This window comes from Microbacterium sp. TPU 3598 (assembly GCF_002356155.1).
Classification (GTDB): Bacteria; Actinomycetota; Actinomycetes; order Actinomycetales; family Microbacteriaceae; genus Microbacterium; species Microbacterium maritypicum_A.
In genome coordinates, this window is sequence record NZ_AP017975.1 from 1,875,306 (window position 1) to 2,781,746 (window position 906,441).

Genomic DNA, 906,441 nt, shown 5'->3' on the forward strand with positions numbered 1-906,441 from the left:
GAGGTTCGTCGCCCCGGCGGGCGTGAAGCTCCACATCAGTTCGATGATGTGGGGCATGATCATCACGCCGAGGTAGCAGCCGGCGAAGAACAGCGGAACGGCGGCCACGACGAAACCGATCGTGTACCTGACCTCCTTGCGGGTGAGACCGGGCATGATGAACGCCCAGATCTGCCACAGCCATACCGGAGCCGACAGGAAGATGCCGATGGAGAAGGCGATGCGCATGCGCATGTCGAACGCGGCCGTGACCGTGCCGAAATTGAGTGCGCTGAAGTCGTCTCCGCGCTTCTCGGCGATGATCCGTACTGGCTCGGTGATGAAGTTGATGATCGGGTCGGCGATGAGGAACGCGACGACCATGCCGACGAGCAGCGCAAGCGCAGCGAACATCAGGCGCTTGCGCAGTTCGACGAGATGCGCGCCCAGCGACATCCGTCGATCCCGATCCGCCTTCGGCATCACGGTCGGTTCGATGGCTGCCACGGCCGGTCAGGCGCGGGGCGGGGTCTCAGGGTCGATGCCCGAGTCCTTCACCGTGGTCGGCTCGGCGGCTGCGGAATCGGTGCGAGCGGCGTCGTCGTCCTTCATCGCCTTCATCTCGCCCTTGAACACGCGCGCGGACTGTCCCATGCTCTTCGCGAGAGCCGGCAACTTGGCAGCACCGAACAGGAGGAGGATCACGGCGAGCACGATAAGCAGGTGCCAGCCTTGCATTCCAGCGAACATGTCAGGATTCCCGTCGTCGGTGAGCGTTCGCTCCAGTCTACAGATCAAACCTTTGCTTCGGGTTGGCGATACAGGGCGAGTCCCGAGGCGGCCCAGTCCCTCGCGGCTGCGCGGGCGACACCGGGTTCCAGGACTTCCATCGCTCCGCCGAAGCGCGCAGCCAGCCGCTTGATGCCCCGTGGGTCGGCGAGATGGAGGCGCGCTGTCACGGCCCCGCCGATCACCTCGGTCTCACCGGGGGGAAGGAATCCGTTCAGGAGCGGAGCCAACCGCTCGGCGACGCGAACCGTGACCTCGCGCTCATCGTCGAGTCCTGCGAATGCCTCGGGAACCTGATCGCCCGCATGGGTGATCGGGATGTCGGTCAGCGTCGGGGCGCTCACCCGATCGAGATGGAAGGTGCGCATCGCCTGTCGGAGGTGACACCACCCCTGCAGGTACCACTGTCCGTTGGTGATGAGGATCTGCATCGGATCGACCGTGCGCGTCGTCGGGGCTGCGTCGGGAGCCTGATAGGTGAAGGAGATCGCGACCCCCTCATGAAGCCCGCGGGCGACCGCCTCGCGAACCTCGTCGACGGCGCTCGGAGCGACGACCACATCGGCGGGCGCATCCGCGGCGCCTCGAGAGAGTTTGGAGATCAGGCCGGCGACGAGGCCCGAATCGGAGACGGCGGGTACTGCAGCCACCATCTGCAGACCCGCCAGGAGCGCGGCGGCCTCACGCGCGGTGAACCGTGGGACGCGACGCAGAGCGACGTCGTTGGTGATCTCGATGACGTCGTCCAGATCGAGCAGGTCCCAGTTGATGTCGAACATCTCCTGAGGTTGCTGCCAGTAGCCCGATTCCCCGGGCAGACCGATGACGGTGAGCTTCTCGACCATGCTCCGCATCTCCTGCGGAGTCACGCCGAACTCTGACGCCGCCTCCTGGAGAGAGACCTGGCCGTGCTCGAGGAGGTAGGGGACGAGGGTCAGATAGACCCGCACGCGATCAGCCGCGAGCAGGGGCTTCGCCTTCGCGCTCATTTCGCCTCCTCGACGTCGGTGTGGGCTCGCACGACGGCACGAAGGCGCGAGATCACCGCTTCCCGGAGCAGGGCGGGTTCGACGACTCTGACTTCCGGACCGTACGAGGCGAGTTCATCCGCGAGGATGTGCAGGTCGACGAAGGGGACGTTGATCCCCTGTGCGGCGGATGTGGCCCGTCGTCCCAGGCGCAGTGCGGCTTCCGTCCCTGGCGTGACCTCCAGGAGCGCGGAGTTCTCGGATGCGACGCGTTCCAACCCGGCGAGGGCGCGATCCCCCGCCCCGTCACGCAGCGCGGGGTCGAAGCTCTGCGTGCTCACGCGCACGTCGCCGACGACCCGGCTGAGGAGGAAAGTACGATCTTCGTCGACGTCGACGTCGATGCCGAAGACATGCCAGCGTGCCTCGTAGTCGACCAGCGCCAAGGGGCGGATACGCCGACGACGAGGCGTGTCCTCGCCGGGCTTCAGATACTCGAACGTCACCACCTTGCACCGCTCGATCGCATCCTGCAGCGGTGCGAAGGCGGCGTCTCGTGCCGTGATGCGCGGCGCGAACCCGATGATCGGTTCGTCGCCGTCGATGCCGAGGGCTCGGATCTTGCGGACGCCGGACTGCGCATCGCCCGAGACCGACTCCGCGCTCCACACGCTGCCGGCGAGTTGCAGCACCGCCAGCTCGGCGGGCGAGAACTCGATGTCGCTGGGGAGATCGTATTCCGCCTGCGGAATGCGGTACCGCGCTTCGCGGAGATCGTTCGGGTCCGCGGCGTCCCCGATGGTCTCGATGGGCACGCCGAGCGAGCGCAGCTCGTCCTTGTCGCGCTCGAACATCTTCTCCAGGGCGTCCGAGCGGGTGCCCGCTTCGGCGCGTTGCCGATAGCCGGAGACGTTGTCGAGGATCTGCTGCTTGGTCAACCCGATCTCCGTGGCCATCAACGCCACGACGAGATTCGTCAGGCGCTCCTCCGCGGGGATCCGGGCGGCCATCACGGCGCAGGCGCCGTCACTGCGCCCAGGATGTCGACGACGATCGCGGTCGCGGGAGTGTTCTCGGCCGCGGGGAACACGACGAGGAGCTGAGAGCCGACAGTGGCGCCGACGAGTTGCTCTGCAGCAACGCTGACGCTGGCATCCTTGCCCCAGGAACTCGTCGTGACCTTCTTGTCGTCCCAGCCGACACCCATGACGTTCGAGACGACGATGTCGCCCTTCTTCACCTTCGGGCCGTCGCCCTTGATGAGCGTCTGGGTGGTGATCTCGGTGGGCGCCGGAACGTCGGGGATGATGATGCCGGGAGTTCCGTCAGGAGCGCGCACCACCGTCGGCATGCCGCGTGCGTCGTTGAACTGGAGCGCTCCCGTGGCCTTCGACGGCATGACGTCGAGCACATCGATCACGGCCACGATGTTCTCGCCCTTGTCGAGGCCGAACGCCTGGACGTTCTGCTCGCCGAAGTCCTCGGGGGTCAGGACGGCGAGGACGCGGCTGCCCTCGGTCGCGCATTCGAGCACGTCCGAGAGCCCCGCGGAACGCTGCGCCCAGTAGTCGATGCTGTGGACGCGGCTCTGGTCGCCGTTGAACTCGGACTGATAGAGCTTCTTGCCGCTGTCGCCGCCGTAGAAGGCGATGTCCAGCACCACCGGCTGGAAGTCCGAGCCCAGCGCGAGCCCGTCGCCGACGGTGACGTCGGCGAACGAGGTCTTGTCGCTCTTCACCGGCCCGAAGACGGTGACGTCCGGGACCGAGCCGAGGTCACCACTCACGTCGGCGACGTTCAGGATCTTGTCGTTGCTCCCGCGATCGCAAGCGGCGACACCGTCGGATGCGGTCGCGGTGCACCCTGTGAGGGCGAGGACGGCAAGGCTGAGAGAGGCCAGAACGGCGGACGTTTTACGCACGCGCTCCAGTCTATTCCGTCGCGTGCCCGGAATCGCGCGATGCGGCGGCCAGGCGCGCCCCCTCGGCGGCCTTCTCCGCCTCCCGCGCGCGCTTGCGCAGGTTCTTGTCGCTGATCTCGCGGTCGCCGACGGCGCCGGGGGTCCACGCCTCCACGTCTTCGTCGCCGTAGCTGCTCTTGGACGCCCGCCGCTTCACCGAGGGCGCGATGGCGCCCGGTGCGAGTCGACGTGCGGTGAGGAGGAATCCCGTGTGCGCGACCATCCGGTGATCCGGCCGCACGGCGAGACCCTCGACGTGCCAGCCGCGGACCATCGTTTCGGAGGCATCGGGATCGGTGAAGAGCCCCGTGCCACGGATGTACTCGGCCACCCGGGAGAGCTGCGTCGCGGTCGCCACGTAGCAGAGCACGACCCCGCCAGGGGTGAGGGCCTCAGCGACGGCATCCATGCACTCCCACGGCGCCAGCATGTCGAGCACGACGCGGTCGACGGAGGCCGGAGCGGTCTCCGTCGGCAACGCCTCGACGAGATCGCCGACGACGACCCGCCAGGTGTCCGGGTGCTCGCCGAAGAACGTCTCGACGTTGCCGCGCGCCACATCGGCGAAATCTTCACGGCGCTCGAACGAGATGAGCCTCCCCGCCGGACCCACCGCACGCAGGAGCGAGAGCGAGAGCGCGCCGGAACCGACCCCGGCCTCCACGACCACCGAGCCAGGGAAGATGTCCGCCTGCATCACGATCTGCGCCGCGTCCTTGGGGTACACGATCGCGGCGCCGCGCGGCATCGACATCGCGAAGTCGCGCAGCAGCGGACGCAACGCCAGGTAGTCGTGTCCCGAGCTGTTGGCGACGACGGAGCCGTCGGGCAGCCCGATCAGGTCGCGATGACGGAGCACGCCCTGGTGCGTGTGGAGCTCGCCGTCCTCGCGGAGCGTCACGGTGTGCAGACGGCCTTTCGGACCGGTCAGCTGCACGCGATCGCCGGCGCGGAACGGCCCGCTGGGCCGCGGAGCTCGGGAGTCGGTCATCGGGTCGCTCCTGTCGAGGCGGTGCTGCTGTCATAGAGATCGGTGAGGTCGGCGGCTCCCCGGCCGGCGAGCGTCGGCCACAGCTCGTGCGCCCCGAGGTGATCCAGCGGGACGATGTGCGGAACGGCGAGCGTCAGCGCTCCGGAGGCGAGGCCGGCACGGACACCGGTGGGCGAGTCCTCGATGACGATCACCTCGGCGATGTCGACATCGAGGAGGGCTGCGGCCTGTAGATACGGCTCGGGGTGCGGCTTGGGGTTGTCGACGTCATCCCCCGCGACGACGATGTCGAAGGCCTCGAAATCGATCAGATCCACGACGTTCAGAGCCATCCGACGCAGCGACATCGTCACGAGCCCGGTCGGGATGCCCGCCGCCCGGAGATCCCGGAGCAGTTCGCGCGCGCCGGGACGGAACGGGACGCCCTGCGTGCGGAGCGATTCCTGCACGACGTCGGTCAGGTGGGAGACGATCGCCTCGGCTTCCATGGCGACTCCGGCATTCTGAAGGATCACCGCGCTGTCGATCAATCCGCTGCCGACGAGCTGCAGAGCGTCTTCGTGGGTCCAGGATCCGCCGAAGGACTCGACCAGTGCTGTCTCGGCCGCCATCCAATACGGTTCGGTGTCGACGAGTGTTCCGTCCATGTCCCATAGGACCGCGCTGGGCTTTCTGCTCACTGAACCCATGCTAGCCGTGGTGCCGCCCGCTCCCCGCCTTCGCGGACTAGCCTGGAAGGATCACGACCGCGATCTCGAAGGGAGCCCTCGATGGATGTTCTCGGTCCGCGCATCGTCATCGCCGCCTTCGACGGCTGGAATGACGCGGGTGAAGCGGCGAGCAGCGCCATCGAGGCGCTGCGCTCCCCGTCGGAATACGATCTCGTGCATTCCGTCGACCCCGAGCTGTACTTCGACTACCAGTACACGCGTCCGTCGACGCGGATGGATGCGGAAGGCCGTCGTCAGCTCACCTGGCCGGAAGCAGGTCTGTGGCGTCCTCGGAACCCCGGCCCGGGCCCGGAGTTCTGGCTTCTCACCGGAGCCGAGCCGGCGCGCACCTGGCAGGCGTTCGCCTCCGAGTTCATCGACATCGCTCTGCGCGACGACATCACCGGTCTCGTCACCCTCGGCGCCATGCTGTCCGACGTTCCGCACACACGGCCGATCTCGATCTTCGCCTCCAGCCAGAACGAGCAGGTGCGCGAGGCACATGGTCTGGAACGCTCGCTGTACGAGGGCCCCGTGGGGATCCTCACCGTCTTCGAGCACTTCGCGGAGAACGCCGGCATCCCCACCGCGAGCCTGTGGGCGAGCGTGCCGCACTACGTCGCTTCGGCGACACCGTCGCCGAAGGTCACGCTCGCCCTCCTCGACCGTCTCGAGGAGCTCACCGGAGTGGATGTGGATCGCACGGCGTTGCGCACGGAGGCCGCCGCCTGGGAGGCGTCGATCGATGCCGCCGCATCGGAGGACGAGGACATGGCGGAGTACATCCGCCAGCTCGAGCGCACCCGTGACACGTGGGACTCCCCCGAGGCGTCGGGCGATGCGATCGCCCAGGCATTCGAGCGCTACCTGCGCCGCCGCGACGACGGTCCGGGCGACCGCAAGCGCTGAGCGCGGGTCAGGCGGCGATCACGCCGGTGCCGAGAAGGACCAGCAGGACGGTGCCGAGCAGGATGCGGTAGATGACGAACGGCAGGAAGCTGCGCTTCGAGATCCAGTTCATGAAGAACGCGATCACGCCCAGTGCCACCACGAAGGCGATTCCCGTCGCGGCGAGGGTGTCGCCGAACGAGAAGAACGACGGCTCGTCCCAGCTCTTGAACACCTGGTAGAAGCCGCTGCCGAAGACGGCGGGGATCGCCAGCAGGAAGGCGTAGCGCGCTGCAGCCGCACGCTCGTATCCGAGGAACAGGCCCATCGTGATCGTGCCGCCCGAGCGGGAGACCCCGGGGATCAACGCCAGCGCCTGCGCGAAACCGAAGGCGATGCCGTGCGGGTAGGTGAGGTCATCGAGCTTTCGGCGCTTCGCTCCCACGTAGTCGGCGACGCCGAGCAGGATGCCGAACACGATCAGCATGACGGCGACGATCCACATCGATCGGAGCACGGTCTCGATCTGATCCTGGAAAAGGAGCCCGAGGACCACGATCGGGATGCTGCCGATGATGATCAACCAGCCCATCCTGGCGTCCGGATCGTTGCGCGGCGCCTTGCCGACGAGAGACCGGAACCACTGCGTGACGATGCGCACGATGTCGCGCCAGAAGAACACCACGACGGCGGCCTCGGTGCCGATCTGTGTGATCGCGGTGAACGCGGCCCCCGGGTCCTCACCCGAGGGGAGGAACGTTCCGAGGATGCGCAGGTGAGCGCTGGAGGAGATCGGAAGGAACTCGGTGAGTCCCTGGACGATGCCGAGGATCAGTGCTTCGAGCAGGTGCATGGAGAGCTTTCAGTTCAGGGAGGCACGGAGCGCGCGGCGCTCAGTACGTGCGCAGCAGATCGGTCAGAACCTGCTGGCCGAAGACAAGCGATTCTACGGGTACTCGCTCATCGACTCCGTGGAACATGCCTGTGAAGTCGAGGTCGGCAGGCAGCCTGAGCGGCGCGAAGCCGTAGCCGGTGATGCCCAGGTATGCCAGTGCCTTGTTGTCCGTGCCGGCACCGAGCAGATACGGGATGACCGGAACCCCCGGGTCGTGGCGGCCGATGCTGGCGACCATCGCCTCCACGAGCTCGCCCTCGAACGGCGTCTCCATCCCGATGTCGCGGACGACCGTCTCGATGACGATCTCGTCTCCGACGATCTGCTGCAGCTCGGCGAGGACGTCGTCCTCGGTCCCGGGGATCACCCGTACGTCGATCAGCGCCTCGGCGCGCTCCGGGATCACATTGTGCTTGTAGCCCGCTGCCAGCGCTGTCGGGTTCGTCGTCGTGCGGAACGAGGACCGCAGGAAGGCCTCGGCCGGTCCCGCGGCTGCGGCGAGGGCATCGGGGTCGTCGACGCTGCGCCCGGTCAGGTCGCTCAGGCCCTCCAGCAGGGCCCTGGTCGTCGACGTCAGACGGATCGGCCACCGGGTGCGCCCGATCGCCGCGACCGCTTCAGCGAGCTTCGTGACGGCGTTGTCGTCGTGCAGGCGGCTTCCGTGGCCCGCGCGGCCCTTCGCGACGAGCCGTATCCAGATCAGGGCCTTCTCCCCCACCTGCAGCAGATAGGCCCGTCGGTCATCGACGGTGATCGAGTAGCCGCCGACCTCGCTGATGGCGGCCGTCGCGCCCTCGAACCACTCCGGGCGGTTCTGCACGACGAGCGCTGACCCCTCGACACCGCCGTTCTCCTCGTCGGCGAAGAAGGCCAGCACGAGATCGCGTTCCGGTTGCTCGCCTGCGCGCAGGATCTCGGCCACCGACGTGAGGATCATGGCATTCATGTTCTTCATGTCGACGGCTCCACGGCCCCACAGCATTCCGTCCCGCACGAGGCCGGCGAACGGGTCGACGCTCCAGTCCTCCGCCATGGCGGGAACGACGTCGAGATGGCCGTGCACGACGAGCGCGGGCTTGTCCCTGTCACGCCCCGGCACCCTCGCCATCACGTTCGTGCGGCGCGGGATCGGCTCGTAGTACTCGACCGCGAGCCCGAGCCCCTCCAGGTAGGCACCGACATACTGCGCGGCCTCGCGCTCGCCCTTCGCGTTGCCCCCGCCGAAGTTGGAGGTGTCGAAGCGGATCAGGTCGCTCGCGATGCGGACGACCTCCGGAAGAGACGGATCGGTCATGGGTCCAGGCTATCGAAAGCGCGCGCCACGCCCGGGCGTGCGCCTCGGTTCGAGAGGCCGCTGGGGACGTGGTAATGTCATTCTTCGGTCGGCAACGATCATCCAACACCTGCGCGGGTGGCGGAATGGTAGACGCGCTACGTTGAGGTCGTAGTGCCCGTAAGGGCGTGGGGGTTCAAGTCCCCCTCCGCGCACAGGAAGAAGAAGGCCCCGGATCCCTGGATCCGGGGCCTTCTTTGTTGTCGTGTGGACGACCGACGTCGTGTGCGTCGACGACGCGGGGAACAGCTCACCGGAGAGCGGAGATACACGCCGCGCCTTGATCCGGAGCTACCGGGCTCCGCTCCATCGGGAGAACTCCGTCCGGTGATGCGGATGTACAAAGCCCGCCTCCGTCGTCGTCGATGGCCGCTATCCTGTTCCGGCGATCACGCGATCGCAGGAACAGGAGTCGCTGCCGGTCACGCCGCGCTGACTCCGAAGAGAAGGCCCAGCAGGTAGGTGATGGCGGCTGCGCCGAAGCCGATGGCGAGTTGGCGCAGGGCGCGGCGCAGGGGCGGGCCGCCCGAGAGCACGCCCACCATCGCGCCGGTGCTCAGGAGCGCGATGCCGACGAGCACGAGTGCGACGACGACGGCCGTCGTTCCCTCCAGGCCGAATATCCAGGGCAGCACCGGGATGATCGCCCCGGAGGCGAAGAGGAGGAAGCTCGAGATCGCGGCCGTCCAATCGCTGCCGACGATCTCGTGTGCGTCGCCGCCCTGGATGTCGACCGGACCGGTCGCGGCCCGGCGCGCCCCGGCCTGGGCTGCGCTCACGATGCGCCGGGCGCGCGCCAGCGATTCCTCCTGCTCCATGCCCCGTGCGCGGTAGACGAGCGCGAGCTCGTTCTCGTCGATGTCGAGATCGCCGGCCGACGCGTGGGCGTCTTCGTTCGCCTCGGTGGCTGCGAGCAGCTCGCGCTGGGATCGTACGGAGACGAACTCCCCCGCCCCCATGGACAGCGCTCCGGCCAGGAGACCAGCGATGCCGCTGAAGAGCACGAAACCGGAGCTCACCCCTGTCGCGCCGATGCCGAGGACGAGCGCCAGGTTGCTCACGAGGCCGTCGTTCGCTCCGAAGACGGCTGCACGGAAGGATCCGGAGAGGCGCCTGCGGCCGCGTGCCGCGAGCCCGCGCACGACCTCGTAGTGAACCTTCTCGTCGGCCCGCATCGCGGGGGTGGCGTACTGCTCCGCATCGTAGGGGGAACGCGCCTCCGCGCTCTGGGCGAGAGCCAGGACGAAGATGGACCCGAAACGACCGGCCATCCAGCCGAGGAGTCGCGAACGCACTCCGGCGCGGGGAAGTCGCTTCGGCTCGCTGCCGAGAAGATCGAGCCAATGCTGCTCATGGCGGCGTTCGGCGTCAGCGAGACTCAGCAGGATGTCGCGCTCCTCCCCCTCTCGTCGTGCAGCGAGCTTCTGATAAACGGCGCCTTCGGCACGCTCCTCGACGAGATAGCGCGCCCAGCGTCGGCGGTCGGCTGGCGTCGGTTCGACTGCGGCGGGGGCTGTCATGGATCCTCCAGAAAAGACGGTGCCCGGTGCGCGGGCAACCGTTCAACGCTAGCTCTGAAGGCGCGCAGGAACCCTGCTCAGGCGCGGATTGACAGCATTTCGGGGATCCGAAGCACCGGCCGGACGTCATGCGGTCCTGTGGTCCTCAGGAACGCACGCGTTTGCGGAGAACCTCGATGCGCGACTGCAGCTGGGTCACCGTCGCCTGGGCGACGGCCGGACCTCCGCAGATCCGTCGGAGCTCGGCATGCACCGCGCCGTGGGGCTCGCCCTTCTGCCGGGCGTAGAGTCCGACGAGACTGTTCAGAAGCTGTCGCTGCTCTTTGAGCGTGCGATGCAGGGGCGGGGGCAGCGTCGTCGTCTCGGTCGGCGCGGTCGAGGCTTCTCGCGCTTCACGCAGACGCGATTGACGGGACTGACGCTGCATGAGCAGTTCGTGGACGTGTTCCGGTTCGAGGAGACCGGGGAATCCGATGAACTCCTCCTCTTCCGGTGTGCCGGGTTCTGCGAGCTGTCCGAACTCCTGACCTTCGAACACCACGCGATCGAAGTGCGCGACGGACGAGAGCGCCTGATAGCTGAACTCCTGCGTCAGCGCGTCCGAGGTCTCCTCTTCGCGATTCGCGCTCTCGAGCAGGGAGTCTTCCAGCCCGTCGTCCTCCTTCGACTGCCGGTCGAGTGCGTGGTCACGCTGCTTGTCCATCTCGTTCGCGAGCCCCATGAGCACGGGGACCTGCGGAAGGAACACGCTGGCGGCCTCACCGCGGCGTCGGGCCCGCACGAAACGACCGATGGCTTGGGCGAAGAACAGCGGAGTCGACGAGGAGGTCGCGTACACGCCCACCGCGAGGCGCGGCACGTCGACACCCTCCGACACCATGCGCACGGCCACCATCCACCGGGAGTCGTTCGCGCTGAACTTCTCGATGCGTTCCGAGGCGGTCGCGTCGTCGGAGAGCACGACTGTGGCCTGCTGGCCCGTGATGCTGTGCAGGATCTTGGCGTACGCCCGGGCGACGGTCTGATCGGTCGCCAGCACCAGACCGCCGGCGTCGGGGACGTGGTGGCGGATCTCGGTGAGGCGGCGGTCTGCGGCCGACAGCACGGCCGGCATCCAGTCGCCCTCGGGGTCGAGCGCGGTGCGCCAGGCCTGCGAAGTCACGTCCTTCGTGTTGTCCTGGCCCAGGTGCGTCTCGAGTTCGTCGCCCGTCGTCGTGCGCCACCGCATCTTGCCCGCATACATGTGGAACAGGACAGGTCGGACGACGCCGTCGGCCAGCGCACGACCGTAGCCGTAGTTGTAGTCGGTGCGAGAGATGCGCGCGCCGGATTCGTCGGGGTGGTATTCGACGAACGGGATCGGTGCCGTGTCGCTGCGGAACGGGGTTCCGGAGAGCAGGAGACGCCGCTTGGCGGGACCGTACGCATCGCGGATGGCGTCGCCCCAGCTCAGTGCATCACCGCCGTGGTGGACCTCGTCGAGGATCACCAGCGTCTTCGCGTCTTCCGTGAGATGCCGGTGCACGGAGGACTTCGCCGCGACCTGCGCATACGTCACGACCGCGCCGTGATAGTGGCGCGCGGGTGCCCAGTCGCTGTTGCGGAAACGGGGGTCGAGGCGGATGTGCACGCGCGCGGCGGCATCGGCCCACTGCGTCTTGAGATGCTCGGTCGGAGCCACCACGATGATGCGGTTGACCTCGCCCATGCGCATGAGTTCGACCGCCAGGGTGAGAGCGAACGTGGTCTTCCCTGCACCGGGGGTGGCGGCCACGAGGAAGTTGCGCTGATCCGCGGCGAAGTACTGTTCGAGGGCCTCCTGCTGCCACGCGCGCAGCTTGTTCGCGGTGCCCCAAGGGGCACGCTGTGGAAAGGACGGAGAGAGCATCGACTCCACGATAATCGCTGCCGGGGACACGGGATCACTCGCCGCCGTTCCCGCGCGTGCCCCTGCCCCGGACGTGCGCCTGCAGTAGGCTCTGTCACTGCGCAGCGGTCACCTCCGCCGGGCAGAATGTTCGTGAAGGAGAGCGGGATGACCGACCAGGATTCGACTCGAACCCCCTACGTTCCGAACGAGACCGCACATCCGTGGCGGCGTTTCGTCGCGATCGGCGATTCGTTCACGGAGGGCATCGGCGACCCGGATCCCGCACATCCCGGCAGCCACCGCGGCTGGGCCGACCGCGTCGCGGAGGTGCTCGCCTCGCAGGTGGACGACTTCGCCTACGCCAACCTCGCCGTCCGCGGCAAACTCATCGCACAGATCGTCGCCGACCAGATCGAGCCGGCCGTGGCGCTCCACCCCGATCTGGTGTCGATCTGTGCGGGCGGCAACGACGTGATCCGCCCCGGGACCGATCCGGACGCCATCGCGAGTCAGCTCGAAGACGCCGTGGCCCGACTGGCCTCGACGGGAGCGGCCGTGCTCCTCTTCACCGGGATCGACACCGCCTTCACGCCGGTGTTCCGGGCGTTCCGCGGCAAGGTCGCGATCTACAACGAGAACGTCCGTGCGATCGCCGAGCGTCATGACTGCATCGTCGCCGATCAGTGGGCGCTCAAGGTCGTGCAGGACATGCGGTTCTTCGACGACGACCGCCTGCACTACAACGCCCTCGGTCACCACGAGGTGGCACGGATGGCGCTGCGCGCGCTGAACGTGCCGAACGACCTCGAGGCCATGCAGCCCGAGCCGTTCCCGCTGCGGACGTGGCGAGAGGCGCGCGCCGAGGACCTCGGCTGGGCACGCGAGCACCTGGTGCCGTGGGTGCTCCGGAGGTTGCGGCACCAGTCATCCGGAGACAACCTCGCGGCGAAGCGTCCGGAGCCCTCGCCGGTGTTCCGATTCGAGCAGACCCCTCCGGAGAGGGACTGAGAGGTCAGGCTTTCATCGACCAGAGCGCGACCGCGGCGGCGGATGCGACGTTGAGCGAGTCGACCCCGCCGGACATCGGGATGGTGACGATGGTGTCTGCACCCTCCATCGCCTCGCGCGAGAGGCCGTCGCCCTCCGAGCCCATGACGAGTGCGACGCGTTCCGGACGATCGGCGGCGTAGGTGTCGAGCGTCACCGCGTCGTCACGCAGCGCGAGGGCCGCGATGTCGAAGCCCGCGGCGTGAAGGTCTGCGATGGCGGAATCCCAGTCGGGGATACGCGTCCACGGCACCTGGAACACGGTCCCCATGCTCACGCGGACACTGCGACGGTACAGCGGGTCGGCGCCCCCTGGCGACACCAGCACCGCGTCGGCCCCCAGCCCGGCAGCCGCACGGAAGGCCGCTCCGACGTTGGTGTGGTCGCCGATGTTCTCGAGGATGAGCACGAGGGTCGCGCCCTGGATCACGTCGTGAACCGACGGCAGCTCGGGGCGGTGCATCGACGCGATCGTCCCCCTGTGCACCGCGAAGCCGGTCACCGTCTCGGCGATCTCATCCGGTACCACGTACACGGGCACATCGAGATCGCCGACGATCCTCCGGATGTCCTCCACCCGGCGCTCCTGGACCAGCACGGAACGCGGACGATGTCCAGCCGCCACCGCGCGGGCGATCACCTTCGTCGATTCCGCGATGTAGAGACCACCCGACGGCTCAGACAGGGCACGAAGCGCGGTGTCGGTGAGTCCGCGGTAGTCGTCGAGACGCGGGTCGTCGGCATCGGTCACAGGCAGTAGTTCCACGATGTCCACTCTGCCATCGTCCGTGGGCAGGCCTCGCACGGCGTCTCTCGCGCTGACGCCCCGTCGGCGGGCGCCGTGTCCGTCCCCGCACCGTAGACTCGCTCGAGGAGGTCCCGTGAGCGTGTCGAATCCCGCCGAGCTGTCGGCCACCATCGCCCACGCCGCCGAGTTGCTGCGCGAGAAGCGCATCGCACTTCTCACCGGCGCCGGTATCTCGACCGATTCCGGTATCCCCGCCTATCGCGGTGAAGGCGCCAGAACCCGCAGCGATCCGATGACGATCCAGACATTCTTGGGCGATGAGGCCGCGCGGCGTCGGTACTGGGTCGGGAGCCATCTCGGTTGGCGCGCGTTCGCCCGAGCTGAGCCGAACCCGGGACATATCGCGCTGGCGCAACTCGAAACCGGGGGCACGGTATCCGGAGTCATCACGCAGAACGTCGACGGTCTGCATCTGCGAGCCGGGAGCTCGCACGTGATCGAGGTGCACGGGACGATGCGCCGCGTGCTGTGCCTCAAGTGCGGTCAGGTGTTCGACCGCCGCGATGTCGCCGTGCAGATCGAGGAGCTCAACCCCTGGATCACGGTGCCGGAGAACATCGCGCTCGCTCCCGACGGCGACGTCCTGCCTGAGAGCACGGAGGGGTTCATCGTCCCGGTGTGCACGGTGTGCGCAGGGACGCTCAAGCCGGATGTGGTCTTCTTCGGCGAATACGTTCCCCAGGACCGCTTCCGTGCCGCCGAGTCGCTGCTGCGCTCGAGCACCGCACTGATCGTCGCGGGTTCCTCGCTGGTCGTCAACTCCGGCGTGCGTCTCGTCGAGCGCGCCCGTCGCCGCAACATCCCCTTGATCATCGTTAACCGTGAGCCGACGCGCGCGGATGCCTGGGCGCACCTCACCATCGCCGCCGGCACCAGCGACGTGCTCCCCGCACTCCAGGAACTCCTCTCGTGACCCACCTCACCCTCGTCCGCCACGGTCAGACCGACTGGAACCTCGCCAAGCGCATCCAAGGCTCCACCGACATCCCGCTGAACGAGACGGGGCGCGACGACGCGCGGTGGGCGGCGGAGAGGCTCGCTGCCGGTACGCATCATGCCGTCTACACCAGCCCCCTGCTGCGAGCGAGGGAGACGGCGGAGATCATCGCGGATCGGCTGGGGCTGGAGATCACCGGAGTCGTCCCCGACATCCGTGAGCGCGAGTTCGGCGAGGGCGAAGGCATGCTCGTGCCGGACTACATCAGGACCTACGGGGATTGGCATGCGGAGGTTCCCGGGGCCGAGTCCCTGCACGAGGTCGGCGAACGGGCCATCGCGGCGCTGCACGAGATCGCCCGAGACGCACGCCGGCGGTCCGCTCCTCGCGCGGAGTCGGTCATCGTGGTCGCCCATGGCGGAGTGATCCGGGCCGTGATCGACCACGTCTCCGGCGGAACCCTCCCCCGGGACGGCCAGGTCCTTCAGAACGGCTCGGCGCATCGGTTCGTGGCAGCTCCCGGATACCTTCGGCTGCTCGAGGAATCTCCGGTCCTCTGATCAGCTGCTGCTCTGATCAGCTGCTGCCCTGATCAGCTGCTGCCCTGATCAGCTGCTGCCCTGATCAGCCGAGGCGGCGATCAGCCGGCACGAGAGACGACGGAGCGCGCGTGCCGGAGCACTGGTTCGTCGATCATCCGTCCCTCGAACCGGAATACACCGCGCTCTGCCGCTGCGGCGAGGAGGACCGCACGCGCCCATGCCACGGTCGTCTCGTCGGGTCGGTAGGCGGCCCGGATCGCCGCCACCTGGTTGGGATGGATGCACGCCGTCGCGCGAAAGCCCGACGCGGCGGCATCGCGCGCCTCGCGATCGAGGCCCTCGGCGTCGTCGAGAGCGATGTGCACGGCATCGATGGCGGCTTTGCCCCGGGCCCCAGCCTCGAGGAGGATGCGCGCGCGGGCATAGCGGGCGATGTCGCGATAGCCCCCATCGGCATTCCGGGACGACGTGCCACCGAGGGAGGCCACGAGATCCTCGGCCCCCCACATCATCGCTGTGACCCGTGGGTGCGCGGCGATGCGGTCTGCGGCGTGCACGCCACGGGCGGTCTCGCACAGAGCGATCAGCGAGTAACGGTCGTCGAACGCTGAGAGGCTCTCCGCGCTCTCCGTCTTCGCCACCATCACGGTGCGGAAGTCCGTCTTCGCCAGCATCGCGAGGTCGGCGGTGAAGGCGTCGCTGTCCGCGGCATTCACGCGCACGATGACGCGGCCGGGGTCGAGGTCGGCTTCGATGACATTCCTGCGCGCGGCGTCCTTCGCATCCGGGAGCACCGCATCCTCGAGGTCGAGGATGATCGCATCGGCGCGCTCGGCGGCCTTCTGGAAACGCTCGGGTCGATCGGCGGGGCAGAACAGCAGAGCAGGGCCGAGGTCGAAGCTCATGCGGCGGGACCTTCCGGAAGGCAGTGCACCAACACCGAGCGCACGGCAGTGGCGACCACCGTTCCGTCCTGATTGCGTCCGGTGTGCGCGATCTTCACGATTCCCTGCCCCGGTCGGGACGAGGAGAGCCGTTTCTCCACGACGACGCTCTCGGTGTAGAGCGTGTCGCCGGCGAACAGCGGATGCGGGAAAGCCACGTCGCCGAAACCGAGCTGCGCGACGAGAGTTCCCTGGGTCAGCTGCGCGACCGATGATCCCACCATCGTCGACAGCGTCCACATCGAGTTCATCAGCCGCGCATGGAACGGATCCTGGGCCTCGGCGAAGGCCGCGTCGAGATGCAGCGCCTGCGTATTCATCGTGAGGGTCGTGAAGAGAACGTTGTCGGCCTCGGTCGCCGTGCGCCCAGGGCGATGCAGGTAGCGGCCGTCGACCGCGAACTCCTCGTAGTACAGCCCCCGCTGCAGGATGTCGTGCGTGGTCATACCGCCACGCTACCCGGCGAGTCCGAGTCCGCGCGCGATGACGAGGAGCTGCACCTCGGTGGTGCCCTCGCCGATCTCGAGGATCTTGGAGTCACGGTAATGACGGCCGACGGGGAACTCGTTCATGAACCCGTTTCCCCCGAAGATCTGCGTCGCATCCCTGGCGTTGTCCATCGCGGCCTCTCCGCCGACGAGCTTCGCGATGGCCGCTGCTTCGGCGAACGGCTTGCCGGCATCCCGCAACCGCGCGGCATGATGCCAGGCGAGTCGAGCGGTGTGAACCCGGGCCCGCATCCGCGCCAGCGTGAACTGGGCATTCTGGCGCGTGCTCAATGCGGCACCGAAGATCGTGCGGCTCTTCGCGTAGTCCACCGCCGCCTCCAGGCAGCCCTCCGCCGCCCCCGTCGAGAGAGCTGCGATGGCGATGCGGCCTTCGTCGAGGATGCTCAGGAAGCTGCGGAAGCCGCTCCCCCGTGGGCCGAGCAGGTTCGAGGCGGGCACCCGCGCCCCGTCGAAAGTCAGCGGATGCGTGTCGGAGGCGTTCCAGCCCACCTTGTCGTAGGGGGCCTCGACCGTGAATCCCGGGGTGCCGTTGGGCACGATGATCGTCGAGATCTCCTTGCGACCGTCCTCGTTCCCGGTCACCGCGGTGACCGTGACGAAGCGCGTGATCGGGGTACCGGAGTTGGTGATGAACTGCTTGGAGCCGTCGATGACCCACTCGTCGCCGTCGAGTCGGGCCGTGGTCCTGGTCGCGCCGGCGTCGCTGCCTGCCTCCGGCTCGGTGAGGCCGAAGCCCGCCAGCGCCCGTCCGGCGAGCAGATCGGGCAGCAGTTCCTGGCGCTGCTCCTCGGTGCCGAAGCGGAAGATCGGCATGGCGCCGAGGCTGACCCCTGCTTCGAGCGTGATCGCGATGGACTGATCCACGCGGCCGAGCGCCTCGATCGCGATGCCGAGCGCCATGTAGTCGCCGCCCTGTCCCCCGTACTCCTCGGGAAACGGCAGGCCGAACAGGCCGAGATCGCCCATCTGCGCCACGACGTCCATCGAGAGCGTATGGGTGCGGTCGGCCTCATAGGCCTGCGGCGCGACGACCGTGTCTGCGAACTCCCGCACCATGGCGGCGAGCTCGCGCTCCTCCGCGGTCAGATCTTCCATGCTCAGCTCTCCTCCGTCATCACACGGGCGACCGGTTGGTCGCGCCGCACCTGATCGCCCACCGCGACCAGCAGGTGCACCACACCGTCGTGCGGTGCGAGCACCGGGTGCTCCATCTTCATCGCCTCGATCGAGACGAGCGGGTCGCCGGCGGAGACCCTCTCCCCGTCCGCGGCGTGAACCGCCACGACGCTGCCCGGCATCGGGGCCCGTCCCTCCGGTTCCGTCGCCCCGGATCCCGCCTCGCGCGCCGACAGCCGACGCCGCATCCGCTGCCTTCTGTCGAGGGGACGCAGGCGGACCGTGTGTCCGTCCTCGGCCACCCAGACCGCGCCGTCGCCGTCGACAGCGGCACGCACGGAGACTCGAGATCGTGGGGACGGGGCCTCGTGGAGCTCGACCTCTTCATCGTCATCCGTGAGCGCCACGAACGGGGCGACCACCGTGTTCTCCGCTCCCAGGCGCCATCCCTGCAGCTCTCGCCACAGAGGGCTGGTCCGCACCGGCGCGCGGAGCTCCGAGATGGCATCCTTCGCGGCAGCGAGCTGCGCGGTCGACGGTGTCTGCGCGTCGAGGGGAAGCAGGGTCTCGATGAGTCCCGTGTCGAGATCCCCCGCGATCACGCGCGCGTCCTGGCAGAGAGTTCGCAGGAACGCGATGTTGGTCTCGACGCCCAGCACGACCGTGCGTGCGAGCGCCTCGTCGAGCCTCGCGAGTGCCGTGGCACGGTCGTCCGCGAAGGCGATCACCTTCGCGATCATCGGATCGTAGAACCCGGTCACCTCGCTTCCGGTCTCGATCGCCGCGTCGACGCGCACACCGACGGGCGGTTCGAACAACAGCACGTTCCCGGTGGAGGGGAGGAAGCCGCGCTCGGGCGATTCCGCATACACGCGCGCCTCCACAGCGTGACCGCGCAGACGCGGCGAGACATCCAGCGGAAGCCCATCGGCCGCGCGGAGTTGAAGGGCGACGAGATCGAGTCCGGTGACCTCCTCGGTGACCGGATGTTCCACCTGGAGGCGGGTGTTCATCTCGATGAAGAACACCTCGTCCGGCGCATCGGCGTCGATGAGGAACTCGACCGTGCCGGCCCCGATGTATTCGACGCTCTCAGCCGCCAGCACGGCGGCTGAGAGCAGTCGCTCCCGGGTGTGCGGGGGGATGCCTGCCGACGGCGCCTCCTCGACGACCTTCTGGTGCCGTCGCTGCAGGGTGCACTCCCGTTCCCCGAGCGCGATGACCGTGCCGTGCGCGTCTCCGAAGACCTGCACCTCGATGTGCCGCGGACGTCTGATCAGGCGTTCGAGGATGAGCGCATCATCGCCGAACGCCGCGGCCGCCACGCGCCGGGCCGAGGCGAGCGCAGAGCGCAGCCCCGTCGAGTCGGCGACGACCTCCATGCCCTTCCCGCCTCCGCCGGCGCTGGGCTTGACCAGCAGTGGGTATCCGACGTTCTCCGCCTCTTCGGCGATCTCGACGTCGGACAGGCCTTTGGCGTCGAAACCGGGGACGACCGGAACGCCGAAACGCAGGACATGCTCGCGAGCGCGTGCCTTGTCGCCCATGATCTGCAGGGCCTCCACCGACGGGCCGATGAAGACGATGCCGCTCTCGGCGCAGGCCTCGGCGAGTCCGACGCTCTCGGAGAGGAATCCGTAGCCGGGGTGGATGGCTTGCGCGCCGCTGCGCCGAGCCGCCGCGATGACGGCATCGATGTCGAGGTACGACTCCGCAGCCGGTGCCGGGCCGATTCTCACGGCGACATCGGCCTCTCGCACGTGGGGTGCCGCGACGTCGGCGTCGCTGTAGACGGCGACGCTGCGGATGCCGAGCGTGCGCAGGGTGCGGATCACCCGTCGGGCGATCTCCCCGCGGTTGGCGACGAGAACGGTGTGGAAGGAGACGGTGTTCGACGACGACGTCGTGGTCATGGACAAGACACTCACATCCGGAAGACGCCGAAGCGCGGTTCGGGCAGCGGGCTGCGGGAGATGACGTCGAGGGAGAGCCCCAGGAGGTCGCGGGTCTGTGCAGGGTCGACGATCCCGTCGTCCCAGAGTCGGGCTGTGGCGTAATAGGGCTCGCCCTGGTGCTCGTACTGCTCACGGATCGGAGCCTCGAACGCCGCACGGTCCTCGCCGCTCCAGGCATCGCCGCGCGCGGTCAGCTGATCCTCCTTGACGGTGGCGAGCACCGACGCCGCCTGCGCGCCGCCCATCACGGAGATGCGGCTCGCAGGCCACGTCCACAGGAAGCGGGGCGAGTAGGCACGGCCGCACATGGAGTAGTTGCCGGCCCCGAAAGAACCTCCGATGATGACCGTGAGCTTCGGCACCCGTGTGCTTGCGACCGCAGTGACCATCTTCGCGCCGTCCTTCGCGATGCCTCCGGCCTCGGCGTCGGAGCCGACCATGAACCCGGTGATGTTCTGCAGGAACAACAGCGGGATCCCGCGCTGGTCGCACAGCTCGATGAAGTGGGCGCCCTTGAGCGCGGACTCGCTGAACAGCACGCCGTTGTTCGCGACGATGCCGATGGGATGACCGTGGAGTCGGGCGAAACCGGTGACCAGGGTCGTGCCGTACTCGGGCTTGAACTCGAGGAACGTGTCGCCGTCGACGAGGCGTGAGATGACCTCGTGCACGTCGTACGCGGCATTCACGTCGACGGGAACCGCGTCGTAGAGGCTGGAGGACTCGGACGGCGGTCGGCTGGGCGCCACGTCCCAGGCCGGAGCTGCGGGTGCGGGGAGCGTGGCGACGATATCGCGCAGGATCTCGAGGGCGTGCTCGTCGTCTTCCGCGAGATGGTCGACCACACCGCTGCGTCGTGCGTGCAGTTCTCCCCCGCCCAGTTCCTCTGCGGTCACGATCTCGCCGATCGCGGCCTTCACCAGGGGCGGCCCCCCGAGGAAGATCGTTCCCTGGCCGCGGACGATCACGGTCTCGTCGCTCATGGCGGGGACATAGGCGCCACCCGCCGTGCAGGAACCGAGAACTGCGGCGAGCTGAGGGATCCCTTCGGCGGACATACGCGCCTGGTTGAAGAAGATCCGGCCGAAATGCTCCCGATCCGGGAAGACCTCGTCCTGCTTCGGGAGGAAGGCGCCTCCCGAGTCGACCAGGTACAGACACGGCAGGCGATTCTCGAGGGCGATCTCCTGCGCACGCAGATGCTTCTTGACCGTGAGGGGGAAGTACGTGCCGCCCTTCACCGTCGCGTCGTTGCAGACCACCATGACGTGGCGACCGTGGACGAGTCCGATCCCGGCGATCACCCCGGCACCGGGCGCCTCTCCCCCGTACAGGCCGTCGGCCGCGAGGGGGGCGACTTCCAGGAACGGGCTGCCTTCATCGAGCACCCGAGCGACGCGGTCCCGCGGGAGCAGTTTGCCGCGCGCGACGTGGCGTTCGCGGGACGCCTCCGGTCCGCCGCGAGCCGCGGTCGCGAGGCGGTCTCGCAGGTCTTGCGCGAGAGACTCCTGGGTTGCCGGCATCGTGATGTCCTCCTCGACCCACGTCCGCGAGGGCGGGCCCTGGCGCGGTGCATGCACTTTCGGTTAGTGTTCACTAACCCGTTGATTCAGGTTAGCGAGGATTAACTGAGATGACAAGCCCGGTCACCGCCCGAGACCGCGCCAAGGCTGAACGGTCGGATGCGATCCTGCACGCTGCCGCGCGTCTCTTCGCCGCGCGTGGATACAGCGGCGTGAGCCTGGAGGACATCGGGGCTGCCGTCGGCGTATCCGGACCGGCCGTCTACCGTCACTTCGCCGGCAAGCAGGCACTGCTCGGAGCCGTGCTCGTCAAGGTGAGTCAGGATCTGATCCGCGGTGGACGGCAGGTCTCCGAGGAAACTCCGACCCCCGACGAGCGGATGCGTGCGCTGATCGGCTTCCATGTCGAGTTCGCGCTGGGCAATGCCGAGGTCATCCAGGTGCAGGATCGTGATGTCGCGTTCCTCTCCGAGACGGACCGGGCCGAGGTCCGCCGCCTCCAGCGCGCGTACATCGAGTTGTGGATGGCAGCGTTGTCGCCGTTGCATGCGACGCCGGGCGGCAGCGCGGATCAGGATGAGCTGCGGTTGCGCGTGCAGGCGTGCTTCGGGCTCATCAACTCGACTCCGCACAGCACCCGCGCCGCCGCCAGGCGGCATTCCGCCACCGCGACCGTACTGATCGCGATGGCGGACGCGGCTCTGCGCGCGACTACCTGAGCAGCATCGCCCGTCCGGGCTCTTCGAGGATGTCGGCGACATCCTTGAGGAAGCTCGCCCCCTCGGCTCCGTCGACCAGACGGTGATCGAACGAGAGGCTGAGGGTCATCATCTGCCGCAGGGCGATCTCGCCGTGGTGCTCCCACGGCTGACGCCGCACTGCTCCGACGGCCAGGATCCCGGATTGCCCCGGGGGCAGGATGGGTGTGCCGGCATCGACGCCGAAGACTCCGATGTTCGAGATCGAGAACGTGCCGCCTGCGAGTTCCGCCGGCGAGGTCTTCCCCGCACGGGCCACCTCGGCCAGCGACTTCACGGCATCCGCGAGACCGACGAGGGTCAACTGCTCCGCATCACGGATCATCGGGACGATGAGGCCCCGATCCGTCGCGGCGGCGATCCCCAGGTCGACGTAGTTGTGCTGGACGATCTCCCCGGCGGCCTCGTCCCAACGCGAGTTGAGCCCGGGCGTGCGGCTCAGAGCGAGACAGACGGCCTTCGCGACCACCGCGAGCGGGCCGATCCGGTGTGCGCTGAGGGCGCGATCGTCGCGAAGACTCGACAACAGGTCCATCGTCGCGGTCACGTCGACCGTGTGGAAGACCGTGACATGGGGGGCCGTGAACGCGCTCTGCACCATCGCCGCCGCCGTGTGCTTGCGCACGCCGCGGATGGGGATGCGGGTCTCTCGCTCCGCGTCTGTGAGCACTGACGCGTTCGACGGGGTGGGCGTCGACGACAGGTCGTCGGCACGCGGCGTGCGGCGGGCGATCCGCTCTGCGTATTCGTCGACGTCGCGGCGGGTGATGACTCGATCCCCCACGTCGGCGGCGACCAGCACGAGATCGATGCCGAGACGCTTGGCGTGAGCGCGCACGGGCGGGGTGGAGCGCGGCCGTTCGATGACCGCATCCACGGCTGCCGAGGGGGTGGCGTCATGCGGTGCGGCCTCGAGAACGGCTGTGTCGACCGGTGCCGGGGTGGCTCCGATGCGCCGTGCCCGTCGCGCAGGGCGGCCGGCGGTCGTGGGGGCGGCACCGTAGCCGACGAGGTTCGGCTGCGCCTTCTCCTCGGAATCCGACGCGGGCGCGGGCCCATCCTCGTCCTCCCCCACCACATCGAAGGCGATCAGCGGAGCACCGACGGCGACCGTCTGGCCGGCCTCGGCGTGCAGGGCCGATACCGTGCCCTCATAGGGCGAGGGCAGCTCGACGACCGCTTTCGCCGTCTCCACCTCCGCGAGAGTCTGGTTGAGCGAGACCGCGTCGCCGGGGGCGACGAGCCAGGTCACCACCTCGGCTTCGGTCAGCCCCTCTCCGAGGTCCGGAAGGCGGAACTCCGCGATCATGCCCCTGCTCCCGTCAGACTGTTCGGCCGGTCCAGCACCCGGTCGACGGCATCGAGCAGCCGATCGAGATCGGGAAGGTGATACTTCTCGAGCTTCGCGGGCGGGTAGGGGACGTCGTGTCCGGTGACGCGCAACGGCGCGGACTCGAGGTACTCGAAGCAGCGCTCCGTGATGCTCGCGATCACCTCGGCTGCGACGCCGGCCTCGCGAGAGGCCTCGTGGGCGACGACCACGCGTCCCGTCTTGCGCACCGAGGCGGCGACCGAGTCGTAGTCCACCGGTGAGAGCGAGCGGAGGTCGATGACCTCGAGAGAGACGCCTTCGTCCGCTGCCGCGTCGGCCGCCTGAAGCGCCGTGGAGACCATCGCCCCGTAGGTGATCAGGGTCGCGTCATTCCCGGTTCGCACGACGCGCGCGAGTCCCATGGGCGCTGCGTCCGCGAGCGGCGCCTCCAGATCGACATCGCCCTTGTGGTGGTACAGGCGTTTCGGCTCGAAGAAGATCACCGGATCGTCGGAGGCGATCGCCTGTCGCAGGCTGCGGTATGCGTCCTCCGGGTTCGAGACCGCGATCACGCGCAGACCGGCCGTGTGCACGAAGTAGGCCTCCGGGGACTCCGAGTGATGCTCGGCGGCGCCGATGCCTCCTGCCCACGGGATGCGGATGGTGATCGGCATCTTCACCCGGCCCTGGGTGCGGTAGTGCAGCTTCGCGACCTGAGCGACGATCTGGTCGAACGCGGGGTACACGAAGCCGTCGAACTGGATCTCGACCACCGGCCGATAACCGCGGAACGCCAGGCCCACGGCTGTTCCGACGATGCCCGACTCCGCGAGCGGAGTGTCGATCACCCGCGCTGCGCCGAACTCGTCGAGCAGCCCGTCGGTGATGCGGAAGACGCCACCGAGTTTCCCGATGTCCTCTCCGAGCAGCACCACCTTGTCGTCGTCGCGCATCGCCTGACGCAGTCCCGCGCCGAGCGCTTTTCCGAGGGTCAGTTCGGTCATGCGCCGGCCTCGCCCTCGAAGGAGGCGAGGTACGCGGCGTACTCACCACGCTGACGCTCGAGCCCGGTGTGCGGTTCGGCGTAGACGCCGTCGAAGACCGCGAGGGGCGGGCGCGTGACCATGCCGAGGCATGCGGCGCGCATCTCCTTCGCCACCGCGTCTGCTGCCGCCTGGGTCTCGGCGAGGTGCTCGTCGGTCAGATCTCCCGTGGCGCGCAGATGGGCTTCGAGCCGTGCGATCGGATCGCGTCGGCGCCAGGATTCGAGTTCGTCCTGGTCACGGTAGCGCGTCGGGTCATCGGCCGTGGTGTGCGGCCCCATTCGATACGTGACCGCCTCGATATAGGCGGGCCCCTTGCCGGCACGTGCATGATCGAGGGCCCAGCGCATGGCAGCCATGCAGGCGAGCACATCGTTGCCGTCGACGCGGACGCTGGGGATACCGAACCCCGGAGCCCGCCCGGCGATCGGATACTGCGACTGCACGGAGACGGGCTCCGAGATCGCCCAGTGGTTGTTCTGGCAGACGAAGACCACGGGGGCCTGATACGAGGCGGCGAAGATCATCGCCTCGTTGACATCGCCCTGACTGGTGGCACCGTCGCCGAAGTACGTGACCGCGACTTCCTTGGCGCCATCGTGCTGGATGCCCAAGGCATAGCCGACGGCGTGCAGTGTCTGGGCACCGATGATGATCTGCAAGGGCGCGACTCCGAGTGCGGCCGGATCGTACGCGGCGCCCTCCTCGCCGCGCCACATGCGCACATAGTCGCCCGGCTGGGCGCCGCGCGCGTAGATGACCCCGGTTTCCCGGTAGCTCGGGAACACGTAGTCCTCCGGCGCGATGGCGCGTGCCGTGCCGATCTGGGTCGCCTCCTGCCCCTGGCAGGGTGCCCAGAGGCCGAGCTGTCCCTGGCGCTGCAGGGCGACGCCTTCGGCGTCGATCCGCCGGAGGATGACCATGTCCCGCAGCAGTGAACGCAGTTGCGCACTGTCGATGTCGGCGACGAAAGGATCCAGCCGAGGGTTCGCGATGCGACTGCCGTCCGGATTCAGGATGTGCTCCGAGAGCTCCAGATCCTGGGCGGTGTCTGCGATGGGGGTGATCTGCGGTGACATCGTCGTCCTCCTCGTCCTCGGCGGCCCTCGTGAGGCTCCGCGCACTGATGCCAGCGTCATCACCGGCATGGTCTGAGAGTACGTCTGCTCAACACCTCGCTCAAGCATTCTGAAAGGGCTTGAGCATGTTGCTCAATTTGGCACGGAAGGCTCCTGCTAAGGTTTGGCATTATGCCAGGACTGGACCGCATCGATCTCGAGCTTCTCGCCGCACTCGCTGACGACCCGAGGACCACGATCGTCGCGCTCGCGGAGAGCCTGGGCCTGTCCCGCAACACGATCCAGGCGCGGATGGCACGTCTCGAGCAGAGCGGGATCTTCCTGTCCTACGAGAGGTCGTTCTCGCCGGACGTGCTCGGATTCCCGTTGCAGGCGTTCGTGAGCATCGGGGTCCGCCAGACGGAGCTTCCTCGCATCATCAACGAACTCGCCCGGATTCCCGAAGTCGTGCAGGCGCATGGGCTCAGCGGATCGATCGATCTGCTCGCACGCGTGGCCTGTCGCGACGCGCGTCACCTCTTCGACACCGACGCGCGCATCCTGTCGATCGAGGGAGTGGAACGCACCGAGACCTCACTCGCCATGGGCGAGGTGATCCCGTTCCGTGTGGCCGGCCTCATCGGCCTCGCACGACGGGAATCCTGAGGAAGCGCCGGATCGCTCCTGCGGCCTCCGCCGGCGTCTCGTAGTGGATCAGATGCCCGACGTGGGCGATCTCGACCAACCCGGCGTCCGGGAAGAGCGTCGCCAGCTTCCGCTCCGCTTCGATCGGCGTGATGTCGTCGCGTTCGGCCGCCACCATGAGCGTCGGAACGTCGATGTCGGGCGCGAACTCGCGGACGTCGTGCGAGACGCTCGCGACGAAGGCATCGTGGAGCACATCACGATCGGAGAACCGGGAGAAGTAGGTGTCATGCTGGTCGTGGATGAACCGCCGGAGCTCGGGGTCCTTCGTCTTGGCCATCGTGATGCTCATGACCCGCACGATGATCCGATTGCGCAGCAGCGCGGTTCCGAGATTCTCCGGGAGCCGGGCGCCGAGGGCGTAGTAGAACACGGCCAGGCGCGTCATGAGTCCCTTGGGTCCCTCGAGCGCGGGGGCACCGATGGGGTTGATGAGGATCAGGCGCGGAGTCTGCAATCCGCGGGCGACCGCCGCGGCCGTCACGATCGACCCGAAGGAGTGGCCGAGGATGACCGCGCCGGGTGCGACCTCGGTGGCGAAGTCGGTGAGCCATCCGGCGTACTCGTCGAGATCGTGACGGCGTCCCGGCAGCGGGGCCGTCTCGCCGAAGCCCGGAAGGTCGGGCGCGATCACCCGCACCTCGGGGAGGTATGCGAGCACCGGTTCGAGGCCATGGTGCTCGCCCCGGAAGCCGTGCACCGCGACGACGGTCGTCCCGGCGTCTTCGGGTCCGTACGCCCAGTACGCCGTGGTCGCCCCGCGCACCTCGACCTCGTGGCGTTGCACGGGCAGACGACGAAGACGGTCCGCATACGGGGAAGGCACGGTCATCCTCAGAGTCTACGAGTCGCCGTGCGCCTTCTCCTGAATGTCCGCGGCCGACCATAGCGTGAAGCCATGCCAGCCGGTCCCCCGCTTCCTGCCTGGCTCACCCGTGTCGGGGTGTTCGATCTGGAGACGACCGGAGTCGACGTCGAGTCGGACCGCGTGGTGACCGCCTACGTCGGTATCCTCGACGCCGACGGCAGACAGGTCGCGGCCCGTTCGTGGCTTGCGGACCCCGGTGTGCCGATCCCCGACGGCGCAACCGCGGTGCACGGGATCACGACGGCGCACGCGCGAGCCCACGGGCGGCCCGTCCCTGAGGTGGTCGCCGAAGTGACTGCTGCCCTGCGGTCCCTGTTCCGGCAGGGTGTGCCGGTCGTCGCCTACAACGCGTCGTTCGACTTCTCGCTGCTCGCCTGCGAAGCCGCTCGGCACGGGGTCGACCCGCTCACCGACCCCGCACCGGTGATCGACCCGCTCGTGATCGACACAAGGCATATGACCGCTACCGGCGCGGTCGACGCACGCTCGAGGTGGTCGCGGCGCACTACGCCGTCCCGTTGGAGGGCGCCCACGAAGCGTCTGCGGATGCGATCGCCGCCGGGCGCGTGGCGCAGGCGCTCGCCCGTCAGTTCCGTCTCCCCGAGAATCCGGTACAGCTCCACACGCACCAGATCGGCTGGGCCCGCTCGCAGGCAGCCAACCTCACCGAGTACTTCGTGAGCATCGGACGTCTGGAACCCGATGACATGCTCGATGGACGCTGGCCGGTGCGGCACGCCGGCCCCATCGTGGAGTGACGTGCGTCGCTGCTCCTCGGCTCGGAATCAGGTGTCGTGGGATACGCTCCAGATGGTGCGCCCTCGAGTGGGATCAGGGCGCGAAGCACGAGGAGCAGCCCATGCAGTTCACGTCCGTCGATCTCGAACGGGTCGAGTCCACGTGGCAGCAGTTCGTTCCCTCGGCCTCTCTGCAGAATGCTGATCCGCGGAGCTTTCGATTCGACTGGCGATCCGAGGAACTCGAGACCGCGTCGTTCGTCGACTATCGCCTTTCCGCTCAGGTGCATTCGCGGGCCGAGCCGCAGGATCAGTTGCTCGTGTGCCGTGTGGACGCCCCGGACGCGCGCGTCTGGTCGGGGCGCGCTTCCTTGGACGCCGATGCCGTCTGGATGTCGGACGGCACTGAGGTCGAGGCCAGATGGGACCGGTCGGCTCGCGTTCGCGCCATCGTCTTCGACCAACAGGCCGCGCAGAGCAGAGCGCGGCAGATCACGGGGGATGATCGGCGAGAGCTTCGCACGACCGGACTCGCGCCGCACTCCGTCATGGATTCCCAACGGTGGGAGCGGATGTTCGCCTACCTCGACCAGTCCCTGCGGGACGGGATCGCAGACGATCTGCTCGTCGCCGAGCTCGAACGCCATGCCCTGATGATCACGCTTTCGGCGTTCCCGACCACATTCTCCGAATCGCTGCGGCGCCCGGCGCAGCGCGCCGGTGCACCGGCGGCCGTTCGCCGAGCGCTCGCCTACATCGATGCGAACGCGCATCTGGCGATCACCATCGACGACGTCGCGGCCGCGTCCTACATCTCCACTCGTGGTCTGCAATACGCGTTCCGGCGGGCGCTCGACATCACGCCTGCGGATGCTCTGCGTCGGGCGCGCCTCGACGGCGCCCATCGTGATCTCCGCAACGGTCGGGGTCGCTCGGTCGGCGAGGTCGCTCGACGCTGGGGCTTCAGCAACTCCTCGCGGTTCGCTTCGGCCTACCGCGAGGCGTACGGGATGGCACCCGCACTGCCATCGACCTGACAGGGAACGAATATTCTCTTCGCGTCGCTCGGCGGGTCGGGGGCGAGCGCGGGGCGTCGGAGCGATCTGCGGTTAGAGTTCGAGTGTCCCGGACCTCGGTCCTGCGAGCACGCCCCCGAGGAGAACCATGGTCCACGCGCGCCACCCCCACGAATCGTCCCCACGCTGATGGGAAGCCTCTACTACGGCGACGCGAAGACTCCCATCCACATCGATGACCGCGCGCTCGCGCATCTCAAAGTGGTCATCGCCACCAAGCTCCGTCGTAACGAGAGCTTCACCCTCTCGTGGCGGCACCCGGACGGCGATGCGCCCGGACGTTCCACCCTGTGGCTGCATCCCTCGATCCCGCTCCGCTTCGTCTTCCAGGACGCACAGACGCCGGAGCTGAGCAGAAGGTGGATCGAAGAGCTGGCTCATTCCGCGAGTTCGAGCGGTGGCATCACGCTCGTCGAGGAACATCTCGAGAGCGTCACCGCCGACTGACGGCGCCCGACACCCTCCGAGCTGGACGCCGTCAGCGGCTGGGCTCACACCGCTTCGTCGCCGCTGGTGCTCACGGAGCGACGCGTCGTCGGCTCTCCGGTGGCGGGATCGACGAAGGTGCGCGACACCGTCTCGGTGCGACGCCGACGTGCGAGCAGCACGATGCCGATGAGGAAGACGACGACGCCGGCCCCCATCAGGATGTAGCCGACCATGTCGAGGTCGACCCAGGGAACGTCGACGTTGATCGCGAAGACGAGGATCGCCCCGATCACGAAGAGCGCGATTCCGCTGCCGATGCTCATGGTGCCTCCCGTTCTGCGGCGCGGTGCCGCACATCGAAAGCATGGCGTGGTGCGGCACCGCCGAGGAGGGGCTTGACATCCGCGCGCCCGTTCCCCTCCTCCCCTGTGTGCGGAGACCTCAGGCGGCGTCGGTCGCGGGCTGCTGCAGCCAGAGATCGGGGCCGAAGACCTCGTAGGCGATCCGCTCAGCGGGCACTCCTCGGCGCAGAAGGGTCGCTCTCGCGTTCCGCATGAACTCGAGGGGTCCGCACATGAACACGACCGCGTCTTCCGGCAGCTCCACATCGGTGAGGTCCATCCTGCCCGGAAGAGCGGGATGCAGGGTCGGGGCCCCGTCTGCGTCCTTCGCGTACCAGTTCTGTGCCCTGGCGTCGTCCATCGCGAGCACCTGACGACGAAGTGAGGGATACAGCGCGTGCGTGTCGTGGGCGCGGTCCGCATGGAAGAGCCGCACAGTGCGGCCGGGAGAACGTCGTGACAGGTCCTCGACGATCGCAGCGATCGGAGTGATGCCGATACCCGCCGACACCAGGATCAGCGGGTGCTCGTCGTCGTCGAGCACGACATCGCCTGCCGGCTGCGATACGTCGAGCACTGTTCCGGGATGCGCGTGCTCATGCAGCCAGGTCGACACCAGGCCGTCGGGCAGGCCGCCCTCACCGCGTACGCGCTTCACCGTCACCCGCAGCGAATCGCCTCGCGGCCCGGAGGAGATCGTGTATTGGCGCGGCTGTCGGGAGCCATCCGGCAGGTCGACGGCGATGGCGACGTACTGGCCGGTACGGTGCGAGGCCACTGCCCCCTCCACGGGAGCGAGGAGCAGGGAGATGACGTCGTCGGACTCCACCACGCGCTCCACGACGCGGTGCGTGCGCCACGGCTGCTCGGGATCGGTTCCGCCCTGCGCGTAGAGCTTCGCCTCCTCCGCGATGAGCGAGCATCCGAAGAGCCAATAGACCTCGTCCCAGGCGGCTCTGACCTCGGGGGTGACGGCATCGCCCAGGACCGTCTGGACAGCGTCGAGGAGGTGGTGCCCGACGATCGTGTACTGGCGTGCCTGTATGCCCAGGGAGACGTGCTTGTGAGCGATCCGGCGCATGACGGGCGTGAAATCGGGGGCCTCGGGGTCGATGAGGTGGACGGCGAACGCAACCACCGATGCGGCCAGCGCCTTGGGCTGCTCGCCTATCGCCTGGTTTGCACGATTGAACACACGGAGCAGTTCCGGATGTGCGGCGAACATCTCGCGGTAGAACAGCGTCGTGATCTCGTCCGCATGCTGCGCGACGACTCCCTCGGTCGCACGCACGACCGCCTCGGACTCCGTTGAGAGTTTCATGACTTCCCTTCTCTTCATCGTCATGGTTCTCCCACCCTTTCCCGCGGCGAGGGTACGCGCCGGGTCTTTCACCGGGTTATTTCCGGTGGAAAGGAGTCCTGGACTGTTCGCGCCCGCCTATCCTCGCCACATGCCCCGTCGCGCCCATGACTTCCGAGGACTCACTCAGCCGCGTCGACTCCAGCTGCTGCACGCCATACAACAGGCGCCCGGCCGGCGCGCCGGCGCGCTCGCCGAGGAGAGCGGCATCCCGCTGAACACCGTCCGGGATCATCTGCGGGTGTTGGAGGACGAGGGGCTGATCCGCAGTGAGACACGAAGGTCCGGCGGTCGAGGGCGTCCGTCCGTCGTCTTCCATCCTGTGCGCGACGTGACATCGAACACCGTCACACGCGCGCGCGTCGACGGGGCGAGCGAGCGGGGGCGGATGCTCCGAGCCGTGACGGACGATGCCCCGACTGCGCTCGAGGAGGACGCCCTGCGTCAGGTCGACGTCCTCTACGAACACCTCGACGACGCCGGTCTGGACCCCGTCGTCGATGAAGCGGCGCTGCGCTTCGACTTGGCTCCGTGCCGCTATCAGGGGCTGTTGGCGGAGGATCAGGCGCTCGTCTGCGACGTTCACGCCCAGCTCGTCCGCGATGTGCTCCAGCTCAGCGACGGGCCGCTCGAGATGCAGCGGTTGGATCCGTTCGTCTCGCCGCGGCAATGCCGGCTGTTGCTCGGGCGGAGGGAACCCGGGAGCGGTCGTGGCTGAGGAGTAGGGCGGGCGGGACTTGAACCCGCGATCGTTGGGTTATGAGCCCACTGCCTTAACCAGCTTGGCCACCGCCCCGTACTCCTCCCAGCCTAGCGGCCGGGGCCGTCAGGCCGAGGTAGCCGACGAGTGCGTCTGCGAGTGCCCCAGATAGATGTCGGCGTTGGCGATGAGTCCCGCACGCTCCTCTTCACTGAGTGCCCGACGCACCTTCGCGGGAACACCGGCGACGAGGGAACCGGCGGGGATCTCCGTCCCGCCGAGCACGACGGCGCCTCCGGCGACGAGGCAGCCTTCACCGATCACCGCACCGCTGAGGATCACCGATCCCATGCCGACCAGCGTGCCGTCGCCGATCGTGCAGCCATGGACGACCGCATTGTGTCCGACCGATACCTTGGCACCGATCACGACCGGGTGTCCGGCATCCACGTGCACCGAGACGTTGTCCTGCACGTTCGAGCCGGGACCGATGACGATCCCGGCCGAGTCGCCACGAAGCACGGCGTTGTACCAGACGCTGGAACCGGCGGCGAGGGAGACTTCACCGATGATGCGCGCCCCGTCTGCGACGAAAGCCGTCGCGTCGATCGACGGGGTGCTGTTCGGCAGGGCGAGGACAGAGGCTCCGGACGCGATGCTCATGAGGCGAGACTACCCTCACTTCCCCGGAATCACGCGGAAGTGAGCCGAGCCTCAGCTTGCTTGCGGAATGTATGAGGCTGAGTAGCGTTGTCTTCATCAGATACGAGAACCCGTTCCAGAGGAGCACAAGATGAGCAAGGCACAGACCGTTTCCACCACCGCCATCGACCCGACCGTGGCTGCAGGGGCGGCCCAGTTCCTCTCCCCTGTCGTGCTCGGCCTCCAGGCGCTGACGCTCAACGGCAAGCAGGCGCACTGGCATGTCCGCGGCGCCAACTTCATCGGCGTCCACGAGTTGCTCGACACGATCGTCGCCCACGCCGGTGACTTCGCAGACACCGCCGCAGAGCGGATCGTCGCGCTCGGTCTGCCGATCGACGCTCGCGTCAACGCAGTCGCCGACAAGGCGGGAACCACCTCCGTCGCCGCCGGCTTCGCCCAGTCGGACGAACTGATCCGCGCCGTCATCTCTGACATCGACGCGATCCTCGTCGACGTCAAGGCCGCCGTCGACGGCCTCGACGAGGTCGACCTCACCAGCCAGGACGTCGCGATCGAGATCCAGCGCGGCCTCGAGAAGGACCGCTGGTTCCTGGTCTCGCACATCGCCGCCTGATCTGATCGGCACAGCAAGGGGCGATCCTCGGTTCTCCGAGGATCGCCCCTTCTTCGTGCGCGCTTCGTGCGTGCGGAAGATCAGCCGATGTGGGTGACGTATCCGGCCAGAATCGTGGAGCGAACGGGCATGGATCGCAGGTCCGCCCCTGTCGCCGTGCGAGGATCTGCGGCGCAGAGGGCGATGTCGGCGGGCTCGCCCGGACGCACCGACGAACGCACGCTCGCCTCGAGCGCCTGGTCGATCGTGATCCGTTCTTCCGGATGCCAGGGTTCCCGCGCGTCGTCGGTGCGCGATACCGCAGCCGCGATGGCGTGCCAGGGGTCGAGCTCGGCGACGGGTGCATCGGATCCGAAACGCAGGTGCACGCCGGCGTCGCGCAGCGATGCCAGTGGATAGCCGATCGCGGTCTGCTCCGCCCAGTGGCGATCCACCAGATCACGGTCATCCACGGCGTGCTGCGGCTGGACGCTGGCGACCACCCCGAGGCGCGCGAACCGCGCGAGATCGCTGTGTCGGACGAGTTGCACATGCTCGATCGACCCGACGGCGCCCGTGGTGGTGAAGGCGTCGAGCGCCGAGGTGATCGCCCGGTCGCCGATCGCATGCACGGCCACGCCCAGACCAGCGCCTGTCGCCCGGGTCAGGAGCGCGACGAGTTCATCGGAAGGCACGGTGAGCATCCCGAAGTTGTCGGGGTCACCGGGATAGGAGTGCGAGCAGGCGGCGGTTCGCGTGCCCAGCGAACCGTCGGTGATGATCTTCAGCGGCCCGACGTGGACCAGGCCTCTACCAGGTGTCGGAACGTCGTGCTCCTCGCGGAGTTCTCCCGTGCGCAACCCGGCGCCGATCGCACGGTCGAGGTCGAAGGGGTAGACCGCGAACTCGACACGGTGCCAGGCGAAGCCGGCCAGGACCCGTCGGGGCCAGGCTTCCGCACTCCACGCCATGTCGAAATCGACCAGGCCGGTGATGCCGCGCGTGGCGGCCTGCTCTCCAGCGCGCATCATCGCGCGGTCGCCATGGGCGGCGTCAACCGCGTTGAGGCGCCGCGAGATCTCGAAGGCGTCGGTCTCGCGGAGCATGCCGTCATCGCTCCGGAACCCCTCACGAGCGAGTGCCGCGCTGTTGAGCCAGACGCTGTGGACGTCGGCATTGATGAGGTAGGTCGGGATATCCCCGGTCGCCGCGTCCAGGAGGTCGAGTGAGGGCCGATCCGACCACAGGGCGTCACGGAAACCGGTGCCGACACGACGTCCATCCGGCAACGGGGCCACACCGCTCATCGCCGCGGCGGCAGCGGCGGCGGATTCCAGGTGACCGAGCGGCGCTCGTTCCGATGCCAAAGCCCATTGCACCGTGTGCACGTGGTTGTCCCAGAGCCCCGGAACGGCCCAGGCGCCATCACCGCGGATGACCTCGCCCCGCGCCGGCAATGCACCGGTCGGCGCGATGTCGACGATGCGCCCGTCGGCGATGAAGATGTCCACGGGCTCGTCATCCATCAGGAATTCACGCCCGGGGCCCGCAATCCGCACGGCCGTGATGGTGTCGATCGCCGCTCCGCGTTCTGTCACTGCTGTCGTCCTCCTCGGCGCGCGTCCTGTGCGCGCCGCATCTCCGCGGCGAGAGCCGGGTTGGAATACGGTCCGTCGGTCGACAGCGCGGCGATCACCGTCTCGATCGTCTCCGGCGGCTTGTTCTGACTGAGTTTCCTCTTGGCGACGACGCGGGTCGGCGTCAACCGGAAGCCGACAGTCCCCGAAGCGAGCCGCTCGATGTATCCCGGGTCATTCGGACGCTCCCACATACGCCTCGGTTCGGGCATCCGCGATTCGAATCGCTCCACCAGCCGGTCGAGGACGACGAGGTTCTCTTCGTCCGTGAGGATCTCGGGCACGCCGGCCAGATGCACGGCGGTGTAGTTCCACGTCGGCACGGCGGCGACATCGCCGTACCAGCCCGGAGACACGTAACCGTGTGGACCCTGGAACACCGCGAGCATCTCTCGCCGGCCCATGCCGTGGATGAGATCGTCCGGACGGCCGACGTGCCCGACGACGGTCAGGTCGTCGCGCGATTCGTCGAGGAGAACGGCGTAGTGGGAGGCGACGAGTCCGTCATCGCCCGCGCTCATGATCGTCGCCCACGGATTCGCCTCGATCACTCGGCGGATCTCGGTCACGTCGGCCAGCGTGAAGCTGGGATTCTGTCGCATTCGATCAGCCTAGAACGGATGGCGGTGGCAGGTGCGTGGTCAGGCCTGACAACGGGGGCACCAGTAGAGCTTGCGCGCGCCGATCTCCTCGAGGGCGATCTCCGTCCCGCAGATGCGGCACGGAAGCCCCGCGCGGTGATACACCCAGTGGCGGTCGTCGCGGTTTGCCATCGCCGCTCGATAGTCCGCACCGGTGAGGCCGTCCATCGTCATCATCTGCCCGGTCTCCACACCGACGGCGAGCAGCCGCACCCAATCGTTCCAGAGCGCACGCACGACGTCTTCGGGCACATCCCGACCAGGTGTGTGCGGATTCAGCCGCTGCCGGAACAGCATCTCGGCCCGGTACACGTTCCCGATGCCGCTCACGACCGACTGGTCCATGAGCAGGAGTGCGATGACCGTCGGCTTCTTCCGGACCGCCCGGACGAACCGTTCTTCGTTCTCGACCGGATCGCCGACGAGCGGATCGGGCCCCAGCTTGGCGACGGTGGCGAGCATCTCTTCGGGCGTCTGCAGCACACAGGCGGTCGGTCCTCGGAGGTCGGCTGCGGTGATGTCGGTCATCAGGCGAAGGCGCACCTGCCCGACGACAGGAGGAGGCCACTCCATCCCCTCGTCGGCGAGGCCCTTCGTCTGCTCCGACATGCGCACATGCACCCGGGTGCGTCGAGGGGCTCCGATCGACGCCAGCGAGTTCTCCCCCGCATCATCGAGGATCGGCTCGTCGAGGACGGTGCCCCGCTGGTTGGTCTGGCCCATCCGCCCGTTCGCCGAGGCGATGGTCGGGTCGACGAGGATCTCGCCCGCGAAATCCCACGCCCCGTACAGACCGAGGTGCACGCGGAGCCACAGATCGCCTTCCGTCTCGAGGAACATCTGCTTGCCGACGGCCTGCACGCTCACCGCCGCGCGCCCGTCGAGGACAGCGGCACCTTCGGCGAACCGGCCCTGCGGGCTGGAGGCGCTCAGCGTCTTGCCGACGAAGTTGCGGTCGAACTGACGAGCGATCCGGTGGACGGAATGACCCTCGGGCATCTCAGGCCCGCGGGTCCGGGAGCAGGGAGCCGTCGCGTTCGAAGTCCGCGATCTGGCCGATGCGCCGCACGTGGCGCTCGTCTCCGGAGAACGGCGTCTCGATGAAACGGTCGATGAACGAGGTGACCTCGTCGTAGGTGTGCTGTCGTGCGCCGATGGAGATCACGTTGGCGTCGTTGTGCTCGCGGGCCAGTTCTGCCGTCGAGAGGTTCCACACGAGTGCGGCACGGACGCCTTCCACCTTGTTCGCAGCGATCTGCTCGCCGTTTCCGGAACCTCCGAAGACCACACCCAGAGCTTCGACGCCCGCCCGCTGATCGGCGATGACCGCCTGAGCCGCGCGGATGCAGAACGCGGGGTAGTCGTCGACCGCGTCGTACTCGATCGGACCGTGATCGACGACCTCGTGTCCGGCTGCGCGCAGATGTCCCTGCAGCTGGGTGGAGAAGTCGAGGCCCGCGTGGTCGGTGGCGATGTGGATGCGCATGACTCCCATCCTAGAAGTGCGCGTGCATCACCGAGAGGTCACGGGGCGACACCGGCCGCGGCCGGCTTGAAGCCCGCGCGGATGTTCTCACAGCACCCGGGACGGCACACGTCGAAACCTCCCGGGAGGGACGTGACATGCGCGCGCTCTTCGTTGGGGCGTCCCTGGAGACGCTCTTCGATCAGGTCGACGATGCCCGTCACGAACGCCGGTGACACGCCCGGGGTGGGTGTGCGCGTGAACGCGAGGCCCGCCTCCTCCGCGGCTTCGGCCGCTTCGGTGTCGAGATCCCACAGGACCTCCATGTGATCGCTCATGAAGCCCACTGGTACGACGGCGACGGCCTTGCGACCGCGCTCGGGCAGCTCGCCGATCACGTCGCACACATCGGGCTCGAGCCACGGCTGCGAGGCGGGGCCGGAGCGGGACTGGTAGACGAGTTCCCAGGACACATCGGCGGATGCCGGAACGGTCTGCCGCACGCGGTCCATCACCCAGGCGGCGACGGCGAGATGCTGTGCGGCGTACGCACCGCCTTCGCCCCAGTCGATGTCCCGTGCGCCGGAGCGCTCGGCGTCGGCCGTCGGGATGCTGTGCGTCGAGAAGAGGATCTGGATGTCGGCTGCGGCGACACCCTCGGCGAGGAAGCCTTCGACAGCCTCCCGCACGCCGGTCTCGAACGCTTCGACGAACCCCGGGTGATCGTAGAAGGGACGGATCTTGTCGATCGTCACGGTCTCGCCCAGGCCCGTCTCCTCGAGGATGCGGGCGAAGTCCTCGCGATACTGACGGCAACTGGAGAACGAGCTGTATGCACTGGTGGCGAAAGCCAGGAGGGTGTTGTGACCGTTGCCCGACGCCTCGGTGACGACCTCTTCCAGGTACGGGGCCCAGTTGCGGTTCCCCCAGTAGACGGGGAGCGTGATGCCTCGCTCGACCAGGGCGTTCTCGAGCGCCTGCTTGAGCACACGGTTCTGCCCGTTGATCGGGCTCACTCCGCCGAAGTGACGATAGTGGTGTGCAACCTCTTCGAGTCGTTCGTCGGGGATGCCGCGCCCGCGCGTCACATTCCGGAGGAACGGGATCACGTCTTCCTGACCCTCCGGCCCGCCGAATCCGGCGAGAAGGATCGCGTCGTAGGCGACCGGCGTGGTCACGAAGGGCGCACCGCCGGAGGCAGCAGGCGAAGCAAAGGGAACGACATTCGGCTCGATCGCAGTCACCCCTCCATCCTCCCACCTCGGCGGAGTGCGGGAGTGCGCGCATTCACCGTTTCTATCCGTTTCCGTTCCTTCGTCGCTGCGAGAGGGCATCCGTCGCACTGGCGTAGGCTGTCAGGGTTGCCGTCGGCGCCAACTGCGCCCAGCCCCGGTGACATCCCCTCACCCCTGGGAGTACAGCTGTGCCTGGAGAGAACCTCACCCGCATCGAAGCGCAGGAGCGCCGCGACGTCATCGACACTCAGTCCTATGAAGTCGCCCTCGATCTGACCAAGGGCGCCGAAGTGTTCGGCTCCCGCAGCGTGGTGCGCTTCACCGCGACGCCGGAGGGCTTCACCTTCATCGACCTCATCGCTCGCGAGGTGCGTGAGATCTCGCTCAACGGCGAGCAGTTGGACCCGAACGAGGTCTTCGCCGACTCGCGCATCGCGCTCACCGGGCTGCAGGCCGAGAACGTCCTCGTCGTGGACGCCGACTGCGAATACACCAACACCGGAGAAGGACTGCACCGCTTCGTCGACCCCGTCGACGGCGAGGTCTACCTCTACTCCCAGTTCGAGGTGCCCGACTCGCGCCGCGTGTTCGCGGTCTTCGAGCAGCCCGACCTCAAGGCGACGTTCCAGTTCACCGTGACGGCACCTGCGGCGTGGAAGGTCGTCTCCAACTCCCCCACGCCCGAGCCCATCGTGCACGACGACGACGTCACCGCCACCTGGGGCTTCGAGCCGACCCCGCGCATCTCGTCGTACATCACCGCCCTCGTCGCCGGACCGTATGAATCGACGTTCTCGGAGCTCACGAGCGCCTCCGGCCGTGTCATCCCGCTGGGCGTGTACGGCCGCAAGAGCCTGTGGCAGCACCTCGACGCCGACTACATCTTCGACAAGACGCGCGAGGGCTTCGCCTACTTCGAGTCGAAGTTCGGTGTTCCGTACCCGTTCGCCAAGTACGACCAGCTCTTCGTGCCGGAGTTCAACGCCGGCGCCATGGAGAACGCGGGAGCGGTCACCTTCACCGAGACCTACGTCTTCCGCAGCAAGGTGACGGATGCTGTCAAGGAGCGCCGCGTCGTCACGATCCTGCACGAGCTCGCCCACATGTGGTTCGGTGACCTCGTCACCATGAAGTGGTGGAACGACCTCTGGCTGAACGAGTCGTTCGCTGAGTGGGCGTCGACCATCGCCACCGCCGAGGCCACCGAGTGGACCGAGGCGTGGACCACGTTCAACGCCATGGAGAAGACCTGGGCCTACCGCCAGGACCAGCTCCCATCCACTCACCCGATCGTCGCCGAGATCAACGACCTCGAAGACGTGCAGGTGAACTTCGACGGCATCACATACGCCAAGGGCGGTTCCGTCCTGAAGCAGCTCGCCGCCTGGGTCGGCATCGAGGCGTTCTTCGCGGGCGTGTCGCAGTACTTCCAGAAGCACTCCTGGGGCAACACCGAGCTGAGCGACCTGCTCTCCGAGCTGGAAGCCACCAGCGGACGTGACCTCAGTTCCTGGTCGAAGAAGTGGCTGGAGACCGCCGGCGTGAACACGCTCGAGCCGGTCATCGCAGAGGACCACGATGGAAAGATCTCGCGCTTCGCGATCACGCAGACCGCGCCGGCGGACTACCCGACGATTCGTCCGCACCGGCTCGGAATCGGCTTCTACACGCTGACCGACGGTTCGCTCACGCGCACGCACTACCTCGAGGTCGACGTCGACGGCGACCGCACCGAGGTGCCCGAGCTGCAGGGTCTCGCCCGGCCCGACCTCGTGCTGCTCAACGACAACGATCTCGCCTACGCGAAGATCCGCCTCGACGAGAAGTCGCTCGCCACCGCGATCGCGCACCTCGCCGACATCCACGACCCGCTCGCCCGCTCGCTCGTCTGGGGTGCCGCGTGGGATCAGACCCGCGACGCCGAGACCGGCGCCTCGGAGTACCTCGACCTCGTGCTCGGCAACATCGGCCGTGAGACCGAGTCGACGACGGTGCGCACCACACTCGCCCAGCTGCGCACTGCGGCGACGCTGTACGTCACGCCGGCCGACCGCGAGGCGGCGCGGCTGAAGATCGCCGACGGCCTGTGGAGTCTCGCGGAGTCCGCCGAGCCGGGCAGCGACAGCCAGCTGCAGTTCGTCACCGCCTTCGCCAACGCGCTGGTCACCCCGGAGCATGCCGGCATCATCGGGCGTCTGCGCTCCGGCGAGGACACCCTGCCCGGGCTCGAGATCGATGCCGACCTGAACTGGCAGCTCCTCGTGGGCCTCGCCACGATCGGCGCGACGGATGCCGCGACCATCGATGCCGCTCTCGCCGCGGACAACACCGCCAAGGGCGGGGAGTTCGCGGCACAGGCCCGCGCCTCTCTCCCGGACTCGGCGTCGAAGAAGGCCGCATGGGCGTCGCTCATCGAGCGCGATGACGCCCCGAACACGATCGTCCGCTCGGCGGCACTCGGCTTCACGCACCCGGCCGGAGCAGCGGTGCTGAGCGAGTTCGTCCCCGCGTACTTCGACATGCTGCTCCCCGTCTGGGAGTCGCGCACCTATCAGATCGCGCAGTACCTGATCGTCGGGCTCTTCCCGACGGCCCTGGCCGACATCGCCCTCCGCGACGCGACCCGCGGCTGGCTGGCCGCCCACCAGGACGCTGCACCGGCACTGCGCCGACTCGTGCTCGAGAATCTGGCCGATGTCGAACGGGCGCTCGCTGCGCAGGCGCGCGACGCCGAGGACTGATACCGGAGTACATCCGAAACGGAGACCATCTGTCTCGCCCTGGGAGTGTCCACACCACGACACGCCCCGGCTGAGGCAGATGGTCTCCGTTTTCGCGTGCGGCATCCACCACCCAGCCAGTGCAGAGGCCCGATCGCTAGGATCGGTGGTGATGATGATCCCCTCCACGACAGACACTCCCCCCGACCCCGTGCCGCTTCCCGACTGGGTGACGGCGCTGCTCGGCTGGCTCGGAAGCATCGGCATGAGTGCCCTGACTGTGGCGCTCATCATCGCCAGCTGCATAGTGATCGGGCTCATCCTCCGCCTGGTCATCCGGCGCGTCGTGCACCGCATCGTCGACAGCGCCAAGAACAAGGCGTCTGTCGACGACACGCAGGCGCTCGAGCGCTCCCCGCTCGCTGACATGCGCCTGGTACAGCGCACCCGCACCCTCGGGACGATCCTGCAGAACATCGTCAATGTGATGCTCGTCGTGATCGCGATCGTCCTCATCGTGAACGCCCTCAACCCGACGCTCCTCGGCTCGCTGACCCTCCTCACCGCAGCGGTCGGTGCCGGCCTCGGTTTCGGCGCCCAGAACATCGTCAAGGATGTGCTCAACGGGATCTTCATCGTCGCGGAGGACCAGATCGGTATCGGCGACGTGGTCGACCTCGGTCTCGCGAGCGGTGTGGTCGAGTACGTCAGCGTGCGCATCACGCAGGTGCGCGACGTCAACGGAACCCTCTGGTACGTGCGCAACGGCGAGGTCACCCGCATCGGCAACATGTCACAGGGATGGGCACGCTCCATCATCGACATCGGGGTGCCGGCGGACTCGGACCTCGAACAGGTCGAGCACATCATGCTCGAGACCGCGCAGGGCCTGTCGAAAGACCCGAAGTGGCGCACCCGCATCATCGAGAAGCCGGAGCTGTGGGGACTCGAATCCATCGACGGCGATGCGCTCGTCGTCCGCATCGTCATCAAGGCCCGTGCGAATGCGAAGGACGACGTGGCCCAGGAGCTGCGTCGTCGCCTGCGCGCCGCACTGCTCGAGAAGGAGATCGGCGTGCCCCGCATGGTCGACGTCGTGCCGACGGGGCTCGACGGTGCACGTCGTGTCCGCGGCGCGAATCCACCCAGGACTCGGCCGAACGCCGTCACCGGGGTGCCGATCATCCCGGACCGTGGTATCTGGCGCCGCAAGAAGCCGAACGATGACGGGAGCACCCAGAAGTGACGTTCTACGACGAGATCGGCGGGCACGAGACTTTTCGGAGGATCGTTTCGGTGTTCTACCGCGAGGTCGCGCTCGACCCGGTGATGAAGCCGATGTACCCCGAGGAGGATCTCGGACCGGCGGAGGATCGGCTCCGGATGTTCCTCGAGCAGTACTGGGGAGGGCCGACGACCTATGGCGAGACGCGAGGGCACCCGCGACTCCGCATGCGACACATGCCCTTCCACATCGACGCCGATGCCCGCGATCGTTGGCTTCGTCACATGAGGACCGCGGTGGACGAGGCGCAGTTGTCTCCTCTGCACGAAACGACGCTGTGGGACTACCTGGAGCGCGCCGCCTATGCCATGGTGAACACACTCGAGCCTTCCGGCATCGGCCCCGGCCCCGGCGGCCGTCCCACGCTCGAGACCCGCTCACGTCAGGAATCAACGGAGAACTCATGACGACAACGCCCCTGTCCACAGACGTCCTGGTGATCGGATGGGGGTTGGCCGGCCTGGTGGCCGCGGCAGAAGCGCTCGCGGGTGGGAGACGCGTGATCGTCGTCGACCAGGAGCCACGCACGAACCTCGGTGGACAGGCGTGGTGGTCCTTCGGCGGTCTCTTCTTCATCGACTCCCCCGAGCAGCGGCGCTTCGGCATCAAGGACTCCCTGGAACTCGCCACTCAGGACTGGTTCGGAAACGCCGACTTCGATCGGCCGGAGGACGAATGGCCTCGTCGCTGGGCCGAGGCCTACCTGCAGTTCGCCGCCGGCGAGAAGCGCGCATGGCTGAGAGAACGCGGTGTCGGCTTCTTCCCCGTCGTGGGTTGGGCGGAGCGCGGCGGGTACGGCGCCACCGGTCCCGGCAACTCCGTCCCGCGCTTCCACATCACCTGGGGTACCGGTCCGGGGATCGTGGCCCCTTTCGCGGCGGCTGTCGAACAGGGCGAGCGGGAGGGACGGCTCACGGTCCTCCCCCGCCACCGCGTGACGGAACTGCTCGCGGTGGACGGGACCGTCACCGGAGCGCGAGGCGACGTCCTCGCGACGAGCGGATCCAGCCGCGGTGTGCCGTCCTCCCGCGACGTCATCGGCGAGTTCGAGATCACGGCGACGGCGACCATCGTCTCGTCGGGCGGCATCGGAGGAAACCACGACCTCGTCCGCGCAGCCTGGCCGGCGCGCCTCGGTACCGCGCCGGAGCACATGCTCACCGGGGTACCGGCATACGTCGACGGATCGATGCACGGTGTGAGCGAAGCTGCCGGCGCCCGGCTGATCAACGGCGACCGGATGTGGCACTACGTCGAAGGCATCACGAACTGGGACCCGGTGTGGCCGTCACACGGCATCCGCATCCTCCCCGGCCCCTCGTCGCTCTGGCTCGACGCGACCGGTAAACGACTTCCCGTCCCCCTGTTTCCCGGATTCGACACCCTCGGAACGCTGGAGCACCTGCGCACGACCGGTCACGACCACTCGTGGTTCGTCACGTCACGCCAGATCGTCGAGAAGGAATTCGCGCTCTCCGGCAGCGAGCAGAATCCCGATCTCACCGGCAAGGACGTCGGTCTCCTGGTGAGATCGCGCCTGGCCAAGGGACCGACCGGGCCTGTGCAGTCGTTTCTCGACGAGGGCGAGGACTTCATCGTGGAGAACGACCTAGAAACGCTGCTCGAACAGATGCAGCGGCATCCGGGCGGAGAGCTCCTCGACATCGACAACGTCCGGCGCGAGGTGGTCGCCCGCGACCGCGAGATGCAGAACGATTTCACGAAGGACGCGCAGATCGGGATGCTCCGATCGATGCGCAGCTACCGGGGCGACAGACTGATCCGTACCGCCGCACCGCATCGTCTCCAGGATCCTGCGGCCGGACCGCTCGTCGCCGTGAAGCTGCACGTGCTCACGCGGAAGTCTCTGGGCGGAATCAACACCGACCTCGAGGGCCGCGCTCTGAACCCGGCCGGAGAGCCGATCCCGGGGCTCTATGCGGCAGGCGAGGCGAGCGGCTTCGGTGGCGGGGGCGTGCACGGCTACCGGGCCCTCGAAGGCACGTTCCTCGGCGGCTGCCTGTTCTCGGGACGGACGGCGGGGCGGGCAGCGGCACTCGCGGGCTGAGGCACGTTCCGAGAGCACCGGTTCCAGCTTTCCGGATGATGCCGTTCCGGGGATCCCTCCTGTCCGTTCGGGCTACCCCGAAGAAGTGTGTGCGTCACTCGAATCGCTCGGTGTTCGTTCCTACTGTGGGCTCGTGCGCCTCCTCCCCGTTCTCGGTCTCCTGTCCGTTCTGATCCCGGGCATCGCGGTTCCCGCCGCCGCGGCCTCCGGCCCGCTCTCCTCCGACGCCACCGTGCAGGCCTACGTGGATGCGTTCGCGACACCGGGCATAGCTGCGGCGGTGGTCTCTGACGGAGGCGTCGAGCTGATCGTGCGAGGTCGGGATGGGGACGGACGCGCGATCACCCCGCACACGCTGTTTCGGATCGCTTCGATGAGCAAGTCGATGACGGCCACGGCGGTCATGCTGCTCGTTCAGGAAAGGAAGATCGCGCTCGACGACCGGGTAGTCGACAGACTGCCGGAGTTCACCATGGCCGACGAGCGCTATGAGGAGGTCACGATACGGCAGCTGCTGTCGCACACCTCCGGACTCTCCCTGCGAACCAACCCCGAGTTCGCGCTCCCCTCACCACGGACGACCGAGGCGGTCGTGGCGGAGCTTCGCGATCGGCGGCTGGTGGCCGAGCCCGGCGCCCGATTCGAGTATCACAACACCAATTACTCGATCGCGGCGCGCGTCGTCGAGGTCGTCTCCAGCCAGTCGCTGGACGACTTCCTCCGGCAGCGCCTCTTCGTCCCGCTCGGCATGCTCGACACACGGAGCGTCGATGCCTGCGATCAGGCGGTCGACCGACTCGCCCCCGGCTTCTCCGTCGTACTCGGACTCGCCTACGTCATGCCGGAGATGCCCGGACGCTGCGGGGGGAACGGAGGTGTGGTGTCGACGCTCGCCGACATGGTGCGGTGGCTTCGGTTCCAGCAGGGCGATGTCGGAGCGGGCGTCCTGGATCGCACACTGCTCGAGGAGCTCCATGCCTCTCAGCGGGGCGCGGAGTCCTACGCCCTCGGCTGGCAACGCGCCGCTCCGGGCGGAGGCGACGCCCCCGGCTTCGTCTCCCACGGCGGCACATTGGCGACGTTCACCGGTTCGATGGTATTCGCTCCCGAGACGGGCCGAGCGGCAGTGGTGCTGACGAACGGCGTCGGCTCCCCCGGCGAGCTGGTGCAGAACCTGATCGACGGTGCCGGCGGGGTGGCGACGAAGCCGTATGAGAATCCGCTGAACATCGTCAACGGGATCCTGTCGGCTCTCGCCGTGCTCGCTCTGATCCTTCTCCTGGTGACCGCACTTCGTGCTCCGCGGTGGGCGGCGCGGCGACGCGCAGCGCGAAGACCACGCGTCTGGCTTCGTCTGATCCCGCTGACGCTCGTCATCGTGGCAGGCCTGTTCGTCCCGCTCGCACCGGCATTGGTCGGAGGAACGGTCGAATGGCAATACTGGGTATTCGACCTCTGGCTGTTCCCGCTCCTCGACGTTCTCGGGATCGTGCTCGTGCTGGGGGGAATCAGTGCTCTGGTGAGCAGGATCGTCGCGCTCCGAGTCGTGCCGGTCGCGTTACGGGGGCGCCTGCGCGCTTCGCGTCAGTCGAGCACGCCGGTCTGACGCACGCTCGTGAGGCCCGAGGCGACCGGTCCCCGAGAGAGCACATGCCCGCGCCGGAAGGCGAGTCGCGTCCATCGCCCGGATCGAGTCACCGATACCTGCTCCTCGCCGGAGATGAAACCCATCGCGTCCGCGGCGAAGGCGACCCCTCTCGGCAGACCCTCGAGCTCCTCGTCCGGCTCACCCCAGATCGCGGCACGCAGCGCCCGCACGGCTTCTTCTCCGGCGCCCGGCGTCGCGCCTCGGGCGACGGCGGAAATGCCCCACTGTGCTCGTCGGGCCAGCGTCGAGGCGTCGAGGACGGCTGACCGTTCCCATGGACCGCGAGGCGGAGCGATGCCGGCCCAGGCCGGAGAGAGGCCCGTATCCGGGAGGGTCAGGCGATCGGGGCCGTCGGTCTGCGTGAGTTGGTCGACGACGACATCGCACTCGAGTTCGGGGTCGGCATGGACGATGCGCATCGCGAGGATCGTCGGCGTCTGATCGAACAGACCGTGTGGTGCCAGGGCCGCCGTCGTGAGCGCGAGGACTCCCCCCGTCGCCTGCAGTCGTACGCCCTCGTCGCTGATTCTGGCGGCTCGCCCCACGAATGTCAGAACGTCTTTCGCCGTGTCGGCGTCGGCGAGGAGAAGGTGATGCGGCACGCGTTCTAAACTACCAACGGAGCGGCGTCCCGGGGCGCGGAGAGGAATCCATGAGCGCGGAAGAACACGCCATCCAGACCGTCGAGCGACTGCTCGAGGTCCTCGATCTCGATTCGACCCAGGCACGGACCACCGAGGACATCTTCACCGGTTCGTCGCACCCGATGCCCAGCGGGCGGATCTACGGTGGACAGGTTCTCGCCCAGGCGCTCCTCGCTGCGGAACGCACTCTTCCCGAAGATCGGGCGGTGCACTCGATGCATGGATACTTCCTGCGCCCCGGCGATGCGAGTCAGGGCATCACGATCTCGGTCGATCGTATTCATGACGGGCGCTCATTCTCGACACGCCGTGCCCAGGCATACCAGAACGGCGTACCCATCTTCTCGATGATCGCCTCGTTCCAGGATGCGGATCCCGGCGTCGAGCATGCGTCGTCGATGCCCGAGGGCATCCCCGAGCCTGAGGCCCTCCAGCCGGACGAGGACCGTGTACAGGGACTCCCCGGCGGCACGGCGCGGATGCTGAGCGACCGAGCGGCTGATGTCCGCCATGTCGACTCGCCGATGTATCTGCCGAGCGACGATGCCCGCACACCGCAGCAGGCCGTGTGGATGCGCCTTCGCGCGCCGCTTCCGGATGACCAGCGTCTGCACCGCGCAGCGCTCGCCTACCTCAGCGACATGACGATCCAGGAGTCGATTCTTCGCGCGCACGGGGTCTATTGGGCGCTCCCCGGTCTCAAGGTCGCGAGTCTCGATCACGCGATGTGGTGGCACCGCCCTGCTCGCGTGGATGAGTGGCTGCTCTACGTACAGGAGTCCCCCAACGCCCGCGGAGGCCGCGGACTCGCCACCGGACGGATCTTCACACGCGACGGCACCCTGGTGGCGAGTGTCGCCCAGGAGATCATGATCAGGGTTCCCGACGGCCAGGACTGACTTATCCGCTCAGACGCTCGTCGTGCTGCGGGTCTGCCCGGGTGGCCGTGCTCTGGTGCACGCCGGCGGTACGTGTGGCGGTCAGCGGTGGCTGTACTCGATCGATTCGCCGACGTACGGATCCCATGCGTCGCGCATCTCCTGGGTGAGACGGGTGGGACGTCCGGTCTTCGCATCGACGAGCACGATGATCGCCGTTGAGCGGGCGTAGATCTGACGCGGCGCCGCCGTGGGATCGTTGTGCACCTCGTAGCAGACCTCGACGCTGGATCCGCCGAGCTTGCCGAACCACATCTGCACTTCGAGCGGTCGCCGCTGGTAGGGCACCGGCGCGAGGTACTCGATCTCCTGTCGCGCGATGAGGGTGAGGATCCCCTCATCGATACCCGAGTCGAGTACCGCGGTGGATGGTGCCTCTTCGCCGGGGCCTGCACGCCAGAACGCTCGCACACGAGCTTCCTCGAGCAGCTTCAGCATCGAGGTGTTGTTGACGTGGTTGAACGCATCCAGATCGCCCCAGCGGAGCTGGATCGGGATGTGCAGGCGGGGCCCCGGCGTCGCAGTCACGAGGTGCTCAGTCGCGCGTCAGCTTGCGGTGCGTCGAACGGTGCGGCTTTGCCGCATCGGCTCCGAGGCGTTCGATCTTGTTCTCCTCGTACGCCTCGAAGTTGCCCTCGAACCAGTACCACTGGTCCGGCTTCTCGTCGGTGCCCTCGTAGGCGAGGATGTGCGTGGCGATGCGGTCGAGGAACCACCGGTCGTGGGTGATGACCACGGCGCATCCGGGGAATTCGAGCAGAGCGTTCTCGAGCGAGCTGAGGGTTTCGACATCCAGGTCGTTCGTCGGCTCGTCGAGGAGCAGCAGGTTACCGCCCTCCTTGAGCGTCAGTGCGAGGTTCAGGCGGTTGCGTTCTCCACCGGAGAGCACCCCGGCCTTCTTCTGCTGGTCCGGCCCCTTGAAGCCGAACTTCGAGACGTACGCCCTGGACGGGATCTCGGTCTTGCCGACGGTGATGTAGTCGAGGCCGTCGGAGACGACTTCCCACAGCGTCTTGTTCGGGTCGATGTTGGAGCGTGACTGGTCGACGTAGCTGATCTTGACCGTCTCACCGATCTTCAGATCTCCGCCGTCCAGAGGCTCGAGGCCCACGATGGTCTTGAACAACGTCGTCTTTCCCACGCCGTTCGGACCGATGACGCCGACGATGCCGTTCGGCGGCAGGCTGAAGCTCAGGCCGTCGATGAGCGAGCGCCCGTCGAAGCCCTTCTTCAGGTTCTTGGCCTCGATGACGACGCTTCCGAGTCGAGGACCGGCAGGAATCTGGATCTCCTCGAAATCCAGCTTCCTGGTGCGCTCGGCCTCGGATGCCATCTCCTCGTAGCGGGCGAGACGTGCCTTCGACTTCGTCTGGCGACCCTTCGCGCTGGAGCGCACCCACTCCAGCTCCTCCTTGAGGCGCTTGGCGAGCTTGGCGTCCTTCTTGCCCTGGATCTCGAGGCGCTCGCCCTTCTTCTCCAGGTACGTCGAGTAGTTGCCCTCGTAGCCGATCAGGCGACCGCGGTCGACCTCGGCGATCCACTCGGCCACGTGGTCGAGGAAGTACCGGTCGTGGGTGATCGCGATGACGGCACCCTTGTACGCCTGCAGGTGCTGCTCGAGCCACAGCACGCTCTCGGCGTCGAGGTGGTTGGTCGGCTCGTCGAGAAGCAGGAGATCGGGCTTCTGCAGGAGCAGCTTCGCCAGCGCCACTCGACGCTTCTCGCCACCGGAGAGAGGCGCGATCGCGGCGTCTCCCGGCGGGGTGCGGAGCGCATCCATGGCCTGGTCGAGCTGTGAGTCGAGGTCCCAGCCGTCGGCCGCGTCGATCTCTTCCTGGAGCGAACCCATCTCGGCGAGGAGCGCGTCGAAGTCGGCATCGGGATCGGCCATCAGCGCCGAGATCTCGTTGAAACGGTCGAGCTTCGCCTTGATCGCGATACCGTCCTGGATGTTCTCGAGCACGGTCTTCGTCTCGTCGAGCTCCGGCTCCTGCATCAGGATGCCGACAGTGAACCCCGGGGAGAGCTTCGCCTCACCGTTCGACGGAGTGTCGAGACCCGCCATGATCTTGAGGATCGTCGACTTGCCCGCGCCGTTGGGACCGACCATGCCGATCTTGGCCCCGGGGAGGAACGCCATGGTCACGTCGTCGAGGATGAGCTTCTCGCCCACTGCCTTGCGCGCACGAACCATCGAGTAGATGTACTCAGCCACCGAAAACCGCTCCTTCTGTTGGCGTCGAAGATCGACACTCCAGCCTACCGGCCCCCTGGCGTGTCACCAGTCGATCGGACGTGTGGTGCCGACCAGGCATCGCCCTTCGGCGAGTTGCGGGAGGACCGCGGTGACGACCTGCCCGGTGGACGGGCCGACCTGGCCGACCAAGCACTCGTCTTGACCCCACCGCACCGAGAACTGCAGACTCTCCGCCGGGTTGCCGACGGTGGTCTGATCCTGGGTCACCTGCATCGACTCGCGATCGAACCCCGCGCCGATCAGCGCGTCGATGTAGGCACGGCCGGAACCGCGCTGATCTGTCGCCCAGATGCCCTCCGCAGTCGCGGTGAACACCGGCAGGTTGTCCTCTGCGCTGCCGTCGGGAACGAGCACGGGAGCAGACGGCGCCGCCGAATCCGCATCGGGAGTTGCGGAACTCGACGGAGACGCCGTCGGTGCGGGTTCCGGTGCGCAGCCCGAGAGCAGAAGGGCAGAGACGGCCGTGACCGCCAGGACGCCGGCTGCACGCGCCGGTGAGGAGACCGATCGACGAAGCACGTGCCGAGTCTACGTCGCCTTCCTCCCCGCCTCAGCGTGAATCGGCCGACAGCCGGCACCCGACACTCTCGGGAACCGGTGCGCGTCAATCGCTCGCCGTTATCCTCGACGCCGGATCCGCCCACGAGAGGTCGAATGCCGCAGACTCCGACTCTGCGGCGTGTACAGGGGCTCTTTCCTCTGCAGAGTGAGCGCCCGGTGCGTCGGAGCTTGCCTCTGCGATCCCGGTCTGCGGCCGCGGCTGCGGTCGATACGCCGTGGTCCCCCACCGCAGATCGTGACCGATCGCCTCCGCTTCGACATCGACACTTGTGCCATGTTTGCCGTTGCTCTCCCAGTTCCGGATCTTCAGCCGTCCTGTCACGATCACCGCGTCACCCGTCCGCAGGGACGCCTTGGCGTTCTCGCCGAGCTGCCGGAACGCCGCCACCGAGTACCAGTTGGTCCCCGAGTCCGTCCAAGCCTGGGCTGCGGGGTCGAAACGTCGGTGGGTGCTGGCGAGACGGAAGTTGGTGACCGCCACACCTCCTGCGGTCTGCACCTGTGTCGGATCGGTGGCGACTCTTCCCACGATGGTCAGCGTGTCGATCATGTTGCTCGTCCTCTCGTCTCCGGATCCCTTCCGGTCTTTCCAGCGTGCGCCGCCACGACGGAGGTGGAGAGCCCGAAACACGAAGTCGGTGGAGAGACCGAGACAGATGTCCTCTGTGGAGAGAAACCCCCGATGAGGACGAGAGGACTGCGCGCGAGGGAATGTCGGTGGTCGGTCGTATCTTCGAATCACGAAAGGAGCACCGATGTCCGACAGCATGATCACCTCTCTTCCCGAAGTCCCCTTCGCCACGCCTCGACTCTCGTCTCCGCGAGAGCATCTCGTCCGCGCAGCCGATCATCTCTGGAGGGTCCAGGACCAGAGAGAGCATGTCCTCGGACATCTGCGCATCGTCCCGGACCCGCTCGGTGTCCGGTACCGGGCGGAGAGGCTGCATCTCGCAACCGGCGTGTTCCGTGTGGTCGGCGAGTTCTGGCGGGTCGATGACGCTGTCGCGGTGCTGCGCTATTCCTGACGGTGGTCGCCGCCCTCGACGCATGGCGTCGATCCGGGAGAGGTCGCGCTCCGCACATGAGATCGTCTCTCGTCGGATCGATCATCCGTCGGAGCGATCACCCATTGGATCGAACATCCATCGGAGCGAACATTCTCGAACGCCGACACCGTGAAGTGCCCCCGGCAGGATTCGAACCTGCGACCAAGAGATTAGAAGGCTCCTGCTCTATCCCCTGAGCTACGGAGGCGCACGACTCTAGAGTATCGCGGTCGCGCAGACGATTCACGAGTCACACTCCGGCCGGCGATGTCGGGGGCGTCGATAGTATGGCGAGATGGTATCTGCGTCCGAGAATGATCGTCTCGTATGGATCGACTGCGAGATGACGGGACTCGATCTCGCGATCGACGAACTCGTCGAGATCGCCGTCGTCATCACCGACTTCGAGCTCAACCCCATCGATCCCGGATTCCAGGTGGTGATACGCCCCACCGAAGCCGCGCTCGCGCACATGAACGATTTCGTCACGAAGATGCATGAGACATCGGGCCTCATCGAGGAGATCCGCGGTGGCATGTCGCTGGAGGAGGCGGAGTCCCAGACGCTGGCGTACATCAAGCGCTTCGTGCCCCTCGAGCGCAAGGCTCCATTGGCCGGCAACACGATCGGGACGGACCGCATGTTCCTGGCCAAATACATGCCGCAGGTGGATCAGTGGCTGCATTACCGCAATGTCGACGTCTCCAGCATCAAGGAACTGTCGCGACGCTGGTACCCGCGGGTCTTCTTCCAGGCTCCGCCCAAGGACGGAGGGCACCGCGCCCTCGCCGACATCCTGGAGTCGATCCGAGAGCTCCGGTACTACCGCGAGGCGGTGTTCGTCGATGAGCCGGGACCGTCCAGCGACGAAGCTCGCGAGATCGCTGCACGCACGGTGTCCGAGTTCACTCCGAACATGTAATAGACTCGTATGGTTGCCTGCTCCGGCAGGCACATGGTGGGTATAGCTCAGCTGGTAGAGCGCTGGCTTGTGGTGCCGGATGTCGCGGGTTCGAGTCCCGTTACTCACCCCACTGAAGAAGGCCCGAATCGCGAGATTCGGGCCTTCTTCGCGTCTACGCGCGGCTGGTACCCCTCCCCCGACGCCCTAGACTGACGACGTGTCACTCGCGGTCTGGTTCTCGTTGCTGACCGCGTCCGTCGTGATCAGCTTCACGCCTGGGGCCGGGGCGATCAACACGATGTCGAATGCGATGAACCAGGGCTGGCGGCGCTCGATCTGGGGCATCATCGGCCAGCAGATCGCGTTGATCGTCCACGTCGCGATCGTGGCTGCCGGTGTCGGACTCCTGGTGTCACGTTCGGAAGTGCTGTTCAACGGCATCCGCTATGCCGGGGCCGCCTACCTGGTGTTCCTCGGGATCCGTCTCATCCTCGCGAAGCCCGCGGTCGTGGTCGACGACGATCCCCTGCCGGTAGACAGCCGCGAGAGCCACTGGTCGATGATCCGCCGCGGTTTCTGGGTCAATCTCCTGAACCCGAAGGCGATCGTGTTCTTCCTCGCGTTCATTCCGCAGTTCGTCAGGTTGGACGAGCCTCCGCTGCCCCAATACCTCACGCTCATCGTCACCGTGATCGTCGTCGACGTGATCGTGATGTGGGGATTCTTCGCTGCAGCCGCACGTCCGTTCCGTCGACTCACGCGAACCGCACGTGGACAGCGCATCCTCAACACCGTGTTCGGCGCCCTGTTCATCGCGGTGGCCGCGATCCTCGTTCTCCTGCACTGACCTCCCTCGGGCCCTAGGCTGAGGGGGATGGACATGGATGCCGCCGCCTTCGAAGAGCTCGTGATCAATGAGCTCGACCAGTTGCCCGACGACATGGTCGAAGGGTTGGAGAACGTCGTGTTCGTGGTGGAGGATCGGCCGGAGGACGGCAGCCTCGATCTGCTCGGCCTCTACGACGGGCTGGCGCTGACCGATCGGACCCAGTACGGGATGGGCGAGTTGCCCGATCGCATCGTGGTCTATCGCGAGCCGCACCTGGCCCAATGCGAGAACGAGCAAGAGCTCCGCGACGAGATCCACACCACCTTGGTGCATGAGATCGCGCATTTCTATGGCATCGACGACGAGCAGCTGCATGAGATGGGTTGGGCATGACGATCCCCGCCGCAGTTCCCGATCTCGATGAGGCGACCGATCTGAGCGCCGCTCCCCTGGAGCCGTGGCAGGTGGTCGTCTGGAACGACCCCGTCAATCTGATGAGCTACGTGGTCCGCGTCTTCCGCACGTATTTCGGATACTCGCTCGACCACGCGACGACGCTGATGCTCGCCGTGCACCACGACGGACACGCCATCGTGGCGACGGGGCCGCGCGAGACCATGGAGGTCCACGCGCAGGCCATGCATGACTACGGCCTGTGGGCCACGGTCAGGAAGGCCTCACAGTGACCAGGGACGCCGTCATCGTCACGATCACCGGGATCGAGGAGCTCCACCTCGCGAAGCTCGTGGACGACTTCATCGAGCTCCTCGCGACTTCGCGGGAGGTCGGGGACCCCGCCATCGACCGATTGACGCCGACTCCCTACCCCGACGATGCGGACTCCGCCGCCGAGTTCGCCGAAAGCACGAGGGATGATCTCCTCGATCGACGGCTCGTCGATGCGCGCCGGACACGTGGGTCTCTCGGAGACGTCACCGGTGACGACCTCGCCGAGGCAGAAGCGCTGCGGACGCGGGAGATGACCGTGCCCGTGGAGGACGTCGACGCCTGGCTCCGAACGCTCACGGCTATTCGCCTCGTCATAGCCACGCGGCTCGGGATCACGACCGACGAACAGACCGCCACGGATGGGCGTCACGATGTGTACGACTGGCTCGGATACCGTTTGGAACTTCTCATCCAGGCTGCAGACGAAGCGGATGAGGGCAGGAAGCTCTAAGGAACCTCGACGATTCTCGTAGCGAGGGATCGAGGGTCGTCCCGCTCGATGTGTCGGCGTTCCTGTGCGGCCCAACGGTCCCAGTGCGGCCGATAGGCGTCCCCATCGCGTGCCAGGGCACGCGCCTTCCTCGATGTCTCCGCCGACTCCACCCATACCCTGACATCGGCGAGGGCGGCGGACGAGGGGCGGAGGATCCCGCTGCCCTCGACGATGACTCCGAGGGCCGGGTCGACGGCGTGGCTCTCCGCCTCGGTGCGGTCCTCCCAGTCCCATCGCCGCCAGGTGCCGAGATACCCGCGGCCGTGCGGACGGAGGATCCAGTCGAGGGCGCGCTCAGCGCCTTCATCGAGGCCGTCCCAGCCCGGGTAGATGGAATCCAACGCGATGAGCTGTACGTGACCGACCACGGGCCAGCGACGCACCAACAGGGAGGCGAGGGACGACTTTCCCGCACCGCTGCCGCCATCGATGAGCACGACGGGGTTCGCGGCGGCGACGGCACGGACATCCCGCTCGATCAGCGTCGCGGCCTGCTCCAGCGCGGCAGCGACCGGATCGTCACTTCTTGAGGGCACGGATGATGCGAGTGAGCGCCCGTCCGGCGACCCAGACGAACGGCACGGCGACGACGAGCAACGTGACGATGTTCGGCTCGAAGCGCAGACCTTCCTCGCGACGCACGTAGACCCCGACCGGGACGGAGACACCGCCACCGCCACCACCCTCGCCACCGTCTCCGCTGCCTCCGCCGAAGCCCGAGTAGGTGAACGCCACCGGAGTGATGCTCACACCGTCGACATCCTGCGGCTCCCCGTACGCGCTCTTCACGCCGAAGGACGCAGCTTGCTTTCCGAGTTCCAGTGCAATGTTCGGCATACCCCCACGCTAGTCGAGGAACCGCGCGCGCGTGCGATCAATCCAGGCCGTGGGCCTTCGGATGTTGGGCGGCACCGCGACCGTCCCCGCGGCCGATGTGTCGCGCGCGGCTGATCGTCGCTGTGCCGAACCTGGCCATGGCCTCGTCGACTGCCCCCTCGACTCTGCGCCAGTCCTCGTCGTCGTCCCACAGCCCGAGACCGCCGCCGCCGGCCGGACGCAGGTTCTCGGCTCTGACGCCGACCAGACGCACGGGATCGCGTCGGTCGATCTGCTCGAACAGAGCCTGCGCAGCCTCGCCGATGCGCTGCCCGACCGCGGTGGGCTCGCTCAGCGTCTGAGAGCGACTCAGGGTGCGGAAGTCGTCGAAACGGATCTTGATGGCGACGGTCGACGTCTCCCACTCGGCGCGGCGGAGACGTGCGGCGACACGGTCAGCGAGCCGCAGGAGCTCCGCGCGGAGGAACGGACGATCGAGGATATCCGTATCGAAGGTCTCCTCATGACCGATGCTCTTCTCCACGCGCACCGTATCGACGGCGCGCGCATCCTCACCCATCGCGAGCTGAGCGAGGCGCGCGCCCAGGGCGGGGCCGACCGCACGCTCGATCATCTCGCGCGGAGCCTCGCGCACATCTCTCACGGTACGGATACCGCGTGCCTCCAGCGCCTCGGCAGCCTTCGGCCCGACGCCCCACATCGCGCGGACCGGACGTGGCGCGAGGAACTCGAGCGTGTCCTTTGCGGCGACGACGAGCATGCCGTTGGGCTTGGAGATCGTCGATGCCATCTTGGCGACGTGTTTGGTGGCCGCGACTCCGACACTGCAGGTGATGCCGACCTCATCGTGCACACGTCCGCGGATGAGCTCTGCGATGTGTGCAGGGCTGCCCCAGAGCCGTCGCACGCCCTGCACATCGAGGAACGCCTCGTCGACCGACAACGGCTCGACGAGCGGGGTGAACGATTCGAAGATCGCCATCACCTGCCGGGAGACCTCCTGATAGCGATGGAAGTGCGGCGGCACGATGCGCGCGGAGGGACACAGGCGCAGCGCCTGCGATACCGGCATCGCTGCGCGTACGCCGTATCGGCGGGCCTCGTAAGAGGCACTCGAGACGACCGAGCGGCCGTCCGGTGCGCCGATGATCAGCGGAAGCCCCCGGAGCGCGGGATCGTCGAGGACCTCGACAGCCGCGTAGAACGCGTCCATGTCGACGTGGAGGATGCGCGTCCCGGTGTCGTCGGCGTCGGAGGCGGAGACCATCCGTCCCGTGCCGTCACCGTGTCCCATACGACCATTCTCCCCCGGGCCTCCGACAGGAGGCCCGGGGCCACGCGCTACTGGGCAGCGCGCTCGAGGATGAGTTCACGCACGCGTGCCGCGTCCGCCTGGCCCTTCATGGCCTTCATGACGGCGCCGATGACAGCACCGGCGGCCTGGACCTTGCCGTCCTTGATCTTCGCCATCACATCCGGCTGGGCCGCGAGAGCCTCGTCGATCGCAGCGATCAGCGCGCCGTCGTCCGACACCACGGCGAGGCCACGGGCGTTGACGACCTCCTGCGGAGTGCCTTCCCCCGCGATGACGCCTTCGAGCACCTGGCGGGCGAGCTTGTCGGTGAGCGTGCCCGCGTCGACCAGCTGCTGCAGTGCGGCGACGTTCTCCGGGCTGATCAGCTCGGTGGCTTCCTTCTCCTGCGCGTTCGCGAGACGGGAGATCTCCCCCGTCCACCATTTCCGGGCGGTCGCAGGTGCCGCACCGGCGGCGATGGTCGCCTCGACCACTTCGAGCAGGCCTCCGTTGCGCACGTCCTGGAACTCCAGGTCGGTGAAGCCCCACTCCGTCATCAGGCGACGACGGCGGGCGACAGGCTGCTCGGGAAGAGCCGCGCGCAGCTCCTCGATCAGCTCGGCGGCCGGCTCCACGGGCAGCAGGTCGGGCTCCGGGAAGTAGCGGTAGTCGTCGGCGTCCGACTTCGGACGACCCGGCGATGTCGTACCGGTGTCCTCGTGCCAGTGCCGCGTCTCCTGCGTGATCGTGCCGCCATCGGCGAGGATCTGCGCCTGGCGCTGGATCTCGTACTTCACGGCCCGCTCGACCGAACGCATGGAGTTGACGTTCTTCGTCTCGGTGCGGGTGCCGAGCTTGTCGGTGCCCCGCCGACGCAGAGAGACGTTGGCGTCGCAGCGCAGGTTTCCGCGTTCCAACCGGGCCTCGGAGATTCCGAGACCACGGACGATGTCGCGGATCGCCTGCACGTAGGCCTTGGCGACCTCGGGTGCGCGGTGCTCGGTGCCGTAGATGATGTTCGTCACGATCTCGACCAGCGGAACACCCGCGCGGTTGTAGTCGACGAGCGAGTACTCAGCGCCCTGGATGCGGCCGGTGGCGCCACCCATGTGGGTGAGCTTTCCCGCGTCTTCCTCCATATGCGCGCGCTCGATCGGAATCGTGATGAGTGTCCCGTCCTCGAGCTCGACCTCGACCGAACCGTCATAGGCGATCGGCTCGTCGTACTGCGAGATCTGGTAGTTCTTGCCGAGATCCGGGTAGAAATAGTTCTTCCGCGCGAACCGGCTCGATTCCGCGATCGAGCAACCGAGAGCGAGACCCAGGCTGATCGACGAACGGATCGCCGTCTCGTTCACGACCGGAAGCGACCCCGGCAGACCGAGGTCGACGGGCGCGATCAGCGTGTTCGGCTCAGCGGCGTGGAAGGCCTCGTTGGCCGGGTTCGGCGCATCGGAGAACATCTTCGTGTTGGTGTTGAGCTCGACGTGCACCTCGAATCCGAGGACCGGCTCGAACAGCTCGAGCGCCTTGTCGAAGTCCATGAGCTTGGCGGCGGCCATCAGCGCTTCCCTCCTGCGAGCTGCGGTGCGCGGGTGAGCAGCGGCGCACCCCAGGAGTCGACGAGCAGCGTCTCGAGCGCGGCGCCGACCTTGTAGAGACGTGCATCCTCCCGTGCCGGGGCGATGAACTGGATGCCGACGGGGAGTCCGTCGTCATCGGCCAGACCGCTGGGGACGGAGATGCCGGGAACGCCGGCGAGGTTCACCGGAATCGTGGTGATGTCGTTGAGATACATCTGCAGCGGGTCGTCGATCTTCTCGCCGAGCTTGAAGGCGGTGGTGGGCGCCGACGGCGTCGCGATGACGTCGACCTCGGCGAAGGCGTTGGCGAAGTCCTGCTGGATGAGTGTGCGGACCTTCTGCGCGCTGCCATAGTAGGCGTCGTAGTAACCGGCCGACAGTGCGTACGTGCCGAGGATGATGCGTCGCTTGACCTCGTCACCGAAGCCGGCGTCACGGGTTGCGGACATGACGTCCTCGACCGTCGGGTTTCCGTCGGGCGTCACCCGCAGACCGAAGCGCACCGAGTCGAACTTCGCGAGGTTGCTCGATGCCTCCGCGGGGAGGATCAGGTAGTACGCAGCCACGCCGTACTCGAAATGGGGAGCACCGATCTCGACGATCTCCGCGCCCTGAGCCTCCATGAGCGCGAGAGCATTGCGGAAGGATGCGGCGACGCCGGGCTGGAAGCCGCTGTCCGGCAGTTCGCGGATCACGCCGACCTTGAGACCCTTGAGCACGTCTCCGCGCGCACCCTCGCGAGCCGCCTCGGCGAACGAGGGCCACGCGTCGCGCAACGACGTCGAGTCCTTCGGGTCGTGGCCGCCGATCGCGTCATGCAGCAGCCCCGAGTCGAGGACCGTCCGCGAGACGGGGCCGACCTGGTCGAGGCTGGAGGCCAGGGCGATCGCGCCGTAGCGGCTCACACCGCCATACGTCGGCTTGACGCCGACCGTGCCGGTCACGTGCGCGGGCTGACGGATCGAGCCGCCCGTGTCGGAGCCGAGAGCGAGCGGTGCCTCGAATGCGGCGACAGCGGCAGCCGAACCGCCACCGGAACCGCCGGGGATGCGGTCGAGGTCCCAGGGGTTGTGCGTGGGGCCGTATGCGGAGTGCTCGGTGGAGGACCCCATGGCGAACTCGTCCATGTTGGTCTTGCCGAGCGGGACGAGTCCCGCGGCGCGTGAACGCGCGACGACCGTGGCGTCGTAGGGAGAGCGATAGCCCTCGAGGATGCGCGAGCCGCTGGTGGTCGGCTGGTCGGTCGTGACGAGGACGTCCTTGATCGCGAGAGGAACGCCGGCGAGCGGTCCGAGGGCCTCGCCGGCAGCGCGACGGGCGTCGATGGCCGCTGCGGCCTCGAGCGCTCCATCGTTGATGTGGAGGAAGGCGTGGACGTCGCCGTCCACGGCGGCGATGCGATCGAGGTGCGCCTGGGTCGCCTCGACGCTGGAGACCTCGCGAGAGGCCAGCTTCGCTGCCAGATCCGCCGCATCGAGTCGGATGATGTCGCTCACTGCTCTTCTCCCAGGATCGCGGTCACGCGGAAGCGGCCGTCGGCGGCATCCGGGGCGTTCTGAAGCACCTGCTCGTGCGTGAGCGTCTGGCCGACCACATCGGGACGGAACACATTGCTCAGTGGGATCGGGTGGCTCGTCGCCACGACGTCGGCGGTCGCGACCTCCGACACCTTCGCGATGTTGTCGACGATGGCGTCGAGCTGGCCCGTGAGCCGCGACACCTCGTCGTCGTTCAGCTGGATGCGTGCGAGCACACCGAGATGGCGCACGAGTTCAGGGGTGATTTCAGACACTCCCCCAGTCTAGTTGGCGCGCTCCGAACTCCCATGCCCCACGAGCAGCTCGACATATGCTGGGCGGGTGAGCACGTTCCAGCCCCCTCGCCCGTGGGTCGCCAGCTACGCCGCAGGCGTCCCGGAAGACCTCGCCCCGGTCGACGGATCACTCGTCGACATCGTCGCCGCGTCGGCACGGGACTACCCCGATGCCCCCGCGCTGCAGTTCTTCGGGCGTGAGACGACATACGCACAGCTGCAATCAGCGATCGACCGCGCGGCGACGGGGCTGCGGGATCTCGGCGTCCGCGCCGGCGACCCTGTGGCCATCGTGCTGCCGAACTGCCCGCAGCACATCGTGGCCTTCTACGCGGTGCTGCGACTCGGCGCCGTCGTCGTCGAGCACAACCCGCTCTACACGCCTCGTGAGCTGCGCAAGCAGTTCGAGGACCATGGAGCGAAACACGCGATCGTGTGGAACAAGGTCGTCTCCACGGTGCAGGAGTTCCCGGCGGACCTCGCCGTGACGAACCTCATCTCCGTCGACGTGACGCGCGCCATGCCGTTCCTCACGCGCTTCGCCCTACGTCTCCCCGTCGCGAAGGCTCGCGACTCCCGCGCGGCCCTCACGGCCAAGGTGCGCGGCACGGTCGTCTGGGACTCGCTGGTCGCTTCCGACCCTCTGCCGGAGACGCACCCGAAGCCGGGAACCGACGATCTGGCGATCATCCAATACACCTCCGGAACGACCGGAACGCCGAAGGGGGCGGCGCTCACACACCGCAACCTGCTGGCGAACGCCGCCCAGTCGCAGGCCTGGGTGCCGTCGATCCGACGCGGCAACGGTTGCGTCGTGTACGCGGTCCTTCCCATGTTCCACGCTTACGGACTCACGCTCTGTCTGACGTTCGCGATGTCGATGGGGGCTCGACTCGTGCTCTTCCCCAAGTTCGATCCGGACCTCGTGCTCGACGTCGTCAAGAAGCACCCCGCCACGTTCCTGCCGCTGGTACCGCCCATAGCCGACCGCCTTCTCGCCGCGGCCAAGGCGAAGGGAGTGTCGCTCGAGGGCATCGAGGTCGCGATCTCCGGCGCGATGGCGCTGCCACATGAACTGGTCGTCCCCTTCGAGGAGGCCACCCACGGATATCTCGTCGAAGGCTACGGGCTGAGCGAGTGCTCCCCTGTCCTGATGGCGAACCCGGTGGCGGACAACCGCGTTCCCGGAACCGTCGGGCTTCCCCTGCCCGGAACCGAATGCCGCGTGGTGGATCCGGAGAACCCTGGTGAGGACGTGCCGTCGGGCTCTGCCGGGGAACTCGTCGTGCGCGGGCCGCAGGTGTTCTCGGGGTACTACGGCAAGCCGGAGGAGACGGAGGCGGTCTTCGTCGACGGCTGGTACCGCACCGGCGACATCGTCACGATCGACGAGGCCGGCTTCGTTCGCATCGTCGATCGCATCAAGGAGCTCATCATCACGGGCGGCTTCAACGTCGCACCCACCGAGGTGGAGAACGCCCTGCGCCAGCACCCGCAGGTCGCGGATGCCGCGGTCATCGGTCTGCCGAGCGAGCACTCCGGTGAAGAGGTCGTCGCCGCGATCGTCATCGATCAGGGAACCGACGTGGACGTCGAGGCCGTTCGTGAGTTCGCGCGCAGCATCCTCACCCCCTACAAGGTCCCCCGCCGCATCTTCGTGGTGGACGAACTCCCGAAGTCGCTGATCGGTAAGGTGCTCCGGCGCCAGGTCAAGGAGAAGCTCGTGGCGCTGAACACCGGCGCCTGAGGACGCCCTCACAGGCGGCGGACGCCGCAGCGCGCTACCCTTGGGAAGTGACCCCTGAAGATGCAGTGCTGACCGACGCCCCCGACGAATCTCCCGCGACCCCTGGATTCGAGGAGCTCGGCATCACCGGGCCCGTCCTCAAAGCCATCAAAGACCTCGGCTATGAGACGCCGTCGCCCATCCAGGCGGCCACCATCCCGACGCTCCTGGCTGGGCGCGATGTCGTCGGCATGGCGCAGACCGGTACCGGGAAGACCGCGGCCTTCGCCCTCCCCGTGCTCGAACGCCTCGATGTCTCCCAGAAGACCCCGCAGGCCCTCGTGCTCGCACCCACCCGTGAGCTCGCGCTCCAGGTCTGCGAGGCGTTCGAGTCGTACGCCTCCAAGATGAAGGGCGTGCACGTGCTCCCCGTCTACGGCGGGCAGGGCTACGGCGTGCAGCTGTCGGCTCTGCGCCGCGGCGTCCACGTGATCGTCGGCACGCCGGGCCGCATCATGGACCACCTCGCCAAGGGCACGCTCGACCTGTCTCAGCTGCAGTACCTCGTGCTCGACGAGGCCGACGAGATGCTGAAGATGGGCTTCGCCGAAGACGTGGAGCAGATCCTCGCGCAGACGCCCGAGGAGAAGCAGGTCGCGCTGTTCTCCGCGACGATGCCGCCGCAGATCCGCCGTCTCGCCCAGAAGTACCTGCGAGACCCTGAAGAGATCAGCATCAAGTCGAAGACCGCGACCGGCACCAACATCACGCAGCGCTATCTCGTCGTGTCGTACGCGCAGAAGGTCGATGCGCTCACCCGGATCCTCGAGGTCGAGAACTTCGACGGAATGATCGTCTTCGTCCGTACGAAGAACGAGACCGAGACCCTGGCGGAGAAGCTGCGCGCCCGTGGCTACTCGGCCGCAGCCATCAACGGCGACGTGCCTCAGGTGCAGCGTGAGCGCAGTGTGAACCAGCTCAAGGACGGCAAGCTCGACATCCTGGTCGCGACCGACGTGGCCGCGCGAGGACTCGACGTCGAGCGCATCAGCCACGTCGTCAACTTCGACATCCCCACCGACACCGAGTCCTATGTGCACCGAATCGGTCGCACGGGCCGCGCCGGACGATCGGGCGACGCGATCAGCTTCATCACCCCGCGCGAGCGCTACCTCCTGAAGCACATCGAGAAGGCGACGCGTCAGCAGCCGGCCCAGATGCAGCTCCCGAGCACGGAAGACGTGAACACCACACGTCTGAACCGCTTCGACGACGCGATCACCACGGCGCTGTCGGAGACCGGGCGCATCGAGGCGTTCCGCGACATCGTGGCGCACTACGTGCGTCACCATGATGTCCCTGAGGGTGATGTGGCCGCCGCTCTGGCTGTCGTGGCGCAGGGTGACAAGCCGCTGCTGCTCGACCCCGCCAACGATCCGCTCACCAAGGCGGTCGAAGCAGACAACCGTCCCCCGCGCGAGCGCACGGGACGCGATGCTCGTGAGCCGCGTACGGAACGACGCGGGCGTGGCGACTACACCGCCTACCGCATCGAGGTCGGACGACGTCACCGTGTCGAACCCCGCCAGATCGTCGGGGCCCTCGCCAACGAGGGCGGTCTGGGACGCGACGACTTCGGTGCGATCAACATCCGTCCGGACTTCTCGACGGTCGAGCTGCCATCGAACCTGGATCCGTCTGTCCTCGAGAAGCTGCGCGACACGCGCATCTCGGGACGCCTGATCGAGATCAAGCCCGACCGCGGTCCCGGGGGCGCACGCCGCACCGGTGGCCCTCGGGAGGCCGGCGGTCGGGGTGACCGTTTCGAGCGTCGGGACCGCGATGATCGGCCGGCGCGCGACACGCGTGACGAGAAGCCGTACCGCAAGCCGCGTCACAAAAGCTGACCACCACTCGCGCGCGGAACGGATTATCCCGTCCCGCGCGCGAGTCGCGCGGCGACATCGATCAGCGGCTCCGGATGTGTGAGCAGCGCACGCTGCTCAGGGTGCGCGATGAGATGGGCGATCAGCCGATGCGCGCCCATGACCGCGGGCTCCCAGTATCCGCCGACGTGATGTCTGCTCAGGGGCAGGGTTCGAGATTCTCCGTCGACCGTCAGAGTCACGGAACCGTCGTCGGGATCGACTCCGGGATCGGTCAGCATGGCGGCGGTCAAAGCGCCGAGCAGAATCGTGCTGACGAGCCCGGGAAGACGGAACCTCGTCGTGGGGACGTCCATGACGATCGTGTCGAGGTCGCTCCAGCTCACGATCCCGCGATTATCGACGCCCTCGCGAATGATCACGGCATCAGGGGTCAACCGCAGATGATGGCGACCGGGATCTCCGACGGCGAGAGCCTCCGGGACGACGATCAGGGGCCCGAAGCGCTTCACGCCCCTTCGCCCGTGGGAGGGAGGGCATCCGGCCCCTGGGTCACCAGGATATGGAACTGCGCCGCGTCGAGGATTCGTAGGCCGAGGTCCTCCGCCTTCGCCAGCTTGGAACCCGCGCCGGGGCCGGCGGCGACGAAGTCGGTCTTCTTCGACACGCTCGACGCGGCCTTGCCGCCCGCGTTGATGATGGCCTCCTGCGCGCCGTCTCGTGTGTAACCGTCGAGGGATCCGGTGGCGACGACGGTCAGCCCCTCCAGGACTCCGCCCGCGGCCACAGTCGCGCCGGGGCCGGGGTGCCCAGGCGTCGCCCACTGCACGCCCGCGTCCTCCCACTGCTGAACGATCTCCTGGTGCCAGTCCACCTCGAACCAGGCGAGAAGCGAATCGGCGATGATGCCACCGACGCCCTCGACCGCGGCGAGCTCGTCGCGTGACGCCGCGCGGATCGCGTCGAGCGACCCGAACCACTGAGCGAGCGCCCTCGCGGCAACAGGGCCGACATGGCGGATGTTCAGTGAGACGAGCAGCCGCCACAGGTCCTTCGTCTTGGCCTTCTCCAGTTCTGCGAGCAGGGTGAGCGCCTGTGCGGAGGGCTGGGGTCCGTCGAGACCGGACTTCTTCTCGGCTGCGGTGGGATTGCGTCGGAAAGGAGCGCGAGTTTTGACGACCCCGTCCTCGTCTTCCTTGGGGAGACCCGTCTCGGCGTCGCGAACGAACAGCTCGATGGGGACCAGCTGTTCGAGGCTGAGCGCGAACAGGCCCGCCTCGGTCTCGAGCGGTGGCACTGCAGGAGACGTCGGCTGCGTCAGGGCCGCAGCGGTGACCTCGCCCAGTGCCTCGACGTCGAGGGCGCCTCGCGAACCGATGTGCTCCACGCGTCCGCGCACCTGCGCCGGGCACGAGCGTGCGTTCGGACAGCGCAGATCGATATCGCCTTCCTTCATGGCTCGCAGGGGCGTGCCGCACTCCGGGCACTCGACGGGCATCACGAACTCGCGCTCGGTGCCGTCGCGCTTCTCGACGACCGGCCCGAGGACCTCGGGGATCACGTCGCCGGCTTTGCGCAGCACGACCGTGTCACCGATCAGCACGCCTTTCGCCTTCACGACGTCCTTGTTGTGCAGCGTCGCCTGGCGGACCACCGATCCGGCGACATGTGCGGGGGCCATGACGGCGAACGGAGTCGCGCGACCGGTGCGACCGACCGACACGACGATGTCGAGCAGCTTCGTCTGCACCTCTTCCGGCGGGTACTTGTAGGCGATCGCCCAGCGCGGGGCCCGGCTCGTCGCGCCGAGCTCGTCGTGCAGCTCGAGCTCGTCGACCTTGACCACGATGCCGTCGAGCTCATGCTCGACATCATGCCGATGCTCGCCGAAGTACTCGACGAACGTGACGACCTCGTCGATCGTGCGGCAGACCTTCGTGTGCGGGCTCGTGGGCAGCCCCCATTCCGCGAGCAGGTCGTACACCTCGCTCTGTGCGGCGACCGGAGGGTTCGACCATGCGCCGACCCCGTGCACGTACAGCGCGAGCGACTCGATCCGCAACAGTCCTGCTTCGAGCTCGAGGCCGTTCTTCTTGTCGATCTGCTGGCGGAGTCCACCGCTCGCCGCATTGCGGGGGTTCGCGAAGGCCGGGAATCGCCGGGCGGCCGCGGTGCGCGCCTTCTCCTCGTCGAAGGGCTTCTTCACCCCGCCGCGCGATTCCCACCGCTCGAGCGCGTCGGCGTAGGCCCGGTCGCGGAAGGCCGCCTGCGCCGCATTGAGTCGTTCGAACGCCGCCACGGGGATGAAGACCTCGCCGCGCACCTCAACGATCGGGGGATGCCCGTCGCCGCTGAGCCGATACGGGATCTCGGGGAGACGCAGAGCGTTCTCGGTGACGATCTCTCCGACGCGTCCGTCGCCTCTGGTGGCTGCGGAGGTCAGCACACCGTTCTCGTAGCGGAGGTTGATCGCCAGTCCGTCGATCTTGAGCTCGGTGAGCCAGGCGACCTCGCGGCCCGCTGCGGCCTTCGTCTTCGCTGCCCACTCCTTCAGCTCGTCGACCGAGAAGACGTTGTCGAGGCTGAGCATCCGCTCGGCGTGCTCGATGGTCGCAAGACCCGTCGCCTCGGCCGCGCCGACCATCTGGGTGGGCGAGTCCTGTCCCTGGAGCTCGGGGTGCAGACGCTCGAGCTCTTCGAGCCGGTGCATCCATCCGTCATAGGTGAAGTCGTCGACGACCGAGGTGTCGCGGCCGTAGTAGGCCTCTTTGGCGTCGAGGATGCGAGTGGTCAGCTCTTCAGCTTCGGTTCGGGCGTCTTCCAGCGAGATGTTCTCCGGCACTCCGCCAGTCTACGAGCGGGTACCGACACCGGAAACGTCTACGCGCCGACGGGAACCGCCGAGACCGTCGTATCGATCGTGAACTGTCCGAGCACGCGCGTTCCGACGTAGAGCACAGCGGTCTGCCCCGGTGCGACGCCGTCGAGGGGAACCTCCGGTGTGACGCGTACACCCCCGTCGGAGACCTCGGCGTGTGCGGCCACGGGCTCGGAATGCGCACGGATCTGCACATGGCAGGAGAAGGACGATTCGGTCGGTGCAGCGCCGGCCCAGCTGAACCGCTCCCCCGCGATCTCGGCGATGGCGAGGGCCTCCTTCGGTCCGACGACGACGGTGTTGGAGACCGGGCGCACTTCGAGAACGAACCTCGGCTTGCCGTCGGCGGCGGGCACACCGAGCTTGAGACCGCGGCGCTGCCCGACGGTGAAGGCGTGAGCACCCTCGTGGGATCCGACGACCTCTCCGCTGCGGTCGACGATCTCGCCGGTCGCCGTGCCGACCTTCTCGGCGAGCCAACCGCGGGTGTCACCATCGGGGATGAAGCAGATGTCGTGGCTGTCCGGTTTCTGCGCGACGCTCAGACCGCGTGCCTCGGCTTCGGCGCGCACGATCGCCTTCGAGGGCGTGGTGCCGAGCGGGAAGTAGGTGTGCGCGAGCTGCTCGGCGTTGAGGACGCCCAGGACGTACGACTGGTCTTTGGCGTTGTCGGAGGCGCGGTGCAGCTCGAGACCCCCGTCGCCGTCGATCAACGTCGCGTAGTGCCCCGTGCACACGGCGTCGAACCCGAGCTCGATCGCTCGCTCCAGCAGTGCGGCGAACTTGATCTTCTCGTTGCATCGCATGCAGGGATTCGGGGTGCGACCTGCCTGGTACTCGGAGATGAAATCTGCGATCACGTCGTCGCGGAAACGCTCCGAGAAGTCCCAGACGTAGAACGGGATGCCGAGCACGTCGGCGGCGCGACGGGCGTCGAGGGCATCCTCGATCGTGCAGCAGCCGCGGCTGCCGGTGCGCAGGGTGCCGCCGGCACGGGACAGTGCCAGATGCACGCCGACCACGTCGTGCCCCGCCTCCACGGCCCTGGCGGCCGCGACGGCGGAGTCGACTCCACCGCTCATAGCCGCAAGGATCCGCATGAGACCAGTCTACGAGCGCGCGGCTGTGCCGGCGCCGGATGCGCGGGCATACGCATCAGCGATCGTGGCGAGCACCGCATCGACGTCGGTATCGGTCGAGGTCCGACCGAGCGAGAACCGCAGCACGCTGCGCGCATCCCGTTCGCTGCGCCCCATCGCCATCACGACGTGCGACGGCTCGGCGACGCCCGCCTGGCAGGCGGATCCCGTCGAGGCGGCGACGCCGGCGACATCGAGGAGGAAAAGCAGGCTCTCCCCCACCGCGCCGGGGAACAGCACGTGCGCGTTCCCCGGGAGGCGCACGGTCGGATCCCCCAGCAGTTCTGCTCTCGGCACGGCCGCCCTGATGCCGGACACGAGGCGGTCACGCAGCGCGCTGAGTCGTGCGGTCTCGTCCGATCGTTCGCGCTCTGCGAGCTCCAGCGCCGTCGCGAAAGCGGCAGCTCCGGCGACATCTTGCGTGCCCGCGCGCAACCCGCGCTGCTGCGCTCCGCCACGCAGCAGCGCAGTGAGGCGGGCCGTACGCGCCGTGACGAGGACTCCCACGCCGACCGGCGCGCCGATCTTGTGGCCGGCGAAGCTCATGGCGACCAGGCCGACCCCACCGTCGGCATCACCTCGCAGGGTGCGGAACGACAGGGGCACGTGCCCGAGAGCCGCGACGGCGTCGATGTGCAGGGGAACTCCCGCTCCCGCCGCCGCGGCTGCGAGGGAGCGGGTGTCGTTGATGGTTCCGACCTCGTTGTTCGCCGCGAGGGCCGTCGCCAGAGCGGCACCGGGAAGCTCGGCGGCGAACTGCTCGGGATCGATCCGCGCGTCGGGCGCGACGGGCACTCGTCGCAGTGCTGCCCCTTCATCCACGAGCGCGGCGACCGTGTCCATGGTCGCGTGATGCTCGGCGTCGGGCATCACGATCGCCGACGTCCCGCCCGCGCGGCCGTGCCACAACCCCTGAAGAGCGAGGTTGATGGACTCCGTGCCCCCGGAGGTGAACACGATCTCGATCGGGTCGGCCTCCAGCACCGCGGCGACCCGTTCGCGCGACTCCTCGAGCAGCCGACGCGCATCCTGACCCGCCCCGTGCGTCGACGACGCATTGCCGACCATCTGGGAAGCGGCGAGCCAGGCCTCCCGTGCTTCGGGGCGCAGTGGCGTGGTCGCCGCGTGGTCCAGATAGTGCCGCATCCTTCGATTCTCTCCCGAAACGAGGGCGGAAGGGTGCTGCCTCCAGGTACCGGGTGCGCGCTGACATGAGACGGCAACACATCGCGCCTAGTGTGTACTCATGCCCGAGTCCCGAGACCTCACCGTGCCCGGCGGACCTGCCCTCGACAACCTCGGCGTTCGTCTGCACGACGGCGTCGGTACCCTGCGTGTCTGGTCGCAGAACGCCTCCTCCATCGAGTTGGTCGTCTTCGACGCCACCGACCTCGACTGGGCGACGGACGAAGTGCCGCTCGAGCGACTCGCCGGGGGCGTCTGGGAGGTCACCACCGAACTGCTCCAACCCGGTGTGCGGTACGCCGTCCGTGTCGGGGGTCCGCACGGCCCCGGGAACACGTTCAACCCGGAGACGCTGCTCCTCGACCCCTACGCCCGCGGCCTCGCGCAGGGAGACGGATACGAGGAATGGCGCTCCGTGGTGATCGTCGACGGCTTCGATTGGGGCGAGTCGCAGAAGCCTCGGGTGCCGTTGGACCGCACTGTCATCTACGAGGGGCATCTCAAAGGCCTCACCAAACGTCATCCCGATGTTCCTCCCGCACTGCACGGCACCTACGCCGGGCTCGCCCACCCCGCGATGATCGCGTACTTCCACTCCCTGGGGATCACGTCGATCGAGCTGCTCCCGGTTCATGCCTTCGTGCCGGAACCTCGCCTCCTCGAGCGCGGTCTCACCAACTACTGGGGCTACAACACGCTGAACTTCTTCACCCCGCACACCGCCTACGCCACCGAGGAGGCCCGCAAGGAGGGGCCGGAGGCGGTGCTGGCCGAGTTCAAGGGCATGGTGCGGCTGCTGCACGAGGCAGGACTCGAGGTCATCCTCGACGTCGTGTACAACCACACGTCCGAAGAGGGCATCGGTGGTCCGCGCTCGAGCCTGCGCGGCATCGACAACGCGAACTACTACCGGCAGGATGAGTCCGGCGTCTACGTCGACACCACCGGGTGCGGCAACACCCTGAACACGGCGACCGATGCCGGTGCCCGACTCGTTCTGGACTCCCTGCGCTACTGGGCGCAGGAGATGCAGATCGACGGCTTCCGCTTCGACCTCGCCACGGCCATCGCCCGCGACGCCGCCCACACATACACCCCGGAGCATCCGCTTCTCACCGCCATCGCGGACGATCCGATCCTCGCCGACACCAAGCTCATCGCCGAGCCATGGGACGTCGGTCTCGGCGGCTGGCAGACGGGCAACTTCCCGGCCGGCTGGCATGAGTGGAACGACCGCTATCGCGATCGGGTGCGCAACTTCTGGCTGAGCGACATCGACTACGCCCGGCGAGCATCTGCCCCGGTGGGCATCGGTGGATTCGCGACCCGTCTCGCCGGATCGTCGAACACCTTCAGCGAGGACCGCGGTCCGCTCGCCAGCGTGAACTTCGTCACGGCGCACGACGGCTTCACCCTGCACGACCTCGTCTCCCACGACGTCAAGCACAATGAGGCCAACGGCGAACAGAATCGCGACGGTGCGGACATGAACCGCGCGTTCAACCACGGAGTCGAGGGTCCGACAGACGACCCGACCATCCTCGCCTCGCGGCGCAAAGCCATGCGCAACCTGCTCGGAACGCTCCTGCTGTCCGCGGGCATTCCCATGCTCACCGCCGGCGACGAGGTCGGTCGCACCCAGCGAGGCAACAACAACGCCTATGCCCAGGACTCCGTCCTGACCTGGCTCGGTTGGGAGTTCGAGCCCTGGCAGGACGATCTGCGCGCCCACGTCTCCCGGCTCATCCGGCTGCGCCAGGAGAACCCCGCCTTGCGACCGAGCCGCTACGCGCGACTCGGCGAGCACATCCCCAACGCCTCGGTGATGGACTGGTACGACCAGAACGGGGAGACGATGGAGCAGGACCAATGGGCCGACCCAGGGAACCGGACGCTGCAGTATGTCGCCGCCTCCACTCCCGACACCGAGGCCTACAACCGCATCCTGCTGATCGTGCACGGTACCGAGTCGCCCATCGATGTACGCCTGCCCGTCGAGATCGAAGACGCGACCCGCTTCGTCTCGCTGTGGTCGAGTGCTCAGGAGCGCCCTTCCGATGACGAAGAGGTCTTCGCGCCTGGCGATGTGCTGCCGGTCTCGGGCACGTCGATGAGGCTGTTCCGCATCGAATGAAGCCGGCCGACGACGCACCCTCCGGCGCGCTACCCGTGGCCACGTCCGCGCGGTACATTCGGGAGGTGGCTGCACGTGCTGGTACTCGGTCCTCGGCTCTTCGGAGCCCCGCTCAGATCCCGGCGCGCGCCCTGGGCGTTGCGGATTCTCCCGGTGCACTGCGGACGACCCGCATCCCGCTGCTCGACCCGTCGCCATCGGTACCCGGTGGCTTCAGGCCGAAGGCCTTCGTCGGCGAAGTGGTGCCCTTCAGCGTGGTCGCGTTCCGCGAGGGCCACGACGTCATCGGCGTGCACGTCCGGCTCACGTCCCCTTCCGGAGAAGAGACCCTGCATCGCCTCTCTCCCCGCGACGACGGCACCGACACCTGGTCGACGCCGATCGCGCTCGACGAACAGGGCGAATGGCTCTTCCGGTTCGAGGCCTTCTCCGATGACTTCGCGACCTGGGCGCACGCCGCGGAGCTGAAGGTCGCCGCCGGGGTCGACGTCCCGGTGATGGCAGCGCTGGGGGCAGATCTGCTGGCGCGGGCCGCCGCGGAGAAGGACCGCCCGGCACCGCAGCGGAAACGGCTCGGCGCAGACGCGGTATCCCTGCAGGACGGCGATGCCGCGACAACCATGGCGCTGGCGACGGATGCGGGATTGGTTCAGATCTTCCGCGACCGTCCCGTGACGACTCTGCGCTCCGCGACGCCGACACACACGCTGCATGCCGACCGGCGCGCGGCAGGTGTCGGCGCCTGGTACGAGTTCTTCCCCCGCTCCGAAGGCGCGCGGCGTCTGAAGGACGGAACTGTCAAGAGCGGCACGTTCCGCACCGCGACGCGTCGTCTGCCCGACGTCGCGACGATGGGTTTCGACGTGGTGTATCTGGTGCCGATCCATCCGATCGGTTCCACCAATCGCAAGGGACGCAACAACACCCTCACCGCCGAGGCCGGAGACCCGGGTTCGCCGTACGCGATCGGCGCCACGGAAGGCGGGCACGATGCGATCCATCCCGAACTGGGCACCTCGCAGGATTTCCGGGCGTTCGTGCGCGCGGCACGGAGGGAAGGGCTCGAGGTCGCGCTCGACCTCGCACTCCAGGCCTCGCCCGACCATCCATGGGTGCGCGAGCATCCGGAGTGGTTCACGACCCTCCCGGACGGCACGATCGCCTACGCCGAGAACCCGCCGAAGAAGTACCAGGACATCTACCCTCTGAACTTCGACAACGATCCGGACGGCATCTACGCCGAGATGCTGCGGGTCGTGCAGCACTGGGTGGCGCAGGGCGTGAAGATCTTCCGCGTCGACAACCCGCACACGAAACCGCTCCAGTTCTGGGAATGGCTCATCGCAGAGGTGAACGCCGTCGACCCCGACGTGATCTTCCTCGCAGAGGCGTTCACCCGACCGGCCGTCATGCGCGCGCTCGCCGCGGTCGGTTTCCAGCAGAGCTACAGCTACTTCACCTGGCGCAACACGAAGGCCGAGCTCGAGGAGTTCCTCGGCTCGGTATCCCACGAGACCTCCGACTACATGAGGCCCAACCTCTTCGTGAACACCCACGACATCCTCACCGAGTACCTGCAGTTCGGTGGCAGGGCGGCCTACAGGATCCGCGCCTGCATCGCCGCGACGGCAGGTCCCGTATGGGGCGTTTACGCGGGCTACGAACTCTTCGAGAACGTCGCCCGTCCCGGGTCCGAAGAGAACATCGACAACGAGAAGTACGAGTACAAGTTCCGAGACTGGGTCGGCGCCGAGGCCCGCGGCGAATCGCTCGCTCCCCTGCTGCGCCGACTCAACGAGATCCGGGGCGCTCATCCCGCGTTGCAGCAGCTCCGCAACTTCCGCGCGCACTGGAGCGACGACGACGCGGTGCTCGTCTACAGCAAGCATCTGGCGGCGCCGTTCACCGGCACCGGTCGCGGAGACACCGTCATCGTCGTCGCCAACGTCGACCCGCACTCGGTGCGGGAGACCACCGTGCACCTCGACACGACCCAGTGGGGCATCCTCCCGGGCGAGGCCTTCGAGGTGGAGGACCTCCTCACGGGAGCCGTCTGGACCTGGACCGATCACAACTACGTGCGGCTCGACGCCTTCGCCGAGCCGGTGCACATCCTGAAGGTGAGGGAGCGATCATGAGCTACACGGAAGACGTCGCCGCATCCACCGAATGGGAGGCGGTCTCATCAGCCACGTACCACGATCCTCACTCCGTTCTCGGCGCGCATGCCCACAAGGATGCGGCCGACCGCACCGTCACCGTGATCCGTGCCAGACGCCCGCTCGCAGAAGCAGTCGCAGCCGTCTTCGACGACGGCAGCAGACGGGAGCTCGCCCACGTCGCCCACGGCATCTGGGAGGGCCAGCACAGCGGTCCCCCGGTCCCTTACCGCATCGCCACGAGGTACGCAGATCACGATGAGACAGTGTCGGGCGACCCGTATCGGCATCCGCCGACGCTCGGCGACCTCGACCTGCACCTGATCGCCGAGGGGCGTCACGAACGCCTCTGGGAGGCGTTGGGCGCTCATGTGCGCACGTTCGACGGAGAGATCGGCGTCTCGTTCGCGGTCTGGGCGCCCAACGCCACTGCCGTGCGGGTGGTCGGCGATCACAACGACTGGAACGGCGAAGCCCACGCCATGCGCTCGATGGGCGTCAGCGGCGTCTGGGAGCTTTTCGTTCCAGGGCTTCCGATCGGCACCAGATACAAGTACCAGATCCGCACCCGCGAGGGGGCGTGGATCCTCAAGGCCGACCCGATGGCGCTCGCTGCCGAGGTTCCGCCCGACACCGCATCGATCGTGACGGCATCGACGCACAGCTGGTCGGATGGCGCGTGGATGACGCGCCGGGCGGCCACCCACGCCGTGGCGCAGCCGTTGTCGATCTACGAGGTCCACGTCGGCTCATGGCGGGCGGGCCTCGGATACCGCGAGATCGCCGACCCGCTGATCCAGCATGTGACGGAATCGGGCTTCTCCCACGTCGAGTTCATGCCGCTGGCGGAGCATCCGTTCGGTGGATCGTGGGGCTATCAGGTCAGCGGATACTACGCCCCCACGAGCAGGTTCGGCACGCCCGACGACCTGCGCTACCTCATCGACCGTCTCCACCAGGCCGGCATCGGCGTGATCATGGACTGGGTTCCGGGCCACTTCCCCAAGGATGCCTTCGCGCTCGCGCGCTTCGACGGTCAGCCGCTCTACGAGCACCCGGACCCACGACGCGGAGAGCATCAGGACTGGGGAACACTCATCTTCGATTACGGCCGCCCGGAGGTCCGCGGATTCCTGGTCGCCAACGCCCTGTACTGGCTCCAGGAGTTCCATGTCGATGGGCTCCGTGTCGACGCCGTCGCCTCGATGCTCTACCTCGACTACTCCCGTCAACCGGGCGAATGGGAGCCGAACATCCATGGCGGGCGCGAGAACCTCGAGGCGATCCGCTTCCTGCAGGAGGTGAATGCCACCGCCTACCGGCTGCACCCGGGGATCCTGATGATCGCGGAGGAGTCCACCAGCTTCCCCGGCGTCACCGCTCCCACCGACCACGCAGGCCTGGGTTTCGGGTTCAAGTGGAACATGGGCTGGATGAACGACTCCCTGCAGTACATCTCCCGCGACCCGATGTACCGCGGGCATCACGAGGGCGAGATGACCTTCTCCTTCGTCTACGCCTTCGGTGAGAACTATCTGCTTCCCATCAGCCACGACGAAGTCGTCCACGGCAAGGGCAGCCTGGTCGCAAAGATGCCGGGAGACCATTGGCACAAGCTGGCGAACGTGCGTGCGTACCTCGCCTACATGTGGGGGCACCCCGGCAAGAAGCTGCTGTTCATGGGGCAGGAGTTCGGCCAGCTGGCGGAGTGGTCGGAAGGGCGCGAGCTGGATTGGTGGCTCCTCGAGCAGCCCTCACATGCCCAGCTGCAGGACTTCATCGGCGAGATGAACCGTACCTACCGGGCGCAGGCCCCTCTCTGGGAACGCGACAACGACGGTTCGTCGTTCAGCCGCCTCGGTGCGCCGAGCTGGGAATCTACGGTGATCGCGTTCGAGAGGCGTGACGCGCACGGCGGGCGCCTGGTCGTCGTGAGCAACTTCGCCGGGGTGGAACGCACCGGGTATCAGCTCACCCTTCCTCGAGAAGGAGTGTGGCAGGAAGTGCTCAACACGGACGCGGCGGACTACGGGGGTCGAGGATCGGGCAACCTCGGGTTGGTCTATGCGAAACCCTCAGAAGGAGGAGCACCGCTCGCGACCCTGACGTTGCCCGCGCTCTCGACGCTGTGGCTGCGCTACCAGTCCGACCCTCACGTGCCAACGGTCAACCACGGCTGAGCGCGCCGGCGACTCGGCGCGTACCTCCCTAGAACAGCAGCGACGAAAGCCGGTTGCGCGCCGACACGACCCGCGGATCCTCCGCACCGATGAGCCCGAAGAGCTCGACCAGGCGCTCACGAACGGGCGTGCGCTGGTCGGACGGGAGCTGCGCGAACAGATCGAGCAGGCGACCGAAGGCGTCATCGACATGCCCGCCGGCGAGGTCGAGGTCGGCCACATCGAACTGCGCCTGGACGTCGAGGGGGCCCTCGGCCGCTGCGGCCCGTGCCGCCTGCAGATCGAGGCCCTGAACGCGGTCGAGCAGCCGCACCTGGCCGAGACCAGCGAGCGCGTCCGCGTCCCGCGGGTTCTCCGCGAGCGCCTTCTCGTACGCCGTGATCGCGGCCGCGTAGTCGCCGACCTCGATCGCCGCGAACGCCTCAGCGTGCAGCGGGGGGAGCTCCGGCTCCACGGGAGGTTCCGGGTCCGCGCCCTCCTCGCCGACCGAGAGCGATCCGGTGACACCGTTCTGCGCCGCCACCTGCAGCAGCTGCGCGAAGACGTCGCGAACCTGCTGCTCCGGCACGGCCCCGGTGAACATCGGCACCGGCTGACCGGCGATCAGGGCCACCACCATCGGGATGGACTGGGCACGGAAGCTCTGCGCCAGCTGCGGATTCGCATCCACATCGACCTTGGCGAGCAGCACGCGTCCGCCGAGCTCGCGCGTCACCTTCTCGATGATCGGGCTCAGCTGCTTGCAGGGCCCGCACCACTCCGCCCAGAGGTCGACGACGACGGGAACGGTGCGCGAGAGCTCGAGGATCTGCCCGAACGTCTCGTCGGTCGCATCCACGACGACATCGGGCAGTCCCTGGGCGGGGGCGCCCTCTGCGGGAGATGCGGGCCGGTTGCGGAGACTCGACAGGTCGACGGCACCGCGCAGGGCGGCAGGAGAGATCTCACTCATTTGATCACCTTCACGGACAGGAGGTCCTGGTGGGCTGCCAGGAGCCGGATCTGCTCCGTCGAGCCCTTTGCCGGGACCGAGAAGAACAGCTGGAACTCGTAGGTCGTCTCGACGCCCTTCGCGGACTCGGTCGCGTCGGTGAGGGCCTTGGCTTGTGCATTGTCGCCGAAACGGATGGAGACGTCGTCTCCCGTCGGCGTCACCGTCTCGGTATCGGTGAGGGTGACGGCGACGATCGCGCCGCTGTCCAAAGTCGTCATCGAGATGGGGGCATCCGTCGTCGGAGCCATGTCGAAGGCGGCCTTCGACGTGTCGGCGGCGCCCTTGTCGGCGAGAGCCTGGATCACGGCCTGACGGCTGTCGGTGATCGACTTGGCGTAGGTCAACGCCAGATCGTCGAACATGTCGTAGAACTCGCTCTGCTCCCCCTGGTCCACCACATCGGCGAAGGTCGAGGCGAGGTTCGCAGGCGGGATCGTCAGGAACGCGGAATCGGAGGGAACGAGCGATGTCCCGAGCCAGGATGCGGCGACCTCGGGAAAGACGGCGTCAGCAGACATCTCGGCGATGTTCGAGACCTTGTAGTTCGACCAGGGGTCGGCCTGCGTCATCGTGAGGACCACCGGCGGCACCGTGTCATCCCCGGTCTTCGACAGCATCAGTACTGTGCGCGGCCACTGATCGGTCGCTTCCGGCAGCACGACCTCGACCTGATCGGTCGGGATCGCCGCGGGCGGAACGGTGTCCGGGAGCTTCGAGCGCAGAGCATACTCAGTGGTCCGCGCTGCGAGAGCGGGCCCCTCGAAGCGGGTAGCGAGCAGGTCGAGGTCGAGTGCTGCGTCGGCTTCGCTCACCGTGCCGGCGAGCGTCTTCAATATGCGCTTGGCCTGCGCTTCGGTCACCGCAGGGGGCTTCTGGTTCTCCGGCGCGATCACCGTCGGACTCGGAGACGGGCTCGGCGAGGCGTCGCCCAGCTGCGGCCACGAGTCCGACGAGCACCCGGCGGCAAGAAGCGCCGTGAGCCCGAGAGCCGGAAGCGCGAGCATGCGACGCCGGCGAGGCCGCGTGGCTGCGCGCATGGAGGTCTTCGCGTCGGGGTCCTTGCTCTCGTCCACGATCTCCGCCTCCTCGACGTCTCCGTCGGCCGGCGCCGCCGTTCCTGCGGAGGGTTCGCTGCGCGGAGCGCCGGACTCCTCGATCGCCGCGCGCTCAGACGGCGGAAGAACCGCGACGTCGATCGGTTCGGTCGCCGGGAGCGGACCCGGGCCCTTGCGCCGGGGGCCGCGGCCGCGGCGCTGATGGCGGATCGCGAGCACGTAGAGGATGAGGCCGAGCAGCAGCACGATTCCCCCGGCGACCATGAGAGGTCCCGCCCACGGCGTCGAGTTGTCCAGCGGCCAGGAGACCACGATGTCATCCGGCGCATCGGCTGTGCCGTCGTAGGCGACGAGCATGCTCGTGCCCTCGGGCAACTGCATGTTTTCGGCCGTGAGACGGTTGTCCTTGACGAACGAGTCGAGCCAGAGATCGGATCCCCGCGGATCACGCCCCGCGGACTCCGCGTCGGCGGAGTCGCCCTCAGCGCCGTCGCTCGGAGCATCGGTCTCGCCGTCAGCGGAGGGCGCCGTGACGTGCTCGACCGCCAGATCGCCGTTCTTCTTCAGCGTGACCTGGTTGTAGTCGGAGTCGGCGAGCCAGGCCTCCATGTCGGCGGTGCGACCATAGCTGCCGAAGATCTCGCCCTCTCCCCGGACGATCAGCGTCTGCGCGCCTGGATTCGCCCGAAGCACGTCGCCGTCGATGAGGACGAAGGGTGCCGGTTCATCGATCTCGACCTGGGTCTGCTGAGTGTCCGGCCCCATGAAGATGGTGCGCTGAGCAATCCCCGCGCCGATCAGCACGGCAGCCAGCACGAAGGCCACCACGGCCCATACGAAACGCACGAATAGTCTCCTCACGCATCGCCGGCACTTGCCAGCGACGCAACACTCGACATTTCAGACTAGCGAAATCAGCTGTGTGTTGCCCACGAGCAGGTTCAGTGCGGGCCGGACCGGCACGTCGTCGGTGCCGAGCCGGACGCTCTGGATAGCCTTGCTGCATCCGTCCTCGAGGAGCCTCCGAATGAAGATCCACAATCCCTTCCGCACCGCCCTGGTGGCGACGCTCGGCGTGGGATTGGGCATCCTGCTGATCAACAGCGTGCAGAACCTCTCCACGGTTCTGCTCTATCTCGGCACGGCTCTCTTCCTCAGTCTCGGACTCGATCCGCTCGTCTCCTTCCTGGAGCGCCGGCGTCTCCCCCGATGGCTCGCTGTCATCGTCACGATCCTCGCGGTGCTCGGCATCTTCGTCGGCATCGTGCTCATCGTCCTTCCCGTGCTGGTCGACCAGATCTCCCAGCTGATCGCCCAGATCACGGCGATCGTGCAACGCGGTACCGCGATCGACGACCTCAAGCAGTGGATGACGGACGCGTTCCCCAACCTGAGGGTCGATGATGTCTTCACCTACGTCGAGGACTGGCTCACCACGAACCTGACCGAGATCGGCGGCTCCATCGGCCAAGGGTTCCTCGTGGCGAGTGGCGCCGTGCTCAGCGGCCTGTTCGGTGCGTTCATCGTCCTCATCCTGACGATCTATCTCACGGCTTCCACTCCGTCCCTCAAGCGGGCGGTCTACCAGCTGGCTCCGGCGTCGAAACGTGACAGGTTCATCGACCTGTCCGAACAGATCACGGATTCGGTCGGCTATTACGTCATGGGGCAGGTGACGCAGGGTGTCATCAACGGCGTGCTGAGCGCGATCTTCCTGTCGATCATCCAAGCACCGTTCCCCGCCGTCCTCGCGGTGATCGCGTTCTTCTTCTCCCTGATCCCGCTCGTCGGCACCCTGACCGGCTCCACGATCATCGTGCTGGTGTGTCTCATCCCCGGACTGGGCTCTCCGGCGACCGCGATCGCCGCTGCGATCTACTACCTGATCTACATGCAGATCGAGGCCTACATCATCTCGCCGCGCATCATGAGTCGTGCGGTCTCGGTACCGGGGGCGGTCGTCGTGGTCGCGGCACTCGCCGGAGGAAGCCTTCTCGGTCTGCTGGGCGCGCTGATCGCCATCCCGGTCGCCGCGAGCATCCTGATCATCTACCGGCAGGTGCTCATCCCGCGGATGAACGAGCTCTGAACCCGCTGCGCGTCAGTCGTCGGTCGGCCAGTGCGTCGCGAGAGGCAGTGCCGCAGGATTTACCGCGGCCACGATCTCCGTCAGCACGCGTCGCGTCTGGGTCTCGCCCACCCAGAGGTGCTTCCCCCCGTCCACCGCGATCAGTTGTGCGTGCGGGATCGCAGCGAACCTCTCGCGGGCCTCGGCGGGGCGCAGGTAGTCATCCAGCTCCGGTACCAGGACGACCACGGGGCGGTCGACCGTCGCCCACGCGGCGACCTCTTCCGGTGTCGCGCGGTGCAAAGGCGGCGAAAGGAGGATGATCCCCTCGATGTCGTGCTCCCGACCGTACTTCAACGCGAGTTCCGTGCCGAAGGACCATCCCAGCAGCCAGGGGCGAGGCAGAGCGCGTTCACGCACGAAGTCCATCGCCGCGGCGACGTCGAACTGTTCGGACGCCCCGCCATCGAAGGATCCGTCACTGGTCCCACGAGGTGATGCGGTCCCCCTCGTGTTGAATCGCAGCACGGCCAGATCCGCCAGAGCGGGCAGACGTGCAGCCGCTTTGCGGATGATGTGCGAATCCATGAACCCGCCGGCCGTAGGCAGGGGATGAAGCGTCACGAGAGTCGCGACAGGAGTCGTGGTCTCCGGCACGGCGAGCTCTCCGACCAACGTGAGACCGTCGGCGGTCTTCAGCTCGATGTCTTCGCGTCGCGCCGGAAGCTCCAGTGGTCCTCGGATCTCGATGCTCATGCAAGCCTCCAACAGTGTGTGTGCCAGTGTCGCCGTGCGGCGAGGTCAGCCGCGTCGCCGAGCAAGCCGTCCGCGCGCCAGGCGACGAGATGGGCGGTTCCGGCGACGATCGATCGACCGCAGCCCGGGCAGAGATAGTCCTTCTGCGCCTGCGCCCCGGAAACCGGTTGCACGGTCCACTCACCGCCGCGGCGGGTCTCGGTACGCTTCCAGCCCGCGAGGAGGCGATCGAAGGAGTCCTCGGGGTCAGGGCGCTCCGAAGGACGTCTGCGAGAGCGGGGCATACTGCCTGCTCACCACCAGTGGTTGTTGACCCAGAAGTTGTACGCACCGGCCCAGCTGCCGTAGCGGCCGGTGGCGTATCCGGTCGCCCAGCGAAGGTTGTCGACCGGGTTGTAGCCGTTGCCGGGCACCTTGCTGCATGGCAGCGCCTGCACCAGACCGCAGGCACCGGAGGACTTGTTCGTGGCGTTCGGGTTCCAACCGCTCTCGCGGGACACGACGTAGTCGACGTACTGCCAGTCGCTCTGCGCGATGCCGGCTGCCGCCATCCACTCTGCAGGAGCACCGCCTCCCGTGTACGGAGGAAGGCTACCTCCGGAAGGCTTTCCGGAGGATCCCCCACGGGGTGCCGCAGCCACGGTCGGGACCGGAGCCGGCTTCGGCTTCACATAGACCTCGAACCCTCCGCGCACGACGGGTGCGATCTCGGCACCTTCGACGGTGACGGTGAGGTTCTGAGTGTCCGCGAGCGCAAGCGAATAGGCGGAGTCCGGCGACTCCTCAGGGGCGGGTGCGGCCAATGCCACCCCGGTCGGTGCGACCAATGCACCGGCGAAACCCACGACGGCGAGGGAACTGAAGACCCCGACGACACCACGGCTGCGAGACCAGCGTCGTGTGCCCGTGCGCGCCGAACGAGCCTTCACCGCGGGCACCGGCGAGAGGTCGTTTCTTTCGAGATTCATGTCGTTTCGGGAGTTCACGATGAGGGACAGTCTACGCAAGAGTGCCTGGATCGACCATCAGGAACCTCAGCGAACGGCGAGAATCACGTCGATCGTGGCGTCCAGAAGGGCATCCACCTGCTCCTCGCGGTATCCCCCACGCTGCATCCGGAACGCCGCCGAGCGCAACTGCTCGGCAGTCAGCGCTTCGCCGTCGCGGAGATACCGCACGATACGCGTCGACACATGATCGACCTCATCGAGACGGTACCCGAAGGTGAGCACTCCGGTACGGGCGAATCGGTGGCGCCGTGGTCGCGCCAGGTGATCCAGGATCACCTGCGCGTCTGCTCTGGCCTGCTCCACCCAGGCACCTGCTCCCGCGGATCGCACCGCGCGTTCGCGTTCTCGAGCGGCGAAGGCGTCTTCGACACGGCCGAGCGCCGCGTCGACATCCGCGACGACGTATCCGTTCTTCACCAGCGGGAAGGAGGCCGTCCGCACATCGTCCGCGCTGAGTTCATCGCCGCCCGCCTCGAACGCGCGGCGGGCAGATGCGAGGAACGTGTCGACGGCTGCCCGGTGATAGCCACGCACCCGACCGGAGGTGAGTGCGAATGCCGGCGGCGTCGATTCCGCCTGTTCGTCGAGCTGATCTTTGTTCATCACAGAACCACCCAAGGAGAGAAGAGGAAGTAGAGACAGAGCGCAGGGATCGTCGAGGGCAGAATGCTGTCGAGTCGATCGAGCAGCCCTCCGTGACCGGGGAGCCAGGAACTCATGTCCTTGATGCCGAGGTCGCGCTTGAGCATCGATTCACCGAGGTCCCCCAGCGTCGCGGAGAGCAGGATCGACGCGCCGAAGATCACGCCGCACCACCACGGCAGCTCCAGGAGGAAGATCGCGAGCAGCACCCCCGCAGCGAGCGAGGCGATGACGGCGCCGCCGAAACCCTCCCAGGTCTTCTTCGGGCTGATCTTCGGAGCCATCGGGTGACGGCCGAAGGCGAGACCGGCGGCGTACGCGCCCGTGTCGGCCGCTACGGCGATCGCGATGAAGCTGAGGACCCACCATTGACCGCCCTCCTGCTTGAGGAGGATGAGCGCGATCCCCGCGAGGAAGGGGACGTAGACCTGCACGAACCCGCTCGTGACGGCGTCGGCGAGGACGTCCCCGTAGGTGCGGCCGTCCTTCTCCACCATCTGCGCGATGAGCCGCCACACGATGACGAACGCGACGGACACGAAGAGCATCACCCAGCACAACCAGGGCTCGGCGAAGTACGCCGAGAGCACGAGGAACGCGGCGGCGATCAGCTGAGGGACCACGTCGACGCGGCGACCCGAGCTCCGCAGCGCTCGGGAGAGCTCGTAGACACCGAGCAAGGCGGCCGCGAGAGCGAACGGGACGAAGAGCACCTTGAGGAAGAGCAACGATCCCAGGAGCGCAGCGCCGAAGGCGAGACCGATCAGAATGGCCAGGACGAGATCGCGGCCCGTGCGCTCCTTGATACGTTCGTTCGCCTGGTCGAGCTGGTCGCGTGCATGGGAGACATGGCTGCCGAGTTCATCCCGTGCTGCGCGCCACTGTTCCCGGATAGCGTTGTGATCCGCCGTGTCCAGGGGACCGACGCCGCCCGAGGGCATGCGCTCCGAAGCTGCGGGAAGCGGTGGGCGCGGAGGGACGGCAGCCGCGTCGAAAGACGGGAACGCGGCGTCAACGAGCGGGACGCCGTCGGATGGGGTCTTCCCGTTCCCGCCGTGACGCGTGAACGGCCCATCGTCGTCGGCATCTCGCGTTTCGTCAGACATCCCGACTACACCTCGAGGAGTTCTGCCTCTTTGCGCTTCAGCGCGTCATCGATGAGCTCGACGTGCTGACGTGTCAGGACGTCGAGCTCCTTCTCTCCGCGCGCGATCTCGTCCTCACCGAGCTCGCTCTTGAGGGCATCGAGCTCGTCCTTGGCCTTGCGACGGATACCACGGACGTGGACCTTCGCGTCCTCGGCCTTGGTCTTGACGAGCTTGACGTACTCCTTGCGGCGCTCGGCCGTGAGCTCCGGCATCGTCACGCGAACGAGGTTGCCGTCGTTCGTCGGGTTGGCTCCGAGGTTGGGCATGTCACGGATCGCCTGTTCGATCGCCTTCAGCGCCGACTTGTCGTACGGCGTGATGATGAGCGTGCGAGCTTCCTGGTTCGCCAGGGAGGCGAGCTGGGCGATCGGCGTGGGAGTGCCGTAGTAGTCCACGAGGACCTTCTGGAACATCTGCGGGTTCGCACGACCGGTGCGCACCGTGGAGAAGTCCTCCTTGGCAGCTTCGACCGCCCGGTTCATGCGAGTGGTGGTTTCAGCGAGGACGTCCGCGATCACGGTGACTCCTATCGTCGGGGTGTTCTGCAAATTCTATCGGGCGAAGTCGTCTCCGCCGTGTCACACACTCAGGCGGTGACGAGGGTTCCGATCGGCTCGCCGAGGAGCGCACGGGTCACGTTCCCGGCGGGCTCCATGCCGAACACGCGCATGTCCATACTGTTGTCCATGCACAGGCTGAAGGCGGTCGAGTCGACGACCTTGAGACCACGCTGGAGCGCATCTCGATAGGTGACGCGCTCGATGCGCTCCGCGTCGGCATGCTTGTTGGGGTCGGCGGTGTAGATGGCGTCGACGCCGTTCTTGGCGACGAGGACCTCGTCCGCGCCGATCTCGAGCGCACGCTGTGCCGCGACGGTGTCAGTGGAGAAGTACGGGAGGCCGGCCCCGGCACCGAAGATGACGACCCGCCCCTTCTCGAGATGACGCTCAGCCCGGCGCGGAATGTACGGCTCGGCGACCTGGGTCATCGAGATGGCGGACTGCACACGGGTGGCGGCCCCGGCCTGCTCGAGGAAATCCTGCAGGGCGAGCGCGTTCATGACCGTACCGAGCATGCCCATGTAGTCGGCGCGACCGCGGTCCATGCCTCGCTGGCTCAGTTCTGCGCCGCGGAAGAAGTTGCCCCCGCCGACGACGATCGCGACCTCGACACGGTCCACCGCAGCGGCGATGTCACGGGCGATCTGCGAGACCACGTCGGGGCTGACACCCAGCTGTCCCGCTCCGAATGCCTCTCCGGAGAGCTTGAGAAGGACGCGTCGGCGTCCGGTGCGTTCAGTCATGGGTGGGTGTCCTCTCGTCCCGATTCAAGATAGTGCCTCGTGGGCATGAAGAAGGGGTTCGGATCTTGGCGATCCGAACCCCTTCGACGGTGCTACGCGCCGACCTTGAAGCGCGCGAAGTCCGTCACGGTGATACCGGCGTCCTTCGCCACCTGGGCGACCGACAGCTTGTTGTCCTTGGCATAGTCCTGCTCGAGCAGGGCGACCTGCTTGATGAACGCAGAGACGCGGCCTTCGACGATCTTCGGGAGAGCCGCTTCCGGCTTGCCCTCGTTGCGGGAGATCTCAGTGACGATCTCGCGCTCCTTCTCGACCGCGTCAGCCGGCACGTCTTCACGCGACAGGTAGGACGGGTTGGCGAACGAGATGTGCTGCGCAATGCTGCGCGCGGTCTCGGCATCGTCACCCGAGTAGGCGACGACGACGCCGATCTGCGGCGGAAGGTCCTTGCTCGTGCGGTGCAGGTAGACCTCGACCTTGTCGCCGGTGATCGTGCGCACGCGGCGCAGCTCGACCTTCTCGCCGATGATCGCGGCTTCTTCGGAGATGACCTGCTCGACGCTCTTGTCGCCGGCAGAGGCGGCGAGGGCGGCGTCGACCGAGTCGGCCTTGACCGCTGCTGCGGCGTCGGCGACCTTGTCGGCCAGCGCGATGAAGCGCTCGTTCTTCGCGACGAAGTCGGTCTCGCAGGCGAGCTCGATGAGCGTCACGGCGCCGTCCTGCTCGCGAGCGACGATCAGTCCCTCGCTCGTGGAACGGTCAGCGCGCTTCGCGTTGCCCTTCGCACCCTTGAGACGCAGGATCTCGGTGGCCTTCGCGACGTCTCCGTCAGCCTCCTCGAGCGCCTTCTTGGTGTCGACCATTCCGGTGCCGAGCTGCTCACGCAGCGCCTTGAGGTCAGCGATGGTGAAGTTGGCCATGTGTGGTGGCTCCTTGCTTCGTTAGGTGTGTGTACGAGGGATTACTTGGCGTCAGCAGCCTCGGCGGCGGCGACCTCAGCGGTCTCCTCACCGGAAGCGGCGGCGATCGCCTCGTCGTGCGCCTCAGCACCGGCCTCGTCGGCAGCGGTCTCGTCGGCGGCGGGCGTCTCGACGACGGCAGCGGCGTCGTCTGCCGTGACGACCTCGGCGGCGTTAGCGGACTCCTGAACCTCCTGTGCGGGAGTCTCGAGGAGCTCCTTCTCCCAGTCGGCCAGCGGCTCGGCGTCGCCGGTCTCCGGGTTGTGCTTCTGCTGCAGGCCCTCGGCCGCGGCGTCGGCGATGATGCGCGTCAGCAGCGAGACGGAGCGGATCGCGTCGTCGTTGCCGGGGATCGGGTACTGGAAGTCATCCGGGTCGGCGTTCGTGTCGAGGATGCCGATCACGGGGATGCCGAGCTTCTTGGCCTCATCGATCGCGAGGTGCTCACGCTTGGCGTCGACGACCCAGATGGCCGAGGGCGTCTTGGTGAGGTTGCGGATACCGCCCAGCGACTTGTGCAGCTTGTCGAGCTCGCGCTTCTTGAGCAGGAGCTCCTTCTTGGTGAAGCCGCTGTTCGCGGGGACCTCGTAGTCGAGCTCCTCGAGCTCCTTCATACGAGCGAGACGCTTGGAGATCGTCTGGAAGTTGGTGAGGAGTCCACCGAGCCAGCGCTGGTTGACGAAGGGCTGACCCACACGGGTCGCCTGCTCGGCGAGGATCTCCTGCGCCTGCTTCTTGGTGCCGACGAAGAGGATCGTGCCACCGTGGGCGACGGTCTCCTTGACGAAGTCGTAGGCCTTGTCGATGTAACCCAGCGACTGCTGCAGGTCGATGATGTGGATACCGCTGCGCTCGGTGAGGATGAAGCGCTTCACCTTCGGGTTCCACCGACGGGTCTGGTGTCCGAAGTGCACGCCGCTGTCGAGCAGCTGGCGGATGGTGACCACAGCCATGGTCGTCTCCTGGTTCTGGCGCGGTTCTGCGCCGTTGAGGTTGCAAGCCGATCGGATGATCGGACTTCCTGGTGCCCGGCCCACGCCCGCCTTATCGAGGAGAAGGACCTGTGGGAGTGGATGCCGCGAAGTGAATCGCTTTGGGCACGCGTAGTCACCTCGATTTCGAGGTGCTCCCCCAGCATACAGGATCGCGCGGGCACTCACCCTGCACGTCACGCCGCACGCCGGTCTTGTTCCGGTGTCCCGCGGCGGCCGACCGTTCCGGTGCCCGCGACGGAGTGCATCCGACCAGACTCGCACCATGCGCACAGTCCCCCGAGCCCTTTCCCTTCTCGTTGTCGCTCTGCTGCTCGCTCTCACCGCGCCGGCTCCCGTGGCGGCGGCGGAAGCTCCCTCGACAACCGAATGGCCTCGCTGGAGCTGGCCGGTGGCCGGGCCTCGCGCTGTCGCGGCTCCGTTTCGCGCGCCCGCGCACGAGTACGGTGCCGGCCATCGCGGCGTCGATCTGGCCGCCGTGGTCGGCGCAGAGGTGTCCGCCCCCGCGGACGGTGTGGTCGCCTTCCGCGGCACCGTGGTGGATCGGCCGCTCCTCACCATCGAGCACACCGGCGGCCTCGTGACGACTCTCGAACCCGTTCGGTCGACGCTCGTCGCGGGTGATGTCGTCACGGCCGGGCAGGCGCTCGGAGTCTTGGATATCGGAGGGCACACCGCCGCGGGTTCCCTCCACCTCGGCGTGCGGCTGGACGGCGACTACATCAATCCCCTGCTGCTCTTCGACGACGTTCCGAGAGCCGTCCTGCTCCCCTGCTGCGAAGCACGCTGAGCGACGGGGGCTTAGCGAGAGATCATGCGCGCGGATGGGCCAGTCGATAGGTCGCCGTCAGACGCTCGGTGGAGACGTGGGTGTATATCTGCGTCGTACCGAGGCTGGCGTGTCCGAGGATCTCCTGGACCGCCCTCAGATCGGCTCCCCCGTCGAGCAGATGAGTTGCCGCGGTGTGCCGCAGAGCGTGAGGACCGATCGTCTCGGCACCCACGATCGGCGCGAGAACCCGCGCGACGAGTTCGTACACGGTCCGCGGCCCTACCCTGCCACCGCGGCTGCCCAGGATCACGGCAGGGGTGAAGGTTCGGGCGCGCGCGACGAGTACCGGCCTGCCGCGCCTCAGGTACGCCGACAATGCGTCGCGCGCCGGAGTGCCGTAGGGCACGATGCGTTCCTTCGCGCCCTTGCCGAGCACTCGCGCCGTACCGCGGTCGAGATCGAGATCGTCGATGTCCAGTCCGCAGAGCTCGGAGACACGGATACCGGAGCCGTACAGCAGCTCGAGGATGGCGTGGTCTCTCAGCGCGATCGGGTCGCCCTCTTCGGCGGCGTCGCGGTGAGAATCCAGAAGTGCCGACATCGCGTCCCGCGAGGCGACCGTCGGCAACGTCCTCCCCCTCTTCGGGGCGACCAGGCGCAGGCTCGGATCATGCGTGATGAGCGCCTGCTCCTGAGCCCAATTGAAGAATGAGCGGGCCGTGGCGGCGCGGCGCGCGAGGGTCGATCTGGCGTCGCCACGCTGAGTGGCGTGCCACAGCCAGTCCCGAAGCACCTCGAGGTCGACCGACTCGAGGGGAACACCACCCGCCGCGGCGTCGAGGTCTCGCAGGTCTGAGCGATAGGCCTTGACGGTCGCGGCGGACAGCCGGCGCACCTTCTCCAGGTGTTCGGCGAAGGCCTCCGTCGCGGCAGCGAGATCCATGAGTCCAGCTTGCCCCGCGCATGCCCTGTCCGCGGCAGCCTCGCCGTTCATCGTGCACGGGAAGTCGATGCTCTCGCGGGGCGCTGACGATGCCACCCTCCGTCGTCGTGCGCGACGTCGCCCTCGAGATGAAGGAGCCCGAGTACGGCCCGAACCCGATCAGGAGACAGGCCGGAGCGACGCGCCACCTCTTCTATGGACAGACGCGTCCGGGTACCCAACGCATCGAGCACGCGGCTGTGGCTCGAGTCCCGCTCTGACGCGTCTTCCTCGACTCTTTCGTCGATCGCGCCGTACAACTCCCTCACCTCCTGCGCGGAGGTCACACAGTGTGCGTCGTACTCGCGGAGCAGACGATGACACCCCGCCGACGACGCAGACGTCACTGCACCGGGCACGGCGCCGAGTGGGCGACCGAGCGAGGCCGCGTGGCCCGCGGTGTTCAGCGATCCACTTCTCCACCCCGCCTCGACGACGACCGTCGCATGGCCGAGCGCCGCGATCAAACGGTTTCGAGCGAGGAATCGCCACTTGGTGGGCGCCGTCCCACACGGCGGCTCACTCACGAGAGCCCCTCGTTCCGCGATCTGACGCAGGAGACTCTGATGGCCGGCAGGATATGCGCGGTCCACGCCGCCGGCGAGGATCGCGATCGTGGCGCCCTGAACGCCGAGTGCGGCACGATGCGCGGCCCCATCGATCCCGTACGCACCACCGGAGACGATCACGGCGCCGGTGGCCGCGAGGTCACCCGCCAGTTCGGTCGCCACGTGCTCGCCGTACCCGCTGCAGGCTCGAGCCCCGACGATCGAGACTCGGGGCTCGCGGCCGAGCAACTCCACGCGGCCGCGCACCCACAGCACGCTCGGGGCGTGGGGGCCGAGATCCGTGAGACCGCGGGGCCATGCGGCATCTCCCGGGATCACGAGCTGCGTTCGCACGGCGACACCTCCGCGCAGCGCGGCCATGACCGCCCGAGGATCGGCGCGTGGGCGCCAGCGGGCTCGACCGTCGACCAGTGCGCGCGTCGCCGTAGCGCTGGCACCGCCCGGAGGGAGAAGCGACGACGAATCTCCCACAGCGAGAGAAAGCGCATCCGCTGCACCGAGCGATTCGATCAACGATCCGGCCACCGCATCGCCGGGCTCGGCGATCACAGACCAGGCGACACGCGCGACGCAATCGGCCAGCTCATCACCGGGATGGAGGGTGCGGGCGAGGGCGAGGATCTCGGAATCAGCGAGGAGGACATCCATCATCGCGGGAGCCCCCTTCGGAGATGCAGCGCCCGTCCGACCTCATCGATCCCGGGACGATCGAGCTCCGCCAGATCTGCCATCGTCCAAGCCACACGCAGAACGCGATCGTACCCACGGAGCGTGAGGGCGCCGCGCTCGAGGGCTCGATCGAGTGGAGCGCGCACCGCAGGAGCCAGTCGGAGTGCCCCCTGACGCAGACTGGTCCCCGGCGCTTCTGCATTGCGTCGCCACCGCATACTCATCCACCGATGGGCAGCTCGCTCTCGGGCCGCAGCGACGCGTTCTCGAGCCTGCGCCGTCGTCATCGATGGAGAATGATCGCCCATCGCTCGCGATGCCGCGACACGACTCACCTGCAGATCGATGTCGAGACGGTCGCGAAGCGGTCCGGACAAGCGCGTGGAGTATCGCCTGATCGACATGGGTGGGCAGACGCACTCCGCGCCGCGGACACCGTGGTTCCCGCACGGACAGGGATTCATCGCGAGCAGCAGCTGGAATCTCGCGGGAAACGTGGCGGTGAATCCCGCCCGATGCACCTCGATCGCCCCGGATTCGAGCGGCTGTCGGAGCGCATCGAGTGCGACCCGGGAGAACTCGGCAGCCTCGTCCAGGAACAGCACACCGCGGTGGGCACGTGCGATCGCTCCCGGTCGCGCCGTGCGCGAGCCCCCTCCGACCAGCGATGCGACAGACGCGCTGTGATGCGGCGCCTCGATCGGCGGGAGCACATCGAGCGCTGCGACGGGCTCTCCGCTGAGTGATCGCACCGACGCGACCTCTAGTGCCTCCTGCTCCGTGAGGGACGGCATGATGCCCGGAAGCCTGCGCGCGAGCATCGTCTTACCCGCGCCTGGAGGTCCGCTCAACAGCAGATGATGACCGCCGGCAGCGGCGACGATCAACGCTTCCACGGCATCCTCCTGACCGACGACATCGGCGAGGTCGAGCGTGTCACGTGGTCCGCTCTGAGTCGATGCCAGCACGACCGCCTCCACATCGGGCACTTCGACATCGGCACCGTGCCAGACCGCGACCTCTGCGAGTGAAGCGGCTGCGCGCACATCGACACCCGGTACCAGACGTGCCTCGGCTTCGTTTCCCCGTGGCACGATCACCGATTCGAATCCGGCGCGTGCCGCTGCGAACACCGCCGGCAGAACCCCGAGCACCGGCCGGATCCTGCCGTCGAGACCCAGCTCGCCGATGTGGACCGTCGCCGAGATCGACCGCGGTGAGATGACACCGCCTGCAGCGAGGCAGGCCATGGCAATCCCCAGGTCGAACCCGGCGCCGTGCTTGGGGAGGCTCGCCGGCGACAGATTCACCGTGAGCCGTCGCCGTGGAAGATCCAGCCCGGCGTTCTTGCAGGCGTTGTGCACGCGCTGGACGGCTTCGCCGAGGGACTTGTCGGGGAGCCCGATGATCCGGAACTCCGGTGTCTGGTTCGACATGTCGGCTTCGACCTCGACGAGATGCCCATCGACGCCGGTGAGCGCGACCGCCCAGGTGCGCGAGGTCGTCACGCGATGTCCACGAGGTGCTCGAGCGAGCCGGAGGCCGGATCGGACCCGATGATGCCGATCGCTTCGAGCCGGAGGACGCGCCCTCGCGCCTCCTCCGGATTCTCCGTCGCCCATGCCTGAGCGAGCTGCCAGAGCCGACGTCGCTTGCGAGCGTCGATGGCCTCGAACGGGTGCCCGTAAACGGCGGTCCGTCTCGTCTTGACCTCAACCACCGCGAGGTGGTGGTCGCGCACGGCGACGATATCGATCTCTCCCTGCGCGCACCGCCAGTTCCTGGCGAGCACGGTGTACCCGCGACGCCTCAGATGCTGTGCGGCCCGCTCTTCCCCTGCTCTTCCGAGCTCGTCCTTCGCTGCCATACGGCCAGCTTCACGCGCATGCGGATCGCACGTGGCCGGCGCCGGCGCACAACCCCGGTGGTCGGGGAGAACTCGAACTCGCAGCGCGGGGTGCAGGAACACCGAGATCCGCAACGCGCCGAAAGAGCTCCCCGAGATGCTTCGTCGAGAGGCGCCGTCACTCGCCGTCGAGCGAGAGCTCCTGGGGGAGCTCGAACTCCCGGCGCTGCAGTTCCTCGACGTTGACGTCCTTGAACGTCAGCACGCGCACGGCCTTCACGAAGCGGTCGGCTCGGTAGATGTCCCACACCCAGACGTCGGTCATCGAGATCTCGAAATAGAAATCATGCTCGGTGTCACGACGGACGACGTTGACCTCGTTCGCCAGGTAGAACCGCCGCTCGGTCTCGACGACGTACTGGAACTGCGACACCACATCCCGGTACTCCCGGAACAGTGCCAGCTCGAGCTCGCGGTCGTAGTCGTCGAAGGCTTCCTCATCCATGATGTGTCCATCCTAGAGTCGCGGACACCGGGGCGCGTCATCCAGCGGTCGGCCGTGCGCGCCGCGGTCGGCTCAGAAAAGGGTGGGAACGTCGGCGATCGCCCACGACGCGCGGTGGTAGCGGGAGAGCCCGATGGCGCGGATCGCGTCGCGATGCTCGAGGCTGGCATAGCCCTTGTTGCGGTTCCACTGATACGCGGGATACATCTCGTGGAGCTCCGCCATGTGCTGGTCCCGCGCGACCTTCGCGATCACGGACGCCGCGGAGACGGATGCGCAGTCCCGGTCGGCTTTGATCACCGGGCGCACGTGGAGCGGCACCGGATGCGCCCTCGAAACATAGTCATGGTTGCCGTCGAGCAGGACGAGCGCGTCGTCGAGCGCGACCCCCTGATCCGCGACGGCCTGCACCGCACGCGACGCGGCGAGACCGAGCGCCCGCATGATGCCGACCTCGTCGACCTCCTCCGCACTCGCCCACCCGACGGCCGACGCCTGCACCCATGCGGCGGCGCGTGCTGCGACTTCAGGTCTGCGCTTCTCCGTCACGAGCTTGGAGTCGCGGAGGCCTTCCGGCACGCGCCGACGCGCGCCTGCGGCATTCATCGCGGCCGCGCCCACGGCGACAGGACCCGCGAGTGCCCCTCGGCCGACCTCGTCGAGCGAGATGATCACCTCGCACTCACCGAGGAGGCGCCTCTCGAGAGTGAGTTTCGGTGCGACGACGGTCATTCCGGATCCGGGACGCCGTTGAAGATCTCGTGGTGCCCGTCGATCGGTCCCAGCCTGTTCAACGGCCACGTCGTGAGGAACGCCTTTCCCACGATGTTCTCCATCGGCACGAATCCGCCACTGGGGAGATCCTGGTGCGCACGGGCGTCACGCGAGCGATCGCGGTTGTCTCCGAGCAGCCAGACGGAATCCTCCGGGACCACGACATCGAAGGGCTCGTTGGACGCGGCCGTGTCCCCGGGAGGCAGATTGAGGTAGCTGAGCTCGTCGATGGGCGCGCCGTTGATCGTGATCTGGCCGAGCGCGTTGCAGCACACCACATGATCGCCCGGCAGACCGATCACACGCTTGACGAGGTGGTCCTGCGAGTCCGTCGCGGAGATGCCCACGAAGTTCAGCACCCAGTCGACGGCCTCGACCAGCGGCGGCTGTGCGGGGGTCTGCGGCTGACCGTCGAGCCACCCGCCCGGATCCTTGAAGACGACCACGTCACCTCGCTCGTAGTCGGTCCATCGCGGCGTGAGCTCATCGACCAGGATGCGGTCGTTGATCAACAGGGTACGTTCCATCGATGCGGAGGGGATGTAGAACGAACGCACGACGAAGGTCTTCACCACGAACGAGACCAGCGCGGCGATCACGACGATCACGAGGACGTCGCGAAGGAATACGAGGAACCCGCGACGACGTCTGGACGTGGGCGCGGACGGGGATTCGGTCATCAGGTTCCTTCACGATCATGCACCGTCGTGCGGCGACGGTATCTAGGTTCGCACACCGGTGGGAGAACAAAGCACCCCGGGACATCGTGTCCCGGGGTGCTGTGGAGATGCTGCGACTCAGCGGTCGCGCTTCTCCTTGATCTTCGCCTTCTTGCCGCGCAGCTGGCGGAGGTAGTAGAGCTTCGCGCGACGCACGTCACCGCGGGTGACGACCTCGATGTGGTCGATCACCGGGGAGTGCACCGGGAAGGTACGCTCGACGCCGACCTGGAAGCTGATCTTGCGGACCGTGAAGGTCTCGCGCACGCTGTCGCCCTGGCGACCGATGACGACGCCCTGGAAGACCTGGATACGAGAGCGGCTGCCCTCGGTGATGTTGACGTGCACCTTGACGGTGTCACCGGGGAAGAAGTCCGGGATGTCCGAACGGAGGGAAGCCGCGTCGACGGCGTCGAGGATCTGCATGATCGTCTCTCTCTGCACCCGCCACAGGTCGCATGCATGTATTCAAAGGAACAAGAAAAGGAGTGAGCTGTACGGAGCAGACGCGTCCGCGGGCTCCCCTGTGGCAGAGCCGGTCACAGCACAAACATTCATTCTGCCACGGATACGGCGCCCGGCCAAAACGACGACGTCAGTCGCGGGAATCGGTCTCCCGCACCACGATGACCTCGTGCGCGCGCGTCGGCGGTGCCGGCTCATCGACCGTCGGGATCGTGGACCACGTGATGGTCTCGCGCAGTCGGGTACCGCTTCCCTTCGCCTCGTTCCACAGCTGCCACAGCTGCAACCAGATCAGGGCGATCCCCGCCACGATCGCACCGGTGAGCAACCAGGGGAACGCCCCGTCGATGAAGAATCCGACGGCGATCGTGAGCCCGTTCCACACGGTGAACCCCGCCACGTCCCACCAGGAGACGGCACGCTCGATGCGGACGGACGGCCGTGAACGCGTGAGCAGCATCAGCAGGAGCTGGCCCAGGAAGACGGACGGCATCGCAATGAGCAGCACCCAGAGGATCGACCAGCCGCCTTGGAAGACTCCCCACCCGATCAGCAGCCAGAGCGGCAGCAGGAACGCCGCCGGAAGGAGCCAGCGGAAGAAGGCCTGTCGCAACCACATGCTCAGATCGTACGTCGCTGCGTCCCCGCGTGTCCCGGTGTTCGCTGAGAGCGGTCGGGGATCCGCCGGTGCGGGATCAGGGAGAATGGAGATGACGAGAGGACACCCGATGATCGAACTGCGCACCCCCGCCGAGATCGATGAGATGCGCGCCGCAGGGCGCTTCGTGGCTGAGACCCTGGCGACGCTGCGCGACGAGACGAAGGTCGGGACCAATCTCCTCTCGATCGATCGACGCGCACACGACCTGATCCGCAAAGCCGGAGCCGAGTCCTGCTACATCGACTACCACCCCTCGTTCGGTGCGAGCCCGTTCGGCAAGGTCATCTGCACCTCGGTCAACGACGCCGTCCTGCACGGGCTCCCCCACGACTACACGTTGCGCGACGGCGACCTCGTCACCCTCGACTTCGCCGTCTCCGTCGACGGATGGGTCGCGGACTCCGCAGTCTCGTTCGTCGTCGGGACCGCGCGCGAAGAAGACCTCCGACTCATCGACACCACCGAGCGCGCCTTGGTGGCAGCGATCGACGCCGCGACGGTCGGTAACCGCATCGGCGACATCTCCTCAGCTGTCGCTGCCGTTGCCCACGGAGACGGCTACTCGATCAACACCGACTTCGGCGGACACGGCGTGGGGCGCACGATGCACGGGGATCCGCATGTCCCGAACGACGGCCGCGCCGGACGGGGCTTCCCCCTGCGTGCGGGCCTGGTACTCGCACTGGAGCCCTGGTTCCTTGCGACGACCGACGAACTGGTCACGGACCCGGATGGATGGACTCTGCGCAGCGTCGACGGCTCCCGCGGCGCACACTCGGAGCACACGATCGCCATCACCGAGGACGGACCCCTCATCCTCACGGACCGGTCGTTCCTCGGCGTCGACTGATCGAGTGCGGCCGGTCTCTCAGGCGCGGCGGTAGACGTAGACGTCCGTGACCTGCGGAAGGTCGAGCATCTCTCTTCCACGCGTGTCCGCTGAACTGTCGAGCACCGCCCCGATCTCCCCCAGCATCCGCGCACGCGTCGACTCCTCGGCGACGAGCAGGCTGCTCACCGTCGCCCATCGACGAAGATAGTGGTCGCGCGAGATGCGCTCGGCCCAATGGATCTCCTCCCGGCGGACGAGTTCGAAATGGGGAAGCTCCTCAGCCGCACCGTCGGTCGTCGCGTCGGCCTCGGACACCGCCGGATGAGCGATGCGGTGACAAGCCCGGTCCCAGGTGCACGTCGGATCGGAGCGATTCCAGAGCAGCCCGAGCGCCCCTCGGGGGACCAGCACGCGAGCGATCTCGTCGCAGGCCGCGTCACGATCGAACCAGTGGAAGGCCTGGGCAACCGTGACGACGTCCACTGACGCATCCCCGAGCGGAATCCGCTCCGCTGCTCCGATCTGAGCTTCCACGTCGGGGAGTTTGACTCGCAGCACCTGCAGCATGCGCTCCGACGGCTCCACGGCCACCGTGCGCCGCGCACGATCGACGAGCAGTTCGGTGAACTTGCCGGTCCCGGCACCCAGGTCCAGCCCGACGTCGACGGTTGTCGGAACGATCATGGCCGCCGCTGCCTCCGGGAATCCGGAGCGGTATCTGTCGTAGTCGTCACCGATGATCTCGAACGACCTTGCGAGCGCATGTTCAGGCATGACTCGACGCTACCAAGGCTCATCTCACAACCCGCGGGTCCGGGAACTGCGGCGTATGCCATTCTGAATCCATGATTCCGCAGGACCGTCATGTGCCGGAGCGTGTGCTCCTCGCTCGGCACGGGCAGACCGTGTGGAACGTCGAGCACCGACTCCAAGGCCAGCTCGACTCTCCACTGACAGAGGCCGGTGTCGCCCACGCCCACGCGATCGCGGACAGACTCGTGGGCGCTCACGTGCTCACCGTGTGCACCAGCCCTCTCGGCAGAGCGATGCGGACGGCGATCATCATCGCCGATCGGATCGGAGCGGAACTGATCGAGGTGCCGGAGCTCGCAGAGCTCGACCACGGTGAGCTCGCCGGGATGACATGGGAAGAGATCGACGAGGTCTACCCGACCGCCAGAGAGGAACGTGCCGCCAACCGCTATGGCTGGGCATTCCCGGGCGGGGAGAGCTACGCGCAGGCCAGGTCTCGGGCGCGGAAGGCGCTCAGCAACTGCGGGTGGGCGGCCGAGGGCGTCCCCCTGCTCGTGAGCCACGAGATGATCGGACGCATGCTGCGCGCGGAGTTGCGAGGACTGGACGCATCGAGTGCGCTCGGTCTGCGGCATCCGCACGGTGTGGTCTTCGATATCGAACGCCGGTCCGAGCGGATTCTCTGAGGCGGATGTTGACGCCGGGCCCGACGGGATTCAGATCTGCCCGTCGATCACGAGGACGCGGTCTCGCCCTCCGCAAGCAGGTCGGGTCGACGGGTTCGGGTCCGCACGAACTGCTGCTCGCGACGCCAGGCGGCGATCGCGGCATGATTGCCGCTGAGCAGAACGTCCGGCACGGCACGCTCACGCCATGACGCGGGCTTCGTGTAGGACGGATACTCCAGCAGTCCGTCCTCGTGCGACTCCTCGACGAGGCTCTCGGGGTTGCCGACGACACCGGGGATGAGTCGGCCGATCGCCTCGATCATCGCCATGGTCGCGACCTCGCCCCCATTGAGGACGTAGTCGCCGAGGCTGATCAACCGGACCTCGCCGAGATCGGCGGCGAACTCGAACACGCGCTCGTCGATGCCCTCGTAACGACCGCAGCCGAAGACGAGATGCTCACGGGTCGCCAACTCACGTGCGGTCTTCTGGGTGAAGACCTCCCCCGCCGGCGACGGGAAGATGATGGTCGGTCGCTGCCCGTCCTCGGTGTCGGAGGAACCGGCGATCTCGTCGAGCGCGAGCCCCCAGGGCTCCGGCTTCATGACCATGCCGGCGCCGCCGCCGTACGGCGTGTCGTCCACCGTCCGGTGACGATCCGAGGTCCAGTCGCGCAGGTCTCGCACATGCAGGTCGATGAGACCCGTGCTCTGCGCCTTGCCGAGCAGGGACAGCGTCAGGCCGTCGAAGTAGGACGGGAAGATGGAGAGGACGTCGATGCGCACGGAGGAACCGTATCAGCGGTCACTCGGACGCGTCGGCGTCCGGGGCGACCTGCGGCTCGGCGTCCGCGATCTCTGCGATCTCTTCGAAGAGTCCCGGCGGCGGCGTCACGATGACGCGGCCCTCCTGCACATCGACGGTCGGGACGATGGCGGCGACGAACGGAACCATGACCTCGTCTTCGCCGGCCTTGACGATGAGGAGATCCTGTGCCGGGAAGTGCTCAACCCGTATGACCCGCCCGATGACCGTGTCGTCTCGGACGACATCGAGTCCGACGAGCTGATGGTCGAACCATGCGTCGTCCTCGACCTCGTCGGCGTCCTGGTCGATCCACAGGATCGCCCTGACGAGGCTGTCGGCGGCGTCACGGTCGTCGACGTCTTCGAAGAAGACGACGGGATTGCCGTTCATCACGCGGTACTCGCGCACCGTGACCTGCTTGCCGTGCCACGGAGATGCCTCGGGCACCTGCAAGGTGAATCCGGCACCGGGGGTGAAACGACCCTCGGGGTTGTCCGTGTACAGCTCGAGCTTGAGCCCACCCTTGAGTCCGTGCGCCTTGACGAGGCGTCCGACACGCAGCTGGTTCTTGCCCTGATTGCGGTCCTTCGGCACCACGTCAGTCGTCCGCGACATCGACGCGGACCCGACGCCCGTCAGCGAGTGCGCTGACGAGGGTGCGAAGGGCCTTCGCAGTGCGGCCGCCGCGCCCGATCACGCGTCCACGGTCATCGGGGTGCACGCGCACCTCGAGGAGGTCGCCTCGCGGCGACGTGGATTCGTTGATGCGAACATCCTCCGGGTGATCGACGATCCCCTTGACGATGTGTTCGAGCGCGGCGGCGAGCACGACGGATTACTCTGCGTCTGCTACGGGAGCCTCAGCGGCCTCCGCGTCGGCCGCGGCGGGAGCCTCCTCAGCGGGAGCCTCGGCCTTCTTCTCGACCTTGGGCTTGACGACGGACTTCTTGGACGCGTCGATCTCGAAGGGGACCTTCGGCTCGGCGACCTTGAGCGTGGACTTCGCGTCCTTGTCGCCCTTGAACTTGCCCCAGTCGCCCGTGATCTTGAGGATGGCGGCGACCTGCTCGGTCGGCTGCGCGCCGACGGAGAGCCAGTACTGCGCCCGCTCGGAGTCGACCTCGATGAACGAGGGCTCCTCGGTGGGGTGGTACTTGCCGATCTCCTCGATCACGCGACCATCGCGCTTGGTCTTCGAGTCGGCGACGACGATGCGGTAGTACGGCGCACGGATCTTGCCCAGGCGCTTGAGACGAATCTTGACAGCCACGATTCTCCTGAATTGTGTGGAAGGAAACGAACCGGTCGCCTGGAGAGTGGGGTGCACACCCGGCGGAAGCTCAAATGAGTGTGGACACCTGCCGGATAGAGGGTCGAGCAGGTGGTCCAGCCCTCTATTCTGCCAGATGCGCGCGCCAGGCGCGAAACGTGGCGAAACCGCCGTTGCCGTGTCGCATGCCTCGCGTGCCAGACTGTGCGGGTGAAGCTCGAGTTCGCCTCATCCGCCCGGTCCACCGTCGGCCTCGAATGGGAGATCATGCTCGCGGACCCCGCGAGCGGTGACCTCGTCGGTCGCGCCCCCGAACTTCTCGCCGCGCTCGAGGCCGAGAGCGCCGATGAGCGTCATACGGTCACCGGCGAACTGCTCACCAACACGATCGAGGTCACGAGCGGTATCGGCGATTCCGTGGCTCATGCGGTCGACGACATCGCGAACGCCATCAGCGCGGTGCGGGCCGCGACCGATCCGGCGGGTGTCGAGCTGCTCTCGGCCGGAAGCCACCCCTTCGCGCAGTGGTACGACCAACAGGTGACGGACAAGTCGCGCTACCACACCCTGATCGAGCGCACCCAGTGGTGGGGACGCAACATGATGATCTGGGGAATCCACGTGCACATCGGCGTCGAGGACCAGCGCAAGGTCTTCCCCATCATCAACGCTCTCGCCGGGTTCCTCCCGCACCTGCAGTCGCTGGCGGCGTCGAGCCCGTTCTGGGCGGGAGAACGCACCGGATATGCCTCCAACCGCGCACTCGTGTTCCAGCAGCTTCCCACCGCCGGCCTGCCGTGGCCGCTGCACGACTGGTCGCAGTACGAGTCCTACCTCGATGACATGGTGCGCACGGGTGTCATGGCCGACGCGACCGAGGTGCGCTGGGATATCCGTCCCGCTCCGCGCTGGGGCACCATCGAGGTCCGCGCGTGCGACGGGCTCTCCACCCTGCCGGAACTTGCATCGGTCGCGGCGCTCGTCCAGGTGCTCGTCGAGGACTTCTCACGACAGCTCGACGAGGGGAAAGCACTTCCGGAGCTTCCCGCCTGGTTCCACCGCGAGAACAAGTGGCGCGCCGCGCGCTACGGGCTGGAGGCCCGCGTGATCGTCGACGCCGACGGCACGCAGCGCCCGGTGCGCGAGCATCTGACGGAGACGCTCGAAGCCCTCACCCCGACAGCCGTCGAGCTCGGCTGCGGTCGCGAGTTCGGCGGCATCGCCACGATCCTGGAGGGAGGCGCAAGCTACGCGCGACAACTCGCGGTGGCGGATGCCGCGGGGGGCGACCTCTCAGCGGTGGTGCACCACCTGATCCGCGAGTTCCGCTCCGGGCCGGAGTCCTCCACCGACGAGCCCTAGCGGTCGAGGGCAGCGAGCTCAGTCCTCGACGAGGCGCCTCGCGAGCCCTTCGTCCAGGACGACATCCGTGATCAGGCCAGCGGCCAGGGCCGCGCGGAGACTCACCAGCTTCGGGATTCCCGAGACGACACACACGCGACGCGGGACGCGACGCAGACGGTCGAGGCCGGGACCTGTGGCTCTGGCATTCACACGGATGTCGCGCCAGGACCCGTCGGACCGGAAGAAAACCGTCGCGACGTCGCCGATGGCATGGTCCTCCCGAAGGCTGCGATAGTCATCGCGTCCGAGATAGCCCCCGACGTAGACCCGACTCGGAACCTCGGCGGCCGGCGAGCCGAGGCTGAACACGGCGACGTCCATCTTCGCCTGCAGATCGAGCACACGACGAGTGCTGCGCTCACGCCACATGGCCTCGCGGGTGGCAGGGTCATCGAAGAACGCGGGAACGGGGAACTGCTGGACCTGTGCACCGAAGGCGCTGCCGAACCGTTGCAGGATGTCACTGGAGTACTCCACGCCGGTCGTCTGCGTGTTCCCGGCCCCGTTGAGCTGCACGAAGGTCGTGTTGTGCGTCTCCTTCTGCGTGAGCCCGCGACTCACCGCACTGATGGTCGAGCCCCATGCGACGCCGATCACCATGTTCGAGTCGACGAACTGCGACAGCAGCCGTCCGGCGGTGAGCGCAACGCGCTCGAGACGTTCGACCTCGCTGAGGATCTCCGGCATCGGCACGACGTGCGCCGCCACCCGATGCCTGTCGCGAATCCGATGCTCGAGCATGCCGAGGCGTTCGAGCGGGGAGTTGATCCGGATGTCGACCAGGCCGCTCTCCCGCGCGAAGCTCAGCAGCCGCGAGACGGAGGACCGGGAGGTGCCGAGCTCTTTCGCGATGACTTCCATCGTCTTGTCCTGCATGTAGTAGAGCTGCGCGGCGGTGAGCGCCGCGATCAGCTTGCTGTCGCGGGATTCCGCGCTTGCACCGGCCATGATGACCTCCTCGCCCTCGATCCTTGCACATATGTGCAGTGGGCTTGCGCGGGATGTCACACAGGTCGATGCTGGTTGGCAAGTAAGGAAGAGAGGGTCGACGATGATCGATTCGACACACTCGTCAGCGGAGCGCGCGGAGATTCGCGCCGTCCGTGAATCCGGACGCACCAGCGTCCTCGTCATCGGCGGGGGGATCAACGGCATCTCCACGTTCCGCGACCTGGCTCTGCAGGGCGTCGATGTCGTGCTCGTCGAGCGAGGGGACTTCGCCTCCGGCGCATCCTCCGCATCGAGCCACATGATCCACGGCGGGATCCGCTACCTCGAGAACGGTGAGTTCCGGCTCGTGCGCGAGTCCGTCGAGGAGCGCAACGGCCTGCTCAAGATCGCCCCGCACTACGTCAAGCCGCTGCAGACGACCATCCCGATCTACTCGACATTCTCGGGCATCCTCTCCGCTCCCCTGCGCTTCCTCACGCACAAGAGCGGAAAGCCCCAGGAACGGGGCGCGTTCCTGATCAAGGTCGGCCTCACGATCTACGACACCTTCTCCCGTGACGGAGGGATGGTGCCTCGCCATCGGTTCCTCGGCCGCAACAAGTCTCTCGCCGAGCTTCCCTCGCTCGACCCGAAGATCAAGTACACCGCCACGTACTACGACGCCTCGATGCACGACCCGGAGCGCCTCGCGCTCGACGTGCTGCAGGACGGACGCACGGCGCACCCGGGAGCGCACGCTCTCAACTACGTCGAGGCCATCGCCCGCGACGGCGACAAGGTCGTCCTCCGCGACCGCGAGAGCGGCACGGAGTTCACTGTGCAGGCTGACGTGGTCGTCAATGCCTCCGGCCCCTGGACCGACCTCACCAATGACGCGCTGGGCACGGACACCCGCTTCATGGGCGGCACCAAGGGCTCGCACATCGTGCTGGATCACCCAGAGCTGCTCGAGGCGACGCGGGGGCGGGAGATCTTCTTCGAGCACTCCGACGGCCGCATCGTGCTCATCTACCCGCTCAAGGGACGCGTCCTGGTCGGCACCACCGACATCGACGCCGACCCGCGCGAGGTGCCGGTGTGCACCGAGGAGGAGGTCGACTACTTCTTCGACCTGATCCACCACGTCTTCCCGACGATCCCCGTGGCACGCGACCAGATCGTGTACAAGTTCTCTGGTATCCGTCCGCTGCCGCGCCATGAGGATACCGCTCCCGGATTCGTCTCCCGCGACTATCGCATCGAAGTCGACGATAAGGGCGCAGTCCCCCTCGTGAGCCTCGTCGGCGGAAAGTGGACGACGTTCCGCGCGCTCGGCGAATCGCTCTCCGACGTCGTGCTCGGCCTCATCGACCGCACCAGGACCGTCTCCACCGCGGGACGCGCGATCGGCGGCGGCCGGGAGTTCCCGCGCACCGAGAAGGCCAAGCGCATCTGGATCCAGGAGAACCTTCCCGGCGCCGGTGCCCGCGCCGATCAGCTGCTCGCCCGCTACGGCACCCGGGCCGCCCAGGTCTGGGAGTACGTCGAGCAGGGAACGGACGCTCCGCTTGCCGGCGGCGCCCTCTCCACGCGCGAACTCGAGTGGATGGTGCAGAACGAGATGGTGGCGCGCCTCGAGGATGTCGTCCTGCGTCGCACCAGCATCGCGTTCACCGGTGGCGCCGATGCCGAGGTCCTCGACGAGATCGCCGACGCGCTCGCGCCGATGCTCGGCTGGGATCGCTCGCGTCACGACGCCGAGCTCGAGCAGACGCGCCAGCTGCTGAACGAACGACACGGACTCGATATCCCGTCCCGCACCCGCGGCTGACGGGGTCTCGGACTGCCGCCCTCCTCGCGGCGCAACTCCCATAACGTGTCGGGGCAGAGGGGCCCCGACACACAAGAAAGGTCAAAGAAGACATGGCTGATGTGAATCTCGGTCTCTACTTCCTCTCCGAGCTGGTCGGCACAGCGATGCTCGTGCTGCTCGGATGTGGTGTCGTCGCCAACGTGGCCCTCGCGAAGAACAAGGGCTTCGGCGGCGGCTTCCTGATGGTCAACTGGGGATGGGGCCTCGCGGTCTTCGCCGGTGTGCTCGTCTCCGCCTACTCCGGTGCGATCCTCAACCCGGCCGTCGGCATCGGCCTGCTGCTCGCGGGCAAGATCAGCTTCGTGATGTTCCTGACGGCCACGGCCGCTGAACTCGTCGGAGCGATCCTCGGTGCCATCGTCACGTGGCTCGCATACAAGCAGCACTTCGATGAGGAGCCCGACCCGGCCAACAAGCTCGGCGTGTTCTCGACCGGGCCCGCGATCCGCTCGTACGGCTGGAACCTCGTCACCGAGATCATCGGTACCTTTGTGCTCGTGTTCGTGATCTTCGCGTTCGCCGACTACGGCGACATCGAGGTCGGCACCCCCGGCGGCCTCGGACCGCTCACCGCGCTCCCCGTGGCACTCCTCGTGGTCGCGATCGGCGCCTCCCTCGGTGGCCCGACCGGCTACGCGATCAACCCGGCGCGTGACCTCGGCCCGCGTATCGCTCACGCGATCCTCCCGATCAAGGGCAAGGGCTCCAGCGACTGGTCCTACTCGTGGGTCCCGGTGGTCGGTCCGCTCATCGGTGGTGCGATCGCCGCCGCTGCAGCGCCCGTCCTGCTGCACCTCGCCTGAACGACCTGAATTCAAAGGAGAACACAATGGCTGACTACATCCTCGCCATCGACCAGGGAACCACTTCGAGCCGCGCGATCATCTTCGACAAGAAGGGCAGCATCATCGCGACGGGCCAGAAAGAGCACGAGCAGATCCTGCCGAAGGCCGGCTGGGTCGAGCACGACGCCTCCGAGATCTGGCGCAACGTCCAGGAGGTCATCGGCCTGGCTCTGAGCCGCGCCGACCTCACCCGCCACGACATCGCCGCAGTGGGCATCACCAACCAGCGCGAAACCGCGGTGGTCTGGGACAAGACCACGGGAAAGCCCGCCTACAACGCGATCGTGTGGCAGGACACGCGTACCCAGGCGATCGTGGACCGACTGGCTGCTGACGGCGGCGTCGAGCGGTTCAAGCCGATCGTCGGTCTGCCCCTGGCCACGTACTTCTCGGGTACCAAGATCGCCTGGATCCTGGAGAACGTCGATGGTGCCCGTGAGAAGGCGGAAGCCGGCGACCTGATCTTCGGCACGACCGACAGCTGGGTTCTCTGGAACCTCACCGGTGGCGTCGACGGTGGAGTGCACGTCACCGACGTGACCAACGCCTCGCGCACGATGTTCATGGACCTCGAGACGCTCGAATGGCGCGACGACATCCTCGAGGCCTTCGGTGTGCCGCGGTCGATGATGCCGGAGATCCGCTCGTCCTCGGAGGTCTACGGCGCGGCGGAGGACTCCTCGCTGCTTCGCGAGACCCCGATCGCCGGCATCCTGGGCGACCAGCAGGCGGCGACGTTCGGTCAGGCGGCGTTCCAGAAGGGCGAGAGCAAGAACACATACGGAACGGGCTGCTTCCTGATCTTCAACACGGGCGAGGAGATCGTCCACTCGAAGAACGGGCTGCTCACCACCGTCGGCTACAAGCTGGGCGACCAGCCCACGCATTACGCCCTCGAAGGCTCGATCGCCGTCACCGGATCGCTGATCCAGTGGCTGCGCGACCAGCTCGGCATCATCTCCTCGGCACCCGAGGTCGAGGAGTTGGCCGACAAGGTCGAGGACAACGGCGGGGTCTACATCGTGCCGGCGTTCTCCGGTCTGTTCGCTCCGTACTGGCGTCCCGACGCCCGAGGCGCGATCGTCGGACTCACCCGGTACGCGAACAAGAACCACATCGCTCGCGCAGCTCTAGAAGCGGTCGCCTTCCAGACGCGTGACGTGCTGGATGCCGTGAACGCGGACGCCGGCGTGGATCTCACCGAGCTCAAGGTCGACGGCGGCATGGTGGCGAATGATGCGCTCATGCAGTTCCAGGCAGACGTCCTCGGCGTGCCGGTCGTTCGCCCGGTGGTCGCGGAGACCACGGCGCTCGGTGCGGCCTACGCGGCCGGACTCGCGGTCGGATTCTGGAACGGTCTCGACGACCTCTCTGCCAACTGGCAGGAGGACAAGCGCTGGGAGCCGTCCATGGAGGAGGCCGAGCGCGACCGCCAGCTCCGCCTGTGGCGCAAGGCGATCACCAAGTCGATGGACTGGGTCGACGACGACGTGAAGTGATCTGACGTGACAGCGAAGCGGGTCCGGAGTCCAACTCCGGACCCGCTTCGTCGTCTCCGCGGCAGCGGCCCGCTGAACCGTCAGAACCCGTTGATCGACGCGAAGAAGGCGCCGGTACCGTCGACCGAGACGCGTCCGCTCTCGTCGCTCGACGTCACCTGCTCGTAGCCGGAGTCGCTCCAGTAGAAGACATCCGTCGCGATCTCGCCGGCGCCCTGTCCGAACATCTGCTGAGCGAATCCGTGCATGTCCTGCACGACATAGATCGCCTCCGGTCCGGTGATCACATGGAACGCGACATGATGACGTGAGGGCACGGCGAACAGGACGCCGTGCGGAGCCGATGAGATACCGGCTGCGGCCAGGAGGGCCGGGAAGTCGAGCACCCGGCTCGCGGTGAACATGGAGTCCGACACGATCGCCCGGAACGCGCCGTTGCCGACGTCGACGGTGTGCACCTCTTCGATCGGCTCCGCCGAAACTGCCGCGAGGGCCGTGGCCCACAGCTGTCCGGCATCGAACCGGCCGACGATCGCGTCAGGGACGGCGGTCGTGGTCTCGGGGTGATCGAGCATGAGGATCGCTTCGAGGCCGCTCACGATCGTGCGCCGGTACGTGTACGCCGCACGGTGGCTCTCCGGGAGATACGACGACGGGATGAGACGTGCTTTCACGAGGGACAGGACCTGATCATCGGAGAGATCTTCGTCGCGAGGGGCGGCCTGACGGCTCAGCAGACCGGAGATGTGACGCTCGACAGCCTCCGGCCAGTTCGACTCCGGTTCGAGCTTCACGGCGCGCGCGAGGTTGTACAGCCCGTACTGCGCGCCGGAGTCCCCCTCGGCGTAGTCGCCGTGCACGGTGATCGCCCCTGCTGTCGTAGGCCACTTCTCCGCGAACAGAGTGCGCAGCAGGGTGGCCTGCGGGACCGTGAGGTCTTCGAGATCCGCATCAGGCTGTGCTGCGTTCGACTTCTTACCGAAATTCAGGAACCCCATGCGGTACTCTCCCCCGGCGATCACCGGCCGAAGGACTTCTTCGGCGCGGACTCAAACGGACTCAGACTAACGCAGGCTGGCCGACGGTCGATTCCGCCGGGAGGTGGTCACGCCGAGTGCGCGACTTCGGTCACGGCGATGAACGCGCGTGCGACGTTCCGTGGCGCGGCAGCGTCCCAGGCGAGGTATTCGAGACGCACAGGGCCACCGCGCACCTCCACCGTGACGACATCGAAACCGGAGCGATCGACGGTCCCCGGCGCCAGCAGGGTCACTGCCAGCCCTGCCTCCACGAGTCCCAGGATGAGGGTCGCGGAGTCGGCTTCGAAGGCGACGTCACGCGTCAGGCCCGCAGCGGCGAACGCCCCGTCGCTCTGCGCACGACCGGAGGTCGCCGTCGGGAAGTCCGCGAACGTCATCCCCGCGACATCGTCGAGCGCGATGCTCTCCGCATCCGCGAGTTCGTGCCCGCGAGGGAAGACGGCGACGAGGGGATCGCGAGAGAGGACACGCGACTCCACCCCCTCTGGATCGACACCCTCTCGCAGTCCGAGCAGCGCGATGTCGAGCTCGTCGTTTCGGAGCCTGCGGGCGAGGACATCGCTGTTCCCGACCTGCAGTTCCACCCTGACGAGCGGGTAGGCCCCACGGTAGGCGACGAGCACCGCGGGGAGGTCGATGGCGGTCACCGTCGGGATGACGCCGATTCGCAGCGTGCCTTCCACGACGCCGTCGACGGCGGCGGCGTCCTCCTTCGCCTGGTCTGCTGACCGAAGCGCGCGCCGCGCGTGTGCGACGAACGCCTGACCTGACTCTGTCAGGCGCACATGGCGACTCGACCGTGCGAACAGTCGGCGGCCGAGTTCACGCTCGAGTGACGCGATCTGGTGGCTCAACGCCGATTGGGTGACGAAACACCGTTCGGCGGCACGGGTGAAGCTCAGCGTCTCGGCGACTTCGACGACATAGCGGAGCTGTTGAAGTTCCATGCTTCCATGATCTCGGTTCATGTATGCGGTGACAACCATGCGTTGGACTCATCACTGTGTTCCTCGCAGGCTGGAAGCATGAACCGCCTGCCCCTGGTGCTACTGACCGCCCTCGCCCCCATCGCATGGGGCACGACCTACCTCGTCACGACAGAACTGCTCCCGCCCGGGCACCCGCTGTTCGCCGGGCTCCTCCGCTCCCTCCCCGCGGGGCTCCTGGCAGTCCTCATCAGCAGGTGTCTCCCCCGCGGCGGGTGGTGGGGAAAGTCGTTCATCCTGGGAGCGCTCAACATCGGCGCCTTCTTCCCGCTGCTGTTCCTGGCCGCGGAGCGGCTCCCTGGCGGCGTCGCAGCCGCGGTCGCGGGTGCGCAGCCGCTTATCGTCCTCGTCCTCGGAGCACTCGTGCTGCAGGAACGGATCCGGCCGCTCGCCGCCGCCGCTGCCGTCGTCGGCGCTGGCGGAGTGGCCCTGGTGGTCCTGGGTCCCGCCGCCGAGCTGGATCTCTGGGGGATCCTCGCCGCTGTCGGAGGCGTCACCGCCACGGGAGCGGGGATGATCCTGACGAAGCGATGGGGCCGGCCGGTTGGCGTCGGGCCCGTCGCCTACGCCGGGTGGCAGCTCAGCGCGGGAGGGGTTCTGCTGCTGCCGTTGACACTGATCGTCGAAGGCGTGCCCCAGACCATCGACGGGAGCGCCGTGCTCGGATATCTCTGGCTCGGGACGGCGGGCGGGATCGTCGCCTACACGCTCTGGTTCCGCGGCGTCCAGCAGCTCCCGGTCATCGCGCCGGGGCTCCTCGCGCTGCTCTCCCCCATCGTCGCGACGACGCTCGGCGTCGTGGTCGCCGGGGAGCGATTCAGCCCCCTCCAGGCCATCGGCCTCGTCCTGACTCTGGGCGCACTCGTGCTGGGGCAGCTGGCCTCGCGGCCCAATCGGCTCACTGCCGCGCCCGCCCCGCATGCAACGGCCGCGGATGCTCTCACGGCGCCGCGCTGAGGGGAGTCAGCCCTTGCCGAAGAGCTTCTGGATCTCGGCGAGGTCGGCTTCGCTCGGAGCTTGAGCCGCTCCGCCGCCCAAACCGAATCCGGAGCCGGTCGGCGTCGCGGACGATGCGATCCCCGCGTTCTCGGCCGCGCGCTTGGCCGGGTTGCCTGAACGCGATCCACCGGAGGACTTGCCCTTTTTGCCGCGCTTGGAAGAAGCGCCGGGACGCCCCATCCCGGGCACCGGCCCCATACCGGGGATGTTCGGGGTGCCGCCGCGCGCCACCGTCTTCATCATCTTCGCGGCCTGCTCGAAGCGCTGCACGAGCTGGTTCACGTCGGTGACGGTCATGCCGGAACCCTTGGCGATGCGCAGACGGCGCGATCCGTTCAGTACCTTGGGGTTGCGGCGCTCCCCCGGCGTCATCGAGCGGATGATGGCCTCCGTGCGGTCGATCTCCCGCTCATCGAAGTCGTCGAGCTGCTGCTTCATCTGGCCCATGCCCGGGAGCATCCCGAGCATCTTCTTCATCGAGCCCATCTTCTTCATCTGCTGAAGCTGGTCGAGGAAGTCCTCGAGGGTGAAGGCCTCGGTCGCGAGCTTCTCGGCCATCTTCATGGCCTCTTCCTCATCGAAGGCCTGCTGGGCCTGCTCGATGAGGGTGAGGATGTCGCCGAGGTCGAGGATGCGGCTCGCCATGCGGTCGGGGTGGAAGGGCTCGAGGTCCTCGAGTCGCTCACCGGTCGAGGCGAAGATGATCGGCCGGCCGGTCACGGAGGCCACCGAGAGCGCGGCGCCACCGCGGGCGTCGCCGTCGAGCTTGGAGAGCACGACTCCGGTGAAGTCGACGCCGTCCTGGAACGCCTTGGCGGTGTTCACGGCGTCCTGACCGATCATCGCATCGATGACGAACAGGACCTCGTCGGGGTTGACAGCCTTGCGGATGTCCGCCGCCTGCTTCATGAGCTCGGCGTCCACGCCGAGGCGGCCGGCGGTGTCGATGATCACGACATCGTGCTGCTGACGACGTGCGTAGTCGACACCGTCTCGAGAGACCTTCACGGGATCTCCGACGCCGTTGCCGGGCTCGGGGGCGTAGATCGACGCACCGGCCTGCTCCGCGACGACCTGAAGCTGGTTGACCGCGTTCGGACGCTGAAGGTCGGCGGCGACGAGCAGAGGCGTGTGCCCTTCGCCCTCGAGCTGCTTCGCGAGCTTGCCGGCGAAGGTGGTCTTACCGGAGCCCTGCAGGCCGGCGAGCATGATCACCGTCGGTGCCGTCTTCGCGAACTGCAGACGGCGCTGCTCTCCGCCGAGGATCTGCACGAGCTCTTCATTGACGATCTGGACGACCTGCTGCGCGGGGTTCAGCGCCTTGTTGACCTCATCGCCGAGTGCGCGTTCGCGGACCTTCGCGGTGAACTCCTTGACGACGACGAGCGCGACGTCGGCATCGAGCAGGGCGCGTCGGATCTCGCGGACGGTGCCGTCGACGTCGGCCGCGGTCAGCTTTCCCTTCGTGCGCAGATTGCGGAAGGTCTCGGTGAGCCGATCGGAGAGCGTGCCAAATGTAGCCATGGTGCTCCGATTCTACGCGAGCCGAGGCCGGTCGCTCAGCCCCGCGCGGGAGTCAGGACCAGGGAAGGTCGTGGATCGTTCCCAGGGCTTCCCTCAGGACCGTCTCCGGCGTCCCCCGTCCGGCTCCCTGTTCCGCCCACACGCGCAGCGAGGAGAGCACGGCGGCCGCGTGTGCCGCCCCGAGGATGTCGGCACGGATGACGTCGACTCCCGAGGCGGACGCCGCGCGTGACACCGCCGCGGACAGACGGGCGAGGCGGAGCCCGGTGTCACGGATGAGCTCGCCTTCCACCCCCATCGCTGCGGCATTGCGCAGCGCCAAGGCCAGGGGGTCCGGTGCGAAATCGTGCACGATCGACAGCAGTATGTCGTGAACCGCGTCGCCCGTCGCCGCCCTGCCGAGCTGTTCCAGCGAGGCGATGGCCTGTCCGATCCGTTCGTCGACGCCCGACCACAGCACGTCGCTCTTGGACGCGAAGTAGTTGAAGAAGCTGGACCGGCTGACGCCCGCGCGCTGCGTGATGTCCGCCACAGATGTCGCGTCGTACCCGCGCTCCAGGAAGAGCTCGCATGCTGCTTCTGCGAGGGTCTCCCGCGACGACGCCTTGGGTCGCCCGGCTCTGCCAGTGGAACTCATGTCCTCACGTTATCGCGGGGGCGGGTCGAGAGCGCCGCCCCGCTCGCCGAGGGGTATTGTTGTCCTCAGTCCATTTACGCAATGAAGGCGGTTCTGTGATGCTCGAGATCCTCACGCCCGGGTTCGCTCCGACGTTCGTGCCGTACATCGACGGGTGGGAACTTCAGCGTCGCGTCCACGCCGATGTCGTCGACGGCACCCGTCCCGACACGCTGATCCTCCTCGAGCACGAGGCCGTCTACACCGCGGGCAAGCGCACGGAGCCCCAGGAGCGGCCACAGGACGGCACCCCCGTGATCGACGTCGATCGGGGCGGGAAGATCACCTGGCACGGGCCGGGGCAGCTCGTGGGCTATCCGATCGTGCGACTCCGCGAGCCGATCGATGTCGTCGCGCACGTGCGCCGTCTCGAGCGCCTCCTGATCGACGTGCTGCGCCCCTTCGGCGTCGACGGCTATCAGGTCGAGGGCCGCAGCGGGGTCTGGGTACGCCGGCCACTCTCGGAGGACAAGGTGGCGGCGATCGGAGTGCGCGTGCAGCAGGGGGTCACGATGCACGGCTTCGCCGTCAACTGCGACAACTCGCTGGCCGGCTTCCGCGGCATCATCCCGTGCGGCATCACCGATGCCGGCGTCACTACGGTGAGCGAGGTCGTGGGGTCCGCCGTCCCGCCCCTCGACCTCGTCGACGCCGTCACCCGCGCCTTCCTCGCCGAGTACACGACCACCGAACTGACAGGAGCCTTCGCATGACCGCCGCACCCGAGGGTCGCAAGCTCCTCCGCCTCGAGATCCGCAATGCCGAGACACCGATCGAGCGCAAGCCGGAGTGGATCAAGACGAAGGCGAAGATGGGCCCGGAGTACACGGCGCTGCATTCGCTCGTGAAGAGCGAGGACCTGCACACGGTCTGCCAGGAGGCGGGCTGCCCGAACATCTACGAGTGCTGGGAAGACCGAGAGGCGACCTTCCTCATCGGTGGCTCCCAGTGCACCCGCCGCTGCGACTTCTGCCAGATCGACACGGGCAAGCCCGCCGACTACGACACCGACGAGCCTCGCCGGGTGGCGGAGAGCGTCGTCCGGATGAACCTTCGGTACGCCACCGTCACGAGCGTGGCCCGCGACGACCTCCCGGACACCGGCGCCTGGCTCAACGCCGAGACGGTGCGCAAGATCCATGAGCTGAACCCGAACACCGGTGTGGAGCTGCTCGCCAACGAGCACAACGCCGACCCGGACTTCCTGGGGCAGATCTTCGACGCGCGCCCCGAGGTGTTCGCGCACAATGTCGAGACGGTGCCCCGCATCTTCAAGCGTATCCGGCCGGCGTTCCGCTACGAGCGATCGCTCGACGTCCTGACCCAGGCCCGGGACGCCGGACTGATCACGAAGTCCAACCTCATCCTCGGGATGGGTGAGGAACCCGAAGAGGTCGTGCAGGCGCTCAACGATCTGCACGACGCCGGCTGCGACATCATCACGATCACGCAGTACCTGCGACCGACACCCCGCCACCACCCGGTCTCACGCTGGGTGAAGCCGGCCGAGTTCGTCGAGTTCAAGGAGGAGGCCGAGCGCATCGGGTTCCTCGGTGTTCTGGCGGGTCCCCTCGTGCGGTCGTCGTATCGCGCCGGTCGACTCTGGGCGCAGTCCATGACGTCGAAGGGACGCGAGATCCCCCCACACCTCGCGCATATCGCCGAGAGCGCAGACCTCGGATTCGCGCAGGCCGTCTGACCTGAACGCTGCCCGGACCCCGTCCGGGCAGCGGATCAGTCCGCGCTCATGACGGACTGAACGCTGCCGTCCGAGCCGAGATTCACGAGCAGCACGTCGTCCGTCGAGCTGTCGTCGAGCGCATACTCGAGCACCGCGAACGGTTCAGAGCCTCCGTGCTCATCGGCGAGGATCGTCATGCTCATCAACCGGAGCGATCGGATGATGTCGACGGCGGCATCGCCCGAGACATCGACGAGGACATCCGGCAGATCGTCGCCGTACGTCTCCTGCTGCTGGAGGATGTACTCGGTCACCTCGCTCGTGCGGTCATCGACTTCGGCGAGCATGCCACGCCGGGCCGTGTCGTCGACGCTCTCGAGGCCTGCGATGAGCGATGCGGCGATGTCGAGCGCATCCGCGGAAACGTCGTCCTGATCCGGCGCGGTCAGATCGACGGTGACACTCTGGTCGCCGAGCTCCACTGTCTCCGACCAGAAGATCGAGCCGTCCGGGCCTGAGGACAGGAGTCCGAAGTAGTCGTGTTCGATCGCCATAACGCTATGAAACCAGCCTCGTGCTCACTGCGGTAGTCCCGTCATCAACCGACCAACGACTGGACGAACACATGGGGGGTGAAACCGGTCAGATCGTCGATCCCCTCGCCCTGTCCGAGCAGCTTCACCGGGATACCGGTGCGCTCCTGCACCGCCAGCACGAACCCGCCCTTGGCCGACCCGTCGAGCTTGGTGAGGACGAGTCCGGTGACGCCGGCGTGCTCGAGGAAGGCCTCGGCCTGCATGACACCGTTCTGGCCCGTGGTGGCGTCCAGCACGAGCAGCACCTCGCTGATCGGCGCCTGCTTCTCGATCACGCGCCGGACCTTCGAGAGCTCGTCCATGAGGCCGCCCTTGGTGTGCAGACGCCCGGCCGTGTCGATGATGGCGATCTCGATGCCCTCGCGCTTGGCATACTCGACCGTCTGGAACGCGACGGATGCCGGATCCTGACCTTCCTGCTGAGGCCGCACGATCGCGGCTCCACCGCGCTGCGCCCAGGTGGCGAGCTGGTCGACCGCGGCCGCGCGGAAGGTGTCGGCCGCGCCGACCACGACACTGCGCTGATAGCCACGGAGGAACTTCGTGAACTTGCCGATGGTCGTCGTCTTCCCGACGCCGTTGACGCCCACGACGAGGACGACAGCTGGACGCTCGGTGAGCTTCAGCGTCGTGTCGAACTTCGCGAAGTGCTCCTCCAACGTCTCCCGCAGCATCCGCTGGAGATCCTTGGGGTCGGTGGTGCGGTACCGGTCGACCTTCGCACGCAGCTCATCCACGACGCGCTCGCTGATGTCCGGGCCGAAGTCGGCCGTCAGGAGAGCGGTCTCCAGGTCCTCCCAGGTCGTCTCATCGATGGTGGGCTTGACGAACATGCCGCGCAGTGCGCGACCAAGAGACCAGGACTTCTCCGCCATCACTCCAGCCTACGGGTTGCGCGGGTGGATGCTCCGCGCGCAAGCCCGTGCGCGCCCCTATACCGCCGCTGCCCGGTCGCCGACACGCTGACCCACGACAGCGGATACGCCGTCCTGCCGCATCGAGACGCCGTAGAGGGCATCGGCGATCTCCATCGTGCGCTTCTGGTGCGTGATCACCAGCAGCTGGGAACTCTCCCTCAGTTGTTCGAACACCGTCAGCAATCGCCCCAGGTTCGCATCGTCGAGCGCCGCCTCGACCTCGTCCAGGATGTAGAACGGACTCGGGCGCGCCTTGAAGATCGCGACGAGCAGCGCCACGGCCGCCAGGGATCGTTCGCCGCCCGAGAGCAGTGACAGACGCTCGATCTTCTTCCCCACAGGGCGGACGGACACTTCGATGCCTGTCGTCAGCATGTTGTCGGGATCCGTCAGGGAGATACTGCCGGTTCCACCGGGGAACAGCAGAGGGAACACCTGACCGAATGCCTCCTTGGTGTCCTCGAAAGCACTCGCGAAGATCGTCTGCATCCGGTCATCGAGATCGGTGATGATCGTCAGGAGGTCCTGGCGCGTCTGGGTCAGGTCTGCCAGCTGCTCGGTGAGGAAGGCGTGCCGCTGCTCCAGCGCGGCGAACTCCTCGAGCGCCAGCGGGTTGACGCGGCCGAGCTGTGCGAGCTTGCGCTCCGCCTCCGCGAGTCGTCGCTGTTGAATCCGGCGGTCGAAGGGTATCGCCGTGTCGTCGTGCCCCCCTTCGGCGGGTTCAGCACCGGGATCCCGTGGAACAAGCTGATCAGGGCCATATTCCGCAATGAGAATATCTTCATCGAGAGCGAGCTCGGAGGAGACGCGCTCGAGCAGGCTGTTCAGATGCAGCTTCTTCTCGTGGATCTGCAGCTCGAGTCCGTGCACGCTCTCGGTGAGCCCGGCGAGGCGCTCTCGCAGGGAACTCTCCTGCGCGCGCAGGCCGACCAGTTCCTGATTTTGCGCCGAGCGCGCGGTCTCGGCCTCGCCCAGGGCGAGACGTGCCTCCGTCACCGATCGATCCAGCGAGTCGAGGATGCGCGGCAGTTCCTCGACCACCCCCGAGGCCGCCTCGCGCTGCGCGCGACGGATGACTGCTCGCCGTGCCGCCTCGGCCGCGGCATCGCGTTCATGCTCACGCTGGCGCTCCAGAGACACCACCCTGGACTGCGCTGCACGCACACGCTCACGCAGCGTCTCGATCTCGAGCCGCGCCCGCACCTCGCCCTCGCGAGCGACCTCGAGCGCCTCGAGCAGGCTGTCGCGCGCGGAAGCGTCGAGCACCGGCCTCGGCGTCGCGATGGCATCGTCCAGCGCCGTCCTCGCTGCTTCGGACTTCGCCTCGGCCTCGGCGACGGCGGATTGCGCCTGTGCCAACCCGGTCTCGAGGCGTTCGCACTCGGCGACGGCGGACTCATGGCGCACCGTGACCCGGTTGAGCTGCTCGGCGTGCGTGGCGAGAGCAGCATCGTGTTCACGGAGTGCGCGCAGGGCGTCCTTCGCGTGACGCCTGGTCGTCTCGACGGCGTCCTCGGCGTCGCGGCGGGCCTCACGAAGCGAGTCGACCACGATCTGAATCTCCGCGAGACGTTCGGCAGCGGCATCCCGCTCGGCGGCGAGTTCCAGACGGGATCGCTCTCCGCCGGAACCGGTGCGCAGGGTATGCGCGGTGAGGACGTCACCGGCCACCGTGACGATCGTCGTCGCCGTGTCACCCGCGACATCGAGCGCTGTCCGCGCCGATCGCGCCGAATCCAGGTCGTCCGCGATCAGGACATGCGAGAGCACGCCGAGGATGCCGTCGGGCGCTGTCACGGTATCGACGGCGGGCGTGACTCCGGCGATCGTCGGAGTCACGACGTCGCCACGGACCGCATTCGCGATGACGAAGTCCACCACTCCCCTGCGTTGCTCCGCCGCTTCCTTCGCCGACGCGAAGGCGTCGTCCACGGAGTCGATCAACACGCCCTCCGCGAGCGGACCGAGGACCGCGGCGATGGCCGCCTCGAAACCCGTTCGGACCTGCACAGCGTCTCCGACGAGTCCCCGCACACCCTTTCCACCCGCTTCGACGATCTCCGCCGCCCCACCGGACAACGCCAGAGCACTGCTCAGCGCCGAAGCCTTGGCCGTGAGCGCATCGACCTCGCGCTCTGCGGCGTGCAGACGTTCGCGCAGGGTCTCACGCTCCGCTTCCGCGGCGGTCGCTGCCCGTTGCGCACTGTCGTACGCGGCGGCATGTTCGACGGCCGTGCCCTCAGGAGCTTCCGCGTCGTCGATCGCGTCGAGTGCGTCGGCGGCTTCGCGCCTGCGTGCGTTCGCGGCCTCGAGCGCGTTCTCCTGGCGGAGCACGGCGCCACGCACTGCGGCGAGGGCTGAGGATGCGGCATCTGCGGTCCCGCGCAAGGTGGAGAGGCGCATGTCGTACTCGGAGACCAGGGCGCTCTGCTCGGCGATGTCGACGTCGAGCGCGTCGAGTTCCGCTCGGGCGTGCACCACCTCACGGCTGGCAGCCGCCGCGGCGTCCTGAGCATCTCCGAGCCCGGCGGAGATCGCGTCGATCTCGTCCTTCGCCTCGTCGATCGTGGCCTGCGTCACGGTGACGGCAGTGACCGCGGCGTCGTCATCGTCGGTGCCGAGGAGAGCGAGACGCTGATTCGCCAGGGTGTAGAGCCCGCGCATCCGCTCCTGAACCTGCTCAAGCCCGAACGCCACGCTGCGCGCCTGATCGACCGCGACCGAGTTCTGATCCTGTTCGAGCCGCGCGATGTTCGCGCGCACCGTCTCGGCTTGATCCGAGAGCACCAGACGCTCGGTGTGACGCTCCTGTTCGGTGCGTGTGTGGTCCGCGAGCGCGACGCGCAGTGCGACCACGTCGTCGGCGAAGATACGGGCTTTCGCGTCGCGCACGACGGCGGCGATCGTCTGCGCCTCGCGGGCGATCTCTGCCTGACGCCCCAACGGCTTGAGCTGCCGGCGGATCTCTCCGGCGAGATCGCTCAACCGAGTGAGGTTGGTCTCCATCGCGTCGAGTTTGCGGAGAGTCTTCTCCTTGCGGCGGCGGTGCTTGAGGATTCCCGCGGCTTCCTCGATGAACCCTCGACGATCCTCGGGCGACGCCTGCAGAACCGTGTCGAGGCGACCCTGACCGACGATGACGTGCATCTCCCGGCCCAGTCCGGAATCGCTCAGCAGCTCCTGCACGTCGAGGAGTCGGCATCCCTCGCCGTTGATCGCGTACTCGCTGGAGCCGTTGCGGAACAGCGTGCGGCTGATCGTCACTTCCGCGTACTCGATCGGCAGGGCACCGTCGGCATTGTCGATCGTGAGCTGTACCTCAGCACGACCGAGCGGGCCGCGCGTCGAGGTACCCGCGAAGATGACGTCTTCCATCTTGCCGCCGCGCAGTGTCTTCGCACCCTGCTCACCCATCACCCAGGCCAGCGCGTCCACGACGTTCGACTTGCCCGAGCCGTTCGGTCCGACGATGCAGGTGACGCCGGGTTCGAACACGAAGCTGGTCGGCTGCGCGAACGACTTGAACCCTTTGAGCGTCAGGCTCTTCAGATGCATGGGGGCGCCGCTCGTCCGGGGAGAATCACGCGGCTACGCTACCGGAATTCCGGGCCTGGAGCCTCATCCCGCGCGGACGGTGGGAGAACTCGGGAACCGCGCGACACGCCGAGGAGAACCGCAGGCGCTTGACGTCCGCCGCGCGGATTCGCTACCGTGTCCTCCGGATCGCCACACGAAAGGAGGTTACCGATGATTACGACTCAGCTCAACGCACAGGCCACTGGCCTCGCCGCGCCCGCGCATTTTGCGCCGCGCTTTGCGTTCTCGGTAACCGCCGGCGTCCGCATCAGCGCTCTCTCGTAGAACCGCACCCCGAGATCTCGGGCCCGTAGTGGGCCCTCTCCGGCCGGCTCTTCCGCGCCCCGTCTGCTGATCTGCACCGCAGATCACGACTTCCTCTCCGCGTATGGCGTCCACGCTCCGTGGCATCCGCCGACCCACGCTTCCTCCGCATCGTTCCCGACCGCTCCGCTGTCGGCGTGCGGTGCTTCCGCATCCATCACCACCATCCCTTTCGAAGGAACCATCGTGAACACCACGTTGCATCGCAGCGACATCCACCCGCCCGATACCGAGGACCGCGAGGTCCTCCAGATCCCCCGCCCCGACGAACTGCGCCGCTTGTCGCTCGCCGATCGTCTCTCCCTCCGGATCGGCCTCTGGCTCTTCCAGAGGGCGCAGCGCCCCCGACGTCCGCGTCGCGGCCTGCGCATCGATCCGGCAGACATGTTCCTGCTCGGTGAGCAGCGTCATCGTTCGGCAGCGGAATCGTACGCACTGCTGACGTATGACATGCAGCGCGGAATGCGTTGACGCCGCGATTCAGCGGTCGCCCTCCGCAGCACCGTCCCCCTCTGAGTGCGCCCGCCCGTGTAGTCCGCGGGCGGGCGCACACAGAGGTTCCGTCTCCTCGTGGCGCGAACGCCGCATCCCGTAGACACCCGGCCTCGATCACCACCCTGAGCACCTGCACGAAAGAAACTGACATGAAGACCACCGAACCGACCATCACACCGCTGATCGTGCCGGTATCCCTGGATGCCGACGACGCCGCGGAGTTCCGCGCGTACGGAGACCTCAACCGACTCGTGTGCGACGAGCAGGTGGGACTCCCCGATCTCGCCCCGGACGCCGCGCAGATGCTGCCGAACTGGCAGGACGACAGCGACGCGCTCGACCGTGGGTTCGTGGCACGGATCGATGACGAGATCATCGGCATGGTGACGGTCACACTCGCCCAGGAGGCCGAAGCCCATGCGGCCGAGATCGACCTGCTGGTTCCGCAAGCGCACTGGGGGCTCGGCGTCGAGGCCGCTCTGCTCGACCGCGCCGAAGAAGAAGCACGCGTTCACGGGCGAACCGTCCTGCAGATCTGGAGTCTCCACCGTCCCGTGGAAGCCGACCGGATGCTCGTGCCTCGAACGGGATGGGGACGCATCCCCGCCACCCCGCTCTCCGAGCTCGCCGAGGACCATGGTTACTCGCTGGAACAGGTCGAGCGCAACAGTGAGTATGACCTGCACAGCGACGTCGGCCCGCTCCGTGATGCTCTGGCGGACGCGAGCGCGTTCGCCGGGCCGGACTACCGCATCGTCGAGTGGAACATGCCGACGCCTCCGGAGTGGCGGGACGGCTTCGCCGCCGTGCTCGCACGTCTTTCCACGGATGCCCCGAGCGGCGACATGGACTTCGCCGAGGAACACTGGGACGCCGACCGCGTCATCCGCCGCGAAGCGCGACTTCTCGGTGCGGGTCAGACGGTGTCCGTGGCCGCCGTGCAACATGTACCGAGCGGCCAGCTCGTCGCCTACAACGAGTTGCTCATCGCCGCGGATCGCACCGGTGTCACCCATCAGTTCGGAACGTTGGTCAGCAAGGAGCACCGAGGGCACCGCCTCGGCACGATCGTGAAGTGCGCGAACCTGCTCCGATGGCGCGAGCTCATGCCTCTCTCGACCGTCGTCTCCACCTTCAACGCCGAGGAGAACCGACCGATGCTGAGCATCAACGAGGCGATCGGCTTCGTGCCCGTGTCGTACGCGGGCGCGTGGCAGAAGAAGATCTGAGGTACGCGCGGACCCGATCTCATTCTTCGGGATGACGTCGGGCCCGCGCGGTCATCCGCCGGGGCGACGACGGCGCAGGATCGCTCGGCGAGGCTGGAACCATGAACATCCCCGTGATCGAAGCCCACGCCCTCATCAAGAACTTCGGGACGACCCGCGCTCTCGCCGGTGTCGACCTCGCGATCCATCGTGGCGAGGCCGTCGCGATCATGGGCGCCTCCGGATCGGGGAAGACCACGCTCCTCCACGTGCTGGCCGGGATCACCGCCCCCGATTCCGGCAGCGTACTGTTCCGCCCCGCCGAGGGCGCCCCGATCGAGGTCACCGCACTCGGCGAGTCCACGCGGTCGCGTCTGCGTCGCGAGAGGTTCGGCTTCGTCTTCCAGCAGGGGCTTCTCATTCCCGAGCTGACCGCCGTCGAGAACGTGGCTCTCGCATCCATGATCAACGGCGTCCGTCGTCAGGATGCCGTACAGCACGCAGCATCCTGGCTCGCGGCCCTCGGACTCGCCGGTATGGAGGAACGCCGCATCGGCGAGCTCTCCGGCGGTCAGGCACAACGCGTCGCGATCGCCCGCGCACAGGCCACCGGCGCAGAGCTCGTCTTCGCCGACGAACCGACCGGTGCGCTCGATTCGACCACCTCCTCCGAGGTGATGGACGCCCTGCTGTGGTCGACGACCGGGCAGGGGCGGACACTCGTCGTGGTCACACACGACCCGGAGGTGGCCGCCCGCTGCTCCCGTACGATCGCCGTGCGCGACGGACGTATCATCTCCTCGGCGGTGGCCGCATGAATCGTAACGTGCTGGCGCTCCTCCTGCGTCCGGCGCCCGGACAGGGCAGCGTCCTCGCGTTACCCGTCGTCGCGTTCGGGGTCGTGACCACATTGGTGCTCACGGTCATCGGGGGCGCACAGTCCTTCTGGGGATGGACCGATGAGTTCGCACCCTTGTACCAGGGGCTTGCAGCGATCGCTCTCGTTCTCCTGGTCGTGCCGCTGATGTCCCTCGGCGGGGCAGCGGCTCGTCTCTCCGCGCGTCGACGCGATGAACGGCTCTCCACCCTCCGCCTGCTCGGTGTGTCACCTGGCGGGGTGACGATCGCGACGGTCACGGAGTCCGTCCTCGTCGCGGCGGTCGGCGCCCTCGCCGGCGTCATCGCGCATGTCGCTATCAGTCCGCTCATCGGACTCATCCCGTTCCGCGGGGAGCCGCTCGGTTTCGCGGCCGTGGTCCTCCCTCCGCTGCAGACCGTCATCGTCGTGGTCGCCGTGCTCGCGCTCGCAGCCACCAGCGCCGTCATCGGACTTCGTCGCGTCGTCATCTCGCCGCTGGGCGTCCGTACGCGCACTGATGTGCCGAAGGTGCACTGGATTCGAGCAGTACTGGCAGCCGGCGCGATCGCCATCGCGTTCGCACTCATCAAGGTGTTCCCCTCGGTGGGTGGAGTCGTGATGACGATCGTCGTCCTCGCGGGACTGTTCGGTGCCGCACTCGGTGTGTTGAATCTCGTGGGACCGTGGGTGCTCAAGGTCGCGGCATCGCGTCAGTTGCGTCGCGCCGAGCGACCCGAGCGGCTGCTGGCCGCACGCATCGTGCTGGACTCGCCCAAGGCAGCCTGGCGCCAGGTGGGTGGAATCGCCATGGCGAGCTTCATGGCCGTCTTCGCCGGCACCGGAGTGGCGCTGATGAGCATGATGAGCGACTCCGACGCCGCCGCTGCCGACATCGCGCTCGCCGACGACATCCGCACGGGACTCATCATCACGCTCATCGGCTCCTTCCTGATGGTCGCGGCGTCCGTCGGCGTCAATCAGGCCTCGGACGTTCTCGACCAGAGCGAGCTGCACCGCAGCCTGCACCACCTCGGAATGCCGCTCGACACCGTGGACCGGGCACGCCGACGCGCGATCATGTCGCCTCTGCTGGTGACGGCGATCGGGTCGGCGCTGGTGGCTGCGCTCCTGGTGTTCCCGCTCGTCGGCATCGCGCTGATCACGGCTCCGGTCTCTCTGATGACCATCGCGCTCGTGGTCACCGTCGGGATCGGTGTGGTGTGGGCGACCACATGGGCCACCCGCCCGCTGCTCCAGCGCTCCTTCCAGACGGCGTGACCGCCACTCCGCACCTGCGGTGACTGACGGGCCGGGAGCCTGACGCACACAGCGTTCAGGCTCCCGGCCCGAGCACGCGACCTACTTCGGGAGCCGCTGACACCGCGGGCAGAAGTGCGAACCGCGATTCATGAAGCTCTCCCGGATGATCGGTGTGCCACATCGCGGGCAGGGCTTTCCCTGCTGCCCGTAGGCATTGAGCGAGTGCGCGAAGTACCCGGCCTGGCCGTTCACATTCACGTACTGCGCATCGAAGCTGGTGCCGCCCTCCGCGAGCGCCTTCGCCAGCACGAGCCGCACCTCGTTCAGCAGTCGGCGCACCGCCTGTGTGGAGAGTCGGTCGGATGGGGTCTCCGGGTGGATGCGCGCCGCCCACAGCGACTCATCGGCATAGATGTTGCCGATCCCGCTCACGACGCCCTGGTCGAGGAGCACGCGCTTGATCGCGCTCCCGCGTCGCGCCAGAGCGGCACGGAACGCCCGGTCGTCGAAAGCCGGATCCAGCGGATCGCGGGCGATGTGCGCGACCTGCGTCGGAATCGACGAACCGTCGTCATCCACCAGGGCATCGACCGCGAGCGACCCGAAGGTGCGCTGGTCGGCGAAAACGATCGCGAGTTCGCCGTGGACGGGATGCTCGATGCCGATGCGCACCCGCTCATGCCGCTCGGCACCGGCGTCCGGTGCGCGCAACAGCATCTGTCCGCTCATCCCGAGGTGCGCGATGAGCGCGGAATCCTCATCGTCGAGCGGAAGCCAGAGAAACTTCCCCCGGCGAGAGGCTGCGGTGAAGGTCCGCCCCTCGAGACGAGCGACGAAATCGGCGGCGCCGGCGACGTGCCGCGTGAGCGCTCGCTCGTCGAACACGCTCACCGCGGTGATCAGAGATCCGACCGCGGCCGGGGCGAGGCCCGCCCGGACCACCTCGACCTCGGGAAGCTCAGGCACGCTCGCTGAGGGTGCGCCAGGCACTGAGAGCCGCGGCCATCTCGGCTGTCTTCTTGCTGCTGCCGGCACCGGTCATGATCACGTCGCCGACGATGACGGTCGCCACGAAACGACGGTCGTGATCCGGACCGCTCGCCTCCACCGAGTACTGCGGAGGCGTCGCACCGACGCGGGCCGCGAGTTCCTGCAGGCTGGTCTTCGGGTCCATCGCCGCGCCGTAGCGTTCCGGGTCGGCCAGCAGCGGTTTCGTCAGACGCAACACGAGTTCCGTGGCGGCCTCGGGACCTGCGGAAAGGTAGGTGGCTCCGATGACGGCTTCCATCGTGTCGGCGAGGATCGAGTCCTTGTCTCGGCCACCCGTCTGCTCTTCGCCGCGACCGAGCAGCAGATGACTGCCGAGGTCGATCCCTCGAGCGACCTCGGCGAGAGCGACCGTCGACACGACGCTCGCACGCCGCTTCGCCAGTTCGCCCTCATCGAGGTCGGGGTGCGTGGTGAAGAGCATGACGGTCACCGCCTGCCCGAGGACAGAGTCTCCGAGGAACTCCAGTCGCTCGTTGTGCGGGATGCCGCCGTGTTCGTACGCGTAGGAGCGGTGGGTCAGGGCCAACTCCAGAAGCTCCGCGTCGATATCGACGCGGAGCTTATCTGGGAGAGGCCTCGTCCCCCCGGGGACCTCCGTCACGGTACGCGACTCAGACGTCAGCGACCTTGCGGCCCTTGTACTCCAGGAAGAGTTCCGTGCCCTGCGAGTCGGTGACGACCTTCGCCTGGTGGGGACGGCTGTAGACGACCTGGCCGTTCTCGATCGTCTTGACGAGCGCGACGGGCGCCGCCTTCCACTGCGCGCGGCGCGAGCGGGTGTTCGAACGGGATACCTTGCGCTTCGGGGGGTTACCAGCCATGACTAGCTCTCTTCTTTCTCGGCGGCACGAGATTCTTCCGTGCCGTCTTGGTCTGTGATGTTCTGGAGCGCACTCCACCGAGGATCGATGGGAGCGGCCTGCTCCGTTCCGGTGCTCACGGTCAGTCGTTCACCCGTTTTCGGGTCAAGACCCGGGCAATCCGGCTGACACACCGGCTGAAAAGGAAGTGCCAGTACGGCCGCATCCCTGACGAGAGTTTCAAGATCCACGTGGTCGTCTTGAACCTCGAAGTCAGTTTCTTCCTCACCAGGATACGCGAAAAGCTCCTGGAACTCGACTTCGACGGGCCGAGTGATGTCGATGAGGCATCTTCCGCACACACCGACGTACTCGGCGTCAGCGGTTCCCGACACGAGGATGCCCTCGTGGACGGACTCCAGCCGGACGTCGAGATCGAGTTCGGATCCCGCCTCGTAGGACACGATCCCCTCACCCCAGGCTTCGGAGAGAGCGACGGTGAACTCGTGCTCGCGCATCTCTCCCGGGCGCCGGACGATGTCGCGGACGGGGAGGACAAAAGGGCCGTTCATTCGAGAGCGCACCGTTCCATGCTACCGGCCGACGCGAGCGGTCGCCCTGACCGCGCGCTCAGGGAAGGGACTCAGATACCGCGGGAACCGGTGTCGAGGAAATCTGCCACCGCTGCGGGAACGAACGGGGTCACGTCGCCGCCGAGGGAAGCCACCTGGCGCACGAGCGAACTCGACACCATCGCGTGCGACGGGTCGGGCAGAAGGAACACCGTCTCGATACCGGCGAGGTGCCTGTTGACGATCGCCATCGGAGACTCGTACGCGACATCGATCTGCGAGCGGATACCCTTCACCAGCACCCCGGCATTGACATCGCGGGCGTAGTCGACCAGGAGGCCCATGCTCCACGAACCGATCACGATGTTGCCCTGCATGCCGTCATCCGCGATCGACTTCTCCAGCAGGGAGAGCCGCTGTGCGATCGGCAGCATCGCCTCTTTGCCCGGGTTGTGCACGACGAGCACATGCAGTTCGTCGTAAAGGGCGGCCGCGCGCCGGATCACATCGAGGTGACCCAGGGTCGGCGGATCGAAGGAACCCGGGACGACGGCGATCCGGCTGCTCATGTTTCCAGCCTAGGGCACGCCGGTTCCGGTTCAGTTCTTCGCCAGCGCCGCTCGATCCTCGTCGCTCACACGTCGTCCGATCGCCTCGCGCAGGCCCGGGTGGTCGGCCAGATCCGGATCGACGGAGAGGATGCTCTCCGCCACCTCGCGCGCACGCGTGATGAGGCCGGCATCCTTGACGACGCGGAGGAGTTTCAGAGAAGAGCGCACACCCGCCTGTGCGGCGCCGAGCACATCGCCCTCGCCGCGCAGCTCCAGATCGACCTCCGCCAGGGCGAACCCGTCGAGCGTGGCGGCGACCGCGTCGACGCGGTCACGGGCGAGCGACCCGGCCTCAGCCTCGGTCACGAGCAGGCAGAGCCCCGGCACACCCCCTCGACCGACGCGCCCTCGAAGCTGGTGCAGCTGCGAGACGCCGAAACGATCGGCATCGAGAACGATCATCGTGGAGGCGTTGGGCACGTCGACGCCGACCTCGATCACCGTGGTGGCGAGCAGCAGATCGATGTCTCCCCGGGCGAACGACTGCATCACCGCGTCCTTCTCGTCCGACGGCATACGACCGTGCAGAACGGCGCGGCGCAATCCGCCCAGAGTGGGATGGGTGGCGAGGGCTTCGTCGAGCTGTACGACGCCCCATCGCGGCCCGGAGGCCCCTTCTGGAGCGAGCGACGGCTGCTCCCCCGCCTCCGTCGTCTTCTTGGTGGTGTCGATCGCTGCACAGACGGCGAAGACCTGTCGTCCCTGAGCGATCTCCTCCGCAGCGCGCTCCCAGACACGGTTGAACCACCCCGGGTGCTCAGCGAGCGGCGCCACGAACGACTCGATACCCGCGCGCCCGGCCGGCATGGTGCGGATGACCGAGGTGTCGAGGTCGCCGAAGACCGTCATCGCGACCGTCCGCGGAATCGGCGTCGCGGTCAGCACGAGGGCATGCGGGCTCGACCCCTTCGCCCGTAGAGCCTCGCGCTGCTCGACACCGAACCGGTGCTGCTCGTCGACCACGACCAGGCCGAGGTCGGCGAACGTGGTCTTCTCCCCCAGCAGCGCGTGTGTTCCGACGACGATCAGCGCCTGACCGGAAGCAACCCGCAGAGCAGCCTTGCGACGCTCGGCCGCCGGCATCTGACCGGTCAACAGCGTCGGCATCAGCTGGGGCGCGAGATCGGGACCCAGCATCTTCGCGATGGAACGCAGGTGCTGACCCGCCAGCACCTCTGTCGGAGCGATCAGCGCCGCCTGCCCGCCGCTCTCGGCGACCTGCAGCATCGCGCGGAGAGCCACGAGGGTCTTACCCGAACCGACCTCTCCCTGGACGAGCCGGTTCATCGGCCAGGAACCCACGAGATCCTCGGCGATCTGGTGTCCCACCGTCTCCTGATCGGGCGTGAGCGTGTACGGGAGGCTCGCGTCGAAGCGTTCGAGCAGTCCGCCGGCACGCGCAGGCCGTGAGGTGGCGGAGAGGGCACGGATCGCATCGCGCTGCTGGAGCAGCGCGGTCTGCAAGGTGAGCGCCTCGTGCATGCGCAGGGTTCGCACGGCGGGATCGATATCGTTGCGAGTACGGGGACGGTGCACAAGCTCCAGGGCCTCGCGGGCGGTGAGCAGCTCTTCTCGTTCCCGAATCTCCGCCGTCAACGGGTCCGGCGCGTCGGAGAGATCATCCAGCACGCGTCCGATGAGTCGAGCGATCTGCCAGGTCTGGATCGCCGAGGTAGCCGGATAGATCGGGATCGGGACGGCGGCCCGCGCATCCGCACTGCGTCGGGCCGAGTCCTCGTCGTCGAACAGCTCGTATTCGGGGTGCGCGAACTGCGTCACACCGTTGAACTCGCCGACCTTTCCCGAGAACACGCCCCTTCGTCCCACCGCCAGATCCTTCGATCGCCACTCGGCAGCACCGACGTTCTTCGCGAAGAACGTCAACGACATGCGTCCGATGCCGTCACCGATCACGACATCGACCATGGCTCCCGGACGATTGCGCATGCGACGGAAGCTGGACGACAGCACCTCCGCGACGATGGTCACCGTCTCGCCGAGGGGGAGGTCGCGGATCGGAGTCAGCTCGCCCGGATCGGCGTAGCGCCGAGGATAGTGCGCGAGAAGGTCACCGACGCTCTTCATGCCGAAGGCGCGACCGAGCGTCTTGGCAGACGCCGCACCGAGCGCATCCTCCAACGAGGAATCGAGCGTGAGCGACATGATCCGAGTCTAGGGAACGCGACGGACACGGCAGACATCCCGCCTGTCGTATCGTGAACGGGTGACGAGGATCATCGCAGGCAGCGCCAGAGGAGCCCGACTCGAGGTGCCGGGCTCGGGCACACGGCCCACGAGCGATCGGGTGCGCGAGTCGTTGTTCGGCGCGCTGGAATCACTGAGCGCGATCGCCGGGGCGCGGGTCCTCGATCTCTACGCCGGATCGGGAGCCCTGGGCTTGGAGTCGCTCAGCCGCGGAGCCGCGAGTGCCGACTTCGTGGAGCGCGGGCGCCCGGCCGCCGCCATCGTCCGACGAAACGCCGGCGTGGTCGCGAAGGCCGGCAGCCTCCCGCTCGGTCGTGTGCACGAGAGCACGGTGCATGCGTTCCTGCAGCGCGCGACGGGACCCTTCGACCTCGTCTTCACCGATCCGCCGTACGACCTCGACGACGTCGCCATGACCGCCGACCTCGTCGCCCTCGCACCGCTCCTGTCGTCGGACGCCGTCGTCGTCGTGGAACGGGCTCGCCGCTCCACGCCCCCGGACTTCGGCGCGGCGAACCTGGCGCAGTTCCGCGAGAAGACCTACGGCGACACCACCATCTGGTGCGCCGAGCCCGCTGCCGGCGAGGACGACGAGCCGGTCGATCAGCCTGCGACCGAGTCCCAGTCCCGATAGGGGTCCCACCCGCTGAGGTCGACCGGAAGGTCATCGCAGAGCAGATCTTCCGGTCCGGCAGCACGAACGGCGCCGATGACGCGGAACCCGGGCGGGAGCACGCCCTCGGGGAACGCGGCGAGCAGGGCGTGATCCTCCCCTCCGGCGATCGCACGCTCAGGATCGTCCCCGAGAAGGTCTCGTTCCAGCGCGATCGTGACGCCGGAAGCCGCGGCCATCCGTCGCGCATCGAGGGCGAGTCCGTCGGACACGTCCATCATCGCCGTCGCCCCCGCCGTCGCGGCGACTGCGCCGAGGCCGATCGGGGGCGCGGGCCGCAGCTGCGCCGTCACCGCCGCGCGCTCTCCGGCGGCGAGCTTCGCGGCATCGACAGCCACCGGCACGTCGCCGTCTCGGAATCGACCGAACAGCACCGCGAGTCCACGTGCGGCATGACCGAGTTCACCGGCGACCGCGACGACATCTCCGGGGCGCGCACCGCTCCTGGTCACGGCAGTGCGTCCCTCGAGGTCGCCCAGCGCCGTCACCGCCACGGTCAGCACATCCGACACCGTCAGGTCGCCGCCGACCACGGCGCAGCCGGGGGCGAGCGCGGCACACGCATCGCGGAAGCCGTCGGCGAGCCGCTCCACGAAAGAGAGCCGCAGGTCGCGCGGCACCGCGAGAGCGACCAGCAGCGCGGTCGGGCGCGCCCCCATCGCCGCGACATCCGCGAGGTTCACCGCTGCGGCCTTCCAGCCGAGGTCGTACCCGCTCGACCATGCGAGCCGGAAGTCCGGGCCGTGCACGAGCGTGTCCGTCGTCGCGACCACGGAACCCGACGGCGTGGCGATCACCGCCGCATCGTCTCCCGGCCCGATGAGCGTGTGGGCCCCCGTCGGCGTCCGTGTCAGGATCGCCTGCAGGATGCGCCCTTCGGAGAGATCTCCCAGGCGCGGATCGTCGGCTTCGTGTCGGGAGGGCATGCTGTCAAAGGTAGCCTGGAAGCATGCCCCGTTCCCGTCGCCTCGCTGTCCTCGCCGGGGCAGTGACCCTCACCGCGGTGCTCGCCGGCTGCTCGACCACCGTGCACCTCGAGCCTGCAGCCGATGCGAACAATCCGGCGTGTGCGAACGTCTCGGTGCTGCTGCCGGAGTCCGTCGGCGGACTCGATCGTGTCTTCACCGACGCGCAGGCGACCGGTGCCTGGGGCGACCCCACAGTCGTGCTGCGGTGCGGTGTCGAACCCCCTGCGCCGTCGGCCCTGGTGTGCACGACCCTCGGCGGCGTCGACTGGCTCGTGCTCGACCAGGAAGAGGACCGTCAGCGCCTCGTCACCTTCGGTCGCGACCCCGCGGTGGAAGTGACGATCCGCCGTGGCGAACAGATCGACTTCCAGGCGATCGTCGACAAGATCTCGGCGAGCATCCAGTCCGGGCTCCAGCCGGCGACCGGACAGTGCACGGACCGCGTCGAGTTCCCCGCGGGCTGACCGCCCCCGGGGAACTCCGATCTCAGCGGCGCAGGCCCGCTTCGATGAGCTCGGTGATGAGATCGCCGTAGCTCAGGCCCGATGCGACCCAGCACTTGGGGAACATCGAGATCGGGGTGAATCCCGGCATCGTGTTGAGCTCGTTGACCACGAGTTCACCCGACGGCGTCAGGAACATGTCGACACGAGCGAGGCCTCGTCCGTCGACAGCCTCGAACGCGCGGACGCCGATCTCCTGGATCGCTGCGCACTCCGCATCCGTCACCTCGGCCGGACACACGACGTCCACGCCGTCACCGCCCAGGTACTTGCCCTCGAAATCGTAGAAGCCCCGCGACGTCAAGACGATCTCGCCGGGCAGCGAAGCCTTGACTCCGTCAGCGGTCTCGAGCACCGCCACCTCGATCTCGCGCCCGCTCACCCCGGTTTCGATCAGGACCTTGTCGTCTTCGGCGAAAGCCACCGCCAGAGCCGCGTCGAGCTCGTCGGCGGTCTCGACCTTGGACACTCCGACGCTCGAGCCCGCACGGGCGGGCTTCACGAACACCGGGAGGCCGAGTTCCGCAGCACGCGCACGCACGTCTGCGGCACTGCGGTCCCAGTCCTTTCGGCGCACCGTCACCCACGGCGCGACCGCGATGCCGGATGCCTCGAGCGCGATCTTCATGAAGTGCTTGTCCATGCACAGAGCGGAATCGAGGACACCGCCTCCGGCGTAGGGGACCTCGAGGGTGTCGAAGTAGCCCTGGATCGTGCCATCCTCCCCGTGGGGTCCGTGCAGGATGGGCAGGACGACGTCGATCTCCCCCAGCCCCTCGACGGTGCCATCGGCGTGCACGACCCGCAACGTGCGGTCGCCACCGGGCTCCGGCCACAGCACCCGAGTGCCGTTGTCGACGACTTCGGGGAGGTGCGCGGCATCGAGCGGGAACTTCGCCGGATCGTCGTCCTCGAGGACGAACGCTCCTTCACGGGTGATCCCGACGGGGATCACGGCGTAGCGGTCGCGGTCAATCGCGCCCAGCACGCCCCCCGCCGTTGCGGAGCTGATCGAATGCTCGCTGGAGCGCCCGCCGAAGAGCACCACCACCGTCTGCTTGTCCATGGTTGGTCCTCTCACCCTGCGGGGTGTCGTCGTCCGTCGTCAGATGGGGTGCGATGTCTCGCGGATCCATCTTGCCGTCGAGCACCATCTTCACCTGCTCGACGATGGGCATGTCGACCTCGGCTTCGCGAGCGAGCTGCAGGATGGGCGCGACGGAGGCGAGTCCCTCGGCTGTCTGCTGCATCTGCTTCACGACGTCCTGGAAGCTGTATCCCTGACCGAGCAGGCGCCCGGCGGTATTGTTGCGGCTCAGTGGCGACTGGCACGTGGCGATGAGGTCGCCCAGACCGGCGAGGCCCTGAAGCGTCTCCGGGTGCGCGCCGTTCGCGACCGCGAAGTCGGTCATCTCGACCAGTCCACGGGTGATGATCGACGCCTTGGTGTTCTCGCCGTAGCCGACACCGTCCACGATGCCGATGGCCACGGCGATCAGGTTCTTGAGGACGCCACCGAACTCGGTACCGATCACATCGGTGTTCACGAAGGTACGGAAGTAGCTGTTGCGGGCCGCGCGTGCGACGATCTCCGCCGTCTCCTGGCTGCGTGAGGAGATGACGGCGGCGGTCGGCTGCTCCCGGGCGATCTCGAGGGCGAGGTTCGGCCCCGAAGCCACCGCGATGCGATCGGGGTCACACCGCAGCTCCTGCTGGATCACCTGGCTCATGCGCAATCCGGTGCCGCGTTCGACACCCTTCATGAGGCTGATGATCTTCGCGTCGCTGTCCGCGATCAGCGGCCGCAGAGCTTTCAGGTTCTCGCGCAGCGACTGACTCGGTACGGAGAGATAGACCTGGTCCACCCCCTCCAGCGCGGTCGCGAGCTCGTGGGTCGCCGCCATCGTGCGGGGAAGGTTGATCCCTGGCAGGTAGCGCGAATTGCGCTTGGCCTCGTTGATCTCCTGGGCGAGTTCGGCACGACGCGCCCACATCGTCACCTGGGCGCCCCCGTCGGCGAGGATCTTGCCGAAGGTGGTCCCCCAGCTGCCCGAGCCGATGACGGTGGCCCGTGGGCCTGCTGCAACGGTTCTCTTAGGAGTCAAGGCGCCCGGTCTCCTTCTGCCCATGGCTCGCGGGGTTCCACCGCTCCGCCGGTGCCTTCTCGTCCCGCAGCTCCTCGAGGAGCGCGGTGATCGCGTTCATGAGTCGATTGGTGGCCTCGGTGAGGGCCGCCGGCTCTCCGGCACGCTCGCGCAGATCGGAGACGTCGACCGGATCGCCGATGAGCACCTGGACCGGCTTGCGCAGCGGCCAGAGGCTCAGACCCTTCTGGTAGCGCCCCATGATCGCCTGGGTGCCCCACTGGGCCATCGGGATCAGCGGGATGCCATCGGCGAGGGCCAGGCGTACCGCACCCGACTTGCCGCGCATCGGCCACAGGTCGGGATCACGCGTGAGCGTGCCCTCCGGGTAGACGATCACGCCGCGGCCGTGCTCGACGAGCTCCTCCGACTGCTTCATCGTCTGCCGTGCGGAGGCAGCGGACGAGGTGCGCGCGACCGGGATCATCCCGGTGCGGTGCAGGAACCAGCCCAGCACCGGGACCGAGAAAAGGCTCTCCTTCGCCATGAACCGCGGCGCGCGACCGGAGCGCCACACGGCGACGGCGACGATGAGCGGATCGAACTCGGAGTAGTGGTTCGGCGCCAGGACGTACGACCCCTCCTGGGGCAGCTTCTCGGCCCCGCGGACACGGATCTTCGCGATCAGAGAGACCGGCGGGATGATCAGCGCCGCGAGCGGCCAGAAGATGCTCGGACGCTTCGTCTCCGATGATCGGGACGTCACCGCGGTCACCGGATGACGTCGAAGTCGGCGCCGAGCGCGTCGAGCTTGGCGAGGAACTTCTCGTAGCCGCGGCTGAGGATGTCGACACCGGACACCTTCGATTCGCCGGTGGCCGTCAGCGCCGCGATCACATGGCTGTAGCCGCCGCGGAGATCGGGAACCACGATGTCCGCGCCATGCAGAGGCGTCGGGCCGGTGATGACTGCCGCCTGCTCCAGGTCCCGCCGCGGAACGCGGCGCGGGCCGTCCTGGAGACCACGGGGGTGCACGACGATGTCGGCCCCCATCTTGACCAGCGCATCGGTGAACCCCATCCGATTCTCATACACGGTCTCGTGCACGACGGAGCGGCCATGTGCCTGCGTGAGAGCGACGACGAGCGGCTGCTGCCAGTCGGTCATGAAGCCGGGGTGCACGTCGGTCTCGATCACGACGGGCTTGATGTCGCCGTCGCGACGGAAGAGGATGCCGTCTTCCTGGATGTCGAACCAGCCCCCCGCCTTACGGAAGACGTTGAGGAACGTGAGCATCTCCTGCTGCTTGGCGCCGCCGACGAAGATCTCGCCGTCGGTGGCCAGCGCCGCGGATGCCCACGATGCCGCCTCGTTGCGGTCGAAGATCGACCTGTGGTCGTATCCGCGGAGCTTCTCGACGCCCTCGATCACGATGACGCGGTTCGGCTCGTACGAGATGATGGCGCCCATCTTCTGCAGCACGGCGATCAGGTCCATGATCTCGGGCTCGATGGCCGCGTTGCGCAGCTCCGTCACGCCTTCGGCGCGGACGGCGGTGAGCAGCACCTGCTCCGTGGCACCGACGCTCGGGTACGGAAGGTGGATGTTGGCGCCGTGCAGACGGCTTCCCCCCGTCGAGAGGCGGATGCCGCTGGGCAGCTTCTCGACGATCGCGCCGAACTTGCGCAGAGCGTCCAGATGGAAGTCGATGGGACGATCCCCGATGCGACATCCACCGAGGTCGGGGATGAACGCCTGACCGAGACGGTGCAGCAGCGGTCCGCAGAACAGGATCGGGATACGCGAGGCTCCCGCGTGGGCGTCGATCTCCTCGAAGTGCGCCGACTCCACATCGCTCGGGTCGAACACGAGCGAACCGGGCTCATCGCCCTCGGATACGCGAACGCCGTGCACCTCGAGCAGCGACCGCACGACGGCGACGTCACTGATCGCCGGCACGTCGCGCAGAGTGCTCACGGTCTCGCCCAGGAGCGAGGCGACCATGGCCTTCGTCGCCAGGTTCTTCGCGCCCTTGACATCGACACGGCCGCGAAGCGGACGTCCGCCTCGGATGGCGAGGACGTCTCCGGTGAGGGCAGGGACTCCGTCCGGAAGAGCGTCGCGCACAGGTGTCGTCATTCGGAGCCTCACTTCATTCACGGATTTCGGGGGCGGGTTGCCCCTGGCTCCCCCGCCCCCACCGTCTTACTGAACGGGAAGGGTTCGGGGCCGCCACGACTCGCGACGGGCCTCGAACTGCGCGATCTTGTCTTCGTTGCGCAGCGTGAGCCCGATGTCATCGAGCCCTTCGAGGAGCCGCCATCTAGTGTAATCGTCGATACCGATGTCGGCCTGGACGTCGCCGATGGACGCGGTGCGCGCCTCGAGGTCGACGGTCATCTGGACCCCGGGATTCCGGTCGATCTCAGCCCAGAACCGCTCGAGATCCTCTTCCGAGATCGTCGCGGCGAGCAGACCCTGCTTGCCCGAATTGCCCCGGAAGATGTCGGCGAAGCGCGGGCTGAGCACGACTTTGAAGCCGAAGTCCCGGAGCGCCCAGACCGCGTGCTCGCGGCTGGATCCGGTGCCGAAGTCGGGTCCGGCGAGAAGCACCGATGCCCCCTGGAAAGGCGCCTGGTTGAGAACGAAATCGGGATCCTGACGCCATCCGTGGAACAGAGCGTCCTCGAAACCGGTCTTCGTGACCCGCTTGAGGAAGACGGCGGGGATGATCTGATCGGTGTCGACGTTCGAGCGCTTCAGGGGCGCCGCGATACCCGTGTGAGTGGTGAACTTCTCCATGATTCAGAACCCTTCCGTGAGGTCGCTCGGGCTGGACAGGGTGCCACGGATCGCGGTGGCTGCGGCGACGAGCGGCGAGACGAGGTGCGTGCGCCCTCCCTTGCCCTGCCGGCCCTCGAAGTTCCGGTTGGAGGTGGACGCACAGCGCTCCCCCGGAGCCAGCTGATCGGGGTTCATCCCGAGGCACATCGAGCATCCGGCGAAGCGCCACTCCGCCCCGAAGTCCTTGATGACCTTGTCGAGGCCCTCCGCCTCGGCCTCCAGCCGCACCCTGGCGGATCCGGGGACGACCATGACCCGCACCCCGTCGGCCTTCTTCTTGCCCTCGATGATCGAGGCGAACGCACGCAGGTCCTCGATACGGCTGTTGGTGCACGACCCCATGAAGACCGCGTCGACCGGAACCTCCTTGAGCGGTGTCCCCGGAGTCAGATCCATGTACTCCAGCGCACGCTCGGCGGCGGCGCGCTCGTTCGGATCGTCGATCTCGGCCGGGTCGGGCACCGAGGCCGAGAGCGAGCTGCCCTGACCGGGGTTCGTGCCCCACGTCACGAAGGGCTCGAGCTGGTCGGCATCGATGAACACCTCGGCGTCGAACGTCGCGCCGTCGTCGGTCGGCAGCGTGCGCCAGTACGCGACGGCCTCTTCCCAGTCCTGTCCCTTCGGCGCATGCGGGCGGCCTTCGAGGTATGCGAACGTCGTCTCGTCGGGAGCGACCATGCCGGCGCGGGCCCCCGCCTCGATGGACATGTTGCAGATGGTCATCCGGCCCTCCATCGACAGGGCGCGGATGGCGCTGCCGCGGTACTCGAGCACGTACCCCTGACCGCCGCCGGTGCCGATCTTCGCGATGACCGCGAGGATGATGTCCTTGGCCGTGACACCGGGGCGGAGCGTCCCCTCGACGTTGATCGCCATCGTCTTGAACGGCTTGAGCGGGAGCGTCTGGGTCGCCATGACATGCTCGACCTCGCTCGTGCCGATGCCGAACGCCATCGCGCCGAACGCGCCGTGGGTCGAGGTATGCGAATCGCCGCACACCACCGTGATGCCGGGCATGGTCAGCCCGAGCTGAGGACCCACCACGTGCACGATGCCCTGTTCGGCGTCGCCCAGCGAGTGCAGACGCACCCCGAACTCGGCGGCGTTGCGGCGCAGCGTCTCGATCTGCGTACGGCTGGTGAGATCGGCGATCGGCTTGTCGATCTCCCACGTCGGGGTGTTGTGATCCTCGGTGGCGATCGTGAGATCGAGACGGCGCAGCGGGCGGTCTTCGCTGCGCAGTCCGTCGAAGGCCTGCGGGCTGGTGACCTCGTGCACCAGATGCAGGTCGATGTAGATGAGATCCGGCTCGCCGTTCTCACCCTTCACGACGAGATGGTCGTCCCAGACCTTCTCTGCGAGAGTTCTGCGGCGTGCGGAATCGGCACCGTTTGCGGGGGTGGTCATTGCGTGTCTCCTGTGGCTGGCGGTTCGGCCCACGATGGACTCCGCGACGAGGAGGGGCTCAGAACGAGGTCTCGTCGCGGCGCCTAAGAAGAAGGAGGACGGCCCGCATGACGTCAGATTACCACCGCTCGGACATGCTCCTCCCCGTCATGACACTCTGTTGAGCACCCCGACCGACCGAGAGGCACCGCATGACCGTCGACTCCGCCCGCTTCGCCACACGCGCGGTCCATGCGGCGAGAACCCGCGAGACTGCGGCGTCGCGCGCGACGCCGATCTATCTGACGGCGGGCTTCGAGTTCGACGACTTCGATCACGCAGCCGATCATTTCCGCACAGGGACAGGCTTCGGATACACGCGCACCGGGAACCCCACGGTGCGCGCGGTGGAACGGCAACTGGCCGCCCTCGAATCGGGAGCGGACGCCGTGCTCGTCGCCAGCGGCCAGGCGGCGGTCGCCACAGCCCTGCTGACCGTCGCGGGCGCCGGCGATCACATCGTGTCGTCCACGCACATCTACGAAGGCACCAGAGGCCTGTTCCTCGACAACCTGGCGCGGCTCGACATCGAGACGACGTTCGTCGACGACATCGCCGATCCGGAGGCCTGGCGCTCGGCGATACGCCCGAACACCCGTGCGCTGTTCGCCGAATCGCTCGCCAACGCGCGCAACGACGTGCTCGACATCCGCACCGTCAGCGGCATCGGCGACGAGCACGCCATCCCGCTCATCGTGGACAACACGCTGGCCACGCCTGCGTTGCTGCGCCCTCTCGAGCACGGAGCTGCGATCGTGGTCCACTCCGCGTCGAAGTTCCTCGCCGGTCACGGCTCCGTGCTCGGTGGCGTGCTCGTCGACGACGGACGCTTCGACGCCGAGCTGGCGGGCCACAACGCCCCCCACCTCGTACTTCCCGGTCGGGGCGAGACGCCCAGTGTCTTCGCGCGACACGGCGGTCGTGCCCGCATCGCGTACGCCAGGGAGTCGGTGGCTCCGCGCTTCGGCGCCTCTCCCTCGCCGCTCAACGCCTTCCTGATCGGACAGGGCGTGGAGACGCTCGGACTCCGGGTCGAGCGTCAGTCCCGCAATGCTCTGCAGATCGCCCGGTGGCTGGAGCAGCACGAGGCCGTCGAGAGCGTGGACTACGTCGGACTCCCCTCCCACCCCGACCACGCGCTCGGGAAGCGCTACCTCGACGGCGGTTCCGGCTCGATCTTCACCTTCACCCTTCGGGGCGGACTCCCGGCGGCGCGCCGCTTCGTCGAGGATGTCCAGGTCTTCACCCACATGACCCACATCGGAGACGTCCGTTCCCTAGTGCTGCATCCGGGGACGACAAGTCATGCGCAGCGCACCGACGAAGAACGCGAGATCCTCGGCGTCGGACCGGGCACCCTCCGCCTGTCGATCGGCATCGAGGACGTCGACGATCTTCTCTCCGACCTGTCTCGCGTGCTCCAGGGTGTGCGGGAGACGGTGGCATGACCCGCCCTCAGCACTTTGGCTGGTTCCTCGCCCGTGGCTTCGGCCCGCAGGGTTGGGGATATCCGTCGCTCGACTGGGACTACGACTGGACGCGTCCCGAGATCTATCAGGAAGCCGCGCGGACGCTCGAACAGGCCGGGTTCGATCTGGTCATCATCGAGGACGCACCATCTCTGGGATCGCCTTCGACGATCGACCTGCGGGTGCGGCACGCTTTCGGCGGGCCGAAGCATGATCCGCTCCTCCTCGCGCCGTACCTCTTCCAGGCGACCAGGCATCTCGGCGTGGTCCCGACGGTGAATCCCGCCGCCTCCCTCCCCTACACGGCGGCGCGGCAGTTCGCGACCTTGCAGCACCTCAGCGGTCACCGGCTCGGACTCAACGTCGTCACCGACACCGGCAGCGCCCGCCACTTCTCCGACGCGACGCAGCTGGGACACGACGAAGCGTACGACCGCGCCGAGGAATGGCTCACCGGCATCCGCTCGCTCTGGCGCAGCTGGGATGACGGGGCCCTCGTCGCCGACCGCGAGACCGATGTCTTCGCCGATGGCACGCGGTTGCGGGCCGTCACGCACCGGGGCGAATACTTCGCGTTCGACGGACCGCTGAACGCCGTGCCGTTCGCCGAGGGGGAACCCGCGATCGTCTCACCCGGGGGCTCGGGTCGAGGACTCGGCTTCGCCGGCGCGAACTCCGACGTACAGCTGGCGCTCGCCCCGCTGCACGAGAAGTCCGTGCGCGACTACCGCGCCAAGGTGCACGAGGCGGCGGTCGCGAGAGGCCGACGTCCGGACGACATCAAGATCCTCTTCGCCATCCAGCCCGTGATCACGTCGTCGAGCGACGAAGCCGATCGCATCGTCGCGGCCTCTACGCACCCCGACGACGCCGCGCTCGTGCAGATCGCCCGCAAGCAGTCGAGTGATCTCGAGACCGACCTGACGTCACTCGACCTCGACCGGCCGCTCGACCTCTCGATCTTCGGCGCCCATGTCTCGCGGGGCAGCATCCAGCGCCTGATCGGCGACCGCGGGGAGGACGCCCCGCTGCGTGCGCATCTGAGCGCGCTCGCCCGCGCCGGTCGCCTCAAGGATCGCACCGGATTCGTCGGCACCGCCGAGGAGTTCGCAGACCTGATCGAGGAGCTCGGCGACTGGGGCAACGACGGCGTGCTGCTGTGGGGCGACTTCCACCCCGTGACGCTGCACCGGACGCTCGATGAGCTCGTACCCGTTCTGCGTCGCCGCGGGATCCTCCGACGCGAGTACGCAGAGGGTGGCCTGCAGGCGAACCTGCGCGCGTTCTGATCGGCGGTAGGACCGACGGTCACCAGCCCAGGGAACCGGGATCGCCCTTGAAAGGGCCGACGACGGACGAGGTGACCCAGCCGCCGTAGAACCCACCCGGCTGTGGCGTCGCGATCTCGTCGCCCACCGTGCACTCGTCCATCGGGGCCGCGTACACGGCGATCCGATCGGTCAGCGCCTCGAATCCCGGTGTCGGATTCGGATAGTTCCAGGCGGCGCCCCGGCGCACGGTGCCGCCGTTGCGCACGTCGAAGTAGCGGGCCGCGCCCTTGAACTCGCAGAACGATGCGCCATCGGCCTCGACCAGTGCACCGGGGACGAAATCGGCGATCGGAAGGTAATACACGGGAGGGTGGCTCGTCTCCAGCACGCGCACCGCACGACGGGTATCGGCGATCAGGTCTCCGCCGAGGCGGATCGTGACGCGCTCCGTGACCGGCTCGACGCGCGGGGGCCTCGGGTAGTCCCAGACGGATTCCTGTCCGGCGGCCGGGGCGATGGGACGAGGTCGACGCATCTGTTCACTTTACGTCTCTCGGTGTTGACTGGTGCCGTGACCGTCATCCCGATGTTCCCCCTCGGCTCCGTGCATTTCCCGCATACGCCGCTTCCCCTCCGCGTGTTCGAGCCGCGCTACCTCACGATGATCGGCCGGCTCCTGGATGAGGAGGACCCTCGATTCGGGGTCGTTCTCATCGAACGCGGTCACGAGGTCGGCGGGGGTGATCGGCGCAGTCGTATCGGGACGATGGCCCGGCTGGTGAACGTATCCGCCGGTGCGGATGCGCTGCTCGCCGTAGCCGTCGGCACCGACCGCTTCACGGTGGAGGAGTGGCTCGATGACGACCCCTTCCCCCGCGCCGAGGTGACGTCGCTGTCCGCGCTCGACTGGAACGACGAGCTCACTCCGCTCCGCACCGAAGCCGAGGCGATCGTGCGCCGCACTCTCGCACGCGCCCCCGGCGCGCAGTGGGACGCCGACACCGAGATCTCGGACGAGCCGGTCGCCGCGGCCTGGCAGCTCGCGGCGATCGCTCCCCTGGGCGAGTACGACAGATATGCACTGCTGAACTCCACCACGATGGGTGGGCTGCTTCGTCAGATCATCGACCTCACCCTGGACGCCGAGCTTCTGTGGTCACGCGGATGAGAGGAGAGGCGTCCGCTGGCGAGCGTGCCGCCGCCGGCGTCACTCCACGGTGGTGGATCGCCTCGCCACGCGCTTCTCACGGGACGACGCGATCAGGCTTGCGACCGTCGCGATGGTCATCGAGGCCAGGATCACGCCGAGCGAGACCATGTTGCTGATGTCGGGCACCCACTCGACGTGCTCGCCGCCGTTGATGAACGGCAGTTCGTTGACGTGCAGGGCGTGCAGGATCAGCTTGATGCCGATGAAACCGAGGATGACGGCGATGCCGTAGTGCAGGTAGCGCAACCGGTCGAGCAGGTCGCCGAGCAGGAAGTAGAGCTGGCGGAGCCCCATCAGCGCGAAGATGTTGGCGGCGAAGACGAGGAAGCCGTTCGTGGTGATCTCGAAGATCGCGGGGATGGAGTCGATCGCGAAGATCAGGTCGGTCACACCGATGGTGATGAAGACGATGACCATCGGCGTCCACATGCGCTTGCCGTCCACCGTGGTGCGGATCTTCGAGCCGTCGTAGGTCTCGCTGATATCCACCCGGCGACGCAGCAGCCGCACGATGAAGTTCTCACGCTGCACCTCGCCCTCGTGGTCGCCGTCCGGCATGGCCTGGCGGATCGCGGTCCAGATGAGGAAGGCGCCGAAGATGTAGAAGATCGGCGAGAAGTTCTCGACGATCGCGACGCCGGCGAGGATGAAGAGCCCTCGCAGGACGAGCGCGATGATGATGCCGATCATCAAGACCTGCTGCTGCAGCCGTCGCGGAACGGCGAACTGGGCCATGATCAACACGAAGACGAACAGATTGTCGATGGAGAGGCTGTACTCCAACGCCCATCCGGTGATGAAGTCGCCGGCGTTCTGCCAGCCCCCGACGTTTCCGAGGAGCACGGCGAACAACAGCGCGAGGCCCACGTAGAAGACCACCCAGAGTGTGGATTCCTTCGTCGACGGGATGTGCGGCCGGAGCCGGATGAGGAGCAGGTCGCCGATCAGGATGATCGTGAGGACGATCATCGAGGTGATCTCGAACCAGACGGGAATGTCCAAGGGCGCACTGCACCTTTCGCGGAGGGGTCGGGAATGAGTCGAAAGTCTCTCCCCCGCACTGACGTGCGGCGCGCGCCCGGAGCAGCGATGACGGTGCTCGTGATGACGTTACGCGCGGATTCGGGATACTCCCTCTCGCCCGGGCAATGCTACCGGAGCCTCGGCATCAGCGGGAGCGGATGACGCCCGAATCTTCGCGCCCCACCCGACCTCCGGCTCCCGCATCGAATCTGAGACGATGGGGCGTCGATCGACACTCTCCCTGTGAGAGACACCGAACGGAACCGGGATGCCCCTGCAGACAGATGACCAGAGATGGGCGGCGCAGGCCGCGGCGGGCGACGAGAGCGCCTTCCGCGAGCTGTACCGCACACACGTGCGACCTGTGTACTGGATCGCGCACGGCATCCTCGCCTCGCCGGCCGACGCGGAGGATGTGACGCAGGAGACGTTCGTCGTCGCCTGGCGCAAACTCCCCCGTCTGGAGCTCCAAGGTGAGTCGATCCTGCCCTGGTTGGCCACGATCTGTCGCTTCCAGGCAGCGAATCGAGTTCGCCAACGTCGGAGGGATCAGGCGCACACCGCGGAGGCGGTCGATGAGACCCTGTTGCAGGACACGGTGAGCGTCGAGGAACAGGTCATCACGGCGGAGCTGGCTGCGCGGATCGCGCAGGAGGTGGGCACGTTGAGCGAGCTGGACCGCGAGATCTTCCGCCTGTGCGCGTCGGAGGGCTACGCCTATCAGACGGCTGCCGAAGAGCTCGGGGTGACCCACGCGGTCGTTCGGAATCGTCTCTCCCGAGTGCGCACGCAGTTGCGGGGCGCCGTCACGGAAGCGAGAGACGCATGAACGAAAAGACCACCAGCGGCGACCTGCCCGACCTCTCGGACGACACGATCGCCCGCATCGAAGACGCGGTCTTCGCCGAGATCGCCACCGAGCGGGCCCCCGCGCACGTCGGGAAAGCGCGATCGCGGACGCGCCAGCGGCGTTGGCTCACCGGCGCAGGCATCGCTGCGGCTTTCGTCGTGGGTGTGCTCGTGACTCCGCCGATCCTCGGTGCCGTCGGCGGGGGCACCTCCGTCACGGCCGACGGTATGAGCACTTCCGGCGGCTCCGTCGCCGATTCCGCTCCCTCCTCCCCCGAGCGGATCACAGGGATCACACCCGAATCGCTGCCCGACGGCGCACTCAGCTCCGGCACGGACGGAACTCTCCCCGGCACGGTGGAGTCCGGCACCGCGGAGGCCGACACCGGACGCCAGATCATCGCCACGGCGCAGGCGACGGTCCAGGTGAAGAGCATTCCCGATGCCGCGACGGCGATCGCCGCCCTGGCGGAGGAGCACGGCGGTTATGTCGAGAGCACGGAGATCGGGAAGTCGATCGCCGCCGACGGCTCCTCCGAGCCGGCCCCCGTTCCCGACGATTCGGCGTACGGCTGGATCAGCATCCGGGTGCCGTCGGCTGATCTGCCCGACGTGATCGCCGCTCTCGATGACACCGGCGACGTGCTCTCGTCGTCGACGTCGAAGCAGGACGTGACATCGGTCGCGATCGACCTCCAGGCGCGCGTCGACTCCACCCGAGCGTCGGTCGAGCGGCTCACGCAGCTGATGGCGCAGTCGGGAACCGTCGCCGAGCTGATCGAAGCCGAGGTGGCGCTGACAGACCGCCAGGCACAGCTCGAATCGTATGAGCAGCAGCTCGCCGCCCTCGACGATCAGGTCGCCACGTCATCGCTGCAGGTGCAGCTGACCAAGGCGAGCACGCCGACCACCGCCGACCCTGCCGGCTTCGTCGACGGGCTGACGGCGGGATGGAACGGGCTCGTCGTGTCGCTGAACGCGCTGGTCATCGCCCTGGGCTTCCTCCTCCCCTGGCTCGTGATCGCGGGCGCCGTCGTGCTCGTCGTCTGGTTCCTCCGCCGCGCACGACGGAACCGACGCCTCGCCGGCGCGACGACATCAGACGAGACGATCGTCGAAGCCTGACGCGGCCGGTGTCAGGAAGAGGCCGTCTCCCTGTGGCGGGAGCCGGCCTTTTCCTGATTTTCCGGCTTATACAAGAACACTTGTGCATCTTGTGCACCGCGATTAGCGTCGTCTCCCGTGGAAGACATCTCCGTGATCACCGCCGTACATCACCCGCTGCGCCGTCGCATCTACGACTACCTGCTCCTGTACGGCACGGCGCAGGTAACCGCGATCGCCCGCGCACTCGACAGCCAGGTCGGCAGCATCAGCCATCACCTGCGCATGCTCGAGCGCGCCGGCGTCGTGGAACGCGCCCCGGATCCTGCGGGCGACAGACGCACCAGCTGGTGGAAGGTCGCGCGTCGGGGCCTCACCTGGTCGACCGACGACTACGCCGATTCGCCCGCCGATGCCCTGCTCGCCAGAGAGGCCCAGCGACAGGGCATCCGGATGCAGATCGATCGGCTCCAGCGCTGGCATCGCAGTCGCCACGATCCGGCCTTCGCCGGGTACGACGGCTCGAACACCGAGACCACAGCCTGGGCGTCACCCGAGGAACTGCGGGACCTCTCCGCGCGGATCCTCACGACGATCCGGGAGTGGCAGGACGACATCGACCTCGACGATGGCCAGGACCGCGCTCCCGTCTTCGTGTTCGCGCACGCCTTCCCGACGGCGCCGTGATGTCGACCGTCAGCGACCCTGTCGAGATCGTCGCACCCCCCGCCTTCCGCCGCGATCGCCTGGTGCACGCGTGGATCGGCGTGAAGGCGCTCTCGGATGCCGGCGACGCACTCTGGACCATCGCCCTCGCCTGGACGGCCGTGCAGGTCGCCTCTCCCGCCGTCGCAGGACTGATCGTCGCCGTGGGAACCGTGCCCCGGGCGGTGATCCTGCTGTTCGGAGGCGTGATCGCCGACCGCGCAGACGCCCGTCGCATCATGCTCGTGTTCAACGTGCTCCGGGTCGGCGTCCTGGTCGCCGTCGCGGTCTGGGTGCTCACGACTCCTCCCTCTGTCGCCGTGCTGCTCTTCGCCGCGATCGCGTTCGGCGTCTGCGATGCGTTCTACGAGCCGTCGGCGGGCACGATCGCCCGCCAGCTGGTCAGAGCCGCCGACCTCCCCAGCTACGGCGCTGCAGCGCAGACGGCGTCTCGGCTCGGCACCATGGGCGGCGCGGCGATCGGTGGATTCGTCGTCGCGCACGCCGGTCTCGCCGGAAGCGCATCCGTGAACGCCCTGACCTTCACGCTGGTGGTCGCTTTCATCGCCATCTGGCTGCGCCCCCGCTTCCGTCTCGCCCGTGCGGAGAAGGAGACCGCTCTGCGCGGCATCGCGCGCGGGTTCGCCCATCTCTCCGCGAACCCCACGACCCGCACGCTCGTGATCGCCCTCTCGGGACTGAACCTGGCCGTCGGACCCGCCGTCGGGATCGGGCTCGCCCTGAGGGCGCATGACGAGGGCTGGGGCGCCCAGGCTGTCGGCCTGTTCGAGGCGCTGCTCGGCCTCGGCGCCGCACTCGGGGCTGTGTCGGTGGCGAAGTGGCGCCCGCGGCACGAGGCACGGGCAGGTTTCTGGGCGCTGGTCGTGCAGGGCGCCGGAATCGTGGCGCTCGGCTTCGGGCCGGCATGGACCGTCGGTACCGCTGCCTTCGTCATCGGCGCCACCGCGGGGTACGCATCGGTGCTGCTGAGTGCGACGTTCTCGGCGACCGTCGACACCGCATATCTCGGTCGCATGGGGTCCCTCACCCGTCTCGGCGACGATTGCCTCATGCCGCTCGCGATGGCCGGATTCGGCGCACTCGCCTCCGCGACCGCGCTCTGGGTGCCGTTCACCATCTTCGGCGGCGCGATGATGGCGCTGATGATCCTGCCCTTGAGCAATCGGACTTTCCGGGCGATGTCGCTGAAACCCGCAGTCTGAGCGCACGGGCACGTGGACGGCGGAAACAAGAAAGCCCCCGGCGAACCGGAGGCTTTCTCTGTTGTGTGACCCCAGCGGGATTCGAACCCGCGTTACCGCCGTGAGAGGGCAGCGTACTAGGCCGCTATACGATGGGGCCGTCTGGCGAAACGTTTCCGTCGCGCGACAACCGTTCAAGTATGCCACGGCGATTCTCACTGCGCCAAATCGGCGCCGCCCTGAGACGAATCCCGGGCGTGGCGCACCGATTCCGTTTGCCGTGGGCGACCTGAAGGAGTTGACTCATGCCATGCGCGTCACCAAGTTCGAACATGCCGCCCTCCGTCTCGATGCGAACGAGAAGACCCTTCTGATCGATCCCGGATCGTTCACGGCACCCCTGAACGACCTCACCGATCTGGTGGGAATCGTGATCACCCATGAACACCCGGACCACTGGACGACCGATCACTTCGACCGCCTCCTCCGCGCAGCGCCCGGAACGCCGATCTTCGCCCCCGCGGGTGTCGCCCGCGCGGCCGAGGGATACGACATCACGGTGGTCTCCCCCGGAGAGACCGTGGAGATCGGCGGATTCACTCTGCGATTCTTCGGCGGAACGCACGAGGTCATCCACGCCTCTCTCCCGACGGTCGAGAACGTCGGGGTCCTCGTGAACGACGAGCTCTACTACCCCGGCGACTCCTACGCGGTTCCCGAGGGCGTCGCCGTCGGCACTTTGGCCGCGCCGCTCGGCGCCCCCTGGCTGAAGATCGGTGACGCGATGGACTACGTGCTCGCTGTCGCCCCGCGCCGCGCGTTCGGCACCCACGACATGACGCTGTCCGTGATCGGCAGGAACATGCACCGACAGCGACTGCAGTGGGCCACGGAGCAGGGCGGCGGCGAGTTCTTCGTCCTCGAGCCCGGCGAATCCCTCGATCTCTGAACATGGCGGACTCCCCCGCCGCCGAGCTCACCCTCGCCGAGCGTGATGTGCGAGAGCTCCTCCACGGTGTCGCGCCACAATGGGCAGCGCTTCCCCTGACACGCGTCGCTGAGGGATGGGACAACGTCACGTGGCGCCTCGGGCCCGACCTCGCGGTGCGCATCCCCCGCCGCGAACGCGCGGCGCCTCTGATCAGGCACGAACAGCGCGCCCTCCCTGCGATCGCCCTCCGCCTCGCCCCCACGAACGTCCGCACCCCTCTTCCGGTGTTCGCCGGCGCACCCACGCCGATGTTCCCCTGGCCGTGGTCGATCGTGCCGTGGCTTCCGGGAAGCCAGGCGCTCGGTCGCGCCCGTCGCGACAACACCTCCTGGGCGGCAGAGCTCGCCGCGGTGCTCGTCGCCCTGCACCATGACGCGCCCGTCGATGCGCCCCGGAATCCCGTGCGCGGCGTCCCGTTGAGTGCTCGTGATGAGAGCATCCGCTCGCGCCTCGACGACCTCGCCCCAGCGCTCGCGGAGCCTCTCGACGCCCTCTGGCAGACGGGCCTGGACGCCGCACCCGCGGCCGAGAGCACCTGGATCCACGGTGATCTGCACCCCGGCAACATCCTCGTCGACGGCGACCGCCTCTCCGCACTGATCGATTTCGGTGATGTGACCTCCGGCGATCCCGCCTACGATCTCGCCGCGGGGTGGCTCGCCTTCGACGCCGAAGGCCGACACGTGTTCCGGCGCGCGACGGCATCGAGATACGACGACGCCACCTGGATGCGCGCTCGCGCCTGGGCAGCAGCCGTCGCGGCCATCCTCTGCCATTCGAGCGACGATCGCGAGGACCTGCGCGCGCTCGGCCACGACACCGCTCTGGAGCTGTCCGGCGGTTCCTCCTCCTGCTGAGGCCGCGCGCGTGGGCGGGCGACCGACGTGCGGGGCTCATCCTTGCCACAGGTTTTCGGACGTGGTGTACTGACTGCGCAGTAGCGTGTTACCCATCACTCATCTGAACGGAGATCACCATGACGACCGTACGATCCAGAACGAAGATGATTCTCGGCGCCGGGATTACCGGCGCCGCCGTCATCTGCGCCAGCCTGCTGATCGGGCCCGCAGCAGGCGCCACGACGAATGACGGCACGACGCCGCCGGACCAGGACGAACGCGCACTGTCGCGCATCATCGGGGGCCAGGCGGTCCCGAACGACGCCTACCCGTTCATGGCTTCGCTCCAGGCCGGCGGCGACTCCTTCTGCGGGGGCTCGCTCCTGGGCCCGACGCTGGTGATGACCGCAGCGCACTGCGTCACCGGCACGGACTCCCTCACCGGTCTGCCGACGATCGACGTCGACGGCGTCTCGGTGGTCGTGGGGCGTACGGTGCTGTCCGACGGTACGCAGGGACAGGAACGCGGGCTGTCCGAGTCCCCCGGCGCCGAGCCCATCGTCCATCCTCGCTACCTCGCCGGCGACAGTGCCTATGACGTCGCCTTCCTCGTGCTGGACGCGCCCGTCCAGGGCATCGTCCCGGTGAAGCTGCCGACCAAGGGGACGGACGCCCTGCTGCGCCCCGGTCAGAGTGCGACCGTCATCGGCTGGGGGAACACGGACACCGCTCTCGCCGACTTCCCCGACCGGCTTCGTCAGGTACAGGTGCCGATGCTCGCGACTGCCGAGTGCGAGCTCAGCTACGGTGCTTTCCGGCCCGACGTCAACCTGTGCGCCGGGGTCGTCGGCAAGGACTCCTGTCAGGGCGACAGCGGCGGCCCCCTCTTCCGCCAGCCGCCGGCTCGCGAGACCGCCTATCAGATCGGTGTCGTCTCCTACGGGGACGGATGCGGCGGACAAGGAGCGCCTGGGGTGTACGTCTCGTTGAGCTCTGCCGACCTGTGGGACACGATGGCGGAGAGCAGCGAAGGCAAGGCCCTCAAGGAGGCCCTCGGACGCTGAGCAGTCGGGGCCGCGCAGGCTCAGTCCTGTGCGGCCCTGACCCGGAGGTCCCGCGCGAGGTGGTCGCGCTGCTCGACCACGAGACGCCGCAATGCCGCAGGCGCCGCTGTGTTGGCAGCCAACCACGCGTCGACGGCATCCAGGGAGTCCCCGGCAGGGAACAGACCGATGACCAGCCGTCGTGCGATCTCGATGCTGCGCTCGTCCCAGGCTTGGACGATCCTGGCGAAGTACTCCGCGTCGAACCCGGCGATCAGGTCGCGCCGCCCGCCGGCCCGGAAGCCGCTGATCTCGGCATCGAGGTGATCGTTGCTGAGCGCGAGATCCTCCCAGGCGGACTGCCACGCGTCGCGACGTACCGCCGCATCCGGGCGCGATGCCCGAGCCCGGCGTGCGGCTGTTCGACCGTCGCCCGTGTCATCCCGCTGCTCTTCGACCGCCACATCGGCCAGGTCGGCATGTCCGGTGGTGACGAGTGCGCTGAGCAGCTGCCAGCGCAGGTCGGGATCGATGACGAGTCCCTCCGGCGCATCACCCTCGAGCAGTGCTCGCACCTGTGCATGATGCTCGTCGTCGAAAGCGGATGCGGTCGCGAACGCCCGTGCCCAGGAGAGCTGCGCGTCGCTGCCGGCCTCCGCGGATACCAGCGCGTTCCACACGCCGTCGGTCCACGTCCGCTGCTCCTCTTCGCGACGGGTCGCGGAGACATAGTGACGGATCGTGTAGATCGCGTTCGCGAGGACTCCCGTCAGCAGCCCGATATTGGACTCGTGAGGCGCATGGGAGCGGACGATCGCGAGATAGCGCTGCGCGGCGAGTTCGCCGTCGCGCGTCGCATTCCACAACGACGACCAGACGAGTGCACGGGCCAGCGGATCGTCGATCGCCGAGAGGGATTCCTCGACGGTGACGAGAGAGCCCTCGTCGAGACGCGCCTTGACGTATGTGAGGTCATCGTCATTGAGCAGGACGAGATCGGCCTCGGGCAGGTCGAGCTCCGTGCGTTCTCCGACCACGTCGAGCTCGCGCTGCTCACGGCGGACGATACGACCGTCCGCGCGCTCGTACAGCCCGATCCGGAGTCGATGCGGCCGTGGGTCGGTCTGCACGAGGATCTGTCGTCCCTCTGGGTCGGTCTCCGTCCAGAGCGTAGACACGCCGGACGTCTGCAGCCATGCCGTGGACCAGTCGCTCATATCGCGCCCCGACACGGCGCTCAGCTGCACCAGGAAGTCGTCGAGGGTGGTGTTGCCGAACGCGTTGGCCGCGAAGTAGCGCCGCGCTCCCTCGAAGAAGGCCTCGTCTCCGACGAATGCGACGAGCTGCTTGAGCACGGCGGCACCCTTGGCGTAGGTGATCCCGTCGAAGTTCAGCTTGGCGGCCTCGAGATCGGTGATGTCCGCCACGATGGGGTGCGTCGTCGGCAGTTGGTCCTGCTGGTACGCCCATGCCTTGCGACTCGCGGCGAACTTGACCCACGCATCGTGATAGCGCGTCGCGACCGCTGAGGCGTGCGCTCCCATGTAGTCGGCGAAAGACTCCTTGAGCCACAGATCGTCCCACCACGTCATCGTGACGAGATCGCCGAACCACATGTGGGCCATCTCGTGCAGGATCGTGTTGGCGCGAGCCGCGCGCTGCGCATCGGTCGCCGCGCCGCGGGAGAGGTACGACTCCGTGAACGTGACCAGACCGGGGTTCTCCATGGCACCGAGGTTGTACTCCGGAACGAAGATCTGGTCGTACTTGCCCCACGGATACGGGGAGGCGAAGGCGTCGGTGAAGAAGTCGAGACCCTGGCGTGTGACCTCGAGGATCTCCTCGGCCTCGAGGTGCGGAGCGAGCGACCTCCGGACGAACACCCCGAGCGTGACGGTCTGCTCGCCGCGCTGCCACTCCCCATCCACGCGGGAGTACGGTCCCGCTGCGACGGCGGTGATGTAGCTCGAGATCGGCAGCGTGGGGGCGAACTCCACACGTTGCACGCCGACGCCGAGGTCGGTATGCGTCGGAGACTGGTTGGAGAGCACCTCCCATCCGGTCGGCGCGTCCACCACGAATGTGTACTCGGCCTTCATGTCGGGCTGCTCGAAGCATGCCATGACGCGTCGCGAATCCGCCGGCTCGTACTGCGTGTACAGATAGGTCTCATCGTCGACGGGGTCGTGGAAGCGATGCAGTCCCTCACCGGAACGGCTGTACGTTCCGACCGCTTCGACCCGCACGAGGTTGGACGCGGCGAGCCCGGAGAGCGAGATGCGTGCCCCGTCGTAGACGATCTCCTGGTCGACCCCGTTCACGGAGACCCGCTGAACGCCCTCGCCGATGAAGTCGAGCCACGTCGTGTCGGTGGTCGCGTCGAACTCGAGCGTCGTCACGCTGGGGAACCCGGTCCGAGCACGCTCCGGCGCTCCGGTCAGATCGAGCTCGACGCGGATGCGGTGCACGGTGACGGCAGCGGATCGCGCTGCGGTCTCCTCGCGGGTGAGGTTGGCTGTGTCCATGCTTCCATCCTGGCATCCGGAGGCGAGGCGGACAGACCCTCGTGCGACGGATCAGGCGTTCTGGAGACGATGCCCGATCTCGGCGTAGACCTGTGCCGACGCGCGTGCGCGTGCCTCGGCGGACTCCTCGTCTTCTCGAACCCGCGCGATGGACGAGAGGATCGCATCGCTTCGTGCCACTTCGGCACGATCACCGGTCGCCTCTGCGATGCTCCGGGCCTCCTGCGCGTGTCCTTCAGCCTCGTGCAGGACCGCGCCCGCATCCGCCGGGTCTTCCGTGTTCGCAGACAGCAGGATCTCGGCGAGGGAGTTCGCAGCCTCTGTCGCGATCAACGGCGAGCCCGCGCGCTCCGCCTCACGGAGGATGTGTTCCGCGGCAGCCTTCGCCTTCCGGACATCTCCCGCTCGTCCGTCGATACGCGCGTGCAGGAGCACGAGGTCGGCAGAGGTCGCATACTCGCCCGCGGTCGCCAGCGTCTGCATCGCAGTCGCACAGAGCTCGCGGGCGCGCACATCATCGCCTCGTGCCTCCGCGACGAGGGCCAGAGTGCGCCGGACGAAGGGCAGCGGCTCGCCGTTCGACTCGTCCAACAGCCCGTGCAGCTCCACCTCCGCGTCATCGAGTCGACCGATGGCGAGGAGCAGCAGCGGGCGGTTGCCACGGACGACGGCGATGTTGAGCTCATCGCCTTCGGCCTGCGCCATGGACAGGGCACTCGCGTAGCGCTCCAGCGCCTCCGGATAGCGGGCGAGGATACGAAGGGTGTCGGCGTGATTCCCGGTGGCACGGCCCTCGACGATCCGGTCCCCCGCGTCCCGTGCGTGCGCGATCGCTCGTTCGTACGATTCCACAGCCTCATCGAGGTGACTCATCCAGCGCTGTACGTTGCCGATCTGATTCCACGTGCGCGCCAGCGCCGCACCCGAGGCGATGCGGCGCACGCGATTGAGGGTCACCAACGCTTCGTCGAGGCGCCCGAGCTTTTCGGCGCAGTGCGCGATGCCGAGGGCGATGTCCGGGACCAGGTCGAGCCCCTCTCCTCGCGACGCGAGGTCGTGCAGCCGCAGCGACTCGTTCCAGAACGACCAGCGTGAGAGCGCGGGATGCGCCTCGATCGCCAGCCGCTCCACCGAGGAGTCGAGGCCGTGCTCGCGAGCCGCCGCCGCGACCGCGAGCACCGTCGTGACCGCACGTGCGGCGAAGTCGGGATCTTCGCGGATCCGCGCGAGCACCGCAGACGCGGACCTCTCCACGAACCCTCTGCGGGTGGACGACGGGCGCAGTGATCGTGATCGAGACGCAGCGAAGGCGAAGACCGTGTCGTGCATGCGCACTCGGCCGTCGCGCAGTTCGACCAGATGGCGGGCGTGCAGCCGGTGCAGATCGAGGGCGGACGACGCCCCGCCCGCGGCCAGGAGCACTCCTTCGTCGATATCCCTGTCCAACAGCGCGGCGTCCGCGAGCAGGGCTTCCTCGGAGGGGGACAGCGACCGGGTCGCCGCCTCCAGGACGGAGCGGATGCGCAGATCACGAGGCTCGTGCTCGAACCGCGATGCGAGATCCTGGAACGACCAGCCCTCGTGCTCCCGCACGATCCCCGCCAGCATCGCGAGATCGAGAGGGAGACCCCCGCTGACGGCGACGATGCGGCGCAGCGCGTCCGCGTGGACGTTCACGTCGGCGTCGGCATCGGCGTCGGCCCCGGACGACGCATCATTCCCCCGGAGGAGATGGGTGAGGAGTCGGAGGGCTTCGGCGCTCGTCATCGGTGGGACGACGACCCGCGCCACGCGTGCACCCATCGCCGAGATCCGCTCCTCCAGGTCGGCAAGGTCGACTCGCGTCGTCACGATGAATCGCACACCGGGGACGAGCAGCGCGGCCAGACGCCTGGCATCGCCCGCGTCCTCGATGATCACGGTCATGCCTCGCGCCGCGGACTGCAGCCCTTCGCGCAGCCGCGACAGCTCGTAAGGAAGAGAGCGGACGCCGAGGGTTCCCAGCATCCGCCGGAGGACGTCGATCGGGTCGGCTCGGGGACGATCGACGTCCGATTCGCGCAGATGCACGGTGAGCACGGGTGACGGACCGGCCAGCGCCGTCGCGAGAGTGGTCTTCCCCGCTCCCGGCAGACCGGTGAGGAGGAGGATATCGGCCTCGGGGAGCGAGGCCAGCAGCTCTTCCCGTCCGACGTCCGCTCCCGCCGCGTCCCGAACATCGAGCGTCACCTCGACGTGCACACCCACTCTCTCGCCGTTGAGGAGACGCGCGTTCTCCCGCCAGATGCCGGCTTCGGCATCGTCACCGCCGAGGGCGAGCACGATGTCGCCGACCAGGCGTTCATCGAGTCGCCTCCGCCCCGGGCGGAAGCAGTCGTACACGGTCACCTTGGGCGGCTCTGCACCGTCGCGCAGGCCGCCGATGCGACGGGCGATCTCGGCATACGACGGTGATCCCGCGTTCGCGCGCATCCGTCCGAGCCCCAGACAGAGCTCGTCGAGGGTGCGCGGCGCGGGCATGGGTCGAGCCTATGGCACGCCGTCGCAGCGACGGACGGCGGCCGTTCGGGCTCGTTCGGAGTCGGACGGCCCTGTGCTCATCACCCCTATGCTCGCTCGACGGAGAGGCCGACCGCGACCTCCCGGACGAGGAGACGAACCCCATGACGACACGTGCAGCGATCGCAGCGAAACTCGACGACTTCTCCTTTCAGAAGATGAACTTCGGCGGGTTCCTGATGAACAAGCGGGCCAAGAGCTCGCACGCACTGTGGACCCGCACCGCCGACAAGGGCGTCACGGAGCTGACGCTGCTCACCACACGGGACTACGGCGAGGGGAACGTGTACGACGTCGCGGCCTTCACCCTCGACGGAACCGTGCCCGCGGAGGTCGTCTCCGAACTCCGGCAGCAAGCGGATGCCCTCGCCGACCAGGTCAACCTGCGCGCGCACGGCTATGTGTACACCTGCCTCGAGCCCTGGGACGGGGGCGGCACCATCTGGATCTCGAAGAAGCCCGAGTTCCGCGCTCTGAGCCGGCTGGACCAGGGGATCTACGTGATCCCGATCCAGCGACTCACCGGCACGGTCGAGCCGCGTTGGCTCGCGTGGGCACGTGAGGGCGATCAGCTGAACATCGCCATCGTGTACAAGCCCTGACGGTGCCGACGCTCCTGGAAGGCGAGTCCGCCCCGCACGCCGACGAGCGCGTGCCGGGGGGCCTCGCCCTCATCGGGTCGTCGCTGGCAACGGTCGGCATCGCCGCCGTGATCGCGTTCTACCTGCTGCCCGTGGGCTTCGGCCTGACCGGCGCGACGCTCGTGCTCGCGCAGGTCGCCGCGATGCTTCTCTGCGCGGCGATCGTCGCCTCGTCGACGATCGCCGTTCGCCGGCATCATCGACATCGGGCCGCTCTCGCCGCCGTCGCAGAGACACTCGGCTGGGAGTTCCGCACGGATATCGGCGACCGCGTGTGGGGTGGCTCCATCGATGAGCAGATCGATCGCGGCGCCCGAACCGCACGGAATCTTCTGGACGCCCGACACGCGGCCCTTCCCTTCGACAGCATCGAGCGCACGTTCGTCGTCGGCGACCGCGAGGGGGCGACGATGCACACGGTGCGGGCGGTGCGGATCCCCCTTCCTTCCGAAGCGCCGCGTATCACGCTCCGATCACGGCGCGGCGGCGGCGCACTCAGCGTGCTCCCCCGACGTCCGACGGGCGCGTCCCGGATTCGACTCGAGGGCGACTTCAGCGACGTCTTCGAGGTTTCGGTGCCGGCGGGCTACGAGACGGATGCGCTCTACGTGCTCACACCCGACCTGATGGTCGTGCTCCTCGACCAGAGCGCCGACCTCGATCTGGAGATCATTGACAGCACGCTCCACGTGTACTTCCCCGCCGTCGACCTGACCGACGATGAAGAGCTGCGCGACTTCCTCGCCGTGATCGCTGCCTTGTACGACCGCTTCGGACGCCGCACCATGCTCTATCGCGACGAGGCCGCCGAACCGCTGGACCCGGCGTCCTACCGCCGCGACGGCGACACTCTCGCCGATCGGGCACACGGGGTCGACACGCGCGTGCGATGGTGGCCCGTTCTCCTGGCAGTGGCCACGCCCCTGGTGCCGATGCTCATCGCCGTCGTCTGGCTGCACTTCGTCGGGTGACCTTACGCGAGATCTGCGGTCCGCCGAGAAGACGCCGGATGGCCGTCTCAGGGGTCACCGAGAGATCGAGTGTCCGTCCGCGCGCGTACTGACTGAACACCCGTGGATCGATGTAGCTTCCGCGTGCGACGGCGGTCGTGTTGCCGAGCGCCGTCGCCGCCGCCTGCACGGCGAGGCGCTCCGCCTGGCTCCGGTGGTTGCGGCTGTCGAGCTCACCGATCCGAGCGAGGGCGTCGGCCGCGATGATCGTGCCGTGAAGAGTGCGGAAGTCCTTCGCCGTGAAAGCGGCACCCGTGACATCTCGGAGGTACGCATTGACCTCGGCGGGTGTGATGCGCACCCGCCGACGCCCTCGGCGGTACGCAAGCAGGAAGGCCGCAGACTTCCCCGCGGCGAAGTCGGTCAACGCCTCGGCGAGCGTCTCGTCGGTGATCTCGATCGACGCCGTACGGCCGCTCTTGGCAGGGAACGAGAGCGCCAGTTCGCTCCCCTCCACCCGCACATCCCGCCTCCGCAGTGTGGTGAGACCGCGGCTCCCGTGGCGGACGAGATACCGTTCCGACCCGATGCGGAGGGCCGCATCGTCGAGAAGCCGGAAGGCTACGGCGAGGGCGCGCTCCTTCGTCTGCCCCTCCTGCGCGAGCGCACGGGTGACCTGGGCCCTCGCTCGAGGAAGCGCGGCCGCGAGATCCAGCGCCCGCACGAACTTCCGGCGATCCCGGGTGACTCGCCACAGGGGGTGGTAGAGGTACTGCTTGCGTCCCGCGCCATCGACGCCGACCGCCTGGATGTGCGCGAGCGGGTCGGCCGCGATCCACACGTCATGCCACGCGGGTGGGATCACGAGGTCGTGGATCCGCTCCCGATCGGCCTCGGGCGCCGTCTCACCGGCCGGGTCGACGTAGCGGAATCCGGATCCGGATCGCACACGTCGGAAGCCCGGGTCCTCCCCCGGAACCACGCGGATCAGTCTCGCCATGCTGCTGCCTCCCTCGAATGCCTTCGATCGAGGATGGCGGCGCCGTGGGATACGCGGAAGGGAGTGGCGTCGCGGCGACTACCGTGCTATTCCGCGGTTGGCTCGACGTCCGGTGCCGCGAACGTGCTGCGCATGTGATCGCTCGTCAGGAAGTCGGCGATACCGATCATGATCAGGCTGAAGACGATCTGTTCCGACACCATCCAGAGCGGATAAAGGCCGGGGATCGCCGCCATGACCAGCGTGATCACGGGGAAGATCTGGGCGAACAGGCGCAGGCGCTGGTACGCCCACCGCCACCCGCGCTGCGCTCGCCACGCGAAGTAGAACAACGTCGCGGTCATCGCGAGCACGACGAGGGTGCGCATCCAGACCGCGAACGACACCGACTCGCCATCGACCGCCAGCATCAATGCGACGATGACCGCACCGACGCCGATGACGAGTTCGACCACCAGGAGCCAGAGAATCCAGGTGAAGGCCCGGACGGTCTTGGGATGCGTGCGGTCCGCCTCGCTGATCGCGACGCCGGCCTTTCGTCCACCGGCGATCCGGTCCAAACGGAGGAAGAGGGACTCCAGAGCCATGAGGGGAGCCTATTGCGTCCGTGCGTCGTCGACGTCGACCGTTCGATGGATGTCGGGTGCGCCGTTCGCAGCCGGTGGTACCACCCGCTCCAGCACGAGCGCCAGCACACCGACCGACAGGCTGCCCGCGATCATGACGCCGATGAACCCCATGTCCAGTCCCGCACCGAGCATCACACCCGCCACGAGCGGGCCCGTGATCGCACCGCCCTGGAACGCCGCGGAATTGATCGCGTTGTACCGGCCGCGCGTGCGGTCGGACGCGAGATCGTTGTAGATCGCGGGAACGGTGGGCTGCAGCATCGTCTCTCCGAACGCGAAGACTCCCATGTAGGCGATGACGCCGATGGCGGCGGCGACTGTGTCCGGCAGGAAGCCCGTCGCCCCGAGCACCACCCACGACACGGCCCAGATGAGGGCCATCACCTGCATCACCCGCGTGCGCCTCTTGCCGGAGATGACCCGGAGCACGGCGAACTGCAGAAGCACGATCACCGCGGTGTTGACGGCGAACGCGATGCCGACGACCTGCGTCGACACCTGTGACACCTGGCGGGCGAACGCCGGGAAGCCCGCCTCCATCTGGCCGTATCCGATGAAGACCGAAAGGAAGGTCAGAAGAGTCAGCCAGAGCACGGCCGGCCGCCGCAGGATCTCTCGATACCCGCCCACCGGAGGGGCGTCGGCCTCGGCGTCGTGCTGCGTGCGCACACGGCGGAGCGGTCCGAGGAGGAGCGCGAGCGGGATGAGGCTGCTCGCGGCGTCGACGAGGAAGATCGTCGTGAAGGTGGCGGGATCGCTCACGTCCACGAAGAAGCCGCCGATCACGCCTCCGACGCCGATCCCCAGGTTGACGAGCGCGAAGTTCACACCGAAGTACTGCTGACGTACCTCTCCCTCGACCACCGTGGCGATGAGGGCGTTGAAGCCGGGCCAGGAGACGCCGAAGTTCACCCCGATCAGCATGACCGCGACGGCGGCGACAACCGGATGGGTGGCGTAGGCCAGCAGCGCGCATCCCGCGATCATCGACAGCAGCCCGACGATCAGCACCCGCCGTGCGCCGAAGCGATCGATGAGAGTCCCTCCGGGGCCTGTGACGATCAGCCCGGTGATCGCGATGAGACTCATCAGCGCTCCGGAGATGCCGAGGTCGAAGCCGCGCACCTCATGGAAATAGATGATCGTGAACGGCAGGGTCATACCGCGACCGAGCGTCTGGATCGCGACCGTCGACAGCAACCACCGCCCCTCCGTGGGTAGGGCGTTCCAGAAGCTCCTCATACCGATCACCTCGATATTCTTGCGGATGCCGGAGACATCGCGTTCGCGAGCGGATTGTCGGACGAGGCGGCTTTCTGCCATCATCACGAACATGGCGCTGTCACTCGAGGAGTTCCGTTCCGCACTGGTGGACGCCGGTTCCCGGCAGGGGCTGGGCATCCGGCTCTCGGACACCGAAGCCCAGCAGGTCGCGGCCGACCCGCACGCCGCCCAGAGCTGGTACGCGTACTGGCAGTCCATGAACCCGCAGACGGAGCCTGCCGCTCCCGCGTTCCCCGCACCCGAGACGACCCCGGCCGCCGAGACGGTGCCGCTCGGCGGACACGACTTCGCCCAGACAGCGGCGTTCGCATCCGCTCCGCCGGCGTACGCCGGTACGCCGACCACAGCGATCCCTTCTCGCGGTGCCCCGGTCCCCGGCGGACCGGAGAAGAAGAGCCGGGTCGGTCTCTGGGTCGCGCTGTCCATCGTCGGTGCCCTGCTGCTGCTCGCGATCATCGTCGTGGTGGTGGCGTTCACCACCGCCCGGCACTGGACGAAGGTCGATGCGCCCGAGAAGCCCGAGACCTTCCACAGCGAGGAGTACGAGACCGGTCTGTACCTGGTGGCGGACGACGGCGTGAGCCCGTGCGCCGTCGATCAGGACTGGACCGACTGCATCGACGCGATGGAGGCCCAGTATGCGGGAGCCTGCGCCGGCGTCGAGCTCGTTCCCGCCGCGGCGATGCTCTGCGAACAGCATCGCGCCGAGATCGATCGCATGCGCGCGGAGGACTCCGAAGGATCGGTCGTCGCCTCGCTCGGAGACTTCGGCCACCTCACCCGCACACCGGAGGTCGCGACGCGACAGGTCTCGAACAACGACTACGAAGCAGCAGTCACTCACGAGGCCGTCTGCTACCTCGGGTTCCTCGGGGAGTGCGACTGACGATACGGGTGCTCGCGCGTCGACGACCGACGGTCAGACCCCCGCTTCCGGCAGACCCACCTTCGCCTTGGCCCAGGACCGACCGCGCGTGTCCTTGAGGATGTCGTACTCGACGTCCACATGCGGCTCGATCGCGCTGTACTTGTCGTTCGGCGCACCGATGACGAGCTGGAAGCCGAGCCCGCGCCACGCACCGATCGCACGCTTGGTGAAGTGGGCGTCGGCCTTGATCAGCGCCTCGTCCATGAACACCGGCGCATAGCGAGGTCGAGCGGCGCCCGCGTCTCCGAGCTGGTACCGGAGGGCGGCCCCGACGATGAACGCGACGAGTTCCTGCGACTCGCCTCCGGACTTCTCACCGATGTGATCGTAGAGCGCGACGTGCTCTCGCGTGGCGGCTGTGACGCGCTCCGCGCTCACCCGCACATGGTTTCGCACATCGATGAGCTCCGCGAAGTCGGGGGCGGTGCGGCGCATGCGCGCGATGAGGCGACTCATCTTGCGGTACACGGTCTCCCGCTCCGCATCCGTCGCCGCCGCATCGATGAGTCCCCGCACCTCACGGAGCTCACGGCGGAAGCGCTTGCGAGCCTCCGTCTGGTTCTCCCGGGGGGTGATCTGCAGACGATGATCGTCGTCGTAGAACGGCAGCTCCTCCATGATCCGGTTGATCGGATCGATCCGGTCCTTGATCTCACGGAGCGACCGGCTGAGCGTCGAGTCGAGACTCGTCAGGTCGTTTCCCGACAGTTTGAGCAGGCTGTCGCGCCACTCGGTCTCCAGCTCGTGGAGCCCGTTGGTCTGGAGAGCCTCCAGGATGCTCTCGAACTCCCCGACCGAAGCGTCGGGATCCGGAAGGATCGTGAGGGTGTCCCAGCGCTCGAGGAACCCCGTCATGAGTCGGCGCATGCTCTCGCGCTGCTGCTCGTGCGCCTCGGCCGCCTCGCGGCGGTCATCGAGAAGGCGCTGAGCTGCCGTCCTGAGGGCGGTGTCCAGATGGGTCAGGCGCTGCGCCGCCGTCGCGGATCCTGCGGTCTCGGCGTGCAGGAATCGGCTGTCGAGGAACGAGGCGTGCCCGTCCGCGAGCACGAGTCCGGATGCCGCGGCAGAGTCGATGACCGACTGCCAGCTGTCGACGTCGTCGGTGACCCGACCCCACTGCTCCTGGGTCTGAGCGAGCTCGTTGCCGAGACGCGCCTCTTCATCGCGGAGCCGCGCCGCCCGCGCCCGCAGTTCTTCGGCCTGGCGCTGGAGTTGCGCGATCTCGGGGCTGGCCGTGGTGACCTCCGCCTCGACCGCGAGCCAGCGCTCCCGCTCGGCCTCCACCGTGACCACATCGATCTGCTCCCACGTGAGGTCCTCGATCTTCGCGAAGGATGTCGACCGCGCCTCGATGCGGTCGAGGGCGGCCTCGGCCTCGTGCGCAGCGGACGCGCACTCCTCGTGCTGCGCCGTCAGCCGCCGCAGCTGTTCGTCGATCTCGCGCAGGCGACGGTCGTTGGTGAAGCCCAGGACGTTGCTGCGCCCCTGCCCTCCGTGGGCACCCCGACTCCCCTGCGACACCTGGCCGCTGATCGTGAGGGCCTTCTGGTGTGCGCCTAACTGCGACGACGAGTCGACACAGACGTATCCGAAGCGATCCTGAAGTCGCTGCTGAAGCCAACCGGTGAAGGGCGTCGGGAGGTACTCGAGCCGCCCGGGAAGCGTCTTCGGGTCGGCGTTCCGCACCTCGGGGATGCCGGTATGGACGCCTTCGTAGTTCAGACGTTCCGGGGTGCGCACGGAGTTGATGGCCGTGCGGAACGAAGCGAGGTGCTCGACGTCGATCAGAAGCGTCCTGGCGAAGCCTCCGAGCGCGAGGTTGAAAGCCTCCCGCCACGGCTCGAACTCGGTCCGCAGCTCGATGAGCTCGCCGACGAACGGAAGATCGGCCGGGTCGAGCCCGACCGCCTCTGCGAGCAGGCTGCGCGACTCGTCGAGATGTGCGGGGATGCTCCCGCGTACGCGACTCGTCTTCTCACGCTCTTCGCGCAGGCGGCGGATCTCGGCCTCCGTCGTCCGGCGTGCGCTCTCGGCATCGGCGAAAGCGGCACGGGCAGCACGGATCTCGGACTTCGGAGCCGACCCCCGAACGTCGGCGGCGAAGGCGTCGAACTGCGCGGCGGTCTCCACCTCCGCTCCCAGCTCCCGGACGATGATGTCGAACTTCGCCCGCTCCCGCCGGACGTCGTCCACTCGGCGCTCGGCGACGCGGAGTTCGCGCTGAGCTGTCTCGAGACGGTCGCCGCCGGACTGCCGCAGCACGTCGAGAAGCCCTTCGCGCTCGACATCCGCGGCATCGACGAGAGCACGTTTCTCGCGCACGGCAAGACTCAGCGCACGGGAACGATCCCCCAGCTCGACCTCCACGTCGCGCAGGAGATCGAGGCGTCGCTGCGCGTTCCAGAGGGCGGCCAGAGAGGTCGGATCCGTGAACACGCCGACCTCGTCGATCACGCGCACACGCTCGGACGCCGAGACGATGCGGTCTTTGATGCTCCGGATCGGCTCGAGTGCGTTCACCTGCTGCTTCGCCGTGAGCATCCTCATGCGCGTGCTCTCGAGCTCGTCGAAATGCGCCACGACGGCATCTGCGGTGGCCATGGTCTCGGGCTCTTCGAGGACGAGCTTCTTGTACAGATCGTCGACCGTCGTGATCTGCTGCCCGGCCTGGATCCTCGCCAGAAGACTGATGGCCTTGGCGCCGGAGCCGGCCGCACCGATCCCGAGCACCGCCTGCAGGCGCGCCGAGAACTCACGGTCCGTCGCGAGGGTCTCCAGCCCCGTCGCCCGCACCGACGCATCCGAGAGCCGCTGCGTCGCCGCGCGCTCCAGCAGTCCCAGATCGAACGCCCCGTTCACGGTGGCCCTGACCCGCGTCGTGTCCTCGAGGACGCGTGCATCCGCGGGGATGTACCACGCACGCACGGCCGTGAACCGCGACCCGTCGTGGTCGATCCACGTCGTCGCGATCGCACTCCACGTGTCCTCCCCGTCTCCGCGGAGCACACGCAGCTTCGTGCCCTCCTCGGTGCGGGATTCGTCGATCTTCCCTCGCCCGTAGGAGAGGATGTTCCGCTGCTCCTCGCCGCGCGGGCGACCCGTCACACCACCGTTCGACGCTCCGTTGAACGGCGTCGTGTGCGGCATCATCAAGGCGATGTACGCATCCATCAACGTCGACTTGCCGGAGCCCGAGCCTCCGCAGAGCAGGGTCGCGTGCGGCGAGAAGCGCACACGATGGGGTCCGCCGTCGTACCCGCCCCAGTTGATCAGCTGCAGCTCCTCCGCCACCCACTGCTGCCCGCGCGAACCCGCCGGGATGAGGCCGAAGAGCGTGTCGACCATGGTCATCGTTCCACCGCTTCCTGCGACCGCAGCCAGTCGCGGAGTTCTTTCAGGGTCTCGGCGCTCAGGACGACCTCGACGAGCGCGCTGATGCGATAGCGCCCGCTGGTCTCCTCCTGCACGATGCCCTCTCGATCCAGGCGATCCATCGCGTTCCGGATCGCCTTCTGCTGCCGGGCTGTGCCGCCGTCGACGTCACTGAAGTAGCTCAGCACGGTCTGCTCGAGATCCTCGATGTCGATGCGCACGGATGCCTCGCCTGCGGCGGACTCGCGCTGATAGACCGTGCGCAGATGCACGAGAACCAGGGTCTCGGCGCGTGTGTACGGCGCGTCCTTCAGCAACACCGGCATGTCGATCTCGTCGGAGCGCAGCTGCTGCTTGTATGCGAACCCGCGGCCGTGGTCGACGACCAGGCGGAGGTAGAGGTCGTTCAGGCGCGACTCGATCACGTGCTGATGGTCGAGCAGCAGGGCCCATTCCCGGCGGTTGCGCTCCGCGGCGATGAAACGGCGCTGGAGGATGTGCGCGAGCAGGCGCCGGATCTCGGGGTCCAGCGTGCCGCGGTCACCCGCGAAGTGCTCCTCGATGTCGTCTTCCATCGGGACCGGGGCGATGAACGGATCCTCGACCGGCGTCTCCGTCACGAGGCTCTCTTCAGGCATGTGATTCTTCCTTCGGGTTGCGCGCCGTGACGGCGCCGAAAGCGAAACGTCGCGTCGATCCGTCCGGACGCCGCGCTTCGACCACCGAGACCTCCTCGCCCTCGGTCATGCCGTTGCGGTGCGCGATCTCGAGCAGTCCGACGAGGTCGACAGGACGACGGGTATCGTCGGCTCCCTGGGTGAACGCCGCGGCGAGGTCGAACTCCGGGCCGAGACCCGACACGTACTCCTCGAGCTCCGCATACCGCGGACCGCCCCACGCGCGGGAGTCGACGTCGGCGAACTCGACGTCGTCGGCGTCCGCGAGAGGTGCGGGGACGGCCGGCGGGCGGATGCTGCTCACCGTCTGCCTGAGGTGCCCCAGATCTGCGAGCGGGAGACTGCGCACCGGCGAGTCGCTCGCCCCCGCACCGTCCCAGATGTGGAGAGCGGCGATGACGTCGCGCAGCAGATCGTCGATCTGACGGTCCCGCAGCGGATCGTGGGTCTTCACCTGGCCGGTGATGACGTGCGACGCTCGACGCTGTGCGGCGAGGACCTCTTCGACGCCGAGCTCGACCCGACGTCCGATGGCGTCGAGTTCGGCACGCTGCGTGCTGTCGAGCATGCGGGCGAACGGCTGCCGGAGCAGGCCGTGCAGCTGTTCGGTGAGCGCGTCGATGCGATCCGGATCGCCGATCAGCCGCAGGGCGCCGGAGAACGCGCGCCCCTCCGGGGTCGAGTTCATCACGTCCTGCGCGCGTCGCAGATACTCGCGGAGCACCTCGCCGGTCGGGCGCTCGTCACGCCGCAGATGGGCGACGACGTCGCGCTGCATGAGCTTGAGCGACTCGGCGACGCGGGTGAAGTCGGCGGGGAGCTCCCGTGCCAGGTGCAGCACGTTCTCCGCTTCTTCGAACAGCTCTTCATCGTCGAGCGGATCCGCCCTGCCCGATTCCTCGATCCGATCTATCTCGGCGTCGAGTGCCGCCCGCTCCTTCCGAAGACGAGCCAGGCGACGCTCGGGATCGGCCTCGGCGCTGTCGGAGAGGTGCTCCACGGCGTCGAGGAGCGTTCGCACACGGGAGTTGGATACACGTGTGCGCCCCCCGCCCGTGCGTCCGGCGATCTCCAGCGCCTCGACGGCGTGCGCGGAGAGTCGGTACACCTCGATGTCCTCGTCGATCTGCTGCACCAGCCAGCCCAGTCGCACCCAGTTCCGCGCGACGTCGCGGCCGGTCCCTGCGGGAACCCGGCGGTCGTCATCGTCGTAGCCCGCTCCCCTCAGCTCATCGAGGATCTCGGCGAGCTCGGCCTGGGCGTCGGCGATCGGGATGGACGCCCGGTCTGCCGTGAACAGCAGCGAGAGGGACGCGACGACGAAGGGCGCGAAACGTCCGTGAAGGAGGTCGAGAGTCGGCGTGCTGAATGCGGTGACAGCGCGCGAGAATGCCGCTTCTGCTCGTGTTCCTGTCACGTATTCACATTACTCGGCGCCCTCGACATCGCCGGACGCGACGCGGGGTGACGACGCGAGCTGATCCGCTACCGCGAGAACTCGGTGCGCGTGAGGGGTGTGCTCTCCCGCGATGCCGTGACGAGGAACGTGACGGTGTCGGGCAGGTAGCGGTCCTCGCCGTACTCGATCGGCTCGCCTGCCGCGGTGTAGCTCACGCGGCGCACCCGCAGCAGCGCGCTCGCCCGACGCACGCCGAGCAGCTCGGCGTCGGCGCTGGACACGGGGACGGCATCGATGGCGTGCTCGGCGAACGCGGTCACGATCCCGAAGTCACGCGAGAGCGCCTCGACGACGGAGGCCTCGTCATCGGCGATCGAGGCCAGCCGATCGGCGATCCAGTCCGGGTAGCTGGTGCGCTCCAGCATCACGTCGCGGCCGTCGATGCTACGCGTCCTGGTCACACGCAGCACACGCGTCCGCGGGCTCACCCACAGGCGACGCGCCTCCGCCGCGGTCGCCTCCCCGAACTCCTTGCTACGCACCTGCCCGCCCGGCGCCAGGCCCTTGGACCGCGCCCACTGCGCGAACGAACGCAGTTCTTCGAACGACTGACTCTGTCGGCCCGCACGAACGGTCCAGCCCGCGCCTCGAACCGGGGATACCAGCCCTCGGTCCTCGAGACCCGCGAGAGCCCGTCGGATCGTGCCTCGGGTCGAGCCGTAATGCAGACTCAACTTCGTCTCCGACGGAAGACGGGAGCCCGGAGAGAACTCCCCATCGATGATCCTGGTCATCAGATCGCTCATGATCTCGCGATGGGAGCGCGGGGTCGCCGGTAACACCGTCTCAGACTAGGTGAGCCGCGATACCGTCGATCGCGCGATCAGGACAGCAGTTCACAGTTGTCCCCCGCTGCACGCCCGCCGGCGGCTATCGTTCAGACGTCGTTCATCTGCACGCCGCCCCGTGCACACCACGGAGCGGGGTAATCGTCCCGTGACCTCGTCGACGCCCGCTTCCGATCGCTCCGCTTCTGATCGCTCCGCTTCTGATCGCTCCGCCTCTAATCGCTCCGCCTCCCCTCGTTCCACCCCCGCGCGGCCCGCCGCGGCTCGACCCGCCGCCGTGCTCTTCGACCTCGACGGCACACTCGTCGACAGTGAACGGGCCTGGCTCGACGTGATCAGCGCCCACCTCACCCACCTCGGCACAACGGTGTCGTCGGCGCAGCTCGCCGGGTTCGAAGGGCTGTCCGGCATCGATGCCGCCCGCGCTCTGATCGGGCTCGGGAGTACGCGTGCGAGTGCGAGCGCGCTCGCGGCGGAGCTGGAGCTCGTCACGATCGATTCCTTCGCGGGGCGTCTGGAATGGGTCGCCGGTGCCGAGGAAGCACTCGCGCACCTGCGGCGCGAGGGAACCCGGATCGGTCTCGTGACCAGCTCGACCAGGGCATGGGTCGATGCGGTCGCCGAGAACGTGAGCCTCGGTGTATTCGACGTCGTCGTGACCGCGGACGATGTGCGACGCACGAAGCCGAGCCCAGAACCCTATCTGCGGGCGACCGGCCTGCTCGACGTCGATCCGGCCGCGTGCCTGGTGTTCGAGGACTCCGAGGTCGGCGTGCGTGCTGCCGTCGCTGCCGGATGCCGCGTCGTGCAGGTCCGGGCCGACCGGAGGGACGCGAGCGGCACGACGGCCTGCATCCCCGACTTCCGCGCCGTGACGGCACCCTGGGTCGCTTCACTGATGCCCTCCCTGCCCGCGCTTCCCTGACGTCCCCACACTTCTCGACCGCCTTCCGAACCCCGACGACACCTGCGAGGAACCCCATGCTGACCCCTGATCGCCCGAAGACGACACGCCCCCGTCCGCAGGCGGCCCTACGCCGCGCACTCGGTGGAGGGATGATCGCGGCCACGACGGCGCTCACGCTCCTGGTCCCCGTTCTCCCGGCGGCGGCGGTCGCGCCGACGGCCATCCCGACCTCTTCGTCTGCCGTGGAACCGATGACGCAACAGCGCATCGACGCCGCGAACGACGCCTACAACGGCGCCGACGCCACACTCGAGTTCATCACGATGTCCGATACCGAGCTCGGGGGCGCCGCCACGGCGGACAAGACATCCGAGCAGGTGGCCTACGAGGGCGCGAAGCCGCACTTCCAGGCCCTCCGCTCCTGGGCGGACGCCAAGGGCTTCGACCCGCGCGTCGTGGTCGACAACGGCGATGTCGTCGGCGCGAACGACCCGGAGTACTCCGCCCACCTCGCCGGCGACAGCGAGAAGGTCGCCGGCTGGTATCGCGCGGTCGAACGGGTCATGCGCGAGAGTTTCCCCGAGTCGCAGGTCCTGCTCACCCAGGGCAACCACGACATCGCCGATCTGATGGGCACGACCTTCGAATCCGCGCGGAAGAACGCACCGGCCGACGCGCCCGCGTGGCACTATCCGAACGCCGTCACCGGTTACGTGAGCAACTTCCACACGACGATCGAGGGCATCGACTTCATCGGCCTCGACTACAACGGCACCAGCACATTCGGGTACGGCGGCCAGCGGACCGGCTACCAGGCCTTCCTCACCTCCACGCTGCAGGACATCGCCGCGAAGCCCGACTACGACCCCGCGAAGCCGATCTTCGTCTCGATCCACAGCGGCTACGCGGGCACGTCGCTCGGAGGGCCCTTCCACGCCGACTACGACATGGCGGGTCCCGACCTGCAGCGGATCCTCGCGTCCTATCCGCAGGTGATGCTGGGCTCGGCGCACACCCACTTCTCCTCGAATCCGGAGACGAGCATCTTCCAGAAGGACTTCACGGTCTACGAGAACGCCTCGATGAACTACATCTACCAGGACGTGCCGAGCGACTTCCTCGGCGGCGGCTACTTCGGGGGCAACCAGGGAGACCCTGCCGCCGGGGTGTCGCAGAAGTACGCGAACTTCATCTCCGTGCTCGCCGACGGCTCCACCGTCATCCGTCGATTCGACGTCACCCATCAGCGCTGGGTCGGCATGCCCTGGGTGGTCGACACGACCAAGGGCAAGAGCGGCTTCACGTACACCGCCGCACAGCGCAGCACGACCGCGCCGTGGTGGGGTGCCGCCGCCGTCACCGCGACCGATGTCACCGAGGAGACGCTCACGCTGCACTTCGACCAGGCGAAGGACGACGAACTCGTGAACTACTACGAGGTCGAGATCCGTGACCAGGCCGGCAACCCGGTCGCGTACACGGCGAGCCAGGTGCCGGACTTCGGCAAGAACGCGGCGAAGTCCGTCACCGGATCGTTCAAGGCGTACTCGCGGTTCTACATGACCCCGAACACGATGGGATTCGACGTCCGCGGTCTGAAACCGGCGAAGAACTACACCGTCACGGTCACCGCGTACGACGACTTCCAGAACGCGTCGGAGCCGCTCACCGGCCTCGTGCGCACGGCCGGCGAGCTCGTCTTCCCCGATTTCCCCGAGACCCCGGCACCCGCACCGGACGGCGAGTTCCTGCATCTCGCCTTCGAGGGCGACCTCGGTGACACCGGAACGCATGCGGCATCCGGGCCCACGGCGAAGCCGGTCGGCTCGGTCTCCTACATCGCGACCGATCGCCCTGGGGCCTCCGGAACAGCGGTGCGGATCGGCGGAGGCGAGGGCAGCTACGTCGACCTCGGCTCCCGCCCCGAATTCGACCTCGGCACGGATAAGGACCTCACGATCAGCTTCTGGACCAAGGTCACCGACGTCGAGGGGTACGGTGCGATCATCAGCAACAAGAACTGGGCGAACTGGTACCGCTCCGGCATCAACCTCGCCCCGGAGGGCACGAACACCGGCAAGCTCGAGTTCACGCTCGGCGACGGCACCGACGGCGTCTACGCGACCGGCGACGTCGGCGAGTACCGCGGCTCCTGGCACCACATGACCGTGACCGTCGACCGCACGCGCAACATCGCGAGCACCTACATGGACGGCGTGCTGGCGAGGGAGACGAGCATCGCGGGGATCGGGAGCATGACCAGTGGCCTGAACATGCTCGTGGGCGTCGACGGGAGCAAGAGCTACGGCATCGGTCTCGACATGGACGACCTGCGGATGTGGGACACGGCTCTGTCCACGACCGAGGTCGCCGCCCTCTTCGCCGCCGATGATTCGACCACAGAGACCGCCGCACTCGCCCAGGCCGTCGAATACGCGACCGAGCTGATGAACGTCAACGAGGTCGAGGCGGCGAATGGACGTGTCTTCGATGAGACGCTCGGCGATGCTCTCGCCGCGGCGACAGCCCACAGTGCGGCCCTGCTCGCGGGATCTCCGGGAGCGCGGGATGGCTCGACCGATGGTACGGTCGCGACAGTCTCCGCCGTGGTGCCGACGAAGGCACAGCTGCGGACGAGCTTCGAGGCGCTGAAGGCCGCCGTCGACGCGGTGGAGGCCCAGGCCGTGCGCTTCAGCTATCGCACCGAGGTGCGCGGCGGCACCGTTTCGCCCGCAGAGGGCGTTGCGGATCGCGGCGGCCAGGTGCGCCTGACGCTCACGCCGGCTGCCGGTTTCCGGATCCCGGGTTCGACGGTCACGGTCAGCGGCGTCGACAGCTTCGCCATCGAAGGTGCGGAACTGGTGTTGACAGGCGTCGAGAGTCGCGTGCTCGCCTCGATCGACTTCGCCACGGCCGACACCGGCGCCCCCGGCGAGGGCGGCGCCCCCAGCGAGGGCGGCACCCCCGGCGAGGGCGGCAACGGGAACGGGAACGGGGGCAACGGGAACGGGGGCAACGGGAACGGCGGCACGGGACGCGGAGACGGCACCGTGGCGAAACCTGGAACCGACGGCTCCACTGCTCCGCTCGCGACGACCGGAGCAGACGTGGCGATCCTCTGGGTGTGGGCGGGATTGGCTGCCACCCTGCTGGGGGCTGGCGCGTGGCTGGCCCGCCTGCGCCGCCGCGCGGCCTGACGACCGATGGCGAAGGCCCCCTGCTTTCCGTGCTGACACGGATGGCCGGGGGCCTTCGCCGAACGCGTCACTCTCGCGGCGGACGACTCCGACGCATCACCTAACGAAGAAACCCCCGCCTGAGCGGGGGTTTTCATCTTGCTGGGGTACCTGGACTCGAACCAAGAATAACGGAACCAGAAACCGTCGTGTTGCCAATTACACCATACCCCAAGGGCGAAACCGGAGCCTCGCACCGAGAATCAAGCCTACCCGAGCGGCGGCGGAACACCAAAACCGGTGCCGTGCGCCGCCGCCCGGGCGCGTCGCGACTCAGTTCGCGAGGAACGCCGACAGGGAACGCAGACGACGCAGCGACTCGTCCTTACCCAGCAGCTCCATCGACTCGAACAGCGGCGGCGAGATCCGGCGGCCGGTGATCGCCACACGCGGAGGGCCGTAGGCGATGCGCGGCTTGAGCTCGAGCTTCTCCACCAGCTCCGCGGCCAGAGCCTCCTGGATCTTCTCGGGCGTGAACTCCTCCAGCGGCTCGAGAGCGACGACGCAGGCATCGAGCACCTCGGCAGCATTCGCCGGCAGTCCCTTGAGCGCGTCCTCGGCGTATGAGACCTCGTCGGTGAAGAGGAAGCCCACCATCCCGGGGACCTCGCCCAACAGCTGCACGCGCTCCTGCACGAGAGGCGCCACGCGGAACGCCGTCACCAACTGCTCATGTGTGGGCTCATCGAAGAGCCCGGCCGCGGCGAGGTACGGGATCGTCCGCTCGGCGAAGTCCTTCTCCCCCAGCATCCGGATGTGGTCGCCGTTGATCGATTCGGCCTTCTTCTGGTCGAAGCGGGCCGGGTTCGGGTTGACGTTGACGATGTCGAATGCCGCGGTGAACTCGTCGAGCGAGAACACGTCGCGGTCGGGGCCGATCGACCAGCCGAGGAGCGCGAGATAGTTCAGCAGTCCCTCGGGGATGAAGCCGCGGTCGCGGTGCAGGAACAGATCGGCCTGCGGGTCGCGCTTGGAGAGCTTCTTGTTGCCCGTCTCCCCCAGCACCAGCGGCATGTGGGCGAATCGCGGCACGAACGTCGTGACGCCCGCATCGATGAGAGCCGCGTACAGCGAGAGCTGGCGCGCGGTCGACGGCATCAGATCCTCACCGCGCAGGACGTGCGTGATGCCCATCAGTGCGTCGTCGACCGGGTTCACGAACGTGTACAGGGGCACGCCGTTCGGACGCACGACCACGAAGTCGGGGAATGAACCGGCGGGGAAGGTGACCTCGCCACGGATCAGGTCGACGTACGTGACGTCCTCGTCCGGCACGCGCAGGCGCAGAGCGGGCTGTCGACCCTCGGCGCGGAAGGCCGCCTTCTGCTCGTCGGTGAGGTCGCGGTCGAAGTTGTCGTAGCCGAGCTGCTTGGCGCGGCCTGCGGCCTCGTTGCGCGCGTCGATCTCCTCGGCCGTCGAGTAGCTCTCGTAGAGGGCGCCCGTCGCGATGAGCTTGTCGATCACCTCGCGATAGATGTCGTGACGCTCCGACTGCCGGTAGGGCGCATGCGGTCCGCCGACCTCGACGCCCTCGTCCCAGTCGATCTTGAGCCAGGTGAGCGCGTCGACCAGTTGGCGGAAGCTCTCCTCGCTGTCACGGGCGGCGTCGGTGTCCTCGATGCGGAACACCATCTTCCCGCCGTTGTGTCGGGCGTAGGCCCAGTTGTAGAGAGCCGTGCGGACCATGCCGACGTGCGGCAGACCGGTCGGTGAGGGGCAGAAGCGGACGCGGACGTCGGCACCACTGACAGTCGTGGTGAGGGGGTGAGGGGTAGCCATAGCCCTTCGATTCTACGGGGACGGGTGACCGCACCGCTGGAGGATCGAAGCGCTCAGCGAGCGGCGCTCACGGCGACCGCGGCACGATGCGCCAGCGGTAGGAAACCGTTCGCACTCCGCTCTTCGACCACATGGTCGAAAGCGGTCCGAAACCGCTGCCGGTCGACCTCGTCGAGACCGGCGTAGAGCGCACCGGCACCGGCCACTCCCCCTTCGACAGACCGCCAGAGGGCTCGCGGATCCGCGCTCCAGGTCCAGTCGAGCTCGGTGACCTCTACGCGCTGCAGCCCGGCCTCTTGCAGCATCCGCCCGAACCCGTCGGCCGTGCGCTCGAAGTCCTCGTCATCCGGGAGCCTCGGCCCCCCGAAGGGTGCGATACCGGCACGCTCGGTGATCTCGGCCCAGAACCACGAGGGAGAGAGCGTCCAGGTCGTCGCCACGACCGCACCCCGGCTGACCCGTCCCAGCTCTGCGGCGGCCGAACGCGGTGACGGGACGTGATTCAACACGAAGTTCGCGATGGCGACGTCGAACGCGCCGTCTGCGAACGGAAGCGCCGGCAAGGTGCCGTCGATGGGGTCGATCCGAGGATGCCGGCGACGCGAGACCGCGCGCATGGTCGACTCCGGCTCGCACGCGGTCACCGTCCATCCCTCGGCGGTCCACATCGCAGGCAGGGTGCCGTCTCCGGCGCCCACGTCGACCAGGCTGCGGCCGTGCGGCTCGCCCAGAGCCTCCCGCATCGCGACGAAGGTCCCGGCGCACAGCGCCGAGTAGGAGGCGGAGTACGCTTCGCCGACCCCGGACCAGTCCTTCACCGTGCTCCCGCGCGAGCCAGCGGAGACAGCGCCACGATCGCGACGACCAGGATGAAGGCTGCGATCCCGAGTCCGGAGTACTGGAAGTTCGACAGCACTACTCCGGCCAGCACCGAGCCGGCCGCAGCCGAGAGGCTCATGAGCGAATCGCTGCGACCCTGTCTGCGCGTGCGGAGCTCGGGCGCGGAGGCCTCGGTGAGCAGCGCCGCCCCGGCGACCGTCGCCGCGCTCCACCCCAGCCCCAGCAGGATGAGCGCGACCATGACACCCCAGGCCTCGGTACCCGTGAACACGGCGAACGCCAGAGCACCGGCGAGCAGCACCTGGCCGAGCAGCACGACCTTGAGTCGGCCCCACCTGTCGGCGAGCACACCGAAGACCGGCGACAGGGCGTACATCCCACCCACGTGCAGGGCGATCGTGATCCCCACCAGAGCCGAGACATCCGCCGGGGTCGCCGCCATGCCTCCGGCGCCGTGCGCCATGTGCGACAGGTGCACCGGGGTCATGGCCATGACCGACGCCATCACCACGCGAGACCCCGCGATCGCGAAGATCGCATAGCGCGCCACCCGTGGCCGGTCCTCTGCCACCGCTCCGGCGGCAGCCGCCGACGCCGTGGCGAGCCGCTGCGCCGCGAGAAGCGGATCAGGGCGCAGCGCGACGATGTAGAGCAGGAGTGCCGCGCACTGCGCAACGAACGAGAACAGATAGGAACCCGTCTGCGGAGGCATCCCGACCGCCAGCCCGACGATCTCTCCCGGCCCCAGCAGAAGGGGCCCGGCAACCCCGCCGATCGTCGTCGACCAGACGACGATCGACAGATCCCGGCCGCGGTGCTGCGGGGCGGCGAGATCCGTCGCGGCAAAGCGAGACTGCAGGTTTCCCGCGTTGCCCGCGCCGATCATGAGGATGCCGGCGAGCAGCAGCGGGAAGATGCGCAGGGAGGCGGCGAGGATGACGACCGCGATGCCGACCAGTGCGAACAGGTTGCCGAGCGTGAGCGCACGACGCCGGCCGACACGAGCGGCGAGGCGGGCCAGCGGGATCGCGCACGCCGCCGCTCCGAGCGTGACCGAGGCGGTCGCCAGACCGGAGAGCGCGTCGTTCCCCGAGATGTCCGCGGCCAGGAGCGCTCCGAGCGACACCGTGGCACCGAAGGCGATGCCGCCGAGCACCTGCCCGAGCGACAGCACCAGCACGGTGCGTCGCTGGACCGCCGTCTGCTGCGCCGCCGTCAGGGCCACATCGGTCATGACGCGGGTGCGGCGTCCCGCGCGGTATTGCGCAGGATGCCCAGCCCCGTGATCTCGACCTCGACGACGTCTCCTGCGCCGAAGGTTCCGACGCCCGCCGGCGTGCCCGTCATGATGACATCACCCGGGAGCAGCGTGAACACGGCCGAGGCGTACTCGATGATCGCCGGCACCGAGTGGATCATGTCGGTGAGCGGAGCGTGCTGGCGCACCTCGCCGTTCACCCGCGTCTCGATCGTGGCGGTCGCGGGATCGAAGTCGGTCTCGATCACGGGTCCGAGCGGGCAGAACGTGTCGAAGCCCTTCGCGCGCGCCCACTGTCCGTCCTTGCGCTGCAGATCGCGCGCAGTCACGTCGTTGCCGATCGTGTAGCCCAGCACGTAGTCGAGCGCGTTCTCGGCCTTCACGTTCTTGGCGATCTTGCCGATGACCACGACGAGCTCACCCTCGTACTCGGTGCGATCGGAGAGGGGCGGACGCACGATCGCGTCACCAGGTCCGATCACCGCGGTGTTCGGTTTGAGGAACAGCAGCGGTTCCTCGGGAGCCTCTCCCCCCATCTCGGCCGCGTGGTCGTGATAGTTCTTGCCCACACAGACGACCTTCGACCGCGGGATCACCGGAGCGAGCAGCGCGGCATCCGCGAGCGGCACACGGGCGCCGGTGGTCTCGTACCCGGTGAACATCGGGTCTCCGGCGAGCACGACGAGCTCACGCTCGTCGATGATCCCGTACATGATGGCTTCGTCGTGGCTGAACCGGGCGATCTTCATGGGATCCAGCCTAGCGAGGGCGTCCCACCCCGCCGAGACGCACCGCAGACACCGAGACCCACACGTGCGCAGGCGGCAGGCGTGGGTCTCGGTGGTGGGCGCGGGTATCGTCCGCGCGGTCAGGCGTCGAGGCGCAGAAGCCAGCCGTGCTTGTCCTCGCGGCGGCCGTACTGGATGTCCGTGAGCTCCTCACGCAGCGAGAGTGCGAGCTCGCCCAGCGGCTGCGGTTCGTCGAACCCGTCTCCGACGAGTGCGCCGATCGGGGTGACGACCGCGGCGGTGCCGCACGCGAACACCTCGACGATGTCGCCGGAGGCCACGCCTTCGCGCCACTCGTCGATCGAGATCGGGCGCTTCTCGACCGTGTAGCCGCGGTCATCCGCCAGCTGCAGGAGCGAGTCGCGCGTGATGCCCTCGAGGATGCTGTCCGACTCGGGGGTGACCACACGTCCGTCCTTGAAGACGAAGACGACGTTCATGCCGCCGAGCTCCTCGACATCGCGCTTCTCGTTGAGGAACACGACCTGGTCGCACCCCTTCGCGCTCGCCTCGCTCTGTGCGAGCAGGCTCGAGGCATAGTTGCCTCCGGTCTTGGCCTTGCCGGTTCCGCCCTTGCCGGCGCGGGCGTACTCCTCGGAGAGCCAGATGCGCACCGGCTTCACCCCGCCGGAGAAGTAGGCGCCTGCGGGGCTCGCGATCACGTAGTAGGCGACCTTCTGCGCGGCGCGCACGCCGAGGACCGCCTCCTTCGCGAACATGAACGGGCGCAGGTACAGGCTCTGGTCAGCGCCGTCCGGAACCCAGCGGCCATCCACGGCGATGAGCTCGCGCAGCGACTGGATGAAGTACTCGGTCGGCAGCTCCGGCAGAGCGAGACGACGAGCGCTGGCCTGCAGACGCGCAGCATTGCGGTCGGGTCGGAACGTGTGGATCGAGCCGTCCGCGTGACGGTAGGCCTTGATACCCTCGAAGATCTCCTGCGCGTAGTGCAGCACCGATGCCGCGGGGTCGAGCGGGATCGGACCGTACGGCTGCACGCGAGGACGGTGCCAGCCGCCCTTGGCGGACCAGCAGATGTCGACCATGTGATCGGTGAAGACCACGCCGAAGCCCGGATTCTCCAGCACCTCGGCGAGCCGTGCGGGAGACGCAGCGGTCAGGTTCTTCGTGACGGCGAACTCCAGGGGAGCCACGGTCGCCTCGGCATCGATGGTCGTCATCTCATCATCCATTCCTCGTGGGTGGGCGCATCCTCGCGCCCGTTCAGCCTACGCCTGCAGTCAGAGGCGTGCAGTGATCGCGGAGCCGATCTCCGCCGTGGTGCGAGCCGCCGTCCGTGCCGCGATGTCCGCCTCGACCGCGGCACCGACCCGTGCGGATTCCTCGGTGAGTCCGAGGTGGTCGAGCAGCAGCGCGATCGAGAGGATCGCCGCCGTCGGGTCGGCTTTCTGCTGTCCGGCGATGTCGGGCGCTGAGCCGTGGACCGGCTCGAACATCGACGGGAACGCGCCGTCGGGGTTGATGTTCCCCGAGGCGGCGAGGCCGATGCCACCCGTGACCGCGCCCGCGAGGTCGGTGAGGATGTCGCCGAACAGGTTGTCGGTGACGATCACGTCGAAGCGCGAGGGGTCGGTGACCAGGAAGATCGTGGCGGCATCGACGTGCAGGTAGTCGACCTCGACGTCGGGGTGCTCGGCCGCCACCTCGTTCACGACGCGCTGCCAGATGGCACCGGCGTGCACGAGCACGTTGGTCTTGTGCACCAGCGTGACCTTCTTATGACGACGCTCGGCGAGGTCGAACGCGTAGCGCACGACGCGCTCGACGCCGAAGGCGGTGTTCACCGAGGTCTCGTTCGCGACCTCCTGCGGGGTGCCCTTGCGGATGGCCCCGCCGTTGCCGACGTACGGCCCCTCGGTGCCTTCACGCACCACGACGAAGTCGATGTCGCCGGGCTCGGCCAACGGGCCCGAGGCACCGACGAACAGCTTCGACGGCCGCAGGTTCACGTAGTGGTCGAGGGTGAAACGCAGCTTCAGCAGCAGGCCCCGCTCGATGTTGGCGTCCTTGAGGCGCGGGTCGCCCGGGGTGCCGCCGACCGCGCCGAGCAGGATCGCATCGTTCGCGGAGATCGCGGCGAGGTCATCGTCCGTGAGGGTGTCGCCGGTCTCGAGGAAGCGTCCGGCGCCGAGCGAGAAACGGGTCTTGTCGAAGACCACACCACTGTCGGCGGTGACGGCGTCGAGCACCTTCTCCGCTTCGGCGATGACCTCGGGACCGATGCCGTCACCGGGGATGACGGCCAGCTTCACGACACGCGACATGAGACTCCTTGCGCACTGCACGGGGATGGACCGGCTCGGGCTCACCGCAGGGAGAGCGAGCCGGTCCTCCCAGCGTACTGGTCAGTGCGTGGGGGCTTTGCGCAGTGTGACGGCGGCGATCACGCCCGCGACGACGACGAGACCAGCGCCGATCAGCGAGGTCACCATCACCCCGGAGCCGAATGCGGCCGCCGCCGCCTCCCACAGCGCGGTGCCGAGCTGGCCCGGCAGCGCCTGCGCCGCCGTGTAGGCCCCGGCGAGAGTCTCCCCCGCCGCGTGCGCCACGTCTGCCGGCAGGCCCTCCGGAAGCACGAGAGCCCCGCGGTAGAAGGCCGTGATGATGCCACCGAGCACCGCGGTGCCGAGCACCGCACCGAGTTCATAGGCGGTTTCGGAGACCGCACTCGCCGCTCCCGCCTTCGCGGCGGGGGCGCTGGAGAGGATCAGTTCGTTGGAGATCGTCTCGGCGGCACCGATGCCGATGCCGAGCACCACGAATGCGACGACCAGCGGCAGGACGCCGTGCTCGTGCGTCGTGAACGCCACGATCAGGTAGCCGGCCACGGAGAACGCGAGCCCGACGGGGATCACGATGTGCGGCGGGATGCGACGGGAGATCGGGACGACCGAGAGTCCGGCCACGATCATCGCGAGCATTCCGGGCACGAGCGCGAGCCCGGCCATCATCGGGGACAGCCCGAGGACGAGCTGCAGGTGCTGCGAGACGAAGTAGAGGAAACCGACCAGAGCCACGACGCTGAGCAGGTTGACCAGGATCGCACCGGAGAAGGAGCCCCGACGGAAGAGCGCCATGTCGAGCATCGGCGTCTTGGCACGCAGCTGGCGACGGACGAACAGGTAGCCCATCACGAAGCCGAGCAGCGCCCAGGCTCCGGCCTTGAGACTCGGCCCGTCGACGGCCAGCGACTTGATCGCGTAGACGACCGGGATCATCGTCGCCATCGACAGCGCGATGCTGATCAGATCGATGCGCCCGGGGTTAGGGTCGCGGCTCTCGGGCACCAGCAGCGGCGCGGCGACGAGCAGCGGGATCAACACGGGCACGGCGATGAGGAAGACGGAACCCCATGCGAAGTGCTCGAGGAGAAAGCCGCCGACGATCGGTCCGAGCGCGGAGCCCGCGGAGAACGCCGACGCCCACACGGCGATCGCCATGCGGCGCTGGTCGCGATTCTGGAAGATCGAGCGCAGGAGGGAAAGGGTCGACGGCATCAGCATGGCGCCGAAGAAGCCGAGGAGCGCCCGGGCGGCGATCAGCAGCCCGGCAGTGGGCGCGAAGGCGGCCAGTGCGGAGACGGCGGCGAAGCCGGTCGCACCGATCAGCAGCATCTTCCGGCGCCCGAAGCGGTCGCCCAGCGTCCCCATCGTGACCAGGAGGCCGGCGAGCACCAGGGGGTACACGTCGATGATCCACAGCTGCTCCGCCCCCGTGGGAGCGAGCGCGATCGAGATCTCGGGGAGCGCGAAGCTCAGCACCGTGTTGTCCACCGACACCAGCAGCACCGGCAGCATGAGGACGACGAGTGCCGCCCAGCCGCGGGCTCCGACGCGGGGAGCGTCCGTCTCTGTCGTCGGGATCGACGCAGTACGGTTCATGGAACACCTCTCAGAATCATGACGGCACGGTTAGTGAACCGTCCAGATGGTATAGTAACAGAATTCCCGCCCCTCCCCTGTGCAGAGGATCCACGATGCCCCGACCTCCCCTCGCCCGCGAGAAGGTGCTCGACGCCTTCGAAGCGATCCTCATCGAAGACGGCGAACGTGCAGCGACGCTCGATGCGACCGCGAAGGCGGCCGGCGTCTCCAAGGGTGGCCTCCTTTACCACTTCGGGTCGAAGGATGAACTGGAGGCAGGGCTCGTCGAGCGGCTCGACCGACTCACGACGCTCGACCTCGAACGCATGACCGCAGCCGACGAGGGGCCGGTCGCCTACTACGTGCGCACCTCGGTCATGGAGGACGACGCCCTCGATCGCGTGCTGATCGCCACGACGCGGCTGGCCCAGGGCGGATCGATCCCTGCCGCCGACATGCTCCGCGACACGCGACGACGCTGGGCGGAGACGATCCGCCCGCATGTGCGCGACAATGCGAGCCTCGACCTCGTGATGCTCGTGAGCGACGGGCTCTACTTCAACAACTCGCTAGACGTGCACGGCCCCGAGCGGCTCGTCCCCCGCAGCGACGAACTCGCCGAGCTGATCGCCCTGGTCCTCAGAGCCACGGCCTGACCCGCCGAGACATAAGAAGAGGGCGGGAGCATCACACTCCCGCCCTCTTCTGCACTTGCGCACTGAGACCGGTGCAGCCAGACCTGTGCGATCAGACCTCGGTGATCTCGATCTGACGGAAGAGGTCGGCGTCGATCGCGTCGCGCACGTCGTCGAGCAGTTCGTCCGAGACCGGCGAGTCCAGGGTCAGCACGCTGAGGGCCTGGGCCCCGGCGGCCTGACGGGCGATCTGCATGCCGGCGATGTTGATGCCGGCCTCCCCGAACTTCTGGCCGTACACCGCGACGATGCCGGGGCGGTCCGTGTAGAGCATGACGACGTGGTGCTTCTCGATCGGCAGCTCGAGCCGGTGGTCGTTGATGCCGACGAGCTTCTCGGTCTGCTTCGGACCGGTGAGCGTGCCGGACACCGAGAGCTGCGAGCCGTCGGACAACGCGCCCGCGAGGGTGATGACGTTGCGGTACTCGTCGCTGACGTCATCCTTGAGCAGACGCACCGCGATCCCCCGCTGTTCGGCGAGGAGCGGCGCGTTGACGTAAGAGACCGTCTCGCTGACGATGTTGGTGAACACGCCCTTGAGCGCAGCGAGCTTGAGCACGCTGACGTCGTAGTCGTTCAGCTCTCCGTGCACCTCGACATCGAGGCTGGTGAGCGGCGACGTCGCGAGTGCCGCGAAGATCTGGCCGAGCTTCTCGACGAGCGAGATGCCGGGACGCACGTAGGGATCGATGACGCCACCCGCGACGTTCACCGCGTCGGGGACGAGGTCGCCGCCGAGAGCGAGGCGCACCGAGCGAGCGACCGAGACGCCGGCCTTCTCCTGCGCCTCTTCGGTGCTGGCACCGAGGTGAGGGGTGACCACGACGTTCGGCAGGTCGAGGAGCGGCCGAGCGGTGCCTCCCTCTGCCGGGGGCTCGGAGGTGAACACGTCGAGTCCGGCACCCGCGATCTCACCCGCGACGAGGGCCGCGTGCAGCGCCTCCTCGTCGATCAGCCCACCGCGTGCGACGTTGACCACGAAGGCGGTCGGCTTCATGGCCGCGAACTGCTCGGCACCGATCATGCCGGTCGTCTCCGGCGTCTTCGGCATGTGGATCGTCAGGAAGTCCGACTCCGCCACGAGCTCGTCGAGCGAGAGCAGCTGCACGCCGAGCTGCTGTGCGCGGGCAGACGTGACATAGGGGTCGTAGGCGACGACCCGCATGTCGAAAGCCGCGAGGCGCGCGGCGACGAGGGCGCCGATGCGGCCGAGACCGACGATGCCGACCGTCTTCTCGAACAGCTCGGCGCCGGTGAAGGAGCTGCGCTTCCACGCACCGGCAGACAGTGAGGCATGCGCCGCCGGGATGCGGCGGGCGAGGCTCAGGATGTGGCCCACCGTAAGCTCGGCGGCGGAGACGATGTTCGAGGTCGGCGCGTTGACGACCATGACACCGGCAGCCGTGGCCGCCTTGATGTCGACGTTGTCGAGGCCCACTCCGGCGCGGGCGACCACCTTCAGCTTCGGGGCGTGCCCCAGCGCTTCCTCGTCGATGCGCGTCGCCGAGCGGACCAGCACGGCATCGGCATCCGCGAGCGCCGCGAACAGCGCCTCGCGGTCGGTGCCGTCGACGTCACGGACGTCGAAGTCGGGACCGAGAGCGTCGATCGTGGCGGGAGAGAGTACTTCGGCGATAAGCACGACAGGCTTCGGCACAGTGGATCCTTCGGGGCAGCGCGGCAGGGGCCGATGCGCCGCACACCATGGGGGCGCGATCGCGTCAACTCTACCGGAGCAGGCGCAGCCCTCCGCGCCGTGTGACGTGGCGCGACAGGCTGCTCACGCGCTGGGCATCGTCAGGCTCAACGCGATCAGACTCATCCAGAACACCGCGACGACGCCGAGCCCGGCGAGGAACACCAGAGCGAGCTCGCCCACCCGCCGCCGCCTGCCGATCGCGTAGGCGAAGGCGAACACGATCGCGGGGAAGGCGACCCCGAACAGCAGGGTTGCCCATCCACCGCCGCTCAGTCCGGTCTGGGCCATCGTGATCAGATGCGCGATGGCGTTCCAGACCGCGTAGGCATAGAAGAGCCCGGCGAGTCCGATGACGAGACCGACGAGCCAACGCGGCGTGCCCGCAGACACCTGCGGTTCGGTCGATGACGCGGTCATGATCCGATCACCCCCACGGTGACGAAGGGCCAGGGGACGAGGAGCACGACTCCGGCGAGCAGCACCGCGACACGGATCCACGCAGCCCTCCCCCGAGTGAGCACCCAAGCAGCCAGGAACCACAGCGCGGGCGCAGCGATCGCGAGGAAGAACCACGGCAGGAACATCACGTCGGAGACGAGGAAGGATGCCAGCGGCTGCAACCGGAGCCCTCCGACGATCCAGCCGATCGTGTAGAGGAGGTAGACGCCGCCGACGACACCGACGAGCAGCAGCATCGGGGTGCTCAGCCCCGAGGGCTCGTCGTCGGTCGCCGGTGTGACGGTGCCGTCGTCCTCGATCGTCCCGACGTCGTCGCTGCCCTTGCCGACGGCGTTCCAGCCGTGCGGAAGCGCGCGATCCTTCGGTGTCGAGGCCTCGTCGCCGTCCCAGCTGAGCGCGTCGTCGGAATCGGAAGTCATGTCCCCAGCGTAGGACACCCGGTCCACTAGGATCGGGGTTGCCTTGAGCCGGAACGGCGGGCACCGGAGGGGAAGGGAACACCGTGGCTGCGAGCGAGAACGCCGAGACCGGGAACAGCGACGCCCGCGTCGCCCAGTCCGCGAAGAGCACGGCGACCGAACCACCTGCCGGTTGGGTCCCCACCCCCGAAGCCAAGGCCAAGGCGACGCGCTTCCGCTGGATCGCCGCCATCCTCTGGGCTGTCGCGATCATCGGCGAAGGCGTCGGCATCTTCTGGCTCCTGCGCCAGCGCGTGTTCGTCGGCGAAGACGGCACCCTCGTCCGCAACCCCGACACCGGCCTGCTCGAGGAGCAGGGTGTCACCGCGACGTTCCCGCAGTGGGCGTTCATCACGCTCCTCGTGCTGCTCGTCGTGATCGCGGCCCTGTCCATCACCGGCTCGGTGCTGTGGAAGAAGGCCAACCGCCTCGACCCCGCGCGCAGGGCGGACAAGACGCGGTTCTTCGTGCAGAACCAGCTCGGTGCGATCGTCGCAGTCGTGGCGTTCCTCCCGCTGGTCATCCTGATCTTCCTCAACAAGGACATGGACAAGGGCCAGAAGACCACGGCCGGAATCGTCGGCGTCGTCCTCGCGGCCCTGGCCGTCTTCATCGGCGTCGACTTCGCTCCGGCGTCCGTCGAGCAGTACACGGCCGACCAGTCGGCCGTGATCCAGCTTCTGGGCAAGGACGAGGTGGTCTGGGTCGACGGCGGCAAGGTCTACCACGTCTGCGATGACGTCCCGGCGATCCAGACCGGGAGCGAGATCCGCACCGGCACGACCGCACAGGCCGTCGAGGCGGGCAAGATCCGGCTGACCCTGCAGTTCGCTTCGGAACTGCGCGCCTGCGACCTTCCCGTCCCCGAGAACGACGAGCAGATCACCGAGGCGCTGCGATCGATCCAGGCAGGCCAGACCGACACCGTGCTCCCAGCACCGGCGTGGGCTGATCCGGCCGAAGCCCCGATCGTGGTCGAGGAAGCTCCGGCGGAGTGACGGCCCGCTCGACGCTACTCCGCGTCGAGCGCCTCCACCAGCCGCTGCTCGGCCGACGACAGGTGCGCGTCGAGAAGAGCCGCTGCCCGTTCTCCGTCGCCTGAAGCGACCGCGTCGAGGATCTCGGCATGCTGCGACGCGATCACCGAGGCGTCGAGAAGCCGGCGCCCCTGCACCTGCGCCATGCACAGCCGCACTTCGTCGAGCACGCTGCGGTACATGCGCCCGGTGCGTTCGCTGTCGAGTGCATCGATGATGGCGGTGTGGAACCGCAGATCGGGGTTCACGGTCGCCGGGTCGGGACCCGGGGGCATCGCGAGGATCTCCGCATTCGCATCGCGCGTCGCGCTCGGCACGGTGCTGGTCTTCGCGAGCTCGCGAAGCGCCGCGCTCTCGAGTCGGGCCCTGGTGCGGTAGACGTCACGCACTGTCGCGGGGTCGATCCCGACCACACGCGCGCTTCGATGCGCGGTGCGCACGAGCAGGCCACTGGCGACGAGCTGTTCGATCGCCGCTTTCGCGCTGGGACGCGCAACTCCGAAGGTCTGCGACACGGCCGCTTCCGTGATCGGATCCCCCGAGCGGATCTCGCCGCCGAGGATACGACCGCGCAGCTGTGCGGTGACGGCATCCACGACGCCGACGATCCCCAGCGGTGCGTCCGAAGTGGTGGTCATGCGGGTCAGCCTATCGAAGAGCCGCACGCTCGGTACACTTGTCTGACAATCGTGTTGATCACCTTCCGACGGAGCAGAGGAGCACCGTGCCGACCACCCTCGCCGAACCGCTGGACCCCGCCCTGCTGGGCCCCGCGACTCAGGTCCATTCGCGCTCCATCGACCGCTTCGCCCGCGCCCACGACGCCTCCCACTACCTGCTGATCCCGGATGCGGTGCTCTCCCCCGCGGATGCCGAAGGGGTGGCACGCGCCTTCGGAGCCGTTCGCGCCGCCGGCCGCACGATGACGTTCCGCTCCGGGGGCACCAGCCTCTCCGGGCAGAGCGTGAGCGGGGACATCCTCGTCGACACCCGCAGCAGCTTCCGCGAGATCCGCGTGGAAGACGACGGCGCGACCGTGCGCGTCGGCCCCGGCGCCACCGTGCGCCAGGTCAACACCAGACTCACGCGCTATCGCCGCAAGCTCGGCCCCGACCCCGCCAGCGAGATCGCCTGCACGATCGGCGGAGTCGTCGCGAACAACTCCAGCGGAATGGCCTGCGGCATCACCGAGAACTCGTACCGGACGATCGAGTCGATGACGATCGTGCTCCCGAGCGGAACGATCCTCGACACCGGCCGTCCGGATGCGAATGAGCTGCTGCACGCCGCGGAACCCGCGATCGCCGCGGGCCTGCTCGATCTGCGGGCACGTCTGCTCGCCTCGCCCGAGCACGTCGCCTTCCTGCGCCAGCAGTTCTCCATGAAGAACACCATGGGTTACGGGCTGAACGCGCTCCTCGACTTCGATGACCCCGTGCGCATCCTGGAGCACCTCATCATCGGCTCCGAGGGCACACTCGCCTTCGTTGCCGAGGCCCGCTTCCGCACGATCGAGGTACGCCCGTCGATCGCGACGGGGCTGCTCGTGTTCGAGACGCTGTCCGCCGCGATGACGGCACTTCCCGACCTCACCCGACTCGGACTCGCCACCATCGAGCTCATGGACGCCGCCTCCCTCCGGGTCGCGCAGGGGTTGAGCGACGTCCCGGCATCGATCGCGGAGATCGAGGTGCAGGGGCACGCCGCTCTCCTGGTGGAGGTGCACGCCTCCGACGACGATGCGCTCAGGGAGGCGAGTGCGACGGCACAGGCGCATTTCGAGGCACTGCCGCTCGCCGTGACACCGCGCCTCACCACGGACTCCGGAGAACGCGCCGCACTGTGGCACGTGCGCAAGGGGCTCTACACCGCGGTCGCCGGCGCCCGCCCCTCGGGAACGACGGCTCTCCTCGAGGACATCGTGGTGCCGGTGCCGCGTCTTCTCCACACGTGCGAGCGACTCATCGAGCTGTTCGCCGCGCACGGGTACGAGGGCTCGGTGATCTTCGGGCACGCCAAGGACGGCAACGTCCACTTCCTCCTCAACGAGCGTTTCGACGATGCCGACAGCGTCGCGCGCTATCGGCGCTTCACCGATGATCTGGTGGACCTCGTGCTGTCCCAGCAGGGATCGCTGAAGGCCGAGCACGGGACCGGGCGCATCATGGCGCCGTTCGTACGCCGCCAGTACGGTGACGAGCTCACCGACATGATGTGGGAGATCAAGGGCCTCCTCGACCCCGACGGCATCCTGAATCCGGGGGTGGTCCTCTCCGACGACCCGGACTCCTACCTGCACGACCTCAAGCGGGTGCCGACGGTCGAGGGCGAGGTCGACCGCTGCGTCGAATGCGGCTACTGCGAACCGACCTGTCCGAGCAAGAGCATCACCCTCACGCCTCGACAGCGCATCGTGATCCGCCGCGACATGGCGTGGGCCGAGGAGCAGGGCGACACCGAGCTGCTGCGCGACCTGCAGAAGGACTACGACTACGACGGCGTCCAGACGTGTGCGGTCGACGGCATGTGCGGCGTGGCCTGTCCGGTCGACATCAACACCGGCGACCTCGTGCGTCGGCTTCGTGCGGAGCAGTCGAACGCGATCGAAGGCGCGGTGTGGGGCGTGGCCGCGAAGCACTGGGGCACGGTCACCCGGGCCGGAGGGGTCGCGCTCACCGTCGCCGATGCCCTCCCCGCTCCGCTCGTGCGCGGCGTCACGCAGCTCGGCCGCGCGGTCCTCGGCACCGACACCGTGCCCCTCTACGACGGCGGGCTCCCCCACGGCGGCTCGAAGCCCCCGCGCCCGGAGTCGCCGACCGATGCGCAGGCCGTCTTCTTCGGCGCCTGCATCGGGACGATGTTCGGTGCGGAGGGCGAGGGCGAGGGATCTCGGGATGCCCTGCGTGCACTGCTCGACCGGGCGGGGATCCCCGTCGTGATCCCCGAGGAGAACGGCGGACTCTGCTGCGGCACACCGTGGAAGTCGAAGGGCCATCTCGACGGATACGCACGCATGTCGGACCGGGTCCTGGAGTCGTTGTGGGTCGCGAGCCGGCACGGCGAGCTTCCCGTGGTGTGCGATGCGGCGTCCTGCACCGAGGGCCTGGACGTGATGCTCGCACAGTCGGTCGCGAAGAACCCCCGGTACGCCGGGCTGCGTATCGAGGACGCCACGACCTTCGTGGCCCGCGAGGTGCTGCCGAAGCTGACCGTCACGGCGAAGCTGCCCACCATCGCGGTGCATCCGACCTGTTCCACGACGGCGCTCGGGGCGACCGGGGCGCTGACCGCGATCGCCGGAGCCGTCGCCGACGACGTGTTCGTCCCCGAGGGGTGGGGCTGCTGCGCCTTCGCCGGGGACCGCGGCATGCTGCACCCCGAGCTCACGGCCAGCGCGACCGCTCAGGAGTCGGCGGAGATCGCGGAGGCCGAGAGCACGCGCGGCGACTTCGATGCGTTCGTGTCGGCCAACCGCACCTGCGAGATCGGGATGACACGCGCCACAGGGCGACCGTATCGGCATGTGGTCGAGGTGCTCGAGGAGCTCACCCGCCCCTGAGCGCGGGCGCACACAGCGAGGGCCCTCCCGACTCGTGGTCGGGAGGGCCCTCGCCTCGTCGCGATCCGATCCGTCTCAGCCTGCGGACAGGACCGCGACAGCCTCTTCGCGCAGACCGGCCGGGATCACGACGACCGCGCTGTCCTGCGCCGACCGCTCGGCGACGGACCCGTCCGACCAGCGCAGATCGCGCGTGCGCAGTTCATCGGGCAACCCGATCGTGCCGACGCTCGGGTCGAGCGCGTGCACGTGCACCGTCGCCCCTGTGGTCGTGTAGCGACGCGGAGCGCCGCTCCGCTCCCCCATCCGGATCCACGGTCGTGTGCCGTAGATCGCGTGCCCGTTCGCCTGCAGCCACGCACCCAGCTCGCGCATCGCGCTCCGCTGCAGTTCCGGGATCGAGCCGTCGGCCGCAGGGCCCACGTTGATCAGCAGATTGCCGTTCTTGGCCACGACGTCGACGAGCAGGCGGATGAGCGCCGCACCGGACAGCGAGTGCCGCTCGTCCTCCGCCTGGTTGAAGCCGAACGAGTAGCCGAGGCCGCGGGTCGACTCCCATGGCTCCGGGATGATCTCAGGGATGTCCGTGTATTCGCGGGTGAGGAAGCCGTGGTACGGCACACCCCAGCGGTCGTTGACGACACCATCCGGTACGGCATCGAAGTACCGCTCCAGGAGCGCGGCGACCGCGTACTCGTCACGCCCCTTGCCACCGTCCGGCCACTCGATGTCGTTCCAGAGCACGTCGGGCGAGAAGCGCGCCACGAGCTCGTCGAGCTGTGCGGCGGAGTAGCGGGCGAAGTGCGCGTCGTTGCGACGGAACCGGAACAGATCGGTGTCCGATTCGATCGCCGGGAAGTCGCTCACATGCCAGTCGAGCGCGCCCGAGTAGTAGACGCCGAACTTCGCACCCACCCGGCGGGTGGCATCGTGGAACTCGGAGATCAGGTCACGGCGCGGACCACGAGCCACCGCGTTGAAGCCGGTCGTCGCGGTGTCCCACAGACAGAACCCCTCGTGGTGCTTCGTCGTGGGGATGATGTACCGGGCTCCCGCGCCGACGAGCTCGCCCACGAAGGCATCCGCGTCGAACGCCGAGGCATCCCACCGATCGGCGAGGTCCTCGTACGAGGTGCCCGGCCCGAACAGCTGCTGGTGCCGCTCCCACGTGGGGCTGCCGGCGATGCGCACGGTGTTGCCGTACCACTCGGCGTACTGGTGCCAGGCGTACGCGTCCTCGGTCGGGATGTTCACGCCCTCGCCGTGCTGCACGGCCCACGCCGGCACCGAGTAGAGACCCCAGTGCACGAAGAAGCCGAGCTTCGCGTCGCGGTACCAGTCGGGCACACCCTGCGTCGGGTACGTCGGAGCGTCCGCGCCGAGGTCCGGTCCGGTGCGCTTCTCGAAGTTCATCATGCGCTCTGCTCCTCAGAGGTTCCGCGACGGACGACGACCGCGGTGAGATCGGGATTCCCGTTCGGGTCGAAGGGGTAGACGCCGGGCCGCAGGCGGTGGTGGCCCAGACGCAGCAGGTCCTGATCGACACCTCCGGGCGTCAACGCGAGGGTCCAGCCCACGGCGAGCTCGTACAGCTCCGGCTCGAGGTAGCCGATCTTCACCACGACGATGTCGGCGCTCGTGGGCTCGAGCCCCAGCATCCGGAAATCCGAGAGGTGGTGGAACGGCTTGCGGCGCTCGGTGATGATGGCGTGCAGCCCGCCCACTGCGATCACGACCTGCGTGCCCGCATCGGGATCCCCGTCGGTGATGGAGAACACGGTCCCGGTGATCGGCACGGGGCCGTGCGGGCCTGCGTCGACCCCTGCGCCGGCGTCGAGGGTGACGGTGGCGCCGACACCGGCGGCCGCTGCCTGGGTGACGGCCACGGGATCGAAGATCGAGGCGACCAGAGTGGTGCGGCTGCCGTCGGTCAGCTCCGCACGCTGCAGCAGGTGCGCGAGCGTCCAGGTCACGTCGCCCGCACCACCGGCGGTCGGGTTGTCGCCCGAGTCCGAGATCAGGTACGGATGCGGCGCTCCCGGGGCGAGCGCCTTCTCGAGCGCCTCATCGAGGGATCCGGTCTCGGCCACGAAGACGAAGTCCTCGCGGGCGTCCCAGAACATCCGTGCCACGCGCTCGGCCTCGCGCGCGATCAGCTCCTCGTCGTCGCCGGTGACCACGACGTACGCCTGGCACCGCGGCTCATCCGCCCAGGCATAGCCGATCCACACCGAGGCGTCGACGACGCCGGGAAGCGCTTCGATCTCGGGCAGCTGCGCGTAGATGCTGCGCGCCGGCTCCAGGCGGGTGCTGGTCTTCTCCCCGGGCAGCAGCACCGGGACCGGCACCCACGCCGTGAACGGGCGCCGACGCAGCGGGTCGGTGCCGTGCGGCCCCCGCAGTCGCGAGAGCAGGTTCCACACCGCCCGCTCCTTGGTGTTCATCCAGTCCTCGTGCGGCGCCATCCGGTAGCAGGTCAGCAGATCGACCGCGTCGCGCAGCACCTCCGAGACGTTGCCGTGCAGATCCATCGAGGTCGACACCAGCGTGTCGGGGCCGAGGGCCGCGCGCACCGCGAGAGCGAGATCGCCCTCGGCGTCCTCCATGCCGACGACGCTCATGGCGCCGTGGATGTCGAAGAAGAAGCCGTCGAAGGGCCCCTGCGTGCGGATGCCCTCCACGATCGCATCCTTCATCCGGTGGTAGGTCTCCGGAGCCACGGCTCCGCCCGGCAGGGAGCGTCCGTGTGTGAGCGGTACCCACTCCGCGGCGGCTTCGAGCTCGCGCCCGTCCTGGAGGAAGGGATAGTACGAGCGCAGGGCCTCTCCGGTGCGGACCGTGAAGGCCTCGTCACCGGAGATATGAGGGGAGAACGTGCTCGACTCGATCGAGATCCCGGCGATGCCGATGCGGGGTCTCGGGAGCCCGCCGTCTGCGACGGAAGGAAGGGAACCCATCCAGATCTCGTGGGCTTCGGGACGTGCAGTCACGTGGTGTGCTCCTTGTCGGGGCTCGTCGGGTGGACTCATCGGGTGGTCGGGGCTCATCGAGTGGTCGGTGCTCATCGAGTGGTCGGTGCGAACCGGGATCAGTGTGCTCGTGCCGGCACGAGGGCACGGCGGGCGGTCTCGATGGCGCCGAGGGCGACGGCATCGGAACCGAGGACGGCGGGGATGATGCGCAGAGGGATGCCCGATACCGGGGAGTCCGTGCGCAGCGTGCGCGCGATCGCCGGCTCGAGGAGGTCCCAGGCGGTGGCGACGCCGCCGCCCACGATCGCACAGGGCAGATCCATGATCGTCGCCGCACTGGCACACGCGAGCGCGAGCGCGTGCCCGGCGGCGTCGAACACCGCGATCGCGTCCACGTCGCCCTGTCGGGCACGGTCGGCGACGTCTCTGGCGTCGAGGATCGGTCCCGCCGTGCGCTCCTGAAAGCGCAGTGCGATCGAGGTGCCCGACGCCAATGTCTCCAGATGGCCGGTCTGGCCACAGGTGCACACGAGCTCGCTGTAGCCGGGGGTGTGTCCGATCTCCCCCGCCGCACCGTGCGGACCGTGATGGAGCTCACCGTCGATCATGAGCGCACCGCCGACGCCCGTGCCGAGCATCACGCCGAGCACATCGCGGTCCGTGCGCCCGTCGGCGGCGGCCTCGCCGAGCAGGAAGGCGTTGACGTCGTTCTCGACACGTACGGGGACGCCGAGACGTGCTTCGAGTTCGTCCGCCAGGGGGAACCCCGCCCACCCGACGAAGGTGGCCGATGCCGCGCGGATCGTCCCGGTCTCATGGTCGATGACCCCCGCTGCGCCGACCCCTGCCGCAACGAGTGTCACGTCGGCCTCGGCGACCAGCGCGCGGGTGAGCTCTGCCGCCGCATCGGCCATCGCGCCTCCGCCGAGGGCAGCGGGTGCCGGGACGCTTCCCCTGGCGAGGACGGCTCCTTCGGCACTGACGAGGAGGGCCGCGATCTTGGTGCCGCCGATGTCGATCCCGACCAGACCGGTGCCGTCGGGGAGGACGACGCCGTCGACGGGCATGGTGGTGCGCTGTTCCTGACCGATCATGCTCAGCGCCCGCCCAGTCCTGCCATCGCGATGCCCTTGACGAGGTGCTTCTGCAACACGATCACGAGAATCGTCGTCGGCACCATCGAGATGATGGCCGCGGCCATCTGCAGGTCCCACCGCGTGCCGGTGAGTCCTGCGAAGCTCGCGAGTCCGACGGGGAGCGTTCCGTGCGCGTTGTAGTCGACCGTCACGATCAGCGGCCACAGGTAGCTGTTCCAGAACGAGAGGAACGTGAACACCGCGAGCACCGCCACGGCCGACTTCGACAGGGGAAGGATGATCTGCAGGAACGAGCGCACGGGGCCGGCGCCGTCGACGCGTGCCGCCTCCTCCAGCTCGTACGGGATGCCGCGGAAGAACTGCCGCATCAGGAACGTGCCGAAGGCCCCGAAGGCGAAGGGCAGGATCAGCGCCTGGTAGGTGTCGACCCAGTTGAACCACTGCATCACCTGGAACATCGGGATGACGAGGACTTCGGCCGGCACCATGAGCGTCGCGAGGAACAGCACGAACACCGCGTCGCGGCCCTTCCAGCGCAGACGCCCGAAGGCGTACCCTGCCGTGGTCGAGACGACCAGAACGACGAGGGTGCCGCCGATCGCGACGATGAAGGAGTTCATGATGTAGGTCAGGAACGGCCCGTAGGCGAACACGTCGACGAAGTTGCTCCACCGCAGCTCGGAACCCACCAGGGTCGGCGGCATCGAGAACATCTCGGCGTTCGGCTTGAGCGCCGAGAAGAACGCGTAGATCAGCGGGGAGATGAAGATCAGCGCCGCGATGTAGATCGCGACATGGGCGAGGATCAGTCGCGCGCGGGCACCCGGTGTGGTCGCCGCGCCGCGCGCACGCTCCCGATCGGAGCGGCCGGCACGGCCCGTGGGGCGGACGAGGGTCTCAGTGCTCATAGTGCACCCACTTCTTCTGCGCGGCGAACTGGAGCCCGGTGATCGCGATGATGATCGCGAAGAGGATCCACGCGGCTGCGGCGGCGAGGCCGAGGTCGCCGAAGGTGAACCCCTGCTCCCAGATGTACATGACGAGCGGCTTGGTGGCGTTGCCGGGACCGCCGCCGGTGAGCATCTGCGGCTGGACGAACACCTGCAGGGAGGTGATCATCGTCATGATCGTCGCGAAGAAGATCGACGGCGAGATCATCGGGATGATGATGCTCCATACCCGGCGGAACCCTCGGGCGCCGTCGATGCTCGCCGCCTCCAGCACGCTCTCGGGGAGCTGCTCGAGAGCGGCCGAGAAGATCAGCATGTTGTAGCCGAGCCCCTGCCAGACGCTCATCACGACGACCATGATCATGGCCCATGACGGGTCGGCGAGGAAGTTCGGCAGCTCGATGCCGAACCAGGTCTGCGAGAGACCGTTGAACAGCCCCTGCGGCTGCAGCATCATCTTCCACACCAGCACGTTGGCGACCATCGGAGTCACCACGGGGATGAAGAAGAGCACGCGCAGGGCTCCTCGTCCGCGGATTCGCGATCCGAGGCCGAGAGCGAGCACGAGCGAGAGAGCGACGCTCAGCGGCACGTAGAGCAGGGTGTACACCGCCGAGTTGCGCAGCGCCGGCCAGAAGTCGGGGCTGCTGGTGAACAGCTTGACGTAGTTGTCCACGCCGTTGAAGGTCCGCTCGCCGAAGGTCGGCCAGTCGAAGACGCTCATCACGATCGAGAGCCCGACGGGCACGATCGTGAACAGGGCGAGCCCGATCAGGGCGGGGCTTGCGAACCCCAGCGCCTGACCGGCCTCCACCTTGGCGAGCGATCGTCGACGTCTCGTCGTGATCGTCATCTCAGTTCTTTCTCTGTTGCTGCGTTACTGCGGTGGCCGGAGCCGGGTCACTCGCCGAACTGCGCCTGCGCGTTGGAGAGCAGCTCTTCCATCGTCATCTGACCGTTGTAGACGCTGACCAGGTTGGGCTGGATGTAGCTGTCGAGCTTCTGCCAGTTCTTCGTCATGTACAGCGGAACGGTGTCGCCGAACGCGGCCTCGAACACCGACTGCACCTGGTCGCGGTACTTCTCGTCGATGGACTCGAAGTACAGCGGCTGCGACGACGTGCGCGCGGGATACGAGCGTCCCGAGGATGCGATGTAGTCCTGCGCGTCCTCGCCCAGCAGCGAGCCCATCACCTTGAGGGCGGCCTCCGGGTTCTTGCAGTTGGCCGAGATGCCGTAACCGGAGCCGAGGATCGGGCCGGGGTTGCCGTCCGCGCCTGCGGGCAGCGGCACCATGCCGGCGGCGAAGCCGGACTCGTTGTCGAGGTAGCTCACGGCGTTCCACGTGCCGTCGACGGCCATCGCGGCATTGGCGCCGGTGTACTGGTTCTCGCCCCATCCGGTGTCGGAAGCGGACGCCACGGGGGCCGCGACCTTCTTCTCGGTCACCAGCTCGGCGTACCAGGTCGAGGCGTCGACGAACGCCTTCTCGTCGATGTGCAGGGTGCCGTCCTCGGAGGCCGGCTGCGTCGCGGAGTACGCGATCGGCATCGACATCCACTGGTAGCCGCCCATGCCCATGCCGAAGCCGTACTTGCCGTCCTTGGTGGCAGCGGCGGCGATGGTGTCGAAGTCGTCGAACGTCCACCCGATCTCCGGGGTGGGGGCGCCCGCTGCGGTCAGCATGTCCTGGTTGTAGTACACGAGCATGGTGGCGACGTCGAAGGGCACGCCATAGGTCTTGCCCTCGAAGCTGAGGATGCCGTCGGCGCTCGGGTTGAACTCGGACCAGTCGATGCCGGCCGTCTTGAGGTCGGCATCGCTCAGCTCACGGAATCCGCCGGTGTAGCCGCCCAGCTGCGCTCCGCTCATACCGGTCACGCACGCCATGTTGCCGCTGGCCATGTTGGTGGTCAGCTTCGTGAAGAAGTCGCTCCACGGCGACGTCTGCAGCTTGATCTTGATGTCGGGGTTCTGCTCCTGCGCGAATGCGACCTGGGCCTCGAGGGCATCGACGTCGGACTCGCTCCCCGCCCACATGTCGACGACGATCGTGTCGCCGTCGGCGGAACCGCCGGTGCCGCTGCCGCTCGCGCAGCCGGTCATCGCGACTGCGACGCCGGCGACGGCGACAACAGCCCCTACACGCAACTTCTTCATTGAATGCCTCCTGGAAGGGAACTGGTTATTTCGAGGCTCGAATTAACCTAGTAGGATTTCGTATGAAGTTACCGTTTCATACTTCGCAAGGGGCCGCAAGCTGAACATCCGATGTTTATCGGACCTTGATAATTCGTAACTCCCGGGAAACACGACCATCCCCCGCTACGCTGACGATGCTCCGACAGGAAAGTGCTCCCATGACGAACACCGCTGACACCACCGTCGACGACCCGCACACGCGGCGGATCCTCGACCTCGTCGCGCGCGGCGAGGCCCGCTCGCGATCGGAGCTCGCCACATCGCTCGGCGTCGCCGCATCGACGGTCGGACTCCGCGTGCAGTCCCTGCTCGACGCCGGAGTCCTCCGCGAAGCGGGCGACGGCACCTCTCGCGGCGGACGACGTCCCCGGGTCCTCCAGATCGCCGCGGACGGCTTCGTACTCTCGGCAGACCTCGGCGGGGGCCACGCGCGCATCGGCAGGCACTCCCTCAGTGGCGCCCTCTTGGACAGCGAGTCGATCGCCGTCGATGTGACCGAGGGCCCCGAGGCGACGCTCGACCGCCTCGGGGTCGTATTCGACCGCCTGGCGTCCGCCGGTCGCGTCCACGCGATCGGCATCAGCCTTCCGGGACCCGTCGACATCGCGACAGGCTCGGTCGATCAGCCATCGCGGATGCCCGGATGGCCGGGGTTCCGCGTCGGCGAGCACCTCTCCACGCGCTACGACGTTCCGGTGGCGGTCGACAACGACGCCAATCTCGCCGCCCTGGGAGAGCACCGTGAGCGCTTCGGCCACACCGGCCACAGCATCACGGTGAAGGCGGGAACCGCGATCGGCAGCGGCATCATCGTCGACGGCCGCGTGCACCGCGGTGCGACCTCCGCCGCCGGCGACATCACGCACACCCGCATCGACGGCAGCGGCGACATCCCCTGCTCCTGCGGCAACACCGGCTGCCTCGAGACCGTGGCGAGCGGGGCGAGCCTCGTGCGGCAGATGCGAGACCGCGGCAACGACTCCGTGCACACGACGACCGATGTGCTCAGCCTGGCACGCGATGCGGATCCCCTGGCCACGACGCTGGTGCGGACCGCAGGCACCCATCTCGGACAGGCGCTCTCCGGCGTCGTGAACTTCTTCAACCCGCACGCCGTGTTCCTCACCGGCAGCATGAGCGCATCCGAACCGTTCATCGCCGCCGTCCGCAGCCGGGTCTACGAGGCGTGCCACCCGCTCGCCACGCAGCGCCTGCGCATCGAGTCCGCGACCACGGGCGCTGATGCCATCCTGCATGGAGCCGCGCGCCTCGCGCTCGAGGGCATGGACATCCCCGTGGCGACGGCCTGAGCCGCCGCCACGAGGGACTCAGTCGTCGATCAGATTCAGTTCGATCACGGGCACGAGCACGTCGGGGCGTCGCACCGGGAGGTGCACCGTCAGCGTCCCCTCGGCCTCCCCCGCAGGCGTCATCAGATCCGCCTCGCGATCCGGATCGGACACGCTGGTCCGGAGCCACGATCCGTCGTTCAGCAGCCGCGCGTACGACACCTTCCCGGCGAGCTCCGGCAGGTGCACGAAGCCCATCGGCCAACTGAACAGGTTCAGGTACAGGCGGTTCCCCCTACGCGTGTACACCCCCTCGCGCGGCGGGGTGAACGACGCGTGCCCGGCGCCGATCACGGCGCCCCGATGCAGGCGCATCCACTCGCCGATCACCCCCAGCGTCTGCGCATCGCGGGGCGCGATCGCCCCACGTCCGTCCGGGCCGATGTTCAACAGCATGTTGCCGCCCATCGACACAGAGTCCACCAGCATCTGCACGAGCATGGTGGGCGACTTCTGATCGGTGTTGTCACGGTGGTAGCCCCAGGAGCCGTTCAGCGTCTGGCACGCCTCCCAGGTCAGCGGCACACCGTCACGCACGATCGGCGAAGTCGGCTGGTACTGCTCGGGGGTGACGAAGTCGGCCGGAATGCCCAGACGATCATTCACGAGCATGTTCGGCTGCAGTTCCCGGCACAGGGCGAGCAGGGCTGTCGCGTCCCAGTCGCCCGGCCCCTTGCCCACCCATCCGTCCTTCTCCTCGGGGTAGGTGAAGTCGAAGAAGAGGTAGTCGATGTCGCCGTACTCCGTGAGGAGCTCGCGCACCTGCCCGTGGAGGTAGTCGCGGTACGCGGCCATGTCGCGCCCGACATTCAGCGCGTGCGCGCCCTCGTCGTCACGGCGCGGGTGGTTCCAGTCCACCGTGAAGTCGGGGTGATGCCAATCGATCACCGAGTGGTAGAGGCCGACCTTGAGGCCCTCGGCCCGCAGCGCCTCCACATACTCGCGCACGAGGTCGCGCCCGGTGTTCGTCACCGACGTGAAGTCCGTCAGCTTCGAGTCCCAGAGGCAGAATCCGTCGTGGTGCTTCGTGGTGAGCACCACGTATCCCATGCCGGTCTCCTTCGCCGTGCGCGCCAGGGCGGTCGCATCGAAGAGATCCGGGTCGAAGTGCTCGAAATACTGCCGGTAGTCCTCATCGGTGAGGCGTTCGTAGTTCTGGACCCACTCGTGCCGGGCGGCCCCGCTGTAGAGGCCGAAGTGGACGAACATGCCGAACCGGGCCCGGTCAAACCATTCCTGTCGCATGTCCTCCATCCTGGCATAGACATCGGATGTTTAGAGGCAGAATGACCTCGGTCACGAAGAACGGGCGCCCCCGAAGGGACGCCCGTTCTTTCGAGAATCGAATCAGCGCGCGGCGCTGCCGTCGACGTAGTCCTCATCCTGCTGCTTCCACGCGAAGAGCGAGCGCAGCTCCTTGCCGGTGACCTCGATCGGGTGCTGCTCCTCCTTCGCACGCAGTGCCAGGAACTCCTCGGCCCCGTTGTCCTGGTCGTCGATGAAGCGCTTCGCGAAGGCGCCGGACTGGATGTCGGCCAGCACGCCCTTCATGCTCTCCTTGACGCGCTCGTCGATGACGCGCGGACCCGAGACGTAGTCGCCGAACTCGGCGGTGTCGGAGATCGACCAGCGCTGCTTGGCGATGCCGCCCTCCCACATCAGGTCGACGATCAGCTTGAGCTCGTGCAGAACCTCGAAGTACGCGATCTGCGGCTGGTAGCCCGCCTCGGTCAGCGTCTCGAAGCCGGCCTGCACCAGGTGGCTCACGCCACCGCAGAGCACGGCCTGCTCACCGAACAGGTCGGTCTCGGTCTCCTCGGTGAAGGTCGTCTTGATGACGCCGGCGCGGGTGCCGCCGATGGCCTTGGCGTACGAGAGCGCGAGGTCCCATGCCGTGCCCGATGCGTCGCGCTCGACGGCGATGATGTCGGGGATGCCACGGCCGGCGACGAACTCGCGACGGACCGTGTGACCGGGAGCCTTCGGGGCGACCAGGATCACGTCGACACCCTCGGGAGCGTCGATGTAACCGAAGCGGATGTTGAAGCCGTGCGCGAAGGCGAGCGTCTTGCCGGCCGTCAGGTTCGGCGCGATCGACTCGCTGTAGATCGTGCGCTGGTGCTGGTCCGGCGCGAGGATCATGATGACGTCGGCCCACTCGGTGGCGTCGGCGACGGTCTTCACCGGGAAGCCGGCCTCCTCGGCCTTGGCTGCCGACTTGGAGCCCTCCTTGAGGGCGATCGCGACCTCGACACCCGAGTCGCGCAGGTTCTGCGCATGGGCGTGACCCTGCGATCCGTAGCCGACGATCGCGACCTTCTTGCCCTGGATCAGGGACAGGTCTGCATCGGCGTCGTAGAAGATCTCGGTGCTCACTATGTGTTTCTCCTTGTTCTTTGCGTTTCGTCTTGCTTCGCGCACTCGATGAGCGGCGAAAACTCGGTACTCGGGTTGGTCAGCCGCGCAGGACGCGTTCGGTGATGCTCTTGCCGCCGCGGCCGATCGCGAGAAGGCCGGACTGCGCGATCTCCTTGATGCCGAAGGGCTCGAGCGCGCGCAGCATCGCATCGACCTTGCCCTTGTCACCGGTCACCTCGATCACGAGTGCGTCGGAGGCGTAGTCGACCACGGAGGCGCGGAAGAGGTTCACCACCTCGATCACGTTCGAGCGCGTGGCGTTGTCGGTGCGCACCTTCACGAGCATGTGCTCGCGCTGCACGGAGGTGGCGAAGTCGAGCTCGACGATCTTGATCACATTGATCAGCTTGTTGAGCTGCTTGGTGACCTGCTCGAGCGGAAGCTCGTCGACGTCGACGACGACGGTGATGCGGGAGATACCCGGCACCTCCGTCACGCCGACGGCGAGGGAGTCGATGTTGAAGCCGCGGCGGGCGAAGAGCCCCGCGACACGGGTCAGCAGGCCGGGGGTGTTCTCCACCAGCAGGCTCAGCACGTGGGTCGACATGGATCAGTCCTCCTCGTCGAATGCGGGCGCGTGCTCGCGGGCGTACTGGACATAGCTGTTGCTGACTCCCTGCGGGACCATCGGCCACACCATGGAGTCGGCACTCACGACGAAGTCGATCACCACGGGGCGGTCGTTCGTCTCGAGCGCGAGCTGGATGGCGGCGTCCACCTCCTCTTCCTTCTCCACGCGGATCGCGAGGCAGCCGTAGGCCTCGGCGAGCTTCACGAAGTCGGGGATGCGGATCGTGCCGTGACCCGTGTTCAGATCGGTGTTGGAGTGACGGCCGTCATAGAACAGCGTCTGCCACTGCCGGACCATGCCGAGCGACGAGTTGTTGATGATCGCGACCTTGATCGGGATGTTGTTGATCGTGCAGGTCGCGAGCTCCTGATTCGTCATCTGGAAGCAGCCGTCGCCGTCGATCGCCCAGACCGGACGCTCGGGCTGCGCCACCTTGGCCCCCATCGCGGCCGGCACCGAGTAACCCATCGTGCCGGCACCGCCGGAGTTCAACCAGGCGTTCGGACGCTCGTACTTGATGAACTGTGCCGCCCACATCTGGTGCTGACCGACGCCGGAGGCGAAGATGCCCTCCGGACCGGTGAGCTCGCCGATCCGCTGGATCACATACTGCGGAGCCAGGAGGCCGTCCGTCGTCGGCGCGTATCCGAGGGGGAACTCGGTGCGCAGTCCGTCGAGGTACGACCACCATTCCTCGATGTCGGGCTTCGCGCCGGAGGTCGCCCCGCGGAAGGCCGCATCGAGATCGGTGAGCACATCGCGCACGTCGCCGACGATCGGCACATCGGCCGTGCGGATCTTGGAGATCTCGGCCGGGTCGATGTCGACATGGACGACCTTCGCGTTCGGCGCGAACAGAGCCGCCTTACCCGTGACGCGGTCGTCGAACCGGGCACCGAGCGACACCAGGAGGTCGGCCTCCTGGAGCGCCAGCACGGCGGGAACCGTGCCGTGCATGCCGGGCATGCCGAGGTGCTGAGGGTGCGAGTCGGGGAACGCGCCGCGCGCCATCAGCGTGGTGACGACCGGCGCGCCGGTGGACTCCGCGAGCTCGAGGAGCTCCGCCGACGCCTTGCCGCGGATCACACCACCGCCGACGTACAGCACCGGCTTCTTGGCCTCGGCGAGCAGCGTCGCCGCGGCCTGGATCTGCTTGCCGTGCGCCTTCGTGACGGGACGATAGCCGGGGAGGTCGATCTTGGGCGGCCACACGAACGGGGCGGTCGCCTGCTGCGCATCCTTCGTGATGTCGACCAACACGGGGCCGGGGCGTCCGGTGCCCGCGATCTCGTAGGCCGCGACGATCGCGCCGGGGATGTCCGCGGCATCCTTCACCAGGAACGAGTGCTTGGTGATCGGCATCGTGATGCCCACGATGTCGGCTTCCTGGAACGCGTCCGTTCCCATCAGCGTCGAGAACACCTGGCCGGTGATGGCGAGCATCGGAACCGAGTCCATGTAGGCATCGGCGATCGCGGTCACGAGGTTGGTCGCACCGGGCCCGGAGGTCGCGATGCACACGCCGACCTTGCCGGAGGCCGATGCGTAGCCCTCGGCGGCGTGACCGGCGCCCTGCTCGTGCCGCACCAGGATGTGGCGCAGCTCGGAGGCATCCATGAGCGGGTCGTAGACCGGGAGGATCGCACCTCCGGGAAGACCGAACACGTCGGTGACACCGAGCAGCTCGAGCGAGCGGACCACGGCCTCCGCGCCGGTGATCTCCGGCGCAGAGGATTGACGGGCGGGCGGCCTCGGCACGGCCGGGGCGGTATCAGCAGTCATGAGTTTCCTTCTGATGATCTGTGGAGGACGCCGGACGTCGGAGCGTCCGGGTCAGCCGGTGGTCGCTCCCTCGGCGGCGGACCGCACGAGGCGCGAGTACTTGGCAAGAACGCCTCGGGTGTAGCGCGGGGGAAGCGGCTCCCAGCCAGAACGGCGGGAGGCGAGCTCTGCCTCGTCGACGAGTAGATCGAGAGAGCGAGCTGCGATATCGACCCGTATCAGATCACCATCGCGCACGAAGGCGATAGGACCTGCGTCCACCGCTTCGGGTGCTATGTGGCCGATGCACAGGCCGGTTGTGCCGCCTGAGAATCGTCCGTCAGTCAAGAGTAGTACATCTTTTCCGAGCCCCGCGCCCTTGATGGCCGCAGTGATGGCGAGCATCTCGCGCATGCCCGGTCCGCCCTTGGGGCCCTCGTAGCGGATCACGATGACGGTGCCGGGCTCGATCTCCCCCTCGGCGACCGCGTCCATGGCGGCGCGCTCGCGCTCGAACACGCGTGCGGGGCCCTCGAACACGGCGGCGTCGAAGCCGGCGGTCTTGACGACAGCGCCCTCGGGGGCGAGGGAGCCGTGCAGGATCGTGAGGCCGCCGGTCGCGTGGATCGGGTTGTCGAAGGTGTGGATGACCTCGCCGTCGATCGGCTGCGGGTCGAGGTCGGCGAGGTTCTCGGCGAGCGTCTTGCCCGTGACGGTGAGCGCGTCGCCGTGCAACAGGCCCTCGTCGAGCATCGCCTTCATGATCACGGGGATGCCGCCGTGACGATCGACGTCGTTCATCACGTACTTGCCGAAGGGCTTCATGTCGGCGACGTGCGGGACCTTGTCGCCGATGCGGTTGAAGTCGTGCAGGCTCAGCTCGACGTCGGCCTCACGGGCGATCGCGAGCAGGTGCAGGACGACGTTCGTGGAACCACCGAGGGCCATCGCGAGGGCGATCGCGTTCTCGAACGCCTCCTTGGTGAGGATGTCGCGCGTCGTGATGCCCTGACGGAGCAGGTTCACCACGGCCTCGCCCGAGCGGTGGGCGTAGTAGTCGCGACGACGATCCGCTGCGGGCGGAGCCGCCGAGCCCGGAAGGCTGAGGCCGAGGGCCTCCGCGACCGACGCCATGGTGTTGGCGGTGTACATGCCACCGCAGGCACCCTCGCCGGGAGCGATGGCGCACTCGATGCGCTTGAGGTCCTCCTCGCTCATGAGACCGGCACGGCAGGCACCGACCGCCTCGAACGAGTCGATGATCGTGACGTCCTTCTCGGTGCCGTCAGAGAGCTTGACCCAGCCGGGAGCGATGGACCCGGCGTACAGGAACACGCTCGACAGGTCGAGGCGCGCGCTGGCCATGAGCATTCCGGGGATCGACTTGTCGCAGCCGGCGAGGAGCACGGAACCGTCGAGGCGCTCGGCCATCATGACGGTCTCGACGGAGTCGGCGATGACCTCGCGCGACACGAGCGAGAAGTGCATCCCCTCGTGGCCCATCGAGATGCCGTCCGAGACGGAGATCGTGCCGAACTGCAGCGGGTAGCCGCCGCCGGAGTGCACGCCTTCCTTGGCCCCCTGAGCGAGACGGTCGAGACTCAGGTTGCAGGGAGTGATCTCGTTCCAGCTCGACGCGATGCCGATCTGCGGCTTGTCCCAGTCGGCGTCTCCCATGCCGACGGCACGGAGCATGCCTCGGGAGGTCGTGGCCTCGATGCCGTCGGTGACGACGCGGCTGCGGGGCTTGATGTCGATGGGCGCGCTGTGAGAGGGATCATGCGAGGACATGACGGAAGTCTATTGCCGACGAGAGGCGCGTTCGTCCGCCAACGCCTCCAGAAGCTCGGCGATCTGTTGTGGAGTGTCCACACGCAAGGTCGCGACGCTCTCCCCCGGGCCCACGCGCACGCCGAGGTCGCCTTCTCCGAGCACACGCATCGCGTCCTCGTCGGTCACATCGTCGCCGGCGAACAGGATCCCCGTGGCATCGAAGCGATCGCGGAGCGCGGCCATCGCGGCGTCCTTGCCCTCGGTGCGCGAGGAGAATTCGAGAACCCGGTGCCCGGAGCGCCGCCGCCAGTGCGGGAATCGCTCGGCGACGAGCGCGTCGATCTCGGCGAAGACGCGTTGCTCGGTCTCCCGGTCCGCACGGCGGGTGTGCACGCCCATGCCGAAGGTCTTGGGCTCGAACTCCGCACCCTCGTACCGTTCGATGATCGGCTTCGCCGCAGCCCAGAGCTCTTCCCGAGCCCCTTCTTCCGTCTCCTCGCCTGGTGCGTCCACGTCGCCCTCGCCGGGGAACCAGTACTGGGCGCCGTGTGAGCCGGCCAGCGCGATCGCGGAGTCGTCCGTGTGCTCGGTGATCACGCGAAGGTCGTGCATGCTGCGACCGGAGACGTAGGCGACGAGCGTGTCCGGCAGAGCGGCGAGGCGTTCGACCTGAACCGCCACCTCGGGAAGCGCCCGTGCCGCCATCGGGTCTGCGACCAGAGGAGAAGCCGTGCCGTCGAAGTCGAGGGCGACCACCAACCGCGGTGTGGCAGCCAGAGCCTGCAGGTCGTCGTCAGCGGTTCCGGGGGTCCAGGGACGCGTCACGGATTCTCCAATCACAGGGGTGGTTCTCGGCGGCTCCGGCGTGAGCCGCACGCTCAGTATCTCGGTCGTGGAGGAACGTCAGCGACCACGGACCTCGGAGAGCGCCGCCAGGAACGACGACGACCACGCGTCGACGTCGTTGTCCAGCACCCGACGTCGAAGCGACCGCATACGCCGCCCCTGCTCCGCCGGAGGCATCTCCACGGCCGTCATGATCGCATCCTTGAGACCCTCGATGTCGTGCGGGTTCACCCGGACCGCCTGCCGCAGCTCATCCGCGGCGCCGGTGAACTCGCTGAGCACCAGCACTCCGCGGTCGTCGACGCGGGTCGCGACATACTCCTTGGCGACGAGGTTCATGCCGTCCCGCAGGGCCGTCACCAGCATCACATCTGCGGCGAGGTACAGCGCGACCATCTCTTCGCGCGGATAGCCCTGGTGAAGATATCGGATCGCGGAATGGCCCATCGTGTCGGTATCGCCGTTGATGCGGCTGACCGCGAGCTCGATCTCGTCGCGCAGGTGCACGTACGCATCCACACGCTCCCGGCTGGGACTGGCGACCTGCACGAGCGTCACGTCTTCGACTTTGAGGCGTCCCTCGGCCAGCAACTCGCCGTATGCCTTGATGCGGTGACGGATGCCCTTGGTGTAGTCGAGCCGGTCGACACCGAGCAGGATGCGCTTGGGGTTTCCGAGGCTCGCGCGGATCTCCGCCGCCCTCGCGCGCACATCCTCGCGGGCAGCGAGCTCGAGATACGGGGTGGTGTCGATCGAGATCGGGAATGCCCGCGCCATCGCCGTTCGGGTGCCGTCTCCCTCGGGGACGGAGACATGGGGGCCCTTGACCTCGTAGCGCAGCCGCCGGCGTACGGCGGTCAGGAAGTAGGTGGCGTCCTGCGCGCGCTGGAAACCGATGACGTCGGCGCCGAGCAGCCCGCGCAGCACCTGGTCACGCCAGGGCAGCTGCGCGTAGAGCCCGTGTGCGGGGAACGGGATGTGATGGAAATACCCGATCGTGACATCCGGGCGCAGTTCGCGCACCATCTGCGGCACGAGCTGCAGCTGGTAGTCGTGAACCCAGACCGTGCCCTCCGGCGCCGCGGCATCAGCGGCCGCCTCGGCGAACCGTCGATTCACGGTGACGTAGGCATCCCACCACTCGCGGTGGTACTGCGGAGGAGCGATCACGTCGTGATAGAGCGGCCAGATCGTGTCGTTCGCGAAGCCCTCGTAGTACTCCGCCACCTCCTGGGCACTCAGCGCGACCGGAATCAGATCGATGCCGTCGGCCTCGAAAGGCTCCAGCTCGACGTCGGCCTGACCGGGCCAGCCCACCCAGGCTCCGTGGACACTGCGCATCATGGGTTCGAGGGCGGCGACGAGTCCGCCCGGAGAGGTGCGCCAGGTCTCCTCACCATCAGGCCCCACCACGCGATCCACGGGCAGGCGGTTGGCGACGACGACGAAATCTGCTGCGGCCACGAGGGCTCCTCCCGGGGGTTTCCTCCAGGCTATCGAGGAACGCGGATTTCCGCGGATCGTCGCTCAGGCCTTGACGAGAGCCTCCCGGCGCCCAACACCAGTCAGGAACCAGTTGGCCAGGCCCGCCGCGAAGGCGATGAACGCCGCGATCATCGGCAAGAGAAGCGCCGCAGGAGTGCCGACGTTCTCTGCGATCTCACCGGCGAACGCGGCTCCGATCGACTGACCGACGACCACACCGGATCCCAACATGGTCATGACGGTGGCCGAGCGTCCGCGCGGACTGCGGGCGGCGCCGAAGCTGTACTGCGTGACGAGGGTGGGTCCGATGCCGATTCCCATGATCGCGAGCGCCAGCATCATCGTGCCCGGTGTGTCGACGAATCCGAGCAGAAGGGTGCCCGCCAGCAGGATGCCGGAGAAGACGAGCCATCGCGCCCGCATCGAGAAGGCGGCGGGAAGCCAGGCGACGCCGAGCGCGAGGATGGCGGAACCGACGCCCATGACCCCGTAGAGGAGCCCGGCCTGCTCCGGCGCGCCGCGATCGGCCATGAACGACGTCAGCGAGGTGAGCATCGTGCCGAAGAAGATCCCGACTCCGAGGATGCCGAGGACGACGATCAGCAATTGCGGGCGGAACAGCTCGGAGACGGCGGACGGCGCCCTGCCGTCGGCGTCGCGGTCCTGCGACACGTGTCGACCGCTGGGGTGCAAAGCGAAGGCACCGACGAAGACCACCGTGAGCACGGCCGCGCCGACCAGAGGCGCCCACGGCGCGATGGCCGACGCGAGGATACCGACCAGGAAGGGACCGAAGACGAACACGGTCTCGTCGGCCGCGGACTCGTAGGCCATCGTGCCCGACACCGTCTTGGCGCGGCGAGCCACGGCCATCCGTTCGTTGATGATCGTCACCAGCCGCGAGCGCGAGAGCGGTGCGACCTGCGGGGCGGTGGCTCCGATGCCCACTGCGGCCAGCAGCACGAAGCCGTCTGCCGCGGTGCCATAGACCACGAACGTGAAGAGCAGGAGCATGGCGCCGTTGGCGAGGGCGAGCACCATCAGGACGACGCGCTGACCGAAGCGGTCTGCGGCGGCGCCGAGAAGAGGCCCGAAGCAGGCCGTGCCGAGGCCGACGGCTGCGGAGGTGAGCCCGCCCAGGGACAGGGAACCGCGGGCGGACACGACCACGGTCAGGACGCCGACCACCATCATGGCGAACGGCAACCGCGCGATGAAGGCGATCAGGAAGTAGGGCAGACCGGCGAGACGCAGAAGGCTCGGCTCGGTGAGTGGTGGGATTGCTGTGGCGCGTGTCATGGCTCTCGCGCGTCGAGGACGCGATGTCGGGTGCCGCCGCTGTCCGTCGGAATGCCGACGGCCGGTAGATACACGGGGTGCGGCCGCGGGCGAGCCGCGACCAGGCCATGATAGCGGGTCGGCCCGGGGAACAGCAGGGAAGCCGGCGCCTCGGGACGGGTCTAGTCTGGGCGACACCCGCCGAACGACAAGCGCAAGAGGAGTCCCCGTTGCCCACTGCCCCGCAGCCCGCCGCGCCGATCCTCTCCCTCCCGTCGCGTTCACAGCGTGCCGGCAGTGCCAAGACCTCGCCGGTCCGCGACCTGCTGGCCCTCACCGCGCGCCCCGAGGTCATCTCGTTCGCCGGCGGGCTCCCCGCGCCCGAGCTCTTCGACGTCGAGGGCATCCGCGCCGCGTTCGATGCCGTGCTCGACTCCCCGGGGGTGCTCCAGTACTCCACGTCCGAGGGCGACCCGGGACTGCGGGACGCGGTCGCCAGACGCTATTCGTCCGACGGGCTGCCCACCGCGGCATCCGACCTCATCGTCACGACGGGGTCGCAGCAGGGGCTGGGGCTCATCTCGACGACGCTCGTCGATCCCGGCGACACGATCCTGGTTGAGGAGCCCTGCTACCTCGCAGCGCTCCAGACGTTCGCGCTGGCCGGTGCCCGCGTCGTCGGTGTCCCCTACGTCGGCGATGACCTCGACCTCGACGCACTGGACCGCCTCGCCGCGCACCATGGACCGAAGTTCTTCTACACCGTGCCCACGTTTCAGAATCCGACCGGACGCACGCACGATGTCGAAGCACGACGCACGATCGCCGCGATCGCGCAGCGCCGAGGCTTCCGGATCGTCGAGGACGAGCCGTACCGCCAGTTGCGGTACTCGGGGGATGCCCTCCCCTCGCTCGCCGCGTTCGCCCCCGAACATGTCATCAGCCTCGGCAGCTTCTCCAAGGTGATCGCACCCGGCCTGCGCATCGGCTGGATCCGCACCACGGCCGACATCCGCTCGTCGATCACGATCGCCAAACAGGCGGCCGACCTGCACACCTCCACGATCGACCAGGCAGCGGCCGCCCACTACCTCGCTTCGGGTCGCGGCGAGCTCGCGCTCTCACGCATCCGCGAAGCGTATGCCGCTCGTCGCGACGCGATGCTGGAGCTGCTTCCCTCCGCGCTCCCGGACGGAAGCAGCTGGAACCGACCCGACGGTGGCATGTTCGTCTGGGTTCGACTCCCCGAGGGACGGGACGCCGCATCGGCGCTTCCCGCAGCGCTCGCTCACGACGTCGCTTTCGTGCCGGGCACGTCGTTCTTCTCCGGTATCCCCGACGAACGCACCCTCCGCCTGTCCTTCACCACCTACTCCCCTGCCAGGATCAGGGAGGGCTTGTCAAGGCTCGGTGCGACCTGGGGTACGGGAAGGTAGCGTGGGGGCATGCGCTACCTCTTCAGCACTGGACTTGTCGCTGCGATCTCTGCCGGGGTCTCCCTGCTGCGCGGCACGCGCGAGCAGCCGATCACCTGGCGCGCCGTCCTGTCGTGGGTGAGCTGGGGAATCACGATGGCACTCGCGGTCGGCGCCGTCGTCGACATGAACCGTGAACGCCGCGGCGTCCTGGTCGACGCCGACTCGCCCCAGTCGGTCAAGAAGGCGAAGAAGGCCCAGCGACTGCAGTTCCGGTCGCAGAAGGCTCTCGCCGACACGCAGGACCACGCGAAGGACGCTCGCCCCTGACGTCCTCCCCGCCCGAGACTCTTGTCACCGGGTGAGGATGAGGGCTTCTCCCTGACCGCCACCGCCACAGAGGCCGACGGCGGCCGTACCGCCACCTCGACGAGCGAGCTCATGTGCGACATGCACCACGAGCCGGTTCCCCGATGCGCCGATCGGGTGGCCGATGGCGATGCCGCCGCCATGGATGTTCACGATGCCCTCGTCCAGGCCGAGCTCCTCCTGCGAACGGGAGACGACAGCGCCGAAGGCCTCGTTGATCTCCACCAGGTCGAGATCGGCGGGCGCGATGCCCTGCTTCTCGCACGCACGTTCGATGGCACGCGCCGGCTGCGCCTGCAGCGAGTTGTCGGGACCGGCGGTCTGCCCGCTCGCTCCGACGGTCACGAGCACGGGCCATCCCTTGGCGTCCGCGGTCCGTCGTGTCGTCACCACCACAGCCGAGGCACCGTCGGAGATCGGTGACGAGTTCCCCGCCGTGATCGAACCTCCCTCTGCGAACGCGGCACGCAGTCCCGCGAGGGTCTCGACGGTGGTGTCCGGACGCACGCCCTCGTCCCTCGTCACGCGCACGGGCTCTCCCCGACGCTGCGGCACGTCGACGGCGACGATCTCCTCGTCGAAGAGACCTGCCTCCTGCGCTGCCGTCGCCCGCTGATGCGACAGCGCGGCCACCCGGTCCTGCGCTTCACGGGTCAGCCCGAAGCGCGCGTTGTGCCGCTCGGTGGACGCGCCCATGCTCTCCCGGTCATACGCATCCGTGAGGCCGTCGTATGCCATGTGGTCGAGAACCTCGACGCTGCCGTACGCCCAGCCGTCGCGCGATCCCATGAGCAGATGGGGCGCGCGCGTCATCGATTCCATCCCGGCGGCGACGACCACATCGGCGTCGCCGGTGCGGATCATCCGCGCCGCGTCGATGATGGCGGTCAAACCGGACAGGCACACCTTGTTCACGGAGTGCGCGGGAACGTCCCACCCGATCCCTGCGCCGATGGCCGCCTGACGCGCCGCGTTCTGCCCCGACCCGGCGGCGAGCACCTGGCCGACGATCACCGCGTCGACGTCGGCCGGATCGATCGAGCTCTGCTCCAGCGCACCTCGGATGGCGAAAGAGCCGAGCTGAGGTGCGGTGAACGCGGCGAGCTGCCCCTTGAGGCGACCCTGAGGCGTGCGGGCGGCGGCGACGATGACGACATCGTTCTCAGTCATGGTCTGTGGTCCTTCCGGTGAGCAGAGTGCGGGAGATGGTGAGCGGTGGTTCCGTGGCGGCGATGACCTCGTCGACCGTGACGCCCGGCGCCGTCTCGACGAGCACCAGGCCTTCGGCCGTCACATCGACCACGGCGAGGTCGGTGATGATCCGATCGACGACACCGCGACCGGTCAACGGCAGCGAGCACTCGTCGACGATCTTCGCGGAGCCGTCCTTGGCCACGTGCTCCATGAGCACGATGACGCGGCCGGCTCCGTGAACCAGATCCATGGCGCCGCCGGGACCCTTGACCATCTTGCCCGGGATCATCCAGTTCGCGAGGTCGCCTCTCACGGAGACCTGCATCGCTCCCAGGATGGCCGCGTCGATCTTGCCGCCGCGGATCATGCCGAAGCTGGTCGCGGAGTCGAAGAACGCCGCTCCGGGGAGGGTGGTGACCGTCTCCTTGCCGGCGTTGATGAGGTCTGGGTCGACAGCGTCCTCCCGCGGATAGGGACCGACGCCCAGGATGCCGTTCTCCGACTGCAGGACGACCGTGACCCCGGGCGGGACATGGTTGGGTACGAGGGTGGGCAGGCCGATGCCGAGGTTGACGTAGGCGCCGTCCTCCAGCTCGATCGCCGCGCGGGCCGCCATCTGCTCACGGGTGAGTGCCATCTCAGGCTCCTTCCACGGCGACGGTCCGCCGCTCGATGCGCTTGGGGATGTCGATGCCCACCTCGACGATCCGGTGCACGAACACGCCGGGGAGGTGGATGTCGTCGGGGTCGAGCTCGCCCGGCTCCACCAGCTGCTCGACCTGCGCGATGCAGATGCGACCGGCCATCGCGGCGAGCGGATTGAAGTTGCGCGCGGCCTTGTTGAACACGAGGTTGCCGTGTCGGTCGCCGCGTGCCGCGTGCACGAGCGAGAAGTCGGTGGTGATCGCCTCTTCCAGGACGAACTCCTTCGGCTGCCCGTTCACCGCGAAGACGCGCACGTCCTTCACCGACGAGGCGGTGGCGATGGTTCCGTCGGGGTTGTACCGACGCGGCAGCCCGCCCTCGGCGACCTGCGTGCCGACGCCCGTCTGGGTGTAGAACGCGGCGATCCCCGAGCCGCCGGCCCTGAGCTTCTCTGCCAGGGTGCCCTGCGGGGTGAGTTCGAGTTCGAGTTCGCCACTCAGGAACTGACGCTCGAACTCCTTGTTCTCCCCCACGTACGACGAGGTCATCTTGCGGATGCGTTGGGCGGCGAGCAGCACGCCGAGTCCCCAGTCATCCACTCCGCAGTTGTTGCTCACCACGCTGAGGCCCTTGGTGCCCTGCGCGAGGAGAGCCTCGATCAGGGCGATCGGGTTCCCGGACAGGCCGAAACCGCCGACGGCCAGCGACGCTCCGTCCTCGATGTCGGAGACGGCAGCCTCCGCAGACTCCCATTGCTTGTCGATCACGTCGGCTCCTTCGATTCCGTGCTCACCCCAGCATCCGCCGACGAGCCGTCTGCGGGGAAGCCGGATCTTGCGATGTGGCCGAACACCGAGGTAGCGTCCACATTATGGAACCCGCCTCTTCAGTTCCCGGCACGCAGGCGATCGCGAGGGCCGCGCGCCTGCTCCGTCTGGTGACCGCCGCGGGCTCCGACGGAGCCTCTTTGCAGGAGCTCGCCGTCGCCGCTGAGCTCTCGCGCTCCACTGCCCACCGTCTTCTGAGCGCCCTCAAGTCGGAAGGTCTCGTCGATCGCGACGGCGCGAGCACGCGATGGATGCCCGGGCCGGAGCTGTTCCTCATGGGGTCCGTGGCGGCGGCGCGCTACGACGTGACCACGCTCGCCCGCGACATCGTCCGCTCCCTCGCGGTCAAGACCGAGGAGAGCGCGTTCCTCTCCGTGCGACGGGCGGACGAGACGGTGTGCCTGCTCCGCGAGGAAGGGTCGTTCCCGATCCGCTCCTTCGTGCTCAGCGAAGGGGTCCGCTTCCCTCTCGGCGTCGCCAGCGCCGGACTCGCCATCCTGGCGTTCCTCCCCGACCACGATGTGGATGCCTATCTCGACCGCCACCCCGAGCTGGAGGGAGCGTGGGGGCGCGCGCACGGTCAGCTCCCCCTCCGAGCACGCCTCGCCGAGACCAAGGAACGCGGCTATGCCGTCAACCCCGGACTCATCGTCGAGGGCAGCTGGGGGCTGGGCGCTGCGGTCTTCGATCGTGCAGGGCGCCCGGAATGGGCGCTGAGTCTGACCGGCGTCGAGTTCCGCTTCGGCCCGGACCGGATGGCCGAACTCGGTCGCACGCTCCTCGCGCACGCGCACCAACTCTCCGCGAGGATCGCCAGCACCAGGCGGTGACGACCATTCATACCAACCGGTATATACTCGTTGGTATGAATCGCGTCGATGTCATCCCCTCTCTGGTGCTGTCGGGGTACGCGCTCGGCCGCATCGCCGCTCAGGACGCCGGGAACGACGCACCTGCGGCGCAGTGGCGAGTGTTGAGCCTCCTCGAACAGGCAGGCGCGAGAAGGGTGGGTGAACTCGCCGCGGCCGCCCGCACCACCCAACCCGGCATGACCCGCCTCCTCGGCGGCTTGGAACGGGAAGGACTCGTGCTCCGCTCCCCCGATCCCGACGATTCTCGAGCGACGGTGGTCGACATCACATCACGGGGAACCGCCGCCCTCGCCGCCTGGCGCGCCGAGTTCCGTGACACGCTCGCCCCGCGCTTCGCCGCGCTGAGCGACGAGGAATGGGCTGCCCTCACCCGTGCGGCGGAGATCCTCGCCGCGCACACCGCCACTGATCGAACAGGAGAATCTCGGTGAACACCCCCGCCACCCCCTCGGTGTGGAAGCAACCGGCCCAGGTGTGGGCCGTCGCATTCGCGTGCGTCGTCGCCTTCATGGGCATCGGCCTCGTGGACCCGATCCTGCCCGCGATCGCGGAATCGCTCCAGGCCTCGCCGGTCGAGACCGAGTTGCTGTTCACCAGCTACCTCCTCGTGACCGGGCTCGCGATGCTCGTGACCAGCTGGATCTCGAGCCGCATCGGCGCGAAGGCCACCCTGCTCATCGGATTGGCGCTGATCGTCGTCTTCGCCCTGCTGTGCGCCCTGAGCGGCAGTGTCGATGCCGTCATCGGTTTCCGGGCAGGCTGGGGCCTCGGCAACGCCCTGTTCATCTCGACCGCGCTCGCTACGATCGTCGGCGCCGCGTCAGGTGGCAGCAGCGCCGCCATCGTGCTCTACGAAGCGGCGCTCGGCCTCGGGATCGCCGTGGGCCCTCTCCTCGGCGGACTCCTCGGGGAGCAGAGCTGGCGCGGCCCGTTCTTCGGCGTCGTCGTGCTGATGGCCGTCGCATTCGTCGCCGTGCTCGTGCTGCTGCGAGGGCCCGGGGAGAAGCGGGTTCCCGTGAAGTTCTCCGCGCCGTTCGCCGCGCTGCGGCGTCCCGCACTGGCGGTCCTCGCGATCACAGCGCTGTTCTACAACATCGGCTTCTTCGTGCTGCTGGCGTTCTCGCCGTTCCCCCTCGGCTTCGGCGCGATGGGAATCGGCTTCACGTTCTTCGGATGGGGCGTCGCACTCGCCGTCACCAGCGTGTGGGTCGCGCCGATCCTGATGCGCCGGATGCCCCGCACGCGCATCATCCTCGTCGTGCTCCCCCTCCTGGCGATCGACCTCGTCGCCGCCGGCCTCCTGGTCGCGAACGCCGCTGCTCTCGTCGCCTGCATCGTCATCGGCGGGCTCCTGCTCGGCGTCATGAACACCGTGCTCACGGAGGCCGTGATGGAGGCCACGGATCTTCCGCGCTCCGTCGCCTCCTCGGCGTACTCCGCCGTGCGCTTCCTCGGCGGTGCGATGGCTCCTCCGATCGCGGCGCTGCTGTGGCACGCGTTCAACGCGACGGTTCCCTACCTGTTCGCCGCTGCCTCGGTGCTGCTGGCCGCACTCACGGTGTTCCTGGGACGCCGAGTGCTCGCGCACATCGACGACGAGCCTGCGGACGCGACGACGGAGGACGCCGCGGCCATCCTCGTGGGCGACGCCGCCTGAACCGGACCTGCGACGTCGGAACGGCCAGCGGAGCCCGCTCCGGCGTCGCAGCCTGCACCCTCTGGATCCGGCAGCCTGCGCCTTGGATATCGTGGGGCGATGAGCGAAACGCCTTCCCTCCCCGAACGCAGCCGTCTCGTGCATGAGCATCTCGTGGACGCCGGCGTCGAGACAGCGATCCGTGTGCTTCCGGACTCCGCACGCACAGCCGTGGAGGCCGCGGCGGCGATCGGGTGCGACGTCGCGGCGATCGCCAACAGTCTGGTGTTCCTCGCCGATGGCGTCCCCGTCCTGGTTCTGACCAGCGGCGGTCACCGCGTGGAGCTCTCCACCCTGCGGGCGAGCATCGGCGCGGACGACGTGTCCATGGCGCCCGCATCCGTGGTCCGCTCGGCGACCGGCCAGGCGATCGGCGGCGTCGCGCCTGTCGGGCACCCCGCGCCGCTCCGCACGTTCATCGACGAAGCACTGCGGGACCATCGAGAGCTGTGGGCGGCCGCGGGCCATCCACACACCGTCATGCCACTGACGTTCGACGAACTCCGCCGTATCACGGACGCGACGGTGATCGCCGTCGCCTGACCCCCGGGAAACGACCTCACGGAGAAGGATCTCGCGGAAGACCGGAGAGCGTCTGCTCTCCCGCGCGCGACGAAGCCGGTACGACGAAACCGGTACCGGGGAGCAGGCGACTCCTCGGCACCGGCCTCGTCCGGTGGATCAGTCGTCCGACGGACCAGTCGTCCGATGGATCAGTCCTGGGCCACGCGCGAGCGCGCCCGGACCGCTCCGAGAACGGTCAGAGCGATGCCGAGCAGCAGAGCCGCGCCGCCGCCCCAGAGCATCGCAGCGGGGACATCGCCACCGGTGGTGGCCAGCGACGACCCACCCGTGAGTGGCAGCTCGGTGGGCGGAGTGACCGCGGTGGGCGGTGTCGGCGGTGTCGTCGGCGGAATCACGGGCGGCGTCGTCGTCGCGGTGTTGGTGAGCGTGACCGCGAGTGTCGTACCGGAGCCGACGGTGAACTGCGCTCCGCCGTCGGCCACGGAGTGCACATCGGGTCCCGAGAACACGGGAACACCCCAGTCGACCCCCTCGACCGCCGGTGGCGTGAGTTCCACGAGTGTGACGACGGTCCCCGTGGGCAGCTGGATGAGCGGTGCGGTCGCCCCCGCCGTGACCGTGACGGTGCGCTCGACGACCGGGTCGCCATAGCTGTAGCGCACGGTGTAGACGGCATCGGCCGGTACCTCAGACGAACCGGAGCCGCCGACGACCTTAGTGAGGGTGAATGCGCCGGTGGCGTCGCCGTCTCCGCTTCCCCCACCGGTGACAGACCACACCTCCCTGTCCTGGAGCTTGATCCCGTTGACGTCGGCGGTGTTGGCGTAGGTGGCACCGTCGACCTGCGAGCTCGGCACCGTGAAGTACTTGACGAAGTACATCCGCGTCGGGTCGATCGGGCCGGGGATCACGAGGTGGAAGGCCGTGCCGCCGTCGTTCCATGATCCGGTCCAGTTCGTGATCGACTGCGGATCCCGATCCTGCATTGTCGTGCTCCATACCTCGAGCTGCTCATCCTCGTTGTGATGTTCGGCGAATCCGTCGCCCGCCCCGGTCAGGGTGTCGTCGACGACGATCGACTCCGCGCCCGCGAAGCTCGCACCCGGCAGCGCCAGCTGCCACGCGATCCTGCCGTCATCCGTCTGCCACGACCACTTCTGCGGTTCTGTGGGCAGCGGCGACGACGGTCCGATGCCGCCGCCGGGAATCTCGACGGGCGTGATGGTGCCATCGACGGTGAACTCCACCGTGCTCTCGGTCGTCTGCTCATCGGCGGAGGCGACGAACCACAGGGAGCCGCTGACCCCGGTGCGCCCGTTCACGTAGTCGGTGAGCGTGCAGGTGACGACCGGTGCGGCGTCGGTGCTCACGGTGCACTCGGCGATCGTCTTGCTCGGATCCTCCGCAGAGGGTACCGAGAAGGATGTCCCCGCCCGGGCGAACTCCTTCGGCAGGGTGAACCCGAAGGTCTGTCCACCGACCGCGCCGTCCGGCACCGACCACTCGGCGTCGACCCGCACCTGGTCCCACTGCGAGACCGCTCCGCCGCCCCCGACCGTGGTCACGGTGATCGACGAAGGATCGATGGCCGCGGGATAGTCGTACTCCGCAGCTGAGGCGGCTCCCGCACCGGCCAGTGTGATCACGGCGCCCAGCGCTGCGGCCGCAGCGGCGATGATCGCGGTTGTCTTCCGGCGCACGACGGCGCCACCGTTTCTCTCGTACAAGATCTTCCCCAGTTCTTGATGTAGCCCATCCCGTCGGCGCTGCTGCGAAGCAGTGAGGCGTCCGAGGGCGCGAGGCATGTGTCCCCATATGAGAGACGGCGGCGGGCTCGATCCATTACGCGATACCGCAGAATCCGTCGCGCTCGTCGCTCGGACACACGATGACATCGCCGTCGTCACGCGGGGCGAGCACGGCCGACACGTCGAGGAGAAGCGGGCGGAAAGGTTCGCCCCATCGGGGAGCAACCGGGAAAACAGAAAAGCCTCGGTAGATGGCGAGATCTACTGAGGCTGTTCCGTGCACCCCCTGGGACTTGAACCCAGAACCCACTGATTAAGAGTCAGTTGCTCTGCCGATTGAGCTAGAGGTGCGTGGCCCGGGATAACCCCGACCGAGGAATTACATTACCAGCCGACCGGTCCCATGTGAAATCGAGACCGGCACCCGGGCGCGCCGCCGCCGGGCGGGCAGCGAAACATGGTCTTTCGGCCCTCCGGCCCCGCCGATCCGGCCAGTATTCTTAGACCGTGACCACCTCCCCCGACAGCCTGCGGCACGACCTCGACCTCGCACTCCGCCTGGCCGATGCCGCCGATGCCCAGTCGCTCCCCCGGTTCGACGCGTCCGACCTCGAGATCTCGACGAAGGCCGACAACTCCCATGTGACGGACGCCGATCTCGCGACGGAACGTGCGATCCGCAGCATCCTCGAAACCGAGCGGCCGGAAGACGGCATCTTCGGCGAGGAGTTCGGCGCGCAGGGCAGTACCCAGCGTCAGTGGATCATCGACCCGATCGACGGAACGGCCAATTTTCTTCGTGGCGTCCCGCTGTGGGGCACGATGATCGCGCTGGCTATCGACGGCGTCCCCCAGGTGGGAGTGGTGAGCATGCCGGCGCTCGGACGGCGCTGGTGGGCATCGGCCGGCGGAGGCGCCTGGACCACGCTCGAGGGCGAACCGCGTCGGCTCCGGACGTCGTCGGTCTCCTCTCTCGACGACGCGAGCGTGAGCTTCCAGAGCATCGCGCAGTGGTCGGAGGCGGGGCGCCTCGACACCCTGCTGGCCGTGGCCGGGCGTGTCTGGCGAGACCGGGCCTATGGGGACGTCTACTCGTACATGCTCCTCGCCGAAGGACGCATCGACATGGTCGCCGAGTTCGACGTCAAGGAGTACGACATCGCAGCGGCCGTCCCGATCGTCCGCGAGGCCGGCGGGCGCATGACCGACGTCGACGGTGTCGAGACGATCTCCGCCCGCTCGACACTCGCAACCAACGGCACCCTTCACGACGACTTCCTCACCCTGATGCAGAACTGATCGAACCACGAGGCCCCCGCGATGAATTTCCGCATCATGTCCGCAGCCGCGGGCGTCCTGCTGCTCGTCGGAGCCCTCACCGCGTGCGCCGCTCCGGAGCCGCGTACGTCGCCCACGCCTGATGCCGGCAGTCCGCAGCCGACGCCGTCCTCCGTGCCGGTGACCTCGCCGACGCCGGAGCCGGCCGAAACGGAACTCACCTGCGAGTCGATGATCTCGGCCGGCACGGTCACCGCTCTCGCCGATGCCGGCTGGACCGCCGAGACGAAGGAGTTCGTCGTCGGGGGTGTCGAATTGACCGAGGGGCTGCTGTGCTTCTGGGCCGATTACACCGTCGGATCCGACCATGGGCAGCTGTACGGCTGGTCTCCGATCGACGACTCCGATGCCGCAGCGGCACAGGCCGCACTCCTCGCCGAGGGCTGGAAACGGGAAGACGGCCCTGACGGCGTCTACTTCACCGAAGACGCCCGATACGCCATGGGCACGGACGAAGACGGCTACGGCATGACGTATCTCTTCGGCGACGGATGGGTGCGCCTCGCGGACACGCGCCAGGGGCTCATCTTGATCGAGTGGCCGCGTTAGATCCCTCGTCGACTCCCGTCGGGGTCGATCTCCGTCAGGGGCGACCCGACCCCATCGAACTCTCGAGTATCCGCCCGAAGGTGCGGGAGACCGGTGGCGTCCACAGCAGCACGATGATCGCGGCCGCGAACGCGACCGTCAAGGCCGCTCCCCAGTCCCAGCGGTCTCCGAACACGAGGACGACCGCACTCAACGCGATCGCTATGCCGAGGAAGATCGTGAGCATGAGGCGGGAGAGCCCGCTTCCGCGGCGGACCCCGGCGGCGACGGCGAAGACCAGAAGACCGAACAGGGCGATGGCGGCACCGGTGAGCGAGAAGGCCGAGGCGCTCACGTCCGGGTCGTAGCGTCCCAGGAACACCAGTATCCCGAAGCCCGTCGCCAGCGCGCCGAAGACGTATGCGAGCACGGCGACCACCGTGGTGATCACCGTGGCGACGGGGGCCGACGAGGAGACGGGCACCGTGGAGGAGGACGTCGTCACGCGTGGAGCGTTCCTCGTCGGCACCGTCAGCACCAGACGGCGATGCACGAAGCGCACAACTTCGATGGCCGCGACCATCACGATCGTGATCCCGGTGAGCGCGACGGCGAGGTCCTCCCCCGGGTCGACGAGCACGAAGAACTCGCGAGCGAGCGGGATCGTGAACACTGCGATGAGGAAGATGAACATCGCCCCGACGACCGCCACCTTGAACCGGTTGAGCGGGCGGGCGAGGACCGCCAGAATCCAGATGCCGACGACGGCCAGGATCACGGTGGCGCCCGTGCGCAGCTGCTCCTCGTGCACACCGAGTCCACGCGCGACGAACGTGTACCAGGTCAGCCCGAGCGCGACGACGATGCCCGACGGGATCGCGAAACTCAAAGACCGTCGGAGGAAACCCGGCACGTAGCGCGCCGCGTTCGGCATGAGCGCGAGGAAGAAGGCGGGGATGCCGATCGTGAGGCCGTCCGTGATGGAGAGCTGTCGCGGCAGGAACGGGAACTCGAGGAGGAACGCCCCGAAGATGATCGCGAGCAGTGTCGCGTAGACCGTCTTGTTCAGGAACAGCATCGACACGCGCTCGATGTTCGCGATGACCTGGCGCCCCTCGGCGACGACGTCCGGCAGGTGCGAGAACTGTCCGTCGAGCAGCACGAGCCTTGCAACGGCCTTCGTGGCCGGCGAGCCCGAGTTCATCGCGATGCCGATATCCGCGGACTTGATCGCGAGGGCGTCATTGACACCGTCTCCGGTCATCGCGACGGTGTGTCCGTGGCTCTGCAACGCCGTCACCATGCGCTTCTTCTGCTCGGGGGTGACGCGCCCGAACACCGTGTGCTGGTCGAGCACGTCGGCGAGCTGGGCGTCATCATCGGGAAGCTCTCTGGCATCGAAGCCGTCGGCCACGTCGAGACCGACTTCTCGGGCGATGGCCGCCACCGTACGCGGGTTGTCGCCGGAGATGATGCGGATGCCCACCTGCTGGCGCCCGAAATAGGCGAGTGTCTGAGCGGCGTCGGGGCGCACCTGCTCGCGGAAGGTGAGCACGATGATGGCCGCGAGTCCGTCAGGGAGCCGCTCGGAGTCGACGTCGGCGTCCGAGAGCGCCGCGTGCGCGTGGCCGAGCACGAGAGTGCGGCGGCCCGTCTCGGCGAGTGCCGTCACGGTGCGCCCCAGCTCCGTCTCCGCCGATGTGGCCGCATCGCCGAACACCATCTCCGGTGCTCCCATCACCCAGGTCCCCGGGATGCCGGTGAACGACGCCGCACTCCATTTTCGTGCAGATGAGAACGGGATGTACCCCGACACGACGAGTGGCGAGGCGACCGGGTAGGCCGTCCGCATCGACCGTGCTGTCGCGTTCGCATCGGGCGCCGCGGCATACCAGGCAAGCGCCGCCGCCGCGTCCTCTGCCTGTTCCGGGGCGAGGCCGTGGAGGCGATGTGCCTCGTCGAAGCCGATCTCCCCGACGGTGAGCGTGCCGGTCTTGTCGAGGCAGATGACGTCGACGCGCGCGAGGCCTTCCACAGCTGGTAGTTCGTTCACCAGAACCTGCCGGCGTGCGAGTCGTGAGGCTCCGACGGCGAAGGCGATGCTCGTCATGAGTACCAGGCCCAGCGGGATCATCGCCGTCAACGACGCGATCGTGTTCACCACCGCCTGTACCCACGCGCCGTTCGAGAACACGGTCGTGTAGCCGCCGAGCACGATGATCTGCGCGTTCAGGACGAGCAGGCCGACGGGGCCGATGATCCAACTCACCCATTTCAGCACCCGGTTGACCGAGGTGCGCAGTTCACTCGAGACGAGGGAGAAACGCTTCGCCTCCCCGGCGAAGTGGTTCGCGTAGGAATCGGCGCCCACGCGGGTCGCGATCGCGGTCCCCTCCCCTGCGACGACCACGGCTCCGGACAGCGCATCGTCGCCGGGCTGCTTCTCGACCGGGTCCGACTCCCCGGTGAGCATCGACTCGTCGATCTGGAGCCCGCGCGACGCGAGAACCCGCGCGTCGGCCGGCACCTGCTCGCCGGCGCGGAGCACGAGGACGTCGTCGAGGACGACCTCTCCGGGCGTGATCTCCGCCTCCTCGCCGTCCCGCAGCACGAGCGCACGCGGCGCGTTCATCAGCGCCAGACGATCGAGCGCCGACTTCGCCCGGAACTCCTGCACGCATCCGATGATCGCGTTCGCGAACGCGGCGAGTCCGAAGAGTGCGTCCTGCCAGCGTCCGACCAGGAACAGCACGAAGAAGCAGGCGAAGACGATGCCGTTGAAGAGCGTGAAGACGTTCGCTCGCACGATGCTCCAGGCGCTGCGACTCGTGTCGGCAACGAAGGCGTTCGTCTTTCCGGCGGCGACGCGTTCGGAGACCTGAGCGTGCGTGAGACCGGTTGAGACGTCTGCGGGGGTCGTGTCCACAGACTTCAATATAGGTCCACGACATCGGCATCCAGGCGTCTGAGCGGACATGAAAAGACCCGCCTCCCTAGTGATCACTGGGGAGGCGGGCCTCATTCCTGTGTGACAGCGACATGGTGGAGCTGGGGGGAATCGAACCCCCGTCCAACGCTGAGTCTCCACGCCTTCTCCGGGCGCAGTCTGTGAAGACGTTCTGCTCGGCTCCGACCTTTGTCACAGACACCTAAGTCGACGAGCCCAGCCTGGGAAGAGTCCCACGTGACGTCCAGACGCCATCACGCAGCAAGATTCCTAGATGACGCCAGAATCCGTATCGGAATCACATACGGCCTGACGGACTATCGGGCTCGCTTATGCAGCGAGGGCGAAGTCGTTGCGCTTGGTTTCGGCAACTATTGTTTTGCAGAGAGCGTTTACGAGATAACTCTGCATCCTCGGCCCGCTTCTCGTGGATTCACAGGCGCTGTCGAAACCGATCAGCCCCGTGGTCCTTCTCTCGAAGGAGCCGCTGTCACACTGTGGAATTACCATCCCGGGTGAGGAACACCCGAGCATCACAGACTACAACGTTCTCCGCCGCCACGCCATTCCACGGCGGGTCCAGCCGCTGGCGTAGAGTCGCCCCATGAGCGAAGTCACCGTCACCGTCCGCGGCGAGCATGAAGCGCGAGTCGCGCCGGAGCGCGCCACCATCCGTGTCGGGGTACGCGCCGAGGGCCCCGAGCGCACCACGGTCGTCGAGAACGTGATGCGGCTCGCCGAGCCGGTGCGCGCGAGCATCACCGAGCGCGCAGACGCCGGCAGCGTCGTCGACTGGACCAGCAAGCGGCTCTCGGTGCGCGCCGAACGCCCCTGGAGCAGCGAGGGCAAGCGCCTCGCCCCCGTCTACTACGCCAGCATCGACTACACCGCCACCTTCGCGGAAGCATCCGAGCTCTCGCTGTGGGTCTCCGACATCTCCCCCTGGGACGGCGTCGAGGTCGGCGGGGTGGACTGGCACCTCACGCCCGAGACACGCACGCGGATCGAGCGCGATGTGGCGGCGGACGCTGTCGGTGTCGCCGTGACCCGAGCCGAGGCTTACGCGGGCGCGCTCGGCCTCGGTGAGGTCACGCCGCTGGAGATCGCCGATACCGGCCTCATCTCCAGCGGACAGCCGTCACCTGGGGCTCCGATGCTCAAAGCGCGTGGAGGTGTGGCGTTCGCCGCCGACTCGGCACCGGCCATGGAGTACGAGCCCGAGGAGATCGTCATCTCCGCAACGGTGGAGGCGCGGTTCCTCGCGCGATAGTCGCGTTCAGCCGTGGGCGGTGAAAGGAGCCAGTTCCGCGGCGAGACGCTCTGACACGCGTGCATGCACCGCGGTGCCATCCTCTCGATGGTCCACGGAGAGGAGCATGCCCGACTCGTGGATCGCTGCCACGAGATCGCCGCGGTCATACGGAATCACGGCATGCACCTCGACGGCGGGCTTCGGGAGCGCTTCTTCGACGGCTGCGCGCAGTTCCGCGATTCCCTCGCCCGACCGCGACGACACGAAGTGGGCGTGCGGCTGAAGGCCTCGGAGCACGAGCCTCTCGTCCTCCGCGATCAGATCGGCCTTGTTGAAGACGACGATCTCCGGAAGGTCACGGACGCCGACATCCCCGAGCACGTCGCGCACGGTCTGCAGCTGACCCGCCGGGTCGGGATGCGAACCGTCGACGACGTGGAGCACGACGTCGGCCTCGCCGACCTCTTCCAGGGTCGACCGGAACGCTTCGACGAGCTGATGCGGGAGATTGCGCACGAACCCGACGGTGTCCGTGAGCGTGTAGACGCGACCGTCCTCCGTCTCCGTACGACGCACGGTCGCATCCAGCGTCGCGAACAGGGCATTCTCGACCAGGACGCCAGCGCTGGTCAGCGCATTGAGCAGACTCGACTTGCCGGCGTTCGTGTATCCGGCGATCGCGACGGAAGGAATCGTGTTCCGCTTGCGCTCGGCGCGCTTGGCGTCGCGGGCAGGGCCGAAGTCTCGGATCTGGCGTCGAAGCAGAGCCATCTTCGTGCGGATCCGTCGGCGATCGAGTTCGATCTTGGTTTCACCGGGACCGCGCGAGCCCATGCCTGCGCCGCCGGCGCCGACCTGACCACCGGCTTGGCGACTCATCGAGTCACCCCAACCGCGAAGACGAGGCAGCAGATACTCGAGCTGGGCGAGCTCGACCTGGGCCTTGCCTTCTCGGCTCTTCGCGTGCTGGCTGAAGATGTCGAGGATCACGGTGGTGCGGTCGATGACCTTGACCTTGACGACGTCCTCGAGAGCGCGTCGTTGGCTCGGCGCGAGCTCGGTGTCGGCGATGACGGTGTCGGCCCCGACAGCGGCGACGATGTCTTTGAGCTCCTGGGCCTTCCCGCGGCCGAGGTATGTCGCGGCGTCGGGGTGCGGGCGGCGCTGCAGGACACCGTCGAGCACGACGGCGCCGGCGGTCTCCGCCAGAGCGGCGAGTTCCCGCAGCGAGTTCTCGGCATCTTCCTGCGCCCCCTGGGGGTAGACGCCCACCAGTACGACGTTCTCGAGTCGCAACTGCCGGTACTCGACCTCGGTGACATCCTCGAGCTCTGTCGAGAGTCCACCGACGCGTCGAAGAGCATGTCGGTCTTCGAGATCCCACTGCGCGCCGTCCGTACTCGCGTGCGATGCCGTCGATTCGTCCTGCAGCGCCTGTGCGGCGCCGAAGAGGTGGACGTCCGAGCGCTTCTCCGCGTTCGCGAGTACACGATCGACCGTGTGGTCGTCGGTGGAGGGTGTGGTGGTCTCCGTCATCCGTTCCTTGTCTCTGGGATTTGTTGCGAGCCTTAACCTTAGCCCGCGCTGTCCGGTACGCTCACCGTATGGGGTCAGATCACTACTTCACTGCGGCCCCGGCAAGCCCCGAGAATCTGCGTAAGATCCGCGTATCACTCGCGGGTCGAGAGCTCGAAGTCACCACCGCCGGTGGGGTCTTCAGCCCGGATCGTCTCGACGCCGGCACTGCAGTGCTCCTCGCCAACATGCCCCCGGTACCCCCGGGCGGCGATCTTCTCGACCTCGGCAGCGGTTGGGGTCCGGTGACATTGTCGATGGCCCTGGCCGCTCCCCATGCGACGGTGTGGGCCGTCGACGTGAATGAGCGTGCCCTCGATCTGGTGCGTCGCAACGCCGCAGCTCTCGGGCTCACCAATGTCAACGCATCCCTGCCCGACGATGTTCCCGAGCACGTCTCATTCCGTACGATCCGATCGAATCCGCCGATCCGCGTCGGGAAGAACGAACTCCACGGCCTTCTGGAGCGATGGATCCCGCGCCTCGACGAGCGCAGCGATGCCTGGCTGGTCGTGCAGCGCAATCTCGGTGCGGATTCGCTCCAGCGGTGGATCGGATCGACCTTCCAGCCCGGCTACAGCGTCTTCCGCACCGCTACGGGCAAGGGCTATCGCATCCTGAAAGTGCGCAAGCACGGAAACCCGCCGACGGAGCCGATCATTCTCGGATGAGGCCGATGCGGGCCTGACGAAGCCGACGGTCAGGACCTCAGGCGAGGTCGACCTCGCCTTGGAACACGAGCTGAGCCGGCCCGGAGAGAGCGACGTGCTCACCGTCTTCCGCCGGGAACATTCGAACGCCGACCGTCCCCCCGGGCACCTCGACCTGCCAGTTGCTCGGAGCGTTCTCGCCCGCCCAGTAGCGCACTGCCAGGGCCGTCGCCGCGACGCCCGTGCCGCAGCTCAGAGTCTCTCCGACCCCGCGCTCATAGACACGCATGCTCACATGTCCGATACCGTCGCGCACGAGCGGTTCGCCGGGTACGACGAACTCGATGTTGGCTCCCGCGGGCAGCAGCGGGTCGAGGCCGGGCGCACGGTGGAGCTCGAGGGACGCGAGCTCAGCCTCCGACGCGAGCGCCACCACGACGTGCGGATTCCCGACGTCGATTCCGAGACCTGGACGGGTGACAGACAGGCCGTCCACTCGAACGAGCGGGTCGTCCCCGGAGAGCTTCCACCGGCCGAGGTCGACCTGATATCCCGTCGCGCTTCGGGTGACATCGCGCACTCCCGCCCGCGTGCCGATCGGCAAGGTCGAGCCGGGTTCGATCGCCGCAAGGCCGGAGCGCACGAGATAGTGGGCGAACACGCGGACGCCGTTCCCGCACATCTCGGCGACCGATCCATCGGCATTGCGGTAGTCCATGAACCATTCCGCCTGCGGCTCTTCGTCGAGTGCAGCCGCACCGTCGGGAATCGCCGACGACTTCACCACGCGGAGGATTCCGTCTGCACCGATGCCGAAGTGACGATCGCAGAGCACGGCGACCTGCTCGACGGTGAGGTCGAGCTCACCGTCCGGGTCAGCGATGATGATGAAATCGTTGCCCGTGCCGTGCCCCTTGGTGAATGCGACCATGGGTCCAGTCTAGAGATCGTCGCGGACTTCTCCGTCCCGCGCGAGCCGGTACCGACCGCAGAGAAAGTTCCGGTTTCGCGCCACCTCGATCAACTCGAGGTCGAGTCTGCGCGGAAGCAACGGGGCTCCCGAGCCGAGTGTGACGGGTGCGTACTGCACCCACACCTCATCGAGCAGGCCGGCGTCGGCGAACTGCCCCGCCAGGTCTCCGCCGCCCACGACCCAGAGGTCTTTCCCACCCGCCGCCTGCGCCATCTCCGCGTGCACCGTGCGGATGTCGGCCTGCGTCAGTCGGACATCGCCCTCCTTCGGGAGGTCGAGTCGACGGTGGGTCAACACCCACGTGGGCTGGGTGTACCCCCAGCGGCCCTCTTCATGGCGCATCACCCACTCGTAGGTGGAGGACCCCATCGCCAGAGCGCCGATGCTCCGCTCGAAACCCGTGTACGCCATCGGTCCGTCTTGGTCGATGTCCTGTGTGAGCAACCAGTCCAATGAGTGCTCCTCGGTGGCGATGAACCCGTCGAGGCTGGAGGCCGTGTAGAAGTGCGTCGTCATCCGGCCAGCTTCGCAGCACCCTCCGACATCGAGATCAGGCGTGGAGAAGCGTCACGGCCCGCACCGGAGCCTCCCACCACTCCAGGTCGGGATACCGCTTGAACCAGGACACCTGGCGTCGCGCATAGCGTCTCGTGAGCGCCTGGGTCTGTGCGATCGCCTCACGCTCCGTGAGGCCGCCGTCGAGCTGGGCCAGGGCCTGCGCGTACCCGATCGCGCGAGGAGCCGTTCCTCCACGCTCGAGCCCGTGCGCACGAAGATCCTCGACTTCGGCGAGGAGGCCGCCCTTCCACATGCGCTCGACCCTGGAGTCCAGCCGCTCCACGAGAGAGGGGCGGTCCACATGCAGACCGATGAGACGAGTATGCGGATGCCACAGGACAGGCTTCTCCGGAAGCGAGGCACCGTGCGTCTCGCTCCCCTGCTCGAGGACCTCGAGCGCACGGATGATGCGGCGCGGATTCTGTGGATCGACGCGAGTAGCCGCTTGCGGGTCGAGAGTTCGCAGACGTTCGAGCAGATGCGCGGCCCCTCGGGTCTCGAGCTCTTGTTCGAGACGATCCCGCAGTTCCGGGTCGCGCGGAGGGAATCGGAAGTCGTAGACGACACTCGATACATAGAGACCGGATCCGCCGACGAGGATCGCGTCTCCTCCCCCGCGGTGGATCTCTTCGATCGCCTCACGAGCTCTCGGCTGGTACCACGCGACAGCCGCATCTTCGTCGACGTCGAGTACGTCGAAGAGGTGGTGCGGGACGCCCCGGCGTTCCGTCATCGAGACCTTCGCGGTGCCGACGTCCATCCCGCGATAGAGCTGCATGGCATCGGCGTTCACGACCTCGGCGGGGTTTCCCTCCGCACGCAGCGTCTCGGCCAGCTCGATCGCGAGATCGCTCTTACCGGTGCCGGTCGCCCCGACGATCGCCCAGAGACGTGGCGCTGGCACGTTCCGTCCGGTCACACGCCCACGCGCAGCGTGGGCAGACCGAGCGACACGGCCTTCGGCGCACCGTCGCCGACAGAGGCGGGGACTGCGCACGATTCCGACTGCGATCGATCCCACGCGTCGCCGCCGCGGGTCCGACGGATCTTCAGGGGCGCGCCCGTCGGATCGTCGGCGAGCAGATGGAACGGGGCGCCGTGTGTCACGGTCACGGTGACCACGTCTCCGGGGCGAGGCAGCTCGGACCCCGGGGTCACCTCGAAGTGCACCAACCTGTTGTCTTCGGCGCGTCCCGTGAGGCGGTGTGTCTCGGTATCCTTCTTGCCTTCGCCGGTCGAGACCAGCACGTCGATCTCACGGCCGACCTGCTTCTGGTTCTCCTCCAGCGAGATACGTTCCTGCAGAGCGATCAGGCGGTTGTAGCGGGCCTGCACGATCTCCTTAGGGACCTGATCCTCCATCGTCGCCGCGGGTGTGCCCTCGCGGATCGAGTACTGGAAGGTGAACGCGCTGGAGAAACGCGCCTGCTCGACCACCCGCATCGTGTCCTCGAAGTCGTCTTCGGTCTCACCGGGGAACCCGACGATGATGTCCGTGGTGATGGCGGCATTCGGGATGCGGGCACGAACCCGCTCGAGGATCCCGAGGAAACGCTCACTCCGGTAGGAGCGGCGCATCGCCTTGAGGATGCGGTCGCTCCCTGACTGGAGCGGCATGTGCAACTGCGGCATCACGTTCGGCGTCTCGGCCATGGCGTCGATCACGTCATCGGTGAACGCCGCGGGGTGGGGACTCGTGAACCGGATCCGTTCCAGCCCCTCGATGTCGCCGGCCGCGCGCAGGAGCTTGCCGAAGGCCTGACGGTCACCGAACTCGACCCCGTAGGAGTTGACGTTCTGGCCGAGAAGCGTGACCTCGATCGCGCCGTCTTCGACCAGGAGACGGATCTCGTTCAGGATGTCGCCGGGGCGACGATCCTTCTCTTTGCCGCGCAGGCTCGGAACGATGCAGAAGGTGCAGGTGTTGTTGCAGCCGACCGAGATCGAGACCCAGCCGCTGTGCGCCGAGTCGCGCTTGGTCGGCAGCGTCGAGGGGAAGACCTCGAGCGACTCGAGGATCTCGAGCTCGGCATCGCCGTTGTGTCGCGCGCGCTCGAGCAGACCCGGCAATGAGCCCATGTTATGCGTGCCGAACACCACGTCGACCCAGGGCGCCTTGTCGAGCACGGCCTGCTTGTCCATCTGCGCCAGGCAGCCGCCGACGGCGATCTGCATGCCTTCCTTGCGACGCTTGACGGAAGCGAGGTGCCCGAGGGTGCCGTACAGCTTGCCTGCCGCGTTGTCGCGGACGGCGCAGGTGTTGATGATCACCACGTCGGCCTCGTCACCGTCGACGGCTCTCACATAGCCGGCGCTCTCCAACGAGCCCGAGAGCCGCTCGGAGTCGTGCACGTTCATCTGGCACCCGAAGGTGCGCACTTCATACGATCGCTGTCGTCCGTCGTCGTCGACGGCTGCCGACGACGCGCCGATGATCGTCGGTTCGCTGCGCGGGATAGTCATGATCTCCCCATTGTACGAGCCGTTGCTGAGCTGTCGCGGCGTCCCGGCATCAGTCCGAGTCGACGAATCGGACCCCGGACGTGGAACCTCCGAAGGAGTTCTCCCGCAGCGCAGCCTTCGCGGCTTTCATCGCCACGGCTCCGTTGTAGCCGCGTCGTGAGAGCTGGCCCACCAGCCGCCGCAGAGCCGTGTCGTGATCGAGCCGGCTCATCGACCGCGCCTTGCCGCGAGCGAACTCCAGCGCGCGATCGTCATCGTCGTCCGGCAACTCATCGAGAGCACCGTCGACCACATCGCGCGGAATGCCGCGCTGCGCGAGTGCGCGAGACAACGCGACCCGTCCCTGTCCCTTCCGCTCGACGCCCGATGTCACCAGCACGGCGGCGAGGGCGGCGTCGTCGAGATAGCCGCGACGGGAGAAGTCATCGATCACCTCGTCGACGACCGCACCGTCGAGGCCGACGCCTCGCAGGACCTGTCGGGCCTCCGAGATGGACAACGATCGCGCCCGCAGCTTACGGACGAGAGACTCCTCCGCGGCCACACGCACCTCGTCCGGCGATGCCTTCTCGTCGGCGCCGGCATCGTCGCTCTCTCCGCCGCCGAGTGCGCGAAGGTGAGGAGCGGACTTCGTCGGGCGCGTCGACGCTGTGGCGGAACTGCCCCTGATCCCCCGCGCGGGATGACGATCGCTGGGAGTACCCGCGTCGGACGCGTCGATGTGCGAGGCACTGTCCGGAGGGGCATCCCAGGTCGTGCGCCAGACCGCCGCGTCGCTGGCGCGGGGATCGTCCGTCGACTGGTCGTCGCCTTCCGCAAGGCGAGGCGGCGGCGTGTGCGTTTGCTTCTTCGACCCACCGCCGAAGAGGGGGATGATGGGGGCGATCCGGTCGGGATCGCCCCCACGCGTGTCGTTCATCAGGCCGGACGACGCTCAGCGAGCTCGTCTGCAGCTGCCGGTACCGAAGCGGGGCCGCCGATACCGAGCTTCTGCTTGATCTGCGTCTCGATCGCCAGCGCGATATCGGGGTTGTTCAACAGGAAGGTGCGCGCGTTCTCTTTGCCCTGGCCCAGCTGGTCACCGTCGTAGGTGTACCACGAGCCCGACTTCTTCACGATGGCGTGCTCGACACCGAAGTCGATCAGGCTGCCCTCACGGGAGATGCCGACGCCGTAGAGGATGTCGAACTCGGCCTGCTTGAACGGCGGCGCCATCTTGTTCTTGACCACCTTGACCCTGGTGCGGTTTCCGACGGCGTCGGTTCCGTCCTTGAGGGTCTCGATACGACGGATGTCCATGCGGACCGAGGCGTAGAACTTCAGCGCCTTACCACCGGCGGTCGTCTCGGGCGAGCCGAAGAAGACGCCGATCTTCTCGCGAAGCTGGTTGATGAAGATCATCGTCGTGTTGGTCTGGTTCAGGCCACCGGTGAGCTTACGCAGCGCCTGCGACATGAGTCGCGCCTGCAGACCGACGTGCGAGTCGCCCATCTCGCCCTCGATCTCGGCGCGGGGCACGAGCGCCGCCACGGAGTCGATGACGATGAGGTCGATGGCTCCCGAGCGCACGAGCATGTCGGCGATCTCGAGGGCCTGCTCACCGGTGTCGGGCTGCGACACCAGGAGCGCGTCGATGTCGACGCCGAGCTTCGCGGCGTAGTCGGGGTCGAGCGCGTGTTCGGCGTCGATGAACGCGGCGATTCCGCCTGCGCGCTGAGCGTTCGCGATCGCATGCAGGGTGAGGGTCGTCTTACCCGAGGACTCCGGTCCGTAGATCTCGACGATTCGACCACGCGGGAGGCCTCCGACGCCGAGAGCGACGTCGAGGGCGATGGAGCCGGTGGGGATGACCGCCACGGGGGCGCGCTCATCGCTGCCCAGCCGCATGACCGAGCCCTTTCCGAACTGGCGATCGATCTGGGCGAGGGCGGTCTCGAGGGACTTCTCGCGGTCGGCGGGTGATGGCATGATGTGCTCCTTCTGCGCGCGTGATGCCGCCTGTAGGCTGTCGCGGCTCTCCCGGTTGGGAGAAACTCTCCGACAAGGCGTAATGGCTCTTCGGCTTGTTTTCCACCGTAGGAGAGGCCACCGACATCGATGCGGAGAGCTCACATACCGTGCAGAACAGATTCCCTGAACCACTTGTGCAGAAGACTACGCCCGCTTCGAACAGATCTTCGACGACACGCCGTGGATCTCAGGTCGTTTCCCGTAGGCATCGGAGATCGACGAACGACTCAGCGTCCGCGCGGCTCCTGCCGACCGACGCCGTGTCGCCTGTTCTCCGGAACATCCATCTCGACGCACAGGGCCAACCAGATGTCGCGTGGCGGTGTTCCCTCGGCCAGCGCCTCGCGCGCTGTTCGACCGCCGACAGCGCTGAGCGCCAGGTCGTTCACCAGAGAGGACGCGCGTGCCTGAAACTCGGTCTCGACGGCGCGAAGGAATTCGCTACGACGCATGGCTTCCCCGACCGGGGATCAGTGCAGCGAAAGCTGAGGTTCGATCGACGCGACGAGGTCGTCGGGAACGACGTCCGGGAAGACCTGGATGCCCTCGAGCACCGAGATGCGGTCTCCGACCTCGCGCATGATCGTCGAAATGGGAACGTCGAGCGCGTCGGCGACGGAAGCGAGGATCTCGCTCGACGCCTCCTTCTGCCCACGCTCGACCTCGCTGAGGTAGCCGAGCGCAACCGACGCCTTGCTTGCGACCTGCCGGAGCGTGCGCCCCTTCTGCAGGCGGAAGTCCCTCAGCACATCGCCGATTTCCTGTCGTACAAGAATCATCGGAACCTCCTCCCCATGTGATCGTTCGAGGTCTCCCCCGATGAGACAGCCAGTCTAGTACCCCTGGCATGCACAGAATCTACCCCTGCACTCTGTGGTTTAAGTGTGAGCACATCAGAGATAACCACCCCGGCGGTCCTGCTATTCCGCCAGCATCGCGCACAGTTCTTCGAGCGCTGCCGCGACCGTCTGCGCGCGGATCGAGTCGCGATCTCCGAGGAAACGGAAGGCCGTCGTCCTCATCGCCGCCGGCGTCGCCACGCCGATGTGCACCGTGCCGACCGGTTGCCCGTCGGGGGAATCCGGACCGGCGATTCCCGTCGTCGACACCCCGACATCGGCCGGCGAGCCACCGACGCTCACGACACTCCTCACTCCGTCTGCCATCTGCAGCGCGACCTGCGGATGCACCGGCCCGTGCACGGCGAGAAGATCCGCGTCGACGCCCAACACCGACGCCTTCACCGGCGTCGCGTACGCCACCACCCCGCCGAGCAACACCGTGGACGCGCCGGGAACCGAGACCAGGTCGGCGCACAGGGCGCCGCCGGTCAGCGACTCCGCGACTCCGAGCGTCCATCCCCGTCGACCCAGCGCCGCGAGGACGGCAGCAGCCGCGTCGCTCACGACTTCCGGCGCGAGCCGCGGACCTGGGCCACGATGTAGTCGATACCGCTCGCGACCGTGAGCACCAGGACGATGAGCATGAGGATGAAGGTGATCAACGTCCATGCATCGAGACCGACGAGATAGTGCAGCGGAAGCAACGCCCAGCCGAGCGCCACACCCTGGAACGCCGTCTTGATCTTGCCCATCCAGGCCGCAGCGACGACATGCTCGCTGGCGACCATGAGCCGGTGGATTGTGATCCCCCACTCGCGCACGAGGATGAGGGCGACGATCCACCAGCCGACCTCGCCGAGGATGGCGAGTCCGATGAACCCGGCCCCCGTGAGCATCTTGTCGGCGATGGGATCCCAGAGCTTGCCGAAATCGCTGACGATGTCGTACTTGCGCGCGAGGTAGCCGTCGACCCAGTCCGTGGAGATCCCCACGATGAAGATGACCGCGGCCGCCCAGCGGAGGCCGGGCTCGGCGAGGCCGTAGGTTCCGCCCAGCAGCAACAGGACGAAGAAGACGACCGCCAGCGGGATGCGCGCGACGGTGATGGCGTTGGGCAGCTGCCGCGGGATGGCCATCAGTCGCGTCCCGTCAGGCCCCAGGCGTCTTCGTCGCCCTCGGCCTCCACCTCGGGAAGCCCCTCATACTGGGCAGCGATCGGATCGTGCGTCTGGGGCAGGGGTGGCACCGGCGGAGCGACAGGGGCGGCGGAAGCGGGCGGCGACGTCGGAACGTCGTCACCGCGCAGCTTCGCCATCACCTGTGGGAGCTGCTCGGCCGTGGCCAGCACGTCGCGCGCCTTGGAGCCCTCGGACGGGCCGACGATCTCACGTGACTCCAGCAGGTCCATGAGGCGACCGGCCTTCGCGAAGCCGACCCGCAGCTTGCGCTGGAGCATCGAGGTCGATCCGAACTGCGACGAGACGATGAGCTCGGCAGCCGCGAGCAGCAGTTCCAGGTCGTCGCCGATGTCTTCGTCGACTTCCTTCTTCTTGGTCGGCTCCATCGCCTCCTGCACGTCGGGACGATAGTCCGGACGAGCCTGGCGGGTGACGTGCTTGACGACCGCGTCGATCTCCTTCTCGTCGACCCACGCGCCCTGCAGACGGAACGGCTTCGACGAGCCCATCGGCGAGAACAGCGCGTCACCCTGACCGATGAGCTTGTCCGCCCCGGGGCTGTCGAGGATGACGCGGCTGTCGGTGACACTGGTGACGGCGAAGGCCAGTCGAGACGGGACGTTCGCCTTGATGAGTCCGGTGACGACGTCGACGCTCGGCCGCTGGGTCGCGAGGACGAGGTGGATGCCGGAGGCTCGCGCGAGCTGCGTGATGCGCACGATCGAGTCCTCCACGTCGCGAGGGGCGACCATCATGAGGTCGGCGAGCTCGTCGACCACGACCAGGAGGTACGGGTACGGCTTCAGAACGCGCTCGCTGCCCACCGGCAGCTCGACCTCCCCGGCGCGCACGGCACGGTTGAAGTCGTCGATATGACGGAAGCCGAAAGACGCGAGGTCGTCGTACCTCATGTCCATCTCCTTCACGACCCACTGCAGCGCTTCGGCCGCCTTCTTGGGGTTCGTGATGATGGGCGTGATCAGGTGCGGGACACCGGCGTAGCTGGTGAGCTCCACGCGCTTCGGGTCGATGAGGACCATGCGCACATCGGCGGGCCGCGCCCGCATCAGCAGGCTGGTGATCATGGAGTTCACGAAGCTCGACTTACCGGAGCCGGTGGAACCGGCCACCAGGAGGTGCGGCATCTTCGCGAGGTTCGCGATGACGATGTTGCCGCCGACGTCCTTGCCCACGCCGATCGTCATCGGATGCGTGCTCTTCTGCGCGGCGGGCGAACGCAGCACGTCGCCGAGCGCGACCATCTCCTTGTCGGCGTTGGGAATCTCGATGCCGATCGCGCTCTTGCCCGGGATCGGCGAGAGGATGCGGACGTCGTTCGAGGCGACCGCGTAGGCGAAGTTGTTGCTCAGCTGCAGGATCTTCTCGACCTTGACGCCGTGACCGACCTCGACCTCGTACTGGGTGACCGTCGGGCCGCGCGAGAAGCCGGTGACCTTCGCATCCACCTTGAACTGCGACAGCACACTGGTGATCTGCTCGATCACCTTGTCGGTGGCCTCGGAGCGCATCACCGGAGGCGGCCCTTCGACCAGAAGACCGGGAGAGGGCAGGATGTACGGCGTCACGGGCGCCTGCGGCCCGCGGTCGCCTGGCCCCTCGGTGCCGAAGCCGTCGAGGCCGGGAAGCTCCGGCACCTCTCCGGTGTCGGAGGAGTCGTCGAGCAGTGCCGTGGTCTGCTGCTCCGCGAGCGAATCGGCGACGGACCTCACGTCGGACAGCACCTCGGTGGCGGCGTCGTACGGGTTCTCGACGACGACGGCCTGATCGTAGGCGGGAGTCGGGTCGGAGGTCGTGAGCAGTGCGGTGATGTCGTCGGAGCCGAGCGTGCCTTCGTCGGGGTCCTCTTCACGGCCGGTCTTGTTGCGCCGCCACCACGGCAGCACGTCGGGATCGTCGACCTTGTCGGCGTCGTCGATCGCCGCGGAGTCTTTGGCCGACTTCTCCGGACGCTCGGCATCGAACATCCAGGCGTAGAGATCGCCGAGACGGGCGCCGATGCGGTTCGGCGGAGTCTTGGTGAGGATGAGGATGCTGAGCGCCGCCAGCAGCGACAGCACGATGTACGCGGGGATGTCGGTGAGGTAGCTGAGCGGCTGGCCGACCAGCCAACCCAGCAGACCACCTGATTCACTCAGCGCGGGCATCCCCTGATTGGGATGCGGGCGCGGGCCAGCGACATGGAAGATCCCCGCGAGCGCCAGGACGAACAATCCGAAACCGATTCCGATGCGGCCGTTGTCATGAACCGACGAAGGGTGGCGGAACAGCCAACCTGCGAGCAGCAGAAGCAGAACGGGCATGATGAAGGCGACCCGGCCTACGAAGAGACCGACTGAGAACGCGCTGATGTTCGCAGCGACCTCGTTGCCGATGAAGAACCACTCGTTGACCGCACCGAGCACGGCGAGGAGCACGAGGAAGAACGGGAATCCGTCCCGCCGATCGTCCTTCTCGAGCGTTTCCGGCCCGAACGCACGGAAGAGTCCGCCGACGCCGTGCGCCAGCCCGGCCCAGGCCCGGACGGCGACCGGCGGCTTGTCTGGCTCGTCGATGTACTTCTTGGGAGCGGGCTGCGCCTTGCGAGCGGGCTGGGCCTTGGGAGCCGTCTGCCGCTTGGGGCGCGACGGTGCGCTGGTCGACGCGCTCTCTGTCTTCGTGGTACTCCTGGCCATGCTCTCACGTTACGTCCAACAGCCGACATCTCCGCGTAATGACGCGGCTTTCCATGGATCCGAGGGGCGCGATCACGCTGTGCCGCGAGCCATCGTGTCGCGGGTCGCGCCCTGACTCACCACGGCAAAACCCTCGGCTCGATACAGGTTGCGCGCGAAGTTGTCCCGTTCCACGCTCAGGCTGATGCGGGCATGCCCCTGCGAGCCCGCCAGGTGCACGACGCCGCGCAGCAGCGCCCGCCCGACGCCTCGGGCACGCCAGAGCGGGTGCACACCGATGATCAGCTCCGGGACCGCGATGCCGATGAAACCGAACCCCGGATCGTTCTGCGGGAGCACCCGGTACCAGGCCGCACCCACCGGTGTACCGTCGTCGCCGGCCGCCACCAGTCCGTCGTCCGCCATGCGCTTCCAGCCCGCGAGGTAGCGCCGATGGTCGGCCGACGTCAGCACCTCATGACGGGGACGCACTCCCCCGGCGCGCCAATTGGCGGCCTCGACGAGCATGTCGCCGAGGAACATCGCATCCGTCTGCGCCGCCCTGCGAAGGGAGAAGCCCCTGTACATGACGCGAGCATAGGACGGCGGTGTTACATCGGGATGACGCTCACCCGTGAGTGCGAGACGACTCGCCTGTCGTCATGCCTCGATGACGAGCGGCACGATCATCGGACGGCGACGCAGCCGCTGGTTCACCCAGCGACCGATCGTGCGTCGCACGACCTGCGACAGTGCGTGGGTGTCGCGGACGCCGTTGCCCGACGCCTCCTTGAGCGCAGCGACGATCTTCGGCGTGACGTCGTCGAACACCGAGTCGTCCTCGGCGACACCGCGCGCGTGGATCTCGGGACCGGAGATGATGCGTCCGGTGCCGGCGTCCACGACCACGATCACGGAGATGAAGCCTTCCTCGCCGAGGATGCGGCGATCCTTGAGGTCGGCATCGGTGATCTCTCCGACGGTGGAGCCGTCGACGTAAACGAATCCGAGGTCGAGCTGCCCGGTGACCTTCGCCACGCCGTCCTTGAGATCGATAACGGTGCCGTTCGAGGCGATGATCGTGTTCTCCTCGGAGATACCGGTGTCCTGCGCGAGCTTGGCATTCGCGATCAGGTGCCGATACTCGCCGTGCACGGGGAGGACGTTCTTCGGCCTCAGGATGTTGTAGCAGTAGATCAGCTCACCGGCGGCCGCGTGCCCGGAGACGTGCACCTTCGCATTCGCCTTGTGCACGACGTTCGCGCCGAGCTTCGTCAGTCCGTCGATGACGCGGTACACGGCGTTCTCGTTGCCAGGGATGAGGCTGGAGGCGAGGATGACGGTGTCACCCTCGCTGATCTCGATCGCGTGGTCCATGTTCGCCATGCGGCTGAGCACGGCCATCGGCTCGCCCTGGGAGCCCGTCGACATGTAGACGATCTGCTCGTCCGGCAGGTCCCGCGCCTTCTTGAAGTCGATGAGGACACCGTCCGGCACCTTGAGGTAGCCGAGCTGCTCGGCGATGGTCATGTTGCGGACCATGCTGCGGCCGAGGAACGCGACACGGCGGCCGTTGGCGTGCGCGGCGTCGATCACCTGCTGCACGCGGTGGACGTGGCTGGAGAAGCTCGCGACGATGACGCGACGGGGCGCCTTCGCGATCACCTGGTCGAGCACGGGGCCGATGGAGCGCTCGGTCGGGGTGAAGCCGGGGACGTCGGCGTTCGTCGAGTCGACGAGGAACAGGTCCACGCCCTCTTCACCGAGGCGGGCGAACGCACGCAGGTCGGTGATCCGACCGTCCAGCGGCAGCTGGTCCATCTTGAAGTCACCGGTGGCGAGCACCATTCCTGCGGGTGTGCGGATGGCGACGGCAAGCGCATCGGGGATCGAGTGGTTGACGGCGACGAACTCGAGGTCGAACGGACCGACCCGCTCCTGCTGCCCCTCCTTCACCGTGAGCGTGAAGGCCTTGATCCGATGCTCTTTGAGCTTCGCCTCGACCAGCGCGAGAGTGAGGCCCGAGCCGATCAGGGGGATGTCGCTCTTGAGCCGGAGCAGATACGGAACCGCGCCGATGTGGTCTTCATGACCGTGCGTGAGCACCACGCCGACGATGTCGTCGAGCCGGTCGCGGATGGGCTCGAAGTCGGGAAGGATCAGATCGACACCGGGCTGGTGCTCCTCGGGGAAGAGCACACCGCAGTCGACGATCAGGATCTTGCCGTCGTACTCGAACATGGTCATGTTGCGACCGATCTCGCCGAGTCCGCCGATCGGGATGACCCGTAGCGTCCCTTCGTCGAGAGCGGTCGGTTCTACCAGGGGAATGGACATGCTGTCTCCTCAGTCGGACACTCCGCGCGTCCGTTCGTTCATGGCGACGCGACTCAGCGCGTCGTGCCGTGCACCTTCGGCAGGGCACCACCCGCAGCCGCGTTGCGGTCGGGTCGGAAGTTCGAGAAATCGGCCCCGGGAACGTTCTGCACGAGGTCGAGCTCATCCTCGATGAGCGCGGCCTCCCACTCCTCGGGACCGACCAGGGGAAGGCGGACGCGCGGGCTCGAGATGCGACCGAGTCCGTGCAGGATGTACTTGGCCGCAACGGTTCCGGGCACATGGGTCATCACAGCGCGAACGAGCGGCTCGAGGCGCTTGTGCTCGGCGGTCGCCGTGGCGAGGTCGCCGGCGTTCACCGCGTCGATGATCGTGCGGTACGGCGCCGCTGCGACGTTCGCCGTCACGCCGATGAGACCGGTCGCGCCGATCGCGAGGTGCGGCAGCACGTTCGCGTCGTCTCCGGAGAAGTACATCAGATCCGTCTGGTTGAGCACGCGGCTCACCTCGGAGAAGTCGCCCTTGGCGTCTTTCACGGCGAGGATGTTCGGGTGCTTCGCGAGACGCAGGATGGTCTCGTACTTGATGGGCACACCCGTGCGTCCCGGGATGTCGTAGAGGATCACGGGGAGGTCGGTCGCATCGGCGACCAGACGGAAGTGCGTGAGGATGCCGGCCTGCGTGGGCTTGTTGTAGTAGGGCGTGACGATCATGATGCCGTCGGCGCCGGCCTTCTCGCTGGCCTTGTAGAGCTCGATCGCGTGCGCTGTCTCGTTGGAGCCTCCGCCGGTGATGATCTTGGCCCGCCCCGCGGAGACGGACTTGCCCACCTCGACGAGCTTGAGCTTCTCGGGGTCCGTCAGGGTCGAGGTCTCGCCTGTCGTCCCGGTCACGACGATGCCGTCCGCTCCCGCGGTGATCACGTCATCGATGTGCTTCTCGACGGCGGGCCAGTCGACTTCGCCGTCGGCCGTCATCGGAGTGACGAGCGCGACGAGAACCTGCCCGAATGGGTTGCCCGAGTGCGTCATAGACCCAGCGTATCGGTTCGGCTGCCGCTCATGCGGACGCGGTGACGCGCGAGACGTCGCCGATCTACGCTCGAAGCATGGCATGGGTCACACGAGGCACCGAGACGAAGTACGAGAACGCGTGGATCCGGGTGCGGGAGGACCGGGTCACAGGACCAGCGGGCGCGGACGGCATCTACGGTGTCGTCACCATGCGGCACCCCGCGGTCTTCATCGTCGCCGTGGACGAGGAAGACCGTGTGTGTCTCGTCACGATCGACCGCTACACCGTGGGGAGGACCGTCGAGGTTCCCGCTGGCGGCAGCGACGGGGAAGACCCCCTGCTCGCGGCGAGACGCGAGCTCAGGGAGGAGACCGGATTCGAAGCCGGTGAGTGGACGCCCCTGGGCACCATGCACGCTCTGAACGGGATCGCCGAGGCGCCCGAACACGTCTTCCTCGCACGCGATCTGCGCCCGGTCGCAGAGGACGACGCCGAGAACGGGAGCGACGCCGCCGAGAGCCAGGCCGAAGAAGGCATCCAGGCCGTCTCGTGGGTACCTTTCGCGCACGTGCTGCGCATGATCGCCGACGGCGACATCACCGACGGAGAGACCATCGCGGCGATCGCCAAGGCGGGGATCCTGCTCGGCAGGTTCCACTGACCGCTGCCGATCAGATGACCGCTGCCGATCAGATGACCGCTGCCGGTCAGATGACCGCTGCCGGTCAGACGCGGCCTCGGCGCGCCACGCGGGAGGTGAGCGTGCTCGGGAGGAGGCGTGTCAGCGCCACGATCACCCTGTACCGCAGCGACGGCACCGAGACCGACCTGCCACGGGCGGCATCGCGCAGGCCGACGCGCACGACGTCCCGCGCGTTCAACCACATGATGCCGGGAACGCCCTCCTGGCCCACCGCGAGCCCCATGCGCTCGTGGAAGGAGGTGTGCGTGAACCCGGGGCACAACGCCGTGACGGAGACGCCATCGCGCGTGTACTCGGCATTCGCCCAGCGGCTGAATCCGATGAGCCAGGCCTTGCAGGCGGAGTACGTCGACCGGGAGATGAAGCCGGCCACGGAAGCCACATTGATGATGCGACCGCCACGACCACGCATGGACTGCAGTGCCGCGTGCATGAGCCGCATCGACGCCTCCACATGTACACGGAGATGACGCACCTCATCGTCGATGTCGTTGTCGGCGAACTGCAGCGGAAGACCGAACCCGGCGTTGTTCACCAAGAGGTCGATGGGGTCCGCCGTGTCGCGCAGGCGCGCGGCGACCTTCTCGACGCCGGCCTCATCCGCCAGGTCGGCGGGGATGATCTCGACCGCGACCCCGTATTCGCTCCGCAGTTCGGCGCCCAGCGTCTCCAGCGCGTCCTCTGATCTCGCCACCAGGACGAGGTCGGCACGTCGCCGCGCGAGCTGACGCGCGAACTCGGCGCCCAGTCCGGCGCTGGCTCCGGTGATCAGTGCGGTGGGCATCAGCGCTCGTATCCCAGGAAGCGGTACCGCACTCCCGTGCGCGACGTGAGCCACTCCCCCTCGTCGATGAGGCGCCACCCGGTCTTCGCCGGTGCGTAGGCGTCGCCGGCGACGTCGAGATCGAGCTCGGTGACCTCCAGCCGATCGGCGTCGCCGATCACCTGTCGGAAGATCTCCGCCCCACCGATGATCCAGACCCTGTCGAGTCCGCGAACGGCCTCGGCGACGGTGGATGCACGCCGCGCGCCCTCTTCGGACCAGTCCTGCTGCCGGGTCACCACGATGTTGTCCCGTCCGGCGAGCGGGCGGAATCGCTCGGGCAGCGAGTCCCAGGTCTTGCGCCCCATCACCACGGGAGCGCCGAGGGTGACCTCCTTGAAGTGCGCCAGGTCTTCGGGCACGTGCCAGGGCATGCCACCCTCGGCACCGATGACCCCTCCGTGCGCCTCGGCCCAGATCAACCCGACCCAGGTCATACCGCCACCGCCGCCCTGATCGGCGCGTGGTGCTGATAGTCCTCCACGAGGAAGTCCTCATAGCGGTAGTCGAGAATCGATTCGGGCTTCCGCGCGAAACGCAGCGTCGGGTAGGGGTAGGGCTCACGGCTGAGCTGCTCCCGCACCTGATCGACGTGATTGTCGTAGACGTGGCAGTCTCCGCCCGTCCAGACGAAGTCTCCGGGCTCGAGGCCCACCTGCTGGGCGATCATCATGGTCAGCAAGGCGTAGGAGGCGATGTTGAACGGCACACCGAGGAACATGTCGGCGCTGCGCTGATACAGCTGACACGAGAGCTTGCCGTCGGCGACGTAGAACTGGAACAGCGCGTGACAGGGCGCGAGCGCCATGTCCGGGATGTCGGCCGGGTTCCAGGCAGACACGATGAGCCGACGGGAGTCGGGCGAGCGTCGGATCTGCTCGATCACGTCGGAGAGCTGGTCGATGCTCCCACCGTCCGGCGTCGGCCACGAACGCCACTGCACCCCGTAGACCGGGCCGAGGTCGCCGGATTCATCGGCCCACTCGTCCCAGATCGTGACCCCGTTCTCGCGGAGCCACCCGACGTTGGAATCACCCTGCAGGAACCAGAGGAGCTCGTACGCGATGGATTTGAAGTGCACGCGCTTGGTGGTGATGAGGGGGAAGCCCTTCGACAGATCGAAGCGGATCTGACGCCCGAAGACGCTCGTCGTCCCCGTCCCGGTGCGATCGGACTTATGCGTGCCGGTCTCCAGGACGTCGCGGAGCAGGTCTTCATAAGGAGTCGGGACGGCTGCGCTCATGACAGCCACGATACCGTCACGCTCGCCTCCTCGGGCGGAACCGCTTCCGCGCGTGGGCCCTCCGTCATCGTCGGAAACATCGACCCGATCCCGCTTCGACACGACATATCCTCGACCCATGTCGCCCGCGCTCGCCCTCGGTATCGCCGCAGCACTCCTCGTGCTCGCGACGGGCATCGGCGTCGTGCTGCGCCGGCGAGACGGACGACGGCGGGACGGCGGTGCTCTCCGCTTCGATCCGGCGGACGCGGTCACCTCGGAACTCGGGTCCCGCGCGACTCTCGTGCAGTTCAGCACCGAGATGTGCGCGCGGTGCCCACAGGTGAGACGTCTGCTCGGTTCGTATGCCGACGACCACGACGGTCTCGCCCATGTGGAGGTCGATCTGACGCACCGGCCCGATCTCTCCGCGCGCTACAAGGTGCTCCAGACGCCCACGACCTTCGTGGTCGACCGTGCCGGTGCCGTCCGCGCCAGATTCCACGGAGTGCCGACCAGGCACGCCCTCACCGAAGCCCTCACCGCCGTCTGAGCCGGAAGACCGGAGCGCCCCATGAGCACCCCCGCAGGCATCGACCCCCGAGGCCCCCGCTTCGCCGCCGCCATCACCGCGGTCCTGCTGCTGGTGGCGACGTTCCTGGCCCTGATCGGGATCTCGACTCTCCGGACCGGAATCGCCTCGTTCGGTTGGTTCGCCTACCAGCCCCTCGCCGATGCCACATTCGTTCCGTCCGGGTGGGCGATCTCCTCGGCCCCGCTCCTGCAGCGCGCTCTCGACCCGGGGTTCCTCCTCACGGTCGTCATCGCTCTCCTGTTCCTCTGGGGATTGGTCTCTCCGCAGACGGCCCCCTGGGCCACGCTGTTCCGCTCAGCGATCCGTCCACGCCTCGCCGCTCCGACGGAGCTCGAAGACCCGCGGCCGCCGCGGTTCTCGCAGGGCGTCGGGCTCTTCGTCGTGGGTGTCGGCCTCGTCCTGCACCTCCTGGGTGTTCCGTGGGCGCTGCCGATCGCGACGTCCGCGGCATTCATCGCCGCATTCCTCAACGCCGCCTTCGCCTTCTGCCTGGGCTGCCAGCTCTACCTCCTGCTGCAGCGCGCGGGCGTCGTCGGTCGCGAAGCCACCCCCGCCTGACCGCGGTTCCGCGTCGGCAGGACGCTCGCTAGGCTGACCACGAGTCGACGCTGCGCCCGTAGCTCGAGAACCGGAGGAATCATGCCCGTCACCAGCGAAGCCGCCAGCACGTGGACCGGATCGCTCATGGAGGGATCCGGCACCGTCGCGTTCTCGTCGTCGAACCTCGGCACCTTTCCGATCAACTGGAAGGCCCGCAGCGAAGGCAGCGACACGACGACCACCCCGGAAGAGCTCATCGCCGCCGCGCACGCCTCCTGCTTCAGCATGGCGCTCTCGCACGCGCTCGCCGAGAACGGCACCCCGCCGGAGCGCGTGAACACGACGGCCTCGGTCACCTTCAAGCCCGGCGTCGGCATCACCGGCAGCCACCTCAACGTCAACGCGACGGTTCCGAACCTGACGCCCGAGGCATTCCAGGAGATCGCGAACGGCGCCAAGACCGGTTGCCCGGTGTCGCAGGCGCTCGCCGGAATCGAGATCACCCTCGAGGCCACGCTCGCCTGAGTGCGTCGTCAGGGTCGGCGTGGCGCGAGACGGATGGCCTCGCGAATGCTGGCCCTGGCGTCCTTGCGGCGGCCCGCCGCATCCTGCACCACGCCCAACCGGTAGCGCGCCCGCCAGTCCTCGCCTGCCGCATCCGCTTCGGCCGCGTACCGCGCGATGAGCGGATCCGCGTCGGCGCGGGCGATCCTGCCGCTGGGGGTCAGTTCGGTCTCAACCGGCGGCATCCCGCCTTCCGCATCGAGAAGTCGCCCAAGGCGGTCGGCACCGAATCCGAACATCATCTCGCGGATGAGCGCCCATGCTCCGATCGGCGCCAGAACGAGGAGCGTGATCCCCATACCGGTCGACACGGGTGTGCCGACCGAGATGAACATCACGGCGAGCCAGATCGCCACCGCGAGGTAGACCAGAAGCGCCGCGGCCATCAGCGCGACGCCGATGCGCGACATCACGACCGGATGCCGATGTCGATCATGTGCTCGAGACCCACGAACACACCGGTGGCCTGCACCGCGAACGGCACCGAGAGCCGGATGCCGGGGGCATAGGCGAGCGCCGAATCGATCGTGTCGTGCGTGAACGTGAGCGATTCGCCGGGACCGGAGAGGATGACCTCCTGTTTGGCCACGACACCGGGACGACGCAGCGAGTGGATCGGCACGCTGCCGACCTGCTGCCCGCGGGCGCGCTGGTCTGCGTGCGGTGCGCTGACCGGCCCCTGCTCGGCACGAGCGGCAGCGATCAGTTCCGCGGTGCGCACAGCGGTTCCACTCGGCGAGTCGATCTTGGTCTCACGATGGGCTTCGATGATCTCGGCCGAGCCGAAGAAGGGCGCAGCTGCGGCGGCCAGTGCCGAACCCAGAACGGATCCCAGCGAGAAGTTGGGGATGAACACCGCGCCGGTGCCCGCCGCCTCGACGAGAGGGCGCACCAGAGCGATGCGCTCAGCCGACCAGCCGGAGGTCGCGACCAGCACGTTGATGCCGCGCTCGACGGCGGCGCGCACGACGTCGATGCTGACCTGCGGCGTCGACGCGTCGACCACGAGGTCGGCGCCGTCGAGTTCGGACAGATCACTGGATGAGGTCAGCACCCGGCTCACCTCGAAGCCCTCGAGCTCGTCGATCACCGCACCGATGATCGTGCCGAGCTTCCCGGTTCCGCCGACGAGTGCTACCTGCGTGGTCATGCGTCCAGTCTATTTCGCGGGTGACGCCGTCCGGCCCGGGGCGCGCGGGCCGGACGCACCATCTTGCGCCTGCGCAGGTGGCTCAGACCAGGAGCGCGTCGGGGATCCCGGTCCGCAGCTCCACCGGAAGGTGGCCGGTGTCGTTGTGCGTGAGCAGCGTCCATGGTCGCCCCTGCTTCTGCGCGATCACCGTCAGACCGCAGTGCGACTGGTTGAGGGTCATCCACCGCCACTCGGGGGCGGAGAGCACCTCGCGGACGAACCAAGAGATCACGAAGTTGTGGGTGATGAGCACCTCGTGCACATCGCCGGTCTTGCGCACCAGGAACTCGTTCACGGCATCCGACATCTGCGCCCGCCCCGCCTCGATCTCCGCCTCGGTGACGGATCCGAAGAACGGCTCGAACACCGAGGGAGTCTCCTCGGTCATCCCCGTGGGAACGCAATCGAAGAGCAGAGCGGTCGGCTCGGGGTCGACCGACGGAAGGCGCGCCGCGATCGCCCGCGCCGTCTCGTTCGCGCGCAGCAACGGTGAATGCCAGACGGCATCGAGAGGAAGCCCCGACAGACGGTCGGCGATCAGTTCCGCCTGACGCTGGCCTCTCGGAGAGAGGGGTCCGTCGGCGAGACCATGCTCGGCATCCTGATGTTCACCGTGTCTGACCAGATATATGTAGTGCGTCACAACTCGCTCGCTTCATCGCCAGCATCCGCCGGGCCTCCCTTCCACCCTATGTCACGGGTGAAGGGATACTCAGTTTCCCGCCCGGGTGAGCTCGGCGACCTGGCTGCGCGAAAGCGAGACGCCCGCTCCCTGCATGAGTTCATCGACGTGATCGCTGGCGAAGGCGTTGACGATCGGCGCGGCGACCGTGCGCTGGGCGAGCAGCCAAGCCACGGATACCGCCGCGACCGGAGCGCTCACCTCTTCGGCGACCTGATCGAGAGCGCGCAGGATCTTGATGCCCCGGCGGTTGAGGTGCCCTCGCAGCTGCTCGCCCCGCACGCCGCGGGAGGTGAGCGCCTTGCTGCGGTGGCGCCCGGAGAGGAAGCCGTGCTCGAGCGCGTGCGATGGCGTGACCGCGAGGTTCTGCGCACCCGCGACGAGCCGGAGATCACCCTCGAATGGCTGGCGACGGACGAGGTTGTACGGCGCATCGATCACCTTGATGCGCGGGTAGCCGGCCGACGCGAGGATGCGCGCCTCGACGAGTCGCTCCGGCGCGAACCCGAACGCACCGAGCGCACCGATCTTTCCGGCCTCCGTCAACCATTCGACGGTCGCCAACGTGTCTTCGAGATTCGTGGTCGCATCGAGGGTGGCGTCGAGGTAGACGACATCGATGCGATCCACGTCGAGACGCGTCAGGGACCCCTCCACCGCGCGGACGAGATTGACCGAGCCCAGACCGGGGTTGTCGGCGTGGGCACCGATGCGCACACTCACGATGCTGCGGTCGCGCTGGCCGCGTGAACGCAGCCACTGCCCGATGATGTGCTCGCTGCGACCCCCGGAGAAGCCGTCAGCCGTGTGGATCGCGTTTCCGCCGAACTCCACGTAGCGGTCGAGGATGCCGTGGCTGGTCTCGAGGTCGACGTTCCAGCCGAACTCCGCAGCTCCCAGCATCAACGGGAAGGTCTCGTAGCCGGTCTCGCCGAGAGCGGTTCGGATCGTCTCCCCTATCCCTGGCCCGACGATCGGGATGGGCGCAGAGGGATGCTCGGCGACGCCGTGCTGGGCACGTTCCTCAGACGCTCCTGCGCCTACGCTGAACAACCGCATACTCTCTCACCCCCGCGTCGATCGGTGCGTGCCGACCTGCGTACCTGCTCGATCTGCACCCCCCGGTGCGTACTTCGAGGGTAAGCGAATTCAGCGAACGTCCTGACCAATCCGGGGAACGGCGCGGAAACGCCCGATAACGATTTGGTCACACCGTGACAGCGCGGAACCCGGGCCCCTCCCTGACGGAGAGACCCGGGTTCCGTCGGAACGCTGCGCTTACTCGGCTGCAGCGTCCTCGGCAGGTGCTGCGTCAGCGGCAGGAGCGTCGTCCAGGACGGGCTCGAGCGAGAGCTTGCCGCGGTCGTCGATCTTCGTGATCTTCACGAGGATCTTCTGGCCGACCGAGAGCACGTCGTCGACGTTCTCGACCCGCTTGCCACCGGCGAGCTTGCGCACCTCGGTGACGTGCAGGAGGCCATCCTTGCCCGGGAGCAGCGAGACGAACGCACCGAAGGTGGCGATCTTCACGACGGTGCCGAGGAACTGCTCCCCGACCTCCGGGTTCGTGGGGTTGGCGATCGCGTTGACCTGGGCGCGGGCGGCCTCGGCCGAGGGGCCGTCGGTCGCGCCGATGTAGACGGTGCCGTCCTCCTCGATGGAGATCTGCGCACCGGTCTCGTCCTGGATCGCGTTGATCGTCTTGCCCTTCGGGCCGATCAGCTCGCCGATCTTGTCGACCGGGATCTGCACGCTGATGACGCGAGGCGCGGTGGGCGCCATCTCGTCCGGAGCGTCGATCGCGGCGTTCAGGACGTTGAGGATCGTCAGACGAGCCTCACGGGCCTGGGTCAGCGCGCCGGCGAGCACAGACGACGGGATGCCGTCGAGCTTCGTGTCGAGCTGGATCGCCGTGACGAACTCGCTGGTACCGGCGACCTTGAAGTCCATGTCACCGAGAGCGTCTTCCGCACCCAGGATGTCGGTCAGAGCCGCGTAGCGGGTCTCGCCGTCGACCTTGTCGGAGACGAGGCCCATCGCGATGCCGGCGACGGGGGCGCGCAGCGGCACACCCGCGTTCAGCAGCGACAGGGTCGACGCGCAGACCGAGCCCATCGAGGTGGAGCCGTTGGAGCTCAGCGCCTCGGAGACCTGACGGATCGCGTACGGGAACTCCTCGCGGCTCGGCAGCACCGGCACGAGGGCGCGCTCGGCCAGGAAGCCATGCCCGATCTCGCGACGCTTCGGCGAACCGACACGGCCGGTCTCGCCGGTCGAGTAGGGCGGGAAGTTGTAGTGGTGCATGTAGCGCTTGCTCGTCACAGGCGACAGCGAGTCGATCTGCTGCTCCATCTTGAGCATGTTCAGCGTGGTGACACCGAGGATCTGGGTCTCGCCGCGCTGGAAGATCGCAGAGCCGTGCACGCGCGGGATGACCTGCACCTCGGCGTCGAGCGGACGGATGTCCGCCAGACCACGACCGTCGATGCGGGCGCCCTCGGTGAGGATCCGTCCGCGCACGATCTTCTTCGTGACGGACTTGTATGCGGCGGAGAACTCGAGCGGCGCCGCGGCCGGGAGCGAACCCGCCTCGGTGGCCTCGATGAGCTCTGCCTTGACGCGGTCCTTGATCGCATCGTCAGCGGTCTGACGCTCGACCTTGTCCGCGATCTGGTACACGTCGCTGAGTTCGGCGAATGCGCGCTCCGAGACGAAGCTGTAGACCTCGTCGCTGTACGCGGGGAAGACCGGGTACACGCCCGGCTCCTTCGAGGCGGTCGCTGCGAGTTCAGCCTGAGCCTTGACGAGCTGCGCGATGAAGGGCTTCGAGGCCTCGAGGCCCTGGGCCACGACATCCTCGTTCGGCTTGGTGGCGCCGGCCTTGATCAGGTTCCAGCTGTGCTCGGTGGCCTCGGCCTCGACCATCATGATGGCGACGTCTTCCGTGCCATCGGCCTTGGTCACGACGCGACCGGCGACGATCAGGTCGAACACGGCCTCCGAGACCTGCTCGGCGGTCGGGAACGCGACCCACTGGTCGGCGTGCTCGCCCTGGCCGGGGATGAACGCGAGGCGCACACCGGCGACGGGACCCGAGAACGGCAGACCCGAGATCTGCGTCGACGCGGAAGCGGCGTTGATAGCGAGAGCGTCGTAGAACTCGCCCGGTGCGATCGACAGGACGGTGATGACGATCTGGACCTCGTTGCGCAGGCCGTCGACGAACGACGGACGCAGCGGGCGGTCGATCAGACGGCAGACCAGGATCGCCTCGGTGGAGGGGCGGCCCTCGCGACGGAAGAACGAACCGGGGATCTTGCCGGCAGCGTAGGAACGCTCCTCGACATCGACCGTCAGCGGGAAGAAGTCGAAGCCCTCGCGCGGGTGCTTGCCTGCGCTGGTGGCCGAGAGGAGCATGGTCTCGCCGTCGAGGTACGCGGCGACGGCGCCCTGAGCCTGCTGCGCGAGGCGGCCGGTCTCGAAGCGGATGGTGCGGGTGCCGAAGCGGCCGTTGTCGAGAACGGCCTCGGTGGCGGTGATTTCAGGACCTTCCAAGAGGTCTCTCCTTCTTTGTTTAGACTCGCGAATCCATGTGACGCGCGAGCGTGTTCAAAGGAGCGGAACAGAGGGGTTCGGGCGCGCGGGCACTCCCGCGAATCTCGCCTGCGCTGGCCACCAGTAGAAAGCCACCCGACATCCGCCGAGGAACCCACCACAGGGGACCAGCTTCTCCGCCGATCGCTCCATGAGTCGATATGAAATTGTGCGGTTGACACACGTCAACCTCATCCACCCTACCAGCGCTGACCTCGAATCCTGCGTCTCGTCGCGCATCGCGGATCCGACATCTCGCGTCCACAGCCCGTTCACCGTGCGGACTCCGCGAAGCGACGGACGTCCGCTGTGGTGGAGTCCATGCGCTTGTCAGTGATCGGCTGCGGCTACCTCGGTGCCGTGCACGCCGCCGCCATGGCCTCCATCGGACACGACGTGATCGGCATCGACGTCGACGCGCAGAAGATCGCGGCCCTCGCGTCCGGCACCGCACCGTTCTTCGAGCCACGGCTGCCGGAGCTGCTGGCGGATGGCCTGCGCTCGGGGCGGCTCCGCTTCAGCGACCGGATGGCGGACGCCGCGGGTGCGGACGTGCACTTCCTCGCCGTCGGCACTCCGCAGATGCCGGGTGGGCATGCCGCGGATCTGCGTCACGTCGATGCGGCAGTCGACGGGCTGCTCCCCCATCTGCGCGTCGGCGACGTCGTCGCGGGCAAATCCACCGTGCCGGTCGGTACAGCCGTCGCGGTGGCCGGGCGCATCGCCGTCACGGGAGCGACGCTCGTGTGGAACCCCGAGTTCCTGCGCGAAGGCTGGGCCGTGCACGACACTCTGACCCCGGACCGCCTCGTGGTCGGCGCCGAGGCCGATGCGGCGGGTCAGCGCGCGGTCGGAGTCCTGCGGGAGGTGTACGCCCCGGCCCTCGACGCGGGGACACCCTTCCTCGTCACGGATCTCGCGACGGCCGAGCTGGTCAAGGGCGCGGCGAACGCGTTCCTGGCCACCAAGATCTCGTTCATCAACGCGATGGCCGAGATCGCCGAGGCGTCCGGTGCCGATGTGGCCCTGCTCGCCGACGCGCTCGGGCATGACACCCGCATCGGCCGACGCTACCTCGGCGCGGGCATCGGCTTCGGCGGAGGGTGCCTTCCCAAGGACATCCGCGCGTTCGCCGCACGGGCCGAAGAGCTGGGACGCGGCGAAGCGGTCGGGTTCCTGCGCGAGGTCGACAGCATCAACCTCCGTCGCCGTGATCGGGCGGTGCAGCTCGTGGTCGACGCGCTGGGCGGGCTCGTGTTCGGCCGGCGGATCGCCGTGCTGGGCGCCGCCTTCAAACCGTTCAGCGACGACATCCGCGATTCACCGGCCCTGGACGTTGCCGTGCGACTGCGCGGGCTGGGCGCGGATGTCGTCGTGACCGACCCGGCTGCCGTCGACAACGCCGCCGCTGCGCATCCTCAGCTCGGCTACGCGCGTGACCGCGACGAGGCACTGCGGGAGGCCGACGCCGTCGTCGTCGTCACCGAATGGGACGAGTACCGGCGCGACCTCTCGCCCGAGCACGCCGGCGCACTCGTGCGGGGACGGATCATCATCGACGGACGGAACTGTCTCGACTCCCTCTCCTGGCGTGCTGCCGGTTGGCAGTACCACGGCATGGGGCGGCGTTGAGGCACCCACGGCAGGGGCGGCACCGAACACTCCACCGGAGCACGAGGTCAGCGGACGAACGCCGTCCTCGCTGCGGACGAGCGACCGAGGTAGACGTAGTCGTCGTGCTTCGCGAGCCGCCCGTCGCCCGCCGCCCGCCCGTGCAGCCGACGCCAGACCCAGGGCAGCGCGTGACGGCGCCACCATACCCCCGCGCCGATGGGCTCATGCTCGTGCATCGCGGCATCGAGCACTCCCAGTGTGTCCGCATCGGGCACTCCGAGTATCTCGCCGGCGCGATAGGCGAGGAAACGGTGCCCTCGACTGCTGAGGTGCACCAGGTCTTCGCCCCAGTTCGGGCGCTCGCCCAATGAGGGATGCAGGTCCGTGTCGATCAGGATCGCTCCGGTGCGAGCCGCGATACCGGTCAATGCGGTCGCGAAGGCGGAGAACCTCCTCGTGAAGAGCGATGCCGCGCGGCGCCCGGGAAGGAACGGCGTCACCAGAAGCACGTCGGCACCGATCCCCCGCAACTGTCGCACCGCCCCCTCGAGCTCCGCGGCGAGCGCTGTGACGTCGACACGGCGCTTCACGAGATCGTTCGCCCCGATCAGGATCGACGCGAGGTCGGGGCGCAGTTCGAGTGCTCGCGTCAGTTGCTGGCCGGTGAGGTCGCGCACGCGCTTGGACCGGACCGCCAGGTTCGCGTAGTGCAGGCTTCCTCTGGCGGCGAGCAGCAGGGCGAGGCGGTCGGCCCACCCGCGGAGGGCACCGTCGGGTGCCGGGTCGCACAGTCCTTCCGTCAGGGAGTCGCCGAGAGCGACGTAGCGGTGCCATCGACGGGCGGTGACCGGCGCGGACGGTTCCGGTCGCACGACGCGGCGGGAGCGCGCCCCGGAATCGGCCCTCTGCAGCATCCGAGCCTCGTCGAAGTGGCCGAGGAGCTGATCGCACACGCTCTCCCAGCTGCGCTCCTGCACGGCTACGCGCCCCGCATCGCCGAACGCGCGTCGCTTGCGCGCATCTCCGGCGAGATCGGCCACGCGCATCCGCAGATCGTCAAGGTCGCCCGGCCGGTAGAGCCAACCATCGATTCCCATGCGTACGAGGTCGAGCGGGCCGCCACGCCCCGTGGCTACGACGGGTACGCCACTCGCGTGCGCTTCCTGCAGGGTCTGCCCGAAGGTCTCACTCTCGCCCGGGTGCACGAAGAGGTCGAACGACGCCATCGCCGCGGCCAACTCACCGCCGTCGAGGTGGCCGAGGAACAGGGCGTCGGGGAGCAGGCCCTGCAGCCGTGCCCTGCTGGGTCCGTCTCCGACGATCACCAGTCGCGTGCCCGGGATGTCGCGGAGCGCGGCGAGGTCTTCGACCTGCTTCTCAGGAGCGAGGCGTCCCACATAGCCGATCACGACGTCGGCGCCCCACTCGGAGCGGAGCGCATACTGGCGCCGCGCGGGCTGGAAGCGTTCGGCATCGACACCTCTCCCCCACCGCCGGACGCGATCGATGCCGAGCGCGGCGAGCTGCCCGGCCGAGTCAGCCGAAGGCGCCAGGGTCAGGGTCGCGCGCCTGTGTAAGCGGGCGATGTGAGTCTGGGCGATGCCGGTGGTCGCCGCGATCCGGTAGCGCTCGGTGTATGCGGCGACATCGGTCTGGTAAGCGGCGACGGCAGGCAGGTCGAGGCGTTCGGCTGCGAGCACCCCCCGCCATCCCAGAGCGAACGGGGAGGCGAGGTGCACGACATCGGGCTGGAAGCGCGCGAGTGAGGACGCGACCCGGCGAGCGCTCGACGTGCCCACCCGCACATGACGGTACCCCGGCAGCGCGAGGCTCGGAATCGCCTCGATGCGTGCCCCGCTCACCTCGGCGGGGACGCCGACCGCAGCGGGGGCGACGACATGTGCCTCATGCCCTCGCCGCTCGAGGTGCCGCAGGATCTGCAGCACCGAGCCGGTGACGCCGTTCATGTGCGGAAGGAAGGATTCTGTGACGATCGCTACTCTCACAGCACCAGGATGACGGGACTCGGGAGCTCCATGCGCCGGAGACGCTCCCCTGCACCAGATGTTCACCGGATGCTGGAGAACGGGTCACCGGCTATCCGGTCTTTGGTTCCCGTTCACCCGTCGCGGGCACAGTGGGCGACGTGCCGACGGATCTGCTGACCGCATCGCTCGCCAGCCCGTGGAGCCTGGCGGTGATGAGTCTGCTCGTCGTCGGCGATGCCTTCTTCGTCGTCGTGCCGGGTGAGGTCGCGGTGACGGCGCTCGGCGCCGTCGCCGTAACCACGGGTTCCCCGCCGCTCTGGGCCGTGGTCATCTGCGCCGCCGTCGCCGCGGCCGTCGGAGACGCCTGCTGCTACCTCATCGGGCGTTCGGTGGGAACCGAGCGCTGGCGGTGGATGAGGATGCCCCGTGTGCAGCAGGCTCTGGTGTGGGCCCGACGCCGCTTGGACGGCGGGATGGCGACGGTGCTGTTCACCGCCCGGTTCGTGCCGTTCGCGCGCCTGGCGATCAACCTGGTCGCCGGAGCATCGCGCATCCATCCTCCCCGCTATCTCGCTCTCGTCGCCCTGGCCGCGACCGGGTGGGCGCTCTACCAGGCAGCGGTCGGTGCGGCCGTTGCGGCGATCCTTCCCGGCGGCCCCCTTGTCGCGGTGCCGGTGTCGATCGTGCTCGCGATCGGACTCGGAGCGGTGATCGACCTGTGCGTGCGCCGCACCAGAGGATGACCGGCCGGACCGGTTGCTCTAGGCTCGGGGCATGAGCACCGAAGAAGGCGCCTCCTCGTCCGAGGAGATGAAGCGCAAGTTCAAGGAAGCGCTCGAGAAGAAGAACGCGCACCACCGGCAGGGCGAGGCACACCTCGACGGCGACTCCGCCGTGCACAGTGCGAACGCCCCGCAGACCCGGCGCGAGTTCCGACGCAAGAGCGGTTGACCGCGCGGATGCGGGAGCCGGCTCGGCCGGCCTCCCGCATCCCTCACCCTCTCGTCGTGCGCGATCTCGCGTCAGGCGCGATCGGCGCGAAGCCTGGCCCGCTCCTCCTTCGCCGCCATCTCGGTGACCGCCGCCTCACGCAGCTCCTGCATGTCCGCAGCCTGCGGAGCGTCCGCGTTTCCGTGGGCGTCGACGCCGTCGAGCAGGGACTCGTCGAACGGCAGCTCGCCGCTGAGCACGCGCCGCACACGGTCGCGGTCGATCTGCTTCGTCCAGGTGCCGATCAGGAGCGTCGCCACCGCGTTGCCGGTGAAGTTCGTGAGCGCGCGGCCCTCGGACATGAACCGGTCGATGCCGACGATCACGCCGACACCGTCCACCAGATCGGGGCGGTAGGCCTGGAGACCACCGGCGAGGGTGGCGAGACCGGCACCGGTGACACCCGCTGCCCCCTTGCTGGCGATGATCATGAACACCAGCAGGCCGATCTGCTCGCCGATCGTCATCGGCTGCCCCATACCGGTGGCGATGAACAGCGAGGCCATGGTCAGGTAGATGGCCGTGCCGTCGAGGTTGAACGAGTATCCGGTCGGTACGGTGATGCCGACGACAGGCTTGGAGACGCCGACGAACTCCATCTTCGCGATCAGCCGAGGCAGCGCTGACTCCGACGACGAGGTGCCGACGATGAGCAGGTACTCCCTGGCGAGGTACTTCATGAGGGAGAAGATGTTCACCCGCGTGACCGTCCACAGCAGCACTCCGAGGATCACGACGATGAACAGGATGCAGGTGATGTAGAACGCGACCATCAGCGTTCCGAGGCTCCAGATGGCGGCGACACCAGTCTTGCCCACCACCGCGGCGATGGCGCCGAAGGCTCCGAGAGGCGCAAGCCACAGGATCATGCCGAGGATGCGGAAGACCAGTTTCTGCAGCTGCTTGACAGCCTCCATGATCGGGGCACCGCGATCGCCGAGCCCCTGCAGGGCGAAGCCGACGAGCAGCGCGATGAACAGCACCTGCAGCACGCTCTCCCCCGTGAAGGCCGAGAAGAACGTCGTGGGGATGATGCCGAGGATGAACTCCTGCGTGGTCTTGGCCTCGGTCTCGACCGCATCGTAGGTCGAGGAGGCCATGTCGAGACCGGCACCGGGGTGGATGATGTTGCCGACGACGAGGCCGATCGCGAGTGCGAAGGTCGACATGATCATGAAATACAACAGCGCCAGTCCGCCGATCTTGCCGACGGTGGCCGCCTTGGCGATCGATCCCACCCCGACGACGATCGTGCAGAAGATGATCGGCGCGATCATCATCTTGATCAGAGCGACGAACCCCTTGCCCAGCGGCTCGAACGCCTGGCCGACCTCCGGCCACACGAGACCGACGACGGCGCCGAGGACGACCGCCAGCAGCACGGACACATACAGCCAGGTGTGCCGGTCCCACGATTGCTTCCCTCGCCGCCAATTGAATTTCGGCAGTGAGAATCCTGTTGTGAGCGCCATCGCGTCCTCCTCGATCATCGACGTCTTCGTCTGGTGGGCGGCTGCGTCGCCGCCGATCAGATCTCACGGTCTCCGACTTCGCGCACGGAGGCGAGTTGTGGTCGTATTGGTCACGGCACCGGAGCATCGACGATCGGAGGAAGCGATGGCGCACACCTCCCGCGCACGCAGCGCCGCATCCCGAGTCTTCGCGGTGCTGCTCGTCGCGGCCGTCGTGATCGGCGCGCTGGTGGCCGTCTACCTGGTGGTCGAGGCGCAGCGGTCTATCCGCGCCGAGGCCGAACGGGTGACGGCGGCAACCGCCGCCGCGTTCGCCTCCTCGCCCCTGGTGATCGACGGCCTGCGCGGGGATGATCCAGGCTCCGCGACCCCGGTGCTCGAGCCCTATTCGCTCGCCGTGATCGCCAGTGCAGGACTCGACTTCATCACGGTCATGACGCCGGACGGCACGCGGATCACGCACCCCGACACCGACCAGATCGGCGGACACTACCTGGGAACGATCCCGTCGTCGCCCATTCCACTCACCGAGGAGTTCACCGGCACTCTCGGCCCTTCGGTGCGCACCATCGCGCCGGTGACGACGACGGACGGCGCGCTGATCGGCTGGGTCTCGGCCGGCGTGACGACAGAGTCGATCACCGACACCCTGATCCGCCGCCTGCCTCTCACCCTCGGCATCACGATCGGCCTCGTCGCCCTCGGTGCCGGCGGTGCCGTGATCGCCCGACGCGTGACCCGCCGCATCGCGGGCGATCTGCCGCCCGGTCAGGTGCGCGACGCGGTCTCTTCCTACGAATCGATCCGCACTCTGGGCGAAGCCCTGCGCGCGCAGACCCACGAGCACGGGAATCGGATGCACGCCGCCGTCGCTCTGCTCGAACTCGGGCGCCGGGACGAGGCGATCGAGATCCTCACCGAGACTTCTCGACAGAGCCAGTCGCTCGTCGACCAGGTGACCGCACGACGACACGGGGATCCCGCCGTGGGTGCTCTCCTTCTCGGCAAAGCCTCCCAGGCCAAGGAACGCGGCATCGATTGGCGGGTGCGCATCGAACCCGACACACCTCGCACACCGCTGTCCCCGGTGGACGCCGTCTCGGTGCTCGGCAATCTCGTGGACAACGCCATGGATGCGGCCGCTGAGTCCGACGACCGCTGGGTTCAGGTCTCGCTCCGCCCGCACGGTGCCGGGATCATGCTCGAGGTCTCGGACAGCGGCCCCGGCATCCCGCCTTCCCTGCGGGAGCGTATCTTCGACCAGGGCTACTCCACGAAGCCCGCCGACGCGCAGGGTCGCGGCGTCGGGCTCGCGCTCGTCCATTCCGTGGTCACCGGCGCCGGCGGTTCCGTGACCGTGAGCGACGATCCGACGACGTTCCGGGTCGTCCTCCCCGCAGCAGGGCCACGGAGGTCTCCGGCATGATCCGCACACTCATCGTCGATGACGATGCTCTGACCCTCGAACTGCATCGCGACTACATGGCCCGCCTCGACGGGTTCGTCGTCGCCGGCGAGTGCACGGGGGCTCGAGCCGCCATGAGGGCCGTGCTCGAGCGCCCCGATGCTTTCGACCTGGTTCTGCTCGACATCACGATGCCGGACGGCTCCGGCATCGACGTGCTCCGCACGCTTCGCGGGCGATCCGCGGCCGTGGATGTGATCGCCATCACCGGCGTCCGCGACGCCGACGCCGTTCGACAGATGGCCGCACTCGGTGTCTTCCAGTATCTGATCAAGCCGTTCCCCTTCGCGGTGTTCCGCGAGCGGATGGAGCAGTACCGTGCGCACCGTGAACAGGCGCGGAGCACCGAGGGCGAAGCGACGCAGGCGGAAATCGACGCCCTGCTCGGGCGCTCCACCGCGACGATCCCCCTCCCCAAGGGGCTCTCGGCGGCCTCGCTCGACAGGGTCACCGCCGAGTTGCGCACCGACGGGCCGCTCTCGGCGAGCGGGGCCGCCGAGCGTCTCGGCATGTCGCGGGTCGCCGTGCGTCGCTACCTGGAGCACCTGGTCGCCGAAGGCGTGCTCACGCGGTCTGCGCGATACGGGACCCGCGGACGGCCGGAGACCGAGTACGACTGGAAGAGGCGACCCGGCCCGGGGACCTGACCGTCAGCGCGGCAGCCGTCCGTCGTGCAGCACCGCGTGCGGATCGAAGCGCGCACGCAGATCACGAAGCCGGGCGATCTCGTCGTCGGACCCGCAGCGCTCGAGGGTCTGTTCCGGTTCGAGGAAGGTCGCCACGGTCTGCGATGCCTCGTTCGGTCCCAGCAGCTCTCGGAAGGCCTCGAGACTCATCTCTCCCGGTTCTGCGGGCACTCCCGGGATCACCGGCACGAGAGCGTGCAACAGCCAGCCCACGGATTCGAGCGAGGCGAAGCCCTCACGCCGCGGTGCATCGAGAGCACCGCCGAGCATACGGATGTCGATGCCCATGATCGGCCACTGCTCCGGCAGCTCCCGGAATTCGAGGAGGGCGTCGATGGTCGCATCGTCGAGCACGCTGAGCGCCATCGATGCCCCACGCCCCGGCGTGGGATCCGTCGGCTCGTTCGAGGCGGCCGCGAGTGCCGCCGGCGACGTCGGCCCGGTGATCTCCCTGCGCACCGTCCCTGCCCGCCGTATGGTGTCGATCAGCTCCTCCTGCGGCCCGTCGGCCGACAGCGCCTGGACCGTGAGGAAGCTCCTTCCCCTGATCTCCTCCGGAAGCTGCGGGGCGTCCGGCATGCGCATCGAGTTGAGGAAGACGTTGAGCGTCGACGGAGCCGAGGCTGCGAGGTCGCGGACGGCACGGACCACCGCTGGGGCATCAGCGACGTCGAAGGTGAGGTTCGCCCCCCAGACGGCGGGTGCCCGCACCAGATCGATCTCGGTCGCGGTCACGATCCCGACGAGGCCGCCGGCGCCCCGCAGCGCCCACATGAGGTCGGCATCGGTGTCGTCGTCGACGCGCTCGTGCGTGCCGTCGGTGCGCAGCACCCACGCCGCGCGCAGGTTGTCGGACCCGAGACCCGCTGTACGGCTGAACCACGAGTGTCCGCCGCCCAGTGTGTACCCCGCGACGCTCACCACGGGACTGGTTCCGGCAGGAGCGACCCACCCCGTGCCTTCGAGTGCCTCGACGACAGCTCCCCAGCGCACGCCGGTACCGACTCTGACGATGCCGCTTTCGAGGTCGACCTCCAGATCGTCGAAAGCACCCATGCGCACGAGCACGGTGCCGGCCAGGGATCCGGAGGCGCCATGACCACTCGGCTGGATCGCGAGCGGCGTGCCGGACTCGCGTGCCGCACTCAGCAGTACACGGAGGTCGTCGACGTCGGCAGGTATCGCCACCGCATCCGGCCGCTGCTCGATCGCGAGATTCCACGGCTGTCGCGCTGCATCGTAAGCGTCGTCTTCGGGGAGGAGGAAGGTGCCGGTGAGTCGTTCCTGGAGCGCCACGAGCGCGGGGTGTGTGGACATGACGCCACCGTACGATATCCCTCGGACATCGTCGATGGCATCATGCGCCGCTCACTCGCCCGCGAGACCGCCGAGCATGTGGCCGAAGGAACGCCCCTCTCCCAGGTACGTCGCCGGATCGTACGGGTCGGCGACCGCGGTCGCCTCGCGTCGGGCGATCGCCTCCGCCAACTCCCTGGCACCCTTCTCGACGCGCTTGGCGAGCGGCGCGACGTCGTCTCCCGCCCCACCCCAGTCGCTCGACGCCGCGAACACCCCGGTCGAGACGGGCTCCGCATGCAGGTAGGCGAAGAGCGGGCGGATCGCGTAGTCGATCGCCAGCGAATGCCGCGCGGTGCCGGCGTTCGCACCGATCAGCACAGGCGTGCCGGTGAGCGCATCCGGGTCGAGCACGTCGATGAAGGACTTGAACAACCCCGAGTAGCTCGTCGAGAAGATCGGCGTCACCGCGATCAGCGCGTCGGCGGAGACCACCGTGTTGATCGCCGTCTCCAGGGCCGGCGGCGCGAACCCGGTGAGCAGGTTGTTCGTGATGTCGTGCGCATAGTCCCGCAGCTCGATCACGTCGACGCTCGCTTCGATGTCGTGCTCGGCGAGGGCTTTCACGGTCTCGGCCGCGAGTCGGTCCGCGAGCATCCTCGTGGACGACGGGTTCGACAGGCCGGCGGAGACCACGGCGATACGACGCACGGTCATGTCACGCCTCCGTGCGGCCGAGCCCGAAGGCTGCGCCTGCGGGGGCCGGGCTGTCCTGGTAGGGCGAATCGCCTGTCAGGTTGTCACCGCGGTTGGCGCCGGGGCGCGCCTGACGGGTCGGACCGTCGCCGAATTCGGCCCTGACGCGTGCCGCGTGGGTCGGCGCGTCGGGCACGGCGGCGGGGCGGTCTTTCGCGAGCTCCTTGCGGAGCACCGGCACGACCTCGGAACCGAGGATGTCGAGCTGCTCCAGCACCGTCTTGAGCGGCAGACCCGCGTGGTCGATCAGGAAGAGTTGCCGCTGGTAGTCGCCGTAGTGCTCGCGCATCGCGGCGTACCGGTCGATCACCTGCTGCGGGGAACCCACCGTCAGCGGAGTCATCTCGGTGAAGTCCTCCATGCTCGGACCGTGACCGTAGACGGGCGCGTTGTCGAAGTACGGACGGAACTGGTCCACCGCGTCCTGCGACTTCGCGGCCATGAACACCTGTCCGCCGAGACCCACGATCGCCTGTTCCCGTGTGCCGTGGCCGTAGTGCTCGAAGCGCTGGCGGTACAGCTCGATGAGGCGCTGGTAGTGCTCCTTGGGCCAGAAGATGTTGTTCGCGAAGAAGCCGTCACCGTAGTACGCGGCCTGTTCGGCGATCTCCGGGGTGCGGATGGATCCGTGCCATACGAACGGCGCGATCCCGTCGAGGGGGCGCGGAGTCGACGTGAAGCCCTGCAGCGGCGTGCGGAACTTGCCCTCCCAGTCGACGACGTCCTCACGCCACAGCTTGTGCAGCAGGGCGTAGTTCTCGATCGCGAGCGGGAGTCCCTGGCGGATGTCCTGACCGAACCAGGGATACACAGGACCGGTGTTGCCACGACCGAGCATGAGGTCCATGCGGCCGTCAGAGACATGCTGCAGCATCGCGTACTCCTCGGCGATGCGCACGGGATCGTTCGTGGTGATGAGCGTCGTCGACGTGGAGACGATCAGGCGCTCGGTCTGCGCAGCAAGCGCCGCGAGGAAGATCGTGGGGCTGGAGGACCAGAACGGCGGGTTGTGGTGCTCACCGATCGCGAAGACGTCGAGTCCGACCTCTTCGGCGTGCACGGCGATCGCCGTGGTCGCCTTGATGCGCTCCTGCTCACTGGGGGTGATCCCGGTGGTGGGATCGCGGGTGATGTCGCTGACCGACATGATGCCGAACTGCATCGCCTGCGCGCCTGACTGCTCGCTCATGATTGCTCCGTGTCTCCGAACCGGACGACTCGCATCCCGTTCTATTCATTTGAATGTATCTGTGTCAACGCGCTCACTTCAACTTTATTCCCGGCCTGTAGCCTCGAACGATGAGCAGTGCCGGCGCCGACATCTCAGGGCCCACCACAGGATCGGTTCCCCGCAGGCGGAGACGTGTGCCGTTCTGGGACAACGCGCGCTACGTCTGCATCGTGCTCGTCGTGCTCGGTCACGCGATCCAGCGCCTGACGTACGACTCCGACATCGCCTTCGCGTTCTACCTCGCGTTGTACGCATTCCATATGCCGGCGTTCGCCATCATCTCCGGCTACTTCTCGAAGTCCGGCTCGCCCTCCAAGACGCAGATGGCCAGGGTGGTCACGGACATCCTGCTCCCCTACGTCATCTTCGAGACGCTGTGGACACTCACCAAATGGCTGGTCGAGGGCCAGGTCGATCCGAACATCACGAAACCGAGCTGGACGCTGTGGTTCCTCCTCGCGCTCGGGATCTTCCGGCTCGTACTCCCGTACCTCGCACTGCTTCGGTGGCCACTGCTGTGGACCGTGGTCATCTCGGTCGGCGTGGGATACCTGCCGAACGTCGACAGCACGTTCTCGCTGTCCCGCACCCTGGGGCTCCTTCCCTTCTTCACGCTGGGCTGGTGGCTGCGCGAGCACGACATCGTCGACAGGTTCCGCCTCCTCGACTTCCGCCCCTGGTGGATCCGGGGCGGCGCCGTCGCGATCTTCGCTCTGGCCGGCTTTGCGGCCTGGAACTGGCTTCCGCTGTGGCAGGCGTCCGACCTGCGGCACTGGCTCTTCTACGAGGACTCCTATGCCGACCTGGGCGGCGAGCAGTGGTGGGCCGGCGGGGTGCGGATACTCCTGATGTTGCTCGCCGTCGTGCTCAGCGCCGCCTTCTTCGCCCTCATCCCACGGGGCGCCCACTGGTGGACGGCATTCGGCCAGTACACGATGTACGTGTTCCTCCTGCATTCGTTCGTGCTGTACCCCTTCCGCGAGAGCGGGATCCTGCAGAGCCTCGAGCCGACCTGGATCTGGCTCCCCCTCGTCACCGTGGCGTCAGTGCTGATCGCCCTCGCGCTGGCGACGAAGCCGGTCAGGTGGGTCTTCCGCCCGCTGGTGGAACCCCGCCCAGGGTGGCTCTTCGCCGACCCGGCGCTGGCCTCCAAGGAGGGGCGCCGGAACGACCCGACGGGCTCGCGGCGCCCGCGCCAGACCGGACGATAACCTCGAAGGTGTGAGCCGCGCACAGACCGTTCGAGACCGCATCGTCGAACGCATCGAGGAGACGGGGTTCGGCGCTCACGGGCTGCACGTCCGCGTCGCCACCGAGACCGCCGACCACCGCTGGACCGACGACGTGCGGGAGGACGTGCACTCCGTCGCGAAAGGCGTCTGCGTTCTGGCTGCGGGACTGGCCGCCGACGAGGGTGCGGTGTCGCTCGACATGCCCGTCGGCACGTACCTCCCCGGCTTCGAGCTGGGAGCTGGCGTCGAGGACGTCACGCTGCGGCACCTGCTCTCGATGACCAGCGGGATCGATCTGCCCTGGTCGGAGACTCTGATGACGGACTGGCCGGACCTCGCCCGCGAGTTCCTGCGACGCCCGTCGGGCGGACGGTCGTTCCAGTACTCGAACGCGAGCACGTACACCGCGATGACGGCGCTGGCCGCGCTAGTCGGAGACATCGGCGACTATCTCGTCCCCCGTCTCTTCGACCCGCTCGGCATCATCGACGTGGAGTGGGAGCGCAGCCCTCAGGGTCGCATCGTCGCCGGAGGCGGGCTCTCTCTGCGCACCGAAGAGCTCTCCCGTCTCGGACTCCTGATCAGAGATCGCGGGGTGTGGGAGGGCCGACAGCTGATCGCCCCAGGATGGATCGACGCGATGCACACGGAATGGCGGGTCGCCGGCGAGAGCACGGACTACGATCGCTACGCCCTTGCAGGATGGGGCGGGCCGGGGCCGGCGTGGAGACTTCACGGCGCCTACGGCCAGCTGCTCATCTTCCTCGACGACGCGGTGGTCACGATCACGGCAGACGATCACTTCGGCGCCGATGCCATCGCCGCGTTCGCGGTGGAGGCGCTCACGAGCACACACGAGCCGTGACCGCTCAGGCGAACAGCCCGGCCCCCACGAAGGACCCCGGCTTCACCCCCGCCGGCACCGCCCAGATGCCCGAACCGACGTGGCGGATGTACTCGTTCATGAGATCTGTCGACAACCGACGCTGCAGCGAGATGAACTGTGCAGGATCGCGCTGGTACGACAGGAAGAAGAGCCCGGCATCGAGGCGTCCGAGCGTGTTGTTCCCGTCGACGTAGTTGTAGCCGCGGCGGAGGATGCGGATGCCGTCGTTCTTCTCCGGATGCGCGAGACTCACGTGGCTGTTCGCGTCGATCGCCTTGCTGTGGAAGTCCGGTGCCGTGAACTCGTCTCCGCCGGAGAGCGGTGCACCCTCGCCCTTGTCCCGACCGATGATGGTGTCCTGCTCCGACAGGCGCACGCGGTCCCAGGTCTCGATGAGCATCGCGATCTTCCTGGCCACGAGGTAGGACCCGCCGGCCAGCCACGCCGGTTCGTCCTTCTCCGATACCCAGACGTGATCGCCGAGCGCCTCGGTGTCATCGGCCAGGATGTTCGCGGTGCCGTCCTTGAACCCGAAAAGATTGCGCGGCGTCGCCTGCGTCGCCGTCGTGCGCGACGTCTTGCCGAATCCCAGCTGCGACCAGCGCAGCCGAGCCCGGCCGAAGGCGATGCGGCTGAGGTTGCGGATCGCATGCACCGCCACCTGCGGGTCGTCGGCGCAGGCCTGGATGCACAGGTCGCCGTGAGAGGTCTGCGGATCGAGATCGTCACCGAGGAACGCCGGGAGCCGTTCCAGCCCCGGGGGACGCTGCGCGGCGATCCCGTAGCGGTCGCCGTCCTCGTTCTCGAAGAGTCCCGGCCCGAAGCCGAACGTGATCGTGAGCCCGGCGGCGGGAAGCCCCAGCGCCTCCCCCGTGTCGTCCGGCGGCGCTTCGGCCGGCCCACCGACCGCACCCGTCGCACTGACTTCGAGGCCCTGCGCCATGCGGGAGGCCGCGTACGACCAGTCCTGCAGCAACGAGATGAGGTCGTCGCGATCCGTGCGCGGCATCATGTCGAAGCTGGCGAAATGCAGATGGTCCTGCACCGGAGTGGTGATGCCTGCCTGGTGATCGCCGAAGAACGCGTATGCGGAATGCGCGTCCTCCGCCGCACGCGCCCGCCCAAGCGCGACGCCGCCGGCGAGACCCGCACCGGCGCCGACCGCGAGGCCCGCGACGCCGCCCCCGATGGCCAGGCCGAGCAGGCCCCGCCTGCTCAAACCGGCAGGAGCGGACGCCGCGCCCATCGATGACTCTTCGGGTGCGGCATCCGCTTCTGGTTCGTTCACGTCCGTGATGGTATCCCGTAGCGTGCGGCTGATCAGTCGAGGACCGTGCTGGTGAGCAGCGAGAGCGGCTCGGCCAGAGCGTTGATCAGGTCGGTGAACTCGCGCTTGTCGGCCTCGGTCAGTTGCGAGTAGCCCACGAAGCCGTCGGCCAGCGAGCCGTGAGCCGCGAGAGATTCCTCGAGCGCGGTGTAACCCGACTCGATCTCCGCGACCAGAGCCTTCCCCTCGTCGCCCTGCGCGACGGCGAAGTCCTGCACGAGCGAGAACGCCATCTTCGACCCTTCGACGTTCGCGGCGAAGTCGTAGAGGTCGGTCCCGGACCACCAGTCCTCCTCCCCGGAGATCTTCCCGGTCGCGACCTCGTCGAGCAGCGCGATGGCGCCGTTCGAGATGCCGCCGATGCCCTGGTCGTCGAGGGCGGTGGTGAAGTCGTCGGAGTGCACGTAGTCGTAGAGCTCCTGCACGTCGGCGAGCAGCAGATCGCCGTAGTCGGCGCGCTCCTCCGGCGTGGACGGCACCCAGTCCTGCCACGCGGGGGTTTCCCCGTCGGCGTTCAGCGCATCCTGCGCCGGAACCCACAGGTCCTTCTCGATGCGGTGGAAGCCCGTCCAGTCCAGTCCTTCGGCGACGGCATCGACCTCGCGATAGTCGATCCGCGGGTCGAGGTCGCCCAGCGCCTCGGCGACCGGCTCGATGCGCTCGTAGAACGCGCGGGTCTGCGGGAAGAGCGTGCGTGCGGTCTCGTCGTCACCGGACTCGTAGGCGGCGACGAAGTCCTCGACTGCGGGGACGAGCTGACCGACCTGGTCCTTCACGAACGCACCGTAGAGGTCGACGGCCTTCTGCTTCTGCTCGGCGTCTGGACCTTCCACCGTGACGCGATCCCCGGTCACGGTGAACGCGGTCTTCCCCACGCCATCGCCGATCATCCCCGGCTTGCAGAGAGTGAAGTAGTCACCGGGCTGTGCGACGACCGTGAGCGTGCGCGAGGCGGCCGGCGCGATGTTCTCGACCTCGCCGACGATCCGGAGGCCGTCATCTGCGAGGAGGTAGAACTCCGTGACCTGAGCGGTGTCGTTCTTGACGTTGAAGGTCAGGGTCCCGCTCTTCGCGGTCGCCGCGGAGACCGCGCAGTCGCTATCGGTCGAGGAGACGTCGAAGGCCGCGGTGGCTCCGGCGTCGCTCTTCGCGACGCAACCGCTCAGGACGAGAACCGCGGCGCCGGTGGCTGCCAGCGCTCCCAGGATCCGGTGCGAGGTGGTCATGCTGCTCCTTGTGGTGAGAGGGAGGGAGATTCAGACGAGGGCTCCGTCGGGACCTGCGGCTTCGACGGGCGCTTCGAGCGGAGTCCGCGGACGTAGAGCCATCCGACGACGGAGATGTACGCGACCCAGGCGACGACCTGCATCCAGGTCATCGCGGGCATGAAGCCGACCGTCGCCTGCAGAATCGATGCGAGGGGGCCACCGGGAGCGATCGTCGCCGAGACGTCGAACGCCCACCCGAACGGGAAGGCGGCCCATCCGACGGCCACTCCACCGGTGACGGCATCGATCGGTGCCAGCGCGGTGAACGGCCCGGGAAGCACACCGGCCTCCTGCAGATCCATCAGCGCGTAGGCGAGCACGCCGGCCGCGACGATCACGAGGAAGCCACCGGTCCAGGCGAAGAAGCGACGCAGATCGAGTCGCAGCGCACCGCGGGAGATCAGCCATCCGACGACCACGGCCGTGAGGAGCCCGAGCAGGGCGCCCATCAGCGCCGAGGGTGCGTCGCCGAACGACTGGACCATCGACCACAGCAGCAGCGTCGTCTCGATGCCCTCTCGGGCGACGGACACGAAGCCGATCGCGATGAGCGCCCACAGGCCGCCGGCGGTGAGGGCGCGGTCGATGCCACCCTCCAGCGTCGCCTTCATGCTGCGCCCGGCCCGCTGCATCCAGAAGATCATCCAGGTCACCATCGCGACGGCGAGCAGCGACAGGCCGCCACCGATCAGCTCCTGCGCCTGGAACGTGAGTTCGTAGGCCCCGAAGGTGAGCACCGCGCCGATGCCGAGAGCCAGTGCGATCGCGAGTCCGACGCCCGCCCACATCTTCGGGAGGGCGTCCTGCCGTCCGAGACGACGGAGGTAGGCGACGAGGATGCCGACGACGAGTGCGGCTTCGAGGCCCTCGCGGAGCCCGATGAGAAAAGTGGCGAGCACGGAAGAACACTCTCTGGCGGTGACTGAGGTAAGGCAGCCCTTACCGAGGAGACTCTAGCACCGAGATCGACCTCCACCGCACACGAGGGACGGAAGTAACGGAACGCAACACAGGATCCCACCCCGGTCGACGCGACGTAGCCTCGGTCCATGGCTGAACTCTCGCTCCCCATTCTCGACCTCTCCCAGCTCGACGAAAGCCCCGAGGCCGCGGCACGATTCCGCGACGACCTGCGGGCGGCGACCCACGATGTCGGCTTCTTCTACCTCACCGGCACCGGGATCTCCCCCGCGCTCGAGGCACGGCTCCACCGGGCCGCCCTGGACTTCTTCGCCCTCCCCGAAGAGGACAAGCTGGCCATCGAGAACGTGAACAGCCCGCACTTCCGCGGCTACACGCGCATCGGCGGAGAACGCACCCAGGGGAAGGTCGACTGGCGCGAGCAGATCGACATCGGCCCCGAGCGCGAACCCGTCGACGACGGCCCCGCCTTCAACCGCCTCATCGGGCCGAACCTCTGGCCGTCGGCGCAGCCCGAGCTGCAGGATGTCGTGGCCGAGTGGCACGAGACCCTGTCCGAGGTCGCTCGCAAACTGCTGCGCGCCTGGGCCCAGACCCTCGGCGCCGACGAGTCCTACTTCGACGAGCACTTCGGCGAGCCGTCGACCCTCATCAAGATCGTCCGCTATCCCGGAACGCACGAACCAGAGCCTCAGCAGGGCGTCGGTGCGCACAAGGACTCCGGCGTGCTCACCCTCCTCTGGGTGGAGCCGGGCAAGGGCGGTCTGCAGGTCGAACGCGACGGCACCTGGGTCGACGCTCCCCCGGTGCCCGGAGCTTTCGTCGTGAACATCGGCGAGCTGCTGGAGTACGCGACGGGCGGGTACCTCAAAGCGACGAACCACCGCGTGGTCTCGCCGCAGGCACCGGACGAGCGGATCTCGATCCCGTTCTTCTTCAACCCCGCGCTCGACAAGCGGCTGCCCCTGATCGAGCTGCCCGAGGAGCTGGCCGCCGAAGCGAACGGGGTGACCGATGACCCGAGCAATCCCATCCACGCGCTCTACGGCGAGAACGCCCTCAAGTCACGCTTGCGCGCCCACCCGGATGTCGCCGCGATCCACCACGCCGACCTCGTGAACGCGCCCGCCTGACGCACGGGTCACAACTCCTGCCCGCCGCCGAGAGCGACGATCTGCCGGAGCGCCTGGAGGTGGGCCGCGAAAGCATCGCGGCCCGCCTTCGTCGAACGCACCCACGTGCGCGTGCGACCCCCGACGACGCCCTTGCGCGCGAGCACGTATTCCGCGGTCTGCAGGTGTGCGATCGCTTTGCTCAACGGCGAATCACCACATTGGAGGATGTCGCGGAGCGCCGGGAAGTCGAACTCCATGCCGTCGCCGAGCGCGGCCATCAACGAGAACCGGATCGGCGAGGCGAAGTTGTCGTCCAGCTGCGTGCGCGGGTGCGGCCGGAACCCCGCCTCAGCCACGACCCTCCCGCCCCGGAACGAACGACACCAGGACGAAGAGCACGATCACGACGACACCTCCGACGACACCGGCGAGCCCCGATGCGCTGCCCCCTCCTCCCCCCAGCACGAGAGCCACAGGTATGACTGCCGCGAGCAAGAATGCCGCCACATGCGGCCACCGCCAGGAAGCACCGATGGCGGGAAGCCCGACGGGTGTGTTGAAGGCGACGATCCAGGCGAGGAGAACCAGCATCACCAGCAGGCTGATCACGCTGCGCAGCACATCGTCCGGCGCCCCCGCGAGCATGGTCAGCACGCCGAGAGCGACGCCGACGAGCAGGGTCCCCCATCGGATCGGAGCGGGCAGGGTGACCCGCGGAGGCCGCGGGGACCGCGCATCTCCGGCCGCGCGGAACAGCTGGAGCACGCCGTAACCGCCGATACCCACCAGGACTATGCCCGCGGGGATCAGCACGACGCCGACCGGGAGACCGGGATCCAACGCGACGAGACCGAAAACGACGACAGCGCCGACGAGAACCACGACTTCGCCGAGGATGAGCGGCCACCGGGAAGCGCTCCAGCGCCACTGCATCCCATTGCGTTGCGCCATCCCGCTCGCCAGCTGCCCCCACACCAGAAAGGTGAACAGGATCACCTGGGAGGCGAGGACATCGCTCTGCCGGAGGACGAGCGCGAACGCGACGAGATACCCGGCCGTGATCACCGCATTGGCGATCTGGAGCCCGGCGAGCGCACGTCGGTCGACGGCGCGGCCTCGGCGCTCCACCACCGCGTCCGCTGCGGCCAGATACCGGCGCGCGATGTCGGCATCCGGCGGCACGAGAGCGTCGTGACCGGGAATCGGCTTCTGCTGCATGTCGGGCCTCCCCCACTTTCCTTGTGGAAAGCTCTCTACTTTCCTATCGGAAAGCGAGTGGGGAATCAACCCTCGGACATGACGAAGGCCGCCCCACACCATGGGGCGGCCTTCTCAAGAATGTTCTGCGCGATTGAACGCAGGATCGCAGTGCCTTAGCGGCGGAGTCCGAGACGCTCGATCAGCGAGCGGTAGCGCGCGATGTCGATGTCCTGGAGGTAGCCGAGCAGACGACGGCGCTGACCGACGAGCAGGAACAGCCCACGACGCGAGTGGTGGTCGTGCTTGTGCTCCTTGAGGTGCTCGGTGAGGTCCTTGATGCGCTGCGTCAGCATTGCGACCTGCACCTCGGGGGATCCGGTGTCACCGGGGTGCGTCGCGTACTCTTCGATGATCGCCTTCTTGACGTCTGCTTCCAGTGCCATAGATTCGATCCCCTCTCTGCTTGTTGCGCGGCGCCCGACGCCTGATACGTGGGCTCTCTTTATCCGCGGCCGATCAAACGGCAACCTGACGAGTCTACCAGCCGACGACCGCCCTCGGTGACACCGGCGGCGGAGCGAGTCCGTCAGGGTCAACTAGTCTCGAAACGTGCAGAAGAAGTTCGAGGAGTGAGCGCCCGCCGCGGTCATCTGATCGACCTCTCCCCCTTGAAGTCCAGTCCGGCGTTCGCCCGGATGTGGATCGGGTCGACACTCGCCGGCATCGGCGGCCAGCTCACCATCGTCACGGTGATGCTGCACGTGTTCGCCCTGACGCAGAACACCTTCGCGGTCTCGATGATCGCCGTGGCCGGACTCGTGCCGATGATCCTCGCCGGCCTGTACGGCGGCATGCTCGCCGATGCGTTCGACCGACGCCGGGTGGCACTGATCGCGGCGACCATCACTTTCGTCTCCACCGCCCTGCTCGCGGCTCTCACCTGGACGGGTATGGAGACCATCTGGTGGCTGTATGCGCTGAGCATGATCAACTCCGCCGCCAATTCGGTGGGCATGGCCACGCGCACGGCGATAGTGCCGCGGCTCATCCCCCGCGAGAAGCTCGCCGCAGCATCCGCGCTGAACGGTGTGGCCTTCGGGCTGACGGTCATGGCCGGACCCGCGCTGGCGGGCCTCCTCGTCGCCCTCACCGGCTACGGCTGGACGTACACGATCGACGTCGTGCTCATGCTGTCGATGTTCCTGGGACTGTGGACGCTCCCGGCGTTGCGGCCGGAGGGAAAGATCGTCCGCCCCGGCCTCGAGTCGCTGGTGGACGGCTGGCGCTTCCTCCGCAGAGCAGGCAACATCCGGATGCAGTACATCATCGACATCATCGCGATGACGTTCGGGCAGCCGCTCGTCCTCTTCCCCGCGCTCGGCACGGTGCTGCTGGGCGGCGGAGCGCTCACGACCGGCATCCTCACCGCCGCGGTGGCGGTGGGCACCTTCGCGTCGAGCCTGTTCTCCGGTCGCGTCGTGCAGTACCGCTGGCATGGCCGCGGCATCGCCCGGGCCGTGGAGGCCTATGGCGCGTCGATCCTGCTGTTCGGGATCGTGCTGCTCGTCGGCGCGTTCTCGTCACCAGCGACCGAGACGGCTCCCCACATCGGGTTGATCGTCGCCGCCTGCGTCGCCCTCGCCCTGTCCGGTGCGTCCGACAACGTCAGCTCGATCTATCGGAACACCATGATGCAGGCCGCCGTACCCGACTCGATGCGCGGACGCCTCCAGGGCCTGTTCATCGTCGTGGTCGCCGGCGGGCCCCGCGTCGGGGCGCTGTACGCGGGCACGCTGGCGACGCTCACGACCCTCTGGTTCCCTCCCCTGCTCGGTGGAGTGCTGGTCATCGCCCTCGTCGCCGCGCTCGCGCAGCGCAACCGCCGATTCCACGACTACGACGCAGAGAACCCCGAGCCCTGACGGGCCCGGGGTCCGGACGATGCTCCGTGGAGGTCAGTCCTGCTGCAGGGCACCCTGCAGGTCGAGGCTGATCGTGACGTCCTTGCCGACGAGAACGCCACCGGTCTCGAGTGCCGCGTTCCAGGTGAGACCGAAGTCCTCGCGGTTGATGACCGTCTTGGCAGAAGCGCCGGCCTTGTAGTTGCCGTACGGGTCGGTGCCGAAGCCACCGAAGTCGAGTTCGAAGCTGACGGGCTTGGTGACGCCGCGGATGGTGAGGTCACCGTCGACGAAGAGCTCATCGCCCTTGAGGTGCGCACCGGTGGAGACGAACTCCATAGTCGGGAAGTTCTCGGTGTCGAAGAAGTCCGCCGAGCGCAGGTGCGCATCGCGACCCTCGTCGTTGGTGTCGATGGAGGTCACGTCGACCGTGGCCTCGACCTTGGCCTCCAGCGGGTTCTCCGGAGCGATCAGGGTCGCGCTCTTCACACCGAAGGTGCCGCGCACCTTCGAGATCATCATGTGGCGCACGCTGAAGGTGACCTCGCTGTGCGAAGGGTCCAGGACCCAGGTGCCGGGACGGTAGCCGGGGATGTCGATGCTGGTCATTGCTTCTCCTCTGGAGACTTCAGCCGCTGCTGCGGCAAGGGACAGGGGCCGCGTCGCCGCGACCACTGTGACAACTTACATTCATTCGCATGTATTCCCCTGAATGAAGAATCTTTTCCCGCACATGCCGCGAGGCGCCTCCCTCCCGGAGGAGAGAGACGCCTCGTGGAAGAGACCGATGTCAGCCGACGGCGACCAGATCGATGATGAAGATCAGCGTCTTGCCGGAGAGGAAGTGCCCGCCGCCGACCGGGCCGTAGGCGAGATGCGGCGGGATGATCAGCTCGCGGCGACCGCCGACCTTCATGCCGGGGATGCCGTCCTGCCACCCCTGGATCAGGCCGCGCAGCGGGAACTGGATCGTCTCGCCACGGCCCCACGAGGAGTCGAACTCCTCGCCGGAGTCGAACTCGACGCCGGCGTAGTGGACCGTGACGGTGTCGCCGGGCTTCGCCTCGGCGCCGTCGCCCTCGATGATGTCGCGGACGACGAGCTCCGCCGGAGCGGGAGTGCTGGGGGCTTCGAACTCAGGCTTTGTGCGTTCAGTCATGTCTCCATCAAACCCGAGGCCGACGGACCCGGTCAACGCACGCACACCTGCTCACAGCGAACACCTCATGCCCTCGCCGGCGAACCTCGGCAAGAAGCTCTTGACACTCATGCAGGGCCGGGTGCACCCTGTTTACAGATCAACTCAGCGCCCGGGAGACTCGCAGGCATCGCCGCAGCACCGGGCGCTGAGTCTTGTCCTGGAGCGATTCCCGGCCCCTCACTCGACGTATCCTGCGAGGAGCTCGGCGATCTCCACCGGTCGGCTCAGCATCGCGCAGTGTCCGCCGGGCAGCTCATCCGCGACCACTCCCAGGCGCGTCTCGGCGAGGTCGCGCAGGAATGCGGCAGGGAAGAAGCGATCGTCGGCGAACAGCACGAATCTCGTCGGCACGTCGGGCCACGCCGCCAGAGGCCACGGCCTCTCCATCGCCGCCTGCGACGGATGCGCCCGCTCCCGTCGGAGCGCCTCCTCTGCCAGCTCGTGCGGAACCCCGTTGTAGAAACTGACGAGGGGGTCGTCGTTCCCGGTCAACCCGCCGTCCCGCGCCGACTGGGCGGCAGACGCCGTGACGTATCCCGAGTTCGCCCACCACTGATCCGGGGACTCGCCCGGGGACGGGATCATCCCCGCCATCAGGACGAGGAGATCGGCGGAGAGGCGCTCGGCGACCAGCGGCGCGGTGAAGGCCCCGAAGGAATGACCGACGACCACCACCCTCGCCTGCGCACCCACCAGTTCCGCAACCGCCTCGGCGTAGTCCTCGAGAGTGAGCGTGTCGTCGTCGGCGGGAAGGTCGGGCGCGAACACCTCCTGCCCGCGCGCTCGCAGCTCAGCGGCGACCAGATGCCAGGACCATCCGACATCTCCGCCACCGTGGATCACGACGAAGGTGCTCATCCGCCACCGCCTTCCCTCCGAGAAGGGTACGCCGTCGCGTGTCGCGTCAGTAGGCCAGCAGGGCCGCCCTGGTCGCCCTGGTGCGGATCAGGAGCGCGCGCTCGTCATCCACGGCCATGGGGTCGCGGCCGGTGATCGCCCGCTGACGGACAGCGGCGAGCTCGGTCGCCTCTTTGATGAAGGCGCGCATCAGCGGACGACGGTCCCCCCGCAGCTGCGACGCCCAGGCGAGTCCGACCTTGCGCCCGGCAGGGGTGGCGAGCATGGTGACCTCCTCGGGCGTGAACCATCCGGCCGCGGCGTAGTCCTCGAGGCGGGCACGGGTGAGTCGGGCCTCCTCACGACGCAACGCGACGATGCACAGGATGAATCCGATGAAGAGCGGCACCTGAAGGGTGAAGTAGAGACCGAAGAAGTCGGCGAACGTCGCCGAGCCGTTCCAGAGGGCGTGGAGCAGGATCGCCCCGACCACCCCCACCGCGCCAGCACCGAGCGCGGCCTTCGCCGAGCCGTGACGCCGAGCGACGAGGCCGATCGCGAAGCCGGTGATCGCGGTGAACATGGCATGAGCGAAGGGCGAGAAGAGCCCGCGCACCACGAACGTGACGGTCAGCTGCTCGCCGCCACCCTCGATGAGGCTCACCCCGAAGTACTGGATGTTCTCGGTGAAGGCGAAACCCGCCCCGACCAGCGCGCCGTACACGATGCCGTCGACAGGGCCGTCGAACGCTCGTCGGGCGAGCAGGAAGATGAGGAAGACGCCGAGCCCCTTCCAGAGCTCCTCGACGATAGGCGCCTGCACGACGGCGGTGAACTCCTCGGACCGGATGTCGAGCAGGAGGGTCAGCGCGGTGTCGACGAGAAGGGTGAGCCCGACGGCCGCGACGGCGCCCCATGCGATGGCGAACGCCACCAGCCGCTTGGGCTCGGGCTCCCACCGATCGATCAGGCGCACGCCCAGGAACACGATGGTCAGAGGGACGAGCGCGAGCACCAGCCCCACGACGGAAGCGAACGATCCGAGCGCCCAGACGAAGTAGCCGACGAGGGCGATCAGGAGGAAGCCGAGCACCCCGAAGAGCCAGAGCGACACCGTGCGCCCTTTCCTCGTCGGAACGGGCAGCGCCGGGAGCGACTCCGCCGGTGACGGGGCGACGGGAGCCGGCGGCGTGTAGGGCGTCGGCTGCGCGAGGGACGATGCATACCCCGTGACGGAGGTGCGGGCCGCGGGCGCCGAGACCTGGCTCGCGTACGGCGCGGGCGCGAAGGCTTGCGGCGGTACCGGCTGCGGGGCCTGCTGCGGTACCGGCTGCGGCGGTACCTGCTGCGGCGGTGTCGACGGCAACGGCGGTGCCGGCGGAGGCGCATACGGCGAGGGCTGCTGCGGCTGGGACGGTCCTCCGGAACTCATAGGCAAAGCTTATGGGCACAACGCCGGGCACCCGGATATGGCGACCCCCTCCACCCGGCGACCTGCACCCACCCGGTAGCGTAGAAGCATGCGGTTCGCTCATCTGCGCCGTCCCGACTCCCCTCTCGCGGTTCTCGCCGTCGTGGAGGGCTCGGACGCCGTCCTCGTCTCTGATCTCCTGACCGACCCTCCTGCCACGCTGCAGCAGCTGATCGAGAGAGGGGACGATGGTCTCGACGCACTGCGCCGCGCTCTGGCGGACACCACCGCGCCGCGGCATCCGCTCGCGGGATGGGCGTTCGCCTCGGCCGTGCTCGCTCCGCCCGCGGTCCTGGCCGTCGGTCTCAACTACGCCGCGCACTCGAGTGAGCTCGGTCTCAAGACCGATGCCGCCCCGACCGTCTTCACGCTCTGGCCGAACTCGCTCACCGGACACGACCAGACCACATCCTGGCCGCGCACGCTGAGTGAGGCCGTCGACTACGAGGCCGAGCTCGGCGTGCTCATCGGCTCGCCTGCGAAGGACGTCGCCGAGGCTGATGCGCTGTCGCACGTCTGGGGATACACGGTGGTCAACGACATCACCGCCAGGAACATCCAGTTCTCCGAGGCTCAGTGGTCACGCTGCAAGTCATTCGACGGATTCACCCCGACCGGGCCGTTCGCGGTGACCGCGGATGAGATCGCCGACCCGCAGGACCTGCACATCTGGACCGTCGTCGACGGTCACACCGTGCAGGATGCGAGCACCGATCAGATGGTGCGCTCGGTGGCGAAGCTGATCGCGCACCTCTCGCAGTCGCTCACGCTGCTCCCCGGCACCCTCATCTCGACCGGCAGCCCCGGCGGTGCCGGCTACTCGCGCGACCCGCAGATCTTCCTTCGCGACCGGTCCACCGTCACGGTGGGCATCGACGGCATCGGCGAGCTCACCACCCACTGCCGCATCACCGACTGACTTCACGGATAGACGAAGGGGACGGATGCCGGTGCATCCGTCCCCTTCGTCTATCCGTCTGTGAGATCAGATCTCGATCAGGTCTTCCGGTGAGATCACCGGGATCGCGGCCGTGATGGTCTCGAGTCCCGAAAGTCGCGCAGGCGAGAGCTGTTTGACGACCTCGTCGCGCGACATGAGACCGGCCTCCACCACGAGGTCGGCCACGCTGCGGTTGGTCAGCAGTGCGGTCTTCGCGAGAGCGGCCGCCGCGGCGTAGCCGATGAACGGGGTCAGCGCCGTGATGACTCCGACCGAGGCACCGACCATCGCGCCGAGGCGGTCGCGGTTCGCGGTGATGCCGTCGACGCAGTTCACTCGCAGAGTCCACATCGCCTGACGCATCCAGGTGATCGACTGGAAGATCGAATGCGCGATGACCGGCTCGAAGGCGTTCAGCTGCAGCTGTCCGGCCTCTGCCGCCATCGTCACCGTCATGTCCGCACCGGCGACGGCGAACGCCACCTGGTTCACGACCTCGGGGATGACCGGATTGACCTTGCCGGGCATGATGCTGGAGCCCGCCTGCATGGCAGGAAGGTTGATCTCGCCGAGACCCGCCTGCGGGCCGGACGAGAGAAGACGGAGGTCGTTGCAGATCTTCGACAGCTTCATCGCGTTGCGCTTGAGAGTCGACGAGAACGACATGAACGAGCCGGTGTCGCTGGTGGCCTCGACGAGGTCACCGGCAGTGCGGAGGTCGAGCGACGTGATCTCGCGCAGGTGCTTGAGCACGGCGGGTGCGTAACCGGGGTGGGTGGTGATCCCGGTGCCGATCGCGGTGGCGCCCATGTTGATCTCGAACATCAGCGAGGCGTTCTCGGTGAGACGGGTGTGGTCGTAGCCGAGCGTCGTGGCGAAGCCGTTGAACTCCTGCCCCAGCGTCATCGGCACGGCGTCCTGCAGCTGCGTGCGCCCCACCTTCAGCACATCGTGGAACTCGCGCGATTTGCCCAGGAACGACAGCCGCAGCAGGTCGAGCTCCTCGAGCAGCGAGCGCAGGGTCAGCGAGAGGCCGATCTTCACCGCGGTCGGGTACACGTCGTTCGTGGACTGGCTGCGGTTGGTGTGGTCGATCGGCGAAAGGAAGGCGTAGTCGCCCTTCTCGCGGCCCGCCATCTCGAGCGCGATGTTGGTGATGACCTCGTTCGCGTTCATGTTGGTCGACGTGCCGGCTCCACCCTGGATGACGCCGACCGTGAACTGCTCGTGGAACTCGCCGTCGATCACGCGCTGAGCCGCCCGGTCGATCAGATCCGCCCGCTCCGGGTCGAGCACGCCGATCTCGCGGTTCGCACGGGCGCTGGCCTGCTTGACCATCGCGAGGCCGACCACCAGGTCGGGATACACCGAGATGGGCCGCTTCGTGATCGGGAAGTTCGCGTCGGCGCGGGCGGTGTGGATCCCCCAGTATGCGTCGACGGGAATCTCCATGCTCCCGAGCGAATCGGTCTCGGTGCGGGTCAGGGTAGGCGCGGCAGAAGCCATGTCACATCCTCGTGGGTCGTGGCGGGTGAGAAGGGTGGGGGATGTCTTCAGTCTACGCCGCTCAGCGTGCGGGTTTGCGGGAGAAGGCTTCGAGTCGCCCTTCCGGGTCGAGCTTCGCCATGCGCTCCAGCCAGGCCTCGGAGAAGTAGTCGCCGGTGTCGGCACCGGTCACCGGGACCACGGTGTGGGTGATCGTGTCGGGGTACACGTGCACGAGCTGGAACGCCTGAGCGGCGTCCATTCCGTTGACCTCGGCAGACGGGCGCGCGACGTTCATGGTGTAGCACGTCGCCGATGCCACGCTCACCGGCACGCCGGCGAAGGTGCCGTGCGAGGAGTAGTGCAGATGGCCGGCGAGGATGCCTCGGACGTCGCTGCCGCGGACGACGGCGGCGAGCTCGTCCTGATGTCGCAGCTCCAGGATGTCGAACAGCGGGAGGTGGCTCGGAAGAGGCGGATGATGCATTGCGAGCAGGGTGCCGTGCGGGGCCGGCTCGGCGAGGACCTCCGCGAGCCAGGAGAGCTGACCGTCATCGAGATCCCCGTGATGCCAGCCCGGGACACTCGTGTCCAGCGCCACGAGTCGGAGACCCCCGAGGTCCCAGACACCGGTCACAGGCTCCTCGGTCGGAGCCAGATCGAGCAGCCCCTCACGCAGCGCCGGACGTTCGTCGTGGTTTCCCGCCACCCAGATCACCGGGGCGCCGAGTTCCGCCGCGACCGGCTCGACCGCCGCGCGCAGACGGCGATACGCGTCGGGCTCGCCGAGGTCGGCCAGGTCACCCGTGACGACGATCGCCGTCGGATGCGGATGCACCGCGCGGATCGCGTCGAGCGTGCGGTCGAAGTTCGCCTCGACGTCGTAGCGTCCGCCCAGGCGCGCTCCCCCCGCGAGGAAATGCGGGTCGCTGACGTGGATGAGCACGTGCGACGCGGGCTCGTGCCTGCCGAAGACGTACGGACTGCCGGTTCCTGCGGACATGGCCTCAGCCTATTGCCGCACCGGCAGCGGCGGACGCGACCCGCGCTCGCCCTCCGAGGTCAGTGACCGACGACGAGGAGCAGGATGCCGCTCACCACGGCAGCGGCGCAGAGCGCGAAACAGCCGTAAGCGCCGACCAGGGCCACCGTCTTCTGGCCCTCGGTCAGCGGGCTCTTGCGTGCCGCCTTCGCCGCCTGCTTCTCGGCGCGCTTGAGTTCCTTCTCCGTGATCACGGTGATGGCGTCCGTGAACTCTGCAGGACTCACCACGGGGGCCCGCCCGCTGCGCACGAGCAGTCGGAGTCCCAGCGCGTAGAACGTGACGATGGCGGCGGCGCCGATGAGGGCTGCCGCGAACACCTGGAGGAAGGCGACCCAGTCGATCACGACGTTCATTCGGACTCCCCGTTCCGGTCGGCGTCGGGCTTCGTCGTCGAGGCCGCAGCCTTCGAGGAGCCGGCACCGGCCTTGGCCTCCGCCTTCTTGGCCTTCTTCTTCTCGGCTTTCTTCTCGGCGTCCTTCTTCGCCTGAGCCTTCGCCTGCTCGCGCGCCTCGGCACGGGCCCTGGCCTCGGCCTTGGCCTGCTCGATGCGCTGCTGACGGCGCGTCGGCGGAGGCGTATCGGGGAGTTCGACGGCCCTGCCGGACTCGGCGACGTCACTCATCGCGTTCGCCGGGGTGACAGCATTGCGACGCGAGCGCATGAAGAGGCCGAGGATGATCACCAGGGCGATCACGGCATCGATCGCCACTCCCCAGTTGCCCAGCCAGACCACCAGCAGCGCCGCGAGAGCGCCTACGCCTCCGGCAGCGGGAAGCGTCAGCAGCCAGCCGACTCCGATGCGGCCGGCGGTCCGCCAGCGCACGGTGGACCCGCGGCGGCCGAGGCCGGAGCCGATCACCGAACCGGACGCGACCTGCGTGGTGGAGAGGGCGAAGCCGAGGGCGCTGGAGGCGAGGATGGTGGCCGCGGTCGAGCTCTCCGCAGCGAAGCCCTGGGCGGGCTTGACATCGGTCAGCCCCTTGCCGAGGGTGCGGATGATGCGCCATCCGCCGAGGTAGGTGCCGAGGGCGATGGTGAAGGCACACGCGACGATGACCCACAGCTCGGGCTCGTGATGGGCGCCGGACTGCCAGCCGATCGTGATCATCGCGAGGGTGATCACTCCCATCGTCTTCTGCGCATCGTTGGTCCCATGGGCGAGCGCGACGAGGGACGACGTGAAGATCTGGCCCCATCGGAAGCCGTCGCGGCCGTCGGGCTTCCCGTCGTAGCGACGGGTGACCGAGTAGGCGATCTTCGTCGCAGCGAACGCGATCAGCCCTGCCGTGACAGGGGCGATCAGGGCGGGGAGCACGATCTTCGAGAGCACCATGCCGAAGTCGATGCCCCCGATCCCCGCACCGACCAGAGTGGCGCCGATGAGTCCGCCGAAGAGCGCGTGCGACGAGCTCGAAGGCAGACCCAGGAGCCATGTGAGCATGTTCCAGGTGATCGCGCCGATGAGACCGGCGAAGATCAACGAGAGGAACAGATCGGCTCCCGCGGAGATGATCGCATCCTCGCGGATGATGCCGCCCGAGATGGTCTTGGAGACCTCGGTGGACAGGAAGGCGCCGACGAGGTTCAGCACTGCGGCGAGGAGGACGGCGGTCTTGGGCTTCAGCGCGCCGGTGGCGATCGGCGTCGCCATGGCATTCGCCGTGTCGTGAAAGCCGTTGGTGAAGTCGAAGAAGAGTGCCAGCGCGATGACAAGCACGACGATGAGGGCTGCGGTTTCCACCGTTCGCTTTCGGTCGTTTGAGGAAGAAGGAGATGTCGACGAGATCGACGTGACGAACGAAGAGTTCACCGTGGGTTTGACTTCCGTTAACCGGCCCCGGTGAATTCTCCCACCCTCCCCCGTGCCGGTCAACTCGACCTGGGATAGCGTGAGACGGTGACTGACGCCCCTGCCGCCGACCGCCGCTCGACCCTCCGCACCCATCACGGTGACACCTTCGAGGATCCCTACGAATGGCTTCGTGCCAAGGAATCCGCCGAGGTCATCTCCCACCTCGAAGCGGAGAACGCCCACACAGACGCCGAGACGGCGCACCTCGCCGATCTGCGCGAGAGACTCTTCCAGGAGATCAAGGGCCGTGTCCAGGAGACGGACCTGTCCGTCCCCACTCGCCGAGGGGACTGGTGGTACTACAGCCGCAGCGAGGAGGGGGCCCAGTACGGCATCCACTGCCGCGCCGCTGCCGCCCCGGACGACTGGACTCCCCCGCGTCTCGAGCCAGGAGTCGCGGTTCCGGGAGAGATCGTGCTCCTCGACGGCAATGTCGAATCGGAAGGACACGACTTCTTCTCGCTCGGCGCTTTCGACACGTCTGACGACGCCACGAAGCTGCTCTGGTCCACCGATTTCGAGGGTGATGAGCTCTACACCGTGCACGTGCGCGACCTCGCCACGGGCACCACGCTCGACGACGAGATCCCGAACACGGGCGGCGCCTTCTTCACGCCCGACGGCACCGGGGTGCTCTACACGACCCGTGACGAGGCCTGGCGCCCCGACACCCTGTGGCTGCACCGCCTCGGCACGCCGGTGTCGGACGACGTGCGGCTCTTCCACGAGCCGGACGAGAAGTTCTGGCTCGGGGCAGGGATCACCCGCAGCCGCCGGTACCTGGTCATCGCGGTCGGCTCGAGCATCACGAGCGAGGAGTACCTCGTCGATCTGACCGGCGAGCTCACCGCCGAGCCGCAGCTGGTCTGGCCGCGTCGCGAAGGCGTCGAGTATTCCGTCGAGCACGCGGTCGTGGGCGGCGAGGACCGGTTGCTCGTGCTGCACAACGACGGAGCCCTCGACTTCGAGCTCGTGTCGGTCGCCGCCGCGGACCCCCGGGGATCACGGCACGTGGTGGTGGCGCACGAACAGGGCAGACGCCTGTTGGGTGTGGACGCGTTCCGCGACTTCGCCACCGTGGAGTACCGCAGCGAAGGACTCGAACGCGTCGGCCTGCTCGACTACGAGACGGATGTCGTCGACGAGCTGGCCTTCGACGAGCCGCTCTACTCCGCCGGAGTGAGCGGGAACCCCGAATGGCACTCCCCGTTCCTGCGCCTGGGATACACGTCGTTCGTGACGCCGGGGACCGTGTACGACCTCGATCTCGCGACCCGCGAGCTCGTGCTGCGCAAGCAGGTGCCGGTGCTGGGTGGATACGACCCCGCCGACTACGGGCAGAGGCGTGAGTGGGCGACCGCTGCGGACGGCGTCCGCGTGCCGATCTCGCTCGTCTGGAAGCGCTCGTTCGGCGAACCCGGGGGCGAGGCACGGCCGGTGCACCTGTACGGGTACGGCTCGTACGAGCACTCGATCGATCCCGGCTTCTCGGTCGCGCGCCTCTCCGAGCTGGACAGGGGTGTGATCTTCGCGGTGGCGCACGTCCGCGGTGGAGGAGAGATGGGGCGACAGTGGTACGAGGACGGCAAGCTCCTCCACAAGCGCAACACCTTCACGGACTTCGTCTCCTGCGGCGAGCACCTGGTCGAGACCGGGGTCACGGCACCGACTCTCATGGTGGCCGAGGGCGGCAGCGCCGGGGGCCTGCTGATGGGGGCTGTGACGAACCTCGCGCCCGGGCTCTTCGCCGGCATCCTCGCCGGGGTGCCTTTCGTGGACGCCCTGACCACGATCCTCGACCCGTCGCTGCCGCTGACCGTGATCGAGTGGGACGAATGGGGCGACCCCCTCCACGACCCGGATGTCTACGCCTACATGAAGTCGTACAGCCCGTACGAGAATGTCCGAGACGGCGTCGAATACCCGCGGATCCTCGCCGTCACATCCCTGAACGACACCCGTGTGCTCTACGTGGAGCCCGCGAAGTGGGTCGCCCGTCTACGCGAAGCCGGGGCGAAGGACGTGCTCCTCAAGTGCGAGATGGTCGCCGGGCACGGCGGCGTGAGCGGGCGCTACAACTCTTGGAAGGAGCGGGCCTTCGAACTCGCCTGGCTCCTCGAGACGCTCGGCCTCGCCGACGCCTGAGCGCCGGACCTCCTGGTGTGAGCGCCCGTTCGTGGGCGCCACATCAGGCGATCACGTCAGAACAGTCCAGGGTCTGCACCGGCACAAGACGCACACCTGAGAACCCGCGGCTGTTTCACCGCACGACCCGGGCGCGATTCGACGCGCGACATAGAGCACGCGAGATCAGGCGAACACGCCGCATCAGGCACGCGGGAGGAGAAGTCGCCTGATTCCGCGAGGTCGCCTGATCCGGCGTGATGGATCCGATCGCTCTCGGACTCAGCCGAAGAGCGCCGCAGCCTCGTCGTAGCGGTAGCGCGGGACGGTGTTCAGTTCGCCGAGCGCATCGGCGAACGGCACCCGCACGATGTCGGTGCCCTGCATGGCGACCATCTGACCCCACGCGCCGTCCACGATCGCGTCCGCCGCATGCAGCCCCAGGCGCGTGGCGAGAACGCGGTCGAAGGCCGACGGCGATCCACCGCGCTGGATGTGGCCGAGGATCGTCGCACGCGTCTCGATGCCGGTGATGCGCTCGATCTCGGGGGCGAGCTGGTCGCCGATACCGCCGAGGCGCGGTCGATTGAAGGCGTCGAGCCCCTTGTCGCTGTATGCCTCGTCCATCCCGAGGAGCTTGAACCCCTCGGAGACGACGACCAGGGGCGCGCGACCGCGGTCGTGGGCGCTGGTGACGAGCTCCGTGATGTCGTCGATCGACATCGGTACCTCGGGGATGCAGATGACGTGCGCACCGGCAGCCATTCCGGCGTGCAGGGCGATCCAGCCGACGTGCCGACCCATGACCTCGGCGACCATGCAGCGCTGGTGGGAGTCACCGGTCGTGCGGAGGCGATCCATCGCGTCCGTGGCGATGTTCACGGCTGTGTCGAAGCCGAACGAATAGTCCGTCGCCTGCAGGTCGTTGTCGATCGTCTTGGGGACGCCGATCACCTTGATGCCGTCCTTGGAGAGGCGGTCGGCGGCTGCGAGCGTGCCTTCACCGCCGATCGCGATGATGCCGTCGATCTTGTGCCCGTAGAGGGTCTTGGCGATGTTCTCGGCTCCCCCGCGCTCGCCCTCATACGGGTTCGTGCGGCTGGTGCCGAGGATCGTGCCGCCCACCTTCGACAGCCCCTTCACCTCGTGCCGGGTCAGCGGCATGAAGTCCCCGTCGACGAGTCCGCGCCAGCCGTCGCGGATGCCGACGAACTCCAGGTCGTATGAGGTCGTGCCCTTGAGCACGATGCCGCGGATGACCGCGTTGAGGCCGGGGCAGTCGCCGCCGCTCGTCAGGATGCCGATCTTCATGCTGGTGCCTTCAGACGTTCGGGAGATGGGGGGAACAGGCGACGCTGCCTTCGATCGACACTAGCGCCCCTGCGTGCCCGGGCGCCATTCGGGCTCGACGAAAAACGCCGATCTTGACAATGCGATTCGCCGATATCGATGAACTTCCCGCCGACGCCGGCTTTCGCACCAGATCCCGCGTTAAGAACAGCCGATCTTGAGGCTTACGCTCCGCCCAGCGCCTGTCGCAGCAGGTGCATGAGCGCCGCCAGCTGCACCGGCTCCCCGGCCGACTCCTCGACCGCTTCCCCGTCGAGGGCGCGTGCCGCGAGTCCCTGCTTCTGGTCGATCAGCTCGGCGATCTTGGTGTCGATGGTGTGCGCGGCGATGATCCGCCACGCCGTCACCGGCTCGTCCTGCCCGATGCGGTGCACGCGGTCGATCGCCTGCGTCTGCTCGGCTGCCGTCCACGACAGCTCGGCGAGGACGACGTTCGACGCCGCCTGCAGGTTGAGTCCCACGCCGGCAGCGGTGAGAGAGCAGACGGCGATGCCGACCTCGGGGTCGCCGTTGAAGTCGTCGATCGCCTGCTGGCGGGTCGTGGACGTCTGGTCCCCTCGGATCGAGACCGAACGGATGCCGGCGGCGGCGAAGTGCGCCTCGGCCTGGTCCATGACGTCGATGTGCTTCGCGAAGAACACGACCTTGCCGACCGAACGCTGCAGCTGAGCGGCGTAGTCGGCAGCCAGTGGCGCCTTGGCCTGACCGATGCGCCGGACCATGGTGAAGACATTGTCTCCCCCGGTGCCGGCGGCTTTCGACTCCTCGAGCTCGTTCTGGGCGACCAGCCGCACGATGTCGTCGTCGATCTCTCCGGGTGCGAGTCCACGGTCGCCGCGGGCCTCGATGATGCGCCGGTAGCGAGCGGCGAGCCGCTCCCCCAGCTCGCGCTCGGCCTGTCGGATGCTGCGTCCGAACTCATCGTCGAGCTGCACCGGCAGGTCGGCGATCAGCTTGTCGGGCAGGTCGGCGGCGACGTCCTTCTTCTTGCGACGCACGATGCCCATCGAGATGACCGCATCGCGCGCCTCAGGGTAGAAGGCCTTGTCCGCCGGGGTGAATCCGGTCGCATCGAGCTTTTCCATGAGCTCGGGCCCCGGCTTCTCACCGGTGGTCCAGCCGAGGAAGCGCCAGATCGCGTCGAAGTCCTCCACGTCGTTGATCAGCGGCGTACCCGTGAGGGCGAGCATCAGGGGGTCGTGCCCGGGAGTGCGCTCGCGCACCTGGGCGGCCAACGACAGCACGTTCTGGGAACGCTGCGAGGAGAGATTCTTGATGAAGTGCGCCTCGTCGACGACCATGCCGCGCAGCCCGATCGAGGCGAGCCAGGACATGTGCCGATCGAGGATCTCGTAGTTCACGATGAACACGTCGGCGAACGCATCGATGTCGTCGCCGTCACCCTGGATCACCGTGGCACGACGCTGTGGAGTCCAGCGCTCGACCTCGCGCGCCCAGTTCATCTTCACGACGTTGGGGACGACGACGAGCAGCGGGTACGCGCCCGCCACGGAAGCGGCAAGCACTGATTGCGCGGTCTTGCCGAGTCCTGGCTCATCGGCGAGGAGGAAGCTGCGGTGCCCCGCCTTCACGGCTTCGAGGAACCGGGACTGGTGCACCATGACCTCGAGGCCCTTGGGCGAGATGTGGTCGAACTCCGGCGCCGGAGGCAGATCCATGGACGCGGCGGATCCGCCGGCTCCGGTCTCGAAGGCCTTGTACAGCGGCCCCATGAGTTCCCAGCCGTCGAGGCGGCGTCGCGGCGTGGCGCTCGAACGGGGCGTCAGGTCGGGAGCGAGGAAGGGATTGGCCAGTTGTCGAGCTTCGACGGACGGCGGGGTGACCTGGCGCTCGGCGATCGCCGCCGGGATCGTGGAGATCTGCACCGGTGCCGCGTCGGCGATGATGAGCTCTTCCGGGGCGAGGTCGGCGCCGGATTCGAGCAGCCAGTCGCGGCGCATGCGCTTCGCCACCGGCGATGTCGCCTGGTCGGCCTCCAGCAGCTGGATGAGCGAGGTGTCGCGCGCAGCCGTCTTCGCGAGGATCGTGGCGACGCCGTCGAGCCGCTTCAACAGCTCGGCGCGAGCAGGATCACCGATCTCGGCATCCGCCTTCACACGCGCGCGCTCTTCGCGCACCAGGAAGGCGATCACCTGGAACTTCACCCGATTCGTGGGGCCGAGCTTCCCTCGCTGCGACTTGGCCTCGATCTCGCGCACCTTGCGCGCGAGGATCGGGATGAGGGGTGCCTCGTCGTCACGACGGGACGTCTTCTTGCGCCGCGTGGCGGCGGTTGCCGTAGTCGGCATGCTCCTCCTGAGCGTGAAGGCTCCGGCTTCCCCAGGAAGCCATGGGCCGTTCTCGTTGTCCGCGTGTGGCGTGAGCCAGGACCGTACGAACAGTGGATCTTCTTCCCGTCGGGGATCGCGAGATTCGCGAAGTTCGGCGGGAGCCGATGTCCATTCTATGTCATCGTGCCCGCGTGGACGCGATCGCCCACGCCGAGCCGCCCATTCGAACCGCCGAACGGGTCGCGCGCTACGACGTCAGTCCGAGGGCCCGTGCGGCATCGTTCACGTCGGCACCCATCTGCTCCATCAGCTTGTCGATGCCCTCGAAGGCCACCATGCCCCGCAGTCTGTCGACGAACTCGACCGTGACGTCGTGCCCGTAGAGGTCGAGGCCGGTCTCGCCCAGCACGTGGGCCTCGACCTGGCGCACGAGGACATCGTCGAACGTGGGGTTGGTCCCGACCGAGATGGCCGAAGGGTGCCGGATGCCGGTGTCGTGGTCGACGAGCCACCCGGCATAGACGCCGTCCGCCGGAACGAAGGCATCGACGATGGTCGAGAGATTCGCGGTGGGGAAGCCCAGCTCCCGCCCGCGCTTGAGCCCGTGCACGACCTCGCCGCGCACATCCGGGTACCGCCCGAGAACGGTCGCGGCTGTCGCGACATCGCCCTCCATCAACAGTTCGCGGATCCAGCTCGACGACACGCGCCGCGAAGAACCCGGAAGGTAGACGTCATCGACGACCTCGACCGAGAAGCCGTAGCGGGGTCCGAGTTCGCGCAGCAGCTCCGGCGTCCCCGCTCCCCTGTTCCCGAACCGGAAGTCCTGCCCGACCAGCACCGTCGACACCTGGAGGGCTCCCACGAGGATGTCGACGACGAAATCCTCCGCGCTGCGGGCCGCGAGTTCCTCGTCGAACGTGAGCACCAGCGTCGCGTCGAGCCCGAGCTCACCGAGGAGCTCGAGCTTGCGGTCGACCGTGACGACGTTCTCGGGGCAGCGATCCGGGCGGATGACGGCCAAAGGGTTGCGATCGAACGTGACCGCGACCGATCGGCTCTCGGTGGCAGCAGCCGCCTCCTCGAGGCGCGCGATCACAGCGCGGTGGCCGGCGTGGACCCCATCGAACTTGCCGATGGCGACCGCGCTCGGGCCGAAGTCGTCCGGCACCTCATCCGGGCTTCGGAAGATGATCACGCGTCGACCTCGACAGGGCGCGAGACTTCGGCGGGGCGATGCGTGCGCAGCCACCAGATGCCGAAGATCGGGAGGACCAGCGGGATGAACAGGTAGCCCCGCCCGAACAGCGACCACACGGTCTCATGCTGGAACAGCTCGGGCAGCAGAATGCTCAGCAACCCGACGACGAGCACGCCGGTGAGCTCGAAGACGATCGCGATCCAGGCGACGGTGTACCAGCCGCGACGACGAGCCAGGACGAGGGCGAGCGTGGCCAGGATGTACACGAGCGCGGCGAGTGCGGAGAGCGAGTACGCGAGCGGCGCCTCGTCGAACCGACGGACGATCTGCACGAAGCTGCGTCCCGTGGCGGCCAGCGCCATGACGGCGTAGACGATCACGAGGACACGACCGATTCCGGTCATCCGAGAGGAGGGGGCGGTGGAGCTCATAGCGCATTCCATCCTAGAGCCGCGGAAGACGGCCGGTCTCCGCGCAGGCCTCTCGCCTCACGCGAGCTGGACGGCCCAGATGACCTGCATCCGCCAGAGCATGATCGCGATCGCGAGTGCGGCGACGCCCAGGATCACGGTGCTCCAGCGGCTGCGTTCCATGAGCGCCCACAGCACCGCGCCGACGGGCAGGAGCACGGCGGAGACCAGGTAGACCCAGAATTCGAGCAGGTCTCCGGTCGGCGGGTTTCCTGAGAAGGGCGCGATGATGGCGACGATCACCTGAACGATGAGCAGCGCCTCGACGAGGGCCAGAGCACCGACGCTGAAGTCACTCGGTCGCCTGCCGATCAGCCCCGCGACGAGACAGAACACGCCCGCGGCGACCGCGACGACGATCTGCACGATCGTGAACCACAGGATCATCGGTCGCCCTCCGGCATGTTCATGGCGCTCTTGAGGTCTGCGCCGCGCCTCTCGACGATCCCGATCAGAACCCCGTCCTCGTCGATCGCTGCGCCGAGTCGGCTCTCGAGACGGACGGCCTGCCCTGCGAGACGCTTGCCGTGGCGGAGGTCCCGCGCGTCATCGACCGACATCGCAAGGACCGGGAGAAGGCGTCCTGCAGCCTCACCGGGGGTCAGGGTCGGTGCACCCTCGAGCGCTTCGATGCCGACGGCATCCGTCACATCGAACGGCCCGACACGAGTACGTCGCAGCGCGGTGAGGTGACCGCCGACGCCGAGAGCGGAGCCGAGGTCGCGGGCGAGCGAACGGATGTACGTTCCGGATGAACAGTCGACCACGACGTCGAGATCGATGTACCCGTCACCCTCGCGACGGCCGAGCAGATCGAACCGCGAGACGACCACGTCGCGCGCTGCGAGCACGACCTCTTCACCGGCACGCACACGCTCGTACGCGCGGCGACCGTCCACCTTGATGGCGGAGACAGCGCTGGGGACCTGGGAGATCTCGCCCGTGAGCCTCGCGATTCCGGCGGACACCGCTTCATCGCTGACGGACTCCCATGCCTCGGGAGCCGCCGTCGTGAGGATCCCCCCCTCCGCATCGTCCGTGCTGGTCGTCTGCCCGAGACGGATGGTCGCCGCATAGGTCTTGTCCGCGCCGACGATGTAGGTGAGGAGCCTGGTCGCTCCCTCGATGCCGATGACCAGCAGACCGGTCGCCATCGGGTCGAGCGTTCCGGCGTGCCCCACCTTGCGGGTGCCGAACGCTCGTCGCGTGCGGGCGACGACGTCGTGGCTGGTCAGCCCTGCGGGCTTGTCGACGAGAAGGATGCCGGGCGAGACCATCCCCCCAGCCTACCGAGAGCGCGACCGGCGACCTGCCGCCCGGTCGCCCTGCTCGCTCTCCGTCCGCGCTGTGCATGGGCTCGCTTAGAGTGGAGGGGTGCCTCTCCCGCCGGCCCCGCTCGAGCTGATGTCGCCATTGCCGACGTGGTATCGGGCGACCGCACGCGACCTTCCGTGGCGCCGATCCGAGTTCCATGATGAATTCGGCGCCTGGGGCGTTCTCGTGAGCGAATTCATGCTGCAGCAGACCCCGGTGACGAGGGTCATTCCGCATCTCGAGGCATGGCTGGATCGGTGGCCGACCCCTGCCACGATGGCGATGGCGTCGACGGCGGAGGTCGTGCAGCAATGGGCGAACCTGGGATATCCCCGACGCGCGCTCTGGCTGCACCGCGCTGCCGTCGAGATCACGGATCGTCATGGCGGAGTCGTTCCGCGTGACGTGGACGCGCTGCTGGCGCTCTCCGGCATCGGCGACTACACCGCCCGCGCCGTCGCGGTCTTCGCCTACGGCGACCGACACCCCGTGGTGGACACGAACACCCGGCGGGTTCTGGCCCGAGCTGTCGAGGGCCGCGCGCAGCCGGCACCCGCATCGCGCCGTGACCTCGATCTGATGGCCTCACTGCTTCCGGATGACGTCGACGAGGCCGCTGTCTTCAACGCGGCGGCGATGGAGCTCGGGGCCACGGTGTGCACGTCACGGGCACCACGATGTGAGCTGTGCCCCCTGGCCGGCAACTGCGCCTGGCTGGCGGCCGGCCGGCCCGACACGGGCGACGAACGCCGACGCCAGGCCACGTACGAAGGATCCGATCGACAGGCCCGTGGCGCGGTGCTGCGTCTGCTGCGGAACCAGGATCCCGATGCCGTCCCGCTCGATGCCGTACTCCCGGAGTGGCCCGACACCGGCCAGCGCGACAGGGCGATCGACTCGCTGATCGCCGACGGACTCGCCGAAGCCGACGGGGCCACCCTGTTCCTGCCCCGCTGACGGCGCCCCGCGCGACGGCGGTTCACGGACGACGACGAATCAGACGTGTTGATCCGTGCGATGTGCAAGTACCGTCAGTTCGACCCGGCTCCGCACGTCGAGCTTGGCGAAGATCCGGCCGAGGTGGACTTCGACCGTGCGGACCGAGACGTTCAGCTCCTCGCCGATCTCGCGGTTCGCTGCACCTCGGACCGCGCGCATCGCCACTTCCAGCTCCCGGGCGGTGAGCCGGAGCGACCAGGCGGCGCGGCATGCCGAGAGCGGCCCGACCGCCGGGACGATGCTCCCCTCCCTCGCCTCGAGTCGGTCCAGCCTCCGGCGCACCGACTTCGCCCATGCCGTCGCGCCGGAGAGCTCGAACAGTCGTTCGGCATACTGCAGATGGATCCTCGCGGCAGAGTGATCGTCGCGGATCGCATGCCGGCTTCCGAGCATCATCTCCACGCGCGCCCGCTCGAACGGCGAACGCAACGTTCGCGCGATCTCCGCGACCTCGTCGCCGTCCGCACGCCATCGCCCGTCCGCCGCCGTCGCGATGCGTGTCCGCAGCTGCTGCGCCAGCGCGATCTCCGGAGGCTCGAGAGACGCGGCCGCCAACGGGACTCCGGGAGAAGGCGAGGCCAGCTCGTCCAGACCCGGCACGGTCATCGTCGTCTGCGGGGCGCCGAGATCGGACCAGAGCCGGACCGTGGCCGCGGCATCGTCGAAGGAGCCGGTGAGGAATGACCGGATGCCGCGGTCCACGAGCAGATCCATCTTCGCGCCAGGCGGAAGGGCGAGCGTGAGCGACCGGGCGAACGGGCCGAGTTCGCCGTGCACCGCCAGATCGAGGCGTCGGGCGAGGACGACTCCGAGCCCAGCGAGAGGCAGCGCGATGGGAAGGGTGAGCGCCGCCTGGATCAGCCTGTCCCGCGCGACACCGATGTCACCTCGCCACGCGAGCAGGAGGACCTCGACGACCGACCGATACGCATGGACGACCGGGCTGTGCTCGTAGCCCGGCACGAAAGGATCAGGACCGCCGGACGGCGTCGATTCATCGACGACGAGCAGACGCAGCCCCAGATCGATGTCTCCCTCGACCGCGGCGCGCAGAGTTCGGAGCATCCCCCCGCTCACCGAGCTCGACTCCGTCACCATGCCGGCATCGCGATCTCCGGCCACGAGCCACCCCAGCGCGACGACCGGATCCCTCAGTTCCTGCTCGGCACCGATCCGCACGGCACCGTCCCGGAGGGCATCGAGCCACAGGCGCATCCCCCGCCGGTCTCCTCGCTCGGCGCAGAGGATGGCGGCGAGAGCGGCTGCTCTGGTCCAATGACGCCAATCGCTCTCGTCGGCGGATCCCGGCCGCACGGTGGTCGGATCGATCCCGGGAACAGCCCCCTGCACGAAGGTCTGCGCCACGATCAGAGCCCCGAGCCCCGCCCACCTGTGTCGTTCACCGCTGTGCGGATACAGCATCCCCAACCAGGCGGCGGCCTCCACCGCGAACCCGGCACCGACCGCCGACGCCCCGGCCACGAGCCGCGCCTCGTCCTGATCCTCGCCCACTGCATGTTCTGCCGCCTCACGCGCCAGCATCAGTGCACGCTCCGGATGTCCGGCTTCGCTCAGCTGCCGCGCGATGAGGGTGAGCTCCCGTGCGGTCGACGGGTCGCCCTCGAGAGATGCCCGAGCCCGGTGCCAGTCCGCGCTCATCGGGTCACCACGATCGAGGAAGACCGCGCTCAGACGCTCATGGACCAGCGCGGTCCCGGCAGTGCAGGTCGTCGCCCGCACCCAGATCGAGAGTCGGGCGTCGACGAAACGCACGCGGCCGGCGTGCAGGGTCAAGTGATCGCCGACGGCGGCAGCGGCGATCTCGGTCGCCGTGCGTCCGTCGAACTCCAGGAGCGGACCCAACGAATCGTCCAAGCAGACCGCGAGCGCGAGGAGGAGCTGACGATCCCGCTCGTCGAGCAGCAGTCCCTCGAACCTGCGTGAGATCGCCGCGACCAGGGGCAACGGCGACGGCAACGGTCGGAGCCCATGGCGTTGGTGCGGAGTCAACCGCTCGACGACAGCGCGGATCGTGGCAGCGTCGGCATCCAGATCGCCGGCCAACCGGGCGAGCACATGTGGAGCACAGCCGAGATCCTGCGCGAGCAGTTCTTCCAGGAGGAGACCGACGGCGGCGGGCGCGATGAACGGCCCCCCAGACGTGCCCGTACCCTCGATGCCGATCCCCCTCAGCTTCGCGGGAGCCGGTCCCGCGAAGCCGAGCGTATCAAACGGCGCTCACTCCGCGTCGTCGTCCGTACGGTAGGGGTCCGCGTCACCGGCATGGGATGCCGACGAGGCGAGCTTGGCGACGTCGGCATCACGCTGCTGCGCCTCACGGAGCAGCGCACCGATGTGGTCGGCGTTCTCCGGGAGCGCGTCGGGGATGAACTCGAGCGTCGGAACGAGCCGGGTGCTCAGCTGGCGTCCGACCTCGCTACGCAGCATTCCTGTCGCCGACGTGAGCGCCGCACCACTGGAGACGCGCTCCTCCTCGGTCCCCAGCACCGTGTAGAACACGGATGCATGCTGAAGGTCTCCGCTCACACGGACATCCGTGATGGTGACGAAGCCGAGGCGCGGGTCGCGCAGCCCCTTCTCCAGCCGTTCGGCGAGGATCACGCGGATCCGATCCGCGAGACGGGCCTGTCTTTCGCCTGCCATTGTTCTCTCCCTGTCCAGGAACCCTCAGGGCGTCCCCCGTCTCCGTGCTCGGAAGGAGCAGGAGAGGGAGACGCCCGAAGGTGTTTCGAAGTGATCAGCCGCGAGGCTTCTCGACGAGCTCGGTCGTCTCGATCTCATCGCCGATCTGGATGTCGTTGTACTTGCCGAGGCCGATACCGGCCTCGTAGTCCGTGCGGACCTCGGTGACATCGTCCTTGAAGCGACGCAGCGACTCGATGGCGAGACCATCGGCCAGCACGACGCCGTCGCGGATGACGCGAGCCTTGGCGTTTCGCGTGATCGTTCCCGACCGCACGATGACACCGGCGATGTTGCCGAACTTCGAGGAGCGGAACACCTCGCGGATCTCGGCGACACCCGACTGGATCTCTTCATACTCCGGCTTGAGCATGCCCTTGAGCGAGCTCTCGATCTCGTCGATCGCGTTGTAGATGACGGAGTAGAAACGGATGTCCACACCTTCACGGGCGGCACGCTCACGCGCCTTCGTGTCGGGACGGACGTTGAAGCCCACGATGATCGCGTTGTCGATCGTCGCCAGGTTCACGTCGGACTCGGTGATGGCACCCACACCGCGGTGGATGATGCGCAGCTGCACCGAGTCGTCGACCTCGATCTTGAGGAGCGACTCCTCGAGTGCCTCGACGGCACCGGAGACGTCACCCTTGATGATGAGGTTGAGCGACTCGACCTTGCCCTCTTCGAGCGCACGGGTGAAGTCCTCGAGCGAGATGCGCTTGCGGGCCTTGGCCAGCTGGGCGTTGCGCTCGACCGCTTCACGCTTCTCAGCGATCTGGCGGGCCATGCGGTCTTCCTCGGTGACGATGAAGACGTCGCCGGCACGCGGCACGGAGTTCAGACCCTGCACCTGCACCGGACGCGACGGGAAGGCCTCGAGGACCTGCTCGCCGTTCTCGTCCGCCATCGCACGCACACGGCCGTACGCCGTGCCCGCGACGATCGCATCACCGATCCGGAGCGTTCCGGACTGGATGAGCACCGTTGCGACCGAACCGCGGCCCTTGTCGAGCTTCGCCTCGATGGCGACACCACGAGCGGCCTTGTTCGGGTTGGCGGTCAGGTCGAGACCGGCGTCGGCGGTGAGCAGCACGGCGTCCAGGAGTTCCTGGATGCCGGTGCCCGCACGAGCCGAGACGTCGACGAACATGACGTCTCCACCGAACTCCTCGGCGACCAGCCCGTACTCGGTCAGCTGCTGACGCACCTTCGAAGGGTTGGCGTCGGGCTTGTCGACCTTGTTCACCGCGACCACGATCGGCACGTTCGCCGCCTGGGCGTGGTTCAGCGCCTCGACCGTCTGCGGCATGATGCCGTCGTCGGCCGCGACCACGAGGATCGCGAGGTCGGTGACCTGCGCACCACGAGCACGCATGGCGGTGAACGCCTCGTGACCCGGGGTGTCGATGAACGTGATGGCGCGCTCGATGCCCTCGTGCTCGGTCCACACCTGGTAGGCACCGATGTGCTGGGTGATGCCACCGGCTTCACCCTCGATCACATTGGTCTGACGGATCGCGTCGAGCAGTCGCGTCTTACCGTGGTCGACGTGACCCATGACGGTGACCACCGGCGGACGGATCTCGAGGTCGTCTTCGCTCTCGGCCTCCAGCTCGGCCTCCAGGTCGAGACCGAAGCCCTCGAGGAGCTCCTTGTCCTCGTCCTCGGGCGAGACCATCTGGATCTTGTAGCCGAGCTCAGCACCCAGGACCTCGAACGTCGCCTCATCGAGGGACTCGGTGGCCGTGGCCATCTCACCCAGGTTGAAGAGGATGGTGACGAGGGTTCCGGGCTGGACCGTGTAGCCGGTCAGCGTCTCGATCTTGTCGGCGAAGTCCGCGATCGATGCACCGCGGCGCATGCGGATGATCTCTCCGTTGCCGCGGGTGACGTTGACGCCACCGACGACCGGAGCACTCCGCATCTCGAACTCTTGCCGCTTCGCCCGCCGCGACTTGCGCTGCTTGCTCTTGCCGCCGCCCTTGCCGAAGGCACCTGCGGTACCACCGCCGGGACCACGGCCGCGACCGCCACCGCCACCGGGACGACCGGCGAAACCGCCGCCGCCGGGGCGTGCTCCAGGACCGCCGGCACCGCCGGGTCCGCCGGCACCGCCGGGACGACCGGGGCCGCCGGGACGCTGCTGGAACGGAGCACCGGGACGACCGCCCTGGCCACCGCGCGGTGCACCGGGACGAGGCGAGCCGGGACGAGGGGCACCCGGACGGGGTGCGCCGGGACGCGGAGCCTGCGGACGCGGGATGTTGCCCGGCGTCGGACGCTGGCCCATGCCCTGAGCCGACGCGAACGGGTTGTTACCCGGACGCGGACCGGCCGGACGCTGGCCCATGCCCTGCGCCGACGAGAAGGGGTTGTTACCCGGACGCGGAGCACCGGGAGTCGGCGCGCCGCTCTCGGCCGGCTTCGCCGCATCGGATGCGGCGGGAGCCTCTGCCGCGGGGGCAGGGGCGGGAGCCGGCGCAGCGGGTGCGGGGGCCGGAGCTTCCGGGGCAGGCTTCGGACCGGGCTTGGGGCCCGGGGTCGGTGCCGGCTTGGCACCGGGCTTCGCAGCTGCAGGCTTCGCAGCCGCGGGCTTCGCCGCGGGAGCGGCGTCAGCGGAGCCCTTGAGCGAGCCATCGGCCTCGATCGCCGCGCGCAGCTTGCGCGCAACGGGCGGTTCGATGGTCGAGGACGGGCTCTTCACGAACTCGCCGAGTTCCTTGAGCTTCGCAAGTGCGATCTTGCTGTCGACGCCGAGTTCGGCGGCGATCTCGTGTACGCGTGGTTTACCAGCCACAATTCTCCTGTCTGAGTCGGTCCACCCAGACAGGGCAGACCACTAGTCGCGGACGGGTCTCATTTCGAGCCGTTCACTTTGTTTCCATAGCTGTTCAGCCTTTGTTTCTTGGTGGGTGCTGTTCGAAGGTCCGTGTGTCCAGCTGAGTGGTCACACGCAGTGCTCGTCCGAAAGCTCGCCGCCGCAGAGCGGCCGCCATGCATTCAGCTGTCGGATGCACCCACGCGCCACGCCCCGGCAGGACAGCACGCTCATCGGGGATGAGGGTGTCGTTCTGGGCCACCACCCGGAGAAGGGTGGAGCGGGGAGCACGCATGCGACAACCGACGCACGTTCGTACGGGTTCCATCTTACACCTGCGTTTCACCCCACCTCGCCCGCTCCCGGGCGCGGCGGAAGGCCGAAGCCGTGTCAGTCGAGGACGCTGTCCGGCTGGATGTCGATCTTCGCGCCGGTGAGCTTGGCGGCCAGACGAGCGTTCTGACCTTCCTTACCGATCGCCAGCGACAGCTGGTAATCGGGCACCAGGGCACGGACGGCCTTGGTGCTGGCGTCGAGCACGAAAGAGCTCGTCACCTTGGCCGGTGAGAGCGCGTGCGCCACGAAGGTCGGCAGATCGGCGTCGTAGTCGACGATGTCGATCTTCTCGCCCGCGAGTTCCTCGGTCACGGCGCGCACGCGACGCCCGAGCTCGCCGATGCAGGCACCCTTGGCGTTGATCGACGGGTCGTTCGCCTTCACCGCGATCTTCGTGCGGTGACCGGCCTCGCGGGCCAGGGCGACGATCTCGACCAGACCGGCAGCGATCTCGGGCACTTCGAGGGCGAAGAGCTTGCGGACCAGGCCGGGGTGCGTGCGCGAGACCGTGATCTGCGGCCCCTTGAGACCCTTGGCGACACTGGTGACATACACGCGCAGACGCGAGCCGTGCGTGTACTCCTCGCCGGGAACCTGCTCCTCCGGCGGCAGGATCGCCTCGACGGCTCCGAGATCGACGTGGATCATGCGGGGGTTCGGGCCCTGCTGGATCACACCGGCGACGATGTCGCCCTCTTTGTCCTTGAAGTCACCGAGCACGACGTCGTCCGCGATGTCGCGCAGACGCTGGCTGATCACCTGCTTGGCCGCGAACGCCGCGATACGCCCGAAGTCGTCCGGCGTGGCGTCTTCCTCGCCGATGATCGCGCCCTCTTCGTCCTTGACGACCTGCAGCACGGCGACGTGGCCGGTCTTGCGGTCGAGATCCACGCGGACGCCCTCGGGAGTGACGCCGTCGGCGGAGACGTGCTTGGAGTACGCGGTCAGGATCGCCTGTTCGATGATCGCGACGAGCTCATCGAAGGGGATCGCCTTCTCCTTCTCGATCCCTCGCAGCAGACTCAGTTCGATGTCCATGACGGCCTCTCTATTCAGCTCTCGTCGCGCCTGTTCGCACGCGCGACATCCGTACCACGATACCCTGTGCCCACCGGCCCTCGCACGGCGGCGGCGATGTCGGGATCCGGAGCCGCTCGAGGAGGAGCACGTGAGCACATTCGACACGATCGTGATCGGCGCGGGGATGTCGGGGCTCACGAGCGCCCGCATGCTCGCCGACGCGGGCCGGAGTGTCGTCGTCCTCGAAGGACGTGACCGCATCGGGGGCCGGATGCACACCGACCGAAGTGCCGGATTCTCCGTCGATCTCGGTGCATCGTGGATCCACGGCATCGAGGACTCGCCGCTGTGGAACCTCGTCCACGCGCTCAGGATCCCGGCGATCGAGTACACGGTGGGCAGCTTCCAGGTGGGTGGTCGACCGATCGAGAACTTCGACGGCACGGGTCGTGCCATGGACGAGGCAGCCACCTCGCGATGGGTCGCCGACGTCGAACTCGCCGACCGTCTTCTCGTCGAGGAGATCGCCGCGTCCTCGTCCGGCGACACCTATCTCGATGTCACCGAACGCGCTCTCGACCGGTCGGGGCTGTCGCCCGAGCGCATCGACGACGTCCGCGAGTTCTTCCGCCATCGGGTCGAGGAGCAGTGCGGCGCGTGGATCGGCGACCTCGACGCGCACGGTCTCGACGAGGATGCGATCGACGGAGACGAGGTGATCTTCCCTCGCGGGTACGACGAGCTGCCGCGGCGCATCGGGGCCGGCCTCGACGTGCGGCTGAAGACCGTCGTGACCCGGGTGAGCCGCTCGGCGGACGGAGTCGTCGTGCACGCGGGCGGCACCGAGTACCGCGCAGACCGGGCGATCGTCACCGTGCCGCTCGGCGTGCTCAAAGCCGGGACGATCACCTTCGAACCGGCTTTGCCGGATGCGGTCGCCGGTCCCGTCTCACGGCTGGGGATGGGCGTCTTCAACAAGGTGTTCGTCCAATTCCCCGAGCGGTTCTGGAACGAGGAGAGCTATGTGATCCGCGCGCTCGGCGAGGCGGGCGAGCACTGGCATTCCTGGTACGACGTCTCCGCCGTCAGCGGCATCCCCACCCTGCTGACCTTTGCCGCCGGGCCGTTCGGCCGCCGGATGCAGAACCGTCCGGACGACGAGATCGTCGCCGACGCGGTCAGCGCGCTGCGTCTCCTCTACGGGGACGCCGTCGGCGAGCCACTCGCTCACTGGGTCACCCGCTGGGGTGAGGACGAGTTCTCGAACGGCTCCTACTCGCACCTCGCGCTGGGCTCGACGCATCACGATCATGACGCGCTGGCGGGACCCGTCGACGGCGTTCTGCATTTCGCCGGCGAGGCCACCTGGGGTGACGAGCCGGCGACGGTCGGCGCGGCGTTCTACTCCGGGCACAGGGCCGCGGAGCGCATCCTCGATCGTCCGGTCGACCTCGCGGACTTCGCCGCCCACATCACCGCGCGGGAGCAGACGGAAGTGCGTTGATCGCACCGATCAGCCGGAACAGGTTGCCCACCTGGCGCTGATCCAGGTGCAGGATCAGACGCGGCAGGTCGAGGTTGTCGTCGTCGGCCACCTCCGGCGGCCGCGGCGTCGTCCGCTCGATCCGTCCCGACGAGAGCATCGAGGCGAACTGCTCGTTGAGCGTCTCGATCTCGGCATCCGTCGGCTCGGCCCGCAGACGCAGCACCAGCGCGTCGCCGACCCATCGCAGCGAGTCGTAGTTGTGCCAGAACCCGGTGATCTCCGCCCGGGCCGCGTCGACCGAATCGGTGATGACGACGCGGTCGAAGTCGCCCTCCGAGATGACGCCGGTCGGGGCGAGGTGGTCGTCGATGAAGCTCCGCAGCCCCTGCCAGAAGGTGCCGCCCGGCTCGTCGAGGAGCACGATGGGCGTCGGCTCCGCCTTCCCCGTCTGCTGCAGCGTGAGCAGCTCGAACATCTCGTCGAGCGTGCCGAAGCCGCCAGGGAGGCAGATGAATCCGAGCGATTCCTTGATGAGCATGAGCTTGCGGGTGAAGAAGTACTTCATCGCGACCACGTGGTCCTGGCCCGCGACGAAGCCGTTGGGCTTCTCCTCGAAGGGCAGGCGGATGGAGACCCCCAGGGAGAGCGCGGGGCCCGCGCCCTCGGAAGCCGCCTGCATGATGCCGGGGCCGGCTCCCGTGACGACCATCCAGCCGTCGCCGGCCAGTGCGGCGGCGACGTCGCGGGCGGTGAGGTAGAGCGGATCGTCCTGCCGGGTTCGGGCCGACCCGAACACCGTCACCTTGGGGACTCCCCGGAACGGCGCGAACAGGCGGAACGCGTCACGCATCTCGGCCAACGCCGCCGAGGCGATCTTCAGGTCGAGCCGATCGGCGCCGTCTTCGCCGAGCAGGATCGCGGTGCGCAGCATCCGCATCACGAGCCTGCGGTCGGTATGCACTCCCGCATCGTCGAGGACGGCGTTGATCTCGGAGCTGAGGGCTTCGGGGAGGGGTGCGTCGATCATGTCACCAGGGTGTCATGCGGCAGTGCGACGACGGGCCGCAACGCCGGGGTGTCGCCGCGAGACGCCGTCGCCTCCCTGTCACGACACCGCCACGGTGTCAATGCCCGTGACCACGACGCCCGCAGGCGGCACGCTGACGTCATGACCGAGATCACAGGACCCGAAGCCCTCGCCCGCGTCGTCGAGCTCGTGGAGGACATCGACATCACGATGCTCACCACCACCGACGACGACGGCAACCTCGTGAGTCGGCCGATGTCGACCCGGCAGATGGACGACGCCGGCGACATCTGGTTCTTCACGGCCGAAGACACCGAGAAGGTCGATGAGGCGCGCAAGCACCGCGATGTCGGCCTCGCCTACTGCGATGCGAAGGGGATGCGCTACGTGTCCGTCGCGGGAACGGCAGAGGTCGTGCACGACCGCGCGAAGATGGAAGAGCTCTACTCGGCGTCGCTGGAGATCTGGTTCGCCGACGGCCTCGACACCCCGGGCATCGCTCTCCTCAAGGTGACTCCGAAGGTCACGGAGTTCTGGGAGCCGTCGAAGGGAAAACTCGCCCTCGCTGCCGGAGCGCTCAAGTCCCTCGTCACCCGCGATACGCCGGACGACGACATCATGAACCACGGCCGCATCGTCTGCTGACGACGCGGCCGTGGATCTCAGCGTGCGACGGTGAGGCGCTCGACGACCTCGTCGACGGAGATCGCGTCACGGTCCCCCGTGGCGCGATCCCACAGCTCGACCTGGCCGTCGGTGGCCCCGCGGCCGACGATGACGATCTTCGGCACTCCGACGAGCTCGGCATCGCCGAACTTCACACCGGGCGACACTTTGGGGCGGTCGTCGTACAGCACATCGAGGCCGGCGGCCTCGAGCTGCGCGGAGATACCTTCCGCCACCTCGAATGCGACCTGATCACGACCTGCCGCGACGACCTGCACGTCGAACGGTGCGACCGACGCCGGCCAGATGAGGCCCTTGTCGTCATTGTTGAGCTCGGCGATGATCGCGAGGATACGGGTCACGCCGATGCCGTACGAGCCCATCGTGACGGTGACGAGCTTGCCGTTCTCGTTCAGCACCTTCAGCCCCAGAGCCTCGGCGTACTTCCGGCCCAGCTGGAAGACGTGTCCGATCTCCATGCCGCGCGCGAGCTCCACCGGGCCCGAGCCGTCGGGAGCCGGGTCCCCGGCGCGCACGTTCGCGATCTCGACGATGCCGTCCGCGGCGAAGTCGCGCCCGGCCACGACGGAGTGCGCGTGCTTCTCGTCGATGTTCGCGCCGGTGATCCAGCTGGTGCCCTCGCTGACGCGCGGGTCGACAAGATACCGGATGCCCGTGGCCGACTCCTCGCCGAGCACCGCACCGGTGGGTGACCAGGGGCCGATGTAGCCCTTCACGAGCAGCGGGTTGTTCTCGAAGTCGTCCGCTGTGGCGGTCTCGACCTCGGCAGGCGCGAAGGCGACCTCGGCGCGCTTCTCGTCGACCTCACGGTCGCCGGGGATGCCGACGATCACGAGTTCGCGGGTGCCGTCGAGGTGGGTCAGCGCGAGCACGACGTTCTTGAGCGTGTCGCCTGCGGTGTACTCGCCCTCGAGCTCTCGGTTGACATGCGCGACCAGCGTCTCGATGGTCGGTGTGTCGGGAGAGTCGAAGATCACCGGGGACTCGTCGGCGTCGTACGCGATCGCCTCGGGCACCGCGGTGGTGAACGCCTCGACGTTCGCTGCATAGCCGCCGGCGCTGCGGACGAAGGTGTCTTCGCCGACCGGAGTCGGGTGCAGGAACTCCTCGCTGCGGGATCCGCCCATCGCCCCCGCATCGGCCTGGACGATGACGTACTCGAGACCGAGACGCTGGAAGATGCGCTCGTACGCGTCGCGCTGCGCCTGGTAGCTGGCGTCCAGCCCCTCATCGGAAGAGTCGAACGAGTACGCGTCCTTCATCGTGAACTCGCGTCCACGGAGCAGGCCCGCCCGCGGGCGCGCCTCGTCGCGGTACTTGTCCTGGATCTGGTAGATCGTGAGCGGCAAATCCTTGTACGAGGAGTACAGGTCCTTCACGAGCAGAGTGAAGGCCTCTTCGTGGGTGGGCGCGAGCAGATAGTCGCCGCCCTTGCGATCCTGCAGACGGAAGAGCAGGTCGCCGTACTCGTCCCAGCGGCCGGTGGCCTCATAGGACTCACGGGGCATGAGCGCCGGGAAGTGCACCTCCTGTGCGCCTGCGGCGGCCATCTCCTCGCGGACGACGGTCTCGATCTTCGACTTGACGCGGAGACCCAGTGGCAGCCACGCGAAGATGCCGGCGGCCTGCGGGCGGATGTACCCGGCCCGGATCAGCAGCCGGTGGCTGGCGACCTCTGCGCCTGCAGGGTCTTCACGGAGCGTGCGGAGGAAGAAGTTCGAAAGACGAGTGACCACGGAGCAAGTCTAGTGAGCCGTGGTCACTCGTCTTCGACGACGTCAGTTGAGCGCCGGAAGGTTCGCGGGTACGACGCCGCCGGCGTACAGGTCGGCCGCCAGCTCCTGCAGCGCCGTCAGCGCGACCCGCTGCGGGAGCGGACCGTAGGAGATGCGCGCGACACCGAGCTTCTCGTACTCCGAGGCCGCGAGGGCACCCGGAATCCCGATGACGCTGATCTTGCGCTCGCCGATGCCCTCGACGAGCTGACGCGTGACGTTCATGTCGAGGATGCCGGGCACGAACACCGCGGTCGCTCCGGCGTCGAGGTAAGCCCGCCCACGCTGGATGGCATCGGCGATGCTCTCCTGCACGGGCCGACCGCCGGCGCGGACGAAGGCGTCCGTGCGCGCATTGAGGGCGAACGGGACGCCCTCGGCCTCCGCCGCCTTCACGATCGCCTCGACGGAGGCGACGGACTCGTCGAGCGGCTTGAGTCGGTCCTCGACGTTCGCGCCGACGACGCCTGCCCCGATGGCGAGGCGGGTGGTCTCCCCCGCGTCGCCGTATCCGTCGTCGAGATCGGCGGTCACGGGCACATGGACGGCGGCCGCGATGCGACCCACCATGTCGATCATGATCTCGCGCGGCGTGGCGCCGTCGTCATAGCCGAACGACGCCGCGATGCCGTGTCCGGCGGTGGCGATCGCCTGGGTCTCGGGGAGGGCGGCGACCGCCCGCGCGGAGACGACGTCCCACACATTCACGACGCGAAGGATCTCCGGTGCGTCATAGAGTCCGACAAGGGTCTGGGCCTTGGCTGCAGTGGTCATGACTCCACGCTAACGCGGGATGACGTCCACGGGGCCGGTTCATTCCGCTCCGCCTGATCGCCACGCCTAGGGTGGAGCCATGCCCCAGCGCCGATCACACGTCGCCCCGTCCGCTGCGCAGACCGAGCTGGCCTCGGCACTCGCCGGGCTGCGGGAATCTGTCGATGCTCCCCTCGACTTCCCCGACGAGGTCATCGCCGAGGCCGAGGCATCCACCGCCCCCGTGCCACAGATCGACCTTCGCGACGTCCCCTTCGCAACGCTGGACCCTGAAGGGTCTCGCGACCTCGATCAGGCCTTCCACCTCGAGCGCGCGGGGACCGGATACACCGTTCGCTACGCGATCGCCGACGTCCCGGGGTTCGTCGCACCGGGCGGAACGGTGGATGCCGAGGCACGGCGTCGCGGACAGACACTGTATGCCGCGGATGGTTCGATCCCGCTGCATCCACGCGTGCTGAGCGAGGATCGAGCCTCGCTGCTCGCCGACGTCGACCGACCGGCGCTGGTGTGGACCTTCGCCCTCGACTCCAGCGGTGTCGTCTCCGACTTCCGCCTGGAACGCGCGCTGATCCGTTCGCGCGCACAGCTCGACTACGCGACGACGCAGCTGGTGATCGACCGCGGCGAGGACGGCCCGGCGGCACTGCTCCCGGAGATCGGAGCCTTGCGCATGGAGCAGGAGCGCCTGAGAGGAGGAGCGAGCCTGAATCTGCCCGACGAAGAGGTCGTGCGTGCAGAAGACGGCACCTATGCGATCGAACGTCGCCGCCCACTTCCCGTGGAGGAGTGGAACGCCCAGCTCTCGCTCATGACAGGGATGGCCGCAGCTTCCCTCATGCTCGACGCCGGAGTCGGCATCCTCCGGACGATGCCGGAGCCGGATACGGCCGCTTTCGAGACCTTCCGGCATCAGACCGAGGCCCTCGGGCGCCCGTGGACGGCCGGAGCATACGGCGACTACCTTCGCGGGCTCGACCGCGCCGACCCGATGACCCTCCCCGTGCTGGAGGCCGCGTCGTCGCTGTTCCGCGGAGCCGGATACCTGGTGTTCGACGGCGAAGCGCCGGGCTCCGCCGTGCAGGCCGCCATCGCTGCGCCCTATGCCCACGCGACCGCTCCCCTGCGCCGACTCGTAGACCGGTGGGCACTGGCGATCTGCCTCGCCGAAGCGAACGGCGAGCCCGCCCCCGAATGGGCTCGCGCATCGCTCGGCGAACTCCCCGCCCTCATGCAGGAATCCGGCCAGCGTGCATCGCGCCTCAACGCGGCGACGATCAACAGTGTCGAGGCCGCGCTGCTCACGCCCGTGGTCGGCACGACGATCGAGGCGACCGTGATCGAGCTGCGCGGTGAACGCGCGGCCGTGCAGATCGCCGACCCCGCCGTGACAGCGACCGCACCGCTGCCGCCGGGTGCGGAGCCGGGTGATGTCGTGCGACTCCGCATCGTGCGTGCGGACATCGCGAAGGGCGAGGTCGAGTTCGCGATCTGACCTTCTGCTCATCGGCGACGCGTGGTCGCCGACGTGCTGTTCGAGCGGATCGCGGAGCTGATGCTGCTAGGCGACCGCCGCTGGATCGCCACCGGGAAGTGGCTCCCCCGTCGATTGCGCGCTCTGAGCGAGGAGCGCACCGAGCGGCTGAGTGCGCCGCTGCTCACCGGAGACTTCGCGGCCTTCGCGGACCGCGTCGAGGAGGAGCTCGATCGAGCGGGCGGACGGCTGCAGGCCGGGTTCGTGCGCTGAGGTCAGGGGGCGGGGACAGCCGTGGTCGTCATGACGAGGAGCTGGGGATCGCTGAGATCGAGCGACACGGTGATCGATCCGAACGCGGCGAGGGAGTCGGCGTGGGTTCCCCCGCAGAGGATCACGGCTTCGCCCTCTGGGAGGGAGCAGTGCCAGCGACGCCGGTCGACGATCGTCGGCCCCTCGGTCTCGATGCTGCTGGAAGCGCCCGAGGCGATCCAAGCGGCCAGTCGGTTGTTCACCTGCGCCTCGCGGTCGGCGAGGGTCGCAGCGAACGTCTCGGTGTCGAAGCCTGCCCTGCGCAGACTCTTGCCGAGCCGGTATTCGTCGACGGCCCCGTCCTCATGGATACGACTGGACTGGTTGGCGCGACCCTCGAAGTCGGGGTTCCCGAGAGCGTCCTCCCCCGGGTCCTTCCGCCAGAGATCGACGAGGGCCAGATCAAGCGCCAGTGAAGCGACATGACATGCCGTGTGGCCGCGGCTGAGTCCCGCGCGACGGGCACCGTCGACCGCGAGCGCCACCGGTGCTCCCTCAACGAGTGATGCCGGCACGGCACCCTCGATGCGATGCCCGACCAGCCACGTCCAGCCCTCCGCACCGCGCTTGACCGGGATCGCGCGGCCCACGGCGAACTCGCCCTCGTCAGAGATCGCGGCCATGAGAGCCTCGGTCACCGTGACCGTGACGCCGGCGGCCGTGATGGTTCCGCTGTCGCCCGGCTGATCCGGCCAGGTGTGGTCGACCGGATGGAAGGGCGTCGCGTCGACGACGACGACCGCTCCATCGGCGAAGCTCTCCACACGTGTGACGATGCCGTCTCCGGCGATGGTCCCGTCCGAGAAGGTCACAGTGGTGGGCGTCGACATGGTTCTCCTCGGATTCGTCGGTGATCTCGACGGTGTTCGCGGCCGTCGGGCCGTCGTGAGAGCGGGGCGGACCCCGGTACGAAAGGTCAGTGGGACGGCGGGATGGTGAAGCTGGCGAGCTTGTCGCCCTCGACGACGAAGATGCCGTCGGATTCTCCGTTGAAGACCCGGCTCGCCCATCCGAAGCGGATGCGGGTCGTGTCGCCGTCGGTCTCGGCGGAGAGCACGGTCATCCGCGCTCCGGCGCCGATCGCGTCGCTGCCTGCCCATTCGCGCACCCCATCAGGGCCGGCCTTGACCGTGCCCCAATCGCTGACATACCCGTCCGGGGTGAAGGCATCGACGAACGCATCGGTATCGGCCGCGTTGATCGCATCGACCATCACCTGGACAGGCGTGGGCAGGGTGACATCCGACATCTCGCGCTCCTCCGAGCTCAGACCGTGACGACCTGGGCCGTGCCGAGCGGGGCCTCAGGTCCCATCTCAGCGGCGATCCGGTTGGCCTCTTCGATCAGGGTGGCGACGATGTCGGCCTCCGGCACGGTCTTGATGACCTCGCCCTTCACGAAGATCTGCCCCTTGCCGTTGCCCGAAGCCACGCCGAGGTCGGCCTCGCGCGCTTCGCCCGGGCCATTGACGACGCAGCCCATCACGGCGACGCGCAGCGGAACGGTCATGTCCTTGAGCCCCTCCGTCACGTTCTCGGCCAGAGTGTAGACGTCGACCTGAGCGCGTCCGCATGAGGGGCAGGAGACGATCTCGAGCTTGCGCTCGCGCAGGTTGAGGGACTGAAGGATCTGGTGCCCGACCTTGACCTCTTCGGCGGGCGGCGCCGAGAGCGACACGCGGATCGTGTCGCCGATGCCCTCGCCGAGGAGGATTCCGAACGCGGTGGCGCTCTTGATCGTTCCCTGGAACGCTGGCCCCGCCTCGGTCACACCGAGGTGAAGGGGCCAGTCGCCCCGCTCGGCCAGCTGCCGATACGCCTTGACCATGACGATGGGGTCGTTGTGCTTGACGGAGATCTTGAAGTCGTGGAAGTCGTGCTCCTCGAACAGCGACGCCTCCCACACGGCGCTCTCGACCAGCGCCTCAGCCGTCGCCTTCCCGTACTTGCTGAGGATGCGGCGATCCAGAGATCCGGCGTTCACGCCGATGCGCAGAGAGACACCGGCAGCCTTCGCGGCCTCGGCGATCTTGCCCACGTTGCCGTCGAACTCGCGGATGTTGCCGGGGTTCACCCGCACCGCCCCGCATCCGGCATCGATAGCCGTGTAGATGTAGCGCGGCTGGAAGTGGATGTCGGCGATCACGGGGATCTGGCTCTTCATCGCGATGATCTTCAACGCATCGGCGTCGTCCTGATGCGGCACCGCGACGCGGACGATCTCGCAGCCCGAAGCCGTGAGCTCGGCGATCTGCTGCAGCGTCCCGTTGATGTCGGTCGTCTTGGTGGTCGTCATCGACTGCACGCTGACCGGAGCGTCGCCGCCCACGAGCACCTTGCCCACCTTGATCTGCCGGGACTTGCGGCGCGGGGCGAGGACTTCGGGGATCTTCGGCATTCCGAGGTTCACTGCTGGCACGCCCCAAGCCTACGCCGCCTGGATGCAAGTGGGCTGAACAGACGCACCTACGCTGGAGGCATGGCCGTCGTCCTCCTGACCGGATTCGATCCCTTCGACGGGGCGGATCGCAATCCGTCTGCCGATGCCGTGAACGCGGTCGCGGCCGCATACGACGGTCCGCACGAGCTCGTGGTGGCCACACTTCCGGTCGCGTTCGAGGCATCCGCTCACCGGCTCCGGACCCTGATCGCCGCACACTCCCCCGATGTCGTCATCGCTACCGGGCTCGCCGCCGGGAGCAGCAGGGTCGCGATCGAGCGCATCGGTGTCAACCTGATCGACGCCCGCATCCCCGACAACGACGGTGAACAGCCCGTCGATGCTCCCAGCGAGGCCGGCGGTCCCGCCGCGCGGTTCTCGACGCTCCCCGTGAAGCGCCTGCTCCAGGTTCTGACCGCGGAAGGGCTGCCGGCGCAGCTGTCGCTCTCTGCGGGAACCTACGTGTGCAACCACGTGCTGTACACGGCAGTGGGTGCCGTCCGGCCGGATGCGCGTGCCGGATTCGTGCACCTTCCGTGGTCGACGACCACGGTCCCTGCAGGCGGGCTGCACCTCGCCGACGCGCAACTGGCGCGCGCCCTGCGCCTCATCGTGGATCACGCCCTCGACGCCGAGTCGACGGAGGCCGGCGGCAGCATCTGGTGATGTCATCGCGCCGTGACCCTCGCTCGCGATGTGGTAGTTTCGGCCCCATGCTCGCGAACTTCACCTGGTGGCCCGCCTTCTAGGCGGTGTGTTCGCGTTCCCACGAATTCAGACCGCCTCCGGGGCGGTCTTTTCGTTGCGCCGAGCCGGAGCACTGCACAGGAGACATCGATGACCCTCTCACGACTCGCCGAGCTCAGCGCCGATCCCACGGCATCCTTCGTGCTCATCGCACGCGACGGCGCGGACACCGTCGAGCTGCTCAGCGGGGACGTCGTCGACGTCGAGCTGCTTGCCGACATCCCCCTCTCGGTCGACGGCACCCCGCGCGAGGTGTTCGCCATGGTGCCCTATCGCCAGGTGCGCGAACGCGGCTTCGTCGCCCAGGACGACGGGGCGCCGCTGCGCTGCGTGATCGTCGACGAGCACCTGCACCTCCCGACAGCCGAGCTTCTGCCCGCGCTCCCGAGCACGCCCGTCCCCCTCCACGACGACGGCTTCGACATCGCCGACGCGGACTACGCGGCCATCGTCGAGACGGTCATCGCCGACGAGATCGGACGCGGCGAGGGCGCGAACTTCGTCATCCGTCGAGACTTCACCGCGACCATCGACGTCGAGGACCGCACTGCGGCACTCACGTGGTTCCGTGCTCTCCTCACGCACGAGCGCGGCGCCTACTGGACGTTCGCTGTCGTCACTCCTGGGCACATCGCCGTGGGGGCCAGCCCTGAGGCGCATGTGGTCGCCCGCGAAGGCGTCGTCACGATGAACCCGATCTCCGGGACCTTCCGTCATCCGGCGGGAGGGGCGACGAAGGAGACGCTGGTCGACTTCCTCGCCTCGACCAAGGAGACCGAGGAACTCTTCATGGTCGTCGACGAGGAACTCAAGATGATGAGCGCCGTCTGCTCCGACGGCGGCCGCATCACCGGCCCGCACCTCAAGGAGATGTCGCGACTCACGCACACCGAGTACATGCTCCGTGGTCGCAGCGCCCTCGATCCCCGCGACATCCTGCGCGAGACGATGTTCGCTCCGACGGTGACGGGTTCGCCCATGCAGAACGCCTGCGCGGTGATCCGCCGTCACGAGCAGAAGCCCCGCGGCTACTACTCCGGTGTCGCCGCGCTGTTCACCCCGAATGCGGACGGCGGGCACGACCTGGATGCGCCTATCCTCATCCGGACCGTCTACCTCCAGGACGGCACCCTCAGCGTTCCGGTCGGCGCGACGCTGGTTCGACACTCCGATCCGATGGGCGAGGTGTCCGAGACCCACGGGAAGGCCGCCGGCGTCCTGGGCGCCATCGGCGCGATCGACCGCGACCGGGTGGCAGAGGCACGTAGCGACGCCGACGCGCCCGGCGACGCGCGCGCCCTCGCCGACGACCCGACCGTCGCCGAGCTGCTGTCATCGCGCAACGCCCGCCTGGCCGAGTTCTGGCTCAACCCGCAGGGCGAGGACTTCACCGGTCCGTTCGCCGGCCGCTCCGCTCTCGTCGTGGACGCGGAGGACCGCTTCACGACGATGCTGGCCCACCAGCTGCGTCATCTCGGGCTCGCCGTCACGATCGCTCCCTGGGCCGACGTGCGGGACGCGGACTTGGACGCCGCCGATCTGGTCGTCGCCGGCCCGGGTCCCGGCGACCCTCGGGATACACGGAACGCCCGCATCGCGAGGATGCGCGATGTCGTCGCCCGCCGACTGGACTCCGACGCGCCGCTGCTCGCGGTGTGCCTCAGCCACCAGATCCTCGCCGACAAGCTCGGCATCGCCCTGACTCCGCTCGATGCCCCTCACCAGGGCCTGCAGAAGCCCGTCCCGGTCTTCGGGGAGACCGCATCGATCGGCTTCTACAACACCTTCACCGCGCGGGTCGCACCGGGCACGACGGTCGTCGGCGCCGCCGACGTCTCGGCGGACCCCGACTCGGGAGACGTGTACGCGCTCCGCGGAGACCACTTCGCTTCGGTGCAGGGACACCTGGAGTCGATCCTGTCGCGCGACGGGATCCGCACGCTCGAGCGTCTCGTCTCCCACGCGCTGGCCTGAACAGGAATCGCTGCTCAGCGCTCGCCTCCCGCGCGGTCCGACCAGGCCTGCGACTCAGCCGAGAAGATTGACCGGATTGAAGAGGTCGGCGACCAGGAGCAGCGCTCCCATCCCGATCAGGAGCACAGCGACGACCACCGTCAGCGGCACGAGCTTGGTCGCGTCGACCGGCGCCGGAGGGGGCCGGCGGAAGAGCTTGGCCCACGCGCGCTTGATGCCGTCCCACAGTGCGACGACGATGTGACCGCCGTCGAGCGGGAGCAGCGGGATGAGGTTGAACACGAACAGCGCGATGTTCAGCGACCCCAGCAGACCGAGCAGGAACGCGAATCTGTTGAGGATCGGCGCATCGGTAGCGGCCGCCTCTCCCGCGAGGCGTCCGACGCCGACGACGCTCAGCGGTCCGTTCGGATCGCGTTCTCCGCCGGTGACGAGTGAGACGCCGACGTCCCATAGACGCACGGGGAGCGTGACGATCAAGGATGCGACACGCGCCGTGCTGTCCGCCGCCATCTCGGGGCCGGCGGTGAGGGGCTGCTGCACGTAGCCCATCTGGGCGCCCATGCCGACGTAGCCGACCTCCTTCACGACAGGCTTTCCGGCCTCATCGAGGACGGGCTGGCCGCTGGCATCCGTGATCGAGCGTTCCGCGGCGATCGGCGTGATGCTCAGCGACTGCTCCGCCCCGTCGCGGCTCACGACCATGTCCAGCGTCTCGCCTGGCGCGGCCTGCACGATCGCCGTCGCCTCGGCGAACGTCGACACGGGCTGTCCGTCGATGGACAGGATCACATCGCCCGGCTTGATCCCGGCTTCCGCGGCGGGTGAGGCCGGGTCATCGGGTGTGCACTCGGTCGCCGTCGAACCGGCCGGAACGACGCACTCGGTGACGGACGCGATCGTCGTCGTTCCCTGCTGCAGGCCGATGCCCGACAGCAGCACGGTGAAGATCACGGTCGCGAGGAGAAGGTTCATCACCGGCCCGCCGAGCATGACGACGACGCGCTTCCACACGGGAAGACGATAGAAGACGCGATCCTCGGCACCCTCGGCGATGGTCTCGTCGTTGGCGCTGCGCGCGTCCTGGATCAACGAGCGGAACACGCCGGACGCCGGGCCCGAGTTCTTCGACGCCGGGTACATGCCCGACATCGAGATGAAGCCCCCTAGAGGGAGCAGCTTGAACCCGTACTCGGTCTCGCCGATGCGCCGGGACCACAGCCGCGGCCCGAAGCCGATCATGTACTGGCCGACACGCACGCCGAAGAGCTTCGCGGGGACGAGATGGCCCACCTCATGCAGGCCGATCGAGAGCCCGAGGCCGATCAGCATGAAGAGGATGCCGGCCAGATAGAGCAGGAATTCCACGTGCCAACGTTAGTGCCCACAGCTAGGAATCCGCCCGGCACGCCGCGCGGCTAGGCTGAGACGGTGAATGCCCGGCAGCTGCGACTCGTGCGCGCTGCGGCCGTCTCCTCGGTGGCGACGTTGCTCGCAGCCCTCTCGCACACCCTCGGCGGCGGAGCGGTCCCGCACATGCTGCTGATCCTGGCGGTCGCGACCCTGCTCACCCCTCTGTCGGCGCTCCTGGTGGGCATCCGTGAGTCGCGGGGTCGTGTCGCCATCGCCGTGTTCCTCGGACAGGCCGCTTTCCACGTCGTGTTCCAACTGCTGGGCTCGCCCACCGGTACCGCTCCGATCGCCGGCGGCGGCGGTCACGCCCATCATCTCGATCTGAGCGCGCTCTCTTCCACGGCGCCCACAGCAGCCCCTGGCACGTTGATGCTGTTCGCGCACGTCGTCGCAGCCGTGCTCACGACGCTTCTCGTGTGGCACGGAGAAGCGGTCGTTCGGGTCGTCGCCCGCTGGGTGGATGCCCTCTTCCGGCGCGCGTCCGCCGGGGCACCGGCCATGCATCGCCGGCCGCCGCGGCTGCGGTCGACCACCATCCCCAGCTTCGCCGTCACCATCTCGGCCGCTGTGCCGAGGCGCGGGCCTCCCGCTCTCCTGCGCGACTGATCCGTCGCACTCGAATCCGCTGCTCCGACACGGGCAGCGTCCCTTTCTCGCGGAGATACGCCACCGTGGCGCGCCCGCACTTCGAGCACCAGGAGAACTCTCATGTCCCGCAACATCCGTACCCGCACTCCGCGCCCCACCACCCTGCGCTCCACCGCTCGGCGCTCGCTCACTCTGCGACGCGCCGCGCTCGGTGTCCTCGGCGGAGCCGCACTCGCCCTGGCCGTTCCCACGATGGCAGGTGCCCATGTGGGCGTCAGCCCCGACGAGATCGCTGCGGGAGACCACGGCGTGCTCACGTTCTCGTTCTCCCACGGCTGCGAGAACTCCCCCACCACCGCGCTGCGCATCACGATGCCCGAGGGGCTCGCTTCCGTCTCGCCGACGATGGACTCCGACTGGGACATCCAGGTCGAGCGCGGCGACGACGGTCTCGTCAGCGCCGTGACCTATACGGCGGTCACCCCGGTGCCCACCGACCTTCGCGGCGCGGTGAGCATGGGGGTCGGTCTGGACGAGACCACCCCCGACACTCTGGCGTTCCCCGTGGTCCAACAGTGCGTCGAGGGCTCGACCGAATGGACGCAGATCGCCGAGGACGGCCAGGATCCGCACAGCCTCGACGCGCCGGCTCCGGTCGTCTCCGTCACGGCCGCTGCCGGCGACGGGCACGGCGAGCACACCGAATCCGACACTGCGGCCGCGAGCACGGCTCCGACCACGGTCGCCGATCCCCTGGGTGTAGCGCTCGGGGCGGGTGGGCTTCTCGCCGGTTTCGCCGCCCTGGTCGTCGCGATCCTCGCCTACCGACGCCGAGCCTGACGACACGAGCTCCCCCTCGTGCTCCGCAACGCGGCGCGCGAGGGGGCGCTCGGCGAAGGGTTCCCACCACGGTCGTGAGATCATGGATGCGCCATGTCGATTGAACAACAACCGAGCCTGCCTCCCGTGCTCCGCCCCGCGAACCCGCCCCGGCGTGAGCTGTCCGAACTCGCTTCCCGTTTCGCCCGCACCGTCCGCGGCGATGTCGACGGAATCGCCCTCTCCGGCATCACCCTCGCGACGGCAGACCTGCGTCCCGGCGAGGCATTCGTCGCGATCCGCGGCGTCAACCGGCATGGCGCGGACTTCGCCGTCACCGCCGCTGAGAAGGGTGCCGTCGCCGTCATCACCGACGACGCTGGCGCGGAGATCGCCGAAGCCGCGGGGCTTCCGATCCTCGTGGTCGACGACCCTCGCGCCGTGCTCGGTGATCTCAGCGCGTGGGTCTACGGCACCGGCGCCGGTGACCCGCTCCCCCTGCTGTTCGCGACGACGGGCACCAACGGCAAGACCAGCGTCTCCCACCTGCTCGAGGGGATCCTCGATCAGATCGGCGTGGTCACCGGCCTCTCCTCCACCGCAGAACGTCACATCGCGGGCGAGGTCATCGTCTCGCGCCTGACCACCCCCGAAGCATCCGAGATGCACGCCCTCCTGGCGCTGATGCGTGAGCGCCAGGTCGAAGCCGTCGCGGTCGAGGTCAGCGCACAGGCGCTGTCACGTCACCGCGTCGACGGCATCCTGTTCGACGTCGCCGGATTCACGAACCTGAGCCACGATCATCTCGACGACTACGCCGACATGGAGGAGTACTTCGAGGCGAAGCTGCCCCTCTTCCGGCCCGACCGCGCCCAGCGCGGGGTCATCTGCCTGGATTCCCCGTCCGGTGCGGTCGTCGTCGACCGGGCCGAGATCCCGGTCGTCACTGTCGGCACTCCGTCGATCGCCGCCGATCCCGACGCCGCGACCGCCGCGGACTGGGTGGTCGTCATCGACGAGGAGCGCGCCGCCGGTACGACCTTCACGATGACCGGCCCCGCCGGGTCCCTCACCACGACGGTCCCGGTGATCGGACCGCACATGGCGGCCAACGCGGCTCTGGCGATCGTGATGCTCCTCGAGGGCGGCTACGCCTGGGATCGCATCGTCGATGCGCTCACCCGTGACGGGGGGATCCGCGCCTACCTGCCCGGTCGCACCCAGCTGGTCTCCGGCGATCGTGGGCCTGCCGTCTTCGTCGACTTCGGACACTCACCCGACGCATTCGAGAAGACCCTCGCCGCCGTCCGGCGTGTGACACCGGGCAAGGTACTGATGCTCTTCGGCGCCGACGGCGACCGCGATGCGAGCAAGCGCTTCGACATGGCGCGCACGGCGGTCGAAGGCAGTGACCTCCTCGTCGTCACCGATCACCACCCCCGCTTCGAGGACCCCGCGTCCATTCGGGCGACCCTCATCGAGGGCGCCCGCACGGCACGACCGGATGCCGAGATCCACGAGGCCTCACCGCCCGAGAACGCCATCATCACCGCGGTCGGCCTGGTCGGCGACGGCGACGCCATCCTGTGGGCCGGCCCCGGGCACCAGGACTATCGCGACATCCGCGGCGTCCGCACACCGTATTCGGCACGTGAGCTCGCTCGCCGCGCGCTGCGCGACGCCGGCTGGCCCGTACCCGATTCGCGTTGGCCGGTCCCGTACCCCGACGAGGATTGACCTGCTCGACCAGGGCGACTCCGCCCTGGTCCCCGATCAGAGCGCCGCGATCATCCGATCGGCCGTCGAGCGCGCCCACGCCTCGGCCTCGGCGAGCGTCTCGACGGTGAGGGCGTCCGGCGCATCGTGCGCGTCGACGACCCGAGCGATCGTGTCCACGATGCCGAGGAACGAGAGCCGTCCCTCGTGGAACGCGTCGACCGCTTGTTCGTTCGCGGCGTTGTAGACAGCAGGGAACGTGCCGCCGGCGCGGCCCACCGCCTTCGCAAGTGCGACGGAGGGGAACGCCTCGGCGTCGAGGGGCTCGAACGTCCAGGAGGTGGCGGATGACCAGTCGAGGGGCCGTCCGACGCCACCGACGCGGTGCGGCCAGTCCAGACCCAGGGAGATCGGCAGACGCATGTCGGGCGGGGAGGCCTGTGCGATCGTGGAACCGTCGATGAACTCGACCATCGAGTGCACGATGGACTGCGGGTGCACCACGACCTCGATGTCGTCGTAGGCGATGTCGAACAGCAGATGCGCTTCGATCACCTCGAGTCCCTTGTTGACAAGGGTCGCGGAGTTGGTCGTGACCATTCGTCCCATGTCCCATGTCGGGTGCGCGAGAGCCTCGGACGGAGTGACCTCGGTCAGCTCCGCGCGGCTGCGACCGCGGAACGGCCCGCCCGACGCCGTCACCACGAGGCGGCGCACCTCGGCATGAGTACCGGCCAGGAGCGCTTGCGCGAGAGCCGAGTGCTCGGAATCGACCGGGACGATCTGACCGGGAGCGGCGGCGGCGAGGACCAGGTCGCCGCCGACGATGAGGGACTCCTTGTTCGCGAGAGCGAGCGTGCGTCCCGCCTTCAGCGCCGCGAGCGTCGAGCCCAGTCCGATCGAGCCGGTGATGGCATTGAGCACCACGTCCGCCTCGACGTCACGGACCAGCTGCTCGGCCTCGAGCGCGCCGAGAGCGGTCGACTCGACCTGGAACTGTGCGGCCTGCGCTTCCAACATCTCGGCGTTGGACCCGGCAGCGAGACCTACCAGCTCGAATCGGCGAGGATTGGCACGGATCACATCCAGTGCCTGGGTGCCGATGGAACCGGTGGAGCCGAGGACGATGACGCGACGCATACCGCCAGCCTAGGTCACGCCCTCGGCACCCAGCGGCTACTGCTGCGCCTGGACCGGTGTCGTCGCCAGGATGTCCACGACGAACACGAGGCTCTCCTTCTGGAGCTCATGTCCCTCGCTCGCACCGTATCCGTCGGACGGTGGCATCACGACGATGACCTGTGAGCCGACCTTCTGACCTTCGAGGGCCTTCTGGAAGCCCGCGACCACGCCGGTGGTCTGGAACTGCGCGGGCGCGGCGTCGCGGCTCCAGCTGGAGTCGAACTCCTTGCCGTCGGACCACTTGACGCCCAGGTACTGCACGACGACGAGGTCACCGGAGGCGACCGTCGCACCGTCACCCTGCTTGAGGACGGCGACCTGGGTCTCTGTCGGCGCGTCGCCGTCCGGGATCGTCACGGTCGGAGCGCCCTTGTCGTCGAGCTTGACAGTCGGCATGCCGGGAGTCGGGTCGACCGGCGTTCCCGTCGCCACCTCGGGCAGCTGCTCGACGGCCTCGGCGTAGACGACCACGTTGTTGGCGCCCTCGCCGAGGACCTTTCCGGGAAGAGTCAGCACGATGCGCGAGCCGACCGGCTTGCACTCGAGCGCCGCGACGAAGAGCGAGGACTGGTTGGTGTCGAGGAGAACGGGCAGCACACCGCCTTCACCACGAGCCGACGAGTCGAGCACCTGATTGTTGGTCGCGTCGACGATCTGGTACTCGACGGACACCAGGTCATTGACCACGACGTCGTCTCCGTCTCCCTCGGAGATGACGGTCCTCTCGACGCCGGCGAACGGCGCATCGGCCGGAACCGTCACGGTGGTGTCTGCCCCTTCCCCCTCCACGACGACCGCGTCCGAGGTGTCCCCGGACTTCGCATCCAGCTGGCACGTGCTCGATGCGGAGGGCGACGGGGTGCCGGAGCTCTCCGGGGCTCCACCACCGGCACAACCGGCCAGCAGCAGGGTCGCCGCGGCGATGGTGGACAGAACGATGAGCGGACGCTTGCGCACAGTGAGACCTCGGGATCGCGGGCAGGAAACTCCATCCTGCCCCATACCCCTTTGCTCGCGCTGGGAGGCGCGGCGCAACTCTTCATTCCCACCCCGGCATGGATCCGGGAGTAATCTGCTCTGATGACCTCTGAGCAGTCCGTCGAGCCCGAATCCTCGTCAGAAGAGGAATCCTCGTCAGAGGAGACTGCGAAGCCTCGCCACGCCGGGTTCGCCTACACGCTCGGCCGGAGCCTCATCACGCCACTCGCCCGTCTGGTGTACCGCCCTCGGATCGAGGGGCGCGACAACGTGCCGCTGACCGGTCCCGTCATCTTCGCGAGCAACCATCTGTCATTCATCGACTCGATCGCGATCCCGGTCGCGGCCCCTCGTCCCGTCCACTTCCTCGCGAAGTCGACGTACTTCGAAGGCACCGGATTCAAAGGCTGGATGAGCAAGACCTTCTTCGAATCGATCGGCGCGATCCCCGTGCGCCGCGGTGCCGGACAAGCCGCGCTGGACGCGCTCGACCTGCAACGCCAGCTCCTCGATGAAGGTCTCGCCGTCGCCCTGTATCCGGAGGGGACCCGCTCGACCGACGGCCGCCTCTACAAAGGCCGCACGGGCGTCGCGTTCCTCGCTCTGCAGACGGGCGCCCCTGTGGTGCCGGTCGGCCTCATCGGCACGGACAAGGTGATGCCGGTGGGAGCGAAGGTCCCCACCCTCAAGGAGCGCATCACCGTGCGTTTCGGCGAGCCGCTCGACCTCTCGCCGCACGGGCCCGCGACCAGTGGACGGGCACGTCGTCTCGCCACCGATCAGATCATGGCGGCGATCCACGGTCTCTCCGGCCAGGAGCTCGCCGGCGCGTACAACGAGGCACCGGCGCAAGGTGCCATCGAGAAGATCAAGCAGGCCCTCCCGCACGAGCGTCGCTGAGGCCTGTGAGCCCCACTCAGGCGAGGGCTGTGACCGTCGCCTGGTGGCGTACGGGGAAGTTCATCGAGTTCGCGATGAAGCACCACTCGTTCGCCTGGGCGTGGGCGCGCTCTGCTGCGTCGATCATCGAGGCGTCGGCGACGACGACCTCGGGCCGCAGCATCACCTCGACGAACGATCCGCCCCCCGCACCGTCTTCGCGCATCGTCCCGCTGGCCTGGTCGCGATAGGACACCACGACGACGCCCGCGGTCACACACGCGTGCAGGTATGACAGTAGGTGGCACTCGGAGAGGGAGGCGAGCAGCAGGTCCTCCGGATTCCATCGTGAGGGATCGCCGCGGAACGGCTTGTCTGCCGAGGCGAGGAGATCGGGCTTCCCCTCGACCTCGATCGTCACGTCTCGCCGGTAGTCCCGGTATCCGGTCGTCCCGGTGCCGGTGTTGCCGGTCCACGTCGAGGTGAGCGCGTAGCGGTGTTCGCCGAGCGTGCGCGTGGTCGTCTCTGCCATCTGCTCAGTCTGTCAGGCTCCTCCGACACGACGCGAGACGCCGCACGCCCCGGGCTAGAGTTGACGGGTGCTGGAGACTCTCACCGTTCAGGATTCCGTGGAACTCGCCGTCGTCGAGCGGAGCGGATTCGTCGAATCCCGCCACGCCGGCGCGGCCGTCGTGCTCTCCCCCGACGGGGACATCGTCGGTCGCCATGGAAATGCCGATGCGCTGATCCTGCCGCGATCCAGCCTCAAGCCTCTCCAGGCGATCGCCTGCATCACCGCAGGTGCCGTCCTCGAAGGCGAGCAGCTCGCGCTCTCCACGGCCAGTCACGTCGGCACCGACCGTCACGCTTCGGTGGTACGCGACATCCTGACCGAGGGCGGGCTGACGGAAGACGATCTCCGCTGCCCGGCCACGTGGCCGAGCGACTCGGCGTCGCGAGACGAGCTCGTCCGCGAGCACGGCGAGCCGACCCGGGTGCGCATGAACTGCTCCGGCAAGCACGCCGCGATGCTCCGCGCATGCGTGGCGACGGGCTGGCCGACCGACGGATACCTCGACCCGACCCATCCACTGCAACAGCACATCCGCGACGTCATCGAGCGCCTCACTGGCGAGAAGATCGCCCATACCGCTATCGACGGGTGCGGTGCGCCGGTCCATGCGATGACACTGACCGGCCTGGCACGCGCGATCCACCGCATCGGCACCGCTTCCGACCGCTCGCCCTTCGCCCTCCACCGCGTGGCCGGTTCCCTGGTCCGCGCCGTGCGGGAGAACCCCTGGACGATCGAGGGTCCGGGCCGCCCCGACACGATCGCGACCGAGAGGCTCGGCGTGTTCACCAAGTACGGCGCCGAGGGCGTGATGGTGATGGTCGCCCCCAACGGCACGACCGTGGCGCTGAAGATGCTCGACGGCGCCACTCGCGCCTCGACGATCGTTGCCGCGACCCTTCTCGCTCGGGCGGGCGGGCTGAGCGATGCCGACGTGGCCTCGCTCGCGGACGCACTTCCGCTCGCCGTGCTCGGCGGTGGGGAGAACGTCGGCTCCATCCGACCCGGCGCAGGAGTCTGACGCCCGCGGCGGCGTTCCTCGTCGCCGAGCGTCGATTGGCGGCGCCTTCTCCTCACGACAACGTCTCCGCACGGCAACGCTTCTCAGGGCATCGCTTCTCAGGGCAACGCCTCACCGAGGCGACAGCTCGGCGAGGTGGACACGTTTCGGCGCACCGGTGCCGGTGACCGACCAGGCCCGGCCTGCGTGCGGGTGTGCATACGGAGGAAGCTCCCGCGCGCCGACCAGTTGCCGGAGCTCACCGGGGTGTTCACATCGGATGAGCACCTCGCCTGCCGATCTGATGCGCTGCCACAGCGACCAGTTCCGCTGCCAGGTCTCCGCATCGGCGACCACGATGCAGCGTGTTCCCGGCGAAGTCGACTCAGATCCTGCCGCCACCACCTCGCATGCGGGGTGCGCGTCGTGAAGAGCGGCGATGACCGTATCGGTGCCGGCACTGACGACAGCGGTGATCGCAGACGACGGCGTCCACCGTGGTGTCTGCGCTGCCTGCGGCAGCCATCGGCCCTCGTCGACCCACGCCAACTGCACCTCGCGATCTCCGATCACGGCGCGCCCGGGTACGCGGTCGCGCACGAACCCCGATGTCTCTCCGCCGGCCGCCAGATGCTCGAGTCTCGTCGGCATCCGCAACAGCGCCCGACGGGGCACCAGATCGAGTACACGTCCCAACGCCCCGCTCGCCCTGGTGGCCGTCAGAACGAAGGTGGTGTCCGGACTCGCCCGAAGCACGCGCTCCCAGCGGTGGACGAGCTGCTGCGCGTACTCGGCCGGCAGGGAAGCCAGCATCGCATCCACGTCGTCGATCAGGACGACCGAGGGCGGACGCTCCCCGCCCTCGACCCATGCGGCGAGCACGTCCCAGGCACCCTCGGGATCGTCGGGCATCCAGAATGCGTCATCGCATTGCGCCGCGACCGCTCTCAGCACCGAGGTCTTACCGAATCCGGGGGCGCCCAGCACCACCAGCCCCCGTTCCTCTCCGCGCCGGAGCATCTCCAGCGGCTGCGCCTGGCGATCAGGGTCATCGGCGCGACCGAGGATGATCGCATCGGGGAGGATTCCGGCCTCCGTGACGAGTTCGGCGATCGGCAGGATGGCCGGAAGCGGGGGAAGCCACGGGCTGGATGACTCGCCCGCTGCCGCCCACCGCAGACCGACACCACGAATATCGGAAGCCTCAGTCAGGGCGATGCGCATCGCGACGGGTTCCTGGTCGGATGGTCGACGCAGCAAGCCGAGACCGCGGGAACCGGCGTCTCCCGTGAGCGCGGAGGCAGCATCGGTACCGATCACGAGCCGACTGTCGGCGGCGTCGCCGACGCGCAGGCTGATGCGAAGGGGGCAGTTCGCAGCCAGGGCGTCTCTGATCACCCCGGCAGCACGCTGTGTCCCGAGAATCAGGTGCATCCCGAGGGCGCGGCCGCGGGCGGCGATATCGATGAAGACCGCACCGAGCTCGGGGTGCTCGGTCAGAAGCGCCGCGAACTCGTCGACGACGATGATCAGCCGGGGCATCGACACACCGCTGACGTCGCGCGCCCCGGCGGCGGCCAGCACCCTCTCTCGACGTCGCAGCTCGGCGGTCAGGCTGGAGACGCCTCGTCTTGCACCCTGATCGTCGAGATCAGTGATGACGGCGGCCACCTGAGGCAGTGCGCTCAGGGGTTCGAAAGCCGTTCCGCCTTTGAAATCGGCGAGCACGAACGTCACCTCGTCCGGGCCGTGCGCCGTGGCGATCGCAGTGACCCAGCTGACCAGCAGCTCGCTCTTGCCGGTCCCCGTCATCCCCGTCACGATCGCGTGCGGTCCGTCTCCCACGATGTCGACCGTGATGTTCGCGCGTTCGCCTCGGCCGATGGTCGCGACGAGCCCGCCTCCGGCCGAGGTCTGCTCGAGCTCGGAGAGCAGCACCGCGTCGGGGATCGCATCCGTCTCGTCGTCCCGACGCGCCAGCTCCGCGGAGACGGTCTCCGCTTGGGCACGCGACAGGCACTCGACAGCGACTGGCTGGCTACCTGTCGGAGTGCGCAGCGTCGCCCGCCGAGGTTCGACGATGTCGATGACCGTCGTGATTCCCGCCGGGACGTCCTCCCCCACCGCGGTCAACACGATCAGGGCGTCCGCGTCCCCCCGGACGCCCGCCGCAGGACCGAACCCGATCCGGAAAGCACCACGCCGCGCACTCCGGGCGTGGGGCAGGCTCGCCAGGCCGTGGTCAGCGAGGTCAGTGTCTTCCGGATCGATGCCGATCAGCGACAGCTGGCCGGTGCCGAACCGCAGACACAGCTGCACGACAAGAGCGCGCGCTGCCGCCTCGGCCACAGGCCGCGCACCTCGAAGACAGATCCCCCCACCGATCGGCGCGGAGACCGGCGCGTCCGCGATGACACGGCATCTTTCACGGAAGTCCCGCCCGCGCGCGTCATCCGCGCCGGTGCAGCGGACCGCACTCGTCGTGTTGCCGGCACCGATGACGATCGGAGTCGTCGCGTCGACTCCCTGAGCGCCGCGCAGAGGCGCCTGTGCGATGCAGGTCGCGGCGTCGGGCCACCGCTGCCACAGGGCTTCGAGCTCGTCCTGCTGACGCTGGACCAGATCCGCTTCCGCCGCAACCCACTCGGCTTCGAGCTGCTGCTCGGTTCGTCGGCGTTCACGGCGCCGCGTACGTGTCGCGTCGAGCAGTGAGGCGCCGATCATCAACGGCCCCAATGCCGCGAAGCAGAGCGCGAAGAGGGAGCCGGTGACCAACCACATCACCACTCCCGTGGCCACCGGCACGAGGGCGGCCATGAAAGGCAGTGGAGCGCGAGGCGACGCTGCCGGAGCCGCGGGAAGCACGATCGGAGGGGATTCCATGGAATCCAGTGGACCGCATCACGGCCCGTGAAACAGGGCTGTGCACAGCGCTGGAGCGTTACTCCGCGGTGTTCTCGATTGGGGAGGACGAGTCGTCCTCTGCCGCCACCTGGACGATGATGAGGGTCACGTTGTCGCGACCGCCGTTCTCCAACGCCGCCGCAAGCATCGCGTCCACCGCGGCACCCGGATCGTCGTGCTCCCGGAGGAAATGCTGGATCCCGTAGTCGGTCAGTTCCTTGGTGAGGCCGTCCGAGCAGATGACGAATCGGTCACCGGGACGCACGTCGATGGAGACGTAATCGGGAGCTGTGAGCTCACTCGCCCCCACGGCACGCGTGATCACGTTGCTGTAGGGGTGCCCTTCAGCTTCCTCCGGGCTGAGCTTGCCCGCTGTGATCAGTTCCTGCACGACCGAGTGATCGGTGGTGATCTGGACCAGCCGATCGTCGCGAAGGAGATACACGCGGGAGTCGCCGATGTTCAGTGCGGTCCAGTGCGGCTCATCCCCATCGGTCTCGAAGTACACTCCCGTGAGCGTGGTCCCCGTGCCCTCGTCGGTGGTCTCGGGATGCTCCGCGATGTCTCCGACAGCCAGTTCGAGCGCATTCTCGATCGATGGTCCGTCGACCTTCCCCGAGGAGACGACGGCCTGCAACCGGGCCACCGTGCTCTGACTCGCGATCTCGCCGCCGGCATGACCGCCCATTCCGTCAGCGACGATGAACAGCGGATAGTCGGCGAGGAACGCGTCCTGATTCGTCTCCCGGCGTCGGCCTTGATCGGTGATCCCGGACCACGACAGCAGCAGCGGGCGCTGCGCAACCGTGACGCGGTGCGTCTTCGTCTCAGCCACGTGCTGCCTCCGATGGGCCTGCGGCGGGTCGGACGGTCGCAGGATACTCACAACACATCGTAGTAGAAGTCACGCGCACCTCGATCACACCCTGGCACCCGGATCGGCCGGCAGCGGGAACAGATCATCGATGATGGCGAGTTCGGCCGCGTCGGGGCGCCAGGCCTCCCCCGCGTCTGCGTTCGCCTCGACCTGCGGGACCGAGGTCGCGCCCGCGATCACGCTCGAGACCGCCGCATGCGAGAGCAACCAGCCGAACGACGCCTGGACCATCGTGATGCCGCGCTCATCGCAGAAATCGCGGAATGCATCCAGGGCATCCCACGGTGCGCTCTCCCACACGTGGCGCCGTGTCGACATGATCCGGCTCTGCTGCGGCCCGCCGTCGCGAGTGAACTTCCCCGTGAGCAGGCCGTTGTGCAGGGGGAAGTACGGGAAGAAGCCGAGTTCGTAGCGTTCCACCGCCGGCAGCACTTCCCGCTCCGCCGCCCGAGCCAGCAGGGAGTAGTGGTTCTGAGCCGAGATGAACCTGCCACTCGAGCGCGCCCTCGTCGTGAACTCCGCTTCGGCGATCTGCCACCCGGCGAAGTTCGAGTGCCCGTAGTAGCGGATCTTGCCCTCGCGCACGAGTTCATCGAGGGCATCCGTGGTCTCCGCGATCGGCGTCTCGGGATCGGGGAGATGCAGCTGATAGAGATCGATCCAGTCCGTGCGCAACCGGCGCAGCGATTCCTCGACGGCCCGACGCACGTAGCGACGAGAACCCCGGGCAGCGGGGAACGCGTAACCCATGTCGCGCTCGTGTCCGAACTTCGTCGCCAGCACCACACGGTCGCGGCGTCCCTCGAGAGCTTCGCCCATCAGCAGCTCGCTCGCCCCCGCTGCTGCTCCATACATGTCAGCGGTGTCGAAGAAGGTGATGCCGTTGGCGAGAGCCGCATCCATCACCTCGCGCGTGCCGGCAAGACTCTCCGTCATCGTCCCCGCGCGCCCGAAGTTGTTGCAGCCGAGGCCGGTGGCGGACACGAGAAGACCGGAGGCACCCACACGGCGCTGGGACGAGACCATGCCCCCACGTTAGCGGTCGCTGCGGATAGACGACCACTCGGAACAGCACAGAGCCCCCGACCGAGGTCGGGGGCTCTGTGTCAGAAGGTCACACCGTCAGACCATCACGCCGGAGGCTGTGTGGGATCGGTCGGCGGGGACGCCGGGGTTGCGGGAGGAGCCGGCGGAGCAGCGGGCGGAGCCGTCGGCGGTGCGGGCGGAGCCGTGGGCGGTGCCGTCGGCGGTGCGGGCGGAGCCGTGGGCGGTGCCGCAGGGGGCGCCGGCGGCGTGGTCGGCGGCACCGGCGGAACCGGGGCACCGGTCGCCGGAGCTGCAGGGCCTGCGGGAGGTGCGTAGCCGGGCTGCGCGGGCGGTGCGTACCCCGGCTGCGCGGGAGGCGCGTATCCCTGCGGTCCGGGCTGCGCGTAGCCCTGCGGAGCACCGTAACCGGGCTGCGGCGCCGCGGCCGACGTCTGAGCGGGGATGCCCTCCCACGCGGTGCGGTCGCCGAGCAGACCGTTGGCAGCCCAGGAAGCGGGCTGGATGCTCGGGTTCCAGCGCGACTTGTCGAACGCGTTGATGCCGAGCCACACCGGAGGCAGGAAGAAGTAGAGGACGACCCAGACGGCGTCCTTCTGCAGCTTCAGCCCGACGCGCCAGGCGGCGATCAGGTCGACCACGCGACCCGCGATGCCGACGAGCGGGAGGATCAGGAACCACCCGAGGAACGGGATGATCGCGCCGAGGATACCGGCACCCATCAGGTAGAGGACGAGCCAAGGGCTCAGATCGCCGAGCTTGTAGAAGATCATCGTGCTGTAGACGGGCACCCACGCACGCCACTTCCCCTGCACTCCCGCCTTCTCGAAGATCTTCATGTAGAACCACGAGTAGAGTGCGTAGATGGCGAGTGGCAGGATCGTGTAGACCAGGGTCAGCGCGAGGATCGCTCCGCCTGACAGGCCGTCATAGCCGTAGTAGTCGTTCATGGTTCCCTCCAGAAAGTCATGATGCGGCATCATGCGCTGAACACACTAGCGCTTCCCGGGGTACGCGCGCATGTCTCTTACGCCGTCGGGCGCGTTCGACTCGTGGTCGCGCGTGGACGCACGGCGCACCCGGCCGATCCCCTGCTCACTCGTCGACGACGAGCTCCAGCACGCCCGGCTGTGCGCCATCGCGGAGAATGATCCCTCGCTTCTCCGCCCAGAGCCGAAGACCGCGAAGGGAACCGACCCGTGGTCGATCCTCGGCAATCGCCCGGACGAGTGCACCCTTCGATTTCTTGTTGAAGTGATTGAGGGCCCTCCCGTGCTCCGTCACGACCCGCACGTAAGCGGAGGAGACGGAGTCCGGCACGGGCCCCAGCGCGACGTACGCCTCACTCCGCAGGTCGAGCACGAACGACGGATCCGCCTCCGCGATCGCTGCAGAGGTGGCCTCCGCCCAATGCCGCCGAAGCGCGGGAAGCCCGGGGACGGAGGTGCCGGCGGCCAGCCGATACGTCGGGACCGCGTCGAGCGCGCCCACCGGTCCCAGCGGAGCGCTGTGGATCCAGACATGGGCACCCAGCCATCGACGGGACGCGACGGAGAGCGATCGGGCATCGAGCGCATCGAACAGCACTCCCGTGTACCGGTCGATCGCGGGCATCGTGGGAGCGGAGCGAAGCGCCCTGTTGTGCGCGATATCGCCGCTCTGCCGAGCACTCAGCTTGAGCACCCGACGGGCAGCCTCTTCGTCGGCAGCGAGGTCGATCAGCGCCTCGACGACAGCGGCGCGCCGCTCGTTCAGAGACGGGAGTGCCAGCGACGCGAGATCGAGCGGGGACCCCTCACCGCCCTCATGCTTGGTCTCCGACGGAGGGAGCAGGATCTTCATGGAACCTCGGTGGATACAGACGCGTCCGCCTCGGAACCCGTGCGGGTGCCGAGGCGGACGCGTGAAACAGGAACTGCTAGGCGATGAGAGCCGCGTTGCCGGCAACGATCGTCAGGGTGTCGCCCTCCATCGAGAGGAACCCGTCCTGCGCGTTGGCCAGCACCTTGGTGCCATCCGACTGGGTGATGCGAACCTGGCCCTCGGCGAGGATGGCCAGCACCGGCTCGTGGCCGGTCATGAAGCCGATCTCACCCTCGACGGTCTTGGCGACCACGAGGCTCGCCTCTCCCGTCCAGACCTCCGCATCAGCGGAGACGAGGCTGACATGCAGCGCCATGGTCAGCCGTTCTCCTTCTGGATCTTCGCCCACTGCTCTTCGACGTCGGAGATGCCACCGACGTTGAAGAAGGCCTGCTCGGCCACGTGGTCGAAGTCACCGCGGGTGATCGCGTCGAACGACTCGATGGTCTCCTTCAGCGGGACGGTCGAACCTTCGACGCCCGTGAACTTCTTGGCCATGTAGGTGTTCTGCGAGAGGAACTGCTGGATGCGACGTGCACGCGACACGACGATCTTGTCTTCCTCGGAGAGCTCATCGACACCCAGGATGGCGATGATCTCCTGCAGCTCCTTGTTCTTCTGGAGGATCTGCTTGACGGTCGTCGCGACGCGGTAGTGGTCCTCGCCCAAGTAGCGGGGGTCCATGATGCGCGACGTCGAGGTCAGCGGGTCGATGGCCGGGTACAGACCCTTCGAGGCGATCTCACGAGAGAGCTCGGTCGTCGCGTCGAGGTGGGCGAACGTCGTCGCCGGAGCCGGGTCGGTGTAGTCATCGGCGGGCACGTAGATCGCCTGCAGCGAGGTGATCGAGTGACCACGCGTCGAGGTGATGCGCTCCTGGAGCACACCCATCTCGTCGGCGAGGTTCGGCTGGTAACCCACGGCGGAGGGCATGCGGCCCAGCAGCGTGGAGACCTCGGAACCGGCCTGCGTGAAGCGGAAGATGTTGTCGATGAAGAGCAGAACGTCCTGCTTCTGCACGTCACGGAAGTACTCCGCCATCGTCAGAGCCGACAGGGCGACGCGAAGACGCGTTCCCGGCGGCTCGTCCATCTGGCCGAACACCAGGGCGGTCTTGTCGAAGACGCCCGCCTCTTCCATCTCGTGGATGAGGTCGTTGCCCTCACGGGTGCGCTCACCGACACCGGCGAACACCGACACACCACCGTGGTCCTGCGCGACGCGCTGGATCATCTCCTGGATGAGGACGGTCTTACCGACACCGGCTCCACCGAACAGACCGATCTTTCCACCCAGCACGTACGGGGTGAGGAGGTCGATCGACTTGATGCCGGTCTCGAACATCTGAGTCTTGGACTCGAGCTGGTCGAAGTTCGGGGCCTTGCGGTGGATCGGCCAGCGCTCGGTGACCTCGATGGTCTCGCCGGGCTCGAGGTTCAGCACCTCGCCGATGACGTTGAACACCTTGCCCTTGGTCACGTCGCCGACGGGGACCGAGATGGCCTCACCGGTGTCGCGGACTTCCTGGCCGCGGACGATGCCGTCGGTCGGGTTCAGCGCGATGGCGCGGACGAGGTCGTCGCCGAGGTGCTGAGCGACCTCGAGCGTGATCTCGGTGGACTCTTCGCCCATCGCGATCGTGGTCTTCAGCGCGTTGTAGATGTCGGGGATCGAGTCATGAGGGAACTCGATGTCGACAACCGGACCGTTGACGCGTGCGACGCGCCCGACGACCGCGGTCGCCGGCTGGTCAGCCGGAGCGGTGAGGGTCATTTTCGTCTCTTTCCTGATGGTCTATTTGCTCGAGAGGGCGTCGGCGCCGCCGACGATCTCGGCGATCTGCTGCGTGATCTCCGCCTGGCGCGCGTTGTTGCGCAGACGGGTGTAGTCGGTGATGAGCTTGTCGGCGTTGTCGCTGGCCGACTTCATCGCCTTCTGCGTCGCCGCCTGCTTTGCGGCAGACGACTGCAGGAGAGCGTTGAAGACTCGGCTCTGGATGTACACCGGCAGGATCGCGTCGAGAACAGTCTCGGCGTCCGGCTCGAACTCGTACAGCGGGTAAACGGTGTTACCGGCCTCCGACTCATCGGCTTCCGTGATCTCCAGCGGGAGCAGACGCACGGATTCGGGCGACTGCGTCATCATGCTGACGAAACGGTTGTACACGAGGTGGATCTCGTCGACGCCGCCGTCCTGTCCCCCGCGGGAGAAGGACTCGAGCAGCGTCGCGGAGATCTCCTCCGCGGTGTGGAACGACGGGGTGTCGGTGTCGCCCGTCCACTCCGCAGCGGCAGCCAGGCGTCGGAACTGGAAGTATCCGACGGCCTTGCGACCGATGAGGTAGAAGACCGGCTCCTTGCCCTGCTCCCGCAGGAGCTCCGCAACCTCGAGACCCTCACGGAGGATCTGCGAGTTGAAGGCTCCCGCCAGACCGCGGTCCGAGGAGAAGATCACGACCGCGGAGCGGGTGATGTTCTCGGACTCGCGGGTCAACGGGTGATCCACGTTCGAGTGCGTCGCGACGGCCGACACGGCCCTCGTCACGGCACGCGCGAAGGGAGTGGACGCCTTGACGCGTGCCATCGCCTTCTGGATGCGCGAAGCCGCGATGAGTTCCATCGCCTTCGTGATCTTCTTGGTCGTCTGAGCAGAAGAGATCTTCTGCTTGTAGACCCTGAGTTGAGCGCCCATATGTCAGTACCTCACGCGGTTACGCGCGACGACCCTTGACGATCTTCTCCTGGTTGACGTCTTCCGCCTCGGCCGCAGCGTGCTCTTCGTGACCCGGGGCGCCGATGGCGTGTCCCTTGCCACCCTGGAACTCCAGGATGAAGGCATCCGTCTGCTTGTCGAGCTCGGCGACCGTGGCGTCGTCGAGGACGTTGGTGTCGCGGAGGGTCTCGAGGACCTGGGTGTTGCGACGCAGGTAGTCCAGGAGCTCGCGCTCGAAGCGCAGCACGTCGGAGACCTCGATCGTGTCGAGCTTGCCGTTGGTACCGGCCCAGATCGAGACGACCTGCTCCTCGACGGGGTACGGCGAGTACTGCGGCTGCTTGAGCAGCTCGGTCAGACGCGCACCACGGGAGAGCTGACGACGCGAAGCCGCGTCGAGGTCGGATGCGAACATCGCGAACGCCTCGAGGGAGCGGTACTGCGCGAGCTCCAGCTTCAACGTTCCGGAGACCTTCTTGATCGACTTGACCTGAGCGTCACCACCGACTCGCGAGACCGAGATACCCACGTCGACCGCAGGACGCTGGTTCGCGTTGAAGAGGTCGGACTGGAGGAAGATCTGGCCGTCGGTGATCGAGATCACGTTGGTCGGGATGTAGGCCGAGACGTCGTTCGCCTTGGTCTCGATGATCGGGAGACCCGTCATGGAACCGGCGCCGAGCTCGTCTGACAGCTTCGCGCAACGCTCGAGCAGACGCGAGTGCAGGTAGAAGACGTCACCCGGGTAGGCCTCACGGCCCGGCGGGCGGCGCAGGAGGAGGGAGACGGCACGGTAGGCCTCAGCCTGCTTCGACAGGTCATCGAAGATGATGAGGACGTGCTTGCCGCCGTACATCCAGTGCTGACCGATGGCGGAACCCGTGTAGGGAGCCAGGTACTTGAAGCCGGCGGGGTCGGACGCCGGAGCCGCCACGATCGTGGTGTACTCCAGAGCGCCGGCCTCTTCGAGCGCGCCCTTCACCGAAGCGATGGTCGAGCCCTTCTGGCCGATGGCGACGTAGATGCAGCGGACCTGCTTGTTGACGTCGCCAGACTCCCAGTTGGCCTTCTGGTTGATGATCGTGTCGATCGCGATGGCCGTCTTGCCGGTCTGGCGGTCGCCGATGATCAGCTGACGCTGGCCACGGCCCACGGGGATCATCGCGTCGATGGCCTTGATGCCGGTCTGCATCGGCTCGTGCACCGACTTGCGCTGCATGACGCCGGGAGCCTGGAGCTCGAGGGCGCGGACGCTCTCGGTCTCGATGGCACCGAGTCCGTCGATCGGGTTGCCGAGCGGGTCGACCACGCGGCCGAGGTAGCCGTCGCCGACCGGGACCGAGAGGACCTCGCCGGTGCGGGTGACTTCCTGACCGGCCTCGACGCCGGTGAACTCGCCGAGGACGACGACACCGATCTCGTGCTCGTTCAGGCTCTGTGCGAGACCCTTGGTGCCGTCGGCGAAGATGACGAGCTCGTTCGCCATGACGCCGGGCAGTCCCTCGACGTGCGCGATGCCGTCTGCGGCGTCGATGACGGTGCCGACCTCGGTCGCCCCGGCCCCGGAGGGCTCGTATGCTGCGGCGAAGTCCTTCAGCGCGTCACGGATGACGTCGGGGCTGATCGATAGTTCTGCCATTGTCTTCCCTTTGTATCTGGGTGCGCGGTTCCCCGCGCGAAGTCGTGTTAGCCCGCGAGCTTCTGGCGAAGGTCGGCGAGTCGTGCGGAGATGCTGCCGTCGATGACGTCATCGGCGATCTGCACGCGCAGGCCTCCGACGACGGCAGGGTCGATGACGACGTTGAGCGATACCTGGCCGTCGTAGCGACGCGAGAGCGAGTCGCTGAGACGGGCGCGCTGCGCGTCGCTGAGAGGGGCCGCGGTGTGCACCGTGGCGACCACTCGACCACGCTGGCTCGAGACGACGCTCATCGCCCGGTTCAGCAGCCGTCGGACCCGTCGCCCGCGCGGCTCGCGCACGAGCGACGTGATGATCAGCGTCGTCGCGGCGCTGGTGGAGCCTTCGGCCAGGAGGCGCTCGACGAGTGCGCTCTTGGCGTCTTCTCCACCGACGCGGCTGCCCAGAGCGAGTTCGAGCTCGGGGTTCGCCGCGATCACCCGGGAGAATCCGAAGAGCTCCCCCTCGATGTCCGTGCCGGGCTCGGCGATCGCTGCGGCGCGGATCGCGAGCTCCTCGATACCGTCGACGAGCTCACCCGCGTGGGACCAGCGCTCGGCGACGGCGGTCTTCAAGACGCCCTGGGCGCCTGCGGAGAACCCGCCGAACACCGCGGCGACGACGTTCTGTCGTGCCGCGGCGGGAGCGGAAGGATCAGCAAGCGCGCCGCTCAGCTGGGACGACTCGCTCACGGCATGCGCGGCAGCGAACAGCTCCCGCGCGGTGTCGAGAGTGACGTCCTTCGCTGCGGCAAGCGTCTTGATGGATGCCGCGAGTGCCTGAGTGGTCGCGCTGCCCATTACTGAGCCGCCTTCTCGGATGCCTCGAGCTCGGCGAGGAAGCGATCGACGACAGCCGTCGCACGTGCGTCGTCGGAGAGCGTCTCGCCGACCACGCCACCGGCGAGGTCGAGAGCGAGCGATCCGACCTCGCTGCGCAGCGAGACGAGAGCGGTCTGACGCTCTGCTTCGATCTGCGTGTGCGCGGTGGCGGTGATGCGTGCGGCCTCGGCGGTCGCGGCGTCCTTCGCCTCGGCGACGATCTTCTTGCCGTCCTCGCGGGCGGCCTCGCGGATCTCGCCGGCCTCGGTACGCGCCTCGGCGAGCTGACGCGTGTACTCCTCGAGTGCCGCCTCCGCCTGCTTCTGCGCCTCGTCGGCCTTGGCGATGTTGCCCTCGATGGCGGCGGACCGCTCGTCGAGCATCTTCGTCAGCTTGGGAAGGGCGACCTTCCACACGACGATGAGGATGATGAGGAACCAGAGGCCCGACCAGATGATGTCGTACCACGCCGGGATGAGCGGGTTGTTAACCGCGCCCTCCTCTGCTGCGAGGTTCGTGACAAGAGCGTTCAGCATCCTGTCTCCTTCAGAAGTCGGTTCGGATTACGGGAAGGGGATGAATCCGACGGCGATGCCGACGAATGCAAGCGCCTCGGTGAAGGCGATACCGATCCACATGAGGACCTGGAGACGGCCGGCCAGCTCGGGCTGACGAGCGACGCCCTCGATGGTCTTGCCCACGACGATGCCCACACCGATGGCCGGGCCGATGGCTGCGAGGCCGTAGCCGATCACCGCGAGGTTGCCGTTGATGTCAGCGAGAACCGTAGTTGCGTCCACGGGGTTTTTCCTTTCGTTGGGTGGGAGGGCTGTTGCCCGCCCGCTCAGTGCTCTTCTGCGACCGCGAGCTGGATGTAGACCGCGGTGAGGACGGTGAAGACGTATGCCTGGAGGACGGCGACCAGAATCTCGAAGAGAGTGAAGGCGCCGCCGAAGGCGAGGGTTCCGATACCGAGAGCGGCCCAGCCGCCACCCGCGGTGAAGAAGAAGAACTGGGTCGCTGCGAAGCAGAGGACCAGGATCATGTGACCGACGACCAGGTTCATCAGCAGTCGCAGGGTGAGGGTCACCGGGCGGATGATGAAGGTCGAGATCAGCTCGATGGGCGTGACGATGAAGTACACGGGCCACGGCACACCGGAGGGGAAGAGCGAGTTCTTGAAGAAGTTCTTGGGGCTCTTCTTGATGCCGGCGTAGATGAAGGTGACGTAGCTGACCACCGCGAGCGTGAGCGGCACCGCGATGATCGCCGTACCCGGCATGTTCAGGAACGGGATGATGCCGGTGATGTTCATGAACAGCGTCATGAAGAAGATGGTCATCAGGATCGGGAGGAACCGGTCACCGTCCTTGCGACCGAGCAGGTCGTGGGCGATGCCGCCACGGACGAAGCCGAGGCCCATCTCGACGACGCTCTGGAAACGTCCGGGGACGACCTTCATGCGTCGGGTGCCGAGCCAGAGGATGAGGACCACGGCGATCACCGAGAGCAACTGGATCAGGTGGATCCGGTTCACCGGGATGGGTCCTACGTGGAAGAGGATCTCCGGAAAGAACTCATCGATCGAAGGGCCGTGGAACTCGCCGTCGGTGGCAAGTCGGGGGGTCAGGGTCGCAGCGATATTAAACAGCGCGGGCTCCAGCTTCGGGGCACCGGTCAGAACCGGGGCGACGATGGTCGGTGTGCTTCACAGCGCAAGCGCTCGCGGGCGAGCGGCGGGCACGTCTCAACACTATCAGAATCTGAGGGTCCCCTAAGACCGCTGGCCACCCTCGACCGGCCCGCCGTCGATGTGATTGGCCGCACCGGGGGCACGATCCTCGGGTACCTCGGTCGGCAGCGTGGTGTCGCTGACGTTCGGGAGCCGCATCTGGGTGAGCACGACGACGTCGATGACGAGCGACATGAGCACACCGGCGACGATCGAGAGGAAGAAGACCATCGGCTGCAGCCACGGCTGACCGGCGAGGAGGATCATCACGACAACGAACAGGCCGAGCTTAAGCAGCCAGCCGCCCAGGACGATCGCGAAGAACAGCTGCACGTACAGCGGATCCCCGAACCAGCGGTTGGCGATCAGGATGCTGAGTCCGGTGATCCCGAGGAAGACGGCAGCCAGGACGACACCGAGCAGGCCGCTGACGAGCCCCTCCCCCTGGGCGACGAGATAACCGACTCCGCCCGCCACGATCGCGAGCACCGCGGTGGCGATCGCCGACCAGATCAGGGTCCGGCGCAGGATCGGCGTGCTGGAAACGGGGCTCGGGCTCATCAGGACTCCACGGGTGTCGGTTCGGGTTCGGCGCCCGCTGCGCTCTTCCTGCGGCGGGTGGGACTCAGCGTGACGACGAGGCAGGCGGCGATGCCCACGATGCCGAAGCCGACGCCCGGCAGATACTGGCCGGGCCAGTCCTCCCGGGCACCGACGTACATCAGGAGGACGGCGAGCGAGACGACGGCCGTCCAGGCATAGAAGATGAGCACGGCGTCGCGGTCGCGGTGACCGAGATCGAGCATGCGGTGATGCAGGTGCTTCCGGTCGGGCGAGAACGGCGAGCGACCGGCGCTCATCCGGCGGAGCACGGCGAGCCCGAAGTCGAGCAGCGGGAGCAGCACGACCAGCAGTGGCAGCAGGATGGGCAGGAACGCGCCGACCAGCTGGGAACGCCCGAGACGCTCGGGGTCGAGGGCGGACGGGTCCATCTGCCCGGTGATCGCGATCGCCGATGTGGCCATCAGCAGGCCGATCACCAGCGCCCCGGAATCGCCCATGAAGATCTTCGCCGGACTCCAGTTCAACGGCAGGAAGCCGAGGCAGGCGCCGATGAGCAGCGCCGCGATGAAGGTCGAGAGGTTGAAGTAACTGGACGCGCCCGAGTCGCGCGTAAAGATGTAGGAATAGGCGAAGAACACACCGTTCGAGATCAGGCACACGCCCGCGACGAGCCCGTCGAGCCCGTCGATGAAGTTCACCGCGTTCATCACGATGACGATCGCGAACATCGTGATGGTGATGCTCAGCCAGCTCGATACCACGATGAGGTCACCGAACGGCAACGAGAGGATCTGCAGGCCGCCACCGACGGTGATGACGCCCGCCGCCAGGAACTGCGCGCCCAGCTTGATCATCCAGTCGATGTCCCACAGGTCGTCGACGACCCCGATGATCGCGATCAGCAGCGAGGCGCCGAGGATCGACCACATGGTCTGCGGGGGGATCCAGATGCTCTGGAAGAAGGGATTGATCGCGGAGAACCCGAACGCCGCGGCGATGGCGAGGAAGATCGCGACGCCGCCCAGACGGGGCTTGGGCGTGGTGTGCACGTCACGGTCGCGGATGGCGGGGTACAGCTTGAACCGGAGGCTCAGCTTCCACACCGCCCAGGTCAGTACGAACGTGATCGCGGCGGTGAGGATGATCGTGAAGAGATACTGCTTCACGAATCCCCGTCCTGGTCCGGTGCATGCTGGTGGTGATGCTCGTGCTCGGCATCGTCCTCGGGCTCGAGGAGATCTCCGAGCACCTCCTGCAGCTGCTCCCGTGTCACGGCGCCGTCGCGGAGGATGCGCACGCCTCCCGTCTCGGAGTCCGCACCGCGGCGGACCAACGAGGTCGCATCGACGATGGTCGACGCGATGCCGTTCTTGCTCAGTCCGTCCGCCAGGTAGACCGCGACGCTGTCACCCAGCATCTTCTCGGCGTCGTACGCGGAGATGGCGGCGGCCTCTCCCGTCAGGTTCGCGCTGGAGACGGCCAGTGGACCGGTCTCCGCGAGCAGTTCGAGTGCGACCCGCCCCTCCGGCATGCGGACGGCGACGGTGCCGAGCGTCTCACCGAGGTCCCAGACCAGCGACGGCTGCGCGGGCAGCACGATCGTGAGGCCACCGGGCCAGAACGCCTCGACCAGCCGCTCCACCGGTTCGGGGACCGATTCGGCGAGGGCGGCGAGTGTCTCCTTCGTGCCGATCAGCACGGGCGGCGGCTGGTCGCGGCCCCGCCCCTTCGCGTCGAGGAGTCGCTGGACGGCGGCCGGCGAGAAGGCATCGGCGCCGACGCCGTACACCGTGTCTGTGGGGATGACGATGAGGTCGCCACGGCCGATCGCCTGGCGCGCATGGCGCATGCCGGCGAGGAGCTGCGACTCGTCGCTGCAGTCGAAGATGGTTGACATGACGACTCGATTCTATGCGGCGCGGCCGGTGAGCACGCTCCGAGGTTGCTGATCAGGGTCGGAGTGCGGTGGTGGTGCGATCGCGCAGTGTCAGATCGCGATGTGTCGCCGCCGCGCGCCAGCCGTCGAGGGTGAGGATCTCCCTGATCGATTCGCCCTGCAGTTCGCCGTGCTCGATGACCAGCAGGCCCCCGGGACGAAGCAATCGCAGCGCCCGCGAGCTGAGTACGCGCACGATGTCGAGCCCGTCCTCTCCCCCGTACAACGCCATCGCCGGATCGAAGAGTCGCACCTCCGGATCGCGCGGGATCGCGGCGTCGGGCACGTACGGCGGATTCGAGATGACCACGGACGCCGTGCCCTCGAGTTCCGGGAACGCCTCGCCCAGGTCGGACAGGACGAGTGTCAGGTTGTCGATCCCTGCGACGTTTCGACGCGCCCAGGCGTGGGCATCCGCGGAGAGCTCGGCCGCGAAGATGCGGGCGTGCGGCACCTCGGTGGCCATCGCGAGGGCGATCGCGCCACTCCCGGTTCCGAGATCGATCCCGATCGGGGCGGGCTCGGCCGAGTTCAGCAGGGCGTCGATGGCGTACTGGACGACGGTCTCGGTCTCCGGACGCGGCACGAAGACGCCGGGACCGACCGCGAGCTCGAGGTGACGGAACGGCGCGGTACCGGTGATGTGCTGCAGCGGCTCACGGGCAGCCCGACGCGTGATGAGGACGTCGAGAGCCGCTGCCGTCTCGTCGTCGACGTCGTCTCCGCGAACGATCGCCGCCTGCACCTCGCCGCGCCGACGGCCGAGCACGTGACCGGCGAGGAGCTCGGCGTCGACCAGCGGATCGGGGACCCCGACGTCGGCGAGACGCTGGGCAGCCGCGCGGACGACGGCGGCGAGGGAGGTGTCGGACATGTCTTCCAGCGTAGAGCGCGCGCTGACGTCACAAAGCCTCGCCCATAGGGACGCTCCCCTAGGCTGGTGCGGCAGCGACCCCCGCACAGGAAGGCTCACCATGCCCGGTATCCACTCCGACATCACGACCGCTTTCGGCAACACCCCGCTCGTCCGGCTGAACAGGGTGACCGAGGGACTGGGCGCCACCGTCCTCGCCAAGCTCGAGTACTACAACCCCGCGTCGAGCGTGAAGGATCGGATCGGCATCGCCATGATCAACGCCGCCGAGGCATCGGGCGAGCTGAAGCCGGGCGGCACGATCGTCGAGTCGACCAGCGGCAACACCGGCATCGCCCTCGCGATGGTGGGTGCCGCGCGCGGCTACCGGGTGATCCTCACGATGCCTGCCTCCATGTCGAAGGAGCGCCGGGTCCTGCTCAAGGCGTTCGGCGCGGAGATCGTGCTCACCGATCCCACCAAGGGCATGAGCGGTGCGATCGAGGAGACCAAGCGCATCGTCGCCGAGACCCCCGGCGCGATCTGGATCCGGCAGTTCGAGAACGCCGCGAACCCCCAGATCCACCGCGAGACCACGGCGCAGGAGATTATGCGCGACACCGACGGCGCCGTCGACATCCTCGTCGCGGGCGTCGGTACCGGTGGGACCGTCACCGGAACCGGCCAGGCGCTCAAGGCTGCCAAGCCCGGCGTCCAGGTGATCGCCGTCGAGCCCAAGGACTCCCCCGTACTGACCGAGGGACGCCCCGGCCCCCACAAGATCCAGGGGATCGGCCCGAACTTCGTCCCCGACGTGCTCGACCGCGACGTGCTCGACGAGATCCTCACGGCGGAGTTCGACGAGTCCATCCGCGTCGCGCGTGAGCTCGCGGCCAAGGAGGGTCTCCTCGTCGGCATGTCGTCGGGTGCTGCCGTCGCCGCGGCGCTCAAGGTCGCCGCCCGTCCGGAGAACGCCGGCAAGACGATCGTCGTCGTGATCCCGGACACCGGTGAGCGCTATCTCTCCACCGCGCTGTTCGAGGACCTCCGCGAAGACTGAGGCTGTCGATGGGCATTTTCGGTCGGATGCGCGAGGACATCGCGGCAGCGCGCCTCCGCGATCCAGCCGCGCGCAGCGCCGTCGAAGTCGCTCTGCTGTACCCCGGCCTGCATGCCATCTGGGCGCACCGCGTCTCGCACGCGCTCTGGCGGCGACGGCTGCGCCTGCTCGCGCGCGCCGGTTCGCAGGTCTCGCGCTGGCTCACGGGGATCGAGATCCACCCCGGTGCGAGGATCGGCCGGCGGTTCTTCATCGATCACGGAATGGGCGTCGTGATCGGGGAGACCGCCGTGGTGGGCGATGACGTGATGCTCTACCACGGCGTCACGCTCGGCGGACGCACGCGGACGTCGGGCAAGCGTCACCCCACGCTCGGAGACGGCGTCGCCGTGGGCGCCGGTGCCAAGATCCTGGGGCCCGTCACGATCGGCGCGGGATCCGTGGTCGGTGCCAACGCCGTCGTCACCCGCGATGCCCCGGCCGACAGCGTGCTCGTCGGGGTGCCGGCGAAGCCGCGCCACCGCACGCTCGGAGAAGACACCAGGGCCCTCCTCACCGCTCCCGACCACTACGCGATCTGAACCCGCTGCCGCGTGGGCCCGTCAGCGGCGTGCGGACTTCACGGACGCGACCTTCTTGCGCAGGAAGATGAGAGGGAGCACCACGCTGCCCACCGCGGTGATCAGCCACACGATGACCGAACCGAGCAGCCAGCCGGTGAGGTCCGTGATGCGCAGCCCGCCGATGGGGAGCAGGACGACGACGATGAGGGAGATCAGCGTCGAGAAGATCCCGATGCCTCCCATCAGCACCGGCGCGTAGCGATTGGCGACCTTGGCGACCCACGGCGCGAGCACGCTCTGCAGGATCGCGAAGATCAGGATGCAGATGACGAAGCCCCACCACTTGTCCCATTCGATCTCGAAGCCGTCGAGCAGGAGGTCGGCGGCGATCAGGCCGAGACCGGCCGACACCACGTAGAGCAGGCCGCGGAAGAGGAATGTGATCACGCGCCGAGCATAGCGCTCCGCACGCCGGCCGACGGGGAACACGGCATCCGCGCTCCCCGTCGGCGGGTCGTCACTGCGCCACGAAGAACGGGACGGCGCCGGTCAGGATGCCGACACCGAGCATGACCAGCGAGACGATCGTCGCACGCCACAGCACCTTGCGGTGGTGATCACCGAGGTTCACGCTCGCGAGCGACACGAGCAGCAGGATCGCCGGCACGAGCGGGCTCTGCAGGTGCACGGGCTGCCCCGTGATGGACGCCCTCGCCATCTCGACAGGATCGATGCCGAAGTTCGCCGCGCTCTGTGCGAGCACCGGGAGGATGCCGAAGTAGAACGCATCGTTCGACATGAAGAACGTGAACGGGATCGAGAGGACGCCGGTGATCGGCGCCAGGAAAGGTCCGAGGGCCGGCGGCAGCACGTTCGTGATCCATGTGGCCATCGCATCGACCATCCCGGTGCCGGTGAGCACGCCGACCAGGACCCCGGCCGCGATGACCATGGAGACGACCCCCACGATGCTCGGAGCGTGCGCCACGATCTCCGACGCCTGCTCCTTGATGCCGCGGAAGTTGATGACGAGGGCCAGCCCGGCACCCACCATGAACACGTACGGCAGCGGCAGGATGTCGAGCACCAGCAGCACCATCACCGCGACGGTGAGCACCAGGTTGAACCAGATGAGCTTCGGCCGGAGGGTGGGGCGTGCAGGATCCAGCATCGTGTCGGCCATGGCCGTATCGGCAGGATCGACGTTCGCGGCCGAGACAGGGGCGTGTCCACCGGCGACGACCACCAGGTTCCCGGTGCGCAGCGACGCACGTGCACCCGGCTTCGGCTCGGCTCCGCGGAAGATCTTCGGCACCGTCGAGAGCGATCCCCCGTCGGCCCCGACCAGCAGCCCCTCGGAGTCCAGCCGTCCGAGTCGACGGCGTTCCTGCAGACCCAGGATCCACGCGAAGCCGAGCGTCACGACGATCCCGGCGCCCAGCGCGGGAAGCATCGGGACGAAGATGTCGGTCGGCTGCAGTCCCAGAGCGGTCGCCGCCCGGACCGTAGGCCCTCCCCACGGCACGATGTTCAGGGTGCCGTTCATGAGTCCGGCGACGCACGTCAGCACGACCGGGCTCATCCCCAGTCGGAGGTATATCGGCAGCATCGCCGAGGTCGTGATGATGAAGGTCGTCGAGCCGTCGCCGTCGAGGGACACCGCACCGGCGAGGATCGCGGTGCCGAGCACCACCTTGGCGGGATCGTCTCCGAGCAGGCGGGTGATCAGCCGGATGAGCGGATCGAAGAGCCCCACGTCGATCATGATGCCGAAGAACATGATCGCGAACATGAGCAGCGCCGCGGTCGGGGCCATCGCGCCGATCGCGTCGAGGATCATGTCGCCGAGGCCGAGGCCCGCTCCCGCGAAGAGTCCGAACGCGGTCGGTACGAGGATCAGGGCCACCATGGGTGTGAGGCGCTTGGTCATGATGAGCGTCATGAACGCGAGCACCATGGTGAATCCGAGGAGCACCAGCACCCACTCGGGCGGTACGAACGCCACGTCGTAGGTCGGCGCCTCTTCGGCGGCCGCGAACAGGCCGGTGAGTGCGTCTGGCATGCGTTGACTCCTTCGTCGTGGCTCCGTCATCGGCGACGGATCCCGTCGAGACTAAGTAATCGACGACGTCCGGGTGCGGTATCCCGCATTCCCTGACGTTGTGCGCGTAGCGTGGGTTCTGCGCATATTGCGCGGCAGGAGCGGAGGAGAAGCACGGTGCCGAGGACGATGTCGACCAGACCGCGGTTCGCCACGCGCGCCCTGCTGCTCCAGCTCGCCACGGTGACCCTCGTCGTCGCCCTCTGCACGGGCGTGTATCTGCTGCTCACCGTGCAGCAGTTGCGCGCAGAGGCCGAGTCGACCGCGATGGGCATCGCCCGCACCCTCGCCGAGGACCCGCAGGTGCGTGCAGAGGTCACGCGCATCTCCCTCTCGGAGGGCACTCCCGACGCGGCGGAGCTGCGCGACGGCGACCTGCAGCGCATCGCCTCCGACGTGACGAGCCGCACCGGCGCGCTGTTCGTCGTGCTCACCGATGACAACGGCATCCGACTCGCGCACCCCACTCCCTCCCGCATAGGAGAAGTGGTCAGCACTCCCTACGAGGAGGTGCTCGCCGGCGCGGAGGTGGTCGACTGGCAGACGGGCACACTCGGCGAATCCGCACGGGCGAAAGTCCCCGTCCGCAACGACGCCGGTACGCCGGTGGGCGAGGTCAGCGTGGGTTTCGAGCGTGCCGGGGTATTCGATGATCTCCCTCCCCTGCTGACGGTGATCGGAGTCACGGCGGCGGGTGCGCTCGCCCTGGCCGGCCTCGCATTCCTGCTGCTCCGCCGGCGCTGGGAGCGTCTGACCTTCGGAGTCCAGCCGGAAGAACTCGTGGCACTCGTCCAGAACCAGACGGCGGTGCTGGACGGCGTGGACGACGGCGTCATCGCCGTCGACCCCCGAGGAGTGGTGCGCGTGAGCAATGCCGCCGCCGATCGCCTGCTGGGGCTCCACGATCCCATCGGAAGGCCCATCGAGGAACTCGGCCTGGCCACAGCCGTCCTCGAGGCGGCGACAGGCGCACGCACCCGTTCCCGTGCCATCGTCGGCGACCGGATGCTCTACCTCGACTCTCGCCCCGTGGTGCGCGACGGCCACGCGCTCGGCGACGTGCTGATCGTGCGTGATCGCACGGATCTGGTCGCCCTGACCGAGCGGCTGGAGACCGTCAGGACGATGACGGCGGCGTTGCGCGTACAGCGGCACGAGTTCGCCAACCGCATGCATGTGGCGGCCGGGCTCATCGACGCCGATCGGGTGCGAGAGGCGCGCACGTTCCTCGGCGAACTCGTGGAGCGGGGGCCGGTGGTGTTCCCCGTCGTCGGATTGGACCTCCTCGGCGATCCCTTCCTGCACTCGTTCCTCGGCGCCAAGGGCGTCGAGGCCGGGGAGCGCGGGGTGGCCCTTCGGATCGCGGACGACACCCAGCTGCTCGGGACCGTCCGCGAGGCGGAAGACGTCGCCGCCGTGCTCGGCAACCTCATCGACAACGCCGTCGCCGCCGCCGTCGCAGGCGAGCGGAGACCACGCTGGGTCGAGGTCGCCGTGCTGGACGACGGCGACGCCCTCGTGTTCACCGTCTCCGATTCGGGGTCCGGCCTCGGGGGCAGCGACCCGTCGACGCCGCGGTCGCGGGAGCAGGATGCCGCCGGAGACGTGCACGGGCACGGGATCGGGCTGCCCCTCTCGACGGAGATCGCCCGTCGGAGCGGTGGAGACCTCTGGGTGATCGATCCGGGCGGGCCCGACAGCGGCGCGGTGTTCGCCGCACGCATCGGCGGTGCCGTCGACAGAGCCCGCCACGATGAGAAGGAGAACACATGACCGAGCCTCTGCGCGTGCTCATCCTCGACGACGACTTCCGAGTGGCCCAGCTGCATCAGGGCATCGTCGAGGAGCACCCCGGCTGCACCGTCACCGAGACCGTCCGCTCCCTCGCAGAGGCACGCGACAGCATCCGCTCGTCGCGCCCTGACCTCCTCGTCGCCGACGTCTTCCTCCCTGACGGCGACGGCATCGCGCTCGTACGGGAGTCCGGGGTCGACGCCATCCTCATCTCCGCGGCCGACGACGCGTCCACCGTGCGCAGGGCGCTCCGGTCGGGGGCCGTGGGCTACCTCGTCAAGCCGTTCGAGCGACGAGCGCTGTCGAGCCTCCTCGACCGCTACATCCGCTATCGGAACCTCCTCAGCGGTGATCGTGCGCTGCGCCAGGAAGACATCGATCGCGCCGCGGCGATCCTGCACGGTGCAGGTGAGCCGGTGTCGATCTCGCGCTCGGCGACGGAGCAGCTCGTGCTCGCGGCACTCGGCGACGGCGAAGCCTCAGCCGCCGAGATCGGCGAACGCGTCGGGATCTCCCGCGCGACCGCACAACGGCATCTGGCGGCGCTGGCCGCCAGGACCGTCGTCGAGGTGCGACTCAACTACGGCACAACAGGACGTCCCGAGCATCGGTACATCGCACGGACCTGACTCGGGGCGCGTGCCCCTCGCTCAGGACTCGGAGCCGACCGCGGCGAGCCGGGCTTCCTCATCGGCGGTGATGGCGCTCTCGATCAGCGGATCGAGCGCGCCATCCATCACCTGATCGAGGTTGTACGCCTTGAACCCGGTGCGATGATCCGCGATGCGGTTCTCGGGGAAGTTGTAGGTGCGGATGCGCTCCGAGCGGTCCATGCCCCGGATCTGCGATCGGCGGGCGTCGGAAGCCGCGGCGTCGAGTTCCTCCTGCTGTCGCGCGAGCAGACGGGCGCGCAGCACACGCATGCCGGCCTCGCGGTTCTGCAGCTGCGACTTCTCGTTCTGCATCGAGACGACGATGCCGGTCGGCACGTGCGTGATGCGCACGGCGGAGTCCGTCGTGTTCACGGACTGACCGCCAGGACCGGACGACCGGAAGACGTCGATCTTCAGGTCGTTCTGGTCGATGTGGATCTCCTCCGGCTCATCGACCTCGGGGAACACGAGCACACCGGTGGTGGAGGTGTGGATGCGCCCCTGCGATTCGGTCGCCGGCACACGCTGCACCCGATGAACTCCGCCCTCGTACTTCAGGTGCGCCCAGACGCCCTGTGCGGGATCGGAGGACGAGCCCTTGATCGCGACCTGGACGTCCTTATAGCCGCCGAGGTCGGATTCGTTGCGCTCGAGCAGCTCCGTCTTCCAGCCCTTGGAGGCCGCGTACTGGATGTACATGCGCAGCAGGTCGGCGGCGAACAGCGCGGATTCCGCGCCGCCCTCCCCCGCCTTGATCTCCATGATCACGTCACGGGCGTCGTCCGGGTCGCGCGGGATCAGCAGACGTCGGAGGCGCTCCTGCGAGAGCTGAAGCTCCTCCTCCATCGCCGGGATCTCCGCGGCGATGGACTCGTCCTCGCGGGCGAACTCGCGAGCGGTCTCCAGATCGTCGGTGGCAGCGACCCAGGCCTCGTAGGCGGCGACGATGCGCGACAGCTCGGCGTAGCGGCGATTGACGCGCTTGGCCCGGGCGGCGTCGGCGTGCACCGCCGGGTCGGAGAGCTCCTCCTGCACCCGGCGATGCTCATCGATCAGAGTCTGGACGGACTCGAACACGGCTCAGCCGCTCAGCGGATGTTGTTGTCGTGCCCGTGCGCACCCGAGGGGAGCGTCGGGATCGACTTCTGCATCTGCACGAGGAACTCGACGTTCGAGTTGGTCTCCTTGAGCTTGCCGAGCACGACCTCGAGGGCCTGCTGCTGGTCGAGGCCGGCGAGGGCGCGACGCAGCTTCCAGGTGATCTTGACCTCGTCGGCCGAGAGCAGCATCTCCTCGCGACGAGTGCTCGACGCGTTCACGTCGACCGCCGGGAAGATGCGCTTGTCGGCCAGCTGCCGGGACAGACGCAGCTCGCTGTTGCCGGTGCCCTTGAACTCCTCGAAGATGACTTCGTCCATCTTGGAGCCGGTCTCGACCAGCGCCGTGGCGAGGATCGTGAGGGATCCGCCGTTCTCGATGTTGCGTGCAGCGCCGAAGAAGCGCTTGGGCGGGTACAGCGCCGACGCGTCGACACCACCGCTGAGCACACGACCCGATGCGGGGGCCGCCAGGTTGTAGGCCCGGCCGAGGCGGGTGATCGAGTCGAGCAGCACCACGACGTCGCGGCCGAGCTCGACCAGGCGCTTCGCGCGTTCGATCGCGAGTTCGGCGACGGTCGTGTGGTCTTCGGCCGGACGGTCGAACGTCGAGGCGATGACCTCGCCCTTGACCGAGCGCTCCATGTCGGTGACCTCTTCGGGGCGCTCGTCGACGAGCACGACCATGAGGTGGACCTCAGGGTTGTTCTGCGCGATCGCGTTCGCGATCTGCTGCAGGACGATGGTCTTTCCGGCCTTGGGCGGCGCGACGATCAGGCCACGCTGGCCCTTGCCGACCGGGGCGACCAGGTCGATGATGCGCTGGGTCAGCTTCTCCGGAGCCGTCTCCATCCGCAGGCGCTCCTGCGGGTACAGCGGGGTGAGCTTGCCGAACTCCACGCGGGTGGCCGCGTCGTCGATCGAGAGGCCGTTGATCGAGTCGACCTTGACGAGGGCGTCGTACTTCTGGCGCCCCTGCTGCTCGCCCTCACGCGGCTGCTTGATCGAACCGACGACCGCGTCGCCCTTGCGCAGGTTGTACTTCTTCACCTGACCGAGCGACACGTACACGTCGCTCGGGCCGGCGAGGTATCCGGTCGTACGGACGAACGCGTAGTTGTCGAGCACGTCGAGGATGCCGGCGATCGGGATCAGGACATCGTCCTCGCCGATCTCGGTGTCGAACTCGTCGGTCGGCACACCGCTGCGGCGCTTGTTGCGCTGACGGTTGCGGTTGTTGCCACCGGCCTGGTCGTCATCGGCAGCGGGCTGTGCCTGCTGCTCCTGCGCCCCGCCGTTCTGCCCACGTCCGCGGTTGCGGCTGCGGTTGCGGTTGCGACCGCGGCCACCCTGCTCCTCGCCACCGTCGGACGAGTCCGAGTCGCCGTTCTGCGAGTTCTCCGCAGGCGCGGCGTCGGAACCGGTTTCCGCCGTCGGCTCGGCAGCGGGCGCCTCGGCGTCGGCAGGGGGCTTCTGTGCTCCGCGGCGTCCGCGCCCGGTCGTCTTGGGTGCGGGCTCGGCCGGAGCCTCGGCCGTGGCAGTAGCTGCGGCATCGGCAGCAGGCGCTTCGGCGGCAGCGGTATCCGCGGCAGGAGCCTCGGCATCCGCCTTCTTCGCACGGCTGCGGCTCGGGCGCTTCGCCTTCGGCGCGGCTTCGGCGGCATCTGCGCCGGCGGATGCGGAATCGGCTGCAGCCGCTTCCGGCGCGGCATCCGTCTTCGCCGCCTTCTCGGCCTTCGCCGCCTCGGCCTTCTCGGCCTTGGCTGCAGCCGTCGCGGTGCTCGCACGACGCGGCGCGCGCTTGCGGGCAGGCGCGGACTCGGTCGTCGACTCCGCGGATGCCGCGGGTGCCTCGGCGGTGGGCGCCGACTGATCGTTCTGGGTCTCGGAGAGGTTCTCCACGAGTACTCCCTTATATGTCATGGGGAATGAGCGTTGAACGCACACAACGGGTGCTGCGCGCGATCGCACGGGCTGACGCTCGGCGCCAGCCAGCCTCGGCAGGCGGCTCTGGAATGAGCTCTGCCACAGGGGTTTGCGTGCGGGTCTTGCAAGAGATGCAATGGGGCCAGATTCACGCAGTTACGTGGAGCCCTCCGCTCGAGTCCCCACTGTACCACCACGGACGTCGACTGCGAGCAGGAGCGCCTCCCACGGGGTGTCGGTGACTCGATCGGCCAGCTCGACCGCATCCTGGCGGCTGCCGGGACCGTCGGCAAGCACGAGGACGCTCGGGCCGGCTCCGGAGACGACGGCCGCGAAGCCTGCGGCCCGCAGTGCCTGCACGAGACGCTGCGTCTCGGGCATGGCTCCGGCCCGGTAGTCCTGGTGCAGGCGGTCGGCGGTCGCGTCCAGGAGGAGTTCGGGGCTCTGCATCAGAGCGGCGATCAGCAACGCCGAGCGCGAGACGTTGAACACGGCATCGGCGGTGGACACCTGCGGGGGCTGCAGCGATCGCGCCTGCGACGTCGACATCGTGTACGCGGGGACGAGCACGAGAGGCGACACGCCGCGATGCACGAGCAGCTTCTTGTGTTGTGGTCCGCGCTCGGACATCCACGCGATCGTCAGCCCGCCGAACAGCGCCGGAGCCACGTTGTCGGGGTGGCCCTCCAGCTCGGTCGCGAGGCGCAGGAGGTCGGTGTCGCCGATCTCGACGTCGCCCGCGAGCAGCCCCTTCGCGGCGAGGACTCCCGCGGCGACGGCGGCTCCGGAGGACCCGAGGCCGCGACCGTGCGGCACGCCGTTCTCGGCGACGATCCGCAGCCCGGGTACCGGGCGGCCAGCGTCGGCGAAGACGTACGCGATGGTGCGGACGATCAGGTTCGACTCGTCGCGGGGGATCTCGGTCGCGCCGGATCCCGTCACCTCGATCTCCAACTGCCCCGGAGGCAGGGCCGTCACCTCGAGGGTGTCGTAGATGCTGAGCGCCAGGCCCAGCGTGTCGAAGCCGGGGCCGAGGTTGGCGCTCGTCGCGGGAACCCGCACCTCGACGGTGCGCCCCGGCACCGCGTCGCCTGCGGCCGGCGCGAGGGCTGCCGCCATCGTCACTCGCCTTCCACCCGGAGCACCGAGACCACGCGGGCCACGACCTCGCTGTCGGCGAGAGCGTCGACAGTGGCGCTGAGTGCCTGCTCGGTCGCGCGATGCGTGCCGATGATCAGACGGGCGGTCGGTTCGTCCTCCCCCTCGACGGTCTGCACGACCGTCGCCACCGAGACGTCGCCGTCGCTGAGGATGCTCGCGACGGTGGCCAGCACGCCGGGCGCATCCGCGACCTCGAGCGTGATCTGGTAACGGGTGGTGACGTGGCCGATCGGCACGACGGGAAGGTTGGCGCGAGTGGACTCCCCCACCCCGACCCCGCCGGCGATGTGGCGACGGGCGGCCGAGACGACGTCGCCGAGCACCGCGGACGCGGTCTGCACACCGCCGGCACCTGCACCGTAGAACATCAGCGAGCCGGCGGCCTCGGCCTCGACGAACACCGCGTTGTTCGCGCCGTGCACGGAGGCGAGCGGATGCGAGGTGGGCACCAGGGCCGGGTAGACCCGCACCGAGATGGACTCGGCGCCGTTCGCCTCGATGCGCTCGCAGACGGCGAGCAGCTTGATCACGAAGCCGGCGGCGCGAGCCTCTTCGATCATGGAGGCCGTGATCGAGGTGATGCCCTCGCGGTAGACGGCGTCGAGCGGGACCGCGGTGTGGAACGCGAGACTCGCGAGGATGGCGGCCTTCTGCGCGGCATCGTACCCCTCGACGTCGGCCGTGGGATCGGCCTCTGCGTAGCCCAGGCGCTGCGCATCGGCGAGCACGTCGGCGAAGTCGGCGCCCTCGGTGTCCATCCGGTCGAGGATGTAGTTCGTGGTGCCGTTCACGATGCCCATGATGCGCACCACACGGTCGCCGGCGAGCGAGTCGCGCAGCGGACGGATGATCGGGATCGCTCCCGCGGCCGCGGCCTCGTAGTACACGGAGGCGCCCACGCGGTCGGCCGCCTCGAAGAGTTCGGGCCCGTGCGTCGCCAGCAGCGCCTTGTTGGCTGTCACGACGTCGGCTCCGGATCCGATCGCCTGCAGGATGCTCGTGCGGGCCGGCTCGATTCCGCCGATGAGCTCGATCACGATGTCGGCACCCAGGATCAGCGACTCGGCGTCGGTGGTGAAGAGCTCCTTGGGCAGGTCGACGTCACGGGGAGCGTCGACGTCGCGCACGGCGATGCCGGCGAGCTCCAGTTCGGCGCCGGCACGGTCGGCGAGCTCGTCGCCGTGTCGCAGCAGGAGTGCCGCCACCTGAGAGCCGACCGCGCCGGCACCCAGCAGCGCCACGCGAAGTCGTCGGTAGTCAGTCATGGTTACTCCTTCGGAGGTGGGTCATTGGTCTCCCTCGGGGGCGCTCGCCCCGTCGATGCCCGCGTCGCGGGCCAGCACGTCGTCGATGGTCTCGCCGCGGACGATGACCGTAGAACGTCCATCGCGCACGGCGACGACCGGCGGACGCGGCACATGGTTGTAGTTGCTCGCGAGCGAGACGCAGTACGCGCCGGTCGCCGGAACCGCGAGCAGATCGCCCGGCACGAGGTCTTCGGGCAGGTACTCGTGGTCGACGACGATGTCGCCGGACTCGCAGTGCTTGCCGACCACACGGCTGAGACGGGGCTCGCCCCCGCCCACGCGGGAGGCGAGCCGTGCGGAGTACTGGGCCCCGTACAGAGCGGGACGCGCGTTGTCGCTCATGCCGCCGTCGACGCTGATGTAGCGGCGCACGGCTCCGGAATCGATCGTGACGTCCTTGGTCGTGCCGACCTCGTATATCGTGACGCCCGCCGTGCCGACGATGGCTCGGCCCGGCTCGAACGAGAGCGCGGGGACGGGGATGCCCCGAGCGGCGCAGTCCTCGGCGACGGCGGTGATGATCGCGCCTGCGAGTTCCTCGATGGGCGTCGGGTCGTCGACGCGCGTGTAGGCGATGCCGAAGCCGCCGCCGAGGTTGAGCTGCGGCACGGGGCCGCCCTCGAGCAGCGCCGCATGCAGGTCGAGCACGCGGGACGCCGATTCGCGGAACCCGGCGACGCCGAAGATCTGCGATCCGATGTGGCAGTGCAGACCGGCGAAGACCAGGCCGGGGATCTCACGGATGCGCGCGACGGCCTTCTCCGCATCCGGGAGCGGGAAGCCGAACTTCTGGTCCTCGTGAGCGGTCGCGAGGAAATCATGGGTCTCGGCATGGACCCCGCTGATCACGCGCACCAGCACGCGCTGCGTGGCTCCGGTGCGAGCGGTGATCGCCGCGAGGCGCTCGATCTCGACGGCGCTGTCGACGATGATCGTGCCGACGCCGACCTCGACGGCTCTCTCCAGCTCGGCGACCGACTTGTTGTTGCCGTGGAAGCCGATGGATGCCGGCACGACACCGGCCGCGAGAGCCACCGCCAGCTCTCCCCCGGTGCACACGTCGACGCGAAGTCCCTCGTCGACCACCCACCGCGCGACCGTGGTGCAGAGGAATGCCTTGCCCGCGTAATAGACCTGAGCCGTGGTGCCGTTCTCGGCCGCCGCCTGGTCGAAGGCGAGCCGGAACCGCCGTGCACGCCCCCGCACCTCGTCTTCGTCGAGCACCAGCAGCGGGGTGCCGTAGGTGCGGGCGAGCGTGGTGGCGCTGACGCCCGCGATGTCGAGAACGCCGTCGGGATCGCGTACCGCGGAGGCGGGCCAGACGCCGTCGGCGAGGTCGTTCGCGTCTTCGGGGACGGCGAGCCATTCCGGAGCGAGCGAATCGGCAGGGAGAAGCACTGATCACCAATCGTGGGAAGGATCTCGGGCGGGGCACGCACATCGAGGCTGACCCGATTCTAGGGCACCGCCCGGTCGCCCTTGGTCAGGGTGACGCGCGGCGTCAAGCCCCTGCGGGCGACCGGCGTCGCCTCATAGTGTGGGGGGGTGACGAACAGCGAAACGAGATCAGACTCCCCCGCAGAGCCGGGACTCATCGCGCGCATCACCGGGCCGGTGATCGCCTGGGCTCTCGCGCGCCGACCGGTGCGCGCCGCGTTGCTCTACACCGAGCGTCGCGGACCGATGCTCGCCGACAGCGTCACGTACCGGGCGCTCTTCAGCGTGTTCGCCGGCGTGCTGCTGGGCTTCTCCATCGCGGCGCTGTGGCTCGCCGGGAATCCCGTGGCCTGGCAGGCGATCATCGACTCCGTGCAGGCGGCGGTACCGGGGCTCATCGGCGAGGATGGCGTGATCAAGACCGAGGATCTGCGTGCGCCCGCCTCGCTGTCGATCGCCGGGATCATCTCCCTCGTCGCCCTCGTGGGGTCCGCGCTCGGCGCCATCGGCTCACTGCGCACGGCCGTGCGCGTGCTCGCCGGGACCGTGCAGGACGACATCCTCTGGATCTGGGTGATCCTGCGCAACCTCGCGCTCGCGCTCGGCATCGGTGTCGCGTTCGTCGCCTCGGCCTTCCTCACCTTCGCCGGCCAGCTCGGCGTCACATGGATCGCCGGAATGCTCGGCCTTCCCGAGGACTCACCCGTCGCGGCCTGGACGGTGCGCCTGGTGTCGCTCGTGGTCGTCTTCGCCCTGGACGCGGTGATCATCATCGGTGTGTTCCGCCTGCTGTCCGGAGTCCGCCCGTCGCCTCGATCGCTCTGGTCCGGTGCGCTGCTGGGCGCGCTGGGACTCCTGGCACTGCAGGAGCTGTCTGGCCTCTTCGTGGGTGGCGCCACGAGCAATCCGCTGCTGGCCTCGTTCGCCTCGCTGCTCGCGCTGCTGATCTGGCTGAACTTCTCCGCACAGGTGATGCTATTCGCCTGCGCCTACATCGTGACGGCCGAAGAGGAGAAGTCCGATCGCGTGCACGCGAAGTTCGCGGCGACCACGTTTCCGCAGCGAAGACTGCAGCGCGCGGAGGTCGACGTGCAGATCGCCACGGCCGAACTGCGAGCGGCGCAGAAGGCCGCGAGTCCTGAAACCACTTCGTGACCGGGTGCCCTCGTTGTGACCAGATCAAGTAGATTGGTCACAACGAGAGGATGCCATGGATCCCCGACGCACGAGCATCGTCCTCCCCCATGCCACGGTCTCCGCTCTGGAGTGGCGACCGGCATGCGAGTCCGGTATGCCCGTCCTGCTCCTGCACGGCGGCGGTGCCGATAACGCCGAACTCTCGTGGAGTGCGGTCGGACATGCTCTCGCCGAGGCGGGGCATCGCGTGATCGCGCCCGACCATCCGGGCTTCGGGCAGAGTCCACGTCCGGACCGGCCGCTCACTCAGGAACGGCTCGTGCGATACGTGGGCGAGCTCGTCGACGGGATCGGTCTCGCCGACTACGCCGTCGCCGGCCTCTCACTCGGCGGCGGCATGGCGGTCGGGCATCTCCTGGATCGACCCGGCCGCGCACGATCAGCGATACTGCTCGGATGCTACGGTCTGATGCCCCGTCTGGCCGACGGCTTCTCCGGTCGGTTCACGCACTTCGGCACATTCCTCCTGCTGCGTTCGGGTCTGCTCGCCCGGATGACCCGCGCGTACGCGCACAACCGTTCGGCGATGGAACGAGGGCTGCGAGAGCTGGTGCGGAACCCGACAGCGCGCACGCCTGAACTCGTGGATGCGGTGCTCGCCGAGGCCGCCACCGGCACCGGCCTGGAGACGTTCGGGGAATGGCAGCGCGATCAGGTGCTCTGGAATCGACTGCGCACCGTGTACGTCGAGCAGCTGCCTTCGATCACGACGCCCACGCTCCTCGTGCACGGCGATCGTGACTCCGGCGTTCCCCTCGCGCGCATCCGGATCGCCGCCGAGCAGCTGCCGGTGGGGTCGCTGGTGACCGTACCCGGTGCCGGACACTGGGTGCAGCGCGACCGCCCCGACCTCGTCATCCCGGCCATGCGGGAACACCTGGAAAGGAGCGGCGGTGCCCAGACCCCGCGTCCCTGACCGTCGCGAGCGCATCCTCGACGCGGCCGAACGACTGGTGCTCGCGCAAGGCTTCGACAGCGTGAGCGTGTCGTCGATCGCCGACGGCGCCGGGATCGGCAAGGGTGCGGTCTATCTGGAATTCAGCGGCAAGCGGGAGATCCTCGATGCACTCCTGCAGCGCGGGACGGCGCGCATGAATGACCGCGTGAGCCGCGAACTGGGCGACCGACCCCGCCTGAGTTCTGCGTATCGCGCCTCCGCACGCGCGCTGAGTGCCGATGCGCTCATGACGGCGGCGTTCCTCGACGACCGTGGCATCCTCGGTGCGCACGTGGCGGAGATCACGGACAGCCGGTATCGCGATCGGCAGCGACGCGTCGTCGAGTGGCTGCACGGCCTGCAACGGCGCGGCGAGATCGTGGCGGACGTGGACGTCGAGGCGCTCGCCCTCGCGCTCTCGAGCGCGTCGATCGGCCTCCTCTCGGCGGCACGACTGCTCGGGCCGTTCGACTCCGCGCAACTCGAACGCGCGATCGACACGATCGGCCGCATGGCCGAGACCTTCGAGAGGACCTGACCATGCACGTGGAGAGCTTCGGAGCACGCGACGGACATCCCCTACTGCTCCTGCACGGTGGAGGTGTCGCCGGGTGGATGTGGGAGCCGCTGCGCGCGCACCTCGGCGAGGGTCTACGCATCGTCGTCCCCGATCTTCCCGGACATGGTCACAGCACCGACGAGGCATATGTGTCTCACGCGGTCACGACCACGGCCCTCGCCCGCCTGCTGGACGACCTCGGGAGACCCGCCACGGTCGTCGGCTTCTCACTCGGCGCCCAGCTGACCTTGCAGCTCGCAGCTCAACACGCAGAGAGGGTGCGGAACGTCGTCGTGGTCAGCGCACAGGCCGCTCCGATGTGGGCGACCCGTCCCACACTCGCCCTTCTCGGCGCGACCGCCGGCCTCGCGAAGAAGCAGTGGTTCGCCCGGATGCAGGCCCGGGAGCTGTTCATCCCGGACAAGCTCCTGGACGACTACGTGCGTACGTCGGCCGGCATCTCACGGGAGAGTCTGCTGCGCTCCGTCGAGGAGAACCTTCGATTCTCACCACCGCCAGCCTGGCAGTCGTATCCCGGAGCGGCGTCGATCCTCGTCGGGGGGAAGGAGAGGTCGCTCATGAAGCGCTCAGCGGCTCTGCTCCACGCCTCACTCCCCCACAGCGATCTGCGCGTCGTCGACGACTGCGGACACGGCATCCCCCTGCAGCGTCCCTCGTGGCTCGCCCGACACATCGAGGCGACGCTCGACGAGCCCCCTCACCCCGCGTAGCCCGGGACGCCGGGTCAGAGCGCCGCCGGAAGACGACTCGGGGTCAGCTCGGGCAGACGCCCTTGTCCTGGAGCGTGGTGTCGGTGACGATCGCCCCGTCGACATCGATATCGATCACGGCCGCACCGTCGACGACCTCGAGACCGGTGAGGGCGAGGCCTGCGGGTAGCTGATCGGCGATGCACACCCGTTGCGGCTGGGTCAGGCCTTCGCCGAGGGATCCGAGAGTGGAAGCGACCCGGTCGAGATCGATGTCGAGTCCGCCGATGCTCGCGGCCACCGGTGTCAGCTCGAGGTCGCCGTCGACCGTGCCGGGCGTGAGCGTGAGCGACAGCGGAACGGCGGCCCCGAGCACGCTGATCGACCCGCTCACCGTGGCGTTCGGGGCGGCGAACTCCACGGAGTCGACGGGCAGATCGGTCCCGGCGAGCAGAGACGTGAACTGCTCCTGATCGATGCGGATGGTCCCGGAGGCGCCGCCCAGATCGCCGCCGTGCAGCGGGACGTCCGTCGCTGTCACATCGACGGCGCCCGTGATGCCCTCCAACGTCACCGAATCCGTCGACAGACGCAGCGTGTCGAGGGTGCCGCCGATCAGCTGCGGCAGCAGGAGCCCCTGCGTCTCGACGTCGAGCTGCTGGTCGGCGGGCAGGTCGAGCTGTTCCACGACGATCGACCGCACGACGCCGGGGAGCACGGCGCGAGCGATGAGTTCCGCAGCGACCACGAGCACTGCGAGCACGACGACCACGATCAGCAGCACCCATGGCCAGCGGGGCCGTGTGCGCGGCGCGGCCGCCTCCTGAGCGGAGGCGGAACCGGGGATCACGAGCGTCGGATGCTCCGCGGCGGCGTCGGGGTACGGCAGGGTGTGGTTGTCGTCGCTCATGCCTGCCATCCTGCCGCACCGAGAAGAACGCCGAGCCGCACTACATCCGCTCTGGTGCGGAGACGCCGAGGAGCTCGAGTCCGTTGCGCAGCACCTGACCTGTGGCGTCGTTGAGCCACAGCCGGGTGCGGTGGACGCTCTCGATCGGGTCTTCGCTCAGCGGGATCACGCGGCAGTTGTCGTACCAGCGGTGGTACAGGCCGGCGAGCTCCTCGAGGTACCGGGCGACACGGTGCGGTTCGCGCACCTCGGCGGCGAACGCCACGATGCGCGGGAACTCCTGCAGCGCACCGAGCAGCGCCGCCTCGGTCTCGTGCGTGAGCGTCTCGGGAGCGAACTCCGAGCGGTCCACACCGGACTGGCCGGCGTTGCGTGCGACGTTGTGGGTACGCGCGTGGGCGTACTGCACGTAGAACACCGGATTGTCGTTCGTGCGCTTCTGCAGAAGCTCGGGGTCGAGGTCGAGCGGCGAGTCGGCGGGCGAGCGCTCCAGCGAGTATCGCAGCGCATCGCTACCGAGCCAGTCGAGCAGATCATCCATCTCGATGATGTTTCCCGCACGCTTGCTGAGGCGCGCACCGTTGATCGACACCATCTGGCCGATGAGCACCTGGACGTTCTTCTCCGGGTCCTCTCCTGCCGCTCCGGCGACGGCCTTGAGGCGGTGCACGTAACCGTGGTGGTCGGCGCCGAGAAGGTAGATCTTGTTCTGGAAGCCGCGGTCGCCCTTGTTCAGGTAGTAGGCGGCGTCGGCGGCGAAGTACGTGTACTCGCCGTTCGACCGGCGGATGACACGATCCTTGTCGTCACCGAAGTCGGTCGTGCGCACCCACACGGCGCCCTCGTCGTCGAACACGTGTCCCTGTTCGCGCAGACGGTCGACGGCCTGGTCGATCAGGCTCGTGCCGGACGCATCCTTGGCGTGCAGCGTGCGCTCCGAGAACCAGACGTCGAACGGCACGTTGAAGCGGTCCAGCGAGCTCTTGATCTCGGCGAGCTGGAATTCGTACGCGAGTTCCATCGCGACGGCGGACTGCTCGGCATCCGGCAGCTGCAGCAGGTCGGGTCGCGCCTCGAGAACACGGCCGGCGAGGGTCGTGATGTACGCGCCCGGGTAGCCGCCCTCGGGGGTGGGCTCGCCCTTCGCCGCCGCGAGCACCGAGCTCGCGAAGCGCTCCATCTGCGCACCGGCGTCGTTGATGTAGTACTCACGCACGGCGTTCGCACCGCTCGCGAGGAGCAGACGCACGATCGAGTCGCCGAGAGCAGCCCAGCGCGTATGGGCGATGTGCAGCGGACCGGTCGGGTTCGCGGAGACGAACTCGACGTTCACGCTCACTCCCGCCTGCGACGCGTTCGTGCCATAAGCGCTACCGGCATCGACGATGACCTTCGCCAGCGCACCCGCCGCTGCGGCATCGAGACGGATGTTGATGAACCCGGGGCCCGCGACCTCAGCGCTGGCGATGCCGTCGACGTCGGCGAGGCCGTCGACGATCTGCTGCGCGAGCTCGCGCGGGTTCGTGCCGAACGGCTTGGCCATGCGCATGGCGATGTTCGAGGACCAGTCGCCGTGGTCGCGGTTGCGGGGGCGCTCGAGCACGATGTCGGATGCGGAGAGCTCCAGCGGCTCGCCGGGACGTCGTTCCTCGGCGATCGGTGCGAGGACGGCGAGGACGGCTGCGGCGAGAGTTTCGGGGTTCATAGCCTCCCCAGTTTACGGGGCCGGAAGGTCACGACCGACGGCGCGGGGCTCCCCGAATTTGCGTTCGGCCTCCAGTGATCTACTCTCATGCCATGAAGCCGCCCGCCACCCGTCGCCGAGTGGGCGCCGCCGGTATCGCCGCCGGCCTGCTCATCGCCGTCGCGGCAGTGGTCCTCGGCGTGTGGCGGCCATGGATCCCGGCGCCCTCCACGACTCCGATCAGCGCACCCGCCGATGCGGCATCCGGCCCCTCGGCGGTCATCGCTCCGGCGCCGCTCGTCCTGCCGGAGCATCCGACCGTGCTGGTGTTCGGCGACTCCTGGACCTACGGTTCGGCGGCGACCGTCCCGACCCTCGGCTACGCCTACCTGTTGGCGGACCTGCTCGACGGCGAAACCGTCGTGAACGGAGTCCGCGGGAGCGGATACCTGAAGCCCGGGATCGACGGCCCCTCCTTCGGCGAGCGGATCGCCGCCCTCGACCCGTCCCTCTCGCCGGATCTCGTCATCCTCCAGGGGTCCATCAACGACCGCGCACAGGGTGTCGCCGGGTACCGCGAGGCCGTCAACGCCGCGTGGGACGCGATGGCCGCCACCTACCCGGAGGCGACGATCGTGGTGCTCGGTCCGGCGCCGCACGAGCTCCCCGTGGGCACGGCCACCGCGCGTATCGACGCGGATCTCTCCGAGCTCGCCGCCGCACGCGGCTGGTGGTACATCTCCCCCATCGCCCAGGACTGGATCACCCCGCAGAACTACCTCGACGTGATCGACGTGGACGCGGGACGCCAGCATCCCTCCACGGACGGCCACCGTTATCTGGCCGAGAAGCTCGCTGCGGCGCTGGACGAACTGCGCGCCGCGCCCGTCACCGTGGCCGGTGGGTCGGAGACCACCCCCGACGAGTGATATTGTCGATCGGTACGCCTCCGTAGCTCAGTGGATAGAGCGCCGGTTTCCGGTACCGTAGGTCGCAGGTTCGACTCCTGTCGGGGGCACACACGTTGTACGCGAATGGAACGTCAATCCATACGAAGTCCATCCGAGTATGAGAAAGCCGCCTGGTTTCAGGCGGCTTTTCTCGTACACAGGACCGGCGAGCACTAGTGGGGCTTCGGACCCCCGTCATGGCGAGCACCGGGCCCGCTCGACGTCGGTGGATCACTCCGACTGAGCGCTCTCCATGGCGGACAGACTCCCCAGCAATCGGAGACGCTCTTCGGTGGCGCCGCCCGGCGAGGGGGTCATGGTGAACATGACGAGCCCGGGATCCGCAGGCAGCTCGAAACCCTCGTAGTCGAAGAGGAGCGCCCCGACGTCCGGATGGTGGATCCGTTTGCTTCCGGTGCGGTGGAAGCGAACATCGTGGGCTGCCCAGCGCGTACGGAAGACGTCACTACGCGTGACGAGTTCGCCGATCAGATCGGTGAGGTCCTTGTCGTGCGGGTTGCGTCCCGCTTCGATTCTGAGTGAGGCGACGATGCTGTTGGCCCCGGACTCCCAATCGACGTAGAAGTTCTGCGCAGCGGGGTTGAAGAACGTGTAGCGGGCGTTGTTGCGCTGATTGGCGGCGTCGTCCAGAATCGGCGCGAAGACGGCCCGACCGATGACGTTCACGGCGAGGAAGTCCTTGCGTGCGTTCGAGATGTAGGCGGGAACGCTGATGCTGTCCAGGAGTCGCTGAAGCGCGGGCCGGATGACGGGCGTCGCAGCCCGCGGACGTGCGCGTGCAGAACGGTTCGGGGCGGCGTTTCGGGCGAGGTCATGGAGGTGGGCGAGCTCGGCGTCGTCGAGGTGGAGTGCGCGCCCGAGCGACTCGAGCACTTCCGGGGAGACGCCGGACAGGTTGCCGCGCTCCATCCTGGCGTAATAGTCGACGCTCATCCCGGCCAACATGGCCACCTCTTCGCGGCGGAGACCGGTGACACGTCGTCGGCCTCCGCCGATGATGCCGGCCTGCTCCGGGGTGAGTCGTGCTCGCCGCGTGGAGAGGAACTCACTCACCTCGGCTCGTTGTGTCATGCCTGCCACGTCGTGCCTTCCCGTCGTGTGTGGATGGGTGTCGTGTGCGGATACGTACCGACCGGCGGCGCTCACGAGCCGCCGGTCGACGAGCTACCGGCCGAGCCGGCTCAGGTCGTCCCGCACGGTGGCCGGTTCGTCGGTGAGAGGCATGTTCGGCATGTCGAGTGCGCCGTCGATTCCAGTATCTCGGACGAGCGCCTCGAACTCGGGGGCCAGGTCCTCCTGCGCTGCCCCTCGCTCCGCGACCAATTCGAGGGTTCGGTGGTCCGCCGCGTCGATCTCCAGACAGTCGAGCAGCACGCGCGCGATCTGGTCGCGGGCGATGACCCCGTCTGCCGGCGAGGCCGTGCTGTACTGGTCCCCTTGGCGGAAGACGATGTGGCGCTCGTCCGGTGCGTTGTAGTCGAACCAGCCGGGGCGGACGACCGTGTACCGGTTGCCGGACGCGCGGACGAGGCGCTCGGCCCTCCGTTTCCAGTCGTGACCTTCGTTCGCCCGATCCGTCGTGCCGACAGCGGTCATCAGGGCGATGCGCACAGGGCGTCCGTCGAGCACAGTGAGCACGTTGGCCACTGCTCCGTAGTCGACCTTCTCTGCGACACCACGGCCACCATGGGAGCCGTGGACGAAGACCACGGAGCCGACCCCGGCGACAGCGTCCGCCAGCGTCTCGGCCGAGGTGAGATCGCCGATGACGATCTCCGCGCCCTCCGGGACCCGCGCGGCGCGAGATGCGTCACGCACCAACGCGCGCACGTGTCGTCCTCTCGTGAGAGCCTCGCGGACGACGTGCACGCCGATGCTTCCGGTCGCCCCCACGACGAGAACCGTGGACTGCTCGGTCATGTCAGTTCTCCGGGATATCGCGACCGAACGCCTCGAGCGTGATGACCTCGGGCTCCGGGCCCCCGCGAACGCCGGTATCGAGAGCGTCGATGCGAGCGATCTCGTCGTCGGTGAGTTCGAAGTCGAACACGTCGAAGTTCTCCGCAATACGAGCAGGCTTCACCGACTTGGGGATGGCCTGGACGCCGTTCTGGATGTGCCAGCGGAGCATCACCTGCGCTGCCGACTTTCCATGCGCGTCGGCGATGGCGACGATGACGGGGTCGTTGAACGTGCTCTGGGAATCGTCCCCTCGGTAGGACGTGATGCCGCCGATGGGCGACCAGGCCTGTGTGAGGATGCCGCGGTCCTTGCCGAACGCCTGCAGCTCGCGCTGCTGGAAGTACGGGTGCACCTCGATCTGGTTCACCGCCGGCACGATCTCGGTCTGCGCGAGCAGCGTCGTGAGGTGGTCGACCATGAAGTTGCTCACGCCGATGGCGCGGACCTTGCCCTCGGCGAGGAGAGTCTCCAGCGCCGTGTAGGCGGCGATGGTCTTGTCGAACTCACCGGGGAGGGCCTGGTGGAGGATGAAGAGGTCGATGACGTCGACCTGGAGCTTGCGGGCGCTCTTCTCGAATGCGTGCAGCGTCTGGTCGTAGCCGTAGTCGCTGATCCAGACCTTCGACTCGATGAACACGTCGTCGCGGGAAAGACCGGACGCCTTGATGGCGTCGCCCACTCCTCGCTCGTTGGCGTATGCGGCGGCGGTATCGATGAGACGGTACCCCGTGGAGAGGGCGGAAGAGACAGCCTCGACCGTTTCGTCCGGTGGCGTCTGGAAGACGCCGAAACCCAATGCGGGCATCTCGACGCCGTTGTTCAGGGTGAGGTGAGTGTTCGTCATGGGATCGACACTATGACCATCCATCAGCACCTGGGAGTGACTGTCGTTACACGGATAAGCGGTCAGTCCCGCCCGCCGCAACGCAGCACCAGGGGCCACCTATCCAGGTAACAGCAGAGCACCCCAGGCGATGAGGTACGGGCGTACCGTCGAAACATGGCCCGCACCGCTTCCCCGCAACGCCCCACGAAAGTCGGGCGCCGGGTCGCCGCTGCTGTCGGCATCGTGGCATCGGCCGTCTCGATCGCCGGATGCGCCGGATCAGACGATGCACGGCCCGACGTCTCGGCACCATCAGCACCACCGAGGGTCGAGGGAGACGCCGTGACCACGGACACCTATCGTGACGGAGAGTACTCCGCACGCGGCTGGTATGGCTCGCTCCCGTCCCATCACGACGTGACTCTCACCATCGAGAACGGCATCGTCACAGACGTCGACATCACCACGCCGGCAGATGACGAGGTCTCGCTGGGGTATCAACAACGGTTCGCTGATGCCCTCCCGAGAGAGGTGGTGGGCACGCCGCTCGACGACATCGTGGTCGACCGACTCGCGGGATCCAGCGGATGTTCTGAAGGGTTCATGAACGCGCTCGCCGACATCCGCGAGAATGCCCTCCGCTGACCCGACTCCCCGCCTCCTCTGCCCCCCTTCTCCTTCACTGCGATGGGAACGCCACTGTGAACCTCGAACCGACCACACCGACCGCCAAGAACACTGCAGACCAGTTCGTGGGAGACGTCTGGGTGGACCGAATCGCCGCACCGCACGATGGGGACCAACGGATGACCGTGGCCATCGTCAAGTTCGCACCAGGTGCGCGCTCCGCGTGGCACTCGCACGCCAGAGGTCAGTACCTTCGTGTCACCCAGGGCGTCGCCCGCTTCGGGACGCGCGACGGGCAGATCATCGACGTGCACCCCGGAGAGACGCTGTACACGCCGCCTGGACAGGATCACTGGCACGCCGCTGCGGGAGACTCTTTCATGGAGCACATCGCCATGCTCGAGAACGCGGACGACCCGGCGGAGACCACGGAGTGGAAAGAGCACATCACCGACGACGACTACGCGGGGCGCTTCGACCGGCGGACCGGAGATCCTGCTTCGCGACAGTAGGGCGGGAGTGGCGACGCCCTCCGTCAGATTGCTCTTTCGTCGTCTTGCTGGCGGCCTTCTTCCTCCGTCCGCCCGTCCTCGTCCTCCGGTCGGGTGCGCACCGTGGTCGATCCGAGGGACACGGTGGCGAGCAGGCCGAGGGCGAGGAACCCTGCCGCTGTCCAGGCGGCGTAGCGGGTCCCTTCGGAGAAGGCGGCCTTGGCATCATCGGCCACATCAGCGGTCGCGGCATTCGACTCCAGCCCGCTGATCGCCGCCCCTGCGCTGTCGACCACGGCCGACACGATCTGGTCGCGCTGGGCGGCGGGGACACCGCGCTCGTCGAGCGAAGACGCGAGGATCCCGGCGGTGCTGGTGAAGAGAACAGTGCCAAGAACAGCGACGCCGAGGGCGGCGCCGATCTGCCGAGACGTGGACTGCGTGCCCGAGGCCGCCCCGCTGTCCGCGACCGGCACCTCGGCGAGCACGACCCCGGTCAGCTGCGCCGTGGCGAGGCCGACACCGAGTCCGTAGACGAAGAGGAACGGGATGAGCGGTCCCCAGGATGCGTCAGGGCCGATGACGAAGCCGACTCCCGCGACACCGATGATCTCGGCGATGAGGCCGGCACGCACCACCCAGACCGGGGCGACCTTTCCGCTCGAGGCTCCGGCGACACCGCTGGCGAGGAACGATCCGCCCGCCAGCGCGAGCAGGAGCAGCCCTGTCTGCACGGCTTCGAAACCGAGCACGAACTGCAGCCAGAGCGGAAGCGCGAGGATGATGCCGAACTCCCCCAACGACACCACCGCTGCGGCGATGTTCCCGTTGCGGAACGAGGAGATCGAGAACAGCCGCAGCGCCAGCAGCGTCGACTTCCCCACCCGTTCGCGGTGCCGTCCCCACAGGATGAACGCGATGACGGCGAGGACGGCGACGGCGAAGAACAGCGGGATCGGCGACAGCTCCCACGGCCAGGCCCAGTCACCGATCTGCGGCCGCGTGTCGACGAGCCACCAGCCGTAGGTCCGTCCCTCGATCAGGCCGAACACGAGGCTTCCCATCGCCGATATCGACAGCAATGCTCCGATGATGTCGACGCGGGAGACGCGGTCGCTGCGCGATTCCGCGACGGTCAGGAGCACGCCGATCACGATGATGATGCCGAGGGGGATGTTGATGCCGAAAGCCCAGCGCCACGAGTAGGCGGTCGTGAGCCACCCGCCGAGGAGCGGACCGACGGCCGCCATGCCGCCGATCGTGGAACCCCATACGGCGAACGCGATTCCGCGCTCCCTGCCTCGGAAGGTCGCGTTGATGATCGAGAGGGTGGTGGGGAGGATCATCGCACCGCCGACGCCCTGCGCCAGTCGGGCCAGGATGAGCATGCCGCCGTCCGGCGACAGGGCGGCGACCACCGACGAGGCTCCGAAGACGACGACGCCGATGATCATCACCCGGCGCCGACCGAAACGGTCGGCGAGGCTGCCGAAGACGAGCAGCAGCGACGCGAAGACGAGCGTGTACGACTCCTGCACCCACTGGACCTCGGTCGAGGTGATGCCGAGGTCCTCCACGATCGCGGGGATCGCCACGTTGACGATCGTCGAATCGACGATGATCAGCGAGACCGCGATGCTGATGAAGACGAGCCCGAGCCAACGCAAGCGCACGTATCTTTCCATGATCGCTAGCCTAGTTAGCGAAATTCGATCGCGGTAGGCGGTATCCCAGCGGGACGACGATAGGCTCGATACGTGCCCCTCCTCTCGATCGCCGGTTCGACGCGTGCCCCGCACCGTCTCCGTTCGGCGACCCCGATGAGGGAATGGATGCGGGTCATCCTGCACCCGGGCACGAACGGGTGGACCAGTGTCTGGGGCACCCTCTCGCACGGCGAGATCGCCGGCTGCCCGCCGCCACGGAACTAGACCACGCCTCGAACGGGGCGGTGGTCTTCTGCGCCATTCACCCCTTCTCTCGCGTGAGGTCTTTTCCGTGTCCCCGAATTCTTCCCCTGCCCGTTTCTCCCTCGCCCCGCATGCGCTGTGGAACGGCATCCGCTCCAACGCCCGCAGCGACGTCCTCGGCGGGTCGCTCCTGCTCGCGGCGACGTTCGCCGCGCTCGTCCTCGCCAACAGTCCCGCCGCCCCCTGGTACGAGTCCGTGCGCGACTTCACGTTCGGCATCCCGGAACTGCATCTCGAACTCAGCGTCGGCGCCTGGGCGTCCGACGGGCTGCTGGCGATCTTCTTCTTCGTCGTCGGTCTCGAGCTGAAGGAGGAGTTCGTCGCCGGACGCCTGCGCGATCCACGTCGAGCCGCCCTGCCGATCGCGGCCGCGATCGGCGGCGTGGTGGTTCCCGCTCTCATCTTCGTCGTGATCAACGCCGCCGGCGGTTCGGATGCCCTGCGCGGCTGGGCGATCCCCACGGCCACCGACATCGCGTTCGCCGTGGCCGTGATCGCCGTGGTCGGCAAGTTCCTGCCTCCCGCCCTTCGGGTTTTCCTGCTCACGCTGGCGATCATCGACGACCTCATCGCGATCACTATCATCGCGACGTTCTACACCGACACCATCAGCTTTCCGTGGCTGATCCTGGCGCTGCTGCCGCTGGCGGGATTCGCCGCCCTGGTGGCGAAGGGGGTGCGGGCGTGGTGGATCCTGCTCCCCCTCGCCATCGCCGTCTGGGTGTGCATCCACGCATCCGGTGTGCACGCGACCGTCGCCGGCGTGCTTCTCGGCTTCGTCGTGCCCGTCACGGCGACGGAGCGCGCCCGCGTGCGGGTCGGCACGGACGATGCCGGCCGACCGGTCTACGACGGTATGGCCGCGCACTTCGCCGACCGTTGGAGCATCGTGGCCACGCTGTTCGCGGTCCCGGTCTTCGCCTTCTTCGCCGCCGGGGTCACCGTCGGCGGGTGGGCAGGCCTCACGTCGGCGTTCACGGACCCGATCACCATCGGAATCGTCGTCGGCCTCGTGATCGGGAAGCCGATCGGCATCCTCGCCACGACCTTCCTGCTGAGTCGCCTCCCTGCGCTGCGCCTGGACGAGTCGCTGCGCTGGCCCGATCTGACCGGAATGGCGTTCCTCGCCGGTATCGGGTTCACGGTGTCCCTCCTGGTGGGCGAACTCGCCTACGGATCGAGCTCGGTTGCGGACGAACACGTGAAGATCGGGGTACTGGTCGGATCGTTCATCGCCGCCCTGCTCGGCGGGATCATCCTGGCACGCAGCAATGCACGGGGGCGTCGTGAGGTTCACGACGCCGGTGCGGGCGTACTCTGATCACGAAGATCACGGACGACTCCCCGAGGACGGCCGCCATGAACCAGACCGATGCGCCGCGCGGAAAGCTCCTCTACGTGGAGGACGACGCGGAGATCGCCGCCTTGACGGTGGAGGTGCTGGGCGACGTGTACGACGTGGATCACGCTCCGGACGGCGAGAGCGCCCTGCGACTCGCACTGAGTCGGCGTTACGACGTGATGGTGGTCGACCGGAGGCTCCCGGGCATGGACGGCGTGGCCTTCGTGCATGCGGTGCGCACAGCACACATCACGACGCCCGTCCTGATGCTGACGGCCCTCGGTACCGTCGATGATCGCGTGACAGGTCTCGACGGCGGAGCGAACGACTACCTGGTGAAGCCGTTCGACTACGACGAACTGCTGGCGCGCCTTCGCGCGCTGCGGAGAGCGTTCCGCGCGCAGGGCGCGCGCAGGCCTCTGGGCGAGTGGGTCTTCGCCCCTGATGCCCAGGCGGTCTACGACCCGACGGGGTATCGCGTGGCATTGACGGCGACCGAGAGCGCCCTGCTGGAGCTGCTCACGGCCAGCCCTGAGCATGTGTTCACCCGGGAGGAGATCCTGCACGCGGTGTTCCACGAGGGGGACACGACGAGTTCTGTCGACACCTATGTGCACTATGTGCGACGCAAGACGAGCGCAGACATGATCGAGACCGTGCGCGCACGGGGGTACCGGGCGGGGGCGCCCTCATGAGCGACGACGCGGCGCGGGTGCGCCGAGCGGCATTGTCGATCGGGCTGTGGGTGGGCGTCGCGTCGGGTGTGATCGTTGCGATGGGCATCGGGATCCTGATCACCGTGATCCTCTCCACCTCCCGCCGGGAAGGGGAGGAACACCGCGGTGGATGGTTCGGCGGCCTCGTCGGTGCACGCGACGACTTCATCGTCGACATCGACGTGGTCGTGCCCGTGGTGATCGTGTTGGGCGTCATCGGCGTCGTGCTGCTGGGGATCGTGGCCGCCGTCGCCGCCCGACGGTCGGTTCGCCCGCTGGGTGAGGCACTGCGCCGACAGCGCAACTTCGTGGCCGATGCCAGCCATGAGCTGCGCACGCCCCTGACGACGGTGACGAGTCGCATCCAAGTGCTTCAGCGACGCCTCGACCGGGGTGAGGACATCGGCCCCGGCCTGGTCGAGCTCCGTCGAGATGCAGACTCCATGGGAGATGTGCTGAACGACCTGTTGATAGCGGCCGAGGGGGCGTCCCATGACGACGGAGAGGCCGAAGTGGCGAGTGCAGCGTCCACGGCGGTCGCCGCGATCTCGACGATCGCGGACGAGCACGAGGTGGCTCTCACGGTGACCGTCGTCGACGACGGGGCCGTAGCCCGGATCCCCACGGTGACACTGGTCCGCGTCCTCGTCGCTCTGCTCGACAACGCGGTACAGCACTCTCCTGCCGGCGGCGCTGTCACCATCCGCATCGGCACGGACGCGCGTGACGTCACCGTTCGTGTGACCGATGAGGGACCGGGTATCGCCGGGATCCCCTCGGATCAGATCTTCGAGCGCTTCGCCCGCCCGCCCGAGAGCGGGCGCCTGCGCGGCTTCGGCCTCGGACTCTCGCTCGTGCGCGATGTCGCGCGCCGGGCCGGCGGTTCCATCGAGGTCGAGAGTTCGACCGCCCGCGGCACGACCTTCCTCCTCACACTTCCCGCGTCCCGCTGACAGCGCACACGTCGATCATCGTCGAACCGAGCCAGCGCGTGACAGCCCCCTCGTGGTCCACCACGATGCCGGTGCGCGAGGCGGAAGCCTCGATCCAGGAATGATCAAGAGCTCCTGCCACGACGGCTGCGGTCGCCCAGACGTCCGCCTGCGCGAGGCCGTCAGAGACGACGGTCGCGGACGCCACGCCGGTCGCCGGCGCGCCCGTTCGCGGATCGAGGATGTGGTGACCGCGCTCGGCAGTGCCCGATGTGGCGACAGCACCGTTGGCGATGTCGAGCGTGGCGAGCACCCGGCCGCGGTCGTGCGGATCAGCGATCCCCACGTTCCACCGCCGATCCGAACCGTCCGCCGTGAACAGCTGCAGGTCTCCGCCCGCGTTGATCCCGACCGCGACCGCCGAGGTCAGCAGCGGTGCGAGGTGGCGACGGCTCGCCTCCTCGACCGCCCACCCCTTGACCCAGCCGGTGGGATCGAACCACCCTTCGCGATACCCAGAGAACAGACCACCGGTCGCGTGCTCCGCGCGTTCGCACGCAGCAGATGCGAACGCCACCCGCGGGTCGGCGTCAGCCAGAGACAGCTCTCCTCGGCGGATGCGGTTGATGTCGGAGTCCGGTCGATAGGTCGAGAAGATGCCGTCCACGTCGTGCAGCTCATCGAAGCACGCTCTGATCGCCCCCTCGGTCGCCACAGCATCCTGATCTCCCGCGGAGATCAGGTGGATGCTCATCGGGATGCCCATGATCTTCTCGACCCAGACCCGCGTGCTCTCCGGTGCGCCACGCATCAGCTGTGCGCCTGATCGATCGCGCTCTGCAGCGACGAGAGGTAGCCGTCGCTGGTATACGTGGCTCCCGACACCATCTGGATCTGCGCGCTCTGCGACTGCAGAGTCTCCGAAACCAGCCGAGGGATCGCGGTGCCGTTGATCTGACGGTCCCGGCCGTTGCCGTCGGGATAATCGATGGCCTGCGCGTCGCTGATCTGTCCGCCGGAAACCGTGATCCTGACTTGCACCGGTCCGTACCGGGTCTGCGACGACGCGCCGGTGTAGGTCCCGTCGGCGAGACCGGTACCCGCCGACGCTCCGGAGTCCGACGCTCCGGAGTTCGACGTCCCGGAGCTGCCGACGGCGCCTGTGGTCGGAGGAGTCGCGTCGTGCGGCATGACCGCATCGAGCGACGTGCGATAGCTGAACAGCAGCACGAGCCCGCTGATCGTCGCGAGCACGGCATACAGGATCTTCTTCATGGCTACCTCCCTGGTCAGACGGTGAACGATTCGGAGTGGATGCGGTGCGGAGGGAACCCGGCGCTCTCGAGGTCGCGCGTGAGCCCTTTCATCCAGGTCTCGGTTCCGCAGACGAAGACGTCGTAGGCCTCGGTGTCGGGAACGAGGTGGCGGAGCAGGTCGGGACCGTTCCAAGCACTGTGGCTGGCCGCGATCCAGCTCGACGGGCCGGAAGACCGGGGACCGATGAAGGGCAGGTACCGCACTCCTCGACGCGAGACGAGGTCGGCGATCGCGTCCTGCCGGAGTGCATCTTCGGCGACGGAGTCGCGGGTGAGGAGAGTCGCCTCCCCCGGCGCGTAATCCTCGGCTTCCAACAGGGAGAGAAGAGGGGCCACCCCGGCACCTGCACCGATCATGAGCAGCTTCGCCCCGGTACGACGCTCCCCCGTCATCTCCCCGTACGGTCCTTCGACGATGACGCGCGTGCCCGGTGTGAGCGATGCCAGACGGCGCGTACCGTCCCCCACCACTCGGGCCGTCAGCGTGAGCTCGCTCCCTGGCGCAGCGGAGAGCGAGAACGGGTGACCACGCGTCCACCCCGGCCCGTCGAGAAAGCGCCATACGAAGAACTGTCCGGCACGGGCACCCAGGGTCGAGAGATCACGCCCGACGACGCGGATGGTCACTCCCCGCGCACCGTCGGGTTCGACGCTCGCCACGCGCAGGGCACGCCGCGAGGAGCGCAGCACGGGCATACCGAATCGGAACACGAGGATCGACGCCGCCGCGAGCGCCCAGATCGTCCACCAGTACGCGGTCGCGAGCGGCGACGAGAGGAAGTCCGCGCCCGTCCACAGCTGGTGCGGGAGGGCCAGGCCCACGCCGAGGTACGCGTAGAGATGCAGGAGATGCCAGGACTCGTAGCGCAGGCGCCGGCGCGCGCGTCGGATCGAGGTGACCACCACGAGCAGGATCAGCAGGGTCCCCGCGGTGGCGAGGAGCATGCCCGGGTAGTCCCAGACGAATCCCCACAGTTGCACGAAGGGGTTGATGCCGGCGGTGATCGCGTAGCCCAGCACGAGCAGAACGATATGCGCGCCCATCAGCCAGAACGACCAGAACCCGACGAAGCGATGCATACGGGTGATGCCGTCACGGCCGAATCCGCGCTCGAAGAGTGGAACCCGCGCCATGAGGAGCACCTGGTAGAGCAGGAGGTTGGCGGCGACGAGACCCGTCAGTCGTCCCAGCGTGGTGACGGTCTCCCCGCCGGCTCCGAGGACGGCACCGATCCCTCCCCCGGCCACCCAGAGCGCGACGACGAGAAGACTCGTCGCCCAGATGACGATGATCGCTCTCGCCCGCCATGCCTGAGCGCGGCGGTGGGCCGAGCTCTGGTGCTCTCCGATCACCGGTGAGAGGGCACCTCGGGGTCTGTTCGTGAGAGTGGTCATGGGGTCATCCTGGGGACCGGGCTCTGAGACGGTTCTAAGAATGACCTCGCCACAGTCCACTCACAGGGATTTCATGGGATTAACCCGAACCCGCCGCCCGTCGGTGGCACTCCGCACCGATTCGCGGGAAGCTGGAGCATGAGGTTTCTCCGCTTGCTATGGCGCTATCCGGCGATCACGACCACCGTCCTCGTGTTCGTCGGCGTGCTCATCCTGCACGCAGTCGACGCGGCCGTCATCGGACGGTGGATCGCCACCGGTTACGTGGCCGCGTTCGTCGTCTGGACCCTCGTCGGCATGGTGCGGGATGTGCTTCGCGGCCACGTGGGTCTCGACATCCTCGCTGTGGTCGCGATGGTGGCGACGCTCGCCGTCGGCGAGTACATCGCATCCCTCATCATCGTGCTCATGCTGTCGGGCGGAGAGGCGCTCGAAGACTTCGCCGGCCGTCGCGCGAAGCGCGACCTGTCCGCGTTGCTGGATCGTTCTCCGCGCATCGCCCACGTGCTCGTGCACGCACAGGCCGCGGATTCGGACGAGGTGAGGGATCTCCCCGTCGACGAGGTCGCGATCGGCGATGTGCTCCTCGTGCGCCCGTCGGAGGTGGTGCCCGTCGACGGCGTGCTGCTCACCGAGACCGGAACCTTCGATGAGTCGTCGCTGACCGGCGAGAGCATGCCCGTGGCCCGCGCGTCCGGAGGGGAGGTGCTCTCCGGAGCGATCAACGGCAGTCGCGCTGTGCGGATCCAGGCCGTTCGCTCGAGCGCAGACAGCCAGTACCAGCAGATCGTCGCACTCGTGCACGCCGCAGAGGACTCCCACGCGCCGGTCGTGCGGCTCGCCGACCGCTTCGCGATCCCCTTCACCGCGGTGTCGCTCGTCCTGGCCGGCACAGCCTGGGCCATCTCGGGCGACGCGACGCGCTTCGCCGAGGTCCTCGTGCTCGCGACGCCCTGTCCTCTCCTGATCGCCGCCCCGGTCGCATTCCTGGGAGGCCTCTCACGCGCGGCGAAGACAGGCGTGATCATGAAGGGCGGCGCCGTCATCGAACAGATCGCGCGCGTGCGATCGGCCGCCTTCGACAAGACGGGAACGCTCACGCAGGGCCGACCGGAACTCGTCGATGTCCGGCCAGCGAACGGCTTCGGCGCGGACGAGGTCCTGCAACTCGCCGCCTCGGCGGAACAGTACTCGACGCACGTGCTCGCCGAGGGCATCCGTCGCGCCGCAGACGCGCGCGGACTCGCGCTGCGTGTCGCGACAGAGGCCAGGGAGGAGGCCACGAACGGTGTCGTCGCCGAGATCGATGGTCGAGCTGTCGTCGTCGGCAAGCCCGCCTACGTGGCCGCTCTCGCGCCCGACACCGTGCGGGCGACGCTGGAGCTGAGTCAGGCCGCAGCCTACGTGGCCGTCGACGGCCGTTTCGCCGGGGTGCTCGTACTCGCCGACCACCCGAGGCCCGAAGCAGCGGCCGTCGTCTCGTGGTTGCGGACGCACGAGGTGGATCGCGTGGTCATGCTCACGGGCGACGTAGGGCCGACGGCGGAATCAGTGGCTCATCAGGTGGGCATCTCGGAGATCCACGCCGAGCTGCTTCCGCCCGAGAAGGTCGCTCTCGCCGGCGAACTCCAACCGCGGCCGATCATGATGGTCGGCGACGGCGTGAACGACGCCCCTGTGCTCGCCGCCGCCGATATCGGCGTCGCCATGGGCGCGAAGGGAGCGACCGCTGCCGGCGATGCCGCTGATGTCGTGATCCTCGTCGACTCGCTGGCGAAGCTCGTCGATGCGGTGTCGATCGGTCGCCACACTCTGCGGGTCGCCCTGACCGCGATCTGGATCGGGATCGGCTTGAGCGTCGGGCTCATGATCGTCGCGATGACCGGCCTCATCCCCGCGGTGGTCGGAGCACTCGTCCAGGAGCTCGTCGATCTCGCGACGATCCTGTACGCGCTGCGGGCGCTGAGCGGCCCCTCGACGGTGCTCGCCTCCGCGCCCGCCCGTCCGCAGCTGAAGACCGAGACACCGGCACCGCAGCGCAAGGAGTGAGGAGTCACGACCTGCGCGTACGACGACCGACCCGACGGAGGCGGATCATCCATGTGGACGGTTTCGCTGCGGCAGCGTGAGGGTGAACCGGCAGCCGGCCCCACTCTGCGAACGACCTTCCAGCGTTCCGCCGTTCGCCACCGCGAGTCCGCGCGCGATCGCCAGCCCCAGCCCGGCTCCGCTCGTCGCCAAGGGGGCCATGCTCCGGGTGCGGGCGAGGTCGCCACGCCATCCGGCATCGAACGCCTGCTCGAGAGCCTCAGGGGTCATGCCGGAGCCGTGGTCCTCCACGCTGATCCTGACCGCGTCGGCATCGGCCTCCAGGAAGACCGTCGCCGCGGTCCCCTCAGGGGTGTGCTGCACCGCATTGGCGAGCAGGTTCATCAAGATGCGCTCGATGCTGAGAGGATCGGCGAAGGCCGTGACGTCGCCTGACTCGTCGACTTCCAGGTGCACCGTCGCGCCGAGATTACGGGCTGTTCCCACGGCATCGCCGACCAGATCGGCGACATCGAGGTGCTCCGGGCTCAGCGGCACCCGATCGATCTCGATGAGCGAGAACGCGAAGAAGTCCTCGACCAGCGCCCCGAGACGACTGCTCTGCGCGCGAAGCCTCGTCGTGAACTCGACACGGTCCTCGATGATCCCATCCTCGTGAGCGCGGATGATCGCGTCGATGGCGGCCAACGGTGTCCTCAGATCATGGGAGATCCCGGTGATGAGGTGCCGTCTCGCCTCCTCCTGCCGGAGATTCGTCTCCCGTGCCTCGTGGAGCGCGCGCGCAGCGTTGTGGAGCTCTCGATCGATCTGCCGATACTCCCAGTTCGACACCACCGTGTGGTCGTCGAGGGGACGACCCGATGCCAGTTGCCGGGTGTGCAGGCTTATCCGTCTGCTCTCCTCGACCAGCCGGTTGCCCAGGCGCCACGCCAGCAGCATCGTGCCCGAGCCGGCGAGGATCGTCGCTCCGAGGATGAGCGGCAGATCGTCCTCCTCGATCTGCATCCGAGAGGCCGCGAAGGCGAAGGATGCCGACATCCCCACGACCACCGTCATCACGACGATCATCATCTGACAGCGCATCGAGTACCTGCGGGTCAGCCGAAGCGCGACCGCCCCGAAGACTCCGGTCAGGATCACCGCCGCCACGACGACTCCGAGCGTTTCGAGGAGCATCGCGTTCATCTCGTCCCTTCGCTGTCGAGCAGATAGCCGTGCCCCCACACCGAGCGGATGACGACCGGCCGGGAGGCATCGGGCTCGACCTTCAGGCGGAGGCGACGGATGTTGACGGCCACAGCCGAGGTGTCCCCGGCCTCCCATCCCCACGCTCCACCGGCGATCTCCTCGCGCGAGTGCACCCGATCGGGGTGGCGGAGGAGGAAAGCGAACAGCTCGAACTCCCGGACTGTCAGCTCCAGGTCGACGCCATCGCTCTGGATCACCCGCATCGCCGGCGTCAAGCGGAACCGTCCGAGGGTGATCGGCGACTCGCCGGCGCCCTGGTGCGCGGTCCGCTGCAACAGCCGGATCACGCGGAGCACGATCTCGCGCGGTGCGACGGGCTTGACGACGTAGTCATCCGCGCCGGCTTCCAGGCCGTCGATGCGTTCATGCGGCTGCCCCATCGCCGTGAGCAGGAGAATCGGAGCGTTCGACGTGGTGCGCAGACGACGGCAGATCTCCACGCCGTCGACGCCGGGGATCATACGGTCGAGGAGCACCACATCCGGAGGACTGAGCGTCGCGGCTTCCAACGCCGCGAAGCCGTCGGCGACCGCTTCGACGGAGAACCCGGCACGACGCAGATAGGCCACGAGGATGCTGCGCAGCTCCTCATCGTCCTCGACGACCAGCACCCGGCCGTTCGCGAGGTCGGCCAACTGCACTTCCACGGTTCTGCGCACCTTCCGAAGATACGTCGTCGTTGCCGACAGAGTCCTGCACTCTCAGCGGAACGACGGGGCGCGCTTCGACAGGAACGCCGCCATGCCCTCCTGGCCGTCCGCGTGTGCCAGAGCGTCCCGGAACAGTGTGCGCTCCGCCACCGCACGCAGCGGCGCGGGCATCGCGAAAGCGGCCTTCACGGCGGCGAGCGCGCTCCTCGACGCACGGCTGAACGCGAGCGCCTGACCGCCCACCGCAGCGGCGAGCCCATCGGCGTCGGGAAGCACGGCGTCGACGAGACCCCACTCCTCCGCCGTCGCGGCCGTCACCCGCTCGCCCGTCAGGGCCATGCGTCGCGCCCGGCCGTCGCCGATCCGGGCGGCAACACGATACGTGCCGCCGAAGCACGGGATCAGGCCCAACCCGACCTCGGGCAGCGCGAAGAGCGAGTTCGCCGTGGCGTACACGAGGTCGCAGGCGGCCGCGAGTTCGCACCCACCTCCGAGCGCGTGACCGTCGACGGCGGCGATGACCGGCACGGGGCAGGCGGCGATGCTGTCCATGGCCGCCTGTCCGGCGCGGCTGATGCGCTCACCGGAGTCGGACGATGCGGCCGCCATCTCGGCGATGTCGGCCCCGGCCGCGAACGCGCGTGTTCCGGTCGAACGCACGACCACGGCGCGGGGGCGATCCGCGGGCACCGTCTCGGCGAGCTCTGTGAACACCTGCCGGATGGCATCGAGCTCGTCGATGCCCATGGCGTTGAGCTGAGCGGGGCGGTCGAGGGTGACGGTGAGGGTGGTCCCCTCGGAGCTGATGAGCAGTGCGGACACGGTAAGGCCTTTCAGGAGTCCCAGATCGCCCCGTACGCGGGGACCCCGAGGGCTTCCAGCGCGGAGACGACCCGGCGGGTGGTCGATTGGTTGGAGATGCAGATCACCGCTTCGGCGTCGAACGAGGTGAACTCTTCGAGCGCCAGTGCCACGAGGTCGGGGCGCCCCTGTTCGCTGGTGTTCCAGATCACGGCATCGGGGTGCGAGGCACGGATGGACTCGACGAGATCGTCGCCGTAGGTGGCTTCCGGTTCTCTGGTCGCCCACACGAGCTTCGAGGGCGTGGTGTCGGCGAAGAGGTGCGGCAGGCACGGGCCGATCCCGCTTCCGGTCGCGACCCACACGACGCGCTCGAAGAGCTTGTCCACGTTTCCCACGCCCGCCGTCGGAATCCCTCGTGTCCACACATGCGAGGGCGCGTCGTCGATGAGTCTTCCGGTCCAGTCCCCCGCCCGCGAGATGGTGAGCCGGAAGCCGGTCTCGTCGCGGGTGACGACATTCGCGAACGAGTGCCACTGGCCGAGCGGATGCCGCGCCAGGGTGGTGGACGAACCGGCGAAGGGACGCACGCCGTGATCGAAGTCCGCGAGTGCGACGTGAGACGACGGCGTCGCGATGCGGACGGGCACTTTCCTGAGCCGCAGCCACGGTGCGACGACGCTGAGCACGATGACCAGCAGCAGCCAGAACGACGGCGACGCGGCGAGGACTCGTCCGATCCCCGCAGCGCCGGCGGAGTCGGCGGCATCGGCGGCGAGCGCCACGGTGAGTACGGCGAAGAGGGTGAGAGCGGACCATCCTCCGAAGCGATGGGTCATCTCGAACAAGTCATGGCGGCGTTGGCGGATCGGAGGCAGCGCCGGTACGAGGATTCCGACCAGGCACGCGACGAGGGCGACGGCCACGCTCTTCGAGAACACGGAGAAGGAATCACTGAAGACGACGGTGGCGGCTCCCCCCAGGAACCAGGCCACGGCCGCGACCGCGGATCCGACGTGGATCCCACCGAAGTGGTAGACCTTCGCGAGACGTCGACGGACCGCCAGCGGCGCCGATTTCGGCACGCTCGTCGCGAGCCGGAACAGGAGGTTGATCACGTACTGCTGGCGGATCAACACTGCGGCTGTGAGGTTCACGCCGCTCATGGTGATGAGGAGGGTGGCGACGTCGGCCGGCGGCATCGAGGCCAGGGTCGTGGCGATGATCCCGGCGACGACGGCGTTGATCGCGAGAACCAGCACCACCAGCCTGTTGTAGGGCATCAGTGCAGGACGCGTGAGAAGAAGCCGCCACCCGGTGAGCGCCGCGGGGCGCACGTGGGTCTCGGGAGTCACGCTGCTCGCCATGCGTGGCTCCTCAGCACCGTCTGGTCGACCTTGCCGCGCGTCGTCATCGGAAGAGTCGGTTCGAGATGGACGATCTTGGGGACGCAGTAGTACGGCAGCGCTTTGCGCACATGGGCGAGCGCAGCCTCCACGTCGGCGTCCTCCGGAGTCACGAAAGCGACCAGCGCGGTGCGGTCATCGGTGGGGAGGACGGCCGCGTGCTGCACGGAGTCTTCCCGCTCGAGCAGTGCGCTCACGGCGTCGGGTTCGACTCTGAAGCCCCGGATCTTGACCTGGTCGTCCGTGCGTCCGAGGTGCTCGAGATCTCCGTGCGCATTCCATCGGGCGAGGTCGCGGGTGCGGAACATGAGACTGCCGTCGTCGGAGAACGGGTCGAGTCGGTAACGGTCGCGGGTCAGACGCGGGTTTCCCAGGTACCCGGCGGTGACCCCCGCTCCCCCGACCCACATCTCCCCGACCTCGCCGTCGGCGACCGGAGCGCCACCCTCATCCAGGATGTAGGCGGTCGTTCCCGGGATCGGTCGTCCGATCGGCGGATCCGCCTCATCGGGGGTGCACAGATGCATCGTGTTCACGATCGTGATCTCGGTCGGACCGCACGAGTTGTAGAAATCCGTCACGGCAGCCCAGCGGTTGGCGAGGGCACGAGGGCACCGTTCCCCGGCGACGGCGACAGCGGTGAACCGGCCCAGCCGTCGCGGGTCGTGCGGGGTGAGGATCGACGGGGTCGCGATCACGACGTCTGCGGCACGCAGAGCCTCGGCGAAGTCCCGTCCGCGGATGTGCAGCGTGGCACCGTGGGTGAGCGCGCCGAGGATCTCCCAGACCGCCATGTCGAAAGCGATGTTGAGGATCTGGGCGACCACGGTCCCGGGCTTCATGCCGAGCGCTCCGGGCCCTCCGAACAGGAAGTTCTCGAGGTTGCGGTGGGTCACCCGCACGCCGTTGGGCGTACCCGTCGTTCCGGACGTGAAGATGATCACGCATTCATCTCCGGCGCGTGGCGCGACGGTCTCCTGCGAAGAGGCATCCGCGTCCGCGGTGCGGGCGCGCTCGATCGGCACGACCAGGATGCCCGTCGCCGACGTCACGCGGTCCGCGAACCGCGCCTGGGTGAGCACGACACGCATGCCCGTCACGGCGACCACATGCGCCATATGGACCTCGGTGGCGATTCGCGGATCCACGGGCACGTACGCCGCCCCGAGCCGCAGTGCGGCCACGATGGCGACCACCATCTCGAATCCGCGCTCCACGAAGATCCCGATCCGATCACCTCTCCCGACGCCTCTCCGTCGGAGATCCGCCGCCAGCATGCCGGACAGCTGATCGAGCTCTCCGTATGTCAGCTCCCGCCCTGCGTGCCGGGCCGCGACGGCCAGCGGTTGTTCGCACATCCACCGGCTGAGCATGTCGAGGATCGTGCGGCGGGCGGACGGAGCGGACGGGGATACGACAGGAGGAGCAGGAGCGGACACGGGGAACACCTTTCGTTTCGGTGTGCCCAGTATTTTTCGACCGACCTCCCACGACGGCGGGCAATCATTACAGAGCGTGATCAGTTCCCTGCGTATCCCCTGTCATCGCCGAAGGTCCCCCGGGTGAATTCGCGATGACGCCCGCGTTTCGCGGGTCCAGCACGGTTAGCCTGACCTCGAGCGGGAGCCACCGCGGAGTGGCCTCCTGTCGTCAACGGCTGAGGGTGGTCGACTCAGCCCTGAACAAGGGAACTCACCCATGGCCGAACTGATCGTCATCTCCTTCGACTCCGAGCCCCAGGCGGAAGGGGCCTACGACGAGATCCTGTCGTTGCAGAACGACCTGGTCGTCGAGCTCGCGGGCCTCGCGCTCGTGAAGGTCGACGAGAAGGGCAAGACCAAGGTCGAGTATCCGGGCGCTGCCGGCAACGTCGGTGTCGGAGCCGCAGGCGGTGCACTCTTCGGCATGCTCATCGGCCTCCTGTTCTTCGTACCGATCGCCGGACTGCTCTTCGGCGGCCTCTTCGGCGCGCTGTTCGCCGGCCTCGACAAGACCGGCATCGATGCGGAGTTCCGCGACCGGGTGAAGAGCACGGTCTCCGCCGGCAAGTCCGCCGTCGTCGTGTACGCGACGAAGATCACCGAGGACAAGTTCGCCGCCGCACTCGCGCCGTTCCAGGGCACGGTCGTCCAGACCTCCCTCTCCGCCGAGGACGAGAAGGAGCTCATCCACGACCTCGGAGGCGCGCAGTAGTCGATCCACGCGGACGTCGAGCACGGTGGCTGGCTCCGTCCGACCCGCGGTGCTCGGCGTCCAGCTCGCGATACACCCCCATGCACTCGCGATACACCCCATGTATACGAAGAAGGAACTTCCATGACCGCGGAACTGCCCGGATCGATCCTGCCGCTTCCTGACCGTGAGTATCAGGGGCCCGTCGTCTTCGACGCGAAGAAGTCGGAGGCCGACTTCCCTCCCCTCGTCGCCAAGCGCCCGCCCAAGAGCGCGCCGAACGTCCTCGTGATCCTCCTCGACGATGTGGGCTTCGGCGCATCGAGCGCATTCGGCGGCCCGATCCACACCCCCACGGCCGAACGCCTCGCGAACGCCGGGCTGAAGTACACCCGATTCCACACGACCGCGCTGTGCTCCCCCACCCGTGCCGCGCTGCTCTCCGGACGCAACCACCACGCCGTCGGCATGGGCCACATCACCGAGACCGCGACCCCTTCCCCCGGCTACCGTTCCACGCGTCCGAACTCGGCCGTCCCGCTGCCCGAGATCCTTCGCCAGAACGGCTACAACACCGCGCAGTTCGGAAAGTGCCACGAGGTGCCGGTGTGGGAGACCGGCCCGACGGGACCGTTCGACCACTGGCCCGCATTCTCGGGCTTCGAGAGGTTCTACGGTTTCATCGGCGGTGAGACGAACCAATGGACGCCGGCCCTCGTCGACGGAGTCACCGCGGTCGAGCCGCCGACAGACGAGGGTTACCACCTGATGCCCGATCTGGCCGACAAGACCATCGACTACATCCGGCAGCAGAAGAGCCTGACGCCGGACAAGCCGTTCTTCATCTACTTCGCCCCGGGCGCGACGCACGCCCCGCATCACGTTCCGAAGGACTGGATCGCGAAGTACAAGGGGGGCTTCGACCAGGGCTGGGACGCGCAGCGCGAGCAGACCTTCGCGAAGCAGATCGAACTCGGCGTGATCGCACCGGACTCGAAGCTCACCGAACGCCCGGAGGGACTGCCGGCCTGGGACGATGTCCCGGACGAGCAGAAGCCGATCCTCGCGCACCAGATGGAGGTCTATGCGGCGTTCCTGGAGTACGCCGACTTCCACACCGGTCGCGTCATCGACGCGCTCGAGGAGCAGGACATCCTCGACGAGACCCTCGTCTACTACATCATCGGCGACAACGGGGCGAGCGCGGAGGGCGGCATCAACGGTGCCTACATGCTGACGACCGCCTCCAACGGCGGCGGTCAGTTCGAGACCGTCGAGTTCTGGAACGAGCATCTCGACAAGGTCGGCGGTCCGGAGGCGTACAACCACTACTCCGTGGCGTGGGCGCACGCGATGTGCACGCCCTACCAGTGGACCAAGCAGGTGGCATCGCACTACGGCGGAACGCGCAACGGCACCATCGTCCACTGGCCGAGCGCGATCGAGGGATCCGGCGAGGTCCGGCACCAGTGGCACCACGTGATCGACCTCGCCCCGACCGTCCTGGACGTCGCGGGCCTCGCCGAGCCGCACACGGTGAACGGGGTCACCCAGATTCCGATGCACGGCGTCTCGATGGCCTACAGCTTCAACGCCCCGGACGCCGATGAACGACACGTCACGCAGTATTTCGAGCTGATGGGCAACCGCGGCATCTACCACAAGGGCTGGACGGCGCAGACGAAGCACCGCACTCCGTGGGATGTCGTCTCGAAGGCTCCGGACTTCTCGGCCGACGTGTGGGAGCTGTACGACACCTCGGTCGACTGGACGCAGTCGGACAACCTGGCGTCCACACACCCGGAGAAGCTGGCAGAGATGCAGCAGATGTTCCTGATCGAGGCGGCTCGGCACAACGTGTTCCCGCTCGACGACCGCGCGGCCGAGCGCATGAATCCCGCGATCGCCGGCAGGCCCACGCTCGTCACCGGCGACCGACTGCGGTTGTACCCGGGGATGATCCGCCTGGGAGAGAACGTCGCCCTGAATGTGAAGAACCGTTCGTACTCGGTGACGGCCCAGCTCACGGTGCCCGAGGACGGCGCAGTCGAAGGTGCCATCGTCGCCCAGGGCGGGCGCACCGGCGGGTGGTCGTTCTTCGCAGAAGACGGCAAGCTCGGGTACCACTACAACTACTGCGGGCTGGTCCGCACGACCGTGCTGTCCGACACGACCATCGGCGGTGGCGATCACCTCGTGCGTGCGGAGTTCGCCTACGACGGCGGGGGGATCGGCAAGGGCGGCGAGGTCACGCTGTTCATCGACGGCGCCGCGGCCGGCTCCGGACGCGTGGAACATACGCACCCGCTGTACTTCTCCTTCGACGAGGGCCTGGACACCGGCGAGGACACCGGAATGCCCGCCTACGAGGGATACAAGGAGTGGGGCGGCAAGTTCAGCGGCACGATCGATTGGGCGGAGGTCGCACTCGGCACCGACGATCACAACCACCTGGTCGACCCCGAGGAGCACTTGAACGCCGCGCTGCGGCATCAGTGAGTCGCGAGAACCTTGCGCAGAAAGACCCCGTCCGGCTGGACGGGGTCTTTCCGCGCACGGGAATCAGCGATCGAGGATGGCGCGGGTCGCGACGTCAGGCCGCAGATCGAGGCGACGCAGCAGCTGCGCGTTGAGCGCGACGACGATGGTCGACAGCGACATCAGGATCGCCCCCACCGACATCGGCAGCACGAATCCGATCGGCGCGAGCACGCCGGCCGCGAGCGGCACCGAGAGCAGGTTGTACCCGGCCGCCCACCACAGATTCTGCTTCATCTTCCGATACGCGGCCCGCGAGAGTTCGATGACCGAGAGCACGGAGCGCGGGTCATCGCTTGCGAGGATCACGCCGGCAGAGGCGATGGCGACGTCGGTGCCCGCCCCGATGGCGAGCCCCACGTCTGCCTGCGCCAGCGCGGGTGCGTCGTTGACGCCGTCGCCGACCATCGCCACCTTTCGGCCCTCACGCTGCAGCTCCTGCACCTTCGCGGCTTTGTCCTCGGGGCGCACCCCCGCGAAGAACCGGTCGATCCCCAGGTCGGCGGCGACTGTCTGCGCGACGGCCTCGGCATCACCCGTGATCATGACGACCTGCACACCGAGCGCATGCAGCGCGTCCACGGCTTCGCGGGATTCCGGACGTACCTCGTCGGCGAGCTTCAGCGCTCCGATCACTCGGCCGTCCTGGACGACGTGGAGGATGATCGCGCCGTCCTCCCGCCACTGCTCGGCGACGGCGAGCTCGTCCGCCTGCTCCTCCGTGAGCAGGTGCGGGCCGCCGACGCGCACGGTCGATCCCTCGACGGTAGCCGTGACCCCGACAGCAGGCGACGACGTGAAGTCGCGGCTCTGCGGCACCGACAGGCTCCTGTCGGTGCCGGCGCGGACGATCGCCTTCGCGAGCGGGTGCTCGCTGTCGGCTTCCGCAGCGGCGGCGAGCGCCAGCACGCGATCGGCGTCATGCTCGCCGGAGACCGACACCTCCGACACGACGGGCTCGCCCTTGGTGAGGGTTCCGGTCTTGTCGAACAGCACGGTGTCGACGGTTCGCATACTCTCCAGGGCGAGGCGGTCCTTCACGAGGACTCCACCCCGGGCGGCGCGCTCGGTCGCGATCGACACGACGAGCGGGATCGCCAGACCCAGCGCGTGCGGGCAGGCGATCACGAGCACGGTGATCGTGCGGATGACGGCCGCGTCGGGGAATCCGACGAGAGTCCAGACGATCGCGGTGATCGCCGCGGATCCCAGAGCGAACCAGAACAGCCACCCCGCTGCGGTATCCGCGAGGCGCTGAGCTCGCGAAGACGAGCTCTGCGCCTCGGTCACCAGGCGCTGGATGCCGGCGAGGGTGGTGTCGTCTCCGGTCGCGGTGATCTCCACCCGGAGCCCGGAGTCCGTGGCGACGGTGCCGGCGGTGACCTGGTCTCCCGCACCGCGTGCGACCGTGCGGGACTCCCCCGTCACCATCGACTCGTCCATCGACGCGCGTCCGTCGAGGATGCGCCCGTCGGCCGGAACGCTTCCGCCAGGGCGAACGACGACGATGTCACCGACGGCCAGGTCTGCGGGTGAGACGATCACGACCTGACCGTCCTCCACACGCTCGGCCTCATCCGGCAGGAGAGCGGCGAGCGAGTCGAGTGCAGAGGTGGTCTGCGCGAGCGAGCGCATCTCGATCCAATGCCCGAGCAACATGATCACGATGAGGAGGGCCAGCTCCCACCAGAAGTCGAGCTCGTGGTGGAGGATGCCGAGACTCGCCCCCCACGATGCGAAGAAGGCCACGGTGATCGCCAGGCCGATGAGCAGCATCATGCCGGGCTTGCGCCCGCGGATCTCGCTGACGGCGCCCACGAGGAAGGGCTTGCCTCCCCACACGTACATCACGGTTCCCAGCACGGGCGAGACCCACATCAGTCCGGGGAGGTCGGGAAGGGGGTAGCCGAGGATCATCGCGAACATCCCCGACAACGCGACGGTGGGGACGGCAAGCGCGAGCATGATCCAGAACAGCCGCCGGAACTGGCCGACGTGGTCGGCGTGCCCGCCGTGCTCTCCGTGTCCCCCGTGGGCGTCGTGTCCCCCGTGGGCGTCGTGCCCCCCATGAATATGGTCGGAGTCGTTCGACTCCTGGGGCGGGGCGCCGGGTGCGGTGCTGTCGTGGTGCGGAATGCTCATTACCTCTCCTCCTCGGAAAGACGATTCCCGTGCGGGGCCGCGTGTGGCGGCCCCGCACGGGTGAAACGGTCAGGCTGCGGCGACGTACTTCGCCGGGTCGGCGTCGAACGCCGGCCCGCATCCTGCGCAGCAGAAGTAGTAGCGAGTGCCCTCGTAGTCACGGAACAGGCCGGCGGCCTCCGCATCCGCGACGACGACCGCGCTGCCGACCATCACCGGGCACTCTGCCATGGCGCCGGAGGGCGACGCCAGCAGATCCTTTCGACCTTCGGCGGAGACCGCACCGTTGCTGGTGACGCTGCAGCAGGATCCTGCGGGGGAATCGGACATGAGATGCTCCTCTTTCGGTTTCAGTGGGTTCCTGCGGGGACTGCCGGTGTCGCGCGTTCCCGCGCCGCACGGCTCCCTGCCGGAGAGGGGTCCGCCGCCTGGCTCCGGAAGGAACGCAGCCGGAGGCTGTTGCCGACCACGAAGACGCTGGAGAACGCCATCGCCGCGCCGGCGAGCATGGGGTTGAGCAAGCCGAGCGCTGCGAGCGGGATCGCCGCGACGTTGTAGGCGAAGGCCCAGAACAGGTTGCCCTTGATCGTGCCCAGAGTCCTGCGGGACAGGCGGATGGCGTCCGCGGCACTGCGCAGATCTCCGCGGACCAGTGTGATGTCACTGGCCTCGATCGCGGCGTCGGTCCCTGTGCCCATCGCGAGCCCCAGATCGGCCTGGGCGAGTGCGGCCGCGTCATTCACGCCGTCCCCGACCATCGCGACGACCTTGCCATCGCGCTGCAGCCGTGTGATCACATCGACCTTCTCCTTCGGGAGCACCTCGGCGATGACATCGGTGATGCCGACCTCTGCCGCGATCTGCTCCGCCACCGCCCGGTTGTCGCCGGTGAGGAGAACGGGCGTGAGGCCCAGACTCTTGAGCTGCGAGATGGCCTGCGCACTGGTCGGCTTCACCGTGTCGGCGACGACGAGCACGCCACGCGCCTCGCCGTCCCACCCGACCGCGATGGCGGTCTTGCCCTGACTCTCGGCCTCCGCTTTCGCGGCAGCGAGCTCGGCGGGCAGGTGCAGCGACCACTCGGCCAACAGCGATTCCCGACCCACGAGCACCGCGTGCCCCTCGATCACGCCCTGAACACCCTTGCCTTCGACGTTGACGAAGTCCTCGGGCACCGGGAGTGCGCCGATCTCCTGAGTCGCGGCTTTCGCCACTGCCTGCGCGATGGGGTGCTCCGACGCGTCTTCCACGGCGCCTGCCAGCCGCAGGAGCTCGCGTCGATCGACGCCCTCCGCGGTGTGCACGGCGGTGAGCGTCATCTTGCCGCTCGTCACAGTGCCCGTCTTGTCGAGCACGACCGTGTCGACCTTGCGGGTGGATTCGAGCACCTCGGGTCCTTTGATGAGGATGCCCATCTGCGCTCCGCGTCCCGTCCCCACCAGCAGAGCGGTCGGTGTGGCGAGGCCCAGCGCGCAGGGGCAGGCGATGATGAGCACGGCGACGGCCGCCGTGAAGGCTGCGGAGGCAGGGAACCCGGCTCCCAGCCATGCCCCGAGGGTGGCGAGGGCGATCGCGATGACGATCGGCACGAAGATCCCGGAGACGCGGTCGGCGAGGCGCTGCACCTCGGCCTTCCCCGTCTGCGCGTCCTCGACCAGCTTCGCCATCTGCGCCAGCTGCGTGTCGGAGCCGACACGGGTCGCCCGGATGACCAGGCGGCCACCGGCGTTCACGGTCGCGCCGGTCACGGCGTCCCCTTCACCGACCTCGACCGGCACCGACTCGCCGGTCAGCATCGAGGCATCGACGGCCGAGGTCCCGGACACGATGACCCCGTCCGTGGCGATCTTCTCACCGGGGCGTACGACGAACTCATCGCCCGGCTGGAGGTCGGCCGTGGGAATCCGCTTCTCGATACCGTCGCGGATCACGGCGACGTCCTTGGCTCCGAGTTCGAGCAGCGCACGCAGCGCGGCCCCGGCCTGGCGCTTGGAGCGCTTCTCGAAGTAGCGCCCGGCGAGGATGAACATCGTCACCCCCGCCCCCACCTCGAGGTAGATGTTCGCGGCGCCGTCACTCGGAGCCACGGTCAGCTCGAACGGGTGCGTCATCCCGGGGACTCCTGCAGTCCCGAAGAACAGGGCGTAGAGCGACCACAGCAATGCGGCGATGGTCCCCATCGAGATCAGGGTGTCCATGGTCGCTGCGCCGTGGCGCAGGTTCGTCCACGCCGCCTTGTGGAACGGCCACGCCGCCCACACGATGACGGGACCGGCGAGCGCGAGCGAGAGCCACTGCCAGTACATGAACTGGAGCGCCGGGATCATCGCCATCGCGATGACCGGAACCGTCAGGACGATCGAGGCGATGAGCCGGTGCTTGAGACTCGTGAGTTCGGCATCGGGGGCATCGCCCGCATCGTCCTGACGCGTCTCGGCTTCGGGCGCAGGAAGGGCCGCGGTATATCCGGTCTTCTCCACCTCCGCGATGAGCAGAGCAGGATCGAAGCCGGCCGGGGCGATCACCTTGGCCTTCTCCGTGGCATAGTTCACGGTCGCCGTGACGCCGTCGATCCGATTCAGCTTCTTCTCGATCCGCATCGCGCACGATGCGCAGGTCATGCCGCCGATCTCCAGCTCCACGCTGGCCGGTGCGGCCGCGGACTGCGTGTCCGTCATGATGATCTCCTCGATACTTGCGCTCCGCGTCCGAGGACGCGGAAAGAGTGGGGTGGTGCGGTTCAGTGCCCGCCGTGGTCGTCGCCCGTGTCGTTCGACGACAGGTCGGCGGGAACCGCATCGAGGACGAACGGCGCGGTGTGGACCTTCCCGTCGACCTGGAAGTCGAGGTAGAGCAGGTACCTGCCGGCGGTCGGAGCCTGCGCGGTGAAGACCACCTCGGGACCGGCGACCTCACCCGGTTCGGGCTCATCTCCGTGCGCGTGCACGTGCAGGTAGGCCAGGTCTCCGTCACGGAGTGCGACCAGATGCCCGAACGCACCCAGATAGGGCTCGAGCGCGGTGACGGGTACCCCGTCCCGAGCGATCTCGACCGTCAACTCGCTCCCGGCACCGGCGACGAGGTCACCACTGATCGACACGTCGAATCCATCGACGGTGGCGGTGGACCGCGTCTCGGCCGGAGGCTGCGGCGTGAAGGGCCCGCCCACATCGACGGTCCGTGAGAGCGTCACCCCGGGCCCGTCCGATGCGGTGAAGTCGGCGTACACACGGTACGTACCCGCAGCCTCCCAGGTCCATGGCAGCGACCAGGCCCCCGTCCCGACATCGAGCACGGGATGCACATGCCGATATCGGCTGCCGTCACTGCGCACCACGATCAGGTGAAGCTGCTTGCCGTGGGCCGTCTCGTACGAGGTGACCGGCTCGCCCTCGGGCCCTCGCACCACGAAGGAGAGCTCCCCCGCGGTCCCGGTCTCCCCCGGGGCCGAGATCGCGCCGATGGTGTATCCGGATGCGGCGATCATCACTCCACTCACGTCTGTCCCCTGCTCTTTCCCGTTATCCGTGTTCTGCGTGGCGGGTTCCGCCGACTGCTCATCGTGGCCGGCTCCCCCGCGCTCCATCCAGGAGGCCGCAGCGCTGTCGGGAACGACGGCGCCGGCCACCGCGAACGCGACCCCGAAGACCACCACGAGACCCGCGCCGTAGAGGCCGAGACGGCCTGCGGTGTTCATCAGGCGGGTACTGCCTGGTAACCCGCCTCGTCGACCGCCGCGAGGATCGCCGCGTCGTCGAGGGGCTCTGCGCTCGTCACGACGAGCCTGCCGGTCTGAGCGCTGATGTCGATCGCATCGACACCGGGAATCTGGCCGACTTCGCCGCGGATCGCGACCTCGCAGTGGCCGCAGCTCATTCCGCTCACCTGGTACTCGCTCGTGTTCATGAGGGTTCCTTTCTCGATTCAGCATACCCGGGTGGGGTACTCCTTCGCGTCAACCTTATACCCTCCCAGGGTATTCCGATCACGCGGTGATCTCCGTGTCGACCGCGCGGACCATCGCCCCGGCGGGGTGATGTCGGCCTGTCGAGAACCGCGGGACGATGCCACGCTGATGCTTCCGCCGGCATTCGAAGAGACGCGAGGATCGCACATGACCGCTCACCCTTCCCTCCCCTCCTGGCGCGACACCCGCACACGCCGAGACATCGAGGCTTTCGTCGCCTCCGTGACATCGGGGCCAGACGCCGTTCCCGTCGAGGAGCGCATCGCGGTGTTCGACAACGACGGGACCCTGTGGTCGGAGAAGCCGATGATCACACAGCTGCACTTCGTCGTGGAGCAGTGGCGTGCGGCTGCGGAGCGGGCACCTGAGCTCGCCGAGAGGCAGCCGTATCTCGCAGCCGTGAGCGGCGACTTCGCGTGGCTGGGAGCGGCGATCGACAAGCACTACGGTGGTGACGACTCCGACCTCGGGATCATCATCCAGGCGCTGGTCGGGCTCACGGATGGGATGAGCGTGGAGGAATACGCGGCGTCGGTGGCGGAGTTCTACCGCACCGCGCAGCATCCGACGTTGCAGCGCCCCTACGCCGAGACCGTGTTTCAGCCGATGGTCGAGTTGCTCAGGTTTCTGGAGCACCACGGCTTCACCTGCTACATCGTCTCGGGAGGTGAGCGTGACTTCATGCGTCCGATGACGCAGGCCAACTACGGGATCCCCCCGGAGCGCGTGGTCGGGTCGGCCTTCGGTCTCGCGTGGGACGATGCCGAGGCGACCGTGCGGTACTCGTCCTCCTTGGCCTTCTTCGACGACGGCCCCGAGAAGCCGATCCGCATCTGGACCCGCATCGGCCGGCGCCCCCTGTTCGTGGGGGGCAACTCCAACGGTGACACGGCGATGATGGACTTCGCACGCCGAGGACCCCGGCCGGGTTTCGCACTCCTCGTCCACCACGACGACCCGTCACGCGGCGACATCCCCTACGACGCGGGCGCCGAGAAGGCCCTCGCGGATGCTGCGGACAAGGGCTACACCGTCGTGAGCGTCAGAGACGACTGGGAGAAGGTGTTTCCGGACTCCGCGCGCGCGTGAGATGCCGTGGAGAACGCCCGTCGGAGACTCACCGTCGGGCGTTCTCCGCGTCGGCCGGTTCCGTTTCCTCCGTCTCTTCGACCAGTGGCTCTTCCCTCGGGGAAACGATCGCTGCGCCCGGGGGTCGCCTGAGCAGCTCGACCACGATGGCGAAGACGAGCAGTCCGACGGTCACCCCGAACACCGCACCGAACGAGACCGGTCTCGACGCCATGAGGATGAGGAGCGCGAGCACCAACCCGACCAGAAGGATCGGACCGTGGAAGCGATCGACCGCGAGGCCGAATCGTCCGGTCGACAGGCCTCGTCGTTCCCAGGTGCTCCGGACCGCCGTGAAGCCGCTCTCAAGGATTCCGCGTGTCACCACGGCGCTGCGGCTCGATCCGGCCAGCCACGCCCACACGGCGACGAGCACTCCGACCAGGGCCAGTGCCACGATCGTCGAGCTCAGCAGCGACGTGACTTCGTCGAACAGCGACTGCGCGGCCGCCGCCGTCATGATCGACGGGCTCACGGCGCCGATGAAGAACGTTCTTCCGATGCCCATCCCCGCCGACAGGAGCAGGAACGCGACGGCGAATCCCGCGCTGGTCCAGAAGAGAGCACGCGCGCGGTTCCTCGCGAGGAGGATGCCGACGACGACGAGACCGAGAACGACCCATGGCAGCCAGAATCCGGCGGCCACCGCGACCTGATAGATCGTGCGCACCAGGACGAGGGCATCCGCCTGGGCGATGGGAACCGATCGGTCGATCTCCGGGATGAGGTCGGCGAACCCGACACCGCGCTCCGTCAGCACCGCCTTGACGCGGTCGACGACCTGACCCAGGTCGATCGAGAGAACCCCGTCGTCTGCGAGCTGCAGGGCGGTGTCAGGGCTGTTCTGCAGGATCGCGACGGCACGTTCATGAGTGATGCGCAGCGTCTGCGCCCAGATGTCGGCGAACTGGTCCGATGCCACGACGTCATGGATGACACCGTCGACGAGGGAGGTCAGCCCACTGGCCGCTGGAGCCTCCAGCAACGACAGGGCGGAGGAGGCACGGGGCGGAAGGTCGAGTTCACGGATCCCGTCGAACACCTCGCCGACGATCGCATCGAAGTCCACCTGCTCGTGGATCGCCGAGCTGACCTGATCCGCGACGAAGTCCTGCACGTCCGGGTCTTCGGCCAGAGGTGCGAACGTCGCGACGAACTGATCGGCATCGACGAGCTGCAGGCGCGCCCAGGTCCCCATCGCGGCGATCGGTGCCATCAGCACCGCAAGAGCCAGCACGATTCCCGCGACGATGCTTCTGGCCACCGGACGCCGACGGGGCTTCTTGAGTGTCTCGTTCTCCTGTTCGAGAAGAAGGACACGCGCTCGCAGATCGTCCAGTTCGCTCATTCGTCCTTCTCGTTTCGGCCATCCCGCAGACGACGAATCATCGGTGTGTTCAGCTCAGGAGCTTCTGCTTCGCTGCGGCGAACTCAGCCTCGGAGAGGACGCCGGAGTCCTTGAGGGACGCGAGCTGCTGCAGTTTCGCGATCAGGTCGTCCCCCTGTGCGGGCGCGGCCGGAGGCGGAGACGAGTACTGCGATGCGGCGTTCTGAGCCGCGGCGTCGATCTGCGCCTGCTGCTGCGCGGCTTCATACTGCTGCTGCTCGTACTCTCCCTGGGCACGCTCCTGCTGATGCCGCGACATGGCGCCGCCGACAGCCGATGCGGTCCCGGCCACCACTGCCGTCCGGGCGGCGAGGCCGATCAGTCCGGGGCGACCGAATCTTCTCAAGGGCATGTCATTCACCTTCCTGATCGAGGATGTCCATCATGGCGTTCACCACGGGCGCCGGAACACGCTCGGTGCGCAGCACCTGTCCGCCCGCCGCGGCGAGATTCTGTGCGAGCGTGCGAGCGAACGCGAGTTCCAGGACGACCAGGGCAGCCGACTGTCCCGGGGCGAGCGCGCCCGCCAACGACTCGACGTCCTCTTCGCCCGCAAGACCCGCCGCGATCGGCTCGAAGTCGCCGAGGTCCAGGACTCCGTCGTCGTCGTCGAGCTCGACGATCTCGACCTTCCCGGTCTCCGACTTCGCGAGCACGACGAAGTCCAACAGGCGCACGATCCCGCTGTCGACGAGGTCGGTCAACGCGCGGAATGTCGCGGGGTCCGGGTGGGTTCCTTCGAACCCGACGAGATAGAACTCGGCGGGACCGAAACGGAAGTCATTCATGGATGGTCCTCTCTCACGGGGCACACGGCCACGACTGTGCACCATGGTCGCATCGCCGCGCCCGGCGCGGGCCGCTCTCTCACCCCGAGCGGATGAGACCCTCACCCCCGCCGGTCGTGCGGGGTCGCCCGATCAGGGTGAGCGACTCCCCCGCGCGACGATGCGTCCTGTCACGATCGCCGTACGCAGTCACTCGACGAAAGAGGTGCGACATGTCCATCTGGGACAGTTTCTGGGACATCATCTGGTGGTTCTTCTGGGTATTCGTGTTCGTCTCCTACCTGATGGTGCTCTTCAACATCGTCGCCGACCTGTTCCGCGACCACACGCTCAACGGCTGGTGGAAGGCCGTGTGGATCATCTTCCTCATCTTCGTCCCCTTCCTCACGGCGCTCGTCTACCTGATCGCGCGCGGCAGAGGCATGGGCGAGCGGAGTGTCTCCGCCTACAGGGACCAGCAGCAGGCAGCCGACTCCTACATCCGCAGCGTCGCCGGCTCCAGCCCGAGCGACGAGATCGACAAGGCATCGAAGCTGCTCGCCGCGGGGACCATCACCCCCGACGAGTTCGCGGCCATCAAGACCCGCGCTCTGAGCTGAGGCCGTGGTCGAGGTGGTCGATGTGACGACTCTGCAGGCGCTCGGCGACGTCGAGTTCGTCGCCGTGCACCTCGAGGGCGACCGCCTCGGCCCGAACGTCCTCGAGGCCCTGCTGCGACAGGTGGAGGCCGGCGCCATCCGCCTCCTCGACTTCCTGATGATCGAGCGGCTCGGCCTCGAGGAGCACCGGATCGTCGAGGTCGACCGTGACGAGTTCGCACTCGCCGGCCTCGCCCTCGAGACTCCCGGTCTCATCGGCGAGGACGACGCTCGTCACTTCGCGGCGACGGTTCCCCTCGGCGCACTCGCGGCGCTCATCCTGGTGGAGCCGATCTGGCTCGAGCGGTTCGCCCGTGACGTCGACCACCGAGAGGACCGCATCCTCGCGACCCAGCCGATACCGGCGTCGATCGCGAACACGATCCTCTCGTCGGCACTGCACCAGGTGTGAGGCTTCCTGCGGGGCCGCCGTCGACGTCAGACGGTGGTCCGCACGGCCTCACGTCGCGACGACACCCCGAGTTTGCGGTAGATCGCTCGCTGGTGGGTCTTCACGGTGTTGATCGACACCGCCAGCTCCCGCGCAATCTCCTGCAGCGTACGCGCCGTCTGGAGCTGCTGGAACACATCACGCTCGCGTTCCGAGAGCGCGTCCACGAGCGACCCGGCCGTATCCGTGGCGAGACACCTGCCGATGAAGTCCTCGAACTGCGTGCCGAAATGCACATGCTCTCCCAACAGCTTGCGCACCGCTGTCTCGCGCGGGCCGAAGGGAAGGCGGATGTTCTCCCCCGCCGCGACGGCGACGGCAGCCTCGCACAGTTCGTGCGCCTCCTCATGGTGCCCGCCATGACGGCGCAGGAGAGCTGCCGTGATGAGCGTCGCCGACTTCACGTACGACACCTCGCTGAATGCCCGCAGGGATCGCAGCATCTCCAATGCCGCCGAGTACTCGCCGGACCGGCGGAACACCCCTGCCAGTGCGACGTTGACGACGGGGAGGTCGGGGCAATGGACATATCTGCGCGCGATCCGCATCGCCCGGTCCTGCCGGCCGACCGCCTCTTCGAGCAGGGCGACCGATGATTCGCGGAACGCCGGCCAGGAGATGCCGTGCACGACCTCCAGCGGGATGTCCTGGATGCCGATCGCCGCGCGACGGCAGGCGGCGACGTCTCCGGTCTCCGCCGCTGCGTAGGCGATCATCATGCGTGCCACGCTCGTGAACGAGCGATCGGAGCTGCCGTTGGCGATCACCGTCCCGAACTCGCGGATGGCGTCGACGAGCTCCCCCGACCAGTAGGAGACGAATCCCGCGGCCGCCGCGGCGCTGCCGCCGGCGTAGGTGCTCCAGGGCAGACCGACGTCCTCCTCCTCGTGCACACGGATGAGCGACTGCCGGGCCTCGGTGAGGCGACCCGCCCACGTCTGCCCGAAGGCGAGGTGCCCCGATGCCCGTTTCGCGAGTTCCCGATCCCCGGAGCCCCGTGCCTCCCTGGCCGCCGCGGAGAAGTACTCGAGCGGGATCAGGGGATTGCCGCGATGCCGGATCTCAGTCCATCCCAGCAGGTAGTTGAGCGCGGCGCGGTCGCTCAGCTCCGTCGAATCGTCATCGAGCAGCATCTGCCGCACCTTGGCGCTCGCGCTCGCGACCTCCGCGCGCTCGTCGGCGATGAAGAGTCGGGCGATCTGGAGGACAGCAGGCTCATCGGGGTCGGCCGATCGCGCGATCGATGCCTCCGCACGCCGGAACAACTCGCGCGCCACGCGATGGTCACCGAGCACATCGCTCGCGCAGGCGCGCACGAGCAGCACCTGGGCGTCGTCGGGCGTGCGTCGCAGCATCTCGGTCGCGGTGCGCTCGACCTCGTCCGCCCTCGCCCCGACCACGAGCCCGAGCCAGTGCCGAAGAAGGGTCGAGCGCGCAGCGAGGAAGTCGAACGCCTGGAGCGAATGCGCGATCGACGCCGTCGGATCCGTCGGTTCCAGGGCGGCGGCGGCGCGCCTGTGGCATTCTTTCGCGCGCGCTGCATCCTGGCCCAGGATCTCGGCGCATCGTCGTGCAAAGGCGGCATGCCATCGATAGACGATGCCGTGAGGCCCCTCGAACCGGTCGAGGAACAGACCGAGTCGCACGCAGGTCTCGAGCAGCGTGACGGTGTCGGGGCGCCCGGTGACAGCGGCGGCGAGTTCGGGGGTGAGTTCTCCGCAGACGCTCGCCTCGAGCACGAAGTCCGCGACGTCGGGAGGAAGGCTCCCGAGCACATGCTCCCTCACGTAGCTGCCCAGGAAACTCGAGGCGCTCTGCGCCTGCGCGTCGGGTCTCGCTCCGCCGATCATCATCAGTCTGACGGCGATCGGCCACCCCTGAGTCTCGTCGAGGATCGTCTCGGGTTCGAGGTGGGCCGCGTCCCCCTCGAGCAGCAGTCGAACCTCCTCTCCCGTGAAGCTGAGGGTGTCGACGCCGACGAAGGCCTCCGGGTGCATCAGCCGATGACGGGAGAGCGTCAGCTCGAGCAGGGTCGTCCCCACCAGGACGACGTGCAGACTCTCCGGCGCCTGCTCGGCGAGCATGCCGAGAAGTCCCCTGCGCCATTCCTCGCCCGCGCGCTGCGCATCGTCGACGATCAGGTGCATACGCTCGTCCGAATTTCCCAACGCCCGGCAGATCTCCTGGTACGCCCGGTCCGGATCGTCCAGATCACGGTCGAGATCGAGAGGACGGCCGGAACGCTCGGCGCCGGTGAGCAGCGCGTTCACGACCCCCTGAGTCAACCGGGACGGGTCGGAGTCGAACGTGTGGAGTCCGAGCCACGCGACCCGATCGACACCCGAGGCCCAATCGGCGACCGCGGTCGTCTTCCCGAATCCGCTCGGGGCGCTGATCACCGTCAACTGCGCGTTCACGACGGCCGCCCCTATCGCTGCGCTCACCCGATCACGACGGATCGCGCCGGGCTGGGGAGCCGGTGGCCGGAATCGCACCGTGGGTCCCGGCCTCGTCGAGCGTACGGGGTGCGACATGGCACCAAAGCTAGTGGCGTGCCGGATACCCCTCAAGGGCATCCTCCGGGTGATCTTTAGTCGCCGGTCTTCGCTCCCTCGTCTCGTTTGAGGGCATCAGCGGTGCGGATGAAGAGGATGATCCAGGTGAACACGACGGTCCCGGCCACCAGTTCCACGGCAGTGAGCGTGTAGTAGCCGACGGCGAAGAACACCGCCAGAACCACGATCAGGAGGGTGAAGACGTACCCCAGCAGCAGGAAGGTGCGCGAGACTCCGGGCACCCACCAGCGCATCGCGACGACGAGCACGGCGAACGCGACGACCATTCCCGACGCCACCGCGGTGTGAAGCGCGAAGTGCTCATCGACGGGGAACACGCCGACCATGCCGAGGAAGAGCCCGACGATGATGAGGCAGGTCCGCACCGAGGTCACTCCGCGCGGGTGCGGGGTGGGGATGCCCCTCGTCGCGTAGCGGGCGAGCGTGGTCACGAGGATCCCGGCGACGATCAGAGTGAGGTTGAACGCCCGCGCCGAGAGGTCGTCGGTCATGCCGAGCGCGCTGAGGTTCTCCTGCCACCATTGCGGGTCGCTCGCCGTCAGCATGCTCGCCAGGATCCCGAGGACCAGGAACACCGCGAGGACCGTCGCCAGCAGCTGCAGGTCCAGATGGGTCGCGGAGTAGTAGGTCACGTACGCGGTGAGCCCGCTCGCGGCGCCGGCGAGCATCAGGACGGGCACGGGGTAAACGACGGCTCCGATCAGACCCGCTTCGATGATCGTCGCGGCGAGCGTCCACCCGAGCAGGGCGATGATGGCGTGCGCGAAGGCGAAGGCCGCGATGTCGATGATGTCGAGCACCCCGAGCCGCCTGTGCCTCTCGGGATCGGCGGCGATGACGCGACCCAGCACGAAGACGACGACCGCCGTGACCGCGGATGCCAGTGCCGCGAACTGCCCGAGCGAATCGGGGCCGGAGATGGGCGCCGACCGCAGGCGGAACACCACGAGGGCCACGAGCGCTGCGACGACGAAGGCGAAGATCGAGATCTGGAGACCGATGGCCTCCCGCGCTCGTTCACGGGTCGCGCCGTGCGAGCGGGCTGCTGTGAGGAGATCCGGCGATGGGGGCGTCGTCGACATGCCCTCAGTCTCCGGTGCTGCGGAAGCGCGGACGAACATCGTTCATCCTCAACGGGCGATACCGACCAGCCGTGCTCCGCGCTCACCCCCTCCGGATGAGAGGGATCCTCCGCGGCGAGCGCGCGCGCCGCATCCTGGTCGGATGATGCGCTGGAGCCCCCGATCGAGTGGTCGGCGAACGTGACGCTGGACGCTCTGTTCCCCGATGGGCTCTCGCCGTGGCAGATCGTGCTGGCGGTGCTGTCCATCCTCATCGGTTGGCTGCTCTCCCGCTTCGCCCGGAAAGGCGTGCTCAAGCTGACGACACGGACGCCGGGCATCTCCGACTCGGTCGCGCAGTTGGCGGCACGCTTCACCCAATACGCCCTGCTCCTGGTGGGCATCGGCGTCGGGCTGGCCTTCCTCGGGGCGAACGTGCAGCCGCTCCTGGCCATGACGGCCATCGCCGTGGTCGTCCTGATCCTCGTGCTCCGCGGCGTCGCCGACAATTTCGCGGCCGGGGTGCTCATCCAATCCCGCCAGTCCGTGAAGATCGGGGAGGAGATCGAGATCGACGGCCCCGACGGGCCGATCCGCGGCGTCGTCCAGGAGCTCAACGGACGCGCGGTGCTCCTGGCGACGGTCGACGGCAGGACGGTGCATGTGCCGAACGCCACGCTCCTCACCGGGGTTCTGGTGAACGACTCCCGTCACGGCGCGCGTCGCAGCGCGGTGGACATCCGGGTCGCGAGAGAAGAGGGGATCGCCGTGGATGATGTCATCGCGATCATCTCCCGTGCCGCCGGCGAGGTCGAGGGCGTTCATGCCCGCGAGCATCCCGGCGTGTCGTTCGCCTCGGTCTCTCCGACACGATGGATGCTCATCCTTCGGATCTGGCACCACCCGCTGCACGGATCGGCCGTGGTGTCGGCGACGGTCCGCGGTGTGGCCGAGGCGCTGGAATCCGCCGGGGTGAGAGCGGTCGTCACCCCCCGGCAAGGCCCGGCACCGCTGGTCGCACCGGAGCCGTTCTGAGCTCGTCGACTACGCTGTCCGCGTGACCACCTCGCCTGCGCCGGAGCGCGCCCCCGACCGGATGCTCTCCCCCAGTCTGCGGGTGCTGCTCATGCTCGCGGCCAGCGCGGTGGCTCTGGCCGGCGTCTACTTCGCCCGTGACCTCTTCGGGCCCATCGCGCTGGCGATCGTGATCGTGGTCATCTGCGAGCCCCTCCGTCGCCCTCTCGATCGACGCGGTTGGCCGCAGTGGGCGAGCACGACCGCGGTCATCGCAGTCGCGTATCTGATTCTCCTGATCATGGGAGCACTGCTCTGGCTCGCAGGTACGCAGTTCGCCCGTCTGATCGGCGACCTGGTGTCGGAAGGCGGTCTGGCCACGACCGTCGACGACCTCGTGGCGTGGCTGCAGTCCCTCGGCCTGGACGAGGAGGCCTCGGACGCCGCAGCGTCGGTCCTCGACCCCACCACGCTGCTCGGGCTCGCACGGAGCATCGGGGGAACCGTGGTCAGCGTCGCGACGGCCCTGTTCTTCGTGTGCGCCTACATCATCTTCATGGCGGTGGATGCCGCTCGCTACCGCCAGGCGCCCGCGATCTTCGGCGCGACCAAGGGCGCGGTGATCGCGCGGATCTCGCGTCTCAACACCGGCGTCCGCCGTTACTACATCGTCAACGCGAGCTTCGGCGCGATCGTCGCGATCATCGACGGTCTCGCACTGTGGTGGATGGGCGTTCCGGCTCCGGTCGTCTGGGCGATCCTGGCGTTCGTGACGAACTTCATCCCGAACATCGGCTTCGTCCTCGGCCTCGTCCCTCCGGCGATCCTGGCGTTCGTCGTCGGCGGCTGGCCGCTGCTGCTCGGAGTGGTCGCGGTCTACTGCATCGTCAACGTGGTCCTCCAGGTGCTCGTCCAGCCGAAGTTCGTCAGCGATGCCGTCGATCTCAGTCTGACGCTCAGCTTCTTCTCAGTGATCTTCTGGACCTTCATCATCGGTCCCCTCGGGGCGATCCTGTCGATCCCGCTCACCCTGCTGGCACGGACGCTCGTCTTCGAGGGCGATCCCGACGCGACCTGGCTGCGCTGGCTCTCCGGAGACCGCATCGCGGTTCCCGCGGCGCCGGAGCCGGAGCCGGAGCCGGTCGAGACTGCGCGACGACGTCGCCGACGTCACGCGCCTCGTCGCCGCTGACGGCTCCGCACCTGCCTCTTCCCGCCACGCTGCGCCCGCACGACCTCGCTGAGCCCGCACTCTCCCCGTAAATCACCAGGGGTGAGGTTGCCGTCGAGACGTGGTCCCGAGAACGCTCCCGGTGGGATCGTGGACGCGGGAGCGCTCGACGGGGGCGCCGGCGGATGGAGGCGATGTGCAACGTCCACTCGCGGGATTGACCAGGCGCAACTTCGTCACGGAGCTCACAGCCGGGGTCACCCTGCTCGCCATCGCGATCCCGTTGAACATCGGTTACGCCCAGATCGCCGGCCTTCCGCCCACCGCCGGCCTCTACGCCCTGATCGTTCCCACGATCGTGTATGCGCTGATCGTCTCCTCCCGACAGCTGGTCGCGTCACCGGACGCGGCAGCCGCCGCGCTCGTCGCGTCCTCGATCGGCGGCCTCGCCGCCGCCGGCAGCGCCGACTACGCCACTCTCGCGCTGGCCCAGGCGATCATCTGCGGCGTCATGTTCGTGCTCCTCGCGATCTTCAAACTGGGCTTCCTCGCGAACTTCCTCTCCAAACCGATCCTCGTGGGTTTCGTCGGCGGGCTGGCGCTCGACATCATGCTCAGCCAGGTGGCGAAGATGCTCGGCGTCAAGATCGACTCCGGCAAGGACTTCATCGGGAAACTGGTCGACCTCGTCGGAGGGTTCACCACGGTCAACGGCTGGGCCGTCCTGATCTCCGTGTGCGCGGTCGCCGTGCTGCTGCTGGGACGCAGATTTCTCCGCGCCGTCCCTTGGGCACTGATCGTCCTGGTGGCGACCACGCTCGTCGTCGTCGTGACCGGACTCGATCAGCAGGGCGTCGACGTCCTCGGCGAGGTTCCGGCAGGACCGCCCGTGCTCACGTGGCCGATGATCGACTGGTCGCTCTGGCTCATGCTGGTTCCCTCCGCGATCGCCTTGACTCTGGTCACGACGGCCGAGGGCCTGCTGGTGTCGCGGTCATACTCTGAGAAACACGGCTACCCGTTCCACGCGAACCGGGATCTCCTCGCATTCGGTGCGTCGAACATCGTCGCCGGCGCGCAGGGCAGCTTTGCCGTCGGCTCGTCGACCTCCCGCACTGCGGCGATGGATCAAGCGGGTTCGCGTACGCAGTTCCCCGCGTTGATCCTCGCCGCGGGCACCCTGCTGCTGCTCCTGTTCGGCACGGCACTCCTGGCCGATATCCCGTCGCCGGCCATCGGCGCGATCGTCGGAGTCGCGATCATCCCGCTGCTCGGCATCCGCGACTTCATCGACCTGTGGCGCAAGGACCGGTTCGAGTTCCTCATCGGCGCGACCTGCTTCCTCGTCACGCTTCTGATCGGCTCGATCCCGGGCATCCTGGTGGCGTTCGTGCTCGCGCTCATCAACATCGCCAAACGCGCGTCGAATCCCGCGATCGACGTGCTCGAATCCAGCGGAGACCCCGGCGAGTCGCTGCTCGAGGACGCTCCGGCCGGAAACGTCACGGCACCGGGAGTGATCGTCATCCGGCTGGCCGCTCCGCTGTTCTTCGCCAACGGTGCCGTGTTCTCGAGCGCCGTGAAAGACGCCATCTCGTCTGCTGGCCACGGCCGTGTCCAACACCTCGTCGTCGATATGGAAGCCGTCACCGATGTGGACGTGACCGGCGCGGAATCGTTCGTCGCCCTCAAGCACTGGCTCGCCGGCCAGTCGGTCTCCCTCGCCTTCAGTCGAGTGCGGCCGAACACACTGCACCGCCTGACCGAGCTCGGACTCCTCGAGGCGGAAGACGTCTACGCCACCAACCGCGAAGCGATCACGAATCTGGCTCCGTCGACGACGGGGTCGACTCCAGAGAAAGGTCACTGATGGGAACCGTCATCGGAGAGATCCTCCCCCTCGCGCTCGGGGTCGCGATCAGCCCGATCCCGATCATCGCGGCGATCCTCATGCTGCTCTCGCCCAAGGCGCGCATCACCAGTGTCGGCTTCCTCCTCGGGTGGGTGATCGGGATCGTCGTCGCCGTCACCGTGTTCACTCTCCTGTCGTCGATCCTGCCGGCGGACGACCCCGATGCCTCTCGGCCGGTCCGTGGTGTGGTGCAGCTCGTCCTGGGGCTGCTGCTCTTCCTCCTCGCCTTCGGACAATGGCGCAAGCGCCCCAAGCCCGGCGAGGACGCGGCGCTGCCGAAGTGGATGAAGGCCATCGACACGGTCACCTTCCCCGTGGCGTTCGGCCTCGGATTCCTCCTGTCCGCCGTGAACCCCAAGAACCTGATCATGGCCGCCGGCGCGGGCACCGACATCGGGGGCGCGGCCCTTCCGGTCGGGTCCGCCGTCGTGGTCGTCGTCATCTACACGCTCATCGCCTCATCGACGGTGCTGATCCCGGTCGTCGGCTACCTCGTCGCAGCCGAGCGTCTCCGTGCGCCCTTGCACGCCCTGCGCGGGTGGCTGGCGGCGGAGAACGCCGTCATCATGGCCGTCCTGCTCCTGGTGATCGGCGTGTCGATGATCGGCAAGGGAATCGGCAGTTTCTAGAACCGGGATCGGCCGGGGCACCCGGCCCGCAGAAGGGACACGCACGTGGGAGAACTGATACTCGCGCTCGTCCCGGTCGCTCTCGGTGTGGTCCTGAGCCCCCTCGCGATCATGGCGCTCGTCGCCGTTCTCCTCTCGCGCGATGCGCGGATGAACGGCATCACGTACCTGATCGGGTGGTTCCTCGGTCTGGGCGGGCTCATGACCCTGTGCCTCTGGCTGTTCCCCCTGCTCGCGGTGCACGAGCTCGGTGAGCCTCCGCTGTGGGTCCCGATCGTGCGCGTCCTCCTCGGCTTGTTCCTGATCGGGTCCGCCGTCTGGGTGTACCGAAAGGGTCGCGCACACATCGCACAGATGGCCGCGGCGTCATCACCGCGCGAAGTCGTCGCCGCATCACCCCAGCTCCCGGGCTGGCTGCATTCCGTGGAGTCCTTTCGGCCCGGGCGGACTCTGCTTCTCGGACTCGGGCTCTTCGTGCTCAATCCGGTCGATGCCTCGTGCGCTATCCTCGCCGCGCTCGACATCTCGTTGTCGGACGTCGACCGGAGCACCGGTCTGTGGGTCGCTGTCGTCTTCGTCGTCATCGGGACGCTCCCCATCGCGCTGCCCGTGCTGTACGTGGTGGTCCGCGGTGCCGACGCCCAGCCGCTCCTCGATCGCGTGCGGACGTGGATAGCCGGGAACACGCACGTCCTGAACGCCGCGCTGCTCCTGGTCATCGGTGCCCTTCAGCTCGAGAAGGGGATCTCCGCCTTGCTCTGACCGACGCACCGGTTCGACGCGATCGCGGCCTCACGCGCTCAGTCGATACCTTGCACGCTCAGTCGATACCGAGAGCGAGCGCGGCCGCCGTCACTCCCTCGCGGTCGGAGACGCCGAGCTTCCGATAGATGTTCCGGACGTGGGTCTTCACGGTGTTCGGCGAGATGAACTCCTGCTGGGCGATCTCTCGCAGCGTCGCATTGCGGCTCAACGCGGAGAGCACGATGCGCTCGCGTCGCGTGAGTTCTTCGTCGATCAGCATGCCCGCAGCGGCGAGGCGCTCGCGGACGCAGTCGGCGAAACGTCCACGGGAACCCGGGGTGGCGCGTGCGGCGAGCAGACGCGCCACCACCGGCCCCGCGTCGGCGAAACGCCGGACCAGCTCCTCCGGCTCCGCCAGCGCGAGCGCGAAGGCGAGAGACACCTGCGCCTGGTCCGGGTGCCCGGACTGCACGTCGAGGCATGCCGCGACCAGCCACGCGTCGACCATCGATGCCGGCAGAAGACACTGCGAGCTTCCCTCCAGGACGGGAGCGAGCGCCTGACGGGCACGCGCGAAGTCCTGGTCGTGCAGTGCCGCGATCGCCCTGAGCAGGAAGACGTCGCCGGTCGAGCCGATCGCCCGCTCGATCTCGACGATGAAGCGGTCACGGAGCGAGCGCTCCCCGAGTCGATCGAACGCCCGCACGGCGGATGCGCTCATCATCGCGTACCAGTGCACCGGAAGCGGCATGTCGGCGCGCGGCGCCAGGTTGTCGAGCAGAGCGGTGGCCGCGGCATGCGCGTCGATCGCGGAGTCGACTCCCAGAAGCGTGATCATTCCGCGGAGACCCCGTGCGATCGAGGGTTCGGCGCCCGATTCGATGATGCCGGCGGCGACCTTCAGCGTCTCGTCGACGTCGCCGACGAGCATCCGCTCGAAGGGAACCCAATAGCGCCACACTCTGGTGACCTCGTAGAACGAATCATCCGGGGTGCCGAGCTCGGCCCAGCGCTGATCGAGGCGCGCACCCGAACGGAGCACCTCGCCCATGCGACCGCGGAAGAACTCAGCGGTGTTCAGGATGGCTGCCGCCTGCAACTCCGCCGCTGCAGCGCCGGAGGCGATTGCGCGGTCACACGCCAACCGCGCGAATCGACCTGCCCGGTCGAGGTCTCCGACATAGAGCTCCGCCATGGCGGCCTGCACGAACACATAGGTGTCCAGTTGCGACTCCCCGGTCACCTCATCGAGCGCGAGCTCCAGCCGGTCGAGAGTTTCGGTGAGGCTTCCGCGCCGGACGGCGATATGCAGTTCCAGCCCCTTCCGCCACTGACGAACGGCCGCAGACCCCTCATCCCCCGGCCATGGCGGCGAGGAGTCCAGCAGGGCAGCTGCCGTGGAAGCGTCTCCTCGCGCGAGTCGCGCCGATGCGATCAACAGCTGCACGGAAGGTTCGGCCAGCACGGAATGCGGAAGCCCCGCTGTCGCGGAGATCACCTCGCAGGCATGCCCCATGAGAACGAGCTGCATCCCGCACTGTCGCAGGATCAGGGACATCGACTGCGCGTCGTGACTGCGCGTCGCGTGAGTGAGCGCGAGCCTGTGCTCCTGCTCTGCGGCGAACCACTCCGCCGTCACCTTCTCGAGGGCCTCGACCGCCGCATCTCCGCGCTCCTTCAACCGGGCGTAGAGGAACTCCCGCAGCAGGGGGTGATAGTGATACCACCCCGGCTCGTCGCGGTTGCGACTGATGAGAACGTTGAGGCGGATGAGTTGCTCGATCAGACCCGCGGCCGGCGCTCCACCGATGAGCCGCGAGGCCAGTCGGGGAGTGAACGAATCGGGTACCGAGGTGAGCACGAGGAAGTCGCTGAGCTCGTGGTCGAGGTCGGCGAAGACCTCCTCGGCGAAGTAGTCGGTCACCGTGGGAGAATCGCCGCGCAGCGGGAGCACGGTCGCGAACGAATCGTGGAGCGCGGCGAGTTCGAGGAGACGCAGCCCGGTCGCCCATCCTTCGGTCCTGCGCAGCACGGACGTGATCTCCCCCTGTGAGAGGCTCACGTCCCGCGCACGGAAGAACAACCGCACCTCCGCCGGCGTGAAGGCGAGATCTTTCGCATCGAGTTCGAGGGCGATCCCGGCGATGCGTCGGCGCGCGAGCGGAATCCTGCGGGTTCCCCGTCCGGAGAGGACGACGTGCCCGTTGCCGGGAACGGCGTTCACGAAAGAAGTCAGCATCTCGGCGAGCCGATCGTCCTCGACGAGGTGGACGTCGTCGATGATGACGACGATGCGCCGCCCCGCGCCGCGGAGGGAGCGCGCCAGCGCGCGTGCGGTCTCCACCGACCAGCTGCCGGCGACCCGCGCCAGGCTCTCGCGGAGCCGTTCGTCATCGACGTCTGCCAGTGCGCTCCGCAACGGTTCGAGATCCATGTCGCCACGCTGCAGAGCCCACCACACCACCGCGGTGTCACCATGGGCGTCCAATGCGTGAGCCCAGTGGACGAGCAGCCGCGTCTTGCCGGAACCGGCGGGCGCGGAGAGCACGGTCAACGTCCAGGGCTCATCCATCGCGGCGGTGAGTCGCGCCAGCAGTCGCGGCCGCGCGATATCCCCCGCGGTAGCCGAAACGACGAAAGCCCGCGACGATTGCGGATCCTGTCCATCTGATGCCATCGGAACCCCCCGTAACATGTTAGACGATACTCGACCCTCTCCCACTCGAAGTATCCCACCCCAGAGAACACGGGCTCAAGGAACTTTCGTCTAGCGTGGAATCACGCGGAGGAACGACGCCGAACCCTCGCGAGCAGCGAGACGATCGAGGGCACCACGGCTCCGAAGAAGAGAGCGAGTCCGACCCCGAGCAGCGTTTCCACGGCGCGCTCGACGAACCGCTCCGCCGGGGGCTCCGGGGACGTCGACATGATGAGCGTGAGAGCGAGGAACGTGGTGAATCCGGGCACGACGTACCAACGGCTCTCCTGAATCGCGCACGCCGACCCGATGACCAGTCCCACCACGATCCCCACGACCACGTCCGCCGGGTCGAGCACCGCCACGACCGCCGCCGCCATTGCGCCGATCAGAACGGACACCGCACGCCCGATGCTGCGCGCGATGAGCTGCCCCCGCACCGGCCTCATCACCAGGAGCACCGCACCGGTCGCCCAGCCGACATGCTCGAGGTCCCACAGGAAGCCCAGCGCCGCGGCAGTGGCCGCACCCGCGCCGAGAAGGATTCCGTAGACCAGCATGGCGCGACCGCGCGGCACCGGCGGTGGCGGATGGGGCTCTTCGTCGCGCTCCGGCCAGAACAGGGTGAGAATCCACGCATAGATCGAACCGGCCACGATGCACGCCGCGAAACCGAGGGTGACCGGCGACCAGGTGAAGCTCAGCCCGATACCGGTCATCGGCAGCGCCAGGACCAGCAGGAGCTGACCCCCGCGTCCGCGCGTCGCGTTGACGCTCGCCAGGACCGCGAGCACGAACACCCCGACGACGGCGATGACGGGCGAAGCCGCCAGCACGGACCCGAGCAGCAGCGCCATGGCGCTGAGCGCCCCGACGACCGGGATGATCGCTCGACTGCGCCGTCGCGGCGGCATGCCGAAAGCCGCCGCGGGCACGACCCCGATCCCGAAGGCGACCGCCAGCGACAGATCGAACGGGGCGACCACGATGGCGGGCACGGCGAAGAGCATGCCGAGGCCGAACCGAGACCACCGCCAACTCAGCCCTGCGCGGTCGTCCATCCTGTCCACCTCGGCCCCGCAACCGCCCGCTCGTCGCTCGACACGACCGCCCCCTCTCGTGGGGCTGCCCGCCGCTCCCACTTGTGGAGCCAGCCTAGGGAGGAGGTCGTCGGTGCGTCAGGGCGCGTCGTCCACTTCACCCTGGTGAAGGCTGGGCATCCCCGCATCGATCGCCGATTCGGCTGCGGTGATGCCGTCTCGCAACGTCCCGTGGACGCGCCCCGCCGATTCGAGGCCTGCGAACCACGGTGTGCGCTCCGCCACGACCTTGGCTGATGCCGGCACCGCAGCCAGGTGCAGCACGACCCCGAGCTGCGAGAGCTCGCGGTCGAGGTCTTCGAGCGCGTCGAGCACGGTGATCGTCATCACTTCCTGCTGCGTCAGCCCGAGCACGAGCGCGCGGACCGGAGCCCCCTGGGCCGCCACGGTCTCGAGGAGCATCCGCTCGTTCGCCAGGGCGTTCGCAGTGTAGAGACCGCGGTCCAGGCGGATGCCCAGCACCCCTCCGTCACCACCCACGATCGTCGCCTTCGGGATGTTGACCTCGCGCAGCACCAGGATCAGCGTCACGACGACGCCGACGGCCACGGCGGGGAGCAGCCCCGCGGTGAGACCGAGCACGGCGACGGACGACGCGATCCAGAAGTCGACGCGACTGATGCGTGCCCAGCGCACGAGTTCCGGGATGTTGATGAGCCCCGCCACGGCGACGAATACCATCGCGGCCAACGTCGCCTCCGGCAGCAGACTGAGCACCGGGCCGAGGAAGAGGGCGACGAGGACGGCGAGGACCACCGTGACGAGGGTCGCCACCTGCGAGCGCGCCCCCGCGCTCTGATTGACCGCGCTCTGCGAGAACCCTCCGGCCGCCGGCATCGTTCCGAAGAATGCCCCGACCGTGTTCGCCGCGCCTGTCGCGAACAGCTCCTGGTCGCTGTCGATCTGAGGCTCGGTGGCGACGCGGAGGCTTCGGGCGACGGCTGCGGACTCGAGGAAGGCCATCACGGCGATCGCGAGCGCGCCCGGAAACAGCACCACCGTCTGTCCGAAGTCCGGGATTCCTGGAACGGGCAGGCCGCTGGGCACCGGAGCGATCAGGTCGACGCCGAGCCGATCGATTCCGGCCAGCCCGACCAGGAGGATCCCTCCGACCACGACGACCAGCGTGCCCGGAACCTTCGGAGCGAAGCGCTTGAGCACGAGGATCACCGCGATGGAGCCTGCGGAGAGGGCGATCGTGGGCCCGTTCGCACTTCCGAAGGCCTGCGCCACCGCGCCGAGCGATGCGAGGAATCCATGACCGGAGAAGTCGTCGCTCTCGCCCAGCAGCTTCGGCAGCTGTCCGACCGCGACCGTCGCACCGACACCGATCTTCAGGCCGAGGACCGTGGCGCCACTGATGTTCTCCACGAGCGAGCCGAGCCGGCAGAGCCGGGCGATCAGCAGGATCGCGCCGACCAGCAGGGTCAGCATCATCAACGAACCCATCGCGTCCTCGGCCCCGGCCGCCACGCCCGCCGTGACCAGGGTCGTCGCCGTCAGCGTGGCGATGGTCGACGTCGTCGAGACGCTCATCGCCCTGCTCCCCCCGAGGAACGCGTACACGAGCATCGGCAGGATGCAGGTGTAGAGGCCCACCTGCACGGGCAGGTTCGCGATCGTCGCATAGGCCATCGCCTGCGGAATCACGACGGCACCGGCCGAGAGCCCCGCGATCACGTCGCGAAGGATCCAGGAGCGTCGGTAGCCCACGACGGTGCTGAACAGCCACGGGGGTCGTCTCGTCACGGTCATCGGCCTCTCCGTCGTCGGGTCGTCAGAAGCGTACTGCGGCGGATGCCGCGAGGAACACGGGGAAGAGAGTCCCACGCGCGGCTCACCCTGGTGAACTCCCGCCGCGGACGCTGCCGCCGGCCCTGCGCACCGGTAACGTCCGACGAGCCGCCGACTTCGCGCGGAACATCTTTTGAAGGAGTAGTCATGAGTTTTTGGGGATCGTTCTGGGACATCATCTGGTGGTTCCTGCTGGCGTTCGTCTTCATCTCCTACCTGTTCGCCCTGTTCGCCATCGTCGCCGACCTGTTCCGTGACCGGAAGCTCAACGGCTGGTGGAAGGCGGTGTGGATCATCTTCCTGATCTTCGTTCCGTTCCTCACGGTGCTCGTGTACCTGATCGCACGGGGATCGGGCATGGCAGAGCGGAGCAATGCGGAGGCCGCGAGCGCCCGCAGCGCGGCAGATGCCTATATCCAGCAGGTCGCCGGCACGAGCCCGAGTGAGGAGATCGCGAAGGCGAAGGCATTGCTGGACTCCGGGACCATCACGGCCGAGGAGTACAACACGATCAAGGCCAAGGTCCTCCGTTAGGACCGACACAGGGCGTGTCCGCGCACTGCGGGCACGCCCTGTTCTCCGTCATTCAAGTTGTGCACAATCGAATCGCATGCAATGATTTATCCATGCCGGTGACCGATGAGATGGTGTGCTTCTCCCTCTACTCCGCGGCTCGCGCCACCACGCAGGCATATCGGGCACTGCTCGCGCCGTGGGGACTGACGTACCCGCAATACCTGGTGCTCGCCGCGCTCTGGCTCGACGGCGAGCAGACGATCGGCTCACTCGGCGAGGTGATGCGCCTGGATTCCGGCACGCTCTCCCCGCTCGTCCGGCGACTCGAGCAGGCAGGCCTCGTGGCGAGATCGCGCAGTCGCGAGGATGAGCGCGTCGTGACCGTGACGCTCACTGAAAAGGGGCGCGACCTTCGCTCCGAGGTCGCGCCGATCCATTCCAGGATCACCGCGATCGCGGGACTCCACGACGACGCACACCGCAGAGCACTCATCGCCGAGTTGCACGACATCACCGATCGCCTCCAGCAGGCGACCATCGACCTCGGCAGCGCCCGCCCGGGCGACGCCCGCTGACCTCACCCCCGACAGAACGGAGCCGCCATGCGCGCACTCATCCACCCCACCTTCGGAGCTCCGGAGGAAGTCCTCCGCGTCGAGGACCGGCCCGTTCCGGAGCCCGGCGAGGGACAGGTCCGCCTGCGAGTGGTCCTCTCCCCCATCCACAATCACGATCTCTGGACGGTACGCGGCACTTACGGCTTCACTCCCGAACTCCCTGCGGCGTCGGGCACAGAGGCGTTGGGCGTGGTGGATGCGCTCGGCGCCGGTGTCGAGAACCTCGCCGTCGGCCAGCGCGTCGCCACTGGCGGGACCTTCGGCGCATGGGCGGAGTACATCGTGACGAACGCCGCGGGGCTCATCCCCATCCCGGACGGGCTTCCCGACGAGACGGCCGCCCAGCTCGTGTCGATGCCGTTCAGCGCGATCACCCTGCTCGATTTCCTCGCGGTGAAGGAGGGCGACTGGATCGTCCAGAACGCCGCGAACGGCGCCGTCGGGCGCATGCTCGCGCAGCTCGCCTCCGCACGTGGTGTGAACGTGGTCGGCCTCGTGCGTCGGACGGCGGGCATCACGGAACTCCACGAGCAGGGCATCGACCGGATCGTCGCCACCGATCAGGCCGATTGGAAGGCACAGGTGGAAGCCCTCACCGGCGGTGCCCCCGTCGTCGCCGGTGTCGACTCGGTCGGCGGCGCTTCTGCGGGCCAGGTGCTCTCGTTGCTCGCCGAGGGAGCAACCCTGGTCGCCTTCGGCGCGATGGACTCGCCCATCATGGAGATCGCGTCCTCCGATGTGATCTTCAAGCAGGCCACGGTGAAGGGCTTCTGGGGCAGCAAGGTGATCCCCCGTCTGGATGCCGATACGCGCACCGCTCTGTTCGGCGAGCTCTTCCAGCGTCTCGCCGACGGCAGCCTCACCCTTCCCGTCGCCGGCATCTTCGACGCTGCCGACATCAGCGCGGCCGTGCAGGCGAGCGACACCGCAGGGCGCGTCGGCAAGGTGCTCCTCCGCTTCTGAGCGCGTGCGCCTCCGAGGAGCTCTCCGATGTCGGTACCCCAAGGCAGAGTGTGCGCATGAACATCACACTCACTCAGCCTGAAGGGCTCGTCGCGAGTCCGGCATTCAGCCACGTGGCGGTCGTTCCTCCTGGAGCGACGACGATCTACATCGGCGGCCAGAACGGCGTCGACACCACGGGGGCCGTCGTCTCCTCCGATGCCGGCGAGCAGTCGCTGCGCGCGGTGGAGAACGCCAGGATCGCTCTCGAGTCGGTCGGTGCCGGACTCGACGACGTGATCAGCTGGACCGTGCTGATCCATCAGGAAGCGGATCTGCGCGCAGCCTATGGAGCGGTCGCCTCGAGGCTCGCCAGGGAAGGCGCCCCGCCCCTCGTCACGGCTGCGCTGGTGGCAGGGCTCGGGGTGCCCGGTGCGCTGATCGAGGTGAGCGCCGTCGCCGCCGTCGTCCGGGACTGATCGAACCCCGCGCTTGTGGGGGCGTGCGGGACGGAGGTCAGATCCTGCCACGCACCGGAGTGCGCTCCGCATCGTCGGCGCCGTCCGGCATGGTCATCTCCGCGCGCACGCCCAGCAGGCGAACCTCACGCTCGGGATCGAGCGTCGCGCCGAGTGCTGCCGCGGCCGCGACGAATTCCTCGCGATCCGTGGTCGGCCCCGGAAGCCTGCGACCGATCGTCCTGGTCTCGAACGGGGCGTACCGCACCTTGAGGTGCACACGCACGACGGCTCGCCCTTCGACGGCGCAGTCCTGGAAGGCCTGGGCGGCGAGTTCTCTGATCGCCGTCTCGACCTGATCCGGTGTCGTCAGGTTCTGCTGGTAGGTCATCTCGCGACTGTGGCTGCGAGCGACCCACGGCGTGTCGTCGACGGTACGCGGACCGATTCCGGATCCCAAGCCGTGATACCAGACGCCCATCCGCGGTCCGAACTCCGCCACCAGAGCCTGCTCGTCCGCATCGGCCAGCTCGCGCACGGTCAGGATGCCGTGAGCGGCCAGTCTCCTCTGCACCTTCGGCCCGACACCCCACAGCTCGCGCGTCGGCCTGTCTCCCATGATCTCGAACCAGTTGTCCGCTGTGAGGCGGAATATGCCGCGGGGCTTGCCGAATCCGGTCGCGATCTTCGCCCGCACCTTGTTGTCGCCGATCCCCACCGAGCAGTGCAGCTCGGTCGCATCGAGCACCGCGGCCTGCGCGGACCTCGCCATCGTCTCCGGATCGTCCGTGGTCACGCCGAGAAAGCACTCGTCCCACCCCACGATCTCGAGCACCACATCCGGCAGCGCCCGGAGCGCGGCCATCACCTCACCGGAGGCCAGAGCATAGGCCTCGTGGTCGACGGGGAGGAAGACCGCGTCATCGGGTGCCTTGCGCGCGGCGATCTTCAGAGGCATGCCCGAACCGATGCCGAAGGCGCGCGCCTCATACGAGGCGGTCGACACGACGGCGCGCTCGGTGGGGTCTCCCCGACCACCGACGATCACCGGGAGGCCGGCGAGCTCAGGCCTCCGCAACACCTCGACCGCGGCGATGAACTGATCCATGTCCACGTGCAGCACCCAGTCGGCCATGCAACGAGTGTGGTCGCTGACGGCGCGGATGTCACCCCTCGAGCATCAGCTGATCGCGACGCCGATCGCCGTGGCGACCACCGCGAGCAGTGGCAGGGCTCCCTGCATCGTGGCCGCGCGCACCTTGGTGCGGTCGGACAGCCCGAGCACCAGCGCGGCTGCGAGCATCATCGCGGTACCGGCGAAGACGAGTGTGAGCCCCACCGTCTCGGCTCCCACGATCACGAGACCGATGCCGAGCAGGGTCGTCAGCGCGAGGAAGAGGTTGTAGAACCCCTGGTTGAAGGCCAACTGCTTCATGGTGACCGCATCGGCCTCGCTGGCGACGCCGAAGATCTTCCGCGTCTCGGGATCGGTCCACCTGAGCGACTCGAGCGCGAAGATGAAGACGTGGAACGCAGCGGCGGCTGCGGCGAGGACGAGACCGACGATGAGCATGGGCTGATTCTCCCGTTCCGAGGGGTCGGGAGCAAGCCGACCGGTGAGCGGGGCTACACGAGGAAGATCGGCAGCAGTCCCGGATTGTGTGCGTGCACCAGCACGGCGAACACCACGGCGTCGAACAGCAGATGCACCGTGACGACATAGGCGAGCGAATGCGTGCGGAGGAAGATGTACCCCTGCAGCAGGGCGAACGGGATGGTCAGCAGCGGTCCCCACTCCCGGTAGCCGAGCTCCCAGAGGAACGAGACGAAGACGATCGCTTGGAGCAGGTTCGCGACCAGGTCCGGGAAGTGGCGTCGCAGCAGCGCGAACACCGTGCAGATGAAGAACAGCTCGTCCCAGATGCCGACGGCGCCGACGCCGACGAAGAGCCTCGCGATGAGGTCGGGGGTGTCGACCACCGGCCAGTTCTGGTAGACCCCGCTGGTGATGAAGTAGAAGGGCAGGATGAGCCAGCCGAGCACCAGCACGGCCACCAGCCAGCCCCATTGCAGCCGACCCCAGCGTCTACGCGTTCGCCACGGGAAGCTGATCGCGCGGTCGCGGTAGACGAACCGCGAGACGACGTAGGGCACCGCGACCGCTCCGCCGAGCGCGAGAGTGAAGCGCAGCATCGCGAGATTGTCGAGTTCCGCGGCCAACGGGATGATGCTGACGATCAGAAGACCGATCGCGATCAGGGAGAGGTCTCGTGTGAGCGAAGGCGGCCTGTGCACACCGATCACCGTCGCCGTCTCTCGTCGAGCACCCATGCTCACGACCTGATCCTCGGCCTTCCGACCGCGCTCGATCAGCCATGCCGCACAGATCCCTACCGCGAGCAGCACCCACCCGATCCAGGAGATCTCCAGCACGAAGAATGCCGGAGCCGCCGCACACACGAGCAGCGCCGGCACGAAGCCCAGCCGCTGCATCGTGTCACGCCGCACGTCCGTCACGCGCGCGTCCTGCGCCGATACACGAGGTCCCGGATGTCACGCCCCTTCGCGATGCCCTTGCGCTCGAATGCGGTCATCACCCGACCGTCGAAGCGGTCAGCCCACTCCCCGTCGAATGCACGCTCGAACAGCGGCTCGGCATCGAGCACCTCGCGCATCTGCAGCGCGTAGTCCTCCCAGTCCGTCGCGAGTCGCAGCAGTCCGCCGTCACGCAATGCTCTCGCCGCGGTGTCGCCGAAACCGGGGCGAACCAGACGTCGTTTGGTGTGCTTCTTCTTGTGCCACGGGTCGGGGAAGAAGATCCACACCTCCCGTGCCGCAGCCTCGGGGAGGAATAAGGAGAGCACCTCCGGCGCGTTCGCCTCGACCACGCGCAGGTTGCGGGCACCCTCGCGATCGGCGTCGAGCATCGTCCGCGCGAGTCCAGCGCGGAACACCTCGACGGCGAGGAAGTCGTCGTCCGGGCGCGACGACGCCGCGGCCACGATCGCATGCCCCTGCCCGGAGCCGATCTCCACGTAGAGATCGGCCGAGCGTCCGTACTCGGTCGCGGGGTCGAGACGGGCCTCGGGGTGCACGGACGTCCAGGCGACGTCTCGCGGCACGTCGAGCAGGTAGTGCGGGCCGAGCTCGGAGAACGCGCGCTCCTGGGCGTCGGACATCCGACCGCTGCGGCGCACGAACGACACCGGTTCGTCTCGGAAGGTACGGGGTTCGGGCATGAATCCAGGGTAGCCGTCGGCGTCGCGGCGTCCGGCGCCTCGGATACCTCCCGCGAGAGCCGCGCTCAGTGCGTCGGCGCCGTCACGAAGTCGATGAGTTCCTCCACACGGCCCAGCAGGGCGGGTTCCAGATCCCGATAGGTCGTCACCTTCGAGAGGATGTGCTGCCAGGCGCGCGCGGTGTCGGCCTGCGTCTCGTGCGGCCACCCGAAGGCACGGCAGATACCGACCTTCCACTCGATGCCGCGCGGGATCTCCGGCCACTTCGCGATGCCGAGGGCTCGCGGCGTGACGCACTGCCAGACGTCGACGAAGGGGTGACCGACGATGCGGAGATGGCGACCGTGCGGGCCCCGGGCGACCGCATCCGCGATCCGCGACTCCTTGGAGCCCGGGACGAGATGGTCGACGAGAACTCCGTAGCGTCGCGTCGCGCTGGGTGGTTCGGCTGCCAGCAGATCGTCGAGCAGATCCACCCCCTGCAGGAACTCGACGACCACGCCTTCGACCCGCAGATCTGCACCCCACACCTTCTCGACGAGCTCGGCATCGTGCTTGCCCTCGACGAGGATGCGGCTGGGCAGCGCGACGCGGGCGCGCTGATCGGCGACCACGAAGGACCCGGACGCCGTCCGACGCGGGCCCTGGGACTTCGCCGCGGGGACGACCAGACGGACCGGTGCGCCGTCGATCAGGAATCCTCCGCCGAGGGGGAACAGGCGTCGACGTCCGACCCGGTCCTCCAGCTCGACGTTCCCACCCTGCACGCGGGTCACGGCACCGCAGAAACCGTCGTCGGCGACCTCCACCACGAGATCCGTCTCCGCCGCGACCTGCGGCACCTGCTTCGCGCCGCGGTCGCGCCAGCCGGTGGCCAGCACATCCGAACCGTACATGTCGTCCATGCCTCCCAGCGTATGTGTCTGCGCTGAGGGCGAACGGAGAAGCACCATCGAGTGCTGTCGCGTGTCGGATCCAGTGCATAGACTCGTGGCATGGGGCTCGGCTGCCGGTCGGAGGGAACACGATGACGAAACGGTGGCTCGCGCTGGCCGCACTCACGCTCGCCGCGGTCGCCGGAGCGTTCACCGCCTCCGCGGCATCGGCCACCGATCCGCTCACCCTCGATGCCGGGTACGTCACCGATCAGGCGGGTGTGCTGAGCGCCGACGAAGAGGCCACCGTCGAAGCCCGGCTCCAGGAGCTCACCGACAACTCGAACGCCGACCTCTTCGTCGTCCTCGTCGACGACTTCACCAATCCCAGCGACAACGTGCAGTGGGCGGATACGGTCGCACAGGACAACAATCTCGGCACCGAGCAGTATCTTCTCGCGATCGCCGTCGACGGCCGGAGCTACTACATCTCCGCCGCCCCCGACGGGCCCGTGAGCTTCGGACAGCTCGACAGCATCGAGGACAAGATGGTTCCCTTCGCGTCCGACGGCGACTGGGTCGGAGCGATCACCCTCGCCGCCGATGAGATCCAGGGAGACGGGGGCGCCGGCGCGCTCCGGATCGGCCTGATCGTCGTCGCGATCGTCGTGGTCGCGCTGCTGGTGTGGCTCGTCGTCGCTCTCGTGCGCCGCGCGCGCCGCCGCGCCGAGATCCGTGAGCGCGGCGCCATGCCCGAGACCCCCGATCCCGCCGATCCATTCTCCGCTCTGACCGACCAGCAGGTCGAGGCACAGGCCGGACTCGCGCTCGTGCAGGCGGACGATGCGATCACCTCGAGCCGGGAGGAACTCGGCTTCGCCGTCGCCCAGTTCGGCGAGGGCGCGACCGAGGAGTTCACGCGCGTCGTCGATGCGGCGAAGGCAAAGATCTCCGAGGCCTTCGACCTGAAGCAGAAGCTCGACGACGAGATCGAGGACACGATCCACGACCGCAGGGCGTGGCATATTCGCATCATCCAGATCGCGGACGAGATCGACGACATCCTGGATGACAACACCGCCGCATTCGACGAGCTCCGCAAACTGGAGCAGAACGCCCCGCAGGAGCTCGAGCGGGTCCGTCGTGAGCGCGCGGCGCTCGACCCGGTCCTCGCCGCGGCCGCTCCAGCCCTCTCCGCACTCACGTCCACCTACGCTCCGGCGGCGCTCGCGATGGTCGCGGACAACCCCGCACAGGCCCGCGAGCGAGCCGACCTCGCGGATCGATCGATCGAGGCGGCGGCGCAGGCGATCGCGGCCGGCCGTTCGGGCGAGGCGGCGTTCGCGATCCGCACCGCAGAGCAGTCGGTGGCGCAGGCGGCACAGCTCGCCCAGGCTGTGACGACGCTGGGCACCGAGCTCTCGACGATCGAGGCGCAGTCCCAGGCGCTCGTCACCGAGCTGCAGGGAGACCTCGCGGCGGCGCAGCAGCTGCCCGATCCTTCGGGAGCGATCGCCGGCGCGGCCTCCGCGACCGCACAGCAGCTCCAAGTGGCACAGACCGACCTCGCCGGCTCCACGCGTAATCCGCAGCGCGTTCTCGAGGCGCTCACCGCCGCCAACGAGCAGATCGATGCCGCGATCGCTCAGGGCAGGGAGGGCGTCGAACGCGCGCGTCGTGTGCAGCAGATGCTCGATCAGACCCTCACTCAGGCGAACTCCGAGATCCGCGCGGCTCGTGACTTCATCGAGACGCGCCGAGGAACCGTGGGCTCCACCGCCCGCACCCGCCTCGCGAACGCGGAGGCGAGCCTGACGCAGGCGCTCAACCTGCGGGCGACCGACCCCGACGCCGCACTGGCGGAGGCCAATCGTGCGCTCGCCCTGGCAGGCCAGGCGACCTCGGCTGCGCAATCCGATGTGCAGGCGTACACCCCTCCCGGTTACGACCAGGGCGGCTTCGGAGGCCCGTTCGGCGGATCCGGGTCGTCGTCCGGCGGCTCGGGGATCGGCGGGGACATCCTCGGCGGCATCATCGGCGGACTGCTCGCCGGTGGCGGTGGCGGATCCTCGCGCCGCGGCGGCAGCAGCGGCTGGCGCTCTTCCGGAGGCGGAGGCTTCCGCAGCTCCGGGTTCGGCGGAGGCGGCGGATCCCGCAGCAGCGGCCGCAGCGGCCGCTCGGGAGGTAGACGCTTCTGATCCCCTACACAGACACTTACGACAAGCTCTCGAAGACGCCCTCTGAAAGGAACCACGCATGACCAAGCAGTCCATCTTCGGACGTATCTCGACCCTCGTCCGCGCGAACATCAACTCCCTGCTGGACTCTGCGGAGGACCCGCAGAAGATGATCGACCAGCTCGTTCGCGACTACACGAACAGCATCGCCGACGCCGAGTCCGCGATCGCGGAGACGATCGGCAACCTGCGCCTGCTCGAGCGCGACCACGAGGAAGACGTCCAGGCGTCGACCGAATGGGGCAACAAGGCCCTCGCCGCCAGCCGCAAGGCCGATGAGATGCGCGCGAGCGGCAACACCGCCGACGCGGACAAGTTCGACAACCTCGCCAAGATCGCCCTGCAGCGCCAGATCAGCGCCGAGCGCGAGGCCACCGGTGCTGAGCCCCAGATCGCGGCGCAGACCGAGATCGTCGACAAGCTCAAGAGCGGCTTGAACGGCATGAAGGACAAGCTGGTCGAGCTCAAGAACAAGCGCAGCGAACTCCTCGCGCGCGCCAAGGTCGCCGAGGCGCAGACCAAGGTGCAGGACGCTGTCGGCTCGATCAACGTGCTCGACCCCACCAGCGAGCTGGGGCGGTTCGAGGACAAGGTCCGCCGCCAGGAGGCCATCGCGCAGGGCAAGATCGAGCTCGCAGCGTCGAGCCTCGATGCCCAGTTCGAGAGCCTGGAAGACCTCGGCGAACTGACCGAGGTCGAGGCACGTCTCGCCGAGCTCAAGGCTGGCGGCAGCGCTCCCCGCCAGGCCATCGAAGGCAACTGACACCACCGGCGGATGCCCCGGGCAGCGCGCCCGGGCATCCGCCCTCTCTTCTTCGGAGGCACCCATGGTGCGATTCCTCGTCATCCCGCAGTGGCAGGGCTCGCCCGCACCGCGCGCGATGCTCCTCACCGACGGTGCCGCAGCGATCGCGGGTGATCTGCCGAGGACGGCGACGACCGTGCTCGATGTGCCGGTCGAGGCCGGTGAGTCGTTGGGAACCGGGGTCCGCCGCCTGAGCGCCCTGCTACGCACCCGTGAGATGGTGCACGGGCACGTCGACGCCGACACCGTGGTGATCGGCGGGGACTGCAGCGTCACCGTCGCCGCCCTCGACGCCCTTCCCGGTGGCACCGAGGGTCTCGCGGTGGTGTGGTGCGATGCGCACGCCGACATGCACACCCCGGAGAGCTCGCCGTCGGGTGCCTTCTCCGGCATGGCACTGCGGGCGCTGCTCGGCGAAGGCGAGGAGCAGCTCGTGCTGTCCCCCGCGATCCCGGTGAGCCGTGTGGTGACCGTCGGCATGCGCAACCTCGATGACGCGGAGGTCGAACAGATCACCCCGCTGACCAACCTCTCTGTCGACGACCTCGAAGACCCCGCGGCGCTGCTCGATGCCGTCCGCGCGACCGGGGCGTCACGCGTGTGGGTGCACATCGATGTCGACGTGCTCGATCCCTCGGACTTCTCCGGTGTGTCGTCCTCGGTGCCGTTCGGGCTCTCACCCGCGGCGCTGAGCACCGCCATCCGCGCGCTGCGCAGCGAAGTGCCGCTGGCGGGCGCGACGATCGCCGGGTTCGCTCCCCGGTCTCCGGCCGACGCGGTCGACGACCTCGGTGCGCTGCTGCGGCTGGTCGGAGCGGTGGCGTGACCGCCGCCACGGACTGGCGGCCGGCCGCAGAACAGGCTCTCGCTCGCGGAAGACGCCTCGACCGACGGATTCCCTCTTTCCTGCTGCGCTCTCCGATCAGCCGCCTCGGCTACGCCTGGGGCACGGCCATCGGGTGGATCTGGGGCTCGCTGTGGAGCACCGGCCCCGTCGAGCGGCGCGAAGGCTTGTGGATCTTCCAGGGCATGCCCTCATGGACCTTCAATCGCGGCGGGGTGTGCGTCGGCGGCTGCTTCCTGACGGGTGGCACCCGCCCCAGCGAGGCGGTTCTCCGCCACGAAGCCGTGCATAAGGAGCAGTGGCTCCGCTACGGCTTCCTGATGCCGGTGCTGTACGTCATTGCGGGGAGGAACCCCCTACGCAATCGCTTCGAGATCGAGGCGGGACTCGAAGACGGCAACTACGTGCGCCGCACGCGGTGACGGGCTGACGGCCTTCGCATGGGCGTGGGCCACTGGACGGCACGTCAACATGCCGTGAGCCGCCTGCGCGTGCGGATCAGCGGTCGGCGGGCAGCAGGCCGAAGCGCTCGGGAGCGTGGATGAGCGACGGGGAGATCTCCAGCGCACTCGTCAGGTGGTCGATGATGTCGGCCGTGCCGAGGTAGCTGCCGAGCAGAGTGACGTGGGTCTCGATCTCGTCGTCGCACATCATCTCGTCGGCCCACGCGCAGGTCGCTCTTGCCAGAGCCTGACCGGGTGCGCACGCCCGACCGCTTCCGGGAGCACCGGACCGCTGCTCACGAGCGAGCCACGTGACCGTCATTCGACCAGGAGCATCGATCACGCCGATGTCGGCGACCTCGGGCACCTCGATGAAGATACGACCCGACGCGCACAACGGCAGCGTGGTCAGGAACACCTCGAGCTCAGTGAGCGAGTGCTCGTCTGCCGTCACCAGGTGATGGGGACGCTGACGTGCCGCGCGACGTTCGGCGCGCGTGCCGCGAGTCTCGAGCGAGGTGTCCATGGTGTCTTCATCGTACACCAAGTGAAGGCTTGCCTAACCTTGCATCAGCTCGGTCATCGCCGGGAGCTTTCGGTGGAGGAAGCCGGTTCGACGAGCGCCGCCACCAAGGCGGCCAGTTCGGCCTCGGTCATCCCCTGCGCGCGCAGGTATGCGGCAGCAGACCCCCACCGTTCGTCGACCTGCTGCAGCAGACGACGCATCACGGGCGCCGGGGACTGGGTCGCGAGCGCCACCGCGTGCACGGCCTCCGGGTGCTGGGTCCGCAGGTACTCGGCGATCCACCGCGTGCGCTGAGCAGGAAGCTGCGACTCGGTGAGCGCATAGTCGGCGATCACGGCCTCGCGATCGGCTCCGACGGCGGCGAGAGCGAGGGCGACGGTGACGCCGGTCCGATCTTTGCCGACGGTGCAGTGCACCAGCGTGCACTCTCCCGCGGCGATGATGCGGATGGCGTCGACGAGTCGTTCGCCGCTCTCCTCGAGCAGATGCAGATACAGGTCTTCGAGACTCGTGTCGGCCTCGAAGAAGGATCGCACCGAACCCAGGAACAAGGGAAGGTGCGTGGTGTCCGGCCCCTCGATCTCCGTGGGTTCCGCAGCGACCTCTTCGCCGTCGCGCAGATCGACGATGTGCCGAACCTGTGCCCGCAGCGCGGCGGCGCCGGATGCGGTCGCAGCCGAGAGCTGTCCCGATCGCAGCAGCACCCCGGAACGGATACGACCACCGTTCGCCGGCATACCCCCGACATCCCGGATGTTCGAGACACCCTCGACCTCGAGGATCGTCATGCCTGACCCTTCGGATCGCGAGCAGGAACGGGGTAGCGTCCCGCGATCACGATGCGGTTGAAGGCGTTGATCGACACGCAGGCCCAGCTGAGCGCCGCGTACTCCTTCTCGGTGAACACACTTCCCACCTGGTCGTAGACCTCGTCGGAGATCCCGTCCTCGGCGATGAACGTGAACGCTTCGGCGAGCTCGAGGGCGGCGCGTTCCCGCTCGCTGAACACACCGCTCTCGCGCCACGTGGGGATCTGCGTGAGAGTGTCGGTGTCGACCCCCGCCGCCACCGCTCGGTCGACATGGATCCGCGCGCAGTACGCGCAGCCGTTGAGCTGCGAGCAGTGGATCATGACGAGCTCCTTGAGGCGGTCGTCGATGCCGTTGGCCGCGCAGATCTGCCCCACGGTCTTCGAGAACGCGTCAAGCGCCTGGTACGCCGTCGGCTCGGTCTTGGACAGGTGCACACGCGTCTCGCTCATGACTCCATGATATTCGGCGAGCATTGCCCACGCTCCGACTGACGCGTCTGCAGGAAATGCATATTGACAACAGGATAGCGAAACATAGAGACATAATGAGCAACCGAACGCCGCAAATGCTTGTCGTAATGGTCCTGCATTTCCTGCGCGTCTGCGCGAGGGCGCAGAATGTGGAGGTGGCGATCGACATCAGCGAGTTCAGCTATCTTCCCGCACAAGCCGAAGCACTCGGCGTGCCGTTCCCGGCGGTGGAGCGTCTCACCCTTCCGCTGCCGGACGGACGCACCCTGAGCGCCCTTCGTTTCGGAACCGACGAGCCGCGCGTGACACTGCTGCACGGAGCGGGCCTGAACGCGCACACCTGGGACACCACATCGCTTGCGCTGCAGCAGCCGCTGCTCGCGATCGATCTCGCCGGGCACGGCGACTCCTCCTGGCGTGACGACATCGACTACACGCCGCGAACGCTCGCCCGCGACGTGGCCGCCGCGCTCGACGCCTGGGCCACGCAGCCCCAGGTCGTGGTCGGCCAGTCGCTCGGAGGACTCACCGGTGCCGCGCTCGCGGCCGCACGACCCGATCTGGTAGCCGAGCTCATCATCGTCGACATCACGCCAGGGATCGACGTGACAGCCGGACCCGCGGCGCTGCGCGAGTTCTACGCGGGCCCGACCGACTTCGCCACGCGGGACGAACTCGTCGACAAGGCGATCGCGCTCGGCTTCGGCGGATCCCGCCCCGAGACCGAACGCGGTGTCTTCCTGAACACGCGCGTACGCGAGGACGGACGCGTGGAGTGGAAGCACCACTTCGCACACCTCGCCGCCCAGGCTCTCGCCGCTCACGACCCCGGATCGGCAACCGCCCCGTCGGTGCTTCACGAGACGGGCTGGGATGACCTGGCCGCAGTCAGCGCGCCGATCACCCTGGTGCGGGCCGCACGAGGATTCGTCAGCGAAGCCGATGCCGCCGAGCTCCAGCGACGCGTGCCTGCGGCGCAGTTGGTCGTCCTCGATGCGACCCATAACGTGCAGGAGACGGCACCGACCGCTCTCGCCGGTCTCATCGGCTCGGCAGCACCCGCCGCCGGAATATGACTCTCCGTTCCATACACGACCCGCACCCCGCCTCACATCTCTAGGCTCGATTCCACGGCACACAGCAGCTGCCGCACCGAGAGGAAACGCCCATGTTCCGACGCACCCGACGTCTCGCGCTGATATCCGCGCTCGCGGCCACCGCCGTGATCCTGAGCGCCTGCTCCGGCACCACCGAGCCCGAGCCCAGCAGCGCAGCGGGAACACCCGACCCGAGCGCCACCCTCCACGTCGGGCTCGTCCTCGAGCCGACCAATCTCGACATCCGCCACACCAGTGGTGCCGCGCTCGAGCAGATCCTGATCGACAACATCTACGAGGGTCTCGTCACCCGCACGCAGGACAATGAGATCGAGGGTCGCCTCGCCTCCGACTACACCGTCTCGTCCGACGGTCTCACGTACACGTTCACCCTGAACGACGGCGTCGTCTTCCACGACGGCACGCCGCTCACGTCCGCCGACGTCGTCTCCTCGTACGAGACCGTGCGCACGGATGCGACCGTCCAGGGCAACGCGGACTTCGCCTCGGTGACGGCGATCACTGCACCGGACCCGACGACGGTCGAGATCGTGCTGTCCGCACCGAACCAGAACTTCCTGTTCGCCCTCACGGGGCCCGCCGGTCTGGTGTTCAAGACCGGAGACACCACCGATCTGAAGACGGCCGAGAACGGTACCGGCCCCTTCACCCTGACGCGCTGGAACAAGGGCAGCACCATCACCTTCGCGCGCAACGACGCCTACTGGGGCGATCCGGCCGGCGTCGCTCAGGTCGAGTTCCAGTACATCCCCGACTTCACCGCGGGGGTGAACGCCGCGCTGGCCGGCGACGTGGACGTGCTCACGGCCGTGGATCCGAACCTCGCGCCGCAGCTCGAGGACTCGGGAGACTTCGCACTCACGACGGGGCGCACCACAGACAAGGCCACACTCGCCTTCAACAACAAGAAGGCCCCGCTCGACGACGTCCGCGTGCGCGAAGCACTCCGGCTCGCCATCGACCACGAAGCTCTCATCGAGGCGGTCGGCGCCGGCACCGCGCTGTACGGGCCGATCCCCGAGCTCGACCCCGGCTACGAAGACCTGTCCGACGTGATCTCCTACGACCCCGAGAAGGCCAAGGATCTGCTCGCAGAGGCCGGCCAGAAGGACTTGGAGCTGACGCTCACGATCCCCTCCTTCTACGGCACGACGGTGCCGAAGGTCCTGATCTCGGACTTCAAGAAGATCGGCGTGACGCTCGAAGTCAACTCCGTCGAGTTCCCCACCTGGTTGGAGGACGTCTACACGAACCACGACTACGACCTCAGCTTCGTTCTGCACGTCGAGCCGCGGGACTTCGGCAACTTCGCCGACCCGGACTACTACTTCGGCTACGACAACGCCGAGGTGCAGGACCTGTATGCGAAGGCACTTGCCGAGGTCGACCCGGACAAGTCCGCTGACCTGCTCGCGCAGGCCGCACGCATCGTGTCGGAGGACCACGCCGCCGACTGGCTCTACAACGGCGAGACGATCACGGCGGTGAGCCCGATCGTGGCCGGCTTCCCCGAGGACTCGATCAACTCGCGCATCAACCTCGCGGGCGTCACCGTCTCCGCCGAGAAGTAGCGAGCGGTCACCCCTTCGTGATCCGCTATGCGCTCGTCCGAGGAGCCCTGCTCATCGCAGGGCTCCTCGTGTCGAGCGTGCTCATCTTCCTGACGCTCCGCGTCTTCCCCGGCGATGTCGCACAGCTCATCGCCGGCACCCAGGCCTCCCCCGCCGAGGTCGAGGCCCTGCGCGAATCCCTCGGACTGAACCGGCCTCTGCTCGCCCAGTACACCGACTGGATCGGCGGCATCTTCCGCGGCGACCTCGGCACCTCTCTGCTGTCGGGCGCCTCCGTCGGCGAAGAGCTCCTCCTCAAGGCTCAGGTCACCGTTCCGCTCGGCATCATGTCGCTCCTGATCGCCGTGCTCATCGCCGTGCCCTTCGGCATCCTGGCCGCGCTCCTGCGCAACCGACGCGGCGGCACCGCGCTCAGCGTCGGCGCTCAGGCGCTGGCCGCCGTCCCCGTGGTGTGGGCCGGCATGATGCTCATCGTCGTCTTCTCGGTCTGGCTGGGCTGGCTTCCACCGCAGGGGTTCCCCCGCACCGGCTGGTCGACGCCCGGAAGGGCGATCGAATCGCTCCTCCTCCCCGCGCTGACGATCGGGATCGTGGAGGGGGCGATGCTGATGCGATTCGTACGCAGTGCGACGCTCCAAGCCGCAGGACAGGACTTCGTCCGCACCGCCGCAGCGAAGGGCCTCACCCGCACTCGAGCGCTCATCCAGCACGGCATCCCGGCCGTCGGCCTCTCGATCATCACGGTGCTCGGCCTCCAGGTCGCCGGCATCATCGTCGGATCGGTCGTGATCGAGCAGCTGTTCACCCTCCCGGGAATCGGACGCATGCTCGTCGCCGATGTCGGAACGCGCGACCTCATCAAGGTGCAGAGCGAGCTGCTCGTGCTCACCGGATTCGTGCTGGTCGTGGGCTTCCTGGTCGACCTCGCGCACCGCGCGATCGACCCTCGACAGCGGGAGGCCGCATGACCCCGCGCTGGCTGGGCCGACTGTGGGACACTTCGACGGGGCGCTTCGGTGCGATCGTCGTCGTCGTGATCGCCCTCACCGCGCTCGTCGCCCTCTTCTGGACACCCTTCGATCCGCAGGCGTCGGACATCGGCGATCGCTGGCTGCCGCCGAGCTGGCCGCATCTGCTGGGCACCGACGACACGGGTCGCGACATCCTGAGCCTGCTGATGGCGGGCGCCCGCACCACCGTCTTCGTGAGCGTGGGAGCAGGGCTCGTCGCCACCGTGGTCGGTATCGCACTCGCAGCCCTCGGAGCACTGACTGCACGCTGGCTGCGTGAGACCGTGGCGGTACTCGTCGACATCCTGATCGCGTTCCCCGTGCTGCTGATCGCCATGATGATCTCCTCGGTCTGGGGCGGATCCCTCTGGGTGGTGATCTGGGCGGTGGGAATCGGCTTCGGCGTCAACATCGCGCGCGTCACCCGCCCCGAGTTGCGCCGTGTGCAGCAGAGCGACTTCGTCCTGGCTGCGCGAGCCGCGGGGGTCACACCTGCTCAGAGCCTCATGCGACATCTGCTGCCGAACGTCGCTCCCGTCTTCATCGTGCAGCTGTCGTGGTCGATGGCGGTCGCGGTCCTCGCCGAAGCCGGCCTCTCGTATCTGGGTTTCGGCGCCTCGGTGGTCGAACCGAGCTGGGGCCTGCTGCTCGCCGACCTCCAACGGTATATCGGGGTGCATCCGCTGTCCGTGCTCTGGCCGGGGCTCACGATCACGATCACCGTCCTCGCGCTGAACCTGCTGGGCGACGGTCTGCGCGAGGCGACCGACCCGACACTGCGGCATCGCGCCGCCGAGATCCACACCCCGGGGGTGGTCGCATGAGCCTCTCCGTGAAGGACCTCGTGGTCGAGATCGATGGACGACCCGTCGTCGACGGCATCTCCTTCGAGGTGCCCGACGGCGCGCGACTCGGACTCATCGGCGAGTCCGGGTCCGGCAAGTCCCTCACCGCGCTCGCTGTGCTGGGGCTGCTCCCGGACGGCGCGACCGCGAGCGGGAGCATCCGCTGGAACGGCACCGAGCTGGTGGGGATGCCGGATCGCGAGCTGGCTCACCTTCGCGGCGACGACATCGGCATCGTGTTCCAGGAGCCGCGCACGGCACTGAATCCGATCAGGACCGTCGGGCGGCAGATCGCGGAATCGATCCGCATCCACGAGGGACTCGGGCGCCGCGAGGCCCGGGAGAGGGCGATCGCGGAAGCGGCACGGGTGCGGCTTCCCGACCCCGCGTCGATCGTGGACCGGTACCCGCATCAGCTCTCCGGCGGTCAGCGCCAGCGTGTCGCCATCGCGATGGCACTCGCGTGTCGTCCGAGGCTGCTCATCGCCGATGAGCCGACGACCGCGCTCGACGTCACGATCCAGGCCGAGATCCTCTCCCTGCTGCTCGCGCTCGTCGCGGACGAGGGCATGTCCCTCGTGTTCATCACCCACGACCTCGCCGTGCTCGCACAGGTCGCGACCGAGGGAGTCGTGCTCGAACACGGGCACGTGGTCGAAGCCGCCCCGGTCTCGACCCTTCTCTCCGCACCGTCCTCGCCCATCACCCAGGGGCTGCTGCGGGATGCGACGGCGACCCTGTGGCGTCCGGATGGGGGTGCCGCGTGAGTCTGATCGAGGCCCGAGGGCTCAGTCGCGACTTCTTCGTCCCGAAACGCTCCGCATTCGAGCGCACCCGCACGCAGACCGCCCTGGCTCCCACCGACCTCGACATCGTCGAAGGATCGTCCGTCGGCATCATCGGCGAGTCCGGATCGGGCAAGTCCACTCTGGTCAGGCTGCTGCTGGGACTGGACCGCCCGACGTCCGGCACGATCGCCGTCGGCGGCCGCCCGGTCGACGCCACCGCATCGGCGAGGTCCCTGCATTGGCTGCGCCGCGAGACAGGGCTGGTGTTCCAGGACCCGTACGCGTCGCTCGACCCCCGGATGACGGCCGGTCAGATCGTGCGAGAACCGCTCTGGGCCCTCGGCGTCGAGGGGGATCACCGTGCACGTGTGCGGGAGGTGCTCGCCCGGGTCGGGCTCGAACCCGAGATGGGTGACCGCTATCCGCATGAGTTCTCGGGCGGGCAACGGCAGCGGATCGCCCTCGCACGCGCGATCGCGCATGGCCCGCGGATCCTGGTCGGCGACGAGCCGCTGTCGGCGTTGGACGTGACCGTTCGTGCCCAGATCCTCGAGCTGCTGATCGAACTGCGACACACGACCGACCTCACGCTGGTTCTCGTGTCGCACGACATCGGAGTGGTGCAGAACCTGTGCGACACGGTCGTCGTGATGAAGGACGGCCATATCGTCGAGCGGGGCTCCACTCGCGACGTGCTCCTGCATCCGACACAGGACTACACGAAGAGGCTGCTCTCGGCCATCCCCGTCATCCCCGCCGGCCCCGGGCATTGAGAGAGCGATCGCGAGACCGGACGAGCGTCCTCAGCGCCGCGAGCCGAAGAGCCCTCCCCGCCGCCGCCCTGTCGGCTTGAGCACGCGGCGCATGGACACGGTGCCGAGGTCTCGGCCGAACTTGTACCCGACGCGTCCCATCCGTCCCGCTTCGACGAAGCCGAGCTTCTCGTGCAGTCGGATCGACGCCTCCGCACCGTGGTCGCTGATGACCGCGACCATCTCTCGGAGGCCGATCTGCTCGCAGGCATCGATGAGCGCCTGCAGCAACGCCGCCCCCAGGCCTTTGCCTCCCGCACCGGGACCGAGGTAGATCGAATCCTCGACGGTGTACTTGTAGGCGTTCTTACCTGCCCATGGCTGCGCGAGGGCGTAGCCCATCACCTCGCCGCCCGGGGACACCGCGACGAGGAACGGAAGCTCGAGCCGGGCGAGCAGAGCGTACTTGTCGCGCCAGTAGGGAATGCTGCTGCGTCGCTCGTCGAGCGTCACGGCCGAATTGCTCACGAAGTGGTTGTATATCTCGCGCACATGGGGCAGGTCGGCAGGCCGCGCGGCGCGGATCGTGTACGAGAAGATCTCGGGCGCGGGCGCAGGCCGCAGGTGGCGCGGCAGGACACGACGACGGTCCCCCGGCTCGAACTGCATGCGCTCAGCTTAGAGAGGGAGAGGCTTCGCCTTCCACCCTCCAGTCCACGGGCTCGGCACCCCGTTCCTCGAGCATGGCGTTCGCCCGCGAGAACGGACGCGATCCGAAGAAACCGCGGCGGGCTGAGAGCGGGGATGGATGAGCCGAGGAGATGACCGGCGTCTCCCCGAGGAGGGGCCGCAGGTTGGCCGCGTCCTTCCCCCACAGGATCGCGACGAGCGGCTGGTCGCGCGCGACGAGCGCACGGATCGCGAGCTCCGTGACCTTCTCCCACCCCCACCCTCTGTGAGAGGCCGCCTCACCGGGACGCACGGTGAGCACACGGTTGAGCAGGAGGACGCCCTGATCGCTCCACGCCGTCAGATCACCGTGCGGTGCGGGAGGGATGCCCAGGTCGGTCTCGCGCTCCTTGTAGATGTTCGAGAGGCTGCGCGGCAGCGGGCGCACATCGCGATCGACGGCGAACGAGAGTCCGATGGGATGTCCGGGCGTGGGGTAGGGATCCTGCCCGGTGATGAGGACGCGGACGTCGGACAGCGGCCGCTGGAAGGCCCTGAGCACGTTCGCGCCCGCCGGCAGGTATCCCCGCCCTGCCTCCTGCTCGTCGCGGAGCCGCTCCCCCAGGGAGGTGATCGTGTCCTGGACGGGGGCCAGTGCCTCCGCCCATCCGGCGTCGATCAGCCCGCCCTCGGCGAGCTCTGCGAGAGTCTGGGCCATCGTCAGTCGATGGAGCGCACCCGCAGCGGACCGCGGGCGAGCAGGTGCTGCGCGGACTGCGCTACCGGCCGCATCGTGATCAGGTCGAGGTTCACGCGTCCGGGCGACTCCAGCGCATAGGCGATCACGTCGGCGACGTCGTCGGCGACGAGCGGGGCGTCGACACCCGCGTACACGGCCTCGGCCGCGACCGAGTCTCCGCCCAGGCGATTGAGCGTGAACTCCTCGGTGTGCACCATTCCCGGTGCCACCTCGACCACACGGATCGGCTCGCCGTTGAGTTCCTGACGGAGCACCTTCACCAGCATCGACTCCGCGGCCTTCGCGGCGTTGTAGCCTGCACCGCCGGCGTACGCGGTCTGCGCGGCCGTGGAGGTGACGAAGATCGCATCCGCGTGACCGTCCGCTGCCGCGGCTCGGCGCAGGAGCGGGAGCAGACCCGCGACGAGACGCTGGCTCGCCAGGACGTTCGCGTCGAACATCCACTGCCAGTCGTCGACCGATGCGTCCTCGATGCGGTCGGTGCCGCGAGCACCGCCGGCGACCTGGACGAGAGCATGCACGGGGCCCGACCGCTCGAGTTCGCCCACGAGCGCGTCGACGGCGGAGGCATCGGTGAGGTCGCAGGCGATGGCCGAGGCTCCGGTCTCCGCGGCGAGCGCCGACAGTCGGTCCTCGCGTCGCGCCACCCCCACGACGTCCCATCCCCGGGCACGGAGCGCACGCACCGTCGCCGCGCCGATGCCCGAACTCGCACCTGTCACCACTGCTCGTCTGTTCACCATGCCTCCACCGTACGGCGTTCTCCCCGGAATGCGGACTCCCCCCTGGGGTTGTCGCCTATCGATCCGCCGCAGGATTCCGGGCCTCCGCTCTGTTACGTCACATTTCCCGTGTGTTGTTGACAGACAGCGATATTCCGTACTGTCGCTGCAACGGCATCCGCCACACGACCTTCCGACCACTCCTGGGGGAATCACATGTCCGCACCCGAGTCCTGGCGTTTCGAGACCAAGCAGATCCACTCGGGCGCTGCCCCCGACCCGGTCACCAAGGCACGTGCCACGCCGATCTACCAGACCACCTCGTACGTGTTCGACAGTGCGGACCATGCCGCCAACCTGTTCGCCCTCGCGGAGTTCGGCAACATCTACACCCGCATCCAGAACCCGACGCAGGACGTGCTCGAGCAGCGTCTCGCCGCGCTCGAAGGCGGCACCGGTGCTCTCGTCCTCGCCAGCGGCCAGGCAGCGTCGACCTTCGCGGTCCTGAACATCGCCCAGGCCGGCGACCACTTCGTCGCGTCGAGCTCCATCTACGGCGGCACCTACAACCTCTTCAAGTACACGCTGGCGAAGCTCGGCATCGAGGTCACGTTCGTCGAGAACCAGGACGACCCCGAGGAGTGGCGTCGCGCTGTCCGCCCGAACACGAAGCTGTTCTTCGCGGAGACGATCGGCAACCCGCAGATCAACATCCTCGACATCCGCACCGTCGCCGATGTGGCCCACGAGAACGGCGTCCCGCTGATCGTCGACAACACGATCGCCACCCCGTACCTGATCCGTCCGTTCGAGTTCGGCGCCGACATCGTCGTGCACTCGGTCACGAAGTTCCTCGGCGGCCACGGCACCACGATCGGCGGCGTCATCATCGACGGCGGAAAGTTCGAGTGGTCGAAGAACGTCGACAAGTTCCCCGGCCTCACGGTGCCGGACCCCTCGTACCACGGCGCCAGCTACACCGCCGCCGTCGGCGACCCGCTCGCGTACATCATCAAGGCCCGCGTGCAGCTGCTGCGCGACCTCGGATCCGCCATCGCCCCGCAGAGCGCCTGGAACCTCATCCAGGGCGTCGAGACCCTGTCCCTGCGCATCGAGCGCCACGTGCAGAACGCCCAGGAGATCGCCGAGTGGCTCGACGGCCGCGACGATGTCGCGACGGTCAACTACTCGGGTCTGCCCTCTTCACCCTGGTACGCCAAGGCGAACGAGTACGCGCCCAAGGGCGTCGGCGCCGTGCTGTCGTTCGAGCTGAAGGGCGGCGTCGAAGCCGGACGCGAGTTCGTGAACAGCCTGTCGCTGTTCAGCCACCTCGCCAACATCGGCGACGTGCGCTCGCTCGTCATCCACCCCGCGTCGACCACGCACGCGCAGCTGACGCCGGAGCAGCAGCTCACCGCCGGTGTCACGCCGGGCCTGGTCCGACTCTCCGTCGGCATCGAGAACGTCGACGATCTCAAGGCCGACCTCGAGCAGGCTCTCGCCGCGGCCCGCGCCGTGTCGGAGGCCGCGCGCGCCTGACCCGCACACCCCACGAGATGCCCCGGAGCCCGAGCTCCGGGGCATCTTCGCGTGCAGGCGACGTCTTCACCCGGCCGACCCACAGGCGACGGCCTCGACAATGGAAGACCGCCGTGAGGAGAGCATGATCGACGTCGAACACCGACCGCCGCGCGTCCGACGCGTGACGACGACCCGCGCGCGATGGCTCGCCGCCGCCGGCGTCGCCGTGCTGCTCGTCATCGCCGGCGGCTGGATCCCCGGAATCGTCGGCACAGCGGTCGCTGCCGCCCTCCCCTGGCTCGGTCTCGTGCTTCTCGCACTGCTGATCGCCGCATTGTTCCTCGCCCGCCGGGTGGTCGTCGTGATCCTGGTTCCCGCACTCCTGTGGGTCCTCGCGATGGCACCGGCTCTTCCCGCCCTCCCCGGTCCGATGGGGTCGGAGTCGGCCTCCGCCTCCGGACTGACGGTCGTGAGCCAGAACGTGAGGGCGCGATCCGGCGGGGCCGCCGCATCCGCGACCGAGCTCGCACAGAGCGGCGCCGATGTGATCGCCCTCGTGGAGCTCGATGGAGACAGCCTCTCCGCGGCGCAGAACGCCCTCGCCGGGCAGTACCCGCATTCGTACACGGTCGGAACCGTCGGTGTGTGGAGCAGATATCCCCTCGCGAACGCCGAGCCCCTGACGCTGGGACTCAGCTGGAAGCGTGCGCTCCGTGTCGAGGTGCAGGTGCCGTCCGCGCCGGTCGCCGTCTATGTGATGCACGCCGCGTCGGTGCGGCCGGGGCACCAGCAGGACCGCGACACGATGCTGAGCGGACTCGCGGACCAGGTCGGCTCCGACCCTGCGGACTCCCTCATCGCCGTCGGCGACTTCAACGCACCGTCGACCGATCCGAGCCTGACGGCCTTGCGCGCGGAAGCCGATTGGGTGCGTCCGACGGATGGGAGCCTCGGGCTCACCTGGCCTGTCGCCTTCCCCCTCGTACGCATCGACCAGGTCTTCGTCCGCGGCCTCGATGTCGTCACGTCGGGCACGATGCGGGCGGGGAACAGCGATCATCTCGCCACCCTGACCCGAGTGCGCTGATACACCTGCCGACGACCGACGACCGACGCGACGATGCCGACGGGCCGCCTCGATCGTCGCGGTCGGGAGAGTCGGGACATCGGAGCGTAACCTGCCACCGACGAGTCCCGGACCAGGCGAGAATGGGAGCATGGACTGGCAGACGACCTCCGAGGACACGGTGCCCTCGGCGCCCGTGACGGAGGCCGACGTCAGGCTGCTCCGTGCCCGCCCGCCGGCGACCGGAGCATGGCGTGACGGAGACCCGGTGGGCGGTCGCCGGTTCGCCGCCTTCGGCGCCTTCTCGACGGAGAGCGGCGCGGAGCTCCCCGGCATCCGCATCGCCTACGAGTCCTGGGGCGAGCTGAACACGGCACGGGACAACGCCGTGCTCGTGCTGCACGCGCTCACCGGGGACAGCCATGTGCGCGGCGCAGCGGGATCCGGGCACCCCACCGCGGGCTGGTGGGAGGACATCACGGGCCCGGGAGCTCCGCTCGACACGGACCGCTGGTTCGTGATCGCCCCGAACATGCTGGGCGGCTGCCAGGGCTCGACGGGCCCCGCGAGCGTCGCCCCCGACGGCTACGAGTGGGCCTCCCGTTTCCCGTACCTCACGATCCGTGACCAGGTCGCCGCCCAGGTCCGCCTGGCGGATGCCCTCGGCATCGAGAGCTGGGCCGCTGTCATCGGCGGTTCCATGGGCGGGATGCATGCGCTGGAGTGGGCGGCCACACATCCCCAGCGCGTGCAGCGCCTCGCCGTGCTCTCATCTCCCCCGGTGACCACCGCCGACCAGATCGCGCTCAACACCGTGCAGTTGGAGACCATCCGGATGGATCCGCGGTTCCAGGGCGGTGAGTACTACGACCTCGGCGACGGTGACGGCCCGCACCGCGGCCTCGCCCTGGCGCGCCGTATGGCCCTGCTGAACTACCGCAGCCCGATCGAGCTCAACCAGCGTTTCCAGCGATCGTGGCAGTCCGACGTGTCCCCGCTCGGGCACGGCGGTCGCTTCGCCGTGGAGTCGTATCTCGACTTCCACGGCAACAAGTTCACACGCCGCTTCGACGCGAACAGCTACATCACGCTCGTCGAGGCCATGAACTCGCACGACGTCGGCCGTGGACGAGGGGGCGTCGAAGAGGCGCTGCACGGCGTCACCGCCACCACGCTGGTTCTCGGCATCGACAGCGATCGCCTCTTCCCCGTCGACGGACAACAGCGCATCGCCCGCAGCATCCCGAATGTCATCGACGACGAAGCCGTGGTGATCACGAGCGACTTCGGGCACGACGGCTTCCTGATCGAGACCGAGGCGGTGGGCTCGAACCTGCGGCGTCTGCTCGACAGCTGACCCCGGCCGCTCAGGTCGCGACGAACCGCCAGGGCAGCGCGCCCGCCTCGAGGCGTCCCTGCTCCCAGGCGAAGGCACGCCCGGCTTCGGACTCGAGCACCCGGGTCTGGAACAGCTGCGCCGCACCGCCCGACGACAGGGCCGATTCCACGTCGCTGAACGCAGCAAGCTGGTGGAGCGTGATCCACGTCGGCGGATACAGCGTCCACTCCCCCGCCGCGTGCCTCGCGAGCGCCTCCGCCGCCCGCACCCAGGCGATCTCCGCGACCTCGTCGGCAGCGGGCGAAGGCTCTCCGTCCGGCGCCTCGGCGAGGAAGAACCAGGTGCGGATACGCGTAGGGGCCTCCACCGGCGGCTGCCACTCGGAGAGCACCACGAGGTCGTCGACAGCGAGGCCCACCTCCTCGCGCGTCTCCCTGATCGCGGCACGGCGCGCGTTCTCGGACTCGTCGTCGCCGTCGTGCACGTCGCCCGGTTCGACCTTGCCCCCGGGGAAGACCCATGCACCCGCGAACGACCCGCGATCGGGTCGACGCATCAGCAGCACCTCGAAGGCGGGGTCCGACGCGCGCAGCAGCACAGCAGTGCCGGCGACGGGCAGGGACAGCTCGGGGGCACTCACCCCGTCACTCTACGACCGGACCGACCGCGGCGAAACTACGAGGCGACGAGCTCCGCTGCCGCCGGGCGACGTCCTTCGACGCGGTACGAGAGCAGCGCGATCAGCAGACCGGCCACGGCGAGCGCGGCACCGGTCCATGCCGGTGCGGTGAAGCCCCAGCCGGCGGCGATGACGACGCCCCCGAGGAATGCGCCCAGGCTGTTGCCGATGTTGAGCGCCGAGTGGTTCATGGCTGCGGCGATCGACTGGTTGTCGCCCGCCACGTCCATGAGCCGGGTCTGGATCGTCGGGCTCAGCACGGAGGAGACGAACCCGACCACCAGCACCACCGCGGCCAGGCTGACGATCCAGAACGACAGGAATGCCAGCAGCACGAAGACCACGGCCATGGCGGCGAGTCCGAAGAGCAGCGTGCGGCGCAGGTCGATGTCGGCGAGGTGACCGCCGACGAGGTTTCCCGCCGTCATCCCGAGCCCCATGAGCACGAGGACGATCGGCACCACCCACTCCGGGGAGCCGGAGACCTCGGTCACCAGCGGGGCGATGTAGCTGTAGACGGCGAAGAATCCGCCGAAACCGATCGCGCCGACGCCCAGGGTGAACCACACCTGCGGGATACGGAACACCCGCAGTTCCTGGCGCATCGTGCGCCCCGGGTCCCCCGGATGTTCCGGGACGAAGAGCGCGATGCAGAGGGTGGCGAGAGCGAAGACGAGCGCCACGACGGCGAAGGCGGAGCGCCAGCCCCACTGCTGCCCGAGGAACGTCCCCAACGGCACGCCCACGACGTTGGCGACCGTGAGGCCGGTGAGGATGAACGCCACACCCTTGGCGCGGTTGCCCGGCCCCATCACATCGGCGGCCACGAGCGCACCGATGCCGAAGTATGCACCGTGCGGCAGCCCGGCGAGGAAGCGCGACGCGGCGACGAGCTCGAACGTGGGCAGCACGACCGTGAGGGCGTTGAACACCGTCAACGCGAGGGCCAGCACGATCATCACCCGATGCCGCGGGTAACGCGCGACGAAGCCGGCGATGGTCGGTGCGCCCACCACCACGCCGAGCGCGTAGAGCGAGATCAGCCAGCCGGCCTGGCTCAGCGCATCTTCCTGGCTGGTCGCCCAGAGCGAAGGCAACAGGTCGGCGGCGATGTTGGGCAGCAGGCCCATGACCACGAATTCGGTCATGCCGATGCCGAAGCTGCCGATGGCGAGGGAGAGGAGCGCCCACTTCGCCGCACCCCTCGATTCAGTCGAGGGATTCACCGGATCAGCTTAGCGGCCGTCGGACCCGGAGGTCGCCCGCCCTGCGCGATCGAGCGTCATGAAGACATCAACGTCATCCTGGGTGTCGACGACGAAACCGTGGCGTTCGTAAAGACGGCGCGCCGGGCTGCCCTGGAGCACGTTGAGTCGATACGGGGTCGCGTCATCGAGCACCATCCCCAGCACGCGGTCACCGAGACCACGGCGCTGATGCGAGGTCGCGATGTAGAAGTGCTCCAGCCAGCGGGACTCCCCCTCCGCACGGATGGCGACCGAGCCGACATCGGTGCCGTCCACGACGATGATCCGGGTCTGCGTCGGTTCGAACGCATCACGGAACCGCTGCCGGACGCGGGTCTCGTCGAAACGCCCCAGCCGCTCCAGGTCGGCCCGAAGCACTTCAGCGCGGAGTTCCGCGATCCACTCGGAGTCGTCGGCCGTCGCCGGTCGAAGAGCGATCGACATGGACGAAGGGGAATCAGTCACCGGACTCCTCGACCGTTGCTTCGTCGATGGCTGCTTCCAGCCGCTCGATCTTCGCGTCCAGCTCTCCGGAGTAGCCCGGGCGGATGTCGGCCTTGAGCACAAGCGAGACCCGCGAGCCGAAGGGCATCACGGCCTCGGTCGCACGCTTCACGACGTCCATGACCGTGTCCCAGTCCGGTCCCTCGATCTCGGTGAACATGCTCGTGGTGCGGTGCGGCAGTCCGGACTCGCGCACCACCCGCACGGCGGCGGCCACGGCGTCATGCACGGAGGCATCGGTGCGCTCTGCTCCCGCGGAGGGGGTGCCGCTCGGGGCGACGGAGAAGGCGATCAGCATGGTTTCACTCCTGGGTTTTCGGATGGCGGACAGGCACGCGCACGAGAGCGCGGGCTGCGAGGACGAGCAGGACGACGAGAAGGATGTTGCGCACCGTGAGGACGGCGACCGAGAGGACGTCGGCCCGCAGCAGGGCGTCGTAGCCGATCGGATACACGAGGCAGGTGAGCAGGCAGAGCGCGAGGACGACGACGGCCGGGACGCGTGCCCTGACCCGATCGAGCACGAGCCACAGGATCATCGGCGCGATCATCCAGGTCTGGAACTGCGGTGAACCGACCTTGTTGGTGACGATCAGAAGCGTCACCAGTGTGAGAGCGAGCGGAGGGAACAGTCGCGGGAAGCTCGCGCCGCGCACCGCCTTGAGTGCCCCGACCGCAGTCACCGCGAGCACCGCGATCGCCATGAGGGGTGTGAGCGCCGCGGCGACGACGTCGACCCCCGGCGCGGTGATCTGGAAGGTCAGGATCTCGAAGCTGTACTCGATGCGGGCGGCGCCGGCGACCGCGAGCCACAGGAAGGGGGTGGCGGCCACGGCTTCGATCTGCAGCCCTCGTCCGGCCTGCTCGGTCAGGAAGCCGAGGACCTCGGTGTCCGCCCCGAGCAGGAGCAGAGTCGCGACGACCCCGACACTGACGACGGCGGCGGCGACCAGCACCCGCACGCGCGCACGGAGCGCGACGACGGCGGCGAGCACGAGCGCACCGGGCCAGATCTTGATCCATGCCCCGATCGTGAGGAGAGCGGCTCCGACAGCGGGCCGCGACACGAGCCAGAGTCCGCCGATCACGGCGATCGGGACGGTGATCGCATCGATCCGGTAGAGCGCGATCGGTCCGAGGAGCACCAGTGCGCCGCACCAGAACCAGGCCGCGACACGGCGCGCGTGCGAGGGCGCGCGCCCCACCAGCACAGCGAAGGCGACGGCGTCGAGGATGACGACCAGGACCGCCCATCCGACGAGATACGCACTGGATACTCCGAGCAGAGGCACGAGCGGCGCGGAGAGCACGGCGGCGACGAGCATCGGCACGAGGGCGAGCTGAGGGTAGACCCATGTCTCGGTGACACCGACGATCGGCCCCCCGCCGAGTGCAGAGGACGCCCAGGGCTCGTATACGAGCACCACATCGCCCATGGGCTGGCTGGGGTAGACCCAGCCGGCCCATGCGGTGAGCGCGTGCACGATGAGGAAGACGCTCCACAGCGCGACCACCCGGGCCGTCGACGCGCGATTCACGCCAGGACGTCCGCGATCGCGAGTGGAAGGGCCTCGGCCACGTCCATCGCGACGATCGGATGCCCCGCCCCGCCGTCACGCACGCCGGCGGCGATACGCCCGGCGTGGCCGTGCAGCCACGCTCCGGCCGCGGCGACCTCGGCGATCGGGCGTCCGGGATTCGCCGCGAGCACGGCGCCCAGCGCGCCGGCGAGGACGTCGCCCGTCCCCGCGGTGGCCAGCCAGCCGGTCCCCGCTTCGACGGCGATGACCGTCCCGTCCGGCGCCGCGATCAGCGTACGCGCGCCCTTGAGCAGCACGGCGCCCCCGAGCGTGTCCGCCATGTGCCGCGCGGCCTGCGCGCGATCCTCCGCGGTCGAGGACATTCCGAGCCTCTCCTGCAGCCGGACGAACTCCCGCGCGTGGGGCGTCACGAGGAACGGCGCCGTCGCGCGTTCGGCGAGATCGAGCGCTCCGGCGTCGATCACGACGGCGGCGGTGCCGGAGAGGATCTCCCGCAGAGCACCGGATTCCGTGTCGCTGCGGTGCGCCGGGTCCGTCCCCGATCCGATCACCCAGGCGTCGACCCTCGAACGCCCCGGGTCCGCCCCGGCGACGGTCTCCGGTCGTCGGGCGAGAACGGCATCCGCCACCCGCTCCGCGCCCACGTAGCGGACGAAGCCCGCCCCGGCTCGCCACGCCGCCTCGACGCCGAGCACCGCGGCCCCGGGATACGCGGGCGATCCGGTGCGCAGCGCCACCACGCCGCGGGCGTACTTGTCGTCATCCGCGGTCGGCGCACGCAACAACCGCGCCGTGTCGCCGCGTGTCCACTCGCGCACCTCGAACATGACTCCACGTTAGTGCGACGGCCCGTCCTGCACCCGCGCGGCGGTACCGTCGAACCGTGAGTCTTCTCTTCTCCCCGCTGCGCATCCGTTCCGTCGACTTCCGCAACCGCCTCTGGGTCTCGCCCATGTGCATGTACAGCGCGGTCGACGGCGTGGCCCAGGAGTGGCATCACACGCACCTCGCACAGTTCGCGTCCGGCGGCGCGGGACTCATCATCGCCGAGGCGACGGCCGTGGCCCCCGAGGGACGGATCTCACCGCGTGACCTGGGGCTCTGGGATGACGAGCAGCGCGACGCCCTCGCCCCGATCGTCCAGGCGATCCATGACCGCGGAGCCCACGCCGGCATCCAACTCGCCCATGCCGGCCGCAAAGCATCGACGTGGTGGCCCTGGGCACCCGAACGCGGATCGGTGCCGGCCGCCGATGGCGGGTGGACGACATCCGCCCCCTCGGCCATCGCCTTCGACGGCTTCGACGAGCCGGTCGCCCTCGACCTCGCCGGGATCGACCGTGTGGTCGACGCATTCGCGTCCGCAGCGAGACGCGCGACGGACGCCGGGTTCGACGTGCTGGAGGTGCACGGGGCGCATGGGTACCTCCTGCACCAGTTCCTGTCTCCCCTGTCGAACCGGCGCAGGGACGAATACGGCGGCTCGCTCGAGAATCGTGCCCGCCTGCTGCTGCGCGTCGTCGACGCGGTCCGCGAAGCCGTAGGAGCCGATGTGCCGTTGTTCGTGCGCATCTCCGCCACCGATCATGCCGACGGCGGGTTCACACCCGAGGAAGCGGCGATCGTCGGCGACTGGGCCGCGCAGCGAGGTGCCGATCTGATCGACGTCTCGAGTGGCGGCCTGGTCGCGCACCAGCGGATCAGTGTCTTCCCCGGCTATCAGGTCCCGCTCGCCGAGACCGTGCGTCAGGGCGGTCGGATCCCGGTATCGGCGGTCGGTCTCATCACCGCGGCGGCCCAAGCCGAGCAGGTGCTCAGCGAGGGAGCCGCGGATGCGATCTTCGCCGGACGGGAGTGGCTGCGCGACCCCCATTTCGCGCTCCGTGCCGCGCACGAGCTCGACGCCGAGATCGTCTGGCCACCGCAGTACGAGCGCGCCCGCCTGCGCTGAACAGTGCTCGGACGACGAAGGCCGCCGATCCCCTGAGAGGGGTCGGCGGCCTTCGTCCGTCCGAGCGACGATCAGCGTCCGCGGAAGCGACGGGTCGCGTCCTGCACCTCCCCGACCAACTCCTCGAGGATGTCCTCGAGGAACAGCACGGCGGTGGTGTTGCCCTGCGCGTCACGCACCTTCGCCAGATGCCGACCCGCGCGACGCATGACCGCGAGGGCGTCCTCGAGATCCGTGTCCTCCTGCACCGGCACCATGTGGTGGATGCGCTTGGCTGGAACCGGCTCGACCATCTTGGCCTCGGCGTCGGGGCCTTCGGACGCGCGGAGGATGTCCTTCAGGTGCACATAGCCGATCGGTACGGATGCGTCGTCGACGATCACGTAACGCGAGAACCCGTATCGTGCGACCGCCTTCTCGATGTCGTCGGGCGTCGTCGACTGGGGCAGCGTGACCAGATCGCTCAGTGGCACCGCGACGTCCCGCGCCTTCTTGTCGGTGAACTCGACCGCTGCGGCGACTGTTCCCGCCGTGTCCATGAGCACGCCTTCGCGACGCGACTGGCTGACGATGGTCGCGACCTCATCGAGCGTGAACGTCGATGCGGCCTCGTTCTTGGGCTCGACCCGGAACAGGCGCAGGACGCCGTTGGCTGCCGCGTTGAGCACCCAGATCACGGGCATGAACACCTTCGACACCCACACCAGCGGTGGGGCGAGGATCAGCACGGCACGGTCCGGCACCGAGAACGCCAGGTTCTTCGGCACCATCTCGCCGAACACCACGTGCAGGAAGGACACGATCACCAATGCGATCGTGAACGACACGGCGTCGACCGCACCGTCCGGCCACCCGAGCGCGTGCAACGGCACGGAGAGCAGATGGTGGATCGCCGGTTCGGACACATTGAGGATGAGAAGCGAGCAGATCGTGATGCCCAGCTGCGACGTCGCGAGCATCAGCGTCGCGTGTTCCATCGCGTACAGCGCGGTCTTCGCGGCGCGTGAGCCCTGGTCGGCTCGAGGCTCGATCTGCGATCGTCTGGCCGAGATCACCGCGAACTCGGCACCGACGAAGAACGCATTCGCGACCAGGAGCACGACGAGCCAGGCGAGTCCTGCCCAATCGCTCATCGGGTCACCTCCTCATCGCCAGCGAGCGGATGCGGCACGTAGCGCACCCGATCCACCCGTCTGCCATCCATGCGGACCACCTGCAGCACGCCGCTGTCGAGAGAGACCTCGTCGCCCACCGCGGGCACGCGCTCGAGCACGCTCATGACGTAGCCGCCGACGGTGTCGTACACATCGCCCTCGGGTACTTCCACACCGGCACGGCGACGCAGCTCGTCCGGGCGCAGCTCTCCGGGGAACGTGACGCCCTCCCGGTTGCGGATGACTCCCGCGCGGGTGCGATCGTGCTCATCGGCGACTTCTCCGACGAGTTCTTCGACGAGGTCTTCCAAGGTCACCAGCCCCGCGGTCCCGCCGTACTCGTCCACGACGATCGCGAGTTGATAACCGCGCGCACGGAGTTCCGCGATCAGGGCGTCGACGTGCACGGTCTCCGGAACGCGGAGCGGTTCCGTCGCGAGAGCGCCCACCGGCACCTCCGTGCGCCGCTCGCGCGGAACCGAGATGGCGGCTTTCAGGTGCACGACGCCCGTGATGTCGTCGAGGTCGTCGTCGTACACGGGGAAGCGGCTGTGGCCCGTGCGTCGCGCGAGCTGGATGACGTCGTCCACCGAGTCGCCTGCAGCGATCGCGTGCATGCTCGGTCTGGCCGTCATCACGTCGGCGGCCGTGAGGCGCGAGAACATGAGGGTGCGGTCGAGCAGCGAGGCGGTGTCGGCCTCCAGCAGGCCCGCGTTGGCGGACCGCCGCACGAGCGATGACAGCTCCTCCGCGCTGCGGGCGCCTGAGAGCTCTTCCTTCGGCTCGATCCCCATGCCGCGCAGTACGCCGTTCGCACTGCCGTTGAGCACCACGACGGCCGGTTTGAACACGGTCGTGAACGCGATCTGGAAAGGGATCACGAGCTTCGCCGTGGCCAGCGGCAGAGCGAGGGCGAAGTTCTTGGGGACGAGTTCGCCGAGGATCATCGAGAGCACCGTCGCCACCAGCATCGCCACGATGGTCGCGATCGGCGCGACGGCCGCTTCAGGGAGGTTCCAGGCGATGAGGGTCGGGCGCAGGAGGTTCGACAGCGCCGGCTCCATCGTGTAACCGGTCAGAAGCGTCGTGAGCGTGATGCCGAGTTGGGCCGCCGAGAGATGCGTCGATGTGTGCCTGAGGGCGCTGATCGTGAGCGAGAGCCGCGATTCACCGCGTGCCTGCCTGGCCTCGAGTTCGGCGCGATCGAGGTTCACCAATGCGAACTCGCTCGCCACGAAGAGGCCAGTGCCGACCGTGAGCAGGAGCCCCACGCCCAACATGATGTAGTCCATCAGAGGTTCCTCTCCTGTGAGAGAGGCGGACAGTGGGGCGATGTTCTACAACTGGGAGGGTCGTCCATTATGCCGACGATTGTACCGAAGACGACGGGGAGTGCGCTCGCGGTCACCAGCTGACCGGCAGCGCCTTGCCCTCTTCGTAGCCGGCCGCCGACTGCAGGCCCACCACAGCGCGCTCATGGAACTCCGGTACAGACGAGGAGCCGGCGTAGGTGAAGGATGAGCGGACACCGGAGGTGATCATGTCGAGAAGGTCTTCGATCCCGGGACGGAGCGGGTCGAGATAGATCTTCGATGAGGAGATGCCCTCGGCGAAGAGCTCCTTGCGAGCACGCTCGTAGGCGTCGAGGCGACCGAAGCGCGCCTGGACGGCCTTGGTCGACGCCATGCCCCAGGACTCCTTGAACAGACGGCCATCGGCATCGCGCTGCAACTCCCCCGGCGCCTCGATGGTGCCGGCGAACCAGGATCCCACCATGACGGAGGCCGCGCCGGCGGCGAGGGCCAGAGCGACATCGCGCGGATAGCGCACGCCACCGTCGGCCCAGACGTGCGCACCGAGCTCGCGTGCCGCCTGCGCGGTCTCGAGCACGGCGGAGAATTGCGGGCGGCCGACCGCGGTCATCATGCGGGTGGTGCACATGGCGCCGGGGCCGACGCCGACTTTGAGGATCGAGGCCCCCGCGTCGACCAGATCGGCCACGCCGTCGGCGGTGACGATGTTGCCTGCGACGACGGGGAGGCCGAGGTCGAGCTCGGCGACCGCGCGCAGAGCCCGCAGCATCCCCTCCTGGTGGCCGTGGGCGGTGTCGACGACCAGAACGTCGACGCCTGCCGCTGCGAGTGCCTTGGCCTTGGCCGCGACGTCGCCGTTGATCCCGACGGCCGCGGCGACCGCGAGGCGCCCATCGGAATCGACCGCAGGGCGGTAGAGCGTCGAGCGCAGCGCACTCCGGGCGCTCAGCGTTCCGACGAGGTGTCCGTGGTGCACGACGGTCACCATCTCGACGCCTGCGTCGGTGATCACGTCAAACGCGTGCCGCTCCGAGCCGATGTCGTCCGCGTCGATCGCCGGCGTGCCGTGGTGCACGAGATCGCCGAGCTGCGCATCGGGGAGCGCCGTGGCCAGGCGGGTCGCCGGGAGGATCCCGAGGATGTGCTCGACGCCGATCGGCGCCGTGCCGCGGGCGACGACGATCCCGTGACCGCTGGTCGCCGGGAGCAGACGGAGCGCATCGGCCGCCGATGCTTCGGGAGGCAGCACGATGGGCGTGTCCCAGAGCACGGGCTGCGACTTCACCTCGCGGATCGCCGCATCGAGATCCTGCAGCGGCAGGTCCTGGGGCAGCACGCCGAGCGCGCCACGCCGCGCGAGCACGGCTGCGATGCGCGGACCGGTCACGGAGTTCATGTTCGCGGCGACGAGTGGCAGGGTCGCCGGGGTGCCGTCCTGCGGGGCGAGATCGACCTGGAGACGGCTGGTGACCGCGGATCTGCGCGGTACCAGGAAGACGTCGGAGTAGGTCAGATCGACGGTCGGCTGCTCTCCAGAGAACTTCATGCTTCCACGGTACCCAGATCGCGACGCGGTGGGCGCTCAGCTTCGACGATTCCCATAGCGAAACACGTTAGGCTTGTTGGTCGAGAGTGTGCGGGCCCGAACGCATCCTGCGTCGACGTCCGCACCAGAGAGCTTCAGCGATGAAAGAGGGCGATCGAGAGTGTCGAACCAGGTGACCGGCGTCAACGGCGACGGGGGGTTCGGAGCCAATTCCTGGCTCGTTGAAGAGCTCTACGAGCAGTTCAAGGTGAACCGCGACTCCGTCGACAAGGAGTGGTGGCCCATCCTGGAGAAGTACCACTCCGAGACGGCTTCCGCAGCTCCCACGGCAACACCCGATGCGCCGGCGGCGGCTCATCCCGTCACCGCACCGATCCCGGTGATCGGTTCGCAGCCGGTGGCGCGCACGACGGCCAAGCCCGCCGCTGCCGCGCCGATCCCCGCCCAGGCCCCGAAGCCGGCGAAATCCGAGTCGAAGGACGCTCCGGCACCCGCCGAAGAGGACAAGGTCACGCCGCTGCGCGGTCTGCCCAAGACCCTCGCCGCGAACATGGACGAGTCGCTCACCGTCCCGACCGCCACCAGCGTTCGCACCGTGCCGGCCAAGCTGATGATCGACAACCGCATCGTCATCAACAACCACATGGCACGCACCCGCGGCGGCAAGGTGAGCTTCACCCACCTCATCGGTTGGGCGCTCATCCGGACACTCGACGAGTTCCGCAGCCAGAACGTGTTCTACGCGGAGGTCGACGGAAAGCCCTCCGTGGTCGCGCCGGCGCACGTCAACCTCGGCATCGCGATCGACCTGCCCAAGCCCGACGGCACACGCGCCCTCATGGTGCCCAGCATCAAGCGCGCCGACACCCTCACCTTCACCGAGTACCTCTCCGCCTACGAGGACCTGGTCACCCGCGCCCGCGGCAACAAGCTGACGGCCGGCGACTTCCAGGGCACCACGGTGTCGCTGACGAACCCGGGTGGCATCGGAACCGTGCACTCGGTGCCGCGTCTGATGAAGGGCCAGGGCTGCATCATCGGCGCCGGCGCCCTCGAGTACCCCGCCGAGTTCCAGGGCGCGAGCGAGAAGACGCTCAACGAGCTGGCGATCGGCAAGACGATCACGCTCACGAGCACCTACGACCACCGCGTCATCCAGGGCGCCGGCTCCGGCGAGTTCCTGAAGAAGGTGCACGAGCTGCTCATCGGCCAGCGCGGCTTCTACGACGACATCTTCGCGGCCCTGCGCATCCCGTACGCGCCGATCCGCTGGAACCCCGACATCGCCGTCGACCTCGCCGAGCGCGTCGACAAGCAGTCCCGTGTGCAGGAGCTCATCAACTCGTTCCGTGTGCGCGGACACCTGATGGCCGACATCGACCCGCTCGAGTACGTGCAGCGTTCGCACCCCGACCTCGAGATCGAGAGCCACGGCCTCACCTTCTGGGACCTGGACCGCGAGTTCGTCACCGGCGGGTTCGGCGGTCGGCGCATCGCGAAGCTCCGCGACATCCTCGGGGTGCTCCGCGACTCGTACTGCCGCACGCTCGGTATCGAGTACATGCACATCCAGGACCCGGAGCAGCGTCGCTGGTTCCAGGAGAAGGTGGAGGTCAAGTACCAGAAGCCCGGCCATGACGAGCAGCTGCGGGTTCTCCGCAAGCTCAACGAGGCCGAGGCCTTCGAGACCTTCCTGCAGACCAAGTTCGTCGGTCAGAAGCGCTTCTCGCTCGAGGGCGGCGAATCGCTCATCCCGCTGCTTGACGAGATCCTTCAGGGCGCCGCGACCGCCGGCCTCGAGGGCGCCGCGATCGGCATGGCGCACCGCGGCCGTCTGAACGTGCTCACCAACATCGCCGGCAAGACCTACGGCCAGGTGTTCCGTGAGTTCGAGGGCACGCAGACCCCGGGCAACCAGCGCGGTTCCGGCGACGTCAAGTACCACCTCGGCACCGAGGGCACCTTCGTCGCCGACGACGACTCCGAGCTTCCGGTCTACCTGGCCGCCAATCCCTCGCACCTCGAGACCGTCGATGGCGTGCTGGAAGGCATCGTCCGCGCCAAACAGGACCGCAAGCCGATCGGCACCTTCGCCTGGCTGCCGATCCTCGTGCACGGCGACGCGGCCTTCGCCGGTCAGGGTGTCGTGGTCGAGACGCTGCAGATGTCGCAGCTGCGCGGCTACCGCACCGGTGGCACGATCCACGTGGTCGTGAACAACCAGGTCGGATTCACCACGACGCCGAACGACGGCCGCACGTCGATCTACTCGACCGACGTCGCCAAGACGATCCAGGCGCCGGTGTTCCACGTGAACGGCGACGACCCCGAGGCCGTCATCCACGTCGCGCAGCTCGCGTTCGAGTACCGCGAGCGCTTCCACCGTGACGTCGTGATCGACCTCGTCTGCTACCGCCGACGTGGTCACAACGAGGGCGACGACCCCTCGATGACGCAGCCGTTGATGACCGACCTCATCCAGGCGAAGCGTTCCGTCCGCCGCCTGTACACCGAGTCGCTCGTCGGCCGTGGTGACATCACCGAGCAGGAGTACGACGAGGCCAAGGCCGATTTCCAGAACCGCCTGGAGATCGCGTTCGCCGAGACGCACGCCGCCGAGACCGGCGCTCTGCCGATCGCTCCGGAGCAGGCCCCCGTCGACGACCAGGTCGGTGCCCCCGAGATCACCGGTGTGCCGAGCGAGGTCATCCAGATGATCGGCGACGCCTTCGTGAACAAGCCCGAGGGCTTCACGGTGCACCCGAAGATCCAGCAGCTGCTGGACAAGCGCCTCGACATGAGCCGAAACGGCAATATCGATTGGGGCTTCGGCGAACTGCTCGCATTCGGTTCGCTGCTGGTGGAGGGAACGCCCGTCCGGCTCGCCGGCCAGGACGCTCGCCGCGGCACGTTCGTGCAGCGGCACGCGACCCTGCACGACCGTGCGAACGGCCAGGAATGGCTGCCGCTGTCGAACCTCTCCGACGCTCAGGGGCGCTTCTTCGTCTACGACTCGCTGCTCAGCGAGTACGCCGCCCTCGGCTTCGAGTACGGCTATTCGGTGGAGGCTCCCGAGGCGCTCGTGCTCTGGGAGGCCCAGTTCGGCGACTTCGTCAACGGTGCCCAGTCGGTCATCGACGAGTACATCTCGGCCGCCGAGCAGAAGTGGGGACAGCAGTCCAGCGTGACCCTGCTCCTCCCCCACGGCTACGAAGGCCAGGGGCCGGACCACTCGTCGGCACGCATCGAGCGCTTCCTGCAGATGTGCGCGCAGGACAACATGATCGTGTCGCGTCCGTCGACCCCCGCGTCGTACTTCCACCTGCTGCGCCGCCAGGCCTACGCCCGACCGCGCAAGCCGCTCATCGTCTTCACACCGAAGGCGATGCTGCGTCTGCGCGGCGCGACGAGCCCGGTCGAGGCGTTCACGCAGGGTCGTTTCGAGCCGGTCATCGATGACGACCGCGGGCTCGACCGCACCGCCGTCAAGCGGGTGCTCGTGCACTCGGGCAAGGTGCACTGGGATCTGCGTGCCGAGCTCGAGAAGAACCCGAACCCCGAGGTCGCCCTCGTCCGGCTCGAGCAGCTGTACCCGACGCCGATCGACGAGCTCAAGGCCATCACCGACTCCTACCCGAACGCAGAACTGGTGTGGGTGCAGGAAGAACCGGAGAACCAGGGCGCCTGGCCGTTCCTGGCGCTCGCCTTCGCCGACGTTCCCGGAGACCGCTCGTTCCGCCCGGTGTCGCGCCCGGCCTCGGCATCGCCGGCGACCGGATCCTCGAAGGTCCACGCGGCTGAGCAGGCCGCGCTGATCCGCGCGGCGGTCACCCTCGGCTGATCGTCAGACGAGAAGGGGCGCCGCGACTTCGGTCGTGGCGCCCCTTTCGTTTCCCCTCCGGAATCAGTACCAGATGTCGAGCGACGGTGCCGGGAAGGCGACGAGCGCCCGATCGAGCGCCTCGACCGCCTCGGATTCGGCGGAGATCCGTCCGGCACCGTGCAGTGTGGATGCACGGACACCTCCGGCGTAGAGCGCGGAGAGCGTCGAGACGTCGAGTGTGACGTCGACCGCGGAGCCTCCCGCGGCCGCGTCCACCGTCGCGACCCCGGCGTCATCGACGCGCAGACGCCAGTCGCCGCTCGCGAAGCCCAGAGAGTCCTCCACGCGAAGGACCGTGTCGATCGGTGCGGAATAGCGGCGCGCGGTCAGGGCGGTCGGCAGATCCAGGATGCGCAGCCACCCGTGATCGTGCACCTCCTGCTTCACCCCGCGGGTGTCGTGGACCAGCCACGGCAGCGGGTCGTCGATCGGGCGGAGGTCGGCGACCACCTCGTCGACGAGATCGTGCTGCAGCGCGAAACGCCACAGCGCGGTGCGCGCATCGTCGGTCTCGGCGACCAGCAGGCGCACGTCCATCCGGAAGCGGAAGGTTCCGCCGGCCTCCCCCACCGTGTACGCCATCACACCGCGCAGCGCACCCTGCTCGTCGAGGTAGCGCACCCCGCGCGCCTGGTCGCGATCCGGGGTGGGCGCGACGCCCGCGTACCCCTCCCATCGACCCTGCCAGCCGGGGATCTGGCCCGACGCCCGGCCCCGGGCGCGCTCGTGCACCGTGCCGAGATCGGCGGCGAGGGTCTCGCCATCGATGTACTCGAGCCGGCCGGCCGGCGTCGGACCGCTCCAGCCTGCGCGTCGGGTGTCGACCGTGTGACGCGCGACCGGGATCGCCGATCCGAACCCGTACCGACCGTAGATCGTCGCCTCGGACACGGTGAGCCCCGCGATCGGCACCCCTGCGGATGCTGCCGCGCGCAGTTCGCCCTCGAGCAGTGCCCGGGCGATCCCGCGACGCCGGTGCGTCGCCGAGACCGTGACCACGCTGATGGCCCACATGGGGATCTCGCCGCCGGGGATGGTGAGCGGAGTCACCCAGCTGTTGATCGTCGCCACCGGCAGAGCGGTCGCCGGCGGTGTCTTCTCGAAGACACCGATGTTCCGTCGCTCGGCGAACGTCTTCCGCACCTGAGCCCGCATCTCGGCGTTCGGGTCGGACCCGAGGAACCCTCGGTCGACAGCGCGGGCGAAGGCGGAAGCGCTCGCCTCGTCGCTCAGATCGACGACTCGGTACTCGAGCCCGGATCCGGCCAGTCTTTCCGTCGAGGTGTTGTCAGCGGGAACGTCGCGCGCATCGATGGAGGTCATCCATCCACACTAGCGACGGCCTCCGACGCGTGTGTCAGTGCTGTGTCGCCTGAACGGCCCGCAGACGCGCGAACACCTGGTCGCGCAGCTCCTCCGGAGCCGTCTCCTTGCAGGCACGGGCGATCACATCGGTGAGGGTGGTGGCGACGAGCGCCTCGTCCCGGCACGACGGGCAGTTCTCGAGATGCTCGCGGATCTCGGTGTGCTCGGTCTTGCACACCTCGTTGCGGAGGTACTCCTCCAGATCCTGACGGGCTTTGTCGCAGCCGCAGTCGCTCATTTCTTGCTCCTCGTCTCAGCCGCGGCGATGCCCCGCTCAGCGGCGTAATCTGCCAACAGCTCCCGCAGCATCCGCCTGCCACGGTGCAGACGGCTCATGACGGTGCCGATGGGGGTCTTCATGATGTCGGCGATCTCCTGGTACGCGAAGCCCTCGACGTCGGCGAGATACACCGCCAGCCGGAAATCCTCCGGAACGGCCTGCAGCGCGTCCTTGACGACCGACGCGGGCATCCGGTCGATGGCTTCGGCTTCGGCCGACCGGCTGTGCGACGCCGTGGTCGACTCTGCTCCGCCGAGCTGCCAGTCCTCGAGCTCGTCGATCGTTCCCTGGAACGGCTCCCGCTGGCGCTTGCGGTAGATGTTGATGTAGGTGTTCGTGAGAATCCGGTACAACCACGCCTTGAGGTTCGTGCCCTGCGAGAACGTCGCCCAGGACCCGTAGGCCTTGACGAAGGTCTCCTGCACGAGGTCGGCGGCGTCGGCCGGGTTGCGCGTCATGCGCATCGCCGCGGCGTAGAGCTGATCCATGAAAGGGATCGCCTGCTCCTCGAACTCGCGCCGAGGGTCGCTGACGGTGTCTGCGGTTGCGGTGTCATCCATCATCGGCCAGTCTAGGCCGCTGAGGTCGAACACCTCGCGCTCCAACGTCGCCGGCATACTCTCTCCTTCGCGTCGGGATGCCTGTCTTTCGCGACGAAGCTCCCTGTGTTTACTAAGGTGAGAACCGATGAGCGCCAACAGGTATTCCCCTTCCCGTGTGCAGGGCGCCTATGCCGCGCCCACGACCGACGTGCCGGTGCACGCCGAGCTCACGATCCCCGGTTCCAAATCGCTGACGAACCGCGAGCTGATGATTGCCGCGATCGCCGACGGTCCCGGCCGCCTGATCTCGCCGCTGCACTCCGACGACTCCGCGCGCATGGTCGACGCTCTCCGCGCTCTCGGGGTCGGTATCGAGGAGGTGGACGCCGGACACGAGTTCGGACCCGATCTGGTCGTCACCCCTGCGAAGCTCCGTGGCGGCACCACGATCGATTGCGGGCAGGCCGGAACCGTGATGCGATTCATCGCCCCGCTCGCCGGACTCGCGGAACATGACGTGCATCTCACCGCCCATGAGACCGCCCTCCACCGTCCGATGGGCGGCCTGATCAGCGCGCTGCGCGATCTCGGCGTCGACATCGACGACGAGGGCACCTGGGCCCTCCCCTTCACGATCCGCGGTCACGGTCGGATCCGCGGTGGACGGGTCGAGATCGACGCCTCGGCATCCAGCCAGTTCGTCTCCGGGCTTCTGCTCGCCGCTCCTCGGTTCGACGTCGGCCTGCACCTCGTCCACACCGGCGAGCACCTGCCGAGCCTCCCGCACATCGACATGACGATCGAGGCCCTCAGCCGACGCGGCATTCGCATCGAGCGCCCCGCTGTCGGCGAATGGCTGGTCGAAGCGGGCGTGCCGCGCGCCAAGGAGATCGCGATCGAACCCGATCTCTCCAACGCCGCACCGTTCCTCGCCGCGGCACTCGTCACCGGCGGATCGGTGTCGATCACGGGCTGGCCTGCCCACTCCACCCAGCCCGGTGCGCTGCTGCCCGAGATCCTCCAGGCCATGGGAGCGCACGTCGGCCGTCACGGCGGCACGCTCACCGTGCGCGCCGGCTCCGGAATCCGCGGCCTCGATCTCGACCTCTCCGCGGCCAGCGAATTGACGCCGACCCTGGTCGGCCTCGCCGCCTTCGCGGAGTCTCCGACCACGATCCGCGGCATCGGGCACATCCGTCTGCACGAGACCGACCGGATCGCCGCACTGATCGGCAACCTCCGAAAGCTCGGCGGCGAAGCCGAAGAACTTCCCGACGGCCTCCGCATCATCCCCCGCCCACTGCAGGGCGGCGGATGGGCCGCACATCACGATCACCGGATGGCCACCACCGGAGCGCTCATCGGCCTGCGCATCCCCGCCGTCGAGATCGACGACATCGGTACGACCGCCAAGACCCTCCCGGAGTTCACGATGCTCTGGGAGCGGATGCTGCGGGGCTGAGGATGAGCTGGCTCGACGACGCCGACGACCTCGAAGACGACTTCGAGGACTTCGACGAGAGCAGCATCCGGACGCGCCCCAACCCGAAGGCGAACCGCCCGCGCACCAAACGTCGCCCAGCGCACGAGGATGCGCAGGTGGGTCGAGTGCTCGGCGTCGACCGCGGCAGGTACTCCGTCCTCCTCGGCGAGGACACCCCCGAGGAGCGCATGATCACCACCACGCGCGCCAGGGAGCTGCGACGTATGCCGATCGTCACCGGCGATCAGGCACGGGTCGTCGGCGACACATCGGGAGACGAAGGCACCCTCGCCCGCATCGTCGGCATCATCGACCGCACCTCGTTGCTGCGACGCAGTGCCGACGACACCGACCAGGTGGAGCGCGTGATCGTCGCCAACGCCGATCAGATGCTCGTCGTGGTCGCGGCTGCCGACCCCGAGCCCCGCGCCCGACTCGTCGACCGCTATCTCGTGGCCGCGCTGGATGCCGGCATCCGCCCACTCCTCGTCGTCACCAAGACCGACATCGCGGATCCCACCGAGTTCCTCACACACTTCGACGGGCTCGACCTGCGGGTGTTCACCAGTGCGCAGGATCAGATGCCCGTTGACGAGATCGGCGAATCCCTCGTCGGACACTCCACCGTCTTCGTCGGCCACTCCGGAGTGGGCAAGTCCACGCTCGTCAACGCGCTCGTCCCGACGGCGCTGCGCGCCACCGGCCACGTGAATCAGGTCACCGGACGCGGGCGGCACACCTCGTCGTCGACGGTGTCGCTGCGCTACGAAGGCCCCCGCGGGACCGGCTGGGTCATCGACACCCCCGGCGTGCGCTCGTTCGGTCTCGGACACGTCGATCCCGCGAACATCCTTGCGGCGTTCACCGAGCTCGCCGCGATCGCCGAGAACTGCCCTCGCGGCTGCACCCACCTCGCCGACGCCCCCGACTGTGCCCTCATCGAGGCCGCGGAGAGCGGCGAACTGGGCGAGACCGGTCGAGCGCGGCTCGACTCCCTGCAGCGGCTCCTGCAGACCTTCGCGGACAAGGCGGAGCAGGCGCCCGGCCGTTAGGCTGGACACGTGACTCAGCGCCTCGAACCCGGAACCGCCGCCCCCGACTTCTCCCTCCTCGACCAGGACGGGAACACCGTCCGTCTGGACGACCTGCGCGGCCAGAAGACCGTGCTGTACTTCTATCCGGCGGCGATGACCCCCGGATGCACCACCGAGGCCTGCGACTTCCGCGACAGCATCTCCTCGCTCCAGGGCGCCGGCTATCGGGTGATCGGCATCTCGCGCGACGAACCCGCCACGCTGACGAAGTTCCGCGAGCGCGACGGGCTGACCTTCCCGCTCCTGAGCGATCCCGACCACGCGGTGCACACGGCGTACGGCGCGTGGGGCGAGAAGATGAATTACGGCAAGCGCATCGAGGGCGTTATCCGCTCGACCTTCGTGCTCGACGAAGAGGGCAAGATCGCTCTCGCGCAGTACAACGTCAAGGCCACCGGCCACGTCGCACGACTGCGCAAGCAGCTCGGCATCGACGCCTGAGCCGCGACTTTCGATCCGAGGCCGATGGGCCCCGCGGCCCGCACGGCGCTGAGGTCACTCGGCAGCGCGCTGCGGGCCTTCCAGACGCGCGCTCGAGATCAGCAGGACGAATCCGACCAGCCCGGGAAGCCCGACACCGAGGGTGAATGTCCACGCGATCGGCTGCAGCGTGAGAGACGCCAGCGCGAGAGCCACGGCGAGCACCTGGAAGACCACTCCCCCGGACCGCGCCCACGACTTGCCCACGCGTGTGCCGACGGCGAACGCGACGAGGGCTGCGGCACCGATCAGCGTGAGCACGATGAGTGCCAGCGCCGTCGGCAGCGAGGCCGCGTCGCCCGCACCGAGGCCGGCGAGCTCGATCACGGCGAAGACCAGGAGAGCCACCGCCTCGAGGGCGAGGACCGCCGCAGCTGCGAGGGCGATTCCGGGTGCGCGCACGGTGTCTCCCAAGGATCGAAAGAGGAGAAAACCCTTGATTTCACGGTTTTCATGTAACAGAATAGAGAAAGTCATGTGCTCCCACAGCGGCGTGGGGCGAGCGTTCACGCTCGCATCACAATTCGCGGGCATTCCGTCCGCATCTCAACAGGGTAGCGGAACCCGAACTACTACCCGAATCCGAGAGGTCGCATCGCGACATCTCTTGAAATCCACACCGAGGAGCCCCCATGGACTGGCGCGATAAGGCCGCCTGCCTGACTGTCGACCCCGAGCTTTTCTTCCCCGTGGGGAACACCGGCCCGGCCGTCGATCAGATCGAGAAGGCGAAGACTGTGTGCGCCACCTGCACCGTCACCGAGATCTGCCTGCAGTACGCCCTGGAGACCAGCCAGGACTCGGGCGTGTGGGGCGGTCTCTCCGAAGACGAGCGCCGCGCTCTGAAGCGTCGCGCCGCCCGCGCCCGCCGCGCCTCCTGATCGTCCGGAAGCGGCCTGAGATCGACTCTCAGGCCGCTTCCGTCTGTTCGGGAGCGGCCGTGCTCACCTCTCGAGCCAGCGCAGCGGGATGTCGATGACCACCTCGGTGCCTTCTCCGTCGCTCCCGTGCCATTCGATCGTTCCACCGAGTTCGCCCTGGATGAGGGTGCGGATGATCTGAGTGCCGAGCCCCTGGCCGATCCGCCCCTCCGGCAGGCCGAGTCCGGTGTCCCGCACCGTCACGCGGAGATTCTCCTCGGTGCGCTTGGCGTCGATCGTCACGACGCCCTCCTGCCCGGCGAGACCATGCTCCACCGCGTTGGTCACGACCTCCGTCAGCGCGAGCGCGAGCGGAGTCGCGTACTCGCTCGGCAGCACACCGAAGCGTCCGGTCGACTGCGTGCGTGCGCGCGTGTTGGGCGCGGAGGCGACCTCGGCGACGAGCTTGAGCACGCGGTGGAAGACCTCATCGAAATCGACCTTCTGCGTGAGGCCCTGAGCGAGCGTGTCATGCACGACGGCGATGGCATCCACGCGGCGCATGGCCTGCGTGAGCGCGTCCCGCGCCTCGTCGGAATGCGTGCGACGTGCCTGGATCCGCAGCAGGGAGGCCACCGTCTGCAGATTGTTCTTCACCCGGTGGTGGATCTCCCGGATCGTCGCATCCTTGGTGATGAGCTCCTGCTCCTGATGACGCAGCTCCGACACATCGCGACAGAGGACGATCGCCCCGATCCGGGTGCCGTGGTCCTTCAGCGGAATGGCGCGCAGCGACACCGTCACCCCGCGGGCCTCGATATCGGTGCGCCACGGCGCGCGTCCGGTGACGACGACGGGCAAAGACTCGTCTACCTGTCGGGAAGGCGGCACCAGCCGAGTGGTGACCTCGGCGAGCGACTCCCCCTCGAGCTCGTCGTCGAAACCCATCCGGTTGAAGGCGGAGAGCGCATTCGGGCTGGCGAATGTGGTGATCCCGTCGACGTCGATGCGGATGAGTCCGTCGGAGGCTCGCGGGGCGCCGCGACGCGGTGACGTCGGTGCGGTGAGGTCGGGGAAGCTTCCGTCGGCGATCATGCGGAAAAGATCGTTCGCGCACTCGTCGAAGGTGATCTGCTGACGGGAGGGCGTGCGCACCTCGCCGAGGTTGGTGTGCCGGGTGACCACTCCGATCACGGTGGACTGGGCGTCGGCGCCGCGGCGGACGCTCACGATCGGCACGGCTCGCACTCTGGTGGGCGTCTCTTCGAACCAGTCAGGCGAAGAGGAATCGACGATCTCGGCGGACTCGAAGGCGCCCTGGACCTGCGTGCGCCACTGCGGCCGCACCCGTTCACCGACGATGTCGCGATAGAAGAGGGTCGCGGCGCCGCTCGGTCGCGCGTGTGCGACCGCGATGAAGGAGCCGTCGTCGGTCTGGATCCAGATCACGATGTCGGCGGAGGCCAGGTCCGCGAGGAGCTGTCCGTCGCCGGCGAGACGATGGAGCCATTCGACATCGCTGTCGTTCAGGAGTCCCTGGGCATGGGCGAGATCGCTGAGGGTTGACACCTGACCAGCCTACGGTCACATGCCTCAGAGAATCGCCAGCGAAGTCGCGCGCCAGCGACGATCCGTCCCTTCCAGGCGCACGGCGACCGCCCGGGTTCGACCGGGACCCGCGACCACCACCACGGCTTCGATGACACCGTCGAGGGGCTCGGTGACTCGTAGCGCGCGGATCTCGAAGGTCGGACGTGCAGGAGGCACTCCGCGTGCACTGCGTGCTCGCGCGGAGAGGTTCGATCGGGTGACCAGGCTACGGAACGCCTCTTCGCTGAACCATCGGGCGAGCTGATCGACTTCTCTGACACCCGCGAGGACCTCGAGCACGCCGTGCGTGAGGCTGCGCAGAAGCGGCACAGGGTCTGGCAGCTCGATGGTCGGTGTCGGCTGGGGTGCGAAGTACTCGTGCGGCATCATGTCGAACTCTCGATCGGGGAGGTCTGCGAGTGAGCAAGTACAGCACCGCGATGCCCGGACGAGGGCGGAAAAGGTGGAGGAATGTGGATAACTCGTACAGCCGGGGAATGGTGTCGCCTACGCTCTGTCGAATGCACTGGGACCGACTGTTCGAAGACCTCGAAGGCCAGCTGGCATCGGAATGGGAGGCCGAGCGCGCGGTGCTGGATGCCGAGTCGGAACGGCTTCGCATCGCGCGATTGGATCTGCGCTCTCGGTTGCGCGCGCTGTGCCGCACCGGTGCGGACGCCACGATCGACCTCACGAACGGGAGACGGATTCCGGTCTCGCTGCAGTGCCTCGGTGCGGATTGGGTCGCGGTTTCCACGCGCGGCACTGGCGCGGCACACGGCGACTCCACCGCCCTCTTCCTTCCGCTCGCGGCCGTCAGCGGTGTCGCGACGGATCACGGCATGCTCCTGGCGAGTCTCGACGCACCGCCTTCTGCTGACATACCGCTACGGGAGCGGATGACTCTCGGTTTCGTGCTGCGTGACCTCGCGCGGCGACGCGTCCCGGTGCACATCAGCACACGGGTGGGCGACGACGTCCATGGCACGATCGACCGCGCCGCTGCCGATCACCTCGATCTGGCCGTGCACGACGCGGGCCAGGCTCGGCTCGCCGGGGCCGTGCACGGGTTCCGCATCATCCCGTTTTCAGCGCTGGTCGCGGTACGCGCCCCCGGCGATCAGTTGCGATGAGCCGATGATGTGCCCCAGACCTCGGGGAAGCTCGCGGTCTGGGACTGATGCCACAGCGCCATCCGTCGGGAGTTCTCGGACTCCTCGGCCAGATACCCCTCGAGACTGGTCTCCTCCACCCGCCACCGAGGCGGCGATCCGAGTTGTGCGCCCCGAAGTCGTCCCTCATGCACGAGCGCGATGACCTCATCCACCTCGATGCTCAGCAGCTCGGCCACCTGTGCCGGCGCGAGATAACGCGAGGCGCGAACAGGAGAGGCGGACATGTCCTCATTCTCTCCCGCGGAGAGCCAGAATTCCGGTCCGATCGCCTCCTGTGGATAACTCACGGACCATCGACGCCGTTTCTGTGACGATATCGCCATGGCATCCCTCCCTCCTCCTCGGCGTGCGTTCTGGGGCGACGTCCGCTTCCTCGTGGGCATCGCACTGGTAGCGCTCTCCATCGCAGGCGTCTGGCTGATCGTGTCGGCATCAGACCATGCAGTACCGGCCCTCCAGGCCACGCGGACGATCGCGCAGGGAGAGGAGCTGACCTCCTCGGACTTCCAGGTCGTCGACGTCGGTCTGGGCTCGTTGGCCGACGACTATCTCGGGCCCGAAGACGTCCGTCCTGGCAGCGTGGCGGCGCGCACTCTGCAGAGCGGCGAGCTCGTTCCGACGTCAGCCCTGACCGACGCCGACAGCAGCCGTTCCACGACCGTCGTGATCCAGAGCAGCACCGGGATCCCGGAAGGAGTCGAGGCGGGCACGGTTGTGGAGATCTGGCAGGCGCCGCCCCTCGACGAGGGCAGGTCCTACGATGTCCCGCGCATCCTCGTCGCCGACGTGATCGTGCACGACGTGCTCGACCAGGAGGGCGTGCTCGCCGATACCGGAAGCCAGCTCGAAGTCGTGATCGACCGCGCCGATGTGGCCGACGTGCTCGCCGCGATCACCGGTGGGGCCGCCCTCTCGGTCGTGCCGGTCGGGTCCGGATCGTGACGGCTGTCGTCGTGGCGGTTCCCGAGCCCCGCGCGAGCGTGCTGGCCGCGGAACTCGGGCTGGAAGGCATCGAGGTGGTCTCGATCGTCGCGCCCGGCCCGGGTGTCGAGATCCCTCCCGGCACCGAAGCCGTCATCGTCCCCGCCACGCGTGAGGTGCTGACCCCAGAACTGATCTCCACGTGCGATCGAGCCGGCGTGCGCATCCTGGCTCTCGGCGGAGCGGACAGCCGCTTGCTGGGCCGTCTCGGACTGTCCGCGGCCCTGCGCGCCGACGCCGCGGGATGGGAGGTCGCAGCGACGTTGGCGACAGAGGCGGATGCGGCGCCGCGGCCGCCGTCCATCCTCCCCCACCGCGTCATCGCCGTCTGGGGTCCGCATGGCGCCCCGGGGCGATCCACGCTGGCTATCCAGCTGGCGGCCGAGCTCGCCCGCACCGGACGCCGGACCGCTCTGGTCGACGCCGATACCGTCGCTCCGGCTCTCGCTCTCCTGCTCGGCCTCGGCGACGACTCACCGGGTGTGGCCGCCGCGTGCCGGCGGGCGGAGCGCGGGGCTCTCGACTCCGCCGAACTGACCAGACTCGCCACCACGGTCTCCACGGGCGGAGGGGACATCGAGGTGCTGCCCGGCATCAACCGTCCCAGCCGTTGGCCGGAGCTCTCTGCAACGCGCCTCAGAGCGACGTTCGCCGCCTGCCGCGAGTGGATCGAGGACACCGTCGTCGATATGTCCGACGCCTTCGATGCCGACGACGAGGTCACGCACGATCTCGCGGGGCCGCGTCGTCACGCGGCGACCTCGGCGACATTGGAAGAGGCTGATCTGATCATCGCGGTCGCCTCGGCCGATCCGCTCGGAATCAGCAGATTCGTGCGCGACCATGCCGAGCTGCGACGCATCGCCGCACGCACTCCCGTGGTCGTCGTGGTCAATCGGGTGCGATCGGGGCCCCTCGGGATCGATGCGCGAGGGCAGGTGCGGCGCACGCTCGAGAGGTTCGCGGGCATCACCGACGTCGTCTTCCTGCCGTTCGACCAGCGCGCGGCCGACGCGGCGCTGCTGCATGCGCGCCCCATGACCGATGTGGCTCCCCGCTCGCCCTTCGCTGCCGCCGTGAGACGACTGGCGACGACGCTCTGTCCCGCCGAGGCGGAGACCGCTACTGCCGGTAGCTCGAGAGGAAGTTCCCCAGTCGTTCGACGGCTTCGCTCAGCACTCGGGGTTCGGGGAGCGTGACGAGCCGGAGGTGGTCCGGGGTCGCCCAGTTGAAGCCGGTGCCCTGAACGAGCAGGATGTGCTCCGAGACCAGCAGGTCGTACACCAGCCGTGCGTCATCCCGGATCTCGTGCACATTCGGGTCGAGCCGCGGGAATGCATACAGGGCCCCCTGCGGCTTGACGCAGGAGACGCCGGGGATCGACTCGAGCCCCTCCCACGCGATGTCGCGCTGCTCGTGCAGGCGACCGTTCGGAGCGATCAGCGCCTCGATCGACTGCACTCCGGAGAGCGCCGCCTGCACGGCATGCTGTGCCGGGACGTTCGGGCAGAGTCGCGTGGACGCCAAGAGCGTGATGCCCTCCAGGAAGCCCTTGGCGTGGTCCTGTGGTCCCGTAATGACCATCCATCCCGACCGGTATCCCGCCACCCGATACGTCTTGGACAGGCCGTTGAAGGTCAGGCACAGCAGATCGGGAGCAAGGGTCGCTGTCGGGATATGCACCGCGCCGTCGAACAGGATGCGGTCATAGATCTCGTCCGACAGCAGCAGCAGCTGGTGCTCGCGGGCGATCTGCACCAGCCCCTCGAGGATCTGACGGGAGTACACGACGCCCGTGGGGTTGTTCGGGTTGATGATGACGAGCGCCTTGGTGCGTGGTGTGATCTTCGAGCGGATGTCCTCGAGGTCCGGCTGCCACTCGTCATCCTCGTCGCAGAGGTAGTGCACGGGCGTCCCGCCGGCGAGGCTGGTCATCGCCGTCCAGAGCGGGTAGTCCGGCGCCGGAATGAGCACTTCGTCGCCCTCATCCAGCAGCGCCTGCATGGTCATCGTGATGAGCTCGGAGACACCGTTGCCGAGATACACGTCATCGGGGTCGAATCGAGGGAAGCCCTCGATCTCCTCATAGCGGCTCACGACAGCACGCCGGGCGGAGATGATGCCCTTGCTGTCGCTGTAGCCGTGCGCCGTCGGCAGCGCCGCGAGCATGTCGCGCACGATCTGGTGCGGAGCGTCGAAACCGAAGATCGCCGGATTGCCCGTGTTCAGCTTGAGGATCTTGTGTCCCTCGGCTTCCAACCGCGCCGCCTCGACGAGGGCGTTTCCGCGAATCTCGTACAGGACGTTCTTGAGCTTCGACGACTGGTCGAAGTTGCGCGTTGGGGTCATCGGCCAAGCCTACAGCGACGAAAGGAGGGCCAATCCACGCGGACTGGCCCTCCCTGCGCTGAGGCTACTTCTTCTTCTTGCCCTGGGCGCGTCGCTGCTCGCGGTTCCCGGCAGCGGGCGCCTCTGCATCGGTGCGCTGACCGAAAGCCCCGCGCGGCGCTTCCTCCGGCTCGGTCTGCGGAGCCTGCGCGCGAGCCGCCGCCTGGCGTACGCGATCGGTGGCCGCCTGCTGGACCTGACCGCGGTCGTTGCGCACCTCGACCTCTCCCGCATCGTTCGCGGCGGAGTACTCGAGTCGCTGCTCGCCGCCGTCCGTGGCGAGGCCCTTCGCCTCGACCTCTGCGGTCTGCGAGTCACCGGCACGGCGCACCTCGACCTCGAGGTTGTAGAGGTAGCCGACCGACTCCTCCTTGATCTGCCCCATCATCGACTGGAACATCGCGTAGCCCTCGCGCTGGTACTCGATGAGCGGGTCGCGCTGAGCCATCGCACGCAGGCCGATGCCGTCCTTGAGGTAGTCCATCTCGTAGAGGTGGTCGCGCCAGCGGCGGTCGAGCACCTGGAGCACGACACGACGCTCGAGTTCACGTGTGGCGGCTTCGCCGAGCGACTCCTCGCGCGCCTCATACGCGATCTTGGCGTCGGAGAGCAGCTCACGGGTGAGCCCATCGGCATCGATTCCGCCCTTGCGGTCGGCGGCCTCGGCCACCACCTCATCGATCGTCACGCCGACGGGGTAAAGGGTCTTGAGCTCGGTCCAGAGAGCATCGAAGTCCCAGCTCTCGTTGTGACCTTCCCCGGTGTGATCCTTCACGACGCCACTGATGGCGTCCTCGATGAAGTGCTGCACCCGGTCGGCGATGTCATCGCCCTGGAGGATGTGTCGGCGGTCGGCGTAGATGGCCTCGCGCTGGCGGTTCAGGACGTCGTCGTACTTGAGGACGTTCTTGCGCATCTCCGCGTTGCGGGATTCGACCTGCGACTGCGCGCTGCGGATCGCACGGGACACGAGCCCCGACTCGATCGGCACGTCGTCCGGGAAGTTCGTGCGGGCGAGGATCGCCTCGGCCGCCCCCGACTGGAACAGACGCATCAGGTCGTCGGTGAGGCTCAGGTAGAAGCGGCTCTCACCGGGGTCGCCCTGACGTCCGGAACGGCCACGGAGCTGGTTGTCGATGCGGCGGGACTCGTGACGCTCGGTGCCGAGCACGTAGAGGCCGCCGGCCTCGATGACCTTCTCGGCCTCCTCCGCGACGACGGCCTTCATCGCCTCGTAGGTCTCATCCCACGCGACCTCGTACTCCTCGGGCGTCTCCACGGGGTCGAGGCCCTTGCCCTTGAGCTCCTGGACGGCGAGGAACTCGGCGTTACCACCGAGCATGATGTCGGTTCCTCGTCCGGCCATGTTCGTGGCGACGGTGACGGCTCCCAGGCGACCGGCCCGAGCGACGATCTCGGCCTCGCGTGCGTGGTTCTTCGCGTTGAGGACCTCGTGCTTGACGCCCTTCTTCGCGAGCAGGCGCGACAGGTATTCGCTCTTCTCGACGCTCACCGTTCCCACCAGCACCGGCTGACCGGATGCGTGACGCTCGGCGATGTCCTCGACGACCTGTGCGAACTTCGCCGTCTCGTTCTTGTAGACGAGGTCGGACTGGTCCTTGCGGATCATCGGACGGTTCGTCGGGATCGGGATGACACCGAGCTTGTACGTGGACATGAACTCGGCGGCCTCGGTCTCGGCCGTACCGGTCATGCCGGCGAGCTTGTCGTACAGGCGGAAGTAGTTCTGCAGGGTGACGGTGGCGAGAGTCTGGTTCTCGGCCTTGACCGGCACGCCCTCCTTGGCCTCGATGGCCTGGTGGATGCCCTCGTTGTAGCGACGACCGACCAGGATTCGGCCGGTGTGCTCGTCGACGATCATGACCTCGTCGTTCATGACGACGTAGTCGGTGTCCTTCTTGAACAGGGCCAGCGCCTTGATCGAGTTGTTGAGGAAGGAGATCAGCGGGGTGTTCGCGGACTCGTAGAGGTTGTCGATGCCGAGGTAGTCCTCGACCTTCTCGATACCGGGCTCGAGCACGCCGACGGTTCGCTTCTTCTCGTCGACCTCGTAGTCCTCGCCGACTTCGAGCGTGCGGGCGATCTTCGCGAACTCGGCGAACCAGCGGTTGGCCTCGCCCGACGACGGACCCGAGATGATGAGCGGCGTGCGCGCCTCGTCGATGAGGATCGAGTCGACCTCGTCGACGATGGCGAAGAAGTGCTCGCGCTGCACGAGGTCTTCCTTGCGCCACGCCATGTTGTCGCGCAGGTAGTCGAAGCCGAACTCGTTGTTCGTGCCGTAGGTGATGTCAGCGGCGTACTGCTCGCGGCGCACCGCGGGAGTCTGACCGGAGACGATGATGCCGGTGGTCATCCCGAGCGCGCGGAACACGCGTCCCATGAGCTCGGCCTGATAGCTGGCGAGGAAGTCGTTGACCGTGATGACGTGGACGCCCTTGCCGGCGATCGCGTTCAGGTAGGCCGGGAGCGTGGCGACCAGCGTCTTGCCCTCACCGGTCTTCATCTCGGCGATGTTGCCGAGATGGAGGGCGGCGCCGCCCATGATCTGCACGTCGTACGCGCGCATTCCGAGCGTGCGCTTGGCGGCCTCGCGCACCGCGGCGAACGCCTCGGGCATCAGCTGGTCGAGCGTCTCGCCCTTCTCGAAGCGAGCACGCAGCTCCGTGGTCTCGTTGCGCAGCTCGTCGTCGGTGAGCTTGGAGATGTCCTCTTCCAGCGCCCCCACTGCCTTGACGACCTGATTCAGGCGGCGGATGACCCGCCCTTCGCCCGCACGCAGCAGCTTCTCAAGAGGATTGGCCACGGATGTCATCTCCCTGTCAGTGGGTAAATCGCCGGTCATCGGTGAACCCGACGCCAGGCATACTTCGCCATGTTACCGGGCTGTGACCTGCACGTCGCCTGCATGGCGGTCCCGCGCGTCGGATCGTCGGGTTGCCCGGCAACCATATACTCGGTATCGCATTCCAAAGAACGGTCACGGGGGACGAACGATGTCAGTACGCCAGAGTCTGCTCGCCATCCTCGCGCAGGGGCCCTGCTACGGATACCAGCTCCGCCACGAATTCGATCGCCGCACCGGATCGGTCTGGCCGTTGAACGTCGGACAGATCTACAACACCCTCGAGCGCCTCGAACGTGACGGCCTGGTGTCGCGCGGCGAGGCCGACGATCGCGGACACGTGTACTGGCGGATCACGGATGCCGGGATCGCCGACGTCGACGAGTGGCTCTCCTCCCCCGTCGTGCGCCCCCAGGGCACCCGGGACGAACTCGCGATCAAGCTCGCGGTCGCGGCGACTCTTCCGGGCGTCGATGCGACCGCAGCGATCCTCGCCCAGCGATCGGCCTCCCTGCGACAGCTGGAAGCTCTTCGGCAGGAGCGCCGAGCACGGGGCGACGCCGACGATCCCGAAGGACTCGCGTGGGCCCTCCTGACCGACTCCATGATCTTCGCCGCGGAGGCCGAGGTGCGCTGGCTCGATCACACCGCTCAGCGCCTCAGCGGGCATCCCCGCCATGCGATGGCGCTCGAGCTCACCGCCGATCGCCCCAAGCGCGGGCGACCCGCGAAGACCATGTCGGCGATGTCCGACGCCCTCCCGGCACTCTGACCCACGTCACAGGCGCGCTCCGCACGCCAAGACGGACACGGGATCGCCGTTCGCCCCGAGCGGATGCTCAGCCATCCCTGTGCCCGGGGAAACTAGGATCGGGTCATGGCTGGATTTTGGGGCAGACGCAAACGCGAACAGGAAGAACTCGCCGCACAGGATGCCGATCTGGCTCGACGTGCTGAGCAGGCCCTGGTCAGCGCCGACGAGCGGATCCGCACGACCTCCGACGAGCTCTCCTTCGCGGAAGCCGAGCTCGGCGAGTCGCTCACCGCTGATCTGCGCACGGCACTCGCTGCGGTGCGCACCCACTTGCGCGAAGCGTTCCAGCTCCACCAGCTGAACCACGACGAGATCCCGGACACCGACGAGGAGCTGCGTACGCGCAACGCGCGCATCCTCCAGCTCTGCGACTGGGCGCAGGACCTGCTCGACGAGAAGACCTCCGTCCTCGCCGAGTCGGTCGCCAAGGTGCGACGCGCCCCGGAGATCATCGCGCAGGTGCGGGCCGAGGCAGCCGCGCTCAGCGCCCGCATCCCCCAGACCAACGAAGCCGTCTCCCGTCTCTCGGCCCGGTACGCCGATTCCGCCATGCACCAGATCACCGCCAGCGCGGCGGAGGCGGAGCAGCTCATCAGCTTCGCTACGCACAGCGCCGACGTGTCGGAACGCCGTCGCGCGGCGAAGCAGAACGAGGAGGCCAACGTCGCCCTCGAGACGGCGACGGAAGCCACCCGCCGTGCGTCTGCCCTGCTCGATGCGGTGGAGGACTTCGAGATCGAGGCCCTGCGCGCCGAATCCACCCTGGCCGAGGTGGTCGCCGACTCCCGCGGCGATCTCATCGCGGCGCGGACAGCCCCGAACGTGCCTGCCGTCGCCCAGGCGGTCGCCGCACTCCAGGCCGCGCTGGGCGCGCTGACGCCCTCCGGACAGCCCAACGATCCGTTTGCCGAGCTGTCCCAGCTGCGCGACGCGAACTCGGCCCTCGACCAGGCGATCGCTCAGGCCCGTCACCGCGCCGAGAACCCTCTCCCGAGCATCGCTCAGGTGCAGCACGCGATCGACGATGCCGACCGGCAGCTGGGGGTGGCGCGCGGCCTCATCTCCGGACACCGCGGCTGGATCGGTGCCGACGCCCGCACCCGCCTCGCCGAGGCGGAGCGCCTTCGCGTCGATCTGTCCGACCTCCTCCCCGCCGAGGACACTCGCGAAGCGGCGCTCGTCCAGGCGCGTCGCGTCGCTCACCTGGCCTCCGAAGCGCTGCAGCTCGCGCAGCGCGACATCGATTCCTCGCGTCCCCAGGATCAGAACTGGGGCGGCGGTGGCGGCTGGGGCGGCGGCGGACGGCGCGGCGGTGGCGGCGGCGATCTCGCCTCGGGCATCCTCGGTGGCCTCGTGATCGGCAGTCTGCTGGACGGCATCTTCGACTGACATTCAGTCTCCGCCGCATCCCTCGACACAGAAACGGCCCGGTCCCTCACGGGATCGGGCCGTTCTGCGATTCAGATCAGGAGGCGAGCGCCTCGGACGGCGGAGCCTGAGTGCTCAACGCGATGACACCGTAGTCCCAGCCCTTGCGTCGATAGACGACGCTCGGGTGGTCGGTGCGGACGTCGACGAAGAGGAAGAAGTCGTGTCCGACCAGCTCCATCCTGTCGACCGCCTCTTCGACGGTCATCCATTCGGCGTCGAAGCTCTTCGTGCGGATGACGACGGGCGAATAGTCGTCTTCTTCGGTCTGCTGCACCGGCACGCTGCCGGTCGCGACCGCGTGAAGGATGTCGGCCGATGCCGGCTGGACGTCGATGCCCTCGAGCGCTCCACTCTCCTTCTCGAAATGCGCGCCGCGCGGGTGCTGTCGTCCGTCGACTCGCTTCTCCTTCGCGCGACGCAGCTGCTCCGACATCTTGTCGACCGCGAGGTCGAGGGCCACGAACTTGTCTCCATCCGTCGCCTCTGCGCGGACGACCGGCCCCTTGCCGATCAAGGTCAGCTCGACGGTCTCATCGGGGACATGACCGTTGCGGTACACGCGATGGGTGACTTTCACGTCCAGCCGTTGCGCGCGAGACGCGAGCATCTGGATCTTGGCGATCTTCTCTTCGACAACGGTTCGGAAGCGATCGGTGATACCCACTCCGACGCCAACGATGCTTGTTTCCATTGCTGCCTCCTTGTCCCGGTCCTCCCGGCCAAGGGCGGACCGTGGTCGCCTTGTGTCCCCCCACCGTAGTCCGCCCGCCGACGGATGTCACGGGATCATTCCGCTGTGTCGCCGGTGCATTCCCGATGAGGTTCATCAGAATCCGCCACGACGCGGCGTGGCGGCGAGCGCGACCGCCGCCACGACGCGGAAGCCGGTCGATCCCAGTGCGCGTGCCGCTTCGTCGAGGGTCGCCCCCGTGGTGACGACGTCGTCGACGATGACCGCCTCTGCGCCCCCACCTGACCGGCGTGCCTGCATCGCACCATGCACGTTGGACTCTCGTGCGCGTGCACCGAGGCCGCGCTGATCGGCGGTATGGTCCGCAATCGAGAGCAACCGGTGAGGCTCTGCGTGCGCGCGACGGATCAAGAGCTCGGGCACGCGGTATCCGCGACGCCGAAACGCGCTTCTCCTGGTCGGGACCGGCACGACCCACGTGCTCGGCGTGACCACAGGCTCGAGCACCGCCGCCAGGGCGGCGCCGAGGGGGCGGGCGAGAAGCGTCTCCCCCTCTCCCTTCAGACGGCGGATGCAGCGCGCGGCCACCCCATCGAACACGAGGGCGGTTCGGACCGGAATGCCTCCAGGAGTCTGCCCGAGCTGCAGGGCGGGCCGGAGTGCCGCTTCACACCGCCCGCACAGGAGCGTGGCCGGCTCATCGCATCCGGCACACGTGGCAGCGAGGAGGAATGCGGCGATCTCGGCACCGACGCCGCGGGGCCCCCTTGTCTTCCACATCCGAAGATCCTGCGCCCTCGACCTACGCCGGAGCTGCCGATCATCCCCGTTGCGCGAATGAGCTGAAGGCAGGTCCCCTCCGTGCAGGGAAGGTCATTCACCCACGCGTGTCGCGAGCACGGAGACGTCGGAGGCGACCTCGCGCCAGGCCGACCCCGCGTGCGCGAACAGCTCGCCGTTGGAGCCGAGAATCCTCACCCCGGACGCGGTGCGTGCGCCGGCGATCGAGAGGGCGTTGCTCGGTGCGGCCTCCGCCGACCCCGGACCGCCGACCACCTGGGTGAGGAGACGCGGGCTGCTCTGGTCGGCGAGCACACCCACACGATCGGCCCCCAGCCACACCAAACCCATCGCCGGCTCGGAGAGCTGGGTCAGCTGCGTGAACTCGCCGAGCTCGATCGGGATGCCGGCGGCGTCACGGACGACCGCCGCGACGACCACCCACATCTGCTTGCCGACGGTCACCACGGCCGCCACCCTGGCGCCGTCTGCCGATACCCGCAGATGAGAGATCGTCGATGCGCTCGGCCATGCCTTCGCGATCTGATGCCCGACGGCATCGCTTCCCGCCGCCTGCACCGCCGCCGGTGCTCCCGCGGGGACCGACCAGGTGTAGCCGTACGGATCGAGTGAGGGCTTGATGAGACCAGGACGGGCGTCCAGCTCGTCGAGGCTGCCTTCGCCGATCAGATAGACGTGCTGATCGGCGAGCTGCACGGCGGCGCGGGAGTCATCGGCGGCGACGTCTATGGAGACGATCGGCTGCGTGACGGCGCTGATCTCCGAGCTGATACCGGGGATGGGCGAGATCTCATCGCCGACGATCCGCCCGAACGCGCCGTTCTGCAGCACGAGAGTGCCCGTCGTGGCCGACGGGGGGACGACATCCGCCACCCCGGCCTCGAGGTTGCGGCCGTCCACCGTGAACCGGACCTCGGTCACCGCGACGCCGGCAGCGCGGAGGGTCGCCTGGAGCTGGGTGCGCATCCGGGAGAGCGTGGCGGCGTCGAGGCCCGAGGCGGGCCGGGTGAGCGCGACATCCGCCACCTGGCCGACGATGGGAACCGCGTCCTGCGCCAACTGCACGTCGGCGGGGAAAGCGTTCTGCACTGCGGGGTCCAACCACTCGCTGGGCTCGCCGCCGATGAGCGCCCGTGTCACCGTCGTCGCGGGGCTCTGGCGCCGCGGGAACCAGCGCATGTCGGGCACCAGCCTCGACCAGCCGAGGTCGAAGTACTGCAACGGATACCCTTCGAACACCTTGGTGAATCGCGTCTCATCGATCACCACGCCGTCCGGCGCCTGCGTGATGCGCCATTCGCCGTTCTCCATCCGCTGCAGCGTGAATGCCACGTTGGACGATCCGAGGGCCTCGGAGTACTCTCCGGCGTCATCGACACTCGCGACCAGGTCGAGCGTGACCTGGACCTCTGCGGTGTCCGCACTCTCCACCTCATCGTCGGGGACCGAAGAGGTGACGGTCCTGGTGTCCGTGCCGATGTCGATCGACACCCCTGCCGACGGGCTCCAGCTGCGCTGCAACGAAGGCGCGAGGAAGTCGCGTGCGGTGTCCCAGTTGTCGGTCGTCGTGATACCGGCCTCAAGGAAGCCCTCGACGATCTCCTCGGGTCCCGCACCGGTGATCGGGCCGGAGGCCACGGGGAGGATGTCGACGTCCTGCGGGGACTCCCCCAGCTTGAGACCGACCGCGACGTCACCGCTGGTCGGCAACCCCGCGCATGCGGGAAGCAGCGCTGCGACGAGTATCAACGCGAGGCCTCGCAGCCGCCGATTCGGTCTCCGCTCGGTCACGACCAGTCCTCCTCATCGAACATGCCGGCGGGCGCGTCCGTCAGCGAGATCGGCTGGGTCGCGTCGCCGAGCTCCGCGAAGGGCTCCTGGGGTTCGATCGGGATCGGGCTCGGACCGTCCAGGACTCCACCGTGTCGGGGAATCGTGAGCACGAAGTTCGTCCCGACGCCGAGTTCGGACCAGACGTCGAGGGTACCGCCGTGCAGGGTCGCATCTCCCAGGGCGATCGACAGCCCGAGTCCCGTCCCCCCGATCGTGCGCTGACGCGAAGGGTCGGCGCGCCAGAAGCGATCGAAGACACGCTCCGCATCGGCCGGCTCCATGCCCAGGCCGAAATCCCGCACCCCGGCGGCGACCGCGTGCTGGTTGCTGTCGACCGTGACGACCACCGGGCGTCCCTCGCCGTGCTCGATCGCGTTGCCGATCAGGTTGCGCAGCACCCGGCGCACCCGACGCGGATCCATGTCGACGGGCGAGTAGCCGCCCGGTGCCACCAGCCGCAGCTCGGTGCCGTGCCCCTCGGCCAACGGACGCATCTGCTCGATGATGTCCTCGGCCAGGTGGGTGAGACTTGTCGCCTCCAACTCGAGCTGCACCGATCCCGCGTCGTAACGGCTGATCTCGAGCAGATCCGACAGCAAGGTCTCGAAGCGCTGCACCTGGGCGTGCAGCAGCTCGGCCGTGCGGGCGGTGGTGGGGTCGAACTCCTCACGCTGGTCGTTGAGCATGTCCGCGGCGAGACGGATGGTGGTCAGCGGAGTCCGCAGCTCGTGCGACACGTCCGACACGAACCGCTGCTGCACCATCGACAGTTCGCCGAGTTCCTTGATCTGCGACTCGATGCTGTCGGCCATCGCGTTGAACGACCGTCCGAGAGTGGCGAGTTCATCTTCTCCGTGTACTTCGAGGCGCACGCCGAGATCCCCCGCCGCCAGCCGCGCGCTGGTCTCCGCAGCCTGCACGATCGGGGTCGAGACGGCGCGGAGGACGATCCAGGAGATCGCGGCGACGATCGCCACGAGACCGATCCCCGCGATCCACAGCGTTCGCTGCACGAATACCAGGGTCTGGTCCGCGTCGCCGAGGTCGTAGGCGAAGTAGATCGCGAACGCCCCGGCTTCCGGCACCTGGAGCTGCTGCCCGACGATGATTCCGGGAACCTCTCCCCCGTCCGGGGAGGGCAGAGCCACCGACTGCCAGGCCTGGCGGTCGTCGAACTCCACGACGCGCGCCTGGAGTTCCGGGCTCAGCAGGCTCCTGCTCAGCCCGGCCTCGAAGCCGTTAAGTCGGACACCGTTCGCATTGTCGATCTTGAAGCCGGCGAGCTGATCGGTGCTCGACGTGCGGGTGAGATTCGACTGGACGCTGTTCCACAGTTCGGTGAGGGCCGCGGAGTCATCCCCCACCTCGGCCACGTCCAGGATCCCCTGCGCCTGATCGACCGCGCGGCGGGAGTCTTCGAGGGCGACGTCCTTGCGGGAGATGAAGAGATCGTTCTGGATGACGAGAGCCATCGTCACGCACGTGATGAAGATCGCCAGGGAGGTCGCGAGCAGGGTGATCGAGAGCGTGCGGAACCGCAAGGAGCGGCGCCACAGGATGCCGAGCATCGTCGGCCAACCTCGCCAGTCGCGCAGGACAGCGACCGTCGCGGTGGTCGCTGTCGTCGCGGCCATCGTGCTCCTAGCCGACGCTCCCGGCGCGGTAGCCCACGCCGCGCACCGTCATGACGATCTTCGGGTTGTCGGGGTCGAGCTCCACCTTCGCGCGCAGGCGCTGCACATGCACGTTCACCAGTCGGGTGTCGGCCTTGTAGTGGTATCCCCACACCTGCTCCAGGAGCATCTCCCGGGAGAACACCTGCTGGGGCTTCGACGCGAGTGCGACGAGAAGCTGGAACTCCAACGGCGTGAGCGCGATCGGAGCCGTCCCCCGACGGACCTCGTGCGCATCGACGTCGACGGTGAGGTCGCCGACGCGGAGCTGTTCGCTCGTGGCCTGCGGCGTGGGACGAAGCCGGGTGCGGATGCGGGCGACCAGTTCCTTCGGGTTGAAAGGCTTGACCATGTAGTCGTCGGCGCCCACCTCGAGCCCGCGGACGACATCGGCGGTGTCGCTGCGCGCGGTGAGCATGATGATCGGCACGCCGGACTCGGCACGGATGCGGGTGCAGATCTCGATCCCGTCCATGCCGGGGAGCATGAGGTCGAGCAGCACGAGGTCGGGTCGCTGCGCTCGCCACTCGTCAACGGCGCGCGCACCGTCCGCGCAGAAGACCGGCTCGAAGCCTTCGGTCCGCAGCACGATCCCGATCATCTCGGCGAGCGCGGTGTCGTCGTCGACCACGAGAATACGTGAGGTCATAAGAGTTACCTTATGGCACCGAGTCCCAGCGATCCCAGGTCTGCGCACCGTGTGCGGGATATGACGCGCCGCGCGAGGGATATGACACGATGGGAGCGCACGATGGAGAGGGAGTGCCTGTGACCGGACAGACGTGGACGCCTGCCCCGAAGAAGGGCATCATCCCCCTTCATCCGCTCTCGTTCGGAATGCTGCTGGGAAAGGCCTTCGCCGCGCTTCGGCACAACCCGAAGGTGCTCTTCGGCTTCGCCGTGGTCATCCAGCTCGTCGTGGTGGTCGTCACGGCCGTGGTCATGGGCGTCGTCTTCTTCACGACGTTCAGCCGCCTGGAGACCGTCTCTCCCTCTTCTCCGGACTTCGAAGCGGTGATGGCGGGGACCATCGCGGTGAACCTGATCGCCGGGCTCGCCGTGGGTGTCGCCTCGATCGCCTTCACGGCGATGATGCAAGGCGTCGTCGCCGCGGAGATCGGCTATGCCGCGATCGGAGTGAAGGCGACGCTGCGGATGCTGTGGCGCCGGATGGCCCCGGCGTTCTGGCGACTCGCCGGCTTCGCCTCCCTCTCCGTCGCGGCCGTGTTCGGCATCTTCATCATCGCCGCCGTCATCATCGCGGCCTTCATCGCCGGCGGCATGGGCGGGAGCGCCGAGATGGTCGGCGTCGTCGTGCTCGTGGTGATCGTCATCGTCCTCGCCTGCATCCCGCTGGCGGTGTGGCTCACCACGAAGCTGCTGCTCGTACCGTCGATCCTGGTCCTCGAGCGTGCACGTTTCCGAGACGCTTTCGTCCGCTCCTGGAGGCTCACCCGCGGGCGCTTCTGGGTCGCGTTCGGTGTGACCTTCCTCATCAGCGCGATCATGGGCATCGCGGCCCAGGTCGTCAGCGTCCCCGCCACGCTGCTCGGCTCTCTCCTCGGCTCGGTCGTCGCGCCCACAGGAGCAGAGGACCCGAGTGCGGTGGTCGCCTTCGTCGTGACCTTGATCGCCCCGCAGATCCTGCTCCTCGTCATCCAGGCGATCACCCTCGTGGTCCAGAGCACCGGATCGGCGCTCGTCTACCTCGACTGCCGGATGCGCTACGAGGGTCTGGACCAGACCTTGATCGCATACGTGGAGCGCCGTGACCTCGGCTGGACCGACGAGCAGCAGGAAGATCCGTTCCGCGTCGATCCGTCACGGGCCGTCACCTCTGCACCACCGCCCCGCCAGGTGCCGGAGCACGTCATGATGTCGCAGGGCTACGGGTATCCGCCCTACGGCGCACAGCCGACGTTCGGAGAGCCGGGAGCGCCTCAGGCATATCCCGCACAGCCGTACCCCGCACAGCCTTCGATGCCGTATCCGGCGGCGGCGCCCGTGACACCGCCTGCCGTCGCGTTCCCGCCACCGCCGCCTCCCGCGCCGACCGCCGCATCGGGAACATCCACCATGCCGAGCGTCCCCTCAGCGGAAGCAGCACCCGATGACGGCGGGTGGGCCGCGCCCGGCGCAGACGGCACCGCATGATCCGACCGTTCGACGACCTGTTCGTCCCCGACGGGGACGAAGCCCGACGCTGGGCGGAGGAAGAGCTCTCCAACCCTCGCTACGCCGACGCGAAGCCCACGTGGTTCGATCTCCTGGCGCGTGACATCGGCCGTTTCCTCGCCGACCTGTTCAGCTCCGGCAACGGGGCGGGCATCGGGCCGTCCGCCCTCATCATCGTCATCGTCATCATCGCGGCCGCGCTGGTCGCCGCGCTCATCATCTGGGGCAGACCGCGCAGCTCCCGCGCCGTCAGGCGGGCACAGGGAGACCTCCTCGGAGCGGCCGACGACCGCAGTGCGGCGCAGTTGAGATCGGACGCCGAGCGGGCCGCCCGCGAACGAGACTGGGACGCCGCGACGATCCTCCGGTACCGGGCGATCGCGCGCAGCCTGCGGGAGCGCGATCTGATCGATCCGGCGCCGGGCGCGACGGCGCAGTCGATCGCCCGCGAGGCGAGCACGGTGTTCGTCGACGAGGCAGCCGCCATGCGTCGAGCAGCCTCCTCCTTCGACGACGTCCGCTACCTGGGGCACACCGCGAGCGCCGAGACCTATCGGGATCTCGTCGACATCGATGATCGGATCCGCGCACGCCGCCCCGAGGCGGTGCCGGCATGACCGTGATCGAGCCTGACCACGCCGCCTCCTCCCCGGCTGCCCCTTCCACGGCGGAACACCGCCTGAGCCGGGCCAAGACGATCATCGGATGGACGATCGTCGCCGCCCTGGTCCTGATCGTCGCTGCGGTCGGACTGCGTGTCGCCGTGACCGCCCCCGGCGCGCGCGGTGCCCTCGACCCCGAAGCCCGAGACGACGGCGGCGCCCTCGCGCTCGCGGACATCCTGCGCGATCAGGGCGTCGAGGTCGACGTCCGCCGCTCGCGGGCCGAGGCGCTCACAGCGATCGACGAAGACACGACACTCGTGATGGCCAACCCGTACACCCTGACCGACGAAGCCCTGGAGACGCTCACCGCTCCGGCGGGGCGCGTCGTGTTCCTCTCGACCGGCACGCACCTGCTGAACGAGCTCGGCATCGGAGAGAACGCCACGGGAACACTGCCGGCGGCGGCCCCCGACTGCGACGTCGCCGAGTTCGCGAGGGTCGGGACCATCCGTGCCGACCGCCTGTTCACCCCGGCGGACGGCGTGCAGGCCTGCTTCGGCGATGCCGAGGGCGCCGCCGTCCTCGTGGACCGCCGTTCCACGCCCGAACGAGTGGTGGTGGAGGGCACCAGGCTCTTCGGCAACGCCTATCTCGCCGAGAACGGCAACGCCGCCCTCGGGTTGGCGCTGCTGGGTCAGACCGATCGCGTCGTCTGGTACGTCCCCAGCTTCGCGGACTCCGACATCGAGGCCGAGCCGGTCGACACCCTCGGCAGTCTCACGCCTCCCTGGGTCACACCTGCGATCCTGCTGCTGATCATCGCGGGGATCGCCACGGCGATCTGGCGTGGTCAGCGGTTCGGTCCCCTGGTCGCCGAGACGCTGCCGGTCACCGTGCGGGCGTCGGAGACGATGCACGGACGTGCGCGTCTCACGGCCAGAGCCGCAGATGCACCGCACGCCGGGCAGGCGCTCCGCGACGGAACCCAGCGACGACTGGCTCGACGGCTCGGACTCGCCGTCCACGCGGGCGCAGACGAGGTCGCGGATGCAGCCTCTGATCGTCTGCGGATTCCCCGGGGCACGCTCCAGGCGCTGCTCGCCGGGCCGCTCCCCGAGAACGACGCCGCTCTGGTCGACCTCGCCAGACGCCTGGACGAGCTCGAGACCGCTGTGGACGACAGCACGCACGTCGACCGATCAGAACCGACCACCCATCCCCGAGAAGCAGAGGGAAACACGTGACCGTTGAGAACCTTCCCACCGACGACGCCGCACTGCGCCAGGCCATGCACCGGGTGCGCACCGAGGTCGACAAGGCGGTGGTCGGCCAGGCCGGCACCGTCACCGGGCTGCTCGTGTCGCTGCTCGCCCGAGGGCATGTGCTCCTCGAGGGTGTGCCGGGCGTCGCGAAGACGCTGGTCGTCCGCTCCTTCGCACGAGCGCTCGGCCTCGACACCAAACGCGTCCAGTTCACTCCCGACCTGATGCCGGGCGATGTCACCGGCTCGCTCGTGTACGACGCGCGCACCGGCGAGTTCGACTTCCGCGCCGGCCCGGTGTTCACGAACATCCTGCTCGCGGACGAGATCAACCGCACGCCGCCGAAGACCCAGGCCGCGCTCCTGGAAGCCATGGAGGAGCGCCAGGTGTCGGCTGACGGCGTCAGTCGCCCCCTGCCCGACCCGTTCCTCGTCGCAGCGACGCAGAACCCGATCGAACACGAGGGCACCTACTCACTGCCCGAGGCGCAGCTGGACCGCTTCCTGATGAAGCTCGTCGTCGGCATGCCCGAACGCGACGCGGAGGTCTCGGTGCTGCGTCGACACGCGGAGGGCTTCTCGCCGCGCGAGCTGACCGGTGTGGAGGCGGTGGTCACCGCCGACGAGATCCGCGCAGCCCAGCAGGCGGCCGCCGCCGTCGAGGTCACGGACGACGTGCTCGGCTACGTCGTCGACCTCGCTCGGGCGACCCGCCAGTCTCCGTCGGTCGAACTCGGTGCCAGCCCGCGCGCATCGACCGGTCTGCTTGCGGCCGCGAAGGCGTGGGCGTGGCTCAACGCCTCCTCCGCGGTGACCCCCGACCACGTGCAGACGATGCTGGTGCCCGTATGGCGCCACCGCCTCCAGTTGCGACCCGACGCGCAGATGGAAGGCGTGTCCGCCGACGCGGTGCTCACCTCCGTGGTGCAGCAGACCCGGGTGCCGATCTAGGTGTTCGTCACCGGCCGCCTCGCCGTCGCCCTCGCCGTGGGCGTCATCCCGCTCGTCATCGCCGGACTCGCGGGCTATCCGGCGTACGCGGTCCTCGGCGCCTGGATCGGCCTGTGCGCGCTGCTCGTCGCCGTCGACGTCGCGCTCGCGGCGAGCCCCCGATCGGTGACGGTGAGTCGCAGAGTGCCCGCGCGTGTGCGCATCGGGGAGCCGGTCCCGGTGAGCGTGGCCGTGCACAACCACGGCACCAAGCCACTGCACGCCCTGCTTCGCGACGCATGGCAGCCGACGGCGGGGGCGCCGTCGGACCGGCACCACCTGGTCGTCCCGCCGGATGAGCGCGGCCGTGTCGCCATTCCGCTCCTCCCCCGCCGTCGCGGGGAACTGGCCAGCGAGTTCGTGATGATCCGCTCCCGCGGACCACTCGGCATCGCGGGCCGGCAGGCACGGCATTCCGTCCGCGGAGCGATCCGCGTGCTCCCTGCCTTCTCCTCGCGCAAGCACCTTCCGTCCCGCCTCGCTCGGCTGCGCGAGCTGGATGGCAACACGAGCATCCAGGTGCGCGGTCAGGGTACCGAGTTCGATTCATTGCGTGAGTACGTGCGCGGTGACGACGTGCGCTCGATCGACTGGCGGGCGACCGCCCGCGCAGGAACGACGATGCTGCGCACCTGGCGACCGGAACGGGACCGTCATGTGGTGATCATCATCGACACCGGACGTACAGCGGCAGCTCGTGTCGGCGACGGTACGCGCGTTGATGCCGCGCTCGAGGCGGCACTGCTGCTGGCGGCACTCGCCTCGCGTGCCGGTGATCACGTGCACCTGCTGATGTACGACAGGGTCGTCCGCGGTCGGGTCACCGGGGTCGACGGCGCCGCGTTGCTTCCGGCTCTGACCGACGCCATGGCTCCCGTGCACGCGCGGCTCGTCGACACGGACTGGCACGGCGCATTCGCCGCCGTGCGCTCGCTCACGACGCGGCCCTCGCTGATCGTGGCCCTGACGGCGCAGGACGCGGCCGAGTCGGCCCGTGGCTTCCTCGGCGCCTTCCCGAACGCCTCACGTGCGACCACGGTCCTCGTCGGATCCGTGACCGACGACGGCATCTCCGCTCTCGCGCGCCGTCGTGATTCCCGCGAGGACGTGTATCTCGCCGCGGCCGCCGAGCGGACTCTCCGCGACGCCGAGAACGTCGCCGACGCGATCCGCAGGGCCGGGGGCGAAGCGATCGCTGCCGATCCGGAAGACCTCCCACCGCGGATCGCCGACCGCTACCTCGAGCTGAAGGCCGCCGGTCGACTCTGACGCCGAACCGATCGCGTCAGCCGACGACCAGGCGCGGGGTGCCCGCTTCGTATTCGACGAGGTCGCCGGTCTCACCCGCGCGATGCGCCCTCCCGCCGATCACCAGCATGTAGATGAGGAACACGGCGAGCGCGGCCGCACCGATCCCGATCTTCACCGGCCAGGGCAGTGCCCAGCCCGTCACGAATCCCTCGACGAGCCCGGCGAGGAACAGCGCGAAGACCAGACCCATCGCGACGGTCGCCAGCGCCCTTCCCTGCTCGGCGAGCGCCTGCCCACGCGTACGGTGCCCCGGGGCGACCCAGGCCCAGAAGACGTGCAGCCCGGCGGCGGCCGCGACGAAGATGCAGGTCATCTCGAGCATCCCGTGCGGAAGGATGTACAGCACCATGAGGTCGGCTTTGTCGTGGACGGCCATGATCGCCCCGGTCGTGCCGAGACCCATCGCGTTCTGCACCAGCACGTACACCGGCCAGATCCCCGTGACGCCGAAGAGCACGCACTGCATGGCGATCCAGGCGTTGTTCGTCCAGACCATGCCCATGAACGCCGCTGCCGGGTTCTCCGTGTAGTAGCCCGTGAAACTCTCCTCCGCATACTGCGCGAGGGCCGCAGGCGGCCCCAGCGTGGCCACGATCGCGGGGTCGCTCGCGATCCATGCGGCGGTGCCGACGGCGACCGCGATGAACGAGATCGCGATGACCAGCGTCGTCCAACGCAAGCGGTACAGGGCCGCGGGAAGCTGCCACCGGAAGAAGCGGCTCGTCTGGGTGAGGATGCTGTCGGATGCGCCGGTGAGTCGCAGCCGGGCGCGGACCAGGATCGTCGACAGGTACGCGCCCTGCGGCGAGTCGCCGACGGACGTCTTCAGTTCGGCGAGATCGGCGGAGGCCGCCCGATACCGGACGATGAGCTCATCGATCCCGTCGCCGTCGAGACGGGCGCGACTGAGCTGGTCGAGCCGCTCCCATTCGGCGCGGCGTGCATCTGTCAGCGCATCGGCATCCACCTGATTTACTGTACTCATGTCCGTCCCGATCGACGTCTCCGACGAGGTCCTGTCCGGCGAGGCCGTCGCGCTCGACGTGCAGCCCGTCGGGTTCCTGCTGCGAGCGCTCGGCGCCGCGATCGACATGCTCCTCGGCTACGCCGTCTTCATCCTGTGGATCTTCCTGCGCATCTGGCTGCTGGACGCGGGCGTGCTCGATGAGACGACGGATCGCATCGCCGTGGTCTCGGCGTTCGTGGTGAGCTTCGTCGTGCTCCCGATCACGATGGAGGTCGCGTTGAAGGGACGCAGCCTCGGCAAGCTCGCGGTCGGTGGACGGATCGTGCGCATGGACGGCGGCGCCGCGGGTTTCCGTCACGCGTTCATCCGCGGGCTGCTCGGCGTCCTCGAGATCTACATGACCTTCGGCGGGATCGCCGTGCTCACGGGCGCGTTCACCGCGCGATCGCAGCGTCTGGGCGACCTCGTCGCCGGGACTTACAGCCAGCGCGTGCGCACACCCGCTCTGAGCTCGCACGTCCCCGTCCTTCCCTCACCGCTGGCCGGCTGGGCGCAGATCGCCGACGTCGCCCGGTTGCCCGACCGTCTCGCACGCCGGATCTCCCAGTTCCTGCAGAGTGCCCCGCGCATGATCCCGGCGGCGCGGGCACGCGTCGCCCAGGATCTGCTCACCGAGGCGAGCCCGTTCGTCTCACCGCTGCCCTCGGCGCCGCCCGAGCAGGTTCTGATCGGCATCACCGTTCTGCGTCGCGAGCGCGAGCGGCGCGCGCTGGAGAACTCCGATCGTCGTGCCGAACGGCTCACCGGCCGTCGGGTCGGCGTCTAGCGGACGTCCGCAGGAACCCTCCCACCACCACCGGGCGACCCGATCGAGCCCGCCGGTGCGTCAGAAACGGATCGCGTCGATCACCTTCACCCGCAGGGCGACGAGGGCGGGGATGAAGCCCGACACCGCGCCGACGATGACGGAGGCGAGAAGCCCGATGAGCGCCGCCCGCATCGGGAACGGCGGGATGTCCTGGATGCCGTAGAACAGCGACGTGATGACCCATTCCGACCGCAGCACCGCGACGACGATCGCGATCCCGATCACGCCGGCCACCGTCGTCGCCACCAGACTCTCCAGGAACACCGCGAAGAAGACCCGCCCCGAGCTCGCCCCGAACGCGCGTCGCACACCGATCTCGCGCACGCGCTGGCGCATCGCCACGAGCTGGATGTTGATGAGGCTCAGCGCTCCGAGGGCGAGGATCAGCGCGGCGATTCCTCCGGTGATCATCTCGAAGGTCGCCTGGGCGTCCATCGCGCCGGGCTGCGCCGCCCAGTCCGATCTGTTCACCGTGACCGTCTGTCCCGCAGGCAGGCCCGCCCGGAGGTCCATCGCGAGCACCGGGGCGATCTGGTCGACCTGCCCCGTGCCCATCCAGATCTCGTACTGGGTCCACGCCTCCGTGGGCAACGCGTCCACGCGAGCCCGGTACGCGTCGTAGAGCAGATCGACGCGAAGCTCTTCGTCGCCGAAGCCCTGGCGAGGTGTGACTCCGATCACCTGGTACGTGCCACCGGCCGGACCGCTCAGGGCCACCGTCGGGTGCTGCGACAGCGGCACACGCCCCAGACGGTCCCAGAGGGGCTCGGTGATCACGACGGGGGGTGCCATCGCCTCGGTGTCCGAGTCGATGAACCAGCGCCCGTCCAGAAGCCGCTCGCGATGGATCTGCGAGAACGCAGGATCCATGATGCGCGCCGGAACCGGCGCTATGCCGTCGGGAAGCTGCAGGTCCACCGTCAGCCCCTGGGAGATGCGCGCGGTGTGGCTGAAGCCGAACCGCTCGGACACACGACTGAAGCGGGCATCGAAGCCGTCGGCGTCGACGGGAGAGCCGTCATCGCTGTTGACGGAGACGACGACGGTCGCGGCGCGCCCGCCCCACCGGTCGGACTGCTCGGCCTGGAACTGGCGCTGGTACTCGGAGAACGCGACGACCGCGGTCAGAGCGCCCACCGACACCGCGATGCCGATCAGGCTGAGCAGCACACGCAGCTTGTGCACCCGGATCTCGGCCCAGGCGTCGGAGAGAGCACCGAGGAAGCCGGTCATGCGATCACCTCCGGCGGCGCCGAAGGCACCGACGCCGCGAGGGTCGACGCTTCGAAGGCGCGGCTGAGGTCGGCGGCTTCCAGGCGGCCCGCATCGAGGCGGTAGTGCCGACGTGCCCGTGCCGCGACATGGAGGTCATGGGTGATCGTGACCAGTGCAGCGTCCGTCTCGGTGGCCACCTCGTCGAGGAGCGACATCACGGATGCGCCGGTGTCGATGTCGAGCGCGCCCGTCGGCTCGTCGGCGAGGATCAGGACGGGTCGGCGGACCAGCGCCCTGGCGATCGCGACGCGCTGCTGTTCGCCGCCGGAGAGCTTGTCCGCGATCTGCTCGACACGATGCCCGAGGCCGACCCGCTCCAGCATGTCGGCGGCGATCTGACGACGGTTCCAGAACATCTTCCCCTTGGCGTGGCCCAGCGGCATCATCACGTTGTCGATCGCCGTGCGCCCGGGAAGAAGATTGAACTGCTGGAAGACGAAGCCGACGTTGTCCCCGCGCAGGCGGTCGAGCCGACCGGAGCGCATCCTGCGCACCTCGCGTCCTTCGAATGCGACGGAGCCCGATGTCGGTGCGTCCAGCATGCCCAGGATGTTGAGCAGGGTGGATTTCCCGGATCCCGACCGACCCACGATCGAGACGTGGTCACCGGCTCCCACCTCGAGGGTGATCCCGCGGAGGATCTCCAGCCGGGAGTCATCCGCCAGGAGCACGCTCTTGGAGACGTCGTCGAGCGCGACGAGACTCACCAGTTCATCCCGCTGTCGCACTGCTCCACTCCCGGGGAGACCTCGTAGCAGAACTCCTCGACGGGAGCCACGAAGCCGGGGACGAACTGACGGATGCTGTCCCCCTCGGCCAGCCCCTCCGTCACCTCGACCGTGACGCCGTCGTTGACGCCGAGCGTCACGGCGCGCTCCTCGGGGTCGGATCCGTCGCCCGCGTCCACCCAGACCTTGCCGGATCCCGCGCCGCCCTGGACGGCGGTGACCGGGATCACCAGAGCATCGTCGACCTGGCCGAGGGCGAGGTCCATCTTCGCGGGGAGTCCGGCGAAGACGGTCTGATCGACGGGGATGGCGCAGCGCACACTCGCCGTGCCCTCCGCGGTGACCTGCACCCCGACTCCGGTGCACGCGAACGGCGCGGGACCGCCGGTGATGGTGACCGTCGCCTCCGTGGGCGCGTTGACGAGGCGGTACAGCTGCACAGGGTCGACCGTCGCGAGCAGGTGGTACTTGGCCGGGGTGAGCTTGTACGCCTCTGTCCCGACCGTGGTGGCCTGGCCTTTGACCATGGCGAACTCCGACACGTCGCCCGCTTCCGGCGCGACGACGTCGATGTCCTTGCGCGGCTCTTCCTGGCGCACGGTGTAGAGCTTCTGGCCGGCGGCCACCGCTGCTCCTTCACCCACGTGCACGGCGAGGACGGTGCCGTTGAGCTCGCCGCGGACGACGTAGGCGTCGTCGCGGGCCACGTTCCCACTCAGGCTCAGCGCGTTGACCACCGAACCGCGTTCCACCACCACCACCGGATCCGTGATCCCCGCCTCAGGGCTGACGACGCTCTCCGCGCGGTCGGGGAAGAACGCGATCTTGACGAGTGCCGCGGCACACGCTCCGAAGACCACCACGAGAAGCAGGGGGAAGATCCAGCGGCGCCAGACGATCACGAGTGCCTTTCCAGCCGTGCCGCCCTGGCACGCCTGCGGTCAGCGTATCCAGACTTCGGATCCTCGCCGACGGCTGCGTCCGCGTGTCGACGCAACGCCGTCAGGCGCGGAGGGCCTCGTGACGGACCACCAGCCAGCCCGCGGGAACCGAGAGCCGGTCCGCATGCGGTGAGCACAGATCATGTGCCTGCGGGTCGTTCGCGGCGCCGAGCGGGCCGAGCGCCGCCATCTGATCGCCGTAGTCGTAGGTGAGGGTGGCTACGGCTTCGCGCGCGCAGCCGACCTTCGAGCACAGTCGTCCGTCCATCTCCGCCAGCGTACGGCGCGCCCCGGGTGAGCGCCGGATGCCGCGCCGAGTGATCCTGGCACCGCCTAGACTTTCGTCATGCCCCGCCGCCGCACCGCTCATGCCTCCGCTGCCCCGCGGCGCGGTGCACGCCACGGACGACACGGGCGTCTCGGCCGCAGCGAGGTCGTGCGACCGCCGCTGGCTCCACTCGACGGCCGCCTCGACAGATTCGACCTCACCGTCGGAACGGCCGTGGAGTTCCTCCGCGGGACGTGGCCAGAGTTGCAGGACGTCCGGTTCGAGATCGGCGCGATCCCGGGTTTCGACGCCGGCGAAGAGGTGCCGCGCTGGTACCTCGATCGCGACAATCGACGTATCGTCCTGTTCCGACTTCCCATCGAGCGGCTCCTGCCTCCGGGGCACGACGATGCCGCCCACAGACGCATGGCCATCGAGAGCGCGGTGTTCCGGGCCGCCGCGGAGTACGTCGGCCGTGAACCGTGGGATCTCGGTCACGAGCACTGACACTCCGGCGGCCGGGGCACCCGCATTCCGTCAGGGATAGACCGTGATCGGCTTCTCTCCGCCGCTGCTCGCCTGCACCGGGAGCACTGCGAGCGCCCCGGGTGCCGTGAGGGTCACGGCCGCGTGCACGGGCGCCGTCGTCCGCATCCGGTACGTCGTCCGCCCCTCCACCGCGATCCCGCCGGTCTCCCCCGCGGGGATGACGACCTCCTGGGCCTGACCGCCGTCGACCGGCTCGAGTGTGACGGTTGCGTCCCGGTCCGAGGTGTTCGACACCTGCAGTCGTGCATCGGGACCGGAGGGCACGGCGAAGACCACCTCGGCGTCGATCTCCGGCGCGGGGGTGACCCACGCGAAGTCCGAATCGAGACCGAAGCCGTCCTGCTGCCTGACCCCGGCGAGGAGCGGCACGTCGGATTCGACCTCGACGGTGTACCGACCGGGCTCGAGGCCGGAGAGCGAGACCTGAGCGGGAAGATCCGCCTCGACGGGCACGGTGAACTCGTCTACAGGCACCGTGGCGCCCTCGGCCTGCACCTTCACCTGGACCCGAGCGTCGACGCCGGGGGCCAGCACCCGGAGAACGGCCATCTCCGCGTCATCGCCGTTGGCCGGGAACGCCTGCACTCCGGTGAAGACGAGTCTCTGCTGGGGTCCCGCGACCGAGTCCTGGAGATCGATGCCGGCAGGATCGAGGACGCGCACGAGCGAGGACTGGAGGGCCGCTCTCACCGGGGCTCCCACCGCGCTCACCTTGACCACCGGCAGATCGTTGCCGGTGGCGAACGAGGTCAGAGGGAGCGCCGTCTGCGAGCGCGGAGGGACGATGACCGTCCGGGTGCTGCGGGCGGCTCCGTACACGGCGAGGGTCACCGTCGACGGGACCTCGGTCGCGTTGGTGAGGGTGATGATGTCTTCGGTGCCGGTGTCGATGCTCCCGCCCACGAGCCACGACTCCAGCCTCGGCACGCCGCAGGGCAGGGCGGCGTACCCCGCGAGGTCGTCCGCGGCGATCGTGACGGACTCGGCACCGGCGATCAGCGGTGCCGAACGCCCATCGACCGGGCCGGTGAGCACCTGCGGTCCACCCGCATCGGGCAGATCGGGTACCTCAAGCGTCTCGGACGACGGTCTTCCGGCCGTGCCTCCGGACGTGAGGCTCGTCGGTGCCGCGGAGAGCATGTCCAGGGGGGCCGACGCGTCACGACCGAGAGCACGGAGATCGCCGTTGCAGACCAGCACGCTGTCGCCAGGCACGGGTGTGACCTCGACCTGCGCGGGGTCGTGCGCGACGATCGGCCACGGCGCATGGATCGCCGTGGCGACACCGACGACGCAGGCGGCGATCACGGCCACGCCCGTGATGACACGGGCGCTGGTCGCGGCGACCCGGAAGGCGCGGTTCCCGTTGCTCATCGGTCCTCCTCCATCGGCTTCGCGTGTTCGTCGTGGGGGCTCGCCGAAGCGCCGTCCGCCGACCCACCGTCCGCTGTCGCCTCGCTCACTGTCACCTCGTCCACCGGGCCAGCGGCGTCATCGATCACCGGATCAGCGATTGGCGCCAGTGCCTCGTCGTTCAGGGCGGGCGCGTCCTGGGGGTCCTCGATCACCCCGACGGGCGCTTCATCAAGGGAATCCCTGTCCTCCGCGTGCCGAGGCAGCACGATCGGCTCCTCAGGCACGCGACCGACGATGCGCGACTGGGCGCGAGCCGCACGACGCGACGCGCGGGTCGGGATGGACAGCAGGAGGGCCGCGAAGACTGCGAGCAGCTGCACGGTGATCACGAGGCGAGCAGTGCCCTGCTGGGCGGATGTCAGCGGTGGCTGTTCGGCGGCGTCGGCATCGAGACGCCAGAGCACGCCGCGATCGGTGGTGCCCGCGTGCACGAGGCCGGCACGCTGATCGATCGAGGCGACCGCCGCGGTACGAAGCGCCCGCGCCTTGTCCCCTTCACCAGGAACCTCAGCGACCAGGACGTAGCTGATCCCTTCGGCGGCCAATGCTCCGGGCGCATCGAAGTCGCGGGCCGAGAGGAGATCCACGGCCAGGGCGGAGATGTCGGCTCCCTGCGGCTCGACCGCGGTGGAGATCATCGTCGACTGCGACCCCAGCGTCTCGCTGGCTCCCCAGGCCACTTCTGCGGCCAGTCCTCCGTCGTTCTGCGGGGTGAGCACGAGGGTCGCGATCGGCCGATCCCCTGCGGCCTGTGCGGCCACATACGAGGGCAGCGTCGACTCAGGACCGTTCGTGAGCACCGAGCGCCCCATGTGCAGCGCGCTGAGCGCCGGGATCGCGCAGACCGCCAGTGTCACGGCCGCGGCGACGGCCGCGAAGATCCGCAGACGCGGAAGCGTGAGCGCGGTGTCGAGCGTCACGAGGGCAGCCCCTACGACACCGATCCACGCCAGGCTGAGTCCGGTACCCGGCCAGATCGCCACCGGCGTCCCCTGCGCGAAGCTCACCGTGACCCCGACCGCGAGGAACGCCGTGGCGAGCCCGGACAGGGCGACCACGAGCAGGGTGATCCCCGCGCGCCAGCGTGGAGCGACCGCCGCACCGAGCGCCAGCACGGCGAGAGGTGCGCACAGGAGTGGTGCCCACACGGCGATGGGTGCGGGCAGAAGCGCCATCCAGCCGCCCAGCTCCGATGTCGGGAAGCCGCCGGCGATCGCGAGGCGTCCGGCGGCGTCAGCGGCGGCCTGGGGGCCCGCCCAGATGAGTCCGGGGTCGCCGAGGATCCCCAGAGGCGTGCCGTGAGCGAGCTGCCAGATCACCAGTGGTGAGAACAGGGCGATCGTCGGCACCGGCAGCCAGAGCAGTCGCCCCGCGCCACGGAACTGCGCCGTTCCCAGCACGATGCCCAGGGCGACGATCCAGAGCAGCGCAAGGGCGGGTGCCAGCGACGGTGCGCAGGCGAGCACGGCGGCGAGGAGCAGCGACGCGCTCCCGGCGGCGCCCCATGACCGATGGGCGACCACAGCGCTGTGGAAGAGCCAAGGAAGCAGGAGATGGACGAGCACCGCGGCCGGACGTCCGTCGACCAGGGCGGTGAGGAACGTGGGCGCGAGCGCCCACGCGATGCCGGCGAAGATCCGGAGCCCTCCGCGATCGGTCACTCGCGTGGCGGCGAACCACCCTCCCAGAACTGCGAGCGGGAGGGCGAGGATCCACAACAGCACCATGGCGAAGGAAGGGCCGGCAGGCCAGAGCGTCCCGAGTACCGCGACCACGGAGGCGAAGGGGTCGGCAGGGCCGACGAGGCCGAGGGCGACGTCGCGGGTTCCCCACGCCGCATCGCTCCAGAGCGCAGCGATGGTCTGACGGAGCGGCAGCAGTCCCCCGCCCCCCAGCGTCGGCCAGGCGAGCAGGCTCGTGAAGGACGCGATGCTGACGACCAGGGCCGCGAGTACGGCCCAGGCCCCACCACCGGAGAAGAAACGCAGTTCGCTGACCGCACCTCCCTCGCTTCCGTGCCCGTCATCCAGACGCCGTCGCAGCTCGGAGGACGTCACGCGCAACGGAGCGATGCTGGCCCAGGCGGAAGTGCGGAAGGCGCGGATGCCGGCGCGGGAACGTGCGACCGCACCGAATCGGAACATGGCCGTGAGGGCAGCCCCCCATTCGGGGAAAACAGCCTCGGGCCGCTTGCCGACGAGGTCGGTGATGGAGCGCCACAGCGCGAGAGGAAGCAGGCTGAGCCAGTGCAGCGGCACGGCCGCGGCCGGCGCGTACGCCAGCCGTCGGTGCAGCTGGGCCAGGCGGGTCACGTAAGCGCGGCGCGTTCGACCAGACGGAAGCGCGGCAGGACCACCCGACGATGCCGAGACCCGCGCACTCGGCGCGAGGACGACACGGCCACCCCCGAGGCGTGCACGGACCCCGAGGTCGAGTCCCTCATCGGCCCCCGCGAGGGCCGGATCGGGTCGCAGGGCATCGCGCACCTCGCCACGGATGAGCATCCCCCGCACATCGGCGCCGAGAGCATCGTCGGAACGGTCGTGCTGACCCTGATCGAGCTCTCCCGCCGCGAGTTCGACGGAGCGGCCCCACGCGGTCATGCTGACGCCGAGCGAGACGATCTCGCGCTCGTTGTCCGTGGCGACGAGCTTGGGGGCGACGATGGCGGCGGACGGCGAGCGCTCCAGCGTGCCGCTCAGACGCTCCAGCGCCCGAGGGTGCGGCGTCGTGTCCTGTGCCAGCAGCCAGACCGCAGACCCCTCGGGCACTCGAGGTCGGGCGAGCTCCACCGCCTCGGCGAAGGACGTCGAGGCACGCGCCTCGATGATCCCTTCGACGGTGCCCGCCACGACCTCGCTCTCGCGCACGGACGACGCATCGCCGCATACGACGAGGGTCACCGCCGCCGCGGGGGTGGTCTGCGTGCGAAGGGCGTCGAGAGTGCGGAGGAGTTGCGCTCGGGAAGAGGATCCAGTGCGCGCGACGATGATGGCGTGAACTCGGGCTGGCATGACGTCGTCAGCCTATGCGCGCGAGGGGCGACGTCGACGCACCGGATACGGCGCGCCCGCGAAGCCGGTGGCATCGTCGCTCTCGCGCCGATGCGGGTCCGTTCAGCTCGCGCGGCGCTTGAGCTTCCGGCGCTCGCGCTCGGACAGGCCACCCCAGATGCCGAACCGCTCATCGTTGTTGAGAGCGTATTCCAGGCACTCCCCGCGGACGTCGCACGACGTGCAGATCCGCTTGGCGTCCCTCGTCGATCCACCCTTCTCGGGGAAGAACGCCTCCGGGTCGGTCTGCGAGCAGAGAGCGTCGCTCTGCCAGGCGAGAGCGTTGTCGTCATCGCCGGCATCGGTGCGTCGAACCCCGGGAACACCGAGGTTGATCGGATCGACGAACCAGTTCTCCGGTACGTCTGAACGGTAACCCGTCATCTCGATCTCCAACCCTGTCTCCGCCCCCCGGCGGGCCGTGCGCATGACTAATTACACCCGTGTCATTCGCTCCGGTCAAGTCGCGGATCGTAAACCCTCAAGCGACTATTGAAGGTTCATGGACCATCACCGGCGTGTCGGGATGCGGTGATCGGCCGCGGGGATCATCGCCCGGGACCGGCGATGAAGACCTCGCCCACGCCCGAGAGCGTGACGGTCGCCTCGTCCGTGTCGGCGAAGGCGACCGTGCCGACCGCGAGCACGAGTTCGTCCCCGGAGGCCGAAGAGACGGTGACGTCTCCCGCGGTGGCGAGCACCATCGTCGGCCCGGAGACGTCGAGGGTGAGGACGGCTCCGTCGACCACGACGCGCTCGAGGGCGAAGTCGGATACCGGAACGGGATACGGCGTGACCGGCCCCGCGCTCTCTGCCCGCAGCACCGGCACCTCCCCGGGAGTGGTGTCGAGGATGGTCAGGAGCTCGGGCACATCGATGCGCTTGGGCGTGAGGCCGCCGCGAAGCACGTTGTCGCTCGCGGCCATGATCTCGACGCCGAGCCCGGAGAGATAGGCGTGCAGCAGACCGGCGCGCAGGAACACGCCCTCTCCACGCTCGAGCACCACATGGTTCATGAGGAGCGCCACGACGACTCCCGGGTCCCCCGGGTACGTCGCCGCGACGTCGGCGATGGCGCGGAGCGTCGTGCTCCACTCCCCCGCCTCGCCCCGAGCCGCGGCGGTGACGATCGCGCCGATGATCTCGTCGACCTCGTCGTCCGCCTCCCCGCCGAGCAGCCAGGCGATCACGTCGCGCAGGGCGTCGCCCTCGGCACTCAGACGTGTGCGCAGCTGTCGGACCCCACCGCTGTCATCGAGCGCATCGAGCAAGAAAAGCGTGTCAGGGACGGGACGCAGTCCGCTCAGCGACTCGAATCGATCGCTGAGCGCCACCAGGAGTTCGGGTTTGTGGTTGTCATCCCGATAGTTGCGCTGCGGGTCGTCGGCGTCGAGACCGCTCTCCCGCGCCCACCCCGCGCGCGCCTGCTCGATCGTCGGATGCACCTGGATCGAGAGCGGGCGTCCCGCCGCGAGCAGCTTGAGGAGGTAGGGAAGTGTGCCTCCCGTGACCTGATCGAGTGTGCCACCGCCGGCGACGTCGGCCGGGTCACCGGGGTGATCGCCGAACCAGACCTCCGCCTCCGGAGCGCCGGTCGGTGTGCGTCCCTCGAGTCCGGCGAGGAGGGAGTCCGATCCCCAGGCGTAATCACGGGGCGTGTTGGTGAGGCTCAGCAGCATGCCACCAGCGTAGAGCCGCGTCGCCGCGTTCAGCGACGTCGGGAGCGCGGGACGGTAGCCTGAACGCGATGGCCCAGTACACGAAGCATCCGGTGTCTGCCCCGCCCACCGCGCCGGAGCGCGAGTCGACGGGGCATCTCATGCTGCGCGGGTATGCGATCGTCGTGCTCTTCGTGACCTTCGCCCACTCGGCCGTCTACAACCTGCTCGGGCCGGAGGGCGCCGCGATCACGCTCGCCGTCTTCACGCTGGCGACGCTCGGCATCGGCGTCCCGATGCTCGCCCGCAATCGGCCGCAGCCTTTCCGCTGGCGTCGCCTGCCATGGACCGCGCTCGGCTACACGACCCTCGCGCTCGTATCCGTGGCCTGGTCGCAGTGGCGCGGGCCGACGCTCATCACCTGGGTCCTGCTCGCGTCGGTCACGGTCAACGCTCTCTTCATCGCCCACGTGCTGACCTGGCATGAGATCGTCCGCGCTCTCTCCTCCGCGTTCAAATGGATCCTCGGCCTCTCCCTGGCGATCGAGCTCTGGGTCTCTCTGGTGCTTCATGGACCGCTGCTGCCGAACTTCCTCGAACTCCCGGACGGAAAGATCGATCCGCAGTGGTACTGGGTGCGCGACAACCTGTTCGACGGGGGCAGGATCCAGGGCATCGTCGGAAACGCGAATCTCCTGGCGATCATCTCGCTCTTCGCGATCATCACATTCGGAGTGCTGTTCGCCGCCAGAGCGCGGTGGCGCACGACGCTCGCCCTGTGGATGCTCCTCGCCGCGTACTTCCTGTTCCGTACGGCATCGGCCACTGCGATGGTGTGCGCAGCCGCCGTCGCAGTGGTCCTCGTCGTCGCACTCCTGATGCGCCGCGCCCGCACCCCCGGCGCACGCACGCGCATCTACATCGTGGCCATCGGCGGCGCGGCGATCGCGGCCCTGGGCGTCTGGCTGCTGCGCGAGCCGCTGCTCGGTCTCCTCGGCCGCAGCGCCGATCTGACCGGCCGTTCGGACAAGATCTGGACCAAGGTGCTGCAGCGCGCCGGTGAGCACCCGATCTTCGGCAACGGCTTCTCGAGCCCCTGGATCCCGACGGACCCCGCTTTCGACGAGTGGATCACCGACCACGGCATCACCGTGTTCCACGCGCACAACATGTGGTTGGACGTCCTGCTCCAGCTCGGTGTCGTCGGCGTTGTGCTCATGGCGGTCGCGTACGGCACGCTGCTGTGGCGCTCCTGGTTCTTCGCCGTCGACCGTCCCCGCTGGGATCTCGACGGCGCACGACCGTTCTCCCCGCTGACCCTGCTTCCCAGCCTGTTCACGGTGGTGCTGCTGGTGCAGGGCTTCTCCGAGTCCACGCCGATCATGCTGTGGGGGTGGATGCTCCTGGTGCTCCTGTCGTTCAAGCTCAAGTCGGTGCCGCTGGTCGGCGTCGGCGAGCGCGACCTCCTGTTCGAACGCGGCGCTCGGCAGCGGCGGGTGCCGTGACGCCGGCGCGCCCGATGGTCCGCCTGCTCGGATCGGTGGAGCTGGCTCGTGCGTTCACGCTCGCTGCCCTGACCGCGGTGTTCGGATCGTACGCGATCCGGCAGATGACGTCAGCCGTCACGCTGGCGACGATCATCGCAGCGCTGTGCCTGCTCGGCGCGGCGATCCTGTGGGTGCGCAGGGACGAGCTCTCCCTTCTGCGCATCGCGCCGTCGTCGCTGCTCGCATTCCTCGCGTGGGCCCTCGTGAGCGTCTTCTGGAGCACGGACAAGTCCGACACGATCTTCGGCTGGATGTCCCTGTTCGGCTATGCGTTCCTGGCGATCACGATCGGACACATCCGGGACACCCTCCAGACCGTGCGGGCGATCGGAGACACGCTGCGGGTGCTCCTCGCCGCCTCGCTCGCCGTGGAGATCCTGTCGGGCGTGCTTCTCGACCTGCCGTTCACATTCCTCGGCGTGCAGGGCGACCTCGCGGCGGGCGGCCCGATCCAGGGGCTGTTCGGCAGTCGCAACATGCTCGGGTTCATCGCGGTGATCGCACTGATCACGTTCGTGATCGAGTGGCGGACGCAATCGGTGAACGCACCGCTCGCCGTGATCTCGATAGGGCTCGCGGGGTTCCTGGCGGTGCTCTCCTCCTCTCCGACCGTCCTGGTGCTCGCCGGTGCCGTGGGCGTCGTCACGGTGGCGCTCACGATCGTCCGGCATGCGCCTCCGGAACGACGGACGATCGTGCAATGGATGCTCGGGGTCGTGGTCACCCTCGCTCTCGCTGCCGGCTTCGCGCTGCGCCACCAGATCATCGCCCTGCTCGACGCCGGATCCGACTTCTCGCTCCGCGCCTCGCTGTGGAACACCATCCTGGACTTCGTCGCGGTGAAGCCGATCCAGGGCTGGGGATGGTTCGGTGACTGGGCTCGCGGCGAATACCCGTTCACCTACATCAACTTCCAGCTCGACGATCGCCACCAGAGCGCGCTCAACGCGTTCTTCGACGTGCTCCTGCAACTCGGCGCCGCGGGCCTGGTGGTGTTCCTGCTCCTGGGCGGTGTCGCCCTGATCCGCTCCTGGCTCGTGGCGAGCACACGACGATCGGTCGTCTACGCGTGGACCCCGATCATGCTCGTGACCCTGGCGGTCGACTCGATGTTCGAGAGCTTCACGCTCGTCGGCGCCGGGTGGTTCATGCTCGTGCTGTGCGCCCTGCGTGCCGGGCAATCGCGGTCGTGGCGCGAGAACATCGATGCGGCGCATACGGGCGCCATCCCGACGCTGCGTCCGCAGGAGTAGCCGGAGAGCGTCGTCAGCGCACCGAGGGAAGCTTCGCCGCCCAGGTGATCGCGTCGCGCACGCCGTCGTCCACAGAGCGCTCCGCACGCCAGTCCAGGACATCCGCCGCGCGATCGACGATCGCGAAGGCGCCCGCCTGGTCTCCGGGGCGGCGATCGGTGTCGATCGTGGGAAGGGGCTCACCGGTGACGCGCTCGAACGCCGCCACGAGCTCGCGGACGGTCACGCCCTCCCCTGTACCGATATTGATCACCTGGTAGGGCTCATCGGGTGTGGAGACGTCGTCGAACCTCTGGACAGCGGCCACGTGCGCGAGCGCAAGGTCCCAGACATGGATGTAGTCGCGCAGCCCTGAGCCGTCGCGGGTGGGCCAGTCGGTGCCCGTGATCGAGAACGGCTCACCGGTCGCGCGGGCCCGCATGATCTTCCCCAGCGCGTGCGAGGGCAGGGGGTTCTGCAGGCCGGTACGCATCTGCGGATCGGCTCCGATCGGATTGAAGTAGCGGAGAGCGATCGCGCGGAAGTCGTCGTTCGTCGCCGCGTCCTTCAAGATCTGCTCGACCATGGCCTTTGTCGTGGCGTAGGGACTGGACGGTGCGAGGGGGCTGTTCTCGTCGGCGCCCTGACCGCTCTCCCCCGCGTACACCGCCGCCGAGGAGCTGAACACGATGCGGGAGACACCCGCGTCACGAAGCCGCTGGAGCAGCACGATGGTCCTGCCCACGTTGGTGTCGTAGTAGCCGAGGGGGTCGGTTACCGATTCGGCCACCACGATGCGGGCCGCGCAGTGGACGACAGCATCGATGTCGGGGTGATCCGAAAGGAGACGGGTCAGGATCTCCGGGTCGGCGATGTCGCCCTCATAGAGATCGCGCCCCTCACAGAACGCTCGAAGGCCCGTGGACAGGTCGTCGAGGATGACCACTTGCATCCCCGCCTCGATGCACGCGGTGGCGACAGTGGATCCGATGTATCCGGCGCCGCCGGTGATCAATACCTTCATCGCAGCCAGTCTAGCCATCGTCTCTCTGCGGCCGAGGTGAGCCTCTCCGCTGATCCCGAGGGAGCGGACGGTAGGCTACTCACTGCTCGTCATGTCCCGCATCGTCCCCGACGGTGACACGTGGTGACGGAGCCCTCAGCCCCCTGAACTGCCATCGATCTTCGAGGAGAAGGTATGACCGCGGCGCCCGCTGCATTCGATCCGAAAGCGGCGACGATCGTCGTCGTCACCTTCAACAGATCGCATCTGCTCACCGGACTTCTCACCAGCATCACGGCGATGGACCCGAAACCCGGGCGCGTCGTGATCATCGACAATGCCTCCTCCGACGACACGACCGACGTGGTCGAATCCTTCCGCGACACCATCGGCACCGAGGTGGTGTATCGCCGCTTGGAGACGAACACGGGAGGCTCCGGCGGGTTCAGCGAGGGCATGCGCACCGCGTATGAGCTCGGATCCGAGTGGATCTGGATGATGGACGACGATGTCGAGGTCGTTCCTGACGGTCTCGCGAAGATGGGCAAGTGGGCCCCTCGTTTCAAGAGCATCCAGGGTCGCCGCTACGACTACGACGGCAGCGAGTTCTACTGGCAGTACCGCATCGCGGAGCGCATGGGCATCCCGATCCCTTTCGCTCCCTCGGGCTTCGACGACTCCGGCTTCAAGGAGATGAACAGCGGTTGCTTCGAAGGCATGTTCATCCACCGATCGGTCGTGAAGCAGATCGGCCTGCCCGACCACCGCTTCTTCATCTACTGGGATGACCAGATGTACGGGTGGCTGGCCTCGCGAAAGACCACGGCCGTCATCGTCGACGAGTTCGTGCTGCGCCGCACACGCGAGATCAAGCAGTGGGACATGGGCATCCGCCACATGAACGCCTCGAGCAACGCCTACCGCTTCTACATCATGCGCAATCGCGCCTACATCAAGCACTACTACCGTGTGCACGACAACTACAACCCCGTGCTGTTCGGACTCGGCACCGGGATGACCTTCGCGAAGGAACTCATCCGCCTCTTCTTCGTCGAGCGCACCGTTCGCGGCACGAGCAACCTGTTCCGCGGGCTCAAGGAAGGCCGCAAGATCAGCCGCGACCGCTCCTGGAAGCCCATGCCCGCGCTGGAAGACGCCTCATGAGTGAGCCGTCCCCCGAGCTCCGGTGGGCACCGATCGAACCGAAGCCGAGGAACAGGGGCCGAATCTGGCTGATCGTCGGCCTCGCGATCGCCGGGCTCGCTATCCTCGGCGCGCTGGTGTTCTTCCTCCTCCCCCACGGCGGGTCTCTGGAACCGAGGGCGAGTGATTCTCCCCGCCCGACAGCGACCGCGTCACCGTCGTCGCCCGCAGAGGAGCCGACACCGCAGACCACACCTCCATCTCCGGCCGATCCGACCGTCGACACCTTCCGCGAGCAGGTCGGGGGCTGGCTGTCGGATGCACCGCAGGGCCTCGACATCGTCTCCGAGTCGAACCCTGACGACGCCCTTGCCGTCGTGGACTCCCTGCAGCAGGACGCACGTCGCCTATCCGACGCGCCGCCGCCCTCGTCGATCGACCAGAAGTGGCGTGATGGCGTCATGGCTTATTCGCAGCGCCTCACGGAGCTTCGAGCTGCCATCCTCTCGGAGTCCGACACGGCCGATTCCGTGGATGCCGCTCGCGCGGCCGTTCAGGATCTTCAGAGCCTCGTGGGGCTCTGACCACACGCGCCCCGAGCCACGACTAGGAGTTGTAGTCGGCGTTGTACCTGTCGAGCACCTCGGTGATCGGTGCGTCCAGGACCAGCGCACCCTTGTCGAGGTACAGCCCTCGAGTGCAGAAACGCCGGAGGTCGCGCTCGTTGTGACTCACGAAGAAGAGCGTGCGCCCCTCGGCCAGCAGCTCGTCGATCCGGGTGTAGCACTTCTCACGGAAGGCCTTGTCCCCGACCGCCAGCACCTCATCGACGAGCAGGATGGGTTCGTCGAGCTGCGACACGACGGCGAACGCGAGCCGCACCTTCATCCCGTTCGACAGGTGCTTGTACGGGGTGTCCTCGAATCCGGCGAGCTCGGCGAACTCGATGATGCCGTCGTAGCGGCGGGTGACCTCGTCGCGTGACATGCCGTGGAGGCCGGAGGTGAGACGGACGTTCTCTCGCACCGTGAGATCCCCGACGAATCCTCCGGTGATCTCGATGAGGGGAGCCACGCCGCCGTTGACGGCAACCGTCCCCTCGTCGGGCAGCAGCACCTTCGCGACCAGGCGGAGAAGGGTCGACTTGCCCTGACCGTTGCGCCCGACGACGCCGATGGACTCCCCGGGTTGCACCGAGAAGGAGACATCGCGCAGCGCCCAGAACTCACCCGGACGGGAGCGACGCGATGCCCCGGCGAAGAGATCCTTGAAACTGCGGTTTCCGCGTCTGTTACGACGGAAGTGGACGCCGAGCCCCCGCACTTCGATGGCCGCGCCCATCACAGCTCCTTCAGGACGGGTCGTTCCAGGCTCCGGAATGTCCAGATGCCCAGTCCGAGGACCAACAGACTCATGACGACGCTGATCGTCAGAGTGAACGGATTCCACTGATCAGGGAAGAACGGCATGCGATAGAGCATCATGATGCCCGCGAGGGGGTTGAAAGCTCCGAGGGTCTGGAAGATGCCGGGAAGATCGGTGACGTTGTAGATGATCGGCGTGGCGTAGAACATCGCCCGCAAGATCAGCGCCGTCGTGCGTTCGAGGTCGACGAAGAGCACGCAGAGCGGGGCGACGAGCAGGCCCAGGCCGACCAGGAGGATGGTCTGCAGAATCATCGCCACGGGCATCCACAGGATGCCCCAGCCGACATGCACGGTTCGTCCCGGGTCGAGCTCGACGAACAGGTTGACGACGATGAACAGCACGAGCACCGGCAGCGAGAACAGGTACTCGATGCCCTTGCTGAGCACAATGCGATTCACCCAGATGGAGCGCGGGATGGCGGTCGATCGCACCAGCCGCGCGTCTTTCTTGAATGCACGGGTGAAGTCCGAGACCGAGGCGTTGAACCACACCCAGGGCAGCAATGCGCTGATCAGGAAGATGATGTAGGGCTCTTCACCGACGTCGCGCTTGAAGACCTGGGTGAACACGAACCAGTAGATCGCGCTCATGACGAGGGGATCGAGCACCGACCAGAGATAGCCGAGGAGGCTGGTCGAATAGCGGACCTTCAGGTCGCGGGACGACAACAGCCACAACGAATGCAGATATCGCCGGGGCGTCCCGGGCGCCCCGACAGCAGCGTGACTCACGATGTCGAGTCTACGAGAGACTGTTGTTCCACATCGACAGCGCCGAGCCGATGGCCATGTGCATGTCGAGGTACTGGTAGGTCCCCAGACGCCCGCCGAAGTGGACATCTGTCTCGCCCCGAGCGAGCTCTCGGTAGGCCAGGAGACCGCCACGGTCCGCGGCGGTGTTCACGGGGTAGTAGGGCTCATCCCCGCGTTCAGCGAACCGAGAGAACTCCCGCATGATCACCGTGCGGTCCGAGTCGTAGACGTCCCTGCGCTCCGGGTGGAAGTGCTTGAACTCGTGGATGCGGGTGTAGGGCACATCCATGTCGGGATAGTTCATGACGCTCGTGCCCTGGAAGTCCCCGACGTCGAGGACCTCCTGTTCGAAGTCCAAGGTCCGCCAGCTCAGCGCGCCTTCCGTATAGTCGAAATAGCGATCGACGGGACCGGTGTACACGATGGGAACCTGTCCGACCGTGTCCTTCTTGTTGAACGGCTGGGACTCGTCGAAGTAGTCCACATCCAGCTGCACGTCGATGTTCGGATGATCTGCCATCCGCTCGAGCCACGCGGTGTAGCCGTCGGTCGGGAGGCCCTCCCACGTGTCATTGAAGTAGCGGTTGTCGTAGGTGTAGCGCACGGGAAGGCGGCTGACGATATCACCGGACAGCTTCTGCGGGTCGGTCTGCCACTGCTTCGCCGTGTAGTCGCGGAAGAAGGCCTCGAACAACGGGCGCCCCACGAGAGCGATGCCCTTCTCCTCGAAGTTGGCGGCGGTCTTCGCATCGAACTCCCCCGCCTGCTCCCTGATCAGCGCACGCGCTTCGTCGGGCGTGTATGCGGACTGGAAGAATTGATTGATCGTGCCGAGATTCACCGGCATCGGAAACACAGTGCCCTTGTGGGTCGTGTAGACGCGGTGCACGTAGTTGGTGAACGACGTGAAGCGGTTGGCGTACTCCCACACCGTCGGGTTCGACGTGTGGAAGAGGTGCGCTCCATAGCGATGCACCTCGATGCCCGTCTCCGGCTCGGCCTCGCTGTAGGCGTTGCCACCGATGTGAGAGCGACGGTCGATGACCGTGACCTTGCGGCCGGCGTTCGCGGCGCGCTCGGCGATCGTCAGGCCGAAGAAGCCGGAGCCGACGATGAGGAGATCAGTGCTTCTCGCGCCCAATGCGCACCAGCCTTCCGCCGTCGCGCGCGGATTCGAGGGCGGACTCGACGACCTCGAGGGTGTGGACCGCCTCGCTCATCGTCGACAGTTCGCTGGGCTGGCCGAGGACAGCATCACGGAAGGCCTCGAGCTCCGCGCGGAGCGGTTCACGCCTCGCGAAGGCGAAGCGCGTCACATCACCTTCGGACACACCGCGGAACGTGGAGACCGAATCCCATTCGAACAACTCGGTCCCATTCGCGTGGAACGTGAGGTCCCCGGTGGCGGTGTCTGCGACGAAGGTGCCGCGCTCGCCCGTCACGAGAGTGACTCGCTCCTTCATGGGGCTGAGCCAGTTGATGAGGTGGTTGGTGATGATGCCGCTCTCGAGACGTCCCGTCATCGCGATCATGTCCTCGAACTCCCGACCGCTCTTGAACGCGGTCTGTGCGCTGATCGAGGAGTACACCGACTGAGCGACCCATGCCGTGAGGTCGATGTCATGGGTGCCCAGGTCCTTGGCCACACCCACATCGCCGATACGGGCTGGGAACGTGCTCTGGCGCCGGGTGGCGATCTGATAGACCGCTCCTGCATCCCCCTCGGAGAGTCGACGACGAAGCTGCTGGAGCGCAGGGTTGAAGCGTTCGACGTGGCCGACGGCACCGACGAGTCCGCGTGCTTCGAACTCCTCGCTCACGCGGTGCCCCGAGACGCTGTCGTCCGCGATCGGCTTCTCTACCAGCGTGTGCACGCCCGCATCCGCGAGAGCGAGAGCGGCTTCAGCATGGAACCTGGTCGGGATGGCGACGACGGCGATGTCGATACCGGCGGCGATCAGCTCCTGGACGTTCGCGAGGAGCGGGATTCCGCCAGCGACACGATACGGATCGCCACCGGGATCTGCGACCGCGACGAGTTCGACGCCCTCGATGTCGCGGAGGATGCGCGCGTGATGGCGCCCCATGGACCCCACGCCGAGGAGACCGGCCTTCAGCGCGGCCATCAGCTGCCGGCTCCGGCGAGAGCGTTCACCGCAGCGATGATCCGTTCGAGGTCGACTGCCGAGAGTGAGGGGTGCACCGGAAGCGAGACCGCCTCGCGGGCCGCCCGCTCGGTCTGCGGGAGGTCGAGGCCGGGCGCGTACTGCTCGAGAGAGGGAAGCCGGTGGTTGGGAATCGGATAGTAGACCCCACTGCCGATCGAGTGCTCCTCCCTGAGCGCCTTCACGAATCCGTCCCGGTCGTCCTCGACACGGATCGTGTACTGGTGGTACACGTGCCTCGCGCCCTCGGCGATCGGGGGGACGGTGACGCCCTCGAGGTTGGCATCCAGGAACGCGGCGTTCGATCGACGCGTCTCGGTCCAGGCATCGACCTTCGTCAACTGCACGCGCCCGATCGCGGCGTGGATGTCGGTCATTCGTGCATTGAAGCCGATCAGCTCGTTCTCGTACTGACGTTCCATGCCCTGGTTCCGCAGCAGCCGCACACGGCGCGCGGTCTCCTCATCGGCGGTCACGACCATGCCGCCCTCGCCGCTGGTCATGTTCTTCGTCGGGTAGAGCGAGAACATCGTCATCGTGCCGAACGTGCCCACTGGGCGACCGTTCAGCGCGGCGCCGTGCGCCTGTGCCGCATCTTCGTAGAGCGCGAGTCCGCGTCTCTGGGCGATCTCGACGAGTTCATTCATACGAGCGGGGTGACCGTAGAGGTGCACGGGAAGGATGCCGCGGGTGCGATCGGTGACCGCCGCGTCGACGGCGGCGGGGTCCAGCGTGAACGTCTCGGGCTCGATGTCCGCGAAGACGGGCGTCGCCCCAGTGAGCGCCACCGCGTTGGCGGTGGCCGCGAAGGTGAAGGACGGGACGATGACCTCGTCGCCCGGGCCGACGCCGGCGGCGAGCAGGCCGAGGTGCAGACCCGAGGTGCCAGAGTTGACCGCGATGACGGGAAGTCCTTCCACGAAGTGGTCGGAGAACTCGCTTTCGAATGCCGCGACTTCGGGCCCCTGAGCCACCATGCCGCTCAGCAGCACGCGGTCGACGGCCGCTCGTTCCTCGTCGCCGATCAGCGGCTTCGCCGCGGGGATGAATTCCGTCATCGTTCCTCCAATGCGAGAACGCCATCCGTCTCGAGATAGCGGGAGCCGGTCGTCGGGCACACCCAGACGCCGGGTTCGGTTTCCGTGAGGGGCACGCCGGCCTTGCCGACCCATCCGACCCGACGCGCCGGCACTCCGACGACCAGCGCGAAATCGGGGACGTCTTTCACGACGACAGCGCCGGCCGCGACCGTTGCCCACGCGCCGATCGTGACCGGGGCCACACAGGTCGCACGCGCACCGATGGACGCGCCGTCTCCGATGACGACGCCGACGGGTTCCCAGTCGTGTGCGGACTTCAGCTGGCCGTCGGGGGTGACGGCGCGAGGATACGTGTCGTTCGTGAGAACCACCGCAGGTCCGATGAACACGCCGTGACCGAGCACGGCCGGCTCGTAGACGAGCGCGTAGTTCTGGACCTTGCAGTTGTCGCCCATGCGCACGCCCGTACCGATGTACGCACCGCGTCCGACGATGCAGTTCTCTCCAAGGATCGCGTTCTCTCGGACCTGCGCCAGATGCCAGATCGAGCTTCCGATTCCGATGACCGCATCCGGCGAGACATCAGCACTGTCGGCTATCCGAGTTCCGCCGGCGACAGGCACCGCAGGGTCAACGTGTGGAGAGGGTGTCACAAAGAAGAACCTTACCCTCCCCCGCCCGGGAACCTGTGTGAGCGCGCTGCCCGACAGCCGGCGCCCAGACCCGCCGAGTATCATTGCGGCGGCGCAGATACCGGTGCGCCCACGCGTCGCGCCCGCATGAGCGCGCGAACAAGGTCAGGAGTATCGGCAGATGGCTGAGAACGAATCGGCGATCGAACCGCGTCCAGAGGCACCGGGGATGCGCTCTCACGTTCGCACTCACGCGAAGGCCCTGATGGCTGTGGGCGTCGCCAGCGTGCTCGGCATCGTGGCCTCGTTCGCGTTCCAGCTCGTCAGCGCTCGATTCATCTCCCCCGCAGATCTCGGCCTCCTCGCGGCCTTCCTCGTGATCGTGAACGTCGCGGCGATCGGCAGCGCATCCCTTCAGAGCACCATCACCGTCCAGACGGCTCATGCTCTCTCCGCGTCGGAAGACACGCCCAGACGAGAACAGCACTGGCCGCTCGATGCGATCTTCCTCGGACTCGGAGGCGGCGCCGTCGTCGCGGTCCTGTCGCCGTGGCTCGCATCGACGCTCAACACCACGCCCCTCGTCATCCTGGCCGCCGCAGCGACGATTCCACTGAGCTTCGTCTTCGCCGACGCGATGGGACTGCTGCAAGGATCGGGCAAGGTCGCTCAGGCCGTCTGGTGGTCCACCTTCTCGCAGGTGGCCCGCGTGCTCTTCGCCGTTCTGGCGATCTCCGTCGGTACCGGTCTCGGCGGGATCATGGGGGCGGTTCTCGCGGCACTCGTCGTCGCTGTCGTCGGCGGCGTCTGGACAGCGAGAAAAGTGCCGCGGCCCCGGAACGGCGTCTTCACCTCGTCCGGGATCGCGATCGTGGTGCTCAGCGTCGCCTTCGCCTGGTTGACGAGCTCCGATGTGATCTTCCTCCGGGCCGGTGCCCCCGAAGATCTGGCAGGTTTCTACGCCTCGGCCATCGTGCTCGTGAAGACAGGGTTCCTGCTGCCCTCGACCCTCTCCCTCTATCTGCTCCCGCGCTTCGTCAAGCACCGCGACAACCCGGCGCTCTCCCGCATCGGAGTGCTCGCCACACTCGGGCTCTCCCTTGCGACGAGCATCGTGATGATCCTGGTGTTCCTCGTGCTCGGCGACTGGATCATCGGCCTCATCTACAAGCCCGACTACGCGCCGGCGGCGGACCTGCTCGTACCGACCGCGCTCGCGTATCTCCCCTGGATCGCCGCTCAAGGAATGATGATCAAGATGACCAGCTCGGCATCGCGAGGCGCAGCAGCCCTTCTCGTCGCCGCCGCCGTGGCACAGTGGATCGCCTTCACTCTCACGATCCCGAACCTGACCGCGATGCTGATCTCCTACGCGGCGATCGGCACGGTCGTGCTGGTCGCCTTCTTCGCGATCGACATGCGCAACGCACGGCGCCTCCGGCGCACGCTCGTCGCCTAGGGCTCAGACCGCGGGCTTCGCGAGGCCGCGAGAGATGAGATCTGCCACGATGATGTCGGATGGCGATGCCCCCGGGTCGACGTCGATGACCCGATAGTCGTCTGCGTTCGCCAGGAAATCGGCGACGGCCTTCTGCTCCCAGCCCGACAGGACCGCGCTGGTGCCGATACCCTCACGGCTCTCGGACACCTTACGGTGAACGAGGGTCGGAATGCCGAACACGGCGGCCTCCTGCTGGATTCCCCCGGAGTCGGTCACGACGAAGCTGGCCGAGCGCAGTGCGGCGACGAACTGGCTGTGCTCGAGTTTGGGCATCACCGTGAACTTCGTCAGACCGAGGTCACGGATCGTCTGCTCGATCGCGTCTCGCGAGTATGCATCGACGATGAGACGCAAGGGCAAAGGTGTGTTCGCATCCAACGTCTGCAGCGTTTCGGTCACCAGTGCCGCGTTGGAGATGAACTCGAAACGGTGCAGCAGGACCAGGCCGTAGGGTTCCGTCTCGGCGGCGGCGTCCCCCGCCGCATCCCGCACGGCATCCTTCGCCGTGTTCCCGTGCGTCAGCACGACATTGCGCTGCTTCGCGAGGTTTTCCGCTGCCTCTTCAGTGGGCACGTAGTGGATATCGGCGAAGCGCCCGACGATGCGTCGGTCGAGCTCCTCGGGGAACGGGTGTCGCCAGTTGCCGGAGCGCAGACCGGCCTCGACATGCGCGACCGGCACTTTGAGTCGACGTCCGATGAACGTTCCGAGCACCGTCGTCATGGTGTCACCGTGGACGATGACGACCGAGTCCGCAGGGAGTGTCTTGCGGATGCGGCGGATGTTACCGACCGACCAGCGGGCCACGTCGAACATCCACCCGAGCATCTGCACCGGAGACTTGAGGGGCTTGCCGCGGAAGCCGTTGGCGATCACTTCGGTCGGCGCGGGGAAGCCCAGCTCGGGCATCGCCTTTCGCAGCGACTCGGTGTGCTGCTGGGTCACCCAGTGCTGCACCGGGATCCCCTTGTCGGTCAAGCGGCGGACGACCGGGGCGATCTTGATCGCTTCGGCGGTCGTTCCGTAGATGAAGATGATCATTGATGCGCCTTTCCGGCAACGGGTCCCTGGGATCTCGATCGATCGAGGAAGGCGCCACGATGGACGACGATACCTCGGAGGAGGCCGCTCCAGAACGGGACGAGGAAGACCAGGATGTAGGTGACGTATGACAGCAGGGCCTGCGGCGGGCATCGATTGATCGCCGCGGGGATGAGTGGGGCGAGCAAGAGGAGCACCAGGACCGCGACGAGGGCGAGAGCCACGACTCCGCTCCCGGCGACGGCCAGCCACACGATCGCGGCGATCGCGAGGATCGGGCCGATCGCTGCGAGCAGCAGCACGATCGAGCGGACCGCCGAGGTGCCCGCATAGCTGTCGACGAACAGCGTCCCCCGGTCGAATGAATGCCGCACGAAGCCGCCGACTGTGGTCCGAGGACGGTACGTCGCAGAGAAGCCGGGATCGAGGCGGATTCCACCGTTTTGGGCTATCCACCGCAGGATCTTGGTGTCATCGGAGATGAGTTTGGCATCGCCCTCGGGCCAAGCCTGCGTGAACGCCGCGACGAGGACTTCCTTCCGGGCGAGGAAGGCGCCCGTCCCCTTCGGCGCAGAGTCGAAAGTGGCGGGCGTGAGGTCATACGGGCGAGGATCGCGCAGATACCGACCCCAGAACACGAATGTCGGGACCTCCCAGAATCGGCCGACGAGAGGCGAGGCAGGGTCGGTGTGGACGTGAGCGTTCCACCCGGCCGGCTTCGGATCGGCGGCGACCGCGGAGAGAAGGTACGAGAGTGCGCCCGGTGCGATGATGACGCGCGAATCCAGGAGGAGGATGTGCTCCCCTCGTGCCCGCTCGATCCCGGCCCAGCGTGCGAGAAAGCGTCCACTGTTCTCTTGGCGCACCACCACGAGGTCCCCGGGGAAATCGGCGGCCAGCCGCTCGACGACACCGCCAGACCCGTCATCGCTGCCGTCGTCGACGACGATCACCTCGACGCCCGCATCGGCCTGGCGTACCGCGACGGCCAGAGCGTCGAGAGTCGACGGGAGCCATCGCGCCGAATTGTACGACGGGATGACAACGCTCACGCTCGTGTCACCAGCGAGCGTCATCGCACAGACCCTGCCGGTGATGGCGCCCGTGCAACGTCGGCGGTGCATCCAAGTGGCGGCCGGGCACGCAGATATGATGGGACACGGTAAACACGCACCACCCAACAATACCCGCGACTTTCTGTGCCACCGAAACAACTCGTCGGCAGCGTCGCTTCCCTGAACGAGGAGCCCCTCCGCGATGACCCGCCGGACTCGACAGATCGTTGCAGCAGTTCTCGCCCCCCTCGCGCTGCTTGTCGCGTTGCTCGCCTGGGGAGTCTCCTCCCCTCCGGGTTCGAGCCCGGACGAGGACTACCATATGGGCAGCATCTGGTGCGCGTCCGGTCCCGTCGATGGACAGTGCGAGCTGACCGAGGATGCGACGACCCGTGAGCTCCCTGGCGATGTCGTCAAAGCCGCTGCCTGCTTCGCCTTCCACTCCGGCCAGGCGGCGACTTGCCCGCTCGACGAGACGAACATGGAGCCGACCACCCGCGGTAACTGGCTGGACAACGGCTACCCGCCTGTCTTCTACGCGGTCATGACCACCTTCGTCGGACCGGACCTCTCGGTGTCCATCATCCTCATGCGTTCCATCAACGCTCTGCTCTTCGTCGGCGTCCTGACGGCCCTCTTCTTCCTCTTGCCGTGGCGAATGAGGCACCTCGTGGTGTGGGGCTCACTGGTCGCCCTGGTGCCGCTCGGCGTCTTCCTGATCCCCAGCGTGAATCCGAGTTCCTGGTCGATCATCCAGGCCTGCGGGTTGTGGCTGGCAACGTGGGGTTTCTTTGTGCAGACCGGGCGCAAGAAGATCGGTCTCGCGGCATTGGCCGTCCTGTTGATGGTCATCGGCGCTGGCGCGCGAAGCGACTCGGCCGCGTACGGTGTCCTCGCCGTTGCCGTCGCCATCGTGCTCGGCTGGCGTCGTGACAAGCGGTTCCTGCTCGAGCTCCTCCTGCCTGTCGCCCTCGTTATCATCGCGGCATCGCTGTTCCTGACCAGTGGGCAGTCCGGGGTCCTCACGGCCGAGACGGAGCGCGGAGCGCAGAGCCTCTACCAGCTGATCGTCGGTAACCTGCAGCTGCTCCCCCTCCTCTGGGCCGGCGCCCTCGGCTCCTGGGGCCTCGGCTGGTTCGACACGCCGATGCCGCCTCTTGTCTGGGTGACGTCGGTGTCGATGGTGGCCGGAGTGGTCTTCTGGGGCTTCAAGAAAGGCACTCCGCGCAAATGGCTCGCGCTGGCCGGAGTGGCAGCTGGTCTCATCGTGGTCCCGATGTACATCCTCGTTCGGGAGGGGGTAATGGTCGGAACCGGCGTGCAGCCGCGCTACGTGTACCCGATGATGATCATGTTCGTCGGAATCGCCCTTGTGGGCCTGCGTCGAGCGAACGTCTCGATGAGCCGAGTGCAGCTGATGATCGTCGTCGCCGGTCTGTCGGTGGCCAACAGCCTGGCGCTCAACATCAATATGCGCCGCTACATCACTGGGCTCGACAACCCCGGTTTGAACCTCGACCGCGATGCCGAATGGTGGTGGAATACGCCGATCTCACCCATGACGGTCTGGGTCGTCGGCTCTCTCGCCTTCGCCATCGCGCTGACGACCTTTGCGTGGGTCGCCTGGAGCAGTCGAAACCGCGCCGTCCTGCGCGTCATGGAAGAACCGGAGCTCGCCCGCGCGTGAAGGCGAACCCGGTGCGAGCGGCTTTCGGCCGAGGCCACGGAGTCGACACACCGTGATGACGCGGCACTGCGGAGAGACGGTGGAGCCGGCGATCATCACGGGGCCGACTGACGCGACGTTCCGCGTCAGTCGCGGATCTGATTCCCGCCAGTCGCGCCCTCGGCCCTGAGCGCGTCGACTTCCGCACGCAGGATCGCGACTTCTTCGGCCACTCGTCGCGTTTCGTCCTCTGCGGTGGAGAGCTCCCATGACTGGTGAAGGGTGACACCGACGAGGAGGGCGATCGCACCGACGAAGAGCAGGTTCGACGGCACCTGGACTCCGAGGACGTTCGACAGCCAGAAGAGCAGGTCCGGGAACACCGTGAGGATGAGCATCGCGACGCCGATGATGAGCCAGAGCACCGCGTACTTTTCGCGGAGGCGCTTGCTCAGGAGCATCCAGACGATGATGGCCAGGATGAACAGGGCCGACGCGATACCGACGTAGACGATCATGCGGTGGCCTTTCGACGTCCGCGCATCAGCGCGAGCCCGAGTGCGAACACGGAACGGAACAGATAGATGGTGGAACCGATCGCACCCTGCGAAGGACGCCCGTGCACACGCGGGCGCATGGCGACGGGGACCTGCGTCACCGTGAGACCGGCATGAGCGCCGGCGACGAGCGAATCGATGGTGTCACCCAAGTACTCCGCCGGGTAGTAGCGGACGTATTGCGCGATCGCACGGGAGTTGGCCGCGCGGAAACCGCTGGTGACGTCGGTGAGCTTGGTACCTGCCACTCGTGAGACCACGGAGGCGAGGAAGAGCATCGCCCACTTGCGAGGCCCGCGGACCGCATAGTCACCGACCTCTGCGAACCGCGCGCCGATCGAGATGTCTGCCTTCTCAAGGCCTCCGAGAACCTCGGCGATGTTCGCGGGATTGTGCTGGCCGTCCGCGTCGACCTGAATCGCGCGCTCATATCCGTGCCGCTGGGCGTAGGTGTACCCCGTCTTCATCGCTCCACCGACGCCGAGGTTGAACGGCAGCGGGAGCACCGTGGCTCCGGCGGCCTTGGCGACCGCCACCGTGGCATCGGTCGATCCGTCATCCACCACGATCACGTCATATCGGTCGTCGGCATCGAGGATCTCCGCAACAGTGTGGCCGACGTTCTTCTCCTCGTTCCACGCGGGAACGATCACCAACACTCGTTCATTCACTTTCGCCACGGTTAGCCATCCTAATAGCGATGCCGTCGACGTCAGCGACGCCGATGGACTGTCCTGTTGTAGATCTGCACCTCGATCGCGCGCTGAAGATACAGCACCGCGCACAGCAGCCGCTGCCCGAGGCTCAACCGCTTCAGCCGCGCGCGTACCGCCGCGACATCTTCGGAGTAGATCGCGCGATCCCGCGCTGTCGTCGCGCTGCGGCGTTCGAAGCGGAGGGTCTTCAGACCCGAATATGCCCGGGCCGGGGTGATTCCCATGCGCAGCGCCGTGTCGAAAGAGGCCAGATGAGCATGGACGATGTCGGAGTAGTAGCGGGTCGACTTCACCGCGTGCGACACGCTGTCTCCACGCTGAAGCCAGTAGTAGAGCGCATCACTGCAGGACACGACCTTCGACATACGTTCATACAGCGTCATCGCGACGGCGACATCCTGAGCGTAGCGCCCATCAGGGAACCGGACCCCCTCGAACAGGTGCGACCGGTAGAGCTTCCCCCAGTTCGCTTCGCTGAAGTACTTGAGCTCCACTCGCAAGAGGCGACGCACGGCGACGGAGAACACCGTCTGGTAGGCCCTGGCCGCGTCGTGGAAGACGATCGACGTCCCGAACGGGTCATCGCTGTGCTTGGCCAGTTCGGCTTCTCCCTGGCTCGCCCCGATGTTCCGCCACCGACAGCAACTCATGTCGGCACCTGTCGACTCGATCAGGCCCACGAGGCGCTCCAGCATGCGCGGCGCCATGAGGTCATCGTTGTCGCAGAAGGTGATGAATTCTCCCGTCGCCAGATCGACACCCGCGTTCTGCGCGGAAGCGATGCCGCCGTTCGCCTGATGGCGCACGACGACACGGCGGTCTTCCAGAGCCAATGCGTCGCAGAGTGCTCCGGATTCGTCCGTCGACCCATCATCGATGAGGATGACCTCGATGTTCTCGTGAGTCTGCGCGAGGATAGAGCGGACGCACGGAAGCAGATGCACGCCCGAGTTGTAGACCGGCACGACGATCGAGACCAGCGGGCCTCGCGGGGTCTTCTCCGCATTCATGTGATGCGCACGGATGTCGCCACAGGACCGACGGAGAGAACATCGCCCAGGATCTCGAACTCCGCGCCGTTCATCAGGCCGTGCGAGGTCGGTTCGCTGATTCCCGACGCGTTCACGTTGATCGAGTAATGCCCCGGGCTGAGCCCGTCCGTCGTGAAGGTGATCGACACGTCGCGAGATGCCGTGAGCGGCGCGAGCTCGATGTCGAGCATGTCGGTGTTCGATGCGAGTGCGATCTGCCCCAGCGACGAATCGACGCTGAACCCGATCGCCCAGCGCTCGATCGGTCGAAGCATCTCGACGTCGACGCGCAGGTTGACGTCGTCACCCGCCCGGAGCTGGGCGATGTCCGTGCCGCTCTTCCCGAGGATCTCGATGGAGCGGATCTCGAGTGCGCGGGAGATCTGATCCGGTCGCGCCTGTCCGACGGCGTTCTCCGCGAGAAGTTCGCGGAACCGCTCGATCGCCGTCACCGGGATCCCGTCGTAGACGAGCTTGCCCTTGTCCATGACGACGACACGGTCGCAGAGCGAGGAGATCTGGTCCAAGGCATGGCTCACGATGATGATCGTGCGGCCCTCGGTCTGGAACTCGCGGATCTTCGCGAGACACTTCTCCTGGAACTGCTCATCGCCGACGGCGAGTACCTCATCGACGAGCAGGATGTCCGGGTCCGTGTGCACGGCGATCGCGAACGCCAGCCGGACATACATGCCGGAGGAGTAGAACTTCACCTGTGTGTCGATGAAATCGCCGACGCCGGAGAACTCGAGGATCGCGGCGAACTGCTCCTCCACCTCTTCTCTGCTGAGGCCAAGAACCGAACCGTTCAGGAAGACGTTCTCCCGGCCCGTCAGGTCGGGATGGAAGCCAGCGCCGAGCTCGAGAAGAGCGGCCACGCGCCCGCGCTGCTCGACGGTTCCCTCTGTCGGCTGGATGATGCCACCCAGCACCTTGAGCAGTGTGCTCTTGCCCGAACCGTTGTGGCCGATCAGGCCGATCGTCGTGCCGGCGCTGATACCGAGGCTGACGTCACTCAAGCCCCAGAAATCCTGACGATGCTGTCTCCCGGCGCGACCGAGGGTGACGACTCGCTCTTTGAGCGAGGAGTCCTTTCGCACCGTGAAGCGCTTGGACACGTTGGCGACCCGGATCACCTCGGGTGCGGGCACATCGAAGACGTGTGTCGTGCTTTCTGTCATTTTCAAAGCTCCTGCGCGAAGTTGCCCTGCAGGCGCAGGAAGACACGATGGCTGACGAAGAGCAGCACGACGCCGACGATCAACGCGATGAGCATGCGAATCATGAGGTTGTCCGGCCATTCGACGGCGTCGCCGGAGACCCAGAACGCCCGTTGGAACCCGAGCACCGCAAGGGTCAGGGGGTTGTCCGTGTACAGCTCGATCACCCAAGGGACGGTGACGAGCTGTGACACCATCTGCCAGGAATACACGACCGGGGAGGCCCAGAACAGCAGCATCGTGATCACGTCGACGAGGTACTGGGTGTCCCGGAGGTAGACGTTGACTGCGCCGCAGAACAATGCCAGCGCGAGCCCGAAGACGACGATGAGGGCGAGCGCGGGAAGGAAATAGATGAGACCTGCGTGCAGAGGCGGCTTGCCGATGGCGAATGTCGCGATCACGAGCACGACCAGCTGAACGCCGAAATTGAACAAGGCGGCACCCGTGCTCGCGAGCGGGAAGACCTCGCGCGGGACGTAGACCTTCTTGACGAGTCCCGCGTTGGCCAGGATCGATCCCGTTCCGCCGACGAGGATCTCCTGGAAGAGACCCATCGCGGTCAGACCTGCGAAGACGTAGATGGCGAAATCGGGGATGCCGCGAGCAGCGCCCAGGAAGTGGCCGAGCACCACGAAGTAGATCGCGAGCTGCATGAGCGGCCGTGCGAGCACCCACAGGAACCCGAGAGCCGAGTCCTTGTATCGGGCCTTGAGGTCGCGCTTGACCAGAAGCGAGAGCATCTCTCGGTGATCGACGAGTTCGCGGAAGGGTCCGAGGAAACCTCCCGAGGCCCCCTTACCTACTGCCCCGATGCTCCTCATGGGCATCTCGGCGATGCGCGCGAACCTCGCGCTCGCCGCCGACGGCGTTGCCTCTGTCATGCGTTCATGCTCCCTTGCTGCCGGGCTTCGGCAAGAGTCTGCGCACGATTCGCGAGGGGCGCAGCCTGCCGAGACGACGTCGCCACGGTGCGACTCTCGCAAAGGCAGCGCGGAATCGCGGCTCGAGCTCGGGTTTGTTCATGCGCGCGTACATGTACGCGAAATCTTCCAGACGCCCATCGCCGAAGTCGCCGGCCGCGCGCATGCGCTCGATCTGCTGCATCGTCGTGTCCATCAGGGTGCTGGACATCTGATCGAGATTGTACTCGAGTGCCGTATAGCTTCTCGCGAGGTACGCCGGAGTGGCGATCGTCCTGGTGTGATATCCGAGCTCACCCGCCGCATACGAAGGCATCCGCTCGAGCACGTGTGCGTGACCACCGTCCTTGTACTCCTCGGTGCCTCCGAAGTCCTCGAAACTCCATTCCGGCTCGAGCAGGAGACGGAGAGCCTGCGGGCGCGCGAAGTACATCGACCCGAACGGAGCGAGAGGCGAAAGCTGGTCGGTTGGAACGCGGATGCCGAGGTCGGAAGCGACTTCGACGAATCGCGCGCGGTTATCCCACCACGCGTGCCCCATGGTCCCATAGCCGATGTGCACCATCGGCGGGTAGGCGAGGCCCAGACCCGGCTCGCGCTGGAACAATGCGACCACGTTGGCGACATAGCCGGAGCTGGGCAACAGGTTTCCGAACTGCTGCCGGGCGAAGAGCCGGCCGGGGTTGAACGCGTCCTGTGGTGTCTTCTTGGAGTGGATCTTCACGACCAGCTCGTAGCCGCCGTTGAGCAGCTCCTCCCGGCAGGTGATGAGGAACGCGCTCTGGTCTCGTCCGTCGTTCGATTCGACCACTCGTACATCCACCGAGCCGCGAGGAGTGCGGGTCGCGAGAGTGGCGCGGATCTGTTCCGCTCGCCCCTCGTCCGCGGTCGTCACGATCAGGTCGTAGTCCCCAGGGAGCCGGTCGAGCCCGTCGAGCATCGTCGGTGCGAGCTCCGGGTAGTAGATGTGGGCGATCGCCAATGTGCGCAACGGCGAATTCTTGTCGTAGTTCGTGTCGTGTTCGGGGATCACGTCGAGCAGAGCGGCGTCCGCGTTCAGCGTTCTCGGCTCGACGTTCCTCGCCAGATCCTGCATGAGGATCTCCATCGGGTACCCGTAGCGCGCTGCGGCGTCCAGAGTCCATTTGCCGATCACCGCGAGGCGGTCCAGGTAGGGCGGCCATTGAAAGAACGGACGCCGCTTCAGCGTCGGGCACCCCGCGTCGAGCAGCTGCTCGGCATAGAGCACGGCGTGGTTCTCGACCTTGTCGGTGATGCTGGGGAACGCCACCTCACCGATGAAGCCGTACGACGTGAAGCGCTCGGTGAAGATCGCCTCGTGCTTGACGACCGCGTCTTCGTAGGCGTTCATGGCCGGGAGGTTGGCCCAGTAGTCGATCCATTCCACGCTGGCGACGAGTTCTTTGCGAGCCACCAGCCAATACGACTGGAGATGGTAGGCGAGGTAATCGCGGTGCGTGAAAGGGTTCGGCTCGACGCGGACGTGGTCCGTCATCCCCCAGAAATGGAGCTCCTGACGATCCATGCGTTCGAACACCGGGTCGAAGGGCCGGACAGGGCCGAACCAGGTGTCGTTGGCGAGGATGACCTCGTCGAAATCGCTGATCGCCTCGCCGACGTGGTCGAGACCGTGCTTGTAGCCCCAGATGTCGAACCCAGAATTGTCACGCTCGATCACCTCGTCTGCGACGGTCTCGAGCGTCGCGCGTCCTGCCGGCGCGAGGGCGCCGTTGGAGATGACGAGGATCGTGTCGCAGAAGCGTCGAAGATCCTTCAACGCGTACGGCACGTAGTCTTCGACTTCGCCGCGCCGGTCATAGACCACATAGATGAGCAGGCGCCGCCCACCATCGGGGAAGCGCGCGGCGTCCCGCGTCGGGAAGGTGGTGAGTTCGGCGGTTCTCATCAGAATCCTCCCCGGTAGTTGTCGATGCGGCGTTTCGCGTATCGGAGCACGCGACGGCCGAACTTGGCCACGAAGATCGCGGTGTAGGCGGCCTTGTATGCCGGGCTGGCGATCGCCGCGAGCACGGGGTGGTTCATGTTGAGATACATGCGCGAGAGCCCGAAGGCGCCACTCCCGCTCATCCTCCCCGCGCGCTGGATCAACGTGATCGCATCGACGGGGTAGCCGCGTGTCGTCGAGAAGAGCTGATCCACCTTGTAGTCGATCGCGGTGTGACTGATCGCCGCATGCTCGGGAGTGAGCACGGTTTCGGCGTAGTAGCCCTCCGCACCGGCGACGTGCGCGATCAGGCGTTCCTGGACGCGGGCGAGATCCTTGACCGGGCCGCTCGACGTGTAGTCACGGTAGCTGAGACGCAGCTCGGCGAGAGACGCGAGAGCCTCGGGCCGACACATCCACATCCCCCCATAAGGAGCGAGGGGAGAGATCGTCTCGAGAGGCACATGCACTCCGAGTCTGCGGGCCAGTCGCGCGGCGGTGATGCGATAGCGCCCACCCCCCCAGCCGGAACCGAGGATGGAGTACCCGATGTGCATCGTCGGCGGGAAGAGGACACCGAGGTGAGGCTTCGCAGCGAACTCACCGAGCAGATTCTGCACGTACTCCGGCGATGCGAGGAGGTTCTCGGTCTGGTACCGAGTGAAGTACCGCACGATGTTCAGCGTCTTCTTGACGTGTTTGCGGGCATGCACCTTGACGAGCACGTCGTATTCGCGTTCGAGGAGCAGGTCGTGGCATCCCACGAAGAAGTCGGCCATGTCGCGCCCCTTGCGCGAGGGAGTCACGCGGACGTCGAGTCCGGCATTGCCCAGGTCCCGAGACTCGACGAAGCGCTCGATACGCGCGGCCTTACGCCCGTCGGTCGTCGTGACGATCAGGTCGAACCCGGCGGGAAGGTTACCCAGTTTCCCGCAGAGCTGTTCGAAGGCCGGGAGGTCACGGGCATAGACGACGGCTGCGACGCGGAGGCCGCTCGTATCCGCGCGGGGCGTGGCGCTCTTCTGCGACGCGATCTCGAGGAGCCCCGCATTCGCATTCAGGGTGCGCGGAGCGACCGAGCGGGCGAGCGCGCTCAGCGTCGCGTCGCGGTCCAACCCACGCGTCTCCGCGACATCGAGGATGTCGCTGCCGATGATGCCGTGCCGATCGAGATAAGACGGATACCACGCGAACACGCCGCGGTCGAGGAAGGGATACCCGTCTTCGATCAGGAGATCGGCGACGTGCGCGGGTGCATTTCCCGTCGGATAGGCATCCCCGGGGAAGGCGAACTCGATGCGGTGGCCCGCGGCAGCAAGCCTGGGAGCGATGACCCGCTCCGACTCGACGGGATTCGGGATACGATGCGCCTCGTCCCAGAATGCCGACCACGCCGCACTCTCGAAAAGAGAGCGACGTGCGACGAACCAGGCCCACGGCATGGCCACGAGCGGATGCCCCTGTTCTGGGAACGAAGCGTCGAGGTCTCCCATGATCTCGGAGGCCTGCCATCCGTCACCAGGAATCGCATCCATGCGCTCGAGCATCGCATCGAAGGAATCGAGAGGGCCGAACCAACCGTCGCCGGTGAGCACGATCTCATCGATCTCCCCGTGCAGCGGCTTGAGAACATCAAGCGCATCCCGGTAGTTCGTCGGGGTGAAGCGCTCGGTGTCGACGGGGACGAGCTGCACATCGAGGTGGGCGAGACGCGACTCCGCATCGCTGACCGAGGCCGGCACCGTCACGACCACCCTGGTCGCGTGCGCCGAAAGCGTGGCGAGGGCTGTGGACGCCGTCGGTTCCAGGCTTCGCGAATCACCGGCGAGAGCGTAGACGACGGCTCTCCGCGGGGCCGGGAGGGCGCCGTTCGGCATCACTCAGCGGCCTCCCTGCTGCAGTGCTTTGAGAAGGTACTCTCCGTAGCCGCTCTTGCGAAGCGGCTCGGCACGCTCTCGCAGCTCGTCGTCGGTGAGGAAGCCCATGCGCCAGGCGACCTCCTCCGGGCAGCCGATCGAGAGGCCCTGCCGCTTCTCCACGGTGCGGATGAAGTCGGTAGCCTCCGCCAACGAGTCGAAAGTTCCGGTGTCGAGCCACGCTGTTCCGCGGGTGAGAACCTGCACTTTGAGCTTGCCGCGGTCGAGGTATTCGCGGTTGATGTCGGTGATCTCGAGTTCACCGCGGGGCGAGGGCTTGAGCGCCTTGGCGATCTCGATGACCTCGTTGTCGTAGAAGTAGAGGCCAGGTACCGCGTAGTTGCTCTTGGGCTGCGCAGGCTTCTCTTCGAGTGACACCACTTTGCCTTCGCGGTCGAACTCGACGACTCCGTACGCGGTGGCATCGTTGACCCAGTAGCCGAAGACCACGCCACCCTCGAGCTCGGTGTACTGGCGCAGCTGTGTGCCCATGCCCTGGCCGTAGAAGATGTTGTCCCCCAGGACGAGCGCCACCGGTTCGTCTCCGATGTGCTCCTCGCCGAGGATGAAGGCCTGAGCGAGGCCGTCCGGAGACGGCTGCGTCTTGTACGTGATCGAGACCCCGAACTTCGAGCCGTCGCCGAGCAGCCGCTGGAACGACTCCGCATCATGTGGCGTCGTGATCATCAGAATGTCGCGGATGCCCGCGAGGATCAGGGTCGACAGCGGGTAGTAGATCATCGGCTTGTCGTACACCGGAACCAACTGCTTCGAGACGCCGAGGGTGATCGGGTGGAGCCGGGAGCCTGTGCCGCCGGCGAGAATGATGCCACGCATGAACACCAGTCTCCCTGATCGCGGTCACCTGAACAAACGCCCCGAATCCTCCGCACCCCCACCCGGTACGCTGATGGTCATGCAGAAACTGCTCGTCACCGGCGGCGCCGGCTTCATCGGTTCCAACTTCGTGCACCACGTCATCGAGAACACCGATGCCCACGTCACCGTGCTCGACAAGCTCACGTATGCGGGAAACCGAGCGTCGCTCGACGGACTCCCCGGCGACCGCGTGCGCTTCGTGGAGGGGGACATCGCCGACGCGAAGCTGGTCGACAGCCTTTTCGCCGATGTCGATTCAGTCGTGCACTATGCGGCCGAGTCCCACAACGACAACTCCCTGCACGATCCGCGCCCTTTCCTCGACACGAACATCATCGGCACCTATACGCTGCTCGAGGCCGCGCGACGCCATGACCGCCGGTTCCACCACATCTCGACCGACGAGGTGTACGGAGATCTCGAGCTCGACGATCCCGAGCGCTTCACCGAGCAGACGCCGTACAACCCGTCGTCCCCGTACTCCTCCACCAAAGCCGGTAGCGATCTTCTCGTCCGCGCCTGGGTGCGCTCGTTCGGGGTGCGGGCGACCATCTCGAACTGCTCGAACAACTACGGTCCGTACCAGCACGTCGAGAAGTTCATCCCGCGTCAGATCACGAACGTGATCCGCGGCATCCGGCCCAAGTTGTACGGCGCTGGCCTTAACGTCCGAGACTGGATCCACGCAGACGATCACTCCTCCGCCGTGCTCACCATCCTCGGCAAGGGCGAAATCGGTGAAACCTATCTGATCGGCGCTGACGGCGAGAAGGACAACAAGTCCGTCGTCGAGCTGATCCTCACCGAGATGGGTCAGCCGGCGGACGCCTACGACCACGTGACAGATCGAGCGGGCCACGACCTGCGATATGCGATCGATTCGACCAAGCTCCGCACCGAGCTGGGCTGGACGCCGACCTTCGGCGACTTCGAGTCCGGGCTCGCATCGACTATCGCGTGGTACCGCGACAACGAGGCCTGGTGGGCGCCTTCCAAGGACGCCACAGAGTCGTTCTACGCGTCGAAGGGGCAGTGATGACGGAGTTCGGCAAGGCACTCACGGTCACAGAGACCAACATCCCCGGGCTGCTCCTCGCCGACCTCCCTGTTCACGGGGACTCCCGCGGCTGGTTCAAGGAGAACTGGCAACGCGAGAAGATGATCGCGGCCGGGCTGCCGGACTTCGGGCCGGTGCAGAACAACATCTCCTTCAACGACGCGATCGGAACGACGCGCGGCATCCACGCAGAGCCGTGGGACAAATGGGTGTCGGTGGCGACGGGACGCATCTTCGGCGCCTGGGTCGACCTGCGAGAGGGCCCGACGTTCGGTCGCGTCTTCACCGCGGAGATCGACCCGTCTCGGGCGATCTTCGTGCCCCGCGGCGTCGGCAACGCATATCAGACGCTCGAGGCAGACACCGCGTACGTGTACCTGGTGAACGACCACTGGTCCGCTGATGCGGAGTACTCATTCCTGAACCTCGCCGATGACACCGCGTCGATCGAATGGCCGATCCCGTTGTCCGAGGTCGAGATCTCCGCGAAGGACCTCGCCCACCCGCGACTTGCCGACGTCACTCCGATTCCGCCGAAGAAGACGCTCGTGATCGGCGCCAACGGTCAGCTGGGACGCGCCTTGCGAGAACTCTTCGGCGATGCCCCGGAATACGAGTACGCAGGGCGCGATGAGCTCGATCTCGCAGACCCCTCCTTCTCTTCTGCTCGCCATTGGCGTGACTACGCGACGATCGTCAATGCTGCGGCGTATACCGCGGTCGACACGGCCGAGACGCCCGAGGGACGCGCAGATGCGTGGGCTGCCAATGTCACCGGAGTCGCAACATTGGCGAAGATCGCTGCGGAGAACGCCATCACTCTCGTGCACGTGTCGAGCGACTATGTCTTCGACGGCACCAAGGCCGGCGAGTACGCCGAAACCGACGCCGTGCGCCCGCTCGGCGTGTACGGGCAGACGAAGGCCGCCGGCGATGCTCTGGTCTCCACCGTTCCGCAGCACTACATCATCCGCACGTCGTGGGTGATCGGCGAGGGGAAGAACTTCGTCCGGACGATGGCTTCGCTCGCCGAGCGCGGCATCGACCCGAAGGTCGTCGACGACCAGACCGGACGCCTCACCTTCACCGCGGACATCGCGGCAGGGGTGCAGCACCTTCTGTCCGTTCGTCCGGAGTACGGCGTCTACAACCTCACCGGAACCGGCTCGCCGATGACCTGGGCCGAGCTGGCCAAGACCGTCTTCACGTCCACCGGACACGATGCCGCCCGCGTGACAGGAGTCAGCACCGAGGAGTACTTCTCCTCGGCCTCCGGTCCGATCGCTCCCCGTCCGAGCAACAGCGTGCTGAACCTCGACCGGATCAGCGCGACGGGCTTCTCCCCCTCCCCTATGCTGGACTCGCTCGCCGCGTATCTCGATTGACCGCACTCGGGCACCCATCTTGTCGACGGTCGCACTCGCACAGAAGTGGCTCTCCGCGCCGTCGCGTTCGTCTCTCCCCGAGGTTGACCCATCAGAAATCCTGAACTCGACTCGTTGCGCGGTCTGGCCGCCATCTCGGTGCTGTTGTACCATGTCCTCGCGCTGAACTGGGCGACGTTGCAGGCCGGCATCGATCTTCTGCCGGCAGACCGCACGATCTTCAACATCCTCATCTTCTCTCCTCTGCACATCATCTGGCTGGGAGCCGAGGCTGTGTGGTTCTTCTTCGTCCTCTCAGGATTCGCGCTGACAAAGGCGGCGACGCGTCCAGGTTTCACGTGGTCGGCGTACTTTCCCAGTCGCATGCTTCGCTTGTACGGGCCCGTACTCTTCGCCATCCTCTTCGCGTGGCTCACCTACGTCCTGATTCCGCACGTCGTCGAACCAGGCGACAACATCGTGATCAGTTCCCTCCCGAAGAACTACGAGTGGTCGGAGATCGTCTACGACGCCACGCTGCTCGGAGGGACGAGCAACGGTATCGGCGTCCTCTGGTCCTTGCAGTGGGAGGTCGTCTTCTCGCTTCTCCTACCGGTCTATCTCTACCTGGTGCGCAGGTTTCCCGGTTGGGCGACGCTCGTCGCGATCGTGGGCTGCGGGATCGGTTGGAGCGTCAGCAACCAGCTCCTCTCGTACATGCCGATGTTCTTCTTCGGAGCCCTCTTGGCGCAGTACTGGGACCAGATCAGTCGGGCATTCGCATTCCTCCGAGGCGGTGGATGGATCGCGCATTCGAGCGGACTCGTCCTCGTGGTCGTGGCGATCTGCGGCATGACATCGTTCTTCCTGGTCGGTCGCCCTCTGCAGTCCATAGGCATCGATCCACGCCTGGCCACGATGCCGTTCGCTCTGGCCGGCATCGTGCTCCTCACCATCCTCAGCGTGCAATGGAGCCCTCTGAGCCGGCTGCTCTCGCTTCGCGTGATGGTCTTCCTCGGAACGATCTCGTTCAGTCTCTATCTCGTACATCGGCCGATCATGATCGCCATGGGCTTCGCCATCGGCGTGGGTGCCGTGCCCGCGATCCTCACGGTGGTCGCCAGCTTCGCCATCGCCATCGGCTTCTACTACGCCTTCGAACGGCCGATCCACCGGCTCGCGCGCCGCCTGAACCGGTCGATTCAGCGCAGGGAATCGGCCGGAGCATCGGCCGTGAGCATCTGACACCCCCTAGTCGTCATGGCGCTCCCCGGTGGTGGGCCGGCGATCTTCTCAGCGTCGACTACCACGTCGATCATGCTGCGAGAACGGACCGATCCTCAGCGCGGATACGCTGCGCGACGTGGCGGGACAGTCTGTGCGCGCCCTTCTCCACCAGGTAATAGAACGCGACGGCGACAGCGAGGCTCAGGACGATCTGGACGATCGTGGTGCGCTTGCCCGGCCCCAACAGGAAGAGCATCCCGATCACGATCGGTCCATGGGTGAGATACAGGCTGAAGGAGATCTTCCCGAGCGCAACGAAGGGCTTCAGCTGGAGTAGTGACCGCAGCGGGGTCCAGAGCATGACAACGACGAGCAGCAACACGATCCCCGTAAGTTTGGAAACAGTGAACAGGCTCGCAAAGAGGTTCGTGCTCCAATAGGATTCACGGTCGATGACGAAGTCGAACGTGTAAGAAGCCGTGATGAGGCAGACGGCCAGGACGAAGAGGGACGCCCACGCGACGTTCCCGCCGAATGTCGTGGAACGCAGCCCCGTGAATCGCTCGGCGATCCTCTCCCAGTGGTAGCCCAGTACCGCTCCGATCAGGAACATGGGCATGTAGAGGAGGAACATCGAGCCGGTCCACACACTGGCGATCGATGCGATGAGACCGAGCGACGCGCAGATCCAGGGGAACCGGCGCGCGAGCAGCACGGCCACGGGCAGCAGAAGGGAGAACAACACCTCCCACTGCAGGGACCAGAGAGGGACGTTGGCGATGCTCGTACCCGTCAGCAGCGTCGCGTCTTCGAGCGCACTCTCGACGGTGTACGTCGTGGGCAGTCCGATGACCATCCGATGGAACTCAGGGCTGGAGACATGCGGAATGAGCCAGAAGACCATCGCCGTCACCAGCACCGAACCGATGACGGGGAGGTAGAGGCGGATGATACGGCTGGGATAGTAGGCGTCCCAACGGTATCCGGGTCGCGCCGCTGAACGAACCAGCACGAATCCCGACAGCGCGAAGAACAACCACACCGCTTCCGGCCCCGCGGTGATGATCCGCAACGGCGAGTAGATCAGAGCATTGTTCCAGAAGCCCTCGACCGGGAGAAGCTCCGCGCCGTCGAAGAACGCCGGGATCGACGCAGCGGTGGCGTGATAGAGGAGGACCGCAAGTGCGGCCAGCCCACGGAGGGAGTCGAGTTCGGTCTTACGCACGTCCGTCTTTCTGGATGGTGGATGCCCGATGGAGTCTAACCACAGCGGGGCGGCGAGGAGGCCGCCCCCGAAAGGTTCGGGAGCGGCCTCCTCAGCGTCGGCACGTTGCTGTCGCGGCGGATCAACGGCAGGTCACGGCACTCTCACCGTGGAGCACACGATCAGAGGATTGCCGCCTGCTCCGTTGTTGATCGCATAGACGCAAACCTGGTTCGATCCGGACGGCATCGCGACCGACTTGCTGAAACCGTGGCGCGAGCCGGCGCCCGGGTAGGCTGCCCCGACATCGGGGCGTTCGCCATCGGCCAGGAAACTCGTGCCGACCCCGTTGACGTAGACGTGCACCTGGATAGGGTCCGTCGTATCGGGATCGAACGCCCAGCCGGTGAGGGTCGCGCCTCCGGCACCCGGCACAATGCTCTCGACGAAACCGACGGGCGCGCGGCCCTTGTCGACGATCACGGGGGCGCTCACCTTCACGGTGGAACAGACGACCAACGGGTTGCCACCGCTCCCCGTGTTGATCGCATAGACGCACACCTGATGACTCCCCTCCGACATCGGGAAGAACTCGGTGAAGCCGGTGTTCGGCCCCGCGCCGGGATACGACTTCGCGACATCTGGTCTGGGCTTGTCCGCAAGAAGGGCCTTGCCCACACCGTCCACGTAGACGTGCACCTGGATCGGATCGATCGTGTCGGGATCAAACGCCCAACCGCTGACGGTCGCGCCGCCGTTCACCGGGGCGATACTCTCGACGAAACCGAGGGGTACACGCCCCATGTCCACGGACGCGGTGACCCTCACGCTGGTGCAGGAGACCAGCGGATTGCCACCGGCGCCGTTGTTGATCGCGTACACGCAGACCTGGTGGGTTCCCATCGACATCGGAACGAATTCGCTGAATCCGGTACGTGGCCCTGCTCCCGGGTAGGAAGCAGCGACATCTGCGCGGGCCTTGTCTGCGAGGTAGGCCTTGCCCACGCCATCGACGTACACGTGCACCTGGATGGGATCAGTCGTGTCCGGATCGAAAGCCCATCCCGTGACCGTCGCGCCGCCGGCCCCCGGCACGATGCCCTCAACGAACCCCTTCGGCACTCGCCCCTGATCGACAGGCGACGTCACGTTCACGGTCGAGCACACGATCAGCGGATTGCCGCCCGCACCGTCATTGATCGCGTACACGCAGACCTGGTGCGATCCCACGGACATCGACACGAACTCGTTGAATCCGTGGCGTGAGCCCATCGCGGGATATGCCGCCCCGAAATCGGGTCGATCCTTGTCCGCACGGTAGTTCTTGGCGACGCCGTCCACCTCTATGCGGATATCGATCGATGCTGTCGTGTCCGGGTCGTACGCCCACCCCGAGATCGTGGCGCCTCCGGGACCCGCGGCCATGCTCTCGACGTGTCCGATCGGAGCACGCCCCGGGTCCTTCGCCGGGGGCACCGTCACAGTGGCGCACCCGAGCAGCACGTTTCCACCATTACCGACGTTGATGCCGTATGCGCACACGGACTGTTGCCCTGCGGGCGCGGTGATGGTCGCGCCGAACCCGTGAGCATTGCCGTAGAGCGGGTACTGATCGCGCACATCGTTCCGCGGCCGGCTCGCGACCAGCGCGGTCGCCGAGGACCCCACGTAGACATGGACTCCGATCGAGCCCGCGGTATCGGGGTCGAGAGCCCAGCCAGACACCTCTACCCCGCCGGCGACGCCGGCCACGGCCTCCAGCGCCCCCACGGGCGGACCGGTCTTGCCGATGACTTCCTCACAGCGGAGAGTAGAGTTTCCGCCCGCCCCGACATTGATCCCGTAGACGCAGATCCGGATACCGCCCGACGCGGAAGTGGGAATCCTGACGTCGAACCCGTGCTTGCTCCCCTTGCCGGGGTACGACGCTCCGACATCGGGGCGGTCTCCGTCCGCCGTGTAGGCGTAGCCGGCCGACCCCACGTACACGTGCACGCCGATGCTCTCCGCAGAGTTGGGGTCCAACGCCCAACCGCGCACCCGATACTCACCGGGGAGTGCCTCGATCGACTCCACGACCCCGATCGGATCATCTCTCGGCCCCTGGGTCGGGCCGAACCAGTCGGTGAAGTAGTTGTAGAAGTTGCGGTTGCCGTATGCCGAACAGCCGTCCCCCTCTCCGTACCCGGCGCGCAGCGCCGCGGCATTGGGCTGATAGGGGGTGTAGTAATAGAGCGCCGACGTCGCCTTGTTCGCGATGTACACCGGCGAGCTGCCGCAGTTCGCGTTGGGGTTGTAGAGGATGTTCCAGGTCTTGCCGGGCGCGTACCACTGGAACCACTTGCCCTCCATGTAGATCTGCATCTGACGCGCGGCACCGTAGATCTGGTGGAAGAAGCCGATGTAATTCGGATCGCAGGGCGCCGTGTCAGGGCAGCCCTGTCCCAACGCGATGTTGTAGCGCCACGCGCTCGGCCAGGTGTGGGTGATGAGGCCCTGCTCCTTCTGGAGCATGACGATCAGCACCTGCGGGTTGATGTTGCACGACTGGGCGACGCGGTAGATGATCCTCGCGGCCGACTCATTGGCCGCGCCGGTATAGCCCTTGCAATAGGCGTCGGCCGGGCGGGTGACGGAGGTGATCGAGAAGTCCTTGATGCAGACGTAGCCACTCTGACAGCTCGAAACCTTGCTGTTGAAGAACGCCTGGATCTGCGCCTCCGTCATCGTTCCCGCGTTCGTGAAGACCGCATCGCTGATGATGTTTCCCGCATCGAATCCGGCCAGCGTCGTCTTCACCATCCCGGCGGAGACAGGATCGGCGGCTGCTCGCGTGACGCTCGTGCCGCTCGCCAAGACGGATGCGGTTGCGGCGGTGGCGGGGACCACAGTGCCGATGACAAGGGCGAAGGCAGCGAGGAAACAGGTGAGGAGTCGGGGGAACCTCATGGTGTTTCGCGAGCGTGGGGCACGTCGAGACATGTGACCAGTGTGACGGAAGTTGCGGGATGATGCCACTGTTACACGCTTTGCGCCACAACTTTTCGGCGTGTCGCCCGTATGCGCAGGTTGCTCTCAGCGAATCACAAGTCGGCGTGCAGGCCCCAGAGGCGTTCCGCCGAGCTCGCCCAGGAGAACGCGCGCGACCGATCGGCGGCAAGCACTCGGAGTCTCTCCGCCGCTCCCCCAGCCGCCTCCACCACGGCGTCGGAGATCTCCCTGGAAGGGACGAGAATCCCTCCGTCGGCGATGACGTCGTGGTGCGAGCCGCTGGAGACAGCCACCACCGGGATACCCAGCACCATGGCCTCGACTGCACGCCACGGCCACCCCGCCACGGCCTCGGTCGCCACGAAAACAGCGGCCCCGTCCAGAACCGCCGCGCGGTCCTCGACGCTCAGCCTTCCTCGCACGTGCGCACGCCGCTCGGGAAGACCTGCAGCCGACGCCGCGTCGGCGTAGCGAGGTTCCGCACCGTCGGGAGCATCGACGATGACAGCGTCCAGACCAGCGGCCGCCGCGCCTCGGAACCCGTCGGACAGGTTCGCGGGAGATCCGCTCAGGACCACGTACTCATCCGGTAGCGAGAGAGCATGGCGACGTGCGGCGGCATCACGGGGAACGTCGAATCCCTGCGGCGGTGCGCCCGCGATCACCCGCACGCGGTCGCCGATCTTCGCCAGCTCCGAAAGACGCTCGGCAACGGCGTGAGACGGCACCACCACCGCGTCGGCATGTCTCACAGCTCGACGGAGCATGCCTCGCTGCCAGGCCGCATTCCCCTTGGACAGCAGCTCCGGCGCATCCCAGGCTCGCAGATCCCACACCGTGACCGTGGTCTGGTGGTTGTCGTGCACCCGATCATGGCGCACAAGGGGCGCCATCAGCGTCGGCGAATGGATGAGTCCGCCGCCGACACCCGGAGCGATCCCGAGCTGCCAGGCTGCGGCGAGTTCACGACGCCCCATCCCGAGCGTGCGGATGTCCCCTATTCCCGCCACAGGCACGGACGCGCCGGCCGGAACGATGGCGTCCACGGCGCAACCGGAGGGGGCGGTCGCGACCAGGCCGGCGGTGATTCCCACCGCGGCGTCCGCGTGATCGGCATCGACGACATCCACGAGCTGATCCAGAACAACACGCAGTCGAGCACCCATGCACACAGGCTATCCCCGCTGTGCCGCTCCCCCCGTGAGGTCAGCGCCCGCGCCGCCGTAGTGTCAGCGTTCGCACAGTTTTCGCCCACCACGGCCGCAGCGGTTCATGCTTGAATGCTCGGGTGAGCGATGGTCGACTTCCCGTCCGGCGCCGATGGATCGGGTGGACCGTCGGCATTCTGCTGACCCTTCTCCTCATCGCCGTCGGCTGGGTCACCGTCCGCGGGATCGGCGCCGTGAACGACCTTCAGCAGGTCGCGAAGGGTGCCTCGCAGCTGAAGGCCTCGATCGCTACCGGTGATCTCGACGGCGCGAGGCCGATCGCGCGGAGCATCGCTCACAACGCGGAATCCGCGCACGCCCTGACCTCCGACCCGGTGTGGCACGCTTTCGGCGCCCTCCCCTGGATCGGACCGAACTTCAGCGCTGTGAGCGACATCGCCGAGATCGCCGACGATGTGTCGAACGACGCCCTCACGCCGCTCCTGGATGTTGCCGCGGACTTCGACCTGGCGAGCCTCGGCTTCGCCGGCGGAACCATCGACCTCGCACCGTTCGCCGAGATCGCCGGCCCGCTCGGCGCCGCGGACACGGCGCTCGGCACCGCGGAGTCGAAGGGCAGACGCATCGACGCGGACGCCACGCTCCCCCCGCTCGCCGATGCCATCCGCACCATGCGTTCATCGGTCGACGAGGCGGCGACCGTCGTCGGCTCGCTCCACGGCGCCGCCGTGCTGCTGCCGACGATGCTCGGCGGCGAAGGCCCGCGCAACTATGTGCTCGCGATGCAGAACAACGCGGAGCTGCGATCCTCGGGCGGGATCATCGGATCGATCGCCCTGCTGCATGCCGAGGGCGGCAAGATCTCGCTTCAGACCCAGGCATCGACTCGGGACTTTCCTCCGCTGGAGACCGGCCTGCCTCTCAGCGACTCCACGATCGCCCTGTTCGAGGATCGCCCCGGCCGATATCTGCAGAATCTCACCAGCATCCCTGATTTCCGTGAGGCCGGCGCCGCCATCGCCGCGCGGTGGGAGGGACGGTTCGGCGGGACCGTGGACGGCGTCATCGCCGTGGACGCCGTCGTCGCGAAGCATCTGATCGCCGCGACCGGAGATCTCACGTTCGGCCCCTTCACGGCCACGTCCGAGAACATCACCGACATCCTCCTGTCGGAGATCTACGCTGCCGTCCCCGATCCCGCGGTACAGGACGAGATCTTCGCTCAGGCCGCTGGAGCCCTGTTCGGTGCCGCCCTGTCCCGCGCGGAACCGCGCGCACTGCTCGGAGCTCTCTCTGACTCGGCGGCCGAGGGACGCATCCGCATCTGGAGTGCCCACGAGCCCGAGGAGACCGTGCTCGCGGCTTCCGCCCTGGGCGGGACGATCCCCGACGACACCTCCGATACGACCTCCGTCGGGGTGCTGATGAACGACACCACCGGCGGCAAGATGGACTACTACACCCGCGCCGCCATCTCGACATCGGTCGGCACGTGCCAGGGAACACCCACCACGCAGGTGCGGGTGACGTGGACGAACACAGCCCCCGCCGACGCCGCGACCACCCTGCCCGCCTACGTCACGGCCGATGGCTTCTACGGCGTACCGGCAGGAACGGTGCGCACTCTGATCGCCGTATACGGCCCCGAGGGGTCGACACCGTCGCATATCGATCGGGACGGCGCAGAGGAGGGCGTGCAGACGGCGATGATCGGGGATCGATCGGCGGTGCAGCACGAGGTCTCCCTCGCGCCCGGAGAATCGACCACGATCACGATCGAGTTCCAGGGCACCGGCGCAGGTGAGCGTCTCACCGAAGTGCTGCACACCCCGCTGATCGACACCCCCGTCACGACTCGATCACCGCTCCGATGCGCTTCGTGACATTAACAGCTCGATAGGGTACTGTCGACTCACTGGGGAATATCTGACGTCCGCAATCCTGCCGTGGGGGCAGGACGACGTCACGCAGTTGGATGCAGGGGTGTATCCAAAGGCGATTCCGCGTGAAATTCTGGGGAGAAATCATGCTGAAGAAACTGGCTGCCATCAGCCTTGCCGCCGGCGCGCTCGTACTCGTCGCGCCCACCGTCGCAACCGCTGCGCCGACGGTTCCGTCCGCGTCGTCCGACTCGTATCCGACGCCTCCCGGCGCCAAGGTCGGCGATCCGATCATCGACATCTGCGAAGCCTCGACGATCGTGTTCGGACCGGGCTACTTCCTGCCGTCCGAGAACGTGAACGTTTCGGTTTCCGGCTACAACGCAGGGAAAGCCGCGGTCTCCGGCAACACCGCTGCCGGAGACGGCAGCCTGACGCTCACGTTCCGTCCGCCGTCCGACGGAGAGGGCTCCTACGCCGTCGCCTTCAACGGCTCGCGTTCGTACACGGCGACGATCACGGTCTCGCACGGCCACGATGCTGCCGTGAGCTGCGACCACGATCCTGGAGTCGCGGCCGCAGGTTCTGAGCTGCCGCTCACCGGCGGGGGTATCGAGCTGGCCCTCACGGGCGGGAACGTCTCGCCGTGGATCCTCGGCGGCGGAGCAGCTGCGCTGGTAGCCGGCGGAGCACTCGTCGCGGTCGGAGCTGCACGCCGCAAGCGCGCCTAGGTCCGGCTGCCGCCTCGTGCGGTGGTCGACTGGACGACGGTGATCCCTCCCCCTCCGATCACCGTCGTCTGGTGCATCCGGTGGAACCCACCGGAAGCCCACGGCCGCTCTCCTTCGGGAGGCGACCGTGGGCTTGTCATGCGCACTGACCTCGCGCTCCAGCGGGCACGGACCTGCACAGAATTCCGCCGCTCCGGGACACCCGGGGTCACGGCTCAGGAGTCGGCGTCTCCGTCGGAGGATGCAGCTTCTGCTGGATCATCTCGTGGATGAATGCGTAGTCGGGCTGGTGCTCGTCCACGCCGGTCTCGGGTGTGAGTTCGATCGAGGTGACCGGTTGCTCCTTGGCCTTGAGCATCAGATCGAAGAACTCCGGGAGCTTGTCGGAGGGAAGGTCGGTGCTGATCAGCGCCGTCCCCGCCGCGGCCACCTCGTTGAAACGCGTGAGAACCGTCTGCGGGGTGAACTGCGCCAGAATCGCGGCCTGCAGCTCTCTCTGACGCTTCATGCGATCCCAGTCGCTGGTGGTGTACCGCGAGCGGGCGTACCACTGCGCCGTATCGCCATCCATGCGCTGCTTGCCGGGCTCGATCCATCCGATAGCCCACTCGTTCACATCGCTGCCCGTCCATCCCTCCGGCGGGCCGCCCTTCGGCAGACGCTCGGTGACGTCGATCTCCACGCCGCCCAGAGCGTCGACGAGCTCTGCGAAGCCGTGCATGTCGACGAAGACGTAGTACGGGATCTCGATTCCGAGAACTCCCTCCGCCGCGTCCTTCGTCGCCTCGATCCCGGGTTCCGAGCCGTTGGCCTTGGCATCCGGATAGAGGCCGGTGCCACCATCCTCTCGACAGACCTCCGCGGCGTTGCGTACATGGTTCATCCAGCCGTTCCAGCCGCAGGTCGATGAGCCATGGCCTTCGAACCCGTTCGGATACAGCTCCTGCATCGGACTGCCGTCGCTGAACGGCGCATTCGGAAGCTCTCGCGGGATACCGGTGATCGTGACAGCCCCGGTGTCCGCGTTCACCGAGACCACCGAGATGCTGTCGAACCGCATCGAATCGCGCCCGTCACCGCTGTCGGCGCCGAGGAGAAGGATGTTGTAGTAGCCGTCGCTGGGCTGCACGCTCGGTCCGCTCTGTCCGAAGATCGAGCCGATCGTGTTGCGCACCGATCCGACGGCGGTCGCAGCGTAGCCTGCGCCGCCTCCCACGAGTCCCAACAGCACCAACGCGACGACCGGGATGGCGAATCGGGACGGCCCAGGCACTTTCACGAGTCGCACCAGGCGGAGAGTGTCGAAGGTGAGCACGGCCCAGAGCACGACGTACCCCACCAGCAGCACCTGCACGATCGTCAGGACCACGGCGGAGAAGAACCCGCCACCGATCGTGAGCCAGAGCAGGACAGGGCGGGCGAAGAGCGCGAGGCCCAGTGCCACGATCGCGAGGAACCAGGAGAGCAACGTGGCACCGAGACCGAATCGCCCGAGGCGACGGTTGCCGGCGAGCACCTGCGCGGAGCCCGGAACCAGGAGGTTCACCGCGATCAGCCACCACCCGCGTTTGACCATCGTCCGCGAATCGGCGGGATCAGGATGCCGCAGCGGCCGGGTCTCGATGAGCGGGCGCCGTGTTGCGCGCGGAGGCGCAAGAGTCACAGTGAACCCTTCAGCCGTTCGTTCTTCTCCTCGACCTGCGCCTCGAGCGCACGTGCGTACTCCTCGACGCTATCGGCGAGAGCCTCATCCGACGTTCCGAGAATCCGCGCGGCCAGCAGACCGGCGTTGCGCGCCCCGCCGATGGACACGGTCGCCACCGGGATACCCGCGGGCATCTGCACGATCGACAGCAGGGAATCCATGCCGTCGAGATATGCGAGCGGCACCGGCACGCCGACGACGGGAAGCGGTGTCATGGAGGCGAGCATGCCGGGCAGATGGGCGGCTCCCCCGGCACCGGCGATGATGACGCGGATGCCACGTGAACGCGCGTCGCGCGCGTACGACATGAGCTTGTCGGGTGTGCGGTGCGCGGAGACGACCTCCACCTCGTGGGGGATCCCGAAATCCGTGAGCGCCTGAGACGCATCGCTCATCACGCGCCAGTCGGAGTCGGATCCCATCACGACGCCGACCAGGGGCTCGGCGGAAGAATGCAGTGGCTCGGTCACCAGATCAGGGTACGGTCTGCCGCTGTGAGATTCCCCGAACGGCACACCACTTGCCGCGCATGTGTGGCGAAGAGCCGCCACATGCGATCTGATCAGACGAAGTGCGCGGCGACGGCACGGGCGACGTAGACCGCATCGTCGAGATCATCGTCTGCAACGTTCACGTGGCCGACCTTCCGACCGGGCCGGGGCGCCTTCCCGTAGGTGTGGATCTTCGCCTGCGGGTGCTCAGACATCGCGGCCCCGAAGCGCTCGTCCAACGTCCCTTCGGCCGGGCCGCCGAGGATGTTCACCATCACTGACCACGCGGCGCGCGGCGCGGTGCTCCCGAGAGGAAGATCGGCGACCGCCCGCAGATGCTGTTCGAACTGGCCGGTGACGGCGCCGTCCTGACTCCAGTGGCCGCTGTTGTGCGGACGCATCGCGAGCTCGTTGACGAGTATCCGCTCGTCGTCGGTCTCGAACAGCTCAACCGCCAGCATGCCCGTCACGCCCAGACCTTCCGCGATGGTGCGACCGATCGACTCCGCGACCTCCACCAAACGCTCGGTCGCGGCAGGAGCCGGGGCGATGACCTCGGCACATACCCCGTCGCGCTGAACGGTCTCGACGACGGGGTAGGCGACGATCTCGCCGCCGACGCCACGCGCCACCTGCTGGGCGAGCTCACGCACGAACGGGACGAGCTCCTCGACGAGCAGGGCGTCTCCGTCGGCGAGCGCCGCCAGCCAGTCCTGTGCCTCCTCCGCCGCACGCACGACCCGCACGCCTTTGCCGTCATAGCCTCCGCGTGGCGTCTTCACCACGCCTGCTCCGGCGTGCTCGTCCAGGAAGACCTGCAGTTCGGCGGCGGTGCGCACAGCCGCCCATTCGGGCTGAGGGATCCCCAGCTCTGCGAGGCGCGCGCGCATCACGAGCTTGTCCTGGGCGTACTGGAGCGCATCCGGCCCCGGGTGCACGGAGACGCCGTCCGCGACCAGCTGTCGGAGAACGTCCTGCGGCACGTGCTCATGGTCGAAGGTCACGACATCGACGCCGGCCGCGAAAGCCCGCACCGTATCAAGATCGCGGTAGTCGCCCACGGCGGTGGACGCCAGCTCGGCAGACATCCCCTCCCCCTCTGCGAGCACCCGCAGTTCGATCCCGAGCTCGACCGCCGGAGCGATCATCATCCGGGCCAGCTGTCCTCCGCCGATCACGCCAACACGCAACGCCATGTGCCGCCTCCATTCGTCTGCACCCATTCTTCCGCACGCGACCGGGCGCGCACGACCGGTTGCCGATGGGCGTCGCCGGCGCCGGCTCGCTCCGCGGCATGCCCGGCGAGGGAACTCAGTCGCCGACGGCCTGCGCGTCGCGATGGGCGAGGATCTGCCCGACCTCGATCTGGTCGGCAAGAGTCTCGTGCACCAGAGTCACGTTCGGCACGTTCGGCAGTCGCAGCGGCGCGTCGACGCCGTTCGAGAGGGTGATCGTGCCCGACCCCCACAACCGCTGCAAGGGCCCCCGCCGAACGGCGATCGTGTAGCCCCGGGCATGCGACATCTCATGGCGCCGACGAGAACCGATCCCCTGGCGGACGATGACCCGCCGCGTCGTGACGGTGGTGCTCCGCGAGTACCAGACGATGAACGGCAGCACGACGGCGAACAGCAACAGCGCACCCGCCGCGGCGAGGAGCATCCAGTCCTCGAACCCCGCCGGGAGGTTGCCGAAGAAGTATGCCGTCGCCCCGAAGGTGGCGATGAGGACGAGAGCCGACCAGAACAGCCGACGTGCGTGGCTTCGGAAGCGCGCGATCAACAGCTCCTCCGAAGGCGTACCGGGCGGCGGCATCAGGGGCCGCCCGCCGAGCGTCACAGGCTGGGTCACCCCACCATTGTGCCCGTGATCTGCGACAAAGCCGTCTGTGCGGCGGCGTGTCAGCTTCCGGCCGGGCGCACGTGCACGACATCCCCCGCAGAGATCGCGTGCTCGAGACCTTCGGATTCGACGAGAAGACGACCGTCCGGGTCGATCGCCGTCGCCACTCCTTCGAGAGAGCGTCCAGCCGGCAGCGATACCCGCACCGTCTGCCCGAGAGTCGCGCACCGCGCCGACACGGCGCCGTGCAGACCGCTCACGACCGCGTTCTCCGTGACGGTCAGCGCGGAGAGCAGGCCGTCGAGTCTCTCGAGGTAGCTGGAGAGCAGGAGATCGTCTTCCGCGACGGCGCCGAGTGCGGCGAACGACGTGGCCGACGGCACGGGAAGCTGCTCGGCCGTCATGGCGGTGTTCACGCCGGCGCCGAGAACGACGGCGTCCGTCGTCGCTTCCGCGAGGATGCCGCAGATCTTGCGTCCATCCACGAGGACATCGTTCGGCCACTTCACGGCGACGTCGTGCGTCGGAAGCTGCTCAGCGATCGCCTCCGCCATGGCCACCCCTGCGGCGAGCGGAATCCACCCGCGCGCGGCAGGATCGGCGGGAAGCGCCCGAAGCAGGACCGAGACGGCGATGGCCGCGCCCGCGGGTGCCGTCCAGGTGCGGTCGAGGCGGCCACGTCCGGCCGTCTGGTCGTGCGTGACCAGAACGGCCAGGTGCGGCCACGCGTCGGCATCGGACGCGTGCGCGCGCAGATCGGCGTTCGTGGAGCCGGTGGCACCCACCAGATCGAGACGAGCGGCGATCGCACGCGCGAGGGGGAGCTCCATGATCAGGAGTCCTCGTCGGCTTCCTCGTCGTCGTCGTCCTCGTCGGTTCGAACGGTCCCGACCTCGTGAGCCTGCCAGCGCTCCCACTCCTGCATGAGGCCGTCGACAGCCGCATGGAACTTCGCGGTGGCCACCCCGTGCGTCGTGTCACCGAAATAGTGCTGGACCCACATCCGCAACCGGGCGATCGCAGCCTCATCCGCGCGGACGCGGTCGACCTCGGCCACGATGTCGGCCGCCGCCTCGGCGGTCAACCATTCGCAGTCCGCCAGGTAGCCCTGTGTGTCGATCGATGCCTGCTCGTCGGTCGGACGCGTGATCATCAGCGGCTTCCCCGCCGCAAGCCGGTCGTACACCATCGCGGAGATGTCGACGATCGCGACGTCAGCCGCCGTCAGCTGCCAACCGAGTTCCGGAGCTGCATCGTAGATGTGGTGTGCGTTCGGGTCCGCCGTGTTCGCCGCATGGATCGCAGCCACGATCCGTCGGTGCGCGGCTCCGTACTCCTCGTCGACGACCCCGCTGCGAGGGTGGGGACGGTAGATGACACGGTGGGCGCCGGTCGCGAGCAGGCGAGACACGAGAACCTCGCCGTGCGATGCGATCGAACCGTAGTGCGCGCTGGGTCGGTCTCCCTCCCACGTCGGCGCGTAGAGCACCACGGTGCGCTCATCGGGAGTGTACGGAAGGGTGCCGGCGTAATGATCGGCCTGCGGGCGACCGATCTCGATCGTGCGGCGGTCGACGTCGTAGTCCCACAGCGTGCGCGAGAGACGATCACGGGCGGCCTGTCCGGCGACGAACGCGTAGTCGTAGGCCTTGTACTGGTTCGTCGTCATGTACATCTTGTCGGACTCGCCGTGGTTGATGAACACGTGCCAACGCCGCCCGTAGCGGAACATCTGGAAGTTCCGAGTGTTCTGGTTCACGTAGAGCACCAGGCGGATGTCCTGGGTCGCGATGAAGCGTTCCATGTCGCGCACCTTCGGCACGAAAGCCACGGGCGGCGAATCCTCCTCGAGCAGCTTCTCGGTCCCGGTCGCCTGGCGGGAGAGCACGACGACGGGCCAGCGCTTCGAGAGCTCGGCGAGCGGGCGGTACCACTGGCGCATCTGGTACATGTTCACCGCGCCGTCGGCGAAGTAGACCGCGACCTTGAAATGATCGGCCGGAAGCGGTTCGCGCTCGGCGAGACGCCGCCGCACACGCTGCACAGCGGTGCGAGACGCGAGCGCCCGCTTCAGCAGACGATATGCCTTCTTCGCGTCAGACAGTGCACCCATCCCTCCAGAATAGTTCGTCCGCGTCGCTTCCTCCGGCTGAGCCCCAGCCACGTACCCGAGGTCTGCCCCTCCCACACCCTCAGGCAACGTCCGTCGACGCCGTGCCATGATCGTCATGTGCCCGCAGACGAATTCCCCACTCCCCGGCCCGGGGTGTCCTTCGTGATGCCGGTGCTCAACGAGCGTGCATACCTCGAACACGCGATCGCGTCGGTGCTCGCACAGGATGTCGACGCTCCCACCGAACTCGTGCTCGCGCTGGGGCCGTCGACGGACGGCACCACCGAGCTCGCGCGACGGCTCGCCGACGCGGACGACCGCATCCGGCTGGTCGACAATCCTGCGGCGCACATCCCCGTCGGCCTGAACGCCGCGATCCGCGCAAGCCGCTACGACACGATCGTGCGCGTGGACGCGCACTCCGAGCTCTCCCCCGGGTACGCCGCTCGGGCGCTGAAGACCCTGGAACGCACCGACTCCGCGAACGTCGGCGGCGTGATGCATGCCGAAGGACGCACCCCCTTCCAGAAGGCCGTGGCGCGTCTGTACAACTCGCCGGTCGGGCTCGGTGGTGGCGCATATCACGGGAGCTCCCAGGAAGGCGAGGCGGAGTCGGCCTACCTCGGCGTGATGCGGCGTGACGTGCTCGACGAGGTCGGGTTGTTCGATGAGTCGATTCGACGCGGCGAGGACTGGGAGCTCAACCTCCGGATCCGCCAGGCAGGTCATCGGGTCTGGTTCGACCCCGACCTGTCCGTCACCTACTGGCCACGGGAGAGCTGGCTGCGTCTGGCCCGACAGTTCCGTGCCACCGGGGCCTGGCGGGGCGAGCTCGTTCGGCGGTTCGGACGGAGCAACGGGCTTCGATACTTCGCCCCGCCCGCGCTTGTCGTGGTCGTCGCCCTCGCCGTCCTCGTCGGGGTCCTGCAGGTGACCGGCGTGCTCACCGGGGTGGCCTCGATGGTCGCCTCCCTTCTCGTGTACGGACCGCTCGCCCTCTACCTGCTGCTCATCCTCGGCGTCGCGCTGGCTCCCGGCGGAGGGGGCGTGCGACAGCGGATGTGGACGCTCCTCGTCCTGCCGACGATGCACATCTCCTGGGGTCTGGGCTTCCTCGGCGGCGTGCTCCGGGGAGCCCACGACACCGTGGACGCCTCGCGTCTCGGCACCCGCAACACCCCGCTGCCCTGACCCCCTCGCACGGAAACCGTCGAGCTGACACCCCCGCTGACGAGATCTCTCGCCGGAGGTGTTCCACGCGAGCGTGCTCGCGCCCCGCCGCGCTCAGGCCGTGACGAACCCGAGGTCCAGGATGCGGTCGACCACGCGCCGCGCGGCATGACCGTCGTCGCGAGCGTTGAACTGCTGACGCCAGGCGGCATAGCGATCCGCATACGTCGCCTCATGGCGCTCGTCGTCGAGGGCAGCGGTGAGCTCCTCCTGCGTCCGCACGAGCGGACCGGGCGCCCTCTCCGCGAGATCGAAGTAGAAACCGCGCAGCTGTCCGCGATAGTGATCGATGTCGGGCACCAGGAAGTACATCGGCTTGCCGGTGACGCTGAAGTCGAACATGACCGAGGAGTAGTCGGTGATCAGCGCATCCGCGGCGAGCAGCAGCCGCGCCGTCTCCGGGTAGCCGGTCACATCGATGACCCGTGCACCGGCGAGATCCCGCCCCTGTTCCAGAGTGCGGGAGTGACCGCGAACGAGGACCACGGCGTTCGCCTGGCGCGCCAGAAGCTCCGCGTCGACGAAGTCGACCATCTCGGCGCGATCGTCACGCCAGGTCGGCGCGTAGAGCAGCACCCGCTCGTCGGGGCCGATGCCGAGCGCTGCACGGACCGCGACGGGATCACCCGTCGTGAGCGCATCGTTCCTGGGGTATCCCTCCACCCAGATCGGTCGCCCGAAGAAGGCGTACGCCTTCCGGAGGATGCGCTCGGAATACGGGTTCTGCGCCAGCAGGACGTCCCAGCGCCGGGATTCCTTCACGACCGCCGCCATCCGGCGCGGATCGAAACCGGGACGGTGCAGCGCGAGCCGCTTGAGGGGTGTGCCATGCCAGGTCTGGAGCACCTTCTGGCCGGGCTTGCGAGCGAAGCGCCGTCGCAGCCAGTCGTTCACCACGAGCAGTCGAGCGGCTCCGCGTGCGTGCCACCACTGCGGGCTGCCCTCGACGACCGCGATCGCGCCCTCCGGCACCTCGACGGAGAGGTCGACCACACTCCAATACCGTCGCACCTGGGGGGCTCGCGCCGCCAGTTCCCGGTCGATGGCCCGAGGGTTGCAGCCGACGCTGCGTCCGTAGAAGCTCTCGAAGAACACGGCGTTCTCCGTGCCTCCCACCTGTGCGACGTACCTCTCCTCGAGGGTGGATCGTCCTTCCGCCGTCTCGTACACCGGATCGATCGGCGCGGCGATGCGCACGACACCGGCATCGACGGCGATGCGCACCCCGGTGAGCACCACCGGAGCGATGCGCACGCCGTCGAGGTCGGCGCCGGCGATCCGCAGTTCGTAGGAGCCGGTCGGCAGCGGGAGCGAGGGCCCGCCCCAACGCGATGCCTGCAGCGGGAACGTCGCCTTCCAGGTCGCGCCGCCTCCGCTGATACGAGCCTCGACGTGCGCCCGCGGTCCGCGCAGGTCGGCCGTCTCCGGTCGCTGACCGGTCCCTTCGATGATCAGGGCCTCCGCCGCGTCATCGATGCGGGCCGTTGTCATACTGCTCCCTTCGGCGCGGGAATCCCCCGTGCGCGGATGACCTGATAGACGCGTTCGGTGTTGCGTCCGTCCCGATACGCGTGCATCTCCGCGCTGAGCGTAGCGGAACGGACGGATGCCCCGTCGCGGACGGCATCGTCTGCGAGGAGGGCGTCGAGCTGCGCGAGCAGTTCCGTCCAGTCAGCGGCAGCATCCGGGCCCGCGACGTCGTCGAACCGACCGTAAAACCCACGGGTGGTGGCGTACTCCTCCGCATCGGGGGCCAGGAAGAGCACCGGCATGCGCAGGAGACCGACGTCGTACGCGAGTGACGAGTAGTCGGTCACGAGCACGTCGAATGCCGCGAGCGCCGGCGTCACGTCCGCCAGCACTGGGGCCCCGAGCGCGCGCACCCGCCTGCTCGGAAGTGGCGGCGCATACCCGCCTTCGCCGAGAGGATGCGAGCGTACGAAAAGGACGGCGTCACGTTCTTCGAGGAGCCGGAGGATGCGGATCCACTCGTCGGCGGTGGGAACCGCCGGGTCGGGGGCACCGTCACGCCAGGTGGGCGCATACAGGATGGAGCGCGCCGTCTCCGGGATCTCTCCCGCCACTGCACGGAGAAGAGTGGATGCCGCCGACCGCACCTCGTCGACCGCACCACGCGAGAGCACGTCGACTCGGGGTTCTCCGGTCACCACCACGCGGTCGCCCCCGAGTCCGAAGGCGGACTCCAGACGCCCTCTCGCGCGGTGCGAAGCCGCGGGGAGCACTCGGATGCGCTGGGCCGCCGCGCGGTAGAGGATGCCGACGGCACGGCGGAGCAGCGCTGCGCCGGGAACATTCGGAACCTGGGTCGTCGCGGGCGAGTCCAGGCCGATGCGCTTCAGGGGGATCCCATGCCAGAGCTGCACCACGAAGGCGCCGCCGTTCGCGTAGCGGTTCACATCGCCGAGCCCGTGCGTCACGACGAGCACCCCGGCCCGCGCTGTGTGCCACCAGCCGCGAGGCCCGCCCTTGCGCGCGGACCGGATGCCGAGCGCCGCCGCATCCCGGTCCTCGCGCTCCGACGATGTGAGCCATATCGTGTCGTGGCCGGCCGCCGATGCGAAGCGCTGCAGTGCGAGGGCGCCGTCGCCCACCCCGGCTCCGCAGCCGAAGACCCAGCGCCGACCGCGCGGAAGGAGGACCGTGCCGATGCGTCCGACGGCATACAGCGGGATCCGCAGGAGCTTGGCCGCATTGCCGGTGCCGAAAGAGAAGGACGCCACCCCGCGAGCCTATCGCGGGGTGGCGTCCTTCTCGGCGCGCGGTGGGCTTCAGCCGGCGAGTTCGCCGAGCTTCACCTCGACGTCGTACTGCTTGCCGCCGCGCACGTAGGTGACCTTGGCATCGCTGCCGGCCGCCGCCGCACGCACCTGAGCGGTCAGATCGCTCGCGCTGGTGATCGGGACTCCGTTGAACGTGGTGACGACGTCGCCCTCCTGGATGCCGGCCGCAGCCGCAGCGCCGTCGTCCGTCGCCTTGGCGATGTACGCGCCGGAGACGGTGGCACCCTGCACGCTCGACGCGTCCTGGACCGAGGCACCGAGAAGGCCGTGCGTCGCCGCACCGTCGGCGATGATCTCGTCGGAGACCCGCTTGGCGATGTTCGACGGGATGGCGAAGCCGATGCCGATCGAGCCCGACTCCTCGGAGCTTCCCGAGCTCGCGATCGCCACGTTGATACCGATCAGCTCGCCCTTGCTGTTCACGAGCGCACCACCGGAGTTCCCGTGGTTGATCGCGGCATCCGTCTGGATCACCGCGATCGAGATGGAGTCCGAGGTCTGCGGCGTGCCGCTGCCCGGGATGTCGAACTGGAACGGCCCTTGGCCCTGTCCCTGATCGGGCGTCTGCTGCTGGTTCGGAGCGTCCTCGGAGGACGAGTCGGGCAGAGCGGAGGAAGCGATCTGGATGCTCCGGTTCAGCGCGCTCACGATGCCCGTCGTGACCGAGTTCGCGAGCCCGAGCGGGGCTCCGAGCGCCACCGCGGTGTCGCCGACGTTGAGCTTCGAGGAATCGGCGAAGTCGATCGGGGTGAGCCCCTTGGCATCCTTCAGCTTGATCACGGCCAGATCGTAGATCGGGTCGGTGCCGACCACGGTCGCCTCGAAGATGCGTCCGTCGGACGTGGTCACCCGGATCGTCGGATCCGCGACAGCGCCGCCCAGCGTCACGACGTGCGTGTTGGTGAGCACGTAGCCGTCATCGCTGATGATGACACCGGATCCGCTGCCTGCCTGGTCGGAGCCCGCCACCTCGATGGTGACGACGGACGGGAGTGCAGCGGTCGCGACAGCCGTGGTCTCGTTGACGGAACCGGGGTTGTTCACGGTCACCGTCTGCGGCCCGGTCGCCGTGCCCGAGGAGGGCTGGTCCTGGAGCCCGTTCAGCAGAGCGCCTCCGCCGAAACCGGCGACCCCGCCGACCAGAGCGGCCGCGACGATGAAAGCGGCGAACTTCGCGCCGCTACGCGGCTTCTGCTCCTTGGTCTTCGTCCCCTCGCCCGGAAGGCCGGCACCGCCGTCGAGCGGCTGCGTCGGCTGGGTGTACGACGATGCGGTGGGGATGCCGAACGCCGCGCCCTGCGCGGTGGCGGTTGCCCGCGCGGTGGCGGCGGGTGCGGCGTAGCCCTGCGGGACCGGTGCGATCACCGGTGCGGCCGGGGCCTGCGAGGCGAACGTCGACGGCATCTCATGCCCGTGCACCGGCGCAGCGGGTGCCGGCGCGGCCGACGCCGGTGTGACGGGTGCCGGCGCGGCCGACGCCGGCGTGGCGGGCGCCGGTGTGGCGTTGTCAGCGGCGGCATCCGTCGCCGACTGAGCGGCGACCTCTGCGGCCTCGGTGGACGGCACGGCGTCGTTCGACGCGGGTGCCGACTGGTCCTGGGGGTTGTCTTCGTTCATGGTGTGTGCTCCTTCGACGACCATTTCAGAATGACGCCTGTATCTGTGCGTTCCTTATGCCGAAGATGAGTTTCAGCTATGGCCTTAGCCTGTTCTTCATGAGTGTCATTCCCGGCGCATGGCGTCGTACAGCAGCGGGTGCAGGTCTGCTCGCTGCGGACGGAACCGTCGCGCCCACCATCTTCGCAGAGATGTCGGCAGCAGCGGCCCGAACCGGAGCGATCAATCTCGGTCAGGGTTTCCCCGACGAAGACGGTCCCGCAGCGGTGCTGGAGGCGGCGCGACAGGCCATCGCAGATGGAGCGAACCAATACCCTCCCGGTCGCGGAACCCCGGATCTCCTCGACGCCATCAGCACTCATCAGCGTCGCTTCTACGGGTTGACCGTCGATCCCACACGCGAGGTGATCGTGACGGCCGGGGCGACGGAAGCGCTGACCGCGACCCTGCTGGCGCTGATCGACGGCCCGGACGACGAGGTGGTCGTGTTCGAGCCGTACTACGACTCCTACGCCGCGGCCGTGGCTCTCGCGGGGGCGCGCCTTCGCACCGTCCCGCTGCGGGCCCCGGACTTCCAGCCCGACCTCGACCGACTCGCGGCAGCGGTGACCGACCGCACCAGGATCATCCTGGTCAACGACCCGCACAACCCCACGGGCGCGGTGTTCGGGCGCGAGGTTCTCAGCGAGGTGGTGCGTCTGGCGGAGAGGCACGACGCGATCATCGTCACCGACGAGGTGTACGAGCACCTGGCCTTCCATGCGCCGCACACGCCGATCGCGACCCTCCCCGGAGCGGCCGAGCGCACACTGACCATCTCGTCCGCCGGCAAGACCTTCTCCACGACGGGATGGAAGATCGGCTGGGTGCACGGGCCGGCCGCGCTCATCACGGCCGTGCTGACGGTGAAGCAGTACCTCACGTATGTGAACGGCTCCCCCTTCCAGCCTGCCATCGCTGTGGGGCTGCGGATGGACGACGCGTACTTCGCGGATGCGGCCGCCGCGCTCGCGCGAAAGCACGAGATCCTCGGAGCCGGGTTGAGGGAGGCCGGATTCACCGTGCACGCCCCGCAGGGGGGCTACTTCACCGTCGCCGATGCGACCGCACTGGGCGGCGCGGACGCCGCAGCGTTCTGCCGCGCTCTGCCAGAACGCGCGGGCGTCGTCGCGATCCCGCTCACGGCCTTCGTCTCGGAGGCGCACCGGGGCGAGTACTCGGGCCTGGTGCGCTTCGCGGCCTGCAAGCGCGTCGACGTGCTCGAAGAGGCAGCTGCGCGTCTCGCAGGCTTCTCCGCCTGACTGCGGATCAGGAGGGGGCCCCGGGGGCGACCGCTCCGCCGGGGACGGTGTCATGCGGCACGACCGCGTAGCGCCGCACCCGCAGCGACGGGTTCGTCGCCCGCACGCGCGCGATCGTCTCCCCCTCCACCACGGCGACCGCGATCCCGGGAGCAGTGCCCACACCGGCGAGGATCACGCCCTGCGGATCGATGACCTGCGAATGTCCAACGCCGATCGGAGTCGGGTGGTCCGCGGCGATCACATAGACGGTGTTCTCGATCGCACGGGCGGCGAGCAGCGTGGTCCAGTGATGCTCCTTGAGCGGTCCTCTGACCCACTCCGCCGGCACGACGAGGGCGTCGGTCTGCGCATCGACGAGCGAACGGGCCACCTCGGGGAAGCGGAGGTCGTAGCAGGTCATGAGTCCGAAGCGCAGACCGCCGAGGTCGAAGGTGGCCGCTGGGCCCAGCTCACCCGGTTCGACCCAGTCGGACTCCCGTTGCCCGAATGCGTCGTACAGATGCTGCTTGCGGTACACGGCGAGTATGCCGTCGCCGCGCACCGCCACGACGGCGTTCCGCACCCGCTCACCGTCCGCGGCCCGCTCCGCGAGACCGGCGACGATCACGACGGCGTACTCGGCGGCCAGAGCGGCCAAGGTCGCGACGAACTCCCCATCGAGGTCCTCGGCGTTCGCCGCGAGGCTCTCGTCCAGAGGATCGACGAAGTAGCTCGAGTACTCCGGGAACACCACCAGCTTCGCACCACGCGCGGCGGCATCGGCCGTCAATTCGGCGATCCGCTCGCGGTTGTCGGCTCGGGATGCGGTGGGCGCGAACTGGCACACGGCGACGGGGACGGCTGCGATCTCGGACATGACTCCATCCTCTCGCATCGACACGCCCGGGACGTCGCCCCGATGCCCTCTCGATTCGACCGACTCCGGAATCCGTGATAAGTTACTTCTTGTGCCGCGGGGTGGAGCAGTTCGGTAGCTCGCCGGGCTCATAACCCGGAGGTCGCAGGTTCAAATCCTGTCCCCGCAACAAATGAAAGGCCCTCTGACTCGGAGAAATCCAGGTCAGGGGGCCTTTCGCTTTGCTTCGCGTGCGACGCACTCGATCGGATTCGATCGAGTGCGTCGCCCCCGGCTCAGATCAGGTCGGCCACCAGACGTTCGATCCGGGCGCGGATGTCGTCCCGGATCGGTCGCACGGCGTCGATCCCCTGTCCGGCAGGATCGTCGAGCTCCCAGTCCTCATAGCGCTTTCCCGGGAAGAACGGGCAGGCATCGCCACAGCCCATCGTGATCACGACATCGGAGGCCTGCACGGCTTCGGTGGTCAGCACCTTGGGCGATTCCGCCGTGATGTCGACACCGAGCTCGGCCATGGCTTCCACCGCGACCGGGTTGATCTGATCCGCGGGCAGGGAACCGGCAGAGCGCACGTCGATCCGATCCCCCGCGATGTCACGCAGGAAACCCGCGGCCATCTGCGAGCGGCCGGCGTTGTGCACGCAGACGAAGAGGACGGAGGGCTTGACGGGTACGTCGGTCATCGGATGCTCCTCGCGGGCGTGCTGTCGGAATTCTCTGCGGCGTGATCGGCGGTTGCCGGAATCAACTCCATTCTCGCCCGAACCGTGCTGACCTGGACGAGGGGATTCCCACAGCAGCTGCCGCCTTCGCCATCGAAGTCACCCGATCCCCCGCAGACACCCGTCGCAGGCAGGGTGAGCTGCGTGCTCCGCGCGGCGATCAGGTCGCCCGCGAGCCGTGCGGCGACGCTGCGTGCCTGCTCGAATCCCGTGAGCGCCAGGAATGTGGGCGCACGCCCGTAGCTCTTCGCGCCGATGATGTAGAAATCGTCCTCCGGCTGGGTGAGCTCGGCCGCCCCTGTCGCCCCGACCGACCCGCAGGAGTGGACGTTCGGGTCGATGTCCGCGGCGATGCCGGCCACCGCCTCCAGAGTGGGGTCCCATGCCACACGCACCTCCGAGAGCATGCCGAGGTCGGGACGGAATCCCGTCAAGGCGAACACGTGCGAGACGCCCCTCACCGCACCTCCGCTGTCCGCAATGATCGTGAGACCCTCTTCGTCCGCGCGGAACTCCGCGACGCGGAACCCCTGGATGACATCGACGAGACCGGACTCGATGACTTTTCGAGCCCGCGCGCCCAGCGCCGCGCGCTCGGGAAGCGCATCGCCCGTTGCACCACCGAGCAGGCGGGACGCCGCCTTTCCCCGGCGCATCAGCCACGAGACCCGTGTACCGGGGTGTCGTCGCGCCAACGCGGTCAGGCGCAGCACGGTGTGCGTGGCCGAGTGCCCGGACCCGATGACGACCACGTGCCGCCCGGCCTGGGCCGTGACATCATCCGGAATCCGGTAGGAGATATGCGAGGCGAAGCCTGTCTCGCCGATCGCGGGGAGCCCCTCGGCTCCGGCCGGATTGGGGCGACCCCAGGTACCGCTCGCATCGACGACGGCACGTGCACCGATCCGGAGTTCTTCGCCATCCGCGCCGAGCGCATGAACGACGAAGGGCTGTCCTGCGCGACCGCTCTCGACCACACGGTCCCGCCCCTTGCGCGCGACGCCGGTGACCGTCGTCGAGTAGCGGACCCGCTCCCCCAACACCTCAGCGAGGGGCGCGAGATACCGCACGATCCACTCCGCGCCGGTCGGATACCCGTCCGTCGGAGCGGTCCATCCCGAGGGTTCCAGCAGGCGACGGGAGGCCGCATCGGTCAGCTCGGGCCAGCGGGAGAACAAGCGCACGTGCCCCCACTCGGAGACCGCGGTGGCGGGGCCCGACCCACGCTCCAACACGATCACATCGCACCCGCGCTCGGTGAGGTGTGCGGCGACGGCCAGCCCCTGGGGGCCTGCGCCGATGACGACGACGGGAAGCTCGGACATCACGTTCCTTACATTGATGAACTTCGATATGAACACAGTGCGTGATCTATCGATGTTTGTCAATACGTGGGTAGCATGGCCCTATGACCATCCCTGCCACGATCGACGCCGGCACCTCCTGCTGCGTACCGCGCATCACCTCGACCATCAGCACCGAGGAGGCCGAAAGGGTGGCGCGCGTGTTCAAGGCGCTGGGAGATCCGACCCGTGTGCGTCTGCTCTCCCTCATCGCCGCCGGTGACGGCGGGGAGGCGTGCATCTGCGATCTCACGGAGCCCGTCGGGCTCTCTCAGGGCACCGTTTCCCACCACATGAAGCTCCTCTCCGACGCGGGACTCGTCAGGCGCGAGCAGCGTGGACGTTGGGCGTACTTCTCCCTCGACGTCGAGGCCATCGACGCCGCCTCCGCCGCACTTCGGCCCGCCTGACCGAGGAAGGTCCACCGGAGAGACGCGAATGGGCGCCCCCGGAGGGACGCCCATTCGATGCGGATGTCTCGAATCAGTTGCCTGCGGCGGAGTCGAGCTCGATCAGCTTCTGCACCGCTGCGGTGAGACGCTCGTCCGCCTCGGCGAACTTCGCGAGGTCTCCCGCCTTCAGCGCCGTCTCACGGTCGACCAAAGCAGACTGCGCAGCCGCGAGCGCCTCCGCCTCGGCCCCCGTGGGCTGCGTGGGCTCCGTCGTCGGCACCTCGCCGGTATCGGGCACTTGAGCGTCCGGATCGGGTTCGACCGTGTCATCGCCGCCGGTTGCACCGGAGTCACCGCCGAAGAGGGTATCGAGGGCTTCGGTGAGCGTGTTCTCGAAAGCCACGCGGTCACCGAAGGCGACCAGCACCTTCTGCAGTCGAGGCAGCTGCGTCCCCTCGGACGACTGCACGTACACGGGCTGCACGTAGAGCAGACCGCCACCGACGGGCAGTGTCAGCAGGTTGCCGTAGATGACCTCGGACTCCCCCTGCTGCAGCAGGTTGAGCTGAGGCACCACGGACGTGTCCGAGTTGTAGGTGTTCTGCACCTGACCGGGGCCGGGGACGGTCGTGTCGGTGTCGATCTCGAGCATGCGCAGCTGGCCGTAACCTTCTGCCTTCTTGCCCTTCTCCGAGCCGGCGTCCGAATCGACCGCGAGGTAGCCCATCAGCACGTCTCGGCTTCCACCCGCGCCCTGCGAGTTCGGGATGAACGTCGAGAACATCGAGAATCTCGGAGTGTCCTGCCCCGGCATCTGCATCGTCAGGTAATACGGCGGCTGCAGCATCGATTCGCTGCGCGGGTCGTTCGGCGTCTGCCACCGGTTGTCCTGCTGTGCGAACGATCCGGCCTTGTCGACGTGGTAGACCCCGAGGATGTCACGCTGCACCTTGAACAGGTCGGTCGGGTAGCGCACGTGGCTCATGAGCTCGCCGGACATCTCGCTGATCGGCTTCACCGTCGACGGGTAGACCTTCTGCCAGGTCTTCAGCACCGGGTCCTCGTCGTCCCACGCGTAGAGCGTCACGGAGCCGTCGTAGGCGTCGACCGTCGCCTTGACCGAGTTGCGGATGTAGTTGATGTCGTCGATGGCGAGCGTCGGCGACGGGATGTTGGAGTCGGCGATCGCATCCGACAGGCTCACGCTCGTCGAGTACGGGTACGTCTGACTCGTGGTGTAGCCGTCGACGATCCAGACGATGCGGCCGTCCACCACGCTCGGGTACGGGTCGCTGTCGAGCTCGAGGTACGGCGCCACCTTCTGGACGCGCGTCTTGGGATCGCGGTCGTAGAGGATCTGCGAGTCCTCGTTCACCAGGTTCGAGAACAGGATCTGCTCGGACTGGAACTTCAGCGCGTAGAGGAGCTTCGTGAACGTGTCACCGATCTTCGGACCACCGTTCCCCTCGAACGTGGTCTTCGTCTCGCTCGAGCCGTCCTTGCCGCGCGGGTAGTCGATCTCCGCAGGCTCCGACCCCTCGGGGGCGCCGACGATCGAGTACTCGGGCGAGTTCTCGCCGAAGTACACGCGCGGCTCGAAGTTCTCGCGGTCCGACAGGAACCCGGAGGTGGGGATGCCGCGCTCGAGGAACACCGGTTCGCCGTCCGTGGTGCGCTGGTTTCCGGCGGCTGCGACGAGGCCGTAGCCGTGGGTGTAGACCGCGACGCGGTTGTTCCAGTTGTCGCCGTCGCCGAGTCCGGACATGTCGAGGTCGCGCACGGAAACCACGGTGTCCTGCATCTTCCCGTCGATCTCGTACCGGTCGACGTCCATCGTCGTCTGGAACTGGTAGTACCCGCGGTACTGCTCGAGCTGGCGTACCGTCGGCGGGATGACCTTCGGGTCCATGATGCGCGTCGAGGCGGTGGTCTCGGCGTCGGCGCGCAGCTGCCCCGCCTCTGCGTCGGTCTTGGCGGCGAAGGGCGTGGTCTCGAGGTCCGCGACCCCGTACGCCTCCTTCGTGCCGTCGATGTTCCGCTGGTAGTACTCGGCCTGGTAGGCGTTCTGGTTCGGCTTCACCTGGAAGGTGGTGACCACCCACGGGTATCCCACGCCGACGACGAGCGACGCCACGATGAGCAGCGCCGTCGCGGCCAGCGGGAAGCGCCAGCGGCCGATGACGGCGGTGACGAAGAAGAGGATCGCGACGACGGCGGCGATGATCGCGAGGATAGCGAGACCCGGGATCGTCGCGTTCACGCCCGTGTACGCCGCGCCCGTGATGCGGTCGTCGGGCTCGACGAGCGTCTTGTACTGATCGAGCCAGAGGCTCGCCGCCTGCACCAGCAGGTAGAGGCCCGCGATGACCGCGAGCTGGATGCGTGCGGGCTTCGAGATGCGCAGCTCACCCTGGCCGATGCGCACCGAGCCGTACAGGTACGACACGAGGGCGGTGACCAGGAGCGAGAGCAGCAGAACGGCCGAGATGAAGGCGAGCAGGATCGTGTAGAACGGCATCGCGAACATGTAGAAGCCGGTGTCGATGCCGAACTGCGGGTCGACGTCGGACGTCGCCACACCGTTGGCCCAGAGCCAGACGGTCTTCCATTGCCCCGCGGCCGCGAAGCCGGCGAACAGTCCGAAGAAGATGGGCATGCCCCACATCGCCAGGCGACGCAGCGGCTCGATGACCTCCTGGTACCGATCCAGCTGCGAGCTGAGTCGCACGTACACCGGACGCAGGCGGTACGCGAGTTGGATGACGACGAACAGCGGAACGGCCATCCCGAGGAAGCCGACCACGAACATCACCGCCGTGGCGATCCACTGCGTCGTGAGGACGCCGGTGAAGCCCACCTGGTCGAACCAGAGGAACTCGGTGTACAGGGAGGCGAACACGAAGAACACCGCGATCAAGGCGGCGATGATCACCAGGGAGATGCCGAGAATGCGTCGTGAGGTTCGAGGCGTGGCCGGGTTCGGAGCTGAAGGCGAGGAGGTCACCCCACCATCCTAGGCATCGCTCACTGTGGGCAGGCTGTCATCCCGGTCACGGCGAGGTCACGGCCGCACGTGTGCGCTCAGCTCCCGGCGCGTTCGCAGGTCGGAAGAGCGGCGACGTCTCCGTCGTCCGCGATGACCTCGAGCGCGGCGAGAGACTCGTCGAGCGTCGCGGTGCGGATGACCTGGAGCCCGTCCGGCACATGCCCGACGACCTCGTCGCAGTTGGCCTCGGGAGCGAGGAAGTACTCGGCCCCCGCGTCCCTGGCACCGTAGAGCTTCTGCCGGATGCCGCCGATAGGCCCGACGGTGCCGGCCGCGTCGATCGTGCCGGTACCGGCCACGTCCTTCCCGCCGTTGAGCTCGCCCTCGGTCAGGGTGTCGATGATGCCGAGCGCGAACATCATCCCGGCGCTGGGGCCGCCGACGTTGTCGAGCTGGATCGTGACGTCGATCTCGAAGTCGTAGTCGGTGCGGAGCGTGATGCCGATGAGCCACAGGGTCGCGTCGCCCTCGGTGTGCTTCTCGGGAGTGATCTCGACGGTCTGCTCGGCTCCGGCGCGCAGCACGGTGAGCTGCACGGGGGCTCCCTCGGCAGCCTGGATCGCCTCGCGCAGCTGCGTCGCAGAGGTGACCGGCGTGCCGTCGATCGCGGTGATCACATCGTCGGCTTCGAGGATGCCGGCGGCCGGGGAGTCGGCGACGGCGTCGACGACGACGACCTGAGCACCGGTGTCGTACCCGAGCTCGTTCAGCGCAGCGGCCGTCGCCTCGTGCTGCGAGTCCACCATCAGCGTGGCGTTGCGCTCGTCGCGCTGCTCACTCGTCACCCCCTGCGGGAACACCGTGTCGAGCGGGACGACCGCCTTGGACGAGTCCATCCACGCCAGTGCCAGCTCGAACCAGCTCGGTGTGCGCTCGCGGTTGCCGACGACCTGGACCGTCGTGAGGTCCAGAGTGCCCGCGGTCTCGAAGGTCTCGGCGCCCTCGACGCTGATCAGCGGAACCTGCTCGCCGTCCGCTCCCTCCGCAGTGCCGAGGGTGTCGTACACCGGGCCCGGCCGCTGGATCACGTAGGGCGACGGCAGGAACGTCAGCACGACCAGGGCGATGAGCGCGACGATCAGCGCCCAGACTCCGAGTCCGAGCTTCCCAGACCGCGTTCGATCCACTGCATTCCTCCGTCGTTCGCGAGCGGCGTACACCGATCTGCCCGCATCGGGTTCGCGCGCAGAAACCTGTGACTAGCGTAGAGGCCACGGCAACAGAAGTGCTGAGAGGGCGAGCGACATGGCAGACAACGACCCGACACCCGAGGACTTCCAGGAATTCCTGCGGAAGATGCTCTCGAATCAGGGCGGCGGGGACATCGACCCCGAAGCGCTCCGGGGCGCCTTCGAGGGGATGGACGGCTTCACACTCGATCCCGCGATGATGCAGACGATCATGTCGCAGCTGCAGGGCGCCTTCGGTGGCGATCCCTGGGAGAACGCGCTGCGCCAGGCCCTGTTCATCGCCAACCGCGACGGGCAGGGTGTGACCGACGGTTCACGCACCTCGCTCGCCGATTCCTTCGCGCTGGCGAATCTGTGGCTCGGCGAGGCGACGACGATCTCGGAGCTCTCCGAGACACCGACAGCGATGACCCGCGGCGAGTGGGTCGAGAAGACGCTGCCGGTGTGGAAGGAGATCGCCGACCCGGTGTCGACGAGCATCGCGGACGCGCTGACCTCCGCCCTGGACACGCAGGTGCCGGAGGAGATGCGCGACGTCGTCCAGGGGGCAGGCAAGCTGATGCGAGGCCTGGGCGGCTCGGTGTTCGCCGCGCAGTTCGGTCAGGTGCTCGGCAACCTCTCGCTCGAGGTGGTCTCCGGAGGCGATGTCGGCATCCCCGTGCTCCCCGCGGGGACGGCGGCCGTCATCCCGCAGAACCTCACCGCGTTCGGCGAAGGTCTCGAGATCCCCGAAGACCAGATCGCGCTCTACCTCGCCACCCGCGAGCTCGCGTACGCGCGGCTCTACCGGCACGCGAAGTGGCTCCACCTGCACGTGATGGCGCAGATCACGGACTTCGCGCGCGGAGTCACCGTCGATGTGGACGCGCTGGAAGACGTGGCCAGCCGCCTCGACCCCTCCGACCCCGAGGAACTGCGCGCGGCGATCGAGGGCGGCGCTCTCCTCCCCGTGCAGAGCGAGGCGCAGCGCGAGGCGCTCACCCGACTCGAGAACCTCATCGCGACGATCGACGGCTGGGTGGACGTGGTGACAGCCGAGGCGACCTCGCGGCTGCCCGACGGTGCCCGCATCGCGGAAGCCGCTCGACGCCGACGCGCCGTCGGCGGCCCTGCGGAAGACGCACTCGGCGCACTGGTCGGGCTCAAGCTGCGCCCCCGACGCATACGCGAAGCCTCCGCGATGTGGCAGGCGGTGACCGACGCCGTCGGCATCAGCGGACGCGACTCGCTGTGGGACTACCCCGACCTGATGCCGACGGCCGAGGACATCGACGACCCGAGCGGACTCGTCGCCCGGCTGCAGGCGGCTGAGCGTGGCGAACAGCCGGTGGCCGACGAGTTCGATGAAGCACTGGCCCGCCTGCTCGACGGCGACGACTTCTCGGCCGACGAGCCCGCAGCGGGAACCACGGATGAAGCGGACGGAGACGGCGACGCGGCCCCGGAGGGCGACCGACCGGTCTGAGGCAGGGTGCGGGCGTCCGCGGATGCCCGCACCTCTCCTCCCCCGCTCGACGAACCTCGGCGAGTTGTCCACGGATGCCCGGTTGCGGCCCCGCGATGCCGCCATCCTCTGCACAATCGGAGAGATGCCGCTCACCCCTCCGCTCCTCACACGTCTGCACCCGAGCTCTCCCCTGCTGTGGCGCGACGAGCACACCCTTCAGCTCGGCGATGACGGCGGTCTGCGCATCGATGCGGAGGACCCCTGGGTGGAACCGCTTCTCAGCCGGTTGCGCTCCGGTTTCCGGCGGGGTTCCTTCGACGTGATCGCGCACGCGGCCGGCGCTCCGCGGGAGGCGGCACGCACACTCCTCGCGCGTCTCGACGACGTGCTCCTCGACGATGTCGATGCGGCACGCCCTGCCTGGGTCGAGAACATCGGCATCGCCGACGGCCGGAGCGAGTACCGGATGCGCGAGGCGCTCTCCGACGAAGGCATCGAACTCGTGGAGATCGGTCACCGGCCCGGCGTGGCCATCGTGCTCGTGAACGGCGTGTCCGCGGCACTGCAGTTCGCCCGCTACCTGCGCGAGGACGTCGCGCACCTACCTGTCGCGTTCGACCCCGGCCGCGTGACCGTCGGGCCGCTCGTGGTCCCCGGTGTGTCCGCCTGTCTCGCGTGTCGCGACGCCCATGCCCGAGACCTCGACCCGGCCTGGCCACTGCTGCACACGCAGATGATCGGTCGTGATCCGGGCCCGATCCGCGCCGCGCAGGTCGCTGAAGCCGGGCGGCTCGCCGCGCTGCTCCTCGCCGACGACGAAGGTGCGTCCGGGAGGATGGTGCGGATCAGCGCGGACGGTTCCCGCGAGTGGCGTCCGGTGTCGTTTCACGAAGAATGCCGGTGCCGCGGCCCGTGGTCCCCATCTCAGCGAGGAACCGCGACGGAGAGCGCTCCCCCCGACCCGCTGATCTCGACCACGACAGCGCCAGCGTACGGGCGGCGCGCGTGACGCCCACGTAGGCCAGTCGCCGCTCCTCGTCGATCGCCTCGAACGTCGTCGCATACGAGATCGGCAGCGATCCCTCCGCCCATCCGGCGAGGTACACGTGCGGCCACTCCAGCCCCTTGGCGGCATGCAGGGTCGACAGCGTGACGGTGCGCATGGTCGGCTCGTGCTGGTCCTTCGCCCGCGCCATCAGCGCGTCGCTGAAGCTTCGCAGATCCGCCTCGGGCCCCGCCTCCTCCGCGAGCCGGAGGATGGCACGTCGCGCCTCCCATCCGCTGCGCTGCGCTCCCCCTGCCGCCGGCGGCTCCTCTGTGAGACCGAGCTCGCGAAGCACCCGCTCCACCCCGGGGAGGAAGCCCTGCTCGCTGGGAGCCACGGCGGCGGCCCGGAGCGCGAGGATCGCCTGACGAACCTCCGGCATGGCGAAGAAGCGTGTGCCGCCCAGCACCGACGTCGCGATGCCCTCGGCCGCGAGCGCCTGCTGCAGAACCGCGGACTGCGCGTGCGCCCGGTAGAGGACTGCGATCTCCGAGGGGGAGGCACCCGCCTCGATGCGGGCGGAGATGGCCGCAGCGATCCCCGCGGCCTCCTCACCCTCGGTGTCGTAGGCGGTGATGGTCGGCGCATCCGCGGTGAACTGCTCCCGGGCCGGCACGAGCTCCAACGCGCCGGGGCGGCCGTGCATCAGGGCGTTGGCTGCGGTGAGGATCGGCGGTTGCGAACGGTAGTTCGTCTCCAGCCGCACGACCGTCGCGTCCGGGTGGCGGCGCTCGAACTCGAGCAGGAACCGCTGCTCGGCCCCCGCGAACGAATAGATGGTCTGGCTGGCATCACCGACCACGCAGATGTCGTGGCGATCGCCCAGCCAGAGCTCGAGCAGCCGGTTCTGCAACGGCGAGACGTCTTGGAACTCGTCGACCGTGAAGTGCCGGTACTGCTCGTGGACGGATGCGGCGACCCGGGGCTCCGCCTCCAGCATGCCCGCGCAGGCGAGGAGCACGTCTTCGAAGTCGAGCTGACGACGATCGTCCTTCAGCGCTTCGTAGCCCCGCATCAGTTCGATGAGCTGGCCCGCATCGACACCGCTGATCGGACGCCCGAGTGCCGCGTACTGGTCGATCGACAGCATCGAGACCTTGCGCCACTCGATCTCGGAGGCGATGTCGCGCAGCGTGGCCGTGCTGGGACGGAGGCGTATCGCGTCGGCGGCCTGCCCCAGCATCCGCACCTTGTTGTCGATGATCGAGGGCGCCGGGGAACCGGCCAGCGTGGGCCAGAAGAAGTTCAGCTGAGCGAGTGCTGTCGCGTGGAAGGTGCGGGCAGCCACACCCTCGACTCCGAGAGCACGCAGGCGACCGCGGAGCTCGCCCGCAGCCTTGGCGGTGAACGTGACGGCCATGACACGCGAAGGCGAATAGGCGCCGGTGTCGACGCCGTGCGCGATGCGATGCGTGATCACCCGTGTCTTTCCGGTCCCGGCACCGGCGAGCACGGCGACGGGTCCCCGCAGCACGGATGCCGCTGCCCGCTGCCGCTCATCGAGGGCATCGAGTGCGCTCACGCGTGGTCCTCGTACCATTCGACGATCAGGGCACGGGCGATGGATGCCGGGCCCGGAAGGCCCACAGGCCCGTCTCCGGCGAGTGCGGAGCCGATCTCCGCGCGCGTGAACCAGCGCACCTCGATGATCTCTTCCCCGTCGGGGCGTGCAGCGGACTCGTCGTCGACCACGGCGCGGAAGCCCACCATGAGCGAGCGCGGGAACGGCCAGGCCTGTGACGAGACGTACCGCAGAGCGGACAGTCGCACGCCCGACTCCTCCTCGATCTCGCGATATGCGGTCGATTCGAGGGACTCCCCGGCCTCGGTGAAGCCCGCGAAGCACGAGAACATCCGTCCGCCCCAGTTCGCGTTGGCGCCGAGCAGGAGGCGCTCGCCGTCCCGGCTCTCGACGGCGACGATCACCGCTGGATCCGTGCGCGGGAAATGCTGGCGCCCGCACACGAGGCAGCGCCGCGACCATCCGCCTTGCTGAAGTCGCGTCGCTCCACCGCACGCAGGGCAGAACGGGGCATCGCGCAGCCATCCCGCGAGGGCGATCGCGCCGATCAGGAGCTCGGACTCCTGCCCGTCGAGACGTCCGCCGAGGTCACGGAGGCCGAGCCAGATCTCGTCCGGGGCCGTGTCGAGTGCGTCGTTCTCCGGCGGGGCGGCGGCGAGGAGCAGCACGGTGCCGTCGACATCGCGGCCGAGGAGAGCCCAGGTCGCCTCGACGACCGCATCCGGTGCGACGCGCAGCAGCGCGGAATCGACGACCCGGACACGTCCCTCACGCACGACGATGACGCGGGTCGCCGGGTCGGCGCGCAGACGATCGAGCACATCCGGCTCCTCGCGGAGTTCGGCTGCACGGTCGAGGGACGGGCGCTGAATGGTCATCGACTCCCTCTTTCACGGGCGTGGCGGAGGCGGGACCGCCCCTGAGCCGACCTACCCTGGGGGCATGGGACGCTCTCCTTTCACTCTAGCCGCGGCAGTGACCGCCGCACTGCCCGGGGCGGAGGTCACGGGTGCCCGCGGTCTGAGCGCGGACGGCGACGGTCGATTCGACTCCGCCATCGCCTCGCTGGCGGACGGCCGTGAACTCGCGATCCGCGTCGCGGACGACGACGAGACGGCGCGCGAACTCGCCGCCGAAGCCCTCGCTCTTCGAGCGCTCACCGACGGCGCCCGCGCCATGCTGCCGTTCCGCGTGCCCGCCTACATCGGGGAGACGCGCATCGGCGAGGGTCGCGCGCTCGTCACCGAGCTCCTCCCCGGCTTCCAGATCGAGGCGGCCCTGGTGCCTGCGGGGCGCGGTGCCGCGCCGTCGATGGGAGCCGCGATCGCCGCCGTGCACGGCCTTCCCACCTCGGTCGTCCGGGGCGCAGGACTCGGAACCCGCACCGCCGAGGAGAGCCGCGCCGAGTTGGAGCGCCTGATCGACACCGCGGCGGCCACCGGGCGCGTGCCGGCACGTCTCACGGTGCGTTGGCGCGATGCCGTCGCCGACGACGACCTCTGGCGCTTCGAGTCCACCGTGGTCCTCGGAGGCGTGCAGTCGACCTCGTTCCTGTTCGACGACGATCCGGAGCGCGGGCCCGAAGTGGTCGGCCTCGTCGGTTGGCATGGGCTCGCGGTGGGAGACCCGGCGGTCGACCTCTCCTGGCTCTCCGCAGCTCCCGATGCGTCAGACGACGTCCACGCCGCGTATGCCCGCGCCGTCGACCGTGCCCCCGATCCCGGCCTCGAGGTGCGAGCCCGCCTGCTCGCCGAACTCGAGTTCGCACGCTGGCTCGTGCACGGCGACTCCATGCATCGGCCGGACATCGTCGACGATGCCGCCGCACTGCTCGATGCTCTCGCCGAGGGCCTGCGAACGGACGACCTCAGCATCATCGATGCCCGCGCTGCCGGCGTCGACTCCGCCATGGACGCGCTCGACCGCGTGCCCCGCGATGCCGTCGCCGAGGTCGACACCTCCATGCACACCGATGCCTACAACCCCGAAGAACTGTGGATCGAAGTCCCGGAGGAGGCGGAGTCGTCGCCGCAGGACACGGAGTCACTGGAACCGGTGCGCACCATCGACTCCGGACGCACGACCGACCGGGACCAGGACGACAGCGCTCACCGCACCGAGATGCTCAATGTCGAGACCGAGGATCTCTCCGAGGCGCGGAGCATCTTCGCGGGTACCCGTGGTTTCGAGCCCCGCGAACAGACACGTCCTTCCGCATCGGACGCTGCGGCCGAGTACGACGAGTCCGACTCGGACGAAGCTCAGCGTGCGGCGCGGGCGGCGCTCCAGCGCTGGAAGAGCTCTTCCTCCGAGTAGACACGGTCGCCACGGATGATCAGGTCGTCCGCGACGTAGTACAGCGCGACGTCGATGTCCTCCAGAGGCACGTCGAAGCGCCGATGGTACGCCAGACGGTAGAGCGCCAGCTGCAGCATCCGCTCCTCGCGCTCGTCTGCCGTTCGCGGAGCCTTCCCGGTCTTCCAATCCACGATCTCGATGCGTCCACCACGGTCGGCACGTCGGTAGACGGCGTCGAGCTTGCAGATGACGATGTGCGATCCTGCCACCTCCGACGAGGGAAGTCCGGCGCCGAGGGCGAAGTCGATCTCGATCTCGACGGCGATCGGCTGCAGTCCTCCCCATTCGCTGCGCTCGAAGGTCGCCTGCAGAGCGGCGAGATCGGCGGCATCTGCGGTCGCTGCCGCCCCCTCCCGCGTCTCCACCGTCGCCTGCGCGGGTTCCGACGCGATCTCATCCTCGTCGAGCTCCCAGAGGGCCTCATCCGGACGGCTGCCGACACCGACCAGCTCCGAACGCTGTTCCACCCAGGCGTGGAACAGCGTGCCGAGCCGGGTCTGCCGGTACGGTCGCTCGGGCATGGGTCTGACGATCGAGGAGAGCGTGCCGGAGAAGTCGGTGACGTAGTCCTTGAATCGCGATGCCGGGACGCGCGTCGGGGCGTCCGCGTCGGTTCCGCGCTGCCGCGCCGCACGCTCGGCCAGCAGGCGGGCGAGCTCCACCGACGGTTCCGCCGTTCCGCTGCGGGCGGCGTCATCCACGGCCGCGGCCGCCGCGGACACGACCTCTCGTCGTGCCCCCAACGGGTCGAGGGGCCACCGCAACGTCGAACCGGGGCCGTCATAGGGGTTGTCGTCGGGGTCGACCGCCTCGACCTCGTCGAGCCCCTGCACCTCGATGGCCTCGACCAGATAGGGGCTCGGGGTGCGCGGAGACTTCTGTCCTGCCCAATGCGCACCGCTGAGAAGCAGATCGGTGCGCGCGCGGGTGACCGCGACGTACGCCAGACGCCGCTCCTCCTGCTGCTGATAGGTCCGGTAGGCATCCTTGAAGCGTTTGATCGCGCCGCCCCGGGGATTCGCCTTCGTCGCACCACCGGACAGTGAGGCCTGCGCGAGCTTCTGGCGCTTGACGGGGTCGGCCTCGTCACCCATCGCCTCGACCGGATCCCACTCGAATCGGGGCAGCGCGTCGCGGTCACCGCGCAGAGCAAACGGAACGACTCCGAAGCCGAACCAGCCGGAGGTGTCGGAGACCCGGCTGGGAAGTTCATCGACCACGAGCCGCACCACGGCGACCGCGTCCCATTCCAGCCCCTTCGACCCATGGATCGTCAGCAGTTGCACGACTCCGGCCTCCGGCGGCTCGGGCCGGGGCATGAGCTCGTCGGTGCTCTCGGCCTTGTCGAGCCACGCGAGCAGGCTGCCGATGCTCCCCCGCTCGTCCGCCGCGAGGAAGGCTCGTACCTCATCGGCGAAGGCCCGCAGCTGGGTCGCGGCGACACGGGCCGGGCCTCTGGTCTCGTTGGCCGCCAACTCGATGTCCAGCCGCAGTTCGAGCTCGACCAGCCGGATCAGCTCGGGGATCGGCTGGGAGGACGCGCGGCGCAGTCGCTCGAGCATCTCCCCCGCCGCACGCACCCTCGCCCTGCCGTCGGGCGTGATGGACTCGAGGAGCCGATAGTCGTCGCGCACCGCACGCACCACGTCGACCGCGTCGATGATCGAGACCGCCTCGTCGGCCCCCCGCGAGGAACGCAGCCGCGCGCGCACCTCCTCGGGCAACGGAGCCATGGCGGGGTCGCGCTCGGAGAGTGTGCGCCCGAGGTCGTAGAGCGCCGCCATGTCGGCAACGCCGACACCGAAACGAGGACCCGTGAGAAGGCGGATGAGCGCCGACCCCGCGGTGGGGTCGTGCACCACGCGCAGCGTCGACACGACGTCGACCACCTCGGGCGTCGCCAGCAGACCGCCGAGGCCGAGGATGCGGTGCGGGATGCCACGCGCCGCGAGCGCGGCGGCGAACGTCTGCATGTGGCGTTTCGAACGGAACAGGATAGCTCCGGTGTGCGGCTTCGCGCCCGGGGACTCACCGGCGCTGCGGGCGTCGTGCGCGGCACGGCGCTCGGCGAACCATTCCGCCACGGCGGATGCCTCTTCGTCGACCGTGAACGGGTACTCGATGGTCACGGTGCCTTCCCCGGCGCCGGGGCGCGGTTCGAGCGGCGGCACGTCGAGCCCCGGGCGTTGCAGGGGTTCGAGCACGCGGTTCGCGATCCCGAGGATGCCTCGATCATTGCGCCAGCTGGTCATGAGGCTGTAGGTCTGCGCCGCTGTGGTGCTCGAGAACGTGCGGGAGAAGGCGTAGAGGTTGTCGGCGCTCGCACCTCGCCAACCGTAGATCGACTGATGCGGGTCGCCCACGGCCATCACCGCGGAGTCGCGGAACAGCTCGGCGAGGAAGCGGGTCTGGATGACCGACGTGTCCTGGTACTCGTCGAGCAGCACGACACGGTGCTGCTCGCGCAGTTCGGCCCGTACGTCGGGAGCCGATTCGACGATGTCGTAGGCCCCGCCCACCTGGTCGGCGAAGTCGAGCACGCCTCGGCGCTGTTTCTCGGCGATGTAGTCGCGCACGAGGCGGGTCAGCGTCGGCAGACTGAGCAGGTTCACCGCCGCCTTCTCGACGTCGGCGTTGCCCCGATAGGGCTCGAACGCGAGTGCCTGATCGCGGGCGATGTGCTCGGCACGGTCGAGGTCGACGCGGTGGTCGAGGGCATCGCCGGCGAGCCTCTGCACAGCGTCGATGACCGTGCCGAGCGCGAAATCGATGTTCTCCAGCTCGGGGAGGTCGCTGCGGAGCACCACTTCGCGTGCCAGCATCCAGGAGGCGGCCTGGCTGAGCATCGCCACGTCGGGGTCCCGTCCGATGCGCGCCGCGTGCTCACGGACGATGCCGTCGGCGAAGGCGTTGTAGGTCGAGACGCGCGGCCGGATCATCAGGTCTTCCGCAGCACGAGGGGTCACCGGATCCCATCCCGTTCCGCGGTGCGCAGCGAGTTCGTCGAGCACGTGCGCGCGCACCAGCTCACGCTGTCGGCCCGGCACGGCCTCGTCGACCCTCCGAAGTGACCCGTCCGCCACGATCTCGGGCAGATGCGGGAGGAGCCCCCGGCGTCCGTACTCGTCGATGACCGCGAGCCGATGGGCGATCCGTTCCGCGAGCTCTCCTGCGGCTTTGCGCGTGAAGGTGAGGCCGAGGATCTCGTCGCGGCGGACGTGCCCGTTGGCCACGAGCCAGACCACCCGCCCCGACATCGTCTCGGTCTTACCGCTTCCTGCTCCGGCGACGACCAGGGCAGGCTCCGGCGGCGCTTCGATCACCCTCTGCTGTGCGGGTGTCGGCGACGGTTGCCCCAGCGCAGCCGCGATGTCTGTGGCGGAGATGCCCGCACCGCCGCTCCACCCTGCTCCGCTCCGCTCCGGTCCGCTCACGCCCGTCATGAGCTCACCGCCGGCACCGTGTGGATGCGGCAGGGGTGCACCCGGCGCTGCGTGTCCGCACAGTGCGACTCGACCTGCGCGGTGAAGCTGGATGCCGACATGCCGCGAGCCGCATCCGACACGCGCTTCAGGAACGCCGTTCGCGACTCATCGTCGAGCGTGTGCTGATGGGCGATGCGGTAGTCGCTCCTGGCGAGTGTCTTGGAGACGATCACGAGTCGAGCGCCGGCCAGCGACGACGACGGCGCCCCCTCGATCAGTCCCTGCTGGACCGCCACCTGATAGGCGGCCAGCTGCGCGTGCTCGATCACACCGGAGTCGGATTCGGGATCATTCTTCCCCGTCTTCAGATCGACCACGACCGTCGGGCCGTCAGGACCGCCCGACATCGGCTCCCAGCCGCGGCCTCGAGCTGCCGGATGCTCGCCGGCGCCCGGCGGGTAGGCTTCCACACGGTCGATGTAGCCGTGGATGATCGCCTTGTGCGCCCGGTCCTCCCCCACCGCGTGCACCGTCGGCGCGATCTCCTCGTCGGTCGCGGGAGCCACGTCGACGGCGAAGCGGAACTCGACCTCACTGCCGATGACGCGCCCTCCCTCCCGGCGCACGTCGCCCAGGTAGGTGTGCAGCCGATCGACGAGCAGATCGGCACGACGTCGTTCCTTGCGCCCGATCCACTCGGTCTCGAAATCGAGCTCCGGCCAGTGCTCGGCCACGATCTCCCGCATCCGCTCGAGATCTCCTTCGGGTACCCGCTCCATCGCCTCGTGCACGATCGTGCCGATGCCGGCGGTCGGCGGCATCACGGTGTCGCCGCCGAGCGCCGAGACGACCCAGTTGAGGCCGCATTCCTCGTAGGACTCCATCTTCGAGGGCGATACCCGGGCTCCGGTGACGGCGAGATCGCGCAGCGGCGCCTGCGTCGATGGCGGGGTGATCCCGTACCACTCCGCCGGGTCGGCTCCAGGGACGCCTTCGCGAGCGAGGACGGCGAGCTGTGCCGCGGCGGCACGGCGCACGGGCTCGGAGACCGTCGTCGTGAGCATGCGTCGGTGCCGCGCGACGAGTCCGCGCAGGGTGAGCGGGTGCTCCGCCGAGGCATGCCGCTCGGGTGGTTCCGGCGCAGGCAGGAAGCCGAAGAACGGGCTGGGCGTGAGGTCGTCGTCGTCCACCGCCGTGATCAGGAGACGACCGCGTGCACGCGACACAGCGCGCACGAAGAGCCGGAGCTCATCGTGCAGTGCCGCACGTCGACGGTCAAGGACCCCTGGCGCCTCGATGGAGATCCCCGTGCGGGCGGCCTGGATCGCATCCGGCAGACGCCAGGTCTGCAGCAGACCGCCACGCAGCCGCACGTTCGGCCAGATGCCGTCCTGCACGCCGGCGACCACGACCGCGTCGAACTCCGTGCCGAGGGCGGTGGCGGGGGTCAGCAGCGTGACCTTTCCCGGCCGGTCGGGAGTCGACAGCGAATCCTCCGGAACCTCGCTGTCGAGGATGTCGCGCACGAAGACCTCGGGCCTCTCGTTCGGCGTGCGCTCGACGAAGCGCTTCGCGGCGTCGAACAGAGAGACCAGCGCATCGAGCGAACGAGCCGTCTCCGCTCCCGTCGGCAGCAGCGAGATCTCGCGCCAGGCGACCTGCAGCCGCCGGCCGTCGACGGCCCGAGCCTGATCCCAGACCCGCCACAGCAGGTCGTGGATCGTCTCCCCCGCCGCCGCGCCGCGGGAGAGCGCTTCGATCGTCTCGGCGAACCGTTCGGCCGTGCGCGATTCCGGAGCGTCGATCAGCGTGAGGTGCGCAGGATTCGCCATCGCCCGGCGCAGCAGTTCGCGTGCAGGCGTCGATCCTCCCTGCTCGAGTTCGACGTGTCGGAGGCGCGCACGCAGTCGCCGCAGCCCGATCGCGTCCATCCCTCCGAAGGGGGTGCGCAGCGCCTCCTCGAGTGCGGGCGACGTGCGCTCTTCGACCGGGGTGAGTGCCAGACGCACGATGCCGACGATGTCGCGTACGATCCCCTCGCTGCCGAGCGGGCGCTGCACACCGGCCGCTCGTGTCGGGATCTCCCTGGCGGCGAGTTCGGTCTCGAGTGCGGTGACCTGCCGGGTGTCGTGGGCGATGACCGCCATCCGGTCCCAGCGGATGCCGTCGGAGAGGTGCCACTCGCGCATGACGCCGGCGATGCGATCGAGCTCCTCATAGGGGGAAGGAGCAACGAACGTCGCGACTCCGGCTTCGACCTCTTCGGCGGTCACCGGCACCGGAGCGCGCCGGTGCTCGACCCGTCCGGACACGCCGATCGCCTGCGTCACGGTGCGGGTGAGCGCCGTGAGCGCCGGACGCTGGCGGTGCGGCCCGTCGAGTACGTGCACGTCTCCCAGCACGCCGGCGAGCTGGGCGAACAGCTCGGGGCTGGCTCCACGGAACGACCCGGATGAGATGTCGGGATCGCCGAAGGCGTGCACGGCGATCCCGCGGCTGCGCAAGGCCGTCACGACGGCGATCCCACCGCGGGTGAGCTCCTGCGCGTCATCGATGAGCACCACGCGCAAGGGAGCGAGCGGGCCGAGGGTGTTCGCGTCTGCCGTATCCAGGATGGTGCTCGCCTCGCTGAGCAGATCAGCGGCGTCGCGGTGCGCCGAGCGGAGCGCGTCGAGGACCATGCGGTACTCGACGAGGAACTCCGCCGTCGCCACCCACACCTCGTTTCCCGAGGCCCGGAGTTCCGCGGCGTCGACGCCGATCTCGGTGCACTCGGCGAGGAAGGCACGCAGCTCGGAGCGGAACCCCTTCGAGGCGCGCACGGAAGTGCTCAGCGCGTCGGGCCACCGGATGCGCCCGTCTTCCGCATCTCCGGCGAGCAGTTCGGCGATGATGCGGTCCTGATCGGCACCGGTCAGCAGCGCCGGCGGTTCGGCTCCTTCTCGCACCATCGCTCCACGGACGATCTGGAAGGCGAAGGAACCGAGCGATCTGGCCAACGGCCCCGGCGTCGCCTGACCGATGCGCACGCCGATCCGATCGCGCAGAGCCGTCGCCGCCTGGCGGTTCGGGGTGAGGGCGAGAACCTGTTCGGGGCGCAGCCCCTCGACGTCGAGCAGGTGCACGACACGCTCGATGAGGGTGCGCGTCTTGCCCGTTCCCGGCGCGCCGATGATGACGCCGGATGCCGACGGCTCTGCGGCGATCACAGCGCGCTGAGCGGTATCGGGTGTCATGACCTCCACGCTATCCGGACGTGCGGACATCGCAGCCCGCACCCGCCAGGCACGTCCGGGGTCGCAGTCGTCCGTGCTGTGCGCTCACGGCGAAACCGGTCCCCGCGGCCGATCCTGCCCGGTGCCCGCGGGGTAGAATTGGCGCAGTCCCCGAACTTCAAGGAGCACGCGTGGAAATCCGCATCGGCATCATCAACACCGGCCGTGAACTGAGCTTCGACACCGGCGCCAGCGCTGAAGAGGTCCGCACCCAGGTCGCCGCGGCGCTCGAGCAGAGCGCGTCGCACGTGAGCTTCGCCGACGTGAAGGGCAACTCCTACATCGTCCCGACCGCGAACCTCGCCTACATCGAGCTGGGCACCGAGGAATCGCGTCGCGTCGGCTTCGTCGCCTGACCGCGCGATGTACATCCTCCTCGCACTCATCGGCGCGTGCGCTCTGGGAATCGCCGCGCACTTCCTGATCCGTGATCGCGAGCTGCGCGGCGTCGCCCTGACCCCGGCGATCGCCACCGCCGTTTCGGCGCTCACCTACACGGGCCTGCAGTGGGCCGGTGTGGGCGAGGACAGCATCTGGCTGTGGCTCGCGAGCGTCCTCGGCGCTCCCGTCGTGGCCGCACTGGCGACCGTGGCCATCACCGGGATGCGCAAGCGCTCCGACGCGCAGAGCAGGGCGGCGCTGGGCATCTGACCCGTCGAACTGTGTCGCCTAGGACGCCAGTCCCATCGCGTCCATGCGACGAGCGTGCGCACCCATGAGCTCGGTGTAGACCGGTTCGATGCGCTCCTCGTCGATCTCGAGACGCTCGGGCCGCAGCGCAGAGCGGCAGACGAGGATCGTGTCGCCGACCAGGCGGCGCGCCCACATCGACAGCAGCGAACGCCACTCCTCGTCACTCTCGATCGTCTCCTGGATGATGGCGACGATCTCGTGTCGAGCGTCGTCCTCGCGGAGGATCTCCGCCACGCGCCGCCCGGTGTCTCCGTAGCTGGACGCCAGCGCGAGATAGAAGTCGTCGAGCATTCCGGCGGTGATGTACACGGCGAGAAGCGTCTCCCGTGGGCGCGCGCCGATGGTCTTTCGACGGAACGCGTCGAGGTTCTCCCGGAACGGGAGCATCAGTTGCGTGGGGTCGTCACCGTGCTCGGCGATGAGCTCCACGATCCCCCGATGCTTGGTCAAGGCGGCCCCTGCCGCACGAGACAGCGACTCCTTCTCGGAGAGCGCGGTCGTGGCGCGGATGAGACGCGTCAGCGTCTCGAAGTAGCCCAGTTGCAGATAGGCGGCCTGCCCGAGGAACCGATTGAGCTCGGGGGCGAGTTCGGCGAAATCGATGCGCGTCGCATCCCCCTGCTCGCCTCTGCCGCGCAGCGCGAGGGTGCGTCGCGGCGCGTCGTCGCGCTGCCAGAACCACTTAACCACGAGGTCGTCCTCCCGAGTCCACCACGACGTTCACAATACTCGTGCCGAACGCTCCTTCCTGGCCGGAGGCGCCCCTCGGGTAGGCTGGGCGTGTCCCCGCCGTCGGAGCGGGGCCCCGCGCCTGTGGCACAAGAGACGGCGTGGATCCGTTAACGTGGCGATCCCGCAGGCTCGCCGGACAGGCAATCTGAATAAAGTGACAACTTTCGCCGATCTCGGCATCGATCAGGACATCGTCGACGCACTCGCCGCCAAGGGCATCGTCGACGCGTTCCCCATCCAGGAGCAGACCATCCCCCTCGGCCTTCCCGGCCAGGACATCATCGGTCAGGCCAAGACGGGAACAGGCAAGACCTTCGGCTTCGGCATCCCCGTCGTCCAGCGCCTCGGCAAGGACCCGGAGCACGGCGTCAAGGCACTCATCGTGGTGCCGACGCGTGAGCTCGCGGTGCAGGTGTACGAAGACATCGACCTGCTCACCAGCAACCGCTCGACCAGCGTCGTCGCCATCTACGGCGGTAAGGCCTACGAGGGTCAGATCGACCAGCTCAAGGCCGGCGCGCAGATCGTGGTCGGCACGCCCGGTCGACTGATCGACCTCGCCGGTCAGCGCCTGCTCGACCTCTCGCACGCCACCGAGGTCGTGCTCGACGAGGCCGACAAGATGCTCGACCTCGGCTTCCTCGCCGACATCGAGAAGATCTTCCAGAAAGTCCCGGCCGTCCGTCACACGCAGCTGTTCTCCGCGACGATGCCCGGCCCGATCGTCGCCCTCGCGCGTCGCTTCATGTCGAACCCGATCCACATCCGTGCGAACGACCCCGACGAGGGCCTCACGCAGGCGAACATCAAGCACCTCGTCTACCGTGCGCATTCGATGGACAAGGACGAGGTCATCGCCCGCATCCTGCAGGCCGAGGGTCGCGGAAAGACCGTGATCTTCACCCGCACCAAGCGTGCGGCGCAGCGCCTCGTCGACGAGCTGAGCGACCGCGGCTTCAATGTGGGCGGCGTGCACGGTGACATGGGTCAGGATCAGCGCGAGCGCTCGATGGCCGCCTTCAAGGCGGGCAAGCGCGACGTCCTGGTCGCGACCGACGTGGCCGCCCGAGGCATCGACGTCGATGACGTGACGCACGTCATCAACCACACGATCCCGGATGAGGACAAGACGTACCTGCACCGCGCAGGCCGTACGGGCCGCGCGGGCAAGACCGGCATCGCGGTCACCTTCGTCGACTGGGAAGACCTGCACAAGTGGGCCCTGATCAACCGCGCCCTCGAGTTCGGCCAGCCCGAGCCCATCGAGACCTACTCGTCCAGCCCGCATCTGTACGAGGACCTCAACATCCCCCAGGGCACGAAGGGCCGCCTGGTGTCGGCGCCCAAGACGGAGTCCGTGAAGACCGAGCGCACCCGTCGACCCGAGCGCGCGGCCGACGCCGCCGCCGAGGGGACCGATGAGGGCGGCACCCGCCGCCGTCGTCGCCGTCGCAACAGCACGACTCCGGTCGGTTCGACCTTCACCGAAGGCGCGGCGGAGTCGACGTCCGGCGAGGGGCAGTCCGCACCGGCCGCCGATCGCGGTGCCGAGGGCGCGGGCACGCATGACGGTGCGGGCAAGGAGCACCACGACGGCAAGCCGGCTCCGGCACGTCGTCGCCGTCGTCGCCGTGGCGGTTCCGGCGCCGGCGCGGCTCCCGTCACCGGGGCCTGAGCACGTCACCGAGAGGGCGCATCCACCGGGTTCACTCCGGCGTATGCGCCCTCTCGCATGTGTGGACGCGGAAGCCGAGAGCCGGTTGCGGCGGGTTCACCGTCGGTCGCCGACATCCGGCTCCTGTGCGCGTGCCTCGTCGGCCGTGCGCAGCACGGCTGCCGGTACCTGCGGCGGATACACCCAGGCGACCAGCACGACCGAGATGATCATCAGCAGGAACCACGAGCTCAGCTTGCTCAACGAGACCGGCTGCCAGCCTCCGGCCTGATCCGGGTAGGCCCATGCGCCCGCCCACGTGCCGATGTTCTCCGCGAGATAGATGAACACCGCGACCCCGCCGAAGACGGCCAGGAGCGGCAGACGGATCGTGCGCCGCCACACCCGCGCGTGCATCACGGTGGGCAGCCAGAGCGCCACGACTCCCGCCAGGAGCACCCAGCGGGCATCCCACCACCAGTGGTGGGTGAAGAAGTTGAGGTAGATCGCCGCTGCGAGGACGGCCGTCATCCATCGCCGCGGATACCGCGTGAACCCGAGGTCGAACAGCCGATAGACGCGCACCATGTACGACCCGACCGCCGCATACATGAAACCGCTGAACAGCGGGACACCGCCGATGCGGAGGATCCCGTCCGCGGCATACGCCCACGACCCCACGTCGGTCTTGAAGAGCTCCATGGCGGTGCCGGTGATGTGGAACAGGACGATGACCCACAGCTCACGCCCGCTCTCCAGTCGGAAGACGAGCATTGCCACCTGGATGAGCACAGCGGCGATGGTGAGTGCGTCGTTGCGGGCGAGCACCGCATCGTCGGGGTACCACAGACGCGCGGCGACGATCAGGACCAGCAGCGCCGCCCCGAAGATGCACGCCCACGCCTGCTTGACGACGAACACCGCGAACTCGATCAGGCCGGCGCGGATGCCGTTCGACGGGGCATCGCGGAGGAGGCGATGAGCCCACGCGTCGACGCGTCGCTCGAGGGAAGTCGCTCGCTGCATGCCTCGGACGGTATCGGTCCCGCTCGACAGCTCGCCGGGAGATGACCGCCAGAATGCCGAGGATCAGGGAAAACGCGGGGCGGTACCCGTGCCGCGTGCTATGAGCCTGGCCACCATCTCGTCAGAGGTGGTGTTCTCGCCGGGACGGTTGGGCTTGCCGTCGCCGTGATAGTCGCTCGAGCCCGTGATGATGAGGTCGTGCTTCGCGGCGATCTCTCGCAGCAGCCGCTTGCCTGCCTCCGTGTTCTCGCGATGCTCGATCTCGAACCCGCCGAGGCCTGCATCGACGAGGCGCTCGATGAACGCCACGGGCATCATGCGGTCGCGCCCCGCCGTCACGGGGTGGGCGATGATCGCCACTCCCCCCGCCTCGGTGATCAGACGCACAGCGGTCAGCGGATCGGGTGCGTAATGCGGCTCGTAGTACCCCTCCCGTGGATGCAGGATGCCGTCGAATGCCTCGGTCCGATCCCGCACGATGCCCCGGGCGACGAGGGCGTCGGCGATGTGCGGACGCCCCACCGTCGCGTCGAGTGCCGTCTGCGCCACCACGTCGTCCCACTGCAGGTCGTAGTCCCGCCCGATGTTGCGGACGATCCGCTCGGCACGGCCGATCCGATCACCGCGGATGCGATCGGTCTCGGCCCGCAGCGCGTCATCCTCCGGATCGAAGAGGTAGCCGAGAACATGCACGCTGCGCCACTCGTGCTTCGCGGAGAGCTCCATCCCCGGGATGAAGGTCATCCCCCGTGCGACGGCGGCGTCTCCCGCCTCGCCCCAACCGGTCGAGCGGTCGTGATCGGTCAGCGCGAGCGTGCGCACCCCGTGCGCGTGCGCCTGCCGGACGACCTCGGCCGGCGACTCCGTGCCATCGGAATGGTTGGAGTGCAGGTGCAGGTCGGCGGGACCGGCGAATCCGTGGGACGAAGTGGCCATCCTCCGAGCGTACCGAGCGGCGACCCGCGCGGACGCGGAGGCGCACGGAAGCGGATGTCGAGGCAGGGACTTCACAGGCGACGCTCCTAGGCTGGTGGGGATGTTTCGTCTCCTGGGGATCCTCTTCACCGTGCTGCTCGCGATCGCGACGGCGGTCGTGGTGTGGCCGCAGTTCTTCCGTCTCGAGCAGACCTACCCGTTCGCGCAGCTCGTGTCCGCGCGCGGCATCGTGCTCGGCGGATTCCTCGTCGTCGCGGTGCTCGCGCTCCTGCTCCTGTTCGCCCGTCCGCTCCGCGGATTCGCCGCCTCCGTCCTGATCGTTGCGCTGCTCGGCGCCGGCGCGACCGCGGCGATCGGCGCCGTTCGCGGTTTCGGGGGATCACCACTCCCGGAGAAGACCGAGGACAGTGTCCGCGTGCTCACCTGGAACACGGCGGGAGAAGCGGTGTCTGCCGAGGTGATCGCCCAGCAGATCCTCGATCAGGGGGCCGACATCGTCGCCCTTCCCGAGACGACCGAGGCCGTCGGCGAGCGCATCGCGATCATGCTCCGCGAGCAGGGACACCCGATGTGGGTGCACCACGTGCAGTTCCGCCCGGATGTGCAGGACGGGCCGCAGTCGTGGCAGACGACCGTGCTGGTCGCCCCGGACCTCGGCGAGTACTCCGTGATCGAGTCGGCGAAGGACGGCACCAGCAACACCGGCTCGGTGCCCAGCGTCGTGCTCATGCCGATCGACGGCTCCGGCCCCACCATCGTCGCCGTGCACGCGGTCGCGCCGCGCATGGAGGAGATGCAGCAGTGGCGCAGCGACCTGCAGTGGATCGCGGATCAGTGCCCCCAGGGCGACTTCATCCTGGCCGGTGACTTCAACGCGACGATCGACCACATGGCCCCTCTCGGAGTCGAGGGCGGAGATATCGGCTACTGCCGCGATGTCGCGTCCCGCACCGGCAACGGCCTCACGGGTACCTGGCCGAACTCTCTTCCTGCCCTCGCCGGCGCCCCGATCGATCATGTGATGGCGTCGCAGAACTGGTCTCCGACGGGGTCGGTCGTGCTGGACGATGCCGGTGGCAGCGACCACCGCGCTCTGGTCGTGCAGCTCGAGCCCGCCGGCTGACTCCCGCACCCGCCCGCCAGGTGACAGACTGGAGGGATGAGCACAGGAGAGCGCGACACGATCGCAGAACCCACCGTCGAAGCGTCTGTCGACAACGGCACCACCAACCGCAAGCAGCCCTTCCCCCAGGGCTTCCTCGACACGATCTCGACCGGTTGGGCCGAACGCCCGGAGACGCTTCCCGCGCCGCGCGCCCAGGCGTCGTACGCGGCCACGCGTCGTGCCGCCGTCTCCGCGGCCTTCCCCGGCAAGCACCTCGTGATCCCTGCCGGCTCTCTCAAGCAGCGCAGCAACGACACCGACTACGTGTTCCGCGCGCATTCCGCCTTCGCACACCTCACCGGGTGGGCATCGGATGCCGAGCCCGACTCGGTCCTCGTCTTCGCACCGACCGAGACCGGCCACGACATCACCCTCTTCTTCCGCGAGCGCGCCGACCGCACGACGACGGAGTTCTACGCCGACGCCACGGTCGGAGAGTTCTGGATCGGTCCGCGACCGTCCCTCGCCGGCGTCGCCGCCGACCTCGACATCGCCACCGCCCATCTGGACGACAGGGAAGCCGTCGAGGGCGAACTGGTGCTCGACGAGGACGAGACCCTCACCCGCTTCGTCTCGGAGCTGCGGCTCATCAAGGACGAGTTCGAGATCGCCGAGATGCGCCGCGCCGTCGAGATCACGGCGAACGGCTTCGACGACATCATCCGCGAGCTTCCTGCCGCGACGGCTCATGCACGCGGCGAGCGCGTCGTTGAAGGCGTCTTCCACCGCCGCGCACGCGAGGACGGCAACGGCGAGGGCTACGACACGATCGCCGCCTCCGGCCCGCACGCCTGCTACCTGCACTGGACGCGCAACGACGGAACCGTGGTTCCCGGTGACCTGATCCTGGTGGATGCGGGTGTGGAGGCCGACAGCCTCTACACCGCCGACATCACGCGCACGCTGCCCGTCTCCGGCACGTTCACCGACGTGCAGCGGCGCGTCTACGAGACGGTGCGCGAGGCCGCCGACGCGGCATTCGCCGCCGCTCAGGTCGGCGTACGCTTCCGCGACGTGCACGGAGCCGCCATGAAGGTCATCGCCGAGCGGACGGCCGAGTGGGGTCTGCTGCCCGTCACCGCCGAAGAGGCTCTGGATGCCGACAAGGGCGGCCAGCACCGTCGGTACATGGTGCACGGCACCTCGCACCACCTCGGCATCGACGTGCACGACTGCGCCCAGGCCCGTCGCGAGATGTACTACGACGGCATCCTCGCCCCGGGCATGGTGTTCACGATCGAACCTGGACTCTACTTCCAGATCGACGACCTCACCGTGCCGGCCGAACTCCGTGGCATCGGCGTGCGCATCGAGGACGACATCGTGATGACCGACGACGGCCCCGTGAACCTCTCGGCCGGCATCCCCCGCACGGCCGACGAGGTCGAGGCGTGGATGGCGCGACTGCAGAGCTGACACCGACGGATGCATGAGGGCGAGCTCGCACTCGAGACCGAGGTCGCGGCGCACCTGATCGCGCGCCGCTTCCCCGAGCTCCGTGGCGAGACCCTGCGACCGGTCCCCATGACGGGCACGGTGAACAGGATCATCCGGGTGGGCGACGGACTCGTCGCCCGCTTCCCCCTCCTCGGGGCAGCGGCGCACGAGCTCGTCCGCGAGGCCGCAGCACTCGAGGAGTTCGCGGCGTCGAGCCCGTTCCCCGCGCCGTGCTCCTACGGCACCGCCTCCGCGTCGGAGGAGTTCGACTCGGCCTGGGCTGTGCAGACGTGGATCGAGGGTGACCCGGCGGATCCTGTGCTCTCCTCCACGTCCGAGACGCTCGCGCACGACCTGGTCGCCCTCATCCGGGCGCTGCGCACCGTCGACGTGCGCGACCGTGTGTTCGACGGCAGGGGCCGGGGCGGAGTCCTCAGCGACCACGACGAATGGGTCGCGACATGCCTGAGGCGGAGTGCGCATCTCTTCGATGCGGCCCGCGCAGGGCGGCTCTGGTCGGTGCTGCGCGAGCTCCCATCCGCCAGCGCTCCGGTGATGAGCCACCGGGACCTCACGCCGTTCAATCTCCTCGTCGCGGAGCACGAGGGCGATACCCGCCTGGCCGGTGTGCTCGACGGCGGAGACTTCGGTCCCGCGGATCCCGCACTCGACCTGGTCGCCGCCTGGCACCTCTTCGACGCGCCGGGACGACACCTGCTCCGCGAAGGCCTGGCTGTCGACGACCTCGAGTGGCGGCGCGGCGCGGGATGGGCGCTGCAGCAGGCGCTCGGGCTCGGATGGTATTACGCGGAATCGAACCCGCGGATGAGCGCACTGGGAATCTCGACCGTGGGGCGCGTGCTCGCGGACGAGGAGCTGTCGAGGCTCATCGGCTGAGGGGGCGTCCGACCGAGCCCCCTCGCTCCTCGGCGCCGCCGAGGGCGAACTCCGCCACGATCGGGGCGAGTGCGGCCCCGATCTCCGCGGCGGGGCGCTTGCGGCCCTTCACCTCGAAGGCGTGTCCCCCTCCGTCGATCCAGACGACGCGCGCATTCCGACAGGTCGCGATCGCCTCCTCGAACTGCGAGATCGGCTGGATGAAGGGATCGTTCGTCCCCTCCACGAACAGCTGCGGGACCGTGATCCCCGGCAGATGCTCGACGCGTGGCTTCTCCGGACGTCCGGGCGGATGCAACGGGTACCCGAGGTAGACGAGGCCGTCGACACGCATGCCCTCGGCGACCGCCATCGACGCCATGCGTCCGCCGTACGATTTGCCCGTCGCCCACAGGGTCGCCGAGGGATCGGACTCGCGTGCGAAGGCCGCGACGGCGTTCCATGTGGCGATCGCATGCGCGGCGGGTCCCGGCATCCGTCGCCCCTGCTCCACATACGGGAAGTTGAAGCGGAGGGTCGAGAAGCCCGTCGCGCTCAGCGCATCGACGTAGCCGGTGAGGAACGGATGGTCCTTGCCGGTCCCTGCACCGTGGGCCACGATCACCGTCGCCCCGTTGTCACCGGCTGTCCAGTCGGCGGACACGGCGGTGAGTCCCGCCGGGAGCGCGACCTGGATCTCGACCATCAGACGGAGAGCGTGGAGGTCGCCGTCATGCCCGTTCGCCCTGGATGCCGTCAGTGCCGGGAGCAGCGTCCGGCTCGACCGGGGTCACGGTCGACGGAGCGGCGGTCCCCGCCGATGCGGACCCGGGCTCGGGCGTCGTCTCGGGTTCGGGGTCGGCGACCGGGTCGGCGACCGGCGGTGCGACGGGGTCGGCCGGGCGCGGCGGGATCACGGGATCTCCGGGTGCCGGGGCGGGCTCAGGCGAGGTCGCGCCGGGCGTGATCCGCTCGCCGTAGCGCGGCGGCTCGTCGAGGTTGACCGGCGGTCGCACGGGCGCCACTTTGTTCGCGCCGAGGACCTGCCGGGCCTTGCCCAGCGACGAGGACAGCACGGTGACCTCGTAGTGATCGGCCGCGAACTGCGTGACGCTGGCGAAGTCGCGCCGGCGACGGACGATCGCGTAGGTGACCAGGCTGAGGATCATCCCGACCGCGACACCGATGAGGACGAAGCCGAGGAAGAGCTGGATCGGCACCTCCGGGTTGCCGAGCACGAGGATGGCGGCGAGGAAGAGCCCGATCAACACACCGTTGATCGCCCCGGAGCGCGCGGCGGCGGCGTAGCCGAGCTTGCCGGTCACGCGTTCGACCGTGCGCACGCTCTGACCGACGATGGCGATGTCGCGCGCCGGCACCTCCCCCGCGATCAGCTTCGAGACCGTCTTCTGCGCGCTCTCGTAGTCGCGCATCGACGCGACGATCTCGCCGGTGTCTGTGCCGCTCGCGGGCCGGTTCAGCATGCTCATCCGGCTATTCTTCCACGCGTGCCGTCGGACGGCCCGAGGCACGGCCGACCCGCCGGAGACGCGAGCCGCCGACTACGCTGGAGAAGTGAGCACACAACGGGTTTTCGCCGCGCGCCTTGCCGGGTGCGCCGTCTTCGATCCCGTCGGCGACCGGCTCGGCAAGGTCCGAGATGTCGTCGTCGTGTATCGAAGTACCGCGGCGCCCCGCGTCATCGGCCTGGTCGTGGAGATCCCGGGACGACGCCATGTGTTCCTCTCGATCGGACGCGTCACCTCGATCCGTTCCGGCCAGGTCATCACCACGGGCCTGATCAACGTGCGGCGGTTCTCCCCGCGGGCCGGCGAGGTGCGCGTGCTCGCCGAAATGCTGGGACGACGCGTGAGCTTCGTCGATGGCAGCGGTACCGCGGTCATCGAGGACATCGCGATCGAACCGAACCGCCTCGGCGAATGGGCGATCAGCCAGCTCTTCCTCCGCCGACCGAAGACCAGTGCCTCCCCGTTCGCGAAGGGTCCGACGACGTTCGCGGCATGGAGCGAGGTCGCCGAGCAACGCGCTCCCGGTGAGTCGCAGTCGGCTGAGCAGCTCGTCGCCTCGTACTCCGAGCTGCACGCCGCCGATCTCGCCAACACGCTTCTCGACCTTCCGCAGCAGCGCATGATCGAGGTGGCCGAAGAGCTGTCGGACGACCGCCTTGCCGATGCCCTCGAGGAGATGCCCGAAGACGAACAGGTGCACATCCTCGACCGTCTGGGAGACGAACGCGCCGCCGACATCCTCGACCAGATGGAACCGGACGACGCGGCCGACCTGCTCGCCCAGCTGGCGCCTGACCGTCTGGAGCAGCTCCTGGAGCTCATGGAGCCGGAAGAAGCCGAAGACGTCAGGATGCTGCTGCGCTACGGCCCGGACACCGCCGGCGGTCTGATGACGCCTGAGCCGATCATCCTCTCGGCCGACGCCACCGTCGCCGAGGCGCTCGCGCTGATCCGCCGCCACGAGCTGCACCCCGCGCTGGCCGCCGCGGTGTTCGTCACCCTCCCGCCGTTCGAGACTCCGACCGGGCGCCTGCTCGGGCTCGTGCACTTCCAGCGGATGCTGCGCTACCCGCCGCATGAGCGGCTCGGCGCGATCCTCGACGACAGCCTCGAGCCCGTGCCCGTCACCGCCTCCGCCGCCGAGGTGGCACGGCTGCTGGCGAGCTACGACCTCGTCTCGCTCCCCGTGATCGATGCGGCGCACCGCCTCGTCGGAGCGATCAGCATCGACGACGTCCTCGACTACCTCCTTCCGGACGACTGGCGTTCGCATGACAGCGAGGACACCTCCCCCGCTGCGAGCACCGTCCCTGGATCCACCCCCGCCGCCCCGACGAAGGAGACGCGCTGATGCCCCGCTCTCCGCGCCTCGATGCGCCGGGCCGCACCACGACACGGCCCCGGGCGACGTCTCGCGACCGCTTCGGACGCTTCACGGAGTGGGTGGCTCGCGCGATGGGGACGCCCGCGTTCCTGCTGATCCTCAGCCTGTTCTGTGTGGTCTGGATCGTCTGGAACACGCTGATGCCCGACGAGCTGCGCTTCGACGACGCCGCCCTCGGCTTCACGGCACTGACCCTGATGCTCTCCCTGCAGGCCTCATACGCCGCACCGCTCATCCTGCTCGCGCAGAATCGTCAGGACGACCGCGACCGGGTTCAGATCGAGCAGGACCGCCAGCGTGCGGAGCGCAACCTGGCCGACACCGAGTACCTGGCCCGCGAGATCGTGGCTCTGCGCATGTCGCTCGAAGAGCGCAATTCGCAGGTCGTCACGCGCGACGTGCTGCGCCAGGAGCTCAAAGCCCTTCTCGCCGAGCTCGAAGACGCGCCGGAGAAGCCCCGATCCGGCGCCGCGTCGTGACCGCGGCGGAGCGTGTCCGCGCGGCTGTCGCCGCGGTGACGGATCCCGAGCTCCGTCGACCCATCGGGGATCTCGACATGGTCCGGGACATCTCCGTCGACGGCGGTCGAGCCCGCGTCGGCATCGTCCTCACGATCGTCGGCTGTCCAGCGGCGGCGCGGATCGAGTCGGACGTCCGCGTTGCCGCGGCGTCCGTTCCGGGCATCGCGGAGGTGGACGTCGAGGTCGGCGTGATGACGCCGGCAGAACGCAAGGCTCTCACCGAGAAACTCCGCGCCGGGAGGCCCGCACGCCACATGCCGTTCGGGCCCGATTCCCTCACCCGTGTGATCCTCGTCTCCAGCGGCAAGGGGGGTGTGGGCAAGTCCACCGTCACCGCGAACCTTGCCGTCGCACTCGCCGCGCAGGGTCTGTCCGTCGGTCTCGTCGACGCCGACGTGCACGGGTTCTCGATCCCCGGGCTCCTCGGCATCCCTGCGGGCACGCAGCCGACGCGCATCGACGACCTGATGCTCCCCCCGGTCGCGCACGGCGTGAAGACGATCTCGATCGGGATGTTCCTCCGCGACGGCGAATCGGTGGTGGCGTGGCGTGGGCCGATGCTGCACCGCACGGTCTCGCAGTTCCTCACCGACGTCTTCTTCGGCGACCTCGACGTCCTCCTCATCGACATGCCGCCGGGGACGGGCGACATCGCGATCTCGATCGGCCAGCTCCTCCCCCATGCGGAAGTGCTCGTCGTGACCACCCCGCAGACCGCTGCCGCCGAGGTGGCGATCCGCAGCGGTCTCGTCGCGCGTCAGACGGGTCAGCGCGTGATCGGCGTCATCGAGAACATGGCGGCGTACACGCTGCCCGATGGAACGGTCATCGACATGTTCGGCTCGGGCGGAGGCGCCGCCGTATCGGAGGCTCTCTCCGAACCGGGAGTCCCTGTGCCGCTGTTGGCCTCGATCCCCCTGAGCCCCGCTCTGCGCGAGGGCGGAGACGCGGGCGAGCCGATCGTCTCCACCGAGAGCGACGATGTCGCGGCGACGACCATCCGCGACCTCGCGAGCACCCTGGCGCGGCGGGGCAGGGGCCTCTCCGGTCGATCGCTGCCGATGTCGCTCACCTGAACGCGTGGGAAGATGGACCGATGCCTCCCCGCTCTCTGACCGTCGATGAGGGTCTGCTGCGACGAATGGCTCGGGACGCAGCGATCTACTCGCTGACCCGACCCGCAGCCCTCGTCATGTGGGTCGCCCTCGCCGCAGCCCTCGTGCTCAGCATCCTCAACCTCGGCGCGCCCGTCCGTCCGGGGGAACAGGGCCCTTTCGGAGCAGGATGGATGCCGGTCATCATCGTCGCGCTCGCGGGTTTCGCCGTCGTGATGTCGGTATCGGGCGCGCGAACCGCCGTCCGGATCGCGATGCCCGTCGGAACCGTCGTGTGGGCATCGCTGGAAGAGGACAGCCTGCAGATGGGCAGCGGCCGTCGTCGCTCCGACATCGCCTACCGCACCTTCCAGAGGATGCGAGTGGGCAAGGACGCCGTGCTGTTGAAGCTGCGAGACACCTCGGCCGCGACCGCGATCCCTCGTCGCCTGCTCACGGACGACGACATCGCCACCCTCCGCTCGAAGATCTCCTAGGCGCCGAGCGCGCAGAGCCCTGCGCGCTCGATCGGCGAGCGTTCACGTCAAGTGGCTTCGGCGTCGAAGGGAGGGCGGTTCGACGCACTGAACTCCTGCGGAACGGCTCGGGTCGCGGGAGCCGTGCTCGCCGCGGCCGCAGCTCCGGCGATCGGCTCCGCGATGGTCTGGGCCGCCTGCAGCGGGGTCGCCGGCTGGGGCTCTTCCATGAGCGCATCGCGGATGATCCGGCGCGGGTCGTACTGGCGCGGGTCGAGCTTGCGCCAGTCGACGTCGTCGATCTCCGGCCCCATCTCCTCGCGCACCCTCGACTTGGTCGCGCGCAGATACTCGCCGGCCTTGCGGACCATGCGCGAGAAGCTCTCCGCGGCTCGCGGGAGACGTTCGGGGCCGATGATCAGAACCGCGATGAGGCCGATCAGCAACAGCTTCTCGAAGGTGAGCCCGAACGTCATCTCTACAGGCTACCGCCGCGCCTACGGTCCCCGCACTCGCCGACCGAATACTCTGGAGAGGATCACAGTCAGGCAGGGAGAAACAGGCCATGAGCGAGCATGACGCGAACGCGCGTTTCCTGCGCGAGTCCATCGTGGAACCCGACGCCATCAGCCGCGCACGCGCGCATGCGGTCGAACTGGGAGCGATGCCGATCAGCGCCGCCGTGGGTTCGCAGATCGCCGTGCTCGCGGCCGCGACCTCGGCCCGCTCCATCGTCGAGATCGGCACCGGTGCCGGAGTCTCCGGTCTCTGGCTGCTGCGCGGCGCACCCCAGGCGGTCCTCACCTCGATCGACAACGAACCGGAGCACCTCGCCGCGGCGCGACAGGCCTTCTCCGATGCCAAGGTGCCGTCCACCCGAGCCCGCTTCATCACGGGCCGCGCGATCGACGTTCTCCCCCGCATGAACGAGAACTCCTACGACATCGTGCTGGTCGACGCCGACCCCGAGCATGTCATCGAGTACGTCGAACACGGTCTGCGTCTCGCACGCACCGGCGGACTCGTGCTCGTGCCCCGCGTGCTGGCCGGCGGTCGCGTAGCCGATCCGGTCCAGCGCGACGAGATCACTTCCGCCTACCGGTCCCTCGTGCAGGAGACGCAGGAATCCTCGGCGGTCCTCGCCACGGTCTCCCCCGCCGGCGAAGGTCTGCTGCAGCTGATCAGTCTCGCCGAACGCGGCTGACCGCGCGGCTCGAGACCGTGCGAAAAGGGCGATGGATCCGAGGATCCATCGCCCTTTCGGATCCGCCGACGCGGACCCCAGGTCGATCAGGCCGGTGCCACGACGGCGGCAAGCACGTCGTGAAGCTCCTTGGCCTCGGCGTCGTTCACGGAGACGACCAGGCGGCCGCCGCCTTCGAGTGGAACGCGCACGATGATGAGTCGTCCTTCTTTCACGGCTTCCATAGGTCCGTCTCCGGTCCTCGGCTTCATCGCTGCCATCGTGGCTCCCTTTCCTCCGGTGGTATGGGATGAGTTTATCGGGTGTCACCGGGACCTGGAGGTCACGGAGCAACAATTGGGTCGAGCTTCACCCTCACGGCACCTGCCAGAACGTGCTTCCGAGCGCATACACGTGGTAGATCCAGAACCATTGCCCGAGGAGACATGCGGCCAGCACGCCGACACGCCAGAGCCGTGATCGCGGCACCGCGACCGCTCCCCAGAGCGGGCTCAGGGGGAGAAGCAGGCGGAACGTGCTCGATTGCGGAAAGAACACCGCGAGCAGATACAGCAGGTAGCTCGCACTCCACAGACGGATGTCGGCGCCCAGAGCGCGCACCTGCGGAGAGAAGAGGAGTGCGGCAGCAGCGCCGACGACCGACAGCACCAGCACGATCGGCCCCCACCACTGCGGCATCCCCCAGAGGGCGAACCAGAACTGCGATGCCTGGATCCACCCTTCGAACGGGATGAAACCGTCGACTCCGCCGGTGATCCAGTGCTGGCGCCACGCGAGCTCGGTCGCGAGATACGCACCGGGATCCCCCGTCGCGATGCCGGCGATCACCTGCCAGGCGAAACCGGACAGAGTCGCGAGCGCGCCGAGCGCGAGGATGTGTGCGATCTCGCGCCCGGTGAGCGGATCCTGCCGACGTCGGATCCACCGCAGCAGTCCGTGCAGCCCGAGGAACAGGGCGAAGGCCAGGACACCGGGTCGTGTGAACGCCATCACGGGGATCAGGATGTACAGCCAGGCATAGGTGCGCCGCGTCGTCGCATCGAGGGCGAGGAACAGCAGCAGCAGGAACAGCGTCTCGGCGTACCCCACCTGGAACATCGCCGCGATCGGTCCCGCCGCGAAGAACACGACGGCCCACGTCGCCGCGGAGTTGCCGATGCGATCACGAAGCAGGCGGTGAAGCGCGAGACAGGCCAGGTAGCCGGCGACGAGCGAGAGCAGGAGCGCACCGGCACCCCAGGACCCGAGCAGTACGCCGATCCCCTTCGCCGCATATGCGAACACCGGCATGAACGCCCAGGCGTTCTCGGCGACGTCACCCGAGTCGGTGAGGGGCAGATCCGTCGGGTAGCCGTTCTCGGCGACCAACCAGTACCATTGCGCGTCCCAGCCGAGCACGAAATCGATGATCCCCGCCTCCGCGCCGAACCGCGAGGACGAGGTCGACAGTGAGGCGGCGATGACCAGGAACACCGTCGTGACGACCCGGGCTCCGAGGTAGACGACGGCCACGCGCAGGGCGACCGGCGCCTTCGCCCAGCGGCGCGTTGCGCTCAGTGCGAGGTGAGCCATGCGCGCAGGCCCCGCTCCACGGCGTCGATCTGCGCGAGGGGTACACGCTCCTCATCGTGGTGGGCGAGGTGCGGGTCGCCGGGCCCGTAGTTCACAGCCGGGATCCCGAGCGCGGAGAATCGCGCGACGTCGGTCCACCCGTACTTCGGGCGCGGCTCGGCGCCGACCGCCGCCACGAACTGCTTCGCGATCTCGGCGTCGAGGCCGGGACGCGCCCCCTCGGCGGCATCCGTGATCTCGACGTCGAAGCCGGCGAGGACTGCGCGGAGGTGAGCCTCGGCATCGGCCGCAGACTTGCTCGGCGCGAACCGGTAGTTGACCTCCACCTCGCAGGCGTCGGGGATGACGTTCCCCGCGACGCCGCCCGCGATGCGCACGGCGCTCAAGCTCTCGCGGTACAGCAGCCCCTCGACCAGCACCTCCTTGGCGCGGTACTCCGCCAGACGCGTGAGGACGGGCGCCGCGCGGTGGATCGCGTTCTCGCCGATCCAGGCACGCGCGCTGTGAGCACGCACGCCGGTGGTGCGCACGATCGCACGGAGCGTTCCGTTGCAACCGCCTTCCACCTCACCGTTGGACGGCTCGCCGAGGATCGCGAAGTCCGCCTCGAACAGGTCGGGACGCACGGCGGCGAGCAGACCGAGACCGTTCTTCGACGCCTCGATCTCCTCGTTGTCGTACCACATCCACGTGATGTCGATCGCGGGGTCGGTCAGCTCGGCCGCGAGCTTCAGCTGCACGGCGGTGCCCGCCTTCATGTCGACCGTGCCGCGGCCCCAGAGATAGGGGACTCCGTCGATCTCGATGTCGCGCGTGGGCAGGTTCGCATTGATCGGCACGGTGTCGATGTGACCGGCGATGGCGACGCGCTGTGCCCGGCCACGGTCGGTACGAGCGACGATCGTGTTCCCGTGGCGGAAGACCTCCAGATGGTCGAGAGGGGACACTGCGGCCTCGATCGCATCGGCGAGCGTCTTCTCGTCACCGGAGACGCTCGGGATGTCGCAGATCGCACGGGTGAGGTCGACGGAGGACGCGGTCAGATCGAGCACCATGGGTCCAGCCTACTTACCCCGTCATGAGTGCGGTCGTCGCCCCGGGAGCGCGATAGCGTGGAGGGATGAGCGACGCACGCACCGTATGGGGTATCGGCCTGACCACCATCGCCGGAGACGGCACGGTTCTCGACGCCTGGTATCCCGAGGTGCACACCGGTGCGGTCACGACCGACGAGGTGGCTGTCGCTGCGCTCGAACCCCTCGCGGGGAGCGACGAACGACGCGACGTCACGATCGAGGTGGTGCAGCTGCAGATCGACCTCGACACGGCACCGGCCTCCACCGCCGACGCCTATCTGCGCCTGCATGCCCTGTCGCATCTCGTCGTGCGCCCGAACGAGCTGAACCTCGACGGCATCTTCGGACACCTTCCGAATGTCGCCTGGACCAACGCCGGGCCCGTCCTCCCCGTTGACGCCGCCCGCCTGCGCCCGCAGCTCCAGCGCGCGGGCATCCAGGTGCAGGGGCTCGACAAGTTCCCCCGCCTGACCGACTATGTGCAGCCGGCGGGCGTCCGCATCGCCGATGCCTCCCGCGTGCGCCTGGGGGCGTACCTCTCCCCCGGCACGACCGTCATGCACGAGGGATTCGTCAACTTCAATGCCGGCACACTCGGCGCATCGATGGTCGAGGGCCGCATCTCGCAGGGTGTGGTCGTCGGAGACGGCAGCGACATCGGCGGAGGGTCCTCCATCATGGGCACCCTCTCGGGTGGCGGAACGCATCGGGTGTCGATCGGTGCCCGCACCCTGCTCGGCGCGAATGCGGGCATCGGCATCTCGCTCGGTGACGACTGTGTCGTCGAAGCGGGGCTCTACGTCACCGCAGGCACCAAGATCGTCCTCGTCGACGGACCCGTGACCGCCGACGGCGGGCGCAAGACCGTCAAGGGTGCGGAGCTCTCCGGTCAGGACGGCCTGCTCTTCCGCCGCAACTCGCTCAGCGGTGCGGTGGAAGCCGTCCGTCGCGCCGGTGTCGGAGTGACCCTGAACGAGGCTCTGCACGCCTGAGAGCAGCCTTCCGGCCCGTCTCCGCGGAGCCGACGACCCGCGCGGGAGGCGACATGCAGCCGACGGCATGCGTGCACTGGTAGACTGACATCGTTGCGCGTACCGCCGGTCCCGCAACATCGTCGTCGTCACGGGGTCTCCGAGGACCGAAGCGAGCGGAACTGCTCCCACCACCAGCATGAGCTGGCCTTTCGAACGGCGAACCGATGCGCAATTCCTGCGCCGTCGCCCACCTCACCCCCTATCTCGCGCCGTTCACTCGTGCGCTGACGGAGTTTCTGCATGTCTACTTTCCTTGAACTCGGCGTTCCTGCCGAGCTCGCCGCCGTTCTCGCCGATTCCGGCAAGACCGAGGCATTCGCCATCCAGCGCGACACCCTTCCCGACTCCCTCGCCGGACGCGACCTCCTGGGCCGCGGACGCACGGGCAGCGGCAAGACCATCGCCTTCGCCCTGCCGCTCGTCGCACGCCTTGCCGCCTCGGGCGGTCAGCGTCGCGCCGGCCTTCCGCGCGGACTCGTCCTCGCGCCCACCCGTGAACTCGCGACCCAGATCGCCGCGACCATCGCGCCTCTCGCGGAGGCCGCAGGCCTGCGCGTCACGACCGTCTTCGGCGGGGTCAGCCAACGCCCGCAGGAGCAGGCGCTTCGCGGCGGCGTCGACATCGTCGTGGCCTGCCCCGGTCGACTCGAAGACCTCATGAAGCAGCAGGTCGTGCGCCTGAGTGCGATCGAGGTCACCGTGCTCGACGAGGCCGACCACATGGCCGACCTCGGCTTCCTCCCCGGCGTCACCCGCATCCTCACGGCCACGCCGGCCGGTGGGCAGCGCCTGCTGTTCAGCGCCACGCTGGACCGCGGCATCGACACCCTCGCCCGCCGCTTCCTCTCGAACGCCGTCAGCCATGAGGTCGACGAGGAGAGCGTGCCCGTCGGCGAGATGACGCACCGCGTCCTGGTCGTCGACTCGGCCGACAACAAGACGGCCCTCGTGCGTGAGCTCGCCTCGGGCACCGGTCGTCGCATCCTCTTCACCCGCACCAAGCACCAGGCGAAGAAGCTCGCGAAGCAGCTCACCGCCGCGGGGATCCCCGCGGTCGACCTGCACGGCAACCTCTCGCAGAACGCCCGCGAGCGCAACCTCGGTGCGTTCTCCGCGGCCCCGGAAGACGGCGGTGTGCGCGTGCTCGTCGCGACCGATGTCGCCGCCCGTGGCGTGCACGTCGACAACGTCGATCTCGTCGTCCACGTCGACCCGCCCGTCGAGCACAAGGCGTACCTGCACCGTTCCGGCCGCACCGCCCGCGCCGGGGCTGCCGGCACCGTGGTGACGGTCGTGCTCCCCGAGCAGCGTCGTGATGTCAAGGATCTGCTGCGCAAGGCAGCCATCTCTGCCCCGCTGGAGGATGTCACGGCCGCTGCCGTCACCGCGCTGGTTCCCGAGCGCGCACCTCACGTGCGTCCGGCGCCCGTCCAGGCTCCGCAGCAGCAGCGCCAGTCGTCGAAGCAGCGCCCCGCGGGCGGCGAGAGGAACGGTGCGGCGAACCCGCCGTCGCGTCGCCGTCGTCGTCCCCGCTCCGGCGCATCCGGCAATGGTCAGGGCGGCGGGTACTCCACGCAGAGCAACCAGTCCCGCCAGGGCGGCCGCAGTTCACAGGGCCGCTGACACCGACCGGCAGCACTCACGCAGAAAAGCGCCCCCTCCGTCTCGACGGAGGGGGCGCTTTCTCGTCACGCGCTCAGCGCGTGGGGAACTGACGTTCCGGCGATCCTGTGTACAGCTGCTGGGGGCGGCCGATCTTGGTCTGGGGGTCGAGCTGCAGCTCACGCCACTGCGCGAGCCAACCGGGCAGGCGCCCGATGGCGAACAGCACCGTGAACATACGGGTCGGGAAGCCCATGGCCTTGTAGATGACACCGGTGTAGAAGTCGACGTTCGGGTACAGGCGACGCTCGCGGAAGTAGTCGTCGGCCAGCGCGAGCTCTTCGAGCTCCTTCGCGAGATCGAGCAGCGGGTCGGTCACTCCGAGCGACGAGAGCACCTCGTCGGCCGCGTCCTTGACGAGCTTGGCGCGCGGGTCGTAGTTCTTGTACACCCGGTGCCCGAAGCCCATCAGCTTCACGCCTTCTTCCTTGTTCTTCACCCGCTCGACGAAGCGCGAGACACTCTGGCCGGAGTCGCGGATCTGACCGAGCATCGTCAGCACGGCCTCGTTCGCGCCGCCGTGCAGCGGGCCGGAGAGCGCCTGGATGCCGGCGGAGACCGAGGCGAACTGGTTCGCACCGGTGGATCCGACCAGGCGGACGGTCGACGTCGAGGCATTCTGCTCGTGGTCTTCGTGCAGGATGAGGAGCAGCTCGAGAGCCTTCGACATCACCGGGTTGACCTCGTACTCCTCGCTGTGCACGCCGAAGTTCAGCTTCAGGAAGTTGTCGACGAAGCTCAGCGAGTTGTCCGGGTAGAGGAAGGCCTGGCCCACGCTCTTCTTGTGCGCGTACGCCGCGATCACGGGGAGCTTGGCGAGCATGCGCACCATATTCAGCTCGACGTGCTCCGGGTTGTGCGGGTCGGTCTGACCTTCGTAGTACGTCGACAGCGCGGCGACCGCCGAAGACAACACGGACATCGGGTGCGCCGTGTGCGGCAGCGCCGAGAAGAAGCGCTTGAGGTCTTCGTGCAGCAGAGTGTGGCGACGGATCTTCTCGTCGAACTCCGCGAGTTCGGAGGCGGACGGCAGCTCGCCGTAGATGAGCAGCCAGGCCACCTCGAGGTAGCTGGTGGAGCCCGCGAGCTGCTCGATCGGATACCCGCGATACCGCAGGATGCCCTTGTCGCCGTCGATGAACGTGATCTCGGACTTCGTGGAGGCCGTGTTCACGAACCCGTAGTCCAGGCCCGTGTACCCCGTCTGCCGCGTCAGCGTGGAGAAATCGATGCTGTCGTGCCCCGCCGTGCCGCGCAGCACCGGGAATTCCGCGGTCGTGTCGCCGATCGTCAGCTTCGCCGTCTGGTCTGCCGCTGCACTCACGCGGACCTCCTCGTAGTGTCCGAGCCCGCTCGTCGCGGTGCTGTCGGACAAGATCTTGATCAAGCCTGAACTGGCGATCTCACGGCGCTGAAGCGCCAGGTCGGGTCACGACCGAATCGCCTTTACAGCCTAGTAGTCGCGCAGGCCTACTGTGACATCCGCCAAAGGGAAGCCCATTTCAGGGAGAGAACCTATATATCGCCGTCAGAGAGTCGGCGCGCCGCCTCTCTGACGTGCGCGGTCGGCGCCGTGAGCGCCAGCCGGACGTGCTCCCCGGAGTCGGCACCGTAGAAGGGCCCGGGACCGGCGAGGATGCCGAGAGCGGCGAGTCGCTCCATCGACTCCCAGGCATCGCGCCCCTCCGTCACCCAGAGATAGAGTCCTGCTTCGGAGCCGTCGATGCGGAAGCCCGCCGCCTCCAGAGCAGGACGCAGGGCGTCGCGCCTGACGCGGTAGAGCTCCTTCTGCTCCGCCACGTGCTCGTCGTCGCCGAGGGCGACCGCCATCGCGTGCTGCACCGGCGCCGGCGGCATGAGACCGAGGTGCTTGCGCGCCGTGAGAAGCTCGCCCACGATGCGTGCGCATCCGGCCACGAAGGCTGCGCGGTACCCGGCGAGGTTCGATTGCTTGCTCAAGGAGTACACGCTGAGCAGGTTCGCTCGACTCCCGTCCGTCACCCGCGGGTCGAGGATGGAGGGGATCGGCTCGGTCGCCCACTCGCCGTCCCAGCCGAGTTCCGCGTAGCATTCATCGCTCGCGAGCACGGCACCGAGTTCACGGGCACGACGGACGGCGGCGGCGAGTTCGCTCACGGTCCAGGTGCGCCCGTCCGGATTGCCCGGGGTGTTGATCCAGATGAGCTTCGTACCCTCCGGCCACTCCTCCGGATCATCCGCGGGCAGCGGCGTCGCCCCCACGACGCGGGCGCCCACCTCATAGGTCGGGTAGGCCACGCGGGGGTGGACGACGATGTCGCCGTCGCCGAGACCGAGCAGGGTCGGCAGCAGTGCGACGAGCTCCTTCGAGCCGATCGTGGGGAGAACGTTGTCGACACGGAGGTCGGGCACCCCCCGGCGTCGCGCGTACCACTCGACGATGGCTTCGCGCAGGCTCAGCGTTCCGACCGTCTGCGGGTAGGCATGGGCGTCCGTGGCTTCCGCCAGTGCGCGCCGGATGATCTCGGGAGTCGGGTCGACGGGAGAACCGACCGAGAGGTCGATCAGACCGTCCGGATGCCGCGCGGCACGCTCACGGAACGGGATGACGGCATCCCACGGGTAGTCGGCGAGGTCGCGGACGCTCACGGAATGCGCCTACTCGCCCTGCGGCGGGAGAGCGGCGATGATCGGGTGGTCGAACGCGTACACGCCGACCTTGGCTGCACCTCCGGGCGACCCGATCTCGTCGAAGAACTCGACGTTGGCCTTGTAGTAGTCCTGCCACTCGCCGGGAAGGTCGTCTTCGTAGTAGATGGCTTCGACCGGGCACACCGGCTCGCAGGCACCGCAGTCGACGCACTCGTCAGGGTGGATGTAGAGCGAGCGTTCGCCCTCGTAGATGCAGTCAACGGGGCACTCGTCGATGCAGGCGCGATCCTTGACATCGACGCACGGGAGGGCGATCACATACGTCACCCCCTCAGTCTACGACTCGCGGGGCTCGGGTTCCTGCGCGGCTGGCCCCTCGGTGCGAACGGGAAGACGCCGAACGGACGGCCACGCGACGACCAGCAACACGATTCCGGCGACCAGATAGGTCCAGATCTGTCCGGCGAACGAGGCCGGGACCACGACGGACCCTCCGGGCCCTTCGCCGGAGATCAGCACCAGCATGCCGATCATCCCGAGACCGGCGGCCACGGCCGCGCCCCTGTCGTGGGTCAGAGCGCGGACGGCGACGAGGATGGCCGCGCAGGCGATGGCGGCCACGATCATGCCGATCGGGATCGGGCCCCACATCACACTGTGGCTGATGGTGCCGGCGATGCCGTAGACACCGCCCACCAGGGCGGCAGCGATCCATGACAACACTCTCGACATCCAGCTCACGCGCACCTGTCGATCTTACCGACGAGGCCCCGACGAACAGGCGGAGGGGCGCAGCATCAGCCGGCGAGGCCGAACAGGCGCAGCAGGGCGGCGACCAGCGCGGCCGCCACGACGACCACGAGGAACGACTGCCGCAACCACAGGAGCCCACCAGCGACCAGCAGTGCGGGCACACGTGCATCCACGATGATCGCCTGCCCATCGCCGAGGGTCTGGACGGCCACGAGGGCGGCCAGCAGCGCGACCGTCAGAAGATCCGAGATGCGGGCCGTGCGTGGCGCCTCGAGCACCCGGGGAGGAACGAGGTAGCCGGCGGCCTTCAGCGCCAGACAGATCAACGCTGCGAGGAGGATCGCGCTCCACAGGCTCATGAGCTCACCTCCGGCCCCGCACCCGACGATGGGCGGCCCGGCGCGGTCGGACGCCCCATCCAGTTGAACCAGCCGACCGCGATAGCGACGACCGCGGCGACGAGCACGGGCAGGCCGGGCATCAGGAACGGAGTGAGGGCCGCGGCGACGACCGCCGCGGCGATGCCGACCGCGATGGCCTGGCGCTGCTGGAGACGAGGCCAGAGCAGGGCCAGAAAGGCGGCGGCTGCCGCCGCATCCAGCCCCCATGTCCGAGGATCTCCGAGCACATCCCCCACCAGCGCTCCGATGAGGGTGGTGATGTTCCAGCCGACGAAGATGCCAATCCCGGTCACCCAGAAGCCGACCCGTCGCAGCCGCGGGTCGCCCTGCGATATCGCCACCGCCGTCGACTCGTCGATCGTGAAATGGGCGGCCGCCGCCTTACGGACGGGACCTCCCCCGACGATCGGTGACATCCGCATGCCGTAGGCGACGTTGCGGACGCCGAGGAGTGCCGCCGAAGCGACCGCCGATGGCAGGGCCGCAAGCCCCCCGGCCGTGAAGACGCCCACGAAGGCGAACTGCGATCCGCCCGTGAACATCAGCAGACTCAGCACACAGGTCTGCCAGACGTCGAGGCCCGATGCCACGGCGAGCGCACCGAACGAGACACCGTACGCACTGGTCGCGATGACGACCCCGAGCGCTTCGCGCCAGACCTCACGCTCCGCGGTCATCAGGCATCCCGCGCATTGTCGTTCGCTCCACTGAACACATGATCATAATTCTGAACAGTCGAGATCGGATAGTCAAGCGAACGAACGTTTGACATGATGAACACATGGAGGAACTCCGCACACGTATCGCCCGCACCCTGCGCCGGGAGCGAGAGACCGCAGGCCTGTCGGTCTCCGAGCTCGCTCGACGCGCCGGCATCTCCAAGGCGACCGTCTCCCAGCTCGAGAGCGGCGCCGGGAACCCCAGCGTCGAGACGCTGTGGGCTCTCGGCGTCGCGCTGGGCGTGCCCTTCGCCGTGCTGGTCGATCAGCAGGCGAACGCACCGACGCTCATCCGCGCCGACGATCTCGCCGGTGTCCCCTCCTCCGCCGCGGCGTACAGTGCGACACTGCTGTCGGCGAGCCCGCCGGGAGCCCGCCGTGACGTCTACCTGATCCAGGCCGAGCCCGGCGATGCCCGCCGTTCCGATCCTCATCACCCCGGGACGATCGAGCACGTGATCCTGATGGCCGGGCAGGCGCGGATCGGCCCGGCGGGTGAACCGGTGCTGCTGAACCCCGGCGACTATCTCACGTACCCCGGCGATGCCCCGCACATCTTCGAGGCGACCGCATCGGGAACCAGCGCCGTGCTCATATCCGAGCTCCGCTGACCGTCATTCCGGACCGGCGGCCGGAGACGGGTCGGGGATCTCGTGCGGCCGGTATTGCGGCAGCCGCGAGGCCGGGAGGATCGCCAGCGCGCTGACCCCCGCCAGCAGCAGCAGGCCGAGCTTGAGCGTGCCGAGCCGCGATTCCTCGTTCACCACCACCGCCGCGTCGATCTGCGCGGGCGTCGCGTCGGTCGCTTCGAGCGCGACGCGCAGGTCGTCGTTGCTGATGAAGTTGAGATTGTCCATGTCGACCTGGGCGACGAGCGACGGGGGCAGCTCGGGGTGCTCGACCACGGCACGACCGACACTGAGTCCGAGGAGCGACACCAGAAGTGCGCCCGCCAGCGCGGTGCCGACCGCCGATGCGAGGTTCTGGGTGGTGCCGCGCAGCGACCCGACGTCACCGGCGAGCTCGGCGGGGGCCGCGGTCACGAGCACGTTGAACACCAGCGTGACGAGCGCGCCCTGACCGATGCCGAACACGATGAGCCCGACGATGGTCGGGATCGTCTCCCAGTTGTTGTTCACGACGAACGACAACCACACCAGGGCGACCGTGGTGAGGATGAACCCCACGACACCGATCGTGCGTGGAGGGAAGCGCCGGTACAGTCGCACCACCAGGGTGGCCGTCACGAAGACGGTGAGGTTGAACGGCATCATGGCCATGGAGGTGTCGAACGGCGTACGGCCCTGCACGATCTGGATGTAGAGCGGGATCGTGAAGTTCACGCACGCCTCCAGCGCGACCACGATGAACATGGCGTACACGGCGGCCCGCTCCCGCGAAGAGCCGAGGACGCTCAGGTCGATCAGGGGCACCTTCCCCTCCGCCATCCGCTTCCTCGTCCACAGGAAGAACGCCTGGCCGAGCACGAGGCCGACGACGATGAACACGGGAGCGGGCGAGAGGCCGAGGATGTTGAAGGGAGCGTCGGTCGTCGCCGCCACGGCACCCCAGGAGTTCAGGTTGTTGAAACCCAGCGTCAGCAGCACGATCGCCGCTCCGATCAGCAGCGACGCCACGAGGTCGATGCGGATCGAGGCGTCACCGCGATCACCGCGCAGGGTGAAGCTCAGCGCGAAGACCACCACGGCGATCCCCAGAACGATGAAGAACATCGGGCGCCAGCCGACCAGCGTTCCCAGGGTGCCGCCGATGAGGAAGGCACTCACCCCCGAGATCGCGCGGGCCGAACCGATCGCGCCGATGGCGGTCGCCTGCTGCGGTCCGCGGTAGTTCTCGGCGATGAGTGCGACGATCGACGGCACGATGATCGCCGCGGCTGCTCCCGCGACCGCCTGGCCGGCGATCGCCCACCACACGGTGGGAGCGAGGATCATCATGACCGAGGAGCCTGCGAACAGCGCGATCACGATCCGGAAGATGACGACCCAGCCGATCCGCTGGCCGAGTTTCGCTCCGGTCATCACGAGGGCGGCCACCGCGAGGCCGTACATGACGATGGTGGTGCTCGCGACCGTGGGCGGAACACCGAATTCGCTCACCATGCCGCCGAGCGAGATCGGCAGCGCCGCCACGTTGAACGACATCAGCACCTGAGCGAGGAACAGGCTGACCATCGGCAGCCACGAGGTCTTGGTCGGGCTCTGCACCGTCTGGATCATGAGTGCTCCTGCGGTGCGGCCGAGGGTGCGGGGGGATCTCTGCGCGCCGGGGCGGAGGCGAACAGGTTCAACCCCAGGACGCGCGACAGATAGCCGATCGCCATCTGCGATCGGATCGAGTTTCCGGCCTCGTCGAGCCGTGGCGAGAAGCCGGCCACCGCGCCCTTCCCGGGGGCGACCGCGACGACGCCTCCGGAGACGCCGGACTTCGCCGGGAGCCCGATCTCGAACAGCCAGTCGCCGGAGCGTTCGTACAGCCCTGTCGACGCGACCACGGCCAGGGTGTCTCGGCACACCTCTTCCGAGACGACCCGCTCACCGCTGACGGGGTTGACTCCCCCGTCGGCGAGCGTCGCCCCCATCACCGCCAGATCGTGAGCCGTCACGGCCAGAGCACACTGACGCGTATATACGTCGACCACCTCATCGGGATCCCCCTCGAGCCGACCGTAGCTGCGCAGCAGACGCCCCAGCGCGCGATTGCGATCGTTCGTCTGCGCTTCCGAGGCGTACACGACGCCGTCCAGGCTCAGCGGTCGCCCGGCGAAGGCGGAGAGCCCTTCCCGCACGCGCTCCCACTGCTCGACGGCTGTCCGACCCGGCATGAGCGCGGTCGTCGCGATGGCACCCGCGTTGACCATCGGATTCATCGGGTGCCCATCGTTGAGCTCGACCGCCATCACGGAGTTGAACGCGAGTCCGGTGTTGTTCACGCCGACGATGTCGCGCACACGTTCGTGGCCGTGCTCCTGGATCGCCAGTGCGTAGACGAACATCTTCGAGATCGACTGGATGGAGAACGGGTGCAGGGCATCGCCGGCGTCGTGCCGCCCGCCGCCGACATCGATCACCACCAGCCCGAACAGTTCCGGATCCACCTCCGCGAGCACGGGGATGTAGTCGGCGACGCCGCCCGAGTGCTCGCCCGCGTAGCGGGAGTGCGCCTCGCGTAGGAGCTCCTCGACGCGATCCCATCCCGGCAGGATGCCGGTGGACACCTCCTGCGGAACGCCGCGCCACGCCGTCGGGTCGAGCACTTCTCCTCCTCGGATCCGTGACGCCCCCAGCCGTCAGAGTCACCGTAGCGCTCGACGGCCGCCTTCGGCTAGAGAATCCTCGGCGGGATGACCCGGGATCAGTACCAGTTCATGGCCTGGGAATGCGACCACGCACTGCACGGCGTTCCGTACACCGACGAGATGTATCCGAGACCCCAGGCGACCTGGGTGGCGGCGTTCGTCTGCCAGTCGGAGCCCGCGGACGACATCTTGCTGCCGGGAAGGGCCTGCGGGATGCCGGTGGCGCCGCTCGGGTTGTACGCCTGGTAGTTCCAACGGGACTCCTTGTTCCACAGCGAGTTCAGGCAGGAGAACTGATCGCCGCCCCATCCGTAGGTGCTCGACATGATCTGCTGCGCGGCTGCCTTGGCGCCTTCCGGAGTGTTGGCTGCGGCCAGAGCAGCTGCGGCCTGCTGTTCCGCCGCGGCCTGCGCAGCGGCCTGCTCCGCCGCGACCCTGGCTGCCTCCTCCTCGGCCTGCTTCTGCTGCGCAGCGGTGAGCGCGCTCCGAAGCTCGTCGGTATCGGAGACGACGTTCGCCGTCTCCTCTTCGACCTCGTCGGCGAGGACCCCCACCAGGAGCACCGGCGTCACGTCGATGTCGTCGAGTTTGTCGATGTCCTTCTGCAGGTCGGTGGTGTCGACGGACGTCACCGCGCCGACGTCGAGCCCGGACGCGACGACCTCGGATTCCAGCGTGGATGCCGCCGTCGCGGCATCCTTCGCCTTCGCCAGCGTGGCGGCCGCATCCTCGGTGATCTGCGCGAGGGGTTCTGCACCGGCCAGCGCGGGGGCGGTGACGGCCACCGCGGGGTTGATGGCTCCGACCGCCGGCGCGGACGCGAGGCCGACGCTGAGGGTGATGCCGACCAGGGTGGCGGAGGCGAGGCCGAGGAGGGTCATGGGGCGGTGGGCGGCGGAACGGGCGGACGCCGCCGCGGAGGCGCGCCGAAGCGCACGGGTCTTCTGAAGCATGGGTTCGACTTTCGGGTGGTCGTACGCCCTTGCAGGAGACTCATCGGGAGCTCGTCCCAGGCGCAAGTCATCCACTCTGAACCACGAACCTGAGCGAAAACCATCCCTCACCTGGGATTTACATGAGAAGAGGGCCTCGTGCACGCCTTTCGGCGGCACGAGGCCCTCTCACTCGGAGCTTCGCCGAGTGTGGTCTCAGACGTTCGCGTCCTGACGCTTCAGACGAGCGGTCTCCCGCGCGCGGGTGTTCGCGTCGAGGTTCACCTTGCGGATGCGGACGACCTCGGGGGTCACCTCGACGCACTCGTCGTCGCGGGCGAACTCGAGGCTCTCCTCCAGCGTCAGCTGACGCGGAGGCGTCATCGACTCGAAGGTGTCGGAGCTCGCCGCACGCATGTTGGTGAGCTTCTTCTCCTTGGTGATGTTCACGTCCATGTCGTCGGCGCGGGAGTTCTCGCCGATGACCATTCCCTCGTAGACCTCCTGCGTGGGCTGCACGAAGAACGACATGCGCTCCTGCAGGGCGATCATCGCGAACGGGGTGACGACGCCCTGGCGGTCGGCGACGATGGAGCCGTTCTGACGCGTCGTGATGGAACCGGCCCACGGCTCGTACCCGTGCGAGATCGCGTTCGCGATTCCGGTACCACGCGTGGTGGTGAGGAACTCGCTACGGAAGCCGATGAGGCCGCGCGACGGGACGATGAACTCCATGCGCACCCAGCCGGTGCCGTGGTTGGTCATGTTCTCCATGCGACCCTTGCGGTTCGCGAGCAGCTGGGTGATCGCCCCGAGGTGCTCCTCCGGAGTGTCGATCGTGAGGTGCTCGAACGGCTCGTAGGTCTTGCCGTCGATCTTCTTCGTGACCACCTGCGGCTTGCCGACGGTGAGCTCGAAACCTTCGCGACGCATGTTCTCGACGAGGATGGCGAGGGCCAGCTCTCCACGGCCCTGCACCTCCCACGCATCCGGACGCCCGATGTCGACGACCTTGAGCGAGACGTTTCCGATGAGCTCCTTGTCGAGACGGTCCTTGACCATGCGAGCAGTGAGCTTGTGCCCCTTGACCTTGCCCATGAGGGGCGAGGTGTTGGTGCCGATCGTCATCGAGATGGCGGGGTCGTCGACCGTGATGGCCGGCAGCGGGCGCACGTCCTCGGGGTCGGCGATGGTCTCGCCGATCGTGATGTTCTCGAAGCCGGCGATGGCGACGATGTCGCCGGGACCGGCGGAATCGGCGGGGTAGCGCTCGAGCGCGCGGGTCTTCAGGAGCTCGGTGATACGCGCGTTCTGGTGCGTGCCGTCGGAACGGACCCAGGCCACGGTCTGGCCCTTCTTCAGCGTGCCGTTGAAGACGCGCAGCAGCGCCAGACGGCCGAGGAAGGGGCTGGAGTCGAGGTTCGTGACCCAGGCCTGCAGCGGGTGCTCGTCGTCGTACTCCGGAGCGGGAACGTGCTCGAGGATCGCCTCGAACAGCGGCTCGAGGTCGTCGTTGTCCGGCAGCGAGCCGTCGGCGGGACGGTTCTGCGATGCCGCACCGGCACGACCGGAGGCGTAGACCACCGGCACGTCGAGGAGCGCGTCGACATCGAGGTCGGGCACATCGTCGACCAGGTCGGAGGCGAGACCCAGCAGCAGGTCGTGCGCCTCTTCCTCGACCTCCGCGATGCGGGCGTCCGGACGATCGGTCTTGTTGACCAGCAGGATGACGGGGAGCTTCGCCTCGAGCGCCTTGCGCAGCACGAAGCGGGTCTGCGGCAGCGGACCCTCGCTCGCGTCGACCAGCAGCACGACACCGTCGACCATGGACAGGCCGCGCTCGACCTCGCCACCGAAGTCGGCGTGACCGGGGGTGTCGATCACGTTGATCGTGATCTCCTTGCCCTGGGCGTGCTTGCCCTTGTATGTGATCGCCGTGTTCTTGGCGAGGATCGTGATGCCCTTCTCACGTTCCAGGTCGTTCGAATCCATGGCGCGCTCATCGACGTGGGCGTGTTCGCCGAAGGAGCCCGTCTGACGCAGCATGGCGTCGACGAGAGTGGTCTTGCCGTGGTCGACGTGCGCGACGATCGCGACGTTGCGGAGGTCAGAACGGAGGGCGTGCGCCATGCAGGTGTCCTAAAAGATGTGGGGTTTCGCCGGGAAGCCGACGTTCCAGGATAACGCAAGCTCAGGGCTTGTTCCTGAAAAGCAGGTCGTAGCATCGAGATCGTGACCCGACCGCAGGCTCCGTGGGACCTCCCCGACCTCTCCCCCGCTCCCTCCCGCGCACGACTGTGGTGGGAGATCGCCATCGTCCTCGCGCTGGGCCTCGGCCAGTCGGCGGTGTATGCGATCGTGCAGCTCGCCTACCGGCTCACGGACGATGTGCCGATCGCCGATCAGGTGGCGAAGCTCAATCCCTCGCGGAGCGACAGGGAGATCTTCGACCTGATCTACCAGGTGCTCGCCATCGGATTCTCGCTCGTCCCCGTGCTGCTGGTGTGCTTCCTGCTGTGGCAGTCGCGCCGCCCGCACCTGGCGCGGCTGGGGCTGGACGGCACGGGGATCGCGAAGGATGTCGGACGTGGGGTGCTCCTCGTCCTGGCCATCGGAGTCCCCGGGCTCGGCCTCTACCTCGCCGGCCGCGCCCTCGGGCTCACGGTCGCGATCGACCCCGCAGGGGTGGGCGCTTTCTGGTGGACCGTTCCCGTCTTGCTGCTGGCCGCCGCCCGAGCCTCCCTGCAGGAGGAGTTCGTCGTGCTCGGCTATCTCTTCACCCGGCTCCGGCAGCTCGGGTGGAGTCCGTGGGCGATCATCATCTCCACGTCGATCCTCCGCGCGAGCTATCACCTCTACCAGGGATACCCCGCCTTCATCGGGAATCTGGCGATGGGGCTGCTCTTCGGCTGGCTGTATCAGCGCACCGGGCGGTTGATGCCGTTCCTCGTCGCGCACTTCGTGATCGACGCCGCCGCGTTCGTCGGGTATCCGTGGGCGGCGGCCACCTGGCCCGAGCTGTTCGGGTTGCCCGGCTGAGTGTTGGACCCCGGGCACGTTCTCCTCCCCTCGGCGGGTATGTCCTAGCCTGGGTGCTTCCAATGACGGAACACGGAGGGATGTCCTATGAAGATGAATCGGATGACCAAGGCGGGGGCCGCGATCGCGATAGCGGCAGGGCTCACGTTGCTGAGCGTGGCGCCCGCGTCGGCCAGCGTTTTCGGGCCGTACTCGTCGGCAGCGCAGTGCAACGCCGATCGCACCGACTACGTCCGAGGTGGCGGGAAGGCAGCGCCCTGCATCCCGGGAACCGGCGGCTGGTATTTCCAGTCCTACTGAGCGCCATCGCACGGGAGGGCGGGCGCACAGCCCGTCCTCCCGTGCGTTGACAGGCTGTGACGCCCACCCTAGGCTCGGGGCACCCACGACGACGTGGGCACGACAATCCGGGGGGATTCGATGAAGAAGAAATTGTCCGCAACGGCCGCAGGTATCGTCCTGGTCGCAGGCATGGTGTTCGGTGGGGCCGCCGGCGCGCAGGCCGCCACGTGGTTCGGCCCGTTCACGGACCTGTCCTACTGCCAGGCCGAACGACGGGTCTTCATGCAAGAGGGCTACAGCGTCGGATCGTGCGTGCATCGCGCCGGTCAGCCGGGCTACTGGTTCTCCTACTCCTGAAAAGGGCTCGACCTCTGGAAAAGGGCTCGACGCGCATGACGATGCGCCCCCTGCCCTCACGAAGAGGGCAGGGGGCGCACGTGTCGAGGGGGCAGAACTCGTTCAGCCCGCGGCGACGATCAGTACGGCGACAACCGCCCAAAGGACGATCACGCCGAGCGCGAGCAGCGCGCTGGTGTCCCAGGAACGGCGGATCGGCGCGCTCGCACCATGCCCCGCCGCCGCCTGCCAGCGGTCTCGGATGTCGGTGAAGCTGCGCAGCGAGGTCGAGACGCTGGTCTCCTCGTCGCGCATCTTGCTGCGTCTCGGCCGGGCATGCGCCGGTCCGCCCCAGCAGGTGAGTTCCGTGTCGTCGTCGAAGGAGAACTTCAACTGCCACTCGAGATCGATGTCTCGAACCCGGTGCCAGCCGAAATCCGTCCGTCGCAGCATGTTCTGCACCTGCGCCCCGTCATCGCGGATGCGGACCATCGACACGTAGCTGATCTCGTAGACGATCCACAGGCCGAGAAGCACCCAGGGAGCCAGCAGCAGTGTCTGCGTCCATCCGCCCCGCACGACGGCGTCCCCGAGGAGGAAAACCGCGAGCGCGAGGCTCACGACCATGACGACCGTGCCCGAGGACGAGCGGAAAGTCCGCTCGTCCTCGGGAGAGTTCAGCCTCGCCACGATCAGAGGCCGCCCAGAGGGATCGACGCACCGGGGATGGCCTCGAGCAGGCGGCTCGTGTACTCCTGCTTCGGGTTCGCGAAGGTCTCATCGACCGTGCCCTGCTCGACGATCCGGCCGCGCTCCATGACGCAGACCAGGTCGCTCGAGACACGCACCACCGCGAGGTCGTGCGTGATGAACAGGTAGGTGAGCCCGAGCTCGGTCTGCAGATCGGCCAGCAGCCTGAGGATCTGCGCCTGGACGAGCACGTCCAGAGCGGAGACCGCCTCGTCGAGCACCACGATGTCCGGCTTGAGCGCCAGAGCACGCGCGATCGCGACCCGCTGGCGCTGTCCACCCGACAGCTCGCTCGGGTAGCGGGTTGCCAGATCCTGCGGCAATGACACCTGATCCAGAAGCTCACGCACGCGCTCGCGACGCGAAGTGCGATCACCCACACCGTGGATCTCGAGCGGCTCCGCGATCGTGTTCTCGAGGTTGCGCAGCGGATCCAGGGACCCATACGGATCCTGGAACACCGGCTGCATGCGACGACGAAGACCGAACGACTGCGCCCGGGAGAATCCGGACACGTCCATGCCGTCGATCTCGATGGTTCCCGAGGTGGGTTCCTCGAGCTTGAGGACCATCTTCGCGACGGTCGACTTGCCCGAGCCTGACTCGCCGACCAGCGCCAGCGTCTTTCCCCGCGGGATCTCGAACGACACGTCGTCCACAGCACGGAACATCTCACTGCGGAAACCACCCTGGCGGATGCGGTAGTCCTTCGTGAGAGCAGCGACGCGAACGGTCGGCGGGATATCGGCGAGGTCGTCGAGCGTTTCCACGCCGCGGTCCTCGACCACGGCCTGGATGCGCTGCGATGCCACGCTCGGCGCTGCGGCGACCAGGCGCTTCGTGTACGGATGCTGCGGGTTCTGCAGGATCTCCTTGCTCGGACCCGACTCCACGATCGAGCCGTTCTGCATCACGATCAGCCGCTCCGCGCGCTCGGCTGCGAGACCGAGGTCGTGGGTGATCAGCAGCATCGAGGTGCCGCGGTCGCGCGTCAGGCTCGCCATGTGGTCGAGGATCACGCGCTGCACGGTGACATCGAGCGCCGACGTGGGCTCGTCCGCGATCAGGAGCCGCGGGTCCGCAGCCAGTCCGATTCCGATGAGCGCACGCTGGCGCATTCCGCCGGAGAACTGGTGGGGGAACTGACGCAGCCGCTTGGCCGCGTCGGCGAGCCCCGCCTGCTGGAGCACCTCGATCGCGCGGGCGCGCACCGCAGCACGGCCCTGAGCGAGGCCGTTCGCACGAACCGCCTCCTCCACCTGGAAGCCGATGCTCCAGACGGGGTTGAGGTTCGACATCGGGTCCTGCGGCACGTAGCCGATCGCCTTGCCGCGGATGCGCTCCATCTCCCGCTCGGAGAGGTGCGTGAGCTCCTCGCCGTCCAGGGTGATGCTCCCGCCGGTGACCTTTCCGGTGCCGGCCAGCAGTTTGATGATGGACGTCGCCGCCGTCGACTTGCCCGAACCGGACTCGCCGACGATCGCGACCGTCTCTCCCGCCATGACATCGAAGCTGATGCCGTGCAGGACCTGTCGTGTGCCGTTCTGCGTGTCGAACGCGACCGTGAGATCGCGAACGCTCAGCAGCGGAGCTGTCGATTCGTTCATCGGCGTGCCCTCGCCCTCGGGTCGAGGGCGTCTCGGATGAGCTCGCCCAGGAGGATGAACGCGAGCACCGTGATGGTGAGCGCGATCGACGGATAGATCAGGGCCATCGGCGCGACGCGCAGGGAGCGCTGCGCCTGGCTGATGTCGTTGCCCCAGGACATGACGTCGCTGCCGAGCCCGACACCGAGGAAGCTCAGTGTCGCTTCGGCGACGATTCCACCGGCCAGAGCCAGCGTCGCCAGGACGAGCAGCGGTGCGAAGGCGTTCGGGATCACATGCGACATCAGGGTGCCGAAGCGCCCCTTGCCGAGCGCGGCCGATGCCATCACGAAGTCCGCCTGTTTCACTCTGAGCACTTCCGCTCTGACGACGCGCGCGGTCGCAGCCCACGCGAATCCACCGATCGCGAGAGCGAGGGTGAAGACGTTGCGGTACTGCGCGAACACCGTCATCACGACGACTGCCGCGAGGATGTAGGGGATCGAGAAGAAGATGTCGCCGACGCGGGAGAGCACCGCGTCGAGCCATCCACCGTAGTAGCCGGCGAGCGCACCCATGATCAGTCCGAGAGTCGAGCTGATGATGGTCGCCAGAAGACCGACACTGATCGACGTGCGCGAGCCCCACACGATGCGCGACCAGATGTCGCAGCCCTGGAACGTGTACCCGAGAGGGTGGCCCGCAGCCGGTCCGGCATTGGAGTTCGCGAGCTCGCACTGGTTGTTCGGCGGCGTCTGCGTGAAGAGCGTCGGCCACAGAGCCATCAGCAGGATGAGCGCGACGATTCCGAGGGAGATCCAGAATGACGGCCTGCGACGCAGATCCGTCCAGGCGTCCCGCCAGAGGCTCGCGGGCTTGCCTTTGACATTGATGGCATCCGTCGGCGGCTGTTCGGCCACCACCGGTGCGACGTAGTGGGTGGGACGGTCACTTGACATAGCGGATCCTCGGGTCGAGCAGCCCGTAGAGCAGGTCCACGAGCAGGTTGACGAGAACGTAGATGATGACGAACACCGTCACGAACGACACGATGGTCGGTCCTTCGTGCCTCAACGTCGCCTGGAACAGGGTCTGTCCCACGCCGGGAATGTTGAAGATGTACTCCGTCACTGTCGCTCCGACGAGGAGCACACCGAAGTTCGTCGCCGAGTTGGTGATCACCGGGATCAGGGAGTTGCGCAGCACGTGCACGGGGATCACGCGGTTGCGTGACAGCCCCTTGCCATATGCGGTGCGGACCCAGTCCTGGTTGAGGGTGTCGAGGACAGATCCACGCATCAGCCGCATGCTCGTCGCATACAGGCTCAGACCCAGCACGATGGCGGGCAGCCACAGGTCGCCCCAATCGTTCTGACCGCCCACCGTCGGACGGAACCAGCCCAGCTTGATCGCGAGGAAGTACTGCGCGAGGAAGGCGACGACGAAGATCGGCATCGAGAGGAACACGAGCGAGATGATCAGCGACACATGGTCGAAGAACTTGCCCTTGCGGAGCGCCGAGAGCGTTCCGATGATGATGGCGAGCGTGAACTCGATCGCGATCGCCATGATGGCCAGGCGTCCGGTGATGGGAAGCGTGCGCGCGAGGACGGTGCTCACAGACTCACCGGAGAACGTCGTTCCCATGTCGCCCTTGAAGACGCCGGTGATGTAGTAGAAGTACTGGACGAGGAACGGGTCGTCCAGGTGGTACTGCGCTCGGATCGTGGCGAGCAGCTGCGGGCTCGGCGGTTTGTCACCGAAGAGCGCCGCGATCGGGTCACCCGGCATCAGGAAGACGAGCGCGTAGATGAGAAGCGTCGCACCGAAGAAGACCGGGATCAGCTGGAGAAGTCGCCGCAGGGTATAGGCGAGCATCCTTGCTCCTTTCGTGGAGTCGGAGTCAGCCGGAGTGCACGACGCGAGGCGGTGACGTCGCCGCCACCGCCTCGCTGCCGTTCACTCCAAGGACCTACTCGGCCTTGGTGATCTCGTAGTAGAGCGGAACAGAGTTCCAGCCGACGGTGACGTTGTCGACGTTGTCGCCGAAACCGCCGATGGAGTTCTGGTACCAGAGCGGGATGACGGGAAGGTCGTTGAACAGGATCTCCTGGACCTTCTCGTACGCCGCGTTGGCGTCGTCAGCGCTCGTCGCCGCTGCACCCTCTGCGAGCAGTGCATCGACCTCCGGGTTCGAGTAGTCACCGTCGTTGGACGATGCGCCCGTGCCGTACAGCGGCTGCAGGAAGTTGTAGACGGCGGGGTAGTCGCCCTGCCATCCGGAACGGTTCGCCGTCTGGATCGTGCGCTTGCCGGCGTCGTCACGAGCGTTGACTGCAGCACGGAGCGTCGCGAGGTCGACGTACGGTGCACCCGACGCCTCGATGCCGAGAGTGTTCTTCAGCGAGTTCGAAACCGCGTCGACCCACACCTGGTGTCCACCATCGGAGTTGTACGCGATCTGGAACGTGCCGGACCACGGCGCGATGGCGTCAGCCTTCGCCCACAGCTCCTTGGCCTTCTCCGGGTCGTACTTCAGCACGTCGGAGCCGGGAACGCTGTCGCTCCAGCCGTCGATGACCGGCGTGGTGAAGTCGCTCGCGGGGGTACGCGTGTCGGCGAAGATCTTGCTCGTGATCTCCTCACGGTTGATCGCCAGCGAGATCGCCTGACGACGGAGCGTGCCCTCTTCGCCCGAGAAGTGGGCGAGCTGGCCACCGATGGTGAACGACTGGAAGATGGCTGCGGGCTGGTTGGTCGCCCGCTCGCCGAGCTCGTCCTCGAACACCGCGAGGGAAGCCTCGGGGATCTGGTCGATGACGTCGATGTTGCCGCCGAGAAGGTCGGCGTATGCGCCCTCGGGAGCCGTGTAGAACTTCAGCGTGAGGCCGCCGTTCTGCGCGACGCGCTCACCCTTGTAGTCGTCGTTCTTGACCAGGTCGATCTGGACATCGTGCTGCCAGGCACCGTCCTTGGCGAGCATGTACGGACCGTTGCCGATCGGGTTCTCGCCGAAGGCGTCCATGTCCTCGAAAGCCGCGTCGGGGAGCGGGTAGAACGCCGAGTATCCCAGGCGCGTCACGAAGTCGGATGCGACGTCGCTGCTCAGATCGATCGTGAAGGTCTGGTCGTCGACCTCGGTGAGGCCGGTGAGCTCGGAGTCGGCGTCGGCGTTGAAGCCGACGATGTCGGCGAACCAGGACTGGTTCAGCTGTGCGTTGGAGAGCTGCGCGCCGTAGTTCCACGCGTCGATGAAGTTGTGGGCGACGACGTCTTCACCGTTGGTGAACTTGTTGCCCTCCTTCAGCTTGACGGTGACCTTGTTGGGTGCGTCGACCGTGATCGACTCGGCCATGTCGTTGACGAGGGCGCCATCGCCGTCGTAGAAGGCGAGGCCGGCGAAGATCGAGTCGAGGATCTTGCCACCACCGACCTCGTTGGTGTTGGTCGGGATCAGCGGGTTCTCCGGCTCGTTGCCGTTCGCCGAGATGATGGCCGACGTCGAGCCCTTGGAGCCCTCGTCGCCCGAGTCGTTCCCGCCTGCACATCCGGCCAGCGCCAAGGCGCCGATCACGAGCAGAGCGCTGCCCGCGAGGGCAATCCTGTTTCTTTTCACTTTTCGTCCTCCTGTGGACAGTGCTGAGTCTGCGCGCTCACCATCGAACACGCAGGGATACCTGAGCGTAACCCGCCCCTTCGCCCACAGCCGCCCTCAGCTAACGAACTGTTACTGAGTGGTGACCATCTGTAACACCGGGGAAACACCACGAAACAGAAGACGGTGCCGCGCTCCACACGGAAGCGCGACACCGTCTGCTCGGATGAGCACGAGGCTCAGGCGAAGGCCTCCACGGGCGGGCAGGCGCACACCAGGTTGCGGTCGCCGTAGGCCTGGTCGATGCGGCGCACGGGCGGCCAGTACTTTCCGGCGACCAGCGCATGCACCGGGTAGGCGGCGTCCTCGCGCGAGTAAGCGTGGTTCCACTCCCCCGCGATGAGCGAGACCGCGGTGTGCGGCGCGTGCACCAGCGGGTTGTCATCGGCCGGCCAGCGACCGGCAGCGACGGCCTCCGCTTCGGCCTTGATCATGATCATCGCTTCGATGAAGCGCTCGATCTCGTCGACGTCCTCCGACTCCGTCGGCTCGACCATCAGGGTTCCCGCGACGGGGAACGACATGGTCGGCGCGTGGAAGCCGTAGTCGATGAGGCGCTTGGCGACGTCGTCGACCGTGATGCCGGTGGCTTCCTTGAGCGGACGCAGATCGAGGATGCACTCGTGCGCCACCCGACCGTTCTCGCCGGTGTACAGCACCGGGAAGTGGCTGCCGAGGCGCTCCGCGATGTAGTTCGCCGAGAGCACGGCCGCTGCCGTGGCGCGACGCAGCCCGTCGGCGCCCATCATGCGCACGTACGCCCACGAGATCGGCAGGATACCCGCGGACCCGTAGGGAGCTGCGGAGATCACACCGCCCTCGAACGTGAACCCGCCGAAGTGCTCCGCGCTCTGCGCGAGGGGGTGCGAAGGCAGGAACGGTGCGAGGTGCGACTTCGCCGCGACCGGCCCGATGCCGGGGCCGCCGCCGCCGTGCGGGATCGCGAACGTCTTGTGCAGGTTGAGATGCGAGACGTCGCCGCCCAGGTCACCGAAGCGCGCATAGCCGAGCAGGGCGTTGAGGTTGGCGCCGTCGACGTACACCTGCCCACCGGCGTCGTGCACGGCGGCCGTGATCTCCACGACCTGCTCCTCGTACACACCGTGCGTGGAGGGGTAGGTGATCATCAGGGCCGACAACTCGTCGGCGTGCTGGGCGATCTTCGCGCGCAGGTCGTCGAGATCGACGTTGCCGAGTTCGTCCGTCGCGACGACGACGACCTTCATGCCGGCGAGCACGGCCGAAGCCGCATTCGTGCCGTGTGCCGACGACGGGATGAGGCAGACCGTGCGATGCGTGTCGCCGTTCGCGTGGTGGTACCCGCGGATGGCGAGGAGACCAGCCAGCTCGCCCTGCGAGCCGGCGTTCGGCTGCAACGAGACCGCGTCGTAGCCGGTGACCTCGGCGAGCCAGCCCTCGAGCTGACCGATGAGCTCGAGGTAGCCCTGCACATCGGCGGCCGGAGCGAACGGGTGGATGCCCGCGAACTCGGGCCACGTGATGGCGGCCATCTCGGTCGCGGCGTTGAGCTTCATGGTGCACGACCCCAAGGGGATCATGCCGCGATCGAGCGCGTAGTCGCGGTCGGAGAGGCTCTTCAGATACCGCATCATGGCGGTCTCCGAGCGATGCGAGTGGAAGACCGGGTGCGTGAGGTACTCGTCCTGACGCCGCAAGTCGTTCGGGAGCGCCCGCAGCTTGTCGTTGCCGAAGAGACCGAACGCCCGCTCGTTCTTGCCGCCGAAGACCATGGCGACCTGGTGCAGCTCGCCGAGAGTCGTGGTCTCGTCGACCGCGATGCCGACCGTGTCGGCGTCGGCGACGTGCAGCAGGATGCCGTAGCCGTCGTGCGCCTGCGCGGCGTACTCGGCCGCCCGACCGGGAACACGCACCTGCACGGTGTCGAAGAACTCCGCGTGCACGACTTCGGAACCGGAATCGACCAGCCAGTCACGCAACAGGGCGGCCTTCGCGGTCGTCTGGGTCGCGATCTCGCGCAGCCCGTCAGGGCCGTGGTACACCGCGTACATCGATGCCATGACGGCCAGCAGCACCTGGGCGGTGCAGATGTTCGACGTCGCCTTCTCGCGACGGATGTGCTGTTCGCGCGTCTGCAGCGAGAGCCGGTACGCGGGCTTGCCGTCGGCATCCACCGACACTCCCACGAGTCGACCGGGCAGCTGACGCTCGAGGCCGGAGCGGACCGCCATGTAGCCGGCGTGCGGCCCGCCGAAGCCCATCGGCACGCCGAAGCGCTGGGTCGTGCCGACCGCCACGTCGGCGCCGAGGGATCCGGGCGAGGCGATCAGGGTGAGTGCGAGCAGATCCGCCGCCGCGACGGCGAGAGCACCGGAGAGGTGCGCGGCGTCGAAGACGGCGGACGGGTCCCAGACCCGTCCGGATGCCCCGGGGTACTGGACGAACACACCGAACAGGTCGGCCGGCAGCTCCTCGCCAGCGGCGAAATCGACCGTGACGATCTCGATACCCAGGGCCTCAGCACGCGTGTCGAGCATCGCCCTCGTCTGCGGGAGGGCATCGGCGTCGACCGCGAACACGGTCGACGCCGACTTCGAGGCACGACGGGCGAGCAGCATCGCCTCGACGACCGCGGTCGACTCGTCGAGCATCGACGCGTTGGCCGTGGTCAGCCCGGTGAGCTCGGCGACCATCGTCTGGAAGTTGATGAGCGCCTCCAGACGCCCCTGGGAGATCTCCGGCTGGTACGGCGTGTACGCCGTGTACCAGGAGGGGTTCTCCAGCACGTTGCGCTGGATCACCTGCGGCGTGATGGTGCCGTAGTATCCCAAGCCGATCATCGGGCGGTTCACGGTGTTGCGCGACGCGAGCGTCCGGAGCTCGGCGAGAGCCTCGGTCTCGCTCGCCGCGGACGGGATGAGCGAGGGCGCATCCGTGGCCTCGGCAGACGGACCGGTGTAGATCGACGCCGGCACGGCCTGGCGCATGAGCGCCTCTACCGGACTCAGCGCAGAGTCGGCTGCGGTGGTGTCGAGACCGAGGGCGGCGAGCATCGTGCGCTGCGCGGCATCCGTGGGTCCGATGTGACGATCGGCGAAAGTGACCACTGGAGAATCAGCCCTCCGTGAGAGCGACATAGGCGTCGCGGTCGAGCAGACCGTCGAGAGCACCGGCGGCAACGGTGACCTTGAGCAGCCATCCGCCCTCGAACGGCGCCGCGTTGACGAGCGACGGGTCATCCACCGCTGCGTCGTTGATCTCGACGACCGTGCCCGAGACGGGAGCGTAGAGCTCGCCGACCGACTTCGTCGATTCGATCTCGCCGACGACCGCTCCTGCGGTGACCTCGGTGCCGACGGCGGGGAGCTCGACGAACACGACGTCGCCCAGCTTCTCGGCGGCGTAGTCGGTGATCCCGATGGTCACGGCGTCGCCGTCAGCGGCGATCCACTCGTGCTCTTCGGTGTAGTGGAGTGCGGCGAGATCGGTCATTTGGTCCTCCGGTAGAAAGGCAGGGCGGTCACGGTCGCGGGGATTCTGGTTCCCCGCACATCAAGGAATACTGCGGTTCCCTCTTCCGCGGAAGACGGGGTCACGTAGGCCATCGCGATCGGATGACCGAGCGTGGGGCTGAGCGCGCCGCTCGTGATCTCACCGAGCACCGACCCGTGTTCGTCGACCACGGCGTAGCCGGCGCGACCGGCGCGCTTGCCCTCGGCGACGAGTCCGACCAGGACCGGCGCTTCCGATGCGTCGGCCGACTCCGCAGCGGCGGAGAGAGCGGCCTTGCCGACGAACTGCTCCTTCGCGCTCACGACGACCCGACCAAGGCCCGCCTGCGCCGGCCGGGTGTCGAGGCTCAGCTCGTGGCCGTACAGGGGCATACCCGCCTCGAGCCGCAGGGTGTCGCGCGCGGCGAGTCCGGCGGGGACGAGGCCGTGCGGTGCGCCCGCGGCGAGGAGCGCATCCCAGAGCGACGCGGCGCGGTCGGCGGCGACCAGAAGCTCGAAGCCGTCCTCGCCGGTGTAACCGGTGCGCGCGAGGAGGACGGGCACGCCGTCGTAGTTCGCGGACGCCCAGGCGTAGTACTTCTGCTCGGTCCAGGGAATGCTGACGTCGGTGATGCCCGGGGTTTCGGCGAGGATGGCCTCGGCGTTCGGTCCCTGCACGGCGATGAGTGCATAGTCGTCGGAGACGTCCTGCACCACGACGTCGAAGCCGTCGGTGCGATCGCGAAGAGCAGCGGAGACGGCGTCGCGGTTGCCCGCGTTGGAGATGATGAGGAAGTCGTCGCCCTTGAGGCGATAGACGATCACGTCGTCGATGATCCCGCCGGACTCGGCGAGCAGGAGCGAGTACTTCGCCTTCCCGACGGCCAGCGCCGAGAGGCGGCCGGCCAGGGCGTTGTCGAGGAAATCGGCGGACCCGCTGCCCTGGACCGTGAACTCGGCCATGTGCGAGATGTCGAAGATGCCCGCGCTCTGGCGCACGGCGTGGTGTTCGGCGAGGTCGGAGGTGTACCGCACCGGCATCTGCCAGCCGCCGAAGTCGGTGAACGATGCGCCGAGCGCCTCATGGCGTGCGCGCAGCGGGGTGTAGCGGGGGTCGGACATGGAGTTCTCCCGGGCTGTGTCGGGCGGAACGGCGGCACCGTCGTTCCTCGGAACTCCCCCTCTGTCATGGGCCTGAGAGCTTCACCCGTGCACGGAGGCGGGGCTTTCACCGTCGGCGGATCCGCAGAGTCGCCGGATCGCTTTTCAGAGTGGCCGGAACCGCGCGGTACGCGTACCTGAGAGATTGGCGGGGAGGCTTGCTCCTTCGGTGCCCGGCTGCGTTCGCCGGGGCTCTCCCGCGTGGTTCATTCGGCCTGTCTTCAATTGTGGGTCCAGTCTAGCCGGTCGGATCCTCGGTGCCGGATTCTCCGGAAGCGCGTTCGAATCGCGCGAATGGTCCCGTTCCGGGGTCAGACGCGACCATTCACGCGATTCGAAGGCGGAGCGCCGGCCGTCAGCGGGTGATGCCGAGTTCGGCCCGCACCTCGTCGCGCAGGCGGCCGAGGTTGTCGGGTTCTGGTGCGGCACCGAGGAGCGTCCTGGTGTATTCGTGCTGCGGGTTGAGGATGACCTCGTCCGCGGGGCCGCGCTCGACGACGTCACCCTTGTAGAGCACCATGATCTCATCCGAGAAGTGCCTCGCCGTGGCCAGGTCGTGTGTGATGTACAGCACACCCAGGTTCTCCTCGCGCTGCAGATCAGCGAGAAGGTTCAACACCCCCAGCCGGATCGACACGTCCAGCATCGAGACCGGCTCGTCGGCGACGATGAACCGGGCGCCCGGGGCGAGAGCCCGCGCGATCGCGACACGCTGTCGCTGCCCGCCCGAGAGCTCGTGCGGGCGCCGCTCCGCGAAACTCTCCCCTGGGGTCAGACGCACCCGCTCCAGCAACTCCACCGCGCGCTCCCGCACCTGCGCCCGCGACAGCTCCGGGTGGTGCAGACGGATCGGCCGCTCCAGATGATGAACGATCGTGTGGAACGGGTTCAACGACGCGAACGGGTCCTGGAACACCATCTGCACGTCCGCGCGGTACCGCTCCAACGCGCGCCCCCGAGCCCCGGACGCCTTCCCGTCCAACAGGATCTCGCCGCTGGTGGGCGTCTCCAGCTTCATCAGCATCCGGGCGATCGTCGACTTCCCCGACCCCGACTCCCCCACCAGGGCGACCGTCTTGCCCGCCTCGATGGTGAACGACACGTCCTTCACCGCATGGAGGATGCTGGTCTTGAATCCCGACCGCAGGTGGAAATCCTTCACCAGATTCCGCGCCTCCAACGTCGCCACCTGCGGCACGGCCGCGGTGGAGCTCGTGATGCTCGTGGTCATCGGACGCCCTCCTGGCTCACACCGGTGCGGACGAAGTCGCCCCGCTCGCCCTTGAGCGACGGGAAGCTCGACAGCAACCGCTTCGTGTACTCGTGCTGCGGAGTCCGGTAGATCTCCTCCGCCGTTCCCTCCTCGACGATCTGCCCCTGCAACATGATCGCGATCCGATCACTGATCTCGATCAGCATCGGCAGATCATGCGTGATGAAGATCACCGCGAATCCGAGCTTCTCCCGCAGCCGCATGATCTCCCGGATGATGCCCCGCTGCACGACCACGTCCAGCGCCGTGGTCGGCTCGTCCATGATCATCACCTGCGGATCGAGGGCCAGAGCCATCGCGATCATCATGCGCTGCCGCATGCCACCCGACAGCTCATGCGGGAAACTCGACAGGCGGTTGGGGTCCACGCCGACGAGCGTCAGCAGTTCCTCCGCCCGCGCGGTCTTCGCCTTCTTGCTCATCCCGGGCCGGTGCGTGTCGAAGATGTCGAAGATCTGTGCCTTGACACTGATCACCGGGTTCAACGAGTTCATCGCCCCCTGGAACACCATCGAGATCTTGTCCCACCGGAACGCGCGCAGACCCTCGCCGTCCAGTCCCACGATGTCGATGTCATGACCATCCCGGTCATGGAACACGATCTCCCCGCCCGTCATCAGAGCCGGAGCCTTGAGCAGACGGTTCATGCCGTAGGCCAGGGTCGTCTTCCCGCAGCCCGACTCCCCCGCCAACCCCAGGATCTCGCCCCGGTTCAACGTCAGCGACACATCCCGCACGGCCTTCACCGGCGGATCCACCTCATACTCGATCGACACGTTCCGCGCCGTCAGGACCGGCTCGCTCATGCGGTGACTCCCTTGGTCTTGGCGGCCTTGCGCACACGCCGCGCGGCTTCGGGCGCATTGCGCAGCTTCGGATTGATGACCTCGTCGATCGCGAAGTTGATGAGCGACAGGCCGGCACCGAGAATCGCGATCATGAGCCCCGGCGGGACGAACCACCACCAGGCACCGCGTCCGAGGGCCTGCCCCGACTGCGCGTCGTTGAGGATCGATCCCCACGTGATCGAGGAGTTGGGGCCGAGACCGAGGTAGGACAGGCCGGCCTCTCCGAGGATCGCGAAGATGATCGCGAAGAGGAACTGGGCCGTGAGCAGCGGCAGGAGATTCGGCATGATCTCGACCAGGATCACGCGGAACGACCGCTCCCCTGCGACCTTCGACGCATAGACGTAGTCACGGGTACGGAGCGATCGTGTCTGGAGCCGGAGCACATATGCCGCCCCGGCCCAGGAGGTGATGCCGAGCACGAACGCGACGAGCTGCCAACTGCGCTGCGGCACGAACGAGGCGATGACCATCACCAGCGGAAGCCCGGGGATCACGATCATCACGTTCGTGAGGAGTGCGAGACCGTCTTCGCGCCAGCCGCCCAGATATCCGGCCAGAACGCCGAAGAACAACGACAGCACGATCGCGATGCCGCCGGCGGTCACACCGATGAGCAGGGACCCCTGAGCGCCGATCGCCAGTTGCGCGAACATGTCGTTGCCGAGCTTGGTGGTGCCGAGCCAGTGCTCCGCGGAGGGCGGCTGGAGCGCAGGGTTCGCCGTGCTGCGCGGGTCCTGCGAGAAGATCGGCGCGATGATCGCGAACAGCACGATGGCCGCGACCAGGATCACGCCGACGATGAACTTCGGCGAAGTGCTGGGAAGGATGCGACGACGCTTACGCCCCTGCTGCGTGGCGAGCGAGACCGTGCTGGCCGGGGCGGTGACGGGTGGCTCCTGCGTCAGGAGCGGGTTCTTCGTGTCAGACATTCTGGCGAGCCCTCGGGTCGATGAAGCCATAGACGAGGTCCATGATGAAGTTGGCGGCGAGCACCGTCAGGGTGATGACGAGGAACAGTCCCTGCATCAGCGCGTAGTCGTTGTTGGTCACGGCCTGGAACATTAGCTTGCCGATTCCGGGGTAGGTGAACACCTGCTCCATCACGATCGAGCCGGCGACCACGAAACCGAGCGTGATCGAGAAGCCCGCGATCGAGGGGATCGCCGCATTGCGGGCCGCGTAGGTGGTGAGCACGCGACGGGGCCGGAGACCCTTCGCCTCCGCCGTCAGCACGTAGTCCTCGGCGAGCGTGGAGACCATCATGTTGCGCATGCCGAACATCCACCCGCCGACCGAGCTGATCACGATCGTGATAGCGGGCAGGATCGCGTGCGCGACGGCGTCGGTGAAGAACGCCCAGGTCGGCTCGGGGCCGTCCGGGTAGTCGAAGACGTCGTACCCGCCGAAGATCGGGAACCAGCCGAGACCGACCGCGAACACCGAGACGAGGATCAGCGCCAACCAGAAGTACGGGATCGACTGGAGCACAGTCGTGACGGGGATCAGGTGGTCGACCCAGGTGCCTCGCTTCCAGCCGGCCCAGGCGCCGAGCACGACGCCGAGGACGAAGGAGATGACGGTCGCGGTGCCGACCAGGACGAGCGTCCAGGGAAGCGCACCGGCGATGAGCTCCGTCACCGGAGTGGGGAACTTGGTGACCGATACTCCGAGATCGCCCTGGAACATGCGTCCCCAGTAGGACAGATACTGCTCCCAGAGAGAGGAATCGTCGCCGCCGAGCAGGAGCTTGATGTTGCGGATGGCGGTCTCGGAGACCTCACCGCCTGCTCGCTGCATCTTGGCGATCATGATGTCGGCCGGGTTCCCCGGCATGAGCCGGGGAAGAAGGAAGTTGATGGAGATCGCGGCCCAGAGCGTGAACGCGTAGAACCCGATTCTTCGTGCATAGAACTTCATGTCACTGTTTTCCTGACTTCCTTCTTCCCCGACTCCTTTACTACTTGACCGGCTGCAGCTGCGTCAGCACGTAGCCTGCCGCGATCGCACCCCAGGACGGCGGGAAGGCGTAGAGGTCTTCCTCGGTCGGCCAGCCCGTGTAGTCCTTCGTGTTGTAGAAGGTCTGCGTCGCGTTGATCACGAGCGGGATGTAGGGCAGGTCACGGACGATCTCGGTCTGAATCGTCGCGTACAGCTCCTTCTTCGTCGCCTCGTCGTTCGTGCTGATCGCCGACTGGATCGCGGTGTCGACGACCGGGTTGCTGTAACGGCTGAAGTTCCAACGGCCTGCCGGGACCTCCGTGCCGACGGGGCTCGTCGACTCGACGGCGGTGCCGCCGAACCAGTCGCGGTAGATCTGGAACGGGTCGGCGACGGACGTGCCGATCACACCACCCATGATCAGCTGGAAGTCGCCACCCTGACGGGAGTCGGAGAACTCCTGCCACTGCACGGTCGATGCCGTGATCTTGATGCCGGCCGCCTCTGCCTGCTCGGCGATCAGCTTCGCGGCGTCGTTGTAGTCGGTCCACCCGTCGACCGAGGTGAGCGTGAGCTCGAGCGGCACGCCACCCTTCTCGTAGATGCCGCTGGAGCCCTTGGTGTAGCCGGCGGCCTCGAGGATCGAACCGGCCTCGGCGGCGTTCGCCTCCTGCGGGCTGACCTCGTTGGCCGGATCGGCGAGCCACTTCTCGTCGCGCGGCAGCAGAGTGAACGCGGGAGAGATGTCGCCCGTCAGCCCGACGAACGCCTTGTCCTTGATGGTGGAGCGGTCGATCGCGACGTTGAGCGCCTGACGCACGGCGACGTCGGTCTGCGGACCGGTGCAGCCGAGGTCGGCGTTCGAGCAGGTGTAGAGAACCGTCGGGTCCTGGGGCGTGTTGATCCAGTCGATCTTGCCGTTGCCGGTCACGTCGTCCGGGTTCGGGATGAACATGCCGGTCCAGTCGAGCTTGCCGGCGGCGAGCAGATCCTGAGCGGTCTGGTTGTTGTCGACCGCGATGTACTGGACCTTCTTGATGCCGAGCTTGTCGGCATCACGGTAGTTCTCGTTGGCCACCAGCGTGTAGGACTCGCTCGTGGTCTTGTCGACGACGTAGGGGCCGGATCCGACGGGGTCCTCGTTCGTGAAGTTGGCGAAGTCCTTGACGTCTTTCCACACGTGCTCGGGGAGGATGTAGCTCGACCCCATCCGCTGGAATTCCGTGGTGTACTGCGCGGACGAGTAGGTCAGGACGGCGGTCGTGTCGTCGGTGGCCTCGGCGGAGACCAGACCGTTGCCTTCGGGGTTGTTGGCCTCGTAGTTGAACGAGAACGCCACGTCCTTGGCCGTGAGCGGCTCGCCGTCGCTCCACTTGAGGTCGGGCTTGATGGTCACGGTGATGACCGTGCCGTCCTCGTTGTACTCGAACGAGTCACCGATCAGGCCGACCGGCTCGGAGTCCGCGGTCTTGTTGTAGAAGAACAGCGGTTCGTAGATCGGTCCGAGCGCGCCATGGAGCACTGTCGGTGCGAACGGGTTGTAGTTCGCGGCGATCGGGGTCTGGCTGCCGGCCCAGACACGCAGGGCCCGGTCGCCATCGGCGTTGCCGCTGTCGCTGCCGCCACCACAGGCCGTGAGGCCCAGGGCGAGGACGGATGCTCCGGCAATCGCGGTGAGCGCAATCTTGCGCCTTCCGTTACGGATCATTTCTCTTGTTTCCTCTCGGTGCTGCACTGCAGGAGGGATCGCTCCGGATGGAGCAGAACCCCGGAGGTGGGGTTCCTGGGCCCTGGGAGGCAGCCGGCCGGCTCCTCCCGAAGGGGTTTGTTAGGACAGTAACCTAACAAACCCCGCCCCGCCGAACAAGCTTCCCTGCGCCCACGAGATAACGTTTCGGACTCGACGCGGACCGCCGTCATCTGCGCCCACTAAGTGTCCGAATGACACTAAGATCGGTCTCGGAGGTTAAGGTGTCCATGACTCAAACTAGCGACATCCGGGTCGCCGTCTCGACGGTCATCCTGACGTTGCGTCGCACGGACGACGGACGCGCGGTCCTCGCACTGCCCCTCGTGCGGCGCACCCGCGAGCCGTACGCCGATCAATGGGCTCTCCCCGGCGGCTGGCTCACCCCGACCGAATCGCCCGTCGACGCCTCGGCACGCACCCTGGCCGAGACCACAGGACTCTCCCCCAGCTACCTCGAGCAGCTCTACGCCTTCGGCGCCGTCGACCGCTCCCCCACCCGGGTCGTGTCGATCGTCTACTGGGCGCTGCTGCGACAGGACGATGTGACAGCGCAGAGCGCGGCGCATCGCGCGTCCGGTCACGCCCCCGAGAACGTGGAGTGGTTCGACATCGACGAGCTGCCGCAGCTGGCCTTCGACCACGCGAAGATCATCGAGTACGCGCTGTGGCGTCTGCGCAACAAGGTCGGCTACAGCCGCGTCGCCCAGGGATTCCTTCCTACGGAGTTCACCCTCGCCGAGCTGCGCGAAGCCTACGAGGCGATTCTCGGCCGCACCCTCGACCCCGCCAATTTCCGGCGTCAGGTGGAGGCCGCGGGCAACCTGCTCCCCACCGACCGGTTCCGCACCGGAAGCCACCGACCTGCACGTCTGTACCGCGACAACACCGACGTCGAGCTGGCCGATCGCGGCCCGCTCGGTCCCGAAGAAACGAGCACCCGATGAGTATCACCTTCGTCCCCGCGCCGGCCGTCCCGCCGCTGGACGCCTCGGTCGACCATGCGATCCAGGCCATCGTCAGCGGCGCGTCGACCGACGCCACGTGCACCACCGACCTCGCTGCCGGCCCGTGGGACTTCGACGCGCGACCGGGCTACGGACCCGGCTCTTCCATGGGCGACGTGATCCCGACGGGGGCGCCGCGTCAGGGAGAGCTGCCCACCGAGTACCGCGAGGCGACGGAGGAGGAGCTCGACAGACGGATCCGCGCCGCGAAGGCCACCCTCGGCGACCGCGTCGTGATCCTGGGCCATTTCTACCAGCGCGAGGAGGTCGTGCAGCATGCGGACTACGTCGGCGACTCGTTCCAGCTCGCGACCGCGGCCAAGGGACGGACGGATGCCGAAGCCATCGTGTTCTGCGGCGTGCACTTCATGGCCGAGACCGCCGATCTGCTCTCGCAGCCCGACCAGGCGGTGATCCTGCCCAACCTCGCCGCCGGATGCTCGATGGCGGACATGGCCGACATCGACCAGGTCGAGGACTGCTGGGAACAGCTCGAAGACGTGCTCGGCGACCTCGACGCCGTCGACGCCGACGGCCGCGTGCCGGTGATCCCGGTGACGTACATGAACTCCTCGGCGGCGATCAAGGGCTTCGTCGGACGGCACGGCGGGATCGTCTGCACCTCGTCCAACGCTGAGACCGTGCTCGAGTGGGCTTTCGAGCGTGGGCGCCGCGTGCTGTTCTTCCCCGACCAGCACCTGGGTCGGAACACCGCGAAGGCGATGGGCGTGCCGCTCGAACAGATGCCGATGTGGAACCCACGGCGAGCGCTCGGCGGATCCTCCGCCGCAGAGCTGCTCGACTCGCGCGTGATCCTGTGGCACGGCTTCTGCTCGGTGCACCGGCGCTTCACCGTCGGCCAGATCGACCAGGCCCGTGCCGAGCACCCCGGCGTGCGCGTGATCGTGCACCCCGAGTGCCCGATGGAGGTCGTCGACGCCGCGGATGAGGCCGGTTCGACCGAGTACATCCGCCGAGCGATCGACGCGGCCACCGAGCCGACCACGTTCGCGATCGGCACGGAGATCAACCTCGTCCGCCGGCTCGCCGCCCAGTACCCGCAGCACGAGATCTTCTGCCTCGACCCGGTGGTGTGCCCCTGCTCGACGATGTACCGCATCCACCCCGGATACCTGGCCTGGGTTCTGGAGGAGCTGGTGGCCGGCCGCACGCCGAACCGGATCACGGTCTCCGACGATGTGGCCGACCCCGCGCGTGTGGCGCTGGAGCGGATGCTCGCGGCGAGGCCTCCGGTGGTCGCGGGCGCGCGATGAACATCATCGTCGTCGGGTCGGGCATCGCGGGACTCACCGCGGCGCTTCATGCGCACGAGGCCGGACACGACGTGACGATCGTCACCAAGCGCGACCTCGGAGACGGCTGCACCGGGCTCGCTCAGGGTGGCGTCGCCGGGATCTACGGTCCGGACGACTCCGCCGCACTGCACGCCGCCGACACCCGAGACGCCGGTGCCGGGCTGTCGGACCGGGACGCCGTGCAGGTGCTGGTCACGGACGGAGCGGCACGGATCGCCGAGCTGATCGCACGCGGTGTCGGCTTCGATCGTGCGGTGGACGGCACTCTGCTGCTCGGGCGTGAGGCGGCCCACCGCCACGCCCGCATCGTGCACGCGGGAGGTGACGCCACGGGCGCGGCGATCTCCGCGGCGCTCGTCGCGTCCGTGCGGCGGACGGACATCCCCCTCGTCGAACATGCCTTCCTGGTCGACCTGCTGAGGCAGGAAGGCGCCGTGCGCGGAATCCGGATCCTCCTCGACGGTGAGGTCTCCGAGATCCCCGCCGATGCCGTCATCCTCGCCACCGGCGGCGCCGGCCACCTCTACGCGCACACGACGAACGCGGCGGGGACGACCGGAGACGGCATCGCCGCCGCGATACGGGCGGGCGCTGCGGTCGCCGACCTGGAGTTCGTCCAGTTCCATCCGACGATCCTGGCGAAGGGCCCCGCGTTCCTCATCTCCGAGGCGGTGCGCGGCGAGGGCGCGACACTGATCGACGACGACGCCCGTCGGTTCGTGTTCGACAGCCACCCCGACGGCGAGCTCGCACCGCGCGACGTGGTGGCGCGAGCGATCGCACGCCGCGCCACGGCTCAGGCCGCCCCGGTCAGGCTCGACGCCACGATGCTCGGTGCCGAGACCCTCGCGCGGAGGTTCCCCACGATCGATCGGGTGACCAGAGAACGCGGCTTCGACTGGGCCCGCGAACCGATCCCCGTGACGCCGGCCGCGCACTACCTGATGGGTGGCGTGGTCACCGACCTCGACGGCCGCACCACCGTGCCCGGCCTCTTCGCCGCGGGAGAGGTGGCACGCACCGGGGTGCACGGGGCAAATCGTCTGGCGTCGAACTCGCTGCTCGAAGGCGCGGTGTTCGGGGCCCGTGCGGCGGCGGCGTTGACGAGACCCTGGGCGGATGTCGCGCACGGCTCCCCTCAGGCCCGCCCCCGTGCGGAAGGGAGCCGCGGTGCGATCGCCCCCGCGTTCAGTCGCTCTGCGCTGCAGCGGCTGATGTGGGAGGACGTCGGACTGCTGCGGAACAGAGACGGTCTCTCCCGCGCGCTCGACGTCCTGCAGACCTGGACCGCGGAGAGCCCGGCGCCGACGACCGTGTCGGCGCACGAAGACGCGAATCTGCTGCTGCTCGCGCAGGCGACGGCCACCGCAGCGCTCGCCCGCACGGTATCCGTCGGCGCCCACCATCGTGTCGATGCGGCCGGAACCGCCGCCGATGCCTCTTCTCGCCTCCCCTCATCGATCCTGGAGCCCGTCTGATGCTGACCACCGCCACCATGAACCGCGTCGTCGGCGCGGCCCTCGAAGAAGACGCGCCCTGGGGGGACGTCACCAGTACCACGCTGCTGCCAGCGGATGCCACCGCGACCGCCGATCTCGTCGCCCGGGAACCCGGAGTCTTCAGTGGTGGAGAGGTCTTCGCCGCCGCGTTCCGGCTCACCGACGCGACTCTCGACATCGACCTGCACGTCGGTGACGGCGACGAGTTCGCCGCGGGCGACGTGCTCGCCTCGGTCTCGGGGTCGGCCCGCAGTGTGCTCACCGCAGAGCGCGTCGGCCTGAACTTCACGCAGCGGATGAGCGGTATCGCCACCCTCACCGCCGCGTACGTCGCCGCGATCGAGGGCACTGGTGCTCGCATCGCCGACACCCGCAAGACCACGCCGGGACTGCGGGCGTTCGAACGGCATGCGGTCGAATCGGGCGGCGGACACAACCACCGGTACTCGCTGTCGGATGCCGTGATGGCGAAGGACAACCACCTGGCCGTGCTCACGCGTTCGGGGCTCGACCTCGCGACGGCGCTCCGCGAGGCGCTGTCCCGCCTCCCGCACACGACCCACGTCGTCGTCGAGGTCGACCGGCTCGACCAGATCCCGGCCGTCCTCGACGGCGGTGCCCACACCGTGCTGCTCGACAACTTCTCGCTCGACGACCTGCGCGCGGGGGTGGCCCTCATCTCCGGCCGTGCCACGGTCGAGGCCTCGGGAGGCGTGAACCTCGACACGGTCGGCGACATCGCCCGCACCGGAGTCGACGTGATCTCGGTGGGGGCGCTGACACACTCCGCGCGCGCCCTCGATCTGGGCCTGGATCTGCGGATCGACTGACCGCGATGTCGCCCTCGGACCTGCCCCGCACCGGCATGCTCTACCTCGATCACGCCGCGACCTCCCCGGTACGACCGGAGGTGCTCGAAGCGATGCGGCCGTTCCTCTCCGGCGTGTTCGGAAACCCATCGAGCCATCACACGGCCGGCGAGGCCGCGGCGGGCGCGCTCGACGATGCCCGTGCACGGGTGGCGCGCGTGCTGGGGATGCGGACGGGCGACGTCGTGTTCACCGCCGGCGGCACCGAAGCGAACAACCTCGCGGTGAAGGGCATCATGCTCGCGGCTCTCGAGACGGGGCGGCGGCATCTGGTGACCTCGCCGATCGAGCACGAGTCGATCCTCGGATCCGCCGACTATCTACGACGCTTCCACGCCATCGAGGTCTCCCTCCTGCCCGTGGACTCGCGCGGACGGATCGACCCGGATGACCTGGCTGCGGCGATCAGGGACGACTCCGCTCTGATCTCGATCGGCCACGCCAACAACGAGATCGGCACCGTCCAGGATGTGTCGGCGCTCGCCGCCGTCGCCCGTGCCGCCCGCGTCCCCCTGCATCTGGATGCCGTGCAGTCGGCGGGATGGCTCCCTCTGGGTGATCTCGGCGCAGACGCGGTGTCGATCGCCGGCCACAAGCTCGGGGCTCCGAAAGGCATCGGTGCCCTGGCCGTCCGTGGGCGCGTGCCGGTGGAGCCGCTGCTGCACGGCGGCGGCCAGGAGCGCGGGAGACGCTCAGGCACCGAGAACGTCGCGGGCGCCGTCGCACTCGCGACGGCGCTGGAACTCGCCGAGACGGAACGCGTAACGGTTGCGGCGCAGGTCGGATCGGCGACCGCGCGGTTCATCACCCGGGTGCTCACGAGCATCCCCGATGCCACGCTCACCGGGGATTCCCGAGGCCGTCTGCCCGGAACGGCGAGCTTCACGTTCGCCGGCACCAGCGGGGAGTCGATTCTGCTCGAGCTGGAGCGCCGCGGGGTCATCTCGTCGAGCGGATCGGCATGCGCGGCGGGCAGCGACGAGCCGTCGCACGTGCTGCTCGCCTGCGGTGTGGCCCCCGAAGTGGCGCAGACCGCCGTACGTTTCACGTTCGATCGCGCGGCTCTGGCCCCGGATGCTCCCGAACGGCTGGCTGTGCTCGTCGCCGAGTCGGTGCGCGCGGCCCGCGGCTGAGCCACGGTCATAGACTCAGCAGGTGACTGCCTCCGCCCCGATCGTGACGCTGATCGTCCCCGGACGCGACATCGCGGCCTTCGCCCCCGCCGCTCTCGACTCGCTGCGCGCGCAGACCGAGTCACGATGGCGGGCGATCCTCATCGACGACGGCTCGACGGATGACACAGGAGCGATCTTCGACGCCGCCGCAGCCGAAGACCCCCGCTTCACGACGATCCGCCACGGGGCCTCCCGCGGTCTCGGCGCCGCGCGCAATGTCGGTCTGGAGCTCGTCGACACCCCGTACCTCGGTTTCCTCGACGGCGACGACGAACTGCTGCCGAACGCCCTCGCCCGCATGACGGAGACACTGGGCCGGACCGGAAGCGACTTCGTCGCCGGCGCCTACGTACGCTCGCGGGTCCGCGGTGACGGCTACGTCGCCGGCCGCGTGCAGCCCTGGGTCGCTGCGGCCACGTCTCCGGAGCGACTCGGCACGACCCTCGCCGCGCACCCCCTGGCGGTCTCGAACATCGTCGCCTGGTCGAAGGTGAGCCGCACCTCGTTCTGGCACGACCTGCGCTTCCCCGAGGGGGTCGCCTACGAAGACCAGGTGGTCGCGCAGCTCATGTACACCCGGGCACGCGCATTCGATGTGATCCCCGATGTGGTCGTGCGCTGGCGGCTCCGCGCCGATGGCACCTCGATCACTCAGGGCAAGGCACAGCTGCCGGTGCTGCGCGACTACCTCGCGGCCCTCCGCGGCGGCCTCCACGTGCTGCACGAGGCCGGTGCCCACGCCTCGGTGATCGCTCGCATCGAACTCATCCTCGCGATGGACGTCGCCTCGCTCCTCGAGATCGCCGAGAGCCATGCCGACCCGACCTACGCCGCCGAGGTCGACGCCTTCATCTCGGAGCTGCGGGCCCTCCCCGAGTTCGCCGACGCCGCGCCCGACCCCGCCATCGCCGCCGCGCTCGCGTGGTGATCCCCGCCCTCCGAACCCCTGACGGTGAACACATGAACGACTACCTTTCCTCCCTGTTCTCACTCGACGGTCGCACCGCCGTCGTCACCGGCGGCAGCTCCGGGATCGGCCGGGGGATCGCCACTGCACTCGCTCGCGCCGGAGCGTCGACGGTCATCGTCGCGCGCGGTGAGGATCGCGTCCGCGAGACGGTCGACGAGCTGCGCGCGCTCGGATGCCGCGCCCACGGCGTGATCGGCGACCTCAGCACGAGGGACGGGATCCACGCCGTCGGCGAAGCAGCGGCCGCACCGTTCGGCGCGCCCGACATCCTCGTCAACTCCGCCGGCATCAACATCCGCCCGCCGTTCGCGGAGATCACCGAAGACGACTGGGACGCGACGATGACAGTCAACGCCCTCGCGCCGTTCCTGCTCGGTCAGCGCTATGCGCAGGGCATGGCCGCACGCGGATACGGTCGACTCATTCACATCAGTTCCCAGCAGGCCCACCGCGCCTTCGTGGGCAGCGGCATCTACGGCGCGTCGAAAGGCGCGGTGGAATCGCTCATGCGCTCCGAGGCCGAGGCCTGGGGTGGCACCGGCGTCACCAGCAACACGCTCGTCCCCGGCTTCGTGCTCACCCCGTTGAACGCGCGGCTGCAGCAGGACCCGGAGAAGGTCGCGGAGCTCGCCGCGCGCACGATGATCGGGCGCAACGGTCTGCCGAGCGACTTCGCGGGAGCCGCGGTGTTCCTTGCCGGAGCCGGCTCGGCCTACGTCACCGGCCAGTCGCTGTTCGTCGACGGCGGCCTCTCGGTGCACTGACGCTCGCCGCCACGACGCCGCCTCAGGGTGCAGTACTCAGGGCTCAGGGCTCAGTACTCAGTGCTCAGGCGGGTAGACCCGTTCGTCCGGTCGAGGCTCGGCGAGCAGCGGCACCGCAGCGGTGATGGTCGCGACCGCATCCGCCCCGCGGAATCGGCGGGCGCCTTGTCCGCGCGGCGATCGGCGAGGGGTGCCACGGCGCCCCCGGTCGCTTCCTCCTCGACGGCGGCCTCGGTCTCGAGCACGCGCGACGCCGCTACCTGCTCGGCCGCGAGCTCGGCATACAGACCGCCGCGGGCGAGCAGTTCGACGTGCGAACCCGACTCGACGATGCGCCCGGCCTCCAGAACGTGGATCACGTCCGCGCCCATCACCGTCGAGAGCCGGTGGGCGATGGAGAGGGTCGTGCGCCCCTTCGCGGCCTCGTCGAGCGCCTCCTGCACCACGCGCTCCGAGACCGTGTCGAGTGCCGAGGTCGCCTCGTCGAGGAGCAGCACCGGAGGGTCTTTCAGCAGCACCCTGGCGATCGCGATGCGCTGTTTCTCGCCACCGGAGAGCCGGTAGCCGCGCTCCCCCACCACGGTGTCGTAGCCCTGCTCGAAGCCGGCGATGATGTGGTGGATGTTCGCGGCGGTGCAGGCGGCGATCAGTTCTTCCTCGGTCGCATCGGGCTTGGCGTAGCGCAGGTTCTCACGGATCGTGGCATGGAAGAGGTACGTCTCCTGCGACACGATGCCGACGTTGTCGATGATCGACTCCTGCGTGAGCGCGCGCACGTCGGCACCGGCGAACATCACGGCTCCTCCCTTCGCCTCGTACAGGCGAGGAGCCAGATACAGGATCGTGGTCTTGCCGGCGCCCGAGGGGCCCACGAACGCGACGTGCTGGCCGGGTTCCGCCACGAAGGACACTCCGTCGAGCGTCGGACGGGCGTCGGAGGACGCGTCCGGGTAGCGGAACACCACCCCGGCGAACTCCAGGCGTCCTCGCGGCCCGGGTGCGTCATCGACCGTGATCGCGTCGGGCGCATCCTGGATCTCGGGGACGAGGTCGAGGTATTCGAAGATGCGCGCGAACAGCGCCGACGACGTCTGCAGATCGAGCGACACCCGCATCAGACCCATCAACGGCATGAGCAGCCGCGCCTGCACCGTGGTGAACGCGACGACGGTTCCTGCGGTGATCGCCCCGGTGCCGCCGGCGATCAGGTATCCGGAGACGAGATAGATCACGGCAGGAACGCTGGCCATCAGCACCTGCACGACGGCGAAGAAACCCTGGCCGCTCATCGCCCGGCGCACCTGGAGGACCACCTGGTTGCGGTTCTCCGCCTGGTAGCGCTCCGACTCGGTGCGCTGGCGGTTGAAGGCCTTCGACAGCAGCATGCCCGAGACGCTCAGCGTCTCCTGCGTGATCGAGGTGAGCTCGGACAGCGATTCCTGCGTCTCTCCCGCGATACGTGCCCGCACCTGGCCCACCTTGCGCTGGACGAAGATCAGGAACGGCATCATGATCACGGCGATGAGCGTGAGACGCCAGTCGATCAGGATCATCGCGACGAGCGAGGCGATCACCGTGACGACGTTGCCCAGGATGCTGGTGACGGTGTTCGTCAGCACCCCGGAGACGCCACCCACGTCGTTCTGCAGGCGTGACTGGATGACGCCCGTCTTGGTGCGGGTGAAGAAGCCGAGTTCCATCGCCTGCAGGTGCTCGAACAGCTTCACACGCAGGTCGCCGGTGACGCTGTTGCCGACCGTTGCCGTGAGCCAGGTCTGGGCCACTCCGAGAGCGGCGGAGAGCAGGAAGAGACCGATCATGGCGGCGACGAGCCAGGCCAGCAGTTCGAGGTGCGGCCCTCCCCCGGCGACGGGGAACAGCGCATCGTCGAAGATCCGCTGCACGATCAGCGGCGGCACGACGGCTATCGCGGCGCCGATCACCACCAGGATGCCGGTGGAGAAGATACGCCAGCGATACGCGCGGAACAGCGAGACGACCCGCGCACCGAGGCCGTTGATCCGGGGGGCCTCGGCATTCAGCTTCCGCTGCGCGCTCTCGTCGACCCCGCGGAAGCCACCACCCCGCGGGCCACCGCCCATGCCGCCGCCCATGCTCATGGCGCCAGCGTACTCACGTGCGGGGACACCGAGGCCCGCGCCTCCGCCGTCGGCGGATATCTGTGAATTCGGAATGAAATGTCCGCGGCTGCCGTTACGCTGAGTGACTCTTGCGAACTCTCGCGATACTCCGTTTCTTCTTCGCCCTGGAGGCCGCCCATGTCTGCCGTCGATACCGGCTCCATCTCGACGACCCCCGCAGCGGCAGGGGGCGAGATCTCCCGCAAGGACATGCGGGTGATCTGGCTGCTACTGGTCGCCGCCTTCGTCGCCATCCTCAACGAGACCACGATGGGGATCGCGATCCCTCATCTGAACACCGACCTGGGCATTCCGCCCGAGCTCGGCCAGTGGCTCACGAGCGCCTTCATGCTCACCATGGCCGTGGTCATCCCGACCACCGGGTTCATCCTGCAGCGGTTCACGACGCGTCAGGTCTTCATCGCCGCGATGATCGCGTTCTCGCTCGGCACGCTCGTGGCGCTCGTCGCCCCCGGCTTCGCCGTGCTGCTCGTCGGCCGTGTGATCCAGGCGGCCGGTACCGGCATCATGATGCCGCTGCTCATGACGACGATCATGAACGTCGTGCCGCCGCAGTCCCGCGGTCGCATGATGGGCCGTGTCGGCCTCGTGATCTCGCTCGCTCCCGCCATCGGCCCGACCCTCGCGGGTGCGGTGCTCGAACTCGCCAGCTGGCGCGCGCTCTTCGGAATCATCCTCCCGATCTCCCTCATCGCCCTGTTCATGGGCGTCAAGTGGATGACGAACCTGGGTGAGACCCGCGCCGTGCCGCTCGACGTGCTGTCGATCCCGCTCGCGGCGCTCGGCTTCGGCGGCATCGTGTTCGGACTCAGCCAGTTCGGCGGCGAGGGCGGATCGGGCGAGACCGCCGGCATCATCTCGCTGGTGGTCGGCGCGGTGTCGCTCGGCCTGTTCGTCTGGCGTCAGGTCGTGTTGCAGCGCGTCGACGACGCGTTGCTCGATCTGCGCGTGTTCCGCTCCAGCAACTTCACGCTGTCGGTGATCATCATGTCGATCCTGGCGCTGTCGATGTTCGGCACGCTGACGCTGCTTCCGCAGTACCTGCAGAACGTCGCCGGTCTCAACCCGCTGCAGTCTGGCCTGATCCTGCTTCCGGGCTCGCTGCTCATGGGGCTGCTCGGGCCCGTCATGGGCCGTGTCTACGATGCGCGCGGCACGCGTCCGCTGCTCATCCCCGGCACGATCCTGGTCTCGGCGTCGCTCTTCTTCTACTCGACGGTGGGCGAGCACACCGTATGGTGGGTTCTCATCATCGTGCAGGCGGCGATGTCGGTCGGCCTGGCGATGTCGTTCACGCCGCTGTTCTCCGCCTCGCTCGGGTCGCTCCAGCGATCGCTGTACTCGCACGGTTCTGCGGTGCTGAACACGCTGCAGCAGGTCGGCGGCGCGGCCGGTGTCGCGCTGCTGCTGGTGACGTACTCTTCGATCCTGCACGCGGGCGAGCAGGAGGGGCTGTCGACCGCGGTCGCCGGCGCTCCCGGCGCCCGCATGGCGTTCCTCATCGCGGCGATCATCTCGCTCGCGGCAGTGGCGCTCAGCCCGTTCGTCCGCAAGCCCGCCGACGATGCCGGCGAGGGTTTCCACGGCGGTCACTGACCCTCCGTAGACGGCCTGCGATGGCGTCTGCCGCTTACTCGCTCTTCGGGGCGGGGAACTGGCAGACGCCATTGCTGCAATAGCCGGCAGCATCGCCCTCGAGCAGATTCAGAGAGTCCAGGAGCGGCTGCAGCCCGACGGGCGCTTCCTGCTGCACGGAGTACTGCTGCGTTTTCTTCATCCCTCGATCGTACGCCCGCCCGGAGGCGGTGGCGCCGAACCTGCCCGGTGGGCGTCGACAGCGGGCGAACAGCTGTTCTCCCCTACGGTTGATCCATGCTCACACGACTCCTCGCCCGCATCTTCTGGGCGTTCAGCAGATGGACGCTCGTGAGCGAGGCCGCGCCGACGCGCCCGACCGTGCTCGTGGGCGCGCCCCACACGTCGAACTGGGATTTCGTCCTGATGCTCGCCATCGCCTGGAAGCTCGATATCGACGTGCACTGGCTGGGGAAGAAGAGCCTCTTCCACGGCTGGCGACGGCCGATCATGCGTCGCCTCGGCGGCATCCCCGTCGACCGCGCCGATCCGGCACGCGTGGTGAAAGACGTCGTGAGCCAGGTCCACGACGGCACGGTCTTCGGCCTGGTGGTCACCCCGGATGGCACCCGCGGCGGCAACGAGTACTGGAAATCGGGCTTCTACCGGATCGCGCGAGAGACGGGCATGCCGGTGACGCTCGGGTTCGTCGATCGGACGACCATGACCACGGGACTCGGGCCGACGATCGACCTGACCGGCGATGTCGCGTCGGACATGGACCGGATCCGCGCGTTCTACGCCGACAAGGCCGGCGTGCGCCCGGAACGACGCACCGAACCGCGGCTACGTGAAGAGGATGCGGCTACGACCGAGACCGACGACGCGTAAGCAGCCGAGCCGTGCACGCAGGAGGTCATTCCTCGTGCTCGGCGTGCGAGCGGGCGTACTCGAGGTCGTCGTCGCTCAGCGACTCCACCATCCCGACCACGGCGCCGGTGATGACGCGGATCTCCTCGCGCACCTCCTCTTCCAGGTGCGGGGTCTTGCTGTCGAGCACCGCCCGGCGCCCGTCTTCCGAGAGTTCGGACCACCAGTCGCGAATCGGCGGGAGCGTCATCGTGCCTTCTTTCGTTCTGCGGGTGCACGCGTCTGGACAGCACCGGAGTGCGGAATCCACACTGAGACCATGACATCAGAACCATCTGGTCGTGGGGACGGTCTCGACGACCGTGCCGACGGACGCGACGAGACCGCGAATGAACGGGCGGATCGCAACTGGGACGAGCTGTTGCAGGAGTTGCGCGTCATGCAGACCGGTACGCAGATCCTCACCGGATTCCTCCTCGCCGTCGCCTTCCAGCCGCGTTTCACCGACATGGACGAGCTCCAGCGAGATCTGTACGTCGTCCTCGTCGCTCTCGCTGCGGTGGCGACCATCCTCGCACTCGCGCCGGTGGGGATGCATCGTGCACTTTTCGGCCGCCGTCGCAAGCCCGACCTCGTCCGCATCGCCGCCCGGATCGTCCGTATCGACCTGGTCGTCATCGGTGCCCTGACCATCGGCGTGACGACCCTGATCGTCGATTTCACGGTGGACCGTACGGCGGGGATCATCGCTCTCATCGCAGCGGTCGTGCTGGTGGTATCCCTGTGGGTGGCGCTGCCCCGCGTCATGCGGGGCCGTCCTCTCGTCCGCGGAGCCGCCGACGAGTGACGGCGACTCCGCGGACGCGAGAGGGCTCAGCGACCCGCCGGACTCCGGTTCTCCGCACTGACCATCCACGCGAACTGCTCGAGCCGCTCGATGATGGCGTGCAGGAGGTCGGCCGAGGTCGGGTCCTCTTCGTCGACGGCGTCGTGCACGTCGCGCACCGTTCCCACCGCGGCCTCGAGGCGCTCGGTGATCAGGTCGATGGTCTCCGTCGTCGACACCTCCCCCGCAGGGAACTCGGGAAGCGACGTCGTCTTCGCGATGGTCGCGCTGCGCCCGTCGGGGACGGCGTGCAGTGCACGCATGCGCTCCGCGATCGTGTCGCTGAAGGCCCGCGCATCGTCGATGATCTCGTCGAGCTGGCGATGCGTGTCGCGGAAGTTGCGTCCGACGACGTTCCAGTGCGCCTGCTTTCCTTGGATCGCGAGATCAAGCAGGTCGACGAGCACCGCCTGCAGGTTGTTCGCGAGCGTCGTCGAGGCGGTGAACCCCTTCTCCGCGTTCTGCTGCCTGGTCGTCTTCGCCGCGCCCTTCGTCGAGCCGCCGGTCTTCGTGGTCTTGCTTTCAGCCATGGTGTGACCTCCTGCCGGTGACGCTAGCCGGGGCGGAGACGCGCGGCGAGGGGGTTGACACCGTGGGGAGGCGACCCGGAATGTGGCTCGGGTGAATGACGCAGACAACGTGAAAGCAGACTCCGTGCACGCAGAAGCCGTGAACGAAGATCCGAGCAGAACCCGGCCGGAGATCGTGATCTCCCCGATCGGCGACGAGGATGCCGGCGAGGTGCTGACCGTGCAGCGCGCCGCCTTCGTCTCGGAGGCCGCGATCTACGGGAGCGTCGACATGCCGCCTCTGACGCAGACGCTCTCCGAGCTGGAGGCGGAGCTGCGGTCCGAGTCCGGGCTGACGGCGCGCATCGACGGGCGCCTCGTCGGTGCCATCCGCTACGTCGAGAAGGATGGTCTGCTCCTGATCGGCAGGATCGCGATCGCCCCCGATATGCAGGGCGAGGGAATCGGGAGGCTGCTGCTCGAGAGCGCCGAGAAGGCCTCGGGCGCAGACGTCGCCGAGCTGTTCACCGGAAGCCTGAGCGAGGCGAACATCCGCCTGTACGAGTCGTGCGGCTATGAGGAGCATGAGCGGGTGCCCGACGGCGACGGCACCGCGCAGGTGTTTCTGCGCAAGAACCTGCGAGCAGGGTAAGAGCCTCCTCCGAATCCGCGCAAGGGGGTTGAGACGATCTCCGAGGTCCGGCATCGTGGCCCGGACATGCCGCGACCGTGGCATGCCCCAACCGGAAGGAGAGTCTCGTGCTCACCCTCACCGACAACGCCTCCGCCATCGTGACGACCCTTGTCAGCCGTCAGACCGACGCACCGGATGCCGGGCTCCGCATCCACTCCACCGAGGCCCAGGGCCCCGAGGGCGGTGCACGCCTCGCCGTGCTCGTCGCCGCGGACCCTGAGCCGCAGGACCAGGTCGTGGAGGTCGCCGGCACCCGGCTGTTCCTCGATGAGTCGGCGGCCGCTGCACTCGACGACAAGATCCTCGATGCCGGCGTCGACGACGAAGGCTCCGTGTCCTTCGCCGTCACCCCTCAGGTCGCCTGACCGAAGGATTCCGGATGCCGCGGCCGATGGGGTCGCGGCATCCGTCTGTCTGCACCGCGTAACCTGGAAGAAGCTCGCACACCCGTGCGAACACTGGAAAGGCCACCGTGAAGATCTCCCTGCTCCGCCGCTTCGTCGTCCTCGCGGAGGAACTGCATTTCCCGCGTGCGGCGGAGAAGCTCGGCATCCCGCTGGCTTCCCTCTACACGTCGATCGACAAGCTCGAAGCCGAGGTCGGTCATCCGATCGTCCATCGCGAGGGCCCGACCCGGCTCACCCCTGTCGGCGAACTCCTCCTCGTCGAAGCGAAGGCAGAGGTCGCCGCGGCTCCGGAGCCGGTGCGCAATGCGCCCGCCCCGGCCGGAGGAAAGGCCAAAGCATCGAAGGGCAGGGGCCGCACGCCCGCGGTGAAGGGGCAGCCGAAGCCGTACAAGAAGCGTCAGGGTCGGTAGCGGGTCACGTCGCTCGGCGAGGGCCTCTGGGCGAGGTGCTCAGTCCCAGTCGAGGTACTCCTCGATGACCACGGCGGTCTCGATCGGGTGCGTCATCGGGAACATGTGATCGGCCCCGTCGATGCTCTTCACGCTCGCACGCTCCGGCGCCGTCGACTGCAGCTGCTCACCGTTGGCGAACGGAGCGTCGATGTCCTTCGTGCCCTGGATGATCAGGATCGGCATCACCGGCGCGAGCGGAATGTCATTCTCTTCGACAGCAAGCAGGGCCAGGCCGTTCACGCGATCGGCGTGGGCCAGAGCGAAGGCCCGTGCGACGGTGCCGCCGAAGCCATGGCCGCCGATCCACGTGTCGCCCAGTCCGACGTGATCGATCACGGCGAGTACGTCTTCGACCCGATCCTCCAGCGAGGCCTCTTCATGCTTGACCTCGGCGCGATGACCGATGCGCAGCACGTGGAAGCCCGCCTCCTCGGCGAGGTAGTGCGCGACGACGCCGAGAACATCAGCCGCCAGATCGCGCTCCTGGATCAGGACGAGCTTGACGGGACCGTCGCCCTCGTCGACGAAGGGGATCGCGCGGCCGTCGGGCTCGAAGATCTGGGTGTCGGTCATCGGCGTCAATCTCCTCGTGCCGTCAGGGTCAGGAACTCCGGCGGAACGTCCACGGTGGACGCCAGCGACCGAACCGCGGCCGAAGCCGCCATGTTCCAGCGTATCCCGACCCGGCGGTCAGCGAGACGTTCCGGCAGCGGCGTCGTCGAGACGCGACTCCGAGACTTCGACTCCCGAATCTCGCGGAGAGCGGCGGCGCCCCGCGAGAAAGGCGAGTCCACCAGCTAGGAGGCACAGCCCGTTCAGCAGGCATGCGGTGATCACCAGAGGCGCCAACGTTCCCTCGTAGCGAGCCCACAGCACGAGAGGCGAGATGATCGAGACGCCGGCGAGCGCGAGCGCCGCCCGGCGAGAGAAAGGGAGGATACCGCGCTTCACGAATAGGCGGATACTGAGCACGAACATCACCAGGACGATGACTGCTGCGCACCCGATCACCGCGATGGCCGATATCTCTCGGGGAACCGGTCCGCGCTTCGCTATTCCGAAGCTCGCAATGAGCATGATGACGGAGGCGACCGGCAGAGACCACTCCGCGAACTCGATGACTGGATCGCCGCGCCGGATGGGCGGTCGGTGGATGGCCCGCCACCGTCGCCGGGACATTGCCGCTTCGACGTCTGCACCGTCTACCGAGGCCGGACGGTCCTCAGACCCGCGATGTCGTGGCATGGCTCAGCGCGAAGTCAGATGCTCGGGCCGCGGCTTCTCCCCCGCGACGACCGAGAGTGCCGAGTAGTAACGCCTGCCGACCTCCACCGCCGTGATCGCACGCAATTTGTAGCCGAGGGGTGCGGGGTGCCACGTGCCGTCGGGGCGAACCTCGTGGAGATACACGTACCGACCGGTGATCGTGTCCAGGGTCCCGATCCACGTCGCGCGACGTTCCGTCTCCTTCTGGATGCCCAGTAGATTGTCGCTGCCACCCAGTTCTCTGATCAGACCCGCTGTCGTCTCGAGGTCGACCTCAGGCGTGTACGTAGGTGGCCACTCGGGGAGCGTCTTGGCGAACGCCGCTGCCACGGACTCGTCGTCGGTGATCCGCTGCGCATCCTGCACCCGGAAGGCGATCAGGCCGTCGAAGTATCCGCCGTCGACCGTCTGCGCCATCAACGCCCACTTCGCTCCCACGCGCAGCACGAAGCCTTCGAGATGGTCGGCATACTTCGGCTTCCGCTCCACTCTCACGAGCGTCGTGGCAGTCATCGCCCGGAGCAGACGTGCCCGTGCCTTCTTGGGCTTCATGATCGGCCTCTGATCAGCGACCGATGGGCTGGCCGCTCAGAGCCGAGAAGAACAGCGTGGCCCAGAGGATGAAGAACAACACGAAGAACACGGTGCCGATCGCTCCGATCACCAGCGCCCACCGGGCGAGACCGGCTCCGGACTCGGTGTTGCCCGGGGTCCGCAGCTGCCGCAGAGCGAAAACTCCGAGGATGACGCCCGCGACAGGCATGACGAATGCGGCGATGAAGCCGATGAGCGCCAGCATGTTCGTGCGCGGCGCTGTGGTGGGCGAGGTCATGAAGGCCTTCTGATCGTAGACGTCACCCCGAGCGCTGGTGGCTCATGGCGAGGAGCTCCACGACGTCGCCGTCCGGCATCCTGAGCGATATTCTGGCGGGTTCCCACGGTCGTCCGCAACATCGGGCGTCCACACCGTCATACCTCGACGACCTGCCCCGCCTCCACCCGCCACTGCCGGTCGGTCTGCACGGTCGCGAGCATCCGACGGTCGTGGGTGACCAGCAGCAGGGTGCCCTCGTAGGACTCGAGCGCCTGTTCGAGCTGCTCGATCGCGGGCAGGTCGAGGTGGTTCGTCGGCTCGTCGAGCACGAGCAGGTTGACGCCCCGCGCCTGCAGCAACGCCAGTCCGGCGCGGGTGCGCTCCCCCGGCGACAGTTCGTCGACAGCGCGCATCACGTGATCGGCCTTGAGTCCGAACTTCGCGAGAAGAGTACGGACTTCGCCGGACGCCATCTCCGGCACGAGCCCCTCGAAGGCGACCGCGAGCGGCTGCGTGCCGACGAGCTGGGCGCGGGCCTGGTCGATCTCGCCGATCTGCACACTCGCACCGAGACTCGCCGTGCCCTCGTCCGGAAGCTGCCGCCCGAGCAGCCCGCGCAGCAGCGTCGACTTCCCCGCGCCATTGGGGCCGGTGATGCCGATCCGCTCCCCCACGTTCACCTGGAGCGACACGGGTCCGAGCTGGAAGCTCCCCTGCCGGAACACGGCCGAGCTCAGTGTCGACACGACCGAGCTGGAGCGCGGTGCCGAGCCGATGGTGAACTCGAGCTGCCACTCCTTGCGCGGCTCTTCGACCTCTTCGAGCCGGGCGATCCTGCTCTCCATCTGACGCACCTTCTGCGCCTGCTTCTCACTCGACTCGGCCGACGCCTTGCGTTTGATCTTGTCGTTGTCCGGAGCCTTCTTCATCGCGTTGCGCACACCCTGGCTCGACCACTCGCGCTGGGTCCGGGCACGAGCGACGAGGTCGGCCTTCTTGTCTGCGAACTCGTCGTACTTCTCGCGCTGGTGTCGACGGACCGTGGCCCGCTCCTCCAGGTACGCGTCATAACCACCGCCGAATACGCGGTTGCTGTTCTGCGCGAGATCGAGTTCCAGCACACGGGTCACGCAGCGCGCGAGGAACTCGCGGTCGTGGCTGACCACGACGACACCGCCGCGGAGTCCGCGCACGAAGGCCTCCAGCCGCTCGATCCCGTCGAGGTCGAGGTCGTTGGTCGGTTCGTCCAGCAGGGCGATGTCGAAACGCGAGAGCAGGAGTGCGGCGAGACCGACGCGGGCGGCCTGTCCGCCGGAAAGCGACGTCATCATCGCTGAGGCCGGGTCGGCGCCGAGGTCGAGTCCGAGGTCGGCGAGCGCCACCGGAAGTCGCTCGTCGAGGTCGGCGGCACCGCTCGCCAGCCAGCGGTCCAGCGCGACGGAGTAGGTGTCGGCAGGATCGGTGCCCGGCGCGGCGAGAGACGGGTCCCCCAGGGCCGCTGCGGCAGCATCCATGGCTTCGGTCGCGGCCGCGCAGCCGGTGCGACGGCCGATGTAGTCGACGATGCTCTCTCCGACGATGCGCTCGTGCTCCTGCGGCAGCCAGCCGACGAAGGCATCCGCCGGTGAGAGCCGGATCGTGCCGGCCTGGGGCTCGTCGACACCGGCCAGCAGCTTCAGAAGGGTCGACTTCCCCGCCCCGTTCGCCCCGACGAGGCCGACGACGTCACCCGCCGTGACGGTCAGGTCGAGGGAATCGAACAGGGTGCGGTGGCCGTACCCGCCGGCCAGCCCTTGGGCCACGAGTGTTGCGGTCATCCGTCAATCCTGTCACCCGTGCGGGTCGTGCGCAGACGCGGGCCGTCAGTGGGCGCCGATGCGTTGTCTCTCGAGTCGGCGTGTCAGCACGAGCGCGATGGTGAGCGGCACGGCAGCGACGACACCGAAGGAGATGTCGATGAGCTGCCAGCCGAACGGAAGACCCCTGATCGCCCCGGCGATGAGGGCCAGCGGAACGATGCCCGCGCACATGATCAGACCCCAGATGGTCACCCAGACGTTGCGGACCGGATCGATGAGCGGCCCGACGAAAGCGACCGCGATGGCCAGGTGGGCGAACGCCAGCCAGTCCGTGCCGTAGGCGAGGAACGGGTACTCGGTGCCGGTGACCTCGAGCCCCTCAGCGACCCGTTGCACCCAGGACGCGAGGTCGGGGAAGACCGCGCTGAGGCCCGTGTTGTTCAGGACGTCGCGTCCGAGCATCAGTTCTTCGCGCAGAGGGAAGGCGGTGACCCCGCTTACCACGAGCCCGACGATGACGATGATCAGGCAGATGCGGATGAGGAACATGCGTCGCAACGACGGCGGCGTCGATTCGCCTACCTGCTCATGCGTCCCCGGGAGGCGTTTCGCAGCGATGCTCTCGGGGTCGAACTCGGGCCAATGAGTGCGGACGAATGGGATCAGCTCCGCGGGCTCGACCCATTCGATGCCCCACTCCGACCACTCGGCGATAGTCTCGGCCTCCGGTGGCCAGTACGAATCCTCGCACTCTCCCTCGTGCGATTCGTCCCACGGCTTGTGGTGCAGCTCCCAGATTCCGTCGAGGGGGATAGCGAGGACGGCACGGCCGGCGAGATCACCTTTCGTCGCCCGTCCACCGCCGGTTGACCGTGTCTCCAGCGGAGTCACTACTGCCATCTGTTCCTCATCCTGGAGCTCCAGCTACCCTGTCAGCCGCGGCGCCGTCGGCTCCTCATCGCCACGGAACGGGAGAGGTGTTCACTTCCAACTCCCTCGCCATTTCCGCCACTGTACATAGGACAGGCCTCCCGCCAACGCGATCATTCCGACGGGGACGAACGGCTCGATAGCGACTCCGAAGGAGGTGTGAACGATCTTGTCGTCGTCGCTGTTGCCGATCCCCGAGGGATGATACTGCGCCTCCGCCGTCCCGTCTGAGTCCGGAGCACCGTCGAGGTAGACGTCATCGAGTTGGACCGTGCCGTCGTGACTCACCCAGGTGCCGACGCTTCTGCAACCGAAACGCGTCTTCTCGGTACAGGATTCCTCAGTGAACGTGCCCCAGTACCGGGTCTCGTCCGCGTTCAAGAGGGCGACCCCGAGGGACAAGCCGACGATCGCCACGGTGCCCATCAGGAGAAAGAACAGCACTCTCGCCGTGTTCATGGAGAATGTCCCCACGCGGCCAACCCAAGAGCGCGGTCTATGCCTCACGCGCACCGCTACCCCCAGCTGTGGTCGGAATCAGTGCCCGACATCCGCCCACCAGCGGCGTTCCCGATGCAAAGCTCGACAACGTCGTGGGATCCCATGAGCGGATCACCGCAGCCCTCGGTTGTTGAGGCAGAGCGCCACGACGTCGTCGCCTCTCAGGTTGTCTCGCTCAGTTGTTGAAGCGGAACTCCACCACGTCGCCATCCTGCATGACGTAGTCCTTGCCTTCGAGGCGGGCCTTGCCCTTGGCGCGGGCCTCGACGACGGATCCGGTCTCGACCAGGTCTTCGAACGAGACGATCTCGGCCTTGATGAAGCCCTTCTCGAAGTCGGTGTGGATGACACCGGCCGCCTGAGGCGCCTTCGCCCCCTTGGGGATCGTCCAGGCGCGAGCTTCCTTCGGCCCAGCCGTGAGGTACGTCTGCAGGCCGAGCGTGTCGAACCCGATGCGGGCGAGCTGGTCGAGGCCGGACTCGTCCTGGCCGGTCGAAGCCAGCAGTTCCGCCGCATCCTCCGGGTCGAGGTCGATCAGTTCCGATTCGATCTTCGCGTCGAGGAAGATGGCCTTCGCCGGGGCGACGAGGGCGGCGAGCTCCGCCTTGCGCGCGTCGTCGGTCAGCACGGCCTCGTCGACGTTGAAGACGAAGATGACGGGCTTCGCGGTGAGCAGACCCAGCTCGCGGATGGGCGTCAGGTCGATGCCGGCGACCGAGAGCAGCACGCCGCGCTCCAGCGCATCCTTCGCCGCATTCGCAGTCTCGAGCACGACAGGCTCGATCTTCTTGCCGCGGACTTCCTTCTCGTACCGGGCGATCGCCTTGTCGACGGTCTCCAGGTCGGCGAGCATGAGCTCGGCGTTGATCGTCTCCATGTCGGATGCCGGGTTGACCGTGCCGTCGACGTGCACGACGTCGTCGTCGGCGAAGCCGCGAACGACCTGCGCGATGGCGTCGGCCTCACGGATGTTGGCCAGGAACTTGTTGCCCAGGCCCTCCCCCTCGCTCGCACCGCGCACGATGCCGGCGATGTCGACGAACGACACGGCGGCGGGGAGGATCCGCTCGCTGCCGAAGATCTCCGCGAGCTTCTCCAGACGCGGATCGGGCAGGTTCACCACGCCGACGTTGGGCTCGATCGTCGCGAACGGATAGTTCGCCGCGAGCACGTCGTTCTTGGTGAGTGCGTTGAAGAGGGTGGACTTGCCGACGTTGGGCAGGCCGACGATGCCGATAGTGAGAGCCACGGGGCACGAGTCTACCTGGCCGGTGCCCGGCGATCCTGCGGGGCTGTGCGTCAGTCGCGGACGGCGCGGTACGCACGGGTCACGTACGGAAGGTCGATGGTCGCATCGCCATGCAGGTCGAGCTCATCGAAGAGGGCGTCGAGCTCCCGGCGGATGCGCTCCTTCTCCTCGTCAGGGGCGGTGATGATGTAGCTCCGCGATGCCGCCATCCGGTGCAGCACGTCGCGGGTGACGGGGCGGACCCATTCCCAGCGTTCCTGCTCGAGCGGCCCGAACGGCGCGGCGACGACCGGATCTCCCTCGGCGAGCATGATCTCGGCGTGACTGCCGTGCATGATCTCGGTGAGCCTGCGGACCCACTCGACACGATCGTCGCGGATGTTCCAGATGAGGCCGAGCACTCCCCCGCTGCGTACGGTGCGCCCGATCTCCGCGGAGCCGGCGACCGGATCCACCCAGTGCCAGGCTTGCCCCAGCACGACGGCGTCGACGCTCGCGTCCGGAAGCGGCAGCTGCTCCGCGGACCCGACGAAGGTGGGCACCCCCGGAACCGCAGCGCGGAGCGTGGCGAGCATCTCCGGGTCGGGGTCGACCGCGACGACCTCGGCGTCTGGAGCCTGCGAGAGGACGCGCGTGAGCTTGCCCGTTCCCGCGCCGACATCGGCGACGCGACGGGAATCCGCGGGCATCCGCTCGAGCATCCACGCCACCGCCTCGAACGGATAGTCGGGCCGTCCGGCCTCGTAATCCCCGGCCTGCGCTCCGAACGACGTCGCCATGTCCTCAGCCATGTCGCCAGCATACGGCGAGTCTCCGACCCCTCTGCGAGCCGCCGGGGGAAAGTGGGGATGTGCCACTGGATTTCACTGCGATCGACTTCGAAACCGCGAACTCCAGTCCGGCCTCTGCCTGCTCCGTCGGTCTCGTCCGCGTGCGCGGCGGTGAAGTCGTCGCGACCACGGGATGGCTGATCCAGCCACCGCCAGGGCACGACGAGTTCCAGGAGTGGAACGTCCGCATCCACGGCATCCAGCCCGAGGACGTGCTGTCGGCCGCCACGTGGGTCGATCAATTCGATCGCCTGTGCGCGTTCGCCGGGGCCGACGTGCTCGTGGCGCACAATGCGGGCTTCGACCTCAACGTCCTGCGTCGCGCCTCCGAGGCGACCGGGCAGCTCTGCCCGCCCTACCGCTCGCTGTGCAGCCTGCAGGTCGCCCGCAAGACGTACACACTCGATTCGTATCGCCTGCCGATCGCCGCCGCCGCTGCCGGATTCGAGGAGTTCGCGCACCACGACGCCCTCGCCGATGCCCGCGCCTGCGCGCAGATCGTCATCGATGCGGCCGCGAGGGCCGGCGCGGCCGACGTGTACGCACTCGCCGATGCCCTGAGCCTGCGCGTGACCGCCCCCGTCGCACCTGTCGCGCCCGTTCTGGAGCGCGCCGTCGCCTAAACCGCCGGGCCTGAACCGCAGAGCCTGAACCGCCGCACCGCCGCACCGCGGCCGGCGCGTCACACGGCATCCGTGCGCGGCGACCCGGGAATGTCGGATGCCGGCCGCATCATGAACACATGGATGCTCTGGCTGTCGTTCTCCTCCTCGTCGCCCTCGCGGCGGGTGTCGCCGTGGGCTGGTTCCTCCGTGCCGGTCGCGGGGCAGCCGACCTCGCGCGTGCCCAGGCCGAGCTGGCGGCCGCGCGTGACGATCGCGACCGGCAGTACGACCTGTACCGCGACGCCGTCGAGCATGCGCGGAACGAGCAGCGTGCGGAAGCGCAGCGGGTGCAGCAGCAGAACGCCGTGCTGACGGCCCTGGCTCCGGTCCGCGAGAGTCTGCAGCAGATGCAGACCAAGGTCACGGCCATCGAGCGGGAGAGGCACGCCCAGTTCGGCACTCTCGAAGAGCAGCTGCGTCGTGCCCAGGAGTCCGACGAGGCGCTGCGGGCGACGACGGAATCGCTGGCCGGCGCTCTGCGTTCCACCGCCACGCGCGGTGTCTGGGGAGAGACCCAGCTGCGCCGCGTGGTGGAGGCTGCCGGGCTCACTCGTCACATCGACTTCGACCTGCAGGCGACGATCTCCTCCGACCGCGGTCAGGGGCGACCCGACATGGTCATCCGCCTCGCCGGCGGCAGCTCGATCGCGGTCGACGCCAAGGTCCCTCTCGACGCCTACCTCGAGGCCTCCGCTCTCCCCGGGGGCGACGCGCGAGAGCCGCAACGCCGCACGCTGATGCAGAAGCACGTCAAGGCGGTCCGTGCGCACATCGACGCCCTGGCGAAGAAGGCCTACTGGGCGGGACTCGATGCCAGTCCCGAGTTCGTGATCTGCTTCCTGCCGAGCGAGTCCCTGCTGGCCGCCGCCATCGATGAGGACCCGACCCTGCTCGACTATGCGTTCAGCCGCCGGGTGGCGCTCGCCTCCCCCGTCAACCTCTGGGCGGTGCTGAAGACCGTCGCCTTCACCTGGACGCAGCAGGAGGTGTCGACCGAGGCGCGCACGCTGCTCGCCCTCGGCACACAGCTGTACGACCGGCTGGGTACGCTCGCCGGGCATGCCGACGACCTGCGTCGGGCGCTGGAGCGCACCGTCGACAGCTACAACCGATTCGCCGGCTCACTCGAGACGCGCGTGCTCGTCACCGCCCGCCAGTTCCCAGGCGTCGATGCCTCTGCGCTCGCGACCGCATCTGCCACCACGGTGGGCGCAGCGAGAAGATTCACAGCCCCTGAGCTCATCACGACGGATGACACCGCCTCAGGTGCGTCCCAGACCGGCGGGATCGATGCTCTCGAGGCCACGCGTGGCGAGACGGTCCGTGCGGACGTCGGCGACGTGAGGCATCGACTCGACGAGGGATGACGCGGGCGGATCAGCGACCGGGGACGGCCCTCAGGCGATGCCGGGAACGCCGCTGAGCAGCAGGATGACGAGACCGCTGGTCGCGAGGAACGCGCCGATCATCCACCAGGCGCTGATCTCGTGTCCCTCGTCTCGACGCACACGGAAGAGCACGTCGGCCCGGCGAGCCGGATCGACCACCGAAGCGGCCGGTGTGGCGACGGGCGGTGCCGGAACGGATTCCGCATCGGCGCTCACCCGCAGGATGCGACCCGTGTTGGTCGTGATGATCTTCGTCGGGGCGGCCTTCGAGCCGCTCGTGTGCTGCGTTGTCATCTGTTCGCCCTCCTGTGCCTGCGGTGCCTGGCGGCTCCGTCGACGGCGACAAACCCAGTGACAATTGTGACACGGCGCCCCGGAGAACCGTGGATCGCGCCCCTGCCGGGCGATACCGGCTCGATAACGATGCCGCCGGCTCCCCGGCCGACGATCACGGGACGGTAGGCTCCCGAACGATCAGAGCCACTTCGAGACGAGGTGCTCCGATGCGATGCGCCGAAGGGTTCCGGATGCCCCGCGGAGCACGACGCTCTCGGTGTAGACGTAGCCGCGCTCGCGACGGACGCCGGCGACGAGCTGCCCGTCGGTGACACCGGTCGCGACGAAGATCGTGTTGTTCCCCTGCACCAGGTCGTCCGCCTCGTAGACCTTGTCCATGTCGAGTCCGGCGTCGATGCCGCGCTGACGCTCGTCATCGTCGCGGGGCCAGAGGCGACCCTGGATGTGCCCGCCGAGAGCCTTGATCGCACACGCCGTGACGATGCCCTCCGGACTGCCGCCGACCCCGACGCACATGTCGGTGCGCGCATCGTGACGGGCGGCGTTGATGCCACCGGCGACATCACCGTCGCTCATCAGACGGGTGCCGGCGCCGGCGTCGCGGATCTCCTGGATCAGCTGCTCGTGACGCGGGCGGTTCAGCACCGAGACGACGATCTCGTCGACCGGCTTGTCGAGCGCACCCGCGAGCTTGCGGATGTTCTCACCGATCGGCAGACGGATATCGACGACCCCGACACCTGCCGGGCCCGTGACGAGCTTGTCCATGTAGAAGACGGTCGAGGCGTCGAGCATCGTGCCACGATCCGAGACGGCGATCACGGAGAGGGCGTTCTGCCGACCAGCGGCCGTGAGAGAGGTTCCGTCGATGGGGTCGACCGCGATGTCGCACAGAGGTCCGCGGCCCGTGCCCACCACCTCGCCGTTGAAGAGCATCGGGGCGTTGTCCTTCTCCCCCTCGCCGATGACGACGCGGCCCTGGAAGTCGACCGTGCCGAGGAAGGCGCGCATGGCATCGACAGCCGCACCGTCCGCCGCCTCCTTGGCACCGCGGCCGATGAACGGCACCGCGCGGATCGCCGCGGCCTCCGTCGCACGCACCAGCTCCATCGCGAGGTTACGGTCGGGACGAAGAGGGCTCAGATCCGCTGTCAGACTCACCATGCGGTCAGCCTAGCCACCGACGGGTCCGAATCCGGCCCCTTTCGGCCCGTATCCCGCGAAGGATTCGCGATTCTTAACAAGGAAGCAGAAGCGGTCTCGCGCACTGGAGGTCATGACTGCGGTAGAGGCCCACACGCCCCGATAGAGTGGCAGCTGTCCCGGCTTCCCCTATCGCAGGAGTTCTCATGCCCGTCGCCACCCCGGATCAGTACGCCGAAATGCTCGACCGCGCGAAGGCCGGCGGCTTCGCGTACCCCGCATTCAACGTCTCCAGCTCGCAGACGATCAACTCCGTCCTCCAGGGGCTGACCGAAGCCGGCTCCGACGGCATCATCCAGGTCACCACGGGTGGAGCCGACTACTTCGCCGGCCACACGGTGAAGGCCCGCGCCACGGGCGCCCTCGCGTTCGCCCGCTTCGCCACCGAGGTCGCGAAGAACTACCCGATCACCGTCGCACTGCACACGGATCACTGCCCGAAGGATGCGCTCGCGGGCTTCGTCGAGCCGCTCATCGCCGCGTCCGAAGAAGAGGTCAAGGCCGGTCGCAACCCGATCTTCCAGTCCCACATGTGGGACGGCTCGGCAGTTCCCCTCGCGGAGAACATCGAGATCGCGAAGGACCTGCTCCCCCGCATGAAGAACATCAACGCCATCCTCGAGGTCGAGATCGGCGTCGTCGGCGGCGAAGAGGACGGCGTGCAGCACGAAGGCTCGAACGAAGCCCTCTACACGACCTTCGCCGATGTCGACCAGGCCGTCCAGGCACTGGGCCTCGGCGAGCAGGGCCGCTACATCGCCGCCCTCACCTTCGGCAACGTGCACGGCGTGTACAAGCCCGGTGGAGTGAAGCTGCGCCCGGAGCTCCTCGGCGAGATCCAGGCCGAGGTCGCCGCCAAGTACAACACCGGCGCCAAGCCGCTCGACCTGGTGTTCCACGGCGGATCGGGTTCCACCGATGAGGAGATCGCCCTCGCGGTCGCCAACGGCGTGATCAAGATGAACATCGACACCGACACGCAGTACGCCTACACGCGTGCGATCGCCGACTACATGTTCAAGAACTACGACGGCGTCCTCAAGGTCGACGGCGAGGTCGGGAACAAGAAGCAGTACGACCCGCGCGCCTGGGGAAAGATCGCCGAGTCGGCGATGGCTGCCCGCGTGGTCGAGTCGACCCGTCAGCTCGGCTCGTACGGCCAGTCCCAGAGCTGATCGGTCGCGAGACGACAGAAGGGGCCCGGCATTCCTGCCGGGCCCCTTCTTCGTAGCCGAAGGGCGTCGTGCGTCGACGCCGACGGGATGAGGTCAGGGAGCCGTCATCTGCTCGAGGTGGGCGACGAACGCCGGATCGCTCATCATCGGCACCGCGATGCAGATCGACACCACGCCCATCGTGATGATCGCGCCGACGATCGGGAGCCACCAGGTGATCCGTCCTCGACGCAGGCGACGGATCGAGAGCGCGGCGGTGACAGACCATCCGACCGCGAGCACGATCGCGGCGATCGTCCCCCAGGTCTTCCCCTGCGCGAAGTTCGTGAACTCCCCTTCGATGCCGAGGACCTTCATCGTCTGGTTCATGACCGTGGGCAGGTCGAGGTAGGACAGACCGGTGACGACGATGTTGATCAGCCCGTAGGCGAGCATCGCGATCGTCGCGAAACGATCGAGAGGGTGCGATCGCTTCGTCGCGGGATCACTCGTCGAAGGACCTGCCTGTGGAGCAGGCGCCAGGGGCGTCGTGGGCGGTGCGATCACCACGTCTTCGAGCGGCGGCAGACCGGCCGCTCGTCGCTGCTCCTCGGGAGTCGCGATTTCGCCGTACCGGGGCCGTTCTTCACTCATCTCGCCATGCTAACGGCCCCACCTCTGGCCGGTTCACAGCCGATCGCCGCGGGACCGCGCGCCGGAAACGATAGCGGCCCCGGAGAAGTGGGGACTTCTCGGGGCCGCGGACGTGGAGCACTGGGGACGCTCCTCATCCAGATTGATCGCCAGCGCTGGGGACGCTGAAGGCGATCAGTAGCGTTCATGTATGCCGCTACTCTCCCCATAGTAGGAAAACGCATGCCGCAATACCAGGGGTCGTACTTCAGATAGTGAACTCCGCTCCGGAGCTCCCCTCGTCCAGCGCATCCGCCCCCAACTGCAGCGAGAGCTTTCGCGCGGTCTGCTGCAGCGCCGAGACGAGCGTGCGATCCACGACGGCCCGATCCGCCGGCAGTGATATCGCCAGGGACGCGGTGATCCCCGGCGCGATGACCGGCACGGCGACGCAGGTGGCGCCGATGGCGTATTCCTCCCGATCGATCGCCCAGCCCGGCGAGCGGTCCAGCTGAGTGAGCAGCGCCCTGCGGTCGGTGATCGTCCGCGGGGTGAGCTCCGGCAGACGGTGCCTCGAGAGGTAGTCCAGGCGATCGGCCTCCGGCAGGGCTGCGAGGATCTGCTTCCCCAACGCCGTCGCGTGGGCGCTCGACTGCAGCCCCACCCATAGTTCGATACGGGGGTTGCGGACCGCGTCGACGATATCGACCAGGTGCATCTCCCCGTCGTCGAAGCGTGAGAGATAGGCCGTGGCACCCACGTCTTCCGTCACCTCGCGGAGCGCCGCGCGCACGCGGGCGAGGAACACGCCCCGCGAGCTGATCTGCTCCTGGAAGGACGGAAACCGGGTGCCGAGCACGACCCCGTCGGGTTCCGACGCGAGATAACCCTCGTGCACGAGCGTGCGCACCAGGTTGTAGGTGGTGCCCGGGGTCAGACCGGTGATCGCCGCGAGCATCTTGGGCGGAAGAGGACGAGGAGAGTTGGCGACGATGTCGACCAGCCGCAGAGCGCGTTGCACCGACCCGATGAGGGTGGGCTCCGCCTCCGCGGCGTTCACCGCTACGCGCCTCCTCCTGATGCACGACCGCCGAGTGCCCGCGCGTCGCGCTGTCCCGCAGCGTCCTGACGCAGTTCCTTGGGCAAGGAGAACATGAGGTCCTCCTCTGCCGTCTTCACCTCTTCGACGTCGCGGTAACCGGCGTCGCCGATCGCGTCGAGCACCTCGCGCACCAGGACCTCGGGCACCGAGGCGCCGCTGGTCACGCCGACGGTCTCGACGCCGTCGAGCCACTCCTGCTGGATCTCCTCGGCGTAGTCGACGCGATAAGCGGCCTTCGCCCCGTACTCGAGCGCGACCTCGACGAGGCGCACACTGTTGGACGAGTTCGACGAGCCCACGACGATCACGAGATCCGCACCGGCGGCGACCTTCTTGATCGCCACCTGGCGGTTCTGCGTGGCGTAGCAGATGTCGTCGGACGGCGGGTTCTGCAACTCGGGGAAACGAGTGCGCAGACGGTTGACGGTCTCCATCGTCTCGTCGACCGAGAGCGTGGTCTGCGAGAGCCAGACGACCTTGTTCGGATCCTTCACGACGACCGTGTCGGCCTCTTCCGGAGAGTTCACGACCGTCACATGCTCGGGAGCCTCACCGGCCGTTCCCTCGACCTCTTCGTGGCCGTCGTGGCCGATGAGCAGGATCTCGAAGTCGTCCCGGGCGAAACGCACGGCCTCGCGATGCACCTTCGTGACAAGCGGGCATGTCGCGTCGATCGCGTGGAGTCCGCGATCGGCGGCCGCGTTCACGACCGCCGGCGAGACGCCGTGAGCGCTGAAGACCACGTGAGCGCCCTCGGGGACCTCGTCGACCTCTTCGACGAAGATCGCGCCCTTCTCCTCGAGCTCCGTCACGACATGGATGTTGTGCACGATCTGCTTGCGCACGTAGACCGGAGCGCCATAGCGCTCGAGGGCCTTCTCGACGGCGACCACAGCGCGGTCGACGCCGGCGCAATAGCCGCGCGGTGCGGCGAGCAGAACGCGCTTGTGTCCGGCCACCGGGTTATCCTGAAGCCGCCCGGCCGCCGCACGCACTCGTGGAAGGCGGGGCACGGGGAGATGAACGGCAGTCGAAGTCACCCTTGAATTCTACCGTCGCACAGCTGTGCGCGGCCGGGGAGGTTCAGGGGCACGGAACGGGAGCGGATGACAGTCTTCGAAGCGACGACGGGCCAGGGCGAGACCCCTCCGGCCGATTCCGTCGCACCCCGCGACTCGACCGCTGAAGCCCCCACCTCGGTCACGCGTCTGAATGCGACCATCCGCGACTTCATCGCCCGGTGGAACACCGTCTGGGTCGAGGGCGAGATCACCTCCTGGAACGTCCGCGCCGGCAACGTGTTCGCGCGACTGAAGGACACCCGCTCCGATGCGCAGATCTCCATCCGGGTGTGGTCGAGCGTGCGCGGACGCATCCCGTCCGACATCGGCGTCGGTGATCACGTCGTCGCCGCAGTGAAGGCCGACTACTTCGTCAAGGCCGGCGACTTCAGCTTCGCGGTCTCCGCGATGAAGCACGTCGGGCTCGGCGACCAGCTCGAGCGGCTCGAGAAGCTCCGCGTGCAGCTGCGGCAGGAGGGTCTGTTCGACCCGGCCAGGAAGAGGCGCCTGCCGTTCCTCCCGCACGTGATCGGTCTGATCACCGGTGAGCGGTCCGACGCCGAGAAGGATGTCCACCGCAATGCCGAACTGCGCTGGCCGCAGGTGCGCTTCCGCACCGAGTACGCCGCTGTGCAGGGCGACCGCTGCGTTCCCGACACGCTCGCGGCCCTCGCTCGACTCGACGCCGACCCCGAGGTCGACGTGATCATCATCGCCCGCGGCGGCGGCGACCCGCAGACGCTGCTCGGCTTCAGCGACGAGAAGCTGGTGCGAGCGGTCGCCGCGGTCTCCACCCCGGTGGTGAGTGCGATCGGGCACGAGAACGACCACCCGCTGCTCGACGACGTGGCCGATCTGCGCGCCTCGACCCCGACCGACGCCGCGAAACGCGTCGTGCCCGACGTCGGCGAACAGCGTGCGCTCATCGCCCAGCTGCGTTCCCGCGCCACCACGCGGCTGACGCAGCGACTCACCCACGACATCTCGCAGCTGGAGCAATTGCGCTCGCGCCCCGTGCTGCGCTCGCCCGCGCCGATCATCGACGCCCGCGCCCAGGAGATCTGGCTGCTGCTCGGACGTGGACGAGACGCCGTGAACCGACAGCTCGACGACGCCGGCCGCCGCACCGGCGAGCTCCGCGCGTCGCTGCGCGCGCTCTCCCCCGCGGCGACGCTGGCCCGGGGCTATGCCATCGCCCATCTCGACGGCGGCGTGATCCTGCGTGACGCCGCCGACGCGCCGGCCGGGAGCGCGCTCACGATCACCCTCGATCGGGGCTCGTTGAGCGCCCGCTCGGAGGGTGAGATCGCGGAAGACGCCTGAGCCGAGCACCCGCGGCACACGACGTAAGATGGAGGAGTGAGCGCCCTGAACGACACCCCTGTGGACACGCTGTCGTTCGAGGCGGCCCGTGACGAGCTGGTCAAGGTCGTGGCCGAACTCGAGCAGGGTTCCCCGACGCTCGAGCACTCCCTCGCCCTCTGGGAACGCGGTGAGGCTCTCGCCGCCCGCTGCGAGGAGTGGCTGCTGGGGGCCAAGCGCCGCCTGGATGCCGCCCGCGCCGCGGCTTCGGACGCCGAGACCCCGGCGGGAGATTCATGAGCAAGCAGCCCCCGATCATCGCCGAACTCGGCCGCCCCGAGACTCCGGACGAGACCGCCGCACGCAAGGCCGCATCCAGCAAGGCCTACCGATCGAGCCAGACGGTGCGCAACCTCGTCGCCGCGCTGCTGGTCACTCTCGCCGTGGTCGCCGTCATCATCTTCGCCGTGCCTCGCGGCGCCCCCGTCGAGCAGAAGCCCCTCGACGTCGCCGCGGTCGCCGAAGGTGTGGAGTCCTCGATGGACCGCCCTGTCCTCATCCCCGAGCTCGGCGACTTCTGGCGTGCGAACGGTGCAGAGATGCAGGGTGGAGCCACCGTGGTGTGGGAGGTCACCCTCGCTCCCAAGTCCGACAAGGAACGTGGTTTCATCAAGGTCGCGCAGGCGTTCGACGCCGATTCCTCCTGGGCACCGCAGCGCCTGAACGGCATCGCCCCCACCGACACGGTGCGCATCGGCGGACTCGACTGGGACGTCTACAAGCCGGGCAGCGCCGAATCCAACGCGAACGTCACCTACGCCATCGGCACCCAGGCCGGCGACGACTACATCCTGCTCTACGGATCGCGGTCGGCGGATTCGACCGCTGAGCTCGCCGAGTCGCTCATTCCGCAGATCCGCACCATCTCGGAGGCTTCATGACGCACCCGCTGACCCCCACCGCCGCCTGGAAGCAGATGCAGGACGGCAACCGCCGTTTCGTGCAGGACGAGCCTCGGCACCCGAACCAGGACGTCGCCCGCCGCAAGGATCTGACAGCGGCCCAGCACCCGGTCGCGACGCTCTTCGGCTGCTCGGACTCGCGTCTCGCCGCCGAGATCATCTTCGACCTCGGTCTCGGCGACCTGTTCGTGGTGCGCAACGCCGGACAGGTGATCGGCGAGTCGATCGTCGCGAGCCTCGAATACGCCGTCGCGGTGCTCGAAGTGCCCCTGATCGTCGTTCTCGCCCACGACTCCTGCGGCGCCGTGCGCGCAGCGATCGACGGCACCGCGATCGACGCCGCTCCCCTGCCACCGCACATCTGGAAGCTGATCGCCCCGATCGTCCCCGCGGCGCGGAAGGTGCTGGCCGAGAACGGCGGAACCACCGTCGCCGAGATCGACTCGGAGCTCGTCGGCATCGAACACCTGCGCAACACGGTGAGCGACCTGCTGCAGTCGTCCGAGATCATCAGCGACGCCGTCTCCGCGGGCCACCTGGGCATCGTCGGCGCCAACTACCGTCTGGCCGAGGGCACCGCGGTGCCCGTGATCACGGTCGGAATCGACGCCGACGGCGTCACCACCGAGGGAACTGACCCCGCAACCGAGGAGGGTTCGGAATGACCGAGCAGGACTACCGCATCGAGCACGACACCATGGGTGAGGTGCGGGTGCCCGTGAACGCGCTCTACGGAGCGCAGACCCAGCGCGCCGTGGAGAACTTCCCGATCTCGGGCAAGGGACTGGAGTCGACGCAGATCGCCGCCCTCGCCCGCATCAAGAAGGCCGCGGCGCTCGCCAACAAGGAGCTCGGCACCCTCGACGGCGCCATCGCCGACGCCATCGCCCAGGCCGCCGATCAGGTGGCGTCCGGCGCCCATGACGGAGAGTTCCCGGTCGACACGTACCAGACCGGATCCGGTACCTCGTCGAACATGAACATGAACGAGGTGCTGGCCACGCTCGCGACACGCATCCTCGGCGCGACGGTTCACCCCAACGACCACGTGAACGCCTCGCAGTCGTCCAACGACGTGTTCCCGACCTCGGTGCACATCGCGGTCACCCAGGCCCTCATCGACACTCTCATCCCCGCGCTCGACCACCTTGCCGTCGCCCTCGAGGCAAAGGCAGAGCTATGGAAGGACGCGGTCAAGTCCGGTCGCACGCACCTCATGGACGCGACGCCCGTCACGCTCGGCCAGGAGTTCGGCGGTTACGCCCGCCAGATCCGCCTCGGCATCGAGCGCGTGCAGTCGGCCCTCCCCCGCGTCGCCGAGGTCCCGCTCGGCGGCACCGCAGTCGGCACCGGCATCAACACCCCGCTCGGCTTCCCGCAGAAGGTCATCGCGCTGCTGGCAGCCGAGACCGAGCTGCCGATCACCGAGGCCAAGGACCACTTCGAGGCGCAGGCCAACCGCGACGGTCTCGTCGAGGCCTCCGGCGCCCTGCGCACGATCGCAGTCTCGCTGACCAAGATCAACAACGACCTGCGCTGGATGGGCTCCGGCCCCAACACGGGTCTCGGAGAGCTGCACATCCCCGACCTGCAGCCCGGATCCTCGATCATGCCCGGCAAGGTCAACCCGGTCGTGCCCGAAGCCGTGCTGATGGTGTGCGCGCGTGTGATCGGCAACGACGCGACCGTCGCCTGGGCCGGCGCATCCGGATCCTTCGAGCTCAACGTCGCCATCCCCGTCATGGGCACGGCCGTGCTCGAGTCGATCCGTCTGCTGTCGAACGCCTCGCGCGTGCTCGCGGACAAGACGATCGACGGCCTGCAGGCCAACGTCGAGCGCGCCGCTGCCTTCGCGGGCATGAGCCCGTCGATCGTGACCCCGCTGAACAAGCTCATCGGCTACGAAGCCGCAGCGAAGATCGCCAAGCACTCGGTCGCCAAGGGCATCACGGTGCGCGACGCCGTGATCGACCTCGGCTACGTGGAGCGCGGCGACCTCACCCTGGAGCAGCTCGACGAGAAACTCGACCTGCTGTCGATGACGCACCCGGGCTGACCCAAAGCGCGAGACAGCGGATGCCGCGAGGACTCTTCCTCGCGGCATCCGCTGTTTCCAGGCCCGGCTTCCCCGCTCTCGGTGCACACGCATGACCAATCGACGATTGCATGACCATTCGGCGGGACGGCACGTGCATCCGGCATCACCTCATGCAGGTGCGCCACTTTCACGCACGAGCCCGTGCGAGCGCGGCCAGAATCGCAGCCTCGACCACGTCCCACGAGTACACGATCATCGAATAGTCGAAGCGGAGCGTCTCGAAGCCGAGGTCGGATGCGCGCGCGTCCCGCATGAGATCACGATGCCGTTTCGCGGCACCGTCGTGGTTCTCGCGACCGTCGGCCTCGAGGATGACACGATCTTCGATCACGAAGTCGACCCGCCCGACCCCGTCGACGGCCACCTGGGTGCGCACAGCGACTCCGATGAGATGGAGCCTCAGCCGCACCAGGGACTCCAGGCCGCTCTCGGCGTCCGGACGCGCGAAATCGACGAGCCAGCGCGCCGTCGCAGGAAGGGCAGAGCGGACGTGCGCACGCGCCGCAGCCGTCAGCATCCGCTTGTTCCAAGCCGACTCGTATGCGGCGAAGAAGAACTCCTCCCCGTAACAGGCGTATGCGTGGGTCAACGCGATCTCGATCGGCGCGATGCCGACCTCCATGCGACCGCGAGTGAAGTGGCCGACGCAGCCGCAGTGCTCCGGGTGATGTCGCCGCCCGCCGAGCCCCATCCAGACATGCACTTCCGTCGGAACCTCCAGCGTCCACACCTCCCTGATCCTCAAGGCACTCGCGCACGTGAGGGCGCCCCCGTGAGCCGCTGCAGCGACCACATCGGTCGCTGCGCGTCGAGATGCGAACACGCCCGGACGCACGCGGACGATACGACCCGCTCTGCACTCCGCGCCCAGCCGCGATCGCGAGCATCCGAAGGCCTGCAGCCGGGTTCCGCGTGCGACGCCTCCCAGGCGTTCGAGGAAAACGTTGACGTCGATCATCGTCCGATTCTGGGGGCGTGCGCCCACTCGGACAGTGCTCCTTCACGTAAACGGTGAGCACGAGTGCGGAACGCGCCGCCGTGCAGTCCGATTGATTCGCTTCCGCGTCTCAGGCGCATGACCATCCGACGAATGAATGACCGAGCACGACAAAGCATCATGCGATCGGGCGGGGTCCATGCGAACGGACGAAACGGCACCGAGCCGAAACCGGGGATGCCGCGAGGAGCGAGTCCCCGCGGCATCCGCTGTTTCCGTCGTCAGCTGAGCTCTCCACCCTCCAAGAGCTCGGTGACGAGCGCGGCGATGGCCGAACGCTCGGAGCGCGTCAGAGTCACGTGCCCGAAGAGGTCGTGCCCCTTCAGCGTCTCGATCACGCTGGCGATTCCGTCGTGACGTCCGACCCGGAGGTTGTCGCGCTGACCGACGTCGTGAGTGAGGATCACCCGGGAATTCTGGCCCATCCGACTCAGCACCGTCAGCAGCACGTTGCGCTCGAGCGACTGCGCCTCGTCGACGATCACGAACGCGTCGTGGAGGGAGCGGCCGCGGATGTGGGTCAGCGGGAGCACTTCGAGCAGTCCGCGCTCGATGACCTCCTCGATCACGTTTCCCGACACCACCGAGCCCAGCGTGTCGAACACCGCCTGACCCCAGGGCCCCATCTTCTCGCCCTGGTCGCCGGGAAGGTAGCCGAGCTCCTGCCCGCCGACGGCGAACAACGGCCGGAACACGATGATCTTCTTCTGCTGCTGCCGCTCCAGCACTGCTTCGAGCCCGGCGCAGAGCGCGAGCGCCGACTTGCCGGTACCGGCACGTCCGCCGAGGGAGACGATGCCGACCTCCTGATCGAGCAGCAGGTCGATCGCGATGCGCTGCTCGGCCGAACGGCCGTGCATACCGAAGATGTCGCGGTCTCCTCGTACGAGTCGGTACTCGCCATCGCCCGTCACCCGGCCGAGCGCGGAACCGCGCTCGGAGTGGATGATCAGTCCGGTGTTCACCGGGAGACCGCGTGCCTGCTCGCTGATGCCGACCTCGCTCTCGTAGAGGTCGCTGATGTCGTCACCGGAGAGGTCGAGCGTCGAGATGCCGGTCCACCCGGAGTCCACCGCCTGCTCGGCCAGATACTCCTCGGCGCGCAGGCCGAGAGAGGCGGCCTTGACGCGCATCGGCAGGTCCTTCGAGACGATCGTGACGTCCTGCCCGTCCTGCGCGAGGTGCATGGCGACCGAGAGGATGCGCGTGTCGTTGTCACTGAGGCGGATGCCGGCGGGAAGCACGGAGGAGTCGGTGTTCGCCAGCTCGACGCGGAGCGTGCCGCCCTCGCCGACCTCCACCGGGAAGTCGAGCCGTCCATGCTCGATGCGCAGGTCGTCGAGGTGGCGCAGGGCCTGCCGTGCGAAGTAGCCGATCTCCGGGTCGTGGCGTTTGCCCTCGAGTTCCGTGATCACGACGACGGGAAGGACGACCGAGTGCTCCGCGAAACGGAAGAACGCCTGCGGATCGCTCAGCAGGACAGAGGTGTCGAGGACATACGTGCGCAGATCCTGATCCGGATCGGCGGACGATGCCCGGCTCGACGTCTTACGGGTGGACTGCTGCGCGGTGCTGGTGGCCTGCTGCGCTGTACGTGTGGTCACGACCCACTCCCGACCCGGGGAATCCCGGCTATTCGAACGAGTCGACCAGGGGGTCACGAGTCGTCAACCTGAGGCCGACTCGAACGGGCGCCTTGCCCGATGCCTAGAACGTACGACCGTGCGGGCGATTAACCCGAATTCGACACGCCAGTGATTCGTTACGCGCTGATGAACGTCTCGTTGCCGAACGCCCGCAGCGCATCGTCGAGGAGCTCGAATGTCGCCGCGTCGGTGCCCGCGTGCGGTGCGATCCGCACCGAGGCGCCCCGTGCCGTGACGACCACTCCGGCGTTGGCGAGTGCCGCGGCGAGCCGCGCGGGCTCCTCCGGAGCGAGCGCGACGATGCCCGCACGCCGGCTGCGCTCGCGCGGGGAGCTCACCTCGATGCCGTGGCGGTCGGCGATCTCGATCACGGTGTCGACGTTCTGGGCGAGCCGCTCCTCGATCGAGACGACGCCGGCATCGCGCACGTCGCGCACGCCGATCGCGAGTCGGCCGGCCGCGAGCGTGTCGGGCTGGCTCACGGTGAAGGCGCGGGCCGACGGCGCAGGTGCAGGCAGTTCGTCGACGAACAGCCCCGCAGCCGTCGTGCCGGTGATACCGGACAACACGGGGGTGATGCGCTCTCGTGCACGGGGCGAGAACCACGCGAAGGCGCTGCCACGACCCGCGCGCAACCACTTGTAGCCGTGTCCGACCACCACGTCGGCAGCGGAGTAGTCGGCGTCGATCACACCGAACGACTGGACGGCGTCGACGATGAGCAGGCGGTCGGGCCCGATCGACTCGCGAAGCGCCGCGAGATCGACGCGGAATCCGGTGCGGAAGTCGACGTGGCTCACCGCCAGCGCGACCACCTCGTCATCGAGGGCCTCGATCACGGTGTCGGGTGTCACCCGCCCGTCGTCGGGTGTGATCCAGCGCGGCGCGACCGTTCGATCCGATGCCGTGGATGCGCGCTCCAGGGTCAGACTGACGCTCGGGAATTCGGCGGTGCTCGCGATCACGTCGCCGGAGAGCCCGAACAGCGCGTGCATGAGCCCGTGGGTCGACGACGGCTGCAACGTGACGTCGTCGGCCTCCGCGTCCAGCAGCTCGGCGACGAGCTCCTGGGCCTGACCGATGCGCTCGGCGACCAGGGAGAGCGATGACGGCCGCCCGCTGCCGAGCAGATCGGCGTCGGCGAAGACCTCTTCACGGACGGACGGCGACAGCGGACCGAAGGCCGCCCAGTTCAGATAGCCGGACTCGGTGTCGAACGTGTCGACATAGTCCCGGAAAGTGCTCACTGCGTCATTGTGGCACGGCTCACAGGTCCCTGGTCCCCGGCCTCCCGACACCCGTTCAGCGCCCGAAGCGTCGGTCCCGATCGGCGTAGTCGCGGATCGCACGGAGGAAGTCCACCTGTCGGAGATCAGGACCCAGCGCCTCGACGAAGTAGAACTCGCTGTGCGCGCTCTGCCACAACAGGAAGTCGCTCAGCCGCTGCTCCCCACTCGTGCGGATCACCAGGTCGGGATCGGGCTGACCGCCGGTGTAGAGGTGCTCGCCGATCATCTCGGGCGTGAGATGGGCGGCGAGGTCTTCCAGCGTGCCGCCTGATGCCTCGTGCTTCGTGATGATGCTCCGCACCGCGTCGACGATCTCATTGCGTCCGCCGTAGCCGACGGCGAGATTCACGTGCAATCCGGTGTGATCCTTCGTGCGCTTCTCGGCGTCGGAGAGGACGCGCGCGAGTTCCGCCGGGAGGATGTCGGATCGGCCGACGTGCTTGACCCGCCAGTTGCCTTCACGGGACAGAGCCTCGGCGAGTTCGGCGATGATCTCGATGAGGTCGGCGAGCTCCGCGGAATCGCGCTTTCGCAGGTTGTCGCTCGAGAGCAGATACAGCGACACCACGCGCACACCGAGCTCGTCGCACCAGCCGAGGAACTCTCGCATCTTGGCGGCGCCCGCCCTGTGGCCCTCTGCGGGCGTGTCCAGTCCGAGCTGACGCGCCCAGCGACGGTTGCCGTCGATCATCATCGCAACATGATGCGGCACGCTGGCCGGATCGAGGTGGCGACGCAGCCGGCTGGTGTAGAGCCGATACAGCGGCCCTCGCCCCGGGCTCTCGCGTGACATCACCTCCCTACGCTACCGTGTCGAGGCCCGCGGCATCGTGTGTGCGCGCTGAGGATATGTGCCCTGTGCGGTATGCGCGTCGGCTTAGAGTGAGCACGTGAGCACTCCTGAGCCCTCCGGCCCCGACGTCCCCCAGCTGCCCCTGCTCGAAGCGGCCGCCGTGGATGCGGCGACCGAGGTCAAGCCGACCTGGCGCGGATGGATCCACGCCGGCACGTTCCCGGTGGCTCTGATCGCGGGCATCGTCCTCATCGTCGTGGCCGATGGCGCCCCGGCGAAGTGGGCTTCCGCCGTGTTCATGCTCACCTCGCTGCTACTCTTCGGCAATTCGGCGCTCTACCACCGCATCGACTGGCGGCCGAAGGTGAAGGTGCTGCTCAAGCGCATCGACCACGCCAACATCCTGCTGCTGATCGCCGGTACCTACACTCCCCTGGCGGTTCTGGCGCTCCCGCCCGCGAAGGGCGTACTGCTCCTCTGCCTGGTGTGGGGCGGAACCCTCGTCGGCATCCTTTTCCGGGTCTTCTGGATCCACGCGCCGCGCTGGCTCTATGTCGCCCTGTACCTGCTGCTCGGCTGGGCGGCCGTGATGTACATCGTCGACCTCATGAACGCGAACTTCGCGATGATGGTGCTGGTGATCGTGGGAGGCCTTCTCTACACGGGGGGCGCCGTCGTCTACGCGCTCAAGAAGCCGAACCCCTGGCCGGGGCACTTCGGGTTCCACGAGATCTTCCACGTGTGCACGGTGCTCGCGTTCCTGTGCCACTGGACCGCGTGCCTGCTCATCGCGCTGTCACCGCTGTCGCCTTCGCTGGGCGCACCGTAGCGGTCGATCAGCGAGCGGGCGTGTCGCCTTCGCCCTCCGCTGAGGTCGTGCCGTCGGCTGTGGATTCGTTCGCTCCGGGTGCAGCGGCACCGCCCTCGGCCCGCGCCGCTTCTTCGGCGTCCAGCTCGTCACGCACCTCTTCGCGGTACCGGACCCGGCGGATGCGACGGTTCATGTCCCAGATCAGCAGGATCACCGCGATCACGACCACGACGATCGCGGCGAAGCCGACGAACCCCGGGGTGACCGACACCGGATCGACGGTCATGCTCGGCGTCGGCATCGGGGTCTCGGACAGAGAGAACATGAATCGGCCTTTCGTACGCAGGTCGCATAACCTGGTAACACCAGCCTAACGACCGGAAGACCCACCTGTGACGACCGCACAAGAGCTCGACGAACGCTATGGCCGAACCCGACGACGCCGGACGCCGTGGATCATCGGTGGCGTGATCGCGCTGTTGATCGTGGGCGCGTTCAGCTGGATGACCGTCGCCCAGTCGATGGCGTCCGTCGACGCGGACGACCTGGGCTTCGAACTCGTCGACGAGCACTCCGTGAACATCAGCTTCCAGGTGACCGGCGTGCAGGGCAAGGATGTCGTGTGCGCCGTGGAGGCCCTCGACGAGGAGTTCGGCGTAGTGGGTTGGAAGATCGTCGAGATCGAGGCCGGAGACAGCCACTCCCAGGCCCGCTCCGTCACCATTCCGACCGTCTCGGCGGCCACCACAGGTTTGGTGAACGCCTGCTGGGTCGCTTAGACTCGTGCCAGACAAGACGACGCCCCGGCACCGTGCCGGGGCGTCTTGGCATATCCCCCGCAGCATGCCGGAGGGATCCCGAAAGAAGGAGCTTCGTCATGTCCACCGATGCTCAGGTTCCCTTCCTCACGCAGGAAGCGTATGACCGGCTCGTCGCCGAGCTGGAGCACCTGTCCACCTTCGGCCGCGACGAGATCGCCAAGCGCATCGAGGCGGCCCGCGAAGAGGGCGATCTCAAGGAGAACGGCGGATACCACGCCGCCAAGGACGAGCAGGGCAAGCAGGAGGCGCGCATCCGCACTCTCGAAGGCCTGCTGAAGACCGCCAAGGTCGGCGAGGCTCCTGCCAGCCGCGGGATCGTCGAGCCCGGCACCGTGGTCACCGCCCTCGTCGCGGGCGGTGAAGAGGTCTTCCTCCTCGGCAGCCGTGAGATCGCGGCCGGCAGCGACCTCGACGTGTACAGCGAAGCCAGCCCGCTCGGTCAGGCCATCCTCGGCCTCAAGGTCGGCGAGAAGTCCTCCTACGAGGCTCCCAACGGGCGCTCGATCAGCGTCGAGATCGTGAACGTCGAGACCTACACGGGCTGAGCATCCTGTCAGACGCGCCCCCGCATCCTGTCGGACGCGGGGGCGCTTCTGCGTGATCGATCGGTGTGCTCAATCGGGGACGAGGATGGGCTCGAAGCCGGCGCGGCGCAGCGTGTCGAGCGTGTGCTCGGAGTGCTCGGGTCCGCGCGTCTCGACGCTGAGCTCAAGGATGACCTCGCTGATCTGGAGGCCGTGGCCGTGGCGGGTATGCATCGCCTCGATCACGTTCGCACCGGCCTCGGCGATGAGCTCCGACACGCGGGCCAGCTGGCCGGGGCGGTCGGGCAGAGGGATGCGGATCGTGAGGTAGCGACCGGAGGCGGCGAGTCCGTGGGAGACCACGCGCTGCAGCAGGAGCGGATCGATGTTCCCGCCCGACAACACGGCCATCGTGGTCCCCGTGGCCGACACCTTGCCGGCCAGGATCGCCGCCACGCCGGCCGCACCGGCGGGCTCCACCACGACCTTCGACTGCTCGAGCAGGATGAGGATGGCCCTCGCCAGGTCATCGTCGGAGACGGTGACGACCTCGTCGACGAGCTCTTTGATGATGTCGAAGGGGACCGCGCCCGGTCGAGCGACCAGGATGCCGTCGGCGATGGTCGGTCGCGTCACGATGTCGACGGGCTCTCCGGCCTCGAGCGAGGGCGGGACCGCGGCCGCGTTCTCGGCCTGCACGCCGATGATGCGGACCGTGCGCCCGAGCTCGGCGGCGCGTTCCTTCACCGCCGCGGCGACGCCGGCGATGAGACCTCCCCCGCCGATGCCGAGCACGACGGTGTCGACATCGGGTGCATCTTCGAGAAGCTCGAGACCGAGCGTTCCCTGCCCGATCACCACGTCGCGGTGGTCGAACGGGTGGATCAGCACCGCCCCCGTACGCTCCGAGAATTCGGCGGCGAGACGCAGGGATGTCGCCACCGTCTCGCCCTCCAGCACGACCTCCGCTCCGTAGCCACGCGTGGCGAGCAGCTTCGGCACGGGAACGCCCAACGGCATGAAGATGGTGGCGGGGATGCCGAGCTCCTGCGCGGCGAGCGCCACTCCCTGCGCATGGTTGCCCGCGGACGCGGCGACCACGCCGCGCGAGCGCTCCTCGGCGCTCAGCTTCGACAGCCGGTACGCCGCCCCGCGGATCTTGAACGACCCGGTGCGCTGGAGATTCTCCATCTTCAGCAGGACGGGGGCTCCGAGGATGTCGGAGAGGGCTCGCGAGGGCAGCGTCGGCGTGTGCGAGATCACCTCAGCCAGACTCTGAGCGGCGTGCTCGAACTCGGTCAGGCTGGGGACTGCGCTCATCGATTCCTCCGTCTCCGCTCGCGCGGAACTGTGCTCCAGATAAGGTCTCCGCTCGGCCCGACGCCGGTGCGCCAGGAGCCCGAGCTGATGGTCACCGCGGCGACGTTGACGAAGGCCGCCAGCGGCACAGCGAAGAGGGCGCCGGGGATGCCGGCGATCATCGCGCCACCCGCCACCACGAGGACGACGGCGAGCGGGTGCACCTTGACCGCAGAACCCATCATGATCGGCTGCAGGATATGCCCCTCGATCTGCTGGACGGCGAGGACCACCACGAGCATCCAGAGCGCGATCCACGGACCGTTGTACACGAGCGCGAGGAACACGGCGACGGCGCCGGTCACCACCGCACCCACGATCGGGATGAACGAGCCGAGGAAGACGAGCACGGCGACCGGGAGCGCGAGGGGCACCTGCAGCAGGAACGCCCCGAGGCCGATGCCGATCGCGTCGATGGTGGCCACGAAGAGCTGAGTGCGCGCGTAGTTCACGATCGTGGTCCACCCGTTGCGCGCGGCACCGTCGACAGCCGGGCGGGCCCGACGCGGGAAGATCTTGAGGGTCCAGCGCCAGATCCCCGCACCATCGGCCAGCAGGCAGATGAGGATGAACAGGGCGAGCAGGGCACCCGTGGCGACGTGACCGACCGTCGTGCCGATGGCGAGCGCGCCCGTCCAGAGTACCTGCGCCTGCTCGCTGATGAGATCCAGACCCTGCTGGAGGTAGTCGGCGATCTGCGTGTCCGAGAGGTTCAGCGGACCGTCGTGCAGCCACACCTGGAACTGATCGAACGCTTCGGTCGAGCGCGCCTGCACGTCGGGAAGCTGAGCCCGCACCTGCCAGACGACGAGCCACATCAATCCGGTGACGATGGCGGCCGTGCCGATCAGCGAGAGCGCGATCGCCAGCCAGCGCGGAAGACCATGTCGCAGCATCCACGAGAACGCCGGCCACAGCAACGCCGTGATGAGGATGCCCACCATCAGCGGGATGACGAGGAGCTTGAGCAGCATCACCAGCCAGATGAAGACGCCGATCGCGGCGGCGATCAGGAGCAGCCGCCAGGCATATCCCGCCGTTATCCGCAGGGGCAGGGGCACCGCCTCGTCGGCCTCGGTCGTCACGGTGCGGTCGGTGGAGACCGGGCGCGGACGGAACAGATCTCGCAGCCGGGGTCGCTGGTCCTCGCTCATCGCCCAAGTCTACGGTCATGCCGTATGCCGTCGGACGCATCCTTTCTCCGGGGGGTGGCATGTCGGCGGCCGGAGATAGCCTGGCCGTGTGACCGACACCCTCAGCTCCGCCCAGGCACGCCGCATCGCTCTGGCTGCTCAGGGCTTCACACGCACCCGCCCCGCATCGGTCACGGGGCGGCACGTGCACCGGGTCATGGACCGGCTCGGGGTGCTCCAGATCGATTCGGTCAACGTGTTCGCCCGGTCCCACTACCTGCCGTTGTTCTCGCGACTCGGCGCGTATGAACCCGCTCTCCTCGACCGCGTCTTCCTCTCCCGCACGACCCACTACGTGGAGTACCTCGCGCACGAGGCGACCTTCATCCCGGTCCAGGACTGGCCGCTGTGGCGGTTCCGCATGGAGGACTTCCGTCGGCGGTGGGCCGGCGAGGACTCCTGGATGAGCAGCAACGCGCGCACGGTGCAGTGGGTGCAGGACGAGTTGCGCGCGCGTGGGCCGCTGCGGCCGGCCGACCTCCGCGCCGATGCACCCCGAGAGCGGGGAACGTGGTGGGACTGGGACGATGTGAAGCTCGCCCTCGAGCACCTGTGGCGTGTCGGCGACGTCGCGATCAGCGGGCGCCGCGGTTTCGAGCGCACGTATGCGCTGGCCGCACATGTGATCCCCGACGGCATCCGCTCGCAGGAGGTCTCCCGCGCCGATGCGATTCTCGAGCTGACGCGCCGTGCGGCCCGTTCGAGCGGTGTCGCGACGCAGTCCGACCTCGCCGACTACTACCGGATCCGCGACCGGGCGGCCGTCGCCCGCGCGATCGCCGACCTCGCCGATGCGGGCGAGTTGCAGCCGGTGCAGGTGCGCGGCTGGGAACGTGGCGGGCGTCCACTCGCGGCCTGGCGGCATCGCGACGCGGTGCTTCCCCGGAGAATCGATGCGGCCGCGATCCTGACCCCGTTCGACCCCGTCGTATGGTTCCGCGATCGAGCACTCCGCGCGTTCGAACTCGACTACCGCATCGAGATCTATGTGCCGGCGGAGAAGCGTCGGTACGGCTATTACTCCTTGCCCGTCCTCGTCGGCGACCGCATCGTGGCGCGGGTCGACCTCAAGGCCGACCGCGCGACGTCGACGCTGCAGGTCCAGTCCGCCTGGTGGGAACCGCAGGCGCGCCCCGGCGATGCGGAACCGATCGCGGCAGAGCTCGCCCTCGCGGCGGGGTGGCAGGGTCTGGAGAACGTCTCGGTCTCCGGCTGGGGCGACGCCACCGATGCCCTGCATGCAGCGCTGGCGACGGGGGCGACGAACGGCCGTGCCGTGGGCCGTCACCTGCATGCGCGGGAGCGCCGGACGTGAGAAAGGCGCGTTGGTGGCTCATCGGCGGTGCCGCTGGACTCGTCCTGGCCGCCGCGTGCCTGTGGATCTGGCAGTCGACAGCCCACTCGTCCACTCCCGAGGAGGCGGCACTCGACTACCTGCACGCCCTGGAATCCGGCGACGCCGATGCTGTGGCGGCCACCGGGATGAAGGTCTCGACGTCCGCCCTCGACGCGTTCGACGCCGCGACCTCTCTGATCGAGGATGCGGAGGTCACGCGCGTCCGTGAAGACACCGACGGAGCATCCGCCGTCGCCGACATCTCGTTCCGCCTGGACGGCGCGGAGCAGGAGGCGCAGCTGAGCCTCGGCGTCGTGGAGGACCGTTGGATCGTCGACTCCACGGGTCTGGGCAGCCTGACCATCGAGTCGGGCATCGGCTCTGACGTGGCGATCGGCGACGCGACCATTCCGGCAGGGAAGGGTGTTCCGCTGCTGCCTGCGACCTACACCGTGGCTGCCGCGCCGACGACGCTGCTCGACGGCGAGAGATCGGTGTCGGTGCTGCCCGGCACGAAGACCTCGGCGACGGTCGATGTCGCCGTGCGCCCGGAAGCGACGGCTGCCGCACAGGACAGGCTCGACGAGCTCCTCGACACCTGTACCGCCCCAGCCACCACGGAGGCGGAGGGCTGCGGAATCCGAATCCCCTGGGGGACGGAGTTCCGCGAGGTGACCGGCATCCGCTATCGGATCGACGAGTCACCGACCATCGCGCTCTCCCCAGCCGGCTTCACGGCGGAGGGCGGAGTTCTCGTGGCCACCGTCACCGGGACCGGCCAGAACGGCGAACCTCGCACCACCACGTACCGCACCGACTCCTGGAGCCTGCGCGGCGACGTCTCATTCACCGCTGACGGCCTCGTCCTCTCACCGTGGTGAGCGGGGTCTGGTCAGGCAGAGGTCATCAGAACTGCACGCGCGGTGGCTCGGAGATGGCGCTGCTGTCGGCGACCTCGAAGAACTCCCGCTCGGAGAAGCCCAAGCCCTTCGCGAACAGGTTGTTCGGGAACACCTTGATCTTGGTGTTGAGCTCGCGCACACCGCCGTTGTAGAAACGGCGTGCGGCCTGGATCTTGTCCTCGGTGTCGACCAGTGCCTGCTGCACCTGGAGGAAGTTCGTGCTCGCCTGCAGCTGCGGGTACGCCTCGGCGACCGCGAACAAGCTGCGCAGAGCCTGTTGCAGGTGTCCCTCGGCGATGCCTGCTTCCCCGGGGCCTCCCGCCGACAGCGTCTCGGCACGCGCGCGAGTCACGTTCTCGAAGACGGCCTTCTCATGGGAGGCATATCCCTTGACCGTCTCGATCAGGTTGGGGATGAGGTCGGCTCGTCGCTTCAGCTGCACCGTGATTCCGCTCCACGCCTCATCGACGCGGACGTTCAGCTGCACCAGCGAGTTGTACGTGGCCCACAGATAGATGCCGACGAGCAGGATCACTCCGACAACGATCAGTACCGGCACGAGCCATTCCATCAGAGGCCCACCCTTCCTCGTGTTTCTCTCATCCTAGACGCGCAGCCTGCACGTGGACTGGGCATGCCCGGCGACGACCGCAGACCGATCAGCTGCCGAGGACCCGTTCAAGATAGCGGTTGGCGAATCGACGTTCGGGGTCGAGGCGATCGCGCAGCGTGACGAAATCGTCGAACCGCGGGTACCGCTCCCGGAGCGTCTCCGCGGTCAGCGTGTGGAGCTTGCCCCAGTGCGGGCGTCCCCCGTATTCGTGCATGATCTCTTCGACGGCACCGAAGTACTCCGTGGGGTCGGCTCGCCAGTACCGGTGCACGGCGATGTAGGCGCTGGCACGCCCATGGGCCGTCGACAGCCAGCGGTCGTCGGCGGCCGCGAACCGCACCTCGATCGGGAACTCGATCCGCCACCCTCGTCGGTCGATGAGCGCCCGGACCGCCTGGAAGGCGGCCACGGCGTTCTCGGCGGGGATCGCGTACTCCATCTCGCGGAATCTCACGGTCCTGCTCTGGATGAGCACCCGGTGCGACAGCTCGGTGTATTCGCGATCGCCCGTGAGCTTGACGGCGAGCCGGCTGAAGGGTGGAGTGATCGCGGGGATGACCTGGCCCGCCGCGCACACCACGCGATACACGCCGTTCGAGAGCAGCGTCTCATCGATCCATCGCCCGACCGCCGGGAGCGGCTTGCGGACCGTCGCCTCCGGCATGCGCGTCTGGCGCTTGGTCAGGGCCACATCGGTGTGGGGGAACCAGTAGAACTCGAAGTGATCGGCGGCAGCGACGCGCTCGTCGAGGCTGGCCAGCACCTCGTCCAGGGCCACCGGCTCGTCGATCGCGTGCATGACGAACGCGGGCACGCACTGGAGAGTCACCTCGACGACGATGCCGAGCGCGCCGAGGCCCAACGCCACGGCGGGCAGGAGCTCATTCTCGTGCTCCTCGTCAATGCGGAGGAACTCGCCGGCCGCCGTGACCATCGTGACACCGACCACCTGGGTCGCGAGGCCGCCGTATCCGGCTCCCGTTCCGTGCGTGCCCGTCGATATCGCACCGGCGATCGACTGCCGATCGATGTCGCCGAGGTTCTCCATCGCGAGCCCATAGGGCGCGAGCAGAGCCGGGATGCGGTGCAGCCGAGTGCCGGCGAGCAACGTCACCCGCCCGGTGGCGGTGTCCACGGAGACGAGGCCCTGCAGGTCGTCGAGTTCGAGCAGGACGCCCGGGGCCACCGCGATGCCCGTGAAGCTGTGACCGGCGCCGACGGCCTTCACCGGCAACCCGTGCTTGACTGCGGCGATCACCGCGCGCTGCACGCCCTCCGGGCTGCGCGGACGCTCCACACGCACGGGTCGGACCGAGGCCGAGCGGCCCCAGTTCTGCCAGGTGCCGCCGATTCTCGTCACAGGAAGGCCTTTCCCTCGCCGCGGTAGGTCGGCAGCTCGTCGATGATCTCGTCGCCCGAGACCAGGTGGTAACTCTCGATGCGCTCGGCCGGCTCGCCGCTCTTGGCATGACGGAACCAGACCCGGTCCCCCACGCCCAGCGACGTGGCCGTCGGACCCTGGAGCGGTGTCTGCACTTCTCCAGCCGCTTCCCGGGAGAGCGTGTGGAGCCCTTCCGGCCATACGGGACGCGGCTGACGGGACGCGACTGCGGGGCCGGAGGCGATCCAGCCTCCGCCGAGCACGGTGGCGATGTCGACGGCCGGGCGCCGCACCACGTCGAACGCGAACGCCGAGGCTGGGGCCGGTCGGAACGAACGGTACCCGTCGAACAGATGGCCGCCCAGGAGCCCGCTCCCCGCACTCGCCTCGGTGAGGGACTCGTCGCTTCCGGTGAACTCGAGCGATCCGGTGCCACCGCCGTTGAGGATCTCCAGCGGAGCGATCGCGCCGACGGCGGAGACGATGGCTGCCCGGCGTTCCCGCAGCTCATTGCGCGAGCGGGCCTGCACCATCCGGATCAACGGCGCATCGGGCCCGGCGTCATCGCCCTGTCCCGCGATCTGCGCGTCATACATCTGCAGTCCGACGAGCCGGAACCCTGGCCGCGCGACCACCTTGCGAGCGAATGCCGCCACCTCTCCGGCGCTGAACAGCGCCGAGCGTCGGACGCCGATGTGGCCGAGGAGCGACGAGCGCCAGGAGGCGTCGACGTCGATCGCGACGCGTAGTTCGGGGCGCGACCCCGGGCCGGCGACGCTGTCGATCAGATCGAGATGCACGAGGTCGTCGACCATCAGGGTGATGCGCTGCGCGGCCTGCTCGTCGGCGAACAGCCGTTCCAGTCCTCCGCGATCCACGGTCGGGTAGCCGAGCATGATGTCGTCGTGCGTCTCGGCGAGCCAGAGCGCTTCCTCCAGCGTGAAGGCGAGGATGCCGTGGAACCCGGGCAGCGCGAGCACGGCATCGAGCACGGATCGCACGCGCACCGACTTCGAGGCGACACGGATCGGCAGCCCGCCGGCCCGCACCAGAAGGTCCATGGCGTTGTAGCGGAGCGCCTCCCTGTCGATCACCGCGACCGGGGCGGGGAGATGCCCGGTCACGGCGGACAGGCGCGGCCAGTAGCGGGCCGGGTCCTCCCACTCGGGGGCGACCGCGGGCGCACCATGGACGGGGCTCAGTTCGTCGATGAGGTCGAGCACTCCCCCACCCTAAGGCCTCATCGGACTCGGGATCACCCCCTGCGGCACCGCGTCGCATGCGGGCACGGCGATAGGCTGGCGGCGAGGCCCCCGTAGCCCAATGGCAGAGGCAGGCGACTTAAAATCGCTTCAGTCTGGGTTCGAGTCCCAGCGGGGGCACACCGGGGTTCGGCCCCCGCCCTCTCAGTCTTCGATGTCGATGGCTCGCTTCTTCTCGCCCGAGGCCTCACGGATCCTCCGCACGATCAGGACGACGAGTGCGATCGCGATCGCCGAGTACACGACGTAGTCGAGATAGCCGAGATACTGCTCCAACTGCTCGTGCTGCGTGCCCAGCGCTGCGCCGACGCCCAGCAGGAGTGTGTTCCAGAGGCCGCTGCCGATGACCGTGTAGATGCTGAACGTCACGAGGTTCATGCGGGATGCGCCCGCCGGGATCGAGATGAGGCTGCGGACGCCGGGGACCATCCGCCCGACCAGCACGGTCCAACCGCCGCTGCGCACGAACCAGTCCCCTCCCCGCTCGAGGTCGGACCGGCTCACCAGCCGAGTGGCCGCCAGCATGCGCACGGCCCGATCCATGCCGATCGCGGCACCGAGTCCGTACAGCAGCAAAGCGCCCAGCAGGGACGCGAGAGTGCTCCAGAAGATCAACCACCCCAGGTTCAGGGCGCCGCTCTGGCTGAGGTACCCCGCGAACGGCAGGATGACCTCGCTCGGGATGGGGGGCACCAGGACTTCGAGGAAGACCAGCACACCCACCCCGACATCCCCGAGTGCGGTGAGGACGTCGGCCGCGAATCCGGTGAGCCCGGTGAAGCCATGATCGGCGGCAGCAGTGAGGACCATCCGCGATCAGCGCCCGAAGATGTCGCCGATACCGGGGATGCCGAGATTGCCGAGTTGCTCGCCCCACCCGCTCGCCGCATCGCCCAGACCCGACACGGTCTCGCCGGCCGAGCCCAGGAGCTCACCGGCACCTCCCGTGAGCGACTCGACGTCGATGCCGGCGGCCAGGGACTCGATGTCGATGCCCTCCGCCATAGCGCCGAAGTCGACGCCGCTGTTCGCGGCCTGCTCCAACAGGGGCCCCGCCACGGTGCTGAGGACGGCCCCGCCCGCCACCACGCCGAGCAATCCGACGGCCGCGCCACCAGCCGCGACCGCCGCACCACCAGCCGCGCCACCGATACCGGCTCCACGTGCTCGCGACAGCAGTCCGCGCATCCGGCCCGGCTTCATGGCCTCAGCACGTCCGGCGGCGCGGGCGAGGTCGTCCGCCGACGAGGACCGCGGTCGCTCACCGGGTTCGAGCTCCTGCCTCATCCGGGCCTCGACCTGCGCGCGCTGGTCAGGTGTGAGGCGGGCGAACGCCTCGCGGTGGATCTGTTCGACACGCTGCGGATCCGCCGTCTGGAGGAGGTAGTCGTAGCGGGCGATGGCCGCTCGGTCGGCGTCGGTCACGGCGTGTGAGCCCCGCGCGGTTCCGGGAGGAGGCGGCGCGTACGGGTCTGCAGCAGATGGTGCCGTGTGCGCGGGACGCGGTCGTCCACCGGACGCGGCCGGCGGCGCGTACGGGTCGGCCGACGAAGGCCTGTCCTGGCCTGACGACCGTGCGGGGTCGGCAGGACCGCGGACCGCGTCGACTGCTCCACGGAGCATGCCTCCCCAGTCCGTCGACCGGGACCCGTCCTGCGAGCGCGATCGGTCGGCCGCGTGAGGGTCGCGCCCCGTGCCGGCGTTCTTCTCGAGTGCTTCGGATGCCATTCCGATCAGTCGGGAGAGCTTTCCCATGAGTGGTCCCTTTCGTGGTGCGGACCACCGCGAATCCACGACGCCGGGACGACGGCAGGGTTCTCTCGGCAGCCCGCGATGCGGGTGCCAAGGTCTCCTCCACCCTCACGGGCCGGCGGGCCGGAGCACGATCTCGTGCTCGTAATGACGACGTCGCCGCATTCGGGAGTACTCCCCTTGCTCGCGTGACGATACCGGCCGTACCTATGCATGGCCTCGGAGCCGCCCCGCAGAGACGAACATCGGCCCCGACGCGGAGCGCGTGGGGCCGATGTTCGTGTGCGAGCGTGTCTGCTACTTGGCGGCAGCCTCGGCCGGCTCGGGAGCCTTCTCGGCGGCGGGCTTCTTCGCGGCGGGCTTCTTCGCCGCCGGCTTCTTCGCGACCGGCTTCTCCGTCACCTCGGCCGATGCGGCCGGAGCGGCCTTGGCCGCCGACTTCTTCGCAGCCGGAGCAGCCTTCGCGGCCGGAGCAGCCTCTGCCACGGGCGCGGCCGGAGCAGCCGGGCGCGGGCGCGCCGCGAACTCCTCGAAGACGTAGCGCGGGTTCTGCACGGTCTCGAGGTTCACCAGGTCGCGGCCGAGCCACAGGTTGTTCCACCAGCCCCAGATGACGCGGAACTTGCGCTCCCAGGTGGGCATCGCGAGACCGTGGTAGCCGCGGTGCGCGACCCAGGCCACGAAACCCTTGAGGGCGATCTTGCCGGACTGGAAGACACCGTTGTACAGGCCGAGGCCGGCGACGGCACCGAGGTTCTTGTGGAAGTACTCCTTGGGCTTCTCTCCCCGGAGGACCGCGACGAGGTTCTTCGCGAGCAGCTTGGCCTGGCGGACCGCGTGCTGGGCATTCGGCACGCAGAAGCCGCCGACCCCGCCACCGGACAGGTCGGGAACGGCCGAGACGTCTCCGGCCGCCCACGCTCCCTCGACGAACGCCTCGGGAGTGCCGACGCGCAGGTCGGCGCGGGTCTGGATGCGACCGCGCTCCTCGACCGGCAGGTCTCCGCCGCGGACGACGGTCGGGTTGGCCATGACACCCGCGGTCCACACGATGACGTCGGTCGGGATGACCTCACCGGTGGAGAGCTCGACGTTGCCGTCGACGGCGCTCGTCAGCTGCGTGTCGAGGTGCACGTTGGCTCCGCGCTTGGCCAGGTCCTTGAGCACCCACTCGCTGGTCTGCAGCGAGACCTCGGGCATGATGCGGCCCATCGCCTCGATGAGGTGGAAGTGCGTGTCGTCGAAGCTGATCTGCGGGTACTTGGCCACCAGCGCGGACGCCAGCGAACGCAGCTCGGCGAACACCTCGATGCCGGCGAAGCCACCACCGACGACCACGACGGTCAGCAGACGGTCGCGCTCAGGCCCGGCCGGGAGGGAGGCGGCCTTGTCGAAGTTCGACATGACCTTGTCGCGGATCGCGACGGCCTCTTCGATCGTCTTCAGACCGATCGCGTTGTCGGCGATGCCGGGGATCGGGAAGGTACGCGACACGGCACCGGCGGTGACGACGATCTGGTCGTACGCGAACTCGTACGGCTCACCCACGGGCGGTGTGATGGTCGCGACCTTCTGCGCGTGGTTGATGTTCGTCACCTTGGCGGTGAGGACGTTCGTGCGCTTGAGGTGACGACGGTGCGCGACCACCGAGTGTCGCGCCTCGATGGAGCCGGCGGCGACCTCGGGCAGGAACGGCTGGTACGTCATGTACGGCAGCGGGTCGACCATGGTCACGTCGGCTTCGCCCTTGCGCAGGTGCTTCTCGAGCTTCCACGCGGTGTAGAAACCCGCGTACCCTCCGCCGACGATCAGGATCTTGGGCACAGTGCTGTTCTGAGGCACAGAAGAACTACTCCTCGGAGTCGGGGGTGTGGCGTACGGAAATGCGCGCCGATCGGATGCGCCGGGCAGCTGCGGTGACGCCAAGCGCTACCAGGATACCAGGGACGGTGAGCGCAATGAGCGGCAGGGTACCGTAGCGCAGTGAATCCGCGCTGGGAAGCAACGGTGAACCCGCCTCGGTCGGAGCGTCTGCGGCCGGAAGAGGGGGAACGGCGACCGGAGTCCTCGTCTCCACCGGCTGCGGTTCCGACTGCGCACGGCGGAACACGCGGATCCACTCCGCCAGGTCTCCCATGGGGTTCTCGCTCACCGCGGGGATGTTCGCAGAGATCGCCGCCGCCGCATCCACCAGCCCGTACCCGTACAGCGGATCCTGGGGCTTGATCGCATCGTCGACCGGAATCGCGGTCTTGATGATGCGGTTGATGACGTCGATCGCCTTGATGTCGGGGTGCGCCGAGCGGATCAGCGCCGCGACTCCGGCGACGATGGGCGCCGCACCGCTCGTGCCGCGCCAGGGGACGACCGAGCCATCGGCCGAGACACCGATCAGGCCTTCGCTGGGCGCCGAGATCCCGATCGTGATGCCCTGCGTCGACGCCTCGATGCTGGCCGTGCCCGTCTGGTCGACGCCGCCGACGGTGAGCACGCCGGGAATGGTCGCCGGGGCGCCGATGATGTTCGTCCCGCTCCCCCGGTTGCCGGCGGCGACGACCACCACCACGTCGTGCTCGAAGGCGTACAGGAACGCCTCGTCCCAGCTCTCGTCCCAATCGAGCGTGTTCGTGGTGAACGACAGGTTGATGACGTCGGCCCCGTTGTCGACGGCCCACTTCATGCCCTTCGCCACCTGTTCCGTGAACGGCACCGCCGCGGCCGCACCGAAACCCACGGAGATCGAGAGCAGGTTGGCCTCCGGAGCCACGCCGATCATGCCCGTTCCGTCCGGTGCACCGCGTCCGGCAGCCAGCGAAGCCACCCAGGATCCATGGTTGCCGTCGACGGCGCCCAGAGGGGTGCGTCCGTCCGGAGTACCGGCCCCCGACACGTCCGTGCCCCCGACGACCGCGTCGCCGAAGACCGACGGCACCTTGCCGATGCCCGTGTCGATCACCGCGATCGTCACGCCCTTGCCGCGGGTCGTCTGCCAGGCCTCGCGGATGCGTGCGCCGTCGAGCCAGTACTCCGAGGCGCGGACCGGATCTGCGGGGTCATCGGGGATCGGCGGCGGCGTGGCGGAGGCGCCGATGAGCAGCACGGTCGCCGCGACCACCACGATGGCGGCAGCGCTGCGCAGCTTCCGGCGCGCGGTCATGCCGAGGGGGCCGCCCCGTCGCGCACGGCGGCACCGGGGTCTTCGCAGCGGCAGACCGAGGGCGACCATGAGGAGCGTGCGAGTGCGGCGTCGCCGATCGGGTTGACCCCGGGGCCCGCAGCCAGGGCATGTCCGGCCAGGGCGTGCAGGCACTTGACACGCGTGGGCATGCCTCCGGCGGAGATGCCGTCGATCTCGGAGACCTCTCCGAACTGCCCACGGTCGGCGAGATAGGCCTCGTGGGCTGCGAGGTAGGCCGCGGCCACGTCTTCGTCGTCGGCGAGGAGGGCGGCGAGCTCCGGCATCACCTGGGTGGCCTCGAGCGTCGACATCGCCGCGGTCGCCGCCGGGTGCGTCAGGTAGTAGAACGTGGGGAACGGCGTGCCGTCCGGCAGACGCGGGGTGGTCGCGACGACCGTCGGGTTGCCGCACACGCAGCGGGCCGCGATACCCACCATGCCTCGGGCGGGACGACCGAGCTGAGCCGATACGACGGCGAGTTCGGCGGGCGTGGGGGCGGGGAACGGCGGCGTGGTCACCCCACCAGCGTAGGGGAGCCGCCAGGGAGGATGCTCGGAGCGAATGCTCAGGGAGCGACGGCGGCCGTGTCGCTGAGCCCGGTCGAGACCACGGTGCGCAGCAACTGCGGCATCCAGTCCGTCGGCGTCTCGACGAGCGTCTCGCTCACGGGGTCCTGCTCACGCGGAAGTGCTGCGGGGTCGAGGTCGTTGTCGACCAGGTAGACGACCTCGCCGGGCTTGACGTAGTAGAGGCGTTCGCGGGCCTGGGTGGCGATGTACGCGGGGTCGTTCCAACGCTCGCGTTCCGCGACGAGCGCCTCGATCTGGTCTTCGCTCACCTTCACCGATGCCTCGAGAGCAGCGATCTTCTGACGCTGATCGATGAAGGTCCCGAGCGTGGGCACGAGCACCCAGGCTCCCAGCACCACGAGAGAGAGCATGATGACGGAGAACGCCGAGAGCCGGATGCCGGATGCCCACTCGCGCACGTCGACGCGAGGCGCCTCGCCTCGGGACGCGCTCGACGCACGCCGAGACGACGTCGTCGCTGCCTGCGCCCGGGGCTTCGCGCCCTTCTTCGTGGGCGAGGGCGTCGGCTGCGCTCGCGGAGACGACGAAGGAGGAGCCGGTCGTCGTGCCACGGCTCCTCCTTCGTCGTGCCGGCTCAGCGGCGGTGTTCACCGCCGTGTCGGCGGCTTCTTCGATGTGTCGTGCGTTCAGGCCTGGTAGCGCGGGAACGCCGAGCGGCCGGCGAAGACCGCGGCGTCGCCGAGCTCTTCCTCGATGCGCAGCAGCTGGTTGTACTTCGCGACACGCTCGCTGCGGGCAGGGGCGCCCGCCTTGATCTGGCCCGCGTTGGTCGCGACGACCAGGTCGGCGATCGTGGTGTCCTCGGTCTCGCCCGAGCGGTGCGAGAGCATTGCCGTGTACCCGGAGCGCTGCGCCAGGCTGACGGCGTCGAACGTCTCGGTGAGCGTGCCGATCTGGTTGACCTTGACGAGCAGCGAGTTGGCGACGCCACGCTTGATGCCGTCGGCGAGACGCTGCGGGTTGGTGACGAACAGGTCGTCGCCGACCAGCTGGACCTTGGAGCCCAGGACGTCGGTGAGGTGCTTCCAGTTGTCCCAGTCGTCCTCGGCGAGAGCGTCTTCGATCGTGACGATCGGGAAGTCGTTCACGAGTCCGACGTAGTACTCGGTGAGCGCGGCGGCGTCCCAGTCCTTGTTGTCGAGACGGTAGACGCCGTCCTTGAAGAACTCGGTCGCGGCGACGTCGAGCCCGAGGGCGATGTCGGTTCCGGGCGTGAACCCGGCCTTCTCGATCGCCTTCACCAGGAAGTCGAGGCCCTCACGGTTGCTGGGCAGGTCGGGAGCGAAGCCGCCCTCGTCGCCCAGACCGGTCGCGTAGCCGGCGGCCTTCAGCTCGGCGCGCAGCACGTGGTAGGTCTCGACACCCCACCGGAGTGCCTCGGAGTAGGTCTCGGCGCCGATCGGCGCGAGGAAGAACTCCTGCATGTCGATGCCGTTGTCGGCGTGCTCGCCACCGTTGATGACGTTGAACAGCGGAACGGGCAGCACGTGCGCGTTCGGGCCGCCGAGGTAGCGGAACAGCGGGAGGTCGGCCGAGTCCGCGGCGGCCTTGGCCACGGCCAGGCTCACGCCGAGGATGGCGTTGGCGCCGACGCGCTTCTTGTTCTCGGTGCCGTCGACATCGATCAGGATCTCGTCGACGATGCGCTGCTCGCTCGCCTCGACACCCTCGATCGCCGGTCCGAGCTCATCGATGATGGCCTCGACGGCCTTCAGCACGCCCTTGCCGCCGTAGCGGCTCTTGTCTCCGTCGCGGAGCTCGTACGCCTCGAACGCGCCCGTGGATGCGCCGGACGGAACGGCCGCCCGCTGCACGATGCCGTCGTCGAGGAGGACCTCCACCTCGACGGTCGGGTTTCCGCGCGAGTCGAGAATCTCGCGTGCGCCTACAGCCTCGATCAGTGCCACTGATGTGCTCCTTGCTCAGGGGGAAAACGTTGTGTGGAGCGTCGTCGATCCGCGCCCAGTCTAGCCCGGCCTCCCGACGGACTCCGGGACTCGCCCGGACGCGAATCGCCCGCGGCGGGAAGCCCCGGAAGGTCAGACGACCACGGCGATCGCGAAGCCGTCCCATCCCTTCACGCCCACGGTCTGCAGGGCCGTGGCATCGAAGCGCGGATCCTCCCCCAGCATCCGCAGTCCGTCGCGGGTGCCCACGACCTTGGGATCGGTGCTGTCGTCGCGGACGATCTCGCCCTCGCGCCCGATGTTGTCGAGCACGATCACCGTGCCGGGGTGCCCGAGCTTCGCCGCCCAATCGAGGTAGATCGTGTTCGACTCCTTGTCGGCATCGATGAACACCAGATCGAATCCGCCGACCAGGGTCGGCAGCACGTCCGCTCCCCGCCCCACCCGGATGTCGACGCGATCACCGACCCCCGCGGCGTCGATGCTGGCACGGGCGACCGCCGCGTTGTCCGATTCCGCCTCGATCGTCACGACCCGTCCTTCGGCGCCGACGGCGCGGGCGAGCCAGATCGTCGAGTAGCCGCCGAGCGTGCCGATCTCGAGCACGCGGCGCGCGCCGCTGATGCGGACCAGCAGGTTCAGCAGTTTGCCGGCGACGGGCGCGACCTCGATCTCCGGGAGGCCGGCGGCCCGCTGCGCAGTGAGGGCCGACTCCAGCGCCGGATCGGGACCGACGAGCAGATCGGAGAGGAAGCTGTCGGCGTCGGACCAGGCTGCGGGGGTGGATTCCATGGCCTCAGCCAACCCCCGGCGCCGCCCTCCGTCAAGGCCGCGGTGCCGAGAGCAGCCGCCCCGACGCGTCGGCGAGCTCGGGCTGGGCACGGAACTGTCCCGTCAGCTGCAGCACCACCGCGACGAGCGCGAGGACGACCCAGGTCGCGACGCCGAGTGGTCCCGCCAACGCCAGGTCGGGCTGCGTCGCGGCGACGATGAGGATGAGCCCCGCCGCGGCGTTCAGAGATCCGTGCGCGATGACCGCCGGCCACACCGATGCGGACCGCAGCCGCAGCCAGCCGAGCAGGACGCCCCAGGCCACGCATCCACCGATCATGAACAGGATGCCCGTGATGTCGGTGCGCCCGAAGTTGTAGCCGAGCAGGATGATCGGGCTGTGCCACACGCCCCAGATCACGCCGCTGAGGATCAGGGCCGGCCAGGTGCCGAGCGGGCGCAGCGCCGGAAGCAGCCACCCCCGCCAGCCGAGCTCCTCGCCGAACGCGAAGAGGCTGTTGAACAGCGCGCCGACGGGGATCATCGCGAGCTGCGCGAACACGACGACCTGGACAGGAGGCAGTGGCGTTCCGGCCGGCACTGCCTTCTCGAGCTCGGCTGCGAGAGCCGAGAACGTCAGGTCGAGCTGCACGAAACCGAGCGCGGCGGAGAGCAGGACGCCCAGGCCCACCAGCAGCGGCGGAACGAGCCACCCCGCGACCATGAGCCAGATCACGCGCTTCGCGGGGCGCAGCGGCCACAGTCCGAGGAAGCGGGCGCGCTGCCCGGGTGCGGGGACGCGCATCGCGAAAGTGACGATGAGAGCCGCCACCGCAGGCGTGAACATCATCACCGGCAGCAGGAACACCGAGCTCGGCTCGGCGAGCCCGTCGCCCAGCCACAGGGGCAGGGCGACCAGCCAGGAGAGGACGAAGGAGACCGCCACGAAGACGATCACCGCGGTCCACGGCACACGGCGCGGGTTCAGGGTCTGGTCGTTCATGAGGTCTCCTTTCCGGAGTCCGTCGATCGATCGGTCGAGGGGATGGCCACGGTCCGCGCGCGGTCGACATAGGCCTGGAGCAGCGCCGCGGCTTCTTCCGCGCCGTCGATGGTGACGATGAAGGGTCGCCGGCCCCGTCGGGAGACCTCGATCGCAGATCCGCGGCGCATGACGATCCCGGTGCGCCCGTCGACGGCGATGCGCCATCCCCAGCCGCCGAACTCGCCGAACGGGGAGATGTCGACAGCGCGCGCCGCCTCGACCTCGTCGAGCGGGACACGGATGCGCGGCCAGCCCAGCAGGGCACGAGCGGAGAAGCCCTCCGGTGTGACCGTGACGCGGAACGAGGCGGTCGCCGCGAGGGCGAAGCCCACGACGACCACGACCAGCGCGACGATCCAGCCACCCTCGACGCCGGTGCCGAGCATGTACGCGGCGAGCGCGACGAGACCGAGGAGCACGAACAGCAGGAAGGCGAGCGCGCCGCGCGGCATCGTCGTCGTGGCGACCCACACGACGCGTTCGCCCTTCGCGACGTGCACCGAGTAGCGGGGTTCGAGCGTGCGCCCCTGCTCCGGCCGCACGCGCGGCTGCACGGCCCAGGCGATGCCGCCGACCAGAAGGAGTGCGGCGAACGCGAGTGCCATGGTGCCCCCGATGCCGGGCGATTCCGCGGGGTCGGCGAGCTCACGCTGGATCGCGAGGGATCCGAGGCTCATCACGGCCGCGAAGGCGGACATCCCCGCGGAGAGTGCGCCCATCAGCCGGGCCGCCCCGCCCCAGTGCGCACCGACGGACGCGAGGGTGACGATCGCCATCAGCGCCGGCAAGCCGAGCCCGACCCCGACGAGGATCCAGAGATACACGGACGGCGGGCCGAACCGGTCGGCGCCGCTCACACCCCAATGGGTCGCCACCTGTGGCGGCAGCGTGGGCAGCCAGGCGAGCAGGATCACGACGGCGACGGCGGTGATCACGATCGGCAGGATCACCGCGACGACGAAGAAGGTCAGCCGAGCGCGTCGCAGCAGCGCAGGCGGCGTGCGGGTGAGGTCGTGGATGGTCATGGCGAGTCCTCCTCGCGGCTGTCGGGGCGGTCGGGATCGGAACGGGGGAGATCAGAACGGTCGAGATCGGATCGGGCGTCACGGTGCGCATGAACGATGCCGGCGAGCGTGTCGGCGGAGACGCCGAGGGCTGCGGCACGGCGCACCAGCTCGTCGATGTCGTGAGCGAGTTCGGCGAGGGGCGCAGCCGAGGCCGCGATGACCGCTCCCCTCCCGCGACGCAGATCGACCAACCCCTCATCGCGCAGCCGCTGGTAGGCGTGCAGGACGGTGTGCTGGTTGATGTCGAGCGCTTCGGCGACGTCGCGGGCCGCGGGAAGGCGATCGCCGGGCGCGAGGACCCCGGTGAGGATGTCGGAGCGGATGGAGGCCGCCACCTGGTCGTAGAGCGCGCGGGGGCTCTCGGGATCGACGCGGATGAGCATCCGACCCTCCTCTCCTATCATCGCTACTTATTCTATGCGAACTATAACAACTGTGCCAACCCTCCAGACGTCTTCGTCGCTTCCGCCCTGGTGCCGCACACTGGCCTTCATGCGCATCACTCCCCGCCGTCTCGCGATCGGCATGAGCCTGTGGATCCCCAACCTCTTCAGCGGCATCCGCATCCGCCGCTTCAGCGAGGACTGGACGCACGCGACCGTCGAGCTGCACGTCAACGTCTTCACCCGCAACTACGTCAAGACCGCGTTCGGCGGCTCGATGTCGGCGATGACCGACCCGTACTTCTTCATGCTGGTCATGCACCAGCTCGGACGCGACCACGTCGTGTGGGACACCCGCGGCGAGATCGAGTTCCTCAAGCCCGGCCGAGGCGTGCTCACCGCCGAGTTCGAGGTGTCGAAGGAGAAGGCGGAGGAGATCCGCGAGCGTGCACGCGGCGGAGCCAAGGTGCTCGAGTGGTTCGAGACCGTCATCACCGACCGTGAGGGCGACGTCGTCGCGAAGGTGCGCCGCGAGGTCTACATCCGGGAGAAGAAGCGCGTCACCGCTTCGCGGGGCTGATCCCGCCGGCGAGCGTCGACGCCCTCGCGATCAGGGTGGGGGCGAGGCGCACGGTGTCGTGCGCGGTCGATGCGCCCGACACCAGTCCGAGGACGAGCTCCAGAGCCGTGCGACCGCTCTCCTCGAACGGCTGCCGCACGGTCGTGAGGTCGAGCGCCGCAGCGACCTCGCCGTCGTCGTAGCCGACGACAGCGAGCGGAGCGGTGTCGGGGTCCGCGCGCAACGCCGACAGCACCGCGGCGGCGAACTGGTCGTGGTTCGCGACGATCGCCGTCGCACCCGCGGCGCGGGCCGCAGCGATCACCCGGCCGTCGACCGCGGAGGGATCGGGGACCGCCAGGTCGGTCATCGCCAGGTGCTGCGTGAGCCCTTCGATACGGAGCATCCCGGCCGACACGTAGGCCGGCGAGCGCTGCGGCTCATGCACGAACAGGACACGACGATGTCCGAGGCCGGCGAGGTGGCGGCCGATCTGCGCACCGCCGTCACGGTCGTCGACGAGGACGACCGGACCTCCCACGTCCGACCGCGTCGGCACCACGTCGACGTAGACCACCGGGATGCGCGCGGCCCTGCTCGCCCGTCGTGCCGCGCCGCCGAGCGGAACCCCCATCACCACGAGGCCGGTGGCGTCCGTGCGCGTGGGCAGCACGTCGAGCAGCGGCTCATCGGCGGCCGCCGCCGAATCGAGGTCGTAGGGGATGATGTCGACCGCCGCATCCCTGGCCCTGCGGAGCATCCCGGACAGGCGACGCAGGTACGAGGGGTAGGTCGTGAACGGTGCAGCGACCGCGATGCGCGCGGCCCCCACGCGCCGCCCCTGCGTCATCCGATACCCGAGCGCGGTGGCCGCGGCGACGATGCGTTCGCGGGTCTCGGGTCGCACCCTGTGCGGCGCACTCACCGCCAGCGACACGGTGGAGATGCTCACTTCCGCGCGCTCCGCGACGTCGTAGATGGTGACCCGTCCCGGTCGTGCGCGCATGCTCGGACTTCCCTTCTTCATCGAAGTTCTTCGATTGCTCAGACTAGGTCGGAACCCGCCCCGGTCGGAACCCACCGGTGCGGAACCGTCGAAGGAGATGCCCGATGCCGACACCGCGGTCCCGATTCCGGCGCCCGACCCTCGACAGCGCCGTGGCAGCGTGGGAGGAGCGGGTCGCGCCTCTGCTCGAGGAGGAACCCGCAGACCCCGCAGGACGACGCCGGGTCGCTGCCAGGAACGACGACACCGTGAGCGCCGCGCTCGGGATCACGCCGCTCCCCACCGCCGCCGAGGAGCACATCGTTCCGGTCGACGGGCACCCCGACGTACGCGTGCGCGTCTACTGGCCCGGCGAGGAGCGCACGCCACCCGGCTCGGGCCTCCCCGCGCTGGTGTACTTCTACGGCGGCGGATTCACGATCGCCGGGATCGACTGGGTCTCGTGGGACGCGCGGTTCCGAGCCCGAGCACGCGATGCGGGGATCGTGATCGTCGCCGCCGACTACGCCCACGCCCCGGAGCAGCAGTTCCCGACCCAACCGGAGCAGTGCTGGGCGGCTTTCGAGTGGACGCACACCCACGCGACGGAGCTGGGGGCATCGCCGGACCGCCTCGCCGTGGGCGGGGCCTCATCGGGAGGCGACCTCGCCGCAGCCGTGACGCTGATGAACCGCGATCGCTCGGCGCATCCGATCGCCCTGCAGCTGCTGGAGAACCCCGCACTCGATCTGACCATGGGTCATGCCGACATGGCCGGCATCGATGCGCGGATGCCGGGAGTCATCGTGCGCGCGGTCGGCCGCACCCTGGTCCGGCAGTATGTCGGCGAGGATGCCGCGGCCGCTCGCCTCCCGTATGCGTCCCCGTTGCGGGCCGCATCGCACGAGGGGCTTCCGCCCGCCGTGATCCTCACCTCCGAGCTCGACCCCCTGCGCGGCGACGGAGAGGCCTATGCCCGAGCGCTCTCCGCCTCCGGGGTCCCGGTGACCGCGATGCGCTTCATCGGACAGACGCACGGCTCGCTCGGTTCGACCGGATTCGTGCCCGCAGCGGATGCCGCGCATCGCCTGGTCGTCTCCGAGCTGCGCACCCTCCACGGAAGGACGCCGTCATGAGCGACCAGGAGCAGCACGAGCCGCCGCTGAGTCCGGCGATCCTGGAGTGGATCCAGCGCATCCGCGAGCTCTCCGCGACACTCCCCGAGCTGGAGTCGCCCGCCATGGGTGCGCGTCGCCGGGCGCAGCGGGAGCTGAGCGACCTCCTGGCCTCCGAATTCACCGCGCCGGTTCCCTCGGGCGTGGAGATCGACGACCTGACGGTGGCGGGAGGGGAAGGTCCGCTGCGCGCCCGACGGTTCCGCACCGTAGCCGCGCCGGGCGCCCTCCCCACGATGCTGTGGCTGCACGGCGGCGGTTGGACCGGCGGCACGATCGACGAGTCGCTCAACGATCGGCTCTGTGCGGATCGCGCACTGCGCTCCGGCGTCCAGATCATGTCGCTCGAATACCGGCTGGCACCCGAGCACCCGTTCCCCGCTCCGGTCGACGACGCCGTCGCGGCCTTGGCGGATCTGCGCGAACGCGCGGACGAGCTCGCGATCGATGCGGGTCGGCTGGGCGTGGGCGGCAACTCCGCCGGCGCGACCATCGCGGCCTCCGCCGCGCTGCGCGAGCGCGACGCCGGAACATCTCTGCACCACCAGGCACTCGAAGTGCTTCCGGCCGCGCTGCGCCTCGTCGGCGCATCGATGCCCCGCCGCCTCGCCGCCGCGGACTGGGAGGCGGCCATGCGCCTCGCCGAGGTCTATCGCTCCGGCGCTCCCCTCGCCGACGCTTCTCCGCTGGACGCGCCGGATCACCGCGACCTCGCTCCCGCCCTGATCCTCGCCGCCGAATTCGATCCCCTCCTGGACGGCGCGACGGCGTACGCCGACGCGCTGCACGAGGCCGGAGTCCCCGTGGTCCTGCGCATCGGCGCCGGCCACGACCATGCCTCCCCCGGCCTGACCGGTCGGTGGGAGGGGGCACGCCAGTGGCGCGACGTCTTCGTCCGGGAACTCGCCGATGCCTACCGCTCCGCCGGCCACTCCCCCGCGGATGCAGTGACGACCACGGGAGCGCACCTGTGACACTTCCCCACCCCGACCGAGATCCGGAGACGATGATGTCCACCCACGCAGTCGATCCTGTCTTCCCCGCAGACCCCGCTCCGCCGCTCACCACCGACGCGATCCCCGGTCAGCGCCAGACACGCTGGTTCTGGATCGCCTTCGTGCTCGCGTGGCTCGGATCCGGCATCGCCCAGGGCGTCGCCAGTGTCGCGATCCCCCAGCTCCTCAAGGAGTGGGGCCCCGACCAGGCGACGGGAGACCTCAGCATCATCCTCACGCTCGGCGGCGCCGCCATCCTCATCACGACGCCGATCTTCGGTCGCCTGAGCGATCGATCGATGTCCCGCCTCGGCATCCGCCGCCCCTGGATCCTCTCCGGCTCGCTGATCGCCCTGTCCGGATACGTCGTGCAGGCGACCGCCCCCTCCCTCCTCGCGCTCGGGGCCGGCACCATCCTGGTCCTGGTCGGCTGGGGCGCCGTGTCGATGACGGTCCACACGCTGTTCGCCGACCAGATCCGCCGCAGCATCCGCGCCATCATGTCGGCCGTCACGGGGGCCGCCACCGCGATCGGGATCCTCGGCGGAGTGTCGCTCGCCGGAGTGGTCGCCCCGATCGGCCAGGTCGGCATGTTCCTGATCCCCGGTGGGTTCTCCGTGCTCCTGGCACTGATGCTGTTCTTCACGCTGAAGGACATCCGTCGCCGGCAGCCCGCCGACCCGATGGACTGGAGCGCCGTTCTGGCGACGTTCTGGCTGAGCCCCCGCCGCTACCCCGACTTCGCCTGGGCCTGGCTGTGCCGCTTCTTCATGACCGCATCGATCGTGTCGGTCACGAGCTACCTCTACTTGACGATCTCGGGCCGTTTCGGCATCGACGACCCGACGGAGATCGCCGCGGTGCAGGCGCAGGCCACGGCGGCCTTCACGCTCATGAACCTGGTGATGGCATTCGTGTTCGGGGTGATCTCCGACCGCACGGGCCGCCGCAAGCCGAGCGTCGTCATCGGCGCACTCGCCAGCGCGGGAGGCCTGATACTGGCGATCTCCTTCGGTGACATCGCGTTCTTCCTCGTCGGGATCGCGGTCGTCGGGGCCGGTCAAGGTGCGTACATCGCGGCCGATGTCGCCCTGATGACGGAGTGCCTCCCCTCCGTGGATGACGCCGGCAAGGATCTCGGCATCGTGGCCCTCGCCTATCTGCTGCCGGGCATCCTCGTGCCCGTTTTCGGATTCTTCGCCACCCGCATAGGCTCGCCGACAGGTGAGAACTTCGCGGCCCTCTACATCGGCGCGGTCGTGATGGCCGTGATCGCCGCATTCGCGGTCACCAGAGTGAAGGGCGTGCGATGACCGATGCTCCCCGTCTCGGCGGCACGGCCCGCCGGGAGTACCGACGCCTCTCCCGATCCGTCGACATGCCCCCGCAGACGCACCGGAAGGTCACGCGCACGGCCGACATCCCGGTCTCGGCGGACGACGGAGCCGCACTCCTCACCGACCACTGGCATGCGGAGGGATCCGACGGGCACACGGTGCTGATCCGCACCCCGTACGGGCGTGACGGCATCGCCGGGGTGGCCCTGTTCCTCGCCGAACGCGGGCACCATGTCGTGGTGCAGAGCTGCCGGGGCACGTTCGGGTCGGGAGGAGTGTTCGACCCGCTGCACGACGAGGTCTCCGACGGGCAGGCGACGATGCGGTGGTTGCGCGCGCAGCCGTGGGCGACAGGACGCGTGCACTCCTGGGGCGGAAGCTACTTCGGCGTGACCCAGTGGGCCTACTGCGACGGCGACGTGCGTCCGGACGCCCTGGGCATCGCGATCTCGGCGCGGCGGTTCGACGACGCGATCCTCTACCCGGGCGGCGGATTCTCGATCGACACGCCGCTCACGTGGGCGTACGCGCTGGACATCCAGGAGCGGTCGCTGCCGTCGAAGGCGTGGGCACTGCTGCGCGCCCGCCGCGCCTTCCGTCGGGGTGCGCTCGCGATCCCGCCTGCAGACGCGGTGCGCGTGGCACGTGGCGCGGACCCGCAGTTCTTCCGCGACTGGGTCGAGCACAGCGACGAAGGCGACCCCTGGTGGGAGCCGATGCACTTCGCACAGGACGTCGAGAGCATCCCGCCGATCACTCTCGTGGCTGGATGGCAGGACCTGTTCCTGGTCGGTCAGCTGGCGGACTACGCCGCACTCCGCGATGCGGGGCGCCCGGTGCGCCTCATCATCGGCGACTGGGTGCACGGCGCCCCCGAGATCACGGTGATCGGCGCCCGCGAGGTACTGCGCTCCTTCCGCGCGGACGCCGCCGCGGAGGGCGTACGCCTCGACGTGACCGGAGGCGGTGGCCCGCGGGAGCTGGAGAGCTGGCCCCCGCCGCATTCGGCGATGTCGATGGCCCTCACCGCCGACGGACGACTCGACCGAAGCGGTGTCGAGCGCCCCACCACCGAGCTGACATACCGCTACGACCCTGCGGACCCGACGCCGGACGGAGGCGGACGCACGCTCAATCCCTTCTCCGCCGGGCGACGCAGACAGAGCGTCCGCGAACGCCGGGACGATGTCCTCGTGTTCACCGGTGATCCACTTCCGGAAGACCTGCTCGTCATCGGAGTGCCCGAGATCGCCCTGCGTCTCGCATCGTCGAATCCTCGAGCCGACCTGTTCGTGCGTCTCTGCGAGGTCGACTCCAAGGGCGTCTCCCGAGCGGTCACCGACGGGTATCGACGTCTCTCGCCCGAGGACACCGGCACCGACGACACCGGCACCGACGAGACCGGCACCGACGACACCGGCACCGACGGGACCGGCCGTATCCGGCTCGAACTCGCGCCCCTTGCCCACCGCTTCGCCGCAGGGTCGCGTCTGCGCGTGCAGGTGTCGTCCGGCGCCCACCCGCTGCATCTGCGCAACTCGGGCACCGATGATCCGGTGCGCGATCACTCGCGCCTGATCGCCAGCGAGCAGACCGTGCGTGTGGGGGGCTCCGATCCCGCCACCCTCACCCTGCCCGCCGCGGTGACGGCCCGGGCGCACGCGGCGGCGGCGTCACCCGCCGTTCACCGCCGCGTGCCACGATGACGGGATGCCCCTCGCCCGTCGCCTGACACTCGCGGATGCCGTCGCCATCGGCCTCGGATCGATGATCGGCGCCGGCGTCTTCGCGGTGTGGGCACCCGCGATCGGGGTCGCCGGGAGCGGGATCCTCATCGCCCTCGCGATCGCCGCCATCGTCGCGTACTGCAACGCCACCTCGTCGGCGCAGCTCGCCGCCGCCCACCCCGTCGCCGGCGGCACGTATGCCTATGCCCGCGCCGAGATCGGCCCCTGGTGGGGCTTCATCGCGGGGTGGAGCTTCGTGATCGGCAAGATCGCGAGCTGCGCAGCCATGGCCATGACGTTCGCCGCCTATGCAGCCCCCGCCGGCTGGCAGGTGCCCGTCGCCGTCTCGGCCGTCGTGCTTCTCGCCGTCGTGAACTGCTTCGGTGTGACCCGCACAGCACTGGTCACCCGCATCCTCGTGGTGTGCTCGCTGCTCGGGCTCGCGGTCGCAGTCGGATTCGGTATCGCGGCCGCCCCGACGGCCTCTCCTCCTCCGCTGCCCGAGGCGACGGTCTACGGGGTGCTCCAGGGAGCCGGGCTGCTGTTCTTCGCGTTCGCCGGATACGCGCGCATCGCGACGATGGGCGAAGAGGTCGTCGACCCCGCCCGCACGATCCCCCGTGCGATCGTGTTCGCCCTGGGCGGCGCCGTCGTCGTGTACGCACTGGTCGGGTCGGTCGTCGTGCTCGTGCTCGGCGCCGAGGCGATCGGGGCGACGGCACCGCTGGTCGATCTGCTCGCCGCAGCCGGTGCGTCTATGTGGATTCCGGTGCTCCGCGTGGCCGCGGCTGCCGCCTCGCTCGGCGCGCTCCTGGCGCTGCTGACCGGAATCGGCCGCACGACCCTGGCGATGGCCCGCGAGGGCGATGTTCCGCGGTTCCTCGCGAAGATCGACCGGAACCACCAGGTTCCGCAGCGCGCCGAGATCGCCATCGCCCTCGTCGTGATCGCCATCGTGCTCGTCGCCGACCTGCGCGGTGCCATCGGCTTCTCGTCCTTCGGTGTCCTCCTCTACTACCTCATCGCGAACGCCGCGGCCTTCCGGCAGCGCGGGCGTGCGCGACGCTACCCGCGAGCGCTGCAGGTTCTCGGTGCCCTCGGATGTCTGGTCCTGGTGAACACCCTGCCCGTGTTCGCGTCGATCATCGGCACCGCCGTCGTGCTGCTCGGCATCGGATACCGCCTGCTGCGTCTGCGGCTCACACGGGCCTGAACTCCTGGGGCGCTGAGCTCCTCGGGGTTGAGCCCTCGGGGTTGAGCTCTCACGACTCCGGGGCTCCGCCTGTCCGATCTCAGCCGCGCGTCTCGGAGCGGTACACCCGCGGCGCGATGCCGAGCACAGCCTGGAAGTCCCGCGTGAGATGCGCATGATCGGCGTACCCGAGTTCTGCGGCGATCGAAGCCAGGTCGACTCCCGGCTCGTCGCGTACCCGCTGCGCCGCCTCCTGCAGGCGCCGACGCCGGATCATCGCGGCCGGCGAGAGCCCGACGTGGCGGTGCGTCATGCGCTGCAGGGTCCGCACCGAGACCGCCAGGCGTGTGGCGGCCTCCTCTGTGGTGAGGGCGGCCCCGTCTCCCATCAGCACCTCCATGGCGGCATTGACCTGGCGTGCAGGTTCGCCAACCGGTCCCACACGCTTCTCGAGCCACCGGGAGAGAGCCTGGACCGCCCGTTCCCGGCGCCCTTCACCCGCCTCCATCGCGTCGGCCACGGCACGGCGGAGGTCGGCGACGTCCTCTCCCGCGTCGAGCACCCGCTCCGCGTCGACCAGGGATGACGGATCGTCGATCAGCGCGACGACTGCTGCCGGTCGCAGAAGGGCACCGACAGCCCATCCGCTCCCCCGCAGATCGCGGTGGGACAGGCGGGTGGTCGCGCCCGACAGCGTCACGGCATCCGCATCGACGACGAGGTTGAGCGCCGGATAGGCGACGACCTCCTGCCGCGACGAGCGCCCGGGCTCGATGTCCCACTCCGGAATCCAGAACCACGCGACCAGATCCGCCACCGACGACGGTGCCGGCAGCCGATGGAACTGCGGCAGGCGTGCGGGATACAGCACACCGCGACTCGGGTTCACCATGGGCCCAGCGTAGGCTCCGGACCCGACATCCGGATGCTGTCGCAGATCTTCAAGCCACCGCCATCCCGACCCGCCTAACGTGGCGGCATGAGCACTGACGACACCACGAACGACACCGCCGCGAACACCTCCGCGAAGACCCCGACGATCGGGGCGAACGGGACATACACGACGAACGGCCGCCCGAACAGCGCCACCTCCCTCACGCCCTTCCTGGCGATCCCCGACGCGAAGCAGGCGATCGAGTTCTACCGCGACGTCTTCGGCGCCCGCGTCATCGACGTCACGGAGTTCGGCGGGGTGGTCGCGCACGCCGACCTCGACTTCGGTCTCGGCCTGCTCCAGCTCGGAGAGCCGAACCCCGACTACCACCTCGTGCGCTCCCCCGACGGCGACGACGACTGCTACTCCATGGGTCTGTACGTCTCGGACGTCGATGCGGTCGTCGAGAAGGCCGTCGCCGCGGGAGCGGCCGTGCGTGAAGCGCCCGCGCCCTTCGTCTCGGGCGACCGGTTCGCCAGCATCCGCGATCCGTTCGGTGTGCGCTGGTCGGTCATGACCCGTGTCGAGGACATCTCCGACGAGGAGAGCAGCCGCCGGGTGGCCGAATGGGCAGCGTCGTTCAGCGCGGAGCCGACGGACGGCGCGAGCTGAGCGACCTCTCCGCCGCGCGATACACCGCCGGCAGCAGCGCCTCGGCTGTGCGGCGATACCCGAGCGCGCTCGGATGGAAGCGGTCGAGGCTGAACATCGCTTCGGGCTCGTCGAAGAACATCGATCCCACCGCGTGGCGCAGATCCACCGGCTCGGCGCCCGCCTGTCGGGCCGTCTCGTCCTGGATCTCGGCGAGACGGCGCGACAGGCTCGACGCGATCCGCCGGAGGGGCTGCGGCACGGCGCGCAACGCACCGAGGTCGGGGCAGGTGCCCACGACGACCTCGGCACCCATCTCGCGCAGCCGGCGGATCGTCTCGTGCAGATGCTGCGCGGACAGCCCCACCGGCAGCCGGTGGGTCACGTCGTTCCCTCCGACGACGATCACGGCCACGTGTGGGCGGTACTCGGCGGGCAGGGCGTCGAGCTGAGCAGGGAGATCGGGCGACTCCGCACCGACCACTGCCGCCGTGCGCAGCCTCACGGGGCGGTGCATCCGGCGTCCTGTCGACTTCGCCAGACGCCCGCCGAGCGTCTCCTTGCGGTGCTCGGCTCCGAGACCCGCGGCGATCGAGTCGCCGAGCACCAGCAGGTCGAGGGGCGCTCCGTCGAGACCTCGACGCCAGAGGCGATCCGCATCGAGTGCTTCCTCCCCCAGCGGCTTCCCGATCCGCCGTCGCGCGAGCGCCGCCTGTCGGCGGAGCACGAGCCGTAAGCCGATGAGGAGCGCGACGAGTGTCACCCCGGCCAGAACGGGGATGCGGAAGCGGCTCACGCCCTGATTCCATCCCGACACCGTGAACGCGGCGTGAACGGGATCCGGCGACGACCCCGGCTCGTCAGGAGAGCGGCTTGAGCTCCAGCTCGCCGGCACCGGCGGAGACGGTCGCGAAGGCGGTGTAGCCGTCGGCAGCCGATCGCTCCAGCAGCGCCTTGACGTTCTTGGTGCGTCGCTCGAGCCGCACCCTGGCCCCGCCGGCGATCAGTGCCGCCTTGTGCCGGACCAGCTCGTGCACCGGAACTTCGGCATCGTGGATGAGCACGACCGCCTGCGCCCCGGCATCGGCCTCATCGGCGATCAAGTCGACCAGGCGTTCGAATCCGAGCGAGAAGCCCACCGCCGGTACCTGCTGCCCGAGGAAGCGCCCGATCATGCCGTCGTACCGGCCGCCGCCACCGAGCGAGTACCCGACGGAGGGGTGCGCGAGCTCGAAGATCGTGCCCGTGTAGTACCCCATGCCACGCACGAGGAACGGATCGAAGACGAGCGGGATGTCGGACTGCCCGCGCCCCGCGGCCACGGCCTCGCCGATGCCGACCAGGTGCTCGACCAGCTCGGCCGGTGCCCCCTCGGGCAGCGCCCTGCGGACCTGCCGCTCGCCGAACGGGTGGTACTCCATGGTCTGCGGGCGGCGCAGGAAGGCGTCGAACGCGTCGGCGGCCGCAGTCGAGGCACTGCGCTCCCGCAGCTCGGCCGCCACCCCCTCGGGGCCGATCTTGTCGAGCTTGTCGATCGTGATGAGCACCCCTGGGCGCTCCTCCGCCGTGAACCCGAAGCTGTCGAGCATCCAATCCAGAACCCGGCGGTCGTTGATGCGCACGGTCGCGCCCTCGAGGCCCAGCGCGTCGACGGCGTCGAGCGAGGCGACCATCAGCTCGGCCTCGGCGCGCGAGGAGTCATCGCCCATGATGTCGATGTCGCACTGCACGAACTGACGGTAGCGGCCCTTCTGCGGACGCTCGGCGCGCCAGACCGGACCGATCTGGATCGAGCGGAACACGGTGGGGAGCTGGCCACGGTTGCTCGCGTAGAAGCGCGCGAGCGGCACGGTCAGGTCGTACCGGAGGCCGAGATCGGAGAGCGCGGCCGGGTCGTCGGCGGCGGCGCGGATCGCATCGGCATCGAGACCACGGCGCAGGATGTTGTAGGAGAGCTTCTCGTTGTCGCCGCCGATACCGGCATGCAGTCGGTCGTAGTCCTCGACGACGGGCGTCTCGATCTCGTCGAACCCGTGCGCGAGGTAGCGCTCGCGGATGACGGAGAGCACACGCTCACGGCGGGCCTTGTCGGCGGGGAGGATGTCGCGCATGCCGCGCGGCGGATTCACGGTAGCCACGGTTCCATCTTCCCAGGTCTGTCGGCGTCGTCGCGCCGGGCGTCAGGACGCGGCTTCGGCCGCGCGCACGTCGTCTTCGAGCACCCGCAGCCGCTCGCGCAGCGCCCGCTCGGCATCCCAGCCCTCGGCGCGCGCCGTCGCGACGAGGGCGAGGAGCGCTTCGCCGAGCTCCGCTTCCGAGTCCGGCGAGAGGGCGGCCGGTGTCGGGTCGATCGTCACGCCCGCACCGGCGGCGCGGCCCGCGAGCTTCTGCGCGAGCGCGAGCGCCGGCATCCCCCGCGGCACACCGTCGAGCACGCTGCGTCGTGTGCGCTTCTCGGCCGCCTTCGCCGCGTTCCAGTGCACCAGTACCTGTTCGGGGGTGTCGGCGACCTCCCCGGCGAACACGTGAGGATGGCGACGCACCATCTTCTCGGTGAGCGTGCGCGCCACATCGTCGATGTCGAACGGATCATCCGGGTCCTGAGCCGCGATGGCGGAGTGGAACAGCACCTGCCACAGCAGATCGCCCAGCTCCTCGCGAAGGTCGTCGCGACTGCCGGCCTCGACCGCGTCGATCACCTCGTGCGACTCCTCGATGAGGTACGGCACGAGGTCGCGGTGCGTGATCTGCTGCGACCACACGCAGCGGTCCCTGACCGCGTGCATGGTGTCGGCGGCCTGACGGAGCGGATCCTGTGCGTCGTCGACGCCGGCATCGGTCTCGGGCTGAGCGCTCACGCTTCCTCCTCGAATCGGTCGGGCGCGGAGAGGCCCCGAGTCGGACTTCCCGTCATGATGCCTCTCAGGATGCTGCGGATGCGACCCGACGGTACCAGCGGGCCCGCAGCGACACGATGATCCCGGAGAGCACGAGAGCGATCAGCGACCCCACGAGCACGCCGAGGATCGCCTGGTCCCTGATGCCGCCGTCGTCGGCGAAGGCGAGATTCGCCAGCAGCAGAGAGACCGTGAAACCGATGCCGCCGAGGGCTCCCGCGGCGAGGATGTCGGCGAACGGCAGCGCCGGATCGGCGCCCTTGGGGCGGATGCGCATCGCCAGCCAGCCGAACAGCGAGATGCCGATGATCTTGCCCACGGGCAGGGCCACAACGATGGCCCAGAACGCCGGCGACAGCTGCGTGATCGACACGGCGGGGATCACGACGAACGCCGCGACGAACGCGAACAGCGGCAGGATCGCACCGTTCACGGTCGGTTCGAGCGCATGCCGGGTGCGACCGGCGGGAACGGGCGACATCACGAGGCCCAGCAGCACACCGGCGATCGTGGCATGGATGCCGGAGGAAGCGACCAGGCCCCAGGTGAGCACGCCGACCAGGACCATCGCCACCGCGATCAGCGGGTGCCCCTTGGCGTGCAGGAGCCGACTCAGCGCCCAGAACACCGCGACGCCGACGATCGCGAGGCCGAACAGCAGCCACTGCACGTCGTCGGCGAACAGCACCGCGATGAAGATGATGCCGATGATGTCGTCGAGGATGGCCAGCGCGAGCAGGAAGACGCGCACCCGCGACGGCAGCCCCTTGCCGAACATCGCCAGCACCCCGAGGGCGAAGGCGATGTCGGTCGCCGTGGGGATGGGCCAGCCCGGCGCCGTGGTGCCGTCGCCGCCGGCGATCAGGAGGTAGACCGCGATCGGGACGAGCACGCCTCCGGTTGCCGCGATCGCGGGCTGCACGGCCTTGCGTGGGGAGTCGAGCTCGCCGTGGGTCAGTTCGTGACGCAGCTCGATGGCCACGACGAGGAAGAAGACGGCGAGAAGACCGTCGGACACCCAGTGCGCGATGGACAGGTCGAGAGCGGTGCCGGGGATCGCGATGTGGAAGTCGAGGAAGGCGGCGAGCGCGTCGTGCGTCGGGAGGTTCGCGAGGAGCAGCCCGAGCCCGGCCGCGACGAGGAGGAGGACGGCAGGGAACTGCTGTCCGCGGAGGGGATTCGCTGAGATGCGCATTCCCCCCATCGTAGGTCGCCGGGAAGCCCCGGTGCTTCTCTCGATCGCGTGCCCGGACGCAGTCCGTCATGCGTGCAGGACACCCCTTCCCCGAGGGATACTCTCGAAGGGTGACCCCCGCACACTCCTTCTCCGAGCCCACGAACACCGAGGCCATCCGCGTGATCGGCCGCTTCGAAGCCGGCCGCGGCATCCCGGATGCGATGCGCACAGACGTCAGGATGCTCGGGCAGCTGCTCGGGCAGGTGCTGCGCGAAGCCGGCGGCGACGGCCTCTTCGAAGACGTCGAACGGCTGCGACTCGCGACGATCCAGGCCTACGACGAGGAGACCCCCGACGCGTTCGAGCGCGCGGCCGCGATCGCCGAGTCGTTCACGGTCGAGCGGGCCGACGAGGTCGCCCGCGCCTTCACCTGCTACTTCCACCTGGTCAACCTCGCCGAGGAGCACCAGCGTGTGCGCGTGCTGCGCGAGCGCGCAGGACAGCCGGGACGTGAGGACGCCGCCGACACCGTCGCGACCGCGTACGCCCGACTGCGCACCGAGGTCGGCGATGACGAGGCGCGCCGCCGCCTGGAAGGCCTCCGCTTCCACCCGGTCTTCACCGCGCACCCGACCGAGGCCCGCCGCCGTGCGGTCTCGTCGAGCATCCGCCGCCTGTCGGAGCTGCTCACGCAGCACGACGCCGCGAGCGAGGGCGGATCGGAAGAGCACCGTGCCCGCCGACGGATGCTGGAGGAGATCGACACGCTCTGGCGCACCGCTCCGCTGCGTTCCCAGAAGCCGTCTCCGACCGACGAGGTCCGCACCGTGATGGGCGTTTTCGACGAAACGCTCTTCACGACGGTGCCTCATGTGTACCGTCGCATCGACGACGCGCTCCGGGGAGAGGACTCGGGTGCCAGCGCCCCCGTCGTCCCCGCCTTCGTGCGGATCGGCTCGTGGGTCGGCGGCGACCGCGACGGCAATCCCTTCGTCACGGCGTCCGTCACGCGCGAGGCCTCGCAGATCGCGGCGGACCACGTGTTGCGCGGGCTCGAGCGTGCGCTGGAGCGCATCGGCCGGACGCTCACGCTCGCCTCAGACGACACGCCGCCCAGCGCCGAGGTCACCGCACTCTGGGAGAGCTTCGCCGCTGCAGAGCCCGCGCTGGCAGCCGAGCTCGCCACCCGCTCTCCCGACGAGCCGCACCGCCGCGTGCTGCTGATCCTGGCGCGTCGCGTCGCCGCCACGCGCCGGGGTGACGACAGCGCCCAGGCGTACGCACGTCCCGAGGAGCTGCTGGCAGATCTGCGCGCCGTGCAGGCGTCGCTCGCCGATGCCGGCGCGAAGCGCCATGCGTTCGGCGGCGTGCAGCACCTGATCTGGCAGGTCGAGACCTACGGCTTCCACCTCACCGAGCTGGAGGTGCGTCAGCACTCCCAGGTGCACGCGAAGGCGCTGGCAGAACTCGATGCGGGAGAGGCCGTCAGCGCGCAGACCGAGGAGGTGCTGGAGGTGTTCCGCGCGATCGCGGATATCCAGCGCGACCGCGGGCTGCGCGCCGCCGGGCGCTACGTCGTCTCGTTCACCCAGGCCGCATCTGACCTCGCCAATGTGCACCGCCTCGCCCGCTACGCCCTCGGCGACGACGCTCCGGTGCTCGACGTGGTGCCGCTGTTCGAGACGTTCGCCGACCTGCAGGCGGCTCCCGGCATCCTCGAGGAAGCCGTGACGTTCCCGGAGTTCCGCGAGCGCATGGCCGCCACCGGCAATCGGCTCGAAGTCATGCTCGGCTACTCCGACTCGTCGAAGGACGTCGGCCCGGTGGCCGCGAACCTCGCCCTGTACGAGGCGCAGGAGAAGATCGCGCGGTGGGCCCGGGAGTCCAGCATCGAGCTGACCCTCTTCCACGGTCGTGGGGGTGCCCTCGGACGCGGCGGCGGCCCCGCCAACTCCGCGATCCTCGCGCAGCCGCCGCACTCGGTCGACGGCCGCTTCAAGCTCACCGAGCAGGGCGAGGTGATCTTCGCGCGCTACGGTGAGCCCGCGATCGCGATGCGTCACATCGACCAGGTCGCCGCGGCGACGCTGCTCGCCTCCTCCCCCACCGAGGAGGAGCGCACGAGCCGGGCGGCCGCGCGGTACGCCGAGGTCGCGTCGATCATGGACGCCGCCTCCCGCGAGCGCTTCTTCTCCCTCGTGAAGGCGGAGGGTTTCGCTCCCTGGTTCGCCACCGTGACCCCGATGGAGGAGATCGGTCTGCTCGCGCTCGGCTCGCGGCCGGCCCGCCGCGGACTGTCGGTGGAGTCGCTGGAAGACCTGCGGGCGATCCCGTGGGTCTTCGCGTGGACGCAGGCGCGTATCAACCTGGCCGGATGGTTCGGCCTCGGCACCGCCCTGGACGCCGTCGGCGATGAAGAGCTGCTCGTCGAGGCGTACCGGGAGTGGCCGCTGCTGCGCACCATGATCGACAACGTCGCGATGAGCCTCGCGAAGACCGACGAGCGCATCGCCCGCCAGTACTTGGCCCTCGGCGACCGCGACGACCTGGCACAGCTCGTGCTCGATGAGCTCGCGACGACGCGGCGCTGGGTGATCCGCCTCACCGGCGGCGAAAGTCTGCTCGAGAACAAGCCCGTGCTGCAGCGCGCCGTGCAGCTGCGCAGTCCGTACGTCGACGCGCTCTCGCTCCTGCAGCTGCGTGCGCTGCGGGCCCTCCGCTCGGCCGCGGAGGATCCCACGGGCTCCGGCGCCGACGCGGAACAGCAGCGACTGCTGCTGCTCTCCGTCAGCGGTGTGGCCGCCGGCCTGCAGAACACCGGGTGACCGACGTCGCCACCGAACCGGCGGGAACCCCCGCTTTCGGTGCCCACTAGAGTGAAATCTCTGCCGGATCCGGCACAGCCTCACGCGACACGATCGCCTGCACCACCATCCCCCACCAGAAAGCTCTTCCGCGTGACCGCTTCGTCTCCCGCCGACTTCCATCCGCTCGCCGCATCGGTGCAGCCCGTGTTCGACACGGTGCTCTCCCGCAGCCCGCACGAGCCGGAGTTCCACCAGGCCGTCCACGAGGTGCTGCACTCGATCGCCCCGGTCCTGGAACGCCACCCGGAGTACGTCGACGGCGGCATTCTCGAACGGCTCGTCGAGCCCGAGCGTCAGATCCTCTTCCGCGTGCCGTGGATCGACGACTCCGGAAAGCTGCAGGTCAACCGCGGCTACCGCATCCAGTTCTCCTCGGTGCTCGGCCCGTACAAGGGCGGACTGCGCTTCCACCCCTCGGTGAACCTGTCGATCATCAAGTTCCTCGGCTTCGAGCAGATCTTCAAGAACGCGCTCACCGGTCAGGGCATCGGCGGCGGCAAGGGCGGCTCCGACTTCGACCCGCACGGCAAGTCCGACGCCGAGGTCATGCGCTTCTGCCAGTCGTTCATGAACGAGCTGTACCGCCACCTCGGCGAGCACACCGATGTTCCCGCGGGCGACATCGGCGTCGGCGGCCGCGAGATCGGCTACCTGTTCGGCCAGTACCGCAAGGTCACCAACCGCCACGAGTCCGGCATGTTCACCGGCAAGGGCACGGGGTGGGGTGGTGCCGAAGTGCGCACCGAGGCCACCGGCTACGGCGCAGTCTTCTTCGCGCAGGAGATGCTCGCCGTGCACGACGACTCCCTGAGCGGCAAGCGTGTGGGCATCTCGGGATCCGGCAACGTCGCGATCTACGCGATCCAGAAGGCCACCCAGCTCGGCGCCACCGCGGTGACGGCATCCGACTCCTCCGGCTACGTCGTCGACGATGCCGGCATCGACGTCGACCTGCTGCGCCAGATCAAGGAGGTCGAGCGCGCCCGCATCGTCGAGTACGCGAACCGTCGCCCGAGCGCCCGCTTCGTCGAGGGCGGCAGCGTGTGGGAGGTGCCGGTCGACATCGCCGTGCCGTCCGCCACGCAGAACGAGGTCTCCCTCGCCGACGCGGAGGCACTGATCGCGAACGGGGTGCGCGCCGTCTCGGAGGGCGCGAACATGCCGTGCGTGCCGGATGCCGTCGACGCGTTCCAGAAGGCCGGCGTGCTGTTCGCCCCCGGCAAGGCCGCCAACGCCGGCGGCGTCGCCACCTCGGCGCTCGAGATGAGCCAGAACGCCTCCCGTCAACGCTGGAGCTTCGGCGACAGCGAGAACAAGCTGCGCGAGATCATGGGGGACATCCACGATGCCGCCTTCGACGCCGCGGAGCGTCATGGCGTCGCGGGCGACTACGTCGCCGGCGCCAACATCGCCGGCTTCGAACGCGTCGCCGCGGCGATGCTCGCCCAGGGCGTCATCTGATCCGTCCCTTCCTGCGACGAAAGAGCCGCCTTCCTCTTCGGAAGGCGGCTCTTCTGCGTCACGGAGCCGTCGTCAGCTCCCGTCGACCGGCACCTTGACGACCTTGTTGTACCCGGTCACCGCCTGGTTCTCGTCGAACGCGACGACCTTCTTGCGGAAGCCCTTCGTGATGATCGCGAGGTAGACGACTCCGATGGCGGTCCACACGAGGCCCCCGCGCAGAGCGTCTTCATGCAGGTTCGCCCAGAGCAGGCCGGTGAGGACCATGCCGATGCCGGGCATCACGATGAAGTTGAAGATGTCGCCGGGCGTCTTGCGACGGCCCTTGCGGATCGCGAACCAGGCGATCACCGAGATGTTGACGAACGTGAAGGCGATCAGCGCGCCGAAGTTGATCCACGCCGCGATCAGCTCCAGGGTGAACGGGATCGCCAGCAGGGAGATGGCGCCGACCAGCACGATGTTGAACGTCGGCGTGTGGGTGCGCGGGTTGATGTAGCCGAACGCCTTCTGCGGCAGCACGTTGTTGCGCCCCATCACCAACAGCATGCGCGACACCGAGGCGTGCGAGGCGAGGCCCGAGGCGAGGGTCGCGCAGAAACCGGCCGCGGTGAGCACCGCCATGAGCACGGGTCCGCCGACCAGGTTGCCGATGATCGGGAGGGTGGAGTCCTCGACGAACTGCATGTCGCCGCCGGGCGCGAACTCGTTCCAGTCGGGGAAGCGCAACTGCGTGAGGTAACCCGAGATCAGGAAGATCGCCCCGCCCAGCAGCACCGTCAACAGGATGGCCTTCGGCATGATCTTCGGATCCTTCGCCTCCTCCGCGTACATCGTGACGGCGTCGAAGCCGATGAACGAGAAGCAGACGATCGTGGCGCCCATCAGCACCGCGCCCATCGTGGCGCCGTCGTGGAAGAACGGGGTCATCGACGCGACCGTTCCCGCCCCCTCGCCGCGCATCAGCTGGGCGATCACCATCACCACGAACACGGCCATGACGACGATCGAGAACACCAGGAGGATCATGTTCATGTTCGAGGTGCCGCGCATCGTGAGGTAGATGATGGTGGTGACGAGGATGCAGTACAGCACGACCCAGATCCAGCCCGGGATCTCGGGGAACAGCGCTTCGAGGTAGCTGCGGATGATGAGGCAGTTGACCATCGGCAGCAGCACGTAGTCGATCAGCGAGGTCCACCCGACCATGAACCCCAGATTCGGGTGGATCGACTCGCGCACGTACGTGTACGCCGAACCGGCACTCGGGATCGCGCTCGAGATCTTGCCGTAGCTGATCGCCGTGAAGACCATCACGACCAAGGCGACCAGGTAGGCGGCCGGTACGACGTCGTCGGTGTCACGGGCGACCATGCCGAAGGTGTCGAACACGACCGTCGGCGTCATGTATCCGAGCCCGAGCCCGACGATCGCCCACAGACCGAGGTTTCGTTTGAGCGTTCCTCCGCCGTGCGCGAGCGGCTTCGTCTTCGTGGCCATGGGTACTCCTCGGGGGACAGCGCATGGGTCGGACTTCGGGTCGTCCGACGCTGAGCAACAGTATGGACCGGAGGTAATCGCCAGCGCTACGGTGAATTCGGTTCGAAATGCGCTTTTAACATTCCGAACGACGGCGGGATTCGAAGGAGACGCCCGACCTCACCATCCCTCGGTGAGCACGCGATCCAGCATCGCGACGACATGGTCGGCACTCTCGGCGCTGAGGCACAGGGGCGGTTTGATCTTCAGCACGTTCGAGCGTTCCGAGGTCGTCAGCACGATGACCCCCAGTTCGCGCATCCGCTCGCAGATCGCCGCAGCCTCGGCGGCGGCAGGCTCCATGGTCTCGCGATCGCGCACGAGTTCGACGCCCAGGTACAACCCCTCGCCGTGGACGACGGCGACGAGCGGATGCCGGTCCGCGAGGCCGCGCAGGCCCTCGGCGAGGCGGGCACCGATCACTGCGGCGTTGTGCTGCAGGTCGTCCTCGGCCATCGCGTCCAGCACCGCGATGCCGACCCGGCAGCTGAGCGTGCTTCCCCCCGCAGACGAGAAGAACTGGCCCTGCGTCGACAGCGCGTCCGCGATGCGCTTCGTCGTGATCACCCCGCCGATCGGATAACCGTTGCCCATCGGCTTCGCGATCGTGACGATGTCGGGCACCACATCCGCGAGCTCGAATCCCCAGAAGGTCGATCCCATCCGCCCGAATCCGACCTGCACCTCGTCGGCGATGCACAGTCCACCCGCCGCCCTGATCTGTGCGTAGGCCCCGGCCAGATAGCCGTCGGGGAGCACCACGCCTCCCGCGTTGCCGAGGATCGACTCGCACAGGAACGCGGCGACCTCTCGTCCCTCGTCCTGCAGCCGGTCGAGATCGGCAGCGAGATCGGCGAGGTAGTCGCCCGCCACGTCGGAGCCTCGATAGGTGCCGCGGAAGCGATTGGGGACATCGGCCACGTGCACCCAGTCCGGGCGCGTCGCGAGGGCGGAGGGATTGTCGTAGGCGCTGGTGCTGACCGCATCGCTCGCCATGGTCCAGCCGTGGTACGCCTCGCGCAGTGCGACGACCGTCCGCCGTCCGGTCGCGGCCTGCGCCAGACGGATCGCGAGGTCGACCGCCTCCGAGCCGCTGTTGACCAACAGGACGGTGTCGAGGTCGCTGCCCTCCGGCATCAGTTCGAGCAGCCGCTCGCTGTACTCCGCGAGATCGCGGAACAGGAACCGGGAGTTCGTGGCGAGGGTGCGCAGCTGGCGGTCCGCCGCATCCGCGACCTTCGGATGCGCGTGGCCGAGACCGGCGACGTTGTTCACCATGTCGATGTAGGTGCGCGCGGTGGTGTCGACCAGGTGGTGCCGCCAGCCGCGCTCGATCTGCGGCGGGTGCGCGTAGTAGCGCTCCTGCGCCGCCGCGAAGATGCGCTCACGGCGCGCCTGCTCCGCCGCCGATTCATCCCGCTGGGCGAAGGAGGGCAGCCCGAGCAGCGGCGCAGGATCTGCGGTGAGGCGGCGCCAGGCCGCGACCCGATCGGGGGCGATCAGTGCCGCTCCGTCCGCCTGGCGCTCCGGAGCGTCGTCGCGGTGGATTCCGACGGTCAGGCGCCGCGGCTCGAACGACGCGGCGAGCCACGCCACGGTCTCCCCGGTACCGACGGGGCGCTCGCGCCGCTCCTCCGCATCGAGACCCGAGACCTCCAGCACCCATTCGTGGGCGTCGTCCGGACCGGTGAGGTCGAGGGCGAAGCGGGCGATCTCGCCCCGCTGCGTCACCCGTGCCTCTGTCGGCGCCACCACCCGCACCCGCGGGCCAGGAGGCAGATGCAGTTCGGTCGCGGTCGCCCAGGTGTGCCCCGGGTCCGCCTCGTCGACGGTCGCGCGGGTCAGGCGGAACGCCCCGTACGGCATGACCGCCACAGCGGCGCCGAGGTCGAATGCATCGGCGACCAGAGCGTGCTCGACCGATTCCTCGAGCCAGCGCCCGTTGTCGAGGGCGGCGGACTCGACACCCGGATCGATCACGGCCACGCGACCGGTGAGATCCGGCAGCAGTGCGCGCAGCGGAGCCTCGTCGTCGTCCCCTGCGAGTTCGGGCGCGGAGAATCCCGGGGCGTCGATCCCGACCGCGGCGAGCACGTGCTCGGTCATCTCGACGAGCGGCAGCAGCGTCGCGGCGTCGAAGATCGCCTGCTCGCCCGCGACCCTCTCACGCGCGTAGTCGTTGTCCCCGTCGATCTCGAGCTGACGCCACCCGCTCGCCACCAGCAGGGCAGCGCGCAGCACCACGAGCGGCCAGGCCGCCCTCGCCTCCGCATCGCTCAGCGGCACCTGGCGATGGAAGGCCGCGATCGTCTCGATCACCCGCAGCGGCCGCTCCGGCTCGTGGTGCAGCATCGATGCCGCGCACACCGCCAGTTCGGCGACGCGCCAACCGAGCCCGAGGTCGCCGAGGTCGAGCACCGTGCGCGGGTGCAGCCGTGCGTCGTCGCCCCGCTCGCCCATCACGTTGTCGTCCGTGAGGTCGCCGTGGATCGTCTGCACGGGGAGCCGGTCGGCGAGAGGTTCGACGGCGGCGTGCGCCTTGGTCGCGGCGCGCAGCACCCGTCCCCGAAGTGCGGCATCGGCGATCGACGGCGCGAGCGCATCGATCTGTTCGTACGCGACGCGCATGTCCCACATCTGCCGACGATCCAGCCCGGGGTGTCGGAGCGGTTCCAGCGCGCGCACGGAGGCGGCGGCGAGCGCGCCGAACTCCGCGAGCACGACGGGTGCGAGATACCCGGAACCCACCATCGGCTCGCCCGGCGCGAACTCACTGCGCCGCGCGGCGAAGCCGTTCCAGCGCTGGGTCAGCGCGCCGTCGAGGCCGGGGAGCACTGCCGGTACGCGAACGCCGGCAGCGCGGTAGGCCTCGAGAGCGACATGCTGGGCGTCGCGTTCGTCGTCGCCGAACACCGGGTTGTCGATCCGCAGCACGCTCCTCGTGCCGTCTTCTGCCGTGAGCAGGAAGTTCCGGTCCTGGTTGCTGCCGAGCTCTTCCGCCGTCGCCGTCATCCCCCAGCACTCGAGCGCGATGCGCGCGGCATCGGCCGTATCGACGTCGGGACGGACCAGGCCCACGCCCGCCGTCATGCGCGGTGCTGCCCGCGGTGCGCGTCGTCGAGGCTCACGTCGTGGGCATGCCGCGCGAGCGAGCTGCCGTAGCGCTCGGTCAGCTGCACCATCAGGTCGGGGGTGTCCCGATCGACGCCGAAGACGTGCCCCGGGAAGTCGAGATCGGGCTGTGCCGCCGCGATCTCCTCCTCACGGTCCGGCGAGAACAGCTGTGCGGGGTCGCCCACCGCCACCCAGCCGATCGGCACGACCGTGCCCTCCGGCAGCACGGCGCGACGGAGCACGATGGCGTTCACACGCACCTCACAGCGCGGCCCGATCAGCGAGCCGTTGAACAGCCGCGACCCCGAGGCGAGGAACGTCTCGTCTCCCACCGTCGCGCCCGCGATGCTCGACAGCGTGCCGATCAGGGTGTGCGACCCGATGTGCACCGCATTCGCCGCCGTCGCCCGGATGAGCGCATTCTCCATCACGATGACGTGCTCGCCGAGCGTGATCGCCCCGCCCTCGGCGGTGATGACGGCGCCGTGCAGAACCTGGCAGCCCGGCCCGATCTCCACATCTCCGGAGACGACGGCGGTGGGGGCGATGACGGCGGTGTCATGGACGCGGGGCCGAGCCCCGAGGTGCTCGTACAACATGCGGCCAGACTAGTACCGCGGCCCCCCGTCGCGCGCTACTCGGCCTTGGCGGGCTCGGGGAAGATCGCGGTGAACAGCTGCCCGACCCACTCGAGCAGCTGTGCGTCGGGGAGCGGCTCGAGACCCACCCCGACCGCCGCGGGGACGGTGGGCATCGGCACGACCAGCGCCTCTCCCCCGGCCACGAGCTTCGCCTTCGGGTAGAGCCGCTGCAGCCGCACCTTGATCGAGTCTTCGAGCCGCGCGGGCGCGATGCGCAGGTTCGAGCCCATCACGACGACGTCGGTCAGCCCGACCCGGGCAGCGCGACGGCGCAGACGCGAGATCGCCAACAGGCCTTCGACCTCTTCGGGCGGCGTGCCGTAGCGGTCGACGAGCTCTTCGACGACCAGGTCGATCGCCTCATCCTTGGCGGTCGCCGCCGAGGCGGCGGAGAGCTTCTGGTAGGCCTCGAGCCGCAGCCGCTCGCTGTCGATGTAGTACTCGGGGATGCGCGCATCCAGGGGCAGTTCCAGGCGCAGCTCCTGCCCGGTCTCGACCTCGTCCCCGCGGAACGTCGCCACGGCCTCGCCGATCATGCGCAGGTACAGGTCGAAACCGACGCCCGCGATGTGTCCGGCCTGTTCGGCGCCGAGCAGGTTGCCCGCCCCGCGCAGTTCGAGGTCCTTCAGCGCGACCTGCATGCCGGAGCCCAGGTCGTTGTTGACCGCGATGGTCTGCAGGCGGTCGGCCGCGGTCTCGCTCAGCGGTTTCATCTCGTCGTACAGGAAGTACGCGTAGGCCCGCTCGCGCCCTCGTCCGACGCGGCCACGCAGCTGGTGCAGCTGACTGAGTCCGTACTTGTCGGCGCGGTCGATGATGATCGTGTTCGCGTTCGCGATGTCGAGACCCGTCTCGATGATGGTCGTCGAGACGAGCACGTCGAACTTGCGCTCCCAGAAGTCGTCGACGACCTGCTCGAGCTGGTGCTCTCCCATCTGTCCGTGCGCGACCGCGATCCGGGCCTCGGGGACGAGTTCGGCGAGCTCGCTCGCGACGCGCTGGATCGACTGCACCCGGTTGTGCACGAAGAAGATCTGCCCTTCGCGCAGGATCTCGCGACGGATCGCCGCGGCCATCTGCTTGTCGCTGCGCGGGCCGACGAACGAGAGGATCGGGTGCCGGTCCTCCGGCGGGGTCGCCAGCGTGGACATCTCCCGGATGCCGGTGACCGCCATCTCGAGCGTGCGCGGAATCGGCGTGGCACTCATGGCGAGGATGTCGACGTTGGTCTTCATCTTCTTGAGCGCGTCCTTGTGCTCGACGCCGAACCGCTGCTCCTCGTCGATGATCATCAGGCCGAGGTCCTTGAACATCACCTGGTCGGTGAGGATGCGGTGGGTGCCGATCACCATGTCGACCGAACCCTCGAGCAGGCCTTGCAGAGTGAGACGCGCCTCCTTGTCGGTCTGGAAGCGCGACAAGGGCCGCACCTTGACAGGGAAGCCGGCGAAGCGCTCGGTGAACGTCTCGAGGTGCTGCTTCACCAGCAGCGTCGTCGGCACGAGCATCGCGACCTGCTTGCCGTCCTGGATCGCCTTGAACGCCGCCCGGACCGCGACCTCGGTCTTGCCGAAGCCGACGTCGCCCGAGAGCAGCCGGTCCATCGGGATGGGCCGTTCCATGTCGGCCTTGATCTCGTCGATCGTCTGCAGCTGGTCCTGTGTCTCCGCGAACGGGAACGCCTCTTCCAACTCGCGCTGCCACGGGGTGTCCGGGCCGAACGCGTGGCCCTTCGCGCTCATGCGCGCGGAGTAGAGCTTCACGAGCTCGACCGCGATGTCGCGCACGGCCTTGCGCGCCTTGCCCTTGGCCTGCGACCAGTCGCTGCCGCCCATCTTCGAGAGCGTCGGGGCCTCGCCGCCGACGTACTTCGAGAGCAGATCGAGCTGATCCGTCGGCACGAACAGCTTGTCGCCCGGGTAGCCGCGCTTGGACGGCGCGTACTCGAGAACGAGGTAGTCGCGGATCGACTTGGTGGCGTTGCGCCCGCCGGTGGACACCTCGCGCTGGGTCATCTCGACGAAGCGGCCGATGCCGTGGGTGGCGTGCACCACGAAGTCGCCCTGCTTGAGCTGCAGCGGGTCGACCACGTTCTTGCGCCGCGAGGCGAGCTTCTTGACGACACGCTGATCGCCGCCGATGGTCCGGCCGTAGAACTCGTTGTCGGTGAGGACGGCGAGCTTCGCCTCGGCCACCTGGAAGCCGGCTTCGACGGATCCGGTGACGAGGGTAGCGACACCGCCCTCCGGTGCGTCGGTGAGCGTCTCGACCACCCGGGCGGCCAGGCCGCGGTCGGCGAGCACGTCGCGTGCGCGATCGACCAGACCGTGACCGGCGGCGATCACGACCACCCGCCAGCCGTCGGTCACCTTCGCCTCGACGAACGAGATCGCGCCGTCGACGTTGCCGTGGAATGAGGGGATGACGGCGGCGCCGAGGTTGGTGGCCTCCGCATCGCCCTCACCGAGCCCGGCACCGAACGGGCTGAGCCGCCACCACACCCCGCCCCGGTCGCGCACGACCTCGCGCAGCTCGGCGATGGTCAGGAAGTCACCGGCCCCCAGATCGATGGGCGCGGAGGCGCCGGAGGTGGCGGCGCTCCAGGCGGCGTCGAGGAACTCGCGGTTGGTGTCGCCCAGGGTGATGGCGCGCGCACTCGATCGCTCGGGATCGATGACCGCCGTGGCGCTTCCCGCCGGCAGGTACTCGGCCAGCGACTTCAAGGGTCCGGCGACCGCGGGGAGCAGCGACTCCATGCCTTCGACCGGGATGCCCTCGGCCATCTTCTCGAGCATGCCCGAGATCGCCGGGAAGCCGCCGACGAGTGCGCGGGCCCGATCGCGGACCTCGGCCGTGAGCAGCAGTTCGCGGGTGGGCGGCAGGTCGACGCCGGTGACATCACCCGGAAGCGAGCGCTGGTCCGCGACGGAGAACGCACGGATCTGGTCGATCTCGTCGCCGAAGAACTCGACGCGATAGGGGTGCTCCGACGTGGGAGGGAAGACGTCGAGGATGCCGCCGCGCACCGCGAACTCGCCGCGCCGCGACACCATGTCGACGCGGGAGTACGCCCGTTCGACCAGCTGCTCGACCACGCGGTCGAGTTCGTGCCCCCGGCTGCCGACGCCGAGTTCGAGCGGGGCGATCTCGCCCAGGTTGCCGGCGATCGGCTGGAGCGCGGCCCGCACGGACGCGACGACGACGAGCGGGTGGTCGCCCGACCACTCCGCGATCCGGCGCAGCGTCTGCAGACGCTGACCGACCGTGTCCGGGCTCGGGCTGAGCCGCTCGTGCGGCAGCGTCTCCCAGGCGGGGAACGTGAGGATGTCGGCGTCGGGCAGGTAGGCGTGCATCGCCAGCGCGAGGCTCTCCGCCCGCCTCCCGGTGGGGACGACGGCGAGGAGGGCGGCCGGGTGTCCCGCCGCCGCCCTCTTCTCGAGCAGGCCGGCGAGCGCCGGGGCGTCGAGCCCGTCGACCAGGCCGAGGTCGGCGTCGGTGCGCGCCCAGCTGAGGGCGTCACGGTACAGAGACGCCTCTTCCAAGGCGCGCAGAATCCCCGGAACAGTCACCGGACAAGACTAGTCGCGCCCACGGACACTCCGGCCGCCACGCCCGTCGAGGAACGCCAGCCTGCCTAGGCTGTCGGGATGGAATCCGTCGCCCTCACCACGCCCCGACTCGTCCTGCACGCCCCGACGGAGGCGGACATCGACGCGATCACCGAAGCGTGCCAGGATCCGGAGATCCCGCGCTGGACCACCGTGCCGAGTCCGTACACCCGCGAGGACGCCGCGCAGTTCGTGCGTCTGTCAGCCGCGCAGTGGGACGCCGGTTCCGAGGTCGTCTGGGGCATGTATGCGGACGGCGAGCTCGTGGGCATGATCGGTCTTCACAACATGACCGATCACTTCACGGGCGCGACCGCCGAGCTGGGCTACTGGGTGACGGCCGGCGCACGGGGCCGCGGATATCTCACCGAAGCAGCAGCGGCCGTGATCGATTGGGGTTTCGTCGGACTCCGGCTCGTCCGCATCCGCTGGCAGGCCGTCGCGGGGAACATCCCCTCGGCCCGCGCCGCCCGGGCCCTCGGCTTCCGCTACGAGGGCCTGCAGCGGCAGGCGCTGACGAGCCCGCGCGGGCGCGACGACGGCTGGACGGCCGGCCTCCTCCCCGGGGACGACCGCACGCCGGTCGACTGGCCGATCCTCTGAGGGGTGCGCCCACCGGATGACAGCGTCGGCGCCCGATGACAGGATGAACCCATGCCGGAGATGCCGGAAGTCCAGGGCCTGACCACCTTTCTCGCCGAACGCGCCGTCGGGCACACCATCACGCGCGCGACCGTCTCGGCGATCGCCGCGTTGAAGACCTACGATCCTCCGATCAACGCCCTCCAGGGAGCCACGATCACCGCATCCGCGCGTCTGGGCAAGTTCGTCGTGCTCTCCTGCGGCGACGAGCTGCACCTGGTGTTCCACCTCGCGAAGGCCGGGTGGCTGCGCTGGTACGAGACGCTCCCGACCACGCTCATCAAACCGGGCAAGTCCCCCATCGCCCTGCGGATCGCCCTCGACGACGGCAGCGGTTTCGACCTCACGGAAGCGGGGACCAAGAAGTCGCTCGCCGTGTACGTGGTGCGCGATCCGCAGGAGGTGCCCGGCATCGCCCGGCTCGGACCCGACCCTCTCGACGCCGCGTTCACGCGCGAGGCGTTCGCCGACCTGCTCGAGGATCGGCGCATGCAGATCAAGGGGCTGCTGCGCGATCAGGCGGTGATCGCGGGCATCGGCAACGCGTACTCGGACGAGATCCTGCACGCCGCGCGCATGTCACCGTATGCGATCGCCGGAAAGCTCGACGACGCCGAGATCGACCGCCTGTTCGGGGCCATGCGCGAGACGCTGACAGAGGCGATCGCCCAAGCCTCCGGCAAACCGCCGGCGGACCTGAAGGATGCCAAGCGCCGCGGCATGCAGGTGCACGCGCGTCGAGGAGAAGCCTGCCCGGTGTGCGGAGACACGGTCCGCAGCGTGTTCTTCGCCGACCGCTCGCTCGAGTACTGCCCCACCTGCCAGACCGGTGGCAAGGTGCTGGCCGACCGTCGCCTCTCCCGACTGCTGAAGTGATGGCGGACGCGCCGCACGGTGAAGTCGTCTGTCGCGGAATGATCTGTCGCGGAATGAAATGCGCCCGAACGCGTTGAGTACACTCAGAACAACAACGTGCTCCGGGGTCGGTGGGAATCCGAACCGGCGGTGACAGTCCGCGAGCGTCTCGAGAGATCGGGATGCCGATCCGGTGGAATTCCGGGACCGACGGTGATGCGAGGGCGACCTCGCTAGTCCGGAAGGGAGGCAGCACGAGACGCATCCGTGCGTCCGTTCCGCCACCCCTGTCTGAACCCGGAGCCTCAGAGGAGGACGACGGATGGCAGTGAACGCGGCAGAGCGCCACGCGATGGATCGCGCGCTCCACCTCGCCGCCCGTGGACCGCGCGGGGCGAACCCGCAGGTCGGTGCGGTCCTCCTCTCCCCCGACGGCAGGGTCATCGCCGAGGGCTGGCACCACGGCGCCGGCACCCCCCACGCAGAGGTCGACGCCCTCTCGAAGCTCGCCCCCGGCGAGGCGCGAGGAGCGACGGCCGTCGTGACCCTCGAACCCTGCAACCACACCGGCCGCACGGGCCCCTGCGCCGTCGCTCTCATCGACGCGGGCGTCGCACGCGTGGTGTACGCGCTCGACGATCCCGGTGTCGCCTCAGGCGGCGGGGCGGAACGCCTGCGGTCCGCAGGCGTCGACGTCGAGTCGGGTGAGCAGGCGGACGCTGCACACGCGCTCATCGCCGGATGGCTGACCGCCCAGCGACTCGGACGCCCCCATGTCACTGTCAAGTGGGCGCAGAGCCTCGATGGTCGCGCCGCCGCCGACGACGGGTCGAGCCAGTGGATCACGGGGCCGACCGCACGCGCCGACGTGCACCGCCGCCGGGCAGCAGCCGATGCCATCGCGGTCGGCACCGGAACAGTGATCGCCGACGACCCTGCCCTCACCGCCCGTGACGGCGACACCATGCTCCCCGACCAGCCGATCCCGGTGGTCATCGGCTCCCGGCCCACCCCGTCCGACGCCGCTGTGCACCGGCATCCCCACACCCCGCTGTTCTTCGACACCCGCGATCTGCGTGCGGTGGTGGCCGACCTGCACACCCGCGGCGTGCAGAGCCTGTTCGTGGAGGGCGGCCCGACGCTCGCCAGCGCCTTCATCGAGGCGGGGCTCGCCGATCGCGTGCTCGCCTACATCGCCCCGGTGCTGCTCGGCGGCAGCCGACTCGCCCTGACCGACATCGGTGTCGGCTCCATCGACGAGGCCCGACGCCTGACCGTCGACGAGTGGCTTGCCCTCGGAGACGACCTGCTCGCGATCGCGCACCCCGCGCACGCCACCGATCCCGCGGAAGACCCGCAGAACGAAGGAGCCGCCTGATGTTCACCGGAATCATCGAGGAGATGGGCGAGATCACCGCGATCGCCCCCGCGGGTGACGGCTGGCGCCTGACCGTGCGCGCCCCCCGTGCCGCAGCCGATGCCGTGCACGGCGAGTCCATCGCCGTCTCGGGTGTGTGCCTCACCGTGGTGGGGTCGACCGCCGACACCTTCGACACCGACGTGATGAAGCAGACTCTCGACGTCGCCGCGATCGGGTCGGCGACGGTCGGAACCCGCGTGAACATCGAGAAGGCGATGCCGGTCGGCGCCCGTCTCGGCGGTCACATCGTGCAGGGCCACGTCGACGGCACCGGCGACGTGCTCGAGGTGCGCCCCGGCGCGCAGTGGAGCGTGCTGCGGATCAGCCTGCCCCTCGACCTCGCCCCGCTCGTGGTCGACAAGGGGTCGATCTCGGTCGACGGCACCTCGTTGACCGTGAGCGCCGTCAGCGCCCCTGCACACCCCTCCCCCTGGTTCGAGGTCTCGCTGATCCCCGAGACCCTCGCCGCGACAACGCTCGGCGTCCGCGCCGTCGGCGACCGCGTGAACCTGGAGACCGACATCCTCGCCCGGCACGTCGAGCGCCTGCTCGCGTTCCGCGCCGCACCGGAAGGAGGCTCGCGATGAGCCTTTCCACCATCGCCGAGGCCCTGGAGGCGCTGCGCGCCGGGCGCCCCGTCCTCGTCGCCGACGACGAGAACCGCGAGAACGAAGGCGATGTCATCCTGTCGGCAGAGCTCGCGACGCCCGAGTGGGTGGCGTGGACCGTGCGCTGGTCGTCGGGCTTCATCTGCGCCCCGATGCCCGCCGATCTCGCCGATCACCTGAACCTGCCGCCGATGGTCGCCGCCAGCGAAGACGCCCGCTCGACCGCATACACGGTGAGTGTCGACGCCGCGCAGGGGGTCACGACCGGCATCAGCGCCCACGACCGCGCCCACACGCTGAACGTGCTGTCGAACCCGGAGTCCACGTCGACCAGCATCATCCGGCCCGGCCATGTGCTGCCGCTGCGGGCGGTCGACGGCGGAGTGCGCGAGCGCAGTGGCCACACCGAGGCCGCGGTCGAACTCATGAAGCTCGCCGGTCTCCGCCCCGTCGGCGCGATCGCGGAGGTCGTGGCGGAGGACGGCAGCATGATGCGCCTTCCCGGCCTGATCGAGCTCGGTGCGCGCGACGGCGTACCGGTCATCACGATCGAGCAGCTGATCGCCCACCTCAACGAGATCGATCCCGAGGGCGCCACCCCGAGTGCGCATCGCGGCCGTCGCGTGAGCCTGCGCGCCGACGCCACCGTGCCCACCACGCACGGCACCTTCCGCTTCCTCGCCTACAAGGACCGCATCACCGGCACCGACCACATCGCGGTCGTCTCGGGCGAACTCGGCGAGACCGCGCTCGTGCGGGTGCACTCGGAGTGCCTGACCGGCGAGGCGTTCGGCTCGCTCAAATGCGAGTGCGGCCCGCAGCTCGACTCCGCCCTCGACGCGATCGAGAAGGAGGGCGGGATCGTCATCTACATGCGCGGTCACGAGGGTCGAGGGATCGGCCTCATCAACAAGCTGCGCGCCTACAGCCTGCAGGAGGAGGGGCTCGACACGGTCGACGCCAACCTCGCGCTGGGGCTGCCGGCCGATGCCCGCGACTACGCAGCGGCGGCCGGCATCCTCTCCGACCTGGGCGTGTCGAAGGTGCGCCTGCTGACGAACAACACCGACAAGGTCGCGCAGCTGCGCGAGCTCGGCCTCGACGTCGTCGAGCAGGTGCCGCTGATCGTCGGTGTGGGACCCAACAACCATCAGTACCTGGAGACCAAGCGTGACCGGATGGGTCACATCATCGGCGAAGCGGAACTCGCAGAGGCGCTCGCCCACGGAGAGGACGACAAATGAGCGGCGCAGGAGCACCCGAGATCGGCACCATCGACGGACGCGGTCTGAACGTCGTCATCGTGGCCGGAACCTGGCACGAGACGATCTCGAACGGCTTGATCGCCGGTGCGGAGCGCGTGCTGGACGCGGCCCGGGCCACGCACCGACTGGTGCGCGTGCCCGGCTCGTTCGAACTCGCGATCGCCGCCCAGGCGGCCTTCGCCGGCGGGGCGGATGCCGTCGTCGCACTCGGCGTGATCATCCGCGGGGGCACACCGCACTTCGAGTACGTGTCGGCAGCGACCACCGATGGCCTCACCCGCGTCGCCCTCGACGCCGGCAAGCCCGTCGGCTTCGGCGTGCTCACCCTCGACGACGAGCAGCAGGGTCTCGACCGTGCGGGCCTGGAGGGCTCCAAGGAGGACAAGGGCGCCGAAGCAGCGAATGCGGCCCTGCGCACGGCGCTCGTGACACGGGAGCTGCGCGGCTGAGGTCAGCCTGCCCTTGCTAGCGCTGGACCTCGCCTCACTCGTACGGTGAGGGCATGGAGACCCTCCGTCATATCGTGCTGTTCGTCCACCTCATCGGATTCGCCGTGCTCTTCGGCTCCTGGGCCGCGCAGGCGTTCGGCGGAAAGCGTGAGTTCACGCGCCTGATGAACATCGGCATGGCGATCGCCGCGGTCGCGGGCCTCGCGCTCGCGGCGCCGTGGGGCATCTCCTACGAGCTCAATTACGTCAAGATCGGCGTCAAGCTCGTGATCCTGCTCATCATTGGCGCCCTGCTCGGCATCGGCCTGGGTCGTCAGCGCCGCGGTGCGGCCATCCCGCCGGCGGTGTTCTGGCTCGTCGGCATCCTCACCGCCGTCAACGCCGCGATCGCCGCGATCTGGCGCTGAGCCGTCAGCGCGTCCGCGGCGCCGCCGTGCTCGCCCGCACGATGAGTTCGGTACCGACGAGCGGGGTCTGCTGACGCTCGACACCGTCGAGCTCGGCGAGCAGCGCGTCCACCGCGAGCGCGCCCACGCGCTCCGGGTGCTGCTGCACGGTCGTCAGCGGCGGCCAGAGCTGTGCCGCATCGGGCAGTCCGTCGAACCCGACGATGCTCACGTCTCGCGGCACGTCGAGCCCGATCTCTCGGAACGCACGCAGCACGCCGATCGCCATCTGGTCGTTCGCCACGAACACCGCGGTGACACCGTCGATCGCACGCAGTTCGAGACCGGCTGCGTAGCCGGACGACGCGGTCCAGTCCCCCGCCAGCGGCTCCGGGACCGTACGCCCGTGCGTCTCGAGCGTCTCCCGCCACGCTTCACGGCGGCGCTCGGCGGAGTAGGAGCGCGCGGGGCCGGTGACGTGCCACACGGTGTCGTGACCGAGTTCGAGCAGGTGCTCGGTCGCGAGCCGAGCGCCCTGCGCCTGATCGGTATCGACGAACGGATGCGTCGCCGTGCGGTTCGAGTCGACGAACACGACGGGAAGCGCCTCGGGGATCTCGATGTCGGCCTCGTCGAGCTGATGCGCCTCGATCACGATGATGATGCCGTCGACCGCGTGCTCCTCCAGCCGACGGAACGCACCGGCCACGGTCTCGCCCGCGCTCGACTCGACGGGGATGAGGGTGAGGGCATAGCCGAGCTGGGCGGCGCGCACGGCGATCGCATCGAGCGTGCGCTGGTTCCCGTAAGAGCTGAACGAGAACATCACGACGCCGATCGTGCGGAATCGCCCTGACCGGAGTGCGCGGGCGGCGCTGTTCGGCCGGTACCCCAGACTGTGCATGGCGGCCTCGACACGCTCGCGCGTGGCGGCACCGACGTAACCCCTGGCATTGACGACGCGCGACACGGTCTGGCCGGAGACGCCGGCCTCGCGGGCCACGTCTTCCATCGAGGGCTCACGTCGACGCGTCGACGTCTCTGTCGGATGCTCCGGGGTCACGATCACCCATCCCCTCATATGTTGACGTTGACACACTACCAGTCGGTCCAATATGTTGACGTTGACACACGGCGCACGGTGCGCCCGAAACGTAAGAAGGACTCGTCGATGACGACTGAAATCCCCGCAGCCCCGGGTGCCCCCGGCATCCGGCGCCGCGACAAGCGCGACTGGAGGGGATGGGCCTTCGTCGGCCCGTTCATGGTCGTGTTCGCCCTGGTGTTCCTGACGCCGCTCGCCTATGCGCTGTACCTGAGCTTCTTCCAGGAGAAGCTCATCGGCGGCACCGCGTTCGTGGGGCTCGACAACTACGTCCGCGCCCTGAGCGACCCGCAGTTCTGGGAGGCGTTCGGCCGCGTACTGGTCTTCCTCGTCGTGCAGGTGCCGATCATGCTGATCCTGGCCCTCGGCGCCGCACTCGCCCTCGACAGCGCCCGCCTGCGCGGAGCGTCGTTCTTCCGCATCCTGATCTTCCTGCCCTACGCGGTGCCGGCCGTGGTGGCGGTGCTGATGTGGGGCTACATCTACGGCGACCAGTTCGGCCTCACGAGCAACATCAACGACATCCTCGGCGTCGATGCGATCACGCCGTTCGCCAAGGAGTGGATGCTGGTCTCGATCGGCAACATCGTCACCTGGGAGTTCGTCGGCTACAACATGCTGATCTTCTACTCGTCGCTCAAGACCATCCCGACCGACATGTACGAGGCGGCCTCCCTCGACGGCGCCGGGGCGTGGCGCACGATCTTCTCGATCAAGATCCCGTCCGTGCGCGGAGCGCTCGTGATCGCCACGATCTTCTCGATCATCGGCAGCTTCCAGCTCTTCAACGAGCCCAACATCCTGCGCCCCCTGGCCCCGAACGTGATCACGACGTTCTTCACGCCGAACATGTACGCGTACAACCTGTCGTTCGCGGGGCAGCAGTTCAACTACGCCGCGACGATCGCCATCATCATGGGCGTCATCACCGCGGTCATCGCCTACGTCGTGCAGCTGCGCGGCTCGAAGTCGGAGGTGCGCTGACATGGCACTCCCCCTCGCCCGCCCCGCGCACCGCCGCCACGATCCGCTGAAGCCGCGCACGTCGAACACCCTGCTGATCGTCATGATCCTCTACGCGCTGTATACGCTCGTGCCCCTGGTGTGGCTGCTGTTCAGTTCGACCAAGACGCAGGCGGGACTCTTCAGCTCGTTCGGACTGTGGTTCGCCGACGACTTCGCATTCTTCGACAACCTGGTCGCCACGTTCTCGTATCGCGACGGCATCTTCCTGCGCTGGCTCGGGAACACCCTCCTGTACGTCGTGGTCGGCGCCGGGGGCGCGACGCTGCTCGCCACCATGGCCGGCTACGGACTCGCGAAGTTCCGCTTCCCCGGACGCCGTGCGGTGTTCGCCGTGGTCCTGGGCGCCGTGGCGGTGCCCGGCACCGCCCTCGCGGTCCCGACCTTCCTGCTGTTCAGCGAGCTCGGACTGACGAACACGCCGTGGGCGGTGATCATCCCGTCCCTCATCAGTCCCTTCGGTCTGTACCTGATCTGGGTGTTCGCGTCGGAGTCGGTGCCGACCGAGCTGCTCGAGGCGGCCCGCATCGACGGCGCAGGAGAGTTCCGCACGTTCTTCACGATCTCGATGCGGCTGCTCGCGCCCGGCATCGTGACGGTCGCGCTGTTCACGGTGGTCGCCACCTGGAACAACTACTTCCTGCCCCTGATCATGCTCTCGGACCCCGCCTGGTATCCGCTCACGGTCGGCTTGAACCAGTGGAGCGCCCAGGCCATCGGCGCGGGGTCCCAGCCCATCTACAACCTCGTGATCATGGGCTCGCTGCTCACGATCGTGCCGATCGTCATCGCCTTCCTGCTGCTGCAGCGCTTCTGGCAGTCAGGTCTCACCGCGGGAAGCGTCAAGCAGTAGCTCCCCGTACCCCCTGCATCACCTCTGCGATCCGACGCTGGACCGCACCTCCCGAAAGGACACAGCAATGAAGCACCTTCCCTCCCCGACGCGGCGCACCCTCGCGGTGCTCGCCGCAGGAACCGTGGCAGCGCTGGCGCTGGCCGGATGCAGCACCGGCGGCGACGCCGGCGCCGGCAACACGGGTTCCGGCTCGTTCGACTCCGTCGAGGCGGCGCTCGAGAAGGGCGGCGAGATCACGTACTGGTCGTGGACACCGTCGGCCGAGGCCCAGGTCGAGGCCTTCCAGAAGGAGTACCCGAACGTCAAGGTCAAGCTGGTGAACGCCGGCACCAACAACGAGGAGTACACCAAGCTGCAGAACGCGATCAAGGCGGGCTCCGGCGCTCCGGACGTCGTGCAGATCGAGTACTACGCGTTCCCGCAGTTCGCGCTGACGGACGCCTTCACCGACTTGTCGCAGTACGGGTTCGCCGACTTCGAGGACGACTACACCGCCTCCACCTGGAACTCCGTCACCGACGGCGACGCGATCTACGGTCTGCCGCAGGATTCCGGCCCCATGGCCCTGTTCTACAACAAGACCGTGTTCGATGCGGCCGGTGTCGCCGTCCCCACCACCTGGGACGAGTACTACGAGGCCGCCAAGGCGATCCACGCGGCGAACCCCGACGCGTACATCACCAACGACACGGGAGATGCGGGCTTCGCGACCTCGATGATCTGGCAGGCCGGGGGAAAGCCGTTCGAGACCTCCGGCACCGACGTCACGATCGACCTGCAGGACACCGGCTCGAAGAAGTGGACCGAGAACTGGAACCGCCTCGTCGAGGAGGACCTGCTGGCCCCGTACGGCAGCTGGAGCGACGAATGGTTCCGCGCCCTCGGCGACGGCAGCCTGGCGAGCCTCGTGATCGGCGCGTGGATGCCCGCGAACCTCATCTCCGGTGCCCCTGACGGCGCCGGAAACTGGCGCGTCGCGCCGATGCCGACGTACGACGGTTCCCCGGCGAGCGCGGAGAACGGCGGGGGCGGGCAGGCCGTCACGAAGCAGAGCAAGAACCCGGAGCTGGCGGCGGGCTTCCTGTGGTGGCTGAACAACTCCGAGGAGAGCATCTCGATCGCCCTCGAGTCTGGCGGATTCCCGTCGACGACCGCGGAGCTGTCCAGCACGGAGTTCCTCGCCGAGGCGCCGGAGTACTTCGGCGGCCAGAAGATCAACGAGGTCCTCGCGGCCGCGGCCGATGACGTGGTCGAGGGCTGGAGCTACCTGCCCTACCAGGTGTACGGGAACAGCATCTTCGGCGACACCGTCGGCCAGTCGTACCAGAACGGCACCGACCTGAACGAGGGCCTCACCGCCTGGCAGGACGCGCTGGTCGAGTACGGGAACTCCCAGGGCTTCAGCGTCAACAAGTGACCCCGCGGCTGAGCCGGCCCGGTCCCCGCCGGGCCGGCTCCGCCCGCCTCATCGAAAGCACCACGACACGTGACCTCCTTCTCCCTCGGCGACACCGACTTCCTCCGCGACGGACAGCCGCACCGGGTGATCTCCGGCGCCATCCACTACTTCCGCGTGCACCCCGACCAGTGGCGCGACCGCATCCGCAAAGCCCGACTGATGGGACTGAACACGATCGAGACCTACGTCGCCTGGAACGCGCACGAACCTCGGCGCGGAGAGTGGGACGCGAGTGGATGGAACGATCTGGGGCGCTTCCTCGACCTGGTTCACGCCGAGGGCCTCGACGCGATCGTGCGGCCCGGCCCCTACATCTGCGCCGAGTGGCACAACGGCGGACTGCCGGTGTGGCTCACGGGCAGCGTCGAAGGACTGCGCTCCTCCGCTCCGGCCTTCCTCGCCGAGGTGACCGCCTACCTGCGCCGCGTGTACGACATCGTCGCACCGCGGCAGATCGACCACGGTGGGCCGGTGATCCTGGTGCAGATCGAGAACGAGTACGGCGCCTACGGCGCCGACCGCGCCTATCTCGAGTCGCTGGTGACCACGACTCGCGATGCCGGGATCACCGTTCCGCTGACGACCGTGGATCAGCCCGTCGATCGGATGCTGAGCGACGGAAGCCTCCCCGGGCTGCACAAGACCGGATCCTTCGGCTCCCGGAGCACCGAACGGCTCGCCACCCTGCGCCGCCACCAGCCCACGGGTCCGCTGATGTGCGCGGAGTTCTGGGACGGATGGTTCGACTGGTGGGGCGGCGTGCATCACACGACCGATGTCGCCGCGGCCGCCGCCGACCTCGACGAGCTGCTGGCGGCCGGCGCCTCGGTCAACATCTACATGTTCCACGGCGGCACCAACTTCGGGCTGACCAACGGCGCGAACGACAAGGGGCGCTACCTGCCCCTGGTGACCTCCTACGACTACGACGCCCCGCTCGATGAGACGGGGAACCCGACAGAGAAGTTCTTCGCCTTCCGCGAGGTGATCGCCCGCTACGCGCCGGTGCCCGACGAGGTGCCCGCGGCGGCCGAGGCCTCCCCCGCGTTCGAGGTTCCGCTTCGAGCGGCGGGACCGTGGACCGATGTCGCAGCGGCCGCGCCGACCACCGCCCTGCCGCAGACCTTCGACGAGCTCGGACATCTGAGCGCCCTCGTACGTTACGACACCGAGCTGCCGGCGGGAGCGGGAGGGCTCCTCGTCGTCGACGACGTGCGCGACCTGGCTTGGGTGAGCGTCGACGGTCACCCCGTCGGCACACTCGCCCGCACTCGGCACGACCGCGCGATCCGGATCCCGGATGGCCGCAGCCTCCGCATCCTCGTCGAGGATCAGGGGCGCGTGAACTACGACCGTCGCCTGGGCGAGGAGAAGGGGCTGATCGGCGAGATCACCCTCGACGGTGCGCCCGTGACGGGCTGGCGAGCGACGACCCTGGATGTCGCCGAGATCGCCGCGGAGATCGATGCGGACGGCGGCCGCGAGCGCGGCCGGGAGGTCGGTCCCACCGCGTGGACGGCCGAGTTCTCCCTGGATGCCCCTGCGGATCTCTTCGTCGACACCGCATCGTGGAGCAAGGGCTACGCGTTCGTGAACGGATTCTTCCTCGGTCGATATTGGCGCAACGGCCCGCAGCGCACGCTCGCCGTGCCCGCACCCGTCACCCGAGCGGGCGCCAATCACCTCGTCGTGCTGGAGCTCGAAGACGTGCTGCAGCCGCGCGCCGTCTTCGTCGGAGCCCCCGCGCTCGGCGACACGGAGGAATAGTCCCGCGCGGGAGGCGGGCGGACCGCTCACGTCAGCGGCACCAGTGTCGCGTCCACCATCGTCCCCTCGATCCCGACCCGCATCATCGTGCAGACGGGCTGCCGTCGCCGATCCGTGGGAGACCCGGGGTTGGGTCCCGCTGCGAGATGGCACGCGAAACACGCGCACAGCAAACACTCAGGAAGGCGTAAACTCGCCCGGGTCCCCCGGTATACCGGGGACTCGATCGGAGGAGCTTCATGAGTACTGCCACTGCGCCCGCGAATCCTCGCTCGCGCGTCATCACCGCGAGCCTGGTCGGCACCACGATCGAGTTCTACGACTTCTACGCGTACGCGACGGCGGCCGTGCTCGTGTTCCCGGTGCTGTTCTTCCCCACCGGCGACGACACCACCTCGCTCCTCTCCTCGTTCGCGGTGTTCGGTGCGGCGATGGTCGCCCGTCCGATCGGCGCGGTGGTCTTCGGTCACTTCGGCGACAAGTTCGGGCGCAAGGCCACACTCGTGGCATCACTGCTGACGATGGGCATCGCGACCTTCGTGATCGGCCTGTTGCCGACCTACCAGGACATCGGGTGGTGGGCCGCCCTGCTGCTGCTGATCCTGCGACTCGCTCAGGGCTTCGCGCTCGGCGGCGAGTGGTCGGGCGCGGCGCTGGTCGCCACCGAGAATGCGCCGAAGGGCAAGCGCGCCTGGTACGGCACCTTCCCGCAGCTGGGCGCGCCGCTGGGCTTCATCATCGCCAACTTCCTCTTCCTCGCGATCAACTGGCTGCTGCCGCACGCCGAGAACCCGGTCCTGAAGTCCGAGGCGTTCCTCTCCTGGGGCTGGCGCATCCCGTTCCTGTTCTCCGCAGTGATGGTCATCATCGGCCTGTGGGTGCGGCTCAAGCTCGTCGAGTCCGACACCTTCAAGAAGGCGGAGACGAAGGGCGTGATCCGCAAGCTCCCGCTCGCGACCGTGTTCCGTCACCACTGGAAGCAGCTCATCCTCGGCACGTTCATCATGCTGGCGACGTACGTGCTGTTCTACCTGATGACGAACTTCACCCTCGCCTACGGAACCAAGGCCGCCTCGCTCGAGACCGCCACCGCCGCCGCGAAGGCCGCTGCCGAGGCGACCGGCGCCCCGTTCGACCCGATCAAGTTCGCGGCCCAGTTCTATCCCGGTCTCGGCTTCGGCTACACCGACTTCGTGCTGATGCAGATCATCGGCGTGGTGTTCTTCGGCATCTTCACGCTGCTCTCCGGGCCCATCGCCGATGCGGTCGGCCGACGGAAGCTGCTGCTATGGGTCACCGGGACCATCATCGTGTTCGGTCTCACGTTCAACGCCTTCCTCCTGCCCGCGGTCGACCCGAAGTTCACGGGTGCGCTCACCCAGGCGTTCCTCGTGTTCGGGTTCATGCTGATGGGCGCGACGTTCGGCCCGATGGGCGCTCTGCTTCCCGAGCTGTTCCCGACCAACGTGCGCTACACGGGGTCGGCGATCGCCTACAACGTCTCGTCGATCCTCGGCGCCGCGGTGGCCCCGCTCATCGCGCTGAAGCTGTGGGAGGTGGCCGGCGGCGCTCCGTGGCTGGTGGGTCTGTACCTGTCCGCGATGGGTGTGCTCACGTTCATCGCGCTGATCCTCTCCCCCGAGACCAAGGACCACGACTACGACGACGACCTCGGCGTCGCGGCGGCCGTCGAGCTGTGATCCTGCGGCCGTGACGATTCACGTCACGGCCGCAGGAACTCCTCGATCGCGGCGATGGTGGTCGCGTTGTCGAGGTGTCGCACGGCGCGGATCCCCACCGCCTCGGCACCGTCGACCGATACCTGATGGTCGTCGATGAACAGCACGTCGCCCGGGTCGGCGCCCATGCGCTGGAGTGCTCGTCGGTAGGCCTCGGGATCCGGCTTGTTCACGCCCTGCTCGTGGCTGTAGCAGATCGGGTCGAACACCTCGGAGAAGCCGAAGCGGCGCTCCTCCTCCTCGCGCGCGCCATCGGCGGAGTTGGAGAGGATCGCTGTTCCCGCCCGCGCCGAGAGCGTGCGCGCGTACGCGATCAGGTCGTGGTTGCCGGTGCCGCAGTAGGCATCCCAGAAGTCCGCGCGCATCGCGCGACGCTGGACCTCGTCGAGACCGAGTGCCGTGCCCACCGCCGCCCAGAAAGCGGGTTCGGTGCCGACGGTGACATCGATCGGCGGAAGGTCGGCCTCTGCGATGCGCGCCTCGAAGGCGGACGGCTCGAGACCGACCACGGCACGCCAGCGCTCCCACCACTGCTGCTGCCAGGCGTCGTCGTCGACGACCTCCAGCACTCCCCCGATGTCGAACAGGATCCACTTCTTCGTCCGCATCCCCCCACACTGCCACGTCAACATGTATTGACACTCGCGGGCACGTCAACGATGATTGACGCAGGAGGTCCATCATGACAATGCCGACCGCGATCGCACAGGACGACGGCAGCGAGCCCCTGGCCGCGCTGCACCGGCTCGCCGAGGTGCGCAAGGAGGTGGCCCGTGCCGAGGAGGCGAACGTGCGTCGCGCGCGGAACCTCGGGTACTCCTGGCAGGCGATAGCCAGCGCCCTCGGCGTGAGCAAGCAGGCGGCTCATCGGCGATTCGGCCGGTCCTGAGCCCGCGATGTGCCGCATACAGCCGCTCCATAGGATTCGACCGCGAACGAAGTACGGTCGAAGTACCATCTCCAGATAGAGGTCCCGCATGTCCGGTTCGGCGACAGCACGCCGCCGCGGACGTGGCGCACAGCCCGAAGGCCCCCGCGCCACCTTCCGCCAGCTCCTCCCCTTCCTCTTCGAACACAAGCGCACCCTCATCGTGGTCGCGGTGCTCAGCGTCATCGGCGCCGCGACCTCGCTCGTGCAGCCGTTGCTCGTGGGCCAGGTCATCGAGGCCGTGCAGTCCGACACCGGTATCGGGATCCTGGTGTGGCTGCTCGTCGGCTTCGTGATCGTGTCGTCGGTCATCTCCGGCTTCCAGCACTACCTGCTCCAGCGCACCGGCACCGCGGTCGTGTACTCGAGCCGCCGCAAGCTGATCGCCCGCATCCTGCACCTGCCGACCTCGGAGTTCGATGCCCGCCGCACCGGCGACCTCGTCTCCCGCGTCGGCACCGACACGACGCTGCTCTACGCCGTGCTCACCCAGGGCCTCGCCGATGCTGTCGGCAGCGCCGTGCTCTTCCTCGGCGCGCTCATCGCGATGCTCGTGATCGACCCCATCCTGCTGCTGCTCATCGTCGTGGTGATCGGCATCTCGGTCGCCGTCGTCGTGCTGCTGAGCGGACGCATCCGCACCGCGTCGACCGCGCAGCAGGAGAAGGTCGGCGAGCTGGCTTCCGGCGTGGAGCGCGCGGTCGGCTCGATCCGCACCATCCGCGCCTCGGGAGCCACCGAACGGGAGACCACCGCCGTGTCGGGCCTCGCCTCCGACGCCTACGGCATCGGCGTGCGCATCGCCAAGATCTCCTCGATGGTCGTTCCCGTCTCCGGCATCGCCCTGCAGCTGTCGCTGCTCGTGGTGCTCGGGGTGGGCGGATTCCGGGTGGCCGCGGGAGCGATCACGATCGCCTCGCTGATCTCGTTCATCATGTTCCTGTTCCTGCTCGTGATGCCGCTGGCCACGACATTCGGCGCGATCACCTCGGTCAACCAGGCTCTCGGTGCGCTCGGCCGCATCCAGGAGGTTCTCGACCTGCCCACCGAGTCGCAGGACGACGAGAAGATCGCGGCCTCGCTGCCGCGCGAGACCGCTGCGGCGGACGCACCGGCCATCGAGTTCCGCGACGTGCGCTTCCACTACCCTGCGAACGTCGTCGCCGCCCGTCAGGCCGCGGCCAAGGAGGCGCGCACACTGCTCGCCGATGCGCACCTGGAATCCGCGGAGGACGCCGCCCCCGCCGTGCAGGACCACGAGGTGCTCCGCGGCGTGTCGTTCGCCGTACCGCAGGGCTCCCGCGTCGCCCTGGTCGGCCCCAGCGGCGCGGGGAAGAGTACGATCCTCTCGCTGATCGAGCGCTTCTACGACCCGACCGGCGGCTCGATCCGCCTGCACGGCCACGACGCGCGCACCTACCCGCGCGACGAGCTGCGCGCCCACTTCGGTTACGTCGAGCAGGATGCGCCGACGCTGGCCGGCACGCTCGCCGAGAACCTGCGGCTCGCCTCTCCCGAAGCGACGGACACCGACTGCGAACGGGTGCTGCGCGCCGTGAACCTCGGCGACGTGCTCGAGCGCGATCCGCTCGGCATCGATGCCCCCGTCGGCGAAGACGGCGTGATGCTGTCGGGCGGTGAGCGTCAGCGTCTCGCGATCGCGCGCGCCCTGCTCACGGACGCCCCGATCCTGCTGCTCGACGAGTCGACGTCATCGCTCGACGGCGTGAACGAGCAGCGCATGCGGGAAGCCATCGATGCCGTGTCGACCGACCGCACGCTCATCGTGATCGCGCACCGCCTCTCGACGGTCGTCGACAGCGATCTCATCGTGGTGCTGCAGGACGGCGTCGTCGTCGGCCAGGGCACGCACGCCGAGCTCGTGGAGTCGACGCCGCTGTACCGCGACCTCGCGCGACACCAGCTGCTCACCTGACGCACGACAACACGAAGGCGGGACGTCGGAGACCACTCAGCCATGGGTTCGTCTCTGATGTCCCGCCTTCGCGGGTTTGCGGGGCACGAAGCCCCGAGGGTGCCGGCTCCCCCGAACCGGCACCGGTCCGGGGGAACTACGCCTTGTCGAGGCGGTAGCGCAGCGACGCCAGCTCGGCGCGCAGCGCTGCGGGGACCTTGTCGCCGAAGGTGTCGTAGAACTCCTCGGTCAGGTCGGCCTCGGTCTTCCACGCCTCGGCATCGACCGAGAACAACTCGTCGAGGTCGGCAGCGGGAATGTCGAGCCCGTCGAGGTTCAGGTCCTCCACGCGCGGCAGGCGACCGATCGGGCTGTCCACCGCAGGAACGTCACCCGCTATGCGGCGGATGATCCAGTCGACCACACGCGAGTTGTCGCCGAAGCCCGGCCACAGGAACCGGCCGTCGTCGCCACGTCGGAACCAGTTCACCTGGAAGATGCGCGGCGCCCTGTCGAAGCGCAGACCGCGCCCGACCTTGAGCCAGTGTCCGAAGTAGTCGGCCATGTTGTAGCCGCAGAACGGCAGCATCGCGAACGGGTCGCGGCGCAGTTCCCCGACCGTGCCCTCGGCGGCCGCCGTGCGCTCGGACGAGATGTTCGAGCCCAGGAAGACACCGTGCGTCCAGTCGGTGGCCTCGACCACGAGCGGGACATTGCTGGCGCGGCGTCCACCGAACAGGATGACGTCGAGCGGAACGGCCTCTTCCCAGTCCTCGGAGATCTGCGGGCACTGCGCCGCCGACACCGTGAAGCGGGAGTTGGGGTGCGCTGCCGGCCGTCCCGACTCGGGAGTCCAGTCGTTGCCCTCCCAGTCGATCAGGTTCGCGGGCGCCTCATCGGTCAGACCCTCCCACCACACGTCGCCGTCCGGACGGAGAGCGACGTTCGTGAAGATGGTGTTGCCCCACAGCGTCTCGACCGCCGTGACGTTGGTCGATTCGCCGGTTCCGGGTGCGACGCCGAAGAAGCCCGCCTCCGGGTTGATCGCCCACATGCGGCCGTCTTCGCCGGGACGGATCCAGGCGATGTCGTCGCCGAGGGTCTCCACCCGCCATCCGGGGATGGTCGGACGCAGCATCGCGAGGTTCGTCTTGCCGCAGGCAGAGGGGAACGCCGCGGCCACGTGGTACGCCTTGCCCTGCGGGTCGATCACGCGGATGAGCAGCATGTGCTCGGCGAGCCACCCCTCATCGCGGGCGATCACCGAGGCGATGCGCAGTGCGAAGCACTTCTTGGCGAGGATCGCGTTGCCGCCGTAGCCCGAACCGTACGAGTAGACCTCGAGCGTCTCGGGGAAGTGCACGATGTACTTGTCGTCGTTGCAGGGCCACTCGACGTCCTGCTCCCCCGGGGCGAGCGGGGCACCGACCGTGTGCACGGTCTTGACCCACGGCGCGCCCTCGGCGATCTGCCGTGTGACGGCATCGCCGACACGGGTCATGATGCCGATCGAGGCGACCGCGTAGGCGCTGTCGGTGATCTGCACGCCGATGTGCGAGAGCGGACCGCCGACCCGGCCCATCGAGAACGGCACGACGTACATCGTGCGGCCGCGCATCGAGCCCTCGAAGATCTCGTCCATCTTGGCGTGCATGTCGGCAGGTGCCGCCCAGTTGTTCGTGGGGCCGGCGTCCTCCTCGCGCTCGGAGGCGATGAACGTGCGCCCCTCGGTGCGGGCGACGTCGCTGGGGTGCGAGCGTGCGAGGTACGAACCGGGACGCCATTCGGGGTTGAGCTTGATGAGCTTGCCCTCATCGACGAGTCCGCGCAGCAGCCAGTCGTTCTCGGCGCGCGAGCCGTCGACCCAGTGCACGGCGTCGGGCTGGGTGAGAGCGCGGATCTCCTCGACCCAGGCGGCCAGCTCCGCCATGGCGGGGGTGTCATACGTCGGAGCCGCGCCGAACGTACGCGTCGGTGCGACGGGAGACGTGCGGGGGGTGAAGACTTCGGCGATAGCCATGACGTGTGCTCCTTTGAAGTGTGGGGCGTTGCACCTATCTTCTTCCGGTTCGAGCGCGACTTTCGGCCAATTCGAGTGATAAGAACTTCAATTCTTTCGCTAGACTCAAGGAATGGCGTCCTCCGGCATCCACCTCACGACTCTCGGCCACCGCATCCGTCACCACCGATTGGAGAACGGGTTCACGCTCGACGAGCTCGGTGCCCTGGTCGGCGTGGCCGGCTCTCAGCTGAGCCTGATCGAGAACGGCAAGCGCGAGCCCAAGCTCTCGCTGCTGCAGGCGATCGCTCAGGCGACCAAGACCGAGGTGACCGACCTGATCTCCGGTGAACCGCCGAACCGTCGGGCCGCCCTCGAGATCGCCCTGGAGCGCGCGCAGGAGAGCCCGGTCTTCCGGCAGCTCGGCGTCGCGCCCGTGCGCGTGACCAAGGGCATGAGCGACGAGACGATCGAGTCGGTCCTGGGGCTGCACCGCGAGCTGGAGCGGCGTGAACGCGAAGCCATCGCGACGCCCGAGGAGGCGCGGCGCGCGAACACCGAGCTGCGGCTGCGGATGCGCGCGCAGAACAACTACCTCCCCGAGATCGAGAAGCTCGCCGAGAAGCACCTCAAGGCGGCGGGGCACGTACAGGGCGCGCTCACCCACCGCACCGTGAGCATCATGGCGGAGAAGCTCGGCTTCGAGCTGATCTACGTCAACGACCTTCCCCACTCGACCCGCTCGGTCACCGACCTCGAGAACGGACGCATCTACCTGCCGCCGGCGTCGATCCCGGGTGGCCACGGTCTGCGCTCGATGGCGCTGCAGGCGATGGCGCACCGACTGCTCGGGCACACACCGCCGACCGATTACGCCGACTTCCTGCAGCAGCGCCTGGAGATCAACTACTTCGCCGCGTGCTGCCTGATGCCGGAGACCGCATCGGTCGCGTTCCTGCAGCAGGCGAAGAAGGACCGCAACCTCGCGGTCGAGGACTTCCGCGACGGCTTCGGCGTGACGCACGAAGCCGCCGGCATGCGCATGACGAACCTGTTGACGCAGCACCTCGGCATGGCGCTGCACTTCCTGCGCGTGGATTCCACCGGCGCGATCACCCGCGTGTACGAGAACGACGACCTGCCGCTGCCGATGGACGTGACCGGCGCGGTCGAGGGACAGCGGGTGTGCCGCAAGTTCCAGGCACGCGCGGCGTTCACGCAGCAGAACCGCACGGTGGAGCACCACCAGTACACCGACACCCCCTCCGGCACGTTCTGGTGCTCGACCCAGACCGGATCGTCGAGCGACGGCGAGTTCTCGGTGACGGTCGGCGTGCCGTTCGACGACGCCCGCTGGTGGCGCGGACGCGAGACCAACGACAGAGCGGTGTCGACCTGCCCCGACGAGTCGTGCTGCCGTCGCCCCTCCGCCGAGCTGAGCGATCGCTGGAGCGGACGGGCGTGGCCGAGCGCGCGGGTGCACACGCACATGTTCTCGCCGCTCCCCCGCGGTGCATTCCCCGGGGTCGACGACAACGAGGTCTACAACTTCCTCGCGCGCCACGCGAGCGAGTAGTCGCGGCGGGGTCGGTGATCCCTGCGGCTCAATCGTCGGCGAACCGGGCGAACCGGGCGAGGGCCGCAGCCACGGCGGCGGGATCCTCCGGCTCCTCGAACAGCTCAGGCGGCGTACCCCTGGTCGCGGTCGCGTGGGACCAGGTCCCGATCACGCGCCCCTGCTCGACGAGGGTCGGACGCACCATGCCGTTCTTTCCGGGGCCGACGGCCGCGAGATGCTCCGGGGCGCAGACGGTCGTGCGATCGGCGTAGGAGATGTAGTACTCGTCGAACGCGCCGAGGGCGTGGACGGAGGCCGCACCCGATGCTCTTCGCGGACGTCGGCGCGCGGCGAAGAGACCCTCGTCGATCTCGTCGAGCCTGCCACCGTCCGTTCCCGCTCCCGCCCGCTCGGCCGCCTCGCGCGCCTGACCGAGGGTGAGGCCCGCCCACCAGGCGAAATCGGCGATACCGGCGGGGCCGTGTCCGTCGATGTAGCGGACGAACAGCTCGGCGAGCGGGTCATCGGGCGTGACGTGCTCGCGGATGTGATCTTCCACGAGCACGAAGCGCTGCTCGCGGGCGAAGCCGGCCCTGGCGACGACCGGCCCCTGGCAGATCAGACCGTCGATCGTGAGCGTGAACAGCAGATGGATGCCGCGCTGGCCCGAGGGGTCGATGTCGATGCCCTGGAGGATGTCGAACACCTCGGCGCGGGTGCACCCGCCGTCGCGGAGGGCCGGCGTCAGCGCCCGGACGCTCGCGGCGACCATGTCGTCATCGATGCCGAGATCGCGGTGGCGGGAGGCCGCCTGCTGTCGCTGCCGCCCCGCGGTGACCTGCAGCATCCAGCCGAGGTCGCGCGCCGGGACGGTGTGCAGGGTGCCGCGCATGGTCCACCCGCGCACGATGTCACCGCGGTCGAAGGCGCGGTCGACGTCGCGCACCGTGGTCTCCCCTCGGGTGCGGACGGCCAGAGCCCACCGACCCGCGGTGAAGTCCTGGCTCTGCACCGCGAGCATGTGGCGCGCCGCATCCGTCACCGTGGGAGCCGGCGAGATGAGGCGGTGCGATTGGAGGCGGTGCGATCGGAGGCGCTCGGCACGCAGAGTCGCGGTCTTCATGACCTCATCATGCCGGGTGCCGCCGACACGGCGCACGAGGAACCTCAGCTCTGCAGCGTCACCTCTCGGCGCTCGGGGAGCACGATCGGGTGCGAGCCCGCCATGACCTCGAGCACGCGGATCACCTGGCACGAGTAGCCGAACTCGTTGTCGTACCAGACGTACAGGATGAGGGTGTCCTCATCGGCGATCGTGGCGAGACCGTCGACGATGCCGGCACGGTGCGACCCGACGAAGTCGGTGGAGACGACGTCCGGGCTCTCCACGTAGTCGATCTGCTGGCGCAGCTTCGAGTGCAGCGAGACCCGGCGCAGGTAGTCGTTGACCTGATCCTTCGTCGCGGGCCGCTCGATCGTCAGGTGCAGCACCGCGAGCGAGACGTCGGGGGTGGGCACGCGGATCGAGCTGCCCGTGAGCTTGCCCTCCAACTGCGGCAGCGCCTTGGCGACGGCCTTGGCGGCACCGGTCTCGGTGATGACCATGTTGAGCACCGCCGAGCGTCCGCGCCGATCGCCCTTGTGGAAGTTGTCGATCAGGTTCTGGTCGTTCGTGAACGAGTGCACGGTCTCGACGTGTCCCTTGACGACGCCGTAGGCCTCGTCGATCGCCGCGAGCACGGGCGTGATGGCATTGGTCGTGCAGGAGGCGGCCGAGAGGATGCGGTCGGTCTCGACGATCGTGTCGTCGTTGATGCCGTGGACGATGTTCTTGAGCGGACTCTTCCCCGGCGCGGTCAGCAGCACCCGGGCGACGCCGGTCGAGCGCAGGTGCTGCGACAGACCCGCCTCGTCGCGCCAGCGCCCGGTGTTGTCGACGACGATCGCGTCGTGGATGCCGTAGGCGGTGTAGTCGATGGTCGCCGGGTCGTCGGAGTAGATCACCTGGATGCGGGTGCCGTTGGCGATGATCTGCTCGGCGTCTTCGTCGACGGTGACCGAGCCGGCGAAGCGGCCGTGCACGGAGTCGCGCAGGAGCAGGGATGCGCGCTTGACGAGGTCGTTCTCGGCGCCGCGGCGGACGACGATGGCGCGCAGGCGCAGTCCGCTTCCTCCCCCGGTGTGGGCGATGAGGATGCGGGCGAGCAGGCGGCCGATGCGCCCGAAGCCGTAGAGCACGACGTCGGTGGGCTCGGCGGCGACGGCTCCCATCGCAGGGGCCAGCACGTCTGCGAGGTAGGTCTCCAGCGGCTGACCGCTCTCGGCATGGCCGGCGACGAGGCGGGCGACATCGAGGGAGGATGCACCGGGGGCGAGCGCATGGATCGCCTCCAGCACGGCCAGGCTGTCCTCGATGGGGAGCCTCTCGTGCCCGAGCTGCGCGACGCGCTCGTGCACCTCGACGAGGCCGGTCGCCGACAGACCGAGCAGGCGGTGCCCGTGGAGCGAGGTGACGACGTCGTGTTCGCGTCGGAGCGCCCCGATGAGCGGGATCATCCGCTCCGCCAGCTCTTCGCTCTCAGTCCAGTCGTCGCGGTGTGCCGCGGAATCGTTCATCTGCGTCCTTGCATGTGTGAGCGCGCGCCGAGGTCGCCGGCGCGCGAGTTGCCGGGTGAATCGGGGGATGTCTCCAGCGTACAAGCCGCAGAACCGCGCGCCGAATCGGTGCGTCCCCGCCCCGCATTCGGCCGGGTTTTACGTCTACACTGGTGGAATAATGAGCCAGACATTTCCCGGCGACGACGCCGACCTGATCATCCGCGGCGGCCGTATCCACACCTTCGACGGGACGGGCGATATCGCTCACGCCCTCGCCGTGCGCGACGGCGTGATCGTCGCCACCGATGCCGCCGCCACCCGACTCCACGCACGGAACGTCCTCGAACTCGACGGACGCACCGCGGTCCCCGGCATCAACGATGCACACCTGCATGCCGCATGGCTCGGTGCGCGCTGGCCGCACCTGTTCTTCTCGGACACTCCCCCGGAGGAGCAGCCGCCCGGAAGACTCGTGTCGACCACGAGCGAGCGACGATCCGCCCTGCGCCGCGCGTGGCGCCTCCTCGCCGAACACGGCATCACGAGCTACACCGAACCGGGCATCGGTCCGGGAGAGGACGCCGGGGAGACCGGATGCTTCGGCGCCGACATGCTCGACACCTACGGCGAACTGCACCGCGAAGGCGCCCAGACATCGCGGGTGACCCTGCTGCGGCTCTTCGGCACGATCGACGGCGAGAGCACGCTCGAGGACTTCGCGCACGGCATCCGCACCCCGCCACCCACCCACGACCCGCGATGGCTTGCGATCCCCGGAGTGAAGATCTTCGCCGACGGCATCCCCCCGATGGCGACCGCCTGGGTCGAGGAGCCGTATGCGGACGGCACCACCGGAGCACTGCTCACCCGAGGAGGGAGCGACCCGCTCTCCGCATTCCAGCAGATGGTCGAACTGGCCGCATCCCGCGGGATGCAGATCGCCGTGCATGCGACCGGCGACCGGTCGATCGCCGAGTTCCTCGCGGTCCTGGAGCGCCTCTCCGATGCGCCCGCACCGGCCGCTCCGCACTACGTCGTCCACGGAGATCTGGCCACGCCCGAGCAGATCGCGCGCATGCGACGGGTCGATGCCGGATTCGCCGTGCAGCCCCTGATCGCTGCGCACACCCATTCCTGGGCGGCGGCGCAGCTCGGCGAGGCGCGCATCGCCACGGCCTGGCCGCTGGCCGCGATGCTCGCCTCCGGCGCCCTCACGACCGTGACCAGCGACGCGCCGATCGCGAGTCCGGATTGGCGGCTCGAGCTCGACGCCGCGCTCGCCCTGCTCACCGACGCGGGCTTCATCGACGACGCAGCGACCCGCCACCTGCTCCTGCGATCGATGACCGTGGATGCCGCGCGACAGGACGGCGCATCGGACTGGAAGGGGTCGCTCGAGGTCGGGCACGTCGCCGACCTGACGATCCTCGACGAGGACCCGCTGACGCCCGTCCGCCCGTTCTCCTCGCTCGAGGTGGTGCGCACGATCGTCGACGGCCGTACGGTCTTCGCCCGCGACTGAGCCCGCCCGCGCACGAAAACGGCGGGCGGCATGTTCACGCATGCCGCCCGCCTCTGATCCCCCTCGGACCAGTCCGCGCCCCCGGCGTCGGGCACCCGACGCCGGGGAATTCTCACACCGCCGTCGCGACCAGCACCCGCGGGCTTCCGGGCAGGGCGACCTTATCCCGCACCTCCCAGCCCGCATCGTTCAGCCAGCCGCGCACCTGAGATTCCGGATACACGACGGTCCCGTCGATGACGAGGTACTCCCCGGCGTGCCGGGCGTCGATCCCGCGCTGCTCCGCGTCGTCGTCGAGGAAGAAGTCGAGCACGGTCAGGGTCGCTCCCGGAGTCGCTGCCGCCCGCAGGTTTCGGAAGATCCGGGCGTTCTCCTCGGCGGTGAAGCGATGGATGACGTGATTGGCGAAGACGGCGTCGTATGTCCCCTCGGGTGCGGCAGTCGCGGTGTCGGCGATCTCGACGACGACACGGTCGGCGACGCCCGCCGCCGCCACGGCTTCGGCGATGCCGTCCTCGAAGCCGGGGGCGTACACGAACGTGGTGTGCAACGCCGGGTTCTGCGCCATGACCGACAGCGCGAAATCCGCCGAGAGCCCGCCGAAATCGAGGGCTTTCGTGGCACCGGCGAGGTCGATGTGTCGGCCGAACTCCTGGGCGTGCAGGCGGTTGTACGTCATGACGCCGGCCATGAAGGTCGCCCAGCGGGCGTCGTCCATCTGCAGGTCACCCGGTTCGGTGGTGTCGACCGTATGGGCGAACTGCAGCCAGTGCGGGTAGCTGATCTCGTCGAGGAACGTGAGGAACGGGCCGAGGTCGATCGCCGCATCGGCACCGGTGAGGTAGGCGGCCGCATCCGGGGCCACGACGTAGTTGCCGTCCGTGCGGACCAGCAGCCCCTGGGCCGCCATCGCGTCGGCGAGCAGGTGCGCGATGCGCTCACTCACCCCGCATCTCTCGGCGATCGCCGGCACCGTGTCGGCTCCGCCGTCGACGGCAGCGAAGAGGCCGATGCGACGGGCGTGGAAGAGCTGCTTCGATGCCATGTATCCGGTGGCGATGTCGAGGATCCGGGCCGCGTCCGCGGTGGGAGTGTCGGTCATGAGTGGCCTTTCGATGTTTATCTACGAATGTTGGAATTAAAGGGCATGAGGAGACCGATGGACGGCCAACCGGGTCAGTCCGCCAGGAAGTCCTGCACAGCGGTGCGGAACTCCGCCGTGTGCAGCGCGGAGAGGTGATCACCGGGGACGCGGTGGGCGCGCGCCGCCGGGAGCAGCTGTGCGAGCTCGTCGATCCCGGCAACCATCGCATCGTCCGTGCCGCCGATCAGCAGTACGGGCAGCGTGAGCCCATCGGACCGCGGGGCGAACGGCTCCGCGGCCAGGCCCTCGATGAGGTCGATCACGTCGCCCGGTCTGTTGCCGGGCAGTGAGGCCATGTGCACGATCATTCCCGTGAGTGGATCCGCCGGGGCGGCGCCGCCGGAGACGGCCGCGCGCGCGGCCGGGAGGTCGACCAGGGTGAAGGGCTCCCCCGCGCTGAGTCCGCCGAGCACTGCCCGGCGCACCGCGACCGCGGGATGCCGCACCAGGTCCCAGGCGAGCCGGGCCCCCAGCGAGTACCCCACCAGGTCGATCTCATCCGCACCGACGGCGTCCGCGAGCGCGTCGAGCACCGCCGAGGTCGGGGCCGTGCCGAGCGTCGGACTCGCTCCGTGTGCCGGGAGATCGACCACGACGCGGGGACGGTCGCCGAAGGATCCGCCCCACTCGGCTTCCGGCCAGTCCTGCGCGCCCTGCGAGGCGAGGCCGTGCAGGAACACCACCGGACGCCCGGCACCCGGGTGCCGCTCGACGAAAAGGGGTGAGGTCATGACGCGCCGTCCTCTCGGATCAGGCGCGTCGCCGTCAGCGGAGCCGCGCCAGGAACTGGTCGATATAGGTCTCGTAGTCGGCGATCCGCTCGCCATCGGGATACATGAGGTTGATCACCGTCGCGCCGACCGCCGCCGAGATGTACTCGTTCGCGAGGGGCCCGTAGTCCTGGTCGCGGATCGACCCCTCGTCGCGCGCCGCCTCCATCCGCTCGATGAGCGAGGTGCGCCAGGACGCCAGGTGCCCGCGATACAGCTCGGCGAGGGCCTCGTTGGCCATCGCGTACTCCCACAGCGCGAGCAGCACCCGCCCCGCCGCGATCTGCTCCTGGTCGCGAGGAATCGTCGCCCGCAGGAACCCCCGCAACGCGGCGTCCGCCGACGCCGGCTCCTCGCCCGCGGCCTGCACCCCTTCGGACATCTGCTGCAGGATCGTCTCGAACGTCGCCGCGACGATGCTCTCCTTGCCGGGGAAGTAGTGCTTCAGTGCGCCGTTCGCGAAGCCGGCCTCCGCCGCGATGCTGCGCATCGTCGCCGCCTCGAAGCCCCCCTTCAGGATGATGCTCTTGGCCACCTCGACGATGTCCCGTCGACGCTGGTCGTGATCGATGATCTTCGGCATGAGGTCCTTCCGGCCGATTCCGGTGCGTGGAGTGATCGGGCCTGGAGCTACCGTACCGCCGCATCGCGCACCTCCCGCAGAGCGAGCCACTGTGCACGCCGCTCCCGCTGCGCGACGGGGTCGGCGACGGGCGAGGCCAGGCGCAGCCGCTCGGAGTACGGATGCTCCGGGGCTCGGGTGACCTGCTCACCCTCGCCGACCTCCACGAGTTCGCCGCGGTACATGACGGCGACGCGGTGGCAGACGCGGCGGACGACGCCCAGGTCGTGCGAGACGAAGAGGTACGCCACCCCGGTGTCTCGCTGCAGCTCGATGAACAGATCGAGGATCGTCGCCTGCGTGGTCAGGTCGAGGGCGCTGACGGGCTCGTCGCACACGATGAGCCGCGGTCCGCGCACGAGGGCACGGGCGATCGCGATGCGCTGACGCTGCCCTCCGGAGAACTCGCTCGGGTAGCGGTCCATGGCCGATTCGGGCAGACGGACGCGGTCGAGCATCTCGCGCACCTTCGTCTCGGCAGACCTCGTCCCGATGCCGCTGGTGAGCAGCGGTTCGGCGAGGATGTCGCCGATCGTCATGGCCGGGTTCAGCGAGCCGTACGGGTCTTGGAAGACGACCTGGACGTCATCCGCGAGAGCGCGTCGGGCACGGCCGCCGAGTCTGCTGATCTCCTTCCCGTCGAAGCGGATGCTCCCGTCGGTCACGGGCGCGAGGCCGAGGATCGCCTTGCCGAGCGTCGACTTGCCCGAGCCGGATTCGCCGACCAGGCCGAGACATTCGCCCGGCGCGATGTCGAGGGAGACACCGTGCAGGGCACGGAAGGAGGTCCGCCCTCGGCCGTACTCCACGACCAGATCGCTCACTTCGAGCAACGCACTCATGCGTTCGCCTCGATCCTGGTGCGGTCGAGCGCGGCGCGACCTTCGGCGTCGTCGAGCGAGGCGGCGATCAGTTGACGCGTGTACTCCTCGGTCGGCGCGGCGAACAGCGAATCGACCGGTCCCGATTCCACGATGTCGCCGCCGCGCATCACGATCACGCGGTCGCAGATGTCGGCGACGACGCCGAAGTTGTGGGTGACGATGAGCAGCGCCATGCCGTACTCGGCCTGGAGTTCGCGCAGGAGCTCGAGCACCTCGGCCTGCACGGTCACGTCGAGCGCCGTGGTGGGTTCGTCGGCCACGAGCAGCGACGGCTTGCCCGCGATCGCGCCGGCGATGAGCACCCGCTGCGCCATGCCGCCCGACACCTGGTGCGGGTAGCTGCGCATCACCCGATCGGGGTCGGTGAGGCCGACACGCACGAGCATCGCCCGTGCCTGCGCCTCGGCCTCCGACCTGCGGAGACCGTGGGTGCGCCGCAGCGGCTCGACGAGCTGGCTGCCGATCGTGTACGAGGGGTCGAGATTGCTCATCGGCTCCTGCGGCACGTAGCCGATCTCGCGGCCGAGCAGCGCCTGTCGCTGCTTCGGCGTCGCCTTCGTCACGTCGGTTCCGCGCACCCAGATGGCATCGGCGACCGCCCGCCCGGTGGCGGGCAGCAGGTCGAGCACCGAGAACACGGTCTGCGATTTGCCGGAGCCCGACTCTCCCACGATGCCGACGACCTCGCCGGGGGCCACGTCGAGGGTGACGCCGTGCACGACCTCGGTCTCACCGGTCGGCGTGGCGTGCACGACCCGGAGGTTCTCGACCCGCAGCGCCGAATCCTCTGGCGCGTGCTGTGCGTGACCGGTGGCGGCGTGCCGCGGTGCCGTCGGGGTGGCCTCGGCGTCGGCACGCCGTCGGGAGACCCGCGGCGTGCGCACCTGCACGAGTTCGGCGAGCGTGGATCCCATGATCGCGAGCACCGCGATCGTGAGCCCGAGGGCCGCCGAAGGCCACAGCAGCATGAGCGGATAGGTGAGCATGAGACGGAAGCCCTCTAGCATCATCGCCCCCCAGCTGGGAACGTTGGAGTCGCCGATGCCGAGGAACTGGAGTCCGGCCTGCATGCCCATCGCGATGCCCGCCGTGAGCGCCGTCTGGATGATGACCGGCGGGTAGACGGCCCTGATGACGTGCCGGAAGATGATGCGCCCGTCCGACAGCCCGGAGACACGGGCCGCGTCGATGTAGGGCTCGTTGCGGACGGCGAGCGTCTGCGACCGCGCGATGCGGAAGTAGCCGGGCACCATGAACACGCCGACCGTGGCCATCAGCAGCTCGAAGTTGTTGCGGCTGCCCGCGGCCACCACGAGCAGGATGATCATGCCGGGGATCGACTGGAGTGCGTCGCTGATCCAGGTGGCGACCCGGTCGAACGTGCCCCCGAAGTAGCCGGCCGCGACGCCGGACGGCACGCCGATCACGAGCGCGGTGACGATCGTGATGAGCGCGCCCCACAGGGTCGTGCGGGTGCCGTAGATGAGACGACTCAGGATGTCGCGGCCGGTCGAGTCGCCGCCGAGGAGGTGTTCGGGCCCCGGAGGCGCCTTGGCTGCGGCGAGGTCGACGAAGTTGGGGTCCATCGGCGCGAGCAGCGGCGCGAAAACCCCCACGAGCACGATGAGGACGAAGATCGCCAGCGGGATGTACCCGCCGGGGTGCCGGAGGAAGCGACGGAACAGGCTCGACCGTCGCTTCTGCGCCGCCCGGTCGAAGGCGACCCGGATGTCTGTGGTGGTCATGCGACGCGCACCTTCGGGTTGATCCAGCCGAGCACGAGGTCGAGCAGGAGGTTGATGAGGACGACGAAGACGATGGAGACGACCGTGATGCCGAGGAGCATCGGGATGTCGCCGTTCTGCGAGGACTGGTTGGTGAGCTGTCCGAGGCCGGGGAGGCTGAAGATCTGCTCGACCACGATGGCTCCGGAGAGCAACCCCACGAACATCAGGGCGATGACGGTGAGGGCGGCCGGTGAGGCGTTGCGGAGGATGTGCAGGTTGACCCTGGTCGCCGAGAGACCGCGGCTGCGGAGAGTGCGCACCCAGTCCTGGCGGCTCTGGGTGATGACGGCATTGCGCAACTGCTCGGAGACGGCGACGATGCCGCCGAGGGCGAGCGAGATCGCCGGGAGGGTGATGGAACGCAGCCATCCGTCCACCGACTGCGTGGGCGGCACGTAGCCGACGGCGGGGAACCACTTCAGCTGCACCGCGAGCCACATGACGAGCACGAGGCTCACCCAGAAGCCGGGGAGCGCGAACAGGACGACGGAGATGCCCTTGATGATCCGGTCGAACCAGGTTCCCGGCCGCAACCCCGTGATCATCCCGAAGGCGATGCCGATGACAGCGGTGATCAGCGTCGCGAACGTCACGACCGACAGCGTCACGGGCACCTTGATCGCGAGCTGTGCGCTGACAGGCTGGAAGTTGCGCCAGGAGACGCCGAAGTCGAGCAGCGCGGCATGCGAGAGCCAGTCCCAGAACTGCACCAGGAGCGGACGGTCCAGACCGATCTTCTCGGCCAGGGCCGCTTGCTGGGCGGGACTCGCCGTGGTCCCCAGGAGCGAAGCGGTCGGGTCGCTGATGGCGAGGTGCGCCAGGAAGAAGGTGCCGATCGAGACCGCGACGAGCAGAAGGATGCCGGACAGCAACCGCTTCGCCGTGAACAGGAGCATGGGGACCTCTCGGAAGGTGGGGGTCGGAGGGGGAAGGGTGTCGGGGCGGCCGGCGTCGCGGCCGCCCCGACGGGCGTCAGCCCTGAGTGATGTAGCGCAGCGTCGGGAACATCATCCCCACCACCGGCTGCAGCTGGATGCCGGGCGCCGTGTAGTAGATGTTGTTCGCCTGGTACCAGACCGACCACCACGCCTGGTCGACGAGGGCCTTGTTGAGCTCCTTGACGGCGTCGGTCTGCGCGTCGCCGCGCTCTGTCTGCACCTTCTCGACGAGCGGAGCGATGACCTCGTTCTGCGCGTAGTCGGGCTCGGGGTTGAACCACTGCACGCTGGTCACCTGACGGGAGACGGTGGCCACGTCGTTGCCGTCCATCGCGAGGAACGAGATGAACATCGGGTAGTTCGGCGCGTTCAACTGGTAGTCCGGCATCTGCATGTTGTCCCACGTGACCTTCACGCCGAGCTCGTTGAGCGCCTGCTCGGCCGACGGCTTCCACATCTCGAAGATGGGCGACATCGGCATCGAGATCGCGAACCCGTCCGGGTAGCCGGCGTCGGCCAACAGCTCCTTGGCCTTGGTCATGTCGTAGGCGTACGTCTCGTTCAGCGACGGGTCGTTGATCGGCCCACCGTCGGGGAACACCTGGTTCGTGGCGACCCCGGCTCCGCTGCCGACGGCAGCGAGGACGGCGGCTCCGTCGAAGGCGTAGTTGAGCGCCTGCCGCACCTCGAGCTTGCCGAGAGGCTCGCTCTTGGCGCCGGTGTGGTCGGTGATCACGAGCCCCGCCCAGCCGGAGACGCGCTCGGCGGTGTTCCAGCCCTGCTGCTTCGCCTGCTCGAGGTTCGCGACGTCGCCGTACTGCACGTTGATCTGACCGCTGAGCATGGCGTTGTGGCGTGCGGTGGCGTCGGTGATCGGGAAGATCGCCAGCTCGGAGAACGGATAGGTCTCGGCATCCCAGTGATCGGCGGCCTTGGTGAAGTGATATTCGGCGCCGGCCACGCTCGTCGCGCTGTCGAGGACGTAGGGCCCGGAGCCGATCGGCTCACTGCCGAGCGTGCCCGCTTCGATCGACGCCGGGGAGGCGATGTAGCTGCGGCCGAGTCCCATGAGGTACAGGATCGTGTCGTCGCGCTGGGTGAGGGCGATACGGACGGTGTCGTCGTCGACCTTCTCGAAGGAGGCGGCATTGACGTAGGCCTCCCCGAACGAGCACCGGCCTTGAGGTATTCGAGGCTCGTGATCACGGCGTCGGCATCGACCGGGGTGCCGTCGCTGAACACGGCGTCGGTGCGGATGTCGAGGTCGATGCTGAGGTCGTCGTCTGCGACCTTCCACTCGGTGGCGAGCGACGGGATCGGGTTGCCGTCGGCGTCGAGGGCGATCAGGGCGTCGTAGACCGCGGAGAGGTACGGGCCGTCGAAGCCGATGTCGGCGAGCGAGGGATCCCAGGACGTGATGTCGAGGAAGTTCCCGATGTTGAGAGCATCGGGACTCTCGACATCGCTGCCGCCGGACGGCGAGGGTGTCGAGCCGCTGCAGCTGGTGAGCGCGAGAGTCGCGGCGACGGCCGCGACGAGCGCGAGGGGCATTCGTTTCATGGTTCCTTCTCTCGGGTGCAGGGGTGGTGAAGAAGGGGTGAGGTGCCGCTGACCGGAGGCCGGATCCGACGTCACTTCGATGTGTCGTGCTGGTTAGTCTACATGCGTGGAAAAAGAGCGCAAGAGCGTTTCCCGCTCCCGAGGCACCGACTCATGCCTCGGGGCGCACCGGCCTTGTCCGTGCGCGCAGGCATGGCCGGGCGTGGCGCATCCTGCCCTCGGATCGCAGCGCTCAGGCGGCGATGTCGAAGCGCGCTCTGCCACCCGGACGAGGTGTGCGGGCGGGGTCGACCGAGGCCGGCGGGAGGAACCACACCCTCGCGCACCCGCCGCCACCGTCGATGCGGACATCCCATCCGTTGTCATGGATGCGGTGGTGACAGGTCTCGCACAGCAGCACGCCGTTCGAGAGATCCGTCGGTCCGTGGTCGCGTCTCCACCACCGGATGTGATGCGCCTTCGTCATCTCGGGCGGCAGCCCGCACATGGCGCAGCCGCCATCCCGTTCCGCCAACGCCAACCGCTGTGCCCGTGTGAACAGGCGCTTCTCGCGCCCCCAGTCGAGCACTTCACTCGCGGCTCCGAGCACGCACGGGATCACTCCGCCGCCGGCGGCCATGCGCCTCGCAGATCCGATGCTCACCGGCTGCTCGATCCCGTCGATCTCGGCGGAGCCGGTGCCGGCCTCGAGGTCGTCGAGGCCCACCCTCACGACGATCGTGGCACCCGCCAGCGGCACCCTGGCCTCACATCCGAGCACGTGCGCGGCGAACACGGCGAGCGCATCAGCCTGAATCATCGGCACCGTGCGGCGGTCGGCGTCCGGCGCATCGGCGTCCGTCGCATCCTTCCGAGCGGCGAATGCGGCGGTCACGTACCCGCGGATCGCCGTGACGACGGGGGCTGCGGTCTCGGCGTCGAGGATCGCGTTCAGATGCAGCATCCCGTCGCGCTCATGAATGGTGAGCGATCGGCGGGAACGCTGCTCCTCGAGCCGCGGCTCCACACCATCCGGATCGAGCCACGCTTCTGCGCGAACCACCAGCTTGCGCACGTCGTCGAGAGCGAGCCCCGCCGCCTTCTCCACGAGCACCCGCTCCGCCTCGGCGACACGCACCGCTCCCGCCGGCAGTCGGCACCGATCCAACAGCGCGATGATCACCGCCGCCGCCTGGGCACTCAACACCCCCGCACCGAGCGCCTCGCGCACCACCGGATACTTCGCAGGCAGGGGCACACCCAAGAGGTCTGCGCGGGGCGCCACGGCTTCCCCGACCTTCACGAGCCGCGTCGCGTCACTCCGCGACACACCCACGGTCGCCGCGATCAACGTCGCCGGGTTCCGGAAGCCCTGCTGCTTCGCGAGGCTCTCCGCGCCCAACTCCGGACGGGACTCGCGGGAGATGCACGCGGCCACCTCGACGTGCACCGCATCCAACCGTCTCTGCAGCTCCCCGAGGGATGCACTCACCGCGATCAGCTGCTCGCGCGACAACTCGCCCGACTCGTCGGCGCCAGCCCACGCCGCGTCGAGGCGGGACATCGCCTCGTGCAGTACGGCCAACTTCGACATGACTCGATTCTACCGAAGCAGGTCGCGAGTTTCGAACATATCTTCGAATGGATGCCGGTATTCTGACGGTCGTTCCCGGTCGAGCGCTGCGCGCGGAAACCCCTTCCCTCCCGTGCGGTCCACGAAAGGCACTCGACGACAGACCGCCCGCGGCCGTCGGCCTGGCCACCTCTTCTGATCGCGATCGCCCTGGAGGTCAGCGCGACCCCTCTGCGGCCGAGGGCTTCACGCATCCGCTCTGGCTCATCGTCGTCGTGATCGGCTACACCGGCTCACTGGGGCTGCTGTCGGTCGCGCTCGATCGCGGGATGGCGATCGGCGTCGTGCTCATCGCGGCCGGTGTGGCGATGATCGAGTTCGGCGGCGCGCACTGACGCGAGCACGCAGACCGCAGCCACTCCGTGGTTCACTGGATCCGATCGCAACGGCCGAGAGGAAGAGGGCGCCGTGGGCACGTGGGGACCGGGGAACTTCGACGACGACACCGTCGCCGACGGACTGAGCGAGATCACGGACGATCTCATCGCGAAGATCGCCGAGGTGTTCGCCGACGAGGACGATGACACCGAGCTGCAGCCGGACGAGTGGGGCGGATCGATGGCGCCCGCCTGGCTGGAGATCCTCACCGACATCGGATCCGCCGGCCGCGTGGGGGCGACGTTCCCGCCGAGCAGCACGCTCGAAGCCTGGCGGGATCGCTACGTCCGCGTGTGGGACGAGTACATCGATGAGCTCGAACCCGATGAGGACTACCGCGTCGACCGGCGGCAGGTCATCGTCTCGACGTTCGAGCGCGCTCTGACCGTCGCCCGCGAGCGCGAGGCGTAGGCCCCCTTCACCACGCGCCGTCGGCCCGCACCTCGCGGTCGACCCGGCATCCGGCGAGCGCGGCACGCACCTCGGCTCCGTGATCCCGGGCGAGCGCGAGCGCCGCGTGGTTCTCCTCCAGCTGCGCGAGACGAGAGGCGCCGAACAGCACATTCGCGGTGGCGGGGTTCGACAGGCAGAAGGCGATGCCGAGTGCGGCCGGTGTGACCCCGAACCCGGCGGCGACGCGCGCGACCTCGGGATACACGGCGACGATCTGCTCACGGACGCCTCCGACGTCGGCGCCGATCTTCCGCTCGGGCACACGCCCCGTGGCCAGGATGCCGCCCTCGAACACATCGGACGCCTGCAGGGCGAGCGTGCCGTCGGCGAACAGCGGGCCGTAGGCATCGCCCTCCGCCATCGCCCTCCGAGCGATGCCGTACTTCAACTGCGCGAACACCGGACCTGCCACGCTCTGCTCCGCGGCCTCGGCGAGCGCCTCCCGTGTGTGCTCGATCCGCCAGTTGTTGATGCCCCAGGAGTCGACGAGCCCTTCGGCGATGAGCTCGTTCACGTCGGCGACGAGGCGCGGCATATCGGGGGCGTCGAGGTAGTCGCCCACCACGAGGGTGTCGAAGCGGTCGAGTCCCGCTCGCTCCAGCGACTCCTCGAGCTGCGCGCGGAATCCCTGGTTCGGCCAGTCCCACAGCCAGAGCTTGCCGCACAGCACGATGTCGGCACGATCGACGCCACTGGCTCGCAGCGCCTGCCCGAACAGGACGTCGGTCTTCGAGTTCTCGGCGTGCGGGCCCATGTTGTAGTACGCGACGTCGAAGAACCCGGCGTCCAGCTCCACCGCCCGGCGGATCATGGCGACCGCCTCGTCGGGCCCCATCCGGTCCCAGGTGTTCCACGATCCGAGCGCCAGCGGAGGCACGGGCACGCCTACGGGGTCCAGGCATTTCCGGGGATATGTCGTTTCGGGCATGGAGGCTCCTTCGCCTTCTCGAGACACGGGGTTGTGTTTTTCTATGTTTGTAGAATATAACGGAGACATCCCGTCAGAACAGCCGTCAGTGAGGACGAACATGACCGCATCTCCCCGCCGGATCCTGGTCACCGGAGGCGCATCCGGGCTCGGCCGCGGCATCGCCGCCGCCTTCCGCGACGCCGGAGACGAGGTCTTCATCGGCGATGTGAACGCGGATGCCGCGGCCGCCGTCGCTGCTGAGATCGGCGCGACGGCCCTCACGCTCGATATCAGCGACGAGACCTCCGTGCGCGCCGCGGCCGAGCGGGTCGTCGCCGACGGCGGACTCGACGTCCTGGTCAACAACGCGGGCATCGTCGCCGGCGGCGGCACCCTCCAGGAGGTCCCGGTCGACGTCGTCGATGCGGCCCTGCGGGTCAACGTGCGCGGCACCTTCCTCATGCTCCGCGTCTTCGGCGGTCTGCTCGCCGAGGCGGGACGCGGGTCGATCGTCAACATCTCCTCGATCGGCGCCCGCCAGCCCACCCCCGGCCTCGGCCACTACGAGGCGACCAAGGCCGCGGTCGACGCCCTCACCCGCACGGCCGCGATCGAGCTCGCCGCGGCGGGCGTGCGCGTGAACGCGGTCGCCCCCGGGCCTGTGCTCACGCCCCTGACCGCCGACTTCGCGTCGAACCCGCAGGCGCGCGCGGCCTGGGAGTCGCGCATCCCCCTCGGCTCGATCGCCGAGGTCTCCCAGATCACGCCGCTCGTGCTGTTCCTCGCGAGCGACGCCGCCAGCCACATCACCGGAGTCTCCGTCGCCGTCGACGGCGGACAGCTCCTGGTCTGACCGACACCGCCGTCTGGAGAACCATGTCCCTCCCCACGCTCGACCTGCCGCCCGCCCCCGGGCTTCCGACTTCGACCCGCGCCGCCGTGCTCACCGCGCACGGCGAACCGCTCACCCTGCAGAACCTTCCCCTCCCCGCCGAGATCGAGCCCGGCGCCGCCCTCGTGCGCATCTCGTGCACCACGCTGTGCGGCACCGACATCGAGATCTGGGAGGGCCGGATGAGCTTCCCCGGCATGCTCCCGATGGTGCTCGGACACGAGATGGTCGGCGAGATCGTCGCTACGGGGCCCGACCCGAAGGACGCCCTGGGACGCCCGCTCTCCCCCGGCGACCGCATCGGCTGGTCCGAGTCGACCTGCGGCGAGTGCCACGGATGCGTGGTGCTGCGCGAACCCGTCGCGTGCTCCCGCCGCGGCTACGGGTTCCTGCAGCGGGCCGACGTGCATCCCTTCGCCACCGCTGGACTCTCGGAGTATGCCTACGTGACCCCGGGGGCGGCGAAACTGCTGCTCCCGGCGTCGGTGAAGGACACCTGGGCGTCGATGGCCGGGTGCGCGGCCAAGACCGTGCTGCGGGCCTTCGAACGGGCCGGGCGCATCCGGCCCGGCTCACGCGTGGTCGTGCAGGGCGCCGGCGCGCTCGGCATCTTCGCCACGGCCGTCGCGAAGATCTCGGGAGCCGGCCAGGTCATCACGATCGGCGCCCCCGCGTCGCGCCTGGAACTCGCCGGACGCTTCGGCGCCGACGCGGTCGTCGACTTCCGCGACGGCCCGGTCGTCGAACAGGTCATGGCGCTCACCGGAGGCCGCGGAGCCGACCACGTGTTCGATTTCGCCGGCGCGCCGAGCGTCGGGCCCGACGCGATCGCGATGGCGGCACAGCGCGGCACGGTCGCCATCGTCGGGTCCACCGGTCCCGCAGGCGACGGCTTCCCGCTCAGCACGATCATGGGCAAGGAGCTCACGGTGGTCGGCTCGCTCAACGGCGACATCTCGGACTACTCGCGCGCGATCGACTTCTTCACCGCGTTCGCCGACCGCTTCCCCTGGGACGACCTGTTCAGCGCCCCGGTCGGCCTGGCCGACGCCTCCGCGAAGATCGCCCACATGCACCAACTCGATGAGGTCAAGGCCGTCATCGACCCGAGACGGTGAGGACCCCGTGACCACTCCCCTCCTGCCCCGCCGCGAGATCGGCCGCAGCGGCATCGACGCCTCGCTGTTCTCCCTCGGCTCCTGGCACACCTACGACCGGATGGACTTCGGCGACGCGGTCACGATGCTCCGGGCGGCCGTCGACCGCGGCGTGAACCTGTTCGACGTCGGCGTGTACTCCGCACCGGGAGCGCCGCCCGTCTTCACCGACGTGATCTTCTCGGCGATGGTGCGCGCCGCAGGGCTCCGGCGCGACGAGTGGCTGCTCTCGTCGAAGCTGTGGCTCGAGGCGTTCGGCGATGACGGGTTCCGCCCGCAGCTCGAGAACGCGCTGATGCGGGTCGGCGTCGAGCACGCCGACCTGGTGATCCTCGGCGACCTGCGCCGCGACGACCTCGCGCTGCGCGACCTCGTCCTCGACCTCGCCCGCCTCGAGGGGGCCGGACTCATCCGTGCCTGGGGTGTGAACAACTGGTCGGCGTCGAGCATCCAGACCCTGATCGACATCGCCGCCGCGGAGGGCGTCTCCGGGCCGCAGATCGCGCAGCTCAAATACAGCGTCTCCCGGCGCTCGATCCCCGACGGCGCGCCCTTCGCACGCCTGTGGGATCAGGGGCTGACGCTCCAGGCCTCCGACTGCCTGGAGGGCGGTGTGCTCGCAGGCAAGATCAACGGGGACAGGCAGATCGGCCGCGACCCCGGCGATATCCGGGAGCGGATCATCGCGGATGTACCCGCCTTCTCCGACCTGGCCTCGTCGCTCGACGTCTCACCCGCGCAGCTCGGGATCGCGTTCACGCTCACCCATCCGGCACTCACGACCACGCTGTTCGGCGCATCGAGCATCGACCAGCTGCGCGCGAATCTCGACGCCGCAGCCCTGGTCGACCGCATCGGCATCGAGGAGCTGCGCCGCCTCGTCGAGCCGTTCTGGGCCGACCGCGGGGTCGTCGACCCCGAAGGCCCCTGACCCGCCGCCCCCATCGCTTCCAGGAGAACCATGACCGCCACCGCCGCCGGACACCCGACCGTCGCCCCCGTGCCCTTCGACCCCGAGGTGCAGGCCGTGCTCGACGAGCTCGCCAAGAATCCGCAGCCGCCCCTCACTCGCGACACCCTTCCGCGCGACGGTGTCGACCGGATGTTCCCGGACAACGACGCGGTCATCGCCGGGCGCGACATCGAGTGGGAGGACCGCGTCATCCCCGGTCCTCCCGGAGCGCCCGAGATCGAGATCACGGTGTTCCGTCCGGCCGACACCCGCGACGAGGTGCTTCCCGCCTTCGTGAACATCCACGGCGGGGGCATGATCGTCGGTCACCGCTCGTGGGAGACGGGGCGCGTGGTCGACATCGTCGACGAACACCGCGTGGTCGCGGTCAACGTCGAGTACCGCCTCGCCCCCGAGAACCCCTACCCCGCCGGAGTCGAGGACTGCTATGCCGCCTTCGTCTGGGTGCACGCGAACGCTGCCGGGCTCGGCGTCGATCCGGAGCGCATCGTCGTCGGCGGCGGCAGCGCGGGCGGAGGTCTCACGGCGGCAGTGGCTCTCCTGGCCCGCGACCGGCAGGGTCCGGTCATGGCCGGACAGCTGCTGCTGTGCCCGATGATCGACAACACCAACACCACGGTCGCCAGTCTTCAGTACGACGGCATCGGAACCTGGCAGCGCGAGATGAATCTGCTCGCGTGGTCGTGCGTGCTGGGCGACGACCTCGCCTTCCATCCGGATGCTCCCGCCTACGCCGCCCCCAGCCGCGCCGCCGATGTGGCGGGACTCCCACCCGCCTTCATCGAGGTCGGCGAGGCCGAGGCGTTCCGCGATGAGGACACCGAGTACGCGCTGCGCATCTGGGCGACCGGCGGGCAGGCCGAGCTGCATGTGTGGGGAGGTGGCGCGCACGGCTTCGACATGTACATGCCCGACGCCGAGATCTCGCGCGCCGCTCTCGCGGCCCGCGCGTCGTGGCTGCGTCGCATCTGGCGGGCCGCGCGATGACCGCGCCGCTGCCTGTCCCCTACGACCCGGAGCTCGTCGCCGGACTCGATGCGTTCGTCGAGATGGTCGAGATCATCCCGCTGCGTGCCGACACGATCCACGCGAATCGCGACCACTTCGGGACGATCATCCCGTCCATGGCCATGCAGTCCGATGGCCGTGCGATCACGTGGGAGGACCGGACCATCCCCGGGCCCATCGGGGCTCCCGCCATCGAGATCACGATCGTACGGCCCGCCCGGCCGGCGCCCGCCCCCGCCCCCGCCGTGCTGTCGATCCACGGTGGTGGCATGGTGCTGGGCACCCGGTTCTTCGGCACGGCGGAGCTCATCGACCTCGCCGAGCGGCACGGTGTCGTCGGGGTGGCCGTCGAGTATCGCCTGGCGCCCGAGCACCCCGGCCCCGCCCAGGCGGAGGACTGCTACGCCGCGCTCGAGTGGATGGCCGCGCACGCCGAGGAACTCGGCATCGACCCCGACCGCATCATCGCCTCGGGGATGTCCGCCGGTGGCGGCCTCTCGGCCGCGGTCGCTCTGATCACTCGGGATCGGGGCGGGCCACGCCTGGCCGGTCAGCTGCTCGGGTGTCCGATGCTCGACGATCGCAACGAGACCGCATCCAGCCGTCAGTACGACGGTTTCGGCGCGTGGGATCGGAACAACAACGACACCGCGTGGGACGCCATCGCCGGAGAGGACCGCTTCACCGACCGCGTCTCGCCGTACACCGCGCCCGCGCGCGCCGCTGACCTCTCAGGACTCGCCCCCGCGTTCATCGAGGTGGGCGCCGCGGAGACGTTCCGCGACGAGGCCGTCGACTACGCTCTCCGCATCTGGGCGACCGGGGGACGAGCCGAACTGCACGTATGGGCCGGCGGATATCACGGGTTCTCCGGGTTCTCCCCCGATGCCGAGGTCTCGAAGGCCGCCGTCGCCGCCCGCGAGAGCTGGCTGCGCCGCATCCTGCGCCTCGGCGGATGAGCCTCCCCGCCCCTGAGGAGCCCGCCCGCCCGCGCATGAGCACCCTGCGGGCGATGCTGGTGCTGGGGATGCTGGAGGCCTTCGGGCCCCTGTCGATGGACCTGTACCTTCCGCAGCTGCCGCAGCTCGCCGCGTCGCTCGGCACGACGGAGGCTCTCGCGCAGGTGACGATGTCGGCGTGCATGATCGGCCTCGGACTCGGCCAGCTCGTGGCAGGGCCGCTGAGCGATCGACTCGGCCGACGACTGCCGTTGATGGTCGGAGTAGCGGCTTTCGCGGTGCTCTCCCTCGTGTGCGCCGTCGCTCCGAACATCGAGCTCCTGCTGATCGCCCGTTTCCTGCAGGGGCTCGCGGGCTCGGCCGGCATCGTGATCTGCCTGGCCATCGCCCGCGACCAGTTCGAGGGTGTCGAGCTGTCGCGGATGCTGTCACTGCTGTTCCTCGTGTCCGGCACGGCGCCGATCATCGCGCCGGTCGTCGGCGGTCAGCTGGCCCGGATCATGGACTGGCGCGGCATCTTCGGCGTGCTCAGCGCGGTCGGGGTCGTCCTGCTCCTCGTCGTGGTGTTCGCCCTGCCCGAGACGCTGCCCCCGTCGAGGCGGCACGGCGCCGGCCCCGTGGCGCTCCGGTCGCACGCCGCAGCCGTCGTGCGCGATCGCCTCTTCGTGGCGGTGCTGTGCGCCGCGGCGGGAGGCGGTGTCGCGTTCTTCACCTACCTGTCGATGTCGTCGTTCGTGCTGCAGGATCAGTTCGGCCTCAGCCCGCAGGCCTTCAGCCTCGCGTTCGCGGCGGGGGCGCTGGCCAGCATCGTCGGCAGCCAGACCAGCCGGCTCGTGGTGCGCCGCTGGGGACCCCTGCGCGTGTATCTCGGCGGTATCACGGCGACGCTGCTCGCCACCGCCCTGCTGCTCGTGCTGACCTCGACCGGCACCGGGGTCTCCGGAGTCATCGGGGCGCTCATCGGATTCATGCTGTGCTCCGGGCTGGGTGGCCCCAACGGCCAGACGCTCGCACTCGCCCACCACGGCGCACGCGCCGGCACGGCCTCGGCCCTGCTCGGCATGGCGACGTTCCTGTTCGGTCCGGTGCTCGCGCCCCTCGCCGCGGGCCTCGGCGGCACGAATGCCCTCACCATGGCCGTCACCATGACGATCGCCGCCGCCGTGGCAGCCGTCGCGGCCTGGGTGTTCGTGCGCCCCGCCGCAGAGCCTCGGTAGCAGCCCGTCGGCCACCGGCCAGCGGAGACGGGCCTCGCCGATCAGAACCCGAGGCACATCGCAGCGACACCGACGGCCATGGCCCACGACTCGGTCGTGAGCAGTCGTGCGGTCCTGCCGTGATGCACCGGCGCCACGAACCACTCGGCGACGACGGTCCACACCACGACCCCCACCACCCCGACCAGCACCAGAACCGACAGGACGCCGTCCAGTGCATGACCGCCGTGCCCCGCATCCGCCGCCTGCATCGACGCGCCGGTCGCTCCCGTGGCGTTCGTCGACGCGCTCTCGAAGGCGCACGCGGCCATCACGAGCGACACGAGGGCGCGGTGGCAGCACGTGGCCGCCGACGGCGTGCCCCGCACCCCCATGGTGCCGAGCATCGCCGAAAGCAGGAGGACGGCGCCGAGGATCAGCCCCGTGAGGGTGTCGCCGTCCGTGACGGCGAGGAACAGCATCACCGCGGCCATCACGAGGGCCGCCTGCCGTCCCTGCCACGGCACGACGCGCCACGCCGCGATGCAGGCGACCGCCGAGACGATCGCCGCTGCGGCCATCAGCCACGGTGCTGCGGGAAGGAGGTGTTCCACCCGGGAAGTATATTGAGCAATCGCTCAATATAGCTAGACCTCGTCATGATGCGAGAGGATGGGCACGTGCCCCGCATCGTCGACCACGATGAGCGCCGCCGGCAGATCGCCGAGGCGCTGCTCGCCGTGGCTGCCCGCGACGGGCACGAGAGCGTCTCCTCACGCGCCGTCGCCAAGGAGCTCGGCGTCGCCACCGGATCGCTCTGGCACTACTTCGAGGGCTTCGACGAGGTCGTGCGCGCCGCGGCCGCCGAGGTCACCCGCCGCACCGACGCCCGCATCGCCGCAGCCACCGAGGGGCTGCGGGGACTGGCGAGACTCCACGCGCTGATGCGTGAAGTGCTGCCGATCGATGAGACCACCCGCACCGAGGCGCACGTGGTCGTCGGCTTCTGGGGACGACTGGCGACCCTCGCCCCCACGCCTGACGCCGGAGCCCCCACGCTCGCGACCTGGCAGAGCAGCATCCGACTCGCTCTCGCCGAGGCCGTCCACGACCGCGAGCTGCGCACCGACACCCCCACCGAGGCCGTGCTGTCGCTGCTGCGCTCGATCACCTACGGGCAGCAGATCGTCGAGGTCACCGAGCCCCAGCCCGCGGCCGCGCACCTCGCGGTGCTCGACAGCATCCTCGCGCCCTGGCGCGCCTGAGCCGCGCCAGCCCCTCTCGACGCCCCAGGAATCGGTGGTTGTGGACCGCCGACGACCCGTCGTATCATCATCGCAACCCGTTTATTGAGCAGTTGCTCGAAAATAGTGAGGTCGATGATGTCCCACCACGCACCGCAGCCCGTCTCGATCGAGAAGATCGCCGCAGCGCACCCGCATGATCCGCTGACGGGCGACGAGATCGCCGCCGCCCGCGCGGTCCTCGATGCGGCAGGACTCCTGACGGAGAGCACCCGCGTGCCGATGCTGCTTCCCGACGAGATCACGAAGGAGGAGCTCGCCGCGTGGCAGCCCGGTGCCCCGATCGATCGCCGCGTCGATGTGACCCTGCTCGACACGGCGACCGGCGTCGCGACCGAGGCCATCGTGTCGATCACACGGGGCGAGGTCCTGCGCACCGCGCGCGTGCCGAACGACGCCCCGCCCTACGGCCAGCCGCAGTACCTGTTCGAGGAGTACGAGCGCGCCGAAGCGATCGCGAAGGCCTCCCCCGAATGGCAGGCGGCGATGACGCGCCGCGGCCTCGCCGCGCACATGGACCTCGCGTTCTGCGGGCCGCTCGCCCCTGGTTACACCGGACGCGCCGATGAGGTCGGGCGTCGCGTGATCCGCTCCCTCACGTTCCTCCGCTACGACGAACACGACTCGCCGTGGGCACACCCGGTCGAGGGACTCATCGTGCACATCGACCTCGCGGCGAACAGCGTCATCCGCGTCGAAGACCATGGCGACGTGCCCGTCCCCGCCGGCCATGGAAACTACTACCCCGAGGCGCAGGGCGACGCCCGCACCTCGCTCAAGCCCATCGAGATCAGCCAGCCGGAAGGTCCGAGCTTCACGGTCTCCGGCTCGCTCGTCGAGTGGGAAGGCTGGTCGATGCGCGTCGACTTCAACGCCCGCGAAGGACTCGTGCTGCACGACGTCTGCTTCCAGGGTCGCTCGGTGCTCCATCGGGCCAGCGTTCCGGAGATGGTCGTGCCCTACGGCGACACCGCCCCCGGCCGCTTCTGGATCAGCTACTTCGATGCCGGTGAGTACCTGCTCGGAAAGAACGCCAACCACCTCGAGCTCGGCTGCGACTGCCTCGGCGTCATCCGCTACCTCGACGGCTACGTCGCCGACGACCACGGTCACCCTGTGCGCATCCCGAATGTGATCTGCATGCATGAGGAGGACTACGGCATCCTCTGGAAGCACACCGATCTCGCCGGCCGCGCCGACGTGCGTCGCTCGCGCCGCTTCGTGGTGTCGTACTTCTCCACGATCGGCAACTACGACTACGGCTTCTACTGGAACTTCTCCCTGGACGGATCGATCGAGGTGGTCGCGAAGGCGACCGGTATCGTGTTCGCCGCGGCCGGCGAGCCGGGCGTCCGCCAGAAGCACGCGACCGAGCTCGCCCCCGGCGTCTTCGCCCCGGTGCACCAGCACCTCTTCTGCGCACGCCTCGACGTGGCGATCGACGGCGAGGACAACCGCCTGGTCGAGGTCGACGCTCAACGGGTGCCGATGGGCCAGGAGAACCCCTTCGGCAACGCGTTCAGCTGGACCGAGACGACCCTCGCGACCGAAGCGGAGGCGCAGCGCGAGGCGGACAGCTCGGTCGCCCGCGTCTGGGAGGTGCAGAGCGCCTCCCGCACGAACCGCGTCGGGCGCCCGACCGCCTACCACCTGGTGCCGGAGCCGACCGCTCTGCTCATGGCCGATCCCGCATCCTCCGTCGCCGCGCGCGCCGCATTCGCCACGAAGCACCTCTGGGCCACCCGGCACGAACAGGGGCAGATCTGGCCGGCCGGTCGCTATCCCAACGCCCACCAGGGCGGCGCCGGCCTGCCGGAGTACACCGCGGGCGATCGATCGATCGACGGAGAGGACATCGTGCTGTGGCACACGTTCGGGCTGACGCATTTCCCGCGCCCGGAGGACTGGCCCATCATGCCCGTCGACTACGCCGGCTTCTGGTTCAAGCCCTACGGCTTCCTCGACCAGAACCCCGCGATGGATGTGCCCGAGTCGACGCAGGCGCACGCGGTCGCGTCCACCGGCTGCTGCGGCGCAGGCGCATGCATCTGCGAGCACTGATCTGCGAGACGTCGTCCCGCACGGCCGATCCCGGTGATAGCATCACGGAACGGATCGTATACAACGTCGTCGTTCCACCACCCGAGGTGATCAGTCATGAACGGTGCACCCGCCGCCCCCGCCGAATTGGTTTCCACGCTCGTCGCGCGCAACATCAGCGACTTCCGTGCCGCCGTCTCGGAGTCCTTCGTGCCCCTGCAGGTCACGACCGCCGGACCCGACCACTTCCGAGGGATCATCCGCGGCGCCTCCGTCGACGAGGTGCATGTGAACGACGTGCGCGCTACGTCGCATGTCGTCGAGCGCACCCCCGAGCTCATCGCCCGCGGCGACCGTTCGTACTTCAAGGTCAGCCTGATGATCGCCGGCACCGGCCTGCTGATCCAGGACGATCGCGAGGCCGTGCTCCAGGCGGGCGACCTCGCGGTCTACGACACCGACCGCCCGTACTCCCTCGTGTTCGACGACGACTTCCGCACGATGGTCGTGATGTTCCCGAAGCACCTCATCAGCCTCCCGGCCGAGATGGTCGGGCAGCTCACCGCCGTGCGCATCTCCGGTCACGAAGGCCTCGGCAGCATGGTCGTGCCGTATCTGACGCAGCTCGCCGGTAATCTCGATCAGCTGGCCGGCACGACGGGGGCCCGGCTCGCGCACAGCGCGCTCGACCTCGTGACGACGGTCTTCACACGCGAGCTCGGACTCGATCAGGTGTCCGCCGACCCGCACCGTGCGCTGGTGCAGCGCATCCGCTCGTACATCGACCGCAACCTCGCGTCGACCGATCTCGGACCCGCGTCGATCGCCGCCGCGCACTTCATCTCGACCAGGCACCTGCACGGGCTCTTCCAGGAGCAGGGCGTGACCGTGTCGACCTGGATCCGCACACGGCGCCTCGAGAAGTGCCGTCGCGACCTGCTCGACCCGATGCTCGCCGACCGCCCGGTCGCGGCCATCGCGGCACGCTGGGGCTTCGTCGACGCCGCGCATTTCAGCCGCGCGTTCAAGTCGACCTTCGGCGTCTCACCCAGTGAGTATCGCGCCGCGCACTGACGTTCCGTCTGCCGCGCGCACTGACGTTCCGTCTGCCGCGCACTGACGCTCCGTCTGCCAGGAAAACTGACGCTCCGTCTGCCGCGCACCGGCACGTTGCTTGCCCGGGAGGGCACGCCGGTTGACTCTCGGCGCGCGATGACCGCCGCCCCCTTGAGGGGATGAGGAACACCCCACCAGCATGAGGCAAGCGCACCGCGACGACGCGGTGCCCGGGGCGATGCGGCCCCGCCGCGTGCGACGTCAGGACCCTCATGACCGACACCTCCACCGACCCGGCGCTGGACGAATGGCGCACGTACGACGAGTTCGCCGCGGGCATCGACACCTTCCGCCTGCCGAACACCCCCCTCGCCGGCACCGCCCTCACCCTCACCCTCGACGACGACTCGACCCTGACCCTGGAGTTCTCCGAGGACGCCGTCGTCTGGAGCGGACTCGGAGCCTCCGGCACCGACCCGTACGACGCGGTGCGGGTGCGGGACGACGTCGTGTTCGTCAACATCCCGATGCGGAGCCGTCCGCGCGAGGCCGTCACCGTGGTGTTCTCCACGACGACGAACCGGGCGACCGTCATCCGTTCGCGCATCGCCCCCGAAGCCGTCGACGGCACCCCTCAGGTCGGCCAGGACTTCTGGGCGGCGACGACCGATGCGGGGCCCGTCAGCGGCGACGCCCCCGGCCCGAGCCGCGACCTCATCGGCAAACGCAACCTCTACCGGTACAGCCCGCACCACCTCTACGAGCACGTGTACATCTCCAGCCGGCGCTATGCCTGGCAGTGCCTCGAGGGCGTGCAGCGCGGCCACGGCGACATGGACCTGTCGACCGTGTGGAAGTTCGCCGACGGCCTGTACCTGTTCTGCTTCCGCGAGTTCCGTATCGCGGTGGCCAGCGTCTGGCTGCACGACCTCGGCTACCAGCTGATGACCACGGGGATCTTCCTCGGACTCACCGGAGAGGGCGATGCCGAGCACTCGCGGGCCGGCGGCCACATCTACCCGCTGGGCGCCGTCTCCTACCCCGACGCCCAGCCCGTCTGACCGTTCGCCGCACCCCCACTCCGAGGAGAGCCCATGAGCAACGCCGACCTGATCCGCCAGCACTACGCCGCCAACGACCGCGGTGACCTCGACGGGATGCTCGCGCCGTTCGCCACCGACATCCGCTGGACCGAGGCTGCCGGCTTCCCGTACGCCGGAACGTACATCGGCCCGGATGCCGTCGCCCGGAACGTGTTCCGCCGTATCCAGGAGGAATGGGACGACTACACCGTCGCGATCGACGAGATCGTCGACGGCGGCGACGTCGTGGTGGCCATCGGCACCTACTCGGGCACCTACACGCAGACCGGGCGCTTCTTCGCCGCCCGCGTCGCCCATGTGTGGCGGGTCGTCGGCGGCGAGGTCGTCGCCTTCGAGCAGATCACCGACACGGAGCTCGTCAACCGCGCCATGCGCGCCTGAACACCGCACACCCCGCACAGCACCAGACGAACACAGCACCACCCGAACACAGCACCACCCGAACACGAGAGGCAGGAAGCACATGAACACACGAGCATCCGGCACCGCGGCGCTCCTCGCCGTGGCAGCCCTCACCCTCGCCGGCTGCGCCGGTGGAGACGGCGGAACCGGCGGTGGGAGCGGCGACCCGATCGTCGTCGGCTCCGTCAACACCATCAGCGGTCCCGCGACCTTCCCCGAGGCCTCGCAGGCCGCCGCCGCCGTGTTCGAGGCCTTCAACGAGGCGGGCGGGCTCGACGGCCGCACGATCGACTACAAGATGCTGGACGACAAGGGCGACCCGGCCACGGCCACCGCCTCCGCACGCGAGCTTGTCGGCAGCGACGGCGCGGTCGCGCTCGTCGGCTCCGCCAGCCTCATCGAGTGCGAGATCAACGCCAAGTACTACGAGCAGGAGGGCATCCTCTCGATGCCGGGCATCGGAGTCGACACCGGCTGCTTCGACAGCGAGAACATCTCCCCCGCGAACGTCGGACCGTTCAACGACATGACGCTCACGCTGCAGTACGGATCCGAGGTGCTCGGCCTCGACGACATCTGCATCCTGCTCGAGATCGCCGGTTCCACGCGTCCCACCTACCAGGCCGCGATCGACGAGTGGACCGAGATCACCGGCAAGAAGCCGAAGTACGTCGACGACACCGTCCCGTACGGCGCCTCCGACTACACCCCCTACATCGTCAAGGCACGCGACCAGGGCTGCAAGGCCCTGGCGATCAATCCCGTGGAGCCCGACGCGATCGGACAGGTCAAGGCCGCGAACGCCCAGGGCTGGGACGACGTGACCTGGCTCTACCTGACGAGCGTCTACAGCGAGAACTTCGCCGAGGCGATCGACGACGCGGGTGCGGGCATCTACGTGCCGGCGGAGTTCTACCCGTTCACCGACGACAGCGAGATCAACGCCGACTGGCGAGAGCTGATGGAGGCCAACGACATCCCGCTCACCTCGTTCAGCCAGGGCGGGTACCTCGCCGCGACGTACTTCATCGAGGTGCTCGAAGGGATGGACGGCGACATCACCCGCGAGACCGTCTCGGAAGCGCTGAAGGGCATGGAGCCGATCGAGAACCCGATGGTCGGAACGCCCTACGCGTTCGGCACCCAGAACACCGCGGGCTGGCCGATCATCCTCGAGTCCGGCACGAACGCCTGGGAGAAGGTCGCCGACGACTGGCTCCGCATCGGCGAGTAGTCACCCCTCGCCTGCCGCCGGGCGCATTACCGGCGGCAGGTCCCCCCTCGGAACAGAAAGGACGCCTCATGCTGCAAGGCGCCATCGCCGGTCTCGCCGCCGGCGGCCTCTATGCCGTCCTCGGCGTGTGCCTGACGCTGATGTCCCGACTCGTGCGCGTGGTGAACTTCGCCCAGGCCGCGACCGGGATGTTCGGGGCCTTCACCGCGGTGTGGCTCGTGCGCGAGCTCGACCTGCCGATCTGGCTCGGCTCGGTGCTCGGCGTCCTGGTGGCCGGGCTGCTCTCGGCAGCGATCGGGTTCATCGCCGCGACCTGGCTGTCCGAGGCCTCCACCACCACCCGTTCGGCGATGACCGTCGGCCCCCTCCTGCTGCTCATCTCCCTGTCGTTCATCCTCTTCGGCAACAAGCCGCAGCCGTTCACGCCGATCATCGCCGGACCGGCGTTCTCGTTCGGCGGCGTGGTGATCAGCCAGGTCACGGTCGCGACCGTCGCGATGGCGATCATCACCGCCATCGTGGTCCGCCTCGTGCTGCGCCGCACCAGGGTCGGCACGCAGCTGCGCGCGCTCTCGGAGCGCCCGACCACGGCGGAACTCCTCGGCATCCGCTCGCGCCCGCTGTCGATCGCCGTCTGGTTCGTCACGGGTGTGATCAGCGCGATGGCGATCATCATCGTGGCCCCCTCGCAGTCGAACGACGCGACCAGCCTCGCGATGCTCATCGTCCCGGCCGCGGCGGCAGCCCTGCTCGGCGGCTTCCGACGACTCGACCTCGCCGTCGTCGGCGGGATCGTCCTGGGTGTGCTCGGTGGTCTCGTCGCCCAGATCGACGAAGTGGCGCTGGTGCGCAACTTCCTCCCGTTCCTGTTCATCGTCGTCCTGTTGCTCTGGACGCAGCGCAAGGAGGTGTGGGATGCCGCTCGCTGACCGTCCCTGGTTCCGGATCACCTGGCCGTTCGCCGTCGCTCTCGCCGGTATCGGAGCGGGTGCGATCCTCAGCGCCTCCCTGCCGGGGTACTTCGTCTTCCTCGCGATCAGCGCGGTCACGGCCGCGATCGCCATCCTCGGTCTCGGCATCGTCACCGGCTCCGCAGGGATGATCGCGCTCTGCCAACTCACCTTCGCCGCCGTGGGGGCCTGGATCGTCTCCCTGCTGAACGTGATGCAGGCGCCGGGCGGATTCATCGTGTGGCTGGTCCTCGGCGGGGTGGCGGCGGGCCTCGTCGGCATTCTCGTCGGCCTCCCCGCTCTGCGGCTGCGCGGTGTGAACCTCGCCGTCGTGACCCTGGGCTTCGCGGCAGCCGCCGACGTGACGCTCGTGCAGATCCAGTTCCCCGGTTCGGCTCAGGGCACGGCGATCGAGCGTCCCGAGATGTTCTCGAACGACCGGCAGTTCTTCTTCCTCTCCATCGTCGTGCTCGCCGTCTGCGCACTCGGCGCATTCTTCCTGCAGCGCGGCCGGTGGGGATCGAGCTGGAAGGCCGTCGCGTTCTCCGAGCGCGGCACGGCCGCCGCCGGACAGAGCGTGCAGACCGCGAAGCTCACCGCATTCGCGGTCTCGGCCGCCCTCGGCGGCATCTCCGGCGGGCTGCTCGCCGGTCAGGTGCAACTCCCGTTCGCCTCGAGCTTCACACCCCTGCAGTCGCTGGCCCTCTACGTGCTCGCGATCATGTCGGGCGCGCACCTGATCGACATGGCGATCTTCGGGGCCTGCTGTGGGTGCTGGTCCCCGAGCTCCTCAAACGCTGCGGCATCCCGCAGGACTGGGGCTTCGTCGTCTTCGGCGTGCTCGGTGTGCAGGCGCTCACCAGCGGCACGAACCTCGGCCAGGGCATCCGCAACCTGATCTGGCGCCGCGCGGATCGGCAGGCCGCCACCGTCGCGCTGACGGCGCTTCCCCCTGACGCCGGAGCGGATGCCGCGGTGATCACCACCACGACCACGGCCACGGTCGACGAGGCGGCGCTCGCCGGGACGCCGGTGCTCACCGTTGACGGCCTGACGGTGCAGTTCGGCACCCTGAAGGCCCTCGACGACGTCTCGTTCCAGGTTCCCGCCGCGTCGATCATGGGACTCATCGGTCCGAACGGAGCCGGGAAGTCGACGTTCGTCGATGCGATCAGCGGGTTCCTCCCGAAGCACACGGGGCGCGTGCTCCTGGGAGACCGCGACCTCGTCGGCCTCTCCCCCACGCGGCGCGCGCGTCTCGGTCTGCGCCGGACCTTCCAGCAGGACCGGGTGCCGCCGTCGCTCACCGTCGGCGCATACGTGCGGTTCGTGGCCCGGCGCCGGCTCGCCGCATCCGACATCGACGAGGTGCTCGAGTTCTTCGGCTGCCCACCCGCGCGTGCACGCCTGTCGAGCGTCGACGTCGGCACACGCCGGCTCGTGGAGGTCGCCGCGAACGTCGTCTCCCGTCCCCGTCTGCTGATCCTCGACGAACCCGCCGCGGGGCTCTCGCATGACGAGCATCTCGCCCTCGCCGCGAGGCTGCGGGACCTGCCTGCGCGCTACGGCGTCGCCCTCATCATCATCGAGCACGACCTCGATCTCGTCCGCTCCGTGTGCCCGACCCTCACGGTGCTGGACTTCGGCCGCGTGCTGGCCAGCGGACCACAGGCCGAGGTCCTCGCGAACCCCGACGTCGTCAAGGCGTACATGGGAGAGACGGAGCTGTTGAAGTGAGCGAACTCGTCCTGGACGGTGTCACCGTCAGTCGCGGCGCCGGTCCCGTGATCTCCGACGTCTCGCTGCGGGTCACCGGAGGCGAGGTGCTGGCGCTGGTGGGCCCGAACGGCGCGGGCAAGACGAGCCTGATCGAATCGGTCTCCGGCGTCACCCCGCATTCCGCCGGCGGCATGACCCTCGACGGCGAGCCGATCGACCGGCTGTCCCGCGTCGCGAGAGCCCGCCGCGGGATCGTGCACATCGAGCAGGGACGCGCCGTCTTCCCCTCGCTGACCGTGCGCGAGAACATCTCCCTCACCGCACGCACCCCCGGAGAGCTGGACGCCGCCCTCGCGCAGTTCCCCGAGCTCGAGAAGCGCATCGATGCGCCGACAGCCCTGCTGTCGGGCGGCGAGCAGCAGATGGTGGTGCTCGCGCGCGCGTTCGCCGCGAAGCCGCGCATCCTGCTCATCGACGAGATGTCGCTGGGCCTCGCCCCCGTCGTTTTCCTGCGCCTGATACCGATCGTGAAGTCGATCGCCGATTCCGGGGTGGGCGTGCTGCTCGTCGAGCAGTTCACGCAGCTCGCCCTCGATCTCGCCCAGGAAGCCGTGGTCGTGGCGGGAGGCCGGGTGTCGTTCCAAGGGGCATCCGATGCCCTGCGAGCCGACCCCGGCCTCCTGCACCGCGCCTATCTCGGCGGATGAGCGCGGACCGCGCGCCGGATCACATCCCGGCGTGATCGAAGGCGATGGTCGGCACGTCGACCACGTGCGAGCCGCCGTCGGCGACGATCACCGCCCCCGTGATGTACGACGACTCCCCCGAGCCGAGGAACCGCACGACCGAGGCGATCTCGGCCGGTCGGGCGGGACGGCGCAGCGGCACGTCAGCGGTGACCTTCTCGTAGGCCTCCTCGCGGGAGCCGAGACCGGCGTGCGTGGCGAACTCGTCCATCTCCTCGTCGGCCATCGGCGTCTGCACCCACCCGGGGCAGATGGCGTTCACGCGCACACCGTGCCGGCCGTAGTCCCGCGCGAGAGTGCGCGTGAGCCCGACCAGGGCGTGCTTGCCGACCGTGTACCCGGCGACGGAGGGTCCGGCGAAGAGCCCCGCGAGCGACGACACGATCACGATCTGCCCCTTCGCCTCGATCAGCGCGGGCAGTGCCTCCCTCGCCATCGTGAAAGCCGTGGTGAGATTCGCGCGGATCGCCGCATCCCAGCTCTCGTCGTCGGTCTCCCCCACCGGCGAGAATCCGTGGCCGCCCGCGTTCGCGACCAGCACGTCGATGCGCCCGAACCGCGCGAGCACGTCGGCGACGGCAGCCTTCGCGGAGGCGGTATCGGCCGCATCCGCGATGATCGGCAGGGCCCCGACCGCGCGTTCGACCTCATGCAGGGGCTCCGGGCGACGCCCGACGACCACGACATGCGCACCTTCGGCCGCGTATCGTTCGGCGATGGCGGCTCCGATGCCCGTTCCTCCTCCGGTGATGACGACGACGCGTCCCGAGACGGTCGATCCGACCACAGCTCCCATGTGTGCTCCTGTGTGTTCTGGCGCGCGTGCGCTGTTGCTGCCCGACGCGGTCGCGTCAGGCGGGGAATCCCGAACGGGCGGTGTACCCGAAGTCGCTGAGGATGCTGGTGCCGTTGACGGCCCTGGTGCGAGGCGACACGAGGTACGCGAGGTGGGCAGCGACCTCCGCTGCGCTCTGCACCGGGAACGGCGGATCGTCGAAGGCCGCAGCGCCGAGGTCGCTCCGACTCATCGGAGTGTCGACGATCGACGGGGCCACCGTGTTCACCCGGACACGGGTGTCGGCGAGGTCGACGGACAGCGCGCGAGCGAACTGGACCAGAGCCGCCTTCGACGTGCAGTACGGCACCATGCCGGGCGACGCGACGAGGGCCGAGTCACTGGCGAGCAGCACCACGGAGGCGGCCTCCGCTTCGCGCAGCGCCGCCAGGGCGTGCTTCAGGACCAGGAACGACCCCGTCACGTTGACGGCGAGCACCCGATTCCAGATGTCGAGAGTGGTCTCCTCGATCGGCGTCCCCACCGGGCCGGACACACCGGCGCAGCAGACGACCGCGTCGAGCCTCCCCAGCGCCGCCACCCCGGCGTGCACGGCGGCCTGCACCTGGCCCTCGTCCGTGACATCGGCCACCAGGACCACCGCATCCGGGCAGTCGCGGGCCACGTCGTGCAGCGCCGCACCGTCCCTGTCGAGCAGCGCGACACGGACGCCCTCCGCAGCGAGCCCGTGGGCGGTGGCGCGGCCGATGCCGCCGGCCGCTCCCGTGATGAGGGCCGTCGTCCCCTGCAGCTGCAGATCCATCTCGTCCTCCGCACGCCGTCTGGCACCGGGCGGTGCGATCTGAGGACGGCGGTGTCGTCCCGGTCATCCTCCACCCCCTCATCGGCACCGCGAACGCTCGCCGAGAGGCTGTGCACGGTGACACCACCGTCCTTCGCTCAGGGTCAAGCGCCGCTGCGGCGGCGCGAGCAGACTCGCTCTATCGACGATTCCCCTCGTCGTCGATGCCGTGTCCGCACGGCCGTCACCAGCAAAGGAGCCGACGTGGCAGACCCGACATCTGCGTCCACGACGCAGAACCACACCTCCCTCCGTCCTGGCGCCCTCGGCGTCGCCGGAATCGTCTTCCTCGTCCTCGCCGCGGTCGCACCGTTGACCGGCATCGTGGTCGTGGCCTCGCTGGCCATCGCCCTCGGCAACGGCGGCGGCACACCCATGTCGTTCTTCCTGGTGGCAGGGATCCTGCTGCTCTTCGCGATCGGCTACGCGCAGATGTCGAAGCAGCTGGTCAATGCCGGCGGCTTCTACGCCTTCGTGGTGAAGGGCCTCGGGCGCACCGGTGGCCTGATCGCGGGTCTGATCGCCACGCTGGGCTACAACTTCTTCGTGGTCGGCACGATCGGCACGAGCGGTTTCTTCATGCAGACGATCATCCGCGACCTCACCGGTCTCGACGTGAACTGGCTGGTGTGGGGACTGCTGTCGATCGTGGTGTGCTTCGTCCTCGCTCGGATCGGCGTCGACTTCAGCTCGAAGGTTCTGGGCGTCTGCCTGGTGCTCGAGGTGCTCATGCTGGTCGTCTTCGACATCTCCGTGCTCGTGCAGACCGGATACGACCTGGCGGCCTTCAGCCCCGAGGCCGTGTTCTCCGGGTCGCTGCCCATCGGCCTGCTGCTGGCGGCGACCGGCTTCCTCGGCTTCGAGGCGACCGCGCTGTTCAGCGAGGAGGCGAAGCAGCCGCTGCGCACGATCCCGCGCGCCACCTACACCTCGATCATCGCGATCGGCGTGATCCTCGGTGTCACCACGTGGGCGGTCGTCAGCGCGACGGGTGTCGCCCAGGCGCAGGCCACCGCCCTCGAACATCTGCCGACCGGTGACCTGATCTTCTCGATCTCGCAGCAGTACCTGGGTGGTCCGCTGACGACCCTGATGATGATCCTGCTCCTGGTGAGCCTGTTCGCGGCGATGCTGGCGTTCCACAACTCGGCGACCCGCTACCTCTACTCGCTGGGGCGCGCGAAGATCCTCCCGCAGGCACTCGCTCGCACCCGCGCGAACGGTGCCCCGCAGCTCGCCGGCATCGTGCAGGCCGGGTTCGCGGGCATCGTCGCGATCATCTTCGCGATCGCCGGCGCCGATCCGATCCTCACCCTCGTGCCGGCGATGCTCGGCTTCGGCACCCTGAGCGTGCTGATCCTGCAGGGGCTCGCGGCCATCTCGATCGTCGTGTACTTCCGACGCCGCCAGGATCCGCGGTGGTGGAGCACTTTCATCGCCCCCGGCATCGGGTTCCTCGGTATCGCCGCGATCTCGGTCCTCGCGATCGTGAACTTCAACATCGTGGCGGGGTCCGAAGAGCTCGCGATCCGGCTGATGCCGCTGCTGCTGGTGCTCGCCCTCATCGGCGGCATCGTCTACGGCGCCTATCTCCGCCGCTCCAGGCCCGCCGTGTACGAGGGCCTCGCCACCGACCTCGAGAAGTTCAGCGACCGCTGACCTCCCCGCCCCCACCGACAGAAGGAACCACGAAGACCATGACGACGCTGAACCCCGCCGACACCTCCACCTGGCTGCCGCTGGAGGGCCTCGCCCCCGGTTTCGACGCCAACAAGGCTCCGCACAGCACCGCCCTCAGCGGCCGCGAGATCACGGTCGTCGACGCCCGCGGCACCCGTATCGTCCACCGGTTCACCGACGCCGCCGTGACCTGGGAGTACCAGCCGGGCGCAGAGGACGCGACCGACGCGGCATCCGACACCGACGACTACGAGGCCTTCGAAGTCGATGCGGACCTGTATTTCGTGCAGTTCCACCACCGGTACCTGCCGAACGAGGCCGTCTCGCTGATCCTCGACCTCCGTCACGGTCGTGCCCTCGCGGTGATCTCCGAGATCCTCGCCGCGCCCGAGAAGGGGCGCACCCGGGTGCAGCACCACTTCGCCCCCGGCGTGATCGAGGGCGCCGAGGTCTCGGGTGCCGAGGCTGCACCGACGACGACGCTCATCGGGCGCCGCGTCGAATGGGTCTACAGCACCGAGCACGCCTACGAGCACGTGTACCTCTCGCCGCGCTGGTACTCGTGGCAGTGCCTCGCCGGCCCCGAGCGCGGCCTCGCCGACACCGACGAGAACAGCGTCTGGGAGGTGCGACCGGGTATCTACGTGTTCGCCTGGCGCGAGAAGGTCATCCCCTGCGCCTCGGTGACGATCGCCGATCATCGCGACGTCAACGCGATCCGCTCGCACGGCGTGCTGTTCGGCCTCGACGAGAGCGGTGAGGTGCCCACGCACTTCACCTTCGGTGCACACGGTCGACTGCTCTCCACCACGCTGCACACGCCGGAGCTCGAACCCGCGACCTTCGGAGACCGCTGACATGAGCGACGACGCCGACCTCATCGTCACCGGATCGGTGATCCGCACCGCCGACCGGGCGAACCCGATCGTCGAGGCCTTCGCGGTCCGCGACGGCAGGATCCTCGCGGTCGGGTCGCGCGCTGACCTCGAGTCGTTCCGCGGACGCCGGACGCAGCTGCTCGACGTCGGCGACGCCGCGGTGTACCCCGGTTTCGTCGATGTGCACAATCACCATGCCCTCGCCGGGCGCACCGAACTGTTCGAGCTGTCGCTGGCACCCTCGCTCACGCGCGACGAGATCCTCGACCGGGTGCGCGAGAAAGCGGCCACCCTGCCGACGGATGCGTGGATCGTGGGCGGAGCGGTCGCCACGACGTTGCTGCCGTCGCTCGCGAACACCGCGAGCCGACGGCTGCTCGATGACGCGGCCGGGGGCCGTCCGGTGGTCCTCATGGAGGACTCACGACACAACCGGTGGGCGAACAGCCGGGCGCTGGAGCTCGCGGGGATCACTGCGGACAGCATCCCTGAGGCGGGCGTCACGCTGCTCGATCCCGACGACGGCACCCCCACAGGAGTGCTGCTGGAGGCTGCGGGTATCCCGGTGCAGGAGGCATACGACCGCAGCGGCGGCCTCACCGCCGCACAGCACGCGGCCGCGTCGCGCCGCGGCGTCGAGATCCTCAACTCGTTCGGGATCACGACGTTCCAGGATGCGGGCGTGTCCGTCGAGATCCTCGAAGCCCTGGCTGCGCTCGACCGTGCCGACGAGCTCGATGCCTGGGTCGTGTCGTCGTTGCTGATCAACGACGAGATCTTCGGTTTCGACCCGATCGGCGAGCCGCTGCTCGACCGCGGCGAGGAGTTCCGCACCGCGCACCACCGCCCGGACTTCGTGAAGATCTTCCTCGACGGTGTCCCGCCCGCCCGCACGGCGTCGTTCCTCGAGCCGTATCTCGCGGACGCCGCGCACGGCGCGCACTTCCACGGCGAGACCACCATGACCCTGGACGAGCTCGTCGGGTGGCTCCGCTCCGTGGCGCGGCGCGGTCTCGGCGCGAAGGTGCACTGCACGGGCGACGGCTCGGCACGTCTCGTGCTCGACGCGGCCGCGCAGCTGCGCGACGAGGGCTTCACCACCCCCATCCAGATCGCGCACGGGCAGTTCCTGGCCGAGTCGGACATCCCGCGACTGCAGGCTCTGGACGTCTCGGCCGACATCTCGCCGTTCATCTGGTATCCGGGTGTGATCCCGCAGGCGCTGGCCGAGGTTCTCGGCGAGCGCGCGGAGCATTCCCAGCCGAACCGGGCACTGATCGACGCGGGAGCCCGCGTCGCCGGCGGCTCGGACTGGCCCGTGAGCGATTCTCCGAACACCCTCGAAGGTCTGCAGGGTCTCGTGACGAGAGCCGATCCGCTCGGCCGCGCACCCGGCACCCTGTGGCCCGAGCAGGCCATCACCGCCGAGGAGGCGTTGGAGGTCTTCACGATCAACGCCGCGACCGCGATGGGACTCGGCGACGAGACCGGCTCGCTGACCCCCGGGAAGTCGGCGGACTTCGTCGTGCTGGCCCGTGACGCGATCGCCGGCCCCGCCGAGGACATCGTGCGCACCGAGGTCATCTCGACCTGGTTCGCCGGACGTCGGGTGCACGGCGACTGAGAGGACGAGGCGTCGACACCGGATCTGTCCGGGGTCAGCCCTCGTCCCTCAGCCCTCTTACCTCAGCCCTTTTACCTCAGCCCTCGAGCACGAAGCGGGCTCCACGTTCGCCGATCATCGCGGCGGGGGCGTTGGTGTTGCCGGTGGGCACGGTCGGCATGACCGAAGCATCGATCACTCGCAGCCCTGCGATGCCGCGCACGCGCAGTTGCGGATCGACCACGGCCTGCGCATCCGTGCCCATGCGGCAGGTGCCGACCTGGTGGTGGTAGGTGATCGCGGTGCGGCGCACCCAGTCCTCCACTCCGGAGTCTGAGACCTCGGGGCCCGGGTACACCTCGACGGCGCCCCACTCCTCACCGAGGGCGGGGCGTGCTCCGATCCGACGGCACTGCCGCACGGATGCGGCCAGTGAGGCCACGTCACGGTCGTCCTCCAGCGCCGCCAGGTCGATGGCCGGCAGGTCCGCGAGCGTCGCGCCGGTGAGTCGGAGAGTGCCGCGGCTGTGCGGCGTCACGAGGCCGGCCATGAGGGTGAATCCGTCGTCGCCACGGGGCTCGAGCTCGCCCCACATGGGCACCGAGAAGTTGATCGGCTGCGTGTCGGGCTCGGCGAGGTCGTCGCGGCTGCGCCAGAAGAGGTGCGTCTGCGTCACGGAGACTCCCGGTTGCGGAGGCCCGACCGGGCGCCGCGTGGTGAAGATCACCGGCGACAGGAGGTGGTCGTGGAGGTTCTGCCCGACTTCGGGCGAGTCCTGCACGACCGGGATGCCGAGCGCGGTGAGGTCGGCTGCCGGACCGATGCCGGAGCGCAGCAGGATCACGGGCGACCCGATGGCACCGGCCGAGAGGATGACCTCGTCCGCGAGGACCTCTTCGGACTCCTCCCCCTCCCCCAGTCGCACACCGACGGCGCGGCCGTCGCGCACGATGACCGAATGGACTTCGCGTCCGGTGACGATCGTCAGCTTCTCCGCGACGGGCTGCGCGTACGCCGTCCAGGTGTTGACCCGGCGGCCGTCGCGCATGGTGACCTGCTCCTGCGAGACTCCGTCGAGTGTGCCCGCGTTGTAGTCCGGGTTGTGCGTGAGTCCTTCCTGCACCGCGGCGTCGATGATCGAGGCCTGGATCGGCGAGAGCGGGTAGTCGTCAGTGACCGGCAGCAGGTCGTTCTCGATGGCCTCGTAGACGGGCTCGACCTCGGCCCAGCCCCAGCCGTGTGCGCCGGCGCGCTCCCACGCGTCGTAGTCGGAAGCGGCTCCGCGCACCCAGATCATGGCGTTGAGGGCGTGCGATCCCCCGGTGACCTTGCCGCGCGGCAGATGCAGCCGACGGCCGCCCGCGTGCGTCTGGGGGACGGTGAAGTAATCCCAGTCCTCTGCGGAGTGCCAGAGTTCGCCCGCGCGGGAGGGGTCGTGGATGGCCGGGTTGGTGTCGTACCCGCCGGCTTCGATGAGGGTCACTGCGACGCCCGCGTCCGTGAGACGACGCGCCACGATGGCTCCCGAGGTCCCGGCTCCGACGACGATGGCAGAGCGCACGGGTCAGGCCTTCCGGCCGGGGCCCGAGACGACCTGGGTGACGGCGACGGACTTGAGCCCCTCGACGCCGAACTCCAGCCCGTAGCCCGAACTCTTCACGCCGCCGAACGGCACCATCGGATGCAGTCCGCCGTGCGAGTTGATCCACACGGTGCCGGACTGCATCCGGGAGGCCGCAACACGCGCCGCCTCCGGGTCGCTCGACCAGACCGAGGCGCCCAGCCCCACGTCGAGGGAGTTCGCCAGCGCGAAGGCCTCGTCGATGTCGCTGTATCGGATCACCGGCAGTGCGGGACCGAACTGCTCTTCTTGCACGAGCGCCGCGCCGTTGTCGATGTCGGCGACGATGGTGGGGCGGTAGAAGAGCTCCCCGAGTTCGGGGGCCGACTCTCCGCCGGTGACGATGCGCGCACCGCGACTCCTGGCATCGTCGACCAGGCGGCTGACGATGTCGAACTGTGCACGGTTCTGCAGCGGCCCCAGCACGTTGTTCTCGTCGAGTCCGTTGCCCATCGGCATGGAGCCGGCGATCGATGCCAGTGCGTCGACGACCTCGTCGTACACCGAGTCGTGCACGTACAGGCGCTTCATCGCGGCGCAGGTCTGCCCGGTGTTGATGAAGGCTCCCCAGAAGAGGTCTTCGGCGATGGCCGCGACGTCGGTGCCGGGCAGCACGATGCCGGCGTCGTTGCCGCCGAGCTCGAGCGTCAGACGAGCGAGGTTGCCGGCCGAGCTCTCGATGATGCGTCGTCCGGTCGCGGTCGAACCGGTGAACATGATCTTCGCGATGTCCGGGTGAGAGGCGAGCCGCGCGCCGACCTCGCGGTCGCCGGAGACTCCGATCAAGACGTCGGCCGGGAGTACCTCGTTCATCACGGCGATCATCGCGAGCACGCTCAGGGGTGTGTACTCGCTCGGCTTCGCGACGACGGTGTTGCCCATCCGCAGGGAGGGGCCGATCTGCCAGATGCTGATCATGAGCGGCCAGTTCCACGGGCCGATGGCACCGACGACTCCGGCCGCCTTGTAGACGAGCTCGGCGTGCAGGGTCTCGTCGTCTACGAGGACCTGCGGCTCGATCGCCGTGGTGGCGTTGGTGCGCAGCCAGGCGGAACACGCGCCGAGCTCGAAGCGGGCGTTGGGACCGTTGAGCGGCTTCCCCTGCTCCCGGGAGAGCAGGTGGGCGAGGGCTTCGGCGTTGGCGTCGATGGCATCGGCAGCTGCGAGGAGAAGTGCGCTCCGCTTCTCGTGGCCGAGCGCCTCCCAGGCCGGTTGGGCGGCCTTCGCGCGAGCGATCGCATCGTCGAGGTCGTCGACCGACGCCACGGGGGCGCGCCCGATGACCTCACGGGTCGCGGCATCCGGGATGTCCCGGCCTGCGCCTTCCGGCGCCTGGATGCGGTCGAGCAGCGCAGCGGCTGCGGAAGCGGCGGAATCGGACATCGGGGACTCTCCTTCGAGCGTGGCGCGGGCCAGCGACAGTCGAGAAGCTGGTCGTCTTCTCATTGTCGACGGGCGTTCCTCACGGCGCTTGTCGCGGAGCGCGCCGCAGATGTCCGAGTGCGAAGGATGACACGATCGGGCTGACGCCGAGCCGCCGGGCTGATGCCGAGCCACCGTGATCGTGCAGCGACACCGTCACGCGGCGATGTCGAAGCGTGCGCGCCCGCCGAGCCTCGGGGTTCGCGCAGGGTCGACGTATCGGGGCGGAATGAACCACACCCGCGCTCCACTCCCACTCCCGGTTCCGGTCCCGGTCCCACTCCCGGTTCTGGTTCCGGTTCCGGGAGCGTCGATGCGGATCTCCCACCCGTTGTCGTGGATGCGATGGTGACAGGTCTCACACAGCAGCACCCCGTTGGAGAGATCGGTCGGCCCGCGATCGCGTGTCCACCAGCGGATGTGATGCGCCCTCGTCATCTCCGGCGGCAAACCGCACATCGCGCATCCCCCGTCACGCTCCACCAACGCCAGCCGTTGCGCCCGGGTGAACAACCGTTTCTCCCGCCCCCAATCGAGAACCTCACTGTCCCCACCGAGAACACACGGGATCACGCCACCCCCGGCCGCCATCCGCCGCGCCGCCCCGACACTGACCGGCTGATCCACACCATCCACGGTCGCCGACCCGGTCCCGGCCTCCAGATCATCGAGACCCACCCGCACGATCACCGTCGCACCCGCCACCGGAACCCGCCGCTCACACCCGAGCACATGCGCGCAGAACACCGAAAGAGCATCCGCCTGGATCATCGGCACCGTCCGCCGATCCCCATCAGGAGCGCCCGCATCGGGAGCATCCTTCCGCGCCGCGAACACCGCCGTCACGAACCCCCGGATCGCCGTCACCACCGGCGCCGCGGTCTCCACATCGAGAACCGCGTTCAGATGCACCATCCCGTCCCGCTCGAACAGCGACAACGCCCGCCTGCCACGGCGCTCGTCCTCACGCGGCTCCACCCCATCCGGGTCAAGCCACGCCTCCACCCGCACCACGAGCATGCGCACATCATCGAGCGCGAGCCCTGCCGCCTTCTCCACCAGCAGCCGCTCCCCCTCAGCGATCCGCTCCACCCCCGCCACAACCCGGCACCGATCCAGCGCCGCGATGATCACCGCCGCCGCCGGAGCCCCCAGCACCCCCGCATCCAACGCCGCACTCACCAACGGATACCTCGCCGGCAGACGCGCCCCCAGAAGATCACTCCGCGGCGCCGTCGCCTCACCCACCCTGACAAGACGCGACGCCTCACCCCTCGACACCCCCGTCGCCACCGCGATCAACGTCGCCGGACTACGGAAACCCTGCTGCTTCGCCAGACTCCCCGCACCCAACTCCGCACGCGACTCCCGAGCAATACACGCCGCCACCGACACATGCACCGCATCCAACCGACGCCGCAACACCCCGATCGACGCGCTCACCACGATCAACTGCTCCCGCGACAACTCCCCCGAATCCCCCACACCCGCCCACACCTCATCCAAGCGAGACATCGCCTCGTGCAACGCGGTCAAATTCGGCATACTCGATTTTACCGCGACCACCACCGACATTCGAAGCTATATTCGAATCCATGCCGGCATATCAGCGGTGACACGATCCCTCTCCTGTCCGACGTCGACAGCTCGCTCCCGTCCCGCTCTCGACCGCCATCGATTCCACACGCGCCGGGAATCCTGCACGCCGCCCTCGCGTTCTCCCCCTCGGACCCTCCACGAAAGGCCCCGATGACAGATCGCCCTCGCCGTTCGGCATGGCCGCCCCTGCTGCTCGCGATCGCGCTGGAGGTCACCGCGACCCTCTCGCTGCGTGCGGCAGAGGGATTCACGCATCCGCTCTGGCTGATCGTCGTGGTTCTGGGCTACTCCGGCTCACTGTGGCTGCTGTCGGTGGTGCTCGATCGCGGCATGGCCGTCGGGGTCGCGTACGGCATCTGGTCGGCGATCGGAGTCGTGCTGACCGCTGTGCTCGGCACCGTGCTGTTCGGCGAGCTGCTGGGACCGGTGCAGATCATCGGCGTCGGCGTGATCGTGGTCGGCGTGCTGCTCGTCGAACTCGGTTCTCACACGCGCGAGACGACGGAGATCACCCCATGACCTGGCTGCTCCTCTCCCTCGCGATCGCCAGCGAGGTCACCGCGACGTTGAGTCTGCGCGCATCCGAGGGGCTGCGACGTCGCCGTTGGATCCCCGTGATCGTCGTCGGCTACCTCGCGGCATTCACACTGCTCGGCACGATCCTGGCGATGGGAATGCCGGTGGGCGTCGCCTACGGAATCTGGGCCGCCGCCGGCGTCGCACTGACCGCCGTGCTGGGACGGGTGATCTTCAAAGACCATTTCTCGAGCATGATGGCCGTCGGCGTCGCGCTCATCGCCGTCGGTGTGGGGATGATCGAGTTCGGCGGCGGGCACTGACGATCGCCAGCGCCCGCGACTGATCGAGCGCCCCGCACCCCTCAGTACTGCGCCGAGAACGCGCCGTCGGACTTCAGCAGTTGCCCGGAGATCCAGCGCCCCTCGTCCGACACGAGGAACTCCACCACCGCAGCCACGTCCGCCGGCTGCCCGAGGCGCCCGAGGGGCGTCATCGCGGCCAGACCCGTGCGCGTCTCGTCGTCCATCCAGCCGGTGTCGATGGGGCCGGGGTTCAGCACGTTCGCCGAGATCCCGCGCGGACCGAGCTCGCGCGCCGCAGAGATCACGAGGCGGTCGAGGGCACCCTTGGATGCGCCGTACGGGAGGTTGCCGGTGACGTGGTCGCTGGTGAGCGCGAGGATCACTCCCCCATCGTCGCCGATCTGCCGCGCGAACGCGGCGATCAGCAGCAGAGTCGCCCGCGCGTTCACGGCGACGTGCAGGTCGAAGCTCTCGGCGGTCGTGTCGAGGATGCCCGACTCCATGTCGTGCGCGTGGCTCAGGATGAGGGCGGTGATCGGTCCGTGCGCGGCGGTGACCTCGGCGATCAGCGCCTCCGGTCCCTCGTGCGTCGAGAGGTCGGCCGGGTGGTCGGCATCGTGCAGGTCGCTGGTGACGACGGTCCATCCGGCGGCGCGCAGTCGAGGGACGATGCCGGCGGCGATGCTGTCGGCACGGGCGGCACCGGTGATCAGAGCGAGAGGCATGTCGCCACGCTATCGGAACCCGGAACTCCCCTCACGTCGCCAGGCACATCAGGGCGACCCCGGCGGCCAGCGCCCACGATTCGGTCGCGACCATTCGCGCGGTGCGCCCGTGATGGACGGGCTCGACGAACCAGTCCGCCACGACGGTCCACAGCACCACGCCGATCACTCCGGCGACGATCACGACCGACAGCAGCCCCGAGAGACCTCCGTGACCTCCGTGCGCCCCCGCACCGGCCTCTGGAGCCTCGCCTGTCACCGCACTCTCGAACGCGCAGACGGCGAGGAGCAGGGCGATGAGCGCACGGCGGAAGCACTCGCCGGCAGCCGAGGTTCCGCGCACCCCCACCGTGCCGAGCATGGCGGAGAGCAGCAGCACGACCCCCAGCCCCAGACCGACCATCGGGGCATCTCCGGCGAGCGCGGTCACGAGCATCGCGACCGCCATGACCAGCACGGCCTGCCGGCCCTGCCACGGCACGGCGCGCCCCGCGATCAGCGAGGCCACCGCCGCGACGACGGCCGCACCGACGAGCAACCAGGGCGCCGCCGGAACGAGATCATCCACACCCGAATCCTATTGACGTCGGAGCGCCCCGGGGCCGCGCCCGGCGTCCGGAATCAACGCCGCACGCGGCAGCCTGAATCAACGCCGCACGCGGCAGCCGGAATCAATGCCGCACGCGGCGTCCGGAATCAGCACCGCGCCCAGCGCCCGAGACGCAGGTGCGTGCCGAGATCAGGTGCGTATGAAGATCAGGCGAGTGCCGCGATCGCGTCGCGAAGGATGCCGTCGGCCTCGTCGAGGGCGGATGCCGCATCCTCGGGCGTCGCGTCGGCGGCGAGCATGAGGAGTGCGAGCTTGACCGAGCCGTCCGCCGCCTGCAGCGCCCCAGCCGCCTGATCGGTGTCGACGCCGGCGAGCTGCGACACCGTGCGGATGGAGCGGGCGTGGAGCTTCTCGTTCGTGGCCAGCAGGTCGACCATCACCCCTCGATACGTCTTGCCGAGGTTGATCATCGACAGCGTGGTGAGCATGTTGACGACGAGCTTCTGCGCGGTGCCCGACTTGAGCCGAGTGGATCCGGAGATGAACTCGGGACCGGTGACGACCTCGATCGCGATCTCGGCGGCCGCACCGATCTCGGAATCGGCGTTCGAGGCGATCGCGACCGTGAAGGCGCCGACGCTGCGCGCGTAGGTCAGCCCTCCCACGACATAGGGGGTGCGGCCGGATGCCGAGATGCCGACCACCGTGTCGCTCTCCGAGAGTGCGAGCCTCCGCAGCGAAGCCTCCGCGGCGGTGTCGTCGTCTTCGGCGTTCTCCACGGCCGAGCGGATCGCGGTCTCTCCGCCGGCGATCAGACCGACCACCATCGAGGGATCGGTGCCGAAGGTCGGCGGGCACTCGCTCGCGTCGAGCACGCCGATACGGCCTGCCGTGCCGGCGCCGATGTAGATGAGGCGCCCCCCGCGCCGGAACCGCGCGGTGATGCCGTCGACGGCGGCCGCGATCTCCTCGGCGTGCTCGGCGACGGCCTCGGGCACCCGCCGGTCCTCGGCGTTCATGCGCCGGACGAGCTCAGCGGTGCCGAGCAGGTCGAGGTCGCCGCGCTCGGTCGTCGAGGCCTCGGTGTCGAGGCGGTCGAGCACGGAGAGGAGGGCGGCGAGGCGGGAATCGTCATTCGGCACGGTGGACGAACCTTTCGTGGGGGAGGTCGGTGCGGCGTGCGAGCAGCAGCGCACCGTCGAGGGCGTCACCGCGCGCGGGGACGACCCGACGCCCGGCAGCCTGCAGGGAGGAGGTGAGGCACTCGCGGAACCACGAATGCGCGGTGAGTCCGCCATGGAGCACGACGTCGGCCGTGAGCGCGGACGCGGCGGACGCCGTCGCCGTGAGCAGTCGGATCCCCTCGGTGACGATCGCGCCGGCGACGACGTCGCCCGACTGCGCGGCGTCGAGGACGAGCGGGGCGAGCGTCGCGAGGCGCCGAGGGAGCGGACCGCCGCCCGCGAGCCAGGCCTGGATGTCGGTGACCGCGCCGACGGGCTCGGCGATGGCCTCGGTGAGCACTGTGCCCGGCGCCAACCCGTCGTCGGCGCGCAGCACCGCACGCAGCGCTTCGCGCCCGAGCCACGAACCGCTGCCGAAGTCGCCGAGTTCCGGCCCCCAGCCGTCGACGAGCCGTGCGTCATCGGCGTCGATGCCGAGCGCCACCGCTCCGGTGCCCGCGATGAGGAGCACTCCCCCGGCCCCGTCGAGCGCACCTGCGTGGGCGGTGACCACGTCGGAGGCGACAGCGACTGCGGCACCGGTCTCGGCGGCGAGCCGAGAGGACAGCCCCTGCGCCGCATCCGGTGCCATCCAGGCTCCCGCGGCACCGACGCCGATCCGGTCGAGTCGCTCCCCCGCCAGGAGCGGGAGGATGGCGTCGAACGCGCTGGCCACCCCGCCTGCTGCGGCCAGGCCGGGAGCGCCGACACCGTCACGTTCGATCCGGCCCTCGGCGTCGGAGACCAGGACACGACACCGCGACTTGCCGAGATCGACGGAGGCGCTCTTCTGCACGCTCATCGGCTCTCCTCGGATCGGCGGAAAAAGGCTGTGAAAAGAGACTACATGCGAAGTAGACTCTGCAAAAAGAATTTTCACCGCACCGGCGGCACCGCACGATGGAGGACCGATGAGCATCCAGTCGACGATCGAAGCCGCGGCTTCCACGCTCACGCCGTCGCTCGCCCGCATCGCGCTGGTCGTCCGGGAGAACCCCTCGGTCGTGATCGACAACACGATCAACGAGCTGGCCGCGGAATGCGAGACCTCGGTCGCGTCGGTCGTGCGCTTCTGCCGCGCCATCGGCTTCAGCGGCTACGCGCCGCTGCGCATGGCCCTGGCCGCCGAGCTCGGCAAGGAGGCGGCGCAGTTCTCGGCACGCGGAGCCTACGGGTCGGAGATCTCCGACGACGACACCCTGCAGGAGGCGGTGTCGAAGGTCGCGGCTCTCGAACTGCTGGCGATCGAGGAGACCGTCGCCCGTCTCGACTTCGCCGTGCTCGAAGCCGCGGTCGATGCGCTCGACCGCGCCGACCGCATCCTCCTCTACGGGCTCGGCGCCAGTCGGTTCGTGGCCGAAGACCTCACCCACAAACTCCTGCGCGTCGGTCGGAACGCGCACATGCCGGCAGACCCGCACGAAGCCGTGGCCGTCTCGGTGCTGCCCACCGCTCTGACCGTCGCGATCGGCTTCTCCCATTCGGGGTCCACACTCGAGACGGTGCGCTTCCTGGAGACCGCACGCGCCAGCGGTGCCGCCACGATCGCGGTGACGTCGGCCAAGGATTCTGCCCTCGCGCGTGCGGCCGATCACCCGCTCTTCACCGAGGTGCGCGAATCGACCTTCCGCGCCGGCGCCATGGTGAGCCGCATCGCCCAGCTCACGCTCGTGGACTGCCTGTTCATCGGCGTCGCGAAGCGTCGATACACCGAGACCGTCGATGCTCTGCAGCGCACGGGCCAGGCCACCCGCGCCCTCCGCGGCTGAGGAAGGCGGCGGACGGACCACGCCGGTGCCGAACGCGAGCGAGCCGCCCCGACCCGAAGGTCAGGACGGCTCGCCGTTCCACGACGGTGAGCGTCGTGAAGAGGGTGCGTCTTACTGGTACGACTTCACGATCTCGAGGAGGCTCGGGACGTTGGCGTAGGCCTCTGCCGCGTTCTCCTTCGTGACGATGATCGGGTCGAGCAGGTAGGCCGGAACGACCTTCACGCCGTTGTCGTACTGCTCGGTGTCGTTGACGTCGACCTTCTCACCCTTCTGCAGCTGGCCGACCATCTTGATCGACTGCTCGACGAGGAGCGTGGTGTCCTTGTTGATCGTGGAGTACTGCACACCCTCCATGATCGACTTGACCGACTCGACCTCGGAGTCCTGACCCGTGACCACCGGGACCGGCTTGCCCGCACCCTGCACCGAGGTGATGATGGCGCGAGCGAGGGTGTCGTTCGGGGACAGGACGCCGTCCAGCGTCTCGGAGCTGTACGTCGACGTCAGGATCGAGTCCATGCGGCGCTGAGCGTTCTCCGCCTTCCAGCCCTCGGTCGCCGTCTGGGCGATCTCGGTCTGACCGGACACGACCTGCAGCGTGCCGTCGTCGATCTTCGGCTGCAGCACGTCCATCGCACCGTTGAAGAACACGGCCGAGTTCGCGTCATCGGGCGAGCCCGAGAACAGCTCGATGTTGTACGGAGCTTCATGACCCGCGCGCTCGGCGAGCCCGTCGAGCAGAGCCTGGCCCTGCAGCTGACCGACCTTGAAGTTGTCGAACGCGACGTAGTAGTCGACGGCTTCGGTGTTCTCGATCAGACGGTCGTAGGCGATGACGGTGACGCCGGCGTCACGGGCGGCCTCGACCTGGGTGGCGAGCTGCTTGCCGTCCTTCGCACCGATGATGATGACCTTGGCGCCACCGGTGACCATCGCCTGGATCTGGTTCTGCTGCTCGGCGACCGTGTTGCTGGCCGGCGCGTACTGCACGTCAGCCTTGAACCCGGCCTTCTCCAGGCCGTCCGTGAACAGCTGACCGGCGAGGACCCAGTTCTCCGAGGTCTTGTCCGGAAGGGCGACGCCGATCGTGGCATCGGCGGCGAAGCCCTTGGCCTCGTCCCCCGATCCGGAACCGGTGTCACCGCCGCGCTCCGAGGAGCAGCCGGTGAGGGCGAAGGCGCCCGCGACGACAAGCGCTGTCGCCGACAGAAGAATCTTCTTCATGTGATCTCTTTCTCTGGTGTGTGAAGGTCCAGGTGCGCGTGCGGTACGCGCCTGGGCCCCTACTATCCGCGCGTCTCTTCGACGGCGGGGGCTTCGTACTTCTGGCTCGTGGGGTAGTTCGTCTTGGTCGGATCGAACGTGTCGGTCGCCGGGTCCTGCTTGCGGCCGAAGCGACGCGTGAGGAATCCGATGATCGACGGGCGGCCCTGCTGCTTGTTCCAGACGTCGACCCCGACGGCGAACAGGAGCACGAGGCCCTTGATCATGGAGACCACGTCGGCTCCGGCGCCCAGGAGGGCGAGGCCGTTGTTGAGGAACGCCATCACGAGACCACCGATGATCGACCCGATCACGGTTCCGATTCCACCGGAGACGGCTGCGCCACCGATGAAGACGGCGGCGATGGCATCCAGCTCCCAGCCGTTGCCGTCCTGCGGGCCGGAGGCCGTCGCCCTGGCGACGTAGATCATGCCGGCCAACGAGGCGAGCACGGACATGTTCATCATCACGAAGAAGTCGACCCAGCGGTCCTTCACACCCGACAGTCGCGCGGCCTGCCGGTTGCCGCCGACCGCGTAGATGTGGCGACCGAAGACGGTGTTGTTCGTGATGAACGAGTAGAGGATGACGAGGGCCAGCAGGATGATGCCCGAGATCGGGAAGCTGGTGCCCTCGCGCCCGGTGGCGAACAGCCAACCGGCGACGAGGATCACGACCGAGATCAGCACGACCTTGGTGACGCTCACCCAGAGCGGCGCCATGTCGGCGCCCATCTTGTGCTGGATGCGACGGGTGCGGATCTCCCAGAACACGATCCACGCGACGCCGGCGAGAGCGAGGAGCATGGTGAAGACGTTGAAGGGCACCGGGATGAACGACAGCTCGGGAAGGTATCCCGCGCCGATGACCTTGAAGCCCTGCGGCACCGGAATCGACAGCGAGTCGCCCACCGCCTGGTTCGCGCCTCGGAAGAACAGCATGCCGGCCAGCGTCACGATGAACGCCGGCACCCCGACGTAGGCGACCCAGAATCCCTGCCAGGCACCGACCAGCACGCCGACACCGAGACCGAGGAGGATGCCCAACGGCCAGGGGAGGTTCCAGTCCTGCATGGCCTTGGCCACGACGATGCCCGTGAACGCGGCGACGGATCCGACGGAGAGGTCGATGTGACCCATGATGATGACCATCACCATGCCGATGGCCAGGATCAGGATGTACGAGTACTGGTTGACGACGTTGATCAGGTTGCCGGAGGACAGCGTCAGTCCGGTGCCCTTGAAGATCCACGTCAGCACCTGGAAGACGACCAGGATCACAACCAGGCTGCCGAGGATGCCGAACTGACGGAGGGTCGACTGCCCTCCCCCGAACATCTTCGTGATGTCCTTGAAGTGGAAGCCGCGCTTCGTTGCGGTGGTGTCGGTGGTCATGCGGATGCTTTCTGGGTCGCGGAGGTCATGCTGCGCATGAGGTCCTCAGGTGTCGCCTGGTCGGCCGGGATGCAGTCGGTGACCCGACCTTCGAAGACGGTGTAGATGCGGTCGGAGATGCCGAGGAGTTCGGGGAGCTCGCTGGAGATGACGATGACGCCCTTGCCCTGAGCCGCGAGTTCGTTGATGATCGCGTAGATCTCGTACTTCGCACCGACGTCGATGCCACGCGTGGGCTCGTCGAGGATGAGCAGGTCGGGGTCGGTGAACATCCACTTCGCCAGCACGACCTTCTGCTGGTTCCCACCGGACAGCTTGCCGACACCCTCTTCGACGGAGGGCGTCTTGATGCGCAGCGCCTTGCGATAGCGCTCAGCCACCGAGAACTCCTCACGGGAGTCGACGACGCCGTTGTGCGCGATCTTCGAGAGCTTCGCCGCGACGATGGACCGCTTGATCGTGTCGAGCAGGTTGAGTCCGAGCACCTTGCGGTCCTCGCTGACGTATGCGAGCCCGTGCTTGATCGCCGAGGCGACGTCGTGCAGGGCGACCTCCTGGCCGTCCTTGATCAGGGTGCCGGAGAGGAAGGTGCCGTAGGAGCGCCCGAAGATGCTCATCGCGAACTCGGTGCGCCCCGCACCCATGAGACCGGCGATGCCGACGACCTCGCCGCGGCGCACGTTGATGTTCGAGCCCTTCACGACCATGCGCTCCGGCACGGTCGGGTGCTGCACCCACCAGTCCTTGACCTCGAAGAACACCTCGCCGATCTCGGGGTGCGATCCGGGTAGCGGCTCTCGAGCGAACGACCGACCATGCCGCGGATGATGCGATCCTCGTTGATCTCCCCGCGCGAGATGTCGAGCGTCTCGACCGTGCGGCCGTCTCGGATGATCGTGATCTCGTCGGCGATCTGCTCGATCTCGTTGAGCTTGTGGCTGATCATGATCGACGCGATGCCCTTGGCCTTCAGCCCCAGGATCAGGTCGAGCAGGTGCTGCGAGTCGTTCTCGTTGAGGGCAGCGGTCGGCTCGTCGAGGATGAGCAGCTTGACGTCCTTGTTCAGCGCCTTGGCGATCTCGATGAGCTGCTGCTTGCCGACGCCGAGGGTCTTGATCGGCACGTCGGGGTCTTCGCTCAGCCCGACGCGGGCGAGGAGCTCGATGGCCCGCTCCTTCTGAGCCGTCCAGTCGATGCGTCCGCCGCGCTGGATCTCGTTGCCGAGGAAGATGTTCTCGGTGACCGAGAGTTCGGGGATGAGCGCGAGCTCCTGGTGGATGATCGCGATACCCGCCTGCTCGCTGGCCGCGATGTCCCTGAACCGCTGCTCCTCACCGTAGAGCAGGATCTCGCCGTCGTAGGTTCCGTAGGGGTAGACCCCGGACAGAACCTTCATCAGGGTCGACTTCCCGGCGCCGTTCTCCCCGCAGATCGCGTGGATCTCGCCGGCGCGGACGGTGATGGAGACGTCGGCCAACGCCTTGACCCCAGGGAACTCCTTGGTGATGCTGCGCATCTCCAGGATGGGGCCTGACACGGTAGGCAACGTTGCTGTGGTGCTCACGGATCTTCCTCGCGACGTGCGGTCACCTTCGATGTGACCGTTCACATCGGTATATCGTCGTCTTCCGTGGGACCGGTGTCAAGTCGGCACCGGCAATTCGAATCCGGACCGTGACACTGTTGCTGCCGGCGCCATCTCGATCCACCACGCGACGGCACGGATCGAAAGGATTCGATGAATTCGAGCGGCGCGCCAGCGCTGCACGGAACGCGTCAGCGGATCGCGGCGGACTCGCGCGCGCGCAGGATCGTCTGCAGCGGCCCGAACGTCGGCGGCTGCTCCCCCCGGATCTGCGCGAGCAGGATGCGCACTGCTCGACGACCGAGCTCGGGGAAGTCCTGGTGCACGGTGCTGAGCGTGGGAGCCACGTGCGCCGCGACCGGGATGTCGTCGAAGCCGATGACGCTCACATCGTGCGGCACCCGCACGCCGGAATCACGGAAACCGTGCATCAGCCCGATCGCCATCAGATCGTTCGCGGCGAACACCGCAGTGAAGTCACGCCGGAGCGACAGCTCCTTGCCGGCGAAGTAACCGAAGTCGGCGGTCCAGTCGCCGCGGATCGGCGGGAACGTCGGCAGATCGGCCTCGCGCAGACCGTCGAGATAGCCGCGCATGCGCGACTCCGCCTCGATCCAGTCCTGGGGGCCGGCCAGGTGCAGGATGTCGCTGTGACCGAGCGAGATCAGGTGCTCGGTCGCCGCTTTGGCACCCGCGACCTGATCGGCGGACAGACTCACTCCATCGGATCCGGACGCCGTCTGCAGGGTCACGAACGGCATGTCGACCGACATGCCGCGCAGCACATGGAACACCCGCACCTGCGGAGCGAGCACCACGATGCCGTCGGCCTGCTCACGCGACAGCTGCCGCACCGCATGGCCGATCGCCTCCGGCGTCGTGTCGGCGAGGTTCAGGGTCGAGACCGAATAGCCCTCCTCCCGCGCCGCATCCTCGATGCCGGCGATGGACGAGGTGGGTCCGAACTCCCCGATCGTGGCCGACAGGATGCCCAGCATGTTCGACTTGCTGGTGACCAGGGCGCGCGCGGCGAGGTTCGGCCGGTAGTCGAGGACCGAGATGGCGTCGAGCACCTTGGCCTTCGTCTCGGGCCGGATGCTCGGATGATCGTTGAGCACGCGGGACACGGTCTGATGCGAGACACCGGCGAGGCGGGCGACGTCGCGAATGCTCGGCAGGCGGGCGCGCTCGGAGGCGGTGGACATCACTTGCCTCCTTGCGTGTGCACGGTCACATCCCCACTACATTATGTCGGTCGACGCCGGCGCGTGCACCTCTCGACGGCGGGACCGTCGCCGAACGGCTTGTGCCCGGGCACCGGAACGACCCCCCGGTTTCGTCGGGCGGCACCGGATCCGCTCCGGCCCGCATGGCATGGTGACGACGTGGACACTCTGCTGCGCGGCGGGCGCGTGATCGACCCGAAGACGGAGACCGACCGGATCACCGATCTGCTGATCGCGGGCGGGCGGGTGGCGGCGGTCGGCGACGGGCTCACGGCGCCACCCGATGGCGAGGTCGTCGATGCCGCCGGCCTCATCATCGGGCCGGGTTTCGTCGACCTGCACAGCCACGTGCACTCGATCGCGGGGCACCGGCTGCAGGCGATGGACGGTGTCACCACCGCCCTCGACCTCGAAGCAGGGCTCATGCCGATCGCCGAGGCCCTCGCGCGCGCCGCGGCCGACGGGCGCCCCCTGAACTACGGGTTCTCGGCCTCCTGGTCGCAGGCACGGGCATACGCGCACCTCGACCGGGTGCCCGTCGCCGACTTCACCGCGTCGATGGATCTGCTCGGCACGCCCGAGTGGCAGCGCGCCTCCTCCCCCGCGGAACGCCGCCGCTGGCTCGGTCTGCTCGAAGACGAGCTGGGGGCGGGGGCTCTCGGCATCGGCGTTCTCATGGGATACGCACCACGGTCCGATCCCGACGAATATCTCGACCTCGCACGTCTGGCCGCCGCAGCGCACGCCCCGACCTTCACGCACGTGCGGGAGCTGATCGAAGCCGACCCCCGCACGCCGATCGACGGCTCGGAAGAGCTCGTGCGCGCCGCTGCCGAGACCGGGGCCGCGATGCACCACTGCCATGTGAACAGCACCTCGCTGCGCCACGTCGACCGCGTGCTGGGCCTACTCGACCGCAGCCGCGCCGCCGGATCCCGCGTCACCGTCGAGGCATACCCCTACGGGGCCGGCAGCACGGCGATCGGCGCCTTCTTCCTGGCGCCGGAGAAGCTCCCAGGCCTCGGCATCACTCCACGGTCTCTCGTGCTCGTCGACACCGGCGAGCGCATCGCCGATGAGGCCCGCCTGCGCGAGGTACGCGCGACGGACCCCGGTGCCACCTGCATCGTCACGTTCCTCGACGAGGGCGACCCGTTCGACCGCGCACACCTGCACCGTGCCCTGGCCTACCCGGATTCGATCGTGGCGAGCGATGCGATGCCGATCTCGTGGAACGCGAGCGGCGGACGCACCGTGTACGAACAGCGCGACTGGCCGCTTCCCACCGGCGGCCACACTCATCCGCGCACCGCGGGCACCTTCGCGAAATCGTTGCGGCTCATGGTTCTCGAGAGCGGCACGTGGAGCTGGCTCGAGGCCTTCCGCCGCTGCTCGTTCCTCCCCGCGCGGGTCCTGGACGAGGTCTCGTCCGGCATGCGGGGCAAGGGACATCTGGCGGTCGGCGCGGATGCCGACATCGTGGTGATCGACCCGACGACGTTGACCGACAGGGCGAGCTACGCCGACCCGATCCGACCATCGCGGGGCGTTCGGGAGCTCTACGTCCACGGCACTCGCGTCGTGCACGAAGGAGAGATCGTGACCGCAGCCCTACCGGGCCGCGCCGTACGAGGGGATGTCGCATGAACGACGACCTGCAGGAGTTCTTGGACGTCACCGCCGCAGACCTGGGCGTCCCCGGCGCGGCGGTCGGTGTGATCGACGGGGATCGGGAGCTCATCGCGACGACCGGCGTCGCCGCGGTCGATACCGGCGCCGCGGTGACGGAGAGCACCCTGTTCCAGGTCGGCTCGACCTCGAAGACCTTCACGGGAACCGTCGCGATGCACCTGGTCGAGAACGGCGCGCTCGACCTGGACACACGCGTGGTCGACGTGCTCCCCGACTTTCGTCTCGCCGACGGGGAGGCCCTCGCGGCGCTGCGCATCCGGCACCTCCTCACGCATTCCGGAGGGTTCCTGGGTGACGCGGATGATCGGCCAGGGTGGGATGACGACGCCCTCGCCCGCAACGTGGCCACCTTCTCCGATCTTCCGCAGTTCTTCGCGCCCGGTACCATCGCCTCTTACAGCAACGCCGGCATCCGGCTGCTGGGTCGCGTGATCGAGACGATCACGGATGAGACGTTCGAGCAGGCGGTGCAGCGCGTCGTCCTCGATCCGCTGGGCATGACGGAGACGTTCTTCTTCCCGTGGGACGTGATCGCTCGCCCCCATGCCGTGGGGCACGTCCCCGGCGAGAACGGAGCGATGGCGACGTTCCCGCACTGGCCCTTGACTCGCGACATCGCGGCCGAGGGCGGCATCGTGTCGTCGGTGCGCGATCAGCTCACCTACGCCCGTTTCCAGATGCGCGGCAAGTCCGAGGGCACGCCACCCGTGGGCGACGCGACCCGGCTCCTGATGCAGCAGCCCCACCTCGCCGCCGGTCCGCCCATCGACGCGATCGGTCTGCCCTGGCTGCTCAGCCGACACGGTTCGGCTCGCGTCGTGATGCACGGGGGGAACATCTCCGACACGCAGCTGAGCGAGTTCGTGATGGCTCCGGAGGAACACCTGGCCGTCACCGTGCTGACCAACAGCGGCAGCGGCAAGGCGCTCGGGGCGCAGCTCGTCGACTGGTGCTTCGCACGGCTTCGCGGCATCGAGAAGCCCCCCCGAGACGGCAGAGCTGCACGCGGTGGAGCTGCTCGAGGAGATGGTCGGCACCTACGACGCCGGGCAGTGGCGCTACGACGTCACCCGTGTCGGCGATGCGCTCGAGTTCGCGATGGTGCTGCGTGAGGACATCGCCGCCCTCGGCATCCCGGCCCGCCCGCCGCTGCGGCTGCGCGTGCGCGCCGACGGCGCCCTCATCACCGAAGCCGATCAGCCCGTCGGGCGCGTGCTCGACGCGGCTGAGGGTGGTCCCGAGCTGCTCCACGTGGGCATGCGCGCCGTGCGACGCCGCTGACCGCCGATCCTTCGTCCGGGCGCACCAAGGTCTGGGGAAGTCTCGTCGCCGGGCACCAACGAGGCGATGGAGCACGCGAATAGTCTCGGCCCCATCGCCGTCGCCCGAAGACGACGGCCCCACTCGACGAAGAGGAGCGCACGTGTCCGACCTGAACGAAATCGGCAGCTGGGTGCGGGAGAACCTTCCCACGATGCTGGCCGACGCGCACATCCCCGCGGCATCCGTCGCGATCCTGGCCGGTGGCGAGATCTTCACCACCGCAGCCGGGATCCTCAACCGCAACACCGGCGTCGAAGCCGACGAGGACTCGGTCTTCCAGATCGGCTCGATCACGAAGACGTGGACCGCGACGCTCATCATGCAGCTCGTCGACGAGGGTCTGCTCGACCTCGATGCCCCGGTGCGCGACACCGTGCCCGCGTTCGCGATCGGCGATGACGCGGCGGCGAGCGCGATCACCCCCCGCCAGCTGCTGAGCCACGTGAGCGGGTTCGAGGGCGACCTCTTCAACGACACGGGTGTCGGCGATGACGCGGTCGAGAAGTATCTCGCGACGATCGCCGACGCTCCGCAGCTCTTCGCCCCCGGCGAGCGCTTCTCGTACAACAACGCCGCATTCGTGGTGCTCGGCCGCATCGTCGAGGTGCTGCGCGGCACGTCGTACGACCAGGCGCTGCGCACGCATCTCGCCGCCCCGCTGGGCCTCACGCACGTGGCCACGACGGCCGCCGAGGCGATCATGTTCCGTGCAGCGCTCGGGCACATCCCCGCCGAGAGCGGCGATGAGCCGGTCCCCGCGCCGGTGTGGAGCCTGGTGCGCTCGAACGCCCCGGCCGGATCGATGCTCGCCATGACGGCACGCGACCTCGTGACCTACGCCCGCATGCACCTCGACGGCGGGGTCTCCGCCGACGGCACGCGGCTGCTCTCGGAGCAGAGCGTGCGAGCGATGCAGGAGCGACAGGTCGATCTGCCGGAGCTCGGCCTGATGGGCGATGCCTGGGGCCTCGGCTGGGAGATCTTCGACTGGGACGGCGGACCCGTGATCGGGCACGACGGCGGCACGATCGGACAGAACGCGTTCCTGCGGATGGTCCCTGGCGCGGGGGTCGCGGTGGCCGTGCTCACGAACGGCGGGCGCACGGTCGACGCCTATCACGCGATCACATCGAAGGTGCTGGCGGCTCTCGCCGGGGTCACCGTACCCACGCTCCCCTCGGTTCCGGAGTCACCGGTGCCGATCGACCTCGAACGGGTGCTGGGCACCTACTCGTCGTCGGTCTCCGACTCGACGGTGCGCGTCGACGACCAGGGTCGCATCTGGCTGGAGCGCACCATGAAGGGCATCTTCGCCGAGCTGGGTCCGGCTCCCGAACCGGTGGAGCTCGTCGGCTGGGCCGGCGACACCCTGCTCCCTCGCGAACCGCAGAACGGCATGCACATGCCGCATGCGTTCGTCGGCGACGACGGCAGCGGCCGCGCGCTGTACCTGCACACCGGACGCGCCGATCGCCGGGTGGACGCGTGACCATCACGACGACCCCGGCATCCGAGACGTCGGCGCAGATCGCCGAGATCTTCGCCGGCGCGGGAGCCACGGGCTTCCTGCACGCGCGGGAGATCGGCGTGGCCGACGGTCCCGAGGTGACCGTCGGCGCCGACGATCCGGTGGTGCTCGCCTCGGTCTTCAAGATCCTGGTGCTCACCGCCTACGTGCGGGCGGTCGCCGCGGGCGAGCTCGACCCGGCGGCCCGCACGACCGTGACGGCGCGCTACCGGATCGGCGGCGTGGGCACCGCCGGCTTCGCGGACGACGTCGAGGCCAGTTGGCGCGACCTGGCGCTGAACATGATGTCGATGAGCGACAACGCGGCCACCGACGTGATCTACCACCGCCTCGGAACCGAGGCGATGGACCGGGTCATCGCCGACCTGGGGTTGGCGGACACCCGACTCATCGGATGCTGCGAGGACCTGTTCGCCTCGGTGATCGCCGACCTCGGCGGTACCCCGGACAGCCACCTGGACGAGCTGTTCACCGGCGCGACCGCAGAGCAGATCCTCGCGCTCGACGCCGTGCAGCCGCTGCGGACCTCGCACTCCACGCCGCGGGATGTCACCACACTGCTGAACGCCCTGTGGACCGACACCGCAGCCCCGGCCGAGGCCTGCCGTCAGGCGCGCGACATCATGGCGCTGCAGATCTGGCCGCATCGGCTGACCGCCGGATTCCCCGGCGAGGTGCGCATCGCCGCGAAGACCGGCACGCTGCCCACCTGGCGCAACGAGGCCGGCGTCGTGACCTATCCCGACGGCCGTCGGTACGCGGTGGCCGTGTTCACCCGGGCCGCCTCGCTCGCCGACCGGCAGCCGCTCGTCGACGCCTCGATCGGCCGTGCCGCCTTCGCCGCCGTCGAGGCCCTGCGCACACAGACCGTCTGATCCGCACTCCCCCTGCACCACCGCACTCCCCCTGCACGACCCATCTGCACCATCCCGAACACTGCTGGAGGCTTCTGATGCGTTCTCGTACCCCGCTGATCGCGCTGCTCGGCGCTGCGGCGCTCGCCCTGACATCCTGCGCCGCAGGCGCCCCACCGAGCGGAGGCGACGGCGCCGACGGCGTGCTCGCCGACGGCAAGACCTTCACCTCGGTGATCTCCACTGATCCGGGCAGTCTCGATCCGTTCGTCACCGTGATGTCGGTGGCGCGATCCATCGACCGTTTCCTCTACGCACGGCTCGTGGAAGTGCTGGAGGACGGCAGCATCGCCTCAGGCCTCGCCGACTCCTGGGAGGCGGACACGACCACGGCGACCTTCACGCTGCGCGACGGCATCACCTGTGAAGACGGCACCCCGCTGACGGCGACCGATGTGGCCGCGAACATCACCCACATCGGCGACCCCGCCAACGGCTCTCCTCTGGTCGGGCTGCAGGTGCAGCCGGGCACCAGTGCCGTGGGTGACGACGCCACCGGCACCGTGACGGTCACCAGCGGACGACCGGACTCGTTCCTGATCGAGAACATCGGGAGCATCTCCATCGTCTGCGGCTCGGTGATCGACGACCCGGATGCGCTCGCGAAGGGCGCCGGCGCGACCGGGATGTTCACCATGACCGAGGTCGTGCCGAACAGCCAGTACACGCTGACCCGCCGCGACGACTTCACCTGGGGACCCGACGACTGGGACCCGAAGCAGAAGGGTCTCCCCGACGCGGTGGTGTTCCGGGTGGTCCCGAACGAGACGACCGCCACCAACCTGCTGCTCTCCGGTGAGGTCAACGCCGCTCTCGTGATCGGCCCCGACAACCAGCGCCTGAAGGACGCGGGCCTGTTCCACACCGAGATCCCGACCCCGGCGGGGCAGTTCATCTTCAATCAGGCAGAGGGACGCCCCACGGCCGATCAGGCCGTGCGCGAAGCGCTGATCGAAGCCCTCGACCTCGACCAGATGCGCCAGGTGCTCGGCAGCGGCGCCGGCACCGTTCCGACGGGTCTCGTGACCGTGTCGCCGAACCCCTGCCGCGCCGACGTGCTCACGGGCTTCATGCCGGAGTTCGATGCGAAGGCCGCCGCCGCCGCCCTCGACAGCGCCGGCTGGAAGGCCGGCAGCGACGGGGTGCGCACCAAGGACGGCGAGACGCTGACGCTGCGCATGATCTACTCCTCGCAGCTCGGCGACGCCGGCAACGCGTCGGCGGAGCTCGCCCAGGCCGCGTGGAAGGATCTCGGAGTCGACATCACCGTCGCCGCCGTGGACTCCCCGACGCTGAGCGAGACCCTGTTCTCCACCGGCGACTGGGACATCTCGGCCGCACCGCTCACGGTCTCGCTGCCCAGCATGCTCGTGCCGTTCTACTCCGGTCCGACACCGCCCAACGGCACCAACTTCGCCTCCATCGACAACCCGGAGTACACCGACGCCGTCACCGCGGCATCCGCCAAGGCCGGCAGCGAAGGATGCGACGACTGGGGCGCCGCGGAACAGGCCCTGTACGCGACGACCAGCGTCGTGCCGTACGCGAACATCAACCGCTCGACCTTCGCGACCAAATCGACGTTCACCGAGGGCGACGGCATCGACCCCACGTCGATCCGCATGTACGAGTAGACCGAAGACCGGAGACAGCCGATGGCCAGCACCACCGCCACGCAGGCGATACTGATCAGATCCGCACGGTCGGACAACCCGTGGGTGTCCTTCCTGGTCCGGCGCGGAGGGCAGTTCGTGCTCTCGGTGTGGGTGCTGGTCACGGCTGCCTTCCTCATGATCCACCTCGTGCCGGGCGACCCGGTGCGCGCTGCCCTCGGGCTGAACGCCCCGGCCGAGCTGGTCGAGGCCCGACGCGCGGCGCTCGGCCTCGACCAGCCGCTCATCGTGCAGTACTTCCGCTACATCGGGGGCCTGTTCACGGGCGACATGGGCTCCTCGATGATCACCAGTCAGCCGGTCTCCGAGATCATCGCCACCCGGCTCCCCGCCACGCTGCAGCTCGCCGTGCTCGCTGTCGTGCTCGTGCTCCTGGTCTCGGTCCCCCTCGGGGTGACGATGGCCGTCGCCACCCGCGGCGGGCGGCGACGTGGCCTCGAACTCGCCTTCGCGACCGGATCGGTCATCCTGGCCGCGATTCCCGAGTTCCTGCTCGCCGTCGGTCTCGTCTACGTCTTCGCGGTGTCGCTGGGTTGGTTCCCGGTGGCGGGCAACACCGCGCCGTTCTCGCTCGTGCTGCCCGTGGTGGCGCTCGCGGTCGGACCGATCGCCGTGTTCTCCCGCATCATCCGGGTCGAGGTGCTCTCGGTGCTCGGTCAAGACTTCATCCGCACCGCACGGGCGAAACGTCTGGCCCCGCACCGCATCTACTCGCGCCACGCGCTGCCGAACGCCATGACCGCGACCCTCACCCTCACCGGCCTGCTCCTGACCGGCATGGTCGCCGGCACCGTGCTCGTGGAGAACGTCTTCGCCTGGCCGGGCCTGGGCACCATGATCGTGCAATCGATCCTCAGCAAGGATTACTCCGTCGTGCAGGGCATCGTGCTCGTCTACGGGGTCGGGGTGCTCGTCGTGAACCTCGTGATCGACGTGATCCTCGCGCTCCTCGATCCTCGCTCCACCATCAGGGAGGCATGATGTCGGCACGCACCGCCTGGTCGGGCATCGTCCGTTCACCCCTCGGGATCACGGCTCTCAGCCTGATGCTCCTCGTCACCCTCGGCGCGATCTTCGCCCCGATCATCTGGGGTGCGCAGGCCGAGCAGGTGAATCCGGCCGCCATCACCCAGGGCCCCAGCGCCGAGCATCTGCTGGGCACCGACACCCTCGGACGCGACCTGCTCGCCCGTGTCCTGGTCGCGACCCGGCTCTCCGTGGTGCTCGCGGTGATCGCCGTGATCATCGGGGTGGTCGCGGGCACCCTCCTCGGCACGGCGCCGTCGGTGCTCCCCCGGTGGCTCGGACGCCCGATCGTCGGGTTCGTCAACATCGCGGTCGCCTTTCCCGGCCTCCTGCTCGCCCTGTTCTTCGCGGTCATCTTCGGCGTCGGCTCCACGGGCGCCGTGCTTGCGATCGGATTCGCGATGGCTCCGCAGTTCGCCCGACTCACGCAGACCCTGTCGGCCGCGATCGCGGGCCGCGACTTCATCTCCGCCGCCCAGGTCGCCGGCGTCTCGCGCTTCCGCATCCTGATCCGCCACGTCCTGCCGAACATCGGCGAACCGCTCATCGTGAACGCGACAGTGGCGGCCGGCTCGGCGCTGCTCGCCTTCGCCGGGCTGTCGTTCCTCGGCCTCGGCGTGCAGGTGCCCGAATACGACTGGGGCCGACTGCTCGGCGAGGGCCTGAACCGCATCTACCTGAACCCGGCGGCCGCCCTCGGCCCCGCCGTGGCGGTCGTCATCGCGGGACTCGCGTTCAATCTCCTGGGCGAGACCGCGGCCGCAGCCCTCGGCGGACGATCCGCCAGGCGCCGGCACCGTCTCCCCGCCGTCGCGCTCCCCGGCGCGAGCACGCCCGGCGCCGCCCAGCCCGCGCAGGTCGACGGTGAAGAAGTGGTGCTCCTCGTCGACGACCTGCGCGTCTCCTTCCCGACGCCGGCCGGCTGGGTCACCCCGGTGCGCGGCGTCTCGTTCACGATCTCGCGCGGTGAGGCGATCGGTGTCGTCGGCGAATCCGGCTCGGGCAAGAGCCTCACCGCGCTCGCGGCCGCCCGCCTCATCGAACGCCCGGGTCATGTCGCCGCCGCCCGCCTCGACTTCTGCGGCACGCCGTTGATGACCACATCGGACCGCGCGGTGCGGAGCCTGCTCGGCACCTCGCTCTCGATGGTGTTCCAGGACCCGATGACCTCGTTCAATCCGACCAGGCGCATCGGATCGCAGCTCGCCGAGGCCGCCTCCGAGCACCAGGACATCACCCGGAAGCAGGCCATGGATCGGGCGATCGAACGCCTGCAGTCGGTCCGGGTGCCCGCGGCCACCCGACGCGCCCACCAGTACCCCCACGAGTTCTCCGGCGGCATGCGGCAGCGCGCCATGATCGCCATGGGACTCATGAACCACCCGCGTCTGATCATCGCGGACGAGCCGACGACAGCGCTCGACGTGACCGTGCAGCGGCAGGTGCTCCAGCTGTTGGCGGGCGTCCGCCGCGACACCGATGCGGCCATCCTGCTGATCAGCCACGACATCGCCGTGGTCGCCCAGACCTGCGACCGCGTGCTGGTCATGTACGCGGGCCGCATCGTCGAGGACCTGCCTGCGGCCACGCTGCACACCGACGCCCGGCACCCGTACACGCGAGCCCTGCTCGAGGTCGTTCCCGAGCTCGACGCCGACCGCAGCGAGCCGCTCAAGATGATCCCCGGCCGTCCCCCGGCTCCCGGGGCGTTCCCGGTCGGCTGCGCGTTCGCCGCCCGCTGTCCTCTCGCGACCGATCTCTGCCGCGAGAGCGATCCCGAGCTGGTGGCGGATGCCGATGGACACCGCGTCGCATGCTGGCACCCGGTGGACGGCGAGGCCCCGGTCCCGGTGGCGATCGCGACGGTCGCCGACGAGACGACCGCAGAAGAGGAAGAGACGGTCCTGCGATGAGCGAGCTGCGTTTCGATCAGGTCAGCGTGCGCTACGGCACGCATCGTTCCGGCCTCACCGCCGTCGACGACGTCTCGCTCGTGGTCCCATCCGGATCCGTCGTCGGACTCGTCGGCGAGTCGGGATCCGGAAAGTCGACCCTGGCCCGCGCGGCGATCGGGCTGGCCCCGATCAGCGAGGGGACCATCACGCTCGACGGCGTGGACGTGCGGACCTTCCGTCGTCGTCGCCCGATCCAGATGGTGTTCCAGGATCCGTTCTCCTCACTCGATCCGCGCATGACGATCGGCGAGTCGATCGCCGAGGCGCTGCCGCGTGACATCCGCGGTGCGAACGCCCGGCGCACCGAGGTCGCCCGTCTGCTCGACCTCGTGAGCCTCGACGCCGACCGCGCGCAGTCGCTCCCGGCCGCGCTGTCGGGCGGACAGCGTCAGCGCATCGCCCTGGCCAGGGCGCTCGCCGCCCGGCCCGAGGTCGTGATCGCCGACGAGATCACCTCAGCACTCGACGTGTCGGTGCAGGGCTCCGTGCTCAACCTCGTGCGGGAGCTGCGTGGCGAGCTCGACCTCACGATGCTGTTCATCTCGCACAATCTGTCTGTCGTGCGCTACCTGAGCGACCACATCGCGGTGATGTACCTCGGGCGCATCGTCGAGTTCGGGCCCACCGAGCAGGTGCTCGCCGACCCGCAGCACCCGTACACACGGGATCTGCTGCAGGCGGCGCCCACCCGGCACGGGAACCTGCTCGCGGTCGATCCGCTCGCACCGATCGATGTCGAGCCGGCCGATCCGCACGCGCCGCCCAGCGGATGCCGCTTCCACCCGCGGTGTCCGATCGGCCCGGCCGCACGACCCGACCGTCAGATCTGCGTCATCGCGGAGCCTCCGCTGCCCACGGGCACGGCGGGCGCTGCCTGTCATTTCGCGGGGACGCCTGCCGACGCCGCGCTCGGGACTGTGCCCACCTCCCAAAGCATCCCCCTGGTTTCGGCCGCGACCACAACACGGTCCCCGCTCTCAGCGGACACAGTGGACTGACCATCGATTGGAGCTCTCATGAACCGCGTCACCGTCGACGACCTGCTCTCCGTCCGCACGCCCGAGCAGCCCGCGCTGTCTCCGGACGGCACCCGCATCGCCTTCGTGCTGCGGACCACCGACCGCGACGGCGACCGCGACGCACGGGCGCTGTGGCAGGTTCCGGCCGCGGGCGGAACCCCCTCCGCGCTGACCTACGCGACGGCGGACTCGACGCCGGTATGGAGCCCGGACGGCTCGCAGCTGGCGTTCCTGCGCGCGCAGGACGGCCCCGCGCAGCTCTGGGTCCTCCCTGCAGGCGGCGGCGAGGCCCGCAGCCTGACCGCTCTCCCTCTCGGCGCCGGCGCCGCGGCCTGGAGTCCGGATGGTGCACGCATCGCCTTCACCGCCCCGGTCGACAGCGCGGCCCTCCCCGGAGAGGGCAAGGACACCATCCTGGCCCGTCGTTCGGCTCCCACCGGCACCGACCGTCTCGGCTACAAGGCGGATGGCGCCGGAACCCTCGGCACGCTCGTGCAGCAGCTGCACGTGCTCGACGTCGCCTCCGGGAAGATCACCGTGCTCACGCGTGGACGCTCGCACGCCTCCGAGCCCTTCTGGTCGCCGGACGGCACCCGCATCGCCTACTCCGCGAGCGTCGAGGACGATGCGGACCTGACGATGCGGATCCCCGTGCTCGTGTGCTCATCCACCGCCCCGAACAGCCCCCCGGTGCAGGTCAGCGCCGCCGACGTGCAGGCGACGGCGGTGGGCTGGACCCCCGACGGTCGCCACGTGCTCGCGGCCGGACGCACCGACACCGAGGTCGGCAACGCGGACCTGCTGCTGTTCCCCGTCGACGGCGGAGACCCGCGGAACCTCACCGCCGGCCTCGACCGCAACGTGATGCCCGGTGGTCCGGGCTACCCCGGCGGCATGCCGCAGTTCACGGAGGACGGCGACATCGTGTTCTGCCTTCGCGACAACGGCTACTCGCACGTGTACCGGGTCGCGCAGGACGGCTCCGGTGCCGCGCCTCTCGTGAACGGCACCGCGAACGTCTCGGGGCTGTCGGTCGCAGGATCGTCCGCCGCGATCGTGCTCGCCACACCGGAGTCGTTCGGCGATGTCGCGCTCCTGGACCTCTCCGACGGCACGGCGCGCACCCTCACCGACTACGGCACTCCCGAGTTCGAGCTCGTGCCCGCGGAGGAGCGCCGATTCACGATCTCCGACGGTACGGTCGTCACCGGCTGGCTGCGCCGCGACCCCGACGCCGCTGGCCCGCTCCCGCTCCTGCTCGACATCCACGGCGGGCCGCACAACGCCTGGAACGGGGCAGCGGACATCGCCCACCCTTATCACCAGGTGCTCACGCGACGCGGCTGGGCGGTCCTGACCCTCAACCCCCGAGGAAGCGACGGCTACGGCGACGCGTTCTTCTCGGCGGTATCCGGCGGCTGGGGAGTCAACGACGCGAACGACTTCCTGGAGCCGATCGACGCTCTCGTGGCGGAAGGCGTCGCGGATCCGGCGCGCCTCGCCGTCACGGGCTACAGCTACGGCGGCTTCATGACGTGCTTCCTCACCTCGCGCGATGACCGCTTCGCCGCCGCTGTCGCCGGTGGCGTCGTCACCGACCTGTTCTCGATGGGCGGCACGTCGGACTTCGGCCACTACCTCTCCTCCAAGGAGAACGGCGGTCTGCCGTGGCGCGACGAGGAGCGCATCTCCGCGCAGTCGCCGTTCACGCGGGTCGATCAGGTGAAGACGCCGACGCTGATCCTGCACGGCGCAGCCGACGACCGCTGCCCGGTGGGTCAGGCGGAGCAGTGGTTCACGGCGCTGCGCGAGCGCGGGGTGCCGACCCGTCTCGTGCTCTACCCCGGTGGCTCGCACCTCTTCGTGCTCTCCGGGCCGCCGTCGCACCGCGCCGACTTCTCGCAGCGGGTGATCGATTGGGTGGAGCAGTACGCCCCGCCAGCGGGGAAGCCGGTGCGCGCACGACTCGACGCCCGGCATTGGCAGCAGCGACTGAGCGCCCTGGCCGAGGCGCACAAGGTTCCCGGGGCGACCCTCGGCATCCTCCGTCTCGGGGAAGAGCCCGTGTATGCGCACCACGGCATACTCAACGTGCGCACGGGGATCGAGACCACCGACGACTCGGTGTTCCAGATCGGCTCGATGAGCAAGGTGTGGACCACCTCGGTGGTGATGAAGCTCGTCGACGAGGGCAGGCTCGACCTCGACACCCCGATCGTGGAGTACGTCCCGGAGTTCGCCTCGTCGGATCCCGAGGTCACCCGCACCGTGACGATGCGTCACCTGCTCAACCACACGAGCGGGATCGACGGCGACGTGTTCACCGATACCGGCCGCGGAGACGACACCCTGGAGAAGTACGTCGCGCTGCTCGACGGCATCGCGCAGAACCACCCGCTCGGTGCCACGATGTCGTACTGCAACTCCGGATTCGTGCTGGCCGGTCGGGTGATCGAGAAGATCACGGGTACCAGCTGGGACCAGGCGATGCGCGACCTGTTGATGACGCCCCTCGGTCTCACGCACTCCTGCACGCTCCCCGAAGAGGCCATCATGTTCCGTGCCGCCAGCGGCCACACCGAAGTGGGTGATGACGGACCGACCCTCGCCCCCGCCTGGATGCTCCCGCGCGCGATGGGACCTGCGGGTCTCGTCAACTCCACCACCGCCGATGTGCTCGCCTTCGCCCGCATGCACCTCACGGGAGGACTCGCCGCCGACGGCACGCGGGTGCTGTCGGAGGAGAGCGTGCGACGGATGCAGCAGCGGGAGGTCGACATGCCCGATCCGTACTCGCTCGGCGATGCCTGGGGCGTGGGGTGGATCCTGTTCGACTGGGACGGGCGCCGACTCTACGGTCACGACGGGAACACCATCGGCCAAGCCGCGTTCCTGCGCATCCTGCCGGACGAGCAGCTCGCGGTGACGATGCTCACCAACGGCGGCAACACGCATGACCTGTATGCCGAGCTGTTCGACGAGATCTTCTCCGAGCTCGCGGATGTGCACGTGCCGGCGGGCCTCACCCCTCCGGAGGAGCCGTTCGCCGACGACTTCTCCGAGTTCGAGGGCATCTACGACCGCTCCGGGGTCCGCACCGAGATCTTCCGCGGTGACGAAGGTCTCCGCATGCGCACCACGCTCAACGGCCCCCTCGCCGCGCTGCTCCCCGACCCGGTGCAGGAGCACCCGCTGGTCCCGGTGCGTCACGGCGAGTTCGTGATGCGGCCGGAGGGCGAGCAGGGGTGGCATGCCGTGGTCTTCTACTCCCTGCCCACCGGCGAGCGCTACCTGCACCACGGCGTCCGCGCGGCGCCGAAGGTGTCGTGATGAGCGTGCAGGCGGACGTGGACCTCGACCGGGTCCTGGCCGACATCGAGACCCTCGTCTCCTGCGAGTCCCCCTCCGACGACCTCGACGCCGTCTCCCGCAGCGCCGATGTCGTCGCATCCCTCGGCGAGCGGCTGCTGGGCGTGGCCCCCGAGCGCATCGTGATCGAAGGGCGCACGCATCTGCGATGGCGGTTCGGCGAACCGGTGGTGCTGGTCCTCGGTCATCACGACACGGTCTGGCCGCTCGGCTCGCTGCGGAGACTTCCGTTCCGCCTCGACGACGGCGTGCTGCGGGGGCCGGGATGCTTCGACATGAAGACCGGCGTGGTGATGGCATTGCACGCCGTGGCGGCGCTGCCCGACCGCACCGGCGTCAGCATCCTGATCACGGGTGACGAGGAACTCGGTTCGCCGAGCTCACGCGCACTGATCGAGGAGGAGGCGCTCGGCTGTGCCGCGGCTTTCGTGCTGGAGGCCGCGGCCGAGGGCGGCGCCGTGAAGATCGCACGCAAGGGCGTCTCGCTCTACCGGGTGCACGTCACCGGCCGGGCGGCTCACGCCGGGCTGGAACCGGAGCGCGGGGTGAACGCCGCCATCGAGGCCGCGCATCTGCTGCTCGCGATCGCCGACCTCGGCGACCGCGCGGCGGGGACCAGTGTGACCCCTACGCTCGTGCGCGCCGGCAGCACCACGAACACGGTGCCGGCCGCGGCGGAGTTCGCGGTCGACGTACGGGGGCGCACAGTGGCGGAGCAGGACAGGGTGGATGCGGCGCTCCGCGACCTCCCTCCGACGATTCCGGGTGCGTCCGTCCGTATCGAGGGCGGTGCGAACCGACGTCCGCTGGAGCCGGAGTCGTCGGCGCACCTGTTCGCGCAGGCGGTCGCGATCGCCGCGCGCACCGGACTCACTCCGTTCCAGGGCGTCGCGGTCGGCGGGGCCTCGGACGGCAACTTCACCGCAGCGCTCGGCGTGCCGACGCTCGACGGCCTCGGTGCCGTCGGCGGTGGCGCGCACGCCGATGACGAGCACGTGGTGATCGCGATGATCCCCGAACGCACCCTGCTGCTGCGGGAGCTGATCGCCACCGTCCTGGCCGAGCGGGAGACACCGCTCGATCGGGATGCACGGGCCGGAGGAAGGGCATGAGCATGACGGATGCCGCCGCGTTCCGCGCTTCGCCGGAGGAGGCGGCCGATGCCGCGAGCGCCGCCGCCAGGAGAGCGGGAGTGGATATCCGCCTGCTTTCGGAGGTCGACGACTTCGCCCGGGTCGCCGAGCTGTTCCAGAGCATCTGGACGAAGCAGGGCGAGGCCTCTCCCGTCAACGTCGAGACCCTGCGGGCGCTGTCGAAGGCCGGCAGCTACGTGGGCGGTGCCTTCGAGCACGACGAGCTGGTGGGAGCGTGCTTCGGGTTCTTCGCCGCCCCCGGCCAGCGCGCCCTGCACAGCCACATCGCCGGTGTCTCCTCGCGCATGCGGGGCCGCAGCGTCGGCTTCGCCCTCAAGGTGCATCAGCGGGCATGGGCGCTCGACGAGGGGCTGGACGAGATCTCCTGGACGTTCGATCCGCTCATCAGCCGGAACGCGCATTTCAACCTCGTGAAGCTCGCGGCGAGCCCGACGTCGTATCACCGCAACTTCTACGGACACATGGCCGACGCCCTCAACGGCGCGGACGACACCGATCGGATGCTGGTGACCTGGTATGTGCGCGACCCCCGGGTCGTGGCCGCCTGCCACGGCGATCCCGCCGTCTCCGCCGACCGACCCGACGAGGGATTGACCGACGGATCCGCCGACGGATTCGCGCGCGTCGAGCCCCTGCTCAGCGTGGGCGAGGACCTCGGGCCGCTCCGTCATCGCACCGACGCGCGCCTGGTGCGCGTGGCGTTGCCGCGCGACATCGAGACCCTGCGTCTGACCGAACCCGCCCGCGCGACCGCGTGGCGTCTGGCGCTGCGGGAGACGCTCGGATCATCGCTGGAAGGTGGAGGGCGCGTGCTCGCGTTCGACCGCTCCGGCGCCTACACCATCGACAGAGGAGAACAGGGATGAAGCTCACCGGATTCGAGCTGCGCGTGATCGAGATGCCCCTGGTGTCGCCGTTCCGGACGTCGTTCGGGGTGCAGACCGTGCGCGAGGCGCTGCTGGTCCGCGCGGTCACCGACGAGGCGGAGGGCTGGGGCGAGGGGTCGCGATGAACGACCCGTTGTACTCCTCCGAGTACGTGGAGGCGAGCGTGGATGTGATCACGCGATTCCTGCTTCCGGCGCTCGCGCAGGTGAAGGATCTGGACGCGGGTGGCGTCGCGCCGGCGCTGGCGAAGTTCAAGGGGCACCGCATGTCGAAGGCCGCGGTCGAGCTGGCGATCCTCGATGCGCAGCTGCGCGCGGCCGGAGTGCCGCTCTCCCGCGAGCTCGGTGCCGTGCGCGACCGGGTCGACTGCGGTGTCTCGGTCGGCATCATGGACTCCATTCCCGAGTTGCTCGACGCCGTCGGCGGATACCTCGACGAGGGGTACGTGCGCATCAAGCTGAAGATCGAACCGGGATGGGACATCGACCCCGTGCGCGCGGTGCGGGAGCGCTTCGGCGACGACGTGCTGCTGCAGGTCGACGCGAACACCGCGTACCACCGCGGCGACGCCCGGCATCTTGCCAAGCTCGACCCGTTCGACCTGCTCCTGATCGAACAGCCCCTCGACGAGGAGGATCTGCTCGGCCACGCGCAGCTCGCCCGGGCCATCACGACTCCGGTGTGCCTCGACGAGTCGATCGTGTCGGCCCGCGCGGCGGCGGATGCGATCGCCCTCGGCGCGTGCTCGATCGTGAACATCAAGCCCGGCCGCGTCGGCGGATACCTCGAAGCGCGTCGCATCCACGACGTGTGCGTGGCCAACGACATCCCGGTGTGGTGCGGCGGGATGCTCGAGACCGGGATCGGCCGTGCGGCGAACGTCGCTCTCGCGGCGCTGCCGGGCTTCACGCTCCCCGGTGACACCTCGGGTTCGGGCCGCTACTACTCCCGCGACATCACCGAGCCGTTCGTCGTCGAAGACGGCACGCTCACGGTTCCGACGGGCCCGGGGATCGGTGTCACCCCGGACCAGGCTGCGCTGGACGCCGTGACGGTCCGCACCGAGTGGATCGCCGTCTGAGCACAGGATGACCGCCCGAGCGGGGCACGACGATCCTGTCGAGATCGACCAAGAGTCGATACGATTTCGTCGTGCCCCACAGCTCCGCGACCGGCGGTCTCCCCCTACCCTGGGCCCTGTGCTCATGTCCGTGACGACCAGGCCCCGCGCCAGCCTCGGCCGGGTCATCGAAGACCTCGGCAACACCCTGCTCGAGGTCGTGAGCGGTGCGGCCGACGACGACGCCGAGATCGAGACGGTCGTCATCCACGACGTCCTCGACGATGCCATGCCGATGCGCGGTGCCCTCGTCCTCGGCGTCGGGCTGAGCGACCCCGAGGAGATCGCCGCACTGCTGCAGACCCTCGCCGCCCAGCACGCCTCCGCCCTCGTGCTACGCGCCCCGGTGCGCGCCGAGCAGCCGGTGCGCGATGCGTCCGAGGCCACCGGCATCCCTGTCCTCGCCCTCACCCGCGGGGCGTCGTGGGCACAGTTGGCCGCGATGCTGCGCTCGCTCATCGCCGAGGGCGACGTCGGCGATCAGGGAGCCACCACGCTCGGCGGGATGCCTTCCGGCGATCTCTTCGCCCTCGCCAACGCGATCGCCACCCTGTTGAACGCACCGGTCACGATCGAGGACCGCAACTCCCGGGTCGTCGCGTTCTCGGGGCGCCAGCACGAAGCCGATCCGGCACGCATCGAGACGGTTCTCGGACGACAGGTCCCCGAGCGGTTCGCACGCCAGCTCGAAGAGCGCGGGGTCTTCCAGGAGCTGTATCGCAGCGAGGATCCGATCGACGTCGGTCCGGTGCTCAACACCGAGGGCCTTCCGTCCTTCCCCCGCGTGGCGCTGGCGGTACGCGCGGGCGACGAGATCCTCGGATCGATCTGGGCCGCGGTGCAGGAACCGCTCTCCCCCGACCGTGTGCGTGCGCTGAAGGACTCCGCCGGCTTGGTGGCCCTGCACATGCTGCGCCTGCGGGCCGGTGCCGATGTCGAGCGCCGGCTGCGCGCCGACCTGCTCGCCACCATCCTCGAAGGGGGTCCGGGGGCGGCGGATGCCACGGCGCGGCTGCGGCTGAACGACCACCGATGCGTGGTCCTCGCGCTGTCCGCCGCGGAAGAGGCCGACGACGAACCATCGGCCGGCGCCCGGGGCGTCGCGGAGAGACAGCACATCGCCGACGCCTTCGCCGTGCACCTGGGCGCGGTCTACCTCCGTTCCGCCGTCGCCGTGATCGGCGATGTCGTGTACGCCGTGGTCGGCACCCGCCCGGAGCAGGGCGATGCCGAATCCGGAGCCGAGCGCAGCGACGCTGACAACCGCGCTGCGCGTGTGGCCACCGACTTCCTCGGTCGGCTCGGAGCGACCAGCGAGATCCGCATCGGCGTCGGTACCGTGGCGGACGAGACCACCGGCATCCCCTCATCCCGCGCGAACGCCGACCGCGCCCTCCGCGTGGTCCGACAGGCCCCGTCGCATGAACCGGTGGCACGCTTCACCGCTGTGCAGATGGAGGCACTGCTGGTCGAGCTCGGCGACCTCGTGCGTGCACGGGGTGACCAGCCCACCGGCCCCGTCGCCCAGCTCCTCGCCCAGGATCGGGAGAAGGGCACGCACCTGGTCGAGACGCTGCGGGCCTGGCTCGATGCCTTCGGCGATGTCGCGGTGGCCGCGGCCCGGGTCTACACGCACCCGAACACCTTCCGGTATCGGCTGCGCCGACTGTCGGAGATCAGCGGACTCGATCTGACCGATCCGGAAGCCCGGTTCTCGGCCATGGTGCAGCTGCGTCTGCTCGTTCCCCGCGACTGACGCACCCCTCGCACCATCAGGGGACAGCGCCACCTCAGGGACAGGGCCGCATCAGCGGACAGCGCCACCTCAGGGACAGCGCCTGCCCCGCCCCTCCCGGGGACGGGGCCGGCAGAGGCTCGTGGCCCGTCGCCGTCGACACCCGGCAGGGGCGGCTCGTGGCCTCTCCGTCGAGTGCGCGTGATGCCCGCTCGTGGCCGACATCCTGCGTATCTGACACTCATTTCAACACGTATAGGGCATTCAGACCATAGAGTGAGTTTCAATTGATCGATCCGATCAATCCACGCGACCCGAAGAAGGTGACGGTGATCAAAATGGCCAACCTCGACGAGACCGACCGACGGATCCTCACGGTGCTCGACACCGACCCACGGCGCCCGGTGGCCCTGATCGCCCAGGACCTCGGCCTCGCACGCGGCACCGTGCACGCACGTCTCGACCGTCTCGAGTCGGGTGGCTATCTGCGTGCGCACAGCTCGCGCATCCTCCCGCAGGCACTGGGCCGCGGCGTCGCCGCCTCGATCCTCGTCGAGCTCGACCAGCACAAGATCACCGCCGCGATCGAAGCGCTCAGCCGTGTTCCCGAGGTGCTGGAGTGCTTCGCGCCGGCCGGTGACACCGACCTGCTGCTGCGCGTCGTCGCCCGGGACCCGGACGACCTCTACCGCGTCGCCGAGGTGGTGCGGCTGTGCCCCGGCATCCTCCGCACCTCGACGAGCCTGTTCCTGCGCGAGGTCATCCCCTACCGGGTGAGCGCACTGCTGCAGGCGGAGTGAGCGTCTCGCCCGTCAGCCGATGATGCGCGCGCCCGGAACGGGACCGTGCACATGCAGGGGGTCGAGCCCTCCCTCCCGCAGCGAGGACTGCACGTCCTGTGCGGTCTCGGGATCGGGGCACAGCAGGGCCACGGTGGGTCCGGAACCGGAGACGATGCCCTGCAACGCGCCGGCAGCGACCCCCTGACGGATCGTGTCGGCGAGGTCGGGTCGCTCGTAGAGGGCCGCAGCCTGCAGATCGTTGAACAGCGTCTCGGCGAGCCTCACCGGGTCGCCCGACCGGAGCGCCTGCAGCACCGGGATCGGCACGTCGAGCGACAGCGGCGGATCGTCGGCGAGAGCCCCCTCCTCCTCGCGCAGCAGGTCGAGGCGCTCGTAGACCACGGGCGTCGAGAGCCCCTGCTCGCTGGGCACCAGGATCCAGTCGAAGCGTCCGCGCGCGAGTGCCGGGTTGAGCTGATCGCCGCGACCGGTGCCGACCGCCGTGCCGCCGTGCAGCGCGAAGGGCACATCCGCGCCGAGACGCGCGGCGAGGTCGTGCAGGCGCGTCTGCGACAGCCCGGTGCCCCACAGCGCATCGCAGGCGACCAGGGCGGCCGCAGCATCCGCAGATCCTCCCCCCATGCCCCCCGCGACGGGCACACTCTTGCGGATCTCCAGGGCGACTCCGCCGCGATGATCCACGGCCGCGGCGAGCAGCTTGGCCGCACGCATCGCGAGGTTGCGGTCGTCGAGAGGAACCGAGCCGATGTCTTCCACACCCGAGACCGTGACCGAGAAGTCGTCGGCCGGGCGCGCGATCACGTCTTCGTAGAGGGAGACCGCCTGGAACACCGTCGCCAGCGCGTGGTAGCCGTCGTCATGCCGCCCGCCGACCCCGAGGAAGACGTTGATCTTCCCCGGGGCGCGCACGTGCACGGAATCGGTGAACGCGGCATGGCTCATGATCGGGTCACAGCTCCGAGGACTTCGCCCACAGGTTGACGTCGATGGCGCCGGCGAGCTCGTCGATGCGGGCGAGCTCCTCCGTCGTGAAGGCGGGTCCGTTCACCGCCGCGATGTTCTCGTCCAGCTGTTCGGGACGGGAAGCGCCGATCAGTGCGGAGGCCACGACGGGGGTGCGCAGCGTCCACTGCAGGGCGAGCTGCGCGAGCGACTGGCCGCGTCCCTGCGCGACCTCGTTGAGTGAACGCAGCGTCTGCACCGCGTCGTCGGTGAGCCGCCCCTCCGGCAGCGAGCCGCGCTTCTGCGCGCGCTCGGCCGTACCGTCGCCGAGGTACTTGTCGGTGAGCAGCCCCTGCGCCAGCGGCGTGAAGGCGATCGCCCCCAGGCCCGACTGCTCGAGGGTGGCGGTCAGGCCGTCCTCGACCCAGCGGTTGAGGATCGAATACGCGGGCTGATGGATGACCAGCGGCGTGCCGAGGTCCTTCGCGACCGCGACGGCCTCGGCCGTGCGCTCGGCGCTGTAGGACGAGATCCCGACGTACAGGGCCTTGCCCTGACGCACGAGCGTGTCGAGCGCGCCGACCGTCTCGGCGATCGGGGTGACCGGGTCGACGCGGTGCGAGTAGAAGATGTCGACGTAGTCGAGACCCATGCGGGTCAAGGACTGCTCTGCACTGGCGAGGATGTACTTGCGGCTCGCGAAGTCGCCGTAGGGGCCGGGCCACATGTCCCACCCGGCCTTCGACGAGATGATCAGCTCGTCGCGGTACGGGCGGAGGTCTTCGGCGAAGATGCGTCCGAAGTTCTTCTCGGCCGAGCCGTAGGGCGGGCCGTAGTTGTTCGCCAGATCGAAGTGCGTGATGCCGCGGTCGAACGCGTGGCGCAGCAGTGCGCGCTGGTTGTCGAGCGGGATGTTGTCGCCGAAGTTCCACCACAGCCCGAGCGAGATCGGGGGCAGGTAGAGGCCGGACGTGCCGACCTGGCGGTAGGCGAACTGCTGGTAGCGGTTCTCGTCCGCCGCATACGGACGGTGCAGCTCGGGGACATCGGGGCGGAAGCGGGGGGAGTCGGTCACGGTGCCAGATTACTGGGTGGGAGCGACGTCGTCGGTGACGATCTCCGCCGCGGCGTCCGCCGCCGGGGCGTGCTGCGCGATGCGCTGGTAGTCCTCGACCGTGAGGTCTTCTCCACGTGCGGTCGGGGCGACACCGGCGGCGATCAGCACCTCCGACGCCGCGGCCGAGCTGCCGAAGATCCCGGAGAGGGCCTGGCGGAGCATCTTGCGGCGCTGGTTGAACGCCGCGTCCACGATCTGGAACGTACGGCGACGCTCCTCCTCGGTGCCGCGCTCGCCCTCGGAGCGGTCGAAGCCGACGAGCAGGCTGTCGACGTTCGGCACCGGCCAGAACACCTGGCGGGAGACGTTGCCGGACAGCTTCCACTCCCCATACCAGGCGGCCTTGACGCTGGGCGAGCCGTAGATCTTCGAGCCGGGCTTCGCGGCCAGGCGCTCGGCGACCTCGGCCTGGACCATCACGACGCCGCGCTGGAGGTAGGCGAAGTTCTCGAGGAAGTGCAGCAGCACCGGCACCGAGACGTTGTAGGGCAGGTTGGCCACCAGCACGGTGGGCTCCCCCGGCAGCGCGGTGATGCGCAGTGCATCCGCATCGACGACCGTGAGCCGATCGGCCTCGACGCCGTGCTCGGCCGCGGTCTGCGCGAGACGGGCGGCCAGTCGGTGATCGATCTCGACGGCTGTGACGGAGGCGCCGGTCTCGAGGATCGCGAGCGTCAGGGAGCCGAGCCCCGGTCCGACCTCGACCACACGCTCGTGCGGCTGCACGCGGGCCGCCTGCACGATCTTGCGGACGGTGTTCGCATCGGTGACGAAGTTCTGGCCGAGCTTCTTCGTCGGGGTGACGTCGAGCTCGGCGGCGAGGCGGCGGATCTCGGTGGCGCCGAGCAGGGTGACGGTCATCCCCCCATTCTCCCCCACTCCTTCGATGTCCCCCGCCGTCAGTAGTCTTCTCTGGTGCCTTCTCTCGGTGAACTCGTCGCGCCCCGCCGCATGGGCCGAGACTTCCGCTGGCTGCTCGCGTCGTCGTGGACGAGCAACGTCGGCGACGGCGTCGCGCTCGCGGCCGCTCCGCTGCTCATCGCGTCGATGACCTCGTCGCCGATCCTGGTGGCGGCCGGCGCGATCCTGCAGTTCCTCCCCTGGCTGCTCTTCGGCCTGCACGCCGGCGCGATCGCCGACCGCTTCGACCGTCGTCGCCTGGTCATGTTCGCCAACGCCGCCAGAGCCCTCGTACTCGCAGCTCTCTGCGTGTTCCTCCTCACCGGGGTCGCGAACATCTGGATCGTGCTCGCGGTCGCGTTCCTCTACGGCACCGCCGAGGTCTTCGTCGACACGGCGGGAAGCACGCTGCTGCCCATGCTCGTGAAACCCGCAGACCTCGGCGTCGGCAACGCGCGCCTGCAGGCCGGATACCTGGTCGCGAACCAGTTCGCCGGTCCCCCGCTGGGAGCATTCCTGTTCGCGGCCGGCACGGCGTGGCCCTTCCTGCTCGAGGTCGTGTGCGTGAGCTTCGCCGTGGTGCTCATCTCGCGCATGGCGAAGACGCCCGTCCCGCCCCGGGAGACGGACGCCCACCCGCCCGTGCACACCGACATCGCCGAAGGCCTGCGGTGGCTGTGGCGCAATCCGCCGGTGCGGATGCTGGTGCTCATCATCCTGGTCTTCAACATCACCTGGGCGGCCCCCTGGGGCGTCCTCGTGCTGTACGCCACCGAGCACCTGCACATGGGCGCGGTCGGCTACGGTGCCCTCACGACCGCGTCCGCGGCGGGTGGCATCCTCGCGACCCTCAGCTTCGGGTGGCTGGAGCGGCATGTCTCGTTCGCGACGCTGATGCGCGTCGTGCTCTCGCTCGAGGTGCTCATGCACCTGTCTTTCGCACTCACCACCACCGGCTGGGTGGCGCTGGTCATCATGTTCTTCTTCGGCGCCTACGCGTTCGTATGGGGCACGATCTCCACGACCGTCCGACAGCGACTGGTCCCCGCCGAGCTCCAGGGTCGGGTGGCGTCGGTGAACATGGTCGGGGTGTTCGGCGGCATGGTCGTCGGGCAGGCGCTCGGCGGCGTGATCGCCCAGGTGTGGGGGCTCACCGCACCGTGGTGGTTCGCGTTCGTCGGTGCCGCCCTCACGCTGCTGCTGGTGTGGAAGCCCATCTCGCAGATCGTGTCGGCGAAGCCCATCGCCGACACCGGGCCCGACGACGCGGAACCCGCGAGTCGGTCGGCGAACGAGCCTCAGGAGTCGAAGGAGCCGTAGACCCGCAGCGTGTTCTCGGCGAGCTGGGCGCACAGCTCATCCACGTCGAGACCGAGCTCTGCGGCCATGAAGCGCACCGTGATCGGCACCAGGTAGGGCGCGTTCGGGCGTCCGCGCAGCGGCACCGGGGTGAGGAACGGCGCATCCGTCTCGACCAGGAGGCGATCGAGCGGGGTGACCTTCAACGCATCGCGCAGATTCTGGGCGTTCTTGAACGTGACGTTGCCGGCGAACGACAGGTGGTACCCGGCGTCGGCGCAGATGCGCGCCATCGCGTCGTCGCCCGAGAAGCAGTGGAACACCGTGCGCTCCGGGGCGCCGAGGCGGGAGAGCGTCTCCAGCACGGCGTCGTGCGCGTCGCGGTCGTGGATCTGCATCGCGATGCCGTGCTTCTTCGCGAGCGCGATGTGCGCCTCGAACGACTCGAACTGCGGCGCCTGCCGCTCTGGCTCCGTGCGGAAGAAGTCGAGCCCCGTCTCGCCGATCGCCCGGGTGCGCGGGTGTGCGGCGAGCTCGTCGATCACCGCGATCGCCTCATCCAGACGCCCCTCCTCTGCGTACGTCGGCGCATCGTTCGGGTGGATCGCGACGGCGGCCAGCACACGAGGGTCGGATGCCGCGGCCTCGACCGCCCACCGCGACGACTCGATGTCGCCCGAAGCCTGCACGACCCCGGCGATGCCCACGGCCGCCGCCCGGTCGAGCTGCTCGGTCAGCGACAGCGGCTGATCACCGTCGACGATCTCCAGGTGCGCATGGTTGTCGTACACCGGAACCGTCAGCGGTTCGGGGGCGGACGGATACTTCAGATCCTTGCGTCCGTCCCCCGAACGCTCACGCACGTAGGTCTCGGCCATCTCTTCGCGCTCTGTGTTCCGGGCCGCGGCTCAGCCCGCTGACTCCACCCGCGGGAACAGCGGCGAGAGGCCGTTGACACTGGTACCGGGGCGCAGCACGCCCCAGGCGCCCGCCTCGCGGATCGGCTGGTCCTGCAGGCGACCCAGGGTCTCGGCGGCGCCGAGGGCGACCCAGAGCTTCTCGGTCGATTCCGGCATCACCGGCGACAGCAGCACCGCGAGCGCGCGCAGCCCCTCGGCGCAGGTGTACAGCACGGTGCCGAGGCGTGCGCGCTGGTCCTCGTCTCCGCTGTTCGCCTGCTTGGCCAGTGCCCACGGCTCGTTCGCGGTGATGTAGCCGTTGAGCGCATCGACGATCGTCCAGATCGCCGAGATCGCCTCATCGATCCGGAACTGCGCGACGGCGGCATCCGCGTTCGACGCTGCATCGGCCACGATCTTCTGGATCGCGAGATCCTTCTCGGTGTACTCGGCCGCGGGCGGCACGACGCCATCGAAGTACTTCTCGATCATCGCGGTGGTGCGCGAGGCGAGGTTGCCGAAACCGTTCGCGAGCTCGGCCTGGTAGCGGGCCGACAGGTCTTCCCACGAGAAGGAGCCGTCCTGGCCGAACGCGATCGCCGAGAGGAAGTAGAAGCGGTACGCGTCGGAACCGAAGACGTCGGTGATCTCGGTCGGCGCGATGCCGGTGAGCTTCGACTTCGACATCTTCTCGCCGCCGACGAGCAGCCAGCCGTGCGCGAACACGCCCTTGGGCACGTCGAGGCCGGCCGCCATCAGCAGCGCGGGCCAGATCACGGCGTGGAAGCGCAGGATGTCCTTGCCGACCACGTGGTAGGCGGGCCAGCGGCGTGCGAAGGTCTCCTCATCGGAGCCGTAGCCGACGGCCGTGGCGTAGTTCAGCAGCGCGTCGACCCACACGTAGATGACATGCGATTCGTCCCAGGGCAGCGGGATGCCCCAGTCGAAGGTCGAGCGCGAGATCGACAGGTCCTTCAGGCCCTGGCTCACGAAGGAGACGACCTCGTTGCGCGCGGAGTCGGGGCGCACGAAATCGGGCTGGGTCTTGTAGAGCTCGAGCAGGCGGTCCTGGAACTCGCTGAGCTTGAAGAAGTAGTTCTTCTCCTGCAGCAGTTCGAGAGGCTTGGAGTGGATCGCGCAGACCTTGAGTCCCTCGAAAGGACCGGTGCCGTCGACGATCTCCGACTCGGGCTTGAACTCCTCGCAGCCCACACAGTAGAGCGCCTCGTACTCGCCCGCGTAGATGTACCCGCGGTCGTACAGGCGCTGGAAGAACGTCTGCACGTTCGTCTCGTGCCGCTCCTGCGTCGTGCGGATGAAGTCGTCGTTGGCGACGTCGAGCGTCGTCAGCAGCGGGAACCAGCTCTCGCTGACGAGCTTGTCGACCCATTCCTGCGGGGTGACGTTGTTCGCCGCCGCCGCGCGCAGCATCTTCTGACCGTGCTCGTCGGTGCCCGTGAGCATCCAGGTGTCATCCCCCGCCTGGCGGTGCCACCGTGCGAGCGTGTCGACGGCCACCGTCGTGTACCCGTGACCGATGTGAGGCACGTCGGACGGGTAGTAGATGGGCGTGGTGATGTAGAAGGATTCGCCTGCGGGCATGGAGCAATTCTAGGTGCGATGCCGCGGGTGGTTACGCGCTCAGCCGACGGAGACGTCGATGCGGTGCCATCCCTGCGCGCCGTCGGGTGCCGGGGCAGCCGGATCCGAGGTCTGCGTCTCGCCGTCGGCGCTCAGCGCCCGGCATTCGATGGTGTGCGCACCGCTCTCGGCGGTCCAGTCGAGACTCCACTGCACCCAGGTGTCGGCGGAGATCGCGGTCGCGAGCTCGGCGGCGCGCCACGGGCCGTCGTCGATGCGCACCTCCACCCCGGCGATGCCGACGTGCTGCTGCCAGGCCATCCCGGCGATCACCGCGGCCCCCGCCGGGACCGACTGCCCACGGCGCGGGACGTCGATGCGGGACTGCAGCTTGATGGGCCCGCGATCCGACCACCCTCGCGTCGTCCAGTAGGCCGTGGCACGGTCGAACCGCGTCACCTCCAGCTGTGTGACCCACTTCGTGGCCGACACATAGCCGTAGAGACCCGGCACCACCATCCGCACCGGGAATCCGTGCTCGATCGGCAGCGGCTCTCCGTTCATGCCGATCGCGAGCAGAGCGTCGCGGTCATCCGTGAGCGCCTCGATCGGGGTCGATGCCGTGAACCCGTCGTCCGAGGTCGAGAGCACCATGTCGGCGTCGCGATCCACACCCGCGCGCGCGAGCAGCTCCCGCACCGGAAGACCCAGCCAGCGGGCGTTGCCGATCAGTGATCCCCCGACCTCGTTCGACACGCAGGCGAGCGTCACGTCGGACTCCTGCATCGGCATGGCCAGCAGCTCGTCCCAGGTGATCTCGATCTCGCGGTCGACCATCCCGTGGATGCGCAGCGACCAGTCGGCCGGGTCGACCTGCGGCACGATGAGCGCGGTGTCGATCCGGTAGAACTCCGCGTTCGGTGTCACGACGGGAGCCAGACCGCGGATCCCCAGCTCCGCGCCGGCAGGAACCGTGGCCGCTGCGCGTGCCGCGCTCGGCAGCCGCAGGGCCGCGCGGACGGCTTCGATCGAACGGCTCGCGCCGCGCGCGACGTTCCCGACGATGAGAGCCACGGCGCCGGCCGCGGCGACCCCGGCGGTCCACAGCAGGAACCGCCTCCGGTCCTCGTCGTCGGGCTGCAGGCCCGCGACCGGTCGCAGGCGTGCCACGAGGAGACGCAGAGTGATCACCGCCACGAGCCCGGCGATGAGACCGGGGAGCCAGGCGAAGGGTCCCGCGCCGGGTCGGACCATCGCCGCGACGACGGCGAGAACGCCGAGGGCTCCCAGGATCACCGCCCCGATACCGGATCGTCTGCGCTCCAGGATCCCGGCGACGGCGGCGACGACGACGAGCACGACGGCGATCCCCGTGATCAGGGCCGCCTTGTCCCCGGTGCCGAACAGCGCGATGGCGGTGTCCTTCGCCCAGCTCGGTGCGAGATCGATGAGCCCGCTCCCGATCACGGCGAACGGGCTCGCGCTCGGCTCCACCACCGCGGCGACGAGCTCCGCCAGGCCGACGGCGAGGAACGACGCGCTCAGGCCGGCGGCGGCTGCCCGGAGGGTGTCCCGCCGCGTCTCTTCCCCCCGCGTCGCGTGCATCGCGTTCGTCATGACCCGAGGGTAACCCCGCCGCGGATGCCGGGGGCGCATCCGCGGCGGGGTCGGCGGCGCCTCTCAGAGGCCGTTGCGGCGCGCGACCTCTCCGAGCCAGGCGAGCGACGGCTTCGGCGAGCGCTCGAACGTCTCGTGGTCGAAGCCGATCAGGCCGAACGTGGGCCGGAAGCCGCTGGCCCATTCGTAGTTGTCGAGCGCGCTCCAGTGCTGGTAGGCGCGCACGTCGATGCCGTCGGAGATGGCGCGGTGCAGTCCTTCGAGCGCACCCTGCGTGTAGGCGATGCGCCGCGTGTCGTCATCGGTCGCGATGCCGTTCTCGGTCACGAGCACGGGCACTCCCCCGCTGCGCTCCCAGGCGCTGCGCACTCCCATCTCGAGCGCCTCGGGGAAGAACTCCCAGCCGGTCAGCGTGGTCTCCACATCGTCCGCCACCGGGCGCGGGCCCTCGGGACCGATGAAGGTGCGGGTGTAGGCCTGCACGCCGACGAAGTCGTCGCCGGCCGACTGGTCGAGGTACCAGTGGTCGCGGGGGTCGCCGTACGCGGCGAGCATCTCGTCGGCTCCCGGCTCTCCCGTGGAGTGGAACGCCTGCGTGGCGATGGTCCATCCGGCCTTGACACCGGGCACCGAATGCAGGATCTCCGATGCGCGGTGGTGCGCCTCGAGCAGCGTGTCGGCGACGGCGAGATCGGGGTTCGGGAGGCCGTAGGCGACGAGGTTCGCCGCGTCCTCTCCCCCGGCCAGCATCGCCGCGATGTTCGGCTCGTTGATCGTGCACACGTAGTCGATGCCGTCGAGGATCGGCAGCACGGTCTCGACGTAGCGGGCAAACAGATCCACCGCGTCGTCGGCACGCCAGAAGCCGTCCTTCTGGAACCACTGCGGCACCGTGAAGTGCATGAGCGTGACCGTGGGGTCGAGCCCGTTCTCGCGGGCGGTGTCGATCATGCGACGGTAGTGGTCGAGCATCGCCCGGGAGACGAAGCCGCGCTCGGGCTCGATCCGCGCCCACTCCACCGAGAACCGGTAGGAGTTCAGCCCGGCGGCGGCGAGCAGCCGCATGTCCTCCGGGTAGCGGTGGAAGTGGTCGGCGGCGTCACCGGAGGGCTCCACCATGGGCGAGCCGGGCGCGTGTTCCATCGCCCACCAGTTGCTCGTGGTGTTGTTGCCCTCCACCTGGTGGGCCGCTGTCGCGGCACCCCACAGGAAGCCGTCGGGGAATGCGAGCACGAGTGCTCTCCTCTCTCTCTTGTGTTGAAGTCGTGACGGTCAGCGCAGGCGCGCGGGATTGGGCACCGCGTCCAGCAGCTGGATCGTGTACGGATCCTCCGGATGCTGCAGCACCTCCGAGGTCTCGCCGCGCTCGACCACCCGGCCGCCGTTGAGCACCAGGATGTTCTGGGTCACCAGGCGCGCGCTCAGCAGGTCGTGCGTGATGTAGAGCATGCTGATGCCCCACCTCTCGCGCAGGTCCTCCAGCAGCGCCAGCACCCCGGCACGCAGCGAGACGTCGAGCATCGAGACGGGTTCATCGGCGATCAGCACCTGCGGGTCGCTCGCGAGCGCCCTGGCGATCACGACGCGCTGCCGCTGCCCGCCGGAGAGCTGGTGCGGCAGCTTGGCGGCGAACTGCTCGACGGGCGTGAGGCCCACCGTCTCGAGCAGCTCGAGCACTCGCGCCCTCGCCTCGGGCCCCCGCAGCGTCGTGTAGTTCATGACCGGACGGGTGAGGGCGTACTCGACCGTGTGCAGCGGGTTGAGCGCCGCATACGGATCCTGGAACACCATCTGCACGTCCTTGCGCAGGTCGCGCAGTCCACGGCGTTTGAGCGTCGCGACGTCGACATCGCCGAAGTGCACCGTGCCGGAGGTGGGCTTCTCGACCCCCGTCAGCATCTTGGCGATGGTCGACTTGCCCGAGCCCGAGGCGCCCACGAGTGCCAGGGCCTCCCCCGGTTCGAGACGGAACGACACGTCGTCGACCGCGGTCACGGCGTCCTGCCCACGGCGAGGGGCCGGGTAGTGCTTCGAGACGCCCTCCACCACGATCGCCGCATCCGCACGACGGGTGTCGCGCGACGACACGGTCGGGAGCGTCTCGGTGACGTCGGTCCGCGCACGTCCTTCACGACGGCGGGTACCGGCGTCGAGGAAGCCGGGGATCTCGATCTTCTCCGCGCGGGGGTCCGCGTAGTGGCTGAGGAGCATCCGGGTGTACTCGTCCTGCGGGCGCTCGAGGATGTCGATGCTCCTGGCGTCTTCGACGATGTGCCCTTCGTGCATCACCATCACCCGGTCCGTGGCCTCGAGCACGATGCCGAGGTCGTGACTGATGAGGATGGCGGTGAAGTGCTCGGCCCGCTGCAGCTCCTTGATCGTGTCCATCACCGCGTGCTGCACGAGCACGTCGAGCGCCGTGGTGGGCTCGTCGAACACCATCAGCTGTGGTTCGAGAGACAGTGCGAGCGCGATCGAGGCACGCTGGCGCATACCGCCGGAGAGCTCACCCGGGTAACGGGCGAGCACCGACGCGTCGAGGCCAACCTTGCCGATGAGCTCACGGGCACGCGCATCGCGGGCGTCCTTGAGCACGTGTCCGTGCGCCGCGAAGATGTCGCGGAAGTGGTTGCCGATCGTGCGCACGGGGTTGAGGGCGTTCATGCCCGACTGCAGCACCATGGCGAATCCGCCCTGACGCTGACGACGCAGCTCCTCGGCATCCAGCTCGCGGATGTCGCGCCCGCCGAAGAGGATGCGCCCCGCGCTGATGCGCGCCGGGGGCTTCTGCAGTCGCGTGAGGGCGAAGCCGAGGGTCGACTTGCCCGACCCCGACTCGCCGACCAGACCGACGAACTCGCCGCGGCGGAGCGAGAACGACACGTTCTCGACCGCGGTGACGGGCTTCGTGCCCGGCGACGCGTATTCGACGGACAGCCCCTGCACCTCGAGCAGGATGTCGTTCTCCGTGGTGGTGGTCGCGGGTGCCATGGCGGTCATCGACCCTTCCCCTCTCGCAGGCGCGGATTGGAGATGCCGTCCACGCCGAAGTTGATCAGTGTCAGGCTCAACGCCAGCAGTGCGATGCACAGACCGGGGGCGAACAGCAGCAGCCACTGTCCGGTGAGCAGGGAGTTGGAGTTCTGCGCCCAGTAGAGCATGGTGCCCCAGCTGACGATGCTGGAGTCGCCGAGGCCGAGGAACTCCAGGCCCGCCTCCGCCAGGATCGCGGCCGTCGCCGCCCCGAAGAGCGTGCCGGCGATGATCGACGTCATGTTGGGCAGGATCTCGCGGAAGATGATGCGCGTCCTGCTGTCACCCGAGAACTGCGCCGAGGTGACGAAGTCGTTGCCGCGCAGCGACTGCGTCTGGCTGCGGAGCACACGGGCGCCCCAGGCCCAGCCGGTCACCACGATGACCGCGATGATCATCAGGATGCCGCCGTTCTGCAGGTACGCGGCGATCACGATCATGAGCGGGAGTCCGGGGATCACCAGGAAGAGGTTGACGATGAAGCCGACCACCTCGCCGGCGAAACCGCGCATGTAGCCCCAGCTGAGACCGATGAGCACCGCCACGATGGTCGACAGGATGCCCGCGGCGAAGCCGACGAGCAGGCTGACCTGTGCGCCGTAGATGAGCTGGCTGAGCACGTCCTCCCCCGCGGCCGTCGTGCCGAGCCAGTGCGCCCACGACGCATCGGCGTTGCGCTCGAAGGTGTTGTCCTTCGCGCCGTAGGGGGCGAGGACGGGGGCGAACACCGCCACGAGCACGAAGAAGGCGAGGATGCACAACCCGAGCCGTGCCTTGCCATTGCTCCAGAGGGTGGCGACCATGCGTCCGAAGGCGCGCCATGGGCTGGGCGCGGCGATGCGCTCGGCGGGGATCTTGACGTTCATGGTGGAAGTCATCGGCGGGTCCTTGGGTCGAGTACCCCGTACAGGATGTCAACGAGGAAGTTGGCGATGAGCACGCTCACGGTGATCATCAGGAAGAGCGCCTGCATGAGCGGGTAGTCCTGCCCGATCACGGCGTTGAAGAGCAGATAGCCGATGCCCGGATACCCGAACACCTGTTCCACCAGGATCGATCCGCCGACCACACCGCCGAGCGTGAGCCCGAAGCCGGTGAGGTTCGGCAGGATCGCGTTGCGCGCGGCGTAGCGGAGGGCGATCGTGCGGCCGTGCAGCCCGTTCGCCTCGCCGAACGTGATGTAGTCCTCGCCGAGCGTATTGATCATGGCGTTGCGCATGCCGATGATCCATCCGCCCAGGGAGGTGAGCAGGATCGTCAGGGCCGGCAGGAACGCGTGGCTGAGCAGGTCTCCGAGGAACTCCCAGGTGAACCCGGGTGTCGTGGTCGCCGAGTAGGCGCCGGTGGTCGGGAACCAGTGCAGCACGTAGCCGAAGAAGAACAGCAGCAGCAGCGCGGTCCAGAAGTACGGGAACGTGCTGAGGAACGAACCGGTCAGCGTCGGGAGGGTGTCGAGCCAGGTGCCGCGACGCCAGGCGGCGGCGACGCCGATCAGCGTGCCGATCACGAACGCGAGGATCGTGACGATGCCGACGAGCCCGATCGTGTACGGCAGCGCCGTGGACACCATGCTCGACACCGACTGCGGATAGAACGTGTACGAGACGCCGAAGTCGAGCCGGACGACCTGGCCGAGATAGGCGATGTACTGGTCCCACAGCGATCCGGTCGGAACACCCAGCTGCGCCTCGATGGCGGCGCGCGTGGCGTCCGACACCGGCCCGTTCTGGGACAGCTTGGCGATGGCGGCATCCGCCGGGGAACCGGGCATCATGCGCGGGAGGAAGAAGTTCAGGGTGACCGCGGCCCACAGGGTGAGCACGAACAGGCCGAACTTCTGGAGCACGTACTTCACTTGTCGTCCTCCTTCACGCGCTCGAGCCGGGTGAAGATGCCCAGCGGCGCGGAGTCGTAGTTCTGCGGGATCATGTACGGGTCTTCCTCACTCGGCCAGCCGGTGAACTTGGCGTCGCTGAACAGGCCCCAGATGCCGCCGTAGTAGAGGCCGATCACGGGCATCTCGTCGTAGACGACGCCCTGCAGCTCCTTCACGATCTCGGCCTGGCGGGCGGAGTCGACGGTCTCGCGATATTCGGCGAGCAGTGCGTCGACCTTGTCCGACTTGTAGCGCTCGAAGTTGTTCGCGGTCGGCTTTCCCGACGGCACGTAGAACTCGCTGGAGAGCAGGTTGTTGTAGGCCTGGTACACGTCGCCGTTGCCCATGCCGCCGATCGCCATCTCGAAGTCGCCGTTGCTGATCGCGCTCTGATATCCCGCGGGCTGCGGAAGCTTGAGCGTGACCTTCACGCCGACGTCGGCGAGCTGGCTGCGCACGGTCTGCGCCGCCCTGGTCCAGTCGGAATACCCGTTCGCCGTGGTCAGCGCGAACTCGAGCTGCTCGCCGTTCGCGTCGACGAGACGGTCGCCGTCGAGGGTGTAGCCCGCGTCGGCGAAGGCGGCGAGAGCGGCATCCTCGTCCTGCGTGATCATGCCCTGATCGGGGATGCTCGGATCCAGGTACTGCTCCTGGTTCGGAAGGATGAGACCGGTCTGACCCGCCGGCTTCATGTATCCCTCGGACGCGGTCTCTGCAATCTCCTCACGATCGAGGGAGAGCGCGATGCCGCGTCGCACGTTCACGTCGTCGAAGGGCGCGACCTCGAGGTTCGGCATCAACGCGATCACGCCGCCGGGCGGGAACCACCACGCGTTGTGCTCGCTCGCCGCGCCCCAGGTGCCCTCGACGTCGGAGATGAAGGAGTAGGCCCAGTCGTAACCGCGGGTGACGGTGTCGAGCTGCGAGTTCGTGGCGGGAAGGATGATGTGCTCGATCTCGATCGAGTCGGCCTGCCAGTAGTCGGGGTTCTTGTCCATCGAGTACTGCTGGTCGTTGTAGTTGCCGAGCACGAACGGCCCGGTTCCGACCGGATCCTCGTTGCGATACGTGCCGGGGTCCTTCACGTCGGACCAGAGGTGCTCGGGGACGATCATGGTCTGTCCGAGGATCGCCAGCGACGGCGCGTCCTCGGTCTTGAGGTGCAGGATCACGTCGCTGCCCTCGGTCTCGACGCTGTCGAGGTGCTGCCATGCGCCCTTGATGTCGAGCGACGGGTTGTCCTTGAGCAGCTGGAACGTGAAGGCCACGTCCTCGGGCGTCAGGTCTTCGCCGTCGCTCCACTTCACGTCGTCGCGGATCGTCATGACGATCGTGCGCGCGTCGGGCTGACTCCATTCGGAGGCGAGCCACGGGTTCTGCGTGCCGTCGAGCGGATTGATCAGGATCAGCGGCTCGTAGATCCACCGCGACGCGGTGCGCGTGTTGGTGAGGTACGGGTTGAAGTTCTTCGTGAAGAACGGGTTGCCCTTGTCGGCATTGATCAGCATCGTGTCGGCGCCGATCGACGGATCGGGTTGGGATGTGATCTGGATGCTGCAGCCGCTGAGGGCGACCGCCACGGCCGCGAGGCCCACGATCGTCGCTCGGCGCCAGCGCTGCATCATGCGCCGTCCCGGTGTTCTGCCACCTGACATCTGCCACCTCATGTCGTCTCTGTCATGAAGGGCGCCCCTGCCGGACCACCGGAACTTCGGAACACCCGCACGGCCTGCGCCGTCTCAGGGCGGTGTGCACCGCCTCAGTGATTGTAAGCGCATACATTTTGCGATCGCAACCCCTTGACACGGGCGCGCCGACCATGGCCGCACCGTTCAGACGGGGCGCTGAGAGCTCTCGCGCAGCAGGATCTGGAGGGGCAGCCGGGCGACCACCGGGTCGGCTTCCGCGTTCTCCAGCCGCCGGGCGAGCACCTGAACGGCCGCCCGGCCGAGGTCGATCATCGGCTGACGGATCGTGGTCAGCGGAGGCTGCGACAGCGCGGCGGCCTCGATCCCGTCGAAGCCCGTCACCAGGACGTCGTCCGGCACGCGGATACCGGCGCCTCGGAGCACGTCGAGCGCTCCGAGCGCCATCTGATCGTTCGCGGCGATCAGCGCGGCCGGCACCCCCGCGGCGAGAAGCTCCTCGGCCGCGCGGCGCCCCGATGCGCGGGTGAAGTCGCCGCGCAGCACGGTCACGTCGTCGAGCCCATCACCGGCAGCCGTCACGGCGGCCGCGAACCCCTCCCAGCGCTGCAGGCCGTCCGGCGAATCCGCGGGCCCCGCGAGGAACGCGAGCCGCCCGTCTCCCACCTGCGCCAGCACGTGCCTGGTCAGCTCACCCATCGCCTCGGCGTTGCTCACCGTGACGTGGTCGTAGTGATCGCCGCGGGGAGGACCCGAGAGCACCACCACGGGGATGCGCCGCGCCAGCCGGGCCAGCACGTCGTCCGGCACGCTGCTCGCGAGGACCATGAGCCCGTCCACACGGCCCGCCATGTCGCGCACGGTGGAGCGGTCAGGGTCGTCCCGCCCGACGCCGACCATCAGCACGAAACCCTGCTTCCACGCCTCCAGCTCCGCACCGCGCAGCACCTCGTCGAGGAACAGCATCGAGGTGTGCCGGCCGTCGGATTCCACCTCGTCGCGGACGATCTCGAACGGCGGTGCGTCGGCGTCGGCGGCGGAGAGCGCGTCGAGGGGCGGAGCATCCTCGGCGGCGTCGAACCCCGGGAAGTACAGCCCGAGCACCCCGGTTCGACGCTCGGCGAGTCCGCGGGCGCTGCCGCTGGGCACGTACCCCAGCGCGGCGACGGCGTCGAGCACGCGCTCACGGGTGACCGGGCGCACCGCATCCGGCGAGCGCAGCACACGCGAGACCGTGGCGATCGAGACGCCGGCCCGATCGGCCACGTCGTACACGGTCGCCGCCTTACTCACGGTCACGCTCCTCCGGAGCGGGCGGCGAGGGCGGCCTGATAGAGGTCGCGGGAGGAGAGACCGGTGAGGCCGGCGACCTCGGAGGCGGCGTCCTTCAACCGGATGCCGTCGGCGACGAGCTTCTGCACCTGCGCGAGAGCGTCTTCCGGGGAGGCATCGCGGTGCGCCGCCCCTTCGACCACGACGACGATCTCGCCCTTCACACCGTCCTCGGCCCAGGAGACGAGTTCCGATGCTGTGCCGCGGCGCACCTCCTCGTACAGTTTCGTCAGCTCTCGGCACACCGCGATCCGCCGGTCGTCGCCGAATGCCGCCCCCATGTCGGCGAGGGAGCTCGCGAGGCGGGCGGGCGATTCGAAGAAGACCATGGTGCGGGGTTCGGCCGCCAGCGCGCGCAGAGTCGAACGCCGCTCCCCCGGCTTGCGCGGCAGGAACCCCTCGAACGTGAAGCGGTCGGTGGGCAGGCCCGAGATCGCGAGTGCCATCAGCACCGCGCTCGGCCCGGGGATCGCGGTCACCGTGACGCCCTGAGCGACCGCTTCGGCGACCAGCCCGTAGCCGGGGTCGCTCACGGTGGGCATCCCGGCATCGCTCATCACCACGATGTCGGTCTCGGCCGCGAGAGCCGCCAGCTCGGCGGCCTTCTGCTTCTCGTTGTGGTCGTGCAGGGCGATCAGGCGCGGGCGGTTCTCGATCTGCAGGGCCTTCAGCAGACGTTGCGTGGTGCGGGTGTCTTCGGCCACGACGACCTCGGCGTTCTCCAAGACCTCCACGAGACGGCGCGACGCGTCGCCGAGATTTCCGATCGGAGTGGCGGCGAGGATGATCACCCGCCCAGCTTAGGCGGGCCGGATGCAGCCGGCCGAGAAGGCCGGTTGTCTAGGCTGGAGCGGTGACCGCGCCCGTGCCCCTGCTTCCCGCTCCCGATGAGCGGTTGACGCGCTACGGGCGACTGCGTGACCGCCTGCTCAACGCCCCAGACTGGGGACGCGCGATCCGGTGGCTCGCACCCCTCGTCATCACCGCGATCGCTGCCCTCCTCCGGCTGATCAACGTCGCCCATCCGCATCAGCTCGCTTTCGACGAGACGTACTACGTCAAAGACGCCTGGTCGCTGTGGACGCTCGGCTACGAGGGCACCTGGGGCGAGAACGCCAACGACGCCTTCGTCACGCTGCAGCAGCTGCCGCTGTCCGAACAGGGCGCGTTCATCGTGCATCCGCCGCTCGGCAAGTGGCTCATCGCGCTCGGCATGGCGATCGGCGGGCCGGACAACAGCGCCGGCTGGCGACTCGCGACCGCGGTGCTCGGCAGCGCCTCGGTGCTCCTGGTCTACCTGATCGCGCGACGGCTCAGCGGTTCCGTGATCGTCGCGAGCGTGGCCGGGACGCTGCTCGCGATCGACGGTCTCAGCATCGTGATGAGTCGCATCGCCCTGCTCGACGGCATCCTGACGTTCTTCGTCCTGCTGGGTGTGCTCTTCGTGATCATCGACCGGCAGCGGACGATCCCCGTGCTCGAGAAGCGCGATCCCGACACCCCGGATCCGTTCTGGGGTCCGGTGCTCTGGCGTCGTCCGTGGCTGATCGCCGCGGGAGCCGCCCTCGGCGCGGCGTCGGCCGTGAAGTGGTCGGGGCTGTACGTGCTGGCGGGCTTCGGCCTGTACGTCGTCGTCACGGATGCGCTCGCCCGCCGTCGCGCGGGAGTGGTGCTGTGGCCGACTGCGGCCGCGTTCCGACAGGGGCCGGTCTCGTTCGTGCTGCTCGTCTTCCCCGCCCTGGCGGTGTACCTGATCAGCTGGACCGGCTGGCTGGTGACGGCAGGGGGCTATGACCGCCAGAGCGACCCGAACCCGCTGATCGCGCTGTGGAAGTACCACGAGTCGATGCTCGGCTTCCACGTCGGCCTCACTCGCGGCCACCCCTACGCGAGTCCCGCCTGGGAGTGGCCGTTCCTGCTGCGCCCCACGGCGGTCTGGGTCGACTCCGACCCCGCGGGCTGCGGGACGGACCACTGCATCGGCGTGATCTCGGCGATCCCGAATCCGCTCATCTGGTACGCGGGCGTGGCCGCAGCGATCTACCTGCTCTACCGCCTGGTGCGAGGCTGGATCACCCGGCAGCCCGTCGGCCCGGAACTGAGCATCCCCCTGGTCGGCCTCGCCGTCACCTACGTGCCGTGGCTGATGTTCCCCGACCGCACGATCTTCCAGTTCTACACCGTCGTGATGATGCCGTTCCTCGTGCTCGCGCTGGCGATGACGCTGCGGATCATCGCCGGGCGACGTGAGGATCCGCTGCACCGGCGGCAGTCCGGCGAGCGCACCGTGATGATCTTCCTCGCGTTCGTGGTGCTCGTGTCGGCGTTCTTCCTTCCCCTGTGGACGGGGATGAGCGTGCCGTACGAGTTCTGGCTGGTGCACAACTGGCTGCCCGGCTGGGTGTGAGCCCGCCCGACGCACCACGGCGTCCCTCAGACCGCGAGTGACCCCACGATCTCGTCGAGCGTGCGCCCGAACGCGAAGCGGTACCAGTCCAGGGCGTCTTCGCCGGAGAGCTGAGCGACGTGACCGTCCTCGCCGGTGAACGACCATCGCGAGGTGCCTGGGGGCCAGGACGCCATCGTCTCCGGCTGCGGAACCTCCGTCGACGCGGATGGCGGCAACGGAGGAAGGCCGTGCGCCTGCCGTCCACGCGCCCCCACAGCCGTCGCGAGCCAGAGCTCGGCGAAGGCGCGGGGACGCAGCGACGCGATCGGTGCGGGGGTCTCCGCGCGGTAGACGACCGTCATGGAGTCGGAACGCACGACGACCCATCGCTCCCCCGCGGCGAGGAACCGACAGCGCGCGTCGGAGTGCAGGTCGATCGTCGCGCCGAGCCGCGCGAGCGCGCCGACGGCCGCTGCCGAGAGCAGCTTCTCCGGAACCTCCCGCTCGCGGCGGCGCTGTTCCGTCTCCAGGCGCTCGGCCGCGAGCGGCGCGTACTCCACGCTCAGGGCATCCCGATTCGCCGCAGCGCCCGCCGCCAGTCGCCCGTGCAGCCACTGCGGATCGAGCTGCAGGAAGTAGCGGAAGACGACCGGGATCGGCGACGCCGACCCTCGCAGTCGGCGGTTCCTGACCAGCAGACGCACACCGTGGTCCACCGACCACACCGCCGACACGGTGCCGTCGACGACGGCGACCCACGACCATCCGCGGTTCTCGATCTCCGGATGCGTCGCCTCGAGCAGATCTGCCAGGCGCGTGCCGTCCGGAAACGACAGGCGGCGCGCATGGGAGGACATGTCGTCGCCCATCGCGACGCTGTCACGGTCGAGGTCCACGAGCACAGGAGCAGCGACCATGACGACGATGCTAGCGGGATCGCCGTCGCCCTAGAGCACCTCGTCCGCGGCGACGTGCTCGACCAGCGGGAGCACACGGCCCGAGAGATGCGTGCGCATCGCGATCGACGAGGCGGTGCGCGCGACTCCCGGCACCAGGGCGACCCGATCGAGCACCTCCTGCAGCCGCGTGGCATCGCGCGCCACCAGCCGCAGCTGCATGTCGCTGGCCCCCGTGACGGTGTGCATGTCGACGATCTCGGGGACGGCATCCGCAAGAGCCGTGGCGACGTCGTCGTGCCCCACCTTCTGATCGATCTCGACCAGGCAGAACGCGACGACGCCGTAGCCGAAACCCGCCGGATCGATCCGCGGCACGATCGCCTCGATCACCCCGCCCTCGTGCAGGCGCGCGAGCCGGCTCGTCGCAGTGCCGCGCGCGATCCCGAGTCGCCGTGCGCACTCCAGGATCGGTAGCTGCGGCGACTCCGTGAGCAGGCGGATGAGCTGGGCGTCGAGGCGATCGATGCGCATCGCTACTCCCGTGGGACGCCGGGCCGGGCCACGCTCCTGGTCGCCCGGGCGACGAGGAGGAGGACGGCGGTGAGACCCAGCGTGAGCAGCAGCTGGATGCGCGCGGCCTCATCGATCATCGCGAGGGCGATCACCGCGGCGAGCAGCACCAGGCACAGCCACGACAGCCAGGGGAAGCCCCACATACGCATCGGCATCGCCTCGCCGGCACGATCCGCGCGACGGCGGAGGATGATCTGCGCCACCGCGGTGGCGGTCCAGATCACGAGCAGCGTCGAGCCGACCACGTTGAGCAGGGCAGGCAGCACCACGTCAGGGAAGGCCCAGTTGAGCCCGACCGTGACGAACCCGAACGCCACGGAGGCCAGCACGGCGACGAACGGCACGCCCTTGAGGCTCGTGCGGGTCGCGGCCAGCGGGGCGAGCCCGCGCTCCCCCAGCGAATACGCCATGCGCGAGGCGCCGTAGATGTTGGCGTTCATGGCCGACAGCAGCGCGATGATCACGATGAGGTCCATCACCAGACCGACGCCGGGCACGTTCAGCGTCTCGAGCACCGCCGAGAAGGGCCCCGCCTTCACGGCGGGGTCGTTCCAGGGCAGCACAGCCACGATCACGAAGATCGATCCGACGTAGAAGACGAGGATGCGCACGAGCACCTCCCGCACGATGCGGCGGATGTTGTGGGCGGGATCGTTCGACTCCGCGGCGGCGATCGCGACGACCTCGGTACCTCCGAACGCGAAGACGACGATCAGCAGGGCGCCGGCGATCCCGGCGATGCCGTTCGGTGCGAAGCCGCCGTTGTCGACCAGGTTCGCGATGCCGGTCGCCGGCACACCGGGGATCAGCCCGACGATCGCGCACACCCCCACCACGAGGAAGGCGATGATCGCCGCGACCTTGATCGCCGCGAACCAGAACTCGAAGCGGCCGTAGTTGCGCACCCCGAACAGATTCACCGCGGTGAGCGCGACGACGAAGATCAGCACCCACACCCAGGCCGGGATGCCCGGCGTCCAGTTGGCCACGATCGCACCGGCACCGGTCGCCTCGGCGGCGATCACCACGACCAGCTGGATCCAGTAGAGCCAGCCGACCGCGCTGCCGGCGCTGCGTCCCATCGCCTTCTGGGCGTACGAGCTGAAAGCACCCGAGCTGGGCCGGGCGGCGACCATCTCGGCCAGCATGGCCATCACGAGCACGACGATGCCGCCCGCGACCAGGTACGACACCAGCACGGCGGGCCCCGCGATGCTGATCGCCTGCCCTGATCCGACGAACAGCCCGGCGCCGATCGCACCTCCCAGCCCCATCATCGAGATCTGGCGGCGGGTCAGGCCCGGGTGCAGGCCCTTGGTGGTCGTGGTGGTCGGGGGATCTCGGTCATGCGGTCATCGGTCATGCGCCGACCTCCACACGCGCAGCGGCACCGCGTTCCCGGGCGGCGCCTGCGAGCGCGGCCTCCACCCGGTCGATGTCCTCCACAGAGCCCGAGGAGATGCGGATGCCCTCCCCGGCGAAGGCGCGCGCGATCACGCCGCCCTCCTGCAGCAGGTGCTCGAGCTCCGCGGTGCGGTCGGCGGACGGCACCCACACGAAGTTCGCCTGGGACCGGACGGCGGGCCATCCGGCCGCCACGAGCACGGCATGGAGCCGGTCGCGCTGCACGACGACCTCGTCGATGCGTGTCGCGAGCTCGTCCTCGGCGTCCAGCGAGGCGAGCGCCGCGGTCTGCGCGAGGTCGGTCACGCCGAACGGCACGGCGACCTTGCGCTGGTTCTCCGCGACGGCGGCCGGGGCGATCGCATAGCCGATGCGCAGGCCCGCGAGCCCGTAGGCCTTGGAGAACGTGTGCAGCACCGCCACATGCGGGTGCCGCCGGAACAGCTCGATGCCGGCACCTCGACTCTCGGTGCGATCGAAGTGCACATAGGCCTCGTCGATCACCACGAGCACGTCGTGCGGTACCGCGGCGACGAAGCGCTCGAGCTCGTCGGCGCCGACCACGGTGCCCGTCGGGTTGTTCGGGTTGCACACGAAGATCAGGCGGGTGCGCGGGGTGATCGCCGCGAGCATCGCGTCGAGGTCGTGTCCGTGGTCTGCGTCGAGCGGCACCGGGACGGGCGTGGCACCGGCGATGCGAACCAGGGACGGGTACGCCTCGAACGACCGCCACGCGAAGACCACCTCGTCACCATCGCCGGCGACCGCGTGGATGAGCTGAGCGGCGATCTCGACCGACCCCGCACCGACCGTGACCTCCGACGGATCGACGCCGTAGCGGTCGGCCAGCCGTTCGCGCAGGGCGGCGGCGCTCATGTCCGGGTAGCGGTGGATGCCGTCGAGGCGATCGCGCACGGCCGCGACGACCGAGGGCAGCGGCGGATGCGGGGACTCGTTCGAGGAGAGCTTCGAGGCACCGGCCGGGGCGGAGCGCCCCTGACGGTACGCGGGAACGGCGTCGAGTCCGGCGCGGGTGGGGAGGGGCATCGTCAGAGCGTCCTTGCTGTGATCCATGGGCGGCCCCCGAGCGGCACCGCCTGCTGTCGCGCAACAGTAGAACGGATCGCATCGACTGAGCAATCGGCGCACCGGAAGCTGCGCATCTCGCGCAACCGACCGGCACTCCTGGGGCGACGGTTAGTCAGATTGCACAGTCACGCTGTCGCGATCGCGGGCGCCGCGAGGCGGAAGCCGATGCCCACAGCGACGAGGTCCGCCTCGTACGCCCCGTGCCGTCGGGCGCAGCGGGCAAGATCCACGTCGTGGCGGAACGCTCCGCCGCGTGTGATGTGCGGGTCGGCCGCCCAGTCCTCGACGGCGGGGACGTCATCGGGCGCTCCCGGATACGGCGCGTACAGGGTCGAGGTCCACTCGTCGACGTTGCCGGCCATGTCGAGCACCCCGAACGGACTGGCGCCGTCGGGAAACGCGCCGACAGGTGTGGTGGTGCCCAGTCCCAGATCGAACAGGTTCGCCCGGCCCTGGACGTACTCGTCACCCCACGGGAACTCGCGGGTGTCGTCGCCGCGCGCCGCCCGCTCCCACTCGTCTTCGGTCGGCAGGCGGGCGTCCACGCCGAGCTGCGAGCCGATCCATGCGGCGTAGGCGGTGGCCTCGTCCCACGAGACCCCGACCACCGGATGCTCGTCGATCCCGGAGATGGCGCGGGCGCCGGTCGCCTCCGCGTACGCCGCCCACTGCGCGACCGTCACCGGGGTGCGGGCGAGTCGGAACGCCGGGACGGCGACCGGCGTGCGCGGCGTCTCCTTCCGATACCAGGCGGGCGGAACACCGGTGGCGGCATACCGGACGGTGAGGGCATCGATCTGATCGAGCGGCGTTCCCCGCTGCAGTGTCCCCGCCGGGATGTCGACCCACTCGATGTGCTGCACGGTCATGCCCGTTCCTCCCTCGAAACCGGTTCGTTCCCAGCGTAGGAGCCCCCGGCGGGAGCGCGGGCCGACCGTCAGCGCCCGACTGACACCTCGGCGGGATCGCTCACCGGCAGTCGGCACACGAACGCCCGGCAGTCGTAGGCGCGTTCCGTCGTCGCATCCTTGCCCTGGAACAGGGCGAATCCCGCATCCGCGAACGATCGCGCCTGCTCGGCGCTGACCACGGCGACCACCTCGGCGTCCGCACCCCTCCCCGCCACGGCCAGGGCGCTGCCACGTGCCTCGGTGACCACGACGAGCTGGCGAGGTGGAACGGCGAGTCCTGCGGCCACCCGCAGCAGCGTGCCGTGGGCGAACGGCTGCTCCCGAGAGCGCTCGGCGAGCGCGCTCACCGTCGAGACGGCCGCTTCGCGATATCGCTCCCCCGCCCCCAGCCACCAGGCCGTCAGGGCGGCACCGGCGACGGCCGCCGCGTCTGAGGGCAGGTCGCCATCGGTCTGATCGGGCGACGTCGCGATGCCCTGGGCCGACAGGAGCGGGTCGTCACCGGCCGCCCCCTCGAGAGCCTCGTCGAGGACGACGCGCGCCTCCACCGCCCACCCCGCGTCGCCCGTCGCCAGGGCGAGCGCGAACAGACCGTCGGCGAGCAGCCCGAGGTCGGCGGCGGTCGCGACCGCGGCGGATGCCCGCCCGTCGAGGGAAGCACGTACCAGGGCACCGTCGGCATCCCGGTTGATCCGCAGCACCTGTTCCGCAGCGGAGACGGCCGCGTCGATCCAGCCCTGCTCCCCGAAGGCCGCCCCCGCCCGGGCGAGGGCGGCGATCGCGAGTCCGTTCCAACCGGTGATCACCTTCCCGTCGACGGCCGGCACCTCCAGACCCGTACGGTCGGCGAGGGCGCGAAGGTAGTACCCGCCCTCGTTGCGCACGCCGTCGATCGTCGACTCCGAGTCCTGCGCCGCACCGAATCCCCCGCCGTCGCGCTGGAGCACGTCGATCAGGAAGGAGGCGATGCCCCGCACGGTCTGCTCGTCTCCCGCGTCGCGCGCGATCTCGAGCAGCTGCGCGTTGTCGGTCAGCATCCGCTCGTAGTGCGGCACGGTCCAGTCACGCTGTGTCGCATAACGGAAGAATCCTCCATCGGCGTCGCGCAGGTCCGAACCCGCCATCGCCGCGAGCGCGCGTGCCGCCGCGGCCGCCGCCTCGGGAGCGCCTTCTCGCACGAGCGGATGCTGCAGGAATCGCAGTGTCGTGGCGACGGGGAACTTGGGCGCGCCGCCGAAGCCGCCGAACTGCCGATCCTCGCGCTGCGCGATGGACGCGGCCGCCGCGGCGATCGCGACCATGTCCGGCAGGTCCGATGGTGCGGATTCCGCCGCCCGGGCGAGCGCGTCGGTCACGGCATCCGCCGACTCCTCCGCCTGCGCACGACGCAGAGTCCACGCCTCCCGCACCGCCGCGAGCACGTCGCGGAATGCGGGCATCGGCGGCCGGGATTCCGGTGGCCAGTATGTGCCGGCATAGAAGGTGCGCCCACGCGGTGTGGCGAACACGGTGAGCGGCCAGCCGAGGTTCTGCGTGAAGGCGGAGGCCGCGGCCATGTAGGCGCCGTCCACCTGCGGGTGCTCCTCACGGTCGACTTTGACGGCCACGAACCCGTCGTTGATGAGCGCGGCGGTGGCCGGGTCGGCGAACGACTCCCGAGCCATCACATGGCACCAGTGGCAGGTCGAGTAGCCGATCGAGATCAGGAGCGGCACATCCCGCCGCCGCGCCTCGTCGAATGCCTCCTCGCCCCACGGGTACCAGTCGACGGGGTTGTCGGCGTGCGCGCGGAGATACGGGCTGAGAGTGTCGGCGAGCCGATTGGTCATGCCTTCACGCTACGCCGCGCGGAGGGGGTGCGGTCAGCCGACGAGCAGCTCGATCGGACGCGATGCCGCATACCCCACCAGCGGAAGGGCGCGCTCGGCAGCCAACGCGATGCGGGCCTCGAGCACCTCGGAGGCGATCTCGTAGCCGTCGAAGTCGGTGTTGCTCGCGTAGACGCCGAGCGGAAGGGTGAGCGCCTGGAAGAACGCGAACAGCGGACGCAGCTGGTGCTCGATGATCAACGCGTGCTTCTCGCCGCCACCGGTCGCGGCGAGCAGCACCGGCTTGCCCACCAGGTCGTACTGGCCGACGAAATCGAACAGGTGCTTGAAGAGCCCCGTGAACGACGCCCGGTAGACGGGGCTGCCCACGATCAGCAGGTCGGCCGATTCGATCGCCTGCAGCTGCGCCTCGACCTCCGGCGGCAGCTGATCGCGCTGCAGCGCGCCGGCCAGTCCCGGACCGATCTGCGTCAGTTCGATGAGCTGCGACTCGACCTCGGCGCGCTCGGCGATGGCGGCGGTGATCGCGCGGACGAGGGCGGTCGTCTTGCTGGGCTCGTGCAGGGATCCCGACACGGCGACGACGCGGAACGGAGCTGTCATGCCTCGACGGTACTCACGACGGCGCCCCGTGTCGCGCGATGCGACACGGGGCGTCATGTGAGCCCGAGGCTCCGTCCCACGGGAGCGGGGTCAGTTGACCTCGTCCGGGTGCGAGCCGACGCGGCCGGAGCCGTCGAGCGGGTCGAGGGCGTCGATCGCCGCGATCTCGGCGTCGGTCAGTTCGAAGCCGAAGACGTCGAGGTTCTCACGCAGCCGCTCGGCGCGCACCGACTTCGGGAACACGATGATGCCCTTCTGCAGGTGCCAGCGGAGCACCGCCTGTGCCGGGGTGACGCCGTGCGCTGCGGCGGCATCTGCCACCGCCGGGATGCCGAAGAGGTCGTACTTGCCCTGGCCGAGAGGACCCCACGCCTCGATGCGGACGCCGTTCGCGTCGGCCCAGGCGACCTCTTCGCGGCGCTGGTACGCCGGGTGCAGCTCGATCTGGTTCACGGCCGGGACGACGCCGGTCTCCTTGACCGTGCGCTCCAGGTGCGGGACCAGAAAGTTCGAGACGCCGATGCTGCGGGTGAGACCCGCCTCGCGGAGCTCGATGAGCTTCGCGAACGCGTGCACATAGTCGTCCTTGGCCGGGGTCGGCCAGTGCACGAGGTAGAGGTCGACCTCGTCGAGTCCGAGCTTCTCGAGGCTCTCGCCGATGGCGGCGCGCGGCTCGTCGTCGTGGTGACGGTCGTTCCAGAGCTTCGTCGTGATGAACAGCTCGTCGCGCGGGATGCCGGAGGCGGCGATGGCGGCGCCGACGCCCTCTTCGTTGCCGTAGATGGCGGCGGTGTCGATGTGGCGGTAGCCGATCTCGAGCGCCTCGCTCACCGCCCGCTCGGTCTCTGCCGGCGGCACCTTGAAGACGCCGTAGCCGAGCTGCGGGATGGAGTTGCCGTCGTTCAGTTCGAGTGCAGGAATCGTCATGCCTCCAGCCTATGACCTGTGATGACAGGTCGGACCGGCCGGTGACGAAAGAAGTCAGTCGAGCCCGTCGAGCCCCTGCGACATGGCCTGGAAGGCCTCGACAGCGCGCTCCGCGGGACGAGCACCGTCGGGATCCGCCGCCCACTGCTCGAGACCGACGCGGATGGAGGCCGTCGCGACAGCGGCGAGCAGAGCCGCATCCCACACCGCGATCCCCCGCTCCCGGAGGATCGCTCGCAGTCGACGCTCGGAGTCGTCGTTGACGCGCAGCCAGACATCGCGCATCGCCGTGTCGTCGTCGAGGCCCCGGAGCACGCCGAGCATCGTGTCGAGTTCGAGCCCCTCGGATGACCGCTCCCCTGACCCGCCCTCGGCGAGCTGGGCGTGGATCACGGCGGGGATCCGCTCCCGCAGCGAAAGCTCCCCCACCTGCGCGAATGCCTCCTGCCAGCGCTGGGCGCCGACGCTGAGGATGGGCGTGATCGCGTCTTCCTTCCGGGCGAAGTACCGGTAGAACGTACGCACCGAGACACCCGCGCGCGCCGCGATCTGCTCGGCGGTGACCCCCGCCACGCTCTGCTCGGCGAACAGCGCGGCGGCGGCGTCCGCGATGTCCCGCTCGGTCGCGGCCCGGCGGCGTTCGGTGAGGGTCGAGGTCTCCACCGTCACAGCGTACGGGAATAGGCGAACGCCGCGGCAGGTTGGGTCTATGTGGCACGTTCTGCCATACAGGCATAGTCTGCCTACAACGGAACGTCGCCTCGCGACACCATCACCGCATCCACCACGACATTCACCACGAAAGGGAAGATCATGAACCGCTACGAAGGACGTCGGGCGCTCGTCACCGGCGGAGGGTCGGGCATCGGTCAGGCCACCGTGCTGCGCATGCTCCGCGAAGGCGGCAGCGTCGTCGCCGCCGACGTCAGCACCGCGGGTCTCGAAGACACGGTCGCCCAGGCCGGCGCACTCGCCGAACGCCTCACGACCGTCACGATGAACATCGCCGACGAAGCCTCCGTGGCTGCCGGCGTCGCCGAGGCCGTCGCTGCTCTGGGCGGACTCGACGTGCTCGTGAACGCCGCCGGAATCCTGCGCTCCTCGCACACCCACGAGACGACGCTCGACCAGTTCGAGCAGGTCATCCGGATCAACCTGGTCGGCACGTTCCTCGTGATCCGCGCGGCGATCCCCGCACTGCTCGACGGCTCGTCGTCCGCCGTGGTGAACTTCAGCTCGACCTCAGCCGGCTTCGCGCACCCCTACATGGCTGCCTACGCGGCCAGCAAGGGCGGCGTGCAGTCGATGACCCACGCGCTCGCCGCCGAATACGCGAAGAGCGGGATCCGCTTCACCGCGGTGCAGCCCGGGTCGATCTCGTCCGGCATGACCGACGGATCCGGCCAGAGCAACCAGAGCAACGGTCCGGGCCTGCCCGCCGACGCCGACATGAGCCTGTTCATGAAGCTCGCGCCCGCGATCGGTCAGGGTTTCGCCGGACCGGAATCGGTCGCCGGCGTCGTGGCGATGCTCGCGAGCGAAGACGGTGCCTTCGTCACCGGCACCGAGGTGCGCATCGACGGCGGCACGCACTTCTGAGAGACACCGGTGGGGGCACCCGATCCGGTGCCCCCACCCGCGCACTCGTTCCTGAGCTCACTCGCCCGAGCGGATGGCCTTGACCTCGTGCACCCGCACGATGTTCGTGCCGGTCGCGCTGCCGGCCCGATACGAGAACACCGACGGCGATCCCTCGCCCTGGAGCGTCGACGTCGTATCCGTCGCGGACACCTGCCACGCCGCCGGCTCGGGCTGGCCGTCGGCCCACACCTTGGCGCGGATGGTCGTCGACGGTGAACCCGACGTCTCCGTCGACAGGTGGAACATCGTCCCGGCACTCCAGGTCAGACCGGGGACCGCCGCGCTGGCGATCGCCGTCCCGTTGCGCTGGATCACCACCCAGACCGCCCCATCGGCGCGATGCCAGGCCAGGGCTCGGAACCCGCTGTCGCCGGCGCGACGAGAACCCGCACCGACGTACGCCGTGCCGGACTCCGGACCGGCCGAGAGCGTGTAGGACATCGTCGTGGCGGAATCCCGCACCGATGCATCGTCCAGCAGCATCTCGCGCGTCTGCCCTGCGGCGAGGTCGATCACCCCGGCACCCTCTGCCACGGAGAGCGCGGTCGACTTGCCCTGCATCGGCGTCCACAGACCACCGACATCAGCGGTGCCCCAGCCGGAATCGACCGCACGATCGAACCCGTCCGATGCCACGACGACATCGGCGACGACGGGGGCCGTGACCACGACCTGCTTCTCGCTCGATGCCGACAGTCCACGACTGTCCGTCACCGTCACGCGCACCGTGTAGGTCCCCGCTGCAGCGTATTCGTGCGTCGCGGTCGCGCCCGTGGCCGTCGAACCGTCGCCGAAGTCCCAGGCGTAAGCACTGATCGATGCTCCGCCGTCCGCGGACGAGCCCGACGCGTCGACCGCCACGCTCAGATCGGTCGACTGCGCCGTGAATGCCGCCGTCGGAGCCTTCATGCCCTTCCCCAGCTGGAAGTGCGACCGCACCTGATCCGCGTTCAACGCGAACGGGTACACCGCGGCCTCGTCCAGCGCACCCTTGAAGTAGTTCGACGAGGGAGCCGACGGCCAGCCCGCGAGGGCATCGCCCCCGATGCGGAGGTAGGCGGAGTCGGTCCTGGACGTCGTCACCGCAGGATCCGAGGCGACGAGCTCACCGTCGACGTAGAGTTTCATCCCCTCCGCGTTCTGCGAGACGACCGCGTGATGCCACGTTCCGTCGTTCAGCGCCTTGTCCCCTGCCACCGTGGCGCGCGTCTGACCGGCGAAGACGCCGAAGGTCAGAGTGCCGCTGTTCGTCATGTAGAGCTGTCGGTCGACGGTCGCGGAGCTTCCCGTCTTGGCGGCTCCGGAGCCGATGAGCATGCCGCCGGTCTTCGTGGTCGTCTGGAACCAGATCTCCGAGGAGAAATCCTTCGACACCGCCGCCTTGGCGTCGGACGAGACCCGGCCGGTCGTGGTGCCGTTGAAGGCGGTCGATCCCGTGCCGCTGTTCTCGATGCCGGCCGACGAGACCGTGGCGCCCGACCCGTTCACCGGGGTGTTAGCGCCCGCCCAATCCTTCGAGATGTTTCCCATCGGGTAGTACAGCGAGGGACCGTCCGCGAGGACCTTGGCCGTGTATGCCGAGACGGTCCCCGCGTTCGCCTTCGCGTTCACGCTCGCACTGGTCGCGGTGTTCCCGGCGGCGTCCTTCGCGACCACGGTGTAGCTCTGCGTCGCGCCCGACGTCGCCGTCGGGTCATCGAGCGTGACCGTCGCGCGCTTCCACCAGGTGCCGTCCGCAGTCGTGCTCGCCACAGGTTCAGCGGTTCCGGCTCGGTACAGCTCGTAGGTGAGGGTCAGGTCATCCCGATCCCAGTTCGTCTGGATCGTCACGCGAGCGCGCCCGGGGACGGGCGATGTGCCCGCCGTGGGCTTCCAGTCCGCAGCGGCGACACGGGGACCGTCCTTGGCGCCGCCAGGCGGGTTCGTGGAGAACCGGACCAGTCCCTCGAACTGACCGCCGTTGACGGATCGGAACTCGCCGCCGATCGAGATCATGTCGCCCGCGCCCGTGATGGACAGGCCCGCCTGGCCGAGTCCGGTGGTGGTGCCCACCGACCAGTCCGGAGCCCACTGGAAGGGCGACGGCGCAGGGGTTCCCGCCCAGTTGGCGTACCCCGAGTAGGTGTTCGCGGAGAGGGTGCCGCGCGCATCGGCCGTGTACGCCTCGGCGTACTGGTAGACCGCCGGGTTCTTCTGCGGCTGCAGGCCCATCGTGTTGCAGGAGTGCATGTGGCTCGTCGTGTAGACGACCTTGCCGGTCGAGTACACGCCGTAGTGATCGCCGTGGCAATCCGCGATCCAGCGCACCGCTCCTGTTCCCGCCTCTGCGGCGAACGTGCCCTCGAGGTTGCCCCCGCCGGCCCAGCTCCACCCGGTGCCGTAGACCGAGTTCGCGTCGGTGGCGAGGGCGAAGATACCGGAGTTGCTGCTGCTCCCGCTGTTCTTCACGACCTGGGAGATGCCCCAGGAGGTGTCCGCTGCACCGGTGGATTTGTCCACAGCGGCCGAGCCACGGAGACTGCTGCCGTTGACCGTCGAGAAGCGCCCTCCGACGATGACGTTCGTGCCGGCCGGATCCATCACCAGGGCATCGACCTGGCGGTCGGCCTGGGGAGCCCAGCTCAGCAGCGCACCGTTCTTCTGGTCGAAGGCGGCGAGGTTCTTCCGGGCGACGCCGTTGGCCTGAGTGAACAGACCCCCGAGGTAGATGTTCGATCCGTCGGTGGTGATCGCGTACACGCCACTGCCGCCGATCGACGGCGCGAACTGCGGGACCAGCTCGCCGGTCTTCGCATCGAGCGCCGCGAAGTTCCACCGGTCCTTGCCGTTCACACTGTTGAAGGATCCGCCGATGTAGATGCGCGTTCCGTCGGGCGATGCCGCGACGGCCTTGATCACGCCGTTGACCTTCGGGGCGAATGACGACAGCGCGCCGGAGACGATGTCGTACGCCAGCACGTTCGAGCGTGCGGTGAGGGCCGTGCCGGGCGCGGCCTTCGGCTCACGCGCGTTGTCGAACTTGCCGACCGCGTACACGGTGGTGCCGATCGTGGTCTGCGCCCACACGTATCCGTTGTCGATCTGGACGGTCGGAATCGGATCCGACGTCACCACGTTCTCGTCGCGCTGCAGCTGCGGCGGCGTCGTCGGCGGCACGTCGGCTGCAGCGGCCGCCGTCGCTCCCACACCGGACAGACCCGCGATCAGCAGGCCGGCCGTCAGAATTGATGCGACGGCACCGCGTGCCCGTCGCCCGAAACTCGTGTTCCCCACCGTGACTCCCCAGTCGATGCCGTTCCGAACGCGCAGGCGTCATCCCCCGCGCACTCGACGACATCGAGACGGCGAATGGATCGCCGCAACGCGGTGGTGTGAACTCCCCAGTTCGAAACTCCCCAGTCCGACCCGAGACGGGGTCGGTCGCGGACGCCAGAAAGCGTCGCCGTTCCACGCTAGCACATCGTCTTCTCGGCCCTCGTCGTGGTCGGCGACGTGGTCGGCCCTATGGTCGGCGACGTGGTGGGCATCGACGGAGTCAGCTCCGGGGCACCGACGCCATCGCCGTCGCTCCCCGACCGACCAGGCGTTCGAGCGGTCCGCGGCCGAAGAACATCGACCAGAGCGTGGTCAGCAGGAGCAGAGCGATCGCGGTCGCGGCCCAGAACGTGTTGCTGGTGAAGAACGACCCCGGTCCACCGACCAGCATGATCGAGAGCACATGCGCACTGTATGCCGAGAGCGGCATGGAACCGAGCGCACCCAGCGGGAGCAGCGCCCAGCGCAGAGGTGTGCTCAGCAGCAGGCACAGGGCGATGACGACGAGGGCGAACCCGCCGGACCCGAGGATCTCGGCCGTACCTCCACTGTGCGGGTCGACGGCGAAGACCGCCGTGAGCACGGCACGGAGCGGGTCGGTCTCGGCGAACGCCTGCGGGTAGGCCTCCCACCCGGTGGGAGCCGTGCCCATGTCGACGAAGCCGGGGTCGACGATCGAGCTGCCCGACGAGACCTCCGTCCCCGATGAGCCGTTCCCGACGTCGCCGGCGAGACCGGCGGCGTGGCCGACCCCGCCCAGACCGTACCCGACCACCACGAGCGCGAATCCGACGCCGAGCGCGACCGCCGCGGTGCGCATCCGCTCGACGCGCAGGCGTCCGAGGGCCATGCCGGCCAGCACCAGTGACATCCAGACCGTGATGGGGTACGTGCCGTACAGCACGAACCCGATGCCGGAACCGTAGGGGTTCAGCATCACCGCGTTCAGGAACGCGAGCAGCGCCGGACCGAGGAGTGCGAGCACCGCCGCCCCCGTCAGCAGCTGCCAGGGCCTCCAGCGCAGGAACGGGATGACCGCGACGTAGAGCAGACCGTAGAGCGTGAGGATCACTGCGATCGGGGTGTTCAACATCTCGAGGGCCAGGCCGATCACGAAGATCACCGCGCCGCGGCCGATGAGGTTCAGGCGGATGCCGGGGATGCGCTCACGTTCGGGCAGCGCGCTGCGTCCCGTCATGAGGGCGATCGAGATGCCCGCGAGCACCGCGAACAGGATCGACGAGCGTCCATGCACCAGGTCGGTCCACGTCGACGGGTCGAACCAGTCGAACGGCTCGGTCTCGCCGATGTGCGCTCCGGCCATGCCGAGGATCGCCAGTCCTCGGGCGACGTCGAGCCCGAGGATGCGCGGAGGTCGTCCGAACTCGTGGAACCACCGGACGGGGGCGAGAGCTGTGATCACCCCCTGATCGTAGAGGCCGGCTTCGGTGCGTGGAGGACCGATCCCGGCATACGATGGAGGGCTATGTCTTCCCCCGTGATCTCCTTTCCCCCGGAGCTGCCGGTCAGTGCCGCCAGGGCTGAGATCGCCGACGCGATCCGCGACCACCAGGTCGTGATCGTCGCCGGTGCGACCGGATCGGGAAAGACCACCCAGCTGCCGAAGATCGCCCTGGAACTCGGTCGGGAGCGCATCGCCCACACGCAACCGCGACGCCTCGCCGCCCGCACGATCGCCGAGCGCGTCGCCGAAGAGCTCCACGTCGAGCTGGGCACGCTCGTCGGATACAAGGTGCGGTTCACCGACAAGGTGTCGGACGTCACGCGCATCGCCCTGATGACGGACGGCATCCTGCTCAACGAGATCCACCGCGACCGGTTGCTCACCCGCTACGACACGATCATCATCGACGAGGCGCACGAGCGCTCCCTCAATGTCGACTTCCTGCTCGGCTACCTGTCCCGCATCCTCCCGGAGCGCCCCGACCTCAAGGTGATCATCACCTCGGCGACGATCGATCCGGAGAGCTTCGCCAAGCACTTCGCCGCTCCGGACGGCACCCCGGCACCGATCATCGAGGTCTCCGGCCGCACCTATCCGGTGGAGATCCGCTACCGCGGGCCGGTCGAGGATGCAGACGAAGAGGATGCGCCGCCCGAGCCGGAGGACGAGGTCTCGGCGATCGTCGCGGCCCTGCGCGAGCTCGACCGGGAAGCACCGGGCGATGTTCTCGTCTTCCTCCCCGGCGAGGCCGAGATCCGCGATGCCGCCGATGCCGTGCGCGGCGCCTACGCGAACGACCGCGCCCCCACCGAGGTGCTGCCCCTGTTCGGACGCCTCTCCGCCGCCGACCAGCATCGGGTGTTCGAGCGCAGCCGGGTGGCCGGCGTGCGCCGCCGGGTGATCCTCGCCACGAACGTCGCCGAGACCAGCCTCACGGTGCCCGGCATCAAATATGTGATCGACACCGGCACCGCGCGCATCTCCCGGTACAGCAACCGGTCCAAGGTGCAGCGCCTGCCGATCGAGGCTGTCTCCCAGGCCTCGGCCAACCAGCGTTCGGGCCGTGCGGGCCGCACCAGCGACGGCATCGCGATCCGTCTCTACTCGGAAGAGGACTACGACAGGCGACCGGAGTACACCGAGCCCGAGATCCTGCGCACCTCGCTGGCCTCGGTCATCCTGCAGATGCTGTCGCTCGGATTCGGCGACATCACCGCGTTCCCCTTCCTCACCCCGCCCGACTCCCGGGGCGTGAAGGCCGCGTTCGACCTGCTCACCGAGCTCGGCGCCGTCGAGGCATCGCGCCGCGACGGTACCCCGCACCTCACCAGCACGGGTCGCGACATCTCCCGCATGCCGATCGATCCGCGGTTCGCACGCATGCTGATCGAAGCAGGGAAGGCGGACTCCGGCGGCACCGTGACGCGTGACGTGCTCGCGATCGTCTCGGGCATGACCATCCAGGACGTGCGGGAGCGGCCGGAGGAGCGCCGGGACGAAGCCGACCGGATGCACGCGCGTTTCGTCGACCCGACCAGTGACTTCCTCACCCTGCTGAACCTCTGGAACCACCTGCGCGAGCAGCAGCGCGAGCTCGGCTCGAGCGCGTTCCGCCGCCTGTGCCGTTCCGAGCACCTCAACTACGTGCGAGTGCGCGAGTGGTTCGACGTGCATCGCCAGCTGCGCACGCTCGTGAAGACGCCCGACCGCCCCCGCGACGACCGGAGAGCGGGCGACGACGGCGGCACCAGCGATCCCGATGCCATCCACCGTGCACTGCTGTCGGGCCTGCTCTCGCAGATCGGCATCCTCGACGAGCGCACCGCCCCCGCAGGCAAGGCGCACTCCCCTGCGAAGGAACCGAAAGGCCGTCGCATCGCCGAGTACCGCGGGGCGCGCGGCATCCGCTTCTCGATCTTCCCCGGCTCCGGTCTGCGCAAGAAGAGTCCGCGTGCGGTGATCGCCGCCGAGATCGTCGAGACCTCCCGCACGTTCGCCCGCACGGTCGCCGCGATCGACCCCGCCTGGGCCGAGCCCCTCGCCGGCGACCTCGCCAAGCGTCAGGTCACCGAGCCGCACTGGTCGAAGGATGCCGGTGCTGCGGTCGCCTTCGAGAAGGTGACCCTGTTCGGCCTCGAGATCATCCCGCGTCGGCGCGTGCAGTTCGCCCGCATCGACCGCGCTGCCTCACGCGAGCTGTTCGTGCGGCACGCTCTCGTCGAGGGCGAGTGGGATCCGACACGGATCGACAAGCGGGTGAGCGCGTTCTGGCGCAGCAACGCCGAACTGCGCAAGCGCCTCGAGAAGCTCGAGGAGCGCGAGCGTCGCCGCGACATCCTCGCCGGCGACGAGGCCGTGTTCCGCTTCTACGACGAGCGCATCCCCGCCGAGGTGTTCGACGTGCGGTCGTTCGAGAGCTGGTGGCGAGAGGCCATGGCGACGACGCCGAAGCTGCTCGTGATGCGCGAGAGCGACCTGATCGACGACGAGGAGCGTGCGGATCAGCGCGAGTTCCCGACCCGGTGGACCCAGGGCGACCAGGTGCTCGGCCTCGCGTATCGGTTCGAGCCGGGCGCCGACGACGACGGCGTGAGCGTGGTCGTGCCGCTGCCGCTCCTCGCGCAGATCGAGGACCGCGGCTTCGACTGGCAGGTTCCCGGCCTGCGTGCCGAACTGGTGACGGGCCTGCTGCGCGCCCTCCCCAAGGCGATCCGTCGCCACGTGGTCCCCGCCGCAGACTGGGCCGAGAAGTTCGGTGCCGAGCTCGTCGAGGAGGGGCCGGAGTCGCACGGCGGCCTGCCTCCGCGCACGCTCAAGGAGGCGCTCGCCCGCCGCATCCAGCCGCTCGCGAACCAGCTGGTCTCCGCCGCCGACTTCGACGACGAGCGCGTGCCCCCGCACCTGCGCATGAACTTCCGCGCCGTCGACGAACGCGGCAGGATCGTCGGATCCGGACGCGACCTGCGGGCGCTGCAGACCCAGCTCTCGGACCGCGCCCGCAGCAGCGTCGCCCGCTCGATCGCAGCTCCTCCCCGCTCCGGGGGGACGGGAGCGAGACGCGGCACCGAACGCGGCGGGATCGAACGCATCGCGGCCGCGCCCCTCGAGCAGACCGGCCTCACCGCCTGGACCTTCGGAGAACTGCCCGAGGTGCTCGACACCCGCGTCGCCGGCGGGGTCGTGCGCGGGTACCCGGCCATCGTCGACCAGGGCAAGAGCGTATCGGTGCGCGTCGAATCGACCCCGGATGCCGCGGCGGCCGCCACCCGCGACGGCGTGCTGCGTCTCGTGCTGCTGGGTGTGCCCTCGCCCTCCTCGTACGTGCAGGAGCACCTGACCAGCCAGGAGAAGCTCGCACTCGCCGCCTCGCCCTATCCGTCGGCCGCCGCCCTCATCGAGGACGCGCGTGCGGCGGTCGCCCGCACAGTCATCGAAGGCATCGTGCCGGATGGCATCGTGCGCGACGAGGCGGGCTTCGCCCGCGTGCGCGACGCGGTCTCCGCCGTCCTCGTCGATGAGCTGTTCGCCTGCGTCTCCCTGGTCGCACGCATCCTCACGAAGTCACGCGACGTGGAGCGCGGCATCAAGTCGCAGAACTCGCTCGCCCTGCTCGGCCCGCTGAACGACATCCGCACCCAGTTGAGCGGACTGCTGCACCCCGGGTTCGTCTCCACCGCCGGTGTCGACCGCCTCGCGCACTTCCCCCGGTACCTGGAGGGGATGCTCGACCGGTTGAAGACCCTGTCCAGCGAGCCCGGCAAGGACCGTGCACGCATGACCGAGTACGAGCGGATGGCGAAGGCCTTCGAAGACGCCGGTGGCACGATCCCGCTCGCGGCCGACGCCTCGCCGGCGCTCGTCGACGCGCGCTGGCTGCTCGAGGAGTACCGCGTGAGCGTGTTCGCGCAGCGTCTGGGCACCGCGCAGCCGGTGTCGCCGCAGCGCATCATGAAGGTGCTGTCCGGGCGCTGATCCGTGACCGCCACTGTCGGCGCAGGTAGCCTGAATGCATGGCTCGCGCGATCGTGTACACCGAAATCGGCTCCCCCGCTGTCCTGCATCTGATCGAGATCCCCGACCCCGTGGCGGGCCGCGGCGAGGTCGTCGTCCGCATCGAGGCGGCGGGGGCGAACCCGATCGATGCGAAGCTGCGCGGCGGCAAGCGCCCGTCGCCGCCGATCACCGAACCTCGTCCGGTCGGCTTCGACGGTGCCGGTGTCGTCGAAGCGCTCGGCGAAGGCGTCGACGACTTCGCGGTCGGCGACCGGGTGGCGATCCGCGATGGGCACGGCACCTACGCTTCGGCGCTCGCCGTCCCGACCGAGAACCTCGCGAAGCTCCCCGACTCCGTGACCACCGCAGAGGGCGCGGGCATCGGCATCCCCGCCGGAACCGCCTACCAGGCGCTGCGCTCGCTCGGGGTGACCGAGGGCGACGTGCTGCTCGTGCACGGAGGCTCCGGGGCCGTCGGACAGGCAGCCGTGCAGTTCGCCGTCGCCTGGGGTGCGACCGTGATCGCGACCGGGAGCCCCGCCCGTCACGACCAGCTGCGCGAGCTCGGCGCCATCCCTGTGGCCTACGGCGACGGCCTGCTCGACCGGGTCCGCGAGGCGGCTCCGTCCGCCGTCACGGTGGTGCTCGATTGCGCGGGCACCGACGAGGCGATCGAGACCTCGCTCGCGCTGGTGTCCGACCGCGACCGCATCGCCACGATCGTGCGGGGTCCGGATGCTGCGTCCTTCGGCATCCGCGCCTTCTCCGGTGGATCGCCGGTGCCGCTGACCGACCAGGAACTCGCCTGGCGCGCCGCGGCGCTGTCCGAGACGATCGCACTCCTGGACACCGGCGACTTCACGATCGAGCTCGGACCGCAGCTGCCGCTCGCCGAAGCGGCGCAGGCCCATGAGCTCATGGAATCCGGCGCCGCCTCGGGCAAGATCATCCTGCTGCCATAGCGCAGGGCTCCGGGTCAGGCCGGCGCCACCGGCCGTCCGATCGACAGCATCAGCCGGTTCGCCCAGTTGAAGAACGCGGCACCGTGGATCACGTCGGCGACCTCCAGATCGTCGAGCCCTGCCGCGCGCAGCCGCCCGATCTCCTCCTCGCCGAATGCGCTGGGGGCATCGGTGAGCGCGACGGATGCCGCGACGATCGCGTTCCACCGCTCGCCCAGGTCGGCATCGACGCCCTCGTCGAGCAGCAGGTCGACGTCGTCGACGCGCTTGCTGTGGTGTGCGGCGAACCGCGAGTGCACCGACGCGCAGAACACGCAGCCGTTGCGGCGGGATGCCGCCGTGGCCGCCAGCTCGCGGTCGGCACGCGGGAGCCCCTCGGCCGCGTTGTAGAAGATGTCCTTGTCGACGAGGGTCCGCGCCCTGAGCACCTCGGGGTCGCGGGCGAGCAGTCGGAAGTAGTCGTTCTTCGCCCGTGCGGCGTCGACGAGACCGTCGTAGTGCCGCGCGGTCAGCTCGTCTTCCGCGAGGGGGTCCAGGTGCGGGACCCAGCCGACCTCCCCGCGGGTGAAGGCGTGCGGGTGCGGGGCGTCGTCGTGCCGGAGCACGGTCTGTTCGATGGTCATGCGGCTTCCTCTTCCTCGGAGACGGCGGTATCGGGAGCGGCCGCCAGCCCCGCGGCCCCGAGCACGCGGAGTCCGGTGACGACACGCTGCTGGAAGGCGAGGAACGACACCAGCTGCGACAGCGTCACGATCCCGTCGGTCGACCACCCGGCGTCGAGCAGCCGCCCGAGGTCGGCTCCCGAGGCCTCGCGGGGCCGGAACACGAGCAGGTGCGTGTGTGCGAGGGCGGCGGCGAGGCGCTCACCGATGACCGCGGTGACCGCGTCGGAGGGGACGTACCGCTCCCCCTCCGTGTTCTCCTCCTGCAGACCCAGTTCGGTGTACACGCCGAAGGGTCCGCTGACGGCCGCGCCGTCGGCCTCGGTGAGCACGACGCTCGCGGTCTCCGGATCCGCGTCCTGTGCGCGGTCGGCATAGAACACCGCGGTCGCGTCATCCGCTCCGGCGAGCCCCGTCGCGAAGGCGGCGACGAGCTCGCGCTCCGCCTGCGAGACGTGTTCGACCGTGACCGGTCGGAAGAGTGCGTCGAAGCTCGCCTGCAACTGCTCTCGGGTGACCGGCCGACGACGGCGCAGCGCATCCAGCTCCGGCGTCACCTCCACGATGCGGTCCACGATGTCGTCGGTCATGCGTTCTCCTTGATGGTGAGGGTGTCTGGGGCGGAAGGGCTGAGTGCGTAGCCGAGGGCCGGCGCGACCTCATCGGCGAAGAGGGCGATGGATCGCAGCACGTGCTCGTGCGGGGCGTCGACCGAGTGCACCTGGAAGGCCACCTCGGTCGCGCGGGCGAGGGTGGTGTCGGCGGCGAGCGACTCCGCCACCTCCTCGGGCGTGCCCAGGTGCGTGTCGAGAGCGGCGATCAACTCGTCGATGCTGTCTCCGGGGATGGTCTGCCCCTGTCGACGGAAGCCCTCCGCTGCCCGGCGCAGCCCGACCTCGGCGAACCGCAGTGCCTCGGCGCGGTCGTCCGCGACGAACACGGTCCGCGACGCGGTGATCCTCGGTTCCGCCCCGGCCGGAAGCGCATCGAGGTACGCGTCGATGATCGGATCCTGCAGCTCGGACAGCGGTGCACGCAGGTGGTCGGTGCGGCGCGGCTGCGTGCGCGAGAGCAGCAGACCGTGCCCGTGCACTCCTGCGCGGTGCCCGCCGGGCGCCGAGAACGTGGCCTGCCAGATGCGGTCGGCGAGGTCTCCGGCGTCAGGGTAGAGCGTGTTGCCCGCCCCGATGTCGCGTCCGGCGAGGCCGTCGAGGAGCGTCCGCAGCTTGCGGTCGTACGTCGGCGCCTTGTCGCGCGCGTCCTCCCCGAACGGCACGAACGACGACGGTGTCCCCCCGCTGCCGAGTCCCAGATCCACGCGCCCCCCGGAGAGCAGATCAGCGACCACGGCATCTTCGGCCACCCGCACCGGATCCTCCAGCGGCAGGGTGATGACCCCGGTTCCGAGCCGGATGCCGCGGGTCACGGCGGCCACGTGGGCGAGGAACACCAGAGGGGACGGCAGCCCGCCCTCGGCCGCGTGGAAGTGGTGTTGGGCGACCCAGGCCCTCCCGATCCCGTGCAGCTCGGCCTGCTGGATCTGCGCGGTCGCGAGCGCATACCTTTCGACAGGTGCAGCGTCGTCGAGCAGGCGGGTGAAGAAGGCGACGGTGGGTGCGGTGGTCATACGACGGTCTCCGTTCGTCCGGGGACAGCGGCGAGCAGCTCCCGGGTGTAGTCGTGCTGCGGGTCGCGGAAGAGTTCCTCCGTCTGTCCTTCCTCGACGATCCGGCCACGACGCATCACCGAGACCGTGTGGCTGATCCTGCGCACCACCGCGAGGTCGTGCGAGATGAACAGGTACGTGAGCCCGAGCTCGGACTGCAGCGAGGTGAGCAGCTCGAGGATGCGCGCCTGCACGGTCACGTCCAGCGCTGACACCGCCTCGTCGAGCACCACGACCTCCGGATCGATCGCGAGCGCCCTGGCGATCGCGACGCGCTGTCGCTGGCCGCCCGAGAGCTCGCGCGGAGTGCGCCTCGCGACGTCGGCCGGGAGCGAGACCCGGTCGAGGAGGGCCAGCGCCCGTTCTCGGCGCTCGGCGCTCGATCCGACGCGGAAGTTCTGCAGCGGCTCCGCCACGATGTCGATGATGTGCTGACGAGGATCCAACGAGGCGAACGGGTTCTGGTAGACGAGTTGCGCGCGTCGGCGCAGCGCGCGCAGCTGTTCGCGCTTCGCGTGGGTCACGTCTTCGCCGTCGACCTCGATCGTGCCGGCGTCGGGCTGATGGAAGCGCGTGACCAGCCGCGCCGTGGTCGTCTTGCCTGACCCGGACTCCCCGACGAGAGCGTGAGTGGTGCCCCGACGCACGCGGAACGAGACGTCGTCGACCGCGCGGAAGCGCTCGCGCCCCGCGACGCGGAACTCCTTCACGAGCCCCTCGGCCACGATCGCATAGGGGTTCTCCGCGGCGACGGCCGCCGCGTCCCGCAGGAACGGCGGCGCCTCCGGGCGGCGGAATCCGGTCGTGAATGCAGGAGCATCGGCGAGCAGCTGCCGCGTGTACGGGGCGGACGGCGCAGCGAGCACCACTGCGCTCGGGCCCTGCTCCACGATCCGGCCGTCTTTGAGCACGACCAGCCTTTCCGCGCGATCGGCGGCCACACCGAGGTCGTGGGTCACGAGCAGGATGCTGGTGCCCTCCTCACGTTGCAGCTCGTCGAGCAGGTCGAGCACCTTGCGCTGCACGGTGGCATCGAGGGCGCTGGTCGGTTCGTCCGCGATCAGCAGGCGCGGCTGCAGGGCGATCGCGGTCGCGATCAGCACGCGCTGCCGCATACCGCCGGAGAGCTCGTGCGGGTACTGGCGCGCCCGCAGGTCCGGATCGTCGATGCCGACGCGGTCGAGCAGCTCGATCGCACGCGCGCGACGCGAACGCCGGTCCCGGTGTCCGTGCAGGCGCAGGATCTCCTCGACCTGCGCGCCGATCGGACGCACCGGATCGAGCGAGGTCGTGGGGTCCTGCGGCACGAGGCCGATCTCCGCGCCGCGGATGCCCCGCAGCGCGCGATCGGTCCATCCGGAGATGTCGAGGTCTCCGAGTGCCACGGTCCCGCCATCGACCTTCCCGCCGGCCGGAAGCAGACCGAGGAGCGCATGAGCGGTCGTGGACTTGCCCGATCCCGACTCGCCGACGAGCGCGAGGGTCTCGCCCTCCTCGATCTCGAACGAGATGCCGTGCACGACTTCGCGACCCCCGTAGGAGATCCGCAGATCCGTCGCAGCCAGAACGCTCATCGCGTCCCCCTTCCGATGCGGTGGCTGATGCGGTTGGCGCTGAGAACGACCGCGACGACGACGAGACCGGGAAGTGCCGTGAGCCACCAGGCGGTCCCCACGTAGTTGCGTCCTTCGGCGATCAGCAGCCCCCATTCCGGGGTGGGCGGCGGGGCGCCGTAGCCGAGGAAACCGAGAGTCGAGATCGCCAGGATCGCGGTGCCGAACTGCAGCGCAGCGAGCGCCACGATGGGTGTGAGCGAATTGGGCAGCACATGCCGACGCAGCACCGCGAAGAAGGTGGCGCCGCTGCCGAAGGCCGCCTCGACGTACTCGGTGCGCCGCACGCGGGCGACCTCGGCGCGCATCAGCCGGGCGAAGGCGGCGACGCTGCCGAGACCGACCGCGATGGCGGCATTGACGGTGCCGAATCCGAGCAGGATGATGACCGACAGCGACAGCAGGAGGCCGGGGATCGCGAGGAGCACGTCGACGACGCGCATGAGCACGTCATCGACCGCACCGCCCACGGCCCCGGCGATCGCGCCCAGCACCGTGCCGAGCGCGAGGCCGACCGTGACCGCGATCAGCGCGCCGGAGAGCGAATGCACCGCGCCATGGACGACGCGTCCGAACAGGTCGCGTCCGAGGGTGTCGGTTCCGAACCAGTGGGCGGCGCTCGGCGGCAGCAGCTTGTCGGCCGGTACGCCGGTGAGCGGGTCGCCGGGGGCGAACACCCCGGGGATGACTGCCCAGAGCACGGCGAGCGCCACGACGGCGAGCGCCAGATACAGGCCCCAGGCGCGGCCGTGCAGACGACCACGCCGCCGAGGTGCCGGCGCTTGCTCCTGAGGGGTCGGTGCCGGCACGGCTCCGGGCTCGACGCTCGTCTCGGCGATCACGGGAGCGGTCATGCTGACACCTCCTGGGGTGCGGGCTTCGAGGGGGCGAACGCGGCGGATGGGCGGGAGCGCGTGAGCGTCCGCTGGCGCGGGTCGATGAGCGGGGTGACGAGGTCGACCGCGAAGCTGATGACCACGAAACCGAGAGCGGAGAGCAGCACGACGCCCTGCAGCACCGGGATGTCCTGGTTCGTGACGGCCTGCTCCGTGAGCCTGCCCACTCCCGTGCGACCGAACACGGTCTCGGTCACGACCGCTCCCCCGACGAGCTCTCCGAACAGCACGCCGGCGATGGTCAACGTCGGCACCGCGGCGTTGCGGGCGACCGAGCGCGTGAGCACCCAGAGCGGCGGCGCGCCCTTCGCGCGCACCACCGTGACGAACGGCTGCGCCTGCACCTGATCGATCGCCCTGACCAGCACCTGCGCCAAGGGCGCCGAGATCGGCACCGCGAGGGTCAGCACGGGGAGGATGAGCCCGCTCGCCGGGTCGGCCCCGACGATCGGCACCCAGCCGAGTCCGAAAGAGAACACCTGGATGAGCAGGATGCCCAGCCAGAACACCGGCACGGCGACGAAGAGGCCGGGGATCTGGCGCAGACCATCACGCAGCCAGGCGAACGGCGCGAGGGACGAGAGCCCCGCGATCAGGACCGCCAGCAGCAGCGCGACGAGGAGTCCGAGCGACGCGAGCAGCAGTGTCGCCGGCAGCGCCTCGGCGAGCATCGCCAGCACCGGCGTGCCGAACTGCGTCGAGAATCCGAAGTCCCCGGCGAGGAAGCCGAGCCCTGCGTGCACGTACTGCTGCCACCAGGGCAGGTCGGCACCGTACGTGGCGCGGATGCTGTCGAGCTGATCCGGCGACAGCCCGAGGCTGGGGTCGGAGAACTTGATCAGGATCGCATCGCCCGGCAACAGCTGCAGCAGGAAGAAGGTGGCCGTGAAGGCCGCGATCAGAACGATCGCGGCCTGCCCGGCTCGTCGGAGGACGAAATTCATCGACGCACCATGCCGATCAGTGCTCGGAGAGCCAGACGCCGGAGAACGTCGGGCGCCCCACCGACTCGAACGCGACGCCGTGCACATATGTCGCCGTGCCGTACACCTGCGGCTCCTCGAACAGCGGGATGACGTAGGCCTGCTCGGCGATGTAGTCCTGCACGGCCTGCGACGCAGCGACGCGCTTGTCGGCGTCGGGCTCGGAGGCCACCGCGAGGAGCAGCTCGTCGAGCTTCGCATCCTTCGAGATGAGCACGTCGCGGTTCTTCGTGAAGTACTGGCTCTTGATCACGTCGAGATCCGCCCGGCCGACCATCGAGTGGTAGAAGCCGGTCTTCAGCGGGTCACGGGTGTCTTCGGCGTAGCTGCCGGCGTCGCCGGGCTTGACCGAGAGCTCGACACCCACCTTCGCCAGCTGCTGCGCGACGAGTTCGAGGGTCTGCTTCGACAGGGGCTGCGGCTTGGCCTCGTAGACCGTGATCGCGAGACGCTCTCCGTCCTTCTCGCGGATGCCGTCGGCACCGGGCTTCCATCCGGCCTCGTCGAGCAGCTTCTCGGCCTTCTTCGGGTCGTACTCGTAGTGCTCTGATTCGTCCTTGTAGCCGAGGGCCTGAGAGGACAGCACCGAGGTCGCCACCGGGTAGTTCTCGGTGAAGAGCGTGTCCACGACCTCCTGCGCATCCACGGCGGAGATGATCGCCTGCCGGACGCGGATGTCGGAGAGCAGCGGGTTCTCGGGGCGGAGGGCGATCGAGTTGTTCACCCCGCGGGTCTGCGGGGCGTAGAGCGTGAAGCCGGCCGCCTCGACGCGGTCCTCGTCGAACGCCTGCACGTAGCGGACGTAGTCGGCCTGGCCGGCGAGCAGCGAGCCGATGCGCACCGAGTCCTCCGGCGTGATCAGCACGTGCACGGCATCCAGGTAGGGGCGGCCGTCGTTGTCGACGCTGTCGGGGCCCCAGTCGTAGTCGTCGCGGGCGGTGAGCGTGTACTCGGTGCCGAGCTTCTCTCCCGTGACGGTGAACGGCCCCGAGCCGATGATCTCGGCCGCGTTGCCCGCACCGAAGTCCTCGATCGTGCCGTCGAGGGTCGTAGGCGACAGGAGGCCCGAGTTGATCGTCGAGGTCGCCTGCAGGAACCCGGGCGACGGCGCCGAGAAATGGAATGTGACGGTGTCCTCGTCGACCACCTCACTGCTGGCGTAGTTGTTGATCGCCTCGGAGACAGTGAGTCCCCGCTCGGCATCGCCCAGCCCGTAGGTGTCGAAGTTCTTCTTCACGGCCGCGGCGTCGAGCACCGTGCCGTCCGAGAACGTGACGTCGGGGTTCAGGTTGAACGTGTACTCGGTGGCGTCGTCGTTCACGGTCCAGTCGGAGGCGATCCAGGGCTCGATCTCGAGCGTTTCCGGATTCTGCCAGGTGAGACGGGCCGCGATGTTGTTCACGATGCCGCCGTTCGGGTAGAAGCCGGCCTGCGGCGGGTAGAGGTTCGTGTACGCCTGGTGCTCGAGGTAGGTGAGCGTTCCTCCCGTGACGGGGTCGCCGCCTTCGGCAGGCGAGTTCGCCGGTGCGGGCGTCGACGCGCAGGCGGCGAGGCTGCCCGCGAGGACGAGCGGCAGCGCGATGGCCGCGGCGCGGATGAGACGACGGTTCATGGGTGGGCCTCCAGGATTCGGGTGCGGTGCTTCGGGTGCTGTGCGGTGCTTCGGGTGCTGTGGTGAGGTGACTTCACCGTAGGAATCGCGGTTCCTCCGGCGCGAGGTGGCCGACTCCGGATGTCGCGTGGCGACACGCGTGGTCACGCGTCGACATACGAGGAAATGCGCAGACGGTCGCGGAGGGTCGCTCGGGTGCTCTCCTGCGCGTCTCGCAGCAGGCCGCGACGGCGCAGCTCGGGAGCCGCCTGTCGCGTGAAAGCCTCGAACTGCGCGGGCTGGAACGCCGACAGCACGTTGAACCCGTCCGCGGCGCCCTCCTCACGCCAGGTCTCGAAATGGTCGGCGATCGTCGCCGCGTCTCCCACGACGAACGCCGCCGGCACCGCATGCGCGGCGACCAGGTGCCGCCATGTGAGCGGATCGCCGTTCCCGATGCCCGATCCCGAGACCTTCGATGCGGAGACGCGCAGCCCGGCGATGATGCCGAGGCGCTCGATCAGCGCGGCGCCGCGCTCTCCCAGCCGCAGGGCCTCCGCAGAGGTCACGGGCGCGTCGAAGGTCGAGGTGCGCAGCGGGTCGTCGAGCGGGACGTCGAATGCATCGGCGAGCGCGGCGACGGTGCGATTCGACGGGAACGCCGTTCTGGCCGCCTGGTGCCCCTCGGCCAGCGGCACCAGGGCGAGCAGCCGCTCCACGATGCGTCGCGCGTCGGCATCCGTGTCCGCGACGACGGGAAGCACCGGGGCGATCACCTTCAGCGCATCCGGCGATCGTCCGGATTCCGCCGCGATGTCACGCAGCAGTCGACGGGTCGCGATCGCATCGGCCAGCGTGGGCGCGGCCGTCAGCGCGAGATCGGCTTCGGTGGCCGCGAGCGCCCTCGAGCGCGGCGATGTCCCCGCGTGCACGATCGGGATCTGTCCCTGCGGCGGGCGGGCGACGTTGAGCGGTCCCGTGACGCGCACCTGCGTCCCCCGCAGGTCGGCGGCGCGGAGTGCCTCCGGGTCGATCAGCACCCCGCGGTCGGCGTCGGCGATCCAGGCGTCCTCGCCCCACGAGTCCCACAGTCGGCGCAGTGCCTCGACGAACTCCTCCGCCCGGTCGTAGCGGGACTCGTTGTCGGCGTGCGCCTCGCGGCCGTGGTTGCCCGCTGCACGCGGCTCGGCGCCGGTGACGAGGTTGATCCCGGCACGGCCTCGGGTGAGCACGTCGAGGGACGCCAGCGAGCGTGCCGTCGTGTACGGGTCGGCGTACGTGGTGTTGACCGTGGCGATCAGGCCGATCCGCGAGGTCACCCCCGCGAGGAAGAGCACGGCGCTCACGGGATCGATGCGGGCCAGCAGGTACGGGTCGCGGAACTCCAGATCCGGGCCGGTGGCGAGCCAGTCCCCGAAGAAGAGGTAGTCGAGGCCGGCGTCCTCCCCCTCCCGCGCGATGTGCCGCAGGATGTCGGCGTCGGACGCGGGATCACGATGCGCGCCGGGCTGCCGCCAGCCCGAGGGGTACGCGCCCAGGGTGCGCACCATGGCGCCGATGATGAGGGGTTCGGTCATGGCGTCACGGTAGGAGCCGTCGAGCCTCCGCTGCCAGGGCGCCGATGCCGGGCGTCACGGGATGTAACAGTCCGTCACAGCCGGCACACCCCCTACGCTGAGACCATGACAGGTCTTCGGTGGGGAATCCTCGCGACCGGCGGTATCGCCGGCGCATTCGCGTCCGATCTGAGAACCGCGGGGCTCGACCTCGTGGCCGTCGGGTCCCGCTCGCAGGAGTCGGCGGACGCGTTCGCCGCCCGTTTCGACATCCCCCGCGCGCACCCCTCGTACGAGGCGCTGGTGTCCGACCCGGACGTCGACATCATCTACGTGTCGACGCCGCACCCCATGCATCACGAGAACGCCCGGCTCGCGCTCGAGAACGGCAAGCACGTGCTCGCCGAGAAGGCGTTCACGCTGAACCGCGCGGAGGCGGAGGATCTGCAGGCGCTTGCGGCCGAACGCGGCCTGCTCGTCATGGAGGCGATGTGGACCCGCTACCTGCCGCACATGGTCCGCATCCGCGAGCTCATCGCCGACGGCGTCCTCGGCGAGATCCGCGCGGTGAGCGCCGACCACACGCAGCTGCTGCCCTCCGACCCCACCCACCGCCTCAATGCCCTCGAGCTCGGCGGCGGCGCGCTCCTCGACCTCGGGATCTACCCGATCTCCTTCATCTGGGACATCCTCGGCGCACCGACCACGCTCCACGCCGTCGGCCGGCTCGTGGCGACCGGAGCCGACTCCGAGGTCGCGACCGTCATGACGCACGAGGGCGGAGCGATCTCGACCAGTCTGTCGTCGTCGCGCGCCGCCGGACCCAACGTCGCGAGCATCATCGGCACGGCCGCCCGCATCGACATCGATGCGGTCTGGTACAGCCCGACCACGTTCCGGGTCGTCCTCCCCGACGGCACCGTTCACGAGACCTACACGTCCGAGGTCGAGGGCCGCGGGATGCAGTACCAGGCACTCGCCGCCGAGCGGCTCGTCCGCGACGGCATCCTCGAGGGCGACATCCTGCCCATCGCCGAGAGCGTCGCCATCATGGGCGCTCTCGACGAGATCAGAGCGCAGATCGGCGTCCGCTATCCCCGTGAGGAGGTCTGATCATGGCCGAGACCACCGATGCCCGCGTGGCCGTCTACCTCGACTTCGACAACATCGTCATCTCCTGGTACGACCGCGTGCACGGACGCAACGCCTACGGCAAGGACCGTCAGCGGATCAGCGAGAACCCGAACGATCCCGAGGTCACCGACCGGCTGAGTCGCGCGATGATCGAGGTCGGCGCCATCATCGACTACGCGGCCTCGTTCGGCACCCTGGTGCTCACGAGGGCCTACGCCGACTGGTCGTCTCCCGTGAACGCCGAGTACCGTTCGCAGCTCGTGGCGCGCGCCGTCGACCTCGTGCAGCTGTTCCCGGCAGCCGCCTACGCCAAGAACGGCGCCGACATCCGCCTCGCCGTCGATGCGGTCGAGGACATGTTCCGGTTGCCCGACCTCACGCACGTCGTGATCGTGGCGGGCGACAGCGACTACGTGCCGCTGGCTCAGCGGTGCAAGCGTCTCGGACGCTACGTGATCGGCGTCGGAGTGTCGGGCTCCACAGCCAAGTCGCTGGCCGCCGCGTGCGACGAGTTCGAATCCTACGACTCGCTTCCCGGTGTGGTCCGCCCCGTGAAGGCGGCGCCCGCCGTCGCCGCGAAGGCCGAGGCCGTCGCGGAGCCCGCGCCCGAGACTGTGCCCGATATCGCGGACGCGGTCAAGGCGAAGACCCCGCGCCGGGCGAAGTCGAAGGCGGCCGCACCCAAGGTCGAGGAGCCCAAGCTCGACGAGCAGGGCGAGGCGACCCAGTTGCTCGAGCGCGCGCTGCGTCTGGGCCACGACAAGGCCGACGCCGACGAGTGGCTGCACAGCTCAGCGGTCAAGACGCACATGCGCCGCATGGATCCGTCCTTCAGCGAGAAGGCCCTCGGCTACCGCTCGTTCTCCGATTTCCTGAAGTCGCGCGACGACATCGCCGAACTGGAGGAGACCGGGCACGAGCGACTCGTCCGTCTGCGCGAGCCCGCCGCCTGATCGACGCGCTGCCTGATCAGCACGCGCGAATCTGCCCCCTGATCCGGTCGGTGGCGACGAAGGCTCGGTGATCCGAACCTCCGCCGCCGCCACCGCCGCCGCCACCGGCTGCGATCAGAGCGTCGCTTCGAACGGGTCGAAGTCAGAGGCGATCGAACCGACCTGATCGAGCGTGCTCTCGACGTCGACGAAGCTGCGCGATTCGGCGGCCTCCTCGATCGACAGGAGCGTGTCGAGCACGTGGTAGCCGAACTCCCCCGTCGCCACGTGCGGGCGACCGGCGGCGATCGAGCGTGCCATGTCGAGCAGCCCCACGCCGCGGCCGGAGAGCACACCCTCCTGCTCGACGTCGATGATGTCCTGCTGGACGGGCTCCGGTGGGATGAACAGACGCGTGAGCGGTCGGGTGATCGAGATCGCGCCGCCGAAGGTGTTCGGGTCGGGGATCACGATCGTGCCCTCGGTGCCGGTGATCTCGACGATCCCCTGCCGGATGACGGGCGAGTCGGTGCTGTAGACGCTCTGCGCCTGCCCTCCCTGCTCGAAGTCCATCAGCACGCTCAGGGTCGACGGGATCTCGACCGGGAACTCCTGGCCGGCCAACTCGCCGACCTGCACACGCCGCGTCGGCGTCCCCTGAAGCCCGAGGGCCGCGACCGAGGCGACCGGGCCGAAGACGTGCACGAGGGCCGATACATAGTAGGGGCCCATGTCGAGCAGCGGGCCCGCGCCCTTGGCGTACAGGAATGCGGGGTTCGGGTGGAAGATCTCCGGTCCCGACCACTGGAACGTGGTCTGCGCGAACAGCGGACGGCCGATGTCGCCGCGCGCGATCGCCCGCTTCGCCGTCTGCACACCCGGTCCGAGCACGGTATCGGGGGCGACTCCGATGCGGAGACCGGCCGCATCCGCCTTCTCCAGCAGTCGGCGGGACTCCTCACGGCTCACGCCGATCGGCTTCTCGGTCCAGACATGCTTGCCCGCCGCGATGATCGCCTCGGACACCTCGACGTGCACGGCAGGGATCGTGAGGTTCACGACGATGTCGATCTCCGGATCGGCGAGCACCGCGTCGACGCCTCCGGAGCGCGGGACGCCGTATTTCTCGGCTTGCGCCTGCGCGCGGTCCTCGAGCAGGTCGCCGATCGCGAGGACGCGCACATCCGGGAACGTCGTGAGGTTCGACAGGTACTGATCGCTGATGTTCCCGGCGCCGATGATGCCGACGCCGACGGGGCCGTCCTCGAACGAACGGGTGCCGACCGCCATCAGCCGGCGACCTTCTCGTCGAGGTACACCCGGCTGCGCTCGATGGCGTCGAACAGGTCGCCCTCGTAGTGGTCGAACTCCACGATCGCGAGCTCGAGGGCCGGAGCCGCGGCGATGGCCTCGACGAGCGGAACGGATCCTTCGCCCGCGGCCACCTGGTCGGCGGGCGGGTAGGCGCCGGCGAGCGCGGGGTCGAGCGTGCCGTCCTTGGCGTGCACGGCCACGACGCGGCTGCCCAGACGCTCGAGCAGCGCGACGGGGTCGACGCCGCCGCGGGCGACCCAGTACAGGTCGACCTCGAGCACGACGCGCTCGTCGAGGAGGCCCGCGAGGACCTCCAATCCGGTGACGCCGTCGAACTCGGCCTCCAGCTCGTGTGCGTGGTTGTGGTATCCGACGCGCACGCCCACGGTCGCACCGATCTCCGCCGCCTCGTTCAGCAGTCGCGCGGTCTGCTCGATCTGCTCGACCGACTCCCAGCGCGCGGGCTCGGTGTAGGGATCGATGACCGTGTCCATGCCGAGCACCTTCGCTGCGGCGAAGACCTCAGCGGGTGACGGCACCGGCACCGTGGTGCCGCTGCCGTCGGGGTTCACGAACGACTCCGACGCCAGGAAGGCGTGGCCGGACGGGGCGACCAACCCGGCGGTGGACAGTGCGGCAGCGAGGGGCTCGGCGCGGCGGACGAAGTCATAGGGCTCCACGGCGGTGAATCCGCGGGCGGCGACCGCCGCCAGGGAGGATTCGAGGTCGGCCTCCAGCTCGTCCTTGATCGTGAACAGCTGCAGGGAAGTCCGAATCGTCATCGGTCGTGCTCCTTCGGTCATCGGTGACGTGGCGGGACCGCTGTCCCGTGCAGGCACGCTATCACCAAATACCTCCATGCGGAAGTTTTGATTGACTAGACTCGCCACATGCCCCCCGACACGTCCGATCACGCCGATCCTCCCCGCCCACGCGGCGCGTACGCCAAGGGGATCGCTCGACGACAGGAGATCCTCGATCGCGCGATCGAGGTCTTCGCCGAGCGCGGCGCGGACCGCACGAGCCTGCGGGCGATCGCTCGCGAGGTCGGGGTCACCCATGCGGCGCTCACGCACTACTTCGGCTCGCTGGAAGAGCTCCTCGTCGCCGTCTACGAGGAGAGCACGGTCCCGTCCCGTCAGTCCAGCTCTCCCCCGGAGGATGCGACACCGGTGGAGATGATGATCGAATCCGCGCGGACCAACCGCGCGATCCCCGGCCTCGTCCAGCTCTACTCGACCCTCGTCGCCACCGCTCTCGAAGAGGGACACCCGGCGGCCCGCACGTTCGCCACCGGTCGCTTCAGCCGCCTCCGCGCCCGACTCGCCGACGTCGTCCGTCGCCAGCAGGAGGACGGCCGGATCCGCGACGATATCGACCCGGATGCGGTCGCCGCCCTCGTCGTCGCGGCATCCGACGGCTTGCAGACGCAGTGGCTGCTCGACGAGACCGCACCGCAGCACGAAGCGCTCGCGCTCCTCGACCGACTGCTGCGACCCGCATCCTGAGCAGGACGTGGCGCGGATCGGGACCCCGACGACCGGGCTAGGCTCGAAACGTGACGCCCGTGCCGCAGTCTCCCTACGCCCGGGCGCTCGGCGAGCGCATCGATGAGCTGCATCCCCGGCTTCGCACGTACTTCGAGGCGATCCCCGACGGCGCCGTCGGCATCGGCGAAGGGGTGTTCGGGCGCGTCGGCACCCCGCGGCGATGGCTGTGGCCGTTGCTCCGGCTGCTCGAGCGCCGCGGGGTGGTCGCCGCAGGATGGGAGCGCGATGTGCCGTTCCGCGTGGAGAATCGGACCATCGCGTCGAGGGCCATCGGAGAGCGCACCTTCCAGTTTCGTCACGGCGCGTGGACCATGCGCGACGCGGCCGCACTCACGCGACACGGTCGCGTGGTCGACGAGCTCGGAGAGCCCGCCCTCCTCGCCGCCTGCTTCGATGTGGACGTCCACCACGGGGCCCTGCACCTCACCAGTCGCGCGGTCGGCCTGCGTCTCGGACGCCTTCGGGTGCGCCTCCCCCGTGCGGTCACCCCCGTGATCCGCCTCACCGAACGCTTCGACGACGCCCTCGACCGTCAGCGCATGTCGCTGACCGTCGACGCGCCGCTGCTGGGCCGCGTGTACGAGTATCGAGGCGACTTCACTTATCGCATCCACCATTCCGAGACGGAGCAGATGGCATGAGCGCAGGACGGGTCGTGGTCGGCGGGTCCACGGGTTTCATGGGCAGATTCCTGCTGCCGCGGTTCCGCGCCGAGGGCCGTGAAGTCGTCACGATCTCCCGTTCGGGCGCCGACATCCGCTGGGGCGACCAGGTCGAGATCGACCGCGCCGTCGATGGCGCGGCCCTCGTGGTCGGCCTGGCCGGCAAGAGCGTGAACTGTCGTTACACACCGGAGAATCGCGCGGAGATCTTCCGCTCACGCCTCGACACGACGACATCCTTGCGCACCGCGATCGCCCGCGCCTCGACGCCGCCGGCGCTCTGGGTGAACTCCTCGACCGCGACCATCTACCGTCATGCGGAAGACCGTGCCATGACCGAGTCGACCGGCGAGATCGGCACCGGGTTCTCGGTCGAGGTCGCCAAGGCCTGGGAGAAGGCCCTGTTCGCCGACGACCTCCCCTCCACGCGACGCGTCGCGCTGCGCAGCGCCATCGTCCTCGGCCACGGCGGTGTCCTCGGTCCGGTGAAAGACCTCGCCCGGCTCGGGCTCGGCGGACCCCAGTACGACGGACGATGGCCGGTCAGCGCTGCGCGTCGGGCCGCAGGCACCGGCCACTTCCCCGGCGCCCGTCGCGGCCGCCAGCGCTTCAGCTGGGTGCACATCGAAGACGTGGCCCGCATCATCGAGTTCCTCGAGCAGACGCCTTCCCTCGAAGGGCCCGTTAACGCCGCATCTCCGCACCCGGTCGACAACGTCGAATTCATGGCGACGGTGCGTCGGATGCTGGGCGCGCGCATCGGTGTGCCGATGCCGCGGTGGATGCTGGAACTCGGAGCGATCGGCATGCGCACCGAGACCGAGCTGATCTTGAAGAGTCGGTGGGTGTTGCCGGAGAAGCTCACCGCGGCCGGATTCGAGCTCCGATACCCGACCCTCGAAGAGGCGATCCGCGAGTCGTTCGACCGCGAACCCGCTGCTTAGCCGGCGTTCGCCGCCCCGGCGGGCCCCTCGCCGTCGGTGCCGCGCTTCTTCTCGATCTCCTGGCGCAATCGCCACTCCTCGATCTCACGGTCGAGGTCGGCGATCTGCTGCTCCGTCGTGCGGGTCTCCCTGGGTGGCGCCGGACGCACATCGGTCGGCGTCGCGGGTCGCTCGGCTCTCCGCATCCGCGGCATCTGGATGCCGGACTCGCCGTAGTCACGCCCGAGCCCGAACCACAGCAGGCCACCGATCAACGGCAGCAGGATCACGACGATGATCCACGCCAGCTTCGGCAGGAACTTCACCAGCGAGCTGTCCCGCGTGATGATGTCGATCAGTGCACCGATCATCAGCGCGATGACGAGGAGCGAGAACAGGAACGACATGAGTTCAGGGTAGACGACGCCGCGCCGTGCCGCTCGGGCTACGGCAGCAGATGCCCGCCGGCGCGGAACAGTTCGTACCACTCGGGCCGCGTGAGCGTGATGTCGGCTCCGGCCGCCGCGTCCTGCACCCGCTGGGGTGTGGTGGTACCGAGCACGACCTGCATACCGGCGGGGTGGCGAGTGATCCACGCGGTCGCGATGGCGATCGGCGCGACGTCGTACGCCGCTGCGAGGCGATCGATCACGGCGTTCAGTTCCGCGTACTCGGGGTTGCCGAGGAACACCCCGTGGGAGAACCCGTCCTGGAACGGCGACCAGGCCTGGATCGTGATGTCGTTGATGCGGCAGTACTCCACGATGCCACCGCCGTCGCGCACCACGCTCTGCTCCTGTCCGGCCATGTTGGCCGCGACCGGCTGCGCGATGATCGGCGCGTGCGTGATCGACAGCTGCAGCTGATTCGCGACCAGCGGCTGCCGGACCGCCGTGCGGAGGAGGTCGATCTGGCGAGGCGTGTGGTTCGAGACGCCGAACGCCCTGACCTTGCCCGCGCGCTCCAGGTCGTCGAACGCGCGCGCCACCTCGTCGGGCTCGACGAGCGCGTCGGGGCGGTGGAGCAGGAGCACGTCGAGGCGGTCCGTGCGCAGCGCCGCGAGCGAACCCTCCACCTGCGCCAGGATGTGCGCGTACGAGAAGTCGAACATCCCCTGCGAGGGCACGATGCCGCACTTCGTCTGCAGCACGATCTCGTCACGCTCGGACGGGGTGAGCTGCAACGCGTCGGCGAACCGCGCCTCGCAATGGTGCATGCTGCCGCCGTAGATGTCGGCGTGGTCGAAGAAGTCGATGCCCGCCGTCCGCGCGGTGCCGTACAGCGTGCGGATGTGAGCGTCGTCCTTGTCGTCGATGCGCATCATGCCGGCGATCACGGCGGGGGCGGTGGCTGATCCGAACGGCACTGTCTTCATGCGCATCACGCTACCGCCCCGCACCGACGTCGTCAGGAATCTTCGGTCGCGGCGCCGGGAATCAGCGCCGTGACCGGAACGCCGAGGACTCCGGCGATGCGCGCGAGGTCGACCACCGTGAAGTCCTCCATGCCGTCGAGCAGATTCCCCAGGGCATCGGGGTCGATGCCCGAGCGCGCGGAGAGCTCGGAGAAGGACACTCCGGCGTGGAACCGGGCCCCGTCGACTTCGGATGCCAGCAAATGACGCAATTCTGTCCCCATACGCCTACACTACCGCCACGAACGAACCCGCATGGCGGTCGAATGGACCAGAATGGCAGCATTTTGGCGTCGTCTCGCTGCTATGGTGAGCCGGGTGAAGACACCTGCCGAGGATTTCAACGACGCTGTCGGGCGCCAGATGCGTGCCGAGATCGCCGCGTCGCGCAGCAGCATCGCCGCCATGGCGCGCACCATCGGGATCGCGCGCAGCGCACTGGACAACTACGTGACGGGCAAGCGTGCGATCCCGGTCCCCGTCGTCTACGCGGTGTGCGCCGATCTCGGTGTCGAACCCCACGTGCTGCTGGCACGCGCGGAAGAACGTCTCCGCGCCGACGGAGAGGCCGTCGCGCGCATCACGCCGATCCGACGCGCGCCCGATGTCGCCGGCCCGCGCGAAGATACCCGAGAGGTCGCCTTCGAATCCGGTGTCCGCCACGACGCCGACACCGACGACCTCTACGAATAGGCCGGGCACCGCTCCCGGCGCGAGATCGGCACGGGAGGAGTGACCATGCACCACCTTCTCCGGCTCGCCGATGAACAGCGGGTTCGCGTCGTCGAGCGGACCGGTCGAACGCGCGGGGGCTACGACCCCGCGACTCGCACGATCCGCCTCAGCCCCGGCATGAGCGTCCGCACCACTCGCAGCGTGCTCGCGCACGAGCTCGGACACGCCGCTCTCGGCCACGTTCCCGCCCCGACCCCCGCCATCCGCGCCCAGCAGGAGCGCCAGGCGGATGAATGGGCGGCGTCGCAGCTCATCACGCCGCGCGCCTACGCGGAAGCAGAAGCGGTTCGAGGTCCGCATCTCGCGAGCCTGGCCTTCGAGCTGGAGGTCACGATCGAGCTCGTCACGGCCTACCAGCGGCTGCTGCGTCAGACGATCCTCGTCGCTGGTTGAATATCGTCATGCCCTTCCTCGTCACGCCCTCCCCTGTCACCCTGACCGGCGAACTCGTCGAACTCCGTCCCCTCGAACGCGCCCACGTCGATGGACTGATCGAGGCCGTGGAGGAGGGAGACCTGTGGAAGACGGCCTGGTACACCTCGGTACCCGCACCCGATGGTGTCGCCGCGGAGGTCGAGCGCCGGCTCGGGCTCGTCGAGAAGGGCGAGATGGTCCCTTTCACGACGTTCGACGCCACTGGTCGCATCCTGGGACTCACGTCGTACTACGACATCGTCGCCGACGTTCCCCGGCTGCACATCGGCTTCACGTGGAACCGACCGTCGTCACACGGCACGGGCACGAACGCCGAGTCCAAGCTGCTGCTGCTCCGGCACGCGTTCGAGACGCTGGGAGTCTTCCGCGTGGGCCTGACCACGCAATGGGTGAACTTCCAGTCGCGCACGGCGATCGAGCGGCTCGGCGCCAAGCAGGACGGCGTCATGCGGGCCATGAGCCGCTACCGCAACGGCGCGCTGCGCGACAGCGTGGAGTATTCCATCATCGAGCCGGAGTGGCCCGCTGTCAGGGCGAACCTCGAAGCGAGGCTCGCCAGACGACGGTGAACCGTCGACCGTCGGCGGTCAGCCGCCACGCCTGACGACCCGCGGACCGCGGGGAGTCACTCGGTGGCGTTGCCCGACCAGTTGTTCGACCGGCGGGTGGCCGAGCCGCCCTGGCGGAAGAGGAAGGCCATGGCCAGGGTCACCAGCAGGAGCCCACCGCAGAAGGCGAGAGCCTGGAACGCCGGCAGCCCGAACGAGATGCCCATCAGCAGGATCCCTCCGATGAAGAGGATCATGAAGAAGAGGAAGCTGAGGATCACGTGATCTCCTGTCGTCGGTGCCGTCTACCAGGATAGCCCGGACTCGGAAACCCCCTGTGCATGTTCTTCCTCGTCTGGTCTGCTCGGAGCATGAAGACACCACTGACCGCGGTCGCCATCTCCTGCACACTCAAGCCGTCGCCCGCGCCCTCCAGCTCCGATCTCCTCGCGACGCAGCTGCTCGACGGTCTCGCCGACCACGGCGTCACCGGTGACGTGGTCCGCGCCGTCGACCTCTCCCTCAGCCCCGGTGTCGAGAAGGACATGGGTGGCGACGACGAATGGCCCCAGATCCGTCGACGGGTGCTGGACGCCGACATCCTCGTCCTCGTCACCCCCACGTGGATGGGGCAGCATTCGAGCGTCGCACAGCGCGTGCTCGAACGCCTCGATGCGGAGCTCGGCGAGACGGACGCCCGCGGCCGTCCCACCCTGTTCGACAAGGTGGCCATCGCGGGCGTCGTCGGGAATGAAGACGGCGCGCACCACATCGCGGCGATCCTCTTCCAGTCGCTGAACGACGTGGGATACACGGTCGCCGCACAGGGCTCGGTCTATTGGAACGGCGAGGCGATGCACACCGTCGACTACAAGGATCTCGATGAGACACCCGAGAAGGTCGCGTCGGCCATCGGGACGGCGACGAGGAACGCCGCACACCTGGCCCGACTGCTCAAGGCGCAGGAGTATCCAGCGGAGTGATCTCGGTCACTCCGCGAGGTCGAGGGCCCATTCGTTCACGGTCAGCTCGGCGCCGCGGAACTCCTCCGTGAAGCTCCCCGCCAGGGTGAATCCGTTGCGTCGACACACCCCGTTCGATGCCGGGTTCTCGACCCCGGGAAACGCCGTCAGGAAGCGTCGGTCGTGGCGATGCTCACGGGCGTCGTCGATGAGGAGAGCAAGGGCGGCGGACGCCACACCGTGCCCCTGCGCCTCAGGCCGAACGAACCATCCCGTCTCGAGCGCAGGCTCTTCCCGCCAGACGACGTGCCAATGGCCGATCGATCCGAGAGAGCGTCCCTCACCGTCTTCGATGACGAACATCCGCGCCTCACCGGAGGCGACCAGACGCAGGTAGCGGGCGTGCCGTCCCACGATCTCGTCTTCGGTCTCCGGGCCGTTGAGATGCGCGGTCATCTCCGGGGTGTTGGCCGCGCGCAGCAGCTCGAGGTCGTTCTCGGACCAGATCCGGAGGCGGAGATTCTCCATGCTCGGATCCTGGCACGGGTCACGGACATGCGCTCAGTGCGCCGGTGCGCGCGACGACGGCTCCGACGGCGCGCGGAACGTGATGACCTCGCCCCGGCGGGCCTTCTCGACGGTGAGTCCTGCCAGCTCGAGTCGTCGATACACCCGTCGCGGCAGGGCGGGGAGTTCGGCGGAGAAGCCTCGCGGCGGTGTGGCGAGCCCGGCGAACAACGACAGATCGGCACCGGAGCCGCGCACCTCGATGCGCGCGTAATCGCTGCGGCACCGCCAGCGCAGGAACTCGAGGTTCCGGAACGGGATCGTGTGGAGTTCATCGTCCACCTGCACACGTAGCTCGTCGTTCCCGAAGGCGACCGTGCACTGCGCAGTGCGTCGGCGCAGGATCGCGGTGAACACGAGGTACACCGGAAGTCCGACCACGATTCCCATGAGGACGATCGCGATCCGAGGCCCCATCCGCATCACGATGTCGTCGAGTGCGATCAGGAGTGCGACACCGAACAGTCCGGCGACCACGACGATCGCCACGATCGCCTGGGTGAGCGCACGCATCCGGAGCTCGATGGCGGGGAATCGCACGATCGACCCGTCGCCACTCTCCTCCCGTTCCCAGTCCGGTGTCACCGGCGGCGGCTTCTTCTTCGTGTCACGGCGCGCGAAGAAGTCGGTGACACGGCCGATGAGTGCGAGCCAGATCCACCCGGTGGCCGGTATCGCTGCAAGCTGCAGGACCACGGCGATCCCGCGCACCGCCTCGGGGAACGGATCGAGCAGGTCTCCCCCGAACTCCACCACGAACGCGACGAGCGCACCGAGGACGACGGCGACGCCGAGATGCAGCACCGCCCCGTTGCGCGCCGGCACGATTCCCTGCGTCGCATTCACGAACGCGAAGCCGAAGCACCAGCCGCCGACCAGCATGAGCAGGAACGGTAAGAAGCTCAGGTCATCGCCCAGCAGCGTGAATGCGATGGCCGCGAGAAGCAGCACGGCGCCCACGACGAGGGGATTGCGCACGAGCGTGCGTGTCACCTTCACACGCACGCGCGCTTCGGCGGCGGGTCTCCTCGGGCATCGAGATGATGCTACGACGCAGGGAGGGCGGCGACGCGCGTCCGCCAGTAGTCGATCTCGGATTTCGTGGCATGGTGACTGAGGGGATCGACCTGCCGGTCGGCCGCGCCGAGCCAGCTCTCCGCTGCGGCACGGTCCCCGTCGATGCAGGCGAGCGCTCCGAGCAGAACACCCGATTGCGCGGGCCTCCTGCGCAAGGACACGGAGTAGTCCGTGTCGCGGAACCTCGGATCCCCGCGGTCGACGACCGGCGGCAGACCCACCCCGTGCAGCAGCAGCTCGAAGAGCGCGGTGCGGTCGCCGCAGCGCTGGAGGAACGGGATGATCTCCGTGCGCACGCGCTCGGCGAGCAGGTCGAGCACGTCGTCGTCAGCGAACCATCCGGTGTCGGACACGAGCAGGTCGAGCTCGAAGGGCTTCACCCGCTTCGGGTCCCGCTGCGTCGCCGGGCCGCCTTCGGGATGCAGCCCTTCGAACAGCACCCCGTACTGCACGCTCATGTACAGGTCGCTGGAGTAGAAATCGACGACCTCCACGCGTGCATCCACCCACCGGCGCCAGGTGCGGCCCGATTTACGGAAGCCCAGCTCGCGCATAGTGCCGTTCACGTGCTCTTCCAGCATGCGGTCGACCTCTCCGCGCAGGAGCTTCGGGATGGGACTCGCCTTCGCCCGCACGGCGGCGGCCTTCTCCTTCTTGAGCTCGGCGTCGCGCTTCCCCGCGCGCGCAACGGCCTCCGGCCCCAGTGCGGCACCGATCCGCTTCAGAAGGTCGCGGCGGGAGATGTCGTCGAGAAGGGCCTCCAGTTCGGCCAGGTCGCCGTCGGCGGAGCGCTGCGCGAGCGTGTCGACGGCAGCGCTGGCCACACGGAGCGCCAGAGACTCCGTGGAAGGAGGGCGGGTCTCGGCGCCCTGCCGCACCAGGGCACCCAGCACCGCTGCGGGCACCTCGGTCACGTCCATCGAGCGTGCGGCGATGACGGCGGCCCGCACCAGGTCTTCGTTAGAGGGCGCGTAGAGATGACCGTCTTCGGCGACTTCCGTCTCCCGTGCCGCACGAACCCATTCCCCGACGAGAGCGCGAGCAGCGTCGGGACGCAGCACCTCCTGCAGCTGTCGCTGCCAGGTCTGGGACGGGGTCTTGTGACCGAGCACCGCGAGGTGGCGGATCAGGGGCTCGACATCGTCGACCGGGTGCGCGCGGGCCAGCTGCCGGGCTCGCTCCGCCCACTCGTCACCGTCGTGGACGGCCGTCAGGTCGAGGACTCCGGGTGGGAGGAAAGAGGCCAGCAGCCGGTTGGCCGTCTTGAGGTCTTTGTCGACGTTCCAACGGGTCGCGATCCGCCCGTGCATCAGGCCGGCAAGGTGGATCGCGCAGGCGTCGAGTGCCTCGTACAAGGCGGTATCGACGTAACCGTCAGCCATCGCCTTCTCCGCGCCCCGCAGAGCCGGTCCGCAGATGTAATTCATGCAATCGACCTTCAATGCGGCCTGCAGCGCGAACACGGCCGTGTCGGAGTCCCAGGGCAGGGTCTTCCGCGGCAGGAAGCGCACGATGTCGTCTTCAGCGGACCGGAATCGCCAGCCGTTCACACGTCTGGGGCTCACGTCCATGACGAGCAGCAGCGCCACGAGCTGACCACGTGGTGACAGCGTCGCGACGTCGACCCGCTCGGGCCAGTCGTTCATGCCGACACCGATGCGGTCGAGGGTCGCCTCCATCTCGTGGAGGAGCATCTCGCGCGTCAGGGGCATGGCTCTGCAAGGCGGCTTCTGTGCGTGCGCATTCCCGAATTCTATGGGTGGCCCATGACAGACGCCGATCACCTCAGGAGCCGCAGTTGCCGATGCGGTCGTCTCGAGGCGGGTGTAGGTTGCGGAGATGGAGCCGATCCGAGTGGGTCTCGTGGCTGACCCGGCTTCGCCCACGGCCGTCGCGCGTCGGATGACCGACCTCACACCCCCGGTCTCGTCTGAGGCCGGGGGCTGGATCGTCGAACTCGTGAGCGAGCCGTTCACCGTCGGTTCTGAAGACGTGGACACCGCCCTCGAACGCCTTCGCGCGCACGCCGAGCAGAACCGGTGGGACCTCGTCGTCGGCGTCACCGAGCTTCCTCTTCGTGATGACGACGGCCGTTACCTGCTGGCGGCGATCGATCCGCGACGCCAGTCCGCGGTGCTGTCACTGCCCGCTCTGGGCGGCTACCGCGTGCAGGCCCGCGCCCGCCACGCGGTGCGAGGACTCGTCAGCGGCATGGCGGAACCCGCCTCGCCCCGGGAACAGCGTCTGCCGCTTCCCCGCATCAGCGCCCGGGGACGCGTACTTCTGGGCATGGTGTTGGCGAACCGTCCGTGGCTGCTCGCCGCTGGGCTCAAGTCCGCCCTGGTGGCGGCCCTGGCTACCGGGGCGGTGGCGACCATCGAGCCCACGGTGTGGTCGCTCGCCATCTCGCTGTCCGGCTGGCGACTGACTGCGGCGACGCTGGCCTCCATCACGATCATCATCGCCTGGATCGTGATCGACGGCAGGCTCTGGGACCGCCCCGACAACGACTCGCCACAGGCGCGAGAGAGATCCCGTCTCTACAACACTTCGACGCTGCTGACTCTGACCATCGGCATCATCATCTGCTATCTGGCGTTGTACGTCGTGAACCTGGCCTGGGCGCTGTTCGTCCTCGACACGACGGTGATGAGCGATGCCCTCGGCCGTGCCGTCGGCGTCGAGGATCTGTTCGTGCTCACCTGGTTCGTCGCGTCGGCCGCGACACTCGGCGGAGCTTTGGGGACGGGGTTGGAATCCGACGATGCGATCCGCGCCGCCACGTACTCGAAGCGCGAGGAGGAGCGACGAGCCCGCTTGGCCCACGAGAAGAGCCGCGGAATCGAGTGATTCCGCGGCTCTTCCACCCGGTAGACCTTCGCTGGTGCACGAAGTTCAGAGAGTCTCCAAGACTTCTCAGAAGTCCCAGTCGTCGTCTTCGGTGGCCTCGGCCTTGCCGATGACGTACGACGAGCCCGACCCCGAGAAGAAGTCGTGGTTCTCGTCGGCGTTCGGCGAGAGTGCCGACAGGATCGCCGGGTTCACGTTCGTGACGCTGGAGGGGAACATCGCCTCGTAGCCCAGGTTCATGAGGGCCTTGTTGGCGTTGTAGTGCAGGAACTTCTTCACGTCTTCGGTCAGACCGACACCGTCGTAGAGGTCCTGCGTGTACTGCACCTCGTTGTCGTAGAGCTCGTACATGAGCGAGAACGTGTAGTCCTTGAGCTCATCGCGGCGCTCCTGGGTCTCGTTCTCGAGGCCCTTCTGGAACTTGTAGCCGATGTAGTACCCGTGCACGGCCTCGTCGCGGATGATGAGGCGGATCAGGTCGGCCGTGTTCGTCAGCTTCGCCTTCGAGGACCAATAGATCGGCAGGTAGAAGCCCGAGTAGAAGAGGAACGACTCCAGAAGGGTGGAGGCCACCTTGCGCTTGAGCGGGTCGTCGCCCTGGTAGTAGTCCATGATGATCTGAGCCTTCTTCTGAAGGTTCGGGTTCTCGGTGGACCAGCGGAACGCCTCGTCGATCTCCTTCGTCGACGCGAGGGTCGAGAAGATCGAGGAGTAGCTCTTCGCGTGCACCGACTCCATGAACGCGATGTTCGTGTATACGGCCTCTTCGTGAGGGGTGATCGCGTCGGGGATCAGCGACACCGCGCCCACGGTGCCCTGGATCGTGTCGAGCAACGTGAGACCGGTGAACACCCGCATGGTGAGCAGCTGCTCGTCGGGGGTGAGCGTGTTCCACGACTGCACGTCGTTCGACAGCGGCACCTTCTCGGGCAGCCAGAAGTTGTTCACCAGACGGTTCCAGACCTCGAGGTCCTTGTCGTCCTGGATGCGGTTCCAGTTGATCGCCTGCACGCTGGAGACCAGCTTGAGTCTTTCAGGAGTCATTTCTTCGTCGTTTCTCGGGTTTCAGCCGCGTTCTCGGGTCGACAGGTTGTCAGGTCAGAGCATGCACGAGACGCACTCGGCCATGTCGGTGCCCTCGAGCGCCAGCTGACGCAGACGGATGTAGTAGATCGTCTTGATGCCCTTGCGCCATGCGTAGATCTGCGCCTTGTTGATGTCACGCGTGGTGGCGGTGTCCTTGAAGAACAGGGTCAGCGACAGACCCTGGTCGACGTGCTGCGTGGCGGCCGCGTAGGTGTCGATGACCTTCTCGTAGCCGATCTCGTACGCGTCCTGGTAGTACTCCAGGTTGTCGTTCGTCATGAACGCCGCCGGGTAGTAGACGCGACCGAGCTTGCCTTCCTTGCGGATCTCGATCTTCGACGCGATCGGGTGGATCGACGACGTGGAGTTGTTGATGTACGAGATCGAGCCGGTCGGCGGGACGGCCTGCAGGTTCTGGTTGTAGATGCCGTGCTTCTGGATCGACGCCTTCAGCTCGGCCCAGTCGTCCTGGGTCGGGATGTGCTTGCCGGCGAAGAGCTCCTTGACCTTCTCGGTCGCGGGAACCCACGCCTGGTCGATGTACTTGTCGAAGAACTCCCCCGACGCATACTTCGAGTCCTCGAACCCGTCGAACGTCGTGCCCCGCTCGATCGCGAGGTTGTTGGACGCCCGCAGGGCGTGGAACAGCACCGTGTAGAAGTAGATGTTCGTGAAGTCGATGCCCTCTTCGGAGCCGTAGTACACATGCTCGCGGGCAAGGTATCCGTGCAGGTTCATCTGGCCGAGGCCGATCGCGTGCGAGCGGTCGTTGCCGTCCTCGATCGACCGCACCGAGCCGATGTGGCTCTGGTCGCTCACCGCGGTGAGGGCGCGGATCGCCGTCTCGACGGTCTGCCCCAGGTCATCGGCATCCATCGACAGCGCGATGTTCATCGAGCCGAGGTTGCAGGAGATGTCCTTGCCGATGTTGTCGTACGACAGGTCGTCGTTGTAGGTGGTCGGCGTGTTCACCTGCAGGATCTCGCTGCAGAGGTTGGACATGTTGATCCGACCCTTGATCGGGTTGGCCTTGTTCACCGTGTCTTCGAACATGACGTACGGGTAGCCGGACTCGAACTGGATCTCGGCGACGGTCTGGAAGAACTCGCGCGCGTTGATCTTGGTCTTCTTGATGCGCGGGTCGTCGACCATCTCGCGGTACTTCTCGGTGACCGAGATGTCGCCGAACGGAACGCCGTAGACCTTCTCGACGTCGTACGGCGAGAACAGGTACATGTCCTCGTCGTTCTTGGCGAGTTCGAACGTGATGTCCGGAACCACGACGCCCAGCGACAGCGTCTTGATGCGGATCTTCTCATCGGCGTTCTCGCGCTTGGTGTCGAGGAAGCGCATGATGTCGGGGTGGTGGGCGTTGAGGTACACCGCACCGGCGCCCTGACGCGCACCGAGCTGGTTGGCGTAGCTGAAGCTGTCTTCGAGGAGCTTCATCACGGGGATGATGCCGGAGGACTGGTTCTCGATCTGCTTGATCGGCGCACCCGACTCGCGGATGTTCGACAGCAGCAGGGCGACGCCGCCGCCGCGCTTGGAGAGCTGCAGGGCCGAGTTGATGCCGCGGGCGATCGACTCCATGTTGTCTTCGATGCGCAGCAGGAAGCAGCTGACGAGTTCGCCGCGCTGCGCCTTGCCGGCGTTGAGGAATGTCGGGGTGGCCGGCTGGAAGCGACCGGAGATGATCTCCTCGACGAGCGCGACCGCGAGCTTCTCATCGCCGTCGGCGAGGCCGAGGGCGGTCATCACGACGCGGTCCTCGAAGCGCTCGAGGTAGCGCTTGCCGTCGAACGTCTTCAGCGTGTAGCTCGTGTAGTACTTGAACGCGCCGAGGAACGTCTCGAAACGGAACTTCTTGCCGTAGGCGAGGTCGTTGAGCTTCTGGATGAACTCCATCGAGTACTTCTCGATGACGGCGCCCTCGTAGTACTCCTTCTCCACGAGGTAGTCCAGACGCTCCTTGAGCGAGTGGAAGAACACCGTGTTCTGGTTCACGTGCTGCAGGAAGTACTCCCGCGCGGCGCGCTTGTCGGCGTCGAACTGGATCTTCCCGTTCGCGTCGTACAGGTTGAGCATCGCGTTGAGGGCGTGATAGTCGAGACCCTCGTAAGAGGGGTTCGCCTTGAATGCCACTGTCTCGGTCACTGAAGCTGCCACCGTCGTTCCAATCCGTCGCTCACGCGATCCACATCGTCTTGTGTGCCGAAGATCTCGAGCCGATACAAGTGAGGCACGTTGCACTTGCGGCTGATGATGTCACCGGCGAGGCAGAAGGCGTCGCCGAAGTTGGTGTTGCCCGCGGAGATCACGCCGCGGATGTGGCGCCGGTTGCGCTCATCGTTGAGGAACCGGATCACCTGTTTCGGAACTGCGCCTTTCTCGACGCCGCGTCCCGCTCCCCCGCCGTAGGTGGGGGTGACCAGCACGAAGGGCTCGTCGATGACGAGGTCTTCTTCGTGTCGGTGGAGGGGGATGCGTCGGGACGGGAGTCCGAGCTTCTCGATGAACCGCGCGGTGTTACCCGAGACGCTCGAGAAGTAGATCAGGAGCGGCGCTGCGGTCGCGACGGCGCTCATGCGGCGTCACGCCAGACGGGAGGCGAGTTCGTCGATCTTGTCGGGACGGAAACCCGACCAGTGACCCTCGTCGGTGACGACGACGGGTGCCTGCATGTAGCCGAGCGCCTTGACCTGCTCGAGCGCCGTCGGGTCTTCCGACAGGTCGAGGATCTCGTACTCGATGCCCTTGGCATCGAGGGCACGGTAGGTGGCGTTGCACTGAACGCAGGAAGGCTTTGTGTAGACCGTGATCGACATCTTTTTCGTAACCCCTCAAATCTCTGGCCCGCTTCTCATCAGGCTGTTTCCCGGTAGACCCCCTGCCGGGACTTCAATACTACATATGGGGACCGACATTGGGGGCGACCACAAGGGGTAGTAGTTACATCCGTGTAGTTATCCACCGTTCTCTACAGATACAACACAGGTTCTCCACCGTTTCTTCCACAGGCCGAGCCCTCGTCCGGAGGCACTCGAACCGCGTGAAATCGCGGCTGAGAAGCCCCTGTGAGCGATCCATCCACAGGGGGGACGTTACGACGCCCCACTGACATTCGGATTCCTGTGGAAATCGACCTTCGGCGTGTCGCGGGCGTGTCGCGGATCGACCTCTTCGGCGGCCGACCCCGCGGCCCGGTACCGTGGTCTGGTGGCGGGATATCGGGATCTTCTTCGCACGCCGGGAGTGGCGCGCATGATCGCTGCTCAGCTGACCGCGCGCTTCCCCAACGGAATGATGTCGCTGGCGATCCTGCTGCACGTCGAGCAGCAGACCGGATCGTACGGATCGGCAGGCCTGGTCCTCGCCGCGACCAGTGTGGGCCAGGCGATCGCCGGTCCCATCACGAGCCGCTGGATGGGCGTCTGGGGCATGCGACGCGTGCTCACGCTCACACTGTCGGTGTGCGTCGTGGCGGTGCTGTGCCTCGCACTGCTGCCGCTCGAGGTACCGGGCTACATGGCTCTCGGCATGGTCGCCGGACTCTCCACCCCGCCCGTCCAGGCCGCGGTGCGCACCATCTATCCGAAGCTCGTCAACTCCTCGAACCTCACGCCGCTGTTCTCCCTCGACGCCTCGCTGCAGGAGATCATCTGGGTGCTGGCCCCCGTCGTGATCACGCTCGTCTCGACCCAGATCGGCACGCCGGAGGGCCTGCTGCTGGTGGCGATCATCCTCGTCGGCGGCGGCGCCTGGTTCATCCTCTCCCCCGAGGTCGGACGAGTCCGCATCCCCCGGAGCCGCAACGCTCTGGGCACGGTCGTGCTCAAGCCTCCCGTGCTGCTGGCGACCGTGATCGGCTTCCTCCTGATCGGAGCCTGTGCGGCTGTGGAGGTGGGAGTCGTCGCGACGTTCGAGCACGGAAGCCTCGCGGCCGGTCTCGTGCTCGCCGTGTTCTCGGCGGGAAGCCTCGCCGGCGGTCTGGCCTTCGGTCACATCCCCATCGGGCCGTGGGCCATGGCGCGCCGTCTGCTGATCGTCACGATCGGCCTCGGCCTGACGATGGTCATGCTCAACGTGTTCTGGCTCGGCGGCACCCTGATCCTCGCCGGCATCGGCATCGCTCCGGCTCTCGCCGTGCTCTTCGCGATCACCTCGGCCAGCGTGAAGTTCAGCGAGACCGCTGAGGCCTTCGGCTGGGCCGGCACCGGCCAACTCATCGGCGCCGCCGCCGGATCCGCGGTCGCCGGCTTCCTCGTCGATGTCGGCGACTGGCGCGGCGCCTACCTCGCCGCCACGATCTTCGCCGCGGTGGGACTGCTCGTGGCCGTCGTCTTCGTCCGTTCCTTCCCCGATCTGCGTCACCGCGACGCGAGCCCGCATCCCGACACCGAACCCCTGGCGGTCACCCCCTCATGAGCTCCCTCATCTCTTCGACCTCTGCCCCCGAGATCGTCTGCATCGGCGAGACCATGGCGCTGATCACTCCGACGGATGCCCCGCTCGCCGACGCCGCGCAGGCGTCGATCGGCCTGGCCGGCGCCGAGTCCAACGTGGCCGCCGGCGTCGCCTCCTCCGGACACCGCGTCGCCTGGGCGTCGCGCCTGGGCGCCGACCCGCTCGGCGACAGGGTCGCCTCAGAGCTCGAGCGGCGCGGTGTGGAGTTGTGGGTCGAGCGCGACGATGCCGCGCCCACCGGCGTGATGTTCAAGGATCCGGGCGCCGAATCCTCCTCCGTCTACTACTACCGTCGGGGATCCGCTGCCTCCCGCATGGAGCCGGGGTTCCTGACCGCGCGGCGTCTCGACGGGGTGCGGATCGTGCACACCACCGGGATCACCCCCGCGCTGTCCGCGTCGTGCCGCGAGACGGTCGACCAGCTCTTCTCCGACGCCCGCACCGCGGGAGCCCTCGTGTCGTTCGACGTGAACGACCGGCGTCCGCTGTGGAGCAGGGAGGATGCCGCAGAGACGCTCGCCCGCCTGGCCGACACCGCGGACATCTCCTTCGTCGGCCGAGACGAGGCCGAGCGCATCTGGGGCACCGCGACACCCGCCGAGGTCCGCACCTTCCTCCCGAACTGCGCGCTGCTGGTCGTCAAGGACGGCGATGTCGGCGCCACCGCCTTCCACGGCGACGACGAGCCGATCTTCGTGCCCGCTCCCGTGGTCGACGTCGTCGAGCCGGTCGGCGCGGGAGATGCGTTCGCATCCGGCTTCCTGGCGGCGACCCTCGACGGAGCCGACCTCGCCGCGCGCCTCTCCGCCGGCCACGCGGCCGCGGAGCGCGTGCTGACGATCGCCGCCGACCTCCCACCGCTGGTGCCGCTCGCCTGACGCGGCTCGGGTGATCCCGGCCGCCTGAACACCACCGGTCGTAGGCTGGTGCCATGCCCGCCCCGCTCACCCTGCCCCGTATCTCGTGGGGCTCCCCGTCGGCATCCCGTCGCGCTCTCCTCGTCCACGGTCTCGGTTCCTCAGGAGCACTGATGTGGCGTCTCGGAGACGCTCTCGCCGCAGCGGGATGGCACGCGACCGCCGTCGACCTGCGGGGTCACGGCGATGCACCGCGCGCTCTCGACTACTCGGTGGCCGCGTACGGTGCCGATCTCGCCGCCACCCTCCCGGACGGCGGCGGCGCGTGGGACGCGGTCATCGGCCATTCGCTCGGCGGCGCATCCAGCACGGTCGCGGCGGCATCGACCCCGGAATGGACTCGACGGCTGGTGCTGATCGACCCCGCGATCCATGTGGGCGGGCGCGATGCGGCGATCGTGCGACGGAGCCAGGAGCGCGCATTCGCCGACACCCGCCTCGAAGTGGTGCAGGCGGAGCATCCGCACTGGCATCCGCAGGATCAGGAGCTCAAGGTCGACGCGGTGCTGCGTGCGAGCGCGTGGGCGGTGGAGCAGACCAGTACCCAGAATCAGCCCTGGGATGTGCGGGCCGAGGCTGCGCGTCTGACCGTGCCCACGCATGTGATCGGCGCCGACCCCGCGGTTTACAGCATCTTCACGGGCGAGCTCGCCGACGAGGTCCTCGCGGCGAACCCCTTGATCACCCTCTCCGTCGTCGAGGGTGCAGGACACTCCCTGCACCGCGACCGCCCGGAGGAATCCGTCCGTCAGCTTCTGGAGGCTCTGGCATGACATTCGACCCTGCGACGCTCCTGCCCGACGACCTTCTCGAGCGCATCCGCGAGCGCGCACCGATCCACGACCGCGAGAACACCTTCCCCCAGCAGGACCTCGACGAGTTGCGCGCGGCCGGCTACCTGTCGATCCTGGTGCCGAAGGAGCGCGGAGGGGCGGGGCTCGGACTCGCCGAGGCCGCCATCCTGCAGCAGCGTCTCGCCGGTGCCGCGCCGGCGACGGCGCTGGCCATCAACATGCATCTCGTGTGGACCGGCGTGGCGAAGGTCTTCTCCGACAGAGGCGTCGCCGGCCTCGAGTTCGTGCAGGACGGCGCTGCGGCAGGCGAGGTCTTCGCCTTCGGCATCAGCGAGGGCGGCAACGACCTGGTGCTGTTCGGCAGCGACACCGCGGCCGTGCCCGACGGCGACGGCGGCTACGCGTTCACCGGGACCAAGATCTTCACCTCCCTCGCTCCGGTCTGGACGCGGCTGGGGCTGCACGGCCTCGACACCACCAGCCCCTACGGGCCGAAGCTCGTGTTCGCCTTCGTGGAGCGGACGCACGCCGTCACGACGTCCGACGACTGGGACACCCTCGGCATGCGGGGCACGCAGAGCCGCACCACCCGGCTGAACGGCGCCGTGGCCGATGCCGCGCACGTGGTGCGGCGCATCGACCCCGGGCCCAGCCCCGACCCGATCGTGTTCGGCATCTTCTCGGTCTTCGAGATCCTGCTCGCGTCCGTCTACACGGGCATCGCCCGGCGAGCGCTCGAGCTCGCCGTGACGACGGCGCAGAAGCGGCACTCGAAGAAGACCGGCCTCGCCTACAGCCAGGACCCCGACATCCGCTGGCGCATCGCCGACATGGCCATCGCCTACGACGCCCTGCCGCCGCAGATCGCCTCCCTCGCCCGTGATGTGGACGACGGCGTCGATCACGGCGCGCGCTGGTTCCCGCAGCTCTCCGGCGTCAAGCACCGGGCGATCACGATGGCCAAGCACGTCGTCGACGAGGCGATGCTCGTTGCCGGTGGCGGGTCGTACTTCTCGGCCAACGAGCTGTCGCGTCTCTACCGCGACGTGCTGGCCGGGGCGTTCCACCCCTCCGACCCCGAATCCGCGCACTCGACGGCGGCGAGCGCCTGGCTGGGTCCGCTCGAGATCTGAATTTCCTGCCGATTCCGCTGGACGAATCGCCAGATTCTGCGAAATCGGTTGCCGAGCGCATTGCGGAGTGCGAAGATCGCACCATGAGTCCGGCGAAGAAGCACCCTTCCCTCGATGCGGTCTCGAAGACGATCGTCGAGCTGCTCCAAGAGGACGGCCGTCGTTCGTATTCGGAGATCGGCCGCACCGTCGGGATGAGCGAAGCCGCGGTGCGCCAGAGGGTGCAGCGGCTCACCGAGTCGGGTGTGATGCAGATCGTCGCCGTCACCGACCCGATGCAGCTGGGCTTCCACCGCCAGGCCATGATCGGCGTCCGCGTGTCCGGCGACGCGCGCCGTGTCGCCGAGGCCATCGCCGCGATCGAGTCCGTCGACTACGTGGTCATCACGGTCGGCTCGTTCGACGTCCTCGCCGAGGTCGTCTGCGAGGACGACGACGACCTGCTCGCGATGATCAACGACGTCATCCGCCCGATCGATGGCGTCCTCTCCACCGAAACCTTCATCTACGCCAAGCTGCAGAAGCAGCTCTACAACTGGGGGACCAGATGAGCACCGCACGCACCATCCCTTCCGAGTCCGCACTGCAGACGATGGCGAAGGACCATCTCTGGATGCACTTCACCCGGCAGTCGACGATGGCGGAGTCGGGTGTGCCCATCATCGTCAAGGGAGACGGGCATCGTATCTGGGATGCCAAGGGCAAGGAGTACTTCGACGGCCTGGCCGGACTCTTCGTCGTGAACGCCGGCCACGGTCGGCGTCGGCTGGCCGAGGCCGCGGCGGCGCAGGCCTCCGAGCTGGCTTTCTTCCCCCTCTGGTCGTATGCGCACCCGGCAGCGATCGAGCTGGCCGACCGTCTCGCCGACGAGGCGCCGGGCGACCTCAACAAGGTCTTCTTCTCCACCGGGGGCGGCGAGGCGGTCGAGACCGCATTCAAGCTCGCGAAGCACTACTGGAAGCTGCAGGGCAAGCCCGCCAAGCACAAGGTGATCTCGCGCGCCGTCGCGTATCACGGCACCCCGCAGGGCGCGCTGGCGATCACGGGCATCCCGGCGATGAAGTCGATGTTCGAGCCCGTCACCCCCGGCGGCTTCCGCGTGCCCAACACCAACTTCTACCGCGCGGCCGAGATGGGTGGACCCGCCGACGACCTCGAGGCGTTCGGACGCTGGGCGGCCGACCGCATCGAGGAGATGATCCTCTTCGAAGGCGCTGACACCGTGGCCGCCGTGTTCCTCGAGCCGGTGCAGAACTCCGGCGGATGCTTCCCGCCCCCTCCCGGCTACTTCGCCCGCGTCCGCGAGATCTGCGACCGCCACGACGTGCTGCTCGTCTCGGACGAGGTCATCTGCGCCTTCGGCCGCCTCGGTCACACCTTCGCGTGCACGGGCCTGGGCTACGTGCCCGACATGATCACGTGCGCCAAGGGCATGACGAGCGGCTACTCCCCCATCGGCGCGACCATCGTCAGCGACCGTATCTACGAGCCCTTCTCGAAGGGCGATCTGTCCTTCCCGCACGGCTACACGTTCGGCGGACACCCGGTGTCGGCCGCTGTCGCTCTGGAGAACCTGGCGATCTTCGACGAGGAGGGGCTGAACGCGCACGTGCGCGAGAATTCCCCGCTGTTCCGCACCGAGCTCGAGAAGCTGCTCGACCTGCCGCTGGTGGGCGACGTGCGGGGCGACGGCTACTTCTTCGGCATCGAGCTCGTGAAGGACAAGTCGACCAAGGAGACCTTCGACGACGACGAGTCCGAGCGGCTGCTGCGCGGCTTCCTCTCCCCCGCCCTGTTCGAGGCCGGTCTGTATTGCCGTGCCGACGACCGCGGCGACCCCGTGATCCAGCTCGCGCCGCCGCTCACCGTCGGGCCTTCGGAATTCCGCGAGATCGAGCAGATCCTGCGCGACGTGCTGACACGCGCGCAGTCGGTGCTCTGACCCTCGCGCGCACCGATCGGGCGGATACGGGTCAGGCCACCGGCACCGCGCTCCGCTTCGCCAGCAGCGCGAGGTGGAGCGCGGCGAGCGTCTCCCCGTCGTCGAGGTCGACGTCGAGCAGATCACCGATCAGGGTGAGCCGCTGGTAGAAGACGGATCTCGAGAGGTGGCTCGCGGCCGCCGCCGCGGAGCGATTACCGGGGTGGGTGACGAGCGCCGCGAGCACGTCGAGCAGATCTCCGCGCCGCTCCTGGTCGTACGCCACGACCGGGGCGAGCATCCGCTCGCTGTGCGCGAGCAGGCGCTGATCGTCGCGCAGCGAGGCGATGAAGCGCTCGAGCGGACGGTCGTCGACGCGTCGCACGCGCGGGCCGGATTCGGAGCGGTCGCTCGCCGCGAGGTCTCTCGCCGCGCGCAACGAAGCGAGCAGCCCCAGGACATCTTCGGCGGGAGGGCCGACGAAGACCGTGCGCGCGGGCCCCGCGATGCGCACGGCGAGAGCATCGGTGAGCGGGGCGGACTCAGGGAGCGACAGCAGGGCGACGTCGTCCTCTCCCACGCGTGCGGCGACCACGGCGGCCCCGGCCTGCCGAGCCCGGTAGGCGAGCTCGGCCGCCGACTCCGCCCCGCGGGCGACGATGCCGTGGCAGTGCCGACCCGAAAGAGCGAACCCGCCCGAAGCCAGACGGGCGGCGATGTCGGCCGGGTTCGCGAACCGCGCGCCGAGCAGATCGTCGATGATGCCCCGCTGCGCGAGCAGCGACCACTCGGTGTCGCCCCCGTCCGCCAGGCAGCCGAAGGCCAGTGCCGTCGCCCCCTGTTCGAGCACCGTGTGCCGGCCCGCCGGGTGCACGGGGCCCGGAAGGGCGAGCAGGGTTCCCCACCGCACCCCCCGCGCCTGCACCGGGATGCGATCGGCCGCGTCGAGCTGTCCGAGCGCCTGCGCGACCGGCGTGCGCAGGGTCTCGAGCGCGATCACCTCGTGCGCGAGGTTCTCCAACACGACGGGCGCGCCGAGCGCTCTCGCGGTCTCGGCGACGACGACGTCGGCCGGAGCGCCCTGCAGGCTCAGCGCAGTGAAGAGCTCGTGCAGGCGCTGGCGTTCGTGCAGCGCATCCGTCTGAGCGGCGATGAGCGATCTGTGCACCGACTCCGTCACCGCGACGAACTTGATCTCGCTGGTCAGGGCGATCAGGGCGAGACCGACGTCCCGGCACACCTCGGTCACGGCATCGGGGATCTGCGATTGGCCGGACCCGAGCTCCACGACGATGCCCGCGATCCCCGCACGGTGCAGGGCTCTCGCGAAGTCGCGCAGCTCGTCCGGAGCCGTCGGCCATCCCGCCCCGGTGCTGAGCAGCAGCTCGCCGCCGTCGAGCAGTCGGGCGACTCCTGCGCTGTCGGAGACATGCACCCAGCGCACGTCGGCATCGAGAGCGGCGCCGCCCACGACCACGTCCGGTGCGCCCGCCTGCAGCACAGAATCGGCGAGAACGTCGGCCACCGTGAGCACACCCCCTGCCCGACTCGGACGATCTGTCCGATGCGGGCTCAAGTCCTGACGTTCTGACACCACTCGACGCTCTTCCGCTCTGTGATCATTGAGGAACATCAGCGTATCGAACGTTCAGTCAGAGTGTTCGAATCCGTATTCTTCAGCCTCGGAGGAACATCGTGGACATCGTCCGTCACGTCATCAACGGAGTGGAGGCCGCAGAAGCGGCCCGCACCGGCCAGGTCTTCGACCCCGCTACCGGCCAGGTGTCGAAGCAGGTTGCATTCGCCTCGACCGCCGAGGTCGACTCCGCCATCGCCGCGGCGGCGGCCGCGCTCCCCGCCTGGCGCGAGACGAGCCTGATCAAGCGCGCCGACGTCTTCTTCCGCTTGCGGCAGCTGCTCAAGGAGCGCACACCCGAACTCGCCGCGATCGTCACCTCCGAGCACGGCAAGGTGCTCTCGGACGCTGCCGGCGAGGTGTCGCGCGGCATCGAGAACGTCGAGTTCGCGGCGGGACTCGTGCATCTGCTCAAGGGTGAACGCAGCGAGCAGGTGTCACGCGGTGTCGACGTGCACTCGGTCAAGCAGCCGGTCGGCGTCGTCGCGGCGATCACCCCGTTCAACTTCCCGGTCATGGTGCCGTTGTGGATGGTCGCCTCGGCGATCGCCTGCGGCAACACGGTCGTGCTCAAGCCGAGCGAGAAGGATCCGTCGGCTTCCGTGTGGCTCGCGAAGCTCTTCGCCGAGGCCGGGCTGCCCGACGGCGTGCTCAACGTGGTCCACGGCGACAAGGAGGCCGTCGACGCGATCCTGGAGTCGCCCCGGGTCGACGCCGTCAGCTTCGTCGGCTCGACCCCGATCGCCCGCTCGATCTACCAGCGCGCCTCGGCCGCCGGCAAGCGGGTGCAGGCGCTCGGCGGCGCGAAGAACCACATGGTGGTGATGCCCGATGCCGACATCGATGCGGCTGCCGACGCTGCCGTCTCCGCCGCCTACGGCTCCGCCGGCGAGCGTTGCATGGCCGTCTCGGTGCTGGTCGCCGTCGGCGACATCGCCGACGACCTCGTCACCGCGATCGCCGACCGCATCGGCGGCCTCACGATCGGTGCCGGCACGGATGCCGCGAGCGAGATGGGTCCGCTCATCACCCGCGAGCACCGCGACAAGGTCGCCTCGTATGTGACGGGGGCTGAGGGCGAGGGCGCGAAGGTCGTCGTCGACGGCACGCAGAAGCAGTTCGACTCCGAGGGCTTCTTCCTGGGCGTCAGCCTGATCGACGAGGTCGCCCCGGGGATGAAGGTCTACGACGACGAGATCTTCGGCCCGGTGCTGTCGGTCGTGCGCGTCGAGACCTACGCCGAGGCGGTCGAGCTGGTCAACGCCAACGCCTACGGCAACGGCACCGCGATCTTCACGCGCGACGGCGGCACGGCCCGGCAGTACGAGTTCGACATCGAGGTCGGGATGGTCGGCGTCAACGTGCCGATCCCGGTGCCGATCGGCGCCTACTCGTTCGGCGGATGGAAGGACTCGCTGTTCGGAGACTCCCACATCTACGGTCCCGAGTCGGTGCACTTCTACACACGCTCCAAGGTCGTCACCACCCGGTGGCCCGACCACACGCCCTCCCAGGTCGACCTGGGCTTCCCGAGCAACCACTGACGAGGAGCGACCACGATGACGAACTTCACCGACCGCCACGGCGTCTCGCACCCGCTCCCCGCGCCCGAGGCCGAAGCGCAGGTGCGTGCGGACGACCGCGGCCACGTGTTCCACTCCTGGAGCGCGCAGGGCCTGATCGATCCGCTTCCCGTCGCAGCGGGCGAGGGCTCGACGTTCTGGGACTACCAGGGCAACGCGTACCTCGACTTCTCGAGCCAGCTCGTGAACCTGAACCTGGGGCACCAGCATCCCGACCTGGTTGCGGCGATCCAACAGCAGGCCGGGCGTCTCGCGACGATCCAGCCCGCGATCGCCAACGACGTGCGCGGGGAACTCGCGCGTCTGATCGCCGAGGTCGCGCCGGAAGGTCTTGAGAAGGTGTTCTTCACCAACGGCGGCGCCGAGGCCAACGAGTATGCGGTGCGCATGGCCCGCCAGTTCACCGGCCGTCGCAAGGTGCTGTCGATGTACCGCAGCTACCACGGCTCCACATCGACCGCGATCTCGCTCACCGGCGACCCGCGGCGTTGGGCGAACGACACCGTCGACTCCGGCGCCGTGCGCTTCTTCGGACCGTACCTGTACCGCTCGCCGTTCCACGCCGAGACCCCGGAGCAGGAGTCCGAACGAGCACTCGCGCATCTCGAGCAGACGATCCAGCTCGAGGGACCGCAGACGATCGCGGCGATCATCATCGAGACGGTCGTCGGCACCAACGGCGTGCTGGTGCCGCCGCCCGGATATCTGCAGGGCGTGCGCGAGCTGTGCGACCGCTACGGCATCGTCTACATCGCCGACGAGGTCATGGTGGGATTCGGGCGACTGGGCGAATGGTTCGGCATCGACGCGTTCGACGCCAGCCCCGACCTGATCACCTTCGCGAAGGGCGTGAACTCGGGCTACGTGCCCCTCGGCGGCGTGGTGATCTCCGACCGCATCGCCAGCGCCTTCGACACGATGCCCTTCGCCGGCGGGCTGACCTACTCGGGGCACCCGTTGGCCTGTGCGGCGGGCGTCGCGACGTTCGAGGTGTTCCGTCGCGACGGCATCCTCGAGCGCGTGCGCGACCTCGGCGAACGCGTGGTCGGTCCGACCGTGCGCTCCTGGGCCGAGAAGCACCCGAGCGTCGGGGATGTGCGCGGTCTCGGACTGTTCTGGGCGGTCGAGCTGGTCCGTGACCAGGAGACGCGCGAGCCCCTCGTGCCGTTCAACGCCTCCGGCGCGGATGCCGCTCCGATGGGCGCCTTCGCCGCTGCCGCCAAGAAGGCCGGTGTCTGGCCGTTCACGCATTTCAACCGCATGCACGTGGCCCCGCCGCTGGTGATCAGCGAAGAAGACCTGGTGCGCGGACTCACCGTGCTCGACGAAGCGCTCTCCGTGGCCGACGAGGCCGCCGCAGGCTGACGCGAGAACACGGGTTTTCAGATGACGACCTTCGACCCTCGTACTACGAGCCCGACTACAGCCCTCGCTACGACCCACGCGAACCTCAACGAGGGCACTAGCCGCTAGTCCGGAACAGCGGAGGGGTGAGCGCAGCCGCTCTCACCCCTTCTCGTTTGTCACTTCATGTTTGTTGACGCCTCAGAGCCGCGATAAGGGCTCTGGAGAATCTTCTTTCTACAAGATAGAGCGCCGTCATCATGAGCAGCAAGATCGCTGCAGCGATCGCGCTCAGCATTGGAGGGTCATTCCAGAAAACGATAGCTGCGACCAGCGCGAGGACAGGCGCCACCCAGCTGATGATGAGAAGACTGCGCTTCCGTTTCGCCATAGGGCCAAGTTCATTGAGAGAGACCATGGTTGAAGCTCCTTATCTCCTTACGGTCCTGTACACCAGATGTGACCCGCCCAGGTCCAGTACACCCAGATGCCCTTACCGGCCTGGTTGCAAAGCCCCAGCCCCACGTTGTAGAGAGCTACCGGGCCAACAAATCCTGGAATCAGTGCGTACAGGATGGACGCAGTTTGACTGATCGAGACCTTGTTCGCGGGGATCCACGTTTTCCCTCCCCACCAATAGGTCGGATCGGCGACGACCGGATAGGCCACATCGCGGGCAGTGTGTTCAACGACCTGCACGAGCTGAGTGCCATCAACTTCGTATCGAGTCGGAACTGCAGCGCCGTTCGCATCGACCGCCCATGGCACATTCGTTGTGAGCACCGTGATGCCATCTCGATCCGCAACCACCGCTGATCCGTCCTCGACCAACATCACCGAACCGCCGACAGGAACGTCGATTCCGTAGGCGAAGCGCTCGGGAGCTTTCGATGAAGCGATCGTGGTGAGCATCTGCACACCATCTGAAAATGGCACGACCGTGTTAGCCACACCGTTATCCGAGGGGTATGCGACAGCCCCCGATTCCAATGAGACGCCCGCTTCACCCCCTTCCGCAGCAGGAAGGCTGATGCCCACCACAGCATCCCCGACGGCGAGCTGCACTCCCTCGGACGCATCCCGCGGCACGGTAGCCGTGCTTCCCCCGACATCGAGCACCGCCACCGCATCATCTGTACGCGAAGACGCCGCCGCATCCTCAACCAAACCTGCCCTCACTCCGGCAAGAGCCCGCTCAACGTCTGCCACCGAAACCGTGTCAACATCCTCGGACGCATATGCCGGACCCACCCACGTACAGATCAGAGCCAGGGAGGCCACCACCGCCCCAGCCGAAACCTTTGTTCGATATCTCACTGTGTTTCTCCGATCACTCGACCCGCCGCGCGCACAAGCATCCCGCACTCCAGCAGAACCTGTCTGTCCACCATTCGGGGGACGGACCAGCGAAACCCGCGCCACATCGCGAAGAGCGACCGATATACGATTAGGCGGCAAACTCCGCTCTCACGTCGATGTGTTCGACTGGTGGCTTCCCGAGGTCTACGCCGGCCCCACCTTTCGCACGCAGATCGTTGTGCGTCCGGCGGCCGCCGAGGAGATCGCAACGCACCAGGTCTGGGGGCGGTTAGCGACCGAGGGGCCCTGAGCTACTCCCCCGATTTCCCTCGGCGTAATTGTCGGTGTGGTGTCATTCAGTCGCCCACGGAGTCGAACACCCGCACTCCCTCGACCCAGGTGCCGCGCACCTCGGTCAGACCGATCTCCTCCGCCGGATGCTCGAACGGATCCCGGTCGAGCAGGGCGAGGTCGGCCCGCATCCCCACCGCGATCGTCCCGGTGTCGTCGAGGTGGTTCACCCGCGCCGATCCCGCCGTGTAGGCGACGAGGGCCGTGGCGAGGTCGATCGCCTGCTCCGGGAGGAACGGTTCGTAGTCGCCCTCCCACTCGGTCGGCGCGGAACGGCGGTTGACGGCCACGTGGATCGCCGCCATCGGGTTCGGCGTGCTGACCGACCAGTCGCTGCCCGCCGCGAGCGCGGCACCGGAACGCAACAGGTCGCCGAACGGGTACTGCCACGCGCTGCGCTGCGCTCCGAGGAACGGGATGGTGAGGTCGACCATCTGCGGCTCGAGCGTCGCCCACAGCATCTGCATGTTGGCGGTGACGTCGAGGGCCCGGAACCGTGGGATGTCGTCGGGGTGCACGACCTGGATGTGGGAGATGTGATGCCTGTTGCCGCGCGGCCCATTGCGCACGAGGGCGGCCTCGACCGCATCGAGGCACTCGCGCACGGCGCGGTCGCCGATCGCGTGGAAGTGCAGCGTGAAGCCGAGGGCGTCGAGCCGGGTCGCGGCTTCTTTGAGCAGCTCCGGTTCGACGAAGGAGATCCCCGAATCCTCGCGCGGGTGCCCGTGGCCGTCGCAGTACGGTTCCAGCATCGCGGCGGTGAAGTTCTCGGCGACGCCGTCCTGCATGATCTTCACGCTGCGCGCCCGGAAGCGGCCGACCGTGCTCTCGTCCCGACGGCGCACGATGTCGTCGATCTGCTCCAGGCCCCGTGATCGATCCCACCACAGGGAGCCGACGACGCGACCGGTGAGCGCCCCGGATGCGGCGGCGGTCCGATAGGCCGGGAGCGGATCGCCCGCATCGCCGTACTCGGTGCCGACGATCGCGTCCTGCCAGGCCGTCACCCCGTAGGAGTGCAGGTGGCTCTGCCCCTGCAGGAGCGCCTCCACGAGTCGCTCGGGCGCCTCGGTCGGCAGGAGCCGGTTGACCAGGCCCATCGCGCCCTCGTGCAGCGTGCCGCTGGGGGCACCGGTCTCATCGCGCTCGATCCGCCCGTCCGCGGGGTCGGCCGTCTCGCGGGTGATGCCGGCGAGCGCGAGCGCACGGGAGTTGACCCAGGCACCGTGTCCGTCACGGTTCGGCAGGAACGCCGGGCGATCGGGCACGACGGAGTCGAGGTCTTCTGCCGTCGGTGTGCCTCCGGGGAACGCCGACATCTGCCATCCGCCCCCGAGGATCCACTCGTCGTCCGGGTGCGCGGCCGCATACCGGGCGATCCGGTCGAGGTACTCCTCGCGGGTGGCCAGAGCGGACAGATCGCAGCGGAGCATGTCCAACCCGCCCCACACCGGGTGCACGTGCGCGTCCTGGAATCCGGGCACCAGCAGTCCGCCGGCGAGGTCGATCACCTCGGTCTCCGGCCCGATCAGCGCCGCGACGTCGTGCCCCACCGCGCTGATGAACCCGTCCGTCACGGCGACCGCGTGCGCCGTGGTGCGCGCGGCATCGGCGAGGAACACCCGCCCTCCGCGCACGCCACCCGTGAACACCAGATCTGCGTATCCCACGCTCAACCCCCTGCCATCGTGCGGGCGATCTCGGTCGCCGAGTCCCCCGCCCTCTTCAGAACCACGGCCACCAGCGCGAGCGCCAACAGCGTGAGTACGAGCATGATCGTCGACACCGCGGCGATCTCCGGACGCAAGCCGCTGCGCAGCGCGCTGAGCACGTAGACGGGCCACGGCGTCGTTCCCGACACCTGCACGAACGCCGACACGACCGTGTTGTCGAGGCTCAGCGTGAACGAGAGCAGGAACCCGGCGAGCACGGCCGGCATCGCGAGCGGCAGCGTGATCTTGAGGAACGTGCGCACGGGCGGCGCGTAGAGGTCGGCCGATGCCTCCTCCAGGCGGGCGTCGAGCCCAACCAGCCGCGCCCGCACGATGTACGACACGATGGCGATCGAGAACAGCGACTGCCCCACCACGAGTCTCATCGTGCCGTCGTTGAAGATGCCTATCCCGGCATCCTGCCCGAGGAACACCAGCCACGGCAGCAGCGCGACCGCGTCGACGATCTCGGGCGTGACCGACACGAGCAGCAGAAGCCCGAGGAACCACCACACCCACCTGCCGGGATTGCGTGCCATCGCGATGCCCGCCAGCGTGCCCAGCGCGGTGGCGAGCAGAGCCGCAAGCAGACCGGTGCGCACCGACACGAGCACGGCGTCGCGGATCGCGGGCTTGTTCACGATCGCGAGGAACGAGTCGAAGCCGAAGTGGTCCCAGGACACCAGCAGGCGCCCGACGTTGAACGAGTACGCGATGATCACGAGAATCGGCAGGAACAGGAACAGGAACACCAGCGCCGCCCAGATCGGCAGCACGAAGCGTCCGGCTCCCCGGCGCACGCGCGGTGCCGTCATGGCGGTCTTCGTATCGGTCATGATCCCTCCCCCAGGACGAGTCGGTTGCGTTGTCTGAGCGGCAGGGTCAGGAGCCAGAGGAGTCCGGCCGCGACCGCGATCGAGAGCATGATGACGATGATCAGCAGCACGGCCATCGCCGAGCCCAATGCCCAGTTCTGCGCGGTCTGGAACTGGCTCGCCACCACCTGCCCGATCATGTTGCCCTTCGCTCCGCCCAGCACGGTGGCGGTGATGTAGTCGCCCATCAGCGGGATGTACACCAGGAGCACGCCGGCGATGATGCCGGGTCGGGCCAGCGGCACCGTCACCCGGAGGAACGTCGTCACGCTGTTCGCACCCAGATCCTTGCTCGCCTCGCGCAGCGGTCCCGACACCCGGTCGAAGGCGACGAACAGCGGCAGGATCATCAGCGGCAGGTAGTTGTATACGACGCCGAGGAGCACGGCGCCGCGCGAGTACAGCAGGTCGAGCGGACCGGGGATGACCCCGATCCCCTGCAGCAGCTGCGAGAGCCAGCCCTCGGGTGCGAGGATCACCTGCCAGCCGATGGTACGCACCAGGAAGTTGGTCCAGAACGGCACCATCACCAGCGCGAGAAGCAACCCCCGCTTCGAGGGCGGTGCCTTCACCGCGATCCAGTAGGCGACCGGCCCGCCGATCACGAGGCACAGGGCCGTGCCCAGGATGCCGATCCACAGCGTGTTCAGGAACGTGCTGAAGAAGGTCGGCGAGAGCGCCTCGAGGTAGCGGTCGAACGAGAGGTGGTCGAGCGCATGCGTGGCGAAGATGCTCGGCTTGTATCCGAAGCTGAACACGATCACCATGAAGATCGGGGCGACGAAGAAGACGAGCAACCACACCCAGGCCGGGATGGCGAGACCGAACTTGAGCTTAGGCACCGGCAGCCGCCTTCATCGAGTTCCAGATCGAGACGACGCGGTCCTGTGCGTCCGTCAGCTTGCCCTCGTGCATCGTGGCCACCTGCTCCTCGTCGAAGAACACCATGTCGAGCCGTTCCAGCCCCGCGGCCTCCGCCTCCTCCCGGATCCCCGAGATGCCGGTGTCATAGCCGATGTAGTCGACCTGTGCGAGCTGCACGTCGGGCTGCAGCACGAAGTCGATGAATGCGTGTGCCGCCTCGGGGTGCGGGGCACCGGCGGCGATCGCCCAGTTGTCCATCCACAGCTCGGTCGCGGGGCTCCCCAGCACCCACTGCCACCGATCGGGGTCGTCGGACTCGAAGATGCCGAGCCGCGCGTCGCCGTTGTAGGACTGCAGCAGCGCGTGCGAGGCCTGCGGGATCGACGAACCTCCCGGGTACGAGTCGAACGCCGAGATGTGGGGCGCGAGGTCCTTCACCAGGAACTTCTCGACGGCGTCGAGGTCGTCCGGGTCCGTGGTGGTCCAGTCGATACCGTTCGCCCAGAAGTAGATGCCGAGCAGCGGCGCCGGATCGTCGAGCACCGAGGTCGAACCGGAGGCCTCATTCTGTGCGGCGTCGATGAAGTCGTTCCAGGTCGTGAGCTCTCGGGAGATCACCCTCTTGTCGTACACGAAACCGGTCGTCCCCCATGCCTTGCACACGGAGTACTCGTTGCCCGGATCCCACGAGCGCCCGCGGAACTCCGGCGCCACGTGCTTCATGTTCGGCAACAGGTCGAGGTTGAACTTCTGCAGGAGGCCGTTCTCGGCCATCGGTCCGACGAAGACGCCGGTCGGCACCACGATGTCGTAGCCCGAGGTGCCCCGCGCCGCGACGAGCTTGGCGATCAGCTCTTCGTTCGAGTTGAAGGCGTCGAGCACGATGCGCGGGCCGCTCTCGGCTGTGAACTGCTCGAGCACTTCCGGCGCGTCGTAGTCGCCCCAGCTGTAGATCGAGAGCTTGTCCTCGAGCGGTCCCCCCTTGGCGTGCACGGCCGCGGCGTTCTGGCCCGGTGCGCACGCGCTGAGCACGACCGCGCCGCCCGCCATGATGGCGGTGGCGAGAAAGCCGCGCCTGGTCAGCTCGGTGCGGATCACCCGCGCGGCGCTCCGGTGCGCGAGCACCCGCACCGGAGGCGTACCGGTCACCGGCCGCCGTCCTTGGGCAGGGTGATCACGTGCGTCGCCGTCGTGGGGATGCCGTCCGCGGCGAACAGCCGTGCATCCGCGGGATTCCAGACGCAACGGACCTCGTCGTCGACTCCGACCTCCGGCGCGGTGGGCGCCGGCATGCGCGAGAGGAACGTGGCATCCTCGCCGATGCGCACCGCGACCTGCAGTGTCTCGCCGAGATGCGAGACCCCGAGCACACGACCGCGGACCCCTGCACCCTCGCCCTGTTCCAGGCGGACGTACTCGGGCCGGATCGCAGCGACCGCCGGCTGACCGGCGGCGACCCGCTCGCCACCCCAGCGACCGGCGATCACGCCGATCGCCGTGTCGACGGCCTCACCGTCGGCACGCACCGTGCCGTGCACGAAGTTCTGCTGCCCGATGAACGAGGCGACGTAGGCCGACGCGGGCTCCGCATAGATGGCCGCGGGCGCATCGAGCTGCTCGATCCGTCCCGCGCGCATCACCGCGATCCGATCGCTCATCGACAGCGCCTCGGCCTGATCGTGCGTGACGAACACGAAAGTCGTACCGAGGCGGGCCTGCAGGAGCTTGAGCTCGAGCTGCATCTCCTCGCGCAGCTGACGGTCCAGCGCCGCGAGCGGCTCATCCAGCAGGAGCACGCTCGGCCGGTTGATGAGCGCCCGCGACAGCGCGATCCGCTGCTGCTGGCCGCCGGAGAGCTGCGTCGGCTTGCGATCGGCGAACGCCCGCAGCTGCACCATGTCGAGCGCTTCACTCACCCGCTCCCGCTGCTCGGCTTTGGGAACGCGCCGTTGCTGCAGACCGTAGGCGACGTTCTCGGCGACCGTGAGGTGCGGGAACAGGGCGTAGGCCTGGAAGACGGTGTTGACCTCGCGCCGATAGGGCGGCAGGTTCAGGACGCTGCGGCCGGAGATGAGGATGTCCCCGGCATCCGGATACTCGAAGCCTGCGATCATCCGCAGCGTGGTCGTCTTCCCACAGCCCGACGGACCGAGGAGCGAGAGGAACTCCCCCGGTTGCACGTCGAGACTCAGGTCGTCGACCGCGATGGCGGTGCCGTACCGCTTGGTCACGCCATCGATGCGGACCGCACCGGTGACGGTGGGTGCGTCGAGTGTCGCCGTCGACGTTCGGGTGGTGTCGGGCATGGAGCCTCCCCATTGAGATTCGCTTGCCGCGAGTCTGGCACAGGAAAGTCGCCAGGTATAGCGAAATCGGAAGTCTCTTGATCAATTCGCAACGATATCCGTTGCGAATCGTCGAAGTCGCGACCGATTAGCGCTGATCAGATGAGGAACCCGCGCAGCAACGCTTCGGATCCGGCGAGGTGATCGCGCATCGCGGCCTCGGCCGCATCCGGGCGTCCGGCGAGGATCGCCGAGACGATGCCCTCGTGCTGCGCGCCCGAGTGCTGGATATTGCGCGGCATCAGCGGGAAGGTGTCGAGCCAGGCGTTCACATCCGCCCTGTTCTCGGCGACCAGCGCGACGAGCGAGGGGATGCCCGCGGCCTCGGCGATCGCCAGGTGCAGCAAAGTGTCCAGGCGCCGGTATTCATCCGGCCCGGCCGGCAGAGCCGCCTCGTGCCGCGCCCAGAGGTCGGCGCGCGTCGCGGCGTCGAGCGATCGGCTCGCGGCGGCACGCACGGCACCGGTCTCGAGCACCAGGCGCAGCCCGAGCACATCGTCGATCTCCTCCGCGGTCACGGTGCCCGACACGGTCGGGTGCGGCAGCGGATCGGCGACGAACGTCCCTCCGTACCGGCCGCGCCGCGGGAGCAGGTAGCCGGTGTCCGCGAGTTCGCGGATCGCCTCGCGCACGGTGTCGCGACTGACCCCGAACGATGCCGCGAGCTCGCGCTCGGGCGGCAGGGATTCCCCCGGAGCGACGACGCCGAGACGGATCGTCTGCACGAGCCGGGCGACCGTGTCCTCCAGGGCGTTGCCGCGCCGCAACGGCCGGTAGACCGCTCTGCGCACCTCGACGAGGTCGCCGTCGTGGGGGTGCTCGCTCATGCCTTCACCCTGTCACAGCGAGGTGAGGGGCGCTCACAGCGGGGTGACGTAGGCGTTCGTGATCCCGCCGTCGACGACGAAGGCGCTCGCCGTGATGAACGACGAGTCGTCCGAGGCGAGGAAGGCGACCGCCGCTGCGAGCTCCGTCGGCTCGGCGAAGCGTCCCATCGGCACATGCACGAGGCGCCGCTGCGCCCGCTCCGGATCCTTCGCGAACAGCTCCTGCAGCAGCGGGGTGTTCACCGGTCCGGGGCACAGCGCGTTCACCCGCACTCCTTGGCGCGCGAACTGCACCCCCAGCTCGCGGGACATCGCCAACACGCCGCCCTTCGACGCGGTGTAGCTGATCTGCGAGGTCGCGGAACCGAGCAGCGCGACGAAGGAGGCGGTGTTGATGATCGACCCGCGTCCCGCCGGCACCATGTGACGCAGCGCGGCGCGGCTGCACAGGTACACGCTCTTGAGGTTCACGTCCTGCACCCGATCCCACGCCGGGAGCTCGGTCGTCTCGATCGAATCGTCGTCCGCCGGTGAGATGCCCGCGTTGTTGAAGGCGATGTCGATACGTCCGAACTCCTCGGCGACGCCGTCGAACAGCGCATTGACCAGGTCTTCGTCGGCGACGTCGACCCGGCGGAACACCCCACCCACCTCGGCAGCCGCCGTCTCGCCCGTGGCCGGATCGACGTCGGCGATCACGACGAACGCACCCTCCGCTGCGAAGCGCTGCGCGGTGGCGAACCCGATTCCGCTCGCGCCACCGGTGATGATGGCGACGCGGTCCTTCAGTCGCTGGGTCAGATCGATGCTCATGTGGGTTCTCCGTTCCGGATGGGGTGGGTTGCGCGACGATCAGGATTCATCGGTCGCGAAGAAGACGTTCTTGGTCTCGGTGAAGTGCTCCGCGGCGTCCGGCCCGAGCTCGCGCCCCAGCCCCGACGCCTTCATGCCGCCGAAGGGCGTGGAGTACCGCACCGAGGAGTGAGAGTTCACCGACAGCACGCCGCTGCGCACACCACGCGCGACACGCACCCCGCGCCCGAGGCTCTCGGTCCACACCGAGCCGGCGAGACCATAGGCCGTGTCGTTCGCCAGGCGGATCGCGTCGGCCTCGTCTTCGAAGGGCATCACCGCGAGGACGGGACCGAACACCTCCTGCTGGGCGATGCGGTCGGCGGGAGCCGCGAGCACGACGGCCGGCGCGAACCAGAAGCCGTCTCCCTCGGGCGCGCTCCCGCGGAACGCGATGTCGGCGTCGTCGAGGAACGAGGCGACGGTGTCGCGGTGCCCCGCCGAGATGAGCGGCCCCATGTCGGTGTCCTCACGCGCGGGGTCGCCCACGCGCCACGCGGTCACGGCCGGTTCGAGCAGCTCGAGGAAGCGGTCGTACACCGAGCGCTGCACCAGGAGCCGACTGCGTGCGCAGCAGTCCTGGCCGGCGTTGTCGAACACCGAGCCCGGGACTCCCGCCGCCGCGCGTTCGAGGTCGGCATCGGCGAAGACGATGTTCGCGCTCTTGCCGCCGAGCTCGAGCGTCACGGGCTTGAGCGCCCTGGCGCATCCGGCGGCGACCTCGATCCCGACCTCGGTCGAGCCCGTGAAGACCACCTTGCGCACGTCCGGATGCTCGACGAGGCGCTGACCGACGACGGAGCCCGAGCCCGTGACGACCTGGAACAGCCCCTCGGGGAGCCCCGCCTCGAGCGCGAGCTCGCCCAGGCGGATCGCGGTGAGCGGTGTGAGCTCGGCCGGCTTCAGCACCACGGCATTGCCCGCGGCGAGCGCCGGCGCGAACGCCCAGGACGCGATCGTCATGGGGAAGTTCCACGGCACGATGACGCCGATCACGCCGTAGGGGTCGTGGAAGGTGACGTCGAGGCCACCGGCCACCGGGATCTGACGCCCGGACAGCCGCTCCGGGTCGGCGGAGTAGTAGTTGAGCACCTGGGCCACGTGGCCGGCTTCCCAGCGGGCGGAGCCGATCGGATGCCCGGAGTTGAGTACCTCGAGCTGCGCCAGTTCCTCGGCCGCGCCCTCGACCGCACGGGCGAACGACCGGAGGGCATCGGCCCGCGCGACCGGGGCGAGCGCCGCCCATCGGCGCTGAGCAGCGACGGCGCGGGCGATCGCGGCATCGGTCTCGGCGGCATCGGCACGGCTGACGTCGCGGATCGCTTTCCCGGTCGACGGGTTGATGACTGTGAACGCGCTCATCGGGCGCCCTCCTTCCGCCGCGCGGCGAGCGCACGAGCCTGTGAGACGAGATCGGCGAAGAGGCGCCGGTCGTCGGCGTTCTCCTCCGGATGCCATTGGATGCCGATGATGTGGCCGGCCGAGGTGTCGACGAACGCCTGCACGAGTCCGTCGTCGGAGTGCGCAGCCGCGACCAGCCCTTCCCCGAGGCGATCGATGCCCTGGTGGTGGTAGCTGTGCACGCGCACGCCGCCCGCACCGAGCACCTCACCGAGCGCGGTGTCGTCCGAGACCTCGATGTCGTTCTCGGCGAAGATGCCGCCGCCGAGGCGGTACCGCTCGGTGCCGAGCGATTCGGGTAGATGCTGCTGGAGTGTGCCTCCCCGTGCCACGTTGACGAGCTGCAGCCCTCGGCAGATCGCGAGCACCGGGATGCGTCGTCGCTCGGCCGCACGGAACAGCGCCAGCTCCCACGCGTCGCGGTCCACGCGTGCGGGATCGGTGAGCGGATGCCGCTCCTCGCCGTAGAGCTCGGGAGCGACATCCGCACCTCCGGAGAGGATCAGGCCGTCCATGCCGGCGATGGCGGCCTCCGCCGACGCCGGGTCCTGCGGCGGCAGCAGCAGCGCGATGCCGCCGGCATCCGTCACCCCGGTCAGATACTGCTCGGGCAGGAACGCCGCCCGCACATCCCACACCCCCTGCTGCGCCCGCTCGAGATAGGTCGTGACACCGATCAGCGGTGCCGGGTCAGAGCCGCTCGAAACCACGGATGCGCTCCCAGTCGGTGACGGCGGCGTCGTAGGCCTCGACCTCGATGCGCGCCTGGTTCAGGTAGTGGTCCACGACGTCGTCGCCGAACGCCGCGCGGGCGATGGATGATTCGCTGAACAGCTGCGCCGCCTCCCGGAGGGTGGTGGGCAGGTGCTCGACGCCGGCTTCGTAGGCGTTGCCTGTGAAGCACTCGGGCAACGGCAGCTCGTTCTCGATGCCGTACAGGCCCCCGGCGATGATCGCCGAGATGCCGAGGTAGGGGTTCACGTCGCCGCCCGGCACCCGGTTCTCGACCCGGAGGCCGGAGCCGGAGCCGATCACGCGCAGCGCGCAGGTGCGGTTGTCGATGCCCCAGGCGACGCCGGTCGGGGCGAAGCTGCCCTTCGCGAACCGCTTGTACGAGTTGATGTTGGGCGCGTAGAGCAGGGTGAATTCGCGTAGGGTCGCGAGGATGCCGGCGATCCAGTGCTCCATGATCGGGCTGAACCCATGCTCGCCGTCCCCCGCCATGACCGGGGTGCCGTCGTCGGCACGCAGGGAGAGATGGATGTGGCAGCTGTTGCCCTCGCGCTCGTTGAACTTGGCCATGAAGGTGAGTGCCTGTCCGTGCTGCTCCGCGATCTCCTTCGCGCCGTTCTTGTAGAGCGCATGCTGGTCGGCGGTCTCGCGCACCTCGGCGTAGCGGAACGCGATCTCCTGCTGCCCCAGGTTGCACTCCCCCTTCACGCCCTCGCAGTACAGTCCCGCGCCGTCCATGCTGTTGCGGATGTCGCGCAGCAGGGGTTCGAGGCGCGTGGAGGCGAGCAGGTTGTAGTCGACGTTGTAATCGGTCGACGGTGTGAGCCCCTCGTACTTGCGGGCCCAGGCTTCGCGATAGGTGTCGTCGAAGACGATGAACTCGAGCTCGGTGCCCGAGAACGCTGTCCAGCCCCGCTCGGCGAGACGGTCGCGCTGCCGATCGAGGATGGCTCTCGGCGAGGGCCCCACCGGTTCACCGTTCCCCCACACCAGGTCGGCGATCACGAGCGCGGTTCCATCGAGCCACGGGATGCGGCGGAGGGTCGCGACGTCGGGCCGCAGCACCATGTCGCCGTACCCGCGATCCCATCCCGACATCGCGTAGCCGTCGACCGTGTTCATGTCGACATCGACCGACAGCAGGTAGTCGCAGGCTTCGGCGCCGTGATGCAGGATGTCCTCCTGGAACAGCCTCGCGGAGACCCGTTTGCCGACCAGCCGTCCCTGCGCATCGGCGAAGGCGACGATCACCGTGTCGATCTCGCCGGCGGCGATGCCGGCATCCAGCTGCTCGATGCTCAGGTTTCCCGACATCTTCTCGCTCCCGTCGTCGTGGTGAAGCGATCGGCCGACCGGCTTCGCCCTCAGAGTAGATCACCTCGGCGTCTAAAGGTAGACGAAACCACCATTGACTGCCACAATCATCCGCAAGGTGCACCCGGCGCCTGTGTGCATGCGAACGGAGAGCGGATGTCTGAGCAGAGCAGTGAGTCCCGCAAGGTCGCTGGGGCGACCTATACACGTGCCGGAAGTGAGTACTTCGAGAAACGGACGCTGAAGAGATCCGCCGGCGTCTGGGGACTGTGGGGGCTCGCGGTCGCAGCCGTCATCTCCGGCGACTTCTCCGGATGGAACTTCGGTATCGACTTCGCGGGCTTCGGCGGGATGCTGATCGCCTTCGTGATCCTCGTCCTCATGTACTACGGCATGATCTTCGCGATCGGCGAGATGGCCGCGATGATGCCGCACACCGGCGGCGCCTACTCGTTCGCCCGTTCCGCGATGGGCCCGTGGGGCGGCCTGGTGACCGGCGCCGCCGAGACCATCGAATACGTGGCGACCACGGCGGTGATCGTCTACTTCTCGGCGTCGTATGCGAACGGCATCACGAGCGAGCTGCTGGGGCTGGAACTGCCGGGGTGGCTCTGGTACCTGATCCTCTACGTCGTCTTCATCGCGCTGAACTCCGCGGGCGCGGCGATCTCCTTCCGCTTCGCGATCGTCGTGTCGATCATCTCGATCGGCATCATCCTGGTCTTCTCCCTGATGGCGATCTTCTCCGGCGCCTTCAGCTGGGACGCTCTATGGAACATCGCGCCCGATCCGGGCCAGACCGAGTTCCTGCCACACGGGGTGCTGCCGATCCTGTTCGCCCTCCCGTTCGCGATGTGGTTCTTCCTCGGCATCGAAGAGCTGCCCCTGGCCGCGGAGGAATCGCACAATCCCACCCGCGACATCCCCAAGGCCGGATTCTGGGCTCGCGGCACCCTCATCGTCACGGGTCTGCTCGTGCTGTTCCTGAACACGGGCGTGATCGGGGCCGAGGCCACGGGCACCGCCGGCGAGCCCCTGCTCGACGGCTTCCGCGCGATCGTCGGCGACCAGCTCGCCGCGGTGCTCGCCCTCTTCGCCCTGATCGGACTGCTCGCGTCCCTGCAGGGCATCATGTTCGCCTACGGCCGCAACATGTACTCGCTGTCCCGTGCGGGCTACTACCCGCGGTTCCTGTCCCTCACCGGCAAGCGACAGACCCCCTGGGTGGCTCTCGTCGTTGGTGCGGCGATCGGCTTCGTCGCCCTCATCGTGCTCGATGTGCTCGCGGCCGTCGACGCCGAGGGCGCGGGTTCGGTCGCCGGTGCGATCGTGCTGAACATCGCGGTCTGGGGTGCCGTGCTCGCCTACGGCCTGCAGCTGGTGTCGTTCATGATCCTGCGGAAGAAGTATCCGAACGTCGACCGCCCGTACCGCAGCCCGTGGGGCATCCCCGGTGCGGCCGTCGCGCTGGTGATCGCCGCACTCATCTTCGTCGGATTCCTGCTGAACCCGACGTTCGGCCCGGCGATCATCGCCATCGCGATCGTGTACGTCGTGATCCTGCTCGGATTCGGGCTGTTCTTCCGCCACCGCCTGGTGCTCTCCCCGGAGGAGGAGTACGCGATCTCGGGCGGCTCGCACGGCGATCCGCAGACCGAGGGCTATGACGCCATGGAGGGTGAGGTGTTCGACGACAGCGGCCGGTGAGTCCGCGCACAGCGCCTCGACGAGTCGGTCGGGGCGCTGTGTCGTGCCCGACCCCGGAGCGCTCTACTTGCGGTCGAAGTCGAAGGCCTTGAGCAGCTCGACGACGGCCTTGTCGCGCTCCTCGCCGCCCTCGTCGAACATGTGCGTCACGTGCGTACGCAGGTGGTTCTCCAGCAGCAGCCGGTTCAGCGACTCCAACGAGCGCTGGATCGCACGGGACTGCGTGATGATGTCCATGCAGTAGTCCTCGTTCTCGATCATCCGCGCGACGCCGCGCATCTGCCCCTCGAGGATGCTGGTGCGGTGCAGCGCACGCTTCTTGATGTCTTCGATCACCCCTTGAGGGTACTCGTCTCTCCGGGTGCGCGGCTGTCTGCGCACCGAGACACCGCACCGTCGCCGGTCGGGACCGTCGGGGCAGCACCGTGAAAGGATGACGTCATGCCGCGAACACCGATGACGCAGCTCTCGCCCGCCGACCAGGAACGCCTCCGCGCGCTCCGACGCATGAAGGCCGTCGCCCTCGGGGCTCTGGTGTTCATGGCCGTCGTGTTCGTGTTCGCCTTCGCGTTCCAACAGCGGTTCGACGGGCTCGCCTATGTGCGCGCTGCGGCCGAGGGCGGCATGGTGGGTGCCCTCGCAGACTGGTTCGCGGTGACGGCGCTCTTCCGCCGTCCGCTCGGGCTGCCCATCCCGCACACCGCGATCATCCCGAACCGCAAGGACGAGATCGGCCGCTCCCTCGGGGAGTTCGTGGAGACGAACTTCCTCGCAGCCGACGTGGTGCGCACCAAGCTGTCGAGCACGCGGATCGCGCTCCGCGCCGGTGAATGGCTGCGCGAGGCCCCGCACGCCGAGCGGGTGGGCACCGAGGGGGCGACGATCGCCACGGCCGTGCTCAATGCGCTGAGCGACGACGACGTACGCGACCTGATCACCGACCTCGCCCGCGAACACCTGGTCGATCCCGAATGGGGTCCGCCCGCCGGAGCGTGGCTGGAGAAGATCGTCGAGGCGGATGCCCATCATGGCGCTGTCGACCTCGCCGCCGACAGCATCGCCCGCTGGCTCGATGCGAATGCCGATTCGTTCAGCGGCCTCGTCTCGCGACGGCTTCCCGGGTGGGTGCCGAAGCTCGCGCACCGGTTCGTCGACGACACCGTCTATCACGAGGCCGTGAAGTTCGTGCACGCCGTGCAGGCCGACCCGCGCCATCCGGCTCGTCTCGCCGTCGACGGCTACCTGGCGCGTCTGGCGGACAGCCTGCAGAACGATCCGGCCACGCGCGCGAAGCTCGAGAACGCCAAGGCCTCGCTGTTCGACAGCCCCCGTGTCGGCGCCCTGGCCGCCGAGGCCTGGAACACCGCGAAGAACGGCCTGCTCACGGCCCTCGCCGATCCGCAGAGCGGTCTGCGCCGCCGCGCCGTGCAGGCACTGCAGGAGGTCGGCGAGCGCCTCACGACCGATACCGCGCTGCAGAATCGGGTCGACACGTGGGTATCCGACGCCGCGGTCTTCCTCGTCGACCGCTACCGGCACGACATCGCCTCGATCATCACCGACACCGTCGAGCGCTGGGATCCGGCCGAGACCACCGAGAAGATCGAGCTCATGGTCGGCCGCGACCTGCAGTACATCCGCCTGAACGGCACGTTCGTCGGCGCCCTGGCCGGTCTCGCCATCTTCTCCATCGCCCACGCCCTGATCCCCGGAGTCTGACCATGTCCCCCTCCTCCCGACAGCTGAGTCACGACCCGCTCTGGCCGCGCGCCGGATCCTGGGCCGCCTTCGACGCCGCCGCCGACGCCGTGCTGCTCGGCGTGCCCACCTGGCGCACCTCGCTCTCGCCGACGGGCGCGCACGCGACGCCCGCGGCCATCCGCAATGCGCTCCCCCGCTACGGGACGACTGCGATGGGGCCTCCCATGTTCGAGCTCGATGACGTGCTGCGCATCGCCGACGCCGGTGACGTCGCCGACCCGGACGGTTCCGCCGGCGAAGCGAGGGTCATCTCCCGCGTGCGCGATCTCGCCGCGGCCACGAGACTCGTGATCGCACTCGGCGGCGACAACTCGCTCACATATCCCGTGGCACTCGGCGCCGAGGCGACGGGACTGATCACCTTCGACGCGCACTTCGACCTGCGCGACGGCGTCTCCAACGGCACGCCCGTGCGGCGCCTGGTGGAGGACGTCCCCGGCTCATCCTCGCTGCACACGTCTCGGATCGACCCGACGAGGATCGTGCAGATCGGGATCGCCGACTTCGCGAACTCGGCCGCCTACGCCCGGCGCGCCGCCGACTGGGGCATCCGCGTCATCACACTCGACGAACTGCGCCGCCGCGGCATCGACGACGTGGTCGCGGAGGCGGTGGAGGTCGCCGGCGCCGGAGCCGATCCGCGCGTCCATCTCGACATCGATGTGGACGTGTGCGACCGCTCGGTCGCACCCGGCTGCCCCGCGAGCGTGCCGGGTGGTCTGCAGGCGTGGGAACTGCGCGCGCTCACCCGTGGCGTGGCTGCGGACGCCCGCGTCGTGAGTGCCGACCTCGCGGAGGTCGATGCGACCGCCGACGCCGACGATGCGCGCACCGTGCGGCTCGCGGCGCTGTGCGTGCTGGAACTGCTCACCGGGCTCGCCGCTCGCGGCTGAGACCACCGTGCGCCCACCCCCGTGTCGGAGGCGGGCGCACGCGGATCAGACTCCGGCGATCAGCCTCTCGGCGAACCAGAACAGCCCGATCGCGGCGACCACAGCCGCGATCCAGAAGCCCGCCGACGGCAGCCGACGGCGCAGCAGCACGAACAGCGGGAACACCACCGCGATCACCAGGAGCTGCGCCAGCTCGATACCCACGTTGAAGACGAGGAGCGCCCCGAGCAGATCCCACGAGAACGGCTCGTCGATTCCCAGCGCTCCGGCGAAGCCCACGCCGTGCATCAGCCCGAAGGCGAAGACCACCCCGATGCGCAGCAGATCCCCTCGGGTGAAGCCGTCGACCGTCGCCCCAGGGGACGGCGTCGCGAGGATCCGCTCACGCAGAGCGACAGCGGATCCTCCGGTCCCGGTGAGCGGCCGGCCTCGGAGAACCGGCACCTCCGCGAGACCGCTGCCCGAGCCTGCGTCGTCCACACCCCGTGCACGCCGGAACCGCCGCATCTCCCAGAGCGCGACGACGGCGATCGACAGGGCGATGGCCGGCTCGACGATCCAGGCGGGGATGCTCACCACCCCGAGGGCGGCGAGGATGAAGGTCGCCGAGTGCGCGACCGTGAACGCCGTCGCCGCCAGCACGATATCCCGGAGCCGTCGAGATCCGATGATCAGGGCCAGCAGGAACAGCAGGTGGTCGGGGCCGAGCAGCAGATGCTCCGCCCCCAGCACGAGGAACTCGCCCATCCGAGAGCCCCAGTCGGTCGTGGTGACCATCGAGGGGTTCGTGTCGGTGTCGAGGTTCGCCACCCCGGAGCCCGAGCGCACGTCGTAGTCGACGATGGTCGTCGTCATGCCGCCGGGAGCCGTTCCGGGAAACAGCTCGGTCGTGATCCGGTACGGCACCGGCATCGCCTCGACCTGGTCCGAGCAGTCGGCTTCGATCACCAGACGTGCATGCGGCACACCGTCGCGGATGACGATCTCGTAGGGCGCCACCACGGCACTGGGGCAGGCATCCGTCGGCTCACCCTCCTGCGCGACGCTCACCGAGAAACGCGGCAGCACGTATCCCTCGACCGTATCGGCATGCTCGGCGAGCACCGCGGGCGTGAGCTTCTCCGGGTCTCGACCGCTCGCCTGCACATCCGCGTAGGCCTCCTGCTCGAAGGCCGTGTCGCCCATCTCTCGCGCCCCGTCGGTGGCGAGAAGCACGTACTCGATGTCGAGCACGGTGCGCACGACGCCGCGTTCCGGTTCCGAGACATCGGCGAAGACGGTCGCCGAGTAGCTGTGCGCCGCGGCCGGGGCCGGGGCCGCCGCCAGCATGATGCTGACGGCGACCCCGGCGACGGCGACGGCTCCGGCGACGAGGGTGCGGATCGACGGTCGGGTGCGCGTCCGCGACGCCGCACGACGACGTGCTGTCGTCATGCCTGACCCTCCGTACGACGCCGCAGCCGCCGGACCAGGACCCCGCCACCGGCGAGCAGCAGCAGTCCGGCGAAGGCGAGCATCGTCGGGGCCGGGCCACCGGTCGCCGCCAGTGGATCGGACTGTCCACCGGCGGAGCCGCCGCCCTGGTTCGCGCCGCTACCGGGGCCGCCGCCAGGGTTACCGCCGGGGTTGCCACCGGGGTTACCGCCGGGGTTGCCACCGTCCGACCCCGCGATCGCCGTCACGGTGAACGTGACCTGGTTCTGCCGGGCGGCCGCGTCGGTCGCGATGTACTTCAGGGTGTAGGTGCCGGTCGCGGTCGGGGTGAACGTGTATCCGTCTCCGGCAGCCGCGGCGAGCGCCCGCAGGCCGGACGCCGGGTCGTCGACCGCCACGGGGGCACCCGACGGGTCGGTCACCTCGAGCATCGTGCTCACGCGTCCCGAGTTGTCCACGGCCTCGGCGCGCGGGGCGGTGTAGGCGGTTCCGACCGTGGCCTCACCCGCAGGTTCCGGGGCGACGCGCACGAGCGGCGGCATCGTGTCGAGTGCGGTGACCTCCCGTGTCGCGACGCGATACACGTCCTTGTCCGAGAGGGGAGCGCTGTAGACCTCGACTCCGGCGATCCGTCCGTCCATCGTGGAGTCGTCGAGCGCGCCCGAGGTGTTCGCGTCACCGCCGATCACCATGTAGCGCGCATCGGCCGCACTGGGCTTGACGGAGAACGACACCCCTTCGGTCTCGGCCTTGCGCACGCCGTCGACGTAGAGCCGCGCATCGTGACCGTCGTACCAGGCGGTCACGTGGTACCACTGGCCGTACTTCAGGCTGACCGTCGGACGCGGCGAGGCGTACCAGAACTGCAGCTCGTACGTCGTCGCGCTGGTGCCGACGGCTTCGAGGCCGATGCCGCCGCTCTGCATGCCACCGAAGACGTCGACGTAGCCGCCCGAGATCGAGTCGAGGCGGAACGTGGTGTCGAGGGTGAACCCATCCTGCAGTGCCGCGTACTCGGCGTCGGTCCACTTCGGTGTGCGGATGCCGGTGGCAGCCCCCTCCGCGCCGATCACGACATCGGATCCCACGCCGGGATCGTTCTCGATCCGGGCATCGGCGCCTGCGGTGAGCGGACGCGCGGCCGGAGAGGAGTCGCTCGCCGTGCCGCCCGCGAAGCCGACATCCAGGAGATCAGCCGTGGGCAGGGCGGCGCGGAGGTCGTCGAAGGTCAGACTGCTGGGGTCGAAGGGCCCCTCACCGCCGCTGCCTTCGGTGCTGGTGAACCGCGTCGTCAGCGCGGCACCCTCCTTGCCCCAGGCGTTGATCGGGGTGACCCGCACCTCGTACTCCCGTCCGGGGAGCAGGTTCCACACTTCGTGGCTGCGGTCGACCGGCATCGGCAGGTTGTAGAACCCCGACCACTGCAGGAACGAGTTCACCTCCTCGCCGGTGGCGACGTCGACCGTCGAGTAGCGGTATTTGTGCACGATGTCGCCGACGGAGTTCGGCGCGGGCACGGCCTGCGGGAAGGAGGCCATCGCCTTCGTGCTCGCGATGTCGGCCACGGTCACGGCCGCACCCTCCGGCCAGATCGGGCCGGCGGACTGCGCGGCGCGGTGAGTGTTGTTGAACGGGAACCGCTCGTCATAGGACTTGGTCTCATCGACCGAGTCGGCCACGTCCCAGGTCCAGGTCTGGTCGATCCACTGGTCGGCGAGCAGGTCGTAGTTCTTGATGGTCACTGTCGTGCCGGTGATCTCGACGATGGCCGTCTGGCGGTTGTTGCCCGCATCATCCGGGGTGGTGTCGTTGCCGCGACTGGTCGGGCTCGAGTTCACGACACCCGACTCGAACTCGTAGTACGCCAGCGGAGGCGCGTTCACGGTGGTGAAGCCCTGAGTCGACCGATCGCCGGACCGGCTCTCCTGGCCCTGCCAGATCGAAGTCGGGATGTTCTGCGGCGTGTGGATGTGGCCGCCCCAGACGACCGCCTGGGGGAAGTCGTCGAACACAGACTGAAAGCCGTCGCCGCAGCCGCTGGACAGGCCCGTGCCGTACCACTCGTTCGAGACGTAGTGCGTGCACTGGAGCGGGTGATGCACCAGCACCATGACGGGCTTGTTCGGGTCTTCGGCGGTGGCGGCTGCCAGCCTCTGCTGCAACCAGGACTGGGCGTAGGCGTAGTTGCCGCCGCTCGCTCCCGAGGGCTTGCCCGTGTCGGGGTCGATGGTGCCGCTGCCCGGCGACACCGTGATGACGTGGTAGCCGTTCACGGTGTAGTCGGCGTTCGGCTTCTGACCGCCCGTCGCCTGCGTGAACAGGTCGTACGAGGAGATACCCGAGACGTCGTGGTTTCCGAGCGACGCGATCGCCGGGATACCGAGGCCTGCCTTGGAATCCATCGTCTGCTTGAGTCCGGCGAATTCGCCCGGCGTCGCACTGTTGGTGAGGTCGCCGACGAACAGGGCGGTCTGGACGTTTTCCTGTGCCCAGAAGTCGTAGGCCTCGGCGAGCTCGTCCCAGTTGACGTGGATGTCACCGATCGCCGCGAAGCGCACGTCCGGTCCTCCGGCCTCGACCGCCGGCGCCGCTGCGACGCTCGGAGCCGCAGCCACGGCCGCATCCGGCGCACCGGCCACGGTGATCGTGCGGGTCTCCTCGCTCACACCGCCCGCGGCATCGCTGATCGAGTAGGCGACGACGTACTCGCCGGGGATGGTCGGGGTGAATCGATATCCGCCCGATTCCTCCGGCATCACCATCGTGACGACACCGGAAGGGTCTTCCACCGTGACGACGAGCTCGCTCGCGGAGCCGTCGACATCGGCAGCCGAGGCCGAAGGAAGCAGCACAGCGCTCCCCACCCGACCGCTGGTCGGTGCCTCACCCTCGAGGCGGATGATGGTGCCGCCCGTCTCGGTGGCGGGCGACACGTCTTCGGGATCGGTCACGGCGAGGGTCGCGTTCGACGTGGTGACGACCGGTACGGCCACCGACGCAGCAGCCGGGAGCACAGGCCCCGCGATACAGGCGGCGACGGCGACGAGCGATGCGGGGCGGAGGAGCCGCGCGAATCCGCGGCGAGAAAGGGACGGATCGGGGGCGGGCGGTTTACGACGAGACACGGAGCATCCTCTGTGAGACGAGAAGAAATCGGACTTCCCCAATCGACCGCCGCAAGATGACGCCGGGGTGAACACCGGCCGACGCAGACGTGTCATCGGCCGCCCGCGCGGCGATCCGGGCGACCCGGTGCGCACAGTGGGCGCAGTCGCGCGACCCGTTCAGTCTTCGCCGGGGAGCGCGGTCGCGCGACCCGTTCAGTCCTCGCCGGGGAGCGCGGCCGCTCCGAAGGCCTGCGCTTCGAAGGAGATCGTGTGCGGAACGTAGCGATCCTCGGCGCATTCGACGGGTCGGCCGTTCGAGGCGAAAGTCTCGCGTCGCACCTGCAGGAGCGGACTGGATCTGCGCACTCCGAGCAGACGCGCATCCTCAGTCGCCGCAGCCACCGCTTCGATCCGATGGTTTCCCGACGAGACCACGATCCCGGCGTCTGCGAGCACCCGCGTCGTGGAGACCACGTCATCCGGAAGACCTGCGACGTGCGGAACCACCCAGGGCGCCCATGTCGAGCGCTCCACCATCACGGGGCGCTGGTCGAGTGTCCGCACACGGGTGAAGGTCAGGACGTCTGCGTCCGTGCGGATCCCGAGCAGTCGCGCTTCTCGCGCCGTGGCCTTCCGCGTCGTGCGGGCCACGATGCGTCCACCGGGGCTGCGCCCGCGGCCACGCACCCACTGGGTGAACGAGCGCATCCGGTCGAACCCCTGCGGCTGGCTGGGTTGCACGAACCACCCGGAGCCCCGGTGCGACTCGACCAGGCCCTGGCGCGCCAGGGTGGCGAGCACGGTGCGGATCGTCCGTCGAGAGACCCCGTGGAGGGCGGCCAGCTCCATCTCGCTGGGAAGCCCTGCTCCCCCAGCGTAGGTTCCGTCGAGGATCTGCCCGCGCAGACGGGCCAGCACCTCACTCATCGGAACGCATGCGAGCGCATCACGGCGTTGTGGAGCGGAACGCTCCCGGGTTGCGACGGCACAGCTCACTCTAACGCCCATGCGCCGGCACCCCGGAGATGACTGAAGCCCCCGGGCATGTGCCTGGGGGCTTCAGTGTCCGGTGGACCTAAGGGGATTCGAACCCCTGACCTCCTCGATGCGAACGAGGCGCGCTACCAACTGCGCCATAGGCCCTTGAACGACATCTACGCTATCACGACGGAGAAGCTGTTCGCGCCGCGAGCGGTCATCCGGCGGCGCGGCGCGAGAGCAGCTCGCGCACGTGCGCCTCGATCTCGGCGTCGTCGACGAAGCCCATCCGTGCGTACGGCGACGAGGCCGCGGGCAGCGCCACCGGCGCCTCGGGGGCCATCTGCTCCGCACGCTCGCGCAGGGCGGCGACGCGCGCGGCCTTGCGACGCTGTTCCTGTGCCTCCATCTGGGCCTGCGCAGCCTGCGCACGAGACCCGGGCACCGACACGAGCGGCTCCGGCAGCGGACGCGGTGTCCACGTCGCCCGCCCCTGGTCGTGCAGCTCGGGGGCGACGCGCGGGGCGGTCGGCGTGGCCACCACGTGCGTGGCGCGTGCGACTCGACCGGCGACAGCGGCCATGCGCTGCAGGGCGATGCCGGCGACGACGACGGCGGCGCCACCGATCCACAGCAGCGCCGAGCTCCCGGCAGCCAGGAGCTGCCACACACCGAGGCCGGCGATGACGAGTCCGACGAGGAGGGTGCTGGTCGCGGCGACACGGACACGTCGACGTGCCCGTGCCCGTCGGATCACGGGATCGGCCCTGGTCGCCGCGAGTTGCTCACGAAGGGACTCGAGTTCGGCAGCCTCACGTTCGGACTGCACCCGCTTGGCCAGCTTCTGCTGGGCCAGCGCGGTGCGCGCGTTCAACTCGAAGCGCACTTCACCGGGAGTCTCGCTCGTCTCGGCAAGCACACGCAGGGCCTGGTTCAGCCGCACCGCGTTGCGTTCAGCGGCGTTGTATTGGAATCGCCCCCGCCAGGATGGCAGCAGATAGAGCATCCAGAGCAGCACGGCGACGAGCACGATCACTCCCCCGCTCAGCACCGGCCCGTCCATACCGACAACGCTAAGGGCTGGAAGCTGGCTGGGCCGTACAGTAAGGCGCGTGTCGCGGCGTGTCCGTCCGGATCAGGACCAGATGACCCTTTTCACTGCGAGATGCGGTCGGAGGGGGGCACCGTTGCGGCGTCAGGCGGCACCTGACCGCTGAGCCAGCGTGCGAGCACCCCTTGCGGCACATCTTCCTTCGTCAGGGCGAACGCATAGTGGTCGCGCCAGTCGCCGTCGATATGGATGTAACGACGACGCAGCCCCTCGTACCGGAACCCCAGCTTCTGCACGATGCGCAGACTCGCCGCGTTCTCCGGCCGGATGCAGATCTCCATGCGGTGCAGTCCGTACTCCGTGAAGCACGCGTCCGTGGCCATCGCCACCGCAGTCGGAGTGATCCCCCGGCCGGCGAACCGCTCGCTCACCCAGTACCCGATCGTGGCCGAGCACAGCGAGCCGCGGGACACTCCCCACACGTTGAGCTGTCCCGCGACCTCGCCGTCGTACTCCATGACGAACGGATAGCCCGAGCCGTCACGATATTGCTGGAGCAGGCGTCGGATACTGAGCCTCATGTCGAACGACACCGAGCCGTAGGGGACGGTCGCCTCCCACGGCTGGAGCCACGACCTGTTGGCGAGCAGTTCATGCTGCAGCGGTCGCGCATCCTTCGCACGGACGAGCCGCAGTTCTATGGGTCCGTGTCGCATTCCCGTCGCCAGATCCATGCCGCACCGACGCCCGCAGAGTCGCCTAGAGGCGTTCCGCGAACTCCTTGAGCCAGGGACGCAGCTCGGGCCCGAGGTCATCGCGGTCCGCGGCGAGCTGCACGATCGCCTTGATGTAGTCGACGCGGTCGCCGGTGTCGTAACGGCGTCCGCCGAAGATGACGCCGACCACGCCGGGGCCGTCGGGATCGGTCGCGAGCACCTGCAGCGCGTCGGTGAGCTGGATCTCTCCGCCCTTGCCCGGCTCGGTGTGCTCGAGGATGTCGAAAACCGACGCCGGGAGCACGTAGCGGCCGATGATGGCCAGGTTGGACGGAGCGTCTTCCTGCGCGGGCTTCTCGACGAGACCGGTCACCCGGACGGCGTCGGACCCCTCGAGCGGCTCGACGGCGGCCGCACCGTACATGTGGATGTTCGCGGGGTCGACCTCCATGAGCGCGATCACGGCCGCGCCCGAACGCTCATGCTCGGCGATCATCTCGGTGAGGAGCGGGTCGCGCTCGTCGATGAGGTCGTCTCCGAGGAGCACGGCGAAAGAGCTGTCGCCGACGTGGGTGCGCGCACGCAGGACCGCGTGACCGAGCCCCTTCGGCTCGCCCTGGCGGACGAAGTGGATGTCAGCGAGATCGCTCGACTTCATCACGCGCTCGAGACGACCGGTATCGCCCTTCTCCATGAGCTTCACCTCGAGCTCCGGCACGGAGTCGAAGTGGTTGGAGATGGCGTTCTTGTTACGGCCGATGATGACGAGGATGTCGTCGATACCGGCGTTCGCCGCCTCTTCGACGACGTATTGGATCGCCGGCTTGTCGACGACGGGCAGCATCTCTTTGGGCATCGCCTTCGTCGCAGGGAGGAATCGCGTCCCCAGGCCTGCGGCGGGAATGACGGCTTTGATCTTGTGGTCAGCCATCTTGCCAGCCTAGTGGTGAGCGCCGACGTAGACTCGGAGCCATGTCGAACGACGTCGAACATGCGAAGCGTGCACTCCGCGCCGAACTCCGCGAACGACGCCAGCTCCTCTCCGACACGCAGCGCGACGCCGCGGCCACGGCCATCGGCGAACGCCTCGACGCCCTGATCGACGAGCTCGGCGCCCGCTCCATCTCGTGCTTCCTGTCCACCACCACCGAGCCGGGCACCCGTGAATTCGTGACCAGGGCCGTGCGGCGCGGCATCCGCGTGCTCCTCCCCGTCACTCGCGCCGATGGGCTGCTGGACTGGGCCGTGGCGACCGACGACGACGAGGTCAGCGAGGGGCTGTTCGGTCTGCCCGAGCCCACGGGCGAGGTGCTGGGCCCGATCGCCGTCAACGACGTCGACCTCATGATCGTCCCCGCTGCCGCTGTCGATCGCACCGGGATGCGCATGGGCTGGGGGCGCGGCTACTTCGACAAGACCATCGGCTCGATGGAGAAGTGCCCGCCCGTCTATGCCGTGATCTATGATTCCGAGGTACTCGACGAACTTCCGCGCGAGGTGCACGACCAGCCCGTGGATGGCGTCGTGACCCCGTCGCAGACCCTCACCCTGTCGCCGCGGCGACGCTGATCGCAAGGACCCCCATGCCCACCTACGCCTATGCCTGCACCTCGTGCGGACACAAGTTCGACGCCGTGCAGAGCTTCGCCGACGACGCTCTCACCGTGTGCCCCGAATGCGGTGGCGCGTTGCGCAAGCAGTACGGCTCGATCGGCGTGACCTTCAACGGCTCCGGCTTCTATCGCACGGACTCGCGCGCCAAATCCGGTGGATCGAAGGATGGTTCGGCATCATCGAAGACGGAATCGACGACGAGCGCCAAACCGGCGGCTGCGTCGACTCCGGCCTCTTCCTGAGGCCCCGATCTGTTGGGGGATCCCATGCTCAAAGGTTTCAAGGACTTCCTGCTCCGCGGCAACGTCATCGACCTGGCCGTCGCTGTCGTCATCGGTACGGCTTTCACCGCGATCGTCACGGCCGTCGTGAACAGCATCATCAACCCGCTCATCGCGCTCTTCCTGAAGGCGGATGCCGCCGGTCAGTTCGGCATCCCCGTGACGAACATCTACGGCGAGACCGTCACGTTCCCCATCGGCGAGCTGATCTCGGCGATCATCAGCTTCCTCGCCGTCGCCGCCGTCGTCTACTTCGTCTTCGTGCTGCCGATGAACACGTTCAAGGCCCGCGTCGAGGCCCGCAAGGGCACTCCGGCCGAGGAGCCCGAGGAGGAGCCGGCCGCCTCGACCGAGTCCGAGCTGCTCGTCGAGATCCGCGACCTGCTCAAGGCACAGCGCGGAGCCTGACCGCCTCCGCTCGCACCCGAGACGCACGGTCCTCTTCGGAGGGCCGTGCGTCTCTGGTTCCGTTGCCCGGACGACCGGACACGGCGTTCAGCGACAGCACTGCCCCGTCATCCGGCGACTCCGTTCTTCCGGCGCCTCAGTAGTGCGGCGGCACATCCTGGATCAGCTGGTCGTCGTTCGGCCCCTTGGCGCCCTTCGGCCGCGACCGCGGAGGCACTTCGGCGGGGCCGGACTCCGGTGCCGGGTCGCTCCCCGGCACCGGGGTCAGGCGGGCACGCCGTGAACCGGTGACCCGCACCACGCGCTGGCGCGGCGTCGGGGTGTCGGACTCGTCAGTCATCGCGGGTGTCGGCGATGTCGATCGGCTGCGTGTCGTTCTCCGCACGCGGCGTCGACTCCGAGATGCCGAGAACCGCGGCGATCCGCGTCGCGGCGGTCACGGGGTCGCTGTAGAGATCGAAGGCGTGCACACGCACATAGTGCCAGCCCAGGCGACGTAGCACGTGTGGTCGCAACCGCAGTGTCTCCCGCAGAGACTCGCCCCGTGTCTCCGGGTCGGACTCGATCACGACCGCCTTGCCACCGTGCTGGGCCACCAGCGGCAGCAATCCGCGATAGTCGACGTCCACCGAGGCGCCCAGACGCCGTAGCTCCCGCGCGAGGGCGAGGGTGAGAGGATCGGCGAGGTCTTCCAGGCGCGCGTCTCGGCTGCGGGCGGCCAGTCCGCCGAGGATCGACATCAGCGTCGCCGCTCCATGCTCCAGGCGTCCGTCGTCGAAGGAGGAGGGACGGATCGAGGAGACGAGCACCATCGAGCGGCGCGCGCGCGTCATCCCGACAGTGAGGAGTCGCTCTCCGTCGGGAGTGGAGAGATCGCCGAAGTCGCTCAGCACCCGACCGTGCTTGGTGAGTCCGAAGCCGAGCGAGAAGATGACGCGGTCACGGCTCTCGGCGACCGACTCCTCGAGCGTCAGCACCGCGAACGGCTCGACCGTGTCGCGTCCGACGAAGTCCGCGACGTCGGAGCGCCCGGCGAACGCCGAGGTGACGGCGGCGCGTACGCGCTCGGCATGGCGCGCGCTCGCGGTCACGACCATGAGCGATTCGGCAGGACGATGCACGGCGTGCTCGACCACGAGCGTCACGACCCTCGCCACTTCGGCGTCCGGACTCTCGACGGCGCCGGAGATCGGGTCCGGTGTTCCCGTGCCGCCCTCCACGTAGTCGACCGTGAGGCTTCCGCGACCGAGATACGAGCCCGCCCAGGGAAGCGACACGATCTCGCCGCCGTAGAAGGCATCGTTGATGAGCTCCGCGAGGTCTTCGCCGCCCGCACGGTAGCTGCGGGTGAGCGTCATCACCGGCAGGAGCTCGGAGAGCCGCTCGAAGGCCGAGACGTCGTCGAACGGCACCTCGGCCTCCCACGACTCCTCCGGGTCCACCGCGATGCGGAACGGCGTGGGACGCTGCGTCACCGGGTCGCCGAACGCGACGATCTGGCGCGCGCGCCGGATCGCCGGGGCGGCCTCTGCGAGGTTGATCGCTGCGGCATCGACCAGGATCACCGTGTCGAACTCCACCGAGTCCGGAATCTCCGGCACCAGGTACGGCGACGAGATCCAGACCGGGGCGAGCACGTCGACGAGGGTGGGCGCGGCGCTGACGACCTGCGCGGTCGTGGTCGCCGACTGCGTCAGCGCACGGCGCAGGTGCTGCGACTGCTGCGGCTCGTCGACGATCGCGATCCGCCACTGGTTGGCCAGCTGCCAGGCGAGCAGCGGTCCGGCCATGGCGGCGTGCGCCTCATCGACCAGCCGGAAGTCGCGTTCGAGCCGATCGACGACTGCGGTGTTCGCGCCGAGGAGGGCGCGGTTGTCCTGCAACGCGCGCTCGAGGAGGGACTGCCACCACGCGAACTCGAGTTCTTCCCCCACCTGGGATTCGGAGACATGGCGCACGGAGAGCTCGGCGAGCAGGGGCTCCAGCCCGAGCAGAGCGAGTCGGTCGCGCAGCTGGGCGCGTTCGACGAGGTTCTCGAAGACATCGGACTTGGCGGCCAGTCCCGCGAGCGTGCGCACGAGTCGCGCCACCGGGAGCGACGCCAACGGCTCGCGTCGTCCGAGTGCGGCGTCGAGCTCGGCGAGCTCGGCCTCCACCCGCTGCCAGGCCACGTACACGTCGGCGAGACCGAGGGGGATCTCGGGCGCGACGCCCGCCTCGACGCACCGCTGCCACTGCGTGCGCTGCGCCTGGATGCGCAACAGCGCCTCGTGCATCTCCGTGACGTGCACGCCCGGACGGACGTACTCCTTCGCGAGACGCCGCAGCCGACGTCTGTTCGCCCCGGACAGCCCCGGCGCGTCGCGGCGCGAACCGTGGGCCTGGATGAGCTCGCCCAGCGGCCGCTCGAACACCGTCGGGCTGAATCGGTCCAGCGAGTCGCGGATCCCCTGCAGCAGACGCAGGTACTCACCCAGTTCGTCGATGGTCGAGAACGGCCGCATGTGGGTCTGGGCGATCAGCTCGTAGCCGCGCTCGAGAACGGCGGGAACGCTGTTCGCGTGCAGTCGACCGGCGAGCTCGTGGGCGGCACGAGCGGCCTCGGTGCTGGAGAAGGTGACGCCGTACCACGGCGAGTCGTTCGGGCCGAAGCGGAACTCGCCGAGACGGGCCGCCTGGGCGAGCGCCTCGGCGGCCTCGGTGCGATCGGCGGCGAGTCGACGCAGGGCATCGGGGCCGAGTCGGGCAGTGGTCGACGGCGGCACGGGCAGCGACGCCAGCCGTGTCAGCTGACGGGTGGCGTCGAGCACCGAGGCGTCCAGTCCGGCGACGGGTGCGCTGAGCGCCTGACGGTAGTCGCGCAGGACGGTCCGCAGACGCACGAGTGCATCGTCGACCTCGCTGACCTTGGGCGCCGTGGCCTTCTCATTGCGTCCGATGGCCCTGACCAGATCGCGCCGCACGCTCGCCGGCGAGATCGCCAGGCTGTCGAGGCCGATCCCGGCGAGTCGGTGACGCACCCCGTCCAAGGTGGAGCGCCGCGCGGAGACGACGAGCACGCGCTTGCCGCCGCGCACCAGTTCACCCAGCGCGTTGATCACGGTCTGGGTCCCCCCGGTTCCGGGAAGGGTCGCGACGGTGAGGGAATGCCCTGCCGCGATACGGGCCAGCACTGCTTCCTGCTCCGCGTCCGCATCCAGGAGGAGGTTGTCCGAGGCCGGTGCGCGATCATCCGGGCCGATGTGATGCGGGATAGCTCGCGGAGCGGTGACGCGCTCGCGGTCTCCCACGTGACCGGCCAGGGCGTTCAGCACCGGATGATCGAGGCTGCCCCCGTCGCGGGACATCAGTCCTGACACATCGGCGAACGTCGAGACCACCAGACGCGGTTCGACCGAGAACGTGTCGATCGAACGCGTCATCGCGCGCAGACTGTCGATCACGGGTTGCGGCTTGAAGATGCCGCCGTCGTAGGCCAACGCGGCGAGCGCGGTGGCATCGATCGTGAGGCCGAAGTGGTCGCGAGCGATCCGCACGAGTTCGGGATTCACCTCGAAGGTGCCCTGCAGCTTCAACTCGAAATCGGAGTGGTGGCGGCGGATCGCCAACGGACGCAGCAGTACGGGGGCCGCGAAACCCGCTCCCCCGATGCGCCACCGGGCGACTCCGACGGCGAGGTGCACGGCTTCGATCCCGCGGACGGTACGGAGCTCGGTGTTCTTCGCGGTGATGCGCTCCGCGGCGAGTCGAGCGGTCCGCAGCCCGACCTCGTCGCGGAAGAGATTCGAGAGGAGAGTCGACTTGCCGGTGATGAACTGCGGCAAGCTCCCCGGGTGCGCCTTGGAGATGTCGATGCCCGACTCCGGGCTGTCACGGAAGCTCACGAGCGGCGAAGGGCCACCGAGATCGGCTGCCTCGGCCCTCAGACGCGTCCGCTCGGCCTCTGCGGCGTGTGCGATGTCGAGGCCTGTCGTGGTTCCGTGCAGATCGCTGATCGACACAGCAGCATCCACCGCTGTGTCGTCCGCAGACTTGTCTTCACGTCGCCACACACTGACACCCTAGGCGTGCGACCTGCGGAGACGGGGTATCCCAGGCGGGTTTCCGCCGAATTTCCGGCGATTCTGCGCTACGTAGGGGGTGGCGCACTTCTCCTGCCCGATGTGAACCCGGGTCGCGTTCTCCACTCGGAACGTCAAGCATGCGGTTCCGCGTCGAGCCGAGCGGACAGGATGGGGGCATGACGTTCCGCTACGACTTCGCCCCGACGCCGTTCGGGGATGCTCTCGCGGTGTTCTCCGACGAGGGCATCGTGCGATTCGACCTCTCCGAGTCCGAAGACCCGCGCGTGCCCTGGCTGCTCGAAGGCGTGTCCCATCAGTTGAGAGCAGTGCCAGAGCCCGACCCCGGAGCCGCCGACGAACTCGCTCATCTCCTGTCCGACTACTTCGACGGCGAGCCGGTGCGTTTCGACAGGCACATCCGCCTCGACTGGCGGCTCGTCGACGGGTTCGCCCTCGCCGCGCTGCAGACCATCTGCAGCATCGAGTGGGGCCAGACCATGAGCTACGGGGAGGTGGCGATCCTCGCGGGTCACCCCGGGGCTGCGCGCGCCGTCGGCACCGCGTGCCGCATCACCCCCTTCTCGATCATCGTGCCGGTGCATCGGGTGGTGCGCTCCGACGGCAGCGCAGGGCAGTACGGAGCGCACCCCGAGCGCAAGCGGTTCCTGCTCGACCTCGAGGCGCACTGAGGTCGGCAGGCCACGTCGTGGACCCGGCGAGTAGGCCGCCGGGTCCACACGCTTCCCCTGGGAGCCGATGGATCCGACGCCGTCCGCGACGACGACGGTGACGATGACACGGGTGATATCGTCGACGCTACGAAACGGGGAACAGCGTCACCCCGGAAGTAGGTAGTCGTGTCCTCACCCGTCACCCGCGAATCCGAGGCGGATCTCGTCGCGAACGCCGTGCGCGAGCTCGCCAGGCGGACGCGCTTCCCCGTCGCGTTCGGCGGTCTCATCGAAGAAGGCGTCGTGAGCGTCACGAGCATCGTCGGTGCGCGCACGCGGTCGCTGGACGGGCTCCGGGTGCGACCCGAGCGCGGGCTCGGCGGGCGGGCCATGATGGAGCTCCGCCCCCGGATGACGAGCGACTACGGGTCGTCACAGCAGATCACGCACGACTACGACGTGTTCGTCCTCGGCGAGGGCCTGCGCACCCTCCTCGCGCTGCCGATCGTGGTCCACGGCCGTTCCCGCGGAGTGCTGTACGCCGGCGGATGGGATGAGGAGCGGGTAGGCGGTGTGACCACGGCACCCGCCATGCAGGTCGCGCAGGCCGTCGCCGATGAGCTGCGCATCCGCGACGAGGTGCAGCGCCGTCTGCAGGAGACCACGCGCGGCGACGAGGTCGTGGCGCCGGCACAGCGCGAGGAGCTGAGGCAGAGCTTCGCAGAGCTGCGGAGCATCGCCGCCTCCGTGGAAGACGCGGATGTCCGCGACCGGATCGCGCAGGTCGAACGACGACTCATGACCCTCGCCGGTGACGTCGCATCACCCGCGACGAGCCCCATCCCCACCGTCCACCTGTCTCCGCGAGAGACCGATGTCCTCGCATGCGCGGCTCTCGGTTCGACGAATGCCGAGATCGCCGCGCAGCTCGGTCTGCGCGAGGGGACCGTCAAGGCCTACCTCGGCACGGCGATGTCGAAACTCGACGCCTCGACTCGTCATGCCGCCGTGGCGAGGGCTCGCCGCGCCGGACTTCTCCCCTGACCACACAGAATTGATTTATTGCGTATTGCGCGTCACATTACCGCGGCTCGCTATTCGCAACTTGTCGCATTTCCTCGGAGCGAGTAAAGTCGCGATCATGGCGAGAAGAATTGTGCATCAGCTGGTCGACGACATCGATGGCAGCGTCCTGGAAGTGGGCGAAGGCGAGACGGTGCATTTCTCGCTCAACGGCACGGCATACGAGATCGATCTGAATGCCGCGCATGCGGATGAATTGCGTTCGGCGTTGGCGCCTTATGTGGCAGCAGGCCGAAAGGCCGGCTCGTCGAATTCTCCGCGCGCGACATCGACTCGCAAGCGACCTGCACGAAACCCTGAGGTCGCGGCCATCCGCGCGTGGGCGAACGAGAACGGACACAAGCTCTCCGAGCGTGGCCGCATTCCCGCGCAGATCGTCGACGCGTACAACGCGGCGCACTGATCGCAGACCGAGATCGTCGAGTTCCCCTGCTGAAGCGGGGGAACTTTACGCCCCTTCTTGCACCCAGGCTTCGTCGCGGAGCGTGATCTCCTCCGTCATATCCGTGAGGAATCGGATCACGGTTTCCCTTTCAGCGGGAGTGAGACGGGCGGCAGAATAGAAGCGCTTCGCCTGCTGACGACCGACCGTCTCCATGGCTGCATGTCGCGTCTCCGCGGTGATGGTGATCTCCAGTGCCCTGCGGTCGGTGGGGTGAGGGGCACGCGTGATGTGGCCTCCCTGCTCCAGACGATCGAGGAGCTTCGTGGTCGCCGCAGTCGAGACACCGAGGTGGTGCGCGATTCCCCCCGGCGTCGCCACCAGGTTCCGGTTCGCGCACACGATCAGATAGTGCAACGCACGCATGTCCGTCTCATTCAGACGCATGTATCGACGTGACGCCTGGGACAGCGCCTGCTCGGCTTCGCGCAGTCCGGCGAGCGACTCCATCACCCGGGCGATCTGCTTCAACTCCTCCGGCGGAACACCGCTGCGATCGATCAGGACGCTGCGGGGATCACTTGCCTCGACGTCGTAGATCGCCGAGTGGACGAGCCCGTCAGGCGTATCCGCGGACGTTCGCGATCCGCCGTCGCCGACGGGGAGCGAATCCTGCGCGCCCGCGTGCGGGCTGGTGCCGGGCTCCGTGGTCATGCGATCATGTTACACACCAACAGTTTCATGCTAAGTTGACTACTCACCAAGTTAGCTAAATATGAACGCTCGAGATCTGGGAGATGCCATGGACGACGTGACCCTCCTCGCCGAAGACGGGACAGCTCTCGGCACGCTCCCGAAGAGCGAAGTCCACACGAGAGACACTCCCCTGCATCTCGCCTTCTCCTGCTATGTCCTCGACAGGGAGGGGCGGCTGCTCCTCACTCGTCGAGCGCTCGCGAAGAAGACGTGGCCGGGCGTCTGGACGAACAGCTTCTGCGGTCATCCACGACCGGACGAGACGATGGACGAGGCCGTGCGCCGACATGGCGTCGGCGAGCTCGGCATCCACCTCACCGAGATCCGCATGGCACTCCCCGACTACCGCTATCGCGCGGTGGATGCGAGTGGCATCGTCGAGAACGAGATCTGCCCCGTGCACGTCACGATCCTCGACGGCGACCCGGCCGCCAATCCCGATGAGGTGTCGGAATGGATCTGGGTCGAAGTCGATTCGCTGATCGAGGCTGTCACGCATGCACCCTTCGCGTTCAGCCCCTGGCTCGTGGAGCAGCTGCCGCAGCTGCGACAACTCGGCGAGGTGTGACGCATGAGCGTGACGACGACCGAGGAATCGCTCGCGACGCGGATCGAGGAGGCGCTGCGTCATCGATTCTCCGAGAGGAGCGCCGCCGCAGAGCGGTACGGGAACGAGTTCGTGGGGCTGTGGCGGGCCGCGGAGGAGCACGCCCTCGGCGGAAAGCTCATCCGCCCCCGGCTCCTCCTGGATCTGACGCACGCGTTGGCCCCCGCTCCCCTGACCGCCGATGAGACGCGCACGGCCATCGATGTCGCAGCCCATGTCGAGCTTCTCCACTTCGCCTTCCTGCTGCACGACGATGTCATCGACGGCGATCTGATGCGACGACGGCGTCCCAATCTGATCGGTGCGCTCGTCGCCGAGCACGCGGCGCGACCGACCGAAGCCGCCCTGCACTGGGCCCGATCGAGCGCGATCCTGCTCGGAGACCTGCTCCTGTCTTCGGCGGTGCTGGGCTTCGCCCGAGCGGACGTCATGCCCGAAGCCCGCGATCGTCTGCTCGGCCTGCTCGAACAGACCATCTTCGAGACGGTGGCCGGCGAGCACGCCGACGTCGCCCTCAGCGACGGCATCATCGCCCCCGATCTGCGCACGATCCTCTCCACGAGCGCGTACAAGACGTCGACATACTCCTTCGTGCTCCCGCTGCGCGCTGCGGCGGTCCTCGCCGCCTCGTCGGCTGCGACCGAGGAGTATCTCGCCATGATCGGGTTGCACCTCGGCCTCGCCTATCAGCTGCAGGATGACCTGCTCTCCGTGTTCGGAGACCCGGAAGAGCACGGCAAGGACCCGTTCTCGGATCTACGCGAAGGCAAGGAGACCGCGATCATCGCCTACGCCCGCATGACGAGCCAGTGGGACGACATCGAACTGCACTTCGGAAGACCGGATCTCAGCCCGACCGACGGTGCCGCTGCCCGTGATCGACTGCGCGAATGCGGCTCGGAGACCTTCGTCCGAGGCCTGGTGCAGGAGCATCTCGATGCCACGGACGCCGCACTCCTCGAAGCGGAAGCCGATGGTCTGCCCCCGGCGGCCGGACAGGTACTGCGCACCCTCGCCTCCCGAGTCGGAAGTCGCAGCCGATGAACGCGGACGCGGCCGATCGTCGGGACAGCACCGCCCTCCGGCGCTTCAACCGCACGGCGGAGATCGCGACGACCGATGTCATCCGCAGCTATTCGACGTCGTTCGGACTCGCGACCCGTCTTCTCGGACGCCGTCATCGCCAGCACGTCCGAAACATCTATGCGATGGTGCGCATCGCCGATGAGATCGTCGACGGCGTCGCCGCCGAAGCTGGTCTGGACGTGACCGCGCAATCCGCCGCGCTCGACTCCTACATCGCGGAGACGCATCGTTCGATGCGCAGCGGCTACAGCAGCGATCTTATCCTGCATGCGTTCGCGCGGACCGCGCGCGAGTGCGGGATCGGCGAGGACCTGACGCAGCCGTTCTTCGACTCGATGCGCGCAGACATCGACGAAGACGCCGGCTTCGCCGCCTATGACGTCGAAGCCCACGCGGCGTACGTCTACGGCTCCGCCGAAGTCGTCGGTCTCATGTGCCTGCGGGTGTTCCTCCGGGATACCGAACGTGCGCCCGAAGACCTCGCGACGCTGCGGCACGGCGCCCGTCAGCTCGGTGCGGCCTTCCAGAACGTGAACTTCCTGCGCGACCTCGCCGATGACACCGACCGCCTGCACCGCGGCTACCTCGGCGGCGCTGCGCGTCTGACCGATGCCGACCGGGACGCATGGGTGCAGACCGTGTTCCGGCAACTGGCCGACGCGCGTGACGCTATCCCCCTGCTGCCGAAGGACGCCCGCGCGGCGGTGCGCAGCGCCCTGGCTCTGTTCGCCGCTCTGACCCGCCGTGTGGCGCAGACCCCCGCCGACGTCCTCTACCGGCGCCGGGTACGCGTTCCGGATCCGATCAAAGCCGCTCTCGCCGCGCGGTCCGTGCTCGTCACAGCGATGGAGCGGGACCGATGAGCCGGGTTGTGGTGATCGGTGCCGGAGTCGCCGGTCTCGCGACCGCGGGACTGCTCGCCCGGGACGGGCACGAGGTCGTGATCCTCGAGAAGAACGATCGCGTCGGCGGCCGCGCCGGGACGATCGAACGTGACGGCTTCCGTTTCGACTCCGGGCCGTCCTGGTATCTGATGCCCGAGGTCTTCGACCACTTCTTCGAGATGATGGGCACCACGACCGATGCGCAGCTCGATCTCATCCCCCTCGATCCGGGATACCGGGTGTTCCGCGACCCGGATGCGGTCGGTGGCGGATCCGGTCCCGTGACCGTCCCCGCAGGACGCGATCAGGTCACTGGACTCTTCGAAGCGCTGGAGCCCGGCTCCACGGCGACGCTGGACGCCTACCTCGACTCCGCGCAGCATGCCGGAGCGATGGCGCAGAAGTACTTCCTCTACAACCCCTTCACGCGCATGCGTTCGCTCCTCGCCCCCGAGGTCCTCCGAGCACTGCCGCGCCTCTCCGCCCTGCTCGGAACACGCCTGCAGTCCTTCGCGGCCCGGCGCTTCACGCACCCCGTGGTCCGACAGATCCTGGGCTATCCCGCGGTGTTCCTCGGCACCGACCCGCGAAGCGCGCCGGCGATGTACCACCTGATGAGCGCCCTCGATCTCGACCAGGGAGTCAGCTATCCGCAGGGCGGCTTCTGGCGGGTGATCGAGCGGATCGAGGCGCTGGCGCGCGATGCGGGGGTCCGCATCGAGACCGGGGCGGAGGTCACCGGAATCCGCACCCAGGACGGCGGCGACGGTACCCACGTGACCGGCGTGGGCTGGGTCGACGCCTCCGGCTCCACGCACACGGAGAGCGCCGATGTGGTGGTCTCGGCGGCCGATCTGCACCACACCGAGACGGCGCTGCTTCCCCCCTCGCTGCAGACCTACCCCGAGTCGTGGTGGGCACGGCGCACCAGCGGACCGGGCGGCATCCTCGTGATGCTCGGGGTTCGCGGCACACTCCCCGAGCTGCCACACCACTCCCTGTTCTTCACCGACGACTGGGACGCGAACTTCGACGCGATCTTCGGTGCCACGCCGACCGTTCCCGAGCCGGCATCGATCTACGTGTGCCGGCCGAGCGCAACGGATCCCGACGTGGCCCCTGCCGGCAGCGAGAACCTGTTCGTGCTGATCCCGGTCCCGGCGGACGTCGATCTCGGACACGGCGGACCCGACGGAGCGGGATCGCCCGAGATCGAGCGCGCCGCGGATGCGGCAATCGATCAGATCTCGGCGTGGGCGGGGATCCCCGACCTCCGCGAACGCATCGTCGTGCGCGAGACGACCGGTCCCGCAGACTTCCGCGACGACTATCACTCCTGGCGCGGAGGAATGCTGGGGCCGGCGCACATCCTCTCGCAGAGCGCGATGTTCCGCGCGCAGAACACTTCTCGGCGCGTGCAGGGCCTCTTCTACGCCGGGGCCACCACCGCGCCCGGCGTCGGTGTCCCGATGTGCCTGATCAGTGCGGAGATCGTCCTCAAGCGCGTCCGCGGCGACCACTCCCCCGGCCCGCTCCCCGTTCCCGGCTCTTCCGCTGCCATGACGGAGGCGCCCTGATGGGCGTCGTGTATCTGGCGGCCCTCCTCCTGTCGCTGAGCTGCATGCTGCTGCTGGATTGGCGGTTCCGCCTCTTCTTCTGGCGCGACGCGGTGTCGGCCGCGGTCGTCACGGCCGTCGGCCTCGTCTTCTTCGTGCTCTGGGACGTGGCGGGCATCGCCAACGGGATCTTCTTCCGGGGCGAGGGCGCGATCGCGTCGGGTCTGCTCCTGGCCCCCGAGCTTCCCATCGAGGAACCCGTGTTCCTGGTGTTCCTCGTGGTGTGCACCATGGTGATCTACACCGGATCCGCCCGGGTCATCTCCCGACGCCGAGCGCGGCGGCGCGACGAGGCGGAGGCATCATGACCTACCTCCAGCTCTCCGCCTGCTTCGTGGCTGTCGCCACGTTGGGCGGAATCGGGCTCGCGCTCGCCTCCCGCACGCGCGGCCCGCGCCCGCTCGCCGTGCTGCTGACCGTGGTCGTGCTGTTCGTGCTCACCGCGGCGTTCGATACCGCGATGATCGCGAGCGGCCTGTTCCACTATGCGCAGGACCCGCTGCTCGGCGTGCACGTCGGCCTGGCTCCGATCGAGGACTTCGCCTATCCGCTCGCGGGGGCGCTGCTCCTCCCGGCCCTGTGGACCGCGATGCGTGCCCGGCGGCGGGCGCACGATCGTCGACCGATCGATGAGGAGACTTCACGATGAGCACCGCCGCAGCTCCGCCGAGCAGCATCGGACGAGACATCGCCCAGATCATCCTGTCGTCGCGTCCGATCAGCTGGATCAACACCGCCTTCCCCTTCGCCGCCGCCTACCTCCTCAGCACCCGCGAGATCGATCTGACATTCGTGATCGGCACGCTGTACTTCCTGATCCCCTACAACCTCGCGATGTACGGGATCAACGATGTCTTCGACTACGCCTCCGATCTGGCGAACCCGCGCAAGGGCGGCATCGAAGGGGCTCTCCTCGCCCCTCGCATCCATCGAGCGACGCTGTGGACGGCCGCGGCGACCAACATCCCTTTCCTGGTCTACCTCGTCGTGGTGGGAAACCCGGCGTCGTGGCTCTGGCTGACGGTCAGCGTGTTCGCGGTCATCGCCTACTCCGCGCCTGTCCTCCGATTCAAGGAGCGCCCGTTCCTGGATTCCGTCACCTCCAGTACGCACTTCGTGAGCCCCGCCATCGTCGGGCTCGCCCTGGCCGAGGCGCCCGTGACCGTCGGCGCGGCGATCACGCTCGGCGCCTTCTTCCTGTGGGGCATGGCCGCCCACGCCTTCGGAGCCGTGCAGGACATCGGCCCTGACCGGGAAGCCGGGATCTCGTCGATCGCGACGGTCATCGGCGCACGCGCGACGGTGCGACTGTCGGTGTCGCTGTGGGTGATCGCGGGGGCGGCGATGCTGCTGACCCCCTGGCCGGGCACGCTCGCCGCCGCCCTCGCGCTGCCCTACATCGTCAACGCGGCGCCGTGGTGGAACGTGACCGACGAGACCTCCGCCTCCACGAACCGCGCCTGGCGACGTTTCATCGCCCTGAACTACTTCGCCGGCTTCCTCGCGACGATGATCCTCATCGTCGCCTGGATCTCCTGACCCCCAGCTCCGCCCGAAAGGAACCCGATGTCCCGCCCCGATGCCACGCCGACCCCGTCCGCGAGGGAGCGTTCACGACGACACTCCTGGGTGCGGATCTTCCTCCCCGTGGCGCTGATCCTCGTCTGGCTGGTGGGTGCCTCACTCGGAGGGCCCCTGTTCGGCAAGGTCGACGAGGTGTCCTCCAACGAGCAGACGACCTACCTCCCCGAATCGGCGGATGCCACCCAGGTGCAGAAGCTTCTCGGGGAGTTCAACGACAGCGACTCCATCCCGGCGATCGCCGTGTTCACGTCCGACGACGCGCTCACGGCGTCGGAGATCGACGCGATCTCCGACGCCGTCGCGAATGCGCCGAAGGTGGAAGGCGTCGGCGACGAGGTCTCTCCGGCGCTCCCCTCCGATGACGGGCAGGCGGTGCAGGCGTTCATCCCGATCGACGCCGATGCCGAGCTCGCGGACGTGACGACGGCTCTCGGCGAGGAACTGCGCGACGCGGTCCCCGACGGGGTCACCGTGTACATCACAGGACCCGCCGGCTTCAGCGCCGACCTGGTGGCCGGTTTCGCCGGCATCGACGGGCTGCTCCTCGGCGTCGCCCTCCTCGCGGTCCTCGTCATTCTGGTGCTGGTCTACCGATCGTTCCTCCTGCCACTCGTCGTGCTGTCGACGAGCCTGTTCGCCCTCTGCGTCGCTCTGCTCGTGGTGTGGTGGCTGGCGAAGTTCGAGGTGCTGCTGCTCAGCGGTCAGACACAGGGGATCCTCTTCATCCTCGTGATCGGCGCCGCCACCGATTACGCGCTGCTGTTCGTCGCGCGTTTCCGAGAGGAACTGCGCATCGCGCAGGACAAGGGAACGGCGGTCATGGCGGCATGGAAGGGCTCGGTCGAACCGATCGTCGCGTCGGGCGGCACCGTGATCGCCGGACTCCTCTGTCTGCTGCTCAGCGATCTGAAGTCGAACAGCACCCTGGGGCCGGTCGCGGCGATCGGCATCGTGTTCGCGATGCTCTCGGCTCTCACCCTGTTGCCCTCGCTACTGCTGCTCTTCGGCCGCGCGGTGTTCTGGCCGCGGCGCCCCCGCTTCGAACCGGAGGTCGTCGCCGCCGAGCACGGCATGCGCACGACGGGCCTGTGGGCACGTCTCGCCGGCCTCATCAAGCGCCGCCCACGGGTGATCTGGATCGTGACGACGCTCGTGCTCCTGGCCGGGGCGGCGGGCATCACCCAGCTCGACGCCGATGGCGTGCCGCAGTCCGACCTGGTGCTCGGCGCGTCGGAGGCCCGTGACGGACAGGTCGCGCTCGGCGAGCACTTCCCCGGTGGATCCGGAAGCCCCGTCTACGTGGTGGTGAAGGAGGATCGGCTGCAGGATGCGGCTGACGTCCTGCTCGCGAACGACGGTGTCGACGGGGTCTCCGTGACGGCCGCCGATTCGCCCAGCGGCAGCGCCCCCGTCACCGAGGACGGCATCTCGGCGATCGGAGCACCCGGCACGCCCGCACCCGAGCCGACGACGGTCGACGGAGAGGTGCTCCTGCAGGGCACCCTGACCGATGCCGCCGACTCCGCCGCCGCCGCGTCGACCGTGCGCGAGCTGCGTGGCGAACTCGACGGCATGGGCGCGCTCGTGGGCGGTGTCACGGCCACGTCGATCGACACGAACGATGCATCGATCCACGACCGGAACCTCATCATCCCGGTGATCCTCGTGGTGATCATGTTCATCCTGATGCTGCTGCTGCGGTCGATCCTCGCACCGGTGCTGCTGATCCTCACGACGGTGCTGTCCTTCGGCACGGCGATGGGGGTCTCCGCCCTCGTCTTCAACGGGATCTTCGCGTTCCCTGGCGCCGACCCCGCGGTTCCGCTCTTCGGGTTCGTGTTCCTCGTCGCGCTCGGCATCGACTACAACATCTTCCTCATGACGCGCGTCCGTGAGGAATCGAAGGCGCACGGGACGCGGGAGGGCATCCTGCGTGGGCTCTCGATCACGGGCGGGGTGATCACCTCGGCGGGTCTCGTCCTCGCCGCGACCTTCGCCGCACTGTCGGTGATCCCGATCCTCTTCCTCGTGCAGCTGGCCTTCATCGTGGCCTTCGGCGTGCTCCTCGACACCTTCGTCGTCCGCTCGCTGCTGGTTCCCGCCCTGACCTACGACATCGGCAAGGCCATCTGGTGGCCGTCGAAGCTGTGGCGGCGCGGAGAGGGCTGAGACGTGGCGGCGTGCATCCGGTCGCTTAGACTGGGTGCACGCCCTCGTAGCTCAGGGGATAGAGCAGCCCTCTCCTAAAGGGCAGGTCGCAGGTTCGAATCCTGTCGCGGGCACGACGTCGAAGAGGGGCCATCCGAAGGGTGGCCCCTCTTCGACGTCTCAGGCGGCGAGCGCCAGGTAGGGCTCCCACCGTGGATCGCTGCGTTCGGTCCCCCGCACCGTCCAGGCGGTGCCGTGCGGAGGACGCGGAGTGAAGCGCAACTGCCAGCGCATCTCCTGCGGTGTGCGATCGCTCTTGACGTTGTTGCAGCGGAGGCAGCAGGCGACGAGGTTCTCCCAGGAGTCCGCTCCCCCGCGCGAACGCGGCAGCACGTGATCGATCGTCGACGCCGCCTTGCCGCAGTAACCGCAGCGGTGGTTGTCGCGGCGCAGCACACCGCGACGCGTGACCGGCACGCGCCTGCTCGTCGGAACCCGCACATAACGCGCCAGGATGATGACCGCCGGGCGATCGTAGACGCCGTGGGTGCCCCAGACGGGGTCTTCCTCCACGCGTTCGATCACGGTCGCCTTGTCGTTCATCACCAGCACCAGGGCTCGTTTGAACGACACGATCGCGAGCGGTTCGTATCCGGCATTCAGGACCAGTGTGCGCATTCGTCATCCTCTCGATCCGCCGGGACGGCTTCCCGGCACTCTCGACTCACACGAGGTCGTGCAGGAGGCAGATCGAACGCGGGGACGAAAAAAGGCGCCGTCTAAAGACAGCGCCTTTCGCGCACGGCAACGCCGTGGCATCCCTGCGGGCTATGCAGAAGGACGTGACGACCGAGGGCATCCATGGTTCGGATGGTCGGTATTCGCTCCATCAGCCTCTCCCACCTGTACGACAACGGGATCAGGCTAACCCATCCCCCTGGGTGCAGGGCGAAACGGCGGATGAATGGAAGGAGGCGTGTCCGGAAATCAGCCGGCGTTGACGGAGAGCCAGGACATCGGCTCGACGAGTCCGCCGTTGATCCAGACCTCGAAGTGGAGGTGGTTCGCGGTCGAGCGACCGGTGCTGCCGACGTAGCCGATCAGCTGTCCGGCGGAGACCGTCTGGCCGACCTGTACCTGACGCGAACCGTAGAGCATGTGGCCGTACGTGGTCTGCAGACGCTGACCACCCACGACGCTGTCGAGCATCACGGCCACGCCGTAGCCGCCGATGCTCTCGGCGGAGGCGCGGACCACACCGGCGGCAGCCGCATAGATCGGGGTGCCGGCCGGGGCGAGCATGTCGGCACCGTTGTGCCCACCGCCCACGGTACGGCTGACGTTCCACGATCCCATCGGAAGCGGATAGCGCACCTCACCCGATCCCGGCGACGTGAGCGCGTAGCCCGCGGTGTTGAAGCGGGAGGAAGTCGATGCGGTGGAAGCGGCAGCGGCAGCGGCACGGGCGGCAGCAGCCTCTTCTGCCTTCTTCTTCGCGATCTCCTCGGGAGTCGTCGCACTGAACGTGCCGCGAGCGAGCGGCGCCGCGGTGGCCTGGGAGGCGACGACGAGCGACTGTGCGTCGACGGCAGCAAGCTGCTGCACGGTCGTCGGCGCAGCCTCGCTCGGCTTCGACGAGGCGAAAGCGGGCAGGGCGATGCCGGCGACGAGTGCGCCGACGGCCCCGAAGATGGCGATGGATCGGAGTGGCTTGACGGCCTTGCGAGCACTCACCCTCGCGCCGGTGCGGCGGGCGGGTACGCGGTCTTCAGATGTCTTCTTCGCGGGCGGTTCGATGTCTGCGGCCAAAACTTGGTCCTCCTGGGCCCTCACGCTGTTCGGGTCAGCGCTGGCTCGTCGGCACTCTGCTCTCGTGGCACGAATGTAGCTCGGGTACTTTGTGCGTTCCTGCCGTGAAGACGACGAGCCTGGAAGGCGATCTTCGCGGGTTCATCTCCAGCGGGCTTCTTCGCTGGCGACTTGACCGAGGTTACCGGAAGATAACGATCATGTCACCCTGGGAAACTGGCAATCCTCGCAGAAGCCCGCGACGCCCCGTCTCCGTGGCGGTGTCGCACCCGGTTTCCGCGCGGGATCAGGCCGGTTCGCCCACCAGGAAGATGTGCGATGCCAGCTCCACCGGGAGCTCGAGGCCGTCTTCCTTGCCGTCCATCTGGATGAGCACGTAACCCTCGCTGAAGCGGAAGTCGCCGTGCGCTCCGGGAACGACTCCCGCATCGCGCAGCTGCTCGAGAAGCTCGGGATCGACCTGCGCGGGCTCGGCGAGACGACGGACCGTGCCCTCGACCGGTTCCCCCGCCGCATTGAGACGCTGGACGAGACCGATGACCCCCTCGTCGAAGGTGCGCGCCGGCACGTCGCCGAGCTGGTCGAGACCGGGGATCGGGTTGCCGTACGGCGATTCCGTCGGGTGTCCGAGCAGCTCTACCAGGCGACGTTCCACCTGCTCGCTCATCACGTGCTCCCACCGGCAGGCCTCTTCATGCACGAACGCCCAGTCGAGTCCGATCACATCGGAGAGCAGACGCTCGGCGAGACGGTGCTTGCGCATCACGTCGACCGCCTTGCGACGGCCGGCGTCGGTGAGCTCGAGCGTGCGGTCTTCCGAGACGATGACGAGTCCGTCGCGCTCCATCCGACCGACGGTCTGCGACACGGTCGGCCCCGAGTGGCCGAGGCGCTCGGAGATGCGCGCGCGCAGCGGCACGATGTTCTCCTCCTCGAGTTCGAGGATGGTGCGGAGGTACATCTCCGTGGTGTCGATCAGGTCGGTCATGTGCAGGCCCTCCGAGGTTCTTAGGCAAGCCTACATTCCCGGACCGACATCGGACTCGCTGCGGTCCGGAGACATGCCGGGCGCCCCCTAGAATCGACGCATGGCGATCGAGATTCCCCGTGACCTCCTGCCCATCGACGGCCGCTTCGGCTGCGGTCCCTCGAAGGTGCGCCCTGCGCAGCTCGAGGCGCTGGTCACGTCGGGAGCCTCGATCCTGGGGACATCCCATCGACAGGCGCCCGTGAAGAACCTCGTCGGCAGCATCCGCGAGCAGCTCGCCGCTCTGTTCCGCATTCCCGAGGGATACGAGATCATCCTGGGCAACGGCGGATCGACGGCCTTCTGGGACGCTGCGGCCTTCGGCCTCATCGAGCAGCGCAGCCAGAACCTCGTCTTCGGCGAGTTCGGCGGGAAGTTCGCCGCTTCCGCAGGCGCCCCCTGGCTCGAGGCGCCCGATGTGCGCAAGGCCGAGCCCGGTTCGCTCACCGTCGCCGAGGTCGTGGAGGGCGTGGATGTGTACGCCTGGCCGCACAACGAGACCTCGACCGGCGTCGCCGCTCCGATCCAGCGCATCGCCGCCGACGGCGCCCTGACCGTCATCGATGCGACGAGTGCCGCGGGAGGCATCGACTTCGACGCCGCTCAGGCCGACGTGTACTACTTCGCGCCGCAGAAGAACCTCGGCTCCGACGGCGGCCTGTGGTTCGCCGCGGTCTCGCCGGCTGCCGTCGAGCGCATCGAGCGCATCGCGGCATCGGGTCGCTACATCCCGGAGTTCCTGAGCCTGAAGAACGCAGTCGACAACTCGCGCCTCAACCAGACGCTGAACACCCCCGCGCTCACGACCCTGCACCTCCTCGACAACCAGCTCCGCTGGATCCTCGACAACGGCGGGCTCGGCTGGGCGGCCGCACGCACCTCCGAGTCGTCTTCGGTGCTGTACGACTGGGCCGAGGCGTCTTCGGTCGCCACGCCCTTCGTCACGGACGCGTCGCACCGCTCCCCCGTGGTCGCGACGATCGACTTCGACGACAGCATCGACGCCGCGGCGATCGCCAAGGCCCTCCGCGCCAACGGCATCGTCGACACGGAGCCGTATCGGAAGCTCGGGCGCAACCAGCTGCGGGTGGCGACATTCGTCTCGATCGAGCCGGATGACGTGCGCCAGCTGACCCGATCGATCGAGTATGTCCTGGAGAACCTGGGCGCCTGAGCGCCCGGCGTCACTCCTCCTCGTCGACCTCGCCGGCGTCCTCATCGAGGGCGTCGGCGTCGTCGTCGGACTCTTCGTCTTCCGACTCTTCGTCGTCGGACTCCTCGTCGTCGGCGACGCCCTCATCGAGTTCGTCGATGTCGACGCCGTCCAGGTCGCCGGCGTGCAGGATGTCGGCCTCACCGTCGTCATCGTCATCGTCATCGTCGAGGTCGTCGTCCTCGAGGACACCGTCCTCGTCGGCGTCGAGCGCTTCCTCGCCGGCTGCGTCGTCCCCGGCGGCCGCGGCCGCCTCGGCGAGTTCGACCTGATGCGCGCGGTACTCGGCGAGACGCTCGGCCCACGGCACCCACTCCGGGGCCAGGAGAGCGCCGTCACCGGGAAGGAGCTCGACCTCGAGTACCGTCGGTTCCTCGCCTTCGACGCGAGCGACGGTCACCGTCCAGTACCACCCCGGGTAGCCGGCGAGCCGGTTCTCGAAGCGCAGCGACACCGACCCGTCGTCCTCGGCGAGATATCCGGCGGCGGGGCCGACGGTGGACGCCGGAGTGATCTCGGCCAGCGCGGCCAGCGCGAGATCATGGGCGTCGAGGAGACGCGCGTCGGCGTCAGGCTTCGAGGTCATCAGCGACCTTGCGCAGGACGGCCGCGATCTTGCGACCCTGAGCGGAGGAGGGGTAGCGTCCACGGCGCAGATCCCCGCCGATGCCGTCGAGGAGCTTCACGAGGTCCTCGACGATGATGGCCATGTCGTCAGCCGGCTTGCGCTTGGCCTTCGAGAGGCTGGGCGGCGCTTCGAGCACACGTACCGACAGCGCCTGCAGCCCGCGCTTGCCGTCGGCCACGCCGAACTCCACGCGCGCACCGGCCTTCACCGCGGTGCCGGCAGGCATCGCGGAGGCGTGCAGGAAGACGTCCTGGCCGTCATCGCTGGCGATGAAGCCGAAACCCTTGTCTTCGTCGTAGAACCTGACCTTGCCGGTGGGCATGGGAGAACCTCGCTGAGATCGATATGCAGAACAGTGGACGCGCTCGTGCGCGTGCCCCCAGCCTACCGGTCGCGGCGCGCGCAGAGCAGAAGCCTCAGTGCGAGTAGGCTGATGCGGATGAGCACGCAGAACTCGGAACCGGAGGTTCCCATCCGCCGGCTGGATCGCATCCTGGCGTTCACCGCGCTCGGAATCGCCGCAGCGTCGGTGGTGTGCTTCTTCGCGATCATCATCGGCACGGCGCTCGGGATGGGGCAGGCCGCATTCGGCGAGGGCATCTGGCCCGTGATCGCCGCGATCCCCTATTGGGGACTGCCGGTGGCGTTCCTCATGATCATCACGCTCCTGACGATGAGCTTCATCCGGAAGGGCCGCGCGTCGTCGCGTTCCTGAGGCCACGCCCATGAGCACTCACGCGCGACCGCTGGCCGATTGGCTGGCGGCGGCGCGCGACGAAGACCTCCTCCGCCTCTTCGCGGCACGGGCCGTGCGCGCCGACGCCGCGTGGCACGACTTCTTCGACGCCGCCGAGGCACTGCTCGATCCGGCGTCGCTGTCGCGTGTCCTGCCCGCGCTCACGGCATCCGAAGCGCGCGCGTTGCTCGACGCCGCGTCCGGCCGCGAAGCCGGGCAGGACCGGGAACAGCTGACGGCGCTCGCACTGCTCCGCCCGGACGGCACCCCCTATCCACCGGTCGTGACCGCGATCGCCGGGCGCTCGATCCCCCTCCCGCCCTCCGCGGCACCGGCGTCTCCGTCCTCGGAGGCCGCCGCGGCGCACGCGGCCGAGCGCGCCTTCACGACAGTGGCCGTCCTCGCCGACCTGCTCCTGATCGCGAGGGAGAGCCCCTTCGCCCTCCTCACCGGCGGCGGCGTCAGCGCGGGTGAGAAGCGCCAGCTGGCGGAGGCCGGCGTCCCCACCGAGATCGTCGACACCCTCGCCGCGATCGCCCTCCAGGCCGGGCTCGCCGTGTCCGCGGACCGGCGGCTGCGATCGAGCCAGTCCGCAGAGGAATGGCTGCGTTCGTCGGCAGCGGACCGATGGGCTGTCTTGGTCACCGCGTTCCGGGACGCCCTTCCCCGTGGTGTCCGTTCCGCAGGCGGCGGATGGGTTCCTCCGGAGGCCTGGCCGTTCGCCCACCCCTGGGATCCCACCTGGGCCGAGCATGCGCACGTCCTGCAGGATGCGGCCGCGCTCCTCGGCCTGATCGCCGAAGACGGCACCGAACCCGCATGGGCGGTGAGCCTGCGACGCGGAGGCGACGCGGAGGCCGAGGCTCTCGCGCGACTGCTGCCGGCCGAGGTCGATCGCATCTTCCTGCAGAACGACCTGACCGCGATCGCACCGGGTCCGCTGCAGCCGGCGCTGGATGTGCGGCTGCGCACGATCGCCGCCCGTGAGTCCGCGGCCCAGGCGTCGTCGTACCGTTTCACCTCCGAGTCCGTGGCGCACGCGTTCGTCGCCGGCGAGACCGAGGCGTCGATCCTCGATTTCCTCACCTCCGTCTCCCTCACGGGAATCCCGCAGCCCCTCGGCTACCTGATCGCGCAGACAGCGCAGCGTCACGGACTGGTCCGCGTCTCGACGGACGACGAGACCGGCCGCACGCGGATCGAGAGCTCCGACGCTCACCTCATCCAGGCGATGGCGGTGGACCAGTCGCTGCGTCCGCTGGCTCTGTCGGCGCATCTCGATTCCCTGACCACACGCGTCGGACGCGACACGGTGTACTGGGCTCTCACAGACGCGCGGTACCCCGCGACGCTCGTCGGCCCCGACGGATCCCTCCTGGTGCGGGAGCGCCACCCTGCTCCCCCTGCCCCCGCTCCGAGCGGAGACTCCACCGACCTCATGCCGCTGATCACGCGGCTCCGGTCCCACCAGGGGCCCGATGCCGACGCCGCGTGGCTCGACCGCGAGCTCGAAGCGGCCGTGCGGGCGAAGTCGGTCCTCGAAGTCACGGTGGGGATGCCGGACGGGTCCACCCGACAGCTCCTCCTGGAAGCGACCGGGATGGGCGGTGGCCGACTCCGCGGGCGCGACCGTGCAGCCGATGTCGAACGGACACTTCCCGTGTCGAGCATCCTCACAGCGACGATCGTCGCGTCATAGGCCTCGCACCCCGCACGACCGCTAAACTGGTGAGCTATGTCTGATGGCCCCCTGATCGTCCAGAGCGATCGCACCGTGCTGCTCGAAGTCGCCCATGCCGATGCCGAGAGCGCCCGGCATGAACTGGCGATCTTCGCCGAACTGGAACGGGCTCCCGAGCACATCCACACGTACCGGATCACGCGTCTGGGTCTGTGGAACGCCCGCGCCGCAGGGCACACCGCCGAGGACATGCTCGAGACTCTGGACCGCTGGTCGCGCTTCCCGGTGCCCCCCTCGGTTTCCGTCGATCTGCGCGAGACCGTCAACCGTTACGGGCGTCTGGTCATCGAACGCGATGAGGAGGGAACGCTCATCCTGCGCTCCTCCGATCCCGCGGTGCTGGCGCAGGTCGCGAACAACAAGCGCATCCAGCCGCTGCTCATCGGGCACCCGACACCGGAGACGTTCGTCGTCGATGCCTGGGCGCGCGGGCAGATCAAACAGGAGCTGTTGAAGATCGGCTGGCCCGCCGAAGACCTCGCCGGGTACACCCCGGGCACCCCGCACGACATCGACCTCGCCGAGGACGGCTGGCACATCCGTCCCTACCAGCAGGATGCCGTCGACGCCTTCGCGAAGGACGGATCGGGCGTGGTCGTGCTGCCCTGTGGTGCCGGCAAGACGATCGTGGGCGCCGGCGCGATGGCCGCGACCAAGACGACGACGCTGATCCTCGTCACGAACACGGTGTCGGCGCGGCAGTGGCGCGACGAACTGCTCAAGCGCACCAGTCTGACCCCCGAGGAGATCGGCGAGTACTCGGGCCAGGCGAAAGAGGTCAAGCCCGTCACCATCGCGACCTACCAGATCCTCACCGCGAAGCGCAAAGGCGAGTACGCCCACCTGGCGTTGCTCGACGCGCTCGACTGGGGGCTCATCGTGTACGACGAGGTCCACCTACTCCCCGCGCCGGTTTTCAAGCTGACCGCCGACCTGCAGGCGCGCCGCCGCATCGGCCTCACCGCCACCCTCGTGCGCGAGGACGGTCGCGAGGGCGACGTCTTCAGCCTGATCGGCCCGAAGCGCTTCGACGCCCCCTGGAAGCAGATCGAAGCGCAGGGCTTCATCTCCCCCGCCGCCTGCTACGAGGTGCGCGTCGATCTGCCGCCGGACGACCGGCTCGAGTACGCCGCGGCGACCGACGATGAGCGGTATCGTCTCGCGGCGTCCGCCCCGGCGAAGGTCCAGGCCGTGCGCGAGCTCATCGCGAAGCACGAGGGCGAACGCATCCTCGTGATCGGGCAGTACCTCGATCAGCTCGAGTCGCTCTCCGAGGCCCTGAACGCCCCGCAGATCACCGGCGCGACCCCGGTCGACGAGCGCGAAGAGCTCTACCGTGCGTTCCGTGAAGGCGACATCTCGCTGCTCGTGGTGTCGAAGGTGGCGAACTTCTCGATCGACCTCCCCGAGGCTTCCGTCGCGATCCAGGTGTCCGGGTCGTTCGGATCGCGTCAGGAGGAAGCCCAGCGTCTGGGCCGCCTGCTGCGCCCGAAGCAGTCGGGCCACACCGCGAGCTTCTACACCCTCGTGGCCCGCGACACCATCGACCAGGACTACGCCCAGAACCGTCAGCGCTTCCTGGCCGAGCAGGGCTACAGCTACACGATCATGGACTCGGACGCGATCGCCGCCTGACCTCGGGAGATCATGCTCCGGTGGTGCGGCCGTGCAGTACGCCGCCCAGTCGATGGGTTCCGAGCACTCCGGCCGGCGCTGATGCGGCCCGGGCCGTGCGTGCGATCCCGAGCCTTGCAGCCCAGCGGTCGGCGAGCAGGGCGTAGATGACCATGGCCAGTGCCGAGGCGAGCAGGTCGACGGCGGTCCCCGAAGTCGCGTTGGCATCGACCAGCGTGACGGATCCGAGCAGGAAGATGAGCACGTTGTTGACGATGTGCAGGGAGATCGCGGCTTCGAGTCCCCCCGTACGCCAGGTCAGCCAGGCGGCGACGATCGCGAACATGCCCACGCTCGCCGCACCCCAGATGTCGTAGCCGTGACCGAGCACGAACAGCGGCACGGGCAGCAGGATCGCGAAGGCGGGATGACGGAGCCAGCTCCCGACCAACTGCATCAGGTATCCGCGGAACACATACTCCTCCGCGGCGGCTTGAAAAGGGATGAGCAGCAGCACGAGCAGCACCATCGTCCAGAGCCCGGGGTGGGAGAAGTCCGCGACGACCGCATCGCCGCTCAGGGCCGACCAGCCCAGCACCACAGCGAAGTAGACGGCGAACACGGCGAGCGCCAGCAGCAGGCTCTTTCCGAGCCACCCCATCCGCAGCCGTCCGGTGACCGATGACAGCAGCCCCACACCGCGACCCTCCACCATGCGCGAGGCCAGCAGCAGTGCGGGGATCATCAGGATCAGCGGCAGCACCAGTGCGACGAGCAGCCACGGCCGGTCGAGGTCGAAGAACTGCGAGGTGGTGAGGAGCGTCTGCGATTCGACACCCCACCCGGGGACGAACATCGACACGATGGCCAACGGCACGATCACGATCACGAGGATCGCGACGTAGAGGGCGATGCCGACGAGTCCGGTCAGCAGCATGCGCCACCAGCGATACCGCGGACGCAGATGCGCCAGTCGATGATAGGCGACCTGATCGACGTCAGGCGGGTCCGGCGGGGCGACGGGGCTTCCGGGGGCTTCAGGGCTTCCGGGGGCGACGGTGACGTCCTCGTACCAGCTCATGCATCGATCCTCTCCCGTGCACCTGTGCGGCGCATCCACCCCCGGGACGATCTCACTCCTCCGGACTGCGCACACAGCATCGGAGGATGCGTACGCACGCTTCCCGAAGGGGCGACTCCACGCCGTTCCGCACAATAGTCAGCATCCCCATGGCCGAAGTCACCATAATGGGGACATGACTGCTCCGCGCATCCTGGTCGTCGACGACGAACCCAACATCCGCGACCTGCTCTCCACGGGTCTCAGCTTCGCCGGATTCCAGGTGAAGACGGTCGCCAACGGCGCCGCCACGATCTCGGCCGTCCTCGAAGAGGAGCCCGACCTCATCATCCTGGACGTCATGCTGCCCGACATGAACGGGTTCAGCGTGACCAAGCGCCTCCGCGGCGCGGGATTCACGGCGCCTATCCTGTTCCTCACGGCGAAGGACGGCACCGAGGACAAGATCGAGGGACTCAACGCGGGTGGCGACGACTACGTCACCAAGCCCTTCAGCCTCGACGAGATCGTCGCCAGGGCTCAGGCCATCCTCCGCCGCACGATGCAGGCCGACGAGGAGTCGATCATCCGCGCCGGCGAGCTGTCCATGGACCAGGACACGCATGACGTTCATGTCGGCAAGGAACCGATCGAGCTGAGCCCGACCGAGTTCAAGCTGCTGCGCTACCTGATGCTCAACCCCAACCGCGTGCTGTCGAAGGCGCAGATCCTCGACCACGTGTGGGAGTACGACTTCAACGGTGACGCCGGCATCGTCGAGAGCTACATCTCCTACCTGCGTCGCAAGATCGACCCGCACACCGAGGAGTCGCTCATCCAGACCAAGCGCGGCTTCGGCTACATGCTGAAGGTCGGCAAGACGGTCTGACGACCACCGCACCACCAACGACGCCGCCTCGCGGCGCAGCCGCCGCACCGGGGAGGACCGCATGGCGCACAAGCCCGATGCGGTCACCAGCTGGTGGCGGCGCATCAGCCTTCGGGCCAAGGTCACCGGCGTCACGGTGGCGGTGCTGGCGCTCGGGCTGCTCGTCGCGGGTATCGGCACGGTGCCGATCCTGCGCAACGCCCTGGTCGCGAACATCGATGCCCAGTTGCCCGCCCTGGTCTCGAGCGATCTCGTCGACCGCTACTTCGACACGGTGACGGTCGACGGCGTCACCACCTACAGCCCGCGCGATGAGCAGCCTCGAGACTTCTCCTTCGCGATCTACGATGCGACGGGTGAACTCCGCGCCACGGCACGAGGCACTTCAGGCCAGGCGCCTCTCTTCCCCTCGCAGTACTCGCTCGCGAAGGCGACCGCCAACACGGATCAGATCCCGCTCGAGATGACGGGAGCCGAAGGCGAGCTGTTCCACGCGGCGGTCGCCGTCGTCCCCTCGGAAGGCGGTGTCCTGCGCATCCAGTTGGTCGCTCTTCCTCTCGCACCCGCCGATCGCATCATCAGCCAGTACTTCGGCATCTACATCTCGATCGCCCTGATCACGATCCTGATCGCCGCACTGCTCACGCGCGGGCTCGTGACACTCACGTTCCGCAGGCTCGGTCAGGTCGAGGCCACCGCCATGTCGATCGCGGCCGGCGACTTCCGGCAGCGGCTGACCGACCTCGAGCCGACCACCGAGGTCGGCCGGCTGAACACCGCCATCAACACGATGCTCGACCGGGTCGATCGCTCGCTCGCACAGCGGGACCGCACCGTGCAGCACATGCGGCGCTTCATCGGCGATGCGAGCCACGAGCTGCGCACCCCCCTGGTGAGCGTGCGCGGCTACGCGGAGCTCTACCGCATGGGCGCGATCAAGGGCGAGGAGGACACGGCGCGGGCCATGGAGCGCATCGAGAAGGAAGCGATCAGGATGGGGGTCCTGGTGGAGGACCTCCTCGCTCTCGCCCGGCTCGACGAGGAGCGCGAACCGGAGATCGTCCCCCTCGACCTACGGCCGATCGCGCGGGATGCAGCGCTCGATCTGCGTGCCGCGGCCCCCGGCCGGACCGTGACGGTGATCGACCGC

Annotated in this window: 836 protein-coding genes, 12 tRNA genes, 1 other RNA gene, 6 pseudogenes and 3 riboswitches (2 of these 858 running past the window's edge); of the genes and pseudogenes, 337 read left to right on the forward strand and 518 right to left on the reverse strand. The window is 68.4% G+C overall.

Features of this window, described 5'->3' with window-relative positions; genetic code table 11:
* The 7 genes in view from tatC to MST3598_RS08935 are tightly spaced (at most 57 nt apart) and all read right to left on the reverse strand, a layout consistent with a single transcriptional unit that may run on beyond the window.
* A protein-coding gene (gene tatC, locus MST3598_RS08905; RefSeq protein ID WP_029259222.1) for a twin-arginine translocase subunit TatC crosses the window boundary here: on the reverse strand, positions 1-435 show its 5' portion. The gene continues 324 nt to the left of window position 1, outside the view; only the first 435 of its 759 coding nucleotides appear in the window; its start codon is at positions 433-435; its stop codon lies beyond the left edge, outside the window.
* A 57-nt stretch (positions 436-492) separates the two neighbouring features.
* Positions 493-729 carry a Sec-independent protein translocase subunit TatA gene (gene tatA, locus MST3598_RS08910; RefSeq protein ID WP_021200561.1) on the reverse strand — a complete coding sequence of 79 codons (237 nt, stop codon included), beginning with the start codon at positions 727-729 and terminating at the stop codon, positions 493-495.
* 44 nt (positions 730-773) lie between these two features.
* A complete protein-coding gene (locus MST3598_RS08915; protein WP_029259221.1) occupies positions 774-1,757 on the reverse strand; it encodes a helix-turn-helix transcriptional regulator in 984 nt (327 codons plus the stop codon).
* Entirely contained in the window at positions 1,754-2,746 is a 993-nt protein-coding gene (locus MST3598_RS08920; RefSeq protein ID WP_029259220.1) for a helix-turn-helix transcriptional regulator, read from the reverse strand. The genes MST3598_RS08915 and MST3598_RS08920 overlap by 4 nt, the downstream gene beginning before the upstream one ends.
* Positions 2,746-3,657, reverse strand: coding sequence for a hypothetical protein (locus tag MST3598_RS08925; RefSeq protein WP_029259219.1), 912 nt, complete (start codon positions 3,655-3,657; stop codon positions 2,746-2,748). Before MST3598_RS08925 ends, MST3598_RS08920 begins: the two co-directional genes overlap by 1 nt.
* 10 nt (positions 3,658-3,667) lie before the next feature.
* Positions 3,668-4,687, reverse strand: a complete 1,020-nt coding sequence (locus MST3598_RS08930) for a tRNA (adenine-N1)-methyltransferase (RefSeq protein WP_029259218.1) — start codon at positions 4,685-4,687, stop codon at positions 3,668-3,670.
* Positions 4,684-5,376 carry an HAD family hydrolase gene (locus MST3598_RS08935; protein WP_029259217.1) on the reverse strand — a complete coding sequence of 231 codons (693 nt, stop codon included), beginning with the start codon at positions 5,374-5,376 and terminating at the stop codon, positions 4,684-4,686. The genes MST3598_RS08930 and MST3598_RS08935 overlap by 4 nt, the downstream gene beginning before the upstream one ends.
* Before the next feature lie 81 nt (positions 5,377-5,457).
* On the opposite strand from MST3598_RS08935, the gene MST3598_RS08940 reads away from it, so the two are divergent.
* Positions 5,458-6,306, forward strand: coding sequence for a PAC2 family protein (locus tag MST3598_RS08940; protein WP_029259216.1), 849 nt, complete (start codon positions 5,458-5,460; stop codon positions 6,304-6,306).
* Positions 6,307-6,313: 7 nt separating this feature from the next.
* Here the strand turns inward: MST3598_RS08940 and MST3598_RS08945 are convergent, their stop codons facing one another.
* Both MST3598_RS08945 and MST3598_RS08950 read right to left on the reverse strand, forming a co-directional pair.
* On the reverse strand, positions 6,314-7,138 hold the full coding sequence (locus tag MST3598_RS08945) for an undecaprenyl-diphosphate phosphatase (protein ID WP_021200554.1): 825 nt from the start codon (positions 7,136-7,138) through the stop codon (positions 6,314-6,316).
* Between the two features lie 40 nt (positions 7,139-7,178).
* Positions 7,179-8,474 (reverse strand): M20/M25/M40 family metallo-hydrolase, encoded by a 1,296-nt coding sequence (locus MST3598_RS08950; protein WP_029259215.1) that lies wholly within the window; start codon positions 8,472-8,474, stop codon positions 7,179-7,181.
* A gap of 111 nt (positions 8,475-8,585) precedes the next feature.
* Between MST3598_RS08950 and MST3598_RS08955 the strand changes: the two genes are divergently transcribed.
* Positions 8,586-8,668: transfer RNA gene (locus MST3598_RS08955), tRNA-Leu, on the forward strand.
* A 267-nt stretch (positions 8,669-8,935) separates the two neighbouring features.
* Here MST3598_RS08955 and MST3598_RS08960 read toward each other — a convergent pair.
* Both MST3598_RS08960 and MST3598_RS08965 read right to left on the reverse strand, forming a co-directional pair.
* Positions 8,936-10,033 (reverse strand): VIT1/CCC1 transporter family protein, encoded by a 1,098-nt coding sequence (locus tag MST3598_RS08960; RefSeq protein WP_021200551.1) that lies wholly within the window; start codon positions 10,031-10,033, stop codon positions 8,936-8,938.
* Positions 10,034-10,178: 145 nt separating this feature from the next.
* On the reverse strand, positions 10,179-11,921 hold the full coding sequence (locus MST3598_RS08965) for a DEAD/DEAH box helicase (RefSeq protein ID WP_029259214.1): 1,743 nt from the start codon (positions 11,919-11,921) through the stop codon (positions 10,179-10,181).
* Positions 11,922-12,068: 147 nt separating this feature from the next.
* Here MST3598_RS08965 and MST3598_RS08970 point away from each other — a divergent pair, with 147 nt between their 5' ends.
* Positions 12,069-12,911 carry an SGNH/GDSL hydrolase family protein gene (locus MST3598_RS08970; RefSeq protein WP_021200549.1) on the forward strand — a complete coding sequence of 281 codons (843 nt, stop codon included), beginning with the start codon at positions 12,069-12,071 and terminating at the stop codon, positions 12,909-12,911.
* A 4-nt stretch (positions 12,912-12,915) separates the two neighbouring features.
* Here MST3598_RS08970 and MST3598_RS08975 read toward each other — a convergent pair whose 3' ends face one another.
* The gene (locus tag MST3598_RS08975; protein ID WP_029259212.1) at positions 12,916-13,716 is read right to left on the reverse strand and encodes a TrmH family RNA methyltransferase; all 801 of its coding nucleotides are present in this window, start codon (positions 13,714-13,716) and stop codon (positions 12,916-12,918) included.
* 115 nt (positions 13,717-13,831) lie between these two features.
* Between MST3598_RS08975 and MST3598_RS08980 the strand changes: the two genes are divergently transcribed.
* Together MST3598_RS08980 and MST3598_RS08985 are read left to right on the forward strand one after the other, a co-directional pair.
* Positions 13,832-14,671, forward strand: coding sequence for a Sir2 family NAD-dependent protein deacetylase (locus tag MST3598_RS08980; protein ID WP_021200547.1), 840 nt, complete (start codon positions 13,832-13,834; stop codon positions 14,669-14,671).
* Positions 14,668-15,255, forward strand: coding sequence for a histidine phosphatase family protein (locus MST3598_RS08985; RefSeq protein WP_021200546.1), 588 nt, complete (start codon positions 14,668-14,670; stop codon positions 15,253-15,255). Before MST3598_RS08980 ends, MST3598_RS08985 begins: the two co-directional genes overlap by 4 nt.
* Positions 15,256-15,335: 80 nt before the next feature.
* Here the strand turns inward: MST3598_RS08985 and MST3598_RS08990 are convergent, their stop codons facing one another.
* Genes MST3598_RS08990 through MST3598_RS09010 form a run of 5 tightly spaced genes read right to left on the reverse strand, consistent with a single transcriptional unit; the run spans position 15,336 to position 21,284 of the window.
* The gene (locus tag MST3598_RS08990; RefSeq protein WP_029259211.1) at positions 15,336-16,142 is read right to left on the reverse strand and encodes an HpcH/HpaI aldolase/citrate lyase family protein; all 807 of its coding nucleotides are present in this window, start codon (positions 16,140-16,142) and stop codon (positions 15,336-15,338) included.
* Entirely contained in the window at positions 16,139-16,627 is a 489-nt protein-coding gene (locus MST3598_RS08995) for a MaoC family dehydratase (protein ID WP_029259210.1), read from the reverse strand. The genes MST3598_RS08990 and MST3598_RS08995 overlap by 4 nt, the downstream gene beginning before the upstream one ends.
* Positions 16,628-16,636: 9 nt before the next feature.
* On the reverse strand, positions 16,637-17,785 hold the full coding sequence (locus MST3598_RS09000) for an acyl-CoA dehydrogenase family protein (RefSeq protein WP_029259209.1): 1,149 nt from the start codon (positions 17,783-17,785) through the stop codon (positions 16,637-16,639).
* A 2-nt stretch (positions 17,786-17,787) separates the two neighbouring features.
* Positions 17,788-19,719, reverse strand: coding sequence for an acetyl/propionyl/methylcrotonyl-CoA carboxylase subunit alpha (locus MST3598_RS09005; RefSeq protein ID WP_029259208.1), 1,932 nt, complete (start codon positions 19,717-19,719; stop codon positions 17,788-17,790).
* A gap of 11 nt (positions 19,720-19,730) precedes the next feature.
* Positions 19,731-21,284 carry a carboxyl transferase domain-containing protein gene (locus MST3598_RS09010; protein ID WP_051671027.1) on the reverse strand — a complete coding sequence of 518 codons (1,554 nt, stop codon included), beginning with the start codon at positions 21,282-21,284 and terminating at the stop codon, positions 19,731-19,733.
* 110 nt (positions 21,285-21,394) lie between these two features.
* Between MST3598_RS09010 and MST3598_RS09015 the strand changes: the two genes are divergently transcribed.
* Positions 21,395-22,003 (forward strand): TetR/AcrR family transcriptional regulator, encoded by a 609-nt coding sequence (locus MST3598_RS09015; protein ID WP_029259206.1) that lies wholly within the window; start codon positions 21,395-21,397, stop codon positions 22,001-22,003.
* Here MST3598_RS09015 and MST3598_RS09020 read toward each other — a convergent pair.
* The 3 genes from MST3598_RS09020 to pdhA are packed head-to-tail and all read right to left on the reverse strand — an operon-like array spanning position 21,996 to position 25,476.
* On the reverse strand, positions 21,996-23,351 hold the full coding sequence (locus tag MST3598_RS09020; RefSeq protein WP_029259205.1) for a dihydrolipoamide acetyltransferase family protein: 1,356 nt from the start codon (positions 23,349-23,351) through the stop codon (positions 21,996-21,998). The two genes, MST3598_RS09015 and MST3598_RS09020, sit on opposite strands and share 8 nt — an antisense overlap.
* The gene (locus MST3598_RS09025) at positions 23,348-24,358 is read right to left on the reverse strand and encodes an alpha-ketoacid dehydrogenase subunit beta (RefSeq protein WP_021200538.1); all 1,011 of its coding nucleotides are present in this window, start codon (positions 24,356-24,358) and stop codon (positions 23,348-23,350) included. The genes MST3598_RS09020 and MST3598_RS09025 overlap by 4 nt, the downstream gene beginning before the upstream one ends.
* Positions 24,355-25,476: a pyruvate dehydrogenase (acetyl-transferring) E1 component subunit alpha gene (gene pdhA, locus MST3598_RS09030; RefSeq protein ID WP_029259204.1), complete on the reverse strand. Its 1,122-nt coding sequence runs from the start codon at positions 25,474-25,476 to the stop codon at positions 24,355-24,357. The genes MST3598_RS09025 and pdhA overlap by 4 nt, the downstream gene beginning before the upstream one ends.
* 171 nt (positions 25,477-25,647) lie before the next feature.
* Between pdhA and MST3598_RS09035 the strand changes: the two genes are divergently transcribed.
* A complete protein-coding gene (locus MST3598_RS09035) occupies positions 25,648-26,121 on the forward strand; it encodes an Lrp/AsnC family transcriptional regulator (RefSeq protein WP_021200536.1) in 474 nt (157 codons plus the stop codon).
* Here the strand turns inward: MST3598_RS09035 and MST3598_RS09040 are convergent.
* The gene (locus MST3598_RS09040; protein ID WP_029259203.1) at positions 26,093-26,992 is read right to left on the reverse strand and encodes an alpha/beta fold hydrolase; all 900 of its coding nucleotides are present in this window, start codon (positions 26,990-26,992) and stop codon (positions 26,093-26,095) included. The genes MST3598_RS09035 and MST3598_RS09040 overlap by 29 nt on opposite strands.
* Positions 26,993-27,058: 66 nt before the next feature.
* Between MST3598_RS09040 and MST3598_RS09045 the strand changes: the two are divergent.
* The 3 genes and pseudogenes from MST3598_RS09045 (at position 27,059) to MST3598_RS09055 (ending at position 29,288) form a co-directional block, all read left to right on the forward strand.
* Positions 27,059-27,786 (forward strand): annotated as a pseudogene (locus tag MST3598_RS09045) (3'-5' exonuclease).
* Between the two features lie 101 nt (positions 27,787-27,887).
* Positions 27,888-28,802 carry a helix-turn-helix transcriptional regulator gene (locus MST3598_RS09050; RefSeq protein ID WP_029259202.1) on the forward strand — a complete coding sequence of 305 codons (915 nt, stop codon included), beginning with the start codon at positions 27,888-27,890 and terminating at the stop codon, positions 28,800-28,802.
* Positions 28,803-28,970: 168 nt separating this feature from the next.
* Positions 28,971-29,288, forward strand: coding sequence for a DUF7882 family protein (locus MST3598_RS09055; protein WP_021200532.1), 318 nt, complete (start codon positions 28,971-28,973; stop codon positions 29,286-29,288).
* A gap of 44 nt (positions 29,289-29,332) precedes the next feature.
* Here the strand turns inward: MST3598_RS09055 and MST3598_RS09060 are convergent, their stop codons facing one another.
* Both MST3598_RS09060 and MST3598_RS09065 read right to left on the reverse strand, forming a co-directional pair.
* Complete coding sequence (locus MST3598_RS09060) at positions 29,333-29,593, reverse strand: DUF6458 family protein (protein WP_021200531.1); 261 nt, start codon at positions 29,591-29,593, stop codon at positions 29,333-29,335.
* Between the two features lie 118 nt (positions 29,594-29,711).
* Positions 29,712-30,956, reverse strand: coding sequence for a globin domain-containing protein (locus MST3598_RS09065; protein WP_029259201.1), 1,245 nt, complete (start codon positions 30,954-30,956; stop codon positions 29,712-29,714).
* Positions 30,957-31,062: 106 nt separating this feature from the next.
* Here MST3598_RS09065 and MST3598_RS09070 point away from each other — a divergent pair, with 106 nt between their 5' ends.
* Positions 31,063-31,689, forward strand: coding sequence for a helix-turn-helix domain-containing protein (locus tag MST3598_RS09070; protein WP_029259200.1), 627 nt, complete (start codon positions 31,063-31,065; stop codon positions 31,687-31,689).
* 4 nt (positions 31,690-31,693) lie between these two features.
* Here the strand turns inward: MST3598_RS09070 and MST3598_RS09075 are convergent.
* Positions 31,694-31,767, reverse strand: a tRNA-Ile gene (locus MST3598_RS09075).
* 30 nt (positions 31,768-31,797) lie between these two features.
* The gene (locus MST3598_RS09080; protein WP_029259199.1) at positions 31,798-32,334 is read right to left on the reverse strand and encodes a gamma carbonic anhydrase family protein; all 537 of its coding nucleotides are present in this window, start codon (positions 32,332-32,334) and stop codon (positions 31,798-31,800) included.
* A 130-nt stretch (positions 32,335-32,464) separates the two neighbouring features.
* Between MST3598_RS09080 and MST3598_RS09085 the strand changes: the two genes are divergently transcribed.
* A complete protein-coding gene (locus MST3598_RS09085; RefSeq protein WP_029259198.1) occupies positions 32,465-32,950 on the forward strand; it encodes a Dps family protein in 486 nt (161 codons plus the stop codon).
* 80 nt (positions 32,951-33,030) lie between these two features.
* Here the strand turns inward: MST3598_RS09085 and MST3598_RS09090 are convergent, their stop codons facing one another.
* Genes MST3598_RS09090 through MST3598_RS09110 form a run of 5 tightly spaced genes read right to left on the reverse strand, consistent with a single transcriptional unit; the run spans position 33,031 to position 37,916 of the window.
* The gene (locus MST3598_RS09090) at positions 33,031-34,527 is read right to left on the reverse strand and encodes an amidohydrolase (protein WP_029259197.1); all 1,497 of its coding nucleotides are present in this window, start codon (positions 34,525-34,527) and stop codon (positions 33,031-33,033) included.
* On the reverse strand, positions 34,524-35,168 hold the full coding sequence (locus MST3598_RS09095) for an FMN-binding negative transcriptional regulator (RefSeq protein ID WP_029259196.1): 645 nt from the start codon (positions 35,166-35,168) through the stop codon (positions 34,524-34,526). The genes MST3598_RS09090 and MST3598_RS09095 overlap by 4 nt, the downstream gene beginning before the upstream one ends.
* 39 nt (positions 35,169-35,207) lie before the next feature.
* Positions 35,208-36,206, reverse strand: a complete 999-nt coding sequence (locus MST3598_RS09100) for an Fpg/Nei family DNA glycosylase (RefSeq protein WP_021200524.1) — start codon at positions 36,204-36,206, stop codon at positions 35,208-35,210.
* A 1-nt stretch (position 36,207) separates the two neighbouring features.
* Positions 36,208-36,693, reverse strand: a complete 486-nt coding sequence (locus tag MST3598_RS09105; protein WP_021200523.1) for a ribose-5-phosphate isomerase — start codon at positions 36,691-36,693, stop codon at positions 36,208-36,210.
* A 38-nt stretch (positions 36,694-36,731) separates the two neighbouring features.
* A complete protein-coding gene (locus tag MST3598_RS09110) occupies positions 36,732-37,916 on the reverse strand; it encodes a ferrochelatase (RefSeq protein WP_029259195.1) in 1,185 nt (394 codons plus the stop codon).
* A gap of 179 nt (positions 37,917-38,095) precedes the next feature.
* Here MST3598_RS09110 and pepN (MST3598_RS09115) point away from each other — a divergent pair, with 179 nt between their 5' ends.
* The 5 genes from pepN (MST3598_RS09115) (at position 38,096) to MST3598_RS09135 (ending at position 45,586) form a co-directional block, all read left to right on the forward strand.
* The gene (gene pepN / locus MST3598_RS09115) at positions 38,096-40,648 is read left to right on the forward strand and encodes an aminopeptidase N (RefSeq protein WP_029259194.1); all 2,553 of its coding nucleotides are present in this window, start codon (positions 38,096-38,098) and stop codon (positions 40,646-40,648) included.
* A gap of 154 nt (positions 40,649-40,802) precedes the next feature.
* A complete protein-coding gene (locus MST3598_RS09120) occupies positions 40,803-41,873 on the forward strand; it encodes a mechanosensitive ion channel family protein (protein ID WP_442922152.1) in 1,071 nt (356 codons plus the stop codon).
* On the forward strand, positions 41,870-42,319 hold the full coding sequence (locus MST3598_RS09125; protein WP_029259192.1) for a globin: 450 nt from the start codon (positions 41,870-41,872) through the stop codon (positions 42,317-42,319). The genes MST3598_RS09120 and MST3598_RS09125 overlap by 4 nt, the downstream gene beginning before the upstream one ends.
* Positions 42,316-43,980, forward strand: coding sequence for an FAD-binding dehydrogenase (locus MST3598_RS09130; protein ID WP_029259191.1), 1,665 nt, complete (start codon positions 42,316-42,318; stop codon positions 43,978-43,980). Before MST3598_RS09125 ends, MST3598_RS09130 begins: the two co-directional genes overlap by 4 nt.
* Positions 43,981-44,113: 133 nt before the next feature.
* Positions 44,114-45,586, forward strand: coding sequence for a serine hydrolase domain-containing protein (locus MST3598_RS09135; RefSeq protein WP_096359538.1), 1,473 nt, complete (start codon positions 44,114-44,116; stop codon positions 45,584-45,586).
* Here the strand turns inward: MST3598_RS09135 and MST3598_RS09140 are convergent.
* Entirely contained in the window at positions 45,565-46,230 is a 666-nt protein-coding gene (locus MST3598_RS09140; protein ID WP_029259189.1) for a hypothetical protein, read from the reverse strand. The genes MST3598_RS09135 and MST3598_RS09140 overlap by 22 nt on opposite strands.
* 50 nt (positions 46,231-46,280) lie before the next feature.
* Between MST3598_RS09140 and MST3598_RS09145 the strand changes: the two genes are divergently transcribed.
* Positions 46,281-47,171, forward strand: coding sequence for an acyl-CoA thioesterase (locus MST3598_RS09145; RefSeq protein ID WP_021200515.1), 891 nt, complete (start codon positions 46,281-46,283; stop codon positions 47,169-47,171).
* Between the two features lie 81 nt (positions 47,172-47,252).
* Here MST3598_RS09145 and MST3598_RS09150 read toward each other — a convergent pair whose 3' ends face one another.
* From MST3598_RS09150 to MST3598_RS09165, 4 genes are all read right to left on the reverse strand, one after another.
* The gene (locus MST3598_RS09150; protein ID WP_021200514.1) at positions 47,253-47,738 is read right to left on the reverse strand and encodes an acyl-CoA thioesterase; all 486 of its coding nucleotides are present in this window, start codon (positions 47,736-47,738) and stop codon (positions 47,253-47,255) included.
* Positions 47,739-47,745: 7 nt separating this feature from the next.
* On the reverse strand, positions 47,746-49,425 hold the full coding sequence (gene ettA, locus MST3598_RS09155; protein WP_017830677.1) for an energy-dependent translational throttle protein EttA: 1,680 nt from the start codon (positions 49,423-49,425) through the stop codon (positions 47,746-47,748).
* Between the two features lie 63 nt (positions 49,426-49,488).
* Positions 49,489-49,986, reverse strand: a complete 498-nt coding sequence (locus tag MST3598_RS09160; protein ID WP_029259187.1) for a DUF6993 domain-containing protein — start codon at positions 49,984-49,986, stop codon at positions 49,489-49,491.
* Positions 49,987-50,071: 85 nt separating this feature from the next.
* On the reverse strand, positions 50,072-50,578 hold the full coding sequence (locus MST3598_RS09165; RefSeq protein WP_051671025.1) for a single-stranded DNA-binding protein: 507 nt from the start codon (positions 50,576-50,578) through the stop codon (positions 50,072-50,074).
* Between the two features lie 205 nt (positions 50,579-50,783).
* On the opposite strand from MST3598_RS09165, the gene MST3598_RS09170 reads away from it, so the two are divergent.
* Positions 50,784-51,053, forward strand: coding sequence for a hypothetical protein (locus MST3598_RS09170; RefSeq protein WP_029259185.1), 270 nt, complete (start codon positions 50,784-50,786; stop codon positions 51,051-51,053).
* Positions 51,054-51,209: 156 nt separating this feature from the next.
* Here MST3598_RS09170 and MST3598_RS09175 read toward each other — a convergent pair.
* Positions 51,210-51,282, reverse strand: a tRNA-Arg gene (locus MST3598_RS09175).
* Positions 51,283-51,369: 87 nt separating this feature from the next.
* On the opposite strand from MST3598_RS09175, the gene orn reads away from it, so the two are divergent.
* The 6 genes from orn to MST3598_RS09205 all read left to right on the forward strand — a co-directional run bounded on the left by orn (position 51,370) and on the right by MST3598_RS09205 (position 53,987).
* Positions 51,370-51,996, forward strand: a complete 627-nt coding sequence (gene orn, locus MST3598_RS09180; protein WP_029259184.1) for an oligoribonuclease — start codon at positions 51,370-51,372, stop codon at positions 51,994-51,996.
* 36 nt (positions 51,997-52,032) lie between these two features.
* Positions 52,033-52,108, forward strand: a tRNA-His gene (locus MST3598_RS09185).
* Between the two features lie 87 nt (positions 52,109-52,195).
* Positions 52,196-52,825, forward strand: coding sequence for a LysE family transporter (locus MST3598_RS09190; protein WP_029259183.1), 630 nt, complete (start codon positions 52,196-52,198; stop codon positions 52,823-52,825).
* Positions 52,826-52,852: 27 nt separating this feature from the next.
* Positions 52,853-53,200, forward strand: a complete 348-nt coding sequence (locus MST3598_RS09195) for a metallopeptidase family protein (protein WP_029259182.1) — start codon at positions 52,853-52,855, stop codon at positions 53,198-53,200.
* The gene (gene clpS / locus MST3598_RS09200) at positions 53,197-53,493 is read left to right on the forward strand and encodes an ATP-dependent Clp protease adapter ClpS (protein WP_021200507.1); all 297 of its coding nucleotides are present in this window, start codon (positions 53,197-53,199) and stop codon (positions 53,491-53,493) included. Before MST3598_RS09195 ends, clpS begins: the two co-directional genes overlap by 4 nt.
* A complete protein-coding gene (locus MST3598_RS09205) occupies positions 53,490-53,987 on the forward strand; it encodes a DUF2017 family protein (protein WP_029259181.1) in 498 nt (165 codons plus the stop codon). The genes clpS and MST3598_RS09205 overlap by 4 nt, the downstream gene beginning before the upstream one ends.
* Here the strand turns inward: MST3598_RS09205 and MST3598_RS09210 are convergent.
* The 6 genes from MST3598_RS09210 to gatC are packed head-to-tail and all read right to left on the reverse strand — an operon-like array spanning position 53,984 to position 59,535.
* Positions 53,984-54,565 carry an aminobenzoate synthetase gene (locus tag MST3598_RS09210; protein ID WP_029259180.1) on the reverse strand — a complete coding sequence of 194 codons (582 nt, stop codon included), beginning with the start codon at positions 54,563-54,565 and terminating at the stop codon, positions 53,984-53,986. The genes MST3598_RS09205 and MST3598_RS09210 overlap by 4 nt on opposite strands.
* Complete coding sequence (locus MST3598_RS09215; RefSeq protein ID WP_021200504.1) at positions 54,549-54,866, reverse strand: hypothetical protein; 318 nt, start codon at positions 54,864-54,866, stop codon at positions 54,549-54,551. The genes MST3598_RS09210 and MST3598_RS09215 overlap by 17 nt, the downstream gene beginning before the upstream one ends.
* 37 nt (positions 54,867-54,903) lie before the next feature.
* On the reverse strand, positions 54,904-56,160 hold the full coding sequence (dinB, locus tag MST3598_RS09220; protein ID WP_021200503.1) for a DNA polymerase IV: 1,257 nt from the start codon (positions 56,158-56,160) through the stop codon (positions 54,904-54,906).
* 47 nt (positions 56,161-56,207) lie between these two features.
* Positions 56,208-57,722, reverse strand: a complete 1,515-nt coding sequence (gene gatB, locus MST3598_RS09225) for an Asp-tRNA(Asn)/Glu-tRNA(Gln) amidotransferase subunit GatB (protein WP_029259179.1) — start codon at positions 57,720-57,722, stop codon at positions 56,208-56,210.
* A complete protein-coding gene (gatA, locus tag MST3598_RS09230) occupies positions 57,722-59,239 on the reverse strand; it encodes an Asp-tRNA(Asn)/Glu-tRNA(Gln) amidotransferase subunit GatA (RefSeq protein ID WP_021200501.1) in 1,518 nt (505 codons plus the stop codon). Before gatA ends, gatB begins: the two co-directional genes overlap by 1 nt.
* Entirely contained in the window at positions 59,236-59,535 is a 300-nt protein-coding gene (gatC, locus tag MST3598_RS09235; protein WP_029259178.1) for an Asp-tRNA(Asn)/Glu-tRNA(Gln) amidotransferase subunit GatC, read from the reverse strand. Before gatC ends, gatA begins: the two co-directional genes overlap by 4 nt.
* Before the next feature lie 67 nt (positions 59,536-59,602).
* Here gatC and MST3598_RS09240 point away from each other — a divergent pair, with 67 nt between their 5' ends.
* The gene (locus tag MST3598_RS09240) at positions 59,603-61,303 is read left to right on the forward strand and encodes a long-chain-fatty-acid--CoA ligase (RefSeq protein ID WP_029259177.1); all 1,701 of its coding nucleotides are present in this window, start codon (positions 59,603-59,605) and stop codon (positions 61,301-61,303) included.
* 65 nt (positions 61,304-61,368) lie between these two features.
* Entirely contained in the window at positions 61,369-63,189 is a 1,821-nt protein-coding gene (locus MST3598_RS09245; protein ID WP_021200498.1) for a DEAD/DEAH box helicase, read from the forward strand.
* Between the two features lie 23 nt (positions 63,190-63,212).
* Here the strand turns inward: MST3598_RS09245 and MST3598_RS09250 are convergent, their stop codons facing one another.
* The 4 genes from MST3598_RS09250 to MST3598_RS09265 are packed head-to-tail and all read right to left on the reverse strand — an operon-like array spanning position 63,213 to position 68,331.
* Positions 63,213-63,680, reverse strand: coding sequence for a hypothetical protein (locus MST3598_RS09250; protein WP_051671024.1), 468 nt, complete (start codon positions 63,678-63,680; stop codon positions 63,213-63,215).
* Positions 63,677-66,010, reverse strand: a complete 2,334-nt coding sequence (ligA, locus tag MST3598_RS09255; RefSeq protein ID WP_029259175.1) for an NAD-dependent DNA ligase LigA — start codon at positions 66,008-66,010, stop codon at positions 63,677-63,679. The genes MST3598_RS09250 and ligA overlap by 4 nt, the downstream gene beginning before the upstream one ends.
* Positions 66,011-66,048: 38 nt before the next feature.
* Positions 66,049-67,146: a tRNA 2-thiouridine(34) synthase MnmA gene (gene mnmA / locus MST3598_RS09260; protein ID WP_029259174.1), complete on the reverse strand. Its 1,098-nt coding sequence runs from the start codon at positions 67,144-67,146 to the stop codon at positions 66,049-66,051.
* A 9-nt stretch (positions 67,147-67,155) separates the two neighbouring features.
* Entirely contained in the window at positions 67,156-68,331 is a 1,176-nt protein-coding gene (locus MST3598_RS09265) for a cysteine desulfurase family protein (protein WP_029259173.1), read from the reverse strand.
* A 100-nt stretch (positions 68,332-68,431) separates the two neighbouring features.
* Between MST3598_RS09265 and glgX the strand changes: the two genes are divergently transcribed.
* The 3 genes from glgX to glgB all read left to right on the forward strand — a co-directional run bounded on the left by glgX (position 68,432) and on the right by glgB (position 74,843).
* The gene (gene glgX / locus MST3598_RS09270) at positions 68,432-70,504 is read left to right on the forward strand and encodes a glycogen debranching protein GlgX (protein WP_029259172.1); all 2,073 of its coding nucleotides are present in this window, start codon (positions 68,432-68,434) and stop codon (positions 70,502-70,504) included.
* A gap of 65 nt (positions 70,505-70,569) precedes the next feature.
* A complete protein-coding gene (locus MST3598_RS09275) occupies positions 70,570-72,642 on the forward strand; it encodes a maltotransferase domain-containing protein (RefSeq protein WP_029259171.1) in 2,073 nt (690 codons plus the stop codon).
* Positions 72,639-74,843 (forward strand): 1,4-alpha-glucan branching protein GlgB, encoded by a 2,205-nt coding sequence (gene glgB / locus MST3598_RS09280; RefSeq protein WP_029259170.1) that lies wholly within the window; start codon positions 72,639-72,641, stop codon positions 74,841-74,843. The genes MST3598_RS09275 and glgB overlap by 4 nt, the downstream gene beginning before the upstream one ends.
* A gap of 28 nt (positions 74,844-74,871) precedes the next feature.
* On the opposite strand, the gene MST3598_RS09285 is transcribed toward glgB, so the two are convergent.
* Complete coding sequence (locus tag MST3598_RS09285; RefSeq protein WP_029259169.1) at positions 74,872-75,795, reverse strand: tetratricopeptide repeat protein; 924 nt, start codon at positions 75,793-75,795, stop codon at positions 74,872-74,874.
* Positions 75,792-77,738: a hypothetical protein gene (locus MST3598_RS09290; protein WP_051671023.1), complete on the reverse strand. Its 1,947-nt coding sequence runs from the start codon at positions 77,736-77,738 to the stop codon at positions 75,792-75,794. The genes MST3598_RS09285 and MST3598_RS09290 overlap by 4 nt, the downstream gene beginning before the upstream one ends.
* Before the next feature lie 181 nt (positions 77,739-77,919).
* Between MST3598_RS09290 and MST3598_RS09295 the strand changes: the two genes are divergently transcribed.
* Complete coding sequence (locus MST3598_RS09295; RefSeq protein ID WP_021200487.1) at positions 77,920-78,981, forward strand: AI-2E family transporter; 1,062 nt, start codon at positions 77,920-77,922, stop codon at positions 78,979-78,981.
* A gap of 12 nt (positions 78,982-78,993) precedes the next feature.
* Here the strand turns inward: MST3598_RS09295 and MST3598_RS09300 are convergent, their stop codons facing one another.
* The 9 genes from MST3598_RS09300 to rpsB form a co-directional block, all read right to left on the reverse strand.
* Positions 78,994-79,716 (reverse strand): alpha/beta hydrolase, encoded by a 723-nt coding sequence (locus tag MST3598_RS09300; protein ID WP_029259167.1) that lies wholly within the window; start codon positions 79,714-79,716, stop codon positions 78,994-78,996.
* Positions 79,713-80,000: a hypothetical protein gene (locus MST3598_RS18665; protein ID WP_096359540.1), complete on the reverse strand. Its 288-nt coding sequence runs from the start codon at positions 79,998-80,000 to the stop codon at positions 79,713-79,715. Before MST3598_RS18665 ends, MST3598_RS09300 begins: the two co-directional genes overlap by 4 nt.
* A 9-nt stretch (positions 80,001-80,009) precedes the next feature.
* Complete coding sequence (locus MST3598_RS09310; RefSeq protein ID WP_021200485.1) at positions 80,010-80,684, reverse strand: transglycosylase SLT domain-containing protein; 675 nt, start codon at positions 80,682-80,684, stop codon at positions 80,010-80,012.
* Positions 80,685-80,750: 66 nt separating this feature from the next.
* Positions 80,751-81,329 (reverse strand): DivIVA domain-containing protein, encoded by a 579-nt coding sequence (locus MST3598_RS09315; protein WP_029259165.1) that lies wholly within the window; start codon positions 81,327-81,329, stop codon positions 80,751-80,753.
* Entirely contained in the window at positions 81,329-82,474 is a 1,146-nt protein-coding gene (locus tag MST3598_RS09320) for a phosphatidate cytidylyltransferase (RefSeq protein WP_029259164.1), read from the reverse strand. The genes MST3598_RS09315 and MST3598_RS09320 overlap by 1 nt, the downstream gene beginning before the upstream one ends.
* A 5-nt stretch (positions 82,475-82,479) precedes the next feature.
* On the reverse strand, positions 82,480-83,034 hold the full coding sequence (gene frr, locus MST3598_RS09325) for a ribosome recycling factor (protein ID WP_021200482.1): 555 nt from the start codon (positions 83,032-83,034) through the stop codon (positions 82,480-82,482).
* 68 nt (positions 83,035-83,102) lie between these two features.
* Positions 83,103-83,819: a UMP kinase gene (gene pyrH / locus MST3598_RS09330; protein WP_017830711.1), complete on the reverse strand. Its 717-nt coding sequence runs from the start codon at positions 83,817-83,819 to the stop codon at positions 83,103-83,105.
* Between the two features lie 92 nt (positions 83,820-83,911).
* The gene (gene tsf, locus MST3598_RS09335) at positions 83,912-84,739 is read right to left on the reverse strand and encodes a translation elongation factor Ts (RefSeq protein WP_029259163.1); all 828 of its coding nucleotides are present in this window, start codon (positions 84,737-84,739) and stop codon (positions 83,912-83,914) included.
* A 41-nt stretch (positions 84,740-84,780) separates the two neighbouring features.
* Positions 84,781-85,731 carry a 30S ribosomal protein S2 gene (gene rpsB, locus MST3598_RS09340; RefSeq protein ID WP_029259162.1) on the reverse strand — a complete coding sequence of 317 codons (951 nt, stop codon included), beginning with the start codon at positions 85,729-85,731 and terminating at the stop codon, positions 84,781-84,783.
* A 304-nt stretch (positions 85,732-86,035) separates the two neighbouring features.
* Between rpsB and MST3598_RS09345 the strand changes: the two genes are divergently transcribed.
* Complete coding sequence (locus MST3598_RS09345; RefSeq protein WP_021200479.1) at positions 86,036-86,560, forward strand: murein hydrolase activator EnvC family protein; 525 nt, start codon at positions 86,036-86,038, stop codon at positions 86,558-86,560.
* Positions 86,561-86,582: 22 nt separating this feature from the next.
* On the opposite strand, the gene MST3598_RS09350 is transcribed toward MST3598_RS09345, so the two are convergent.
* The 9 genes from MST3598_RS09350 to MST3598_RS09390 all read right to left on the reverse strand — a co-directional run bounded on the left by MST3598_RS09350 (position 86,583) and on the right by MST3598_RS09390 (position 93,690).
* Positions 86,583-87,485, reverse strand: coding sequence for a tyrosine recombinase XerC (locus MST3598_RS09350; RefSeq protein ID WP_029259161.1), 903 nt, complete (start codon positions 87,483-87,485; stop codon positions 86,583-86,585).
* A 47-nt stretch (positions 87,486-87,532) separates the two neighbouring features.
* Positions 87,533-88,744: a DNA-processing protein DprA gene (gene dprA, locus MST3598_RS09355; protein ID WP_051671020.1), complete on the reverse strand. Its 1,212-nt coding sequence runs from the start codon at positions 88,742-88,744 to the stop codon at positions 87,533-87,535.
* A complete protein-coding gene (locus MST3598_RS09360) occupies positions 88,741-90,270 on the reverse strand; it encodes a YifB family Mg chelatase-like AAA ATPase (protein ID WP_096359542.1) in 1,530 nt (509 codons plus the stop codon). The genes dprA and MST3598_RS09360 overlap by 4 nt, the downstream gene beginning before the upstream one ends.
* Positions 90,267-90,629 (reverse strand): YraN family protein, encoded by a 363-nt coding sequence (locus MST3598_RS09365; protein WP_021200475.1) that lies wholly within the window; start codon positions 90,627-90,629, stop codon positions 90,267-90,269. Before MST3598_RS09365 ends, MST3598_RS09360 begins: the two co-directional genes overlap by 4 nt.
* A gap of 157 nt (positions 90,630-90,786) precedes the next feature.
* A complete protein-coding gene (locus MST3598_RS09370; RefSeq protein ID WP_017830719.1) occupies positions 90,787-91,113 on the reverse strand; it encodes a DUF2469 family protein in 327 nt (108 codons plus the stop codon).
* A gap of 72 nt (positions 91,114-91,185) precedes the next feature.
* On the reverse strand, positions 91,186-91,845 hold the full coding sequence (locus tag MST3598_RS09375) for a ribonuclease HII (protein WP_029259114.1): 660 nt from the start codon (positions 91,843-91,845) through the stop codon (positions 91,186-91,188).
* The gene (gene lepB, locus MST3598_RS09380) at positions 91,842-92,567 is read right to left on the reverse strand and encodes a signal peptidase I (RefSeq protein WP_021200473.1); all 726 of its coding nucleotides are present in this window, start codon (positions 92,565-92,567) and stop codon (positions 91,842-91,844) included. The genes MST3598_RS09375 and lepB overlap by 4 nt, the downstream gene beginning before the upstream one ends.
* A 117-nt stretch (positions 92,568-92,684) precedes the next feature.
* Positions 92,685-93,032 carry a 50S ribosomal protein L19 gene (gene rplS, locus MST3598_RS09385; protein WP_017830722.1) on the reverse strand — a complete coding sequence of 116 codons (348 nt, stop codon included), beginning with the start codon at positions 93,030-93,032 and terminating at the stop codon, positions 92,685-92,687.
* Between the two features lie 169 nt (positions 93,033-93,201).
* Positions 93,202-93,690, reverse strand: coding sequence for a hypothetical protein (locus MST3598_RS09390; protein ID WP_029259113.1), 489 nt, complete (start codon positions 93,688-93,690; stop codon positions 93,202-93,204).
* A 109-nt stretch (positions 93,691-93,799) separates the two neighbouring features.
* Between MST3598_RS09390 and map the strand changes: the two genes are divergently transcribed.
* Positions 93,800-94,582 (forward strand): type I methionyl aminopeptidase, encoded by a 783-nt coding sequence (gene map / locus MST3598_RS09395; protein WP_029259112.1) that lies wholly within the window; start codon positions 93,800-93,802, stop codon positions 94,580-94,582.
* A gap of 18 nt (positions 94,583-94,600) precedes the next feature.
* On the opposite strand, the gene MST3598_RS09400 is transcribed toward map, so the two are convergent.
* Positions 94,601-95,338 (reverse strand): class I SAM-dependent methyltransferase, encoded by a 738-nt coding sequence (locus MST3598_RS09400; protein WP_051671002.1) that lies wholly within the window; start codon positions 95,336-95,338, stop codon positions 94,601-94,603.
* Positions 95,339-95,409: 71 nt separating this feature from the next.
* On the opposite strand from MST3598_RS09400, the gene MST3598_RS09405 reads away from it, so the two are divergent.
* Positions 95,410-96,003: a histidine phosphatase family protein gene (locus MST3598_RS09405; RefSeq protein ID WP_021200463.1), complete on the forward strand. Its 594-nt coding sequence runs from the start codon at positions 95,410-95,412 to the stop codon at positions 96,001-96,003.
* 47 nt (positions 96,004-96,050) lie between these two features.
* Here MST3598_RS09405 and trmD read toward each other — a convergent pair whose 3' ends face one another.
* Genes trmD through rpsP form a run of 4 tightly spaced genes read right to left on the reverse strand, consistent with a single transcriptional unit; the run spans position 96,051 to position 98,062 of the window.
* Entirely contained in the window at positions 96,051-96,770 is a 720-nt protein-coding gene (trmD, locus tag MST3598_RS09410) for a tRNA (guanosine(37)-N1)-methyltransferase TrmD (protein WP_029259109.1), read from the reverse strand.
* A gap of 19 nt (positions 96,771-96,789) precedes the next feature.
* Positions 96,790-97,407 carry a ribosome maturation factor RimM gene (rimM, locus tag MST3598_RS09415; RefSeq protein ID WP_051671000.1) on the reverse strand — a complete coding sequence of 206 codons (618 nt, stop codon included), beginning with the start codon at positions 97,405-97,407 and terminating at the stop codon, positions 96,790-96,792.
* Positions 97,391-97,621, reverse strand: coding sequence for an RNA-binding protein (locus MST3598_RS09420; RefSeq protein ID WP_017830729.1), 231 nt, complete (start codon positions 97,619-97,621; stop codon positions 97,391-97,393). Before MST3598_RS09420 ends, rimM begins: the two co-directional genes overlap by 17 nt.
* A gap of 6 nt (positions 97,622-97,627) precedes the next feature.
* Complete coding sequence (gene rpsP, locus MST3598_RS09425) at positions 97,628-98,062, reverse strand: 30S ribosomal protein S16 (protein WP_029259107.1); 435 nt, start codon at positions 98,060-98,062, stop codon at positions 97,628-97,630.
* A 210-nt stretch (positions 98,063-98,272) separates the two neighbouring features.
* On the opposite strand from rpsP, the gene MST3598_RS09430 reads away from it, so the two are divergent.
* Entirely contained in the window at positions 98,273-99,424 is a 1,152-nt protein-coding gene (locus tag MST3598_RS09430) for a glutamate--cysteine ligase (RefSeq protein ID WP_096359544.1), read from the forward strand.
* An 18-nt stretch (positions 99,425-99,442) separates the two neighbouring features.
* Here the strand turns inward: MST3598_RS09430 and MST3598_RS09435 are convergent, their stop codons facing one another.
* Positions 99,443-100,414: a sugar-binding transcriptional regulator gene (locus MST3598_RS09435; protein ID WP_021200458.1), complete on the reverse strand. Its 972-nt coding sequence runs from the start codon at positions 100,412-100,414 to the stop codon at positions 99,443-99,445.
* A gap of 103 nt (positions 100,415-100,517) precedes the next feature.
* Between MST3598_RS09435 and MST3598_RS09440 the strand changes: the two genes are divergently transcribed.
* From MST3598_RS09440 to glpK, 3 genes are all read left to right on the forward strand, one after another.
* Positions 100,518-102,227, forward strand: a complete 1,710-nt coding sequence (locus tag MST3598_RS09440; RefSeq protein ID WP_029259105.1) for a glycerol-3-phosphate dehydrogenase/oxidase — start codon at positions 100,518-100,520, stop codon at positions 102,225-102,227.
* A gap of 92 nt (positions 102,228-102,319) precedes the next feature.
* The gene (locus MST3598_RS09445) at positions 102,320-103,072 is read left to right on the forward strand and encodes an MIP/aquaporin family protein (protein ID WP_021200456.1); all 753 of its coding nucleotides are present in this window, start codon (positions 102,320-102,322) and stop codon (positions 103,070-103,072) included.
* Positions 103,073-103,098: 26 nt separating this feature from the next.
* On the forward strand, positions 103,099-104,613 hold the full coding sequence (glpK, locus tag MST3598_RS09450) for a glycerol kinase GlpK (protein WP_021200455.1): 1,515 nt from the start codon (positions 103,099-103,101) through the stop codon (positions 104,611-104,613).
* Between the two features lie 80 nt (positions 104,614-104,693).
* Here glpK and MST3598_RS09455 read toward each other — a convergent pair whose 3' ends face one another.
* Positions 104,694-105,611 carry a hypothetical protein gene (locus MST3598_RS09455; protein ID WP_136053528.1) on the reverse strand — a complete coding sequence of 306 codons (918 nt, stop codon included), beginning with the start codon at positions 105,609-105,611 and terminating at the stop codon, positions 104,694-104,696.
* 107 nt (positions 105,612-105,718) lie between these two features.
* Entirely contained in the window at positions 105,719-106,600 is an 882-nt protein-coding gene (locus MST3598_RS09460; RefSeq protein ID WP_029259102.1) for a LysR family transcriptional regulator, read from the reverse strand.
* A 78-nt stretch (positions 106,601-106,678) separates the two neighbouring features.
* Here MST3598_RS09460 and MST3598_RS09465 point away from each other — a divergent pair, with 78 nt between their 5' ends.
* The gene (locus MST3598_RS09465) at positions 106,679-107,596 is read left to right on the forward strand and encodes an EamA family transporter (protein WP_029259101.1); all 918 of its coding nucleotides are present in this window, start codon (positions 106,679-106,681) and stop codon (positions 107,594-107,596) included.
* A gap of 6 nt (positions 107,597-107,602) precedes the next feature.
* On the opposite strand, the gene ffh is transcribed toward MST3598_RS09465, so the two are convergent.
* Together ffh and MST3598_RS09475 are read right to left on the reverse strand one after the other, a co-directional pair.
* Positions 107,603-109,162, reverse strand: coding sequence for a signal recognition particle protein (gene ffh / locus MST3598_RS09470; RefSeq protein ID WP_021200451.1), 1,560 nt, complete (start codon positions 109,160-109,162; stop codon positions 107,603-107,605).
* Between the two features lie 52 nt (positions 109,163-109,214).
* Positions 109,215-109,799, reverse strand: a complete 585-nt coding sequence (locus tag MST3598_RS09475) for a TetR/AcrR family transcriptional regulator (protein ID WP_029259099.1) — start codon at positions 109,797-109,799, stop codon at positions 109,215-109,217.
* A gap of 98 nt (positions 109,800-109,897) precedes the next feature.
* Here MST3598_RS09475 and lipB point away from each other — a divergent pair, with 98 nt between their 5' ends.
* Positions 109,898-110,551 (forward strand): lipoyl(octanoyl) transferase LipB, encoded by a 654-nt coding sequence (gene lipB, locus MST3598_RS09480; RefSeq protein ID WP_029259098.1) that lies wholly within the window; start codon positions 109,898-109,900, stop codon positions 110,549-110,551.
* Positions 110,548-111,537, forward strand: a complete 990-nt coding sequence (gene lipA / locus MST3598_RS09485) for a lipoyl synthase (RefSeq protein ID WP_029259097.1) — start codon at positions 110,548-110,550, stop codon at positions 111,535-111,537. Before lipB ends, lipA begins: the two co-directional genes overlap by 4 nt.
* A gap of 35 nt (positions 111,538-111,572) precedes the next feature.
* Here lipA and MST3598_RS09490 read toward each other — a convergent pair whose 3' ends face one another.
* The 3 genes from MST3598_RS09490 to smc are packed head-to-tail and all read right to left on the reverse strand — an operon-like array spanning position 111,573 to position 116,587.
* On the reverse strand, positions 111,573-112,073 hold the full coding sequence (locus MST3598_RS09490) for a DUF2004 domain-containing protein (protein WP_017830742.1): 501 nt from the start codon (positions 112,071-112,073) through the stop codon (positions 111,573-111,575).
* 44 nt (positions 112,074-112,117) lie between these two features.
* Positions 112,118-112,990, reverse strand: a complete 873-nt coding sequence (gene ftsY, locus MST3598_RS09495) for a signal recognition particle-docking protein FtsY (RefSeq protein ID WP_029259096.1) — start codon at positions 112,988-112,990, stop codon at positions 112,118-112,120.
* Positions 112,991-113,047: 57 nt separating this feature from the next.
* Positions 113,048-116,587 (reverse strand): chromosome segregation protein SMC, encoded by a 3,540-nt coding sequence (gene smc / locus MST3598_RS09500; protein WP_029259095.1) that lies wholly within the window; start codon positions 116,585-116,587, stop codon positions 113,048-113,050.
* A gap of 531 nt (positions 116,588-117,118) precedes the next feature.
* On the opposite strand from smc, the gene MST3598_RS09505 reads away from it, so the two are divergent.
* The 4 genes from MST3598_RS09505 to MST3598_RS09520 all read left to right on the forward strand — a co-directional run bounded on the left by MST3598_RS09505 (position 117,119) and on the right by MST3598_RS09520 (position 120,772).
* Positions 117,119-117,403 (forward strand): hypothetical protein, encoded by a 285-nt coding sequence (locus MST3598_RS09505; protein WP_021200443.1) that lies wholly within the window; start codon positions 117,119-117,121, stop codon positions 117,401-117,403.
* Between the two features lie 173 nt (positions 117,404-117,576).
* Positions 117,577-118,656 carry a GNAT family N-acetyltransferase gene (locus MST3598_RS09510; protein WP_029259094.1) on the forward strand — a complete coding sequence of 360 codons (1,080 nt, stop codon included), beginning with the start codon at positions 117,577-117,579 and terminating at the stop codon, positions 118,654-118,656.
* Between the two features lie 101 nt (positions 118,657-118,757).
* On the forward strand, positions 118,758-119,453 hold the full coding sequence (locus MST3598_RS09515; RefSeq protein ID WP_029259093.1) for an ABC transporter ATP-binding protein: 696 nt from the start codon (positions 118,758-118,760) through the stop codon (positions 119,451-119,453).
* On the forward strand, positions 119,450-120,772 hold the full coding sequence (locus tag MST3598_RS09520; RefSeq protein ID WP_029259092.1) for an FtsX-like permease family protein: 1,323 nt from the start codon (positions 119,450-119,452) through the stop codon (positions 120,770-120,772). The genes MST3598_RS09515 and MST3598_RS09520 overlap by 4 nt, the downstream gene beginning before the upstream one ends.
* A gap of 81 nt (positions 120,773-120,853) precedes the next feature.
* On the opposite strand, the gene mutM is transcribed toward MST3598_RS09520, so the two are convergent.
* The 6 genes from mutM to MST3598_RS09550 form a co-directional block, all read right to left on the reverse strand.
* Positions 120,854-121,720, reverse strand: coding sequence for a bifunctional DNA-formamidopyrimidine glycosylase/DNA-(apurinic or apyrimidinic site) lyase (mutM, locus tag MST3598_RS09525; protein ID WP_021200439.1), 867 nt, complete (start codon positions 121,718-121,720; stop codon positions 120,854-120,856).
* Positions 121,713-122,405, reverse strand: a complete 693-nt coding sequence (gene rnc, locus MST3598_RS09530) for a ribonuclease III (RefSeq protein WP_029259091.1) — start codon at positions 122,403-122,405, stop codon at positions 121,713-121,715. The genes mutM and rnc overlap by 8 nt, the downstream gene beginning before the upstream one ends.
* 10 nt (positions 122,406-122,415) lie before the next feature.
* On the reverse strand, positions 122,416-122,625 hold the full coding sequence (rpmF, locus tag MST3598_RS09535; protein ID WP_017830754.1) for a 50S ribosomal protein L32: 210 nt from the start codon (positions 122,623-122,625) through the stop codon (positions 122,416-122,418).
* A 2-nt stretch (positions 122,626-122,627) separates the two neighbouring features.
* Complete coding sequence (locus tag MST3598_RS09540; RefSeq protein WP_021200437.1) at positions 122,628-123,176, reverse strand: YceD family protein; 549 nt, start codon at positions 123,174-123,176, stop codon at positions 122,628-122,630.
* A gap of 71 nt (positions 123,177-123,247) precedes the next feature.
* On the reverse strand, positions 123,248-123,745 hold the full coding sequence (coaD, locus tag MST3598_RS09545) for a pantetheine-phosphate adenylyltransferase (RefSeq protein WP_029259089.1): 498 nt from the start codon (positions 123,743-123,745) through the stop codon (positions 123,248-123,250).
* Between the two features lie 30 nt (positions 123,746-123,775).
* Complete coding sequence (locus tag MST3598_RS09550; RefSeq protein WP_029259088.1) at positions 123,776-125,950, reverse strand: ATP-dependent DNA helicase RecG; 2,175 nt, start codon at positions 125,948-125,950, stop codon at positions 123,776-123,778.
* A 61-nt stretch (positions 125,951-126,011) separates the two neighbouring features.
* On the opposite strand from MST3598_RS09550, the gene rsmD reads away from it, so the two are divergent.
* Positions 126,012-126,626: a 16S rRNA (guanine(966)-N(2))-methyltransferase RsmD gene (gene rsmD / locus MST3598_RS09555; protein WP_029259087.1), complete on the forward strand. Its 615-nt coding sequence runs from the start codon at positions 126,012-126,014 to the stop codon at positions 126,624-126,626.
* On the opposite strand, the gene thiL is transcribed toward rsmD, so the two are convergent.
* Positions 126,596-127,591, reverse strand: a complete 996-nt coding sequence (gene thiL, locus MST3598_RS09560; protein ID WP_021200433.1) for a thiamine-phosphate kinase — start codon at positions 127,589-127,591, stop codon at positions 126,596-126,598. The genes rsmD and thiL overlap by 31 nt on opposite strands.
* 23 nt (positions 127,592-127,614) lie before the next feature.
* Here thiL and MST3598_RS09565 point away from each other — a divergent pair, with 23 nt between their 5' ends.
* Positions 127,615-128,097, forward strand: coding sequence for a DUF3515 domain-containing protein (locus MST3598_RS09565; RefSeq protein WP_021200432.1), 483 nt, complete (start codon positions 127,615-127,617; stop codon positions 128,095-128,097).
* Positions 128,098-128,119: 22 nt separating this feature from the next.
* On the opposite strand, the gene MST3598_RS09570 is transcribed toward MST3598_RS09565, so the two are convergent.
* From MST3598_RS09570 to leuC, 6 genes are all read right to left on the reverse strand, one after another.
* Positions 128,120-129,202: a D-alanine--D-alanine ligase family protein gene (locus MST3598_RS09570; protein WP_036271561.1), complete on the reverse strand. Its 1,083-nt coding sequence runs from the start codon at positions 129,200-129,202 to the stop codon at positions 128,120-128,122.
* Positions 129,108-130,265 (reverse strand): NAD(P)H-dependent glycerol-3-phosphate dehydrogenase, encoded by a 1,158-nt coding sequence (locus tag MST3598_RS09575; protein ID WP_373695366.1) that lies wholly within the window; start codon positions 130,263-130,265, stop codon positions 129,108-129,110. Before MST3598_RS09575 ends, MST3598_RS09570 begins: the two co-directional genes overlap by 95 nt.
* A complete protein-coding gene (locus MST3598_RS09580; RefSeq protein ID WP_029259084.1) occupies positions 130,231-130,995 on the reverse strand; it encodes a lysophospholipid acyltransferase family protein in 765 nt (254 codons plus the stop codon). Before MST3598_RS09580 ends, MST3598_RS09575 begins: the two co-directional genes overlap by 35 nt.
* On the reverse strand, positions 130,992-132,359 hold the full coding sequence (murA, locus tag MST3598_RS09585; RefSeq protein WP_021200428.1) for a UDP-N-acetylglucosamine 1-carboxyvinyltransferase: 1,368 nt from the start codon (positions 132,357-132,359) through the stop codon (positions 130,992-130,994). The genes MST3598_RS09580 and murA overlap by 4 nt, the downstream gene beginning before the upstream one ends.
* A 66-nt stretch (positions 132,360-132,425) precedes the next feature.
* Entirely contained in the window at positions 132,426-133,022 is a 597-nt protein-coding gene (gene leuD / locus MST3598_RS09590) for a 3-isopropylmalate dehydratase small subunit (protein WP_021200427.1), read from the reverse strand.
* Positions 133,023-133,025: 3 nt separating this feature from the next.
* Positions 133,026-134,471 carry a 3-isopropylmalate dehydratase large subunit gene (leuC, locus tag MST3598_RS09595; protein WP_021200426.1) on the reverse strand — a complete coding sequence of 482 codons (1,446 nt, stop codon included), beginning with the start codon at positions 134,469-134,471 and terminating at the stop codon, positions 133,026-133,028.
* Between the two features lie 191 nt (positions 134,472-134,662).
* On the opposite strand from leuC, the gene MST3598_RS09600 reads away from it, so the two are divergent.
* Together MST3598_RS09600 and MST3598_RS09605 are read left to right on the forward strand one after the other, a co-directional pair.
* Positions 134,663-135,958 (forward strand): O-acetylhomoserine aminocarboxypropyltransferase/cysteine synthase family protein, encoded by a 1,296-nt coding sequence (locus MST3598_RS09600; protein ID WP_029259082.1) that lies wholly within the window; start codon positions 134,663-134,665, stop codon positions 135,956-135,958.
* Positions 135,955-137,268: an LLM class flavin-dependent oxidoreductase gene (locus MST3598_RS09605; RefSeq protein ID WP_029259081.1), complete on the forward strand. Its 1,314-nt coding sequence runs from the start codon at positions 135,955-135,957 to the stop codon at positions 137,266-137,268. Before MST3598_RS09600 ends, MST3598_RS09605 begins: the two co-directional genes overlap by 4 nt.
* Before the next feature lie 19 nt (positions 137,269-137,287).
* On the opposite strand, the gene MST3598_RS09610 is transcribed toward MST3598_RS09605, so the two are convergent.
* On the reverse strand, positions 137,288-137,785 hold the full coding sequence (locus tag MST3598_RS09610) for a DUF427 domain-containing protein (protein ID WP_029259080.1): 498 nt from the start codon (positions 137,783-137,785) through the stop codon (positions 137,288-137,290).
* A gap of 36 nt (positions 137,786-137,821) precedes the next feature.
* On the opposite strand from MST3598_RS09610, the gene MST3598_RS09615 reads away from it, so the two are divergent.
* Complete coding sequence (locus MST3598_RS09615; protein ID WP_021200422.1) at positions 137,822-138,418, forward strand: LON peptidase substrate-binding domain-containing protein; 597 nt, start codon at positions 137,822-137,824, stop codon at positions 138,416-138,418.
* Between the two features lie 39 nt (positions 138,419-138,457).
* Here MST3598_RS09615 and MST3598_RS09620 read toward each other — a convergent pair whose 3' ends face one another.
* Positions 138,458-139,462: a TerC/Alx family metal homeostasis membrane protein gene (locus tag MST3598_RS09620; protein WP_021200421.1), complete on the reverse strand. Its 1,005-nt coding sequence runs from the start codon at positions 139,460-139,462 to the stop codon at positions 138,458-138,460.
* 289 nt (positions 139,463-139,751) lie between these two features.
* Between MST3598_RS09620 and MST3598_RS09625 the strand changes: the two genes are divergently transcribed.
* The 4 genes from MST3598_RS09625 (at position 139,752) to MST3598_RS09640 (ending at position 143,364) form a co-directional block, all read left to right on the forward strand.
* Positions 139,752-140,312 carry an RNA polymerase sigma factor gene (locus MST3598_RS09625; protein ID WP_029259078.1) on the forward strand — a complete coding sequence of 187 codons (561 nt, stop codon included), beginning with the start codon at positions 139,752-139,754 and terminating at the stop codon, positions 140,310-140,312.
* Positions 140,309-141,457, forward strand: a complete 1,149-nt coding sequence (locus MST3598_RS09630; RefSeq protein ID WP_029259077.1) for a DUF4349 domain-containing protein — start codon at positions 140,309-140,311, stop codon at positions 141,455-141,457. The genes MST3598_RS09625 and MST3598_RS09630 overlap by 4 nt, the downstream gene beginning before the upstream one ends.
* Before the next feature lie 117 nt (positions 141,458-141,574).
* Positions 141,575-142,123, forward strand: coding sequence for a helix-turn-helix domain-containing protein (locus MST3598_RS09635; RefSeq protein ID WP_029259076.1), 549 nt, complete (start codon positions 141,575-141,577; stop codon positions 142,121-142,123).
* A complete protein-coding gene (locus MST3598_RS09640) occupies positions 142,123-143,364 on the forward strand; it encodes an MFS transporter (protein ID WP_096359546.1) in 1,242 nt (413 codons plus the stop codon). Before MST3598_RS09635 ends, MST3598_RS09640 begins: the two co-directional genes overlap by 1 nt.
* A 66-nt stretch (positions 143,365-143,430) precedes the next feature.
* Here MST3598_RS09640 and MST3598_RS09645 read toward each other — a convergent pair.
* Positions 143,431-143,503: transfer RNA gene (locus MST3598_RS09645), tRNA-Glu, on the reverse strand.
* Positions 143,504-143,653: 150 nt separating this feature from the next.
* Between MST3598_RS09645 and MST3598_RS09650 the strand changes: the two genes are divergently transcribed.
* The 3 genes from MST3598_RS09650 (at position 143,654) to MST3598_RS09660 (ending at position 146,237) form a co-directional block, all read left to right on the forward strand.
* Positions 143,654-144,292: an MBL fold metallo-hydrolase gene (locus tag MST3598_RS09650; protein ID WP_029259074.1), complete on the forward strand. Its 639-nt coding sequence runs from the start codon at positions 143,654-143,656 to the stop codon at positions 144,290-144,292.
* 2 nt (positions 144,293-144,294) lie between these two features.
* Positions 144,295-145,191 (forward strand): phosphotransferase, encoded by an 897-nt coding sequence (locus MST3598_RS09655; protein WP_029259073.1) that lies wholly within the window; start codon positions 144,295-144,297, stop codon positions 145,189-145,191.
* A gap of 119 nt (positions 145,192-145,310) precedes the next feature.
* The gene (locus MST3598_RS09660) at positions 145,311-146,237 is read left to right on the forward strand and encodes a S1 family serine peptidase (RefSeq protein WP_029259072.1); all 927 of its coding nucleotides are present in this window, start codon (positions 145,311-145,313) and stop codon (positions 146,235-146,237) included.
* A gap of 20 nt (positions 146,238-146,257) precedes the next feature.
* On the opposite strand, the gene pepN (MST3598_RS09665) is transcribed toward MST3598_RS09660, so the two are convergent.
* Both pepN (MST3598_RS09665) and MST3598_RS09670 read right to left on the reverse strand, forming a co-directional pair.
* Entirely contained in the window at positions 146,258-148,741 is a 2,484-nt protein-coding gene (gene pepN, locus MST3598_RS09665) for an aminopeptidase N (protein ID WP_029259071.1), read from the reverse strand.
* 51 nt (positions 148,742-148,792) lie between these two features.
* Positions 148,793-151,261 carry a tetratricopeptide repeat protein gene (locus MST3598_RS09670; RefSeq protein ID WP_096359548.1) on the reverse strand — a complete coding sequence of 823 codons (2,469 nt, stop codon included), beginning with the start codon at positions 151,259-151,261 and terminating at the stop codon, positions 148,793-148,795.
* Between the two features lie 143 nt (positions 151,262-151,404).
* Here MST3598_RS09670 and MST3598_RS09675 point away from each other — a divergent pair, with 143 nt between their 5' ends.
* Entirely contained in the window at positions 151,405-151,902 is a 498-nt protein-coding gene (locus tag MST3598_RS09675) for a hypothetical protein (RefSeq protein ID WP_029259069.1), read from the forward strand.
* Between the two features lie 2 nt (positions 151,903-151,904).
* Positions 151,905-152,912, forward strand: coding sequence for a hypothetical protein (locus MST3598_RS09680; protein WP_029259068.1), 1,008 nt, complete (start codon positions 151,905-151,907; stop codon positions 152,910-152,912).
* On the opposite strand, the gene MST3598_RS09685 is transcribed toward MST3598_RS09680, so the two are convergent.
* From MST3598_RS09685 to MST3598_RS09695, 3 genes are all read right to left on the reverse strand, one after another.
* Complete coding sequence (locus MST3598_RS09685; protein WP_021200409.1) at positions 152,878-153,891, reverse strand: DNA topoisomerase IB; 1,014 nt, start codon at positions 153,889-153,891, stop codon at positions 152,878-152,880. The two genes, MST3598_RS09680 and MST3598_RS09685, sit on opposite strands and share 35 nt — an antisense overlap.
* A gap of 86 nt (positions 153,892-153,977) precedes the next feature.
* Positions 153,978-154,478: a hypothetical protein gene (locus MST3598_RS09690; RefSeq protein WP_029259067.1), complete on the reverse strand. Its 501-nt coding sequence runs from the start codon at positions 154,476-154,478 to the stop codon at positions 153,978-153,980.
* Between the two features lie 9 nt (positions 154,479-154,487).
* Positions 154,488-155,843, reverse strand: a complete 1,356-nt coding sequence (locus tag MST3598_RS09695; protein WP_168436344.1) for an MFS transporter — start codon at positions 155,841-155,843, stop codon at positions 154,488-154,490.
* A gap of 10 nt (positions 155,844-155,853) precedes the next feature.
* Between MST3598_RS09695 and MST3598_RS09700 the strand changes: the two genes are divergently transcribed.
* Positions 155,854-156,690, forward strand: coding sequence for a hypothetical protein (locus MST3598_RS09700; RefSeq protein WP_096359550.1), 837 nt, complete (start codon positions 155,854-155,856; stop codon positions 156,688-156,690).
* Between the two features lie 33 nt (positions 156,691-156,723).
* Here the strand turns inward: MST3598_RS09700 and MST3598_RS09705 are convergent, their stop codons facing one another.
* From MST3598_RS09705 to MST3598_RS09720, 4 genes are all read right to left on the reverse strand, one after another.
* Entirely contained in the window at positions 156,724-160,083 is a 3,360-nt protein-coding gene (locus MST3598_RS09705; protein ID WP_096359551.1) for an ATP-binding protein, read from the reverse strand.
* Positions 160,080-160,742, reverse strand: a complete 663-nt coding sequence (locus MST3598_RS09710) for a DUF4194 domain-containing protein (protein ID WP_021200404.1) — start codon at positions 160,740-160,742, stop codon at positions 160,080-160,082. Before MST3598_RS09710 ends, MST3598_RS09705 begins: the two co-directional genes overlap by 4 nt.
* The gene (locus MST3598_RS09715; protein ID WP_029259063.1) at positions 160,735-162,198 is read right to left on the reverse strand and encodes a DUF3375 domain-containing protein; all 1,464 of its coding nucleotides are present in this window, start codon (positions 162,196-162,198) and stop codon (positions 160,735-160,737) included. The genes MST3598_RS09710 and MST3598_RS09715 overlap by 8 nt, the downstream gene beginning before the upstream one ends.
* Before the next feature lie 68 nt (positions 162,199-162,266).
* Positions 162,267-162,986 carry a GntR family transcriptional regulator gene (locus MST3598_RS09720; RefSeq protein WP_029259062.1) on the reverse strand — a complete coding sequence of 240 codons (720 nt, stop codon included), beginning with the start codon at positions 162,984-162,986 and terminating at the stop codon, positions 162,267-162,269.
* 319 nt (positions 162,987-163,305) lie between these two features.
* On the opposite strand from MST3598_RS09720, the gene MST3598_RS09725 reads away from it, so the two are divergent.
* A complete protein-coding gene (locus MST3598_RS09725) occupies positions 163,306-163,953 on the forward strand; it encodes an HAD family hydrolase (RefSeq protein ID WP_029259061.1) in 648 nt (215 codons plus the stop codon).
* Between the two features lie 56 nt (positions 163,954-164,009).
* Positions 164,010-167,132 (forward strand): LamG-like jellyroll fold domain-containing protein, encoded by a 3,123-nt coding sequence (locus MST3598_RS09730; protein WP_029259060.1) that lies wholly within the window; start codon positions 164,010-164,012, stop codon positions 167,130-167,132.
* 141 nt (positions 167,133-167,273) lie between these two features.
* Here the strand turns inward: MST3598_RS09730 and MST3598_RS09735 are convergent.
* The 8 genes from MST3598_RS09735 to MST3598_RS09770 form a co-directional block, all read right to left on the reverse strand.
* A tRNA-Gln gene (locus MST3598_RS09735) sits at positions 167,274-167,345 on the reverse strand.
* Between the two features lie 99 nt (positions 167,346-167,444).
* The gene (gltX, locus tag MST3598_RS09740; RefSeq protein ID WP_029259059.1) at positions 167,445-168,950 is read right to left on the reverse strand and encodes a glutamate--tRNA ligase; all 1,506 of its coding nucleotides are present in this window, start codon (positions 168,948-168,950) and stop codon (positions 167,445-167,447) included.
* Between the two features lie 53 nt (positions 168,951-169,003).
* Positions 169,004-169,768, reverse strand: coding sequence for a class I SAM-dependent methyltransferase (locus MST3598_RS09745; protein ID WP_029259058.1), 765 nt, complete (start codon positions 169,766-169,768; stop codon positions 169,004-169,006).
* Entirely contained in the window at positions 169,765-171,024 is a 1,260-nt protein-coding gene (locus tag MST3598_RS09750; protein WP_096359553.1) for an MFS transporter, read from the reverse strand. Before MST3598_RS09750 ends, MST3598_RS09745 begins: the two co-directional genes overlap by 4 nt.
* Positions 171,021-171,797 (reverse strand): fumarylacetoacetate hydrolase family protein, encoded by a 777-nt coding sequence (locus MST3598_RS09755; RefSeq protein WP_029259056.1) that lies wholly within the window; start codon positions 171,795-171,797, stop codon positions 171,021-171,023. Before MST3598_RS09755 ends, MST3598_RS09750 begins: the two co-directional genes overlap by 4 nt.
* A 119-nt stretch (positions 171,798-171,916) precedes the next feature.
* On the reverse strand, positions 171,917-173,017 hold the full coding sequence (locus MST3598_RS09760; RefSeq protein WP_096359697.1) for a branched-chain amino acid aminotransferase: 1,101 nt from the start codon (positions 173,015-173,017) through the stop codon (positions 171,917-171,919).
* A gap of 60 nt (positions 173,018-173,077) precedes the next feature.
* Positions 173,078-174,121 carry a 3-isopropylmalate dehydrogenase gene (locus MST3598_RS09765; protein ID WP_029259054.1) on the reverse strand — a complete coding sequence of 348 codons (1,044 nt, stop codon included), beginning with the start codon at positions 174,119-174,121 and terminating at the stop codon, positions 173,078-173,080.
* Positions 174,122-174,202: 81 nt separating this feature from the next.
* Entirely contained in the window at positions 174,203-175,738 is a 1,536-nt protein-coding gene (locus MST3598_RS09770) for an MFS transporter (protein WP_021200393.1), read from the reverse strand.
* A gap of 95 nt (positions 175,739-175,833) precedes the next feature.
* Here MST3598_RS09770 and MST3598_RS09775 point away from each other — a divergent pair, with 95 nt between their 5' ends.
* On the forward strand, positions 175,834-176,376 hold the full coding sequence (locus MST3598_RS09775) for a TetR/AcrR family transcriptional regulator (RefSeq protein WP_021200392.1): 543 nt from the start codon (positions 175,834-175,836) through the stop codon (positions 176,374-176,376).
* Positions 176,377-176,467: 91 nt separating this feature from the next.
* On the opposite strand, the gene serA is transcribed toward MST3598_RS09775, so the two are convergent.
* The 3 genes from serA to MST3598_RS09790 all read right to left on the reverse strand — a co-directional run bounded on the left by serA (position 176,468) and on the right by MST3598_RS09790 (position 178,992).
* Positions 176,468-178,072 carry a phosphoglycerate dehydrogenase gene (gene serA / locus MST3598_RS09780; protein ID WP_029259053.1) on the reverse strand — a complete coding sequence of 535 codons (1,605 nt, stop codon included), beginning with the start codon at positions 178,070-178,072 and terminating at the stop codon, positions 176,468-176,470.
* Positions 178,073-178,195: 123 nt separating this feature from the next.
* Complete coding sequence (locus MST3598_RS09785; protein ID WP_029259052.1) at positions 178,196-178,531, reverse strand: hypothetical protein; 336 nt, start codon at positions 178,529-178,531, stop codon at positions 178,196-178,198.
* Positions 178,528-178,992 carry a hypothetical protein gene (locus MST3598_RS09790; protein ID WP_029259051.1) on the reverse strand — a complete coding sequence of 155 codons (465 nt, stop codon included), beginning with the start codon at positions 178,990-178,992 and terminating at the stop codon, positions 178,528-178,530. Before MST3598_RS09790 ends, MST3598_RS09785 begins: the two co-directional genes overlap by 4 nt.
* Positions 178,993-179,075: 83 nt before the next feature.
* Between MST3598_RS09790 and MST3598_RS09795 the strand changes: the two genes are divergently transcribed.
* The gene (locus tag MST3598_RS09795; protein WP_029259050.1) at positions 179,076-180,029 is read left to right on the forward strand and encodes a hypothetical protein; all 954 of its coding nucleotides are present in this window, start codon (positions 179,076-179,078) and stop codon (positions 180,027-180,029) included.
* A gap of 14 nt (positions 180,030-180,043) precedes the next feature.
* Here MST3598_RS09795 and MST3598_RS09800 read toward each other — a convergent pair whose 3' ends face one another.
* Complete coding sequence (locus MST3598_RS09800; RefSeq protein ID WP_029259049.1) at positions 180,044-180,706, reverse strand: GntR family transcriptional regulator; 663 nt, start codon at positions 180,704-180,706, stop codon at positions 180,044-180,046.
* Positions 180,707-180,792: 86 nt separating this feature from the next.
* On the opposite strand from MST3598_RS09800, the gene MST3598_RS09805 reads away from it, so the two are divergent.
* Entirely contained in the window at positions 180,793-183,627 is a 2,835-nt protein-coding gene (locus MST3598_RS09805; protein ID WP_029259048.1) for an FAD-binding and (Fe-S)-binding domain-containing protein, read from the forward strand.
* A gap of 75 nt (positions 183,628-183,702) precedes the next feature.
* Here MST3598_RS09805 and MST3598_RS09810 read toward each other — a convergent pair whose 3' ends face one another.
* From MST3598_RS09810 to MST3598_RS09835, 6 genes are all read right to left on the reverse strand, one after another.
* Entirely contained in the window at positions 183,703-185,043 is a 1,341-nt protein-coding gene (locus MST3598_RS09810; RefSeq protein WP_029259047.1) for an alpha-L-fucosidase, read from the reverse strand.
* Complete coding sequence (locus tag MST3598_RS09815; protein WP_029259046.1) at positions 185,040-186,584, reverse strand: M81 family metallopeptidase; 1,545 nt, start codon at positions 186,582-186,584, stop codon at positions 185,040-185,042. Before MST3598_RS09815 ends, MST3598_RS09810 begins: the two co-directional genes overlap by 4 nt.
* 131 nt (positions 186,585-186,715) lie before the next feature.
* Complete coding sequence (locus MST3598_RS09820; protein WP_081860101.1) at positions 186,716-187,693, reverse strand: ROK family protein; 978 nt, start codon at positions 187,691-187,693, stop codon at positions 186,716-186,718.
* Between the two features lie 2 nt (positions 187,694-187,695).
* Positions 187,696-188,604, reverse strand: coding sequence for a carbohydrate ABC transporter permease (locus tag MST3598_RS09825; RefSeq protein WP_029259044.1), 909 nt, complete (start codon positions 188,602-188,604; stop codon positions 187,696-187,698).
* Complete coding sequence (locus MST3598_RS09830) at positions 188,594-189,499, reverse strand: carbohydrate ABC transporter permease (RefSeq protein ID WP_017830811.1); 906 nt, start codon at positions 189,497-189,499, stop codon at positions 188,594-188,596. Before MST3598_RS09830 ends, MST3598_RS09825 begins: the two co-directional genes overlap by 11 nt.
* A 47-nt stretch (positions 189,500-189,546) precedes the next feature.
* The gene (locus MST3598_RS09835) at positions 189,547-190,806 is read right to left on the reverse strand and encodes an ABC transporter substrate-binding protein (protein WP_021200381.1); all 1,260 of its coding nucleotides are present in this window, start codon (positions 190,804-190,806) and stop codon (positions 189,547-189,549) included.
* Between the two features lie 200 nt (positions 190,807-191,006).
* Here MST3598_RS09835 and MST3598_RS09840 point away from each other — a divergent pair, with 200 nt between their 5' ends.
* On the forward strand, positions 191,007-192,158 hold the full coding sequence (locus MST3598_RS09840; RefSeq protein ID WP_021200380.1) for an ROK family transcriptional regulator: 1,152 nt from the start codon (positions 191,007-191,009) through the stop codon (positions 192,156-192,158).
* Between the two features lie 18 nt (positions 192,159-192,176).
* On the opposite strand, the gene MST3598_RS09845 is transcribed toward MST3598_RS09840, so the two are convergent.
* The 8 genes from MST3598_RS09845 to MST3598_RS09875 form a co-directional block, all read right to left on the reverse strand.
* Positions 192,177-193,451: an alpha-L-fucosidase gene (locus tag MST3598_RS09845; protein WP_442922149.1), complete on the reverse strand. Its 1,275-nt coding sequence runs from the start codon at positions 193,449-193,451 to the stop codon at positions 192,177-192,179.
* Between the two features lie 93 nt (positions 193,452-193,544).
* Positions 193,545-194,765: a ketol-acid reductoisomerase gene (gene ilvC / locus MST3598_RS09850; RefSeq protein ID WP_269320229.1), complete on the reverse strand. Its 1,221-nt coding sequence runs from the start codon at positions 194,763-194,765 to the stop codon at positions 193,545-193,547.
* Positions 194,653-195,162: an acetolactate synthase small subunit gene (ilvN, locus tag MST3598_RS09855; protein WP_017830816.1), complete on the reverse strand. Its 510-nt coding sequence runs from the start codon at positions 195,160-195,162 to the stop codon at positions 194,653-194,655. The genes ilvC and ilvN overlap by 113 nt, the downstream gene beginning before the upstream one ends.
* Before the next feature lie 3 nt (positions 195,163-195,165).
* Positions 195,166-196,968 carry an acetolactate synthase large subunit gene (locus tag MST3598_RS18525; RefSeq protein WP_029259041.1) on the reverse strand — a complete coding sequence of 601 codons (1,803 nt, stop codon included), beginning with the start codon at positions 196,966-196,968 and terminating at the stop codon, positions 195,166-195,168.
* A 51-nt stretch (positions 196,969-197,019) separates the two neighbouring features.
* The gene (gene ilvD / locus MST3598_RS18530; protein ID WP_021200376.1) at positions 197,020-198,738 is read right to left on the reverse strand and encodes a dihydroxy-acid dehydratase; all 1,719 of its coding nucleotides are present in this window, start codon (positions 198,736-198,738) and stop codon (positions 197,020-197,022) included.
* Between the two features lie 9 nt (positions 198,739-198,747).
* The gene (gene otsB / locus MST3598_RS09865) at positions 198,748-199,545 is read right to left on the reverse strand and encodes a trehalose-phosphatase (protein ID WP_021200375.1); all 798 of its coding nucleotides are present in this window, start codon (positions 199,543-199,545) and stop codon (positions 198,748-198,750) included.
* Between the two features lie 78 nt (positions 199,546-199,623).
* The gene (locus tag MST3598_RS09870; RefSeq protein ID WP_029259040.1) at positions 199,624-201,030 is read right to left on the reverse strand and encodes an alpha,alpha-trehalose-phosphate synthase (UDP-forming); all 1,407 of its coding nucleotides are present in this window, start codon (positions 201,028-201,030) and stop codon (positions 199,624-199,626) included.
* Between the two features lie 63 nt (positions 201,031-201,093).
* The gene (locus MST3598_RS09875; RefSeq protein ID WP_021200373.1) at positions 201,094-202,350 is read right to left on the reverse strand and encodes an MFS transporter; all 1,257 of its coding nucleotides are present in this window, start codon (positions 202,348-202,350) and stop codon (positions 201,094-201,096) included.
* Between the two features lie 209 nt (positions 202,351-202,559).
* Between MST3598_RS09875 and MST3598_RS09880 the strand changes: the two genes are divergently transcribed.
* A complete protein-coding gene (locus MST3598_RS09880) occupies positions 202,560-203,765 on the forward strand; it encodes an aminotransferase-like domain-containing protein (protein ID WP_021200372.1) in 1,206 nt (401 codons plus the stop codon).
* A 9-nt stretch (positions 203,766-203,774) separates the two neighbouring features.
* The gene (locus MST3598_RS09885) at positions 203,775-204,074 is read left to right on the forward strand and encodes a hypothetical protein (protein ID WP_021200371.1); all 300 of its coding nucleotides are present in this window, start codon (positions 203,775-203,777) and stop codon (positions 204,072-204,074) included.
* Positions 204,075-204,098: 24 nt separating this feature from the next.
* Here MST3598_RS09885 and MST3598_RS09890 read toward each other — a convergent pair whose 3' ends face one another.
* Genes MST3598_RS09890 through MST3598_RS09900 form a run of 3 tightly spaced genes read right to left on the reverse strand, consistent with a single transcriptional unit; the run spans position 204,099 to position 206,719 of the window.
* Positions 204,099-205,283: an acetyl-CoA C-acetyltransferase gene (locus MST3598_RS09890; protein WP_029259038.1), complete on the reverse strand. Its 1,185-nt coding sequence runs from the start codon at positions 205,281-205,283 to the stop codon at positions 204,099-204,101.
* Positions 205,276-205,944 carry a CoA transferase subunit B gene (locus tag MST3598_RS09895; RefSeq protein ID WP_029259037.1) on the reverse strand — a complete coding sequence of 223 codons (669 nt, stop codon included), beginning with the start codon at positions 205,942-205,944 and terminating at the stop codon, positions 205,276-205,278. The genes MST3598_RS09890 and MST3598_RS09895 overlap by 8 nt, the downstream gene beginning before the upstream one ends.
* A gap of 1 nt (position 205,945) precedes the next feature.
* Complete coding sequence (locus tag MST3598_RS09900; RefSeq protein ID WP_029259036.1) at positions 205,946-206,719, reverse strand: CoA transferase subunit A; 774 nt, start codon at positions 206,717-206,719, stop codon at positions 205,946-205,948.
* A gap of 104 nt (positions 206,720-206,823) precedes the next feature.
* Between MST3598_RS09900 and MST3598_RS09905 the strand changes: the two genes are divergently transcribed.
* The 4 genes from MST3598_RS09905 (at position 206,824) to MST3598_RS09920 (ending at position 209,890) form a co-directional block, all read left to right on the forward strand.
* A complete protein-coding gene (locus MST3598_RS09905) occupies positions 206,824-207,609 on the forward strand; it encodes an IclR family transcriptional regulator (protein ID WP_021200367.1) in 786 nt (261 codons plus the stop codon).
* 35 nt (positions 207,610-207,644) lie between these two features.
* Positions 207,645-208,082 (forward strand): MarR family winged helix-turn-helix transcriptional regulator, encoded by a 438-nt coding sequence (locus tag MST3598_RS09910; protein WP_036271559.1) that lies wholly within the window; start codon positions 207,645-207,647, stop codon positions 208,080-208,082.
* Positions 208,079-209,308, forward strand: coding sequence for an MFS transporter (locus tag MST3598_RS09915; RefSeq protein WP_036271558.1), 1,230 nt, complete (start codon positions 208,079-208,081; stop codon positions 209,306-209,308). Before MST3598_RS09910 ends, MST3598_RS09915 begins: the two co-directional genes overlap by 4 nt.
* A 99-nt stretch (positions 209,309-209,407) precedes the next feature.
* Entirely contained in the window at positions 209,408-209,890 is a 483-nt protein-coding gene (locus tag MST3598_RS09920) for a YbaK/EbsC family protein (RefSeq protein ID WP_029259033.1), read from the forward strand.
* A gap of 170 nt (positions 209,891-210,060) precedes the next feature.
* On the opposite strand, the gene MST3598_RS09925 is transcribed toward MST3598_RS09920, so the two are convergent.
* Together MST3598_RS09925 and MST3598_RS09930 are read right to left on the reverse strand one after the other, a co-directional pair.
* A complete protein-coding gene (locus MST3598_RS09925) occupies positions 210,061-211,572 on the reverse strand; it encodes an Ig-like domain-containing protein (protein WP_036271557.1) in 1,512 nt (503 codons plus the stop codon).
* Between the two features lie 326 nt (positions 211,573-211,898).
* Positions 211,899-211,971, reverse strand: a tRNA-Lys gene (locus MST3598_RS09930).
* Between the two features lie 156 nt (positions 211,972-212,127).
* Here MST3598_RS09930 and MST3598_RS09935 point away from each other — a divergent pair.
* Together MST3598_RS09935 and MST3598_RS09940 are read left to right on the forward strand one after the other, a co-directional pair.
* Complete coding sequence (locus tag MST3598_RS09935) at positions 212,128-212,919, forward strand: inositol monophosphatase family protein (RefSeq protein WP_029259031.1); 792 nt, start codon at positions 212,128-212,130, stop codon at positions 212,917-212,919.
* A gap of 21 nt (positions 212,920-212,940) precedes the next feature.
* Positions 212,941-213,507 (forward strand): hypothetical protein, encoded by a 567-nt coding sequence (locus MST3598_RS09940; RefSeq protein ID WP_021198648.1) that lies wholly within the window; start codon positions 212,941-212,943, stop codon positions 213,505-213,507.
* Positions 213,508-213,541: 34 nt separating this feature from the next.
* Here MST3598_RS09940 and MST3598_RS09945 read toward each other — a convergent pair whose 3' ends face one another.
* Together MST3598_RS09945 and ssrA are read right to left on the reverse strand one after the other, a co-directional pair.
* Positions 213,542-216,412, reverse strand: coding sequence for an HAD-IC family P-type ATPase (locus MST3598_RS09945; RefSeq protein ID WP_029259030.1), 2,871 nt, complete (start codon positions 216,410-216,412; stop codon positions 213,542-213,544).
* A gap of 114 nt (positions 216,413-216,526) precedes the next feature.
* Positions 216,527-216,896, reverse strand: a transfer-messenger RNA (tmRNA) gene (gene ssrA, locus MST3598_RS09950).
* Positions 216,897-217,037: 141 nt separating this feature from the next.
* Here ssrA and MST3598_RS09955 point away from each other — a divergent pair.
* On the forward strand, positions 217,038-217,703 hold the full coding sequence (locus tag MST3598_RS09955) for an SIMPL domain-containing protein (RefSeq protein WP_021198646.1): 666 nt from the start codon (positions 217,038-217,040) through the stop codon (positions 217,701-217,703).
* Positions 217,704-217,709: 6 nt separating this feature from the next.
* On the opposite strand, the pseudogene hflX reads toward MST3598_RS09955, so the two are convergent.
* A pseudogene (hflX, locus tag MST3598_RS09960) lies at positions 217,710-218,996 on the reverse strand (GTPase HflX); the annotation flags it as partial.
* A 293-nt stretch (positions 218,997-219,289) separates the two neighbouring features.
* On the opposite strand from hflX, the gene MST3598_RS09965 reads away from it, so the two are divergent.
* Positions 219,290-219,931 carry a class I SAM-dependent methyltransferase gene (locus tag MST3598_RS09965; protein ID WP_021198644.1) on the forward strand — a complete coding sequence of 214 codons (642 nt, stop codon included), beginning with the start codon at positions 219,290-219,292 and terminating at the stop codon, positions 219,929-219,931.
* A 37-nt stretch (positions 219,932-219,968) separates the two neighbouring features.
* On the opposite strand, the gene dapF is transcribed toward MST3598_RS09965, so the two are convergent.
* From dapF to dapA, 14 genes are all read right to left on the reverse strand, one after another.
* Complete coding sequence (gene dapF / locus MST3598_RS09970; protein WP_029259028.1) at positions 219,969-220,841, reverse strand: diaminopimelate epimerase; 873 nt, start codon at positions 220,839-220,841, stop codon at positions 219,969-219,971.
* A gap of 9 nt (positions 220,842-220,850) precedes the next feature.
* Positions 220,851-221,399, reverse strand: a complete 549-nt coding sequence (locus MST3598_RS09975) for a dihydrofolate reductase family protein (protein ID WP_029259027.1) — start codon at positions 221,397-221,399, stop codon at positions 220,851-220,853.
* Between the two features lie 34 nt (positions 221,400-221,433).
* The gene (miaA, locus tag MST3598_RS09980) at positions 221,434-222,345 is read right to left on the reverse strand and encodes a tRNA (adenosine(37)-N6)-dimethylallyltransferase MiaA (protein ID WP_029259026.1); all 912 of its coding nucleotides are present in this window, start codon (positions 222,343-222,345) and stop codon (positions 221,434-221,436) included.
* Positions 222,346-222,356: 11 nt separating this feature from the next.
* The gene (miaB, locus tag MST3598_RS09985; protein WP_029259025.1) at positions 222,357-223,904 is read right to left on the reverse strand and encodes a tRNA (N6-isopentenyl adenosine(37)-C2)-methylthiotransferase MiaB; all 1,548 of its coding nucleotides are present in this window, start codon (positions 223,902-223,904) and stop codon (positions 222,357-222,359) included.
* Between the two features lie 49 nt (positions 223,905-223,953).
* Complete coding sequence (locus MST3598_RS09990; RefSeq protein WP_096359555.1) at positions 223,954-224,823, reverse strand: regulatory protein RecX; 870 nt, start codon at positions 224,821-224,823, stop codon at positions 223,954-223,956.
* Positions 224,823-225,872: a recombinase RecA gene (gene recA / locus MST3598_RS09995; protein ID WP_021198638.1), complete on the reverse strand. Its 1,050-nt coding sequence runs from the start codon at positions 225,870-225,872 to the stop codon at positions 224,823-224,825. Before recA ends, MST3598_RS09990 begins: the two co-directional genes overlap by 1 nt.
* A 269-nt stretch (positions 225,873-226,141) precedes the next feature.
* The gene (locus MST3598_RS10000) at positions 226,142-226,366 is read right to left on the reverse strand and encodes a DUF3046 domain-containing protein (protein ID WP_029259023.1); all 225 of its coding nucleotides are present in this window, start codon (positions 226,364-226,366) and stop codon (positions 226,142-226,144) included.
* A gap of 18 nt (positions 226,367-226,384) precedes the next feature.
* A complete protein-coding gene (locus MST3598_RS10005) occupies positions 226,385-226,693 on the reverse strand; it encodes a helix-turn-helix domain-containing protein (RefSeq protein ID WP_017830901.1) in 309 nt (102 codons plus the stop codon).
* Between the two features lie 141 nt (positions 226,694-226,834).
* Entirely contained in the window at positions 226,835-227,320 is a 486-nt protein-coding gene (locus MST3598_RS10010; protein WP_029259022.1) for a CinA family protein, read from the reverse strand.
* Positions 227,317-227,892 carry a CDP-diacylglycerol--glycerol-3-phosphate 3-phosphatidyltransferase gene (gene pgsA, locus MST3598_RS10015; RefSeq protein ID WP_029259021.1) on the reverse strand — a complete coding sequence of 192 codons (576 nt, stop codon included), beginning with the start codon at positions 227,890-227,892 and terminating at the stop codon, positions 227,317-227,319. Before pgsA ends, MST3598_RS10010 begins: the two co-directional genes overlap by 4 nt.
* Positions 227,892-230,627, reverse strand: a complete 2,736-nt coding sequence (locus MST3598_RS10020) for an FtsK/SpoIIIE family DNA translocase (protein ID WP_029259020.1) — start codon at positions 230,625-230,627, stop codon at positions 227,892-227,894. The genes pgsA and MST3598_RS10020 overlap by 1 nt, the downstream gene beginning before the upstream one ends.
* A gap of 72 nt (positions 230,628-230,699) precedes the next feature.
* Positions 230,700-231,194 (reverse strand): GNAT family N-acetyltransferase, encoded by a 495-nt coding sequence (locus MST3598_RS10025; RefSeq protein WP_029259019.1) that lies wholly within the window; start codon positions 231,192-231,194, stop codon positions 230,700-230,702.
* A 72-nt stretch (positions 231,195-231,266) separates the two neighbouring features.
* Complete coding sequence (locus MST3598_RS10030; RefSeq protein ID WP_021198632.1) at positions 231,267-232,943, reverse strand: ribonuclease J; 1,677 nt, start codon at positions 232,941-232,943, stop codon at positions 231,267-231,269.
* Between the two features lie 53 nt (positions 232,944-232,996).
* The gene (dapA, locus tag MST3598_RS10035) at positions 232,997-233,974 is read right to left on the reverse strand and encodes a 4-hydroxy-tetrahydrodipicolinate synthase (RefSeq protein WP_029259018.1); all 978 of its coding nucleotides are present in this window, start codon (positions 233,972-233,974) and stop codon (positions 232,997-232,999) included.
* 77 nt (positions 233,975-234,051) lie between these two features.
* Here dapA and MST3598_RS10040 point away from each other — a divergent pair, with 77 nt between their 5' ends.
* Complete coding sequence (locus MST3598_RS10040; RefSeq protein WP_029259017.1) at positions 234,052-234,618, forward strand: NUDIX domain-containing protein; 567 nt, start codon at positions 234,052-234,054, stop codon at positions 234,616-234,618.
* 64 nt (positions 234,619-234,682) lie between these two features.
* Here MST3598_RS10040 and MST3598_RS10045 read toward each other — a convergent pair whose 3' ends face one another.
* From MST3598_RS10045 to MST3598_RS10055, 3 genes are read right to left on the reverse strand one after another with little or no spacing between them, the layout of a single operon-like run.
* Positions 234,683-235,444, reverse strand: coding sequence for an SDR family NAD(P)-dependent oxidoreductase (locus tag MST3598_RS10045; protein ID WP_029259016.1), 762 nt, complete (start codon positions 235,442-235,444; stop codon positions 234,683-234,685).
* A complete protein-coding gene (locus tag MST3598_RS10050; protein ID WP_029259015.1) occupies positions 235,444-235,920 on the reverse strand; it encodes a dihydrofolate reductase in 477 nt (158 codons plus the stop codon). Before MST3598_RS10050 ends, MST3598_RS10045 begins: the two co-directional genes overlap by 1 nt.
* The gene (locus MST3598_RS10055; RefSeq protein ID WP_029259014.1) at positions 235,917-236,726 is read right to left on the reverse strand and encodes a thymidylate synthase; all 810 of its coding nucleotides are present in this window, start codon (positions 236,724-236,726) and stop codon (positions 235,917-235,919) included. Before MST3598_RS10055 ends, MST3598_RS10050 begins: the two co-directional genes overlap by 4 nt.
* A 118-nt stretch (positions 236,727-236,844) precedes the next feature.
* Between MST3598_RS10055 and MST3598_RS10060 the strand changes: the two genes are divergently transcribed.
* The 3 genes from MST3598_RS10060 (at position 236,845) to MST3598_RS10070 (ending at position 238,365) form a co-directional block, all read left to right on the forward strand.
* Positions 236,845-237,258, forward strand: coding sequence for a thioredoxin family protein (locus MST3598_RS10060; RefSeq protein WP_029259013.1), 414 nt, complete (start codon positions 236,845-236,847; stop codon positions 237,256-237,258).
* Between the two features lie 21 nt (positions 237,259-237,279).
* Positions 237,280-237,858: a DUF4395 family protein gene (locus MST3598_RS10065; RefSeq protein WP_029259012.1), complete on the forward strand. Its 579-nt coding sequence runs from the start codon at positions 237,280-237,282 to the stop codon at positions 237,856-237,858.
* 81 nt (positions 237,859-237,939) lie between these two features.
* Entirely contained in the window at positions 237,940-238,365 is a 426-nt protein-coding gene (locus MST3598_RS10070; RefSeq protein WP_021198624.1) for an OsmC family peroxiredoxin, read from the forward strand.
* A gap of 8 nt (positions 238,366-238,373) precedes the next feature.
* On the opposite strand, the gene MST3598_RS10075 is transcribed toward MST3598_RS10070, so the two are convergent.
* The 5 genes from MST3598_RS10075 to MST3598_RS10095 form a co-directional block, all read right to left on the reverse strand.
* Positions 238,374-238,814, reverse strand: coding sequence for a hypothetical protein (locus MST3598_RS10075; protein ID WP_029259011.1), 441 nt, complete (start codon positions 238,812-238,814; stop codon positions 238,374-238,376).
* On the reverse strand, positions 238,814-239,554 hold the full coding sequence (gene dapB, locus MST3598_RS10080; protein WP_021198622.1) for a 4-hydroxy-tetrahydrodipicolinate reductase: 741 nt from the start codon (positions 239,552-239,554) through the stop codon (positions 238,814-238,816). The genes MST3598_RS10075 and dapB overlap by 1 nt, the downstream gene beginning before the upstream one ends.
* A gap of 82 nt (positions 239,555-239,636) precedes the next feature.
* Positions 239,637-240,239, reverse strand: a complete 603-nt coding sequence (locus tag MST3598_RS10085; RefSeq protein WP_021198621.1) for a histidine phosphatase family protein — start codon at positions 240,237-240,239, stop codon at positions 239,637-239,639.
* 69 nt (positions 240,240-240,308) lie between these two features.
* Positions 240,309-241,337: an aldo/keto reductase gene (locus MST3598_RS10090; protein WP_029259010.1), complete on the reverse strand. Its 1,029-nt coding sequence runs from the start codon at positions 241,335-241,337 to the stop codon at positions 240,309-240,311.
* Between the two features lie 219 nt (positions 241,338-241,556).
* A complete protein-coding gene (locus MST3598_RS10095) occupies positions 241,557-243,833 on the reverse strand; it encodes a polyribonucleotide nucleotidyltransferase (RefSeq protein ID WP_029259009.1) in 2,277 nt (758 codons plus the stop codon).
* 360 nt (positions 243,834-244,193) lie between these two features.
* Between MST3598_RS10095 and MST3598_RS10100 the strand changes: the two genes are divergently transcribed.
* Positions 244,194-245,504, forward strand: coding sequence for a UDP-glucose dehydrogenase family protein (locus tag MST3598_RS10100; RefSeq protein ID WP_029259008.1), 1,311 nt, complete (start codon positions 244,194-244,196; stop codon positions 245,502-245,504).
* A gap of 47 nt (positions 245,505-245,551) precedes the next feature.
* Here MST3598_RS10100 and MST3598_RS10105 read toward each other — a convergent pair whose 3' ends face one another.
* A complete protein-coding gene (locus MST3598_RS10105; protein ID WP_231494437.1) occupies positions 245,552-247,453 on the reverse strand; it encodes a GDSL-type esterase/lipase family protein in 1,902 nt (633 codons plus the stop codon).
* Between the two features lie 179 nt (positions 247,454-247,632).
* On the opposite strand from MST3598_RS10105, the gene MST3598_RS10110 reads away from it, so the two are divergent.
* Both MST3598_RS10110 and MST3598_RS18535 read left to right on the forward strand, forming a co-directional pair.
* Positions 247,633-248,217 carry a DedA family protein gene (locus MST3598_RS10110; protein ID WP_029259006.1) on the forward strand — a complete coding sequence of 195 codons (585 nt, stop codon included), beginning with the start codon at positions 247,633-247,635 and terminating at the stop codon, positions 248,215-248,217.
* Positions 248,218-248,248: 31 nt separating this feature from the next.
* Positions 248,249-248,425: a DUF5302 domain-containing protein gene (locus tag MST3598_RS18535; RefSeq protein ID WP_017830923.1), complete on the forward strand. Its 177-nt coding sequence runs from the start codon at positions 248,249-248,251 to the stop codon at positions 248,423-248,425.
* Between the two features lie 71 nt (positions 248,426-248,496).
* Here MST3598_RS18535 and MST3598_RS10120 read toward each other — a convergent pair whose 3' ends face one another.
* Complete coding sequence (locus MST3598_RS10120; protein WP_029259005.1) at positions 248,497-249,936, reverse strand: cation:dicarboxylate symporter family transporter; 1,440 nt, start codon at positions 249,934-249,936, stop codon at positions 248,497-248,499.
* 145 nt (positions 249,937-250,081) lie between these two features.
* Here MST3598_RS10120 and MST3598_RS10125 point away from each other — a divergent pair, with 145 nt between their 5' ends.
* Together MST3598_RS10125 and MST3598_RS10130 are read left to right on the forward strand one after the other, a co-directional pair.
* Positions 250,082-251,362: a sensor histidine kinase gene (locus MST3598_RS10125; RefSeq protein ID WP_029259004.1), complete on the forward strand. Its 1,281-nt coding sequence runs from the start codon at positions 250,082-250,084 to the stop codon at positions 251,360-251,362.
* On the forward strand, positions 251,359-252,048 hold the full coding sequence (locus tag MST3598_RS10130; RefSeq protein ID WP_029259003.1) for a response regulator: 690 nt from the start codon (positions 251,359-251,361) through the stop codon (positions 252,046-252,048). The genes MST3598_RS10125 and MST3598_RS10130 overlap by 4 nt, the downstream gene beginning before the upstream one ends.
* 3 nt (positions 252,049-252,051) lie before the next feature.
* Here the strand turns inward: MST3598_RS10130 and MST3598_RS10135 are convergent, their stop codons facing one another.
* The 3 genes from MST3598_RS10135 to MST3598_RS10145 are packed head-to-tail and all read right to left on the reverse strand — an operon-like array spanning position 252,052 to position 255,328.
* A complete protein-coding gene (locus MST3598_RS10135; protein WP_051670996.1) occupies positions 252,052-253,404 on the reverse strand; it encodes an FAD-binding oxidoreductase in 1,353 nt (450 codons plus the stop codon).
* Between the two features lie 51 nt (positions 253,405-253,455).
* Positions 253,456-254,100: an FMN reductase gene (locus MST3598_RS10140; RefSeq protein WP_029259001.1), complete on the reverse strand. Its 645-nt coding sequence runs from the start codon at positions 254,098-254,100 to the stop codon at positions 253,456-253,458.
* Between the two features lies 1 nt (position 254,101).
* Complete coding sequence (locus MST3598_RS10145; RefSeq protein ID WP_029259000.1) at positions 254,102-255,328, reverse strand: LLM class flavin-dependent oxidoreductase; 1,227 nt, start codon at positions 255,326-255,328, stop codon at positions 254,102-254,104.
* Positions 255,329-255,438: 110 nt separating this feature from the next.
* On the opposite strand from MST3598_RS10145, the gene MST3598_RS10150 reads away from it, so the two are divergent.
* Positions 255,439-256,581, forward strand: coding sequence for an acyltransferase family protein (locus MST3598_RS10150; RefSeq protein ID WP_029258999.1), 1,143 nt, complete (start codon positions 255,439-255,441; stop codon positions 256,579-256,581).
* A 10-nt stretch (positions 256,582-256,591) separates the two neighbouring features.
* Positions 256,592-257,467, forward strand: a complete 876-nt coding sequence (locus tag MST3598_RS10155; protein ID WP_021198608.1) for a serine hydrolase domain-containing protein — start codon at positions 256,592-256,594, stop codon at positions 257,465-257,467.
* A 4-nt stretch (positions 257,468-257,471) separates the two neighbouring features.
* Here the strand turns inward: MST3598_RS10155 and efeB are convergent, their stop codons facing one another.
* From efeB to efeU, 3 genes are all read right to left on the reverse strand, one after another.
* Positions 257,472-258,734: an iron uptake transporter deferrochelatase/peroxidase subunit gene (gene efeB, locus MST3598_RS10160; protein ID WP_029258998.1), complete on the reverse strand. Its 1,263-nt coding sequence runs from the start codon at positions 258,732-258,734 to the stop codon at positions 257,472-257,474.
* 74 nt (positions 258,735-258,808) lie between these two features.
* Complete coding sequence (gene efeO, locus MST3598_RS10165) at positions 258,809-260,041, reverse strand: iron uptake system protein EfeO (protein ID WP_029258997.1); 1,233 nt, start codon at positions 260,039-260,041, stop codon at positions 258,809-258,811.
* Positions 260,038-260,982, reverse strand: a complete 945-nt coding sequence (efeU, locus tag MST3598_RS10170) for an iron uptake transporter permease EfeU (RefSeq protein WP_029258996.1) — start codon at positions 260,980-260,982, stop codon at positions 260,038-260,040. The genes efeO and efeU overlap by 4 nt, the downstream gene beginning before the upstream one ends.
* Positions 260,983-261,132: 150 nt before the next feature.
* Between efeU and MST3598_RS10175 the strand changes: the two genes are divergently transcribed.
* Positions 261,133-262,137: an isopenicillin N synthase family dioxygenase gene (locus tag MST3598_RS10175; RefSeq protein WP_029258995.1), complete on the forward strand. Its 1,005-nt coding sequence runs from the start codon at positions 261,133-261,135 to the stop codon at positions 262,135-262,137.
* 8 nt (positions 262,138-262,145) lie between these two features.
* Here MST3598_RS10175 and MST3598_RS10180 read toward each other — a convergent pair whose 3' ends face one another.
* The 3 genes from MST3598_RS10180 to rpsO form a co-directional block, all read right to left on the reverse strand.
* Positions 262,146-262,475: a transcriptional regulator gene (locus MST3598_RS10180; RefSeq protein WP_021198603.1), complete on the reverse strand. Its 330-nt coding sequence runs from the start codon at positions 262,473-262,475 to the stop codon at positions 262,146-262,148.
* Entirely contained in the window at positions 262,468-263,337 is an 870-nt protein-coding gene (locus MST3598_RS10185) for a hypothetical protein (protein WP_029258994.1), read from the reverse strand. The genes MST3598_RS10180 and MST3598_RS10185 overlap by 8 nt, the downstream gene beginning before the upstream one ends.
* A 155-nt stretch (positions 263,338-263,492) precedes the next feature.
* Positions 263,493-263,762, reverse strand: a complete 270-nt coding sequence (gene rpsO, locus MST3598_RS10190) for a 30S ribosomal protein S15 (protein ID WP_017830938.1) — start codon at positions 263,760-263,762, stop codon at positions 263,493-263,495.
* 186 nt (positions 263,763-263,948) lie between these two features.
* On the opposite strand from rpsO, the gene MST3598_RS10195 reads away from it, so the two are divergent.
* Entirely contained in the window at positions 263,949-265,241 is a 1,293-nt protein-coding gene (locus MST3598_RS10195; protein ID WP_029258993.1) for an MFS transporter, read from the forward strand.
* 33 nt (positions 265,242-265,274) lie between these two features.
* Here MST3598_RS10195 and MST3598_RS10200 read toward each other — a convergent pair whose 3' ends face one another.
* The 4 genes from MST3598_RS10200 to MST3598_RS10215 all read right to left on the reverse strand — a co-directional run bounded on the left by MST3598_RS10200 (position 265,275) and on the right by MST3598_RS10215 (position 268,690).
* Entirely contained in the window at positions 265,275-265,829 is a 555-nt protein-coding gene (locus tag MST3598_RS10200) for a YceI family protein (RefSeq protein WP_029258992.1), read from the reverse strand.
* Between the two features lie 181 nt (positions 265,830-266,010).
* Entirely contained in the window at positions 266,011-266,379 is a 369-nt protein-coding gene (locus tag MST3598_RS10205) for an FKBP-type peptidyl-prolyl cis-trans isomerase (protein ID WP_021198599.1), read from the reverse strand.
* 219 nt (positions 266,380-266,598) lie between these two features.
* Positions 266,599-267,279, reverse strand: a complete 681-nt coding sequence (locus MST3598_RS10210; RefSeq protein WP_029258991.1) for an alpha/beta fold hydrolase — start codon at positions 267,277-267,279, stop codon at positions 266,599-266,601.
* 46 nt (positions 267,280-267,325) lie between these two features.
* The gene (locus MST3598_RS10215) at positions 267,326-268,690 is read right to left on the reverse strand and encodes a PrsW family intramembrane metalloprotease (RefSeq protein ID WP_231494436.1); all 1,365 of its coding nucleotides are present in this window, start codon (positions 268,688-268,690) and stop codon (positions 267,326-267,328) included.
* Positions 268,691-268,778: 88 nt separating this feature from the next.
* Between MST3598_RS10215 and MST3598_RS10220 the strand changes: the two genes are divergently transcribed.
* Positions 268,779-269,648 (forward strand): fumarylacetoacetate hydrolase family protein, encoded by an 870-nt coding sequence (locus MST3598_RS10220; protein WP_021198596.1) that lies wholly within the window; start codon positions 268,779-268,781, stop codon positions 269,646-269,648.
* 66 nt (positions 269,649-269,714) lie between these two features.
* Here the strand turns inward: MST3598_RS10220 and MST3598_RS10225 are convergent, their stop codons facing one another.
* The 4 genes from MST3598_RS10225 to MST3598_RS10240 all read right to left on the reverse strand — a co-directional run bounded on the left by MST3598_RS10225 (position 269,715) and on the right by MST3598_RS10240 (position 273,940).
* Complete coding sequence (locus MST3598_RS10225) at positions 269,715-271,175, reverse strand: aspartate ammonia-lyase (protein ID WP_021199419.1); 1,461 nt, start codon at positions 271,173-271,175, stop codon at positions 269,715-269,717.
* Positions 271,176-271,236: 61 nt separating this feature from the next.
* Positions 271,237-272,157 carry a phosphodiesterase gene (locus MST3598_RS10230; protein ID WP_029258989.1) on the reverse strand — a complete coding sequence of 307 codons (921 nt, stop codon included), beginning with the start codon at positions 272,155-272,157 and terminating at the stop codon, positions 271,237-271,239.
* Between the two features lie 59 nt (positions 272,158-272,216).
* Entirely contained in the window at positions 272,217-272,552 is a 336-nt protein-coding gene (locus MST3598_RS10235) for a hypothetical protein (RefSeq protein WP_021199417.1), read from the reverse strand.
* Complete coding sequence (locus MST3598_RS10240; RefSeq protein WP_029265552.1) at positions 272,549-273,940, reverse strand: inorganic phosphate transporter; 1,392 nt, start codon at positions 273,938-273,940, stop codon at positions 272,549-272,551. The genes MST3598_RS10235 and MST3598_RS10240 overlap by 4 nt, the downstream gene beginning before the upstream one ends.
* A 156-nt stretch (positions 273,941-274,096) precedes the next feature.
* On the opposite strand from MST3598_RS10240, the gene MST3598_RS10245 reads away from it, so the two are divergent.
* On the forward strand, positions 274,097-276,196 hold the full coding sequence (locus tag MST3598_RS10245; RefSeq protein WP_021199415.1) for a S9 family peptidase: 2,100 nt from the start codon (positions 274,097-274,099) through the stop codon (positions 276,194-276,196).
* Between the two features lie 261 nt (positions 276,197-276,457).
* Here MST3598_RS10245 and MST3598_RS10250 read toward each other — a convergent pair whose 3' ends face one another.
* The 6 genes from MST3598_RS10250 to truB form a co-directional block, all read right to left on the reverse strand.
* On the reverse strand, positions 276,458-277,486 hold the full coding sequence (locus tag MST3598_RS10250) for a 6-phosphofructokinase (RefSeq protein WP_029258987.1): 1,029 nt from the start codon (positions 277,484-277,486) through the stop codon (positions 276,458-276,460).
* Positions 277,487-277,689: 203 nt separating this feature from the next.
* Positions 277,690-279,834 carry a DEAD/DEAH box helicase gene (locus MST3598_RS10255; RefSeq protein ID WP_021199413.1) on the reverse strand — a complete coding sequence of 715 codons (2,145 nt, stop codon included), beginning with the start codon at positions 279,832-279,834 and terminating at the stop codon, positions 277,690-277,692.
* Between the two features lie 229 nt (positions 279,835-280,063).
* Positions 280,064-281,014: a bifunctional riboflavin kinase/FAD synthetase gene (locus MST3598_RS10260; RefSeq protein ID WP_021199412.1), complete on the reverse strand. Its 951-nt coding sequence runs from the start codon at positions 281,012-281,014 to the stop codon at positions 280,064-280,066.
* Entirely contained in the window at positions 281,011-281,448 is a 438-nt protein-coding gene (locus MST3598_RS10265; RefSeq protein WP_231494435.1) for a hypothetical protein, read from the reverse strand. The genes MST3598_RS10260 and MST3598_RS10265 overlap by 4 nt, the downstream gene beginning before the upstream one ends.
* Before the next feature lie 57 nt (positions 281,449-281,505).
* Positions 281,506-281,874, reverse strand: a complete 369-nt coding sequence (locus MST3598_RS10270) for a hypothetical protein (RefSeq protein ID WP_029258985.1) — start codon at positions 281,872-281,874, stop codon at positions 281,506-281,508.
* On the reverse strand, positions 281,871-282,764 hold the full coding sequence (truB, locus tag MST3598_RS10275) for a tRNA pseudouridine(55) synthase TruB (protein WP_029258984.1): 894 nt from the start codon (positions 282,762-282,764) through the stop codon (positions 281,871-281,873). The genes MST3598_RS10270 and truB overlap by 4 nt, the downstream gene beginning before the upstream one ends.
* A 127-nt stretch (positions 282,765-282,891) precedes the next feature.
* Here truB and MST3598_RS10280 point away from each other — a divergent pair, with 127 nt between their 5' ends.
* Positions 282,892-283,758, forward strand: coding sequence for an A/G-specific adenine glycosylase (locus MST3598_RS10280; protein ID WP_029258983.1), 867 nt, complete (start codon positions 282,892-282,894; stop codon positions 283,756-283,758).
* 39 nt (positions 283,759-283,797) lie between these two features.
* On the opposite strand, the gene MST3598_RS10285 is transcribed toward MST3598_RS10280, so the two are convergent.
* The 5 genes from MST3598_RS10285 to nusA all read right to left on the reverse strand — a co-directional run bounded on the left by MST3598_RS10285 (position 283,798) and on the right by nusA (position 290,695).
* Positions 283,798-285,876 (reverse strand): response regulator transcription factor, encoded by a 2,079-nt coding sequence (locus MST3598_RS10285; RefSeq protein WP_096359557.1) that lies wholly within the window; start codon positions 285,874-285,876, stop codon positions 283,798-283,800.
* Positions 285,877-286,038: 162 nt separating this feature from the next.
* The gene (rbfA, locus tag MST3598_RS10290; RefSeq protein WP_029258981.1) at positions 286,039-286,464 is read right to left on the reverse strand and encodes a 30S ribosome-binding factor RbfA; all 426 of its coding nucleotides are present in this window, start codon (positions 286,462-286,464) and stop codon (positions 286,039-286,041) included.
* A gap of 94 nt (positions 286,465-286,558) precedes the next feature.
* Entirely contained in the window at positions 286,559-289,300 is a 2,742-nt protein-coding gene (gene infB / locus MST3598_RS10295) for a translation initiation factor IF-2 (RefSeq protein ID WP_096359559.1), read from the reverse strand.
* Positions 289,301-289,394: 94 nt separating this feature from the next.
* Positions 289,395-289,649: a YlxR family protein gene (locus MST3598_RS10300; RefSeq protein WP_081860063.1), complete on the reverse strand. Its 255-nt coding sequence runs from the start codon at positions 289,647-289,649 to the stop codon at positions 289,395-289,397.
* Positions 289,650-289,711: 62 nt separating this feature from the next.
* Positions 289,712-290,695, reverse strand: a complete 984-nt coding sequence (gene nusA / locus MST3598_RS10305; RefSeq protein ID WP_021199402.1) for a transcription termination factor NusA — start codon at positions 290,693-290,695, stop codon at positions 289,712-289,714.
* Positions 290,696-290,825: 130 nt separating this feature from the next.
* Here nusA and MST3598_RS10310 point away from each other — a divergent pair, with 130 nt between their 5' ends.
* The gene (locus tag MST3598_RS10310) at positions 290,826-292,181 is read left to right on the forward strand and encodes a flavin monoamine oxidase family protein (RefSeq protein WP_029258183.1); all 1,356 of its coding nucleotides are present in this window, start codon (positions 290,826-290,828) and stop codon (positions 292,179-292,181) included.
* On the opposite strand, the gene MST3598_RS10315 is transcribed toward MST3598_RS10310, so the two are convergent.
* Complete coding sequence (locus MST3598_RS10315) at positions 292,150-293,190, reverse strand: TIGR00730 family Rossman fold protein (RefSeq protein ID WP_021199400.1); 1,041 nt, start codon at positions 293,188-293,190, stop codon at positions 292,150-292,152. The two genes, MST3598_RS10310 and MST3598_RS10315, sit on opposite strands and share 32 nt — an antisense overlap.
* Before the next feature lie 141 nt (positions 293,191-293,331).
* On the opposite strand from MST3598_RS10315, the gene MST3598_RS10320 reads away from it, so the two are divergent.
* Positions 293,332-293,835, forward strand: coding sequence for a pyridoxamine 5'-phosphate oxidase family protein (locus tag MST3598_RS10320; protein WP_029258182.1), 504 nt, complete (start codon positions 293,332-293,334; stop codon positions 293,833-293,835).
* A gap of 17 nt (positions 293,836-293,852) precedes the next feature.
* On the opposite strand, the gene MST3598_RS10325 is transcribed toward MST3598_RS10320, so the two are convergent.
* Both MST3598_RS10325 and MST3598_RS10330 read right to left on the reverse strand, forming a co-directional pair.
* Complete coding sequence (locus MST3598_RS10325) at positions 293,853-295,613, reverse strand: proline--tRNA ligase (protein WP_029258181.1); 1,761 nt, start codon at positions 295,611-295,613, stop codon at positions 293,853-293,855.
* A 42-nt stretch (positions 295,614-295,655) separates the two neighbouring features.
* A complete protein-coding gene (locus tag MST3598_RS10330; protein ID WP_021199397.1) occupies positions 295,656-296,426 on the reverse strand; it encodes an isocitrate lyase/PEP mutase family protein in 771 nt (256 codons plus the stop codon).
* 79 nt (positions 296,427-296,505) lie between these two features.
* On the opposite strand from MST3598_RS10330, the gene MST3598_RS10335 reads away from it, so the two are divergent.
* Together MST3598_RS10335 and MST3598_RS10340 are read left to right on the forward strand one after the other, a co-directional pair.
* Positions 296,506-297,921, forward strand: coding sequence for an RNB domain-containing ribonuclease (locus tag MST3598_RS10335; RefSeq protein ID WP_029258180.1), 1,416 nt, complete (start codon positions 296,506-296,508; stop codon positions 297,919-297,921).
* A gap of 21 nt (positions 297,922-297,942) precedes the next feature.
* Positions 297,943-298,173 (forward strand): hypothetical protein, encoded by a 231-nt coding sequence (locus MST3598_RS10340; protein WP_029258179.1) that lies wholly within the window; start codon positions 297,943-297,945, stop codon positions 298,171-298,173.
* A 2-nt stretch (positions 298,174-298,175) separates the two neighbouring features.
* On the opposite strand, the gene MST3598_RS10345 is transcribed toward MST3598_RS10340, so the two are convergent.
* The 3 genes from MST3598_RS10345 to ispG form a co-directional block, all read right to left on the reverse strand.
* Entirely contained in the window at positions 298,176-299,042 is an 867-nt protein-coding gene (locus MST3598_RS10345; protein WP_029258178.1) for a hypothetical protein, read from the reverse strand.
* Between the two features lie 86 nt (positions 299,043-299,128).
* Complete coding sequence (locus MST3598_RS10350) at positions 299,129-299,461, reverse strand: nuclear transport factor 2 family protein (RefSeq protein ID WP_029258177.1); 333 nt, start codon at positions 299,459-299,461, stop codon at positions 299,129-299,131.
* A 17-nt stretch (positions 299,462-299,478) separates the two neighbouring features.
* Positions 299,479-300,609, reverse strand: a complete 1,131-nt coding sequence (gene ispG, locus MST3598_RS10355) for a flavodoxin-dependent (E)-4-hydroxy-3-methylbut-2-enyl-diphosphate synthase (RefSeq protein WP_029258176.1) — start codon at positions 300,607-300,609, stop codon at positions 299,479-299,481.
* A gap of 81 nt (positions 300,610-300,690) precedes the next feature.
* Here ispG and MST3598_RS10360 point away from each other — a divergent pair, with 81 nt between their 5' ends.
* Positions 300,691-301,317, forward strand: coding sequence for a pyroglutamyl-peptidase I family protein (locus MST3598_RS10360; protein ID WP_021199391.1), 627 nt, complete (start codon positions 300,691-300,693; stop codon positions 301,315-301,317).
* Positions 301,318-301,488: 171 nt separating this feature from the next.
* Positions 301,489-303,372: a chorismate-binding protein gene (locus tag MST3598_RS10365; RefSeq protein WP_021199390.1), complete on the forward strand. Its 1,884-nt coding sequence runs from the start codon at positions 301,489-301,491 to the stop codon at positions 303,370-303,372.
* A gap of 54 nt (positions 303,373-303,426) precedes the next feature.
* Here the strand turns inward: MST3598_RS10365 and MST3598_RS10370 are convergent, their stop codons facing one another.
* Positions 303,427-304,740 (reverse strand): M50 family metallopeptidase, encoded by a 1,314-nt coding sequence (locus MST3598_RS10370; protein ID WP_021199389.1) that lies wholly within the window; start codon positions 304,738-304,740, stop codon positions 303,427-303,429.
* A 63-nt stretch (positions 304,741-304,803) separates the two neighbouring features.
* Here MST3598_RS10370 and MST3598_RS10375 point away from each other — a divergent pair, with 63 nt between their 5' ends.
* The 3 genes from MST3598_RS10375 (at position 304,804) to MST3598_RS10385 (ending at position 307,929) form a co-directional block, all read left to right on the forward strand.
* Positions 304,804-305,391 (forward strand): hypothetical protein, encoded by a 588-nt coding sequence (locus MST3598_RS10375; RefSeq protein WP_029258175.1) that lies wholly within the window; start codon positions 304,804-304,806, stop codon positions 305,389-305,391.
* A 102-nt stretch (positions 305,392-305,493) separates the two neighbouring features.
* On the forward strand, positions 305,494-306,213 hold the full coding sequence (locus MST3598_RS10380; protein WP_029258174.1) for a YcnI family copper-binding membrane protein: 720 nt from the start codon (positions 305,494-305,496) through the stop codon (positions 306,211-306,213).
* 93 nt (positions 306,214-306,306) lie between these two features.
* A complete protein-coding gene (locus MST3598_RS10385) occupies positions 306,307-307,929 on the forward strand; it encodes a Mur ligase family protein (RefSeq protein ID WP_172889143.1) in 1,623 nt (540 codons plus the stop codon).
* A 36-nt stretch (positions 307,930-307,965) separates the two neighbouring features.
* On the opposite strand, the gene dxr is transcribed toward MST3598_RS10385, so the two are convergent.
* Together dxr and MST3598_RS10395 are read right to left on the reverse strand one after the other, a co-directional pair.
* Entirely contained in the window at positions 307,966-309,048 is a 1,083-nt protein-coding gene (dxr, locus tag MST3598_RS10390) for a 1-deoxy-D-xylulose-5-phosphate reductoisomerase (protein WP_029258173.1), read from the reverse strand.
* 36 nt (positions 309,049-309,084) lie between these two features.
* Positions 309,085-310,047: an FKBP-type peptidyl-prolyl cis-trans isomerase gene (locus tag MST3598_RS10395; protein ID WP_029258172.1), complete on the reverse strand. Its 963-nt coding sequence runs from the start codon at positions 310,045-310,047 to the stop codon at positions 309,085-309,087.
* A gap of 123 nt (positions 310,048-310,170) precedes the next feature.
* Here MST3598_RS10395 and MST3598_RS10400 point away from each other — a divergent pair, with 123 nt between their 5' ends.
* Positions 310,171-310,968: a lysophospholipid acyltransferase family protein gene (locus MST3598_RS10400; RefSeq protein ID WP_029258171.1), complete on the forward strand. Its 798-nt coding sequence runs from the start codon at positions 310,171-310,173 to the stop codon at positions 310,966-310,968.
* A 16-nt stretch (positions 310,969-310,984) separates the two neighbouring features.
* Here the strand turns inward: MST3598_RS10400 and MST3598_RS10405 are convergent, their stop codons facing one another.
* Entirely contained in the window at positions 310,985-311,479 is a 495-nt protein-coding gene (locus tag MST3598_RS10405) for an OsmC family protein (RefSeq protein WP_029258170.1), read from the reverse strand.
* Positions 311,480-311,546: 67 nt separating this feature from the next.
* Between MST3598_RS10405 and MST3598_RS10410 the strand changes: the two genes are divergently transcribed.
* Positions 311,547-312,542: an asparaginase gene (locus MST3598_RS10410; RefSeq protein ID WP_029258169.1), complete on the forward strand. Its 996-nt coding sequence runs from the start codon at positions 311,547-311,549 to the stop codon at positions 312,540-312,542.
* Positions 312,543-312,653: 111 nt separating this feature from the next.
* Here MST3598_RS10410 and MST3598_RS10415 read toward each other — a convergent pair whose 3' ends face one another.
* From MST3598_RS10415 to prmC, 17 genes are all read right to left on the reverse strand, one after another.
* Positions 312,654-315,404, reverse strand: a complete 2,751-nt coding sequence (locus MST3598_RS10415) for an FtsK/SpoIIIE domain-containing protein (protein ID WP_029258168.1) — start codon at positions 315,402-315,404, stop codon at positions 312,654-312,656.
* A 58-nt stretch (positions 315,405-315,462) separates the two neighbouring features.
* Positions 315,463-316,260, reverse strand: coding sequence for a PP2C family protein-serine/threonine phosphatase (locus MST3598_RS10420; protein WP_021199379.1), 798 nt, complete (start codon positions 316,258-316,260; stop codon positions 315,463-315,465).
* Between the two features lie 84 nt (positions 316,261-316,344).
* A complete protein-coding gene (locus tag MST3598_RS10425) occupies positions 316,345-317,328 on the reverse strand; it encodes an aldo/keto reductase (RefSeq protein ID WP_029258167.1) in 984 nt (327 codons plus the stop codon).
* 104 nt (positions 317,329-317,432) lie between these two features.
* Entirely contained in the window at positions 317,433-318,296 is an 864-nt protein-coding gene (locus MST3598_RS18595; protein WP_197703110.1) for a DUF5684 domain-containing protein, read from the reverse strand.
* A gap of 145 nt (positions 318,297-318,441) precedes the next feature.
* Positions 318,442-319,188, reverse strand: a complete 747-nt coding sequence (locus tag MST3598_RS10435) for a YaaA family protein (protein WP_021199377.1) — start codon at positions 319,186-319,188, stop codon at positions 318,442-318,444.
* 76 nt (positions 319,189-319,264) lie between these two features.
* Positions 319,265-319,525, reverse strand: coding sequence for a F0F1 ATP synthase subunit epsilon (locus MST3598_RS10440; protein ID WP_017830988.1), 261 nt, complete (start codon positions 319,523-319,525; stop codon positions 319,265-319,267).
* 2 nt (positions 319,526-319,527) lie between these two features.
* Positions 319,528-320,982: a F0F1 ATP synthase subunit beta gene (gene atpD / locus MST3598_RS10445; protein WP_017830989.1), complete on the reverse strand. Its 1,455-nt coding sequence runs from the start codon at positions 320,980-320,982 to the stop codon at positions 319,528-319,530.
* Between the two features lie 21 nt (positions 320,983-321,003).
* Positions 321,004-321,900, reverse strand: coding sequence for a F0F1 ATP synthase subunit gamma (locus MST3598_RS10450; RefSeq protein WP_017830990.1), 897 nt, complete (start codon positions 321,898-321,900; stop codon positions 321,004-321,006).
* Between the two features lie 19 nt (positions 321,901-321,919).
* Positions 321,920-323,560, reverse strand: a complete 1,641-nt coding sequence (gene atpA / locus MST3598_RS10455) for a F0F1 ATP synthase subunit alpha (protein ID WP_021199376.1) — start codon at positions 323,558-323,560, stop codon at positions 321,920-321,922.
* A gap of 47 nt (positions 323,561-323,607) precedes the next feature.
* Complete coding sequence (locus MST3598_RS10460; protein ID WP_021199375.1) at positions 323,608-324,399, reverse strand: F0F1 ATP synthase subunit delta; 792 nt, start codon at positions 324,397-324,399, stop codon at positions 323,608-323,610.
* Complete coding sequence (locus MST3598_RS10465; RefSeq protein ID WP_021199374.1) at positions 324,399-324,956, reverse strand: F0F1 ATP synthase subunit B; 558 nt, start codon at positions 324,954-324,956, stop codon at positions 324,399-324,401. The genes MST3598_RS10460 and MST3598_RS10465 overlap by 1 nt, the downstream gene beginning before the upstream one ends.
* A gap of 27 nt (positions 324,957-324,983) precedes the next feature.
* Positions 324,984-325,220: an ATP synthase F0 subunit C gene (atpE, locus tag MST3598_RS10470; RefSeq protein WP_021199373.1), complete on the reverse strand. Its 237-nt coding sequence runs from the start codon at positions 325,218-325,220 to the stop codon at positions 324,984-324,986.
* Positions 325,221-325,264: 44 nt separating this feature from the next.
* Positions 325,265-326,062 carry a F0F1 ATP synthase subunit A gene (gene atpB, locus MST3598_RS10475; protein ID WP_036271459.1) on the reverse strand — a complete coding sequence of 266 codons (798 nt, stop codon included), beginning with the start codon at positions 326,060-326,062 and terminating at the stop codon, positions 325,265-325,267.
* 132 nt (positions 326,063-326,194) lie between these two features.
* Positions 326,195-326,713, reverse strand: a complete 519-nt coding sequence (locus MST3598_RS10480; protein ID WP_021199371.1) for a hypothetical protein — start codon at positions 326,711-326,713, stop codon at positions 326,195-326,197.
* Positions 326,713-327,882, reverse strand: coding sequence for an MraY family glycosyltransferase (locus tag MST3598_RS10485; RefSeq protein WP_029258402.1), 1,170 nt, complete (start codon positions 327,880-327,882; stop codon positions 326,713-326,715). The genes MST3598_RS10480 and MST3598_RS10485 overlap by 1 nt, the downstream gene beginning before the upstream one ends.
* Positions 327,879-328,613, reverse strand: a complete 735-nt coding sequence (locus MST3598_RS10490; protein ID WP_021199369.1) for an L-threonylcarbamoyladenylate synthase — start codon at positions 328,611-328,613, stop codon at positions 327,879-327,881. Before MST3598_RS10490 ends, MST3598_RS10485 begins: the two co-directional genes overlap by 4 nt.
* A gap of 52 nt (positions 328,614-328,665) precedes the next feature.
* Entirely contained in the window at positions 328,666-329,526 is an 861-nt protein-coding gene (gene prmC / locus MST3598_RS10495; RefSeq protein ID WP_029258403.1) for a peptide chain release factor N(5)-glutamine methyltransferase, read from the reverse strand.
* Between the two features lie 100 nt (positions 329,527-329,626).
* Here prmC and cysK point away from each other — a divergent pair, with 100 nt between their 5' ends.
* Positions 329,627-330,565, forward strand: coding sequence for a cysteine synthase A (cysK, locus tag MST3598_RS10500; protein WP_029258404.1), 939 nt, complete (start codon positions 329,627-329,629; stop codon positions 330,563-330,565).
* A gap of 8 nt (positions 330,566-330,573) precedes the next feature.
* Positions 330,574-331,146 carry a serine O-acetyltransferase EpsC gene (gene epsC / locus MST3598_RS10505; protein ID WP_029258405.1) on the forward strand — a complete coding sequence of 191 codons (573 nt, stop codon included), beginning with the start codon at positions 330,574-330,576 and terminating at the stop codon, positions 331,144-331,146.
* A 21-nt stretch (positions 331,147-331,167) separates the two neighbouring features.
* Here epsC and MST3598_RS10510 read toward each other — a convergent pair whose 3' ends face one another.
* Complete coding sequence (locus tag MST3598_RS10510) at positions 331,168-331,575, reverse strand: phage holin family protein (protein ID WP_029258406.1); 408 nt, start codon at positions 331,573-331,575, stop codon at positions 331,168-331,170.
* A gap of 70 nt (positions 331,576-331,645) precedes the next feature.
* Positions 331,646-333,190 (reverse strand): CitMHS family transporter, encoded by a 1,545-nt coding sequence (locus MST3598_RS10515; RefSeq protein WP_029258407.1) that lies wholly within the window; start codon positions 333,188-333,190, stop codon positions 331,646-331,648.
* Positions 333,191-333,358: 168 nt separating this feature from the next.
* Between MST3598_RS10515 and MST3598_RS10520 the strand changes: the two genes are divergently transcribed.
* Positions 333,359-335,002, forward strand: coding sequence for a sensor histidine kinase (locus tag MST3598_RS10520; protein WP_029258408.1), 1,644 nt, complete (start codon positions 333,359-333,361; stop codon positions 335,000-335,002).
* Positions 334,999-335,652, forward strand: a complete 654-nt coding sequence (locus MST3598_RS10525) for a response regulator (protein ID WP_021199362.1) — start codon at positions 334,999-335,001, stop codon at positions 335,650-335,652. Before MST3598_RS10520 ends, MST3598_RS10525 begins: the two co-directional genes overlap by 4 nt.
* A gap of 21 nt (positions 335,653-335,673) precedes the next feature.
* On the opposite strand, the gene prfA is transcribed toward MST3598_RS10525, so the two are convergent.
* From prfA to lysA, 5 genes are all read right to left on the reverse strand, one after another.
* Entirely contained in the window at positions 335,674-336,753 is a 1,080-nt protein-coding gene (prfA, locus tag MST3598_RS10530; protein ID WP_021199361.1) for a peptide chain release factor 1, read from the reverse strand.
* 11 nt (positions 336,754-336,764) lie between these two features.
* Positions 336,765-338,696: a transcription termination factor Rho gene (rho, locus tag MST3598_RS10535; protein ID WP_231924880.1), complete on the reverse strand. Its 1,932-nt coding sequence runs from the start codon at positions 338,694-338,696 to the stop codon at positions 336,765-336,767.
* Between the two features lie 159 nt (positions 338,697-338,855).
* Entirely contained in the window at positions 338,856-339,818 is a 963-nt protein-coding gene (gene thrB / locus MST3598_RS10540; RefSeq protein WP_029258410.1) for a homoserine kinase, read from the reverse strand.
* A 2-nt stretch (positions 339,819-339,820) separates the two neighbouring features.
* Complete coding sequence (locus tag MST3598_RS10545) at positions 339,821-341,125, reverse strand: homoserine dehydrogenase (RefSeq protein WP_029258411.1); 1,305 nt, start codon at positions 341,123-341,125, stop codon at positions 339,821-339,823.
* A gap of 21 nt (positions 341,126-341,146) precedes the next feature.
* On the reverse strand, positions 341,147-342,565 hold the full coding sequence (gene lysA, locus MST3598_RS10550; RefSeq protein ID WP_029258412.1) for a diaminopimelate decarboxylase: 1,419 nt from the start codon (positions 342,563-342,565) through the stop codon (positions 341,147-341,149).
* 147 nt (positions 342,566-342,712) lie between these two features.
* Here lysA and MST3598_RS10555 point away from each other — a divergent pair, with 147 nt between their 5' ends.
* From MST3598_RS10555 to MST3598_RS10570, 4 genes are read left to right on the forward strand one after another with little or no spacing between them, the layout of a single operon-like run.
* The gene (locus tag MST3598_RS10555) at positions 342,713-343,759 is read left to right on the forward strand and encodes a YihY/virulence factor BrkB family protein (RefSeq protein WP_172889145.1); all 1,047 of its coding nucleotides are present in this window, start codon (positions 342,713-342,715) and stop codon (positions 343,757-343,759) included.
* Between the two features lie 55 nt (positions 343,760-343,814).
* Positions 343,815-344,717, forward strand: coding sequence for an alpha/beta fold hydrolase (locus MST3598_RS10560; RefSeq protein ID WP_029258414.1), 903 nt, complete (start codon positions 343,815-343,817; stop codon positions 344,715-344,717).
* Positions 344,695-345,276, forward strand: coding sequence for a TetR/AcrR family transcriptional regulator (locus MST3598_RS10565; protein WP_029258415.1), 582 nt, complete (start codon positions 344,695-344,697; stop codon positions 345,274-345,276). The genes MST3598_RS10560 and MST3598_RS10565 overlap by 23 nt, the downstream gene beginning before the upstream one ends.
* 2 nt (positions 345,277-345,278) lie before the next feature.
* Entirely contained in the window at positions 345,279-346,028 is a 750-nt protein-coding gene (locus MST3598_RS10570) for an alpha/beta fold hydrolase (protein ID WP_029258416.1), read from the forward strand.
* Between the two features lie 43 nt (positions 346,029-346,071).
* On the opposite strand, the gene MST3598_RS10575 is transcribed toward MST3598_RS10570, so the two are convergent.
* Positions 346,072-346,917: an LmeA family phospholipid-binding protein gene (locus tag MST3598_RS10575; RefSeq protein ID WP_029258418.1), complete on the reverse strand. Its 846-nt coding sequence runs from the start codon at positions 346,915-346,917 to the stop codon at positions 346,072-346,074.
* A 40-nt stretch (positions 346,918-346,957) separates the two neighbouring features.
* Positions 346,958-348,622: an arginine--tRNA ligase gene (argS, locus tag MST3598_RS10580; RefSeq protein WP_029258419.1), complete on the reverse strand. Its 1,665-nt coding sequence runs from the start codon at positions 348,620-348,622 to the stop codon at positions 346,958-346,960.
* A gap of 92 nt (positions 348,623-348,714) precedes the next feature.
* On the opposite strand from argS, the gene MST3598_RS10585 reads away from it, so the two are divergent.
* Positions 348,715-349,530, forward strand: a complete 816-nt coding sequence (locus tag MST3598_RS10585; protein ID WP_029258420.1) for an SGNH/GDSL hydrolase family protein — start codon at positions 348,715-348,717, stop codon at positions 349,528-349,530.
* 16 nt (positions 349,531-349,546) lie between these two features.
* A tRNA-Arg gene (locus tag MST3598_RS10590) sits at positions 349,547-349,619 on the forward strand.
* Positions 349,620-349,782: 163 nt separating this feature from the next.
* Here MST3598_RS10590 and MST3598_RS10595 read toward each other — a convergent pair.
* From MST3598_RS10595 to MST3598_RS10605, 3 genes are all read right to left on the reverse strand, one after another.
* Positions 349,783-350,643 (reverse strand): helix-turn-helix transcriptional regulator, encoded by an 861-nt coding sequence (locus MST3598_RS10595; protein ID WP_029258421.1) that lies wholly within the window; start codon positions 350,641-350,643, stop codon positions 349,783-349,785.
* A gap of 93 nt (positions 350,644-350,736) precedes the next feature.
* The gene (locus tag MST3598_RS10600) at positions 350,737-351,492 is read right to left on the reverse strand and encodes an SDR family oxidoreductase (RefSeq protein ID WP_029258422.1); all 756 of its coding nucleotides are present in this window, start codon (positions 351,490-351,492) and stop codon (positions 350,737-350,739) included.
* 1 nt (position 351,493) lies between these two features.
* Positions 351,494-352,378 (reverse strand): aldo/keto reductase, encoded by an 885-nt coding sequence (locus tag MST3598_RS10605; protein WP_029258423.1) that lies wholly within the window; start codon positions 352,376-352,378, stop codon positions 351,494-351,496.
* 156 nt (positions 352,379-352,534) lie between these two features.
* Here MST3598_RS10605 and MST3598_RS10610 point away from each other — a divergent pair, with 156 nt between their 5' ends.
* Both MST3598_RS10610 and MST3598_RS10615 read left to right on the forward strand, forming a co-directional pair.
* Positions 352,535-353,005, forward strand: a complete 471-nt coding sequence (locus tag MST3598_RS10610) for a hypothetical protein (protein WP_051670928.1) — start codon at positions 352,535-352,537, stop codon at positions 353,003-353,005.
* 56 nt (positions 353,006-353,061) lie between these two features.
* The gene (locus MST3598_RS10615; protein ID WP_029258425.1) at positions 353,062-353,499 is read left to right on the forward strand and encodes a (R)-mandelonitrile lyase; all 438 of its coding nucleotides are present in this window, start codon (positions 353,062-353,064) and stop codon (positions 353,497-353,499) included.
* A gap of 23 nt (positions 353,500-353,522) precedes the next feature.
* Here the strand turns inward: MST3598_RS10615 and MST3598_RS10620 are convergent, their stop codons facing one another.
* Positions 353,523-355,163: an MFS transporter gene (locus MST3598_RS10620; RefSeq protein WP_029258426.1), complete on the reverse strand. Its 1,641-nt coding sequence runs from the start codon at positions 355,161-355,163 to the stop codon at positions 353,523-353,525.
* A 72-nt stretch (positions 355,164-355,235) separates the two neighbouring features.
* Between MST3598_RS10620 and MST3598_RS18395 the strand changes: the two genes are divergently transcribed.
* From MST3598_RS18395 to MST3598_RS10635, 4 genes are all read left to right on the forward strand, one after another.
* Positions 355,236-355,409 (forward strand): hypothetical protein, encoded by a 174-nt coding sequence (locus tag MST3598_RS18395; protein WP_017831028.1) that lies wholly within the window; start codon positions 355,236-355,238, stop codon positions 355,407-355,409.
* Between the two features lie 67 nt (positions 355,410-355,476).
* Positions 355,477-356,769 carry a Na+/H+ antiporter NhaA gene (nhaA, locus tag MST3598_RS10625; protein ID WP_051670929.1) on the forward strand — a complete coding sequence of 431 codons (1,293 nt, stop codon included), beginning with the start codon at positions 355,477-355,479 and terminating at the stop codon, positions 356,767-356,769.
* A 38-nt stretch (positions 356,770-356,807) separates the two neighbouring features.
* Positions 356,808-357,485, forward strand: a complete 678-nt coding sequence (locus tag MST3598_RS10630) for a response regulator transcription factor (RefSeq protein ID WP_096359565.1) — start codon at positions 356,808-356,810, stop codon at positions 357,483-357,485.
* Positions 357,482-358,459, forward strand: coding sequence for a sensor histidine kinase (locus MST3598_RS10635; protein ID WP_029258429.1), 978 nt, complete (start codon positions 357,482-357,484; stop codon positions 358,457-358,459). Before MST3598_RS10630 ends, MST3598_RS10635 begins: the two co-directional genes overlap by 4 nt.
* Here the strand turns inward: MST3598_RS10635 and MST3598_RS10640 are convergent.
* The 3 genes from MST3598_RS10640 to MST3598_RS10650 are packed head-to-tail and all read right to left on the reverse strand — an operon-like array spanning position 358,437 to position 361,149.
* On the reverse strand, positions 358,437-359,249 hold the full coding sequence (locus MST3598_RS10640; RefSeq protein ID WP_029258430.1) for an FAD:protein FMN transferase: 813 nt from the start codon (positions 359,247-359,249) through the stop codon (positions 358,437-358,439). The genes MST3598_RS10635 and MST3598_RS10640 overlap by 23 nt on opposite strands.
* Positions 359,249-359,713 (reverse strand): FMN-binding protein, encoded by a 465-nt coding sequence (locus MST3598_RS10645; RefSeq protein ID WP_021198004.1) that lies wholly within the window; start codon positions 359,711-359,713, stop codon positions 359,249-359,251. The genes MST3598_RS10640 and MST3598_RS10645 overlap by 1 nt, the downstream gene beginning before the upstream one ends.
* A 14-nt stretch (positions 359,714-359,727) precedes the next feature.
* Positions 359,728-361,149, reverse strand: a complete 1,422-nt coding sequence (locus tag MST3598_RS10650) for a ferredoxin reductase family protein (RefSeq protein ID WP_029258431.1) — start codon at positions 361,147-361,149, stop codon at positions 359,728-359,730.
* Positions 361,150-361,287: 138 nt separating this feature from the next.
* Between MST3598_RS10650 and MST3598_RS10655 the strand changes: the two genes are divergently transcribed.
* Positions 361,288-363,198, forward strand: coding sequence for a heavy metal translocating P-type ATPase (locus MST3598_RS10655; RefSeq protein ID WP_029258432.1), 1,911 nt, complete (start codon positions 361,288-361,290; stop codon positions 363,196-363,198).
* A gap of 45 nt (positions 363,199-363,243) precedes the next feature.
* On the opposite strand, the gene MST3598_RS10660 is transcribed toward MST3598_RS10655, so the two are convergent.
* From MST3598_RS10660 to MST3598_RS10680, 5 genes are read right to left on the reverse strand one after another with little or no spacing between them, the layout of a single operon-like run.
* The gene (locus MST3598_RS10660) at positions 363,244-364,374 is read right to left on the reverse strand and encodes a sensor histidine kinase (protein WP_167254400.1); all 1,131 of its coding nucleotides are present in this window, start codon (positions 364,372-364,374) and stop codon (positions 363,244-363,246) included.
* A 5-nt stretch (positions 364,375-364,379) separates the two neighbouring features.
* Positions 364,380-365,105: a response regulator transcription factor gene (locus MST3598_RS10665; RefSeq protein ID WP_046398829.1), complete on the reverse strand. Its 726-nt coding sequence runs from the start codon at positions 365,103-365,105 to the stop codon at positions 364,380-364,382.
* 42 nt (positions 365,106-365,147) lie between these two features.
* Positions 365,148-365,918, reverse strand: coding sequence for an enoyl-CoA hydratase/isomerase family protein (locus MST3598_RS10670; RefSeq protein WP_081860076.1), 771 nt, complete (start codon positions 365,916-365,918; stop codon positions 365,148-365,150).
* Positions 365,919-365,929: 11 nt separating this feature from the next.
* Positions 365,930-367,264, reverse strand: coding sequence for a hypothetical protein (locus MST3598_RS10675; RefSeq protein ID WP_051670930.1), 1,335 nt, complete (start codon positions 367,262-367,264; stop codon positions 365,930-365,932).
* Complete coding sequence (locus MST3598_RS10680) at positions 367,249-368,742, reverse strand: amino acid adenylation domain-containing protein (RefSeq protein WP_136053493.1); 1,494 nt, start codon at positions 368,740-368,742, stop codon at positions 367,249-367,251. Before MST3598_RS10680 ends, MST3598_RS10675 begins: the two co-directional genes overlap by 16 nt.
* 259 nt (positions 368,743-369,001) lie before the next feature.
* On the opposite strand from MST3598_RS10680, the gene MST3598_RS10685 reads away from it, so the two are divergent.
* A complete protein-coding gene (locus MST3598_RS10685; RefSeq protein ID WP_029258438.1) occupies positions 369,002-369,496 on the forward strand; it encodes a DUF1269 domain-containing protein in 495 nt (164 codons plus the stop codon).
* Positions 369,497-369,619: 123 nt separating this feature from the next.
* The gene (locus tag MST3598_RS10690) at positions 369,620-371,974 is read left to right on the forward strand and encodes an arylsulfatase (RefSeq protein WP_029258439.1); all 2,355 of its coding nucleotides are present in this window, start codon (positions 369,620-369,622) and stop codon (positions 371,972-371,974) included.
* A 63-nt stretch (positions 371,975-372,037) separates the two neighbouring features.
* Here the strand turns inward: MST3598_RS10690 and MST3598_RS10695 are convergent, their stop codons facing one another.
* From MST3598_RS10695 to MST3598_RS10715, 5 genes are all read right to left on the reverse strand, one after another.
* Positions 372,038-374,155, reverse strand: a complete 2,118-nt coding sequence (locus MST3598_RS10695; protein ID WP_029258440.1) for a heavy metal translocating P-type ATPase — start codon at positions 374,153-374,155, stop codon at positions 372,038-372,040.
* Positions 374,156-374,224: 69 nt separating this feature from the next.
* Positions 374,225-374,485 (reverse strand): YHS domain-containing protein, encoded by a 261-nt coding sequence (locus MST3598_RS10700; protein ID WP_021198015.1) that lies wholly within the window; start codon positions 374,483-374,485, stop codon positions 374,225-374,227.
* Positions 374,486-374,505: 20 nt separating this feature from the next.
* The gene (locus MST3598_RS10705) at positions 374,506-376,833 is read right to left on the reverse strand and encodes a heavy metal translocating P-type ATPase (protein ID WP_029258441.1); all 2,328 of its coding nucleotides are present in this window, start codon (positions 376,831-376,833) and stop codon (positions 374,506-374,508) included.
* 62 nt (positions 376,834-376,895) lie between these two features.
* Complete coding sequence (locus MST3598_RS10710) at positions 376,896-377,852, reverse strand: hypothetical protein (RefSeq protein WP_029258442.1); 957 nt, start codon at positions 377,850-377,852, stop codon at positions 376,896-376,898.
* Positions 377,852-378,061: a heavy-metal-associated domain-containing protein gene (locus tag MST3598_RS10715; RefSeq protein ID WP_029258443.1), complete on the reverse strand. Its 210-nt coding sequence runs from the start codon at positions 378,059-378,061 to the stop codon at positions 377,852-377,854. The genes MST3598_RS10710 and MST3598_RS10715 overlap by 1 nt, the downstream gene beginning before the upstream one ends.
* A gap of 208 nt (positions 378,062-378,269) precedes the next feature.
* On the opposite strand from MST3598_RS10715, the gene MST3598_RS10720 reads away from it, so the two are divergent.
* The gene (locus tag MST3598_RS10720; protein WP_029258444.1) at positions 378,270-379,211 is read left to right on the forward strand and encodes an HAD family hydrolase; all 942 of its coding nucleotides are present in this window, start codon (positions 378,270-378,272) and stop codon (positions 379,209-379,211) included.
* Between the two features lie 28 nt (positions 379,212-379,239).
* Here MST3598_RS10720 and MST3598_RS10725 read toward each other — a convergent pair whose 3' ends face one another.
* The 3 genes from MST3598_RS10725 to MST3598_RS10735 are packed head-to-tail and all read right to left on the reverse strand — an operon-like array spanning position 379,240 to position 381,425.
* Positions 379,240-380,598 carry a hypothetical protein gene (locus MST3598_RS10725; protein ID WP_029258445.1) on the reverse strand — a complete coding sequence of 453 codons (1,359 nt, stop codon included), beginning with the start codon at positions 380,596-380,598 and terminating at the stop codon, positions 379,240-379,242.
* Positions 380,599-380,647: 49 nt separating this feature from the next.
* The gene (locus MST3598_RS10730) at positions 380,648-380,989 is read right to left on the reverse strand and encodes an SHOCT domain-containing protein (RefSeq protein WP_029258446.1); all 342 of its coding nucleotides are present in this window, start codon (positions 380,987-380,989) and stop codon (positions 380,648-380,650) included.
* Between the two features lies 1 nt (position 380,990).
* On the reverse strand, positions 380,991-381,425 hold the full coding sequence (locus MST3598_RS10735; protein WP_029258447.1) for a DUF6325 family protein: 435 nt from the start codon (positions 381,423-381,425) through the stop codon (positions 380,991-380,993).
* A 212-nt stretch (positions 381,426-381,637) separates the two neighbouring features.
* Here MST3598_RS10735 and MST3598_RS10740 point away from each other — a divergent pair, with 212 nt between their 5' ends.
* Both MST3598_RS10740 and MST3598_RS10745 read left to right on the forward strand, forming a co-directional pair.
* Positions 381,638-382,024: an SHOCT domain-containing protein gene (locus MST3598_RS10740; protein ID WP_029258448.1), complete on the forward strand. Its 387-nt coding sequence runs from the start codon at positions 381,638-381,640 to the stop codon at positions 382,022-382,024.
* 22 nt (positions 382,025-382,046) lie between these two features.
* Positions 382,047-382,475 (forward strand): DUF6325 family protein, encoded by a 429-nt coding sequence (locus MST3598_RS10745; protein ID WP_136023755.1) that lies wholly within the window; start codon positions 382,047-382,049, stop codon positions 382,473-382,475.
* Positions 382,476-382,501: 26 nt separating this feature from the next.
* On the opposite strand, the gene MST3598_RS10750 is transcribed toward MST3598_RS10745, so the two are convergent.
* Together MST3598_RS10750 and MST3598_RS10755 are read right to left on the reverse strand one after the other, a co-directional pair.
* The gene (locus MST3598_RS10750; RefSeq protein WP_231924881.1) at positions 382,502-384,931 is read right to left on the reverse strand and encodes a LuxR C-terminal-related transcriptional regulator; all 2,430 of its coding nucleotides are present in this window, start codon (positions 384,929-384,931) and stop codon (positions 382,502-382,504) included.
* Between the two features lie 173 nt (positions 384,932-385,104).
* Complete coding sequence (locus tag MST3598_RS10755) at positions 385,105-386,172, reverse strand: DUF998 domain-containing protein (RefSeq protein ID WP_081859735.1); 1,068 nt, start codon at positions 386,170-386,172, stop codon at positions 385,105-385,107.
* Positions 386,173-386,352: 180 nt separating this feature from the next.
* On the opposite strand from MST3598_RS10755, the gene MST3598_RS10760 reads away from it, so the two are divergent.
* From MST3598_RS10760 to MST3598_RS10780, 5 genes are all read left to right on the forward strand, one after another.
* A complete protein-coding gene (locus MST3598_RS10760) occupies positions 386,353-387,186 on the forward strand; it encodes a mechanosensitive ion channel family protein (RefSeq protein WP_029258452.1) in 834 nt (277 codons plus the stop codon).
* A 22-nt stretch (positions 387,187-387,208) separates the two neighbouring features.
* Positions 387,209-388,357, forward strand: coding sequence for an AI-2E family transporter (locus tag MST3598_RS10765; protein WP_231479868.1), 1,149 nt, complete (start codon positions 387,209-387,211; stop codon positions 388,355-388,357).
* A gap of 196 nt (positions 388,358-388,553) precedes the next feature.
* The gene (locus MST3598_RS10770; protein WP_231479867.1) at positions 388,554-390,206 is read left to right on the forward strand and encodes a SulP family inorganic anion transporter; all 1,653 of its coding nucleotides are present in this window, start codon (positions 388,554-388,556) and stop codon (positions 390,204-390,206) included.
* A complete protein-coding gene (locus MST3598_RS10775; protein WP_029258455.1) occupies positions 390,206-390,877 on the forward strand; it encodes a GAP family protein in 672 nt (223 codons plus the stop codon). Before MST3598_RS10770 ends, MST3598_RS10775 begins: the two co-directional genes overlap by 1 nt.
* Positions 390,878-390,922: 45 nt before the next feature.
* Positions 390,923-391,639, forward strand: a complete 717-nt coding sequence (locus MST3598_RS10780; RefSeq protein ID WP_029258456.1) for a GAP family protein — start codon at positions 390,923-390,925, stop codon at positions 391,637-391,639.
* 58 nt (positions 391,640-391,697) lie between these two features.
* On the opposite strand, the gene MST3598_RS10785 is transcribed toward MST3598_RS10780, so the two are convergent.
* The 3 genes from MST3598_RS10785 to MST3598_RS10795 form a co-directional block, all read right to left on the reverse strand.
* Positions 391,698-394,298 carry a LuxR C-terminal-related transcriptional regulator gene (locus tag MST3598_RS10785; RefSeq protein WP_136023752.1) on the reverse strand — a complete coding sequence of 867 codons (2,601 nt, stop codon included), beginning with the start codon at positions 394,296-394,298 and terminating at the stop codon, positions 391,698-391,700.
* A gap of 101 nt (positions 394,299-394,399) precedes the next feature.
* Positions 394,400-395,380: an FUSC family protein gene (locus MST3598_RS10790; protein ID WP_051670933.1), complete on the reverse strand. Its 981-nt coding sequence runs from the start codon at positions 395,378-395,380 to the stop codon at positions 394,400-394,402.
* 117 nt (positions 395,381-395,497) lie between these two features.
* Positions 395,498-397,174, reverse strand: a complete 1,677-nt coding sequence (locus MST3598_RS10795) for a SulP family inorganic anion transporter (protein ID WP_029258459.1) — start codon at positions 397,172-397,174, stop codon at positions 395,498-395,500.
* Between the two features lie 186 nt (positions 397,175-397,360).
* Between MST3598_RS10795 and MST3598_RS10800 the strand changes: the two genes are divergently transcribed.
* The 4 genes from MST3598_RS10800 to MST3598_RS10815 all read left to right on the forward strand — a co-directional run bounded on the left by MST3598_RS10800 (position 397,361) and on the right by MST3598_RS10815 (position 399,767).
* The gene (locus MST3598_RS10800) at positions 397,361-397,747 is read left to right on the forward strand and encodes an SHOCT domain-containing protein (RefSeq protein WP_021198034.1); all 387 of its coding nucleotides are present in this window, start codon (positions 397,361-397,363) and stop codon (positions 397,745-397,747) included.
* A 92-nt stretch (positions 397,748-397,839) separates the two neighbouring features.
* Entirely contained in the window at positions 397,840-398,304 is a 465-nt protein-coding gene (locus tag MST3598_RS10805; RefSeq protein WP_172889147.1) for a MarR family winged helix-turn-helix transcriptional regulator, read from the forward strand.
* A 27-nt stretch (positions 398,305-398,331) separates the two neighbouring features.
* Complete coding sequence (locus tag MST3598_RS10810; RefSeq protein ID WP_029258461.1) at positions 398,332-399,309, forward strand: zinc-binding dehydrogenase; 978 nt, start codon at positions 398,332-398,334, stop codon at positions 399,307-399,309.
* A 56-nt stretch (positions 399,310-399,365) separates the two neighbouring features.
* Complete coding sequence (locus MST3598_RS10815) at positions 399,366-399,767, forward strand: RidA family protein (protein WP_029258462.1); 402 nt, start codon at positions 399,366-399,368, stop codon at positions 399,765-399,767.
* 37 nt (positions 399,768-399,804) lie between these two features.
* Here the strand turns inward: MST3598_RS10815 and MST3598_RS10820 are convergent, their stop codons facing one another.
* The 5 genes from MST3598_RS10820 to MST3598_RS10840 all read right to left on the reverse strand — a co-directional run bounded on the left by MST3598_RS10820 (position 399,805) and on the right by MST3598_RS10840 (position 403,890).
* Positions 399,805-400,881: a DNA polymerase IV gene (locus MST3598_RS10820; protein WP_029258463.1), complete on the reverse strand. Its 1,077-nt coding sequence runs from the start codon at positions 400,879-400,881 to the stop codon at positions 399,805-399,807.
* A 45-nt stretch (positions 400,882-400,926) separates the two neighbouring features.
* On the reverse strand, positions 400,927-401,319 hold the full coding sequence (locus MST3598_RS10825) for a DUF1304 domain-containing protein (protein ID WP_029258464.1): 393 nt from the start codon (positions 401,317-401,319) through the stop codon (positions 400,927-400,929).
* Positions 401,320-401,372: 53 nt separating this feature from the next.
* Positions 401,373-402,239, reverse strand: coding sequence for a CPBP family intramembrane glutamic endopeptidase (locus MST3598_RS10830; RefSeq protein ID WP_029258465.1), 867 nt, complete (start codon positions 402,237-402,239; stop codon positions 401,373-401,375).
* A 20-nt stretch (positions 402,240-402,259) separates the two neighbouring features.
* Positions 402,260-402,985: a tRNA (guanosine(46)-N7)-methyltransferase TrmB gene (trmB, locus tag MST3598_RS10835; RefSeq protein ID WP_029258466.1), complete on the reverse strand. Its 726-nt coding sequence runs from the start codon at positions 402,983-402,985 to the stop codon at positions 402,260-402,262.
* Between the two features lie 65 nt (positions 402,986-403,050).
* Positions 403,051-403,890, reverse strand: coding sequence for a DUF3097 domain-containing protein (locus MST3598_RS10840; protein WP_029258467.1), 840 nt, complete (start codon positions 403,888-403,890; stop codon positions 403,051-403,053).
* Between the two features lie 122 nt (positions 403,891-404,012).
* Here MST3598_RS10840 and MST3598_RS10845 point away from each other — a divergent pair, with 122 nt between their 5' ends.
* The 4 genes from MST3598_RS10845 to MST3598_RS10860 all read left to right on the forward strand — a co-directional run bounded on the left by MST3598_RS10845 (position 404,013) and on the right by MST3598_RS10860 (position 408,168).
* Complete coding sequence (locus MST3598_RS10845; RefSeq protein WP_029258468.1) at positions 404,013-406,058, forward strand: TPM domain-containing protein; 2,046 nt, start codon at positions 404,013-404,015, stop codon at positions 406,056-406,058.
* A 58-nt stretch (positions 406,059-406,116) separates the two neighbouring features.
* Positions 406,117-406,860, forward strand: coding sequence for a PspA/IM30 family protein (locus MST3598_RS10850; RefSeq protein WP_017831053.1), 744 nt, complete (start codon positions 406,117-406,119; stop codon positions 406,858-406,860).
* A 64-nt stretch (positions 406,861-406,924) separates the two neighbouring features.
* Entirely contained in the window at positions 406,925-407,728 is an 804-nt protein-coding gene (locus MST3598_RS10855; protein WP_029258469.1) for an arginase family protein, read from the forward strand.
* Positions 407,725-408,168: a hypothetical protein gene (locus tag MST3598_RS10860; protein WP_029258470.1), complete on the forward strand. Its 444-nt coding sequence runs from the start codon at positions 407,725-407,727 to the stop codon at positions 408,166-408,168. Before MST3598_RS10855 ends, MST3598_RS10860 begins: the two co-directional genes overlap by 4 nt.
* 76 nt (positions 408,169-408,244) lie before the next feature.
* Here the strand turns inward: MST3598_RS10860 and MST3598_RS10865 are convergent, their stop codons facing one another.
* From MST3598_RS10865 to MST3598_RS10875, 3 genes are read right to left on the reverse strand one after another with little or no spacing between them, the layout of a single operon-like run.
* On the reverse strand, positions 408,245-408,733 hold the full coding sequence (locus MST3598_RS10865; protein ID WP_231494420.1) for an SIP domain-containing protein: 489 nt from the start codon (positions 408,731-408,733) through the stop codon (positions 408,245-408,247).
* Between the two features lie 35 nt (positions 408,734-408,768).
* Positions 408,769-409,503 carry a tyrosine-protein phosphatase gene (locus MST3598_RS10870; RefSeq protein WP_029258472.1) on the reverse strand — a complete coding sequence of 245 codons (735 nt, stop codon included), beginning with the start codon at positions 409,501-409,503 and terminating at the stop codon, positions 408,769-408,771.
* The gene (locus tag MST3598_RS10875; protein WP_021198503.1) at positions 409,500-409,976 is read right to left on the reverse strand and encodes a carboxymuconolactone decarboxylase family protein; all 477 of its coding nucleotides are present in this window, start codon (positions 409,974-409,976) and stop codon (positions 409,500-409,502) included. Before MST3598_RS10875 ends, MST3598_RS10870 begins: the two co-directional genes overlap by 4 nt.
* A 170-nt stretch (positions 409,977-410,146) precedes the next feature.
* On the opposite strand from MST3598_RS10875, the gene MST3598_RS10880 reads away from it, so the two are divergent.
* From MST3598_RS10880 to MST3598_RS10905, 6 genes are all read left to right on the forward strand, one after another.
* Positions 410,147-411,073 (forward strand): alpha/beta fold hydrolase, encoded by a 927-nt coding sequence (locus MST3598_RS10880; protein WP_029258473.1) that lies wholly within the window; start codon positions 410,147-410,149, stop codon positions 411,071-411,073.
* A 92-nt stretch (positions 411,074-411,165) separates the two neighbouring features.
* On the forward strand, positions 411,166-412,686 hold the full coding sequence (locus tag MST3598_RS10885) for an ABC transporter substrate-binding protein (protein ID WP_029258474.1): 1,521 nt from the start codon (positions 411,166-411,168) through the stop codon (positions 412,684-412,686).
* A gap of 17 nt (positions 412,687-412,703) precedes the next feature.
* Complete coding sequence (locus MST3598_RS10890; protein ID WP_029258475.1) at positions 412,704-413,654, forward strand: ABC transporter permease; 951 nt, start codon at positions 412,704-412,706, stop codon at positions 413,652-413,654.
* Complete coding sequence (locus MST3598_RS10895; RefSeq protein ID WP_029258476.1) at positions 413,651-414,520, forward strand: ABC transporter permease; 870 nt, start codon at positions 413,651-413,653, stop codon at positions 414,518-414,520. The genes MST3598_RS10890 and MST3598_RS10895 overlap by 4 nt, the downstream gene beginning before the upstream one ends.
* Positions 414,517-415,308, forward strand: a complete 792-nt coding sequence (locus tag MST3598_RS10900) for an ATP-binding cassette domain-containing protein (protein WP_029258477.1) — start codon at positions 414,517-414,519, stop codon at positions 415,306-415,308. Before MST3598_RS10895 ends, MST3598_RS10900 begins: the two co-directional genes overlap by 4 nt.
* Complete coding sequence (locus MST3598_RS10905; protein ID WP_029258478.1) at positions 415,305-416,102, forward strand: ABC transporter ATP-binding protein; 798 nt, start codon at positions 415,305-415,307, stop codon at positions 416,100-416,102. The genes MST3598_RS10900 and MST3598_RS10905 overlap by 4 nt, the downstream gene beginning before the upstream one ends.
* Before the next feature lie 30 nt (positions 416,103-416,132).
* Here the strand turns inward: MST3598_RS10905 and MST3598_RS10910 are convergent, their stop codons facing one another.
* From MST3598_RS10910 to MST3598_RS10920, 3 genes are read right to left on the reverse strand one after another with little or no spacing between them, the layout of a single operon-like run.
* Positions 416,133-416,750 carry a GNAT family N-acetyltransferase gene (locus tag MST3598_RS10910; protein WP_029258479.1) on the reverse strand — a complete coding sequence of 206 codons (618 nt, stop codon included), beginning with the start codon at positions 416,748-416,750 and terminating at the stop codon, positions 416,133-416,135.
* A 4-nt stretch (positions 416,751-416,754) separates the two neighbouring features.
* On the reverse strand, positions 416,755-417,468 hold the full coding sequence (locus tag MST3598_RS10915) for a uracil-DNA glycosylase (protein WP_029258480.1): 714 nt from the start codon (positions 417,466-417,468) through the stop codon (positions 416,755-416,757).
* 2 nt (positions 417,469-417,470) lie between these two features.
* Positions 417,471-418,253, reverse strand: coding sequence for an SDR family oxidoreductase (locus MST3598_RS10920; protein ID WP_029258481.1), 783 nt, complete (start codon positions 418,251-418,253; stop codon positions 417,471-417,473).
* 195 nt (positions 418,254-418,448) lie between these two features.
* Between MST3598_RS10920 and MST3598_RS10925 the strand changes: the two genes are divergently transcribed.
* The 3 genes from MST3598_RS10925 to metX all read left to right on the forward strand — a co-directional run bounded on the left by MST3598_RS10925 (position 418,449) and on the right by metX (position 422,176).
* The gene (locus MST3598_RS10925; RefSeq protein WP_021198513.1) at positions 418,449-419,771 is read left to right on the forward strand and encodes a bifunctional o-acetylhomoserine/o-acetylserine sulfhydrylase; all 1,323 of its coding nucleotides are present in this window, start codon (positions 418,449-418,451) and stop codon (positions 419,769-419,771) included.
* Between the two features lie 124 nt (positions 419,772-419,895).
* Positions 419,896-420,840 carry an endonuclease/exonuclease/phosphatase family protein gene (locus tag MST3598_RS10930; RefSeq protein ID WP_051667954.1) on the forward strand — a complete coding sequence of 315 codons (945 nt, stop codon included), beginning with the start codon at positions 419,896-419,898 and terminating at the stop codon, positions 420,838-420,840.
* 130 nt (positions 420,841-420,970) lie between these two features.
* Positions 420,971-422,176, forward strand: a complete 1,206-nt coding sequence (gene metX / locus MST3598_RS10935) for a homoserine O-acetyltransferase MetX (protein WP_029258483.1) — start codon at positions 420,971-420,973, stop codon at positions 422,174-422,176.
* A 10-nt stretch (positions 422,177-422,186) separates the two neighbouring features.
* Here the strand turns inward: metX and MST3598_RS10940 are convergent, their stop codons facing one another.
* The 6 genes from MST3598_RS10940 to MST3598_RS10965 are packed head-to-tail and all read right to left on the reverse strand — an operon-like array spanning position 422,187 to position 426,956.
* Positions 422,187-422,798, reverse strand: coding sequence for an NUDIX domain-containing protein (locus MST3598_RS10940; protein ID WP_029258484.1), 612 nt, complete (start codon positions 422,796-422,798; stop codon positions 422,187-422,189).
* Positions 422,799-422,833: 35 nt separating this feature from the next.
* On the reverse strand, positions 422,834-424,063 hold the full coding sequence (locus MST3598_RS10945) for an MFS transporter (RefSeq protein ID WP_029258485.1): 1,230 nt from the start codon (positions 424,061-424,063) through the stop codon (positions 422,834-422,836).
* Between the two features lie 9 nt (positions 424,064-424,072).
* Positions 424,073-424,549, reverse strand: coding sequence for a GNAT family N-acetyltransferase (locus tag MST3598_RS10950; RefSeq protein WP_331280330.1), 477 nt, complete (start codon positions 424,547-424,549; stop codon positions 424,073-424,075).
* Complete coding sequence (locus MST3598_RS10955; protein WP_021201024.1) at positions 424,542-424,886, reverse strand: thiamine-binding protein; 345 nt, start codon at positions 424,884-424,886, stop codon at positions 424,542-424,544. Before MST3598_RS10955 ends, MST3598_RS10950 begins: the two co-directional genes overlap by 8 nt.
* Positions 424,887-424,890: 4 nt before the next feature.
* A complete protein-coding gene (locus MST3598_RS10960; protein ID WP_036271461.1) occupies positions 424,891-426,126 on the reverse strand; it encodes a hypothetical protein in 1,236 nt (411 codons plus the stop codon).
* Positions 426,123-426,956: an ADP-dependent NAD(P)H-hydrate dehydratase gene (locus MST3598_RS10965; protein WP_096359573.1), complete on the reverse strand. Its 834-nt coding sequence runs from the start codon at positions 426,954-426,956 to the stop codon at positions 426,123-426,125. Before MST3598_RS10965 ends, MST3598_RS10960 begins: the two co-directional genes overlap by 4 nt.
* A 56-nt stretch (positions 426,957-427,012) precedes the next feature.
* Here MST3598_RS10965 and MST3598_RS10970 point away from each other — a divergent pair, with 56 nt between their 5' ends.
* Positions 427,013-428,080 (forward strand): NADH:flavin oxidoreductase/NADH oxidase, encoded by a 1,068-nt coding sequence (locus MST3598_RS10970; RefSeq protein WP_029258231.1) that lies wholly within the window; start codon positions 427,013-427,015, stop codon positions 428,078-428,080.
* 71 nt (positions 428,081-428,151) lie between these two features.
* Here the strand turns inward: MST3598_RS10970 and MST3598_RS10975 are convergent, their stop codons facing one another.
* The 3 genes from MST3598_RS10975 to MST3598_RS10985 all read right to left on the reverse strand — a co-directional run bounded on the left by MST3598_RS10975 (position 428,152) and on the right by MST3598_RS10985 (position 432,093).
* Entirely contained in the window at positions 428,152-429,213 is a 1,062-nt protein-coding gene (locus MST3598_RS10975) for a hemolysin family protein (RefSeq protein ID WP_021199869.1), read from the reverse strand.
* The gene (locus MST3598_RS10980) at positions 429,210-430,526 is read right to left on the reverse strand and encodes a hemolysin family protein (RefSeq protein WP_029258232.1); all 1,317 of its coding nucleotides are present in this window, start codon (positions 430,524-430,526) and stop codon (positions 429,210-429,212) included. Before MST3598_RS10980 ends, MST3598_RS10975 begins: the two co-directional genes overlap by 4 nt.
* A 112-nt stretch (positions 430,527-430,638) precedes the next feature.
* On the reverse strand, positions 430,639-432,093 hold the full coding sequence (locus MST3598_RS10985; protein ID WP_029258233.1) for a GuaB1 family IMP dehydrogenase-related protein: 1,455 nt from the start codon (positions 432,091-432,093) through the stop codon (positions 430,639-430,641).
* Between the two features lie 160 nt (positions 432,094-432,253).
* Here MST3598_RS10985 and MST3598_RS10990 point away from each other — a divergent pair, with 160 nt between their 5' ends.
* Positions 432,254-435,934, forward strand: coding sequence for a multifunctional oxoglutarate decarboxylase/oxoglutarate dehydrogenase thiamine pyrophosphate-binding subunit/dihydrolipoyllysine-residue succinyltransferase subunit (locus MST3598_RS10990; protein ID WP_029258234.1), 3,681 nt, complete (start codon positions 432,254-432,256; stop codon positions 435,932-435,934).
* A gap of 63 nt (positions 435,935-435,997) precedes the next feature.
* On the opposite strand, the gene MST3598_RS10995 is transcribed toward MST3598_RS10990, so the two are convergent.
* From MST3598_RS10995 to MST3598_RS11005, 3 genes are read right to left on the reverse strand one after another with little or no spacing between them, the layout of a single operon-like run.
* Positions 435,998-437,299: a GNAT family N-acetyltransferase gene (locus tag MST3598_RS10995; RefSeq protein ID WP_029258235.1), complete on the reverse strand. Its 1,302-nt coding sequence runs from the start codon at positions 437,297-437,299 to the stop codon at positions 435,998-436,000.
* Positions 437,300-437,333: 34 nt separating this feature from the next.
* Positions 437,334-437,579, reverse strand: a complete 246-nt coding sequence (locus tag MST3598_RS11000; RefSeq protein WP_021199864.1) for a zf-HC2 domain-containing protein — start codon at positions 437,577-437,579, stop codon at positions 437,334-437,336.
* Positions 437,576-438,238 (reverse strand): sigma-70 family RNA polymerase sigma factor, encoded by a 663-nt coding sequence (locus tag MST3598_RS11005; RefSeq protein ID WP_021199863.1) that lies wholly within the window; start codon positions 438,236-438,238, stop codon positions 437,576-437,578. The genes MST3598_RS11000 and MST3598_RS11005 overlap by 4 nt, the downstream gene beginning before the upstream one ends.
* Before the next feature lie 70 nt (positions 438,239-438,308).
* Here MST3598_RS11005 and aroA point away from each other — a divergent pair, with 70 nt between their 5' ends.
* The 3 genes from aroA to bcp are packed head-to-tail and all read left to right on the forward strand — an operon-like array spanning position 438,309 to position 441,181.
* The gene (gene aroA / locus MST3598_RS11010; RefSeq protein ID WP_029258236.1) at positions 438,309-439,625 is read left to right on the forward strand and encodes a 3-phosphoshikimate 1-carboxyvinyltransferase; all 1,317 of its coding nucleotides are present in this window, start codon (positions 438,309-438,311) and stop codon (positions 439,623-439,625) included.
* Between the two features lie 2 nt (positions 439,626-439,627).
* Positions 439,628-440,698: a ribosome small subunit-dependent GTPase A gene (gene rsgA / locus MST3598_RS11015; RefSeq protein ID WP_029258237.1), complete on the forward strand. Its 1,071-nt coding sequence runs from the start codon at positions 439,628-439,630 to the stop codon at positions 440,696-440,698.
* A 9-nt stretch (positions 440,699-440,707) separates the two neighbouring features.
* Complete coding sequence (bcp, locus tag MST3598_RS11020; RefSeq protein ID WP_021199860.1) at positions 440,708-441,181, forward strand: thioredoxin-dependent thiol peroxidase; 474 nt, start codon at positions 440,708-440,710, stop codon at positions 441,179-441,181.
* Between the two features lie 54 nt (positions 441,182-441,235).
* Here the strand turns inward: bcp and MST3598_RS11025 are convergent, their stop codons facing one another.
* Positions 441,236-441,622, reverse strand: coding sequence for a hypothetical protein (locus tag MST3598_RS11025; RefSeq protein WP_029258238.1), 387 nt, complete (start codon positions 441,620-441,622; stop codon positions 441,236-441,238).
* A 230-nt stretch (positions 441,623-441,852) separates the two neighbouring features.
* Here MST3598_RS11025 and MST3598_RS11030 point away from each other — a divergent pair, with 230 nt between their 5' ends.
* Positions 441,853-442,101, forward strand: a complete 249-nt coding sequence (locus MST3598_RS11030) for a WhiB family transcriptional regulator (protein WP_017203224.1) — start codon at positions 441,853-441,855, stop codon at positions 442,099-442,101.
* Between the two features lie 63 nt (positions 442,102-442,164).
* Here the strand turns inward: MST3598_RS11030 and MST3598_RS11035 are convergent, their stop codons facing one another.
* A complete protein-coding gene (locus tag MST3598_RS11035) occupies positions 442,165-443,649 on the reverse strand; it encodes a sensor histidine kinase (protein WP_029266826.1) in 1,485 nt (494 codons plus the stop codon).
* A 24-nt stretch (positions 443,650-443,673) separates the two neighbouring features.
* Complete coding sequence (locus MST3598_RS11040; RefSeq protein ID WP_029258240.1) at positions 443,674-444,060, reverse strand: Rv3235 family protein; 387 nt, start codon at positions 444,058-444,060, stop codon at positions 443,674-443,676.
* 131 nt (positions 444,061-444,191) lie between these two features.
* Here MST3598_RS11040 and MST3598_RS11045 point away from each other — a divergent pair, with 131 nt between their 5' ends.
* Positions 444,192-444,803, forward strand: coding sequence for a hypothetical protein (locus MST3598_RS11045; RefSeq protein ID WP_029258241.1), 612 nt, complete (start codon positions 444,192-444,194; stop codon positions 444,801-444,803).
* Here the strand turns inward: MST3598_RS11045 and MST3598_RS11050 are convergent.
* Entirely contained in the window at positions 444,791-445,069 is a 279-nt protein-coding gene (locus MST3598_RS11050) for a helix-turn-helix domain-containing protein (RefSeq protein ID WP_029258242.1), read from the reverse strand. The genes MST3598_RS11045 and MST3598_RS11050 overlap by 13 nt on opposite strands.
* Positions 445,070-445,166: 97 nt before the next feature.
* Here MST3598_RS11050 and MST3598_RS11055 point away from each other — a divergent pair, with 97 nt between their 5' ends.
* Together MST3598_RS11055 and MST3598_RS11060 are read left to right on the forward strand one after the other, a co-directional pair.
* The gene (locus tag MST3598_RS11055) at positions 445,167-445,787 is read left to right on the forward strand and encodes an SAF domain-containing protein (RefSeq protein WP_029258243.1); all 621 of its coding nucleotides are present in this window, start codon (positions 445,167-445,169) and stop codon (positions 445,785-445,787) included.
* Entirely contained in the window at positions 445,784-447,025 is a 1,242-nt protein-coding gene (locus MST3598_RS11060; protein ID WP_051670917.1) for an AAA family ATPase, read from the forward strand. The genes MST3598_RS11055 and MST3598_RS11060 overlap by 4 nt, the downstream gene beginning before the upstream one ends.
* On the opposite strand, the gene MST3598_RS11065 is transcribed toward MST3598_RS11060, so the two are convergent.
* Together MST3598_RS11065 and secA are read right to left on the reverse strand one after the other, a co-directional pair.
* Positions 446,949-448,175: a pyridoxal phosphate-dependent aminotransferase gene (locus MST3598_RS11065; protein WP_029258245.1), complete on the reverse strand. Its 1,227-nt coding sequence runs from the start codon at positions 448,173-448,175 to the stop codon at positions 446,949-446,951. The two genes, MST3598_RS11060 and MST3598_RS11065, sit on opposite strands and share 77 nt — an antisense overlap.
* 64 nt (positions 448,176-448,239) lie before the next feature.
* Positions 448,240-451,041, reverse strand: a complete 2,802-nt coding sequence (gene secA / locus MST3598_RS11070; RefSeq protein WP_029258246.1) for a preprotein translocase subunit SecA — start codon at positions 451,039-451,041, stop codon at positions 448,240-448,242.
* 190 nt (positions 451,042-451,231) lie between these two features.
* Here secA and MST3598_RS11075 point away from each other — a divergent pair, with 190 nt between their 5' ends.
* Both MST3598_RS11075 and MST3598_RS11080 read left to right on the forward strand, forming a co-directional pair.
* Positions 451,232-451,852: a PadR family transcriptional regulator gene (locus MST3598_RS11075; RefSeq protein WP_029258247.1), complete on the forward strand. Its 621-nt coding sequence runs from the start codon at positions 451,232-451,234 to the stop codon at positions 451,850-451,852.
* A gap of 105 nt (positions 451,853-451,957) precedes the next feature.
* On the forward strand, positions 451,958-453,283 hold the full coding sequence (locus tag MST3598_RS11080) for a hypothetical protein (protein WP_029258248.1): 1,326 nt from the start codon (positions 451,958-451,960) through the stop codon (positions 453,281-453,283).
* A gap of 76 nt (positions 453,284-453,359) precedes the next feature.
* On the opposite strand, the gene hpf is transcribed toward MST3598_RS11080, so the two are convergent.
* The 5 genes from hpf to mtrA all read right to left on the reverse strand — a co-directional run bounded on the left by hpf (position 453,360) and on the right by mtrA (position 458,972).
* Complete coding sequence (gene hpf / locus MST3598_RS11085; protein WP_029258249.1) at positions 453,360-454,016, reverse strand: ribosome hibernation-promoting factor, HPF/YfiA family; 657 nt, start codon at positions 454,014-454,016, stop codon at positions 453,360-453,362.
* A 135-nt stretch (positions 454,017-454,151) separates the two neighbouring features.
* Entirely contained in the window at positions 454,152-454,796 is a 645-nt protein-coding gene (locus MST3598_RS11090) for a ComF family protein (protein ID WP_029258250.1), read from the reverse strand.
* 93 nt (positions 454,797-454,889) lie between these two features.
* The gene (locus MST3598_RS11095) at positions 454,890-456,608 is read right to left on the reverse strand and encodes an LpqB family beta-propeller domain-containing protein (protein ID WP_051668012.1); all 1,719 of its coding nucleotides are present in this window, start codon (positions 456,606-456,608) and stop codon (positions 454,890-454,892) included.
* Positions 456,605-458,284, reverse strand: coding sequence for an MtrAB system histidine kinase MtrB (mtrB, locus tag MST3598_RS11100; RefSeq protein ID WP_021199845.1), 1,680 nt, complete (start codon positions 458,282-458,284; stop codon positions 456,605-456,607). Before mtrB ends, MST3598_RS11095 begins: the two co-directional genes overlap by 4 nt.
* A gap of 7 nt (positions 458,285-458,291) precedes the next feature.
* The gene (gene mtrA, locus MST3598_RS11105) at positions 458,292-458,972 is read right to left on the reverse strand and encodes an MtrAB system response regulator MtrA (protein ID WP_021199844.1); all 681 of its coding nucleotides are present in this window, start codon (positions 458,970-458,972) and stop codon (positions 458,292-458,294) included.
* Positions 458,973-459,091: 119 nt separating this feature from the next.
* On the opposite strand from mtrA, the gene MST3598_RS11110 reads away from it, so the two are divergent.
* From MST3598_RS11110 to MST3598_RS11130, 5 genes are read left to right on the forward strand one after another with little or no spacing between them, the layout of a single operon-like run.
* The gene (locus MST3598_RS11110; RefSeq protein ID WP_029258252.1) at positions 459,092-460,477 is read left to right on the forward strand and encodes a hypothetical protein; all 1,386 of its coding nucleotides are present in this window, start codon (positions 459,092-459,094) and stop codon (positions 460,475-460,477) included.
* Positions 460,474-461,115: a DUF4129 domain-containing protein gene (locus MST3598_RS11115; RefSeq protein WP_029258253.1), complete on the forward strand. Its 642-nt coding sequence runs from the start codon at positions 460,474-460,476 to the stop codon at positions 461,113-461,115. The genes MST3598_RS11110 and MST3598_RS11115 overlap by 4 nt, the downstream gene beginning before the upstream one ends.
* Positions 461,112-462,347 carry a DUF4350 domain-containing protein gene (locus tag MST3598_RS11120; protein ID WP_051670919.1) on the forward strand — a complete coding sequence of 412 codons (1,236 nt, stop codon included), beginning with the start codon at positions 461,112-461,114 and terminating at the stop codon, positions 462,345-462,347. The genes MST3598_RS11115 and MST3598_RS11120 overlap by 4 nt, the downstream gene beginning before the upstream one ends.
* A gap of 44 nt (positions 462,348-462,391) precedes the next feature.
* Complete coding sequence (locus tag MST3598_RS11125; RefSeq protein ID WP_208323723.1) at positions 462,392-463,315, forward strand: AAA family ATPase; 924 nt, start codon at positions 462,392-462,394, stop codon at positions 463,313-463,315.
* On the forward strand, positions 463,316-464,623 hold the full coding sequence (locus MST3598_RS11130) for a DUF58 domain-containing protein (RefSeq protein ID WP_029258256.1): 1,308 nt from the start codon (positions 463,316-463,318) through the stop codon (positions 464,621-464,623).
* A gap of 16 nt (positions 464,624-464,639) precedes the next feature.
* On the opposite strand, the gene MST3598_RS11135 is transcribed toward MST3598_RS11130, so the two are convergent.
* Positions 464,640-465,632, reverse strand: a complete 993-nt coding sequence (locus MST3598_RS11135) for a stage II sporulation protein M (protein ID WP_096359576.1) — start codon at positions 465,630-465,632, stop codon at positions 464,640-464,642.
* Positions 465,633-465,648: 16 nt separating this feature from the next.
* On the opposite strand from MST3598_RS11135, the gene MST3598_RS11140 reads away from it, so the two are divergent.
* On the forward strand, positions 465,649-466,458 hold the full coding sequence (locus MST3598_RS11140) for an RDD family protein (RefSeq protein ID WP_029258258.1): 810 nt from the start codon (positions 465,649-465,651) through the stop codon (positions 466,456-466,458).
* 60 nt (positions 466,459-466,518) lie between these two features.
* Here the strand turns inward: MST3598_RS11140 and MST3598_RS11145 are convergent, their stop codons facing one another.
* The 4 genes from MST3598_RS11145 to MST3598_RS11160 all read right to left on the reverse strand — a co-directional run bounded on the left by MST3598_RS11145 (position 466,519) and on the right by MST3598_RS11160 (position 469,712).
* Positions 466,519-467,733 carry an ABC transporter permease gene (locus MST3598_RS11145; protein WP_029258259.1) on the reverse strand — a complete coding sequence of 405 codons (1,215 nt, stop codon included), beginning with the start codon at positions 467,731-467,733 and terminating at the stop codon, positions 466,519-466,521.
* Positions 467,730-468,482, reverse strand: coding sequence for an ABC transporter ATP-binding protein (locus tag MST3598_RS11150; RefSeq protein WP_081859744.1), 753 nt, complete (start codon positions 468,480-468,482; stop codon positions 467,730-467,732). The genes MST3598_RS11145 and MST3598_RS11150 overlap by 4 nt, the downstream gene beginning before the upstream one ends.
* Positions 468,479-469,405 carry a hypothetical protein gene (locus MST3598_RS11155; protein ID WP_021199834.1) on the reverse strand — a complete coding sequence of 309 codons (927 nt, stop codon included), beginning with the start codon at positions 469,403-469,405 and terminating at the stop codon, positions 468,479-468,481. The genes MST3598_RS11150 and MST3598_RS11155 overlap by 4 nt, the downstream gene beginning before the upstream one ends.
* 100 nt (positions 469,406-469,505) lie before the next feature.
* Positions 469,506-469,712 (reverse strand): DUF3499 family protein, encoded by a 207-nt coding sequence (locus MST3598_RS11160; RefSeq protein WP_021199833.1) that lies wholly within the window; start codon positions 469,710-469,712, stop codon positions 469,506-469,508.
* Positions 469,713-469,790: 78 nt separating this feature from the next.
* Here MST3598_RS11160 and MST3598_RS11165 point away from each other — a divergent pair, with 78 nt between their 5' ends.
* The gene (locus MST3598_RS11165; protein WP_231479885.1) at positions 469,791-470,219 is read left to right on the forward strand and encodes a hypothetical protein; all 429 of its coding nucleotides are present in this window, start codon (positions 469,791-469,793) and stop codon (positions 470,217-470,219) included.
* Positions 470,220-470,249: 30 nt separating this feature from the next.
* On the opposite strand, the gene MST3598_RS11170 is transcribed toward MST3598_RS11165, so the two are convergent.
* The 4 genes from MST3598_RS11170 to manA form a co-directional block, all read right to left on the reverse strand.
* A complete protein-coding gene (locus tag MST3598_RS11170; protein WP_029258262.1) occupies positions 470,250-471,635 on the reverse strand; it encodes a DUF5719 family protein in 1,386 nt (461 codons plus the stop codon).
* Entirely contained in the window at positions 471,632-474,691 is a 3,060-nt protein-coding gene (locus tag MST3598_RS11175) for a glycosyltransferase (RefSeq protein WP_231479884.1), read from the reverse strand. The genes MST3598_RS11170 and MST3598_RS11175 overlap by 4 nt, the downstream gene beginning before the upstream one ends.
* Before the next feature lie 102 nt (positions 474,692-474,793).
* Complete coding sequence (locus tag MST3598_RS11180; RefSeq protein WP_081859749.1) at positions 474,794-475,114, reverse strand: WhiB family transcriptional regulator; 321 nt, start codon at positions 475,112-475,114, stop codon at positions 474,794-474,796.
* A 164-nt stretch (positions 475,115-475,278) separates the two neighbouring features.
* A complete protein-coding gene (gene manA, locus MST3598_RS11185; protein WP_029258265.1) occupies positions 475,279-476,409 on the reverse strand; it encodes a mannose-6-phosphate isomerase, class I in 1,131 nt (376 codons plus the stop codon).
* Positions 476,410-476,477: 68 nt separating this feature from the next.
* Here manA and MST3598_RS11190 point away from each other — a divergent pair, with 68 nt between their 5' ends.
* Both MST3598_RS11190 and MST3598_RS11195 read left to right on the forward strand, forming a co-directional pair.
* A complete protein-coding gene (locus MST3598_RS11190; protein ID WP_029258266.1) occupies positions 476,478-477,893 on the forward strand; it encodes an O-antigen ligase family protein in 1,416 nt (471 codons plus the stop codon).
* Positions 477,890-479,188, forward strand: a complete 1,299-nt coding sequence (locus MST3598_RS11195) for an O-antigen ligase family protein (RefSeq protein WP_021199826.1) — start codon at positions 477,890-477,892, stop codon at positions 479,186-479,188. Before MST3598_RS11190 ends, MST3598_RS11195 begins: the two co-directional genes overlap by 4 nt.
* A gap of 13 nt (positions 479,189-479,201) precedes the next feature.
* Here the strand turns inward: MST3598_RS11195 and galE are convergent, their stop codons facing one another.
* The gene (gene galE, locus MST3598_RS11200; protein WP_036271433.1) at positions 479,202-480,191 is read right to left on the reverse strand and encodes a UDP-glucose 4-epimerase GalE; all 990 of its coding nucleotides are present in this window, start codon (positions 480,189-480,191) and stop codon (positions 479,202-479,204) included.
* Between the two features lie 174 nt (positions 480,192-480,365).
* On the opposite strand from galE, the gene MST3598_RS11205 reads away from it, so the two are divergent.
* Both MST3598_RS11205 and MST3598_RS11210 read left to right on the forward strand, forming a co-directional pair.
* Entirely contained in the window at positions 480,366-481,334 is a 969-nt protein-coding gene (locus MST3598_RS11205; RefSeq protein WP_029258269.1) for a glycosyltransferase family 2 protein, read from the forward strand.
* Positions 481,331-481,897, forward strand: coding sequence for a hypothetical protein (locus MST3598_RS11210; RefSeq protein WP_096359578.1), 567 nt, complete (start codon positions 481,331-481,333; stop codon positions 481,895-481,897). The genes MST3598_RS11205 and MST3598_RS11210 overlap by 4 nt, the downstream gene beginning before the upstream one ends.
* 22 nt (positions 481,898-481,919) lie before the next feature.
* Here MST3598_RS11210 and MST3598_RS11215 read toward each other — a convergent pair whose 3' ends face one another.
* Genes MST3598_RS11215 through MST3598_RS11240 form a run of 6 tightly spaced genes read right to left on the reverse strand, consistent with a single transcriptional unit; the run spans position 481,920 to position 487,321 of the window.
* On the reverse strand, positions 481,920-482,654 hold the full coding sequence (locus tag MST3598_RS11215) for an ABC transporter ATP-binding protein (RefSeq protein ID WP_029258271.1): 735 nt from the start codon (positions 482,652-482,654) through the stop codon (positions 481,920-481,922).
* Positions 482,654-483,472 (reverse strand): ABC transporter permease, encoded by an 819-nt coding sequence (locus tag MST3598_RS11220; protein WP_029258272.1) that lies wholly within the window; start codon positions 483,470-483,472, stop codon positions 482,654-482,656. Before MST3598_RS11220 ends, MST3598_RS11215 begins: the two co-directional genes overlap by 1 nt.
* Positions 483,473-483,482: 10 nt before the next feature.
* Positions 483,483-484,634, reverse strand: coding sequence for a UDP-galactopyranose mutase (glf, locus tag MST3598_RS11225; protein ID WP_029258273.1), 1,152 nt, complete (start codon positions 484,632-484,634; stop codon positions 483,483-483,485).
* The gene (locus MST3598_RS11230) at positions 484,615-485,619 is read right to left on the reverse strand and encodes a Gfo/Idh/MocA family protein (RefSeq protein ID WP_029258274.1); all 1,005 of its coding nucleotides are present in this window, start codon (positions 485,617-485,619) and stop codon (positions 484,615-484,617) included. Before MST3598_RS11230 ends, glf begins: the two co-directional genes overlap by 20 nt.
* Positions 485,619-486,716: a DegT/DnrJ/EryC1/StrS family aminotransferase gene (locus MST3598_RS11235; protein ID WP_029258275.1), complete on the reverse strand. Its 1,098-nt coding sequence runs from the start codon at positions 486,714-486,716 to the stop codon at positions 485,619-485,621. The genes MST3598_RS11230 and MST3598_RS11235 overlap by 1 nt, the downstream gene beginning before the upstream one ends.
* Positions 486,713-487,321, reverse strand: a complete 609-nt coding sequence (locus MST3598_RS11240) for an acyltransferase (RefSeq protein ID WP_029258276.1) — start codon at positions 487,319-487,321, stop codon at positions 486,713-486,715. The genes MST3598_RS11235 and MST3598_RS11240 overlap by 4 nt, the downstream gene beginning before the upstream one ends.
* 190 nt (positions 487,322-487,511) lie before the next feature.
* Here MST3598_RS11240 and MST3598_RS11245 point away from each other — a divergent pair, with 190 nt between their 5' ends.
* The gene (locus MST3598_RS11245; RefSeq protein ID WP_051668007.1) at positions 487,512-488,789 is read left to right on the forward strand and encodes a lipopolysaccharide biosynthesis protein; all 1,278 of its coding nucleotides are present in this window, start codon (positions 487,512-487,514) and stop codon (positions 488,787-488,789) included.
* 3 nt (positions 488,790-488,792) lie between these two features.
* On the opposite strand, the gene MST3598_RS11250 is transcribed toward MST3598_RS11245, so the two are convergent.
* Both MST3598_RS11250 and MST3598_RS11255 read right to left on the reverse strand, forming a co-directional pair.
* Positions 488,793-489,872 (reverse strand): UDP-N-acetylglucosamine 2-epimerase, encoded by a 1,080-nt coding sequence (locus MST3598_RS11250; protein WP_029258278.1) that lies wholly within the window; start codon positions 489,870-489,872, stop codon positions 488,793-488,795.
* Positions 489,869-490,948: a glycosyltransferase gene (locus MST3598_RS11255; protein ID WP_051670920.1), complete on the reverse strand. Its 1,080-nt coding sequence runs from the start codon at positions 490,946-490,948 to the stop codon at positions 489,869-489,871. The genes MST3598_RS11250 and MST3598_RS11255 overlap by 4 nt, the downstream gene beginning before the upstream one ends.
* A gap of 181 nt (positions 490,949-491,129) precedes the next feature.
* Between MST3598_RS11255 and MST3598_RS11260 the strand changes: the two genes are divergently transcribed.
* A complete protein-coding gene (locus MST3598_RS11260; RefSeq protein WP_029258280.1) occupies positions 491,130-492,614 on the forward strand; it encodes a DUF2142 domain-containing protein in 1,485 nt (494 codons plus the stop codon).
* A 125-nt stretch (positions 492,615-492,739) separates the two neighbouring features.
* Here the strand turns inward: MST3598_RS11260 and MST3598_RS11265 are convergent, their stop codons facing one another.
* From MST3598_RS11265 to rfbA, 8 genes are read right to left on the reverse strand one after another with little or no spacing between them, the layout of a single operon-like run.
* On the reverse strand, positions 492,740-493,111 hold the full coding sequence (locus MST3598_RS11265) for a DUF2304 domain-containing protein (protein WP_029258281.1): 372 nt from the start codon (positions 493,109-493,111) through the stop codon (positions 492,740-492,742).
* Entirely contained in the window at positions 493,108-493,830 is a 723-nt protein-coding gene (locus MST3598_RS11270) for a glycosyltransferase family 2 protein (RefSeq protein ID WP_231479881.1), read from the reverse strand. The genes MST3598_RS11265 and MST3598_RS11270 overlap by 4 nt, the downstream gene beginning before the upstream one ends.
* 32 nt (positions 493,831-493,862) lie before the next feature.
* The gene (locus tag MST3598_RS11275; RefSeq protein ID WP_029258283.1) at positions 493,863-494,876 is read right to left on the reverse strand and encodes a glycosyltransferase family 2 protein; all 1,014 of its coding nucleotides are present in this window, start codon (positions 494,874-494,876) and stop codon (positions 493,863-493,865) included.
* A complete protein-coding gene (locus MST3598_RS11280) occupies positions 494,873-496,078 on the reverse strand; it encodes an ABC transporter ATP-binding protein (protein WP_029258284.1) in 1,206 nt (401 codons plus the stop codon). The genes MST3598_RS11275 and MST3598_RS11280 overlap by 4 nt, the downstream gene beginning before the upstream one ends.
* Positions 496,079-496,080: 2 nt before the next feature.
* Positions 496,081-497,001 carry an ABC transporter permease gene (locus MST3598_RS11285; RefSeq protein ID WP_029258285.1) on the reverse strand — a complete coding sequence of 307 codons (921 nt, stop codon included), beginning with the start codon at positions 496,999-497,001 and terminating at the stop codon, positions 496,081-496,083.
* A 4-nt stretch (positions 497,002-497,005) separates the two neighbouring features.
* A complete protein-coding gene (locus MST3598_RS11290) occupies positions 497,006-498,967 on the reverse strand; it encodes a rhamnan synthesis F family protein (RefSeq protein ID WP_029258286.1) in 1,962 nt (653 codons plus the stop codon).
* A complete protein-coding gene (locus MST3598_RS11295) occupies positions 498,967-500,883 on the reverse strand; it encodes a rhamnan synthesis F family protein (protein WP_136023855.1) in 1,917 nt (638 codons plus the stop codon). The genes MST3598_RS11290 and MST3598_RS11295 overlap by 1 nt, the downstream gene beginning before the upstream one ends.
* Before the next feature lie 3 nt (positions 500,884-500,886).
* A complete protein-coding gene (gene rfbA / locus MST3598_RS11300) occupies positions 500,887-501,759 on the reverse strand; it encodes a glucose-1-phosphate thymidylyltransferase RfbA (RefSeq protein ID WP_029258288.1) in 873 nt (290 codons plus the stop codon).
* A gap of 79 nt (positions 501,760-501,838) precedes the next feature.
* Between rfbA and rfbB the strand changes: the two genes are divergently transcribed.
* The 3 genes from rfbB (at position 501,839) to MST3598_RS11315 (ending at position 505,467) form a co-directional block, all read left to right on the forward strand.
* The gene (rfbB, locus tag MST3598_RS11305; RefSeq protein ID WP_029258289.1) at positions 501,839-502,837 is read left to right on the forward strand and encodes a dTDP-glucose 4,6-dehydratase; all 999 of its coding nucleotides are present in this window, start codon (positions 501,839-501,841) and stop codon (positions 502,835-502,837) included.
* Complete coding sequence (locus tag MST3598_RS11310) at positions 502,837-504,243, forward strand: sugar nucleotide-binding protein (RefSeq protein WP_029258290.1); 1,407 nt, start codon at positions 502,837-502,839, stop codon at positions 504,241-504,243. The genes rfbB and MST3598_RS11310 overlap by 1 nt, the downstream gene beginning before the upstream one ends.
* Before the next feature lie 90 nt (positions 504,244-504,333).
* Entirely contained in the window at positions 504,334-505,467 is a 1,134-nt protein-coding gene (locus MST3598_RS11315) for an acyltransferase family protein (protein ID WP_081860066.1), read from the forward strand.
* A gap of 70 nt (positions 505,468-505,537) precedes the next feature.
* On the opposite strand, the gene MST3598_RS11320 is transcribed toward MST3598_RS11315, so the two are convergent.
* The 3 genes from MST3598_RS11320 to MST3598_RS11330 all read right to left on the reverse strand — a co-directional run bounded on the left by MST3598_RS11320 (position 505,538) and on the right by MST3598_RS11330 (position 510,810).
* Positions 505,538-506,674: an acyltransferase family protein gene (locus MST3598_RS11320; RefSeq protein WP_029258292.1), complete on the reverse strand. Its 1,137-nt coding sequence runs from the start codon at positions 506,672-506,674 to the stop codon at positions 505,538-505,540.
* Between the two features lie 132 nt (positions 506,675-506,806).
* Complete coding sequence (locus tag MST3598_RS11325) at positions 506,807-509,602, reverse strand: hypothetical protein (protein ID WP_029258293.1); 2,796 nt, start codon at positions 509,600-509,602, stop codon at positions 506,807-506,809.
* A 134-nt stretch (positions 509,603-509,736) separates the two neighbouring features.
* Positions 509,737-510,810 carry a glycosyltransferase gene (locus MST3598_RS11330; protein ID WP_029258294.1) on the reverse strand — a complete coding sequence of 358 codons (1,074 nt, stop codon included), beginning with the start codon at positions 510,808-510,810 and terminating at the stop codon, positions 509,737-509,739.
* Between the two features lie 122 nt (positions 510,811-510,932).
* Between MST3598_RS11330 and MST3598_RS11335 the strand changes: the two genes are divergently transcribed.
* Both MST3598_RS11335 and MST3598_RS11340 read left to right on the forward strand, forming a co-directional pair.
* A complete protein-coding gene (locus MST3598_RS11335; protein ID WP_029258295.1) occupies positions 510,933-512,696 on the forward strand; it encodes a DUF4012 domain-containing protein in 1,764 nt (587 codons plus the stop codon).
* Between the two features lie 143 nt (positions 512,697-512,839).
* Positions 512,840-513,424 (forward strand): hypothetical protein, encoded by a 585-nt coding sequence (locus MST3598_RS11340; RefSeq protein ID WP_029258296.1) that lies wholly within the window; start codon positions 512,840-512,842, stop codon positions 513,422-513,424.
* A gap of 208 nt (positions 513,425-513,632) precedes the next feature.
* Here the strand turns inward: MST3598_RS11340 and MST3598_RS11345 are convergent, their stop codons facing one another.
* The 6 genes from MST3598_RS11345 to MST3598_RS11370 form a co-directional block, all read right to left on the reverse strand.
* Complete coding sequence (locus tag MST3598_RS11345) at positions 513,633-515,087, reverse strand: LCP family protein (RefSeq protein WP_029258297.1); 1,455 nt, start codon at positions 515,085-515,087, stop codon at positions 513,633-513,635.
* Positions 515,084-515,551, reverse strand: a complete 468-nt coding sequence (gene purE, locus MST3598_RS11350; RefSeq protein WP_036271441.1) for a 5-(carboxyamino)imidazole ribonucleotide mutase — start codon at positions 515,549-515,551, stop codon at positions 515,084-515,086. The genes MST3598_RS11345 and purE overlap by 4 nt, the downstream gene beginning before the upstream one ends.
* 140 nt (positions 515,552-515,691) lie before the next feature.
* The gene (locus MST3598_RS11355) at positions 515,692-516,816 is read right to left on the reverse strand and encodes a 5-(carboxyamino)imidazole ribonucleotide synthase (protein WP_029258298.1); all 1,125 of its coding nucleotides are present in this window, start codon (positions 516,814-516,816) and stop codon (positions 515,692-515,694) included.
* Between the two features lie 115 nt (positions 516,817-516,931).
* Positions 516,932-517,435 carry a PH domain-containing protein gene (locus MST3598_RS11360; protein ID WP_172889180.1) on the reverse strand — a complete coding sequence of 168 codons (504 nt, stop codon included), beginning with the start codon at positions 517,433-517,435 and terminating at the stop codon, positions 516,932-516,934.
* Positions 517,436-517,521: 86 nt separating this feature from the next.
* Entirely contained in the window at positions 517,522-518,292 is a 771-nt protein-coding gene (locus MST3598_RS11365) for a biotin--[acetyl-CoA-carboxylase] ligase (protein WP_029258300.1), read from the reverse strand.
* 2 nt (positions 518,293-518,294) lie between these two features.
* Positions 518,295-519,575, reverse strand: coding sequence for a CDP-glycerol glycerophosphotransferase family protein (locus tag MST3598_RS11370; RefSeq protein ID WP_029258301.1), 1,281 nt, complete (start codon positions 519,573-519,575; stop codon positions 518,295-518,297).
* A gap of 117 nt (positions 519,576-519,692) precedes the next feature.
* On the opposite strand from MST3598_RS11370, the gene MST3598_RS11375 reads away from it, so the two are divergent.
* Positions 519,693-520,766: a glycosyltransferase family 2 protein gene (locus MST3598_RS11375; RefSeq protein ID WP_029258302.1), complete on the forward strand. Its 1,074-nt coding sequence runs from the start codon at positions 519,693-519,695 to the stop codon at positions 520,764-520,766.
* A 93-nt stretch (positions 520,767-520,859) separates the two neighbouring features.
* Here MST3598_RS11375 and MST3598_RS11380 read toward each other — a convergent pair whose 3' ends face one another.
* Genes MST3598_RS11380 through MST3598_RS11390 form a run of 3 tightly spaced genes read right to left on the reverse strand, consistent with a single transcriptional unit; the run spans position 520,860 to position 525,223 of the window.
* Positions 520,860-522,296: a CDP-glycerol glycerophosphotransferase family protein gene (locus MST3598_RS11380; protein ID WP_021200315.1), complete on the reverse strand. Its 1,437-nt coding sequence runs from the start codon at positions 522,294-522,296 to the stop codon at positions 520,860-520,862.
* A complete protein-coding gene (locus MST3598_RS11385) occupies positions 522,293-523,546 on the reverse strand; it encodes a CDP-glycerol glycerophosphotransferase family protein (protein WP_029258303.1) in 1,254 nt (417 codons plus the stop codon). The genes MST3598_RS11380 and MST3598_RS11385 overlap by 4 nt, the downstream gene beginning before the upstream one ends.
* A 48-nt stretch (positions 523,547-523,594) precedes the next feature.
* On the reverse strand, positions 523,595-525,223 hold the full coding sequence (locus MST3598_RS11390; protein WP_096359703.1) for a S1C family serine protease: 1,629 nt from the start codon (positions 525,221-525,223) through the stop codon (positions 523,595-523,597).
* 98 nt (positions 525,224-525,321) lie between these two features.
* Here MST3598_RS11390 and MST3598_RS11395 point away from each other — a divergent pair, with 98 nt between their 5' ends.
* Positions 525,322-526,524 carry an aminotransferase class I/II-fold pyridoxal phosphate-dependent enzyme gene (locus MST3598_RS11395; protein ID WP_029260311.1) on the forward strand — a complete coding sequence of 401 codons (1,203 nt, stop codon included), beginning with the start codon at positions 525,322-525,324 and terminating at the stop codon, positions 526,522-526,524.
* 7 nt (positions 526,525-526,531) lie between these two features.
* On the opposite strand, the gene MST3598_RS11400 is transcribed toward MST3598_RS11395, so the two are convergent.
* Positions 526,532-527,383, reverse strand: coding sequence for a carbon-nitrogen hydrolase family protein (locus MST3598_RS11400; protein WP_096359580.1), 852 nt, complete (start codon positions 527,381-527,383; stop codon positions 526,532-526,534).
* 95 nt (positions 527,384-527,478) lie between these two features.
* Between MST3598_RS11400 and MST3598_RS11405 the strand changes: the two genes are divergently transcribed.
* Positions 527,479-527,552 (forward strand) — tRNA-Met (locus MST3598_RS11405).
* Positions 527,553-527,658: 106 nt separating this feature from the next.
* Here MST3598_RS11405 and MST3598_RS11410 read toward each other — a convergent pair.
* Together MST3598_RS11410 and MST3598_RS11415 are read right to left on the reverse strand one after the other, a co-directional pair.
* Entirely contained in the window at positions 527,659-528,066 is a 408-nt protein-coding gene (locus tag MST3598_RS11410) for an arsenate reductase ArsC (RefSeq protein WP_021200357.1), read from the reverse strand.
* The gene (locus tag MST3598_RS11415; protein ID WP_081860190.1) at positions 528,063-529,430 is read right to left on the reverse strand and encodes an FAD-dependent oxidoreductase; all 1,368 of its coding nucleotides are present in this window, start codon (positions 529,428-529,430) and stop codon (positions 528,063-528,065) included. Before MST3598_RS11415 ends, MST3598_RS11410 begins: the two co-directional genes overlap by 4 nt.
* A gap of 83 nt (positions 529,431-529,513) precedes the next feature.
* On the opposite strand from MST3598_RS11415, the gene MST3598_RS11420 reads away from it, so the two are divergent.
* Positions 529,514-529,858 (forward strand): ArsR/SmtB family transcription factor, encoded by a 345-nt coding sequence (locus tag MST3598_RS11420; RefSeq protein WP_029260314.1) that lies wholly within the window; start codon positions 529,514-529,516, stop codon positions 529,856-529,858.
* A gap of 73 nt (positions 529,859-529,931) precedes the next feature.
* Here MST3598_RS11420 and MST3598_RS11425 read toward each other — a convergent pair whose 3' ends face one another.
* Both MST3598_RS11425 and MST3598_RS11430 read right to left on the reverse strand, forming a co-directional pair.
* Positions 529,932-532,844: a UPF0182 family membrane protein gene (locus tag MST3598_RS11425; protein ID WP_029260315.1), complete on the reverse strand. Its 2,913-nt coding sequence runs from the start codon at positions 532,842-532,844 to the stop codon at positions 529,932-529,934.
* A gap of 77 nt (positions 532,845-532,921) precedes the next feature.
* Positions 532,922-534,013, reverse strand: coding sequence for a YlbL family protein (locus MST3598_RS11430; RefSeq protein WP_021199640.1), 1,092 nt, complete (start codon positions 534,011-534,013; stop codon positions 532,922-532,924).
* A 118-nt stretch (positions 534,014-534,131) separates the two neighbouring features.
* Here MST3598_RS11430 and MST3598_RS11435 point away from each other — a divergent pair, with 118 nt between their 5' ends.
* Positions 534,132-535,541 (forward strand): zinc-dependent metalloprotease, encoded by a 1,410-nt coding sequence (locus MST3598_RS11435; protein WP_021199639.1) that lies wholly within the window; start codon positions 534,132-534,134, stop codon positions 535,539-535,541.
* A gap of 827 nt (positions 535,542-536,368) precedes the next feature.
* Here the strand turns inward: MST3598_RS11435 and MST3598_RS11440 are convergent.
* Both MST3598_RS11440 and nudC read right to left on the reverse strand, forming a co-directional pair.
* On the reverse strand, positions 536,369-538,090 hold the full coding sequence (locus MST3598_RS11440) for an ATP-dependent helicase (protein ID WP_081859738.1): 1,722 nt from the start codon (positions 538,088-538,090) through the stop codon (positions 536,369-536,371).
* Positions 538,087-538,968 carry an NAD(+) diphosphatase gene (nudC, locus tag MST3598_RS11445; protein WP_029260318.1) on the reverse strand — a complete coding sequence of 294 codons (882 nt, stop codon included), beginning with the start codon at positions 538,966-538,968 and terminating at the stop codon, positions 538,087-538,089. Before nudC ends, MST3598_RS11440 begins: the two co-directional genes overlap by 4 nt.
* A gap of 64 nt (positions 538,969-539,032) precedes the next feature.
* Between nudC and MST3598_RS11450 the strand changes: the two genes are divergently transcribed.
* On the forward strand, positions 539,033-540,406 hold the full coding sequence (locus MST3598_RS11450) for a hypothetical protein (protein WP_029260319.1): 1,374 nt from the start codon (positions 539,033-539,035) through the stop codon (positions 540,404-540,406).
* Here the strand turns inward: MST3598_RS11450 and MST3598_RS11455 are convergent.
* Positions 540,352-543,891 (reverse strand): ATP-dependent DNA helicase, encoded by a 3,540-nt coding sequence (locus MST3598_RS11455; protein WP_051671205.1) that lies wholly within the window; start codon positions 543,889-543,891, stop codon positions 540,352-540,354. The genes MST3598_RS11450 and MST3598_RS11455 overlap by 55 nt on opposite strands.
* Positions 543,888-547,109 carry an ATP-dependent helicase gene (locus MST3598_RS11460; RefSeq protein ID WP_029260321.1) on the reverse strand — a complete coding sequence of 1,074 codons (3,222 nt, stop codon included), beginning with the start codon at positions 547,107-547,109 and terminating at the stop codon, positions 543,888-543,890. Before MST3598_RS11460 ends, MST3598_RS11455 begins: the two co-directional genes overlap by 4 nt.
* Before the next feature lie 170 nt (positions 547,110-547,279).
* Between MST3598_RS11460 and MST3598_RS11465 the strand changes: the two genes are divergently transcribed.
* Both MST3598_RS11465 and MST3598_RS11470 read left to right on the forward strand, forming a co-directional pair.
* Positions 547,280-547,504, forward strand: a complete 225-nt coding sequence (locus MST3598_RS11465) for a DUF3107 domain-containing protein (RefSeq protein ID WP_017828623.1) — start codon at positions 547,280-547,282, stop codon at positions 547,502-547,504.
* Positions 547,505-547,511: 7 nt separating this feature from the next.
* Positions 547,512-547,799, forward strand: a complete 288-nt coding sequence (locus MST3598_RS11470; RefSeq protein WP_021199632.1) for a hypothetical protein — start codon at positions 547,512-547,514, stop codon at positions 547,797-547,799.
* Positions 547,800-547,817: 18 nt separating this feature from the next.
* Here the strand turns inward: MST3598_RS11470 and MST3598_RS11475 are convergent, their stop codons facing one another.
* A complete protein-coding gene (locus tag MST3598_RS11475) occupies positions 547,818-548,531 on the reverse strand; it encodes a ferritin-like fold-containing protein (protein ID WP_021199631.1) in 714 nt (237 codons plus the stop codon).
* Between the two features lie 196 nt (positions 548,532-548,727).
* Here MST3598_RS11475 and MST3598_RS11480 point away from each other — a divergent pair, with 196 nt between their 5' ends.
* Positions 548,728-550,248 (forward strand): DEAD/DEAH box helicase, encoded by a 1,521-nt coding sequence (locus MST3598_RS11480; protein ID WP_021199630.1) that lies wholly within the window; start codon positions 548,728-548,730, stop codon positions 550,246-550,248.
* A 96-nt stretch (positions 550,249-550,344) separates the two neighbouring features.
* Here the strand turns inward: MST3598_RS11480 and MST3598_RS11485 are convergent, their stop codons facing one another.
* Positions 550,345-551,253, reverse strand: coding sequence for a DUF817 domain-containing protein (locus MST3598_RS11485; RefSeq protein WP_021199629.1), 909 nt, complete (start codon positions 551,251-551,253; stop codon positions 550,345-550,347).
* 63 nt (positions 551,254-551,316) lie between these two features.
* Positions 551,317-552,189: a PHP domain-containing protein gene (locus MST3598_RS11490; protein ID WP_029260323.1), complete on the reverse strand. Its 873-nt coding sequence runs from the start codon at positions 552,187-552,189 to the stop codon at positions 551,317-551,319.
* 100 nt (positions 552,190-552,289) lie between these two features.
* On the opposite strand from MST3598_RS11490, the gene MST3598_RS11495 reads away from it, so the two are divergent.
* Genes MST3598_RS11495 through MST3598_RS11505 form a run of 3 tightly spaced genes read left to right on the forward strand, consistent with a single transcriptional unit; the run spans position 552,290 to position 555,688 of the window.
* Positions 552,290-553,312: an endonuclease/exonuclease/phosphatase family protein gene (locus tag MST3598_RS11495; RefSeq protein ID WP_029260324.1), complete on the forward strand. Its 1,023-nt coding sequence runs from the start codon at positions 552,290-552,292 to the stop codon at positions 553,310-553,312.
* Positions 553,313-553,348: 36 nt separating this feature from the next.
* Complete coding sequence (locus tag MST3598_RS11500) at positions 553,349-554,770, forward strand: aminopeptidase P family protein (RefSeq protein ID WP_029260325.1); 1,422 nt, start codon at positions 553,349-553,351, stop codon at positions 554,768-554,770.
* Between the two features lie 9 nt (positions 554,771-554,779).
* Positions 554,780-555,688 carry a phosphotransferase gene (locus MST3598_RS11505; RefSeq protein WP_096359584.1) on the forward strand — a complete coding sequence of 303 codons (909 nt, stop codon included), beginning with the start codon at positions 554,780-554,782 and terminating at the stop codon, positions 555,686-555,688.
* On the opposite strand, the gene MST3598_RS11510 is transcribed toward MST3598_RS11505, so the two are convergent.
* Together MST3598_RS11510 and MST3598_RS11515 are read right to left on the reverse strand one after the other, a co-directional pair.
* The gene (locus tag MST3598_RS11510) at positions 555,678-556,373 is read right to left on the reverse strand and encodes an alpha/beta hydrolase family protein (protein ID WP_051671206.1); all 696 of its coding nucleotides are present in this window, start codon (positions 556,371-556,373) and stop codon (positions 555,678-555,680) included. The genes MST3598_RS11505 and MST3598_RS11510 overlap by 11 nt on opposite strands.
* Before the next feature lie 25 nt (positions 556,374-556,398).
* On the reverse strand, positions 556,399-557,157 hold the full coding sequence (locus MST3598_RS11515) for a general stress protein (RefSeq protein ID WP_029260328.1): 759 nt from the start codon (positions 557,155-557,157) through the stop codon (positions 556,399-556,401).
* 85 nt (positions 557,158-557,242) lie between these two features.
* Between MST3598_RS11515 and MST3598_RS11520 the strand changes: the two genes are divergently transcribed.
* From MST3598_RS11520 to MST3598_RS11535, 4 genes are read left to right on the forward strand one after another with little or no spacing between them, the layout of a single operon-like run.
* Entirely contained in the window at positions 557,243-558,547 is a 1,305-nt protein-coding gene (locus tag MST3598_RS11520; protein ID WP_029266737.1) for a magnesium transporter MgtE N-terminal domain-containing protein, read from the forward strand.
* On the forward strand, positions 558,547-559,059 hold the full coding sequence (locus MST3598_RS11525; protein WP_029260330.1) for a DUF1003 domain-containing protein: 513 nt from the start codon (positions 558,547-558,549) through the stop codon (positions 559,057-559,059). The genes MST3598_RS11520 and MST3598_RS11525 overlap by 1 nt, the downstream gene beginning before the upstream one ends.
* Positions 559,056-560,177, forward strand: a complete 1,122-nt coding sequence (locus MST3598_RS11530) for an Mrp/NBP35 family ATP-binding protein (RefSeq protein WP_029260331.1) — start codon at positions 559,056-559,058, stop codon at positions 560,175-560,177. Before MST3598_RS11525 ends, MST3598_RS11530 begins: the two co-directional genes overlap by 4 nt.
* A 20-nt stretch (positions 560,178-560,197) precedes the next feature.
* On the forward strand, positions 560,198-560,692 hold the full coding sequence (locus MST3598_RS11535) for a YcxB family protein (RefSeq protein ID WP_029260332.1): 495 nt from the start codon (positions 560,198-560,200) through the stop codon (positions 560,690-560,692).
* Between the two features lie 47 nt (positions 560,693-560,739).
* On the opposite strand, the gene MST3598_RS11540 is transcribed toward MST3598_RS11535, so the two are convergent.
* Complete coding sequence (locus MST3598_RS11540; protein ID WP_029260333.1) at positions 560,740-561,147, reverse strand: twin-arginine translocase TatA/TatE family subunit; 408 nt, start codon at positions 561,145-561,147, stop codon at positions 560,740-560,742.
* An 89-nt stretch (positions 561,148-561,236) separates the two neighbouring features.
* On the opposite strand from MST3598_RS11540, the gene MST3598_RS11545 reads away from it, so the two are divergent.
* Positions 561,237-561,875: an O-methyltransferase gene (locus MST3598_RS11545; protein ID WP_021199617.1), complete on the forward strand. Its 639-nt coding sequence runs from the start codon at positions 561,237-561,239 to the stop codon at positions 561,873-561,875.
* Between the two features lie 86 nt (positions 561,876-561,961).
* Here the strand turns inward: MST3598_RS11545 and MST3598_RS11550 are convergent, their stop codons facing one another.
* The 3 genes from MST3598_RS11550 to dapE form a co-directional block, all read right to left on the reverse strand.
* The gene (locus tag MST3598_RS11550; RefSeq protein WP_017203323.1) at positions 561,962-562,135 is read right to left on the reverse strand and encodes a DUF3117 domain-containing protein; all 174 of its coding nucleotides are present in this window, start codon (positions 562,133-562,135) and stop codon (positions 561,962-561,964) included.
* 94 nt (positions 562,136-562,229) lie between these two features.
* On the reverse strand, positions 562,230-563,447 hold the full coding sequence (locus MST3598_RS11555) for a hypothetical protein (protein WP_029260334.1): 1,218 nt from the start codon (positions 563,445-563,447) through the stop codon (positions 562,230-562,232).
* A complete protein-coding gene (gene dapE / locus MST3598_RS11560) occupies positions 563,429-564,502 on the reverse strand; it encodes a succinyl-diaminopimelate desuccinylase (RefSeq protein ID WP_029260335.1) in 1,074 nt (357 codons plus the stop codon). The genes MST3598_RS11555 and dapE overlap by 19 nt, the downstream gene beginning before the upstream one ends.
* A gap of 65 nt (positions 564,503-564,567) precedes the next feature.
* Between dapE and dapD the strand changes: the two genes are divergently transcribed.
* Entirely contained in the window at positions 564,568-565,515 is a 948-nt protein-coding gene (gene dapD, locus MST3598_RS11565) for a 2,3,4,5-tetrahydropyridine-2,6-dicarboxylate N-succinyltransferase (RefSeq protein ID WP_029260336.1), read from the forward strand.
* A 282-nt stretch (positions 565,516-565,797) separates the two neighbouring features.
* Entirely contained in the window at positions 565,798-567,180 is a 1,383-nt protein-coding gene (locus tag MST3598_RS11570; protein WP_021199613.1) for a DEAD/DEAH box helicase, read from the forward strand.
* A gap of 73 nt (positions 567,181-567,253) precedes the next feature.
* On the opposite strand, the gene MST3598_RS11575 is transcribed toward MST3598_RS11570, so the two are convergent.
* The 6 genes from MST3598_RS11575 to MST3598_RS11600 form a co-directional block, all read right to left on the reverse strand.
* Complete coding sequence (locus MST3598_RS11575; RefSeq protein WP_051671213.1) at positions 567,254-568,543, reverse strand: citrate synthase; 1,290 nt, start codon at positions 568,541-568,543, stop codon at positions 567,254-567,256.
* A gap of 191 nt (positions 568,544-568,734) precedes the next feature.
* Positions 568,735-569,847, reverse strand: coding sequence for a succinyldiaminopimelate transaminase (dapC, locus tag MST3598_RS11580; RefSeq protein ID WP_029260338.1), 1,113 nt, complete (start codon positions 569,845-569,847; stop codon positions 568,735-568,737).
* A 9-nt stretch (positions 569,848-569,856) separates the two neighbouring features.
* Positions 569,857-570,177, reverse strand: coding sequence for a ferredoxin (fdxA, locus tag MST3598_RS11585; protein ID WP_096359586.1), 321 nt, complete (start codon positions 570,175-570,177; stop codon positions 569,857-569,859).
* A gap of 9 nt (positions 570,178-570,186) precedes the next feature.
* The gene (locus MST3598_RS11590) at positions 570,187-570,597 is read right to left on the reverse strand and encodes a hypothetical protein (RefSeq protein WP_029260340.1); all 411 of its coding nucleotides are present in this window, start codon (positions 570,595-570,597) and stop codon (positions 570,187-570,189) included.
* A 50-nt stretch (positions 570,598-570,647) separates the two neighbouring features.
* Positions 570,648-570,962, reverse strand: a complete 315-nt coding sequence (locus tag MST3598_RS11595) for an AzlD domain-containing protein (RefSeq protein WP_021199608.1) — start codon at positions 570,960-570,962, stop codon at positions 570,648-570,650.
* The gene (locus MST3598_RS11600; protein ID WP_029260341.1) at positions 570,959-571,681 is read right to left on the reverse strand and encodes an AzlC family ABC transporter permease; all 723 of its coding nucleotides are present in this window, start codon (positions 571,679-571,681) and stop codon (positions 570,959-570,961) included. Before MST3598_RS11600 ends, MST3598_RS11595 begins: the two co-directional genes overlap by 4 nt.
* A 104-nt stretch (positions 571,682-571,785) precedes the next feature.
* Here MST3598_RS11600 and MST3598_RS11605 point away from each other — a divergent pair, with 104 nt between their 5' ends.
* On the forward strand, positions 571,786-572,334 hold the full coding sequence (locus MST3598_RS11605; protein ID WP_029260342.1) for a helix-turn-helix domain-containing protein: 549 nt from the start codon (positions 571,786-571,788) through the stop codon (positions 572,332-572,334).
* 3 nt (positions 572,335-572,337) lie between these two features.
* Here MST3598_RS11605 and MST3598_RS11610 read toward each other — a convergent pair whose 3' ends face one another.
* The 4 genes from MST3598_RS11610 to typA all read right to left on the reverse strand — a co-directional run bounded on the left by MST3598_RS11610 (position 572,338) and on the right by typA (position 578,104).
* Positions 572,338-573,963 carry an MFS transporter gene (locus MST3598_RS11610; protein ID WP_029260343.1) on the reverse strand — a complete coding sequence of 542 codons (1,626 nt, stop codon included), beginning with the start codon at positions 573,961-573,963 and terminating at the stop codon, positions 572,338-572,340.
* Positions 573,960-575,000 (reverse strand): glutaminase A, encoded by a 1,041-nt coding sequence (gene glsA, locus MST3598_RS11615; protein WP_029260344.1) that lies wholly within the window; start codon positions 574,998-575,000, stop codon positions 573,960-573,962. The genes MST3598_RS11610 and glsA overlap by 4 nt, the downstream gene beginning before the upstream one ends.
* A 98-nt stretch (positions 575,001-575,098) precedes the next feature.
* Positions 575,099-575,995 carry a hypothetical protein gene (locus MST3598_RS11620; RefSeq protein ID WP_029260345.1) on the reverse strand — a complete coding sequence of 299 codons (897 nt, stop codon included), beginning with the start codon at positions 575,993-575,995 and terminating at the stop codon, positions 575,099-575,101.
* A 195-nt stretch (positions 575,996-576,190) separates the two neighbouring features.
* Complete coding sequence (gene typA / locus MST3598_RS11625; protein WP_029260346.1) at positions 576,191-578,104, reverse strand: translational GTPase TypA; 1,914 nt, start codon at positions 578,102-578,104, stop codon at positions 576,191-576,193.
* A gap of 102 nt (positions 578,105-578,206) precedes the next feature.
* On the opposite strand from typA, the gene MST3598_RS11630 reads away from it, so the two are divergent.
* From MST3598_RS11630 to MST3598_RS11640, 3 genes are all read left to right on the forward strand, one after another.
* On the forward strand, positions 578,207-579,013 hold the full coding sequence (locus MST3598_RS11630; protein ID WP_029260347.1) for a CPBP family intramembrane glutamic endopeptidase: 807 nt from the start codon (positions 578,207-578,209) through the stop codon (positions 579,011-579,013).
* A 102-nt stretch (positions 579,014-579,115) separates the two neighbouring features.
* Entirely contained in the window at positions 579,116-579,313 is a 198-nt protein-coding gene (locus MST3598_RS11635) for a hypothetical protein (protein WP_152525878.1), read from the forward strand.
* Positions 579,314-579,433: 120 nt separating this feature from the next.
* Positions 579,434-579,652, forward strand: a complete 219-nt coding sequence (locus tag MST3598_RS11640) for a DUF3693 domain-containing protein (RefSeq protein WP_021199599.1) — start codon at positions 579,434-579,436, stop codon at positions 579,650-579,652.
* 102 nt (positions 579,653-579,754) lie between these two features.
* Here MST3598_RS11640 and MST3598_RS11645 read toward each other — a convergent pair whose 3' ends face one another.
* The 13 genes from MST3598_RS11645 to MST3598_RS11705 all read right to left on the reverse strand — a co-directional run bounded on the left by MST3598_RS11645 (position 579,755) and on the right by MST3598_RS11705 (position 596,023).
* The gene (locus MST3598_RS11645; protein ID WP_021199598.1) at positions 579,755-580,321 is read right to left on the reverse strand and encodes a hypothetical protein; all 567 of its coding nucleotides are present in this window, start codon (positions 580,319-580,321) and stop codon (positions 579,755-579,757) included.
* 2 nt (positions 580,322-580,323) lie between these two features.
* Complete coding sequence (locus MST3598_RS11650; protein ID WP_029260348.1) at positions 580,324-581,988, reverse strand: dipeptide ABC transporter ATP-binding protein; 1,665 nt, start codon at positions 581,986-581,988, stop codon at positions 580,324-580,326.
* Positions 581,985-582,926 carry an ABC transporter permease gene (locus MST3598_RS11655; RefSeq protein ID WP_021199596.1) on the reverse strand — a complete coding sequence of 314 codons (942 nt, stop codon included), beginning with the start codon at positions 582,924-582,926 and terminating at the stop codon, positions 581,985-581,987. The genes MST3598_RS11650 and MST3598_RS11655 overlap by 4 nt, the downstream gene beginning before the upstream one ends.
* Complete coding sequence (locus tag MST3598_RS11660; protein WP_021199595.1) at positions 582,916-583,845, reverse strand: ABC transporter permease; 930 nt, start codon at positions 583,843-583,845, stop codon at positions 582,916-582,918. The genes MST3598_RS11655 and MST3598_RS11660 overlap by 11 nt, the downstream gene beginning before the upstream one ends.
* 94 nt (positions 583,846-583,939) lie before the next feature.
* Positions 583,940-585,583: a peptide ABC transporter substrate-binding protein gene (locus MST3598_RS11665; protein ID WP_029260349.1), complete on the reverse strand. Its 1,644-nt coding sequence runs from the start codon at positions 585,581-585,583 to the stop codon at positions 583,940-583,942.
* A 218-nt stretch (positions 585,584-585,801) separates the two neighbouring features.
* Positions 585,802-588,738: an aminomethyl-transferring glycine dehydrogenase gene (gcvP, locus tag MST3598_RS11670; protein WP_051671207.1), complete on the reverse strand. Its 2,937-nt coding sequence runs from the start codon at positions 588,736-588,738 to the stop codon at positions 585,802-585,804.
* Positions 588,716-589,093 carry a glycine cleavage system protein GcvH gene (gene gcvH / locus MST3598_RS11675; RefSeq protein WP_029260351.1) on the reverse strand — a complete coding sequence of 126 codons (378 nt, stop codon included), beginning with the start codon at positions 589,091-589,093 and terminating at the stop codon, positions 588,716-588,718. Before gcvH ends, gcvP begins: the two co-directional genes overlap by 23 nt.
* Positions 589,090-590,214, reverse strand: coding sequence for a glycine cleavage system aminomethyltransferase GcvT (gcvT, locus tag MST3598_RS11680; protein WP_029260352.1), 1,125 nt, complete (start codon positions 590,212-590,214; stop codon positions 589,090-589,092). Before gcvT ends, gcvH begins: the two co-directional genes overlap by 4 nt.
* Before the next feature lie 54 nt (positions 590,215-590,268).
* Positions 590,269-590,367, reverse strand: a riboswitch (glycine riboswitch).
* A gap of 1 nt (position 590,368) precedes the next feature.
* Positions 590,369-590,463, reverse strand: a riboswitch (glycine riboswitch).
* Between the two features lie 145 nt (positions 590,464-590,608).
* On the reverse strand, positions 590,609-591,484 hold the full coding sequence (locus MST3598_RS11685) for an ABC transporter ATP-binding protein (RefSeq protein ID WP_051667994.1): 876 nt from the start codon (positions 591,482-591,484) through the stop codon (positions 590,609-590,611).
* On the reverse strand, positions 591,481-592,332 hold the full coding sequence (locus MST3598_RS11690) for an ABC transporter ATP-binding protein (RefSeq protein ID WP_021199589.1): 852 nt from the start codon (positions 592,330-592,332) through the stop codon (positions 591,481-591,483). Before MST3598_RS11690 ends, MST3598_RS11685 begins: the two co-directional genes overlap by 4 nt.
* Positions 592,329-593,306, reverse strand: coding sequence for an ABC transporter permease (locus MST3598_RS11695; protein WP_021199588.1), 978 nt, complete (start codon positions 593,304-593,306; stop codon positions 592,329-592,331). The genes MST3598_RS11690 and MST3598_RS11695 overlap by 4 nt, the downstream gene beginning before the upstream one ends.
* The gene (locus MST3598_RS11700) at positions 593,299-594,294 is read right to left on the reverse strand and encodes an ABC transporter permease (RefSeq protein ID WP_021199587.1); all 996 of its coding nucleotides are present in this window, start codon (positions 594,292-594,294) and stop codon (positions 593,299-593,301) included. The genes MST3598_RS11695 and MST3598_RS11700 overlap by 8 nt, the downstream gene beginning before the upstream one ends.
* 40 nt (positions 594,295-594,334) lie before the next feature.
* Complete coding sequence (locus MST3598_RS11705; protein WP_029260355.1) at positions 594,335-596,023, reverse strand: ABC transporter substrate-binding protein; 1,689 nt, start codon at positions 596,021-596,023, stop codon at positions 594,335-594,337.
* Between the two features lie 269 nt (positions 596,024-596,292).
* On the opposite strand from MST3598_RS11705, the gene MST3598_RS11710 reads away from it, so the two are divergent.
* From MST3598_RS11710 to MST3598_RS11740, 7 genes are read left to right on the forward strand one after another with little or no spacing between them, the layout of a single operon-like run.
* Positions 596,293-597,009, forward strand: a complete 717-nt coding sequence (locus tag MST3598_RS11710) for an NUDIX hydrolase (protein ID WP_029260356.1) — start codon at positions 596,293-596,295, stop codon at positions 597,007-597,009.
* Positions 597,006-598,343: a quinolinate synthase NadA gene (gene nadA, locus MST3598_RS11715; RefSeq protein WP_021199584.1), complete on the forward strand. Its 1,338-nt coding sequence runs from the start codon at positions 597,006-597,008 to the stop codon at positions 598,341-598,343. The genes MST3598_RS11710 and nadA overlap by 4 nt, the downstream gene beginning before the upstream one ends.
* Positions 598,340-599,863 (forward strand): L-aspartate oxidase, encoded by a 1,524-nt coding sequence (gene nadB / locus MST3598_RS11720; RefSeq protein WP_029260358.1) that lies wholly within the window; start codon positions 598,340-598,342, stop codon positions 599,861-599,863. The genes nadA and nadB overlap by 4 nt, the downstream gene beginning before the upstream one ends.
* The gene (gene nadC / locus MST3598_RS11725) at positions 599,863-600,714 is read left to right on the forward strand and encodes a carboxylating nicotinate-nucleotide diphosphorylase (protein ID WP_021199582.1); all 852 of its coding nucleotides are present in this window, start codon (positions 599,863-599,865) and stop codon (positions 600,712-600,714) included. The genes nadB and nadC overlap by 1 nt, the downstream gene beginning before the upstream one ends.
* Positions 600,715-600,749: 35 nt before the next feature.
* Positions 600,750-601,886: a cysteine desulfurase family protein gene (locus MST3598_RS11730; RefSeq protein ID WP_029260359.1), complete on the forward strand. Its 1,137-nt coding sequence runs from the start codon at positions 600,750-600,752 to the stop codon at positions 601,884-601,886.
* A gap of 22 nt (positions 601,887-601,908) precedes the next feature.
* The gene (locus MST3598_RS11735) at positions 601,909-602,856 is read left to right on the forward strand and encodes a glycosyltransferase family 2 protein (RefSeq protein ID WP_036271863.1); all 948 of its coding nucleotides are present in this window, start codon (positions 601,909-601,911) and stop codon (positions 602,854-602,856) included.
* Between the two features lie 32 nt (positions 602,857-602,888).
* Positions 602,889-603,662 (forward strand): SDR family NAD(P)-dependent oxidoreductase, encoded by a 774-nt coding sequence (locus tag MST3598_RS11740; RefSeq protein WP_029260361.1) that lies wholly within the window; start codon positions 602,889-602,891, stop codon positions 603,660-603,662.
* A 50-nt stretch (positions 603,663-603,712) separates the two neighbouring features.
* Here the strand turns inward: MST3598_RS11740 and MST3598_RS11745 are convergent, their stop codons facing one another.
* On the reverse strand, positions 603,713-605,782 hold the full coding sequence (locus tag MST3598_RS11745) for an ABC transporter ATP-binding protein (protein ID WP_096359588.1): 2,070 nt from the start codon (positions 605,780-605,782) through the stop codon (positions 603,713-603,715).
* 159 nt (positions 605,783-605,941) lie between these two features.
* Here MST3598_RS11745 and MST3598_RS11750 point away from each other — a divergent pair, with 159 nt between their 5' ends.
* Positions 605,942-607,420, forward strand: a complete 1,479-nt coding sequence (locus tag MST3598_RS11750; protein ID WP_029260363.1) for an MDR family MFS transporter — start codon at positions 605,942-605,944, stop codon at positions 607,418-607,420.
* Positions 607,421-607,454: 34 nt separating this feature from the next.
* Here the strand turns inward: MST3598_RS11750 and MST3598_RS18540 are convergent, their stop codons facing one another.
* Entirely contained in the window at positions 607,455-607,601 is a 147-nt protein-coding gene (locus MST3598_RS18540) for a hypothetical protein (protein ID WP_168436346.1), read from the reverse strand.
* A 95-nt stretch (positions 607,602-607,696) separates the two neighbouring features.
* On the opposite strand from MST3598_RS18540, the gene MST3598_RS11755 reads away from it, so the two are divergent.
* Positions 607,697-608,290, forward strand: coding sequence for a 1-acyl-sn-glycerol-3-phosphate acyltransferase (locus MST3598_RS11755; protein ID WP_029260364.1), 594 nt, complete (start codon positions 607,697-607,699; stop codon positions 608,288-608,290).
* A gap of 25 nt (positions 608,291-608,315) precedes the next feature.
* Here the strand turns inward: MST3598_RS11755 and MST3598_RS11760 are convergent, their stop codons facing one another.
* A complete protein-coding gene (locus MST3598_RS11760) occupies positions 608,316-608,519 on the reverse strand; it encodes a hypothetical protein (protein ID WP_021199574.1) in 204 nt (67 codons plus the stop codon).
* A 69-nt stretch (positions 608,520-608,588) separates the two neighbouring features.
* Here MST3598_RS11760 and MST3598_RS11765 point away from each other — a divergent pair, with 69 nt between their 5' ends.
* A complete protein-coding gene (locus MST3598_RS11765; protein WP_029260365.1) occupies positions 608,589-609,116 on the forward strand; it encodes a DUF6328 family protein in 528 nt (175 codons plus the stop codon).
* A 26-nt stretch (positions 609,117-609,142) separates the two neighbouring features.
* On the opposite strand, the gene MST3598_RS11770 is transcribed toward MST3598_RS11765, so the two are convergent.
* On the reverse strand, positions 609,143-609,685 hold the full coding sequence (locus MST3598_RS11770; protein ID WP_021199572.1) for a Dps family protein: 543 nt from the start codon (positions 609,683-609,685) through the stop codon (positions 609,143-609,145).
* A 139-nt stretch (positions 609,686-609,824) separates the two neighbouring features.
* Here MST3598_RS11770 and MST3598_RS11775 point away from each other — a divergent pair, with 139 nt between their 5' ends.
* The 3 genes from MST3598_RS11775 (at position 609,825) to MST3598_RS11785 (ending at position 611,175) form a co-directional block, all read left to right on the forward strand.
* Complete coding sequence (locus tag MST3598_RS11775) at positions 609,825-610,316, forward strand: GNAT family N-acetyltransferase (RefSeq protein WP_081859748.1); 492 nt, start codon at positions 609,825-609,827, stop codon at positions 610,314-610,316.
* A 107-nt stretch (positions 610,317-610,423) separates the two neighbouring features.
* The gene (locus tag MST3598_RS11780) at positions 610,424-610,723 is read left to right on the forward strand and encodes a hypothetical protein (protein WP_017828684.1); all 300 of its coding nucleotides are present in this window, start codon (positions 610,424-610,426) and stop codon (positions 610,721-610,723) included.
* Positions 610,724-610,830: 107 nt separating this feature from the next.
* Positions 610,831-611,175: a helix-turn-helix domain-containing protein gene (locus MST3598_RS11785; protein WP_029260367.1), complete on the forward strand. Its 345-nt coding sequence runs from the start codon at positions 610,831-610,833 to the stop codon at positions 611,173-611,175.
* Between the two features lie 39 nt (positions 611,176-611,214).
* Here MST3598_RS11785 and MST3598_RS11790 read toward each other — a convergent pair whose 3' ends face one another.
* From MST3598_RS11790 to MST3598_RS11830, 9 genes are all read right to left on the reverse strand, one after another.
* On the reverse strand, positions 611,215-611,790 hold the full coding sequence (locus MST3598_RS11790) for an alpha/beta fold hydrolase (RefSeq protein WP_029260368.1): 576 nt from the start codon (positions 611,788-611,790) through the stop codon (positions 611,215-611,217).
* Positions 611,791-611,907: 117 nt separating this feature from the next.
* On the reverse strand, positions 611,908-612,396 hold the full coding sequence (locus MST3598_RS11795; protein ID WP_029260369.1) for a hypothetical protein: 489 nt from the start codon (positions 612,394-612,396) through the stop codon (positions 611,908-611,910).
* A gap of 69 nt (positions 612,397-612,465) precedes the next feature.
* The gene (locus tag MST3598_RS11800; protein ID WP_029260370.1) at positions 612,466-613,035 is read right to left on the reverse strand and encodes a hypothetical protein; all 570 of its coding nucleotides are present in this window, start codon (positions 613,033-613,035) and stop codon (positions 612,466-612,468) included.
* Positions 613,036-613,048: 13 nt separating this feature from the next.
* Positions 613,049-613,315 carry a DUF4190 domain-containing protein gene (locus MST3598_RS11805; RefSeq protein ID WP_029260371.1) on the reverse strand — a complete coding sequence of 89 codons (267 nt, stop codon included), beginning with the start codon at positions 613,313-613,315 and terminating at the stop codon, positions 613,049-613,051.
* A 137-nt stretch (positions 613,316-613,452) separates the two neighbouring features.
* Positions 613,453-615,114, reverse strand: coding sequence for an ABC-F family ATP-binding cassette domain-containing protein (locus MST3598_RS11810; protein ID WP_029260372.1), 1,662 nt, complete (start codon positions 615,112-615,114; stop codon positions 613,453-613,455).
* A 45-nt stretch (positions 615,115-615,159) separates the two neighbouring features.
* Positions 615,160-615,996 carry a hypothetical protein gene (locus tag MST3598_RS18670; protein ID WP_231494485.1) on the reverse strand — a complete coding sequence of 279 codons (837 nt, stop codon included), beginning with the start codon at positions 615,994-615,996 and terminating at the stop codon, positions 615,160-615,162.
* A gap of 81 nt (positions 615,997-616,077) precedes the next feature.
* Positions 616,078-616,500 (reverse strand): hypothetical protein, encoded by a 423-nt coding sequence (locus MST3598_RS11820; RefSeq protein WP_136025413.1) that lies wholly within the window; start codon positions 616,498-616,500, stop codon positions 616,078-616,080.
* A 202-nt stretch (positions 616,501-616,702) separates the two neighbouring features.
* Positions 616,703-617,776 (reverse strand): redox-regulated ATPase YchF, encoded by a 1,074-nt coding sequence (ychF, locus tag MST3598_RS11825; RefSeq protein WP_029260375.1) that lies wholly within the window; start codon positions 617,774-617,776, stop codon positions 616,703-616,705.
* 50 nt (positions 617,777-617,826) lie between these two features.
* A complete protein-coding gene (locus tag MST3598_RS11830) occupies positions 617,827-618,567 on the reverse strand; it encodes a class I SAM-dependent methyltransferase (protein WP_096359590.1) in 741 nt (246 codons plus the stop codon).
* A 59-nt stretch (positions 618,568-618,626) separates the two neighbouring features.
* Here MST3598_RS11830 and MST3598_RS11835 point away from each other — a divergent pair, with 59 nt between their 5' ends.
* Together MST3598_RS11835 and MST3598_RS11840 are read left to right on the forward strand one after the other, a co-directional pair.
* Complete coding sequence (locus MST3598_RS11835) at positions 618,627-619,229, forward strand: 3'-5' exonuclease (RefSeq protein WP_029260377.1); 603 nt, start codon at positions 618,627-618,629, stop codon at positions 619,227-619,229.
* Positions 619,230-619,348: 119 nt separating this feature from the next.
* Positions 619,349-620,638, forward strand: a complete 1,290-nt coding sequence (locus tag MST3598_RS11840; protein ID WP_029260378.1) for a DNA recombination protein RmuC — start codon at positions 619,349-619,351, stop codon at positions 620,636-620,638.
* A gap of 30 nt (positions 620,639-620,668) precedes the next feature.
* On the opposite strand, the gene MST3598_RS11845 is transcribed toward MST3598_RS11840, so the two are convergent.
* Positions 620,669-620,953 (reverse strand): hypothetical protein, encoded by a 285-nt coding sequence (locus MST3598_RS11845; RefSeq protein WP_029260379.1) that lies wholly within the window; start codon positions 620,951-620,953, stop codon positions 620,669-620,671.
* 180 nt (positions 620,954-621,133) lie between these two features.
* Positions 621,134-622,120 carry a class II fructose-bisphosphatase gene (gene glpX, locus MST3598_RS11850; protein ID WP_017828697.1) on the reverse strand — a complete coding sequence of 329 codons (987 nt, stop codon included), beginning with the start codon at positions 622,118-622,120 and terminating at the stop codon, positions 621,134-621,136.
* Positions 622,121-622,305: 185 nt separating this feature from the next.
* On the opposite strand from glpX, the gene fbaA reads away from it, so the two are divergent.
* Positions 622,306-623,334 carry a class II fructose-bisphosphate aldolase gene (fbaA, locus tag MST3598_RS11855; RefSeq protein ID WP_021199556.1) on the forward strand — a complete coding sequence of 343 codons (1,029 nt, stop codon included), beginning with the start codon at positions 622,306-622,308 and terminating at the stop codon, positions 623,332-623,334.
* Positions 623,335-623,427: 93 nt separating this feature from the next.
* On the opposite strand, the gene MST3598_RS11860 is transcribed toward fbaA, so the two are convergent.
* From MST3598_RS11860 to MST3598_RS11870, 3 genes are all read right to left on the reverse strand, one after another.
* Positions 623,428-623,967, reverse strand: coding sequence for a DUF6264 family protein (locus MST3598_RS11860; protein ID WP_029260380.1), 540 nt, complete (start codon positions 623,965-623,967; stop codon positions 623,428-623,430).
* Positions 623,968-624,214: 247 nt separating this feature from the next.
* Entirely contained in the window at positions 624,215-625,006 is a 792-nt protein-coding gene (locus tag MST3598_RS11865; RefSeq protein ID WP_021199554.1) for an IclR family transcriptional regulator, read from the reverse strand.
* Between the two features lie 2 nt (positions 625,007-625,008).
* Positions 625,009-626,088, reverse strand: coding sequence for a 4-hydroxy-3-methylbut-2-enyl diphosphate reductase (locus MST3598_RS11870; protein ID WP_172889151.1), 1,080 nt, complete (start codon positions 626,086-626,088; stop codon positions 625,009-625,011).
* A 66-nt stretch (positions 626,089-626,154) separates the two neighbouring features.
* Here MST3598_RS11870 and xseA point away from each other — a divergent pair, with 66 nt between their 5' ends.
* Genes xseA through MST3598_RS11895 form a run of 5 tightly spaced genes read left to right on the forward strand, consistent with a single transcriptional unit; the run spans position 626,155 to position 630,429 of the window.
* Complete coding sequence (gene xseA, locus MST3598_RS11875) at positions 626,155-627,432, forward strand: exodeoxyribonuclease VII large subunit (protein ID WP_029260381.1); 1,278 nt, start codon at positions 626,155-626,157, stop codon at positions 627,430-627,432.
* Positions 627,433-627,468: 36 nt separating this feature from the next.
* Entirely contained in the window at positions 627,469-627,711 is a 243-nt protein-coding gene (locus MST3598_RS11880; RefSeq protein ID WP_021199551.1) for an exodeoxyribonuclease VII small subunit, read from the forward strand.
* Positions 627,708-628,352 carry a DUF4245 family protein gene (locus tag MST3598_RS11885; RefSeq protein WP_021199550.1) on the forward strand — a complete coding sequence of 215 codons (645 nt, stop codon included), beginning with the start codon at positions 627,708-627,710 and terminating at the stop codon, positions 628,350-628,352. The genes MST3598_RS11880 and MST3598_RS11885 overlap by 4 nt, the downstream gene beginning before the upstream one ends.
* Positions 628,349-629,038, forward strand: a complete 690-nt coding sequence (locus MST3598_RS11890) for a carbonic anhydrase (RefSeq protein WP_029260382.1) — start codon at positions 628,349-628,351, stop codon at positions 629,036-629,038. Before MST3598_RS11885 ends, MST3598_RS11890 begins: the two co-directional genes overlap by 4 nt.
* Positions 629,035-630,429 carry a class II fumarate hydratase gene (locus tag MST3598_RS11895; protein ID WP_021199548.1) on the forward strand — a complete coding sequence of 465 codons (1,395 nt, stop codon included), beginning with the start codon at positions 629,035-629,037 and terminating at the stop codon, positions 630,427-630,429. The genes MST3598_RS11890 and MST3598_RS11895 overlap by 4 nt, the downstream gene beginning before the upstream one ends.
* Before the next feature lie 169 nt (positions 630,430-630,598).
* On the opposite strand, the gene MST3598_RS11900 is transcribed toward MST3598_RS11895, so the two are convergent.
* The 4 genes from MST3598_RS11900 to MST3598_RS11915 all read right to left on the reverse strand — a co-directional run bounded on the left by MST3598_RS11900 (position 630,599) and on the right by MST3598_RS11915 (position 635,196).
* Positions 630,599-631,429: an endonuclease domain-containing protein gene (locus tag MST3598_RS11900; RefSeq protein ID WP_051671208.1), complete on the reverse strand. Its 831-nt coding sequence runs from the start codon at positions 631,427-631,429 to the stop codon at positions 630,599-630,601.
* A gap of 260 nt (positions 631,430-631,689) precedes the next feature.
* Complete coding sequence (locus MST3598_RS11905) at positions 631,690-633,072, reverse strand: PhoH family protein (protein ID WP_021199547.1); 1,383 nt, start codon at positions 633,070-633,072, stop codon at positions 631,690-631,692.
* A 158-nt stretch (positions 633,073-633,230) separates the two neighbouring features.
* Positions 633,231-634,361 (reverse strand): aminotransferase class V-fold PLP-dependent enzyme, encoded by a 1,131-nt coding sequence (locus MST3598_RS11910; RefSeq protein ID WP_036271866.1) that lies wholly within the window; start codon positions 634,359-634,361, stop codon positions 633,231-633,233.
* A 55-nt stretch (positions 634,362-634,416) separates the two neighbouring features.
* Entirely contained in the window at positions 634,417-635,196 is a 780-nt protein-coding gene (locus MST3598_RS11915) for an isoprenyl transferase (protein WP_029260386.1), read from the reverse strand.
* Positions 635,197-635,293: 97 nt separating this feature from the next.
* On the opposite strand from MST3598_RS11915, the gene trhA reads away from it, so the two are divergent.
* Positions 635,294-636,025 (forward strand): PAQR family membrane homeostasis protein TrhA, encoded by a 732-nt coding sequence (gene trhA, locus MST3598_RS11920; RefSeq protein WP_021199544.1) that lies wholly within the window; start codon positions 635,294-635,296, stop codon positions 636,023-636,025.
* Positions 636,026-636,032: 7 nt separating this feature from the next.
* Here the strand turns inward: trhA and MST3598_RS11925 are convergent, their stop codons facing one another.
* Entirely contained in the window at positions 636,033-636,332 is a 300-nt protein-coding gene (locus tag MST3598_RS11925) for a hypothetical protein (protein ID WP_021199543.1), read from the reverse strand.
* Positions 636,333-636,399: 67 nt separating this feature from the next.
* On the opposite strand from MST3598_RS11925, the gene MST3598_RS11930 reads away from it, so the two are divergent.
* Both MST3598_RS11930 and greA read left to right on the forward strand, forming a co-directional pair.
* The gene (locus tag MST3598_RS11930; RefSeq protein WP_021199542.1) at positions 636,400-636,786 is read left to right on the forward strand and encodes a DUF4307 domain-containing protein; all 387 of its coding nucleotides are present in this window, start codon (positions 636,400-636,402) and stop codon (positions 636,784-636,786) included.
* A gap of 98 nt (positions 636,787-636,884) precedes the next feature.
* Entirely contained in the window at positions 636,885-637,373 is a 489-nt protein-coding gene (greA, locus tag MST3598_RS11935) for a transcription elongation factor GreA (RefSeq protein ID WP_021199541.1), read from the forward strand.
* A gap of 69 nt (positions 637,374-637,442) precedes the next feature.
* Here the strand turns inward: greA and ilvA are convergent, their stop codons facing one another.
* Together ilvA and MST3598_RS11945 are read right to left on the reverse strand one after the other, a co-directional pair.
* Positions 637,443-638,672, reverse strand: coding sequence for a threonine ammonia-lyase (gene ilvA / locus MST3598_RS11940; protein ID WP_029260387.1), 1,230 nt, complete (start codon positions 638,670-638,672; stop codon positions 637,443-637,445).
* Positions 638,669-639,865, reverse strand: a complete 1,197-nt coding sequence (locus tag MST3598_RS11945) for an AI-2E family transporter (RefSeq protein WP_029260388.1) — start codon at positions 639,863-639,865, stop codon at positions 638,669-638,671. The genes ilvA and MST3598_RS11945 overlap by 4 nt, the downstream gene beginning before the upstream one ends.
* 88 nt (positions 639,866-639,953) lie before the next feature.
* Here MST3598_RS11945 and MST3598_RS11950 point away from each other — a divergent pair, with 88 nt between their 5' ends.
* Positions 639,954-641,219, forward strand: coding sequence for a winged helix-turn-helix domain-containing protein (locus MST3598_RS11950; RefSeq protein ID WP_036271868.1), 1,266 nt, complete (start codon positions 639,954-639,956; stop codon positions 641,217-641,219).
* Positions 641,216-642,121, forward strand: a complete 906-nt coding sequence (locus MST3598_RS11955) for a hypothetical protein (RefSeq protein ID WP_029260390.1) — start codon at positions 641,216-641,218, stop codon at positions 642,119-642,121. The genes MST3598_RS11950 and MST3598_RS11955 overlap by 4 nt, the downstream gene beginning before the upstream one ends.
* Before the next feature lie 25 nt (positions 642,122-642,146).
* Here the strand turns inward: MST3598_RS11955 and MST3598_RS11960 are convergent, their stop codons facing one another.
* The 3 genes from MST3598_RS11960 to MST3598_RS11970 all read right to left on the reverse strand — a co-directional run bounded on the left by MST3598_RS11960 (position 642,147) and on the right by MST3598_RS11970 (position 645,359).
* The gene (locus tag MST3598_RS11960; RefSeq protein ID WP_021199536.1) at positions 642,147-642,713 is read right to left on the reverse strand and encodes a LemA family protein; all 567 of its coding nucleotides are present in this window, start codon (positions 642,711-642,713) and stop codon (positions 642,147-642,149) included.
* Positions 642,714-642,801: 88 nt separating this feature from the next.
* Entirely contained in the window at positions 642,802-644,115 is a 1,314-nt protein-coding gene (locus MST3598_RS11965; protein ID WP_021199535.1) for a D-arabinono-1,4-lactone oxidase, read from the reverse strand.
* On the reverse strand, positions 644,112-645,359 hold the full coding sequence (locus tag MST3598_RS11970; RefSeq protein WP_021199534.1) for an alanine racemase: 1,248 nt from the start codon (positions 645,357-645,359) through the stop codon (positions 644,112-644,114). Before MST3598_RS11970 ends, MST3598_RS11965 begins: the two co-directional genes overlap by 4 nt.
* Positions 645,360-645,445: 86 nt before the next feature.
* Between MST3598_RS11970 and MST3598_RS11975 the strand changes: the two genes are divergently transcribed.
* Positions 645,446-645,518: transfer RNA gene (locus tag MST3598_RS11975), tRNA-Leu, on the forward strand.
* Between the two features lie 24 nt (positions 645,519-645,542).
* On the opposite strand, the gene MST3598_RS11980 is transcribed toward MST3598_RS11975, so the two are convergent.
* From MST3598_RS11980 to MST3598_RS12030, 11 genes are all read right to left on the reverse strand, one after another.
* A complete protein-coding gene (locus MST3598_RS11980; protein ID WP_029260392.1) occupies positions 645,543-646,208 on the reverse strand; it encodes a DedA family protein in 666 nt (221 codons plus the stop codon).
* A gap of 6 nt (positions 646,209-646,214) precedes the next feature.
* On the reverse strand, positions 646,215-646,823 hold the full coding sequence (locus MST3598_RS18675) for a hypothetical protein (protein WP_231494486.1): 609 nt from the start codon (positions 646,821-646,823) through the stop codon (positions 646,215-646,217).
* 624 nt (positions 646,824-647,447) lie between these two features.
* The gene (locus MST3598_RS11990; protein WP_036271870.1) at positions 647,448-648,974 is read right to left on the reverse strand and encodes an NAD(P)/FAD-dependent oxidoreductase; all 1,527 of its coding nucleotides are present in this window, start codon (positions 648,972-648,974) and stop codon (positions 647,448-647,450) included.
* A 25-nt stretch (positions 648,975-648,999) separates the two neighbouring features.
* Positions 649,000-650,307, reverse strand: a complete 1,308-nt coding sequence (locus MST3598_RS11995) for a S8 family serine peptidase (RefSeq protein WP_029260395.1) — start codon at positions 650,305-650,307, stop codon at positions 649,000-649,002.
* On the reverse strand, positions 650,304-650,846 hold the full coding sequence (locus MST3598_RS12000; protein ID WP_029260396.1) for a DUF501 domain-containing protein: 543 nt from the start codon (positions 650,844-650,846) through the stop codon (positions 650,304-650,306). Before MST3598_RS12000 ends, MST3598_RS11995 begins: the two co-directional genes overlap by 4 nt.
* A 47-nt stretch (positions 650,847-650,893) precedes the next feature.
* Positions 650,894-651,469 carry an FtsB family cell division protein gene (locus MST3598_RS12005; RefSeq protein ID WP_021199528.1) on the reverse strand — a complete coding sequence of 192 codons (576 nt, stop codon included), beginning with the start codon at positions 651,467-651,469 and terminating at the stop codon, positions 650,894-650,896.
* A gap of 75 nt (positions 651,470-651,544) precedes the next feature.
* Positions 651,545-652,825, reverse strand: coding sequence for a phosphopyruvate hydratase (gene eno, locus MST3598_RS12010; protein WP_021199527.1), 1,281 nt, complete (start codon positions 652,823-652,825; stop codon positions 651,545-651,547).
* 132 nt (positions 652,826-652,957) lie between these two features.
* Entirely contained in the window at positions 652,958-653,617 is a 660-nt protein-coding gene (locus MST3598_RS12015; protein WP_021199526.1) for an O-methyltransferase, read from the reverse strand.
* 31 nt (positions 653,618-653,648) lie between these two features.
* Positions 653,649-654,599: a CPBP family intramembrane glutamic endopeptidase gene (locus MST3598_RS12020; protein ID WP_029260398.1), complete on the reverse strand. Its 951-nt coding sequence runs from the start codon at positions 654,597-654,599 to the stop codon at positions 653,649-653,651.
* Positions 654,596-655,666 (reverse strand): DUF1648 domain-containing protein, encoded by a 1,071-nt coding sequence (locus tag MST3598_RS12025; RefSeq protein ID WP_029260399.1) that lies wholly within the window; start codon positions 655,664-655,666, stop codon positions 654,596-654,598. Before MST3598_RS12025 ends, MST3598_RS12020 begins: the two co-directional genes overlap by 4 nt.
* Entirely contained in the window at positions 655,663-656,091 is a 429-nt protein-coding gene (locus MST3598_RS12030; protein WP_231494487.1) for a GntR family transcriptional regulator, read from the reverse strand. The genes MST3598_RS12025 and MST3598_RS12030 overlap by 4 nt, the downstream gene beginning before the upstream one ends.
* A gap of 109 nt (positions 656,092-656,200) precedes the next feature.
* On the opposite strand from MST3598_RS12030, the gene MST3598_RS12035 reads away from it, so the two are divergent.
* Positions 656,201-656,671, forward strand: coding sequence for a PaaI family thioesterase (locus tag MST3598_RS12035; protein WP_021199522.1), 471 nt, complete (start codon positions 656,201-656,203; stop codon positions 656,669-656,671).
* On the opposite strand, the gene MST3598_RS12040 is transcribed toward MST3598_RS12035, so the two are convergent.
* A complete protein-coding gene (locus MST3598_RS12040; protein ID WP_029260401.1) occupies positions 656,652-657,656 on the reverse strand; it encodes a LacI family DNA-binding transcriptional regulator in 1,005 nt (334 codons plus the stop codon). The genes MST3598_RS12035 and MST3598_RS12040 overlap by 20 nt on opposite strands.
* 104 nt (positions 657,657-657,760) lie before the next feature.
* On the opposite strand from MST3598_RS12040, the gene MST3598_RS12045 reads away from it, so the two are divergent.
* Genes MST3598_RS12045 through MST3598_RS12065 form a run of 5 tightly spaced genes read left to right on the forward strand, consistent with a single transcriptional unit; the run spans position 657,761 to position 664,082 of the window.
* Complete coding sequence (locus MST3598_RS12045; protein WP_029260402.1) at positions 657,761-658,771, forward strand: alpha/beta hydrolase; 1,011 nt, start codon at positions 657,761-657,763, stop codon at positions 658,769-658,771.
* Positions 658,768-659,784: an alpha/beta hydrolase fold domain-containing protein gene (locus MST3598_RS12050; RefSeq protein ID WP_096359592.1), complete on the forward strand. Its 1,017-nt coding sequence runs from the start codon at positions 658,768-658,770 to the stop codon at positions 659,782-659,784. The genes MST3598_RS12045 and MST3598_RS12050 overlap by 4 nt, the downstream gene beginning before the upstream one ends.
* Before the next feature lie 35 nt (positions 659,785-659,819).
* A complete protein-coding gene (locus MST3598_RS12055; protein ID WP_029260404.1) occupies positions 659,820-661,118 on the forward strand; it encodes an MFS transporter in 1,299 nt (432 codons plus the stop codon).
* Entirely contained in the window at positions 661,115-662,848 is a 1,734-nt protein-coding gene (locus MST3598_RS12060) for a CocE/NonD family hydrolase (protein WP_096359594.1), read from the forward strand. Before MST3598_RS12055 ends, MST3598_RS12060 begins: the two co-directional genes overlap by 4 nt.
* Before the next feature lie 4 nt (positions 662,849-662,852).
* Positions 662,853-664,082, forward strand: a complete 1,230-nt coding sequence (locus MST3598_RS12065) for an APC family permease (protein WP_029260406.1) — start codon at positions 662,853-662,855, stop codon at positions 664,080-664,082.
* 79 nt (positions 664,083-664,161) lie between these two features.
* Here the strand turns inward: MST3598_RS12065 and MST3598_RS12070 are convergent, their stop codons facing one another.
* The gene (locus MST3598_RS12070) at positions 664,162-664,953 is read right to left on the reverse strand and encodes a helix-turn-helix domain-containing protein (protein ID WP_029260407.1); all 792 of its coding nucleotides are present in this window, start codon (positions 664,951-664,953) and stop codon (positions 664,162-664,164) included.
* Positions 664,954-665,040: 87 nt separating this feature from the next.
* Here MST3598_RS12070 and MST3598_RS12075 point away from each other — a divergent pair, with 87 nt between their 5' ends.
* Positions 665,041-665,607 (forward strand): VOC family protein, encoded by a 567-nt coding sequence (locus MST3598_RS12075; RefSeq protein ID WP_029260408.1) that lies wholly within the window; start codon positions 665,041-665,043, stop codon positions 665,605-665,607.
* Here MST3598_RS12075 and MST3598_RS12080 read toward each other — a convergent pair.
* The 4 genes from MST3598_RS12080 to nhaA (MST3598_RS12095) all read right to left on the reverse strand — a co-directional run bounded on the left by MST3598_RS12080 (position 665,576) and on the right by nhaA (MST3598_RS12095) (position 669,678).
* Positions 665,576-666,382 (reverse strand): SGNH/GDSL hydrolase family protein, encoded by an 807-nt coding sequence (locus MST3598_RS12080; RefSeq protein ID WP_029260409.1) that lies wholly within the window; start codon positions 666,380-666,382, stop codon positions 665,576-665,578. The genes MST3598_RS12075 and MST3598_RS12080 overlap by 32 nt on opposite strands.
* A 64-nt stretch (positions 666,383-666,446) precedes the next feature.
* Positions 666,447-667,697, reverse strand: a complete 1,251-nt coding sequence (hisS, locus tag MST3598_RS12085) for a histidine--tRNA ligase (RefSeq protein ID WP_029260410.1) — start codon at positions 667,695-667,697, stop codon at positions 666,447-666,449.
* A 69-nt stretch (positions 667,698-667,766) separates the two neighbouring features.
* On the reverse strand, positions 667,767-668,372 hold the full coding sequence (locus MST3598_RS12090; RefSeq protein WP_231494491.1) for a MazG family protein: 606 nt from the start codon (positions 668,370-668,372) through the stop codon (positions 667,767-667,769).
* Positions 668,373-668,508: 136 nt separating this feature from the next.
* The gene (nhaA, locus tag MST3598_RS12095; protein WP_029260412.1) at positions 668,509-669,678 is read right to left on the reverse strand and encodes a Na+/H+ antiporter NhaA; all 1,170 of its coding nucleotides are present in this window, start codon (positions 669,676-669,678) and stop codon (positions 668,509-668,511) included.
* 110 nt (positions 669,679-669,788) lie between these two features.
* On the opposite strand from nhaA (MST3598_RS12095), the gene MST3598_RS12100 reads away from it, so the two are divergent.
* Together MST3598_RS12100 and gdhA are read left to right on the forward strand one after the other, a co-directional pair.
* A complete protein-coding gene (locus tag MST3598_RS12100) occupies positions 669,789-672,485 on the forward strand; it encodes a phosphoenolpyruvate carboxylase (protein ID WP_029260413.1) in 2,697 nt (898 codons plus the stop codon).
* A 132-nt stretch (positions 672,486-672,617) separates the two neighbouring features.
* Complete coding sequence (gene gdhA / locus MST3598_RS12105) at positions 672,618-673,988, forward strand: NADP-specific glutamate dehydrogenase (protein ID WP_029260414.1); 1,371 nt, start codon at positions 672,618-672,620, stop codon at positions 673,986-673,988.
* 72 nt (positions 673,989-674,060) lie between these two features.
* Here gdhA and MST3598_RS12110 read toward each other — a convergent pair whose 3' ends face one another.
* The 4 genes from MST3598_RS12110 to mfd form a co-directional block, all read right to left on the reverse strand.
* Positions 674,061-675,488, reverse strand: coding sequence for an APC family permease (locus tag MST3598_RS12110; RefSeq protein WP_231494488.1), 1,428 nt, complete (start codon positions 675,486-675,488; stop codon positions 674,061-674,063).
* A 159-nt stretch (positions 675,489-675,647) separates the two neighbouring features.
* Positions 675,648-678,617, reverse strand: coding sequence for an aminotransferase (locus tag MST3598_RS12115; protein WP_172889154.1), 2,970 nt, complete (start codon positions 678,615-678,617; stop codon positions 675,648-675,650).
* The gene (locus tag MST3598_RS12120) at positions 678,614-679,240 is read right to left on the reverse strand and encodes a gamma carbonic anhydrase family protein (protein ID WP_029260417.1); all 627 of its coding nucleotides are present in this window, start codon (positions 679,238-679,240) and stop codon (positions 678,614-678,616) included. Before MST3598_RS12120 ends, MST3598_RS12115 begins: the two co-directional genes overlap by 4 nt.
* Positions 679,241-679,275: 35 nt before the next feature.
* Positions 679,276-682,851, reverse strand: a complete 3,576-nt coding sequence (gene mfd / locus MST3598_RS12125) for a transcription-repair coupling factor (RefSeq protein WP_029260418.1) — start codon at positions 682,849-682,851, stop codon at positions 679,276-679,278.
* Positions 682,852-682,929: 78 nt separating this feature from the next.
* Here mfd and MST3598_RS12130 point away from each other — a divergent pair, with 78 nt between their 5' ends.
* The 7 genes from MST3598_RS12130 (at position 682,930) to MST3598_RS12160 (ending at position 688,536) form a co-directional block, all read left to right on the forward strand.
* Positions 682,930-683,493 carry a GNAT family N-acetyltransferase gene (locus tag MST3598_RS12130; RefSeq protein WP_029260419.1) on the forward strand — a complete coding sequence of 188 codons (564 nt, stop codon included), beginning with the start codon at positions 682,930-682,932 and terminating at the stop codon, positions 683,491-683,493.
* 51 nt (positions 683,494-683,544) lie between these two features.
* Positions 683,545-684,408, forward strand: coding sequence for an Fpg/Nei family DNA glycosylase (locus tag MST3598_RS12135; protein ID WP_029260420.1), 864 nt, complete (start codon positions 683,545-683,547; stop codon positions 684,406-684,408).
* A gap of 93 nt (positions 684,409-684,501) precedes the next feature.
* A riboswitch (FMN riboswitch) is annotated at positions 684,502-684,646 on the forward strand.
* Positions 684,647-684,709: 63 nt separating this feature from the next.
* A complete protein-coding gene (gene ribD, locus MST3598_RS12140; RefSeq protein WP_029260421.1) occupies positions 684,710-685,765 on the forward strand; it encodes a bifunctional diaminohydroxyphosphoribosylaminopyrimidine deaminase/5-amino-6-(5-phosphoribosylamino)uracil reductase RibD in 1,056 nt (351 codons plus the stop codon).
* A complete protein-coding gene (locus tag MST3598_RS12145; protein WP_029260422.1) occupies positions 685,765-686,394 on the forward strand; it encodes a riboflavin synthase in 630 nt (209 codons plus the stop codon). Before ribD ends, MST3598_RS12145 begins: the two co-directional genes overlap by 1 nt.
* Positions 686,391-687,659: a bifunctional 3,4-dihydroxy-2-butanone-4-phosphate synthase/GTP cyclohydrolase II gene (locus MST3598_RS12150; protein ID WP_029260423.1), complete on the forward strand. Its 1,269-nt coding sequence runs from the start codon at positions 686,391-686,393 to the stop codon at positions 687,657-687,659. Before MST3598_RS12145 ends, MST3598_RS12150 begins: the two co-directional genes overlap by 4 nt.
* Complete coding sequence (ribH, locus tag MST3598_RS12155; RefSeq protein WP_029260424.1) at positions 687,656-688,129, forward strand: 6,7-dimethyl-8-ribityllumazine synthase; 474 nt, start codon at positions 687,656-687,658, stop codon at positions 688,127-688,129. Before MST3598_RS12150 ends, ribH begins: the two co-directional genes overlap by 4 nt.
* A 53-nt stretch (positions 688,130-688,182) precedes the next feature.
* Complete coding sequence (locus MST3598_RS12160; protein ID WP_029260425.1) at positions 688,183-688,536, forward strand: hypothetical protein; 354 nt, start codon at positions 688,183-688,185, stop codon at positions 688,534-688,536.
* A 4-nt stretch (positions 688,537-688,540) separates the two neighbouring features.
* Here MST3598_RS12160 and MST3598_RS12165 read toward each other — a convergent pair whose 3' ends face one another.
* A complete protein-coding gene (locus MST3598_RS12165; protein ID WP_029260426.1) occupies positions 688,541-689,527 on the reverse strand; it encodes a LacI family DNA-binding transcriptional regulator in 987 nt (328 codons plus the stop codon).
* A gap of 159 nt (positions 689,528-689,686) precedes the next feature.
* On the opposite strand from MST3598_RS12165, the gene MST3598_RS12170 reads away from it, so the two are divergent.
* From MST3598_RS12170 to MST3598_RS12195, 5 genes are all read left to right on the forward strand, one after another.
* Entirely contained in the window at positions 689,687-690,604 is a 918-nt protein-coding gene (locus MST3598_RS12170) for a carbohydrate ABC transporter permease (protein ID WP_021201040.1), read from the forward strand.
* Between the two features lies 1 nt (position 690,605).
* Positions 690,606-691,496 carry a carbohydrate ABC transporter permease gene (locus tag MST3598_RS12175; RefSeq protein ID WP_021201039.1) on the forward strand — a complete coding sequence of 297 codons (891 nt, stop codon included), beginning with the start codon at positions 690,606-690,608 and terminating at the stop codon, positions 691,494-691,496.
* Between the two features lie 67 nt (positions 691,497-691,563).
* Positions 691,564-692,916 carry an ABC transporter substrate-binding protein gene (locus MST3598_RS12180; protein ID WP_029260428.1) on the forward strand — a complete coding sequence of 451 codons (1,353 nt, stop codon included), beginning with the start codon at positions 691,564-691,566 and terminating at the stop codon, positions 692,914-692,916.
* 69 nt (positions 692,917-692,985) lie between these two features.
* The gene (locus tag MST3598_RS12185) at positions 692,986-694,725 is read left to right on the forward strand and encodes a glycoside hydrolase family 35 protein (protein WP_029260429.1); all 1,740 of its coding nucleotides are present in this window, start codon (positions 692,986-692,988) and stop codon (positions 694,723-694,725) included.
* Positions 694,726-694,964: 239 nt separating this feature from the next.
* Positions 694,965-696,425: an MFS transporter gene (locus tag MST3598_RS12195; RefSeq protein ID WP_021201036.1), complete on the forward strand. Its 1,461-nt coding sequence runs from the start codon at positions 694,965-694,967 to the stop codon at positions 696,423-696,425.
* A gap of 23 nt (positions 696,426-696,448) precedes the next feature.
* Here MST3598_RS12195 and MST3598_RS12200 read toward each other — a convergent pair whose 3' ends face one another.
* A complete protein-coding gene (locus MST3598_RS12200; protein WP_029260430.1) occupies positions 696,449-697,072 on the reverse strand; it encodes an HAD family hydrolase in 624 nt (207 codons plus the stop codon).
* 74 nt (positions 697,073-697,146) lie between these two features.
* Here MST3598_RS12200 and MST3598_RS12205 point away from each other — a divergent pair, with 74 nt between their 5' ends.
* A complete protein-coding gene (locus MST3598_RS12205; RefSeq protein ID WP_046399014.1) occupies positions 697,147-697,353 on the forward strand; it encodes a hypothetical protein in 207 nt (68 codons plus the stop codon).
* 88 nt (positions 697,354-697,441) lie between these two features.
* Positions 697,442-699,328, forward strand: a complete 1,887-nt coding sequence (locus MST3598_RS12210) for an ABC transporter ATP-binding protein (protein WP_029260431.1) — start codon at positions 697,442-697,444, stop codon at positions 699,326-699,328.
* 136 nt (positions 699,329-699,464) lie between these two features.
* Here MST3598_RS12210 and MST3598_RS12215 read toward each other — a convergent pair whose 3' ends face one another.
* Positions 699,465-701,327 carry a phosphoenolpyruvate carboxykinase (GTP) gene (locus MST3598_RS12215; RefSeq protein WP_029260432.1) on the reverse strand — a complete coding sequence of 621 codons (1,863 nt, stop codon included), beginning with the start codon at positions 701,325-701,327 and terminating at the stop codon, positions 699,465-699,467.
* 112 nt (positions 701,328-701,439) lie between these two features.
* On the opposite strand from MST3598_RS12215, the gene MST3598_RS12220 reads away from it, so the two are divergent.
* Positions 701,440-702,882: a helix-turn-helix transcriptional regulator gene (locus tag MST3598_RS12220; RefSeq protein WP_021201031.1), complete on the forward strand. Its 1,443-nt coding sequence runs from the start codon at positions 701,440-701,442 to the stop codon at positions 702,880-702,882.
* A gap of 28 nt (positions 702,883-702,910) precedes the next feature.
* Here MST3598_RS12220 and MST3598_RS12225 read toward each other — a convergent pair whose 3' ends face one another.
* Both MST3598_RS12225 and MST3598_RS12230 read right to left on the reverse strand, forming a co-directional pair.
* Positions 702,911-703,987: a winged helix DNA-binding domain-containing protein gene (locus tag MST3598_RS12225; protein ID WP_029260433.1), complete on the reverse strand. Its 1,077-nt coding sequence runs from the start codon at positions 703,985-703,987 to the stop codon at positions 702,911-702,913.
* A gap of 44 nt (positions 703,988-704,031) precedes the next feature.
* Positions 704,032-705,480, reverse strand: coding sequence for a glyceraldehyde-3-phosphate dehydrogenase (locus tag MST3598_RS12230; protein ID WP_021201029.1), 1,449 nt, complete (start codon positions 705,478-705,480; stop codon positions 704,032-704,034).
* A 160-nt stretch (positions 705,481-705,640) separates the two neighbouring features.
* Here MST3598_RS12230 and MST3598_RS12235 point away from each other — a divergent pair, with 160 nt between their 5' ends.
* A complete protein-coding gene (locus MST3598_RS12235; RefSeq protein ID WP_029260435.1) occupies positions 705,641-706,984 on the forward strand; it encodes an amidohydrolase in 1,344 nt (447 codons plus the stop codon).
* Positions 706,985-707,096: 112 nt separating this feature from the next.
* Here MST3598_RS12235 and MST3598_RS12240 read toward each other — a convergent pair whose 3' ends face one another.
* The 9 genes and pseudogenes from MST3598_RS12240 to MST3598_RS12275 all read right to left on the reverse strand — a co-directional run bounded on the left by MST3598_RS12240 (position 707,097) and on the right by MST3598_RS12275 (position 716,262).
* Positions 707,097-708,086 carry a methyltransferase family protein gene (locus tag MST3598_RS12240; protein WP_029260436.1) on the reverse strand — a complete coding sequence of 330 codons (990 nt, stop codon included), beginning with the start codon at positions 708,084-708,086 and terminating at the stop codon, positions 707,097-707,099.
* 74 nt (positions 708,087-708,160) lie between these two features.
* Complete coding sequence (locus MST3598_RS12245) at positions 708,161-708,859, reverse strand: alpha/beta fold hydrolase (protein WP_096359596.1); 699 nt, start codon at positions 708,857-708,859, stop codon at positions 708,161-708,163.
* A 34-nt stretch (positions 708,860-708,893) separates the two neighbouring features.
* Complete coding sequence (locus MST3598_RS12250) at positions 708,894-709,481, reverse strand: TetR/AcrR family transcriptional regulator (protein WP_021201017.1); 588 nt, start codon at positions 709,479-709,481, stop codon at positions 708,894-708,896.
* A gap of 47 nt (positions 709,482-709,528) precedes the next feature.
* Positions 709,529-710,362: an ATP-binding cassette domain-containing protein gene (locus tag MST3598_RS12255; protein WP_029260438.1), complete on the reverse strand. Its 834-nt coding sequence runs from the start codon at positions 710,360-710,362 to the stop codon at positions 709,529-709,531.
* Entirely contained in the window at positions 710,359-712,149 is a 1,791-nt protein-coding gene (locus tag MST3598_RS12260; protein WP_029260439.1) for a dipeptide/oligopeptide/nickel ABC transporter permease/ATP-binding protein, read from the reverse strand. Before MST3598_RS12260 ends, MST3598_RS12255 begins: the two co-directional genes overlap by 4 nt.
* A complete protein-coding gene (locus MST3598_RS12265) occupies positions 712,146-713,087 on the reverse strand; it encodes an ABC transporter permease (protein WP_021201014.1) in 942 nt (313 codons plus the stop codon). Before MST3598_RS12265 ends, MST3598_RS12260 begins: the two co-directional genes overlap by 4 nt.
* Positions 713,088-713,163: 76 nt before the next feature.
* Entirely contained in the window at positions 713,164-714,426 is a 1,263-nt protein-coding gene (locus tag MST3598_RS12270) for an ABC transporter substrate-binding protein (protein ID WP_331716347.1), read from the reverse strand.
* Positions 714,354-714,689: pseudogene (locus tag MST3598_RS18815) on the reverse strand (ABC transporter substrate-binding protein); the annotation flags it as partial. The pseudogene MST3598_RS18815 and the gene MST3598_RS12270, both read right to left, overlap by 73 nt.
* A gap of 232 nt (positions 714,690-714,921) precedes the next feature.
* Positions 714,922-716,262 carry an HNH endonuclease signature motif containing protein gene (locus MST3598_RS12275; protein ID WP_029260441.1) on the reverse strand — a complete coding sequence of 447 codons (1,341 nt, stop codon included), beginning with the start codon at positions 716,260-716,262 and terminating at the stop codon, positions 714,922-714,924.
* 47 nt (positions 716,263-716,309) lie between these two features.
* Between MST3598_RS12275 and MST3598_RS18680 the strand changes: the two genes are divergently transcribed.
* Positions 716,310-716,636, forward strand: coding sequence for a hypothetical protein (locus MST3598_RS18680; RefSeq protein ID WP_231479874.1), 327 nt, complete (start codon positions 716,310-716,312; stop codon positions 716,634-716,636).
* Between the two features lie 73 nt (positions 716,637-716,709).
* Entirely contained in the window at positions 716,710-717,090 is a 381-nt protein-coding gene (locus MST3598_RS12285; protein ID WP_029260442.1) for a hypothetical protein, read from the forward strand.
* A 7-nt stretch (positions 717,091-717,097) separates the two neighbouring features.
* Here the strand turns inward: MST3598_RS12285 and MST3598_RS12290 are convergent, their stop codons facing one another.
* Positions 717,098-718,060 (reverse strand): aldo/keto reductase, encoded by a 963-nt coding sequence (locus MST3598_RS12290; protein WP_029260443.1) that lies wholly within the window; start codon positions 718,058-718,060, stop codon positions 717,098-717,100.
* Positions 718,061-718,160: 100 nt separating this feature from the next.
* Here MST3598_RS12290 and MST3598_RS12295 point away from each other — a divergent pair, with 100 nt between their 5' ends.
* The 6 genes from MST3598_RS12295 to MST3598_RS12320 are packed head-to-tail and all read left to right on the forward strand — an operon-like array spanning position 718,161 to position 724,248.
* Entirely contained in the window at positions 718,161-718,895 is a 735-nt protein-coding gene (locus tag MST3598_RS12295; protein WP_029260444.1) for an SDR family NAD(P)-dependent oxidoreductase, read from the forward strand.
* 23 nt (positions 718,896-718,918) lie between these two features.
* Positions 718,919-720,052, forward strand: coding sequence for a zinc-binding dehydrogenase (locus MST3598_RS12300; protein WP_051671211.1), 1,134 nt, complete (start codon positions 718,919-718,921; stop codon positions 720,050-720,052).
* 7 nt (positions 720,053-720,059) lie between these two features.
* On the forward strand, positions 720,060-721,022 hold the full coding sequence (locus MST3598_RS12305; protein WP_029260446.1) for an aldo/keto reductase: 963 nt from the start codon (positions 720,060-720,062) through the stop codon (positions 721,020-721,022).
* Between the two features lie 30 nt (positions 721,023-721,052).
* Positions 721,053-722,051, forward strand: coding sequence for an alpha/beta hydrolase (locus tag MST3598_RS12310; RefSeq protein WP_029260447.1), 999 nt, complete (start codon positions 721,053-721,055; stop codon positions 722,049-722,051).
* Complete coding sequence (locus MST3598_RS12315; RefSeq protein ID WP_029260448.1) at positions 722,048-723,031, forward strand: alpha/beta hydrolase; 984 nt, start codon at positions 722,048-722,050, stop codon at positions 723,029-723,031. The genes MST3598_RS12310 and MST3598_RS12315 overlap by 4 nt, the downstream gene beginning before the upstream one ends.
* Positions 723,028-724,248, forward strand: a complete 1,221-nt coding sequence (locus MST3598_RS12320; RefSeq protein WP_231494490.1) for a multidrug effflux MFS transporter — start codon at positions 723,028-723,030, stop codon at positions 724,246-724,248. Before MST3598_RS12315 ends, MST3598_RS12320 begins: the two co-directional genes overlap by 4 nt.
* A 41-nt stretch (positions 724,249-724,289) precedes the next feature.
* On the opposite strand, the gene MST3598_RS12325 is transcribed toward MST3598_RS12320, so the two are convergent.
* A complete protein-coding gene (locus tag MST3598_RS12325) occupies positions 724,290-724,841 on the reverse strand; it encodes a hypothetical protein (RefSeq protein WP_136025401.1) in 552 nt (183 codons plus the stop codon).
* A 66-nt stretch (positions 724,842-724,907) separates the two neighbouring features.
* Here MST3598_RS12325 and MST3598_RS12330 point away from each other — a divergent pair, with 66 nt between their 5' ends.
* From MST3598_RS12330 to MST3598_RS12370, 10 genes are all read left to right on the forward strand, one after another.
* The gene (locus tag MST3598_RS12330) at positions 724,908-725,492 is read left to right on the forward strand and encodes a TetR/AcrR family transcriptional regulator (RefSeq protein WP_029260451.1); all 585 of its coding nucleotides are present in this window, start codon (positions 724,908-724,910) and stop codon (positions 725,490-725,492) included.
* A gap of 114 nt (positions 725,493-725,606) precedes the next feature.
* Positions 725,607-727,592, forward strand: coding sequence for a primary-amine oxidase (locus MST3598_RS12335; RefSeq protein WP_096359598.1), 1,986 nt, complete (start codon positions 725,607-725,609; stop codon positions 727,590-727,592).
* A gap of 96 nt (positions 727,593-727,688) precedes the next feature.
* Positions 727,689-728,645: a helix-turn-helix domain-containing protein gene (locus MST3598_RS12340; RefSeq protein ID WP_029260453.1), complete on the forward strand. Its 957-nt coding sequence runs from the start codon at positions 727,689-727,691 to the stop codon at positions 728,643-728,645.
* A gap of 254 nt (positions 728,646-728,899) precedes the next feature.
* On the forward strand, positions 728,900-729,688 hold the full coding sequence (locus MST3598_RS12345) for a MoaF C-terminal domain-containing protein (protein ID WP_029260454.1): 789 nt from the start codon (positions 728,900-728,902) through the stop codon (positions 729,686-729,688).
* Positions 729,689-729,721: 33 nt separating this feature from the next.
* Positions 729,722-730,111 carry a nuclear transport factor 2 family protein gene (locus tag MST3598_RS12350; protein ID WP_029260455.1) on the forward strand — a complete coding sequence of 130 codons (390 nt, stop codon included), beginning with the start codon at positions 729,722-729,724 and terminating at the stop codon, positions 730,109-730,111.
* Positions 730,112-730,193: 82 nt separating this feature from the next.
* Positions 730,194-731,366: an ABC transporter substrate-binding protein gene (locus MST3598_RS12355; protein WP_029260456.1), complete on the forward strand. Its 1,173-nt coding sequence runs from the start codon at positions 730,194-730,196 to the stop codon at positions 731,364-731,366.
* Positions 731,367-731,434: 68 nt separating this feature from the next.
* Entirely contained in the window at positions 731,435-732,295 is an 861-nt protein-coding gene (locus MST3598_RS12360) for a branched-chain amino acid ABC transporter permease (protein ID WP_029260457.1), read from the forward strand.
* Complete coding sequence (locus MST3598_RS18685) at positions 732,282-733,214, forward strand: branched-chain amino acid ABC transporter permease (RefSeq protein WP_231924882.1); 933 nt, start codon at positions 732,282-732,284, stop codon at positions 733,212-733,214. Before MST3598_RS12360 ends, MST3598_RS18685 begins: the two co-directional genes overlap by 14 nt.
* Positions 733,215-733,435: 221 nt before the next feature.
* Positions 733,436-734,053 carry an ABC transporter ATP-binding protein gene (locus MST3598_RS18690; RefSeq protein WP_231924920.1) on the forward strand — a complete coding sequence of 206 codons (618 nt, stop codon included), beginning with the start codon at positions 733,436-733,438 and terminating at the stop codon, positions 734,051-734,053.
* Positions 734,050-734,742 (forward strand): ABC transporter ATP-binding protein, encoded by a 693-nt coding sequence (locus tag MST3598_RS12370; RefSeq protein ID WP_029260459.1) that lies wholly within the window; start codon positions 734,050-734,052, stop codon positions 734,740-734,742. The genes MST3598_RS18690 and MST3598_RS12370 overlap by 4 nt, the downstream gene beginning before the upstream one ends.
* A gap of 19 nt (positions 734,743-734,761) precedes the next feature.
* On the opposite strand, the gene MST3598_RS12375 is transcribed toward MST3598_RS12370, so the two are convergent.
* Both MST3598_RS12375 and MST3598_RS12380 read right to left on the reverse strand, forming a co-directional pair.
* On the reverse strand, positions 734,762-735,577 hold the full coding sequence (locus MST3598_RS12375) for an SDR family NAD(P)-dependent oxidoreductase (protein ID WP_029260460.1): 816 nt from the start codon (positions 735,575-735,577) through the stop codon (positions 734,762-734,764).
* A gap of 55 nt (positions 735,578-735,632) precedes the next feature.
* Positions 735,633-736,379 (reverse strand): SDR family NAD(P)-dependent oxidoreductase, encoded by a 747-nt coding sequence (locus MST3598_RS12380; protein WP_029260461.1) that lies wholly within the window; start codon positions 736,377-736,379, stop codon positions 735,633-735,635.
* 243 nt (positions 736,380-736,622) lie between these two features.
* Between MST3598_RS12380 and MST3598_RS12385 the strand changes: the two genes are divergently transcribed.
* The 3 genes from MST3598_RS12385 to MST3598_RS12395 are packed head-to-tail and all read left to right on the forward strand — an operon-like array spanning position 736,623 to position 740,600.
* Entirely contained in the window at positions 736,623-738,077 is a 1,455-nt protein-coding gene (locus tag MST3598_RS12385) for an APC family permease (RefSeq protein WP_021200035.1), read from the forward strand.
* A 38-nt stretch (positions 738,078-738,115) separates the two neighbouring features.
* Positions 738,116-738,955, forward strand: a complete 840-nt coding sequence (locus MST3598_RS12390; protein ID WP_029260462.1) for a molybdenum cofactor biosynthesis F family protein — start codon at positions 738,116-738,118, stop codon at positions 738,953-738,955.
* A 1-nt stretch (position 738,956) separates the two neighbouring features.
* Positions 738,957-740,600 carry an amidohydrolase gene (locus MST3598_RS12395; protein ID WP_029260463.1) on the forward strand — a complete coding sequence of 548 codons (1,644 nt, stop codon included), beginning with the start codon at positions 738,957-738,959 and terminating at the stop codon, positions 740,598-740,600.
* Between the two features lie 76 nt (positions 740,601-740,676).
* Here the strand turns inward: MST3598_RS12395 and MST3598_RS12400 are convergent, their stop codons facing one another.
* From MST3598_RS12400 to MST3598_RS12410, 3 genes are all read right to left on the reverse strand, one after another.
* Positions 740,677-742,140, reverse strand: a complete 1,464-nt coding sequence (locus tag MST3598_RS12400) for a GMC family oxidoreductase (RefSeq protein WP_029260464.1) — start codon at positions 742,138-742,140, stop codon at positions 740,677-740,679.
* Between the two features lie 3 nt (positions 742,141-742,143).
* On the reverse strand, positions 742,144-743,583 hold the full coding sequence (locus MST3598_RS12405) for an aldehyde dehydrogenase family protein (protein WP_029260465.1): 1,440 nt from the start codon (positions 743,581-743,583) through the stop codon (positions 742,144-742,146).
* 195 nt (positions 743,584-743,778) lie between these two features.
* Positions 743,779-745,197, reverse strand: coding sequence for an HNH endonuclease signature motif containing protein (locus MST3598_RS12410; RefSeq protein ID WP_231924883.1), 1,419 nt, complete (start codon positions 745,195-745,197; stop codon positions 743,779-743,781).
* Positions 745,198-745,371: 174 nt separating this feature from the next.
* On the opposite strand from MST3598_RS12410, the gene MST3598_RS12415 reads away from it, so the two are divergent.
* On the forward strand, positions 745,372-745,740 hold the full coding sequence (locus MST3598_RS12415) for a DMT family transporter (protein WP_029259636.1): 369 nt from the start codon (positions 745,372-745,374) through the stop codon (positions 745,738-745,740).
* Positions 745,737-746,060 (forward strand): DMT family transporter, encoded by a 324-nt coding sequence (locus MST3598_RS12420; protein WP_029259635.1) that lies wholly within the window; start codon positions 745,737-745,739, stop codon positions 746,058-746,060. Before MST3598_RS12415 ends, MST3598_RS12420 begins: the two co-directional genes overlap by 4 nt.
* Before the next feature lie 41 nt (positions 746,061-746,101).
* Here MST3598_RS12420 and MST3598_RS12425 read toward each other — a convergent pair whose 3' ends face one another.
* The 4 genes from MST3598_RS12425 to MST3598_RS12440 all read right to left on the reverse strand — a co-directional run bounded on the left by MST3598_RS12425 (position 746,102) and on the right by MST3598_RS12440 (position 749,342).
* The gene (locus MST3598_RS12425) at positions 746,102-746,767 is read right to left on the reverse strand and encodes an SDR family oxidoreductase (protein WP_029259634.1); all 666 of its coding nucleotides are present in this window, start codon (positions 746,765-746,767) and stop codon (positions 746,102-746,104) included.
* A 31-nt stretch (positions 746,768-746,798) separates the two neighbouring features.
* A complete protein-coding gene (locus MST3598_RS12430; RefSeq protein WP_029259633.1) occupies positions 746,799-747,335 on the reverse strand; it encodes a hypothetical protein in 537 nt (178 codons plus the stop codon).
* 188 nt (positions 747,336-747,523) lie between these two features.
* The gene (gene murQ, locus MST3598_RS12435) at positions 747,524-748,459 is read right to left on the reverse strand and encodes an N-acetylmuramic acid 6-phosphate etherase (RefSeq protein WP_029259632.1); all 936 of its coding nucleotides are present in this window, start codon (positions 748,457-748,459) and stop codon (positions 747,524-747,526) included.
* Positions 748,449-749,342 (reverse strand): N-acetylglucosamine kinase, encoded by an 894-nt coding sequence (locus MST3598_RS12440; RefSeq protein WP_029259631.1) that lies wholly within the window; start codon positions 749,340-749,342, stop codon positions 748,449-748,451. Before MST3598_RS12440 ends, murQ begins: the two co-directional genes overlap by 11 nt.
* Positions 749,343-749,451: 109 nt before the next feature.
* Between MST3598_RS12440 and MST3598_RS12445 the strand changes: the two genes are divergently transcribed.
* A complete protein-coding gene (locus tag MST3598_RS12445) occupies positions 749,452-750,309 on the forward strand; it encodes a MurR/RpiR family transcriptional regulator (RefSeq protein WP_021199879.1) in 858 nt (285 codons plus the stop codon).
* A gap of 111 nt (positions 750,310-750,420) precedes the next feature.
* Here MST3598_RS12445 and MST3598_RS12450 read toward each other — a convergent pair whose 3' ends face one another.
* From MST3598_RS12450 to MST3598_RS12465, 5 genes and pseudogenes are all read right to left on the reverse strand, one after another.
* Positions 750,421-751,536, reverse strand: a complete 1,116-nt coding sequence (locus MST3598_RS12450) for a substrate-binding domain-containing protein (protein WP_029259630.1) — start codon at positions 751,534-751,536, stop codon at positions 750,421-750,423.
* A gap of 62 nt (positions 751,537-751,598) precedes the next feature.
* On the reverse strand, positions 751,599-752,969 hold the full coding sequence (mmsB, locus tag MST3598_RS12455; RefSeq protein WP_021199881.1) for a multiple monosaccharide ABC transporter permease: 1,371 nt from the start codon (positions 752,967-752,969) through the stop codon (positions 751,599-751,601).
* Positions 752,966-753,703, reverse strand: a complete 738-nt coding sequence (locus MST3598_RS18865) for an ATP-binding cassette domain-containing protein (RefSeq protein ID WP_442922807.1) — start codon at positions 753,701-753,703, stop codon at positions 752,966-752,968. Before MST3598_RS18865 ends, mmsB begins: the two co-directional genes overlap by 4 nt.
* A pseudogene (locus MST3598_RS18870) lies at positions 753,667-754,446 on the reverse strand (ATP-binding cassette domain-containing protein); the annotation flags it as partial. The gene MST3598_RS18865 and the pseudogene MST3598_RS18870, both read right to left, overlap by 37 nt.
* A 299-nt stretch (positions 754,447-754,745) precedes the next feature.
* Positions 754,746-755,759: a LacI family DNA-binding transcriptional regulator gene (locus tag MST3598_RS12465; protein ID WP_021199883.1), complete on the reverse strand. Its 1,014-nt coding sequence runs from the start codon at positions 755,757-755,759 to the stop codon at positions 754,746-754,748.
* Between the two features lie 180 nt (positions 755,760-755,939).
* On the opposite strand from MST3598_RS12465, the gene MST3598_RS12470 reads away from it, so the two are divergent.
* The 15 genes and pseudogenes from MST3598_RS12470 to MST3598_RS12540 all read left to right on the forward strand — a co-directional run bounded on the left by MST3598_RS12470 (position 755,940) and on the right by MST3598_RS12540 (position 775,975).
* On the forward strand, positions 755,940-757,427 hold the full coding sequence (locus MST3598_RS12470) for an amidohydrolase family protein (RefSeq protein ID WP_029259628.1): 1,488 nt from the start codon (positions 755,940-755,942) through the stop codon (positions 757,425-757,427).
* A complete protein-coding gene (locus MST3598_RS12475; protein ID WP_051671106.1) occupies positions 757,424-758,584 on the forward strand; it encodes a serine hydrolase domain-containing protein in 1,161 nt (386 codons plus the stop codon). The genes MST3598_RS12470 and MST3598_RS12475 overlap by 4 nt, the downstream gene beginning before the upstream one ends.
* Positions 758,499-758,753, forward strand: coding sequence for a hypothetical protein (locus tag MST3598_RS12480; RefSeq protein ID WP_051671104.1), 255 nt, complete (start codon positions 758,499-758,501; stop codon positions 758,751-758,753). Before MST3598_RS12475 ends, MST3598_RS12480 begins: the two co-directional genes overlap by 86 nt.
* Before the next feature lie 142 nt (positions 758,754-758,895).
* Entirely contained in the window at positions 758,896-760,284 is a 1,389-nt protein-coding gene (locus MST3598_RS12485; RefSeq protein WP_029259627.1) for a serine hydrolase domain-containing protein, read from the forward strand.
* Entirely contained in the window at positions 760,281-761,198 is a 918-nt protein-coding gene (locus MST3598_RS12490) for a serine hydrolase (protein ID WP_231494460.1), read from the forward strand. The genes MST3598_RS12485 and MST3598_RS12490 overlap by 4 nt, the downstream gene beginning before the upstream one ends.
* Before the next feature lie 77 nt (positions 761,199-761,275).
* Positions 761,276-762,871: an ABC transporter substrate-binding protein gene (locus MST3598_RS12495; protein ID WP_029259625.1), complete on the forward strand. Its 1,596-nt coding sequence runs from the start codon at positions 761,276-761,278 to the stop codon at positions 762,869-762,871.
* Positions 762,872-762,892: 21 nt separating this feature from the next.
* Positions 762,893-763,891, forward strand: a complete 999-nt coding sequence (locus tag MST3598_RS12500) for an ABC transporter permease (protein WP_051668055.1) — start codon at positions 762,893-762,895, stop codon at positions 763,889-763,891.
* Positions 763,891-765,849, forward strand: coding sequence for a dipeptide/oligopeptide/nickel ABC transporter permease/ATP-binding protein (locus MST3598_RS12505; RefSeq protein WP_197024851.1), 1,959 nt, complete (start codon positions 763,891-763,893; stop codon positions 765,847-765,849). The genes MST3598_RS12500 and MST3598_RS12505 overlap by 1 nt, the downstream gene beginning before the upstream one ends.
* Positions 765,846-766,889, forward strand: a complete 1,044-nt coding sequence (locus MST3598_RS12510) for an ABC transporter ATP-binding protein (protein ID WP_081860137.1) — start codon at positions 765,846-765,848, stop codon at positions 766,887-766,889. The genes MST3598_RS12505 and MST3598_RS12510 overlap by 4 nt, the downstream gene beginning before the upstream one ends.
* Positions 766,890-766,907: 18 nt before the next feature.
* Positions 766,908-770,240, forward strand: a complete 3,333-nt coding sequence (locus MST3598_RS12515) for a serine hydrolase (RefSeq protein ID WP_029259621.1) — start codon at positions 766,908-766,910, stop codon at positions 770,238-770,240.
* A complete protein-coding gene (locus MST3598_RS12520; protein WP_051671102.1) occupies positions 770,240-771,391 on the forward strand; it encodes a M20 family metallopeptidase in 1,152 nt (383 codons plus the stop codon). The genes MST3598_RS12515 and MST3598_RS12520 overlap by 1 nt, the downstream gene beginning before the upstream one ends.
* On the forward strand, positions 771,388-772,299 hold the full coding sequence (locus MST3598_RS12525; protein ID WP_197020531.1) for a GNAT family N-acetyltransferase: 912 nt from the start codon (positions 771,388-771,390) through the stop codon (positions 772,297-772,299). Before MST3598_RS12520 ends, MST3598_RS12525 begins: the two co-directional genes overlap by 4 nt.
* A pseudogene (gene menC, locus MST3598_RS12530) lies at positions 772,296-773,401 on the forward strand (o-succinylbenzoate synthase). Before MST3598_RS12525 ends, menC begins: the two are co-directional and overlap by 4 nt.
* A 124-nt stretch (positions 773,402-773,525) precedes the next feature.
* Positions 773,526-775,196: a helix-turn-helix domain-containing protein gene (locus tag MST3598_RS12535; protein WP_029259618.1), complete on the forward strand. Its 1,671-nt coding sequence runs from the start codon at positions 773,526-773,528 to the stop codon at positions 775,194-775,196.
* Positions 775,197-775,513: 317 nt separating this feature from the next.
* Positions 775,514-775,975, forward strand: a complete 462-nt coding sequence (locus MST3598_RS12540; protein WP_029267058.1) for an Lrp/AsnC family transcriptional regulator — start codon at positions 775,514-775,516, stop codon at positions 775,973-775,975.
* Positions 775,976-775,987: 12 nt separating this feature from the next.
* Here MST3598_RS12540 and MST3598_RS12545 read toward each other — a convergent pair whose 3' ends face one another.
* Genes MST3598_RS12545 through rsmA form a run of 3 tightly spaced genes read right to left on the reverse strand, consistent with a single transcriptional unit; the run spans position 775,988 to position 778,898 of the window.
* The gene (locus MST3598_RS12545) at positions 775,988-776,920 is read right to left on the reverse strand and encodes a 4-(cytidine 5'-diphospho)-2-C-methyl-D-erythritol kinase (protein WP_021199898.1); all 933 of its coding nucleotides are present in this window, start codon (positions 776,918-776,920) and stop codon (positions 775,988-775,990) included.
* 7 nt (positions 776,921-776,927) lie between these two features.
* Positions 776,928-777,995: an L-glyceraldehyde 3-phosphate reductase gene (gene mgrA, locus MST3598_RS12550; protein ID WP_029259616.1), complete on the reverse strand. Its 1,068-nt coding sequence runs from the start codon at positions 777,993-777,995 to the stop codon at positions 776,928-776,930.
* 9 nt (positions 777,996-778,004) lie between these two features.
* Positions 778,005-778,898 carry a 16S rRNA (adenine(1518)-N(6)/adenine(1519)-N(6))-dimethyltransferase RsmA gene (rsmA, locus tag MST3598_RS12555; RefSeq protein ID WP_021199900.1) on the reverse strand — a complete coding sequence of 298 codons (894 nt, stop codon included), beginning with the start codon at positions 778,896-778,898 and terminating at the stop codon, positions 778,005-778,007.
* Positions 778,899-778,988: 90 nt separating this feature from the next.
* Here rsmA and MST3598_RS12560 point away from each other — a divergent pair, with 90 nt between their 5' ends.
* Positions 778,989-780,257: an MFS transporter gene (locus MST3598_RS12560; protein ID WP_051671100.1), complete on the forward strand. Its 1,269-nt coding sequence runs from the start codon at positions 778,989-778,991 to the stop codon at positions 780,255-780,257.
* Here MST3598_RS12560 and MST3598_RS12565 read toward each other — a convergent pair.
* The 10 genes from MST3598_RS12565 to rsmI form a co-directional block, all read right to left on the reverse strand.
* Positions 780,236-781,114 (reverse strand): TatD family hydrolase, encoded by an 879-nt coding sequence (locus MST3598_RS12565; RefSeq protein ID WP_029259614.1) that lies wholly within the window; start codon positions 781,112-781,114, stop codon positions 780,236-780,238. The genes MST3598_RS12560 and MST3598_RS12565 overlap by 22 nt on opposite strands.
* A gap of 30 nt (positions 781,115-781,144) precedes the next feature.
* A complete protein-coding gene (metG, locus tag MST3598_RS12570; protein ID WP_029259613.1) occupies positions 781,145-782,737 on the reverse strand; it encodes a methionine--tRNA ligase in 1,593 nt (530 codons plus the stop codon).
* 39 nt (positions 782,738-782,776) lie between these two features.
* The gene (locus tag MST3598_RS12575; RefSeq protein ID WP_442922164.1) at positions 782,777-784,333 is read right to left on the reverse strand and encodes a molybdopterin-dependent oxidoreductase; all 1,557 of its coding nucleotides are present in this window, start codon (positions 784,331-784,333) and stop codon (positions 782,777-782,779) included.
* 63 nt (positions 784,334-784,396) lie between these two features.
* Positions 784,397-785,566 carry a glycoside hydrolase family 1 protein gene (locus tag MST3598_RS12580; RefSeq protein ID WP_029259611.1) on the reverse strand — a complete coding sequence of 390 codons (1,170 nt, stop codon included), beginning with the start codon at positions 785,564-785,566 and terminating at the stop codon, positions 784,397-784,399.
* A 39-nt stretch (positions 785,567-785,605) separates the two neighbouring features.
* A complete protein-coding gene (locus tag MST3598_RS12585) occupies positions 785,606-787,333 on the reverse strand; it encodes an ABC transporter ATP-binding protein (protein WP_051671096.1) in 1,728 nt (575 codons plus the stop codon).
* The gene (locus MST3598_RS12590; protein ID WP_021199907.1) at positions 787,330-788,244 is read right to left on the reverse strand and encodes an ABC transporter permease; all 915 of its coding nucleotides are present in this window, start codon (positions 788,242-788,244) and stop codon (positions 787,330-787,332) included. Before MST3598_RS12590 ends, MST3598_RS12585 begins: the two co-directional genes overlap by 4 nt.
* Complete coding sequence (locus MST3598_RS12595) at positions 788,241-789,221, reverse strand: ABC transporter permease (RefSeq protein WP_021199908.1); 981 nt, start codon at positions 789,219-789,221, stop codon at positions 788,241-788,243. The genes MST3598_RS12590 and MST3598_RS12595 overlap by 4 nt, the downstream gene beginning before the upstream one ends.
* Positions 789,218-790,867: an ABC transporter substrate-binding protein gene (locus MST3598_RS12600; RefSeq protein ID WP_029259609.1), complete on the reverse strand. Its 1,650-nt coding sequence runs from the start codon at positions 790,865-790,867 to the stop codon at positions 789,218-789,220. The genes MST3598_RS12595 and MST3598_RS12600 overlap by 4 nt, the downstream gene beginning before the upstream one ends.
* A gap of 207 nt (positions 790,868-791,074) precedes the next feature.
* Positions 791,075-792,187 (reverse strand): LacI family DNA-binding transcriptional regulator, encoded by a 1,113-nt coding sequence (locus tag MST3598_RS12605; protein ID WP_231494458.1) that lies wholly within the window; start codon positions 792,185-792,187, stop codon positions 791,075-791,077.
* On the reverse strand, positions 792,184-793,011 hold the full coding sequence (gene rsmI, locus MST3598_RS12610) for a 16S rRNA (cytidine(1402)-2'-O)-methyltransferase (RefSeq protein WP_029259607.1): 828 nt from the start codon (positions 793,009-793,011) through the stop codon (positions 792,184-792,186). The genes MST3598_RS12605 and rsmI overlap by 4 nt, the downstream gene beginning before the upstream one ends.
* Before the next feature lie 62 nt (positions 793,012-793,073).
* On the opposite strand from rsmI, the gene MST3598_RS12615 reads away from it, so the two are divergent.
* Complete coding sequence (locus tag MST3598_RS12615; protein WP_029259606.1) at positions 793,074-794,627, forward strand: dolichyl-phosphate-mannose--protein mannosyltransferase; 1,554 nt, start codon at positions 793,074-793,076, stop codon at positions 794,625-794,627.
* A 26-nt stretch (positions 794,628-794,653) separates the two neighbouring features.
* Here MST3598_RS12615 and MST3598_RS12620 read toward each other — a convergent pair whose 3' ends face one another.
* The 9 genes from MST3598_RS12620 to MST3598_RS12660 form a co-directional block, all read right to left on the reverse strand.
* Positions 794,654-795,526, reverse strand: coding sequence for a hypothetical protein (locus MST3598_RS12620; RefSeq protein WP_029259605.1), 873 nt, complete (start codon positions 795,524-795,526; stop codon positions 794,654-794,656).
* A 30-nt stretch (positions 795,527-795,556) separates the two neighbouring features.
* Positions 795,557-796,039, reverse strand: a complete 483-nt coding sequence (locus MST3598_RS12625) for an Lrp/AsnC family transcriptional regulator (RefSeq protein ID WP_021199914.1) — start codon at positions 796,037-796,039, stop codon at positions 795,557-795,559.
* A 2-nt stretch (positions 796,040-796,041) separates the two neighbouring features.
* Positions 796,042-797,358: an amino acid permease gene (locus MST3598_RS12630; protein WP_157749864.1), complete on the reverse strand. Its 1,317-nt coding sequence runs from the start codon at positions 797,356-797,358 to the stop codon at positions 796,042-796,044.
* A gap of 82 nt (positions 797,359-797,440) precedes the next feature.
* The gene (gene hisC / locus MST3598_RS12635) at positions 797,441-798,532 is read right to left on the reverse strand and encodes a histidinol-phosphate transaminase (protein WP_036271661.1); all 1,092 of its coding nucleotides are present in this window, start codon (positions 798,530-798,532) and stop codon (positions 797,441-797,443) included.
* A 167-nt stretch (positions 798,533-798,699) separates the two neighbouring features.
* Positions 798,700-799,443, reverse strand: a complete 744-nt coding sequence (locus MST3598_RS12640; protein WP_029259603.1) for a formylglycine-generating enzyme family protein — start codon at positions 799,441-799,443, stop codon at positions 798,700-798,702.
* Between the two features lie 68 nt (positions 799,444-799,511).
* A complete protein-coding gene (locus MST3598_RS12645; protein ID WP_029259602.1) occupies positions 799,512-801,314 on the reverse strand; it encodes a thioredoxin domain-containing protein in 1,803 nt (600 codons plus the stop codon).
* 33 nt (positions 801,315-801,347) lie between these two features.
* On the reverse strand, positions 801,348-801,917 hold the full coding sequence (gene msuE, locus MST3598_RS12650) for an FMN reductase (RefSeq protein WP_029259601.1): 570 nt from the start codon (positions 801,915-801,917) through the stop codon (positions 801,348-801,350).
* Between the two features lie 90 nt (positions 801,918-802,007).
* Positions 802,008-802,844: an aldo/keto reductase gene (locus MST3598_RS12655; protein WP_029259600.1), complete on the reverse strand. Its 837-nt coding sequence runs from the start codon at positions 802,842-802,844 to the stop codon at positions 802,008-802,010.
* Positions 802,845-802,898: 54 nt separating this feature from the next.
* Positions 802,899-803,507, reverse strand: a complete 609-nt coding sequence (locus MST3598_RS12660; protein ID WP_231494456.1) for a TetR/AcrR family transcriptional regulator — start codon at positions 803,505-803,507, stop codon at positions 802,899-802,901.
* A gap of 150 nt (positions 803,508-803,657) precedes the next feature.
* Here MST3598_RS12660 and MST3598_RS12665 point away from each other — a divergent pair, with 150 nt between their 5' ends.
* Positions 803,658-804,443, forward strand: a complete 786-nt coding sequence (locus tag MST3598_RS12665; protein WP_029259598.1) for an SDR family NAD(P)-dependent oxidoreductase — start codon at positions 803,658-803,660, stop codon at positions 804,441-804,443.
* A 57-nt stretch (positions 804,444-804,500) separates the two neighbouring features.
* Here the strand turns inward: MST3598_RS12665 and MST3598_RS12670 are convergent, their stop codons facing one another.
* Positions 804,501-807,758: a LamG-like jellyroll fold domain-containing protein gene (locus MST3598_RS12670; protein WP_231494455.1), complete on the reverse strand. Its 3,258-nt coding sequence runs from the start codon at positions 807,756-807,758 to the stop codon at positions 804,501-804,503.
* A gap of 262 nt (positions 807,759-808,020) precedes the next feature.
* Complete coding sequence (locus MST3598_RS12675) at positions 808,021-809,223, reverse strand: heparan-alpha-glucosaminide N-acetyltransferase domain-containing protein (RefSeq protein WP_029259596.1); 1,203 nt, start codon at positions 809,221-809,223, stop codon at positions 808,021-808,023.
* A 63-nt stretch (positions 809,224-809,286) separates the two neighbouring features.
* Here MST3598_RS12675 and hrpA point away from each other — a divergent pair, with 63 nt between their 5' ends.
* Both hrpA and MST3598_RS12685 read left to right on the forward strand, forming a co-directional pair.
* A complete protein-coding gene (hrpA, locus tag MST3598_RS12680; RefSeq protein ID WP_029259595.1) occupies positions 809,287-813,237 on the forward strand; it encodes an ATP-dependent RNA helicase HrpA in 3,951 nt (1,316 codons plus the stop codon).
* Between the two features lie 38 nt (positions 813,238-813,275).
* A complete protein-coding gene (locus MST3598_RS12685) occupies positions 813,276-814,220 on the forward strand; it encodes a quinone oxidoreductase family protein (RefSeq protein WP_029259594.1) in 945 nt (314 codons plus the stop codon).
* Positions 814,221-814,234: 14 nt separating this feature from the next.
* Here the strand turns inward: MST3598_RS12685 and MST3598_RS12690 are convergent, their stop codons facing one another.
* The 8 genes from MST3598_RS12690 to MST3598_RS12725 form a co-directional block, all read right to left on the reverse strand.
* Positions 814,235-814,843, reverse strand: coding sequence for an alkylhydroperoxidase domain protein (locus MST3598_RS12690; RefSeq protein ID WP_029259593.1), 609 nt, complete (start codon positions 814,841-814,843; stop codon positions 814,235-814,237).
* The gene (locus MST3598_RS12695) at positions 814,840-815,472 is read right to left on the reverse strand and encodes a CMD domain protein (RefSeq protein ID WP_029259592.1); all 633 of its coding nucleotides are present in this window, start codon (positions 815,470-815,472) and stop codon (positions 814,840-814,842) included. Before MST3598_RS12695 ends, MST3598_RS12690 begins: the two co-directional genes overlap by 4 nt.
* Positions 815,469-816,509 carry a putative FMN-dependent luciferase-like monooxygenase gene (locus tag MST3598_RS12700; protein WP_029259591.1) on the reverse strand — a complete coding sequence of 347 codons (1,041 nt, stop codon included), beginning with the start codon at positions 816,507-816,509 and terminating at the stop codon, positions 815,469-815,471. Before MST3598_RS12700 ends, MST3598_RS12695 begins: the two co-directional genes overlap by 4 nt.
* The gene (locus MST3598_RS12705; protein WP_029259590.1) at positions 816,506-818,122 is read right to left on the reverse strand and encodes a dipeptide ABC transporter ATP-binding protein; all 1,617 of its coding nucleotides are present in this window, start codon (positions 818,120-818,122) and stop codon (positions 816,506-816,508) included. Before MST3598_RS12705 ends, MST3598_RS12700 begins: the two co-directional genes overlap by 4 nt.
* Positions 818,119-819,015: an ABC transporter permease gene (locus MST3598_RS12710; protein ID WP_021199931.1), complete on the reverse strand. Its 897-nt coding sequence runs from the start codon at positions 819,013-819,015 to the stop codon at positions 818,119-818,121. Before MST3598_RS12710 ends, MST3598_RS12705 begins: the two co-directional genes overlap by 4 nt.
* Positions 819,012-820,001 (reverse strand): ABC transporter permease, encoded by a 990-nt coding sequence (locus tag MST3598_RS12715; RefSeq protein ID WP_021199932.1) that lies wholly within the window; start codon positions 819,999-820,001, stop codon positions 819,012-819,014. Before MST3598_RS12715 ends, MST3598_RS12710 begins: the two co-directional genes overlap by 4 nt.
* A 16-nt stretch (positions 820,002-820,017) precedes the next feature.
* A complete protein-coding gene (locus tag MST3598_RS12720; RefSeq protein WP_029259588.1) occupies positions 820,018-821,652 on the reverse strand; it encodes a TIGR04028 family ABC transporter substrate-binding protein in 1,635 nt (544 codons plus the stop codon).
* A gap of 143 nt (positions 821,653-821,795) precedes the next feature.
* Positions 821,796-823,208, reverse strand: coding sequence for an NtaA/DmoA family FMN-dependent monooxygenase (locus MST3598_RS12725; RefSeq protein WP_021199934.1), 1,413 nt, complete (start codon positions 823,206-823,208; stop codon positions 821,796-821,798).
* A 105-nt stretch (positions 823,209-823,313) separates the two neighbouring features.
* Here MST3598_RS12725 and MST3598_RS12730 point away from each other — a divergent pair, with 105 nt between their 5' ends.
* Positions 823,314-824,300, forward strand: a complete 987-nt coding sequence (locus MST3598_RS12730) for a Gfo/Idh/MocA family protein (RefSeq protein WP_029259587.1) — start codon at positions 823,314-823,316, stop codon at positions 824,298-824,300.
* A 2-nt stretch (positions 824,301-824,302) separates the two neighbouring features.
* On the forward strand, positions 824,303-825,274 hold the full coding sequence (locus MST3598_RS12735) for an NYN domain-containing protein (protein ID WP_029259586.1): 972 nt from the start codon (positions 824,303-824,305) through the stop codon (positions 825,272-825,274).
* A gap of 114 nt (positions 825,275-825,388) precedes the next feature.
* Here MST3598_RS12735 and MST3598_RS12740 read toward each other — a convergent pair whose 3' ends face one another.
* Together MST3598_RS12740 and MST3598_RS12745 are read right to left on the reverse strand one after the other, a co-directional pair.
* Positions 825,389-826,543 (reverse strand): Gfo/Idh/MocA family protein, encoded by a 1,155-nt coding sequence (locus tag MST3598_RS12740; RefSeq protein WP_029259585.1) that lies wholly within the window; start codon positions 826,541-826,543, stop codon positions 825,389-825,391.
* The gene (locus MST3598_RS12745; RefSeq protein ID WP_029259584.1) at positions 826,543-827,349 is read right to left on the reverse strand and encodes a sugar phosphate isomerase/epimerase family protein; all 807 of its coding nucleotides are present in this window, start codon (positions 827,347-827,349) and stop codon (positions 826,543-826,545) included. Before MST3598_RS12745 ends, MST3598_RS12740 begins: the two co-directional genes overlap by 1 nt.
* Before the next feature lie 108 nt (positions 827,350-827,457).
* On the opposite strand from MST3598_RS12745, the gene MST3598_RS12750 reads away from it, so the two are divergent.
* From MST3598_RS12750 to MST3598_RS12760, 3 genes are read left to right on the forward strand one after another with little or no spacing between them, the layout of a single operon-like run.
* Positions 827,458-828,075 (forward strand): TetR/AcrR family transcriptional regulator, encoded by a 618-nt coding sequence (locus MST3598_RS12750; protein ID WP_029259583.1) that lies wholly within the window; start codon positions 827,458-827,460, stop codon positions 828,073-828,075.
* 50 nt (positions 828,076-828,125) lie between these two features.
* Entirely contained in the window at positions 828,126-828,758 is a 633-nt protein-coding gene (locus tag MST3598_RS12755) for a DUF4166 domain-containing protein (protein ID WP_029259582.1), read from the forward strand.
* On the forward strand, positions 828,755-829,723 hold the full coding sequence (locus tag MST3598_RS12760; RefSeq protein WP_029259581.1) for an epimerase: 969 nt from the start codon (positions 828,755-828,757) through the stop codon (positions 829,721-829,723). The genes MST3598_RS12755 and MST3598_RS12760 overlap by 4 nt, the downstream gene beginning before the upstream one ends.
* On the opposite strand, the gene MST3598_RS12765 is transcribed toward MST3598_RS12760, so the two are convergent.
* The 3 genes from MST3598_RS12765 to MST3598_RS12775 are packed head-to-tail and all read right to left on the reverse strand — an operon-like array spanning position 829,720 to position 831,319.
* A complete protein-coding gene (locus MST3598_RS12765; protein WP_029259580.1) occupies positions 829,720-830,109 on the reverse strand; it encodes a PLDc N-terminal domain-containing protein in 390 nt (129 codons plus the stop codon). The two genes, MST3598_RS12760 and MST3598_RS12765, sit on opposite strands and share 4 nt — an antisense overlap.
* A gap of 38 nt (positions 830,110-830,147) precedes the next feature.
* Positions 830,148-831,077, reverse strand: a complete 930-nt coding sequence (locus MST3598_RS12770) for an aldo/keto reductase (protein ID WP_081860142.1) — start codon at positions 831,075-831,077, stop codon at positions 830,148-830,150.
* Between the two features lie 32 nt (positions 831,078-831,109).
* Positions 831,110-831,319, reverse strand: coding sequence for a helix-turn-helix domain-containing protein (locus tag MST3598_RS12775; protein WP_021199944.1), 210 nt, complete (start codon positions 831,317-831,319; stop codon positions 831,110-831,112).
* A gap of 52 nt (positions 831,320-831,371) precedes the next feature.
* On the opposite strand from MST3598_RS12775, the gene MST3598_RS12780 reads away from it, so the two are divergent.
* Genes MST3598_RS12780 through MST3598_RS12790 form a run of 3 tightly spaced genes read left to right on the forward strand, consistent with a single transcriptional unit; the run spans position 831,372 to position 832,855 of the window.
* A complete protein-coding gene (locus MST3598_RS12780; RefSeq protein ID WP_231924884.1) occupies positions 831,372-831,809 on the forward strand; it encodes a helix-turn-helix domain-containing protein in 438 nt (145 codons plus the stop codon).
* Between the two features lie 24 nt (positions 831,810-831,833).
* Positions 831,834-832,244 (forward strand): zinc metallopeptidase, encoded by a 411-nt coding sequence (locus MST3598_RS12785; RefSeq protein ID WP_268741825.1) that lies wholly within the window; start codon positions 831,834-831,836, stop codon positions 832,242-832,244.
* Positions 832,245-832,252: 8 nt separating this feature from the next.
* Entirely contained in the window at positions 832,253-832,855 is a 603-nt protein-coding gene (locus tag MST3598_RS12790) for a GNAT family N-acetyltransferase (protein WP_029259578.1), read from the forward strand.
* A 56-nt stretch (positions 832,856-832,911) separates the two neighbouring features.
* On the opposite strand, the gene MST3598_RS12795 is transcribed toward MST3598_RS12790, so the two are convergent.
* Complete coding sequence (locus MST3598_RS12795; RefSeq protein ID WP_021199948.1) at positions 832,912-833,115, reverse strand: hypothetical protein; 204 nt, start codon at positions 833,113-833,115, stop codon at positions 832,912-832,914.
* A 90-nt stretch (positions 833,116-833,205) separates the two neighbouring features.
* Here MST3598_RS12795 and MST3598_RS12800 point away from each other — a divergent pair, with 90 nt between their 5' ends.
* A complete protein-coding gene (locus MST3598_RS12800) occupies positions 833,206-833,817 on the forward strand; it encodes a flavodoxin family protein (protein WP_029259577.1) in 612 nt (203 codons plus the stop codon).
* A 6-nt stretch (positions 833,818-833,823) separates the two neighbouring features.
* On the opposite strand, the gene MST3598_RS12805 is transcribed toward MST3598_RS12800, so the two are convergent.
* The 3 genes from MST3598_RS12805 to MST3598_RS12815 are packed head-to-tail and all read right to left on the reverse strand — an operon-like array spanning position 833,824 to position 837,152.
* Positions 833,824-834,324, reverse strand: a complete 501-nt coding sequence (locus MST3598_RS12805; protein WP_029259576.1) for a GNAT family N-acetyltransferase — start codon at positions 834,322-834,324, stop codon at positions 833,824-833,826.
* A gap of 33 nt (positions 834,325-834,357) precedes the next feature.
* Entirely contained in the window at positions 834,358-835,356 is a 999-nt protein-coding gene (locus tag MST3598_RS12810; protein WP_136053520.1) for a hypothetical protein, read from the reverse strand.
* Positions 835,357-835,409: 53 nt separating this feature from the next.
* Entirely contained in the window at positions 835,410-837,152 is a 1,743-nt protein-coding gene (locus tag MST3598_RS12815; protein WP_029259574.1) for a DUF4304 domain-containing protein, read from the reverse strand.
* Between the two features lie 127 nt (positions 837,153-837,279).
* On the opposite strand from MST3598_RS12815, the gene MST3598_RS12820 reads away from it, so the two are divergent.
* Entirely contained in the window at positions 837,280-838,290 is a 1,011-nt protein-coding gene (locus MST3598_RS12820; RefSeq protein ID WP_029267126.1) for a hypothetical protein, read from the forward strand.
* Between the two features lie 66 nt (positions 838,291-838,356).
* Here the strand turns inward: MST3598_RS12820 and nrdF are convergent, their stop codons facing one another.
* Genes nrdF through nrdH form a run of 4 tightly spaced genes read right to left on the reverse strand, consistent with a single transcriptional unit; the run spans position 838,357 to position 842,204 of the window.
* Positions 838,357-839,334, reverse strand: coding sequence for a class 1b ribonucleoside-diphosphate reductase subunit beta (gene nrdF, locus MST3598_RS12825; RefSeq protein ID WP_017828866.1), 978 nt, complete (start codon positions 839,332-839,334; stop codon positions 838,357-838,359).
* A 54-nt stretch (positions 839,335-839,388) separates the two neighbouring features.
* On the reverse strand, positions 839,389-841,533 hold the full coding sequence (gene nrdE / locus MST3598_RS12830; protein WP_021199955.1) for a class 1b ribonucleoside-diphosphate reductase subunit alpha: 2,145 nt from the start codon (positions 841,531-841,533) through the stop codon (positions 839,389-839,391).
* The gene (gene nrdI / locus MST3598_RS12835) at positions 841,530-841,964 is read right to left on the reverse strand and encodes a class Ib ribonucleoside-diphosphate reductase assembly flavoprotein NrdI (protein ID WP_021199956.1); all 435 of its coding nucleotides are present in this window, start codon (positions 841,962-841,964) and stop codon (positions 841,530-841,532) included. The genes nrdE and nrdI overlap by 4 nt, the downstream gene beginning before the upstream one ends.
* Positions 841,965-841,970: 6 nt before the next feature.
* Complete coding sequence (nrdH, locus tag MST3598_RS12840) at positions 841,971-842,204, reverse strand: glutaredoxin-like protein NrdH (protein ID WP_017828869.1); 234 nt, start codon at positions 842,202-842,204, stop codon at positions 841,971-841,973.
* 436 nt (positions 842,205-842,640) lie between these two features.
* On the opposite strand from nrdH, the gene MST3598_RS12845 reads away from it, so the two are divergent.
* The 6 genes from MST3598_RS12845 (at position 842,641) to MST3598_RS12870 (ending at position 848,629) form a co-directional block, all read left to right on the forward strand.
* Positions 842,641-843,804 (forward strand): MFS transporter, encoded by a 1,164-nt coding sequence (locus tag MST3598_RS12845; RefSeq protein WP_021199957.1) that lies wholly within the window; start codon positions 842,641-842,643, stop codon positions 843,802-843,804.
* On the forward strand, positions 843,801-844,721 hold the full coding sequence (locus tag MST3598_RS12850; protein ID WP_029259570.1) for a sugar kinase: 921 nt from the start codon (positions 843,801-843,803) through the stop codon (positions 844,719-844,721). Before MST3598_RS12845 ends, MST3598_RS12850 begins: the two co-directional genes overlap by 4 nt.
* Before the next feature lie 53 nt (positions 844,722-844,774).
* A complete protein-coding gene (locus MST3598_RS12855) occupies positions 844,775-845,533 on the forward strand; it encodes an alpha/beta fold hydrolase (protein ID WP_021199959.1) in 759 nt (252 codons plus the stop codon).
* A complete protein-coding gene (locus tag MST3598_RS12860) occupies positions 845,530-846,687 on the forward strand; it encodes an acyl-CoA dehydrogenase family protein (RefSeq protein ID WP_029259569.1) in 1,158 nt (385 codons plus the stop codon). Before MST3598_RS12855 ends, MST3598_RS12860 begins: the two co-directional genes overlap by 4 nt.
* A gap of 83 nt (positions 846,688-846,770) precedes the next feature.
* Positions 846,771-847,238 carry an Lrp/AsnC family transcriptional regulator gene (locus MST3598_RS12865; RefSeq protein WP_029259568.1) on the forward strand — a complete coding sequence of 156 codons (468 nt, stop codon included), beginning with the start codon at positions 846,771-846,773 and terminating at the stop codon, positions 847,236-847,238.
* Positions 847,235-848,629, forward strand: coding sequence for an aspartate aminotransferase family protein (locus MST3598_RS12870; RefSeq protein WP_021199962.1), 1,395 nt, complete (start codon positions 847,235-847,237; stop codon positions 848,627-848,629). Before MST3598_RS12865 ends, MST3598_RS12870 begins: the two co-directional genes overlap by 4 nt.
* A 31-nt stretch (positions 848,630-848,660) precedes the next feature.
* Here the strand turns inward: MST3598_RS12870 and MST3598_RS12875 are convergent, their stop codons facing one another.
* Positions 848,661-850,202, reverse strand: a complete 1,542-nt coding sequence (locus MST3598_RS12875) for a PucR family transcriptional regulator (protein WP_231494454.1) — start codon at positions 850,200-850,202, stop codon at positions 848,661-848,663.
* Between the two features lie 101 nt (positions 850,203-850,303).
* Between MST3598_RS12875 and MST3598_RS12880 the strand changes: the two genes are divergently transcribed.
* Positions 850,304-851,788 (forward strand): CoA-acylating methylmalonate-semialdehyde dehydrogenase, encoded by a 1,485-nt coding sequence (locus tag MST3598_RS12880; RefSeq protein WP_021199964.1) that lies wholly within the window; start codon positions 850,304-850,306, stop codon positions 851,786-851,788.
* A 15-nt stretch (positions 851,789-851,803) separates the two neighbouring features.
* Positions 851,804-853,192, forward strand: a complete 1,389-nt coding sequence (locus MST3598_RS12885) for an aspartate aminotransferase family protein (protein ID WP_029259566.1) — start codon at positions 851,804-851,806, stop codon at positions 853,190-853,192.
* 163 nt (positions 853,193-853,355) lie between these two features.
* Here the strand turns inward: MST3598_RS12885 and MST3598_RS12890 are convergent, their stop codons facing one another.
* From MST3598_RS12890 to MST3598_RS12945, 12 genes are all read right to left on the reverse strand, one after another.
* Positions 853,356-853,589, reverse strand: a complete 234-nt coding sequence (locus MST3598_RS12890; RefSeq protein WP_021199966.1) for a hypothetical protein — start codon at positions 853,587-853,589, stop codon at positions 853,356-853,358.
* A 20-nt stretch (positions 853,590-853,609) separates the two neighbouring features.
* Positions 853,610-854,380, reverse strand: coding sequence for a hypothetical protein (locus tag MST3598_RS12895; protein WP_156040336.1), 771 nt, complete (start codon positions 854,378-854,380; stop codon positions 853,610-853,612).
* A 446-nt stretch (positions 854,381-854,826) separates the two neighbouring features.
* Positions 854,827-856,491, reverse strand: a complete 1,665-nt coding sequence (locus MST3598_RS12900; protein WP_029259563.1) for an amidohydrolase — start codon at positions 856,489-856,491, stop codon at positions 854,827-854,829.
* Positions 856,492-856,493: 2 nt separating this feature from the next.
* Complete coding sequence (locus tag MST3598_RS12905; protein ID WP_021199969.1) at positions 856,494-857,369, reverse strand: ABC transporter permease; 876 nt, start codon at positions 857,367-857,369, stop codon at positions 856,494-856,496.
* The gene (locus MST3598_RS12910) at positions 857,366-858,250 is read right to left on the reverse strand and encodes an ABC transporter permease (RefSeq protein ID WP_029259561.1); all 885 of its coding nucleotides are present in this window, start codon (positions 858,248-858,250) and stop codon (positions 857,366-857,368) included. The genes MST3598_RS12905 and MST3598_RS12910 overlap by 4 nt, the downstream gene beginning before the upstream one ends.
* The gene (locus tag MST3598_RS12915; protein WP_021199971.1) at positions 858,243-859,421 is read right to left on the reverse strand and encodes a polyamine ABC transporter substrate-binding protein; all 1,179 of its coding nucleotides are present in this window, start codon (positions 859,419-859,421) and stop codon (positions 858,243-858,245) included. The genes MST3598_RS12910 and MST3598_RS12915 overlap by 8 nt, the downstream gene beginning before the upstream one ends.
* Positions 859,418-860,578, reverse strand: coding sequence for an ABC transporter ATP-binding protein (locus tag MST3598_RS12920; protein ID WP_021199972.1), 1,161 nt, complete (start codon positions 860,576-860,578; stop codon positions 859,418-859,420). The genes MST3598_RS12915 and MST3598_RS12920 overlap by 4 nt, the downstream gene beginning before the upstream one ends.
* Before the next feature lie 137 nt (positions 860,579-860,715).
* A complete protein-coding gene (locus MST3598_RS12925; protein ID WP_021199973.1) occupies positions 860,716-861,444 on the reverse strand; it encodes a FadR/GntR family transcriptional regulator in 729 nt (242 codons plus the stop codon).
* Between the two features lie 33 nt (positions 861,445-861,477).
* Positions 861,478-862,257: a 3-oxoacyl-ACP reductase gene (locus MST3598_RS12930; RefSeq protein ID WP_021199974.1), complete on the reverse strand. Its 780-nt coding sequence runs from the start codon at positions 862,255-862,257 to the stop codon at positions 861,478-861,480.
* 39 nt (positions 862,258-862,296) lie between these two features.
* A complete protein-coding gene (locus tag MST3598_RS12935) occupies positions 862,297-863,658 on the reverse strand; it encodes an aldehyde dehydrogenase family protein (RefSeq protein ID WP_029259559.1) in 1,362 nt (453 codons plus the stop codon).
* Entirely contained in the window at positions 863,655-864,407 is a 753-nt protein-coding gene (locus tag MST3598_RS12940) for a gamma-glutamyl-gamma-aminobutyrate hydrolase family protein (protein ID WP_029259558.1), read from the reverse strand. Before MST3598_RS12940 ends, MST3598_RS12935 begins: the two co-directional genes overlap by 4 nt.
* Complete coding sequence (locus MST3598_RS12945; protein ID WP_029259557.1) at positions 864,388-865,743, reverse strand: glutamine synthetase family protein; 1,356 nt, start codon at positions 865,741-865,743, stop codon at positions 864,388-864,390. The genes MST3598_RS12940 and MST3598_RS12945 overlap by 20 nt, the downstream gene beginning before the upstream one ends.
* 156 nt (positions 865,744-865,899) lie before the next feature.
* Between MST3598_RS12945 and MST3598_RS12950 the strand changes: the two genes are divergently transcribed.
* On the forward strand, positions 865,900-867,450 hold the full coding sequence (locus MST3598_RS12950) for an amino acid permease (RefSeq protein ID WP_021199978.1): 1,551 nt from the start codon (positions 865,900-865,902) through the stop codon (positions 867,448-867,450).
* Between the two features lie 63 nt (positions 867,451-867,513).
* Here the strand turns inward: MST3598_RS12950 and MST3598_RS12955 are convergent, their stop codons facing one another.
* Positions 867,514-867,786: a metal-sensitive transcriptional regulator gene (locus tag MST3598_RS12955; RefSeq protein ID WP_021199979.1), complete on the reverse strand. Its 273-nt coding sequence runs from the start codon at positions 867,784-867,786 to the stop codon at positions 867,514-867,516.
* A gap of 105 nt (positions 867,787-867,891) precedes the next feature.
* On the opposite strand from MST3598_RS12955, the gene MST3598_RS12960 reads away from it, so the two are divergent.
* Both MST3598_RS12960 and MST3598_RS12965 read left to right on the forward strand, forming a co-directional pair.
* Complete coding sequence (locus MST3598_RS12960) at positions 867,892-869,169, forward strand: DUF445 domain-containing protein (RefSeq protein WP_029259556.1); 1,278 nt, start codon at positions 867,892-867,894, stop codon at positions 869,167-869,169.
* Between the two features lie 2 nt (positions 869,170-869,171).
* The gene (locus MST3598_RS12965) at positions 869,172-870,104 is read left to right on the forward strand and encodes an arginase family protein (protein ID WP_029259555.1); all 933 of its coding nucleotides are present in this window, start codon (positions 869,172-869,174) and stop codon (positions 870,102-870,104) included.
* A gap of 45 nt (positions 870,105-870,149) precedes the next feature.
* Here the strand turns inward: MST3598_RS12965 and MST3598_RS12970 are convergent, their stop codons facing one another.
* The 7 genes from MST3598_RS12970 to galU all read right to left on the reverse strand — a co-directional run bounded on the left by MST3598_RS12970 (position 870,150) and on the right by galU (position 878,321).
* A complete protein-coding gene (locus MST3598_RS12970) occupies positions 870,150-871,538 on the reverse strand; it encodes a HupE/UreJ family protein (RefSeq protein ID WP_051671090.1) in 1,389 nt (462 codons plus the stop codon).
* On the reverse strand, positions 871,535-874,663 hold the full coding sequence (locus tag MST3598_RS12975) for a LamG-like jellyroll fold domain-containing protein (protein WP_051671088.1): 3,129 nt from the start codon (positions 874,661-874,663) through the stop codon (positions 871,535-871,537). The genes MST3598_RS12970 and MST3598_RS12975 overlap by 4 nt, the downstream gene beginning before the upstream one ends.
* Positions 874,664-874,858: 195 nt before the next feature.
* Entirely contained in the window at positions 874,859-875,572 is a 714-nt protein-coding gene (locus MST3598_RS12980) for a GntR family transcriptional regulator (protein WP_036271657.1), read from the reverse strand.
* Between the two features lie 143 nt (positions 875,573-875,715).
* Positions 875,716-875,788 (reverse strand) — tRNA-Ala (locus tag MST3598_RS12985).
* A gap of 52 nt (positions 875,789-875,840) precedes the next feature.
* Positions 875,841-876,686: a hypothetical protein gene (locus MST3598_RS12990; RefSeq protein WP_096359600.1), complete on the reverse strand. Its 846-nt coding sequence runs from the start codon at positions 876,684-876,686 to the stop codon at positions 875,841-875,843.
* Positions 876,687-876,778: 92 nt separating this feature from the next.
* Entirely contained in the window at positions 876,779-877,390 is a 612-nt protein-coding gene (locus MST3598_RS12995; protein ID WP_021199986.1) for a GNAT family N-acetyltransferase, read from the reverse strand.
* Positions 877,391-877,433: 43 nt separating this feature from the next.
* Entirely contained in the window at positions 877,434-878,321 is an 888-nt protein-coding gene (gene galU, locus MST3598_RS13000; RefSeq protein ID WP_029258649.1) for a UTP--glucose-1-phosphate uridylyltransferase GalU, read from the reverse strand.
* A 41-nt stretch (positions 878,322-878,362) separates the two neighbouring features.
* Between galU and MST3598_RS13005 the strand changes: the two genes are divergently transcribed.
* Genes MST3598_RS13005 through mscL form a run of 3 tightly spaced genes read left to right on the forward strand, consistent with a single transcriptional unit; the run spans position 878,363 to position 879,693 of the window.
* On the forward strand, positions 878,363-878,959 hold the full coding sequence (locus MST3598_RS13005; RefSeq protein ID WP_021199988.1) for a 5-formyltetrahydrofolate cyclo-ligase: 597 nt from the start codon (positions 878,363-878,365) through the stop codon (positions 878,957-878,959).
* Between the two features lie 14 nt (positions 878,960-878,973).
* Positions 878,974-879,246, forward strand: coding sequence for an FmdB family zinc ribbon protein (locus MST3598_RS13010; protein WP_021199989.1), 273 nt, complete (start codon positions 878,974-878,976; stop codon positions 879,244-879,246).
* 24 nt (positions 879,247-879,270) lie between these two features.
* On the forward strand, positions 879,271-879,693 hold the full coding sequence (gene mscL / locus MST3598_RS13015) for a large conductance mechanosensitive channel protein MscL (RefSeq protein WP_021199990.1): 423 nt from the start codon (positions 879,271-879,273) through the stop codon (positions 879,691-879,693).
* A gap of 136 nt (positions 879,694-879,829) precedes the next feature.
* Here mscL and MST3598_RS13020 read toward each other — a convergent pair whose 3' ends face one another.
* The gene (locus MST3598_RS13020; protein WP_029258650.1) at positions 879,830-880,033 is read right to left on the reverse strand and encodes a hypothetical protein; all 204 of its coding nucleotides are present in this window, start codon (positions 880,031-880,033) and stop codon (positions 879,830-879,832) included.
* A complete protein-coding gene (locus MST3598_RS13025) occupies positions 880,026-883,694 on the reverse strand; it encodes an ATP-binding protein (protein WP_029258651.1) in 3,669 nt (1,222 codons plus the stop codon). Before MST3598_RS13025 ends, MST3598_RS13020 begins: the two co-directional genes overlap by 8 nt.
* Positions 883,695-883,933: 239 nt before the next feature.
* On the opposite strand from MST3598_RS13025, the gene MST3598_RS13030 reads away from it, so the two are divergent.
* The 3 genes from MST3598_RS13030 to MST3598_RS13040 all read left to right on the forward strand — a co-directional run bounded on the left by MST3598_RS13030 (position 883,934) and on the right by MST3598_RS13040 (position 885,914).
* On the forward strand, positions 883,934-884,446 hold the full coding sequence (locus MST3598_RS13030) for a methylated-DNA--[protein]-cysteine S-methyltransferase (RefSeq protein WP_021199993.1): 513 nt from the start codon (positions 883,934-883,936) through the stop codon (positions 884,444-884,446).
* A 168-nt stretch (positions 884,447-884,614) separates the two neighbouring features.
* On the forward strand, positions 884,615-885,472 hold the full coding sequence (locus MST3598_RS13035) for a LuxR C-terminal-related transcriptional regulator (RefSeq protein WP_029258652.1): 858 nt from the start codon (positions 884,615-884,617) through the stop codon (positions 885,470-885,472).
* Positions 885,473-885,569: 97 nt separating this feature from the next.
* Complete coding sequence (locus MST3598_RS13040) at positions 885,570-885,914, forward strand: histone-like nucleoid-structuring protein Lsr2 (protein ID WP_029258653.1); 345 nt, start codon at positions 885,570-885,572, stop codon at positions 885,912-885,914.
* Positions 885,915-885,959: 45 nt separating this feature from the next.
* On the opposite strand, the gene MST3598_RS13045 is transcribed toward MST3598_RS13040, so the two are convergent.
* Positions 885,960-886,607, reverse strand: a complete 648-nt coding sequence (locus MST3598_RS13045; RefSeq protein ID WP_081860086.1) for a MarR family winged helix-turn-helix transcriptional regulator — start codon at positions 886,605-886,607, stop codon at positions 885,960-885,962.
* 88 nt (positions 886,608-886,695) lie between these two features.
* Between MST3598_RS13045 and idi the strand changes: the two genes are divergently transcribed.
* From idi to MST3598_RS13090, 9 genes and pseudogenes are all read left to right on the forward strand, one after another.
* Positions 886,696-887,217: an isopentenyl-diphosphate Delta-isomerase gene (idi, locus tag MST3598_RS13050; RefSeq protein ID WP_029258655.1), complete on the forward strand. Its 522-nt coding sequence runs from the start codon at positions 886,696-886,698 to the stop codon at positions 887,215-887,217.
* Between the two features lie 3 nt (positions 887,218-887,220).
* The gene (locus MST3598_RS13055; RefSeq protein WP_029258656.1) at positions 887,221-888,300 is read left to right on the forward strand and encodes a polyprenyl synthetase family protein; all 1,080 of its coding nucleotides are present in this window, start codon (positions 887,221-887,223) and stop codon (positions 888,298-888,300) included.
* A complete protein-coding gene (locus tag MST3598_RS13060) occupies positions 888,297-889,205 on the forward strand; it encodes a phytoene/squalene synthase family protein (protein WP_029258657.1) in 909 nt (302 codons plus the stop codon). The genes MST3598_RS13055 and MST3598_RS13060 overlap by 4 nt, the downstream gene beginning before the upstream one ends.
* A pseudogene (gene crtI / locus MST3598_RS13065) lies at positions 889,127-890,803 on the forward strand (phytoene desaturase family protein); the annotation flags it as partial. The gene MST3598_RS13060 and the pseudogene crtI, both read left to right, overlap by 79 nt.
* Positions 890,803-891,150, forward strand: a complete 348-nt coding sequence (locus MST3598_RS13070; RefSeq protein WP_029258659.1) for a lycopene cyclase domain-containing protein — start codon at positions 890,803-890,805, stop codon at positions 891,148-891,150. The pseudogene crtI and the gene MST3598_RS13070, both read left to right, overlap by 1 nt.
* Positions 891,147-891,491, forward strand: coding sequence for a lycopene cyclase domain-containing protein (locus MST3598_RS13075; protein WP_021200002.1), 345 nt, complete (start codon positions 891,147-891,149; stop codon positions 891,489-891,491). Before MST3598_RS13070 ends, MST3598_RS13075 begins: the two co-directional genes overlap by 4 nt.
* Positions 891,488-892,381, forward strand: a complete 894-nt coding sequence (locus tag MST3598_RS13080) for a prenyltransferase (RefSeq protein WP_029258660.1) — start codon at positions 891,488-891,490, stop codon at positions 892,379-892,381. Before MST3598_RS13075 ends, MST3598_RS13080 begins: the two co-directional genes overlap by 4 nt.
* Positions 892,382-892,408: 27 nt before the next feature.
* Complete coding sequence (locus MST3598_RS13085) at positions 892,409-894,595, forward strand: MMPL family transporter (protein WP_029258661.1); 2,187 nt, start codon at positions 892,409-892,411, stop codon at positions 894,593-894,595.
* A gap of 40 nt (positions 894,596-894,635) precedes the next feature.
* A tRNA-Arg gene (locus MST3598_RS13090) sits at positions 894,636-894,708 on the forward strand.
* 46 nt (positions 894,709-894,754) lie between these two features.
* Here MST3598_RS13090 and MST3598_RS13095 read toward each other — a convergent pair.
* The 3 genes from MST3598_RS13095 to MST3598_RS13105 all read right to left on the reverse strand — a co-directional run bounded on the left by MST3598_RS13095 (position 894,755) and on the right by MST3598_RS13105 (position 897,371).
* Complete coding sequence (locus MST3598_RS13095) at positions 894,755-895,252, reverse strand: HNH endonuclease (RefSeq protein ID WP_029258662.1); 498 nt, start codon at positions 895,250-895,252, stop codon at positions 894,755-894,757.
* 309 nt (positions 895,253-895,561) lie between these two features.
* Positions 895,562-896,308, reverse strand: a complete 747-nt coding sequence (locus MST3598_RS13100; RefSeq protein ID WP_036271506.1) for a M23 family metallopeptidase — start codon at positions 896,306-896,308, stop codon at positions 895,562-895,564.
* 361 nt (positions 896,309-896,669) lie between these two features.
* Complete coding sequence (locus MST3598_RS13105) at positions 896,670-897,371, reverse strand: metal-dependent transcriptional regulator (protein WP_021200007.1); 702 nt, start codon at positions 897,369-897,371, stop codon at positions 896,670-896,672.
* A 100-nt stretch (positions 897,372-897,471) separates the two neighbouring features.
* Between MST3598_RS13105 and serC the strand changes: the two genes are divergently transcribed.
* Positions 897,472-898,584: a phosphoserine transaminase gene (gene serC / locus MST3598_RS13110; RefSeq protein WP_029258663.1), complete on the forward strand. Its 1,113-nt coding sequence runs from the start codon at positions 897,472-897,474 to the stop codon at positions 898,582-898,584.
* Between the two features lie 10 nt (positions 898,585-898,594).
* On the opposite strand, the gene MST3598_RS13115 is transcribed toward serC, so the two are convergent.
* Positions 898,595-899,209 (reverse strand): DUF3027 domain-containing protein, encoded by a 615-nt coding sequence (locus MST3598_RS13115; RefSeq protein ID WP_029258664.1) that lies wholly within the window; start codon positions 899,207-899,209, stop codon positions 898,595-898,597.
* Positions 899,193-899,573 (reverse strand): cold-shock protein, encoded by a 381-nt coding sequence (locus MST3598_RS13120; RefSeq protein WP_021200010.1) that lies wholly within the window; start codon positions 899,571-899,573, stop codon positions 899,193-899,195. Before MST3598_RS13120 ends, MST3598_RS13115 begins: the two co-directional genes overlap by 17 nt.
* Before the next feature lie 117 nt (positions 899,574-899,690).
* Here MST3598_RS13120 and MST3598_RS13125 point away from each other — a divergent pair, with 117 nt between their 5' ends.
* From MST3598_RS13125 to MST3598_RS13135, 3 genes are read left to right on the forward strand one after another with little or no spacing between them, the layout of a single operon-like run.
* The gene (locus tag MST3598_RS13125) at positions 899,691-899,966 is read left to right on the forward strand and encodes a hypothetical protein (RefSeq protein WP_021200011.1); all 276 of its coding nucleotides are present in this window, start codon (positions 899,691-899,693) and stop codon (positions 899,964-899,966) included.
* A 10-nt stretch (positions 899,967-899,976) separates the two neighbouring features.
* Positions 899,977-901,686 carry a helicase-associated domain-containing protein gene (locus MST3598_RS13130; RefSeq protein ID WP_029258665.1) on the forward strand — a complete coding sequence of 570 codons (1,710 nt, stop codon included), beginning with the start codon at positions 899,977-899,979 and terminating at the stop codon, positions 901,684-901,686.
* A gap of 36 nt (positions 901,687-901,722) precedes the next feature.
* Complete coding sequence (locus tag MST3598_RS13135; RefSeq protein ID WP_021199048.1) at positions 901,723-903,363, forward strand: DNA repair helicase XPB; 1,641 nt, start codon at positions 901,723-901,725, stop codon at positions 903,361-903,363.
* 10 nt (positions 903,364-903,373) lie between these two features.
* On the opposite strand, the gene MST3598_RS13140 is transcribed toward MST3598_RS13135, so the two are convergent.
* On the reverse strand, positions 903,374-904,423 hold the full coding sequence (locus MST3598_RS13140; RefSeq protein WP_051670945.1) for a CPBP family intramembrane glutamic endopeptidase: 1,050 nt from the start codon (positions 904,421-904,423) through the stop codon (positions 903,374-903,376).
* 175 nt (positions 904,424-904,598) lie between these two features.
* On the opposite strand from MST3598_RS13140, the gene MST3598_RS13145 reads away from it, so the two are divergent.
* Both MST3598_RS13145 and MST3598_RS13150 read left to right on the forward strand, forming a co-directional pair.
* Positions 904,599-905,291 carry a response regulator transcription factor gene (locus MST3598_RS13145; protein WP_021199050.1) on the forward strand — a complete coding sequence of 231 codons (693 nt, stop codon included), beginning with the start codon at positions 904,599-904,601 and terminating at the stop codon, positions 905,289-905,291.
* Positions 905,292-905,352: 61 nt separating this feature from the next.
* On the forward strand, positions 905,353-906,441 hold the 5' portion of the coding sequence (locus MST3598_RS13150) for a sensor histidine kinase (RefSeq protein ID WP_029258667.1). 606 nt of this gene lie beyond the right edge of the window; only the first 1,089 of its 1,695 coding nucleotides appear in the window; the start codon lies at positions 905,353-905,355; its stop codon lies off the right edge, out of view.

Excerpts from the sequence above, each read along its gene's own strand:
- MST3598_RS09575 (WP_373695366.1), bottom strand. The coding sequence starts at position 130,265 with ATGGGCAGAAGGAGACCGGGCGCCTTGACTCCTAAGAGAACCGTTGCA.
- MST3598_RS10845 (WP_029258468.1), top strand. The coding sequence starts at position 404,013 with ATGACGAAACGGTGGCTCGCGCTGGCCGCACTCACGCTCGCCGCGGTC.
- MST3598_RS11765 (WP_029260365.1), top strand. The coding sequence starts at position 608,589 with ATGACATCAGAACCATCTGGTCGTGGGGACGGTCTCGACGACCGTGCC.
- MST3598_RS12935 (WP_029259559.1), bottom strand. The coding sequence starts at position 863,658 with ATGAGCGCGTTCACAGTCATCAACCCGTCGACCGGGAAAGCGATCCGC.
- MST3598_RS12765 (WP_029259580.1), bottom strand. The coding sequence starts at position 830,109 with ATGTCGTTCCTGTTCTCGCTCCTCGTCATCGCGCTGATGATCGGTGCA.
- MST3598_RS10820 (WP_029258463.1), bottom strand. The coding sequence starts at position 400,881 with ATGGCCGACTGGGTGCTGCACGTGGACATGGATCAGTTCATCGCCGCG.
- MST3598_RS09120 (WP_442922152.1), top strand. The coding sequence starts at position 40,803 with ATGATCCCCTCCACGACAGACACTCCCCCCGACCCCGTGCCGCTTCCC.
- MST3598_RS12655 (WP_029259600.1), bottom strand. The coding sequence starts at position 802,844 with ATGACGATTCCTGCACTCGAACTGAACGACGGCAACTCCATCCCGCAG.
- MST3598_RS10725 (WP_029258445.1), bottom strand. The coding sequence starts at position 380,598 with ATGAGCGAACTGGACGATCTGCGAGCGCGTGTCCTTCTTCTCGAACAG.
- MST3598_RS11945 (WP_029260388.1), bottom strand. The coding sequence starts at position 639,865 with ATGAGCGAGGACCAGCGACCCCGGCTGCGAGATCTGTTCCGTCCGCGC.
- MST3598_RS09170 (WP_029259185.1), top strand. The coding sequence starts at position 50,784 with ATGTCCGACAGCATGATCACCTCTCTTCCCGAAGTCCCCTTCGCCACG.
- nrdF (WP_017828866.1), bottom strand. The coding sequence starts at position 839,334 with ATGACTCCTGAAAGACTCAAGCTGGTCTCCAGCGTGCAGGCGATCAAC.
- MST3598_RS10855 (WP_029258469.1), top strand. The coding sequence starts at position 406,925 with ATGGTGCGATTCCTCGTCATCCCGCAGTGGCAGGGCTCGCCCGCACCG.
- MST3598_RS09515 (WP_029259093.1), top strand. The coding sequence starts at position 118,758 with ATGAACATCCCCGTGATCGAAGCCCACGCCCTCATCAAGAACTTCGGG.
- MST3598_RS12970 (WP_051671090.1), bottom strand. The coding sequence starts at position 871,538 with ATGACGACAGCACGTCGTCGTGCGGCGTCGCGGACGCGCACCCGACCG.
- MST3598_RS12495 (WP_029259625.1), top strand. The coding sequence starts at position 761,276 with ATGCGTTCTCGTACCCCGCTGATCGCGCTGCTCGGCGCTGCGGCGCTC.
- MST3598_RS10560 (WP_029258414.1), top strand. The coding sequence starts at position 343,815 with ATGGATCCCCGACGCACGAGCATCGTCCTCCCCCATGCCACGGTCTCC.
- hrpA (WP_029259595.1), top strand. The coding sequence starts at position 809,287 with ATGTCTTCCCCCGTGATCTCCTTTCCCCCGGAGCTGCCGGTCAGTGCC.
- MST3598_RS09910 (WP_036271559.1), top strand. The coding sequence starts at position 207,645 with ATGAATCGCGTCGATGTCATCCCCTCTCTGGTGCTGTCGGGGTACGCG.
- MST3598_RS10265 (WP_231494435.1), bottom strand. The coding sequence starts at position 281,448 with ATGAGCTCCACCGCCCCCTCCTCTCGGATGACCGGAATCGGTCGTGTC.
- MST3598_RS12725 (WP_021199934.1), bottom strand. The coding sequence starts at position 823,208 with ATGACCGAACCCCTCATCATCGGCGCCATGGTGCGCACCCTGGGCGCG.
- MST3598_RS11365 (WP_029258300.1), bottom strand. The coding sequence starts at position 518,292 with ATGGAGCTCCCCCTCGCGCGTGCGATCGCCGCTCGTCTCGATCTGGTG.
- MST3598_RS12695 (WP_029259592.1), bottom strand. The coding sequence starts at position 815,472 with ATGACCGACGACATCGTGGACCGCATCGTGGAGGTGACGCCGGAGCTG.
- MST3598_RS10300 (WP_081860063.1), bottom strand. The coding sequence starts at position 289,649 with ATGGAACCCGTACGAACGTGCGTCGGTTGTCGCATGCGTGCTCCCCGC.
- MST3598_RS12515 (WP_029259621.1), top strand. The coding sequence starts at position 766,908 with ATGAACCGCGTCACCGTCGACGACCTGCTCTCCGTCCGCACGCCCGAG.
- ilvA (WP_029260387.1), bottom strand. The coding sequence starts at position 638,672 with ATGAGCGCAGTCCCCAGCCTGACCGAGTTCGAGCACGCCGCTCAGAGT.
- MST3598_RS12405 (WP_029260465.1), bottom strand. The coding sequence starts at position 743,583 with ATGTCCGATTCCGCCGCTTCCGCAGCCGCTGCGCTGCTCGACCGCATC.
- MST3598_RS10460 (WP_021199375.1), bottom strand. The coding sequence starts at position 324,399 with ATGGGCAGCGCGACCACTCAGGCACTCGCGGCATCCATCAAGACGCTT.
- MST3598_RS12745 (WP_029259584.1), bottom strand. The coding sequence starts at position 827,349 with ATGACGATTCGGACTTCCCTGCAGCTGTTCACGATCAAGGACGAGCTG.
- rfbB (WP_029258289.1), top strand. The coding sequence starts at position 501,839 with ATGCAGAAACTGCTCGTCACCGGCGGCGCCGGCTTCATCGGTTCCAAC.
- MST3598_RS11495 (WP_029260324.1), top strand. The coding sequence starts at position 552,290 with ATGTTTCGTCTCCTGGGGATCCTCTTCACCGTGCTGCTCGCGATCGCG.
- MST3598_RS12225 (WP_029260433.1), bottom strand. The coding sequence starts at position 703,987 with ATGAAGACCGCGACTCTGCGTGCCGAGCGCCTCCGATCGCACCGCCTC.
- MST3598_RS13130 (WP_029258665.1), top strand. The coding sequence starts at position 899,977 with ATGAGCACTCACGCGCGACCGCTGGCCGATTGGCTGGCGGCGGCGCGC.
- MST3598_RS09975 (WP_029259027.1), bottom strand. The coding sequence starts at position 221,399 with ATGACGACGCACTTCTACACGGCCTCCAGCCTCGACGGGTTCATCGCC.
- MST3598_RS11800 (WP_029260370.1), bottom strand. The coding sequence starts at position 613,035 with ATGAAGCCCAAGAAGGCACGGGCACGTCTGCTCCGGGCGATGACTGCC.
- MST3598_RS12980 (WP_036271657.1), bottom strand. The coding sequence starts at position 875,572 with ATGAGTGAGGTGCTGGCCCGTCTGCGCGGGCAGATCCTCGACGGAACC.
- MST3598_RS10520 (WP_029258408.1), top strand. The coding sequence starts at position 333,359 with ATGTCGACCAGACCGCGGTTCGCCACGCGCGCCCTGCTGCTCCAGCTC.
- MST3598_RS12965 (WP_029259555.1), top strand. The coding sequence starts at position 869,172 with ATGTCCCCCTCCTCCCGACAGCTGAGTCACGACCCGCTCTGGCCGCGC.
- MST3598_RS10755 (WP_081859735.1), bottom strand. The coding sequence starts at position 386,172 with ATGTCGACGACGCCCCCATCGCCGGATCTCCTCACAGCAGCCCGCTCG.
- MST3598_RS09940 (WP_021198648.1), top strand. The coding sequence starts at position 212,941 with ATGAATTTCCGCATCATGTCCGCAGCCGCGGGCGTCCTGCTGCTCGTC.
- MST3598_RS09720 (WP_029259062.1), bottom strand. The coding sequence starts at position 162,986 with ATGAGCGATCTGATGACCAGGATCATCGATGGGGAGTTCTCTCCGGGC.
- MST3598_RS18535 (WP_017830923.1), top strand. The coding sequence starts at position 248,249 with ATGAGCACCGAAGAAGGCGCCTCCTCGTCCGAGGAGATGAAGCGCAAG.
- MST3598_RS09105 (WP_021200523.1), bottom strand. The coding sequence starts at position 36,693 with ATGCGCATCCACATCGCCACCGACCACGCGGGCCTCGACTTCTCCACC.
- MST3598_RS12245 (WP_096359596.1), bottom strand. The coding sequence starts at position 708,859 with ATGACCTCACCCCTTTTCGTCGAGCGGCACCCGGGTGCCGGGCGTCCG.
- nhaA (WP_029260412.1), bottom strand. The coding sequence starts at position 669,678 with ATGCGCATCTCAGCGAATCCCCTCCGCGGACAGCAGTTCCCTGCCGTC.
- MST3598_RS10660 (WP_167254400.1), bottom strand. The coding sequence starts at position 364,374 with ATGCTCCTCGAAACGCTCGGAGTCGTCGTGGCGGCGGTGATCCTGACC.
- MST3598_RS09095 (WP_029259196.1), bottom strand. The coding sequence starts at position 35,168 with ATGCGACAGAATCCCAGCTTCACGCTGGCCGACGTGACCGAGATCCGC.
- MST3598_RS11980 (WP_029260392.1), bottom strand. The coding sequence starts at position 646,208 with ATGGTCCTCACTGCTGCCGCCGATCATGGCTTCACCGGGCTCACCGGA.
- MST3598_RS11260 (WP_029258280.1), top strand. The coding sequence starts at position 491,130 with ATGACCCGCCGGACTCGACAGATCGTTGCAGCAGTTCTCGCCCCCCTC.
- MST3598_RS12805 (WP_029259576.1), bottom strand. The coding sequence starts at position 834,324 with ATGGAGAATCTCCGCCTCCGGATCTGGTCCGAGAACGACCTCGAGCTG.
- MST3598_RS09285 (WP_029259169.1), bottom strand. The coding sequence starts at position 75,795 with ATGAGTGAGATCTCTCCTGCCGCCCTGCGCGGTGCCGTCGACCTGTCG.
- MST3598_RS10825 (WP_029258464.1), bottom strand. The coding sequence starts at position 401,319 with ATGCTCATCGTCGGTCTCGTCCTCGCCGCAGCCGCCGCTGCGTTCCAC.
- MST3598_RS12055 (WP_029260404.1), top strand. The coding sequence starts at position 659,820 with ATGTCCACCCACGCAGTCGATCCTGTCTTCCCCGCAGACCCCGCTCCG.
- MST3598_RS10060 (WP_029259013.1), top strand. The coding sequence starts at position 236,845 with ATGTCGCCCGCGCTCGCCCTCGGTATCGCCGCAGCACTCCTCGTGCTC.
- MST3598_RS11230 (WP_029258274.1), bottom strand. The coding sequence starts at position 485,619 with ATGGCCGCGCTGAAGGCCGGTCTCCTCGGCGTGGGGTCCATGGGGCGC.
- MST3598_RS11690 (WP_021199589.1), bottom strand. The coding sequence starts at position 592,332 with ATGAGCGAGCCGGTCCTGACGGCGCGGAACGTGTCGATCGAGTATGAG.
- MST3598_RS10870 (WP_029258472.1), bottom strand. The coding sequence starts at position 409,503 with ATGACGATCCTCGAGGTCGAGGGTGTCTCGAACATCCGGGATGTCGGG.
- MST3598_RS10585 (WP_029258420.1), top strand. The coding sequence starts at position 348,715 with ATGAAGCCGCCCGCCACCCGTCGCCGAGTGGGCGCCGCCGGTATCGCC.
- MST3598_RS09690 (WP_029259067.1), bottom strand. The coding sequence starts at position 154,478 with ATGGCTCTGGAGTCCCTCTTCCTCCGTTTGGACCGGATCGCCGGTGGA.
- MST3598_RS09675 (WP_029259069.1), top strand. The coding sequence starts at position 151,405 with ATGACGACACGTGCAGCGATCGCAGCGAAACTCGACGACTTCTCCTTT.
- MST3598_RS12290 (WP_029260443.1), bottom strand. The coding sequence starts at position 718,060 with ATGCCCGAAACGACATATCCCCGGAAATGCCTGGACCCCGTAGGCGTG.
- MST3598_RS10440 (WP_017830988.1), bottom strand. The coding sequence starts at position 319,525 with ATGGCGCTGCATGTCAGCCTCGTCTCCGCTGATGCGGAGGTCTGGACG.
- MST3598_RS10025 (WP_029259019.1), bottom strand. The coding sequence starts at position 231,194 with ATGTACAGGGGCTTCTCCCTTCGCAGGGCGGCGCAGACGGATGCGATG.
- MST3598_RS10635 (WP_029258429.1), top strand. The coding sequence starts at position 357,482 with ATGAGCGACGACGCGGCGCGGGTGCGCCGAGCGGCATTGTCGATCGGG.
- MST3598_RS12475 (WP_051671106.1), top strand. The coding sequence starts at position 757,424 with ATGAACGACGACCTGCAGGAGTTCTTGGACGTCACCGCCGCAGACCTG.
- MST3598_RS12425 (WP_029259634.1), bottom strand. The coding sequence starts at position 746,767 with ATGCCTCTCGCTCTGATCACCGGTGCCGCCCGTGCCGACAGCATCGCC.
- MST3598_RS11005 (WP_021199863.1), bottom strand. The coding sequence starts at position 438,238 with ATGCCGGCGACGTTGGAGCGCGAGGTGTTCGACCTCAGCGGCCTAGAC.
- MST3598_RS12255 (WP_029260438.1), bottom strand. The coding sequence starts at position 710,362 with ATGAGTGCGTTGCTCGAAGTGAGCGATCTGGTCGTGGAGTACGGCCGA.
- MST3598_RS09400 (WP_051671002.1), bottom strand. The coding sequence starts at position 95,338 with ATGCCTGAACATGCGCTCGCAAGGTCGTTCGAGATCATCGGTGACGAC.
- MST3598_RS09710 (WP_021200404.1), bottom strand. The coding sequence starts at position 160,742 with ATGCCTGAAGAGAGCCTCGTGACGGAGACGCCGGTCGAGGATCCGTTC.
- MST3598_RS09890 (WP_029259038.1), bottom strand. The coding sequence starts at position 205,283 with ATGACTGAGAACGATGTCGTCATCGTCGCCGCCGCCCGCACGCCTCAG.
- MST3598_RS10005 (WP_017830901.1), bottom strand. The coding sequence starts at position 226,693 with ATGATTCTTGTACGACAGGAAATCGGCGATGTGCTGAGGGACTTCCGC.
- MST3598_RS11840 (WP_029260378.1), top strand. The coding sequence starts at position 619,349 with ATGGATGCTCTGGCTGTCGTTCTCCTCCTCGTCGCCCTCGCGGCGGGT.
- MST3598_RS10100 (WP_029259008.1), top strand. The coding sequence starts at position 244,194 with ATGCGCTTGTCAGTGATCGGCTGCGGCTACCTCGGTGCCGTGCACGCC.
- MST3598_RS09350 (WP_029259161.1), bottom strand. The coding sequence starts at position 87,485 with ATGGATCTCGCTGCCGCGACGGAGGCCTTCGCCGAACACCTGGAGAAG.
- MST3598_RS12860 (WP_029259569.1), top strand. The coding sequence starts at position 845,530 with ATGACATTCGACCCTGCGACGCTCCTGCCCGACGACCTTCTCGAGCGC.
- orn (WP_029259184.1), top strand. The coding sequence starts at position 51,370 with ATGGTATCTGCGTCCGAGAATGATCGTCTCGTATGGATCGACTGCGAG.
- MST3598_RS10630 (WP_096359565.1), top strand. The coding sequence starts at position 356,808 with ATGAACCAGACCGATGCGCCGCGCGGAAAGCTCCTCTACGTGGAGGAC.
- MST3598_RS12215 (WP_029260432.1), bottom strand. The coding sequence starts at position 701,327 with ATGGCTATCGCCGAAGTCTTCACCCCCCGCACGTCTCCCGTCGCACCG.
- MST3598_RS09800 (WP_029259049.1), bottom strand. The coding sequence starts at position 180,706 with ATGACCACCACTTCGGACGCACCGCTGGGGATCGTCGGCGTCGTGGAT.
- MST3598_RS09475 (WP_029259099.1), bottom strand. The coding sequence starts at position 109,799 with ATGAGTTCCACTGGCAGAGCCGGGCGACCCAAGGCGTCGTCGCGGGAG.
- MST3598_RS11460 (WP_029260321.1), bottom strand. The coding sequence starts at position 547,109 with ATGACACCCGATACCGCTCAGCGCGCTGTGATCGCCGCAGAGCCGTCG.
- atpD (WP_017830989.1), bottom strand. The coding sequence starts at position 320,982 with ATGACCCTCACCGCTCCGGCTGACCAGCCGGCGACCGCGGTCGTCGGG.
- MST3598_RS10730 (WP_029258446.1), bottom strand. The coding sequence starts at position 380,989 with ATGCCCTTGAGAAGATTCGGTCGCCCCGGACTGATCGGCCTCGCCGCC.
- MST3598_RS12525 (WP_197020531.1), top strand. The coding sequence starts at position 771,388 with ATGAGCATGACGGATGCCGCCGCGTTCCGCGCTTCGCCGGAGGAGGCG.
- MST3598_RS11050 (WP_029258242.1), bottom strand. The coding sequence starts at position 445,069 with ATGTCCGCCTCTCCTGTTCGCGCCTCGCGTTATCTCGCGCCGGCACAG.
- coaD (WP_029259089.1), bottom strand. The coding sequence starts at position 123,745 with ATGAGCAGCCGGATCGCCGTCGTCCCGGGTTCCTTCGATCCGCCGACC.
- MST3598_RS12440 (WP_029259631.1), bottom strand. The coding sequence starts at position 749,342 with ATGAGCGTGCAGAAGAGCGCCTCCGTCGATCTCGGCAAGTCGCGGTGT.
- typA (WP_029260346.1), bottom strand. The coding sequence starts at position 578,104 with ATGGCGCACGCCCTCCGTTCTGACCTCCGCAACGTCGCGATCGTCGCG.
- MST3598_RS09785 (WP_029259052.1), bottom strand. The coding sequence starts at position 178,531 with ATGACCGCGTCATCGACCGAACCGCAGGTGTCTGCGGGCACGCCGCGT.
- MST3598_RS13055 (WP_029258656.1), top strand. The coding sequence starts at position 887,221 with ATGAGCGTGACGACGACCGAGGAATCGCTCGCGACGCGGATCGAGGAG.
- MST3598_RS09460 (WP_029259102.1), bottom strand. The coding sequence starts at position 106,600 with ATGGAACTTCAACAGCTCCGCTATGTCGTCGAAGTCGCCGAGACGCTG.
- MST3598_RS10450 (WP_017830990.1), bottom strand. The coding sequence starts at position 321,900 with ATGGGCGCTCAACTCAGGGTCTACAAGCAGAAGATCTCTTCTGCTCAG.
- MST3598_RS10175 (WP_029258995.1), top strand. The coding sequence starts at position 261,133 with ATGGCTGAACTCTCGCTCCCCATTCTCGACCTCTCCCAGCTCGACGAA.
- MST3598_RS12200 (WP_029260430.1), bottom strand. The coding sequence starts at position 697,072 with ATGCGGACGAAGAAGTGGATCCTGTTCGACATCGGGGGAGTGCTGGAG.
- MST3598_RS11310 (WP_029258290.1), top strand. The coding sequence starts at position 502,837 with ATGACGGAGTTCGGCAAGGCACTCACGGTCACAGAGACCAACATCCCC.
- MST3598_RS11190 (WP_029258266.1), top strand. The coding sequence starts at position 476,478 with ATGGCCCAGTACACGAAGCATCCGGTGTCTGCCCCGCCCACCGCGCCG.
- MST3598_RS10795 (WP_029258459.1), bottom strand. The coding sequence starts at position 397,174 with ATGACCGTGACGAGACGACCCCCGTGGCTGTTCAGCACCGTCGTGGGC.
- manA (WP_029258265.1), bottom strand. The coding sequence starts at position 476,409 with ATGCTGCTGAGCCTCACCAACACGCCCCGTGATTACGCCTGGGGATCG.
- pyrH (WP_017830711.1), bottom strand. The coding sequence starts at position 83,819 with ATGACTGAACGCACCGGACGCCGACGCGTCCTTCTCAAGCTCTCCGGA.
- thrB (WP_029258410.1), bottom strand. The coding sequence starts at position 339,818 with ATGGCGGCAGCCCTCGCGCCGGCCGCAGGCGACGCGGTGCCGGGGCGC.
- MST3598_RS12540 (WP_029267058.1), top strand. The coding sequence starts at position 775,514 with ATGGCCAACCTCGACGAGACCGACCGACGGATCCTCACGGTGCTCGAC.
- MST3598_RS09085 (WP_029259198.1), top strand. The coding sequence starts at position 32,465 with ATGAGCAAGGCACAGACCGTTTCCACCACCGCCATCGACCCGACCGTG.
- MST3598_RS08950 (WP_029259215.1), bottom strand. The coding sequence starts at position 8,474 with ATGACCGATCCGTCTCTTCCGGAGGTCGTCCGCATCGCGAGCGACCTG.
- MST3598_RS10415 (WP_029258168.1), bottom strand. The coding sequence starts at position 315,404 with ATGGAATCCCCTCCGATCGTGCTTCCCGCGGCTCCGGCAGCGTCGCCT.
- MST3598_RS10525 (WP_021199362.1), top strand. The coding sequence starts at position 334,999 with ATGACCGAGCCTCTGCGCGTGCTCATCCTCGACGACGACTTCCGAGTG.
- MST3598_RS11925 (WP_021199543.1), bottom strand. The coding sequence starts at position 636,332 with ATGTTCTCTCTGTCCGAGACCCCGATGCCGACGCCGAGCATGACCGTC.
- MST3598_RS09215 (WP_021200504.1), bottom strand. The coding sequence starts at position 54,866 with ATGCCGAACATTGCACTGGAACTCGGAAAGCAAGCTGCGTCCTTCGGC.
- MST3598_RS12665 (WP_029259598.1), top strand. The coding sequence starts at position 803,658 with ATGAACCGCTACGAAGGACGTCGGGCGCTCGTCACCGGCGGAGGGTCG.
- MST3598_RS12625 (WP_021199914.1), bottom strand. The coding sequence starts at position 796,039 with ATGCGCATCGATCGCCTCGACGCCCAGCTCATCCGCCTGCTCACGGAG.
- MST3598_RS11705 (WP_029260355.1), bottom strand. The coding sequence starts at position 596,023 with ATGATCCGTAACGGAAGGCGCAAGATTGCGCTCACCGCGATTGCCGGA.
- ribD (WP_029260421.1), top strand. The coding sequence starts at position 684,710 with ATGGCAGTGAACGCGGCAGAGCGCCACGCGATGGATCGCGCGCTCCAC.
- mtrB (WP_021199845.1), bottom strand. The coding sequence starts at position 458,284 with ATGGCCGCGACGACAGCGACCACCGCGACGGTCGCTGTCCTGCGCGAC.
- MST3598_RS12705 (WP_029259590.1), bottom strand. The coding sequence starts at position 818,122 with ATGAGCGTTCTGGCTGCGACGGATCTGCGGATCTCCTACGGGGGTCGC.
- lepB (WP_021200473.1), bottom strand. The coding sequence starts at position 92,567 with ATGACCGAATCCCCGTCCGCGCCCACGTCCAGACGTCGTCGCGGGTTC.
- MST3598_RS09835 (WP_021200381.1), bottom strand. The coding sequence starts at position 190,806 with ATGAAGAAGTTGCGTGTAGGGGCTGTTGTCGCCGTCGCCGGCGTCGCA.
- MST3598_RS11325 (WP_029258293.1), bottom strand. The coding sequence starts at position 509,602 with ATGAGGTTCCCCCGACTCCTCACCTGTTTCCTCGCTGCCTTCGCCCTT.
- MST3598_RS09845 (WP_442922149.1), bottom strand. The coding sequence starts at position 193,451 with ATGGAGGACATGCGACAGGAATGGTTTGACCGGGCCCGGTTCGGCATG.
- MST3598_RS09020 (WP_029259205.1), bottom strand. The coding sequence starts at position 23,351 with ATGATCGCGGAGTTCCGCCTTCCGGACCTCGGAGAGGGGCTGACCGAA.
- MST3598_RS12820 (WP_029267126.1), top strand. The coding sequence starts at position 837,280 with ATGGAGCCGATCCGAGTGGGTCTCGTGGCTGACCCGGCTTCGCCCACG.
- MST3598_RS11535 (WP_029260332.1), top strand. The coding sequence starts at position 560,198 with ATGCCTCCCCGCTCTCTGACCGTCGATGAGGGTCTGCTGCGACGAATG.
- MST3598_RS11165 (WP_231479885.1), top strand. The coding sequence starts at position 469,791 with ATGCCCCGCCGCCGCACCGCTCATGCCTCCGCTGCCCCGCGGCGCGGT.
- smc (WP_029259095.1), bottom strand. The coding sequence starts at position 116,587 with ATGCATCTGAAGAGCCTGACGCTCAAAGGGTTCAAGTCGTTCGCGCAG.
- serC (WP_029258663.1), top strand. The coding sequence starts at position 897,472 with ATGGCGATCGAGATTCCCCGTGACCTCCTGCCCATCGACGGCCGCTTC.
- pdhA (WP_029259204.1), bottom strand. The coding sequence starts at position 25,476 with ATGTCACCGCAGATCACCCCCATCGCAGACACCGCCCAGGATCTGGAG.
- MST3598_RS09685 (WP_021200409.1), bottom strand. The coding sequence starts at position 153,891 with ATGGCGAGACTGATCCGCGTGGTTCCGGGGGAGGACCCGGGCTTCCGA.
- MST3598_RS10185 (WP_029258994.1), bottom strand. The coding sequence starts at position 263,337 with ATGCAGCAGAAGCCGATTCCCGGTCACGACGCTCTCGTGCCGCCGGAT.
- MST3598_RS11505 (WP_096359584.1), top strand. The coding sequence starts at position 554,780 with ATGCATGAGGGCGAGCTCGCACTCGAGACCGAGGTCGCGGCGCACCTG.
- MST3598_RS09920 (WP_029259033.1), top strand. The coding sequence starts at position 209,408 with ATGAGCGAAACGCCTTCCCTCCCCGAACGCAGCCGTCTCGTGCATGAG.
- MST3598_RS13030 (WP_021199993.1), top strand. The coding sequence starts at position 883,934 with ATGACGTTCCGCTACGACTTCGCCCCGACGCCGTTCGGGGATGCTCTC.
- MST3598_RS12235 (WP_029260435.1), top strand. The coding sequence starts at position 705,641 with ATGAGCCAGACATTTCCCGGCGACGACGCCGACCTGATCATCCGCGGC.
- rimM (WP_051671000.1), bottom strand. The coding sequence starts at position 97,407 with ATGTCGCGGACGACTGACGTGGTGCCGAAGGACCGCAATCAGGGCAAG.
- MST3598_RS11760 (WP_021199574.1), bottom strand. The coding sequence starts at position 608,519 with ATGACGCTCCCGCCGATTCGCGACTGGTGGTCCGAACTCTCGGAAGAC.
- MST3598_RS11045 (WP_029258241.1), top strand. The coding sequence starts at position 444,192 with ATGCACTGGGACCGACTGTTCGAAGACCTCGAAGGCCAGCTGGCATCG.
- MST3598_RS09035 (WP_021200536.1), top strand. The coding sequence starts at position 25,648 with ATGCCAGGACTGGACCGCATCGATCTCGAGCTTCTCGCCGCACTCGCT.
- MST3598_RS12420 (WP_029259635.1), top strand. The coding sequence starts at position 745,737 with ATGACCTGGCTGCTCCTCTCCCTCGCGATCGCCAGCGAGGTCACCGCG.
- MST3598_RS12205 (WP_046399014.1), top strand. The coding sequence starts at position 697,147 with ATGACAATGCCGACCGCGATCGCACAGGACGACGGCAGCGAGCCCCTG.
- MST3598_RS09065 (WP_029259201.1), bottom strand. The coding sequence starts at position 30,956 with ATGACGATGAAGAGAAGGGAAGTCATGAAACTCTCAACGGAGTCCGAG.
- MST3598_RS12450 (WP_029259630.1), bottom strand. The coding sequence starts at position 751,536 with ATGAAGAAGATTCTTCTGTCGGCGACAGCGCTTGTCGTCGCGGGCGCC.
- rplS (WP_017830722.1), bottom strand. The coding sequence starts at position 93,032 with ATGCAGATCCTCGACGCCGTCGACGCGGCTTCCCTCCGTTCGGACATC.
- MST3598_RS10915 (WP_029258480.1), bottom strand. The coding sequence starts at position 417,468 with ATGGCCCAGACTCTCGCAGAGCTCGCCGAGGGCGGGCTGATCGACGCC.
- MST3598_RS10925 (WP_021198513.1), top strand. The coding sequence starts at position 418,449 with ATGTCCGCACCCGAGTCCTGGCGTTTCGAGACCAAGCAGATCCACTCG.
- MST3598_RS10515 (WP_029258407.1), bottom strand. The coding sequence starts at position 333,190 with ATGCCAGACGCACTCACCGGCCTGTTCGCGGCCGCCGAAGAGGCGCCG.
- MST3598_RS11915 (WP_029260386.1), bottom strand. The coding sequence starts at position 635,196 with ATGTCACGCGAGAGCCCGGGGCGAGGGCCGCTGTATCGGCTCTACACC.
- truB (WP_029258984.1), bottom strand. The coding sequence starts at position 282,764 with ATGGTCTCGCCCGGCATCCTTCTCGTCGACAAGCCCGCAGGGCTGACC.
- MST3598_RS12645 (WP_029259602.1), bottom strand. The coding sequence starts at position 801,314 with ATGACCAATCGGCTCGCCGACACTCTCAGCCCGTATCTCCGCGCGCAC.
- MST3598_RS09695 (WP_168436344.1), bottom strand. The coding sequence starts at position 155,843 with ATGGCAGAAAGCCGCCTCGTCCGACAATCCGCTCGCGAACGCGATGTC.
- MST3598_RS10650 (WP_029258431.1), bottom strand. The coding sequence starts at position 361,149 with ATGACCACTCTCACGAACAGACCCCGAGGTGCCCTCTCACCGGTGATC.
- MST3598_RS10075 (WP_029259011.1), bottom strand. The coding sequence starts at position 238,814 with ATGTCGCGCATCGGCGTCGCGCTGATGGCCGCGGCGCTTCTGGTCTAC.
- MST3598_RS12945 (WP_029259557.1), bottom strand. The coding sequence starts at position 865,743 with ATGTCGGGAAACCTGAGCATCGAGCAGCTGGATGCCGGCATCGCCGCC.
- rpsO (WP_017830938.1), bottom strand. The coding sequence starts at position 263,762 with ATGGCACTGGAAGCAGACGTCAAGAAGGCGATCATCGAAGAGTACGCG.
- MST3598_RS11380 (WP_021200315.1), bottom strand. The coding sequence starts at position 522,296 with ATGACAACGGCCCGCATCGATGACGCGGCGGAGGCCCTGATCATCGAA.
- leuD (WP_021200427.1), bottom strand. The coding sequence starts at position 133,022 with ATGGAGAAGTTCACCACTCACACGGGTATCGCGGCGCCCCTGAAGCGC.
- MST3598_RS11790 (WP_029260368.1), bottom strand. The coding sequence starts at position 611,790 with ATGACCGACACCCAGATCTTCGAGCCCGACGGCCGCGCGATCCCCTTC.
- MST3598_RS11860 (WP_029260380.1), bottom strand. The coding sequence starts at position 623,967 with ATGAGTGAAGAACGGCCCCGGTACGGCGAAATCGCGACTCCCGAGGAG.
- MST3598_RS10030 (WP_021198632.1), bottom strand. The coding sequence starts at position 232,943 with ATGTCCATTCCCCTGGTAGAACCGACCGCTCTCGACGAAGGGACGCTA.
- MST3598_RS10985 (WP_029258233.1), bottom strand. The coding sequence starts at position 432,093 with ATGAAGTTCTCTGGAGAGCAGCCGACCGTCGATCTGACCTACTCCGAC.
- ribH (WP_029260424.1), top strand. The coding sequence starts at position 687,656 with ATGAGCGGCGCAGGAGCACCCGAGATCGGCACCATCGACGGACGCGGT.
- ffh (WP_021200451.1), bottom strand. The coding sequence starts at position 109,162 with ATGGCTACATTTGGCACGCTCTCCGATCGGCTCACCGAGACCTTCCGC.
- MST3598_RS12120 (WP_029260417.1), bottom strand. The coding sequence starts at position 679,240 with ATGTTGTACGAGCACCTCGGGGCTCGGCCCCGCGTCCATGACACCGCC.
- MST3598_RS09165 (WP_051671025.1), bottom strand. The coding sequence starts at position 50,578 with ATGATCGACACGCTGACCATCGTGGGAAGAGTCGCCACCGATCCGACA.
- MST3598_RS11250 (WP_029258278.1), bottom strand. The coding sequence starts at position 489,872 with ATGATCATCTTCATCTACGGAACGACCGCCGAAGCGATCAAGATCGCC.
- MST3598_RS13075 (WP_021200002.1), top strand. The coding sequence starts at position 891,147 with ATGACCTACCTCCAGCTCTCCGCCTGCTTCGTGGCTGTCGCCACGTTG.
- MST3598_RS09605 (WP_029259081.1), top strand. The coding sequence starts at position 135,955 with ATGACCCGCCCTCAGCACTTTGGCTGGTTCCTCGCCCGTGGCTTCGGC.
- MST3598_RS11080 (WP_029258248.1), top strand. The coding sequence starts at position 451,958 with ATGGCTGGATTTTGGGGCAGACGCAAACGCGAACAGGAAGAACTCGCC.
- MST3598_RS12265 (WP_021201014.1), bottom strand. The coding sequence starts at position 713,087 with ATGCTCCTGTTCACGGCGAAGCGGTTGCTGTCCGGCATCCTTCTGCTC.
- glpX (WP_017828697.1), bottom strand. The coding sequence starts at position 622,120 with ATGGTGAGTCTGACAGCGGATCTGAGCCCTCTTCGTCCCGACCGTAAC.
- MST3598_RS09875 (WP_021200373.1), bottom strand. The coding sequence starts at position 202,350 with ATGACACGCGCCACAGCAATCCCACCACTCACCGAGCCGAGCCTTCTG.
- MST3598_RS10225 (WP_021199419.1), bottom strand. The coding sequence starts at position 271,175 with ATGGCTTCTGCCGCGCCTACCCTGACCCGCACCGAGACCGATTCGCTC.
- prmC (WP_029258403.1), bottom strand. The coding sequence starts at position 329,526 with ATGTCCGACACCTCCCTCGCCGCCGTCGTCCGCGCGGCTGCCCAGCGT.
- MST3598_RS11695 (WP_021199588.1), bottom strand. The coding sequence starts at position 593,306 with ATGTCTGACACGAAGAACCCGCTCCTGACGCAGGAGCCACCCGTCACC.
- MST3598_RS10480 (WP_021199371.1), bottom strand. The coding sequence starts at position 326,713 with ATGAGCCCGAGCCCCGTTTCCAGCACGCCGATCCTGCGCCGGACCCTG.
- MST3598_RS12590 (WP_021199907.1), bottom strand. The coding sequence starts at position 788,244 with ATGACTTCCACCATGAACGTCAAGATCCCCGCCGAGCGCATCGCCGCG.
- MST3598_RS12180 (WP_029260428.1), top strand. The coding sequence starts at position 691,564 with ATGAAGCACCTTCCCTCCCCGACGCGGCGCACCCTCGCGGTGCTCGCC.
- dapE (WP_029260335.1), bottom strand. The coding sequence starts at position 564,502 with ATGGTGCTCGATCTGACCGCGTCCTCCGTCGACCTCACCCGTGCGATC.
- MST3598_RS11075 (WP_029258247.1), top strand. The coding sequence starts at position 451,232 with ATGTCAGTACGCCAGAGTCTGCTCGCCATCCTCGCGCAGGGGCCCTGC.
- MST3598_RS13145 (WP_021199050.1), top strand. The coding sequence starts at position 904,599 with ATGACTGCTCCGCGCATCCTGGTCGTCGACGACGAACCCAACATCCGC.
- MST3598_RS10775 (WP_029258455.1), top strand. The coding sequence starts at position 390,206 with ATGGGAACCGTCATCGGAGAGATCCTCCCCCTCGCGCTCGGGGTCGCG.
- MST3598_RS12865 (WP_029259568.1), top strand. The coding sequence starts at position 846,771 with ATGAGTCCGGCGAAGAAGCACCCTTCCCTCGATGCGGTCTCGAAGACG.
- MST3598_RS12760 (WP_029259581.1), top strand. The coding sequence starts at position 828,755 with ATGAGCGCAGGACGGGTCGTGGTCGGCGGGTCCACGGGTTTCATGGGC.
- MST3598_RS10465 (WP_021199374.1), bottom strand. The coding sequence starts at position 324,956 with ATGCTGAACGCTCTTGTCACGAACCTCGCAGCAGAGGAGGGCGCGGTT.
- MST3598_RS11410 (WP_021200357.1), bottom strand. The coding sequence starts at position 528,066 with ATGACCGACGTACCCGTCAAGCCCTCCGTCCTCTTCGTCTGCGTGCAC.
- MST3598_RS12620 (WP_029259605.1), bottom strand. The coding sequence starts at position 795,526 with ATGGTCGCTGCTCCTGTGCTCGTGGACCTCGACCGTGACAGCGTCGCG.
- MST3598_RS10330 (WP_021199397.1), bottom strand. The coding sequence starts at position 296,426 with ATGACCACTGCAGCCAAGGCCCAGACCCTTGTCGGACTCTATGACGCA.
- MST3598_RS09015 (WP_029259206.1), top strand. The coding sequence starts at position 21,395 with ATGACAAGCCCGGTCACCGCCCGAGACCGCGCCAAGGCTGAACGGTCG.
- recA (WP_021198638.1), bottom strand. The coding sequence starts at position 225,872 with ATGCCATCACCCGCCGACCGCGAGAAGTCCCTCGAGACCGCCCTCGCC.
- MST3598_RS08965 (WP_029259214.1), bottom strand. The coding sequence starts at position 11,921 with ATGCTCTCTCCGTCCTTTCCACAGCGTGCCCCTTGGGGCACCGCGAAC.
- MST3598_RS10830 (WP_029258465.1), bottom strand. The coding sequence starts at position 402,239 with ATGCAGCGGCTGGGCTTCGTGCCGGCGCTGCTCGTGTGTGCGGCGGCT.
- MST3598_RS08945 (WP_021200554.1), bottom strand. The coding sequence starts at position 7,138 with ATGCACCTGCTCGAAGCACTGATCCTCGGCATCGTCCAGGGACTCACC.
- MST3598_RS09905 (WP_021200367.1), top strand. The coding sequence starts at position 206,824 with ATGGAACCCGCCTCTTCAGTTCCCGGCACGCAGGCGATCGCGAGGGCC.
- MST3598_RS10980 (WP_029258232.1), bottom strand. The coding sequence starts at position 430,526 with ATGGACTACATCATGTTGGGCGTGGGGCTCCTGCTCACGGTCGGCACT.
- MST3598_RS09840 (WP_021200380.1), top strand. The coding sequence starts at position 191,007 with ATGACGAACACCGCTGACACCACCGTCGACGACCCGCACACGCGGCGG.
- MST3598_RS09755 (WP_029259056.1), bottom strand. The coding sequence starts at position 171,797 with ATGAAGATCGCCCGGTTCAGCCACGACGAAGCCATCATGTACGGGATC.
- MST3598_RS09965 (WP_021198644.1), top strand. The coding sequence starts at position 219,290 with ATGGGGTCAGATCACTACTTCACTGCGGCCCCGGCAAGCCCCGAGAAT.
- MST3598_RS10645 (WP_021198004.1), bottom strand. The coding sequence starts at position 359,713 with ATGAAGAAGATCCTGTATGCCGTGCTCGCGACGATCAGCGGGCTCGTG.
- MST3598_RS11540 (WP_029260333.1), bottom strand. The coding sequence starts at position 561,147 with ATGACGTTCGGGCTCACCTTCGAGAAGCTGTTGCTGATCGGCCTCATC.
- MST3598_RS09055 (WP_021200532.1), top strand. The coding sequence starts at position 28,971 with ATGGGAAGCCTCTACTACGGCGACGCGAAGACTCCCATCCACATCGAT.
- MST3598_RS09570 (WP_036271561.1), bottom strand. The coding sequence starts at position 129,202 with ATGGACAAGCAGACGGTGGTGGTGCTCTTCGGCGGGCGCTCCAGCGAG.
- MST3598_RS10710 (WP_029258442.1), bottom strand. The coding sequence starts at position 377,852 with ATGAACACCGCAGGCCGTCTCGGCCTCTACGGCGCGGGTCTCGTGGTG.
- gatB (WP_029259179.1), bottom strand. The coding sequence starts at position 57,722 with ATGGCCGCCGCCAAGCTCATGGACTTCGACAAGGCGCTCGAGCTGTTC.
- MST3598_RS13005 (WP_021199988.1), top strand. The coding sequence starts at position 878,363 with ATGTCGAACGACGTCGAACATGCGAAGCGTGCACTCCGCGCCGAACTC.
- MST3598_RS11210 (WP_096359578.1), top strand. The coding sequence starts at position 481,331 with ATGAGTGAGCCGTCCCCCGAGCTCCGGTGGGCACCGATCGAACCGAAG.
- MST3598_RS12885 (WP_029259566.1), top strand. The coding sequence starts at position 851,804 with ATGACGAACTTCACCGACCGCCACGGCGTCTCGCACCCGCTCCCCGCG.
- MST3598_RS10705 (WP_029258441.1), bottom strand. The coding sequence starts at position 376,833 with ATGACGGACACGCAGTCCGCGGCCGCACCGGCCAGCGTGGAGCTGGAG.
- MST3598_RS11280 (WP_029258284.1), bottom strand. The coding sequence starts at position 496,078 with ATGACAGAAAGCACGACACACGTCTTCGATGTGCCCGCACCCGAGGTG.
- glgX (WP_029259172.1), top strand. The coding sequence starts at position 68,432 with ATGCCCGAGTCCCGAGACCTCACCGTGCCCGGCGGACCTGCCCTCGAC.
- MST3598_RS10655 (WP_029258432.1), top strand. The coding sequence starts at position 361,288 with ATGAGGTTTCTCCGCTTGCTATGGCGCTATCCGGCGATCACGACCACC.
- MST3598_RS09295 (WP_021200487.1), top strand. The coding sequence starts at position 77,920 with ATGAAGATCCACAATCCCTTCCGCACCGCCCTGGTGGCGACGCTCGGC.
- MST3598_RS11175 (WP_231479884.1), bottom strand. The coding sequence starts at position 474,691 with ATGCCAGCCCGAGTTCACGCCATCATCGTCGCGCGCACTGGATCCTCT.
- MST3598_RS12295 (WP_029260444.1), top strand. The coding sequence starts at position 718,161 with ATGACCGCATCTCCCCGCCGGATCCTGGTCACCGGAGGCGCATCCGGG.
- argS (WP_029258419.1), bottom strand. The coding sequence starts at position 348,622 with ATGAACCCCGAAACTCTCGCCGCAGCCGTCCTCGCCGTCCTCGCACCG.
- MST3598_RS12930 (WP_021199974.1), bottom strand. The coding sequence starts at position 862,257 with ATGAGCATCGATCTGACCCAGCGACTGAAGGACCGCGTCGCCATCATC.
- MST3598_RS10215 (WP_231494436.1), bottom strand. The coding sequence starts at position 268,690 with ATGAGTTCCGGAGGACCGTCCCAGCCGCAGCAGCCCTCGCCGTATGCG.
- MST3598_RS09670 (WP_096359548.1), bottom strand. The coding sequence starts at position 151,261 with ATGCCCGCGCCGCGCACCCTCGACGAGCTCTGTCTGGGGCTCGGACGG.
- MST3598_RS09040 (WP_029259203.1), bottom strand. The coding sequence starts at position 26,992 with ATGACCGTGCCTTCCCCGTATGCGGACCGTCTTCGTCGTCTGCCCGTG.
- MST3598_RS12195 (WP_021201036.1), top strand. The coding sequence starts at position 694,965 with ATGAGTACTGCCACTGCGCCCGCGAATCCTCGCTCGCGCGTCATCACC.
- MST3598_RS12310 (WP_029260447.1), top strand. The coding sequence starts at position 721,053 with ATGACCGCCACCGCCGCCGGACACCCGACCGTCGCCCCCGTGCCCTTC.
- murA (WP_021200428.1), bottom strand. The coding sequence starts at position 132,359 with ATGACGACACCTGTGCGCGACGCTCTTCCGGACGGAGTCCCTGCCCTC.
- MST3598_RS12740 (WP_029259585.1), bottom strand. The coding sequence starts at position 826,543 with ATGGCGGTCGGCACCCGTTCGTTCGAGGACGGCCCCGTCGGCGTCGGC.
- MST3598_RS11570 (WP_021199613.1), top strand. The coding sequence starts at position 565,798 with ATGTCTACTTTCCTTGAACTCGGCGTTCCTGCCGAGCTCGCCGCCGTT.
- MST3598_RS11500 (WP_029260325.1), top strand. The coding sequence starts at position 553,349 with ATGAGCACAGGAGAGCGCGACACGATCGCAGAACCCACCGTCGAAGCG.
- MST3598_RS09610 (WP_029259080.1), bottom strand. The coding sequence starts at position 137,785 with ATGCGTCGACCTCGTCCCATCGCCCCGGCCGCCGGACAGGAATCCGTC.
- MST3598_RS13085 (WP_029258661.1), top strand. The coding sequence starts at position 892,409 with ATGTCCCGCCCCGATGCCACGCCGACCCCGTCCGCGAGGGAGCGTTCA.
- MST3598_RS11470 (WP_021199632.1), top strand. The coding sequence starts at position 547,512 with ATGTACATCCTCCTCGCACTCATCGGCGCGTGCGCTCTGGGAATCGCC.
- MST3598_RS10715 (WP_029258443.1), bottom strand. The coding sequence starts at position 378,061 with ATGAACACGAGCGAGTACCAGGTGAGCGGAATGAGCTGCGGCCACTGC.
- MST3598_RS10145 (WP_029259000.1), bottom strand. The coding sequence starts at position 255,328 with ATGAGCGAGCAGTCAGGCGCGCAGGCGATGCAGTTCGGCATCATGTCG.
- MST3598_RS12220 (WP_021201031.1), top strand. The coding sequence starts at position 701,440 with ATGGCGTCCTCCGGCATCCACCTCACGACTCTCGGCCACCGCATCCGT.
- MST3598_RS09825 (WP_029259044.1), bottom strand. The coding sequence starts at position 188,604 with ATGAGCACTGAGACCCTCGTCCGCCCCACGGGCCGTGCCGGCCGCTCC.
- mscL (WP_021199990.1), top strand. The coding sequence starts at position 879,271 with ATGCTCAAAGGTTTCAAGGACTTCCTGCTCCGCGGCAACGTCATCGAC.
- nudC (WP_029260318.1), bottom strand. The coding sequence starts at position 538,968 with ATGACCATTCAGCGCCCGTCCCTCGACCGTGCAGCCGAACTCCGCGAG.
- hisS (WP_029260410.1), bottom strand. The coding sequence starts at position 667,697 with ATGCGCGACATCCTCCCCGCCGACAAGGCCCGCCGTGAGCGTGTGCTC.
- MST3598_RS09375 (WP_029259114.1), bottom strand. The coding sequence starts at position 91,845 with ATGACCGTCGTCGCACCGAAACTCACTCTCGAGAGGCGCCTCCTCGGT.
- MST3598_RS10350 (WP_029258177.1), bottom strand. The coding sequence starts at position 299,461 with ATGTCGGATGTCACCCTGCCCACGCCTGTCCAGGTGATGGTCGATGCG.
- MST3598_RS09885 (WP_021200371.1), top strand. The coding sequence starts at position 203,775 with ATGCGCTACCTCTTCAGCACTGGACTTGTCGCTGCGATCTCTGCCGGG.
- MST3598_RS11710 (WP_029260356.1), top strand. The coding sequence starts at position 596,293 with ATGACTCAAACTAGCGACATCCGGGTCGCCGTCTCGACGGTCATCCTG.
- MST3598_RS11265 (WP_029258281.1), bottom strand. The coding sequence starts at position 493,111 with ATGATCGTCTACGTCGGTATCGCGTCGGCCCTGTTCATCCTGGCCATC.
- MST3598_RS18670 (WP_231494485.1), bottom strand. The coding sequence starts at position 615,996 with ATGGCAGTAGTGACTCCGCTGGAGACACGGTCAACCGGCGGTGGACGG.
- MST3598_RS13115 (WP_029258664.1), bottom strand. The coding sequence starts at position 899,209 with ATGACCTCGAAGCCTGACGCCGACGCGCGTCTCCTCGACGCCCATGAT.
- MST3598_RS09080 (WP_029259199.1), bottom strand. The coding sequence starts at position 32,334 with ATGAGCATCGCGTCCGGAGCCTCTGTCCTCGCCCTGCCGAACAGCACC.
- mtrA (WP_021199844.1), bottom strand. The coding sequence starts at position 458,972 with ATGACCTCACGTATTCTCGTGGTCGACGACGACACCGCGCTCGCCGAG.
- MST3598_RS09770 (WP_021200393.1), bottom strand. The coding sequence starts at position 175,738 with ATGAACCGTACTGCGTCGATCCCGACGACAGAGACGGACGCTCCCCGC.
- MST3598_RS11170 (WP_029258262.1), bottom strand. The coding sequence starts at position 471,635 with ATGAGCAACGGGAACCGCGCCTTCCGGGTCGCCGCGACCAGCGCCCGT.
- MST3598_RS12020 (WP_029260398.1), bottom strand. The coding sequence starts at position 654,599 with ATGAACGACCAGACCCTGAACCCGCGCCGTGTGCCGTGGACCGCGGTG.
- MST3598_RS12560 (WP_051671100.1), top strand. The coding sequence starts at position 778,989 with ATGGGCCGAGACTTCCGCTGGCTGCTCGCGTCGTCGTGGACGAGCAAC.
- rbfA (WP_029258981.1), bottom strand. The coding sequence starts at position 286,464 with ATGGCAGGCGAAAGACAGGCCCGTCTCGCGGATCGGATCCGCGTGATC.
- gcvT (WP_029260352.1), bottom strand. The coding sequence starts at position 590,214 with ATGTCCGACCCCCGCTACACCCCGCTGCGCGCACGCCATGAGGCGCTC.
- MST3598_RS09025 (WP_021200538.1), bottom strand. The coding sequence starts at position 24,358 with ATGACCGAACTGACCCTCGGAAAAGCGCTCGGCGCGGGACTGCGTCAG.
- nrdH (WP_017828869.1), bottom strand. The coding sequence starts at position 842,204 with ATGTCGATCACGGTCTACACAAAGCCTTCCTGCGTTCAGTGCAACGCC.
- MST3598_RS11640 (WP_021199599.1), top strand. The coding sequence starts at position 579,434 with ATGAAGAAGAAATTGTCCGCAACGGCCGCAGGTATCGTCCTGGTCGCA.
- MST3598_RS12260 (WP_029260439.1), bottom strand. The coding sequence starts at position 712,149 with ATGACCACCACAGACATCCGGGTCGCCTTCGACCGGGCGGCGCAGAAG.
- leuC (WP_021200426.1), bottom strand. The coding sequence starts at position 134,471 with ATGACCACCCCCGCAAACGGTGCCGATTCCGCACGCCGCAGAACTCTC.
- MST3598_RS09705 (WP_096359551.1), bottom strand. The coding sequence starts at position 160,083 with ATGACCATGGTCGACACGCTCTTCGGCCTCATCCCGGCGGGTTCGCGC.
- MST3598_RS11395 (WP_029260311.1), top strand. The coding sequence starts at position 525,322 with ATGAGTGTCATTCCCGGCGCATGGCGTCGTACAGCAGCGGGTGCAGGT.
- MST3598_RS12115 (WP_172889154.1), bottom strand. The coding sequence starts at position 678,617 with ATGACGGCGGGCGTGGGCCTGGTCCGTCCCGACGTCGATACGGCCGAT.
- MST3598_RS11555 (WP_029260334.1), bottom strand. The coding sequence starts at position 563,447 with ATGGCTCACCTCGCACTGAGCGCAACGCGCCGCTGGGCGAAGGCGCCG.
- MST3598_RS10735 (WP_029258447.1), bottom strand. The coding sequence starts at position 381,425 with ATGAATGACTTCCGTTTCGGTCCCGCCGAGTTCTATCTCGTCGGGTTC.
- thiL (WP_021200433.1), bottom strand. The coding sequence starts at position 127,591 with ATGCCCTCCCGACACGAAGCCGACGATCCGCGCCTGGGAGATCTCTCC.
- MST3598_RS11900 (WP_051671208.1), bottom strand. The coding sequence starts at position 631,429 with ATGATCGACGTCAACGTTTTCCTCGAACGCCTGGGAGGCGTCGCACGC.
- dxr (WP_029258173.1), bottom strand. The coding sequence starts at position 309,048 with ATGCGTCGCGTCATCGTCCTCGGCTCCACCGGTTCCATCGGCACCCAG.
- MST3598_RS11115 (WP_029258253.1), top strand. The coding sequence starts at position 460,474 with ATGATCCGACCGTTCGACGACCTGTTCGTCCCCGACGGGGACGAAGCC.
- MST3598_RS09445 (WP_021200456.1), top strand. The coding sequence starts at position 102,320 with ATGGCTGATGTGAATCTCGGTCTCTACTTCCTCTCCGAGCTGGTCGGC.
- MST3598_RS10150 (WP_029258999.1), top strand. The coding sequence starts at position 255,439 with ATGAGCAGTGCCGGCGCCGACATCTCAGGGCCCACCACAGGATCGGTT.
- MST3598_RS11235 (WP_029258275.1), bottom strand. The coding sequence starts at position 486,716 with ATGACGGAATTCATCCCCGCGGCGAAGCCGCTGATCGGCGACGAGGAA.
- MST3598_RS09750 (WP_096359553.1), bottom strand. The coding sequence starts at position 171,024 with ATGACCGATGTGGCCCTGACGGCGGCGCAGCAGACGGCGGTCCAGCGA.
- MST3598_RS09010 (WP_051671027.1), bottom strand. The coding sequence starts at position 21,284 with ATGCCGGCAACCCAGGAGTCTCTCGCGCAAGACCTGCGAGACCGCCTC.
- MST3598_RS11750 (WP_029260363.1), top strand. The coding sequence starts at position 605,942 with ATGTCTGCCGTCGATACCGGCTCCATCTCGACGACCCCCGCAGCGGCA.
- MST3598_RS10385 (WP_172889143.1), top strand. The coding sequence starts at position 306,307 with ATGTCGATTGAACAACAACCGAGCCTGCCTCCCGTGCTCCGCCCCGCG.
- MST3598_RS09365 (WP_021200475.1), bottom strand. The coding sequence starts at position 90,629 with ATGGCAGCGAAGGACGAGCTCGGAAGAGCAGGGGAAGAGCGGGCCGCA.
- MST3598_RS08935 (WP_029259217.1), bottom strand. The coding sequence starts at position 5,376 with ATGGGTTCAGTGAGCAGAAAGCCCAGCGCGGTCCTATGGGACATGGAC.
- MST3598_RS09005 (WP_029259208.1), bottom strand. The coding sequence starts at position 19,719 with ATGACCACGACGTCGTCGTCGAACACCGTCTCCTTCCACACCGTTCTC.
- dapF (WP_029259028.1), bottom strand. The coding sequence starts at position 220,841 with ATGGTCGCATTCACCAAGGGGCACGGCACGGGCAACGATTTCATCATC.
- MST3598_RS13080 (WP_029258660.1), top strand. The coding sequence starts at position 891,488 with ATGAGCACCGCCGCAGCTCCGCCGAGCAGCATCGGACGAGACATCGCC.
- MST3598_RS10800 (WP_021198034.1), top strand. The coding sequence starts at position 397,361 with ATGAGTTTTTGGGGATCGTTCTGGGACATCATCTGGTGGTTCCTGCTG.
- MST3598_RS12135 (WP_029260420.1), top strand. The coding sequence starts at position 683,545 with ATGCCGGAGATGCCGGAAGTCCAGGGCCTGACCACCTTTCTCGCCGAA.
- MST3598_RS12710 (WP_021199931.1), bottom strand. The coding sequence starts at position 819,015 with ATGACCGCTCCCGTGATCGCCGAGACGAGCGTCGAGCCCGGAGCCGTG.
- MST3598_RS10955 (WP_021201024.1), bottom strand. The coding sequence starts at position 424,886 with ATGCTGATCGCCTTCTCCGTCGCCCCGAGCGGCACCCCCTCCGCGGGA.
- MST3598_RS18690 (WP_231924920.1), top strand. The coding sequence starts at position 733,436 with ATGGGACTCATCGGTCCGAACGGAGCCGGGAAGTCGACGTTCGTCGAT.
- MST3598_RS10255 (WP_021199413.1), bottom strand. The coding sequence starts at position 279,834 with ATGCCGACTACGGCAACCGCCGCCACGCGGCGCAAGAAGACGTCCCGT.
- MST3598_RS10545 (WP_029258411.1), bottom strand. The coding sequence starts at position 341,125 with ATGACTGACTACCGACGACTTCGCGTGGCGCTGCTGGGTGCCGGCGCG.
- MST3598_RS11845 (WP_029260379.1), bottom strand. The coding sequence starts at position 620,953 with ATGACAACGCAGCACACGAGCGGCTCGAAGGCCGCCCCGACGAAGATC.
- MST3598_RS12960 (WP_029259556.1), top strand. The coding sequence starts at position 867,892 with ATGCCGCGAACACCGATGACGCAGCTCTCGCCCGCCGACCAGGAACGC.
- ispG (WP_029258176.1), bottom strand. The coding sequence starts at position 300,609 with ATGCCGAAGATCCCCGAAGTCCTCGCCCCGCGCCGCAAGTCCCGGCAG.
- MST3598_RS12735 (WP_029259586.1), top strand. The coding sequence starts at position 824,303 with ATGGCCGAGACCACCGATGCCCGCGTGGCCGTCTACCTCGACTTCGAC.
- tsf (WP_029259163.1), bottom strand. The coding sequence starts at position 84,739 with ATGGCCAACTTCACCATCGCTGACCTCAAGGCGCTGCGTGAGCAGCTC.
- nadC (WP_021199582.1), top strand. The coding sequence starts at position 599,863 with ATGCTGACCACCGCCACCATGAACCGCGTCGTCGGCGCGGCCCTCGAA.
- MST3598_RS11550 (WP_017203323.1), bottom strand. The coding sequence starts at position 562,135 with ATGGCAGCGATGAAGCCGAGGACCGGAGACGGACCTATGGAAGCCGTG.
- MST3598_RS11610 (WP_029260343.1), bottom strand. The coding sequence starts at position 573,963 with ATGATCCAGACGGTGCAGAGCCCGACCAAGACCTCGTGGCTGCCGATG.
- mnmA (WP_029259174.1), bottom strand. The coding sequence starts at position 67,146 with ATGCGGATCCTTGCGGCTATGAGCGGTGGAGTCGACTCCGCCGTCGCG.
- dapB (WP_021198622.1), bottom strand. The coding sequence starts at position 239,554 with ATGACCACGCAGGTAGCACTCGTCGGCGGAACCGGGAAGCTCGGCACG.
- MST3598_RS11415 (WP_081860190.1), bottom strand. The coding sequence starts at position 529,430 with ATGTCCGAGCTTCCCGTCGTCGTCATCGGCGCAGGCCCCCAGGGGCTG.
- ilvN (WP_017830816.1), bottom strand. The coding sequence starts at position 195,162 with ATGTCGACCCACGTGCTGAGCCTGCTGGTGGAGAACACCCCCGGCCTG.
- MST3598_RS10815 (WP_029258462.1), top strand. The coding sequence starts at position 399,366 with ATGAACATCACACTCACTCAGCCTGAAGGGCTCGTCGCGAGTCCGGCA.
- MST3598_RS12850 (WP_029259570.1), top strand. The coding sequence starts at position 843,801 with ATGAGCTCCCTCATCTCTTCGACCTCTGCCCCCGAGATCGTCTGCATC.
- MST3598_RS11650 (WP_029260348.1), bottom strand. The coding sequence starts at position 581,988 with ATGAACGAATCGACAGCTCCGCTGCTGAGCGTTCGCGATCTCACGGTC.
- clpS (WP_021200507.1), top strand. The coding sequence starts at position 53,197 with ATGACGATCCCCGCCGCAGTTCCCGATCTCGATGAGGCGACCGATCTG.
- rsgA (WP_029258237.1), top strand. The coding sequence starts at position 439,628 with ATGAGCTGGCTCGACGACGCCGACGACCTCGAAGACGACTTCGAGGAC.
- MST3598_RS11795 (WP_029260369.1), bottom strand. The coding sequence starts at position 612,396 with ATGTCCCGGCGACGGTGGCGGGCCATCCACCGACCGCCCATCCGGCGC.
- MST3598_RS11000 (WP_021199864.1), bottom strand. The coding sequence starts at position 437,579 with ATGAGCGACTGCGGCTGCGACAAAGCCCGTCAGGATCTGGAGGAGTAC.
- MST3598_RS12170 (WP_021201040.1), top strand. The coding sequence starts at position 689,687 with ATGACGACTGAAATCCCCGCAGCCCCGGGTGCCCCCGGCATCCGGCGC.
- MST3598_RS12335 (WP_096359598.1), top strand. The coding sequence starts at position 725,607 with ATGATGTCCCACCACGCACCGCAGCCCGTCTCGATCGAGAAGATCGCC.
- MST3598_RS10965 (WP_096359573.1), bottom strand. The coding sequence starts at position 426,956 with ATGTTCGAGGTGCGCGAGTGGACACGCGGCGACACGGCGCGGTTGTTG.
- trmB (WP_029258466.1), bottom strand. The coding sequence starts at position 402,985 with ATGCCCGAACCCCGTACCTTCCGAGACGAACCGGTGTCGTTCGTGCGC.
- MST3598_RS12340 (WP_029260453.1), top strand. The coding sequence starts at position 727,689 with ATGAACGGTGCACCCGCCGCCCCCGCCGAATTGGTTTCCACGCTCGTC.
- MST3598_RS12015 (WP_021199526.1), bottom strand. The coding sequence starts at position 653,617 with ATGGAATCCACCCCCGCAGCCTGGTCCGACGCCGACAGCTTCCTCTCC.
- MST3598_RS10435 (WP_021199377.1), bottom strand. The coding sequence starts at position 319,188 with ATGAAGATCCTGCTCCCTCCGTCGGAGACCAAGCATGAGGGCGGTGAG.
- nadA (WP_021199584.1), top strand. The coding sequence starts at position 597,006 with ATGAGTATCACCTTCGTCCCCGCGCCGGCCGTCCCGCCGCTGGACGCC.
- MST3598_RS12730 (WP_029259587.1), top strand. The coding sequence starts at position 823,314 with ATGACAGGTCTTCGGTGGGGAATCCTCGCGACCGGCGGTATCGCCGGC.
- MST3598_RS10605 (WP_029258423.1), bottom strand. The coding sequence starts at position 352,378 with ATGACGAACACTCACCTCACCCTGAACAACGGCGTCGAGATGCCCGCA.
- MST3598_RS13105 (WP_021200007.1), bottom strand. The coding sequence starts at position 897,371 with ATGACCGACCTGATCGACACCACGGAGATGTACCTCCGCACCATCCTC.
- MST3598_RS12815 (WP_029259574.1), bottom strand. The coding sequence starts at position 837,152 with ATGCCCCTGACGCGCGAGATGCTCCTCCACGAGATGGAGGCGACCCTC.
- MST3598_RS09810 (WP_029259047.1), bottom strand. The coding sequence starts at position 185,043 with ATGATGAACTTCGAGAAGCGCACCGGACCGGACCTCGGCGCGGACGCT.
- gcvH (WP_029260351.1), bottom strand. The coding sequence starts at position 589,093 with ATGACCGATCTCGCCGCACTCCACTACACCGAAGAGCACGAGTGGATC.
- MST3598_RS09265 (WP_029259173.1), bottom strand. The coding sequence starts at position 68,331 with ATGCGGCACTATCTGGACCACGCGGCGACCACGCCACTGCGCCCCGAA.
- miaB (WP_029259025.1), bottom strand. The coding sequence starts at position 223,904 with ATGACTATCCCGCGCAGCGAACCGACGATCATCGGCGCGTCGTCGGCA.
- aroA (WP_029258236.1), top strand. The coding sequence starts at position 438,309 with ATGAGCGCCAACAGGTATTCCCCTTCCCGTGTGCAGGGCGCCTATGCC.
- MST3598_RS09130 (WP_029259191.1), top strand. The coding sequence starts at position 42,316 with ATGACGACAACGCCCCTGTCCACAGACGTCCTGGTGATCGGATGGGGG.
- MST3598_RS10120 (WP_029259005.1), bottom strand. The coding sequence starts at position 249,936 with ATGGCGCTCACAACAGGATTCTCACTGCCGAAATTCAATTGGCGGCGA.
- MST3598_RS12685 (WP_029259594.1), top strand. The coding sequence starts at position 813,276 with ATGGCTCGCGCGATCGTGTACACCGAAATCGGCTCCCCCGCTGTCCTG.
- MST3598_RS10400 (WP_029258171.1), top strand. The coding sequence starts at position 310,171 with ATGACCTCTGAGCAGTCCGTCGAGCCCGAATCCTCGTCAGAAGAGGAA.
- MST3598_RS11275 (WP_029258283.1), bottom strand. The coding sequence starts at position 494,876 with ATGAATGCGGAGAAGACCCCGCGAGGCCCGCTGGTCTCGATCGTCGTG.
- MST3598_RS10105 (WP_231494437.1), bottom strand. The coding sequence starts at position 247,453 with ATGAACGGCGTCACCGGCTCGGTGCTGCAGATCCTGCGGCACCTCGAG.
- hisC (WP_036271661.1), bottom strand. The coding sequence starts at position 798,532 with ATGCCCCTCCCCACCCGCGCCGGACTCGACGCCGTTCCCGCGTACCGT.
- MST3598_RS09990 (WP_096359555.1), bottom strand. The coding sequence starts at position 224,823 with ATGAACGACACGCGTGGGGGCGATCCCGACCGGATCGCCCCCATCATC.
- MST3598_RS12150 (WP_029260423.1), top strand. The coding sequence starts at position 686,391 with ATGAGCCTTTCCACCATCGCCGAGGCCCTGGAGGCGCTGCGCGCCGGG.
- cysK (WP_029258404.1), top strand. The coding sequence starts at position 329,627 with ATGCCCGGTATCCACTCCGACATCACGACCGCTTTCGGCAACACCCCG.
- MST3598_RS12480 (WP_051671104.1), top strand. The coding sequence starts at position 758,499 with ATGGTCGGCACCTACGACGCCGGGCAGTGGCGCTACGACGTCACCCGT.
- rpsB (WP_029259162.1), bottom strand. The coding sequence starts at position 85,731 with ATGGCTGTGGTCACCATCCGCCAGCTGCTCGACAGCGGCGTGCACTTC.
- MST3598_RS10205 (WP_021198599.1), bottom strand. The coding sequence starts at position 266,379 with ATGACTGAACGCACAAAGCCTGAGTTCGAAGCCCCCAGCACTCCCGCT.
- MST3598_RS10220 (WP_021198596.1), top strand. The coding sequence starts at position 268,779 with ATGCGGTTCGCTCATCTGCGCCGTCCCGACTCCCCTCTCGCGGTTCTC.
- ilvC (WP_269320229.1), bottom strand. The coding sequence starts at position 194,765 with ATGCGATGCTGCGCGCGCTCGAGCCCTTCGGCATCAAGGAGATCGCGC.
- ilvD (WP_021200376.1), bottom strand. The coding sequence starts at position 198,738 with ATGTCCTCGCATGATCCCTCTCACAGCGCGCCCATCGACATCAAGCCC.
- MST3598_RS10785 (WP_136023752.1), bottom strand. The coding sequence starts at position 394,298 with ATGGCATCAGATGGACAGGATCCGCAATCGTCGCGGGCTTTCGTCGTT.
- MST3598_RS13045 (WP_081860086.1), bottom strand. The coding sequence starts at position 886,607 with ATGACCACGGAGCCCGGCACCAGCCCGCACGCGGGCGCGCAGGATTCG.
- tatA (WP_021200561.1), bottom strand. The coding sequence starts at position 729 with ATGTTCGCTGGAATGCAAGGCTGGCACCTGCTTATCGTGCTCGCCGTG.
- MST3598_RS12360 (WP_029260457.1), top strand. The coding sequence starts at position 731,435 with ATGCTGCAAGGCGCCATCGCCGGTCTCGCCGCCGGCGGCCTCTATGCC.
- MST3598_RS12510 (WP_081860137.1), top strand. The coding sequence starts at position 765,846 with ATGAGCGAGCTGCGTTTCGATCAGGTCAGCGTGCGCTACGGCACGCAT.
- MST3598_RS10895 (WP_029258476.1), top strand. The coding sequence starts at position 413,651 with ATGACCCCGCGCTGGCTGGGCCGACTGTGGGACACTTCGACGGGGCGC.
- MST3598_RS12950 (WP_021199978.1), top strand. The coding sequence starts at position 865,900 with ATGTCTGAGCAGAGCAGTGAGTCCCGCAAGGTCGCTGGGGCGACCTAT.
- MST3598_RS11370 (WP_029258301.1), bottom strand. The coding sequence starts at position 519,575 with ATGGGTGCACTGTCTGACGCGAAGAAGGCATATCGTCTGCTGAAGCGG.
- MST3598_RS12520 (WP_051671102.1), top strand. The coding sequence starts at position 770,240 with ATGAGCGTGCAGGCGGACGTGGACCTCGACCGGGTCCTGGCCGACATC.
- MST3598_RS11960 (WP_021199536.1), bottom strand. The coding sequence starts at position 642,713 with ATGGAATGGCTCGTGCCGGTACTGATCGTTGTCGGAGTGATCCTGCTC.
- MST3598_RS12350 (WP_029260455.1), top strand. The coding sequence starts at position 729,722 with ATGAGCAACGCCGACCTGATCCGCCAGCACTACGCCGCCAACGACCGC.
- MST3598_RS13070 (WP_029258659.1), top strand. The coding sequence starts at position 890,803 with ATGGGCGTCGTGTATCTGGCGGCCCTCCTCCTGTCGCTGAGCTGCATG.
- MST3598_RS09655 (WP_029259073.1), top strand. The coding sequence starts at position 144,295 with ATGGCGGACTCCCCCGCCGCCGAGCTCACCCTCGCCGAGCGTGATGTG.
- MST3598_RS11545 (WP_021199617.1), top strand. The coding sequence starts at position 561,237 with ATGAGCGAGCATGACGCGAACGCGCGTTTCCTGCGCGAGTCCATCGTG.
- MST3598_RS09600 (WP_029259082.1), top strand. The coding sequence starts at position 134,663 with ATGACCGTCGACTCCGCCCGCTTCGCCACACGCGCGGTCCATGCGGCG.
- MST3598_RS10280 (WP_029258983.1), top strand. The coding sequence starts at position 282,892 with ATGTCGCCATTGCCGACGTGGTATCGGGCGACCGCACGCGACCTTCCG.
- MST3598_RS10235 (WP_021199417.1), bottom strand. The coding sequence starts at position 272,552 with ATGAACGTCGTGATCGACTGGGTCGCCTTCCTCCAGGTGTTCGCGGCA.
- MST3598_RS12750 (WP_029259583.1), top strand. The coding sequence starts at position 827,458 with ATGCCCCCCGACACGTCCGATCACGCCGATCCTCCCCGCCCACGCGGC.
- purE (WP_036271441.1), bottom strand. The coding sequence starts at position 515,551 with ATGGGATCCGACTCCGACTGGCGCGTGATGAGCGATGCGTCTCAGGCG.
- MST3598_RS08995 (WP_029259210.1), bottom strand. The coding sequence starts at position 16,627 with ATGACCACGCACGACATCCTGCAGCGGGGGCTGTACTACGAGGAGTTC.
- gcvP (WP_051671207.1), bottom strand. The coding sequence starts at position 588,738 with ATGTCGCTCTCACGGAGGGCTGATTCTCCAGTGGTCACTTTCGCCGAT.
- MST3598_RS12320 (WP_231494490.1), top strand. The coding sequence starts at position 723,028 with ATGAGCCTCCCCGCCCCTGAGGAGCCCGCCCGCCCGCGCATGAGCACC.
- MST3598_RS10345 (WP_029258178.1), bottom strand. The coding sequence starts at position 299,042 with ATGTCGACGCCCACCACTGTGACCTTCTCGGACGGGACCATCGCCGGA.
- MST3598_RS09320 (WP_029259164.1), bottom strand. The coding sequence starts at position 82,474 with ATGTCTGACGAAACGCGAGATGCCGACGACGATGGGCCGTTCACGCGT.
- MST3598_RS11995 (WP_029260395.1), bottom strand. The coding sequence starts at position 650,307 with ATGACCGCGCGCCGGAAGCTGCGCAGCGCTGCCGCCATCGTGGTGGTC.
- efeO (WP_029258997.1), bottom strand. The coding sequence starts at position 260,041 with ATGACCACCTCGCACCGGATCCTGGGAGCGCTGGCAGCCACCGGCGCC.
- MST3598_RS11595 (WP_021199608.1), bottom strand. The coding sequence starts at position 570,962 with ATGAGCCTGTGGAGCGCGATCCTCCTCGCAGCGTTGATCTGTCTGGCG.
- MST3598_RS11805 (WP_029260371.1), bottom strand. The coding sequence starts at position 613,315 with ATGACCTCGCCCACCACAGCGCCGCGCACGAACATGCTGGCGCTCATC.
- MST3598_RS11205 (WP_029258269.1), top strand. The coding sequence starts at position 480,366 with ATGACCGCGGCGCCCGCTGCATTCGATCCGAAAGCGGCGACGATCGTC.
- MST3598_RS12035 (WP_021199522.1), top strand. The coding sequence starts at position 656,201 with ATGCGCATCACTCCCCGCCGTCTCGCGATCGGCATGAGCCTGTGGATC.
- MST3598_RS10610 (WP_051670928.1), top strand. The coding sequence starts at position 352,535 with ATGGCCCGCACCGCTTCCCCGCAACGCCCCACGAAAGTCGGGCGCCGG.
- MST3598_RS09310 (WP_021200485.1), bottom strand. The coding sequence starts at position 80,684 with ATGAATCTCGAAAGAAACGACCTCTCGCCGGTGCCCGCGGTGAAGGCT.
- epsC (WP_029258405.1), top strand. The coding sequence starts at position 330,574 with ATGGGCATTTTCGGTCGGATGCGCGAGGACATCGCGGCAGCGCGCCTC.
- MST3598_RS11435 (WP_021199639.1), top strand. The coding sequence starts at position 534,132 with ATGGCAGACAACGACCCGACACCCGAGGACTTCCAGGAATTCCTGCGG.
- MST3598_RS10840 (WP_029258467.1), bottom strand. The coding sequence starts at position 403,890 with ATGGACGACATGTACGGTTCGGATGTGCTGGCCACCGGCTGGCGCGAC.
- MST3598_RS08940 (WP_029259216.1), top strand. The coding sequence starts at position 5,458 with ATGGATGTTCTCGGTCCGCGCATCGTCATCGCCGCCTTCGACGGCTGG.
- dapD (WP_029260336.1), top strand. The coding sequence starts at position 564,568 with ATGAGCGACGCACGCACCGTATGGGGTATCGGCCTGACCACCATCGCC.
- MST3598_RS10135 (WP_051670996.1), bottom strand. The coding sequence starts at position 253,404 with ATGTCCACACACCCCGCGCTCGTGGCGCTCCAGGAACGACTCACCGGC.
- MST3598_RS09060 (WP_021200531.1), bottom strand. The coding sequence starts at position 29,593 with ATGAGCATCGGCAGCGGAATCGCGCTCTTCGTGATCGGGGCGATCCTC.
- MST3598_RS12790 (WP_029259578.1), top strand. The coding sequence starts at position 832,253 with ATGCCCTTCCTCGTCACGCCCTCCCCTGTCACCCTGACCGGCGAACTC.
- MST3598_RS12920 (WP_021199972.1), bottom strand. The coding sequence starts at position 860,578 with ATGCCCGACACCACCCGAACGTCGACGGCGACACTCGACGCACCCACC.
- MST3598_RS11330 (WP_029258294.1), bottom strand. The coding sequence starts at position 510,810 with ATGGGTGCTCGACTGCGTGTTGTTCTGGATCAGCTCGTGGATGTCGTC.
- MST3598_RS10130 (WP_029259003.1), top strand. The coding sequence starts at position 251,359 with ATGATCCGCACACTCATCGTCGATGACGATGCTCTGACCCTCGAACTG.
- MST3598_RS09390 (WP_029259113.1), bottom strand. The coding sequence starts at position 93,690 with ATGTGGTTGCGACAGGCCTTCTTCCGCTGGCTCCTTCCGGCGGCGTTC.
- MST3598_RS11700 (WP_021199587.1), bottom strand. The coding sequence starts at position 594,294 with ATGAAGTTCTATGCACGAAGAATCGGGTTCTACGCGTTCACGCTCTGG.
- MST3598_RS10065 (WP_029259012.1), top strand. The coding sequence starts at position 237,280 with ATGAGCACCCCCGCAGGCATCGACCCCCGAGGCCCCCGCTTCGCCGCC.
- MST3598_RS13125 (WP_021200011.1), top strand. The coding sequence starts at position 899,691 with ATGAGCACGCAGAACTCGGAACCGGAGGTTCCCATCCGCCGGCTGGAT.
- MST3598_RS10020 (WP_029259020.1), bottom strand. The coding sequence starts at position 230,627 with ATGGCCAGGAGTACCACGAAGACAGAGAGCGCGTCGACCAGCGCACCG.
- MST3598_RS18540 (WP_168436346.1), bottom strand. The coding sequence starts at position 607,601 with ATGAAGAAAACGCAGCAGTACTCCGTGCAGCAGGAAGCGCCCGTCGGG.
- MST3598_RS09625 (WP_029259078.1), top strand. The coding sequence starts at position 139,752 with ATGCCCCTGCAGACAGATGACCAGAGATGGGCGGCGCAGGCCGCGGCG.
- MST3598_RS12410 (WP_231924883.1), bottom strand. The coding sequence starts at position 745,197 with ATGTCGGTGGTGGTCGCGGTAAAATCGAGTATGCCGAATTTGACCGCG.
- MST3598_RS12465 (WP_021199883.1), bottom strand. The coding sequence starts at position 755,759 with ATGTCCACCGCCTCCGAGCGCGCCCGCCTGCCGAGCATTCGCGACGTC.
- MST3598_RS10900 (WP_029258477.1), top strand. The coding sequence starts at position 414,517 with ATGAGCCTCTCCGTGAAGGACCTCGTGGTCGAGATCGATGGACGACCC.
- MST3598_RS11830 (WP_096359590.1), bottom strand. The coding sequence starts at position 618,567 with ATGGCTGAGGACATGGCGACGTCGTTCGGAGCGCAGGCCGGGGATTAC.
- MST3598_RS12800 (WP_029259577.1), top strand. The coding sequence starts at position 833,206 with ATGAAGACACCACTGACCGCGGTCGCCATCTCCTGCACACTCAAGCCG.
- MST3598_RS09345 (WP_021200479.1), top strand. The coding sequence starts at position 86,036 with ATGCGCACAGTCCCCCGAGCCCTTTCCCTTCTCGTTGTCGCTCTGCTG.
- MST3598_RS10790 (WP_051670933.1), bottom strand. The coding sequence starts at position 395,380 with ATGGACGACCGCGCAGGGCTGAGTTGGCGGTGGTCTCGGTTCGGCCTC.
- MST3598_RS09465 (WP_029259101.1), top strand. The coding sequence starts at position 106,679 with ATGAACCGCCTGCCCCTGGTGCTACTGACCGCCCTCGCCCCCATCGCA.
- msuE (WP_029259601.1), bottom strand. The coding sequence starts at position 801,917 with ATGACAGCTCCGTTCCGCGTCGTCGCCGTGTCGGGATCCCTGCACGAG.
- MST3598_RS11745 (WP_096359588.1), bottom strand. The coding sequence starts at position 605,782 with ATGAGCATGGGCGGCGGCATGGGCGGTGGCCCGCGGGGTGGTGGCTTC.
- MST3598_RS12110 (WP_231494488.1), bottom strand. The coding sequence starts at position 675,488 with ATGGCCACGAAGACGAAGCCGCTCGCGCACGGCGGAGGAACGCTCAAA.
- MST3598_RS13140 (WP_051670945.1), bottom strand. The coding sequence starts at position 904,423 with ATGAGCTGGTACGAGGACGTCACCGTCGCCCCCGGAAGCCCTGAAGCC.
- MST3598_RS11895 (WP_021199548.1), top strand. The coding sequence starts at position 629,035 with ATGACCGAGCAGGACTACCGCATCGAGCACGACACCATGGGTGAGGTG.
- MST3598_RS11810 (WP_029260372.1), bottom strand. The coding sequence starts at position 615,114 with ATGACCGCAACACTCGTGGCCCAAGGGCTGGCCGGCGGGTACGGCCAC.
- lipB (WP_029259098.1), top strand. The coding sequence starts at position 109,898 with ATGCTCGAGATCCTCACGCCCGGGTTCGCTCCGACGTTCGTGCCGTAC.
- MST3598_RS11620 (WP_029260345.1), bottom strand. The coding sequence starts at position 575,995 with ATGCTTCAGAAGACCCGTGCGCTTCGGCGCGCCTCCGCGGCGGCGTCC.
- MST3598_RS12090 (WP_231494491.1), bottom strand. The coding sequence starts at position 668,372 with ATGCACGCGGTCAGGGACCGCTGCGTGTGGTCGCAGCAGATCACGCAC.
- MST3598_RS09145 (WP_021200515.1), top strand. The coding sequence starts at position 46,281 with ATGAGCGCGGAAGAACACGCCATCCAGACCGTCGAGCGACTGCTCGAG.
- nrdI (WP_021199956.1), bottom strand. The coding sequence starts at position 841,964 with ATGAGCGCCGTCGCGACCGCAGCGCCGCTCCTGATCTACTTCTCGAGC.
- MST3598_RS11420 (WP_029260314.1), top strand. The coding sequence starts at position 529,514 with ATGACCATCCCTGCCACGATCGACGCCGGCACCTCCTGCTGCGTACCG.
- MST3598_RS10270 (WP_029258985.1), bottom strand. The coding sequence starts at position 281,874 with ATGATCCTGTGGTTCACGATCGTGCAGATCGTCGTCGCGGTCGCCGCG.
- MST3598_RS13060 (WP_029258657.1), top strand. The coding sequence starts at position 888,297 with ATGAACGCGGACGCGGCCGATCGTCGGGACAGCACCGCCCTCCGGCGC.
- rsmA (WP_021199900.1), bottom strand. The coding sequence starts at position 778,898 with ATGACCGTCACCCTGCTCGGCGCCACCGAGATCCGCCGCCTCGCCGCC.
- MST3598_RS09565 (WP_021200432.1), top strand. The coding sequence starts at position 127,615 with ATGCCCCGTTCCCGTCGCCTCGCTGTCCTCGCCGGGGCAGTGACCCTC.
- MST3598_RS18525 (WP_029259041.1), bottom strand. The coding sequence starts at position 196,968 with ATGACTGCTGATACCGCCCCGGCCGTGCCGAGGCCGCCCGCCCGTCAA.
- MST3598_RS10040 (WP_029259017.1), top strand. The coding sequence starts at position 234,052 with ATGGCATGGGTCACACGAGGCACCGAGACGAAGTACGAGAACGCGTGG.
- nadB (WP_029260358.1), top strand. The coding sequence starts at position 598,340 with ATGAACATCATCGTCGTCGGGTCGGGCATCGCGGGACTCACCGCGGCG.
- MST3598_RS12780 (WP_231924884.1), top strand. The coding sequence starts at position 831,372 with ATGGCGGTCGAATGGACCAGAATGGCAGCATTTTGGCGTCGTCTCGCT.
- MST3598_RS12065 (WP_029260406.1), top strand. The coding sequence starts at position 662,853 with ATGCCCCTCGCCCGTCGCCTGACACTCGCGGATGCCGTCGCCATCGGC.
- MST3598_RS11660 (WP_021199595.1), bottom strand. The coding sequence starts at position 583,845 with ATGCTCGCCTATACCCTGCGGCGACTTCTCCAGCTGATCCCGGTCTTC.
- ftsY (WP_029259096.1), bottom strand. The coding sequence starts at position 112,990 with ATGGCGGAGAAGTCCTGGTCTCTTGGTCGCGCACTGCGCGGCATGTTC.
- MST3598_RS13135 (WP_021199048.1), top strand. The coding sequence starts at position 901,723 with ATGTCTGATGGCCCCCTGATCGTCCAGAGCGATCGCACCGTGCTGCTC.
- MST3598_RS12995 (WP_021199986.1), bottom strand. The coding sequence starts at position 877,390 with ATGCGACACGGACCCATAGAACTGCGGCTCGTCCGTGCGAAGGATGCG.
- MST3598_RS13040 (WP_029258653.1), top strand. The coding sequence starts at position 885,570 with ATGGCGAGAAGAATTGTGCATCAGCTGGTCGACGACATCGATGGCAGC.
- MST3598_RS11390 (WP_096359703.1), bottom strand. The coding sequence starts at position 525,223 with ATGAACGAAGACAACCCCCAGGACCAGTCGGCACCCGCGTCGAACGAC.
- MST3598_RS12175 (WP_021201039.1), top strand. The coding sequence starts at position 690,606 with ATGGCACTCCCCCTCGCCCGCCCCGCGCACCGCCGCCACGATCCGCTG.
- MST3598_RS09050 (WP_029259202.1), top strand. The coding sequence starts at position 27,888 with ATGCAGTTCACGTCCGTCGATCTCGAACGGGTCGAGTCCACGTGGCAG.
- MST3598_RS12040 (WP_029260401.1), bottom strand. The coding sequence starts at position 657,656 with ATGCGCGCACGACCGGGACGGGTCACCATCTACGACGTCGCGGAGCGC.
- MST3598_RS10600 (WP_029258422.1), bottom strand. The coding sequence starts at position 351,492 with ATGACCGAGCAGTCCACGGTTCTCGTCGTGGGGGCGACCGGAAGCATC.
- MST3598_RS10685 (WP_029258438.1), top strand. The coding sequence starts at position 369,002 with ATGGCCGAACTGATCGTCATCTCCTTCGACTCCGAGCCCCAGGCGGAA.
- MST3598_RS12165 (WP_029260426.1), bottom strand. The coding sequence starts at position 689,527 with ATGGAAGACGTGGCCCGCGAGGCCGGCGTCTCCGGCCAGACCGTGTCG.
- MST3598_RS12160 (WP_029260425.1), top strand. The coding sequence starts at position 688,183 with ATGGAGACCCTCCGTCATATCGTGCTGTTCGTCCACCTCATCGGATTC.
- MST3598_RS12375 (WP_029260460.1), bottom strand. The coding sequence starts at position 735,577 with ATGGGAGCTGTGGTCGGATCGACCGTCTCGGGACGCGTCGTCGTCATC.
- MST3598_RS12380 (WP_029260461.1), bottom strand. The coding sequence starts at position 736,379 with ATGGATCTGCAGCTGCAGGGGACGACGGCCCTCATCACGGGAGCGGCC.
- MST3598_RS11125 (WP_208323723.1), top strand. The coding sequence starts at position 462,392 with ATGCACCGGGTGCGCACCGAGGTCGACAAGGCGGTGGTCGGCCAGGCC.
- galU (WP_029258649.1), bottom strand. The coding sequence starts at position 878,321 with ATGGCTGACCACAAGATCAAAGCCGTCATTCCCGCCGCAGGCCTGGGG.
- MST3598_RS10055 (WP_029259014.1), bottom strand. The coding sequence starts at position 236,726 with ATGAGCGCAGCCGTCCCGACTCCTTATGAAGACCTGCTCCGCGACGTC.
- MST3598_RS18680 (WP_231479874.1), top strand. The coding sequence starts at position 716,310 with ATGGATGCCGGTATTCTGACGGTCGTTCCCGGTCGAGCGCTGCGCGCG.
- MST3598_RS10335 (WP_029258180.1), top strand. The coding sequence starts at position 296,506 with ATGCCCCAGCGCCGATCACACGTCGCCCCGTCCGCTGCGCAGACCGAG.
- MST3598_RS09070 (WP_029259200.1), top strand. The coding sequence starts at position 31,063 with ATGCCCCGTCGCGCCCATGACTTCCGAGGACTCACTCAGCCGCGTCGA.
- metX (WP_029258483.1), top strand. The coding sequence starts at position 420,971 with ATGGACTGGCAGACGACCTCCGAGGACACGGTGCCCTCGGCGCCCGTG.
- MST3598_RS09820 (WP_081860101.1), bottom strand. The coding sequence starts at position 187,693 with ATGATCGGTCAGGAACAGCGCACCACCATGCCCGTCGACGGCGTCGTC.
- MST3598_RS11485 (WP_021199629.1), bottom strand. The coding sequence starts at position 551,253 with ATGCAGCGAGCGACTTCCCTCGAGCGACGCGTCGACGCGTGGGCTCAT.
- MST3598_RS12230 (WP_021201029.1), bottom strand. The coding sequence starts at position 705,480 with ATGAACGATTCCGCGGCACACCGCGACGACTGGACTGAGAGCGAAGAG.
- MST3598_RS11755 (WP_029260364.1), top strand. The coding sequence starts at position 607,697 with ATGCTCACACGACTCCTCGCCCGCATCTTCTGGGCGTTCAGCAGATGG.
- MST3598_RS12770 (WP_081860142.1), bottom strand. The coding sequence starts at position 831,077 with ATGAAGACAGTGCCGTTCGGATCAGCCACCGCCCCCGCCGTGATCGCC.
- MST3598_RS10620 (WP_029258426.1), bottom strand. The coding sequence starts at position 355,163 with ATGGAAAGATACGTGCGCTTGCGTTGGCTCGGGCTCGTCTTCATCAGC.
- MST3598_RS11285 (WP_029258285.1), bottom strand. The coding sequence starts at position 497,001 with ATGACAGAGGCAACGCCGTCGGCGGCGAGCGCGAGGTTCGCGCGCATC.
- MST3598_RS10570 (WP_029258416.1), top strand. The coding sequence starts at position 345,279 with ATGCACGTGGAGAGCTTCGGAGCACGCGACGGACATCCCCTACTGCTC.
- MST3598_RS09700 (WP_096359550.1), top strand. The coding sequence starts at position 155,854 with ATGGCGCTGTCACTCGAGGAGTTCCGTTCCGCACTGGTGGACGCCGGT.
- MST3598_RS12345 (WP_029260454.1), top strand. The coding sequence starts at position 728,900 with ATGACCGACACCTCCACCGACCCGGCGCTGGACGAATGGCGCACGTAC.
- MST3598_RS09640 (WP_096359546.1), top strand. The coding sequence starts at position 142,123 with ATGTCGACCGTCAGCGACCCTGTCGAGATCGTCGCACCCCCCGCCTTC.
- MST3598_RS11740 (WP_029260361.1), top strand. The coding sequence starts at position 602,889 with ATGAACGACTACCTTTCCTCCCTGTTCTCACTCGACGGTCGCACCGCC.
- MST3598_RS09370 (WP_017830719.1), bottom strand. The coding sequence starts at position 91,113 with ATGGATGAGGAAGCCTTCGACGACTACGACCGCGAGCTCGAGCTGGCA.
- MST3598_RS09000 (WP_029259209.1), bottom strand. The coding sequence starts at position 17,785 with ATGGAAGATCTGACCGCGGAGGAGCGCGAGCTCGCCGCCATGGTGCGG.
- MST3598_RS10425 (WP_029258167.1), bottom strand. The coding sequence starts at position 317,328 with ATGGTCTCGTCCCAGCGCCGTGTGGGTGCCTCCGGTCTTCTCGTGTCC.
- glpK (WP_021200455.1), top strand. The coding sequence starts at position 103,099 with ATGGCTGACTACATCCTCGCCATCGACCAGGGAACCACTTCGAGCCGC.
- fbaA (WP_021199556.1), top strand. The coding sequence starts at position 622,306 with ATGCCCGTCGCCACCCCGGATCAGTACGCCGAAATGCTCGACCGCGCG.
- MST3598_RS10910 (WP_029258479.1), bottom strand. The coding sequence starts at position 416,750 with ATGCAGTTCGAGCCGGGGGACCGTCGTCGTGTCCTGCCGCGCCACCTG.
- MST3598_RS12275 (WP_029260441.1), bottom strand. The coding sequence starts at position 716,262 with ATGTCGAAGTTGGCCGTACTGCACGAGGCGATGTCCCGCCTCGACGCG.
- MST3598_RS11295 (WP_136023855.1), bottom strand. The coding sequence starts at position 500,883 with ATGCCGAACGGCGCCCTCCCGGCCCCGCGGAGAGCCGTCGTCTACGCT.
- greA (WP_021199541.1), top strand. The coding sequence starts at position 636,885 with ATGTCCACCGATGCTCAGGTTCCCTTCCTCACGCAGGAAGCGTATGAC.
- MST3598_RS10125 (WP_029259004.1), top strand. The coding sequence starts at position 250,082 with ATGGCGCACACCTCCCGCGCACGCAGCGCCGCATCCCGAGTCTTCGCG.
- MST3598_RS09510 (WP_029259094.1), top strand. The coding sequence starts at position 117,577 with ATGAAGACCACCGAACCGACCATCACACCGCTGATCGTGCCGGTATCC.
- MST3598_RS09435 (WP_021200458.1), bottom strand. The coding sequence starts at position 100,414 with ATGGCCGGTGCAAGCGCGGAATCCCGCGACAGCAAGCTGATCGCGGCG.
- MST3598_RS09455 (WP_136053528.1), bottom strand. The coding sequence starts at position 105,611 with ATGGGGTTCCTGAATTTCGGTAAGAAGTCGAACGCAGCACAGCCTGAT.
- MST3598_RS11055 (WP_029258243.1), top strand. The coding sequence starts at position 445,167 with ATGGCATCCCTCCCTCCTCCTCGGCGTGCGTTCTGGGGCGACGTCCGC.
- MST3598_RS12395 (WP_029260463.1), top strand. The coding sequence starts at position 738,957 with ATGAGCGACGACGCCGACCTCATCGTCACCGGATCGGTGATCCGCACC.
- MST3598_RS11065 (WP_029258245.1), bottom strand. The coding sequence starts at position 448,175 with ATGACCCCAACGCGCAACTTCGACCAGTCGTCGAAGCTCAAGAACGTC.
- MST3598_RS11490 (WP_029260323.1), bottom strand. The coding sequence starts at position 552,189 with ATGGCCACTTCGTCCCACGGATTCGCCGGTCCCGCCGACCTGCACCTG.
- MST3598_RS11340 (WP_029258296.1), top strand. The coding sequence starts at position 512,840 with ATGCTGAAGAAACTGGCTGCCATCAGCCTTGCCGCCGGCGCGCTCGTA.
- MST3598_RS12585 (WP_051671096.1), bottom strand. The coding sequence starts at position 787,333 with ATGACCGCCATGGCACCCGCGACCACCACCACGGAGAACGACATCCTG.
- MST3598_RS12025 (WP_029260399.1), bottom strand. The coding sequence starts at position 655,666 with ATGACCATCCACGACCTCACCCGCACGCCGCCTGCGCTGCTGCGACGC.
- MST3598_RS13095 (WP_029258662.1), bottom strand. The coding sequence starts at position 895,252 with ATGCGCACACTGGTCCTGAATGCCGGATACGAACCGCTCGCGATCGTG.
- MST3598_RS11685 (WP_051667994.1), bottom strand. The coding sequence starts at position 591,484 with ATGACCACGAGCATCACGAGCTCCACCGCGGCCGTGCCGCAGGTGGCG.
- MST3598_RS11525 (WP_029260330.1), top strand. The coding sequence starts at position 558,547 with ATGCCCCGCTCTCCGCGCCTCGATGCGCCGGGCCGCACCACGACACGG.
- MST3598_RS12890 (WP_021199966.1), bottom strand. The coding sequence starts at position 853,589 with ATGGTCTCTCTCAATGAACTTGGCCCTATGGCGAAACGGAAGCGCAGT.
- MST3598_RS12145 (WP_029260422.1), top strand. The coding sequence starts at position 685,765 with ATGTTCACCGGAATCATCGAGGAGATGGGCGAGATCACCGCGATCGCC.
- MST3598_RS08920 (WP_029259220.1), bottom strand. The coding sequence starts at position 2,746 with ATGGCCGCCCGGATCCCCGCGGAGGAGCGCCTGACGAATCTCGTCGTG.
- MST3598_RS12240 (WP_029260436.1), bottom strand. The coding sequence starts at position 708,086 with ATGACCGACACTCCCACCGCGGACGCGGCCCGGATCCTCGACATCGCC.
- MST3598_RS10595 (WP_029258421.1), bottom strand. The coding sequence starts at position 350,643 with ATGACACAACGAGCCGAGGTGAGTGAGTTCCTCTCCACGCGGCGAGCA.
- MST3598_RS12565 (WP_029259614.1), bottom strand. The coding sequence starts at position 781,114 with ATGGCCGAGACCTACGTGCGTGAGCGTTCGGGGGACGGACGCAAGGAT.
- MST3598_RS11885 (WP_021199550.1), top strand. The coding sequence starts at position 627,708 with ATGAGCAAGCAGCCCCCGATCATCGCCGAACTCGGCCGCCCCGAGACT.
- gltX (WP_029259059.1), bottom strand. The coding sequence starts at position 168,950 with ATGGCTACCCCTCACCCCCTCACCACGACTGTCAGTGGTGCCGACGTC.
- MST3598_RS08960 (WP_021200551.1), bottom strand. The coding sequence starts at position 10,033 with ATGACAGCCCCCGCCGCAGTCGAACCGACGCCAGCCGACCGCCGACGC.
- MST3598_RS10700 (WP_021198015.1), bottom strand. The coding sequence starts at position 374,485 with ATGTCCGATTCCCCCGCAGGATCCTGCTGCAGCGTCACCAGCAACGGT.
- MST3598_RS13020 (WP_029258650.1), bottom strand. The coding sequence starts at position 880,033 with ATGACTGACGAGTCCGACACCCCGACGCCGCGCCAGCGCGTGGTGCGG.
- MST3598_RS12030 (WP_231494487.1), bottom strand. The coding sequence starts at position 656,091 with ATGCTCATCCGCGTCGATCCCGAGAGCCCCCGCGCGCTCTACGACCAG.
- MST3598_RS10675 (WP_051670930.1), bottom strand. The coding sequence starts at position 367,264 with ATGGCGAGCAGCGTGACTCCCGAGACCCACGTGCGCCCCGCGGCGCTC.
- MST3598_RS12690 (WP_029259593.1), bottom strand. The coding sequence starts at position 814,843 with ATGACCATCGAACAGACCGTGCTCCGGCACGACGACGCCCCGCACCCG.
- MST3598_RS10810 (WP_029258461.1), top strand. The coding sequence starts at position 398,332 with ATGCGCGCACTCATCCACCCCACCTTCGGAGCTCCGGAGGAAGTCCTC.
- MST3598_RS12720 (WP_029259588.1), bottom strand. The coding sequence starts at position 821,652 with ATGAACCGTCGTCTCATCCGCGCCGCGGCCATCGCGCTGCCGCTCGTC.
- MST3598_RS09650 (WP_029259074.1), top strand. The coding sequence starts at position 143,654 with ATGCGCGTCACCAAGTTCGAACATGCCGCCCTCCGTCTCGATGCGAAC.
- MST3598_RS11600 (WP_029260341.1), bottom strand. The coding sequence starts at position 571,681 with ATGACCGCGGAGCGTGAGGTCTGGCGCGAAGCGCTCGGGGTCGTCATC.
- mmsB (WP_021199881.1), bottom strand. The coding sequence starts at position 752,969 with ATGACCACCGACACCACCGCAACGAAGCGCGGCTTCCACTTCAAGGAC.
- MST3598_RS11635 (WP_152525878.1), top strand. The coding sequence starts at position 579,116 with ATGACCAAGGCGGGGGCCGCGATCGCGATAGCGGCAGGGCTCACGTTG.
- MST3598_RS09630 (WP_029259077.1), top strand. The coding sequence starts at position 140,309 with ATGAACGAAAAGACCACCAGCGGCGACCTGCCCGACCTCTCGGACGAC.
- MST3598_RS11215 (WP_029258271.1), bottom strand. The coding sequence starts at position 482,654 with ATGGGCGCGGCCATCGAAGTGCGGGGGCTCGGCGTCCACTTCCGTCGT.
- MST3598_RS11160 (WP_021199833.1), bottom strand. The coding sequence starts at position 469,712 with ATGGACGGACGACTGTGCTCGAAGGTCGGCTGCGCGCGCGAAGCCGTA.
- MST3598_RS13010 (WP_021199989.1), top strand. The coding sequence starts at position 878,974 with ATGCCCACCTACGCCTATGCCTGCACCTCGTGCGGACACAAGTTCGAC.
- MST3598_RS08990 (WP_029259211.1), bottom strand. The coding sequence starts at position 16,142 with ATGAGCTTCGACCTCGGCCCTGCTCTGCTGTTCTGCCCCGCCGATCGA.
- MST3598_RS11030 (WP_017203224.1), top strand. The coding sequence starts at position 441,853 with ATGGACTGGCGCGATAAGGCCGCCTGCCTGACTGTCGACCCCGAGCTT.
- MST3598_RS12715 (WP_021199932.1), bottom strand. The coding sequence starts at position 820,001 with ATGAATTTCGTCCTCCGACGAGCCGGGCAGGCCGCGATCGTTCTGATC.
- MST3598_RS09490 (WP_017830742.1), bottom strand. The coding sequence starts at position 112,073 with ATGGCGATCGAACACGACTACTTCGGACTCCTGTCCTCAGGCCCGGAC.
- MST3598_RS10920 (WP_029258481.1), bottom strand. The coding sequence starts at position 418,253 with ATGGTGAACAGACGAGCAGTGGTGACAGGTGCGAGTTCGGGCATCGGC.
- MST3598_RS10875 (WP_021198503.1), bottom strand. The coding sequence starts at position 409,976 with ATGAGCGAGACGCGTGTGCACCTGTCCAAGACCGAGCCGACGGCGTAC.
- MST3598_RS10805 (WP_172889147.1), top strand. The coding sequence starts at position 397,840 with ATGCCGGTGACCGATGAGATGGTGTGCTTCTCCCTCTACTCCGCGGCT.
- dinB (WP_021200503.1), bottom strand. The coding sequence starts at position 56,160 with ATGGGACACGGTGACGGCACGGGACGGATGGTCTCCGCCTCCGACGCC.
- MST3598_RS10210 (WP_029258991.1), bottom strand. The coding sequence starts at position 267,279 with ATGAGCACCTTCGTCGTGATCCACGGTGGCGGAGATGTCGGATGGTCC.
- MST3598_RS10740 (WP_029258448.1), top strand. The coding sequence starts at position 381,638 with ATGTCCATCTGGGACAGTTTCTGGGACATCATCTGGTGGTTCTTCTGG.
- MST3598_RS12575 (WP_442922164.1), bottom strand. The coding sequence starts at position 784,333 with ATGACGAACGCGATGCACGCGACGCGGGGGGAAGAGACGCGGCGGGAC.
- MST3598_RS11120 (WP_051670919.1), top strand. The coding sequence starts at position 461,112 with ATGACCGTGATCGAGCCTGACCACGCCGCCTCCTCCCCGGCTGCCCCT.
- MST3598_RS09830 (WP_017830811.1), bottom strand. The coding sequence starts at position 189,499 with ATGACGATCACGACGAGACGTCGACGATCGCTCGCCAAGGTGGAGGCC.
- MST3598_RS12990 (WP_096359600.1), bottom strand. The coding sequence starts at position 876,686 with ATGGACGGGCCGGTGCTGAGCGGGGGAGTGATCGTGCTCGTCGCCGTG.
- MST3598_RS11730 (WP_029260359.1), top strand. The coding sequence starts at position 600,750 with ATGCTCTACCTCGATCACGCCGCGACCTCCCCGGTACGACCGGAGGTG.
- MST3598_RS11090 (WP_029258250.1), bottom strand. The coding sequence starts at position 454,796 with ATGTGGAAGACAAGGGGGCCCCGCGGCGTCGGTGCCGAGATCGCCGCA.
- MST3598_RS10250 (WP_029258987.1), bottom strand. The coding sequence starts at position 277,486 with ATGAAGATCGGCATCCTGACGAGCGGCGGCGACTGCCCCGGCCTCAAC.
- MST3598_RS10690 (WP_029258439.1), top strand. The coding sequence starts at position 369,620 with ATGACCGCGGAACTGCCCGGATCGATCCTGCCGCTTCCTGACCGTGAG.
- MST3598_RS08930 (WP_029259218.1), bottom strand. The coding sequence starts at position 4,687 with ATGACCGACTCCCGAGCTCCGCGGCCCAGCGGGCCGTTCCGCGCCGGC.
- MST3598_RS12060 (WP_096359594.1), top strand. The coding sequence starts at position 661,115 with ATGACCGATGCTCCCCGTCTCGGCGGCACGGCCCGCCGGGAGTACCGA.
- galE (WP_036271433.1), bottom strand. The coding sequence starts at position 480,191 with ATGAAGGTATTGATCACCGGCGGCGCCGGATACATCGGATCCACTGTC.
- MST3598_RS11180 (WP_081859749.1), bottom strand. The coding sequence starts at position 475,114 with ATGACGGGTTACCGTTCAGACGTACCGGAGAACTGGTTCGTCGATCCG.
- MST3598_RS10930 (WP_051667954.1), top strand. The coding sequence starts at position 419,896 with ATGATCGACGTCGAACACCGACCGCCGCGCGTCCGACGCGTGACGACG.
- MST3598_RS12315 (WP_029260448.1), top strand. The coding sequence starts at position 722,048 with ATGACCGCGCCGCTGCCTGTCCCCTACGACCCGGAGCTCGTCGCCGGA.
- MST3598_RS09315 (WP_029259165.1), bottom strand. The coding sequence starts at position 81,329 with ATGAACAAAGATCAGCTCGACGAACAGGCGGAATCGACGCCGCCGGCA.
- MST3598_RS11515 (WP_029260328.1), bottom strand. The coding sequence starts at position 557,157 with ATGAGCATGCTGAACCGGCCCGCGAGCGGCACAGACACCGGCGAGATC.
- metG (WP_029259613.1), bottom strand. The coding sequence starts at position 782,737 with ATGCCCGCAGGCGAATCCTTCTACATCACCACGCCCATCTACTACCCG.
- MST3598_RS09730 (WP_029259060.1), top strand. The coding sequence starts at position 164,010 with ATGCTGACCCCTGATCGCCCGAAGACGACACGCCCCCGTCCGCAGGCG.
- MST3598_RS11290 (WP_029258286.1), bottom strand. The coding sequence starts at position 498,967 with ATGAGAACCGCCGAACTCACCACCTTCCCGACGCGGGACGCCGCGCGC.
- MST3598_RS10360 (WP_021199391.1), top strand. The coding sequence starts at position 300,691 with ATGGCCGTCGTCCTCCTGACCGGATTCGATCCCTTCGACGGGGCGGAT.
- MST3598_RS12355 (WP_029260456.1), top strand. The coding sequence starts at position 730,194 with ATGAACACACGAGCATCCGGCACCGCGGCGCTCCTCGCCGTGGCAGCC.
- MST3598_RS10975 (WP_021199869.1), bottom strand. The coding sequence starts at position 429,213 with ATGAGCGATTGGGCAGGACTCGCCTGGCTCGTCGTGCTCCTGGTCGCG.
- MST3598_RS11355 (WP_029258298.1), bottom strand. The coding sequence starts at position 516,816 with ATGGCGTTGCGTGTTGGCGTGATCGGCGGAGGACAGCTGGCCCGGATG.
- pgsA (WP_029259021.1), bottom strand. The coding sequence starts at position 227,892 with ATGGCCATCCCGCGGCAGCTGCCCAACGCCATCACCGTCGCGCGCATC.
- MST3598_RS11450 (WP_029260319.1), top strand. The coding sequence starts at position 539,033 with ATGGGACGCTCTCCTTTCACTCTAGCCGCGGCAGTGACCGCCGCACTG.
- MST3598_RS12250 (WP_021201017.1), bottom strand. The coding sequence starts at position 709,481 with ATGCCGAAGATCATCGATCACGACCAGCGTCGACGGGACATCGTCGAG.
- MST3598_RS10885 (WP_029258474.1), top strand. The coding sequence starts at position 411,166 with ATGTTCCGACGCACCCGACGTCTCGCGCTGATATCCGCGCTCGCGGCC.
- MST3598_RS09775 (WP_021200392.1), top strand. The coding sequence starts at position 175,834 with ATGCCCCGACCTCCCCTCGCCCGCGAGAAGGTGCTCGACGCCTTCGAA.
- MST3598_RS11400 (WP_096359580.1), bottom strand. The coding sequence starts at position 527,383 with ATGTCCGAGATCGCAGCCGTCCCCGTCGCCGTGTGCCAGTTCGCGCCC.
- MST3598_RS09765 (WP_029259054.1), bottom strand. The coding sequence starts at position 174,121 with ATGTCGCGTGTCGTGAAGCTGGCCGTCATCCCCGGTGACGGCATCGGT.
- idi (WP_029258655.1), top strand. The coding sequence starts at position 886,696 with ATGGACGACGTGACCCTCCTCGCCGAAGACGGGACAGCTCTCGGCACG.
- MST3598_RS09550 (WP_029259088.1), bottom strand. The coding sequence starts at position 125,950 with ATGTCGCTCACGCTCGATTCCTCGTTGGAGGATGCGCTCGGTGCGGCG.
- MST3598_RS13120 (WP_021200010.1), bottom strand. The coding sequence starts at position 899,573 with ATGCCCACCGGCAAGGTCAGGTTCTACGACGAAGACAAGGGTTTCGGC.
- MST3598_RS12130 (WP_029260419.1), top strand. The coding sequence starts at position 682,930 with ATGGAATCCGTCGCCCTCACCACGCCCCGACTCGTCCTGCACGCCCCG.
- MST3598_RS12070 (WP_029260407.1), bottom strand. The coding sequence starts at position 664,953 with ATGGTGAACCCGAGTCGCGGTGTGCTGTATCCCGCACGCCTGCCGCAG.
- MST3598_RS08915 (WP_029259221.1), bottom strand. The coding sequence starts at position 1,757 with ATGAGCGCGAAGGCGAAGCCCCTGCTCGCGGCTGATCGCGTGCGGGTC.
- MST3598_RS11605 (WP_029260342.1), top strand. The coding sequence starts at position 571,786 with ATGGAGGAACTCCGCACACGTATCGCCCGCACCCTGCGCCGGGAGCGA.
- MST3598_RS12390 (WP_029260462.1), top strand. The coding sequence starts at position 738,116 with ATGACGACGCTGAACCCCGCCGACACCTCCACCTGGCTGCCGCTGGAG.
- MST3598_RS09760 (WP_096359697.1), bottom strand. The coding sequence starts at position 173,017 with ATGACGACCATCGATGCCGAGGCGACCGTGGCTCCCCTGGAGTTCGCC.
- MST3598_RS10850 (WP_017831053.1), top strand. The coding sequence starts at position 406,117 with ATGACCAAGCAGTCCATCTTCGGACGTATCTCGACCCTCGTCCGCGCG.
- MST3598_RS10405 (WP_029258170.1), bottom strand. The coding sequence starts at position 311,479 with ATGGCAGAGACGACCACGCGCACGCTCGGCGAACACCGCTACGCGCTC.
- MST3598_RS12505 (WP_197024851.1), top strand. The coding sequence starts at position 763,891 with ATGTCGGCACGCACCGCCTGGTCGGGCATCGTCCGTTCACCCCTCGGG.
- MST3598_RS11510 (WP_051671206.1), bottom strand. The coding sequence starts at position 556,373 with ATGGTCGAGATCCAGGTCGCGCTCCCGGCGGGACTCACCGCCGTGTCC.
- MST3598_RS08970 (WP_021200549.1), top strand. The coding sequence starts at position 12,069 with ATGACCGACCAGGATTCGACTCGAACCCCCTACGTTCCGAACGAGACC.
- MST3598_RS09540 (WP_021200437.1), bottom strand. The coding sequence starts at position 123,176 with ATGAACGGCCCTTTTGTCCTCCCCGTCCGCGACATCGTCCGGCGCCCG.
- MST3598_RS11145 (WP_029258259.1), bottom strand. The coding sequence starts at position 467,733 with ATGACCGGCTTCCTCGGTGCTCTCTCCGACGCCTGGGCCGAGATCCGG.
- MST3598_RS10200 (WP_029258992.1), bottom strand. The coding sequence starts at position 265,829 with ATGACCAGCATCGACATCCCCGGCTACCGTCCCGGCACCTGGGTCCTG.
- MST3598_RS12905 (WP_021199969.1), bottom strand. The coding sequence starts at position 857,369 with ATGACCGATACGAAGACCGCCATGACGGCACCGCGCGTGCGCCGGGGA.
- map (WP_029259112.1), top strand. The coding sequence starts at position 93,800 with ATGATCGAACTGCGCACCCCCGCCGAGATCGATGAGATGCGCGCCGCA.
- MST3598_RS12640 (WP_029259603.1), bottom strand. The coding sequence starts at position 799,443 with ATGACCGTGCAGCACATCGAGTGGGTCGACATCCCGGCGGGGACACTG.
- MST3598_RS11040 (WP_029258240.1), bottom strand. The coding sequence starts at position 444,060 with ATGATGCCGCACGAGTACTTCGCACCCCAGCCGACACCGACCATCGAG.
- MST3598_RS12050 (WP_096359592.1), top strand. The coding sequence starts at position 658,768 with ATGAGCGACCAGGAGCAGCACGAGCCGCCGCTGAGTCCGGCGATCCTG.
- MST3598_RS12545 (WP_021199898.1), bottom strand. The coding sequence starts at position 776,920 with ATGAGCCATGCCGCGTTCACCGATTCCGTGCACGTGCGCGCCCCGGGG.
- MST3598_RS10575 (WP_029258418.1), bottom strand. The coding sequence starts at position 346,917 with ATGAGCGACGACAACCACACCCTGCCGTACCCCGACGCCGCCGCGGAG.
- glgB (WP_029259170.1), top strand. The coding sequence starts at position 72,639 with ATGAGCTACACGGAAGACGTCGCCGCATCCACCGAATGGGAGGCGGTC.
- MST3598_RS10315 (WP_021199400.1), bottom strand. The coding sequence starts at position 293,190 with ATGATCGACGCACCCCTCCCCGAAGCCCTCAGCTCCGAGATCAACGCC.
- MST3598_RS11655 (WP_021199596.1), bottom strand. The coding sequence starts at position 582,926 with ATGTCAAGTGACCGTCCCACCCACTACGTCGCACCGGTGGTGGCCGAA.
- MST3598_RS10365 (WP_021199390.1), top strand. The coding sequence starts at position 301,489 with ATGACCCTCTCACGACTCGCCGAGCTCAGCGCCGATCCCACGGCATCC.
- MST3598_RS12045 (WP_029260402.1), top strand. The coding sequence starts at position 657,761 with ATGCCGACACCGCGGTCCCGATTCCGGCGCCCGACCCTCGACAGCGCC.
- MST3598_RS12300 (WP_051671211.1), top strand. The coding sequence starts at position 718,919 with ATGTCCCTCCCCACGCTCGACCTGCCGCCCGCCCCCGGGCTTCCGACT.
- xseA (WP_029260381.1), top strand. The coding sequence starts at position 626,155 with ATGACAGTCTTCGAAGCGACGACGGGCCAGGGCGAGACCCCTCCGGCC.
- MST3598_RS12500 (WP_051668055.1), top strand. The coding sequence starts at position 762,893 with ATGGCCAGCACCACCGCCACGCAGGCGATACTGATCAGATCCGCACGG.
- MST3598_RS18665 (WP_096359540.1), bottom strand. The coding sequence starts at position 80,000 with ATGCCCCGCTCTCGCAGACGTCCTTCGGAGCGCCCTGACCCCGAGGAC.
- MST3598_RS09405 (WP_021200463.1), top strand. The coding sequence starts at position 95,410 with ATGATTCCGCAGGACCGTCATGTGCCGGAGCGTGTGCTCCTCGCTCGG.
- MST3598_RS09660 (WP_029259072.1), top strand. The coding sequence starts at position 145,311 with ATGACGACCGTACGATCCAGAACGAAGATGATTCTCGGCGCCGGGATT.
- MST3598_RS09955 (WP_021198646.1), top strand. The coding sequence starts at position 217,038 with ATGAGCGAAGTCACCGTCACCGTCCGCGGCGAGCATGAAGCGCGAGTC.
- MST3598_RS11455 (WP_051671205.1), bottom strand. The coding sequence starts at position 543,891 with ATGACGGGCGTGAGCGGACCGGAGCGGAGCGGAGCAGGGTGGAGCGGC.
- MST3598_RS11890 (WP_029260382.1), top strand. The coding sequence starts at position 628,349 with ATGACGCACCCGCTGACCCCCACCGCCGCCTGGAAGCAGATGCAGGAC.
- MST3598_RS11255 (WP_051670920.1), bottom strand. The coding sequence starts at position 490,948 with ATGACGCTCGCTGGTGACACGAGCGTGAGCGTTGTCATCCCGTCGTAC.
- MST3598_RS10230 (WP_029258989.1), bottom strand. The coding sequence starts at position 272,157 with ATGTCCGCAGGAACCGGCAGTCCGTACGTCTTCGGCAGGCACGAGCCC.
- pepN (WP_029259071.1), bottom strand. The coding sequence starts at position 148,741 with ATGGACACAGCCAACCTCACCCGCGAGGAGACCGCAGCGCGATCCGCT.
- MST3598_RS09790 (WP_029259051.1), bottom strand. The coding sequence starts at position 178,992 with ATGACTTCCGATTCCGACGACGCGCTCAGCTGGGACGGCGACGAGGCC.
- MST3598_RS10995 (WP_029258235.1), bottom strand. The coding sequence starts at position 437,299 with ATGACCTCCATCGATGCGCGCGACGTTCCCGCTGACAACACCTCGACG.
- MST3598_RS12600 (WP_029259609.1), bottom strand. The coding sequence starts at position 790,867 with ATGATGCAGCGCTGGCGCCGAGCGACGATCGTGGGCCTCGCGGCCGTG.
- MST3598_RS10070 (WP_021198624.1), top strand. The coding sequence starts at position 237,940 with ATGCCCGTCACCAGCGAAGCCGCCAGCACGTGGACCGGATCGCTCATG.
- MST3598_RS12535 (WP_029259618.1), top strand. The coding sequence starts at position 773,526 with ATGTCCGTGACGACCAGGCCCCGCGCCAGCCTCGGCCGGGTCATCGAA.
- rho (WP_231924880.1), bottom strand. The coding sequence starts at position 338,696 with ATGACATATAAGGGAGTACTCGTGGAGAACCTCTCCGAGACCCAGAAC.
- dapA (WP_029259018.1), bottom strand. The coding sequence starts at position 233,974 with ATGACGCACTCGGGCAACCCATTCGGGCAGGTTCTCGTCGCGCTCGTC.
- MST3598_RS12925 (WP_021199973.1), bottom strand. The coding sequence starts at position 861,444 with ATGAGCGAGCACCCCCACGACGGCGACCTCGTCGAGGTGCGCAGAGCG.
- MST3598_RS10140 (WP_029259001.1), bottom strand. The coding sequence starts at position 254,100 with ATGACCGTGCGTCGTATCGCCGTGGTCTCCGCCGGCCTGTCGAACCCG.
- rfbA (WP_029258288.1), bottom strand. The coding sequence starts at position 501,759 with ATGCGTGGCATCATTCTCGCCGGCGGCACAGGCTCCCGGCTCCACCCG.
- MST3598_RS12445 (WP_021199879.1), top strand. The coding sequence starts at position 749,452 with ATGAGCATCCAGTCGACGATCGAAGCCGCGGCTTCCACGCTCACGCCG.
- MST3598_RS11140 (WP_029258258.1), top strand. The coding sequence starts at position 465,649 with ATGTCCGTCCCGATCGACGTCTCCGACGAGGTCCTGTCCGGCGAGGCC.
- MST3598_RS09895 (WP_029259037.1), bottom strand. The coding sequence starts at position 205,944 with ATGGCACTCACCCGTGAGCAGATGGCGGCCCGCGCGGCGATCGAGCTG.
- hpf (WP_029258249.1), bottom strand. The coding sequence starts at position 454,016 with ATGGAAACAAGCATCGTTGGCGTCGGAGTGGGTATCACCGATCGCTTC.
- MST3598_RS10320 (WP_029258182.1), top strand. The coding sequence starts at position 293,332 with ATGACCGAGATCACAGGACCCGAAGCCCTCGCCCGCGTCGTCGAGCTC.
- MST3598_RS12700 (WP_029259591.1), bottom strand. The coding sequence starts at position 816,509 with ATGACCACCGCACCCACCGTCGCCTTCTTCACCCGCCTGCTCGACGAC.
- MST3598_RS09300 (WP_029259167.1), bottom strand. The coding sequence starts at position 79,716 with ATGAGCATCGAGATCCGAGGACCACTGGAGCTTCCGGCGCGACGCGAA.
- atpA (WP_021199376.1), bottom strand. The coding sequence starts at position 323,560 with ATGGCAGAACTATCGATCAGCCCCGACGTCATCCGTGACGCGCTGAAG.
- MST3598_RS11360 (WP_172889180.1), bottom strand. The coding sequence starts at position 517,435 with ATGCCGCCGCCCGGTACGCCTTCGGAGGAGCTGTTGATCGCGCGCTTC.
- MST3598_RS12845 (WP_021199957.1), top strand. The coding sequence starts at position 842,641 with ATGATCGCTGCTCAGCTGACCGCGCGCTTCCCCAACGGAATGATGTCG.
- MST3598_RS12870 (WP_021199962.1), top strand. The coding sequence starts at position 847,235 with ATGAGCACCGCACGCACCATCCCTTCCGAGTCCGCACTGCAGACGATG.
- MST3598_RS10695 (WP_029258440.1), bottom strand. The coding sequence starts at position 374,155 with ATGAGCATTCCGCACCACGACAGCACCGCACCCGGCGCCCCGCCCCAG.
- MST3598_RS09440 (WP_029259105.1), top strand. The coding sequence starts at position 100,518 with ATGATCGATTCGACACACTCGTCAGCGGAGCGCGCGGAGATTCGCGCC.
- lipA (WP_029259097.1), top strand. The coding sequence starts at position 110,548 with ATGACCGCCGCACCCGAGGGTCGCAAGCTCCTCCGCCTCGAGATCCGC.
- MST3598_RS12630 (WP_157749864.1), bottom strand. The coding sequence starts at position 797,358 with ATGATGGGGCTGGGAGGTGCGATCGGCGCCGGGCTGTTCGTCGGATCA.
- MST3598_RS10720 (WP_029258444.1), top strand. The coding sequence starts at position 378,270 with ATGACCGCTCACCCTTCCCTCCCCTCCTGGCGCGACACCCGCACACGC.
- MST3598_RS12415 (WP_029259636.1), top strand. The coding sequence starts at position 745,372 with ATGACAGATCGCCCTCGCCGTTCGGCATGGCCGCCCCTGCTGCTCGCG.
- MST3598_RS09195 (WP_029259182.1), top strand. The coding sequence starts at position 52,853 with ATGGACATGGATGCCGCCGCCTTCGAAGAGCTCGTGATCAATGAGCTC.
- MST3598_RS09815 (WP_029259046.1), bottom strand. The coding sequence starts at position 186,584 with ATGGGTTCCCTTCCTTCCGTCGCAGACGGCGGGCTCCCGAGACCCCGC.
- MST3598_RS12210 (WP_029260431.1), top strand. The coding sequence starts at position 697,442 with ATGTCCGGTTCGGCGACAGCACGCCGCCGCGGACGTGGCGCACAGCCC.
- MST3598_RS11770 (WP_021199572.1), bottom strand. The coding sequence starts at position 609,685 with ATGGCTGAAAGCAAGACCACGAAGACCGGCGGCTCGACGAAGGGCGCG.
- dprA (WP_051671020.1), bottom strand. The coding sequence starts at position 88,744 with ATGATGGATGTCCTCCTCGCTGATTCCGAGATCCTCGCCCTCGCCCGC.
- MST3598_RS18685 (WP_231924882.1), top strand. The coding sequence starts at position 732,282 with ATGCCGCTCGCTGACCGTCCCTGGTTCCGGATCACCTGGCCGTTCGCC.
- MST3598_RS18595 (WP_197703110.1), bottom strand. The coding sequence starts at position 318,296 with ATGAACGACTACTACGGCTATGACGGCCTGTCAGGCGGAGCGATCCTC.
- MST3598_RS11245 (WP_051668007.1), top strand. The coding sequence starts at position 487,512 with ATGGCTGAGAACGAATCGGCGATCGAACCGCGTCCAGAGGCACCGGGG.
- MST3598_RS10380 (WP_029258174.1), top strand. The coding sequence starts at position 305,494 with ATGTCCCGCAACATCCGTACCCGCACTCCGCGCCCCACCACCCTGCGC.
- nusA (WP_021199402.1), bottom strand. The coding sequence starts at position 290,695 with ATGGACATCGAACTGAGTCTGCTGCGAGGGATCGAGAAGGAGAAGGCG.
- MST3598_RS09100 (WP_021200524.1), bottom strand. The coding sequence starts at position 36,206 with ATGCCCGAGGGTCATTCCGTCCACCGGATCGCTCGTCAGTTCGACCGC.
- MST3598_RS10640 (WP_029258430.1), bottom strand. The coding sequence starts at position 359,249 with ATGCGTGGCGCACCGGAGAGCACGCGGGTCTGGGTCGAGAAGATCATG.
- efeB (WP_029258998.1), bottom strand. The coding sequence starts at position 258,734 with ATGGGCGCGGCGTCCGCTCCTGCCGGTTTGAGCAGGCGGGGCCTGCTC.
- MST3598_RS10090 (WP_029259010.1), bottom strand. The coding sequence starts at position 241,337 with ATGCGGTTGTTCAGCGTAGGCGCAGGAGCGTCTGAGGAACGTGCCCAG.
- rpmF (WP_017830754.1), bottom strand. The coding sequence starts at position 122,625 with ATGGCTGGTAACCCCCCGAAGCGCAAGGTATCCCGTTCGAACACCCGC.
- MST3598_RS10045 (WP_029259016.1), bottom strand. The coding sequence starts at position 235,444 with ATGCCCACCGCACTGATCACCGGAGCCAGCGCCGGACTGGGCGCCGAG.
- MST3598_RS12855 (WP_021199959.1), top strand. The coding sequence starts at position 844,775 with ATGCCCGCCCCGCTCACCCTGCCCCGTATCTCGTGGGGCTCCCCGTCG.
- MST3598_RS10000 (WP_029259023.1), bottom strand. The coding sequence starts at position 226,366 with ATGCGTCGTAGCGAATTCCTTCGCGCCGTCGAGACCGAGTTTCAGGCA.
- MST3598_RS12075 (WP_029260408.1), top strand. The coding sequence starts at position 665,041 with ATGAGCACTGACGACACCACGAACGACACCGCCGCGAACACCTCCGCG.
- MST3598_RS10050 (WP_029259015.1), bottom strand. The coding sequence starts at position 235,920 with ATGACCTGGGTCGGGTTGATCTGGGCCGAGGCGCACGGAGGGGTCATC.
- MST3598_RS10490 (WP_021199369.1), bottom strand. The coding sequence starts at position 328,613 with ATGTCAACCATCTTCGACTGCAGCGACGAGTCGCAGCTCCTCGCCGGC.
- MST3598_RS09520 (WP_029259092.1), top strand. The coding sequence starts at position 119,450 with ATGAATCGTAACGTGCTGGCGCTCCTCCTGCGTCCGGCGCCCGGACAG.